Source organism: Lelliottia sp. GFLA7 (assembly GCF_056490165.1).
Map to the genome: position 1 here is coordinate 1 of NZ_JBWLAQ010000002.1, position 922,746 is coordinate 922,746.

General features: G+C 52.3%; 851 protein-coding genes, 18 tRNA genes, 4 other RNA genes, 15 pseudogenes, 1 riboswitch and 2 other annotated features. Of the genes and pseudogenes, 380 read left to right on the forward strand and 508 right to left on the reverse strand.

The window, feature by feature from the left end; translation table 11 throughout:
• Positions 1-165 precede the first annotated feature (165 nt).
• Entirely contained in the window at positions 166-1,272 is a 1,107-nt protein-coding gene (locus AC07RN_RS05490) for a GGDEF domain-containing protein (protein ID WP_478335805.1), read from the reverse strand.
• Between the two features lie 286 nt (positions 1,273-1,558).
• The gene (gene azoR, locus AC07RN_RS05495) at positions 1,559-2,164 is read right to left on the reverse strand and encodes an FMN-dependent NADH-azoreductase (RefSeq protein WP_478335806.1); all 606 of its coding nucleotides are present in this window, start codon (positions 2,162-2,164) and stop codon (positions 1,559-1,561) included.
• A gap of 203 nt (positions 2,165-2,367) precedes the next feature.
• Here azoR and hrpA point away from each other — a divergent pair, with 203 nt between their 5' ends.
• Positions 2,368-6,270 (forward strand): ATP-dependent RNA helicase HrpA, encoded by a 3,903-nt coding sequence (hrpA, locus tag AC07RN_RS05500; RefSeq protein WP_407437497.1) that lies wholly within the window; start codon positions 2,368-2,370, stop codon positions 6,268-6,270.
• A 362-nt stretch (positions 6,271-6,632) separates the two neighbouring features.
• On the opposite strand, the gene AC07RN_RS05505 is transcribed toward hrpA, so the two are convergent.
• Genes AC07RN_RS05505 through AC07RN_RS05515 form a run of 3 tightly spaced genes read right to left on the reverse strand, consistent with a single transcriptional unit; the run spans position 6,633 to position 10,789 of the window.
• The gene (locus tag AC07RN_RS05505) at positions 6,633-8,012 is read right to left on the reverse strand and encodes an efflux transporter outer membrane subunit (protein ID WP_478335807.1); all 1,380 of its coding nucleotides are present in this window, start codon (positions 8,010-8,012) and stop codon (positions 6,633-6,635) included.
• The gene (locus AC07RN_RS05510; RefSeq protein WP_012017341.1) at positions 8,009-9,091 is read right to left on the reverse strand and encodes an HlyD family secretion protein; all 1,083 of its coding nucleotides are present in this window, start codon (positions 9,089-9,091) and stop codon (positions 8,009-8,011) included. Before AC07RN_RS05510 ends, AC07RN_RS05505 begins: the two co-directional genes overlap by 4 nt.
• A 45-nt stretch (positions 9,092-9,136) precedes the next feature.
• Positions 9,137-10,789, reverse strand: a complete 1,653-nt coding sequence (locus AC07RN_RS05515; protein ID WP_478335808.1) for an MFS transporter — start codon at positions 10,787-10,789, stop codon at positions 9,137-9,139.
• 212 nt (positions 10,790-11,001) lie between these two features.
• Between AC07RN_RS05515 and AC07RN_RS05520 the strand changes: the two genes are divergently transcribed.
• The gene (locus AC07RN_RS05520; protein WP_478335809.1) at positions 11,002-11,796 is read left to right on the forward strand and encodes a YdcF family protein; all 795 of its coding nucleotides are present in this window, start codon (positions 11,002-11,004) and stop codon (positions 11,794-11,796) included.
• Positions 11,797-11,993: 197 nt separating this feature from the next.
• On the forward strand, positions 11,994-13,433 hold the full coding sequence (gene aldA, locus AC07RN_RS05525) for an aldehyde dehydrogenase (RefSeq protein ID WP_478335810.1): 1,440 nt from the start codon (positions 11,994-11,996) through the stop codon (positions 13,431-13,433).
• 188 nt (positions 13,434-13,621) lie between these two features.
• On the opposite strand, the gene AC07RN_RS05530 is transcribed toward aldA, so the two are convergent.
• Positions 13,622-14,548, reverse strand: a complete 927-nt coding sequence (locus AC07RN_RS05530; protein WP_478335811.1) for an alpha/beta hydrolase — start codon at positions 14,546-14,548, stop codon at positions 13,622-13,624.
• A 105-nt stretch (positions 14,549-14,653) separates the two neighbouring features.
• A complete protein-coding gene (gap, locus tag AC07RN_RS05535) occupies positions 14,654-15,655 on the reverse strand; it encodes a type I glyceraldehyde-3-phosphate dehydrogenase (RefSeq protein WP_478335812.1) in 1,002 nt (333 codons plus the stop codon).
• Between the two features lie 192 nt (positions 15,656-15,847).
• On the opposite strand from gap, the gene cybB reads away from it, so the two are divergent.
• From cybB to AC07RN_RS05570, 7 genes are all read left to right on the forward strand, one after another.
• On the forward strand, positions 15,848-16,378 hold the full coding sequence (cybB, locus tag AC07RN_RS05540) for a cytochrome b561 (RefSeq protein ID WP_478335813.1): 531 nt from the start codon (positions 15,848-15,850) through the stop codon (positions 16,376-16,378).
• A 171-nt stretch (positions 16,379-16,549) separates the two neighbouring features.
• Entirely contained in the window at positions 16,550-17,551 is a 1,002-nt protein-coding gene (locus tag AC07RN_RS05545; protein WP_478335814.1) for an NAD-dependent epimerase/dehydratase family protein, read from the forward strand.
• Positions 17,548-18,873: an MFS transporter gene (locus tag AC07RN_RS05550; protein WP_235135557.1), complete on the forward strand. Its 1,326-nt coding sequence runs from the start codon at positions 17,548-17,550 to the stop codon at positions 18,871-18,873. Before AC07RN_RS05545 ends, AC07RN_RS05550 begins: the two co-directional genes overlap by 4 nt.
• Positions 18,874-19,221: 348 nt before the next feature.
• Positions 19,222-19,497, forward strand: a complete 276-nt coding sequence (locus tag AC07RN_RS05555) for a metal/formaldehyde-sensitive transcriptional repressor (RefSeq protein WP_012017350.1) — start codon at positions 19,222-19,224, stop codon at positions 19,495-19,497.
• Positions 19,498-19,526: 29 nt separating this feature from the next.
• Positions 19,527-20,645 carry an S-(hydroxymethyl)glutathione dehydrogenase/class III alcohol dehydrogenase gene (locus AC07RN_RS05560; RefSeq protein ID WP_012017351.1) on the forward strand — a complete coding sequence of 373 codons (1,119 nt, stop codon included), beginning with the start codon at positions 19,527-19,529 and terminating at the stop codon, positions 20,643-20,645.
• Positions 20,646-20,806: 161 nt separating this feature from the next.
• Positions 20,807-22,498, forward strand: coding sequence for a methyl-accepting chemotaxis protein (locus AC07RN_RS05565; protein ID WP_478335815.1), 1,692 nt, complete (start codon positions 20,807-20,809; stop codon positions 22,496-22,498).
• An 82-nt stretch (positions 22,499-22,580) separates the two neighbouring features.
• Positions 22,581-23,030: an energy transducer TonB gene (locus tag AC07RN_RS05570; RefSeq protein ID WP_478335816.1), complete on the forward strand. Its 450-nt coding sequence runs from the start codon at positions 22,581-22,583 to the stop codon at positions 23,028-23,030.
• Positions 23,031-23,076: 46 nt separating this feature from the next.
• On the opposite strand, the gene AC07RN_RS05575 is transcribed toward AC07RN_RS05570, so the two are convergent.
• Together AC07RN_RS05575 and AC07RN_RS05580 are read right to left on the reverse strand one after the other, a co-directional pair.
• Positions 23,077-25,461, reverse strand: a complete 2,385-nt coding sequence (locus AC07RN_RS05575) for a glucose/quinate/shikimate family membrane-bound PQQ-dependent dehydrogenase (RefSeq protein ID WP_478335817.1) — start codon at positions 25,459-25,461, stop codon at positions 23,077-23,079.
• A 285-nt stretch (positions 25,462-25,746) separates the two neighbouring features.
• Positions 25,747-26,670: a LysR substrate-binding domain-containing protein gene (locus tag AC07RN_RS05580; RefSeq protein ID WP_012017355.1), complete on the reverse strand. Its 924-nt coding sequence runs from the start codon at positions 26,668-26,670 to the stop codon at positions 25,747-25,749.
• Positions 26,671-26,949: 279 nt separating this feature from the next.
• On the opposite strand from AC07RN_RS05580, the gene hglS reads away from it, so the two are divergent.
• Both hglS and AC07RN_RS05590 read left to right on the forward strand, forming a co-directional pair.
• Positions 26,950-28,293: a 2-oxoadipate dioxygenase/decarboxylase HglS gene (gene hglS / locus AC07RN_RS05585; protein ID WP_407437519.1), complete on the forward strand. Its 1,344-nt coding sequence runs from the start codon at positions 26,950-26,952 to the stop codon at positions 28,291-28,293.
• A gap of 42 nt (positions 28,294-28,335) precedes the next feature.
• Complete coding sequence (locus AC07RN_RS05590) at positions 28,336-29,844, forward strand: carboxylesterase/lipase family protein (RefSeq protein ID WP_478335818.1); 1,509 nt, start codon at positions 28,336-28,338, stop codon at positions 29,842-29,844.
• Here the strand turns inward: AC07RN_RS05590 and AC07RN_RS05595 are convergent.
• Both AC07RN_RS05595 and ompC (AC07RN_RS05600) read right to left on the reverse strand, forming a co-directional pair.
• Positions 29,816-30,673 (reverse strand): LysR family transcriptional regulator, encoded by an 858-nt coding sequence (locus AC07RN_RS05595; protein WP_478335819.1) that lies wholly within the window; start codon positions 30,671-30,673, stop codon positions 29,816-29,818. The two genes, AC07RN_RS05590 and AC07RN_RS05595, sit on opposite strands and share 29 nt — an antisense overlap.
• A 109-nt stretch (positions 30,674-30,782) precedes the next feature.
• A complete protein-coding gene (ompC, locus tag AC07RN_RS05600) occupies positions 30,783-31,919 on the reverse strand; it encodes a porin OmpC (protein WP_478335820.1) in 1,137 nt (378 codons plus the stop codon).
• 502 nt (positions 31,920-32,421) lie between these two features.
• Between ompC (AC07RN_RS05600) and AC07RN_RS05605 the strand changes: the two genes are divergently transcribed.
• The 4 genes from AC07RN_RS05605 (at position 32,422) to rimL (ending at position 36,897) form a co-directional block, all read left to right on the forward strand.
• The gene (locus AC07RN_RS05605) at positions 32,422-33,591 is read left to right on the forward strand and encodes a methionine aminotransferase (RefSeq protein WP_478336270.1); all 1,170 of its coding nucleotides are present in this window, start codon (positions 32,422-32,424) and stop codon (positions 33,589-33,591) included.
• 11 nt (positions 33,592-33,602) lie between these two features.
• Entirely contained in the window at positions 33,603-34,376 is a 774-nt protein-coding gene (locus AC07RN_RS05610) for an ABC transporter substrate-binding protein (RefSeq protein ID WP_478335821.1), read from the forward strand.
• A 258-nt stretch (positions 34,377-34,634) separates the two neighbouring features.
• Positions 34,635-36,290 carry a glucan biosynthesis protein D gene (locus AC07RN_RS05615; protein WP_478335822.1) on the forward strand — a complete coding sequence of 552 codons (1,656 nt, stop codon included), beginning with the start codon at positions 34,635-34,637 and terminating at the stop codon, positions 36,288-36,290.
• A 46-nt stretch (positions 36,291-36,336) separates the two neighbouring features.
• A complete protein-coding gene (gene rimL, locus AC07RN_RS05620; RefSeq protein ID WP_478335823.1) occupies positions 36,337-36,897 on the forward strand; it encodes a 50S ribosomal protein L7/L12-serine acetyltransferase in 561 nt (186 codons plus the stop codon).
• Here the strand turns inward: rimL and ydcK are convergent.
• Positions 36,880-37,860, reverse strand: coding sequence for a YdcK family protein (ydcK, locus tag AC07RN_RS05625; RefSeq protein ID WP_478335824.1), 981 nt, complete (start codon positions 37,858-37,860; stop codon positions 36,880-36,882). The genes rimL and ydcK overlap by 18 nt on opposite strands.
• 121 nt (positions 37,861-37,981) lie before the next feature.
• Here ydcK and tehA point away from each other — a divergent pair, with 121 nt between their 5' ends.
• Together tehA and tehB are read left to right on the forward strand one after the other, a co-directional pair.
• Complete coding sequence (tehA, locus tag AC07RN_RS05630) at positions 37,982-38,986, forward strand: dicarboxylate transporter/tellurite-resistance protein TehA (RefSeq protein ID WP_478335825.1); 1,005 nt, start codon at positions 37,982-37,984, stop codon at positions 38,984-38,986.
• The gene (gene tehB, locus AC07RN_RS05635; RefSeq protein ID WP_478335826.1) at positions 38,983-39,579 is read left to right on the forward strand and encodes a tellurite resistance methyltransferase TehB; all 597 of its coding nucleotides are present in this window, start codon (positions 38,983-38,985) and stop codon (positions 39,577-39,579) included. Before tehA ends, tehB begins: the two co-directional genes overlap by 4 nt.
• Here tehB and pepT read toward each other — a convergent pair.
• Positions 39,576-40,805, reverse strand: a complete 1,230-nt coding sequence (pepT, locus tag AC07RN_RS05640) for a peptidase T (RefSeq protein WP_478335827.1) — start codon at positions 40,803-40,805, stop codon at positions 39,576-39,578. The genes tehB and pepT overlap by 4 nt on opposite strands.
• A gap of 235 nt (positions 40,806-41,040) precedes the next feature.
• Between pepT and AC07RN_RS05645 the strand changes: the two genes are divergently transcribed.
• Both AC07RN_RS05645 and AC07RN_RS05650 read left to right on the forward strand, forming a co-directional pair.
• Entirely contained in the window at positions 41,041-42,639 is a 1,599-nt protein-coding gene (locus tag AC07RN_RS05645; protein WP_478335828.1) for an ABC transporter substrate-binding protein, read from the forward strand.
• A 133-nt stretch (positions 42,640-42,772) separates the two neighbouring features.
• The gene (locus AC07RN_RS05650; protein ID WP_012017369.1) at positions 42,773-43,444 is read left to right on the forward strand and encodes a DUF3313 domain-containing protein; all 672 of its coding nucleotides are present in this window, start codon (positions 42,773-42,775) and stop codon (positions 43,442-43,444) included.
• A 42-nt stretch (positions 43,445-43,486) separates the two neighbouring features.
• Here AC07RN_RS05650 and AC07RN_RS05655 read toward each other — a convergent pair whose 3' ends face one another.
• Positions 43,487-44,383, reverse strand: coding sequence for a DMT family transporter (locus tag AC07RN_RS05655; protein ID WP_478335829.1), 897 nt, complete (start codon positions 44,381-44,383; stop codon positions 43,487-43,489).
• Between the two features lie 174 nt (positions 44,384-44,557).
• On the opposite strand from AC07RN_RS05655, the gene AC07RN_RS05660 reads away from it, so the two are divergent.
• Positions 44,558-45,430: a helix-turn-helix domain-containing protein gene (locus tag AC07RN_RS05660; RefSeq protein ID WP_478336271.1), complete on the forward strand. Its 873-nt coding sequence runs from the start codon at positions 44,558-44,560 to the stop codon at positions 45,428-45,430.
• On the opposite strand, the gene AC07RN_RS05665 is transcribed toward AC07RN_RS05660, so the two are convergent.
• Positions 45,410-46,597: a benzoate/H(+) symporter BenE family transporter gene (locus tag AC07RN_RS05665; protein ID WP_478336272.1), complete on the reverse strand. Its 1,188-nt coding sequence runs from the start codon at positions 46,595-46,597 to the stop codon at positions 45,410-45,412. The two genes, AC07RN_RS05660 and AC07RN_RS05665, sit on opposite strands and share 21 nt — an antisense overlap.
• Positions 46,598-46,668: 71 nt before the next feature.
• On the opposite strand from AC07RN_RS05665, the gene AC07RN_RS05670 reads away from it, so the two are divergent.
• Both AC07RN_RS05670 and AC07RN_RS05675 read left to right on the forward strand, forming a co-directional pair.
• The gene (locus tag AC07RN_RS05670) at positions 46,669-47,196 is read left to right on the forward strand and encodes a helix-turn-helix domain-containing protein (protein WP_478335830.1); all 528 of its coding nucleotides are present in this window, start codon (positions 46,669-46,671) and stop codon (positions 47,194-47,196) included.
• An 80-nt stretch (positions 47,197-47,276) separates the two neighbouring features.
• Positions 47,277-49,241 (forward strand): peptidase U32 family protein, encoded by a 1,965-nt coding sequence (locus AC07RN_RS05675; RefSeq protein WP_478335831.1) that lies wholly within the window; start codon positions 47,277-47,279, stop codon positions 49,239-49,241.
• On the opposite strand, the gene AC07RN_RS05680 is transcribed toward AC07RN_RS05675, so the two are convergent.
• Complete coding sequence (locus tag AC07RN_RS05680; RefSeq protein ID WP_478335832.1) at positions 49,242-49,472, reverse strand: DUF2554 family protein; 231 nt, start codon at positions 49,470-49,472, stop codon at positions 49,242-49,244.
• Between the two features lie 355 nt (positions 49,473-49,827).
• Between AC07RN_RS05680 and AC07RN_RS05685 the strand changes: the two genes are divergently transcribed.
• Positions 49,828-50,205: a hypothetical protein gene (locus tag AC07RN_RS05685; RefSeq protein ID WP_478335833.1), complete on the forward strand. Its 378-nt coding sequence runs from the start codon at positions 49,828-49,830 to the stop codon at positions 50,203-50,205.
• A 189-nt stretch (positions 50,206-50,394) separates the two neighbouring features.
• On the opposite strand, the gene ftrA is transcribed toward AC07RN_RS05685, so the two are convergent.
• Positions 50,395-51,396, reverse strand: coding sequence for a transcriptional regulator FtrA (gene ftrA / locus AC07RN_RS05690; RefSeq protein WP_478336273.1), 1,002 nt, complete (start codon positions 51,394-51,396; stop codon positions 50,395-50,397).
• 73 nt (positions 51,397-51,469) lie between these two features.
• On the opposite strand from ftrA, the gene AC07RN_RS05695 reads away from it, so the two are divergent.
• The 8 genes from AC07RN_RS05695 (at position 51,470) to zinT (ending at position 59,534) form a co-directional block, all read left to right on the forward strand.
• Positions 51,470-51,883, forward strand: a complete 414-nt coding sequence (locus AC07RN_RS05695; RefSeq protein ID WP_478335834.1) for a rhodanese-like domain-containing protein — start codon at positions 51,470-51,472, stop codon at positions 51,881-51,883.
• Between the two features lie 144 nt (positions 51,884-52,027).
• Entirely contained in the window at positions 52,028-53,131 is a 1,104-nt protein-coding gene (locus AC07RN_RS05700; protein ID WP_407437544.1) for a cobalamin-independent methionine synthase II family protein, read from the forward strand.
• A 247-nt stretch (positions 53,132-53,378) separates the two neighbouring features.
• Positions 53,379-54,650: an urea ABC transporter substrate-binding protein gene (urtA, locus tag AC07RN_RS05705; RefSeq protein WP_235135589.1), complete on the forward strand. Its 1,272-nt coding sequence runs from the start codon at positions 53,379-53,381 to the stop codon at positions 54,648-54,650.
• 21 nt (positions 54,651-54,671) lie between these two features.
• Positions 54,672-56,246: an urea ABC transporter permease subunit UrtB gene (gene urtB / locus AC07RN_RS05710; RefSeq protein WP_478335835.1), complete on the forward strand. Its 1,575-nt coding sequence runs from the start codon at positions 54,672-54,674 to the stop codon at positions 56,244-56,246.
• Positions 56,246-57,319: an urea ABC transporter permease subunit UrtC gene (urtC, locus tag AC07RN_RS05715; RefSeq protein WP_012017381.1), complete on the forward strand. Its 1,074-nt coding sequence runs from the start codon at positions 56,246-56,248 to the stop codon at positions 57,317-57,319. Before urtB ends, urtC begins: the two co-directional genes overlap by 1 nt.
• Positions 57,319-58,116, forward strand: a complete 798-nt coding sequence (urtD, locus tag AC07RN_RS05720) for an urea ABC transporter ATP-binding protein UrtD (RefSeq protein WP_012017382.1) — start codon at positions 57,319-57,321, stop codon at positions 58,114-58,116. Before urtC ends, urtD begins: the two co-directional genes overlap by 1 nt.
• Before the next feature lie 9 nt (positions 58,117-58,125).
• Positions 58,126-58,824, forward strand: coding sequence for an urea ABC transporter ATP-binding subunit UrtE (gene urtE / locus AC07RN_RS05725; protein ID WP_012017383.1), 699 nt, complete (start codon positions 58,126-58,128; stop codon positions 58,822-58,824).
• A 68-nt stretch (positions 58,825-58,892) separates the two neighbouring features.
• Positions 58,893-59,534 carry a metal-binding protein ZinT gene (gene zinT, locus AC07RN_RS05730; protein ID WP_478335836.1) on the forward strand — a complete coding sequence of 214 codons (642 nt, stop codon included), beginning with the start codon at positions 58,893-58,895 and terminating at the stop codon, positions 59,532-59,534.
• Between the two features lie 33 nt (positions 59,535-59,567).
• Here the strand turns inward: zinT and ydeE are convergent, their stop codons facing one another.
• Positions 59,568-60,761, reverse strand: a complete 1,194-nt coding sequence (ydeE, locus tag AC07RN_RS05735; RefSeq protein ID WP_478335837.1) for an efflux MFS transporter YdeE — start codon at positions 60,759-60,761, stop codon at positions 59,568-59,570.
• A 191-nt stretch (positions 60,762-60,952) separates the two neighbouring features.
• Here ydeE and eamA point away from each other — a divergent pair, with 191 nt between their 5' ends.
• Complete coding sequence (gene eamA, locus AC07RN_RS05740) at positions 60,953-61,852, forward strand: O-acetylserine/cysteine exporter (protein WP_478335838.1); 900 nt, start codon at positions 60,953-60,955, stop codon at positions 61,850-61,852.
• Positions 61,853-61,893: 41 nt separating this feature from the next.
• Here the strand turns inward: eamA and marB are convergent, their stop codons facing one another.
• The 3 genes from marB to marR form a co-directional block, all read right to left on the reverse strand.
• Complete coding sequence (gene marB, locus AC07RN_RS05745) at positions 61,894-62,106, reverse strand: multiple antibiotic resistance protein MarB (RefSeq protein ID WP_012017387.1); 213 nt, start codon at positions 62,104-62,106, stop codon at positions 61,894-61,896.
• Between the two features lie 176 nt (positions 62,107-62,282).
• A complete protein-coding gene (marA, locus tag AC07RN_RS05750) occupies positions 62,283-62,666 on the reverse strand; it encodes an MDR efflux pump AcrAB transcriptional activator MarA (protein ID WP_012017388.1) in 384 nt (127 codons plus the stop codon).
• A gap of 18 nt (positions 62,667-62,684) precedes the next feature.
• Positions 62,685-63,119: a multiple antibiotic resistance transcriptional regulator MarR gene (gene marR, locus AC07RN_RS05755; RefSeq protein WP_012017389.1), complete on the reverse strand. Its 435-nt coding sequence runs from the start codon at positions 63,117-63,119 to the stop codon at positions 62,685-62,687.
• Positions 63,120-63,376: 257 nt separating this feature from the next.
• On the opposite strand from marR, the gene AC07RN_RS05760 reads away from it, so the two are divergent.
• Complete coding sequence (locus AC07RN_RS05760) at positions 63,377-64,042, forward strand: MarC family NAAT transporter (protein ID WP_012017390.1); 666 nt, start codon at positions 63,377-63,379, stop codon at positions 64,040-64,042.
• A gap of 29 nt (positions 64,043-64,071) precedes the next feature.
• Here AC07RN_RS05760 and AC07RN_RS05765 read toward each other — a convergent pair whose 3' ends face one another.
• Complete coding sequence (locus AC07RN_RS05765; RefSeq protein ID WP_407437561.1) at positions 64,072-65,268, reverse strand: sugar transporter; 1,197 nt, start codon at positions 65,266-65,268, stop codon at positions 64,072-64,074.
• Between the two features lie 175 nt (positions 65,269-65,443).
• Between AC07RN_RS05765 and AC07RN_RS05770 the strand changes: the two genes are divergently transcribed.
• Positions 65,444-66,241 (forward strand): PhzF family phenazine biosynthesis protein, encoded by a 798-nt coding sequence (locus AC07RN_RS05770; RefSeq protein ID WP_478335839.1) that lies wholly within the window; start codon positions 65,444-65,446, stop codon positions 66,239-66,241.
• Positions 66,242-66,244: 3 nt separating this feature from the next.
• On the opposite strand, the gene AC07RN_RS05775 is transcribed toward AC07RN_RS05770, so the two are convergent.
• Positions 66,245-67,189: an L-lactate dehydrogenase gene (locus AC07RN_RS05775; protein WP_449554389.1), complete on the reverse strand. Its 945-nt coding sequence runs from the start codon at positions 67,187-67,189 to the stop codon at positions 66,245-66,247.
• Positions 67,190-67,340: 151 nt separating this feature from the next.
• Between AC07RN_RS05775 and AC07RN_RS05780 the strand changes: the two genes are divergently transcribed.
• On the forward strand, positions 67,341-67,823 hold the full coding sequence (locus tag AC07RN_RS05780; RefSeq protein ID WP_012017394.1) for a GNAT family N-acetyltransferase: 483 nt from the start codon (positions 67,341-67,343) through the stop codon (positions 67,821-67,823).
• Here the strand turns inward: AC07RN_RS05780 and ptrR are convergent.
• Positions 67,777-68,655 carry a putrescine utilization regulator PtrR gene (gene ptrR / locus AC07RN_RS05785; protein WP_478335840.1) on the reverse strand — a complete coding sequence of 293 codons (879 nt, stop codon included), beginning with the start codon at positions 68,653-68,655 and terminating at the stop codon, positions 67,777-67,779. The genes AC07RN_RS05780 and ptrR overlap by 47 nt on opposite strands.
• A 99-nt stretch (positions 68,656-68,754) precedes the next feature.
• Between ptrR and sad the strand changes: the two genes are divergently transcribed.
• The 10 genes from sad to AC07RN_RS05835 all read left to right on the forward strand — a co-directional run bounded on the left by sad (position 68,755) and on the right by AC07RN_RS05835 (position 80,251).
• Entirely contained in the window at positions 68,755-70,143 is a 1,389-nt protein-coding gene (gene sad / locus AC07RN_RS05790) for a succinate-semialdehyde dehydrogenase (RefSeq protein ID WP_478335841.1), read from the forward strand.
• A 121-nt stretch (positions 70,144-70,264) separates the two neighbouring features.
• A complete protein-coding gene (locus tag AC07RN_RS05795) occupies positions 70,265-71,854 on the forward strand; it encodes a methyl-accepting chemotaxis protein (protein WP_478335842.1) in 1,590 nt (529 codons plus the stop codon).
• Between the two features lie 63 nt (positions 71,855-71,917).
• Complete coding sequence (gene glsB, locus AC07RN_RS05800) at positions 71,918-72,844, forward strand: glutaminase B (RefSeq protein WP_449554393.1); 927 nt, start codon at positions 71,918-71,920, stop codon at positions 72,842-72,844.
• Positions 72,844-73,206, forward strand: coding sequence for a DUF4186 domain-containing protein (locus AC07RN_RS05805; RefSeq protein ID WP_012017399.1), 363 nt, complete (start codon positions 72,844-72,846; stop codon positions 73,204-73,206). Before glsB ends, AC07RN_RS05805 begins: the two co-directional genes overlap by 1 nt.
• A 109-nt stretch (positions 73,207-73,315) precedes the next feature.
• Entirely contained in the window at positions 73,316-74,764 is a 1,449-nt protein-coding gene (locus AC07RN_RS05810; protein WP_478335843.1) for a GGDEF domain-containing protein, read from the forward strand.
• Between the two features lie 180 nt (positions 74,765-74,944).
• Positions 74,945-75,937: a diguanylate cyclase gene (locus AC07RN_RS05815; RefSeq protein WP_478336274.1), complete on the forward strand. Its 993-nt coding sequence runs from the start codon at positions 74,945-74,947 to the stop codon at positions 75,935-75,937.
• Between the two features lie 52 nt (positions 75,938-75,989).
• The gene (locus AC07RN_RS05820; RefSeq protein WP_478335844.1) at positions 75,990-76,955 is read left to right on the forward strand and encodes a sensor domain-containing diguanylate cyclase; all 966 of its coding nucleotides are present in this window, start codon (positions 75,990-75,992) and stop codon (positions 76,953-76,955) included.
• A gap of 83 nt (positions 76,956-77,038) precedes the next feature.
• A complete protein-coding gene (locus tag AC07RN_RS05825; RefSeq protein ID WP_478335845.1) occupies positions 77,039-77,566 on the forward strand; it encodes an N-acetyltransferase family protein in 528 nt (175 codons plus the stop codon).
• 117 nt (positions 77,567-77,683) lie between these two features.
• Positions 77,684-79,135, forward strand: a complete 1,452-nt coding sequence (locus AC07RN_RS05830) for a tagaturonate reductase (RefSeq protein ID WP_478335846.1) — start codon at positions 77,684-77,686, stop codon at positions 79,133-79,135.
• Between the two features lie 201 nt (positions 79,136-79,336).
• On the forward strand, positions 79,337-80,251 hold the full coding sequence (locus tag AC07RN_RS05835; RefSeq protein ID WP_407437587.1) for a bestrophin family protein: 915 nt from the start codon (positions 79,337-79,339) through the stop codon (positions 80,249-80,251).
• A gap of 7 nt (positions 80,252-80,258) precedes the next feature.
• Here AC07RN_RS05835 and AC07RN_RS05840 read toward each other — a convergent pair whose 3' ends face one another.
• Positions 80,259-80,807 carry a GNAT family N-acetyltransferase gene (locus tag AC07RN_RS05840; protein ID WP_478335847.1) on the reverse strand — a complete coding sequence of 183 codons (549 nt, stop codon included), beginning with the start codon at positions 80,805-80,807 and terminating at the stop codon, positions 80,259-80,261.
• A 95-nt stretch (positions 80,808-80,902) separates the two neighbouring features.
• On the opposite strand from AC07RN_RS05840, the gene AC07RN_RS05845 reads away from it, so the two are divergent.
• Both AC07RN_RS05845 and AC07RN_RS05850 read left to right on the forward strand, forming a co-directional pair.
• Entirely contained in the window at positions 80,903-81,373 is a 471-nt protein-coding gene (locus AC07RN_RS05845; RefSeq protein ID WP_478335848.1) for an N-acetyltransferase family protein, read from the forward strand.
• Positions 81,374-81,386: 13 nt separating this feature from the next.
• Complete coding sequence (locus AC07RN_RS05850) at positions 81,387-81,827, forward strand: GNAT family N-acetyltransferase (RefSeq protein WP_012017408.1); 441 nt, start codon at positions 81,387-81,389, stop codon at positions 81,825-81,827.
• Positions 81,828-81,884: 57 nt separating this feature from the next.
• Here the strand turns inward: AC07RN_RS05850 and tam are convergent, their stop codons facing one another.
• Positions 81,885-82,643, reverse strand: coding sequence for a trans-aconitate 2-methyltransferase (gene tam, locus AC07RN_RS05855; RefSeq protein ID WP_478335849.1), 759 nt, complete (start codon positions 82,641-82,643; stop codon positions 81,885-81,887).
• A gap of 221 nt (positions 82,644-82,864) precedes the next feature.
• Between tam and AC07RN_RS05860 the strand changes: the two genes are divergently transcribed.
• The 5 genes from AC07RN_RS05860 to AC07RN_RS05880 all read left to right on the forward strand — a co-directional run bounded on the left by AC07RN_RS05860 (position 82,865) and on the right by AC07RN_RS05880 (position 89,345).
• On the forward strand, positions 82,865-83,764 hold the full coding sequence (locus tag AC07RN_RS05860; protein WP_478336275.1) for an aminoimidazole riboside kinase: 900 nt from the start codon (positions 82,865-82,867) through the stop codon (positions 83,762-83,764).
• Positions 83,765-83,935: 171 nt separating this feature from the next.
• Positions 83,936-85,453 carry a carbohydrate porin gene (locus AC07RN_RS05865; RefSeq protein ID WP_478335850.1) on the forward strand — a complete coding sequence of 506 codons (1,518 nt, stop codon included), beginning with the start codon at positions 83,936-83,938 and terminating at the stop codon, positions 85,451-85,453.
• A 67-nt stretch (positions 85,454-85,520) separates the two neighbouring features.
• Complete coding sequence (locus tag AC07RN_RS05870; RefSeq protein WP_478335851.1) at positions 85,521-86,891, forward strand: sucrose-specific PTS transporter subunit IIBC; 1,371 nt, start codon at positions 85,521-85,523, stop codon at positions 86,889-86,891.
• Positions 86,891-88,300 carry a sucrose-6-phosphate hydrolase gene (locus AC07RN_RS05875; RefSeq protein WP_478335852.1) on the forward strand — a complete coding sequence of 470 codons (1,410 nt, stop codon included), beginning with the start codon at positions 86,891-86,893 and terminating at the stop codon, positions 88,298-88,300. Before AC07RN_RS05870 ends, AC07RN_RS05875 begins: the two co-directional genes overlap by 1 nt.
• A gap of 28 nt (positions 88,301-88,328) precedes the next feature.
• The gene (locus AC07RN_RS05880) at positions 88,329-89,345 is read left to right on the forward strand and encodes a LacI family DNA-binding transcriptional regulator (protein WP_478335853.1); all 1,017 of its coding nucleotides are present in this window, start codon (positions 88,329-88,331) and stop codon (positions 89,343-89,345) included.
• A 21-nt stretch (positions 89,346-89,366) separates the two neighbouring features.
• Here the strand turns inward: AC07RN_RS05880 and AC07RN_RS05885 are convergent, their stop codons facing one another.
• Both AC07RN_RS05885 and AC07RN_RS05890 read right to left on the reverse strand, forming a co-directional pair.
• The gene (locus AC07RN_RS05885) at positions 89,367-89,924 is read right to left on the reverse strand and encodes a histidine phosphatase family protein (RefSeq protein WP_478335854.1); all 558 of its coding nucleotides are present in this window, start codon (positions 89,922-89,924) and stop codon (positions 89,367-89,369) included.
• 371 nt (positions 89,925-90,295) lie between these two features.
• Positions 90,296-91,177, reverse strand: a complete 882-nt coding sequence (locus AC07RN_RS05890; protein WP_478335855.1) for a LysR substrate-binding domain-containing protein — start codon at positions 91,175-91,177, stop codon at positions 90,296-90,298.
• Between the two features lie 105 nt (positions 91,178-91,282).
• On the opposite strand from AC07RN_RS05890, the gene budA reads away from it, so the two are divergent.
• The 5 genes from budA (at position 91,283) to AC07RN_RS05915 (ending at position 96,541) form a co-directional block, all read left to right on the forward strand.
• The gene (budA, locus tag AC07RN_RS05895) at positions 91,283-92,062 is read left to right on the forward strand and encodes an acetolactate decarboxylase (protein WP_449554406.1); all 780 of its coding nucleotides are present in this window, start codon (positions 91,283-91,285) and stop codon (positions 92,060-92,062) included.
• Between the two features lie 13 nt (positions 92,063-92,075).
• Positions 92,076-93,755, forward strand: a complete 1,680-nt coding sequence (gene alsS / locus AC07RN_RS05900) for an acetolactate synthase AlsS (protein WP_478335856.1) — start codon at positions 92,076-92,078, stop codon at positions 93,753-93,755.
• 20 nt (positions 93,756-93,775) lie between these two features.
• Positions 93,776-94,546 carry a (S)-acetoin forming diacetyl reductase gene (locus AC07RN_RS05905; protein ID WP_235135634.1) on the forward strand — a complete coding sequence of 257 codons (771 nt, stop codon included), beginning with the start codon at positions 93,776-93,778 and terminating at the stop codon, positions 94,544-94,546.
• Between the two features lie 393 nt (positions 94,547-94,939).
• The gene (locus AC07RN_RS05910) at positions 94,940-95,227 is read left to right on the forward strand and encodes a VF530 family protein (protein ID WP_012017420.1); all 288 of its coding nucleotides are present in this window, start codon (positions 94,940-94,942) and stop codon (positions 95,225-95,227) included.
• Between the two features lie 6 nt (positions 95,228-95,233).
• Positions 95,234-96,541 (forward strand): glycoside hydrolase family 10-like protein, encoded by a 1,308-nt coding sequence (locus AC07RN_RS05915; RefSeq protein ID WP_478335857.1) that lies wholly within the window; start codon positions 95,234-95,236, stop codon positions 96,539-96,541.
• Positions 96,542-96,553: 12 nt separating this feature from the next.
• Here AC07RN_RS05915 and dsbG read toward each other — a convergent pair whose 3' ends face one another.
• From dsbG to AC07RN_RS05940, 5 genes are all read right to left on the reverse strand, one after another.
• Complete coding sequence (gene dsbG / locus AC07RN_RS05920; RefSeq protein WP_478335858.1) at positions 96,554-97,315, reverse strand: thiol:disulfide interchange protein DsbG; 762 nt, start codon at positions 97,313-97,315, stop codon at positions 96,554-96,556.
• A 40-nt stretch (positions 97,316-97,355) separates the two neighbouring features.
• Positions 97,356-98,576, reverse strand: a complete 1,221-nt coding sequence (locus AC07RN_RS05925; RefSeq protein ID WP_478335859.1) for a diguanylate phosphodiesterase — start codon at positions 98,574-98,576, stop codon at positions 97,356-97,358.
• A 141-nt stretch (positions 98,577-98,717) separates the two neighbouring features.
• Complete coding sequence (locus AC07RN_RS05930; RefSeq protein ID WP_478335860.1) at positions 98,718-100,025, reverse strand: type II toxin-antitoxin system HipA family toxin; 1,308 nt, start codon at positions 100,023-100,025, stop codon at positions 98,718-98,720.
• Positions 100,026-100,277, reverse strand: coding sequence for a helix-turn-helix domain-containing protein (locus AC07RN_RS05935; protein ID WP_012017425.1), 252 nt, complete (start codon positions 100,275-100,277; stop codon positions 100,026-100,028). It lies immediately after the preceding gene.
• A gap of 86 nt (positions 100,278-100,363) precedes the next feature.
• A complete protein-coding gene (locus AC07RN_RS05940) occupies positions 100,364-100,828 on the reverse strand; it encodes a winged helix-turn-helix transcriptional regulator (protein ID WP_478335861.1) in 465 nt (154 codons plus the stop codon).
• A gap of 93 nt (positions 100,829-100,921) precedes the next feature.
• Between AC07RN_RS05940 and AC07RN_RS05945 the strand changes: the two genes are divergently transcribed.
• Positions 100,922-102,130, forward strand: coding sequence for an MFS transporter (locus AC07RN_RS05945; protein WP_478335862.1), 1,209 nt, complete (start codon positions 100,922-100,924; stop codon positions 102,128-102,130).
• Here AC07RN_RS05945 and AC07RN_RS05950 read toward each other — a convergent pair.
• Positions 102,063-103,580 carry an alpha/beta hydrolase gene (locus AC07RN_RS05950; protein ID WP_478336276.1) on the reverse strand — a complete coding sequence of 506 codons (1,518 nt, stop codon included), beginning with the start codon at positions 103,578-103,580 and terminating at the stop codon, positions 102,063-102,065. The genes AC07RN_RS05945 and AC07RN_RS05950 overlap by 68 nt on opposite strands.
• A 91-nt stretch (positions 103,581-103,671) precedes the next feature.
• Here AC07RN_RS05950 and AC07RN_RS05955 point away from each other — a divergent pair, with 91 nt between their 5' ends.
• Entirely contained in the window at positions 103,672-104,634 is a 963-nt protein-coding gene (locus AC07RN_RS05955) for a mannuronate-specific alginate lyase (protein WP_478335863.1), read from the forward strand.
• On the opposite strand, the gene AC07RN_RS05960 is transcribed toward AC07RN_RS05955, so the two are convergent.
• Positions 104,631-105,380, reverse strand: a complete 750-nt coding sequence (locus tag AC07RN_RS05960; protein ID WP_478335864.1) for an SDR family NAD(P)-dependent oxidoreductase — start codon at positions 105,378-105,380, stop codon at positions 104,631-104,633. The two genes, AC07RN_RS05955 and AC07RN_RS05960, sit on opposite strands and share 4 nt — an antisense overlap.
• A 146-nt stretch (positions 105,381-105,526) precedes the next feature.
• Between AC07RN_RS05960 and AC07RN_RS05965 the strand changes: the two genes are divergently transcribed.
• The gene (locus AC07RN_RS05965) at positions 105,527-106,432 is read left to right on the forward strand and encodes a LysR family transcriptional regulator (RefSeq protein ID WP_012017431.1); all 906 of its coding nucleotides are present in this window, start codon (positions 105,527-105,529) and stop codon (positions 106,430-106,432) included.
• A 46-nt stretch (positions 106,433-106,478) separates the two neighbouring features.
• On the opposite strand, the gene AC07RN_RS05970 is transcribed toward AC07RN_RS05965, so the two are convergent.
• Both AC07RN_RS05970 and AC07RN_RS05975 read right to left on the reverse strand, forming a co-directional pair.
• Positions 106,479-106,907 (reverse strand): OsmC family protein, encoded by a 429-nt coding sequence (locus AC07RN_RS05970; protein WP_174341805.1) that lies wholly within the window; start codon positions 106,905-106,907, stop codon positions 106,479-106,481.
• Between the two features lie 75 nt (positions 106,908-106,982).
• Positions 106,983-107,876, reverse strand: coding sequence for a LysR family transcriptional regulator (locus tag AC07RN_RS05975; protein ID WP_478335865.1), 894 nt, complete (start codon positions 107,874-107,876; stop codon positions 106,983-106,985).
• 112 nt (positions 107,877-107,988) lie between these two features.
• Between AC07RN_RS05975 and AC07RN_RS05980 the strand changes: the two genes are divergently transcribed.
• The 6 genes from AC07RN_RS05980 (at position 107,989) to AC07RN_RS06005 (ending at position 113,915) form a co-directional block, all read left to right on the forward strand.
• Entirely contained in the window at positions 107,989-108,840 is an 852-nt protein-coding gene (locus AC07RN_RS05980) for a Vmh family MBL fold metallo-hydrolase (RefSeq protein ID WP_478335866.1), read from the forward strand.
• A gap of 49 nt (positions 108,841-108,889) precedes the next feature.
• Positions 108,890-109,411 carry a VOC family protein gene (locus AC07RN_RS05985; protein ID WP_478335867.1) on the forward strand — a complete coding sequence of 174 codons (522 nt, stop codon included), beginning with the start codon at positions 108,890-108,892 and terminating at the stop codon, positions 109,409-109,411.
• Between the two features lie 154 nt (positions 109,412-109,565).
• Positions 109,566-109,784: a biofilm-dependent modulation protein gene (gene bdm / locus AC07RN_RS05990; protein WP_012017436.1), complete on the forward strand. Its 219-nt coding sequence runs from the start codon at positions 109,566-109,568 to the stop codon at positions 109,782-109,784.
• Positions 109,785-109,856: 72 nt separating this feature from the next.
• Positions 109,857-109,994, forward strand: coding sequence for a stationary-phase-induced ribosome-associated protein (sra, locus tag AC07RN_RS05995; protein WP_012017437.1), 138 nt, complete (start codon positions 109,857-109,859; stop codon positions 109,992-109,994).
• Between the two features lie 175 nt (positions 109,995-110,169).
• Entirely contained in the window at positions 110,170-111,867 is a 1,698-nt protein-coding gene (locus tag AC07RN_RS06000) for an NAD-dependent malic enzyme (RefSeq protein ID WP_478335868.1), read from the forward strand.
• Between the two features lie 338 nt (positions 111,868-112,205).
• Positions 112,206-113,915, forward strand: a complete 1,710-nt coding sequence (locus tag AC07RN_RS06005) for an ABC-F family ATP-binding cassette domain-containing protein (RefSeq protein WP_478335869.1) — start codon at positions 112,206-112,208, stop codon at positions 113,913-113,915.
• 35 nt (positions 113,916-113,950) lie between these two features.
• Here the strand turns inward: AC07RN_RS06005 and AC07RN_RS06010 are convergent, their stop codons facing one another.
• Together AC07RN_RS06010 and araJ are read right to left on the reverse strand one after the other, a co-directional pair.
• Positions 113,951-114,550, reverse strand: a complete 600-nt coding sequence (locus AC07RN_RS06010) for an inorganic diphosphatase (RefSeq protein ID WP_478335870.1) — start codon at positions 114,548-114,550, stop codon at positions 113,951-113,953.
• Positions 114,551-114,666: 116 nt separating this feature from the next.
• Positions 114,667-115,842 (reverse strand): MFS transporter AraJ, encoded by a 1,176-nt coding sequence (gene araJ, locus AC07RN_RS06015; RefSeq protein ID WP_478335871.1) that lies wholly within the window; start codon positions 115,840-115,842, stop codon positions 114,667-114,669.
• Between the two features lie 203 nt (positions 115,843-116,045).
• On the opposite strand from araJ, the gene ppk2 reads away from it, so the two are divergent.
• Complete coding sequence (gene ppk2 / locus AC07RN_RS06020) at positions 116,046-116,867, forward strand: polyphosphate kinase 2 (protein ID WP_478335872.1); 822 nt, start codon at positions 116,046-116,048, stop codon at positions 116,865-116,867.
• Between the two features lie 94 nt (positions 116,868-116,961).
• Here ppk2 and fdnI read toward each other — a convergent pair whose 3' ends face one another.
• From fdnI to fdnG, 3 genes are read right to left on the reverse strand one after another with little or no spacing between them, the layout of a single operon-like run.
• On the reverse strand, positions 116,962-117,618 hold the full coding sequence (gene fdnI, locus AC07RN_RS06025; protein WP_478335873.1) for a formate dehydrogenase-N subunit gamma: 657 nt from the start codon (positions 117,616-117,618) through the stop codon (positions 116,962-116,964).
• On the reverse strand, positions 117,611-118,495 hold the full coding sequence (gene fdxH, locus AC07RN_RS06030) for a formate dehydrogenase subunit beta (protein ID WP_012017444.1): 885 nt from the start codon (positions 118,493-118,495) through the stop codon (positions 117,611-117,613). The genes fdnI and fdxH overlap by 8 nt, the downstream gene beginning before the upstream one ends.
• Before the next feature lie 11 nt (positions 118,496-118,506).
• Positions 118,507-121,554, reverse strand: coding sequence for a formate dehydrogenase-N subunit alpha (fdnG, locus tag AC07RN_RS06035; RefSeq protein WP_478335874.1), 3,048 nt, complete (start codon positions 121,552-121,554; stop codon positions 118,507-118,509).
• 220 nt (positions 121,555-121,774) lie between these two features.
• Here fdnG and yddG point away from each other — a divergent pair, with 220 nt between their 5' ends.
• The 3 genes from yddG (at position 121,775) to AC07RN_RS06050 (ending at position 124,873) form a co-directional block, all read left to right on the forward strand.
• Positions 121,775-122,662, forward strand: coding sequence for an aromatic amino acid DMT transporter YddG (yddG, locus tag AC07RN_RS06040; RefSeq protein ID WP_478335875.1), 888 nt, complete (start codon positions 121,775-121,777; stop codon positions 122,660-122,662).
• A 611-nt stretch (positions 122,663-123,273) separates the two neighbouring features.
• Complete coding sequence (ompC, locus tag AC07RN_RS06045; RefSeq protein WP_478335876.1) at positions 123,274-124,353, forward strand: porin OmpC; 1,080 nt, start codon at positions 123,274-123,276, stop codon at positions 124,351-124,353.
• A gap of 79 nt (positions 124,354-124,432) precedes the next feature.
• Positions 124,433-124,873, forward strand: coding sequence for a GFA family protein (locus tag AC07RN_RS06050; protein ID WP_235135654.1), 441 nt, complete (start codon positions 124,433-124,435; stop codon positions 124,871-124,873).
• Between the two features lie 86 nt (positions 124,874-124,959).
• Here AC07RN_RS06050 and AC07RN_RS06055 read toward each other — a convergent pair whose 3' ends face one another.
• Complete coding sequence (locus AC07RN_RS06055) at positions 124,960-126,444, reverse strand: SmvA family efflux MFS transporter (RefSeq protein ID WP_478335877.1); 1,485 nt, start codon at positions 126,442-126,444, stop codon at positions 124,960-124,962.
• Between the two features lie 116 nt (positions 126,445-126,560).
• On the opposite strand from AC07RN_RS06055, the gene AC07RN_RS06060 reads away from it, so the two are divergent.
• From AC07RN_RS06060 to mazF, 8 genes are all read left to right on the forward strand, one after another.
• The gene (locus AC07RN_RS06060; protein WP_478335878.1) at positions 126,561-127,136 is read left to right on the forward strand and encodes a TetR family transcriptional regulator; all 576 of its coding nucleotides are present in this window, start codon (positions 126,561-126,563) and stop codon (positions 127,134-127,136) included.
• Between the two features lie 211 nt (positions 127,137-127,347).
• The gene (locus tag AC07RN_RS06065; protein ID WP_478335879.1) at positions 127,348-128,739 is read left to right on the forward strand and encodes a NarK family nitrate/nitrite MFS transporter; all 1,392 of its coding nucleotides are present in this window, start codon (positions 127,348-127,350) and stop codon (positions 128,737-128,739) included.
• A gap of 68 nt (positions 128,740-128,807) precedes the next feature.
• Complete coding sequence (locus tag AC07RN_RS06070) at positions 128,808-132,548, forward strand: nitrate reductase subunit alpha (RefSeq protein WP_478335880.1); 3,741 nt, start codon at positions 128,808-128,810, stop codon at positions 132,546-132,548.
• Positions 132,545-134,089, forward strand: coding sequence for a nitrate reductase subunit beta (narH, locus tag AC07RN_RS06075; protein ID WP_235135659.1), 1,545 nt, complete (start codon positions 132,545-132,547; stop codon positions 134,087-134,089). Before AC07RN_RS06070 ends, narH (AC07RN_RS06075) begins: the two co-directional genes overlap by 4 nt.
• Positions 134,089-134,784 (forward strand): nitrate reductase molybdenum cofactor assembly chaperone, encoded by a 696-nt coding sequence (narW, locus tag AC07RN_RS06080; RefSeq protein WP_449554435.1) that lies wholly within the window; start codon positions 134,089-134,091, stop codon positions 134,782-134,784. The genes narH (AC07RN_RS06075) and narW overlap by 1 nt, the downstream gene beginning before the upstream one ends.
• Positions 134,781-135,461 (forward strand): respiratory nitrate reductase subunit gamma, encoded by a 681-nt coding sequence (narI, locus tag AC07RN_RS06085; protein WP_012017456.1) that lies wholly within the window; start codon positions 134,781-134,783, stop codon positions 135,459-135,461. The genes narW and narI (AC07RN_RS06085) overlap by 4 nt, the downstream gene beginning before the upstream one ends.
• A 95-nt stretch (positions 135,462-135,556) precedes the next feature.
• Positions 135,557-135,805 (forward strand): AbrB/MazE/SpoVT family DNA-binding domain-containing protein, encoded by a 249-nt coding sequence (locus AC07RN_RS06090; protein ID WP_012017457.1) that lies wholly within the window; start codon positions 135,557-135,559, stop codon positions 135,803-135,805.
• A complete protein-coding gene (gene mazF, locus AC07RN_RS06095) occupies positions 135,805-136,131 on the forward strand; it encodes an endoribonuclease MazF (RefSeq protein ID WP_012017458.1) in 327 nt (108 codons plus the stop codon). Before AC07RN_RS06090 ends, mazF begins: the two co-directional genes overlap by 1 nt.
• A 29-nt stretch (positions 136,132-136,160) precedes the next feature.
• Here mazF and nhoA read toward each other — a convergent pair whose 3' ends face one another.
• The 4 genes from nhoA to AC07RN_RS06115 all read right to left on the reverse strand — a co-directional run bounded on the left by nhoA (position 136,161) and on the right by AC07RN_RS06115 (position 140,431).
• On the reverse strand, positions 136,161-137,006 hold the full coding sequence (gene nhoA / locus AC07RN_RS06100; RefSeq protein WP_478336277.1) for an N-hydroxyarylamine O-acetyltransferase: 846 nt from the start codon (positions 137,004-137,006) through the stop codon (positions 136,161-136,163).
• 72 nt (positions 137,007-137,078) lie between these two features.
• Positions 137,079-138,734 (reverse strand): ABC transporter permease, encoded by a 1,656-nt coding sequence (locus tag AC07RN_RS06105; RefSeq protein ID WP_478335881.1) that lies wholly within the window; start codon positions 138,732-138,734, stop codon positions 137,079-137,081.
• Between the two features lie 39 nt (positions 138,735-138,773).
• A complete protein-coding gene (locus AC07RN_RS06110) occupies positions 138,774-139,742 on the reverse strand; it encodes an ABC transporter substrate-binding protein (protein ID WP_478335882.1) in 969 nt (322 codons plus the stop codon).
• Positions 139,739-140,431 carry an ABC transporter ATP-binding protein gene (locus AC07RN_RS06115; RefSeq protein WP_478335883.1) on the reverse strand — a complete coding sequence of 231 codons (693 nt, stop codon included), beginning with the start codon at positions 140,429-140,431 and terminating at the stop codon, positions 139,739-139,741. Before AC07RN_RS06115 ends, AC07RN_RS06110 begins: the two co-directional genes overlap by 4 nt.
• A 135-nt stretch (positions 140,432-140,566) precedes the next feature.
• On the opposite strand from AC07RN_RS06115, the gene AC07RN_RS06120 reads away from it, so the two are divergent.
• Positions 140,567-141,139 (forward strand): flavin reductase family protein, encoded by a 573-nt coding sequence (locus tag AC07RN_RS06120; RefSeq protein WP_133630260.1) that lies wholly within the window; start codon positions 140,567-140,569, stop codon positions 141,137-141,139.
• A gap of 83 nt (positions 141,140-141,222) precedes the next feature.
• On the opposite strand, the gene arnF is transcribed toward AC07RN_RS06120, so the two are convergent.
• The 7 genes from arnF to arnB are packed head-to-tail and all read right to left on the reverse strand — an operon-like array spanning position 141,223 to position 148,630.
• A complete protein-coding gene (gene arnF / locus AC07RN_RS06125; RefSeq protein WP_478335884.1) occupies positions 141,223-141,606 on the reverse strand; it encodes a 4-amino-4-deoxy-L-arabinose-phosphoundecaprenol flippase subunit ArnF in 384 nt (127 codons plus the stop codon).
• A complete protein-coding gene (arnE, locus tag AC07RN_RS06130) occupies positions 141,603-141,926 on the reverse strand; it encodes a 4-amino-4-deoxy-L-arabinose-phosphoundecaprenol flippase subunit ArnE (RefSeq protein WP_449554441.1) in 324 nt (107 codons plus the stop codon). Before arnE ends, arnF begins: the two co-directional genes overlap by 4 nt.
• Positions 141,923-143,584, reverse strand: a complete 1,662-nt coding sequence (gene arnT, locus AC07RN_RS06135; protein ID WP_478335885.1) for a lipid IV(A) 4-amino-4-deoxy-L-arabinosyltransferase — start codon at positions 143,582-143,584, stop codon at positions 141,923-141,925. Before arnT ends, arnE begins: the two co-directional genes overlap by 4 nt.
• 49 nt (positions 143,585-143,633) lie before the next feature.
• A complete protein-coding gene (arnD, locus tag AC07RN_RS06140) occupies positions 143,634-144,530 on the reverse strand; it encodes a 4-deoxy-4-formamido-L-arabinose-phosphoundecaprenol deformylase (RefSeq protein ID WP_478335886.1) in 897 nt (298 codons plus the stop codon).
• Positions 144,527-146,509 (reverse strand): bifunctional UDP-4-amino-4-deoxy-L-arabinose formyltransferase/UDP-glucuronic acid oxidase ArnA, encoded by a 1,983-nt coding sequence (gene arnA, locus AC07RN_RS06145; protein ID WP_478335887.1) that lies wholly within the window; start codon positions 146,507-146,509, stop codon positions 144,527-144,529. The genes arnD and arnA overlap by 4 nt, the downstream gene beginning before the upstream one ends.
• Positions 146,506-147,489: an undecaprenyl-phosphate 4-deoxy-4-formamido-L-arabinose transferase gene (gene arnC, locus AC07RN_RS06150; protein ID WP_012017469.1), complete on the reverse strand. Its 984-nt coding sequence runs from the start codon at positions 147,487-147,489 to the stop codon at positions 146,506-146,508. Before arnC ends, arnA begins: the two co-directional genes overlap by 4 nt.
• 1 nt (position 147,490) lies before the next feature.
• Entirely contained in the window at positions 147,491-148,630 is a 1,140-nt protein-coding gene (gene arnB, locus AC07RN_RS06155; RefSeq protein WP_478335888.1) for a UDP-4-amino-4-deoxy-L-arabinose aminotransferase, read from the reverse strand.
• Positions 148,631-149,188: 558 nt separating this feature from the next.
• On the opposite strand from arnB, the gene AC07RN_RS06160 reads away from it, so the two are divergent.
• A complete protein-coding gene (locus AC07RN_RS06160) occupies positions 149,189-149,665 on the forward strand; it encodes a WbuC family cupin fold metalloprotein (RefSeq protein WP_478335889.1) in 477 nt (158 codons plus the stop codon).
• 114 nt (positions 149,666-149,779) lie between these two features.
• Here the strand turns inward: AC07RN_RS06160 and fusA are convergent, their stop codons facing one another.
• Complete coding sequence (gene fusA, locus AC07RN_RS06165; protein ID WP_407437861.1) at positions 149,780-151,882, reverse strand: elongation factor G; 2,103 nt, start codon at positions 151,880-151,882, stop codon at positions 149,780-149,782.
• Positions 151,883-152,043: 161 nt separating this feature from the next.
• Here fusA and AC07RN_RS06170 point away from each other — a divergent pair, with 161 nt between their 5' ends.
• Positions 152,044-152,343 (forward strand): ArsR/SmtB family transcription factor, encoded by a 300-nt coding sequence (locus AC07RN_RS06170; protein WP_012017473.1) that lies wholly within the window; start codon positions 152,044-152,046, stop codon positions 152,341-152,343.
• A 30-nt stretch (positions 152,344-152,373) separates the two neighbouring features.
• On the opposite strand, the pseudogene AC07RN_RS06175 reads toward AC07RN_RS06170, so the two are convergent.
• From AC07RN_RS06175 to AC07RN_RS06220, 10 genes and pseudogenes are all read right to left on the reverse strand, one after another.
• A pseudogene (locus tag AC07RN_RS06175) lies at positions 152,374-152,580 on the reverse strand (type II toxin-antitoxin system RelE/ParE family toxin); the annotation flags it as partial.
• A 59-nt stretch (positions 152,581-152,639) separates the two neighbouring features.
• Complete coding sequence (pptA, locus tag AC07RN_RS06180; protein WP_012017474.1) at positions 152,640-152,870, reverse strand: tautomerase PptA; 231 nt, start codon at positions 152,868-152,870, stop codon at positions 152,640-152,642.
• 116 nt (positions 152,871-152,986) lie between these two features.
• Positions 152,987-153,874: a transporter substrate-binding domain-containing protein gene (locus tag AC07RN_RS06185; protein ID WP_012017475.1), complete on the reverse strand. Its 888-nt coding sequence runs from the start codon at positions 153,872-153,874 to the stop codon at positions 152,987-152,989.
• 9 nt (positions 153,875-153,883) lie between these two features.
• Positions 153,884-154,657, reverse strand: a complete 774-nt coding sequence (locus tag AC07RN_RS06190; protein ID WP_012017476.1) for an amino acid ABC transporter ATP-binding protein — start codon at positions 154,655-154,657, stop codon at positions 153,884-153,886.
• Positions 154,641-155,561 carry an amino acid ABC transporter permease gene (locus AC07RN_RS06195; RefSeq protein WP_012017477.1) on the reverse strand — a complete coding sequence of 307 codons (921 nt, stop codon included), beginning with the start codon at positions 155,559-155,561 and terminating at the stop codon, positions 154,641-154,643. Before AC07RN_RS06195 ends, AC07RN_RS06190 begins: the two co-directional genes overlap by 17 nt.
• A gap of 9 nt (positions 155,562-155,570) precedes the next feature.
• The gene (locus AC07RN_RS06200; protein ID WP_235135674.1) at positions 155,571-156,080 is read right to left on the reverse strand and encodes a GNAT family N-acetyltransferase; all 510 of its coding nucleotides are present in this window, start codon (positions 156,078-156,080) and stop codon (positions 155,571-155,573) included.
• A 10-nt stretch (positions 156,081-156,090) separates the two neighbouring features.
• Positions 156,091-158,352, reverse strand: a pseudogene (locus tag AC07RN_RS06205) (NtaA/DmoA family FMN-dependent monooxygenase).
• A gap of 16 nt (positions 158,353-158,368) precedes the next feature.
• Positions 158,369-159,490 carry an amidohydrolase gene (locus AC07RN_RS06210; RefSeq protein WP_235135675.1) on the reverse strand — a complete coding sequence of 374 codons (1,122 nt, stop codon included), beginning with the start codon at positions 159,488-159,490 and terminating at the stop codon, positions 158,369-158,371.
• The gene (locus AC07RN_RS06215; protein ID WP_478335890.1) at positions 159,487-160,488 is read right to left on the reverse strand and encodes an LLM class flavin-dependent oxidoreductase; all 1,002 of its coding nucleotides are present in this window, start codon (positions 160,486-160,488) and stop codon (positions 159,487-159,489) included. Before AC07RN_RS06215 ends, AC07RN_RS06210 begins: the two co-directional genes overlap by 4 nt.
• Before the next feature lie 110 nt (positions 160,489-160,598).
• Complete coding sequence (locus tag AC07RN_RS06220; RefSeq protein ID WP_478335891.1) at positions 160,599-161,138, reverse strand: AAA family ATPase; 540 nt, start codon at positions 161,136-161,138, stop codon at positions 160,599-160,601.
• A 350-nt stretch (positions 161,139-161,488) separates the two neighbouring features.
• Here AC07RN_RS06220 and AC07RN_RS06225 point away from each other — a divergent pair, with 350 nt between their 5' ends.
• The gene (locus AC07RN_RS06225) at positions 161,489-163,024 is read left to right on the forward strand and encodes a methyl-accepting chemotaxis protein (protein WP_478335892.1); all 1,536 of its coding nucleotides are present in this window, start codon (positions 161,489-161,491) and stop codon (positions 163,022-163,024) included.
• Here the strand turns inward: AC07RN_RS06225 and AC07RN_RS06230 are convergent.
• Complete coding sequence (locus AC07RN_RS06230) at positions 163,021-163,419, reverse strand: (R)-mandelonitrile lyase (RefSeq protein ID WP_235135677.1); 399 nt, start codon at positions 163,417-163,419, stop codon at positions 163,021-163,023. The genes AC07RN_RS06225 and AC07RN_RS06230 overlap by 4 nt on opposite strands.
• 109 nt (positions 163,420-163,528) lie before the next feature.
• Between AC07RN_RS06230 and AC07RN_RS06235 the strand changes: the two genes are divergently transcribed.
• On the forward strand, positions 163,529-164,449 hold the full coding sequence (locus AC07RN_RS06235) for a LysR family transcriptional regulator (protein WP_478335893.1): 921 nt from the start codon (positions 163,529-163,531) through the stop codon (positions 164,447-164,449).
• 295 nt (positions 164,450-164,744) lie between these two features.
• A complete protein-coding gene (gene ansP / locus AC07RN_RS06240; RefSeq protein WP_478335894.1) occupies positions 164,745-166,241 on the forward strand; it encodes an L-asparagine permease in 1,497 nt (498 codons plus the stop codon).
• Between the two features lie 64 nt (positions 166,242-166,305).
• Here the strand turns inward: ansP and yncE are convergent, their stop codons facing one another.
• Positions 166,306-167,367, reverse strand: coding sequence for a 7-bladed beta-propeller protein YncE (gene yncE, locus AC07RN_RS06245; protein WP_478335895.1), 1,062 nt, complete (start codon positions 167,365-167,367; stop codon positions 166,306-166,308).
• Positions 167,368-167,632: 265 nt separating this feature from the next.
• On the opposite strand from yncE, the gene pqqU reads away from it, so the two are divergent.
• A complete protein-coding gene (gene pqqU / locus AC07RN_RS06250; RefSeq protein WP_478335896.1) occupies positions 167,633-169,747 on the forward strand; it encodes a TonB-dependent receptor PqqU in 2,115 nt (704 codons plus the stop codon).
• 37 nt (positions 169,748-169,784) lie between these two features.
• Here the strand turns inward: pqqU and AC07RN_RS06255 are convergent, their stop codons facing one another.
• The 4 genes from AC07RN_RS06255 to AC07RN_RS06270 form a co-directional block, all read right to left on the reverse strand.
• On the reverse strand, positions 169,785-171,323 hold the full coding sequence (locus AC07RN_RS06255) for a methyl-accepting chemotaxis protein (RefSeq protein ID WP_478335897.1): 1,539 nt from the start codon (positions 171,321-171,323) through the stop codon (positions 169,785-169,787).
• Between the two features lie 186 nt (positions 171,324-171,509).
• A complete protein-coding gene (locus tag AC07RN_RS06260) occupies positions 171,510-172,178 on the reverse strand; it encodes a GntR family transcriptional regulator (protein ID WP_478335898.1) in 669 nt (222 codons plus the stop codon).
• A gap of 255 nt (positions 172,179-172,433) precedes the next feature.
• A complete protein-coding gene (locus AC07RN_RS06265) occupies positions 172,434-173,474 on the reverse strand; it encodes an NADP-dependent oxidoreductase (RefSeq protein WP_478335899.1) in 1,041 nt (346 codons plus the stop codon).
• Positions 173,475-173,539: 65 nt separating this feature from the next.
• Positions 173,540-174,115, reverse strand: coding sequence for a helix-turn-helix domain-containing protein (locus AC07RN_RS06270; RefSeq protein WP_478335900.1), 576 nt, complete (start codon positions 174,113-174,115; stop codon positions 173,540-173,542).
• Between the two features lie 148 nt (positions 174,116-174,263).
• Here AC07RN_RS06270 and AC07RN_RS06275 point away from each other — a divergent pair, with 148 nt between their 5' ends.
• Together AC07RN_RS06275 and AC07RN_RS06280 are read left to right on the forward strand one after the other, a co-directional pair.
• Positions 174,264-174,779: an N-acetyltransferase family protein gene (locus AC07RN_RS06275; protein ID WP_478335901.1), complete on the forward strand. Its 516-nt coding sequence runs from the start codon at positions 174,264-174,266 to the stop codon at positions 174,777-174,779.
• Positions 174,779-175,228, forward strand: coding sequence for a DMT family transporter (locus AC07RN_RS06280; protein ID WP_012017495.1), 450 nt, complete (start codon positions 174,779-174,781; stop codon positions 175,226-175,228). The genes AC07RN_RS06275 and AC07RN_RS06280 overlap by 1 nt, the downstream gene beginning before the upstream one ends.
• A 3-nt stretch (positions 175,229-175,231) precedes the next feature.
• On the opposite strand, the gene AC07RN_RS06285 is transcribed toward AC07RN_RS06280, so the two are convergent.
• Positions 175,232-175,465: a YdcY family protein gene (locus AC07RN_RS06285; protein WP_012017496.1), complete on the reverse strand. Its 234-nt coding sequence runs from the start codon at positions 175,463-175,465 to the stop codon at positions 175,232-175,234.
• Between the two features lie 50 nt (positions 175,466-175,515).
• Positions 175,516-177,114, reverse strand: a complete 1,599-nt coding sequence (locus AC07RN_RS06290; protein WP_478335902.1) for an ABC transporter substrate-binding protein — start codon at positions 177,112-177,114, stop codon at positions 175,516-175,518.
• A 283-nt stretch (positions 177,115-177,397) separates the two neighbouring features.
• Here AC07RN_RS06290 and AC07RN_RS06295 point away from each other — a divergent pair, with 283 nt between their 5' ends.
• The 8 genes from AC07RN_RS06295 (at position 177,398) to AC07RN_RS06330 (ending at position 187,990) form a co-directional block, all read left to right on the forward strand.
• Positions 177,398-178,786, forward strand: a complete 1,389-nt coding sequence (locus AC07RN_RS06295; protein WP_478335903.1) for an SrfA family protein — start codon at positions 177,398-177,400, stop codon at positions 178,784-178,786.
• Positions 178,787-178,790: 4 nt separating this feature from the next.
• Positions 178,791-181,772 carry a virulence factor SrfB gene (locus AC07RN_RS06300; RefSeq protein WP_478335904.1) on the forward strand — a complete coding sequence of 994 codons (2,982 nt, stop codon included), beginning with the start codon at positions 178,791-178,793 and terminating at the stop codon, positions 181,770-181,772.
• Positions 181,769-183,943: a virulence factor SrfC family protein gene (locus AC07RN_RS06305; protein ID WP_478335905.1), complete on the forward strand. Its 2,175-nt coding sequence runs from the start codon at positions 181,769-181,771 to the stop codon at positions 183,941-183,943. The genes AC07RN_RS06300 and AC07RN_RS06305 overlap by 4 nt, the downstream gene beginning before the upstream one ends.
• Positions 183,944-183,960: 17 nt before the next feature.
• The gene (locus AC07RN_RS06310) at positions 183,961-184,389 is read left to right on the forward strand and encodes a RidA family protein (protein WP_478335906.1); all 429 of its coding nucleotides are present in this window, start codon (positions 183,961-183,963) and stop codon (positions 184,387-184,389) included.
• A 345-nt stretch (positions 184,390-184,734) separates the two neighbouring features.
• Positions 184,735-185,718 carry a DUF1852 domain-containing protein gene (locus AC07RN_RS06315; RefSeq protein WP_478335907.1) on the forward strand — a complete coding sequence of 328 codons (984 nt, stop codon included), beginning with the start codon at positions 184,735-184,737 and terminating at the stop codon, positions 185,716-185,718.
• Positions 185,719-185,746: 28 nt separating this feature from the next.
• A complete protein-coding gene (locus AC07RN_RS06320) occupies positions 185,747-186,778 on the forward strand; it encodes a methionine synthase (protein ID WP_012017503.1) in 1,032 nt (343 codons plus the stop codon).
• 245 nt (positions 186,779-187,023) lie between these two features.
• The gene (locus AC07RN_RS06325; RefSeq protein ID WP_407437904.1) at positions 187,024-187,221 is read left to right on the forward strand and encodes a hypothetical protein; all 198 of its coding nucleotides are present in this window, start codon (positions 187,024-187,026) and stop codon (positions 187,219-187,221) included.
• Position 187,222: 1 nt separating this feature from the next.
• Complete coding sequence (locus AC07RN_RS06330; protein WP_012017504.1) at positions 187,223-187,990, forward strand: hypothetical protein; 768 nt, start codon at positions 187,223-187,225, stop codon at positions 187,988-187,990.
• 62 nt (positions 187,991-188,052) lie between these two features.
• Here the strand turns inward: AC07RN_RS06330 and AC07RN_RS06335 are convergent, their stop codons facing one another.
• Together AC07RN_RS06335 and AC07RN_RS06340 are read right to left on the reverse strand one after the other, a co-directional pair.
• Positions 188,053-189,435 carry a glycoside hydrolase family 28 protein gene (locus tag AC07RN_RS06335; RefSeq protein WP_478335908.1) on the reverse strand — a complete coding sequence of 461 codons (1,383 nt, stop codon included), beginning with the start codon at positions 189,433-189,435 and terminating at the stop codon, positions 188,053-188,055.
• A gap of 469 nt (positions 189,436-189,904) precedes the next feature.
• Positions 189,905-191,041: an alpha/beta hydrolase gene (locus AC07RN_RS06340; RefSeq protein WP_478335909.1), complete on the reverse strand. Its 1,137-nt coding sequence runs from the start codon at positions 191,039-191,041 to the stop codon at positions 189,905-189,907.
• 200 nt (positions 191,042-191,241) lie between these two features.
• Here AC07RN_RS06340 and AC07RN_RS06345 point away from each other — a divergent pair, with 200 nt between their 5' ends.
• The gene (locus tag AC07RN_RS06345) at positions 191,242-192,126 is read left to right on the forward strand and encodes a LysR family transcriptional regulator (protein WP_449554471.1); all 885 of its coding nucleotides are present in this window, start codon (positions 191,242-191,244) and stop codon (positions 192,124-192,126) included.
• Positions 192,127-192,188: 62 nt separating this feature from the next.
• Here AC07RN_RS06345 and AC07RN_RS06350 read toward each other — a convergent pair whose 3' ends face one another.
• Entirely contained in the window at positions 192,189-193,838 is a 1,650-nt protein-coding gene (locus AC07RN_RS06350) for a methyl-accepting chemotaxis protein (protein ID WP_478335910.1), read from the reverse strand.
• Positions 193,839-194,205: 367 nt separating this feature from the next.
• Positions 194,206-194,379, reverse strand: a complete 174-nt coding sequence (locus tag AC07RN_RS06355) for a GhoT/OrtT family toxin (protein ID WP_071818741.1) — start codon at positions 194,377-194,379, stop codon at positions 194,206-194,208.
• 334 nt (positions 194,380-194,713) lie between these two features.
• Here AC07RN_RS06355 and AC07RN_RS06360 point away from each other — a divergent pair, with 334 nt between their 5' ends.
• From AC07RN_RS06360 to AC07RN_RS06370, 3 genes are read left to right on the forward strand one after another with little or no spacing between them, the layout of a single operon-like run.
• Positions 194,714-195,040, forward strand: coding sequence for a TehB family protein (locus AC07RN_RS06360; RefSeq protein WP_012017511.1), 327 nt, complete (start codon positions 194,714-194,716; stop codon positions 195,038-195,040).
• Between the two features lie 28 nt (positions 195,041-195,068).
• Entirely contained in the window at positions 195,069-195,422 is a 354-nt protein-coding gene (locus AC07RN_RS06365; RefSeq protein WP_478335911.1) for a TehB family protein, read from the forward strand.
• Between the two features lie 4 nt (positions 195,423-195,426).
• Positions 195,427-195,609 carry a DUF1869 domain-containing protein gene (locus tag AC07RN_RS06370; protein ID WP_012017513.1) on the forward strand — a complete coding sequence of 61 codons (183 nt, stop codon included), beginning with the start codon at positions 195,427-195,429 and terminating at the stop codon, positions 195,607-195,609.
• Positions 195,610-195,657: 48 nt separating this feature from the next.
• Here the strand turns inward: AC07RN_RS06370 and patD are convergent, their stop codons facing one another.
• From patD to ymcF, 7 genes are all read right to left on the reverse strand, one after another.
• Positions 195,658-197,082 (reverse strand): aminobutyraldehyde dehydrogenase, encoded by a 1,425-nt coding sequence (patD, locus tag AC07RN_RS06375; RefSeq protein ID WP_012017514.1) that lies wholly within the window; start codon positions 197,080-197,082, stop codon positions 195,658-195,660.
• Between the two features lie 24 nt (positions 197,083-197,106).
• A complete protein-coding gene (locus AC07RN_RS06380; RefSeq protein ID WP_012017515.1) occupies positions 197,107-197,913 on the reverse strand; it encodes an ABC transporter permease in 807 nt (268 codons plus the stop codon).
• Positions 197,903-198,841 carry an ABC transporter permease gene (locus AC07RN_RS06385; RefSeq protein ID WP_012017516.1) on the reverse strand — a complete coding sequence of 313 codons (939 nt, stop codon included), beginning with the start codon at positions 198,839-198,841 and terminating at the stop codon, positions 197,903-197,905. Before AC07RN_RS06385 ends, AC07RN_RS06380 begins: the two co-directional genes overlap by 11 nt.
• 7 nt (positions 198,842-198,848) lie before the next feature.
• Positions 198,849-199,862 carry an ABC transporter ATP-binding protein gene (locus AC07RN_RS06390; protein ID WP_235133332.1) on the reverse strand — a complete coding sequence of 338 codons (1,014 nt, stop codon included), beginning with the start codon at positions 199,860-199,862 and terminating at the stop codon, positions 198,849-198,851.
• 17 nt (positions 199,863-199,879) lie between these two features.
• The gene (gene ydcS / locus AC07RN_RS06395) at positions 199,880-201,025 is read right to left on the reverse strand and encodes a putative ABC transporter substrate-binding protein YdcS (RefSeq protein WP_478335912.1); all 1,146 of its coding nucleotides are present in this window, start codon (positions 201,023-201,025) and stop codon (positions 199,880-199,882) included.
• 286 nt (positions 201,026-201,311) lie between these two features.
• On the reverse strand, positions 201,312-202,721 hold the full coding sequence (locus AC07RN_RS06400) for an aminotransferase-like domain-containing protein (RefSeq protein ID WP_449554478.1): 1,410 nt from the start codon (positions 202,719-202,721) through the stop codon (positions 201,312-201,314).
• A gap of 123 nt (positions 202,722-202,844) precedes the next feature.
• Entirely contained in the window at positions 202,845-203,033 is a 189-nt protein-coding gene (ymcF, locus tag AC07RN_RS06405) for a cold shock small protein YmcF (RefSeq protein ID WP_235133335.1), read from the reverse strand.
• A 416-nt stretch (positions 203,034-203,449) separates the two neighbouring features.
• On the opposite strand from ymcF, the gene AC07RN_RS06410 reads away from it, so the two are divergent.
• From AC07RN_RS06410 to hslJ, 4 genes are all read left to right on the forward strand, one after another.
• Positions 203,450-204,856, forward strand: a complete 1,407-nt coding sequence (locus AC07RN_RS06410; RefSeq protein WP_478335913.1) for a cytochrome ubiquinol oxidase subunit I — start codon at positions 203,450-203,452, stop codon at positions 204,854-204,856.
• The gene (gene cydB, locus AC07RN_RS06415) at positions 204,856-205,866 is read left to right on the forward strand and encodes a cytochrome d ubiquinol oxidase subunit II (RefSeq protein WP_478335914.1); all 1,011 of its coding nucleotides are present in this window, start codon (positions 204,856-204,858) and stop codon (positions 205,864-205,866) included. Before AC07RN_RS06410 ends, cydB begins: the two co-directional genes overlap by 1 nt.
• Complete coding sequence (locus tag AC07RN_RS06420) at positions 205,866-205,994, forward strand: DUF2474 domain-containing protein (protein WP_012017523.1); 129 nt, start codon at positions 205,866-205,868, stop codon at positions 205,992-205,994. Before cydB ends, AC07RN_RS06420 begins: the two co-directional genes overlap by 1 nt.
• Positions 205,995-206,116: 122 nt before the next feature.
• On the forward strand, positions 206,117-206,530 hold the full coding sequence (gene hslJ / locus AC07RN_RS06425; RefSeq protein WP_478335915.1) for a heat shock protein HslJ: 414 nt from the start codon (positions 206,117-206,119) through the stop codon (positions 206,528-206,530).
• On the opposite strand, the gene AC07RN_RS06430 is transcribed toward hslJ, so the two are convergent.
• On the reverse strand, positions 206,531-206,797 hold the full coding sequence (locus AC07RN_RS06430; protein ID WP_012017525.1) for a putative hemolysin: 267 nt from the start codon (positions 206,795-206,797) through the stop codon (positions 206,531-206,533).
• A 268-nt stretch (positions 206,798-207,065) separates the two neighbouring features.
• Here AC07RN_RS06430 and nifJ point away from each other — a divergent pair, with 268 nt between their 5' ends.
• A complete protein-coding gene (gene nifJ, locus AC07RN_RS06435; protein ID WP_478335916.1) occupies positions 207,066-210,590 on the forward strand; it encodes a pyruvate:ferredoxin (flavodoxin) oxidoreductase in 3,525 nt (1,174 codons plus the stop codon).
• 494 nt (positions 210,591-211,084) lie between these two features.
• The gene (locus AC07RN_RS06440) at positions 211,085-211,294 is read left to right on the forward strand and encodes a KTSC domain-containing protein (RefSeq protein ID WP_012017527.1); all 210 of its coding nucleotides are present in this window, start codon (positions 211,085-211,087) and stop codon (positions 211,292-211,294) included.
• A 12-nt stretch (positions 211,295-211,306) separates the two neighbouring features.
• Here the strand turns inward: AC07RN_RS06440 and AC07RN_RS06445 are convergent, their stop codons facing one another.
• The 4 genes from AC07RN_RS06445 to AC07RN_RS06460 all read right to left on the reverse strand — a co-directional run bounded on the left by AC07RN_RS06445 (position 211,307) and on the right by AC07RN_RS06460 (position 216,185).
• The gene (locus AC07RN_RS06445) at positions 211,307-211,732 is read right to left on the reverse strand and encodes a GFA family protein (RefSeq protein ID WP_478335917.1); all 426 of its coding nucleotides are present in this window, start codon (positions 211,730-211,732) and stop codon (positions 211,307-211,309) included.
• 524 nt (positions 211,733-212,256) lie between these two features.
• Complete coding sequence (locus AC07RN_RS06450) at positions 212,257-213,795, reverse strand: methyl-accepting chemotaxis protein (protein ID WP_478335918.1); 1,539 nt, start codon at positions 213,793-213,795, stop codon at positions 212,257-212,259.
• A 532-nt stretch (positions 213,796-214,327) separates the two neighbouring features.
• Complete coding sequence (locus AC07RN_RS06455; protein ID WP_353647198.1) at positions 214,328-214,609, reverse strand: flagellar transcriptional regulator FlhD; 282 nt, start codon at positions 214,607-214,609, stop codon at positions 214,328-214,330.
• A 619-nt stretch (positions 214,610-215,228) separates the two neighbouring features.
• The gene (locus AC07RN_RS06460; RefSeq protein WP_478335919.1) at positions 215,229-216,185 is read right to left on the reverse strand and encodes a sensor domain-containing diguanylate cyclase; all 957 of its coding nucleotides are present in this window, start codon (positions 216,183-216,185) and stop codon (positions 215,229-215,231) included.
• A gap of 192 nt (positions 216,186-216,377) precedes the next feature.
• Between AC07RN_RS06460 and AC07RN_RS06465 the strand changes: the two are divergent.
• Both AC07RN_RS06465 and ttcA read left to right on the forward strand, forming a co-directional pair.
• Positions 216,378-216,683, forward strand: a pseudogene (locus tag AC07RN_RS06465) (tyrosine-type recombinase/integrase); the annotation flags it as partial.
• 11 nt (positions 216,684-216,694) lie between these two features.
• Positions 216,695-217,630 (forward strand): tRNA 2-thiocytidine(32) synthetase TtcA, encoded by a 936-nt coding sequence (ttcA, locus tag AC07RN_RS06470; RefSeq protein ID WP_012017532.1) that lies wholly within the window; start codon positions 216,695-216,697, stop codon positions 217,628-217,630.
• Positions 217,631-217,686: 56 nt separating this feature from the next.
• Here ttcA and dbpA read toward each other — a convergent pair whose 3' ends face one another.
• The 4 genes from dbpA to AC07RN_RS06490 form a co-directional block, all read right to left on the reverse strand.
• Entirely contained in the window at positions 217,687-219,060 is a 1,374-nt protein-coding gene (gene dbpA, locus AC07RN_RS06475) for an ATP-dependent RNA helicase DbpA (protein ID WP_235133341.1), read from the reverse strand.
• 28 nt (positions 219,061-219,088) lie between these two features.
• Positions 219,089-219,271, reverse strand: a complete 183-nt coding sequence (ynaL, locus tag AC07RN_RS06480; RefSeq protein WP_071818742.1) for a proline-rich small protein YnaL — start codon at positions 219,269-219,271, stop codon at positions 219,089-219,091.
• A gap of 274 nt (positions 219,272-219,545) precedes the next feature.
• The gene (zntB, locus tag AC07RN_RS06485; RefSeq protein WP_012017534.1) at positions 219,546-220,529 is read right to left on the reverse strand and encodes a zinc transporter ZntB; all 984 of its coding nucleotides are present in this window, start codon (positions 220,527-220,529) and stop codon (positions 219,546-219,548) included.
• 144 nt (positions 220,530-220,673) lie between these two features.
• The gene (locus AC07RN_RS06490; protein WP_478335920.1) at positions 220,674-221,828 is read right to left on the reverse strand and encodes a methyl-accepting chemotaxis protein; all 1,155 of its coding nucleotides are present in this window, start codon (positions 221,826-221,828) and stop codon (positions 220,674-220,676) included.
• Positions 221,829-222,280: 452 nt separating this feature from the next.
• Here AC07RN_RS06490 and AC07RN_RS06495 point away from each other — a divergent pair, with 452 nt between their 5' ends.
• The 3 genes from AC07RN_RS06495 (at position 222,281) to AC07RN_RS06505 (ending at position 225,950) form a co-directional block, all read left to right on the forward strand.
• Entirely contained in the window at positions 222,281-224,410 is a 2,130-nt protein-coding gene (locus tag AC07RN_RS06495; protein ID WP_012017536.1) for a putative bifunctional diguanylate cyclase/phosphodiesterase, read from the forward strand.
• Between the two features lie 91 nt (positions 224,411-224,501).
• Positions 224,502-225,734: a diguanylate cyclase gene (locus tag AC07RN_RS06500; RefSeq protein WP_478335921.1), complete on the forward strand. Its 1,233-nt coding sequence runs from the start codon at positions 224,502-224,504 to the stop codon at positions 225,732-225,734.
• Positions 225,735-225,809: 75 nt separating this feature from the next.
• Positions 225,810-225,950, forward strand: a complete 141-nt coding sequence (locus tag AC07RN_RS06505; RefSeq protein WP_150099574.1) for an Ecr family regulatory small membrane protein — start codon at positions 225,810-225,812, stop codon at positions 225,948-225,950.
• Between the two features lie 167 nt (positions 225,951-226,117).
• Here the strand turns inward: AC07RN_RS06505 and AC07RN_RS06510 are convergent, their stop codons facing one another.
• Positions 226,118-227,734: a peptide ABC transporter substrate-binding protein gene (locus tag AC07RN_RS06510; protein ID WP_012017538.1), complete on the reverse strand. Its 1,617-nt coding sequence runs from the start codon at positions 227,732-227,734 to the stop codon at positions 226,118-226,120.
• Positions 227,735-227,917: 183 nt separating this feature from the next.
• Here AC07RN_RS06510 and mpaA point away from each other — a divergent pair, with 183 nt between their 5' ends.
• Positions 227,918-228,631 (forward strand): murein tripeptide amidase MpaA, encoded by a 714-nt coding sequence (mpaA, locus tag AC07RN_RS06515; protein ID WP_449554492.1) that lies wholly within the window; start codon positions 227,918-227,920, stop codon positions 228,629-228,631.
• Here mpaA and ycjG read toward each other — a convergent pair.
• Positions 228,622-229,587, reverse strand: a complete 966-nt coding sequence (ycjG, locus tag AC07RN_RS06520; RefSeq protein ID WP_478335922.1) for an L-Ala-D/L-Glu epimerase — start codon at positions 229,585-229,587, stop codon at positions 228,622-228,624. The two genes, mpaA and ycjG, sit on opposite strands and share 10 nt — an antisense overlap.
• Before the next feature lie 95 nt (positions 229,588-229,682).
• Between ycjG and tpx the strand changes: the two genes are divergently transcribed.
• On the forward strand, positions 229,683-230,189 hold the full coding sequence (gene tpx / locus AC07RN_RS06525) for a thiol peroxidase (protein WP_012017541.1): 507 nt from the start codon (positions 229,683-229,685) through the stop codon (positions 230,187-230,189).
• 36 nt (positions 230,190-230,225) lie between these two features.
• Here the strand turns inward: tpx and tyrR are convergent, their stop codons facing one another.
• From tyrR to AC07RN_RS06540, 3 genes are all read right to left on the reverse strand, one after another.
• A complete protein-coding gene (gene tyrR, locus AC07RN_RS06530) occupies positions 230,226-231,770 on the reverse strand; it encodes a transcriptional regulator TyrR (protein ID WP_012017542.1) in 1,545 nt (514 codons plus the stop codon).
• A gap of 107 nt (positions 231,771-231,877) precedes the next feature.
• Positions 231,878-232,927 carry a TIGR01620 family protein gene (locus AC07RN_RS06535; RefSeq protein ID WP_478335923.1) on the reverse strand — a complete coding sequence of 350 codons (1,050 nt, stop codon included), beginning with the start codon at positions 232,925-232,927 and terminating at the stop codon, positions 231,878-231,880.
• Entirely contained in the window at positions 232,924-234,321 is a 1,398-nt protein-coding gene (locus tag AC07RN_RS06540; RefSeq protein ID WP_041689416.1) for a YcjX family GTP-binding protein, read from the reverse strand. The genes AC07RN_RS06535 and AC07RN_RS06540 overlap by 4 nt, the downstream gene beginning before the upstream one ends.
• A 153-nt stretch (positions 234,322-234,474) precedes the next feature.
• Between AC07RN_RS06540 and AC07RN_RS06545 the strand changes: the two genes are divergently transcribed.
• A complete protein-coding gene (locus AC07RN_RS06545; RefSeq protein ID WP_478335924.1) occupies positions 234,475-235,485 on the forward strand; it encodes a LacI family DNA-binding transcriptional regulator in 1,011 nt (336 codons plus the stop codon).
• Positions 235,486-235,518: 33 nt separating this feature from the next.
• Here AC07RN_RS06545 and AC07RN_RS06550 read toward each other — a convergent pair whose 3' ends face one another.
• The 10 genes and pseudogenes from AC07RN_RS06550 to pspA all read right to left on the reverse strand — a co-directional run bounded on the left by AC07RN_RS06550 (position 235,519) and on the right by pspA (position 242,225).
• Positions 235,519-236,433, reverse strand: a complete 915-nt coding sequence (locus tag AC07RN_RS06550; RefSeq protein ID WP_478335925.1) for an OmpG family monomeric porin — start codon at positions 236,431-236,433, stop codon at positions 235,519-235,521.
• A 65-nt stretch (positions 236,434-236,498) separates the two neighbouring features.
• Positions 236,499-237,581, reverse strand: coding sequence for an ABC transporter ATP-binding protein (locus AC07RN_RS06555; RefSeq protein WP_478335926.1), 1,083 nt, complete (start codon positions 237,579-237,581; stop codon positions 236,499-236,501).
• Between the two features lie 9 nt (positions 237,582-237,590).
• Entirely contained in the window at positions 237,591-238,271 is a 681-nt protein-coding gene (gene pgmB / locus AC07RN_RS06560; RefSeq protein WP_478335927.1) for a beta-phosphoglucomutase, read from the reverse strand.
• Complete coding sequence (locus AC07RN_RS06565) at positions 238,268-238,504, reverse strand: glycosyl hydrolase family 65 domain-containing protein (protein ID WP_478336278.1); 237 nt, start codon at positions 238,502-238,504, stop codon at positions 238,268-238,270. The genes pgmB and AC07RN_RS06565 overlap by 4 nt, the downstream gene beginning before the upstream one ends.
• A 54-nt stretch (positions 238,505-238,558) precedes the next feature.
• A pseudogene (locus tag AC07RN_RS06570) lies at positions 238,559-238,774 on the reverse strand (sugar ABC transporter substrate-binding protein); the annotation flags it as partial.
• Between the two features lie 15 nt (positions 238,775-238,789).
• A complete protein-coding gene (locus tag AC07RN_RS06575; RefSeq protein ID WP_478335928.1) occupies positions 238,790-240,487 on the reverse strand; it encodes a sugar phosphorylase in 1,698 nt (565 codons plus the stop codon).
• A gap of 195 nt (positions 240,488-240,682) precedes the next feature.
• Positions 240,683-240,904 (reverse strand): phage shock protein PspD, encoded by a 222-nt coding sequence (gene pspD / locus AC07RN_RS06580; protein ID WP_449554506.1) that lies wholly within the window; start codon positions 240,902-240,904, stop codon positions 240,683-240,685.
• A 14-nt stretch (positions 240,905-240,918) separates the two neighbouring features.
• Positions 240,919-241,278, reverse strand: a complete 360-nt coding sequence (gene pspC / locus AC07RN_RS06585) for an envelope stress response membrane protein PspC (protein ID WP_012017557.1) — start codon at positions 241,276-241,278, stop codon at positions 240,919-240,921.
• A complete protein-coding gene (gene pspB / locus AC07RN_RS06590; protein WP_012017558.1) occupies positions 241,278-241,502 on the reverse strand; it encodes an envelope stress response membrane protein PspB in 225 nt (74 codons plus the stop codon). Before pspB ends, pspC begins: the two co-directional genes overlap by 1 nt.
• 54 nt (positions 241,503-241,556) lie before the next feature.
• The gene (gene pspA, locus AC07RN_RS06595; protein ID WP_012017559.1) at positions 241,557-242,225 is read right to left on the reverse strand and encodes a phage shock protein PspA; all 669 of its coding nucleotides are present in this window, start codon (positions 242,223-242,225) and stop codon (positions 241,557-241,559) included.
• 174 nt (positions 242,226-242,399) lie between these two features.
• Here pspA and pspF point away from each other — a divergent pair, with 174 nt between their 5' ends.
• The 12 genes from pspF to pdeR all read left to right on the forward strand — a co-directional run bounded on the left by pspF (position 242,400) and on the right by pdeR (position 256,888).
• A complete protein-coding gene (gene pspF, locus AC07RN_RS06600; RefSeq protein WP_012017560.1) occupies positions 242,400-243,377 on the forward strand; it encodes a phage shock protein operon transcriptional activator in 978 nt (325 codons plus the stop codon).
• An 88-nt stretch (positions 243,378-243,465) separates the two neighbouring features.
• Entirely contained in the window at positions 243,466-245,106 is a 1,641-nt protein-coding gene (gene sapA / locus AC07RN_RS06605; protein WP_012017561.1) for an ABC transporter substrate-binding protein SapA, read from the forward strand.
• Positions 245,103-246,068 (forward strand): putrescine export ABC transporter permease SapB, encoded by a 966-nt coding sequence (sapB, locus tag AC07RN_RS06610; protein WP_012017562.1) that lies wholly within the window; start codon positions 245,103-245,105, stop codon positions 246,066-246,068. The genes sapA and sapB overlap by 4 nt, the downstream gene beginning before the upstream one ends.
• Positions 246,055-246,945 carry a putrescine export ABC transporter permease SapC gene (gene sapC, locus AC07RN_RS06615; RefSeq protein WP_186752904.1) on the forward strand — a complete coding sequence of 297 codons (891 nt, stop codon included), beginning with the start codon at positions 246,055-246,057 and terminating at the stop codon, positions 246,943-246,945. Before sapB ends, sapC begins: the two co-directional genes overlap by 14 nt.
• Positions 246,945-247,937, forward strand: a complete 993-nt coding sequence (gene sapD, locus AC07RN_RS06620; protein WP_478335929.1) for a putrescine export ABC transporter ATP-binding protein SapD — start codon at positions 246,945-246,947, stop codon at positions 247,935-247,937. Before sapC ends, sapD begins: the two co-directional genes overlap by 1 nt.
• Before the next feature lies 1 nt (position 247,938).
• Entirely contained in the window at positions 247,939-248,745 is an 807-nt protein-coding gene (gene sapF, locus AC07RN_RS06625; protein WP_449554509.1) for a putrescine export ABC transporter ATP-binding protein SapF, read from the forward strand.
• A gap of 192 nt (positions 248,746-248,937) precedes the next feature.
• Complete coding sequence (locus AC07RN_RS06630; protein WP_478335930.1) at positions 248,938-249,645, forward strand: helix-turn-helix domain-containing protein; 708 nt, start codon at positions 248,938-248,940, stop codon at positions 249,643-249,645.
• 91 nt (positions 249,646-249,736) lie between these two features.
• The gene (locus AC07RN_RS06635; protein ID WP_478335931.1) at positions 249,737-250,363 is read left to right on the forward strand and encodes a winged helix-turn-helix transcriptional regulator; all 627 of its coding nucleotides are present in this window, start codon (positions 249,737-249,739) and stop codon (positions 250,361-250,363) included.
• Between the two features lie 229 nt (positions 250,364-250,592).
• Positions 250,593-251,381, forward strand: a complete 789-nt coding sequence (gene fabI, locus AC07RN_RS06640; protein WP_012017568.1) for an enoyl-ACP reductase FabI — start codon at positions 250,593-250,595, stop codon at positions 251,379-251,381.
• A gap of 172 nt (positions 251,382-251,553) precedes the next feature.
• Positions 251,554-252,555, forward strand: coding sequence for a CMD domain-containing protein (locus AC07RN_RS06645; RefSeq protein ID WP_478335932.1), 1,002 nt, complete (start codon positions 251,554-251,556; stop codon positions 252,553-252,555).
• A gap of 88 nt (positions 252,556-252,643) precedes the next feature.
• Complete coding sequence (locus AC07RN_RS06650) at positions 252,644-254,578, forward strand: exoribonuclease II (RefSeq protein ID WP_012017570.1); 1,935 nt, start codon at positions 252,644-252,646, stop codon at positions 254,576-254,578.
• Between the two features lie 318 nt (positions 254,579-254,896).
• Positions 254,897-256,888, forward strand: a complete 1,992-nt coding sequence (pdeR, locus tag AC07RN_RS06655) for a cyclic di-GMP phosphodiesterase (protein ID WP_012017571.1) — start codon at positions 254,897-254,899, stop codon at positions 256,886-256,888.
• On the opposite strand, the gene AC07RN_RS06660 is transcribed toward pdeR, so the two are convergent.
• On the reverse strand, positions 256,885-257,754 hold the full coding sequence (locus AC07RN_RS06660; RefSeq protein ID WP_478335933.1) for a crotonase/enoyl-CoA hydratase family protein: 870 nt from the start codon (positions 257,752-257,754) through the stop codon (positions 256,885-256,887). The genes pdeR and AC07RN_RS06660 overlap by 4 nt on opposite strands.
• Positions 257,755-257,947: 193 nt before the next feature.
• Here AC07RN_RS06660 and AC07RN_RS06665 point away from each other — a divergent pair, with 193 nt between their 5' ends.
• From AC07RN_RS06665 to osmB, 3 genes are all read left to right on the forward strand, one after another.
• Positions 257,948-258,130, forward strand: coding sequence for a YciZ family protein (locus AC07RN_RS06665; RefSeq protein ID WP_478335934.1), 183 nt, complete (start codon positions 257,948-257,950; stop codon positions 258,128-258,130).
• Between the two features lie 63 nt (positions 258,131-258,193).
• Positions 258,194-258,946 (forward strand): DNA-binding transcriptional regulator YciT, encoded by a 753-nt coding sequence (yciT, locus tag AC07RN_RS06670; protein ID WP_041689662.1) that lies wholly within the window; start codon positions 258,194-258,196, stop codon positions 258,944-258,946.
• Positions 258,947-259,203: 257 nt separating this feature from the next.
• Entirely contained in the window at positions 259,204-259,422 is a 219-nt protein-coding gene (gene osmB / locus AC07RN_RS06675) for an osmotically-inducible lipoprotein OsmB (RefSeq protein WP_012017575.1), read from the forward strand.
• Positions 259,423-259,522: 100 nt separating this feature from the next.
• Here osmB and yciH read toward each other — a convergent pair whose 3' ends face one another.
• The 5 genes from yciH to pgpB all read right to left on the reverse strand — a co-directional run bounded on the left by yciH (position 259,523) and on the right by pgpB (position 263,176).
• The gene (gene yciH, locus AC07RN_RS06680; protein ID WP_478335935.1) at positions 259,523-259,849 is read right to left on the reverse strand and encodes a stress response translation initiation inhibitor YciH; all 327 of its coding nucleotides are present in this window, start codon (positions 259,847-259,849) and stop codon (positions 259,523-259,525) included.
• A complete protein-coding gene (pyrF, locus tag AC07RN_RS06685; protein WP_478335936.1) occupies positions 259,846-260,586 on the reverse strand; it encodes an orotidine-5'-phosphate decarboxylase in 741 nt (246 codons plus the stop codon). Before pyrF ends, yciH begins: the two co-directional genes overlap by 4 nt.
• Before the next feature lie 190 nt (positions 260,587-260,776).
• On the reverse strand, positions 260,777-261,946 hold the full coding sequence (gene lapB, locus AC07RN_RS06690) for a lipopolysaccharide assembly protein LapB (protein WP_012017578.1): 1,170 nt from the start codon (positions 261,944-261,946) through the stop codon (positions 260,777-260,779).
• A gap of 6 nt (positions 261,947-261,952) precedes the next feature.
• Positions 261,953-262,261 carry a LapA family protein gene (locus AC07RN_RS06695; protein WP_012017579.1) on the reverse strand — a complete coding sequence of 103 codons (309 nt, stop codon included), beginning with the start codon at positions 262,259-262,261 and terminating at the stop codon, positions 261,953-261,955.
• A gap of 141 nt (positions 262,262-262,402) precedes the next feature.
• Positions 262,403-263,176, reverse strand: a complete 774-nt coding sequence (pgpB, locus tag AC07RN_RS06700) for a phosphatidylglycerophosphatase B (RefSeq protein WP_478335937.1) — start codon at positions 263,174-263,176, stop codon at positions 262,403-262,405.
• Between the two features lie 195 nt (positions 263,177-263,371).
• Here pgpB and ribA point away from each other — a divergent pair, with 195 nt between their 5' ends.
• The gene (gene ribA, locus AC07RN_RS06705) at positions 263,372-263,962 is read left to right on the forward strand and encodes a GTP cyclohydrolase II (protein WP_012017581.1); all 591 of its coding nucleotides are present in this window, start codon (positions 263,372-263,374) and stop codon (positions 263,960-263,962) included.
• Between the two features lie 44 nt (positions 263,963-264,006).
• Here ribA and acnA read toward each other — a convergent pair whose 3' ends face one another.
• The 6 genes from acnA to topA all read right to left on the reverse strand — a co-directional run bounded on the left by acnA (position 264,007) and on the right by topA (position 271,489).
• Positions 264,007-266,682, reverse strand: coding sequence for an aconitate hydratase AcnA (gene acnA / locus AC07RN_RS06710; protein ID WP_478335938.1), 2,676 nt, complete (start codon positions 266,680-266,682; stop codon positions 264,007-264,009).
• A gap of 163 nt (positions 266,683-266,845) precedes the next feature.
• Positions 266,846-266,944, reverse strand: coding sequence for a small membrane protein YmiC (gene ymiC / locus AC07RN_RS06715; protein ID WP_327063311.1), 99 nt, complete (start codon positions 266,942-266,944; stop codon positions 266,846-266,848).
• Between the two features lie 134 nt (positions 266,945-267,078).
• Complete coding sequence (locus AC07RN_RS06720; RefSeq protein WP_190275392.1) at positions 267,079-267,255, reverse strand: hypothetical protein; 177 nt, start codon at positions 267,253-267,255, stop codon at positions 267,079-267,081.
• Entirely contained in the window at positions 267,252-267,392 is a 141-nt protein-coding gene (locus AC07RN_RS06725; RefSeq protein WP_216979982.1) for a YmiA family putative membrane protein, read from the reverse strand. Before AC07RN_RS06725 ends, AC07RN_RS06720 begins: the two co-directional genes overlap by 4 nt.
• 338 nt (positions 267,393-267,730) lie before the next feature.
• Positions 267,731-268,705, reverse strand: a complete 975-nt coding sequence (gene cysB, locus AC07RN_RS06730) for an HTH-type transcriptional regulator CysB (protein ID WP_012017585.1) — start codon at positions 268,703-268,705, stop codon at positions 267,731-267,733.
• Between the two features lie 186 nt (positions 268,706-268,891).
• On the reverse strand, positions 268,892-271,489 hold the full coding sequence (topA, locus tag AC07RN_RS06735; protein ID WP_478335939.1) for a type I DNA topoisomerase: 2,598 nt from the start codon (positions 271,487-271,489) through the stop codon (positions 268,892-268,894).
• A 399-nt stretch (positions 271,490-271,888) separates the two neighbouring features.
• Here topA and AC07RN_RS06740 point away from each other — a divergent pair, with 399 nt between their 5' ends.
• Positions 271,889-272,140: a YciN family protein gene (locus AC07RN_RS06740; protein WP_041689419.1), complete on the forward strand. Its 252-nt coding sequence runs from the start codon at positions 271,889-271,891 to the stop codon at positions 272,138-272,140.
• A gap of 45 nt (positions 272,141-272,185) precedes the next feature.
• Here AC07RN_RS06740 and sohB read toward each other — a convergent pair whose 3' ends face one another.
• Complete coding sequence (gene sohB, locus AC07RN_RS06745; RefSeq protein ID WP_478335940.1) at positions 272,186-273,229, reverse strand: protease SohB; 1,044 nt, start codon at positions 273,227-273,229, stop codon at positions 272,186-272,188.
• A gap of 254 nt (positions 273,230-273,483) precedes the next feature.
• On the opposite strand from sohB, the gene AC07RN_RS06750 reads away from it, so the two are divergent.
• Together AC07RN_RS06750 and cobO are read left to right on the forward strand one after the other, a co-directional pair.
• Complete coding sequence (locus AC07RN_RS06750) at positions 273,484-274,245, forward strand: YciK family oxidoreductase (RefSeq protein WP_478335941.1); 762 nt, start codon at positions 273,484-273,486, stop codon at positions 274,243-274,245.
• Positions 274,242-274,832: a cob(I)yrinic acid a,c-diamide adenosyltransferase gene (gene cobO / locus AC07RN_RS06755; RefSeq protein WP_478335942.1), complete on the forward strand. Its 591-nt coding sequence runs from the start codon at positions 274,242-274,244 to the stop codon at positions 274,830-274,832. Before AC07RN_RS06750 ends, cobO begins: the two co-directional genes overlap by 4 nt.
• A 35-nt stretch (positions 274,833-274,867) precedes the next feature.
• Here the strand turns inward: cobO and rluB are convergent, their stop codons facing one another.
• A complete protein-coding gene (rluB, locus tag AC07RN_RS06760) occupies positions 274,868-275,743 on the reverse strand; it encodes a 23S rRNA pseudouridine(2605) synthase RluB (protein ID WP_012017591.1) in 876 nt (291 codons plus the stop codon).
• Positions 275,744-275,844: 101 nt separating this feature from the next.
• Between rluB and AC07RN_RS06765 the strand changes: the two genes are divergently transcribed.
• The 5 genes from AC07RN_RS06765 to AC07RN_RS06785 all read left to right on the forward strand — a co-directional run bounded on the left by AC07RN_RS06765 (position 275,845) and on the right by AC07RN_RS06785 (position 279,041).
• A complete protein-coding gene (locus AC07RN_RS06765; RefSeq protein WP_478335943.1) occupies positions 275,845-276,510 on the forward strand; it encodes a hypothetical protein in 666 nt (221 codons plus the stop codon).
• A 227-nt stretch (positions 276,511-276,737) separates the two neighbouring features.
• Positions 276,738-277,208: a PAAR domain-containing protein gene (locus AC07RN_RS06770; protein ID WP_478335944.1), complete on the forward strand. Its 471-nt coding sequence runs from the start codon at positions 276,738-276,740 to the stop codon at positions 277,206-277,208.
• Positions 277,208-278,344 (forward strand): PAAR domain-containing protein, encoded by a 1,137-nt coding sequence (locus tag AC07RN_RS06775; RefSeq protein ID WP_478335945.1) that lies wholly within the window; start codon positions 277,208-277,210, stop codon positions 278,342-278,344. The genes AC07RN_RS06770 and AC07RN_RS06775 overlap by 1 nt, the downstream gene beginning before the upstream one ends.
• Before the next feature lie 75 nt (positions 278,345-278,419).
• Positions 278,420-278,644: a hypothetical protein gene (locus tag AC07RN_RS06780; protein WP_478335946.1), complete on the forward strand. Its 225-nt coding sequence runs from the start codon at positions 278,420-278,422 to the stop codon at positions 278,642-278,644.
• Positions 278,637-279,041, forward strand: a complete 405-nt coding sequence (locus AC07RN_RS06785; RefSeq protein ID WP_478335947.1) for a hypothetical protein — start codon at positions 278,637-278,639, stop codon at positions 279,039-279,041. The genes AC07RN_RS06780 and AC07RN_RS06785 overlap by 8 nt, the downstream gene beginning before the upstream one ends.
• 124 nt (positions 279,042-279,165) lie before the next feature.
• Here AC07RN_RS06785 and AC07RN_RS06790 read toward each other — a convergent pair whose 3' ends face one another.
• The 5 genes from AC07RN_RS06790 to rnm all read right to left on the reverse strand — a co-directional run bounded on the left by AC07RN_RS06790 (position 279,166) and on the right by rnm (position 282,735).
• Positions 279,166-279,390 carry a hypothetical protein gene (locus AC07RN_RS06790; protein WP_478335948.1) on the reverse strand — a complete coding sequence of 75 codons (225 nt, stop codon included), beginning with the start codon at positions 279,388-279,390 and terminating at the stop codon, positions 279,166-279,168.
• Between the two features lie 41 nt (positions 279,391-279,431).
• On the reverse strand, positions 279,432-280,577 hold the full coding sequence (locus AC07RN_RS06795; RefSeq protein ID WP_478335949.1) for a tyrosine-type recombinase/integrase: 1,146 nt from the start codon (positions 280,575-280,577) through the stop codon (positions 279,432-279,434).
• A 27-nt stretch (positions 280,578-280,604) separates the two neighbouring features.
• Complete coding sequence (locus AC07RN_RS06800) at positions 280,605-280,784, reverse strand: hypothetical protein (protein WP_478335950.1); 180 nt, start codon at positions 280,782-280,784, stop codon at positions 280,605-280,607.
• A gap of 449 nt (positions 280,785-281,233) precedes the next feature.
• A complete protein-coding gene (locus AC07RN_RS06805) occupies positions 281,234-281,854 on the reverse strand; it encodes an L-threonylcarbamoyladenylate synthase (protein ID WP_012017592.1) in 621 nt (206 codons plus the stop codon).
• Positions 281,851-282,735, reverse strand: a complete 885-nt coding sequence (rnm, locus tag AC07RN_RS06810; RefSeq protein ID WP_133630148.1) for an RNase RNM — start codon at positions 282,733-282,735, stop codon at positions 281,851-281,853. The genes AC07RN_RS06805 and rnm overlap by 4 nt, the downstream gene beginning before the upstream one ends.
• Before the next feature lie 159 nt (positions 282,736-282,894).
• Positions 282,895-282,989, forward strand: a sequence feature (Trp leader region).
• A 23-nt stretch (positions 282,990-283,012) separates the two neighbouring features.
• Between rnm and AC07RN_RS06815 the strand changes: the two genes are divergently transcribed.
• From AC07RN_RS06815 to AC07RN_RS06850, 8 genes are all read left to right on the forward strand, one after another.
• Positions 283,013-284,575, forward strand: coding sequence for an anthranilate synthase component 1 (locus AC07RN_RS06815; protein WP_478335951.1), 1,563 nt, complete (start codon positions 283,013-283,015; stop codon positions 284,573-284,575).
• Positions 284,575-286,170 carry a bifunctional anthranilate synthase glutamate amidotransferase component TrpG/anthranilate phosphoribosyltransferase TrpD gene (gene trpD, locus AC07RN_RS06820; RefSeq protein ID WP_133630146.1) on the forward strand — a complete coding sequence of 532 codons (1,596 nt, stop codon included), beginning with the start codon at positions 284,575-284,577 and terminating at the stop codon, positions 286,168-286,170. Before AC07RN_RS06815 ends, trpD begins: the two co-directional genes overlap by 1 nt.
• Before the next feature lie 3 nt (positions 286,171-286,173).
• A complete protein-coding gene (trpCF, locus tag AC07RN_RS06825; RefSeq protein WP_478335952.1) occupies positions 286,174-287,532 on the forward strand; it encodes a bifunctional indole-3-glycerol-phosphate synthase TrpC/phosphoribosylanthranilate isomerase TrpF in 1,359 nt (452 codons plus the stop codon).
• 10 nt (positions 287,533-287,542) lie between these two features.
• The gene (gene trpB / locus AC07RN_RS06830; protein WP_478335953.1) at positions 287,543-288,736 is read left to right on the forward strand and encodes a tryptophan synthase subunit beta; all 1,194 of its coding nucleotides are present in this window, start codon (positions 287,543-287,545) and stop codon (positions 288,734-288,736) included.
• A complete protein-coding gene (gene trpA / locus AC07RN_RS06835) occupies positions 288,736-289,545 on the forward strand; it encodes a tryptophan synthase subunit alpha (protein WP_235133392.1) in 810 nt (269 codons plus the stop codon). The genes trpB and trpA overlap by 1 nt, the downstream gene beginning before the upstream one ends.
• A gap of 61 nt (positions 289,546-289,606) precedes the next feature.
• Complete coding sequence (gene yedE / locus AC07RN_RS06840) at positions 289,607-290,959, forward strand: selenium metabolism membrane protein YedE/FdhT (RefSeq protein WP_478335954.1); 1,353 nt, start codon at positions 289,607-289,609, stop codon at positions 290,957-290,959.
• A complete protein-coding gene (gene yedF / locus AC07RN_RS06845; protein WP_003856774.1) occupies positions 290,956-291,189 on the forward strand; it encodes a sulfurtransferase-like selenium metabolism protein YedF in 234 nt (77 codons plus the stop codon). The genes yedE and yedF overlap by 4 nt, the downstream gene beginning before the upstream one ends.
• A 139-nt stretch (positions 291,190-291,328) precedes the next feature.
• Positions 291,329-291,643 (forward strand): PTS sugar transporter subunit IIB, encoded by a 315-nt coding sequence (locus AC07RN_RS06850; protein WP_012017655.1) that lies wholly within the window; start codon positions 291,329-291,331, stop codon positions 291,641-291,643.
• Between the two features lie 52 nt (positions 291,644-291,695).
• Here the strand turns inward: AC07RN_RS06850 and AC07RN_RS06855 are convergent, their stop codons facing one another.
• The 4 genes from AC07RN_RS06855 to AC07RN_RS06870 all read right to left on the reverse strand — a co-directional run bounded on the left by AC07RN_RS06855 (position 291,696) and on the right by AC07RN_RS06870 (position 293,779).
• Positions 291,696-292,196, reverse strand: a complete 501-nt coding sequence (locus tag AC07RN_RS06855; protein WP_235133395.1) for a GNAT family N-acetyltransferase — start codon at positions 292,194-292,196, stop codon at positions 291,696-291,698.
• 36 nt (positions 292,197-292,232) lie between these two features.
• Positions 292,233-292,760, reverse strand: a complete 528-nt coding sequence (locus AC07RN_RS06860) for a rhodanese family protein (RefSeq protein WP_449554524.1) — start codon at positions 292,758-292,760, stop codon at positions 292,233-292,235.
• On the reverse strand, positions 292,757-293,074 hold the full coding sequence (locus AC07RN_RS06865; protein WP_012017658.1) for an ArsR/SmtB family transcription factor: 318 nt from the start codon (positions 293,072-293,074) through the stop codon (positions 292,757-292,759). The genes AC07RN_RS06860 and AC07RN_RS06865 overlap by 4 nt, the downstream gene beginning before the upstream one ends.
• A 156-nt stretch (positions 293,075-293,230) precedes the next feature.
• Positions 293,231-293,779: a TetR/AcrR family transcriptional regulator gene (locus tag AC07RN_RS06870; protein ID WP_478335955.1), complete on the reverse strand. Its 549-nt coding sequence runs from the start codon at positions 293,777-293,779 to the stop codon at positions 293,231-293,233.
• A gap of 130 nt (positions 293,780-293,909) precedes the next feature.
• On the opposite strand from AC07RN_RS06870, the gene AC07RN_RS06875 reads away from it, so the two are divergent.
• From AC07RN_RS06875 to AC07RN_RS06895, 5 genes are all read left to right on the forward strand, one after another.
• A complete protein-coding gene (locus AC07RN_RS06875; protein WP_478335956.1) occupies positions 293,910-295,001 on the forward strand; it encodes an alkene reductase in 1,092 nt (363 codons plus the stop codon).
• Between the two features lie 75 nt (positions 295,002-295,076).
• On the forward strand, positions 295,077-295,859 hold the full coding sequence (locus tag AC07RN_RS06880) for an SDR family NAD(P)-dependent oxidoreductase (RefSeq protein WP_478335957.1): 783 nt from the start codon (positions 295,077-295,079) through the stop codon (positions 295,857-295,859).
• 132 nt (positions 295,860-295,991) lie between these two features.
• Positions 295,992-296,810: an oxidoreductase gene (locus AC07RN_RS06885; protein ID WP_478335958.1), complete on the forward strand. Its 819-nt coding sequence runs from the start codon at positions 295,992-295,994 to the stop codon at positions 296,808-296,810.
• 2 nt (positions 296,811-296,812) lie between these two features.
• Positions 296,813-297,208: a hypothetical protein gene (locus AC07RN_RS06890; protein WP_478335959.1), complete on the forward strand. Its 396-nt coding sequence runs from the start codon at positions 296,813-296,815 to the stop codon at positions 297,206-297,208.
• Positions 297,205-298,224, forward strand: coding sequence for an NADP-dependent oxidoreductase (locus AC07RN_RS06895; protein WP_478335960.1), 1,020 nt, complete (start codon positions 297,205-297,207; stop codon positions 298,222-298,224). The genes AC07RN_RS06890 and AC07RN_RS06895 overlap by 4 nt, the downstream gene beginning before the upstream one ends.
• Positions 298,225-298,539: 315 nt before the next feature.
• Here AC07RN_RS06895 and AC07RN_RS06900 read toward each other — a convergent pair whose 3' ends face one another.
• Positions 298,540-299,166: a YagU family protein gene (locus tag AC07RN_RS06900; RefSeq protein WP_012017665.1), complete on the reverse strand. Its 627-nt coding sequence runs from the start codon at positions 299,164-299,166 to the stop codon at positions 298,540-298,542.
• Between the two features lie 330 nt (positions 299,167-299,496).
• The gene (gene ompW / locus AC07RN_RS06905) at positions 299,497-300,132 is read right to left on the reverse strand and encodes an outer membrane protein OmpW (protein ID WP_059179159.1); all 636 of its coding nucleotides are present in this window, start codon (positions 300,130-300,132) and stop codon (positions 299,497-299,499) included.
• A 165-nt stretch (positions 300,133-300,297) separates the two neighbouring features.
• On the opposite strand from ompW, the pseudogene AC07RN_RS06910 reads away from it, so the two are divergent.
• The 3 genes and pseudogenes from AC07RN_RS06910 to AC07RN_RS06920 form a co-directional block, all read left to right on the forward strand.
• A pseudogene (locus tag AC07RN_RS06910) lies at positions 300,298-300,393 on the forward strand (YkgJ family cysteine cluster protein); the annotation flags it as partial.
• Between the two features lie 25 nt (positions 300,394-300,418).
• The gene (locus AC07RN_RS06915; RefSeq protein ID WP_012017667.1) at positions 300,419-301,162 is read left to right on the forward strand and encodes a YciC family protein; all 744 of its coding nucleotides are present in this window, start codon (positions 300,419-300,421) and stop codon (positions 301,160-301,162) included.
• A gap of 59 nt (positions 301,163-301,221) precedes the next feature.
• The gene (locus AC07RN_RS06920; RefSeq protein WP_478335961.1) at positions 301,222-301,758 is read left to right on the forward strand and encodes a septation protein A; all 537 of its coding nucleotides are present in this window, start codon (positions 301,222-301,224) and stop codon (positions 301,756-301,758) included.
• 96 nt (positions 301,759-301,854) lie between these two features.
• On the opposite strand, the gene AC07RN_RS06925 is transcribed toward AC07RN_RS06920, so the two are convergent.
• Together AC07RN_RS06925 and AC07RN_RS06930 are read right to left on the reverse strand one after the other, a co-directional pair.
• A complete protein-coding gene (locus tag AC07RN_RS06925; protein ID WP_478335962.1) occupies positions 301,855-302,190 on the reverse strand; it encodes a hypothetical protein in 336 nt (111 codons plus the stop codon).
• Entirely contained in the window at positions 302,190-302,429 is a 240-nt protein-coding gene (locus AC07RN_RS06930; protein ID WP_478335963.1) for a hypothetical protein, read from the reverse strand. Before AC07RN_RS06930 ends, AC07RN_RS06925 begins: the two co-directional genes overlap by 1 nt.
• 286 nt (positions 302,430-302,715) lie before the next feature.
• On the opposite strand from AC07RN_RS06930, the gene AC07RN_RS06935 reads away from it, so the two are divergent.
• The gene (locus AC07RN_RS06935; RefSeq protein ID WP_478336279.1) at positions 302,716-304,641 is read left to right on the forward strand and encodes an acyltransferase family protein; all 1,926 of its coding nucleotides are present in this window, start codon (positions 302,716-302,718) and stop codon (positions 304,639-304,641) included.
• On the opposite strand, the pseudogene AC07RN_RS06940 reads toward AC07RN_RS06935, so the two are convergent.
• Positions 304,640-305,573, reverse strand: a pseudogene (locus tag AC07RN_RS06940) (IS256 family transposase); the annotation flags it as partial. The gene AC07RN_RS06935 and the pseudogene AC07RN_RS06940 sit on opposite strands and share 2 nt — an antisense overlap.
• 397 nt (positions 305,574-305,970) lie before the next feature.
• On the opposite strand from AC07RN_RS06940, the gene yciA reads away from it, so the two are divergent.
• Positions 305,971-306,369 (forward strand): acyl-CoA thioester hydrolase YciA, encoded by a 399-nt coding sequence (gene yciA, locus AC07RN_RS06945; RefSeq protein ID WP_012017669.1) that lies wholly within the window; start codon positions 305,971-305,973, stop codon positions 306,367-306,369.
• Positions 306,370-306,397: 28 nt separating this feature from the next.
• On the opposite strand, the gene tonB is transcribed toward yciA, so the two are convergent.
• Positions 306,398-307,111: a TonB system transport protein TonB gene (gene tonB, locus AC07RN_RS06950; protein WP_041689437.1), complete on the reverse strand. Its 714-nt coding sequence runs from the start codon at positions 307,109-307,111 to the stop codon at positions 306,398-306,400.
• A 221-nt stretch (positions 307,112-307,332) separates the two neighbouring features.
• Here tonB and AC07RN_RS06955 point away from each other — a divergent pair, with 221 nt between their 5' ends.
• Positions 307,333-307,629: a YciI family protein gene (locus AC07RN_RS06955; RefSeq protein WP_059179163.1), complete on the forward strand. Its 297-nt coding sequence runs from the start codon at positions 307,333-307,335 to the stop codon at positions 307,627-307,629.
• 158 nt (positions 307,630-307,787) lie between these two features.
• Here AC07RN_RS06955 and AC07RN_RS06960 read toward each other — a convergent pair whose 3' ends face one another.
• The 7 genes from AC07RN_RS06960 to AC07RN_RS06990 form a co-directional block, all read right to left on the reverse strand.
• Positions 307,788-308,678: an oxidoreductase gene (locus tag AC07RN_RS06960; RefSeq protein WP_478335964.1), complete on the reverse strand. Its 891-nt coding sequence runs from the start codon at positions 308,676-308,678 to the stop codon at positions 307,788-307,790.
• 20 nt (positions 308,679-308,698) lie between these two features.
• Complete coding sequence (locus AC07RN_RS06965) at positions 308,699-309,526, reverse strand: DMT family transporter (RefSeq protein ID WP_478335965.1); 828 nt, start codon at positions 309,524-309,526, stop codon at positions 308,699-308,701.
• Between the two features lie 75 nt (positions 309,527-309,601).
• A complete protein-coding gene (gene gcvA / locus AC07RN_RS06970; RefSeq protein WP_478335966.1) occupies positions 309,602-310,507 on the reverse strand; it encodes a transcriptional regulator GcvA in 906 nt (301 codons plus the stop codon).
• A 175-nt stretch (positions 310,508-310,682) separates the two neighbouring features.
• Entirely contained in the window at positions 310,683-311,201 is a 519-nt protein-coding gene (locus AC07RN_RS06975) for a DUF2569 domain-containing protein (protein WP_012017675.1), read from the reverse strand.
• Positions 311,202-311,341: 140 nt separating this feature from the next.
• Complete coding sequence (gene leuE / locus AC07RN_RS06980; protein WP_235133419.1) at positions 311,342-311,977, reverse strand: leucine efflux protein LeuE; 636 nt, start codon at positions 311,975-311,977, stop codon at positions 311,342-311,344.
• Positions 311,978-312,098: 121 nt separating this feature from the next.
• Positions 312,099-312,230, reverse strand: coding sequence for a KPN_01571 family protein (locus AC07RN_RS06985; protein WP_478335967.1), 132 nt, complete (start codon positions 312,228-312,230; stop codon positions 312,099-312,101).
• Between the two features lie 141 nt (positions 312,231-312,371).
• On the reverse strand, positions 312,372-312,545 hold the full coding sequence (locus tag AC07RN_RS06990) for a YciY family protein (protein ID WP_012017677.1): 174 nt from the start codon (positions 312,543-312,545) through the stop codon (positions 312,372-312,374).
• A gap of 143 nt (positions 312,546-312,688) precedes the next feature.
• Here AC07RN_RS06990 and cls point away from each other — a divergent pair, with 143 nt between their 5' ends.
• Both cls and AC07RN_RS07000 read left to right on the forward strand, forming a co-directional pair.
• Positions 312,689-314,149 carry a cardiolipin synthase gene (gene cls / locus AC07RN_RS06995; RefSeq protein ID WP_012017678.1) on the forward strand — a complete coding sequence of 487 codons (1,461 nt, stop codon included), beginning with the start codon at positions 312,689-312,691 and terminating at the stop codon, positions 314,147-314,149.
• Positions 314,150-314,183: 34 nt separating this feature from the next.
• Positions 314,184-314,513, forward strand: a complete 330-nt coding sequence (locus AC07RN_RS07000; protein ID WP_012017679.1) for an HI1450 family dsDNA-mimic protein — start codon at positions 314,184-314,186, stop codon at positions 314,511-314,513.
• A 29-nt stretch (positions 314,514-314,542) separates the two neighbouring features.
• Here the strand turns inward: AC07RN_RS07000 and AC07RN_RS07005 are convergent, their stop codons facing one another.
• The 7 genes from AC07RN_RS07005 to AC07RN_RS07035 all read right to left on the reverse strand — a co-directional run bounded on the left by AC07RN_RS07005 (position 314,543) and on the right by AC07RN_RS07035 (position 322,475).
• Positions 314,543-315,379 carry an ion transporter gene (locus AC07RN_RS07005; protein WP_041689674.1) on the reverse strand — a complete coding sequence of 279 codons (837 nt, stop codon included), beginning with the start codon at positions 315,377-315,379 and terminating at the stop codon, positions 314,543-314,545.
• Between the two features lie 47 nt (positions 315,380-315,426).
• On the reverse strand, positions 315,427-316,431 hold the full coding sequence (gene oppF / locus AC07RN_RS07010) for a murein tripeptide/oligopeptide ABC transporter ATP-binding protein OppF (protein WP_133630128.1): 1,005 nt from the start codon (positions 316,429-316,431) through the stop codon (positions 315,427-315,429).
• Positions 316,428-317,441 (reverse strand): ABC transporter ATP-binding protein, encoded by a 1,014-nt coding sequence (gene oppD / locus AC07RN_RS07015; protein ID WP_012017682.1) that lies wholly within the window; start codon positions 317,439-317,441, stop codon positions 316,428-316,430. The genes oppF and oppD overlap by 4 nt, the downstream gene beginning before the upstream one ends.
• An 11-nt stretch (positions 317,442-317,452) precedes the next feature.
• The gene (gene oppC / locus AC07RN_RS07020; protein WP_133630126.1) at positions 317,453-318,361 is read right to left on the reverse strand and encodes an oligopeptide ABC transporter permease OppC; all 909 of its coding nucleotides are present in this window, start codon (positions 318,359-318,361) and stop codon (positions 317,453-317,455) included.
• A 14-nt stretch (positions 318,362-318,375) separates the two neighbouring features.
• Entirely contained in the window at positions 318,376-319,296 is a 921-nt protein-coding gene (gene oppB, locus AC07RN_RS07025; protein ID WP_012017684.1) for an oligopeptide ABC transporter permease OppB, read from the reverse strand.
• A 124-nt stretch (positions 319,297-319,420) separates the two neighbouring features.
• Entirely contained in the window at positions 319,421-321,055 is a 1,635-nt protein-coding gene (gene oppA / locus AC07RN_RS07030) for an oligopeptide ABC transporter substrate-binding protein OppA (RefSeq protein ID WP_449554539.1), read from the reverse strand.
• A gap of 772 nt (positions 321,056-321,827) precedes the next feature.
• Positions 321,828-322,475 (reverse strand): YchE family NAAT transporter, encoded by a 648-nt coding sequence (locus tag AC07RN_RS07035; protein ID WP_012017686.1) that lies wholly within the window; start codon positions 322,473-322,475, stop codon positions 321,828-321,830.
• A gap of 487 nt (positions 322,476-322,962) precedes the next feature.
• Here AC07RN_RS07035 and adhE point away from each other — a divergent pair, with 487 nt between their 5' ends.
• Positions 322,963-325,638: a bifunctional acetaldehyde-CoA/alcohol dehydrogenase gene (adhE, locus tag AC07RN_RS07040; RefSeq protein WP_478335968.1), complete on the forward strand. Its 2,676-nt coding sequence runs from the start codon at positions 322,963-322,965 to the stop codon at positions 325,636-325,638.
• Between the two features lie 83 nt (positions 325,639-325,721).
• On the opposite strand, the gene tdk is transcribed toward adhE, so the two are convergent.
• Entirely contained in the window at positions 325,722-326,336 is a 615-nt protein-coding gene (gene tdk, locus AC07RN_RS07045; RefSeq protein WP_012017688.1) for a thymidine kinase, read from the reverse strand.
• Between the two features lie 548 nt (positions 326,337-326,884).
• On the opposite strand from tdk, the gene hns reads away from it, so the two are divergent.
• Positions 326,885-327,298: a histone-like nucleoid-structuring protein H-NS gene (hns, locus tag AC07RN_RS07050; RefSeq protein ID WP_012017689.1), complete on the forward strand. Its 414-nt coding sequence runs from the start codon at positions 326,885-326,887 to the stop codon at positions 327,296-327,298.
• Between the two features lie 200 nt (positions 327,299-327,498).
• Here the strand turns inward: hns and galU are convergent, their stop codons facing one another.
• From galU to rssA, 3 genes are all read right to left on the reverse strand, one after another.
• Positions 327,499-328,407: a UTP--glucose-1-phosphate uridylyltransferase GalU gene (galU, locus tag AC07RN_RS07055; protein WP_012017690.1), complete on the reverse strand. Its 909-nt coding sequence runs from the start codon at positions 328,405-328,407 to the stop codon at positions 327,499-327,501.
• A 197-nt stretch (positions 328,408-328,604) separates the two neighbouring features.
• Entirely contained in the window at positions 328,605-329,618 is a 1,014-nt protein-coding gene (gene rssB / locus AC07RN_RS07060) for a two-component system response regulator RssB (protein WP_012017691.1), read from the reverse strand.
• A 92-nt stretch (positions 329,619-329,710) separates the two neighbouring features.
• Positions 329,711-330,613: a patatin-like phospholipase RssA gene (gene rssA, locus AC07RN_RS07065; RefSeq protein WP_478335969.1), complete on the reverse strand. Its 903-nt coding sequence runs from the start codon at positions 330,611-330,613 to the stop codon at positions 329,711-329,713.
• A 115-nt stretch (positions 330,614-330,728) separates the two neighbouring features.
• On the opposite strand from rssA, the gene AC07RN_RS07070 reads away from it, so the two are divergent.
• The 7 genes from AC07RN_RS07070 to AC07RN_RS07100 all read left to right on the forward strand — a co-directional run bounded on the left by AC07RN_RS07070 (position 330,729) and on the right by AC07RN_RS07100 (position 332,961).
• Entirely contained in the window at positions 330,729-331,187 is a 459-nt protein-coding gene (locus tag AC07RN_RS07070) for a YchJ family protein (protein ID WP_012017693.1), read from the forward strand.
• 47 nt (positions 331,188-331,234) lie between these two features.
• A complete protein-coding gene (gene purU, locus AC07RN_RS07075; RefSeq protein WP_012017694.1) occupies positions 331,235-332,077 on the forward strand; it encodes a formyltetrahydrofolate deformylase in 843 nt (280 codons plus the stop codon).
• Positions 332,078-332,233: 156 nt separating this feature from the next.
• Positions 332,234-332,318: transfer RNA gene (locus AC07RN_RS07080), tRNA-Tyr, on the forward strand.
• A gap of 43 nt (positions 332,319-332,361) precedes the next feature.
• Positions 332,362-332,491, forward strand: a non-coding RNA gene (locus AC07RN_RS07085) — RtT sRNA.
• Between the two features lie 35 nt (positions 332,492-332,526).
• A tRNA-Tyr gene (locus AC07RN_RS07090) sits at positions 332,527-332,611 on the forward strand.
• 44 nt (positions 332,612-332,655) lie between these two features.
• Positions 332,656-332,786, forward strand: a non-coding RNA gene (locus AC07RN_RS07095) — RtT sRNA.
• Positions 332,787-332,830: 44 nt separating this feature from the next.
• Positions 332,831-332,961, forward strand: a non-coding RNA gene (locus tag AC07RN_RS07100) — RtT sRNA.
• 159 nt (positions 332,962-333,120) lie between these two features.
• On the opposite strand, the gene narI (AC07RN_RS07105) is transcribed toward AC07RN_RS07100, so the two are convergent.
• The 5 genes from narI (AC07RN_RS07105) to AC07RN_RS07125 all read right to left on the reverse strand — a co-directional run bounded on the left by narI (AC07RN_RS07105) (position 333,121) and on the right by AC07RN_RS07125 (position 341,559).
• Positions 333,121-333,798: a respiratory nitrate reductase subunit gamma gene (narI, locus tag AC07RN_RS07105; protein WP_235133432.1), complete on the reverse strand. Its 678-nt coding sequence runs from the start codon at positions 333,796-333,798 to the stop codon at positions 333,121-333,123.
• A complete protein-coding gene (narJ, locus tag AC07RN_RS07110; protein WP_449554543.1) occupies positions 333,798-334,508 on the reverse strand; it encodes a nitrate reductase molybdenum cofactor assembly chaperone in 711 nt (236 codons plus the stop codon). The genes narI (AC07RN_RS07105) and narJ overlap by 1 nt, the downstream gene beginning before the upstream one ends.
• A complete protein-coding gene (gene narH, locus AC07RN_RS07115; protein WP_478335970.1) occupies positions 334,505-336,040 on the reverse strand; it encodes a nitrate reductase subunit beta in 1,536 nt (511 codons plus the stop codon). Before narH (AC07RN_RS07115) ends, narJ begins: the two co-directional genes overlap by 4 nt.
• The gene (locus tag AC07RN_RS07120) at positions 336,037-339,780 is read right to left on the reverse strand and encodes a nitrate reductase subunit alpha (RefSeq protein ID WP_478335971.1); all 3,744 of its coding nucleotides are present in this window, start codon (positions 339,778-339,780) and stop codon (positions 336,037-336,039) included. Before AC07RN_RS07120 ends, narH (AC07RN_RS07115) begins: the two co-directional genes overlap by 4 nt.
• Before the next feature lie 381 nt (positions 339,781-340,161).
• A complete protein-coding gene (locus tag AC07RN_RS07125) occupies positions 340,162-341,559 on the reverse strand; it encodes a NarK family nitrate/nitrite MFS transporter (protein WP_449554546.1) in 1,398 nt (465 codons plus the stop codon).
• A 310-nt stretch (positions 341,560-341,869) separates the two neighbouring features.
• Between AC07RN_RS07125 and narX the strand changes: the two genes are divergently transcribed.
• Positions 341,870-343,666 carry a nitrate/nitrite two-component system sensor histidine kinase NarX gene (gene narX, locus AC07RN_RS07130; protein WP_449554547.1) on the forward strand — a complete coding sequence of 599 codons (1,797 nt, stop codon included), beginning with the start codon at positions 341,870-341,872 and terminating at the stop codon, positions 343,664-343,666.
• Complete coding sequence (gene narL / locus AC07RN_RS07135) at positions 343,659-344,309, forward strand: two-component system response regulator NarL (RefSeq protein WP_012017701.1); 651 nt, start codon at positions 343,659-343,661, stop codon at positions 344,307-344,309. The genes narX and narL overlap by 8 nt, the downstream gene beginning before the upstream one ends.
• A gap of 2 nt (positions 344,310-344,311) precedes the next feature.
• On the opposite strand, the gene AC07RN_RS07140 is transcribed toward narL, so the two are convergent.
• The 8 genes from AC07RN_RS07140 to flhD all read right to left on the reverse strand — a co-directional run bounded on the left by AC07RN_RS07140 (position 344,312) and on the right by flhD (position 353,261).
• The gene (locus AC07RN_RS07140) at positions 344,312-345,718 is read right to left on the reverse strand and encodes a YchO/YchP family invasin (protein WP_478336280.1); all 1,407 of its coding nucleotides are present in this window, start codon (positions 345,716-345,718) and stop codon (positions 344,312-344,314) included.
• Between the two features lie 352 nt (positions 345,719-346,070).
• Positions 346,071-347,219: an integrase core domain-containing protein gene (locus AC07RN_RS07145; protein ID WP_478335972.1), complete on the reverse strand. Its 1,149-nt coding sequence runs from the start codon at positions 347,217-347,219 to the stop codon at positions 346,071-346,073.
• A 617-nt stretch (positions 347,220-347,836) separates the two neighbouring features.
• A complete protein-coding gene (cheW, locus tag AC07RN_RS07150; RefSeq protein WP_015959467.1) occupies positions 347,837-348,340 on the reverse strand; it encodes a chemotaxis protein CheW in 504 nt (167 codons plus the stop codon).
• A 20-nt stretch (positions 348,341-348,360) separates the two neighbouring features.
• On the reverse strand, positions 348,361-350,391 hold the full coding sequence (gene cheA, locus AC07RN_RS07155; protein WP_478335973.1) for a chemotaxis protein CheA: 2,031 nt from the start codon (positions 350,389-350,391) through the stop codon (positions 348,361-348,363).
• A 4-nt stretch (positions 350,392-350,395) separates the two neighbouring features.
• Complete coding sequence (gene motB / locus AC07RN_RS07160; RefSeq protein WP_015959469.1) at positions 350,396-351,325, reverse strand: flagellar motor protein MotB; 930 nt, start codon at positions 351,323-351,325, stop codon at positions 350,396-350,398.
• Positions 351,322-352,206 carry a flagellar motor stator protein MotA gene (gene motA, locus AC07RN_RS07165; protein WP_478335974.1) on the reverse strand — a complete coding sequence of 295 codons (885 nt, stop codon included), beginning with the start codon at positions 352,204-352,206 and terminating at the stop codon, positions 351,322-351,324. Before motA ends, motB begins: the two co-directional genes overlap by 4 nt.
• Before the next feature lie 123 nt (positions 352,207-352,329).
• Positions 352,330-352,908 (reverse strand): flagellar transcriptional regulator FlhC, encoded by a 579-nt coding sequence (flhC, locus tag AC07RN_RS07170; protein WP_015959471.1) that lies wholly within the window; start codon positions 352,906-352,908, stop codon positions 352,330-352,332.
• Positions 352,909-352,910: 2 nt separating this feature from the next.
• The gene (gene flhD / locus AC07RN_RS07175) at positions 352,911-353,261 is read right to left on the reverse strand and encodes a flagellar transcriptional regulator FlhD (protein WP_041689445.1); all 351 of its coding nucleotides are present in this window, start codon (positions 353,259-353,261) and stop codon (positions 352,911-352,913) included.
• 792 nt (positions 353,262-354,053) lie between these two features.
• On the opposite strand from flhD, the gene uspC reads away from it, so the two are divergent.
• Complete coding sequence (uspC, locus tag AC07RN_RS07180; protein ID WP_478335975.1) at positions 354,054-354,479, forward strand: universal stress protein UspC; 426 nt, start codon at positions 354,054-354,056, stop codon at positions 354,477-354,479.
• An 18-nt stretch (positions 354,480-354,497) separates the two neighbouring features.
• On the opposite strand, the gene otsA is transcribed toward uspC, so the two are convergent.
• The 6 genes from otsA to AC07RN_RS07210 all read right to left on the reverse strand — a co-directional run bounded on the left by otsA (position 354,498) and on the right by AC07RN_RS07210 (position 361,317).
• On the reverse strand, positions 354,498-355,922 hold the full coding sequence (otsA, locus tag AC07RN_RS07185) for an alpha,alpha-trehalose-phosphate synthase (protein ID WP_015959474.1): 1,425 nt from the start codon (positions 355,920-355,922) through the stop codon (positions 354,498-354,500).
• The gene (gene otsB, locus AC07RN_RS07190; RefSeq protein WP_478335976.1) at positions 355,897-356,703 is read right to left on the reverse strand and encodes a trehalose-phosphatase; all 807 of its coding nucleotides are present in this window, start codon (positions 356,701-356,703) and stop codon (positions 355,897-355,899) included. The genes otsA and otsB overlap by 26 nt, the downstream gene beginning before the upstream one ends.
• A gap of 175 nt (positions 356,704-356,878) precedes the next feature.
• A complete protein-coding gene (gene araH / locus AC07RN_RS07195) occupies positions 356,879-357,859 on the reverse strand; it encodes an L-arabinose ABC transporter permease AraH (RefSeq protein WP_015959476.1) in 981 nt (326 codons plus the stop codon).
• 14 nt (positions 357,860-357,873) lie between these two features.
• The gene (gene araG, locus AC07RN_RS07200) at positions 357,874-359,388 is read right to left on the reverse strand and encodes an L-arabinose ABC transporter ATP-binding protein AraG (RefSeq protein ID WP_478335977.1); all 1,515 of its coding nucleotides are present in this window, start codon (positions 359,386-359,388) and stop codon (positions 357,874-357,876) included.
• A gap of 66 nt (positions 359,389-359,454) precedes the next feature.
• Positions 359,455-360,444 carry an arabinose ABC transporter substrate-binding protein AraF gene (araF, locus tag AC07RN_RS07205; RefSeq protein ID WP_478335978.1) on the reverse strand — a complete coding sequence of 330 codons (990 nt, stop codon included), beginning with the start codon at positions 360,442-360,444 and terminating at the stop codon, positions 359,455-359,457.
• 315 nt (positions 360,445-360,759) lie between these two features.
• Positions 360,760-361,317, reverse strand: coding sequence for a DJ-1/PfpI family protein (locus AC07RN_RS07210; RefSeq protein ID WP_478335979.1), 558 nt, complete (start codon positions 361,315-361,317; stop codon positions 360,760-360,762).
• A gap of 435 nt (positions 361,318-361,752) precedes the next feature.
• Between AC07RN_RS07210 and AC07RN_RS07215 the strand changes: the two genes are divergently transcribed.
• Entirely contained in the window at positions 361,753-362,256 is a 504-nt protein-coding gene (locus AC07RN_RS07215) for a non-heme ferritin-like protein (protein WP_015959480.1), read from the forward strand.
• A gap of 169 nt (positions 362,257-362,425) precedes the next feature.
• The gene (locus AC07RN_RS07220) at positions 362,426-363,769 is read left to right on the forward strand and encodes an anaerobic C4-dicarboxylate transporter (protein ID WP_478335980.1); all 1,344 of its coding nucleotides are present in this window, start codon (positions 362,426-362,428) and stop codon (positions 363,767-363,769) included.
• An 80-nt stretch (positions 363,770-363,849) separates the two neighbouring features.
• Here AC07RN_RS07220 and AC07RN_RS07225 read toward each other — a convergent pair whose 3' ends face one another.
• Positions 363,850-364,101 (reverse strand): DUF2766 family protein, encoded by a 252-nt coding sequence (locus tag AC07RN_RS07225; RefSeq protein ID WP_015959482.1) that lies wholly within the window; start codon positions 364,099-364,101, stop codon positions 363,850-363,852.
• A gap of 107 nt (positions 364,102-364,208) precedes the next feature.
• Positions 364,209-364,292: a stress response protein AzuC gene (gene azuC / locus AC07RN_RS07230; protein WP_014832437.1), complete on the reverse strand. Its 84-nt coding sequence runs from the start codon at positions 364,290-364,292 to the stop codon at positions 364,209-364,211.
• A gap of 213 nt (positions 364,293-364,505) precedes the next feature.
• Here azuC and AC07RN_RS07235 point away from each other — a divergent pair, with 213 nt between their 5' ends.
• Complete coding sequence (locus AC07RN_RS07235) at positions 364,506-365,927, forward strand: MFS transporter (protein ID WP_478335981.1); 1,422 nt, start codon at positions 364,506-364,508, stop codon at positions 365,925-365,927.
• Between the two features lie 57 nt (positions 365,928-365,984).
• On the opposite strand, the gene AC07RN_RS07240 is transcribed toward AC07RN_RS07235, so the two are convergent.
• Complete coding sequence (locus tag AC07RN_RS07240) at positions 365,985-366,623, reverse strand: RpiB/LacA/LacB family sugar-phosphate isomerase (protein WP_478335982.1); 639 nt, start codon at positions 366,621-366,623, stop codon at positions 365,985-365,987.
• Between the two features lie 618 nt (positions 366,624-367,241).
• Between AC07RN_RS07240 and AC07RN_RS07245 the strand changes: the two genes are divergently transcribed.
• From AC07RN_RS07245 to ftnA, 3 genes are all read left to right on the forward strand, one after another.
• Positions 367,242-369,047 (forward strand): HD domain-containing phosphohydrolase, encoded by a 1,806-nt coding sequence (locus AC07RN_RS07245; RefSeq protein WP_478335983.1) that lies wholly within the window; start codon positions 367,242-367,244, stop codon positions 369,045-369,047.
• A 104-nt stretch (positions 369,048-369,151) separates the two neighbouring features.
• Positions 369,152-369,490: a YecR family lipoprotein gene (gene yecR / locus AC07RN_RS07250; RefSeq protein ID WP_478335984.1), complete on the forward strand. Its 339-nt coding sequence runs from the start codon at positions 369,152-369,154 to the stop codon at positions 369,488-369,490.
• Positions 369,491-369,708: 218 nt separating this feature from the next.
• Positions 369,709-370,206 (forward strand): non-heme ferritin, encoded by a 498-nt coding sequence (gene ftnA / locus AC07RN_RS07255; protein ID WP_478335985.1) that lies wholly within the window; start codon positions 369,709-369,711, stop codon positions 370,204-370,206.
• A gap of 30 nt (positions 370,207-370,236) precedes the next feature.
• On the opposite strand, the gene AC07RN_RS07260 is transcribed toward ftnA, so the two are convergent.
• A complete protein-coding gene (locus AC07RN_RS07260; RefSeq protein ID WP_015959489.1) occupies positions 370,237-370,476 on the reverse strand; it encodes a YecH family metal-binding protein in 240 nt (79 codons plus the stop codon).
• Between the two features lie 67 nt (positions 370,477-370,543).
• Positions 370,544-370,885 (reverse strand): hypothetical protein, encoded by a 342-nt coding sequence (locus tag AC07RN_RS07265; protein WP_478335986.1) that lies wholly within the window; start codon positions 370,883-370,885, stop codon positions 370,544-370,546.
• 249 nt (positions 370,886-371,134) lie between these two features.
• On the opposite strand from AC07RN_RS07265, the gene tyrP reads away from it, so the two are divergent.
• Positions 371,135-372,346, forward strand: coding sequence for a tyrosine transporter TyrP (gene tyrP, locus AC07RN_RS07270; protein ID WP_478335987.1), 1,212 nt, complete (start codon positions 371,135-371,137; stop codon positions 372,344-372,346).
• 39 nt (positions 372,347-372,385) lie between these two features.
• Here the strand turns inward: tyrP and AC07RN_RS07275 are convergent, their stop codons facing one another.
• Positions 372,386-373,054 (reverse strand): YecA/YgfB family protein, encoded by a 669-nt coding sequence (locus tag AC07RN_RS07275; RefSeq protein ID WP_015959492.1) that lies wholly within the window; start codon positions 373,052-373,054, stop codon positions 372,386-372,388.
• Positions 373,055-373,536: 482 nt separating this feature from the next.
• Between AC07RN_RS07275 and AC07RN_RS07280 the strand changes: the two genes are divergently transcribed.
• From AC07RN_RS07280 to AC07RN_RS07310, 7 genes are all read left to right on the forward strand, one after another.
• Positions 373,537-374,658, forward strand: a complete 1,122-nt coding sequence (locus tag AC07RN_RS07280; RefSeq protein ID WP_015959493.1) for a branched-chain amino acid ABC transporter substrate-binding protein — start codon at positions 373,537-373,539, stop codon at positions 374,656-374,658.
• Between the two features lie 103 nt (positions 374,659-374,761).
• Positions 374,762-375,676 (forward strand): ABC transporter permease subunit, encoded by a 915-nt coding sequence (locus AC07RN_RS07285; protein WP_449554176.1) that lies wholly within the window; start codon positions 374,762-374,764, stop codon positions 375,674-375,676.
• Between the two features lie 11 nt (positions 375,677-375,687).
• Positions 375,688-376,977, forward strand: coding sequence for a high-affinity branched-chain amino acid ABC transporter permease LivM (gene livM, locus AC07RN_RS07290; protein WP_478335988.1), 1,290 nt, complete (start codon positions 375,688-375,690; stop codon positions 376,975-376,977).
• Positions 376,974-377,849, forward strand: a complete 876-nt coding sequence (locus AC07RN_RS07295) for an ATP-binding cassette domain-containing protein (protein ID WP_478335989.1) — start codon at positions 376,974-376,976, stop codon at positions 377,847-377,849. The genes livM and AC07RN_RS07295 overlap by 4 nt, the downstream gene beginning before the upstream one ends.
• The gene (locus AC07RN_RS07300; protein WP_478335990.1) at positions 377,846-378,562 is read left to right on the forward strand and encodes an ABC transporter ATP-binding protein; all 717 of its coding nucleotides are present in this window, start codon (positions 377,846-377,848) and stop codon (positions 378,560-378,562) included. Before AC07RN_RS07295 ends, AC07RN_RS07300 begins: the two co-directional genes overlap by 4 nt.
• A 289-nt stretch (positions 378,563-378,851) precedes the next feature.
• Positions 378,852-379,085, forward strand: a complete 234-nt coding sequence (locus AC07RN_RS07305; RefSeq protein ID WP_015959498.1) for a hypothetical protein — start codon at positions 378,852-378,854, stop codon at positions 379,083-379,085.
• Positions 379,086-379,347: 262 nt separating this feature from the next.
• Entirely contained in the window at positions 379,348-379,506 is a 159-nt protein-coding gene (locus AC07RN_RS07310; RefSeq protein ID WP_216979987.1) for a YnfU family zinc-binding protein, read from the forward strand.
• A gap of 302 nt (positions 379,507-379,808) precedes the next feature.
• On the opposite strand, the gene AC07RN_RS07315 is transcribed toward AC07RN_RS07310, so the two are convergent.
• Positions 379,809-380,027 carry a cold shock domain-containing protein gene (locus tag AC07RN_RS07315; protein ID WP_407440021.1) on the reverse strand — a complete coding sequence of 73 codons (219 nt, stop codon included), beginning with the start codon at positions 380,025-380,027 and terminating at the stop codon, positions 379,809-379,811.
• A 484-nt stretch (positions 380,028-380,511) separates the two neighbouring features.
• On the opposite strand from AC07RN_RS07315, the gene AC07RN_RS07320 reads away from it, so the two are divergent.
• Complete coding sequence (locus tag AC07RN_RS07320) at positions 380,512-380,769, forward strand: hypothetical protein (RefSeq protein WP_478335991.1); 258 nt, start codon at positions 380,512-380,514, stop codon at positions 380,767-380,769.
• Positions 380,770-381,360: 591 nt separating this feature from the next.
• Here the strand turns inward: AC07RN_RS07320 and cspE are convergent.
• From cspE to uvrY, 7 genes are all read right to left on the reverse strand, one after another.
• Positions 381,361-381,573 (reverse strand): transcription antiterminator/RNA stability regulator CspE, encoded by a 213-nt coding sequence (gene cspE / locus AC07RN_RS07325; RefSeq protein WP_015959500.1) that lies wholly within the window; start codon positions 381,571-381,573, stop codon positions 381,361-381,363.
• A 1,632-nt stretch (positions 381,574-383,205) separates the two neighbouring features.
• Positions 383,206-383,291, reverse strand: a tRNA-Leu gene (locus AC07RN_RS07330).
• 12 nt (positions 383,292-383,303) lie between these two features.
• A tRNA-Cys gene (locus AC07RN_RS07335) sits at positions 383,304-383,377 on the reverse strand.
• A gap of 46 nt (positions 383,378-383,423) precedes the next feature.
• Positions 383,424-383,499, reverse strand: a tRNA-Gly gene (locus AC07RN_RS07340).
• Between the two features lie 152 nt (positions 383,500-383,651).
• Complete coding sequence (gene pgsA, locus AC07RN_RS07345; RefSeq protein WP_015959501.1) at positions 383,652-384,200, reverse strand: CDP-diacylglycerol--glycerol-3-phosphate 3-phosphatidyltransferase; 549 nt, start codon at positions 384,198-384,200, stop codon at positions 383,652-383,654.
• Positions 384,201-384,255: 55 nt separating this feature from the next.
• Complete coding sequence (gene uvrC / locus AC07RN_RS07350; RefSeq protein ID WP_478335992.1) at positions 384,256-386,088, reverse strand: excinuclease ABC subunit UvrC; 1,833 nt, start codon at positions 386,086-386,088, stop codon at positions 384,256-384,258.
• Positions 386,085-386,741, reverse strand: coding sequence for a UvrY/SirA/GacA family response regulator transcription factor (uvrY, locus tag AC07RN_RS07355; protein WP_015959503.1), 657 nt, complete (start codon positions 386,739-386,741; stop codon positions 386,085-386,087). Before uvrY ends, uvrC begins: the two co-directional genes overlap by 4 nt.
• A gap of 400 nt (positions 386,742-387,141) precedes the next feature.
• Here uvrY and AC07RN_RS07360 point away from each other — a divergent pair, with 400 nt between their 5' ends.
• A complete protein-coding gene (locus AC07RN_RS07360) occupies positions 387,142-387,222 on the forward strand; it encodes a hypothetical protein (RefSeq protein ID WP_419181542.1) in 81 nt (26 codons plus the stop codon).
• On the forward strand, positions 387,209-387,433 hold the full coding sequence (locus AC07RN_RS07365) for a DUF2594 family protein (protein ID WP_015959504.1): 225 nt from the start codon (positions 387,209-387,211) through the stop codon (positions 387,431-387,433). Before AC07RN_RS07360 ends, AC07RN_RS07365 begins: the two co-directional genes overlap by 14 nt.
• A gap of 66 nt (positions 387,434-387,499) precedes the next feature.
• Here AC07RN_RS07365 and sdiA read toward each other — a convergent pair whose 3' ends face one another.
• From sdiA to AC07RN_RS07465, 20 genes are all read right to left on the reverse strand, one after another.
• Positions 387,500-388,222 carry a quorum-sensing transcriptional regulator SdiA gene (gene sdiA / locus AC07RN_RS07370; protein ID WP_015959505.1) on the reverse strand — a complete coding sequence of 241 codons (723 nt, stop codon included), beginning with the start codon at positions 388,220-388,222 and terminating at the stop codon, positions 387,500-387,502.
• 222 nt (positions 388,223-388,444) lie between these two features.
• Entirely contained in the window at positions 388,445-389,197 is a 753-nt protein-coding gene (gene tcyN / locus AC07RN_RS07375) for an L-cystine ABC transporter ATP-binding protein TcyN (protein ID WP_478335993.1), read from the reverse strand.
• Positions 389,194-389,862, reverse strand: a complete 669-nt coding sequence (tcyL, locus tag AC07RN_RS07380) for a cystine ABC transporter permease (RefSeq protein WP_015959507.1) — start codon at positions 389,860-389,862, stop codon at positions 389,194-389,196. The genes tcyN and tcyL overlap by 4 nt, the downstream gene beginning before the upstream one ends.
• 19 nt (positions 389,863-389,881) lie before the next feature.
• Complete coding sequence (gene dcyD, locus AC07RN_RS07385) at positions 389,882-390,868, reverse strand: D-cysteine desulfhydrase (protein ID WP_041689448.1); 987 nt, start codon at positions 390,866-390,868, stop codon at positions 389,882-389,884.
• 106 nt (positions 390,869-390,974) lie between these two features.
• Positions 390,975-391,775, reverse strand: coding sequence for a cystine ABC transporter substrate-binding protein (gene tcyJ, locus AC07RN_RS07390; RefSeq protein WP_235133567.1), 801 nt, complete (start codon positions 391,773-391,775; stop codon positions 390,975-390,977).
• Between the two features lie 85 nt (positions 391,776-391,860).
• Entirely contained in the window at positions 391,861-392,412 is a 552-nt protein-coding gene (gene fliZ, locus AC07RN_RS07395; RefSeq protein ID WP_015959510.1) for a flagella biosynthesis regulatory protein FliZ, read from the reverse strand.
• A gap of 54 nt (positions 392,413-392,466) precedes the next feature.
• Positions 392,467-393,186 (reverse strand): RNA polymerase sigma factor FliA, encoded by a 720-nt coding sequence (locus AC07RN_RS07400; RefSeq protein WP_015959511.1) that lies wholly within the window; start codon positions 393,184-393,186, stop codon positions 392,467-392,469.
• 127 nt (positions 393,187-393,313) lie between these two features.
• Positions 393,314-394,519 (reverse strand): acyl-CoA reductase, encoded by a 1,206-nt coding sequence (locus tag AC07RN_RS07405; protein ID WP_478335994.1) that lies wholly within the window; start codon positions 394,517-394,519, stop codon positions 393,314-393,316.
• A complete protein-coding gene (locus tag AC07RN_RS07410; protein ID WP_478335995.1) occupies positions 394,503-395,585 on the reverse strand; it encodes a LuxE/PaaK family acyltransferase in 1,083 nt (360 codons plus the stop codon). The genes AC07RN_RS07405 and AC07RN_RS07410 overlap by 17 nt, the downstream gene beginning before the upstream one ends.
• Positions 395,578-396,960 carry an AMP-binding protein gene (locus AC07RN_RS07415; RefSeq protein WP_478335996.1) on the reverse strand — a complete coding sequence of 461 codons (1,383 nt, stop codon included), beginning with the start codon at positions 396,958-396,960 and terminating at the stop codon, positions 395,578-395,580. Before AC07RN_RS07415 ends, AC07RN_RS07410 begins: the two co-directional genes overlap by 8 nt.
• Positions 396,957-397,925 carry a transketolase family protein gene (locus tag AC07RN_RS07420; protein ID WP_478335997.1) on the reverse strand — a complete coding sequence of 323 codons (969 nt, stop codon included), beginning with the start codon at positions 397,923-397,925 and terminating at the stop codon, positions 396,957-396,959. Before AC07RN_RS07420 ends, AC07RN_RS07415 begins: the two co-directional genes overlap by 4 nt.
• Positions 397,922-398,731: a transketolase gene (locus tag AC07RN_RS07425; RefSeq protein ID WP_478335998.1), complete on the reverse strand. Its 810-nt coding sequence runs from the start codon at positions 398,729-398,731 to the stop codon at positions 397,922-397,924. Before AC07RN_RS07425 ends, AC07RN_RS07420 begins: the two co-directional genes overlap by 4 nt.
• A complete protein-coding gene (locus AC07RN_RS07430) occupies positions 398,728-399,471 on the reverse strand; it encodes an SDR family NAD(P)-dependent oxidoreductase (RefSeq protein ID WP_478335999.1) in 744 nt (247 codons plus the stop codon). The genes AC07RN_RS07425 and AC07RN_RS07430 overlap by 4 nt, the downstream gene beginning before the upstream one ends.
• Before the next feature lie 10 nt (positions 399,472-399,481).
• The gene (locus tag AC07RN_RS07435; protein WP_478336000.1) at positions 399,482-400,228 is read right to left on the reverse strand and encodes an SDR family NAD(P)-dependent oxidoreductase; all 747 of its coding nucleotides are present in this window, start codon (positions 400,226-400,228) and stop codon (positions 399,482-399,484) included.
• A gap of 17 nt (positions 400,229-400,245) precedes the next feature.
• Positions 400,246-400,485: an acyl carrier protein gene (locus AC07RN_RS07440; protein ID WP_478336001.1), complete on the reverse strand. Its 240-nt coding sequence runs from the start codon at positions 400,483-400,485 to the stop codon at positions 400,246-400,248.
• A gap of 24 nt (positions 400,486-400,509) precedes the next feature.
• The gene (locus AC07RN_RS07445; protein ID WP_478336002.1) at positions 400,510-401,148 is read right to left on the reverse strand and encodes an acetyltransferase; all 639 of its coding nucleotides are present in this window, start codon (positions 401,146-401,148) and stop codon (positions 400,510-400,512) included.
• Positions 401,145-402,305 carry a DegT/DnrJ/EryC1/StrS family aminotransferase gene (locus AC07RN_RS07450; protein ID WP_015959521.1) on the reverse strand — a complete coding sequence of 387 codons (1,161 nt, stop codon included), beginning with the start codon at positions 402,303-402,305 and terminating at the stop codon, positions 401,145-401,147. Before AC07RN_RS07450 ends, AC07RN_RS07445 begins: the two co-directional genes overlap by 4 nt.
• 64 nt (positions 402,306-402,369) lie before the next feature.
• Positions 402,370-405,720, reverse strand: a complete 3,351-nt coding sequence (locus tag AC07RN_RS07455; RefSeq protein WP_478336003.1) for an O-linked N-acetylglucosamine transferase family protein — start codon at positions 405,718-405,720, stop codon at positions 402,370-402,372.
• A 45-nt stretch (positions 405,721-405,765) separates the two neighbouring features.
• Positions 405,766-407,181: a hypothetical protein gene (locus AC07RN_RS07460; RefSeq protein ID WP_478336004.1), complete on the reverse strand. Its 1,416-nt coding sequence runs from the start codon at positions 407,179-407,181 to the stop codon at positions 405,766-405,768.
• 211 nt (positions 407,182-407,392) lie between these two features.
• Positions 407,393-408,229 carry a flagellin N-terminal helical domain-containing protein gene (locus AC07RN_RS07465; protein ID WP_478336005.1) on the reverse strand — a complete coding sequence of 279 codons (837 nt, stop codon included), beginning with the start codon at positions 408,227-408,229 and terminating at the stop codon, positions 407,393-407,395.
• A 383-nt stretch (positions 408,230-408,612) separates the two neighbouring features.
• On the opposite strand from AC07RN_RS07465, the gene fliD reads away from it, so the two are divergent.
• The 4 genes from fliD (at position 408,613) to amyA (ending at position 412,377) form a co-directional block, all read left to right on the forward strand.
• Positions 408,613-410,037 (forward strand): flagellar filament capping protein FliD, encoded by a 1,425-nt coding sequence (fliD, locus tag AC07RN_RS07470; RefSeq protein WP_478336006.1) that lies wholly within the window; start codon positions 408,613-408,615, stop codon positions 410,035-410,037.
• A 13-nt stretch (positions 410,038-410,050) separates the two neighbouring features.
• Positions 410,051-410,461 (forward strand): flagellar export chaperone FliS, encoded by a 411-nt coding sequence (gene fliS, locus AC07RN_RS07475; RefSeq protein WP_015959526.1) that lies wholly within the window; start codon positions 410,051-410,053, stop codon positions 410,459-410,461.
• Complete coding sequence (gene fliT, locus AC07RN_RS07480) at positions 410,461-410,823, forward strand: flagella biosynthesis regulatory protein FliT (protein ID WP_478336007.1); 363 nt, start codon at positions 410,461-410,463, stop codon at positions 410,821-410,823. The genes fliS and fliT overlap by 1 nt, the downstream gene beginning before the upstream one ends.
• A 66-nt stretch (positions 410,824-410,889) precedes the next feature.
• Positions 410,890-412,377: an alpha-amylase gene (gene amyA, locus AC07RN_RS07485; RefSeq protein WP_478336008.1), complete on the forward strand. Its 1,488-nt coding sequence runs from the start codon at positions 410,890-410,892 to the stop codon at positions 412,375-412,377.
• Between the two features lie 52 nt (positions 412,378-412,429).
• Here the strand turns inward: amyA and yedD are convergent, their stop codons facing one another.
• On the reverse strand, positions 412,430-412,843 hold the full coding sequence (gene yedD / locus AC07RN_RS07490; protein WP_478336281.1) for a lipoprotein YedD: 414 nt from the start codon (positions 412,841-412,843) through the stop codon (positions 412,430-412,432).
• Between the two features lie 242 nt (positions 412,844-413,085).
• Positions 413,086-413,472 (reverse strand): HumD family translesion DNA polymerase, encoded by a 387-nt coding sequence (locus AC07RN_RS07495; RefSeq protein WP_478336009.1) that lies wholly within the window; start codon positions 413,470-413,472, stop codon positions 413,086-413,088.
• A 104-nt stretch (positions 413,473-413,576) separates the two neighbouring features.
• Here AC07RN_RS07495 and AC07RN_RS07500 point away from each other — a divergent pair, with 104 nt between their 5' ends.
• From AC07RN_RS07500 to AC07RN_RS07510, 3 genes are all read left to right on the forward strand, one after another.
• Positions 413,577-413,837, forward strand: a complete 261-nt coding sequence (locus AC07RN_RS07500) for a hypothetical protein (RefSeq protein ID WP_478336010.1) — start codon at positions 413,577-413,579, stop codon at positions 413,835-413,837.
• On the forward strand, positions 413,838-414,218 hold the full coding sequence (locus tag AC07RN_RS07505) for an SGNH/GDSL hydrolase family protein (RefSeq protein ID WP_478336011.1): 381 nt from the start codon (positions 413,838-413,840) through the stop codon (positions 414,216-414,218).
• 98 nt (positions 414,219-414,316) lie between these two features.
• Entirely contained in the window at positions 414,317-416,227 is a 1,911-nt protein-coding gene (locus AC07RN_RS07510) for an acyltransferase family protein (protein ID WP_478336012.1), read from the forward strand.
• A 36-nt stretch (positions 416,228-416,263) separates the two neighbouring features.
• On the opposite strand, the gene AC07RN_RS07515 is transcribed toward AC07RN_RS07510, so the two are convergent.
• Positions 416,264-417,562 carry a hypothetical protein gene (locus AC07RN_RS07515; protein ID WP_478336013.1) on the reverse strand — a complete coding sequence of 433 codons (1,299 nt, stop codon included), beginning with the start codon at positions 417,560-417,562 and terminating at the stop codon, positions 416,264-416,266.
• A gap of 106 nt (positions 417,563-417,668) precedes the next feature.
• Here AC07RN_RS07515 and AC07RN_RS07520 point away from each other — a divergent pair, with 106 nt between their 5' ends.
• The gene (locus AC07RN_RS07520) at positions 417,669-417,794 is read left to right on the forward strand and encodes a hypothetical protein (RefSeq protein ID WP_478336014.1); all 126 of its coding nucleotides are present in this window, start codon (positions 417,669-417,671) and stop codon (positions 417,792-417,794) included.
• Between the two features lie 82 nt (positions 417,795-417,876).
• Here AC07RN_RS07520 and AC07RN_RS07525 read toward each other — a convergent pair whose 3' ends face one another.
• Entirely contained in the window at positions 417,877-418,068 is a 192-nt protein-coding gene (locus tag AC07RN_RS07525) for a hypothetical protein (RefSeq protein ID WP_235134921.1), read from the reverse strand.
• A gap of 164 nt (positions 418,069-418,232) precedes the next feature.
• Here AC07RN_RS07525 and AC07RN_RS07530 point away from each other — a divergent pair, with 164 nt between their 5' ends.
• From AC07RN_RS07530 to AC07RN_RS07565, 8 genes and pseudogenes are all read left to right on the forward strand, one after another.
• Positions 418,233-418,421, forward strand: a complete 189-nt coding sequence (locus AC07RN_RS07530) for a DUF551 domain-containing protein (RefSeq protein WP_478336015.1) — start codon at positions 418,233-418,235, stop codon at positions 418,419-418,421.
• Between the two features lie 142 nt (positions 418,422-418,563).
• A complete protein-coding gene (locus AC07RN_RS07535; protein WP_478336016.1) occupies positions 418,564-418,794 on the forward strand; it encodes a hypothetical protein in 231 nt (76 codons plus the stop codon).
• Entirely contained in the window at positions 418,791-419,105 is a 315-nt protein-coding gene (locus tag AC07RN_RS07540) for a hypothetical protein (RefSeq protein WP_478336017.1), read from the forward strand. The genes AC07RN_RS07535 and AC07RN_RS07540 overlap by 4 nt, the downstream gene beginning before the upstream one ends.
• Positions 419,105-419,398, forward strand: coding sequence for a hypothetical protein (locus AC07RN_RS07545; protein WP_478336018.1), 294 nt, complete (start codon positions 419,105-419,107; stop codon positions 419,396-419,398). Before AC07RN_RS07540 ends, AC07RN_RS07545 begins: the two co-directional genes overlap by 1 nt.
• A 76-nt stretch (positions 419,399-419,474) precedes the next feature.
• Positions 419,475-419,753 (forward strand): host nuclease inhibitor GamL, encoded by a 279-nt coding sequence (gene gamL / locus AC07RN_RS07550; protein WP_478336019.1) that lies wholly within the window; start codon positions 419,475-419,477, stop codon positions 419,751-419,753.
• 15 nt (positions 419,754-419,768) lie between these two features.
• Positions 419,769-420,167: pseudogene (locus AC07RN_RS07555) on the forward strand (recombinase RecT); the annotation flags it as partial.
• Positions 420,166-420,399: an excisionase family protein gene (gene xisR / locus AC07RN_RS07560; RefSeq protein ID WP_478336020.1), complete on the forward strand. Its 234-nt coding sequence runs from the start codon at positions 420,166-420,168 to the stop codon at positions 420,397-420,399. The pseudogene AC07RN_RS07555 and the gene xisR, both read left to right, overlap by 2 nt.
• A 45-nt stretch (positions 420,400-420,444) precedes the next feature.
• Positions 420,445-421,743, forward strand: a complete 1,299-nt coding sequence (locus tag AC07RN_RS07565; RefSeq protein ID WP_478336021.1) for a tyrosine-type recombinase/integrase — start codon at positions 420,445-420,447, stop codon at positions 421,741-421,743.
• A gap of 23 nt (positions 421,744-421,766) precedes the next feature.
• Here AC07RN_RS07565 and fliE read toward each other — a convergent pair whose 3' ends face one another.
• Complete coding sequence (fliE, locus tag AC07RN_RS07570) at positions 421,767-422,081, reverse strand: flagellar hook-basal body complex protein FliE (RefSeq protein ID WP_015959530.1); 315 nt, start codon at positions 422,079-422,081, stop codon at positions 421,767-421,769.
• 228 nt (positions 422,082-422,309) lie between these two features.
• Between fliE and fliF the strand changes: the two genes are divergently transcribed.
• The 14 genes from fliF (at position 422,310) to rcsA (ending at position 433,858) form a co-directional block, all read left to right on the forward strand.
• Positions 422,310-424,007, forward strand: a complete 1,698-nt coding sequence (gene fliF, locus AC07RN_RS07575) for a flagellar basal-body MS-ring/collar protein FliF (RefSeq protein ID WP_015959531.1) — start codon at positions 422,310-422,312, stop codon at positions 424,005-424,007.
• Positions 424,000-425,001, forward strand: a complete 1,002-nt coding sequence (fliG, locus tag AC07RN_RS07580) for a flagellar motor switch protein FliG (protein WP_015959532.1) — start codon at positions 424,000-424,002, stop codon at positions 424,999-425,001. Before fliF ends, fliG begins: the two co-directional genes overlap by 8 nt.
• Entirely contained in the window at positions 424,994-425,704 is a 711-nt protein-coding gene (gene fliH, locus AC07RN_RS07585; protein WP_015959533.1) for a flagellar assembly protein FliH, read from the forward strand. The genes fliG and fliH overlap by 8 nt, the downstream gene beginning before the upstream one ends.
• Positions 425,704-427,074 carry a flagellar protein export ATPase FliI gene (gene fliI, locus AC07RN_RS07590; RefSeq protein WP_478336022.1) on the forward strand — a complete coding sequence of 457 codons (1,371 nt, stop codon included), beginning with the start codon at positions 425,704-425,706 and terminating at the stop codon, positions 427,072-427,074. Before fliH ends, fliI begins: the two co-directional genes overlap by 1 nt.
• A gap of 21 nt (positions 427,075-427,095) precedes the next feature.
• Complete coding sequence (gene fliJ / locus AC07RN_RS07595) at positions 427,096-427,539, forward strand: flagellar export protein FliJ (protein ID WP_015959535.1); 444 nt, start codon at positions 427,096-427,098, stop codon at positions 427,537-427,539.
• Complete coding sequence (gene fliK, locus AC07RN_RS07600; RefSeq protein ID WP_015959536.1) at positions 427,536-428,759, forward strand: flagellar hook length control protein FliK; 1,224 nt, start codon at positions 427,536-427,538, stop codon at positions 428,757-428,759. Before fliJ ends, fliK begins: the two co-directional genes overlap by 4 nt.
• A gap of 105 nt (positions 428,760-428,864) precedes the next feature.
• Positions 428,865-429,332, forward strand: coding sequence for a flagellar basal body-associated protein FliL (gene fliL, locus AC07RN_RS07605; RefSeq protein ID WP_015959537.1), 468 nt, complete (start codon positions 428,865-428,867; stop codon positions 429,330-429,332).
• Positions 429,333-429,336: 4 nt separating this feature from the next.
• A complete protein-coding gene (fliM, locus tag AC07RN_RS07610; protein WP_015959538.1) occupies positions 429,337-430,341 on the forward strand; it encodes a flagellar motor switch protein FliM in 1,005 nt (334 codons plus the stop codon).
• Positions 430,338-430,751 (forward strand): flagellar motor switch protein FliN, encoded by a 414-nt coding sequence (gene fliN / locus AC07RN_RS07615; protein ID WP_015959539.1) that lies wholly within the window; start codon positions 430,338-430,340, stop codon positions 430,749-430,751. Before fliM ends, fliN begins: the two co-directional genes overlap by 4 nt.
• A gap of 2 nt (positions 430,752-430,753) precedes the next feature.
• On the forward strand, positions 430,754-431,128 hold the full coding sequence (fliO, locus tag AC07RN_RS07620) for a flagellar biosynthetic protein FliO (RefSeq protein ID WP_478336023.1): 375 nt from the start codon (positions 430,754-430,756) through the stop codon (positions 431,126-431,128).
• Positions 431,128-431,865 carry a flagellar type III secretion system pore protein FliP gene (fliP, locus tag AC07RN_RS07625; protein WP_331389883.1) on the forward strand — a complete coding sequence of 246 codons (738 nt, stop codon included), beginning with the start codon at positions 431,128-431,130 and terminating at the stop codon, positions 431,863-431,865. Before fliO ends, fliP begins: the two co-directional genes overlap by 1 nt.
• 10 nt (positions 431,866-431,875) lie before the next feature.
• Positions 431,876-432,145: a flagellar biosynthesis protein FliQ gene (gene fliQ / locus AC07RN_RS07630; protein WP_015959542.1), complete on the forward strand. Its 270-nt coding sequence runs from the start codon at positions 431,876-431,878 to the stop codon at positions 432,143-432,145.
• 8 nt (positions 432,146-432,153) lie between these two features.
• Complete coding sequence (gene fliR / locus AC07RN_RS07635; protein WP_015959543.1) at positions 432,154-432,948, forward strand: flagellar biosynthetic protein FliR; 795 nt, start codon at positions 432,154-432,156, stop codon at positions 432,946-432,948.
• Between the two features lie 286 nt (positions 432,949-433,234).
• Positions 433,235-433,858 carry a transcriptional regulator RcsA gene (gene rcsA / locus AC07RN_RS07640; protein WP_015959544.1) on the forward strand — a complete coding sequence of 208 codons (624 nt, stop codon included), beginning with the start codon at positions 433,235-433,237 and terminating at the stop codon, positions 433,856-433,858.
• Positions 433,859-433,958: 100 nt separating this feature from the next.
• On the opposite strand, the gene dsrB is transcribed toward rcsA, so the two are convergent.
• Entirely contained in the window at positions 433,959-434,147 is a 189-nt protein-coding gene (gene dsrB, locus AC07RN_RS07645) for a protein DsrB (RefSeq protein ID WP_478336024.1), read from the reverse strand.
• A gap of 128 nt (positions 434,148-434,275) precedes the next feature.
• Between dsrB and yodD the strand changes: the two genes are divergently transcribed.
• Together yodD and AC07RN_RS07655 are read left to right on the forward strand one after the other, a co-directional pair.
• The gene (gene yodD / locus AC07RN_RS07650) at positions 434,276-434,503 is read left to right on the forward strand and encodes a YodD family peroxide/acid resistance protein (RefSeq protein ID WP_478336025.1); all 228 of its coding nucleotides are present in this window, start codon (positions 434,276-434,278) and stop codon (positions 434,501-434,503) included.
• Between the two features lie 305 nt (positions 434,504-434,808).
• On the forward strand, positions 434,809-435,636 hold the full coding sequence (locus AC07RN_RS07655; RefSeq protein ID WP_478336026.1) for a mannosyl-3-phosphoglycerate phosphatase-related protein: 828 nt from the start codon (positions 434,809-434,811) through the stop codon (positions 435,634-435,636).
• Here the strand turns inward: AC07RN_RS07655 and dgcQ are convergent.
• From dgcQ to AC07RN_RS07670, 3 genes are all read right to left on the reverse strand, one after another.
• Positions 435,603-437,297 carry a cellulose biosynthesis regulator diguanylate cyclase DgcQ gene (gene dgcQ, locus AC07RN_RS07660; RefSeq protein ID WP_478336027.1) on the reverse strand — a complete coding sequence of 565 codons (1,695 nt, stop codon included), beginning with the start codon at positions 437,295-437,297 and terminating at the stop codon, positions 435,603-435,605. The genes AC07RN_RS07655 and dgcQ overlap by 34 nt on opposite strands.
• A gap of 125 nt (positions 437,298-437,422) precedes the next feature.
• Complete coding sequence (locus tag AC07RN_RS07665; RefSeq protein ID WP_015959549.1) at positions 437,423-437,605, reverse strand: YodC family protein; 183 nt, start codon at positions 437,603-437,605, stop codon at positions 437,423-437,425.
• A 78-nt stretch (positions 437,606-437,683) separates the two neighbouring features.
• Positions 437,684-438,595: a DUF808 domain-containing protein gene (locus tag AC07RN_RS07670; RefSeq protein ID WP_478336028.1), complete on the reverse strand. Its 912-nt coding sequence runs from the start codon at positions 438,593-438,595 to the stop codon at positions 437,684-437,686.
• A 177-nt stretch (positions 438,596-438,772) separates the two neighbouring features.
• On the opposite strand from AC07RN_RS07670, the gene yedA reads away from it, so the two are divergent.
• The gene (yedA, locus tag AC07RN_RS07675; RefSeq protein ID WP_478336029.1) at positions 438,773-439,687 is read left to right on the forward strand and encodes a drug/metabolite exporter YedA; all 915 of its coding nucleotides are present in this window, start codon (positions 438,773-438,775) and stop codon (positions 439,685-439,687) included.
• On the opposite strand, the gene AC07RN_RS07680 is transcribed toward yedA, so the two are convergent.
• Genes AC07RN_RS07680 through AC07RN_RS07690 form a run of 3 tightly spaced genes read right to left on the reverse strand, consistent with a single transcriptional unit; the run spans position 439,659 to position 442,309 of the window.
• A complete protein-coding gene (locus tag AC07RN_RS07680; RefSeq protein WP_235133584.1) occupies positions 439,659-440,150 on the reverse strand; it encodes a very short patch repair endonuclease in 492 nt (163 codons plus the stop codon). The genes yedA and AC07RN_RS07680 overlap by 29 nt on opposite strands.
• On the reverse strand, positions 440,131-441,564 hold the full coding sequence (locus AC07RN_RS07685; protein WP_478336030.1) for a DNA cytosine methyltransferase: 1,434 nt from the start codon (positions 441,562-441,564) through the stop codon (positions 440,131-440,133). The genes AC07RN_RS07680 and AC07RN_RS07685 overlap by 20 nt, the downstream gene beginning before the upstream one ends.
• 43 nt (positions 441,565-441,607) lie before the next feature.
• The gene (locus AC07RN_RS07690; protein WP_478336031.1) at positions 441,608-442,309 is read right to left on the reverse strand and encodes a phosphohydrolase; all 702 of its coding nucleotides are present in this window, start codon (positions 442,307-442,309) and stop codon (positions 441,608-441,610) included.
• A gap of 369 nt (positions 442,310-442,678) precedes the next feature.
• On the opposite strand from AC07RN_RS07690, the gene ompC (AC07RN_RS07695) reads away from it, so the two are divergent.
• Positions 442,679-443,800: a porin OmpC gene (ompC, locus tag AC07RN_RS07695; protein ID WP_478336032.1), complete on the forward strand. Its 1,122-nt coding sequence runs from the start codon at positions 442,679-442,681 to the stop codon at positions 443,798-443,800.
• Positions 443,801-443,857: 57 nt separating this feature from the next.
• On the opposite strand, the gene AC07RN_RS07700 is transcribed toward ompC (AC07RN_RS07695), so the two are convergent.
• Positions 443,858-444,721, reverse strand: coding sequence for an N-acetylmuramic acid 6-phosphate etherase (locus AC07RN_RS07700; RefSeq protein ID WP_478336033.1), 864 nt, complete (start codon positions 444,719-444,721; stop codon positions 443,858-443,860).
• A gap of 163 nt (positions 444,722-444,884) precedes the next feature.
• Between AC07RN_RS07700 and AC07RN_RS07705 the strand changes: the two genes are divergently transcribed.
• Both AC07RN_RS07705 and dcuR read left to right on the forward strand, forming a co-directional pair.
• A complete protein-coding gene (locus tag AC07RN_RS07705) occupies positions 444,885-446,501 on the forward strand; it encodes a sensor histidine kinase (RefSeq protein WP_478336034.1) in 1,617 nt (538 codons plus the stop codon).
• Positions 446,498-447,217 carry a two-component system response regulator DcuR gene (dcuR, locus tag AC07RN_RS07710; RefSeq protein ID WP_015959558.1) on the forward strand — a complete coding sequence of 240 codons (720 nt, stop codon included), beginning with the start codon at positions 446,498-446,500 and terminating at the stop codon, positions 447,215-447,217. The genes AC07RN_RS07705 and dcuR overlap by 4 nt, the downstream gene beginning before the upstream one ends.
• Here the strand turns inward: dcuR and AC07RN_RS07715 are convergent.
• Entirely contained in the window at positions 447,198-448,163 is a 966-nt protein-coding gene (locus tag AC07RN_RS07715) for an FAD:protein FMN transferase (RefSeq protein ID WP_478336035.1), read from the reverse strand. The two genes, dcuR and AC07RN_RS07715, sit on opposite strands and share 20 nt — an antisense overlap.
• Positions 448,164-448,252: 89 nt before the next feature.
• Positions 448,253-451,033 (reverse strand): flavocytochrome c, encoded by a 2,781-nt coding sequence (locus AC07RN_RS07720; RefSeq protein WP_449555210.1) that lies wholly within the window; start codon positions 451,031-451,033, stop codon positions 448,253-448,255.
• A 614-nt stretch (positions 451,034-451,647) separates the two neighbouring features.
• Here AC07RN_RS07720 and AC07RN_RS07725 point away from each other — a divergent pair.
• Both AC07RN_RS07725 and fumA read left to right on the forward strand, forming a co-directional pair.
• Complete coding sequence (locus AC07RN_RS07725) at positions 451,648-453,156, forward strand: anion permease (protein WP_015959561.1); 1,509 nt, start codon at positions 451,648-451,650, stop codon at positions 453,154-453,156.
• A gap of 55 nt (positions 453,157-453,211) precedes the next feature.
• Positions 453,212-454,861, forward strand: a complete 1,650-nt coding sequence (fumA, locus tag AC07RN_RS07730; protein ID WP_478336036.1) for a class I fumarate hydratase FumA — start codon at positions 453,212-453,214, stop codon at positions 454,859-454,861.
• 220 nt (positions 454,862-455,081) lie between these two features.
• Here the strand turns inward: fumA and AC07RN_RS07735 are convergent.
• Positions 455,082-455,172 (reverse strand) — tRNA-Ser (locus AC07RN_RS07735).
• Between the two features lie 90 nt (positions 455,173-455,262).
• On the opposite strand from AC07RN_RS07735, the gene mtfA reads away from it, so the two are divergent.
• Both mtfA and AC07RN_RS07745 read left to right on the forward strand, forming a co-directional pair.
• Positions 455,263-456,060: a DgsA anti-repressor MtfA gene (mtfA, locus tag AC07RN_RS07740; RefSeq protein WP_041689685.1), complete on the forward strand. Its 798-nt coding sequence runs from the start codon at positions 455,263-455,265 to the stop codon at positions 456,058-456,060.
• A 100-nt stretch (positions 456,061-456,160) separates the two neighbouring features.
• Positions 456,161-456,236 (forward strand) — tRNA-Asn (locus AC07RN_RS07745).
• A gap of 120 nt (positions 456,237-456,356) precedes the next feature.
• Here AC07RN_RS07745 and AC07RN_RS07750 read toward each other — a convergent pair.
• The 3 genes from AC07RN_RS07750 to nac form a co-directional block, all read right to left on the reverse strand.
• Positions 456,357-456,602 (reverse strand): DUF2543 family protein, encoded by a 246-nt coding sequence (locus tag AC07RN_RS07750; RefSeq protein WP_235133615.1) that lies wholly within the window; start codon positions 456,600-456,602, stop codon positions 456,357-456,359.
• 198 nt (positions 456,603-456,800) lie between these two features.
• The gene (cbl, locus tag AC07RN_RS07755) at positions 456,801-457,751 is read right to left on the reverse strand and encodes an HTH-type transcriptional regulator Cbl (RefSeq protein ID WP_015959565.1); all 951 of its coding nucleotides are present in this window, start codon (positions 457,749-457,751) and stop codon (positions 456,801-456,803) included.
• 96 nt (positions 457,752-457,847) lie between these two features.
• Positions 457,848-458,765: a nitrogen assimilation transcriptional regulator NAC gene (gene nac / locus AC07RN_RS07760; protein WP_015959566.1), complete on the reverse strand. Its 918-nt coding sequence runs from the start codon at positions 458,763-458,765 to the stop codon at positions 457,848-457,850.
• A gap of 320 nt (positions 458,766-459,085) precedes the next feature.
• Here nac and AC07RN_RS07765 point away from each other — a divergent pair.
• A tRNA-Asn gene (locus AC07RN_RS07765) sits at positions 459,086-459,161 on the forward strand.
• 58 nt (positions 459,162-459,219) lie between these two features.
• Here the strand turns inward: AC07RN_RS07765 and AC07RN_RS07770 are convergent.
• Together AC07RN_RS07770 and AC07RN_RS07775 are read right to left on the reverse strand one after the other, a co-directional pair.
• The gene (locus AC07RN_RS07770) at positions 459,220-461,916 is read right to left on the reverse strand and encodes a cation-transporting P-type ATPase (RefSeq protein ID WP_478336037.1); all 2,697 of its coding nucleotides are present in this window, start codon (positions 461,914-461,916) and stop codon (positions 459,220-459,222) included.
• 51 nt (positions 461,917-461,967) lie between these two features.
• On the reverse strand, positions 461,968-462,399 hold the full coding sequence (locus AC07RN_RS07775; protein WP_015959568.1) for a universal stress protein: 432 nt from the start codon (positions 462,397-462,399) through the stop codon (positions 461,968-461,970).
• A gap of 533 nt (positions 462,400-462,932) precedes the next feature.
• Here AC07RN_RS07775 and AC07RN_RS07780 point away from each other — a divergent pair.
• From AC07RN_RS07780 to AC07RN_RS07790, 3 genes are read left to right on the forward strand one after another with little or no spacing between them, the layout of a single operon-like run.
• Positions 462,933-464,018: an efflux RND transporter periplasmic adaptor subunit gene (locus tag AC07RN_RS07780; protein ID WP_478336038.1), complete on the forward strand. Its 1,086-nt coding sequence runs from the start codon at positions 462,933-462,935 to the stop codon at positions 464,016-464,018.
• A complete protein-coding gene (locus AC07RN_RS07785) occupies positions 464,018-467,080 on the forward strand; it encodes an efflux RND transporter permease subunit (protein WP_478336039.1) in 3,063 nt (1,020 codons plus the stop codon). Before AC07RN_RS07780 ends, AC07RN_RS07785 begins: the two co-directional genes overlap by 1 nt.
• Positions 467,081-467,118: 38 nt before the next feature.
• On the forward strand, positions 467,119-468,042 hold the full coding sequence (locus tag AC07RN_RS07790; RefSeq protein ID WP_478336282.1) for an acyltransferase: 924 nt from the start codon (positions 467,119-467,121) through the stop codon (positions 468,040-468,042).
• A 9-nt stretch (positions 468,043-468,051) separates the two neighbouring features.
• Here the strand turns inward: AC07RN_RS07790 and pagP are convergent, their stop codons facing one another.
• Positions 468,052-468,627 carry a lipid IV(A) palmitoyltransferase PagP gene (gene pagP, locus AC07RN_RS07795; RefSeq protein WP_478336040.1) on the reverse strand — a complete coding sequence of 192 codons (576 nt, stop codon included), beginning with the start codon at positions 468,625-468,627 and terminating at the stop codon, positions 468,052-468,054.
• Positions 468,628-468,873: 246 nt separating this feature from the next.
• Here pagP and shiA point away from each other — a divergent pair, with 246 nt between their 5' ends.
• From shiA to AC07RN_RS07810, 3 genes are all read left to right on the forward strand, one after another.
• On the forward strand, positions 468,874-470,187 hold the full coding sequence (shiA, locus tag AC07RN_RS07800; protein ID WP_478336041.1) for a shikimate transporter: 1,314 nt from the start codon (positions 468,874-468,876) through the stop codon (positions 470,185-470,187).
• A 76-nt stretch (positions 470,188-470,263) separates the two neighbouring features.
• Complete coding sequence (locus AC07RN_RS07805) at positions 470,264-471,718, forward strand: AMP nucleosidase (RefSeq protein WP_015959574.1); 1,455 nt, start codon at positions 470,264-470,266, stop codon at positions 471,716-471,718.
• Between the two features lie 17 nt (positions 471,719-471,735).
• Positions 471,736-473,508 (forward strand): aminopeptidase P family protein, encoded by a 1,773-nt coding sequence (locus tag AC07RN_RS07810; RefSeq protein WP_478336042.1) that lies wholly within the window; start codon positions 471,736-471,738, stop codon positions 473,506-473,508.
• Positions 473,509-473,598: 90 nt separating this feature from the next.
• Here AC07RN_RS07810 and AC07RN_RS07815 read toward each other — a convergent pair.
• The 3 genes and pseudogenes from AC07RN_RS07815 to AC07RN_RS07825 all read right to left on the reverse strand — a co-directional run.
• Positions 473,599-473,674: transfer RNA gene (locus tag AC07RN_RS07815), tRNA-Asn, on the reverse strand.
• A gap of 80 nt (positions 473,675-473,754) precedes the next feature.
• Positions 473,755-475,269, reverse strand: coding sequence for an EmmdR/YeeO family multidrug/toxin efflux MATE transporter (locus AC07RN_RS07820; protein ID WP_133629912.1), 1,515 nt, complete (start codon positions 475,267-475,269; stop codon positions 473,755-473,757).
• 36 nt (positions 475,270-475,305) lie between these two features.
• A pseudogene (locus AC07RN_RS07825) lies at positions 475,306-475,404 on the reverse strand (hypothetical protein); the annotation flags it as partial.
• A gap of 21 nt (positions 475,405-475,425) precedes the next feature.
• On the opposite strand from AC07RN_RS07825, the gene AC07RN_RS07830 reads away from it, so the two are divergent.
• Positions 475,426-475,501, forward strand: a tRNA-Asn gene (locus AC07RN_RS07830).
• A gap of 110 nt (positions 475,502-475,611) precedes the next feature.
• Here the strand turns inward: AC07RN_RS07830 and AC07RN_RS07835 are convergent.
• The 4 genes from AC07RN_RS07835 to dacD form a co-directional block, all read right to left on the reverse strand.
• The gene (locus tag AC07RN_RS07835) at positions 475,612-475,947 is read right to left on the reverse strand and encodes a DUF496 family protein (RefSeq protein ID WP_015959577.1); all 336 of its coding nucleotides are present in this window, start codon (positions 475,945-475,947) and stop codon (positions 475,612-475,614) included.
• 167 nt (positions 475,948-476,114) lie between these two features.
• A complete protein-coding gene (locus tag AC07RN_RS07840; RefSeq protein ID WP_478336043.1) occupies positions 476,115-477,173 on the reverse strand; it encodes an FUSC family protein in 1,059 nt (352 codons plus the stop codon).
• 102 nt (positions 477,174-477,275) lie between these two features.
• The gene (gene sbmC / locus AC07RN_RS07845) at positions 477,276-477,749 is read right to left on the reverse strand and encodes a DNA gyrase inhibitor SbmC (protein WP_015959579.1); all 474 of its coding nucleotides are present in this window, start codon (positions 477,747-477,749) and stop codon (positions 477,276-477,278) included.
• 131 nt (positions 477,750-477,880) lie between these two features.
• The gene (dacD, locus tag AC07RN_RS07850; protein WP_478336283.1) at positions 477,881-479,053 is read right to left on the reverse strand and encodes a serine-type D-Ala-D-Ala carboxypeptidase DacD; all 1,173 of its coding nucleotides are present in this window, start codon (positions 479,051-479,053) and stop codon (positions 477,881-477,883) included.
• Positions 479,054-479,258: 205 nt separating this feature from the next.
• Here dacD and sbcB point away from each other — a divergent pair, with 205 nt between their 5' ends.
• Positions 479,259-480,683: an exodeoxyribonuclease I gene (gene sbcB, locus AC07RN_RS07855; protein ID WP_478336044.1), complete on the forward strand. Its 1,425-nt coding sequence runs from the start codon at positions 479,259-479,261 to the stop codon at positions 480,681-480,683.
• A gap of 100 nt (positions 480,684-480,783) precedes the next feature.
• Here sbcB and AC07RN_RS07860 read toward each other — a convergent pair whose 3' ends face one another.
• From AC07RN_RS07860 to AC07RN_RS07875, 4 genes are all read right to left on the reverse strand, one after another.
• Positions 480,784-482,145 (reverse strand): APC family permease, encoded by a 1,362-nt coding sequence (locus AC07RN_RS07860; RefSeq protein ID WP_015959628.1) that lies wholly within the window; start codon positions 482,143-482,145, stop codon positions 480,784-480,786.
• Positions 482,135-482,197 carry a membrane protein YoeI gene (gene yoeI, locus AC07RN_RS07865; protein ID WP_096335045.1) on the reverse strand — a complete coding sequence of 21 codons (63 nt, stop codon included), beginning with the start codon at positions 482,195-482,197 and terminating at the stop codon, positions 482,135-482,137. The genes AC07RN_RS07860 and yoeI overlap by 11 nt, the downstream gene beginning before the upstream one ends.
• Positions 482,198-482,416: 219 nt before the next feature.
• Entirely contained in the window at positions 482,417-483,346 is a 930-nt protein-coding gene (locus AC07RN_RS07870; RefSeq protein ID WP_478336045.1) for a LysR substrate-binding domain-containing protein, read from the reverse strand.
• A 41-nt stretch (positions 483,347-483,387) separates the two neighbouring features.
• The gene (locus tag AC07RN_RS07875) at positions 483,388-484,212 is read right to left on the reverse strand and encodes an SDR family oxidoreductase (RefSeq protein WP_015959630.1); all 825 of its coding nucleotides are present in this window, start codon (positions 484,210-484,212) and stop codon (positions 483,388-483,390) included.
• 175 nt (positions 484,213-484,387) lie between these two features.
• Here AC07RN_RS07875 and hisL point away from each other — a divergent pair, with 175 nt between their 5' ends.
• The 9 genes from hisL to hisIE all read left to right on the forward strand — a co-directional run bounded on the left by hisL (position 484,388) and on the right by hisIE (position 491,604).
• Positions 484,388-484,438: a his operon leader peptide gene (hisL, locus tag AC07RN_RS07880; protein ID WP_099516347.1), complete on the forward strand. Its 51-nt coding sequence runs from the start codon at positions 484,388-484,390 to the stop codon at positions 484,436-484,438.
• Positions 484,414-484,537, forward strand: a sequence feature (His leader region). It overlaps the preceding gene by 25 nt.
• Before the next feature lie 45 nt (positions 484,538-484,582).
• Positions 484,583-485,482, forward strand: coding sequence for an ATP phosphoribosyltransferase (hisG, locus tag AC07RN_RS07885; RefSeq protein ID WP_015959631.1), 900 nt, complete (start codon positions 484,583-484,585; stop codon positions 485,480-485,482).
• Between the two features lie 5 nt (positions 485,483-485,487).
• The gene (hisD, locus tag AC07RN_RS07890) at positions 485,488-486,792 is read left to right on the forward strand and encodes a histidinol dehydrogenase (RefSeq protein WP_478336046.1); all 1,305 of its coding nucleotides are present in this window, start codon (positions 485,488-485,490) and stop codon (positions 486,790-486,792) included.
• The gene (gene hisC / locus AC07RN_RS07895) at positions 486,789-487,850 is read left to right on the forward strand and encodes a histidinol-phosphate transaminase (RefSeq protein ID WP_478336047.1); all 1,062 of its coding nucleotides are present in this window, start codon (positions 486,789-486,791) and stop codon (positions 487,848-487,850) included. Before hisD ends, hisC begins: the two co-directional genes overlap by 4 nt.
• Complete coding sequence (hisB, locus tag AC07RN_RS07900) at positions 487,847-488,914, forward strand: bifunctional histidinol-phosphatase/imidazoleglycerol-phosphate dehydratase HisB (RefSeq protein ID WP_015959634.1); 1,068 nt, start codon at positions 487,847-487,849, stop codon at positions 488,912-488,914. The genes hisC and hisB overlap by 4 nt, the downstream gene beginning before the upstream one ends.
• The gene (hisH, locus tag AC07RN_RS07905) at positions 488,914-489,504 is read left to right on the forward strand and encodes an imidazole glycerol phosphate synthase subunit HisH (RefSeq protein WP_015959635.1); all 591 of its coding nucleotides are present in this window, start codon (positions 488,914-488,916) and stop codon (positions 489,502-489,504) included. Before hisB ends, hisH begins: the two co-directional genes overlap by 1 nt.
• Complete coding sequence (gene hisA, locus AC07RN_RS07910; protein WP_015959636.1) at positions 489,504-490,241, forward strand: 1-(5-phosphoribosyl)-5-[(5-phosphoribosylamino)methylideneamino]imidazole-4-carboxamide isomerase; 738 nt, start codon at positions 489,504-489,506, stop codon at positions 490,239-490,241. Before hisH ends, hisA begins: the two co-directional genes overlap by 1 nt.
• Complete coding sequence (gene hisF / locus AC07RN_RS07915; RefSeq protein ID WP_478336048.1) at positions 490,223-490,999, forward strand: imidazole glycerol phosphate synthase subunit HisF; 777 nt, start codon at positions 490,223-490,225, stop codon at positions 490,997-490,999. The genes hisA and hisF overlap by 19 nt, the downstream gene beginning before the upstream one ends.
• A complete protein-coding gene (gene hisIE / locus AC07RN_RS07920) occupies positions 490,993-491,604 on the forward strand; it encodes a bifunctional phosphoribosyl-AMP cyclohydrolase/phosphoribosyl-ATP diphosphatase HisIE (RefSeq protein ID WP_478336049.1) in 612 nt (203 codons plus the stop codon). Before hisF ends, hisIE begins: the two co-directional genes overlap by 7 nt.
• Positions 491,605-491,643: 39 nt before the next feature.
• Here hisIE and wzzB read toward each other — a convergent pair whose 3' ends face one another.
• Positions 491,644-492,624 carry an LPS O-antigen chain length determinant protein WzzB gene (wzzB, locus tag AC07RN_RS07925; RefSeq protein ID WP_478336050.1) on the reverse strand — a complete coding sequence of 327 codons (981 nt, stop codon included), beginning with the start codon at positions 492,622-492,624 and terminating at the stop codon, positions 491,644-491,646.
• Between the two features lie 191 nt (positions 492,625-492,815).
• Between wzzB and AC07RN_RS07930 the strand changes: the two genes are divergently transcribed.
• Entirely contained in the window at positions 492,816-493,820 is a 1,005-nt protein-coding gene (locus AC07RN_RS07930) for an NAD-dependent epimerase (protein ID WP_478336051.1), read from the forward strand.
• 51 nt (positions 493,821-493,871) lie between these two features.
• Here AC07RN_RS07930 and ugd read toward each other — a convergent pair whose 3' ends face one another.
• From ugd to AC07RN_RS08120, 38 genes and pseudogenes are all read right to left on the reverse strand, one after another.
• Entirely contained in the window at positions 493,872-495,038 is a 1,167-nt protein-coding gene (ugd, locus tag AC07RN_RS07935; protein ID WP_478336052.1) for a UDP-glucose 6-dehydrogenase, read from the reverse strand.
• A gap of 315 nt (positions 495,039-495,353) precedes the next feature.
• Entirely contained in the window at positions 495,354-496,232 is an 879-nt protein-coding gene (gene rfbA / locus AC07RN_RS07940) for a glucose-1-phosphate thymidylyltransferase RfbA (RefSeq protein WP_478336053.1), read from the reverse strand.
• Positions 496,232-497,317, reverse strand: coding sequence for a dTDP-glucose 4,6-dehydratase (gene rfbB / locus AC07RN_RS07945; protein ID WP_478336054.1), 1,086 nt, complete (start codon positions 497,315-497,317; stop codon positions 496,232-496,234). Before rfbB ends, rfbA begins: the two co-directional genes overlap by 1 nt.
• Before the next feature lie 100 nt (positions 497,318-497,417).
• Complete coding sequence (gene gndA / locus AC07RN_RS07950) at positions 497,418-498,824, reverse strand: NADP-dependent phosphogluconate dehydrogenase (protein WP_015959642.1); 1,407 nt, start codon at positions 498,822-498,824, stop codon at positions 497,418-497,420.
• A 181-nt stretch (positions 498,825-499,005) separates the two neighbouring features.
• Positions 499,006-500,430 carry a phosphomannomutase gene (locus AC07RN_RS07955; protein WP_478336055.1) on the reverse strand — a complete coding sequence of 475 codons (1,425 nt, stop codon included), beginning with the start codon at positions 500,428-500,430 and terminating at the stop codon, positions 499,006-499,008.
• Positions 500,431-500,434: 4 nt separating this feature from the next.
• Complete coding sequence (locus AC07RN_RS07960) at positions 500,435-501,181, reverse strand: glycosyltransferase family 2 protein (RefSeq protein ID WP_478336056.1); 747 nt, start codon at positions 501,179-501,181, stop codon at positions 500,435-500,437.
• Entirely contained in the window at positions 501,181-502,587 is a 1,407-nt protein-coding gene (locus tag AC07RN_RS07965; protein ID WP_478336057.1) for a mannose-1-phosphate guanylyltransferase/mannose-6-phosphate isomerase, read from the reverse strand. The genes AC07RN_RS07960 and AC07RN_RS07965 overlap by 1 nt, the downstream gene beginning before the upstream one ends.
• Positions 502,588-502,592: 5 nt before the next feature.
• A complete protein-coding gene (locus AC07RN_RS07970) occupies positions 502,593-503,054 on the reverse strand; it encodes a GDP-mannose mannosyl hydrolase (protein ID WP_478336058.1) in 462 nt (153 codons plus the stop codon).
• 2 nt (positions 503,055-503,056) lie between these two features.
• On the reverse strand, positions 503,057-504,022 hold the full coding sequence (fcl, locus tag AC07RN_RS07975; protein ID WP_478336284.1) for a GDP-L-fucose synthase: 966 nt from the start codon (positions 504,020-504,022) through the stop codon (positions 503,057-503,059).
• A 4-nt stretch (positions 504,023-504,026) separates the two neighbouring features.
• On the reverse strand, positions 504,027-505,151 hold the full coding sequence (gmd, locus tag AC07RN_RS07980) for a GDP-mannose 4,6-dehydratase (RefSeq protein WP_478336059.1): 1,125 nt from the start codon (positions 505,149-505,151) through the stop codon (positions 504,027-504,029).
• On the reverse strand, positions 505,141-506,418 hold the full coding sequence (locus AC07RN_RS07985) for a glycosyltransferase (protein ID WP_478336060.1): 1,278 nt from the start codon (positions 506,416-506,418) through the stop codon (positions 505,141-505,143). Before AC07RN_RS07985 ends, gmd (AC07RN_RS07980) begins: the two co-directional genes overlap by 11 nt.
• The gene (locus AC07RN_RS07990) at positions 506,415-507,539 is read right to left on the reverse strand and encodes a CDP-glycerol glycerophosphotransferase family protein (RefSeq protein WP_478336061.1); all 1,125 of its coding nucleotides are present in this window, start codon (positions 507,537-507,539) and stop codon (positions 506,415-506,417) included. Before AC07RN_RS07990 ends, AC07RN_RS07985 begins: the two co-directional genes overlap by 4 nt.
• 1 nt (position 507,540) lies before the next feature.
• The gene (locus tag AC07RN_RS07995; protein ID WP_478336062.1) at positions 507,541-508,695 is read right to left on the reverse strand and encodes an EpsG family protein; all 1,155 of its coding nucleotides are present in this window, start codon (positions 508,693-508,695) and stop codon (positions 507,541-507,543) included.
• 1 nt (position 508,696) lies between these two features.
• The gene (locus tag AC07RN_RS08000) at positions 508,697-509,851 is read right to left on the reverse strand and encodes a glycosyltransferase (RefSeq protein ID WP_478336063.1); all 1,155 of its coding nucleotides are present in this window, start codon (positions 509,849-509,851) and stop codon (positions 508,697-508,699) included.
• Positions 509,833-510,753: an NAD-dependent epimerase/dehydratase family protein gene (locus AC07RN_RS08005; protein WP_478336064.1), complete on the reverse strand. Its 921-nt coding sequence runs from the start codon at positions 510,751-510,753 to the stop codon at positions 509,833-509,835. Before AC07RN_RS08005 ends, AC07RN_RS08000 begins: the two co-directional genes overlap by 19 nt.
• A gap of 4 nt (positions 510,754-510,757) precedes the next feature.
• Positions 510,758-510,934, reverse strand: a pseudogene (locus tag AC07RN_RS08010) (DapH/DapD/GlmU-related protein); the annotation flags it as partial.
• A 428-nt stretch (positions 510,935-511,362) separates the two neighbouring features.
• Positions 511,363-512,754: a lipopolysaccharide biosynthesis protein gene (locus tag AC07RN_RS08015; protein ID WP_478336065.1), complete on the reverse strand. Its 1,392-nt coding sequence runs from the start codon at positions 512,752-512,754 to the stop codon at positions 511,363-511,365.
• 453 nt (positions 512,755-513,207) lie between these two features.
• Positions 513,208-514,104, reverse strand: coding sequence for a GalU regulator GalF (gene galF, locus AC07RN_RS08020; protein WP_478336066.1), 897 nt, complete (start codon positions 514,102-514,104; stop codon positions 513,208-513,210).
• 176 nt (positions 514,105-514,280) lie between these two features.
• Complete coding sequence (wcaM, locus tag AC07RN_RS08025) at positions 514,281-515,672, reverse strand: colanic acid biosynthesis protein WcaM (RefSeq protein ID WP_478336067.1); 1,392 nt, start codon at positions 515,670-515,672, stop codon at positions 514,281-514,283.
• Positions 515,673-515,684: 12 nt separating this feature from the next.
• A complete protein-coding gene (gene wcaL, locus AC07RN_RS08030; protein WP_015959657.1) occupies positions 515,685-516,905 on the reverse strand; it encodes a colanic acid biosynthesis glycosyltransferase WcaL in 1,221 nt (406 codons plus the stop codon).
• On the reverse strand, positions 516,902-518,182 hold the full coding sequence (wcaK, locus tag AC07RN_RS08035) for a colanic acid biosynthesis pyruvyl transferase WcaK (protein ID WP_478336068.1): 1,281 nt from the start codon (positions 518,180-518,182) through the stop codon (positions 516,902-516,904). The genes wcaL and wcaK overlap by 4 nt, the downstream gene beginning before the upstream one ends.
• Positions 518,183-518,268: 86 nt before the next feature.
• A complete protein-coding gene (gene wzxC, locus AC07RN_RS08040; protein ID WP_235133651.1) occupies positions 518,269-519,747 on the reverse strand; it encodes a colanic acid undecaprenyl disphosphate flippase WzxC in 1,479 nt (492 codons plus the stop codon).
• Between the two features lie 155 nt (positions 519,748-519,902).
• A complete protein-coding gene (wcaJ, locus tag AC07RN_RS08045; protein WP_015959660.1) occupies positions 519,903-521,297 on the reverse strand; it encodes an undecaprenyl-phosphate glucose phosphotransferase in 1,395 nt (464 codons plus the stop codon).
• Positions 521,298-521,344: 47 nt separating this feature from the next.
• Positions 521,345-522,715, reverse strand: coding sequence for a colanic acid biosynthesis phosphomannomutase CpsG (cpsG, locus tag AC07RN_RS08050; RefSeq protein ID WP_478336069.1), 1,371 nt, complete (start codon positions 522,713-522,715; stop codon positions 521,345-521,347).
• A 121-nt stretch (positions 522,716-522,836) separates the two neighbouring features.
• A complete protein-coding gene (cpsB, locus tag AC07RN_RS08055; RefSeq protein WP_015959662.1) occupies positions 522,837-524,273 on the reverse strand; it encodes a mannose-1-phosphate guanyltransferase in 1,437 nt (478 codons plus the stop codon).
• 2 nt (positions 524,274-524,275) lie between these two features.
• The gene (wcaI, locus tag AC07RN_RS08060; RefSeq protein ID WP_478336070.1) at positions 524,276-525,499 is read right to left on the reverse strand and encodes a colanic acid biosynthesis fucosyltransferase WcaI; all 1,224 of its coding nucleotides are present in this window, start codon (positions 525,497-525,499) and stop codon (positions 524,276-524,278) included.
• Positions 525,496-525,975, reverse strand: a complete 480-nt coding sequence (locus AC07RN_RS08065; protein WP_235133655.1) for a GDP-mannose mannosyl hydrolase — start codon at positions 525,973-525,975, stop codon at positions 525,496-525,498. Before AC07RN_RS08065 ends, wcaI begins: the two co-directional genes overlap by 4 nt.
• Before the next feature lie 2 nt (positions 525,976-525,977).
• The gene (gene fcl, locus AC07RN_RS08070) at positions 525,978-526,943 is read right to left on the reverse strand and encodes a GDP-L-fucose synthase (protein ID WP_235133656.1); all 966 of its coding nucleotides are present in this window, start codon (positions 526,941-526,943) and stop codon (positions 525,978-525,980) included.
• 2 nt (positions 526,944-526,945) lie between these two features.
• Complete coding sequence (gene gmd, locus AC07RN_RS08075) at positions 526,946-528,067, reverse strand: GDP-mannose 4,6-dehydratase (protein ID WP_015959666.1); 1,122 nt, start codon at positions 528,065-528,067, stop codon at positions 526,946-526,948.
• Between the two features lie 24 nt (positions 528,068-528,091).
• Complete coding sequence (wcaF, locus tag AC07RN_RS08080) at positions 528,092-528,640, reverse strand: colanic acid biosynthesis acetyltransferase WcaF (RefSeq protein WP_015959667.1); 549 nt, start codon at positions 528,638-528,640, stop codon at positions 528,092-528,094.
• 15 nt (positions 528,641-528,655) lie between these two features.
• Entirely contained in the window at positions 528,656-529,402 is a 747-nt protein-coding gene (gene wcaE / locus AC07RN_RS08085) for a colanic acid biosynthesis glycosyltransferase WcaE (protein ID WP_478336285.1), read from the reverse strand.
• Positions 529,403-529,543: 141 nt separating this feature from the next.
• Positions 529,544-530,764: a colanic acid polymerase WcaD gene (wcaD, locus tag AC07RN_RS08090; protein ID WP_478336286.1), complete on the reverse strand. Its 1,221-nt coding sequence runs from the start codon at positions 530,762-530,764 to the stop codon at positions 529,544-529,546.
• Entirely contained in the window at positions 530,739-531,956 is a 1,218-nt protein-coding gene (gene wcaC / locus AC07RN_RS08095) for a colanic acid biosynthesis glycosyltransferase WcaC (RefSeq protein ID WP_015959670.1), read from the reverse strand. Before wcaC ends, wcaD begins: the two co-directional genes overlap by 26 nt.
• Positions 531,953-532,441, reverse strand: coding sequence for a colanic acid biosynthesis acetyltransferase WcaB (wcaB, locus tag AC07RN_RS08100; protein WP_449555305.1), 489 nt, complete (start codon positions 532,439-532,441; stop codon positions 531,953-531,955). Before wcaB ends, wcaC begins: the two co-directional genes overlap by 4 nt.
• Positions 532,442-532,443: 2 nt before the next feature.
• Complete coding sequence (gene wcaA, locus AC07RN_RS08105; RefSeq protein ID WP_015959672.1) at positions 532,444-533,286, reverse strand: colanic acid biosynthesis glycosyltransferase WcaA; 843 nt, start codon at positions 533,284-533,286, stop codon at positions 532,444-532,446.
• A 106-nt stretch (positions 533,287-533,392) separates the two neighbouring features.
• Complete coding sequence (gene wzc / locus AC07RN_RS08110; protein WP_015959673.1) at positions 533,393-535,555, reverse strand: tyrosine-protein kinase Wzc; 2,163 nt, start codon at positions 535,553-535,555, stop codon at positions 533,393-533,395.
• A 2-nt stretch (positions 535,556-535,557) separates the two neighbouring features.
• Entirely contained in the window at positions 535,558-536,001 is a 444-nt protein-coding gene (wzb, locus tag AC07RN_RS08115) for a low molecular weight protein-tyrosine-phosphatase Wzb (RefSeq protein ID WP_015959674.1), read from the reverse strand.
• Between the two features lie 5 nt (positions 536,002-536,006).
• Entirely contained in the window at positions 536,007-537,146 is a 1,140-nt protein-coding gene (locus AC07RN_RS08120) for a polysaccharide export protein (protein WP_015959675.1), read from the reverse strand.
• Between the two features lie 692 nt (positions 537,147-537,838).
• Here AC07RN_RS08120 and AC07RN_RS08125 point away from each other — a divergent pair.
• Positions 537,839-539,422 carry a TerC family protein gene (locus tag AC07RN_RS08125; RefSeq protein ID WP_478336071.1) on the forward strand — a complete coding sequence of 528 codons (1,584 nt, stop codon included), beginning with the start codon at positions 537,839-537,841 and terminating at the stop codon, positions 539,420-539,422.
• A gap of 43 nt (positions 539,423-539,465) precedes the next feature.
• On the opposite strand, the gene asmA is transcribed toward AC07RN_RS08125, so the two are convergent.
• The 3 genes from asmA to udk all read right to left on the reverse strand — a co-directional run bounded on the left by asmA (position 539,466) and on the right by udk (position 542,653).
• The gene (asmA, locus tag AC07RN_RS08130) at positions 539,466-541,313 is read right to left on the reverse strand and encodes an outer membrane assembly protein AsmA (RefSeq protein WP_478336072.1); all 1,848 of its coding nucleotides are present in this window, start codon (positions 541,311-541,313) and stop codon (positions 539,466-539,468) included.
• Positions 541,314-541,338: 25 nt separating this feature from the next.
• Entirely contained in the window at positions 541,339-541,920 is a 582-nt protein-coding gene (gene dcd / locus AC07RN_RS08135; RefSeq protein ID WP_015959678.1) for a dCTP deaminase, read from the reverse strand.
• 91 nt (positions 541,921-542,011) lie between these two features.
• Positions 542,012-542,653 (reverse strand): uridine kinase, encoded by a 642-nt coding sequence (gene udk, locus AC07RN_RS08140; RefSeq protein WP_015959679.1) that lies wholly within the window; start codon positions 542,651-542,653, stop codon positions 542,012-542,014.
• A gap of 343 nt (positions 542,654-542,996) precedes the next feature.
• On the opposite strand from udk, the gene AC07RN_RS08145 reads away from it, so the two are divergent.
• A complete protein-coding gene (locus AC07RN_RS08145; RefSeq protein WP_478336073.1) occupies positions 542,997-546,326 on the forward strand; it encodes a diguanylate cyclase in 3,330 nt (1,109 codons plus the stop codon).
• Between the two features lie 10 nt (positions 546,327-546,336).
• On the opposite strand, the gene alkA is transcribed toward AC07RN_RS08145, so the two are convergent.
• Positions 546,337-547,197: a DNA-3-methyladenine glycosylase 2 gene (gene alkA, locus AC07RN_RS08150; protein ID WP_478336074.1), complete on the reverse strand. Its 861-nt coding sequence runs from the start codon at positions 547,195-547,197 to the stop codon at positions 546,337-546,339.
• Positions 547,198-547,330: 133 nt separating this feature from the next.
• Here alkA and yegD point away from each other — a divergent pair, with 133 nt between their 5' ends.
• From yegD to baeR, 7 genes are all read left to right on the forward strand, one after another.
• Positions 547,331-548,683, forward strand: coding sequence for a molecular chaperone (gene yegD / locus AC07RN_RS08155; RefSeq protein WP_015959682.1), 1,353 nt, complete (start codon positions 547,331-547,333; stop codon positions 548,681-548,683).
• Between the two features lie 610 nt (positions 548,684-549,293).
• On the forward strand, positions 549,294-550,529 hold the full coding sequence (locus tag AC07RN_RS08160) for an MdtA/MuxA family multidrug efflux RND transporter periplasmic adaptor subunit (RefSeq protein ID WP_478336075.1): 1,236 nt from the start codon (positions 549,294-549,296) through the stop codon (positions 550,527-550,529).
• Positions 550,529-553,651, forward strand: coding sequence for an MdtB/MuxB family multidrug efflux RND transporter permease subunit (locus AC07RN_RS08165; protein WP_478336076.1), 3,123 nt, complete (start codon positions 550,529-550,531; stop codon positions 553,649-553,651). The genes AC07RN_RS08160 and AC07RN_RS08165 overlap by 1 nt, the downstream gene beginning before the upstream one ends.
• The gene (mdtC, locus tag AC07RN_RS08170; RefSeq protein ID WP_478336077.1) at positions 553,652-556,729 is read left to right on the forward strand and encodes a multidrug efflux RND transporter permease subunit MdtC; all 3,078 of its coding nucleotides are present in this window, start codon (positions 553,652-553,654) and stop codon (positions 556,727-556,729) included.
• The gene (mdtD, locus tag AC07RN_RS08175) at positions 556,730-558,145 is read left to right on the forward strand and encodes an MFS transporter (RefSeq protein ID WP_449545852.1); all 1,416 of its coding nucleotides are present in this window, start codon (positions 556,730-556,732) and stop codon (positions 558,143-558,145) included.
• Positions 558,142-559,545 carry an envelope stress sensor histidine kinase BaeS gene (baeS, locus tag AC07RN_RS08180; protein ID WP_478336078.1) on the forward strand — a complete coding sequence of 468 codons (1,404 nt, stop codon included), beginning with the start codon at positions 558,142-558,144 and terminating at the stop codon, positions 559,543-559,545. Before mdtD ends, baeS begins: the two co-directional genes overlap by 4 nt.
• Positions 559,542-560,264 carry an envelope stress response regulator BaeR gene (baeR, locus tag AC07RN_RS08185; RefSeq protein WP_059179522.1) on the forward strand — a complete coding sequence of 241 codons (723 nt, stop codon included), beginning with the start codon at positions 559,542-559,544 and terminating at the stop codon, positions 560,262-560,264. The genes baeS and baeR overlap by 4 nt, the downstream gene beginning before the upstream one ends.
• Positions 560,265-560,337: 73 nt before the next feature.
• Here the strand turns inward: baeR and AC07RN_RS08190 are convergent, their stop codons facing one another.
• Positions 560,338-560,727, reverse strand: a complete 390-nt coding sequence (locus tag AC07RN_RS08190; protein WP_449555163.1) for a VOC family protein — start codon at positions 560,725-560,727, stop codon at positions 560,338-560,340.
• A gap of 180 nt (positions 560,728-560,907) precedes the next feature.
• Between AC07RN_RS08190 and AC07RN_RS08195 the strand changes: the two genes are divergently transcribed.
• A complete protein-coding gene (locus tag AC07RN_RS08195; RefSeq protein WP_478336079.1) occupies positions 560,908-561,285 on the forward strand; it encodes a RidA family protein in 378 nt (125 codons plus the stop codon).
• Between the two features lie 163 nt (positions 561,286-561,448).
• Here the strand turns inward: AC07RN_RS08195 and AC07RN_RS08200 are convergent, their stop codons facing one another.
• Positions 561,449-562,036, reverse strand: coding sequence for a TetR/AcrR family transcriptional regulator (locus AC07RN_RS08200; protein ID WP_478336080.1), 588 nt, complete (start codon positions 562,034-562,036; stop codon positions 561,449-561,451).
• Positions 562,037-562,170: 134 nt separating this feature from the next.
• On the opposite strand from AC07RN_RS08200, the gene AC07RN_RS08205 reads away from it, so the two are divergent.
• Positions 562,171-563,367: an MFS transporter gene (locus tag AC07RN_RS08205; RefSeq protein ID WP_478336081.1), complete on the forward strand. Its 1,197-nt coding sequence runs from the start codon at positions 562,171-562,173 to the stop codon at positions 563,365-563,367.
• 27 nt (positions 563,368-563,394) lie between these two features.
• The gene (locus AC07RN_RS08210; protein WP_478336287.1) at positions 563,395-564,573 is read left to right on the forward strand and encodes an MFS transporter; all 1,179 of its coding nucleotides are present in this window, start codon (positions 563,395-563,397) and stop codon (positions 564,571-564,573) included.
• Positions 564,574-564,992: 419 nt separating this feature from the next.
• Here the strand turns inward: AC07RN_RS08210 and AC07RN_RS08215 are convergent, their stop codons facing one another.
• Positions 564,993-565,403: an ASCH domain-containing protein gene (locus AC07RN_RS08215; RefSeq protein ID WP_478336082.1), complete on the reverse strand. Its 411-nt coding sequence runs from the start codon at positions 565,401-565,403 to the stop codon at positions 564,993-564,995.
• Between the two features lie 187 nt (positions 565,404-565,590).
• Here AC07RN_RS08215 and AC07RN_RS08220 point away from each other — a divergent pair, with 187 nt between their 5' ends.
• Positions 565,591-565,956, forward strand: coding sequence for a DUF596 domain-containing protein (locus AC07RN_RS08220; RefSeq protein ID WP_478336083.1), 366 nt, complete (start codon positions 565,591-565,593; stop codon positions 565,954-565,956).
• A 174-nt stretch (positions 565,957-566,130) separates the two neighbouring features.
• On the opposite strand, the gene AC07RN_RS08225 is transcribed toward AC07RN_RS08220, so the two are convergent.
• A complete protein-coding gene (locus tag AC07RN_RS08225) occupies positions 566,131-566,784 on the reverse strand; it encodes a hypothetical protein (protein WP_478336084.1) in 654 nt (217 codons plus the stop codon).
• A gap of 174 nt (positions 566,785-566,958) precedes the next feature.
• Positions 566,959-567,387 carry a VOC family protein gene (locus tag AC07RN_RS08230; RefSeq protein ID WP_015959696.1) on the reverse strand — a complete coding sequence of 143 codons (429 nt, stop codon included), beginning with the start codon at positions 567,385-567,387 and terminating at the stop codon, positions 566,959-566,961.
• A 374-nt stretch (positions 567,388-567,761) separates the two neighbouring features.
• Here AC07RN_RS08230 and trhP point away from each other — a divergent pair, with 374 nt between their 5' ends.
• Complete coding sequence (gene trhP, locus AC07RN_RS08235; RefSeq protein WP_478336085.1) at positions 567,762-569,123, forward strand: prephenate-dependent tRNA uridine(34) hydroxylase TrhP; 1,362 nt, start codon at positions 567,762-567,764, stop codon at positions 569,121-569,123.
• A gap of 391 nt (positions 569,124-569,514) precedes the next feature.
• On the opposite strand, the gene arsC (AC07RN_RS08240) is transcribed toward trhP, so the two are convergent.
• The 3 genes from arsC (AC07RN_RS08240) to AC07RN_RS08250 are packed head-to-tail and all read right to left on the reverse strand — an operon-like array spanning position 569,515 to position 571,607.
• Positions 569,515-569,940: a glutaredoxin-dependent arsenate reductase gene (arsC, locus tag AC07RN_RS08240; RefSeq protein ID WP_133630371.1), complete on the reverse strand. Its 426-nt coding sequence runs from the start codon at positions 569,938-569,940 to the stop codon at positions 569,515-569,517.
• 12 nt (positions 569,941-569,952) lie between these two features.
• Positions 569,953-571,242 carry an arsenic transporter gene (locus AC07RN_RS08245; RefSeq protein WP_133630372.1) on the reverse strand — a complete coding sequence of 430 codons (1,290 nt, stop codon included), beginning with the start codon at positions 571,240-571,242 and terminating at the stop codon, positions 569,953-569,955.
• Between the two features lie 44 nt (positions 571,243-571,286).
• A complete protein-coding gene (locus tag AC07RN_RS08250; protein WP_133630373.1) occupies positions 571,287-571,607 on the reverse strand; it encodes a transcriptional regulator in 321 nt (106 codons plus the stop codon).
• 85 nt (positions 571,608-571,692) lie between these two features.
• Here AC07RN_RS08250 and arsH point away from each other — a divergent pair, with 85 nt between their 5' ends.
• Positions 571,693-572,391 carry an arsenical resistance protein ArsH gene (gene arsH, locus AC07RN_RS08255; protein ID WP_478336086.1) on the forward strand — a complete coding sequence of 233 codons (699 nt, stop codon included), beginning with the start codon at positions 571,693-571,695 and terminating at the stop codon, positions 572,389-572,391.
• A gap of 135 nt (positions 572,392-572,526) precedes the next feature.
• Here the strand turns inward: arsH and AC07RN_RS08260 are convergent, their stop codons facing one another.
• The 9 genes from AC07RN_RS08260 to AC07RN_RS08300 all read right to left on the reverse strand — a co-directional run bounded on the left by AC07RN_RS08260 (position 572,527) and on the right by AC07RN_RS08300 (position 579,771).
• Entirely contained in the window at positions 572,527-572,748 is a 222-nt protein-coding gene (locus tag AC07RN_RS08260; protein WP_072241892.1) for a DNA-binding transcriptional regulator, read from the reverse strand.
• 76 nt (positions 572,749-572,824) lie between these two features.
• Positions 572,825-573,994 carry a phage late control D family protein gene (locus tag AC07RN_RS08265; protein WP_478336087.1) on the reverse strand — a complete coding sequence of 390 codons (1,170 nt, stop codon included), beginning with the start codon at positions 573,992-573,994 and terminating at the stop codon, positions 572,825-572,827.
• Positions 573,991-574,455: a phage tail protein gene (locus AC07RN_RS08270; RefSeq protein WP_142503393.1), complete on the reverse strand. Its 465-nt coding sequence runs from the start codon at positions 574,453-574,455 to the stop codon at positions 573,991-573,993. Before AC07RN_RS08270 ends, AC07RN_RS08265 begins: the two co-directional genes overlap by 4 nt.
• A gap of 14 nt (positions 574,456-574,469) precedes the next feature.
• Positions 574,470-576,890 (reverse strand): phage tail tape measure protein, encoded by a 2,421-nt coding sequence (locus AC07RN_RS08275; RefSeq protein WP_478336088.1) that lies wholly within the window; start codon positions 576,888-576,890, stop codon positions 574,470-574,472.
• Entirely contained in the window at positions 576,880-577,002 is a 123-nt protein-coding gene (locus AC07RN_RS08280) for a GpE family phage tail protein (RefSeq protein WP_015960465.1), read from the reverse strand. Before AC07RN_RS08280 ends, AC07RN_RS08275 begins: the two co-directional genes overlap by 11 nt.
• 32 nt (positions 577,003-577,034) lie before the next feature.
• Positions 577,035-577,343 (reverse strand): phage tail assembly protein, encoded by a 309-nt coding sequence (locus AC07RN_RS08285; RefSeq protein ID WP_478336089.1) that lies wholly within the window; start codon positions 577,341-577,343, stop codon positions 577,035-577,037.
• 57 nt (positions 577,344-577,400) lie between these two features.
• Positions 577,401-577,919: a phage major tail tube protein gene (locus AC07RN_RS08290; RefSeq protein ID WP_336993807.1), complete on the reverse strand. Its 519-nt coding sequence runs from the start codon at positions 577,917-577,919 to the stop codon at positions 577,401-577,403.
• Positions 577,920-577,931: 12 nt separating this feature from the next.
• A complete protein-coding gene (locus tag AC07RN_RS08295; protein ID WP_478336090.1) occupies positions 577,932-579,119 on the reverse strand; it encodes a phage tail sheath protein in 1,188 nt (395 codons plus the stop codon).
• Positions 579,120-579,177: 58 nt separating this feature from the next.
• Entirely contained in the window at positions 579,178-579,771 is a 594-nt protein-coding gene (locus AC07RN_RS08300) for a recombinase family protein (protein WP_449546706.1), read from the reverse strand.
• Positions 579,772-579,818: 47 nt separating this feature from the next.
• Between AC07RN_RS08300 and AC07RN_RS08305 the strand changes: the two genes are divergently transcribed.
• Together AC07RN_RS08305 and AC07RN_RS08310 are read left to right on the forward strand one after the other, a co-directional pair.
• The gene (locus AC07RN_RS08305) at positions 579,819-580,331 is read left to right on the forward strand and encodes a hypothetical protein (RefSeq protein ID WP_478336091.1); all 513 of its coding nucleotides are present in this window, start codon (positions 579,819-579,821) and stop codon (positions 580,329-580,331) included.
• On the forward strand, positions 580,331-580,924 hold the full coding sequence (locus AC07RN_RS08310; RefSeq protein ID WP_478336092.1) for a tail fiber assembly protein: 594 nt from the start codon (positions 580,331-580,333) through the stop codon (positions 580,922-580,924). Before AC07RN_RS08305 ends, AC07RN_RS08310 begins: the two co-directional genes overlap by 1 nt.
• Here AC07RN_RS08310 and AC07RN_RS08315 read toward each other — a convergent pair.
• The 19 genes from AC07RN_RS08315 to AC07RN_RS08405 form a co-directional block, all read right to left on the reverse strand.
• Positions 580,896-581,321 carry a tail fiber assembly protein gene (locus AC07RN_RS08315; protein ID WP_478336093.1) on the reverse strand — a complete coding sequence of 142 codons (426 nt, stop codon included), beginning with the start codon at positions 581,319-581,321 and terminating at the stop codon, positions 580,896-580,898. The genes AC07RN_RS08310 and AC07RN_RS08315 overlap by 29 nt on opposite strands.
• A gap of 1 nt (position 581,322) precedes the next feature.
• Positions 581,323-582,297 carry a phage tail protein gene (locus AC07RN_RS08320; protein ID WP_478336094.1) on the reverse strand — a complete coding sequence of 325 codons (975 nt, stop codon included), beginning with the start codon at positions 582,295-582,297 and terminating at the stop codon, positions 581,323-581,325.
• Complete coding sequence (locus AC07RN_RS08325; protein ID WP_478336095.1) at positions 582,294-582,902, reverse strand: phage tail protein I; 609 nt, start codon at positions 582,900-582,902, stop codon at positions 582,294-582,296. The genes AC07RN_RS08320 and AC07RN_RS08325 overlap by 4 nt, the downstream gene beginning before the upstream one ends.
• Positions 582,895-583,803, reverse strand: coding sequence for a baseplate assembly protein (locus AC07RN_RS08330; protein ID WP_478336096.1), 909 nt, complete (start codon positions 583,801-583,803; stop codon positions 582,895-582,897). The genes AC07RN_RS08325 and AC07RN_RS08330 overlap by 8 nt, the downstream gene beginning before the upstream one ends.
• 5 nt (positions 583,804-583,808) lie before the next feature.
• Positions 583,809-584,159, reverse strand: coding sequence for a GPW/gp25 family protein (locus tag AC07RN_RS08335; RefSeq protein WP_015960473.1), 351 nt, complete (start codon positions 584,157-584,159; stop codon positions 583,809-583,811).
• Entirely contained in the window at positions 584,156-584,797 is a 642-nt protein-coding gene (locus AC07RN_RS08340; RefSeq protein WP_133629837.1) for a phage baseplate assembly protein V, read from the reverse strand. The genes AC07RN_RS08335 and AC07RN_RS08340 overlap by 4 nt, the downstream gene beginning before the upstream one ends.
• A 429-nt stretch (positions 584,798-585,226) precedes the next feature.
• Positions 585,227-585,436 (reverse strand): hypothetical protein, encoded by a 210-nt coding sequence (locus tag AC07RN_RS08345; protein ID WP_478336097.1) that lies wholly within the window; start codon positions 585,434-585,436, stop codon positions 585,227-585,229.
• Positions 585,437-585,698: 262 nt separating this feature from the next.
• Positions 585,699-586,163, reverse strand: coding sequence for a phage virion morphogenesis protein (locus tag AC07RN_RS08350; protein ID WP_478336098.1), 465 nt, complete (start codon positions 586,161-586,163; stop codon positions 585,699-585,701).
• On the reverse strand, positions 586,156-586,623 hold the full coding sequence (locus tag AC07RN_RS08355; protein WP_478336099.1) for a phage tail protein: 468 nt from the start codon (positions 586,621-586,623) through the stop codon (positions 586,156-586,158). The genes AC07RN_RS08350 and AC07RN_RS08355 overlap by 8 nt, the downstream gene beginning before the upstream one ends.
• Positions 586,586-586,831 (reverse strand): Rz1-like lysis system protein LysC, encoded by a 246-nt coding sequence (gene lysC / locus AC07RN_RS08360; RefSeq protein ID WP_478336100.1) that lies wholly within the window; start codon positions 586,829-586,831, stop codon positions 586,586-586,588. Before lysC ends, AC07RN_RS08355 begins: the two co-directional genes overlap by 38 nt.
• A complete protein-coding gene (lysB, locus tag AC07RN_RS08365) occupies positions 586,719-587,153 on the reverse strand; it encodes an Rz-like lysis system protein LysB (protein ID WP_478336101.1) in 435 nt (144 codons plus the stop codon). Before lysB ends, lysC begins: the two co-directional genes overlap by 113 nt.
• Positions 587,135-587,563: a DNZ54_00345 family protein gene (locus tag AC07RN_RS08370; protein ID WP_478336102.1), complete on the reverse strand. Its 429-nt coding sequence runs from the start codon at positions 587,561-587,563 to the stop codon at positions 587,135-587,137. The genes lysB and AC07RN_RS08370 overlap by 19 nt, the downstream gene beginning before the upstream one ends.
• On the reverse strand, positions 587,560-588,072 hold the full coding sequence (locus AC07RN_RS08375) for a lysozyme (protein WP_478336103.1): 513 nt from the start codon (positions 588,070-588,072) through the stop codon (positions 587,560-587,562). Before AC07RN_RS08375 ends, AC07RN_RS08370 begins: the two co-directional genes overlap by 4 nt.
• On the reverse strand, positions 588,056-588,277 hold the full coding sequence (locus AC07RN_RS08380) for a phage holin family protein (RefSeq protein ID WP_478336104.1): 222 nt from the start codon (positions 588,275-588,277) through the stop codon (positions 588,056-588,058). The genes AC07RN_RS08375 and AC07RN_RS08380 overlap by 17 nt, the downstream gene beginning before the upstream one ends.
• Complete coding sequence (locus AC07RN_RS08385; RefSeq protein ID WP_478336105.1) at positions 588,268-588,471, reverse strand: tail protein X; 204 nt, start codon at positions 588,469-588,471, stop codon at positions 588,268-588,270. Before AC07RN_RS08385 ends, AC07RN_RS08380 begins: the two co-directional genes overlap by 10 nt.
• Complete coding sequence (locus AC07RN_RS08390; RefSeq protein ID WP_478336106.1) at positions 588,471-588,977, reverse strand: head completion/stabilization protein; 507 nt, start codon at positions 588,975-588,977, stop codon at positions 588,471-588,473. Before AC07RN_RS08390 ends, AC07RN_RS08385 begins: the two co-directional genes overlap by 1 nt.
• A 99-nt stretch (positions 588,978-589,076) precedes the next feature.
• Positions 589,077-589,832: a phage terminase small subunit gene (locus AC07RN_RS08395; RefSeq protein ID WP_478336107.1), complete on the reverse strand. Its 756-nt coding sequence runs from the start codon at positions 589,830-589,832 to the stop codon at positions 589,077-589,079.
• A gap of 3 nt (positions 589,833-589,835) precedes the next feature.
• Entirely contained in the window at positions 589,836-590,903 is a 1,068-nt protein-coding gene (locus AC07RN_RS08400) for a phage major capsid protein, P2 family (RefSeq protein ID WP_478336108.1), read from the reverse strand.
• Between the two features lie 56 nt (positions 590,904-590,959).
• Entirely contained in the window at positions 590,960-591,817 is an 858-nt protein-coding gene (locus AC07RN_RS08405) for a GPO family capsid scaffolding protein (RefSeq protein ID WP_478336109.1), read from the reverse strand.
• A 166-nt stretch (positions 591,818-591,983) separates the two neighbouring features.
• On the opposite strand from AC07RN_RS08405, the gene AC07RN_RS08410 reads away from it, so the two are divergent.
• Positions 591,984-593,753, forward strand: a complete 1,770-nt coding sequence (locus AC07RN_RS08410; protein ID WP_478336110.1) for a terminase ATPase subunit family protein — start codon at positions 591,984-591,986, stop codon at positions 593,751-593,753.
• A gap of 1 nt (position 593,754) precedes the next feature.
• The gene (locus tag AC07RN_RS08415) at positions 593,755-594,771 is read left to right on the forward strand and encodes a phage portal protein (protein ID WP_478336111.1); all 1,017 of its coding nucleotides are present in this window, start codon (positions 593,755-593,757) and stop codon (positions 594,769-594,771) included.
• A gap of 343 nt (positions 594,772-595,114) precedes the next feature.
• Here AC07RN_RS08415 and AC07RN_RS08420 read toward each other — a convergent pair whose 3' ends face one another.
• The 7 genes from AC07RN_RS08420 to AC07RN_RS08450 all read right to left on the reverse strand — a co-directional run bounded on the left by AC07RN_RS08420 (position 595,115) and on the right by AC07RN_RS08450 (position 601,464).
• Complete coding sequence (locus AC07RN_RS08420; RefSeq protein ID WP_478336112.1) at positions 595,115-596,455, reverse strand: AAA family ATPase; 1,341 nt, start codon at positions 596,453-596,455, stop codon at positions 595,115-595,117.
• Position 596,456: 1 nt separating this feature from the next.
• Positions 596,457-597,446: a reverse transcriptase family protein gene (locus tag AC07RN_RS08425; protein ID WP_478336113.1), complete on the reverse strand. Its 990-nt coding sequence runs from the start codon at positions 597,444-597,446 to the stop codon at positions 596,457-596,459.
• Positions 597,447-597,939: 493 nt separating this feature from the next.
• Entirely contained in the window at positions 597,940-599,949 is a 2,010-nt protein-coding gene (locus AC07RN_RS08430) for a replication endonuclease (protein WP_478336288.1), read from the reverse strand.
• Complete coding sequence (locus AC07RN_RS08435) at positions 599,939-600,214, reverse strand: DUF5405 family protein (RefSeq protein ID WP_103949577.1); 276 nt, start codon at positions 600,212-600,214, stop codon at positions 599,939-599,941. The genes AC07RN_RS08430 and AC07RN_RS08435 overlap by 11 nt, the downstream gene beginning before the upstream one ends.
• 22 nt (positions 600,215-600,236) lie before the next feature.
• Positions 600,237-600,455 carry a DUF2732 family protein gene (locus AC07RN_RS08440; protein WP_478336114.1) on the reverse strand — a complete coding sequence of 73 codons (219 nt, stop codon included), beginning with the start codon at positions 600,453-600,455 and terminating at the stop codon, positions 600,237-600,239.
• Between the two features lie 66 nt (positions 600,456-600,521).
• On the reverse strand, positions 600,522-601,022 hold the full coding sequence (locus AC07RN_RS08445) for a replication protein B (RefSeq protein WP_478336115.1): 501 nt from the start codon (positions 601,020-601,022) through the stop codon (positions 600,522-600,524).
• A gap of 166 nt (positions 601,023-601,188) precedes the next feature.
• On the reverse strand, positions 601,189-601,464 hold the full coding sequence (locus AC07RN_RS08450; RefSeq protein ID WP_478336116.1) for a regulatory phage cox family protein: 276 nt from the start codon (positions 601,462-601,464) through the stop codon (positions 601,189-601,191).
• Positions 601,465-601,588: 124 nt separating this feature from the next.
• Between AC07RN_RS08450 and AC07RN_RS08455 the strand changes: the two genes are divergently transcribed.
• A complete protein-coding gene (locus tag AC07RN_RS08455; protein WP_133629825.1) occupies positions 601,589-601,888 on the forward strand; it encodes a helix-turn-helix domain-containing protein in 300 nt (99 codons plus the stop codon).
• Positions 601,889-601,984: 96 nt separating this feature from the next.
• On the forward strand, positions 601,985-602,998 hold the full coding sequence (locus AC07RN_RS08460) for a phage integrase (RefSeq protein WP_478336117.1): 1,014 nt from the start codon (positions 601,985-601,987) through the stop codon (positions 602,996-602,998).
• Positions 602,999-603,219: 221 nt separating this feature from the next.
• Here the strand turns inward: AC07RN_RS08460 and AC07RN_RS08465 are convergent, their stop codons facing one another.
• Entirely contained in the window at positions 603,220-603,702 is a 483-nt protein-coding gene (locus tag AC07RN_RS08465) for a glutathione peroxidase (protein WP_235133681.1), read from the reverse strand.
• Between the two features lie 371 nt (positions 603,703-604,073).
• On the opposite strand from AC07RN_RS08465, the gene yegS reads away from it, so the two are divergent.
• The gene (gene yegS, locus AC07RN_RS08470; RefSeq protein WP_478336118.1) at positions 604,074-604,973 is read left to right on the forward strand and encodes a lipid kinase YegS; all 900 of its coding nucleotides are present in this window, start codon (positions 604,074-604,076) and stop codon (positions 604,971-604,973) included.
• A 52-nt stretch (positions 604,974-605,025) separates the two neighbouring features.
• On the opposite strand, the gene AC07RN_RS08475 is transcribed toward yegS, so the two are convergent.
• From AC07RN_RS08475 to thiM, 9 genes are all read right to left on the reverse strand, one after another.
• The gene (locus tag AC07RN_RS08475; protein WP_478336119.1) at positions 605,026-605,799 is read right to left on the reverse strand and encodes an ABC transporter ATP-binding protein; all 774 of its coding nucleotides are present in this window, start codon (positions 605,797-605,799) and stop codon (positions 605,026-605,028) included.
• Positions 605,800-605,808: 9 nt separating this feature from the next.
• Positions 605,809-606,672 carry an ABC transporter ATP-binding protein gene (locus AC07RN_RS08480; RefSeq protein ID WP_478336120.1) on the reverse strand — a complete coding sequence of 288 codons (864 nt, stop codon included), beginning with the start codon at positions 606,670-606,672 and terminating at the stop codon, positions 605,809-605,811.
• Positions 606,644-607,549, reverse strand: a complete 906-nt coding sequence (locus AC07RN_RS08485; protein WP_059179213.1) for an ABC transporter permease — start codon at positions 607,547-607,549, stop codon at positions 606,644-606,646. The genes AC07RN_RS08480 and AC07RN_RS08485 overlap by 29 nt, the downstream gene beginning before the upstream one ends.
• Entirely contained in the window at positions 607,546-608,583 is a 1,038-nt protein-coding gene (locus AC07RN_RS08490; protein ID WP_235133685.1) for an ABC transporter permease, read from the reverse strand. The genes AC07RN_RS08485 and AC07RN_RS08490 overlap by 4 nt, the downstream gene beginning before the upstream one ends.
• Entirely contained in the window at positions 608,580-610,196 is a 1,617-nt protein-coding gene (locus tag AC07RN_RS08495) for an ABC transporter substrate-binding protein (protein WP_478336121.1), read from the reverse strand. Before AC07RN_RS08495 ends, AC07RN_RS08490 begins: the two co-directional genes overlap by 4 nt.
• A gap of 38 nt (positions 610,197-610,234) precedes the next feature.
• On the reverse strand, positions 610,235-611,389 hold the full coding sequence (locus AC07RN_RS08500; protein ID WP_015959706.1) for a mandelate racemase family protein: 1,155 nt from the start codon (positions 611,387-611,389) through the stop codon (positions 610,235-610,237).
• Positions 611,390-611,838: 449 nt separating this feature from the next.
• Positions 611,839-612,891 (reverse strand): class I fructose-bisphosphate aldolase, encoded by a 1,053-nt coding sequence (fbaB, locus tag AC07RN_RS08505; protein WP_131489444.1) that lies wholly within the window; start codon positions 612,889-612,891, stop codon positions 611,839-611,841.
• Positions 612,892-613,358: 467 nt separating this feature from the next.
• Positions 613,359-614,159 carry a bifunctional hydroxymethylpyrimidine kinase/phosphomethylpyrimidine kinase gene (gene thiD, locus AC07RN_RS08510; RefSeq protein ID WP_015959708.1) on the reverse strand — a complete coding sequence of 267 codons (801 nt, stop codon included), beginning with the start codon at positions 614,157-614,159 and terminating at the stop codon, positions 613,359-613,361.
• A complete protein-coding gene (gene thiM / locus AC07RN_RS08515) occupies positions 614,156-614,926 on the reverse strand; it encodes a hydroxyethylthiazole kinase (RefSeq protein ID WP_478336122.1) in 771 nt (256 codons plus the stop codon). Before thiM ends, thiD begins: the two co-directional genes overlap by 4 nt.
• 35 nt (positions 614,927-614,961) lie before the next feature.
• Positions 614,962-615,058: riboswitch (TPP riboswitch) on the reverse strand.
• A 685-nt stretch (positions 615,059-615,743) separates the two neighbouring features.
• On the opposite strand from thiM, the gene AC07RN_RS08520 reads away from it, so the two are divergent.
• The 3 genes from AC07RN_RS08520 to AC07RN_RS08530 all read left to right on the forward strand — a co-directional run bounded on the left by AC07RN_RS08520 (position 615,744) and on the right by AC07RN_RS08530 (position 619,395).
• Positions 615,744-616,247, forward strand: coding sequence for a hypothetical protein (locus AC07RN_RS08520; RefSeq protein WP_478336123.1), 504 nt, complete (start codon positions 615,744-615,746; stop codon positions 616,245-616,247).
• A 286-nt stretch (positions 616,248-616,533) separates the two neighbouring features.
• Positions 616,534-617,910 (forward strand): diaminobutyrate--2-oxoglutarate transaminase, encoded by a 1,377-nt coding sequence (locus tag AC07RN_RS08525; RefSeq protein ID WP_478336124.1) that lies wholly within the window; start codon positions 616,534-616,536, stop codon positions 617,908-617,910.
• Positions 617,911-617,928: 18 nt separating this feature from the next.
• Positions 617,929-619,395, forward strand: a complete 1,467-nt coding sequence (locus tag AC07RN_RS08530; protein WP_478336125.1) for a pyridoxal phosphate-dependent decarboxylase family protein — start codon at positions 617,929-617,931, stop codon at positions 619,393-619,395.
• Positions 619,396-619,517: 122 nt separating this feature from the next.
• Here AC07RN_RS08530 and etk read toward each other — a convergent pair whose 3' ends face one another.
• Genes etk through AC07RN_RS08545 form a run of 3 tightly spaced genes read right to left on the reverse strand, consistent with a single transcriptional unit; the run spans position 619,518 to position 623,287 of the window.
• Positions 619,518-621,698 (reverse strand): tyrosine-protein kinase, encoded by a 2,181-nt coding sequence (gene etk, locus AC07RN_RS08535; RefSeq protein WP_478336126.1) that lies wholly within the window; start codon positions 621,696-621,698, stop codon positions 619,518-619,520.
• Between the two features lie 15 nt (positions 621,699-621,713).
• Complete coding sequence (locus AC07RN_RS08540; protein ID WP_478336127.1) at positions 621,714-622,160, reverse strand: arsenate reductase/protein-tyrosine-phosphatase family protein; 447 nt, start codon at positions 622,158-622,160, stop codon at positions 621,714-621,716.
• Positions 622,148-623,287 carry a polysaccharide export protein gene (locus tag AC07RN_RS08545; protein WP_478336128.1) on the reverse strand — a complete coding sequence of 380 codons (1,140 nt, stop codon included), beginning with the start codon at positions 623,285-623,287 and terminating at the stop codon, positions 622,148-622,150. The genes AC07RN_RS08540 and AC07RN_RS08545 overlap by 13 nt, the downstream gene beginning before the upstream one ends.
• Before the next feature lie 486 nt (positions 623,288-623,773).
• Between AC07RN_RS08545 and AC07RN_RS08550 the strand changes: the two genes are divergently transcribed.
• Together AC07RN_RS08550 and AC07RN_RS08555 are read left to right on the forward strand one after the other, a co-directional pair.
• Positions 623,774-624,103, forward strand: coding sequence for an RcnB family protein (locus AC07RN_RS08550; protein ID WP_015959716.1), 330 nt, complete (start codon positions 623,774-623,776; stop codon positions 624,101-624,103).
• Entirely contained in the window at positions 624,054-624,533 is a 480-nt protein-coding gene (locus AC07RN_RS08555) for a GNAT family N-acetyltransferase (protein WP_478336129.1), read from the forward strand. The genes AC07RN_RS08550 and AC07RN_RS08555 overlap by 50 nt, the downstream gene beginning before the upstream one ends.
• A gap of 23 nt (positions 624,534-624,556) precedes the next feature.
• On the opposite strand, the gene apbC is transcribed toward AC07RN_RS08555, so the two are convergent.
• On the reverse strand, positions 624,557-625,666 hold the full coding sequence (apbC, locus tag AC07RN_RS08560) for an iron-sulfur cluster carrier protein ApbC (protein ID WP_478336130.1): 1,110 nt from the start codon (positions 625,664-625,666) through the stop codon (positions 624,557-624,559).
• A gap of 166 nt (positions 625,667-625,832) precedes the next feature.
• On the opposite strand from apbC, the gene metG reads away from it, so the two are divergent.
• Positions 625,833-627,866 (forward strand): methionine--tRNA ligase, encoded by a 2,034-nt coding sequence (gene metG / locus AC07RN_RS08565; protein WP_235133698.1) that lies wholly within the window; start codon positions 625,833-625,835, stop codon positions 627,864-627,866.
• A 32-nt stretch (positions 627,867-627,898) separates the two neighbouring features.
• On the opposite strand, the gene AC07RN_RS08570 is transcribed toward metG, so the two are convergent.
• Genes AC07RN_RS08570 through AC07RN_RS08580 form a run of 3 tightly spaced genes read right to left on the reverse strand, consistent with a single transcriptional unit; the run spans position 627,899 to position 630,813 of the window.
• Positions 627,899-628,366, reverse strand: coding sequence for a YehS family protein (locus AC07RN_RS08570; RefSeq protein ID WP_478336131.1), 468 nt, complete (start codon positions 628,364-628,366; stop codon positions 627,899-627,901).
• A 45-nt stretch (positions 628,367-628,411) separates the two neighbouring features.
• Positions 628,412-629,131 carry a two-component system response regulator BtsR gene (gene btsR, locus AC07RN_RS08575; protein ID WP_015959721.1) on the reverse strand — a complete coding sequence of 240 codons (720 nt, stop codon included), beginning with the start codon at positions 629,129-629,131 and terminating at the stop codon, positions 628,412-628,414.
• Positions 629,125-630,813 (reverse strand): sensor histidine kinase, encoded by a 1,689-nt coding sequence (locus AC07RN_RS08580; RefSeq protein ID WP_015959722.1) that lies wholly within the window; start codon positions 630,811-630,813, stop codon positions 629,125-629,127. The genes btsR and AC07RN_RS08580 overlap by 7 nt, the downstream gene beginning before the upstream one ends.
• Before the next feature lie 219 nt (positions 630,814-631,032).
• Here AC07RN_RS08580 and mlrA point away from each other — a divergent pair, with 219 nt between their 5' ends.
• Both mlrA and AC07RN_RS08590 read left to right on the forward strand, forming a co-directional pair.
• Positions 631,033-631,764, forward strand: coding sequence for an HTH-type transcriptional regulator MlrA (gene mlrA, locus AC07RN_RS08585; RefSeq protein WP_478336132.1), 732 nt, complete (start codon positions 631,033-631,035; stop codon positions 631,762-631,764).
• Between the two features lie 79 nt (positions 631,765-631,843).
• On the forward strand, positions 631,844-631,957 hold the full coding sequence (locus AC07RN_RS08590) for a protein YohO (protein ID WP_015959724.1): 114 nt from the start codon (positions 631,844-631,846) through the stop codon (positions 631,955-631,957).
• On the opposite strand, the gene AC07RN_RS08595 is transcribed toward AC07RN_RS08590, so the two are convergent.
• The 5 genes from AC07RN_RS08595 to bglX form a co-directional block, all read right to left on the reverse strand.
• Complete coding sequence (locus tag AC07RN_RS08595) at positions 631,932-632,669, reverse strand: ABC transporter permease (protein ID WP_478336133.1); 738 nt, start codon at positions 632,667-632,669, stop codon at positions 631,932-631,934. The two genes, AC07RN_RS08590 and AC07RN_RS08595, sit on opposite strands and share 26 nt — an antisense overlap.
• A complete protein-coding gene (locus AC07RN_RS08600) occupies positions 632,653-633,603 on the reverse strand; it encodes an ABC transporter ATP-binding protein (RefSeq protein WP_478336134.1) in 951 nt (316 codons plus the stop codon). Before AC07RN_RS08600 ends, AC07RN_RS08595 begins: the two co-directional genes overlap by 17 nt.
• Positions 633,596-634,753 (reverse strand): ABC transporter permease, encoded by a 1,158-nt coding sequence (locus tag AC07RN_RS08605; RefSeq protein ID WP_478336135.1) that lies wholly within the window; start codon positions 634,751-634,753, stop codon positions 633,596-633,598. Before AC07RN_RS08605 ends, AC07RN_RS08600 begins: the two co-directional genes overlap by 8 nt.
• 12 nt (positions 634,754-634,765) lie before the next feature.
• A complete protein-coding gene (gene osmF, locus AC07RN_RS08610) occupies positions 634,766-635,683 on the reverse strand; it encodes a glycine betaine ABC transporter substrate-binding protein OsmF (RefSeq protein ID WP_015959728.1) in 918 nt (305 codons plus the stop codon).
• 146 nt (positions 635,684-635,829) lie between these two features.
• On the reverse strand, positions 635,830-638,127 hold the full coding sequence (gene bglX / locus AC07RN_RS08615; RefSeq protein ID WP_478336289.1) for a beta-glucosidase BglX: 2,298 nt from the start codon (positions 638,125-638,127) through the stop codon (positions 635,830-635,832).
• A 188-nt stretch (positions 638,128-638,315) separates the two neighbouring features.
• Here bglX and dld point away from each other — a divergent pair, with 188 nt between their 5' ends.
• On the forward strand, positions 638,316-640,082 hold the full coding sequence (gene dld, locus AC07RN_RS08620) for a D-lactate dehydrogenase (RefSeq protein ID WP_478336136.1): 1,767 nt from the start codon (positions 638,316-638,318) through the stop codon (positions 640,080-640,082).
• A gap of 94 nt (positions 640,083-640,176) precedes the next feature.
• Positions 640,177-640,731, forward strand: coding sequence for a GNAT family N-acetyltransferase (locus AC07RN_RS08625; RefSeq protein ID WP_015959731.1), 555 nt, complete (start codon positions 640,177-640,179; stop codon positions 640,729-640,731).
• Here the strand turns inward: AC07RN_RS08625 and pbpG are convergent, their stop codons facing one another.
• Positions 640,732-641,679, reverse strand: a complete 948-nt coding sequence (pbpG, locus tag AC07RN_RS08630; RefSeq protein ID WP_015959732.1) for a D-alanyl-D-alanine endopeptidase — start codon at positions 641,677-641,679, stop codon at positions 640,732-640,734.
• A 168-nt stretch (positions 641,680-641,847) separates the two neighbouring features.
• Positions 641,848-642,435, reverse strand: a complete 588-nt coding sequence (locus tag AC07RN_RS08635; protein WP_015959733.1) for a Yip1 family protein — start codon at positions 642,433-642,435, stop codon at positions 641,848-641,850.
• 174 nt (positions 642,436-642,609) lie between these two features.
• Here AC07RN_RS08635 and AC07RN_RS08640 point away from each other — a divergent pair, with 174 nt between their 5' ends.
• A complete protein-coding gene (locus tag AC07RN_RS08640) occupies positions 642,610-643,176 on the forward strand; it encodes a DedA family protein (RefSeq protein ID WP_235133708.1) in 567 nt (188 codons plus the stop codon).
• Positions 643,177-643,224: 48 nt separating this feature from the next.
• On the opposite strand, the gene AC07RN_RS08645 is transcribed toward AC07RN_RS08640, so the two are convergent.
• Both AC07RN_RS08645 and mdtQ read right to left on the reverse strand, forming a co-directional pair.
• On the reverse strand, positions 643,225-643,998 hold the full coding sequence (locus AC07RN_RS08645) for an SDR family oxidoreductase (RefSeq protein ID WP_478336137.1): 774 nt from the start codon (positions 643,996-643,998) through the stop codon (positions 643,225-643,227).
• A gap of 51 nt (positions 643,999-644,049) precedes the next feature.
• Positions 644,050-645,468, reverse strand: coding sequence for a multidrug resistance outer membrane protein MdtQ (gene mdtQ, locus AC07RN_RS08650; RefSeq protein WP_478336138.1), 1,419 nt, complete (start codon positions 645,466-645,468; stop codon positions 644,050-644,052).
• Between the two features lie 220 nt (positions 645,469-645,688).
• Here mdtQ and yohP point away from each other — a divergent pair, with 220 nt between their 5' ends.
• Positions 645,689-645,772, forward strand: coding sequence for a small membrane protein YohP (gene yohP, locus AC07RN_RS08655; protein ID WP_150099619.1), 84 nt, complete (start codon positions 645,689-645,691; stop codon positions 645,770-645,772).
• A gap of 45 nt (positions 645,773-645,817) precedes the next feature.
• On the opposite strand, the gene AC07RN_RS08660 is transcribed toward yohP, so the two are convergent.
• The 5 genes from AC07RN_RS08660 to AC07RN_RS08680 form a co-directional block, all read right to left on the reverse strand.
• Positions 645,818-647,215 carry a glycoside hydrolase family 1 protein gene (locus AC07RN_RS08660; RefSeq protein WP_015959737.1) on the reverse strand — a complete coding sequence of 466 codons (1,398 nt, stop codon included), beginning with the start codon at positions 647,213-647,215 and terminating at the stop codon, positions 645,818-645,820.
• Between the two features lie 12 nt (positions 647,216-647,227).
• Entirely contained in the window at positions 647,228-649,087 is a 1,860-nt protein-coding gene (gene bglF, locus AC07RN_RS08665; RefSeq protein WP_478336139.1) for a PTS beta-glucoside transporter subunit IIABC, read from the reverse strand.
• A gap of 136 nt (positions 649,088-649,223) precedes the next feature.
• A complete protein-coding gene (gene bglG, locus AC07RN_RS08670) occupies positions 649,224-650,057 on the reverse strand; it encodes a transcriptional antiterminator BglG (RefSeq protein ID WP_478336140.1) in 834 nt (277 codons plus the stop codon).
• A gap of 174 nt (positions 650,058-650,231) precedes the next feature.
• Positions 650,232-651,164, reverse strand: a complete 933-nt coding sequence (gene dusC / locus AC07RN_RS08675; protein WP_478336141.1) for a tRNA dihydrouridine(16) synthase DusC — start codon at positions 651,162-651,164, stop codon at positions 650,232-650,234.
• An 87-nt stretch (positions 651,165-651,251) separates the two neighbouring features.
• Positions 651,252-651,515 carry a hypothetical protein gene (locus AC07RN_RS08680; protein ID WP_449555089.1) on the reverse strand — a complete coding sequence of 88 codons (264 nt, stop codon included), beginning with the start codon at positions 651,513-651,515 and terminating at the stop codon, positions 651,252-651,254.
• Positions 651,516-651,730: 215 nt separating this feature from the next.
• Here AC07RN_RS08680 and AC07RN_RS08685 point away from each other — a divergent pair, with 215 nt between their 5' ends.
• The 4 genes from AC07RN_RS08685 to sanA all read left to right on the forward strand — a co-directional run bounded on the left by AC07RN_RS08685 (position 651,731) and on the right by sanA (position 654,681).
• On the forward strand, positions 651,731-652,129 hold the full coding sequence (locus tag AC07RN_RS08685) for a CidA/LrgA family protein (protein WP_407438132.1): 399 nt from the start codon (positions 651,731-651,733) through the stop codon (positions 652,127-652,129).
• The gene (locus tag AC07RN_RS08690) at positions 652,126-652,821 is read left to right on the forward strand and encodes a CidB/LrgB family autolysis modulator (protein WP_186752519.1); all 696 of its coding nucleotides are present in this window, start codon (positions 652,126-652,128) and stop codon (positions 652,819-652,821) included. The genes AC07RN_RS08685 and AC07RN_RS08690 overlap by 4 nt, the downstream gene beginning before the upstream one ends.
• Before the next feature lie 128 nt (positions 652,822-652,949).
• Complete coding sequence (gene cdd, locus AC07RN_RS08695; protein WP_478336142.1) at positions 652,950-653,834, forward strand: cytidine deaminase; 885 nt, start codon at positions 652,950-652,952, stop codon at positions 653,832-653,834.
• Positions 653,835-653,961: 127 nt separating this feature from the next.
• Positions 653,962-654,681: an outer membrane permeability protein SanA gene (gene sanA, locus AC07RN_RS08700; protein ID WP_015959745.1), complete on the forward strand. Its 720-nt coding sequence runs from the start codon at positions 653,962-653,964 to the stop codon at positions 654,679-654,681.
• A 50-nt stretch (positions 654,682-654,731) separates the two neighbouring features.
• On the opposite strand, the gene mglC is transcribed toward sanA, so the two are convergent.
• The 7 genes from mglC to AC07RN_RS08735 all read right to left on the reverse strand — a co-directional run bounded on the left by mglC (position 654,732) and on the right by AC07RN_RS08735 (position 662,929).
• Positions 654,732-655,742: a galactose/methyl galactoside ABC transporter permease MglC gene (gene mglC, locus AC07RN_RS08705; protein WP_015959746.1), complete on the reverse strand. Its 1,011-nt coding sequence runs from the start codon at positions 655,740-655,742 to the stop codon at positions 654,732-654,734.
• A gap of 15 nt (positions 655,743-655,757) precedes the next feature.
• Positions 655,758-657,278: a galactose/methyl galactoside ABC transporter ATP-binding protein MglA gene (gene mglA / locus AC07RN_RS08710; RefSeq protein WP_235133716.1), complete on the reverse strand. Its 1,521-nt coding sequence runs from the start codon at positions 657,276-657,278 to the stop codon at positions 655,758-655,760.
• A gap of 81 nt (positions 657,279-657,359) precedes the next feature.
• Positions 657,360-658,358, reverse strand: coding sequence for a galactose/glucose ABC transporter substrate-binding protein MglB (mglB, locus tag AC07RN_RS08715; RefSeq protein ID WP_015959748.1), 999 nt, complete (start codon positions 658,356-658,358; stop codon positions 657,360-657,362).
• A 297-nt stretch (positions 658,359-658,655) separates the two neighbouring features.
• On the reverse strand, positions 658,656-659,678 hold the full coding sequence (gene galS / locus AC07RN_RS08720; protein ID WP_133629785.1) for an HTH-type transcriptional regulator GalS: 1,023 nt from the start codon (positions 659,676-659,678) through the stop codon (positions 658,656-658,658).
• A 155-nt stretch (positions 659,679-659,833) separates the two neighbouring features.
• Complete coding sequence (gene yeiB / locus AC07RN_RS08725) at positions 659,834-660,991, reverse strand: DUF418 domain-containing protein YeiB (protein ID WP_478336143.1); 1,158 nt, start codon at positions 660,989-660,991, stop codon at positions 659,834-659,836.
• 16 nt (positions 660,992-661,007) lie between these two features.
• Positions 661,008-661,676 (reverse strand): GTP cyclohydrolase I FolE, encoded by a 669-nt coding sequence (folE, locus tag AC07RN_RS08730; RefSeq protein ID WP_015959751.1) that lies wholly within the window; start codon positions 661,674-661,676, stop codon positions 661,008-661,010.
• 104 nt (positions 661,677-661,780) lie between these two features.
• Positions 661,781-662,929, reverse strand: coding sequence for a YbfB/YjiJ family MFS transporter (locus AC07RN_RS08735; protein WP_478336144.1), 1,149 nt, complete (start codon positions 662,927-662,929; stop codon positions 661,781-661,783).
• Between the two features lie 138 nt (positions 662,930-663,067).
• Between AC07RN_RS08735 and fghA the strand changes: the two genes are divergently transcribed.
• Positions 663,068-663,904 carry an S-formylglutathione hydrolase gene (gene fghA / locus AC07RN_RS08740; protein ID WP_478336145.1) on the forward strand — a complete coding sequence of 279 codons (837 nt, stop codon included), beginning with the start codon at positions 663,068-663,070 and terminating at the stop codon, positions 663,902-663,904.
• Positions 663,905-663,953: 49 nt separating this feature from the next.
• On the opposite strand, the gene cirA is transcribed toward fghA, so the two are convergent.
• The 3 genes from cirA to yieE all read right to left on the reverse strand — a co-directional run bounded on the left by cirA (position 663,954) and on the right by yieE (position 668,711).
• Positions 663,954-665,924, reverse strand: coding sequence for a catecholate siderophore receptor CirA (cirA, locus tag AC07RN_RS08745; protein WP_235133721.1), 1,971 nt, complete (start codon positions 665,922-665,924; stop codon positions 663,954-663,956).
• A 292-nt stretch (positions 665,925-666,216) separates the two neighbouring features.
• Positions 666,217-667,686 carry a lysine-specific permease gene (lysP, locus tag AC07RN_RS08750; protein WP_015959755.1) on the reverse strand — a complete coding sequence of 490 codons (1,470 nt, stop codon included), beginning with the start codon at positions 667,684-667,686 and terminating at the stop codon, positions 666,217-666,219.
• Positions 667,687-667,844: 158 nt separating this feature from the next.
• A complete protein-coding gene (gene yieE / locus AC07RN_RS08755; RefSeq protein WP_015959756.1) occupies positions 667,845-668,711 on the reverse strand; it encodes a DNA-binding transcriptional regulator YeiE in 867 nt (288 codons plus the stop codon).
• Between the two features lie 98 nt (positions 668,712-668,809).
• Here yieE and AC07RN_RS08760 point away from each other — a divergent pair, with 98 nt between their 5' ends.
• Positions 668,810-669,856, forward strand: a complete 1,047-nt coding sequence (locus tag AC07RN_RS08760) for a YeiH family protein (protein WP_235133722.1) — start codon at positions 668,810-668,812, stop codon at positions 669,854-669,856.
• A gap of 64 nt (positions 669,857-669,920) precedes the next feature.
• The gene (gene nfo, locus AC07RN_RS08765; protein ID WP_015959758.1) at positions 669,921-670,778 is read left to right on the forward strand and encodes a deoxyribonuclease IV; all 858 of its coding nucleotides are present in this window, start codon (positions 669,921-669,923) and stop codon (positions 670,776-670,778) included.
• Positions 670,779-670,826: 48 nt separating this feature from the next.
• On the opposite strand, the gene fruA is transcribed toward nfo, so the two are convergent.
• From fruA to fruB, 3 genes are read right to left on the reverse strand one after another with little or no spacing between them, the layout of a single operon-like run.
• Entirely contained in the window at positions 670,827-672,518 is a 1,692-nt protein-coding gene (gene fruA, locus AC07RN_RS08770; protein ID WP_478336146.1) for a PTS fructose transporter subunit IIBC, read from the reverse strand.
• 16 nt (positions 672,519-672,534) lie between these two features.
• Positions 672,535-673,473: a 1-phosphofructokinase gene (gene fruK / locus AC07RN_RS08775; protein WP_015959760.1), complete on the reverse strand. Its 939-nt coding sequence runs from the start codon at positions 673,471-673,473 to the stop codon at positions 672,535-672,537.
• Complete coding sequence (gene fruB / locus AC07RN_RS08780; protein WP_478336147.1) at positions 673,473-674,603, reverse strand: fused PTS fructose transporter subunit IIA/HPr protein; 1,131 nt, start codon at positions 674,601-674,603, stop codon at positions 673,473-673,475. Before fruB ends, fruK begins: the two co-directional genes overlap by 1 nt.
• A gap of 365 nt (positions 674,604-674,968) precedes the next feature.
• Here fruB and setB point away from each other — a divergent pair, with 365 nt between their 5' ends.
• Complete coding sequence (gene setB / locus AC07RN_RS08785) at positions 674,969-676,150, forward strand: sugar efflux transporter SetB (protein WP_015959762.1); 1,182 nt, start codon at positions 674,969-674,971, stop codon at positions 676,148-676,150.
• On the opposite strand, the gene AC07RN_RS08790 is transcribed toward setB, so the two are convergent.
• On the reverse strand, positions 676,147-676,401 hold the full coding sequence (locus AC07RN_RS08790; protein ID WP_133629774.1) for a YkgJ family cysteine cluster protein: 255 nt from the start codon (positions 676,399-676,401) through the stop codon (positions 676,147-676,149). The two genes, setB and AC07RN_RS08790, sit on opposite strands and share 4 nt — an antisense overlap.
• 165 nt (positions 676,402-676,566) lie before the next feature.
• Here AC07RN_RS08790 and yeiP point away from each other — a divergent pair, with 165 nt between their 5' ends.
• Entirely contained in the window at positions 676,567-677,139 is a 573-nt protein-coding gene (yeiP, locus tag AC07RN_RS08795; RefSeq protein ID WP_015959764.1) for an elongation factor P-like protein YeiP, read from the forward strand.
• A 48-nt stretch (positions 677,140-677,187) separates the two neighbouring features.
• Here yeiP and uxuA read toward each other — a convergent pair whose 3' ends face one another.
• Entirely contained in the window at positions 677,188-678,378 is a 1,191-nt protein-coding gene (gene uxuA, locus AC07RN_RS08800) for a mannonate dehydratase (protein WP_478336148.1), read from the reverse strand.
• A gap of 205 nt (positions 678,379-678,583) precedes the next feature.
• Here uxuA and AC07RN_RS08805 point away from each other — a divergent pair, with 205 nt between their 5' ends.
• From AC07RN_RS08805 to yejF, 9 genes are all read left to right on the forward strand, one after another.
• Positions 678,584-680,050, forward strand: a complete 1,467-nt coding sequence (locus tag AC07RN_RS08805) for a mannitol dehydrogenase family protein (RefSeq protein ID WP_478336149.1) — start codon at positions 678,584-678,586, stop codon at positions 680,048-680,050.
• A 122-nt stretch (positions 680,051-680,172) separates the two neighbouring features.
• Entirely contained in the window at positions 680,173-681,159 is a 987-nt protein-coding gene (locus tag AC07RN_RS08810) for a CobW family GTP-binding protein (RefSeq protein ID WP_478336150.1), read from the forward strand.
• 32 nt (positions 681,160-681,191) lie between these two features.
• The gene (locus tag AC07RN_RS08815) at positions 681,192-681,908 is read left to right on the forward strand and encodes a phosphatase PAP2 family protein (protein ID WP_478336290.1); all 717 of its coding nucleotides are present in this window, start codon (positions 681,192-681,194) and stop codon (positions 681,906-681,908) included.
• Positions 681,909-682,318: 410 nt separating this feature from the next.
• Positions 682,319-682,888 (forward strand): bifunctional murein DD-endopeptidase/murein LD-carboxypeptidase, encoded by a 570-nt coding sequence (gene mepS / locus AC07RN_RS08820; protein WP_015959769.1) that lies wholly within the window; start codon positions 682,319-682,321, stop codon positions 682,886-682,888.
• 195 nt (positions 682,889-683,083) lie between these two features.
• Positions 683,084-684,640: a cyclic di-GMP phosphodiesterase gene (locus AC07RN_RS08825; RefSeq protein WP_478336151.1), complete on the forward strand. Its 1,557-nt coding sequence runs from the start codon at positions 683,084-683,086 to the stop codon at positions 684,638-684,640.
• Positions 684,641-684,729: 89 nt separating this feature from the next.
• A complete protein-coding gene (locus AC07RN_RS08830) occupies positions 684,730-686,532 on the forward strand; it encodes an extracellular solute-binding protein (protein ID WP_478336152.1) in 1,803 nt (600 codons plus the stop codon).
• Positions 686,533-686,541: 9 nt separating this feature from the next.
• A complete protein-coding gene (locus AC07RN_RS08835) occupies positions 686,542-687,636 on the forward strand; it encodes a microcin C ABC transporter permease YejB (RefSeq protein ID WP_015959772.1) in 1,095 nt (364 codons plus the stop codon).
• The gene (locus AC07RN_RS08840) at positions 687,636-688,661 is read left to right on the forward strand and encodes an ABC transporter permease (RefSeq protein WP_478336153.1); all 1,026 of its coding nucleotides are present in this window, start codon (positions 687,636-687,638) and stop codon (positions 688,659-688,661) included. Before AC07RN_RS08835 ends, AC07RN_RS08840 begins: the two co-directional genes overlap by 1 nt.
• Position 688,662: 1 nt before the next feature.
• A complete protein-coding gene (yejF, locus tag AC07RN_RS08845) occupies positions 688,663-690,252 on the forward strand; it encodes a microcin C ABC transporter ATP-binding protein YejF (RefSeq protein ID WP_478336154.1) in 1,590 nt (529 codons plus the stop codon).
• A 3-nt stretch (positions 690,253-690,255) separates the two neighbouring features.
• Here yejF and AC07RN_RS08850 read toward each other — a convergent pair whose 3' ends face one another.
• The 3 genes from AC07RN_RS08850 to rsuA all read right to left on the reverse strand — a co-directional run bounded on the left by AC07RN_RS08850 (position 690,256) and on the right by rsuA (position 692,852).
• Positions 690,256-690,600, reverse strand: coding sequence for a YejG family protein (locus AC07RN_RS08850; RefSeq protein WP_015959775.1), 345 nt, complete (start codon positions 690,598-690,600; stop codon positions 690,256-690,258).
• 332 nt (positions 690,601-690,932) lie between these two features.
• Complete coding sequence (locus AC07RN_RS08855; protein WP_449555074.1) at positions 690,933-692,129, reverse strand: Bcr/CflA family multidrug efflux MFS transporter; 1,197 nt, start codon at positions 692,127-692,129, stop codon at positions 690,933-690,935.
• Between the two features lie 15 nt (positions 692,130-692,144).
• The gene (gene rsuA / locus AC07RN_RS08860; RefSeq protein ID WP_015959777.1) at positions 692,145-692,852 is read right to left on the reverse strand and encodes a 16S rRNA pseudouridine(516) synthase RsuA; all 708 of its coding nucleotides are present in this window, start codon (positions 692,850-692,852) and stop codon (positions 692,145-692,147) included.
• Positions 692,853-693,003: 151 nt separating this feature from the next.
• Here rsuA and radD point away from each other — a divergent pair, with 151 nt between their 5' ends.
• Together radD and rplY are read left to right on the forward strand one after the other, a co-directional pair.
• On the forward strand, positions 693,004-694,764 hold the full coding sequence (gene radD / locus AC07RN_RS08865) for a DNA repair helicase RadD (RefSeq protein ID WP_478336155.1): 1,761 nt from the start codon (positions 693,004-693,006) through the stop codon (positions 694,762-694,764).
• A 124-nt stretch (positions 694,765-694,888) separates the two neighbouring features.
• A complete protein-coding gene (gene rplY / locus AC07RN_RS08870) occupies positions 694,889-695,173 on the forward strand; it encodes a 50S ribosomal protein L25 (RefSeq protein ID WP_015959779.1) in 285 nt (94 codons plus the stop codon).
• Positions 695,174-695,224: 51 nt separating this feature from the next.
• Here rplY and yejK read toward each other — a convergent pair whose 3' ends face one another.
• Complete coding sequence (yejK, locus tag AC07RN_RS08875) at positions 695,225-696,232, reverse strand: nucleoid-associated protein YejK (protein ID WP_015959780.1); 1,008 nt, start codon at positions 696,230-696,232, stop codon at positions 695,225-695,227.
• A gap of 141 nt (positions 696,233-696,373) precedes the next feature.
• Here yejK and AC07RN_RS08880 point away from each other — a divergent pair, with 141 nt between their 5' ends.
• The 3 genes from AC07RN_RS08880 (at position 696,374) to AC07RN_RS08890 (ending at position 698,532) form a co-directional block, all read left to right on the forward strand.
• Positions 696,374-696,601: a YejL family protein gene (locus tag AC07RN_RS08880; RefSeq protein WP_015959781.1), complete on the forward strand. Its 228-nt coding sequence runs from the start codon at positions 696,374-696,376 to the stop codon at positions 696,599-696,601.
• A 19-nt stretch (positions 696,602-696,620) separates the two neighbouring features.
• Positions 696,621-698,381 carry an LPS biosynthesis-modulating metalloenzyme YejM gene (gene yejM, locus AC07RN_RS08885; protein ID WP_478336156.1) on the forward strand — a complete coding sequence of 587 codons (1,761 nt, stop codon included), beginning with the start codon at positions 696,621-696,623 and terminating at the stop codon, positions 698,379-698,381.
• 74 nt (positions 698,382-698,455) lie between these two features.
• Positions 698,456-698,532: transfer RNA gene (locus AC07RN_RS08890), tRNA-Pro, on the forward strand.
• A 55-nt stretch (positions 698,533-698,587) separates the two neighbouring features.
• Here AC07RN_RS08890 and AC07RN_RS08895 read toward each other — a convergent pair.
• Positions 698,588-698,848, reverse strand: a complete 261-nt coding sequence (locus AC07RN_RS08895; protein ID WP_041689699.1) for a DUF2534 family protein — start codon at positions 698,846-698,848, stop codon at positions 698,588-698,590.
• A 207-nt stretch (positions 698,849-699,055) separates the two neighbouring features.
• Between AC07RN_RS08895 and eco the strand changes: the two genes are divergently transcribed.
• Positions 699,056-699,565: a serine protease inhibitor ecotin gene (gene eco, locus AC07RN_RS08900; protein ID WP_478336157.1), complete on the forward strand. Its 510-nt coding sequence runs from the start codon at positions 699,056-699,058 to the stop codon at positions 699,563-699,565.
• Positions 699,566-699,602: 37 nt separating this feature from the next.
• Here eco and mqo read toward each other — a convergent pair whose 3' ends face one another.
• Positions 699,603-701,258, reverse strand: coding sequence for a malate dehydrogenase (quinone) (mqo, locus tag AC07RN_RS08905; protein ID WP_478336291.1), 1,656 nt, complete (start codon positions 701,256-701,258; stop codon positions 699,603-699,605).
• 188 nt (positions 701,259-701,446) lie between these two features.
• Here mqo and AC07RN_RS08910 point away from each other — a divergent pair.
• Positions 701,447-702,747, forward strand: a pseudogene (locus tag AC07RN_RS08910) (SulP family inorganic anion transporter).
• On the opposite strand, the gene mgtE reads toward AC07RN_RS08910, so the two are convergent.
• The 6 genes from mgtE to AC07RN_RS08940 all read right to left on the reverse strand — a co-directional run bounded on the left by mgtE (position 702,710) and on the right by AC07RN_RS08940 (position 710,108).
• The gene (gene mgtE, locus AC07RN_RS08915) at positions 702,710-704,146 is read right to left on the reverse strand and encodes a magnesium transporter (RefSeq protein ID WP_407438087.1); all 1,437 of its coding nucleotides are present in this window, start codon (positions 704,144-704,146) and stop codon (positions 702,710-702,712) included. The pseudogene AC07RN_RS08910 and the gene mgtE overlap by 38 nt on opposite strands.
• 165 nt (positions 704,147-704,311) lie before the next feature.
• Positions 704,312-705,955 (reverse strand): multidrug ABC transporter permease/ATP-binding protein, encoded by a 1,644-nt coding sequence (locus AC07RN_RS08920; RefSeq protein ID WP_478336158.1) that lies wholly within the window; start codon positions 705,953-705,955, stop codon positions 704,312-704,314.
• Between the two features lie 76 nt (positions 705,956-706,031).
• On the reverse strand, positions 706,032-706,682 hold the full coding sequence (gene alkB / locus AC07RN_RS08925) for a DNA oxidative demethylase AlkB (protein ID WP_478336159.1): 651 nt from the start codon (positions 706,680-706,682) through the stop codon (positions 706,032-706,034).
• Positions 706,682-707,746, reverse strand: a complete 1,065-nt coding sequence (gene ada / locus AC07RN_RS08930; RefSeq protein WP_478336292.1) for a bifunctional DNA-binding transcriptional regulator/O6-methylguanine-DNA methyltransferase Ada — start codon at positions 707,744-707,746, stop codon at positions 706,682-706,684. Before ada ends, alkB begins: the two co-directional genes overlap by 1 nt.
• Positions 707,747-707,818: 72 nt before the next feature.
• The gene (apbE, locus tag AC07RN_RS08935) at positions 707,819-708,874 is read right to left on the reverse strand and encodes an FAD:protein FMN transferase ApbE (protein WP_478336160.1); all 1,056 of its coding nucleotides are present in this window, start codon (positions 708,872-708,874) and stop codon (positions 707,819-707,821) included.
• A gap of 115 nt (positions 708,875-708,989) precedes the next feature.
• Positions 708,990-710,108, reverse strand: a complete 1,119-nt coding sequence (locus AC07RN_RS08940; RefSeq protein ID WP_015959793.1) for a porin OmpC — start codon at positions 710,106-710,108, stop codon at positions 708,990-708,992.
• Positions 710,109-710,849: 741 nt separating this feature from the next.
• Between AC07RN_RS08940 and rcsD the strand changes: the two genes are divergently transcribed.
• Both rcsD and rcsB read left to right on the forward strand, forming a co-directional pair.
• Positions 710,850-713,522, forward strand: coding sequence for a phosphotransferase RcsD (gene rcsD / locus AC07RN_RS08945; protein WP_478336161.1), 2,673 nt, complete (start codon positions 710,850-710,852; stop codon positions 713,520-713,522).
• Positions 713,523-713,537: 15 nt separating this feature from the next.
• Positions 713,538-714,188 (forward strand): response regulator transcription factor RcsB, encoded by a 651-nt coding sequence (gene rcsB, locus AC07RN_RS08950; protein WP_015959795.1) that lies wholly within the window; start codon positions 713,538-713,540, stop codon positions 714,186-714,188.
• Positions 714,189-714,239: 51 nt separating this feature from the next.
• Here rcsB and rcsC read toward each other — a convergent pair whose 3' ends face one another.
• Positions 714,240-717,089 (reverse strand): two-component system sensor histidine kinase RcsC, encoded by a 2,850-nt coding sequence (rcsC, locus tag AC07RN_RS08955; RefSeq protein ID WP_015959796.1) that lies wholly within the window; start codon positions 717,087-717,089, stop codon positions 714,240-714,242.
• A 130-nt stretch (positions 717,090-717,219) separates the two neighbouring features.
• Entirely contained in the window at positions 717,220-719,886 is a 2,667-nt protein-coding gene (gyrA, locus tag AC07RN_RS08960) for a DNA topoisomerase (ATP-hydrolyzing) subunit A (protein WP_478336162.1), read from the reverse strand.
• Positions 719,887-720,032: 146 nt separating this feature from the next.
• Between gyrA and ubiG the strand changes: the two genes are divergently transcribed.
• The 4 genes from ubiG to yfaE all read left to right on the forward strand — a co-directional run bounded on the left by ubiG (position 720,033) and on the right by yfaE (position 724,833).
• Positions 720,033-720,761, forward strand: coding sequence for a bifunctional 2-polyprenyl-6-hydroxyphenol methylase/3-demethylubiquinol 3-O-methyltransferase UbiG (gene ubiG, locus AC07RN_RS08965; protein ID WP_478336163.1), 729 nt, complete (start codon positions 720,033-720,035; stop codon positions 720,759-720,761).
• A gap of 350 nt (positions 720,762-721,111) precedes the next feature.
• The gene (gene nrdA / locus AC07RN_RS08970) at positions 721,112-723,397 is read left to right on the forward strand and encodes a class 1a ribonucleoside-diphosphate reductase subunit alpha (RefSeq protein WP_235133741.1); all 2,286 of its coding nucleotides are present in this window, start codon (positions 721,112-721,114) and stop codon (positions 723,395-723,397) included.
• A 51-nt stretch (positions 723,398-723,448) separates the two neighbouring features.
• Complete coding sequence (gene nrdB, locus AC07RN_RS08975) at positions 723,449-724,579, forward strand: class Ia ribonucleoside-diphosphate reductase subunit beta (protein WP_015959800.1); 1,131 nt, start codon at positions 723,449-723,451, stop codon at positions 724,577-724,579.
• A complete protein-coding gene (yfaE, locus tag AC07RN_RS08980) occupies positions 724,579-724,833 on the forward strand; it encodes a class I ribonucleotide reductase maintenance protein YfaE (RefSeq protein WP_235133742.1) in 255 nt (84 codons plus the stop codon). Before nrdB ends, yfaE begins: the two co-directional genes overlap by 1 nt.
• Positions 724,834-724,856: 23 nt before the next feature.
• Here the strand turns inward: yfaE and glpT are convergent, their stop codons facing one another.
• The gene (glpT, locus tag AC07RN_RS08985) at positions 724,857-726,209 is read right to left on the reverse strand and encodes a glycerol-3-phosphate transporter (protein WP_015959802.1); all 1,353 of its coding nucleotides are present in this window, start codon (positions 726,207-726,209) and stop codon (positions 724,857-724,859) included.
• Positions 726,210-726,461: 252 nt separating this feature from the next.
• On the opposite strand from glpT, the gene glpA reads away from it, so the two are divergent.
• Genes glpA through glpC form a run of 3 tightly spaced genes read left to right on the forward strand, consistent with a single transcriptional unit; the run spans position 726,462 to position 730,526 of the window.
• Entirely contained in the window at positions 726,462-728,090 is a 1,629-nt protein-coding gene (gene glpA, locus AC07RN_RS08990; protein ID WP_478336164.1) for an anaerobic glycerol-3-phosphate dehydrogenase subunit A, read from the forward strand.
• On the forward strand, positions 728,080-729,339 hold the full coding sequence (glpB, locus tag AC07RN_RS08995; RefSeq protein ID WP_478336165.1) for a glycerol-3-phosphate dehydrogenase subunit GlpB: 1,260 nt from the start codon (positions 728,080-728,082) through the stop codon (positions 729,337-729,339). The genes glpA and glpB overlap by 11 nt, the downstream gene beginning before the upstream one ends.
• A complete protein-coding gene (gene glpC / locus AC07RN_RS09000; RefSeq protein ID WP_186752551.1) occupies positions 729,336-730,526 on the forward strand; it encodes an anaerobic glycerol-3-phosphate dehydrogenase subunit GlpC in 1,191 nt (396 codons plus the stop codon). The genes glpB and glpC overlap by 4 nt, the downstream gene beginning before the upstream one ends.
• A 31-nt stretch (positions 730,527-730,557) precedes the next feature.
• Here the strand turns inward: glpC and AC07RN_RS09005 are convergent, their stop codons facing one another.
• The 10 genes from AC07RN_RS09005 to AC07RN_RS09050 form a co-directional block, all read right to left on the reverse strand.
• Entirely contained in the window at positions 730,558-731,757 is a 1,200-nt protein-coding gene (locus AC07RN_RS09005; protein WP_235133747.1) for a nicotinamide mononucleotide deamidase-related protein YfaY, read from the reverse strand.
• Positions 731,758-731,938: 181 nt separating this feature from the next.
• The gene (locus AC07RN_RS09010; protein WP_015959807.1) at positions 731,939-732,481 is read right to left on the reverse strand and encodes a YfaZ family outer membrane protein; all 543 of its coding nucleotides are present in this window, start codon (positions 732,479-732,481) and stop codon (positions 731,939-731,941) included.
• A gap of 171 nt (positions 732,482-732,652) precedes the next feature.
• Positions 732,653-734,014 carry an o-succinylbenzoate--CoA ligase gene (gene menE / locus AC07RN_RS09015; RefSeq protein ID WP_478336166.1) on the reverse strand — a complete coding sequence of 454 codons (1,362 nt, stop codon included), beginning with the start codon at positions 734,012-734,014 and terminating at the stop codon, positions 732,653-732,655.
• Positions 734,011-734,976: an o-succinylbenzoate synthase gene (gene menC, locus AC07RN_RS09020; protein ID WP_478336167.1), complete on the reverse strand. Its 966-nt coding sequence runs from the start codon at positions 734,974-734,976 to the stop codon at positions 734,011-734,013. Before menC ends, menE begins: the two co-directional genes overlap by 4 nt.
• On the reverse strand, positions 734,976-735,833 hold the full coding sequence (gene menB, locus AC07RN_RS09025) for a 1,4-dihydroxy-2-naphthoyl-CoA synthase (RefSeq protein ID WP_015959810.1): 858 nt from the start codon (positions 735,831-735,833) through the stop codon (positions 734,976-734,978). The genes menC and menB overlap by 1 nt, the downstream gene beginning before the upstream one ends.
• Positions 735,830-736,606 carry a 2-succinyl-6-hydroxy-2,4-cyclohexadiene-1-carboxylate synthase gene (gene menH, locus AC07RN_RS09030; protein ID WP_478336168.1) on the reverse strand — a complete coding sequence of 259 codons (777 nt, stop codon included), beginning with the start codon at positions 736,604-736,606 and terminating at the stop codon, positions 735,830-735,832. Before menH ends, menB begins: the two co-directional genes overlap by 4 nt.
• A complete protein-coding gene (gene menD / locus AC07RN_RS09035; protein ID WP_478336169.1) occupies positions 736,603-738,273 on the reverse strand; it encodes a 2-succinyl-5-enolpyruvyl-6-hydroxy-3-cyclohexene-1-carboxylic-acid synthase in 1,671 nt (556 codons plus the stop codon). Before menD ends, menH begins: the two co-directional genes overlap by 4 nt.
• A gap of 88 nt (positions 738,274-738,361) precedes the next feature.
• Positions 738,362-739,657 carry an isochorismate synthase MenF gene (gene menF, locus AC07RN_RS09040; protein ID WP_478336170.1) on the reverse strand — a complete coding sequence of 432 codons (1,296 nt, stop codon included), beginning with the start codon at positions 739,655-739,657 and terminating at the stop codon, positions 738,362-738,364.
• A gap of 97 nt (positions 739,658-739,754) precedes the next feature.
• Positions 739,755-740,060 (reverse strand): stress response protein ElaB, encoded by a 306-nt coding sequence (gene elaB / locus AC07RN_RS09045; protein WP_015959814.1) that lies wholly within the window; start codon positions 740,058-740,060, stop codon positions 739,755-739,757.
• Positions 740,061-740,110: 50 nt separating this feature from the next.
• The gene (locus tag AC07RN_RS09050) at positions 740,111-740,575 is read right to left on the reverse strand and encodes a GNAT family N-acetyltransferase (RefSeq protein WP_478336171.1); all 465 of its coding nucleotides are present in this window, start codon (positions 740,573-740,575) and stop codon (positions 740,111-740,113) included.
• A 71-nt stretch (positions 740,576-740,646) separates the two neighbouring features.
• Here AC07RN_RS09050 and rnz point away from each other — a divergent pair, with 71 nt between their 5' ends.
• Positions 740,647-741,564 carry a ribonuclease Z gene (rnz, locus tag AC07RN_RS09055; RefSeq protein ID WP_478336172.1) on the forward strand — a complete coding sequence of 306 codons (918 nt, stop codon included), beginning with the start codon at positions 740,647-740,649 and terminating at the stop codon, positions 741,562-741,564.
• Between the two features lie 64 nt (positions 741,565-741,628).
• Positions 741,629-742,621 (forward strand): chemotaxis protein, encoded by a 993-nt coding sequence (locus AC07RN_RS09060; protein ID WP_015959817.1) that lies wholly within the window; start codon positions 741,629-741,631, stop codon positions 742,619-742,621.
• A gap of 111 nt (positions 742,622-742,732) precedes the next feature.
• On the opposite strand, the gene nuoN is transcribed toward AC07RN_RS09060, so the two are convergent.
• The 14 genes from nuoN to lrhA all read right to left on the reverse strand — a co-directional run bounded on the left by nuoN (position 742,733) and on the right by lrhA (position 759,321).
• Positions 742,733-744,190 carry an NADH-quinone oxidoreductase subunit NuoN gene (gene nuoN / locus AC07RN_RS09065; protein WP_015959818.1) on the reverse strand — a complete coding sequence of 486 codons (1,458 nt, stop codon included), beginning with the start codon at positions 744,188-744,190 and terminating at the stop codon, positions 742,733-742,735.
• Between the two features lie 6 nt (positions 744,191-744,196).
• Positions 744,197-745,726, reverse strand: coding sequence for an NADH-quinone oxidoreductase subunit M (gene nuoM, locus AC07RN_RS09070; RefSeq protein WP_015959819.1), 1,530 nt, complete (start codon positions 745,724-745,726; stop codon positions 744,197-744,199).
• 152 nt (positions 745,727-745,878) lie between these two features.
• Positions 745,879-747,720, reverse strand: coding sequence for an NADH-quinone oxidoreductase subunit L (gene nuoL / locus AC07RN_RS09075; RefSeq protein ID WP_478336173.1), 1,842 nt, complete (start codon positions 747,718-747,720; stop codon positions 745,879-745,881).
• Complete coding sequence (gene nuoK / locus AC07RN_RS09080) at positions 747,717-748,019, reverse strand: NADH-quinone oxidoreductase subunit NuoK (RefSeq protein WP_015959821.1); 303 nt, start codon at positions 748,017-748,019, stop codon at positions 747,717-747,719. Before nuoK ends, nuoL begins: the two co-directional genes overlap by 4 nt.
• Positions 748,016-748,570: an NADH-quinone oxidoreductase subunit J gene (gene nuoJ / locus AC07RN_RS09085; protein ID WP_015959822.1), complete on the reverse strand. Its 555-nt coding sequence runs from the start codon at positions 748,568-748,570 to the stop codon at positions 748,016-748,018. Before nuoJ ends, nuoK begins: the two co-directional genes overlap by 4 nt.
• A gap of 11 nt (positions 748,571-748,581) precedes the next feature.
• The gene (nuoI, locus tag AC07RN_RS09090) at positions 748,582-749,124 is read right to left on the reverse strand and encodes an NADH-quinone oxidoreductase subunit NuoI (RefSeq protein WP_015959823.1); all 543 of its coding nucleotides are present in this window, start codon (positions 749,122-749,124) and stop codon (positions 748,582-748,584) included.
• A gap of 13 nt (positions 749,125-749,137) precedes the next feature.
• Complete coding sequence (gene nuoH, locus AC07RN_RS09095; protein ID WP_015959824.1) at positions 749,138-750,115, reverse strand: NADH-quinone oxidoreductase subunit NuoH; 978 nt, start codon at positions 750,113-750,115, stop codon at positions 749,138-749,140.
• Positions 750,112-752,838 (reverse strand): NADH-quinone oxidoreductase subunit NuoG, encoded by a 2,727-nt coding sequence (gene nuoG / locus AC07RN_RS09100; protein ID WP_478336174.1) that lies wholly within the window; start codon positions 752,836-752,838, stop codon positions 750,112-750,114. The genes nuoH and nuoG overlap by 4 nt, the downstream gene beginning before the upstream one ends.
• Positions 752,839-752,894: 56 nt before the next feature.
• Complete coding sequence (nuoF, locus tag AC07RN_RS09105; RefSeq protein ID WP_015959826.1) at positions 752,895-754,232, reverse strand: NADH-quinone oxidoreductase subunit NuoF; 1,338 nt, start codon at positions 754,230-754,232, stop codon at positions 752,895-752,897.
• A complete protein-coding gene (gene nuoE, locus AC07RN_RS09110) occupies positions 754,229-754,729 on the reverse strand; it encodes an NADH-quinone oxidoreductase subunit NuoE (protein ID WP_015959827.1) in 501 nt (166 codons plus the stop codon). Before nuoE ends, nuoF begins: the two co-directional genes overlap by 4 nt.
• Positions 754,730-754,731: 2 nt before the next feature.
• Complete coding sequence (gene nuoC / locus AC07RN_RS09115; protein WP_478336175.1) at positions 754,732-756,531, reverse strand: NADH-quinone oxidoreductase subunit C/D; 1,800 nt, start codon at positions 756,529-756,531, stop codon at positions 754,732-754,734.
• A gap of 90 nt (positions 756,532-756,621) precedes the next feature.
• Entirely contained in the window at positions 756,622-757,296 is a 675-nt protein-coding gene (nuoB, locus tag AC07RN_RS09120) for an NADH-quinone oxidoreductase subunit NuoB (protein WP_015959829.1), read from the reverse strand.
• Between the two features lie 15 nt (positions 757,297-757,311).
• The gene (gene nuoA, locus AC07RN_RS09125; protein ID WP_015959830.1) at positions 757,312-757,752 is read right to left on the reverse strand and encodes an NADH-quinone oxidoreductase subunit NuoA; all 441 of its coding nucleotides are present in this window, start codon (positions 757,750-757,752) and stop codon (positions 757,312-757,314) included.
• A gap of 630 nt (positions 757,753-758,382) precedes the next feature.
• The gene (lrhA, locus tag AC07RN_RS09130) at positions 758,383-759,321 is read right to left on the reverse strand and encodes a transcriptional regulator LrhA (protein ID WP_015959831.1); all 939 of its coding nucleotides are present in this window, start codon (positions 759,319-759,321) and stop codon (positions 758,383-758,385) included.
• 886 nt (positions 759,322-760,207) lie between these two features.
• Here lrhA and alaA point away from each other — a divergent pair.
• Together alaA and yfbR are read left to right on the forward strand one after the other, a co-directional pair.
• Positions 760,208-761,425 carry an alanine transaminase AlaA gene (gene alaA, locus AC07RN_RS09135; RefSeq protein WP_015959832.1) on the forward strand — a complete coding sequence of 406 codons (1,218 nt, stop codon included), beginning with the start codon at positions 760,208-760,210 and terminating at the stop codon, positions 761,423-761,425.
• Between the two features lie 93 nt (positions 761,426-761,518).
• Entirely contained in the window at positions 761,519-762,118 is a 600-nt protein-coding gene (yfbR, locus tag AC07RN_RS09140; protein ID WP_478336176.1) for a 5'-deoxynucleotidase, read from the forward strand.
• 32 nt (positions 762,119-762,150) lie between these two features.
• Here the strand turns inward: yfbR and AC07RN_RS09145 are convergent, their stop codons facing one another.
• The 4 genes from AC07RN_RS09145 to yfbV all read right to left on the reverse strand — a co-directional run bounded on the left by AC07RN_RS09145 (position 762,151) and on the right by yfbV (position 765,772).
• Entirely contained in the window at positions 762,151-763,983 is a 1,833-nt protein-coding gene (locus AC07RN_RS09145; RefSeq protein WP_235133758.1) for an SLC13 family permease, read from the reverse strand.
• Between the two features lie 77 nt (positions 763,984-764,060).
• Positions 764,061-764,720: a sugar phosphatase gene (locus tag AC07RN_RS09150; RefSeq protein WP_478336177.1), complete on the reverse strand. Its 660-nt coding sequence runs from the start codon at positions 764,718-764,720 to the stop codon at positions 764,061-764,063.
• A 10-nt stretch (positions 764,721-764,730) separates the two neighbouring features.
• Complete coding sequence (locus AC07RN_RS09155; RefSeq protein ID WP_015959836.1) at positions 764,731-765,225, reverse strand: YfbU family protein; 495 nt, start codon at positions 765,223-765,225, stop codon at positions 764,731-764,733.
• A 91-nt stretch (positions 765,226-765,316) separates the two neighbouring features.
• Positions 765,317-765,772, reverse strand: a complete 456-nt coding sequence (gene yfbV, locus AC07RN_RS09160) for a terminus macrodomain insulation protein YfbV (protein WP_015959837.1) — start codon at positions 765,770-765,772, stop codon at positions 765,317-765,319.
• Between the two features lie 337 nt (positions 765,773-766,109).
• Between yfbV and ackA the strand changes: the two genes are divergently transcribed.
• Both ackA and pta read left to right on the forward strand, forming a co-directional pair.
• Positions 766,110-767,312, forward strand: a complete 1,203-nt coding sequence (gene ackA / locus AC07RN_RS09165; RefSeq protein ID WP_015959838.1) for an acetate kinase — start codon at positions 766,110-766,112, stop codon at positions 767,310-767,312.
• Between the two features lie 76 nt (positions 767,313-767,388).
• The gene (gene pta, locus AC07RN_RS09170; RefSeq protein WP_015959839.1) at positions 767,389-769,530 is read left to right on the forward strand and encodes a phosphate acetyltransferase; all 2,142 of its coding nucleotides are present in this window, start codon (positions 767,389-767,391) and stop codon (positions 769,528-769,530) included.
• Between the two features lie 59 nt (positions 769,531-769,589).
• Here the strand turns inward: pta and AC07RN_RS09175 are convergent, their stop codons facing one another.
• From AC07RN_RS09175 to AC07RN_RS09195, 5 genes are all read right to left on the reverse strand, one after another.
• Positions 769,590-770,543, reverse strand: coding sequence for a transketolase family protein (locus tag AC07RN_RS09175; protein ID WP_015959840.1), 954 nt, complete (start codon positions 770,541-770,543; stop codon positions 769,590-769,592).
• A complete protein-coding gene (locus AC07RN_RS09180; RefSeq protein ID WP_478336178.1) occupies positions 770,536-771,366 on the reverse strand; it encodes a transketolase in 831 nt (276 codons plus the stop codon). Before AC07RN_RS09180 ends, AC07RN_RS09175 begins: the two co-directional genes overlap by 8 nt.
• The gene (locus tag AC07RN_RS09185) at positions 771,363-772,754 is read right to left on the reverse strand and encodes a PTS ascorbate transporter subunit IIC (protein ID WP_235133763.1); all 1,392 of its coding nucleotides are present in this window, start codon (positions 772,752-772,754) and stop codon (positions 771,363-771,365) included. The genes AC07RN_RS09180 and AC07RN_RS09185 overlap by 4 nt, the downstream gene beginning before the upstream one ends.
• Positions 772,755-772,770: 16 nt before the next feature.
• Positions 772,771-773,043: a PTS sugar transporter subunit IIB gene (locus AC07RN_RS09190; protein WP_478336179.1), complete on the reverse strand. Its 273-nt coding sequence runs from the start codon at positions 773,041-773,043 to the stop codon at positions 772,771-772,773.
• Positions 773,044-773,120: 77 nt separating this feature from the next.
• Positions 773,121-773,564: a PTS sugar transporter subunit IIA gene (locus tag AC07RN_RS09195; protein ID WP_015959844.1), complete on the reverse strand. Its 444-nt coding sequence runs from the start codon at positions 773,562-773,564 to the stop codon at positions 773,121-773,123.
• Positions 773,565-773,800: 236 nt separating this feature from the next.
• Here AC07RN_RS09195 and AC07RN_RS09200 point away from each other — a divergent pair, with 236 nt between their 5' ends.
• Positions 773,801-774,820 (forward strand): LacI family DNA-binding transcriptional regulator, encoded by a 1,020-nt coding sequence (locus AC07RN_RS09200; RefSeq protein ID WP_015959845.1) that lies wholly within the window; start codon positions 773,801-773,803, stop codon positions 774,818-774,820.
• Positions 774,821-774,823: 3 nt separating this feature from the next.
• Here the strand turns inward: AC07RN_RS09200 and yfcD are convergent, their stop codons facing one another.
• Genes yfcD through yfcF form a run of 3 tightly spaced genes read right to left on the reverse strand, consistent with a single transcriptional unit; the run spans position 774,824 to position 776,684 of the window.
• Positions 774,824-775,378, reverse strand: a complete 555-nt coding sequence (gene yfcD / locus AC07RN_RS09205; protein WP_133629720.1) for an NUDIX hydrolase YfcD — start codon at positions 775,376-775,378, stop codon at positions 774,824-774,826.
• A gap of 54 nt (positions 775,379-775,432) precedes the next feature.
• Positions 775,433-775,984 (reverse strand): phosphodiesterase, encoded by a 552-nt coding sequence (yfcE, locus tag AC07RN_RS09210; RefSeq protein WP_478336180.1) that lies wholly within the window; start codon positions 775,982-775,984, stop codon positions 775,433-775,435.
• Between the two features lie 55 nt (positions 775,985-776,039).
• Positions 776,040-776,684: a glutathione transferase gene (gene yfcF / locus AC07RN_RS09215; RefSeq protein WP_041689700.1), complete on the reverse strand. Its 645-nt coding sequence runs from the start codon at positions 776,682-776,684 to the stop codon at positions 776,040-776,042.
• A gap of 137 nt (positions 776,685-776,821) precedes the next feature.
• Between yfcF and yfcG the strand changes: the two genes are divergently transcribed.
• The 4 genes from yfcG (at position 776,822) to AC07RN_RS09235 (ending at position 779,366) form a co-directional block, all read left to right on the forward strand.
• Positions 776,822-777,445 carry a GSH-dependent disulfide bond oxidoreductase gene (yfcG, locus tag AC07RN_RS09220; protein ID WP_478336181.1) on the forward strand — a complete coding sequence of 208 codons (624 nt, stop codon included), beginning with the start codon at positions 776,822-776,824 and terminating at the stop codon, positions 777,443-777,445.
• A gap of 78 nt (positions 777,446-777,523) precedes the next feature.
• Positions 777,524-777,886, forward strand: a complete 363-nt coding sequence (gene folX, locus AC07RN_RS09225) for a dihydroneopterin triphosphate 2'-epimerase (protein WP_015959850.1) — start codon at positions 777,524-777,526, stop codon at positions 777,884-777,886.
• A gap of 19 nt (positions 777,887-777,905) precedes the next feature.
• Positions 777,906-778,799 carry a TIGR01777 family oxidoreductase gene (locus tag AC07RN_RS09230; RefSeq protein WP_478336182.1) on the forward strand — a complete coding sequence of 298 codons (894 nt, stop codon included), beginning with the start codon at positions 777,906-777,908 and terminating at the stop codon, positions 778,797-778,799.
• Between the two features lie 57 nt (positions 778,800-778,856).
• On the forward strand, positions 778,857-779,366 hold the full coding sequence (locus AC07RN_RS09235) for a GNAT family N-acetyltransferase (protein ID WP_478336183.1): 510 nt from the start codon (positions 778,857-778,859) through the stop codon (positions 779,364-779,366).
• Positions 779,367-779,491: 125 nt separating this feature from the next.
• On the opposite strand, the gene hisP is transcribed toward AC07RN_RS09235, so the two are convergent.
• The 15 genes from hisP to pdxB all read right to left on the reverse strand — a co-directional run bounded on the left by hisP (position 779,492) and on the right by pdxB (position 793,709).
• A complete protein-coding gene (gene hisP, locus AC07RN_RS09240) occupies positions 779,492-780,265 on the reverse strand; it encodes a histidine ABC transporter ATP-binding protein HisP (RefSeq protein ID WP_015959853.1) in 774 nt (257 codons plus the stop codon).
• 8 nt (positions 780,266-780,273) lie between these two features.
• Positions 780,274-780,987, reverse strand: coding sequence for an ABC transporter permease (locus AC07RN_RS09245; RefSeq protein ID WP_015959854.1), 714 nt, complete (start codon positions 780,985-780,987; stop codon positions 780,274-780,276).
• Entirely contained in the window at positions 780,984-781,670 is a 687-nt protein-coding gene (locus AC07RN_RS09250; RefSeq protein ID WP_015959855.1) for a histidine ABC transporter permease HisQ, read from the reverse strand. The genes AC07RN_RS09245 and AC07RN_RS09250 overlap by 4 nt, the downstream gene beginning before the upstream one ends.
• Positions 781,671-781,758: 88 nt before the next feature.
• Entirely contained in the window at positions 781,759-782,541 is a 783-nt protein-coding gene (gene hisJ, locus AC07RN_RS09255) for a histidine ABC transporter substrate-binding protein HisJ (protein WP_478336184.1), read from the reverse strand.
• 243 nt (positions 782,542-782,784) lie between these two features.
• Positions 782,785-783,567 (reverse strand): lysine/arginine/ornithine ABC transporter substrate-binding protein ArgT, encoded by a 783-nt coding sequence (argT, locus tag AC07RN_RS09260; protein ID WP_015959857.1) that lies wholly within the window; start codon positions 783,565-783,567, stop codon positions 782,785-782,787.
• 289 nt (positions 783,568-783,856) lie between these two features.
• On the reverse strand, positions 783,857-784,426 hold the full coding sequence (locus tag AC07RN_RS09265) for a UbiX family flavin prenyltransferase (protein WP_478336185.1): 570 nt from the start codon (positions 784,424-784,426) through the stop codon (positions 783,857-783,859).
• 88 nt (positions 784,427-784,514) lie between these two features.
• A complete protein-coding gene (purF, locus tag AC07RN_RS09270) occupies positions 784,515-786,032 on the reverse strand; it encodes an amidophosphoribosyltransferase (RefSeq protein ID WP_059179343.1) in 1,518 nt (505 codons plus the stop codon).
• Positions 786,033-786,161: 129 nt separating this feature from the next.
• A complete protein-coding gene (gene cvpA, locus AC07RN_RS09275) occupies positions 786,162-786,650 on the reverse strand; it encodes a colicin V production protein (protein ID WP_015959860.1) in 489 nt (162 codons plus the stop codon).
• A 253-nt stretch (positions 786,651-786,903) separates the two neighbouring features.
• Positions 786,904-787,605 carry a cell division protein DedD gene (gene dedD, locus AC07RN_RS09280; protein ID WP_478336186.1) on the reverse strand — a complete coding sequence of 234 codons (702 nt, stop codon included), beginning with the start codon at positions 787,603-787,605 and terminating at the stop codon, positions 786,904-786,906.
• The gene (gene folC, locus AC07RN_RS09285) at positions 787,595-788,863 is read right to left on the reverse strand and encodes a bifunctional tetrahydrofolate synthase/dihydrofolate synthase (RefSeq protein WP_478336187.1); all 1,269 of its coding nucleotides are present in this window, start codon (positions 788,861-788,863) and stop codon (positions 787,595-787,597) included. Before folC ends, dedD begins: the two co-directional genes overlap by 11 nt.
• Positions 788,864-788,932: 69 nt before the next feature.
• Positions 788,933-789,838 carry an acetyl-CoA carboxylase, carboxyltransferase subunit beta gene (gene accD / locus AC07RN_RS09290; RefSeq protein WP_015959863.1) on the reverse strand — a complete coding sequence of 302 codons (906 nt, stop codon included), beginning with the start codon at positions 789,836-789,838 and terminating at the stop codon, positions 788,933-788,935.
• 154 nt (positions 789,839-789,992) lie between these two features.
• A complete protein-coding gene (locus AC07RN_RS09295; protein WP_015959864.1) occupies positions 789,993-790,652 on the reverse strand; it encodes a DedA family protein in 660 nt (219 codons plus the stop codon).
• Positions 790,653-790,679: 27 nt separating this feature from the next.
• Positions 790,680-791,492 (reverse strand): tRNA pseudouridine(38-40) synthase TruA, encoded by an 813-nt coding sequence (gene truA / locus AC07RN_RS09300; protein WP_186752570.1) that lies wholly within the window; start codon positions 791,490-791,492, stop codon positions 790,680-790,682.
• Entirely contained in the window at positions 791,492-792,505 is a 1,014-nt protein-coding gene (locus tag AC07RN_RS09305; RefSeq protein WP_015959866.1) for an aspartate-semialdehyde dehydrogenase, read from the reverse strand. Before AC07RN_RS09305 ends, truA begins: the two co-directional genes overlap by 1 nt.
• A 67-nt stretch (positions 792,506-792,572) precedes the next feature.
• Positions 792,573-793,709 (reverse strand): 4-phosphoerythronate dehydrogenase PdxB, encoded by a 1,137-nt coding sequence (gene pdxB, locus AC07RN_RS09310; protein WP_015959867.1) that lies wholly within the window; start codon positions 793,707-793,709, stop codon positions 792,573-792,575.
• A gap of 118 nt (positions 793,710-793,827) precedes the next feature.
• Between pdxB and flk the strand changes: the two genes are divergently transcribed.
• Positions 793,828-794,832, forward strand: a complete 1,005-nt coding sequence (gene flk, locus AC07RN_RS09315; RefSeq protein WP_478336188.1) for a flagella biosynthesis regulator Flk — start codon at positions 793,828-793,830, stop codon at positions 794,830-794,832.
• 154 nt (positions 794,833-794,986) lie between these two features.
• Here the strand turns inward: flk and fabB are convergent, their stop codons facing one another.
• Positions 794,987-796,204, reverse strand: a complete 1,218-nt coding sequence (gene fabB, locus AC07RN_RS09320) for a beta-ketoacyl-ACP synthase I (RefSeq protein WP_015959869.1) — start codon at positions 796,202-796,204, stop codon at positions 794,987-794,989.
• 157 nt (positions 796,205-796,361) lie between these two features.
• Here fabB and mnmC point away from each other — a divergent pair, with 157 nt between their 5' ends.
• Positions 796,362-798,362, forward strand: coding sequence for a bifunctional tRNA (5-methylaminomethyl-2-thiouridine)(34)-methyltransferase MnmC2/FAD-dependent 5-carboxymethylaminomethyl-2-thiouridine(34) oxidoreductase MnmC1 (gene mnmC, locus AC07RN_RS09325; RefSeq protein ID WP_478336189.1), 2,001 nt, complete (start codon positions 796,362-796,364; stop codon positions 798,360-798,362).
• A gap of 53 nt (positions 798,363-798,415) precedes the next feature.
• Here mnmC and AC07RN_RS09330 read toward each other — a convergent pair whose 3' ends face one another.
• From AC07RN_RS09330 to prmB, 6 genes are read right to left on the reverse strand one after another with little or no spacing between them, the layout of a single operon-like run.
• Positions 798,416-798,694, reverse strand: a complete 279-nt coding sequence (locus tag AC07RN_RS09330) for a YfcL family protein (protein ID WP_015959871.1) — start codon at positions 798,692-798,694, stop codon at positions 798,416-798,418.
• 13 nt (positions 798,695-798,707) lie between these two features.
• On the reverse strand, positions 798,708-799,253 hold the full coding sequence (locus tag AC07RN_RS09335; RefSeq protein WP_133629700.1) for an elongation factor P hydroxylase: 546 nt from the start codon (positions 799,251-799,253) through the stop codon (positions 798,708-798,710).
• Positions 799,250-800,062 (reverse strand): sulfite exporter TauE/SafE family protein, encoded by an 813-nt coding sequence (locus tag AC07RN_RS09340; protein WP_478336190.1) that lies wholly within the window; start codon positions 800,060-800,062, stop codon positions 799,250-799,252. The genes AC07RN_RS09335 and AC07RN_RS09340 overlap by 4 nt, the downstream gene beginning before the upstream one ends.
• Positions 800,062-800,886, reverse strand: coding sequence for a penicillin-insensitive murein endopeptidase (gene mepA / locus AC07RN_RS09345; RefSeq protein WP_015959874.1), 825 nt, complete (start codon positions 800,884-800,886; stop codon positions 800,062-800,064). Before mepA ends, AC07RN_RS09340 begins: the two co-directional genes overlap by 1 nt.
• A 2-nt stretch (positions 800,887-800,888) precedes the next feature.
• The gene (gene aroC / locus AC07RN_RS09350) at positions 800,889-801,974 is read right to left on the reverse strand and encodes a chorismate synthase (RefSeq protein ID WP_059179357.1); all 1,086 of its coding nucleotides are present in this window, start codon (positions 801,972-801,974) and stop codon (positions 800,889-800,891) included.
• A gap of 60 nt (positions 801,975-802,034) precedes the next feature.
• On the reverse strand, positions 802,035-802,967 hold the full coding sequence (prmB, locus tag AC07RN_RS09355; RefSeq protein WP_449555037.1) for a 50S ribosomal protein L3 N(5)-glutamine methyltransferase: 933 nt from the start codon (positions 802,965-802,967) through the stop codon (positions 802,035-802,037).
• Positions 802,968-803,124: 157 nt separating this feature from the next.
• Between prmB and smrB the strand changes: the two genes are divergently transcribed.
• On the forward strand, positions 803,125-803,676 hold the full coding sequence (gene smrB, locus AC07RN_RS09360) for an endonuclease SmrB (protein ID WP_015959877.1): 552 nt from the start codon (positions 803,125-803,127) through the stop codon (positions 803,674-803,676).
• Between the two features lie 45 nt (positions 803,677-803,721).
• On the opposite strand, the gene sixA is transcribed toward smrB, so the two are convergent.
• The 4 genes from sixA to AC07RN_RS09380 all read right to left on the reverse strand — a co-directional run bounded on the left by sixA (position 803,722) and on the right by AC07RN_RS09380 (position 808,323).
• Entirely contained in the window at positions 803,722-804,207 is a 486-nt protein-coding gene (sixA, locus tag AC07RN_RS09365; RefSeq protein ID WP_478336191.1) for a phosphohistidine phosphatase SixA, read from the reverse strand.
• 210 nt (positions 804,208-804,417) lie between these two features.
• Entirely contained in the window at positions 804,418-806,565 is a 2,148-nt protein-coding gene (fadJ, locus tag AC07RN_RS09370) for a fatty acid oxidation complex subunit alpha FadJ (protein WP_478336192.1), read from the reverse strand.
• The gene (gene fadI, locus AC07RN_RS09375) at positions 806,565-807,875 is read right to left on the reverse strand and encodes an acetyl-CoA C-acyltransferase FadI (RefSeq protein ID WP_478336193.1); all 1,311 of its coding nucleotides are present in this window, start codon (positions 807,873-807,875) and stop codon (positions 806,565-806,567) included. Before fadI ends, fadJ begins: the two co-directional genes overlap by 1 nt.
• Positions 807,876-808,038: 163 nt before the next feature.
• Complete coding sequence (locus tag AC07RN_RS09380; RefSeq protein WP_015959881.1) at positions 808,039-808,323, reverse strand: YfcZ/YiiS family protein; 285 nt, start codon at positions 808,321-808,323, stop codon at positions 808,039-808,041.
• Between the two features lie 372 nt (positions 808,324-808,695).
• Between AC07RN_RS09380 and fadL the strand changes: the two genes are divergently transcribed.
• Entirely contained in the window at positions 808,696-810,018 is a 1,323-nt protein-coding gene (gene fadL, locus AC07RN_RS09385; RefSeq protein ID WP_407437985.1) for a long-chain fatty acid transporter FadL, read from the forward strand.
• 46 nt (positions 810,019-810,064) lie between these two features.
• Here the strand turns inward: fadL and mlaA are convergent, their stop codons facing one another.
• The gene (mlaA, locus tag AC07RN_RS09390) at positions 810,065-810,817 is read right to left on the reverse strand and encodes a phospholipid-binding lipoprotein MlaA (RefSeq protein ID WP_478336194.1); all 753 of its coding nucleotides are present in this window, start codon (positions 810,815-810,817) and stop codon (positions 810,065-810,067) included.
• 315 nt (positions 810,818-811,132) lie between these two features.
• Here mlaA and AC07RN_RS09395 point away from each other — a divergent pair, with 315 nt between their 5' ends.
• The 3 genes from AC07RN_RS09395 to AC07RN_RS09405 all read left to right on the forward strand — a co-directional run bounded on the left by AC07RN_RS09395 (position 811,133) and on the right by AC07RN_RS09405 (position 813,557).
• Positions 811,133-812,074: a formate/nitrite transporter family protein gene (locus tag AC07RN_RS09395; RefSeq protein ID WP_478336195.1), complete on the forward strand. Its 942-nt coding sequence runs from the start codon at positions 811,133-811,135 to the stop codon at positions 812,072-812,074.
• A 75-nt stretch (positions 812,075-812,149) separates the two neighbouring features.
• Positions 812,150-812,224, forward strand: a tRNA-Arg gene (locus AC07RN_RS09400).
• Positions 812,225-812,384: 160 nt separating this feature from the next.
• The gene (locus tag AC07RN_RS09405) at positions 812,385-813,557 is read left to right on the forward strand and encodes a tyrosine-type recombinase/integrase (RefSeq protein ID WP_478336293.1); all 1,173 of its coding nucleotides are present in this window, start codon (positions 812,385-812,387) and stop codon (positions 813,555-813,557) included.
• Here AC07RN_RS09405 and AC07RN_RS09410 read toward each other — a convergent pair.
• The 9 genes and pseudogenes from AC07RN_RS09410 to tssB all read right to left on the reverse strand — a co-directional run bounded on the left by AC07RN_RS09410 (position 813,538) and on the right by tssB (position 821,584).
• Positions 813,538-814,599, reverse strand: a complete 1,062-nt coding sequence (locus tag AC07RN_RS09410; protein ID WP_478336196.1) for a retron Ec48 family effector membrane protein — start codon at positions 814,597-814,599, stop codon at positions 813,538-813,540. The genes AC07RN_RS09405 and AC07RN_RS09410 overlap by 20 nt on opposite strands.
• On the reverse strand, positions 814,599-815,783 hold the full coding sequence (locus tag AC07RN_RS09415) for a reverse transcriptase family protein (protein ID WP_478336197.1): 1,185 nt from the start codon (positions 815,781-815,783) through the stop codon (positions 814,599-814,601). Before AC07RN_RS09415 ends, AC07RN_RS09410 begins: the two co-directional genes overlap by 1 nt.
• 725 nt (positions 815,784-816,508) lie before the next feature.
• Entirely contained in the window at positions 816,509-816,781 is a 273-nt protein-coding gene (locus tag AC07RN_RS09420; protein WP_478336198.1) for an Ogr/Delta-like zinc finger protein, read from the reverse strand.
• 285 nt (positions 816,782-817,066) lie between these two features.
• Positions 817,067-818,404: pseudogene (locus AC07RN_RS09425) on the reverse strand (DUF927 domain-containing protein); the annotation flags it as partial.
• Positions 818,374-819,216: pseudogene (locus AC07RN_RS09430) on the reverse strand (VasL domain-containing protein); the annotation flags it as partial. The pseudogenes AC07RN_RS09430 and AC07RN_RS09425, both read right to left, overlap by 31 nt.
• Positions 819,194-819,610, reverse strand: a pseudogene (locus tag AC07RN_RS09435) (type VI secretion system baseplate subunit TssG); the annotation flags it as partial. The pseudogenes AC07RN_RS09430 and AC07RN_RS09435, both read right to left, overlap by 23 nt.
• On the reverse strand, positions 819,574-820,014 hold the full coding sequence (locus AC07RN_RS09440) for a type VI secretion system baseplate subunit TssF (RefSeq protein ID WP_478336294.1): 441 nt from the start codon (positions 820,012-820,014) through the stop codon (positions 819,574-819,576). The gene AC07RN_RS09440 and the pseudogene AC07RN_RS09435, both read right to left, overlap by 37 nt.
• Positions 820,015-820,020: 6 nt before the next feature.
• A pseudogene (gene tssC / locus AC07RN_RS09445) lies at positions 820,021-821,052 on the reverse strand (type VI secretion system contractile sheath large subunit); the annotation flags it as partial.
• Positions 821,053-821,086: 34 nt separating this feature from the next.
• On the reverse strand, positions 821,087-821,584 hold the full coding sequence (tssB, locus tag AC07RN_RS09450) for a type VI secretion system contractile sheath small subunit (protein WP_478336199.1): 498 nt from the start codon (positions 821,582-821,584) through the stop codon (positions 821,087-821,089).
• Between the two features lie 571 nt (positions 821,585-822,155).
• Between tssB and AC07RN_RS09455 the strand changes: the two genes are divergently transcribed.
• From AC07RN_RS09455 to ypdK, 5 genes are all read left to right on the forward strand, one after another.
• On the forward strand, positions 822,156-822,329 hold the full coding sequence (locus tag AC07RN_RS09455; protein ID WP_478336200.1) for a hypothetical protein: 174 nt from the start codon (positions 822,156-822,158) through the stop codon (positions 822,327-822,329).
• 345 nt (positions 822,330-822,674) lie between these two features.
• Positions 822,675-822,938 carry a hypothetical protein gene (locus AC07RN_RS09460; protein WP_478336201.1) on the forward strand — a complete coding sequence of 88 codons (264 nt, stop codon included), beginning with the start codon at positions 822,675-822,677 and terminating at the stop codon, positions 822,936-822,938.
• A gap of 279 nt (positions 822,939-823,217) precedes the next feature.
• Positions 823,218-823,376, forward strand: coding sequence for a hypothetical protein (locus AC07RN_RS09465; protein WP_478336202.1), 159 nt, complete (start codon positions 823,218-823,220; stop codon positions 823,374-823,376).
• Between the two features lie 155 nt (positions 823,377-823,531).
• Positions 823,532-824,452, forward strand: a complete 921-nt coding sequence (gene lpxP, locus AC07RN_RS09470) for a kdo(2)-lipid IV(A) palmitoleoyltransferase (RefSeq protein WP_478336295.1) — start codon at positions 823,532-823,534, stop codon at positions 824,450-824,452.
• A gap of 355 nt (positions 824,453-824,807) precedes the next feature.
• Positions 824,808-824,879 carry a membrane protein YpdK gene (gene ypdK, locus AC07RN_RS09475; RefSeq protein ID WP_106379800.1) on the forward strand — a complete coding sequence of 24 codons (72 nt, stop codon included), beginning with the start codon at positions 824,808-824,810 and terminating at the stop codon, positions 824,877-824,879.
• A 62-nt stretch (positions 824,880-824,941) separates the two neighbouring features.
• Here the strand turns inward: ypdK and alaC are convergent, their stop codons facing one another.
• On the reverse strand, positions 824,942-826,177 hold the full coding sequence (gene alaC / locus AC07RN_RS09480; RefSeq protein ID WP_015959915.1) for an alanine transaminase: 1,236 nt from the start codon (positions 826,175-826,177) through the stop codon (positions 824,942-824,944).
• A gap of 385 nt (positions 826,178-826,562) precedes the next feature.
• Between alaC and AC07RN_RS09485 the strand changes: the two genes are divergently transcribed.
• Positions 826,563-828,260 carry a sensor histidine kinase gene (locus AC07RN_RS09485; protein ID WP_015959916.1) on the forward strand — a complete coding sequence of 566 codons (1,698 nt, stop codon included), beginning with the start codon at positions 826,563-826,565 and terminating at the stop codon, positions 828,258-828,260.
• Positions 828,261-828,274: 14 nt separating this feature from the next.
• Positions 828,275-829,012 carry a LytR/AlgR family response regulator transcription factor gene (locus AC07RN_RS09490; RefSeq protein ID WP_478336203.1) on the forward strand — a complete coding sequence of 246 codons (738 nt, stop codon included), beginning with the start codon at positions 828,275-828,277 and terminating at the stop codon, positions 829,010-829,012.
• A gap of 35 nt (positions 829,013-829,047) precedes the next feature.
• Here AC07RN_RS09490 and glk read toward each other — a convergent pair whose 3' ends face one another.
• Positions 829,048-830,013, reverse strand: a complete 966-nt coding sequence (gene glk / locus AC07RN_RS09495) for a glucokinase (RefSeq protein ID WP_015959918.1) — start codon at positions 830,011-830,013, stop codon at positions 829,048-829,050.
• Positions 830,014-830,218: 205 nt separating this feature from the next.
• On the opposite strand from glk, the gene AC07RN_RS09500 reads away from it, so the two are divergent.
• Complete coding sequence (locus tag AC07RN_RS09500; protein ID WP_478336204.1) at positions 830,219-831,454, forward strand: ion channel protein; 1,236 nt, start codon at positions 830,219-830,221, stop codon at positions 831,452-831,454.
• On the opposite strand, the gene ipdC is transcribed toward AC07RN_RS09500, so the two are convergent.
• Positions 831,455-833,113, reverse strand: a complete 1,659-nt coding sequence (gene ipdC / locus AC07RN_RS09505; protein WP_478336205.1) for an indolepyruvate decarboxylase — start codon at positions 833,111-833,113, stop codon at positions 831,455-831,457.
• Between the two features lie 185 nt (positions 833,114-833,298).
• Between ipdC and mgrA the strand changes: the two genes are divergently transcribed.
• Together mgrA and AC07RN_RS09515 are read left to right on the forward strand one after the other, a co-directional pair.
• Positions 833,299-834,297, forward strand: a complete 999-nt coding sequence (mgrA, locus tag AC07RN_RS09510) for an L-glyceraldehyde 3-phosphate reductase (RefSeq protein ID WP_478336206.1) — start codon at positions 833,299-833,301, stop codon at positions 834,295-834,297.
• Positions 834,298-834,424: 127 nt separating this feature from the next.
• Complete coding sequence (locus AC07RN_RS09515) at positions 834,425-834,772, forward strand: DUF2502 domain-containing protein (RefSeq protein WP_478336207.1); 348 nt, start codon at positions 834,425-834,427, stop codon at positions 834,770-834,772.
• 59 nt (positions 834,773-834,831) lie between these two features.
• Here the strand turns inward: AC07RN_RS09515 and AC07RN_RS09520 are convergent, their stop codons facing one another.
• Entirely contained in the window at positions 834,832-836,070 is a 1,239-nt protein-coding gene (locus tag AC07RN_RS09520; protein WP_015959923.1) for an Nramp family divalent metal transporter, read from the reverse strand.
• A gap of 353 nt (positions 836,071-836,423) precedes the next feature.
• Here AC07RN_RS09520 and nupC point away from each other — a divergent pair, with 353 nt between their 5' ends.
• The gene (nupC, locus tag AC07RN_RS09525; RefSeq protein ID WP_015959924.1) at positions 836,424-837,611 is read left to right on the forward strand and encodes a nucleoside permease NupC; all 1,188 of its coding nucleotides are present in this window, start codon (positions 836,424-836,426) and stop codon (positions 837,609-837,611) included.
• A gap of 39 nt (positions 837,612-837,650) precedes the next feature.
• On the opposite strand, the gene AC07RN_RS09530 is transcribed toward nupC, so the two are convergent.
• From AC07RN_RS09530 to AC07RN_RS09540, 3 genes are all read right to left on the reverse strand, one after another.
• The gene (locus AC07RN_RS09530; protein WP_478336208.1) at positions 837,651-839,846 is read right to left on the reverse strand and encodes a sensor domain-containing phosphodiesterase; all 2,196 of its coding nucleotides are present in this window, start codon (positions 839,844-839,846) and stop codon (positions 837,651-837,653) included.
• Between the two features lie 212 nt (positions 839,847-840,058).
• A tRNA-Ala gene (locus AC07RN_RS09535) sits at positions 840,059-840,134 on the reverse strand.
• A 39-nt stretch (positions 840,135-840,173) separates the two neighbouring features.
• Positions 840,174-840,249: transfer RNA gene (locus AC07RN_RS09540), tRNA-Ala, on the reverse strand.
• A 217-nt stretch (positions 840,250-840,466) separates the two neighbouring features.
• On the opposite strand from AC07RN_RS09540, the gene AC07RN_RS09545 reads away from it, so the two are divergent.
• Together AC07RN_RS09545 and AC07RN_RS09550 are read left to right on the forward strand one after the other, a co-directional pair.
• Positions 840,467-840,829 (forward strand): YfeC-like transcriptional regulator, encoded by a 363-nt coding sequence (locus AC07RN_RS09545; protein WP_478336209.1) that lies wholly within the window; start codon positions 840,467-840,469, stop codon positions 840,827-840,829.
• Between the two features lies 1 nt (position 840,830).
• Positions 840,831-841,226 carry a YfeC-like transcriptional regulator gene (locus AC07RN_RS09550; RefSeq protein ID WP_041689484.1) on the forward strand — a complete coding sequence of 132 codons (396 nt, stop codon included), beginning with the start codon at positions 840,831-840,833 and terminating at the stop codon, positions 841,224-841,226.
• Between the two features lie 47 nt (positions 841,227-841,273).
• Here the strand turns inward: AC07RN_RS09550 and gltX are convergent, their stop codons facing one another.
• Entirely contained in the window at positions 841,274-842,689 is a 1,416-nt protein-coding gene (gene gltX, locus AC07RN_RS09555; protein WP_478336210.1) for a glutamate--tRNA ligase, read from the reverse strand.
• Positions 842,690-842,947: 258 nt separating this feature from the next.
• Between gltX and AC07RN_RS09560 the strand changes: the two genes are divergently transcribed.
• From AC07RN_RS09560 to AC07RN_RS09580, 5 genes are all read left to right on the forward strand, one after another.
• Positions 842,948-843,023: transfer RNA gene (locus AC07RN_RS09560), tRNA-Val, on the forward strand.
• 44 nt (positions 843,024-843,067) lie between these two features.
• A tRNA-Val gene (locus tag AC07RN_RS09565) sits at positions 843,068-843,143 on the forward strand.
• 36 nt (positions 843,144-843,179) lie between these two features.
• Positions 843,180-843,255: transfer RNA gene (locus AC07RN_RS09570), tRNA-Val, on the forward strand.
• Positions 843,256-843,258: 3 nt separating this feature from the next.
• Positions 843,259-843,334: transfer RNA gene (locus AC07RN_RS09575), tRNA-Lys, on the forward strand.
• A 29-nt stretch (positions 843,335-843,363) separates the two neighbouring features.
• Positions 843,364-843,486, forward strand: a non-coding RNA gene (locus AC07RN_RS09580) — RtT sRNA.
• Positions 843,487-843,549: 63 nt separating this feature from the next.
• On the opposite strand, the gene AC07RN_RS09585 is transcribed toward AC07RN_RS09580, so the two are convergent.
• The 3 genes from AC07RN_RS09585 to xapA all read right to left on the reverse strand — a co-directional run bounded on the left by AC07RN_RS09585 (position 843,550) and on the right by xapA (position 846,639).
• Positions 843,550-844,434: a LysR family transcriptional regulator gene (locus AC07RN_RS09585; RefSeq protein WP_478336211.1), complete on the reverse strand. Its 885-nt coding sequence runs from the start codon at positions 844,432-844,434 to the stop codon at positions 843,550-843,552.
• 67 nt (positions 844,435-844,501) lie between these two features.
• Positions 844,502-845,758 carry a nucleoside permease gene (locus AC07RN_RS09590; RefSeq protein ID WP_478336212.1) on the reverse strand — a complete coding sequence of 419 codons (1,257 nt, stop codon included), beginning with the start codon at positions 845,756-845,758 and terminating at the stop codon, positions 844,502-844,504.
• Between the two features lie 56 nt (positions 845,759-845,814).
• Positions 845,815-846,639 (reverse strand): xanthosine phosphorylase, encoded by an 825-nt coding sequence (xapA, locus tag AC07RN_RS09595; protein ID WP_478336213.1) that lies wholly within the window; start codon positions 846,637-846,639, stop codon positions 845,815-845,817.
• A 208-nt stretch (positions 846,640-846,847) separates the two neighbouring features.
• Here xapA and AC07RN_RS09600 point away from each other — a divergent pair, with 208 nt between their 5' ends.
• Positions 846,848-847,189: a FlxA-like family protein gene (locus AC07RN_RS09600; RefSeq protein WP_015959932.1), complete on the forward strand. Its 342-nt coding sequence runs from the start codon at positions 846,848-846,850 to the stop codon at positions 847,187-847,189.
• On the opposite strand, the gene AC07RN_RS09605 is transcribed toward AC07RN_RS09600, so the two are convergent.
• Positions 847,180-848,121: a LysR family transcriptional regulator gene (locus AC07RN_RS09605; protein WP_449554584.1), complete on the reverse strand. Its 942-nt coding sequence runs from the start codon at positions 848,119-848,121 to the stop codon at positions 847,180-847,182. The two genes, AC07RN_RS09600 and AC07RN_RS09605, sit on opposite strands and share 10 nt — an antisense overlap.
• An 89-nt stretch (positions 848,122-848,210) precedes the next feature.
• Between AC07RN_RS09605 and AC07RN_RS09610 the strand changes: the two genes are divergently transcribed.
• The gene (locus AC07RN_RS09610) at positions 848,211-849,206 is read left to right on the forward strand and encodes a bile acid:sodium symporter family protein (RefSeq protein ID WP_015959934.1); all 996 of its coding nucleotides are present in this window, start codon (positions 848,211-848,213) and stop codon (positions 849,204-849,206) included.
• Here the strand turns inward: AC07RN_RS09610 and AC07RN_RS09615 are convergent.
• The 3 genes from AC07RN_RS09615 to zipA form a co-directional block, all read right to left on the reverse strand.
• The gene (locus AC07RN_RS09615) at positions 849,203-849,418 is read right to left on the reverse strand and encodes a DUF3820 family protein (protein WP_015959935.1); all 216 of its coding nucleotides are present in this window, start codon (positions 849,416-849,418) and stop codon (positions 849,203-849,205) included. The two genes, AC07RN_RS09610 and AC07RN_RS09615, sit on opposite strands and share 4 nt — an antisense overlap.
• A gap of 1 nt (position 849,419) precedes the next feature.
• Positions 849,420-851,435, reverse strand: a complete 2,016-nt coding sequence (gene ligA, locus AC07RN_RS09620) for an NAD-dependent DNA ligase LigA (RefSeq protein WP_478336214.1) — start codon at positions 851,433-851,435, stop codon at positions 849,420-849,422.
• A 67-nt stretch (positions 851,436-851,502) separates the two neighbouring features.
• Entirely contained in the window at positions 851,503-852,456 is a 954-nt protein-coding gene (gene zipA, locus AC07RN_RS09625; RefSeq protein ID WP_478336215.1) for a cell division protein ZipA, read from the reverse strand.
• Between the two features lie 230 nt (positions 852,457-852,686).
• Here zipA and cysZ point away from each other — a divergent pair, with 230 nt between their 5' ends.
• From cysZ to crr, 5 genes are all read left to right on the forward strand, one after another.
• Complete coding sequence (gene cysZ, locus AC07RN_RS09630; protein ID WP_015959938.1) at positions 852,687-853,448, forward strand: sulfate transporter CysZ; 762 nt, start codon at positions 852,687-852,689, stop codon at positions 853,446-853,448.
• A gap of 161 nt (positions 853,449-853,609) precedes the next feature.
• Complete coding sequence (gene cysK, locus AC07RN_RS09635) at positions 853,610-854,581, forward strand: cysteine synthase A (RefSeq protein ID WP_015959939.1); 972 nt, start codon at positions 853,610-853,612, stop codon at positions 854,579-854,581.
• 317 nt (positions 854,582-854,898) lie between these two features.
• On the forward strand, positions 854,899-855,156 hold the full coding sequence (gene ptsH, locus AC07RN_RS09640) for a phosphocarrier protein Hpr (protein WP_000487600.1): 258 nt from the start codon (positions 854,899-854,901) through the stop codon (positions 855,154-855,156).
• A gap of 43 nt (positions 855,157-855,199) precedes the next feature.
• A complete protein-coding gene (gene ptsI / locus AC07RN_RS09645; protein WP_015959940.1) occupies positions 855,200-856,927 on the forward strand; it encodes a phosphoenolpyruvate-protein phosphotransferase PtsI in 1,728 nt (575 codons plus the stop codon).
• 39 nt (positions 856,928-856,966) lie between these two features.
• Positions 856,967-857,476 carry a PTS glucose transporter subunit IIA gene (gene crr, locus AC07RN_RS09650; RefSeq protein WP_015959941.1) on the forward strand — a complete coding sequence of 170 codons (510 nt, stop codon included), beginning with the start codon at positions 856,967-856,969 and terminating at the stop codon, positions 857,474-857,476.
• 62 nt (positions 857,477-857,538) lie between these two features.
• On the opposite strand, the gene pdxK is transcribed toward crr, so the two are convergent.
• The 10 genes from pdxK to AC07RN_RS09700 all read right to left on the reverse strand — a co-directional run bounded on the left by pdxK (position 857,539) and on the right by AC07RN_RS09700 (position 865,831).
• On the reverse strand, positions 857,539-858,375 hold the full coding sequence (pdxK, locus tag AC07RN_RS09655; RefSeq protein ID WP_478336216.1) for a pyridoxine/pyridoxal/pyridoxamine kinase: 837 nt from the start codon (positions 858,373-858,375) through the stop codon (positions 857,539-857,541).
• A gap of 5 nt (positions 858,376-858,380) precedes the next feature.
• Entirely contained in the window at positions 858,381-859,292 is a 912-nt protein-coding gene (gene cysM / locus AC07RN_RS09660) for a cysteine synthase CysM (RefSeq protein ID WP_133629660.1), read from the reverse strand.
• 66 nt (positions 859,293-859,358) lie between these two features.
• Entirely contained in the window at positions 859,359-860,453 is a 1,095-nt protein-coding gene (cysA, locus tag AC07RN_RS09665; protein WP_478336217.1) for a sulfate/thiosulfate ABC transporter ATP-binding protein CysA, read from the reverse strand.
• On the reverse strand, positions 860,443-861,318 hold the full coding sequence (cysW, locus tag AC07RN_RS09670) for a sulfate/thiosulfate ABC transporter permease CysW (protein ID WP_449554589.1): 876 nt from the start codon (positions 861,316-861,318) through the stop codon (positions 860,443-860,445). Before cysW ends, cysA begins: the two co-directional genes overlap by 11 nt.
• A complete protein-coding gene (gene cysT / locus AC07RN_RS09675) occupies positions 861,318-862,151 on the reverse strand; it encodes a sulfate/thiosulfate ABC transporter permease CysT (RefSeq protein WP_015959946.1) in 834 nt (277 codons plus the stop codon). The genes cysW and cysT overlap by 1 nt, the downstream gene beginning before the upstream one ends.
• Positions 862,151-863,164, reverse strand: coding sequence for a sulfate ABC transporter substrate-binding protein (locus tag AC07RN_RS09680; protein ID WP_478336218.1), 1,014 nt, complete (start codon positions 863,162-863,164; stop codon positions 862,151-862,153). Before AC07RN_RS09680 ends, cysT begins: the two co-directional genes overlap by 1 nt.
• Before the next feature lie 166 nt (positions 863,165-863,330).
• The gene (locus tag AC07RN_RS09685) at positions 863,331-864,230 is read right to left on the reverse strand and encodes a Dyp-type peroxidase (RefSeq protein ID WP_449554590.1); all 900 of its coding nucleotides are present in this window, start codon (positions 864,228-864,230) and stop codon (positions 863,331-863,333) included.
• Positions 864,231-864,322: 92 nt separating this feature from the next.
• Positions 864,323-864,907, reverse strand: a complete 585-nt coding sequence (locus AC07RN_RS09690) for an RpoE-regulated lipoprotein (protein WP_407436161.1) — start codon at positions 864,905-864,907, stop codon at positions 864,323-864,325.
• A gap of 62 nt (positions 864,908-864,969) precedes the next feature.
• Positions 864,970-865,419, reverse strand: coding sequence for a DUF2919 domain-containing protein (locus tag AC07RN_RS09695; RefSeq protein WP_478336219.1), 450 nt, complete (start codon positions 865,417-865,419; stop codon positions 864,970-864,972).
• Positions 865,406-865,831: a GNAT family acetyltransferase gene (locus AC07RN_RS09700; protein WP_041689485.1), complete on the reverse strand. Its 426-nt coding sequence runs from the start codon at positions 865,829-865,831 to the stop codon at positions 865,406-865,408. Before AC07RN_RS09700 ends, AC07RN_RS09695 begins: the two co-directional genes overlap by 14 nt.
• A 213-nt stretch (positions 865,832-866,044) precedes the next feature.
• Between AC07RN_RS09700 and amiA the strand changes: the two genes are divergently transcribed.
• Together amiA and hemF are read left to right on the forward strand one after the other, a co-directional pair.
• The gene (gene amiA / locus AC07RN_RS09705) at positions 866,045-866,920 is read left to right on the forward strand and encodes an N-acetylmuramoyl-L-alanine amidase AmiA (RefSeq protein WP_015959952.1); all 876 of its coding nucleotides are present in this window, start codon (positions 866,045-866,047) and stop codon (positions 866,918-866,920) included.
• On the forward strand, positions 866,917-867,816 hold the full coding sequence (hemF, locus tag AC07RN_RS09710; protein WP_478336220.1) for an oxygen-dependent coproporphyrinogen oxidase: 900 nt from the start codon (positions 866,917-866,919) through the stop codon (positions 867,814-867,816). The genes amiA and hemF overlap by 4 nt, the downstream gene beginning before the upstream one ends.
• 41 nt (positions 867,817-867,857) lie before the next feature.
• On the opposite strand, the gene maeB is transcribed toward hemF, so the two are convergent.
• Positions 867,858-870,137: an NADP-dependent oxaloacetate-decarboxylating malate dehydrogenase gene (gene maeB, locus AC07RN_RS09715; RefSeq protein ID WP_015959954.1), complete on the reverse strand. Its 2,280-nt coding sequence runs from the start codon at positions 870,135-870,137 to the stop codon at positions 867,858-867,860.
• Positions 870,138-870,429: 292 nt separating this feature from the next.
• On the opposite strand from maeB, the gene tal reads away from it, so the two are divergent.
• Both tal and tkt read left to right on the forward strand, forming a co-directional pair.
• Positions 870,430-871,380, forward strand: coding sequence for a transaldolase (gene tal / locus AC07RN_RS09720; protein ID WP_015959955.1), 951 nt, complete (start codon positions 870,430-870,432; stop codon positions 871,378-871,380).
• Positions 871,381-871,399: 19 nt separating this feature from the next.
• A complete protein-coding gene (tkt, locus tag AC07RN_RS09725; protein ID WP_478336221.1) occupies positions 871,400-873,388 on the forward strand; it encodes a transketolase in 1,989 nt (662 codons plus the stop codon).
• Here the strand turns inward: tkt and AC07RN_RS09730 are convergent.
• From AC07RN_RS09730 to aegA, 3 genes are all read right to left on the reverse strand, one after another.
• Complete coding sequence (locus tag AC07RN_RS09730) at positions 873,385-874,428, reverse strand: DUF1176 domain-containing protein (protein WP_449554595.1); 1,044 nt, start codon at positions 874,426-874,428, stop codon at positions 873,385-873,387. The two genes, tkt and AC07RN_RS09730, sit on opposite strands and share 4 nt — an antisense overlap.
• A 124-nt stretch (positions 874,429-874,552) precedes the next feature.
• Positions 874,553-875,128 (reverse strand): GDP-mannose pyrophosphatase NudK, encoded by a 576-nt coding sequence (gene nudK / locus AC07RN_RS09735; protein ID WP_407436147.1) that lies wholly within the window; start codon positions 875,126-875,128, stop codon positions 874,553-874,555.
• 66 nt (positions 875,129-875,194) lie between these two features.
• Positions 875,195-877,171 carry a formate-dependent uric acid utilization protein AegA gene (gene aegA, locus AC07RN_RS09740; RefSeq protein WP_478336222.1) on the reverse strand — a complete coding sequence of 659 codons (1,977 nt, stop codon included), beginning with the start codon at positions 877,169-877,171 and terminating at the stop codon, positions 875,195-875,197.
• Positions 877,172-877,354: 183 nt separating this feature from the next.
• On the opposite strand from aegA, the gene narQ reads away from it, so the two are divergent.
• Positions 877,355-879,049 carry a nitrate/nitrite two-component system sensor histidine kinase NarQ gene (gene narQ / locus AC07RN_RS09745; RefSeq protein ID WP_478336223.1) on the forward strand — a complete coding sequence of 565 codons (1,695 nt, stop codon included), beginning with the start codon at positions 877,355-877,357 and terminating at the stop codon, positions 879,047-879,049.
• Between the two features lie 201 nt (positions 879,050-879,250).
• A complete protein-coding gene (gene acrD / locus AC07RN_RS09750; protein ID WP_235133814.1) occupies positions 879,251-882,364 on the forward strand; it encodes a multidrug efflux RND transporter permease AcrD in 3,114 nt (1,037 codons plus the stop codon).
• A gap of 100 nt (positions 882,365-882,464) precedes the next feature.
• On the opposite strand, the gene ypfM is transcribed toward acrD, so the two are convergent.
• Entirely contained in the window at positions 882,465-882,524 is a 60-nt protein-coding gene (ypfM, locus tag AC07RN_RS09755) for a protein YpfM (protein ID WP_100780840.1), read from the reverse strand.
• Between the two features lie 388 nt (positions 882,525-882,912).
• Between ypfM and AC07RN_RS09760 the strand changes: the two genes are divergently transcribed.
• The 3 genes from AC07RN_RS09760 to AC07RN_RS09770 are packed head-to-tail and all read left to right on the forward strand — an operon-like array spanning position 882,913 to position 884,621.
• Positions 882,913-883,260, forward strand: a complete 348-nt coding sequence (locus AC07RN_RS09760) for an ArsC family reductase (protein WP_478336224.1) — start codon at positions 882,913-882,915, stop codon at positions 883,258-883,260.
• 10 nt (positions 883,261-883,270) lie between these two features.
• Complete coding sequence (gene dapE / locus AC07RN_RS09765) at positions 883,271-884,398, forward strand: succinyl-diaminopimelate desuccinylase (protein WP_015959963.1); 1,128 nt, start codon at positions 883,271-883,273, stop codon at positions 884,396-884,398.
• 25 nt (positions 884,399-884,423) lie between these two features.
• Entirely contained in the window at positions 884,424-884,621 is a 198-nt protein-coding gene (locus tag AC07RN_RS09770) for a YpfN family protein (protein ID WP_015959964.1), read from the forward strand.
• A gap of 42 nt (positions 884,622-884,663) precedes the next feature.
• Here the strand turns inward: AC07RN_RS09770 and ypfH are convergent, their stop codons facing one another.
• The 6 genes from ypfH to dapA all read right to left on the reverse strand — a co-directional run bounded on the left by ypfH (position 884,664) and on the right by dapA (position 891,208).
• A complete protein-coding gene (gene ypfH / locus AC07RN_RS09775; protein ID WP_478336225.1) occupies positions 884,664-885,359 on the reverse strand; it encodes an esterase in 696 nt (231 codons plus the stop codon).
• Between the two features lie 74 nt (positions 885,360-885,433).
• On the reverse strand, positions 885,434-887,464 hold the full coding sequence (locus AC07RN_RS09780) for a tRNA(Met) cytidine acetyltransferase TmcA (RefSeq protein WP_478336226.1): 2,031 nt from the start codon (positions 887,462-887,464) through the stop codon (positions 885,434-885,436).
• Positions 887,461-888,330 (reverse strand): KPN_02809 family neutral zinc metallopeptidase, encoded by an 870-nt coding sequence (gene ypfJ / locus AC07RN_RS09785; protein WP_235133817.1) that lies wholly within the window; start codon positions 888,328-888,330, stop codon positions 887,461-887,463. Before ypfJ ends, AC07RN_RS09780 begins: the two co-directional genes overlap by 4 nt.
• Before the next feature lie 124 nt (positions 888,331-888,454).
• Positions 888,455-889,168 (reverse strand): phosphoribosylaminoimidazolesuccinocarboxamide synthase, encoded by a 714-nt coding sequence (gene purC / locus AC07RN_RS09790; RefSeq protein ID WP_015959968.1) that lies wholly within the window; start codon positions 889,166-889,168, stop codon positions 888,455-888,457.
• 110 nt (positions 889,169-889,278) lie between these two features.
• Positions 889,279-890,313, reverse strand: coding sequence for an outer membrane protein assembly factor BamC (gene bamC / locus AC07RN_RS09795; protein WP_478336227.1), 1,035 nt, complete (start codon positions 890,311-890,313; stop codon positions 889,279-889,281).
• A gap of 16 nt (positions 890,314-890,329) precedes the next feature.
• Complete coding sequence (gene dapA, locus AC07RN_RS09800; RefSeq protein ID WP_015959970.1) at positions 890,330-891,208, reverse strand: 4-hydroxy-tetrahydrodipicolinate synthase; 879 nt, start codon at positions 891,206-891,208, stop codon at positions 890,330-890,332.
• Positions 891,209-891,352: 144 nt separating this feature from the next.
• Here dapA and AC07RN_RS09805 point away from each other — a divergent pair, with 144 nt between their 5' ends.
• Positions 891,353-891,913 (forward strand): glycine cleavage system transcriptional repressor, encoded by a 561-nt coding sequence (locus tag AC07RN_RS09805; RefSeq protein ID WP_015959971.1) that lies wholly within the window; start codon positions 891,353-891,355, stop codon positions 891,911-891,913.
• Positions 891,913-892,383 (forward strand): thioredoxin-dependent thiol peroxidase, encoded by a 471-nt coding sequence (gene bcp / locus AC07RN_RS09810; protein WP_015959972.1) that lies wholly within the window; start codon positions 891,913-891,915, stop codon positions 892,381-892,383. Before AC07RN_RS09805 ends, bcp begins: the two co-directional genes overlap by 1 nt.
• Before the next feature lie 39 nt (positions 892,384-892,422).
• On the opposite strand, the gene AC07RN_RS09815 is transcribed toward bcp, so the two are convergent.
• Positions 892,423-893,484: an AI-2E family transporter gene (locus tag AC07RN_RS09815; RefSeq protein ID WP_015959973.1), complete on the reverse strand. Its 1,062-nt coding sequence runs from the start codon at positions 893,482-893,484 to the stop codon at positions 892,423-892,425.
• A 222-nt stretch (positions 893,485-893,706) separates the two neighbouring features.
• Here AC07RN_RS09815 and bepA point away from each other — a divergent pair, with 222 nt between their 5' ends.
• Positions 893,707-895,170 (forward strand): beta-barrel assembly-enhancing protease, encoded by a 1,464-nt coding sequence (gene bepA, locus AC07RN_RS09820; RefSeq protein WP_015959974.1) that lies wholly within the window; start codon positions 893,707-893,709, stop codon positions 895,168-895,170.
• Positions 895,171-895,235: 65 nt separating this feature from the next.
• Positions 895,236-895,595, forward strand: a complete 360-nt coding sequence (gene arsC, locus AC07RN_RS09825) for an arsenate reductase (glutaredoxin) (RefSeq protein ID WP_478336228.1) — start codon at positions 895,236-895,238, stop codon at positions 895,593-895,595.
• On the opposite strand, the gene AC07RN_RS09830 is transcribed toward arsC (AC07RN_RS09825), so the two are convergent.
• Entirely contained in the window at positions 895,592-896,416 is an 825-nt protein-coding gene (locus AC07RN_RS09830; protein WP_478336229.1) for a transposase family protein, read from the reverse strand. The genes arsC (AC07RN_RS09825) and AC07RN_RS09830 overlap by 4 nt on opposite strands.
• A gap of 158 nt (positions 896,417-896,574) precedes the next feature.
• Between AC07RN_RS09830 and celB the strand changes: the two genes are divergently transcribed.
• The 3 genes from celB to AC07RN_RS09845 are packed head-to-tail and all read left to right on the forward strand — an operon-like array spanning position 896,575 to position 900,284.
• Positions 896,575-897,894 (forward strand): PTS cellobiose transporter subunit IIC, encoded by a 1,320-nt coding sequence (celB, locus tag AC07RN_RS09835; RefSeq protein ID WP_478336230.1) that lies wholly within the window; start codon positions 896,575-896,577, stop codon positions 897,892-897,894.
• A 3-nt stretch (positions 897,895-897,897) separates the two neighbouring features.
• Entirely contained in the window at positions 897,898-898,857 is a 960-nt protein-coding gene (locus tag AC07RN_RS09840; protein WP_478336231.1) for a glycosylasparaginase, read from the forward strand.
• A 50-nt stretch (positions 898,858-898,907) separates the two neighbouring features.
• Positions 898,908-900,284 (forward strand): leucyl aminopeptidase family protein, encoded by a 1,377-nt coding sequence (locus tag AC07RN_RS09845; protein ID WP_478336232.1) that lies wholly within the window; start codon positions 898,908-898,910, stop codon positions 900,282-900,284.
• Positions 900,285-900,329: 45 nt separating this feature from the next.
• Here AC07RN_RS09845 and AC07RN_RS09850 read toward each other — a convergent pair whose 3' ends face one another.
• The 4 genes from AC07RN_RS09850 to AC07RN_RS09865 all read right to left on the reverse strand — a co-directional run bounded on the left by AC07RN_RS09850 (position 900,330) and on the right by AC07RN_RS09865 (position 904,870).
• Positions 900,330-901,031: a DnaA inactivator Hda gene (locus AC07RN_RS09850; RefSeq protein WP_189683356.1), complete on the reverse strand. Its 702-nt coding sequence runs from the start codon at positions 901,029-901,031 to the stop codon at positions 900,330-900,332.
• 221 nt (positions 901,032-901,252) lie between these two features.
• Positions 901,253-902,542, reverse strand: coding sequence for a uracil permease (gene uraA, locus AC07RN_RS09855; protein ID WP_478336233.1), 1,290 nt, complete (start codon positions 902,540-902,542; stop codon positions 901,253-901,255).
• 87 nt (positions 902,543-902,629) lie between these two features.
• On the reverse strand, positions 902,630-903,256 hold the full coding sequence (upp, locus tag AC07RN_RS09860) for a uracil phosphoribosyltransferase (protein WP_015959982.1): 627 nt from the start codon (positions 903,254-903,256) through the stop codon (positions 902,630-902,632).
• A gap of 183 nt (positions 903,257-903,439) precedes the next feature.
• A complete protein-coding gene (locus AC07RN_RS09865) occupies positions 903,440-904,870 on the reverse strand; it encodes a 6-phospho-beta-glucosidase (RefSeq protein WP_478336234.1) in 1,431 nt (476 codons plus the stop codon).
• 277 nt (positions 904,871-905,147) lie between these two features.
• Between AC07RN_RS09865 and purM the strand changes: the two genes are divergently transcribed.
• The 4 genes from purM to ppx all read left to right on the forward strand — a co-directional run bounded on the left by purM (position 905,148) and on the right by ppx (position 910,638).
• Entirely contained in the window at positions 905,148-906,185 is a 1,038-nt protein-coding gene (gene purM / locus AC07RN_RS09870) for a phosphoribosylformylglycinamidine cyclo-ligase (RefSeq protein WP_478336235.1), read from the forward strand.
• The gene (purN, locus tag AC07RN_RS09875) at positions 906,182-906,823 is read left to right on the forward strand and encodes a phosphoribosylglycinamide formyltransferase (protein ID WP_015959985.1); all 642 of its coding nucleotides are present in this window, start codon (positions 906,182-906,184) and stop codon (positions 906,821-906,823) included. The genes purM and purN overlap by 4 nt, the downstream gene beginning before the upstream one ends.
• Before the next feature lie 209 nt (positions 906,824-907,032).
• Positions 907,033-909,093, forward strand: coding sequence for a polyphosphate kinase 1 (ppk1, locus tag AC07RN_RS09880; RefSeq protein WP_015959986.1), 2,061 nt, complete (start codon positions 907,033-907,035; stop codon positions 909,091-909,093).
• A gap of 3 nt (positions 909,094-909,096) precedes the next feature.
• The gene (gene ppx / locus AC07RN_RS09885) at positions 909,097-910,638 is read left to right on the forward strand and encodes an exopolyphosphatase (RefSeq protein WP_449554609.1); all 1,542 of its coding nucleotides are present in this window, start codon (positions 909,097-909,099) and stop codon (positions 910,636-910,638) included.
• A 10-nt stretch (positions 910,639-910,648) separates the two neighbouring features.
• Here ppx and AC07RN_RS09890 read toward each other — a convergent pair.
• Positions 910,649-912,884: pseudogene (locus AC07RN_RS09890) on the reverse strand (sensor domain-containing phosphodiesterase).
• A 368-nt stretch (positions 912,885-913,252) separates the two neighbouring features.
• On the opposite strand from AC07RN_RS09890, the gene AC07RN_RS09895 reads away from it, so the two are divergent.
• Complete coding sequence (locus tag AC07RN_RS09895; protein ID WP_072241889.1) at positions 913,253-913,423, forward strand: YfgG family protein; 171 nt, start codon at positions 913,253-913,255, stop codon at positions 913,421-913,423.
• Here the strand turns inward: AC07RN_RS09895 and AC07RN_RS09900 are convergent.
• Entirely contained in the window at positions 913,392-914,303 is a 912-nt protein-coding gene (locus tag AC07RN_RS09900) for a LysR family transcriptional regulator (protein ID WP_478336236.1), read from the reverse strand. The two genes, AC07RN_RS09895 and AC07RN_RS09900, sit on opposite strands and share 32 nt — an antisense overlap.
• A 98-nt stretch (positions 914,304-914,401) precedes the next feature.
• Between AC07RN_RS09900 and AC07RN_RS09905 the strand changes: the two genes are divergently transcribed.
• Positions 914,402-915,592, forward strand: coding sequence for an MFS transporter (locus AC07RN_RS09905; RefSeq protein ID WP_478336237.1), 1,191 nt, complete (start codon positions 914,402-914,404; stop codon positions 915,590-915,592).
• Between the two features lie 90 nt (positions 915,593-915,682).
• Here AC07RN_RS09905 and AC07RN_RS09910 read toward each other — a convergent pair whose 3' ends face one another.
• The 4 genes from AC07RN_RS09910 to guaB form a co-directional block, all read right to left on the reverse strand.
• Positions 915,683-917,362 carry a glycoside hydrolase family 43 protein gene (locus tag AC07RN_RS09910; protein ID WP_478336238.1) on the reverse strand — a complete coding sequence of 560 codons (1,680 nt, stop codon included), beginning with the start codon at positions 917,360-917,362 and terminating at the stop codon, positions 915,683-915,685.
• Positions 917,363-917,427: 65 nt separating this feature from the next.
• Positions 917,428-918,867, reverse strand: a complete 1,440-nt coding sequence (locus AC07RN_RS09915; protein ID WP_478336296.1) for an MFS transporter — start codon at positions 918,865-918,867, stop codon at positions 917,428-917,430.
• Between the two features lie 645 nt (positions 918,868-919,512).
• Positions 919,513-921,090 carry a glutamine-hydrolyzing GMP synthase gene (gene guaA / locus AC07RN_RS09920; protein ID WP_015959994.1) on the reverse strand — a complete coding sequence of 526 codons (1,578 nt, stop codon included), beginning with the start codon at positions 921,088-921,090 and terminating at the stop codon, positions 919,513-919,515.
• 62 nt (positions 921,091-921,152) lie between these two features.
• Complete coding sequence (gene guaB / locus AC07RN_RS09925; protein ID WP_015959995.1) at positions 921,153-922,619, reverse strand: IMP dehydrogenase; 1,467 nt, start codon at positions 922,617-922,619, stop codon at positions 921,153-921,155.
• Positions 922,620-922,746: the final 127 nt, after the last annotated feature.

The following is a 922,746-nucleotide window of genomic DNA, read 5'->3' on the forward strand; positions in this document are numbered from 1 at the left end:
TACGTAATGACATGGTATCTCTCGCATCCCACGGCATAAGCGACTCCGGAAAAGGGGTTCGTATGCCTTAGTTGTAAGTGTCTACCATGTCCCCGAACAAGTGTTCATGATGTCCCCGGACCGTACAGTGGGAGAGGGGTGGGGTGAGGGCATCAGACGACGCGATCACACGGCCCAGCGGTCACGTCCAGCCTCTTTGGCGCGATACAGTGCGGCATCAGCCTGAGCAATTAACTGGCTCACGCTCAAACCTGGCGTCATTCCGGCAATACCCAAGCTCACCGTCACGCACTCACCCACTTTTGAAGCGCTATGCGCAATCGCGAAAGCGCGCAACGTATCCTGAATACGCGCCGCCACCTGTTCCGCCATCTCTGTGGAACAATCGAACAGGATCACCACAAATTCCTCACCGCCATAGCGCGATACCACATCATCAGGTGTGCGTACCGACTGTTTCAGCGCCTGCGCCACGCGAGCCAGACATTCGTCTCCCGCCTGGTGGCCGTAGGTATCGTTGTAGAGCTTGAAATAATCAACGTCGAGCATAATCAGCGAAAAGGATTTCTGCTGGCTGACCGCGTTTTCCAGGACGCCTTCCATCGCCCGGCGATTGGCCGTTTCGGTCAACGCATCCTGATGCGCCAGCGCGTCCAGGCGTGCGATCAGCATCTGATTTTGCTGATTACGCTCCCAGGCCTCGTCAAACCAACGCAATAAAAGAATTCGCCCGAAGATAATAATTAGCGTAAACACCAGCCAGAGGGTGGCGAAGCGAATATTCACCCCGTGATTAAGCATGATGCTTGCCACGGGAAGCGCCAGCCACAGCGGTAGCACGTAGCAGAGCAGGCCACTCAAATGATAATACAGGGCGGTAATCGCGGTGAGGATCAGAATAACGTACAGCGGCCAGGCGTGCGGCAGCTTCCAGTAAACGATGAACCAGAAACAGCACACGGACCAGATTGCGCTCAGCATCAGCAGCGCTGCGCCGATCCCCCGATAATGGCGTAAGGCCATCAAAACCAGCATCGCCGAAAGGCCAATGATGCCGAGCATCGCGCTGTTGATCAGCAAACTGGCGTGCAACGACACCTGGTAAAAGGCGTCGATGTTGTCGAACAAACTGTTGCGCAGCCAAATCACCAGCGCAAAGCTGACGTTCACAAAGGCCAGCCAGGGCATGTTCATCGCTAGCCCGCGCGCCGCCATGGCCTCGCGAGTCGGCCAGGTCGTTAACTCAGGTCGCGGATGATGTCTTTTTTCCATTCATTTTATCGCTACTGAAAAGGGTCAGGACCGTCATAAACGGATACATGTTCAGATTGCTGCGTTACAGTGTCACTAATTGATTGGCGCAGGGTCATGGGAAACTGATATGAGTCTGGCAGCATTATAACGAGGGTCAATGTGTAAGCGTGATTTTGTCAGCGTAGACGGGACGGTCGTGTCGAATACGATTTAATCGAAGTGAAGGCTGGGGAAGCGCGAAGCGTTGAGCGTGCGTATGGGGAAAATGAAAAACCCTCCCACCGGGCGGTGAGAGGGTAAAATCTTATGCAGCAACCAGGCTGTCGATGGCGGCTTTCGCATCGGTCTGCGCTTTGGTCGCCACTTCTGGACCGTAAGCAATCCCTTCAGCAAACACAAAGTTCACGTCGGTGATGCCGATGAAGCCGAGGAACACGCTCAGGTACGGCGAAATCAGGTCAGTTGGGGTATCTTTGTGAATACCGCCACGGCTGGACAGCACGATAGCGCGTTTACCTTTCACCAGACCTTCCGGACCGTTCTCGGTGTAGCGGAATGTCACACCAGCACGCGCCACCAGGTCGAAGTAGTTTTTCAGCTGCGTTGGGATGTTGAAGTTGTACATCGGCGCGTTGATCACGATAACGTCGTGAGCCTGCAGCTCAGCGATCAGTTCGTCAGACAGAGACAGCGCTTCTTGCTGACGTGGCGTCAACGGCGCATCGCTTGGACGCAGCGCACCCACCAGTTCACCATCCAGGACAGGAATTGGCTGAGCAGCCAGATCGCGGACGGTGATTTCGTCAGCGCTGTGCTGTTGACGCCACTGCTCAACGAAATAGTCAGACAGCTGACCAGACTGAGAGTACCCTGCCAGAATACTGGATTTGAGAACTAATACTTTGCTCATGGGTGATTCCTTAATTGTATTTGATTGGGGGGATTGCCCCGTTGCTTGCAGACACTTTATTCACAATCCTGTCGCAGGGATAGCGCAATATATCGAACCCAGTGTTCAGTTTTTTTGAATAAGGCGGTAGATGCCCTGATGTGGTACTCTATAGCAATCATTAAAAAGAGATTTTACCCGGCAGAGCACTGCCCCTTAACGCTATGACAGAACAACAAAAAATCACCTTCCCGATGCTTATGCAACAGCTGGAAACGCTGATGTTGCGCGATAAACAGCGCTTTGCGCGTCGCCTGCATGGGGTGAAGAAGGTTAAAAATCCTGATGCACAACAGGCCATTTATCAGGAGATGGCGAAAGAGATTGAACAGGCTGCAGGGAAAGTCGTGCTGCGCGAAGCGGCGCGTCCGGATATCACCTATCCGGAAAACTTGCCCGTCAGTCAGAAAAAACAGGAAATTCTCGAAGCCGTTCGCGACCACCAGGTGGTGATCGTGGCAGGGGAAACCGGTTCAGGTAAAACCACGCAGTTGCCGAAAATCTGCATGGAGTTAGGGCGCGGTGTGAAGGGCTTGATTGGCCATACCCAGCCGCGTCGTCTGGCCGCGCGAACCGTGGCGAATCGTATCGCTGAAGAGTTGCAAACCGAGCCGGGCGGCTGCATCGGTTATAAAGTGCGCTTCAGCGATCACGTTAGCGATAACACCTTGGTCAAGCTAATGACCGACGGTATTCTGCTGGCCGAAATCCAGCAGGATCGCCTGCTGATGCAATACGACACGATTATCATCGATGAAGCGCACGAGCGTAGTCTGAACATCGATTTTTTGCTGGGCTATTTGCGTGAACTGTTACCGCGTCGCCCGGATCTGAAAATCATCATTACGTCGGCGACAATCGATCCGCAACGCTTCTCGCGCCACTTCAACAATGCGCCGATTATCGAAGTATCAGGCCGGACTTATCCGGTTGAAGTGCGCTATCGCCCGATTGTTGAAGACGCAGACGACACCGAGCGCGATCAGCTGCAGGCTATTTTCGATGCGGTGGATGAACTGGGGCGCGAAAGCCCGGGTGATATTCTCATTTTCATGAGCGGTGAGCGCGAAATTCGCGATACCGCCGATGCGCTCAGCAAGCGCGATCTGCGCCATACCGAGATTTTGCCACTCTACGCACGTCTGTCGAACAGCGAGCAAAACCGCGTGTTCCAGTCGCATCATGGTCGTCGCATCGTGCTCGCGACCAACGTGGCGGAAACCTCGCTCACCGTGCCGGGTATCAAATATGTGATTGATCCGGGTACGGCGCGTATCAGTCGCTACAGCTTCCGCACCAAAGTGCAGCGCCTGCCGATTGAGCCGGTTTCGCAAGCCTCGGCTAACCAGCGTAAAGGCCGCTGCGGACGCGTCTCCGAAGGTATCTGTATTCGGTTGTATTCCGAGGACGATTTCCTGTCGCGTCCGGAATTTACCGACCCGGAAATTCTGCGTACCAACCTGGCGTCGGTTATTTTGCAGATGACCGCGCTGGGGCTGGGCGATATCGCCGCGTTCCCGTTTGTTGAAGCGCCGGATAAACGCAATATTCAGGACGGGGTGCGCCTGCTGGAAGAGTTGGGCGCCATCACCACTGATGAGCAGGCCACCGCCTACAAACTGACGCCGCAGGGGCGTCAGCTAAGCCAGTTGCCGGTCGATCCGCGTCTGGCACGTATGGTGCTGGAAGCGCAAAAACACGGCTGCGTGCGTGAGGCGATGATTATCACGTCCGCGCTGTCTATTCAGGATCCGCGCGAGCGTCCGATGGATAAAAAGCAGGCGTCCGACGAAATGCACCGTCGTTTCCACGACAAAGAGTCGGATTTCCTCGCGTTTGTGAATCTGTGGAATTATCTCGGCGAGCAACAAAAAGCGCTGACGTCCAATGCGTTTCGTCGTCTGTGCCGGACCGAATACCTGAACTATTTGCGCGTGCGCGAGTGGCAGGATATCTACACCCAGCTGCGTCAGGTGGTCAAAGAGCTGGGGATCCCGGTCAACAGCGAACCAGCTGAATACCGTGAAATTCACGTCGCCTTGCTGACGGGACTGTTGTCGCATATCGGCATGAAAGATGTCGATAAACAGGAATTTACCGGCGCACGCAACGCCCGTTTCGCGATCTTCCCCGGCTCCGGTTTATTCAAGAAACCGCCGAAATGGACCATCGTCGCGGAGCTGGTTGAAACCAGCCGCCTGTGGGGACGCATTGCCGCACGGATCGATCCAGAATGGGTTGAGCCCGTGGCGCAGCACCTACTGAAACGCTCGTACAGTGAACCGCACTGGGAGCGCGCGCAGGGCGCGGTGATGGCGACCGAAAAGGTCACCGTTTACGGCCTGCCGGTCGTTGCCGCGCGTAAGGTAAATTACAGCCAGATTGACCCCGCGCTGTCTCGCGAGCTGTTTATTCGCCATGCGCTGGTCGAAGGCGACTGGCAAACGCGTCACGCGTTTTTCCGCGACAACCTGAAGCTGCGCGCCGAAGTCGAAGAGCTGGAGCATAAATCGCGTCGCCGCGACATCCTGGTGGACGACGAAGCGTTATTCGAATTCTACGATCAGCGCATCAGCCATGATGTGGTGTCGGGCCGTCACTTCGACAGCTGGTGGAAAAACGCCAGCAAAGAAACGCCAGACTTGCTCAATTTTGAAAAGAGCATGCTGATTAAAGAGGGCGCGGAAAACGTCAGCAAGCTGGACTATCCGAACTTCTGGCATCAGGGCAATCTCAAGCTGCGTCTGACGTATCAGTTTGAGCCGGGCGCAGATGCCGATGGCGTAACGGTGCATATTCCGCTGCCGTTGCTCAATCAGGTTGAAGAGAGTGGATTTGAGTGGCAAATTCCCGGCCTGCGCCGTGAACTGGTGATTGCGCTGATCAAATCCCTGCCAAAACCGGTGCGCCGTAATTTTGTTCCCGCGCCAAACTACGCCGAGGCGTTTTTAGGCCGCGTCACGCCGCTGGAAATGCCGCTGCTGGATGCGCTCGAGCGCGAGTTGCGCCGCATGACCGGGGTGACGATCGATCGTGAATCCTGGCACTGGGATCAGGTCCCAGACCATCTGAAAATCACCTTCCGGGTGGTGGATGACAAGAACAAAAAGCTGAACGAAGGCCGTTCGCTGACGGAGCTGAAAGACGCGCTAAAAGGCAAAGTGCAGGAGACGCTTTCTGCGGTGGCGGACGACGGTATCGAACAGAGCGGCCTGCATATCTGGAGCTTTGGCAATCTGCCGGATCATTACGAGCAAAAACGCGGCAACTATAAAGTGAAAGCGTGGCCTGCGCTGGTGGACGAACGCGACAGCGTGGCGATCAAGCTCTTTGATAATCCGCTGGAACAACAGCAGGCGATGTGGCGCGGTTTGCGTCGTTTACTGTTGCTGAATATTCCGTCGCCGATCAAATATCTGCACGAAAAACTGCCAAACAAAGCCAAACTCGGGCTGTACTTCAACCCTTACGGCAAAGTGCTGGACTTGATTGACGACTGCATCTCGTGCGGTGTGGATAAGCTGATCGACGAGGCGGGCGGTCCGGTCTGGACAGAAGAGGGCTTTGCGACGCTGCACGAAAAAGTGCGTGCGGAACTTAACGACACCGTGGTGACCATTGCGAAACAGGTCGAGCAGATCCTGACGGCGGTATTCAATATCAACAAACGCCTGAAAGGGCGCGTCGATATGACGATGGCGCTGGGTCTGTCAGATGTGAAAGCGCAGATGAGCGGCCTGGTGTATCGCGGCTTTGTGACCGGCAACGGGTTTAAACGCCTCGGCGATACGCTGCGTTATCTGAACGCAATCGAAAAACGTCTCGAGAAGCTGGCCGTGGATCCGCATCGCGATCGCGTACAAATGCTGAAGGTCGAAAGCGTTCAGCAGGCGTGGCAGCAGTGGCTGAACAAGCTGCCGCCTGCGCGCCGCGACGATGAGGACGTGCAGGCGATCCGCTGGATGATCGAAGAGCTGCGCGTCAGCCTCTTCGCACAACAGCTCGGTACGCCGTATCCGATTTCGGATAAGCGTATTTTGCAGGCAATGGATCAAATTAGCGGCTGATCATTTTCTGTGGATGTCGGCGCAACATGCGCCACGGGTTGTTCTTACGTTCACGTTATGTTCGCTGCTTCTCTGAAATGCCTGAACCTGTGAACGTGCCAGGGTGGCTCATTCGCCACCACCCTGGCGACCCGGGCTTCCGGCAAGAAAATCGCCGCTTCGCGGTACGCTCAGCTTATTCCTTCAGGCTTTCGTGCCGGGCGCGATCCTGCATCCATGCAGGTCACGCCCTCTCGGCGCGTCCTGCGCCTCGCCCGGCCTGTCGGAAACGCTTCGCCGATTTACAGCCGGACAAGGGCGTCGCTGCAACGCCTGGGCTACAACCAACGCATTCCTTCGCTTCGCAGAGTGGGCGCGGCTTTTCACTCACTGCGCCACCCACCTCCCAACGCCTTATACAAATCAATTTGCGCCAGCAGCAGATTATTTTTTACCTGCACGACGTTGGTTTGCACCGTGTACAGCGTACGCTGCGCATCCAGGACATCCAGATAAGACGAGTAACCGTTGTTATAACGGTTTTGCGCGATCCGCAAGGTTTCCTGGGAAACGGCCTGCTGCGCCAGCAGTTCTGTCAGCTGTTCCTGATAGCGCGTAATGGCGTCGAGGCTGTCATTCACTTCCTTAAACGCATTGCGGACGGTTTTTTCATAACTGTAGAGCGCCTGATTGCGTTGCGACTGCGAAATATCCACCTGTGCATTCAGCGCTTGCCGGTTGAGGAGCGGCGCAAGAATACTTCCGCCGACGCTCCAGAGCTGCAATGGATTATCCAGCAGGCCGGACAGCGTGCGATCTTGTATCGATCCGCTCGCCGTCAGGTTGATCGACGGCAACAGGCTGGCGCGAGAGGCGGCAAGCGAGGCATCCGTCGCGATAAGCTGGCGTTCGGCTTGTACGATGTCCGGGCGGCGATTCAATAATGAAGAGGGCAGTTGAGACGGGATTTGCAGCGGCGTGAGCATCTCAAAGCGTTCACTGCGGGCGACAGCGCCGGGGTTATTCCCTAGCAGAATGCTGAGCGCATTTTCCTGCTGCGCAATTTGATGCTGCACCTGCGGGATCTGCGCGCGCGTGGATCGCAGTTCGGAGTCAGACTGCATCAACTCCAGGCGCGAACTGTAGCCCGTTTCGAACTGGCGTTTTGCCAGCTTCCACGCTTCTTCGCGGGATTTCAGCGTCGATTGCGTGACCCGCAGCTGTTCATCCAGTGATAACAGCGTGATGTACCCCGAGGCCACCGACGCGGCGACGGTTAAATCGGCGGCAGCGGCAGCCGCTTTCTGCGCATCAAGCGACGCCTGCGCTGCCCGCGAGGTGCTGCGATTCACGCCCCAGATATCCACGTCATAACTGGCGGTCAGACTGCCTTTATACAGCGAGCCGTAAACCGGTAATCCGGTGGCGGCCGACTGCGAACGTGCGCGCGTCCCGCTGATGCCCGCGTCGAGCGACGGGAAAAGACTCCCGTCAGCGGCATAAACTCGCGCCTGGTATTCGTTCACGCGCTCGCGGGCAATCAGCACATCGCTATTATTCTGCAACGCCTGGCTAACGTAACGATTCAGATGATTATCGTGAAAATTGCGCCACCAACGCTGTTCTGCCGGGCTGGCAGGGCCGCTGGTTTCACGCCACTGCGACGGGATCTGCAGCGTCGGTTTCGCGGGGGCGATATCCGCAGACTGACACCCAGCCAGCAGCGCCGCCACTACCAAACCTGCAATGGGGCGAAAAGTCATTGCTTCTCCTCCCGCGTATCGATACTGACCTGCACCGACATTCCAGGGCGCAACAGCGCAGACGCTTCGGGTTTGCCGAGCACTTCAATACGCACCGGAATGCGCTGGGCGATTTTGACAAAGTTACCCGTGGCGTTGTCCGGTGTAATGGCGCTGAACTCTACGCCGGTGGCTGGCGAAATACTCTCCACACGGCCTTGATAGGCTTTGCCGTTTAACGCATCAACGGTGAATTTCACTGGCTGTCCCACGCGCAGGTCAGCCAGCTGTGTTTCTTTGATATTGGCGATCACCCAGTGCTGCGGCGGCACCAGCGTAGTGAGATGGGTTCCTGCGGTCACATATGCGCCCAAACGCACCGCAATTTGCCCAAGCTGGCCGTCGCGCGGGGCGGTGATGCGGGTATTTTGCAAATCGATTTGTGCCAGTTCCAGCGCCGCTTTGGCGCTTTCGACGTCGGCCTCCAGCGCACCGCGATTCACAATCACGGTTTGCAAATCCTGACGTGACATCTCGAGCGTGGCTTTCGCCTGATCGATATCCGCACTGCCCTGCGCGGCACTTGCCAGAGCGGCATCACGTTCGCGAATAGACAGCGATCCGTCCGCTGTTAAATCTTTCACTCGCTTGAGATCGGCCTGCGTTTTCAGGTTTTGCGCGCGGGCATTTTTCAGCGCCGCATCGTTACGCACAATCACCGCTTCGGCGCTTTTACGCTGCTGGAGATTATTATTGAGCGCGGCAATTTTCATCGCCAACTGCGCTTCAGCCTGATGAACGCGCTGGCGATAGATCCGGTCGTCGATTTGCAGCAGCAGATCGCCTTTCTTGACCTGCACAAAGTCCTGCACGTTAACTTCCGTGATATAGCCGTTGACCTGCGGGCTGATAAATGTGGTCTGACCGCGCACGTAGGCGTTATCCGTAAATTGCGTGTGACGGGTGAACGGCGGCAGTTGCCACGCATACAGAATCACCAAAACACCGACGATACCGATCGCCGCCGCGGTAAAAATGGACACCACGCGCAAATTATTGCGGGTATTGGCCTGTACGTTAGCGGCATCCTGCTGACTCATAACTTCTCCTGTGGTAACGCGATAAACATGATAATGGTTCTTTCCTTATTGGGTGCCGGTCGACTTTTTCAGTGCCAGTCGCGCAGTGAGTCGCAGGCGCAGCAAACGCCACAAAATCCACACCAGCGTTGCGGTGGCGATACCCGCCGTCAGCAGGTAAGTATCGTTGTAAGCGAGAATGTTTGCCTCAAGCGTGGTGACGGTTTGCAGCTGCGTCACGGCCTGCGTGTTCAGCAGCGCACTGTCGCCAATCAGGCTTTTGTACAGTTGGGTGTAAATCTGCAGCCGCTCGTTCACCAGCGGATTCAGCGTAGAGAGCTGATCGGCCAGCATGCTGGAGTGGTATTTTTCGCGCCAGGTCTGAAAGGTGCCGAGAATAGCAGAACCCAACAGCCCGCCAATGTTCTGGCTCATGCCAAAAAGCACCGAAAAACTGACCAGATTGCGTGGATCGGCAATGACGCCACCGATGCCTGCCAGCATCGCCGGAGCAAGGAAAAACGCACTCCCAAAGCCGAGCAAAAACTGGCTCAGCATCAGTTGATCCGGACGGGTAAGGTTGTTGGACTGGCTATCCAGCAGTGAGGCGACAATCATCAGCGCCAACGACGTCACGATCGGCCAGGCGAGTTTGGTTGGCTTGATGGTCAGGCAACTGGCGACAATTCCGCAGACAATACCGGCAAAAATTGACCACGCCAGATGCGTCATTTGTTCGTTCTGCAAGCCGACATATTGCAGCCAGCCGATGACGCCGGTATTTTGCTCCGCCAGCACGATGCGGATCAGCAGCATGATCAGCCCCAGACGCAAAATACTGCCGCTGGAGAGCCAGCGCGTATTCAGCAGCGGGTTGCTGCGGTTATGTTCGAAGACGATGGCCGACACAATTAACACCAGCGACAACGCTAGCGACCAGCCGATCCACGGCGCTTCAAACCACCATTCCAGCCGCCCGAGCGACAGCACGGCGCACAGCAGCGCCATTCCCGGTGCCAGCAAAAAAAAAGTGATGAAATCTTTTTTCTCAAACACTTTACGCCGATCGCCCGGCGGCAGTTTCAGCGCAATGACGCAGGCAAGCGACACCAGCGCCAGACCCAGCTCGAAGAAGTACAGCCCGCGCCATTCGTCGAGCTGCAGCAGTTCAGTTGAAAACAGGCGCGCAATCGGGATCGCCAGCGACGAACCGGTAATGCCAATGGTCAACGCCTTGAGGCGATGCTTCGCGGGCCACGCCTGAATCTGATAGTAAATGCCCAGCGAGCTCAGCGCGGCCGCCACCATGCCATGTGCGGCGCGAACCATCAGCGCTGAGCTGAGATCGTTGACGAACAGGTGGAAAAACGTCACCAGCACATACAGCACCAGAAAACCTTCGGTAAACGCTCGCAGCCCGTACTGCTGGCGGAATTTGACCAACAGCAGGTTGATTGACACGTTGGTCATGACGTAAACGGCAGGAAGCCAGGCGATTTCCGTCGACCAGACGGCAAAGGTGCCCTGTAAATTTTGCAGATTAGCGGCCACCATGGCGTTACCCAGCGCGCCCGTCAGGCAGACCAGCAAGCCCACGATGCCGTAGGCGAAACGTTTAGGTGTACTATGCAGCGGCGTAGAGGGCGAACCCAGCAGGGCGGGTTTTTCGTGAGGCTGCCACTCGCGAGGAGCATAAGGATCGCGTTGGGGCAGGCGCATAGCGTCGATTACCTTTACAAAGTTCTAATAATTAGTGGGCTAATGATTCTACGTCTGACGCAAATCATAATTCAAGTGAATATGAATAATGTCTTTAAATCAAATATGTTTACATCATTTAGGCGGGATGGCGCAGGTGGCTTTCGGAGAGATCCTCTGTTCTGACATCATGCACGCGTTACCCTGACGGAAAGAAATGCAAGGAGGTAGAGATGACGATGACACTTTTTCCGTGCTTGCCCGAGCCGACGCTGGCGGCAATCAATACGGTTGGTGAATGGCTCGCGCAGGATGATTATCAGCCGGGAGAATCCGTTGATAGCGTTATTCTGGCGGGGAACGCGGTGATCCCGACCATTGATGCCGCTTGCCGCGTGGCGTCAGAGCAGGGCGTTCCGCTGTTGATCAGCGGAGGCATCGGCCACTCGACAACCTTTCTCTATGCTGCAACGGCGCGTCACCCGCGCTACAACACCGTACCGACCACCGGACGCGCAGAATCCGCGATTCTGGCGGATATCGCCCGTCAGTTCTGGAACATTCCGGATGAACACCTGCAGGTTGAAGACCAGTCGACCAACTGTGGCGAAAACGCGCGCTTTAGCTGCGACATTTTACAGCAACATCCGCCCCTGCCTGGCCGGGTGCTGGTGGTGCAAGATCCCACCATGCAGCGGCGCACCATGGCGACGTTTGCGCGTGTCTCTCGCGATGACTCTTTTTCGCCGCAGTGGGTGAGCCATCCGGGGGTTATCCCGCGTCTGCAAAATAGCGAAGACGGCCTGGTGTTTTGCGACGGAGGCGAGGGGCTGTGGCCGGTAGAGCGGTATTTATCGCTGGTGCTCGGTGAGTTGCCGCGCCTGCGGGACAACGTTGACGGCTATGGACCGATGGGCCGCGATTTTATCGCCCATGTGGAGATTCCTGCCGAGGTGCGGTCCGCATGGCAGATTTTACGCCACGATATCACCCTGACCGATGCGCTAGTGAGTCGCTCGCTGCTGTGACAGTTGCCCGTTTGCGCACCCTTTCACGCAAACGGGCACTTTATGTTGTCGGGTTGTAACTTTTTTAGTCTGCTGACCCGTTTCTTTTATGAGATATCTCACAAAAACAGCGCGATAGAATAGGAATGTCGGCTCTTGCTTGTAGTTTTTAACAATAAATTTACTTGTTAAAAACAGTGCAATTACAGGAGCAGGTCATGACAGTACCCGTACAACATCCTATGTATATCGATGGACAGTTTGTTGCCTGGCAAGGTGAAGCCTGGATTGACGTGATCAATCCGGCGACCGAAGAGGTCATTTCCCGTATTCCCGATGGTCGCGCCGACGACGCCCGTAAAGCGATCGACGCGGCCGATCGTGCTCAGCCAGCCTGGGAAGCGCTCCCGGCCATTGAACGTGCAAACTGGCTACGCAAAATTTCAACTGGGATCCGCGAACGGGCCAGCGAAATCAGCGCGCTGATCGTCGCCGAGGGCGGCAAAATCCAACAACTGGCCGAGGTGGAAGTGAATTTCACTGCGGACTACATCGATTACATGGCGGAATGGGCGCGTCGTTACGAGGGCGAAATCCTGCAAAGCGATCGCCCCGGCGAAAATATTCTGGTCTTTAAACGCGCGCTGGGCGTGACGACCGGTATTCTGCCGTGGAATTTCCCGTTCTTCCTGATTGCCCGCAAGCTGGCACCGGCGCTGCTGACCGGGAATACTATCGTTATCAAACCGAGCGAATTCACGCCCAATAACGCCATCGCCTTTGCCAAAATTGTGGATGACATTGGCCTGCCAAAGGGCGTGTTTAACCTGGTGCTGGGGCGCGGTGAAACGGTCGGCCAGGAACTGGCGGGCAACCCGAAAGTCGCCATGGTCAGCATGACCGGTAGCGTGACGGCGGGTGAGAAAATCATGGCCGCCGCGGCGAAAAATATCACCAAAGTGTGCCTTGAGCTGGGCGGTAAAGCGCCGGCTATCGTGATGGACGACGCCGATCTGGATCTGGCGGTGAAAGCGATTGTTGATTCCCGCGTCATTAATACCGGACAGGTGTGTAACTGCGCGGAACGAGTGTATGTGCAAAAAGGCATTTACGATCGGTTTGTGAATCGTCTGGGTGAGGCGATGAAAGCGGTGCAGTTTGGCAATCCGGCGGAACGCACTGATATCGCGATGGGACCGCTGATTAACGCGGCGGCGCTTGAACGTGTCGAGCAAAAAGTGGCGCGTGCGGTGCAGGAAGGCGCAAAAGTAGTGTTGGGCGGTAAGGCTGTTGAAGGCAAAGGTTATTACTATCCGCCGACGCTACTGCTGGATGTGCGTCAGGAGATGACCATTATGCATGAAGAAACCTTCGGTCCGGTGCTGCCGGTGGTGGCATTTGATACGCTCGAAGAGGCGCTGACCATGGCTAACGACAGCGAATATGGTCTGACGTCGTCGATTTATACGCAGAATCTGAACGTGGCGATGAAAGCGATCAAAGGGCTGAAATTCGGTGAGACATACATCAACCGTGAGAACTTCGAAGCGATGCAGGGGTTCCATGCGGGGTGGCGTAAATCAGGGATCGGTGGCGCGGACGGTAAACACGGTCTGAATGAGTATTTGCAGACGCAGGTGGTGTATTTGCAGTCGTGAGTTGAGCCTCAGTTTCTGGGGGCTGTTAAACGTGTGGGTGCGTTGGGTATGCCTTTGGGTCTATATGCAGCGGGGTGAGTTATTTCATTCACTTTATGTTGGCTGCTGCTCTGTACCACTAAAACGGTGAACGTGCTGGGGCGGCTAAGTCACCGCCGCCCTGGCGACCCGGGCTCCCGGCAAGAAAATCACACTTTGGTGGCGATCCAGTTCATCATCAGTTCTGGCCATATGGCGGCTGGCAGACCCTGCGCATCGCGGATGCCGAATCCGTGCTTTCCGCGTTCAAACAGGTGCATTTCAACGGGCACATCCAGACGCCGCAGGGCGGTGAACATCTCTAGACTGTTTTCAACGTTAACCGCTGGATCGTCGATAGCATGGAGCAGGAATGTCGGCGGGGTGTCTTTTTCCGCTCTGTCCTCCAGCGAATAGCGGTGGATTTGCACGGGTGTTGGGTTGTCGCCAATCAGCTCATGACGCGAGCCCGGATGATCGATATCGGCGTGCATGGTGATGACCGGATAGACCAGCGCCATAAACGCCGGGCGCGCGCTCAGTTCATCGGCGGTATCGATGGCCTGATAAACCTGCTCGTTAAACCGTGTGCCAAGGCTGGCAGCCACATGACCCCCTGCGGAAAATCCCAGTACGCCGATACGCTCAGGATCGAGTTTCCACTCCTGCGCATTTGCACGGACAATGCGCATCGCACGCTGGACGTCGGCCAGCGGGGCGTCAGCGCCGTCCTGGTGCCCGTCGCCCGGCATGCGATAGGTCATTACAAACAAGGTGTAACCGCGAGCATTGAAGAAGGGGGCCAGCGCGCTACCTTCTTTATCAAGCACGACGCGACGATAGGACCCGCCGGGGGTGACCAGAATACCGACGCCGTTGGGCTTATCGGGGGCATAGACGGTGATTTCAGGGGCGCGAATACCGGTAACGGAACGGTCATAATCAGACGTGCCGGTATAGCGCGGTTCGGGTGTGAAAACCGCGTCGCTACTGGCGGCGCCCGGCGCTTCGCCATGAGGCCAGACGGTAAACGTTACTGAGTGGGCGACGGCGTGGGCCATCATTTTTTCTAACGCGGCACGGCTCAGAGTTTCCATCGAAACACTCCCTAAACTGGAAACCGAACGTTATAGCACAGTTAAATAATTGAAAACCGGAAGGGATTCACAACCAGCGGACAGCCAGGCTGCCCGCTGGGCGAATTACAGCGCGGCGAACTTATCCAGCGTGCGAACTAACTGCGTAACAAACCCGTATTCGTTGTCATACCAGGCAACGGTTTTCACCAGTTGCACGTCACCCGCCTCCGTGACTTCGGTCTGGGTGGCATCGAATATCGAACCAAAATGTGAGCCAATCACATCTGACGACACAATTTCTTCGTCGGTATAGCCAAAGGATTCGTTATTCTCCGTCGCCTTTTTAAGCGCATTATGAATGTCATCTACGCTGACTTTCTTCTCAAGAATCGTCACCAGTTCGGTGACGGAACCGGTTTTCACGGGTACACGCTGAGCATGGCCTTTTAGCTTGCCGACGAGTGCCGGAATGACCAGCCCAATGGCTTTTGCCGCGCCCGTAGTATGCGGAATGATATTTTCAGCTGCCGCACGCGAGGCGCGAAGATCTTTGCCCCGAGGGCCATCCACCAGCGCTTGCGTACCGGTATAGGCGTGAATAGTGGTCATGGTGCCGACCTTAATACCAAAATTGTCCTGAAGCGCTTTTGCCATGGGCGCCAGGCAGTTAGTGGTGCAGGACGCGACAGAAATGATGGTGTCGCTGGCATTAATCGTGTCGTCATTCACGTTAAAGACGATCGTTTTCATGTCACCCGCTGGCGCTGAAATCAGCACTTTCTTCGCGCCGGCGTCCAGATGCGCTTTTGATTTTTCTTCTGAGGTGTAGAAACCGGTACATTCAACGACGACGTCAACGCCTGCCGATGTCCACGGAATGTGTTTGGCCTCTTTCTCGGCGTACACCGCGATCGACTGACCATCGACAATCAGCGAGTCTTCAGTGAAATCGACGCTCCAGGGAAAAGGGCCGTAGTTAGAATCGTGTTTGAGCAGGTAGGCCAGCACTTTGGGTGACGTGAGGTCGTTAATGGCGACGACGGTATTGCTGTCCTGAGTTTCAAGCAAACGACGTAAAACCAGGCGTCCGATGCGACCGAATCCGTTAATGCCAATTTTACTCATGGTTGACTCCTGTATGAACTGAACGATGCGACAGTTTGAACTCATCCAGGCTTAGTCCATGTCAGCGCATGAGGCAATTGAAGATGCTTCATGCGCAGGCGAAGTTTTTGAAAACACATAAAGAAAAGTTAATGAATTTTTAAGGAAAGGCCGCTATGTTGACCCTTTCTTTGTACCGTTTCAGGAATTCATATGCGTAATAAATATACTGGCCTGCAAATTGGCATTCACTGGCTGGTGTTTCTTTTGGTTGTCGTGGCGTACTGCGCCATGGAATTTCGCGGCTTTTTCCCGCGCAGCGCGCGCCCGCTGATTAACATGATTCACGTCTCTTGCGGGATCTCTATTCTGGTGCTGATGGTCGCTCGCCTGCTGGTGCGCGTGAAGTTCCCTGCGCCGCCGATTCAGCCAAAACCTAAAGCCATGATCACCGGCATGTCGCATCTGGGGCATTTGATTGTTTACCTGCTGTTTATTGCGCTACCGATTATCGGCCTGGTGATGATGTACAACCGAGGCAACGACTGGTTTGCTTTCGGAATGGTGATGCCTCACGCGGCACAAGCCAATTTTGATCTAGTGGATACGATGAAATCTTGGCACGAGACGCTGGCAAATCTGGGCTATTTTGTGATTGGTTTGCATGCTTTTGCGGCCCTGCTGCACCACTATTACTGGAAAGACAACACGCTGCTGCGCATGATGCCGAAAAAACGATCCTGATCGCTTCTTCCTCTCCTCGAACCCGCTGCCTGTCAGCGGGTTTTTTGTGATCCTCGATACCTTTTGGCAGCGTAAAACCGCGCAGCATCACATTTCTCTATCGTTTCCTGTGTGTTATTCACTCAATGGATATAAATAGTATATCTATAATAGAAACACTAAGGGGTGACGATGAAAATTGTACTCACAGGTTCCGCCGGGCGAATTGGTCACACGATTGCACTCCAGTTGCTGGTAGAGGGGCATCAAGTCACCGGAATTGACCTTGCGCCCGCAAGAATAGAGCATGCGCATTATCACCATGTGCAATGCCCGTTTGCGCAAGCAGAGATGTTGAACGATGCGGTGAAGGGGGCAGACGTTCTGCTGCACATTGGCGCGATGATGTCGTGGCATCCAAAAGACAATGCTGCGATGTTCCACGCCAATGTTACCGCTACGCAGTGGCTGTTGGATGCCGCCCGGGGGGCAGGCGTAAAGCGCTTTGTTTTCGCCAGCAGTGGCGAAGTGTATCCAGAAGTACGCGCGCAATTTCAGCCCGTGACGGAAGACCATCCGCGCAACCCGGTTTCGTTCTATGGCCTCACCAAAAAGCTGGCGGAAGATCTCGTGCTGTTTTATCAGCAGCAGGGACTGGAAACAGTGATTTTGCGTTTTCCACACACCCAATCCATTGATGAATTGCTTGATCCTGACAGCTTCTTTTCGGGACCGCGCTTTTTCCTGGACGGTAAAATTCGCCAGATGCGTTCGTTTGGCAATGATGTCGTGGCCAACAAACTGCAAACAGTGCGCGATCGGCTGGGTGGCCCGGCGATGATTGTCCAGTATGGTGAAGACGATAATCTGCCATACCAGATGCATATTGCTGATGTGCGCGATACGGCGGACGGTGTCATTCTGGCGATGACGCATCCGCGGGCGGCGAACGGCATTTATAATCTTGGCACTGATGAGCCAGTCGCATTTGAAGATATGCTGCCGGTGATGGCGCAGGCAACCGGATTGCCGCTGATTGATGTCACGATGCCAGGCAAAGCCGTGCGATTTAAAACCAGCAACCAAAAAATTAAGCGCGAACTGGGCTACCAGCCTCGTTTCACCTTTCCTGACATGATCGCGCAAGCCGCACGACTCACCGTTTACAGACATAATACAAAGGAGAGTGTATGAATAATTCAGCGCAGCAATCACTCGATAATGTGACTTCTGACCGCGAGATCCCAGTCGTGCGAAAATTACGTAAAGTCTTGCTGGCGACCGGAATCGGCCACTTTGTCGAGTGGTTTGATTTTGGTCTCTACGGAACGCTGGCGGCGATTATCGGTGTGCAGTTCTTCCAGGCCGAAAGCCCGGCGGTTGCGTTGCTGTCTTCCTTTGCCGTCTTTGGTGCCGGTTTCATTATGCGTCCGCTTGGCGGGTTGTATTTCGGATCGCTGGGCGACCGCATTGGTCGTCAGAAGGTGCTGGCGACGGTGATCCTGCTGACCTCAGGCGCGACGTTCGTCATGGGGCTGCTGCCGACGTTTTCACAAATCGGCATCGCCGCTACGGTCCTGCTGGTGATCACCCGCCTGATTCAGGGTTTTGCGGCGGGTGGTGAAAGCTCTGGTGCGACGACGTTCCTGGCTGAATATGCGCCAACCGCTCGACGCGGGTATTTCACCTGCTGGATCGATAACTTCGGATTTATGGCTTTTGTGGCGGGTTCCGGCCTGGTGTTTCTGCTAACTGCCACGCTGGGTGAAGCGACGATGAGCGACTGGGGCTGGCGTATTCCGTTCCTGATTGCCGGACCGCTGGGGCTGGTGGGGTTGTATCTGCGAAAACACCTCGAAGACACGCCTGAATTTCTTGAGATGGTTAAAAGTGGTAAAACCGAAGCGTCGCCGCTACGTACGGCCGTTACGACGGCCTGGGGCGCGCTGCTGTTTTGCGTCGGTTTTGTGGTGATCAAGGCCGTCGGGCACTGGACGTTGCAGACCTTTATGCCGAGCTATTTATCTACCGAACTGCATTATTCAAAACTCGACTCGTACGCTATCACCACCGTTGGGCTGTTCTCGATTGCGGTGATGGTGCCTTTTATGGGGTATCTGTCGGATAAATTTGGGCGTAAACCGTTGATGCTGGCGGGCTGCGCGGGTTTTATCTTGTTCACTTATCCCGCCATGATGGTGATGGCGCGCGGCGATATGCTGTCTGCGATACTGGCGATGTTGCTTCTGGGAGCGTTTATTGCCGCCTTTGATGGAGCATGCAGCGCGGCGATGGCAGAGCTGTTCCCGACCAGCATTCGCTATGGCGGCATGGCGATTGCGTACAACGTCGCTGTGGCATTCTTTGGCGGCATCACGCCATGGTTCTCGGCGTATCTCATCACGTCAACGGGCAATCCGTTCTCTCCGGCATACTACGTGATGGGTGCGGCGCTGATTACATTCCTGACGGTATTACGTGCGAAAGAAACTGCAGGGCAGCCGCTTCGTCGTTAAGTAGATAATCAGTCGGGATTTAACAGCATGATGTTGATTAGTCTGTTCTATCTCAAAGATGGATATCGCCATGACCAACGCGAAGTAAACGCATTTAAAGGCGCGGTCTGCCAGGGAAATGGCGAATATAAGTGATTTTGCGGTGTGTTTAAGGGGTCTGACCGATGTCGGCAGACCCCGGATTTTAGTCAACAGTGTCCCGATTCATCCACATTCAAACCCTCATCAAAACAGCATGAAAGTTCATTAACATCAGGCGTTTTTGTGGTCGTTCGTGGTTTCAGTATTAATGATTCCAATCAGGGCTGATTTATTTTACTATACCCCCCTACAGTATCTGGAGGGCGTATGCCGCATTCACCCGAAGACAAAAAGCGTGTTCTGACTCGCGTGCGTCGCATCCGGGGGCAGGTTGATGCCCTGGAACGTGCGCTGGAGTCTGGCGAACCCTGCCTTGCTATCCTGCAACAAATTGCGGCCGTACGCGGTGCAGCGAACGGTTTGATGGGCGAGATGGTCGAAATTCACCTCAAAGATGAGCTGGTCACCGGTGAGACAACGGTCGATCAGCGTGCGGTTCGCATGGCAGAAGTCGGCCATTTGCTACGCTCTTATCTAAAATAAAACTCTGACATCCCAGAAAGGAAGACACTATGAAATCACGTGCAGCCGTCGCATTTGGCCCAGGCCAGCCGCTGAAGATCGTCGAAATAGACGTCGCTCCGCCAAAAAAAGGCGAAGTGCTGGTTAAAATCACCCACACCGGCGTGTGCCATACCGATGCATTCACGCTGTCTGGCGACGATCCTGAAGGTGTTTTCCCGGCCGTTTTAGGCCATGAAGGCGGCGGTGTGGTTGTCGAAGTGGGCGAAGGCGTCACCAGCCTGCAGCCTGGCGACCACGTTATTCCGCTGTACACCGCAGAGTGTGGCGAGTGTAAGTTCTGTAAATCTGGCAAAACCAACCTGTGCCAGGCCGTTCGCGCCACCCAGGGTAAAGGTTTGATGCCAGATGGCACCACGCGTTTCTCTTATAACGGCGAGCCGATTTATCACTACATGGGTACCAGCACCTTCAGCGAATACACCGTGTGTGCAGAAATCTCGCTGGCAAAAGTTAACCCACAAGCTCCACTGGACAAAGTCTGCCTGTTGGGCTGCGGCGTCACCACCGGTATTGGCGCGGTTCACAACACTGCGAAAGTTAAAGAAGGCGATACCGTGGCCGTGTTTGGTCTCGGGGGAATTGGTCTGGCGGTGATCCAGGGCGCGGTACAGGCGAAAGCCGGACGCATTCTGGCGGTGGATACTAATCCGGAGAAATTCAAATTAGCCGGTGAAATGGGCGCGACTGATTTCATCAACCCGAAAGACTACGACAAGCCGGTTCAGGATGTGATTGTTGAACTGACCGATGGGGGTGTCGATTTCAGCTTCGAATGTATTGGTAACGTGAATGTCATGCGCTCAGCCCTCGAGTGCTGCCACAAGGGATGGGGCGAAAGCATCATCATTGGCGTGGCCGGTGCAGGCCAGGAAATCAAAACTCGTCCATTCCAGTTGGTAACCGGTCGCGTATGGCGTGGCTCCGCCTTTGGCGGCGTAAAAGGGCGTACTCAGTTGCCGGGTATGGTTGAAGATGCCATGGTCGGAAAAATCGATCTCGACCCGTTTATCACGCACCGTTTACCGCTTGATCAAATCAACGAAGCCTTCGATCTGATGCATGAAGGGAAATCCATCCGCACCGTCATCCATTTCGGCAGCAACTAATTATTTTGCCAGCGGTTTCCGCCGCTGGCATTTCTTTAATAATCTTCTCTAAAGTGTGACCCACCTGGCGCTTTTAACCATAATCAAATTCTCTGATTTGCCGATGATTTATTCACAGGCGTAATTATACGCACTTCATCCATATAAGAGAGTCGACGGTCATGGACAACACAAAAAAGATGCGAAGCCCGCAAACGCTGAGTTTCCTGCATCACATCCGGCTGGTTCCGCTGTTTTCCTCAATTCTCGGTGGCATCATTTTATTGTTTGCGTTGAGTTCGGTATTGGCGGGGTATTTCCTGCTGCAAGCCGATAACGATCAGCAAGATGTCACGCAGGAGATTCAGGTCCGCACGGGTTTATCTAATAGCTCAAACCATTTACGCACTGCCCGAATCAACATGATCCATGCGGGCGCGGCAAGCCGTATTGCTGAAATGGATGCGATGAAACAAAACATCGCCGAAGCTGAGACGCGTATCAAGCAGTCGCAGACGAGCTTCGCCATGTACATGAATCGTTCGGTTCGTACTCCTGCAGACGAAGCACTGGATAACGATCTGAAAACGCGCTTTGACGCCTACATCACCGGGCTTCAGCCGATGCTGAAATATGCCAAAAACGGCATGTTTGAAGCCATTATTAACCACGAAAATGAGTCCGCTCGTCCACTGGACGACGCGTATAACGAAGTGTTACTGAAAGCGATTAAGATCCGTACCGATCGCGCGAACTTGCTCACTTCTGAAGCGCACAAGCGCACGCAGTTGGGTCTGATGTTTATGGTTGGCGCGTTTGCGTTGGCCTTGATCCTGACGGCGATGACGTTTGTGGTGCTCCGCCGTACCGTGATTAATCCGCTGCAACGCGCTGCCCGCCGCATCGAACTGATTGCGAAAGGGGATTTGACCATGGCGGACGATCTGACCGGGCGCAGTGAAATTGGGCGTTTGACCCACGATCTGCAAACCATGCAGCACTCGCTGGTCAATACCGTCGGCACCGTGCGTCAGGGTGCGGAAGAAATTTATCGCGGGACCAGCGAGATCTCTGCCGGTAACACCGATCTCTCGTCCCGTACCGAACAGCAGGCGGCCGCGATTGAACAAACCGCAGCCAGCATGGAAGAGCTGACGGCGACGGTGAAACAGAACGCCGATAACGCCCATCACGCGAGCAAACTGGCAGAAGACGCCTCCGGTAAAGCCAGCCGTGGCGGCCAGATGGTGTCCGGCGTGGTGAAAACCATGAGCAATATCTCTACCAGCTCGAAGAAAATTTCGGAAATCACTGCGGTCATTAACAGCATCGCTTTCCAGACCAATATTCTGGCGCTGAACGCTGCCGTAGAGGCCGCGCGTGCGGGCGAACAGGGGCGTGGATTTGCGGTTGTGGCGAGTGAAGTGCGTACGCTGGCGAGCCGCAGTGCAAACGCCGCGAAAGAAATTGAAGGGCTGATTAATGAGTCGGTGACCCTTATCGATCAGGGTTCTGGCGAAGTGGTCGCTGCGGGTAACACCATGAATGATATCGTCGAAGCCGTTAAGCGCGTCACCGATATTATGCTTGAAATCGCGGCAGCGTCCGACGAACAGAGTCGTGGCATTGTGCAGGTCAGCCAGGCGATTTCTGAAATGGACAAAGTGACGCAGCAGAACGCCTCGCTGGTGGAAGAAGCGTCCGCAGCGGCGGCATCGCTGGAAGAACAAGGTGCGCGTCTGACCGAAGCGGTAGGTGCATTCCGTCTGAACGGCGTCGCGCCGTCTCGCAGCGCAAAACCGTCGGCTCTTGCGCAGTCCACTCCGTTACGCCCAGCCGTGGCTGACGGTGGCGATAACTGGGAAACCTTCTAATCTCCCTGGATTGACTGTCTCACCAACCTGTGTAAAAAGGGTTCATGTTCTGGCATGAACCCTTTTTTATGGTGGTACCGAAATGACTCCAGCAAAACGTATGACCCTCCTGATCGCGCTTTCCAGCCTGATGACCGGTTGCTCAGTGGGCGTGGGCGGTTTCGGCATCGGCGGTGGAAGCAACGGCGTAGGTGTGGGCGCGGGTTTATCCTTTCCGATAGGCGGCTCCGCCTCGACCAAAGACAACGCCACGGATTCCCAACAGCCTGACTGCGACGGCGAAGTGTATCAGGTGCAGCCGATCTATCCCGCACAGGCGGCAGCGCAGGAATTTGAAGGGAAAGTCGCGGTGAAATTTGATGTGAAGCCGAACGGACGTGCAATGGGATACAGTGCCAAAGGGGACAAAGCGTTCTTTGCCGAAACGTGGAAGGCCGTCTCCCGCAGCTGCTGGTCGCCGGGCGTGAGTCAGGATTTTGTGGTGTCATTTACCATGAATAAACCCGTGATGTTAGCGCCTGTCGCACCTTAAAAAAATGGCCAGTCACTCTTGCGACTGGCCGTTACGTGTTACCCGATTACGGTTTATCAGGTAGCGCATAGGCAATGATGTAATCACCCCTGTCCGGCGACTGGCGTGCGCCACCCGCGTTAATGATGATGTACTGTTTGCCTGTTTTCGGCGAGACGTAGGTCATCGGCCCCGACTGGCTGCCCACAGGCAGACGGTCTTTCCAGATCTCTTTCCCGGTCGCCGTATCAAACGCGCGCAGGTAGAAATCCTGGGTGCCCGCAAAGAACAGCAGACCCGACTGCGTGGACAGCGATGCGCCCAGCGTTGGCATCCCGATCGGGATAGGCATGTGCATACGAATGCCCAGCGGGCCGGTATCTTCCACGGTACCAACCGGAACCTGCCACACCAATTTGCCGCTTTTCAGATCGACGGCGGACATGGTGCCGAACGGCGGCTTCTGGCAGGGAATACCCAGTGGGGAGAGGAAACGCTCGCGCATGGCACCATACGGCGTGCCGTCCATCGGCACAATTCCCATCTCAATGCCGCTGGCGTTTTTGGCGACGTTTGCACGCGGCACCATATAGTTTGCCAGTCCCAGACGCATATCGTTGACGAACATCAGGCCGTTATTCGGATCCACCGACACGCTTCCCCAGTTCATGCCGCCGAGCGAGCCCGGGAACTGCAGAGAACGGTCAAGGCCTGGCGGGGTAAAGACGCCCTGATGACGCATCTCTTTAAACTGAATACGGCACAGCAGCAGATCGACAGGCGTCGCGCCCCACATGTCCGATTCGGTCAGCGTCTGGTTGCCAATCATCGGCATACCGACGGAATACGGCTGAGTCGGAGAATAGCGTTCGCCCTGAATATTGCCCGCAGGAACAGGACGTTCTTCGACTTTCGCTACCGGCTCGCCGGTTTCGCGATTGAGCATAAAAATCATGCCCTGTTTGCTGGTTTGCACCAGAACGGGCGTCGTGCCGCCTTTACCATCCGGCAAATCGTACAGCAGCGGTTGCGACGGCAGGTCAAAGTCCCACAGGTCGTGGTGAGTGGTTTGATAATGCCAGCGCACCTGACCGGTCGTCGCATCAACGGCCACCACGGATGAGCTGTATTTGTCGTCCAGGGGGGTACGTTCACCCGCGTAGAAATCAGGCGTTGCGTTGCCGGTCGGGAGATAAATCAGGTTCAGCTTCGCGTCGTAAGACATTGCCGACCAGACGTTTGGCGTGCCGCGCGTATAGGTCTGACCTTCCGGCGGCAGGCCGGTGATAGCCGGATTGCCCGGATCCCATGCCCACGCCAGTTTGCCGGTGCGAACGTCATAGGCACGCACCACGCCCGGCGGTTCGCCGGTGGAGAAGTTATCGGCGACTCGGCCCCCGACGACGACGACATTTCCGGCCACCAGCGGGGTTGACGTCTGCTGGTAATAGCCTGGTTTGATTTCGCCCATACCGACGCTGAGATCGACGACGCCGTGATCGCCAAAGTCTTCGCAGACCTTGCCGTTATCGGCGTTGATCGCGATCAGGCGCGCATCGGTTGTCGGCAGGAACAGGCGACGCGGGCAGGCCGCTGGCTGCGTATCTTTAAGTGACGTTGTCACTGATTGGGTGTCTTCAAAATAACCCAGACCGCGACAGCGCTGCCAGTTTGGCGCGGTGGCTTTGGAATCGTAACGCCATTTTTCTTTGCCGGAATCAACATCCAGCGCCAGCACTTTGCTGTACGGCGTGCAGACAAACAGCGTGTCGCCTATCTGTAAAGGGGTGTTCTGGTCTTCAGCACCGGACCCGTTGCTCTGCGGAATGTCACCCGTATGCGCGGTCCAGGCCACTTTCAACGTATTGATATTTTGCTTGTTGATCTGATCCAGCGCGGCAAAGCGGTCGCCGTGGGTGGTGTTTCCCCAGTGCGCCCAGTCTTTTTGCTGCTCGCCAGGGGCAACCGGTTTGACCGGAACAGGCTCATTAGCGGTTACGAGCGTTTGCGGTTTAAACATCCAGCCAACGCTCACCAGCATCGCCAGCGCAATAATCGCCGCCACCGTGAATGCCGGTTTTTTATTCACTGCTACGTTGCGGTTCGCCGCTCGCAGTAGTGGCCAGACAAGGGCGCACAGAAAGGCGAGGACGGCGAGGGTGAACAGGCGCGAGAACAGCGGCCAGAAATCCCAGCCAGCGTCATTCACCGCCCAAAAAATCGACGCGATAAAGGCGACAGCGTAAAGAATAATTCCGCTGATGCGACGGGTGAAAATCAAGAAGGCGGAGATCAACATCACTACGCCAACGATGAGGAAGTACCAGGTTCCTCCTACGGTAGCGAGCTTAAAGCCCAAGCCGCCAACCGCCAGACCGATGATTGTCATCAGCCCCACCAGGAGCCACTGCAGGAATTTTGCTATCCCGCGCGGCGCGCTGCCAAATGCCATTTCTGTCTCCTTAAAGACCTCATAATTCCCAGGTAACGCCACTCTGCGTATGTACCATATGGGTAACCAAGTTCGGATTTAATAATGATTTATTGAAAATATACCGCTTGTACGGCTTTCGAACGCACGTAAATTAAGTTCGAATGAACCATTTGGTGAATTCGCGGCTATGATAAAACTGTTAAATTGTTTTGCGCAATTGTTAATGAATGATTTCGCATTATTTGAATAACAGAAACAAAAAGCCCGTCAGAACGACGGGCCGGACAGGCATGAGGGAGTGAATCAGATAGGCATGGATTTGCGGATGGCGCTGAGAAGCGACTGCGCGCCCGAAGAAAGCGGGATATCGACGCGCGTCAGGATGCCGATAGGCTCACCCGCGCCTGGCGATGCCACCGGGAGCGCCGTCAAACAGCCCTGACGTAAATCCTCTTTCACCGCGCCTGAAGGGACAAACCAGACGTAGTCATAGTCCACCGTCAACTGGCGAGAAAGCGACGCCGAAAGCGTTTCTATACAGCCCGACGGTAATGTGCAGCCTTGCATCTGGAGCATGACTTCCGCGTTGTGGCGCGGAGCGGTGCCTTTTGGGGAAACGACTACCGGCCATTCCATGACGCGGCTTAACGTGACGGTGTCACGTAATAAAGGGTGCCCAGGCCGTACCACCAGCTTCAGTGATTCCAGGAACAAAAGTTCATAATTAAGACCGACCATAAGCTCCGGGTCAGACATGCGGCCAATCCCTAAATCCAGTTCACCGGATTTAAGCCCCGACAGCAGCATGGTGTTGTTCATGGTGGCTACTTGCAGCGTGGTGTTTTTTTGCTGCTTATGAAACTGGCCGATGGCGGCAGGCAAAATACCGAGCGCTGCCGTGGGCAACGCCCCCACGCGGACCACGTCGGTATCCTGACTGTCTTTGCGATTCAGTGCCTGACCCGCAGTGTTCAGGGCGTCGAGTACTTTGACGGCATGCGTTAAAAACTGCTCACCCACCAGCGTCAGCTGTGCGCCAAGACGGCCACGATTAAACAAACGTGTTCCGGTCAGTTGTTCCAGTTCATTCAGTGTTTTTGAGAGCGCTGGCTGGCTAAGATTAAGAGTTTCAGCCGCACGCCCCAGCGTTCCCTGTTGAGCGACGGCCACAAAAGTGTGCAAATGGCGCAAGCGTATGCGCTGACTAAACAAACCATTTTTTTCCATAGGCGATGTTATGAATAGAGCGAGGCAAGAGACAAGGGAAGAAGTTTAATTTTGATAACCTGATAGCAAAATATTATTAACATTTGATGTAATTGAGTTACAACAAGATTTTCTGACTGAGGGTAATAAGGAGTAGGGTTAGACGCAAAGGTGAAGGGAAACCGTCTACGCGCAGCGAATGACCAGCGGGCTATCAGGATCACAGATTGGAAATTCTTCCCCCCGAAGGCGGACGGCCTTCTCTACACTCCAGGTATTATTCACTGGGAGCATGACATCATGGCGAACACCATCACGGCTGATGATATTCGGGAACACTTTTCGCAGGCTATGTCAGCGATGTACCAGCAGGAAGTTCCGCAGTACGGCACATTGCTGGAACTGGTTGCAGATGTGAATCTGGCGGTACTGGAAAATAATCCGCACTTACATGAACAACTCGCGAATGCTGATGAACTGGCGCGGCTGAATGTCGAGCGTCACGGCGCGATCCGCGTTGGCAGCGCAAAGGAACTCTCCACGTTACGCCGGATGTTTGCCATTATGGGGATGCATCCCGTCAGCTATTACGATCTCTCACAGGCCGGCGTGCCGGTGCATTCAACGGCGTTTCGTCCCATTGATGACGATGCGTTGTCGCGAAATCCCTTCCGGGTATTCACCTCATTGCTCCGGCTGGAACTTATAGAAAACGTGGCGCTGCGTGAACGTGCTGCGGATATTCTGGCCCGGCGCACCATTTTTACCCCGCGCTGTCTGGAACTGATTGATCTGCATGAGTCAGAAGGCCGTTTTACGGAAGCTCAGGCGCGCGAGTTTGTTCAGGAAGCGCTGGAAACGTTCCGCTGGCACAGCCATGCGCTTGTCGACCAAGAAACGTATCTGGCGCTGCACAATGAGCATCGGCTTATCGCCGATGTGGTGTGTTTCCCCGGATGCCATATTAACCATCTGACGCCACGCACTTTAGATATTGATCGGGTGCAGGAGTTGATGCCGAAATACGGTATTGAGCCCAAAATCGTGATTGAAGGACCGCCGCGACGCGACGTGCCGGTCTTATTGCGGCAGACCAGTTTCAAAGCGCTGGAAGAGCCGGTGCTCTTTGCCGGAGAACATCGCGGAACGCATACCGCCCGTTTTGGCGAGATCGAACAGCGTGGGGTGGCGTTAACGCCAAAAGGCCGCGCGCTTTACGATCGTTTACTGGGCGAAGCGGGAACGGGCAGGGACAATCTGACGCATCAGCTCCATTTGCGCGAAGTGTTCCAGGCATTCCCGGACAGCGAAATGTTCCTGCGCCGACAGGAATTAGCCTATTTCCGCTACCGACTGACGCCTGCGGGCGAATCGCACCGCCAGGCATTCCGCCCAGGTGATGACCCGCAACCACTGATTGAGCGCGGGTGGGTCGTGGCGCAGCCGATTGTTTATGAAGATTTCCTCCCGGTCAGCGCGGCAGGGATTTTCCAGTCGAATCTTGGCAATGAAACCCAGGCGCGGAGTCATGGGAATTCCAGCCAGGCGGCATTCGAAATCGCCCTGGGCTGTGCAGTCAACGATGAATTTACGCTGTATCAGCAGGCGGAAGAGCGCAGTAAACGCCGTTGTGGTTTGCTCTGAAAACGTTACTCTGCTGGGCTGTGATGGAAAATAAAGGTTGGTATGGAACATTCATCTTTCCCGGTGGTTGATACGTGTCAGGGCCGTTTAGTCGGTTTTACCGATGAAGATGTTCATGTCTGGTGCGGTATTCCCTATGCTGCTCCGCCTGTCGGTGAGTTGCGCTGGCGCTCACCGCAGCCTCCTGTGGCCTGGCAGGGCGTTCGTCAGGCCAGCACATTTTCTGCGTCAAGCTGGCAAAACAGCGAGTACTGCCGGGAGCTAGGCGGCGGGGACCCCGGTCAATTCTCAGAAGATTGCCTGTACCTGAACGTCTGGTCTCCGGGCAAACGCGAAGCGCCGCTGCCGGTGATGGTCTGGCTGCACGGCGGCGGTTTTACGATTGGCGCAGGCGGATTGCCACCTTATAACGGCAAGGCGCTGGCGCGTCGGGATGTGGTGGTTGTGACGCTGAACTATCGGCTGGGACATCTGGGGTTCTTTGCCCATCCCGCGCTTTGCAACGACGAAGATCGCATTGTGCATAACTTTGCGCTGCTCGATCACATCGCCGCCCTTCAATGGGTGCGCGACAATATTGCTGCATTTGGTGGCGATCCGAGCAATATTACGCTGTTTGGGGAATCCGCCGGGGCCCGCAGCGTGCTGTCCTTGCTCACTTCGCCGCTGGCAAAAGGGCTGTTCCACAAAGCGATCGTGCAGAGCGGTTATACCTTGCCGGATACCCCGCGCGAGGATGCGCTGCAAAAAGGTGAAGCGGTGGCAGCGCATTTTGGCCTGCCTAACGCGACGGCGGAACAGCTGCGTGCCATACCTGCGCACGCGTTCTGGTCACTTGAGGCACCGCTGAATGTGGCACCGACACCGATTGTGGGCGACTGCGTGTTGCCCGAACCAATGCTGGATCTCTTTTTGGCTGCGCGCCAGCATCCCGTTCCGATGATGATTGGCTCAAACAGCGATGAAGCGAGCGTGATGGCTGTCTTCGGGATCGACCTTGCCGGACAAATCCAAAAGTTACGACGTGAGCGCCGGTTTGGCCTAGGGGTGATCAAATTGCTTTATCCTGGCGTAAAAGGGGATGAAGAGTTGGGCCGACAGGTGTGTCGCGATATGGCGTTTACCACGATGGGTTTTGCCGTGATGCAGGCGCAACAGCGAGTGGGCGAGCCTTGCTGGCGCTACTGGTTTGATTATGTCGCCGAGGCGGAACATGCAACCTACTTAAATGGCGCGTGGCACGGTAATGAAATTCCGTATGTGTTTGACACGTTAAATCAGATTGAGCCGTCGCGGCAGTATGTGAACGAGCGCGATCTGGCGTTTGCGGCCCAAGTGGCCGATTACTGGGTTAGCTTCGCGCATCACGCAAGCCGCACCTGTGATGCGCTTCATGGCCCGGTCCGCTGGCCAGCTTCCCGAAAAGGACGCGATGTGCTTTTGCGCCTCGGTGTGAATAAACATGCAGGTTTTAAGCTGGAATACCGCTTCATGCGCGCCCGGATGAGCCTGTTTAAACGCGTTATGAAGCATCATGTGAGTCTGGATTGAGTAAGCAGGCGCGAAAGGCTGCCAGCCCGGCGGTCTTGCCATGAGAATCGCGTAACAACAGCCGATAGCTTGCGCCGGTTTTAACGCTGGTGTTAAACGGGCGCGCCAGCCGTCCGGCGCGAATATCTTCTTCTACCAGCGTTTCATCAGCAATGGCCATGCCAAGGCCTTGCATCGCGGCGGTGATCGCCAAATCCATTGTGTCGAAGTGTTGGTTTTTGTGCATCACCAGCGAGACGTTTTCTTGTCTGGAGAGCCACAGTGACCAGTCGGTTTTGTCGCGGGTAGGATGGAGGAACGTCAGCGCATCCAAAGCCGAACCCATTCGCTGTGGGCTCATCACCGGCGTCAGGGCCTCCTCAAAAAGCAGATCGCCAGCGCTTAAATGCGTACCAAACACGATCGCGGCATCATAGGATTCCGTTTTAAAATTCACCGTATGGTCGGTCGTGGTGGTGAGGGCGATTTGCAGTTCAGGCTGCTCACGTTCGACCTGAATCAGGCGGGGGATCAGCCAGCGCATCGCACATGTCGGCACTTTCAAGCGCACGACGGTTTGTTGGGCGCGCGCTTGTTCCGCCACGGTGAGTAAGTGTTCAAAGGCCGCCTGTAAGTCAGGAAGCAGGGCGCTGCCCTGGGGGGAAAGTCGCAGCCCACGGGCATGCCGCTCAAACAGCGCAAAGCCGAACCAGGATTCCAGCGTCGCGATTTTACGGCTGACGGCACCCTGGGTCAGGCACAGCTCTTTTGCGGCGTGAGTGAGATTCAGGTGACGCGCGGTGATCAGAAATGCGTCTACAGAATTGTGCGGAAAGGTACGGCGCGACATAAACACTCCAGGCATGCGTTTTTATCATGTCGTCCATCACACAATAGCTTGCCGGGTGTGTCAATCAATGAAAAAGCCCGCCGGGTGGCAGGCTTTTATCGTGAGCTATTTAGAACTGATAAACCAGACCTAACGCCACAACGTCATCCGTTGCAATACCTGCGTCTTTATAGAATTGGTCGTCGCTATCCAGCAGGTTGATTTTATAATCAACATAAGTGGACATGTTTTTGTTGAAATAATAGGTTGCACCCACATCAACATATTTAACCAGATCCTGATCGGTATTTGCGCCGTTGTACGTCAAATCCTTGCCTTTGGATTGCAGGTAGGAAATCGCCGGACGAAGACCGAAATCGAATTGATATTGCGCGGTGACTTCGACGTTCTGCGTTTTATTTGCAACGCCGCCAGTGTGGTCCTCGTCAAAAGTACCGTAAGAAGTCATGTTACGGGTTTCGGAATACATTGTGGCCAAATAGATATTATTGGTGTCGTATTTCAGACCCGCAGTCCAGGCATCAGCTTTTTCGCCATCTGCCATATAGGCGCTGCTGTCATTTTGTTGCGCGTTGGTACGATCGGAGGACGCATAGGCTGCGCCTGCACTGATCCCCATCCCGAAATCATAGGTGGTGGAAATACCAAAACCGTCGCCATTCTCATGACGGACATCGCGGCCATTATTGGTGCCTTCGTTACCGTTGCCTGAGTCTTCGTTATTACCCTGATACTGCAGGGCAAAGCTCAGGCCATCCACCAGACCGTAGAAGTTGGTATTGCGATAGGTGGCAACGCCGTTTGCGCGGCTGGTCATGTAGATGTCGGACTGGGAATACGTATCGCCGCCGAACTCAGGCAGCATATCGGTCCAGCCTTCCACGTCATACAGCACGCCATAGTTACGGCCATAATCAAATGAGCCGTAGTCGCCAAACTTTAGACCGGCGAAGCCAAGACGAGTCCATGACTGGTTTTCAGAACCCTCGGTATTGTTGGCCTGAACGTTGTATTCCCACTGGCCGAAGCCCGTCAGTTGGTCGCTGATCTGCGTTTCACCTTTGAAACCCAGACGGACATAGGACTGGTCGCCATCTGCCGACGTGTTGTCAGAGAAATAGTGCAGCCCGTCGACTTTACCGTACAGATCGAGTTTGTTGCCGTCTTTATTATAAATCTCCGCGGCGTGAGCGGCGCCTGCAGCCATGAGAGCGGGAATGACAATTGCCAGAACTTTTCTTTTCATTTTTTCGATCCTTAAAATGGTTTTTATTATGACGTGAAGTGAACTTTCGCCAAAATCATGAATCGAATGAATCCTAATATTGTTTTAATTACTTCAGCAAATACTATAATTTTTTAAAATGTTAATATTTGCTGCGCGATTTACCGAATGAAATCTAAATTGGTTTCATGAATTGGTGGCGCAATAAATATTCACGATAAATATTAATTTATAGGTAATTGTTTGGCGCGGACAATTAAATAGTACACGTTATGGCGGACAATTTTTCATTTTGTGACGGAACGTCGGGTTTGCAAGAAGATTATGTGATCCCATTTTTATGATATCGCTCGTACGCCATAAACACTTTCATCCTGTCTAAATCCTATTAACGAGCCTTCCGGTAGACGCGCGAGACCCGAGCTATGCGTTTTGATCATGGCAACTATGACAACAATTCGGTTGTCGTCTTCATCACCTTCTTGTTGAATAGTTATGCAATATCCACGAGAAAGGATTGATGATGACGTTACGTACCCCTGTGCATACCCGTTCTAAACTGCCTGATGTGGGCACGACGATTTTTACTGTGATTGGCCAGCTATCAGCCCAACACAATGCCATCAATCTTTCTCAAGGCGCGCCCAACTTTTCCTGTGACCCTAACCTGATCGCTGGTGTAACGCGTGCGATGGAAGCAGGTCATAACCAATATGCGGCGATGACCGGTTTGCCTCCTCTTAAAGAGCGTATCGTGGACAAAATCGCGACGCTTTACGGCACGCGCTATGACGCCAGCACTGAAGTGTTGATCACCGCCAGCGCCAGTGAAGGGCTTTACTCCGCGATCAGTGGACTGGTACATCCGGGTGATGAAGTTATCTATTTTGAACCGTCTTTTGACAGCTACGCGCCTATCGTGCGGTTGCAGGGCGCTACACCGGTTGCCATCAAGCTGACGGTCCCGGAGTTTGCCGTAGACTGGGACGAAGTTCGTGCGGCAGTGACCAGCCGCACCCGCATGATCATTATTAATACGCCGCACAACCCCAGCGGGCAGGTCTTCTCTGCTGAGGATTTACAACAGCTGGCGGCGATCACCCAAAACACCGACATTATTATTTTGTCTGACGAAGTGTACGAACACGTCGTGTTTGACGAAAAGCCGCATCATGGAATGGCAACGCACCCGCAGCTGGCGGAGCGCAGTGTGATCATTTCATCATTCGGAAAAACCTATCATGTCACCGGCTGGCGCGTTGGGTATTGTGTTGCACCGGCGGAATTGATGGATGAGATTTGCAAAGTGCATCAATTTTTGATGTTTTCTGCCGATACTCCTATGCAATACGCCTTTGCTGAACACATGGCCGATCCGCAAACCTGGCTTTCGCTCTCCGCGTTTTATCAGCGCAAGCGCGATCTGTTGCAAAATTTACTGGCCGACTCGCCGTTTAAATTGCTGCCAAGCGCAGGTTCGTTCTTCCTGCTGGCTGATTACAGCCATTTCAGCGAAGAGAGCGACAGTGAAATGGTCAAACGCCTGATTACCGAATGTGGCGTGGCCACGATTCCGCTGTCGGCGTTTTACGCTGATGGCACAGATAACAAATTGATACGCCTCTCTTTTGCGAAAGATGAGGCGACATTACGGGCAGGTGCGCAGGCCCTGTGTCGGGTTAAACCACGCTAAGGAGTTTTGACATGAAATTTAACGCGTTAGTTGTCGGCATGGGATTGCTGTGTTCGTTTTCGACGTTGGCTGCAACGGAGCTACGCTACGGCCTGGAAGCAGAATATCCACCGTTTGAAAGCCGCAATGCTTCTGGCGAACTGGAAGGGTTCGACATCGATCTCGGCAAGGCGATTTGCAAAGCCGCTGAACTGAAATGCAGCTGGGTCGAAACCTCTTTTGATGCACTGATCCCAGGATTAATGGCTAAAAAATTCGACGCCATTAACTCCGCGATGAACATTACCGATCAGCGTCGGCAGAGCATCGACTTCACCCAACCGATTTACCGCATCCCGTCTCAGTTGGTGGGCAAAGCGGGCACCGGTGTAGAAGCCACGCCTGAAGGTTTAAAAGGCAAAAGCATCGGCGTATTGCAGGGTTCCATTCAGGAAACCTATGCAAAGGAGCATTGGGAAAAGCACGGTGTCACCGTGGTGTCGTATAAAGATCAGAATATGGCCTGGGGCGACCTGCTGAATGGCCGTATTGATGCTTCGCTTGTGATGTCAGCGGCCGGGCAGGCAGGTTTCCTGAGCAAACCGCAGGGTAAAGGGTTTGGATTTATCGGCAAACCGGTGTCTGACGACACGATCCTCGGCAGGGGGATCGGTTTTGGGCTGCGCAAAGGTGATGAAGCCACTAAAAAGCAGCTCGATGCGGCCATTGAAAAAGTCCGTGCTGACGGAACGATCGATAAGCTGGCGCAGAAATATTTCCCAGGTATCGATGTCAGCGTAAAATAATAAGATTGCGCCTAATTAGCCCCTGATGACGATGTCCATCAGGGGCTTTTTTATTTCGCCCACGCCCAAATTTATACTTAACTTTACGCTGATTTCGGTTCATTCCCCTCGACAGAATATATTTCTCGCTTTGTTCAGATAATCACCGCTCAACAATTGGATTTTTAACCGTTTTTGTTTAGGCTGTGCGTTCTTTCTTGCCGTCGTTTCGCCACGCGCGAAACTCATACTCACGACCATAAGGACGTTTTCTCAGGCATGAATCGCAGACGTTTTTTACAGGGCTCGCTGGCAATGGCCGCACTGAGCGGTACAACCGGACTCTCAACGCTCTTTTCCCGCGCGGCCTTTGCCGCAGATTCCGATATTGCCGACGGTCAGAGTCGTCGCTTTGACTTCTCCGTTCTGCAATCCATGGCGCACGATCTGGCGCAAACTCCGTGGGGTGGTGCGCCGCGTCCACTGCCAAATACGCTGGCGACCATGACGCCGCAGGCATATAACGCCATTCAATACGATGCGAAACAGTCGCTGTGGAACAATATTGAAGACCGTCAGCTGGACGTGCAATTCTTCCATATGGGAATGGGTTTTCGCCGCCGGGTAAGAATGTTCTCGCTGGATTCCGCCTCGTCCCAGGCGCGTGAAATTCATTTCCGTCCTGAATTGTTTAACTACAACGATGCGGGTGTGGATACGAAACAACTCGAAGGGCAAAGCGACTTAGGGTTTGCCGGGTTCCGCGCGTTCAAAGCGCCCGAACTGGCGCGTCGCGATATCGTCTCGTTCCTTGGCGCGAGCTATTTCCGTGCGGTAGATGACACGTATCAGTACGGTCTTTCCGCGCGCGGTCTGGCGATTGATACCTTTGCGGATACGCCGGAAGAGTTCCCTGATTTCACCTCGTTCTGGTTTGAAACCGTTAAGCCGGGCGATACCACCTTTACCGTCTACACGCTGCTCGACAGCCCAAGTATCACTGGCGCATATAAATTCGTGATTCATTGCGAGAAGAGCCAGGTGATCATGGAGGTGGATAACCACCTGTATGCCCGTAAAGATATCAAACAGCTCGGCATTTCTCCGATGACCAGTATGTTTGCCTGCGGCAATAACGAGCGTCGCATGTGCGATACCATTCACCCGCAAATCCACGACTCCGATCGTCTGGCAATGTGGCGCGGGAATGGGGAATGGATTTGCCGTCCGCTGAATAATCCGCAGAAATTACAGTTCAACGCTTACCAGGACAAAAACCCGAAAGGCTTTGGTCTCCTCCAGCTCGACCGCGATTTCTCCCACTATCAGGACATCATGGGCTGGTACAACAAGCGCCCGAGTCTGTGGGTTGAACCGCGCAACCAGTGGGGCAAAGGCAGCGTAGGCCTGATGGAGATCCCGACCACAGGTGAAACGCTGGATAACGTTGTGTGCTTCTGGCAGCCAGAAAAACCAGTGAAAGCGGGCGACGAGCTGGACTTCAAATATCGCCTGTACTGGAGCGCGCAGCCGCCGGTTCGTTCTCCGCTGGCAAATGTGTTCGCCACGCGTACGGGGATGGGCGGCTTCCCGGAAGGCTGGGCACCGGGCGAAAACTACCCGAAAACCTGGGCGCGTCGCTTCGCCATTGATTTTGTTGGCGGTGATTTAAAGGCCGCCGCGCCGAAAGGTATCGAACCGGTGATTACGCTCTCTAACGGTGAAGCGCGCCAGGTTGAAATCCTTTATGTTGAACCGTTCGATGGCTATCGCATTTTGTTTGACTGGTACCCAACAAACGATTCAACCGATCCGGTCGACATGCGTATGTTCCTGCGCTGTCAGGGCGATGCGATCAGCGAAACCTGGCTGTATCAGTATTTCCCGCCTGCGCCTGACAAACGTGTCTATGTTGATGACCGCGTAATGCGCTAACGTTTCTCTTTTCCTCTCCCGTTGGGAGAGGAATGAGGTGAGGGCAATGACCGACATTCCATCTGAAATCATCCTCGTGACAGACCGTATAGAACTGCGGGCGGTGGATGAACGCTACACGACCGAACTGCATAATCTGGTTATCAAAAATAAAACCTGGCTACAGACGGCATTTGACTGGGCGCAGCACGTAGGTAGTGAAGACGATACGCGCAGAAATGTGCAGAGCAATCAGATGCTGCACCAGCGCGGTTACGCGAAAATGTTTCTGATTATTCATGATGAAGCGTTGAAAGGCGTGCTCTCGTTCAATGCGATCGAGCCGACCAACAAGACGGGCTACATCGGCTATTGGCTGGATAAAGCCAGTCAGGGCCAGGGCATTCTTTCGCAGTCTTTACAGGCGTTTATGCGTTATTACGTAGAACGTGGCGAAATCCGGCGCTTCGTCATTAAATGCCGTGTCGCGAACGCGCAGAGTAACAGCGTTGCAATACGCAACGGGTTTGCGCTGGAAGGGTGCCTGAAGGAAGCCGAGTATTTGAACGGTGAGTTCGATGATGTGAACACTTACGCGAAAATTATTCGCTCACAGAGCGCCCAATAGCGGTGTGCGGGTGATTCGCTGGTTTCCATTAATCACTTTTTCGCCGCGGAGATGAATATTCTCCCCGCTTAACGCCTCAATCACGGCATCACCGCTGATATTAATTCGATGCTCGATCAGCACATCGCCACTGATGCGCGCGCGTCCCTGAATTACGACGCGGTCATCGATCATTATCGGGCCGCCGCGCAACCACGCGTGACCGCCGATTAAGACGTGATGCTTAATCACGCAGTTACCTTCCACGACGGCGTTTTCTGCCACCTGGGAGCTGTATCGAAGGGTAGGAATGGCATCCTCTTCTGTGCCCGCAATCAGCTTCGCGTTGCCATAGACTTTGGCGCAATCACAGACCCACACATTATTGAGATCGTTGCCTTCAATCAGCGCGTTATCGAACACTTCAGCACGATGTTCAATAAAGGCAAAATTCACCATCGCATCGCCGTAAATCTGGGCCTGATGCACTACCCGCGACTGGCTGACGGTGGCGTTATCGAAGATCTTCAGGATCTGTTCTCGATCCGGCGTGAGTCCAATCGCAGCCACGATCGTGCTGTTATGAAGAACGCGGGCGTTACCGTACAAATGGCATTCGCCGCGCACCTCGGAACATTGCACTGTCACGCTATCGCTAAGCCGTGCGCCGTGGCTGATGTTTGCGGCGTCTATCCAGCAGTTATCGCCGATTTGTGCGGAATGGCTTATCACACAGGCCTGAGTGATTCTGGCGTTGCCCTGAATTTTCGCCCCCGCGTAGACGACGCTGTTTTGATCGTAGATCCAGCAGGTCCCGTCATGAGAAAGGGCGCTTTCGTCATCTAGCCACCCGCCCTGGGTTCCGGCGGTCACATCGTGAAAATCGCGCGTGGCAATAATTTGCCGCAGCGTGACGGTCGATTTCGTCTCTCCGTCGTGCGAATGATAAAGTCGGGTTTCGTCGCTGAGTCGGTATTTTTTCATCGTGTTATCTCTGCTGGGCGTCTTACTAAACGTAGCAAACTTTACGACTTGCGAAGTACTGGCAACGGAATCACAAACCCCTTAAACTAGCATTTCAAATATAATTTATAGTTTAAAATTAATGCATAAAAGAAACAAATCCCAACAAATTCTTAACTTACCGTCCGGTTATTTTGGGATGGTTTTGGGAACGATTGGTATGGGCTTCGCGTGGCGCTATGCCAGCACTATCTGGTCTGTATCACGCTGGCCGGGTGAGATGTTGGTTACGCTGGCGGTGCTGATATGGTCTTTCCTGACCGTGGCGTTTATCATCCGCGCGGTGCGTTTTCCGCGCAGCGTGCTGGCGGAAATGCGTCATCCGGTGATGAGTAGTTTTGTCAGCCTGTTTCCGGCCACCACAATGCTGGTGGCGATTGGATTCGTCCCCTGGTGTCGCCCCGTCTCGCTGGTGTTATTCGGAACAGGCGTGGTGATTCAACTCGGCTATTCCGCCTGGCAAAGCGCCGGGCTGTGGCGCGGGAAACACCCTGAAGAGGCGACCACGCCAGGTTTGTATCTCCCGACCGTCGCCAACAATTTTATTAGCGCGATGGCTTGCGGCGCGCTGGGTTACCACGATGCCGGACTGGTCTTTTTAGGCGCAGGCGTTTTTTCCTGGCTGAGCCTTGAGCCGGTTATTTTGCAGCGATTGCGCAGTAACGGTGAATTACCGTCGCCGTTGCGCACGTCGCTGGGCATCCAGCTGGCGCCTGCGCTGGTGGCCTGTAGCGCGTGGCTGAGTGTGAACGGTGGCGAAGCCGACACTTTTGCCAAAATGCTCTTTGGTTACGGCCTGCTGCAGCTGCTGTTTATGCTGCGCCTGATGCCGTGGTATCTCTCGCAGCCGTTTAACGCTTCTTTCTGGAGCTTCTCGTTCGGTGTCTCCGCGCTGGCGACGACCGGGTTGCATCTGGGACACAGCAGTTCGTCAGGTTTTTTTGCTGCCCTTGCAGTGCCGCTGTTTATTTTTACTAACTGCATCATCGCGCTGTTGCTCGTGCGCACCTTTATTTTGCTGATGCAGGGAAAGCTATTGGTTCGTTCAGATAAAGCAACGCTTATGCAAACTGAGGAAAAAGAATGACGCTCGTCGATGACAATTACTTTACCGAAAAATATGGCATGACCCGAACTCACTCCGATGTGGTGTACAGCGCAGGGATCGTGAAACCGGGCAAAACGCTGGATCTGGGCTGCGGTAATGGCCGCAACAGTCTGTATCTGGCGGCGAACGGCTATGACGTGACCGCTTGGGACAAAAACCCGATGAGCATCGAGAATCTCGATCGCATCAAAGCGGAAGAGGGGATTACCAACCTGCAGGCGTCGATCAAGGATCTGAACAGCCTGAGTTTTGACGGTGAGTACGATTTTATTCTCTCGACCGTGGTGATGATGTTCCTGGAAGCGAAAACCATTCCCGGACTGATTGCCAACATGCAGCGTTGCACCAAGCCGGGCGGCTATAACCTGATTGTCGCGGCGATGGATACCGACGATTATCCGTGTAACGTTGGTTTCCCGTTTGCGTTCAAAAGTGGTGAATTGAGCCACTATTACGAAGGCTGGGAAACGCTGAAATATAACGAAGACGTCGGTGAATTACATCGCACCGACGCCAACGGTAATCGCATTAAATTGCGCTTCGCCACACTGCTGGCGCGTAAACCAGCTTAACGCGCAGCCAGCAGGCAAATCTGCAGGGCCGTTTTGTATGAGGCCTCGAACGACGACAGCGGTAAAAACTCAAACTTCGAGTGGAAGTTGTGCGCGCCGGTGAAGAAGTTCGGGGTCAGCAGGCCTTTTGCTGACAGCGCCGCGCCGTCGGTTCCACCGCGCATCGGCGTCGGTTTTGGCGTGATACCGAGTGATTCCATTGCCTCAAACATCAGATCGATCGCACGGCGATCTTCGCCAATCGCATTGCTGATGTTGCTGTAGGTATCTTCAATCTTATATTCCACTTTTGCGGTCGGATGCTGAGCAGCAATCTTGTCGACAACGTCGATAATCTGCTGTTTACGTGCCGCGAAGCTGTCGCTACCGAAATCACGGATATTGGCTTTCAATACGGCTTCATTTTGCCCGGCCTGGATGCCGTTAAACCAAATATAGCCTTCACGTCCTTCGGTGCATTCCGGCGTTTGCTGGCGATCGAAATGGCTCATGTAATCCATCGCCATCAGCAGCGGATTGACCAGCACGCCTTTTGCGGACATGGGATGTGCCGTCACGCCGGTAAAGCGGATCTGCGCCGCCGCCGCGTTGAAGTTCTCAAACACGATTTCACCCAACTCACAGCAGTCGATAGTCCAGGCAAAATCGACGTCAAAGCGTTTCAGATCAAGCGCCTTCGCCCCGCATAGACCAATCTCTTCGTCAGGCACAAACGCTACCACGATATCGCCGTGCTGATGCTCCGCCGTCAGGTTTTCCAGCACCGTCATCACCACTGTGACGGCTGCTTTATTATCGGCACCTAATACACTGGTCCCGTCGCTGAAAATAATCTCTTCATTGGGATAAGCCTTAATTTCAGGATGGTTATTAATACGTAACCAGATCGATTTTTCTTTATTCAGGCAAAGGTCTTCTCCTGCAAATGTTAATATTTGCGGATGAATATCCGGTGATAATCCAACGTCTACCGTATCAATATGGGTAATAAAACCGATGCGCGGCGCACCTGGGACATTGCCTTTTTTGACGGCAGTGACCGTCGCAAATTTATCGATCACAATGTCGCTTAAACCCAGTGATTTCAGCTCATTAGCCAGTTCTCGAGCCATCTCATGTTGGCCTGGCGTGGAGGGTAGCGTTTTTACTTTTGGATCACTTTGGCTGGTGATGGATAAATAACGGAAAAAGCGTTGGGTTAATTGACTAGAGAGTTGTGAAGCCACAGTGAATTCCTCTTTACACCCGTCATACTTCAATTTTCAGATGCGTTGGCTGCGTTCATTCACCCCAGTCACATAGTTATCTATGCTCCTGGGGATTCACGCACTTGCCGCCTTCCTGAAATTTGAATTATTTAGGCTGATTTTATTTTTCAGGTGTTTGCATTGTTACTTTAATGGTATTTATGAATTGGCAAAAGAATTAATTAGCCGTCGAATTAAAAGACAGGAAAACACAATGAATAGCAAACTGACAACTTTAGCCCTGGCCTTAGCCGCACTGACGGTCAGTTCCACCGTCGCGGCCAAAACGCTGGTGTATTGCTCCGAAGGATCACCGGAAAACTTCAATCCTCAGTTGTATACCTCTGGCACCAGCGTGGATGCCAGCGCTGTGCCGGTTTATAACCGGCTGGTGGATTTTAAACCCGGCACAACTGAGCTGGTGCCGAGTCTGGCAGAGCGCTGGGACGTGAGCGAAGACGGAAAGGTTTATACCTTCCATCTGCGTAAAGGTGTGAAATTCCAGAGTAATAAATTCTACAAACCGACGCGTGATTTTAACGCCGACGATGTGATTTTCTCGTTTATGCGCCAGAAAGACGTCAATCATCCGTATCATAACGTCTCGAACGGCAGCTATTCCAACTTTGAAAGTCTGGAGTTTGGCAGCCTGATCACCGCCATCGACAAGGTCGATGATCACACGGTGCGCTTCACGCTGGCTCACCCTGAAGCGCCGTTTGTTGCTGACCTGGCGTGGTATTTCGCCTCGATCCTGTCCTCCGAATACGCCGATGCGATGCTGAAAGCCGGTACGCCGGAAAAAGTGGATATGGATCCTATCGGAACCGGGCCGTTCAAACTGGCGCAGTATCAGAAAGATTCGCGCATTCTCTTTACCGCGTTCCCGGAATACTGGCAGGGCAAATCAAAGCTGGATCATCTGGTGTTTAGCATCACCCCGGACGCGTCCGTGCGTTACGCCAAAGTGGAGAAGAATGAGTGTCAGGTGATGCCATTCCCGAATCCTGCTGAACTGCCGCGCATGAAGGCCAACAAAGATATTAACCTGATGAGTAAAGCCGGGTTAAACACGGGTTTCCTGGCCTTCAACACGCAAAAACCTCCGCTGGATAATGTGAAAGTGCGTCAGGCGCTGGCGATGGCGATTAACAAACCCGCGATCATTGATGCGGTCTTCCACGGCACCGGAACGGCGGCGAAAAACCTGCTGCCACCGGGCGTATGGAGCGCAGACAGCGAGCTGAAAGATTACGAATACGATCCTGAAAAAGCCAAAGCGTTGCTGAAAGAAGCCGGATTTGCCAACGGCGTGACCGTGGATTTGTGGGCTATGCCGGTGCAGCGTCCGTATAACCCGAACGCAAAAAGGATGGCTGAAATGATCCAGGCCGATTGGGCGAAGATTGGCGTGCAGACTAAAATCGTCACCTATGAGTGGGGTGAATATCTCAAGCGCGTGAAGGGCGGTGAACATCAGGCGGCGCTGATGGGCTGGACAACGGCAACGGGCGATCCGGATAACTTCTTTGGCCCGCTATTTACCTGTACTTCAGCGAATGGCGGTTCAAATTCGGCGAAATGGTGCTATCAACCGTTTGATAAAATCATCGCTAAAGCAAAATCGATAACCGATCAGAATAAACGTGCGGCGCTTTACAAAGAGGCGCAACAAATGATGCACGACCAAATGCCTGCGGTGATGATTGCGCACTCAACAATTTTTGAGCCGGTGAGAAAAGAAGTCACGGGTTATGAAATTGACCCGTTTGGCAAACATCTGTTCTGGCAAGTGGATATTAAGTCACCATAAATCACTGCCCGGCACCCCGCCGGGCAGTCTTTTCTCAATTTGTGCTCTCTGCGGCATTATTTAGCACTACACGCTCCCCAGTCTTTTGCTATAACTTCAAATGCATATCTGCATATAACAGGGATTTACCATCATGCGTACTCAAGCTTTTTTTAAAGTTGCAGTGCTCTCTGGCTTGCTGGCATTAGCGGGCTGTGCGTCGAAAGTGGCGCAACCCGATCAATATTCGGGTTTTTTAAAAGATTATTCCGGCTTGCAGGAAACAACATCTGCAACAGGCAAACCGACGTTACGTTGGGTTGATCCTTCTTATGACCCGTCTAAATACGACAGCATTGTTTATAACCCAATTACCTATTATCCGGTCCCTAAGCCAACGACTCAAATTGGTCAGAAATTACTTGATGACCTGCTGGCTTATACGAATACCAAAATGAAAGCGGCAATGGCGCAACATAAGCCCCTTGTGGCAACACCTGGCCCACGCAGCCTGATCTTCCGTGGCGCAGTAACCGGTGTGAGCTCGAAGAAAGAAGGTCTGCAATTCTATGAAGTGGTGCCAGTTGCGCTGGTCATTGCCGGGACGCAAATGGCGTCAGGCCACCGTACCATGGACACTCACCTCTATTTTGAAGGTGAGCTGATTGACGCTGCCACTGGTAAACCGGTCATCAAAGTGGTTCGTAAAGGCGAAGGCAGTGAGCTGAATAACGAAAACTCACCAATGACTCTGGCAACGCTGAAGAAAGTTGTGGATGACATGGCGACGGATGCCACCATGTTTGACGTCAAAAATAAAAAATAAATCCTCATCCGGCCTGTTCTGCAGGCCGGATATCTCTACGCTTCACGCCATCCGTAACCGTTTGAACCAGGTTTCCGGTTTCGTAAACATCACCATATTTCCGGTCAGGATCAGCACTATTCCGGCAATACCGTTCACATGCCAGACGTAACCTTCATAAACTGTCGAGATGGACAAGGCGACCAGCGGGAATAACAACGTGCTGTACGCTGCTTTCCCGGCACCAATCCGCCCGATCAGCGTAAAATAAGCCCCGAACGCGATAACCGAACCAAAAATGGCCAGATACAGCAGGGCCCCCATATAGCTCACCGTCCATTCAGGCGCGAAGTTATCGCCACGAATCAGCGCGATGCCTCCCATAACCAGCGTCCCGTAGGTCATGGCCCATGCGTTGGTGGTCAGCGTTTCCAGACCGTTGCGCTGATGGCGCAGGCTGATCATGTTTCCCAATGAAAACCCGTACGTTCCCAACGCGGAAAGGCCGATACCGAGCAACAGTTCCTGGCTCCAGCCGCTCGCCAGCAGATCGTCCCAGAACAGGGTGATGATGCCGAGCATGCCCAGAACAGCCGCGAACCCGAAGCGTGCAGGTGGGCGCTGCCCGAAGAAAATAAAGCTATTGATCGCGTTATACAGCACGGCCATGGAGAAAATAACGGACTCCAGCCCGGTGTTGATATACGCCGCCGCGGTGTAAAAACACCAAAAGTTGAAGCAGAACACGCAGCATCCCTGAACCATACAGAACAGGTGATCGCGCAACACCATTTTGCGCAGGCGACCCAGCGCCAGCAGAACTATCATGATGGTGGCGCTGGCCACGGCAAAGCGCCAGAAAATGGAAACCGGTGCGGCCACCGGCCCTTGTTGCAGGAAAATGGCAATCCAGGTGGTTCCCCAGATAAGCACGACCAGGCCATATAACAATGCGTTCATTTTTATCTCTTATCAAACGGCAAAGGCGGATTGTCACCTGCGTTGGGCTGACGCGCTGTCAGCATCTTGCGGCTGACTTGCAAAATCTTGCGCTTTTTTATTGCGTCACCGCTGGCATCAACGGGCAACACTTCATAGACTAACGATCTGTTTAATTGCCAGCTTATGACGGTTATGTCCCGCGCCTACGACACTTTCGAAACGCTTCGCCAACAAAATGCCGTGCTGCGGGAAACGGTCGCGCTCAACTCTGGCATTCAACTGGCGGCGTGGTTTAACAAGCACGACACCGTCACGGTCAAAAGCAACCATCACACCTTGAGCCTGTATGTCGCGGATGGCTACGAGAGCTACCATAAAACCGCCAGCGGCTGGAAAAACGGCGGTGGGCCGGATCGTTTTTGCCTGATGCCGGAGCAGAGCGAATCAAGCTGGGATATCCGTGATGATTTGTCGTTTGTGCATCTTTACTGCACCGATGAACATTTGCGGGGCATTGGCGAGCAGATTTGGGACAAAAGCCCGGCGTCGATTGCGCTGGATGAAAAGACCTTCGCCAGCGACCCTAAAATCGCCATGCTGTACCGTCAGTTTTTGCTGGGCTGCGACTGGCAGCAGGCCGCCAATCAGCTGACGTTAAGCACCGCCAGCACGTTACTCCTGACCCATCTGATCCAGCACTATTCCAGCGTGCAGTGGAAGTTGCCGATAGTGACGGGCGGGCTGTCGCCCTTCGTGCTAAAAACGGTGGTTGAGTATATTGATAGCCATCTCTCACAGCCGTTGACGTTAGCGGAACTGGCGGCGGTGGCGTCATTAAGTGAATACCATTTCGCGCGCATGTTCCGCCAGTCGATGAAGATGGCGCCGCATCAATACGTTATGCATCAGCGAATGGAAAAAGCAAAAGCGCTGGTCCAGTTCACCCAGCAGCCGTTAACGGATATCGCCATGGTCTGCGGCTTCAGTTCGGCGAGTCATTTCAGCAACCGGTTTAAAGCGACGACGGGGCGCACGCCTTCGCAGCTACGCGCGGCGAAAATGTGAAAATACGGCATAACAGATGCCGCCCGCGATTAACCCCCAGAACGCCGAACCAATCCCTAACAGCGTCACGCCGCTGGCCGTCACCAGAAACGTCACCAGCGCAGCATCGCGCTCGGTTTCGTGCTGGAGCGCCTGAAACAAACTTCCCCCCATCGTGCCCAGCAGCGCCAGCCCGGCCAGGGTTTGGATCCAGCTCAGCGGCAGCGCAGCCATCAGCGCGGTGATCGAGCCACCAAAAATGCCTGCGAGCAGATAAAATACTCCGGCCGCGGCGGCGGCTAACCAGCGCTTATTGGCCTCCGGATGAGCATCAGGGCTTTGGCAAATGGCTGCCGTAATGGCGGCGATGCAGATCGAATATACGCCGAACGGTGAGAACAGCAGGGCCAATCCGCCCGTAAAAATCATCAATGGGGAAACCGCAACCGGATAGCCGGAGGCTTTCATCGTGGCGAATCCGGGCGCATTTTGAGAGGCCATCGTCACCAGAAAGAAGGGCAGCCCAACACTCATCAGGGTGGTGAACGTGAATGTAGGCGCAATAAACTCCGGCATCACCACCGAGAACATGAGTTTATCTGTGACAATGTCACCTCCCAGCCCGGCTACAAATCCACCCACGACCAGCGTGGCGACAATCGCATAGCGCGGTATGATGGCCTTCGCGATGAGCCATGCCAGCAGCATGCTGCCGCACAGCAGGAAATGGTCTTGCAGATGACTGAACGCCTGCAATCCGAATTGCAGCAATACACCCGCGAGCATCGCCGCCGCGAGAGTGTGGGGAATAATCTTCATCAGTCGGGCAAACAGCCCCGTCAGTCCGCAGAGCAGAATCAGCGCATTAGCGAAAATAAACACGCCGATGGTTTCACTCAGCGTCACGCCCTGCAGGCTGGTGGCGAGCAGAGCCGCGCCAGGCGTGGACCACGCTGTTAAAACTGGGGCGCGATACCAGAGTGAAAGCGCAAGCGTACTAACGCCCATCCCCAGACCCAGTGCGGTCATCCAGCCTGCGATTTGGTGTGAACTCGCGCCTGCCGTTGCAGCAGCTTGCCAGACGATGGCCGCGGAACTGGCATAGCCCACCAGCACTGCGACAAATCCGGCTAATACGGCTGGGAAAAGTGAAGAGGGATTACGCATTGTGACTCCGTTGTGCGTTATAGCGTCCGTGGTAATGTAGCACTGTGCGCTATAGCGTACAAGTGGTACACTTGCCTGCAACGGGAGGCATTATGACTATCACTCAACATCTTGCGACAACCTTAAAGACAGAGCGTCAGGCGCGGGGTTGGAGCTTATCAAAACTCGCCGATGAGACGGGCGTATCCAAAGCGATGCTCGGGCAAATCGAGCGTAATGAGTCCAGCCCGACGGTGTCGACGCTGTGGAAAATCGCCACGGGCCTGAACGTGCCTTTTTCCGCGTTTATCTCCCCAGAAGAGCAGCCGCAACCGGTGTTTGATCCGCAGCAGCAGACGATGGTGGTAAAGCCGTTATTCCCGTGGGATGACACGCTTAAGTTTGACCATTTTTCGATCACGCTTGCGCCGGGTGCTCTCAGTGAGTCAACGCCGCATGAAGCGGGCGTTGTTGAACATGTGGTGGTGATAAGCGGCGAGCTGGAGATGTGTATCGAGGGCCACTGGCGCACAATTTTAGCGGATTCGGGCGTGCGTTTTGCGGGTGATAAACCCCACGCGTACCGCAACAGCAGTAGCCAGACAGTGCATTTTCACTCTTTGATCCACTATCCCCGCTAACCCTACGCAAAACTGTTTCGCTGTCGCATACTTCTGACTACAATAGCCGCCATTTTGACCATAACGGATAACGACGAAGTATGCGCCTGCAATCCCATCATCTTGAACTTTTAAGCCCGGCTCGCGACGCCTCCATCGCCCGTGAAGCGATTCTTCACGGTGCGGACGCGGTCTATATCGGCGGCCCTGGCTTTGGCGCTCGCCATAACGCCAGCAACAGCCTGCAGGATATTGCGGAGCTGGTGCCGTTTGCCCATCGTTTTGGTGCAAAAGTGTTCGTGACCCTGAACACCATTCTTCATGATGATGAACTTGAACCCGCCCAACGCCTGATTACCGATCTGTATCAGACCGGCGTCGATGCGCTGATCGTTCAGGACATGGGCGTGCTCGAGCTGGATATTCCGCCGATTGAACTGCATGCCAGTACCCAGTGCGATATTCGTACCGTTGAAAAAGCGAAGTTTCTGTCTGACGTAGGCTTTACCCAGATCGTTCTGGCGCGCGAGCTGAATCTGAATCAAATCCGCGACATTCACCAGGCCACTGACGCTAACATTGAATTCTTCATCCACGGTGCGCTGTGTGTGGCGTATTCCGGCCAGTGCAATATTTCCCATGCGCAGACCGGGCGCAGCGCCAACCGTGGCGATTGCTCGCAAGCGTGTCGTTTGCCTTACACGCTGAAAGACGATCAGGGCCGCGTCGTGGCGTTCGAAAAACATCTGCTGTCGATGAAAGACAACGATCAGACGGCAAACCTGGCGGCGCTCATCGATGCGGGTGTGCGCTCCTTCAAAATTGAAGGTCGCTACAAAGACATGAGCTACGTGAAGAACATCACCGCGCATTATCGCCAGATGCTTGACGCCATTATTGAAGATCGTGGCGACCTGGCGCGCTCGTCTGCTGGCCGTACCGAACATTTCTTCATTCCGTCCACGGATAAAACGTTCCACCGCGGCAGCACGGATTACTTTGTGAATGCGCGTAAAGACGATATCGGTGCGTTTGATTCGCCGAAATTTATCGGCCTGCCGGTGGGTGAAGTGTTAAAAGTATCCAAAGATCACCTGGACGTAAAAGTGACCGAAACGCTGGCTAACGGTGACGGGCTGAACGTGATGATCAAACGCGAAATCGTCGGTTTCCGCGCCAATACCGTCGAGAAAACGGGTGAGAATCAGTATCGCGTCTGGCCGAACGAAATGCCTGCGGATCTGTACAAAGCCCGCCCGAATGCTGCGCTTAACCGTAACCTCGACCATAACTGGCAGCAGGCGCTGTTGAAAACCTCCAGTGAACGTCGTATTGCGGTGGATATTGAGCTGGGTGGTTGGGAAGAACAGCTGATCCTGACCATGACCAGTGAAGATGGCGTGAGCGTGACCCATACCCTGGACGGTCAGTTTGAGGTGGCGAATAACGCAGAGAAGGCGATGAACAGCCTGAAAGACGGCGTGGCGAAGCTGGGACAAACGATCTATTACGCCCGCGACATTACGCTAACGCTGCCGGACGCACTGTTCGTGCCGAACAGCCAGCTTAACCAGTTCCGCCGCGAAACCGCAGAAATGCTTGATGAAGCGCGCCTGGCCAATTACCCGCGCGGGAGCCGCAAAGCGGTGTCTGTCCCTGCGCCGGTTTATCCGGATTCTCATTTGTCATTCCTGGCGAACGTGTACAACCACAAAGCGCGCGAGTTTTATCATCGTTACGGCGTGCAATTAATTGATGCGGCGTATGAGGCGCACGAAGAGAAGGGCGATGTGCCGGTGATGATCACCAAGCACTGTTTGCGCTTCGCCTTTAACCTGTGCCCAAAACAGGCGAAGGGTAATATCAAAAGCTGGAAGGCCACACCTATGCAGTTGGTGAATGGTGATGAAGTGTTAACGTTGAAATTTGACTGCCGTCCCTGCGAAATGCACGTGATTGGCAAAATGAAAAATCACATCTTCAAAATGCCACAACCGGGAAGCGTTGTGGCCTCTGTTAGCCCCGAAGATCTGATGAAAACCCTGCCGAAGCGCAAGGGCGTTTAATCACAGAAAGTGGGTATCGGGTTTGCGCGACTTCTGCCAGTGGTGATGTTCGCGCAAGCCATCTGCTGACTCCTCTGCGACACATCTGAGTTCATCGCTATCAGCTTCGTGACGGAGCTGATGATCAACGTTCTTTACCCACAAAAATTCATGCCCATTATGTCCTGCCATCAACTGACCTGAAAAAAGCGCACAGGTTAACAGTATCATTGATAACATTTTTTTTACCATTATCTCATCACCGCATCACATTTTGCGGCCATAATGCCAATAGTTACCTTGAGTTACTATTCGGGAGTGAAATTTATCGCAAATAATTTGTCAGTACAGCCTTACAATCTGAGTGTTGTGCAGAAAATATACGACGTGAGTTATATTTCAACAAATATAATACGCGATACAGGATTATATTATTTGTTGTTATTAACTGAAATAGATGATCGCGACATCTATTAATATGCGCGTGTCATATAGTACAACGTTGAAAAAGAACGAATGCCAAATAATTATTTCCTTTTTGGGTCTGAGGGGTAATAATGGCGAGGCGATTTGTTTTATATGTATTAATCATGGATTATCCATTTAAATGAACAAACTATTTACCGCTGTAATCCCTGGGATTGCAGCCATTGCTCTCGCCACCATTGGCTATACTCTCCACAGCAACAAGCCAGACTACCTCAAAGCAGCGGAGGAGCGGGTGAGCTCTTATCTGACCAGTGAGTACGGACGGGTATCATGTCAAAGCCAAAAAATAAACGATGATGCCTGGGCGATGAATTGTCTCTCTTCCGCGAAGAGCATAAAATTTGAGTTTATGGTTTACCCGGCGGGACGCGCGCCTTATGGTGTCGCTCGGCCTTATTATATTGAGGCTGTAAATGGTTATGCTAAACAAAGTGCCGGACAAGGGCTGATGCAATATCTGCAAATTAATAGTAAAACGCTTATTGCGGCATCCTGAAAAACTTTCCTGACGCCACATTAGACCGCGACGTTGTTTAACCTTTGTTGAAGGTATGGGTGTTAGGTTTATTACGATCCGCAACCTGGTATGGAATACCGGGAACGTAGATAACAAAATACAAATCTATCCATGCAAGCATTTACCGCCAGATAATGGCGGTTTTTTTGCCTGAAATTCCTTTTTTTGCTATTCGCTGACGACGAGAAACTGCTTGCGGTACTGCGCGGGCGAGAGGGCAAAATGTTGCCGAAAATGGTGTCGCAGAGTGGCGGCGTGACCGAACCCTGTCTGCGCCGCGATACTGTCGATACTCAGCCGACTCGTTTCAAGATAATCCTTTGCCCGCAGCAGACGTTCGTTGAGCATCCAGCGCGCTGGCGTCGTCCCCGTGGCATCAGCGAAACGACGTAAAAAAGTGCGCTGACTCATCCCGACGCGCGCGGCCAATGAACTGACGCTATGACTGACGGTCAGGTGCTGGTGCAGGAAATCAAAAAGCTGTCCGAGCCGTTCACTTTCCCTTAATTGGGCGACCGGACGACGCATCAGCTGCGTTTGTGCGCCATCGCGATGCGGAGGAATAACCAAACGGCGAGCCACATGATTGGCGGCTTCCATTCCATAATCGCGACGGACTACATGCAAACACAGGTCAATCCCTGCGGCACTGCCCGCAGACGTCAGAATGTCGCCCTCATCCTGATACAGCACATCTTCCACCACGGTAATGTCAGGAAACCGTGTCTTTAGCGTCTCGGTGTACCGCCAGTGCGTGGTGGCATTGCGTCCGTTCAGCAATCCCGAAGCCGCAAGGACAAAAACGCCTGAGCAAATCGACAAGAGCTGACAGCCTCGCGCGTGGGCGTCACGCAGAGCATTGCATAATTCAGCGGGAACGATTTTGTCAACGCCACGCCAGCCGGGGATCACCACCAGGTCGGCAGTGTTGAGCAACGACAGATCGCCATCCGCGAGCACCCTAATCCCTCCGGTTGCCCGAAGTTCGCCTTTATCTACCGCCGCGACGGCAAAACGATACCAGTCATCGCCCATTTCAGGGCGCGGCAGGCCGAAGATTTCCACCGCCACCCCAAATTCGAAAGTACAGAGCCCGTCATAGGCCAGTACCACCACGCGTGGTGATGGGGGCTGTCGTAACTTTGTCATCTTCTTGTTGTTTTCTGGCATGACCGCTGGCATTCACTGGCTGAATTTCTGGATAAAGTACTGTTAACACAAACGCCCAACAGGAGAAAGCGCCATGAGTTACGTCACTGAATTTCCCGCTGCAGACCCGAAGGAGTCTGTCGCCCATTTTCTGCGCCGCCTGAGCGTCGAAACCGACTGTGCCGATGTACACCACGCCATAACGCAGCAGGAACAGGACTTTGTGTTACTGCACGTGGTGGGGCAGCCTGAGCAGTTTGCGCGTCGCCATTTGCCGGGGGCAATTCATCTGCCGTGGTCCGCCATCAATGCCGAAACCATGGCGCAATGGCCAGAGGGTACGCTGTTCGTGGTCTACTGCGCAGGGCCGCATTGCAACGGAGCGGACAGAGCTGCGCTAAAACTGTCCCGACTCGGTCTGCCGGTCAAAATCATGATTGGCGGCATCACGGGCTGGGAAGATGAACATTTTGCGTTTGCCTCTGACGAACGCCCTCAAGATGAATAAAATTCATCTGACATGAATTTTTCTCGGTTGCCGTCGCGGCAGTGATATGACATCTTTTGGACATATAGCCATCCAGAAGTCTAAAGCTTCAATTGATGAATTATCACTGTCTGCAATCAATTGCGGGCAGCTAAGGAGAAAACCATGCAAAGACAACACGCCCCGTACCGCGCCGATGTAGTAGGCAGCTTTTTACGTCCTGATGCGATCAAGCAGGCGCGACTCAAATTCGCCAGCGGCGAAATCGACGCCGGAACGCTGCGTAATATCGAGAATGACGCGATTCGTCACGTGGTTGAGCAACAGTGCGCCTGCGGCCTGCATGTGGTGACTGACGGCGAATTTCGCCGTGCGTGGTGGCATTTCGACTTCTTTGATGGTTTGCAGGGCGTTGAGCGCTACGATTCCAGTCAGGGCATTCAATTTAACGGCGTACAGACCAAAGCGCACGGCGTGCGCGTCACCGGTAAATTAGGCTTTGGCGATCATCCAATGCTTGAGGATTTCCGCTATCTGAAAAGCATCAGTGGTAACGCCCAGCCGAAAATGACCATTCCCAGCCCGAGCGTGCTGCATTTCCGCGGTGGCCGTAAAGATATCGATGCGACCGTTTATCCGGATCTGGACGTCTATTTTGATGACCTTGCAACAACCTGGCGCGACGCGATTCATGCGTTCTATGAGGCAGGTTGCCGCTATTTGCAGTTGGATGACACCGTCTGGGCGTACCTGTGTTCCGACGATCAGCGTCGCCAGATTCGCGAGCGCGGTGATGATGCAGACCAACTGGCGTTGACCTATGCCCGCGTATTGAACAAAGCCCTGGAAGGCAAACCAGACGACCTGACCATCGGGTTGCATGTCTGTCGCGGCAATTTCCGCTCGACCTGGATTTCTGAAGGCGGATACGAGCCCGTGGCTGAAATTCTCTTCGGGACGGTGAATGTCGATGCCTTTTTCCTTGAATACGATAACGATCGCAGTGGTGATTTTGCGCCGTTACGGTTTGTCCGTCCCGGGAAACAGCAGGTCGTTCTGGGGCTGATCACCACCAAAAATGGCGAGCTGGAAAATCCGCAGGGCGTCAAAGCGCGTCTGGAAGAGGCCGCGCAATATGTGGCAAAAGACCAGATTTGCCTGAGTCCTCAGTGCGGCTTTGCCTCCACGGAAGAGGGCAACAGCCTGAGCGAAACCCAACAGTGGGATAAAGTTCGTCTGGTGACGCAAATCGCCGCCGACGTCTGGTAATCCTTCCCGCACAGCGTTGCACTTTTATAATGCAGCGCTGTGCCATTCTGAGTCGTTCCGCTCCTGTTATTCCCGCCTTACATTCCTTTCAGCTTCTCACTGTTTCTCGATAACACGCTAAAAAAGCGATTATTTTCTGTTCTGGCACTCTTTTTGCTCTGCCTAATCCTGTCAAAGACGTTTTGCTTTTTCTGCGTCCACGCCGTAACGGACGTATTCGCACAGCTTTCTTTTCAGGAGTGAAAATATGCATCGTCGTACCTTGTTAAAAGCTTTTGCGCTGTCGGCTTCCGTGGCGGCTATGGGAATGAGTTTTGGTGTGCAAGCTGCTGACACCATCAAAATTGGGATCATGCATTCGCTCTCGGGCACGATGGCGATCTCTGAAACGCCCCTTAAAGACGTCGCGCTGATGACGATCGATGAAATCAACGCCAAAGGCGGCGTGCTGGGCAAAAAGCTGGAGCCGGTGGTGGTTGACCCCGCATCAAACTGGCCGCTGTTTGCTGAAAAAGCCCGTCAGTTACTCAGCCAGGACAAAGTGGCGGCGGTCTTTGGCTGCTGGACATCGGTTTCCAGAAAATCGGTGTTGCCAGTCTTTGAAGAGGTGAACGGGCTGTTGTTCTACCCGGTGCAGTATGAGGGCGAAGAGATGTCACCAAACGTCTTCTACACTGGCGCCGCGCCAAATCAGCAGGCCATCCCGGCGGTGGAATATCTGATGGGTGAAGACGGCGGGAGTGCTAAACGCTTCTTCCTCTTGGGCACTGACTACGTTTATCCGCGTACCACCAACAAAATTCTGCGCGCGTTCCTGCATTCGAAAGGCGTGCAGGACAAAGACATCGAAGAGGTTTACACCCCGTTTGGTCACAGCGATTACCAGACCATTGTCGCCAATATCAAGAAATTCTCCGCGGGCGGAAAAACGGCGGTGGTGTCGACCATCAACGGCGACTCCAACGTTCCCTTCTACAAAGAACTGGCAAACCAGGGCGTAAAAGCGACCGACGTGCCGGTGGTGGCGTTCTCGGTGGGTGAAGAGGAGCTTCGCGGCATCGACACCAAACCGCTGGTGGGTAACCTTGCGGCGTGGAATTACTTTGAGTCAGTTGATAACCCAACCAACCAGGCGTTTGTCGCGGCCTATAAAGCCTATGCCAAAGCGCATAACTTGCCGAACGCCGACACCGTCGTAACGAATGATCCGATGGAAGCGACCTACGTGGGGATCCATATGTGGGCGCAGGCGGTTGAGAAAGCTGGCACCACGGATGTGGATAAAGTGCGTGCCGCCATGGCCGGACAATCTTTCAAAGCGCCGTCAGGCTTTACGCTGACCATGGACGCAACCAATCACCATCTGCATAAGCCGGTGATGATTGGGGAAATCGAAGGTAACGGCCAGTTCAACGTGGTCTGGCAGACCGATGCAACGGTACGTGCTCAGCCGTGGAGCCCGTACATTCCCGGTAACGATAAAAAGCCAGAACAACCGATGAAAACCGCCAGCAACTAACACCGGTCACGGAGAAAAGCCATGAACGTAATGCGTATGTTCGTCGCAATAGTATGGCTTGCCGGTCTGCTGCCAGGGATGGCGCAGGCGTCGGATGCGGACACCTTTGTCGCCGCGAGCCGCAGCCAGCAAACCACGCTACTTGAGCAATGGGCCGTCAGCCCGGATCCGTCGCGCCTGCCGCTGTTGCAGGCGCTGCAAAAAGAAAATCTCTTTGTCGATGCGCAAAAGCACGCGTTTACCCGGGTGAAGGGAGAAATGACGGCTCTTGGGGAAAACGCCCAGGCAGCGGGCGAACCCAAGGCGGTTCGTCTCACCAACCGCCTGCGCAATCACTCTTCCACCGCACTGGCCACGCATCAGTTAGTGAGTGACAACGTCACGGAAAGGTTGGGCGCAGCGATACAATTACAGCGCGATGCCACGCCGACGATGCTGAATTTATTGCAGCAGCGTCTGCAGGCGGAAAAAGACGACAAGGTGCGTGCGGCGCTGGAAGCGGCGCTGGCAAATCTGCTGCTCGCTAGCCCGCAGGCTGAGGTGCGTTTGCAGGCGGTTGCGCTGCTGGGGCACTCGTCCGATCCCGAAACGCAGGCGCGTCTGACGCCCTTTACGCAAACCCAAACGGAACCGGATGCCCGCGTGCGCGACGCAGCGGCTGACAGTTTGCGCCAGATTCAGCACCGCTTACTCATCGGTGACCTGTTGGGGCAGGCCTTTATGGGGCTGTCGCTCGGATCGGTGCTGCTCCTGGCGGCGCTTGGACTGGCGATCACCTACGGGTTGCTGGGCGTCATCAATATGGCGCACGGTGAGATGCTGATGCTCGGCGCGTACTGTACCTGGATGGTTCAGCAGGCGATGGCGCAATTTGCCCCGCAGTGGCTGGCGCTGTATCCGATTGTGGCGCTGCCGGTGGCATTTTTAGTGACTGCGGGCGTTGGCATGGCGCTGGAGCGCAGCGTGATCCGCCACCTGTACGGTCGTCCGCTGGAGACGCTGCTTGCTACCTGGGGGATCAGCCTGATGATCATCCAACTGGTGCGTATGACCTTTGGCGCGCAAAACCTGGAAGTGGCGAATCCCGCCTGGCTGTCTGGGGGCGTGCAGGTTTTTGCCAACCTGATCCTGCCGTGGAACCGCATTGCGGTGCTGGTATTTGTGCTGCTGGTGCTGTTCTTTACCTGGCTGATTCTGAATAAAACCCGACTGGGGCTGAATGTGCGTGCGGTGACGCAAAACCGCAATATGGCGGCCTGCTGCGGCGTACCGACTGGGCGAGTGGATATGCTGGCGTTTGGCCTGGGATCGGGCATTGCCGGTTTGGGCGGCGTGGCGCTCTCGCAGCTGGGTAACGTCGGACCGGAACTGGGACAAGGCTATATTATTGACTCCTTCCTGGTGGTGGTGCTGGGCGGCGTCGGGCAACTGGCGGGCAGCGTGGCCGCGGCATTTGGTCTGGGCATTTTCAACAAGATTCTTGAACCGCAAATGGGCGCGGTACTGGGAAAAATCGTGATTCTGGTGGCGATCATTCTGTTCATTCAGAAGCGTCCTCAGGGATTATTTGCGCTTAAAGGGAGGGTGACAGACTGATGAGCCAGCCACTGACCTTAACGCTGGCGCGTAAAGCGCCGCGAATGACACAGCTGTTTGGCAGCCTGATTCTCGCCATTCTGCTGGTGCTGCCGTTTCTGGCGCTGCTACCCGAAAGCCATCCACTGGCCCTGTCCACCTGGATGCTGACGCTGGTCGGTAAAATCCTCTGCTATGCCGTTGTCGCCGTGGCGCTCGATCTGGTCTGGGGCTACGCCGGAATGCTGTCGCTGGGCCACGGGATTTTCTTTGCCCTGGGCGGCTACGCGATGGGCATGTATCTGATGCGTCAGGCGTCGGGCGAAGGATTACCGGCGTTTATGTCGTTCCTTTCCTGGAGTGAGCTGCCGTGGTTCTGGTGGGGCACCCAGCATTTCGCCTGGGCGCTGGTGCTGATTGTGATGATCCCCGGCCTGCTGGCGCTGATTTTTGGCTGGTTTGCGTTTCGCTCAAAAATCAAAGGGGTCTATTTCTCGATCATGACCCAGGCGCTGACCTACGCAGGGATGCTGCTGTTCTTTCGTAATGAAACCGGATTTGGCGGGAACAACGGTTTTACCGGCTTTACCACGCTGCTGGGGTTCCCGGTGACGGCGACGACCACGCGGATTGCGCTGTTTCTGGCAACCGTCGCGCTGCTGGTTGCCTCGCTGGCTCTCGGATTCTGGCTGGCGAAAAGCAAATTTGGCCGCATTCTTACCGCCGTGCGCGACGCGGAAAACCGTCTGACATTTTGTGGCTACGACCCGCGCGGTTTCAAGCTCTTGGTCTGGACGCTGTCGGCGGTGCTGTGCGGATTGGCGGGGGCGCTGTATGTCCCGCAGGTCGGCATTATTAACCCGGGTGAAATGTCACCAACCAACTCTATTGAGGCTGCGATTTGGGTGGCACTCGGCGGGCGCGGAACGTTAGTCGGGCCGGTGATTGGCGCGGCGCTGGTCAACGGCGCGAAAAGTTATTTCACCGTCGCCATGCCGGAATACTGGCAGCTATTTTTGGGCGGGATTTTCATCGCCGTCACGCTGTTTTTACCCCGCGGCGTCTATGGGCTATTTCGTAAGGGAGAGAAATAATGCAGCCAGCCGAAGGCCTTTTTACGCGCCAGCTACCGGGCGACCGTTTTCGTGAGCAAACCGATCCGGTGCTCCAGCTTGAATCGATAAACGTCAATTTTGACGGTTTCCAGGCGTTGACCGATCTGTCGCTGAACATCGGCGTGGGGGAATTACGCTGCGTGATTGGCCCGAACGGTGCCGGAAAAACCACGCTGATGGACGTGATCACCGGTAAAACGCGCCCGCAAAGTGGACGGGCGATTTACGATCAGTCGATTGATTTAACCGGACTGGATCCCGCCGCCATCGCGCGACAGGGCATTGGGCGTAAGTTCCAGAAACCCACGGTATTTGAAGCGCTGACGGTGTGGGAAAACCTTGAGCTGGCCATGAAGGGCGACAAATCCGTGTGGGCCAGCCTGCGCGCCAGGCTCACGTCAGAGCAGAGCGACCGCATCAACGAAATGCTCACGCTGCTGCGCCTGAGCGCCGAGCGGGATCGCAGCGCAGGTTTACTGTCTCACGGGCAAAAACAGTTTCTGGAAATCGGCATGCTGCTGGTACAGGACCCACATTTACTGTTACTCGATGAGCCAGCCGCAGGAATGACGGACGCCGAAACGGAGTATTCGGCAGAACTTTTTCGCACCCTGGCGGGCAAACATTCGCTGATGGTGGTGGAACACGATATGGGATTTGTTGAAACCATCGCCGATCACGTCACCGTTTTGCATCAGGGACGCGTGCTGGCGGAGGGATCGTTGCGTGAAGTGCAGGCCAACGAACAGGTTATCGAAGTCTATCTGGGACGTTAAGGAGCGGGAATGCTACAGGTTAACGAACTGAATCAGTATTACAGTGGCAGCCATATTTTGCGGGGCGTGAGCTTTGATGCCCCAAACGGTGAGGTGACGTGTCTGCTGGGGCGCAACGGCGTAGGGAAAACGACGCTGTTAAAATGCCTGATGGGACTGGTGCCTGCGCGCAGTGGCGAAATTATCTGGCAGGGCAAAAAAATCACGCACGCTAAACCTCATCATCGGGTGCAGTCCGGTGTGGCGTATGTGCCGCAGGGGCGCGAAATTTTCCCGCGTCTGACGGTCGAAGAAAATCTGCTATTGGGGCTGTCGCGCTTTCCGGCGCGTGAGGCGAAAAGCGTGCCGGACGATATTTGGCAGCTGTTTCCGGTTTTAAAAGAGATGAAGCACCGGCGAGGCGGCGATCTTTCGGGTGGGCAACAGCAACAGCTGGCGATTGGCCGCGCACTGGCGAGCCGCCCGCAGCTGTTGATTCTGGATGAGCCCACGGAAGGGATTCAGCCCTCGGTGATAAAAGAGATTGGTGTCGTTATCCGCCAACTCGCCAGCCGGGGGGATATGGCGATTCTGCTGGTGGAACAATTTTATGATTTTGCTGCGGACCTGGCGGATAACTATTTGCTTATGTCGCGTGGGAGCATTATTCAGCGTGGGCGCGGCGAAGATATGGAACAAGAGGGCGTTCGCGGGTTAGTCGCAATCTAGGAATGATTGTTTTGTGAGATGTTATACTATAACATCCTCGTTTTCTTAAACGGAATGAGGATCTTATTGTGGCTGTACATCTTGGAAAATTTGCAATGACGCTGGGGGCGCTGCTGGTGAGTGGTCAACTGTTTGCCCATTCGCACGGGCATCAGATGACCGAAGTGGAAGAGAAAGCCGCGAACGGTGTTTTTGAGGACAAAGACGTCAAAGACCGCACATTATCCGACTGGGACGGCGTCTGGCAGTCGGTTTATCCTTTCCTGCTTGATGGCTCACTGGATCCGGTTTTCAAAAAGAAAGCGGAAAAAGATCCCAGCAAAACATTTGTGCAGCTTAAAGCGTATTACCGCAAGGGATACGCCACGGATGTGGAAACCATTGGTATTGAAAATAATACGATGGAGTTCCATACCGGTAAAACGGTGGCAAGTTGCCGCTACGATTACAGCGGGTATAAGATTCTGACGTACGCATCAGGCAAAAAAGGCGTGCGGTATCTGTTTGAATGTAAAGACGCCGGGTCTAAAGCACCAAAATTTGTGCAGTTCAGCGACCACACAATAGGCCCGCGCCAGTCCGCGCACTTCCACCTGTTTATGGGCAACACCTCGCACGAAGCCTTGCTGAAAGAGATGGATAACTGGCCGACGTATTACCCTAATGAGATGTATAAAAATCAGGTTGTGGACGAAATGCTGCACCACTAAAGACAAAAAAGGCGAGAAATTCTCGCCTTTGTTTTACGCGGCTTTCGGCTCTTCCTGCCATGTTTTTACGCTCATTCCACGCAAAATCATCAGCCATGCAATCACAATCGCTGCCATCATCACCGCAAATAATGACCAGTGCGGTAGATGGGTCAGAATAATACCGGTGATCATCGGGTTCGCCGCAGCACCAAGCCACCCCAGCGCTTGCGCGGAAAAATAGCTGGCTTTCATGCCCGGCGGGGCGATGTTATCGATCAGCATGTATTCGCCCGGTGCATAGATAATTTCCCCCACGGTAAAGACCGCTGCGGCGATTCCCCAGTAGATTAAGTTGCTGCCGGAGAACATAAACCCGCCCAGACCCAGGACAAAAAACAGCGTGCCGAGCGCCATCAAAGGGCGAATATTGCTGGCCGTGATTCTGCGTCCAATGATGTATTGCAGCGACACCACGACCGCGGCATTCACCGGGAGTACTACGGCAACCACCTTTTGGGCGAAATCGCTGTCGTAATCGGCTGCGAGAACGTACTGGGAAATACAGCTGGCAAACGACCCGCCGACGTACGACGCCAGAAGCCCGGACAGGGTATACCAGAACAACGCTTTATCACGCAGGAGTACCGAAGGCTGCCACGGCACAGGGGCGTGTTCGGCGTCGGCAGCCACGCTTTTCTGCACATAGAATTGAATGAATACCAGCGGCAGCGCAGCACAGAAAGCCGCCAGCCAGAATGGCAATTGCAGGCTGTACATCACCAGCAAGGTGCCTATCGGCGGACCTATCGTCCAGCCAATATTCAGGAAACTGTAGTTGAGCGAAAATACGCGCGCTTTTTCGGACGATGTGAGCACATCCGAGAACCAGGCTTTCAGCACCGTGGAGAACACGGAATAGGCGCAGTTGATCAGGGCAAAGAACACGACCACCAGCGTGACGTTATCCACCAGCGGAATGGCCACAAAGCCCGCGATAAACGCCAGAATCGATATCAGCATGTAGCGTTTTTTATCAAACTTATCCGCGAGGATGCCAAACCCCATGCTGAAAACCACGCCAATCGTCAGCGCGATCGTCAGGGCATAACCAATATTCTCGACGCTCATGTTGTAAACACGGGTGAGATAGATGGTCATAAATGGGAGCGTCGCACCACGACCGATTGTTAATAATAATGACGACGCCAGCAGCGCTGCAGTTGAGCGCCTGAGAGATGGTTTCATAATCCTGCCCGACAAATGCTTACATTTTTTTGTTGTGTTTTATCAGGAGTATCACGACATAAGGGGCTTGTATAGCACCTAATTTATCCCTAAGTGCTTCGCCTGGCTGCCAGAATTAATGATCTTTTCCTGACGGGCTTTTTTCGTTACCTTGAATCTGTTTACAAAAATTTAATAATCAGAGGCGATGTATGACGCGTAAAGACGGGCTGCTGGCGTTGCTGGTGGTCGTGGTATGGGGCCTGAATTTTGTGGTCATTAAGGTAGGGCTGCATAATATGCCTCCGCTGATGCTGGCCGGTTTACGCTTTTTGCTGGTTGCGGTGCCCGCGTTATTTTTCGTTGCGCGTCCTAAAATCCCATTTGGCCTGCTGCTCGGGTACGGTCTCACCATCAGCTTTGGTCAGTTCGCCTTTCTGTTTTGCGCCATTAAATTTGGCATGCCCGCGGGGCTTGCGTCGCTGGTTCTCCAGGCGCAGGCGTTTTTCACCATCATTCTGGGCGCGTTTGTCTTTGGTGAGCGTCTTCAGGGCAAGCAGCTGGCGGGGATTACCATTGCGGTGTTTGGCGTGCTGATTCTGGCGGAGGCCAGCCTGAATGGACAACATGTGGCACTGCTGGGCTTTATGCTGACGTTGGCGGCGGGCTTAAGCTGGGCGTGCGGGAATATTTTCAACAAACTCATCATGCAGCATGATGCGCGACCGGCGGTGATGTCGCTGGTGGTCTGGAGCGCGCTGATTCCGGTTGTCCCCTTTATGATCGCCTCGCTGATTTTTGACGGCCCGGCGGTAATGCTCAAAAGTCTGGTTGAGATCGATCTCACGACGATTTTGTCGCTGGTCTATCTGGCGTTCGTCGCCACGATTGTGGGCTACGGGATCTGGGGCACTTTGCTTGGTCGCTACGAAACCTGGCGTGTTGCGCCGTTGTCATTGCTGGTTCCGGTTGTCGGACTGGCGAGTGCGGCTGTTCTGCTGGGCGAGAAACTGACGGTGCTACAGCTGCTGGGCGCCGCGCTGGTTATGGCAGGGTTGTATATCAACGTGTTTGGTTTGCGGTGGCGTCGTGCGACACGAATCAGGGGATGAAAAAAAAGCCCTGCGCAAAGCAGGGCCAATACGAATTAACGTTAGCGCTGATTGTAATACGGCACGCCTAATTCGTCGGATTTGTCGCTGCCCGCACCCATATGATTAAAATCAAAAGGCGATTGTTCGTGTGCGGTTGGCAGAACGATCGCGGTGCGACTGTTCTGCTGGTTAGCGTGAGTGGTTTGCTCCGCAAAAGTCTGGCCGGAGACCAGCACCAGTAAGGTGAGGGCGGCGGAGGCGATAGTTTTCATGGTTTCCTCGGTTACGTCTTAGCGCCTGACTCATTAGGCTATTTCATTGACCATTTGGACCCGGGCTGTGCTCATCTTCCTCGCGTACTCTGTGTACGCTCCGATTATTGCACGCTGTCAGGTCAAAACTGTCGGCAACAAAATACGCCTAATGGAACAGGCCTTTATTCAGGCGATTAGCAATGACAGTTTGTTAGCGGTAGCAGGTATCGGGACTCACCAGGCATACTGGTGATGCGATACTTATGCGGTGGCACGTCGAAATAGTTCTTGAACGTGCGGGTCAAGGTTTGTTGCGATTCAAACCCATAGCGTTCTGCCAGATACAGGATCGGTTCGTTGCTCTCTTTCAGCTTCTGAGCAATTTCCGTCAGCTTGCGGCTGCGAATGTATTGACCTAATGAATGGCCGGTCTCTTTTTTGAACATCCGTTGCAGGTGCCATTTTGAGTAACCTGAACGCTCGGACACCTTTTCAAGTGAGAGCGGCGATTCCAGGTTATCTTCGATCCAGTCCAAAATGCTATGAATAGTGATGGCGTCATTATTGCGTCTGGACATCGTCATACCTCTTTCTGTTTACGGCAGGATTCTCTTGAGCAAATGCTCAAGCGTCAGCACTTCATCCGCCGTTAAGTTTTTTGTTAGTTCCTGATGCAGTGTTTGTCCTACTAGCTCATGACATTTTTCGCACACGGCCGCGCCTTCGCAGGTGAGTTGCACCAGCACGCCGCGCTTGTCATTTGGGTTCGGTCGTCTTTCAATCCATCCTTTGCAGACGAGGCGATCGAGCATGCGCGTGAGCGCACCCAGATCCACCGAGAGCACCTTTTTCAGCTCAACAGGCGTGATACACACCTCGCAGCGAATGGAGCACAGCACTTTGAACTGTGTCGCGGTGATATCCATCGGAGACAGATAATCGTTGAGCAGGCGATCTTTTTTCTGGTTAACCATATGAATAAGACGGCCCAGTGGAATAATTTCGTTGAAGAGATCACTGGTGCTTTTCACAATGGTTGCCCTGGCAAGTAGTTTAATCACGGCAGATATTATTGCTCAGGCAAGTATAAGTCAACCGAATGTATCCGCCGATGCCACGTTTTGCTAAAACGTTTCTTGAACTTTTTTCTGCACGTTTTAAATCATAAACATACCGATGGGTTATCCTTGCGCAGTGGAAAACACTGCTTACGTTGTGGTCGTGGCTGAATGGCGAATTTTCACCGTATAATTGGGGAGTGAATTATGGATAAGGATAACGACGCGAAATGGTGGAATTAATTCAGGCAATAGGTCTTGGGCTGGTGGTGTTGCTGCCGCTGGCAAACCCGTTAACGACTGTGGCGCTGTTTTTAGGTCTGGCGGGTAACATGAACAGTGCCGAACGTAATCATCAGGCGCTGATGGCCTCGGTGTACGTTTTTATCATCATGATGGTGGCCTATTACGCCGGACAACTGGTGATGAACACGTTTGGTATTTCGATTCCGGGGCTGCGAATTGCCGGGGGGCTCATCGTCGCGTTTATCGGTTTTCGGATGCTGTTCCCGGCGCATAAAGCGCATGAATCGCCCGAAGCCAAAAGCAAGTCGGAAGAGCTGGAAGACGAACCATCGGCAAATATTGCATTCGTCCCTTTAGCGATGCCGAGCACGGCAGGGCCAGGAACGATTGCGATGATCATCAGCTCCGCGTCGACGGTGCGCAACGGATCAACGTTCTCCGAGTGGGTTGTGATGGTCGCGCCGCCGCTGATTTTCGCGCTGATTGGCATCATTCTGTGGGGCAGCTTGCGCAGCTCAGGGGCAATCATGCGCTGGGTCGGGAAAGGGGGTATCGAAGCGATTTCGCGTTTGATGGGCTTCCTGCTGGTTTGCATGGGCGTGCAGTTTATTATTAACGGCGTGCTGGAAATTATTAAAAACTATCATTAATCAAAAGGGTGGCCTCAGCCACCCCTTTTTTATCCGTGATGCGGCTGCTCTTCGAGAGCCACCGGCCATTTGCGGAAGATCAGAATCGACCAGATCAATGCCGCCAGCGCGGGAATCGCCCCCAGATAACCAATCGCCGACATCGACAGATGAAGGCTGATTTGATTCCCCACCAGCGCGCCTGCGCCGATGCCGATATTGAAAATCCCTGAAAAGAGCGACATCGCCACGTCCGTGGCATCAGGCGCCAGCGCCAGCACTTTAACCTGCATGCCCAGGCCGATAATCATGATCGCTACGCCCCAGAAAATGCTCAGTATGGCCAGATGACTTTCGCTCTGCGCTGCCGGCATCAACAGCAACAGACACGCCAGGAGCAGGCCAATGGCGCTGCTGACCAGCAGTGAGGCGTGTTTATTCCCGAGTTTCCCGAACAGCACGCTGCCGATAATCCCCGCGCCGCCCAGAATCAGCAGCAATACCGTGGCGAAGTTAGCGCTAAAGCCCGCCACCACCTGCACAAAGGGCTCGATGTAACTGTAAGCCGTGTAATGCGCGGTCACGACCACGACGGTCAGCAGATAAATACTCATCAGCGCCGGGCGACGGAACAGCAGCGGCAGACTTTTCAGCGAGCCAGAATGTTCGCTCGGCAGCTTTGGCAGCAGCTTGATCAAACACAGCAGCGTAATCAGTGCGCCCAGGCCAATCGCAAAGAAGGTGGTGCGCCAGCCAAAGTATTGCCCGACGATGCGGCCAATCGGCAGACCTAACACCATCGCCAGCGCCGTACCGGTCGCCAGCAGGCTGAGCGCCTGTGCGCGTTTACCGGCCGGTGCCAGACGGATGGCGAGCGAGGCAGTAATCGACCAAAAAATCGCGTGCGCAAAGGCAATACCAATGCGGCTTATCACCAGCACGTTAAAATTCCACGCCAGGAAAGAGAGCACATGGCTGGCGATAAACAGAACGAACAGCCCGATCAGCAGTTTGCGGCGCTCCATCTGGCTGGTCAGCAGCATAAAAGGCAATGACATCAGTGCCACGACCCAGGCGTAAATCGTCAGCATAATGCCGACCTGCGCCGTTTCCATCTGGAAGCTTTGGGCAATATCAGACAGCAGGCCAACCGGGACAAATTCAGTGGTATTAAAAATAAAAGCGGCAATGGCCAGCGTGACCACACGTAGCCACGCGACCTTGCGGGAAACTGTGTTTGTTGTCATAGGAATAAAACGTATTCGTTGCAGATAAGAAGAGAAGGCGATCTTAAAGCGTAAACTGGCTAAAAGACAATCATTATGTGACGCAGATCTCAAAATTTACGTTATCGAAATGGTAGCGCAGATCGTTGTTTTCACACAAGATGAGGACAACACAACAAGAACAGGCGGTAAGACAATGCAGGAAATTGAATTTTATCTGGTTGACGCATTCAGCGATAAATCCTTTGGCGGTAATGCGGCGGCGGTCTGTCCGCTTGAAGAATGGCTTCCTGACGAGACGCTGCTGAAGATGGCGCAGCAGCACAACCAGTCAGAAACGGCGTTTTTTGTTCGCACCGACGAGGGCTTTGCGCTGCGCTGGTTCACCACGCAGTATGAAATTAACCTGTGCGGACATGCCACGCTCGCGGCGTCGCATGTGATTTTTGAATATCTCGATTATCCGCAGACCGAAATCGTCTTTTCAACGCGTTTTGTCGGCGATCTGACCGTCAAGCGCAACGGCGACTGGCTGACGCTGGATTTCCCTGCGTGGGAAAGTGAGACGGTGGAAAATCCGCCCGCACTGCTATTCAGCGCGCTCGGTATTTCCAGCGCAAAAGAGGTCCGCGCGGGTCGCGATTACATGGTGGTGCTGGATAACCAGCAGCAGGTGGAGTCGTTGGCGCCCGATATCGCGGCGATGGTCCCGCTGGAGAAAATGGTCTGCGTGACAGCGCCGGGCGATGAGTATGATTTTGTCAGCCGCTTTTTCTGTCCGGGAGAAGGGGTGCCGGAAGATCCGGTCACCGGGTCAACGCACAGCATGCTGATCCCTTACTGGAGTGAAAAGCTGGGCAAAACGCAGATGACTGCTCGCCAAATGTCTGCCCGTGGTGGCGATTTACGCTGTGAATTGCACGGCGATCGGGTGCTGATTGGCGGTCAGGCTACGCTGTATCTGAAGGGGAAAATCTTCCTGCGTCAGTCGTGAGCCTTACGGTAATCGGGCGATATTGGCCTTGATCACCTCGGCAGAGTGGCGGAATTTGACCTGTTCATCTTCCGCCAACTGCAATTCTATAATTTGCTGAACGCCGCTTTGCGCCAGTACGGCGGGCACCCCAATCGCCAGTCCCTCCACACCATATTCCCCCTCCAGCACGCAGGAGATCGCCAGCGCGCGGTGACTGCCGGTGAAAATATTACGGCAAATCTCAGCAATCGTGCCGGCAATGCCGTATTCCGTGCAGCCCTTGCGGTTGTAGATTTCGAAGCCCTGACGACGAACATTTTCGGCAAGCTGCTGACGGTCGAGCGTCTTGCCGGTGTGGCGCTGATAGACTTCGCCGATCGGTGAGCCGTAAACCGAGGAATGCGACCAAACCGGGAATTGCGTGTCGCCGTGCTCGCCGAGGATAAAGGCGTCAATGCTTTGCGCGCCAATATCCAGCGCCTGCGCCAGCGTGCGACGCAAACGCGTTGTATCGAGCCAAACGCCTGTGCCGATCACCTGGCTGCGCGGCAATCCCGACAGTTTCCACACCTGCCAGGTGATGATATCGCAGGGATTGGTGGCAATCAGAAAGATGCCGTTAAAGCCGTTTTCCATCATCTGCGGAACCAGATTTTTCACAATCCGCGCGGTATTAGCGAGCTCATCCAGACGCGTTTGACCGGGTTTCAGCGCGCCGCCCGACACGGTGATCACCGCGATATCCACATCCGCGCAGTCGCGTGCGTCGCGCGTCGAAATGCTCATCATGCCCGGCATATATGCGGCGGCATCGGCCAGATCCTGCGCGTGGCCTTCGGCACGATCCCGGTTGAGATCGACTAGAATAAGCTCTTCACAGATATTCTGATTGAGCAGGGCATAGGCGGCAGACGCACCCACGTTGCCTGCGCCAATAATCATCACTTTTCGGGCTTTGGTATTCATGCGGTGTCCATTCAGTTTTACGGCGGCGATGACAAAATTACTGCGGTCTCCTGTCATCGCGCAACTGATGAACGCCATCATAAGTTAATACTATGAAGCGCTTATAAAGGTGGGACGCTATCCTGGAATAAAAACAACAAAGGAGCCTGCCATGTATTCCATTACCTCTGAATCTGCCGCCCATCCGGATATTGTCTCGCTCATCGCCGCCCTTGATGCGTATCAGAGCGAGCTTTATCCCGCTGAAAGCAATCATCTGCTCGATCTGACCCAACTCTCGACGGACAGCCTGATCATGATGGTGATCCGCGATCGCCAGCTTAATGCGGTGGGCTGCGGCGCTATCGTGCTGAACGGTGATGGCACCGGAGAGATGAAACGGGTTTATATCGATCCTACCCATCGCGGACAACAGTTGGGTGAAAAACTGCTGGCTGCGCTGGAAGACGAGGCGTTGTCGCGCGGATGTCACACGCTGCGCCTAGAAACGGGCATTAAGCAGCACGCCGCAGTGCGGCTTTATGAAAATCACGGGTACGGTTTGCGCGAGGCATTTGCCCCGTACGTCGCCGACCCGCTCAGCCTGTTTATGGAGAAGGCGCTGGTGGCTGACGTTCGTTTAGCAGTGCTATAAACGCCTCAAGCGGGCGCGTCATTGCCCCGCGTCGCCACACCAGCCAGGTCGTCAGCCAGCGCCAGTTTTCCGCCAGCGGCCAGGCTTCAACCTGATGATGCCCCGGCATGCTTTCGAGCATTGAGCGGGGCATCAGCGCAATACCCGCGCCAGCAATCACGCAGGCGAGCATCCCGTGATAAGACTCCATCTCGTGAATACGGCCCGGCATCGCACGGTCGGCATGAAACCAGCTTTCCAGATGACGCCGATACGAGCAGTTGGCGCGAAAAGCGTACACATCACAGCCGCTCACCTGTGTGGCGCGCGTCACCTTTGTGTGTCCGGCGGCCGCCACCAGCATCATCTCTTCCGGGTACACCGGCATCCCGTCAAGTTCCGGGTGTGACAGCGGGCCATCAACAAACGCAGCACTCAATGTGCCTTCCAGCACGCCATCAATCATCGTGCCGGACGGGCCGGTGGAAAGAGCAAACTGAATACGCGGATAGCGCTGATTAAACTGCGCCAGCGATTCGGGAATGCGCACCGCTGCGGTGCTCTCCAGCGCGCCCAGCGCAAACAGCCCCTGCGGCTCATCACCGGAAACGACCATCCGCGCTTCATCCACCAGCGCCAGAATCTGTTTGCTGTAGCGCAAAAAATTGTGTCCGGCCGGAGAAAGGCGCAGGCGTTGATTCTCGCGGATAAACAGCTCAACGCCCAGGTCGGCCTCGAGCTGGCGAATGCGCGTTGTCAGATTCGACGGTACGCGATGCACCTTTTGCGCGGCCTGGGTGATGCTCCCGGTGTGGGCCACGGCGTTAAACATCTCAAGCTGAGTTAAATCCATGCCATTCTCGATTCGTGAATAAGTGGGTTAATATTATTCAGTTTTAAGAAATAGCAGAGTCGGCCACAATGAATCAACTTTTATTCCGTGGAGATCCTCATGACTCATTCCTCTGCCACTCACGCATTGTCTGTTAACCCTGCGAATGGCGAAACGCTCGCGGCGTACCCGTGGGCGACGCAAAACGACGTTGATAATGCTGTCGCGATCGCTGACGCAGGCTTTCGCCAGTGGCGCCATGAAAGCGTCGCGCACCGCGCGCAAAAGCTGCGCGACCTGGGCGTGGCGATACGGGCTCGCGCCGAAGAGATGGCGCAAATGATGACCCGCGAAATGGGCAAACCGATTGTGCAAGCGCGGGCCGAAGTGACCAAAACCGCCGCGCTTTGCGACTGGTATGCCCAGCACGGTCCGGCGATGCTGGAGGCTGAACCTACGCTTGTCGAAAATCAAAAAGCGGTTATCGCGTATCGACCGCTCGGGGCGATTCTGGCGGTGATGCCGTGGAATTTCCCGCTGTGGCAAGTGCTGCGCGGCGCGGTGCCTATTCTGCTGGCGGGTAACAGCTATCTGCTCAAGCATGCGCCCAACGTACTCGGATCGGCCGATCTGATCGGTCAGATTTTCACTGACGCCGGTTTCCCAAAAGGTGTTTTCGGTTGGGTTAATGCCACCAATGACGGCGTCAGCCAGGCGATTAATGACAAACATATTGCCGCCGTTACCGTGACCGGCAGCGTGCGTGCTGGGGCGGCAATTGGTGCGCAGGCTGCGGAGGCGTTGAAAAAATGCGTGCTGGAGTTAGGCGGTTCCGATCCGTTTATCGTGCTCAATGATGCCGATTTGGACTTGGCGGTAAAAGCCGCTGTGGCTGGGCGCTACCAGAATACCGGACAGGTTTGCGCCGCGGCCAAACGGTTTATCATTGAAGAAGGCATTGCCGCGCAGTTTACGGAACGTTTCGTTGCGGCGGCAGCGGCGCTGAAAATGGGCGCGCCGAACGTGGAAGAGCACTATTTAGGGCCGATGGCCCGCGCTGATCTGCGTGATGAATTGCACCAGCAAGTTCAGGCCACGCTTGCCGAAGGGGCAACGCTTTTGCTGGGTGGCAAGAAGATCGCGGGTAAAGGCAACTACTATGCCACGACGGTGCTGGGTAACGTCACGCCGGAAATGACCGCCTTTCGCCAGGAGCTGTTTGGCCCGGTGGCGACGATCACTGTCGCAAAAGATGCTGAACATGCGCTCGCGCTGGCAAATGACAGTGACTTTGGCCTGTCGGCGACGGTCTTTACTGCCGATGAACAACGCGCTGAGTCATTTGCCCGTGACCTGGAGTGCGGCGGCGTGTTTATTAATGGCTTTAGCGCCAGCGATCCGCGCGTCGCGTTTGGCGGTGTGAAGAAAAGCGGTTTTGGGCGCGAGCTATCGCGTTTTGGCCTGCATGAGTTTTGTAATATTCAGACGGTGTGGAAAGACCGCGTGTAACGTTTTTATCGCCGTCAAAAAGGCCTTCATTATGAAGGCCTTTGTCATTTTTATGTCATGGTTCTGTCATTTACGTTTCGTAGACTCGCACGCGTCTAACGTATTGTTACAGAAGAATATTATGAACTTAACGCAAATTTTCCGCCGGAGTGCGAAGCGCGGGATGCAGCGCCAGTTTGGTCTGCTGGCGGGCATCTTTTGTATTATCGGACTCTTTTCCGTACTGCAACTCTCCTCGTCTGTACTGCTGACGGCCTCTCTGCGCGACGCACAGCGTAATGAACAACAGAATCAGCTGACGCAACAGCAGCAGAGCAAATTGGATCTGGCACGCGTTTCGCTATTAGCCGCAAGCGATCTGCTTAACCGCTCCGGCGTCTATTTCATGCAGGATAAAGAGACCGGCTCTGACGGGAGCTGGCATAGCCTGATGGATGACGCGCAGAAAGCCCTGAACGCCTCGCAGCAGGCCTGGAATGCATGGCTGGCGCTCAGTCCGCCAAAAGACGAGGCGCTGGTGAATAGCTATCAGCTCTTCTTCGGGGCCATCAACGAGCAGGCGGAAGGGCTCGTCAAAACCAATTCGATTGACAGTTTTTTTGCCGTGCCTGCCCAGGCCTTCCAGACCGATTTCAACGATAACTTCGCCCGCTATCAGCTCGCCAGCGAGGAGCGCGCAGGCGTGGGCCGACAGTCGTTGATGGACCGATTATCAAACCTACAGTCATTGTTCCTGCTCGCACCGGTAGTGTTGCTCATGATTGCGTTCCTGGTGTGGTTTGGGATGTCGCGCTGGGTCATCACTCCGCTGCGCAAGCTTATTGCGCATATCGACCGGCTCGCCGCTGGCGATCTGTCGGGAGCCGCGCCGGACATCAAATGCTTTAACCGCGAGATAGGGCAGCTAAACGCCAGTATCACCACTATGCAAAATGGTTTGCAGCAGCTGGTGACGGAAGTCAGCGATGCGACGCTGTCGATGGTCGAGAATATTGGCTCGCTGGCGGACGGCAATCAGAAACTGTATCAGCAGTCGGCGCGCCAGGCGCAAGAGCTTAACGAAGTCACCGCGCATATCGCCGCGCTGGAAACCCACGTCGAGGGGAACACCGGCTACGCGAAACTGGCGAGCACCCGCGCGAACGAAGCGCGACAGACGGCAGCGGGCGGGGACGCAATGATGTCTACGGTGAATGCGTCAATGCAGGCGATAGTCGAACGATCCTCGGAGATGCGCGGGATCGTATCAATGATCGATAGCGTCGCGTTTCAGACCAACATCCTGGCGCTTAACGCGGCAATTGAGGCGGCCCATGCGGGTAATCAGGGGCGCGGCTTTGCTATTGTGGCGCGCGAAGTGGGAATGCTGGCGAAAAAGAGTATCCATTCGACGCAGACTATTCAGGCGCTGATCAATCACTCGTTGCAGGGCATCGAGGACGGGTCAAAAGCGGTGGTCCGACTCGAAAACAATCTGCAGCAGGTCACCGGACTGGTCGGCAATTTAAGCAGTTTGCTGGATGATATTTCGGCGGCGACGCTGAGTCAGGGCGACAGCATCCATCAGATGACGCGTCAACTTCAGGCGCTTAATCAGGTGTCTCGCCAGACGGACGCCCTGGTGACTACCGCGTCGGAGTCCTCACGCCGATTACACGATGAATCTTATCTGCTGATGCAGGCCGTTTCGCGCTTTCGTCTTCCAGCCTGACGCGATATATCAGCCTCTGTTATACTCACAGGCCGATTTTGGCCTGTGGGCAAGGAGCAGACTGTGGCTGCGGTCATTGATAATGAGATGCTGGACGATATTCTGGCGCAAGTTCGCCCGTTACTGGGGAAGGGAAAGGTCGCCGATTACATTCCCGCGCTCGCCTCGGTGAGCGGAAACAAACTGGCGATTGCCATTTGTACCGTGGAGGGACAGCTTTATCAGGCCGGCGATGCCACCGAGCGCTTCTCTATTCAGTCCATCTCCAAAGTATTAAGCCTGGTCGCGGCGATGCGTCAGTACGAGGAAGACGAGATTTGGCAACGGGTCGGTAAAGATCCCTCTGGTCAGCCGTTTAACTCGCTGCTGCAGCTGGAAATCGAACAGGGGAAACCCCGTAATCCGTTTATTAACGCCGGGGCGCTGGTGGTGTGCGATATGCTGCAAAGCCGCCTTAGCGCGCCGCGTCAGCGCATGCTGGAAATTGTGCGCCAGCTGAGCGGCGTATCTGACCTGAGCTACGATGCTAACGTTGCACGCTCTGAATTTGAACATTCAGCGCGAAATGCTGCGATTGCCTGGCTGATGAAATCCTTCGGCAATTTTCATAACGATGTCGCTACGGTGCTGCAGAACTATTTCCACTATTGCGCGCTGAAGATGAGCTGCGTAGAGCTGGCCCGTACGTTTCTGTTTCTGGCCGATAAGGGCTATTCCTCGCACCACGCGCAGGCGGTGGTGACGCCTATGCAGGCGCGTCAGGTGAATGCGCTTATGGCGACCAGCGGGATGTATCAGAATGCCGGTGAATTTGCGTGGCGCGTAGGGCTGCCTGCAAAATCGGGCGTCGGCGGCGGCGTGGTCGCGATTGTGCCGCATGAGATGGCGATTGCCGTGTGGAGCCCGGAACTGGATGACACCGGTAATTCCCTTGCGGGCGTCGCGGTACTTGAAAAGCTGACCCAGCGTCTTGGTCGATCCGTTTACTGATGAATACCCTCGATCCTCTTTTTGCCCGTCTGGCGCGGTCGACGTTCCGCTCGCGCTTTCAACTGGGACCTAAAGAGCGACAATACTGCTGGGACAAAGGCGCGGATATGATTGACTCACATGCCGCGGACTTTATCGCCCATCGCCTGGCTCCCGCGCAGCCGGTAAATGATGGTAAGCAGACACCCATGCGCGGTCACCCGGTGTTTATTGCCCAACACGCCACCGCAACGTGCTGTCGCGGTTGTCTGGCGAAGTGGCACCAGATACCCCAGGGACAAGCGTTAGATGCCAATCAACAGGCGTATATCGTAAGCGTTATCCACCATTGGCTGGTCCTGCAAATGAACCCCAAACATTGAGAGTTTATTTTCATGGGGTAGGCATGTTACAGATACATGCTAGTCTTTGATTATTCCTGCTGATGGCCGCTAAATGATTGCGTTAAGCGATTATATGGATTGATATTTAATGCGCTCTTCCTTGCTCTCGTTTCAGCCGTTCCAGCCCGACAACGCCCTGCGAAATACAGTCACTATTTTTGCACTCACCACGCTGTTTTATTTTATCGGTGCAGAATTGCGCCTTGTGGAAGCGCTCTCCCTCTTCTGGCCGCTGAACGGCGTGATGGCAGGGGTGTTTGCCCGCTATGCGTATCTCAATCGCCTGCGTTACTACGCGGTCTCCTATATTGCGATGCTGATGTATGACGCGATAACGACCAACTGGGGCATTGCCTCCGTGGTGATCAATTTTTCCAATATGGTCTTTATCGTCACGGTGGCTCAGTTGGTCATGCGGGACACACAAATGGGGCGCAAAACCCCCGATCCGATTAATGCCCTGCGGCTGTTTAACTATTGTCTGATTGCTGCGCTGCTCTGCGCGCTGGTGGGGGCGATGGGGTCCGTGGGCATCGACAGTCTGACCTTCTGGCCGTTGTATGCCGACTGGTTTAGCGAGCAGTTTTCAACGGGCGTGCTCATTTTACCCTGTCTGTTGACTGTCAAAGTGCCGAAGATGAATCGTTCGGTGCCAGTGGAGCATTTCTTGCCTGTTCTGGCACTGGTGGTGTCGGTGATTGCCTCAGTGGTGATTGGCGGTGCGGGTAGTCTGGCATTCCCGTTGCCCGCGCTTATCTGGTGTGCCGTCCGTTATTCACTCCCGGCGACCTGCTTACTGACGTTCCTGACCGGCGGGATTGAAATCATTCTGGTGGCCAATTCCATTATCGATATTGCCGTCGCCACGCCGCTGTCTACGCCGATGATGTTCTCTGCGCGCCTGGGGATTGCCACCATGGCGATTTGTCCGATCATGGTTTCCGTCAGCGTAGCGGCGATCAATTCGCTTATTCGTCAGGTTTCTCTGAGAGCCGATTACGATTTTCTCACGCGTGTTTACTCTCGTTCAGGCCTGTATGAGGCGCTGAAGCATGAAGAATCCCATCGGCATCCCCGCTTTTTAACGGTCATGCTGTTAGATATTGATTACTTCAAAAGCATCAACGACAACTATGGTCATGAGTGCGGCGATAACGTGCTGGCCGCCTTTGCCGGGAAAGTCCAGCAGGAGGTGGGTGAAGACGGGATCGTTGCGCGTATGGGTGGCGAAGAGTTTGCGGTGGTGGTGGATTCGGTCGATGCGCAGCAGGGCTTAGCGCTGGCTGAAAGAATTAGAGAAACTATTGCTTCGCACCCGTTTATCTGGCGTCAGCAACGGCTGTTTTTAACGGTGAGTATTGGTCTTGGCAGCGCAAAAGCGGAATCCTGGCAACTGACGGACGTCTTTAACAAGCTGATGGCCGAAGCCGACGACTATCTCTATCGTTCGAAAAAAGCTGGGCGAAATCGTATCAGTGCGCGTCAACTGAACGATCTGCCGACGGTCGACGCGCAAAAAGATCCCGAACGCGTGTAACCGTCACCATCCCAGGCAGAATGCGGCACAGATGTTATCAATATGCGTATATAATTGTTGCCTGTTATTTTTAAGCTCAATAAGATACCCGAGATTTCACATCGGAAAAAACGCAGCATGAACGGAATGGACAAACTGAGTAAACAGCATCGCTTACCAGGGAATCGGTTTGTCAAACGTATGTTTTTGATGCGTATCCTTGGCACATTTCTCTGTTTTATTCCTATTCTTACCGTCCTGATTGAACAACAACGTTCAGAATGGCTAATGGTTTTACTCGCCTTGAATGCTTTTGTTTGGCCGACCGTGGCCTGGCAACATGCCAGTCGATCCTCAACGCCGCTGGTGACTGAGCATCAGAATCTTGTTGTGGATGCTGCAGCGGGCGGATTCTGGATAGCGATGATGGCGGTGAATCCGTTGCCCTCGGTGGTGATTACCACCATTCTGCTGGCGGATCGGCTCTCCGCGGGCGGTTTTGTCCTGATGAGAAAAGCCGCTGTCGCGATGTTGGTGGTGTTTCTCGCGGCCTGGCTGGTGCAAGGAATGCCATTTGCCATCACCGTTTCTCAGCAAACCATGTTTGCCACGCTGCCGTTAATTGCTATCTATGTTATTGCCCTGAGCGTGTTGACGGACAGTATTGCGATCCGCTTGCGTGTTAAATCTCGCGAGCTGGAGCGGATCGCGATGATGGATCCGTTGCTGGACATTGCTAACCGACGCTTACTGGAAAAACGCATCGAGAAAGAGCTTAAAAGGCTGCAACATGCCAGTCGTGAATCGGCGCTGATGTTTATCGATATCGATAATTTTAAAGATGTGAACGATCGTTTTGGCCATAAAGTGGGGGATACGATGCTGGCGACGGTGTCGGAGATTCTGCATCTGGCCACCCGACAGACGGATACCCCGGCGCGGCTGGGCGGCGATGAATTTGTCATCCTGCTGCCGAACACCTCAATTGAAGAAGCGTACGTGGTGGCGTCGCGAATCATGGAGGCCGCTGCGGTTATGGAAGATGTGGCGGAAGAAGCGATTAATTGTACGTTAAGTATCGGTATTGCGGGTGCAACACGTGACATGGAAAATGTCACCGACTGGTTGCAGGCCGCGGATACCGCTCTTTATCAGGCCAAACGCGGCGGTAAAAATCGAATTTACGCCCACTGACAAGTCGCTTGTTTAGGCTAAGCTATTAAAAAGCTGAGTGTCAGGAGACATTATGAAAGCGCCTGCAATTCCTGCTAATGAATCTGAACGTCTGCTCGCCCTGCGTGAGTCCGGGCTTCTGGAATCGAATCATCATCAGCCTTATGACCGGATCAGTCGTCTGGCGAAACGCCTGTTTAACGTACCCGTGGCGACGGTCAATTTGATTGATGAACGTTCACAGGTGGCGATCTCGACGGAAGGCACCATGGCGGCGGGCTTGCCGCGAAACGTCTCTTTTTGCGGGCACGCCATTCTGGATAACGTTCCGCTGGTGGTCCCTGATACGCATCTTGACGCCCGTTTTCGCGATAATCCGCTAGTCACCGGAACGCCCGGTGTGCGTTTTTACGCTGGGATTCCGCTCTCTTTACCCAACGGGGCACTCGTCGGAACGCTGTGTCTGCTGGATTATGTTCCTCGCGAAATGAGCCCTAATGACCTGACGGCGCTTAACGATCTCGCCGCGCTGGCAGAAAATGAGTTTGCCGCAGCCTGTGCTGCAACAACCGATGAATTGACGAGATTGTTTAACCGGCGCGGGTTTAACCAGTTTGCGGCATTTGCGCTTTACGGTGCCAGACGACGCGCGGAACCGTTAACGCTTGCCTGGATGGATCTGGACCGCTTCAAGCAGATTAACGAACGTTACGGCCACGCAGAGGGCGATGTTGCGCTAAAAGCGATGGCGGAACTGATGCGTGGCTCATTCCGTGAGGCGGATCTGCTGGTGCGCTACGGCGGCGATGAGTTTGCGGTGCTGTTTGCAGATACGGACGAGCAGGGCGCGTGGGTCGCGATGCAGTTTTTAAACGAAGAGGTGGCGAACTACAATCAGCGCGGCCTGCATCCGTGGAGCCTGACTTTCTCCTGGGGCGTGTGTGAATTTGACCATCAGCAGAACGATCTCCAGCGCTGGCTGCAAATTGCCGATGAAAAGATTTCCGCCATGAAACAGCAATACGCAGTCGGGCATTAACATCACAAAGACCTATGGCGGGTCAACTTGCGTTAAGTCATTGTTAATAGCAATGTGTTGGGGTCACTTTACAAGGAAACCCTATGACCCCGTCTATGTCTGTTCACACGTTCTCCCGGGATGAAATCCTCTCTCATATTGATGCCCTGGCCGATATTCTTGCCAACTGCGTGAACGGCGGGGCATCGGTCAGTTTTATGCTTCCTTTTTCTCATCATGATGCGTGCGCTTTCTGGCGCGGCGTTGCCGAAAGCGTCGGCCGCCAGGAGCGTACCGTGCTGGTATGTCGCGACGAGCAAGGCGAGCTTTTAGGCACCGTACAACTCCTGACCGATCAACCAGAAAATCAGCCGCATCGCGCCGATGTCGCGAAGCTACTGGTTCATGAAAAAGCGCGTCGCCGCGGAGTCGCCATGGCATTAATGGAAGCGCTTGAAGCTGTCGCCAGAGAGCAGGGCAAAACCGTTCTGGTGCTGGACACCGCAAGCGGCAGTGATGCGGAAAGCTTCTATGTGCGTGGGGGTTGGATAAGAGTGGGGGAAATCCCTGATTACGCGCTGATGCCAGACGGCGAAATGACGGCGACAACTGTGTTCTATAAGTTTTTATAATTTATTTCGCAATTGCTGCAGGAATTGATCAAAACAGGGTTTCATGGTCGAAAAGTTTGATAAGTTATTGGACCAATCTTATCGGGCTGTATGACTAATTAAAAAAGGAACCCCATTGTGAACACACTCAACCGTCGCGATTTCCCCGGTGCGCTCTATCCTGAACGTATCATTCAGTTTGGTGAAGGTAACTTCCTGCGTGCGTTCATCGACTGGCAGATCGACCTGTTAAACGAACATACCGATCTGAACTCAGGCGTTGTGATTGTCCGCCCAATCCAGAGCGATTTCCCGCCTTCACTCAGCACCCAGGATGGTTTGTATACCACTATCATTCGTGGTCTGAATGAGCAGGGCGAAGCGGTGAGCGATGCGCGTCTAATCCGCTCCGTGAACCGTGAAATCAGTGTTTACAGCCAGTACGACGAATTCCTGAAGCTTGCGCACAATCCTGACATGCGCTTTGTCTTCTCAAACACTACGGAAGCGGGTATTAGCTACCACGCTGAAGACAAATTTGACGATGCGCCAGCCGTCAGTTATCCCGCCAAACTCACCCGTTTGCTGTTCGAGCGCTTCAGCCATTTCAGCGGTGCGGCCGATAAAGGTTGGGTCATTATTCCGTGCGAACTGATTGATTATAATGGCGATGCCCTGCGTGAACTGGTGCTCCGTTATGCGCAAACGTGGGAACTGCCTGCAGAATTTACGCAATGGTTGAACAATGCCAACGTCTTCTGTTCAACGCTGGTTGACCGCATTGTGACGGGGTATCCGCGTGATGAAGTTACTGCGCTTGAAACAGAACTGGGCTATCACGATGGCTTCCTGGATACCGCCGAGCACTTCTATCTGTTTGTCATCCAGGGGCCTAAGTCCCTGGCCAGCGAACTGCGTCTGGACAAACTTTCGCTGAACGTGCTGATTGTTGACGACATCAAGCCGTATAAAGAACGTAAAGTCGCGATCCTGAACGGGGCGCACACTGCGCTGGTTCCTGTCGCCTTCCAGGCGGGTCTGGACACTGTTGGTGAAGCCATGAACGACGCAGAAGTGTGTGCGTTTGTGGAAAAAGCCATTTATCAGGAAATTATTCCGGTACTCGATTTGCCGAAAGATGAGCTGGAATCCTTCGCCAGTGCGGTGACAGGGCGTTTCCGTAACCCCTACATTAAGCATCAGCTGTTGTCGATTGCGTTGAACGGCATGACAAAATACCGTACCCGCATCCTCCCTCAACTGCTGGCAGGGCAGAAGGCTACCGGCAAATTACCGGCGCGTCTGACGTTTGCTCTGGCTGCGCTGATTGCGTTCTATCGCGGGGAGCGCAACGGCGAAAGCTATCCGGTGCAAGATGACCAACACTGGCTTGATCGTTATCAGCAGCTGTGGGCTCAGCATCACGACAAACAGATCAGCACCAGCGAACTGGTCAAAGCGGTTCTGAGCGTGAGCGAGCATTGGGAACAAGACCTGACGAACGTCAGCGGATTGGTAGAACAAGTTACGCTCGACCTGGATGCTATTTTGCTACAGGGAATGCGGGCTGCGGTAAAACAGCTCTGCTAATCTCTCTCCCGGCTCCGGCCGGGTTTTTTAAAAAGGCACATTAGTTACAACATACTATTATCCAGGCTTTTAAAAAACACACCTCAGCATGGTGCAATTATTTGTCTATCAGAAGGAAATTGCAATATCCTGGTAACAAGCTTGCAACGGTGACGGCGATCACGTTTAATAGTCGCGCTCTTTATTTGCCTGAAGCTGACTATGATTGTTCGTCCTCAACAGCACTGGCTGCGCCTGATTTTTGTCTGGCACGGTTCTGTCCTGTCTAAAATTTTTACCCGGCTGTTTCTCAACTTCCTGTTATCCATTGCCGTTGTCCTGACGTTGCCCTGGTACTCGTCGCTGGGCTTCAAGCTGACCGTTGCGCCATTCAGTATTCTTGGTGTGGCGATCGCTATTTTCCTCGGTTTTCGCAATAACGCCTGTTATTCGCGCTACGTCGAAGCTCGCCAGCTTTGGGGGCAGTTGATGATAGCGTCACGCTCGTTGTTTCGCGAGGTGAAAAACACATTACCGGACGATCCGCATCTGGGTGAGTTTGTGCGCCTGCAAATTGCTTTCGCCCATTGTTTACGCATGACGTTGCGCCGACAACCACAGGCTGAAAGGCTGGCACGCTATCTCAGTGCAGAACACCTGCGTGCGGCGATGGACTCTCAATCACCGGCTAACCGAATCCTGCTGATCATGGGCGAGTGGTTGGCCATCCGCCGCAGAGAAGGGCAGTTGTCGGATATTCTTTTCCACAGTCTCAATAATCGCCTGAATGATATGTCGGTGGTGCTGGCGGGTTGCGAGCGCATCGCCAATACGCCCGTCCCGTTTGCCTACACGCTGATTTTGCATCGCACCGTCTATTTGTTCTGCATCATGCTGCCGTTTGCGCTGGTTGGCGATCTGCATTACATGACGCCGTTCATCTCCGTTCTGGTTTCTTATACCTTCATTGCACTCGATGCCCTGGCTGAAGAGCTGGAAGAACCGTTTGGTATCGAAAACAACGATTTGCCGCTCGATGCAATATGCAATGCGATGGAAATCGATCTGCTGCAAATGAATGATGAGTCAGAAATCCCGGCACGACTGTTACCCGACAGACGCTATCAGCTGACGTAATGAACATTCAGGAACGCTTTAGAGCGTTCCACTCTTCGCGTGTTATTTCCCAGAGCTCGGAATCCAGCTCGCCGCAGACGTAGGCTTTCTTTTCAGTTTTCACCAGACGCATGCCGCTACTCACAGAAATCCGCTGCGAACGATCGTTGATAGCCGCTTTTGGCGCCCGAAGGAGCGGTCTGTTGAGCGTGTTAAACCAGTAATCCGTAGCGGCAATGCTGGCTTCGCGCATTAAGCCTTTGCCCTGCCATTCCGGCGCAAGCCAGAACCCGCGATTGTTATCTTCTTCGTCATACAGGCAGATGAGTCCTATCAATTCTTCTGGATTTTCATGTCGGCGAATCGTCCAGAACCAGGCGATTTCTTTTTCGACATCGGGCAGTGCGACGTGATTGACATAATACTCCGCACCGTTGGGTGGATAGGGCCACGGCACGCTGGCGACCATATAGCGAACAATTTCCCAGCGCGGATAAAGCGCCTGAATTTGCTCTGCATCGGTTTTTTCTAACGGCTTGAGTAACAAACGTTCCGTGGTGAGCGTGGGCGTGGCCATGTCAGGATCTCCCTTTTTAGTCGTTAAGTTTTTGTTTGCCTTCTGCTATTTTCATGAGTACCACATTCTAAAAAGCCTGAACAGCAGAGGAATGAATGACCTTAAGACGTGCAGTACCGGAGGAAGCTGAAAAACTGTGGCAAATTCGCAATCTGGCGATTCGCGCAGGCTGTCAGAGCAGTTATGACGCCGAGGTTATCGATCGCTGGACACCCGATCTGATGCCGGAAAGCTATCGTCAGGTGGTTATCGACAATCCTTTTTACGTTGCTGTTGATGAAAATGGTGAACCGGTCGCAACCGGTTATCTTGATCTGGCGATGCACAGCGTGGAGGCCGTATTTACTGTGCCGAACGCGACGGGCAAAGGGCTGGCCGGGAAGATTATCACGGCCATAAAAGAGGAAGCGCGCCAACGGGGAATAAAACGGATAACACTCTCATCGACGCCTAATGCGCATGCTTTTTATCTGAAACAAGGATTCACCACGCTCGGTGAAAATCGCTATGTTTCAAAGCTTGCAGGAGCAGAACTGCGCTGTATCGATATGGCAATCGACGTCTAAAATGAGATTATCAATGAACGTTAAGGTAAGAGCGTTACGTCCCGAGGATTATGCTCAATGGCGATCGCTTTGGGATGGATACGTCAGTATTAATAATCATCACCTGGATGAGTCGATCACGACATTCACCTGGGAAAGGGCGCTCAATCCTGATTCCGCTCTTTTATGTCGGGTAGCGGAAACAGAGGGGAAAGTGATCGGTTTTGCCCTCTGCGTGCTGCATGAAGGGACATGGACAACGGCACCCATTTGCTATCTGGAGGATCTGTTTGTCGATGCTGACGCCAGAGGAATGGGCGCGGGCAAAGCCCTGCTTGATGCGCTTCAGTCCGAGGGGAAACGCGAGGGATGGTCGATGCTTTACTGGATGACGCGACAGAACAATCCCGCACGGCAACTCTATGACCGTTATGCCGGGGTGGATGATTTCGTCCGTTACCGTGTCCCGCTTTGAGCGTTAACATCACGCTGACGGCCACTTTGGGGGCAGTGTGATGTATTACACCTCGGATTAAGGCTCTCGTCTGGCAACGAAAAACAGTCGTGGAAAGGCCAGTAATATCTGTCCATTTTCCTGAATCGGATACAGCTGGACCAGCAGTTCATGATATCGCGCCAGAAACTTCAGCTGTTCATGTTCGCTTAATTCCTGCATCCACGGACGTAACCCCGTCGCACTGACCCAGTCAATAATGGCCTGATGGGAGCTCATCTTGTGATAGTACGTTGTCCGCCAGATATCCACATCGCAACCGGTTTCCGTCAAAATATCGTAGTAAGCGTGAATGCCGGGCAGCGGTTCGCGGGCACGATTCGGATAGCCCTGCTCGTAAGCGACTTCTCGCATCAGAACATGGCTGGGTTCATCTACGTTATCGGGCATTTGTACTGCCAGAACGCCATTGAGTTTGAGCAGGGAAATGAGGTGGGGGAGCAGCGCGTAATGATCCGGCACCCACTGCAGCGAGGCGTTGGCGTAAATGAGATCGACCGCGTGTTCTGGCTTAAATTTCCGGACGTCAGCCTCAATGAAGCGACATTCAGGTACCGCAACGCGAGCCTGTTCCAGCATCGCAGGCGAATTATCGACACCCATAATCCGGGCCAACGGCCAGCGCTTAAGTAAAAGGGCGGTGCTGTTGCCAGGGCCGCAACCCAAGTCCAGCACGTCTGACACATCGTCGATCGCAATGCGTGCGAGCAACTCCGCAGCCGGACGCGTTCGTTCCGCGCCATATTGCAGATATAAAGAAGGGTTCCAGTCGGCCATGCGCACATCTCCGGGTTGCGTGTACAAAAAGTGTAGATGATCCGCTATTTTTGGTCTGTTTCGACGCTCAACTCAACCATACCATCGGCGCAGCAATTCTTCTTGCGATGGTGTCGGCAAATGCGTGTCTGATTCTCATCATTTTCTCACCACTATTTCCCGTTTTCAGATGTTGTGCTTAAATAGCTAAACCGGTTTAACATATTTAGCTAAAGGTGAGCATCATGAAGAAAATATGGGTTCTGGGCGATGCGGTTGTCGATTTGTTGCCCGATGGCGAAGGACGATTGCTGCAATGTCCAGGCGGAGCGCCTGCCAACGTGGCGGTCGGCGTTGCGCGTTTAGGCGGAGAGAGCGGCTTTATTGGCCGGGTGGGCGACGACCCGTTTGGACGCTTTATGCAACAAACGCTGATTGCCGAGAATGTGAGCGTGGATTCTCTGTATTTCGATGCGCAGCAACGTACCTCGACGGTCGTGGTGGAATTGCAGCCCGACGGCGAGCGCTCGTTCACCTTTATGGTTCGCCCCAGCGCCGACCTGTTCTTGTCACCTCAGGATTTACCCGCTTTCCAGCAGGGGCAGTGGCTGCACACCTGTTCCATTGCGCTAAGCGCCGAACCGAGCCGCTCGACTACGTTTCAGGCGATGGATGCCGTTAAAAATGCGGGAGGGCTAGTCAGTTTTGATCCCAATATTCGAGCCGATCTGTGGCAGGACGCCCACGTTTTGCGTGACTGTCTTGATCAGGCGTTACGCAAAGCCGACATGGTTAAGCTGTCGCGAGAGGAGTTAACGTTTCTTACCGGGCAACTCGCGGTCGATGAGGGCCTGAGGCTGTTTGTGGATCAATACGCGGTGCCAACAGTGCTGGTTACGTTGGGTAAAGAGGGCGTTGTCGCCTGGCACAACGGTCAGATCACCACCTATGGCGCGCCAGTGGTCAAGAGCGTGGATACCACTGGTGCAGGTGATGCCTTTGTCGCTGGGATGCTGTATGGCCTGGCGAGCGGAACATCCGATTTCCCGACTATCATTGCGCTAGCTCAGCGCTGCGGTGCGCTTGCCACGACGGCCAAAGGGGCGATGACCGCATTACCTTATCGACGCGACCTGGATTAAAAGGACCTGTCCGCTGTGGCGTCTCGGTCTGAATTGTCGTGCGGGTCACATTTACTAAAACGGTTTAGCAAAAAAAGTTGCCCAAGCAAAATTGAGCGGTTTAGTATCTCAAAACTAAACCGGTTTAGCAATTTAGCAACTTTCAATAACCTCTTTTAGGGATGCGACAAAATGTATAAAAAACGCAGACTTGCCGTGATGATTGGCATGCTGGCCGGAAGCGCTTCTGTGTATGCTCAGACGGATATGAACAGTATCGAACACCGTCTTGCCGCGCTTGAACAACGTCTTCAGGAGGCCGAAGGACGTGCAACGGCGGCTGAAAAACGGGCGGCCGCCGCAGAACAAAAAACGCAACAACTCGTAGCCGTTCAACAGCAAACGCAAACCAGCACTCAGGATGTCGCACAGCGCACCGCTGCGTTAGAGAAGAAAACAGACCTAACCAGCGGATTCGAATTTCACGGTTATGCTCGCTCAGGATTGCTGATGAACGACGCGGCATCCAGCAGCAAAAGTGGTCCGTATCTGACTCCCGCCGGTGAAACGGGCGGCGCAGTAGGGCGACTGGGTAACGAGGCAGACACCTACGTTGAGCTGAATGTCGAACACAAACAGACGCTCGAAAGCGGGGCGACGACGCGCTTTAAAGCGATGCTCGCGGACGGTCAAAAAACCTATAACGACTGGTCAGCCGACTCCAGCGATCTGAATATTCGTCAGGCGTTTGCAGAGCTGGGCAGCTTGCCTGATTTCAGCGGCCCGCTGAAGAGCAGTACCTTCTGGGCAGGTAAGCGTTTTGACCGCGATAACTTCGACATCCACTGGCTCGATTCTGATGTGGTGTTCCTAGCCGGGACCGGCGGCGGGGTCTATGACGTCAAATGGGATGACAATTTCCGCAGCAATTTCGCCATCTACGGGCGTAATTTTGGCAGCGAAGAAGAGATCGACAACAACGTTCAAAACTACATTTTGAGCATGAATCACTTTGCAGGTCCGCTGCAGGTGATGGTGAGCGGGATGCGTGCTAAGGACAACGACGACCGCAAGGATGCCAACGGCGATCTGATCAAAACCGATGCCGCCAATAAAGGTGTTCATGCGTTGGTCGGGTTGCATAACGACAGCTTCTATGGCCTGCGTGAAGGTTCTGCCAAAACGGCAGTGCTGTACGGTCATGGCCTGGGTGCCGAAGTGAAAAGTATCGGTTCGGACGGGGCTTTGCTCTCTGAAGCGGATACCTGGCGCTTCGCAAGTTACGGTGTCACGCCTCTCGGCGGCGGATGGCATATCGCTCCAGCACTGCTGGCACAGAGCAGTAAAGATCGTTACGTCAAAGGCGACAGCTACGAATGGGTCACGCTCAATACGCGGCTTATCAAGGAAGTGACGCAGAACTTCGCACTCGCCTTTGAGGGCAGCTATCAATACATGGATTTGAATCCGGAAGGCTACAAGGACCGCAACGCGGTGAACGGCAGCTTCTACAAACTGACCTTCGCACCGACGTTAAAAGCGGGCAAGATCGGCGATTTCTTCAGCCGTCCTGAATTACGGTTGTATGCAACATGGATGGACTGGAGCAGCAAACTGGATAACTACGCCAGCGATGACGCCTTTGGTAGCAGCGGCTTCAACGCAGGTGGGGAATGGAACTTTGGGGTACAGATGGAAACCTGGTTTTAACCCTTCACGCTCCCGCCTGGCGGGAGCGTCACTTACATCATAAAAATACGTTCAGGTAGAGGTGTCTATGGATTTCGATAAAATTGCCAACGCGCTGATTCCGCTGCTCGGTGGAAAAGAGAACATTGCCAGCGCGGCGCACTGTGCCACGCGTTTACGCCTGGTCCTGGTCGATGATGCGTTGGCTGACCAGCAGGCGATCGGCAAGGTTGACGGGGTCAAAGGGTGTTTTCGCAACGCGGGGCAAATGCAGATCATTTTCGGCACCGGCGTGGTGAATAAAGTCTACGCGGCGTTCATTCAGGCCACTGGCATAGGGGAATCCACCAAGTCTGAAGCCGCCGACATCGCGGCGCGTAAGCTGAATCCGTTCCAGCGTATCGCGCGTCTGCTGTCGAATATTTTCGTGCCGATCATTCCTGCCATCGTCGCATCGGGTCTGCTAATGGGCTTGCTGGGGATGGTAAAAACCTACGGTTGGGTGAATGCCGATAACGCGATCTACATCATGCTCGACATGTGCAGTTCAGCGGCGTTTATCATTTTGCCGATCCTGATTGGTTTTACCGCCGCCCGTGAATTTGGCGGCAACCCGTACCTGGGCGCGACGCTTGGCGGCATCCTGACGCATCCGGCGTTGACCAACGCCTGGGGTGTGGCGTCGGGCTTCCATACCATGGACTTTTTTGGCCTCGACATTGCCATGATCGGTTACCAGGGCACGGTATTCCCGGTGCTGTTGGCTGTGTGGTTTATGAGCCATGTTGAAAAACAACTCCGCCGCGTGATCCCGGATGCACTGGACTTAATTCTCACGCCGTTTTTCACCGTGATTATTTCCGGCTTTATTGCGTTGCTGATTATTGGCCCGGCGGGGCGCGCACTGGGCGACGGTATCTCCTTCGTACTGAGCACGCTGATTGAACATGCCGGTTGGCTGGCAGGGCTGTTATTCGGTGGCCTGTACTCGGTGGTTGTCATCACCGGCATTCACCACAGTTTCCACGCTATCGAAGCGGGATTGCTGGGAAATCCGTCGATTGGTGTTAACTTCCTGCTGCCGATTTGGGCGATGGCGAACGTGGCACAGGGCGGGGCGTGTCTGGCCGTGTGGTTTAAAACTAAAGACGCGAAGATTAAAGCAATTACCTTACCGTCCGCATTTTCTGCCATGCTCGGTATCACCGAGGCGGCCATCTTCGGGATTAACCTTCGCTTTGTGAAGCCGTTTATTGCCGCGTTGATTGGTGGTGCAGCGGGCGGTGCGTGGGTGGTTTCGGTACATGTTTATATGACGGCAGTGGGCCTGACGGCGATTCCAGGCATGGCGATTGTGCAGGCGAACTCGCTGCTGAACTACATCATCGGCATGGTCATTGCTTTTGGCGTCGCCTTTGCGCTGTCTTTACTGCTGAAATACAAAACGGACTCTGAATAATGACGATTCCTTCTCGCTGGCCTGCGGTACTGCAGGCCGTCATGAAAGGCCAACCGCAGACGTTAACTGACGATCATTATCCTCAGTGGCATCTTGCGCCGGTGACCGGATTGATGAACGATCCCAACGGTTTTATCTGGTTTGCCGGACGTTACCATCTGTTCTATCAGTGGAACCCGCTAGGCTGCGATCATCGTTACAAATGCTGGGGCCACTGGAGTTCGGCTGATTTAGTGCAGTGGCAGCATGAACCGATGGCGCTGATGCCGGATGAAGAATACGACCGTAACGGCTGCTACTCCGGTAGCGCCGTGGATAATCAGGGCGTTTTAACGCTGTGCTATACCGGCAACGTCAAATTTGATGACGGCAGTCGCACCGCATGGCAATGCCTGGCAGTACAAAATGAAGCCGGTGGTTTCGATAAGCTCGGTCCAGTATTGCCACTACCGGAAGGTTATACCGGCCATGTGCGCGACCCAAAAGTGTGGCAGCACGATGGGCAGTGGTACATGGTGCTGGGCGCACAGGATTTACAAAAGCGCGGCAAAGTGCTGCTGTATCAGTCTGCGGATTTGCACAGCTGGCAGCCCCTCGGCGAAATCGCGGGCCACGGCGTGAACGATCTGGCCGATGCAGGGTATATGTGGGAGTGTCCGGACCTGTTCGAGCTGGACGGTACGCACGTGTTGATCTGCTGCCCGCAGGGACTGGCGCGCGAACCGCATCGCTATCGCAATACCTATCCTTCTACCTGGATGAGCGGCGATTTTCATTATGACGATGCGAAATTTGAACATGGCGCGCTGCACGAACTGGATGCCGGGTTTGAATTTTATGCCCCGCAAACGACATTAGCGGCAGATGGCCGTCGGATCCTGATTGGTTGGATGGGCGTCCCGGACGGAGAAGAGATACTACAGCCAACCTGCGAATACGGCTGGATCCATCAGATGACGTGTCCGCGCGAGCTGCATTTCCGCGACGGAAAACTTTGGCAAACACCGATTCGGGAACTGCAACAGCTGCGCGAGGAAGCGCAAAACTGGCACGGAAATGCTGCATCAGCCCCCGCGCTGGACGCCGGGCGTCTTGAGTTCGAGCTTAAAACTGACGCGGCGGTGAAGGTGAACTTCGCCGATACGCTGTGGCTCAGCCTGGACGAAAAGGGGATTAGGCTTGAACGAAAAACCCTGCGCAATGATGAAATATTGACGCGTTACTGGGACGGAAAGGTCAGCTCTTTGCGCGTTTTGTGCGACAGATCCAGCGTCGAAATTTTCATTAATGAAGGCGAGGGCGTGATGAGTAGCCGCTATTTCCCGGGCCATCCGGCGCAAATACGCTTCGAAGGTGCGTCCGTCATCACATTACGCTACTGGTCGCTTCGCGCTAGCATGATAGAATGAGGGTTTTGGCAGCCGGGTCTAAGTCGTTGTGAGAAAAACAAAACGCATCACCATTAAAGACGTAGCAGAACTGGCGGGCGTATCGAAAGCGACCGCCAGTCTGGTTTTGAATGGTCGCAGCAAAGAATTACGTGTAGCAGAAGAAACGCGCGATCGCGTGCTTGCCATTGCAAAACAGCATCACTACCAGCCCAGTATTCATGCGCGATCGCTGCGGGATAATCGTAGCCATACCATCGGACTGGTCGTGCCAGAAATCACCAACTACGGCTTTGCTGATTTTTCACATGAGCTGGAGACGTTGTGCCGCGAAGCTGGCGTCCAGTTGCTTATCTCCTGTACGGACGAAAACCCGGGGCAAGAAACCGTGGTGGTCAACAATATGGTTTCCCGTCAGGTCGATGGCTTGATTGTAGCCTCGAGCATGTTGAATGACACCGACTACCAAAAGCTGAGCGAACAACTGCCCATCGTGCTGTTTGACCGGCATATGAATGACAGTTCGTTACCGCAGGTGATTACCGACTCCATTACGCCAACTCGTGAACTCGTCGCCGACATCGCTCGGCAGCATCCGGATGAAATCTATTTTCTCGGAGGGCAGCCGCGGCTTTCGCCCACGCGCGATCGTTTAGAAGGATTCAAGCAGGGGTTAGCGCAGGCAGGCGCCACGTTGCGTCCGGAATGGATTATTCACGGGAACTATCATCCAAGTTCCGGCTACGAGATGTTCGCTGCGCTGTGCGCGCAGTTGGGGCGGCCACCGAAGGCCGTTTTCACGGCTGCCTGTGGCTTACTCGAAGGGGTGTTGCGCTACATGGGCCAGCACAATCTGTTGCAAAGTGATATGCGACTGGCCAGTTTTGACGATCACTATCTTTATGATTCTCTGGCCATCCCGATTGATACGATACGCCAGGATAATCGCCAACTGGCGTGGCACTGCTTTGATTTGATTGGCAAGTTGATTGAAGGGGACGTTCCTGATCCGCTGCAACGCAAGCTCGATGCAACGCTCCAACGTCGGCATAAAACGGCAGGGTGATTCTGCGGTTCTTTCCCGCTTTTACTTTAGTTTATAGATACCGGCGTCCCAGTATTTTTTACCCTGACGTCGATACTCTTTCATCCCCAACGATATCAGTTCCCTTGCGATGAGCCGATTCATCACGCCGTGACCCATAAGTAACACCGGGCCGTTTGAGGCCTTTGCTACCGTGACGAGGATGCCCGCAGCCTGAACCGCACGTTGCTTTGCTGTTCCTAAAGGCTCTACATCACGGGATATGCCACACAGCCACATGACGCGGAAGAAAGCAGCCCAGACGACCGGTGATAATCGAAAGCCGTGCAGGTGCAATATCGGCAGAGCGGCTTCCCTGAAGACGTCATCAATAAGGTCCGGTTCACGCCCTAATGTGTTCACGGAAGAAAGCGCTCTGGGAAGAGGGCTGCTAATGATCCGCGATGCGCTGGAGGCTAATATTTGACTGCATTCGGGGGGCATATCGCGACCAATATCGGAGCTGTCATAGTGTCTAATCCAGTCAGCCATTTCACGGCTCGTGACTCTCGAAATACCCTCAAAAACAGGCTTTCCGTGTCGCATCAAAATAATTTCCATGGGCGCTTCTTGTTTGTGTTTCTTTTGATAGCACCAGATTAACGTGATGAAGGCAGGGTAGACTACCACCTTATTTGGGGTTGACCGGGCTTAAAACTCATTAACCCGCTGTGATGTTGGCTAAGAGATTTTTGAAAATGATAATATTCTGCCGTGCGGAAATACAGGAGGTGCGTTGGGCTCCCTCCAGGCTGACAATTATCTACCAGGGCAATGTCACCCGCGAAGACAATTACCCGCCCAGGCTGTGTCCACATTACGTGGGGAGAAAACACGTTAATACCACTTTTCTCATTCCTGGAGAAAAATCGTGAGGAACGGCTTCTGGAATGAATGAGCATACAACGCCATAGTACGTCACTACGCTAAAGTTATTCCTCATTCATGGTAGATATAAAACGTTTCACTGTGTGCGAACGTTCAAACCGCCGCCAGCAAAGGGCGATATCAGTATAGATATCAGGTGAGGTCAACGCATGATAGGTGACATTCGGATGTGAAATGGCTGTCATCGATTCCGGCACCATGGCAAACCCACAGCTGGCGGCCACCATACTTATGGAAGAGGAAAGCTGTGACGACTGCAACATATTCTGCATATCAATTCCGGCTCGCTCGCAGCAACCGTAAACGCTGTCGTACAAGCACGGAGCAATCTCCTGCGGGAATAACACCACCGGCGTATCCCGCAACTGCTCCAGGGCTACTTCACCACTTTCTGCAAGCGGATGGTTGCGATGTAACGCGACCATCATTTGTTCTCGGTCGAGGACTTTCACTTCAAACGCCTTGCTGCTCTCGCACGGTAGACGCACAAAGGCGATATCCAGTTCGCCTTCCGCCAGCATAGTCGTCAGCGAAGACATATTGGCCTCCACCTGGTAAACACGCACAGCCATATTCTGTTTCTGATATTTTCGGATAAGCGCGAATATTTTGGGGTGAAAGGCGTCCGAACTGGTGATTCCGATCGACAGACTGCCGTTCAGCCCACGCGCGATACCTCGGGCTTTTTCCAGCGCGGCATCGCTCAGCGCCAAGATTTTACAGGCGTCTTCATAAAAGGCTTCTCCCGCCTCGGTTAGCTCCACACCTCGTGTCAGGCGCCTGAACAACGGCGTGCCAACTTCATCCTCAAGCCGTTTGATCTGCTGACTCAGAGGAGGCTGAGAAATACCCAGCGCTTTGGCTGCCTTGGTGAAGTGTCGCTCACGTGCAACGGCGACAAAATACCGCAGATAACGAAGTTCCATATCTAAAACGTCTCAAACCAGCATGGGATCTATATTGGAACTCTCAGCTGAATCGGGTCAACATTTATTTAACCTTTCTAAATAAAGTTGAAGAGGACGAATACGATGTTGCATTCATCTGCATGCGACTGTGAGGCCAGTTTGTGCGAGACCCTGCGCGGGTTTTCCGCCCAACATCCTGACAGCGTGATCTATCAGACATCGCTAATGAGCGCTCTGCTGAGCGGCGTGTACGAAGGGGAGACCACCATCGCCGGGCTGCTGGCACACGGTGATTTTGGTCTGGGCACGTTCAATGAGCTGGACGGCGAAATGATTGCCTTCAGCAGCCAGGTATATCAATTGCGCGCCGACGGCAGCGCCCGAGCCGCCAAACTCGAGCAGAAAACACCTTTCGCAGTAATGACCTGGTTCCAGCCTCAATACCGTAAAACCTTCGATGCGCCGGTGAATCGCCAGCAAGTCCATGAGGTGATCGACCAGCAAATCCCCTCAGATAATTTGTTCTGCGCCTTACGTATTGACGGGCGTTTTCGCCAAGCACACACCCGAACCGTTCCGCGCCAGACGCCGCCATACCGGGCGATGACCGATGTGCTGGACGACCAGCCGGTGTTTCGCTTCAACCACCGCGAAGGCGTGCTGGTCGGGTTCCGTACGCCGCAGCATATGCAGGGCATTAACGTGGCGGGTTATCACGAACATTTCATTACCGACGATCGTCAGGGTGGGGGGCATCTGCTCGACTACCAGTTAGAAAACGGTGTGCTGACCTTTGGTGAAATTCACAAGCTGATGATTGATCTGCCTGCCGACAGCGCTTTTTTACAGGCTGATCTCCACCCCAGCAATCTGGATGCAGCGATCCGTTCCGTAGAAAACTAACAGGAGAACCACCGTGAACAGTGATAAACAGATACGGCAGTGGGCGCATGGCGCCGATATGATTGTCGGCCAGCTGGAAGCGCAGGGGGTGAAGCAGGTTTTCGGTATTCCGGGCGCAAAAATCGACAAAGTTTTCGATTCCCTGCTGGATTCCTCCATTGAGATCATTCCCGTGCGTCACGAGGCGAACGCGGCGTTTATGGCGGCGGCGGTAGGTCGGCTAACCGGTAAAGCTGGAGTGGCGCTGGTCACTTCCGGGCCAGGTTGTTCGAATCTGATTACCGGCATCGCTACGGCCAACAGCGAAGGCGATCCGGTAGTTGCGCTGGGGGGCGCCGTGAAGCGGGCGGATAAAGCCAAATTGGTGCACCAGAGTATGGACACCGTTGGCATGTTCAGCCCTGTCACAAAATATGCCGTTGAGGTCAATTCACCAGACGCTATTGCCGAAGTTGTGTCGAATGCCTTTCGCGCCGCAGAACAGGGCAGGCCGGGCGGGGCGTTTGTCAGCCTGCCGCAGGATATTGTCGATCAGCCCGTCACAGGGGCGATTCTCCCTGCCAGCAACGCCGCCTTGATGGGCCCGGCGCCGGAGTCAGCCATTAACGACGTGGCGAAGCTAATCGAAAACGCCAAAAATCCGGTGATCTTGCTGGGGCTGATGGCCAGCCAGCCCGCGAACAGCGTAGCGCTGCGTAAGCTACTGGAAAAAAGCCGTATCCCGGTTACCAGCACCTATCAGGCCGCCGGAGCCGTGAACCAGGAGCACTTCACCCGTTTTGCCGGGCGCGTCGGACTCTTCAATAATCAGGCCGGCGACAGGCTGTTGCATCTGGCAGACCTGATTATCTGCATCGGCTACAGCCCCGTTGAATACGAACCTTCCATGTGGAACCGCGGCGATGCCAGGTTGGTGCACATTGATGTCCTCCCAGCCTATGAAGAACGCAACTATGTGCCCGATCTGGAGCTAATAGGGGACATTGCCGCCACGCTGGAGCTGCTCGCGAGCCGAATTGTGCAGAAGCTTGAGCTCAGTCCACGTGCGTCAGAAATTCTTGTTGATCGTCAGCATCAGCGCGATCTGCTCGATCGCCGTGGTGCATCGCTCAACCAGTTTGCCCTGCATCCGCTGCGCATCGTCCGGGCGATGCAGGACATCGTGAACAACGACGTGACGCTCACGGTCGATATGGGCAGTTTTCACATCTGGATCGCCCGCTATCTCTACAGCTTCCGCGCACGTCAGGTGATGATTTCTAACGGCCAGCAGACTATGGGCGTCGCGCTGCCGTGGGCAATTGGTGCGTGGTTAGTGAATCCGGGTCGGAAGGTGGTTTCGGTATCAGGCGATGGCGGCTTCCTTCAGTCGAGCATGGAACTGGAAACCGCTGTGCGTCTCAATGCCAACGTGCTGCACATCATCTGGGTGGATAACGCCTACAACATGGTGGCAATTCAGGAAGAGAAAAAATACCAGCGTCTTTCGGGCGTGGAGTTCGGCCCGGTCGATTTTAAAGTCTATGCCGACGCCTTCGGTGCAAAAGGCTTTTCCGTGGAGAGCGCCGACGCGCTCGAACCGACGCTGCGTAAAGCAATGGATGTCGATGGCCCGGCCGTGGTGGCCATTCCCGTCGACTACAGCGATAACGCGCTGCTGATGGGCCAACTCCATCTCAGCCAGATTTTGTGAATCATGATAAGGACAAAGAAATGCAAAAAGTTGCTCTCGTAACCGGCTCAGGCCAGGGGATTGGTAAAGCGATTGCGCTTCGCCTGGTGAAAGATGGCTTTGCTGTTGCCATCGCCGACTATAACGAAGAGACGGCGAAAGCCGTCGCCGATGAGATCGTCCAAAGCGGGGGCAAAGCCATCGCCGTGAAGGTGGATGTCTCGAACCGTGAACAGGTGTTTGCGGCGGTGGAGAAAGCGCGCACCGCGCTGGGCGATTTCAATGTTATCGTCAATAATGCGGGCATTGCACCGTCTACGCCAATTGAGTCGATCACGCCAGAGATTGTCGATAAGGTCTACAACATCAATGTAAAAGGGGTGATCTGGGGTATTCAGGCCGCGATTGACGCGTTTAGAAAAGAGGGGCACGGCGGCAAGATCATTAATGCTTGCTCCCAGGCGGGCCATACCGGCAACCCGGAACTGGCGGTTTACAGCTCCAGCAAATTCGCGGTTCGCGGTTTAACCCAGACATCAGCACGGGATCTTGCTCCGCTAGGGATCACCGTTAATGCCTATTGTCCGGGCATCGTCAAAACGCCGATGTGGGCGGAAATCGATCGTCAGGTGTCTGAGGCGGCCGGTAAACCGCTAGGTTATGGCACAGAAACCTTTGCGAAACGTATTACGCTCGGCAGGTTGTCCGAACCGGAAGATGTGGCCGCCTGCGTCTCTTATCTTGCAGGACCCGATTCCGACTACATGACCGGCCAGTCCTTGCTGATTGACGGTGGGATGGTATTCAATTAAGCGCTACTAAGTTCTGGTATAAGTTTACCCCTGTAGATCTACAGGGGCCTTTTAATGACTGCTAAGTTAAGAACACCTGTGAGAGCCAGTATTTGCCAGAACATGCGCACTAACATTTAAGTGCGCATAATGTATATTATGTTAAATTCAATATCTACAAACCAACTATTGAACCTGGCTCTATCTTTATCATTAGCTGACCCACCTAACTTAATGATTCCCATACCTAAACTCAATAATGCTTGCGCTACGTGAATTCTGTAATTTCTCCCGTACACTGATGAGCCAGATTTCACGCAGGCAATCCGGAAATACAGGGATAATTTGCCGATACGCGCGCTTTCTTGTACCCTTCCCTTGCACTTCCATCACCACAATCAGAACTGGATTTATATGGCCGATCATCTTTCTAAAGACCCGTTGCATGGCATCACGCTTGAAATGCAAATCAATGCACTCGTCGCTCATTACGGCTGGGATAAACTCGGCAAACTGGTCAACATCAATTGTTTTAAAAGTGACCCTAGCGTCAAATCCAGTCTGAAGTTCCTCCGCCGCACGCCCTGGGCGCGAGCTGAAGTTGAAGCGCTGTATCTCGATTCCCGGGAAGATTTTGCATCTGATAACGATGACGATCATAACGATGACCCCTGGGCCAACAGTCGAATGAAAAAGAGCTGATCCGAAATGCCAAAAAACGTGAAACGTGCCAGCGCACTCATCGTCGTTGCGCTGTTGCTTGCCAGTTGTTCGTCCAAACCGCCCGTCTCTTTAGTGACGCCTCTTCCGCCGGTGGCAAAACATCCTTTGACGGTTAAGTCTTCCAGGGATTCAGGACCCATGCGCGGCGTTTGGCTTGCAACCGTTTCTCGTCTCGACTGGCCGCCCGTGTCATCCGTCAATATTAGCAATCCGACTACGCGCAACGTTGTGCAGAAAAAAGCGCTGACCGATAAGCTCGATAAATTGCAGAGTCTGGGAATTAACACTGTGTTTTTCCAGGTTAAACCGGACGGGTCTGCATTGTGGCCATCGCAGATATTGCCGTGGTCGGACACATTGACCGGGAAAATGGGTCAAGACCCTGGCTACGATCCGCTCCAATTTATGTTGGACGAAGCGCACAAGCGTGGCATGAAAGTTCACGCGTGGTTTAATCCTTATCGCGTGACGGTCAATACCAAACCTGGAACGGTTGCAGAACTTAATCGCTCTATTTCGCTTAATCCCGCCAGCGTATATGTTCTTCATCGCGACTGGATTCGCACGGCCAGCGATCGTTTCGTTCTCGACCCAGGTATTCCCGAAGCCAGAGACTGGATCACCAGTATTGTGGCCGAAGTCGTCTCGCGTTACCCCGTAGACGGCGTACAGTTTGATGACTACTTCTATGCTGAGACGCCGGGTTCAACGCTGAATGATAGCCTTACGTATCAGAAATATGGCAGCGGGTTCAGTTCTAAAGCGGACTGGCGACGGAACAACACCCAACAGCTTATTGAGCAAGTTTCGCGTACGATTAAGCAGTTAAATCCTAACGTTGAATTTGGCGTAAGCCCCGCTGGCGTCTGGCGGAATCGTTCACATGATCCTTTAGGATCTGAAACGTCCGGTGCGGCGGCCTACGATGAAGCCTTTGCGGATACCCGTCTATGGGTACAAAAAGGGCTGCTGGATTACATCGCCCCTCAGGTTTACTGGCCCTTTTCTCGCAAAGCGGCTCGCTACGATGTCCTGGCAAAATGGTGGGCGGACGTCGTAAAACCGACCAATACGCGTTTGTATATTGGTGTCGCGCTTTATAAAGTGGGTGAATCGTCGAAGAATGAGCCTGACTGGACCGTCAATGGCGGTGTGCCTGAGCTGAAAAAACAGCTCGATCTGAATGAATCAGTACCGCACATTGACGGTACGATTTTGTTCAGAGAAGACTATCTGAATCAGCCCCAGGCGCAGGAAGCGGTGAATTACCTGAGAACGCGCTGGGGCTCGTAAAGAATAAAAGGGCTATTCCGGTTTCGGTCCGAACATATCCAGAAGCTGTTTCTGGTCCGGCATGCCAACCACCTGCTGAAGCTCATTTTTATCATTCATATAATAAATCGCGGGCGTCGCACTGGCGCCCAGATCGTCCATCAGTTTCTGATGTTGCTGAAGCTGATTAAAGGTTTCTCGCGACGTGCCGCCTTCATATTTCGGCAGTATTTTTCCACCCGATAATTCGTATGCTTTCCAGGCTGAAACGGGGTCGGCGGCATTCAGTATCGCCGTCGCGTTCGCGCCACTTTTTGGGTTTAAAAAAGCCACCAGCAGCGTATTTAATTGCACCTTCCCTGCTTTCACCCACGGCTGCGCTTCGGCCCAAAATGTCTTACAGTAAGGACAGAAAGGATCGGCAAAAACAAACACTTTTTTCGGGGCGGTATCGGCGCCCTCTTTCAATGACTGCATTTTATTGAGTGTCTGCCACATTTCTCGTCCGAGCGGGATATAAATATCCTTCTGGAAATATTCCTCGCTGATATTTTTCCCTTTATCGTCATACAGATAACCAGAAATAACATGTTTACCGTCTGGCGTAAGAAACAGCGTAACGCCCATATCCTGATATTGACCTATCCAGCTTTTAACTCCGCCGGGAGCATCAATTTCTTTAATGTTTTTAATATCCTGCTGCTCGCCAAAATGCTTCACGACGGCAGGAATATCACCGGCAGCAAAGCTCAATGCGGGTAAAAAAAGTGCGATAAAATAAAGGCAATGTTTCATTTTTCTTTCCGGATAATATCGAGCATGTGCGGCAGCATAATTATTTCGAGTCGGTTAATTGCGGCCAGTAAATATCGCCAACGCCATTCAATTGTGGGCGGGCGAATAAGAATCCCTGGAAACGTTTTATTCCGGCAGATTCCAGCCAGCACCACTCGTCAATTTGCTCAATCCCTTCCGCCACAAGCGTAATCTCCATATCGGTACAGCAGCTGATAATGGATTTCACAATCGCCTGCTTTGGACCGCTACGATGGATATTAGTGATAATCTCGCGGTCGATTTTAATCTTGTCCGGTTGGAATTTCGTGAGAAGCGATAATCCGGCATAACCCGAACCAAAGTCATCAATCGCCAGACCAATTCCCGCCGCACGGAGCTGTTTGATGGCACTATTGAACTGGTTGAAGCCAGAAATCATCTCATTTTCAGTGACTTCGACCACGACCTGTTCCGGTAAAAGATGGTGTTTTGCGATGCTTTCCACTAAAAACTCGACCGCGCCGGGTACATTTACCAGCGACATTGGCAGTAAATTAATGGCAATTTTATGATCGCCGATACCGATTTTATCAGCCAGCGCGAAGGCATAGGCTTTCGTTTGCAGGTCGATTTCGTAAATACGGTCCGGGTCCAGGGCATTAAAAAAATGTTCAGGACTGCCGCCATCATTGCCACGGATCAGGGCTTCGAGCGATGTGATTTTGCCTTCAGAGGGATCGACAATCGGCTGGAAGGCAAACTGGCAAATCTGGTTGCTTATCAGCCCTTCAACACCGTCACCAAAAGGCGCGTGTTCGCGCTCAAGTTTCCAGTTATTGGGGCAATAAACTTTTCTGCTTCCCGATTTTTTACCTTGATTAATAAAGGTCCGAATGAATTTAAACACCCGATCGTCTGAAGTCAGATAACTGTCGAGTTTGCTATAGCGCAATACCGATGCAAGTACCGATTTTTGGCTTTCTACCTGCAGATCAAATAATACCATTCCGACGTTATCAAACCGTCTTCTTGGCCCATAATCGCGCAGAAGCTCTACGACGCATTGGTGTCGTTTGTCTCCACGGATTTTATGAAAAAGCTTAACGACACTCTCTTCCGTTCCTTCGAGGATCTGCAAAAAGTCCGTGCCGTTAAACAGCAAAATGCCGGTAATATTCAGCCCTGCATTGCGTAGCTTTGCCTGCTCGACAAGTGATGTCAGCGAGAATGGTTCACAGGATGAATTTAACTGGCTTCGATAAATGAGTGTAGTCAGCACAGTAATAAGTCCCGTTTTGATAATTGCGCTTATAAGCGATTGTTTATCATAATTTATAGCTCAGGACTAATGATATTACCGGAATGTGACTTTTTCAGATTTTCCGTGGTTTATTTAAGTTACGAAAATGTATACAGTATTTTATTCTGAACCTATTAGTTTTTCCGCTTGCTTTGCCATACCGTTAAAAATCGCGTCGCTGATATGTTCTGGGAAATCAACCGGTAACGACTGACGCACCCGTCCGATAACCGCATTTGTCATACTTCCCATTTCGACCATCATCTTTTTCGCGCGCGTAGCAGAAAAACCAACACGCTCGGCCGTGGCCGGGAAATGACGCGGTTGAATCTGAGCCCAGTGGTATTGCCGGTTTTTGCCCTGCAACGCCATGGCCATTTTCGCTTTTTGCGCAGAAATGCCCTTTGGCCCGAAGATGGGATAGGCCGACAAAATATCGTAAAGCGGCGTCATCACGTAAGCCGAATCGGGTTCGATAAACACGCTGTAATTTTTTGCATGACCATCGATCGCGCCTATCAGCCAGTAAAATATCTGCGTGCGGAAAAACGTTTCGCGATCCTGGTTTGAACGGCGCGATCCCAGCAGCAAGGTCATGATGTCGGCGATGCCTGGCCCGCCGTGAGATTCATACTTAAGCGCAGGTGAATAGCCGAGAGCCTGACACATATCTTCTTGCGGGAGGCGCATCAGCCACTTTCCGTCTCGCGACCATTTACGATCAAAACGCTCGACAATCAGCACTTTCTTGTCGGCATATGTCGCTAACGTGGCCTCCGCCACCGCAAAACCGAACTCACGCGCAAGACGTAAACACAGCCACTCATTCTCACAGCTTTCACTCAGATCAATATTGTTCTGTTCAATTTTCCCGATGGGCAGTTTGAAAATATGGCTGGTTGGCGTGCTGCCAGTGGGCCGTTGCCAGCAATCCTGATGCCAGAGCAGCGCCGTTTTTTCTTGCGCACCGGCAATAGAGATCCTGAAGTCCTGGTCGTCGGTCATCCCCAACGGCGCATTACGATACCCATCCAGCAGGGCCGCAATCTCGTTATCCGAAAGCGGCGTGGCGTGCATGTGCGTCACCGGCGGTATTTCACTGTTTTCCGGGTAGAGCTGGATTGCGCCTACACAGTCGCGGCCAACGCTTGCCAGTAAATCGAAAGGATGGTCAGTAGGGATTTTAAAGCGCGTTTGCATGCGCGAGATAATCGCCTGCGAATCAGGCAGCAGATTGCTAAAGAAGTTATACACAGCCTCGCCTTCCTGACGACGCGGCGTTAACGGTAGCGACTGCGAAATCACACGCGCGCCCGGCGTGTCGAGCCATGTCTGCGCATAGCGCCAGGACATCGCCCCTTTGCCGTTACGATACAGCGTGCCGACAACGGTTCCGTTCATCGCAACGGTCAGTTTACTGGTTTTCATTTACCACTCCTGCGTCCAGCCGCTGTCCTTTTCTGACGCCTGGCCCCGGGGCACGACGTGCAGTTCTAAATCCAGTGCCGAAAGCAGACGAAACAACGTCTCCAGCTTGCTGGTATCCGGGTTTTGTTCAAAGCCTGATACTGTGGTTTGCTTCATCCCCACGCGCTCGGCGGCTTCTGCTTGAGTCAGTTCCAGTGCTTTGCGCTGGTCTCGCATGGCATTGGCCAGCATGGTTGATGTGGTAATTTTCATGTGCGCTCTCTTTTATCCCCGATCGCGGATAAAATTAAAATATCCCCTCTCGGGGATAAAAGCAAATTATACCCGCCAGGGGATATTTACGATTTATCCCCGTACGAGGATATTCCGCTGATGCGCTGGAGCTGTTCGGGCGTCAGTACGTTGCCATTGCGATCCGTGACGCGCAGCCTGGCGACGGGTTGGTGTGCCGCGTCCACTAAACGTGATACCGATTCACCTTCCTGGAACAGATGTTCTTCACCCCACTGGCGCAGGCTGACAATCAGGGGAAGCAGCGATTTGCCCTTCTCGGTCAGGTGATAGGCTTTATACGCCCCGCCTTCATTTGCCGGAGCCTGTGAGAAAATACCCGCCTCAAGCAGAATTTTCAGGCGCGCCGCCAGCACATTTTTCGCGACGCCGGTGCTTTTCTGGAAGTCACTAAACCGGCTCATGCCATCGAAAGCGTCACGAATAATCATCAGCATCCAGCGATCGCCCAGTAAATCGACGGTACGCGCTAACGGACAGGTTGTGGTTACAAACGTTTCTTCATGCGTCATAACAAATACTCGTCAAATCTAGTTGCAAATAAAAACCAGAATGGATAATGATCAACTGGTTTTTATTTAAAACCAGATTAAAGGATAATGCAAATGACCTGTACGGAATACCCTGGCGTGACAGCACCGCTATCCTCTCGCATGATTTTACTCTTTGCGACACTCTGCGCCTTTGCCGTGGCGAACGTCTACATGACGCAGCCGCTGCTGGACCAAATCGCCCTCTCGCTCGGCGAGAATGAATCCAGAATGGGCATGATCATCACCGCGACACAAACAGGTTACGCGCTGGGGCTGATGCTGCTGGTTCCGCTTGGTGACCTGATTAACCGCAAACGGCTGGTCACGCTCATGTTACTGGCAAGCAGTGGGTTGTTGCTCGCTGCGTCCATGGCCTCTTCTCTTTACGGGTTAAGCGGCATGCTGAGTCTGGTGGGCGCGATGGCGGTGGTCGTGCAAATCATCGTGGCGTTTGCCGCCAGTCTGTCGGCCCCGGAAAAGCGCGGTCAGGTTACGGGCATCGTCACCAGCGGTGTGGTGATGGGTATTTTGCTCGCACGCCTGGTCTCGGGCTTTTTGGCGCAGTGGGCGGGCTGGAGAGTCGCGATTATGGTCTCGGCCGGGGCGATGTTCCTGATGGCGCTGCTTTTCATCCGTACTGCGCCGGATGAGCGTAAACAAGACTCTACGCAATCGTACGGGCAACTGATGCTGTCGGTGTTTTCCCTGTGGCGTGAAATCCCCGCGCTGCGCTCACGCGGCATTCTGGCCTTGCTGATATTTATGAATTTTAGCGTGCTATGGACATCCCTGGTTTTCCCGCTCAGTCATGCGCCGTTTAGTCTGACCACTGCACAGATTGGCCTGTTCGGTCTGGCAGGTATTGCTGGGGCACTGGCGGCAAGGCAAGCCGGAACCTTGGCCGATCGAGGCCACGGACAACACGTCACCGGGTTCGCGCTGGTGTTGTTGTTGCTCTCATGGATGGTAATGGCATGGGGCGGCTCATCGCTAATTGCGCTGACGTTAGGCATCATCCTGCTGGACTTTGCCGTACAGGCGGTTCACGTCACTAGCCAGAGCATGATTTTTGCAACAAAACCGCAAGCCACCAGCCGACTGGTGGCCGCCTATATGTTTTTCTACTCTGTCGGAAGCGCCATCGGTGCCCTGCTCGCCACCCGCGTTTGGAGTCAATACGGCTGGACGGGCGTGTGTCTTTTGGGCGCGACGATTAGCGTACTGGCGTTGCTTTACTGGCTGCTGATTGACAGGAGTCGGCACAGCCAGACAGCTGATTAATCCGCGCCACCATATAGTCATAGAACGGATTCGAGGTAACACGCATCAGCGAGTCCATGCCAACAACCAGCGTCGAGGTTTCTCCACGCAGGGAAACATTGCCCAGATTGATCCCGTAACGCTGCGGATCGGTGGGCTGGCTGCCGTAAAGATCGTCATTGGGTGGGAACGGAATCGCGACATGCGAAAGCGAGTAGAGATCGCGCGGATAGGAGATCGTCAGCAGTTGGACGTTTTCATCCCGTTCACCGGCGCGCGTAGTTCTGGCAACCGTCTCTAAACTCTGTGCCGACGCATTGGTGACCACCGTGGTCGTGAACCGGCGCGGCGTGGGCGGTAACAGCGATTCCGCTGCCACATACGCCCCCGGGCGGAACAGGGGTCGCAGCGTCGCGGCCTGGTTTATATCGAAAAGAACCAGCGCGCTACCGTTTGCCGGTAACAGGTTAAACAGCGAATCCACCACGCCGCGGGTACTGACGGTTGAATCCATCACCGACTGAAAAGCCAGAACCGGCGCAAGAGTCTCGAGCTTGCCATTGCGTGCATCGTTATTGAGCTGTTTCTGCAATGCCTGCGTCAGCAGCCAGGATTGACGTGCCGCTTTAACCGGAAACGAATTGTATTTAAACGGATTATATTCCGGCAATACGCTCAGCCAGGCCGCTTTGGCAAACGGCGGTAACAACGCCGGTAATCCTGCCAGCCCGGCGAAACGGGCAAACGCATTCACGCGGATCATTGGAGACAGCAGAATTAGCTGCTGTGGTTGGCGCAACTGCGGATCGTCGAGCGCATCGAGGGCGTATTTCATCGCCAGCGCCCCGCCATTGGAATATCCCAGCAGATGCAAAGGCACGTCCTTGCCTGCAAGACGCGTTGCTTCACGCACTGCCAGCCGCGTGACCGCCATCCAGTCTTGCCAGTCGACATCGGTGAGCGCACCCGGCGCCGTACCGTGACCCGGCAGACGCGGGGCGATCGCGATAAACCCCTGTTGCTGATAGTCACTGGCAAGGCTTTTCACGCTGTACGGCGAGTCCGTCAGGCCGTGCAGCAATACCACCACGCCTTTCGGCTTTGCACTTGGCATCAAAACAAACGAGCGATTACCCTCATCAGGAAAATGGCCCGACCATACCGGGCTATGACGATAGTAACGATTGAGCGGCGTTTTTTCGTTACCCTGTAACGTATCGGTCACGTCGGTCTGCAAATCATGGAAAATCGCTGTTTCACGCGTCAGATAATCATTAAAAGTGGCCTGATCAATCTCGCGTGCCGTCATCTCATTCGCCGTCCATGTATGCCACGGCTGGAGCGCGGGACCCGTTTGCGACTTATAGATCCGGACGGCCAGAAGCACAATGACCACAATGCCCAACGCCTTTGCGCCATTTTTTAGTACAGCCAACAAACGCGTTCGTATCCGCTGCGGCAGGTTAGTCATTCGATGCCCTTTCATGAAAAATTCGTTTTCTATTAAATGTTAACAGAATAGCGGATAGACGCGGCATACGCTGCTGACGTAAAGTCAACGGATGCGCCTACTTATCGTTCTACTCTTTATTTCGGGTTCAGCTTGCGCGGCTCAGCTTGTGCCGCCGTCAGGTTTTATCCAGCCCTTCCCGCAAACGGCAAAAGGGAAATGCGTGCCCCTTCCCGCGCCATATACCGGTCACCTGGATTTTCGCAGTAAATACGAAGGGTCGGACAGCGCCCGTGCCACGTTAAATCCGGAAGCAGAAAACACCTTTCGTCAGCAGACAAAACACATTACCGATTTCGAACGCGGCATCTCGGAAATGGTCTGGCGCTATAAACGCAGCGGCGACACGAAAACCCTTAGCTGCATTCTGGACGGTTACCGCCGTTGGGCTGACGCGGATGCGCTGACGTCTACCACCGCCAATCATACGGGGCGTTCGATGCGCAAATGGGCGCTGGCAACACTTGCCACGAGTTGGCTGGAACTGGATACCCCGCAAAAAAGCACAGAAACCGAACGCTGGCTGTCAAAGCTTGCCGATCAGGTGGTGAAGGACTGGGACGGACTGCCGCTGGAAAAAACCAATAATCACAGCTACTGGGCGGCGTGGTCGGTGATGGCCGCGTCAGTGGCGCTGAATCGTCAGGATCTGTTTGACTGGTCGCTCAAGGAGTACCGCATCGCGGCTCATCAGATTGATGACAACGGACAGTTGCCCAACGAACAAAAACGCGGTGCGCGGGCGGTGGCTTATCACAACTACGCCCTTCAGCCACTGGTGATAATCGCAAGCTTTGCAAAGGCAAATCAGGTGGACGTCACACAGGAAAATCACGGTGCGCTCACGCGGCTGGCGAGCTATGTTTTGCGGAAAGATAAAACCCATCTGGAATGGCTGGAGCCATACTGTGCGTTATCGCACTGTGACGATGCGACGTTAACGCTGCGCGACGCCAGCCGTCCCTTGAAAAACCGCCGTCTGGGGGGAGATTTGACGGCGTTATATCAACCTTAGATCTGCGCCATACCGCCGTCGACAAACAGCTCAACGGCATTGATAAAGCTGGCGGCGTCGGAGGCCAGAAACGCAACGACTTTCCCGACTTCCGCTGGCTCACCAATCCGACCCAGCGGAACCTGCGCCGCCAGTCCATCATAAAGACCCTGGCGCTGCTCCTCAGGAACCAATCCGCCCAATCCAGGCGTTTTGACCGGGCCCGGACTCACCACATTGACCCGAATACCACGCCCCTGCAAATCCAGCGCCCATGAACGCGCAAAATTTCTCACTGCCGCCTTGCTGGCGCTATAAACGCTAAAGTTGGCGGTGCCTTTTACCGAAACGGTAGACGCGGTCAGGATGATGGACGAGCCAGCACTCAGAAGCGGTAACGCCTTCTGGACAGTAAACAGTACGCCACGAACGTTAGTCCCGAATATCCGGTCAAAATGCTCTTCGGTGATAGCACCCAGCGGCAGCATGTCCCCGCCACCGGCGTTGGCAAACAAAATGTCCAGACGCCCCGACTCCTCTGCGATCTGCGCGTAGACCTTATCCAGGTCGTCCAGACGGGAGGCATCCGCCCGGATACCCGTTGCCGACGCACCAACTAGCGCGACAGCATCATCCAGCTCCTGCTGGCGACGTCCGGTGAGGTAGACTTTTGCCCCTTGCGCCGCCAGTTCCTGCACGGTGGCAAGACCGATGCCCGTACTCCCGCCCGTGACCAGGGCAATCTTGCCTGAAAGTGGTTGACTCATTTTCAATCTCCTCAACGATGTTTGAATAGGCTGTCAGTCAGCCGGTAAACACACTCTAGTCGCAGAAGAATTAATGAAAAATTAGCAAAAATAGAAAATACTCTTTCCACAGGTGGATAATCAGGTTTCTCACGGAGAACGACATCGTGGATCAATTAATGGCTATGCGCGCGTTTACGCGGGTGGTGGAAACCGGCAATTTTACGCGGGCAGCGGATTCGCTGAACCTGCCGAATGCCACGTTAAGTAAGCTGGTAAAATCGCTCGAAGCCCATCTCGGCGTGCGTCTTTTACATCGCACCACCCGGCGCGTCGTCGCCACGCCTGAGGGACAGGACTATTACGAAAAAGCCTCGCGGGTGCTCATTGATATCGAGGAGATCGACACCTCATTTAGCGCGTCTCAGCGCAGGCCGAAAGGCTATTTGCGTATCGATATCGGGGGATCTACCGCACGCGAAGTGCTGATCCCGGCGTTACCGGATTTTTTAAAGCGCTATCCGGAAATCAAAATCGATTTAGGCGTGTCCGATCGGCCGGTGGATCTGATTAGCGGGAATGTGGATTGTGTGATCCGTGGCGGCCCACTCAATGACTCGTCGCTGATTGCGCGTCATATCGGTGATGCCACAATGGTGACCTGCGCGACACCGGGCTATCTGAAGGCTGCAGGTGTGCCTGCCTATCCGGATGAATTACGAAACGGACACAAGCTGGTGAGCTATTTATCGCCACTGACGGGCAGAGCATTCCCCTTTCGCTTTATCATCGAGGGTGAAATGCGGGAGCTGAAAACGCAGCATCATATCGGGGTGAACGAAAGCAACGCGCACCTGGCGGCGGCCGTGGCCGGGATGGGGATTATTCAGACTTTTTGCTATGCGGCCAAAGATGCTCTGAAAGACGGTACGCTGGTTGAGATCCTGCAGGCATGGCGGCCCGCGAGCTACCCTTTTCATGTTGTGTATCCGCAGAACCGGCACATGACGCATCGGTTACGGGTATTTATCGACTGGCTTACCGAGATATTTCCTACGGCACTGCGCGGCTAACGCGAAAGAGATAAGCCGGGCAGTCGCCCGGCTTCGTGCATCGTACTTAGTTCAGTGTGTAATCCAGCGTGATTTCCGCTTTCAGGACCTGAGAAACCGGGCATCCCGCCTTGGCTTTCTGGATAATGCCGTCGAACTGTTTCGGATCAATGCCAGGGACCGTCACTTTGCTTTGCAACGCAATTTTGCTGATGGCAAAGCCACTGTCGGTTTTGTCGAGGGAGACATCCGCAGTGGTATCGATGGAGTCTGCGGTATACCCCGACTCACCCAGCATTAGCGAAAGCGCCATCGAGAAACAGGCCGCGTGCGCTGCGCCAATTAACTCTTCCGGGTTAGTCCCTTTTTCACCCTCAAAGCGGGTATTAAAGCCGTAGGGCTGCTGATTCAAAACGCCGCTTTCGGTTGAAACCGTGCCTTTGCCGCGTTTAATGTCGCCAGACCAGTGTGCTGAACCGTGCTTATGAATCGTCATTGATGCTCTCCTTTTGGCTTACAAAGGGTTAAGTATAGAACGTCGATTCCGTTCTGAGAGGAAGCCAGAAGAGTCTTAGACCTTAGCGCACAATTGCAGCAGATGATTTGCCAGCGCATCGAGGAAAACGCGCAACGCGGCGGGCTGATAATCCCTCGACAAATAAATACCATAAATCGCAATCGGTTTTGGCGTGAATGCCGGTAACACAGGTACAAGCGCCCCGCTGCTCAGCGCCGATTGCGCCTCCAGTTCCGGCAGCATAGCGATACCGCAATCGTTGATCGCCGCCTCCATCAGCAATGACGAGATACTGGCGCTCAAATTACCGCTGACGGCGGCTGTCACCACGTCCCCTTCCTCGGTAACAAGGCTCCAGGATTGTCCGGCAAAAAAACTGTAATGCAGGCAGTTATGCCCCGCCAGATCGTCAATCGACTGGGGATGGCCTTTGTCTGCAAGATACGCAGGAGACGCACAAAGCACGGAACGACACTCCCCGAGACGACGGGCAATCATGCCGGGCTCCGGGTTATCGGTAATGCGGATCGCCACATCAATGCGTTCGCCCACCAGACTGACCGGGTGATTATTAACATCCATCTCCACGCGTAGCTGCGGATATCGCGACAGAAAATCCGGCAACATGGGTGCGACGATTTGCATCGCCGTAAAATGCGCGCAGGCCACGCGTAGCGTTCCGGCGGGCACATCTTTTGCCGACTGGTCTTCGATTTCCTGCGACAGCTGAATGATATTGCGCACTTTCAGCAAGACCTTTTCTCCGGCGGGCGTGAGCGTCAGCTTGCGCGTCGAGCGGTGAACCAAGCGCGTTCCCGCCCACTTTTCCATCTGCTCCAGATAGCGGCTCACCATAGGACGAGAAATCCCCAGTGCGCGCGCCGCGGCGCTCAGACTCCCCAGCTCACAAATTCGGTTATAGACCTGGGCGGCGATAACGCGATCCATTTTAACGACTCCATCTGCTCGATTTATGAAACTAAGCATGTCTTGTTTCAGGAATTCTGGCAAATGAAGATATCCGTACAATAGAGACTTCTGATCCTATTGAGACAACATCATGAAACTGAACCGCCTTGCCCTGCTTTGCACCCTGTTGACGCCTGCTGTGTTCGCCGCGCCGTTGACGCTGGATACCTACAATCCGCAGGAGAAAGGCATTTTTGCTGTCTCCTCTACGCTGGTATCAGGGCCGAAAGAAGCGGTGCTGTTTGACGCGCAATTCAGCGTGAAAGATGGCGAAGCGCTGGTCGAAAAAATTCGTCGCAGCGGCAAAACGCTCAGCAAAATTGTGATCACATCGGGTGATCCGGATTTCTACTTCGGCCTGCAGCCGCTGGTGAAAGCATTCCCGAACGCCAAAGTGGTCGCCACACAAAAAGTGGTCGATCACATCAAGGAAACCAAAGATGCCAAACTGGCCTTCTGGGGGCCGCAAATGAAAGACGGCGCACCGACAGAGCTGATTGTTCCGCAGGTGATCGCGTCAACAACGTTTATGGTTGACGGCGAGAAGATTGATATTGAACAGCCAGACAGCTACGCGGCCTATGTGTGGATCCCTTCGGTAAAAGCGATTCTCGGCGGCACCGGCGTTTCCTGGGGTATTCACGTCTGGACAGCGGATACCCAGAGCAAAGCGAGCCGCCAGCAGTGGCAAGAGACGCTTACCGAAATGGCCGCGCGTAAGCCGGCGCGTGTGATCCCGGGTCATTACCTTGGAACGCCGCCTGCGGGGTCAGAAGCCATCGACTTTACCCGCACTTATCTGCAGCAATTTGAGCAGGCTTTGACGGCGCATAAGGATTCAACAGCCGTGATCGGCACGATGAAAAAACAGTGGCCAACGCTGGCAGAAGACAGCTCGCTGGAGCTGAGCGCGAAGGTCAATACCGGCGAAATGAAGTGGTAACACGATAATATTCTCCTGCTATAGTGATTTTTTATAGCAGGAGAAAAATATGCCTTCTACCGTCCGAGGAATTGATCATATCGGTATTACAGTACCGGATATTGAGCAAGCCACACTATTTTTCGAAAAAGCGTTAGGTGCTCAGGTTCTTTATCGCTCCGTACAGCCCGGGGACGATAATATCGATAACGCATCACAAGAGAAAACGCTGCGTTTATTTCCCGGCACGCGAATCCGCGCTATTCGTATGCTGGCGCTTCCCCACGGCCCCGGTATTGAACTGTTCGAAATGCACGGTCCGGAGCAGCAGCCAGCCGCACGCCCGAGTGATTTTGGCCTTCAGCATTTTGCTGTGTATGTCGATGATTTTTCGCAGGCTATCGCCAGATTCACAGCGGCAGGCGGTGAAATGTTTACGGAACCCAAACCGCTGACATTTCCCGATGAACGCGGTGAAGGCAACGCGTTTTGCTACGGAAAAACCCCCTGGGGCAGCGTGATAGAATTAATTTCCTGGCCCTCTCCGATGCCTTACGAAAAATATATCCCGTTACGTCGTTGGAAACCGTAATACACGTTAAAAATGTGGTGATTATGATATTTTTATTTCCAGGATGAATCTGAGCCACAGCGGTAAAAATATTTGCCATTCTGAATGTGAATTACGAAGTGCGAGCCGAAGCATTAAATAGATAAAAACAGATAACGACACGGAGGCAGGCAGCATGTTTACTCATTACTCAGCAAATACACAATCCGCACAACCGGACCTCGTTCATGCCATTGAACAAGGCCTGCGCGCTGAACACGGCGCGGTCACTGAAGATGACATTTTAATGGAACTGACCCGTTGGGTAGAAGCCGCGGACAATGACATCCTCAGTGACATTTATCAGCAGACCATTAACTACGTCGTGAGTGGTCAGCACGCAACCTTGTCATAACCCAAGGGGTGACATTTCGTTTGCGAAAGCAAGCGTATCCTTCAAAACTCGCAACAGAATTGAGGAGTACACATGAAATCGAACCGTCATGCACGTCATATTCTGGGACTGAACTACAAGCTCTCCAATAAACGCAAAGTCGTGATTGAGGACAGCAACGAAACGGTAGTCACCCATGCGTCCGGCAGAAAACGTCACGCGGACAAATAAATCCCCGTCAGACTGACAACACCATCGGCAAAACCGATGGTGTTTTTGTATGTGCGCTACGAGTAATTAACATTCAGCTCCTTTATACTACTGTCCGACCGCAGCCCTGCCAGCAAGCCAGAAAGATGACAACCTACAGTGCCAGGGACGGATATCTAAAAATCGAGTGAGTGACATGGACAAGAAAACAAAAAAACATCGTTCCCTTTATATCCCCTACGCGGGACCGGTTCTGCTGGAGTTTCCCCTACTGAACAAAGGCAGCGCGTTTAGCGCCGAAGAGCGCAGCAGCTTCAACCTGCTGGGCTTACTGCCGGAAGTGGTCGAAACCATCGAAGAGCAAGCCGAACGCGCCTGGATCCAGTATCAGGGATTCAAAACCGAAATCGATAAGCACATCTACCTGCGAAACATTCAGGATACCAATGAAACCCTCTTCTACCGCCTGGTGCAAAATCATCTCGAAGAGATGATGCCGGTGATCTACACCCCTACGGTGGGTGCGGCGTGTGAGCGTTTCTCCGAGATTTATCGTCGTTCTCGCGGCGTGTTTATCTCTTACGAGAACCGTCACAACATGGATGACATTCTGCAAAACGTGCCAAACCACAACATCAAAGTGATTGTGGTGACGGATGGCGAACGTATTTTGGGTCTCGGCGATCAGGGTATCGGCGGGATGGGTATTCCGATCGGTAAACTTTCTTTGTACACCGCCTGTGGGGGTATCAGCCCGGCGTACACGCTGCCGGTTGTGCTCGACGTCGGTACGAACAATCAGCAACTGTTGACTGACCCGCTATATATGGGCTGGCGTCACCCGCGCGTGACGGACGACGAGTATTACCAGTTCGTCGATGATTTCATCCAGGCGGTTAAACATCGCTGGCCGGACGTGCTGCTGCAGTTCGAAGATTTCGCGCAGAAAAACGCGATGCCGCTGCTCAACCGCTACCGCGATGAGATTTGCTCGTTCAACGATGATATTCAGGGTACCGCGGCAGTCACTGCCGGGACGCTGATCGCCGCCAGCCGTGCGGCAGGCAGCCAACTGAGCTATCAAAAAATTGTCTTCCTGGGTGCCGGTTCTGCGGGTTGTGGTATTGCAGAGCAGATCATCGCCCAAACCCAGCGCGAAGGCTTAAGCGAAGAGCTGGCGCGCTCACGCGTCTTTATGGTTGACCGTTTTGGCCTGCTGACGGATGCCATGCCAAACCTGTTGCCGTTCCAGACCAAACTGGTGCAAAAGCGCGAGAATCTGAAAAACTGGGACACCGATAACGAAGTGCTCTCTTTGCTGGACGTGGTACGTAACGTAAAGCCCGATATCCTGATTGGCGTGTCAGGCCAGACCGGATTATTCACCGAAGAAATCATTCGTGAGATGCACAAGCACTGCGAACGCCCGATCGTGATGCCGCTGTCTAACCCAACGTCACGCGTCGAAGCTACGCCGCAGGACATCATTGCCTGGACCGAAGGCAACGCGCTGGTCGCGACCGGCAGCCCGTTTGATCCGGTTATCTGGAAAGACAAAGTCTACCCTATCGCTCAGTGCAACAACTCCTACATCTTCCCGGGTATTGGCCTGGGCGTGATTGCCTCTGGCGCGTCGCGCATCACCGATGAGATGCTGATGTCGGCAAGTGAAACGCTGGCACAGCACTCGCCGCTGGTGAAGAATGGCGAAGGACTGGTTCTGCCAGAACTCAAAGATATTCACATCGTGTCGCGCGCCATTGCCTTTGCCGTCGGCAAAATGGCGCAGCAGCAGGGCGTGGCGGTGAAAACCTCCGCCGATGCGTTGCAACAAGCGATCGACGAGAACTTCTGGATGCCGGAATACCGCAGCTATCGCCGTACCTCGATTTAAATTATTGTGAACTGACCCTCTCTCCGTAGGAGAGGGTCAGCACTGAATCGCAACGCATTCTTCCCCGACTAGCAAAATCCCACTGACCCCGTTACACTCCTTTTATCCATTAACTTGATGAATATATAAGGAGGCCAATTATGCTGTACTGTGAAATTTTCAATTTTTCACATACTTTAGGTGATCGCACTAGCTCAAGCGTTATCGACTTCATGTTGCGATAACTTCTGCTTGAGCGAAGACACCCACTACTGAATCCCTTCTCTCGGGCTTACTGAGTTATCGTCAGCGACGTTTGACGAGGCATTTCCATGCCTGTAACACTTGAGTAAGCAACAATGAGCACATTACTAACTGCACAATCTTTACGTGTCGATACCGCGTTCACGACGCTCTTCGACTCGCTCTCCTTTACCCTGAAAAAAGGCGACCGCATTGGTTTGCTGGGTGATAACGGCTGCGGCAAAAGCACCCTGCTGAAAATTCTCGATGGCACCGATTCTCCGGCAGTCGGCACGGTCGCACTCGCCGGACACTGTCTGATGTCGCGCGTCGAGCAGCATCTGCCGGAGGCGATTTATCCTCTAACGATGATCGACGCCGTGCTGGCGCAACTCCCGGCGACTGAGCGCGATAGCCTGTGCTGGAAAGCAGAAACCCTGCTCGCGACGATGGGCTTCACCGCGCCAGATATGGCCCTGCACTCCGCGACGTTAAGCGGCGGGCAACACACGCGTCTGCTGCTGGCGCGCGCGCTGATTAGCGATCCCGATCTGCTGTTGCTGGATGAGCCGAGCAACCACCTTGATCTCCCCACCATGCTGTGGCTGGAGCAGTTTTTACAGAACTGGTCCGGTAGCTTTGTGCTGGTTTCCCACGACCGTCAGCTGCTGGACGCCGTCACCAACGGAAGCTGGATCTTGCGCGATAAAACGCTGCACGCCTTCGCGCTGCCCTGCACTGCTGCACGTCATGCGCTGACGGCACGAGATGAAAGCGATGCCCTGCGGCATAAAGCGGAGCAAAAGGAGATTGATCGGGTGGCGGCGAGCGCAAAACGGCTGGCGACCTGGGGCAAGGTCTACGACAACGAAGATCTGGCCCGCAAAGCCAAACAGATGGAAAAACAGGTCGAGCGCTTAAAGGATAGCCAGACCGATCTCACCGCGGGCAGCCAGTGGACGCTCACGCTTAAAGGTGATGCTCTGCGCGCGGATCGTTTGCTGGAGATCCAACATCTGTCCGTTCCGCCTGCGCCTGGGTTAACGCCTCTGTTTGATATTGATATCGCCCGGCTTAAAAGCGGCGATCGCATCGCGATTATGGGGCGTAATGGCTGCGGTAAATCTTCACTGATGAGGCTTATCTGGCGGCAATTTACCGCCGGGCAAGACGCGGATGAGCTTAAAATCCACCCGCGCGTCACGCTGGGTTATTACGACCAAACGCTGCATCAGCTGCCGGATGACGCTCTGCTGCTGGACGCGCTTGAGCCGTTCGCACCCGATCCGCAGATTCGGAAAATGGCGCTGATTAGCGCAGGTTTCCCGTGGCCGCGTCACGGGCAAAAAGTCTCAACGCTGAGCTGTGGCGAGCGTTCACGCCTGCTGTTTGTCGGGCTCACGCTTGCGCGCTACAGCCTGCTGATGCTTGACGAGCCGACCAACCATCTGGATATGGAAGGCAAAGAGGCGCTGGCCGACACGCTGCAACAGTTTGAGGGCGGCGTGCTGCTGGTGAGCCATGACCGGCAGTTAATCAGTCAAAGCTGTAATCGGTTCTGGCTGGTCGAAGACGGCAAACTGAGCGAATGGCACGATGCCGACGCGGTCTTTGAACGGTTGCGTGAAAGCAGCGGGTTGAAACCCATTGCCACGTCGCGATCTGCTGAAGAGGACCATCTGCCGGAATGCGACGATCTGCTAGAACGGCTGGTGACGCTGGAATCGTTGCTGGCGGAGGATTTGGCGCGTAAGCCGAAGCATCAAAAACCTCAGCTTCAGGAACAGTGGCGAAAGGAGATTGAAATTCTGGAAGCCCAGTTGTAAATCGGTGCCCGGCGGTTAAACGCCGGGCGCATTTTTTATTGCGGTTTTTTCTCTTTCCAGACATCCCATGCCTGTTTAATTTCTTGCTTCGCGGCGGCGGCATCGTTAAAACCGCTCAGCTCCACTTTTTTGCGCCCTTCTGGCAACTCTTTATAGACGCGGAAAAAGGCTTCCAGACGCTGTACTTCTATTTTCGGCAGGTCGCTGAGTTCTTTAATGTCGTCGTAAGTCGGGTCGATTTTGCTTGCTGGAACGGCAACAATTTTGTCGTCTTTCTCGCCGCCATCGACCATTTTCAGCACGCCAATCGCGCGCAGTTTAATGAGCGTCCCGGGCGCCAAAGGCGCACGCGTATAGAAAATGACGTCCAGCGGATCGCCATCGCCTGCCAGGGATTGGGTCAGCGAGCCGTAGTTAGCCGGATAGGCCACCGGCATCGACTGGAAACGATCGGCAATAATAAAACCGGTTTTGGCGTCGGTTTCGTATTTGATAATGCCGCCCGCCGGGATCTCGGTGACGGCATAGAATTCTTCCGGGTTATTTTCTGGCTGCGGGAATTCCAGAATATTTTGTGCCTGCGCGGAGGCGGACAGGAGAACGCTAACGGCGATGATTTTTTTGACCAGATGCATTGTCTTTTAACTCTTCGGTTATTGAGAAGACAACACGTTACGTTTAGCCGATGACAGAACCATGACGCCTGCATGACAGAAAATCAGGCGTTCATGTAAGACTTTTTCGGTGAATATTAGGCCAGCGCGCTGTCGTTCGCCTGATTACGCTTGCCTTTTTTATAGCCGTACATCAGTAACGAAGACATGGCCGCGAACGACAGAATGGCGGCGGGTAGAGTAACGTAGCTCCAGCTGTAGCCAAGCGTGATCATCATTCCACCAAAATAGGCACCGATGGCGCTGCCGAGATTAAACGCCACCTGCCCCCCTGCTGCTCCCAGTAATTCGCCGCCTCTCGCATTCTGCAGCAACAGAATTTGCAGTGGCGCAGAGAGCGCAAAAAGGCCTGCACAGCAGATAAAGCCCATCACCAGCGAGGCCGATTTGTGCTCGCCAAAGGCAAACAGCGCCACCAGCGACAGGACGATCACCAGATCGGTGGTAGCGGCAATGCGCAGCTGGCTGTAGCGTCCGGATAATTTGCCGCTCAGCATATTCCCCAAGACCATTCCCAGCCCCATCAGCATCATAATGACGGTCATAAAGGCTTCCGAAAATCCGGAAACATTCACCATAAACGGCTTCACAAAGCTGAACCACGCGAACACTCCCGCATTGCCAAACATGGTGGCGGCAAAAATTAACCAGGGTTCCGGCTTTTTCAAAAAGTGGAATTGCTCGATCAGTCTGGCATCCGATTTGTCGTACAGCGTCGGAACCCAGAAAATAATCGACAGGATCACCAGCGCATCAAACGCGGCAATCAGGAAAAAAGTGTATCGCCAGTTGTATTCATGTCCGAGCCAGGTCCCCAGCGGAACCCCAACCAGATTCGCGACCGTCATGCCGGCAATCATTCCTGCGACGGCAAGGGTCACTTTGCCCGGTGGCGCAATTTTAGACAGGATGATCGCCCCGACGCCGAAAAATGCACCGTGGGGAAAACCGGACACCAGTCGCCCGATGGCCAGCCAGAGATAGGAGGTGGAAAAAGTAAAAATGACATTCCCAACGACACACAGCGCGACCAGGAAGAGCAGGATCGTTTTTAACGAGAACTTGCCTGAAAAAAGCGCAATGATCGGTGCGCCAATAACCACCCCGAACGCGTAATACGAAATCATGCTTCCGGCGGAAGGGATCGTGATGCCAGTGTCACGAGCCAGCTCAGTTAACACACCCATAATGCCAAATTCAGCCATTCCCAGACCAAAAGTGCCCAGTGCTAACGAGAAAACGGTTTTTTTCATACCACAGCCATTTGTTAAAAATTTGCAACAGCTATTATTCATTAAACGCGGAGGGTGAGCCAGTTCGAATCGGTCTTCTGACCGATCTATCCATTATTTCGGATAGGCTGTGAATATTTTGCGCTGACTTGCCGGGCCACGATTACACTTCACAGAGAGACCTCCCGATCCCCCCTCACTGTATCTGTACCAGGATGACAATTATGGCGAATAAGAAGGTAACAAAAGTCATTGCTGAAACCGTTAAACTTGCGCCCCTCAAAACAAAGGATTACGAAAAAGAACTGCGTCGTCTGCATGTGGAACTGGTGAAACTCCAGCAATGGGTTGTCGCGAAGGGCCTTAAGGTGTGCATCGTGTTTGAAGGGCGTGACGGCGCGGGAAAAGGCGGCACCATTAAAGCCATCACCGAGCGCGTCAGTCCCCGCGTTTTCCGGGTGATTGCCCTGCCCGCGCCGACCGACAAAGAAAAGAGCCAGCTCTATTTCCAGCGCTACGTGCCGCATCTGCCTTCTGCCGGTGAAATCGTCATTTTTGACCGCAGCTGGTACAACCGCGCGGGCGTTGAACGCGTCATGGGATTTTGTACGCCGGAACAGGTCGAAAAGTTTCTGGACGGCGCGCCGATTATTGAGCGTGCGATGGTGGATGCGGGCATTATCCTGATCAAATACTGGCTCGAAGTGACGCCAAAAGAACAGGAACGCCGCCTGCGCGATCGCATTGATGACGGGCGCAAAACCTGGAAACTGTCGCCAATGGACATTAAGTCGTTCAACCGCTGGGATGAATATACAGAAGCGCGCGACGCCATGTTTGCCGCTACCGATACCGCCTGGGCGCCGTGGTATGTGGCGCGATCGGAAGATAAAAAACGCGTGCGGCTGAATATTATCTCGCACCTGCTTTCGCAGATCCCTTACAAATCATTGCCTGCTGAGACGGTCAAACTGCCGAAGCGTCGAAAAATTAGCAAGATTAAACCAACCGATTATCCATTCAGGTATATTTCTGAGCGGTTTTAAGCGCGTTTTGCTCTCCGTTCAGACGTCAGTAATAGACACAAAAAACCCGCACCGAATGGCAATCCGGTGCGGGTAATCAGCAAAATAACAGGTTTTACTTAATCCCTTCCGTACTCTCTTTTTTGGCTTCCAGCCTTTCGATGTCACGATACCAGCGCGGATGGTGTTTCTGCGCCCAGCGGCGACTGACTTTCCCTTCAACCATGCCTTTAATCGAGCCTTTCACCCAGAATGCCATATACATATGAATCAGGATGGCGTGGATCAAAATAATGGCCGACGTCGCATGGATCAGCAGACTGTAGCGAATCACCTGGATTGGGAAGTAGTGCGCAAAATACGGACGCCAGATGATCACGCCCGTCACCAGCAGCACAAAAATCATGCTCATGATGGTCCAGAACATCATCTTTTGCCCGGCGTTGTATTTACCCACTTTCGCAACTTTATGCTCATTACCTTTCAGAACTTCAACAATCCCCTTCACCCACGGAATATCCTGCTTATCCGGAATGTTGTGATGAACGAAGCGCACGAACATAAACATCAGCACCACGAAGATCAGCACGCCAAAGAACGGATGCAGAATGCGCCCCATCTGTGGCGTGCCGAAGGTTTCGGTTAGCCATTGCAGCGTCGGGAAGAAAAACGAAATCCCCGACACGGCCACGAGGAAGAAGCAGATCACCACCGTCCAGTGACAGGCGCGGTCGATAAACGTCGTGCGCATTATCATCTTTGACTTACTCATGGCGATCCTCCTCGTCATCATCCACCTCTTTGTTGGGACCGATGCCTATATAGTGATAAATCAGCCCCGCGAACGTAGCGACAAAACCGGCCGCGGCGAGCGGTTTCAACGCGCCTTTCCACAAACTGATAGAGGTATCAATGGCGGGGTCTTTGGGCAGATTATGATAAAGCTCCGGCTGATCGTTGTGGTGCAGCACATACATGACGTGCGTTCCCCCGACACCCTGCGGATTGTAAATCCCCGCGTGGTTATAGCCGCGTGCTTTCAGCTTATCGACGCGCGCCTGCGCCACATCCAGCATCTCTTTTTTGGTACCAAAATGAATCGCGCCGGTCGGACAGGTTTTCACACAGGCTGGCTCCTGGCCCACACTCACGCGATCCACGCACAGCGTACATTTGTATACCCGGTTATCGTCTTTGTTCAGACGCGGTACGTTGAACGGACAACCCGCGATGCAGTAGCCACAACCAATACAATTATCCTGCTGGAAATCGACGATACCATTGGCGTACTGAATAATGGCCCCTGCTGACGGGCACGCTTTAAGACAGCCCGGATCCTCGCAGTGCATACAGCCGTCTTTGCGGATCAACCACTCCAGCTTGCCGTTTTGATCCGTTTCGCTAAAGCGCATCACCGTCCAGGATTTGGCGCTCAAATCCGCCGGATTATCGTAAACCCCCACGCAGTGCCCGACCTCATCGCGAATGTCATTCCACTCTGAACAGGCCACCTGGCAGGCTTTGCAGCCCACACAGGAGGAGACATCGATAAGCTTGGCCACTTCCGCCTTAAAATCCCGCGCACGAGGCGCGGGAGTCATCGGGTTGGTTGCGGAGCGTTTAATGATGTCTTGTGTTTCCATTGCCATTGACTCGCTCCTTAGGCTTTCTCGATGTTAACCAGAAACGCCTTGTATTCCGGCGTTTGCGAGTTGGCATCGCCGACGTTTGGCGTCAGGGTATTAGCGATATAGCCCTTCTGCGCCACCCCTTCAAAGCCCCAGTGCAGCGGAATACCGACGGTTTCGACCTGCTGACCGTTCACCTGCAACGTTTGCAGACGACGCGTCACCACCGCGACCGCACGAATAAAGCCGCGTTTGCTGCTCACCGTGACGCGATCGCCATTGGCGATTCCCTTCGATTTCGCCAGCGTTTCGCTGATTTCCACAAACTGTTCCGGCTGCGCAATCGCGTTGAGTCGCGCGTGTTTGGTCCAGGTGTGGAAATGCTCGGTCAGACGATACGTGGTCCCGACGTACGGGAACGCGTCTTTCTTGCCGAGGCGCAGCGCATCGTCTTCGTACAGGCGAACCACCGGGTTTGACACCACGTTCGGGTGCAGAGGGTTAGTCCCGAGCGGCGTTTCCATCGGCTCGTAATGTTCCGGGAATGGCCCTTCGGCCAGCTTATCGAGCGCAAACAGCCGCCCAAGCCCTTCCGGCTGCATGATAAACGGCCCGGTCGCGCTACCCGGCGCGGCAGTGCTGTAGTCAGGAATATCGTTACCCGCCCACTTCGTGCCGTTCCACGCGATCAGCATCCGGTTAGGATCCCATGGCTTCCCGTTGATATCCGCCGAGGCACGGTTGTACAGCACGCGACGGTTAAGCGGCCACGCCCATGCCCAGCCAAGCGTATTGCCCAATCCTGACGGATCGGCATTATCGCGGTTGGCCATCTGGTTGCCCTGTTCCGTCCAGCTTCCGGCGTAGATCCAACACGACGATGCGGTTGAACCGTCATCGCGCAGCAGCGCAAAGCTGTTCAGCAACTGCCCTTTTTTCGCCAGCAGCGTGCCATTAGCGTCATAGAGATCTGCCAGCGCCACGCCGTTGTTCTCTTTCGCCACCTCTTCCGATTCAGGATGATCCGGCTGCTTATAGTTCCAGCTCATCTTCAGCAGCGGTTCGACACCTTTCCCGCCTTCCGTGCGGTACATTTCGCGCAGACGGTGGTAAATCCCCGCCAGAATTTCGCCGTCGTTTCGCGCTTCGCCCGGCGCATCCTGACCTTTCCAGTGCCACTGTAGCCAGCGACCGGAGTTAGCAATCGAGCCGTCCTCTTCCGCAAAACAGGTCGACGGCAGTCGGAACACTTCGGTCTGAATCGACGCTGTGTCCACATCGTTCATCTCACCGTGGTTTTGCCAGAAGTTCGACGTTTCGGTGACCAGCGGATCGATAACCACCATGAATTTCAGCTTGCTTAAGCTCCGCACTACTTTGTTTTTGTCCGGGAACGACGCGACCGGGTTGAACCCCTGGCAGATGTAGCCCGTCACGTTGCCTTTATCCATCATGTTGAAATACTTGATGACGTCGTAGGCCTGGTCCCATTTCGGCAGCCACTCAAAGCCCCAGTTGTTCTCTTTCTGGGCGGCATCGCCGTAAAATGATTTCATCAGGCTGACAAAGAACTTTGGATAGTTGCCCCAGTAGTTGACCTGATCGGCAAGCGTCGCTTTCGGCGTGTTCGCCGTGAGATAGGTCTGCAGATCGGCGTGCTTATCCGACGGCAGGCTCAGATAGCCGGTCAGGCTGGTGGACAGCAAACCAAGATCGGTTAACCCCTGAATATTGGAGTGTCCGCGCAGAGCGTTCACACCGCCGCCCGCCATGCCCATATTCCCCAGCAACAGCTGAATCATCGCCATGGTGCGGATGTTCTGCGCGCCAACCGTATGCTGTGTCCAGCCGAGCGCATACAGGAACGTTGTGGTTCTGTTAGCCGCGCTGGTTGACGCCAGCACTTCACAGATTTTCAGGAAATCGGCTTTCGGCGTACCGCAGATGTTTTCCACTACGTCTGGCGTATAACGGGAAACGTGCTGTTTCAGCAAGTTCCATACGCAGCGCGGATCGGTCAGGGTTTCATCGCGTTTGGCAAAACCATTTTCGTCAAACTGATAGTTCCAGGACGATTTGTCATACTGGCGTTTTTCAGCGTCATAGCCGCTAAAGAGGCCATCATCAAAGGCAAAATCTTCCCGCACCAGCAGATTGGCGTTGGTGTAGTATTTGACGTATTCGGCGTTGATTTTGTTATTTTCAATCAGATACAGCAGCACGCCAGACAGGAATGTTATGTCCGTACCGGAGCGAATAGGCGCATAAATATCAGCGACCGAGGCCGTCCGAGTGAAACGTGGATCGACGACGATCAGCGTCGCGTCGTTATTGTTTTTCGCTTCCATCGCCCAGCGGAACCCCACTGGATGGGCTTCAGCGGCGTTACCGCCCATCACCATCACGACATTTGCGTTTTTGATATCAACCCAGTGGTTGGTCATCGCACCGCGACCAAATGTTGGAGCAAGACTTGCTACCGTTGGTCCGTGTCAGACGCGCGCCTGGTTGTCTACCGCCAGCATGCCGAGAGAACGCACAAATTTTTGCGTCAGCATGCCCGTTTCATTACTTGCCGCAGAGGCGCATAGCATCCCGGTGGACAGCCATCGGTTGACGGTGACGCCCTGCGCATTCTTCTCGATAAAGTTGGCATCACGGTCGGCTTTCATTAATTTTGCGATCCGGGAAAACGCCTCGTTCCAGGAAATGCGCTGCCATTTATCTGAACCTGGCGCACGGTATTCCGGGTAGCGCAGTCGGTTATCGCTGTGAACATAATCGAGCAGACCCGCACCTTTCGGGCACAGCGCCCCACGGCTAACCGGATGGTCCGGGTCCCCTTCGATATGATAAATCGCTTCTTTGGCGTTCTTCGCGCCATCGCCCAGGCTATACATCAATAGCCCACATCCCACGGAGCAGTATGTGCAGGTGTTGCGGATCTCTTTGGCGCGCAGCAATTTATAGTTGCGCGATTGAGCCAGCGCTAGTTTGGGAGCAAATCCCAACGCAGCAGCTGTTGTTCCGGCCATACCGCCCGCGCAGATTTTAAAAAACTTTCTGCGGCTGACGTCCATTGCGTTCCTCGTGATAGAAATGAGTCTTCGCGCCGCAAACTATCAGCTATACCCCTGCATTTTTTGCGTCAAATCAATCTCAACCATCTTCGCCCCCTTAATAGTCGCCTCTGGTGAGTTTAAATAATCCTTTGGGATGAGGAAGTTGCTGATTGGTTAGCGAAAACCTCTGAAAAAATGCTATAAATTTGCCCCTTAATGACAGGTCTTTGGGAATGTAATGGACAGGAAAAGAGCAACACTGATTGGCCTCGCCGCGATTGTCTTATGGAGCACAATGGTGGGGTTGATTCGCGGTGTCAGTGAAGGGCTCGGGCCCGTGGGTGGCGCGGCAATGATCTACACGCTCAGTGGATTACTTTGTTTAGTGACCGTTGGATTTCCCAATCTGAAACGTTTTCCGCCGCGCTATCTTATTGCCGGCAGCGTGCTGTTTGTCAGCTACGAAATATGCCTGGCGCTGTCGTTGGGTTATGCCAGTAATCGCCATCAGGCAATCGAAGTCGGGATGGTGAATTATCTCTGGCCGAGCCTGACGATTGTCTTTGCGATCGTGTTCAATGGGCAAAAAACGAATTTATGGGTAATCCCCGGATTACTGATTTCGTTACTCGGCGTGGGATGGGTTTTAGGCGGCGAGCAAGGGCTGCATCTCGATGAAATTATCAGCAACGTCGTCTCTAATCCGTTGAGTTATGGCCTGGCGTTTGCGGGCGCATTTATCTGGGCGGCATACTGCACCGTCACCAGTAAATATGCCAAAGGACACAATGGGATCACGCTGTTTGTGTTACTCACGGCGCTGGCGCTGTGGCTGAAATATCTGTTCAGCGATCAGCCTGAAATGGTCTTTAGCCTGCCCGTGGTGATCAAGCTGTTAATGTGCGGCGTGGCGCTGGGTTTTGGTTATGCCTCCTGGAATATCGGCATTCTGCACGGTAACGTGTCGGTACTGGCGACTGTTTCCTATTTCACACCTGTGCTTTCCGCCGCGCTTGCCGCTGTACTGCTTAACGCCCCGCTTTCGTTCTCTTTCTGGCAAGGCGCGCTGATGGTCTGCGCAGGGTCGCTGCTGTGCTGGTACGCGACCCATAATAAGCAACAATAAACGATACGCGCGGAGGAGAAATCTTCCGCGCAGATATGACGGTTAAATATTTGTGATCGTGCGTCAAAATATTCATTTATCCGCTCGTGCCTGCATTCACATTCTGGTTATATTTCCCCCGTTCGAAACGTCCTCTTACATTATTACTGACAGAAACTGACAACTTACCGGTATTAATGACCGCCTATTATTCCCGCAAGAAATAACTAGACATGCAATAGTACAATACTGAACAGTGCGAAAATACCTGTTCGATATGACGCAAGTCGTTGATTATTCACCCTCGCGAGTAACTATTGAATATCAACCCTCCGAAATAACAGATAATAACCAAAGGTAACAAAACCACGATGAAACTATAAATTCATTAATTATCATAAGCGGGAAATAAGTGAGTGCAGAATAATAAATAACCGATACCGGTAATTTTAGGGTATATAACAGGATCTTCGTCACACTAATTGAAATTAAAGGTAATATCTTGAAACTTATTATTGAAAGAACACTACAAGATTCTTAAAAATAGCATGCCGTTGACAAACCACTTCGTTGATAAATTGTTTAGCAATGGCTCAGGACATGCTTAAAGAAAATTATAAGGATTATTAAAAATGAAACTTAAATTAGTTGCAGTGGCAGTGACTACCCTGTTGGCAGCAGGTGCGGTAAATGCAGCAGAAGTATTCAACAAAGACGGTAACAAGCTGGATCTGTACGGTAAAGTGACCGGCCTGCACTACTTCTCTGATGACACCGACAACGACGGCGACAAAACTTATGTACGTCTGGGCTTCAAAGGTGAAACGCAGATCAACGACCAGCTGACCGGCTTTGGCCAGTGGGAATATGAGTTCAAAGGCAACAACGACGAAACCAACGGTGACAAAGGCAACAAAACCCGTCTGGCATTCGCAGGTCTGAAATTCAACGAATTCGGTTCTTTCGACTACGGTCGTAACTACGGCGTGGCTTACGACATCGGCGCATGGACCGACGTACTGCCAGAATACGGCGGAGACACCTGGACTCAGACTGACGTGTTCATGACCGGCCGTACCACCGGCGTAGCAACCTACCGTAACCAGGACTTCTTCGGTCTGGTTGACGGCCTGAACGTGGCTGCACAGTACCAGGGTAAAAACGACCGTGACGACGTCACCAAAGCGAACGGCGACGGCTGGGGTCTTTCTTCAACTTATGAATTCGACGGCTTCGGCGTGGGCGCAACCTACGCAAAAGCTGACCGTACTGACGATCAGGTACGTTACGCAGCGCAGAGCGTTCTGAATGCGTCTGGCGATAACGCTGAAGTGTGGGCGGCTGGCCTGAAATACGATGCGAACAACATCTATCTGGCAACCACCTACTCCGAAACCCGCAACATGACGGTCTTCGGCGACAAGCATATTGCTAACAAAGCGCAGAACTTTGAAATGGTTGCTCAGTACCAGTTCGATTTCGGCCTGCGTCCGTCGATCGCTTACCTGAAGTCAAAAGGTAAAGATATCGAGACTTACGGTGACCAGGATCTGGTTGAGTACATCGAACTGGGCGCGAGCTACTACTTCAACAAAAACATGTCCACCTACGTTGATTACAAAATCAACCTGCTGGACGACACCAAATTCACCAACGATGCGAAAATCGCTACCGATAACATCGTTGCACTGGGCCTGACCTACCAGTTCTAAGAATTTGTGAGTTAAAAAGGCCAGCCCTCGTGGCTGGCTTTTTTGTTCGCGGTCATCTGGCGTGATAAAGGAGTACGCCATGCAACGCTATACCGGACGCTGTTTGTGTGGGATGAGCCATTTCAGCGTCAACATTGAAAATCTGGATGTGTATGCCTGCCACTGTACGACGTGCCAGAAATGGTCGGGGGGGATTGCCATGTATCTGGAAACCGCAGGCGCGCCAGCGGTGGAACAAGGTTCAATCGCCCCTTCGCACTTCTCTTCGTCGGCACGCGGTGAACGCTGGTTTTGTCCCGGTTGCGGCTGCCCGCTCTGGTACGAACTGACGCCAACGGAACGCTATTTTGTCCCGTGGACATTGCTGGAGCTGAGTGAAGATGAACGCCGTCGACTGGTGTTAGCCGCCGAGATCTATACTGAAACGCAGCCCGCGTTTTGGCGACTGACCGGACAATACGCGCGTTTTAGCGGAACGGAAATCGAAGCGATGGATAAAAGCTGTTCGCTGACGGCGTAACCTCACTGCTCGATTTGCAACAGGATGTACACCTCGATAAAGACAATGAGTGATACCCGGCATGCTTCGCGCCGCCGGGTGGATGACTACTCTTTCACTTTCGCCAGGCTAAACCAAATCCCGATCGCAAGGATCAACAACATCCCGCCTGCGCTCCCTAATGCCACGCTGTGTGAGGTGATAAACGCGGCTTTTGCGGATTCAATGACCGAGTCGGCCAGCGTTGGCGTCAAATCCTGGGCCACTTTCACGGCTTCACCAATGGATGACGACGCTTTTTCCGCCAGCATGTTGTTTAAGCCTTGCGGCAACACAATCGACGCCGAGAAGCTGCGGGTTAACAGCAGACCAAAAATGGCGATGCCTAACCCCGCGCCCAGCTCATAGGACATGGTTTCAATCGCACCCGCTGCTGCCGCCTTCTCTTTAGGTGCGGCAGCCATGATGGCGGATGTGGATGCCAACAGTGCACTGGCGGCGCTAAAGCCCAGCAGTACCATCAGGCTCCACGCTTGCCACTGCTGCGTGCTGAAGTCGAGCATCGATAATCCAATGAAACTCACCGCACTCAATCCCATGCCGCCCGCCGCCACGATCCGCAACCCCAGTCGTCCCACCAGCACGCCAGCAATCGGTCCACTGAATCCGCTGGCGACCATCACCGGCAGCATAAACTTGCCCGCTTCAAACGGCGTGAAACCGTGGACAAACTGCAACTCCTGCGCCATCAGCAGTTCAAAACCCACCAGCGCGATCATGGCCGTCATCGCCATCACAACGCCGCTTAAAATGATGCGATTGCAAAACAGGCGCATGTCGATCATCGGCGTGCTGGCGCGCAACTGAATACGCACAAAAACAAACAGCATCACCGCGCCCGTCAATAATGTCCCCGCAACCAGCCACGGCGAAAGCGCCCCTTTCAACGCTGTTTTGGCGCTGTAGACCAACAGCAAAATCGCGACGATCAGCATCAGCGCATGGCTAATATTCAGCGGTTGCTCAGGACGGCCCTGCTGTTTCGGGACGAGGCGAGCAGCAAGGGCGACAACCACAATCACAATCGGGACGTTGATCAAAAAGACCGAACCCCAGTAGAAATGCTCCAGCAGAATGCCGCCAACCAGCGGACCAAAAGCCGCACCGCCCGATCCCACCGCTGCCCACACGCCGAGGGCAATATTACGGTGACGAGGTTCGGTAAACAGCGTGCGGATCCCCGCAAGCGTTGCCGGAATAATCATCGCGGCGCCAATCGCCAGCGACGCACGCGCAGCGATAAGCCAGCCTGCTGTTGGGGAAAACGCGGCGGCCAGCGATGACAACCCAAATAACACACTGCCGAGCATGAGCAGTTTTTTAAAGCCGATGCGATCGCCCAGCGCGCCCATCGGCAACACCATACCGGCCATCACCAGCGAATAAATATCAATAATCCACAGCAATTCGTTGCCGCTGGCTCCGAGCGTCATGCTCAATGTCGGTGCGGCGACATGCAGCACCGTTGCGTCAATCGCCACCGGGATATACACCAGCACGATAATCACTAACGCTAACCACTGACGAAACATAAAGATCCTTTTTTTACCTTTTCTGGACACACGTCCAGGATGCGATCCTACGGAAAGTTGAACGCGTGTCCAGCTTTTTGTTACACTCGTTTCGTTACCATTGAGAGTGATGAGAAATGACCTATCTAAGCAAGGACGAACGCAGAGAAGCTATCCTTCACGCCGCCATGCGGGTGGCGCTGGATGAAGGGTTTAGCGGGATGACAGTCAGGCGGATTGCCGCTGAGGCACACGTCTCCGCCGGACAGGTTCACCATCATTTCGCCAGCATCGGCGAGTTAAAATCACAGTCATTTATCCACCTGATTCGTGCCCTGCTGGATGCCGACGTAGTGCCTGAGGGTGCCAGCTGGCGCGACCGACTCCACGGCATGCTCGGTAGCGATGAAGGCAGACTTGAACCCTACATCCGCCTCTGGCGCGAAGCGCAGTTCCTGGCCACTCGCGATCCGGAACTGAAAGGCGCTTATGTATTAACAATGGAAATGTGGCACCAGGAAACGGTCGCAATTATTCGCGCAGGTGCTGCTGACAATGCTTTTATTTTAAAGGACCGCCCTGAAAATATTGCCTGGCGTTTGATCGGTCTGGTTTGCGGCCTGGATGGTATTTATGTTCTGGGTATGCCGGAAATCGATGATGCCGCATTTAATCAGCATCTGGATAAAGCAATAACACTTGAGTTGGTTTAATACTTCTTATGGAGTATTAAGATTGTTAAGTTTTACAATTAGTAACACTTAAAGCGAATTCCCATGTCCCTTATAATCACAGGGGTTCGCTTTTTTATCTATCCTTCAGACGTATCTCAAAACATCCCAAAATTTCACAAAGTCACACTTTAAAGCAACTGTCTGTTTTCACTTTCCTTTTCTCTACGATATGGGTCAGTACGAGGGCGATATGTCACAAAAAAGTGAGAAGAACAATCATTACCTCTTAAGTAACTGGAAACCTGAAAACGCGGAATTTTGGGAGAACAAAGGCAAATATATCGCACGACGAAACCTGTGGATTTCCGTCGCCTGTCTGTTACTGGCTTTCTGCGTATGGATGTTATTTAGCGCCGTTGCGGTAAATCTCAATAAAGTCGGTTTTAATTTCACAACCGATCAGCTTTTTATGTTAACCGCCCTTCCTTCCCTTTCCGGTGCCATATTACGCGTACCTTATTCTTTTATGGTGCCGATATTTGGTGGCCGTTACTGGACACTATTTAGCACGGTTATTTTGATTATTCCCTGCGTCTGGCTGGGGATCGCCGTTCAGGATAGCACCACGCCGTATTGGGTGTTTATCACCATTGCGCTGCTGTGTGGATTTGCCGGTGCCAACTTCGCCTCCAGCATGGGTAACATCAGCTTTTTCTTCCCCAAATCGAAACAAGGTAGCGCCCTGGGGATTAACGGCGGGCTGGGTAATCTGGGCGTCAGCGTGATGCAAATGGTCGCGCCGGTGGTGATTTTCTTACCGATGTTTTCCTTCCTGGGCGTTCACGGTGTGCTCCAGGATGACGGATCCACGCTCGCGCTGGCCAACGCCGCGTGGATATGGGCACCGCTGCTGTTCCTCGCAACGCTCGCCGCATTTTTTGGTATGAACGATATCGCCAGTTCAAAAGCATCCATTGCCAGCCAGTTGCCGGTACTGAAACAGCCACATTTATGGCTGCTCAGTCTGCTCTATCTGGCGACATTCGGCTCGTTTATCGGCTTTTCAGCCGGGTTTGCGATGCTGTCAAAAACGCAGTTCCCGGACGTGAATATTCTGCACCTCGCCTTCTTCGGCCCGTTAATAGGTGCGCTGGCGCGTTCGGCGGGTGGCGTGGTGTCGGACAAACTCGGCGGCGTGCGCGTCACACTGGTGAATTTTGTTTTCATGGCCCTGTTCAGCGCCCTGCTGTTCCTGACGCTTCCAGGAACGGGTTCCGGAAACTTTACCGCTTTTTATCTGGTCTTTATGGGCCTGTTTCTGACAGCCGGGCTAGGCAGCGGGTCCACCTTCCAGATGATTGCCGTCATCTTCCGACAAATCACAGTCTACAAGGTAAAACTGCGCGGCGGTTCGGAAGAACAAGCCCAGCAGGAAGCGGTTACCGATACCGCGGCGGCCCTCGGGTTTATCTCTGCCATCGGCGCGGTCGGGGGCTTCTTCATTCCCAAAGCATTCGGCACATCCCTCGCCATGACCGGTTCGCCGGTGGGCGCGATGAAAGTCTTCCTTGTGTTCTATATCGTCTGCGTGCTGGTGACCTGGCTGGTCTACGGCCGTCGGCAAAAGCACGTCAAATCATAACAATCCAGTTCGACACTTTGTGAGCAGTGTAACCACGGGGCAGGAGTCGCTCCGTCAGGAGAAACGTCATGAGTAAACTGTTGGATCGCTTTCGCTACTTCAAACAAAAAGGCGAGACTTTCGCCGACGGACACGGGCAGGTGTATCACACCAACCGCGACTGGGAAGACAGTTATCGCCAGCGCTGGCAGTTTGACAAAATTGTGCGTTCGACTCACGGCGTCAACTGCACTGGCTCCTGTAGCTGGAAAATCTACGTCAAAAATGGTCTGGTGACCTGGGAAGTCCAGCAGACCGATTATCCCCGTACTCGCCCTGACCTGCCCAATCACGAACCGCGCGGATGCCCGCGAGGCGCGAGTTACTCCTGGTATCTCTACAGCGCCAACCGCCTGAAATATCCCCTGGTCCGCCGCAAGCTGATCGAACTCTGGCGTGAGGCGCTGGGCCAACACAGCGATCCGGTCCTGGCGTGGAACGCTATTATGAGCGACCCGCAAAAAACCCAAAGCTATAAACAGGCGCGCGGGCACGGCGGCTTTATCCGCTCTAACTGGAAAGAGCTGAATCAACTGATCGCCGCCGCTAACGTCTGGACCATCAAACACTACGGCCCGGATCGGGTCGCCGGTTTCTCACCCATTCCGGCGATGTCGATGGTCTCTTACGCGGCAGGCACGCGCTATCTCTCCCTGCTCGGCGGAACGTGCCTGAGCTTTTACGACTGGTATTGCGATCTCCCCCCTGCGTCACCGATGACCTGGGGTGAGCAAACCGATGTCCCAGAGTCCGCCGACTGGTATAACTCCAGCTACATCATTGCCTGGGGTTCTAACGTTCCGCAGACGCGTACGCCGGATGCCCACTTCTTTACCGAAGTGCGTTACAAAGGCACCAAAACTATCGCAATAACTCCCGATTTTTCGGAAGTCGCGAAACTCAGCGACCAGTGGCTGGCCCCGAAGCAAGGCACCGACAGCGCGCTGGCCATGGCGATGGGCCATGTGATCCTCAAAGAGTTCCACCTCGATAATCCGAGCGAATATTTTCTCAATTACTGTCGCCGTTACACCGACATGCCAATGCTGGTGATGCTTGATGAACGCGAAGACGGCAGCCTGTTGCCGGGCCGAATGCTGCGCGCATCGGATCTGGCCGAGGGGCTGGGCGAGCAAAATAACCCTGAATGGAAAACCGTTGCGTTTGATATCGCCGGTGGGCTGGTCGCGCCGAACGGTTCGATTGGTTTCCGCTGGGGCGAAAAAGGGAAATGGAACCTCGAACCGGTGGCGGCGGGTCATGAAATCGAGCTAACGCTGTCCCTGCTGATCACGCACGATAGCGTCGCTAACGTGGCGTTCCCCTATTTCGGCGGCAACGAAAATCCGCATTTCCGCAGCGTGAAGCAAGAGCCGGTGCTGATCCGCAAAGTGCCGTCCAAAATTCTGACGCTGGCGGACGGACGCCAGCAACAGGTCGCCAGCGTGTACGATCTGGTCCTGGCGAATTACGGCCTCGACCGCGGTCTTGATGATGAAAACGCGGTTAAGGATTACAGCGAGGTGAAGGCCTATTCCCCCGCCTGGGGCGAGCAAATTACGGGGGTTCCGCGTCGGCATATTGAACAAATTGCCCGCGAGTTTGCTGACACCGCGAATAAAACCCACGGCCGTTCGATGATCATTTTGGGTGCCGGTGTGAACCACTGGTATCACATGGACATGAACTACCGCGGGATGATCAACATGCTGGTTTTCTGCGGCTGCGTCGGCAAAAGTGGGGGCGGCTGGTCGCACTACGTCGGCCAGGAAAAATTGCGTCCGCAAACCGGCTGGCTGCCGCTGGCGTTTGCCCTGGACTGGCACCGTCCGCCGCGCCAGATGAACAGCACATCCTTTTTCTACAATCATGCCAGCCAGTGGCGCTACGAAAAACTCACCGCGCAGGAATTGCTTTCTCCCCTCGCCGATGCGTCGAAATTTACCGGGCATCTGATCGATTTCAACGTGCGGGCTGAACGAATGGGCTGGCTGCCCTCCGCCCCACAGCTTGATGTTAATCCGCTGCATATCAAAGCGCGTGCCGACGCAGCGGGTATGTCGCCACAGGATTACACCGTTCAGGCGCTCAAATCTGGCGATGTTCGCTTTGCCTGCGAACAGCCGGATAACGGTAAAAACCATCCGCGCAATCTGTTTGTCTGGCGCTCGAATTTGCTGGGATCATCCGGGAAAGGCCACGAGTACATGCTCAAGTATCTCCTTGGTACCGAGAGCGGCATTCAGGGCGACGATCTCGGTTCAACGGATGACGTCAAACCTGAAGAGGTGGAGTGGCAAACCGCCGCCATCGAAGGCAAGTTAGATCTGCTGGTGACGCTCGATTTCCGCATGTCCAGCACCTGTCTGTTCTCCGACATCGTCTTACCAACCGCCACCTGGTACGAAAAAGACGACATGAATACCTCGGATATGCATCCGTTTATTCACCCGCTTTCAGCGGCGGTTGACCCTGCCTGGGAGTCGCGCAGCGACTGGGAGATTTATAAAGGGCTGGCGAAAGTGTTCTCTGAAGTGTGCGTTGGCCATCTGGGGACCGAAACGGACGTGGTGCTACAACCCTTGCAGCACGACTCCCCGGCGGAATTATCCCAGCCGTTTGATATCCAGGACTGGCGCAAGGGCGAATGCGATCTGATCCCCGGCAAAACCGCGCCCAATATCGCCGTGATTGAGCGTCATTATCCACAAACGTATGAACGGTTTACCGCGCTTGGCCCGCTGATGGACAAACTCGGTAACGGCGGGAAAGGCATTTCGTGGAACACGCAAACCGAGATCGATTTCCTCGGCAAGCTGAACTACGTCAAGCTGGACGGCCCGGCGAAAGGGCGTCCGCGGATCGATACCGCGATAGATGCGTCTGAAGTGATTCTCGCCCTCGCCCCGGAAACCAACGGCCATGTGGCGGTAAAAGCCTGGGAAGCGCTCAGTGAATTCACCGGGCGCGAACACGCGCATCTGGCGCTGAATAAAGAAGACGAAAAAATTCGCTTCCGTGATATTCAGGCGCAGCCGCGTAAAATCATCTCCAGCCCGACATGGTCAGGCATCGAAAGTGAACACGTTTCCTATAACGCCGGATACACCAACGTTCATGAACTCATTCCATGGCGCACGCTTTCCGGACGCCAACAGCTGTATCAGGATCATCAATGGATGCGTGCCTTCGGCGAAAGCCTGGTGGCCTATCGTCCGCCGATTGATACCCGCAGCGTGACGCACATGCGCGAGATCCCACCGAACGGTTTCCCGGAAAAAGCGCTGAATTTCCTGACGCCGCACCAGAAATGGGGCATTCACTCCACCTACAGTGAAAACCTACTGATGCAAACCCTGTCGCGCGGCGGGCCGATTGTGTGGATCAGCGAAACGGACGCCCGTGAGTTAGGCATTGAGGACAACGACTGGATCGAGGCCTTCAATGCTAACGGCGCCCTCACCGCCCGCGCCGTCGTCAGCCAGCGCGTACCGCCAGGCATGACCATGATGTACCACGCCCAGGAGCGCATTCTGAACATTCCGGGATCCGAAGTGACCGGGCGACGTGGCGGCATTCATAACTCGGTCACCCGCGTGTGCCCGAAACCGACGCACATGATCGGCGGTTACGCCCAGTTGGCCTACAGCTTCAACTATTACGGCACCGTCGGCTCAAACCGCGACGAGTTCATCATGATCCGCAAAATGAAAAATATTAACTGGCTGGATGGCGAAGGTCGGGATCAGGTACAGGAGGCGAAAAAATGAAAATACGCTCACAGGTCGGCATGGTACTGAATCTCGACAAATGCATTGGCTGCCACACCTGTTCGGTGACGTGTAAAAACGTCTGGACCGGACGCGAAGGTATGGAATACGCGTGGTTTAACAACGTCGAAACCAAGCCGGGCATTGGCTATCCGAAAAACTGGGAAGACCAGGAGGAGTGGCAAGGCGGCTGGGTTCGGGGGATAACCGGCAAACTGACGCCGCGCCTCGGCGGACGCGTCGGCGTGCTGTCCAAAATCTTTGCTAACCCGTCACTGCCTGGCATCGACGATTACTATGAGCCGTTTACCTTTGACTATCAGGATCTGCACCGCGCGCCCGAAGGCGATCATCTGCCCACTGCCCGCCCACGATCGCTGATCAGCGGTAAACGGATGGACAAAATCGTCGGCGGCCCAAACTGGGAAGAGTTGCTCGGCGGCGAGTTCGAGAAACGCGCACGCGACCGTAACTTCGACAACATGCAAAAGGAGATGTACGGCCAGTTCGAAAATACCTTCATGATGTATCTTCCGCGCTTGTGTGAACACTGCCTGAACCCAAGCTGTGTCGCCACCTGCCCGAGCGGCGCAATCTACAAGCGCGAAGAGGACGGCATTGTGCTGATCGACCAGGACAAATGCCGCGGCTGGCGCATGTGTATTAGCGGGTGTCCGTACAAAAAAATCTACTTCAACTGGAAAAGCGGCAAGTCAGAAAAATGCATCTTCTGCTATCCGCGTATTGAATCCGGCCAGCCGACCGTGTGTTCCGAAACCTGCGTCGGGCGTATCCGCTATCTGGGCGTGCTGCTGTACGATGCGGATCGTATTGAAGAAGCGGCCAGCACCGAGCATGAAACCGATCTGTACGAGCGCCAGTGCGATGTGTTCCTGAACCCGCACGACCCGGCAGTGATTGAAGAAGCGTTTAAACAGGGCATTCCGCAAAACGTGATTGATGCCGCGCAGCGCTCACCGGTGTACAAAATGGCGATGGACTGGAAGCTGGCTCTGCCGCTGCACCCGGAATACCGCACCCTTCCGATGGTCTGGTATGTTCCGCCGCTGTCCCCAATTCAGTCCTATGCCGATGCCGGTGGTCTGCCGCAAACCGACAGCATATTGCCTGCGGTCGAGAGCCTGCGCATTCCGGTGCAGTACCTGGCGAATATGCTCAGCGCGGGTGACACCGGCCCGGTGCTGCGCGCCCTGAAACGCATGATGGCGATGCGCCATTACAAACGTTCGCAAACCGTCGAAGGCGTGACGGACACCCGCGCGATTGACGAAGTCGGTTTGAGCGTGGAACAGGTTGAAGAAATGTACCGCTATCTGGCTATCGCTAACTACGAAGACCGCTTCGTGATCCCAACCAGCCACCGCGAAATGGCGCGCGATGCCTTCCCGGAGAAAAACGGCTGCGGCTTTACTTTCGGCGACGGTTGCCACGGCTCCGACACCAAATTCAACCTCTTCAACAGCAGCCGCATTGACGCCATTAACATCGACGAGGTGCGCAAACATGGGGAGGGAGAATAATGAAAATCCTCAAAATCATTGCTCTGCTGATTGAATATCCCGATGAGACGTTGTGGGAAAGCAAAGACGAAGCGCTGTCGCTGATCGCCCAGGATGCGCCGATGCTGCTGCCCTTTGCGCAGCAGCATCTTGAGGCGTCGCTTCTCGATAAACAGGCGCACTGGTGCGAAGTGTTTGAGCGCGGTCGTTCGACGTCGCTGCTGTTGTTCGAGCATGTTCATGCAGAGTCCCGCGATCGTGGCCAGGCGATGGTCGATCTCATGAGTCAATATGAAAAAGCCGGATTGCAGCTCGATTGCCGCGAACTGCCGGACTATTTGCCGCTCTATCTGGAATATTTAAGCCTCGTTTCAGACGCTGAAGCGCGGGAAGGCCTGCAAAACGTTGCGCCGATTCTGGCGCTGATAGGCGGACGGCTGAAACAGCGTGACGTCGCGCATTATCAGCTGTTTGATGCCCTGCTGACCTTTGCCCAAAGCCCGTTTACCAGTGACAGTGTCACGAAACAGGTCTCGACGGAACAACGGGATGACACTCGCCAGGCGCTGGACGCGGTCTGGGAAGAGGAACAGGTGAAATTTATTGAGGACAACGCCACCGCCTGCGACAGTTCGCCGATGCAGCAATATCAACGCCGCTTTAGCCAGGACGTCGCGCCTCAATACGTGGACGTCAGTGCCGGAGGCCCAAAATGATGCAATTTCTGAACGTCTTTTTTTACGATATTTACCCGTATATTTGCGGCACGGTATTTCTGATCGGAAGCTGGCTGCGGTATGACTACGGGCAATACACCTGGCGCGCATCGTCCAGCCAGATGCTCGATAAGCGCGGCATGGTGTTGTGGTCGAATTTGTTCCACATCGGCATTTTGGGGATTTTCTTCGGCCACCTGTTCGGAATGCTGACCCCGCACTGGGTCTATTCGTGGTTCCTGCCGATGTCGCAAAAACAGTTAATGGCGATGATTTTGGGCGGCGTGTGTGGCGTGCTGACGCTGGTTGGCGGCGCGGGGTTATTGATACGTCGATTAACCAATCCACGTATTCGCGCCACCTCAACGACTGCCGACATTTTGATTCTGTGCATCTTGCTGATTCAGTGCGTTTTGGGGCTGGCAACGATTCCGTTTTCGGCACAACACCCGGACGGCAGCGAAATGTTAAAACTGGTCGACTGGGCGCAGAGCGTAGTCACCTTCCACGGCGGTGCATCCGCTCATCTTGACGGCGTAGCCCCTATTTTTCGCGTGCACCTTGTGTTGGGTATGACCATCTTTCTGATTTTCCCCTTCACCCGGCTGGTGCACGTCTGGAGCGCGCCGGTGGAATACTTGACCCGTCGATATCAGGTGGTGAGATCGCGGCGTTGACATCCCGACGTCGCAACACGTATCGACATTGTTGACACGCGAAACCCGCAGACTCTATGATGGATATACATTGTATATCCATCTGGAGTTTTTTTATGCCACAAGTCACCGTAAAAAAATGGGGAAACAGCCCTTCCGTCAGGCTTCCTGTCGCGGTTATGCGTGAAGCCGAACTGAACGTTGATGATGTGGTGAATATCAACGTAGACGAAGAAGGACGCATCATTTTGTCACCCGTCAGAAACGACGAACCGTCGCTCGAATCGCTGTTATCGGCGATAACGGATGAAAATCTGCACCACGAAATCACTTTTGGTGAACCACAAGGTAAGGAGCAGTTGTAATGGACTACGTTCCAGAGGCGGGTGATATCGTCTGGCTTGATTTTGACCCGCAGTCAGGCCACGAACAGGCGGGACATCGACCGGCATTGGTCATTTCACCGGCGAGCTATAACGGTCGCACCAGCTTAATGCTGTGCTGCCCGCTGACATCACAGATTAAGGGATATCCTTTTGAAGTCGCTATTAACGCAGCACAGCGCAGCGTCGCCCTTGCCGACCAGATAAAGAGTCTGGACTGGCAAGCACGAAAAGCAGTGAAAAAGGGAAAGGCAACGGCTGATGAACTCAATGCGGTGAGAATGCGGGCAAAGGTACTTCTCGGATAAAGACTAAGGGGCATTTGCCCCTTACCGCATTATTTCCCCGCCTGCGGATGGGTCTCAAACCCGGCCATGACCGCGGTCAGCTCAGCAAGTGAAAACCCGTGTTTCGCATCATTAACGCCCAGCCCAAATCGTTCCTGCATCAACTCATACAATTCGCTGGCATTGGCCAGAGTGCGCTGCTCGACAACATGCGTGCCCTGCCAGTGGGTAAAATGGAAATTGGTGAGCGTTAATTTTCCGCCATCCGCCAGGTGTCGACACATCAGCAGATGATGACGGAAGTGCGATTGCGGCCAGTGGGCGGACCAAAAATTCCCCATCACGTAATCGTTGAAATACTGCGTCACCAGATCGAAGTGATACATCGACTGCCAGTGATCGTGGTGGCGGAACTGCAGCACCCAGTCATTGCCCTCGTTCATCAGGCGATACAAACCGTGCGGCGTGGCCTGCTCCTCTCCGGCGACTAACCGAATGGGTGCCGTCAGCGTTTGACCACCGAAACCGACATCGGCAATCCAGCGCTCGCCGTTCAACTCGACCAACAACAGGCGATGCGTGCGTGGTGGCATCTGCGGCGGATTAGACAGCACTACGCGGCCCAACACGCTGCGGACGTGAAAACCGATTTCCCGCAGAACGCGTTCGAAAAGTCCATTTTGCTCAAAACAATAGCCGCCGCGTCTGGCGGTGATCAGCTTATCCGCGACGTTTTGATCGTCCAGATGGAGTTCTCGCGGCAGGACGACATCAATATTCTCAAACGGAATAGCGCTGTTGTGCTGCAAATGCAGCGCACGCAGGGTATCGATATCCACTTGCGCTGGCTGATGCCAGTCGATACGGGCGAAATAAGCACTCAGAAATGGGGACATCATAGGGTTCCTTGAAATGATTTCCCCTTTTTATAACCTATTTTTACGTCGCCACTGGCGCAAAAGTGCTTTTTAGCGACGAACACCGCGCTGCATGATTCCAAGCGCCGTGAGCATCAGCATAAGCCCTGTCATCAGCGTGAGCGTCGCCATCGCCATGCCTTGCCCAATCGAGCCTTGCTCAAACTGACGCCAGATAAAGACGGACACAGTTTGCGTTCCGGCAGGCGCCAGCAACAGCGAAGTGACCAGTTCGCGCGAGGCAATCGCAAACACCATCAACATCGCCGCCAGCAATGCTGGTGAGACCAGCGGCAGCACGATAAACCGCAGTGCCTGAAACGCCGACGCACCATGCACGCGCGCGGCGGGTTCGAGATTACCGCCCAACTGACGTAACGCGCTACCGACATAACGCACTGGCCACGGCAGCAGCAGGCAGCAATAGGAAAGCAGCAAAATCACCCAACTGTTATAGGGCGAAATCGTCCAGAACGGCTGATTCCACAGCAGGATTAACCCCACGCCAACGACCACACCCGGCAGCGCCGCAGGCATCAGCGACAAGGCATCAATCACGCCACGCCCTTTGATCTTTTGCACCACAACCAGCCAGGAGGCGAGAAGTCCGATGCACCCCGTGATACAGGCGGTCCCCAGCGCCAGAGAGAGACTGGTTCCGAGCGCCGACAGCGCATCGCCCTGCTGGCTAAACAGCGCCGCATAATGTGACAACGTCACGTTACCAGCCGTCACACCACCCGACAACGTGCCTAAAATTCCTGAAAGCGCCATTGATGCGCCCGGCAGAATAACGGCGACAACCCCAACCAGCGCCATCACCAGCACAACCGGCAGCGTGAACGCCCCCGCGTCTGCGCCCCTATTTTCCGTGGGTTTGCCGGTAATACTCGTGACGTCATGATGCCCGGTCAGCTTTTTCTGTAATGCCCAGGCGCACAGCGCAATCACCACCAACACCACCGACAGCATCGATGCACCCGAGAGATCAACCGGCCAGTCGGCCAGTTTTTTCTCGATATCCGTCGTCAACATCAAGACACCGGCACGCGTTCCCAGCGCCGCCGGAACGCCAAACTCTTCGATGGCCAGCGTAAACGCCAGCAACATCCCAGCCGCCAGCGCGGGAGAGAGCATCGGCAGCGTGATGTGCCAGAACGCCCTTCCGGCACTTGCTCCGTGAACGCGCGCTACCATTGCCAGACGCTGTCCACTCGCCAGTAAACTGCGCGAAACCGCAAAATAGATAACCGGGAAAATATTCAGCGCCATCACTAGCACAATCCCCGTTTTACTGAACAGCAGATCGTTGAGGTTAATACCCGTCAGCTGCTGCAAATAACCGTTGGTCTGGAGCACCAGCATCCACGACAGCGCCGCAATATAAGGCGGCGTTAAAAATGGAATCAAAAACAGCAGATCCCACAGGCGTGGCAGCGGCAAAGTAAAGAGCCCACGCGCCACGCCCAGCGGAAAGCCAATCACGGCGCTGACCAGCGCTACGCCAGTTGCAATCTGCAACGTCCCGCCCAGCATCGTAGGGAGCTGAGGTTCCGCCAGTAATGTGCTCACGCCACTGAACGCGCCCGAAAGCGATCTGGCGCTAAACTGCGGGAAAATCGCCTGTAAGAGAATAAAGGAGAGCGGAAACGCCACCAGAACCATCAGCACGGCGAGCGTCATACCCGAAATAAATCGCTGTTTCACGAGGGAATCCTGAAGACGGGGTTGCCCCCGTCGGATGAATTACAGGGAGAAAAGCGTGTTGAAGCGCTTGAGGATTGCGCTGCGCTCGCTGCTGCCATCATTTTTGACTGGCAGGATTTTCAGCTCATTCAGCAGCGGGCGTTTAGCCTGAACGTCTTCGCGCGCAGGCATCAGCCAGGCGTCGGCCACCATTGACTGCCCTTCTGGTGACAGGACGTAATCGACAAACGCTTTGGCGTCGTCAGCATGCTGCGTCGATTTCAGTATCATCATTGGGCGCGGGGCAATCACCGTCCCGCTCGCTGGGAAGATGACCTTCAGCGATTCGCCCTGATGAATATTGCCATAAGAAACATAGTCGACCGCGCCAAACACGGCGGCTTTTGCACCCTGCATTACCGGCGTGACGGCCTGTGCGTTCGGGCCGCTCACGACCATGCCGTTCTTCTTCAGTTCGTGAAAAAGCGTCCAGGCTTTGTCGCCCATGCCATTTTGCAGACCGATCAGCAAATCCAGCGACGCGCCCGACAGCGCCGGGTCCGGCGTGGTGACTTTATCTTTGAACGCATCGGTGGTCAGATCCTGCCACTCTTTGGGTTCTGGCGTCCCGCTTTTGGTGTTCCACACGATCCCCAACGCAGAGATCCCCTGCGCAACGTAATCGGCTGACTTCAGTTCAGCAGGCACTTTATCGGCATTTTCGCTCTGATACGGCAACAGCCATCCGCGAGTATGCAGATCTTCAGCCGTGTCCCACGACGCAGAAATCAAAATATCGGCCTGCGGATTGGCCTGTTCGGCTTCCAGACGCGCCATCACTTTGCCGGTGGTCGCCTGGAAAATATCCACTTTCACGCCCGTTTTCTTTTCGAAACCGGTCGCCAGATTTTTTGCCAGCGATCCTGGCCCTGCGGTGTAAACCGTCAGCGCATGCGCGCTGGACATCATGACGGTAGATAGCGCCATTGCGAGCAATACTCCCTTTTGAGCGGAAAATGACTTTTTCATGCGAACTCCCCAGAAGATGAAATCAAACGATCGGCAGCGACGCTGCCAGCAGATAAATGCACGATGCGATCGGCCAGGATTTCAGCCTCCCGGCGATCGTGGGTGACATAGACAGCCGTCGTCCCGAGCTGGCGCAACAGCGTAGCCATCTCAAGGCACAGAGATTCACGCAGTTCACTATCGAGATTGGAAAGCGGTTCGTCGAACAGCAGTACGCGTGGCTCCGCGACAATCGCACGGGCGAGCGCCACGCGCTGTTGTTGACCGCCCGATAAGCCCGCCGGTTTACGGTCAGCAAAATCACTGAGTCCAACGCGTGCCAACGCCTGCGCGACGCGGGAATCACACTCCTGACGCCTGACGTTGCGCATTTTTAACGGGAACGCGACGTTTTGCGCGACCGTCATGTGCGGCCACAGGGCGTAATCCTGGAAGACCATGCCGATATCGCGCGCTTCTGGCGGGAGCGACCACCCTGCTTTCGCGACCAGCCGATCGCCAAAGTGGATTTCACCCTGCGCGGGATGCGTGAGTCCAGCAAGCAGACGCAGCAGCGTACTTTTACCGCAGCCTGACGGCCCGAGCAGCGCAACCACGCTGCCTGCGTCAATGTGCAGATCGATTTGATTTAATACCGTGTTCGCACCAAAAGCGTAGGAAACGCCATTGAGCGTGATAGATGTAAACATATTGTTATCCTCTTTGGGATTTAATGTCCGACACTGTAGGCAGGCAACATGACGAATGCATGACGGTTATGTTGCGACTTGATTTCACGCATAATTCAGTCGTTTAATGCCCTAAAACCTCTTTAAGGAATTTCTATGAGCCACTTTCGTCCCGTCGAGTTAAAACACGCCAGTCGCCTGCTGAATCACGGCCCGACGGTGATGATCACCAGCCGTGACGACACGATTGATCGTCGTAACGTGATGGCCGCCGCCTGGTCGATGCCCGTTGAATTTGAACCGCCGCGCATCGCCATCGTGGTGGACAAAAGCGCGTGGTCGCGCGAACTCATCGAGCGCAGCGGGAAATTCGGTATCGTGATCCCAGGCGTGGCGGCAGCCAACTGGACGTATGCGGTAGGTAGCGTCAGCGGACGAGACGAAGACAAATTCAACGCCTATGGCATTCCGGCGATCAACGGCCCGGTATTAGGCCTGCCGGTGATTGAAGAGAAATGTCTGGCGTGGATGGAGTGCCGTCTGCTCCCCGCGACGTCCGCGGCGGAAAAATACGACACCCTGTTTGGCGAAGTGGTCGCAGCGGCGGCCGACGAACGTGCGTTCGTGGCGGGTCGCTGGCATTTTGATGAGGACAAATTGAATACGCTGCACCATTTGGGCGCGGGGACGTTTGTTGTCAGCGGTAAAACCGTGCGAGCCCCGGAATAGGCACCCGCAACCGGTGAATCTGTGACAGTGGCGGTGATTCCTTTCACCGCATATTATCTGCCTGACGAGCCTGAACTGTACGTCTACGATTTTTTGTCGGGCAAACACACCAGCAACAGACCGACAAAAATTACGCTCACGCCTGCAAGTTTACCGACACTGAACGGCTCATGCAGCCAGGGTAGCCCGATAGCGGCAGCCCATACCAGCACGTAGCTTAAGCTCAGCAGCGGATAAGCCTTACTCAGGGCAATACGGCGCAAAGCCATATACCAACAGCCCATCGAAAAGACGTAGCCGAACAAACCGATGACCAGTGCCACGACACCTGGCGTCACGCTCACAAACGCCGACATTAATGCATCGGTCTGGCCCACCGGCGGAAGTGACACCATCGCCCATTTCATTATGAGCTGAGCACCGCTGACTAACAGCACGCTCATTAATGCCCAAAAGTACCCCATCATGCGGCCCCTCCCAGGAGGATAATCCCCACGATGATCAGCAAAACGCCCACCCCATGGCGAAGCGAGATGGGCTCATGCCAGATGAAACGCGCCGCGAGCGTGATAAAAATAAAGTTCAGGCTGAGCATGGGATACGCCACACTGACCGGCACGGTCTGAAGTACAAACAGCCACAGCAGCATGGCGCAGCCCAGTAGCACCAGGCTTAGCGCCAGCCAGCCCCAAACACGTTGGCGCGCTCGCGTGTGGGCGGCCTGCTTTTGGCAAAGCTGGCCGCCACAACTCAGTAGGCTGGCAAACACAATGAGCACATAACTCATGGTGTTTTTTCATAGAAGAAGAGTAAAAAACGCCCTTTGTGATAAACCTTATCAGGCGCAGGCACGTCACTGTCTTCCGGGACGCTATCTTTCGACAACAATTTCACCAGAGAGACGTTGCCCTTTTTACGATGTAACGCCAGCCAACTGGCGAAGTCGTCGCGAGAGACAAAGTTATCTTTCGCATCAGCAAAGGTTGTCAGGCCGTAGTCAAGCTCACCCGGTTTTGCATAAAGCGTAATATCACTGCGCTTCATTTCCCAGGCGATACCTGCGCCTACCCCGACGCTATCGGCAAGAATATAACGGCTGCTCTCCAGTTCCGGGCGCACCAGATTAACAAAAGCCTGCGGATGCTTGGAGTAGACAACTTTATCGGGAATCATGCCACCGACTAACAGCGCGATACCCAGCGGACACAACGCCGCCCAATGCCAGAGCCGGGCGTTATTCCGCGTGGTCAAGTAACCGACCAGCGCCCACACCAGGAATGCGATGCTCGCCTGAATCACTTTCAGCACTTCATGGCTGGCATAAATCGGGTGTTTCGAGATTCCCCACGGTGCCAGAACCAGCAGCACGATCAGCGCACACACTGCGCCAAATACGGTGTTAATCCAACCATTCACATTTAGCGTGCGTGGTGTCGCCACTAATTGTGTTGCATGGCGCGCCAACAAAATAGCTAGCGGTGCGAAGCACGGCAGAATATAGGTCGGAAGCTTACCTTTTGCGATGCTGAAGAACAGCAGAGGCATCACCACCCAGCCCAACAGATACAGCGTTCCGCTTTCGATATGTCGCTCATTCCAGCTGCGTTTCAGCGCGCCGGGTAATAACGCGACCCACGGCAAACAGCCCGCAATCAGGAAGGGAATGTAATACCAGAAAGGGGCTTTATGCTGCGCATCATTTTCGGCAAAACGCTGAATGTGCTCAACCCAGAAGAAATAGTGCCAGAACGTCGGTTCCGCTTTCGCAATCGCCAGCGCCCATGGCAACGTAATCAGCGTGGCGCTGATTACCGCCAGCGGCCCAAACAGCAGCACCTCTTTCCAGCGTTTTTGCGCAATCACCCACGGCAAGACGCCCAGTACCGGAACGGCTAAAGCGAGGAATCCCTTGGTCATGACGCCCATGCCGCAGGCCAGCCCCAGGAGAATGTACCCCCCGGCTTTACCCGCACGCGTTTGCGCATTGGCTCCTAACCAAAAACTGCACATCGCCGCGACCAGCCAAAGGGTAATCATGGGGTCAAGAACAGCATACGTCCCGACGCCATAAACCAGTAAACAGGTCAGGAAAATCACCCCGGACAGCACCGCCACTGTCTTGTCACGCCAGAGGCGAAAAGCCAGCCACGCCACCATCAGCGCGCTTAAGGTTGTGGAAAATACCGCACCGAATCTGACCGAGAAATTGTTATGGCCGAAGATCATCTGGCTCAGGTTGTTAATCCAGTATCCCGCCACCGGTTTTTCAAAATAGCGCACATCCAAAAAGTGCGGGACGATCCAGTTGCCGGCAGACAACATCTCACGGCTGATTTCCGCATAGCGGGTTTCATCAGGCTGCCACAGCGCACGAAACTCAAGTGGAAGCAGGTAAAGCAGAGCAAAACCCAATAACAGGACGAGCGAATACTGTGCTGATTTCATCCTTAAATACCCTAAATAATTCGAATGGTAAGCAGACGTATGACTGAGATTAGTGGTCGATAAGTTGTTGGCAACCTAACCAACCTTCTCGGCCAGGAATCGCTCCGCGCACCACTTTACCCAACGGCAACGTCGATAGGTCGTCAGGTAACAGCTCGCTTAATGGACAAAACGTAATACCTTCCTGCGCGGCCATTTCAAGCAACTCACTAAAGTGTTTGCGCATCACAATGCCTTCCACTTCAGCGTGGATGGTGTACACCGGGGTTCCGGCGTCTTGTTTGATGCGATCGAGGATAAACCGGTTGTAGTTTTCACGGCTGACGCCCTCGCCAATCACTTCATCCCAGGTGGGGAGCGTGACCGGAATTTGCACCGTCCCGGTGCTTCCGTCCGCTAACACCGGTCGAAACGGTGTCGTTCCCCGACAGTCGCTGTTATAGCGAAAACCGAAAGACTCTTTCGCTTTCACGACACGCTGATCGGCACGCCACCCGGCAACGGCTGAGCAGGTCACTGGCTGTTCAATAATTTGGCTCAACGAATCCAACCCGAGACGAATGTGTTTCTCGAGATGGACGTTATCCCAAACCCCTGCCCAGGTTTGCCACGCAAAGTGGTCCCACGCATGCAGACCGACTTCATGGTGGTCCGCCGCTGCTGAGATAATGTCAGCATTACCCGCGCCAATCTGGCGGCCCGGCCAGGCCGTACCCGCCAGCAAAATATCCCAGCCGTAGAGCGATGCGGCTTTTGATCGCAGCATCTTCCACAAGAATTGCGGTTTCACCAGCCGCCATAAATGGCGGCCCATGTTATCCGGCCCAACGCTGAAAAAAAAAGTGGCCTGGATACCGTGCAAACTTAAGATCTCAAGAAGATGCGGAACCCCTTGTTGGGTGCCGCGCCAGGTATCGACATCAATACGCAGACCCACTTTTTTCATTCCTGAGGTTCCGTCAATTCAACCGTTTTGAGGAAGAAGTCCAGGGTTTCGTCGATCGTTTTTTCCATCTCAACCGTTGGCGTCCAGCTGATTAAGCGGTGAGCGTTACGGATGCTCGGTTTACGATGTTCGACGTCCTGGTAGCCCTTACCATAATACGTGCTGCTCTCCACTTCGCGGAAACCGGCAAACGGAGGGAAATGGTTGCGTAGCGGATGTTTTTCAAAGCTCGCCAGCAGCATTTCAGCCAGCTCTTTGATGCTCGCTTCGTTATCCGGGTTGCCGATGTTGATGATTTGCCCGTCGCAGTTGCTGTTTTTGTTCTCAATGATCCGGAACAGCGCTTCGATGCCATCACTAATATCAGTAAAGCACCGTTTTTGACGCCCGCCGTCAATCAGCTTAATCGGTGATCCTTCGACCAGGTTGAGGATCAGCTGGGTGATCGCACGTGAAGAGCCGATACGCGCCGCATTCAGGTTATCAAGACGGGGTCCCATCCAGTTAAACGGCCGGAACAGCGTAAAGCGCAGCCCTTCTTTTTCGCCGTAAGCCCAGATAACACGGTCGAGTAACTGCTTGGAAACCGAGTAAATCCAGCGCTGCTTGTTGATTGGGCCGACGATCAGGTTCGAGTGATCTTCATCGAACACCTTGTCGCTACACATACCATACACTTCAGACGTGGACGGGAAGATAATGCGTTTTTGGTACTTCACGCAGTCACGAATAATCTTCAGGTTTTCTTCGAAATCGAGCTCAAAGACGCGCAGCGGATTACGGGTGTATTCGATTGGCGTGGCAATCGCCACCAGTGGCAGAACGACGTCACATTTTTTGATGTGATATTCAATCCATTCGGAGTGAATACTGATATCCCCTTCCACAAAGTGGAAGCGCGAATTGCCAATGAAACGGCTTATCGCATCGGAACCAATATCCAGGCCATACACTTCAAAGTTGTCGTCTTGCAGTAAACGTTCCGTGAGGTGGTTACCGATGAAACCGTTCACGCCAAGAATCAGCACGCGCGTGCGGCGCTTGATGGCGGAAACCGGCTGGCTGCTGATAATCGCGCCAGCAACCAGACCCAACGTTTGTGCCAGCTGAGAGCCTTGCATGTATACGCCGTTTTCGGTTTGCCCGGTCATGATTTCCAGTGCGCCGCTGCCGGTAGCAATCACCAGTGGGCTGACAGACAACACGGTACCCGCTTTCGCGGCCTGTAATCCTTCCAGAGCACGTGCTTTCCAGACGATAAACTTACTGCCGCCCACATAGCCAAACGCCCCCGGCCACGGATCAGTGACCGCACGCACCAGGTTGCCAATCTCCTGCGCCGTCGCATGCCAGTCAATGCAGCCATCCTGCGCAGTACGGCGGCCAAAAATGCTGGCCTGGCTGTGATCTTGTTCAACCTCAGGGAAATGCCCGGTTTTGATCACCGGCAGAATATCTTTCAACAGGTCAGACGACGCTTGAGTCAGTTTGTGATGCAGTGTTAACGCCGTTTCTTCCGGGGCAATAGCGACACGATGTTGCGCCACAATGGCACCGGCATCGGCACGGCTCACCATTTTGTGTAACGTAACGCCTGTTTCCGTTTCACCTTTCACCAGCACCCAGTTCAGCGGAGCGCGGCCACGGTAATGCGGCAGCAGCGAACCGTGCAGGTTAAACGCCCCTACCGTTGCGCTATTCAGGATTTCATCGCACAGCAAGTTGCGATAATAGAACGAGAAAATCACATCCGGCTGCGCGGATTTAATACGATCAACCCACAGCGGGTGATTTACATCGTTGGGCGCGTAAACGGGAATGCCGTGCTCGGCCGCGGTGCGCGCCACTGACCCAAAGAAATGATTTTCAGAAGGAGCATCAGGATGGGTATAAATTGCTGTGATGTCATAACCCGCAGCTACCAGTGCGTTAATGCCCGCACACCCAATGTCGTGATAAGCGAATACGACAGCTTTCATTGTTGATTTTCCTTTGAAGTTGAAACAGAGCCGCGGCTAACGACGCGCTGAATAAAATAACGAGGACGGGCCCGGACATCGGTGTAAATGCGGCCGATGTATTCACCCAGCAGTCCCATGGCAACAAACTGCGCGCCGATAAACATAAACAGCACGGCAAACAGCATGAACACGCCATCCGCCGCCCATTGCGGACCGAAGGCAATACGTAAAACAACCAGCAGAACCGACAGCGTAAAGCCCAGCACAGCGATAATGCTGCCGAAGACGCTGAGCATGCGCAGCGGCGTGGTGGTCAGGCAGGTCACCAGGTCGTACATGAGGTTAATCAGGCGCATAAAGCTGTATTTTGATTCCCCAAACTCACGCTCAGCGTGATGCACGGGGATTTCGATAGCCTTACGCGCAAAGGTGTTGGCCAGAATCGGTATAAAGGTGCTGCGTTCGTGGCAATGCAACATCGCGTCGATAATGTGGCGGCGATACGCGCGTAACATGCACCCATAGTCGCCCATCGCTTTACCGGTGGTGCTCTGAATGAGGCGATTAATCAGCCGCGAAGCGCGTTTGCGAAACCAGGTATCCTGGCGATTCTGGCGCACGGTACCGACAACGTCGTACCCTTCATCGGCTTTCGCCACCAGACGAGGGATCTCTTCTGGCGGGTTTTGTAAATCGGCGTCCAGCGTGACAATTAAGTCCCCGGTGACGTGGCTAAAACCTGCCATTATTGCGTTGTGCTGCCCGTAATTTCGGTTGAGCAACACGGCAACGATATGGCTACCCGGCTCTTCCGCGGCATCGCTGAGCATGCTGGCTGATTCGTCGCTGCTCCCATCATCTACCAGCAGAATTTCGTAATCTTTACCGAGCAATTCACATGCGGCAGTCGTGCGCCGGATAAGCTCAGGTAAACTTTCCTGCTCGTTATAAACCGGGATCACCACGGAGACTTTGTGGATGGCTTCTACTTTGGTCATTTTAATATCCTGCAACGTCACGCAAGGCAGCGATCACGCGGGTAACATCGTCATCAGTCATCGTTGGGAATAGCGGAATAGAACAAATACGATCGCTGTTCCATTCCGTATTTGGTAATACCAGTGCCGGATAGCGCTCACGGTAATATTTCTGGGTATGAGCAGCTCTGAAATGTAAGCCCGTACCTATTCCTTTTGCTTTTAATGCATCCATAAGGCCGTTGCGGGAAATACCGCAAGTCGCCTCATCCACCCGAAGAATAAAAAGATGCCAGGCGTGCTTATGCGCCCAAGTCGGCTGGCTCAGCGGTAAAAAAGGGGTATCAGCTAATTCCGTAAGATAACGCTCGGCAATTTCTCTACGACGCGCATTATTTTGTTCAAGTTTTTTCAACTGGACTAACGCAATCGCGGCATTAATATCGGCGAGGTTATATTTATAGCCAGGAGAAATGACTTCCGCCTGCGGTGCACGCCCGAGCGTCTGCCGGTCAAAGGCATCAACGCCCAACCCGTGAAACTTCAGACTCCGCATCCGGTTGGCCAGTTGCTCATCATCCGTCACGATTAACCCGCCTTCGGCGCAGGTCATATTTTTAATGGCGTGGAATGAAAAGATGGCCGTGCCGCGATTGCCGACATGACTGCCTTTATAATATGTGCCAGCAGCGTGCGCGGCATCTTCAATGACGGGAATCCCGTGACGATCAGCAACAGCGCGAATGGCGTCAATATCGACGGGGGCACCGGCATAATGTACCGGGATAATCGCCTTCGTTCGCGGCGTGATAGCGGCTTCAATCGCTTGTGGCGTCGCCATCAGCGTGTCGCGGTCAACGTCGATCATGACGGGTTCCGCACCCAGTAACACAATCATATTCAGCGTAGATACCCAGGTGAGTGAAGGCGTAATCACCTCATCACCCGCTTGAATTCCCAGCGCCATCAGCGCGACATGCATACCTGCCGTCGCGGAGCTGACCGCAATCGAATGCTGATTGCCCGTTAACGCGCAAAACGCCTGCTCGAGCGCCTGATTTTTTGGCCCCGTTGTTATCCAACCGGACTGCAAAACCTCACTCACCGCAGCGAGTTCTTCTGGCCCCATCGCAGGGCGCGAGAAAGGAAGAAATTCATTCATTGAATAATCCCATAATTAGCCAGCAACGTATTACGTTCGTCCACAATATGTTTTTCCATTCATAAAATGTGCACAGGTTTTTATCATGAAGCACGAAAATTAAATGAAACGACAACGTGAATGATTCATAACGCAGCAACCTAAACGGTTGTTAAATTAAAGCCAATCTAGCAGATGAACCTTAGCAAAATATTAAGAGGCAGACATCGCATCAAAAAAACCGAAAGAAAAGAGTGATTCACGCTCGATTATGTCTAATGGTGACAAAAGGTAATATTTTTATTTTGGTCATATTATTGTCACTTAAGCAGTATTTAACTTTAGAAAGTGAACATCTTAAGGTTAAATTAAGGTTGGTAATGAATAAATACTGAAGATTGCATTTAATACGGCTTTAGCACTCCGCGAAATATTACGATGGCTATTTCCAGCCTGTTTATTTGTATTGTTAATTCATGATTTTTCGCAGTTGTTCAGGTAACAGCCTGACAAAGATGTGTTACGCGGTTAATTTCGCTTGAGAATGGCCGCACGACGCCAGAAACAAACAAGGTAGATATGAAGCAAATCACGTTCAGCGACTTACAGCAACAAAGCGAGCAGGCTGCAAACTCCCCACGCTTGCGTGCCCATCGAAACGTCCACCCTGAATTGAGCGACCCGGTGCAGCGCCTGGCTATCGCAATGGAACCGGGCACCTACGTTCGCCCTCACCGCCATCCGCATACTTTTGAACTGCTGACATCCCTGAACGGACGCTTTCTGGTGTTGAATTTTGATGACAAGGGTAACGTGACCCATCGCGTTGTGTTAGGTGAGGATTGCAAGGTGCTGGAGATGGATGCTGGCACCTGGCATGCCGTGTTGTCGATGGATAAAGGCGGCGTAATTTTTGAGGTGAAACACGGGGGATATCAGCCTGTAGCAAAGCAAGATTCTGCAGCATGGGCTCCCGCTGAAGGCGAGCCAGGAACGGCTGAACTGATGAAATGGTATCGTCAGGCGCAGGTGGGTGATGGCGGTTTTACCCTGTAATTTAGACTTTGCGTGCCCTGCTCCGCACCGCCCCAAACGGCACCGTAAAGGTGGCGATGTGAGAAACGAAAAACCCCACCGAAGTGGGGTTTAATTTAGGTCAGATTAACCGCGCTAACTTTTTGCGCGGCTGGCGATAATATCGTCTGCCACGTTGCGTGGCGCTTCGGCGTAATGGTGGAACTCCATGCTATAGGTGGCGCGGCCTTGCGACATCGAACGCAGTGTCGTGGCGTAACCAAACATCTCTGCCAGCGGAACGTCGGCACGAATAATCTGGCTGCCAAAACGTTCATCCATGCCCTGCACCATCCCGCGACGAGAAGAGAGATCGCCCATGATATTTCCGGCGTACTCTTCCGGCGTTTCAACTTCCACATGCATCACCGGTTCAAGAATCGCCGGATCCGCTCGGCGTGCGCCCTCTTTAAAACCAAAGATGGCTGCCATGCGGAAGGCCATTTCTGAGGAGTCCACCTCATGATAGGAACCGAACGTCAGCGTCGCTTTAACATCGACCACCGGATAACCCGCCAGCACCCCGCTGTTAATGGCTTCGCGCAGGCCTTTTTCCACTGAAGGAATATACTCGCGCGGCACCACGCCACCTTTTGTGGCATCAGCAAAGACAAAACCACTGCCGGGTTCTAGCGGTTCAAGGCTCAGCACCACATGACCGTACTGCCCTTTACCGCCGGACTGACGCACAAATTTACCTTCAATATCGCTCACCGCTTTACGCAGTGTTTCGCGATAGGTCACCTGTGGACGGCCGATATTCGCCTCTACGCCAAACTCGCGTTTCATACGGTCAACGATAATTTCCAGATGCAACTCACCCATTCCGGAAATGATCGTCTGACCGGACTCCTCGTCTGTATGCAACCGGAACGACGGATCTTCCGCCGCCAGGCGCTGCAACGCGATGCCCATTTTTTCCTGATCCGCTTTGGTTTTCGGCTCAATCGCGAGTGAAATCACCGGCTCCGGAAATTCCATTCGTTCAAGCGTAATCACCGCCGTGAGATCGCTCAGGGTATCGCCCGTCGTGACGTCTTTCAGCCCCACGCAAGCGGCAATATCGCCCGCACGCAGTTCATCCACTTCATGACGGTCGTTGGCGTGCATCTGCACAATGCGGCCGATACGCTCTTTCTTCCCTTTCACCGGGTTGTACACCGCGTCACCTTTTTTCAGCACGCCGGAATAGACGCGGATAAAGGTCAACTGGCCGACGTAGGGGTCAGTCATTAGCTTGAACGCCAGCGCCGAGAACGGTTCGTCGTCACTTGGATGCCGTTCCGCGTGTTCGCCTTTTTCATCCACGCCATCAATAGCCGGAATGTCGAGCGGCGACGGCATCAGCTCAATCACCGCGTCGAGCATGCGCTGCACGCCTTTATTCTTAAACGCGCTGCCGCATAACATGGGCTGGATTTCCCCGGCAATGGTGCGGATGCGCAGCCCGCTGATGATTTCGGCTTCATCGAGATCGCCGCTTTCCAGATATTTGTCCATCAACGCGTCGCTGGCTTCTGCTGCCGCAGAGACCATTTTTTCTCGCCACTCCTGCGCCGTCGCCAGCAGTTCATCCGGTACGGGCGCATAGCTGAACGTCATTCCCTGGGTCGCGTCATCCCACAAAATGGCGCGCATTTTGATGAGGTCCACCACGCCGGTGAAATGTTCTTCTGCACCAATTGGAATCACAATCGGCACGGGATTGGCTTTCAGACGGTCACGCATCATCTGTACCACGCGGAAGAAATCCGCGCCCTGACGGTCCATTTTGTTGACGAAGGCCAGGCGCGGCACGTGATATTTATTCGCCTGCCGCCAGACCGTTTCTGACTGCGGCTGTACGCCACCCACTGAGTCATAGACCATGACCGCGCCATCCAGAACGCGCATGGATCGTTCCACCTCGATGGTGAAATCGACGTGACCTGGGGTGTCGATAATATTGATCCGGTGCGGCTCATAACCTCTGTCCATGCCAGGCCAGAAGCAGCTTACGGCGGCGGAGGTAATCGTAATTCCACGCTCTTGCTCCTGCGCCATCCAGTCAGTTGTTGCCGCGCCATCGTGGACTTCACCCAATTTGTGGCTCATTCCGGTGTAGAACAGGATGCGCTCGGTGGTCGTCGTTTTACCGGCATCGATATGCGCGGAGATACCGATGTTGCGATAACGTTCGAGGGGGATGGGTCGGGGCATGATGCGTCCTTAGTCAGTTTGACTTGAGATTGACGACCGGGATGGTCGCCTTCGTGTTCGTTTGCTATAATAGTCCTATTGTACGAGTATATACGAACTATTTTTTAAGGGAGCGGCTATCATTGGTATAGCTCAACCTGATTATTACGCCCAGGAGCACTATGATCCCGAATCACCCCGAGCCTGAACAAATACTGCTGGAAAACGTTCTTTTCGCCCTTGGCAACCCGCTAAGACTGTCTATTCTGCGCCTGATCGCCGATGGCAGTGAGTTAAGCTGCAATGCCTTACGTCCGCAGGAAGTCGCGAAATCCACCATGACGCATCACTGGCGTGTATTGCGCGACAGCGGTGTGATCTGGCAGCGTCCACAGGGACGCGAGAATATGATTTCATTGCGCAAAGAAGATTTGGACGCCCGTTTTCCTGGGCTGCTGAACACGTTGCTACAGGTGATGTGAAAGAGTAAGGATTGAAGGGACAGGTCTATATCAGGCCTGAACCAAACGCCTGAAGAGTAAATGCTGGATATCCTGTCGCTGCGACAAGATAACGTGTGCCGTGATTGTTATCCCTTCAACAGAATACAGAACGCGATACCCGCTCCGACTGGTAAATTCACGGTATTTCGCGCATCCGAGCTTCAACAATTCTGGACAAATGTGAGCCCCTTGCGGGAATTGTCGGTAGCGAGAATCGCTGGAAGCCGCCTCGCAAATTAACAAAGCCGCCGGACGGCGGCTTCAGGGCACAAGCATTACATCGAATAACCCGGCTTCTTAATCAGCTCATCCAGCTTCGGGCCGATCTCCGTATCCCAGACCTGCGCTTTCCAGTCTTCCTGCTGAACCTGATTCAACGCAACGGATACTGAGCTGTCTTTGCTGTTGAAATGGCGAATAATCACCTCGGCGATATCCGCCGCCAGCGCCGTTTTTTGTTCGTCATTCAGATCGCGAGGGAAACATTTGATATCAACATGTGGCATTTTCAGGCTCCTTTATGAGTAGTATTCCAGGTTATCAGATTATTTCATCAGCCTTTAACACCTTGTGCAGTTTCGATAAGTGTCAGAACCTCAACGGACCGACATTAAGCACAGCGTTAGTAAGTGATGCCGGGGGGATTGACCTCCGATTGTTCCACCGCCTCGCCCTGTTCTCCCCAGCGCGCCAATACTTTCTGGTATTCTCCGCGCTGGATTGCGCCATTGAGCGCGGCCTGCAAGGCATACACCAGCTCGTTACCTTTTTTGGTGGTCGTCGCAACAAAGGCTTTTTTCGGACCCAAGCCCACTACACGCGTTTTACCCGTGAGCGCCTCTTTATAAGCCGATACCGACTGCGGCCCAAAAAACACATCCGCCCTACCGGACTGAATGTACAAATTGCCCGACGCATCATCGGTCAGATAGACCGGAAGCGCAGGTTCTCGCCCTGCTTTTTGGTTCTCTTCGTTCCAGCCCAGCAGAATACGTTCCTGATTCGTGCCGGAACCGACAATCACTTTTTTACCGGTCAGGTCGGCGGCACTTTTGATTGAGGTCACGTCACTGGTCGATTTAACGGAAAACGCCAGAGAATCGACGCGATACGTTGCAAAATCAAACTTTTGCTTGCGCTGTTCAGTCACCGCAATATTCACCAGCGCCACATCGTAACGCCCGGAGCTGATCCCGAGCGGCCAGTCTTCCCACGCCGTTGGTACCAGTTTGAGCTTTAAGCCCAGGCTGCCCGCCAGCAGACGAGCAATGTCCGGATCGCTGCCGATGCGGGTTCGGTTATCGCTGGCCAGCAGGGCCAGCGGCGGCGAGTTGAGGGCTGAAATCGCCACCGTCAGCGTGCCAGGCTCCACAAATTTGTAGTTGTGGGGGATCTTTGATACTGCCTGTTGATCGACGGTGACGGGCAACGGCTGTTCGTTCGCCTGTAAATCAATGCTCGCGTGGCTCACCGAAACGACGCCGAAAAGCGCCAGAAATCCATATTTCATACTCGCTCCTTACAGCACTTTTGACAGGAACTGACGCGTTCGCGCATGCGACGGACGGTTTAACACTTCGTCGCTACTGCCCTGTTCCACGATTTTGCCATCCACCATGAACACAATCTGGTCCGCCACTTCGCGGGCAAAACCTATTTCGTGCGTCACCACAACCAGCGTGGTTCCAGAACGCGCCAGTTTTTTGATCACATCCAGAACCTCGCCCACCAGTTCTGGATCGAGCGCAGACGTTGGCTCATCAAACAGCATGACACGCGGTCGCAGGGCCAGCGCACGCGCAATGGCGATTCGCTGCTGCTGCCCGCCGGATAAATGCCGCGACCACGCATCGGCTTTATCCCGCAGGCCCACCACATCCAGCAGGCTGTAAGCTCGGTCGACGGCAGCTTTACGGCTCAGTTGCTTATGCGCAATCGGCGCTTCAATCAGATTCTCCAGCACCGTCAGATGCGGAAACAGGTTGAAATTCTGGAACACGTACCCGACGTTGACGCGCTGTTTGAGGATCTCTTTCTCTTTCAGCTCGTACAGCTTGTCGCCCTGACGGCGATAGCCAATGTAGTCCCCGTCTATCTGTATAAACCCTTCGTCAACCCGCTCAAGGTGATTAATGGTGCGTAAAAGCGTCGATTTACCGGAACCTGACGGCCCCAGAATGACGGTCACTGAACCCGGCGGGATCTCCAGCGACACATTATCGAGCGCTTTATGACGCCCAAAGAATTTGCTGACGCCTGTTATCGAAATATGTCCTTCAGGAGAGGCTGGCATGGATAGGCTCCTGTGTCGTGGTAACGGAACGGGCGCGGCTGGACGTACGAGATTGATTCACCGCCGAGCGGCGCTCGCTGCGCGCCAGCCCACGTTCAACTATGTGTTGAATGGCCGACAACACGGTGGTGATCACCAGATACCAGACGGCACCCACCATCAGCAACGGGATCACTTCCTGAGTGCGGTTGTAGATCATCTGAATGGTGTAGAAAAGTTCCGGCATCGCCAGGACGTACACCATCGCTGTGCCTTTCGCGAGGCTGATAATTTCGTTGAATCCGGCAGGCAAAATGGTGCGTAGCGCCTGCGGCAGAATGATGCGCAAAGTGCGACGCCATGCGGGTAAGCCCAGCGCAGCCGCCGCTTCGTACTGGCCGTGATCGACGCCTAAAAATCCGCCACGAATAATTTCCGCAGTGTAGGCGCTTTGCACCAGCGTCAGTCCCACAACGGCCGTGGAGAATTGCCCCAGCACGTTGATGGTTTCAAAACTCCCCCACGTGATGCTGGTGAACGGCACGCCGAGCGACAGCGTGTCGTACAGATAGGAGAAGTTATAAAGAATAATCAGCACCACAATCAGCGGCAGCGAACGGAACAACCAGATGTATCCCCATGCCAGGCTACTGAGCAACCACGACGATGAGAGCCGCGCCAGCGCCAGCATGCCGCCGATCACTACGCTCAGCGCGGTGCCGATAAGCGTGAGTAAAAGCGTCTGCCCGACGCCTTCGAGGATCACCGGATCAAAGAACCAGCGTGCAAACACGGCCCATTCCCAGCGCGGATTGAACGCTACCGACTGGACGACGATCGCCAGCACGAACAGTGCCGCAATTGCCCCAACGGTGCGCCACGGATAGCGCGCCGGGACCACTTTGATGGTTTCAACGTTGTTCATCGTCGTTCCTCATGCGGTTTTACTGAACGCTTCGCGTACCAGTGTTTTGGTGAAGCGCAGCCGCCCGTCAAACGGCGGCTGGCTGTACTCTTCCGGATCGCGGTGCAGATCAAACTGGGCCGCGTAGCCCTGACTCAGATACAGCTTCACCGCTTCTGGCTGCCGAAAACCGGTGGTGAGGTAGATCTGGCTGTAGCCCGCCAGCACCGCCCTGCGCTCCAGTTCCTGAACCACGCGAGCGGCCAATCCCTGCTGACGCAGGGATTTGTCGGTCCAGATGCGTTTGATTTCAGCCGTGTGTTCGTCAAAAGGTTTGTATGCACCCGTGGCGATGATCTTGCCGTCCCGCTCCAGGACGATAAACAGCCCCTGCGGCGGGAGATACCACTCGGTCAGTTCCACTTCTGCATCTTTCGAAAAATAGTCGCCGTAGCGGGCGGAGTACTCGCCAAATAACCCGTCAATAATGGGCTGAAGATCGGCATCCTCCGGCGAAACGTCACGAAAAAGCTCGCTCATGTTGACCTCCTTAATCGCCTAGTCCCGCCGGGTTCACTTCTGAACTCGGGATACGTTCCACACCTTCACCCCAGCGGTTCAGCACTTTGTCGTAATCACCGTTTTTGATCACGCCATTGAGTGCCGTTTGCACCGGCTCAGCTAAACCGCTGCCTTTTTTCAGCGTCACGGCAATATGCGCCGCTTTTGGCCACCCGCCGTCCACGCTGCCGACCAGCTTGGTTTTACCCGTCAGCGCCGCTTTCCACGCCCCGATAACGTTCGGACCAAAAAATGCATCGGCGCGGCCAGACTGCAGCGCCAGCGTTTGGGCGGCATCATCTTTGGTATAAACCGGAGTAAACGGTTTGAGGCCCTTCTTCTGATTTTCGGCATCCCATGCCAGCAGGATCGCTTCCTGATTCGTGCCGGAACCGACGATAATACGCAGGCCGGCGATATCTTCAGCCTTCTCAAGCTGCTTGATCGGGCTGGTCGATTTCACGTAAAAACCGAGCGAATCTTTGCGGTAAGTGGCGAAGTCGAACTTCTCTTTACGCTCCTTGGTGACCGTAATATTGCTGATCGCGGCATCATATTTCCCGGACGTCACCCCCAGCGGCCAGTCTTCCCAGGACGTCGGGACGATATTCAGCTCCAGCCCCAGGCTGTCGGCTACCAGACGCGCGATATCGGCTTCGCTGCCTATCAGTGTTTTGTTGTCATCAGCAAAAACGGTCAGTGGCGGCTGACTTAACCCCGCGATGGCCACCGTAAATTTGCCCGGTACGGCAAGATGTAAACCGGCAGGTAACTGCGCGATGGCCTGCGGATTTTTCACCGTATTGACGGGCGTTTTATTGGCTTCGAGGCTCACGCCTGTGCCGTTAATATTCACATTCTCTGCCCAGACGGCAGGCGTAAAGGCCAGCGCGAGCGCCAGAACGAGCGATGATTTTTGCATAGCGGGTGTCTCTTATTGTTGTGTGAACTGATTTTTGGGTTGGTCTAAGCCCAGACTTTCGCGCAGCGTCGTGCCGGGATATTCGGTGCGGAACAGGCCACGCGCCTGCAATACCGGAACGACCTGGTCGACAAAGCGCGGGAATGTGTCTGGTGTGCCGCCCTGAATGATGAACCCGTCAGAGGCGTATTCTGCAAACCACTGCTGCAAACCGTCGGCCACCTCTTCCGGCGTACCGGAAAAACGCGGGCGCGGCGAGGCGGCTTCGAGCGCGACCTGTCGCAGCGTTAAGTTGCGATCGCGTGCGTTACGTTTGATTTCATCGGTGGTACTGCGGAAACTGTTTTGCCCTAAATTCCCGATATCCGGGAACGGTTCATCCAGCGGGTACTGGCTAAAATCGTGGTGTTCGAAATAACGCCCTAAATAATTCAACGCATCATTTATGGATACCAGCGCCGCGGTAGTTTGATATTGCGCCTCCACGTCGTCAGCATCTTTTCCCACAATCACGCTGACGCCCTGGAATATATGTAATTCATCAGCACGACGTCCGTGTAATTCAAGCTGCTCTTTCACGTCGCGATAAAACGCTTTGGCTTCGCCTAACGTTTCGTGGTGGGTAAATATGGCATCAGCATGTTTCGCTGCTAATTTTTTACCGTCGTCGGATGCGCCAGCCTGAAAGACAATCGGACGCCCCTGCGGCGTGCGGCCAATATTTAATGGCCCAGCAACCTGGAAGAAATCACCGTGATGATCCAGCGTGTGTAATTTTTCAGGATTGAAGAACTGACCGCTGTCTTTATTACGCACAAAAGCGTCGCCTTCCCAGGAGTCCCACAGGCCCTTCACCACATCAAGATATTCATCGGCGATGCGATACCGTAGGGCGTGCTCGGGATGCTTTTCGCGCGAGAAGTTCTTTGCTGAGCCCTCCAGCGGCGACGTCACCACGTTCCAGCCCGCGCGGCCATTGCTCAAATGATCGAGGCTGGCGAACTGGCGTGCGACGGTAAAGGGTTCGCTGTAGGACGTCGATAACGTACCGACTAATCCCAGACGCGACGTTAAACTCGCCAGCGCAGATAATACGGTCAGCGGCTCGAAGCGATTAAGAAAATGCGGAATGGATTTTTCATTAATATAAAGTCCATCGGCAACAAATAAGAAATCAAGCTTGCCCTCCTCTGCTTTTAACGCCGTTTCTTTAACGAAATTAAAATTAATACTGGCATCCGCTGTCGCCGCAGGATGACGCCAGGCAGACATATTTCCGGACGCACCATGTAAAATGGTCCCTAGCCGCAATTGTCGTGTTGCAGACATATTCACCTCTTAATCATTAAATGTGATGTAGCGCTTTTTCTGCAAGCTGCGAGAAATAATGTGCCGCGGGTTCGATTAATGCTTCATCAGGATTAAATGCCGGATGATGCAGACCAAATGGACTGGCACTACCAATGCTTACAAACGCGCCGGGAATATGCTGTAAATAGACGGCAAAATCTTCGCCGCCCATGTGCAGGTCCGCGTGCTGTGTTTCGTAGCCGGTTTCCCGCGCAATTGAGGTCGCAAAATCAGCCCAGCGTTCGTCATTCACCAGCGCCGTTGGCCCGGCATACCAGGTGATATCAATTTGGGCATTAAAGGCGCTGGCAAATCCGGCAGCGATTTCACCTACGCGCGCTTTAACATTCTGTTGAACTTCAGTGCGATGGGTACGTAATGTGCCTTCCAGCTCAACGCTTTCTGGCAAGACGTTCCAGGTGTTTCCGCCTTCGATGCGCGTGACGCTCAGCACCACCGAATCCAGGGTGTTGATGTTACGGCTCGCCACGCTTTGCAGCGCCGTTACCAGCTGGCTGGCGAGTACGATCGCGTCCGATCCTTCGTGCGGTCGCGCCGCATGCGCCCCTTTACCGGTGACGCGGAAAACGAATCTGTCGACGTTGGCGTAGAACGGCCCGCCGCGCGTGGCGAATGCGCCAACCGGTAAACCGGGTTCGTTATGCATTCCAAAAATGGCGCTGATGTCCTGCAAGGCCCCCGCGCGCACCAGGCTTTTCGCGCCGCCAAAGTTCTCCTCAGCAGGCTGGAAAAGGATCCGAACCCGTCCCTGAAGATCCGCTTCGCGGGCTTTGAGCTGTAATGCGGCGCCCAGAATCACGCTGGTGTGCACGTCGTGCCCGCAGGCGTGCATCACGCCGGGATTTTGCGAGCTAAATGCGACGCCGCTGCGCTCCTCAATGGGTAGCGCGTCGATATCCGCACGCAGGGCAATGTGCTTACTCCCCTTGCCGATTTCGGCGACAATTCCGGTCTGCAGATCGTAGGGCAAAATATTGATATCAGCCGCCGAGAGCCACTGACGCAGACGTGCGGTGGTTTCAACCTCTTGTCCGGAAAGCTCGGGATGGCGATGCAGTTCCCGACGCCAGTCGATCAGCTGTTTTCCGAGGCTCATACCAGCACCTCCCCGGCGAATTTTGCCTGCGCCAGCAGGCGCAGAGATTGCGTGCGGGCGCTGCCATCCGCGACAGGCGTATCAATGATGAATTCATCGATTCCATAGGTCTGGTGCAGCGTTTCCAGTTGCTCAAGCACCGAATCGGCAGTGCCTTTGATCAACGACTGCGCACGGCGGGCAATGCGTAACGGCTCACTTCCAGCCTGACGGGCAAAAGCATAGGCCTGCTCTTCGCTGGCGACGGTGACGCGCTGCCCGTTGGCCAGCTCAACGCCCCACACTTCGACTTTTTCAGCCAGGACGTCGGCCTGCGCCTGAGTCGGCGCGACAATCGCCTGCACCGCCACAATGGCATGACGGGTGCTGTTTTCACGCCAGGTTTTAAGCACATCGCGCAGAAGATTCGCGTCGCCATTGAGATGCGCGGCAAAGACAAAATCCCAGTTAAGCTGAGCGGCCAGACGCGCACTTTCGACACTCGCGCCCAACAGGAAACGTTCCGCTGGCACGGCGGGCAGCGGTGTCGCCTGCACGGCGTCCTGTTGCGCGTCGGCAACCGGTGAAAGCCAGTGATTCAACTGCGTCAGTTGATCGGCGAACGTGCCCTTTTCTTGTTGATTAAGGCCCTGCTGCAATGCACGCGTTGAAAGCGGCAGTCCGCCGGGGGCTTTACCGACGCCCAAATCCACGCGTCCCGGCGCAATTGAGGCCAGTACGTTGAAATTTTCGGCCACTTTATACGGGCTGTAGTGCTGAAGCATCACGCCACCGGAACCGACGCGAATACGTTTTGTCTGCCCCAGGATCCAGGCAATCAGCAGCTCAGGGGACGGGCTGGCGAGTTGAGCGGTATTGTGGTGTTCGGCAATCCAGAAGCGGTGAAATCCGAGCGCTTCTGCCTGTTTCGCCAGACTTAACGTGCGCGCCAGCGCATCGGCAGGCGTTTCATTCACCGCGACGGGGCTTTTATCCAGAATGCTGATTCGCCAGGACATGTTGTGTTCTCGTTTGACTTAACATGTCGTCATTATTAAGGGGGGATTTCACCTCTGAGAAACAATTAATTTACATTTGGTTTGCCAAAAATCAGAAATACAAAGCCACGCTAAAGGGATGACTTCACTTCTGTGATGAGTTTTTCGGCGTCCTGACGTGATGTGATGCGCACAAAACGGATGTGTGCGTACTTTGGGTTTTCCATATCAGCGATATAACGTACGCGATTGCTGCGCCAGGTTTTGATCGTCCACAGCAGCACCGACTCGCGGTTAAAGAACGAGCGGCGGAAACTTTCACGATTGCCCGTGCCAGGCCACAACTCCTGTTGCGACGAGGCACGCCTTGCCGCGCGCGATACCGCCTGCCATAGCGTGCGAGCAAAACCGTAATCCACCCACACAATGATATCGATCTCACGCCACTTCACCGCTCGCGTACGGTTATAGTTGCCATCCAGCACCCAGTCGGGCGAGGTGCTGAGCGCGGTTTCCAGTTTAATCAGAAACTGATCGTCCGGTGTACCCTGCCAGTCAGGGCGCCAGTACAAGGTGTCCATTTCGATATAGGGAAGGGATAATTCAGCGGCGAGCTGCCTGGCTAACGTTGTTTTTCCGCTGCCGCTGGTACCGATAAGATTGATTTTCACAAGAATGACCGAGGGAGTTCAGAAAGTGTACTGAACTATCATAACGTTTTATGAATGTTAATGAAACGTCACGTCGGTAAGCCATTTTTTGGCGCGCATTCATAAATACCTGCTTATTTGGCTTAAGGGGAGCATTTCATTTGCCATTTAAAATAGGTAATTCATTTGTTTGCAATTTCATTACATAAGAGAACTTTAATAGATAAAATATATTTAATTTAGGTTCTTTCTTGTTCACCCCATTCTGTGGAAGAATGCGCAGGCCGTAATAAACACAACAATAACTTTTGTCTTGCCTGAACATTTTTCGGGCGGCTTTTTATATTCTTGACATCACCATGGAGTTTTTCATGAGAAATAACACTCCTGTTACACAAAGCGAGTATTTGCTTAACGAAGAATCGACGCTTATGTCGACCACCAATACACACAGTCATATTACCTACGCTAACTCTGCCTTTATTGAAGCCAGCGGTTATAAAGAAGAACATCTTATTGGTGAACCGCACAACGTGATTCGCCATCCCGATATGCCGCCTGAGGCATTTGGTGACATGTGGTTTACCTTAAAGCAGGGCCAGAGCTGGACGGGGCTTGTCAAAAACCGTAGGGGTAACGGCGATCATTACTGGGTTCGCGCCAACGTGACACCGGTATACCAGAACGATACGCTCACCGGCTACATTTCGGTACGTAATATTCCACCCCGTACAGAGATAGAAGCCAGTGAACGTCTTTACGAACGTGTGCGTAATAATGAATTAAACGGTCATCGTTTCTTTAAAGGGTTGGTTGTTCGCCGGGGTTTATTTTCATTCCTTTCACTTTTTAAAAAACTCAGCACGGCAAAAAGAGTGAACTATGGGATTGGAATGACTGCCCTTTTATCATTACTAATCATTTTTATCTCCCCCGAAAGGATAATGCAAAGCGGCGGACTTGTTGCGCTCTTTTTATTGCTTGGGATTTATCTTAATACGCAGATCAGTCGTCCTGTCAAAACGATAGTTCGTCAAATGCAACATGTCGTTTCCGGGCGTAAAACGGATTATTACCATTTTGATCGCGTCGATGAAATTGGCATGATGATGCGTCTGGTGAATCAATCAGGTTTAAATTTGCGCTCGCTTGTGGATGACGTCGGAACGCAAATCGCCGGGATAAGTACGATCAGTCAGCAGGTCGCGAAAGAAGGCGCATCTTTACAGGCGCGTTCAGAAGAGACGGCGGATGATCTGCAGCAAACGGCCGCCGCCGTGGAAGAGATTGCCAGCGCCGTTCAGCAAACCGCCCAAACCGCAGGCGAAGCCATTTTAATGGCGGATCGTACCAGCGCCAGCGCGCACAGCGGCGAAACGGCCATGAAGCAAACTATCGGCATGATGCAGTCGGTGTCGAAAGACAACAGTCAGATTGTCGACATCATTGGGGTTATCGATCGTATCGCCTTCCAGACCAATATCCTGGCCCTTAATGCCGCGGTAGAAGCCGCGCGCGCAGGCGAAGCTGGACGCGGGTTTGCGGTAGTCGCTGCCGAAGTCCGTAATCTGGCGCAGCATTCCGCCTCAGCGGCCAAAGAGATCAAAACGCTCATCGAGAAAAACGTTGCCAGCGTGAACGCAGGTGTGAATATGGTGGAACAAACCGAAACGCATCTCACGGCGATGATCGGCAATGTGCTGCAAGTGACGTCGCTTATCAAAGAGATCGGTCACGCCACGCAGGAACAGACACTGGCGTTGACGCTCATCAACGAGTCGATTTCCCGTATTGGCACGATGACTCATAACAATACGGGCATGGTGGATAATGTGACAAACGCAGCGAATCACCTGACGCATCGCACCACGCGTCTGCAACAGGCGATTGCGGTCTTCGGCGGTTAACGACCCTGGTACTCTTCGTCAGTCACTTTTTCCAGCCAGTCCACCGGGCTGCCGTTAACGGATTCGGCGATGGCGATGTGCGTCATCGCGGTCTGTGAGCTGGCCCCGTGCCAGTGTTTCACCTCGGGGGGTATCCAGGCGATATCCCCCTGATTCAGCACCTGCGCCTCTTTCCCCCACTCCTGCAACCAGCCTCGCCCTTGCGTCACGATCAGCGTTTGTCCCAGCGGATGGGTGTGCCACGCCGTGCGTGCGCCCGGCTCAAACGTCACCGTCGCACCGCCCACAGCCGCAGGTTCCGTGGCCTGAAACGGGGCATCGATGCGCACCGTTCCGCTAAACCAGGCCTCAGGCCCGCGAACTGACGGTAACGATCCACTGCGTATAATTTTCATGTTGCCTCCTGTCTGGATAGTGCGTTAACAGTAGCGCAAAGACAGGCGCAGCATTAGAGAGCATAATCAGAAAGGAACCATGAATTGAATTCATAAATGGAGTGGCAAGATGCTCAAAGACAATTTCAACGATTTGCTGTCGTTTATGGTGGTCGCCCGGGAGCGCAGTTTCACCCGCGCCGCCGCCCAGCTTGGTGTTTCGCAGTCCGCGCTTAGCCACGCAATGCGTAATCTTGAAGCCCGTCTGGACGTGCGGTTGCTTACGCGCACCACCCGCAGCGTCGTGCCTACCGAAGCGGGCGAGCAGCTCCTGGTGCGCTTAACCCCGCATTTAGTGGAAATCGAACAAGAGCTGACGGCGCTGCGAGACAGGCGTGACCGCCCCGCCGGCAATATTCGTATCAGCGCTGGCGAACACGCCATGTCAGCCGTTCTGTGGCCAGTGCTGAAACCCTTTATGGCGCACTATCCCGACATCAATATCGAAGTGACGGTGGATAACGGCCTCACGGATATTGTGGACGGCCGGTTTGATGCCGGTGTGCGCTTAGGGGAACAGATCGCCAAAGATATGGTTGCGGTGCGTATCGCCCCGGATATGCGGATGGCTGTCGTCGGATCAGCCGCCTATTTCGCTCATTATGGCGTACCGCAAACGCCTGAAGCACTGGAAAATCATCGCTGCATCAATATGCGTCTGCCGACTCTTGGCGGCTTGTACGCCTGGGAATTTGAACAAGCCGGGCGTGAAATGCGCGTGCGTGTGGACGGTCAGTTGACGTTAAACAGTCTGCCGCAACGCCTGGATGCGGCCGTTGCCGGATTGGGTTTGGCCTATGTTCCGCAAGACACCGTCGTCGATCTGGTGGCAGACGGGCAACTGGTACGGGTGCTGGAATCATGGTGCCCGTCGTTCGAGGGTTATCATCTCTACTACCCCAGCCGTCGTCAGCACACGACGGCGTTTACTTTGCTGGTTGAGGCACTGCGAAACGAAAACGCACAGTGGTCAACTATTAAGCACAACTGATGGATGAATTTCCCCTCAACCGGTTTCTTCGTCTGAAATGTACTCATAATTCAGTACGTTGTTTACCTCTTCTGCTCTGACCACACGATTTCCTTCGACTTGCATCACTTTCAGCCTGGTAATATTTTGCCTCGCTTATCGATTGCGGGTAGGATGCTTCGCCATGTTTTGCCTTATCCATACGCAGAATGACTGGAAAGGCGGCATGTGCCAGTGCAGAAGCAATCGTTTGGTTCGCAGACTGCCAGCGTACGGACATCCCTAAGATGATTCAGACAGGTAAACAGGTAACTCAATGAAAACAAGCAATAAAAACGCAGCCGACCATCACGCTGCGAAACGTCGCTGGTTGAACTCTCACGAAGAGGGATATCACAAAGCCATGGGCAACCGTCAGGTGCAGATGATTGCTATCGGCGGTGCTATCGGTACAGGGTTGTTTTTGGGTGCAGGCGCACGTCTGCAGATGGCGGGGCCTGCTCTCGCACTGGTCTATCTGGTGTGCGGAATTTTCTCTTTCTTCATTCTTCGTGCGCTCGGCGAGCTGGTGTTACACCGCCCGTCCAGCGGCAGTTTTGTCTCCTATGCGCGTGAGTTTTTGGGCGAAAAAGCCGCTTACGTCGCGGGCTGGATGTATTTCGTTAACTGGGCGATGACCGGGATAGTCGATATCACCGCTGTTGCCCTTTATATGCACTACTGGGGCGCGTTTGGTGACGTGCCGCAATGGGTCTTTGCCCTTGGCGCGCTGGCGATCGTCGGCACCATGAACATGATCGGCGTAAAGTGGTTCGCCGAAATGGAGTTCTGGTTTGCGCTGGTAAAAGTGCTGGCAATTGTCATTTTCCTGGTGGTCGGTACGGTGTTCCTCGGCAGCGGAAAACCGCTCGACGGCAATGCGACCGGCTTCCATTTAATCACCGATAACGGCGGATTCTTCCCCCACGGCCTGCTGCCTGCGTTGGTGCTGGTTCAGGGCGTGGTCTTTGCCTTTGCGTCCATCGAACTGGTCGGTACCGCTGCGGGAGAATGTAAAGATCCGCAGACCATGGTGCCAAAAGCGATTAACAGCGTGATCTGGCGTATCGGCCTGTTCTATGTTGGATCCGTGGTGCTGCTGGTTCTGCTGCTGCCGTGGAATGCCTATCAGGCGGGGCAAAGTCCGTTCGTGACATTCTTCTCGAAGCTTGGCGTGCCCTACGTCGGCAGCATTATGAACATTGTTGTGCTGACCGCCGCGCTCTCCAGCCTGAACTCGGGTCTCTATTCTACAGGACGCATTTTGCGCTCCATGTCGATGGGCGGCTCAGCACCTAAATTCATGTCGAAAATGAGCAAGCAGCAGGTGCCTTACGCGGGCATTCTGGCGACGCTGGTCGTTTATGTTTTCGGCGTGTTCCTGAACTATCTGGTTCCTTCTCAGGTGTTCGAGATCGTGTTGAACGTGGCGGCCATCGGGATTATTGCCTCCTGGGCCTTTATCGTGGTGTGCCAGATGCGTCTGCGCAAAGCCATTAAAGAAGGCAAAACCGCTGACGTGGCCTTCAAGATGCCAGGCGCGCCTGTCACTTCCTGGCTGACGCTGCTGTTCCTGTTCAGTGTTCTGGTGCTGATGGCGTTCGACTATCCGAACGGCACCTATACCATTGCGACCATCCCGCTGCTGGCAGTGCTGCTGATCATTGGCTGGTTTGGCGTGCGTAAGCGCGTGAATGAGATCCACAGCACTGCGCCGGTGATGGTCGAAGATGACCAACACGACGGCCCACTGGTTGAAGAAACGTCGCGTTAAGCGTTAAACAAGCCATAAAAAAGGGAAGGCATCTGCCTTCCCTTTTCTTTTACAGCTAGCGCGATTACAGCACGATGCGAATCACATCGTCAGGCTGAGTGGCTTCTTGCTGACGGGTCGATTTCTGCTTCACCGTCACGTACAGCGTTTTGCCATCCGGTGACAGCGCCAGGCTGTTTGGGAACACCGGCGTATCAAGAGTTTTGATGACTTTATAGGTTTTGGTGTCGATGATACTGACTTTACCGGCTTCGCGGTGAGTCACATACGCTTCGTTACGCGTTGGGTTAAACAGCACGGCCAGCGACACTGGTGCGGCGATTTTTGCCAGCACGCTACCATCTTTCAGGTTAACCACCAGCACTTCCGGCTGCTTTGAATCCGTCAGAAACGCACGTTGCCCTGCGGTATCCAGGCTCAGGTTCAGGTAAAAATGCTCTTTCCCGTCGTCCTGCACTTTTTTACGGCTCACGACTTTGTGAGTGGCGGTGTCGATCGTAATCAGTTCGCCGTCGGCATTGGTGGTGTATAACCGTTTTGCCTGCGCATCCAGCACCAGACCGGTACTGTATGTTCCGGTATTGGTGATGGTGTCTTTCAGTTTCAGCGTTTCACCATCAATCACCCAAATCACGCTCTCTTTGCCCACCCCGGTGATGTACACGGTATTAGTGGTGTCATCCGCCACCAGCTCGCGTGGCTGGAGAGGCTTAACGGTTTCGGTACGCTTACGATCGTCCAGCACCAGACGGCCTTTCACTTCACCCGTTTTGGCATCAATCGCCGTGACGGCGCTGTTGGTCGTATTGCCAAGCCACAGCGTTTGCGTCTTGCTGTTGATGGTTGCGCCGAAAGGTTTCAGATCGTTATGGATCGCCTGCGTCACGTCGAGCGTGACGGGATCAAGACGATACACCACACCACCTTTGTCCGTTTTACGGCTTTGCGTGGTGGCCACCCACAGGGCATTTTCCTGCTGGCTCATGGCCATTTCGTATGCGCCCTTGCCAACCGCTTTGCGCAGCATCTCTTCTGCAGCATGAACATTGAACGAACCCGCGATCAGTAAAGAACCTAACAGCAGTGAACCACGCAGACGCGGCGAGCACAGATGAGGTAATGACATGACGACTCCCTTTGATAAAAAATGTGTAATGCCGACAGTGCTTCCTTGAGACGAAGTCATCGCTTCGTCATGTTTATTGTTGAGAATAGTAATCATTATTCCCGTGAATGTGGAGTCATTGTTTCCTGTTTCGCTCTCCGCCCTCTTTTTATCTACACTTCCATTAACGCAATGTGCTGTTAAAGTTTTCATAATGTTTACAAAAGATTTACCATACGCACATGTGTTCCATTTGGTTCGTCACTTTCTCAACTGGCTTTTATTCATGAAAATCATTTCCGCCCGGCAGGCAACGCTCTCCCTATTATGGGTTCCGATCGTCCTGGCCCCCGCAGTTGCGCTCGCCGCACAAGAACAAACGATGATCGTCAGCGCGACTCCGCAGACCGTTTCTGAACTGTATACCCCGGCCGCCATCAACGTGGTCAACGGGGACGACATGCGTCAGGCCGCACCGCGCATTAACCTTTCGGAATCACTCGGCAGCGTGCCCGGCTTACAAATTCAAAATCGTCAGAATTACGCTCAGGATTTACAGCTTTCGATGCGCGGATTTGGGGCGCGTTCGACCTTTGGCGTGCGCGGTATCCGTATGTATGTGGACGGTATTCCGGCCACCATGCCGGACGGCCAGGGGCAGACGTCTAATATCGATCTTTCCAGTATTGAGAGCGTCGAAGTACTGCGCGGTCCGTTTTCGGCGCTGTACGGAAACGCCTCGGGCGGCGTGATTAACATCGCCACTCAGACGGGTCAGCAACCGCCAACGATTGAAGCCAGCAGCTATTACGGCAGCTACGGCACCTGGCGTTACGGTATGAAAGCGACGGGTGCGATGGGCGATGGTACCCACGCCGGCGACGTGGATTACACGGTGTCGACAACGCGTTTCACCACCAAAGGCTATCGCGATCACAGCGGCGCGCGCAAAAATCTCGCCAACGCGAAACTCGGCGTGCGCGTTGATGATGCCAGCAAGCTGACGCTTATCTTTAACAGCGTGGACATGAAAGCCAACGATCCGGGCGGTCTGGATTATCAGGAGTGGCGTGACAATCCGCGTCAGTCGCCGCGCGGCGATCAGTACAACACGCGCAAAACCATCAAACAAACGCAGGCAGGTTTGCGCTATGACCGCCAGCTAAGCGAGCAGGACGATCTCAGCGTGATGGCCTATGCAGGCGAGCGCGAAATGACGCAGTATCAGTCGATCCCTTATCAGCCGCAGCTTCGCCCTACCCACTCCGGCGGCGTAATCGACATGCAGCGTCACTATCAGGGTATCGATACCCGCTGGACGCACCGCGGTGAACTGCTGGTTCCCGTAACGGTCACGACCGGTCTTAATTACGAAAACATGCGCGAAGATCGTCGCGGCTACGAAAACTTTGTTATGCGTGACGGCGTTCCGGATTACGGTGTGAAGGGCGATAAACGCCGCGACGAACGTAATCTGATGTGGAATGTGGATCCGTATCTGCAAACCAGCTGGCAGCTCACGCAAAAACTGTCCCTGGACGCGGGCGTGCGCTACAGCTCGGTGTGGTTCGATTCAAACGATCGTTACGTGCAAGGCGCAAACGGCGATGACAGCGGCGAGGCGAGCTATCACAAATGGCTCCCGGCCGGATCGCTCAAATATTCTGTAACCGACGCGTGGAATCTATATGCTGCAGCGGGACGCGGATTTGAAACGCCGACCATCAACGAACTGTCGTATCGTTCCGGTAACCAGAGCGGCCTGAATTTTGCGCTAAAACCGTCAACCAATAATACGTACGAAGTGGGCAGTAAAACGCGCGTGGGGAACGGTTTGCTGACGGCTGCGTTATTCCGTACCGATACTGACGACGAAATCGTGGTTGATGCCAGTTCTGGCGGGCGCACCAGCTATAAAAATGCCGGGAAAACGCGCCGTCAGGGCGTGGAAGTGTCTCTCGATCAGCAGTTTGCCGAGAACTGGAAGCTGAAAATGGCCTGGACCTATCTTGATGCCACCTATCGCACCAACGTCTGTTCTGACGGCGATTGCAATGGCAACCGCATGCCGGGGATCGCGCGCAATATGGGCTATGCGTCATTTGGCTGGCAGCCGGAAGAAGGCTGGTACGCCGGGTCTGATATCCGTTATATGAGTGACATTATGGCGGATGACGAAAACAGTGCCAAAGCCCCTTCGTATACGCTTGTTGGCCTGAATACCGGATACAAATTCAATTACGGCAATTGGGGAATGGACGTCTTTGGGCGCGTCGATAATCTGTTCGACAAAGAATATGTCGGATCGGTCATCGTCAATGAGTCTAATGGCCGCTATTACGAACCGGCTCCAGGCCGAAACTACGGCGTCGGGATGTCTGTTTCATACCGCTTTGAGTAATTAAAAACCCCGGCAACGCTGTGTTGCCGGGGGATTTTTACGCGGCTCTGGCGTTCTGTTCTAAGCGGAAGGCCGCTACCAGTGACTCCAGCAAGCGCGCCTGATCTTCCAGCGCTCCCGCTGCTGAAGATGATGCTCCCACCAAAGACGCGTTCTGTTGCGTCGTGCTGTCCAGTTCCATTACGGCGCGGGATATCTGCTCAATTCCGCGGCTCTGCTCCTCAGACGCCGACGAAATTTCGCCCATAATATCGTTCACGCGCGTGACGGAATGGACCACCTGCTCCATGGTTTGCCCGGCCTTGGTCACCAGATCGCTGCCCGTTGTAATGCGCGAGACGGATTCACTGATCAGCAGTTCGATATCTTTCGCGGCCTGCGAACTGCGCTGGGAAAGACTGCGAACTTCACTGGCCACCACGGCAAATCCACGGCCCTGTTCCCCGGCACGCGCGGCTTCGACGGCGGCGTTCAGCGCCAGAATATTGGTCTGGAAAGCAATGCTGTTGATCACAGCGGTAATGTCGGCGATTTTCTTCGAACTGGTGTTGATATCACTCATGGTGCTGACGACATCGCGCATCACGCGTCCGCCTTGAGTGGCGGTCTGTGACGCTTCCGCGGCCAGTTTGCTGGCGTGGCGCGCGTTATCAGCGTTGTTTTTCACCGTTGCCGTTAACTCTTCCATACTGGCAGCCGTTTCCACGACCGCGGCAGCCTGCTGCTCAGTGCGTGACGAAAGATCGGTATTTCCCTCGGCAATCTCACTCGCGGCCAGCGACACCTGCGCGACGCTGGTACGCACTTCGCCAATCATGGCACGCAGCTTGTCGTTCATGCGCCCCATCGCGCCCGTCAATTTACCGAGTTCATCATCACCCTGCGGGTGAATATCCGAACTCAGATCGCCACTGGCAATCCGTTCAGCCAACTGCAGATTGTGTCTAACCGGATGGGTAATCTGACGGGTCACCCACCATGAAACCAGTATGCCAAACAGCACGGCGACGACACCGACAATTGCGGTAATAGTGCTTGAGCTGTTGGCGAGGGAGTCGTTATGGATTTTCACCATAGCGATAATTTCGCGAATGGACGCGCTGCTGTCATCACCTGCGGTTTTGACTTTATCTTCGGCAACTTTTAGCGCTTGCTGCGCGGTTGTATCGTCTTTATTCGCGTTAAGCGCGGCCATTGCAGTTTGCATTTCGGCAACGCTGCTTTCAAAACGCGTCAGGTTTTCGGCAATAGCATTAATAATGACGCCTTCCTGAGGAGTCCATTCCAGTGTTTTTGCTTCTGCTGTTATTTCCGCCGCGTGTTTAACGTATTTTGCCATTAGCTGGCCCGATTTTTCGTCTCCGTTATACAGAAATTTAAGACGATTAATCTTGGCCTGAAAAACTTCGATGTTAACGTTATAAATAAGGTTGGTTTGTTGATAGACGTCGCGAATTTCTTTAAAGCGTAATACGCTCATGATGGTTGATACCGCCACCAGCAGCAATACCAGACCAAACCCCGCCGCGAGCTTTCTGCTCATTTTTATATTACGTAATCGTTGGCTGAAACTCATCTTCCTGCTCCTCAAAAGGCAAACGTGCCTGATCCTTTATCGGCAGGATTTTCGGTTAATGCATAGCCATCTGGTCTTATCTGTCACAGAAATGAAATAACGTTCCCGGCAAACATTCGTCACCGGGAAAATAATTAAGAAGGGAGATAGTTTATATATAAAACTAAAACTGAATTAAATGACTCCCTAACTAAAATATTGTTGTAATAAGAGCGCTGTTGACTCATCAATCAGTTTATCTATCGCTTTTTGACAGGCAACGACATCACCGCGCTCGAGATCGTCCAGCAGTTGATCGTAACGATAAGGGTATTTCGCGATGTCGTGTTCATCTTCATGAAGATAGTTAAAACAGGGACCAATGCGCACCCAAAGTTGTTCAATCAGCGAGGTCAACGTTGGCATATGGGCAAATTCGTAAAGCCTGAAGCGAAATACGCGGTTAGCATGCAACGCACGTTGTGCATTGCCGTTACGCATCGCTTCATGAAATTTCTCTGCCAGATCGCGTAATTCTTGTACTTTGCTGGCAGACATATTTTCACATGCTGCCGCTACCGCCATGGTTTCAAGCTGTTTACGAATGGCGTTAATTTCGGTGTAGCGTTCCAGAGTGATTTCCGGTACCAAAAATGCCTGAGCGGGGGTCGCTTGTAATGCCCCGGAAGACACCAGTCGCAACAATGCCTCACGCACAGGAGTGATACTGGTGCCTAATTTATCAGCAATTTCTTTTGTAATAAGTCTCGCACCGGGTTTAAGTGCGCCAGCAATCAGCGCTCCCTTAAGACTGACCTCCACCTGCATAGTGAGGCTCAGACGTTGTGCTTTTTCCAAGTTTTCCAAATCAAGCATGTTAATTTCCTTCTGCTTAAAATAAGCGCTATTCACCGCCCCGTTTTGCCCCCTAACGGTGCTCGCCAGATATATCCTGTATTTTCATGCCTGGTGTTGGGAATGTCGCAAAAAAAATCAAGACCTAAAAATGATGTTAATTCACACCGCTCATCTCACTCTATCGAGAGAGTGGATGGCTATGCTTGTATTATTAAAGACATTATAGTCAAAAATTAAGAATATATTATGGCGGATAATTCCGCCATATAAGCCTCAGTCATTATCGTTCGCGACGCGAATGACAACTTTGCCGAAGTTTTTACCTTCCAGCAGCCCGATAAATGCCTCAGGTGCTTTCTCCAGCCCTTCTGTCACCTGTTCCCGGTAGTGAATTTTGCCTTCTTTAATCCAGCGCCCCATCTCGGTCTGGAATTCATCAATACGATGACCGTAGTCCTGAGAGATGATAAATCCCTGCACGCGGAGACGTTTTTTCAGAATTGTCCCCATCAGCAACGGTAAACGATCCGGTCCGGCTGGCAGTTCGGTGGCGTTATAGCCACTGACCAGGCCACACACGGGGACGCGCGCGGAGGTGTTTAGCAACGGCAACACCGCATCAAAGACTTTCCCGCCGACGTTTTCGTAATACACGTCAATGCCGTCCGGGCATGCTTGCGCCAGTTGTTGCGCAAAATCATCAGCGTGATGGTCGAGACAGCGATCGAATCCCAGCACTTCAACGGCATGACGGCATTTCTCCGCGCCGCCTGCCACGCCAACGACGTAACAGCCTTTAATTTTGCCGATTTGCCCGACGGTTGCGCCGACCGGTCCGGTTGCAGCGGCGACCACCAACGTCTCGCCAGATTTAGGCTGACCGATATCCAGCAACCCCATGTACGCCGTAAAGCCCGGCATCCCCAGAATCCCAAGCGCCCACGAAGGATGCTCAAGATTTTCGCCAAGCTTAACAAGCCCTTTGCCGTCGGACAGGTCATACTCCTGCCAGCCGCTGTAGCTCAGCACCCATTCACCTTCTTTATAATCGGGGTGCCTGGATTGCTCCACGCGACTGACCGTACCGCCCACCATCACCGCGCCAATTTCAACTGGCGGCGAATAAGACGGCGCATCGCTCATACGACCACGCATGTAGGGATCGAGTGACAGCCAGATGGTGCGCAGCAACACTTGCCCTTCAGCTGGCGCAGGGACGGATTGTTCTTCTAAGCGAAAATTGTCCGCAACCGGCGCACCGTGCGGGCGTGACGCTAGCACCAGACGACGGTTTGTTTTTGCAGATTGACTCATGGTTCGCTCCTTTTTTTACAAATGACCTTTAAGACTAGACCCTGTTTGCGGTGACTGCCTTAACATTACGAGCCCGATTGATTCAGCCGAACCACCAGATAAACGCATGGCAGCTGGCGTTCATTGATAAATCGGCAGTCGTTGGGCGGCCCCAATTCCAGACAATCCCCCGCCTGCATTTCATGGCGGGTCTCTCCCTCCTGGAACACCAGTTCGCCCGATTGCAACCAGATCAGCTGCCGCGCCAGCGCATACGAGGACGCAGGCATAGGCACATCGCTGCCCGCCGGGAGCTCAACCTGGACCAAATCGATAGGCAAATCGGTACGCGGTGAAACATGACGTCGCAGATACTGGCTTTGCGGATCGCGCCAGACCGGTTGATTCGCGAAGCGCAGCAGTTTGCCCTCTTGCATTTCCGCGCGGGCAATCAACGTCGACATGCTGATACCGAACGCACCGGAAAGACGGGCCAGAAGCGTCGCTGTCGGGCTGCTTTCACTGCGTTCAATCTTGTGGATCATGGCGCGAGACACGCCCGCCCGCTCGGCGAGTTCGCTCAGTGACCAGCCGCGCGATTCGCGCTCGAGGCGAATGCGCGCACTGATCCGGTGATTCATATCGTCTGGCATAGTATTCATGACGTCATACTATAGTGTATGAAATCGATTTCAACGCCCTGTTCATAACAAAAAAATATGGCTTATGCTGTCGTGTTTTCCAACGTCGTTTATATAATATTGTGATAAAAGTGTACCACTATAGTGAACACTCTATTCTGAGGTCCTCATGATCATCCGCCATGCCAGTAAAGAAGATTGCGCCGCTATCGGCGAGATTTATAACCACGCCGTTGCGCACACTGCCGCTATCTGGAATGACACCACCGTCGATACCGAGAACCGCATTGCGTGGTTTGAAGCTCGCACGTTGATGGGGTATCCGGTGCTGGTCAGTGAAGAAAATGGCGTGGTCACGGGCTATGCGTCATTTGGCGACTGGCGTGCATTTGACGGATTTCGCCATACGGTCGAACATTCGGTCTACGTTCACCCCGACCATCAGGGCAAAGGAATTGGCCGTGAGCTGATGAAAGCGCTGATTGGTGAAGCGCGAAATATCGGCAAACACGTTATGGTGGCGGGAATTGAGGCACAAAATCACGGCTCAATTCACCTGCATAAGACGCTCGGATTTGTGATTACCGGGCAAATGCCGCAGGTCGGGACCAAATTTGGCCGCTGGCTGGATCTCACCTTTATGCAGCTCCAGCTTGACGAGCGCATCGACCCGGACGCTATCTGATGAATCAGTCATTGACGCTGGTCTTTCTGGTCGCCGCCGGGATTGGTCTGGTGGTGCAAAATACGCTGATGGTGCGCATCACCCAGTCATCTTCCACCATTTTGATCGCGATGCTGCTGAATTCGCTGGTCGGCATTGTGTTATTCGTCAGTATTTTACTGATTAAAAATGGCGTGGCGGGATTCAGCGAACTGGCGTCGACAATTCGCTGGTGGACGTTGATTCCAGGTTTACTGGGATCGTTTTTTGTCTTTGCGAGTATAAGCGGTTACCAGTACGTTGGAGCAGCCACGACAATTGCGGTGCTGGTGGCCAGTCAGTTAATTGGCGGGCTGGTGATGGACGTGCTGAAAAGTCAGGGAATCCCCCTGCGTGCGCTGATCGGCCCGATTTGCGGTGCGGTTTTACTGGTGATTGGCGCCTGGCTGGTTGCCCGACGCCAGTTTTAAACTTTACAGGATGGTCCCGCCTTTGGTGAGCTGCTCCTGTCGCGCTTCGGCATCTTCTTTGTAATGCTTGCCGTGATGGGCAATGGCGTTGCGCAGGCGCTGCTGCTGGGTATAACGATCTTCACGGCTGAGTTCCGCGTCCTCGCTCAACTCAACCAACAATTCATTCATATGCGTAATAACACTTTCTTCCACAGCGGCATCCACACGCGCTGTCACTTCATCCAGATGTGACATTGTCACTCCTTATGTGTCTTTCCTCTCCCTTTCGGGAGAGGACATGTTCATTAGTTCAGCTTCGCTTTCGAGAAATCGCTGCCCATCAGGCTGACGCTATAACCCGTCACGTTGCTGCGCGTGGCGAAGAAGGTTTTGCCGTTCGCCAGCGCAATCCACGGCGCTTGCTGGTAGAAAATTTCCTGCGCCTGACCGTAGAGCTTGGCACGTGCGGCCGGGTCACTGGTCAACTTCGCTTTCTGCACCAGATCATTGTATCCCTTATCGCACCAGCGCGCGGCATTTGAACCTGTTTTGATGCTGTTACAGCCCAGCAGCACATCCGCAAAGTTATCTGGATCGCCGTTATCGGACATCCAGCCAAACAGCGCAGAATCATGCTCGCCTTTACGCATACCAGACAAGTATTCACCCCACTCATAGGAGACAATCTTCGCCTTCACACCCACTTTCGCCCAGTCGTTTTGGATCATCTCCGCGATACGGCGGGAATTCGGGTTGTAAGGACGTTGAACCGGCATTGACCACAGCGTCACTTCCGCGCCCTGCTCCAGCCCAGCCTGCTTCAGTAGCGTTTTCGCCTTCTCAGGATCGTAGCTGTAGTCCTTCAACTCTTTGTCATAGCCCATCATATTTGGCGGAATCGGTGACTTCGCCACCGTACCGGAGCCCATAAAGACGGCGTTCACGATCGCTTTTTTGTCCGTGGCATAGTTAAGCGCCTGACGCACCAGCACGTTATCAAACGGTTTTTTCTCGGTATTAAACGCCAGATAGCCGACGTTCAGCGCATCAACAGAGTGCAGCGCCAGATCGTTATTCTTCTTAATCACATCAAATTGCACCGGTGATGGCGCAGGAATGATCTGGCATTCGTTGGTTTGCAGCTTCGCCAGGCGGGTTTCGACGTTTGGCGTGATGGAGAAAATCAGGTGCTTGGTCGGCACTTCGCCATCCCAGTAATTTGGGTTCGCGATATAGCGGATCAGTGAATCGACTTTGTACTGTTGCAGCACATAAGGGCCTGTACCGATAGGCCAGGTGTCCACGTTGTCCGGCGTGCCTTTTTTCAGCATCACGTCCGCATATTCCGCAGACAGAATCGAAGCAAAGTCCATTCCCCAGTCCGCCAGGAACGCCGCATTCGGTTCGGTTAATACAAACTGAACGTGATAATCATCGACCTTTTTAACGTCCTGAATCAGTTTATCCAGGCCGACATCATTAAAGTATTCGTAGTTGCCCTTCGACACATTATGGTACGGGTGCTTAGGGTCTTTCTGACGCATCACCGAGAAAATAACGTCATCGGCGTTAAAATCGCGCGTCGGTTTGAAGAATTTGTTGCTATTGAATTTCACCCCTTTACGCAGGGCAAAAGTATAGGTTTTGCCGTCGGGTGAAATAGTCCAGGACTCCGCCAGGGAAGGAACCGGCGTATTTTTCACCGGATCAAAGTTGATCAGACGGTTATAAAGCACCTGTGAGCTGGCGACGAATGACGGGCCTGAACTGGCAATTTGCGGGTTAAACGACTCTGGTGAGGCTTCAGAGCAATAAATAATGGTATCGCTTTTTGCCGCCCACGCAGCACTTGCCGGTAACAGTGTGCTCAGCGCGAATGCGAGCAGCGTTTTCCCTGTAGACATGGTTATAAGCCTTTTCAATTTTATTATATAGAGGGTTAATAACAGCACAGGGACGGAACAGTGGCAAATAACGAAACACTATCAGGTTATTCTAAAGCAGATAATTTCGCTGGTTTTCTCGCCACGACCCGCGCATTGATTTGCCTTAAGTGCCATTGTTCGTCAAGCACTACCGTCATTTTCTATGCGTTAAGAAATCACCCCTTTTGGCGTCTCTTCGCCCGTTTGCTTGCCCTCCGATTTCGTTAAAGTAGAGGCGTGAAAAAGTCTACAGGACCAAATCGTGGCAAAAACACTTTTACGCAGCGGCAATCTGGATGATTTTCAGGCCGTTGGCGGCGGCGGTCAGGCCGTATTTGAATCAGCATTGCAAATCCGTGAGGCGCTTCGCCTGCGCAAACAACAGGCGATCGTCGATTGTCTGGCCATTCCGCAAGTTAACGACGGTGGCGATCGCGTTGACTGGTATTCTCCCGTGGATGGCGCGGTCACCGGCTGGAGCGCCGCCGACGAAGACGCGCGCTTCCGCGCCCTGCGCTACCTGGAAAACACGATCTCCAGCGTTGAATCGCTGAGTAAAAAGAGCCTTCAGTCGCCTAAAACTGCGCAGCAGCTCTTTGGGTCTTTGCTTTCCAAAGCATTCCAGTTCCCCGGTGAAAATTTTATTTTCCTGATTGAAGGCAAGCCCGTTATCGCGTTTTGGGGATTTGTAAACCTCAATGAGAACGCGCGCGAGGATGTTCTGGATTGCCTGCGCGAATCACTCGCGCCTGAGCCGATGCCTTCTCCGGTCGAAGAAGAGCCAGAACCGGAACAGCTTCCGGTGGTGACCTTTGAGGAAGCGGACGCTCCACTGATTGCCCCAACGCCTGCGCCAGCCGTTGTGCCAGCGCCTGTAACCACGGCGGTGCTGCGCGTTACGGAAGATGATTTGTACGATGCACAGCCTGCCAAATTAGCAACGAGTGAGCCGACTGCGCCCGCTCAGCCTGAACCGGCCGCCGTGACGAAAAAGCGTCGCGTTCCACTCTGGACATTGCCGGTTGCGGCGGTGATTGTCGCCGCCGTCGCGGCACCACTGCTGTGGCCGAAAGCGGCACCGTCAGCCGATCCTGTTCCGACACCTGCGCCTGCGCCTGCGCCAGTGGCTATCGCGCCAAAACCGGTACAGCCAGTAGCCGAAATCGCCATGAATTTGCCGCTCCATCAGGCCGAAATTTTGCCTGTTGCCGCGCCCGCCATGACGCCCGCGCCAGTAGAAGAAGCAGTGATCATTTCAGCTATTCCAAAAGATGCGCTGGTGATGGACGCCATGCAGGTGAAAACCGGTTCGACCAAATTCCTCAATGGGACCTGGCGCGCACTGCTTGACGTAAAAGACCCCATTACCGGCAAACCACCGTCAATGCGTTATCAAATTCAGAACAATAAAGGCACGGCGCGTGTGGTTCACGGCGATAATGTTGTTTGCCGAACGGACATTTTCTCGGGGCTGCACAGTAACGGCGAGCTGATGATTAAAAGTCGCGGCAACGCGCGCTGCTCGGATGGTTCTCGCTACCCGATGCCAGAGATTGCCTGTAAAGCAGGGACTAACGACGTGGCAGAATGTACTGCCCGTTATGATGCCAAAACCGTCGTTCCGCTGACGTTCAAGAAAGCAGGTGCCTGATTCTATGCTGGTAAATCTTTGCGACTACAAACAAAGCGTCACGCTGATTGCGAACAGCGGCGTACAGTTTCTCGATTTCGGCCTGACGCCGCAGGACTCGGCCAGCCACGGGCGTTTTGTGCGTAAAACCGCCAACGGTCCCCTGCTGCGTCTGAATTACGATTTGGTGAATGGCCGCTATACCCTGCCAGGCGCGAGTGGCGGACATCCTGAAGTGGTGAAGCCGGAAAACACGATCCTGCTGCATCAATCGCTGACGGTGCTCGACGGCGTCTGGTTGCCGGTGCCTTTCTTACGCTTTAACCCGCCGCGTACGTTTGTGGACGGCCCGGACAACTGGGCGCGCGTTCAGGTGCGTAAGCTCGACACCCCTGACGGCGCAGGCAATACCCACCGTGTGACCTTTGCCCTCGACAGTCAAATTGCCGAACACGCCACCCACGGATTGTCGCCAGTCGAGAACGATATTCTCAACGGCACCCGTTTCGCGCTGGCGTGGCGTGATGAGGAAGTACTGAATTTCCTCGATCAGACCTGGATTGACGGCTGGTTGCGCGAAGCGTTCACCGGCTATGCCACGGGCGTAGAAAACCGCTCGGATCGCGACCTGCAACAGGCCATGCGCGGCTTTGAGTATCAGGCCCACTGGCTCAACCTGATGACCATGCTGGGCGAGCAAATCACCGTCCCGGAAGTCAAATTCGTCACGCACACGCTCAGCACACCGGCGATCCCCGTCGATTTGATTCTGGATGTCGGCAACACCCACACCTGCGGCGTAATCATTGAAGATCATGGTGACGCCAACGACGGTTTACGCCAGACAGCCGAACTGCAGGTGCGCTCGTTAAGCGAACCTCAGTTCCTGAACGAGCCCCTGTTTACCAGCCGTCTTGAATTTTCTGAAGCCCGTTTCGGCAAGCAGCATTTCTCGGTCGAAAGCGGACGTGAAGACGCGTTCGTCTGGCCGTCTATCGTCCGAGTTGGCGATGAAGCGCGCAAGCTGGCGATGCAACGCCTGGGAACCGAAGGCAACAGCGGCATTTCTAGCCCGCGCCGCTATCTGTGGGATGAAACGCCGGTGGTTCAGGACTGGCGCTTTAGCCAGATGAATAGCAAAACCCAGCGCGAGCCGCTGGCGACCGCCTTCCCACTGATGAACCTAATGAACGATGACGGGCAACCGCTGTTTACCCTGCCTCAGGATGAACGCTTACCGGTCTTTTCACCGCAATACAGCCGCAGCACGCTGATGACACATATGCTGTGTGAATTACTCGCGCAGGCGCTGGGTCAGATCAACAGCGTCGCCACGCGCTTGCGTCTGGGCTTCCCGGCCTCGCCGCGACAGCTCCGCACGCTGATCCTCACCCTGCCGTCAGCCATGCCAAAACAAGAGCGCGAAATATTCCGCCGCCGTATGTTTGAAGCTATCGCAATTGTCTGGAAAGCGATGGGCTGGCACCCGCAGGATGAGGATTTTGCCAGCCGCAAACAGCAGGATAAAAGCGTAATTCCCGTTCCGGAAATCCAGATGGAATGGGACGAAGCGAGTTGCGGACAACTGGTGTGGCTCTATAACGAAGCCATTTCCCATTTCGGCGGTCAGACGGAAGCGTTCTTTGCTTCCCTCGCCCGTCCGGATCGCGAAGCCGAACCGAATGCATCGCCAGGCCGTGCGTTGCGTGTCGCCTCGATTGACATCGGCGGCGGCACGACCGATATGGCGATCACCCATTATCAGCTTGATGATGGCTCCGGCAATAACGTGAAAATCACCCCGCAGCTGCTGTTCCGTGAAGGCTTTAAAGTGGCGGGCGATGACACGCTGCTGGATGTGATTCAGCGCTACGTCCTGCCTGCGCTGCAAACGCAGTTGCAGAAATCCGGCATTGCCGACGCGTCCCTGCTGATGGCGTCGCTGTTTGGCGATTCCGGACGCATTGATACCCAGGCGGTATTGCGCCAGCAAACGGCGTTGCAGCTGTTTATGCCGATTGGCCATGCCATTCTGGCGGCCTGGGAAAGCAGTGATATCGACGATCCGCTGGCGGGTTTGCATGCCACCTTCGGCGATCTGCTGTCGCAAACACCAACGCGCAACGTGATGAACTATCTGCAACAAGCAATTGATCATGCGCTGCCCGCAGGCTCTGCCGCCTTTGATCTGTTTGCCGTTCCGCTGCACGTGAATTTCCATGAAATGCAGGATGCGATGCTGGCGGGACAGTTTACGCTGGCCGCCCCGTTGCACGCGGTTTGTGAAGCGATTTCACATTATACCTGCGATATTTTACTGATCACCGGACGCCCAGGCTGCCTGCCAGGCGTTCAGGCATTGATTCGCCACCTGCAACCGGTGCCGGTGAACCGCATCGTCTGGCTGGATAAATACCGCGTCCATGAGTGGTATCCGTTCAGTCAGCAAGGCCGAATTGGCAATCCAAAATCAACCGCGGCGGTCGGGGCAATGCTGTGCAGCCTCGCCCTCGACCTGCGTTTGCCGCGCTTTAATTTTAAGGCGGCCGATATTGGCGCTTACTCTACCGTGCGTTATCTGGGTGTACTGGACAACACGGTTAATACGCTGCGCGAGGAAAACGTCTGGTATCAGAATATCGATCTGGACAAACCTGGCGCGAAGCTCGACACCAAACTGCATTTTCCACTGCGCGGCAACGTGACGCTGGGATTCCGTCAGCTGGAAAACGCACGCTGGCCAGCTACGCCGCTGTATACCCTGAGTATTAACTCTGCGGAACTGGCAAAAGCCATCGCCGGAGACGGCGTGCTGAACGTGCGCCTTAAGTTGACCGGTGGAACTAAACAAGAAGGTCCGGAAGCCTTTGAGCTGAGCGATGCCTGGCTACAGGACGGTACTCCGGTTCCGCCTGATGCATTAACCTTTAAACTGAATACCCTGGCTGACCGCCGTCATAGCGGAAGTCATTACTGGATCGACAGCGGGAGCGTATATCTGAAATGACAGCGAAGACTGCCACCACTCAGGCCTTAATCGGGTGGATCAATGAGACGCGCCTGCACGCCCCGATGCTGGATAATGACGCCGACGCGCTGCTGGCCCGACTGACCTCGGTGCAGGCGCGTGAACAGGCGCTGGACCGCGCTATCGCCGGGCACAGCAGTATCGGATTGTATGGTCACTCTCAGGCCGCCAAAGCGCATCTGCTGGTTGCGCTGTGCGGAAGCGGCAGCGGACGACTGGATGTCGCGCCCGGTTTACGTACCTTTGACTATTTTTCACACCTGAATCCCGGGCATGCGCTGACCAATATGGCCGTGCGCTTTACCCCGTTCACACCGGCGGTGATGGACGATGCTTTCCCTATCCGTTTGAGTCTTGTTACCGAAGCCGAGCTGGTTCAACTTTTCATTGCGCGCACTACCGTGCAGGGGTTGATTCGTCCGGTTGAGAAATCGGTCATAGAAGCGCGTGTGGAAAAATGGCGCGCACTGCGTCAGCCGCAGGGTGTGCCGGGAATGACGGTACAAGAAGTCGGTGCCATAGCCCGATTCTGGCGAAGCACCGTACCGGGATCAGAACAGCAAATGGATGATGCCCTGTGGCACCAGTTTGCGCAGCTCATTCCGTCCCTTGATTTAAGCACCCGCGCCAGCGTCTGGTCGCTGTTATGGGGCGAGCAACAGGAACTGACACAGCAGTGGCTGAAGCTGGCGCACGTTCTGCATCAAACCGGCCATGCCAGCGAACTGGCCGCGCCGTTGAGTCTTTTGGTTGATAATTTTGGCCTGCCGAGCGAGGGATTCCTGACGCGCGGTGAGTTCACCTCTCCTGAAGCGCAGGAGGCCGTGCTGCATCCGCTGAACGACGGCGAGATGTTGAATGCCATCAGTATTCCCGTCGACGTCCTGGCGTTTTTGACCCGCGAACTGGTCCTCCCGGTTGAAAACAGCGTGCTGGAAAATGTCGATATTATTGATATCCCTGCCCCTTCCGATACCGAATTGTCGCCGCTGGCGCAGGCAAAATATGTCTGGTTGCTGGAGCATTATCGCCAGCAGATGCAGCCGGATGTGCTGGTGATTTGCAACGCGACCGCGCAGCACGAGCAGACCGCCAAAACGGCAAAAGCCCTGCTCAACTGGGTCAAAGAGACGCAAGCGGGTGAAGAGTCTGCGCTGCCGGGGCTGGTCTGGGCGATCACCCCGCATGATGCGCGCTTCACCACCAAACAAAATCTGGATGAAGCCGTACAACAGCTGCTCGGTAAACCGGGCCAGCGTTGGGGGACGTTGCAGGCTCTTGATGCACACAGCATGCAGCGCGTCGTGGAATGGCTGATACAGGCGACGCTCCCCACACAGCGTCAGTCGCGGCTTCAGGCTTTGAAAACAGCACAGCAACGTGAACGACGTGCCTTGATGCAGAGCTATCTCGCGCCTGCGACAGTAAAACCGGAAGCACAGCGCACTCAGGCTGAAGCCATGGTCCGCGCATTACAGAATAGTGCTGCGCGCCACGGCGAACTGCTGGAGGGCTTGCTGCCCCCGCTTAAAGCATTCGAAACGCTGCTTGCCGTTCAGCAGCCGCGTGAAGAACAGGTTAACGGGCTTTTCACCGACGTTATCGACCTGTTTGCTGATAATGCCAGCGAGGCTGGTGATGTTTACCAGACCAAAGATAAAGCGCGTCTGGCGCATCGCGTTTGGGTCAATCATCTGCGTCAGTGGAGTCGCAATGACGCGGTGGCCAGCAGACTGGGCCTGGACATCAACGTGCTGCCGCAGATAGCGGATACGCTGGTGTTGAGCAGCTACCGACTGGATCTTCCGAAGATGCTGCAGACCATTGTCGAAGCGGATAAAAGCAGCGCCGCCCAGCTGCACGCAGCGATTGGGAATTTCATCGGCTGGCTCGGTTACGCGCAGACCCCTGAGTCGTCTCGCCCGGCGAGCCGCGTGCGTAAAGGTCAGGCTATTTTCGTGACGCCAGTGGTCAGCAACACAACGCCACGACTCACCCGCCTGGGCGAGCAACCGGTTCATGCTGCGACGATTTATGTCTATGATTGGCTGGTCGCACTCTACACGCGCGCAATTGAAAATATTGGGTATCAACATCCGCACGACATCACGCCTGCAGCGCGTAAAACGTTACTGGCAATTGTAAAATAGCGCCTGGCGCAGGAGGAATGATGACAGATACGCTAAACACGCCAGGGGGGAATTACGTCCCTGTCATTATTCAGGATGGTCTGGCGTACGTGAGCGGTCAGCTGCCGCGCCGGGGAGAAACGTTGCTGTACACCGGTAAGGTCGGCGCTGAGGTGGATCTCGCCAGTGCACAGGAGGCGGCCGCGTTTTGCGCAGATTTGTGCCTGGATGCAGTCGCACAGGCGGTGGGTGGTGATGATAAAATCGTGCAGGTGTTGAAAGTGGTGGGGTATATCGCTTCAGCGCCAGGATTTATTCAGCAGTCGCAGGTGATGAATGGCGCGTCCGATCGGCTCGTTGAACGACTTGGCGCCCGCGGACAACACGCCCGCACTTCCGTTGGCGTCGCCGAACTGCCTCGCGGAGCGCCCATTGAGCTTGAGATGGTTGTGGCCGTCAGGCAGTAATCACACATTAAAATTGCGTTGATTGAGGCTCTGTCAGGGGTCTCATTCCTTCCGTTTGTTTTATCTCCCCCGCAAGCCTGTCCACCTCACTGATTCCCGCTGTACGTCGCGCGGGTTTAAACCGCTTTAGCATGACAAAATTTGCGCGTGACCGCGATCATGAAGAAACCTCATGTTGTCGTGAAATTTAGTCGCTTCCCCTCGCCCATCGGCTCTGGCATAAAAGATGCAATGTTAACGAATTGGCAACATGAAAACGGATCATCCACATTCTGGAACATCCTCAAATAAAATCAGTTTTTATGTCAGCACTTTTTATATCAGCACTCTGGAAGCGAGATTACTATGAATAAAAATTTCACATTCACAATTAAGCACAGTCGCTTCGATGAGAATTATAACCCTTCAGAAAATACGCGTATTACCACTAACTTTGCAAATCTGGCGCGCGGCCAAAACCGTCAGGAGAATTTACGCAATACATTGGCGATGATTGACAATCGCTTCAACACATTAGCGCACTGGGATAATCCTAAAGGCGATCGTTATTCTGTCGAACTCGACATCATCACCGTTGAGATGAATATTGATGTTGATGGTAATCGCACTCACTTCCCTGCGATTGAAATACTGAAAACCAATATTCTGGATAAGAAAACGCATCAGCGTATCGAAGGGATTGTCGGTAATAATTTCTCTTCCTACGTGCGTGATTATGACTTTAGCGTGGTGCTGTTGGATCACAATAAAGATCAGGCTGAGTTTACCATTCCCGCTAATTTTGGCGATTTGCATGGCAACATCTTCAAATATTTCGCAAATTCAAGCGAATACAAAGCCAACTTCAGCAAGCCTCCGGTGATCTGCCTGAGCGTTTCGAATAAAAACAGCTATGAACGCACCGGAAATGAGCACCCTGTTTTGGGCTTTGAATACGCGCAAAATGGCTCTTCGCTGACTGAAGAATATTTCAAAAAAATGGGTTTGCAGGTTCGCTACTTTATGCCGCCAAACAGCGCTGCGCCGTTGGCCTTCTTTTTCTCCGGTGATCTGCTGAATGACTATACGTTTATTGAACTGATCGGCACCATCAGCACCATGGAGACATTCCAGAAAATCTATCGCCCTGAAATTTACAATGCTAACTCGGTCGCTGGGCAATATTATCAGCCTAACCTGAATAATCAGGATCATTCATTAACCAAAATTGTTTACGATCGAGAAGAACGCAGCCAGTTAGCGATTGAGCAGGGGAAATTTACTGAAACGCATTTCATCAAACCCTATAAAAATATACTTGAGAAATTTTCTGCTCCTTGTGCGCTTTAATTAATTAAAAATAAAAAGGTCACCTGTTATGAAAACATTGCTCCCAACATCGACGGCTGGCAGTTTACCTAAACCGTCCTGGCTTGCTCAACCGGAGACCCTGTGGTCTCCGTGGAAACTGGAAAATGAAGAATTAATCGCGGGAAAACAGGACGCACTGCGTTTATCTCTGGACGATCAGCTGCGGGCCGGCATCGATATCGTCAGTGATGGCGAGCAAACCCGTCAACACTTTGTCACGACCTTTATCGAGCATCTCAGCGGCGTGGATTTTGAGAAACGCGAGGTTGTTAAAATCCGCAATCGTTATGATGCCAGCGTTCCAACAGTCGTCGGTGCAGTCGCTCGCCAGAAGCCCGTGTTTGTTGAAGATGCCAAATATTTGCGTCAGCTCACCACGCAGCCGATTAAATGGGCGTTGCCTGGGCCGATGACGATGATCGATACGCTTTATGATAATCACTATAAAAGCCGCGAAAAACTGGCCTGGGAGTTTGCCAAAATTCTCAACCAGGAAGCCAGAGAGTTAGAGGCTGCGGGTGTCGATATTATCCAGTTTGATGAACCCGCCTTTAATGTGTTCTTTGACGAGGTGAATGACTGGGGAATTGCGGCCTTAGAACGCGCCATCGAAGGCCTTAAGTGCGAAACGGCTGTCCATATCTGCTACGGATACGGCATCAAGGCCAATACCGACTGGAAAAAGACGCTGGGATCGGAGTGGCGACAGTACGAAGAGGCTTTCCCAAAACTGCAAACCTCGAATATCGATATCATTTCACTGGAATGCCACAATTCACACGTTCCTATGGATCTGCTTGAGCTGATTCGCGGTAAAAAAGTGATGGTCGGTGCCATCGACGTGGCGACCAATACCATTGAGACGCCAGAAGAAGTGGCCAGTACATTACGAAAAGCTCTTCAGTTTGTTGATGCCGACAAACTCTATCCTTCGACTAACTGCGGTATGGCGCCCCTCTCTCGTCAGGTTGCCAACGGCAAGCTCAATGCACTGAGTGCCGGTGCTGAGATTATCCGCAGAGAACTCGCGACGAAATAACGTCTCTAGAGATTGCTAACACGAGTTTCTTTCACGAATCTCGTTGAATTATGTCCGCTTTTGCCGTCACGCCACGTATCGAATAACATCGGCCAAAAGCAAAAGCGGAAAATTCCCCTTTCCCCAACCAACCATTCGTTCTCCTCCATCAGTCCCAATAAAATATAGATTTTCAGGATTACCTTATGGCGACACCGGCATGAGTCGACCAGGCTTATCCTTTTTGTTTATAAGGATGCCAGGCGATGAAACGCTTATTCATGTCGGTTTTCTCCAGCCCAGAGTCGTTACTGCAGGTGATGAGTCAGCAGGAGATTATTGAAGCTGTTGAGGACGGTGACCGTATTATTATTGACCAGGATGGAAATGCCTCGGTTAACTTCAAGAGCAAAGAGGTGCGGCAAGACTTCCTGCGCCACGTTAATGCTCTGAAGAGGGCTTAATATGGGAACGGCAATATTTATGGTGCTGATGGTCTGCGGATATTGGTATACCAGTCGCGATCTCTCCACCCGTTTTAAAATCAAGCGCTCCTTCGGTTGGGATGTCTATTTTCTTGTCGCTCTGTATGGCTGTATTTTCGTGTTGCAGGGCGTGATCGCCACCGGGCTGCTCTGGTTGCTGCTGCTTGGGCTTTCTTTCGCCGATAATCGGTTCCATTTTACCTCGCAACACTACGCCAACTGGCAAATCGATTTTATGAACTGGAGCTTTTTGGGTATTCAGGCTCCGGTGATCCTCATGTTGGCCTTTGCGATCATCTTTTGTCTTTATCGTTCCAACTGGGCTGGCAGCGCCCGGCTGGACGGCGAAGGCAGGAAACAGTTGTATAAACGCCTGGCGCGTTCGAGCGGCATCGAACAGCTGCTTTATCAATGTATGGAAGAAGGCGAACTGGCGATGGTGACGCTTAAATCGCGGCGGATTTATATCGGGATGATACATACCGCGACGCTGGAATATGAAAAGACGGCGAATATCGTACTGATCCCGATGCTCAGCGGCTATCGTGATGGCAAGAAAATGGATATGCGTATTGAGCACAACTACAGCAAGTGGTACGCCGAACATGACATTACGCTCGATTCAGAACCCAGAAGCGCAATGGCGTTCCGCAGGGTAATTATGCTGGATCAGATTGAAAGCCTTTCGCTGTTTGATCCCGCCAGCGCAAGCGCGTTGGACATGGAACAGCGGCCTGACACGGTGTGATGGTGAGCAGGACAGACTGTACGCAGCGCACGGTTAGCGTGCAGTCGTCCTTTTACGGCACGTTATTCTTGAACGATAGCGCCAGCATCTTTCTTGATCTTCGGCCCTTCTTTCACGCTCAGATTAAGCCCTTTGGTTTCCAGTTCGGCATGACGAATGCGCAGTCCCTGGGCGGCCTCAATATTGACATTCGTAAAGTGGAAACCGCTGAGCGGGGCTTCCGGCGTACCAATGATATAGGCGGCCGCTTTACTATCGCCAGTAGAGGTTAAATTCTCCACGGTGATATTACTGAAGTGCGGCGTTTTATATTTGTCGAAGGGCTGTTTTGGATCGCTGTCTGGCGGATAAATTTGTTCGCCGAGCGTAAAACCGCCCTCCTGAAGCAATTTTTCAACTTCAGCTTCAACAATAGGCGCGGCTTTATAATAGGCGGAAAAGACAAGGGGTACTTCGACGTTGTGCATTTTGGTGTTGCGATACACAATATTTTTTACCTCACCGCCCTTCCCGCGCGGACTTTTAATTCGGATGCCGTACATCGATCCTTCAAAGGTATTATTTTCCACTAACACGTTATTCACGCCGCCTGCACTTTCACTGCCAATGGAAATTCCGCGGCCTTGTTTCAAGGTATTATTGGCAATATAGATGTTATCCACCACGCCATCCGGGAAACGGGGATCGGATTTTTCAGCTTTGATGGCGATATGATCGTCATTGCAATCGATATAGTTATTGGTGATACGAATATTCTGACTGTCGATAGGATCAATGGCGTCCGTATTTGGCGCATGCCATGGAGAAAGAATTCGCGTACCGTTGATATCAACATCGTGCGCATAGCGAGTCACGACGTGGAAGCTTGGCGAATGGGTTAATGTGACGCCATCGATCAGAACGTTATGTGAACGCGTGATGTAAATCAGCCGTGGACGGTCGGTACCGCCTTTTTTACCGGTCGCGCGGATGTTTTCTCTCCAGCGCTCCCACCACACAGCGCCCTGGCCGTCGATGGTTCCTTCACCGACGATAGCGACGTTTTGCGCGTCTGCAATACTGATAAACGGCAGCCAGCCGTTTTCCGCTTCGGCATATTTCGATTTCTCATCTGCACGATATGCAGCGACTTCGGTTGAAGCCACCAGCGTGGCGTCTTTTTCCAACTTCAGCTGAATGTTGTTTTTCAGAAACAGCGGACTGGTTAAGAAATTGCCCTTCGGCACCAGTACGGTCCCGCCACCCGCGGCAGCGCAATCATCAATGGCTTTTTGAATGGCCTCAGTATTCAGCGCAATTTGCAGGCGATGGCCTTCAGCTCCGTATTGCGTGATATTACAAAGTTTATCCGGAAACTTTACTGAACTCGCTGCCTGCGCGAGGTGAAAAGGTAATATGCCGACAGCCGCCGCCGCGACCCACAGAGGGAGAGTACGAGTGGACATAACGATATCCTTTCATCATTTTGGTTTATAGTTTTGTAAAACTAGCACCACCGTTTCTTTTTATGGAGTGTGCCGATCACGGTTTGCGGCATGTTGTTAATTTGCCTGAAAATAGTGATGAAAATTTGGGCGGATGTATGAAGGAAAACGATTTTTGAAGGTTGTTCGCCACCGAATCGTGAGCAAAAAACTGCATCAGACCCGATGTGGTTTCTCTTGTGTTATTACGGACAAATGAGGAAAACCGTTAACCGTTACATTAATTTCAGGGAAAATTACCGCCCTTAATATAAATAATGATAATGTCATGGCTGAAGTGTGTTGGTATTAATAACGAATATAATCGTACGTTCGCGACAATTACTGCCATTGCTGACGCTCGCCAAATTACTGAAAGCGCTGAAACGAAACCTATAAAAAAGCCACCTGCGTAATGCAGATGGCCTTTTATTCAGACGTTACGCGATTATTATTTTAAACGGGTTTCGAAGAATTCTTTAAACTGGGAAAACGGTATTTTGCTGGCGACATTGTCATATAAATCCACATGGTTTGCGCCTGGCACCACGATTAACGCTTTATCTTTGCTGCCGACGGCTTTATACGCATCTTCTGCAAAATAGCGTGAGTGGGCATTTTCACCCGTCACGATAAGCGTTGGGATCGTAATTTCTTTGGCATAACTCAGAAGCGGCATATTCATAAACGATAACGGCGTTGTCGCAGTCCATGCCCCCGTGGAGTTCACCGAGCGCTCATGGAATCCGCGCGGCATCCGGTAATAATCGAAGAACTCTTTCAATACCGGGTGCGGATTTGCGGGTAACGTTTCTGGCAGAATACGCTCAGACGCGGTCACGTTGCCTTTCTCATCGACATAAATATCATGCCCGCCATGAGCGAACGTGCCGTTTTCTGCATCTTTCCAGCGCTGCTCATTCAGATACTGGAGCACGGCGTGGCGATCGGCTGTTGTATAACGGTCTTTGCCATCGCCCACGCCATGACCCATCGCGCGGCTCATGTCGTACATCACGCTGGTTGCGACGGCTTTAATGCGGGTATCCATTGCCGCCGCATTCAGGGCCATACCGCCCCATCCGCAGATGCCAAGAATACCGATCCGGTTGCGATCTACCTCTTTTTGTAACCCGAGGAAATCAACTGCCGCGCTAAAATCCTCGGTATTGATGTCAGGAGACGCGACATTGCGAGGATTACCACCACTTTCACCCGTGTAGGAAGGATCGAATGCCAGCGTCACAAACCCCTGTTCAGCCATGGTCTGCGCATACAGACCGCTGGATTGTTCTTTGACCGCGCCAAACGGCCCACTAACGGCAATGGCGGCCAGCTTGCGATCGCCATGATCTTTCGGAATGTAGAGATCGCCTACCAACGTGATGCCATAACGGTTCTGGAATGAAACCTTACGGTGATTCACCTTGTTACTTTCGGCGAAAGTCTTGTCCCATTTATCAATCATCGAAACGGGCGCGTTCGGGTTTGATGTATCAGCATAACTCATTGTTGTCACTCCACTTAATGATGCACATAGCAGTATGGCAGGCATAGCGGCTGTCAATTTTCTGGTCAGAGCATTCATGACAAACTCCCCTAAAAAACAAGATATCGGTACAGGTTTCATGCGGACAACGCTGCTGTGCTTTGTTTCAATGGGGCCATTATAGTTAGCAGAAATAGTGCTGATTAGAGGGGTAATAATGCTAGGATTAATATCAGATTGTGATAAATCAAAACCCATGAGCGAGCAGGGCTCGCGGTGAGATTCCGGAGGGCATAACGATGGCGAAACGGGAAAATTATAATGAGCTGCACCTGTTTATGCAGGTTGTGCGGGAAGGCAGTTTCACGGCGGCGGCACAGCGACTGGGACTTGCGCAATCGGGAGTAAGCCGCTCTGTCCGCGATCTTGAAGAAAGGCTGGGCGTCCAGCTTTTGGTCCGCACTACGCGCAAGCTTTCGCTGACCCAGGCAGGTGAACAACTCTACCAGACCGCCGAGTCCGGCTTTGACGCTCTGGACAGGGGGTTTTCGACCCTGGCACATTATCGCCAGACCCCGTCCGGCACCGTGCGTATTAACGCCAGCCAGCACGCTATCGATAAGTGTCTCCTGCCAAAACTCGCGGTATTTAAACAACGCTATCCTGACATCAGGCTTGAGCTGATGAATGAAAGTCGGTTCGTCGATATTATCGCCGAGAGATTTGACGCCGGTGTCCGCCTTGGGCCAGAAGTCGGCAATGGCATGATCGCCGTGCGGATTACCCCTGATATGGAAATGGCCGTCGTCGCCACACCGGATCATTTTCGTCGCTATGGTTTTCCGCAAACTCCAGCGGATTTAGTGATACATCCTTGTATTGCCTATCAATTTGGCGATGGGAGTTTGTACCAATGGGAGCTCGCTCATGACGGTAAAAAAATCATGCACCGACCTCAAGGACAATGGGTCTTTTCCGACAGCTATATGGAAGCGCAAGCAGCACGGCTAGGGCTTGGGCTGGCGTATGTTCCCGTAGAACTCATTGCCGATGATTTGGAGCGCGGGACACTGATCAGAGTGATGCAGCGTTACAGCCTGCGTATGGACGGGTTATTTCTGTATTACCCTCATCGCAACGTGTCACCCGCCCTGCGAATCGTTATAGATACCTTGAAAATTTAAGCGCGGGTTTATACGTTAAGGGCCGCAATCGCGGCCCTTCTGCTTTTAAGATCAAAATACGGTTAGAACGCCTGCCAGTCCTTTTCGGAACCGCGCGGGGCTGCCGGTTTGCCTGGTATCAGCGCTGGCGAAACGTGAGTGCGCACAGGTGCGCTATTCACGTCTGAATCCCGCAGCACAAAGACCCGAATACTTTCGATCAGGATGCGGGCCTGCTCTTTTAGCGAGCCACTTGCAGCCGAGGATTCCTCAACCAAAGAGGCGTTCTGCTGCGTCGTGGTATCAATCTGACCCATTGTGATATTGATCTGGGTGATACCCTCGCTCTGTTCGTGGCTGGCACGCGCAATTTCATCCACTAAGGTATGGACGCTTGAGACCGTATCTACGATCTCCTGCATACCGTTATCGGCCTGTGAAACCAGCCCACGTCCATCGGCAATTTTGCTGACGGAGGCGCTGATGATGTCGCGGATCTCTTTGGCTGAAGCCGAGCTTCTTTGCGCCAGCGTTCTGACCTCTCCGGCCACAACGGCAAATCCACGCCCCTGTTCCCCTGCCCTGGCGGCCTCAACGGCTGCGTTCAACGCCAGAATATTGGTCTGGAAAGCGATGCCTTCAATAACGGCAATGATATCGCCCATCTTTTCAGCGCCTTTATGAATCTCTTCCATGGCCGCTGAAACTTCATGCATGCGATCGCTGTTGATTTTGACAACCTGTCCAGTTTCCGTGAACAACTCATTAACACGACGGACGTTGTCAGCCGTACTCTTGATCGTGGACGTTAACTGCTCAAGCGTCGCAGCCGTTTCGACCACGCCAGCCGCCTGTTCTTCTGTACGAGAAGCCAGATCCTGGTTACCCGCATCAATTTGATCCGCCGCAACAGAGATACTTTCTGCCCCGTGTCTTACCTGAAGTACCGTTGATCCCAGCTCAGACACCATCTCTTTCAGTGCGCTCATCAGCTGACCAAGCTCATCCGTTGAGTGAACCTTAACGTCTGTCGTCAGATCACCCTGCGCTGCCCGGCTGGCTACCGTCACGGCTTCCTTCAGCGGGCGCGTAATACTGCGAGTGATATACCAGGCGATTAACGATCCCAATACAATTCCGAAGAGGACTGACAACACAATCACCAGTTCGGTGAGATTCGACGCTTTCTTAATGCTGGCGTGGGTGTCGTTAATGATCTGGTTTTGCAGTTCAAGAAGCGAGCGCAGAGTCTTGTTATATTCCTGCGTAACGGGCATAAATCGGGTAGATATGAATTCACTCATATTTTCATACTTTCCCTGCTCAGCCATCTCTAGCCCCTCTTTACGCAGGACAAGATATTTCCCTCGCGTCTCCTGAATGGCGCTGAAAAAAGCTTTCCCTTTTTCAAATCGCAAAAGCGGCTTGAGGGTGGATTGCACTTCCGAGGTTCTTGCAGTGTCATTTTTAATATTATTGAGAATTTGCTCTCGCAATTTCGGGTCCTGCGTTGCCATCGCGGCGATGGTATTTCCGCTATTTCGGTCAACCAGGTTAATCCATTCTTGTACCAGTCTTTCCTTCTGTAAATCCTGATAGATCATAGTATTAACGCTAGTGCTGTTCGACTGCGTTAATTGCCGTGAAATCATCCCCATGATGAGCATCATAAATAATACAAGAAAAAAACCTACACTCAGGCGGGTTCCAACACGCATGTTGCTAATTTTCATAACTCTCCCTTTTATAATAACTCTAATGATCATCCTGGAAATTAAGAGGTACGCTTAACGTCGACAAATCATTAGAAAGCCTTACGTTAATATCGGAGGAAATAGGTTTTTCTTCAGCACTAAATCAAAATCGGCCGAAATTAACAAAATAAATGTCGAGGCTATAGAGACTAAATCTCTGGCCTGCGCAGGGATAATAGGATTTTCGCGTAGCCTTGAAGGGATCACACGAAGAGATCACTAAAGATAAGGGAGTTTGGACATATTATCGTCACGAATAGATTATTTCAGGCGTGACACCACGAAGCACTGCGCCGGACAGCATTTAACGAGTCTGAGATGTCGGCGCAAAAACGTGAAAGCGTGTTCAGAAAAGGGAGATCAGCAACGCGACGGGGAAACTCATAGGCCAGGTAGAACCGACCAGGACAGCGCTCAGAAAACGAATCCGCTTACGGTCTTTAGACAAAAACCAGGTGATGAGCGCGCACAGTGCCGCCATGACTCCGTAAAAGACCAACATTTTTTGATACAACGTCATTTTGTGCACCTTATCTAAAATAACCGCGCGCAATATGCGTTATATGTTGATACAGATCAAGTTTTAATGTTAGAGATTATCCACTATAACTTTATGGATAATAACAATAGAGTAATTTGCATTACATCTTCCGGGTGTTTATTCCCCCCTCACGGCTGAACCCAAACGCTTCTCAGCGAACCCGACAATCAGGAAGGAAGTTTGTACCGTCAATTAAGGAAGGAATGACTACCCCTTTTTCTACCCCTTTAAAGTTGCATAATATGTGCACCTTTTGCAAAATGGCTTCGCCAGGGTCGTGCTGTAATAGTCCCAGAATTTAGAGGGAGTTAATATGCTACGCATTCCGCAGAGTTGTATTCATACCCGTTCCACACCGTTCTGGAACAAAGACACCGCCCCTGCTGGCATTTTCCAGCGCCATCTTGATCAAGGTACGCGTCCGGGCGTTTATCCCCGTTTATCAGTGAGCAAGGGCGCGGTGCGTTATCTGGGCTACGCTGACGGCGTTACCCCAAACCCTGACAGCGAACTCATCATTGAAGCCGGTCACTTCGGTGTGTTTCCCCCCGAGAAATGGCATCACATTGAATTGATGAGTGACGATACCGTCTTCAGCGTCGATTTTTTTGTCGAACCCGAGGTTTTGAAATCTCTTTGAACTTCTGAACGCTTATAAGGAAACACCTATGCTTCGTATTCCTGAAAATTTTGTTCATACCCGCGGGACGCCCTTCTGGGATAAAGATTCTGCGCCAAAGGCCCTTTTCAGCCATCACAACACGAAAGCAGGCGTTTATGGCCGCCTGTCGGTGATGCAGGGTGCGGTGAAATATTTCGGTTTTCCAGATGCCGATGCAACCGAACCCGATCTGGAACTCGTCATTGAAGCGGATTCATTTGGTATTTCGCCGCCAGAAAAATGGCACCGCATTGAGCTTCTGACCGACGATACCTACTTCAGTATTGATTTCTTCGCCGATCCGCAGGCAAACCTTGAAGGCGCAGGGCTGGGAAAAGTCGTAAACACACATAAGGGGTAACACTATGGGCAAAGCAACGTATACCGTCACCGTCACCAATAACAGCAACGGCGTATCGGTAGATTATGAGACGCAAGCCCCAATGGAGCTTTTGATTCCGGATGTCGCAGCAGACGTAGTGAAGGATTTAGTGAATACCGTTCGCGGCTACGACACTGAAAACGAGCACGACGTGTGCGGCTGGTAGAGGCGCAATTTTGATGCCCGGTAGACGCTATGCCACCGGGCATTTCGATCAATGTTTGATCATCACGTGACGGATAACGGTATAATCTTCAAGGCCGTACACCGACATATCCTTGCCGTATCCCGAGAGTTTCATCCCGCCGTGAGGCATTTCGCTGACCAGCATAAAGTGCGTATTCACCCAGGTGCAGCCGTATTGCAGACGAGCACTCATGCGATGCGCGCGCCCGACATCCTGAGTCCAGACTGACGACGCCAGTCCATATTGCGAGTCATTCGCCCAAGCTAAGACCTGCTCTTCATCGTCGAACTCGGTCATGCTTACTACCGGACCGAACACTTCACGCTGAACAATCGCATCTTCCTGTTTCGCTCCGGCCAACAGCGTTGGCTCGAAGAAATACCCCCCGCCCTCGACTTTCTTGCCCCCCGTTACCACGTTGACGTGACCCAGCGCTTTTGCCTCGTCAACGGCTTTACAGACGCGCTCCAGATGCGCTGCTGAGCTTAACGGCCCCAGTTCGGTCGACTCATCCTCTGGCGCACCGGTTTTCAGTGTAGCTACCGCAGCGCCCAGTTTTTCGACTAGCTGCGGATAAATGCCTTTCTGCGCGTAAATACGACATGCGGCGGTGCAATCCTGGCCCGCGTTGTAAAAGCCAAAGGTGCGAACGCCTTCGACCACGGCATCAATGTCCGCATCATCAAATACGATGACTGGTGCTTTGCCGCCAAGCTCCATATGCGTGCGTTTGATGGAAGACGCCGTGTGGCTGATGATGTGTTCCCCGGTGGCAATCGAGCCGGTCAGAGAAACCATGCGCACTTTTTCATGCCCGGTGAGCGGATCGCCGACGGTTTTACCGCGTCCGAACAGCACGTTTAATACGCCTGCCGGGAAAATGTCTTTAGCCAGTTCCGCCAGTTTCAACGCGGTCAGCGGCGTGATTTCAGAGGGTTTAATAACGACACAGTTGCCTGCCGCAAGCGCCGGAGCCAGTTTCCACGCGGCCATCATCAGCGGATAGTTCCAGGGGGCGATTGAAGCCACCACCCCCACCGGATCGCGACGAATCATGGAGGTATGCCCTTCCAGATATTCCCCCGCCGCCAGCCCGTTCAGGCAACGCGCTGCACCCGCGAAGAAACGGAATACATCCACGACGGCTGGGATTTCATCACTGATGACACAGTGCAGCGGCTTGCCGCAGTTCTGCGACTCCAGACGCGCAAAAGTTTCGGCATGTTCTTCAATCACGTCAGCGAGCTTCAAAAGGCATTCCGCACGCGCCTTAGGCGTTGTGTGCCCCCATTCGGAAAAGGCACGATCGGCAGCCCTGACGGCGGCATCAACCTGAGCCGCAGACGCCTCGGCGATCTCCAGCAGCACTTCGCCCGTGGCAGGATTATAGACAGGCTGTTTTTCGCCTTCTCCGTTGACCAGTTCACCATTAATCAGCAGTTGATTTTGCATAGTCTTGTCCTGTTGAAATCGAAGTTATTTCCCGCTCTCGGCGACATTTTCGCCGTCGCGGGTTAGCCACCAGGCTCCCAAAATTGGAATGGTTGTCACCAACATGACCAAAAGCGCAACCACATTGGTGACGGGCACATCGCGCGGGCGGCTGAGTTGATTCAGCAGCCACAGCGGCAGCGTGCGTTCGTGTCCCGCCGTAAACGTCGTGACGATAATTTCATCGAACGACAGCGCAAATGCCAGCATGCCCCCGGCCAGCAGCGCCGAGCCCAAATTGGGCATCACCACGTAGCGAAAGGTTTGCCAGCCGTCTGCGCCCAAGTCCATTGACGCTTCCACCAGGCTCCAGGAGGTGCGCCGGAAACGCGCAATCACGTTATTGAATACCACCACCACACAGAAGGTGGCATGACCGGTGACGATGGTGAAAAATCCCGGCTCCAGATTGATGGTTTTAAATGCCGTCAACAGCGCCAGCCCGGTGATAATTCCCGGCAGTGCAATGGGCAACAACAGCAGCAGCGAGATGGCGTTTTTACCGAAAAACTCACTGCGCCAAAGTGCTGCTGCCGCCAACGTACCCAGTACCAGCGCAATGGCCGTAGATAAAGCCGCGATCTGAAGTGACAACGTCACCGATTCAATAATATCTCCCCGCGAAGCCGCCACGCTAAACCACTTCAGCGTCAACCCTTTTGGCGGAAAGCTGAACGCGGCGTCTTCAGTGTTGAACGCATAGATGGCAATAATCAGCAGCGGAAAGTGCAAAAAGATCACTCCGCCCCAGGTGGCTATTTTCAGGAACAGCGGCGCGCGTTCAGAGTGCATCGAATGCTCCCAGACGTTTCACAAACGCCAGATACAGTGAGATAAGGACAATCGGCACTAAGGTGAACGCGGCCGCCATGGGCATATTGCCAATCGCGCCCTGCTGGGAATAAACCATGTTGCCGATGAAGTACCCCGGCGGGCCAACGAGTTGCGGAACGATAAAATCACCAAGCGTCAGCGAGAAGGTAAAAATCGAGCCCGCAGCAATACCCGGAATGGCAAGAGGCAAAACCACATAACGGAAAGTCTGACGGGGCCGCGCGCCCAGATCGGCGGAAGCTTGCAAGAGCGAGGGCGGCAAACGCTCCAGCGCCGCTTGCACCGGCAGGATCATAAATGGCAACCAGATATAGACGAACACCAGAAATCGCCCAAGTCCGGATGTAGAAAGGGTGTTTCCGCCAATGGCTGGCAGCGTCAGCACTGACATCAGTACCGGCTCGAGTCCCATGTAGCCAAGGAACCACTGCGCGACGCCATCTTTTGCCAGCAGCAATGTCCACGCATAGGCTTTCACGATATAACTCGCCCACATCGGCAGCATGACGGCGATATAAAAAAACGCTTTCCATTTTCCGCGAGTGTAACGCGCCATGTACCACGCCATCGGGAACGCCAGAATCGCGCTGGCAATCGTGACGGCAATCGCCATCAGCAAGGTACGCAGAATGATGTCGTAGTTGGCGGGGTTAAAAAGCGCCAGAATATTCGCAAAGGTGAGATCCGGCGTCACCGACATGGTGAAATCGTCGAAGGTATAAAATCCCTGCCACAACAGTGTCAGCAACGATCCCATATACACGATGCCGAACCACATCAGCGGACCAAGCAGCAGTAAAAACAGGCCGAGCGACGGTTTGCGCCACAGCAGCGCGGTCATGCGGCTAACGGGACCGCGAGAGGAGCGGAGGTGTGATGCACTCATATCCATCTCACCGTTCCTCTTGCAGCGGCACCATCGCCTCACGCGACCAGGACGCCTGCACCGGTTGACCAGGCTCAAAACCTGTAGGCAAATCGGCCCCGCTCAAGTTTGCCTGACTCACCAGCAGTTTTGCGCCATCCGTCAGGCGCAACTCAAAACGGGTTGCCGCCCCCTGATACTGCACCGCCTGCACGACACCCTGAACCTGAACTTCGCCGCTCTCATTCAGGCGGATATGTTCCGGGCGCAGCGAGTACATGCCGTCCATGCCGCAAATCTGGCGTGCAACCGCGCTATCAAAAACATTAGAAGTGCCAACGAAACTGGCGACAAACGGCGTGCGCGGACGCATATACAGTTCACGCGGGGTATCGACCTGTTCAATGCGCCCGTTATTGAACACGGCAACGCGATCGGACATCGACAGCGCTTCTCCCTGATCGTGGGTCACGAAAATAAAGGTGATCCCCAGTTCCTGCTGCAGTTTCTTCAGCTCAAATTGCATTTGCTCGCGCAGTTTCAAATCCAGTGCGCCGAGCGGTTCATCAAGCAAAAGCACACGGGGTTCATTCACCAGCGCACGCGCAATCGCCACGCGCTGACGCTGGCCGCCAGAGAGTTGAGAGGGTTTGCGTTTTTCGGCAAAGGCTAAACCGACCTTTTCAAGCGCCTCGCGAGCCTGAACCTGACGCTGCTTTTTATCGACGCCTTTCACCATCAAGCCATAAGCGACGTTTTCGATTATCGACATATGCGGGAATAGCGCGTAATCCTGAAACACCGTGTTCACATCGCGTTCCCACGGCGGGAGTTCGCTTGCCTCTTTGCCAAAGATTTTGATCGCCCCGCCGCTGAGCTGTTCAAAACCGGCAATCAGCCGCAAGCAGGTGGTTTTGCCGGAGCCCGAAGGCCCCAGCATGGAGAAGAACTCGCCGTCACGAATGCCGATGGTGACACCGTCCACCGCCCGCACATCACCGTAAAAACGGGACACATCGCTAAACTCTACTGCGTACGTCATGTTCTGCTCCTGGGCGATTAACGGCCACCCATAATGGCGATGTAATCTTGCGTCCAGCGGCTGTACGGAACGAATTTTCCGCCTTCCGCGATCGGCGTTTTCCAGAACATGATTTTGTCGAAATAGTTATAACCGTTGGTTTCGCAGCCTTTATCACCCAGCAAAGTGCTGGCTTTACAGCCTTCAGCCACAACCGGCAGAGACCCAAACCATGCGGCCAGATCGCCCTGCAGTTTTGGCGTGAGAGACCAGTTCATCCACTTGTAAGCGCACATCGGATGTTTAGCCTGCGCGTGTAGCATGGTGGTGTCCGCCCAGCCGGTGACGCCCTCTTTCGGAAAAACGGTCGCCACGGGCTGATTGTCCGCTTTTAGGGCGTTGGCCTGATACGGCCACGCGCTCGACGCCACAACGCCCTCGTTTTTGAAGTCGCTCATCTGCACGGTGGTGTCGTGCCAGTAGCGGTGAATCAGTGCGTGCTGATCGCGCAGCACTTTCAGTACCGCCGTGTATTGTGCTTCGGTGAGCTGATAGGGGTCGGTAATGCCTAATTCTGGCTGCGTCGCTTTCACAAACAGCGCCGCATCGGCGATGTAAATCGGCCCGTCATATGCCTGAACGCGCCCTTTGTTGGACTTTCCGTCCGGGAGATTTTGTTCTTTGAAGACAACAGCCCAGCTATCAGGCGGTGTCGGGAAGGTTTTGGTGTTGTACATCAGCAGATTCGGGCCCCACTGATACGGCGTGCCGTAGACTTTCCCATCGACGTTAAACCATTCACCTTTGACGATGCGTGGATCGAGCGTTTTCCAGTTGGGGATCAAATCGGGATTAATCGGCTGAACGCGTTTACCCATTATCAGGCGCAAGGAGGCGTCGCCGGAGGCAGTGACCAGGTCATAACCGCCCTTTGCCATCAGGCTGACCATTTCATCGGAGGTCGCGGCCGTTTTCACATTCACCGCACAACCGGTCTCCTTTTCGAACTGCGTGACCCAGTCGTAGTTTTTATCCGTCTGGCCGCGTTCGATGTACCCCGGCCAGGCGATAATATCCAGTCTTCCTTCGCCTTTGCCGATCTCTTTCGGCGGCTCTGCGGCTTGCGCGGTCATGATGGTCATGCCGAGCGCGCACAGGCTGCTGCAGGCAAATTTTTTGCTCATTCGTATTACTCCTGTCGCAATGAAAATTTGGCGGCAGCCGTGCCGTAAAATTATCTCCCTTCATAAACGTAGACCGCGCCAATGCGCTGCACCTGCAGGCCTTGGGAAATTTCATCAGGTTGTGACCGAGGGCGCATTCCCTGTTAACTGGATTATAGACAAGGAGTTAGCGGCGGGTGGCGGTATGCAGATTTCCTATGACAGTCAGTTGGGAATAAACCCAACGCCTGCCACAGGATAAGAATTGTTTATTTCAGCGGGGAGGTTTAGAAATACGTTCTGGGGGTTATTTCAGCATGCCGTTAATTAAGTGTGCCATCTGGATGACGGCGTGTTCTTCGCGCTCGCCCCATTCCCAGGACGTATTAAAACGGAAAAAGGGTGTCCAGGTATCTGAGGTTGAGAACATTTTGCCCGGGGCAATGCTGATATGGTGCGCCAGCGCCTGCTCGCTTAATTTTCCCGCGTCTAATGGCGCAGGCAATTCCAGCCATAAAAAATAGCCGCTGTCGTTGTGATGAATTTTGACGTCGGCAGGCATATGGCGCAAAAGCGATTGCCACGCCTGTTGTTTGCGCTCGGCAAGCGTGCGCCGCAGGCGACGGAGATGAGCGTCGTAACGTTTGGTGGCAAGATAATCCACCAGTGCTAGCTGCATCGGCGAACTGGTCGAAAGCGTACTCATCAGTTGCAGTTGCTGAATACGACGCGCATGTTTCCCGGCCGCCACCCAACCGATACGAAATCCCGCCACCAGGCATTTGGAGAACGACGAACAGTGCAGCGTCATGTCATGGCGATCCCACGCCTTCGCGGGCAGCGGTTTTTCACGGCCAAAGTAGAGTTCGCTGTAAACGTCATCCTCAATCAGCGTGACGTTGTGCTTCGTCAGCAGCTCAACAAGCTGAGATTTTTTTTGCGCACTGAGCGTGAAACCGAGCGGATTTTGACAGTTTGTCATCAGCCAGCAGGCCTTGACGGGATAATCGTTCAGCGCCTGTTCCAGCGCATTGAGATCAATCCCCTCACGCACGTCAGTGGCAATCGACAGCGCTTTCAGCTTGAGGCGTTCAAGCGCCTGAAGCGCGCCATAGAAACAAGGGTTTTCAACGATCACCCAGTCGCCCGGCTCAGTCACGGCTTGCAAACTCAGATTGAGCGCTTCCAGCGCCCCGGCGGTGATGACGATCTCTTCGGGGGAAATATTCATACCCTGCTGGGCATAGCGGCGCGCAATGGCATGGCGCAGATCGACATTGCCCGGCGGCAGATTTTCAATCACGCTCATTGCCGTCGCGGTTTTGCTGACGTTGGCAAGGGATCGATTGAGCTGCTGAAGCGGGAAAAGCCTCGGATCGGGAAAGGCAGAAGCAAAGGGTAAAACGGAAGGGTCGCGACTGGCCTGAAGGACATCAAAAATATAGGTGTTGATGTCAACGACTTCATCGCGCATCACCTGCGCCGGAGGCGCAGGCTGCTGCTTAACGGGCCGCGGGGCAACGTAGTACCCCGACTGCGGGCGAGCAACGATTCGCCCCTGGCTTTCCAGCGTTTGATACGCATGACCCACGGTCATGAAACTCATGCCGCTGCTGGCAACTTGCTCACGCAACGACGGTAGCTTATCTCCCGGCAACCACACGCCAAGTTCGATTTGCGAAATGATTTGCTGCGCCAGGCGCTGGTATTTTTTCATCGGTCTCTCCTCGCTGCACACCATAGTATATCAGCAGGAGAAAAAAGGCAGATTTTATGAACTGTTATAGTTATCTACAGACGGTTCTGAAACGACTTCATGATCGAATACGTTAAGCGTTTATTACTTGCGATAATCCAGTGACGGCTGTTGGATATGCATCGCCGCAGCTAAATGATCCAACGTCACCATAGACGATTTGCAGAAAATGCATTTCGCGCCATGTGGATTTTTTTCTGACACATCAAAAATAGACGTGCGGTATTGCGAGCCGTGACAGCACGGGCAACGGAAATGGATATAAGAAATCATATGATTCTCCTGTACGTAAAAACGTAAATAGCTAATGGGCCTTTATGGCAATAGAGGTCTGAGACAAAACTAATCAGAGTGTAGGAGAAAGACCCAAGAGGCTGCGGAGAGGCACAACGTGATGAGAAATGCTTAGATGCTACGTCAGATATTTTTTTGGAATTCAAACCGAAGAAACATTAACGCACGTTGCAGAAAAGAACGCAACCCTTTTTATGCATAAACGTCATAAAAATGATTTTTTTATATTCCATGAGTCAGTCCATATTGCCCTATTGACCACACGAGGACTATATCAGATTAGTAAAGATTCTCATTTCGCAAACTGTTATACCTAAATATCGCTTTTCTGACTCTGATAGTTCCCTTTTGCGCCCTATACCATAACAGCACACCGATTGACATTGAGGCTGTGCATGTTTGGTTTAGATGCTTTTCATTTAGCGCGGATACAATTTGCTTTTACCGTATCGTTTCACATTATTTTTCCGGCGATCACCATTGGTCTCGCCAGCTATCTTGCCGTACTGGAAGGTCTTTGGCTAAAAACCAAAAATCCGGTATGGCGATCGCTCTACCACTTCTGGTCAAAAGTTTTCGCCGTCAACTTTGGCATGGGCGTGGTTTCTGGCCTGGTAATGGCCTATCAGTTCGGTACAAACTGGAGCGGATTTTCACAGTTCGCGGGCAGTATTACCGGCCCGCTGCTCACTTATGAAGTGTTGACCGCATTCTTCCTCGAAGCCGGATTCCTGGGCGTGATGCTCTTCGGCTGGAACAAAGTCGGTCCGGGACTGCATTTCTTCTCAACCTGCATGGTTGCGCTAGGGACGATCATTTCTACCTTCTGGATCCTGGCGTCGAACAGCTGGATGCAAACGCCGCAGGGCTATGAAATCGTCAACGGCGTCGTCGTACCGGTGGACTGGTTTGCCGTGGTGTTCAACCCTTCGTTCCCCTATCGACTGTTGCACATGTCCATCGCGGCATTCTTGAGCAGTGCGCTGTTTGTCGGCGCATCGGGAGCCTGGCATTTGTTACGCGGTAACAACACACCCGCGATTCGCCATATGTTTTCGATGGCGCTATGGATGACGCTGATTGTCGCGCCAATCCAGGCGATGGTCGGCGATATGCATGGCCTGAATACGCTAAAATACCAGCCCGCCAAAATCGCCGCTATCGAAGGCCACTGGGAAAATCCCCCAGGCGAGCCCACGCCGCTGCTGCTGTTTGGCTGGCCGGATATGGAACAAGAACGGACTCGCTATGGTCTGGAAATCCCCGCGCTCGGCAGCCTGATACTGACGCACAGCCTGGACAAGCAAGTTCCGGCGCTTAAGGATTTCCCAAAAGAAGATCGTCCAAATTCCACTATCGTTTTCTGGTCGTTCCGTATCATGGCGGGGCTCGGGATGTTGATGCTGTTGCTGGGCGCTGTCGCGTTGTGGCTGCGGTATAAACAGCGCGTTTATACCTCTCGTCCGTTCCTGTGGTTTGCCCTGCTGATGGGGCCGTCTGGGCTTATCGCGATTCTGGCCGGCTGGGTGACGACCGAAGTGGGACGCCAACCATGGGTCGTTTACGGACTGCAACGCACCAAAGACGCGGTCTCTGCACATGGCGATTTGCATATGAGCGTGAGCCTGCTGGCCTTTTTCGTGGTGTACACCTCGGTGTTCGGCGTCGGGTACAGCTATATGGTGCGTCTTATCAAAAAAGGGCCGCAGGAAGACGAAACGTTTGCCACTGAACATGATGGCCGTCCCGCGCGTCCGTTGTCTGCCGCCAGTACAGAATTTGTCACTAAGGAGAAACCATAATGGGGATCGACCTTTCCGTTATTTGGTTCGTAATCATCGTATTCGCCACGCTGATGTATATCGTGATGGACGGTTTCGATTTGGGGATCGGTATTCTGTTCCCTACGACCCAGGACGCGGAGGACCGCGACGTGATGGTTAATAGCGTCGCGCCTGTGTGGGACGGCAACGAAACCTGGCTGGTGCTTGGCGGCGCAGCGCTGTTCGGCGCGTTTCCGCTCGCGTATGCGGTGATTATCGACGCCCTCACCATTCCGCTTACCCTGATGCTGATCGGCCTGATATTTCGCGGCGTGGCCTTCGAGTTTCGCTTTAAAGCCACGCCCGCACACCGGCCTTTCTGGGATAAAGCGTTTATTGGCGGCTCAATACTTGCCACGTTTAGCCAGGGCGTCGTGGTCGGCGCGGTGATTAATGGATTCTCTGTCACCGGACGCGCCTATAGCGGTGGGCCGTTCGACTGGCTGACGCCGTTCAACCTGTTCTGCGGCGTCGGGTTGACGGTCGCTTACGCTCTTTTGGGTGCCACCTGGCTGGTGATGAAAAGTGAAAACCCGCTGCAGACCAGAATGCGTCGAGTGTCAAAACAGCTGCTGCTGGGGCTTTTAGCGATCATCGCGGTCATCAGCCTGTGGACACCGATGGCTCATCAAAGTATTGCCGATCGCTGGTTTAGCGTGCCTAACCTGTACTTCTTGATGCCGGTTCCGCTGTTGGTGCTGGTTCTGAGCGGCGGATTATGGAAAACCCTGAACAACGCGAACAGCCACAATACGCCGTTTGTACTAACATTAGGGCTGATTTTCCTCGGGTTTAGCGGGCTGGGTATCAGCATATGGCCGTATATCATTCCGCCGTCGATAACGCTGTGGCAAGCCGCTGCGCCACCGCAGAGTCAGGGCTTTATGCTGGTCGGCGCGCTACTGATTATACCTATCATCCTGGTCTATACATTCTGGAGCTATTACGTGTTCCGCGGCAAAGTCCAACATGGGGAGGGTTATCACTGATGCAACAACCTGTCTGGAAACGCCTGATGTGGCTGGTCATTATCTGGGGCGGCAGCGTGCTCGCTCTGGCGGCGGTGGGTATGGTCTTCCGCGTGCTAATGACTGCCGCCGGTTTTAAATCACATTAATCTCCACTGTGCCGGGTAGCATGACACCTGCCCGGCCCTCCTCGCACTTTCAGATAAACACCCAAGACAACCTGCGCGCTATCGTTAAAAATATTCACAGTAATGATAGTTTGAGAAGAAACATGAAAAAGCTCGTTGCGGTAGGTCTGTTTTCACTGGCACTGACTGGCTGTGTGAATCCCGGTAAAGCCTCTGTTCAGCCGGAACAACTTCAGGGTCACAGATTTGTACTGGAGAGTGTTAATGGCGTTGCGGTGAAGCCCAGCGCCGTACCGCCAGAAATGAGTTTTGGCGATAAAATGGCGATTTCAGGTGTGATGTGCAACCGCTTTAACGGTGACGGGAAACTGTCGGAAGGCGAACTGAAAGTTAAAACGTTAGCGATGACGCGTAAACTATGTGCCGACCCTGCGCTCAATGAACTGGACAGTACGATCGGCAATATGCTGCGCAAAGGCGCGCAGGTTGATCTCACGGAAGATCAGTTAACGCTGGCAACCGCAGAACAAACGTTGATGTTCAAACGCGCTGATTAATCAGTACGTTCCGCACGTGCCGACGGCAAGCGATTGTTCACTGCAGCGTTTGCCGTTGGGTAACGCACACATGCCAATGGCAGAACCATCAAGCTGGCGAGCTGCGGATAACGAACCACCCACCATGGCACAGCTCGCCTGTCCGGAGCTGGACATCGCGGCTTTCATACCCGGCGTAACATGTGCTGCTGTCGCCTGCTGAACCGGCTCATTGCTGCATGCTGACAGCAACAACGCCGCACACCCTACCCAAAACGCTGCGCGCATTCTCTCTTCCCCATTTAAATTGCGAAACCTATGCATCATAGGCATCACACGCCGCGCCGTCGAGAGCGACAGTGTGCATTTATGCACTCCTGAAACATTTTCTGTCACTTTTTATGACATAAGTTTGATCTGCTCATTGCTGCGGTGAATAACAAGGACACAAAAGCGAAAATCGCAAATGCTGACCTTTGCTAAAATAAGGGAATAATTATCAGGACTCGTCGCCGTTCCACGGGTCCCTCTTTTTTGCGCAATGTAAGGGTGTCACATGATCACTATTGACGGTAATGGCGCGGCCGCGTCCGTCGCGTTTCGCACCAGTGAAGTTATCGCCATTTACCCTATTACACCGAGTTCGACGATGGCCGAACAGGCCGATGCCTGGGCGGGCAACGGGCTCAAAAACGTCTGGGGCGATGTCCCTCGCGTCGTCGAGATGCAATCAGAAGCAGGCGCTATCGGCGCTGTACACGGCGCGTTGCAAACCGGCGCGTTGTCTACGTCGTTTACCTCTTCTCAGGGTTTGCTGTTGATGATCCCCACGCTGTATAAGCTGGCAGGACAGTTAACCCCGTTTGTTTTACACGTCGCCGCACGTACCGTGGCGACCCATGCCCTGTCGATTTTTGGCGATCACTCTGATGTGATGGCCATCCGTCAGACGGGTTGCGCGATGCTTTGCGCCAGTAACGTGCAGGAAGCGCAGGACTTTGCGTTGATTTCGCACGTAGCGACGCTTAAGAGCCGCGTGCCCTTTATTCATTTTTTTGACGGTTTCCGTACTTCCCACGAAATCAATAAAATCGTGCCGCTGGCTGACAGCACAATTCTTGAGTTAATGCCGCAGGCGGAGATCGATGCGCATCGCGCCCGGGCGCTCAACCCAGATCACCCGGTGATTCGCGGCACGTCAGCGAACCCGGATACCTATTTCCAGTCTCGCGAGGCGACAAATCCCTGGTATAACGCGGTGTACGACCATGTCGAGCAGGCGATGAATGATTTCTCTGCTGCGACGGGACGAGAATATAAACCGTTTGAATATTACGGTCATCCGCAGGCAGAGCGCGTCATTGTCCTGATGGGCTCCGCGATCGGGACGTGTGAAGAGGTGGTCGATGAACTGCTTTCTCGCGGCGAAAAAGTCGGTGTGTTGAAAGTGCGTCTGTATCGCCCGTTCTCGGCGAAGCATTTGCTGTCCGTTCTGCCAGAAAGCGTGCGTTCTGTTGCAGTGCTTGACCGCACCAAAGAGCCCGGCGCTCATGCGGAGCCGCTGTATCTGGATGTCATGACGGCGCTGGCCGAGGCATTCAATACCGGCGAGCGCGAAACGCTGCCGCGCGTGATTGGCGGTCGCTACGGTTTGTCATCGAAAGAATTTGGTCCCGACTGTGTGATGGCGGTGTTCAACGAACTAAGCGTCGCGAAGCCAAAACCGCGCTTTACCGTCGGCATTTATGATGACGTCACCAATCTATCGCTCCCTCTGCCTGAAGATCCGCTGCCATCGAAAGCGAAACTCGAAGCGCTATTTTATGGTCTGGGCAGTGACGGTAGCGTCTCGGCGACGAAGAACAACATCAAGATTATTGGTAACTCAACGCCGTGGTATGCGCAGGGCTACTTCGTTTATGACTCCAAAAAAGCAGGCGGTCTGACCGTGTCGCATCTGCGCGTCAGCGAGCAGCCGATCCGTTCAGCCTATCTGGTTTCGCAAGCCGATTTTGTTGGCTGCCATCAGCTGCAATTTATCGATAAATACCAAATGGCTGAACGCCTGAAACCGGGCGGTATCTTCCTCATTAACACCCCGTACAACGCCGATGAAGTCTGGTCACGTCTACCTCGCGAAGTGCAGGCGGTACTGAATCAAAAAAAAGCCCGCCTCTACACCGTCAACGCGGCAAAAATTGCCCGCGAATGTGGCCTGGCGGCACGTATTAATACCGTGATGCAGATGGCGTTTTTCCATCTGACCCATATTCTGCCGGGTGATAGCGCACTCGCGGCATTACAAGGTGCCATTGCCAAAAGCTACAGCAGCAAGGGCCAGGATCTGGTCGAGCGTAACTGGCAAGCCTTAGCGCTGGCGCGCGAATCGATTTCTGAGATCCCGCTGCAGCCAGTCAATGACGAAAGCCCGAATCGACCGCCGGTCGTTTCCGATGCCGCACCTGATTTTGTGAAGACGGTGACCGCCGCCATGCTGGCGGGTCTGGGCGATGCCCTGCCCGTCTCCGCGTTGCCGCCAGACGGCACCTGGCCGGTGGGAACGACGCGCTGGGAAAAACGCAATATCGCCGAAGCGATCCCTATCTGGAAAGAAGAGCTTTGCACCCAGTGTAACCACTGCGTCGCGGCCTGCCCTCACTCGGCTATTCGCGCCAAAGTTGTTTCGCCAGAAGAGATGGAGAACGCCCCTTCCAGCCTGCACTCGCTGGATGTGAAATCCCGCGATATGCGTGGACAAAAATACGTCTTACAGGTCGCTCCGGAAGACTGCACCGGCTGTAATTTGTGTGTCGAAGTTTGCCCGGCCAAAGATCGTCAAAATCCAGAGATTAAAGCCATCAATATGATGTCGCGCCTGGAACATGTGGAAGAAGAGAAAGTGAATTACGATTTCTTCCTCGACCTGCCCGAAATTGATCGCAGCAAGCTGGAACGTATTGATATCCGTACGTCGCAGTTAATTACACCGTTATTTGAATATTCCGGGGCGTGCTCGGGCTGTGGTGAAACGCCTTATATTAAGCTCCTCACCCAACTGTATGGCGATCGCATGTTGATCGCTAATGCCACGGGATGTTCCTCTATTTACGGCGGCAATTTACCTTCAACGCCGTATACCACCGACGCCAACGGCCGTGGTCCGGCATGGGCGAACTCGCTGTTTGAAGACAATGCCGAATTTGGTTTGGGTTTCCGTCTGACGGTCGATCAGCATCGCGCCCGCGTCATGCGTTTGCTTGAGCAGTTTGCCGATAAGATCCCAGAGGCGCTGAACACCGCTCTGCACAGCGACGCGACACCAGAAGTTCGTCGTGAACAGATCGCCGAACTGCGACAGCATCTGGCTGGCGTTGAGGGTGCTGAACAGCTCTTAACCGACGCCGACGCGCTGGTAGAAAAATCGATCTGGCTGATTGGCGGTGACGGCTGGGCCTACGATATCGGCTTTGGGGGGCTGGATCACGTCCTGAGCCTGACCGAAAACGTCAATATTCTGGTTCTCGATACGCAGTGTTATTCCAATACCGGCGGGCAAGCGTCGAAAGCAACCCCGCTGGGCGCAGTAACCAAATTTGGCGAACACGGCAAACGTAAAGCGCGTAAAGATTTGGGCGTGAGCATGATGATGTACGGTCATGTGTATGTCGCGCAGATTTCACTGGGCGCACAGCTTAATCAGACGGTCAAAGCGATTCAGGAAGCGGAAACATATCCGGGACCTTCTCTGATAATCGCCTACAGTCCTTGCGAAGAGCACGGCTACGATCTGGCGCTCAGCCACGATCAGATGCGCCAGCTCACCGCCACGGGATTCTGGCCGCTATATCGCTTCGACCCGCGTCGTGCGGATGAAGGCAAGCTGCCGCTGTCGCTGGACTCCCGTCCACCATCAGATGCACTTGCCGAAACCTTGCTCCAGGAACAGCGCTTCCGTCGTCTGAATGCTCAGCAGCCTGAGGTGGCTGAGCAGCTCTGGAAAGATGCTGCAGCGGATCTGCAAAAACGCTACGACTTCCTGGCGCAGATGGCCGGAAAAGCAGAGAAATCCGCAAGCGAATAATAAAAAAAGCCCGGAGTATCAACTCCGGGCTTATCCAAAAATAAAATGACTGTTATTAATTCAACAAACCACACTCATCCTTTACACGGATAAAGAATCTTAAAGGCATAAAACGGCGCTAAGTCTACCGCCCACAAAGGCGATTGAATAATTTTTATTTATTATTCTTTCGTGCAAATCATTCACGTCACTAATCGCACATTTCATGATAGTAAAAGACTAACAGCATAAGAAAATTATAATAGATATATAATTCAGCATAAACTTACGCTATGGCGAGAAACAGAATTCTTTACGCCGAGTAAAAATGAAATACGTTAGGCGTTTGAAAAAACCGTTATAAATTAATCTGTCATCCAGACGTGATAAGTCAGTCAGTGGACTATCTCTTATTGCTGCACTCAAAGAGGTAGAGTCTGAATTTCACCTTGCACTGATACGCCAACCTGATAGATGATAAATCTCCTGTTTTGAGGTGTAAGGGAGAACTCATCATGGTCCACCACCCTGTTAGATCGTCACGCATTGCCTCTATTGCCTACGATGAGCGTAGCGCTACGCTTGAGATTCGCTTTGTCGATCGCCGGACACTTCAATACCAGCGCGTGCCAGCCCGAATCTATAACGATTTTTTGCAGGTGGTGTCTAAAGGGCGATTCTATGACGGCGTGGTTAAAGGAAAATTTACTGAAGTCAAAGTGTAGTGCCAGCATTTATTACTGAGGATGGTTTTTCACAGCTCGAAAAGAAAGAATACCTACTACCCCGTCGCTGGTCCCATCTTTTGGATGATTCACGCCATCCATCACGCCTATTTCTGTAAAATCAAAAGGACTCACCCCTTCGATGCAGGCGACATTCACACCGTATTGATCGGGATTCGAACGGCGTTGGTGAAACGTGTAAATTCCGCAGACAGCGCAAAAAAAGTGTCGGGCTTCTTGTGTGTTAAAACGATATTCAGTCAGCAGGTCTTTACCTTCAATAATTTTGATTCCTGATAAAGTTGCTGTCACTACCACCGCGCCACGCATACGGCAAAAAGAGCAATTACATCGGCGAACGGTATTAAAACCGTCAGCCAGTTCAACCGTAAACTTCACTCCACCGCAATGGCATTGTGCATTCAGATTTTGTGACATTATCTGCCCTCTTTACGATCGGTAAAATCAGAGGCCAATAAGGCCTCACGTTAAACCACTGGTTTTGACCATCGTCTGCGCTTGAGTTTCGGAATACACGACGAAGAGGTCATTCTGGTTCCGCATAACGAACATACGGCTCCGTGGGGATGGTTCTGTTCCAGGCTGAAACACGTAAAGAAGAACTTTTTGCTGGAACACACCGGGCACTGAAAACGGATGTTGGGGATATCCCCTCCAATCAAATGAATGGCGTAACTACCATAACGCAAATTTATAGGTAGAAGGGATATATCGTCTGCAAACGGAGTGAAACGTCGCTGTAACAGTAAAGGAGAAGACAGCGATCGCCGCTGCATTTTTCATGTCCACTCTCTTCATCCATCACGCCGATAGCCTGCCCATATTCATGGCACCGAATTGAAGTGCTCCGTGTGAACGAGGAAATGATTTCCACTTAACCGTTGCTATGGTTACGGTTAAGTGGAATTTTTTAGATTGGTTTACGCAACCGAAAACGTATATCAGGCCAGCTTGAATATAGAGACCGTGGTTTTAAGCACCTCAGACTGATCCCGAAGAGATTTAGCCGCTGCTGAAGCTTCTTCAACGAGCGAGGCGTTCTGCTGGGTTACCGTATCCATTTGAGCAACCGCCTGGTTTATCTGTTCGATTCCGCGGCTTTGTTCATTGGTTGAAAGTGCAATCTCAGACATCAGCTCTGAAACTTGTTTCACTGAACCAATAATTCTCTCCATGCTTTTACCCGTCTGTTCAACGCGTTCGCTCCCTAGCAGCACCTGTTTTCCAGAAAGCTCAATAAGCTCTTTGATCTCTTTTGCTGCCATCGATGACCGCTGCGCCAGATTTCGTACTTCAGTTGCTACAACAGCGAAGCCGCGCCCCTGCTCACCTGCGCGTGCAGCCTCAACGGCAGCGTTGAGCGCCAGAATATTAGTCTGGAAGGCTATAGCCTCGATGAGACCAATAATTGATCCTATTTTCTCAGAACTCGCTTCAATCTCTTTCATTGACGTTACGGCAGTACCCACAATGGTATTGGCTTCCTGCGCAACGCTACGCATATTTCCTGCAAGGATATCGGCCTGGCGGGTATTTTCAGAGGTGTGTTTAACCGTTGACGTCAGTTCTTCCATGCTGGCCGCTGTTTCGCCAAGCGAGGCTGCCTGAGCCTCCGTTCGTGCAGAAAGATCGGTATTGCCCGCTGCAATCTCCTCGGAAGCAGAAGCCACACTTTGGCTCGAATGGCGTACCTGCGATATTATGTCCGTAAGGGAAAGACGCATTTCTTCCAGAGAAGCGAGCATTCCGCCAATTTCATCTTTTGAACCCGTATCGAGAGGAAGATGCAATTCTCCGGCGGCCATTTTCTCGCAATGTTGTTTTGCCGAATCAAGTCGGGAAAGAAGACGACGTCGGATTAAAATAAAGATGGCGATCATTACCATGGTAAAAATCAAGGCAAAAACAGTAATGCTCAAGATGCTGTTTAAGAACCTTTTTTGAGCTTCCTGATTAAGCTGTTTCGCATAACTCTCACGGAAAGAAAGCAATTTATCCAGGGTAATTTCGAACTCTCGATCAAGCGCAGGAACCGTGGTAGCCATCAGCTGGTTAAAGCGGGCGGTATCTTTATCCTTTACTGCGGCAATGAGCGGAGTTAAACCTTCATCAAGGTAACGTGCCCAGGCTTTTTTATAAGGCTCCGATAATGCGTCTTCTCCCGCAATATGAGTAGCCGACTCATAGTGCTGGAAGGCAGCAACGGCTTTCTCCTTCACGCTTATGGCACTGTTAATTGACGATTCCGCTTTTACGTTATCGCCAAGGGACATATAAATCATTGCTTCAGATAATTTCACGCGCAGTGTTCTGCTGTGATTGATAGGGTCAATCACTGAAAGAACCACGCGGATTTCTTTGTTTACCCGATCAAGGGAATCATTACTCCGTGTGAGTGACCAGAGATTGGACGCTGAACTAACGAGGAAAATACCCAGTAAAAATACTAATACAATTAAAGAAAAACGTCTTACAGACACAATGCGCCCCTTGTTTGACATGGCAGTGAGATAATACGTTTTCAGCTCATTAAGCTTAGTTCTGAGAGTAGTTATCGGCCCCTGCGTGACAATGTTGAGCCCTAAATTAAACAATCATTTATAAACAATGACCTAAGATAAATCACACAATGTATTCTCTGCTGAATAGAAGATAATACATACACTTTAGAGTCAGTAAGTTGAACGAAAAAACAACAGTTCTCTTGATTATGAATATTTGCCATTTCAATAGCAGACAAAATATTAGCCATCAATTAATTTCGCTTTTTCAGCTCGATTCCTGAAAACCTCACATTATTCACCTATAAAAATAGCAAGTAAAAATGAGATTGATGTTTTCGCTCATAAAGTCTGGAAATTCACAGTGCTATTAGAATTTCATTGTCAATTGTTTTAATTTATTTTTAGCTTTGCATTGCAAGAAATATCCCTTTGAGGAATGCAGATCACATATTCTGCTTAGATTCCTCATGATTCTTTTTTAAATCAGCCCATTGTTTTGACTGGGTATTTACGTTGTTGGCACGCCCAATCTTTGCGCCATGATGTCTGGCCTGAGAGTAATAAGCAGTTGATTTGTTTCAGCCAACGCAACAAGCTTTGATAAGGACAGTTTTTGCAGAACCTTTGCTAACTCCGCATTAATTCCAGAGAAGATGGCGGGTTCATCGCAATTGGAAATCCGTTGAATAAGAAGAAGATACGATAGATTCAGATAATGAATTTCTTTAAGACACTGAGAAGCGGAGTACATTACTATAACCTTTAAGAGATACGTTATGGGTCCTTCCATAGTTACGTTAAAAATGGTAGTCGACAGCAAAAAACATTTCGCCGGAGTATAATTTAACACATGACATTAAACTCATTATCTGGCTTGCTTTTACACGAAATACATAACATTCCAATGACTCAATATGATTCAACAATGACGAGATGAGAGGACGTCGCCTATGCGCTTCGCGTCACCGATATATTCTCTATAACTTACAAAAACACGTTATTTAGATATGTTACATCAAAAACCTTAAGAAAAACTTAATATTAATAATTTTAAATTTCAAAGAATATATTCTCGCTCTGCGCGATGCAATTATGAACAGTATAATCAGCAACGCTTCAAAAACACAGTCATTAATTGTTACCCCCCGCCGCTCTGAATGATGAAAAAACCCGATCGGTCAATGAGTCCTGAATACGGGACTCAATAACCTCACCGATGGCCGTCATCTATCTTCATATCGGGATAATATTTAGGTTAAGGACTAATAAATGTCTTGTTGAATGCTGTCGTGACGTTCAATCCTGCGGTCTGTCGCAAATGAGTATAAAGAGAATAAAATAGCCCAGACCCGGTCAACTAGCTCACCTGACTACGGAATGTACCCAGGCAAGCGGTGACCCGTTTATGCTTATATCTTCTTTCGTCGCTTTGCCGAGTACATCACCTCGTCGCTTTCTTTAAGCATCTCCCCTAGCGACGCGTATCGGCCCGTACCACTGTGCAGCATTCCATAGGAATAGTTAATATTGTAAGGTTTGCCAGACTCTCTGTTGTAATCATTCACACTGCTTCGCAGACCTTGCAAAAAAGAATCAGCCTGAGTCTGGTGAGTAATGAGAACGGCAAATTCATCCCCTCCAAGACGCCCTGCGATATCTCCGGGACCAAGATGCTGGTACAACAGCGCAGAGAATACTTTCAATACCTCATCACCTTCAGCGTGTCCCCAGAGATCGTTGATGGGTTTGAATTTATCGAGATCAAAAAAGATAACGCTGAATGCTGCATTCTCTTTATCAAGGTTGCGGAATCTTTTTTCGCCCGTGGTGTAAAAGCCACGGCGATTAGATATGCCTGTCAGGCTATCGGTCATGGCCATGCCAATCACCTTGAATTCATCCTCCACAATAAAGGCCAAATCCCGAAGTGAGGCAATATCATCGTCGTTAAAGCCACGTGGTTTGGTATTAATCAGACACAGTGCACCAGCAACCCCTCCATCAGGCAGATGGACAGGATAACCAGCGTAGAATCGTATGTAAGGCTCACCGATAACCAGAGGGTTATCATGAAAACGTTCATCGTTAACTGCGTCGTTAACAATAAAGGGGCCTTCCTGCAAAATGACATGACCACAAAAGGAGATGTTGCGGGGCGTTTCACGAGTACCTAGCCCTTCACACGCCAGCAACCACTGGCGCTCGCGATCAAGCAGGCTTATCAGTACAACAGGTACTTGAAAAATTTTCTTTGCGATGCGGGTTAAGCGATCAAAACGTTCATCTGCACCTGTATCAAGAAGATCTGCCAGATAAAGGGATTTTAATCGTTCTTCCTCATTTTCCGGGATGTCAGGAAATTTCATAGGACCTCAAAAAGCTAAACACGTTAATGCCCGATGTTTTTATGCCGTCAAGACTGACTCCGTCTTATCCGTCGTTTGAATATAGTACAAACGAAACTGCCCGCCCTCCTGAACGCTGACGGGGATCGCTGCTTTGGGTTCGTCACTGGTTTTCACCCCGTAAGATCAGTTCCAAAAGGGTTTGAGAAAGAGAATCGCACCTCAAAACCTTATTCCTCACTGAGCCGTATTGGCATACGATGGAACTCTGCTGTAAAACGTGCTGGCATTCGCCGCCGCAATCCGTACCATACACCGCACACTTTCGCATGCTGGTTGTTATCCGCAGGCGCTAACCCGTCTTTTATTACCAATCCGATGGGGCACGAAAATGCGCAGAGGGTGTATGAAATCTATGCTACATGGATAGAAGCGCTGAATAGCGAACAGGTGGCAATGCTGAACCCAACGCTTGGCTTAAAATGGATTTGTCCCACTGGTGCCCCATTTGATATTTGAGTAAAGAATACATGCAACAGAATCAAGAAATTACCAAGAAAGAACAATACAACCTGAACAAATTACAGAAGCGTTTGCGCCGTAATGTGGGCCAGGCGATTGCTGACTTCAATATGATTGAAGAAGGTGACCGCATCATGGTTTGCCTTTCAGGGGGTAAAGACAGTTACACGATGCTGGAGATTTTGCGCAATCTGCAGCAAAGCGCACCGGTGAAATTTTCTCTCGTGGCCGTCAACCTGGACCAGAAACAGCCTGGCTTCCCTGAGCACATTCTGCCGGAATACCTTGAGCAACAGGGCGTTGAATATAAAATCGTCGAAGAGAATACCTACGGGATCGTTAAAGATAAGATCCCAGAAGGCAAAACGACCTGCTCACTGTGTTCACGTCTGCGTCGCGGCATTCTTTACCGTACCGCGACAGAGCTTGGCGCGACCAAAATCGCACTGGGCCATCACCGCGACGATATTCTGCAGACATTGTTCCTGAACATGTTCTACGGCGGCAAAATGAAAGGCATGCCACCGAAGCTGATGAGCGATGATGGAAAGCACATTGTCATCCGTCCCCTGGCGTACTGTCGCGAGAAAGATATTGAGCGTTTTGCACAAGCGCGTGAGTATCCGATAATCCCTTGTAACCTGTGCGGTTCGCAGCCAAATTTACAGCGCCAGGTCATCGGCGACATGCTTCGCGACTGGGATAAACGTTATCCTGGCCGCATCGAAACCATGTTTAGCGCGATGCAAAATGTCGTCCCTTCACATCTGAGTGACGTTGAGTTGTTCGATTTCAAAGGGATTCAACACGGTTCTGAAGTCGTGGCGGGTGGCGATTTGGCGTTTGACCGTGAGGATATCCCGATGCAGCCAGCTGGCTGGCAGCCGGAAGAAGATGATTCGCAGCTTGATGAGATGAGACTGAATATCGTCGAAGTGAAGTAGAAGTGAAGTAAGAGTATGGCGTCTCAGATAGCGCATCTGAGACGCTTTTTTATAGCTTATTTAAGCAAACGAACCCGGCAAGTTTTGCCTTTGATCTTACCGTTCTGCAATTGCTTCCAAACTTTATTCGCCACAGACTGACGAACCGCGACGTAGACATGCGCGGGATGCACAGCGATTTTGCCGATATCCGCGCCATCAAAGCCCATATCTCCGGTCAACGCACCCAATACGTCACCTGGACGCATTTTGGCTTTTTTACCGCCATCAATACACAGGGTCGCCATTTCCGCCTTGAGTGGGACAATACCGACGTTGCTCGGCGCACTCATCCAGTTCAGTTTTAGCTGTAGCATTTCAGACAGAATGTTGGCACGTTGGGCTTCTTCTGGTGCGCAGAGGCTGATCGCCAGACCGCTGTTGCCCGCACGCGCGGTACGCCCGATACGGTGAACATGCACTTCCGGATCCCACGCCAGCTCAAAGTTAACCACCAGTTCCAGTGATTTGATGTCCAGACCGCGCGCGGCAACATCCGTTGCGACCAATACGCGTGCGCTGCCATTGGCAAAACGAATCAACGTCTGATCGCGATCGCGTTGTTCCAGGTCACCGTGCAATGCCAGTGCACTCTGCCCTGCCTCTTCAAGCGCTTCGCAGACCGCCTGACAATCTTTTTTGGTGTTGCAGAAAACGACGCACGACGCTGGCTGATGTTGACTCAACAGCTTTTGCAGCAGCGGAATTTTGCCTTTTTGCGAAGTCTCATAGAATTGCTGCTCAATGGATGGCAACGCATCGACGGAATCAATTTCGATAGTCGCGGGATTTTGCTGAACGCGTCCGCTGATGGCGGCAATCGCCTCTGGCCACGTGGCAGAGAAAAGCAGCGTCTGGCGCGTAGCGGGCGCAAAACGGATAACTTCGTCAATCGCGTCGCTAAAGCCCATATCCAGCATGCGATCGGCTTCGTCCATCACCAGCGTTTGCAGCGCATCTAATGAAACCGTGCCTTTTTGCAGGTGATCGAGTAAACGCCCCGGCGTGGCGACAATAATGTGCGGCGGATGCTGGAGTGAATCGCGCTGAGCGCCAAATGGTTGACCGCCGCATAGCGTCAGAATCTTAGTGTTCGGCAGAAAACGCGCCAGACGACGTAATTCACCGGCCACCTGATCGGCGAGTTCACGAGTGGGACACAGCACCAGCGATTGAGTCTGGAATAGACCAGCGTCAATTTGCTGTAACAGCCCAAGACCAAATGCGGCCGTTTTCCCACTGCCGGTTTTGGCCTGCACGCGAACGTCACGTCCTTCCAGGATCGCCGGAAGAGCGGCCGCTTGTACAGGGGTCATCGCGAGGTAACCCAACTCGTTAAGATTATCGAGTTGGGCGGCAGGCAGAACGTTCAGAGTAGAAAAAGCGGTCACAATGTAGTCTCAAGGTAAAAAATCACAGTCATTTGGCGCGTATCCTCGCAGATCTCCGTGACCGATGCGACAATTTAATCGGTTCTTCATCTGGCGGCGGGTCCGGCATGGGTTGCGGACGAGGAATAGGATCGGGGATTGGCACCGGTTCAGTGGGGATGGAATTGGATAGCGGCGTTTGCCCGTGGAGCAATGCTAATAATGCACTCATGTTACCCTCCAGTTTATCGGCTTGACTCTCTTAGGGTAGACGCTGAGATCCTACAGGCAAAAAAAAGCCGACTAATTTAGTCGGCATTGTACGAATCAATTGTGCTATGCAGTAATTCAAAAAAGGAAGTAAGACAATATGGAGCGCAACGCCCATCGCTTGACGTTGCATTCACCTGCGGGAGTGATAGTGCACCGAAAGGGGTAAACGTTTATTGACTTCGCTCAAATAAAATAGCGTTTTGAAGCGGAGTCAACGCGAGAAAAACGTAAATTTACAGCCATTTACTACGATGCAACCACCACGCAACACCCCCTATCAAAACAACTAACATGATGCAAAAAGCCGAAAAGCCGAACTGATAACCGCCGCCTGGAATACCGCCTAAGTTGACGCCAAAGAGTCCAGTCAAAAATGTGCTGGGTAAAAAGACCATCGCCATTAACGACATGGTGTAGGTTCGGCGCGACAATGACTCCTGCATCACCTGCGCAATTTCATCACTCATCACCGCCGTACGGGCGATACAGGAATCAATTTCATCCAGACCTCTGCCCAGGCGATCGGCAATATCCTGCATTCTGCGGCGCTGATCGTCGGTCATCCAGCTCAGGCGCTCGCTGGCCAGGCGAGCATAGACATCGCGCTGGGGCGTCATATAGCGACGCATCACAATCAGCTGTTTTCTCAGCAACGCCAGAGAACCCCGCGGGGGGATATGCTGATCGAGCAAATTATCTTCGAGATCGATAATCTTATCGTGCAGCTCTTCAATAAATTCACTCGCATGATCGGTCAGCGCATCGCAGACATCGACCAGCCAGCCACCGCAGTCGGCGGGCCCTGTGCCTTCTTTGAGATCGTTAACCACGTCATCAAGCGCGAGCACTTTGCGTTGACGCGTGGACACAATCAGGCGTTCGTCCATATAAAGACGCATGGCAACCAGCTGATCGGGGCGTTCGTCGGTACTGCCATTAATACAGCGCAGTGTAATAAGGGTGCCATCGCCAAGACGGCTGACGCGAGGCCGCACGCTATCGCCCGCCAGAGCATCACGTACGTTATTGGGGAGCAACGGGGTTGAAGCCAGCCATTGCGCACTGTCAGGATGCGTATAGTTCAGATGTAACCAGCAGGGATGTTCACTGTCGATGACATCGTTATCTTCCAGGTGCCGCGCCCCACCCTTACCGTCAAGCAGCCACGCGAACACCGCGTCCGGAACGTTAACCTCGGATCCTTTAATGCCTTCCACAGCGCCTCCACCATTTCGAAATCATGGTTGTCAGTCTAGCCGTCACAAAATGTTATTCAACATTTAAGCGTGCCAGTACGCTGAATCTACTGATAAATTGTTTCTCAAAACGTAAAAAAGCCTGGCGAACCAGGCTTCTCTCTATTAATACACTTGTTCGGCTCGTCGAGGGAAGATCGCCGAGGGAGAACGTTGTCGCGCCTGGCCCGTAAATTCATCCTTTTCTTCGAGTCTAAAGTTGCGGGTGCGCGCCTGTAACTCGATGACCTGGTTTTTCAGCACATCCGAGGAGCCCGATAACTCATCGACCATCGCCACGTTGCTCTGCGTCACGCGTTCAAGCTCGGAAAGCGCCTGCGTAATTTGCGTGATCCCTTTTTCTTGCTCGGCGGTCGTCGCCGATATCTCATCCATCAGTTTGCTGACATGCCCGGAGCCGTTAACAATTTCGCGCATATTCTTTTCTGCTTCTGACACAACAGTGACGCCCTGAGTGACATTATTGCTGGTGACATCAATCAGCGATTTAATGCTTTTTGCCGCTTCGGCGCTTCGATGCGCAAGATTACGCACCTCTCCGGCTACCACTGAAAAACCTTTGCCATGATCGCCCGCTCTGGCCGCTTCTACCGCCGCATTCAGCGCCAGAATATTGGTCTGGAAAGCGATGCCGTCAATCAGGGTGATGATTTCCGTCATTTGCTGGGCACATTCGGTAATGGATTGCATGTTGTGCGCAACTTGCCCCATTAACTCCCCACCCCTGCGTGCCTGGACGGTCGCGAGATTCGCGCGCTCGCTGGCCAGCCGGGTATTGTCTGCATTGTTCCGGGTGCTTGCTGCCATTTGCTCCATGCTGGCCGCGGTCTGGATCAGTGAGGCGGACTGCTGCTCTGTTTTGACCGAGAGTTGGGCGCTACGGGATGACAATTGCTCAGATAAGGTCATCGCGGTATGCGACGATGCCCTAATTTCGCGAACCAGTGTGGCGATATTGCTGGATAAACTATTGATACCAGGAATTAATCGTCCAGCGCAGTTATTACCAAACTCAGGAATGGAAACAGAAAGGTTGCCTGACGTCACTTCTTCGATACTTTTTTTCACCGTATTGATGGGGGTCACAAGATATTTTGTCATATACGACCAAAGCAACAAAACCGCAAGAACATTAACAATATTAACTGCAATAAAAAGTGTTGTGCTTTTTGATAAAACAAAAACTAATCCGTCAATCATAAAAAGCACAATCATCAAAAAGTAAATAATAAAAGTCCTTACGCTAATATTTCTCAGCATAATTGATCCCACGCAGCGTTTTGGAGAAGGTATTATGTTTATAGCATTCGCCCTTTCTTTTTCCACCTATTTTTAGTGGTATTTGTTTTTTGCATACTGAAATCACAGATTTACCTTAAGTCAGAATAATAATCTTTACGATAACCACAGCAAGGCCATAAATGCTATTACACTGGTATTTCAGGTGATAATGAAAGATTGATTAGCCAAACTAACTAATAATCAAAAGCGCTTTATTAAGAAGAGGTGAAACTAATCATTAACATCATGTAGCATCACTAAAATGAAAATAGAAGAATATATTCTGCACGTATTCATGGTGCAAAATATTAACCTGTTTGTTGTTGATTTTAGATAAGCAACTAATCTTGGAATTAGTTAAAGTAAGCGTAGCGGTGTTGAATCGTGCACCGAATGAACTCATACCGTTTTTTATAGCATGGGATGACATAATGCTGGATGTGTCCTGGGACCCTGTCCTTATCGCCATCTCTTTCCTGGTGGCCTTTATCGCGTCATTTGTCGCATTAGACAGTGCAGGGAAAATCTCTGGCGCTAGCCGTAAAGCCGCGTTCTGGTGGCAAATGGCGGGCGGAATTACCCTGGGAATTGGCGTCTGGTCTATGCATTTCATCGGAATGCTGTCGATGAAAATGCCGATGGCCATGAGCTATGATTTTTGGCTCACCGCCACCTCGCTAGGCGTCGCTATCCTGGCCTCGACCAGCGCGATTCATATTGCGGTACCCGGTAACGCCCTTTCTCTTTTCCGTTGGCTGTTTTCCACGTTGATACTGAGCGCGGGCGTCGTTGCTATGCACTATATCGGGATGGCCGCGTTAATGTTCCACGATCAAATTATCTGGAATATGACTATCGTTCTGATTTCAGTGTTGATTGCAATCGTCGCCTCCGGCGCGGCTCTCTGGCTCGCCTTCCACTTACGCCACCGACATAAAGGTGTGTTTATCAACCGTATCGCAGCAGCGATCGTGATGGGACTCGCCATCAGCGCAATGCATTACACCGGAATGAGCGCGGCTGATTTTCAGCATGACGTACACACCCTATCTGGCGGTGTAGGCGAACTGGATCTCTCTATCTGGGTTTCGTCCACAACGCTTGTTCTGCTGGGGATTATGCTCATTATCTCATTGGTGGACTCTCATTTCCGCACTCAGCGCCTGACGGATAATTTGCGCCAGTTAAACAAGCAACTTGAGCTACAGGCTCGGTTCGATGCCCTGACGGGGCTTGCTAATCGCCATCAAATGGACATCAGCCTCCAGGACTGCTTGCATACCTCGTTGCTGAATAAAAAACAGTTTGCGGTCATGTTTCTTGATATAGACCATTTCAAGCTGATTAATGATGCCTGGGGGCATCAGGTGGGCGATGAACTGTTAATCAACGTGGCTCAGCGCATTACTGCCCGGCTGGTGCCGGGTATGACCCTCGCCAGACTCGGCGGTGATGAATTTATTCTGCTTGTGCCCGACTGTGATGACGAAAAAATAACGACGCTTTCTATGACCCTTCTGGATGAGATTCGACGCCCCTTTGCGATCGGTGGTCATGCGATCAATGTCACGCTGAGTGTCGGTGTCAGCCTCTACCCCCAGCACGGCGAAACGCTCCATGAACTCAAATTTAAAGCCGATGCGGCGATGTACCACATTAAGCAAGAGGGACGTAACGGCTGGGCAATTTACCGCCCTGAGATGTCGAAAAGTATAACGGCGGAACCCTCATTTCTACAGGATCTCACCCAGGCGCTTGAGCGCGAACAGTTTGAGCTGTGGTATCAGCCTACCTACCTTGCCGACGCTAATGAGATTCATGGTTTTGAAGCCCTGATCCGCTGGCATCATCCTGAGCAAGGTGTTCTTCTGCCGGCTGTTTTTTTACCTTCGCTGGAAAAAACAGGCTTAATCATTCCCGTTGGCGTCTGGGCGATTGAACAAGCCTGCAGGCAACTGCGATTCTGGACGGAGCAAGGCTTCGGTCAGTGGACACTTTCATTTAATTTGTCTCCTGTTCAATTTGAGCAACAGGATATATTTGAGATAATCACGAGCACCATTCAAAAATATAATCTTGAGCCTTCACGACTGATTCTTGAGGTCACCGAAAGCACCGCGCTTAAAAATCTCGAACGTAGCATCGAATTGTTAAATGCCTTTAGCCAAGCGGGATTTATTGTCTCTATCGACGATTTCGGCACGGGGTATTCTAATCTGCTCATGTTAAATGTCCTTCCTGCCAAAGAGTTGAAAATTGATAAAAGTTTTATCGACAGCATGCTGGATAACAATAAAAGCCAGAAAATTGTCGAAACCATAATTAACGTTGCCCGTACCATGGATATGGTCGTGGTTGCAGAAGGAATTGAAACGGCAGAACAACAACAGATACTGACAAATCTGGGGTGTGATTATTTGCAGGGATATTATTTTTCACGCCCCCTACCCGCCGAACAAGTTCCCTGGCTGGTATTACAAAACAAGTCCGATAAACAAATCATACCCATTGGCAAAAATCACGTGGACCTTCCCCACAATTCACAAAAAAATCATGCCTGATGTGAATAAGTAGAGTATGTTTCAATAAAGCCCACGCGTGTTCATTCCGTCGTGGACATCAGGCAGCGGTACTGATGATCGGGAACACTCTATGTCGCTACCCAGCTATGAAGCGCTCAATTTTATTAAAACACCCGTTTGGTTAGTCTCATCCGTTTCTGAGCAAGTCATATTCGCTAACTTAGCGGCGACAGCCTTGATGCTGAATAAATCACTCAACGATATGCGTAACGGGGTTTTTTCAGCAAATGCCCAGCATCTGCTTTCCATGTACGTCCCGGATCTTAAATCTGAGCTGGATATCATCGAAGTCTGGACCATCTGGCGCGACCAGCAAGAAACGACGTTAAGCTGTCGGCTGTCACTCGCTCATGACGAAAACATTGGCGACGTGATTATATTTGAGGGCATTGCGTCTCAAATGCCGACGGGACTTAAAGCCAGCCGGTCGGCAAATTATCAGCGCAAAAAACAGGGCTTTTACGCCCGTTTTTTTCTGACAAACAGCGCCCCGATGTTGCTGATTGATACCGCGCGTGATGGTCAAATTGTGGATGCCAATCTGGCAGCCCTGAATTTCTACGGCTACACCCATGATGCGATATGCAGCAAGCATACCTGGGAAATAAACACGTTAGGCCGTGATATTTTACCGATCATGAATGAGGTTGCGCGCCTTCCCGGCGGGCATAAACCGCTTAATTTTGTTCACCGCCTCGCGGACGGGTCAACCCGGCATGTGCAAACTTACGCTGGGCCGATTGAAATCTATGGCGATAAATTGATGCTGTGTATCGTTCATGACATCACCGAGCAGAAGCGTCTGGAGCAGGAGCTGGAACATGCCGCGATGCGAGATTCGATGACTGGCTTGCTTAATCGTCGGCAATTTTACCGCATCACCGAGCAAACCAACCCGTCTCATTTACCGCTTCAGGACCAGTTCAGCTTATTGCTGGTCGATACCGACCACTTTAAAAATATCAACGATGTGTTTGGGCATCTGAAAGGCGATGAAGTCTTGATTTCGCTTTCGCGTACGCTTGAAGCCTGCAGCCGTAAGGATGATTTTGTGTTTCGCTGGGGCGGCGAAGAGTTTGTTATTCTGTTGCCGCGCACGCAACTGGATGTCGCAATGCAGGTTGCCGAAACCATTCGCGCTGCGGTTGCACGCATCGCGATTCCCGGTCTGCCGCGCTTTACCGTGAGCATCGGAGTTGCACGGCACAATCCCGATGAAAGCATTGATGAGCTTTTTAAACGCGTTGATGACGCGCTGTACCGCGCTAAAAATGATGGACGGAATAAAGTGTTGGCAGCCTAAGAACTGGTGCAATGATAAAAGCCTCGTTACAATGCCCCGCTTAAATAAACGGATTTCAGGTGGGTAGCTTTTGCTATGGAAAAAACAGAAGTAATACTCATCCTAATTATTTTAGTGATAATTATATTTGGCTTGTGGTTTATTTTTAGCGGGCAAATGTGGCATTTAGCGGCGTTCCTCGAAAACTGGCTTTACCCTTCGATTGACGCGCCATGATGCACGTATAACCCTTTGTTTCACCTACCGGAATTGTCAGCTATTGCTGTGTGAAAAAACGCGTAAGATGAAAAATGTGACCCTCCGTGATGGGTTAACACAGCATTAATCATTGGCTTATGTTGCCCGTTCTCTGACGGGCTTTTTTATTTATGCCGGCTGATAAATTAATGCTTTTCGATATACATCGTCCGGCTATAAGCCACGTCTTCCGCATTATTTATCGGATAGCCTTTCACCCACGGCTTAATCAAACGTCCATTGGTATATTGATAAATGGGTGCAATCGGCGCTTTTTCAGCAAGAATTTTCTCTGCCGAATTGTAATCCGCATTCCGCGCTTTTACCGTTGTCTCCAGCGTCGCCTGATTGATGATTTTATCGTAAGCCGGATCGTTGAAACGTGAAATATTCCCGGTATGCGTTGAGGTGAGTAGCGACAGGAACGTTGAAGGTTCGTTGTAATCCCCGACCCATGACGCACGAATCACGTCGAAATTACCGGTGTTGCGACTGTCGATGTACGTTTTCCACTCCTGGTTCTGCAGCTTCACGTCTACGCCAAGATTTTTCTTCCACATCGACGCCACCGCAATCGCGATTTTTTGATGGTTTTCAGACGTGTTGTAAAGCAGCGTGAGTTTAAGCGGGCGTTGCGGACCGTATCCTGCGGCTTGCAGCAGCATTTTTGCCTGCGCGTTTAGCTCCGCTTGCGACATTTGCTCAAACGGTGATGGCTCGGCCGTAAACCCTGCCGTCACGTCAGGGGTAAAGTGCCAGGCCGGTTTTTCACCGGTACCCAGGACCTTCTCGGCCATGATCCGACGGTCAATCGTCATACTCAACGCCAGACGTACGCGCGAGTCCGCAGTCGGCCCCTTTTGGGTGTTAAACGCATAATAATATGTGCCGAGCTGTGGCGGCGTATAAACCTGCTCCGGGATGTCTTTCAGCAGCTTCTGGTAAAGATTTTTCGGGAACGATTCGGTGATATCAATATCCCCCGCCAGATAGCGTTTCGTGGCTGATGACTCCTGGTTGAGCGGCACAAACGTCACTTTTTGCAGTACCGTTTTGCCGTTATCCCAATAATGGGTATTGGGTTCAACAACCAGTTTTTCGTTCACCACGCGGTCTTTTAAAACATACGCCCCGTTACCCACCAGCGCGCCGGGTCGGGTCCAGTCTTTATTGCCTTCAACGTTGGCTTTCTGCACAGGATAAAAAGCAAAGCTCGCCGTCAGATTGGCAAACCACGGCAACGGTTTATCCAGCTGTACACGCAGCGTTTTGGCATCAACAGCCGTCACGCCCAGTGAATTAGGCAGCGCTTTACCATCGATAATACTCTGAGCATTAGTGATCCCCGCCAGCGCCGCAAACCATGCAAACGGTGAGGTCGTTTTAGGGTCGACCAGACGCTGCCAGCTGTAAACGAAATCTTCTGCCGTCACCGGCGTACCGTCAGACCACTTTGCGTTATCGCGCAAGGTAAACGTCCAGGTGCGGTTGTCATTACTCTGCCATTTTGATGCGACACCTGGAATCAACGCGCCTTTTTCGTTCTGATTCACCAGCCCTTCAAACAGATCCCGGATAACCTGAATTTCTGGTAACCCCACGGCTTTAGCGGGGTCGAGCGATGCTGGCTCATCTTTGATATGACGCACCAGCTCCTGTTTTTGGGCCAGTACGGTTCCCGAAGGAACATCAGCCGCATGAGAAAACGATGAGAGTCCGCACAGCCAAAGTGCGGTACAGAGCAGCGAGACAGGGTGCTTCATAAGATCCCCTTTAAAAGGTCGGTAACGAGCAGATGCGTAATTATTTGTTTCAAAACAGAGAAATGCAAACTTCTTACCGCGGAAAGGTGATATCTGGCTATTTTCTCCTCACGCTGAAACTATTTGATTAACAGCGAGTTTTACACAACACTGGCAGTCATTAGCCCTTTATCAGGATTTCGTATGTCACCCAACCGCCCAAGAACGGAACGTGGCGTATTTCCACGTGGAACCGAACACTATGGCCGCTCTTTTTTGGGCGCCCCGCTGATCTGGTTCCCCGCGCCACAGGCCGATCGCCACAGTGGACTGATTATCGCGGGTACGCACGGGGATGAAAATTCATCGATTGTGACACTCTCCTGCGCGCTGCGAACGCTGGCCCCTGAGCGACGTCGTCATCATGTGGTGCTGACGGTCAACCCGGATGGCTGTCAATTGGGATTGCGCGCCAACGCGCGCGGCGTCGATCTCAACCGTAATTTCCCGGCGGCCAACTGGCGCGCAGGCGAAACGGTATACCGCTGGAACAGTGCCGCTGAAGAACGAGACGTGGTGCTACTGACCGGCGAAAAGCCCGGCTCAGAACCGGAAACTCAAGCGTTGTGCCAGCTAATCCATCACCTTCATCCCGCATGGGTTGTTACGTTTCACGATCCGTTGGCTTGCATCGAAGATCCCCGTCATACGGAGTTAGGCGAATGGTTAGGCGAGGCGTTTTCGCTACCGGTGGTGACAAGCGTGGGCTACGAAACGCCAGGGTCATTTGGTAGCTGGTGCGCCGATCTCGGCCTCCACTGCATCACTGCGGAATTCCCGCCCGTCTCCTCTGACGAAGCGAGCGAGAAATACCTCGACGCCATGACGGGTCTTCTGCGCTGGCAATCTCAGAGATGAAGCGTGCCGGTAGTGAAATTCAGCGCCGGCGAGACATCTACGGCCAGCCAGGTAGGCCCATCAAGATCCGCAAAACTGACCTGCTCCGCCAGGGGAAGCGCAGCCTTTATGGCGCGTGAGGTGCAAAGCATACAGCCCAGCATGAGTGCAAACCCCTCTGCACGCGCCTGCTCCGCCAGCGCGAGCGCTTCGGTTAAGCCCCCCGTCTTATCAAGCTTGATGTTAACCATTTCATAGCGCCCTTTCAGGCTCGCCAGATTTTCGCGTGTATGACAACTCTCATCCGCGCAAATGGGCAACGGATGGATAAAGTTCGCCAGCGTCGCATCATCCTGCGCCGGTAATGGCTGCTCGAGCATAGCCACCCCCAGATCCGCGAGCAGCTGGCAGCGAGCGGCCAGGCCTTCACTTTTCCAGGATTCATTGGCATCAACAATCAGCGTTGCATCAGGGACCGCGCCACGAATCGCCACCATGCGTTCACTGATTAAATGATCGTCTATTTTCACCTTCAGCAAACGCGCTCCAGCCTCATACAATGCTTTCGCACTGGCGGCCATCTGTTGGGGCTCGCCGATCACGACGGTTTGGGCCGTGACGATTGTTTGCGGTAAAACCACACCCGCTGCGCCGGAAATCGTCTGATGATTTTTCTGCGCTTCCAGCGACCAGAGTGCGCAATCCACGGCATTACGTGCTGCGCCTGCAGGCAAAAGTCGTTGCAAAGCATCACGCGTCACGCCTTTTTCAAGGTCAGGCAGGATAGTCAGAATTTGCGCCATAACGGATGCGAGACTCTCGCCGTAGCGCGGATACGGCGTGCATTCCCCCACGCCCTTTATGCCATCTTCTTCAATTTCGACAACCACGACGCTCGCTTCACTGCGACTGCCACGAGAGATCACAAACGGGGTATGCAATGGCCATGCTTCTTCATAGACCTTGACGTTTCTCATCACTCGCTCCTGTAAGGCAAATTTGGTTTGCCGTGTTATCTGCTGATGTCATACACTACCTACGACGTTAACTATTTGTAAACAGGAAGATATCTATGTCACAACTCGTTCATTTTCAGGGCAACCCAGTTACTGTTGCAGGCTCTATTCCACAGGCTGGCAGCAAAGCGCAGGCTTTTACCCTCGTAGCGAAAGACCTGTCTGATGTAACGTTGGGCCAGTTTGCTGGCAAACGCAAAGTTCTGAATATTTTCCCAAGCATTGATACCGGCGTTTGTGCAGCTTCCGTGCGCAAATTTAACCAGTTGGCGACTGAAATGGACAACACCGTGGTGCTGTGCATTTCCGCTGACCTGCCGTTCGCCCAGTCCCGTTTCTGCGGTGCAGAAGGTTTGAGCAACGTCATCACCCTTTCTACCCTGCGCAGCCAGGATTTTGTCGAAAACTACGGCGTAGGGATCGCAGAAGGCGCTCTGAAAGGCCTGACCGCGCGTGCGGTACTGGTCATCGACGAAAACGACACCGTTGTTTTCAGTGAACTGGTTAACGAGATCACCAACGAACCGGATTACACCGCCGCGCTGGAAGTCTTAAAAGCGTAAGCGAAAAAAAAGCCTCCATCTGGAGGCTTTTTACTTTTATGACTCGTCTGTTTTCTTTTGATTCAAACCGTATTCACGCAGCTTATTGGCGATGGCCGTATGCGACACACCTAATCGCTTCGCCAGTTTACGCGTGCTGGGATAGTTACGATAAAGCTGGGTCAGCACCGAGCGTTCAAAACGGCTGGTAATATCATCCAACGATCCTTCCATCGCTTCTTCGCCAACCGCCAGGGTTCCGGCATCATAATCTGGCAGCAGGACATCCTGAGGGCGTAATTCATACCCTTCAAGCTGGGTCAGTGCCCGATAGACCGCATTCTTCAGCTGCCTGATATTACCCGGCCAGTTATAGCGCGTCAGCATTGTACCCAAATCGGCGGAGAGCTTCGGACGCGGCACCCCCTGCTCGTCGGCAAAACGCGCCACGAACAGTTCGGTGAGCGGCATAATGTCTTGTGGACAATCGCGTAGCGGCGGAATATTCAGCGTCAGCACGTTCAGGCGATAATAGAGATCTTCGCGGAACACCCCTTTCTGAACCAATTCAACAAGATTCTTCTGCGTGGCGCAAATCACACGGACATCAACATGCACCTCATGATCTTCCCCCACGCGGCGGAACGTCCCGTCATTCAGGAAGCGCAGCAGTTTGGCTTGCATACGTGGTGACATTTCGCCAATTTCATCCAGCAGAACGGAACCGCCGGTGGCCTGCTCGAAAAAGCCTTTTTTCCCCTCAGGGGCATGACCGAAAAGTTCGCTTTCGACCGCGTCTTCGGGAATGGATGCACAGTTTAACGCCAGATAGGGTTTCGCCGCTCGCGGGCTGGCCGTGTGAACGGCATGGGCCAGCAGATCCTTGCCGGTTCCTGTCTCGCCAGTAATGAGAAGCGGCGCGGTGAGATTCGCCAGCTTGCGCGCCTGATCGACCACGTGTCGCATCTTTGGACTCACCGCAATCATCTGGCTAAATGCACCCACATCCTGATTGGAAAGATTCTGCAACTGTCGGCCCATACGAATGGTGGATCGCAGCATGATCACCGCACCGGTGAGTACCGCAGTGTCGTTCTCGCCCTGCAAATGAACCGGCGTGATTTCCATCAGGAAATTTTGGCCGTTGATAACGACGTGTTCACTTAGCGTGCTCTGCGGATTGCTGTCGAGCCAACGCTGAAAATTGAATCCCGTAATCAGCTGCGAAGCAAGATGGTTGCTGAGCTTTTCCTGGCTCTGGCCAAAAAGCTGACAGCTCGCCAGGTTGGTACGCTCAACTTTGCCTTTCAAATCCAATGATAAAAAGGGCTCGGGCATCGCTTCGAGCAGTGCGCTCAGCGCCAAATGCTCACGCTCAGATGGCATCCACGGCACGGTACGCACATCCGTAACGCCAGCAATACGGCGGATTTCTGCCATCAGGCTGCTAAAGGTATTGAATTCGATTTCGGCAAAATTGAGATAAATTCGTCCAATGGGATCGATATCGATGCCGCGTAAATCAATGTCACGCAAAACAAGGAGATCGAGTAACTCGCGGGTCAGACCGATACGGTCCTGACAGAACACTTCCAGACGCATGGGAAATTCACTCTCTAAGCCAGTAGCTTTAAATAATAAGTCAGATATCGTCTGGCTGGAAGCTCGCTGTCAACAAATATTGACAGCGAGGTGTTTTTTTAGTCTTTTTACTGCGGCTTTTTGCTCAATGTCTCTTTCAACTGCCCGATCAGTTCACGGCGGAAATCCCCAAGCCTCGGTTTGTCATCATTTAGCCAGGGTAACGGACGACACAACTCCATCGCCTTAATCCCTAATCGCGCAGTCAGCAGCCCCGCACCAATCCCTTGAGCCGCTCGAGTGGATAACCGCGCAGCCAGATCCTGGGACATCGAGTCCATCCCAACTTCTCGTACCAGTTCACTAGCACCGGCAAAGGCCATGTTCAGCAGCACCAGACGGAACAGGCGCAAGCGGCTGTAATATCCGAGTTCAATACCGTAAAGCGTCGCAATGCGGTTAATGAGTCGCAGATTTCGCCACGCGATAAAAGCCATATCCACCAGCGCCAGAGGGCTGACGGCGATCATCAACGTGGATTCCGCCGCAGACCGGCTGATCTCCCGGCGAGCCTGGGAATCAAGAACCGGCTGGACGATAGAGGCGTAGAGCGAGACGATTTCGCGATCGCTCTGCGTTTCATGAATTGCGGCATACCAACGCTGAAGAGCGGGATGCGACTGATCAATGCCCGCCTGGCTCGCCAGTTTTTCACAAAAGGCGCGCCCTTTTCCGGTCGCATGGCTGTGTAATAAATCACGTGCCTCATCACGCTCATGCGCGCGCTGACGTAAACGCCACAGGCGACGCCATTCTGTCGCGACCGAACCAACACCCGCACCGATGATAAGCGCCCCGGCGGCACAACCGCCCAAAGCCACCCAGTCATGCGTTTGCCACGCATTCATGGTCCACTGAACGCCCTGACCGACAACGCTGATGCCGAATAACGTCAGCCCTGCCGTGACCATTTTTCGCCATAAGCTACGTTTTGGGCGTAGCGCTGCTTCCACGACAGCCTCTGCGGGTCCCTCATCAGAGAGCAGCTCTTCCGCCACGGCTGGCGCAAAGTTTTCGGCTTGCGGCCCGCTAAACGCCTGAGCCGCTTTAAAGGCTTCGGCCCGCTCCTGCTCCAGCGTGCCGGGAAAATCAATACGGGGCTTTAAGGGTTCCGTCATCGCAATTTATCTCCAATCAAAAACTCCAGCGCCGCATCCAGGCGAATGTGCGGCAACGGCTGGTCAACATTCATTATTTGTGGGCGGAACGCTTCAAACTGAAAACCCTGGTTTTGCCAGAAGGCTTGTCCCGGAAGACGCGCAGGGACTTCACCGGGATAAACCGTTAACGGTTCACCGTCGCTCAGACGGTTGCCGCGCAGCGCCGGGATTTTTTCGCCATTGACGTCAATCAGCCCACTCTGCGTGGCCTGTACGGACGCCAGACCGAGACAATCCATGCTGATTCCTTCAAACGCCGCATTTTGCCAGGCGTCCTGAACCAGCTGTTGCAGCAGCGCAACCATATTGGCATGTTGATCGACGGTCACATGATCGGCCTTGGTGGCAGCGAACAGCAGTTTATCGATGACCGGCGAAAACAGTCGGCGAAATAACGTGCGCTGCCCGTAGTGGAAGCTTTGCATCAACTGCGTGAGTGCCAGGCGCATATCGTTAAAGGCGTGCGGCCCGCTGTTAAGCGGTTGCAGGCAATCCACTAGCACAATCTGGCGATCAAATTTGAGGAAGTGATTTTTGTAGAACCCCTTCACCACTTTTTCGCAGTAATAGTTGAAACGCTCGCGAAGCATGCCGACGTTGGTGTTTTTATCGGCCATGGCCAGCTTTGATTCCCCCCAGGCATCAACATCAGGCCATGGGAAAAATTGCAGTGCAGGCGCCCCGGCCATTTCACCCGGCAGAACAAAACGCCCCGGCTGAATGAAATGCAGCCCCTCTTTTTTGCACTGGTGAAGATAGTCGGTCCAGGCTTGCGCGATCGCGGCCAGCCGATTCTCATCTGCAGGCGCCAATGGATCCAGCCCGGCGCACAGTTCCTGCCATTTTAGAGACCACTCCGCACGTTGGCCTTGTAACAACCCCGTCATCTGGCGAGACCAGCTCAGGTAATCCTGCGCCAACATCGGTAAATCAAGCAGCCATTCGCCGGGATAATCGACGATTTCAAGATAGAGCGTCGAGGTGTCCTTGAAATGGCGGAGCAAAGAATCATTCGAGCGGAACCGCAGTGCCAGACGAATTTCGCTCACACCACGCGTGGGGGTCGGCCATGAAGGCGGCGTGCCATAAAGCTGCGCCAGCCCTTCATCATAGGTGAAACGCGGGATGCCAAAATCGCGCTGCGGTACGCGTTTTACGCCGAGTAAACGTTCCTCGCGCGCAGCACTCAGCAAGGGCAGACGAGCTCCGGTATGCAGATTGAGTAACTGATTAACCATCGCCGTAATAAATGCGGTTTTGCCGCTGCGACTCAAGCCCGTGACCGCCAGGCGCAAATGGCGATCAACGCCTCTGTTAACCAGTGAATTCAATTCATTTTTAAATCTCTTCATCGCCATCCTGTTTTGCCCCGAAGACTGTCGATATTGACTTCAGAATACAATAAATTGGGGCAGATCGTTGATTTTCAATTCAATCTGGCTGTCATTCCCCTTTTTTCTGCCGTAATATAATAAAATTCCCGCTACGATGGAGTTGTCAGGTGTATGTCACCCACAATTTATGATATTGCACGTGTTGCCGGCGTTTCAAAATCAACCGTGTCCCGTGTTCTTAACAAACAAACGAATATCTCTCCTGAAGCACAAGAGAAAGTGCTAAAAGCGATCGATGAATTAAATTATCAACCCAACAAACTCGCCCGCGCCCTCACGACATCGGGTTTCGATGCGATCATGGTTATTTCCACCCGTTCGACAAAAACAACAGCCGGTAATCCATTCTTCTCAGATGTTCTTCACGCGATAACCGCTAAAGCAGAACAAGAAGGCTTTGATGTTATTTTACAGACTTCCAAAAACAGTGAAGATGATTTACAGAAATGTGAAAGTAAAATTAAACAGAAAATGGTGAAAGGCATTATTATGCTGAGTTCACCCGCCAATGAAGCCTTTTTCCCAAGACTTGATGCGCATGGAATTCCGGTTGTGGTTATTGGCAAAGTTGAAGGTGACTTTACGAATATTTTTTCAGTAGATACGGATAACTTCCATGACAGCATGATGTTAACCGAAAAATTTATTAAACAAGGCTATCGTGATATCGCTTGCCTGCATGCTCCGCTTGAATATCTCGTCTCAATTGATCGACTAGCGGGTTATAAAATCTGCCTTAAGAATAATCATATTGCGTTCAATTCTGATTGGGTTGTAGACGGTGGTTATACGCATGAAAGTGCGCTGGATGCCGCCTGTAAATTACTTTCCGCTGCACATCCTCCTCGCGCTGTATTTGCTACAGACAGTATGAAATTACTGGCGCTGTATCGCGCTGCGGATGAGTTAAATCTGATGATACCTGAACAACTTGTTGTTGCCGGATACACCGATCCCATGCTGTCACTGATTTTGACACCCGCCCCAAGTGGTTTTGATATTCCGACGCGAAAGCTTGGTGAAGAAAGCTGCGATGTATTATTTAAACGGATCGCGGGTAAACCCGCACCGCAGCGCGTGATCGTAGAAACCCATTTCACCCAGACTGCCTCTTTAGCCTGAATCCAGGGGCATATTGCCCCTGGCAATGCTCACCTAAAATGCGTAATTCACACCGACGCCAGCATAGTGGAATCGGTCGTTTTTACCTTCATCATGGTTTTGCCATTCGTAGGCATATTCCAGCGTCATTGAGAGGCCGTTGGCGAAATCATACGCATACAGCATGCCCAAACGATTAAAGTCATGTCCTTCACGTTCAGGATCGTCCTGCCAGTCCCAATTTGACCAGCGATCCAACCCAATGCGGGTATAGGGCGTCAATGTGGTTTGCCCCATCGCAATAGGCAGATAAGCACGAATTTCCTGTGTGGAGAATTCCCCATTATTACGACCACCGTCAATATTGAAGCCGCGTTCTAAATAGTAATTTGTTTTAAAAGAAAACGTTTTATTAATCGTCCAGGTAAATCCTGTTTCAGTCTCAACACGACTATCGGAATAGCCTGTCTTTTCGAGATCGTTTGCAAACTGATACATTGCGAACCAACCGTTAAAGCGCCAGTTATCACTCAGTTTGAGATCCCAGTCAGGTTGGATTTTGTAGCGTTGCATATTTGCACTACCGTCTTTTGCACCATGCTCATCTTTAAAATGATAACCATAATTGCGGAATCCCCCTGTCAACCCAAGCGTAAAGTCGTCACTGCCAATAAAGCGATAGCGTAACTCGAATTCCGGACGATCAAAATAGGTCCCTCGGGTCATGCTACTGTAATCAACGGGTCCTTCCTGATACATAGCAAGTGAGACCGTCCAGGCATCGTAGGTGGCATTAAACCAAACGGAAGGCTCATATAAACCATCTTTATCATCACCCTGTCCTTCGACATTTTCGATTTCATACATCGCGCCAATATTAAAATCCCATTTTTTAACGGCCTCTGATGCCTGGGCGTTCGTCATTCCTGCGCATAATAAAAGCGCAGCACTTCTCAGTAGAGTACTCATCAATATATTCCTTTATAAAATAAGAACAACAACATCTGGAAATACTTTCCAGTCACTGACTATTTTTATCTTATGGCAATTTCCGTATCAGCATCGAAGAAATGACTTTTATCCATTTCAAACTGAATTGCCAAATTATCCCCAGAACGATAATCCTGTATTGTGCCTGCGCGAAGTACTAACTCGTGACCTCCGACATTGGCATAAAGCATAAACTCCGCGCCCGTGAGCTCGGCCACGCTCACTTTCGCGGGTATAACGGTAGCGCACTCTTGCGCGGTTATTATATTTTCAGGCCGAATACCTAACACGACAGCTTTACGCTGATAGCCCATCGTATTAAGCGTCGCGAGTTTTTCTTTGGGTATTTCGAGGCGCAACGTTTCGGTGACGAAATAGTCGCCATCTATTGCACCACGAATAAAGTTCATGGCTGGCGAACCAATAAACCCGGCAACAAACATATTGGCCGGTTCGTTATACACCTCCTTTGGTGCCCCCACCTGCTGAATAATCCCGTCCTTCATTATCACGATACGTGTTGCCATCGTCATGGCTTCGGTCTGATCGTGCGTCACGTAAATCATGGTGGTATTCAGTTTCTGATGAAGCTTGCTAATTTCTGCCCGCATCTGCACGCGTAGCTTCGCGTCAAGGTTTGACAGCGGCTCATCCATCAGAAACACGCCCGCTTCCCGCACGATGGCACGACCCAGTGCCACACGCTGGCGCTGACCACCAGAAAGCGCGCCCGGCTTGCGCTTCAGATAGTCACGTAGTCCCAGTATTTGCGCGGCCCAGCTGACGCGCTCCTCAATCACTTTCGGCGCGATCTTTTGCATTTTGAGACCAAACGCCATGTTGTCGTAAACCGTCATGTGCGGGTACAGCGCGTAGTTCTGAAAAACCATGGCGATGTCACGCGCCTTGGCGGGAACATCATTCATCACCACATCCCCGATCGTCAGTTCGCCTGCGCTAATCTCTTCGAGACCGGCAATCATGCGTAGCGTTGTGGATTTACCGCAGCCTGATGGCCCGACAAAAACGATAAATTCTTTGTCAGCAATTTCGAGGCAAAAATCCTTCACCACATGAACCTGGTTATCATAGATTTTGTGGATATGTTTTAGAGATAGCTGAGCCATTTGGTCCCCTTATAAGCACACATGTGGGCCACGTTTCGCGTCCCAGAAATCGGACAAACGCTGCCAGGTCAATTCATCCGTTGAAGAGAGTTTTAAACCGGCATCGGTGAGATCGTCTCCGATGCCGACAGAGAGCATTCCAGCGGCATTGATGGCCTCAATTCCCGCCTGTGCGTCTTCAATACCCATTGCCTGTGCCGGAGTGATACCTAAACCCCGACAAGCCGAGAGAAAGATCTCTGGATGGGGTTTTGAGTGCTGAATGAGTGAAGCATCCGCGCAAAAATCAAAAGCATGAGTAATGCCAAGCGAAGCAAGAATCATCGGGGCATTGAGCGATACGGAGGCCAGCCCAATGCGCACATTGGCGGCCCGTATATCGGCAAGAATTCGTGCAATTCCCGGCAAAAGAGAACCGCTGTTTAGCCCGCGTAGAGACTGCACATAGAGCTCATTTTTGGCCAGCGTCAGTCGATAGCACTCCTCGTGGCTAAAGGTATTTTCCAGCCCGCCGTGACGCAAAATTCGCTTTAGCGAATCCACACGGCTGATTCCCTTTAGTCCAGCGTTAAAGCTTTCATCAATCGTGATACCTATTCTTGCCGCCACTTCCCGCCATGCAAGGAAGTGCAGGTGAGCCGTATCGGTTATTACCCCATCCAAATCAAAAATGATGGCCTTGAGCATCATACCTCCCCGCAAGTGGTAGCGGTCCCACGAGCAACTAAATAAAAGTCATCCACTGTGAACGTATGGCTATCTATAATCGTCAGCGTTTTGCCCCACACCGTCAGCGTGACGGGTTCGGTTGTGTTAACCACCAGAGTTTGATTTTCAACAATGATATTCAGATGGGCAGTCCGCCATTTAAGGGGGAATTGCAGCCGTTGCCATTGGCCTGGCAAGCGAGGTGAAAGATGCAATTCACCATCAACGATCGTTACCCCAGCGAATCCCTGAATAACGCCTGACCAGATATACGCATCCTCTTCAACAGGAACCTGTTTGATTCGGATTAAAGGGTTCTCTTTCTCGAATCGTTCTATTAATTGAGAAATAACGGCTTGTCTCTCCTGCTCTACAGAAGAGTGCATAAATTCGATGGTCACAACGGTGTTATTATCATCCCGACAGCCGGATAATAGACCGCACGAAACCAGCGCCGACATCAGCACAATATTGGGAATCTTCATGTTTTTATTATTCCTTTAACAATGTTTAATCCACATCACCTGCCATGGATTGAGTGTCAGTAGACTATTGGTTATATTGGAACCTGTTAAGAGTTCCACTCCATAAGGTATATCGTCATAAAGAGTTTGCACTCTATTCTGAAAATTAAAAAAGGCTGTTAATTTCTCACCACCCGCAGAGATTCGCGTTATTTTAAGCACATGTTCATTTGGTATTGAGAAATTAGCTTTACTGTCTGGATGGAATACGCACTGTTGACGTCGAATAGCAATCATCCTGGTCAACACATTATAAATTTTAGTGCGTAATTGAGATGCATCTTCCAACTCTGCATCAATTTCTCCAGCCTGAAATTTACGACGATTTATCGCGCGATTGTAACCCAACCGTTCAACGCCATCATAATCATTGCGCGAGCCCAAAATACTTTGAATATAAATAGCCGGTACGCCGGGAAAACTTAATAACAGCGCATGGGCCAGCACAAACCTGGCGATACGTTCATTATCGTGACAGTTTTGAGGCGTTAACGCATCCAAATACGTGACGTTAATTTCATATGGGCTACGTGTGCCATCAGGATTATTTTTCCAGTTGACTCTCGCACCTTCATTTTGCAGTTTTTCGACCAGCGTCAGAATGTCTTCTTCCGGTAAAATACCGCGTAATGGGTTTAACCCTATACCGTCGTGGGAAGCGAGAAAGTTAAACCAGGTCGTCTCGGTTGAAGGCAACTCAAGCGTTTGCGCCCACTGACAAAGCGCGTGCACATTTTCACTGTGAATGCTGTGGAGCACGAGTGGCGGCAATGAAAACTGATACACCATTTGCGCTTCATTTGACCCACCACCAAAATAGGAAATGTTGTCTTTGTGCGGGACATTCGTTTCCGTGATGATCACCGTACCCGGCGCGACCGCTTCAGTGATAGCGCGGAATAATTGGATCAGCCGGTGTGTATTTTCCAGATGCAGACAGGTTGTGCCCGGCACTTTCCACATAAAGCCCACCGCATCAAGCCGGATGTAATCCGCCCCTTCAATGAGATAGTGCAGCAGGACATCAACCATGGCGATGAGGACCTGCGGACTGGCAAAGTTCAAATCAATCTGATCTTCACTGAACGTCGTCCATAAATGGCGGATTGAACCATCCGCCAGCGTAAACGGCGTTAAAAGCGGCAAGACTCTGGGGCGCGTGACGGCGGATAAATCAGTATCGGGATCAACTGCAATAAAAAAGTCTTCAAATCCCGGATTTTGATTCAAATAGTTTTCAAACCACTGACTTTTTGCCGACATATGATTACAGACAAAATCAAACATGAGATGAGTTGATTTTTTTAGTTCTGCTACATCTCCCCACTCACCTGTTTTCGCCGCAACTCGGTGATAATCCATAACAGAAAAACCGTCGTCAGAAGACCATGGGTAAAACGGTAATAGATGGACATGCGAAAAGTAAGGTGACAGCCAACGATTATAGAACCGCGTCAATATTGGTAATGCATTTTGGTCATTTTTTTGAAACTGATCGGCATACGTTATTAATACCACATCCTGCTCATCCCACTTCGATTTACGGGTACCAGTAATAAGGTTTTTTGCGTTCTTAATATTTTCAGAAAGGATTTCATAGTGTCCTAAAGAAAATGACTCTCCGTAGATGAGTCTAATAAGTTGCTCTATTTTATCGTCCATTGAATTTTCCATGGTAGCGGTCCCACGAGAGGCAATTTACGCTTATGGATTTTTTATGTCAATGCAATCGGAGGGGTTAAAAGAGAGGAAAAATAGAGCGTCAGTCAATAATGTGAGCTGTTGCAAAGAAAGGATGAAACTCGTGTTGTGTCGTACATAACGGAATTGCTGCTCTCTCGCAAAAGAAAGCAGCAATTAAATGTGAGGTCAGGATAAATAGCGGCGTGAGAAACGGTTTGCCACTTTCTTCAACAATGGCTCCAGCGCAACGGCCAACAGCATTCTGACGGGTTTACGGGCGATCGTTTTCACCGCCCAGCCCGCTACGCCTGCCGGGCCATAACGTAATGCTGTCAGTAAAACAAATTTGCCTGCGAATTTCAGGCCGGGTTTCATTTTCTGACCGGCCTGTTGCCAGTTTGATTTCATGTTATTTATCTCAGTTAGAGCTGACGAAAACGACTTCTGAGCGTAAAGGTGTCCGAGGTGACATAACGTTCCATTTCGCGCAGACGTTTCTCTCCGGCGGCCAGTTCAGCATCCACGGTGTCCAGCAGATCGCTGCTTGTAGGCGCTTCATCTGAATAAAGCGCACCGTCTGGGATAGGATCCAGAACAAAGGACAAAATGATGTAAGCCACCAAAGTAAAGAAGGCCAACCCAAAGAAAATCGACAGCACCGTTACGACGCGCACCAGCTTTACCGGAACATCCAGATAATGAGCCAGACCTGCGCAGACGCCGCGAACCATCCCCTGCTGGGGAATACGCCATAATTTTTTGTTCAGATTAAGTCCGGCCATTAACCATTCCTCCAGTTCGGATGCTCTGCGTCGAGAATGTCTTCCAGTGTCTGGATACGCTCGCGCATTTTTTTCGCCTCGTCGGTGAGCTGCATCAGGCGTTGCTGTTCACTTTGTGACAGATCGCCCCGAGCTGAACGGTTGCTGTAATGCAGCCATAACCAGATCGGCAGGACGAAAAGCACGAAAATGGTCAGGGGAATAGCCAGAAATAGCGCACTCATATGTACTCCTTGTCTTACGATGCGTTGCGGCACGCCAGGGTGCCGCTTCAATTATTATTGGTTGTCTTGCTTCATTTTTGCTTTGAGCGCGGCCAGTTGCTCACCAATAGCGTCATCCGCTTTCAGTTCTGCAAATTCCTGATCCAGCGTTTTCTGTTTGCCAAAGCTATGGCTTTCGGCTTCCGCTTCCATGTGATCGATACGGCGTTCGAAGGATTCAAAACGCGCCATCGCTTCATCAATTTTACCGCTATCAAGCTGACGACGAACATCACGAGACGAGTTAGCCGCCTGATGACGCAGCGTGAGCGCCTGCTGGCGAGCGCGCGTTTCGCTGAGTTTATTCTCCAGCTCCGCGATCTCTTTCTTCATGCGGGTCAACGTTTCATCCACCAGCGTGATTTCTTGCTCGAGCGTAGCAACGATATCGGTGAGCTTTTGCTTTTCGATCAGGGCCGAACGCGCCAGATCGTCTTTCTCTTTACGCAGTGCCAGCTCGGCCTTCTCTTGCCATTCGCTTTGCTGCGTGGTGGCCTGTTCAATACGGCGTGACAGCTGTTTCTTTTCGGCCAGCGCACGGGCTGAGGTAGAGCGCACTTCAACCAGCGTGTCTTCCATTTCCTGAATCATCAAACGCACCAGCTTTTGCGGGTCTTCTGCTTTTTCAAGCAGCGAGTTGATGTTGGCGTTCACGATGTCGGCAAAACGAGAAAAAATACCCATAATTCGAATCCTCACATTTCATGTGTCTGTTATCGGGCGATGCCCTGCTGAACTGATAATACAAATACCATGCCAACTTTATATCTTATTGATTTGTATGATTGTGGTTGATTTTGCCGCAACGAGAACCTACTCTCACTTGGTGAATATCGCTAATGAGTGGTTAATTTCATCATGACTGAATACAAAGACAATTTGCTGGGTGAGGCCAACAGTTTTCTGGAGATGCTGGAACAGGTGTCGCGGCTCGCACCGCTCAATAAGCCGGTATTGATTATTGGTGAGCGCGGGACCGGTAAAGAGCTGATCGCCAACCGCCTGCACTTCCTGTCTGGGCGTTGGGACGGCCCGTTTATTTCGCTCAACTGCGCAGCGCTCAACGAGAATTTGCTGGATTCCGAACTGTTCGGCCATGAAGCGGGCGCGTTTACGGGTGCGCAAAAGCGTCATCCTGGGCGTTTCGAGCGTGCGGATGGCGGGACGCTGTTCCTCGATGAGCTGGCCACCGCGCCGATGCTGGTTCAGGAAAAACTACTGCGAGTGATTGAGTACGGTGAACTGGAACGCGTGGGCGGTAGTCAGCCACTGCAGGTGAATGTCCGCCTGGTCTGTGCGACAAACGCCAATCTGCCGGAAATGGTGGCGGAGGAAAAATTTCGCGCTGATCTGCTGGACAGGCTGGCCTTTGATGTTGTCCAGTTGCCACCGCTGCGCGAGCGAAGTGGCGATATCATGCTTCTGGCAGAGCAGTTTGCGATTCAGATGTGTCGTGAATTGGGCCTGCCGCTTTTCGCCGGATTTAGCGACTACGCACGCGAAACACTGCTCAGTTACGCCTGGCCCGGGAATATTCGTGAACTGAAGAACGTGGTTGAGCGCTCTGTTTACCGCCATGCCAGCAGCGAAACTGAGCTGGACACTATCATCATCGATCCCTTCCACCGCAACGTTCCCGCCAAACCTAAACCCTCGCTTAATACGGATGCGCCTGCTTTGCCGCTCGACTTGCGGAAATTCCAGCATGTTCAGGAACAGCAACTGCTGGAACACAGCCTGAAAACAGCAAAATATAACCAGAAACACGCAGCTGAACTGCTGGGCCTGACCTACCATCAATTAAGGGCATTGCTCAAAAAGCATCAAATGCGCTGACATTATCAGCACTTACCCGCAGACATTTTTACGTAGCTGGGGTAAGTGCGATACACTTTGCAGATCGAATCTAAAAACCTTAAAAATTATGCGTCTGGTTTCATCGTCCCTGATTGCACTTGGTCTGTTTAGCCGCCTGGTCTTTGCTGCGCCTGAACCGACTACGCCTCCTGATATTCGCGACAGTGGTTTTGTCTATTGTGTGAGTGGGCAAGTCGACACGTTCAACCCGCAAAAGGCCGGTAGTGGCCTGATCGTCGACACCCTGGCCGCACAGCTTTACGATCGTCTGCTTGATGTCGATCCCTATACGTATCGTCTGGTTTCAGAACTGGCCGAGAGTTGGGAGGTGCTGGATAACGGCGCGACTTACCGTTTCCATCTGCGCAATGACGTCGCTTTTCAATCGACGCCCTGGTTTAAACCCACGCGTAAATTGAACGCTGATGATGTGGTGTTTACCTTCCAGCGCATTTTTAATCGCAATCATCCGTGGCATAACGTTAACGGTGGAAGCTTCCCTTACTTTGATAGTCTGCAGTTTGCCGACACGGTTAAAAGCGTGCGCAAACTGGATAATCACACGGTTGAATTTAACCTCACGCGCCCCGACGCCTCTTTTTTGTGGCATCTGGCGACGCACTACGCGTCTGTGATGTCGGCTGAATATGCAGCGCAATTGACGAAGCAGGATCATCAGGAATTACTCGACCGCCAGCCGGTCGGGACAGGTCCCTTCCAGTTGGCAGAATATCGCGCGGGTCAGTACATTCGCCTGCAACGCCATGAACATTTCTGGCGCGGCACGCCGTTGATGCCGCAAGTAGTGGTTGATCTGGGGTCTGGTGGTACGGGCCGATTGTCTAAACTGCTTACCGGGGAGTGCGATGTCCTCGCCTGGCCGGCCGCCAGCCAGTTGACCAGCCTGCGCGACGATCCGCGCCTGCGTTTGACCTTGCGCCCAGGCATGAACATCGCCTATCTGGCGTTTAATACCGATAAACCGCCGATGAATAATCCCGCGGTTCGTCACGCCCTGGCACTCGCTATTAATAATCAACGTCTGATGCAGTCGATCTATTACGGCACAGCCGAGACCGCGGCGTCTATTTTGCCACGCGCATCCTGGGCCTATGATAGCGACGCAAAAGTGACTGAGTACGATCCCGCAAAAGCGCGCGAACAGCTCAAAGCACTGGGTGCCGATAATCTCACGCTGCAGCTTTGGGTCCCGACGAGTTCACAGGCGTGGAACCCGAGTCCCTTAAAAACCGCAGAGCTGATTCAGGCGGATATGGCGCAGGTGGGCGTTAAAGTGGTGATCGTTCCCGTCGAAGGACGTTTCCAGGAAGCGCGATTAATGGACATGAATCATGATCTGACGCTTTCCGGCTGGTCTACGGACAGTAACGATCCCGACAGTTTCTTCCGCCCGCTTTTAAGCTGCGCAGCCATTCGGTCACAAACTAACTTTGCGCACTGGTGTAACCGGGAGTTTGACGCGGTTCTGCAAAAAGCGTTGTCCTCTCAGCAACTGGCATCGCGCATTGAAGCTTACGATGAAGCGCAGAATATCCTGGCCAAAGAGTTACCGGTTCTGCCCTTAGCTTCTTCGCTGCGCCTGCAAGCCTATCGCTATGACATTAAAGGCCTGGTGCTCAGCCCCTTCGGCAACGCCTCGTTTGCGGGCGTATCGCGTGAGAAAAAGGATGAGGTGAAAAAACCATGATTATTTTTACCTTACGTCGTTTGTTGCTCCTGGCGATTACGCTGTTCCTTCTGACGTTTGTCGGCTTTAGCCTGAGCTATTTTACGCCGCATGCGCCGCTGCAGGGTTCGTCGCTGTGGGATGGCTGGCTGTTCTGGTTTAACGGCGTGTTGCACTGGGACTTTGGCGTTTCCAGCATTAACGGTCAGTTGATTTCTCAACAGCTCAAAGAAGTTTTCCCGGCAACGATGGAGTTGTGCATTCTGGCGTTTGGTTTTGCTCTGATGGTGGGGATCCCGGTCGGCATGCTGGCGGGGATCACGCGCAATAAATGGCAGGACAAATTGATCAGCGCGATCGCCCTACTCGGCTTTTCGATTCCCGTATTTTGGCTGGCGCTACTGCTCACGTTGTTCTTCTCGCTCACGCTCGGCTGGCTGCCGGTGTCGGGGCGTTTTGATCTGCTTTATAACGTGAAAACCGTCACGGGCTTCGCGATTATTGATGCCTGGCTTTCGGATTCCATCTGGCGTCATGAAATGATCATTAGCACGCTGCGACACATGGTATTGCCGGTGTTGACGCTGGCCGTTGCGCCCACGACGGAAGTCATCCGCCTGATGCGTACCAGCACGATTGAGGTCTTTGATCAGAACTATGTTAAAGCGGCCGCCACGCGCGGTTTATCACGACTCACCATTTTGCGTCGTCACGTTTTACACAACGCACTCCCGCCGGTCATTCCAAAACTGGGACTGCAATTTTCTACCATGCTGACGCTGGCGATGATTACTGAGATGGTCTTTAGCTGGCCAGGACTTGGGCGTTGGATGATTAACGCGATCCGCCAGCAAGACTACGCGGCTATTTCGGCGGGGGTGATGGTGATCGGTTCGCTGGTGATCATCGTCAATGTTATTTCCGATATTCTGGGCGCTATGGCTAACCCGCTGAAACATAAGGAATGGTATGCCTTACGATAGCGTATACAGGGAAAAACGCGCTCCCGGTGTGGTGCGCACCGTGTGGCGCAAATTCTATGGCGACACCACGGCGATGATCGGCCTTTACGGCTGCGGTGGTCTGGCGTTGCTGTGCATATTTGGCGCGTGGTTTGCCCCTTATGGGCTCGATCAGCAGTTCCTTGGCTATCAACTGCTGCCCCCTTCATGGTCGCGCTATGGCGAAGTTTCCTTCTTCCTCGGGACCGACGATTTAGGCCGCGATGTGTTGAGCCGCCTGTTGAGCGGTGCAGCCCCGACGGTTGGCGGCGCGTTTGTTGTGACGTTTGCCGCCACCGTATTTGGTCTGGCGCTCGGGATTTTTGCCGGGGCGACGCACGGCCTGCGCTCGGCGGTACTGAATCATATTCTGGATACGCTGCTGTCGATCCCGTCGCTGCTGCTGGCCATTATTGTGGTCGCCTTTGCCGGGCCGCATCTTACTCACGCTATGTTTGCCGTCTGGCTGGCACTGCTCCCGCGCATGGTGCGCTCGGTTTATAGCCTGGTACATGACGAGCTGGAGAAAGAGTATGTGGTCGCGGCTCGCCTCGACGGCGCAACGACCATGAACATTTTGTGGTTTGCGGTGATGCCGAACATTGCCTCTGGGCTGGTGACGGAAATTACGCGTGCGCTTTCGATGGCAATTCTGGATATCGCCGCGCTCGGTTTTCTCGATCTTGGCGCGCAACTCCCCTCCCCGGAATGGGGCGCGATGCTCGGCGACGCGCTGGAATTAATTTATGTTGCGCCGTGGACGGTGATGCTGCCAGGTGCTGCAATTATGGTGAGCGTGCTGCTGATTAACCTGCTGGGCGATGGTATTCGCCGCGCAATCAATGCGGGGGTGCAATAATGCCGTTACTGGATATCCGCAATCTCACTATCGAATTCAAAACTTCCGAAGGCTGGGTGAAAGCCGTAGACCGCGTGAGCATTACGCTGGCTGAAGGCGAAATCCGCGGGCTGGTGGGTGAATCTGGCTCGGGTAAAAGTCTTATCGCCAAAGCCATTTGTGGCGTCGCGAAAGATAACTGGCGCGTGACGGCAGACCGCATGCGGTTTGACGATATCGATTTGTTACGGCTGTCACCGCGCGAGCGCCGCAGGCTGGTGGGTCACAACGTGTCGATGATCTTCCAGGAGCCACAATCCTGTCTCGATCCTTCGGAACGTGTCGGCAAACAGTTGATGCAGAATATCCCAGGATGGACCTATAAAGGCCGCTGGTGGCAGCGCGTCGGCTGGCGTAAACGCCGCGCCATTGAGCTATTACACCGCGTCGGGATTAAAGATCACAAAGACGCGATGCGCAGTTTCCCGTATGAATTGACCGACGGTGAATGCCAGAAGGTAATGATCGCCATTGCGCTGGCCAATCAGCCACGCATGCTGATTGCTGATGAGCCGACAAACGCCATGGAGCCAACTACCCAGGCGCAGATTTTCCGCCTGCTGACGCGCCTTAATCAGAACAACAACACCACCATTTTGCTGATCAGCCACGATCTGCAAATGCTGAGCAAATGGGCGGATAAAATTGACGTGATGTACTGCGGACAAACGGTAGAAACCGCCGTCAGTGAAGATCTGGTGTATGCCCCGCATCATCCGTATACCCAGGCGCTGATCCGCGCGATTCCTGATTTTGGCAGCGCGATGCCGCATAAAAGCCGTCTGAATACGTTACCGGGCGCGATTCCGTTGCTGGAATCGCTGCCGATTGGCTGTCGACTGGGCCCCCGCTGCCCTTACGCACAGCGCAAATGCATTGAAACGCCTCGATTAACGGGTGCTAAAACGCATCTTTTTGCCTGTCATTTCCCGCTGAACATGGAGAGAGAGTGAAATGGTCGAAACATTGCTTGAAGTGCGCAATCTCAGTAAGACCTTTCGCTATCGCACTGGCCTGTTTCATAAACAAACCGTCGAGGCGGTAAAACCGCTCAGCTTTACCCTGCGCGAAAAGCAAACGCTGGCCATTATCGGCGAGAACGGTTCCGGTAAATCGACGCTGGCGAAAATGCTCGCTGGCATGGTTGAACCGAGCGCAGGCGATGTGCTGATCGACGATCACTTTTTGTCGTTTGGTGACTATTCGTTTCGCAGTCAGCGCATTCGTATGATTTTCCAGGATCCGTCAACATCATTGAATCCGCGACAGCGCATTTCGCAAATCCTCGATTTCCCCCTGCGGCTGAATACCGATCTGGAACCCGAGGAACGCCGCAAGCGCATCATTGAAACGCTGCGGATGGTGGGTTTGCTGCCCGATCACGTCAGCTATTATCCACACATGCTGGCACCGGGGCAGAAACAGCGTCTGGGGCTTGCACGTGCGCTTATCCTGCGCCCGAAGGTGATTATCGCCGATGAAGCGCTGGCCTCGCTGGATATGTCGATGCGTTCGCAGCTGATCAACCTGATGCTGGAGTTGCAGGAGAAACAGGGTATTTCTTATATCTATGTGACACAGCACCTGGGAATGATGAAACATATCAGCGACCAAGTTCTGGTGATGCACCACGGTGAAGTGGTCGAGCGCGGAAGTACCGCTGATGTGTTGGCTTCCCCGCTTCACGATCTGACGAAACGACTGATTGCCGGTCATTTTGGCGAAGCCTTAACGGCTGATGCATGGCGGAAAGATAAATAATAAAAGGCGGATAAAACCGCCCTTTTTGTCATCTCCGATTGTTATCATAGAGATGACAAAATGACAGGCAAATAGAATTTAACACTCCCCTCATTGACTTCCTTTTTTATTTTTCGTCTACGCAATAGCACGATTGTCTCATTCAACAGATCCGCAGTGTATTTTCGGATTCATAATAATGGTGCTACATGAATGTTTTTAGAGATAATTAATAAGTTGCCTAACCTTATTAATTGCGAACATAAAATGAATTCGACTCAACTCAATCCCGCTCTATTATCGTCTTCTTTGGATAAACCTCAGGACCATATTTTACGTTTAATCAAGACTCTGTCTCCCCATGCTCAGGTTGTGCCTGCGGACAAACTCCCCACGCTCGACTTTGTCAGAACCAATACTAAGCTGTGCTATTTGCTTGAGGAGGGTCATGTGATCATCAATCGCAGAGATGATGGTATGACCCTTAACACAGAGTCAGCCCCTTTCGTCTTTGGATTTACATTAAACAGCAAACTGCATCCGCGCCTGTGTATCCGACCCTCGCCAGACGCCGTACTTCATAGATTGTCACTTGAAAATGCCCTTCAAATTGTTGAAAAAGAGTCACTCTGGGAACCTTTGACCCAATTACTGATCTTCATCTCAGCACGCTTGTTCATACACTGTACAAGACTGTCACAATCAGGAATGTATGAAACAGTTCGCTCGCTTTTAATTGAGCTGATTAATGAATCGTCAAAAATCCGTCATGCTGAATCAACCTACAATTACATTCAAAACAGGTGTTTACTTTCCCGTAGCGGAATTATGTCTATACTTGCTTCACTTCGCGTTGGCGGACACATTGAGCTAGAGAATGGTAAGCTCATTAAAATCAATTACCTCCCTGAGAAAATATGATTTAAATCAACTCCTTTCTCACTTTTAAACATTGTAAATGTTTATCTGTTTATCTACTCTTATCATTACATGTTTTTTAGGTTTAATATTTATGGATGGAAAACCTTTGGAAACCCCTGCATTAAACCAACCATTCCCGTGGGCCAAACAATTGGTCGAGTCTTTGACGCCCTTTGCGCCCATAAAGTCCTATCGAAAAGGGATACGCCTGGGGCTCATTGAGAACGATGTTCCGGTGTGCCGTTTGATTCATTCAGGTTCAATTGAAATACACCGTTCTTCAGATGGTCTACTCATTGTCACGCTGCCAGCGCCAGGAATCATTGGTCTCGGCGTACATGACGCCTTTCTTATGACTGCTGAAACGTGCAAAGTCTCAACGCTGACCGTTGCTGACATGCAGCAGCACATTTCAGATAACGGCCTTTGGGAAATAGCGGCCCAACATATGATTGTTGTAACGAATAAACTTTATTCTTACAGCAAACAAATGAGTGCGCCCACCGCGTATGAAGTGATTCGTAACCAGCTAAGGGAACTGAGTCACGAACCCGCTCACTTTCGTGAACACGTCACGATTGAACGTTATATCCGCGATAAGACGCATCTCTCCCGAAGCAGCATAATGAAAATCTTGTCTGAATTAAAAACGGGCGGGTATATCGTCATTAAGGACGGGCGGTTATGCGAGATTAAGCATCTGCCCGCTAAATACTGACCACGTGGCGGGAGGTTGGATCAGTCCAGATTCTTTCTACTGGTATCATCCTGGCGTGTTATGTCGTTCTCTTAAAAGCTGCCACCTGAGGGCTCTTTTGAAATTCAGGTGACATTTCATCTGCATAGTGGGCTATAATTCTGCCCTGCTATCTATTTATTCTGGCTATGTGATTTCTAACTATATGAATACAAAGCCAAAGTAAGCAATGACTATAAGGATCAAAGCTATGGGTTTTCTTTCCGGTAAGCGCATTCTGGTAACTGGCGTCGCCAGCAAACTGTCCATCGCCTACGGCATCGCACAGGCTATGCACCGCGAAGGCGCTGAACTGGCGTTCACCTACCAGAACGACAAGCTGAAAGGCCGCGTTGAAGAGTTCGCCGCGCAGCTGGGTTCAAGCATCATTCTGGAATGCGACGTTGCTCAAGACGAAAGCATTGACGGTATGTTCGCTGAACTGGCAAAAGTATGGCCAAAATTCGACGGTTTCGTTCACTCAATCGGTTTCGCACCGGGCGATCAGCTGGACGGCGACTATGTGAATGCGGTAACCCGTGAAGGCTTCAAAATCGCTCACGACATCAGCTCTTACAGCTTCGTGGCCATGGCAAAAGCGTGTCGCACCATGCTGAATCCAGGCTCTGCTCTGCTGACTCTGTCCTACCTGGGCGCTGAGCGTGCTATCCCTAACTATAACGTTATGGGTCTGGCTAAAGCATCTCTGGAAGCTAACGTGCGCTATATGGCGAACGCAATGGGCCCAGAAGGCGTGCGTGTTAACGGTATTTCTGCAGGCCCAATCCGTACTCTGGCGGCTTCCGGTATCAAAGATTTCCGTAAAATGCTGGCGCATTGCGAAGCGGTTACCCCGATTCGTCGTACCGTCACCATCGAAGACGTGGGTAACTCTGCGGCTTTCCTGTGCTCTGACCTCTCTGCTGGCATCTCCGGCGAAGTGGTTCACGTTGACGGCGGTTTCAACATCGCGGCGATGAACGAGCTGGAAATTAAATAAGCTTTTTACTCTCTTCCCTCCGGGGAAGAGAGTTCCCCCTGTTTTGTGCCTGTCAATTCTTCGTTTTGCCTCTCGTTATTCCGTTCTGCTATTTGTTATCACCTAACAATATTTTTCCGCTCGTAAGCCATGCGCCAGGATATTGATCGCCATTTGAGATCAAGGAACGCACATGGAACAACGCCGTTTTTCCGGCAAAGGCCACTGGTATCACGAAACCCAGACAAATCATTGTCCGGATGACGTTCTCCCACTGGTTCCCGAGGCCGCTAATGTCGCCGATCGTTTTTTGCTCGATTTAGCGTTACCGAACGAAATTGTGACGCACTGTGAAAGCTGGTTAACCCCCTCGCTGGCTTTACGCGATCGGCTTTTCCCTCGTCAGGTTAATCTGAGCCGTCTCCATACGCTCAGCGCTTATGATCGTTTAAGCACCGCGCTAACGGTTGCCCAGGCGTGTGGCGTCCAGCGTTTATGTAATCATTACGCAGCTCTTCTGGCTCCTCTTCCAGGGCCGGACTCTTCGCGTGAAAGCAATCAACGTCTCGCCCAAATTACCCAATATGCTCGCCAGCTTGCCTGCTCACCTGACGTGATCAATTCCAGGGCGCAGCTGCAGCTTGATGAAGTGGGCCTGACGACTTACGACGTTATTCTGATCAATCAAATCATCGGTTTTATCGGTTTTCAGGCGCGCGTGGTTGCCGCGTTTCAGGCGTTGCTAGGACATCCCGTGCGTTGGTTGCCGGGCCATCACATTCCCCCTCATGCTCAAATCGATGATATCAACATGAACGAGTGGGCATCGATTATCCCTGGCGTAGAGTTACGCTACGCGAGCGCGCAGCAGCTGGAATCGCTTGCTCGCTGGCAATCAGAAGTCTGTCTCGGCGATCTCGCGCCAGTGCTGTGCCACGAGCCCGCATTACTGGATTGCTTAGGTGAGATTTTGACAAGTGGCATTAAGGATTTACCGGCGCACTACGCAAACCACCCGTCACTCCCGGGTGCTGTGGACTTACTCACACGCTCGCCCGACCGCTTCAGCGCCGCGCAACTGACACCGCTGATTGATGATGGAATTCCGGCTGCGGATGCCATTAATTTGCTCGCCTGGACCGCTTTTTGCGGGTGGCTTAACCGCCTGAAAATCGCGTTGCGCGCGGGCGAATAACCTTACTGATTACCTAAAGAGCGCTTGCTGTACCAGGCAGAATCGCGTAAAACTGTCAGCCGCTCAATGGCCACGAAAATAGAACACTATGCTTCAGGACAACCCGCTGCTAGCGCAGCTTAAACAGCAACTGCATTCCCAGACGCCGCGTGCAGAAGGGGTCGTAAAAGCCACGGAAAAAGGCTTTGGCTTCCTGGAAGTCGACGCGCAGAAAAGCTACTTCATCCCGCCTCCGCAGATGAAGAAAGTGATGCACGGCGATCGTGTGACGGCGGTTATTCACACCCAAAAGGATCGTGAAACTGCCGAGCCAGAAGAACTTATCGAGCCTTTCCTGACCCGCTTTGTTGGGAAGGTCCACAAAAAAGACGACCGTCTTTCTATTGTTCCAGATCATCCCCTGCTGAAAGATGCGATTCCTTGCCGTGCAGATCGCAACTGCGAGCACGATTTCAAAGAAGGTGACTGGGCCGTTGCCCAGATGCGTCGCCATCCCCTGAAAGGCGATCGCGGTTTCTATGCCGATCTGACCCATTTTATTACCTACAGCGACGACCATTTCGTCCCGTGGTGGGTGACGCTTGCGCGTCATAACCTGGAAAAAGAAGCGCCAAACGGCGTGGCGACCGAAATGCTGGACGAAGGCCTCGAGCGTCGCGATCTGACGGCGCTGAACTTTGTCACCATCGACAGCGCCAGTACGCAGGATATGGATGATGCGCTGTATGTCGAAGAAGGTGCTGACGGCAAACTGCATTTGACCGTGGCGATTGCCGATCCGACCGCCTGGATTGCAGAAGGCAGCAAACTGGACGATTCGGCGAAAGTCCGGGCGTTTACGAACTATCTGCCGGGCTTTAACATCCCAATGCTGCCCCGTGAACTGTCTGACGATCTCTGCTCACTTCGCCCGAATCAGATTCGCCCGGTTCTTGCCTGTCGTATGACCATCGCCGCAGATGGCACGATTGAAGATGACATCGAATTCTTCGCTGCCACTATCGAATCTAAAGCCAAACTGGCCTACGACGATGTTTCAAATTGGCTGGAAGGCGCAGGCAATTGGAAACCAGAGAGCGAGGCTATTGCACAGCAAATCACGCTGCTGCAACGCGTGTGTCTGAGTCGTGGCGAATGGCGTAAAACTCATGCGCTGGTCTTCAAGGACCGCCCTGATTATCGCTTCGTTCTGGGCGAAAAAGGGGAAGTGCTGGACATCGTTGCTGAACCACGCCGCATCGCCAACCGCATTGTGGAAGAATCGATGATTGCTGCCAACATTTGTGCGGCGCGTGTTCTGCGCGACAAATTAGGCTTTGGCATCTACAACGTGCATACCGGCTTTGACCCAGCCAACACCGAAGCGCTGGCTGCCCTGCTCAAAACGCACGATGTCCACGTCGATCCGCAGGAAGTGCTGACTCTGGAAGGATTCTGCAAACTTCGTCGTGAACTTGACGCGCAACCGTCAGGTTTCCTCGACAGCCGCATTCGTCGCTTCCAGTCGTATGCTGAAATTAGCACCGAACCGGGCCCGCACTTTGGTTTAGGCCTTGAAGCGTACGCGACATGGACTTCCCCAATCCGTAAATACGGCGACATGGTTAACCATCGTCTGCTGAAAGCGATTGTGAAAGGCGAAACCATTGCGCGTCCGCAGGATGAAGCCACTGTACAGATGGCTGAGCGCCGCCGCCTGAACCGCATGGCTGAACGTGATGTCGGTGACTGGCTGTATGCGCGCTTCCTGAGTGATAAAGCCGGTACTGATACCCGTTTTGCAGCGGAGATTATTGATATCAGCCGTGGCGGTATGCGTGTCCGCCTGGTGGAGAATGGTGCTGTTGCCTTTATTCCTGCGCCTTTCCTGCATGCGGTCCGCGATGAACTGGTGTGTAGCCAGGAAAACGGTTCTGTGCAGATCAAAGGTGAAACGGTTTACAAGGTCACAGATGTGATTGATGTGAACATTGCGGAAGTCCGTATGGAAACCCGCAGCATTATCGCGCGCCCTGTCGTCTGATAACGTTTAAATGTCGGCTGTTTCCTTTCTGGAATAGCCGACATTTTTATTTCCCCCTAAATTACGCACGCATCACTCTTTGTTAATATTTTCCTCCCGAACCCCGCAAAAACTATCACAATTATCTACAGTAAAAGAAAACCGTCGTCTTACGTGAAGGGAATTTTTATCCACTTATATCCTTTTTAGCGTTTCTCGTTTTATTATAAGAATTCAGGGAAAAACAATAAGTTCACTTCGGTTATGCCGCTGCATTACTACGGAAAAGTCGCATGCAGATGCATAATTTTGCGCTATTAAGCAGGTACTGGAGAAAGCATGATTGACGATATGGAGCAAAATTTGCTGTTTCGTTACATGGGCACCCACAGTCCCTGGTGGCGGTTGGCAGCGGACAGCAATGCTCTGCATCTGGCCGCAAGCGAAAATGCTGATATCACACAAGTGGTCGCCCTGAGTGACGAGCAAGCCGACATTGTTCGTCAGTTGACGGTGATCACCTCCAGCGTCACTATGACCCTTTCTCTTTATGGTGTTGATGTCCCGCTCCATCTCGTGGGCCGCAAAATCAATAAAAAAGAGTGGGCAGGCACCGCTTCAGCGTGGAATGACACCCCTTCTGTCGCGCGCGATCTGGTACAAAGCTTGTCCTTCGCCGAACAGGTGGTATCCGAAGCGAACTCCGTCATTGTTATCCTGGATCAGCACGGTAATATTCAACGCTTCAATCGTTTGAGTGAAGAATATACGGGCCTGAAAGAACAGGAAGTCATCGGACAAAACGTCTTTAAACTGTTCATGAGCCGCAGTGAAGCGGCCGCCTCTAAGCGCAACATCTCGGGTTTTTTCCGTAACGGCAGCTCGTATGAAGTGGAGCGCTGGATTAAAACGCGCAAAGGCCAGCGGTTATTTCTGTTCAGAAATAAATTCGTGCACAGCGGCAGCGGTAAAAATGAAATCTTCCTTATCTGCTCGGGCACCGATATCACAGAAGAGCGTCGGGCACAGGAGCGACTTCGGGTTCTGGCGAATACTGACACCATTACGGGCCTGCCAAACCGTAATGCGATCCACGAATTAATCAGCGACAGCATTTCTCAGCGCGGTGAAACTCAAGTTGGGGTGGTGTATCTCGATCTCGATAATTTTAAGAAGGTAAACGATGCCTACGGGCATATGTTTGGCGACCAACTGCTGCAGTCCGTCGCATTAGCCATTTTAAGCTGTCTGGATGAAGGCCAGGTGTTGGCTCGTCTTGGGGGCGATGAATTTATCGTTCTGGCTACCGACACGTCACAGAGCACGCTAGAGGCGATGGCATCGCGTATCCTGACGCGCTTGCGTCAGCCTTTCCGCATCGGTCTTATCGAGATTTATACCGGTTGTTCGCTTGGGATCTCCCTTGCGCCACAGCATGGTACGGATCGCGAAAGTATTATTCGTAATGCGGATACCGCGATGTATACGGCCAAAGAAAGTGGCCGGGGCAAGTTCTGCGTATTCTCGCCGGAAATGAACCAGCGTGTTTTCGAATATCTGTGGCTGGACACCAACCTGCGTAGAGCGCTGGATAAGGATCAGCTCTTAATTCACTATCAGCCCAAAATAACGTGGCGTGGCGAAGTCAGAAGCCTGGAAGCGCTGGTACGCTGGCAGTCGCCGGAACGCGGCTTGATTCCACCCCTTGAGTTTATCTCTTATGCCGAAGAATCCGGGCTGATTGTGCCTCTTGGCCGCTGGGTCATGCTGGACGTGGTGCGCCAGGTCGCGAAGTGGCGTGACAAAGGTATCAACCTGCGCGTCGCCGTTAACGTTTCAGCGCGTCAACTCGCCGACCAGACTATTTTCAGCGATTTAAAACAGGCGCTGAAAGATCTCAATTTTGAATATTGCCCGATCGATGTCGAATTGACGGAAAGCTGTTTGATTGAAAATGAAGAGCTGGCGCTGTCGGTTATTCAGCAATTCAGTAAGCTCGGGGCGCAGATCCATCTTGATGATTTCGGCACCGGTTATTCCTCTTTATCCCAGCTGGCCCGTTTCCCTATTGACGCGATTAAGCTCGATCAGGTATTTGTGCGTGATATTCACAAACAATCTATTTCCCAGTCTTTGGTGCGCGCGATTGTGGCCGTTGCTCAGGCATTGAATTTGCAGGTCATTGCGGAAGGCGTAGAGAGCGCGAAAGAAGACGCCTTTCTGACCAAGAACGGCGTCAACGAACGGCAAGGTTTTCTGTTTGCAAAGCCGATGCCCGCTGCCGCATTCGAGCGGTGGTTTAAGCGCTATCAGGCTAAAAAATTGCGCTAACTGGCTTTACGCACCCCGACAGCATTGTGGCGATTTTGCAGCATAACCAGGCGCTCCATATAGGCAATATCTTTTGGCTCCAGACAAAAAGCCGCTTCGACCCAGTCTTCGGTAATGTCCATCAGTTCACTGCGCGGCAGTTGCATGACCCGCTGCCGCGCACGCAGCATCGCCCTGACGCCATTGAGTTTGGGCTGTAAAGTATCGATAAACGTGCGGGTCGACACGTGGCCTTGTCCCGGCTCGAAAAGTACATCCACAAGCCCATATTGCTCATGCCATTCCGCGGTGTGCGATTCCCCTTTGTAGATAAGCTCCTCGGCTAGCTTCATCCCAGCGCGCCGCGCAACCAGCGAGTATCCTCCCATGCCGGGGAAGAGGTTAAACGCGATTTCCGGAAAACCTAACCGGGCATCACGCTGCGCCAGCACAAAATGGTGCGCCAGCGCCGCCTCAAACCCGCCACCGAGTGCGCTGCCCTCAACCATTGCCAACGTAATGGCTCCCGTATCAAAGCCTCGTGACGCCGCATGTACGCAGTCGACACAGGCGCGGGCGTAAGCACGTAACGCTTCGCGTCGGCCATTCTGGATACATTCAACGAAGAAACGGAGATCGCCTCCGGTATTGTACATATCGGGGACAAGCGAGCCTGTCACCCAAAAGTCCACAGCGTAACCAGATTGCCTGACCAGCCATGACATATTCATAATTTCTTCAATTAACGCATGATTAAAACAGGGACGTGGCTGGGCGCGGAGCAACATCCATAGGGTGCGTCTTTCTTCCTCGTAATATCCCGCGAGTTGTGTGAAACGTTCAGGGTCGGTGAACAGTTTACAGGTTGCTTGATCGATGACTGTCATAGTCTAAATCCTCATATAAAAAAGCGCGTTGCGCGCAGTTTTAGACTAATCCAGTGCCCATCGCCTCTGTATGCTGCGGGATAAATTTATCACTTTCATTTAGGTAATTTGGTTAGCGCATTTTTTCCCTTCTCTTTTGTTAGCAATTTCTGCATCATTGAAATTATTCACTTTTCGCTTGATGGGGAACTTCATGTCTGAGATTGACGCACAGAAAGTGGCGCAACGCATTGATACGGTGCTGGATATCCTGGTAGCCGGCGATTATCACTCTGCCATTCGTAATCTTGAGATTTTAAAATCCGAATTACTGGATCACACCTGCGCGGGAAATACCGCTGATTCAGCTCAGCCTAAGGCTCCGTGGGAAGTGTAATCCCCCTCATTTTAATAAGATTTATTTTTAACCAGCGGCGCAGGCCGTCTTAATATGGATGCTATGAATTCCCGACAACAACTTATTCTGCAGATGGTGATCGACAAAGGACGCATGAGTGTCGTCGAGCTCGCTAAAACGACCGGTGTTTCTGAAGTGACCATCCGCCAGGATCTCAACTTGCTGGAAAAGCAGAGCTATCTGCGACGTGCCCACGGTTATGCTGTCCCGCTCGACAGTGAAGATGTCGAAACCCGTATGATGAACAACTTCGCGCTCAAGCGTGAGTTGGCTGAGTTTGCAGCGTCGCTGGTCAATAATGGTGAGACCGTATTCATTGAGAATGGCAGCAGCAATGCCCTTTTGGCGCGCACACTTGCGGAACAAAAAGACGTCACCATTATTACGGTGAGCAGCTATATCGCCCATCTTCTCAAAGAGACACCATGTGAGGTAATTCTGCTAGGCGGTATTTACCAGAAGAAAAGCGAAAGCATGGTTGGGCCGCTGACTCGTCAGTATGTTCAGCAAGTTCACTTCAGCAAAGCGTTTATTGGCATCGATGGCTGGCAGGCTGAGACGGGGTTTACCGGGCGCGATATGATGCGTTCTGATGTTGTAAACGCTGTGCTCGAAAAAGGCTGTGAAGCCATTGTGTTGACCGACAGCTCCAAGTTTGGTGCCGTACATCCCTATACGATGGGTCCCGTATCACGCTTTAGCCGTGTGATTACGGATGAACGTCTGAGTGAGGCGCACCGCGAGCAATTACTCAGCGACGGCCTGATTGTCGATATTGTTAATAAAACTGCCTAACTCCCTGTACAACGCCCGTATTAGCGGGCGCCCCTTCTTCTGAGACAATTCCGAGCAATTCTTTAAGACTATTTACCTGTTGTTTAAAGGCTAAAAACTTAAAATTAATATTAGCGATATAACAGGAAGTGACTATCACCTGCGTGATTTTGTAACCACCTGCGCGACAAGGTTTCATGGAAAAAGATTCATAAGTATTCATATTGTCTATACTTAACAAACTTATTCCGTGAATCGATTATTCAGGAGAAAGTATCATGAGCTTAACAAGTAAAAAATTAACAGCAGCAGTTTTGGCAGTCACACTCGCAATGTCCCTGAGCGCATGTTCTAACTGGTCTAAACGCGACCGAAACACGGCGATCGGTGCAGGTGCTGGTGCCCTCGGCGGTGCAGTGTTAACTGACGGCAGCACGCTCGGTACATTAGGTGGTGCGGCTGTGGGTGGTATTATCGGCCACCAGGTGGGTAAATAATCTCTTATATTGCCGTTGCAATATTATTGGATTATTTCAGCGTGAAGTTGTTTGACTGACGCACATACAAAAAGCCACGGCATCTGCCGTGGCTTATTATTTATCCGCCCGCGAGTTTGACTTTCATCCCTTTCGCTTCAAGCAGCGACTTAATTAAATCGCGATTATCTCCCTGGATTTCAATCACGCCGTCTTTGACTGCGCCCCCGCAGCCACATTTTTTCTTAAGTTCGGCTGCGAGCTTAGCAAGCATAGCGTCATCCGCGTCGATACCTGTAATTAAACAGACGCCTTTGCCTTTCCGGCCGCTGGTTTGACGCTGGATACGAACGATGCCGTCGCCTTTAGGACGTTGAACAACCGCTTTGGGTTCGTCAATTCGACCGCTGTCGGTCGAGTAAACCAGACGACTATTAGAATCACTCATCCTGTCACCTTGCCCAGTGAAGCGTTAATCGCTTTTAAGGTTAGCGCAGGGTCGGCAGACTGCGTGACCGGCCGGCCAATAACCATGTAATCAACGCCTGCCGCCTGCGCCTCTTCAGGGGTCATAATACGCCGTTGATCGCCCGCGTCACTGCCCTGCGGTCGAATCCCTGGCGTGACCAGCTTGAAGTTGTGACCCAAGGCAGATTTAAAGCGCACGGCTTCCTGCGCTGAACAAACCACTCCATCAAGCCCACAATTTTGCGTGAGGCGCGCAAGTCGCTCGGCGTGCTCAGCAGGTGACAACGTCACACCCAAATCAAGCAGATCGCTTGCTTCCATGCTGGTCAACACAGTCACAGCAATAAGCAACGGCGCATCTTTTCCAAAAGGAATGAGTGCTTCGCGAGCAGCCGTCATCATTCGCGCCCCACCCGATGCATGCACGTTGACCATCCACACACCCAGGTCTGCCGCGGCAGCAACCGCATGCGCAGTGGTATTCGGGATATCGTGGAATTTGAGGTCGAGAAAGACGTCGAAACCGCGTTGCTGCAGATCGCGAACAATTTGCGGGCCAAACAGCGTGAACATTTCTTTGCCCACTTTCAGACGGCAGTCACGTGGGTCAATAAGATCGACAAAGGCAAGTGCGCTATCGCGATTGTTATAGTCGAGTGCGACAACAACGGGAGATTCGGTAACTACGCGGGAAGAAGAGGATGCAACAGACGTCATGACCAGCCCTTTTCGTCTATGGGCGCCGCAGTTGGCGCGGGATAGATAAACGGCGAGCATTCTACCTGCCCGCACCGCAAATGAACAGAATCGTTTTCTTTTCCTGCCAGACAACCCACCGCACGATGCTGCCAGCATAAAATCAGACTCAATAGTATGTTGTAACTAAAGTGAGGTGTTTTAAAAAAAATCACTGCCCATCCAGACCGCGGATTGGCTTAATGGTTGACCACGCACGACATGAAGGACAATGCCAGTAAAGCGTATACGCGGTAAATCCACACTTCTGGCAGCGGTAGCGCGGCTTACTGCGCACCTGCTCACCTACCATGTCGCGCAGCACCATCAGGCTCTCTTTCGCGCGCCCTTCTTCCGCATCGTTAAGGTGGTAATCCATCAATTTGTGGAAGACACGCATGGTCGGGTGGCGCTGTAACTGGCGGGTAATGTAGACCTGTGCGGTGTCGTTGCCTTCGTGTTGCTCGACCACGTCTGCCAGCATTAATTCTGCCATTGCGCCAGTGTTTTCTTCCACGCAGCGACGTAAGAAGGCAACCCACTCATTCGGTTTGTCGAGTTGTTGATAGCACGTTTGCAACATTTCAAGCGTTTCACTGACCAGTTCTTTGTCCTGATCGATGACGCGTAACAGGCATTCAACCGCTTTGGCAAACTCACCCTTCGCCATAAACACGCGCCCCATCATGATGGAGATTCGCGCACTGTTACGATCGGCAGAGGCTCCCTTTTTCAGCAATGTCATGGCTTTTTCCATGTCATCGCTGGCCATCTGCTGCAAGGCAAGTTCACAGTAGAAATGCGCAATCTCGACACGCTGCTTATCTTTGCCCAGTTTTACCAGGCGCTCGGCGGTGTCGATGGCTTTTTGCCAGTCGCTGGTTGACTGATAGATTTGCAGGAGTTGTTGCAGAGCGCTGACGCGAAATTCTGTTTCATCGACCAGTTGGCTAAACATATCTTCAGCACGGTCATAAAGACCCGCAGCCATATAGTCACGGCCTAACTGCTGAACAGCTAACAAACGCTGATCGTAGGTCAGAGAAGCGCTTTCCATGAGCGTCTGGTGAATGCGGATGGCACGGTCAACTTCGCCACGCGAGCGGAACAGGTTTCCGAGAGTGAGATGGGCCTCAACGGTTCCGGTGTCCTCTTTGAGCATGTCGAGGAACAGGTCTACCGCTTTATCCTGTTGGTTACTCAGAAGGAAGTTTACCCCCGCGACGTAATCACGGGACAGCCGGTTAGCCTCATCCTGCTTTGTTTGTTGCGCACTTCTGCGGCCCATATACCAGCCATAGGCTGCGGCGACAGGCAAAAGCAGAAACAACAACTCCAGCATATTCGATTATTCCTTCGCGACTGGCATACCAGAATTCACTGGTACGTCGGTTGCAGGCGCAATTTGATTTTCAAGACGTTTAATTTTGCGTTCAGCGCGCGCAAGAGAAACACGAATTTTAAGCCAGAAGAGACCACAAACTAACCAGCCAATAGCAAACCCGGCGGCGAATAAAACAGCAAGTAAGCTCGATACGCGATACTCGCCCTGTGCCAGCAGATAATTAAAAGAAACCAGCTGATCGTTTTGCGCGCCCAATGTGACCGAAATGACAAAAATCGCCAATACCAGTAAGAAAATGAGTAAATATTTCACATTACTTCCCGTTATGTGGTTTAAGCGAATAAAGAATGTTCAATTCACCGCAATCAGCCCTATAAACTATCATTTTAGCCGCGAGCGTGGAATGGGAAAAGTTGTACGTCCTGTCTGGATTTGTGGGCAAAACGTCGATTTTCAACCCTGAGGGTCATCCTGCTGACGTTCTGCGATCTCTTTGTTCTCTTCCGGAGGCGGCATCAGAGGCCCACAAAGCCGCTGGGCAATCCAGGTTGCCAACGTCACCAACAGCCAGGAGATGAGCGTTGCCACCACCAGATCGCGCGGCCAGTGCATCCCAAGAAGCAGACGGCTGCCCATGACGGCCGTGGCCCATACGAGCAAAATAGCGATCGTTACGGTACGCCGACGTGGCCACAATAATCCGACCGCCAGTAAAGCCCAACTGGCTGCAAACATCGTATGACCCGACGGAAACGCAAATCCGGTCTCTTTTTGCCAATGATGACGTAAGAATTTCGGAATATCCCGTTCCTCGGCCAGCTGTTCTTTAACCAAGTGTCCTCGGTCTTTACGCTTTAAATTGTAGAAGGTCTCTACCGGAACATGATGCGATTCTTCAAGCCACACGACGAAAGGACGCGGCTCCTGCACCTGGTCTTTTACCCACGACTTAATGCCCTGCCCGGCGACAATCGCCACGCCGAGAATCACAAAGAGCATAATGGCCGGACGCAAACGAAAACGCAGACACCACAGGAACCAGGCGCAAAGCACAGCGTGGGTAATGATTCCCCAGGGCTGAGTGACCGTCTCGGTTATCCAGTAGAGCGCTTTCAGCCAACGCTCATGATTTCCTGGGGTCCAGCTCCAGCCTGATACCCAGACGGCAACGGGCATAATAAGTAAGATAGCGGCGCCAGCAGCCGTGCGGCGAGCAATTGAAAGCATGATGTCTCCTTTTTCGCTAAGCTCAACAATCATAACTGAAATTAATGCATTGCGGGAAAATGTCGGATTGTGCGTTTAACGCGCGGACAGTATGCCCTCAACTAGGTGAACACTCACAGCTTGTGGCAAAATAGCAGGATACGAAAGCCGAAGGGCGAAAGACACGAAACGTGTCAGCATTCTCTGGAGAATCACATGCAGCTTAAACGCGTGGCAGAAGCCAATCTGCCGACACCATGGGGCGATTTCCTGATGGTGGGTTTTGAAGAAGTGGCAACCGGGCAGGATCACGTCGCGTTAGTCTTTGGCGATATTTCAGGACAAACACCGGTACTGGCTCGCGTCCATTCAGAATGCCTGACGGGCGATGCCTTGTTCAGCCTGCGCTGTGATTGCGGCTTCCAGCTAGAAGCAGCACTTTCTCAAATTGCAGAAGAAGGTCGCGGCATCCTGCTTTATCATCGCCAGGAAGGTCGTAACATTGGTCTGCTGAATAAGATTCGCGCCTACGCGCTACAGGATCAAGGTTACGATACCGTTGAGGCTAACCATCAGCTCGGTTTTGCCGCTGATGAACGTGATTTCACGCTGTGTGCTGATATGTTCAAACTCCTGGGCGTCGATGAAGTTCGTCTGCTGACGAACAACCCGCGGAAAGTGGAAATTCTGACTGAAGCGGGGATCAATATTGTTGAGCGTGTGTCGCTGATTGTCGGACGTAATCCAAAAAACGAACACTATCTTGATACTAAAGCCGCAAAGATGGGCCATTTGCTTAGCGAATGATTTATGTTGCCCGGCAGCGCTAAAACTGCCGGGCAACGACGCTATTAATTCAGCATATTACGAATTACATAGTGCAATATGCCATCATTCTGGTAATACGTTAGCTCCGTTGCAGTATCGATACGGCAACGGCATTCCAGCATTTCCGTTTGACCATCAGCGCGCGTGAGTTGCACCTGAACGGTTGCTCCCGGCTTCACATTTTGCAGATCGCTGATATCAATTCGCTCTTCCCCGGTCAGCCCCAACGTTTTACGTGTGACGCCCTGCTGGAACTCGAGCGGCAAAATCCCCATCCCAATGAGATTTGAGCGGTGAATTCGCTCGAACGATTCGGCAATGACGACACGCACGCCCAGCAAACGAGGTCCTTTCGCTGCCCAGTCTCGGCTTGAGCCAGACCCGTACTCTTTACCCGCAATCACGGCTAAAGGCGTGCCTTCCTGCTGGTATTTCATCGCGGCATCGTAAATAGCGACGACATCGTTACCCGGTAAATGGCGCGTCATGCCCCCTTCAATGCCGGGAACCATTTCGTTGCGAATACGGATGTTGGCAAAGGTCCCGCGCATCATGATTTCATGATTGCCGCGACGGGAGCCATAGGAGTTAAAATCGCGACGCTCAACGCCGCGGCCCTGGAGATAGCGCCCTGCCGGACTGTCCGCCTTGATGCTACCCGCCGGAGAAATATGGTCAGTCGTCACGGAATCTCCCAGCATGGCGAGGATCCGTGCGCCGTGAATATCGACCAGCGGTTTTGGCTCAGCTTCCATATCGTCAAAGAACGGTGATAAGCGGATGTACGTCGAATCGTTCTGCCAGCCGTAAGTGTCAGACCGCTCCACTTCGATGGTTTTCCATTCAGGCGTGCCCTCAAACACCTCCGCGTATTCTTTGCGGAACATATCCGTAGAGACCTGCTCAACCGCGCGCGCAATTTCCTGAGCTGACGGCCAGATATCCTTCAGATAGACCGGATCTCCTTTGCGATCGTGTCCAAGAGGATCGGTCGCCAGATTGATGTTCATATTCCCCGCAAGGGCGTAAGCCACAACCAGCGGCGGCGACGCAAGCCAGTTGGTTTTCACCAGCGGATGGATGCGGCCTTCAAAGTTTCGGTTTCCTGAAAGCACAGCGCCCACCGTCAGATCGCCCTGCTTAATGGCCTGCTCAATAGGATCGGGAAGCGGGCCTGAGTTGCCGATGCAGGTTGTACAGCCGTATCCCACCAGGTTAAAGCCCAGTTCATCCAGATAAGGCGTGAGTCTGGCCTGAGCGAGATAATCTGAAACCACTTTTGAGCCAGGCGCTAACGATGCTTTTACCCACGGCTGACGCTTCAGTCCCAGCGTAACCGCTTTTTTAGCCAGCAGCCCTGCCGCCATCAATACACTTGGGTTCGACGTGTTGGTACAGGACGTGATGGCCGCAATGACCACGGCACCGTCAGGAAGCTGATACTGATGCCCGTTCATAACATAGTTGACGGGGTTGCGGTCTTTTTGCGCCGTATTGAGTTCCAGCTCGGTACTGGCCGCAAAGGCTTTTGGCACATCATTCAGCGAGACGCGATCCTGCGGACGTTTTGGGCCTGCAAGACTGGCTTCGACTTCATCCATGTCCAGTTCCAGAGTGCTGGTAAATACCGGCTCATCGCCCGGGTTGCGCCACATTCCCTGCGCTTTGGCATACGCTTCGACCAGCGCGACCTGTTCATCGCTGCGCCCACTCAGACGCATGTATTCCAGAGTCACATCATCGATCGGGAAAAAGCCGCATGTTGCACCATATTCCGGTGCCATGTTAGCGATTGTCGCGCGATCGGCGAGGGGTAATGAATCAAGCCCATCGCCGTAGAATTCTACAAACTTGCCCACAACACCGTGCTTGCGCAGCATTTGGGTGACGGTCAGCACTAGATCGGTGGCAGTGATCCCTTCACGCAGTTTGCCCAACAGTTTAAATCCCACCACATCCGGGATAAGCATCGAAACTGGCTGTCCCAGCATCGCCGCTTCCGCTTCGATACCGCCAACACCCCAACCCAACACACCCAGCCCGTTGATCATCGTAGTGTGGGAGTCGGTTCCTACCAGCGTATCCGGATAGGCGATCCACTCTTTATCCTGGAGTTCGCTCCAGACCGCTTTGCCAAGATATTCCAGGTTGACCTGATGACAGATTCCGGTGCCCGGTGGCACTACGCTGAAGCGGCTAAAGGCCTGCTGGCCCCATTTCAAAAAGACATAGCGCTCGTGGTTACGCTCCATCTCCAGACGGACGTTTTCTTCAAAGGCGTCATCATCACCAAAATGATCAACCGTCACCGAGTGGTCGATAACGAGATCGACGGGAGAAAGCGGATTAACTTTGGCGGTGTCTCCGCCCAGACGTTTGACGGCTTCGCGCATGGCAGCTAAATCTACAACAGCCGGCACGCCGGTGAAGTCTTGCATCAGTACCCTGGCCGGGCGGTAGGCAATTTCACGATCGGCATGGGCAGCGTTGAGCCAGCCCGCCAGCGCCTGAATGTCATCGGCGGTGACAGAGTCTTCATCCTGCCAACGTAAGAGGTTTTCCAGTAAGACTTTCAGTGACTTGGGTAATCGCGAAATGTCACCAAGTGTTTTGGCGGCCAGCGGCAAGCTGTAGTAATGATAGGTCTTGTTCTCGGCTTGCAACGTGTCCTTACAGGCTTCGCGTAGGGTGAACGACATAAGCTCCTCCTTAATTACAGGGATACCCCGACAATCATCGGGGCCGTAATTAAAGATAACACAAAGATGTCGTAACGTTTTGATAACAACCCAAATTGACAAATTGGGTTGTGGGTCAGCATTGAGATAAAACAAAAAACCTCGCCGCAGCGAGGTTTTAGATTTAGTTTAGGGCCAGCCAGATAAGCTGACACCAGAATAGAGTGGAGACGGTAAACGCGCCCATCCACGACCAGTATTTAACGTTTTGTAGAGTATTCATCATCGGACACCAGATATTCTATTTATTTGCTCGGTCGGGGTATAACCCGATTCTTTATTACTGATATGTATTTATTAAATAGTACAAAAGTGCACGCGGCATTGCCTGAAGGAACCCGGTTAACCCGGTATCAATTATTGTTTCTTTGGTTCGTCTTCTGCGAACGTATCAATAAAAGCTTGCTGCTGAGCAGAAAGCTTCCAGGATTCTGGAACGCTGGTTGAAGGCTCTTTACGCGCGGTAGGATTACTGTCACCTGGTTGACACAGTTTTTTCACCGGTTCGATACGCATTTGAGTTGCCATATTCATCCCCAATATTTCCAGACCAGTAACGCCACCACCACCCAGAACAGGGTGGAGCCAAGAAACACCGCCAGCCAGGCTTTACGCTTAAACGCGGAATCCCTCTGCGGTTCTTCACTTCCTGACGGCATTGCTAACCTCATACAATCGATTTCGCTTATCATTTTGATACCAAACAATCGGTACAACTAATCATGAGTTGAGATAAATCCTAAAGAAACTTTAGTCGAAAAGCTAGTGAATTTACGAACGTTTTCCAGGGAATTAGTTAATCTTTTGACCAGAAATAAATAATTGAAACGAGGAATTTGCGAAGTGGGAATTTACTTTCTACTTTTGTCGCAATTTCGCGACAGTTTTTACAATAAACCGGTAATGTTTATCCGGTTATATGTTCAGGGAGATGGAGATGATGATAATTCTAATTTAGCTTTAGGGCATTATTTCGGTATCTTCCCGGGCGGGAAGATACCGGATGTCATTATTTTTCCGGGAGCTTAATATCCTGGAACATTGCTTCAATATCTTCATTTGAGCGCAACGCGACGGCAGTATCGACAACATCACGCGTTAAATGCGGCGCAAAGCGTTGAATGAAATCGTACATATAACTTCTCAGGAATGTACTGCGACGGAAGCCAATTTTAGTCGTGCTGTGGCTAAAGACATCGTGCGCATCCAGACGAACCAGGTCGGGATCTGAAACCGGGTCTACCGCCATGCTTGCAATCACCCCAACACCGAGGCCAAGACGCACATACGTTTTAATTACGTCAGCATCCGTGGCGGTGAACACAATACGCGGCGTTAAGCCCGCACGATTAAAAGCTGTATCAAGCTCTGAGCGTCCGGTGAAACCAAAGGTGTAGGTGACCAACGGATACTGCGCCAGCTCTTCAATCGTTACCGATCCCTTCCCTGCCAGCGGATGATCCGGCGTCACCACTATCGAACGATTCCAGTGATAGCACGGCAGCATCACCAGATCGTCATAGAGGTGAAGCGCCTCAGTCGCGATAGCAAAATCAGCGTTACCTTTAGAAACCGCTTCGGCAATTTGCGTCGGTGAACCCTGATGCATATGAAGTGACACGCGGGGATAGCGCTCGATAAAGCCTTTAATCACCCCCGGCAATGCATAGCGCGCTTGCGTGTGGGTCGTGGCGATATAGAGAGACCCTTTATCAGGCCAGGTATGTTCGCCGGCGACAGATTTAATCGCATCAACTTTTGACAGTACTTCCCGGGCGATACGAATGATTTCCTGACCCGCAGGCGTCACCTGCGTCAAATGCTTACCGCTGCGGGCAAAAATCTGAATGCCCAACTCATCTTCCAGCATGCGGACCTGCTTACTGATGCCGGGTTGAGAGGTATAGAGACCTTCTGCAGTCGAAGAAACGTTAAGGTTGTGATTAACCACCTCAACGATATAACGAAGCTGTTGTAGTTTCATGCCAGACCATCCGATTTAGCGTACACGGGCAATCGCTTAATACGATTTAATAATAAGAAAGGAGTTAACTATAACCACTATATCATTTATAGCCTGACTGTATAGTACGGAACAAAAAATAATAAGCGCGCAATAAAAAAGGGCCGGAATCCCGGCCCTTCAAAGGTAAGTTGAGGTTATGAAAGATTATTTCTTACCTTCAACCCACTTTCCGTCAATAAAGAATGCTGACCATCCGGTCGCTTTACCTTCTTTCTCAGCAGACACATATTGCTGCTTCGTTTTACGGCTAAAGCGGACAACGGTTTTATTCCCTTCCGGATCCTGCTGTGGCGCGTCGGCCAAATAACGCAGTTTTTCCGGTAAACGATCGCGGAAACGATACAACTCTTCCACCAGCGGCGCACGGGTTTCGCGCGATTTAGGGAAGGTGTTCGCAGCAAGGAAGACCCCTGCAGCACCGTCACGCAGAACAAAATAAGCATCAGACTTTTCACACGGCAATTCTGGCAGCGGGACCGGATCTTCCTTCGGAGGAGCCACTTCACCGTTACGCAGTATTTTACGCGTGTTTTTACATTCTTCGTTGGTACAGGCCATGTACTTCCCGAAGCGCCCCATTCTCAGGTGCATTTCAGAACCACACTTCTCGCACTCCACGATAGGGCCGTCATAGCCTTTGATGCGGAACTCGCCCTCTTCGATCTCATACCCGTCACACGTTGGGTTATTACCGCAGACATGCAATTTACGCTTCGGATCGATCAGATAGCTGTCCATCGCGGTGCCACATTTCTGGCAACGACGCTTCGCGCGCAACGCGTTGGTTTCGGCGTCATCACCTTCCAGAACGTTGAGAACTTCGTTCTCTGGCACCAGATTAATGGTGGTTTTGCAACGCTCTTTTGGCGGTAAAGCATAACCTGAACAACCGAGGAACACCCCCGTCGTCGCGGTACGAATCCCCATCTGACGGCTGCAGGTTGGACAGTCGATGCTGGTCAGCACCATCTGGTTAGGCTGCATGCCCCCTTCTTCCGGATCTTTCTCGGCTTTTGCCAGCTGCTCGGTAAAATCACTGAAGAAACTATCCAGAACATTTTTCCATTCAGCTTGATGGTTCGCCACCTGATCCAGACGGTCTTCCATCTGCGCGGTGAAATCGTAATTCATCAGCTCGCGGAAATTAGCTTCCAGACGGTCAGTGACAATCTCCCCCATTTTTTCAGCATAAAAACGACGGTTTTCAGCGCGGACGTAACCACGATCCTGAATGGTCGATATGATCGACGCATAGGTCGACGGGCGACCAATACCGCGTTTTTCAAGCTCTTTAACCAATGAGGCTTCACTAAAACGTGCAGGCGGCTTGGTAAAGTGCTGAGCCGGAAGGAGTTCAGTCAACGAAAGCTCATCGCCTTTGTTTACCGGTGGCAAAATACGATCTTCATCGCCTTTGCGCAGCGCAGGCATTACTTTCGTCCAGCCGTCGAAGCGCAAGATGCGACCACGAGCTTTAAGACGGAAATCGCCAGCGCCGACGGTCAGCGTGGTGGAATCATATTTCGCAGGATTCATCTGACAGGCAACAAACTGGCGCCAGATCAGCTGATAAAGCTTTTGTGCGTCGGTTTCCATATCTTTCAGAGATTCGGAAACAACGGACACATCAGAAGGACGAATTGCTTCGTGCGCTTCCTGAGAATTTTCTTTGCTTGCGTACTGGTTCGCACTTTCCGGCAAATATTTCTTACCGAAGTTTTCACCGATGTAGTCACGCACCATGGTGACGGCATCCTGGCTCAAATTCGTCGAGTCAGTACGCATATAGGTGATGTAGCCCGCTTCATACAAACGCTGCGCCATCATCATGGTTTTCTTCACACCAAAGCCCAGACGAGTACTGGCCCCCTGCTGCAAAGTGGAGGTGATGAATGGTGCGCCAGGTTTGCTGCTGGTCGGTTTATCTTCACGCTCAACGACCTGATAACGTGCCTTTTCCAGTTGCGCAACTGCAGCCATGGTATGGTCGCGATTAACAGGACGGAACGGTTTGTCATTTTCGTGAGTGACTTGCAGCGGCAGCGCATCACCGGCAGGCGTGGTGACGTTCGCATCAATTTCCCAGAACTCTTCGGGTACAAACGCTTTAATTTCGCGTTCACGTTCGACAACTAAACGCACCGCAACAGATTGTACGCGGCCTGCGGAAAGTCCACGGGCGATCTTTTTCCACAGCAGTGGTGAGACCATATAACCCACAACGCGGTCCATAAAACGACGCGCCTGCTGGGCATTTACACGGTCAATATTCAGTTCGCCCGGCTTTTCAAACGCCTGACGAATCGCATTCTTGGTTATCTCGTTAAAGACAACACGGCTGTAACGTGTTTCATCACCACCAATGATTTCCCGCAGGTGCCACGCAATGGCTTCCCCTTCGCGGTCAAGGTCGGTTGCGAGATAAATGTGGTCAGCTTTTTCTGCGAGCTGCTTCAGCTCATTGACGACTTTTTCTTTGCCTGGAAGCACTTCGTACTGTGCTTCCCACTCGTGCCATGGATCGACACCCATACGGTTGACGAGCGCACTACGTTCATCCTTTTTAGGCTTTTTAGCCCCTTTGGTGGAGGTAGAGTCTGCGCTCTTTTTACTGGCTGAGCCACTGGTCGGCAAATCGCGGACATGACCAACGCTGGACTTAACCACGTAGTCATTGCCCAGATACTTATTGATCGTTTTGGCTTTTGCCGGGGACTCAACGATGACGAGAGCTTTACCCATATTCACCTTTACCTAATTTAATTCTTCCAGGAATACGCCGCACGTTGATTCCCCTTCCACTGGCGACGTGCTTTTTATATTGCATCGTTACCAGGGGATATCAACCCTATTTCTTACCAGACGCCGAAATTTGAACATCCAGGTGATTGAGATATCGGGCATTTTTACTTACATCAAAATGACTATGCGACGGACTTTCGGTCGAATGTCAAGCAATTCTGTTGCCAGATTGACGAAAGCGCACACTGTACCTGATAAAATCTGTTACGCAACTTTATTAGCATGCAAAAACAAATCACGCCAGCTTTGCCCCTGCGCTGTAGCCCCTCGATTTACAGGGAAAATTTGCCCATGGAGAGTGTCCGGCGTAGACTAAAGCCACTTTTTAAGGAGTGGAATATGCAGCAAAATAGCCAACCTATCGATCGTGAAACTTTGCTTATTGAAGCGAACAAACTGATTCGTGACCACGAAGATACCCTGGCGGGAATTGAAGCCACCGGCGTTGAGCAACGTAATGGTGTGCTGGTGTTCAGCGGTGAATACTTTCTTGATGAGCAAGGTTTGCCCACCCCCAAGAGCACGGCAGTATTTAACATGTTCAAATACCTGGCCCATGCGCTCTCAGAGAAATATCACCTGATCGATTAAACGTAAAACGCGAGGCAAATGCCTCGCGTTTCTTTTTAACGTCGTTTACAGCAGCGGCTTTTGCCCGCGCTGCAACCAGCGCAACAGAAGACGATCCGCGCTATCGGCGGCACTGTTCGTAAAGCGATCCAGCAGTCGTTTACGCTGAGTGAAACGCACGCCAACCAGTTCGCGCCCGTCCATTAAACTCAGTAGCAAATCGTCGCTCGTGCCGACCTCGTCCACCAGTCCTTTCTCCTGCGCCTGGATGCCGTACCAGTGTTCACCTGTCGCCACCTGATCAATATCCAGCGAAGGACGCATGCGATGCACAAAATCTTTGAACAGATGATGGGTTTCATTGAGGTCTTCACGAAACTTCTGACGACCCTCTTCGGTATTTTCACCGAGCAGCGTCAGCGTCCTTTTGTACTGCCCGGCAGTGTGCAGCTCAATATCGATCTCTTTATTTTTCAAGAAGCGATTGAAGTTAGGGATCTGCGCGACCACGCCTATTGACCCCAGGATGGCAAAGGGAGCCGCCACGATTTTGTCGGCCACGCAGGCCATCATATATCCGCCGCTCGCCGCCACTTTGTCTACCGCTACCGTTAACGGAATCTGTTTATCACGCAAACGCTGTAACTGCGACGCCGCCAGACCGTAACCGTGAACAACGCCACCCGGGCTTTCTAACCGCAGAACGACCTGATCCTGCGATTTGGCCACGGCCAAAACCGCCGTCACTTCTTCGCGTAACGATGACACTTCATGCGCATCCATACTGCCTTTAAAATCCAGAACATAAACGCGTGGTTTGGTAACTTCCTGTTGCGCCTGTTTAGCGTTCGCTTTTGCCGCTTTCGCTTCCAGCTTGTGCTTTTTCTTTTGCGCTTTATGCCACATCTTTTGCTGATGACCATCCAGCAAAGAGACCGACATGTCTTCCTGCATCTCCTTATACTGCTCACTTAAGCGGGTAATACGTAACTCGCCGCGCTGACGCTTGCGCTGCGTCAGATTCACGAGCAGGACCGCAATGGCGATAATCGCGATGACGACCGTCGCGATTTTGGCCAGAAACAAACCATATTCAGAAAGTAATTCCACGTGTTCCACCTTGATTTAACCACGAATCTTTCCCGACCAGTGTACAACAGCCATCGTCAGGCGTCTCGCCCGCAACAATGCCCGTGCGAGCGACTTTCAGGAATAGGCGACTATGGAGGAAATAGTTGCAAATTGTTAATTTCGAAGCGTTCTCTCCTGTAGACTGATTGAAATCATGCGCCGTTTCGGGCATAAAACCGAAAAGCGAACAAAAAGCAGGCGCAGCCGATGTGTTCAGCGCCGCAGGAGTCACCGTGCACTATCAACCGAAAAAAGATTTACTGCAAAACCGCATCATCCTTGTCACGGGCGCCAGCGACGGTATTGGTCGCGAGGCCGCGCTGACCTACGCCCGTTACGGCGCCAGCGTAGTGCTGCTGGGCCGAAACGAGGACAAATTACGTAGCCTGGCTGACGAAATTACTGAAATCAGCGGCACGCCGCCTCACTGGTACATCCTGGATTTATTGTCTTGTACGCAAGAGTCATGCCGCGAGTTAGCCCAGCACATTGCGCGTGATTATCCGCGCCTTGACGGGGTGTTGCACAATGCCGGTTTACTCGGCGAAGTTCGTCCCATGGATGAGCAAAACGCCGAAACCTGGCAACAGGTTATGCAGGTGAATATCAACGGTACGTTTTTCCTGACTCAGGCCCTTCTTCCTTTATTACTAAAGTCTGATTCCGGGTCTCTGGTCTTTACATCATCGAGCGTGGGCCGTCAGGGCCGCGCAAATTGGGGCGCGTATGCAGTATCGAAGTTTGCCACCGAAGGTATGATGCAGGTCCTGGCGGAGGAATATCAAAGCCGCCATTTGCGCGTCAACTGCATCAATCCGGGTGGTACGCGCACTAAGATGCGTGCCAGCGCTTTCCCTTCGGAAGACCCGCAAAAACTCAAAACGCCAGCGGATATTATGCCGCTTTATCTGTGGTTGATGGGCGATGACAGTCGTCGTAAAACCGGAATGACCTTTGATGCCCAGCCGGGCCGTAAGCCAGGAATTTCTCAATGAGTGAAGATCGCCACCAGCAACGCCAGCAACGACTGAAAGAACAGGTTGACGCCCGCGTCGCTGCAGCCCAGGACGAGCGCGGTATCGTCATTGTGTTTACCGGAAATGGAAAAGGGAAAACGACAGCGGCTTTTGGGACCGCCACGCGCGCCGTCGGTCACGGCCAGAAAGTGGGTGTGGTGCAGTTCATTAAAGGTGAATGGCCCAACGGCGAGCGCAATCTGCTTGAGCCTCACGGCGTGGAATTTCAGGTCATGGCGACCGGGTTTACCTGGGATACGCAAAACCGCGAAAGCGATACTACAGCCTGTCTTGCCGTGTGGGAGCACGCCAAACGGATGCTTGCCGATCCGCAGCTCGATATGGTGTTGCTCGATGAGATCACCTACATGGTGGCCTACGATTATCTGTCACTCGAAGAGGTATTGGCTGCACTGAAAAATCGCCCCTCACACCAGACGGCCATCGTCACGGGACGCGGATGCCACCGGGAGATTCTGGACTATGCGGATACGGTCAGTGAGCTTCGCCCTGTTAAACACGCATTTGACGCGGGTATAAAAGCGCAGATTGGGATCGACTACTAGATAAGAAAAAACCCGGCGATGCCGGGTTTATTTTTTTAGCCGTTGTTATTACGGCTGCCAGAACGGCGAGTCGGGCTCACCTGGCTATGACGCTTCACTGCGCGGCGAATCTGATTCGCTTTCACGCGGCGACGATCTTTCTCAACCGCCACTTTCGACGTGGTTTCTGGTTTGAGTTCGACCAGTTCACGTAAATAGTTGGTCTGGGTTAAATCCAGCTCCGTATACCCACCGCGCGGCAGGCCTTTCGGTAGCAGGATGTCACCATAACGCACACGAATCAGTCGGCTAACCTGCACACCCACTGCTTCCCAAAGACGGCGCACCTCACGGTTACGACCTTCAGTCAGCGTGACGTTGTACCACTGGTTGATGCCTTCACCGCCGGTGAATTTGATCGTTTTAAACGCCGCTGGGCCGTCTTCAAGCTGAACGCCGCGCGACAAATCACGCAGTTTATGTTCATCCACTTCACCGAAGACACGTACCGCATATTCGCGTTCAACTTCGCGGCTCGGGTGCATCAGGCGGTTAGCCAGTTCACCATCGGTAGTGAATAACATCAAACCGCAGGTGTTAACATCCAGACGACCGACAGCAATCCAGCGCGCACCGCGCAATTTTGGCAGACGGTCAAAAACGGTTGGACGTCCTTCCGGATCGTTGCGGGTACACAATTCGCCTTCCGGCTTATAGTAAGCCAGCACGCGACAAATCTGTTCTGCGGACTCTTTCACCGAGATCACGTGGCCGTCGAGACGAATTTTCATTCCCGCGACGACTTCCACACGATCGCCCAGCTTGGCAATTTTGCCATCTACACTAACGCGACCGGCTTCAATAATGGTTTCGATTTCACGGCGTGAACCGTGGCCAGCACGCGCCAGCACTTTCTGTAATTTCTCGCTCATTGAGCATCCTTCATGTGTCGCCTTCACAGGCGTCTGGTATACTTTCTAAAACAACGAGTTAACTTAACTCACTGCTCTGTAACTATTTCATGGTACACAGCATGGCAAACAACGTGTCACACAAGCTGTCACACACAATGATTCGTGGGCGCACATACTACACGAATTTTAGACTAAATGATTCAACAAGTTTTGTGCGTCTGAGTCTTGGTACTGACAGCCAAAAGCAAGCCGAAGTTATCATGAATCAGATCCGTCAATACATCCCGCTGGTCCAGAATGGGACAATGGGCATTGAGGAGTTTAAGAGGAAGATACAAGGCTACCGCGCCGCCACTAAACAGGACTTTGACAGCTATCTGTTACGCGCTCTCGAAAGAGATGTTGCCGAAGTGGAGCGGCTCCCAGAGTTAGGACAATGGCATAAAAACATCAATCCTGATTCACCTCAATCGCCATCCGAAACAGTAGAAGCAGCTCAGGGCTATGCAGATGCCCATTTTAACCGGATGGTGGACGGCAGCGAACAAACAGCGAACGAAGTGCTTGCCAGCCTCCACATGCAGTACAGCTCATGTTTGAAGGTGAAAGTTGATTTATCTTTTAAACTCCCCTCAAGACCTTTGATCTTTTGCTCGGCATCGAACAAAAGTGTTTGCATTGTCACGGCTTCTATCTTGGCGTTAGCAAGTTCAACCATCAGATTAGCCAGCTCAAGTTTGAGCGTAGCCTTGTCCAGTTCATCACTGTTATTCGCCAGCTTCTGAGTGATGCTAACCGCTTTATCAAGGATTCCAACCTCTGCCGCCGTACCTGCCAATACACCTGCCATAACATCCCCTACCTGAAATTTATCGAAGACCAACTCCCACAATTTTCCGGATAATTTTCTGTTACGAAACGAAGTTTCACTTAGGTCTAATACTTATTGCGCATGTGGTTATTGTTTGTAAAATAACCTCTGTGATTATTTCTATAACAAGTAGAGGGATTTATGCAGCAATACACCAACGAGATCACGCCTGAAATCCGAGAATCCTCCTCAGAGCCACCCTACGACGAAGATTTTTTAGCAAGCTGTGACAGCAAGGCACGCGAAGAGCTTGAGGATTTTAACAAACAAGTTAGTCGCCCATTAGCTTACATTTTCCGATTCGCTGTAGTGGGAAGCATCACCCGCAACGGTGGAGTGATCCGCAATGCTTCGGCAGGCAGTACAACTGGTGGGTATAAGATGGCGCGAGTTGGAGATAAAGTTGTTTACGCTAATGGCAGTGAAGCCACTATTGTTTCCGGTGCTGGCAAGGCCCGAATCATGCAGGGCGCGTCCGCTGCACTCGTTGGCAGTATGCTCGATAACGGCGACGAAATAATCTCAACGCCACAATCCCGTAGCAGATTGGTATTCCGTGAAGGTGATACACTCCCGGAAGGATTCCTGACCATGCCATGGAGTAAGCACTGATGGGAGTTAAGGGTTACTTTCTGTTCAGAGGTGATAAGACTGTTTGCGGCGGAAGAATCCTCGAAGGTTTTACCGATCACCAGTTTTTCGATAAAGACATGGCGTGCGAAGGCCATAAAGTTACCTGCGGCAAACATCCAGGCCATTACCGTATTTGCGGCGGGCTTAATGACGATGACATACATGGTAAAAGGATTGCCGGAACTCTGGACAGTTATAGCTCCTGCCCCTGCAAATCGAAGTTCGTTCCTTCAAATTGGGATGATTATTACGAACTGGGTGGAGAACCAACAGTAACGCACACCGAACTATCTCACCTCGTCAAGATGCCTGAACTTCCAGGGCCGATTGAGTCAGAACCGGAACAGCGCGCCCAGGCAGCGAAGAAGAAAACAGGCATAGATGCTGGTTTTGTTGTTCTCCCCTATGGAGGTACTACGGAAGCCTGGCAGCGCCTGCTTTTCAGTGAAAACCCACCAGCAGGAGCCAAAGAGCTATTTGCTACGCTGAACGGTGCAGACAAAAGCTATAAAGCTGCTTCTATCATGCTTCTGGTTGATCCTGATAAGCAGGACAGCGGACAGATCGCCCACATGAAAGCCGCGAAAGCACGAGTTGATGCGGCATTAGCTCCCCTTTCAATTCACCAAGCCAACTTTCTTTTCAAACACAAAGACACTATTGAGATGTTCGCCGCTGCCGCCAGTACAGCAAGCGACACTTATGGATACTCAGGGCAAGCTACTGAAGCCGCGAAGGGCTATTTCGAGCAGGTAGAAAAAATTCTTGTCGAGATCGAGAGGACTTACAAAAATCAGTACATCACCAGTGGCACGCTGATCGGCGAACAGTTCTTCGTTGAACGTCGTCGTTTGTTCGGTCAACTTGATAGCGTCCTGAAAATGTTCATGAAGCACCGATTCATGTTCAACGAGTACGCCGACCTTAAAAGCGCTCTTGGCCTTTCCAGCAGTTCTATCACGCATCGCTGGAACGAAACAGGTGTTAGCGATATTGAAGGTTACGCGACTCACATCGAAAAAATGGCTAAGTACGTCAAATGGATGGAAACAGCCGGGAAGATTGGTCTTGGTTTGTCTGTTTTTGATACCGCAGCGAAAATCACCGAAGCCTGAACGGTTGGTAGGGATTGCGCCAAAACCTCGTTTACCTCCATTGGGGAGTTTTCGGGGAGCCTTATTGGGGGGAAAGTGGCGAGCAAAATATTAACGGGAAGCGCCGTTGATACAGTATGTGCTGTTGTTTTGGGGGCTGCGACGTTTGAAGCTGGCGGCGCTGGTGCCTTGCTCTGCACGCTTGGTGTAGCAGGTGGCATTTCCTATGGAAGCGATAAAATATTCAGTTCAACTATGGGTACTATTGGTGAATTCTCAGGGGAAAAGTTAGGATTTTATGAGGCCACAAGTGATGATTGACCTAAAAGATGTGGTAATCGTAACTGGACTCATTGCAATGGTTTTAGGCGCAGGCAGTATCATAGCTTCAGCCCTGAACAAAAAAAGGTACAAGGAGATCTGCGTACTCTACAAAGAGAAATTTGGTGATTTACCTCCGATGGTTCAGATTTTCGATGATGTGAACACCCTGTATGTGGATTTTGCATACAGCGTAAAAATGCAATTCATCTTCAGGCCACTGCTCTGGAACAAAAGTTCCAACATGACCAAAAACGATGATCGGGACTTTATTCGAGGGCTACCGAAACGACTCATTGGCCCATTTTACGTAGAGCTATACCTCGCAATTATAAGCCTTGCATTTTTTATCATTAGCGGCGTGTTGGTTTTCTATATAAAGCACAGTGGCGGTTAAAAGGGCTGTTCTGACCAACTTAACACCTCATAAGGCTGGAATCCCCCAGCCTTTCCCCGATAATTTAGACAATAAAGCCCAATTTCCATTGGGGAGTAGCGTTGTCAGGGCATTCAACGATACGTTAGTTGCTTACTGTCAATTGTTCACCCGTTTCACTATCCTGCACAACACCGTTATCCACCCATTCGCCGCTGTGCTCATCCCCGTTTTCAGTGGTAATAGTTACTTCTTTATCGCCACTGGTAGCACAGATAGTAGAACCATCGTCAGTACTGTATTCATAATCGCAAGCAATAGCAGATGACGTTGAGCAAACCAGCAATAACAGTATCATCGAAGGTTTCATTTTATTCTCCATCAAGTTTGGGCAAACCAATGCCCTACCATTTACCAGTTTATGCAATCAACCACCGGGAGCAAATCTCTCAACGGCGGCCTATGTGTGTATCTTGCTGTGATGCCTAACGATTGGGTTCGTGAGTGTCCGACGCAGAACTGCACCATTACGGGCAACGCCTTTGTCATAGCCTCTGAAATGAAAGTGTGACGAAGAGCATGGATCACCCTCTTCTGTCCAAATTCATTAAACTTTTGTATTTTACAATCAGCCATGATGCTGTGCCACTCAAGCCCGATTTGCTCATACGTTGGCAGATCACCGAAGACTGGATCAGTAGGTTTGAGCGATTTAATTCTCGCTAAAAGTAACTTATCTAAGGTTGTGCTTAACGGTATCTGCCGCACAGCCTGATCAGTTTTACCGCCGTCAATGAATATATACCAGCGCCGTGTTTCCTCATCCTCACGAATGTGCTCTTTACGGATCACAGCAATTTCTCCCCGGCGTGCTCCGGTATAAATCAGAGTCAGAAAATAATCTCGTCGCCAATCGGTGCAGATATTCAGATACTTCACAAGGCGCTGCATCTCAGGTTTTGAATAAGAGCCGCCCTTGTTTTCCGTCACCTCGTATTTGATCCCTTCGGTAGGGGCTTTCTCTAAAATATCCTTTTCATCCCTCAGAAAGAACTTGAAGAAAGAGGAGTAAATCTTAAGATGCTTTTGGACATTGGCACTGCTCAGTAAATCTTCTTCAGGAACATCGAAATCGACACATTCTGGAAGCGTCATTTCCGAGTACGGCTTTTTGTTCCGGCGCGGTAAGTTTTCAATCACTTCCAAAACTTGGCGAATGTGCTGCTTCGTGATCACTCCGACAGGAAGATCACCGATAACGTGCAGCAACACATCATCGAACCGCTGGCTTTCGTTAGCTACAGCCGCCGCCCAGCCCTTGCCTTTCTCTGTGGAGAACATCTTCCATGCAACAGAGAGCAGAGGAGTACCGTGACTTTCAGGCTCAGACGTAGACGCGACAACTTTTTTAGCTGCTGGCTTTTTCTGCCGTTCCGCTTCAGTTAGCTTGAATTGCATCTCTTCGACTAAAGAGCGATAACGGACAAGATCACCAGAATAAAAAGCATCGTATGCTTGCTGGAGCATAGCCTGGTGCATGTCGATCTGCCCAGCCACCTCGTAAGCCTGCTCTACGTCATGTTGTTAAAAGGAAACCTTCTTCTTAAACAAAGTGGCGAGTAACATCCGCGCCGTTGAATCATCGCCGCTATACACGCGATTCAGATGAACATCCGCGCGGCCTTTCGCCTCAGTAACACTGGCAGTCGGAGAGATTGCGTAATCAGAATCAATCTGGCGCTGCATCCGTACAAGTTCAGGCATCCGTTTAGCTTCCTCAACACCAATCCGTCACCAATCCAGCAGATAAGTATCGAAATCGCGTTGAGTGGCTTCTCTGAAACCGTCAATCTGCATTTTAACTGCTCGACAGGCAGCGAACCACTTTGAACGAGAGGGATGCAAGCGCTGAGGCGTGACATTGTAACTTCGACCGCTTGCAATGAATCCGTGCCAAGGCTTCGACGGAAAAATGTTCCGTCTGGAAGTCGAAAGTTGACGTAGTAAACGTTACCGCGCTTTGTCGTGAATCGAGGAATCTTGTTGTACACTCTGTTCCTCATTGCGTTACCAATTTTGTTATACATTTCATGGAGTTAACGCTATCACTTTGATTTAGTTAGATGGTTTTTCGCCTTCACAGGCGTCGAATTAGGGTCAAAAAAGCGATTTCCCGCTATTTTGATGGCCGCGTAGTATATCTGCTTATACCTTTACAAGAAAGGCTTAACGTCGCCCACGCCTTCACGAATCACTTCAGGCGCATCTTCCGTGAGATCAACAACCGTGGTCGGCTGCTGGCCGAGGTATCCGCCGTGGATAATCAGATCGACCTGTTTTTCCAGACGGTCTTTGATTTCTTCCGGGTCGGATTCCGTAAATTCACTGCCTGGCAGCATGAGCGACGTCGATAGCATCGGCTCGCCAAGCGTTTCGAGCAGCATCTGGGCAATCGGATTAGATGGCACGCGCATGCCGATCGTTTTCCGTTTTTCCTGTAACAAACGACGCGGCACTTCCTTGGTTCCTTTCAGAATGAAGGTATAGTTGCCCGGCGTGTTGTTCTTGATTAAACGAAACGCGACGTTATCCACGTATGCGTAGGTCGAGATTTCGGAGAGATCGCGACACATCAGGGTAAAGTTATGCCCATCCGGCAAATGACGAATGCGGCAGATACGTTCCATCGCCCCTTTGTCTTCGATTTTACAGCCCAGCGCATAGCCGGAATCCGTTGGATAGACAATCACACCGCCCTTACGAACGATCTCGACGGCCTGATTGATCAAGCGCGCCTGCGGGTTATCCGGATGGATATAGAAAAACTGACTCATACTTCCCTCTCTTCAATTTGTTGCTGCGGCTGTTCCCATAGCTGCCAGACCGGTTCTACGCCTGCGGGCAACCAGAGCTTGCGCCCCAGTTCAATCCACGCGCAAGGCTGATGAAAATCTGAGCCTTGCGAAGCCAGTAAACCGAACTGGCGGGCGTAAGCCGCATGCTGCGTGCGCTCATTGGGAGCCTGCTGGCATTGGGCGACTTCCATCGCTTCACCGCCGAGTTCGGCAAAGTGAGCCAGCAGCCTTTTCAACCACTTAGCTGACAGGTTGTACCGCCCCGGATGGGCCAATACCGCCTTTCCGCCAGAATGATGAATTACATCAATAGCTTGTTTTATTGTACACCACTGTGGAGGAACGTAACCGGTTTTACCGCGCGCGAGATATTTTTTGAATACATCAGCAAAGTTACTGGCTTTACCGGCCTCAACCAGGAAACGGGCGAAGTGGCCACGCGTCACGGCTCCGCCGTTCGCGAGGCGTTGCGCGCCCTCCAGCGCACCGGGGATCAGCGCTTTTTCAAGCCGTTCACCAATCAATTCAGCGCGCTGATTGCGGCGCTCTTTCTGTTCTTCCAGAAAGGCACACAGCGCCGGATGTTCAATATCAATGTTTAAACCCACGATGTGAATTTCGTGGTTTTCCCAGACGGTGGAAATTTCTACGCCAGAGATGAGGTTCAACGCCAGTCCGCTGCGCGCAATTTCCGCACGCGCTGCCGGAATGGCATCTGTGGTGTCGTGATCGGTAATAGCCAGCGTCCCCACGCGCATTTCGACGGCACGGTGGACCAGTGCTTCAGGCGTGAGCAGCCCATCAGAGGCTTGCGTGTGGCTGTGTAAATCATAAATCACGGCGTATTTTGTCTCGCTCAAAGCGGTTTCCATCACAGGTTTATCGTATTTAAGAACGCTATGATAACGGCTTGCGCGGAAATTCTGAAATCAGGGGTTGACAATGCCCCATCGAACTAGTTAACTAGTACGAAAGTTCACTCAAGAAGGTATCTGAAAATGAAAGCACATTTCTCCCAGCACGGTTGGTGGCGCACTTCCTGAATATCGGGCAGTGTCATTCGTGTGCGTTACGAAAACAGATACCTGGCCCGCGACTATGCGGGCTTTTTTATGAACAGAATATGAGAACAACAACATGCAAACAGCCAAAACAAAACTTGAGTTGCTGACCTGCGAAGCAATCTATCGCCACAACCCAACCGCCTTGTTTCAGCAAGTCTGCGGTGCACGCCCTGCCACGCTGCTGCTGGAATCCGCCGATATCGACAGCAAAGACGATCTCAAAAGCCTGCTGCTGGTAGACAGCGCATTGCGGATCACGGCCTTAGGTGACACTGTCACCATCCAGGCGTTATCAGAAAACGGTGCGTCGCTGCTGCCGCTGCTGGATGCCGCTCTGCCCTCTGGCATCGAAAATGAAAAACGTCCGCAAGGCCGCACACTGCATTTCCCAGCGGTAAGCCAACTGCTGGATGAAGACGCGCGTCTGTGTTCGCTGTCCGTTTTTGATGCCTTCCGCTTACTGCAAAATCTGGTGGATGTACCTGAGGACGAGCGCGAAGCGATGTTCTTTGGCGGGCTGTTTGCCTATGATCTGGTTGCCGGATTCGAAAACTTACCCGAAACCGAGCAAGGCAACCGCTGCTCGGATTACTGCTTCTATCTGGCAGAAACCCTGATGGTGATTGACCATCAGAAGAAATACACCCGCATTCAGGCCAGCCTCTTTACGCCTTCCGCTGCTGAAAAACAGCGCCTTGCACAGCGTATCGAACAGCTGCAACAGCAGATGACGGAAGAACCGACTGCGCTACCGGTGCAAAGCATCGAGCACATGCAGTGTGAAGTGAGCCAGACGGACGATCAGTACGGCGCGGTTGTCCGCCAGATGCAAAAAGAAATTCGTGCAGGCGAGATTTTCCAGGTGGTGCCGTCGCGTCGCTTCTCACTCCCGTGCCCTTCTCCGCTGGCAGCGTATGACGTGCTGAAGAAAAGCAATCCGAGCCCGTACATGTTCTTTATGCAAGACAACGAGTTCACGCTGTTTGGCGCATCGCCTGAAAGCTCACTGAAATTCGATGCGACCAGTCGTCAGATTGAGATCTACCCGATCGCCGGGACGCGTCCACGCGGTCGTCGCGCGGATGGTTCACTGGACCGCGATCTTGACAGCCGCATCGAGTTAGAAATGCGTACCGACCACAAAGAGCTCTCCGAGCACCTGATGCTGGTTGACCTGGCGCGTAACGATCTGGCGCGCATCTGTACGCCGGGCACCCGTTACGTCGCAGATTTAACCAAAGTTGACCGCTACTCCTTCGTGATGCACCTCGTTTCACGCGTTGTGGGCGAGCTACGCCACGATCTCGATGCGCTGCACGCCTACCGCGCCTGCATGAATATGGGCACCCTGAGCGGTGCGCCAAAAGTGCGTGCGATGCAACTCATCGCTGGCGCCGAAGGCCGTCGTCGTGGCAGTTACGGTGGCGCAGTCGGGTACTTTACCGCTCATGGCGATCTGGATACTTGCATCGTGATCCGCTCGGCCTACGTTGAAGACGGCATTGCCACCGTCCAGGCAGGCGCTGGCATCGTTCTCGATTCTGTTCCGCAATCTGAAGCTGACGAAACTCGCAGTAAAGCTCGCGCGGTCTTGCGCGCTATCGCCACCGCACACCACGCACAGGAGATTTTCTGATGGCTGACATTCTGCTGCTCGATAATATCGACTCCTTTACTTACAACCTGGCAGACCAGCTGCGTGCAAACGGCCACAACGTGGTTATCTACCGCAACCATGTCCCGGCGCAAACACTGATTGAACGTCTGGAAACCATGCAAAACCCGGTGCTGATGCTTTCTCCTGGCCCTGGCGCGCCAAGCGAAGCAGGTTGTATGCCTGAACTGTTGACCCGTATGCGCGGTAAACTGCCGATTATCGGGATTTGCCTGGGCCATCAGGCGATTGTTGAAGCCTACGGCGGCTATGTGGGTCAGGCGGGTGAGATCCTGCACGGTAAAGCGTCCAGCATTGAACACGACGGTCAGGCGATGTTTGCCGGACTGCCAAACCCGCTCCCGGTGGCGCGTTATCACTCTCTGGTGGGCAGCAACATTCCTGCAGGGCTGACGATCAACGCCTCGTTCGAGGGTATGGTGATGGCCGTGCGTCATGACGCGGATCGCGTATGCGGTCTGCAATTCCACCCGGAATCCATTTTGACCTCTAACGGCGCGCGTCTGCTGGAACAAACTCTGAACTGGGCACTACAGAAGCTGGAGCAAACCAACACGCTGCAGCCGATTCTTGAAAAATTGTATCAGGCGCAAACGCTCACCCAGCAGGAGAGCCACCAGCTTTTCTCCGCCGTTGTGCGCGGCGAGTTGAAGCCGGAACAGCTTGCCGCCGCGCTGGTGAGCATGAAAGTACGCGGTGAGCAGCCGCAAGAAATTGCCGGTGCCGCCACTGCTCTGCTGGAAAACGCCGCCCCCTTCCCGCGCCCGGATTATCAGTTTGCCGATATCGTCGGGACCGGTGGTGACGGCAGCAACAGCATCAACATCTCCACGGCCAGCGCATTTGTGGCAGCGGCATGTGGGATGAAAGTGGCGAAACACGGTAACCGCAGCGTTTCCAGCCGCTCGGGTTCATCTGACCTGTTGGCCGCTTTTGGCATCAACCTGGAGATGAACGCTGAACGTTCACGTGAAGCGCTGGACGATTTGGGCGTCTGCTTCCTGTTTGCGCCGAAATATCACACCGGTTTCCGCCATGCGATGCCAGTTCGCCAGCAGTTAAAAACCCGTACGCTGTTTAACGTGCTTGGGCCCTTGATCAACCCAGCGCATCCGCCCCTGGCTCTGATTGGCGTCTACAGCCCTGAACTGGTGTTACCGATTGCTGAAACCCTGCGTGTTCTGGGTTATCAACGTGCCGCCGTGGTACACAGCGGCGGGATGGATGAAGTGTCGCTTCATGCCTCAACGCTGGTTGCCGAACTGCGCGACGGTGAAATCCAAAGCTATCAGTTGGAAGCGTCAGACTTTGGTTTGACGCCGTACCACCAGGAACAGCTTGCAGGCGGCACGCCAGAAGAAAACCGTGACATTCTGACACGCTTGCTACAAGGTAAAGGTGAGGCTGCCCATGAGGCCGCTGTCGCCGCGAATGTCGCGATGTTGATGCGCTTACACGGCGAAGAAGATCTCCAGGTTAACGCGCAGAAAGTGATGGCCGTATTGCGTTCCGGCGCAGCTTACGACCGCGTTACCGCACTTGCGGCAAGAGGGTAAATAATGCAGACCGTTTTAGCGAAAATCGTTGCCGATAAGGCTATCTGGGTTGAAGCCCGCAAAGAACAGCAGCCGCTGGCCAGTTTTCAGAATGATGTTGTGCCGAGCAGCCGCCGTTTTTATGACGCCCTTCAGGGCGCTCGTACCGCCTTTATTCTGGAGTGCAAAAAAGCCTCCCCGTCTAAAGGTGTGATCCGCGACGATTTTGACCCTGCGCGTATCGCTGGGGTTTACAAACACCACGCATCGGCCATTTCGGTGCTGACGGATGAGAAATATTTCCAGGGCAGTTTTGATTTCCTGCCGATTGTGAGCCAAATTGCGCCGCAGCCGATTTTGTGCAAAGACTTCATTATCGACGCGTACCAAATTTGGTTGGCACGTTTTTATCAGGCCGACGCCTGCCTGCTGATGCTGTCCGTTCTGGATGACGAACAATATCGCCAGCTCGCTGCCGTGGCGCACAGTCTGAATATGGGAGTGCTGACCGAAGTGAGCAACGAAGAAGAGCTTGAGCGTGCGATTGCACTTGAAGCCAAAGTCGTTGGCATCAACAATCGCGACCTGCGCGATCTCTCCATCGATCTCAACCGTACGCGTGAGCTTGCTCCGCGTCTGGGTGCCGGTGTGACGGTGATCAGCGAATCAGGTATCAATACTTACGCTCAGGTTCGCGAGTTAAGTCATTTCGCAAACGGCTTCCTCATCGGCTCAGCCATGATGGCTTACGATGATTTAAACGTCGCGGTGCGCCGCGTTCTGCTGGGTGAAAACAAAGTCTGCGGCCTGACTCGCGACCAGGATGCTGCGGCGGCGCTTGAAGCGGGCGCAATCTATGGCGGATTGATTTTTGTCGACGGTTCGCCGCGCACTATTTCAGAAAGTCAGGCGCGTGAAGTGATGGCAGCCGCGCCACTCAGCTACGTTGGCGTGTTCCGCGATGCGCCTGTAAATGACGTCGTGGCGAAAGCCGAGAGCCTGACTCTCGCCGCCGTTCAATTGCACGGCAGCGAAGACCAGCAATATATCGACGCGCTGCGCCAGGCATTGCCTTCGCAAATCCAGATCTGGAAAGCGCAGAGCGTGGCCGACACCTTGCCAGTCCGCGATTTGAATCACGTTGATAAGTATGTGCTTGATAACGGCCAGGGCGGCACGGGCCAGCGTTTCGACTGGTCGCTGCTGAACGGTCAGAAGCTGGATAACGTCCTGCTCGCGGGTGGGTTAAGCCCCGACAATTGCGTAGAGGCCGCGAAAGCGGGCTGCGCAGGTCTCGATTTCAATTCAGGCGTAGAGTCCCAACCGGGAATCAAAGATGCCAGCAAACTGGCCTCGGTATTCAAGACGCTGCGTGCATATTAAGGAAGAGAAAATGACAACATTATTAAATCCGTATTTCGGCGAGTTCGGTGGGATGTACGTTCCGCAAATTCTGATGCCTGCCCTGCGCCAGCTCGAAGAAGCGTTTGTGAGCGCCCAGAAAGATCCGGCGTTCCAGGCCGAATTCACCGACCTGCTGAAAAACTACGCGGGCCGCCCGACGGCGCTGACCAAATGCCGCAACCTGACCGAAGGCACCAAGACCACGCTGTACCTCAAGCGTGAAGATTTGCTGCACGGTGGCGCGCACAAAACCAACCAGGTGCTTGGCCAGGCGTTGCTCGCCAAACGCATGGGCAAAACGGAAATTATCGCCGAGACAGGTGCCGGACAGCACGGCGTAGCGTCGGCTCTGGCCTGCGCCCTGCTCGGCCTGAAATGCCGCATCTATATGGGTGCCAAAGACATTGAGCGTCAGTCACCTAACGTGTTCCGTATGCGTTTGATGGGTGCAGATGTGATTCCTGTGCACAGCGGCTCCGCGACGCTGAAAGATGCCTGTAACGAAGCGCTGCGCGACTGGTCTGGCAGCTATGATACCGCGCACTATATGCTCGGTACGGCAGCAGGCCCGCACCCCTTCCCGACCATTGTGCGTGAATTCCAGCGCATGATCGGCGAAGAAACCAAAGCGCAGATCCTCGAAAAAGAGGGTCGTCTGCCGGATGCGGTGATCGCCTGTGTGGGCGGCGGTTCAAACGCCATCGGCATGTTCGCTGACTTTATTGATGACTCCAGCGTTGGGTTGATTGGCGTTGAACCTGCAGGTCACGGCATTGAAAGCGGCGAGCACGGCGCACCGCTGAAACACGGTCGCGTGGGTATTTATTTCGGTATGAAATCGCCGATGATGCAGACCGATGAAGGGCAGATCGAAGAATCTTATTCCATCTCGGCAGGTCTCGACTTCCCGTCCGTCGGGCCACAGCATGCGCATCTGAACAGCATCGGCCGTGCAGAATATGTGTCGATTACCGATGACGAAGCGCTGGAAGCCTTCAAAACCCTGTGTCGTAACGAAGGGATTATCCCGGCGCTCGAATCTTCTCATGCCCTTGCCTATGCACTGAAAATGATTAAAGAGGACCCGGAAAAAGAGCAGTTACTGGTGGTTAACCTTTCCGGTCGCGGTGACAAAGACATCTTCACCGTTCACGATATTTTGAAAGCACGAGGGGAAATCTGATGGAACGCTACGATAACGCATTTGCTGAACTCAAAGCCCGCAAGGAAGGCGCCTTTGTTCCCTTCGTCACACTTGGCGATCCAGGGCCAGAGCAGTCGCTGAAGATTATCGACACCCTGATTGCCGCCGGTGCCGATGCGCTTGAACTGGGGATCCCCTTCTCCGATCCGCTGGCGGATGGCCCCACCATTCAAAGTGCAACTCTGCGTGCATTCGCATCCGGCGTGACGCCAACGCAGTGTTTTGAAATGCTGGCGACTGTACGTCAGAAATACCCCACCATTCCGATTGGCCTGCTGATGTACGCCAACCTGGTGTTCAACCGTGGGATCGATGAGTTTTACGCCGAGTGCGCGCGCGTCGGTGTGGATTCCGTGCTGATCGCTGACGTACCGATTGAAGAGTCTGCGCCGTTTCGACAGGCGGCGATGCGTCACAACATCGCGCCGATTTTCATCTGCCCACCGAATGCCGATGACGAACTGTTGCGCCAGATTGCCTCTCACGGTCGCGGCTATACTTATTTGCTGTCCCGTGCGGGCGTGACCGGCGCTGAAAACAAAGCTGCCGTTCCGCTGCATCACCTGGTCGAAAAACTGGCTGAATACCACGCCGCGCCGCCGTTACAGGGTTTCGGTATTTCTTCGCCGGAGCAAGTGACCGCTGCCATCGAGGCTAATGCAGCGGGTGCCATTTCGGGTTCCGCCATTGTGAAAATTATCGAGAAAAACGTCGATAAGCCCGATCAGATGCTGACGGAACTTCGCGAATTCGTTACCGTAATGAAGGCCGCGACTCGCCACGCATAACGGTTTCGCCGTCCGGACTCATCCGGGCGGCGAATACCACTACCGCTTTCGTACCGTCCGCATGGGGGAAAGTGGTAGACCAGAATTGATCTGTTCGAGCTTTTCGAACGCCCTCGCTTTTCAAATATTCCCCGCAGCGTATTATCCCGTTTTCTTCCGGCACTCAGCCGCGCATACACCTTCTGAGTTCAGAGGCTTACACATGTCATGGCAACACTTCAAACAGGCATACCTGATTAAATTCTGGTCCCCTGTACCTGCAGTTATCGCTGCGGGGATCCTCTCTACCTATTATTTTGGTATCACCGGCACCTTTTGGGCGGTCACGGGCGAGTTCACCCGCTGGGGTGGACAGCTTTTACAACTTGGCGGGATCCACGCCGAAGAGTGGGGTTATTTTAAACTCATCCATCTGGACGGCACACCGCTCACGCGCATCGACGGAATGATGATTATCGGTATGTTCGGCGGTTGTTTTGCTGCCGCCCTGTGGGCCAATAACGTCAAACTGCGGATGCCCAAGAGTCGTATCCGTATTGCACAGGCGATTGTGGGCGGGGTTATCGCCGGGTTCGGCGCGCGTCTGGCGATGGGCTGCAACCTGGCGGCCTTCTTCACGGGCATTCCACAGTTTTCGCTTCACGCCTGGTTTTTTGCTGTCGCGACCGCCATCGGTTCCTATTTTGGCGCACGCTTCACGCTGCTGCCGATATTCCGCATTCCGGTCAAAATGACCAAAGTTAGCGCCGCCTCACCGCTGACGCAAAAGCCCGCTCAGGCGCGACGCCGTTTCCGTCTTGGCATGCTGGTCTTTTTCGCCATGATCTCCTGGGCGCTGTGTACGGCGATGAATCAGCCGAAACTCGGGCTGGCCATGTTGTTCGGCGTGGGCTTTGGCTTGTTGATCGAACGGGCGCAGATCTGTTTTACCTCCGCGTTCCGGGATATGTGGATCACGGGCCGCACGATGATGGCGAAAGCCATTATTGCCGGGATGGCCGTCAGTGCGATCGGTATTTTCAGCTATGTACAACTCGGTGTTGAGCCAAAAATCATGTGGGCTGGCCCAAATGCGGTCATTGGCGGCCTGCTGTTTGGCTTTGGTATCGTGCTGGCGGGTGGTTGTGAAACCGGCTGGATGTACCGCGCCGTCGAAGGTCAGGTACATTACTGGTGGGTAGGGTTCGGGAACGTCATCGGGTCAACGATTCTGGCGTATTACTGGGACGATCTGTCACCCGCATTAGCCACAAGCTGGGACAAAGTGAATCTGCTGAGTACCTTTGGCCCACTGGGTGGATTGCTGGTGACATACGCCCTGCTATTGATCGCGTTCTTACTGGTTATCGCTCAGGAGAAACGCTTTTTCCGTCGCGCAACGCGTCAATCTAAAACACAGGAGAATGCGGCATGAAAGAGATCGTTCCCGATTATCGTCTGGATATGGTGGGTGAACCCTGCCCTTATCCTGCCGTCGCCACGCTCGAAGCGTTGCCTCAGCTCAAGAAAGGAGAAATTCTGGAAGTGGTCAGCGATTGCCCGCAATCCATCAACAATATTCCGTTGGATGCGAAAAACCACGGATACACCGTCCTCGACATTCAACAGGACGGCCCGACCATTCGGTATTTGATTCAGAAATAACGCTCCAGACAACGCCCTCGCTCGGGGCGTTGTCTCCCCTCCTCTTTGCGGCTAAAAAACAATCAACACATTGCGTTAGCTCTCATTTTCTTTTGATACGTGGGAATACTGTATCCTTAATTTCCATGAGGATATTCTAATGAAAAAATTACTGATTTGTTGTCTGTTCGGCAATACCGCGCAGTCTCTGGCAAAAAAAATGCAGCATTCTGCCGATGAACAAGGCATTAAAATTCTAGTAAGTGCCGTCGGTCTGGATAATTTCGCGAGCGTCGCCCCGGCATTTGACGCCTATTTGGTCGCACCCCATATTCAGTACAAACTGGAAGATTTGAGGAAAGAAATTGGTGAAGGACTGCCCATTACGGTGATAGAAAGCTATCCGTTTGCGTCACTGGATGGGGAAAAGGTGTTGGCATTCGCACTTGAAAATATGCCCGAACTGGCGCAGTAACAGGCTAGAGATGCGCAGAGAAAACAGGCCGCCGTGTGACCCGTTTTCTCTGTTAATGCACCTCATACAGAATAAAATGCATCTCTAAATCATCATCCAGTAAAATGTGTTCATCAAAATTACCCTGACTCACTGAGCCAACAGCAGATCGCCAGAATTGCAGCGCAGCGGTGTTTTCGAGCATCACTCGGGTTTGCCAAAGCCCGGGACGACGTTGTACTGCAAGGCGAAACGCCTCTTTGCCCACCCCCATCCCTTTGAATTTGCGCAGGATGAAAAACTGATCGATATCATAACGCTCAACGTTATGCGGATAGCGTCGTAGTAAACAGAAACCCGCCAGTTCGTCGCCGTGATAAATCAGAAACGGCCAGTGGTCTTCACGCTCCCAGTGCGGGTCCAGCAACGACGCGTTATAGCCGTATTGTCCGTCACTTCCGCACGGCCACTTGCCATATTCCGCGAGATCGTAAACGTAATAACGAAAAAGGTTTTCGACAATGTGTCGATGTTGCGCCGCCGATCGCAGACTCACGGTGTTGTCCGCAGACATTTTGCACTCCCTTACAGAAAATGATTCGAGTCATGGCTATTTCGCCGGTCTGTTCCACGGCATTTTTGACAGTAACATTGCCATGCCACACCAGCCACTGACTCCGGCAAAAAGTAAACCTGCACCGACAAAGCCTGACAGTAAAAACAGCCCGCTATTGACGGTGTACCCCAGAACAACGCCTGTAAGAATGAGTGTGCCCGCCACAATCTGAACTTGTCTCATGATCGGCAATGGTTGCTTTTTGTCTTCATTCGTGGGGAATTGAGCGCTCTTCCACGCATTGATCCCACCCGTCATCAGTAAAACCGGCGCGGGGCTAGCTGCGTTGATAAGCGTAATGGCATTTTGGGCGGTACGCATCCCGGACTGACAATGAAAAATGACAGTCTGTTGCTCTACGCCATCCACTGTTTTACCTGCCGCGATGTCGGAAAGAGGCACCGAACGCGCGTTCGGTATGTGCTCGCGCAGGTATTCAGCGCGGTCTCGAATATCAATGAGCACGGCCCCTTGTTCAATGCGTTTTTTCGCTTCGAGCGGTGATACGGATTCTGGGATCATTTGAGGTCCTCCGGGCAGAAAATGTCTTTTAAGGTGGAGATGACCTTTTTAACAGCCAGGTCTTTGATGAAATAGTTCACGCGTTGCGCCACCCTCTCCGACTCAATTAAGCCATCGTCTTTCATTTTTGCCAGGTGCTGTGAGGTTGCAGAGGGCGTTAAGCCGGTCAATTGCGCCAACTCCCCTGACGAAGTGCCGGGTCTGTCAATGAGAATGCAGAGGATCAAAAGCCGCCTGCTGTTACTCATCGACTTGAGCAGTTTTGTTGCCAGCGAGGCGCTTTCCTGTAATTGATGCAGTTGAGTATCTTTCATTTGCAACTTTAGAATTGTCTAAATTTAGAAAACACTAAATCAAATGGCACTCTTGCGCAATCAAAAGATCTCGATAGCTGAACGTCTGCTTCGTGCGAGAACGGACGTTGGTGATTGATCAAATGCACTGCACAGAAAATCCCTTACTCAGAAAATTCAATGTTTACTGGCGTCATGATTGATTAAACGCGCGCGGCAGACATCCAAAATTTCATCGGCCAGCGCGGAATTATCCGGGCAGGCACGAGACAGCACCAGGGCGCCAACAAGATGCGCGATGGTATCTATCAGGTCAGCGCGCGAACCCTTTTCAGTCCCTAAAACGGCGAGTTGGCGTTCAATTCCGGCTGCAAATGTCTCCTTGATTGACTCCGATTGACGCGCTGCATCAGTACCCAGAGCCGACATCACACAGCCAGTCCCCTTATCATCTCGGTGTTGGCGGGAGAGATAATATTCAATGAATTTTTCCCGGTTAACACCCTCCGTTTTTTTGGCGGATTGCGTAAAACCGCAGCTCATCGCTTCAGACAACAAATCAGCCTTGGAACCAAAGTGCTTGTAGAAGCCGCCATGAGTTAACCCTGCCTCTGACATCAGTTCTGCTATCCCGATGCCATCGTAACCGCGCTCACGGAAAAGTTCTGAGGCCGTTTCAACGACTCGCATCCTGTTCTCGCGAACCTGCTCTTTTGACACTTTCATGTTTTTACCCTCTCAAAACAGAGCCTGATTATACATTGATGATGATCATAATCAAACCAGTTGACTTTAATGATTATGATCATCATCATTAATTCATCATCTCGACCCACCCTTTAGCAGGCGAATAAATATGACGAACCAGGCACTATTTCAACCCTATGATCTTGGCCCGATAACCCTTGCCAACCACATCGTGATGGCTCCCCTGACGCGTAATCGCGCAGGTGCTGGGCTGGTACCAGGCGAGCTGGCAGCAACGTATTATGCCCAGCGTGCTACCGCTGGACTGTTGATTACCGAAGCCACGCAGATTTCACCACAGGCGCAGGGCTATCAGGATACGCCGGGGATCTATACGCAGGATCAAATCGATGGCTGGCGCAAAGTGACTGACGCGGTTCATGCCAAAGGTGGGCGGATATTTATTCAGCTTTGGCACGTAGGTCGAATTTCGCATGTCGATTTACAGCCTGGTGGTACTGCGCCAGTCGCACCTTCCGCGATCCGCGCCGAGACGAAAACCTTTGTGAACAACGGTTTTGCTGATGTCTCAGCGCCACGTGCGCTCGAGCTGCAGGAAATAAACGGGATCATCGAAGATTTCAGAAAGGCATCTGCCAATGCCATTGCCGCCGGGTTTGATGGCGTAGAAATCCATGGTGCGAATGGGTATCTGCTGGAACAGTTCCTTAAAGACGGCGCTAATCAGCGTACCGATGAATACGGCGGCTCTGTCGAGAATCGTGCGCGCCTGCTGTTGGAAGTCACTGCTGCCGTCATAGATGAGATCGGTGCCGATCGCACTGGTGTGCGCATTTCACCGGTATCTCCTGCTAATGCGATTTCATGCAGTGATCCGCAACCTCAATATGACTACCTCGCTGAGCAACTCGATGAATTAGGCATCGTGTATCTCCATGTGGTTGAAGGGGCTACGGGCGGGCCGCGTGATGTAGCACCCTTCGATTATGATTCACTACGTCGACGCTTTAAAAACACCTACATCGGCAACAATGGCTATGACCTGCCGTTGGCGACCGCTCAGCTTGCGCAAGGCAAAGCCGATCTGTTCGCGTTCGGTCGTCCGTTTATCTCCAACCCGGATCTGGTCGAAAGGCTGAAGACGGGCGCGCCTCTGGCACCACTGAATCCTGAAACGCTTTATGGCGGTGGCGCTGCGGGATATACCGATTACCCGTCACTTACTGAGACCAGCGAGTAAAGCATCAAATGTCACGGCGCTGCCTGCATCGCACCCTTCAGATTCTGTTAACACATCAATAAAGAAGATCAACTCATGACTAAAGCTTCAGTTCTTATTACAGGCGCATCAACAGGTATTGGTGCTGTTTACGCAGAACGGTTCGCCCGCCGGGGACACGACCTTGTTCTGGTCGCCCGCGACAAAGCAAAATTAGAGATACTGGCCGATCGCCTGCGACAGGAAAATAGTATTTCTGTCGATGTTCTGCCTGCCGACCTCACGCAAGCCGTGGATTTAGCGACTGTCGAAGCGCGTCTGCGTGAGGATTCGCAGATTGGTATTCTTATCAATAACGCGGGTATCGCGCAGTCCGGTAGTTTTACAGAGCAGACGCCTGAGTCGATAGAACGCCTCATCGCGCTTAACGTCACGGCATTGACGAGACTGGCCAGTGCCGTGGCACCACGCCTTGTAAAAGCCGGTGAAGGGTCGATCGTTAATATCAGTTCCATCGTTGGACTCGCCCCTGAATTTGCAATGACGGTTTACGGTGCAACCAAAGCCTTTGTTCTTTTCTTGTCTCAGGGAATGGATATCGAGTTGTCATCTAAAGGCATTTATGTCCAGGCGGTGCTCCCTGCCGGTACCTACACGGAAATTTGGGACCGTGCGGGTATCGATATCAGCAACTCGGCAAAATTCATGGAAGTGGGCGAGTTAGTCGATGCTGCACTGGTTGGCTTTGATCGCCGTGAACTGGTCACTATCCCACCTTTACAGAATGCTGCCCGCTGGGACACCCTCAATGCTTCGCGTCAGGCTTTGCTTTCAGACATCAAACAAGATGAAGCCGCAGAGCGATACAAAGCACTTTAGGTAAAGAGGTGTACTCGGCAGAACGATTTTTTGGGTGTTCTGCCGAGCGGAGAATCATACATAAATCGCTTATGGCGCCTCTTCTCATCTCCGATGAGAAACCTCAAATAAATCATGAAGGTCTTGTTCAGCATGACAAAAAAACGTGTAGCGCTCGTTACAGGCGCTTCCTCAGGTATCGGCAGAGCGTCTGCTATTAAACTGTTAGCCGCAGGTTATACGGTATACGGCACAAGTCGGCGTGGTGCGTTGGCGGGTAAGCATCCGTTTCCGTTATTAACACTGGATGTGACGGACGACGCCTCTGTCAACTCGGCTATTGATGAGTTGCTGCGCCTGGAGGGGCGGATCGATATTCTGGTGAATAACGCGGGCTTCGGGGTCGCTCCGGCTGCGGCAGAAGAAAGTTCCATTGAGCAGGCCAGGCACATTTTCGACACCAATTTTCTGGGCATCGTCAGGTTAACGCGGGCTGTTGTCCCTCATATGCGACGTCAGGGCAGCGGGCGCATCATTAACATTGGCTCGATACTCGGGATCGTTCCGTTGCCGTATGTAGCACTTTATGCTGCCAGTAAGCATGCAGTCGAAGGATACACAGGAGCACTGGACCATGAACTGCGCACGCAGGGCATTAGGGTATCCGTTATCGAACCTGCCTACATAAAAACCCAGTTTGAAGCCAATAATTTAGAGCCGGATGCGAAGCTGGAAGAATATGACCTTATGCGGGCGAAGCTAACGAAAGTGGTCAGTAAGGCAATGGCCGAAGCGGAAAGTCCGGACGTTGTGGCAGACGTAGTGGTTAAAGCTGCTGAGACTTTGCGACCAAAGGTGCGTTACACAGCGGGAACGCTGGCCGGTAAATTGAATTTTCTTCTCAGATTCGCGCCAGCAAAAATCCTGGATAAGGTCGTACGAAATAGCCTTCAACTTGATGCGAAAAAATAAAAATGAAATTTTCGCGACTGGCTATTCTGGCGTCCGTGTTGTTTTTTATTCTGGCTACGGCATGGATGTTTTTCCCGGAACAGTTCCTCACGCTGTGGGGAATTGAAACCACAACAGGTACTGACGTGCTCGGCCGACGCTCTGCTGCATTCTTTGCAGGAACAGGAGTCATGTGTGTATTAGCAAGGAATGCTGAGCCTTCCCCCACTCGATATGCTCTGGCCGCCGGTGTTAGCACGATATGTTTTGTGTTAGCCGTGTCTGGCATCGTCGAATGGCAGGAAGGACATGTCAACGGGAAAATTCTTGTGGCTGTGCTTATCGAGCTGTTACTGGGAATCGCTTTTTTACTCAGCAATAAGGGCATCCGGAAAATCGACAGGATAAACAACAAATGAAGACTAAGACGATGAAAGCATTCACGTTTAAACGCTATGGGAAATCCCCGGCGCTGGGATTTGAAAACAGAGATTATCCTTCCATCGGTCCTGACGAAATTCTGGTTAAGGTTTACGCTGTAGGCCTTAATCCCATAGACAACATGATCCCCACCGGAATTTTTAAACCGGTTTTGCATTTTACGCTTCCCGCAACACTGGGTAGCGACCTGTCCGGGATTGTGATTGCAACGGGAAGCCGGGTGACGCGTTTCAAGCCCGGCGACGAAATCTTCGCCAGTATTTTCGACAGGGGCACAGGCTCTCTTGCCGAATTTGCCGTTGTTCCTGAAAACCTTGCGGCCTTTAAACCTGCAAATCTGAATTTTGTGCAAGCCGCTTCACTGCCGATGGTGAGCCTCACCGCCTGGCAGGCGCTCACAGAGAGAGCCAATCTGCAGCCTGATCAAAAGATTTTCATCCCAGCGGGTTCTGGGGGAATTGGGAGTTTTGCCATCCAGTTGGCGAAGCATCTTGGCGCAAAAGTGGGAACGACGACAAGTTCAGTCAACGTCGAGTGGGTCAGTCGTCTCGGCGCAGATGAAGTGGTTGATTACAAAACGCAGGAATTTGAAAATGTGTTGAGAGGCTACGATATTGTTCTGGGCACTGTCAGAGGGGATACGATTGAAAAGTCCATTTACATTCTTAAGCCTGGCGGAAAGATTATTTCTCTCATTGGGCCGTTAGATGCTGCTTTTGCACGTGAGCGGCATTTAAATATCTTTCTGCGTTCTATATTCAGTCTGATGAGCCGTAAAATCATCCGTCATTCTAAGAAGAGGAGCTTAACCTATTCATTTCTCCTCGTTCGGCCTGATGGCAAGCAACTCGCTCAAATAAGTAAGCTCATGGAAGCGGAACACATTATTCCAGTGATTGACAAAGTATTCCCCTTTGCAGAAACAAAGGATGCGCTTGACTATCTGGCTGGAGGACACGCGAAGGGAAAAGTTGTCGTTACTATTCATGAATGACAACAACTGCGGTTTACATCTGCCTAAGAGACAATAGCGACTCTGCTCATCAGCTGTGTGTGGTTCGGCCGGAGTATCTTTATTTACTTATTTAATTCATTCGCACCGGTGAAATGTTGCAAGATGTAAATATTTAACTTATGGTGCGCCCCTGCTTCTGCTAACACCAGACCTAATGGGCAGAAGTTCAATTGAGCGGGGAGGATTGATGTCTTTCCCCGCAGTTTTTATTGGCGAATCGCCTCAAAAAACCCTCACCTCATTCCAAAATAAAAACCCGCACGTTTGGCGGGTTTTTACTGTTTGTTGCGCCGTTTATCTGAACGATGAATTCAGAGGAACTTCAGCGTCAGGTTCGTGCGTAATTCTGTTTCGGAGATCGCGGCGAATTATCTCAATAGACCAGAACCAAATTAAGTGGCCAAGTATTTCAGAGACGTTTTCATACCATGGAAGGTCGAAAAGCGGTGGGGTTAAGCCCATCAGCGGGAATGAAATCATATGGACAAATAGCTGTGCAAGTGCACCGGCTAACAGCCCCTGCCATAACTTAATTTTAGGGAACACTTCCGCAACGACACAATAACCAACGGCAAACACGATGGAGAATATAATGTGTGTTACCCCAACCCAGTTAAACGCATGCCCCGCAAAGGTATAGACCGCTGCATTTGGGTCAACCATTCCCAGCCAATCGCGGAGAAAAATGTAGGGAGGATTAAGGAAGTTTCTGGAGCAGTCGATATGCTCAGCCGCACGAATTAATGATTCAGGCCCACATGCACTGGTAAACATATCAACAGGACTACGCGGTGGAAGCGGAACTTCAGCGCCCCATTTTACAAATGCCGAAACCACACCGGAAATAAGCCCAACAAACAGTGCAACACCAAAACGACGCCTACGGGGTTCGGTTTGCACAAAAAAGTCTTTTAACGCCATAAATCCACCACTTAGAAAGAATATTTACAGTTCCTTAATCTTCCTTAACTTGGGTGCATCACATTTTGATACAGATCACACTTTACCCTGCAATTTTATGAAAATTGTTTTAACCAACAAAACACTCGTATCGTTGGCGGGTTTATTTTTGTTAATGAGCGCACTTCGCTTTAACGTCCAGAGCGCCTTTTCCGTGAGCAGAGAATTAATACGCAATGATTGTCACGTCATTTGAGTCAATGAGCGCTCTGTACAACGACGCCGACAGGAAAGAATAGAAAAACTGGCCATACAACGACCAGTTTTGCAGAAAGGTTTTGCAGAAGAGCTTTAGAAGCGATAACCCGCTGAGAACATAAACACCCACGGGTCCAGTCGTGTATGGACACTTTGCTGTTCACCGCCTGCTTTAAAGCGCACGTCGGTGTCGATATCCATGTACCAGACCGACATATTCAGCAGCCAGTCGCGGTTGACTAAATAGTCCAGCCCCACCTGCCCCGCAGCGCCCCAGGAATCTTTCAGACTGAGATCCGACAGTCCATTTTCTTTGCCGTTATCGTTGAATTTTTCGTCAAAGAACGTGGTGTAGTTAACGCCCGCACCAATATAAGGGCGCGCTTTGCTGTTGGCATCACCGAAATACCATTGCGCCATAAGCGTCGGAGGGAGTTGATGAACGGTTGCAATATTACCCGTCGGTCCTGTGCCTACTTTGTGGCGGAAAGGCGTAGCCGCCAGCAACTCAACGCCGATATTTTCCGTCGCCATATAGGTGAACGTTAAACCTAACTGCGTGTTATTGCTGACGTTAAAGCCACCGAGACTTCCCAATACGTTATCTGATCCTTCCGTCGGGCGAACCGTTGCCGAACCCGCGCGAATAAAGAACTCGCCAGCTTCATGCGCATAAGCGCCACCAGAGAGACTGCTTAAGATCAGGGCTGCCACTGCTAATTTTTTCATATCCGCTCCATCGTTGTGGTTTTATTGGCGCGGAGAATATAACTACAAATGAGTAGGAAGTGATCCAACACAGATCACATTCAGCCCAGCAATTTAACATTTGTTGATCCAGATTAATTTTTACCAAAAATAGATAAACTTGATTGCCCCAATCAGGTCAAATTTGCTCAATACGCTTTGCTTTACAAAGATATGCTTTTCCATACAAGTCATGGTGCTGCCACGACAGAGTTATCCAGGGTACAATTGCCCGCTTATTAACACCTGCAATACTCAAGGAGAGTGCATGTCTATCACGGCGAAGTCCGTCTACCGTGACACCGGGAACTTTTTCCGCAATCAGTTCATTACTTTTTTACTGATCGCTTTGCTTTGCGCGTTGATCACCGTCGTGCTTGGCCATGCGTTTTCACCGAGTGATGAGCAAATTGCCAGCCTCAGCCAGGGCGACAATCTCGCTGGCAGCGTAGGGTTATTTGATCTGGTGCAGAACATGACGCCTGAACAGCAGCAGATTTTGCTGCGCGCCTCTGCGGCCTCGACCTTTTCTGGGTTGATCGGCAACGCGATTATGGCGGGGGGAGTATTGCTCATGGTTCAGTTGGTTTCCGCAGGGCAACGCGTGAGTGCACTGCGCGCCATCGGTGCCAGCGCGCCGGTGTTACCGAAACTGTTCATCCTGATCTTTTTGACCACGCTGCTGGTGCAAATGGGGATCATGCTGGTCGTCGTGCCGGGTGTGCTGCTGGCGATTATCCTCTCCTTTGCTCCTGTGATGCTGGTACAGGACAAGATGGGGATTTTTACCGCCATGCGCAGCAGTATAAAACTGGCGTGGTCGAATATGCGTCTGGTTGCTCCTGCAGTCATCGGATGGCTGCTCGCCAAAACGTTATTGCTGCTGTTTGCACCGAATTTTGCAGTGCTCACGCCAAACATTGGCGCGGTGGTTGCCAATACGATCAGTAATCTGATCTCCGCCGTATTGCTGGTTTATTTGTTCCGCCTGTATACGTTGATTCGCCAATAATATCCTGATGGCAGAGTGCGCGCGTGCACTCTGCCCCACGCAGAAAATGGAATCTAAGAATGAAGCAGTTTCTTGATTTTTTACCGCTTGTCGTGTTTTTCGCATTCTATAAGCTGTACGACATTTATGCCGCGACAACGGCCTTAATCGTCGCCACCGCTATCGTATTGATCTACACCTGGATTCGCTATCGCAAAGTCGAAAAAATGGCGTTGATCACTTTTGTTTTAGTTGCCGTGTTTGGTGGCCTGACGGTGTTCTTCCATAACGATGAATTTATCAAATGGAAGGTTACGGTAATTTACGGCCTGTTTGCCGGTGCACTGCTCTTCAGCCAGTGGGTCATGAACAAACCGTTGATTCAACGCATGCTGGGCAAAGAAATCACGCTGCCGCAAGAAGTATGGTCGAGACTGAACATTGCCTGGGCCGTATTCTTCATTCTCTGCGGCCTGGCAAATATCTATATTGCGTTCTGGATGCCGCAAAATATCTGGGTCAACTTTAAGGTGTTTGGTCTGACGGCTCTGACGCTGATTTTTACCCTGCTCAGCGGTGTATACATTTACAAGCACATGCCTCAGGATGAGAAATAGATATCACCAACATATATCTAAATAAAACAATCAGTTAGATAATATAAAAAGATAACGATAAGCACGCTTTCATGTACACTTTATGAGAAGCGTGCTTTAATTTTGTCTGTGCAACCATATTACCGGGCAGTCATTCTTAACCCGGTGAATGGTGAATGTCACCACGCCATGGACAACTACATCATCCAGCGCCTCGCCTTCTACAGCTTCACCATCCTCAGTGATTAATGACTTGCCCATTACCTTTGCAAAGTGATTGCACCCGTCAAAGGTGGCCAGAACGATGACACCAGGAATAACCGGTAGCGCGATATTGATAACCGCCCAGCCGAGGTCCGTTTCGATAACCTTGCAGTTCATATCTATGCTGCACAGATTATCGACCGTAAGCCGATCCTCTTCGTAGTCTTTAGCCGGTGATGGGAATCCCATTAGAATATCCTCCCCATGTTACGGAGCATCCAATATCGGTTATCGCTCTGCTCTGGCGTCTTGTCAGCAAAGTCATTCTGATAAAGCTCAATCCACTCGTTCGCGTCCTTTCTGCTGAAATGCCAGTTCAGGATGCCAAGCTCGCGAACAAAGTCATCTGTGCGAAGACACAGGTATCCTTTCGGGTTGCGCTGAATAGCCGCATTGAACGCGGCTTTGATTTCGTATCTGCTGGGCATGATGACCTCCCGACAATTACTGTATATAAATACAGCATTATGCATTGATGGTTCAGATCAGGTCCGTTACATCGTATGATGTCCGGAAAATGGAGATATATTGATGTCACGAACAATTTTTTTGTCATGAACGTTTGAAAATATGTCTCTTAACTTGATGTTACCCACTTGGTGCATCGAATAAGCAAAGTTATTGAATTGTAGCGCCACTGTCTAAGTGGAATAAAATCAATCAAAATAATCAGGTGCGGGTGTGATTGCTATACAAAAAACATACAGAGGCGATGTGGATGGGCTCCGGGCCATCGCTGTTCTTGGTGTAATTTTATTCCATGCTGGGATTGGATTCTCTGGTGGATTCGTTGGCGTGGATGTGTTCTTCGTGATCAGCGGCTTTTTAATCACCAGAAACATTGCTAATCAACTTAACAAAGGAAGTTTTTCATTCCCCGAGTTCTATGCCAGGAGAGCTCTTCGCCTTCTCCCTGCCCTCTTCTTCACATTTGCTTTGTGCATTATTTTTGGTGGATTGCTGTTCTCACCAACACAGCTCACTGACTTTGCAAACTCTCTGATATTTGCCAGTCTATCTATTTCAAACATATTCTTTTGGCTAAATACGGATTATTTTTCAGCATCTGCACTCACAAAGCCACTTCTTCACACATGGTCATTGTCAGTTGAAGAGCAATTCTATCTTGTATGGCCATTGCTTATGGTCTTCGCTTTTAAGTTCATGCCGTCAAAAGGGTTGAAAGCTCTCATTTTTTCTATCCTTGTGATTGGTCTCGTTGCCTCTCAAGCTTCACTCTCATATATCCCAAGCGCGGCTTACTTCCTCACTCCATTTCGTGCTTTTGAATTTGCATTTGGAGGACTGGTAGCACTATATCCAAACAATGCAAGAATGAAAGACAGCGCAAAGAGTGTAGGTTTTTTGACTGGCCTGGCTCTGATTATTGCACCAATGCTGTCTTATACTGAGTCAGTACCCTTCCCTGGATTTATGGCCGTTCCTCCATGTATAGGTGCGGCTATGGCAATCAAATTTGGCGGTGATTGCCGTCTGGGCGCAATCCTTAACAACAAACCAATGCGATTTATTGGATTAATGAGTTATTCGTTATATTTGATTCATTGGCCTGTTATTGTTTTCTACAGTTATTATGTATCCAGAGAGTTGTCGTGGATGGATAAAACATACGTTTTATTGTTAACTGCTATTTTCTCTTTAATTACTTACTACTTTGTTGAGAGAAAGCTACGCTTCCATGGCGTGTCTCTAAACAAACTCAGGCTCGCTGCCGTCTATGCTTCATTCGCATTTGTGTCTGTGTTGACGATATTGGTTGGTAAAAATATCACAAATAATGAAGGGTGGGTTTGGCGCATTGATTCAAAATACGACACCCTGGCGAAGGATGCGGCTCGATATCAGTATGAGCAATATGGCGGACATGGCTACGGGTTTGGCGTAGTACTGGGTAAAAAAGATAAGCAGTCAGTTGATGCCGTCATGGCTGGTGATAGCTATGCAAACCAGTATGCATATGGTTTTGATAATCTCTTCAAAGAGAGCAACAAGCGTGTTGACACCCTCTTTGTTCATGGCTGCATGATAAGCAGGGATTCCGTCCGCGCCCCAGGAACTGGCTCCAATGATAAATGTGACGGGCAATACCAACGGTTGCTGGATAAGCTCAAGGGAAATAACCTTCCTCTCATTATCAGTCACTCATGGGATACATCCATTAAAGTGCTGAATGATCGATCCTCTGGCAAGCGCCTAGCCTTCAAGAATAATGAAGATTACTATCAGTTTGTTATCTCTCAACTCCATATTTTACGTCAGAGTATAGGGAACAGACAACTTATCGTGATTGGCTCTCTGCCGCGCGTTGGTGATCAGAATGGAGTCGTCTCCTGTATAACACGGCCAGAGATATCTATATCTCACTGCACTGAAAACCTCAAAGTTAAAGAGACTGAAGCCACGTCTTATAAATTCAATGAAGAGCTGAAAAGAGAGGTTTCTTCATGGGAGAATACGACCTATATAGATCCATACCCTCTCTTCTGCCATAACGGCATTTGCGAATCAATCATCAATAATAAAATTTATTATTCTGATGGAGGACATTTGTCTCTTGATGGTTCACTTGCTTTCGCGCCGTTCATTAAAAATATTTTATTTGAGGCTATATCAAAGTAACATTATGTGGATAGCCGAAGAAAGTATTGAGGTTTTCCCAGTGCGCACGCCAGCTTTTGCTGATTTGCGGATACTTGTCGTCCCACTCCTCCGCGAACGCATCCAGCACCATCAGCGCCGCGTCTTCGGTCGGGGCCTGATACACCGTGATAACGGCTTTATAGTCCTTCCACGACACGTATTTCAGGCTGTTGCGCACCATATGGATGATGCACAACTGGATATGGGTCTGCGGGTAGACGCTGTTTATCGCATTCGGGAAGCCTTTCAGGCCGTCCACGCAGGCAATCAGGATATCCTTAAGACCACGGTTTTTCAGCTCCGTCAGCACATTCAGCCAGAACTTTGCGCCTTCATTTTCGGCCAGCCACATACCCAGCAGCTCTTTTTGCCCTTCGGCGTTTATACCCAGCGCGAGGAAGACGGCTTTGTTTATTACACCGCCATTCTGACGAACTTTACGACAATGCAGTCCATATAAACAATGGGATACAGCCCATCCAGTTGCCGGTTTTGCATTCAGTAACCTGCTCTTTTACGGCGTCTGTTACCTTAGAGATAAGCGTGGGTGACACATCGGCGTCATACATTTCTTTGAAAGGTGGCAACGATTTCGCGCGTGGTCATGCCTTTGGCATACAGCGATAAAATCTGGCTGTCCATATGCGTGATCCGCGTCTGGGTTTTCTTGATTAGCTGAGATTAAAAGGTGTTTTCACAGTCACGTGGCGTGTTCAGCTCGATCTCGCCGTCATCACTCAGCAGCGTTTTTGACGAGTAGCCATTGCGGGTGTTTTAGCCTTTTTGGGCGCGTTTTTCTCATGTCCGAGATGGTCGGTCAGTTCAGCATTGAGCGCTGTTTCGAAAGTAAGCTTCGTCAGCATCCGGGAAAACTGGTTGAGATCGGCTTCGGTTTTAAGGCCTTTAGCCAGTTAAGCAGCCAGCGCTTTGAGTTTATTTTCGTCCATAATTGCCTGTCTCCGCTATCGGAGTGAAGATATCAAAAATAGGCAGATACACAATTTAAATTACAGTCTCGTGTACACAAATCACTTAAATTGCATCCATTCAAAATAAAGCATTCTAAAATGCTATAAATGGTAGGTTGAGTCTTCAGGCGGGTTGCTGGCAGATTTGGTAAAACAAAATAAATCACGGTAATCGATGTTGAAGCGTAAAAGCATGCCTCAGGACGATAAGCACTAATCCCTGTATGCCAGACGGTACGCCGTCTGGCCATTTTATTCGTGTCTGCTTTTCGTATTTCCCACCGAGTGCAAATCATAGTAGCATCCCGCCTGTCGTCTTCCGTCACGAGCACAAATAACAATGACAACAACGAATGACGCCCCTCAGGGCGAACTGGTTTTACGCACACTTGCAATGCCCGCCGACACCAATGCGAACGGTGACATCTTTGGCGGTTGGTTAATGTCGCAAATGGATATGGGTGGCGCGATCCTGGCTAAAGAGATCGCGCACGGCCGCGTGGTGACGGTCAGAGTCGATGGGATGACGTTTTTACGTCCGGTCGCGGTGGGCGATGTGGTCTGCTGCTACGCCCGCTGCGTTAAGCGCGGTAACACGTCAGTTTCCATTAATATTGAAGTGTGGGTCAAAAAGGTAGCTTCGGAGCCAATCGGCCAGCGCTACAAGGCGACCGAAGCGCTGTTCATCTATGTTGCAGTGGATAACGACGGGAAACCTCGCCAGCTTCCGCAGGTATAAAAAAAGCCTCCATTCTGGAGGCTTTTTACTATTCCATCTGCGCCCCGCCGTTCAGGCGGAACACGATATTCACGATCAATCCATTTCCCGGTTTCCCGGCTTCATAGCGCCATTTGCGCATCGCCGCTTTCACTTCGCGCTCAAACATATTAGCAGGCTGGGCGGAAAGAATTTCCACGTTATCCACACGGCCATCAGCCGTCACGTCGAATTTCACGCGCAGACGCCCCTCAATACGCAGGGCTTGCGCACGCGCAGGGTACTGCGGCTGATTGCGGCTTAGCGCGCGCGGGCCAGAAGGTGCCGAGACCACCGGTTTTGCCGTTGCCGGCGAATTATTCATCACGGGTTTCGCTGGCGCTGTATTTTGCACCGTCTGCGTCGTACGCGGTTCAACGGGACGCTCTTCTCGTTTTGGACGCTCTTCCACTTTTTTTACCGGTTTTGGCTTCGGTTTAGGCTTGGGCTCCGGCTTATGGATCACCACTGGCGCTTCTTTCGGCGGCTCAGGGATCGGCTCCGGTTCAGGTTCCGGCTCGACAACCGGCTCTGGCGGTGGCGAGACAACCTGCGGCTCTAGCTCAGCAGGCGTCACCATGGTCACCGAAATCGGCTGCGCGGGCGCTGGCATTTCAATAACCTGATGTACCGATGTGTAGAGCAGACCCGCGACGACAGCACCGTGAATCACAACGGAGAGCAGCGTCGGCCAGGGAAAGCGGCGAGGTAAATCCAGGGTCATCGAAGTCATAATCGTTACAGTTAAAAAACCAGACCCCGATTTTAAATGCAAATAGCAATCATATTCAATAAGACACTCCATCTTCTCGCAATTTAAGTGCGCAAGTGGCGTGTGCGGGCCGTTGTTTGTTACAGTTTTAACAAGGTCGTTATCTTTACATTGCAGTCATCGCTGCTTTCACATAACGTAAATGCCACTTTTTATGGTTAAGGAGCTCCGCCGTGCTTTACGTTATTTACGCTGAGGATGTTGCTGATTCTCTTGAAAAACGCCTTTCCGTCCGCCCTGCGCATCTTGCGCGACTGCAACTGTTGCACGACGAAGGAAAACTGCTGACCGCAGGGCCAATGCCTGCCGTTGACAGCAACGATCCCGGCGCGGCTGGTTTTAGTGGCTCTACGGTGATTGCCGAATTCGAATCCCTGGAAGCTGCACAGTTTTGGGCCGAAGCCGACCCATATGTCGCGGCAGGCGTTTACGCAAAAGTCACCGTCCGCCCGTTCAAGAAAGTGTTCTGAGGCCGTGAATAAAAGCGTCTTTGCGCGCTGTTAAAAACACCTCAATTGAAATAAATGAATTTGTTGCATGACAGCCCCGCGCAGACGGGGCTTTGTTTTTTACGGGCCAGTTCAATTAGATGTCACCCGTTCTTTTGCTAAGTGTAAGGCTCGTAATTTCACCCCGGCCCTTCGCTTCCTGCCGCCAGCAGAGGGACCAGAACGTCACTGATGGGCGTAGGAATCCCGTGGGATTTGCCTAAACGCTGGATCACAGCGTTACGGACTTCCCATTCCATCGGGCGGTTAGACTGACGATCGGCCAGAATGGAAGTGCCTAAATCCGCAGGCGCACGACGAAAACCGTCCACAATTTCACGCGCAACATCATCGATCAGGATTGCCTTTTGCGCACGCGCAACCGCCAGACACTCACGCAGGTAAGCCAGTGCCAGTTCAGTGACATCTTCCCGCGAGAACATGCCAGCACGGCGATTGGCAAGTACCATCAAACCCGCTGCCGCATTCTGAAGCAGTTTTCGCCAGGCGATGGACGTGAAATCCTCGGAAAGCTCAACGGCGCAACGCGTATCAATAAGCGCATCAGCAATCCGTTTTGCCTGCGGCGTATCCGGCAGCGTCAGGCGTGGTTTGGCACGCAGCCAGACAGAAGCGTCCGGTTCGCGCTGTGCCGGAAACCAGACGACCGAAGGCACGACTGTGGCACCGTTAACATAAGGCTCCAGCTGGCTTTTCTGCTCTACCCCGTTTTGCAGCGCGCAGACCACCGTGTTTTCATCACACAGTTTGTTCAGCCAGCCTGCGCTGGATGCCGTCTGGGTCGCTTTCACCGCAATGAATACCAGTTCGCACGGCTGAGTGATTTCCGCCGCGTTGCTCAGTACAGGTCCTGGCACGGTAATCTCGCCCTCGTCAAAGCGCAGCACTAATTTCGGATGGGCTGTCCGCCCGCACAGTAAAGGCTTGCGGCCAACCTCATGCAGTAGCGCCGCAATGGTGGTACCGATTGCGCCAGGACCGATGAGGGCAATAGTTGGACTGTCAGACATGTCGCATTCTCCCAAACTAGTTAACCGATAATGAGCGTGCCGGTTGCGATGACGATGCACGCAAGCGTTTTTCTTAACGTTAGCGATTCGCCCAGGAATAAGTAGCCTAATACGGCGGCAAAAAGCACACTGGTTTCACGCAAAGCTGAGACAGTGCCCATCGGGGCGCCCTGCATGGCGTAGATAATGATCCCGTACGCCAGAAGCGAAACAAGGCCCCCAATCGCTGCGCGAGGTAAACCTGGCCGCCAACGCAACAAACTTCTGCTGTCGCGTAAGGCGATATAGAGTGCAGGCATCAGCCCTCCCCATAAGGTGCTCATCCACGCGGTGTATGAGAGCGCATTTCCGGACAATCGCACGCCTATCCCGTCCACCACGCTATACGCCGCGATGAAAGCACCGGTTGCCAGCGCATATTTCAGGTCCGGCATCGCCAGTTTGTAGCCCTTCATGGCGAGCATCAGAATACCGCAGGACACCAGCGTGATTCCGCCAAGCGTGTTCAATTCAATTTTTTCACCGGCGAAGAGTGCCGCCGCGCATGCCACCAGGAGCGGAGAGCAACCGCGCGCAATCGGATAGGATTGCCCAAGATCCCCGCTCTGATAGCTGCGTATCAGACACAGGTTATAGCCCACATGCAGCAACGCCGAAACAAACATGTACTTCCAACTGGCTGTGGATGGCAGTGGCACTAACAGTGCGATTACGGCGCTGGTCACGGCAATCGCCACACACATGATGGTCATCGACCATAACCGGTCAGTCGCCCCGCGTAGCAGGGTATTCCAGCTGGCATGCAGCAGAGCGGCGAACAGCGTCAGGAAAACAATATGGCTTGGCATAGGGTGATGCTAAGCAACCTATGCCTATTTTAAAAGTGAAGTGTCGTCATCCGATCATGAGTTAAAACTCATGCCTCAGGTATAACTGAGCTGCGCCTGATGTGATTCTGCCATAAGCCAGGAGCAGAATTTCATAATGTGCGGCTGGGTTTCGATGCCTCTTGGGCAGACAAAATAATAGGCAGCGGGCGATGGGAAACTCACATTAAACAACCTGACCAGACTGCCCTCCTTGATCTCTTTTTCAACGTGTCCGCTGCGCGCTAACGCAATGCCCTGTCCCAGCAACGCGGCTTCAATCGTCATATTGGTGTCGGCGAAGCGGACGCTTTCATGCAACGCATCCGTCTGTATGCCCGCCAGTTCAAACCAGGAGTCCCATTTCGGAACCAGATCCGCACCGTCGCGCGTCAGAAGCGGATAACGCAGCAGCTCAGCCGGGTCATGGGGTGTTCCAAAACGTTGTAATAATGCCGGACTGGCAACCGGAAATAGCTGCTCGCGAAACATAAATTCCGAGTGCAGCACGGGGTAATTGCCGTGACCAAAGCGGATCGCCACATCGGAATCCGAGTTGGTGAAATGAATGGCCCTGTCGGTGCTTTCAAGCGTAACCAGAATCTCAGGATGCAGCCGCGTTAACTCGGGAAGACGTGGTAGCAGCCACTTCAGCGCAAAGGAATAGGTGGTGCTTACACGTAATCGAACACGACTTTTTTGTTCGCGAAGGTCGGCTAATGAAGTTTCCAGCTTGCTGAAGAACTCACGGACGATAGGCGCGAGCGCGGCGCCAGCAGGCGTCAGTGTGAGAGTTTTACCGCGCTGAAAGAGCTGCAGTCCCCATAATTCTTCAAGATTTTTTAACTGATGGCTGACCGCACTCTGCGTGATGAACAGCTCTGTGGCAGAGGAGGTAAACGTGGGATGGCGGGTAGCGACTTCAAACGCACGTAGCATGGCTGTGGGAGGAATGTCTCGCATCTGTCTTTTCCTGTGAATGAACTCAGACTCATGACACGATATGCCGACTCCCCTTCAAAAGAAAGCGTAAGAGTGGTTGCCATCTACGCGGATATTACGCTGAGATGTTTCACCACAAATAAAAAATGGCTGCCGGTGAATATGGCAGCCATAGAAATTTTAAGACTCGGTTCGATTAACGAATGAAGGTCTTCTTAGCACGGACAGAGTAACGGAAATAAGGTATCCAGATGCAGGCGTAAATTGTGTGGGTAACAATGGGCATGATCTGATTAAAGTCCAGGGCAATCTGTGGGAACAGGTATCGCCCGATTCCCCGGTCAATCAACATGATGACGATACCAGCGACAAGCAACACACTGTACGCCAGCGGAAGCTCTTTCTTTTTGCGCAAAAAGAGTGATGCAACATAGATAATGTAAAGCAAAACAATAAAATTTAACCCCGCACAAATAAACAGATAGGTTGATTGCGGCAGCGAAAGATAACCTAGCGTGTCGATGCTGGCCTTTAATGTAAAGGCCATTGAAGTGAAATAACTATAAGAAATGAGTAACATATTCAGAAATGGCAGGAACAGCAAACCGCCAATTTTGCGGTACCGTTTTTCCTCACATTCAGGACAGTATTCCTGGTCCTGTGGAATGGTCTTATCACACTTGATGCACGTCCATTTGAAAGCGGTATCGGTCATTATTTTTCCTTGTTCGCACGCTGGCTCTTAACGGCACAGCTTGATTCCAGAGTCGATAAAGTAGGTGCGAATAGATATCGGCTAATACAGGCGCAATCTTGAGCACTATTACGCTCGTCGCATCGCAGGCATAAGTTTCCTCAGTGTAGCGATGCCAGTCGTGCAGCAAACCCCACAAACAACAGCCCTATCAACCCATTTCCCAGCTTCGCCAGTTTCTTTTTCGTCTTGAGATAGCGCGTCACAAATGCCCCAGAGAAAATCAAGAAGCTCATGTACATGAAGCTGATCAGTTCTAAGGTCGTTGCGAGGATCAGGAAAGAGGTGCCTGTATTTGTCGCGCTGACATCAATGAACTGCACGAAAAACGAGACGTAAAACAAAATGGCCTTGGGATTGGTCAAACTCAATACCAGCGAACGCTTCAGGATCGTACTGGACGGTTCAGCCCCTCCAGCCTGAGCGCTGTTTTTGCGCATGATGACCGACCAAAGCATTTTGCCACCGAGCCACAGCAGATAAAGTGCGCCAAGATAACGGACAATATTGAATAGCACGGGTGTGGTTTGAATGAGTGCCGCCACGCCGGCCCACGCCAGAAACATCAATACGGCATCGCCGATAAATACGCCCGTAGCGGCCAGATAGCCTTTTTTGACGCCGTGACCTATGCCGGTTTTGAGAACAAATAAGGTATTGGGGCCAGGAACGAGAACAATAAAGAAAGCGCCAACAACGTAGGTCCAAAAATTCAGTACACCAAACTCCGCAAACACAACCTGCTCCTTTTTAAAAATAGCGCGTCACGGGGTGGCGAAGAGAACCGAAGACCGTGAACGCGCTATGCGTGTCATTTTGACGTTCGCCAACCTTTGCTGGCATCAGTACCGTCTGTCCTTAAAGCATCACCCAATGCATAAAAAGAGCGTAAATAAATTGCCCTAGCTGCGTGAGTGACGAGAGCCCTAAATATCCCCTTAATGCATCTACGGCTAAAATGGCTATTAATACCCAAAGGAAAGGATTCATTTTTCTTATTCATAGCGTAAATCGCCGCACATCATACCGCAGCAGGATGAGGATTTAACAAGCGGGAAGCAAAATAGTACGCGCTCAGGCGCTGATGGTCTAAAAAAACATCAGGCACCAAAAAAGGTGCCTTCAGGGAACTCAGAGATCGCGGACAGCGAACACCAGTGCATTACGGTGACGGCTTAGCCCACATTTCCTGATAGCGTGAATACGCATATTGCGGCGGGATTGAGCTTCCAGCCAGCGAGCCTTGCGGCGGCTCGTTTGTCGCAACATACGCCAGCGCCCTACTTCTGTTCTACTGCGCTTCATGGTTAAAACTCTTTCCTTAACAGAAACGCCATTATAAACCCTTGGTCGCGGCAAACCAGCGCTTTTAGCCGTCCTTTTTATTTGCCAGATCAATTCTGATGCGTACACTCATAACAATACGCTTTCAAAAGGATTTTTAAATTATGACAACCTTCTACACCGTGGTGAGTTGGCTGGTCATTCTGGGATACTGGCTGCTGATCGCAGGTGTGACGCTTCGCATCCTGATGAAACGCCGAGCTGTTCCCTCTGCCATGGCCTGGCTACTGATTATCTACATCCTGCCGCTGGTGGGGATTATTGCGTATCTTTCATTTGGTGAATTGCATCTGGGTAAGCGCCGCGCTGAGCGTGCCCGCGCTATGTGGCCGTCGACCGCAAAATGGTTAAACGACCTGAAATCCTGCAAGCACATTTTTGCCGAAGAAAATAGCAGCGTGGCGTCTTCATTGTTCAAACTGTGCGAGCGGCGTCAGGGAATTGCGGGCGTGAAAGGCAACCAGCTGCAGTTGTTGACGACCTCTGAAGACGTTATGCAGGCGCTGATTCGCGATATCCAACTCGCTCGCCATAATATCGAAATGGTTTTCTACATCTGGCAGCCGGGTGGGATGGCGGATCAAGTTGCTGAATCGCTGATGGCGGCGTCACGTCGGGGTATTCATTGCCGGTTGATGCTCGATTCTGCAGGGAGTGTGGCTTTCTTCCGCAGCCCCTGGGCTGGGATGATGCGCAACGCGGGTATTGAAGTCGTCGAAGCGTTAAAGGTGAATTTACTGCGCGTGTTTTTGCGTCGTATGGATTTACGCCAGCACCGCAAAATGATCATGATCGACAACTATATTGCTTATACCGGCAGCATGAATATGGTTGATCCGCGCTTCTTCAAACAAGATTCAGGCGTGGGACAGTGGATCGATTTAATGGCGCGTATGGAAGGCCCCGTCGCTACTGCAATGGGTATTGTGTATTCCTGCGACTGGGAAATTGAAACCGGTAAACGCATTTTGCCGCCACCGCCCGATGCCAATATCATGCCGTTCGAGCAGGAAAGCGGGCATACCATTCACACCATCGCTTCCGGTCCTGGTTTCCCGGAGGATTTGATTCATCAGGCGTTGCTCACTGCGGCCTATTCTGCGCGTGAATATCTGATCATGACCACGCCCTACTTTGTGCCGAGCGATGACCTGCTCCATGCGATTTGTACCGCCGCCCAGCGCGGTGTCGATGTCAGCATTATCATGCCGCGAAAAAACGACTCGGTACTGGTGGGATGGGCCAGCCGCGCATTCTTTACTGAGCTTCTGGCCGCAGGGGTGAAAATCTATCAGTTTGAGGGTGGACTGCTGCACACTAAAAGCGTGCTGGTGGATGGAGAACTCAGTCTGGTCGGGACCGTGAATCTGGATATGCGGAGTCTATGGCTGAACTTTGAGATTACGCTGGTGATTGACGATGCGGGCTTTGGTGGCGATTTGGCGGCCGTTCAGGATGATTACATCTCCCGCTCGCGCTTGCTGGACGCCAGTTTGTGGGTCAAGCGGCCTTTGTGGCAGCGGATCACCGAACGACTGTTTTACTTCTTTAGCCCGTTGCTGTAAAACGTGCCCAACGATGTTTTAACAGGTAGTCATCATGGAAATGGATCTGAATAATCGTCTTACTGAAGACGAAACGCTTGAGCAGGCCTACGATATTTTCCTCGAACTGGCGATGGATAATCTCGATCCCGCGGACGTTATCCTCTTTAATTTGCAGTTTGAAGAGCGCGGCGGCGCCGAGTTATTCGACCCGTCCGAAGACTGGAGTGAACATGTCGATTTCGACCTCAACCCGGACTTTTTTGCCGAGGTAGTGATTGGTCTTGCGGAGACCGACGGCGGCGAAATCAATGATATTTTTGCCCGCGTCCTGCTGTGCCGGGAAAAAGATCACAAACTGTGCCATATCCTCTGGCGTGAATAACAAAAGGCTGCGAATGCAGCCTTTTTTATTTAATCCGCTAATTTTGTCCCGCAGTGATTACAAAATCTCGCACTGTGCTCATGGTTCGCCTGTTGACACTGAGGGCATTTGCGCTGCTGTTGCCGATTCTGAAATGCGGCGCTCATGTGCGTAGTGATAAGACCGGTAGGAATGGCTATCACGGAATAACCAATCAAAATGAGCACTGACGCCACAATTCTCCCAAGCGGCGTATGCGGTGTAATATCGCCATACCCTACCGTCGTCACCGTGACGATCGCCCAATAAACGGATGCATTCAGCGTGGTGAATCCATATTTGGGTCCTTCTATCAGATACATCAGCGCGCCAAATACAATCATCACAATGGCAATAAACGAATAGAACAGAATTAACTGATGCCGGGCGCTAAATATCGCCTTCCAGAACACACGCAATGACGGCATTAGACGCAGCAACTTCAGGACGCGCAGCACGCGTATGGCGCGCATTGCCCGCCAGGCAAAAACATAATCGACGCTAATTTCAGGCCACAGCCACATCACGTAGAGCGGCAAAATGGTCGCCAGATCGATAATGCCCCAAAAGCTAAAGACATATTTCGCCGGATTGGGCCAGCTGAAAACCCGTAGCAAATACTCAAGGGTAAAAACCAGCGTAACGAAAAGTTCCAGCCAGACAAAGAGATGCCACTCATCCATCGTCAGGTGATATTGCGTGCCCAGACCTGACTCAATAAATATGATGAGAACGCTGAGTAGCGCAAACAGTCCGCACAATCCTTCGAAATGACGACCTGAGCGGGTATTTTGATCGAATAGCAGGCGGAACATCCGACGACGAACTGAAGAAACGGATAGCGACACGATAACCTCGCAAAAATTAAGGGCTGACATCATGTCAGCCCTTGCGATTATAACGGGTCTACTTTCAGGCAGGAAACCGCGTGGCGGAAACTTCCTTCAAGTACTGGCCGGGTTTGTGCACATTCCGGTCCAGCCAGCGGGCAGCGCGTACGGAATACACAGCCTGACGGCGGATTTATCGGTGAGGGCAACTCGCCTTCCAGCAGCTGAATTTTTTTATTTTTTTCCAGATCAGGATCGGGAACCGGCACTGCGGACATCAACGCTTTGGTGTAAGGGTGCAGCGGATTGTGGTAAACCTCATCGTAGGTCCCCAGCTCTACCGCATGGCCCAGATACATCACCAGAACACGATCTGAAATGTGTTTAACCACCGCCAGGTCGTGCGCGATGAAGATCAACGACAGCCCCATTTCGCGCTGTAATTTTTGCAGCAGGTTAACCACCTGCGCCTGAATAGAAACATCCAGCGCGGAAACCGGCTCGTCGCAAATAATCAGCTTAGGTTCCAGAATCAACGCACGCGCAATACCAATACGCTGACACTGACCACCGGAAAACTCGTGCGGGTAGCGGTTGATGAGGTTAGGCAACAGCCCTACTTTCATCATCATCGCTTTCACACGGTCACGTGCTTCCTGGCGGGACATCTTGGGATGATAAGTACGCAGGGGTTCCGCGATAATCTCCCCAATCGTCATACGCGGGTTAAGGGATGCCAGCGGATCCTGGAAAATCATCTGGATGTCGCTACGCACTTCGCGCCACTCGTCCGGCTTCATGCCCAGCAGATCCTTGCCCAGCCACGCCACTTTACCTTCAGTGGCTTTAACAAGGCCGATGATGGCGCGAGCAAACGTCGACTTACCGCACCCCGATTCCCCAACGACACCCAAGGTTTCGCCTTCGTAAAGGCGCAGCGTGACACCGTCTACCGCTTTGAGGGTTTTGGATGGTTGCCAGAACCACTGCTTACCGTCCTTGATGTCAAAATGAACTTTCAGGTCGGCAATTTCGAGCAGCACATTTCTTTTTTCATCTATCGCGTTCATACCAGCTCCTCGTACGGCTTAAAGCAGGCGCGCAGACGGCCTGGCGCAAACTCTTCCAGCGGCGGAGCGCTGTTACAGATTTCCATCGCATGCGGACAGCGTGGCTGGAACGGACAGCCTTTCGGCAGACGCAGCAGGTTTGGTGGGTTGCCTGGAATCGTCAGCAGAGATTCACCTTCCGCATCGAGACGCGGAACCGCATTCAACAGACCAATAGAATACGGGTGCGCGGGATGATAGAAAACATCGCGCGCCTTACCGTATTCCATGGTACGGCCGGCATACATCACCAGCACCTTGTCGCAGATACCCGCGACCACACCCAGGTCATGGGTGATCATGATAATCGCCGTGTTGAACTCGTCTTTGAGTTCATTCAGCAACGTCATGATCTGCGCCTGCACGGTGACGTCAAGCGCGGTGGTCGGCTCATCGGCAATCAGCAATTTAGGACGACAGAGCAACGCCATCGCGATCATCACACGTTGACGCATACCGCCTGAAAATTCATGCGGATACATGCGCATACGCTTACGCGCTTCCGGCATTTTCACTGCATCTAACATTTTTACCGACTCTTCAAACGCTTCGGCTTTGTTCATGCCTTTGTGCAGCATGAGGACTTCCATCAGTTGCTCACCCACGCGCATGTACGGGTTCAGCGAGGTCATCGGGTCCTGGAAAATCATCGAAATCTGCTCGGCACGTAGCTTGTTCAGCTCATGCTCCGGCAGGTTCAGAATGTTTTTACCGTTAAAGGTCGCGGTCCCGCCGATACGGCCGTTTTGTGCCAGAAGGCCCATCAGCGCAAAGGCAGTTTGCGATTTACCGGAGCCAGACTCACCCACGATACCCAGCGTCTCGCCAGCACGCAGATCAAAGTTCAGATCGTTTACGGCCGTTACATCGCCATCGGGCGTTTGAAAGGTGACGCGTAAATCTTTGACGTCCAGCAGGACATTTTGCTGACGTTGCGCTTGTGGCGCGGTTGCCGTTTCAATAATAGTCATGGCGGCACTCCTTAACGGTCTTTCGGGTCGAGGGCATCACGTAAGCCATCGCCGATAAAGTTGAAACAAAACAGGGTAACCACCAGGAAACCAGCCGGGAACAGCAGCAGCCAAGGAGAAACTTCCATTGAGTTCGCGCCATCACTCAGCAGTGCACCCCAACTACTCAGCGGCTCTTGTGTACCCAACCCGAGGAAGCTCAGGAAAGATTCAAACAGAATCATGCTTGGTACCAGCAAAGAGGCGTAAACCACGACGACACCCAGCACGTTCGGAACGATGTGGCGTACCACGATCCCACCGACGGAAACACCGCCAACCTGCGCCGCTTCAATAAATTCTTTGCGCTTCAGGCTCAACGTCTGGCCACGCACAATACGCGCCATGTCCAGCCAGGACACCATCCCGATTGCCACGAAGATCAGCAGGATGTTTTGTCCGAAGAAAGTGACCAGCAAAATAACAAAGAACATGAACGGGAAGGAGTTCAGGATCTCCAGCAAACGCATCATCACGGAGTCGACTTTGCCGCCCAGATAGCCGGAAAGAGAGCCGTAAAGCGTGCCGACAATAACCGCCACCAGCGCGGCGGCGATACCGACCATCAAGGAGATACGTCCACCGATCGCCACACGCACCAGCAGATCGCGTCCGGATGAGTCGGTACCGAAATAGTGTCCAGACGTCATATCAGGCGCACTGGACATCATGCCCCAGTCGGTATCGAAGTAAGTAAACTGCGACAATACGGGGGCGAACGTAACAAATAATGCGATAAAGATCAGGACCACCAGGCTGGCGACCGCTGCACGGTTGTGCATAAAGCGACGGCGGGCGTCCTGCCATAGGCTGCGCCCTTCGACTTCGAGTTTCTCACTGAAGTTTTCCAGCGCCTCGCTGTTTTTATTACTCAACATCATGGCGTACTCCAGTGCTAGTAGCGAATTTTCGGGTCGATAACGGCATACAGCACATCGACAACGGCGTTAAAGAGGATCGTCAGCGCGCCGACGAGAATCGTCAGGCTCAGTACTAACGAATAGTCACGGTTCAACGCGCCATTCACGAACAGCTGGCCGATACCCGGCAGGCCATAGATAGTCTCGATAACCATAGAGCCGGTGATAATCCCGACAAACGCAGGCCCCATGTACGAGAGTACAGGCAGCAGCGCAGGTTTTAACGCGTGGCGAAGCACAATGCGATGCATCGGCAAGCCTTTAGCGCGCGCGGTACGAATGAAGTTTGAGTGCAACACTTCAATCATCGAACCACGGGTGATACGCGCGATACTGGCAATGTATGCCAGCGATAATGCCACCATCGGCAAAATCATGTACTTCGGTGCCCCGCCGTTCCAGCCGCCTCCGGGCAGCCATTTCAGCGTTATGGCAAACACCATCACCAGCAACGGCGCAACAACGAAACTGGGTATAACGACCCCGGTCATTGCTATCCCCATCACTGAATAATCCCATTTGGTATTTTGTTTGAGCGCAGCGATAACCCCTGCGCTGACGCCAAGAACAACGGCGAGAATAAAGGCCGCAGCGCCTAATTTAGCCGAAACGGGGAAGCTTGCAGCCACCAGGTCGTTTACGGAATAGTCTTTGTATTTGAATGACGGTCCAAAATCACCCTGCGCCAGCTGCTTCAAATAATTGAAGTACTGGGTAGAGATGGGATCGTTTAAATGGTATTTGGCTTCGATGTTCGCCATCACTTCTGGCGGCAGCGCGCGCTCACTGGTAAACGGACTACCCGGGGCGAGTCGCATCATGAAGAACGAAATAGTAATAAGAATAAAGAGCGTCGGTATCGCTTCAAGACAGCGACGTAAGATAAATTTCAACATTGCCCGTACCTTCTGGCGTGTGCCTTTTACACATGCTCACTCAATTCGAAATGAATGATGCCGTGTAGTTAGTGCGATGAGTTAAGACACAGTGGGGCAAATTGCTTTGCCCCACGGATTGCCATTAATGCTTAATGATGTACAGATCTTTGGTGTAGATGTTGTCCATCGGGTCTTTGCCGGTATAACCGCCAACCCAAGGTTTCACCAGACGCGCGTTCACATAGTAGTAAACCGGTACAATCGCAGAGTCTTTACCCAACTGCTGCTCCGCTTTGTCGTACTGAGCGGAACGCTGTGCTTCGTCGGTGGCTTTCAGAGACTCTTTCATGATCGCGTCAAACGCCGGGCTCTTATAGTGCGCGGTGTTCATCGAGCTGTCAGAAAGCATCGTGTTCAGGAAGGATGTTGGTTCGTTGTAATCCGCACACCAGCCTGCACGTGCCACGTCATAGTTGCCCTGATGACGGGTATCCAGGAAGGTTTTCCACTCCTGGTTAACCAGCTTCACGTCAACACCCAGGTTTTTCTTCCAGATGGATGACGCAGCGATCGCCAGTTTTTTGTGCAGATCTGACGTGTTATACAACAGGTCAAATTTCAGTGGTTTGTCAGCGGTGTAGCCCGCTTCAGCCAGCAGTTTTTTAGCTTCTTCGTTACGTTTTTCCTGAGTCCAGGTGAACCACTCAGGTTTGGTAAGTTTCGCGCCGTCAGCATATGGGGGGGTATAACCGAAAGCAGGCAGATCGCCCTGCGCTTTCACTTTGTTCACGATGATATCGCGATCAAGACCCAGCTTCAGCGCGGTACGAACGCGCGCGTCGTTGAACGGTGCTTTCTGGTTGTTGATTTCATAGTAATAAGTACACAGATACGGATCGACGTGAACTTCTGTCGGGATCTCTTTCTTCAGTTTCTGGAAGAGTTCAATCGGCAGGTTGTTATAGGTCATGTCGATTTCACCGCTGCGGTAGCGGTTAACGTCAGTGACTTCTGAAGAAATAGGCAGATAAGTGATCTGATCCACGATGGTTTTGGCGTTATCCCAGTAGTTGGTATTACGCTCCATCACGATGCGTTCGTTAACAACCCAGTCTTTCAGCTTATACGCACCGTTGGTCACGATGTTCGCAGGCTGAGTCCATTTTTCGCCAAATTTTTCGATGGCGGCTTTATTGACCGGGGACATTGCCGGGTTAACCAGCAATTTGTAGAAATACGGAACCGGTTCGCTCAGCGTGACTTCCAGAGTGTGGTCGTCAACTGCTTTCACGCCAAGTTCAGACGGTTTCTTTTTGCCGTCGATGATTTCATCAACGTTCAGGATGTGACCATATTGCGGATAGCTCGCATACGGGGACGCAGTATTAGGATCAACCAGACGCTGCCAGCTATACACGAAATCTTGTGCGGTGACAGGTTCACCGTTGGACCATTTTGCGTCTTTACGCAGGTGGAATGTCCAGACTTTAAAGTCTTTGTTATCCCAGCTTTCAGCCACACCTGGGATTGGGTGACCGTCTTTCGTTGAGGTAATCAGCAGGCCTTCAAACAGGTCGCGGCTGATGTTAGCTTCCGGAACGCCTTCGATTTTGTTCGGGTCAAGAGACTGTGGCTCTGCACCGTTGTTACGAATCATGGTTTGCTTTTCTGCCAGTGTAATTCCGGCAGGCACTTCGGCAGCCATTGCCATATTACCCGCGATTAGCGCAGTGAAAATTCCCGCGGCAATCAGATTTTTTTTTGTGATGATGGACATTGTGTTGATACTCCACTCATTATAATTACTGGTTTTATAACCAGCCTGTTTAATTCCCCTGAGGGGCCCTGAACAACGCAGGAGTTCAGCTGCTGTCAGGTCGTTTACTTCTTGCTATCACCGACTTTACTTATTGCTGATGACTCGTGTGGCCATCTTGCGTCGATTCCTGACACGCCTCCCCTGTTTTGAGACGTGTGATATCAGGCTGAGATGAGCGTTATATTTGAAAATCATTCTCATCTACAGGAATACTGGAGCAAAATATAAGGCCGGAAAGTACCAAATGGCTTAATTTCGCGCCAATACATTTTGCAAATTTGTTAAGCAATTCTCTTTTACTACGATGGGGTTTTCGGTGAGGGCAGCCTTGCCGTACTACAGACACATTGAAAACATAGAACATTCAATGTGATAGCGAGATTCATCTCTCGTCGCGCTTCGCTGCGCTATCATCGACTCGTATTTGTACAAAAATTTAACAACTGGTTATTATTTAGCACATTCATCTAGGGGAATGTTGAAATTACTAATAACATTTCAGTTATCTCACAGCAAGCCCCAGAGTATCATGTGATTAAAATAACAGACTGTTTGCGCGGTTTGTGTGCAGAGAAAAGGGAGGGAAACAACTAAGTTACTGAAATGTAAAGAAAGTGATTTATTAGCGGAAATTATTATTTCTTGTGAAGATTTCAACTTTATTTATATGATTTGCTGATAATAACGAAAAAAAACGGAGCCACTGGCTCCGCCCTTTCATATGAAATGATTAATTCACCAGGCCCGGGAAAATACTTTTCAGCCCCGTCACAATGAATTCGATTCCCAACGCCATCAGCAACAGGCCCATAATTCGGGTAATTACGTTGATACCGGTTTGCCCCAGTAAACGTACAAGCCAGGGAGCAATGCGAAACACGCCCCAACAACACAGCGCAAAAAGCGCAATAGCGATCGAAAAACCGATCAAATGCACCAGATTATGATAGCGCGTGCCCCAGACGATAGTGGAACTGATCGCACCCGGCCCCGCCATTAAAGGAAGTGCAAGTGGAACGACGCCTATGCTTTCGCGAACTGCGGATTCTGATTTTTCCTGCTTGTTCTGTTTGTCTTCACCCAATTTGCCGCTGATCATCGACATCGCAATCGTCACGACCAGAATGCCACCCGCGATACGAAAGGAGTCAATGGAGATGCCGAAGATTTGCAGAATCGAGTCGCCAAGAAAAAGTGACGTCAGCAATATGATGGCGACGGACAGGTTGGCTGTCAGGTTAGTTTTATTTCGGGCAACCGCCGTCTGGTAGCTCGTCATACTAATGAATACTGGGATGATCCCCACCGGGTTAACGAGTGCGAACAAACCAATAAAAAATTTGAAATAGGTAGAAAAATCAAAGAGCAATGGGGTCACAATTAGCTCCGCAAATCAGCATGGCCCGAACAATAAATTAAAGGGAGTAAATCCGCGCTGAAGATACGCTTTTTATCAGCATACTTCACCAGAAATCTGCTCCAAAACGCTATGAATTTCATGTGTTAAGTATATGTGTCACTGATGGAATATTCGATTCCATTACTTTTGTAATTATTTAACACTTGATATGATTACTCAAAATACCCGTGCTGAAAGGTATCAGCTTCGGTATAAATTGATTCAGATCATGTTTTCCGTACTCAGAAGTGAGTAATCTTGATGACACCAACAGGGAGTGGGCCTCATAAAAAGGGATGATGCTAAAGTCAGGCTCTTTTAGTAAGTTAGTGCCGGAGAGTTGATTGCGAACCTCAGTAAACCTTTGTTTTATTGTGTGTAAAGCAAGTACTGACACCTCGGCTATACTGGTGTCGTATTGAGCGCTGGTTTACTAAAAGAGTTTAAACATTATCAGGAGAGCATTATGGCTGTTACTAATATCGCTGAACTTAACGCACTCGTTGAGCGCGTCAAAAAGGCCCAGCGTGAATATGCCAATTTCACCCAAGAACAGGTTGATAAAATCTTCCGCGCAGCCGCACTGGCTGCTGCAGATGCTCGAATCCCTCTCGCTAAAATGGCCGTTGCCGAATCTGGCATGGGTATCGTTGAAGATAAAGTGATCAAAAACCACTTCGCTTCAGAGTATATCTACAACGCCTATAAAGATGAGAAGACGTGTGGCGTTCTGGATGAAGATCATACGTTCGGTACTATCACTATCGCAGAGCCAATCGGCATTATTTGCGGTATCGTTCCGACAACCAACCCGACTTCTACCGCCATCTTCAAATCACTCATCAGCCTGAAGACCCGTAACGCAATTATCTTCTCTCCACACCCACGCGCTAAAGATGCGACAAACAAAGCGGCAGATATTGTTCTGCAGGCAGCCATCGCAGCAGGTGCACCAAAAGATCTGATTGGTTGGATTGACCAGCCTTCTGTTGAACTGTCCAACGCTTTGATGCACCACCCAGATATCAACATGATTCTGGCAACTGGTGGCCCAGGCATGGTTAAGGCCGCATACAGCTCCGGTAAACCTGCGATCGGTGTTGGCGCCGGTAACACCCCTGTTGTCGTTGACGAAACCGCCGACATCAAACGTGTTGTTGCGTCTATTCTGATGTCTAAAACCTTCGATAACGGCGTAATCTGTGCGTCAGAGCAGTCAGTTATCGTTGTTGACTCTGCATACAACGCAGTGCGTGAGCGTTTTGCTACCCACGGCGGTTACATGCTGCAGGGTAAAGAACTTAAGGCCGTTCAGGATATCATTCTGAAAAATGGCGCGCTGAACGCTGCAATCGTTGGTCAACCGGCTGCTAAAATTGCAGAACTGGCAGGCTTTACGGTTCCTTCTGACACCAAAATTTTAATTGGTGAAGTCACCGTTGTTGATGAATCTGAGCCATTTGCTCACGAAAAACTGTCCCCTACTCTTGCCATGTACCGTGCTAAGAGCTTCGAAGACGCTGTGATGAAGGCGGAAAAACTGGTTGAGATGGGCGGGATCGGTCATACCTCTTGCCTGTATACCGACCAGGACAACCAGCCTGAGCGCGTGAAGTACTTCGGCGACAAAATGAAAACCGCACGTATTCTGATCAACACCCCGGCATCTCAGGGTGGTATCGGTGACCTGTATAACTTTAAACTCGCGCCTTCCCTGACTCTGGGTTGTGGTTCATGGGGTGGTAACTCCATCTCTGAAAACGTTGGTCCTAAGCACCTGATCAACAAGAAAACCGTTGCTAAGCGAGCTGAAAACATGTTGTGGCACAAACTTCCGAAATCTATCTACTTCCGCCGTGGCTCACTGCCAATCGCGCTGGATGAAGTGATTACTGATGGCCACAAACGTGCGCTCATCGTGACTGACCGTTTCCTGTTCAATAACGGCTATGCAGACCAGATCACTTCTGTTCTGAAAGCTGCTGGCGTTGAGACTGAAGTCTTCTTTGAAGTTGAAGCGGACCCAACCCTGACTGTTGTTCGCAAAGGCGCAGAGCTGGCTAACTCCTTCAAACCAGACGTGATCATCGCACTTGGTGGTGGTTCCCCGATGGACGCCGCTAAAATCATGTGGGTGATGTACGAACACCCAGAAACGCACTTCGAAGAACTCGCACTGCGCTTTATGGACATCCGTAAACGTATCTACAAGTTCCCGAAAATGGGCGTGAAAGCAAAAATGATTGCTGTCACTACCACGTCTGGTACCGGTTCTGAAGTGACTCCGTTTGCGGTTGTGACTGATGATGCGACGGGTCAGAAATACCCACTGGCTGATTACGCTCTGACTCCAGATATGGCGATTGTTGATGCCAACCTGGTGATGGATATGCCGAAATCACTGTGCGCATTCGGTGGTCTCGATGCAGTCACTCACGCACTGGAAGCTTACGTTTCTGTACTGGCGAGTGAATTCTCTGACGGTCAGGCTCTGCAAGCGCTGAAACTGCTGAAAGAAAACCTGCCAGCGTCTTACAACGAAGGTTCTAAAAACCCAGTGGCGCGTGAACGTGTTCATAACGCTGCAACCATCGCGGGTATCGCGTTTGCTAACGCCTTCCTGGGTGTGTGTCACTCAATGGCCCACAAACTGGGTTCTCAGTTCCACATTCCTCACGGTCTGGCGAACGCCCTGCTGATTTCGAACGTTATCCGTTATAACGCTAACGACAACCCGACTAAGCAGACAGCATTTAGCCAGTACGACCGTCCGCAGGCTCGTCGTCGCTACGCAGAAATCGCTGACCATCTTGGCCTGAGTGCTCCTGGTGACCGTACTGCTGCGAAGATTGAGAAACTGCTGGCATGGCTGGATAGCATTAAAGCTGAACTGGGCATTCCTAAATCTATCCGTGAAGCTGGTGTTCAGGAAGCGGACTTCCTGGCACATGTTGATAAGCTGTCTGAAGATGCATTCGATGACCAATGTACTGGCGCTAACCCGCGTTACCCATTGATCTCCGAGCTGAAACAGATTCTGCTTGATACTTTCTACGGACGCGAATTCAGCGAAAACGACACAGCTGCAGTGAAAATTGATGCACCTGTAAAAGCTGACAAAAAAGTGAAGAAAAACGCTTAATTGATAGCTGAAACAAAAAACCCGCCATTGGCGGGTTTTTTTATGTCTGATAAAAATTCATCAGCAAAAACGCATGATCACGTCTAATGACGATTCTCTTCAAGGAGGGCTGTAAGAGACCCCACCGCCAGCGCTTCTTTATAGTGCTTACGGCACACAGATACATAGCGCTCGTTGCCCCCTATGACGACCTGTTCACCCTCAGCGAAGGGTTTCCCTTCATGATCAAGACGAAGCACCATGCTGGCTTTGCGGCCGCAGAAACAAATCGTTTTCAATTCGACCAGTTTGTCTGACCAGGCCAATAAATACTGGCTGCCGATAAACAGCTCTCCGCGAAAGTCCGTACGCAACCCGTAGCACAAGACGGGAATATCGAGTTCATCAACGACTTCTGAAAGAGCGTGGACCTGCTGACGCGTCAAAAACTGACTTTCATCTACCAGAACGCAATGAATCGGCTTGAGAGCATGCTCAGCGCGGATGTCGCTAAGCAAGTCGGTTCCGTTATTAAAGAGCTTTGCCGGAGACGACAGGCCGATACGTGAGCTCACCTTCCCTGCACCAAAGCGATCGTCAATCTCGGCGGTGTATACAAGCGAACGCATACCCCTTTCTTGATAATTATAAGAGGATTGCAGCAGCGCTGTAGACTTACCTGCATTCATTGCGGAATAGTAGAAATAAAGTTGTGCCATTGGTCGTTAAACCCTAATCAATGTGTAATATTCCCGATGGATGATTGTACCATAAATTGCCTTATCTTCAGTGTGACGAACCACAAAGCAGGCGCATGGGCAATGTCAGCATTCAAGAGTGATTAACAAAATAACATGTTAAAACATGCAGTAATCTCATGTTCCATTTGTCAGGCGAGAGGTTATAGCCGCGTAAGTCATGACTTTTTATAATGGAATTGTTGAACAGCTAAATTCAATATTTATTAACTATTCTTGCAATAAGCCCCCCTGCGGATGGGGTAATACAAAAGGTTGATATTTATGCGCCGTAACTATAATCACCTGCCGAAATGTCACTAAAGAAACATGCTGCCGAACGGTTGATGCCATTAGTGATGATAACAAACCCGTCATCCTGACAATGAAATTTAAGTTAACGTAATTAATATTAGCGCCAGATATTATGTATTTTTTGAATTCCTTACATTCCCACCTATTGCACATCCTAAATTATCACTCTATTATTAGGACAACAAACCCCCCATTATAAGTTTGAGATTACTAAAATGAGCGAAGCACTTAAAATTCTGAACAACATCCGTACTCTTCGTGCGCAGGCAAGAGAATGCACCCTCGAAACGCTGGAAGAAATGCTGGAAAAATTAGAAGTTGTTGTGACTGAACGTCGTGAAGAAGAGAGCGCTGCGGCTGCAGAAATCGAAGAACGCACTCGTAAACTTCAGCAATACCGCGAAATGCTGATTGCCGACGGTATCGATCCAAACGAATTACTGAACAGCATGTCTGCTGCTAAAACCAGCACTAAAGCAAAACGTGCAACTCGCCCAGCTAAATATAGCTACGTAGACGAGAACGGTGAAACTAAAACCTGGACTGGCCAAGGCCGTACGCCAGCAGTAATCAAGAAAGCTATGGAAGAGCAAGGCAAACAGCTGGATGATTTCCTGATCAAGGATTAATCCCCTGCCTTTCAGAAAAATCCCGTTTAATACGGGATTTTTTATGCCCGTAATTTATACCGATACATCCGCTTACACCCGATTATATAGCCACACACCATTCCTCATGCTTCCTTAAGAATCAGCTTATACCCGTTATCAGACATAAAAAAGCCGATATCATGTGACTGATACCGGCTACATACATCTGAGTGCTCAGATTAGTTTTTAATACCCATCGTATCTTTCAGCCAGGCTTTAAATTCTTCGCCCAGTGAATTGTGACGGATACCATATTCAACGAAAGCCTGCATATAACCGAGTTTATTACCGCAATCGTGGCTCTTACCTTTCATGTGGTAAGCCTCAACCGTCTCTTTCTCGATCAGCATATCAATGCCATCGGTGAGCTGGATTTCATCACCCGCTCCTGGAGGGGTTTTCGCCAGCAGCGGCCAAATCTCTGCGCTCAGCACATAGCGTCCCACCACTGCGAGGTTAGACGGTGCAACGTCTGCTTTTGGCTTCTCGACGACGCCTACCATCGGCACACTTTCACCCGGCTTCAGCTCAACGCCTTTGCAGTCAACTACACCGTAGGCCGTCACATCTGCAACTGGCTCTACCATGATTTGGCTGCTGCCGGTTTCGTCAAAGCGTTTAATCATCTCTGCGAGGTTGTCCTGAGACAGGTCGGATTCGAACTCGTCCAGAATCACGTCTGGCAGGATAACAGCGACAGGTTCATTACCCACAACTGGATGCGCGCACAGCACTGCATGGCCCAGGCCTTTGGCCAGACCCTGACGCACCTGCATAATGGTGACGTGCGGCGGACAAATAGATTGCACCTCTTCCAGCAGCTGACGTTTGACACGTTTTTCCAGCATGGCTTCAAGTTCAAAACTGGTATCGAAATGGTTTTCGATAGAGTTTTTAGACGAATGCGTTACCAATACAATTTCCGTAATACCCGCGGCAATACACTCATTAACGACATACTGGATTAATGGTTTATCGACCAACGGCAGCATTTCTTTCGGAATGGCCTTAGTAGCCGGTAGCATCCTGGTTCCCAATCCCGCTACTGGGATAACGGCCTTTGTAACTTTCGAATTTAGGGCAGCCATTGAAATCTCCTGAACTGTTCAAGTTTTGAACTTTATGCAATAAATAACGCGTTCAGTATATCAGTCTCGCAATGTGATCCGGGTCTGAAAAGGGCGCGTTACCGATCAATTAGGATAAATACGTATCAAACTGGCAACGATAGTAGCACTGCCAGTAAAACGAAGATAAAGCTATCTGAAGAATAAAATCCAACTGCTTATTCCGTGGACAACATTAAGCGCAAACGCCCGCCCGCACCCCAAATTTGACACTGCCATGATGAACAGCGGTGGCTTATTTGGTTCAAATATGTCGTCCCCATGGTGCCTAGCGGCACACCATTACTGACCTGGATATTATGCTCGCCGGTATTAAGCGTGGCGTTAAGACCTGCTGAGACCAGGATAAGGTTTTTCAACTCGCTATGGTAATAACCGACTAACAGCGGAAATTGTCCCGGCAAATTTGCCTGCCGGAAAAGATGGTTAACTTGTTTAAGCAACGTCCCTAATTCAGGAAGTCGTTGTCCCTGGTGAGAAAGTTGTTCCTGCAAGAGACCATTAAACAGAGCACGCAATAATAATGCAGCTAATACCCCGTTATCACCGGCTCGTGTCACATCCAGGCAATAAAAGGCGAGATCGGTATCAGAGAGCGGCGCGATATCGAGCACTAATCCAGGCTGATCTGCAGCAACCAGCTGACGGTAATTAACGCGACAATGCGATATATTTTGCTGAACAGGCGGCTGGAGTTCCTGCAATAATTTCGCGGCGGCATGCGGATTACTGACCAGCGCATCCCAGTCCTGGAAAAGACGCTCCTCTTCTTCGACGCGAGAATTAAACATATTCGGATAAAGGCAAGCGAACACGGTTTCCCGCAATCTGTTCAGATCTTTGACAGGTTTGAGCAGGACATCCTGTACGCCCAGGCGCAGCGCTTTCGCGATGTCAGCCATGTTTTCAGTCGCCGAGATAACCAGGATCGGGGTTTGATCACCTTCATTGCGTAAATGCTCAACCAGCTTCAGACCGTTCATACGCGGCATGGCGATATCGCAAATCATCAGATCCGGCGTCATGTCGACTAATTTTTCCAGGGCGTCCTGACCATCGGTAGCCAGTGTCGTGGTCGCGCCCAAAGAGGATAACCACGAATCCAACAGCGAACGGAAAACGGGCTCGTCTTCAACTATTAAAATGTGTTTTCCGGTCAATGGCTGTGTCATGTTCTCTCCCCTGCCTGACAATAGGTAAATAGTGGCACGCTATTGTGGCTATCGCCTGTCAGAATTTGCTGAAGTCATCAAAATACGGGTGCTCATACGGTTGTGCGCACCAAAGGTAGCAACTCATCTATTTTCTTTTCGACGGCTAACGCACCGGCGGCGATGGCAGCGTCGGCGCGATGAAAATCGAGCGTGGAGATTTGCGGACAGAAAGGTTGGATCAGAATGTCCGGCGGATCGCCCGCCATTCGATTGCGCTTCAGTCGATTTTCCAGCACCTGGATTGAGGTCGTCATGATCTCCATCGCCGTCGGCGCCGCGACCGTTTTACGTGTGGCGATTCGCCCTAAGCGCTCTCGCAGGCGCGCATGCCAGACGAGTTTATCAATATCCGGCTCTTCGCTCTGAACATTTATCGGCATTAAATCTTGCTGCATCAGATGGGCGTCATGCTGTAAATCCACGGCAATCACGATATCCGCGCCCATTGCGCGCGTCAGAGAGATCGGAACCGGATTGACAACGCCCCCATCGACCAGCCAGTAACCGTTATGAGGAACCGGCGCCATCAAGCCCGGCATACTACACGACGCGCGCACGGCCAGGTGGAGATCACCCTCGGTGAACCACAATTCTCTGCCCGTACTGAGATTAGTTGCCACTGCGCCGAACGGCATTTGGCAATGACTGAAGTTATCTAATGGCATGATTTCGCGAAAGCGATTAAAGACGCGCTCGCCGCGCAGGAGTCCACCACGTTGCCACGACAGGTCCATGAGACGCAAAACATCCCAATAGCTGAACGAACGTACCCACGATTCCAGCTCTGGCATTTTGTCGCACGCGTAGGCGGCTCCGACCAACGAACCAATGGAGCAGCCTGCAACAAGATCAACGTCGATGCCGATTCGTTTTAATGCGTTAATCACACCAATGTGTGACCAGCCCCGCGCTGCACCTGAGCCCAACGCCAGACCTATTTTTACTTTTCTCATTAGCCCTGCTTCACTTCCCCTGAATTCCCGGCGTAGCGTCATCGCTACCGCTCAGTTAACATAGTGCCGTCCAGGCGTTAAGACGCCATTACTTTATTATTCCAGGAAGAGCATTGTGACTCAACTCTGTCCCTGTGGTAGCGCCCTCGAGTATAGCCTATGTTGCCAACGATATCTTTCTGGCGACCAGCTAGCTCCGGACCCGTCACACCTAATGCGCTCCAGATACACAGCTTTTGTGATCAAAGACGCAGACTATCTGATCAAAACCTGGCATCCGTCGTGCCAGGCTGCTGATTTTCGCCAGGAGATCGTTTCGGGATTCACCAACACGCAATGGCAGGGTCTCACGATTTACGAAACCTCAATCGGTCAAACAGCGAAAGAAGGTTTTGTCAGTTTTGTCGCGCGTTTCATTGAGCATGATAAACCGGGTGCCATCATTGAACGCTCGCGGTTCATTCTTGAGGGCGGACAATGGTACTATATTGATGGTACTCGTCCGCAATTTAGTCGTAATGACGCCTGCCCTTGCGGCTCAGGTAAAAAATTTAAAAAGTGTTGCGGGCAATAATGCCTGACCACCAATAACAAGCAAACACTCAACAGGATTTCCTCGCGATGCAATCACTACAACGCAAAGTACTGCGTACCATTTGCCCTGATCAGAAGGGTTTAATCGCTCGTATCACCAACATTTGCTATAAGCACGAATTAAACATCGTGCAGAACAATGAGTTTGTTGATCACCGCACCGGGCGCTTCTTTATGCGTACCGAACTGGAAGGGATTTTCAACGACACGACCCTGCTCGCCGATCTTGATGGCGCGTTACCAGAAGGCTCAGTTCGTGAGTTAACCCCTTCCGGACGTCGTCGGGTCGTCATTCTCGTCACCAAAGAAGCGCATTGCCTTGGCGATTTGTTAATGAAAGCCAACTACGGTGGTCTGGACGTTGAGATTGCTGCGGTCATCGGCAACCACGATACGCTGCGCACCCTGGTTGAACGTTTTGATATTCCGTTCGAGCTGGTGAGCCATGAAGGCCATACCCGCGAAGAACACGACGATTTGATGGCTCAGGCTATTGAAGCGCACGATCCGGATTACGTGGTGCTGGCAAAATACATGCGCGTCCTGACACCGTCGTTTGTCTCTCGCTTTCCGAACAAAATTATCAACATTCACCACTCATTCTTGCCGGCCTTTATTGGCGCGCGCCCTTATCATCAGGCGTACGAGCGTGGTGTGAAGATCGTGGGTGCCACCGCGCACTACGTCAATGACAATCTGGATGAAGGTCCAATCATCATGCAGGATGTCATTCACGTGGATCATACGTACACGGCGGAAGATATGATGCGTGCGGGACGCGATGTCGAGAAGAACGTGTTGAGTCGTGCGCTCTATCAGGTGCTGGCGCAGCGCGTCTTTGTTTACGGCAACAGAACGATCATTCTTTAATCCTTCATGAAATGAATTGATTAGCTTTGCACCTTTACGAATAAAAAGCAGCCAACTGATTCATTTTAAAGAAAGGAATGCTTTACAGGGGCGCGTCATTTGATATGATGCGCCCCGCTTCCAACAGGAAGCAGGCCAGTAAAAGCATTACCCCGTGGTGGGGTTCCCGAGCGGCCAAAGGGAGCAGACTGTAAATCTGCCGTCATCGACTTCGAAGGTTCGAATCCTTCCCCCACCACCATTATTCACTACAGAAATGTAGTAGCACCGATGAGCAGTTGTGAAGTTTGCACTTATCGGGAAGGGTGAGAACCGTCGTTAAGGTTCGACTCTTGCGAAGCAAGAGAACGTTGCCTCTGGCAACGGCCCGCAGGGTGAGGAGCGAAGCGACGAATAATCCTTCCCCCACCACCATCTCTTAGCTTTACCTCAAAATATGAATTACCCCTGGTGGGGTTCCCGAGCGGCCAAAGGGAGCAGACTGTAAATCTGCCGTCATCGACTTCGAAGGTTCGAATCCTTCCCCCACCACCATCTTTCCAGATATCACCTCTTACGAATCAAAATTCTGCACTGCATATTCTGCCCATGCGGGAAGGATGAGAAGCTTCGACCAAGGTTCGATTCGAGCGCAGCGAGAAAGCGTTGCCGCAGGCAACGACCCGAAGGGCGAAGCGCATCGCGCTGAGTAATCCTTCCCCCACCACCATCTTTCCAGATATCACCTCTTACGAATCAAAATTCTGCACTGCATATTCTGCCCATGTGGGAAGGATGAGAAGCTTCGACCAAGGTTCGATTCGAGCGCAGCGAGAAAACGTTGCCGCATGCAACGACCCGAAGGGCGAAGCGGATCGCGCTGAGTAATCCTTCCCCCACCACCATCTTTCCAGATATCACCTCTTTCGAATCAAAATTCTGTACTGCATATTCCGTCCATGCGGGAAGGATGAGAAGCAAACATATTCTCTCTTTGCCAAATATTCAGGCAAAAAAAAACCCCGCCGAAGCAGGGTTTATTCTTTCACTCATTCACAGAATGATTAGCGACGTGCACGCACAATCTGATATTTACGCGTCAGATATTCGACCGGCGCACTCCAGATGTGAACCAGACGTGAGAACGGGAACAACACAAACAGCGTCATCCCCAGCACCAGATGCACGCGGAAGACAAACGCCACGCCGTCCAGATACTCAGACGCGCCACCGTGGAACGTCACCACCGACTGCGCCCAGCCAACCAGTTTCAGCATTTCGCTGCCGTCCATATGTTGGGCAGAGAAAGGAATGGTCAGCAGGCCCAGCGCGCACTGCACCATCAGCAGAGACAGAATCAGAATGTCGGCGGCTGTGGTCGTTGCGCGAACGCGTGGGCTGAACAGACGACGCTTCAGCAGCATCAGGCCACCCACCAGCGTCATCACACCGCATGCACCACCGGCAATCATCGCCATTTTCTGCTTCACTTCGATCGGCAGGAACGATTCGTACATCCAGTGCGGCGTCAGCATCCCGAGGAAGTGACCGGCGAAAATACCCAGAATCCCGATATGGAACAGGTTAGACGCCATGTTCATCCCTTTGCGATCCAGCATCTGGCTGGAACCCGCGCGCCAGGTATATTGACCGTAGTCGTAACGCAGCCAGCTCCCGACCAGGAATACCGTACCCGCGATATACGGGTAGATATCGAAGAAGAACATATTCAGGAATTGCATTATTGCTGTCCTCCGTTAGAGATATTCAAATATTGCGGGGCAACAGCTCCGGCAAAACGACGCTGATGATTCGAGATTTCCGATTCGCCGCAATTCTGGTCAGCAAAGAATTTCACCTGCTCTTCTTCCCATACCGCATCCAGCGCCTGAGGGGTATCATCGCGCGCTTCGTCCGCGATTTTCTCCGCCACTTTGCCACTGTCGATTGCCGTATTCGCCAGTTTCACCAGTAGATCAAACAGCACCGCATAGCGGCTTTCACGCTGTTGCAGACGTGCGCTCAGTAACGCCAGAATCGGCGCAATATCCTGCAAACCGCCCAGCGCCTCTTCCTGAGGCAACTGCGCCAGATATTCCAGGTACAGCGGCAGATGGTCCGGCAGCTCGCGGCTGTCGATCTGCAATCCGTGCTCTTCGTACTGGGCCATCAGGTCAACCATCGCCTGACCACGGTCGCGGGACTCACCGTGAACATGCTCGAACAACAGCAACGAAGTGGCGCGGCCACGGTCAAACAGCTGGCTGTAGTCAGACTGCGCATCCAGAAGATCCTGCGCGAGCAAATCGCGCAGGAAAACGCCCAGGTTCTGGGCATCCTCTTTATCCAGGGTTTCCGATGACGCGAGTGCATCAAAGAGTTCCTGCTGGTGCTCCTTCAGAGCGACATCAGGGTACTCGAGCAGACGCGAAACAATGACGAGTTCAATCATTGGTGCGGCTCCGTTTTGCTGGTCACATCCATCGCATCAATACGACGGCTGTTGAACAGGTTGAATTTGGTGTCTGAACCGTGGCAACCATCGCCGAAGGTAAAACCACAGCCGCTTTTTTCCGGGAAGGCTTCACGCGCCAGCTCACGGTGACTGCTTGGGACCACGAAACGATCTTCATAGTTAGCAATCGCCAGATAACGGTACATTTCCTGCGCCTGCGCTTCGCTCAGACCCACCTCTTCCAGCGCGCTGGTATCAACCACGCCATCCACCGTTTCGGCACGTTTGAAGTGACGCATCGCCAGCATACGTTTTAGCGCCAGCAGCACCGGCTGGGTATCACCTGCCGTCAGCAGATTGGCAAGGTATTGCACCGGGATACGCAGGCTTTCAACATCCGGCAGAATTCCGTTGCTACCCAATTCACCTGCATCCGCAGCAGACTGAATCGGAGACAGAGGCGGCACATACCAGACCATCGGCAGCGTGCGATATTCCGGGTGCAGCGGCAGAGCCAGCTTCCAGTCCATCGCCATTTTGTACACCGGAGACTTCTGCGCCGCGTCGATCACGCTTTGCGGAATACCGTCTTCCAGCGCCTGCGCGATCACTTTCGGATCGTTCGGGTCAAGGAATACGTCCAGCTGACGCTGATACAGATCTTTTTCATGCTCGGTGCTTGCCGCGTTCTCAATTGCGTCTGCGTCATACAGCAACACGCCAAGGTAACGAATACGGCCTACGCAGCTTTCTGAGCAAACGGTCGGCATACCCGCTTCGATACGCGGATAGCAGAAAATGCACTTCTCAGACTTGCCGCTCTTCCAGTTGAAGTAGATTTTTTTGTACGGGCAACCGGTGATGCACATCCGCCAGCCGCGGCATTTGTCCTGGTCAATCAGCACGATGCCATCTTCTTCACGCTTATAGATGGCGCCGCTCGGGCACGTCGCCACACACGCCGGGTTAAGGCAGTGCTCGCACAGACGCGGCAAATACATCATGAAGGTGTTTTCGAACTGACCGTACATCGCCTTCTGCATGTTTTCGAAGTTTTTGTCTTTCGACAGCTTCTCGAACTCACCGCCCAGATCGTCTTCCCAGTTCGGGCCTTTTTCGATCTTCGCCATACGCTGACCGGTGATCAACGAGCGTGGGCGGGCAATCGGCTGATGCTTACCTTCCGCGGCGTTATGCAAATTCTGGTAGTCAAAATCAAAGGGTTCGTAGTAATCATCGATGCCCGGCATATGCGGGTTGGCGAAGATTTTACCCAGCAGCAACGCACGGTTACCCATACGCGGCTGCAGTTTGCCGTTGATTTTGCGGATCCAGCCGCCCTTCCATTTTTCCTGATTTTCCCAGTCGGTTGGGAAGCCAGTACCCGGTTTGGTTTCAACGTTATTGAACCAGGCGTATTCCGTACCTTCGCGGCTGGTCCAGACGTTTTTACAGGTGACTGAGCAGGTATGACAGCCGATGCATTTATCGAGGTTCAGCACCATGCCGACTTGTGAACGAATTTTCATTTTACGCTCTCCTGTACCTGGTCATTACCTTCGCCGTCTAACCAGTCAATATTTTTCATTTTACGCACCACTACAAACTCATCGCGGTTCGAGCCGACGGTGCCGTAGTAGTTAAAGCTGTACGCCAACTGCGCATAGCCGCCGATCATATGGGTCGGTTTCGGCGTAATACGCGTCACCGAGTTATGAATACCGCCGCGCTGCTGGGTGATTTCAGAACCCGGCAGGTTCACGATACGTTCCTGCGCGTGGTACATCATGGTCATCCCGGCCGGGACACGCTGGCTGACGACAGCACGCGCGGTCAATGTACCGTTGCTGTTGAACACTTCAATCCAGTCGTTATCGACGATATCCAGCTCTTTCGCGTCCACTTCGCTCATCCAGACAATCGGACCACCGCGTCCCAGCGTCAGCATCAACAGGTTGTCGCTGTACGTGGAGTGAATACCCCACTTCTGGTGTGGCGTCAGGAAGTTCAGCGCTTTTTCCGGATAACCGTTGGATTTCGCACCCATCACCGCTTTCACCGAACGTGTGTCAATTGGCGGGCGGTAAACCAGCAGGCTTTCACCAAAGTCGCGCATCCATTGGTGATCCTGATACAGCGACTGACGGCCTGTCAGGGTACGCCATGGGATCAGTTCGTGAACGTTGGTATACCCGGCGTTATAGGACACATGTTCATCTTCCAGGCCTGACCACGTTGGGCTGGAGATGATTTTGCGCGGCTGCGCCTGGATATCGCGGAAGCGAATTTTCTCGTCTTCTTTATTCAGCGCCAGATGGGTATGGTCACGGCCGGTAAATTCGCTGAGCGCAGCCCAGGCTTTCACCGCCACCTGACCGTTGGTTTCCGGTGCCAGTGTCAGGATCATTTCGGCTGCATCAATCGCCGTGTTCAGCATCGGCTGGCCTTTAGCCGGGCCGTCCGCTTTGGTGTAATTGAGCTTACGCAACAGATCCATTTCAGTCTGGGTATTCCAGGCGATCCCTTTCCCGCCGTTACCGATTTTATCCATCAGCGGACCAATGGAGGTAAAGCGCTCGTAGGTCGCCGGATAATCACGTTCAACCGGAATAATGTGCGGCGCAGTTTTGCCTGGAATCAGGTCGCATTCGCCTTTTTTCCAGTCCTTTACATCCAGCGGCTGCGCCAGTTCGGCGGCAGAGTCGTGCTGGATTGGCAGGGTCACCACATCGGTTTCCACGCCCAGATGGCCGACACACACTTCGGAGAATTTCTTCGCGATATCTTTGTAGATATCCCAGTCGCTTTTCGAATCCCATGCCGGGTCAACCGCGGCAGACAACGGGTGAATAAACGGATGCATATCCGAGGTATTCATGTCGTCTTTTTCGTACCATGTGGCGGTTGGCAGCACGATATCGGAGTACAGACAGGTACTGGACAGACGGAAGTCCAGGGTCACGACCAAATCCAACTTGCCGTCGAGACCGTTGTCTTTCCACTCGACTTCTTCTGGCTTCACGCCGCCCTGTTTACCGAGATCTTTACCCTGGATACCGTGATCGGTACCGAGCAGATACTTCAGCATGTACTCATGGCCTTTACCGGACGATCCCAGCAGGTTCGAGCGCCAGATGAACAGGTTACGCGGGTGGTTCTTACCGTTTTCTGGCTCTTCAGCCGCAAAACGAATTGAGCCGTCTTTCAGCGATTTAACGGTGTAATCCACCGGCGACATGCCCGCTTTTTTCGCTTCTTCCGCAATGCGCAGCGGGTTGGTTCCCAGCTGTGGTGCAGATGGCAACCAGCCCATGCGCTCAGCACGCACGTTAAAGTCGATCAGATGGCCCGTGTAGCGCGATTTATCTGCCATCGGCGACAGCAGTTCCTGCGCGGTAACGGTCTCGTAGCGCCACTGGCTGGAGTGGTTATAGAAGTAAGAGGTGCTGTTCATGTGACGCGCCGGACGCTGCCAGTCAAGGCCAAACGCCAGCGGCTGCCAGCCGGTCTGCGGACGCAGTTTTTCCTGGCCCACATAGTGTGCCCAGCCGCCACCGCTCTGGCCGATACAGCCACAGAACACCAGCATATTGATCAGACCGCGATAGTTCATATCGAGGTGATACCAGTGGTTCAGACCGGCACCCACGATAATCATTGAGCGGCCGTGCGTTTTATCTGCGTTTTCTGCAAACTCACGCGCGATACGGGTGATCTGCGTGCGTTGAACACCGGTGATTTGCTCAGCCCATGCCGGGGTATACGCTTTGATTTCGTCGTAGCTGGTCGCACAATTTTCATCGTTCAGACCGCGCTCCAGGCCATAGTTGGCCATGGTCAGATCGTAAACGGTGGTGACCAACGCAGTAGAGCCATCGGCCAGTTGCAGACGCTTCACCGGCAGTTTGTGCAGCAGGATATTTTCCAGCTCCACTTTGTTGAAATGTTCAGTGCCTTCGCCACCAAAGTACGGGAAGCCCACTTCGGCGATCTCATCCTGGCTGCCGAGCATGCTTAGACGCAGATCGGTCTCTTCACCGGTGGTTGCGTTGCGTTGCTCGAGATTCCATTTACCTTTTTCGCCCCAGCGGAAACCGATAGAACCATTCGGTGCCACTAAATCGCCATCGTTGTTACAGGCGACCGTTTTCCATTCCGGGTTATTTTCCTGACCCAGCGCATCAACCAGATCGGCGGCACGTAACATGCGGCCTGCTGCGTAGTAGCCATCGCGCTCTTCCAGCAACACCAGCATTGGCATGTCGGTATAGCGACGCACGTAGTCGGTAAAGTACTGACTTGGGTTATCGAGGTGGAATTCACGCAGCATGACGTGACCCATTGCCAGCGCCATTGCGGAGTCGGTGCCTTGTTTTGGTGCCAGCCACAGATCGCACAGCTTGGCGATTTCGGCATAGTCAGGCGTGATAGCAACGGTTTTGGTGCCTTTATAACGGACTTCGGTAAAGAAGTGCGCGTCAGGCGTACGGGTTTGCGGAACGTTTGAACCCCAGGCCAGGATATAGCTGGAGTTGTACCAGTCAGCGGATTCAGGAACGTCCGTCTGTTCGCCCCAGGTCTGCGGAGACGCTGGCGGCAAGTCGCAGTACCAATCGTAGAAGCTCAGACAGGTCCCGCCGATGAGAGAAAGGTAACGCGCACCAGAGGCGTAAGAAACCATCGACATCGCCGGGATTGGGGAGAAGCCCGCCACGCGGTCCGGACCGTAGGTTTTGACGGTATAGACGTTAGAGGCGGCAATCAGCTCATTCACTTCCTGCCAGGATGAACGGACAAAACCGCCGCGACCGCGCGCTTGCTTGAAGCTTTTCGCTTTGTCGGCGTCTTCGATGATAGAGGCCCAGGCATCCACCGGATCGCTGTGCTGGATTTTTGCTTCACGCCACATTTTCATCAGGCGTTTACGCATCAACGGGTATTTCAGGCGGTTAGCGCTGTACAGATACCAGGAATAACTTGCGCCGCGAGGACAGCCGCGCGGTTCGTGGTTTGGCATATCCGGACGCGTACGCGGATAGTCAGTCTGCTGCATTTCCCAGGTCACTAAGCCATTCTTGACGAAAATCTTCCAGCTACAGGAACCGGTGCAGTTTACACCGTGTGTAGAACGAACGACTTTGTCATGCTGCCAACGTTGACGGTATTCATCTTCCCAGTCCCGGTTTGTCTCCAGAACCTGGCCGTGCCCATCGGCAAAAGTTTCGCCCTTCTGCTTGAAGTAGCGAAACCGGTCCAAAAATTTGCTCATCGGGTATCTCCTGTGTGGAGCCTGTGGCTCTCTAAATCGACATTGCTGATTTGCAGCGAAGGTAACGCTATGAAAGATGACGGGAATTGATAACGATCAAGGCCGACGGGGTTACTCCCCCGCAGCATTTCCCGCTGTACCCCTAAAGCGGTATAAAAATTGATATTTTATTTATATGATTTATAAGGGTTTTTCTTATTTACCGTACAAACAGAACGGTTTCATTTAACATCTGAGGTATTAAGGAGTAGGCGTTTCTGCAAAGCGATGGCGATCACAGTGTTACATCCGGCCATACCATTATGCATTTACAGTATGTTGTAACTAAATGGCATATAAAAAAGAGCGCGGCACAGTGGCCGCGCAAACGGATAATCAAACTTACTTATTTTTCTTAGTATTACGGCCGTATACCACCCACGTAATAAAGACGCAGGCGATATAGAAGACGAGGAACACTTTCATCGCACCGGCAGGGGAACCGGTCAAATCGAGAGAGATACCAAAGGCTTTCGGGATAAAGAAGCCGCCGATCGCGCCGATTGCAGAGATGAAGCCCAGCGCAGCCGCCGTGTCCGTTGCAGATTCGCGCATCGCTTGTTCTTCATTTCCACCCTGCGCTTTCACACGATCCATGGTCAGCTTACGGAAAATCACCGAAATCATCTGGAAGGTCGAAGCGCTGCCCAGACCGGCCGTCAGGAACAGCACCATAAACACGGCGAAGAAAGCGCCAAAGTTACCGCCCTGACCGTTGGTCGGCAGCGTCAGGAACAGCAGTCCGCAGAAGATAGCCATCAACACAAAGTTCACCAGCGTCACGCGCGTCCCGCCCAGACGGTCAGAAATCATCCCGCCGGTAGAACGTGCCAGTGCGCCAATGAATGGGCCAAAGAACGCGTAATGCAGGATCTGCACATCCGGGAACTGGGTTTTCGACAGCATGGCGAAACCGGCAGAGAAGCCGATAAACGATCCGAACGTCGCCAGGTAAAGTAGCGCCATAACCCACAGATGCGCGCGCTTAAGGACCGGCAGCTGTTCGCTCAGAGAGGCTTTAGACGCGGACAGGTCGTTCATGAAGAACCACGCCATCAGGGTCAACACCACCAGGAACGGTACCCAAATCCAGGCCGCATTCTGCAGATACAGCATTGAGCCGTCCGGTTGTACCGCACCGCCGCCGCCAAACACCGCGAAGATGGAGACCGAGATCGCCAGTGGCGCAATCAACTGCATAACGCTGACGCCCATGTTACCCATGCCGCCGTTAATACCGAGGGCACCGCCCTGCTTCGCTTTCGGGAAGAAGAAGCTGATGTTCGCCATACTGGACGCGAAGTTAGCCCCCGCAAAACCGCACAGCAGTGCAATGGTCACGAAAACGCTAAACGGTGTCGAGGTGTCCTGCACCGCAAAACCCAGCCACACGCAAGGGATGATCATGATGCCGGTACTGAATGCCGTCCAGCGACGTCCACCAAACAGCGGCACCATAAACGCGTAAGGCACACGCAGCAGCGCCCCCGACAACGCAGGCAACGCCGTCAGCATAAACAGCTGATCGGTCGTAAATTTAAAACCGACTTTAGGTAAGTTCACCGCCACGGCACTAAACAGCATCCACACACAAAACGCCAACAACAAACACGGAACAGAAATCCACAGATTACGACTTGCTATACGTTGCCCGCGCTGTTGCCAGAACGCCGGATCTTCCGGACGCCAATCGCTAATAACAGCACCAGTATCCCTTTCGGGGGCGGATGAGTGACTCATAGACACCTCTGATTATCAAAATGATGCTGCAAACTGTAGGGTTTTAAGCAGGCGGTAAGTTGATATAAATCAAAGGAAAAGGGGGCAGATTAACGCGTAAAAAATCGTCATCATCCTTAGTGAGTAGGTTTTTCCGGTAAAAAAGGTGTGGTTTTTCACGGTGCTGACGACTTAAGTTCACCGCCTCCCCCTGGCGATTACCCCTCCGGCAATTTAGGAGTAATCCCTTGTTGGTATGGGTATACTCCAGGGTATACACCAGAATAGCGCCATTACTGGAGGCAGGCAAAATCCGGAGCAAGTCAAGCCCATGTTAAAACGACTCTTCTCCCCGCTGACGCTGGTTAATCAGTTGGCCCTCATCGTGTTGCTGTCCACCGCCATTGGTGTGACCGGCATGGCGATCTCTGGCTGGCTGGTACAGGGCGTGCAGGGTAGCGCCCATGCCATCAACGAGGCAGGTTCGCTGCGTATGCAGAGTTATCGCCTGCTGGCGGCCGTGCCGCTTACGCCGGAAGACAAACCCCTGCTCGACGATATGGAACGCACCGCCTTCAGCCCGGAACTGGTTATCGCCGCCCAGCGTGACGGCCAGCAGGCCCAGTTGAAGGCATTACAGGGTTACTGGCATAGCCAGCTCGAACCCGGCCTTAAACAGGCAAAAAGTGCAGAAACCGTTGCTGATGACGTTGCCCGCTTTGTTGCGCGCATCGACACGCTGGTCTCTTCTTTCGATTCTTCCACCGAAATGCGCATTGAACGCGTGGTGATGCTCCATCGGGCAATGGCTCTTTTTATGGCTTTGCTGCTCATTTTTACCATCGTCTGGCTGCGCGCACGGTTGCTGTACCCATGGCAACAGCTGTTAGCCGTCGCGCGGGCGGTGACAGAAAGAGATTTTACCCAGCGCGCGCACATTAGCGGACGCAACGAAATGGCCATGCTGGGACAGGCGCTGAACAACATGTCTGGCGAACTGGCCGAAAGCTACGCGGTGCTCGAAAAGCGCGTGCAGGAAAAAACGGCGGGTCTGGAGCAAAAGAACGAAATTCTCTCGTTCTTATGGCAGGCAAACCGCCGTCTGCATTCGCAGATCCCCCTGTGCGAACGCCTTTCACCGGTGCTCAACGGCCTGCAAACCCTCACACTGTTGCATGATATCGAACTGCGGGTTTACGACGTTGAAGACGAAGAAAATCATCAGGAATTCACCTGTCAGTCCGATATGTCCTGCGATGACAAAGGCTGTCATCTCTGCCCGCGCGGTTTACCGCCGCTCACCAGCAGCGGGACGACGCTGAAATGGCGTCTCACTGATAGCCACACTCAGTACGGCATCCTGCTGGCAACGCTCCCGACGGGCCGCCATTTGAACCACGATCAGCAGCAGCTGGTCGACACGCTGGTCGAACAGCTCACCGCGACCCTGGCGCTCGACAGACATCAGGAAAAACAACAGCAGCTGATTGTGATGGAAGAGCGCGCCACCATTGCCCGCGAGCTTCACGATTCGATCGCACAGTCGCTATCGTGCATGAAGATGCAGGTGAGCTGTCTGCAAATGCAGGATGACGGGCTGCCGGAGAACAGCAAGCAGTTGCTGGGGCAGATCCGCAACGAGCTGAACACCTCATGGGTGCAGCTTCGCGAACTGTTAACGACTTTCCGCCTGCAACTCACGGAACCCGGGCTGCGGCCTGCGCTGGAGTCCAGCTGTCACGAATTTAGCGCCCGACTGGGGTTCCCGGTGAAACTGGATTACCAGCTCCCCCCGCGTTTTGTGCCCTCGCATCAGGCCATTCATTTGCTACAAATCGCCCGCGAGGCATTGAGTAATACGCTCAAGCACGCCAGCGCGACGGCAGTCACCGTGACCGTAAGTCACCACCAGAACCAGGTGAAACTTATCGTTCAGGATAACGGCTGCGGCGTGCCGGAAAACGCTGAGAGAAGCAACCACTATGGTTTAATTATTATGCGAGACCGAGCGCAAAGCCTGCGCGGAGATTGCCAGGTTCGCCGGGGTGAGTCTGGCGGCACTGAAGTAGTGGTGACCTTTATACCCGAAAAGCCTCTAATCACTTCTCAAGGAGAAACCCATGTCTAATCAGGAACCGGCAACCATTCTGTTAATAGACGATCATCCGATGCTGCGCACCGGCGTAAGACAACTCGTCAGCATGGCGGAAGACATTACCGTTGTGGGCGAAGCCAGCAACGGCGAACAGGGTATTGAACTTGCCGAATCTCTCGATCCTGATTTGATCCTGCTTGATCTCAATATGCCTGGCATGAACGGTCTGGAAACGCTGGATAAATTGCGTGAAAAATCGCTGTCCGGACGGATCGTGGTGTTTAGCGTCTCCAACCATGAAGAAGACGTTGTGACCGCGCTGAAACGCGGGGCCGATGGCTATCTGCTCAAAGACATGGAACCGGAAGATTTGCTCAAAGCGCTGCAACAGGCGGCCGCCGGTGAAATGGTACTGAGCGAAGCGTTAACCCCCGTCCTCGCGGCCAGCCTGCGCGCCAACCGCGCCACATCTGACCGTGACGTCACGCAGTTGACCCCGCGCGAGCGCGATATCCTGAAGCTGATCGCTCAGGGCTTACCGAACAAAATGATCGCCCGCCGTCTGGATATCACTGAAAGCACGGTGAAAGTGCATGTGAAGCATATGCTCAAGAAAATGAAGCTGAAATCACGCGTCGAAGCGGCAGTGTGGGTACATCAGGATCGTATCTTTTAATCTCACTCATTTGGCAGCAGCTGATAGCCGCCATCGTCATCTGGCAACGCCACCAGCGGTTGCGACAGAGAGAGCGTGATCTCATTGGAAGAGACACGCTGCCCATCTTTATCTTCGACAACGACGGACAGTTTCCAACGGTTAGTCGCCCCTTCACTCGCATCCCAGGCAGGCATAATTACGCTCCATCCCTCATCGCTATTGGCGTTAGCGGGCGAGGTCAAACTCAGCGCGTGCGTATCGCCCTGCCAGTGAAACTGTCGCACGCCGTGCGTACTGCGAACCTGCATTTTCAGAACCACCGTTTCCCCCGGCGTTAAATCCCACGGTGGCGTCGCCAGATAGACCGACAGCGTTTTACGCTGGCGGAACTCCATCACCGGCAGACTGGTGCGATCCACCGGATCGTAACGGCTTCCGCGCAGCGAACGGGTCGTTGCCACTTCCTCCGACGACAGCTGTTTTTTCAGCGGCACGCCAAAGCGGTAGTTAAGCTTCATGCCCAGGTTATTTTGACTCACGCCGCTTTCGCCCTGCTTATGCGCAGCGGAAAACGTCAGCAGAGGCACCGGCGTATAATCGAGACCCAAATTAACCGCCATCGGATTGTGATACCCCGTCCCGCTGCGAAACAGGTCGACGTTATCGCCAAAATACTGCTCAAAACTCACGCTGGTATTCAGATGATGAAAATACGGCAGCCAGGCTTTGGCCGTCACATCATATCCGCGCGCCATGCGCTGCTCCTGGAGATCCGAGCTGTCACGCCAGCTGGAAAATGGCTGATAATAATTGGCCGACAGGCGCAGGTTTTCACCCCAGGCTTCCGCCCCAAGCCCGGCTCTTTGCAGATTCTCATCCAGCAGATTGTCGTAAAACGTGTTGTAACCGAGCAGCCATTTTCCTGCCACCCAGCGCTGGCCAATCCCTGCGTTGCTCACCAGGCCATCCGTTTGCTGCGTGAGGCCCAGCTGGCTCCAGCTCAGGTAGCGATTATTGTCCTGCCAGGGGATAAACCACCTGCCGCTGCTGCCGTTAAATTTGCCCTCTTCGTCGACCAGCAAATCGACGCTGGCGTTCCCCCAGGGCGAAAGCCAGGATTCAATCTGCTCATTCACTTCGCCGCTGACCGCATCACGCACTTTGCCAAACGCAAACTGACGCGCCTGCTCGCTGGTCGTCAGGCCGTTGTCGGTCATGCTCGCTTCGCCGAACGCTTTCGCCATTTCGGCGAGATGCTTTTCGCTTTCGCCATTGGGTTTCGCGAGTCCGAGATCCGGGAGGCTATCGCCATTGTTATCGAACGGATTTTGCGCCTGCTGCATAAAGGAATTCGGCGCAGCCAAAACGGCTCCGGCTGGAACAAGGAGGAGGAGAAAAAGATTTCGAACGCGGGTAACAGCAACCATCAAGGTATAAATGTGATCCAGATCTCATGTATGACCAGTTTACACCATAACGTGGTTTGGGACAGTTTGCAGCTTTAAGGGGAATTTCCGGATTATCCTGAATCGGTTTTAGCCTGCATGAGCAGGAAGTCTGATTGATCGCTGTGGCCGATGTGGCGCTGAACAATCCCCTCGCCCCTTGGGGAGAGGGACAAGGTGAGGGGAATATGCGGCTCAGTGGGTTGTTCCGTTCACTTTACTTTTTTGCCGATCTGTCACCGCCCCACACGTGAACGTGTTAAGGGGGCTATCGTGTATGAACCGGTCACATGGGTTACAGATCTGACCGGTCACATAGGTAACACTTTTTGACTTAATCGGCCCGGATTATACGATGATTTCGTCTGTCGTACCGGGCCAGTATCAGCTCACCAAAACCTATCTCATCCAGATCTTCTTCGACCTGCTTCATCCATATCCATTCCCCCCTCAGCGCCTCCGATAAAAATATCCGGGTGCTGTTAAAGCATAAATCGCCTTTTACTGAGACGCGTAATGTCCGTGCATCATCCGGTACCGGCATTGCCTTCAGTGGGCCGGTAAAGATGCGCTCTGACGGATACCAGACCGAGCCGGGTGTTTTTCCGCCCAGCGCCTTGTGGGGGCGTATGTCATTAAACTCACTGCGCCAGGCATCCAGCCAGGCCTGCTGTTCTTCCAGGGACGTGAACTTTGTATGTCGCTTTAGTGCATCCTTCAGAGTCCGGTGCATCCGCTCATGCCGCCCGTTCTCTGTGGGCTTACCCGGCCGGATACGTTCCGGCAGGACACCACATTTAATCAGCCAGATGGACATCTGGCTCAGCCCCCACAGGCCAGCACCGGCAAACGGCGGTCCGTTATCCGTACGCAGCACCTGTGGCATACCGCATTCCCGGAATACCCGTTCAAGGCAGGGAATGACAAACCGGCCGTCAGGCATATAGGTGGCATCGCACGCCAGCACTATCCTGCTGCAGTTGTCGGTCAGCGTAAAAGGGTGACACCAGCGCCCGCCGGTATGAGTAAATTTACCCTTGAAATCGGCACTCCAGACATCATTGGGGTGGACGACAGTATGTAGTTCATGAGGTCGTGTGGATTTAAAAGCCGGAGGCCGACGCTTTTTAACCATCCCGTGAACCCGAAACAGCTCTCCAATCGTACTGGCCGCAGGCACGCCGGTGATATTCAGGTTAAGCAGTCGCTGCCTGATTTTGTCCGGACCCCATAGCGGGTGCTGCTGTTTAGTGTCCAGCAACAGCTGCACCATGGGTTCAGGGGTTGAGTTCTGGTGATGGCGTGCCCGGGAGCGGTCAGCCAGGGAGGCGGTATCATCCGGTGAAAAACGGGCCAGCCACTTGTAACCGGTCTTACGGCTGATATTAAAGCGGCGGCATACCTCGGCAACGGGAAGGTTGCCTTCAAGGCAGGTCGCGACAAACTGCAAACGTTGCATGGTAACAGTCTCAGTCCAGGGCACGGCAAACCTCCGTCAGCTGTTTACCGTACCGTTATAACCTGTTACCCATGTGCCCGGTTTAAAGTGTTACCCATGTGACCGGTTCATACATCGCCGCCCCCTTTACAATCCCGGCTCCCGGCAATGAAAATTGCCGCTTTGCGGTACCCTCGACTTATTCCCCTCTGCTTCGGGTCGGGCGCGATCCTGCATCCATGCAGGTCACGCCCTCTCCGCGCATCCGTGCGCGTCGACCCGGCTTCGGGGAAACGTCTCGGCAATTTTCGGCCGGACTCATCGCCCCCGCCAGCATCGCAACCGTATGTATTGAGCACGGGTGTTGAGTTCCCGCTGAAATCGGCGAACCGGAGACCGAATGACAAGGGCTGGGCGCCAGGGATGGCGGACACAGGCGAAGCGAGACAGGAGTCGAGTAGAGCCGACCGCAGGCAGAAGGTCGTGAGGTGAGCGCAGTGCGTTCTTGCAGGTCGCGGGGATTGTTAAGGGGGCATGATAGCCCCCTTAACACGTTCACCGCAGCGAATCTGAAAGGTGGTGATGAATCCTTAGCGAACGGAACCATTCCACCTGCACAACATAGAATTCCCCCCTGCGATGAGGGGAACGGACCGCAGAGTTTACGCTACGTGATTCGCTGCGATATCCAGCAATGCCATCTCATCGCTGTTCAACAGCTTCTCGATGTTCACCAGAATCAGCATACGGTCACCGAGCGCACCCAGGCCAGTCAGGTATTCGGTCGACAGCGTGACGGCAAACTCTGGTGCCGGGCGAATCTGGTCTGCGGCCAGGGACAGCACATCAGAAACGCCGTCGACCACAATACCCACGACGCGTTGACCCAGGTTCAGGACGATCACCACGGTATTCTCGTTGTACTCCACGTCGCCCTGGCTGAACTTCACGCGCAGATCGACGATAGGGACAATGACACCACGCAGGTTAGTCACACCTTTGATAAACGCAGGCGTGTTGGCAATGCGAGTCACCTGATCGTAGCCGCGAATCTCCTGCACTTTAAGAATATCGATGCCGTACTCTTCATCGCCTAAAGTGAAAACCAGAAATTCTTGCCCTGATGGCTCGCCTGCCAGTTTCGTTACATTACTCATACCGGTCATGTTTTTACCTTCTTTACTAATCAGGCGGCTGTGTACGCCACACGTTGTTCACGATTTAATCCCTGAAGCGCCGACACATCGACGATCAGTGCGACGCTGCCATCGCCAAGGATGGTGGCAGCTGAAATTCCCGGCACTTTGCGGTAGTTGCTTTCGAGGTTTTTCACCACGACCTGGTGCTGACCAATTAACTGATCGACCAGCAGCGCATAGCGACGGCCTGCACTTTGCAGAATCACCACGATGCCCTGAGTGGCTTCGGTTTTCGCGCCGTCAACCTCAAACACTTTCCACAGTTCCACCAGCGGCAGATATTCGCCACGCACTTCAAGTACGCGCTCACCACCGGCCAGCGGATGCAAATCTTCATCACTCGGCTGCAAGGATTCCATGACCGCATTCAGCGGCAGGATAAACACTTCACCGGCCACTTTCACCGACATGCCGTCGAGAATAGCCAACGTCAGCGGCAGCAGGATACGAATCGTCGTGCCTGAACCTTGCTTGGATTTGATTTCAACGTGACCACCCATTTCCTGGATGTTACGTTTCACCACGTCCATACCCACGCCACGACCCGAAACGTCAGTGACCTGCTCGGCGGTTGAGAAGCCCGGCGCAAAGATCAGCATGCCCACTTCTTCGTCGGTCATGTTTTCGTTAACGGCCATCCCCTGCGACATGGCTTTCGCCAGGATACGTTCACGATTCAGACCCGCACCGTCATCAATCACTTCGATGCAAATGTTGCCGCCCTGATGTTCAGCAGACAGCGTCAGGTTACCGATTGGGGATTTACCCGCCGCAATACGGTTTTCCGGTGATTCAATGCCGTGGTCAAGACTGTTACGCACAAGGTGCGTTAACGGATCGATAATGCGTTCAATCAGGCTCTTATCCAGCTCAGTAGAGCTCCCGATTTGTGTCAGGTCGATTTGCTTACCCAGCTTGCTAGCCAGATCGCGAACCAGACGCGGGAAGCGGCTGAACACATATTCCATCGGCATCATACGGATGGACATGACCGATTCCTGCAGATCGCGGGCGTTACGTTGTAACTGACCCATGCTTGTAATCAAATCACCATGCGTCACCGGGTCCAGTTCGTTAGAACGCTGTGCCAGCATGGACTGGGTGATCACCAGTTCGCCTACCAGGTTGATCAGCTGATCAACCTTTTCTACCGCGACGCGGATGCTGGTCGATTCACTTGAGCGGGCTGCCGGTTTTTCGCGCTCAGCGCGATTCGGTGCCGCAGCATCATTTGGCACCGCTTTCAGGGCCGTCGTAGGTGCAACAACCGCAGGTGCCGTGAATTCAGGTTCTTCGTCGACTTCAGCTGGTGCTTCAATGGCGGCAGATTCCGTTTCGAAAGCGATTTGATCGGCTTCGATAACGAAGCAGAGAACCGCCACGATATCATCCTGGCCGATACCACCGTCGATGGTGGCTGCCAGGCTGTCTTTGCCTTTCACCACGTTGCTCAGCGTCGCCAGATTACCCAGCTCTTCTTCAAGCAAATTGACTTCGCTTTCTTTCAGACGAGAGAGCACGACACGGAGTTTGTCTTCAGCGACGGGAGCAACCGCGTCGTCTGACGCCAGCGCATCCACGACGCTCAATTTTGCCGCACTTACGGCTGGCGTCGCCGCCTGGCCTTTCGCTTCCAGCGCTAACTGACGCAGCGCGTTGCAGATGTATTCAAAGCTGGCAGCATCCGGCTCTGACGAGCTTTTATAGGCATCAAGCTGTTCCTGCATAATATCTTTGGTTTCCAAAAACAGGTTAATAATGTCGGTGTTGAGCTGCATCTCACCGCGACGCGCCTCATCCAGCAGGTTTTCCATTAAATGGGTAGTTTCCTGCAAAATGGTAAAACCAAAGGTTCCGGCGCCACCTTTAATAGAATGTGCCGCACGGAATATGGCATTCAGCTGTTCTGAATCCGGGGCCTCAGGCACCAAATTCAGGAGATGCTGCTCCATATCAGCCAACAACTCGTCGGCTTCATCAAAAAACGTCTGGTAAAAATCGCTAATATCCATGCTCACGCTATCACCTCGGATTGGCTTGTGGCGATGTTGGAACGGCAGCCGAAGGAACTGCCCCTGGCTGTTTTAAATCGTCCAGTGACTCATTCTGACTGTCGGCGTTTTCGTGCAGAATGCTCTGCTCCGCCTGCTGATTGAGTACCAAAAGACTAATACGACGGTTAACGGCATCCTCCGGCCCGCGGTCGGTCACACGCATACTGGATGACATGCCGACTACGCGCAGAACTTTGCCATCATCAAGCCCACCTGCCACCAGCTCGCGACGCGAGGCGTTGGCACGATCGGCTGAAAGTTCCCAGTTGCTGTACCCCTTCTCACCATTGGCATACTGGAAATCATCCGTATGGCCCGAAAGGCTGATGTGGTTAGGAATACCGTTCAAAACAGGCGCAATACCGCGCAAAATATCACGCATGTAATACTCCACTTCCGCGCTGCCTGTTTTGAACATTGGGCGGTTCTGGCTATCAATAATCTGGATGCGTAACCCTTCCTGCACCAGATCGATTTTCAGATGTGGACGCAGCGCGCGCAGTTTCGGGTCAGCCTCGATCAACTGGTCAAGGTCTCCACGTAATTTTTTCAGACGCGCTTGTTCCATACGCTTCTTCAGCTCATCAATGTTCGGCTCTTTTTTGACTTCACCCTTCTGTTGGGTGAAATCATCGCCGCCACCCGGAATCGGGCTTTCACTGTTAGAGATTCGCGGCCCACCCGTAATGGCTGTCGCCAGCGGGGTTCTAAAATATTCCGCAATCTGAATCAGCTCCTTGGGGCTTGAGATCGATACTAGCCACATCACAAGGAAGAACGCCATCATCGCGGTCATAAAGTCCGCATACGCGATTTTCCACGAGCCATGGGAACCGTGCCCGTGGCCTTTGTGCTTACGCTTTTTGACTATGACGATGGGATGGGACTGGTTTTTCATGCGTCCTCAGTCGTCTGTTGGTTTGGGTTTTTCACCGCACGAACATGTTCTTCAAGCTCGATAAACGATGGACGCTCGCTGGAGTAAAGGGTTTTACGCCCAAATTCCACCGCGATTGGCGGTGCGTAGCCGTTCAGGTTCGACAGCAAGGTAATTTTCACGCACTGCATCATTTTGGTTGTTTCTGCGCTCTTCTGACGTAACACACTCGACAGCGGAGAGATAAAACCATACGCCAGAAGAATACCGACGAACGTTCCCACCATCGCGTGAGCAATCAGCGCACCCAACTCCGCTGCCGGACGATCTGCTGATGCCAGGGCATGAACCACACCCATTACCGCTGCAACGATACCGAATGCTGGTAAGGAGTCGCCGACCATCGCCAGCGCTGCGGCCGGCACTTCGGACTCGCTCTCGTGGGTTTCGATCTCTTCGTCCATCAGCGCTTCGATTTCGAAGGTATTCATGTTGCCGCTGATGATGAGACGCAAGTAGTCGACAATGAAATCCAGCATCATCGCATCAGCGAGAATGCGTGGATAACTGGCGAAAATTTCGCTCTCTTTCGGGTTCTCAATGTCCCTTTCCAGCGAGAACATTCCCTGTTGACGCGACTTCGCCATCAGGCGATAAAGCAGCGCGAGCAGATCCATGTACATGCTTTTGGTGTATTTCGAACGACGAAAAAGTAATGGGAGCGCCTTAAGCGTGCCCTTAATGGATTTACCGTTGTTGCCAACGATGAATGCACCTATGCCTGCGCCGCCGATAATAATCAGCTCAGCGGGTTGATAGAGTGCTCCAAGGTGTCCGCCGGTCATCATGTAACCGCCGAAAACTGTACCGAGAACTACCAGGTAACCTAATACGATAAGCACGACATCATCCTTCAGCTAGTGACTATGGCAGGATGCTCAGTTCGAATGATTAACCGGAATGCGGGGTAAAAAAAAGCAGCGGTAATTTCTTACCGCTGCTGGAATCTTGCCCCTACGTTCGGGTTAAACAGCTTGTTCGATCTGTTCATCCAGCAGTTGTGGATTACTATCGGCAGATTGCGGGGAAAGTTTACGTCTTTTTACCGCACGTGATGGCGGCTGGCATAAACTGCAGGCAAAGCTACCTACAGGCTGATGAGCGTGGGTGATAAAGTTGCCGTCACAGCAGTTACAGCGCGACAATTGCAACAGGCCGCTTTCAACAAAGCGCACCAAAGTCCAGGCTCGGGTCAGCGCAAGCAACGGGCCTTCTTCAGGCTGCGGACATTGCTCAAGATAAAGTTTGTAAGCTTTGATAACGGCGTCTACGCCAGTGCATAAACCCGTTTTGAGAAGATATTGCCAGGCATTGCAAAACATCGACGCATGGATGTTTTGCTCCCAGGTCATAAACCAGTCGGTTGAAAATGGCAGCATGCCTTTTGGCGGCGGGCTGCCACGTAATTCTTTATACAACTTGATAAGACGACCGCGGCTCAATTGAGTTTCGCTTTCCAGCATTTGCAAGCGGGCACCCAGCGTGATCAGTTCCATTGCCAACTGAATGTCGCGAGCTTCCTGAACAATGCTTTTTTCGCTCATCGTTAAGCCCTTTTCTTCCGGGCCACTTCGTCAGTCTGGCTGACTTCAGTGAGGAGACGAGTCGAAAGCAGAATACCGGTATGGATCTGTTGCAGATCGTCAACGCGAGAATCTTGAGTCAGACGCGTAATGGTCTGGTGACTGTCGAAACGGAACTGGCAAACCAGTTGATTAGTTTCCGCCAGTTTGACCATCTGCGGAAGCGTTAAACCACCCAATGTTGTCGCCATTTCTTCACTAATACCAAGGCGGAACATCGCGGAAGGTTTGTCTTGACTAATCAAACGTTGTGCAAGCAATAAGTATGACAAATTAATGTCATAGACATGTTTCAACATTTCGGATGTGTGCATTTTTCCCATCCACAATAACCAACTATAATTTTTATGCGGATAAACCGCATCCCGTGATGTCGCCGGGAAAACCCCGGTAAAAAATAAAGAAAAGGCTAAATGCATAGTTGTATTAAGGGTCGTGCTGAGTAAAACGCTCAGGGCTGTAAAGGTTACATTCTGATAACACGCTTTATCATTTCTTACAAATAACTAAGATTTTTCCTAATTGCGGCAACTCTACTCGTCAGGTTTGCGACATACAATCCAGCTTTGCTAAGAATTTAAAAAAAGTGTGACCTAGATCACAAAAATTAGCCAGAAAAATCTGCAAACCCATCAGCATGACTTGTTGATTGAGTGAAAAACATTCAAATGCGATGCGTTTCAATTCTCACTGAACGAATAGTCATGCATAAGTATTAACAATATGAATACAAATTTTCCGATGACGTTTCGCCATGTGCGTAAATGGACTCACGTTCATTTCTACCATAGAGACGATTTAATCATTAGCTTTAAAAACAGTAAGTTAACTGATGCGGCATGTTAAATAATTGCAACTCGTTATCATACCAAACGGGTTGATAACTGGTTAAAACCATTTAATAGTGCATTATTAATTTTGTTGAATTTCCGTTAAGTGCCTCATTTACGGTAGCTACCCGCGTTATGCCACTATTCGTTTTATAAGAATAATTAATGAATAATTATGATAAGCATCACACGAGTGTCGTATTGCCCCCTTGCGAACTCAGTAGAATCGCGGTAAAGGTGATTGATATCGTGGGCTTATAGTATAAGGAGTGCGTAATGAGTTACTCCCACATTCTTGTCTCTGTCGCGGTCTCACCCGAAAGCCACCTCCTCGTCGAACGCGCTGTTTCCATTGCACGCCCCCTCAATGCTCGCGTCAGTTTTATCACCCTCGCCTCTGAGCCGGAAATGTACAATCAGCTGGCCGCACCGATGCTGGAAAACATACGTGGACTCTTGCAGGAAGAGACGCAGCAATTTCTTCAGGAACTGGAAGATAAAGCCCATTACCCGGTCGAGCGGACCTTTATTGCGACGGGTGAGCTGAACGAACATATTCTGGATGTGTGTCGCAAACAGAACATCGATCTGGTGATTTGTGGGAACCACAACCACAGCTTTTTCTCACGCGCGGCGTGCTCTGCAAAGGCAATTGTCAGTTCAAGCCAGGTGGATGTGCTGCTGGTGCCCCTCGGCAATTGATTTACCGAGGGGCCGCGATCAGGCGAGTTTAGGGAAGGTTGCGATCTTTTTTTGCAGGTTGCTCTCCACGCTGCGGGGAGTCGTACGCTTGAGATCGCGGATAAACGTCTCTTGCCAGTGATTTATATCGTTTTCGCGAATCACCTTCATCATCTCCGCATGTCGGGAAATGCGTTCCGTTAACGGCATTTTGAGCGCCCGATCCAACGCATTCGCCACGTCATCACTGTCGTACGGATTGACCAGCAGCGCCGAGGTGAGTTCATTGGCCGCCCCCGCAAACTGCGACAGAACCAGCACACCGGGGTCTTTAGGATCTTGCGCAGCCACATACTCTTTTGCGACCAGATTCATCCCATCACGCAACGGCGTCACCAGGCCAACCTCGGCGTAGCGGAACACTTTCATCAACACTTTTCGCTCGAAGTGTTGATTCAGATAATAGAGAGGCGTCCAGCCCAGCTGTCCATAGCGCCCGTTGATGCGTCCGGCTTCGGTTTCTAGCTGATGACGAATGTCCTGATAGGCCTGTACTTCGCCACGCGACGTCGGTGCAATCTGCGTATAACGAATTTTACCGTGATGCTGAGGATACTTCTCCAGCAGCCGCTCGTAAGCCTGGAAGCGCTCTGGCAACCCTTTTGAGTAATCCAGTCGCTCGACGGAGAAAATGTTTTTAACGTTTTTCAGCTCATTTTTAAGCTGAGCCAGTTTGGGCGGCAGCGGCCCGGAGGCGTCAGCCGCAATTTCGTCTGGCTCGATCCCAATCGGATACACTTCGGTATCAAAGGTTTTCCCCCATGCCTGATGGGATTTTCCATTGTGGGTGGTCAGACGCGTTTTGCCCGCGACGCTCTCAAGGAATGCCTGACGGTCATTCTCAGTCTGGAAGCCCAGCAGGTCATAATCGCACAGCCCTTCCAGCAGCTCTTCGTGCGGTGGAATGGCGGTAAAAATTTCCGGCGTCGGGAAGGGAATATGCAGGAAGAAACCGATGCGATTGTTCACGCCCCGTTTTCTCAACTCGCTGGCAAACGGAAGCAAGTGATAATCGTGGATCCACAAAATATCGTCTTCTTCGATCAGAGGCAGCAGTTTATCCGCCAACAGCGCATTGACCCGCGTGTAGCCTTCCCACGAGTCTCGCTGGAACTTCACCAGGTCCAGACGATAGTGAAACGCAGGCCACAGCACAGCGTTTGAGAACTGGGAGTAATACTCCTCGTGATCTTGTTCACTCAGATTAAACGAAGCCCACGTGATATTTCCCCGCGTGACTTTCTGTAATGGCTTATCTTCGTTACCGACTTCCCCACTCCAGCCAAACCAGAGTCCACCCGCTGTTTTTAAGGCACCCAAAATCCCTACCGCCAGACCCCCGGCGCTGGATTTTTTATCATCCGGTGGCGCAATACGGTTAGAGACTACGACTAAGCGACCCATAATGTTTTCTCCTATTTTGATGCGCTATTTTTTCTTGTTGTTGCTGGTTAGCGATTTCAGTGATCCACTGCCAGACGCTGGCAACACTCGCCAGTCGCCAATTCGCACAGGTTTCACCCTGCCCGACTTTTACTGATATACCCTTTTCCTGATTCACGACGCTAAAACCGCTTTCATCGGTCAGGTCGTCACCGACAAAGACAGGTGTTCTCCCTTTAAACGGCAATTCGGCCATGAACGCCTTAAGCGCCTCGCCTTTGTTGATGCCTCTTGGTTTGATTTCAACCACGCATTTGCCCGGCTGAATCGCCAGCAGAGTGTTAGCCTCAACAACAGAGGCCGCAAGCTCGGTTATGGCCTGCTCATGCTCAGGGGCACCGCGATAGTGCAGCGCAAAGGCCATCCCTTTTGCCTCCAGTTCCGTCCCCGGAAAATGAGAAAGCGCCGTCGTAAGTTTCGCATGCAGCGCCTTCACGAGCGGTTCAGGGAGAGAGACGATATGCGATTGATCATGGATGTCGCGGCGCTCCGCTCCGTGCACACCGGCAAGCGGAAAACGGTAAGGCCTTGCGAGTTCATCAAGTTCGGCCATTGAGCGCCCTGATATCAATGCCAGAGCGCCCTGATTCAGTTCTGATAGCTGATTCAACATCCGGAGAATATCGGCAGGTATAACCACCTCGTCGGGATGCGGTTTGATCTCGGCCAGCGTCCCGTCGAGATCGAAAAAGAATGCGTAATCTCCGGTCAGCACAGGCGGTACGGTTAACGTGTCTGCCACCCTTGTCCTCCTTACAGTTTGAGAGATGTCGAAACGGTTAGCATCTCAGTAGCCATGTAAGTATAGACAGTGTGACGGGGCTCGCCATTTAGCAAACCGCCTACCAGCAAAGCTGGCAAGCGGTTGGGGGGGACGACTAGACTTAAAAGTTGGGTCGTTGGGAGGGGAAAATCGCTTAAACGGTGCGTTTCGCTTTTTGCTTGTAACGGTCGAAAATCACCGCCGCCAGTAGGATCAGGCCGCGTACCACGTACTGAGAGAACGGGGAGATGTTCAGCAGGTTCATGGCGTTCTCTACCGTGCCGAGGATCAAGATACCCGCCACCACATATGAGATTTTTCCGATGCCGCCTTTGAGCGATACGCCGCCCAAAACGCAGGCTGAGATGACAATGAGCTCATAACCAATCGACGTCATTGGCTGTCCGCTGGTCATTCGCGAAGCCAAAATAATCCCCGCCGCTGCCGACACCAGCCCGGAAAGCACAAAGATAATAATCTTCGTGCGCACAACCGGGACACCCGCCAGACGCGCGGCTTCTTCATTACCACCAATCGCCAGCGTGTTGCGTCCGAAAGTGGTTCTGTTCAGCAAGAAACCGAAAATGATCAGGCAGCCCACCGTGAGCCAGATTGGCGCGGGCAGACCCAGCCAGTTGGCATAGCCCAGCGCAAAAAAGCGCTCGTCTTCAATACCCACCGCTTTACCATCAGAGATGATGTACGCCAGACCGCGCACAATCTGCATGGTAGCAAGGGTTGTAATCAGGGCGTTGATTTTCAGACGCGCGATAACAAAGCCGTTCACCAGGCCGCTGAGCATACCGAGCAACAGGCCGGCAAAAACGCCGATCCACAGGCTTTCCGTCATGTTGATGACAACAGCCGTTGTTACGCCAGCGCAGGCAATCACCGAGGCAACGGACAGATCGAAATCACCGGAAGCCAGACAGAAAAGCATGCCGCAGGCCACCATGCCAGACATGGAAATCGCCAGCCCGAGGCCTTTCATATTGATGAAGCTGGCGAAGTTAGGCACAAATATCGCACAGCCGATAAACAGGACGGCAAACACCACCAGCATTCCGTATTGATCCCAAATTCGACCAAGACTAAAAGCCGACTTCTGCGTTTGCGATGTAGTAACAGAGGACATCATTAACTCCTTACTCAGGCGACAGCCTGGCTGACTTTAGGCATGGCGAGGCTCAACGCCTGTTGTTCATTCGCCTGTTCATGGTGTAACTCGCCGGCGATATCGCCTTCGCGCATCACGATGATGCGGTCTGCAACGCCAAGCACTTCGGGAAGATCGCTGGAAGCAAACAGCACTGCCACGCCGCGTTTTGCCAGTTCATAGATGACGTTATAGATCTCGTGCTTGGCCCCAACGTCGATGCCGCGGGTCGGTTCATCGAGCAAAATGACCTTCATCTCTTCTGACAGCCAGCGGCCCAGAATCGCCTTCTGCTGGTTGCCACCGGAGAGGTTCATGATCAACTGTTCAGCGCCCGGTGTTTTGATATTCAGCGAACGAATATGATGATCCGCATTGCTGGATTCCCAGCCGTCATTAATCAGGCAGCCCGCACGGATAAACTTGCGCCGCGCTGAAATATTAATGTTGTCGCGAACCGAGTGAACCGGAATGATGCCGTCGGCTTTACGGTCTTCTGGACACAGCATCATGCCCGCGCGAATCGCGTGCGCGGGTTTTTGGATATTTATCGGCTGGCCGTCGATGTAGACTTGGCCTTCCGTGATGCGCGTCCCGCCAAACAGCCCTTTCATTAATTCACTGCGTCCAGCGCCCACCAGACCGAACAGGCCGACGATTTCGCCGCTGCGCACCGTCAGGCTGATTGGCGTTCTTACGCCGGGTGCTTTCACATTCTCAAGGCGCAAACGCTCGGTGCCGTACGGCCGCGATTGCCAGTGATAGATATCGCCCAACTCGCGTCCTACCATCGCCTGCACCAGCTGATCATGATTGACCTGCTGCATGTCTGTGAAGGTACGCACATAGCGACCATCCTTGAAAACGGTAATCGCGTCGCTCAGGGCAAAGATCTCTTCCATACGGTGTGAAACGTATAAAATGATGCGCCCTTCTTTGCGCAGTTCGCGAATGACGCGGAACAGATTTTCGATTTCACGCGCGGAGAGTGAACTTGTTGGCTCATCAAAGGCGATAATTTTCGCGTTTCTCGCCAGCGCCTTGGCAATCTCCACCATCTGCCACTGACCGATTGACAGGTATTTCAAAGGGATTTGCGGATCAATATCCAGGCCCAGATGTTTTAACTGCAGCCCGGCTTCATAATTGAGTAATGAGCGATTAACGAAACCGCCTTTGTGCGGGAGTTGCCCCAGATAAATATTTTCCGCCACCGTCATCTCAGGGACCAGATGCAGCTCCTGATAAATAATAGCGACCCCGGCATTCAGCGCAGCGGTGGTATCCGCAAACGCCATCTCTTCACCACGAATAGCGATGGTTCCTGTGCTAGGGGAATAGTTTCCGCTGAGGATTTTTAACAGCGTGGATTTTCCCGCGCCGTTCTCGCCCATCAGGGCATGAACCTGACCCGGATAGCAGTCAAAGCTGATATCGGTCAGCGCATTAACACCGGGAAACGTTTTACCGATGCCGCGGAAAGAGAGATACGGGTCAGACTGTTGCATAACGTCTCCGTGATTCCAGTAGTGTACGGCTGGCCCCTCGTGAATGAGGGGCACAATCACAACGAATTACTTACCGCCCAGTCCTTTTTTGGCGAGCTCCTCTTTGAAGTTGTCACGGGTGATCAGCACCACATCAGTGACCTCCGTAAACTTCGGTGGCTCGGCGTCTTTGGTCACCCAGTTGTAGAGCATTTCGCTGGATTTATAGCCATGGACATCCGGGCTTGGCAGCAGGGAGCCATAGAAACCGGTCGCCTGTGCTTTCGACAATTCACTTACCGCATCAACGCCGTTAATCCCTATGCCAATCACATCACCGGCTTTAAAGCCCTGTCCTTCCGTTGCACGCACGCCGCCCAGCACGGTGTTGTCGTTCATGCCCAGCACCAGCCAGTGTTTCACTTCAGGATGCTGAACCAGCATGGAGTTAGCGGCATCAAATGCGCCTGGGATATCGTTCGATTTCGTCGGTACTTTATAGATTTGCGCTACCGGGAAACCTGCGGCTTTCAGTGCATCCATAGAGCCCGTTGTGCGGCGACGAGCGGTATCCAGCTCATCGGCCGTAATCGCCATCACGGCGGTTTCTTTCACGTCCCAGCCGCGTTTCTGCATCTCTTTATAGAGTTCCTGGCCCTGACGTTCCCCGATTTTGGTAGCCGCCATCATCACCAGTGGAACGGTATCCATCGGTTTGCCTTTTGCGGTAACAAACTGATCGTCAACCGCGATGACTTTCATCCCGTAACCCTTCGCTTTTGCCACAATGGCTGAGCCGAGTTTCGGGTCTGGCGTACAAATCACGAAACCTTTCGCGCCGCTGGCCGCCAGGCTATCAATCGCATTTAACGTTTTTTCGCCATCGGGAACGGCGATTTTAATGACTTCAAAGCCCAGGTCTTTCCCGGCTTTATCGGCGAATTTCCACTCAGTCTGGAACCAGGGTTCTTCTGGCTGTTTAACCAAAAAACCGAGTTTTAAATTCTCTGCCATAGCGGATTGTGACATAACGGCAGCCAGACCGATGGCCGCGAGCGTTTTAGTAAATTTGTGCATGGTTATCTCCAGCTTTAGCGTTCTTTTATGTAGGGAACAAAGACGTACTTTTTATTTAATCGGACTTAAAACAAGGCATTAGAGAAAACCTGTTATAAGTGCTAGTGCTGAAGATAGTTTTAGCGGGAAATTAATCATCCATAAGAGAGCGCCATCACACCGCAGAATTACAGTAATTGCGTGCATAGATTCAGCGAGAAATGACATAAAAATGACGGGTTTTGTCGGACAAATGAGAAGGGGTTAAGCAAGATTATCCATAAGGTCAGCTAAGAAGTCCCTGTAAGCCGAACGCCATAGCGCCCGGCTCAGAATTTACCAGGCGTAGTAAATGTGATCGGCATGATCGCGAACCGGCGTTTCATCATCCAATAAACGTGCCGCGAGCGTCAGGGCAAAATCGAACGCATGTCCAAGACCTTTTCCGCTCAGCAGGTTTTGATCCTCAACGACGGGCGCATCGATATATTCGCCATCGGTTACGGATTGCCATAAATCGCCAGAGCAAACATAGCGCCGCCCCTTGAGCAGCCCATTCCCGCCCAATACCCGCGCCGCTGCAGAACAAATGGGGCATATTAATTTGCCCGCTTCATCATGCATGGATATAAAACGGATAACGTCCTGACTGGCAGCCAGATTCACACTGCCCTGTGGCCCACCGGGCAATACCACGGCATCGTACAGGGTATCCATCCGCTCCCGTAACGTGCTGTCAGCCACCATAGGAATATCATGGTAACTCACCACCGCTCGCGACTCGGCACAGGCCAGCATTTCAACGTCGATGTGCATACGTCGCAGAATATCAATGGTGATAATTGCTTCTGCTTCCTCGAATCCTGGTGCTAACAACATCGCGACTTTCGCCATAAAGCCTCCATATTTGAAAGAATTTAAAACATCGTTTCATCCTCATGGAAAGTGCAAAATCAAAAATACGTTTGGATCACAGTTTTGAGTATTTTAGTTAAAGTGATCCATCTCAAAATAGGCTCTCTAGCGAGAATGATAAGGTCATGACATTTATGATGTCGAAGAGAATAAACCCTCTAACAAGCTGTAATTTATGCGCAATATAATATTTTTACTTTCCGATAAATATGAATAGGGCTACCCAAAATACGTGACTAAATAATAAAAAATGTCATTCTTCGTAAATCCAACCGATTAAGCATTTTCTTAGAGCTGCGATAACGCTATGCTGATTTTAGTCAGTAAAGAAAGTGAACAGTCGATCACATTCAGGACATGCTGACAGCTCTATTCTTGTATCAATGATCGGGTTCCAGAAATAAGGATATTATTATGACGACACCAGGAATGATTCAGAAACTCAACGCCCAAATGAATCTTGAGTTCAACACCTCAAACCTTTATCTCCATTTAAGCGACTGGTGCGCCGAGCACAGTCTCAACGGTACAGCCACTTTCCTGCGCAACCAGGCGCAAAGCAACATTACGCAAATGATGCGTGTCTTCGACTTTATGAAAAGTGCCGGGGGTAATCCGGTGGTAAAAGCACTGAATATGACTGATGGCTCTTATTCTTCTCTGGAAGAGCTGTTCCAAAAAACGCTCGACGATTATGAAACACGTTTTACCACGCTGAACAAACTCGCCGATGAAGCAGAATTCCTCCAGGACAGCGCGACGCTAGATTTTTTACATGATATGGAAAAAGACCAGCAGCACGACGGTGTATTGCTGAAAACCATTCTTGATGAAGTACGTAGTGCGAAATGTGCAGGACTTTGTGCTGAGCAAACCGATCAGCATTTACTGAATTTGGTGAATTGCCAGCGCCATTAATGTTGTGATCTGCGGCCGACCGATCCGCAGACCGCACTCTATATGTTAATTATTCGTTACCAACTCATTGCTTTTATTGAAATTTAACAAATCTGATCTGGCTCCCAGCCAATACCCATACAAAATGAAATGATTTAGTCAATTTCATTATTATTGACGAGGGAGCTTCATGATCACCATCGAGTTTGTAGTCATCATTCTTTGCCTGCTGGTTGGAACACGGTTTGGCGGCATGGGGCTTGGGCTGATAAGCGGCATCGGCCTGTTCATTTTAACCTTTATTTTTGGATTGCAACCCGGCAAACCGCCTGTTGACGTGATGCTCACGATTCTGGCGGTGATTGGTTGCGCGGCGACGTTACAAACTGCTGGCGGGTTGAACGTGATGATGCAGTTTGCCGAGCGCCTGCTGAGGCGCCATCCGCAGCACATTACCCTCCTCGCTCCTTTCACCACCTGGATGCTGACTTTCCTGTGCGGTACGGGACACGTGGTCTATACCATGTTTCCAATTATCGCTGATATCGCGCTAAAAAAAGGGATTCGTCCGGAACGTCCTATGGCGGTGGCATCTATCGCTTCACAGATGGCGATTACCGCCTCGCCCGTTTCTGTTGCAGTGGTGTCGTTGGTTTCCATCATTGGTGCCCAGCACGGAATTGGACAGGCGTGGGGGATTCTTGAGATCCTGGCCATTTCCGTTCCCGCCTCGCTTTTTGGGGTAATGATCGCCGCACTCTGGAGCCTACGTCGCGGGAAAGATCTGGCTGATGACGTGGAGTTTCAGGAAAAGATAAAAGATCCCAAACAGCGCGAGTTTATCTTCGGCAGTACTGAAACCTTAATGAATCAACGCTTCCCTAGAGAATCTTACTGGTCCACGTGGATTTTCTTTGCCGGGATAGCCGTCGTGGTCCTGCTGGGTGCACTTCCAGACTTACGTCCCGCTTTTGAAATTAAAGGGAAAATGACGGCATTGTCGATGAATCTGGTGATTCAAATGATGATGCTGATTGCAGGGGCCGTTATGCTGATGGTGTGTAAGGTCAATGCCTCTGCCATTTCGAACGGTGCGGTGTTTAAAGCCGGTATGGTGGCGATTTTCTCGGTATTCGGTGTTGCCTGGATGAGTGATACATTTTTCCAGGCCCACCTCGACGAGCTGAAAATGGCGCTGGAAGGAGTGGTGAAAAGCCACCCGTGGACCTACGCCATCGTGCTGTTTTTGGTTTCTAAGCTGGTGAACAGCCAGGCTGCCGCGTTGACGGCGGTCGCTCCGATGGGGTTGATGTTAGGCATCGAACCCAAAATGCTGATTGCCTTCTTCCCGGCATCGTACGGCTACTTTGTCCTACCAACTTACCCGAGTGATTTGGCATGTATCGGCTTTGACCGGTCCGGAACCACGCGCATCGGTAAATTTATCATCAACCACAGCTTTATTTTACCGGGTCTGATCGGCGTCAGCTGCGCCTGTGCAGCAAGCTATCTGCTGGTACAAACCTTCTTTTAACCTGCCAACAGGGCGACGTTCTCCGTCGCCCTCTGCGTTTTTTATCAAAAACCTTTCTAATTTCAAAACATCGGTTTATTTTAGTGCGACTCACCCTGCGGTGTGAATTTGAGTTCGATTAACGCGATAGCTTTTTGGATTGCGCGAAGCGTAACCGGATCCGCTGCAGCAGGATGGCTGGTGAAATCGATGTTTTTCAGTTGGGTGGACATTTTTTCACGCACTTCGATGGGTGCGATAATGTCTAATACATCAAGGATTTGTTTGATAACCAACTGGCACGCGACGACGTCAGATACCAGTTCCTGATCGGCGCTCAGATTTTGAGACATAGGGTGCTCCTTTAATAAAGAGCGCCATAGTAGCAAAACGCCAGCCCTTTCATCTTGCCTCTCGTCGATCGCAGACATAAAAAAACCTGCCGAAGCAGGTTTTTTCATCAGAACATTGCGCCTGGCGGTACGTCTTTAAACGTATTGCAGTAGTTGGCCCACATGCTTTTCAGGATTTTGCGCAGTTTCATGGTCATGCTCCGGTAATTTGTTATGCAGGTGTAATTCTCCATTCGCATATAATATGACCAGAGTCACAAAAATCAATGATTATGTGATGTACATCACAGTTAACAAACCAACAATGCTGCCAGGTTGTTAATAAAAACACCGACAAATCCGTGAGTTAGCACCTTATAAGTTCCAGTAAATTTTTATAATTTTTTTGATACGGCAAGGTAAAGATGACAGAAAATATCAGCGAGAAGCAGAGCCGGGGGATATCCCCAGCGGCACTTTTAGTCGCCGGCGCGTTCTTTATGGAGTTTCTCGACGGAACCGTGATTGCGACTGCCCTTCCGGATATGGCGAAGAGTTTTGGCGTTGAGGCGGTAGAGTTAAACATCGGTATCAGCGCTTATCTCATCACGCTTGCGGTCCTGATCCCCGCCAGCGGATGGATTGCCGATCGCTTTGGCGCTCGAAAGGTGTTTGCGGTTGCGCTGGCCATCTTTACGCTGGCATCGGTATTTTGCGGCTTATCAACAACCGTCGATCAGTTTGTCGCCATGCGCATATTACAAGGCATGGGTGGCGCTCTGATGGTGCCCGTGGGGAGACTGGCCGTCCTGCGCACCACACCGAAGCATCTGCTGATTACCGCTATCGCAACGTTAACTTGGCCTGCTCTGGTTGCGCCGATAATCGGGCCACCGCTCGGCGGATTTATTACCAGCTACGCCGACTGGCGCTGGATCTTCTTTATTAATGTCCCGCTTGGGATCATCGCGATTATTCTGGCGCTGCGTATTATTCCGGATTTGCATGAAGATGCCCGCCGCCCGTTTGACCTGCCAGGATTTATTGCAACGACCATCGCCATGGTGAGTCTGGTGTACGCGATGGAGTCAATGGGCGCTCAGCAGACGGATAGCGTTGTGACAATTGCGCTTTTGGCTATCGGTTGCGTAACGTTATTTTACGCTTTGCGCCATTTCCAACGCGCCAATTGGCCAATGATTCGCCTGGACGCCATGCAGGTACCCACTTTTCGGGTGACGATGTACGGCGGTTCCCTGTTTCGTGCCTCTATTAGTGCCGTTCCCTTCCTGCTACCGCTGATGTTTCAGGTCGGCTTTGGTATGGATGCGTTTCACTCTGGCCTGCTGGTACTGGCCGTTTTCGTCGGTAACCTGACCATCAAACCCGCGACAACGCCGCTCATCCGCCGCCTGGGTTTTCGGAAATTGCTGCTGATCAATGGTGCATTGAACGTTCTGTCGCTGTTGGCCTGCGCACTGATTACACCGCAAACGCCTGTCTGGCTTACCTTGCTGATCCTGTATCTGGGCGGAGTCTTCCGTTCCATTCAGTTTACCGCCGTCAGCACACTGGCCTTTTCTGACGTGCCTTCCGCGCAGATGAGTTACGCCAACACCCTGTTTTCGACGGCCACGCAGCTCGCCGTGGGGCTGGGAATTACGTTGGGGGCAATTGGGATACGCATTGGTGAGAAAGTGAGTCATGCGCTAGGTATGGCTGCGATCCCCGGTCTGAGCTTCCGGCTGGCCTTTGTCGCTATCGCCATCATCTGTCTGGTCGGAATGTTTGATACGCTGAGTCTGACCAAAGATGCAGGCAGCGCGGTCTCGAAAAAAAGAGAATAAAAAAAGCCAGCGCGATGCTGGCTTTTCGACTTATCGACTTATCGACTTATCGTAAGATTAGCCGACGATACCGCGAACAAAGGCTTCAATCTCTTCGTCCTGGCAGTTTTCAAAGAAGCACTGCTGGAAGCGCTGACCTGACACGGCGGTTTTCACCAGTTCCGGGTCGATTGCACGCAGCGTATCCAGATAGTTGTCCTTCACTACCGCGGCTTTAACCTGATTCAGGATACCGGCATTACGGACCTGCGGCTCTTTACGCTCTGGTGGGTAGCCTTCACCTTTACGGCCAGTGAATGCTTTTTCAAAGATAAAGCGCACGTTCAATTCCGCGCCCCAACCGAAGCCTTTGGCAAATGGCAGCGCCAGTGCGTTACCGTTGTTGATCTGGGCAAACAGGAAGGCGTCAGCCGGATCGATACAGTAGCCGCAGTTCACGCCAGGATGGATGTTCAGAGACATCAACGCGCCCTGGCCGGTGCCGCAGCCGGTCACGACGAAATCAACAGCCTTAGAGTTGATCAGAATGCTGGCCATGATACCCAAGTGGATGTACGTCAGGTGATGATCGTTCTCATCGCTCATCCCAACGTTAAACACCGGGAAGCCTTTTTCATCGGCTACCGCTTTCAATTCATTAAGAATAATGGCGTTTTTTGCCGCCTGGCTGTTTTCCATCATCAGTGCAATTTTCATTCTTTATCTCCTGAATGCGATGCGGGTTTTCCCGCCACAGATAGCTCGTCCACTCAACTCTACTATCTGGCAAACATACTTTCAAATTAACTGAAAAAATGTTTTAAAAAATTAAGGCAACTTCACACATTTCTGTTTTGCCGTTGAAATTTGTGCGCCCGCATAAACTGAAGAAATTTTCACTCGCGGATCCGGCAGTTAGCTAGACTGCATTTAAAAGACAATAAAATCCTTTGGGGAATATTTGTAAATATGCGCCGCCACAAGCCTCGCATCACATGGCTAATCGGGTTAGTTATACTTTATGTCCTACTCTGGGCAAGAATATCTTTTGCACAACCCACACCTGATTCAACCCCCGTTCCCGTCTGGATTTATAACGCCGACAGTTTCGAATTCTGGCGCACTCCTCAGGGTGAATTACAGGGTTTCTACCCCGAACTCGTGCGCGCGATTAACCTCAAATATGACACACATCTGGAACTCAGGCCGGTCGGTGGGCCTGAAATCGGACAGCGTTTTAATGCCGATAGCTACGGAGTGTATGCCGGAGTCCTGCGAACAGAGTCGAGGGCACGCACCAAAATCCTCTCATCACAGCTTTTTATCAACGAGGTGGTGGCTGCAAGCCCATCGATGTCGGTGAATACAGCGGAAGAGTTGACGAACGCGCGCGTTCTGTTTCGCCAGAATGATGCCACGCTGGAGAGCGTGCAAAAGCGTTATCCGGATCTGACATTTCGCTCGATTCACCTGGTCGCCACCAGCGAAGAAGCCTTCCGCTTGCTGAGCGAGCGCAAAGCAGATTTCTACATTAATGACGCCAGCGAAATGGAAAACACCCAGCGCTACTACCTGCTTTCCCACCCTTTTCCCGAATTGCGCATCCCCGTAGTGTTAGGGTTCAGCCCGGAGCTGCGCGATTTACGTGAAAAGGTGAATACTTTTATTGGCGAGGGTTACCGCAGCGGGGCCTTACGCAAGGCGCTGGAAGAGAGCAAGCGTCAGTATCTTCTCAGTCGAATTGCGATTTCAAACCCTGAAAAAGACTGGTTGGCCAATAATCCTTTGGAAATCTGGTTACCTAAAAACGAAAATTTTGCGCCAATAATCTGGAAAGACAACCGCGGTTACCAGGGAACGGCGATCAATATGATCAATGACATGCGCGAATTACTCGGCATGGAAGTGGAGGTGCATTTTATTGACAATTATGCCGAGACGCTGGAAAAACAGCACTGGCCGATTCGTCTTGTAGATGTCGCCGAAAGCAGCAATACCGGGCATGCCGCAGGTCGAATTGGGCCGGATATTGCCTGGCACAACCTCTATTACAACCGAATTAAACAACCGTTTTTGTGGGATGAGGAGAGTATCCGCGGCCAGCGTGTCGGCGTGCTGGAGGGGTCATTCTCGGCCCGTTATTTACAGGAGCGATTCGGTAATGACGTCGTGATCGTGACCCAACACAACCTCAACGGTCTCATTGATGCCATCGAAAATAACAAAATTGACTATATTCTCGGCGACTTAAGTTCGCTGGAGTCGACGCTTCGCGGCAATGAACTGTTTCGTGGCGTGCTAAAAGTGGCAGGCGTCACGCGATCAGAATTTATTGTCGGCCCCTGGGTTCAGCCCGATCACCCGCTCTTTCAACTGCTTACGCAGGTTCACCGTCTTTCCAGTTTCCGTACACAACTGGAGCGCCAGGAAGAGCGTGATTTCTTTCCTGATTTAACCAAAAACACGCTAAAAATTGTCAGTGTGATATTGCTTGTAACCGCCCTGTTTAGCCTGTTTATGCTGATAATGATGCGCCGCCATATAAAAGAGAATCGGTTAATAAACCGCAATATTGTGCAGGCGCTCGAAAAGGTCAACCGTGCGCACGATGACGAGACCGGAAGCCATATCCAGCGTGTCGCGAAATACTGCGCAATGATGGCCCGTGAGTTGAAATTATCCCGCAAGATGATCGCAGAAATTGAACATTTCGCTTCCCTGCATGATGTCGGGAAAATCGCCGTCCCCGATCGCATTTTGCGTAAGCAAGGGCCGCTAACGCCCCAGGAATTTAGCGAAATGAAACTGCACACCACGAAAGGCTATACGATTATTCAGGGCCTGACGCTGGGTCCGGTCGCGGAAAATATTATTCACTTCCATCACGAAAAATGGGACGGCAGCGGATATCCAGAGGGGCTTCGCGGCGAGAATATCCCATTAGAAGCGCGCATCCTGGCTTTGGCCGATGTGTACGACGCATTGCGGCAAAAACGCGTATATAAACCCGCATTTAGTCACGAACAGGCATGCGAGGTGATCTTTGATGGTGCAGGACGCCATTTTGATCCGCAACTCATCGCGTTATTCCGCAAACACCATCTCAAGTTTCGCACCATTTTTGACAGCCTGGCGGATTAAGCGCCGTCGTTGCGAAGAGAAAGCGCGGATTGACGGGCTATTCCTGGCATTGAGTGTCGCATCAGGCGGTAGGATAGAGTGTTTTCAATGACTCAGAGCGAAATATGAAGAAATTATTCCTTGCAGGCGCGCTTCTGTTGCTCGCGGGTTGTAATGTGACCCGCCAGGCCGAAGTGAACAGCGCGGACAGCACCAGCGGCGTTGTGAGGCTCAATATGGGTCAGGCAATACTGCAAAATAGCCATTATGATTCTTACGTGACGAACGGCACGGCGACGCAAGAATGCCAGGCGATGGGTTACGCGACCGCTTCAGCCTATGGGCAGCCGATAAAAACCTGCACGGTTGTCAGCGGTTCGGTGTGCCTGAATGAAAGCGTGACTATCCAGTATAAATGCCAGGGTTATGCAATTAATCCCTCGGCAAAGCAAACCTATTATTAATAGTAGGCATTAATAATAGTGCTGCCAGAATGGCACTGGCAGCGTATTCAAATCGGAAACAGAACAATTCTCATTAATATATTATATCATTGCCAATGCGTTTTATTCCCATTCGTATTTTAATAAATAATATCTTTATTTTACCTTTTGCAAATAATTTAATAACAAATTATAGTGTCGCTCTGCCCGACTCATTAATAATTATATGGAGCCGCACCATGCTGAAAACTGAAATGATCGATAAGCTCAACGAGCAAATGAACCTTGAGCTTTTTTCATCCCTGCTTTATCAACAGATGAGCGCCTGGTGCAGCTTCCACAGCTTTGAAGGCGCGGCCGCATTTCTGCGTCGTCACGCTCAGGAAGAGATGACGCATATGCAGCGTCTATTTGATTATCTGGCTGATACCGGCAGTCTGCCGCGCATCAACACTGTTGCGTCCCCTTTCGCGGAGTATGCGTCTCTGGATGAACTGTTCCGTGCAACCTACGAACATGAACAGCTGATTACGCAAAAAATTAATGAATTAACCCACGCTGCGATGATTGGTCAGGATTATCCAACCTTTAATTTCCTGCAGTGGTATGTGGCAGAACAACACGAAGAAGAGAAATTGTTTAAATCCGTTCTGGATAAATTATCACTGGCAGGTAAATCCGGCGAAGGTCTGTACTTTATTGATAAAGAGCTTGCCACGCTCGACACACAGAATTAATTAAAAAAGGGAGCCCATTGGCTCCCTTTTTTAATGCTGACATATTTTACTTTCGTGCGTAGAAAACCCTTCCTTTAAGGGAATAAATTTCCCTTTATTCTTCAGAAACTCCACCAGCTGCGCGGCCGTCATATTTTCAGCAGAACAGGTATGAAAATGGGCGCTATCGCCGAATCGCATATGAATAGCCTGAATCAGGCTGGTTTCCGAATAGTGCTCATCAGACTCCAGCATCATGTTGAGCACCTCGTGCCCGTGAATTGACGTCATAACCCCTCCGCAAAGAAAGGCACAGACTACACGCGAAGTCCGCGTCGCGCCTTGCGCTGGCACAGGTTTACATGCACCCGGCACAGCTGGTGCATCGCCAGTCATGAGGGTTAATCGCCTGATAAAAAGCGCGATAATTGTCGGTTTCGAGCGGAATGCCATTGTCGAAGAACAGATCGGTTAGCCAGTCGACGTGTTCAATTATCCACTCGTCCTCTTTCAAGCCTTGGGCAAAAATCTCATCGTCCGGATCCATAATGTTGTAGATCGCCCACGTCTCCATATCTTTTTCGCGACGCGGCTCAGGCAGTTCCAGCGCCTCGCCGTTCCAGTGAATAATCCAGTGCCCGTGGCACAGCAAATTGCCCGAACGGCTCCAGGCGGCCTTAAATGGATTATCCCCTGCCATCGCCTTCTCACTTTTGTTGATTATTTATATTGACTGTTTAAGGTACGCCTAATTTTCGCGCAAAAATATTGCCCTTATGAAGTAGGCAAAACCCCCAAAAGTATCAGCCACTTGCCCTAAATATGACGCCCAGCCCAAATCGTAAACATTTTATTACACTTCTTGTAACGGTGATTTGACGAAGTGGCGCTTTTCACTTACTCTGCGCCGCAGAATGGGTTGCGATTTGATGTTGCGGTAGAGGAAAGCGTGAGAAATAGAACTCTGGGAAGTATTTTTATCGTCGCAGGCACGACGATTGGCGCAGGAATGCTGGCGATGCCGCTAGCCGCCGCAGGTGTCGGTTTCAGCGTCACCTTCCTGCTTTTAGTCTGCCTGTGGGCACTGATGTGCTACACGGCGTTGCTGCTGCTTGAAGTCTACCAGCACGTTCCTGCGGACACCGGACTTGGTTCGCTGGCGGCACGCTATCTGGGTCGCTACGGTCAATGGATCACCGGTTTCAGCATGATGTTCCTGATGTACGCGCTGACTGCGGCTTATATGAGCGGCGCGGGTGAATTGATCGCCTCCAGTGTGAACGACTGGTTTGGCGCGGGCATTTCCCCGGCGACCGGCGTTATCTTTTTCACCTTAATCGGTGGCGGCGTGGTGTGTGTCGGGACCTCTCTCGTCGACCTGTTTAACCGTTTTCTGTTTAGCGCCAAAATTATTTTCCTGGTGGTGATGCTTGTCCTACTCGCCCCGCATGTGCATAAAGTGAATTTACTGACACTTCCGCTGCAGCAGGGGCTGGCACTTTCTGCCATCCCGGTGATATTCACTTCATTTGGCTTCCACGGCAGCGTGCCGAGCATCGTGAGCTACATGAATGGTGATATTCGCAAGCTGCGTCGTGTGTTTATTATCGGCAGCGCCATTCCATTAATTGCCTATATTTTCTGGCAACTGGTGACGCTGGGCAGCATCGATTCATCGACGTTTATCGGCTTAATGGCTGACCATTCCGGTTTGAATGGATTCTTACAGGCGCTGCGTGACGTGGTGGCCTCGCCGCACGTTGAGCTGGCAGTTCATCTGTTTGCCGACCTTGCGCTGGCGACCTCTTTCCTCGGCGTGGCGCTGGGTCTGTTCGATTATCTGGCGGACCTGTTCCAGCGCCGTCGCTCCGTCGGGGGACGTATCCAGACGGGCGTTGTGACGTTCTTGCCGCCACTCGCCTTTGCGCTGTTTTATCCACGCGGATTTGTGATGGCACTGGGCTACGCGGGTGTGGCGTTAGCCGTGCTTGCGCTGCTGCTCCCTTCCCTTCTGGCGTGGAAAAGCCGCCAGCAGCATCCTGATTCAGGCTATAGGGTGTGGGGGGGAAAAACGCTTCTGGCGATGGTATTCACCTGCGGGATTGTGGTTATCCTGGTGCAGTTCTCGATTGCAGCAGGATTATTACCGGAAGTCGGTTAACAAAAAGGGCTCATAATGAGCCCTTTTTTATCAGCGCAATCAATGCAAACAGCAGCTTTTGAATTTCTTACCGCTGCCACACGGACAAGGATCGTTACGACCCACTTTCGCGCCATTGATAATCGGCTGTTGCGCCACGGTCAATTGTGGGTTCGCCACCCAGTAGTTGTATAAACGAAGCGCCGCCGGTTTGATTCGTTCAATGCTGGCGTGATATTCGTCTTCGGTTAGTTCATCCAGTTGTTCGGCATTCGCTTCCGTTCCGTGCAGCGTAATGATGTCTAAATCGGCTTTCAGCTCTTCCGGCAACGATGACCAGTCGGTCAGTGCCATCCCGCGCATATAGCCATAGCACCACTCTTCCACCACGGTATAGCTTTTCCCGTCCACGTCGTTAACGCCGAAGACTGGTTCAAACTGATCGGGATAGTCACTCAGTCGCTCGGCAATATCGTTCAGATGCTTAAAGCAGAGATCGATAAAACGGTTCATTTCGCGATCGTTTTTCCAGCGCGGAACATACTTTTGACCGCCCCACACCGCCACCAGCCAGGTATCGGGTTCAACGACAACCGGACCCGATAAAACCGCGGTAAGCATGCCGTCAAGCTCGGAAACGTCAATCACAGACGCATCCTCATGACCGTAAGACATTAACGTCTCTTCCAGCCACTCCAGTTCATTTTCAGTTAATGGGCCTTCAGTCATTGCAGACACTCCTGATAAAAAAAGAAAACGATTTTATCACACAATGCCAAAGGACTTCTCAAACGCCAGTTCCAGGCGCGTGGAGCATGCTGTTTACACGCCGATAACACCATATTCTCCATGGGCTTTCCTGGTGCAAGATAGCTTGAATCGTGACCGTTGCCCACGTGGCGGGCTTTATTGTTAACGAGATGTGATCCCCGCTGTAATTTCAGTTCACGGTGCCAGGTGGCGTAAAACGGCACTCTATACTGAAATAAGTCAAAAACCCGCAATGGGTTATTCACTCTGGCAGCCATTTTGCTTGCTTAATGTTCCTGCCCGTAGAGGGTGACAGGAAATCTCGTCGTATCAGCAGGATATTGTCAGGCTCGCGTTTGTTTCGTGCATTTTGTTCTCGCTTTTGTTTTTGGATTGACTGCGCCATATGCCGTTCAGGTTTAGACCGTGGTGCAAAAACCTCTTTGCTAAGGAACATAATAATGTCGCTGAAATTAATCAGAAGTCCCCTTTCTCTTGTATTAGCAGGTTGTCTGGTCACGGCATTTTCCGCCCAGGCGGATATCGTCATCGGTGTCGCGGGGCCCTTCACCGGCCCGAACGCAACCTATGGCGATCAGTACTGGCATGGGGCGACTCAGGCCGCAGAAGATATCAATGCCGCCGGTGGGATCAACGGCGAAAAGATTAAGCTGGTTCAGGGTGATGACGCCTGCGAGCCAAAACAGGCCGTCTCCGTCGCTAACCGTCTGGTTGATCAGGACAAAGTCAAAGCGGTTGTCGGCCATTTCTGCTCATCGTCTACCATGCCGGCTTCTGAGGTGTATAGCGATGCCGGCATTCTGGCTATCACTCCCGGCTCGACCAATCCGTTGATCACCGAACGCGGCATGAGCGATATGTTCCGCATGTGCGGACGTGATGACCAGCAAGGGAAAGTCGCCAGCGATTTTATTATCGATAAGCTGAAGGCCAAACGGGTAGTGATCATTCACGATAAAGACACCTACGGTCAGGGACTGGCGGATGCGACGAAAGCCGCACTGGCAAAACGTGGCGTAAAAGATGTGATGTACGAAGGCCTCTCGCGCGGTGAAAAAGACTTTAACGCCCTGGTCACCAAAATCGGCGCGCAAAAACCTGATGTCGTGTTCTTCGGCGGGTGTCACCCGGAAGCAGGACCGCTGGTGCGTCAGATGCGTGAGCAAGGCGTGCAGGCCAAATTCTTCTCCGGCGACTGTATCGTCAACGAAGAGATGGTCACCGCGGCGGGTGGCCCGAAATACACCAACGGCATTTACATGACCTTTGGCAAAGATCCGCGTTTGATCCCCGACGGCAAAGCCGTCATCGAGAAATTCCGCACCAGCAAGTTTGAACCCGAAGGTTACACCCTTTATTCCTACGCTTCTGTTCAAGCCATCGCCGCAGCCTTTAAAGCGACTGGCGGTACGGATTCAGCCAAAGCCAGCGCCTGGCTGAAAGCCAATCCGGTTGAAACGGTGATGGGTAAAAAAGCCTGGGATGACAAGGGTGACCTGAAAGTCTCCGACTACGTGGTGTATCAGTGGGATGACAAAGGGAAATATACCGAAGTGCCGTAACGGAACGGCGTCACGCTCAACGTCGATAGCATTGCGAATCGACGCGATATACACATCAGGCTGCACGCATGTGTCGTGCAGCCCATAACACGAGCGCGCGGTGATGAGCACATTCTTTCTTCAGCAGTTGATCAACGGCCTAACGCTGGGTTCCGTGTACGGACTCATTGCCATCGGTTATACGATGGTGTACGGCATTATCGGGATGATTAATTTCGCTCATGGCGAAGTGTATATGATTTCCGCCTATCTCAGCGCCATCGGCCTGGCGCTGCTCGCCTGGTTTGGTCTGGAGTCATTTCCGTTATTAATCCTCGGCACGCTGGTGTTCACCATCTTCGTGACGGGCGTATACGGCTGGACGATTGAACGAATAGCCTATAAACCGCTGCGAAACTCAACGCGCCTGGCTCCGCTGATCTCGGCCATCGGGATGTCGCTAATCCTGCAAAACTACGCGCAAATCAGCCAGGGACCGCGTCAACAAGGCGTGCCCACAATGCTGGATGGCGTGTTCCGTTTTCACATTGGTGAGGGGTTTGTTCAAGTCACCTATACCAAAGTCTTTATTCTGATTGCCTCGTTCGCGGGCATGCTCCTGCTCACCTGGATAATCAGCAATACGCGATTAGGACGTATGTGCCGCGCCGTGCAACAGGATCGCAAAATGGCGTCGATTTTAGGGATCAACACCGACCGGATTATTTCGCTGGTGTTCGTGATTGGTGCATCTATGGCAGGTCTGGCGGGTGTGTTGATTACCATGAACTACGGCACGTTTGATTTTTACGTCGGGTTTGTTATCGGCATAAAAGCCTTTACGGCTGCGGTTCTCGGCGGCATTGGTTCGTTGCCCGGCGCAATGCTGGGCGGGTTGATTCTCGGGATAGCCGAGGCACAATTTTCGGGAATGGTGAATTCTGACTACAAAGATGTGTTCTCGTTTGGATTACTGGTGGTGATCCTCATTTTTCGTCCTCAGGGACTGCTTGGCCGCCCGGTTGTCGCCAAAGTATGAGGGAGTCAAATATGAAATCGCAAACAGATGTGCACGACGGTTTCTCACTCAAACGCTGCGTGCTGGATGCCATCTTTGCCGGCATGGTCGCATTAATCATTTTTGGCCCCATCGTTGGCGTGGTGCTGGATGGCTACAGTTTCAACTTTGAAGGACGACGGCTGGCATGGATCGTTGCCACCGTGGTGACGGGACGCTTTTTACTGAGCGCGTTTTTGATGACGGCTGTGGGTTCACGGTTTTTATCGCGATTCGACACCGATAACGCGGGCGTTTACGTGCGGCCACCAGAATACAAAAGTCGGATGCGCTGGATTATCCCGCTGGTACTGACGCTGGCGGTCTGTTTCCCGTTTATCGCCACAAAATATGTGCTGACGGTAGCGATCCTTGGGCTGATTTATGTCCTGTTGGGGCTGGGGCTGAATATCGTTGTCGGCCTCGCTGGTCTGCTGGACCTGGGATACGTTGCGTTTTACGCGATTGGCGCCTACGGTTTAGCGCTGGGTTATCAATATCTGGGCCTGGGATTCTGGACTATGCTGCCGCTGGCGGCCCTGATGGCCGCTGCTGCGGGGGCTTTGCTGGGGTTCCCGGTTCTGCGCATGCACGGCGATTATCTGGCGATAGTGACGCTCGGATTTGGGGAAATTATCCGTCTAATTCTCAACAACTGGCTGACCTTTACCGGCGGTCCAAACGGCGTTTCGGCCCCTCCTCCCACCTTTTTCGGCCTTGAATTTGGACGACGAGCCAAAGAAGGCGGCGTGCCGTTCCATGAGTTTTTCCATCTGACCTACAACCCCAACCTTAAGTTTATTTTCATCTATGTCGTTCTGCTGCTGGTCGTTTTGCTGGTGCTGTATGTCAAACACCGCCTGACGCGTATGCCAATGGGACGCGCGTGGGAAGCGTTGCGCGAGGACGAAATCGCCTGTCGTTCGATGGGGCTTAATCATGTACTGGTCAAGCTCTCGGCGTTTACCCTTGGGGCGTCCACAGCAGGCATTGCCGGGGTGTTCTTCGCGACCTATCAGGGATTTGTAAACCCCACTTCTTTTACGTTTTTTGAGTCCGCGCTAATCCTCGCCATCGTCGTTTTAGGCGGAATGGGATCGACTGTCGGCGTCGTGTTAGCCGCATTCGTCCTCACCGTGACGCCAGAGCTGTTGCGTAGCTTTGCGGAATACCGCGTACTGTTATTCGGCATGCTGATGGTCGTGATGATGATCTGGCGGCCACGCGGTCTGATTCGCATTAACCGCAGTGGATTTGCGGTTCGCAAAGGAGTCGCGCCATGAACGGGACGATACTAAACGTTGAACATTTAATGATGCATTTCGGAGGCATTAAAGCGCTAAACGATGTGAATCTGGACGTCCAGCGTGGCTCAATAACCGCTTTAATCGGCCCGAATGGCGCTGGGAAAACCACGGTGTTTAACTGCCTGACCGGCTTCTACAAAGCCTCCGGCGGCACGATCCTGTTCAATACGCGCAGCAAAACCACGAACGTGATTCAGGTTCTTGGACAAAAATTCCAGCCCGGTGACTGGATCAATCCGGCGCAACTTGGCGGGCGTATTTTCTACAAAATGTTTGGCGGGACGCACCTGGTCAACCGCGCTGGGCTGGCGCGTACCTTCCAGAATATCCGTCTTTTTCGGGAAATGTCTGTGGTGGAAAACCTGCTGGTTGCGCAGCACATGCGCGTTAACCGTAACCTGATTGCCGGGGTGCTAAATACTCCCGCCTACCGTCGCGCGGAAAGCGATGCGCTTGATCGGGCGTTTTACTGGCTGGAAGTGGTGGATCTGGTGGATTGCGCTAACCGCCTGGCGGGCGAGATGTCCTACGGCCAGCAGCGGCGTCTCGAAATCGCGCGTGCGATGTGTACGGGGCCGGAAATGCTGTGTTTGGATGAACCCGCCGCGGGATTAAACCCCGTCGAAACGCGTGCGCTGAGTAAAATCATTCGTTTTTTGCGTGGCCATCATGCGATCACGGTCTTGCTGATTGAACATGATATGGGAATGGTGATGGAGATTTCGGATCACATTATTGTGCTCGACCATGGCGATGTGATTGCACAGGGTAAACCGCATGAAATCCAGCATGATGAGAAGGTTATCGCCGCTTATCTGGGCACCGATGAAAGCGAGGTCAGCGTATGAGCGGGACGATGCTGGAATTTAAGGACGTGGATGTTTTTTATGGCGTGATTCAGGCATTAAAGCAGGTTTCTTTGCAGGTGAATAAAGGCGAAACCGTGGCGCTGATTGGTGCTAACGGCGCGGGAAAATCGACGCTATTGATGTCCATTTTTGGCCAGCCCCGCATTCGAAAAGGTCAGATCCTCTTTTGCGGCGAGGATATCAGCCATCAATCAACGCATTATGTGGCGTCAGGCGGCATCGCGCAGGCCCCCGAAGGTCGACGTATTTTCCCGGATATGACCGTTGAAGAAAATTTGCTGATGGGGACCATTCCTGTGGGTAACCAACATGCCGCGCACGATCTGCAAACTATGTTTGATTTATTCCCGCGACTGAAAGAGCGACGCAAACAGCGGGCGATGACCATGTCCGGGGGAGAGCAGCAAATGCTGGCGATTGCGCGCGCGCTGATGAGTCGTCCAAAACTGCTGCTGCTCGATGAGCCAAGTCTTGGGCTTGCGCCAATTGTGGTAAAACAAATCTTCCAGACGCTGCGCGAACTGGCACGAAACGGGATGACGATCTTTTTAGTGGAGCAAAATGCGCATCACGCGCTCAAGCTCTCCGATCGCGGGTATGTAATGGTTAACGGGCAAATCCGACTGAGCGGTAGCGGCGAGGAACTGTTAGGTAATGAAGATGTGCGAAAAGCGTATTTGGGCGGCGTGTAATCCACGGGGAATTTGGTTAATAAAACAGCTTTCGGAGCTTTCACAACACGGCATATTGCTTTGATTATTCTTCGCTTTCCCTTGTAAATGGCGCAAGACTTGAATTCGCAGACCGCAAGTGCCGAAGGATTTTAACATCACGCATGTTGTTCATAAAAACTCAGGCGTTATTTAGCTCAATAATTCATTATGGCGAGGAGTTTGAGTGGCATTGTACAACATGGACTATCCTGTCAACGCGCCGGCTGACTCAATTTGTGGTACACTGCCCTTCCAAGAGAAATTTGTCATGAAATCAGAAGACACCCTCGACTGGTACCCAGCCCAGCTCCCACCCGTAAAAATCATTCTGGGTAATGCAGTGCTCGAAGTCGGTAAAACAGGCCGCCCAATCAACACTCGCACGCTCCTTGAATACCTGCAGGTTACACAAAAAAAACTATCAGGCAGAGATAACAAAGTCGCAATGCAAACCGCTATCGAAGTGCTCAGGGATAACCAAAAGGTAAACGGAAGATTGTAGACGATGGCGCTGCGCGCTAAACATTTTCCGGGCATGAAAGAATGAGCGCTTCTTCATCAAAATAGGGATATGAGATGCGGATTAAATGATATCTGCTATTCGCTCAAATATTATGAGCATCATTACAGACGATACCGGTAGATTTTTCTCAGAAAAAACTTGTATTTCCAAATCCCTGGCATTTCCTAATACATCGTAAAAAACACGAGTAATTATTATAGTAAACGTGTATCGTGGTCGTCCCTTATATCAGGAGATGCCTATGTCTGGACGTAAAAATTCACAAACCCGTCGTAATTATTTAGTCAAATGCCCATGCCCAAACTGTTCTAAAGACTCAGAACACAGTTTTAGTCGCGTTCAAAAAGGTTCCCAGCTGGTCTGCCCGTTTTGCAGCACCTTGTTCAAGTCATCAAAATGACTGCAAAAAATTGTTGCAGATATGATGAGCGTTGCAACTAACGCCCCATATTTAGCCATAGTTTAGGGAATACCAAAAATGATGCTGTTGTAGGCCGTCTAATCATTGATGCTCATTACTGTTTATACTGTCAGTTAACGTCAACTTTTAGACTGTTCATGCGAGAGGCCTGCGCTTCATCATTCCGGTCAGCACAACTGAAAAGATGCTGGCCTCATTTTAAAAATTTTCGGCCTTTCAATCATCTTACAGTTATGCCTGCTCGGGCATCCTTCCCCTCGATATCGCAGAACCACACCTATTTATTTATCACAAAGTATTACGTTAGAAGCAGCGGGACCTTTGTTACCATTATAAATAGTGTACTCAACCTTCTGTCCTTCAAATAGGGTTTGACAATTATCACCCTTAAGATTCGAAACATGAACTGAGATATCTTTGCCTCCATCAAGAGGAGAGATGAAACCAAAACCTTTATCTTCTTTATACCACTTTACCAGGCCTCTGATTCTTGAGGACATATTGACTCCTATTACGCATGATGAGTGGGGTAATAAACGTATAATAATAAACGTATGGACTCAGAAGGAAGGGTATCAGCGATAGCACCTGGTAATGAGGACTGCCCGATAAAATGTTTACGTTCGCTTGTACATCGAACTTATCAGGACATTAAGGCACGGACGGTGACAATAAGCAAAGCATTCTTTACTATCCATCTCATGTGCTATGACATTTTGCCGGGCCGAAAGCCTTTCAAGAGAAGATTATCCCCCACACGTTCAAAGCGCTTTTACCTGTTATAAGGTCAAGATTTAAAGACTGCCAAACAATGTCTAACGTCTTAATTTTCTTCATTCTTCTTCACATCGCTTCTATCCCGGAGGAGTCATATGAAGCAGACTATCGAGTTGCCTTTCTGGACCAAATTATCGGATGGTAATCACAAATGTCTGAAAACGACGACCGCGTGGTACACGAATGAAGTAAGGCGTGTATGCTTAAATGTATACATTAACAATGCAGGACAGCGACATGTTTAGCTTTTCATCCAACGAATTCGTCACAAACGATGTTGACAGAGTCATAGGCAGTGCTGTCTTTGACATTATCCAGGCCGGCGTAGCTGACCACATAACGCCAAAAATGCTGATTCAGCACCTTACCCGCAAGTATGTGCATATTTACGAAACGAGCGCTTCCGTTGACGAAGCGTTAGCCTATGAAGCCGCAATAAAACACCTCGAAAATTCACTTGGTTAATCGAAGTTTTATCAATGCATAACACTGTGTGATGTCGCAGAAATTGACCTTTCACGCAGTGTTATTGATTGGCTGTGATATGAGGTAAGAGCCACTAAGATCAGTATTTGAGGCAATCGTCATATCGGCATGTTCAATGCTAAAAAATTCATCCCACCTCCATACTTCAAACTCTTTTAATATTTCATATCTGCTGCGGAATATGATCTTTATAAGGTAACAGTATGCCAGATACAGAAAAGTATCCTGTTGACGGTACTCATGACAGCTTATTCTGGAAAACACCTACACCGGTTGACCTGTGAATAATCAATATTATTATCTTTCTAGCTTATCAAACTGACGTAGGGAGGATAGGTTATTGGGTTGGAAATTTCTAATCGGCTTTCTTTTTGCCACCATCGTTGGATTTGCACTATTTGGTTTCGTTTTTTCACTCCAGCAGTTGAAGTAAAACGACGCTCATCTTCTGTTATATGCCATGCCTTAAACGTAAAAAACCCGCTCAAGGCGGGTTTTTTATCACGTTCACTTATCGGCTCAGGCTGAAGCCATCATCGCTGTTATAAGTGTTCATGGCGTTATCAGCTATTAAAGCGCGGTAACGTTAGCAGCTGCCGGACCTTTGGCACCATTCTCAATCGAGAACTCAACCTTCTGTCCTTCATCCAGCGTTTTGTAATCGCTGCTCTGAATAGCAGAAAAATGTACGAATACATCTTTGCTACCATCGGCTGGGGTAATGAAGCCGAAGCCTTTTTCAGAGTTAAACCATTTTACTAAACCAGTCATTTTGTTAGACATAGATATTTCCTTAAATTTTCTTGAGCCACACGTGGCGGCGAACATGGCCTGCTTGCAGATGAGGACTTATTGGGCACTTAGGAGGAGGCTCATGCATAAGAGTATCAAAGGATATCGCTTGAAATGAGGACTGCTTTACTAAAACTGCTTTCATAAGGTCTGTATGCCAAACCGATGAGGCATGTTGGACTCTTATGGGATAATAATCAAGGTTACTTTTGTCAGTGATTTGTTGGGAAAATTTACAATTCTAAAAGGGAGTAATCTTAAAAGCCCTGACCATTGCAGCCAGGGCTTTTAAGGTACTACAGACTTCAGATTTGACATTAATGGACTTAATAGAGTGATACTGCTATTGATACTGCTTTTAAATGTACCCGTTTACTTACTACAGATAATATTGGGCGTTAATACTATAAACCTCCCTCTATTTATCTCGTTATATACCTGCCTGCGCTTATAAGATCTAAGCGTAGCAACTTGAACAAGCACATCCCCTCTCGCGACATATACTCTTTGATGCGTTGCCCTTTGCCGATACGGTTACCATCAACAAGCGAAACCACCGACACTAACAACAAAAACAAGGCCTTACATCGTCGCGCTATCACTACCATTTCGCGAACCAGCACAAACACTACGAGGCCTGAAAGCAAACTACATCCCAAACAACAAACTTCGTGGCCCGTAAAGCAAAATGGCTTAACCCAGTACTTCATACTATTTACTAACGACTTTCATTGTGCCGTTGAGTACTAATTTACTCATTTAAGATTTGAGGTCAATACTGTTTTTTAAAACATGTTTTTATTAACAGCAATAGTGGCTGAACCACTCCTGCTATGCCCTAGGGCCGTTGTGAGAGAGAAGGATACATCACCACCCAACTCGGGCCTGACATGATTAGCACACACATGAGGCATGATTATGACCATGCACTATACCCATTCTATTTATATGGATAAAAACAACTTAACTTGTTATAAATCACTGTGGTCAAGCAAAAAAGTAAAAGGTCAGAAGGGATGAACAATATAAACTGGAACTGGGAAACACATTTCAGTATAGACAGCTCGGTACTTCTTAAAATAGGGGTCGTAATTCTTCTTTTATTTTGGGGCTTTGATGAACTGCGGAAAAGAAGGAAAAAGAAACCAAGTGTAGAAGCGTCAATCTCTGAAGCCAACGCCAGAGAACGCCACAAGTGGCGCCATGTAAGATACCCATTCAAAGTGATAAAGGTTGCATTCACTGTGTATATTTTATGGTCACTCATCCATTATCTTTTAACATAAAACAAGCTCAACTATTTTCCACGCTGAATTTCATTGGCTGATAACTGCTGATTTAATCTGTCGATTTTGCAGTAAAAGATCAGCGAAGCGGGTCATGCGTCCTTTGGGTTTCGCCGGGAAGTCGCAGTGAATGCGGCATTACCTTCGTATCTGCGCGGCGTAATTAGCCTCAGAAAGATACAACAAGAAATTGTCTATCGTGCAGGTGGTTTGGGCAGTGATTCCCTCGCCTTATGGTGAAAACAAATGGCGGAACGCGATTTCCAGGCACAAAAAAACCACCTTTCGGTGGTTTCACGACACTGCTTATTGCTTTGATTATTCTGCTTTTTTCCCATGGTACCCGGAGCGAGACTTGAACTCGCACAGCCTATGGCCGAGGGATTTTAAATCCCTTGTGTCTACCGATTCCACCATCCGGGCTCGGGAAGAAATTGGAGGCGCGTTCCGGAGTCGAACCGGACTAGACGGATTTGCAATCCGCTACATAACCGCTTTGCTAACGCGCCTTTGAATCTTTTTACTGAGCACCCGCTATTGCCGATACTTATAATTTGGAGCGGGAAACGAGACTCGAACTCGCGACCCCGACCTTGGCAAGGTCGTGCTCTACCAACTGAGCTATTCCCGCAATCATCAAGTCATTATGCTAATCACTTGATTTTACTACCGACTGGCTAAGCGTACCGCCGTTCGATGCGTTGCATTCTACTTATATGACGGTTTGAGTCAACGTTAATTTTTGCTTCCCAGGATCGTTTGCTGAAATTTGCGTCGAAACGATCACTGTTCAAGCAAATCGCCGCGTGAGGCGTTCAGATATTGCAGCATCGACCACAGCGTCAAGACGGCGGCAACCCACAGCAGACCAATCCCTGCCCACTCAACCCACGCATTTGGACGCCAGAGCATCCACACCAGCGAAGCCATCTGGGCGGTCGTTTTCACTTTGCCGATCCAGGAAACCGCAACGCTGCTGCGTTTACCCAGCTCAGCCATCCACTCACGCAGTGCAGAGATAATGATTTCACGGCCGATCATGGTGGCAGCAGGCAGCGTCACCCACCAGGTATGGTAATGCTCCGCCACCAGCACCATCGCGATGGCGACCATCACTTTATCCGCAACCGGATCGAGGAACGCACCAAAACGCGTACTCTGATTCCAGCGACGCGCCAGATAACCATCAAACCAATCCGTCACCGCGGCGATAAGAAAAATGAATGCACATGCGAAAGGTGCCCAGGTGAACGGCAGGTAAAATGCCAGAACAAAGAATGGGATAAGTACGACGCGAAAAAGCGTAAGCAACGTAGGGATATTAAATCGCATAATGACGGTAACTGTCTGTTGTCAGTAAATTTAGCTCTATGTTGCTACAGAGCCCTCAATGTTTCAACGAGTAGTAGATCTTTTCTGCCAGCCCTTGCGAAATACCTGGCACTTTTGCAATTTCCTCCACGCTCGCGTTGAGTAATCCTTGCAATCCCCCCATGTATTTCAACAACATTTGTCGACGTTTTGGCCCAACGCCTTCGATCGTTTCAAGTGTACTGGTATTTTTCACTTTCGCCCGTTTTTTGCGGTGTCCACCGATAGCATGATCGTGCGACTCATCGCGGATATGCTGGATGACATGCAAAGCAGGAGAATCTGGCGGGAGGTTGAATCCCTCACCTTCAGGCTCAAAGAATAACGTTTCCAGACCCGCTTTACGGTCAGTCCCTTTCGCCACTCCCAGCATCAGCGGATGATGCTTATCCCACGGCACGTCTAGCTCCGCAAAAACCTGTTTCGCCTGACCCAGCTGCCCTTTCCCACCATCAATAATAATGACGTCAGGGATTTTGCTCTCTTCAATCGCTTTTCCGTAGCGACGACGCAGCACCTGATTCATTGCTGCGTAATCATCGCCAGGCGTGATGCCCGTAATATTATAGCGACGATATTCCGCGCGCAGCGGTCCATTAGCGTCGAACACCACGCAAGAGGCGACAGTTTGCTCGCCCATGGTGTGGCTAATGTCAAAACACTCCATGCGCTTCACTTCTGGCAATTTCAACAACGTCGCCAGGGCGAGTAAGCGCTGATGAATAGTCGATTGCTGAGAAAGTTTGGTGGTCAGCGCGGTCGCCGCATTAGTACGAGCGAGCTTCAGATAGCGTGCACGGTCGCCTCGAGGTTTGGTCTGGACGTTGACCCGCCGGCCTGCCAGCTCAGAAAGCGAGTCTGCCAGAAGGGTTTTATCATTCAGATTAAAGTCGAGCAGAATTTCCGACGGCAACGTGCGCATCTGGCTGCCCTGCAGGTAGAACTGGCCAACAAAAGTCTCCACCACTTCGCCTAATTCAGTGCCACCCGGCACTTTTGGGAAATAGCTACGGCTACCCAGGACCTTGCCCTGGCGAATAAACAGAACATGTACGCAGGCCAGCCCGGCATCGAAAGAGACACCTATAACATCCAGATCGTCGCCATTATTAGAAACGAACTGTTTTTCCGTCACGCGACGCACAGCCTGTATCTGATCCCGAATGCGCGCTGCTTCTTCAAACGCCAGCGACTGACTGGCCTTTTCCATGCGTTCAATCAGCTGCGTCAGGACCTGATCGTCCTTACCGGCCAGGAACAAGCGCACATATTCAACCTGCTGCGCGTATTCCTCTTCGCTGACCAGACCTGCCACACACGGGCCAAGACAACGCCCAATCTGATATTGCAGACATGGCCGAGAGCGGTTGCGATAAACGCTGTTTTCGCACTGGCGAACCGGGAAGATTTTTTGCAGCAGCGCTAGCGTTTCACGTACCGCATAGCCGTTTGGGAAAGGACCGAAATACTCCCCTTTCGCATGCTTAGCACCACGGTGCATGGCCAGGCGCGGATGGGTGTCGCCACTCAGGAAGATAAAAGGATAAGACTTGTCGTCACGCAATAAGACGTTGTAGCGAGGCTGATACAGCTTGATGTAGTTATGCTCAAGCAGGAGTGCTTCCGTCTCCGTATGGGTGACGGTGACATCGATCTGCTGAATTTGCGCAACCAGCGCTTCAGTCTTACGTGAGGCCAGGTTATTGCGAAAATAACTGGAAAGGCGCTTTTTGAGGTCCTTCGCCTTACCGACATAGATAACCGTTTCGCCAGCGTCGTACATACGGTATACGCCTGGCTGGCTGGTCACGGTTTTCAGGAAAGATTTAGAATCGAACACATCACTCACTGACTGGTTAGGGTCTCTGTATTACACAGACCATGACGAATAGCCAGGTGAGTGAGTTCGACATCGCCATGAATGTTCAGTTTACTGAACATACGATAGCGGTAGCTGTTCACCGTTTTCGGGCTAAGATTCAGTTGCTCCGAAATCTCATTCACCTTTTGGCCTTTGGTGATCATCAGCATAATCTGCAATTCGCGCTCAGACAAACTGGCAAACGGTGAACCCGTCTTTTCCGGCTCAATCTGGCTCAACGCCATCTGTTGAGCGATATCCGAAGCGATATAGCGCTGTCCGGCATACACGGAGCGAATGGCATTCACCACTTCCTGCGGCGCAGCGCCTTTAGTGAGATAACCGGCTGCGCCAGCCTGCATCACTTTCGCGGGCAAGGGGTTTTCGGTATGCACGGTCAGCATGATGACTTTGGTATCAACGAAGGCGCGGGCGATTTTGCGCGTGGCTTCAAGCCCACCGATGCCGGGCATATTCATGTCCATAAGCACCACATCGGCAGAGTTGCTTCGGCACCACTTCACGGCGTCTTCACCGCAGCAGGCTTCTCCGGCCACTTTAATACCCTTTATATCTTCAAGTATGCGACGTATCCCTGCGCGCACGAGTTCGTGGTCATCAACAAGAAGGACGTTGATCAAAGGAAATGTCTCCAGAAATAGGGATAACGCGACTGACTGCTAATTGGTTTATATTAACGGTTTTCCTCCCAAGTTTAAAACGTTAAAAAGGTGCAGTACGATTCCGTTCTCTTTTTTGGAAATTAGTCTGTACAGCAAGTGGAAAGAAGAACCCTGTCTTAATGGCGTTCTTTGCCCTTTTTAAGCACCTGCATTCAAAAAGTTACAAAAAATAAACACGGCAGGAAGCGCAAAAAACAGAAGATATATTTTTGTAACAATAATTAACAGCAGCCAAACCAAGTCTAAACAATTAAGGGATATTTAAACACGACAGCAATTATACTTAACCCTAGTTTACCCGAATAAACAAAACGACAGAATGCTCAAAAAACAACCACTGCTTTTTTTCCTCTGGCTTATGGTATACTCCGCCGCCTTAACTTTCATCGTCGCGCTACAGCGCAGTTTTGTAATGAGGAATATCCATGAGCACACCTGAATTCGCCACCGCGGAAAATAACCAAGAACTGGCGCAGGAAGTATCCTGTCTGAAAGCACTGTTGACTCTTATGCTTCAGGCAATGGGTCAGGCCGATGCAGGCCGTGTGATCATTAAGATGGAAAGACAAATCGCGCAGATGGAAGATCAAAGCCAGGCTGACGTATATGCTGGCACAGTTAAGCAAATTAAACAGGCTTACCGTCAGTAAAAAAGAAACGGCTGAACGCAATGCATTCAGCCGTCTTCGTGTCTGGCACGCAGAACAATATTGTGGTCAGATGAAACCGGTCGCCGCCGCGTAGCAAGCAATCTGCGTTTTATTCGGCGCATTAAATTTCTTCTGCATATTCTTCTGATGAAAATTCACCGTATTTTCTGAGATCGAAAGAATAATCGCGATTTCAGCCGACGTTTTTCCTTCCGCCGTCCACTTAAGAATTTCCTTTTCACGCTTGCTGAATTTCATCTCAGGTGGCATCACCATTTCATGCTCAAATCGCAGCAAGGTGGTCAGCGCCATTTGCACCAACACTTGCAGGCGCAATTCTATTTCATCGCTGTCCATCATTTTACCAAACTGACTGGTGCGAGAAACCGAGAGAAAGCCCAGCGCATGATTGGGCAACATCAAACATTGTGTAATGCCCTTGCGCAGACCGTGGTCGCGCGCGCCGTCCCATAATGCCTGCGCATCCGCAAATAACGCGTCAGTCCAGGGAAGATGCCCCTGCAAGAAATTCTCACGCTTTAATACCGGATCAATAGCGTAATAATTTTCTGACTGATATTGCGAAATCCATTCCGCCGGATAGCTTGAATGAATGGATATTTTAGGACGCGTGAATGGAACCGGATGCCTGACACAGAGTGAGTAATAATCGAATTCAAGTGCCTGAGTTTGTCGTTGAAGTTCTTCATACACTTCATCGGCAGAGCCCATCTCCTGGAATCGCAGGAAGCAATTCCGTCGCCATGTAAAAAAGTCTGTTTCCCTCATACTTACCGAATAAAACCCCTGAAAAAACTAATCATTATTATGGTGAATATAACGTAACACATAAAACTTATTTATATGTATAAAATATCGCCCCAATTGAGAATTAGTTGCGTTTAAGCGGGGTTTGAAACCAAGAAGCAGAATAAAAACACCTCCAATTACGGACAATGGGGGAATATTTTGCTCCAGATTGGTTTTCTGGAGCAAATTGAGTAAAGCGGACTATTTCGTCAGAAACTTCTCGAGGAACTGACGCGTACGCGGCTGTTGGGGATTGGTAAACAATTCTTCTGCTGGCCCCTGCTCCACAATACGCCCCTGATCCATAAAGATTGCTCTGTCTGCCACGTCCCGGGCAAAGCTCATCTCATGCGTGACAATCACCAGCGTTCGCTTCTCCTGCGCGAGTTGGCGAATGGTGTTCAGCACTTCCCCTACCAGCTCGGGATCGAGCGCCGATGTTGGTTCGTCGAACAAAATAACATCGGGTCGCATCGCCAGCGCACGGGCAATCGCCACGCGCTGCTGCTGACCGCCCGACAGACGACGCGGGTAGCTGGTCTCCTTCCCGGACAGCCCAACTTTTGCCAACAGTTCGCGGGCGCGTTGAATCGCCTCGTCTTTAGGCTCACCCTTTACGATGACCGGCCCTTCGATAATGTTCTCCATCACCGTGCGATGGGGGAACAGGTTAAAACTCTGGAACACAAAACCGACATGCTGGCGCAGATGGCGAATCAACGTTTTCTGCTGCCCAAGCGACTTCGCGGTATCAATGGTGATATCACCCACACGAATGGTTCCGCCCTCTGGATGCTCCAGCAAATTAATACTGCGCAGCAGCGTGGTTTTACCAGAACCACTCGGCCCGATAATCGCCACCACTTCGCCCTCCTGCACTTCAAGGTCAATGCCGTGAAGGACAGTTTGCCCGTGGAATTTTTTCGTCAGGTTTTTGACGTCAATTGCACTCATTTCGGATCTCGCTCCTGACGATTAAGCTGATTTTCAAAATAGTTTTGCAGTGCGGACAATACGGTTGCCATCACCCAGTAAATCAGAGAAGCGGCCAGATACATGGTGAAAACTTCCAGCGTGCGCGACGTAATCAGCTGTGCCTGACGGAACAACTCCGGCACCTGAATCGTCGCGGCGAGGGAGGTATCTTTTACCAGACTGATAAAACTGTTGCTCAGCGGCGGGAGCGCCACGCGTGCGGCCTGGGGCAAAATGGCGCGACGCAGCGTTTGCCACGGGGTCATCCCGATACTGGCCGCCGCTTCCCACTGGCCTTTATCAATGGATGAAATTGCGGCACGCAGCGTCTCAGAGGTATACGCCGCCGTATTCAGCGACAGGCCAATCATCGCCGCCGGGATAGGATCCAGCTCAATACCAAACTGTGGCAGGCCGTAATAAATCATAAACAGCTGGGCGATGAGCGGCGTACCGCGAAATACGGAGATGTAAAAGCGCGCCAGCCAACGCACCGGCAGAACCGGCGACATGCGCATCAGCGCCAGAATAAAGCCCAGCACTAAGCCAAAGAACATCCCACCCAGACTGAGCTGCAGCGTAAACACAGCGCCCTTGAGCAGGTACGGTAGCGAATCAATAACCAGCTGAATACTTTCTTGCATTATCGTTTTCGACCTGCTTTTAGACGTGAGGATGATAGGCAAACAACGCAGGCGCTCCGCCCGTATGCACAAACAAAATTGGGCCTTCATCCTTGAAGCGCTTCTGAGTAATACCGTCGATCAGGCCCGCCATCGCCTTACCCGTGTAAACCGGATCGAGCAAGATCCCTTCCAGACGTGCCAGCAATTTTATCGCTTCCAGCCCTTCATCATTCGGCGTGCCGTAGCCAGGCGCAAAATAGTCATCCCACAGCACAATCTCAGCCTGCGCCGGGACTTCCAGCTGCTGCGCGACCGCCTGTTGCAAAGCAAACACTTTTGGCTTTTGATCCGCCACGCTACGCGATACGGTCACGCCAATGAGTTCGACGTCCGGCATCAGTTGCTCAAGCCCGACTGCAAGCCCTGCGTGCGTTCCCGCGCTACCCGATGCCACGACCACCGAGGACAAACTCACCGCGCCTTCACACTGCTGCGCGATTTCAAGCGCGCTTTCTACGTATCCCAACGCACCGAGCGCATTGGAGCCGCCTACCGGAATCACATAAGGCCGAAAGCCCTGCGCTTCTACACGCGTCGCCAGCGCCTCGAGCTGTTCTGCGGGATGGGTTAATGCGTCGCACATTTCAATCTGCGCGTTGAACAAATCCAGCAGCAGACGATTTCCGTTGCTGAGATAGTTTTCCGCACGCGTGCCAATCGGGTTTTCCAGCAGTGCCACGCAGTTCAGCCCGAGTTTTGCGGCCACCGCCGCCGTCTGGCGAACGTGGTTGGACTGAATCGCACCCGCAGTAATCAGGGTATCAGCCCCTTCGCGCAGCGCATCAGCCGCCAGAAACTCCAGCTTACGCAGTTTGTTTCCGCCCATGGCCATAGGGGTCACGTCGTCACGTTTAATAAAGATATCGCGCCCTAAATAATCCGAAAACCGCGGTAAATATTCTAGCGGCGTCGGCGCGCCGATAAACTCGAGGCGCGGAAAGCGCGTTAAATTTTGCAGTGACATGGAACCTCCGGTAACTCTGTTTTTGTTTATTATTTTTATTATGCACGCTAGAACGCCAGAAATAAAAAAGGCGCTTTTAAAAGCGCCTTTTTTTGTCATTTAAGACTTATTTGGTGACGTCAGCACCGAACCACTTCTCAGACAGCGCTTTTAACGTTCCGTCTTTTTGCATCTCAGCGATTGCACCGTCGATCGCTTTGACCAGATCGTCGTTGTCTTTGCGGATGGCAACGCCAGATTCCTGACGCGAGAACGGCTCACCGGCAACGGCCAGCGTGTCTTTGGTTTTCTTCACTAGATCCAGCGCGGCCAGGCGGTCGACCAGGATCGCATCAATACGGCCCACGCGCAGATCCTGATATTTAGTCGGGTCATCATCATAGGTGCGGATATCCACGCCCTGCACGTTCTGGCGCAGCCACTCTTCGTAGTTGGTCCCGAGACCGACACCCACTTTTTTACCTTTCAGGTCCGCGGCGGTTTTGATCGTGCCTTCGTTACCTTTCTTCACCAGCGCCTGAATACCTGACACGGTATACGGCGTTGAGAAATCATATTTCTTTTTACGTTCATCAGAAATGGTGACCTGGTTAATCACCACATCAATACGTTTGGAATCCAGTGAGGCCAACATGCCGTCCCATTTGGTGGGTTTCAGCGACGCTTTTACCCCCAGATGTTTCGCCAGTTCTTCGGCAAACTCGACTTCAAAGCCGGTCAGCTTGCCATCGTCACCCTGGAAACTGAACGGTGGATAGGTTCCTTCCAGCCCAACCAGCAGCGTGCCGCGCTCTTTCACTTTATTCAGTAATCCTTCGGCCGCGAACGTTTTCACGCTCATTCCCGCGACCAGCGCCACAGCCATTACGCCCATCAGCGCCTGACGACCCAGAAGTGCTAATTTCATAAATACCCCGATATAGTGGTTTTTTGAGTAGTGTAAGGCTTTCGCCTTTGGCGTCAAAGGCGAGTCCGCTACATCTTATTCAATTTTAATATATATCAGAAGTCGCTTCGGCGTAGACTTTCTGCGTGACCGCACCTGGCAAATGCGCTTTATATTGCGCGTATTTACGCAGCGCGATGCGATAGTTATTGGTGCTGGTTGCAGGCAACCACGGTTCCAGGTTTTCATCCATGTAACCGGTTTTCAGCAGATCGCGGGAGATATTTTGTACCGTCAGATGTTGCCCCAGACGACGCAGACGCACGACGTATTCGCGCACGGTCCCGTGACTCATCTCGGTTTGCTCAAAGAGGAATTGTTTGAAGCCGATAATATCGAAAAAGTCGCTCTGCTCTTTGCAATGCAGATCGCCACAAAAACGACACAAAGCGACCCACTCCTGCTGCTCTTCACGCCACGCGGATTCATCCATCAGGGTGTCGAGACGGGAGATCGCAATTTTATTGACGATTTCGCCACGACGAACCAGCGTGATACGGTCAAGCAGCTTATTGCAGTGAGCACAATGAGTCTGGCTGTGTTTAAAGTCTTTTAGGTAGCGGCTTAAAGGCCGTCTTTTAGATTGCTGCACCGTCATGATAACTCCTGGTTGTCAATACGTTGTGCGGCATTTTTCGGGCGAATGACTCGCCTATAACTTACCCAGTTTGGTACGTAAGCGTTTAATGGCCTGGCTGTGCAACTGGCTCACCCTGGACTCCCCCACTTCCAGAACCGCGCCGATCTCCTTAAGATTCAGCTCTTCCTGGTAATAGAGGGTTAACACCAACTGCTCACGTTCAGGCAATGCTTCAATCGCATCCATTACGCGTTGGCGTAAATTACCTTCCAGTAATTGGTGTAACGGGTTTTCGTGCTGATTTTCATCAGTCACCAGTTCAACACTATCGCCATGCTCTTCACGCCACTCATCATAAGAGAAGAGCTGGCTGTTATTAGTATCAAGCAACATCTGACGATAATCCTGAACCGCGATCCCGAGACGCTCCGCCACTTCAGTTTCTGTCGCGTTTCGTCCCAGCTCTTGTTCCAGTTGCCCTATAGCATGTGCCACTTCGCGGGCATTGCGGCGAACACTTCGCGGTACCCAGTCACGGCTACGCAGTTCGTCCAGCATCGCACCACGAATACGCTGTACTGCGTAAGTCGTAAATGCCGTTCCTTGCAGAGCGTCATACCGATCCACTGCATTCAGTAGACCAATACCGCCCGCCTGTAGCAGGTCGTCCAATTCAACACTCGCTGGCAATCGCACCTGGAGGCGCAATGCTTCGTGACGCACCAGCGGGACATAACGCTGCCACAGCGAGTGTTTATCCATTACACCATCAGCGGTATAGAGTGTATTCACGATAAACAGCCCTGCGTTAATTGAGTTATCGGCATGATTATCCGATTCTGGAGGGGTTTTAATCGGGTGAATAGTGGGTGAAATGAGGGGTTATTTGAAGGGTAATGTAAAAAAGAGGAGTGCCCGACTAATAGCCGGGCGACAAAGTGATTGTCCGGGTTAATGTTTTTAACAAATCGTAGCCATCCCAGTGCAGTGTAAATTCCATCGTTTGGCCCACTGCAACTATTCGATCAATACCCTTTGGCGCGCAGTTAAGAATAAACTGTTCAAGGTTATTTTTTGTTAAACCCAACGTCGCGATGGTTTGGCATTTTTCACCGCAAACGGGCGCGATTTCACTAATATCATTGACCAGCCACTCATAAAAAAGTCCGCTGCCATGATGATTTTCCAGCATGTCCTGCGTCACCTTTTCCGCTTCTACCCTGAAAATATGCCGCGTTGCTGATGGGATATATTTTAATTCAGGGCTAAGCGCCGCGCGCTCACAATAATCAGCCAACGTTTTCACCACAGAAACCGCTTCTGGCGCAGGTTTTTCGCGTAAATAAGTCTCAAATTCAGCCCAGAATAACGCGCGAGCTTCAGCCTTTTGCTCACCTAACCATACTACCAATTTTGGTGAGGTACAGGCCTGTTGATCGGTTAATAATGTGTCGTTATAAAAGTTTTGCGCAATGCGCTGCTTATTGTCGGCGGCGATATAAGCATCAGCCTGAATAACAGCAATGGAATAGCGATCGGCAAAAGCAATATCTACTGCACGCGCAGATAAAGGCGACTGGCGAATTAATGCGATGGTTTTATCGCCCCCCCAAATCAGACGAGCCTGACACATAGCAGAGAGGGCGTGATTAATTTCTGGCTCATGCCCATATTGCACCAGACAAATCAATTCCCGTATCGCAACATGTTGTTCAATCGCCTGATTAAGTGCCTGACAAATAATATCGACCTGGACAAAGGGTTTCGATGGCAACCGCACGATGTTGGCATTCCCGGTCAGTAATCCAGCAAACAAAGAGTATGCAAAATTGACAGCAACGTTTGACGGCGCAATATGAAACGCAACACCTCTGCCCAGCAATAATTCATTATATGCGTGCGTATTTTTCATTTGCTCCAGTGCCGCTTTCCGACACCAGAATGCCAGCGAAATAACATCGCTGTGCGTCCGTGCCTGTGGCTCCGTAAGCAAAATTTTTGAGAAGGATTGCAAAAACGCGATCACGTCCGGATCAAATGGAATACGCGGCTTAACGGCGCGCATCTGCTCCAGCACCTGTTCGTTGCCTACCCGATAACGCAACGTTTTAAAAATCGGCGGCATAGGTATCACTGCACCCTCTTATTTCTGCATTTTTGAGTCGACCGATAATACGAAAATACTTTCCGGCTCTGCCGCACGGACAATCATCCTCGCCCAACACAACCCCTTCATCTTCCGTTAACAGCGAATGCCCAGGATAAGATTCCGGGAGCGTCGAGAGTACCTGGATAATACCTGGCTTACCGTGCGCACAGGGGGAGAGATCCACGGGATCGCGCACAATAACATCCGAGAAAATACTGGCGTGGAGATGGCCTTGCTCGCACTGCATATAGATGCAGCCGGTCTGTTCCACCATGCCATAATAATCATAAATTTTCGTCAGGCCGCACACGCTCTGCAACGCATCGGCAAACGCGCTGGCGGAAACCGCCTGTGACTGCAGCTTTTTCCAGCCGCCGCCGTGGATAAGGATCCCGTTCGCTAAATCCAGCTTCACCCCGCTGTCCTTAAGCGCCTGATAAAAATGTTGCCAGACCATAAAGGTAAAACCAAACAGCAGGATAGGCTTACCCTGATGGCGCTCCAGAAACGCGGTGATACCGTCGATATCCAGCGCCATCGAATCCGTTAATGCCCAGCACCGCTCGGAGCCGAACATGGAAAACCCGAGGATCCCCGCGCCGCGCGCAGAGAACATATTGCGATCTTTCATCACCGTCGGCGTATCGAGAATGAGCATCGGCAAACGCCCTGCGCCGGTGAAATGGCTGACAATTCGCACCAGCGTTTTCTGCTGTCGCGCCGCTGTCATCTTATCGAGAAAAATACGCGAAACCGCCTGCCCCGTCGTCCCTGAAGAGGTCATGGTTTTCACCACCGCGTCATCCGGCACGCTTTTAAGCGTCAGCGTTTTGAACAGCGACACCGGCAAAAACGGAATGTCTTCCGGCTGTTCAAGCTGCGTCACATTGCAGCCCAGCCCCTGCAAAATATTGCGATACGGCTCGCAGTTTTGCTGGTGATGTTCCGTCAGTTTGCGCAGTCGTTGCAGCATATGCTCGCGCTTTTCTTGACGCTCAAATGCGTAGGGGCCGTGCTCTAGCCAGGCATCAAACTCAATCACACAATGCCTCCAGCGCTCTGTACAGCGTCTTGCCTGTCGGATTTTTAGGGATCGCGTCGATCCCTTTCACCGTAAAGGCGGAATGATGAAGCTGGCAGGTTTGCGCAAGATAGCTTTTTACCGCTTCGGTCTGTGCGGCGTCAGTAATAAACACCTGTACATTGTCGTCACGCCCAACCGCCACGCACTCCGTGGCCGGGAAGGCCTTCAGTACCAGATGCTCCAGCTCATCCAGGCCTACGCGGTTGCCGAACACTTTCAAAAAACGCGTCTTTCGCCCGACGATGGTGTACAGGCCGTTCTCATCGCAGCTTGCCAGATCGCCGGTGGCCAGACGCCCCTGACGCTCATCACTTTTTGCCAGATCTTCACGGCAGGTGGCGTAACCGAGCGTCACGTTTTCACCGTAATAAATCAGCTCGCCGCGCTGTCCGGCTGTGGTGATTACCGTTCCGCTCTCATCTTCGAGCGCAAATTTACCGCCAGGGATCGCCATCCCCATCACGCCGGGATTATCCCTGGACAGTTCTGTGGGCAAAAAACCCATCCGCGAGGTGGCTTCGGCTGCGCCGTACATGACAAAAAAGCGTAGCCCCTTTTCCGCGGCCCATGCCGCCAGCTCACTTTGCAGTTCCGGGCGCAATTTGCCCCCGGCCTGGGTCAGCGTTTTCAACGACGGGAGATCCATACGGGTAAAGCGCAGTTTTTTGAGAATTTCCCAGCTGTACGGCACGCCTGATAACGATGTTGCCGCATGCTGTTTCAAAAAGCGCCAGAACGTCGGTTGAACCGGCCCGCTGTTGGTCAACAGCAGCGTGGCGCCTTGCGCCAGATGAGTATTGATAATCGACAGGCCATACACGTAGTTCATCGGCAGCCAGGCAAATGCGCGCTCGTGGCTGTCGATATTGAGATAATCCACAATACTGCGGGTGTTGCTCAGCAAGTTTTGATAGCTCTGGCGCACCAGTTTCGGGCTGCCCGTTGAACCTGACGTGGCAATCAACAGTGCCAGCGCATCGTCCATTTCGGGTGCGGGTTGATGTAAATCGTGCAGCTGGTACGTCCCCGCTTCGGCGTCATCTTGCTTCCAGACAAAACCTGGACGGTAGATATCCATCAGCTGTTGCAGCAGTTCCGTAGCGATGTTTTTGTCCAGCATCAGCGGGACGGCGCGGGCGTTCAGGCAGGCCAGATACCCCATCAGCGCGCCGGGGCTGTTATCGCACAGACAAAAAACCAGCGCACGCGCAGGCAACTGTTCAGCCAGCGTGCTGACCGATTGCGCCAGCTGGCGATAGGTCAGCTGTGTTTCATCCTCGCTGATCACCGCCACCGCATCGCCGTACTGTTCAAGCTGCCAGAAGGCTGTCATAGCCCAGTCTCCAGAATCGTATCCGCGATCTGCGTCGCGGTCAGCCCGTTTTGCTCCAACATCCACACGTACTCTCCTGCCGGGCCATAACCCTGCGGAATACCGATGGTTAACAGACGTGGCGCTGTTGGCTGAGTCACCAGAAACTCGGCGACGGCGCTGCCAAGACCGCCGATGACGCTATGTTCTTCAACACTGACCATCAGTTTGCAGCCCAGCTGTTTTTTCAGCGCGTCGGTATCCAGCGGTTTGAGGGTGAACATATCCAGCACGCTACAGCTGATCCCGCGCTCGGCCAGCAATTCTGCCGCCTTCAGCGAAGCCGAAACCATGCTGCCCGTCGCGACCAGCGCAACGTCTGTACCCTCGCGGAGCAGGTTAGCTTTGCCAGGGACAAATTCAACCGCTTCACGATAAACAATTGGCGTGCGCATCCCGCCGGTGAGACGCAGATAAACGGGACCGTTAAGCTTAGCCGCTGCGAGCGTGAGCAGCGCGGTCGCAGTCGCATCCGCAGGCGAAAGAATGGTTAAATTCGGAATTGATCGCAGCGTGGCGATATCTTCTATTCCGTAGTGCGTGGTACCAAACATGCCCATCGCAAAGCCAGACGCCAGCCCGACCACTTTGATGTTGCCCTGCAAATAGCCCATGTAATGGCGCATTTGTTCGCAGGCGCGCAGCGCGGCAAAATTAGCAAACGTCGTCGCAAAGGGAATGCTTCCCTGAGACGCAATCCCCGCCGCCACGCCAATCAGATTTTGCTCGGCAATGCCCACGTTGAGATAGCGCTCGGGAAACGTGTGGCTGAAACGCTCCATGCCTGACGTAATGCCAAGATCCGCCGTCAGGCCGATAATATCTGAATTCTGCTGGGCGAGATTCAGCAGCGTCACACCAAAGGTGCCGCGCGTGCCCATCATCGACCAGGCGCGCACATCGGCCGGAGAAACGGAAATCTTCATACCAGTTCCTCCCGCGCAGCACCGTGCTGTGCCGCAGACAGTTTAGCGCGGTGAAACGCGTTATTATTTTCCATAAACGAGATCCCCTTCCCTTTCACGGTGGTGGCGATAACCGCTTTTGGTTTGTTGTGGGAAGGTGCGGCGAAGGCCTGTTGCAGAGCCTGAATATCGTGCCCGTCGCACACTTCGACGTGCCAGCCGCAGGCCTGCCACAGCGCGGGGAAATTCATTTTTAGCGTTTGCTCGCAGGCGATGTCCGACTGATAGCCGTTAACGTCAACGATAGCCGTCAGATTCTCTAATCCATGATGGGCCGCAAAAAGTGCGCTCTCCCAGATAGATCCTTCATTGCATTCGCCATCGCCCAACACCACGTAGCTGTGCCACGGCTGTTGCTTGAGGCGCTGATGCCACGCGATACCGCTGGCAAAGCCGACGCCAAGCCCAAGCGATCCACCCGCGAAATCAATCCCTAGCGCAGGGTTCATCGGGGTTAATGCCGGAAAGAGCGAGCCGCTATGATCGAAGGTCGCCAACTGTTCATCGCTGAGCACGCCGTAATGGTGCAGTGTCGTATAGAGCGCCAGTGCGGCATGCCCCTTACTTAATAAAAAGCGATCGCGTTCCTGAGCGGCCATTTTCTCCGGCTGATAACGCATCACCGATCCATACAGAACGGTGGCGATATCGACCATCGACAGCGCCGAGCCAAGATGCACTCCGTCAACGGGCGCATGAAACGCGACATCAACGATCGAGCGGCGGATCTGGCGGGCGGCCAGCTGCAGTTCAGCGAGCGATTTCATCGTAGGCCACCGTCGACGCGGATTGTCTGACCGGTAATGTAGCTGGCCAGATCGGAGACTAAAAAGACCGCCGCATCGGCGATGTTCGACGGATTACCCAGACGACGCAGATCCGTCTGATTGCGCGTGGCTTCGATAATGGCCGCAGGCAGCGTGGCCAGCATATCGGTATCGGTAATACCCGGTGCGATGCAATTCGCACGGATGCCAGTTTCACCCAGCTCTGTGGCAATTGACTCTGTTAAGGCAATCACCGCTGCTTTTGATGCGCCGTACGCGGATTTACCGGCATTCCCGTCCTGCGCGGCCGTCGAGGCGATATTGACGATACTGCCCTGCTTCTGGCGGGTCATCAGCTTTGACACCAACTGGGTAAAGTTGAACAGCGCAAAGAAGTTGACCTCAAACTGCTGGCGTAACGCCTGCTCGGTGGTCATCTGGAACAGCGCGTTCAGCGTAATACCGGCATTGTTGACCAGACCATGCAGCGGGCGTTTGTCGCTCATCAACTGTTTAACCGCCAGCTTCATCGCGGCCGCATCGGTCAGATCAAAACAGAGCGGCCAAATTTGTACGCCGTGACGCGCAGAAATCTCGGCCATGTCGGCTAAAAAAGCATCGTCAGCACTGCGGGCGTGGGCATAAATATTGGCACCGTTTGCCGCGAACGCTTCAACCATCGCCCGGCCAATACCACGTTTGCAGCCCGTGATAATCACATTTTTATCTTTTAACAGCATACAACGCTCCTTAATGACCAATGCCGCCGTCAACGCGAATAACCTGTCCGGTGACGTAACTCGCCGCATCAGACGCTAACCAGCAAAGTGTGTTTGCGACTTCTTCGGCCAGACCTGGGCGCGAAATGGCCGCTGCCGCCATTTTTTCAGCGATTACGGATTCCGGTAAATTCTCCGTCATCGCCGTCTGAATCACGCCGGGTGCTACCGCGTTCACGCGGATCCCCTGTGGCGCAAGTTCTGCAGAGAGCGTTTTCGTTGCCGCCACCATCGCCGCTTTTGACGCAGAGTACGATAACTGACCGACGTTGCCGTCCAGGCCAGAAATGCTGGCGATATTGATGATACTGCCGCGCTTATTACGCAGCATCAGACGGGTCATATACTGGGTAAAGACCATCTGCGAGAAGAAATTGATGGTGAAGGTTTTTTGCATCTGCGCCAGCGTGACCATCGGGAACAGCGCATCAAGCGTAATTCCCGCCACATTCACGAGAATATCAATCGGCTGTTTGGCTTTTTGAATGGTCATCGCAGCTTGTTTGATGGAGGCGTCATCCAGCAAATCAAAGCTGACAGGCGTGATAGACACGCCGTGTTCTTCGCTGAGATCGCGGATGAAGGCCAAAAAGGCCTCATCTTCCTGCTGAACGCAGGCAAACAGGTTTGCACCCTGGCGGGCGAAGGCCACGAGCGTTGCCTTACCAATTCCCTGCAGGCATCCAGTAACAACGGCAGTTTTCCCGGCCAGTAACATGCTTACCTCTCCGTTAATCAGGCAACTTCAACATCATATTTATTGAGGATCTCTTTCCCTTTTTCCCAGGAGGAGAAATCAATAATGTCTTCGGTGTCCAGCATGATGTCGAAGGTCTCTTCCAGCGCGGCAATCATGCTCATGTGGCCCACGGAATCCCATGACGGCGTATCCTGATATTTATACGTCGGCAGAATTTCTTCTGACACTTCAAAGGTTTCGACGAAAATCGCGTTGTATTTTACTAAATTAGTCATCTCAAATAGCTCCAGATAAAACAGTTACTTAAATACTTTCTTTTGATCGTTTTTGCGCATCACGCGCGCTGGATTCCCCAGCGCGACAGAGTCATCAGCGATATCGCTGAACACTGCGCTGCCCATGCCGATGATGACGTCATCGCCAAGGGTGGTTTTTTCTTTAATGGCAGAATTCATTCCGATAAAAACGCGCTTGCCAACAACGCAGTGCCCGGCCAGCGTCACGTTGCTGGACACCACGCTGTGCACACCAACGTGCGTATCGTGACCGACACTCGCGTGCGGCTGAATCAAGGTGTTTTCTGCAATAAACACATCGCAGGAGATAAAGGCGTGGTCGCAGATAATCGCGCCCGCGCCAATATGCGTTCCTGGCGGAATAAAAACGGAGGGGTGGATTAACGTCGCCAGGCTGGTTTTCGCCAGCACTTTCTCGGCCAGCTTCTGCCGCGCAGCGGGTTCGCCAATGGCGATCACCACTTCAGTGCACGGATGATCCAGCAGCGCAAAGCGGTGAACCGGCACACCAGAGACCACATTTTCGTCAGTCACATCATCAATAAAGAAGATCTCTTCCCAGCGTGAAGATTGATTCAGCTGCTGTGCCAGCATTAAGACTTCGCGGCCCAGGCCGCCTGCGCCATAAATACCCAGTTTCATGCCACTTCTCCATCCACATGGCGCACCAGCGGTTGATTAGCGGCTGTTGCGCTGTACTGGCGAATCATCGCCACCACGCGATCCTGATCGTCTTGCGTCAGGTCAGGGTAAATCGGCAGACAGAGGATTTTTTGCGAAATGCCTTCGGCCACCGGCAGATTTTGCGGGTTGGCAGAAGGCAGATGGCGATACATCGAGAACGAGCTGATCAGCGGATAGAAGTAACGGCGTGAGTAGATATTCACCTCTTTCAGCACGTCGTAAAGCTGGTCACGGCCGATTGGGTACGCCTCGTTGACGATGATCGGGAAATAGGCGTGATTCCATTCTACGTTGTCTGGCGCGCGGAAAACCTCGATGCCTTCGATATCGCTGAGCAGTTCGCAGTAGCGCGAATAAATGTCCGCACGCGCCGCTAACGCGCCGTCAATGTGTTGCAGCTGCACCAGGCCGAATGCCGCCTGAACCTCGTTCATTTTGGCGTTGATACCCGGCGCAACGACGGTGGTCTCATCAGCAAAGCCAAAGTTTTTCAGATAGTCGATGCGCTGCTTCATTCTGGCATCCGGGCAGATAATCGCCCCGCCTTCAAAGGTGTTGAACACCTTGGTGGCGTGGAAGCTTAGAATCGACAGATCGCCGCAGTTCAGCACGCTCTGACCATTTTGTTTCACGCCGAACGCGTGGGCCGCATCGTAGATAACCTTCAAACCCCACGCACCAGCTATCTTCTGGATACCCTCAATATCACAGGGTATACCGTAGCAGTGCACCGGAAGAATCGCAGACGTCGCTGGCGTGATCAGTTTTTCGATCTTTGCCGGATCAATGTTGCAGGTGATAGGGTCAATATCAGCAAAGACAGGCGTAAGGCCGTTCCACAGTAAAGAGTGGGAAGTCGCTACAAACGAATACGGCGTAGTGATCACTTCTCCGGTTATGCGCAACGCCTGCAAGGCCGTCAGCAACGCCAGCGTGCCGTTGGAGAACAAGCATAAATGTTCAACGCCAAGATAGTCCGCCAGCGCCTTTTCAAGCTGCTGGTGAAACTGACCGCCATTGGTTAAAAACTTGTTGTCCCAGATTTGCTCCAGGTAAGGAATAAATTCCTCCAGCGGCGGAAGCAGCGGGCTCGTGACGTAAACATTGTTTTTCATAGCGCACCTTCATAATGAAACTGTATTTGCCCTCGCGAACGGAACAACTCCGCCACGAACCGCCTTATTCTTTTACCGTAAAACTTTGTGCAGGTTGCCCGGCACAATAAATCTGCCATGCCTTACGCAGCGCCTTTTCTAGCGGTGCTGATACGTCAAAACCGTCCTGCTTAAGCGGCATTTGCTGGCGCATTCTCTGTCGCCAGCCGTTGAGTTCTTCGAGGTTGCTTTGCCATGCGATGGCTTTCTCGACGTAATCCTGCTGGCTGGTCGCGACAAACGTTTGCAGTCCGTAGATATGCATGATTTCTACGCCCTGTCGGGAGGAGGTCGTTCCGCCTGCAATGCTCAGCGTCGGCACCCCCATCCACACGGCATGACTGGTCGTGGTACCGCCGGTGTACGGGAAAGAGTCGAGCAAAATATCCACTTCGTGATGCATCCGCAGATAATTTTCCAGACCCGTGGTTTTACGGAAAATCAACTGTGAATCCAGCACCCCGAGTGCGCAGAGTTTTTTGCGATAGCGGGCGATCATTTCGTCGTCGTCCATAAAGCCAATCAGCAATTTGGCCGTCGGATTCGAGGCCATGATTTGCGCCCACACGGCGAAAACTTCATTGTTGAGCTTTTTCGAACGGTTGAAGCTGCCATAGGTGAAATAGCCGTTGCTCAACGCCGGGAGCGGGTTGACGTCAGGGCTGAGTTCACTGGGTGCAAAGAAACTGCGCAGAGGCATGTAGAGCAATTTTTCCGTGTACTGATCGTCCATTTCACCCGGTTTACCGAGCCCTGGCGTGGTGATGCGGTAGTCCATCTGCTCAAGACCGGTGGTGCCGGGATAACCGATCCAGGTCATCTGAATAGGTGCAGGTTTAAAACCAAACACCGGCAGACGTGTGCCCGTGGTGTGCCCAGACAGGTCGATCAGAATATCAATCTGATCTTCGGCGATTTGCTTCGCCACTTCGGCGGCGCTCAGTTCCGTCACCAGCCGACTCAAGGTGGCGGTGTGATCGTAATGTTCTCTGACCGCGTCATTTTTATCGATGGTGTGATAAGCAATGACATCAAACTGATCGCGGTTGAGGTTATCCCAGAATGGCAAAAAGAAATTGCTGACCGGATGATTGCGAAGGTCACCAGAGACAAACCCAACGCGTAGTTTGCGGGTGGCATCTTTGTTACCGGAATGGCTGATATTGACCTGCTGTTCCGCGCACCATTCCTTCACCTGACGACCATATTCCTGGTGGGCAGCAAACAGCTCGGATGGCGTTACGCTGGCATCATGCGTCATCACAAACAGCAGGCTGGTGTAGGTATCAAAATCATAATTTTTCAGCGTCAACGCTTTTTGCAGGAAATAGCGCGCATCGGCCATTTTTTGGTTATCGCTGAGGATAATGCCCATGACGCTCAGGAAATACGGCACGTCCGCATGATGGCGGATTGACTGTCGGGCGCATTTCTCCGCGACCGTCATTTCACGGCGTTCGTGGTAGATGCACGCGAGCTGATTCCAGCAGTTGGCGTTTTTATCGTTAATGCGCAGCAAGGCCCTCAACAGTTTGCGTGCTTCAAGCAAATCGTTGGTTTTGAACAGCGCGGTCGCCAGATCGAAATAGCTATCCCAGTGCATGGAATATTGGCCCAGCAGACGGCTACTCAGCTGTAGCGACGATGTCCACGCGCCCATGAGCAGATTTGACCGCGCCTGACAGCGCAGCAGATGAACGTTATACGGATCGGCTTCAAGAAAACTCGCGAGCCGGTCGCGCCCTTCTTTATGACGGCCTTGCTTGATAAGCGCGTTAACTTCATCGTACAAGCTGTCGTACTGTTGATCGTCGTCATCCGATATTGGCTTGAGATCCACCTTTAGCGGAAAACCACCGTATTTGCGCTCACAGCTGAAGATCAGCAGCGCGATATAAACCTGCTTAATGATGGCCACATTGTCAGACTTCATAAAGCACTGGAACGCCGCACGCCAGGCATCGGTCGAACCGGTCAGCAGCCCTTTATCACGCAGCGCGCAAAACAGCAGCCAGCTTGATTCGTCGCCATTTTTGACCCCCTCCGTCGCAAAACCCCACTCTTCGCGGCTCAGCGTGACGGTTTGCCCCCAGTAGTTACCGAGGGTGATGAAATTCTGCTTCGCAAATGCGTCTTCCGTCACGGCCACAATAGGCCGTAAAACGGGGTCACTTGCGTCGTTATAAGCCGAAGGAACGGCGCTGATCATCAGACCATTTATGGTGTTCCCCAGCAGATCCTGTAGCGAGGCGACCAGATCAGCGCGGGTGTCACTGGCCGAATCTTCCGGGAAGCGGCAGTGGAAAAGCAGCTGCTCAAAGCTCAGACTCAACGGCCAGACTTCCGCCAGCACATCCAAGATTTGCAGCGTGGTTTTGTTTTCCGTTCTCAGCGGCGTGCCGTCCAGACCGATATGCCCGTTGGCCGTTACGCCATAGTGGTTAATCTGGCGCTTAAAGCAGCCCGCCCAGTGCAAATGCTCGACCGATTTCAGGTCTGGCGTCGCCGCAAAGTCGTGCGATCCGACATGTGTCAGGAGGCTAAAACGTTCGCGGCGATTGACGGCAAGATCAAGATATTGCTGACTTTTCTCACGTGAGCTGCCGCCGCTTATCAGGCTATGCATCTGCCCTGTCTGCGTACCGAAAGTGTCCGCCACTTCACACTGAGGAACGGCATCGCCGATATAGCTAAAGCCCGCGCCGGTGATTTGCTGGTGGAAATCGACGAAATAATCGGCCTGATTGATATTGCCGAGATAACGGAACGCGAGCGTCAGATCGTTGCTTTGCTCGGCGTCAGTCACCTGATTTTTCAGGCCACCTTCGGGGAGCGTCATCGCCAGATAGCTGAGCATCCCACGCGCGGAATCCAGTTGGGCGTCAATCCCCTCCGCGCTACCGGCGTGAAAGCTGAGCGAGTCCTGTAACGTTTTTGCATCGTGCGCGCCAGGCAATACCTGCCAGCGAATCGCCATCATGCCTTGAGCTGCAAGATGCGTTTGGCACCAAGCCAGCAGCGCGGTACGCTCGTCGCCCCCCATCATGGAGAAAAGTCCACGCAGGATGATGTAGTCGAATTCACCCAAATCGGAGGCCAGCAGATCGGCAAGCCCGGCGTGATGCAGCTCAATGTTCACCAGCGCGAACTGCGCAATCTGCCGTTGACCGTGGGCGATGTCGTCTTCGTTGATATCGACGCCCATCGCCACGCTTTCTGGCCAGGCCAGCGCGTTGGCAATCAACGATTCACCCTGCCCGCACCCCAGCTCCAGAATACGCGCCTCTGTGGGATTAACCGCATCAGCGAGATAAAGCGAGGCCGCCGCATGGAGTGCAGTTGGCGTATGACGAGAGGCAGAGTAAATGCTTGTCACAATAACGTATCCAAAATAAAGAATGAAACCTGCTTTGCCAGGGTCTTAGACCGTTGGCAGATATTTGCTGTTCAGCTGGCGTTTATAGTCCTGATAAGGACCGGCAGCATTTTTCTTCGTGGTCACCACCCAGCTAAACGCTGCGTCGGAATACCTGATATCAATAAGCTCTTCCGTCGGTTCGCGACCAACGGCCATCTGCTCCATCGGGGATAAAATATCAACGGCGAAAGAGAGCGCAATTTGATCGAGGAACCACTCGGCTTTATCGCAAGCCAGGTTAACGTCGATGAAATGACCGACGGCTGCAAAATACTTTTGCGAGATTTCACCGCCGCGGGTATAGACGAATCCGGCTGGGATCTGTTCCCAAAGCGGCAGCCCTTCATGATGCGAGAAGATCAGTTCGTTATCCGGGTAGCGCGCTTTGACGTCAGCCCACGGTTTTCTCACCAGGCAATCGGCGTCCAGCACCATAACCGGCCCGGCGATTTTCTCGACAGCATGGCTCAGGAAGACAAAACGGCGGCAGGCGTAATGCACATTCACCGCTTTTACCGCGGCAAAATATTCGCTGCTGAGTGAGATCGACAGCCCTGGCAGTTTTTCGCCGAGAGACTTCAAATGCGAAATCATTTCAGCGTCACAGTTATAAATGTGGACATGGACGTTCAGCGCGGTGCCGTTGGTTTCATAAATGGAGAGCAGCAGTGCGATTGCGTGTTCGTAGTAATAGCCTTTATCGCATGCCATCAGCACGGTCGTTTTGCCGTTATCCTCCGGCGCAATCAGCCATTCGTAGCGGGAGGCATCCAATTCGGGCGCGGGTTCAACCAGCGGTCGGAAATCAATAAACGAATCAGGATAACCGCCCAGCTTATAGATGCAGCACACTATCATCACCAGCGTCATGCGGTCTTCGCCAATCAGATCGGCATTGGACGTTAACTGCTGAATCACCACGTGCGCCTGGTTGTAATCCTCTTCCATCAGGCAGATGAGCAGCAGGATTTTCAGCACATTTGGCGTTTCGCTGAGCGTTGAAAGATTGTTGGAGATCAGGAACAGCACCGAGTCGATTTCGTTGACGCGGAACAACAGTTGAATGGAAGCCACCAGATAATTCACGTTATCCGAAAGCTGCATGGCTTCTACCACTTGACTGGTGATCAGCGCGACTGTTTCGGGTGCCAGCGGTCCGTCAGAGCGGCCATCAAATGCACCGTTGGCCAGCGCAATCGCGCTCATCATCAGCTTTAGCGCCCGATCGTTTTCCGTGTCTAAATCAGTTTCCGCATCCCATAATTTCGCGTCGAGCGAGTCAAAATCGGCATTGGCATAGTTCAGGATTTCGACCACCAGATGCGCAGGCAGAGCATCTGCCTCAGGCAAAGAGATCGTACGGGTGAAGACATCCCGATAAAATTGATGCAAAGCTCGGGTACGAGCGTAATTAGTCATATTTTACGTAACCTGTGGTGACACAATTTTTAGCCAATGCTGCAGATGCTGAAAGGTTATCACCAGAGCGGCAACCATAATGGCGGGAACAAAACCTAAATGAAGGGCTTATTTTCGATATTAGAAAGAGACGGGACTGACGTAATTAAGGAAAGAAAGGCAAAAAAAAAGGCTGCTGTTTCCAGCAACCTTTTCTGAATATTCTGCGAAATTAACGCAGCAGGGACAGCATCGCCTGTGGAACCTGGTTTGCCTGGGACAGTACAGAAGTACCAGCCTGCTGCAGGATCTGCGCGCGAGACATGTTAGAAACTTCTGTAGCGTAGTCAGCGTCCTGGATACGGGACTGAGCAGCAGACAGGTTGGTGATAGAGTTGTTCAGGTTGTTGATGGTAGATTCGAAACGGTTCTGAATCGCACCCATGTTTGAACGAGCGGTATCGATTTTACCGATAGCTTCGTCAGCTGCAGAGATAACTGCCTGTGCAGAAGAGTTATCAGCAATTTTGGTGCTCAGAGTGGAGCTCAGAGTACCAGAAGTTGCGTTGATCAGCGCAGTGCTGTCGATAGAGATGGTGTCGTTAGTAGAAACACCAGCACCAACCTGAATGCTCAGCGCGGTAGATACAGAACCGTCCAGCAGGTTTTTACCGTTGAAGTTAGCACCGCCCGCGATACGGTCGATTTCAGACAGACGCTGTGTGATTTCAGTGTTGATTGAATCCAGGTCAGTTGTACCGTTGGTGTCGTTTGCTGCCTGTACAGACAGTTCACGGATACGCTGTAAGTTGGTGTTGATTTCGTTCAGGTTGCCTTCAGCAGTCTGAACCAGGGAGATACCGTCGTTGGCGTTACGTGCTGCCTGAGTCATCCCTTTAATCTGGGAGTTCATACGGTTAGCAATCGCCTGGCCAGCAGCATCGTCTTTAGAGCTGTTGATACGCAGACCAGAAGACAGACGCTCGATAGCGGTGCCCAGGGAAGACTGAGATTTGTTCAGGTTGTTCTGAGTAGTCAGGGACAACAGGTTAGTATTGATAACAGCCATGATTAAATTCCTTCAAATTGGTTTTTAGGGTCGGTGTCTAACACTCACGGCGTCTCTCACCGTCAACAAGGTTATCGACGGGTCTGAAAAAGACTTTAGAAAATATCTAAGGATTTTTTTAATTGGCTGTTTTTAAACGAATTGTTTTTTCATTCATGCTTTCCGCATTCCTTTTAGGCGTTCAAAATCTCGCCTTCGGTGCTTACGTATTGCCCTCTTTATTACAGGTCGATCCTGGCGTTGAAATGTCATGACGAACGTTATACTTATATAAGCATCCGTTTGAGGGGGTAATTCGGCGATTTATTTTTTTGGGCTTACCGTAAACTTTTCCTCTTCATGGCCGATATAAGTCTGAAACTACCATTGACAAGGAACAATGTATGGCGACTATCAGTAACCTCGGCGTCGGTTTGCCTGGGCTGTCAGACCTGTACGATAAGTTACAGGCTGCGGAAGAGACGAAATTAACGGCCATCGCCACGCAGAAAACCAAATACGATGCGCAGATCACCGGTTACGGCAAATTACAAAGCTCCCTGACCACTCTGCAAACCGCTGCGGCTAAGCTGGCTAACACTGATACCTGGAACTCAACGACGGTTACCAGCACCAATACCGCGTTCGCTGCCACTACCTCTACTAATGCTAACGTTGGCGAGTTCACGATCAATGTTGCCAAGATTGCGAAAGGTCAGGTTCTGACGACAGCGCCAGGCACCATTGATAGCAATACCAAACAGCTCGGCGGCACCACTACAGATAACACCCGTACCATTACCATCACCCAGGCTGGCGCTGACAGCAAACCGATGACGGTGAAACTGGCAGACGGTGATACATCTCTGAATGGAATTGCTAAAGCCATTAACGCAGCCAATGGCGGCGTGACGGCAAGCGTCGTCAAAGCCGATAACGGTGATTACCGCTTGATGCTGTCTTCAAAAACCACCGGTACTGATTCGAATATGACGGTATCAGTGACGGGTGATGACACGCTGAACGACGTGATTGGCAGCGCTGCTCTGAACGAGCAGGTTAAATCGCAGAATGCCGTTGTGAACGTTAACGGTATCGACATCATTCGTCAGAGCAATGTTATCAACGACGCGATGCCAGGGGTGACCTTAACCCTGAAAGCGCAAAGCACAGCAGATGAAACGCTGTCAGTCACTCGCTCAACCGACGATAACAAAAAAGCTATTACCGACTGGGTAAGCGCCTACAACGCGTTGCAATCAACGATTGCTTCTCTGACCAAATACTCACCTCCTGCGACGGGCGCTACAGCACAGAACTCCAGCAATGGCGTATTGATGGGTGACAGCACTATCAGGGGAGTACAGTCCGATCTTCGCTCTTTATTGACCAATGTCCAGAGTGGATCGTATGCCATTATGGCGCAGTTGGGCATCACCCAGGATCCGTTAAAAGGCGCTGATGGCGCGGTTGGGAATCTGAAGATTGATGACAAAAAGCTCACCCAGGTGTTAGCGGATAACCCAGCAGGCGTACAGGCATACTTTGTCGGTGACGGCAAAACCACCGGTTTCGCTACCCAGATGAATAGCAAACTCACCACGATGCTCAGCACGTCAGTGGGTAAAGAAGGCGTTATTCAGAACGCGAAAGACGGTATCAACGCCACGCTGAAATCCATTGGTAAGCGTTATGAAGCCATGGAACTCACCATTGATGCCACGATGGCGCGTTACAAAAAACAATTTAGTGATTTAGATGCACTGGTCACCAAATTTAATGGTACCGCAAGCTATCTGACTCAACAGTTCAGTACGAAGTCGTCATAAGAAAGGAACCTTTATGTATAGCAAATCTGGTGTACAGGCCTATCAGAAGGTAGGTGTTGAATCTGCCGTCTTAAGTGCCAGCCCGCACCAGTTGGTTGTCATGCTATTCGACGGTGTCCATAGCGCGCTTGTTCGAGCGCGCCTTTTCCTTGAGCAGGGTGATATCCCTGCTAAAGGAGAAGCGCTATCGAAAGCCATTAATATTATCGACAATGGACTTAAAGCTGGGCTGAACATGGATGTTGGGGGCACGCTTCCCCATAACCTTTCAGCACTTTACGACTATATGGTACGCCGTTTGTTGCACGCTAACCTGCGTAACGACGTTGAGGCTATCGTTGAAGTTGAAGCACTGCTGCTTAATATTTCCGACGCCTGGAAGCAAATCAATCCAGGTTTTCCTCCCACGCAGGATCAATTTTGATGAAAGACTCCAGCTTATCCCTTAAAAAGTGGCATGCACTTTCTGCGCTGAGCAATACCATGCTAAGCCTTGCTCAATCCGGGAAATGGGATGAGCTTATTGAACAGGAGGTTGCCTACGTTTCGCTGGTAGAGAAGATCAGCATTACCCCTTTCCCGCCTGACAGTAAGCATATACAGGAACAGGCAATGGTGATGCTGAACAATGTGCTGCAGAATGAAATGACGCTGAAAACTCTGCTGCAGGAACGGATGGATGAACTGCACGGTTTGATGGCCCAGACCGGCAAGCAGAAAAATGTGAATATTACCTATGGAAGACTTTCCGGTAACGTTTTGTTTCCCGGTGAGATCAATCAGTAATCCACATTAGCGGTTTATGATCCATACTCCAGAGATTCGCCGATAACGGCCTCTGGAGCACGGAAGATGAAAAATCCCACGCTATTACAATGTTTTCACTGGTATTACCCCACCGGCGGTGAATTGTGGCCGGAAGTGACTGCCCTGGCTCCCAATCTTAATGAAATCGGCATCAATATGATTTGGCTGCCCCCCGCTTACAAAGGCGCATCGGGCGGTTATTCAGTTGGCTACGACTCGTACGATTTGTTCGACCTCGGTGAATTTGATCAAAAAGGCTCTATTGCCACTAAGTATGGTGACAAGGCCCAATTGCTTGAAGCCATCGCGGCGTTAAAAAGTAATGACATTGCGGTGCTGCTGGACGTGGTGGTGAACCATAAAATGGGTGCGGACGAAAAAGAGCCCATCCGTGTGCAGCGCGTTAATGAGCAGGACCGGACCCAGATCGACGATGAAGTCATCGAATGCGAAGCCTGGACCCGCTACACCTTCCCTGTCCGCGCCGGTCAATATTCTCAGTTTGTCTGGGATTTCAAATGCTTTAGCGGCATTGATCATATCGAAAACCCGAACGAGGACAGCATCTTTAAAATCGTCAATGATTACACCGGCGAAGGCTGGAACGATCAGGTCGATAATGAGTTGGGGAATTTCGACTATTTGATGGGCGAAAACATTGATTTTCGCAATCATGCCGTGACGGAAGAGATCAAATACTGGGCACGTTGGGTCATGGAACAGACCCAGTGCGACGGTTTTCGACTCGATGCAGTCAAACATATCCCCGCCTGGTTCTATAAAGAGTGGATCGAACACGTCCAGGAAGTCGCACCAAAACCGCTGTTTATCGTGGCAGAATACTGGTCCCACGAAGTCGACAAATTGCAGCAATACATTGAGCAGGTCGAAGGCAAAACCATGCTGTTCGACGCCCCGCTGCAAATGAAATTCCATGAAGCGTCTCGCCAGGGACGTGACTATGACATGAGCCAGATTTTCACCGGTACGCTGGTTGAAGCCGATCCGTTCCACGCAGTGACGCTGGTGGCCAACCATGACACCCAACCCCTTCAGGCGTTAGAGGCCCCGGTCGAATCCTGGTTCAAACCCCTCGCCTACGCATTAATCCTGCTGCGCGAAAACGGCGTACCCAGCGTGTTTTACCCCGATCTCTTTGGCGCGAGCTATGAAGACACGGGCGGCGACGGCGAAACTTACCCTATCGAAATGCCGATTATCGAACAGCTGCACGAGCTGATCCTCGCCCGTCAACGCTTTGCCCATGGGGTGCAAACGCTCTATTTTGATCATCCAAACTGTATTGCGTTCAGCCGCAGCGGCACGGATGAAGAGCCTGGCTGTGTGGTGGTGTTGTCTAACGGTGACGAGGGCGAAAAAGTGATCTGTCTGGGCGAGAATTACGGCAACAAGAGCTGGCGTGATTTCCTCGGCAACCGTGAAGAGACGGTAACTACCGCCGCAGATGGCGAAGGCACGTTCACCTGTAACGGCGGCAGCGTGAGTATCTGGGTGATGGAGGATGTGCTGTAAGGGATAAGATTTTGTTTGCCGGGTAAGGCAGCGTTGCCACCCGGCACACACGTTATGGCAAGGTACTTTCGAGAGGATTTTTAGTCAGGTATTGCGCGCATTCTACCGTTGGACGGTCAACGCGTTGCAATTCCATACCATCATATTCCAGGGTATTGCCTTCACGTTCCAGATGATAAATATCCAGTTTGCGCGTGACGTTATAGAAATCATCTGAGCGCAGCATGATTTTACCTGGCACAGCTACCACTCGCTGCCACTGACGACAATCCAGCGTGTCGCCCTCTTCCGTCACCACAAGCGTTGCAATCGCCTGCGGACTCACCAATTTGCTTTGCGGCCCTGTCGACTGCCAGTAGCCCGCCAGATGTGCAGGGACCGGATGTTTAATCACTTCCTGATAATTATCGACCTGCACACAACCGGTCAACGCCAGCAGCGCGCCGACCATCACTATTTTTTTCATCATCTTTCCTGCCTGCGAAGAAAAAAATATTGTGGCATTAAAGCGTTAAAGCTGCCAGCGCAAGATTCTGAATGCGTAGCAGGGACTACACCTGCATCGACATCATATGACCGTGCATTTTTCATAATCGACAATAATCGCCCAAGAGCGCACCACATAACAGGCTGTTAGCATCGACCAAAACATCAGTCGTCTAAATTCGAGTTAGAACGAGTGATGCTTTATGCCCCATATATGCCCCATCACATCACCGGGCAGTCATCGAACTCACCAGACTGCGCATCGTTGATGATGTACGTTATCACCCCGAATACCGGACGCGACGTATCTGCACCGGTATCTTCCGGTATCTCCTCTCGCTTGCCGTTCTCCAGGTTGACCAAATGCGGCCTTGGGTGCGATCGGTATCGCTTCACTCTGAATTCCCCATCCATGCAACAAACCAGCAATGACCCATCGCACACAGTCAGTGAGCAGTCGATAACCAGCAGCGCACCTTTAATGATTCCCTCCCGATAGTGCGTGTTACCTGCTCTCATGTAGTACGTTGCGGCTGGATGCCTTATGAACTTCGCATCAAGCGAAATCCTTTCCTCTACATAGTCTGCTGCCGGTGACGGGAATCCCATGATGACCTCCGATTAGTTACTGTATGCATATACAGTATTATCAATTGAGGGTTCAGATCAAGGGCGCTACATCGTATGATGTGGTAAAAATCGGAGAGGTGTTGATGTTACGAACAATTTTTTTAGCCGGTGCGCTGGTCGCGTTTTCATCGGCTGCTGCTGAGAACCAGGTGTCTACCAAGGAAGCTAACCCTTTCAAACAGACGATGTGGTACTTCACTGAGATGCATCTGAACCAGGCTGGTCCAGATGACATCCTGTTCTTCGGTGATTCACTGGTGCAGGGAATGAACATGGACGGTCTCAAGTTTAAAGCCGTCAACATGGGGATCGGCGGCTACACGCTGGCCGAAATCACGAACTGAATGAAGGCCGTTCGCGTGCAGGATTACAGGGCGATTATCGTTGAGGGTGGGGTTAACGATGTCCTAATTGGTAGAACTGATGAGCAAGTTAAAGCTGGATATGATACTTTGTTTGCTGAAGCGAGCAGGTCAAAACGATTCTACTTTTCGCAGATGCTTCCTGCCCTTGCGACTAGTCACGATAAAGAAAACAGTCTCATTGAAGAACTAAATAAATACACATCATCCCTATGTAAAAAAACGAAGCAATGTCGTTTGATTACGTCACCATCTGTAATGTGGAAAAATAACAGCAGTAGCTACTACTTCCCAGATGGTGTGCACCTAAGGAAAGAAGCATATCAGGCGTGGGCCGATAGCATTAACTTTATAGTTAAATAAAAAACAACCCCCATAGTGGGGTGTGATCTAAACTTGATGCTCTACTTAATGAGTGGCATTAAATAAATTAAAAATCAGATATTGGTGTAATTACGGAAATGAATATAAAATATAGACCCGACATTGATGGATTAAGGGCAGTTGCCGTTTTGCTAGTGGTGATTTATCACGCATTCCCAGAGGCATTGCCTGGTGGCTTCATTGGAGTTGATATCTTCTTTGTAATTTCAGGTTATCTAATAACATCAATTCTTAAAAAGGAAATGGAGAATGGTTCATACTCCATAAAGGAGTTCTATCGCCGTAGGGTAGACAGAATATTTCCAGCATTGACCATTGTCATGATCTCTTGCCTTATTTTTGGTTGGTATACTCTTTTTGCTGATGAATTTATGCAGGTTGGTAAGCAAATAGCGGGAGGGGCTGGATTCATTGCAAACATTGTTTTGTATAGCGAGACTGGTTACTTTAATGCAACGTCAGCAACGAAGCCATTGCTACACCTTTGGTCTCTGGGGGTTGAGGAGCAGTATTACTTAATATTCCCGATAGTTCTTTATATTTTATTTAGAAGAAAAATCAGCGTATCTATATCAATACTGGCGTTAGCGCTGGCTTCATTCATCATTAATGTTATTCAAGTTGGTAATAATGTAGAGGCCGCGTTTTACCTTCCTCAGTATAGATTCTGGGAGTTGCTTACTGGATCTATGATAGCTCTCCTGCCTTCAACATCTAAATTACTAAATATCAATAGCCGTTTATCATTTACTATTTCGTGTGCATCATTGCTAGCCTTGCTTTTCACATCATTAAAAATTGACAGCAGTGTGTTGTTCCCTGGGTGGTATGCACTCATACCAGTAATTGCTACATCTTTATTGATTATAACGTCATTGAGATCAAGACCTGTTAACTACTTGTTATCATCAAGTCCTCTGGTTGCTTTAGGCTTAGTAAGCTATCCTCTTTATCTTTGGCACTGGCCTTTACTGTCATTCGCATACATTATAAACGGAGACACGCCTGCCGAGTATGTAAGAATTCTCCTTGTTATTGCATCAGTTATTTTAGCGGTACTAACATATGTATGTGTAGAGAAGCCACTGAAAAAGATAAAATCTTGGCGGGCAAAAACAATACCGATGCTTATCGTAATGTCAGTGATCGGATTGTCTGGTCTTTATATTTTCGCCAATAACGGAATAAACGACCGTGCAAATATAAAATTAAGTAATGCTATAAGTTCTCAACTGAATGGTGCTCTTTGGCAATACACAAACAATGCGAAATGCTTAAATAGATTCGACTTCCCAGAAGTTAAGTCTATGCCATGGTGGTTTTGCATGTTAAAACGAGATGAGTCACCTAGGATTGTTCTAGTTGGTAATAGTTTTGCTAACCACCTTTATCCTGCATTTGCTAAAAATGAAAAACTAAAAGATGTAAATGTATTATCAATAGGCATGAATAACGTTGTTGAAGGAATAATTAATAACAACAATGAACTTAAGGTCTCACAATTTAATTATATAAACAATATCATCAAAGATGATAGAAATATTGAGTATGTCATTATTGGTGGTATTACTGACAATGCGGACATAAGCTACATAAAGGCCCTATCAGAGAGGGTTGCAATATTTACAAATAGCGGCAAGAAGGTCATTTTATTCTACCCTCACGTCATGCTTACATCTAACATAAAGGCTTGTTTCGCGCGCCCGTTGAAGGCTCCTGAGTCAGACTGCGTTACCGATACAAAAGAAGTAACCTCTATACGTAATAACTTTAAAAGGGTTGAGAATTACATCTCAAAGAATAATACAAATGTTATGTTCTTTGACCCGAATGTTACTTTTTGCTCGAAAGAAAGCTGCTCTTCAGTAATTGATGGGATGCCTGTGTATAGGGATCAGTACAAGCACTTATCAGAGTATGCCAGTGTGAAAGTTGGAGAGAGGTTTGCCGGTTGGGCTAAGGTGCACGCTCCTGATTTAGTCAATTAATTAATAAGGGCCCTTTCGGGCCCTTTTAGTTTCTAGTTATCCTACAACTGTTGACGTCCCACACTGGAAAAATATTCCATTAATTAATCTGAACTCATAAATGGCCCTTCTGCCGGTCTGGGTTGTTATATCTGCGTTCCCAGAGGAAAGCCTAAAGTCAGAGCTAAACGCGACTGAGATGGGGTTCCCTGCGACACCAGATGAAACAACTGAAACTGCGAGATTTGATCCATTTATCCAGTTGGCGATACTTGACACTGCCACGGTTAGAGCGCATCCAGCAGGGACATTTACGTTTACTAATCCACTTGCAGTCACGGTCGTCCCTATGGTGCACGTAAACGAAGCGCCTGATGCTGAGATATTTACTTGCTTGCTGGAAAGAACATCTCCGGATGCGGTTACAGGGTATCCACCCGTATCTGTCGCTGCTCCAATATTTGTATATACATTGGAAATTCCCTGCACTAATGTCTGCAAACCAGCGTCAGTTGATACGCTTCTATAAATGTCAAATGAACCAAACAACCCAACGTTTGCGTTGGATGTGGGTCTTGAGCTTCCATTGTATGAGTTGCCGCATATTTTATGTCTTGATACATATTGTTGCGTAGGGGTTCTGTAGAATGTAGCATTTGCAATATCCCCTTCAATCAGGTTGTTCTCGTAGACCAAGTTTCTACCGCCGTGAGACCTAATCACGTGAAGGGTGGTGGTTAATATCTGGCTTCTTATTCTATTGATGTATACATCACTGTTTATTTCGTTTTGAAATATAACAGGAATTCCCTCAGTGTATCCACCAAAGAAGCTAACGATACCACTTCTCGTCCTGAATCCAATCCCAATATAACTATTAACTCCTGATGCCCATCCAGCATCTACAGGGTAATCAGAAGGCATTGAGTAATATGTTCGGGAATTATTAATATACTCAGCCATGACGCCATAGATATTTACTCCTGCACACTCAATAAGAGTCGCCCCCTGGTAAAGGCCCTCAAGCTCCAACCCGTTAAAGTTAATGCTATTTACTCTATTGAGAAGAATCCCTACTGCGCAATCCCATATTTTTAAATTGTTGGTGTTAACGATAAAGCACCATACCATTTTTAGGCCATAACCACGCCAACAACCTGCAATGGTTACATTATCGATCACGATGTCGCGCTTGGCTCTAGTTTCGTCACCCAGAACAGAATCATCATTGATTTTTATTCCGCCTAAACAACCACCAGTAGTGTTACCTCTAAATCCAAAATCTTTCAGGTATATTGCGTCTGGATTAAAGCTACCGTTAGTTCTTAACCACGGCTCATAGTAGATAAGCGCCAAGCCAGACAACCGCAAGATTCTCTCGCTGACTCGCAAGCCGAAATCACGCATAGAAAGCGCTGTGAACCCGATTGATTTATCAGGTCTGGCTGAGTATCGGCAGGAGATGGAAAGACGCGCAGAAGCTGTTGAGCGCAAAAATCACCGCACCTGGTACAAGGACAGCAACCCGTTCGGCAACAAAATCCATGCGGTACAGAAATCACGCGGTAAATCTAACCCGCTGATTTAATCATTTGGTTTGAGTTGTGTTTGAATAGCCAGCTCATTTTAGGTTGAGCTGGCTAATGTATGAATATGCGAGGGCATATTCGTTAGGAAACGAATTTCTTGAATGCCTCAGTTCTTCTGTTCTTCAAGAACTCTTTGAGATCATCTTTTGATAGTAACTCTTCAAATTCCTTTTCCTTATCAATTAACTGAACCAAAAAATCTTCAGCCTTCAACGCAGAGCCATTGGCTTGCATGAAAGCTAGGGCGACTTCTTTTGAGGTGAACTTTGACATGAAAACTTCCCTAGTTTGATGTTGGTTTTCTGAGTCTACCCATTTCAATTTCTTCTGAGAAGTGGTTGGGAGGTTTGTAGTGCTTAAAAACCATGCAAAAAAATTAATACAGGCTGCCAAATAGGCGGCCTTTTTATTAGCTCACGAGACAAGAGGGTAAGGCGATGGAATGGGTTAAGTGCAGCGAAAGACTACCACTGCAGCAAAGGTTACTTCTTCTTTTTGTTGATGGTGATTATGAGTTTGGTCAGTTGCGTGATGATGATTTCTGGATTTTCACCAACGGACAGTTCAAGAAACGCTACGTATTTTGCGAAGTTACACATTGGGCAATGCTCAATCACCCTGAATAACCCGCTCCGGCGGGTTTTTTATTGCTGATACCAAAGCATCTTCACGAGGGTGCTCCGTTATCAGGGCGGCTATCCACCGCTTAAATGTCTGCATATGCAGAGGTCTTTAGTTCAGCGGCGCGGCTTAAGCGCGGAGATGATTATGAGCAATAAAGAATACGAACAGGCGTTTCCAACTCGCGATGATAACTACGACTCAAAATACTCTGGCCCGGGCATGACGCTGCGCGACTACTTCGCAGCTAAGGCTATGCAGGCAATTATAAGTAACTCGTCAATTATTGATGGCGATTCTGAAGGGGCGATCAGTTTTGCATCAAACGCAGCGTACCATTTTGCAGATGCAATGCTCCGTGTTCGGGAGGACTCATGACAACCACAGTCACCCACAACAACAAGCAGTACACAGTGAGCCGATTAGCAAACGGTCATTCATGGCAACTGGTAGAAGTCGGCAACGTTCGTCACAAGCTCACGATGAACCGTGACCAGATGATTAAGAATGGCTTCGGTCACATCGTCAGCCAGAGCATCGTCGACTCGCACAAGCTCCGCGCATCACTGAGCAAGAAAGCCATTGCTCGCTATCTGGAAGACTCGGTAATGCTGCAACAGGCAATTGAGGCTCAGCGCAATGCGCTTGGAGTCAGGGTAAATCGTAACTCGTTTGAAGTGAGGGTGTGATGGAAGAATTCAAAGGAACAAAAGAAGATTTAGGCGTTTGGAAATATGGAAACGATCTGATTATTACCACTCCTGCTGGAGGTCATATCTGCCGGACATCCTTACCAGAACACTCCGACCGCTGGCATGAATATGTTTACGCAAATGCGTTCATGCTTTCGGCTGCACCACAGATGCTGGAAGCCTTGCAAGCGGTAATTTCTGTAGCCGACAGAGACACAGACGAGTTTGCAAAAGCTCGTGCGGCGGTAGCCAAAGCCCTCGGCGGCGACTCAATTAACATCCCGCGATAACCCCTCCCCCCATTCATCACTCCCTGTCCGGCTATCGCAGACGGGAAGCGCACAACCAAAATTCAGGAGTTCAGAAATGAACGCATATCGAGCTTATGACCGCATCGAGGACGGACGCTGGGTGCAGCAGCAGATTGCCGATGAGAAAGATAAGTGGATTGACGATCGGGCAAAGGAGTTAATCGAGATGTTCCCGAAAGAACCAGGCATGAACCGTTCGCTATTCCTGCCAGATGAAGCCTGCTATGCGCTCCAAAGTGAAGAGGCTCAAGAGGCTTACAACACTTTCATTTCCACATGCGCTTACGCACGGGCCGAGAAGGAATGGGAGCGTGTAGCGCCCTGCCCGTTTTAATTTCAGGGGATTAGCATGAGCAACATCGTTGAATTCGTAAAACAGCAGGAGCCGCTATTCTGCAAAGCCCTGACTGACCAGTCGGTGACATGGGCTAAGGAAAGCCAGTTCGCCATGCAGATTTTTCAGGGCAATGACTATCTGGCGAAGCTTGCATTCCAGAATCAGACAAGCGCACAGAACGCCATTATCAACGTGGCGGCGATAGGGATATCGCTAAACCCTGCGCAGAAACTTGCCTACCTGGTGCCGCGTAAAGGCGCTATCTGTCTTGATATTAGCTACATGGGCCTGATGCATATAGCCCAGCAATCAGGCGCTATCAAGTGGTGCCAGTCAGCCATTGTCCGCAAGAATGACCAGTTCCGCCGTGAGGGCCTGGATAAGCCGCCAGTTCACATCTACAACGACTTTGACACCGAGGAGCAGCGCGGAGATAACCCAAGAGAAGCTTGTCGAGATCACCGGCTTACGACCTGGCACTATCGATGCGGCGCGCAAGAAATCATGGATGGTTGGCCGCGAATATCTTCATGTCGCACCTGACGGAAACCCCAAAGAAAACAGCGAGTGCATGTACAACCGAAAAGCTGTCGATCAGTGGGTTGAGAGCATGTCAAAGAAACAGCCGGGTGCGCGCCAATGAAGAACCGTTTATGCTTATCCGGCTCTTGGGCGTCAGGAGGGAGTAATGGCTAAGTCAGCATACCCAACAGGCGTAGAGAATCATGGCGGAAATCTTCGCATATGGTTCATTTATAAAGGGGCCAGGGTTAGGGAAAACCTTGGCGTGCCGGACACACCAAAAAACAGGAAAATGGCTGGAGAGCTTCGCGCCGCAGTTTGTTTTGCGATTAAGACAGGAAGCTTCAACTACCCTGCTCAGTTCCCCGACTCCCCTAACCTGAAGAAATTCGGCGTAGAGAGTAAGGAAATAACAGTCATGGAGCTTGGCAGGAAATGGCTTGAGTTAAAACGAATGGAGATCAGCACTAACGCAATGGGTCGCTATACATCCATTGTCAGAAACATGGTGCCGAGAATTGGCGGGGACAGGTTTGCTTCATCTGTAACTAATGAAGACCTGCTTTTCATCAGGAAGGATTTACTGACTGGGTATCAGATTTTAAAGGTTGGGCACCGGACACCAGTGAAAGGCAGATCCGTTCCTACCGTGAACAATTACATGAACATCATGGCAGGCATGTTCCAGTTCGCTGCAGATAGTGGGTATATAAAGTCCAATCCGTTCTCTGGTATCTCAGCACTGAAGAAGTCGAAGGTTGACCCTGACCCGTTAACGCGTGATGAGTTCATGAGGCTGATAGATGGTTGCCACCATCAGCAGCAGAAAAACATGTGGTCTCTGGCTGTGTATACCGGCGTCCGGCATGGTGAGCTTGTTTCGCTTGCGTGGGAAGATATAGACCTGAAGGCCGGAACGATGATGATCCGTCGTAACCACACTTTAACGAAGGAGTTCACCCTTCCAAAAACTGAGGCCGGTACGAACAGGGTTATCAATCTTATCCAGCCAGCGATCGACGTGTTGCGTAACCAGGCGGAAATGACAAGGCTAGGGAAGCAATATGCGGTTGAGGTAAAGCTCAGGGAGTTTGGCAGAACTGAAATGCATCCATGCACTTTCGTGTTCAACCCACAAATAGCGACACGTAATAGCCTGGCAGGGCATCATTACGCAGTGGGGTCGATTAACCAGAGCTGGGAAACGGCAATGCGCCGCGCCGGGATTCGTTACCGCAAAGCATATCAGTCCAGGCACACTTACGCATGCTGGTCATTAACAGCTGGTGCAAACCCTAACTTCATAGCGAAGCAAATGGGTCACTCAGATGCTCAGATGGTTTACCGCGTTTACGGATCATGGATGGCCGAAAACAATCAGGACCAGGTGATCATCCTGAACCAGAAATTATCCGAGTTTGCCCCACCCATGCCCCACGCAGTGGGATCGAGTTACAGTAAGTGATGTTTATCAGTAGGTTATATCCCCTACACCTGCATCGACATCATTTCCTGATAAGCCGTAACCAGCTTATTTCGTACCTGGATGCCCATCTGTAAAGAGACAGACGATTTTTGCAAATCGGTCATTACGTCGTTCAAAGCCACGCCAGGTTCGCCGAGAGTGAACTTCTCCGCCTGCGTGCGCGCAGCGTTTTGCGTATCGCTGATGCGATCGAGAGCGGCGTGCAGCTGTCCTGCAAAGCTGATTTCCGGCTGTGTGTCGGCCACGCTAGTATTACGGGCCGTCATCGCCGTTGCCTGCAACTGACTGATCACCCCTTCAATGCCCTGTATTGCCATGACTCTCCCCTGGATGGTTTTTTATCAGCGGCAAGACTAGCACCTTGTCAATAAGATAATGGCGCTAAATAGCGTTAAAAAAACGGGTTATTTGACGCATAGAAAATCTCAATTCATCAAATAATGGCGGGGCCATAAATATGGGCCTTTTGTCGTGTTTGCCGACCCGGGAGTCATTTTGTTTCTTTACACAAATAACGTAATCCACATTGAGCCGCGAGGTGCGCTATGACTGCAACAGCAGCAACTGCATCGCAAAATAAATCGCTCGAGTGGATGAACCGCCTGCGTGCGAACCCTAAAATCCCATTGATCGTGGCTGGCGCCGCGGCTATTGCGATTCTCGTTGCGATGGTCCTGTGGGCGAAAAGCCCCGACTACCGCACCTTGTATAGCAACGTGTCCGATCAGGATGGCGGGGCTATCGTCACGCAGTTGACCCAATTGAATATTCCTTATCGTTTCGCTGATAACGGCGGAGCGATTGAAGTCCCTGCAGATAAAGTTCACGAACTGCGTCTACGTCTAGCCCAGCAAGGCTTGCCGAAAGGCGGTGCGGTCGGGTTTGAACTGCTGGATCAGGAAAAATTCGGTATCAGCCAGTTTAGCGAGCAGATCAACTACCAGCGTGCGCTGGAAGGTGAACTGGCGCGCACCATTGAAACGCTGGGTCCGGTTAAAACCGCTCGCGTGCATTTGGCTATGCCAAAACCGTCTCTCTTCGTGCGCGAGCAGAAGAATCCATCCGCATCGGTGACCGTCACTCTAGAACCGGGCCGTGCGTTGGATGAAGGACAAATCAGCGCGGTGACCCATCTGGTCTCCAGCGCCGTTGCCGGTTTACCAACAGGCAACGTGACCGTCGTCGACCAGAGCGGTCATCTGCTGACGCAATCCAACACCAGCAGCCGCGACCTCAACGACGCACAGCTGAAATACGCTAACGATGTCGAAGGCCGCATTCAGCGCCGCATCGAAGCAATCCTTGGCCCTATCGTGGGCAGCAGCAACATTCATGCGCAGGTTACCGCGCAAATCAACTTTGACAATAAAGAGCAGACGGAAGAACAGTACAGCCCGAACGGAGATGCCGCTCAGGCCGTGATGCGTTCACGTCAGTTGAACACCACTGAACAGATTGGCGGCCAAAATCCTGGCGGCGTGCCGGGCGCACTCTCTAATCAGCCTGCTCCGGCCAACAGTGCACCCATTTCAACGCCACCTGCTAACCAGCAGAATGGGCAACAAAACGGTCAGCAGAATAATCAGCAACAGCAGACCACGTCGACGGCAGCCAGCTCCGGTCCGCGCAATAGCAGCCGTAACGAAACGACCAACTACGAAGTTGACCGTACGATTCGTCACACCAAGATGAACGTCGGCGATGTCCAGCGCCTGTCGGTGGCTGTAGTGGTGAACTATAAAACGCTGCCGGACGGTAAGCCTCTGCCGCTGACCACCGATCAGATGAAACAAATTGAAGACCTGACCCGCGAAGCGATGGGCTTTACCGAAAAACGCGGTGACTCGCTTAACGTCGTGAACTCGCCGTTCACTGCGACTGACGAAACTGGTGGTGAACTGCCGTTCTGGCAACAACAGTCGTTTATCGAACAGATGCTGTCTGCTGGTCGCTGGCTGCTGGTTCTGATTGTGGCGTGGCTGCTGTGGCGTAAAGCGATTCGTCCACAGCTCACCCGTCGCGCGGAGGAAGCCAAAGCCGCGCAAGAAATGATGAGTGCACGTCAGGATATAGAAGAAGCCGTGGAAGTTCGTCTGAGCAAAGACGAACAGACACAGCAACGCCGTGTGAATCAGCGCCTGGGTGCTGAGGTGATGAGCCAACGCATTCGCGAAATGTCAGACAACGATCCGCGCGTCGTCGCGCTGGTCATCCGCCAGTGGATGAGTAACGACCATGAGTAATTCAACGCTTTCAGGTACGGATAAAAGCGTCATCCTGCTGATGACCATCGGTGAAGATCGTGCGGCAGAGGTGTTCAAACACCTCTCCGACCGCGAAGTCCAGACGCTGAGCCAGGCGATGGCTAACGTGCGTCAGATTTCAAACTCACAGTTGACCGACGTGCTGGCCGAGTTTGAGCGTGAAGCTGAACAGTTTGCTGCACTTAACGTCAACGCCAACGAATACCTGCGTACGGTTCTGGTGAAAGCCCTGGGCGAAGAGCGTGCCTCCAGCCTGCTGGAAGACATTCTCGAAACGCGCGATACCGCCAGCGGCATCGAAACGCTCAACTTTATGGAACCGCAGAGTGCCGCCGACCTTATTCGCGACGAGCACCCGCAGATCATCGCCACCATCCTGGTGCACCTCAAACGTGCGCAGGCGGCCGATATTCTGGCGCTGTTCGACGAACGTCTGCGTCACGATGTCATGCTGCGTATCGCCACCTTCGGCGGTGTCCAGCCAGCGGCGCTGGCGGAATTGACCGAAGTGCTCAACAGCCTGCTCGATGGTCAGAACCTCAAACGCAGCAAAATGGGCGGCGTGAGAACGGCAGCAGAAATTATCAACCTGATGAAAACGCAGCAGGAAGAAGCGGTTATGTCCGCAGTGCGCGAATTCGACGGCGAGCTGGCACAGAAAATTATCGACGAGATGTTCCTGTTCGAAAATCTGGTCGAAGTCGACGATCGCAGCGTCCAGCGCCTGCTTCAGGAAGTGGACTCCGAATCTCTGCTTATCGCGCTCAAAGGTGCCGAGCAGCCGTTGCGCGAGAAGTTCCTGCGCAACATGTCTCAACGTGCGGCGGATATCCTGCGCGACGACCTTGCCAACCGTGGCCCGGTTCGTCTGTCTCAGGTGGAAAACGAACAGAAAGCAATCCTGCTTATTGTTCGTCGTCTGGCAGAGACCGGCGAGATGGTGATTGGCGGCGGAGACGATGCATATGTCTAATGAGCTGCCGTGGAAGCGCTGGACGCCAGACGACCTTGCGCCTCCTCTTACAGAATTCATGCCTGCGATGGTCGCCCTGAGCGACGAAGACAGTGACGCGGAAGAACAACCGGAGCTGACGGAAGAAGAGCAGCGCGTTCAGATGCTGGCACAGCTGCAAATGCAAGCGCATGAGCAGGGCTACACCTCAGGTATGAATGAAGGCCGCCAGCTAGGACAAGAGCAAGGTTATCAGGAAGGATTGGCAAAAGGCCTTGAACAAGGCCTGGAGCAGTCGCGTCAGCAGCAAGCGCCAATCCACGCCCGCATGCAGCAATTAGTCAGTGAATTTCAAAATACCCTCGATGCGCTGGATAGCGTGATTGCCTCGCGTCTGATGCAAATGGCGCTCGAAGCAGCGCGTCAGGTGATTGGCCATACGCCTCCGGTGGACAATTCATCGCTGATCAAACAGATTCAGGGATTACTCCAGCAGGAGCCGTTATTCAGCGGGAAACCTCAGCTGCGCGTGCATCCCGATGATTTACAGCGCGTCGAAGAGATGCTTGGCGCCACGCTTAGCCTGCACGGCTGGCGTCTGCGCGGCGATCCGGCGTTACATCATGGCGGCTGCAAAGTCTCCGCCGATGAAGGCGATCTGGATGCGAGCGTGGCAACGCGCTGGCAGGAACTGTGCCGTCTGGCCGCTCCGGGAGTGATCTGATGACAGCCCGACTCACGCGTTGGTTAAACACGCTCGATAACTTCGAAGCGAAAATGGCGCAACTGCCTTCCGTGCGTCGTTATGGTCGTCTGACCCGCGCAACCGGTCTGGTACTGGAAGCCACCGGTTTACAGCTCCCGCTCGGTGCAACCTGCGTCATTGAACGCCAGGATGGTAACGACACGCAAGAAGTCGAAAGCGAAGTCGTGGGCTTTAACGGCCAACGTCTGTTTTTGATGCCGCTGGAAGAAGTCGAAGGCATTTTGCCCGGTGCGCGCGTGTACGCCAAAAATAATTCCGGCGACGGACTGCACAGTGGCAAGCAATTGCCGCTCGGTCCGGCGCTGTTAGGTCGTGTACTGGATGGCGCAGGCAAACCGCTTGATGGCCTGCCCTCCCCTGATACCACCGAAACCGGCGCGCTGATCACTCAGCCAGTTAACCCGCTGCAACGTACGGCGATCGAACATGTGCTTGATACCGGCGTGCGTCCGATTAACGCCCTGCTGACGGTCGGTCGTGGTCAGCGTATGGGTCTGTTTGCCGGTTCAGGTGTCGGTAAATCCGTCCTGCTCGGCATGATGGCGCGTTACACGCAGGCGGATGTGATCGTCGTGGGCCTGATTGGCGAGCGTGGTCGTGAAGTTAAAGACTTTATCGAGAACATTCTCGGTGCAGAAGGCCGCGCGCGTTCCGTAGTGATCGCCGCGCCAGCGGACGTTTCTCCACTGCTGCGTATGCAGGGTGCGGCTTACGCCACGCGCATTGCAGAAGATTTCCGCGACCGCGGTCAACACGTGCTGTTGATTATGGATTCCCTGACGCGTTATGCGATGGCTCAGCGTGAAATCGCGCTTGCCATCGGTGAACCGCCGGCGACCAAAGGCTATCCGCCATCAGTGTTTGCCAAACTTCCGGCGCTGGTTGAGCGTGCGGGGAACGGGATTACCGGTGGTGGTTCCGTGACCGCGTTTTATACGGTGCTGACCGAAGGCGATGACCAGCAGGACCCCATTGCTGACTCCGCGCGAGCGATTCTTGATGGCCACATTGTGCTGTCGCGTCGTCTGGCGGAAGCCGGTCACTATCCGGCGATTGATATCGAAGCGTCCATCAGCCGTGCCATGACCACGCTTATCACGGAAAAGCACTACGCCCGCGTGCGTAACTTTAAACAACTTCTTTCAAGTTTCCAGCGTAACCGCGACCTGGTGAGCGTGGGCGCGTATGCCAAAGGCAGCGATCCGATGCTCGACAAGGCCATTGCCGTTTGGCCGCAGCTGGAAGCTTTCTTGCAACAAGGTATTTTTGAACGTGCCGACTGGGAAGACTCAACGCAAGCGTTAGAGCTTATTTTCCCGCAGGTGTAATAAAGGTGGAGGGCGGAGATTATGGCGGAACATGGCGCATTAGCTACGCTGAAAGATCTGGCTGAAAAAGAAGTAGATGATGCCGCATTACAACTTGGTGCGATGCGGCGCGGCTGTCAGCAGGCCGAAGAACAGTTATCGATGCTGATCGATTATCAGCATGAATACCGTACCAACCTGAATACCGATATGACACAGGGCATTGGCAGCCAGCGCTGGATTAACTATCAACAGTTTATTCAGACGCTGGAAAAAGCGATTGAACAGCATCGCCAACAGCTGACGCAGTGGAACCAAAAAGTGGATAAGGCGCTCGATTTCTGGCGTGAGAAGAAGCAGCGACTCCAGGCCTGGACAACGTTACAGGACCGACAGAGCGCAGCAACACTGCTTGCCGAGAACCGCCTTGATCAGAAAAAAATGGATGAGTTTGCCCAGCGCGCATCAATGAGGAAATCTGAATGATCACACTGCAACAACTGCTGATGACCGACAGCGACCTGTCCGGCGGTACGCAGACGGGTAAAGGCGCGGATGGCGCGCAAGATTTTCTCTCCCTGCTGGCAGGTGCATTAACCGACGCCACAGGCCAGGGAAAAGACGCCCCGTTGACGTTGGCCGATCTTAAAGCGGCTGGCGGCAAACTGTCGAAAGCGGCCTTATTACAGGACGGCGATAGCGCCATCCCGAGCAAACTCGCCTCTTTGCTGGCGCGTCAGGATCTGTTCAAAGCCGACGATGCGGCACAAGCGGCCACTGCCGAAACCACAATCCAAAGCCTGGTCTCCGGGCTGTTGCCTGCGACGCACAGCGATGCGTTGAAAACGCTCGTGGCTGACGCACAAAAAGAAGACAGCAAAAGCGATCTGAGCGAAGAAGATCTGGCCGGGTTAAGCGCATTAATGGCGATGCTCCCGCATCAGCAAACCGCGACGGCTCGGGCTACACCTGCTAACGAAGTGAACGCGGTGACCACGCAGGCGGCACTCTCTCAGCCGGGTGTTGGCCGTCAGGCTGCACTGAATGATGATGCGTCTACCCTTGGCAAAACCAAAGCACAAACCACTGATGTGGACAGCAAGCTGTCCGCCAGCGCGCAATTAACGCCAGTTGCCACAGCCGCGGCGGAAAAGCATGAAGCCGCGAGTGCGTTCTCGTCCGCGTCACCTTCTGCTTCTCTCGCACCGATCATGACAAACGGCACAACCCCACCGGCACCCACTAACGTCGCATCCGCGCCATTACTGAGCCAGCCACTGGGCACGCAAGAGTGGCAACAGGCAGTCAGCCAACATATCACACTGTTTACTAAACAAGGCCAGCAGAGCGCTGAGTTGCGTTTGCATCCTGAAAATTTGGGTCAAGTTCAAATCTCAATTAAAATGGATGATAACCAGGCTCAGTTGCAGATGATTTCTGCGAATGGTCATGTGCGTTCGGCACTGGAAGCGGCGCTCCCGATGCTGCGCACGCAGCTTGCTGAAAACGGCATTCAGTTATCACAAAGTACTATCAGCAGTGACAGCTCTGCGAACCAGCAGCAGTCGTCTTTCCAGCAGCAACAGCATGCTTCTCGTTCCGGCCAACAGGGCGAAATGAACGATGAAAATGATGAATTGCTGATCACGCCTGCTGCATTACAGTCTGCAGCGCGCGGAAATGGCGCGGTAGACATCTTTGCCTAAACGCCAGAGGTAACGTGATTATCTTCGTTTGTTCCACGCTTTGACAAAAGCAGAACACGGGATAATCACTCTATTAGCTGTACCGAAACAGGAAGCACGTAACCGATGACTGACTCCGCAATCACCAAAAAAGGCAAGCGTTCCATTTGGATCCCGCTGCTGGTGTTGATTACGCTCGCCGCATGCGCCACTGCTGGCTATAGTTACTGGCGGTCGCAGCAAGCGCCGTCAGCCACTGCTAAAGCAGAACCCCCACCGCCTCCGGCCCCGGTCTTTTTCCCAATGGATACGTTTACCGTTAACCTCGGTGACGCGGATCGCGTGCTTTATATCGGCATTACATTGCGTTTGAAAGACGAGGCCACGCGCACACGTCTGAGTGACTATTTACCCGAAGTCCGTAGCCGCCTGTTGCTGCTGTTCTCTCGTCAGGACGCCACTGGGCTGTCAACTGATGACGGTAAGCAGAAGCTGGTCGAGGCCATCAAGCAAACGCTGGCACCACCACTGGTAACCGGTCAACCTAAGCAGGAAGTCACTGACGTTCTGTACACAGCTTTCATCCTGCGGTAGAGACATGGGCGATAGTATTCTTTCTCAAGCGGAAATCGATGCGCTGCTTAACGGCGACAGCGAGAAGAACGATGATCCAAAACCGGGTCTGGGCGGCGAGCCAGAAATTCGTCCCTACGATCCCAATACCCAGCGTCGCGTGGTGCGCGAGCGCCTTCAGGCGCTGGAGATCATCAACGAACGTTTTGCACGACAGTTCCGTATGGGCCTGTTCAACCTGCTGCGTCGTAGCCCGGACATCACCGTCGGTGCGATTCGCATTCAGCCGTATCATGAGTTTGCCCGCAACCTGCCGGTGCCAACTAACCTTAACCTGATCCATCTGAAACCGCTGCGTGGCACCGGCCTGTTCGTGTTTTCTCCGAGCCTGGTGTTTATCGCGGTCGATAACTTGTTTGGTGGCGATGGCCGCTTCCCGACGAAGGTGGAAGGACGCGAATTTACGCACACTGAACAGCGCGTGATCAACCGCATGCTGAAGCTGGCGCTTGAGTCGTACAGCGACGCATGGAAAGCGATCCACCCGCTGGAAGTGGAGTATGTGCGTTCCGAGATGCAGGTGAAATTTACCAACATCACGACGTCACCTAACGACATTGTGGTGAACACACCTTTCCACGTTGAGATCGGTAACCTGACCGGCGAATTCAATATTTGCCTGCCGTTCAGCATGATCGAACCTCTGCGTGAAGTGCTGGTTAACCCGCCGCTGGAAAACTCCCGCAACGAAGATCAGAACTGGCGTGAGAATCTGGTCCGTCAGGTTCAGCACTCGCAGCTGGAACTGGTGGCAAGTTTTGCGGATATTCCGCTACGGTTATCTCAGATACTGAAATTACAACCGGGCGATGTTCTGCCGATAGAAAAACCTGACCGTATTATTGCCCATGTGGATGACGTACCTGTATTGACCAGCCAGTACGGCACCGTAAACGGTCAATATGCGCTACGTGTTGAGCACTTGATCAATCCGATATTGAATTCGCTGAATGAGGAACAGCCCAAATGAGTGATATGAACAATCCGTCCGATGCAAACAGCGGAGCGCTGGACGATCTGTGGGCTGATGCATTAAACGAGCAACAGGCACCCGCGAGCAAAAGCGCTGCGGATGCGGTGTTCCAGCAGTTAGGCGGCGGTGACGTGAGCGGCACCCTGCAAGATATTGACCTGATTATGGATATCCCGGTCAAGCTGACTGTTGAGCTGGGTCGTACGCGTATGACCATCAAAGAGTTACTGCGCCTGACGCAGGGATCTGTTGTGGCACTTGATGGCCTGGCGGGTGAACCGCTGGACATCCTGATCAACGGCTATTTGATTGCTCAGGGCGAAGTTGTGGTTGTGGCTGATAAATACGGTGTGCGTATTACCGACATTATCACCCCTTCCGAACGTATGCGTCGTCTGAGCCGTTAAGTATGAAAACCCAGGCAATCGTCTCACAGCCCTCTGCGGTTCCAGGCTCACCGCTGCTTCAGGTAAGCGGTGCGCTGTTGGGTATTATTGCCTTTATTTTGATTATGGCGTGGCTCGCGAAACGCTTTGGTCTGGCGGGTAAAACCGCCAACACGCGCGGTTTGAAAGTGAGTGCCAGCGCCTCGCTGGGCCCACGCGAGCGCGTGATTATCGTCGACGTTGAAGATGCGCGCCTGGTACTTGGCGTCACCGCATCACAAATCAATGTGCTTCATAAACTGCCTCCTGCGCCTGTTGTGGGCGAGGATAACGCAGAGAATCCAGCGGATTTTCAGTCCGTGTTAAAGAGTTTGCTTAAGCGTTCCGGGAGATCGTGATGCGCCGTTTGTTGTCCCTTACGCTTGCAGGCCTCGCCCTGTTTGCTCCCGCCGTGTATGCGCAATTACCAGGCTTGATTTCCACACCGATGGCTGGAGGAGGACAAAGCTGGTCTTTGCCGGTGCAGACTCTGGTCTTTATTACCTCGCTGACGTTTATCCCGGCTATTTTGCTGATGATGACCAGCTTTACGCGCATCATCATCGTCTTTGGTTTGCTGCGAAACGCGCTGGGTACACCGTCCGCGCCGCCTAACCAGGTGCTGCTCGGTTTAGCACTGTTTCTGACCTTCTTTATCATGTCGCCGGTCATCGATAAGATTTATGCCGACGCCTATCAGCCGTTCAGTGAAGATAAAATTTCCATGCAGGTGGCGCTGGAAAAAGGCGCGCAGCCGCTGCGTGAATTTATGCTGCGTCAGACCCGCGAGGCGGATCTTGCGCTGTTTGCCCGTCTGGCTAACGAAGGCCCGATTCAGGGACCGGAAGCCGTGCCGATGCGCATTTTGCTGCCGGCCTACGTCACCAGCGAATTGAAAACGGCCTTCCAGATCGGTTTTACTATTTTTATCCCGTTCCTGATTATCGACCTGGTGATCGCCAGCGTGTTAATGGCCTTAGGTATGATGATGGTGCCCCCTGCTACCATTGCCCTGCCCTTTAAGATTATGCTTTTCGTACTGGTAGATGGCTGGCAATTGCTTGTCGGGTCGCTGGCGCAAAGTTTCTACAGTTGAGGAGCGCGCAATGACACCTGAATCGGTCATGATGATGGGCACGGAAGCGATGAAAGTCGCCATTTCCGTTGCCGCGCCTTTACTGTTGGTGGCCCTGGTCACCGGCCTTGTGATCAGTATTTTGCAGGCCGCCACCCAGATTAACGAAATGACCCTGTCGTTCATTCCTAAAATCATCGCCGTGTTCGTGACCATCATTGTCGCCGGACCGTGGATGCTCAACCTGTTGCTCGATTACATGCGCAACCTGTTTACCAATCTGCCGTACATCATCGGCTGATTATCTGAATGCTACATTTCACCAGCGATCAATTCATAGAGTGGCTTGGCCTCTATTTCTGGCCGTTGCTGCGCGTGATGGCGTTGATCATGACTGCGCCGATCCTGAGCGAAAAATCCATTCCTAAACGCGTCAAAATTGGCCTGGGGATGTTGATTACGTTCGTGATTGCGCCAACGTTGCCACCGGTGAATGTTCCTATTTTCTCCCCGCAGGCAATCTGGCTTGCGCTTCAGCAGGTGCTGATTGGCGTGGCGATTGGATTCACCATGCAGCTCGCCTTTGCGGCGATCCGTACCGCCGGTGAGCTGATCGGCCTGCAGATGGGATTGTCGTTCGCCACCTTCTTTGACCCAGGCAGCCACCTCAATATGCCCGTGCTGGCCCGCGTGATTGATATGTTGGCCATGCTGCTGTTCCTGACATTCAATGGTCACCTGTGGCTGATTTCGATGCTGGTGGACACCTTCCATACGTTGCCCATCGGCGGCAATCCGGTCAACAGCAACGCATTTCTGGCACTCACCCGTGCCGCCGGGCTGATTTTCATCAATGGGCTGATGCTGGCGTTGCCGGTCATCACGCTTCTGCTGACCGTAAACCTGTCGCTGGGCTTGTTGAACCGAATGGCACCGCAGCTCTCGGTATTTGTCATCGGTTTCCCGATCACCCTGACGGTTGGTTTGATTTTAATGGGACTATTAATGCCGCTGATTGCCCCTTTCTGCGAACATTTATTTAGCGAAATATTCAATCTCTTATCCGATATTGTTCGTGAGCTACCTCGAAATACTAACCCCTGATGTTTATATTGTCTCTCTGAGGATATTCCTAAAATAAAACATAGAAAACATCTACCAGGATATATCTGGTGCGGTTTATTTGTTTTTATACCCTTCACAATACTTAATATTTACTTTACTTTAAGATGATTCCTGGCAAATTATACGTAACTTTACGGGATAGTGAGTCCGCCTGAAAGTCTTTGTATTGCTCACAGGTTAATACCTTTTTTATCCATCCCGTATGGCTGTTTTGAGCTCTCAGGCAGATGGTGAATTATCGTTACGCATTGAGTGAGGGTATGCCATGTCAACGATCATTATGGATTTATGCAGTTACACCCGGCTAGGGCTAACCGGGTATCTTGCGAGTAGAGGGGTCAAAAAACGAGACGTCAATGATGTACACGATGTTGACGAACTTGCAGCCGCTTGTGAAGCATACAAGCCCGGCGTGGTGTTTATTAATGAGGACTGTTTCATTCACGATCCAGCCAACAGTCAGCACATTAAGCAAATCATTAATCAGCATCCTAAAACCCTGTTTATTGTTTTTATGGCGATTGCGAATATCCATTTCGATGAATATTTGTTGGTGCGTAAAAACTTATTGATCAGTTCGAAGTCGATTAAGCCCGAGTCACTGGATGACATTTTGGGTGATTATTTAAATAAAGAAGCGAAGAGTGTAGGAGAATTTAACTTACCCACGTTATCATTAAGCCGTACTGAATCAAGTATGTTGCGAATGTGGATGGCGGGACAAGGGACAATTCAGATTTCCGACCAGATGAATATCAAAGCAAAAACCGTTTCATCACATAAGGGAAATATTAAAAGGAAAATTAAAACGCATAATAAACAAGTTATCTATCATGTTGTTCGTCTGACGGATAATGTGACAAATGGCATTTTTGTGAACATGCGTTAATCGTTTTATTCTCTTTTGCGCCCCATCAATCTCTGGCCTCGCCAGAGATTTTTCGTTCGATGAAGTGAGTCGGGTAAGCAGCATCTCACCCGACACGCCACTACTCAGCGAGCTCGACAAAGATCCCGTCGGAATGCCCCATCTCGTTAAAGAACCAGATCCCGAGCGGATAATCTTCCAGTGACACCAGGTACATCACGCCTTCGCTAAAGTGTTCGACTGCCAGCACTACGCCCGGACGGCGCGGTCCACCGTCTGTCTTTACGGTTACCCGATCGTTTACCTTCATAAAATCCTCCTGTGGTTTTGAGCCAGTGTAGAACAATTCGCAACAACTGGCAGCGCCTGCCTGAATGATTGCCGCTTTTGTGGGCAGTCTATACTTAACGCTGAATACGGTGAAATGAGGTATGCGTAATGAAAACCGCGAAAGAGTACAGCGAGACCGCCAAACGAGAAGTGAACGTGGATGTCGATGCCCTGCTGGCGGCCATTAACGAGATCAGTGAAAGCGAAGTGCGTCGCACCAAAGATGACCCCACCCGCGTGGTCGTCAACGGACACGACTACCACACCTACCGCGAACTGGCAGAGGCGTTCGAATTAGATATCCATGATTTTAGCGTGACGGAAGTGAATCGCTGAGACGAAAAAAATCCCGGCCATGGGGATGACCGGGATGAACTTGCTTATGCAAGAAGCACTTGTAAATTCGTTACACCAGGAAATCTGATGTGGGATTTACCTTATCCCCAATTTTTTTGCATGACAAGGATATATTCTGGTCATAAATACTTTGTTCTATGACCCCTCGTTTTAGTTATAAATCCCCAGCGCTCGCTGCCAAAGGGTTGTTGGGATCGTTTCCATTATCGTGCGCGTAAAGGCACGATTTGTTTTGGGATTTATCTTAGGTCTGTTATGAAATCAACGGTTAATCGGGAGACGCCATGTCTTTACTCAAGGAGACGCTTTTAGTCTTTACCGATCTGGACGGAACGCTGCTGGATATCCATACCTACGACTGGCGACCCGCCTCTGCGTGGCTGGATAAGCTGCAAGACCACCAGATCCCCGTCATTCTGTGCAGCAGTAAAACGGCCGCAGAAACGCTTGAGATCCAGCAGGATTTGGGGCTGGAAGGATTGCCGTTTATTGCCGAGAACGGTGCGGTTATCCAGCTGGATGTGCGTTGGGATGACCATCCCGATGCGCCGCGGCTGATCAATGGCACGCCGAACAGCGACATTTGCGATGTCATTAACCCCCTTCGCGAGCGCGACGGCTATAAATTCACCACGTTTGATGACGTGGATGAACGAGTTATCGGCGAGTGGACCGGGCTTAATCGCGAAAGATCGTCTCTGGCGCGACTGCATGAAGCGTCGGTGACCCTTATCTGGCGGGACAGCGATGAACAGATGACGAAGTTTGAGGCTGAGCTGGCCCAGATGGGATTCAAATTCATTCAGGGCGCGCGGTTCTGGCACATTCTGGATGCGCGCGGCGGGAAAGATCAGGCGGTCAACTGGTTAATTGACGAATACCGCAAGCGCGAGGGGTTTGTGCCGACCACCATCGGCCTTGGCGATGGTCCAAACGACGCCCCGCTGCTTGATAATGTCGATTACGCCGTGGTGGTCAAAAGCATCAATCGACTCGGGATCCAGCTCCAGGAGGATATCCCCGAACGCGTATACCACACTCAGCAGGCGGGGCCTGAGGGCTGGCGAGAAGGGCTGGATCACTTTTTATCCGGGCCGCGACACACCACCTGATTTCTGCCCTGCTGTTTCGCCAGATAAAGACGCGCATCGGCAATGGACTGCAATTGCTCAAAATCGAAATTGGCGTTCTCTTCCGTGCTGCTGACGCCAAGCGAGGCGCTGACCCGCGCCGTGGTGCTCTTCTTCACCAGTATCTCTTTTCGGTTAATAGACACCCGAATGCGCTCCGCCACACCGGCCGCCTGCTCCGCTGTCGCGCCCGGCAGCACTACGCAAAACTCCTCACCGCCCACTCGGCCTGCCACATCGCTACTTCGCAACGCATGCGTAATCAGCCGGGCCGTGTGGGACAGCACTTTGTCACCCGCCTGATGACCGAAGCGATCGTTAATGCTTTTGAAATGGTCGAGATCGAGCTGAATGACGGAGAACGGCAGTTGCTGCTGGCGGCACTCCTCGGCCAGCGCCTGTGCCCGGTCAAAGAGCGCACGACGGTTGTTGAGTCGGGTCAACGGATCGTGCCAGGCCTGCCACTGCAATGAATTTTGCAGCGTAAACATGTTGCTCACCATCCGACGGATCACCAGCCACGAAATCAGCAGCGTCGCCGTAAAGAGTGCCCATAACGACGCGAGGGCAATACTGATACTGCCAAATTCCCCCCGCACGCCGTCTTTGAGGGAGTGGACTCGCAGCACCACACCATCAAAATGTTCCAGGCGTTCCCAACTGATAAACCGCGTGCTTAACCGCAGGCCACCTTGTGTATCGTTTTCCACCGCCTGCGCGATTTGGGCGAGCTCTTGCGCATCAAAGTGAATGACGCTGTCGGCGTTTTCTTCAGAGGTCGCAATCAAATTGAGACGATTGTCATACAGCTGGTATTCACCGTCTTTGCGCTGATCAACTGCGTCCATCAGCAACTGAGTCATGGTCGGAAGCGTGAAATCCATCGCCAGCACACCGTACCAGTAGTTGTCCTGATACACCGGCACGCTGGCGGTGATCAGGCGTTCATTCTGTGATGCGGAAGCGGGAGCCATAAACCAGCGCACCGCGCGGGCGCGATTGTCGCGGTCAGTCTGGTGAGTAAACCACGGACGAGTCACCAGAGTGTAGTAACGGGAGATGATGGAGTTGTTGAGCGCGGCGGGTTCCGTCGACACAAAAAATCCCGCACGCGAGACATAGGTGATGCGCTTTTCTTTATTATTGGCGCGCGAGACGGCAAGGCGCAGCAAATAGCCCACTTCCAGCGCCGCAGAGAGTTCCCCACCGAGACGTTGGTCATCGCGTGTCAGAAGTGTGGTCCGCTCAACCATGCCATCTGACACACCGTTTATCGGCAACGCGCGCCGCTGCTCAACATCAAGCTGCCAGAAGGGTTTAGCGCGCAAATGGTTAAAACTCAGGACGGCATCGTGCAAGACGCGCAGCCCAAGTGGTGTTTGCAGCGCATCCCCCATGCTCTGGCGGAAAAAGAGCAGTTTATTGACACTGTACTGAAGCTGCCGGTCCAGCGAGTTGGCCACGTTTTGCAGATGGTTTTGCTGGCTGGAGATGTACGCGTCTTCCAGCACGACGACTTCTCGCCATGTCAGAATCGTGGAAACAATGAGAACAACCAGAAAACATACGTTAACGATTTGCCCAGGATGGTGACGTAACCGTTCCAGCAGATTTTTCTTGATGACAAAGGTATCGCGCTGCACACAAACTCCCTGCTCACATCTTCACTGTACGCATCATACCTAAGCCCGACGGTTCGATACATTGAGACACGCATCGCCTGAAGCGATAGTCAACAAAAAGCCCGGACATGCCGGGCTTTACGTGATTAAGCCGTATCGCGTCGCTGCGGTTTGTCACCCGGCTGTAGCTCCTCTTCACGAAAAGCTTCTCGCTTGATGCCGAAACCGTCATGCCACCGGCATTCCACCATGCCACTGGAATATCCCGTGACAATCATACGTGGGCCACCATTTTTAGGCTTAACTTCATCACTGACCACAAAGACCATAACCGCCTCCAGTATCAGGGTGAAACTGTTTCAATCTAGACGAGGAATGGCCCTTTTTCCATAGCGCGCGTAGAACATTTAGTGCGAAACACCGCGCAGTTTGGCGATACCTTTCACGCCCGCGATGACGATGGCCCCAATGATAAAGCCAATCACCAGATTGACGATCATCGGTAAAATGGCCGCCACCACGCTCCCCTGCCCCTGAGCGAAATGTTCAATGGCGTGATGCAGCGGCGCAATACCATGAACCACAATCCCACCACCCACCAGGAACATCGCCAGCGTGCCGATCACCGACAAACTTTTCATTAGCCATGGCGCCAGTACCAGCAACCCTTTACCGACGATTCTCGCCACGGCATTAGATTTATCCACCAGCCAGTAGCCCATGTCATCGAGCTTCACGATCACCCCGACAAGGCCATAAACGCCGATCGTCACGGCAATCGCGATACCGGAGAGCACCAGCACCTGATTCAGCAGCGGGGCTTCTGAAACAATCCCCAGAGTGATGGCGACGATTTCAGCCGACAGAATAAAATCGGTCCGAATCGCGCCTTTAACCTTATCGCGCTCAAAAGCCAGCGGGTCCTTCGCGGCAAGCGCTTCCAGACGCTGCTGGCGAGCCTGCGGCGTCTCTTCATCCTTGCGCGAGGCAAACGAGTGCAACACCTTCTCGACGCCCTCATAGCAGAGGAACGCACCGCCTATCATCAACAACGGCGTAATGGCCCACGGGATAAACGCGCTGATCAGCAGCGCCAGCGGCACCAGAATCACCTTATTGAGAAATGACCCTTTTGCCACGCTCCACACCACTGGCAGCTCGCGGTTGGCGCGAACGCCAGACACTTGCTGAGCGTTAAGCGATAAGTCGTCACCCAAAACACCGGCCGTCTTTTTCGCGGCCAGTTTTCCCATCAGCGATATGTCGTCCAGCAACGTGGCAATATCATCCAATAATGTTAATAAGCTACTTCCTGCCAAAATCTGATCCTTCTTATTTTGATAATTAAGTGAATAGTATGGAGCAAAAATCCGAACCTCGAAACCCGCACCTTAAGTCAACAAATAATTCACATCATTGATACAACTAAAGCGCTCGCCAGCCCGATAGTTTTGACGTTTACTATGAGCGACCTTTTTAATTCGCCGTGAGGGACTATGCGTTTCAGGCAACTATTACCGCTTATTGGAGCACTTTTCTCGCTCTATATCATTTGGGGTTCCACCTATTTTGTCATTCGCGTCGGCGTGGAAAGCTGGCCGCCGTTGATGATGGCAGGCATCCGCTTTTTATCAGCCGGTGTGTTGCTGCTGGCCTTCTTACTGATCCGCGGTCATCAACTTCCCCCGCTGCGTCCGATGGTAAACGCGGCGCTGATCGGCCTGCTGCTGCTGGCTGTGGGCAATGGTTTTGTTACGGTGGCTGAACATCAGAACGTGCCGTCAGGCATTGCAGCCGTGGTCGTCGCAACGGTTCCCCTGTTTACGCTGTGCTTTAGCCGTTTGTTTGGCATTCGCACCCGCAAGCTGGAGTGGATGGGCATTGGCATTGGCCTGGCGGGAATTATTTTGCTCAACAGCGGCGGCAATCTGAGCGGTAATCCGTGGGGCGCGCTGTTGATCCTGATGGGGTCTCTGAGCTGGGCGTTTGGTTCCGTGCTGGGGTCACGCATCGAATTACCTTCCGGGATGATGGCGGGCGCGATTGAGATGCTGGCCGCCGGAATCGTGCTGTTAATCGCCTCCACGATCACCGGCGAAAAGCTCACGGCCATGCCGGGTCTTTCTGGTTTTCTGGCGGTGGGTTATCTGGCGATTTTCGGCTCGATTATCGCCATTAACTCTTATATGTTCCTGATCCGTAACGTCAGTCCAGCCGTCGCCACCAGCTACGCGTACGTTAACCCTGTGGTGGCCGTGCTGTTAGGGACATCGTTTGCAGGCGAGACCCTGTCATCCGTCGAGTGGTTAGCGCTGGGCGTGATTATCATGGCGGTGGTGCTGGTCACGCTCGGGAAATATCTTTTCCCGGCGAAACCCATTGTTACGCCGTGTGAGGCGGAAAAACCGTAAGCAGATGAATTCCTGAGGTATCGATCTGCGCGGTCTGGCCACCGCCGCAGATCCACTCTTCCAGGCGCTCCGTCAGGGCAGCGTCATCAAGCTTTAGCCTGCCACGCAGCGCGCACTCCCAGACAATAAGCACTCGCCATCCCTGCGCCAGTAAAATGGCGGTATCGCGTTTATCACGCTCGACGTTTTTACCGATTTTCGCCAGCCAGAACTCGGTACGCGTGGCGGGCACTTTGAACAAATAACAGTCATGATGGTGCCAGAAACAGCCGTGGGTGAAGATGATGCACTGATAGCGGTCGAGCACGAAATCAGGCCGTCCCGCCAGCGCAGCATCCTGAACGCGAAATTCAAAACCCGCTTGCGTTAACAGGCCTGAAAGCCGTTTTTCAATTGCAGTATCACGCGTGCCGATAGCACGCATGTTTTTGCTGCGCGTCGCCTTACTGTGCACATCCGTCATTGACGGCCTTACCCTGGCGCAATTTGACAGCCTGTTTAATTCGCGATTCCAGCAGTTTTGCCACCGCCGCAAACGCCGGAACGACCACGGAATTGCCAAACTGTCGATAGGCCTGAGTATCAGAAACCGGAATGCGGAAACTGTGCCCCTGAGGCGACTCGAATCCCATCAGACGCGCGCACTCACGCGGCGTAAGACGACGCGGACGATGGCGCTGGTTCTGCGGATCGTCAAAATCGATCTCACCCAGGGCTTTATCCCAACCGCGGTCAATGAGGATCTCGGCGCCATCTTTGTAATAGCGCGCCGACAACGTGCGGGTGACACTGTGCGGATTGCGTGGGTCCACCATCCCAAAACCAAAACCGTTGCCCTTCGCCTGATGCTTTTTGGCATAGCGATAGAGATATTTCCACAGCACGGGGGTCAGGATAAATTTGGCATCGAATGCGGGCTCCAGCAGTTCAGCAACGGACGGACGATGCGCCGGATACAGCGAAGGAATATCCCGCAGGGTAAAATCACCTTTCAGGTTTAAATCGCGGCGAAACCCGACCAACACAATGCGCTCACGGTGCTGAGGCAAGAAATGTTTGCCATCGATTATTTTGGGATCGTTCGCGCCCATATCCTGGGCATCGGCCACGTCGTAGCCGAGTTCATCGAGCGTTTGCATGATAATGCGGAAGGTTTTCCCGCCGTCGTGACTTTTTAAGTTTTTGACGTTTTCGAGGACAAAAATAGGCGGGCGACGTGCGTCGATAATGCGCACCACGTCAAAAAACAGCGTGCCTTGCGTATCGCAGGCAAAGCCATGGGCACGTCCGAGGGCATTCTTTTTGGACACACCGGCCAGCGAAAACGGCTGACACGGGAAGCCCGCCAGCAGAACATCATGCGCCGGAATGGTGCATCGGATATGGTCAGCCGCTTCAGCATCCGTAACGCCACTTTTATGGCTTAACGTGACATCGCGAATATCTTCATTGAACTGGTGGGTCTGCGGATCGCAGTACCAGTTTGCTTTATAGGTGCGCACCGCGTGTTTATTCCATTCGCTGGTAAAGACGCACTGTCCGCCAATGGCCTCAAAACCATGGCGTATGCCACCGATGCCCGCAAACAGATCGACGAAGCGGAAAGCATAATTTGGATGGATAGCCGGTGGGCGCGGGAGCAGATTGTGCAGGAGGGCAAATTCTCCCTCGCTCAGCCGATGGCCGGCCCGCTCGCTGGAAACCAGCCGCTTAAGGATCGCCGGGCTCCAGTGGCTTTCGCCTTGTGCATTCAGTTGATTGACCAGCGTTTTGGCGTCATAGATGGTCAGCAGTTTGCACAGTAAATCCTGCACCGCTGCCGTTGATTTCTCTGCCAGCATGAGTGCGGGCTCAGTCACTGATAGTTTTTCCTGCATACCTTCAACCGGACGAAAAAGACTGGAAACAGATTACCATAGTTCAGCGTGACAGACTGCGCTGGAATCGGCTCAACACCTGAGAATCGATGCCAAGACAGTCGCCCTGCAATTCTGCGCTCAATTTCGCCATAAAGTGCGCCAGGAAATCGGCATTATGACGCGCAAGTTCGCGCCCCATTTCGGTTTGCATGGTATCAGGCAGACGTAAAAGTTTGGTCTGAAAATGGTCAAGCGCAAAGGTTTTATCATTCAATTCGCGCGACTCAGCAAAGGGATCATTAGCATCAAACAGAGCGACGCCGAGCGAGCCTGACACCGCAAAGACGCGAGCCAACCCAATAGCGCCGAGGGCCTCTAACCTGTCGGCATCCTGCACAATTTTCGCCTCGAGAGTTTGCGGCGCAATGCCCGCGCTAAAACTGTGCGCTTCGATGGCGTGTTGTACGGCAGGGATAATTGCCTGAGGAAAATCGGGGAAGTCGTCGTGCAGAATTTGGCCTGTTTTGTGCGCCGCTAGCCGCGAGGATTGGCCGCGCTCAGGGTGATTTTTTGGCAGGCTGACAATATCATGGAAATAACATGCCGTAAGAATGACCAGCGGGTCGACGGATTGTCCGGTCATCATTCGCTGCGCCGTCATCCACACGCGGCGAAAATGCGACATGTCATGGGCGGTATCATCCGTGTCATGATTTTCTGTTAGCCAGTTTTCGAAGCGTTGCTGCCACTGGGTAAGCGCCATAATCCCTCCTTTATCAAAACGCCCACCATAGCAACTTTCTGTCGCCCTGGCACTTGGGGGGGTTCCCATAGATTCACGATAAATCACTGTGCGTTTACTTATCTCAGGCATTGCATTTCAGCATTTACGTATGGCAATTCATTACAAATATAAAATTGGCGATAATAAACCTATAAAAATTCAATATATTAAAACCTTTAAAATTCACCCGTAAAATACCAAAACCAACAGAAACATTTAGAATTAAATGACATTATTTAATTACATTTATTATTGAAACTTAATTTCATGTTTCGAATAGTATCGCCGATGTAATTGCGGAGGGTGATTACGTATATTCACATGAGTGATATTAAAAAGGAATATATAATGAAAAGAAAAGTATTGGCTATTTTGGTGCCTGTTTTACTGGTCACAGGTGCGGCGAACGCGGCAGAAATTTATAACAAAAATGGCAATAAATTAGATCTTTACGGCAAAGTGGATGGTCTTCACTACTTCTCTGAGGATACTGGCGCGGATGGCGATCAGTCTTATGCACGTCTGGGCTTTAAAGGCGAAACGCAGATCAATGAGCTGCTGACGGGTTACGGTCAATGGGAATACAACCTCCAGGCCAATAATACCGAGAGTTCAACCAACCAGTCCTGGACGCGCCTGGCCTTCGCAGGTTTGAAGTTTGGTGATTATGGTTCATTCGATTACGGTCGTAACTACGGTGTGCTGTACGATGTTGAAGGCTGGACAGATATGCTGCCAGAGTTCGGCGGCGACACTTACAGTAAAGCGGATAACTTTATGACCAACCGCGCCAACGGCGTGGCAACTTACCGCAGCACGGATCTTTACGGTCTGGTGGAAGGCCTGAACTTCGCGCTGCAGTACCAGGGTAATAACGAAAGCGCTGGTAATGGCAACGAAGGCACCAATAATGGCAACGGTCGCGATGTGCGTCATGAAAACGGTGACGGCTTCGGTATTTCTTCAACCTACGATATCGGCATGGGCTTTAGCGCCGGTGCAGCGTTCGCCTCGTCTGACCGTACAACCGATCAGGTAAATTCCACCACGGCAGCTGGCGGCGAACAAGCTGAAGCCTGGACGGCAGGGATTAAATATGACGACAACAACATCTATCTGGCGGCCATGTATTCTCAGACCCGTAATATGACGCCGTACGGCAATAAAAATTACGCAGTCGCTAACAAAACTAAAAACTTTGAAGGCACCGCGCAATACCAGTTTGATTTTGGCCTGCGTCCGGCATTGTCTATCCTGATCTCTAAAGGTCAGGATCTGAATACCGCCTTCGGCAGTGAAAAAGATCTCGTTAAATATGCTGATATTGGCGCAAGCTATTATTTCAACAAAAATATGTCCATTTATGCAGATTATAAAATTAACCTGCTGGATGAAGACGATATGTTCTATCATGTGAATGGCATCAGCACTGATGACATCACCGCGGTAGGCATGGTTTATCAGTTCTAATCGTTATCGATTTTAAAGGCCGCTATTGCGGCCTTTTTTATTAGCAGCGCAGGAATATTACGGCGCTTCCTGTAACGCGACGCGAATAAAACCATTATTCTGCTCCAGCAAATCGCGCGCCTGCCAGGCATCCAGACCGGTCATGACCATCAGTACGGCTGTTTTGCAGTGATGATTACCGCTTTCTAGCGCCGCTTTCGCCACGGTACGCGTACACCCGCCCGCTTCCATCACAATCGCGATTTGTCTCTCGGCCCACCGGGTGTTTTTGGCTTCCAGGTCCACACGCATATTGCTGTAGACACGACCGGAACGGACAGCTAACCCGGTCGAAATCATATTCAGGATCAGTTTTTGCGCTATCGCAGCTTTGACGTTATTAAAACCAGCGACCACATCCGCTCCCGTTTGTGGCGCAATCACCATGCTCGCCAGCTGCGCCGCTTCACTCTGCTCGTCGCTGGTGATGATGGCGACAGGCGATCTTAGCGACCAGGCATGCCGCATAGCGCCCCAGACCCACGGCGTTTTGCCACTGACTGTCAGCGCCAGCATCATATCGTGCTCGCCAAAATTAATGGCCTGAAGGTCAGCTACGCCCCGATCATAATTTGCCGCGCCGTCTCTGGCTTCAAGCGCTATGACGGGATGTTTGCCCGGCGCAAATTCTAAGGCAGCCTGAATCGCCGCACGGCCTGACGCCCCTGCACCAACGATGACCAGGCGGCCACCGTGACTCAATGTCGCGGCCGCATTATCGACAACGCGGGCAATGATGGGTAAAAATGGCGTGATGGCGTCAGTAATTTTTTTATCATCCTGATGAATCACATTCAGCATGTCCAGGGTCGACAACCTGTCGATATCCGCCGTATCCGCGTGACGTCTTTCCTTGACCAAACCGTTCAGCTTAACGCTCATAAACTGCCTCCTTGTATGAATTCCCGTACACTATAAAGTGTTTTATATAGGTCACCTGCGAAGGGGGTCACGAAAAGGTATGTATTCGTAAGCTTTTACATGACTTTAAGAAAGCGCCGTCATCAGCGATAATTACCCCTTAATAATTAGCCATGGAGTGCGGATGAGCGATGTGCAGCCTTTAGTTATGACGCGCAAGCGCCCAATGAAACTCAACACGCTGGTCACGCTGATGGTCAGCAGTGTGATTGGTTCAGTGTTGCTGGTCATCTTTGCCCTCTACTTTATGCAGATCACCAAGGCGACGCGGGACGGCGTGAAAGACACCGCCCTGGCCATCGCCAGAACACTGGCCGACAGTCCTGACGTCAAGCGTGGCCTGCTTTTATCCGCAGAGAAGAGTCAGATTCAGCCCGTCGCGGAAGCCATCACCCGACGCAACGATCTGCTTTTTGCCGTGGTCACTAACATGCAGGGCGTACGGTATTCTCATCCTGATACCCGCCTTATCGGCCATCATTTTATTGGCGAGGATCTTAAACCCGCGCTTGCTGGAAATGAGAATGTGTCGGTAAACCACGGTGTGCTGGCAGAAGCCCTGCGCGTTTTCACGCCGGTTTATGACGACCAGCACCGGCAAATCGGCGTGGTCGCGATTGGCATATCGCTCAAAAAAGTGGATGAGGAGATCAGCCGCAGCCGCTGGGGCGTTATCTGGACGGTATTATTCAGTGCGTTAATGGGTACGCTGGGAACCTGGGGCCTGGTACATTTGCTGAAACGCATTCTGTTTGGCCTTGAGCCTTACGAAATTTCCGCGCTGTTTGAACAGCGTCAGGCGATGCTGCAATCCCTGAAGGAAGGCGTGATTGCTATTGATAGTCAGGGCCGCGTGACAATGATTAACCACACCGCCCGCCAGATTTTGCTGCTGCCGACTCAAGGCGCGGATATGCCCCGTCACGTTCCGATGCTCGCCTCGCTGCGCAGGGTATCGCAAACGGGTAAGGCATTGCAGGATCAGGAGATCGACTGCAACGGCCGACTGCTGCTTTGCAACACCTTTCCTGTCAGAAGCCAGAACGCAGTGATTGGCGCGATCAGTACGTTTCGTGACAAAACCGAGATCCGGGAATTGATGCAGCGAATGGATGGGATGGTGAGCTACGTGGACGCCCTGCGGACCCATTCCCATGAGTTTATGAATAAGCTGCATGTGATTCTGGGCCTGCTGCACATGAAGCGCTACGACAAGCTGGAAGAGTACATTATCCAGACGGCGCAAAATTATCAGACGGATATTGGCGCCATTCAGAACAAAATCAAATCCCCGGTGATTGCCGGTTTCCTGCTGGGGAAAATGAATCGCGCCAAGGAATCGGGGATTAGCCTGACACTGGCGGAAGAATGTCAGGTGCCGGACACGCCAAATACGGAGCACGTCACGGTGCTGATCACGGTGCTGGGAAATCTCATCGAAAACGCACTCGACGCGATGTCAGACCAACCCGAAGGCGAAATTGGTCTGCTGATGCATTATCAAAACGGCTGGCTAAGCTGTGAGATTAGCGACGACGGTCCCGGTATTGACCCTTCGCGTCTGGCGCACATTTTTACTAAAGGTTTTTCGACGAAAGGCGAAAACCGTGGTGTGGGATTATTTCTTGCCCGCCAGCAGCTCGAAAAACTGGGCGGTGAAATCGCCGTAGAATCAGAGCCTGGCGTGTTTACTCAATTTTTTGTTCAGATCCCCTGGGATAGCGAGAGGAAAATCGCGTGATAAATGTCTTAATTGTCGATGATGATGCCATGGTGGCTGACCTTAACCGACTGTATGTGAATCGTGTTGAGGGTTTTAGCTGCTGTGGTGTCGCCTCCACGCTCAGTCAGGCCCAATCCATCATTAGCAACCCCACCCAGGCTATCGATCTGGTGCTGCTGGATGTTTATATGCAGCAGGACAATGGTCTGGATTTGCTGCCAATTATCCGTGCTTCTGGGCGCGCCATCGATGTGATTATGATTTCATCGGCCTCCGATGCCACCACCATTCAGACCTCCATGCACTATGGCGTGGTGGACTATCTGATTAAACCCTTCCAGTTTCCGCGTTTTGAAGAGGCGCTAAACGGCTGGAAGGAAAAGAAACATCTGATGGGTTCACATCAATATTATGAACAGGCGGACGTTGATCGTCTGCTGCACGGCGGCGCGCCGGAACTGGCAGACAGCAAACGCCTGCCGAAAGGCTTAACCCCGCAGACGCTGCGCACCATTTGTCAGTGGATTGACGGGCATCCCGACACGGAGTTTTCCACCGATGATCTGGCGAATGCGGTCAGCATCTCACGGGTTTCCTGTCGTAAATACCTGATCTGGCTTGCACAAATTAATATTTTGTTTACCAGCATTCATTACGGAGCTACCGGTCGTCCGGTGTATCGATACCGGCTCCAGCCGGAACAGATCGGGCTGCTCAGACAGTATTGCCAGTAAGGCGATAGCGGTTGTCGAGCAGCGTAAAACGAAAGTGACGCATCGATGAGAACACGATCTCGCGTGCTTTAGTCACGAAAACCGCTTCAATGTCTGGCCGCGTACGCAGCGCGGCACAGCCTTTCTCAACGCCCAATCCGTAAACCAGCGTGGTCCAGAGATCGCCGTCGATGGAATCCGTCGAAATAATGGTCACGCTGTCGAGTTCGTTATCCAGCGGATAACCGGTGCGTGGGTTTAAAATGTGGTGATAACGCGTGCCGTTGCGCTCGAAATAGCGCTCATAGGTTCCAGATGTCACCACCGATTTGTTTTCAATTTGCAGCGAACCGATTAGCGCATCCGCAGCGCCGAACGGTTTTTTAATGCCGACCGTCCAGCCTCCTTCTGGCGAGCCAAGCGTCTGGATGTTACCGCCCAGATTAATCAAGCCCAGCGTTTCGCCCTCTTTACGCAGAAAATCCCGCACCCGGTCAGCAATATAGCCTTTGGCGATGGCGCCAAGGTCGATCTCCATTCCCGACCGAGCAAGAAACACGCTGCATGCCGCCTCATCAAGCACCACTTCCGTTGGATCGGTTAACGTCAGCAGAGTGGTGATTTCATCGGCTGGCGGGACGCTGTCGCCCTGAAAACCAATTTTCCAGCGCTTAACCAGCGGACCGATGGCCAGATTAAATGCACTGTTTTCCAGCAAACTGGCCGCTTTTGCACAGCGAATCAATTCAAATACCGGTCGACTGACGGCGACGGGGTGCCTGCCAGCAGCGAGGTTAATATCCATCACCTGGGAGTGCGCGCGGTTCACAGTCAGCAAATCTTCGTACTGTTTGATTAAACGAAACGCTTTCGCGGCGAGCGCTTCGTTATGCGAGAAGAGTTTGAGAAGAATGGGAGAGCCCATCAGCACGGCGGAATAACTGTAGACGCGGTCGTCATCTGGCATAAGAGTGGCTCCTGACGGTAGCCCCGGCGGGCAAGCGCCGCCGGGGAAATGACCGGAACACCTCGTTCCGGTCAACAAAAACGGCTGAGCTAGGCTTTTTTCGAACGCATCGCCGCCTGATGTCCGGCAAGCGTACCAAAAATAATGATATCTGCCACCGCGTTACCGCCAATGCGATTCCCGCCGTGAATGCCACCGACCACTTCACCCGCCGCGAATGCGCCAGGAATGACGTTGTGGGCGCTATCCAGAACACAGGTTTCCGGATTGACAGTCACGCCGCCCATGGTGTGATGCACGCCGGGCGCGATGCGGATCGCATGGAATGGCCCTTCATTGATTGGCGCACGCAGCGCCGTGGTGCGACCGAAATCATCATCATGCTGCTTTTCAACAAACCCGTTATAGCGTTCAAGCGTTGCCAGGAAAGCGTGATGATCCATCCCCAACGCTTCCGCCAACGCTTTCGGCGAGCTGGCGCTGGTCACCAGGCCTTTGGCGATGTATTCATCAGCGGCTTTGTTTTTGGCACGAACGTGCTCATCAAAAACGATGTACGCGTATTTCTCAGGTAGCGCGATAATTTGAGCGGACACTTTGTCGCGCGTCTCCATTTCGTTAAAGAAACGGTTCCCCTGCTGACTCACCAGAATCGCGCCGCCGCCGCGAATGGATTCAGAAATCAAATAGGATGTGTTCTGCTCAACGGTTGGGTGAATTTGAATTTCGCCCATATCCACGGTCCCTGCGCCAATACGTTCCAGCAATGCAATCCCGCCGCCCGTCGCGCCTTTGTGGTTCGTGGTAACAAAACCGTCCAGATCCGGGCGATATTTCACCACCATCTGACTGTTGGCGCTAAACCCACCGGTCGCCATGATCACGCTTTTGGTGGTGACGGTGACCGTTTCATTCTCTTCCGTGGTGAGGCGCACGCCTGTCACTTCCCCGTTTTCGACAATAATATCGCTCACAGAAGTGTCCAGCATCACGTCGATATGGCGTTTATTGACGTTGCGTACCAGGCCACTTACCAGATAACCGCCCACCGCAGAACCGTCTTTTGGACGGTGCGTACGATCGATGCTCATCCCGCCGGTCGTGGTGATGTCATTGAGCATAATGCCGCGCGTTGCCAGCCATTCGATAGCCTCTGGCGCGTTTTCCACAAAGCGGCGCAGCAGTTCCGGGTTGTTCCTGTTCTGCCCACCTTTCAGGGATTCCTGATAGAACAGCTCTTTGCTGTCCTGAATCCCTTTGACTTGTTGGAAGCGGGTTTCTGCGGCATTCATCCCCGCAGACGCTTTAATGGTGTTCCCGCCAATGGTCGGCATTTTCTCGACAATCAGCACGCTCGCCCCGTCGTCATAAGCCTGAATCGCCGCGGCCAGCCCTGCACCACCGCTGCCCACTACCACGACATCAACACATTTCGCCGCGTTAGGATCGACGCCCTCTTCTGCCGCCAGGGCTTTGGCGGATTTCACCATCGCTTTCGAGACGGCTTTTTTCACCGCTTCACTCTGGCTGGTAGCGCCAGTAATGGCGTCAACATGGGGAGTATTCGCATCGAGAATACGGCTGCGGATCTCCTCAAAACTGGTCACAAACTCCACGTCGTGGTCAGGGCCGGATGCCAGCTCAATGTCACTGATACGATCGGTTTCGAGACTGACGCTGACCACCAGCTCGCTGGCGTCATCCTGGACTGTTTCGATAAACGTGCCGGGTTTGAATTTTGACTCGCCCATGCTCATGTCGCGGATCATTGCTTCTACCAGCGAGAAACGCCACAGCGGCTCCGGAATGTGCAGCGCTTCTCGCTTTGTGCTGTCCATAAACAGTTCCAGCGTTTCACCCTGCGCAATGCGATCGGTCCAGTCCGGGTAGGCGATCGTGGCGCGCCCCACCGCAATCAAGTCGTAACCGTGGTCAATCGCCTCGTTCACATCAGCTGCGTTGACTACCCCGCCGACGCCCATGACCGGAATCTGCGCGAGCGTGTCTGAACGCATGGCGCAATATTTTTCGATAAGCGGCGTCGGATCCTGGGTTTCGACAATCGATGGGCGCAGCGTCGCACCTACTGAAAAGTGCAGATAATCCACCCCGCGCGCCGCCAGTTTTTCCAGCAGGTACATTGTGTCTTCGAAGCGGATACCCGGCACTTCCATCTCTTCCGGAGAGAAGCGGTAGCCAATGATGAAGGCATCATCAGCGTACTGGCGCACCATTTTGTGGGTGATTTCCAGCACCGCCAGCGGGAATTTGGCGCGGTTATCGCGACTGCCGCCCCACTCGTCATCACGCTGGTTGGAGTTTGGGGAGTAGAACTGTTGGATTAAATACGTATTTGCGCCATGAATTTCAACGCCGTCGAAACCCGCCTGAATGGCGCGACGAACGGCTTCACCGAACTTGCCGACCATTGCACAGACGTCTTCACCACTCAATGCGACTGGCGTGGCTGCTCCGTCACGCGGCGCGGCAACAGCGCTTGGCCCCACAGGCGTGCGCCCGCCAATCAGTTTCGGGTCAACCATACGGCCGCCATGGTAGATCTGCAGCAACGCTTTGGAACCCTTCGACTTAATGGCATCGGCAATTTTTGCCAACCCGGCGATTTTCTCGTCGTTATCAATGCCGATTGCGCCGGGGAACGCCAGCCCTAAATCATCGACAAAACAGCATTCAACGATGAGGGTGCCGATGCTACCTGAACGCGCGCGATAGTACTCCACCAGCTCGCTGGTGACCGTCCCGTCGTAATACCCTGTGCAAGTGGTCATTGGGGCCATTAACAAACGGTTTTTTAACTCGGTGCCATTCGGTAATGTGAAGGGGCTTAGAATGCGTTCGTTAGTGCTCATAATAGAAACTCCAAACTTTAAAAATGAAATTCGAAAATTCTTTATCGGTCCGGTTTATGGTTAATTTTTTTGCCGATGTCATGATATTAATATAACGCTATTTTTAGTTACTAAAGTTATTACGTTAGTTAATAAACTATTTAATCCCTTCGATAACATAAATAATACATTGGTGTTAGTTGTTTTAATGTTGATTGTTTACATTTAAATTAAAGCAGTTAACTTTTTGATTACGTAACCAGAAATCACAAGTTAATTAATAATGCATATAAATCAATACACTATGAGATTTAATCGTTTGCAAAACAAATTCAAGTTGAGAACAAACCTCAATCAAAACGCTATATCCACATAACTCATTGGGGTTATTAAATGGTGCCTAAAAATACATCTGCAATTCTCATTTCATGATCCCGATCAATAGAATCCACCTTTAAAAGCGCAATATATAAATATCACTAATTTTTAATTCAATGCATCCAATTTTGCGTTGAATCATTATTCCAGAAATAAGAAACGCGAACCTTAAATAACTAAAGAAAGCAAAAAAACTTAAAAAAAGATTCGTGCTTGTTTCTGACAAACCGTATTCCTGACAACTTAAGACGCAAACTATGAATGATAAAACTGCTGTAACGCCCCTGGCGGCGAGCAAACCAAAGGATGGTCAAGCACGCCGTCTGTTCATGATGGCGCTCCCCATTATTGTGGCCATTCTGCTGTTATTTGTGCCGGTGCCCGATGGGCTTCCGCCTTATGCCTGGCATTACTTCGCCATTTTTGTTGGCGTGATCGTCGGTTTGATTTTTGAACCGCTGCCCGGTGCAGTAATTGGTCTGACCGGCGTCGTCGCCATCGGTCTGTGCAGCCAGTGGGTGCTGTTCAGCCCGGAACAGCTGGCCGATCCGAAGTTCAAGCTGGCTGGCGCCTCGTTTAAATGGGCGGTCAGCGGCTTTGGTAACTCGACCGTCTGGCTGATTTTTGGTGCCTTTATGTTCGCAGCTGGGTATGACAAAACACGCTTTGGTCGCCGACTGGCGCTGATTCTGGTAAAATATCTGGGTCGCCGCAGCCTGACGCTCGGGTACGCCATCACCTTCGCGGACCTGCTGCTGGCACCGTTTACGCCGTCCAACACCGCGCGAAGCGGTGGCACGATCTACCCGATTATCGCCAACCTGCCGCCGCTGTATGGCTCAAAACCTAACGATCCCAGCGCACGTAAAATCGGCTCATATCTGATGTGGGTCGCGATTACGGCGGCCTGTATTACCAGCTCAATGTTCCTGTCTGCGCTCGCCCCCAACCTGCTGGCACTGGCGTTGGTAAAAAGCATCGTGGGCATTGATATCTCATGGGGCACCTGGTTTATCGCCTTCCTGCCGGTGGGCGTGCTGCTGATTCTGGTGATGCCGCTGCTGGCGTACTGGTTCTACCCGCCGGAAGTGAAAGTGAACGATGAAGTGCCGCTGTGGGCATGTCGTGAACTGGAGAAGCTGGGCAAACTGTCGCGCAATGAAATCCTGCTGCTGGTCTTTGTGTGCTGCGCACTGATGATGTGGATTTTCGCGGCGGCGTGGATCGAACCCGCCATGGCAGCGCTGTTAATCGTGGGCCTGATGTTGTGGACGGGCGTGCTGGAGTGGAACGATATCACCGGCAACAAAGCTGCGTGGAATACTTTCGTCTGGTTTGCCACGTTGGTTGCGCTGGCCGACGGTTTGTCCTCCACCGGGTTTATTAGCTGGCTGGGTAAAGAGGGCGGCATGTTGATGAGCGGCATCTCTCCGGGCACCGCAACCATTGTGCTACTGCTGGCGTTTTATCTGCTGCACTACCTGTTTGCGAGCACCACTGCTCATACCACCGCGCTGCTACCGGCAATGCTGACCATCGCCGCCACGATCCCGGGCATCAATATGGAAGTGTTCGTCCTGCTGATGGTCACATCGCTCGGCATCATGGGGATTATTACCCCCTACGGCACCGGCCCAAGCCCGATTTATTACGGTAGCGGCTACCTGCCGACCAAAGATTATTGGCGTCTTGGCACCATCTTCGGCGCGATTTTCCTGGCCGCACTGTTGCTGATTGGGTATCCGTGGATGTCCATGATGTTCTGATTCCTGGCCGCCGGACTACACCTCCGGCGGTTTCATTTTTGTGGAGCAACACGTTATGTCGAACAAACCCTTTTATTATCAGAATCCCTTCCCGCTCGAACACGACGACACCGACTATTATCTGCTGACCAAAGAACACGTCTCCGTGGCAGAGTTTGCGGGCCAGGAAATCCTTAAAGTCGAACCCGAAGCCCTGACGCTACTCGCGCAGCAGGCTTTTCACGACGCGGCCTTTATGCTGCGCCCGTCGCACCAGAAACAGGTCGCGGCGATTCTTCACGACCCTGACGCCAGCGAGAACGATAAATACGTGGCGCTTCAATTCCTGCGTAATTCAGAAATCGCTGCCAAAGGCGTGTTACCTACCTGCCAGGATACGGGTACGGCCATCATCATGGGCAAAAAAGGGCAACGCGTGTGGACCGGCGGCGGTGACGAAGCAGCATTAAGTCAGGGCGTGTACAACACCTATATCGAAGACAATCTGCGCTACTCGCAAAATGCTGCGCTGGATATGTACAAAGAGGTGAATACCGGGACCAATTTACCGGCACAAATCGACCTGTATAGCATTGATGGCGATGAGTATAAGTTCCTGTGCATGGCAAAAGGCGGCGGGTCTGCCAACAAAACCTATCTGTATCAGGAAACCAAAGCGCTCATTACCCCTGCGAAATTGAAAAATTATCTCGTGGAAAAAATGCGCTCGCTGGGGACCGCAGCCTGCCCTCCGTATCACATCGCATTTGTCATTGGGGGGACGTCCGCAGAAAGCACGCTGAAAACCGTCAAACTGGCGTCGACCCGTTACTACGATGGTTTGCCAACCGAAGGGAATGAGCATGGTCAGGCGTTCCGCGACGTTCAGCTCGAACAGGAACTGTTACAGGAAGCGCAGAATCTCGGTTTAGGTGCGCAGTTCGGCGGTAAATACTTCGCCCATGATATTCGGGTGATTCGATTGCCGCGCCACGGAGCCTCCTGCCCTGTCGGCATGTGCGTGTCCTGCTCGGCTGACCGCAACATCAAAGCCAAAATCAACCGCGACGGGATCTGGATTGAAAAACTCGAACGCAATCCGGCGCAATACATTCCTGAATCGCTGCGTGAGCAAGGTGAAGGCGACGTCGTCAGCATCAATCTGAACAGTCCGATGAACGAGATTCTGGCGCAGCTTTCCGCACATCCGGTTTCGACCCGACTATCGCTGAACGGCACCATTATTGTGGCGCGCGACATGGCCCACGCGAAGCTCAAAGAGCTGATCGATAACGGCGAAGAGCTGCCGCAGTACGTGAAAGATCATCCGATTTATTACGCGGGTCCGGCGAAAACACCTGAAGGTTATGCATCCGGGTCATTAGGCCCCACCACAGCGGGTCGTATGGACTCGTATGTGGATTTACTGCAATCGCACGGTGCCAGTATGGTAATGCTGGCGAAAGGCAACCGCAGTCAGCAGGTGACCGATGCCTGCCACAAACACGGCGGGTTCTATCTCGGCAGTATCGGCGGCCCTGCTGCCGTGCTGGCGCAGAACAGCATTAAAAGCCTGGAATGTGTGGCATATCCGGAACTGGGAATGGAAGCGATCTGGAAAATCGAAGTCGAAAACTTCCCGGCCTTTATTCTTGTCGATGATAAAGGCAACGATTTCTTCCAGCAGATCCAGAACAAGCAGTGCGCCGGGTGTTCGCAGCGTTAATTCGCGATATATCCTTAAAAGCCAGGCGTAATGCCTGGCTTTTTTTATCAAAACCGCCGTTCTCGCAACCCATGAGTTGCCCCGAAGATGCTGATTGAGTTCACATATATTGTGACGAAGCCGTAAAGGGATATTCCTTCGCGTAAGCGGAGTGATAAGGTGCTCGTCGCACAGCATTTATTCAGAAAATAATCAGAAAAGATGTTCTGTTAAGATGAAGCGGCGTAGAAAGGGAATTTGAACCCTCGGTAGAGTAACCCCTACTCTCGTTTTCGAGACGAGTCCGTTTAGCCGCTCCGGCATCTGTCCGCTATAGTGGTTGCCATGATGCCAGGTAATTTGGCATGTTAACAGATCCTAACCCTGCAATTTATTCAAGTGATGAGTTTGCGAGCGAAGCGATGATTAAGTGGCCCTGGAAATCGAACGAAACCGCACCTGACGCGCTATTGCCGTGGGATGAAGCGTTGGCAATTCCTGTCCTCGCCAGCCTTTCAGCGGACGAGCAAAGCAGATTGGTGCAGTTAGCCGATCGTTTTTTGCAGCAAAAACGTCTTGTCCCTCTTCAGGGATTCGAGCTGGATGAACTGAAAAGTGCGCGCATCGCCCTGCTGTTCTGTTTGCCTGTGCTGGAACTGGGCATCGAATGGCTGGACGGCTTTCACGAGGTATTGATTTATCCGGCACCGTTCGTGGTTGACGACGAGTGGGAAGACGATATTGGCCTGGTTCACAATCAGCGCGTGGTACAGTCCGGACAGAGCTGGCAGCAAGGACCGATTATCCTGAACTGGCTGGATATTCAGGACTCGTTTGACGCCTCTGGTTTCAATCTTATCGTTCATGAAGTGGCGCATAAACTGGATACCCGCAATGGCGATCGCGCCAGCGGTGTGCCGTTTATCCCGTTGCGGGAAGTCGCAGGCTGGGAACACGACCTGCACGCGGCGATGAATAATATTCAGGATGAAATCGATCTGGTGGGCGAAAGCGCAGCCAGCATTGATGCCTACGCGGCAACCGATCCGGCGGAATGCTTCGCCGTGTTGTCAGAATATTTCTTCAGCGCGCCCGAGCTTTTCGCCCCGCGTTTTCCGGCGTTATGGCAGCGTTTTTGTCATTTCTACCAACAAGATCCGATGCAGCGTTTGCGTGAAAATGCAGGCTATGACGGTAACGCTTCTCCGCAAGTACACTAAAAGCACAGGTTGAGTCTTAATTAATCATTTGAATCAGCATGTTGAATTTAGTGTTGACACAAAATAGCGAGGCCATTAACATGCGCCTCGTTCACACGATTCCTCTGTAGTTCAGTCGGTAGAACGGCGGACTGTTAATCCGTATGTCACTGGTTCGAGTCCAGTCAGAGGAGCCAAATTAGAGAAGCCCGCTTAAGGAAACTTAAGCGGGCTTTTTGCTTTTCGGGCTTTCATGGCCGCCAATATGCAAAAAGGCACGTTACAGTGCGTGCCCTTTCACCGGATCTTAGCGCAAGCTACTCATTGCCCCACTGATTGAGAAACGTCGCTATCTCATCAATACGTTCATCTTTGATGCCCGCTTCATTGGCCATCTCCTGCTGGGCGCTTTCGCTAATCTCTTCGTTATTCATTAAACGGGTGATCAGCATCTGGAAATAGTGCGCCAGCGGTTCGCGTTCGGATTCACTCACCGGCGTGGCGGTTTCCTTGGAATATTCATCCGCGATATCAAAATATTTAAGTGGAATTTCATTGGTCATAAGTGGCCCCAGGGGTTAACGCCTATTGAAGAGCTTGCGAGCGGATACACCGGCCCCAGCCTCACGAAGAGAGTCATGATAACGTGTCATCGCGCAGGTGTCCTCTGATGGATGCTGAAACATGACTCATTCTGCGGCGTATTCATCGTCGAGGCCGATTAAATCGTCACTTCCCTGGGCTTGCCAACTTGCTCACGATTAAATCTGATAATCGATCGCCACGTCTTCCGATTCCATCACCTGCCGTTTAATTTCATCAACCGACAGCCCGGCATTACATAACTCGATGAAACGCCATACGTAGTTGCGTTGCAGCTGACCACGCTTTAGTCCCAGCCAGACGGTATTGGCATCGAATAAATGCCGGGTATCCAGCCGCACCAGATCGCTTGACTCGTGCTCCCCACCCGACTGTTCCGCAACAATGCCAATCCCCAGCCCCAATTCGACATAGGTTTTGATGACATCCGAATCCTGCGCGCTTAGCACCACATCCGGTGTAATCCCTTTCCGGTTGAATGCCTCGTCGATACGCGAGCGCCCGGTAATCCCCTGACGATAGGTGATAAGCGGCCATTTGCCGATCGCTTCGAGCGTCAAAGGGGAAACCTGATTTAAGGGATGGTCTGAGGGCAAAAGCAGGCTGTGATGCCAGCGGAACCACGGAAAGGCCACCAGCAGCGGGTCGTTACTCAGGCGTTCGCTGGCGATACCGATATCCGCCCCGCCATTTTGCAACAGCACTTCAATCTCCTGCGGCGTGCCCTGAATCAACTCAAGACGGACCTCGGGAAAGAGTTCGCGGAAAACCTTGATCACCGGCGGCAGACTGTAGCGCGCCTGCGTATGCGTCGTCGCGATGGTCAACACGCCGGACGCATCATTGGTAAAGAGGTCCGCCAGTCGCCGTACGTTGCTGGCTTCGTTAAGAATACGCTCTGCGATGGTCAAGAGCGCTTTACCGGGCTCAGTCATGCCCAAAAGACGTTTACCGCGACGGATAAAAATCTCTATGCCCAGCTCTTCTTCCAGCTCGCGGATATGGCGGCTGACGCCCGACTGAGAGGTATAAAGCATGTTGGCGACTTCGGTCAGGTTGAAATCCCGCCTGGCCGCCTCACGGATAATTTTAAGTTGCTGGAAATTCACGATTCACCCCGGCGCATCTGATATCGCTCTATTGTTAGAGTCATCAGACCTACAGAACAAATAATAAAAACCAGCATCTTATTCCATTATGGAATATCAGCTTACCAGCTGCAGTTCACGATTCTCCAGCGATGGACGACTTACCAGCGACATCAGGATCTCTTTTACGGCTTGCGCCTGAGGCGACAGCGAACCGCGCGCTGACATGTTCAGAGACAGCGGCAGGCTCATTGACGGCGTAGTGATGCGCGCCATCCAGCCATTCGCCGCGCTGCACAGGGAGCGTGCTGCAGATTCAGGCAGAACCGTCACGCCCATTCCGCTGGCAATTGCGGCGGTCAGAGTGGAAATAGAGTCGATCTCACCGATGATCTTCGCCGTCAGACGACGCAGAGAAAAGGCTTCGTCCACGCGCACGCGCACGGCGCTGTAATCTCGCGGTAAGAACAGATTCATCTCCGCCACGGCCGTCAGATCAATGCTTTGACCAGGGCAGTCTCGCGTGCCGACCAGATAAAGATCTTCTTTCAGCAACGGCTGACTGGTGATTCCCGCAATCGGTGAACGGTCGTAAAGCACCGCCATATCCAGTTGGCCGTTGAGTAATTTGTCGTTCAGGACCGAACCGCTGTTTTCATGCAGATAGACCAGCACGTCTGGCAGCTCGGCGCGAACGGCCTGCAAAAGCGGCATGGTAATAGAGGAGGCAGCGGTTCCCGGTGCCAGACCGATAGAAACCTGGCCGCTCAGCGTGTGCCCAACGTTGCACACCGCCAGCTGGGCTTGCTCACACTGACGCAAAATCGTGCGGGCGTGAGTATAGAGAATTTTGCCCGCTTCGGTTGGCGTGACGCCACGTTTGGTGCGGATTAAAAGCTGCTGGTCCAGTTCACCTTCCAGAGTGGCCACCTGCTGGCTCAGTGCAGGCTGTGCGATATGCAACACTTCCGCGGCCTGGGTCAGGCTACCGATATCGACGATTTTTACGAAGTATTTCAGTCGTCTAAAGTTCATTTTGCCCCCTGTTAAAATGCAGTGCCGGTACTGGCGCTTGTTGTTGATAAGGTTTTTGCAATATGGATGCCAGTTTTTAAGAGAGGTCTGATAAGTTCGCTAAGCGGCTGAAAATAAGGAAATCTAATCACGACAGCGGGTTTTATTACTGAAACAGCGGTTTATGATCTGCCCCATAAGGGGTACATCTGCACCAGAATCGTGCAATCCGTGATAAAAAGCGGCACTTTGCTGATTTTGTCAGCAAACGATGATCAGACGGCGATCCAGCCTTTGACAAGCGTCTGCGAGGTCGATAATATGCGCCCCGTTCACACGATTCCTCTGTAGTTCAGTCGGTAGAACGGCGGACTGTTAATCCGTATGTCACTGGTTCGAGTCCAGTCAGAGGAGCCAAATTAGAAAAGCCCGCTTAAGGAAACTTAAGCGGGCTTTTTGCTTTGCCGAAACACGTTTAGCGCGGTGCTTCCATACGCCATCTGCGGGTCAGCGGTTTCTCGACTTCCACAATCAGGAACATCACAAAGCCGATGATGAAGGTGATGACCCAGTAGCGGAACGGTAAGGATTCAGTGCCGAACAGCATCTGCATAAACGGCGCGTAGATAATCAGTAGTTGCAGCACCAGCAGCACCGCCGTCACGATCCAAATCCCTCTATTCGCCAGCAGCCCTTTGCTCAGCGAAAATCCGTCCGACACGCGGCAGTTAAGCATGTAGAACCACTGCGCGGTCACCAGAGTTTGCAGCAGCACGGTGCGGATGAACTCCGGGGAATATCCGCGCGGCTGCAGCCAGGCTTCCAGCACGAAAGCGCTCACGGCGATCATCGAACCGACAAACACCACGCGCCAGATGGCAAACCCATCCATAACGTGCAGTTTGGGGTCGCGCGGCGGCCGGTTCATGATGTTTTTCTCACCCGCTTCAAACGCCAGTCCGAAGGAGAGCGTGGCGGAGGTCGCCATGTTCATCCACAGGATCAGCACCGGCGTCAGCGGAATCAGGTTACCGGCCAGCAGTGCAATAATTATCAACAGCCCCTGCGCAAGGTTGGTGGGCATGATAAAGAGAATGGTTTTTTTCAGGTTATCGTAAACCCGCCGCCCTTCCCTCACCGCGCTGGCGATGGTGGCAAAGTTATCATCGGTCAGCACCATGTCGGCCGCCTCCTTGGTTACCTCCGTCCCTTTGATACCCATGGCAATCCCGACGTCAGCCTGTTTCAGCGCGGGCGCATCGTTGACGCCATCGCCGGTCATCCCGACCACCTCTTTCTTGCTTTGCAGCGCCTGAACCAGACGGAATTTATCTTCCGGGCTGGTACGTGCAAAAATATCAAATTTCTGCGCGGCGTCGCTCAACTGGTGATCGTCCATCACTTCAAGCTCGCGCCCGGTAATGGCATTGTCCGCATTCCCGATCCCCAGCATTTTGCCAATGCTCATCGCCGTTTGCGGGTGGTCACCGGTGATCATTTTGACGCGAATCCCCGCCTGCAGACAGTCACCGATGGCGGTAATGGCCTCAGGGCGTGGCGGGTCCATCATCCCGGCAATCCCGAGCAAAATCACGCCGTGCTGCAAATCGTCATGCGTCAACTCCGTTTGCTCCAGACTCGCCGGTTTCCAGGCGGCCGCGACCATACGCAGCCCTTCGCGCGCGTACTCCTCAATTTTCGCTTCCCAGTATGGTTGGTCGAGCGGCTCAAGGCCTGCTTCAGTCTGCTGGTGCTGACACAGCCTGAACAGCACGTCCGGGGCTCCGGTAATCAGAATCAGCTCTTCATCCCCAATGCGGTGAAGGGTCGACATATATTTGTACTGGGAATCAAACGGGATCTTGCTGCGCAGCTGCGTCTCTACCGAAGGCAGCGGGACTTTCGCCGCAAGGACTTTTAATGCCCCTTCCGTTGGCCCGCCGGTGATTTTCCAGAAGCCCTGATCGTCTTTCATCAGCTGACTGTCGTTACACAGGTCAATCGTGCGTAGATAGCGCTCCAGCAACGAGCCCTGTGTGACCGAAACGGGCGTTGGGTCATCGATGGGATGGAAGTTTCCTACCGGTTCGTAACTGTCGCCTTCCACGCGATAAATAGTGTCCGCTGTGATCACCGCCTTGACCGTCATTTCGTTCATGGTCAGGGTGCCGGTTTTGTCCGAGCAGATCACGGTCATCGCGCCCAGCGTTTCTACGGTCGGCAATTTGCGGATAATGGCTTTCTGCCGGGCCATCGTTTGCACGCCAAGCGACAGAATAATCGAAATAATTGCCGGCAGCCCTTCCGGAACCGACGCCACCGCAAGGCTGATGAGCGACAACATGAGTTCGGAAACAGGCATATCCCTGAACAGGACGCTAAAGACAAATAGCGCGGCCATCATCACCAGAATGATAATGAAAATGGCTTTCCCGAGCTTATCCATCTGAATCAGCAGCGGCGTTCGCTGTTGCTCAATATCCGCCATCATCTGGTTGATATGGCCTAATTCGGTATCCCCCCCCGTGGCAATAACAACGCCCTGACCGCCGCCGGAGCTGACCGTGGTCCCCGAAAACAACAGGTTAGTCCGGTCGCCCAGCGGAAGCTCTCCTTCAAGCCGGTCAGTGATTTTTTCAACGACCGTCGATTCGCCCGTCAGAATTGCCTCTTCCACCCGAAGATTGTGCGCTTCAATAATCCTGAGGTCGGCCGGGATGCGATCGCCTGCGCGGATCACGACGATATCGCCAGGCACCAGCGCAGTCGTCGGAATGGTTTCATGATTGCCCTGGCGCACCACCACGGCCTCGCTGGAGAGCATATTGCGGATACTTTGCAGCGATTTTTCAGCGTTACTTTCCTGAATGTAGCCAATCAGCGAGTTGATCACCGCCACGCCCAGGATGACGAGCGTATCCACCCAGTGTCCCATCACTGCCGTCAATACCGCCGCCGCAAGTAACACGTAGATCAGCACATCGTTGAAGTGGGCTAAAAAGCGCAACCACGCAGGTTTGCCCGGCTTTTGCGGGAGTGCGTTTTCACCATACTGCTGAAGCCTTGCCGTGGACTCTGCACGGCTGATCCCCTCCGCGGTACTGGCTGTAGTTGCCAGCGTTTCTTCTACGGAAAGTCGGTAAAAGGGTTGGTCCGGTTTTTCTGTCTTCATCGATCCGTCCTCACGTCCTGAACTCAAAAGCACTCTTTTCCATTGAAGCCGTTAACGCACGACAAAAACCGGAACGTGCGCGTAACGAACAATATTTGCCGCGTCTGACCCCAGTAAATGCGTCTGAATATTGGGATTGCGTGAACCAATAATGATCATGTCCGCCGCGAGATCGTCAGCCAGGAGGGTGACTTCGTCGCGGACATTCCCGCTGCGGACATGAAGATGAATGCGATCCTCAGGGAAATTGATTTTTTTGGCGAACGCCGCAAGTTTTTCTTTCGAATTATTAATCATATAGTCATCCATTTTTCGCGCATCCGAAATAAAACCGCGCGTCAATTCTGGCGAGAACTTTGGAATAACGTGAAGGAGGTGGATATCAGCTGAAGCAGCTTGCGCGAGGAATTGAGCGTGCGCCACGGCTTTGTCAGCCAGCCCAATTTCGTATACATCGACAGGAACCAGAATATTTCTGTACATAGCGAGCATCCTTTTATAACTCATACGAGTAGTCATAAATGACATTACACATAATGAAACGCAGGAAAATTAGCTCTACAACCAAACACTAAACGCTGAAGGGGATGGTATTAACCGTAGCACAGCAGACTGAATATGATGAAATTACTCATAATCATTTGAATAATATCAACTTAATAACATATATCTTGATTCCCCCCTTTCATGGCACTCATCAGCGTCACTCCCAACTTTAAGATATGTTTAACCTTTCTTATTTCTGCGACTATGATCATTAGCAGACATTAACGGCTAAGTAAGCCCTGCACATATACTTCAAATTGTCATCATTAACTCGCTTAGGTTTAAAGATAAGGGAGAAGAAATGTTTGGATATAGTTTGATTCGCCTGATTTTCTTTATTGTCCTTGCCATCGTCACCAGTTCCGCCGTGGGTCTTTTGACTTATCTGGTGGTTTCCGCGCTCGCAGAATAGAAACGTCATCACTAAATGTACGGAATAAAGAAATTTTTTTGTTTATTAGGGGAATATCGTGAATCGTTACATTTCTCTTTTACCTGCCCTTATTTTGCTGACAACGGCCTGCGACCCTAAAACTCAGGAAACGGCGCCCCAGCCACGCATGGTTAAAATCGCCGTGGTCACGGCGGCAGGCCAGGCGCAGCAGCGCGTTTTCCCGGCGCGAATTGAGTCTGGCGACGCCACCGACCTCTCATTCAAGCGCGGCGGTCAGATTGAAACCCTCGACATCCGTCAGGGAACCAGCGTCAAGCAGGGCCAGCAGTTGGCTAAGCTCAATACGCGAGAAGCCCAGCAGCGAGTCAACGACCGCCAGACTTCGGCCACGCTAGCGCAGCGGCAATTTGATCGCTTCCAGACGCTGGCGGGCCGCCAGGCCATTTCGAAAGCGGAGATGGACGTTCAGCGGGCCACCCGCGATTCCGCCAATGCGGCGCTGAAAATCGCGCAGGAAGAGCTGAATCAGATGACGCTGGTGGCTCCTTTTGGCGGCGTCGCGGCCAGCGTTCACGTCCGTAATCATCAGGTTGTCAGCGCAGGTCAGCCTATTTTGACGCTCACGCGTACCGACTTGCTGGATGTGGTGTTTAGCATTCCAGAAAACCTGTTCAAAACCCTGGATATTCGTAATGCCAACTACCGTCCGGTGGTGAAGATTAACTCGATGCCGGACCGCGAATTTAGCGCAGTCTACAAAGAGCATACCGGCAGTAGCGACAGCAATACGCTGACATGGCAGGTGATTTTAACCCTGCCGCGCCCGGATGATTTCCCGGTCGTGGGCGGCGTCAGCGGAACAGTCACCATTAATCTGGCGAATCTCCCGGCAGGCGCGGGGCAAAATGCCCTGGTCGTCCCTGTCGAAGCGGTGTTTAACCCGGATAACAGCCCGCGCAATGAGCCGCACGTCTGGGTTGTGCAAGGCGACGGCGACAAACTACAGCTGGAGGATCGCCAAGTGAGCGTCGGGCAAGTCACCGCCCAGGGCGTGATCGTGACCGACGGCCTCAAGGCGGGAGAACGCGTGGTGGCGGCAGGTGTCGGGGAATTGCATGCTAAACAGCCGGTTCGCATCTGGACGCGTGAGCGAGGTCTGTAATGGATATCTCCCGCCAGTTTATCGACAATCCCATTCGCGTCTGGCTGACTATTCTGCTGCTGGGCGTCGGCGGTGTTTTTGCGCTGCTGAACATCGGTCGTCTTGAAGACCCCGCGTTCACTATTAAAACCGCGGTGGTCATTACTCACTATCCGGGTGCCTCCGCACAGCAGGTCGAAGAAGAGGTCACCCTGCCCCTGGAAAACGCGTTACAGCAGCTACCCTCGCTCGATAACGTGAGTTCGATTTCATCAAATGGGTTATCGCAAATCACCGTCAATATTGCCTCGCGTTATCACTCCAGCGAGCTGCCGCAAATCTGGGATGAGCTGCGTCGTCGCGTTGGTGACGCGTCGCGCCAGTTCCCTCCGGGCGTCGTGACGCCGTTTGTGAATGATGATTTTGGCGATGTGTTTGGTTTCTTTTTTGCCCTTTCCGGCGATGAATTTACCAACGCTGAACTGGCGCGTTACGCCGATCAGTTGCGCCGCGAACTGGTCTTGATCCCCGGCGTCGGCAAAGTCGCCATTGGTGGCGCAATACCGCAGCAGATCAATGTCGATATTTCGCTACCCAAAATGGCCGCACGCGGGATTACGCTTGCGCAGCTTTCCGCGATCCTCAGCCGCGTAAATGTGGTGTCTAACGCCGGTGAGATTGCCTCCGGCACCGAGTCTATTCGCCTGCATCCGACCGGCGAATTTGAAAATATCGATGAGCTGGGCGATTTGATCATTACCCCGTATGGCGCGGGGGCTGCAACGCGTCTGCGTGATATCGCGACGCTGTCACGCGGGCTGACGGAATCGCCGTCCAGTATCTATCACGCCAACGGTCAACAGGCCGTCACCATGGGCGTGTCGTTCATTCCCGGCGTCAATGTGATTGATGTGGGGCGGGCGTTAGAGGCCAAACTGCAGCAAATGTCGGCGGAAAAACCGGCGGGCATTAACATCGATCTGTTTTACGATCAGGCTGCGGAAGTGGGGCATTCGGTCAACGGATTTATCATCAACTTCCTGATGGCGCTAGCGATTGTTATCGGCGTCCTGCTGATTTTCATGGGCATCCGCAGCGGGATTATTATCGCGCTTTCCCTCGCGCTTAACGTGCTAGGCACCCTGCTCATTATGTACCTCTGGGGAATCGAGCTGCAGCGCATTTCCCTGGGGGCGCTGATCATCGCCCTGAGTATGCTGGTCGATAACGCGATTGTGATTGTCGAAGGGGTGCTGATTGCCCGACAGCAGGGTTCAACCCTGATGACCGCCGTGAATTACGTGATTCGCCGCTCGGCGCTGCCGCTGCTGGGCGCCACGGTGATCGCTATACTGGCTTTTGCGCCAATTGGGCTTTCTCAGGATTCGACCGGCGAATACTGCAAATCGCTGTTCCAGGTTTTGCTGATTTCGCTGATGTTGAGCTGGTTCTCGGCGCTCACGATTACGCCGGTGATGATCAAATGGTGGCTGTTCAAAGGGCAAAAAACAGCGGAAACGCCTGCTGAAGCCGATCCTTACAACGCGCGGTTTTACCGAATTTATCAGCACATGCTGAATACCCTTCTGGCGCGAAAAACGGTGACGCTAACGTTAATGGTTGCCCTGCTGGTCGCGGCTGTCTGGGGTTTTGGCTCGGTGCGGCAAAACTTTTTCCCCTCATCGAACACGCCTATTTTCTTCGTCGATCTGTGGTTGCCTTACGGAACGGATATCAGCCAGACCGAAAAAATGACCGGCGACATCGAAAAAGCGATTAACGGCCAGGATGGCGTGGTGACCACGGTGTCGACCATCGGCCAGGGAAGCATGCGCTTTATTCTGACCTACAGCGGCCAACGCCAGTACAGCAACTACGCGCAAATTATGGTGCGCATGGATGACCAGCGGAATATTCCAGCGCTTGCCCGCCACGTCGATGATTACATTGCTCGCCACTATCCGCAGGTTAACGCCAGCACTAAGCGCGTGATGTTTGGCCCGTCTGGCGATAGCGCCATTGAGGTGCGCATTAAAGGGCCGGATCCAGACAGACTTCGCCTGATCGCCAGTCAGGTTGACGATATTCTGAGTCGCGATCCGGCCACCGACAGCGTGCGAAACGACTGGCAGAATCGCAGCAAAGTGATTCGTCCACAGTATTCGCCAGCCTTGGGTCGGGAACTGGGTGTCGATAAGCAGGATATTGATAATGCGCTGGAGATGAATTTCTCCGGGAGTCGGGTGGGCTTATACCGCGAAGGTTCGGATCTACTGCCCGTCGTCGTCCGTCCGCCAGAAAATGAACGCCAGGATGCCAACCATCTGAATAACGTACTGGTGTGGAGTCAAAACCGTCAGCAGTACATTCCGATGAGCAACGTGGTGAGCGACTTTACGCTGGAGTGGGAAGACCCGCTCATTCTGCGCCGGGACTGCAGCCGGGTGCTGACGGTTCAGACCGACCCGTCGCCGCTCAGCCAGCAAACCTCGGGCGATATTCTGGCGCGGGTTAAACCTCAGATTGATGCTCTGGCGCTGCCGCACGGCTACAGCATCGAATGGGGCGGCGACGCAGAAAGTTCCAGCGAGGCACAGCAAGGAGTCTTCTCAACGCTGCCGATTGGGTATCTGGTGATGTTTATTATCACCATCCTGATGTTCAGCTCGGTGAAAAACGCCGTCGCCATCTGGCTGACGGTGCCGCTGGCGCTGATCGGCGTCACGCCAGGCTTTTTGCTGACCGGCATTCCGTTCGGTTTTATGGCGCTGATCGGGTTACTGAGCCTCAGTGGAATGCTTATCCGTAACGGCATTGTATTGGTCGAAGAAATTGAACAGCAGAAGCAGCAAAAGCCGCAGCACGAGGCGATTGTTTATGCCGCGACGTCTCGTTTGCGCCCTATTCTGTTGACCGCATTTACCACCGTGTTGGGGCTGGCTCCGCTCCTGCGTGATGTGTTCTTCCAGAGCATGGCGGTGGTGATTATGTTCGGGCTAGGTTTTGCGACCATCTTGACGCTTCTGGTTCTTCCGGTTATTTATGCCTGTTTCCATCGACCGCGAGAGAAAGAAGTACCATGAATTCAACCGGACTGAATATTCTTAAAACGCTGGGATGCATGACGGCGGTGACGTTTTTTACCATCTATAACACCTGGGATCGCTATGACTACGATTATCACTGGATCCTGGGGTTTCTGACGTTTATCTCGACCATCGCCACCCCGCTGTTTTTTGTGATAGCGGGCTATCTCGACGCACAATCGCGGCACGGTTCCCGCTGGCAAGTCGGTAAAATCCAAAGCATCGTCATCGTTTTTCTGTTCTGGATGACGATTTATTACCTGTGGGAACCTTATCAGCGCGGCTATTTAATCCAGCCGTGGTTTGTCTTTACCTTTATTGTGATTTACACCTTCCACCCGGTTATCGAATGGTTAAGCCAGCGCCGCAGGCTGTTTTGCTGGGTGGTATTTTCCCTGCTGCTGTTTGCCTACGGCTACGATTTGCTGGCGGCGTTATATCCCGAAAAACACCTGTTTTCGCTCGCGCCGCAATATCGTTTGTGGACCTGGCTGCTGTTTTACCTGACCGGTCAGCTGTTTTTTGATCCGCTGATTGCCTCCTGGATCAGCAAAGACAGGGTGGTCAAAATAGCGATCGGGGCAATTCCGCTGATTTATCTGTTCACCTGGTTTTACGAGCAGCATTTCTTTTTTGCCCTGTTCAAGGCTGATCGCAACGCGTTTATTCTGACAGGCTCGCAAATCTATTTTCTGATCGTGGCGCTGGTTATCGCCGCGAATGGCGTGCGTTTTCGCCGCAACGTTGAGTTTAAAGAGGCCATCTTAGCGACCATCAGCAAGACGATGACCGGGGTGTATATTCTTCACTATTCGGTTTTTCATCTTCTCACCGCGCTGATTCCCGTCACCTCCCTGTCGACAAAATTCATCCTGATGGCGCTGACGTTTATCGCCTCGGTGCTGATCTCGATGCTGGCGCTATCGCATTCATTACTCAAAAAAGTGATTACGATTTAGCGCCCATATTTAAAAGCCGTAGCGCAGCCAGGCAAATAATACGTTGCCGTTATTATAGGTACCCGGAATGTAGGTGAACTGGACGTTCAGGTTCTTATAGCCAGCAGAAAACAGCGGTAAAATAATGGGCAGCGGCACATAGTTAGCAAAGTCTTTGCGTGCCGTGATCCCTGCGGTCACGCCCAATCCCAGACGGAAATCCCGCGCATTATCCAGATACCAGCCATTTTCCCAGCCATAGCCGACGATGGGCTGCCATTCGTTATGCGAGTCCTTAAACATCATGGCGTAAAGCGAACTCCAGTCGCCCTCTTCATCGTAGCGAGAAATACCAAAACCCCCGCCCGACGGCATTTCGTTGTAATTGTCGGTTTTTTCTTTGTCATACATAAAGCGCGCATGCCAGCTCAAAAAAGGCACATACAGATCGTAGTGTTGCGGTTCGTTCCACGTCTGCGAAACATCGGTGGTCCATTCGTTCCACCAGCGGCTAATACGCTGCTCGCCGTACACCCCAGGCTCAGCGCGCAGTGAAAAAGTCATCAATACAGTCAAGAATAAAAAAATGATTCGAAGTTGTGGCATCGTTAATCCCTCAGCAATATCGCACTACGATACTCAATACTGTAAACCATCCTTAGACAACCAACCGAAAACCAACGCGAATTCATTACGATCCCTTCTCATTTTTTCGGCAATGTGACGATAAAATCATTTTCTCCTGACGCCTGTCGGGGTAGTCTCATAAGCGTTGCCTATGATCGGTGACGCGAATGTGAGTAATCTTTTCCCATACTAATAATAAAAAAATCGGTACAGACAGGACTTAAAATGGATTCCACCCTCATCTCCGATCGCCCAGGCGAGGAGACACCATCGCTCACCCGCGCCCGTCGCGCTGCTTTTGGTAGCTTCGCCGGTGCCGTCGTCGACTGGTATGATTTTTTGCTCTACGGCATCACCGCCGCACTGGTCTTTAATCGTGAGTTTTTCCCGCAAATTAGTCCCGCCATGGGGACGCTCGCTGCGTTCGCAACCTTTGGCGTTGGGTTCCTGTTCCGGCCGCTGGGCGGCATTATCTTCGGTCATTTTGGCGACAAACTGGGCCGTAAGCGGATGCTGATGCTCACCGTCTGGATGATGGGTATTGCCACCGCGCTGATTGGTATTTTGCCCTCTTTCGCCACGATAGGCTGGTGGGCACCCGTCCTGCTGGTGATGCTGCGTGCCATCCAGGGCTTCGCCGTTGGCGGAGAATGGGGCGGCGCGGCGCTGCTGTCCGTCGAAAGCGCGCCAAAACATAAAAAAGCGTTCTACAGCAGCGGCGTGCAGGTCGGTTACGGCGTGGGCTTGCTGCTCTCCACCGGACTGGTGTCATTAATCAGCCAGCTCACCACCGATGAGCAGTTCCTGAGCTGGGGCTGGCGCATTCCGTTCCTGTTTAGCATCGTGCTGGTGCTCGGCGCGCTATGGGTGCGTAACGGCATGGAAGAGTCGGCGGAATTCGAGAAACAGCAGCGCGAAACGCCGGTCGCCAAAAAACGTCTGCCGGTGATGGAAGCGCTGTTTCAGCATCCCGGCGCGTTCCTGAAAATCATCGGTCTGCGTCTGTGCGAGCTGTTAACGATGTATATCGTCACCGCGTTCGCACTGAATTATTCGACGCAAAACCTCGGCTTGCCGCGTGAGCTTTTTCTGAATATTGGTCTGCTGGTCGGGGCCATTAGCTGTCTGACCATTCCGTGCTTTGCATGGCTTGCGGATCGCTTTGGTCGCCGACGGGTCTATATTACCGGCGCGCTGATCGGGACGCTCAGCGCCTGGCCGTTCTTTATGGCGCTGGAAGCGGAGTCGCTGTTCTGGATTGTGTTTTTCGCCATTATGCTGGCGAATATCGCCCATGACATGGTGGTGTGCGTCCAGCAGCCCATGTTCACCGAGATGTTTGGTGCCCGCTACCGCTACAGTGGCGCGGGCGTCGGCTATCAGGTGGCAAGCGTCGTCGGCGGTGGATTTACACCGTTTATCGCCGCTGCATTAGTCACCTTCTCGGGCGGTAATTGGCACAGCGTGGCGATTTATCTGTTGGCGGGCTGTTTGATTTCCGCCGCGACGGCGCTGTTCATGAAAGACGCACGCGCCTGATGTCCTGACTTTTTTTTCACATACGTGTGACATACTATCGAGTGACGTCGCACTTATGTGGAACAAGGAGACAGACATGAATAATAAGGGCTCCAGCCTGACACCGGCTCAGGCACTGGAAAAACTGGAAGCGCTGTATGAGCAATCGGTCAGCGCCCTGCGCAGCGCCATTAGCGAGTATCTTGAGAACGGAAAACTGCCTGATGAGAAGGCACGATTAGATGGCCTTTTTGTTTATCCCTCCCTTTCTGTGACCTGGGACGGCGGCACCACCACAACGCCTAAAACCCGTGCCTACGCCCGTTTTACCCACTCAGGATGTTACTCCACCACCATTACCCGCCCTGCTCTGTTTCGCCCTTATCTTGAAGAACAGCTGACGCTGCTGTATCAGGATTATGGCGCGCACATCGCCGTTGAACCGTCACTGCACGAAATTCCGTATCCGTACGTGATTGATGGCTCTGCCCTGACGCTGGATCGCTCCATGAGCGCGGGCTTGACCCGTCATTTCCCAACCACCGAGCTGTCGCAGATTGGCGATGAAACCGCTGACGGGATTTATCATCCTGCTGAATTTTCGCCGCTGTCGCATTTCGATGCCCGCCGCGTCGACTTCTCGCTGGCGCGTTTGCGTCACTACACCGGCACGCCAGCCGAACATTTCCAGCCGTTCGTGCTGTTCACCAACTACACCCGCTACGTGGATGAGTTCGTGCGCTGGGGTTGCAGCCAGATTCTCGATCCCGACAGCCCTTACGTGGCGCTCTCCTGCGCGGGAGGGATTTGGATAACCGCCGAAACCGAAACGCCAGAGATGGCTGTCTCCGATCTGGCGTGGAAAAAACACCAGATGCCCGCCTGGCATTTAATTACCGCCGACGGCCAGGGCATTACGCTCATCAACATTGGCGTTGGCCCATCGAATGCCAAAACCATCTGTGACCACCTGGCGGTTCTGCGCCCGGACGTGTGGCTGATGATTGGTCACTGCGGGGGTCTGCGCGAAAGTCAGTTGATTGGCGATTACGTGCTGGCGCACGCTTACCTGCGTGACGATCACGTTCTTGATGCCGTTCTGCCGCCGGATATCCCGATCCCAAGCATCGCTGAAGTGCAGCGTGCATTGTACGACGCGACCAAAGAAGTCAGCGGTATGCCCGGTGAAGAGGTTAAACAACGCCTGCGTACCGGCACCGTCGTCACCACCGACGACCGCAACTGGGAGTTGCGCTACTCGGCGTCGGCGCTGCGCTTTAACCTGAGCCGCGCGGTGGCGATCGATATGGAAAGCGCCACCATCGCCGCCCAGGGCTATCGATTCCGCGTGCCTTACGGCACCTTGCTGTGCGTTTCCGATAAACCGTTGCACGGCGAGATCAAGCTACCCGGACAGGCCAACCGCTTCTATGAAGGGGCGATTTCCGAGCATTTGCAAATTGGTATTCGCGCCATCGATTTACTGCGTGCGGAAGGCGACAAGCTGCACTCCCGTAAGCTGCGCACCTTCAACGAGCCGCCGTTCCGCTGATAATAATAAGGAAAACGATGAACACCACATCACCGCTGTCGGCGCTTCGCCACTGGCTTCATGACAACCAATTCGCGGGCATGATTGTGCCCCGCGCCGATGCGTGGCAAAGCGAATTCTGTGCCTCATCCGATGAAAAGCTGGCCTGGCTCACCGGCTTTGATGGCTCTGCCGGGCTGGCGCTGGTGCTGCAAGACCGCGCACTGCTTTTTGTGGACGGTCGCTATCAGGTCCAGGCCCGCGTTCAGGTCAATCTGGATGATATTGAGATTCACCATCTGCATAACGAACCGCTGGTCGAATGGCTGGCGGAAAATCTCGCCGCGGGCACCCGCATCGCGTTTGACCCGATGCTCATGACTCAAACGGAATACCAGCAATTTTGCGCCACGCAGTGTGAATTTGTTCCGCTAACGGTTTCACCTTTCGACACGCTCTGGACGGACCGCCCCGCTGCGCCGGCCGGTTTGATTCGCGAGATGCCGGAAGAAATCAGCGGTGAAAGCAGCGTGGCGAAACGCCAGCGCATTGCTCATCTGCTGGCGGCTAAAAATGCCGATTTCATGGCGATCACCCTGCCGGACAACATTGCCTGGCTGCTGAACGTGCGCGGCTCTGATATTCCGACCAGCCCGGTGCCGCTTTCGTTCGCTCTCCTGAGCCGCGAAGGCAACGTGGAGTGGTTTGTTGATGGCGACAAGATTCGCGATCTCCCCGCCTCTGCACTCGAATCAGTGGTGGTTTCTGCCCAGGACGATTTTGTCCGTCGCTGCCAGCAGATTTCCGAAGGCAAGCGAGTCTGGGTGGATGCCGATTCTGCGCCTGTCGCGCTGCGTTTTGCCATTGAGCCACAGGGTGAAATTCTCTGGCAAGCGGACCCAATCACGATGATGAAGGCGCAAAAAAACGCGGTTGAGCTGGCAGGCTATCGCGAATGTCATCAGTCTGACGGCGCAGCCTGGGTTAATTTTCTCGCCTGGTTGTCCCGTGAGGTTCCCCTACGCGAAGCCGCGGGTAATCCGCTGACGGAGCTGGAAGCGCAGGCACAACAGTTGGCGTTTCGTGAGCAGCAGCCCCATTTTATCGAGCAAAGTTTTGCCACGATTTCGGCGTCTGCCAGCAACGCGGCAATGTGTCATTACCACTCAAGCGAAGCGACCAACAAACCGATCGTCAGCACGCAGTTTTATCTGAATGATTCAGGTGGGCAATATCATAACGGCACCACCGATGCGACGCGCACGCTGGCTTACAGTAAGCTCGATGCGCAGCAGCGCCTGCATTACACCGCAGTGTTAAAAGGCTTTTTGTCGCTGATTATGCTGCAGTTCCCGTCGGGGACGCAGGGGCATCAGTTGGACGCTTTTGCGCGTCGTCCGCTGTGGGAATTGGGGCTTGATTACGATCACGGGACCGGGCATGGCGTGGGACACCAGCTTTTGATCCACGAAAACCCGCAGCGTATTGCGAAAAAGGTCAATCCGTGGCCGCTACTGGCTGGCAGCATCATCACCATTGAGCCGGGCTATTATCAGGCGGACAGCCATGGCATTCGCATAGAAAACCAGGTTGAAATTGTGGAAAGCATGCCGGGGTTCTGCAAATTTGCTTCGCTCACGCTGATCCCAATTGATTTGAGCCAGGTAGAGCTGAATTTGCTGAGCGAGCAGGAGAAACAGTGGCTAGACAGTTATCACCAGCAGGTGAGAGACATTCTGTCGCCTTTGGTTGAGAGCGACGCGCGCCCGTGGCTGTTTGAAGCGACGGCACCGATTCGCGTGAGCCGATAAGGCACGATGGGGGCGTCGGCCCCCTCTTCTAGCGCATTTGCCTTGCGTAGAAAAGCAAAAAGCCTGCTTTAAAAGCAGGCTTTTCTAATTTGGCTCCTCTGACTGGACTCGAACCAGTGACATACGGATTAACAGTCCGCCGTTCTACCGACTGAACTACAGAGGAATCGTGTGAACGGGGCGCATATTATCGACCCGCCCCCTCATTGTCAAAGACTGAATGCGCAAAAAAGTTCGTTTGCCGATTTATTCTCCACTTTGCGCATTCGAGAGGCTTTCTGGCAGTTTTTTATGCTCAACTTCAGCCTTTTTACGCGGGTATTTCCACAGCCATCGCCCGCTCACCATGCGCCAGTAGAACAGCACGCCACGAACCGCCCAATCAAGGAACATCCCAAGCCAGACACCGACAACGCCCATGCCGAGCATAATCCCCAACGTATAGCCCGCTACCACGCGGCATCCCCACATTCCCAGCATCGAGACCCACATTGCAAAGCGAGCATCGCGCGCACCTTTTAACCCAGCTGGTAGCACCCAGGAGGCGGCCCAGATCGGCATAAACGCCGCATTCAGCCAGATAAGGATTTTCACCACCTCTTTGACGTCGTCTTCACGGGTGTAAAACGAGGCCAAAAGACCGGCAAACGGCGCAGTCCCCCACGCGATGAGTGACAGGCCAATCGTAGAGAGCCAGAACACATGGCGCAGCTGACGCTCTGCCTGTGCAATTTGTCCCTTGCCCAAACGCTTACCGGTAATAATCGTGGAAGCGGACCCCAGCGCATTGCCCGGCAGGTTTATCAGCGAGGCAATCGAGAACGCAATAAAGTTACCCGCGATGACGTCAGTCCCCATCCCAGCGACAAACATTTGAGTAAGCAGTTTCCCGCCGTTAAACAGCACCGATTCGATACTCGCCGGAACTCCGATCCCCATCACTTCCCAGATAATGGCGAAATTGAACGGGCGGAAATAGCTTTTCAGCGAGATGCGCAGCGCAGGATTAAAGCCCACCATCAGCACCACGATAATCGCGATGGCACCGATGTAACGGGAAATCGTCAACCCTAAACCGGCCCCAACAAAGCCCAGCCCTTCCCACGAGAAAGCCCCGTAGATCAGAATGCTGCTGATGATAATGTTCAGGATATTCATCCCGCCGTTAATCAGCAGCGGAATCTTGGTATTACCCGCGCCACGTAGCGCACCGCTGCCAATAAGCGCGATGGCCGCTGCCGGATAACTCAGCACCGTCATTTCGAGATAAGTGAGCGCCAGACCTTTAACTTCGTTGGTCGCCTCACCGGCGACGATGTCGATAATCTCTTTGCCAAAATAGTGGATCACCGCCGCGAGAATGATAGAAAAAATCGTCATGATCATCAGCGACTGTCGCGCCGCTTCGCGTGCGCGTTTGGGATCAAGCTTACCCAGGCTAAACGCAACGACGACGGTTGTACCCAGATCAATCGCCGCGAAGAAAGAGATGACGACCATATTGAAGCTGTCGGCCAGACCCACGCCTGCCATCGCCTCTTTACCCAGCCAACTCACCAGGAAAGTACTCAATACGCCCATCAACAGAACGCAGGTGTTTTCCAGGAAGATAGGCACAGCAAGAGGGGTGATTTCACGCCAGAACAGGACACGGTAACTTTTTCGTTTGGCATACCAGGGCGTGCGCATGACGGCCTGACGTAGAGCGGCGGTGACGTTCAAAATGGACCTTAAAGAGAGAAAGTTGAAACTACATTTCAAATGATGATTGAGAAATGCTAATCCTGCAAAGTATTTTCAACAAAAAACTGTGGGCAAAAGTGACAAACTGTCGACAGATTCACCAGTTAAACATCTGAACGTAAGATCAGGTTTGACAAAACTTTTTTCGCCGCTAAGATAAGCCTCCTAACCGATTCCTCTGTAGTTCAGTCGGTAGAACGGCGGACTGTTAATCCGTATGTCACTGGTTCGAGTCCAGTCAGAGGAGCCAAATTTAAAAAGCCTGCTTTCGAGCGGGCTTTTTGCTTTTTAGCGTCCGACTACCCCTCAAAAAAAAGCCCCCCTGCTTTCGCAGAGAGGCGCAGTCTTTCTTAGCAGCAATTATTCGCTTTTTGCTTCGCTGCTTTTGATTTCGCCGATGACTTTCAGCTTTTTAGAGATATCGCGGCGCTCTTTGGACAGTTCAGCGTTCTTGATGATGTAGTCGTCAACGCGATCTTCATAATCGGTCTTCATGCTGGCGATAATGCCCTGAATGGCTTCTACGCTCATACCCGGCTTGATGTAGTCGCTCAGGTTATCAAGCAGCAGAACACGTTTCTGGTTGTCACGGATCTTCTTCTCAACGTCCTGAATTTCACGCTGCAGTTTGTTTTTGCGACGGAACAGGCGGACGAATTCCAGAACATCCTGGAACGAAGGCTTGGTAGTTTCCATTTTGATACCCCTGATAATGTGAGATTCGGATTCGTTTAAGCAACCACTGTACCGTTAACCTTACTGACAGCCGTTGCGAATGACAATGAGTATATCGTTTGCCCTATCATAACCTCAAATGCTGCTGAATCGTAGCAGCAGGCGTCACATCCGCAGACGCCTGCTTTTTATTTGCGCAGCGCCCGGCAGATGAGATGCGACAGCAACTCTAATTGTCTCGCCATCTCCATGCTCAACCACACATAGCCGTGGATAGGCGTTTCTGACACGTTGTCACCCTGATGCTCGCCGATCAACTGCTTGAGCTCAGCTACGATTTCGTTCAATCGTTCGCTGTTAGCAAGAATAGGCTGTGGGTTCCCTTCGTAAAGCGCGTGAGCGATGGTGAGCAGCGTTTGTTGGGTCATCTGCTGAGTCTCTTTCAGCGTGTTTGCATTCAGAAGCACAAAGTGACTGGCACGAGACGCCCAATGCGCATTTATTTGCAGTTCCAGCATGCATACCAGATTCCGGCTAACAGTCTGAATCGCTTCAAAAATGGCTTTTTGGATATGCGTCTCTTTGCTGGCAGGAACAATAAGCCCACGCATTTTGACGACATCATTGAGTATTTTTTGCAGATGCTTTTCGAGCCGTGGGCGTTCCACCAAGTTGGGTGAAAAGCCCGCCTGATAGACACGATTGAACGCGGTTACGTAGTGGGCCATCTGAATGCGCCAGTGCAGAAATGCGCGTTGAGGCCAAATCCCGGTAAAGAGCATTGCTAACAGCGAGCCGAGAATCACATCACCGCCTCGCCACAGGGCCGTAGCCATGTCTCCCGCCGGGGCACCGACCACGACAGATAGCGTAATGCCAATCAGCAGAGCCTGATACGGTTTTTTGCCCAGCGCCAGCCAGCCGCACAGGAACATCGCCCCCGCACACCAGAGCAACATCACGGGCAACGAAATCAGCTCAAGTTTTAATGCAATCAACCCTAATGCAGAGCCAAAAATCGTACCGCCGATGCGCTCGAAGGCACGTGGAACCACGTTTCCCCAAAAAGATATCGGCCCCATGATGACCACCAACGTGATCAAAGGCCAGGTTCCCTCGGGGATATCCAGCAGACGCACCAGTAAAAAAGTGAGGATGAATGCCAGCGCGATGCGGCAACCATGCACGACGCGGTAATTCCGATACAGTCGGATTTCAAAAGGCGTTAATGATTTGTCGGGACGCACACCCGCTCTCCAGATACACGGCAAATCACAATTGTACTGTGTTTTCTGCCAGACGTATCACGCCCGGCAGAAAAACCCTACAAATCGCAGGAATAATCATTGTTATCCGGCTTTATTCTGCACCGGAACAAACATTTCAATATCCCAGTAACCATCGGCATTGCCATCATTCAGATAGCGTTCAAAGCAGGGTTTAGGGGCGATTTGATAGTGATTGTCCTGGAGCAGGCTGTTGAAGAAACTATGCCATGGGGTGCCGAAATCGTAGTTTTCGACGCGTGCTGTGGCAATCGCATAATCACCGGCAGCCACTTCGGTGAGGATAACGCCTTCGCTGTTTGCCGGGATGACAAAATCGTCGGGAACAGTGACAACCGTATCGCAGCGCAGTTTCTCTGCGGGCACTTCGTCTGGATTATCATAATAGACCGCCACCCACTCAAGCGGCTGAATATGGTGTCCATCCACCCACATCATGAGTTGCTCAAAACCTTGCTTAACGGTTTGCTCCCACGGCCCAACCATATGAAAACCGGCAATCTTACGCTTCTGTTGCTGCTTGATGCTGTAGTCCATACTGCCTCCGTTTATTACTGTGTATTTATACACTATAAAGCAGATTCTTTATGTCCAGCAAATATGACGCGTTGATTATGCGAGCAGACTCGCACGACTGCCAGTCTGCTCGTTACGGTCTTAACGGTTCGTCAGGCTTTATGGTGCAGATAATCACTCAGCCGAGAGAACATCCCGCCCTTGCCGACGCTTTCCAGCGTGACTAATGGCCAGTGCGCCACAATTTTATCGCGATCGTAAAGCTCAATTTCACCTACTCGCTGGTGCGCCGCGATAGGGGCCTCCAGCTCTTTTTTATCAAGTACATATTTGGCCTTAATGTTGGCAACTTCCGCTTTTGGCAACGCCAGCCAGAAATCCTGATCCGTACCCAGCGAGATGTGTTCTTTATCGCCGTACCAGATGCGCTCGGTGCCCACTTTTTTGCCGTTATGCAAGATTTGCACGGTATCGAAGTTTTGCTGGCCCCAATGCAGCAGTTTGCGCGCCTGATCCTCACGCCCTTTCGGACTCTCGCCGCCCATGATCACCGCAATCAACCGGCGCTGACCATCGACTGCCGAGGCGATCAGGTTAAAGCCAGCGCCAGACGTGTGCCCGGTTTTGAGTCCGTCGACCTTCAGGGTTTTATCCCAAAGCAGCCCATTGCGGTTTTGCTGCGTGACACCATTCCAGGTCAGGCTCTTTTCACTGTACATATGATAAAAATCTGGCTCGCCGTGAATAATCGCGCGTGAAAGCACCGCGAGATCATAGGCTGAGCTGTGTTGCCCTGGTGCATCCAGACCATGTACCGTTTCAAAATGGGTATCGCGCAGACCCAGTTTTTGCACATACTCGTTCATCATATTGACGAATTGCGGCTGCCCACCTGCCACATAATCCGCCAGCGCCACGCAGGCGTCATTCCCAGAATCAACGATTAAACCCCGGCTCAGATCGCGAACTGAAACGCGTTCACCCGCTTTCAGGAACATCAGCGATGACCCGTCAAACACAGGATTACCCTTCGCCCACGCATCGCGTCCAACGGTGACCATATCGTCAGGGGTAATGCGATGGCTATCGATAGCACGATCGACAACATAGCCTGTCATTAACTTGGTGAGGCTGGCCGGATTGCGCTGTTGATGTTCGTTGCCCGCCGTTAAAATTTGACCAGTGGTATAGTCCATCAGCACCCAAGAACCAGCCTGTATAGCTGGCGGTTGCGGCGAAAAATCCAACGGATCGGCCGCCAGGGCAGGAGTGACACTCGAAGCGAGTAAAGAAAGAGCAATAAACAGACGGCGTTTCAACGATATATCCTCAGTCATTAAAAAATCGTTGCCCTTTTTACGGAAAATCTCATGCCGTTACCTGTTTAAATTGCAAAAAAATGTGACGGACCGCAATGTTCCGCCTGGAAGCCTGCTCGCAAATCTTCGAGATAAACGTGCTTTTTGTTCGGTCTGATGACCCTGATGGTTTACCATAGCGAAGCAACTTTTTAACAGGATGGTATTACTGGTGTCTGATTCCGCCGCGCTTCCCACGTTTCTCTTCCACGATTACGAAACCTTTGGTACCAGCCCCTCGCTGGACAGGCCTTCGCAATTTGCGGCGATCCGCACTGACGCTGATTTCACGATCATTGGCGAGCCGGAGGTTTTTTACTGTAAGCCTGCCGATGATTACCTGCCGCAGCCTGGTGCTGTGATAGTCACAGGTATTACCCCGCAGGAAGCGCGCGAGAAAGGCGTAAACGAAGCGGAATTTGCACGTCGCATTCACGCACTTTTTACCGTGCCGAATACCTGCGTGGTGGGCTATAACAATATTCGCTTCGATGATGAAGTGACGCGCAACGTCCTGTACCGCAATTTCTACGATCCCTATGCCTGGAGCTGGCAAAACCGTAATTCACGCTGGGATTTACTGGACGTGATGCGCGCGTGCTATGCGCTGCGCCCGGAAGGAATCAACTGGCCAGAAAATGAAGACGGGCTGCCAAGCTTCCGTCTGGAACATTTGACCCGCGCCAACGGCATTGAACACAGCAATGCGCACGACGCCATGGCGGACGTTTACGCCACCATCGAGATGGCAAAGCGCGTCAAAACAGCGCAACCCAAACTGTTTGAGTATCTGCTGAGCCACCGCAATAAACAGAAACTGATGACGCTGATTGACGTCCCGCAGATGAAACCGCTGGTGCATATTTCCGGTATGTTCGGCGCCTGGCGTGGAAATACCAGTTGGGTCGCTCCGCTGGCGTGGCATCCTGATAACCGTAACGCGGTGATTATGGTCGATCTGGCCGGAGACATCACGCCGCTGCTTGAGCTGGACAGCGATGCGCTACGCGCGCGTTTATACACGCCTAAAAGTGAATTAGGCGAGGACGCGGCGGTGCCGGTTAAGCTGGTGCATATCAATAAATGTCCCGTGCTGGCGCAGGCAAATACGTTGCGCCCGGAAGACGCAGAGCGGCTGGGGATTAACCGTCAGCAGTGTCTGGATAATCTAAAAGTCCTGCGCGATAACCCGCAAGTTCGCGATAAAGTGGTGGCGATTTTTGCCGAAGCCGAACCGTTTGTCCCGTCGGATAATGTTGATGCACAGCTCTACAACGGCTTTTTCAGCGATGCTGATAGAGCCGCAATGAATATCGTTCTGCAAACCGATCCGCGCAACTTACCTGCTCTGGATATCACGTTTGCGGATAAGCGTATTGAGAAGCTGATGTTTAACTATCGGGCGCGTAATTTCCCCGGCACGCTTGACGAGAGCGAGCAGGAGCGCTGGTTACAGCATCGCCGCAACGTCTTTACGCCTGAGTATTTACAATGTTATGCGCAAGAACTGGAAATGCTGTTTGCGCAGTATGAAGGTGATGCGGAAAAACAGAATCTGTTGAAAGCGCTGTACCAATATGCGCAAGAAATCGTTTAAACGTGCCCTTCCGTAGGAGGGGCATTTATAGACTGAGCCGAATTAGAGGCATAAAAAAACCGGAGACACTGTCCCCGGTTTTTTTATCAACAGACGCTAATTACTGTGCGATATCTTCGTACTGTGGAACCGGGTTGCGGAAGCTTTTGGTCACGCAAGCCAGGTAAACCAGACCGATACCACCCCAAATCAGACCCAGAATCATTGAGCTTTCTTCAAGGTTGATCCACAGCGCGCCAACGGTCATTGCGCCACACAGCGGCAGGACCAGGTAGTTAAAGTGGTCTTTCAGCGTTTTGTTGCGCTTCTCACGGATCCAGAACTGCGAGATCACGGAGAGGTTAACAAAGGTGAACGCCACCAGCGCACCAAAGTTAATCAGCGCCGTTGCTGTGACCAGGTCAAATTTAATCGCCAACAGTGCGATAGCACCAACCAGCAGCACATTCCATGCTGGAGTGCGCCATTTCGGATGAATATAACCAAAGAAGCGCGTTGGGAACACACCGTCGCGGCCCATCACGTACATCAGACGCGAAACGCCTGCGTGGGCAGCCATACCGGATGCCAGCACGGTAACGCTTGAGAAGATCAGCACGCCCCACTGGAAGGTTTTACCGGCAACGTAGAGCATAATTTCTGGCTGCGATGCATCCGGATCTTTAAAGCGAGAGATATCCGGGAAATACAGTTGCAGGAAGTAAGACGCACCGATAAAGACCATGCCACCCAAAAGCGCTGTCAGGAGGATAGCACGAGGGATCACACGCTCAGCGTCTTTGGTCTCTTCAGACAGCGAAGAGATACCGTCAAAGCCCAGGAACGAGAAGCACAGAATGGTTGCACCGGTAATCATCGGCACAACGTGTGCGCCTTCAGACCAGAATGGACGGGTGCTGGTCAGCGTACCGGCACCTTCACCGTGCGCGACACCGTAGACAATCAGACCGACGATAACCGCCACGATACCCATCTGCAGGATAACGATCAGCGTATTGAAGTTGGCGACGGTCTTAATGCTGCGCAAGTTCGAGATGGTCATAAAGGCCACCAGCGCAACAACGAAGAGCCACGATGGGACGGAAGGCACCAGCGCTTCGAAGTAAATTTTTGCCAGCAGGATGTTGATCATCGGCATGAACAGATAGTCCAGCAGAGATGACCAGCCCACCATAAAGCCAACAGCCGGGCTAATGGATTTCTGAGCATAGGTGTATGCAGAGCCAGCGGACGGGAAACGGCGAACCAGTTTACCGTAGCTCAACGCCGTAAAGAGAATAGCGACCAGCGCGAAGGCATATGCCGTTGCGACGTGACCGTCTGTGAGGCCTGAGACGATACCAAACGTATCGAACAGCGTCATCGGCTGCATGTAGGCAAGGCCCATCATTACAACCGGAATCAACGTAAGTGTCTTACGTAATTCCACGCGAGAGGTTTGTGGAGTAGCGTTAAGCGACATGGTTATTCCCCATTACGGTGAGAGCCAGCGCGTAAGCAAATGATTGCCCCATTTTCTGAATTCCTCAGCGACAACAACTGTCGGTTTTTGTAAGTATCTATCCGGTACGAAGCCCGGCCTCTTGGTTTTAAATGGCGTTTGATACATGCAAAAAAAAATAACCGACGCCTTTTATATCGTCGATTATTCTAATTTTTTGCAGCGGCGCATTTTGCCCCATCTTTGGGATAAAAGGCAATAGATTCATATACCGATCAGGCTTTTCTTTTTACTAACCACTTGATATACGGCCATCGGGCGAAGTGTAAACGGCAGCGATAGCACTATTTGCTAAAATCTCATCCCGCCACCACGCGCTGGCGAGTCCTGCGGTTTGCTCATTCCAGCCAACCCACACCGATTCGCTGTGGTTTTGTGCCATCACCTGTTTCTCAACCAGCGCACCCGTTTCAATAAACCGCTGCGCCAGATAACGCGGCAGATAACCACACCCCAGACCGCTAATTTGCAGTTCCAGTTTGGTTTTAAAATCAAATACGGTGATTGCCTCCTGATCTTCAAGCAATTGCGAAGAAACGGCGCATTCGGGCAACGAGCTGTCCCCGACAACAATCGCGCGACAGCCTTTAATCACGCGTCGTGAGATGGGTTCAGGTTCCTGGGCAAGCGGATGATGCGGCGCCACGACGAAAACTTGCTCAAGCACGCCCAAACGCGCAAAACCAAATTCGCTCGACTGCGGCGGCTCATGCAGCGCGCCGACGATAATATCCGCCCGCCCCTGCGTTAACGCTTCCCAGGAACCGCCCAGCACGCCGTTGATAAATTTAAGTCGAGTGACGCTATGGCGTTGATAAAAGGCTTCAATCACCGGCGCGAGTAGCGAGAAGGGAAACGTGTCATCAACGCCAATCACCAGCTCATTTTCCCAGCCCTGGTGTAGCTTCACGGCCTGTTTTTCCAGCTCGCGTACGGTGTGAAGAACTTCGCGGCCTTTCTCAAGCAACATTTGTCCGGTACGGGTGAAGCGGGCGCGGTGGCCCGTGCGATCGAGCAGTTGAATATTGAGATCGCTTTCGAGTTTATGGACGGTATAACTGAGGGCCGAGGGCGTTTTGAAGAGCTTTGCCGACGCGGCGGCAAAGCTTCCCTCTTTTTCGAGCGCATCGAGGATAATCAGAACATCCAGCAGCGGTTTCATGTTCGCCCCCTTGCGGTGTGCGAGCGAATCCGCTGGCGGCGTTATTCCATTGGCATCACCAGCGGATCGGGATATTGATATTCAAATCCCAGTTCACGACAAATACGATTGCCATCAATCAATTTGCCTTGCCCTTCCCCAGATGCGTCGCGAAATTGCGGCGGCTCAAGCCCAAGCTGACGGGCCATCACGGGATAAAACGTACTTCGCGCCGGATGAGATGGCGCACATATATTATAGATGTGTCCGCCTTTCGGAGCCTGTAAAAGCAGGGTAATTGCGCCGATAACGTCCTCAAGATGGACAAGATTGACGCCATGCTGGCCATTCGGTGCCGTTTTACCGGCAAAAAAGCGTCCTGGATGACGCTCTGGTCCCACAAGACCGGCGAGACGCAAAATGTCCACCTGCGTACCGGGTAAATTATGCAGCCAGTCTTCCAGCTCTTTCAGCACACGACCGCTAGCCGTGACCGGTTGACGTTCGGTGCTTTCTTTGACGGTACCTTCGACATCACCATAAACCGACGTCGAGCTGGTGAAAATAATGCGCGGTACATGATGCGCCAGCGCGCTGTCGACAATTTCCTGCATAGCCCGAAGGTAGAATCCTTCCCCATCCCCGCTGCGACGAGCCGGAAGCGTAATCACCAACGCATCGACATTCATTAACGTATCCAGATCGTCGGCGTCACAGACCAGTTCTGGTTCCAGCCGAAGCTCCACGCTGTCGATTCCCGACATCCGAGCCGCTTCGACCCCGTCCAGCGTCGTTTTACTGCCGGTCACTTGCCAGCCTCTTGCTGTTAACGACATCGCTAACGGCATGCCGAGCCATCCTAAACCGACAATGGCGATCTTTTTCATACGTTCTCTCCTCGCTTTCACGCGTCTGACTTAAGGCTACGCCAGCGCTGCAGAACTGACAATTCATAGCATCAATATGAAATGAATTAATGATTAAAAAAAGCCCTTGCGTTGAACAGTGAATGTGGTTTACGTTAAATGACATCAGATGCATAAGCATTCAAAGAGAATTTATATGACACGCGTTCCATTTAAAAACCACCATCATCACCATCATCCTGACTAGTCTTTCAGGCGATGTGTGCTGGAAGACATTCAGATCTTCCAGTGGTGCGAGAACGCAAGAGAAAGCCCCCGGAAGATCATCTTCCGGGGGCTTTTTTTTGGACCGTATTCAGACAGATTAAAACAAGATAACGAGGACAACAGAATGTTAGACAACACACGTTTACGCATAGCTATTCAAAAATCCGGCCGTCTAAGCGACGATTCACGCGAATTACTGGCGCGCTGCGGGATTAAAATCAACCTGCACACTCAGCGTCTCATCGCTTTGGCTGAAAATATGCCGATTGATATCCTGCGCGTACGTGATGACGACATCCCGGGCCTGGTAATGGACGGCGTGGTTGACCTCGGTATTATCGGCGAAAACGTGCTGGAAGAAGAGTTACTGACCCGTCGCGCACAGGGTGAAGACCCGCGTTATTTCACTCTGCGCCGTCTGGATTTTGGCGGCTGCCGCCTGTCGCTGGCAATGGCGGTTGATGAAGCGTGGGACGGCCCTGCTGCGCTGAACGGTAAACGTATCGCCACCTCGTACCCTCACCTGCTGAAACGCTATCTTGATCAGAAAGGCGTGCAGTTTAAATCCTGTCTGTTGAACGGTTCTGTTGAAGTCGCTCCGCGTGCGGGCCTGGCCGACGCCATTTGCGATTTGGTGTCTACTGGCGCAACGCTTGAAGCGAACGGCCTGCGTGAAGTCGAAGTGATTTATCGCTCCAAAGCCTGTCTGATTCAGCGCGATGGCGAGATGCCGGAAGCGAAGCAACAGCTGATTGACCGCCTGCTGACCCGTATTCAGGGCGTGATTCAGGCACGCGAATCCAAATACATCATGATGCATGCACCGACCGAGCGCCTGGACGAAGTGATTGCCCTGCTGCCGGGTGCGGAACGCCCAACCATTCTGCCGCTGGCAGGCGATCAACAGCGAGTGGCGATGCACATGGTGAGCAGCGAAACCCTGTTCTGGGAAACCATGGAAAAACTGAAAGCGCTGGGGGCAAGCTCCATTCTGGTGCTGCCAATTGAGAAGATGATGGAGTGACCGCCATGAGCTTTAACACAATCATCGACTGGAACAACTGTAATGACGAACAGCAGCGCGCTCTGCTGATGCGCCCGGCCATTTCTGCCTCAGAAAGTATTACCCGTACCGTCGCAGAGATTCTGGATAACGTTAAAGCCCGCGGCGACGACGCGCTGCGCGAATACAGCGCAAAATTTGATAAAACCGAAGTCGGTGCGCTTAAGGTCACCGAACAGGAAATCGACGCGGCCTGCGAACGCCTGGGCGAGGAGATCAAGCAGGCCATGGCGGTAGCCGTGAAAAATATCGACACCTTCCACACCGCGCAAAAACTGCAGACCGTCGATATCGAAACGCTGCCCGGCGTACGTTGCCAGCAGGTCACTCGCCCGATTGCCTCCGTTGGGCTGTATATCCCTGGCGGCTCAGCACCGCTGTTTTCAACCGTGCTGATGCTGGCCACGCCCGCGCGCATTGCGGGTTGTCAAAAAGTGGTGCTCTGCTCGCCGCCGCCAATTGCTGATGAGATTCTTTATGCGGCCAAGCTGTGCGGCGTGAAAGACGTGTTTAAAGTCGGTGGTGCGCAGGCCATCTCCGCACTGGCGTTTGGCACGGAGTCAGTGCCGAAAGTCGATAAGATTTTTGGACCGGGTAACGCGTTTGTGACTGAAGCTAAACGCCAGGTCAGCCAGCGTTTAGACGGCGCAGCTATCGATATGCCAGCCGGACCGTCGGAAGTGTTAGTGATTGCCGACAGTGGCGCAACGCCAGATTTCGTCGCCTCTGACCTGCTGTCACAGGCCGAACACGGCCCCGATTCACAGGTGATTTTACTGACGCCGGATGCCTCAATGGCCACGCGCGTCGGCGAGGCCGTTGAACGCCAGCTTGCTGACCTGCCGCGTGCCGAAACGGCGCGTCAGGCGTTGTCGGCCAGCCGTTTGATCGTGGCAAAAGATCTGGAGCAATGTATTGCCATTTCAAATCAGTACGGTCCGGAACACCTGATTATTCAGACCCGCAGCGCTCGCGAGCTGGTAGACAGCATCACCAGCGCCGGTTCTGTGTTTCTCGGCGACTGGTCACCCGAGTCCGCAGGGGATTACGCCTCGGGAACAAACCACGTGCTGCCAACGTACGGCTACACATCAACCTGTTCAAGCCTTGGGCTGGCTGATTTCCAGAAACGCATGACCGTGCAAGAACTGTCTCGAGAAGGGTTTGCTGCGCTTGCCTCCACCATTGAAACGCTGGCGGAAGCTGAACGTCTCACCGCCCACAAAAACGCCGTGACGCTGCGTGTTGCAGCCCTGAAGGAGCAAGCATGAGCATTGAAGAATTAGCCCGTGACAACGTTCGCAGACTGACGCCTTATCAATCTGCTCGCCGCCTGGGCGGTAACGGCGACGTGTGGCTCAACGCCAATGAATTCCCAACGGCGGTGACGTTCGACCTTTCACAGCAGACGCTGAACCGTTATCCGGAGTGCCAGCCGAAAGCTGTTATCGAAAATTATGCCCAGTACGCTGGCGTCAAACCTGAGCAGGTGCTAGTGAGTCGCGGTGCTGACGAAGGGATTGAACTGCTGATCCGCGCGTTCTGCGAGCCGGGCAAAGACGCTGTGCTGTACTGCCAGCCGACTTACGGCATGTACAGCGTCAGCGCTGAAACCTTTGGCGTAGAGTGCCGTAACGTTCTGTCACTCGACGACTGGCAGCTTGATTTACCTGCGATTGCTGACAATCTTGACGGCGTAAAGGTCGTTTTTGTTTGCAGCCCCAATAACCCAACCGGACAACTTATCAATCCGCACGACGTCCGTACCCTGCTGGAAATGACGCGCGGCAAAGCGCTGGTTGTTGCCGATGAAGCCTATATCGAATTTTGCCCGCAGGCCACGCTGACCGGCTGGCTGGAAGAGTATCCGCATCTTGTGGTGTTGCGCACCCTGTCGAAAGCCTTCGCGCTGGCAGGTTTGCGCTGCGGTTTTACGCTTGCCAATAAAGACGTTATCGATCTGCTGATGAAGGTTATCGCGCCGTATCCTCTTTCTACGCCGGTTGCGGATATTGCCGCGCAGGCGCTGGCTCCACAGGGCATTAATGCCATGCGCGAACGCGTGGCGCAAATCCTCGTTGAGCGTCAATATCTGGTGAACGCCCTGAAAGATATCGCCTGCGTTGAGCAGGTGTTCGACTCTGAAACCAATTACATCCTGGCGCGTTTTACCGCGTCCAGCGCTGTATTTAAATCTTTGTGGGATCAGGGCATTATCTTACGAGACCAAAACAAACAACCTTCCCTGAGCGGCTGTTTACGCATCACCGTGGGCACGCGGGAAGAGAGCCAGCGCGTTATTGACGCCCTGAAAGCGGAGCAAGCATGAGCCAGAAGACCCTCTTTATCGATCGTGACGGCACGATCATTTCCGAGCCGCCAAGTGATTATCAGGTCGATCGTTTCGACAAACTGGCTTTTGAAGCGGATGTTATCCCGGTTCTGCTTACGTTGCAGAAAGCCGGATTTAAACTGGTGATGATCACCAACCAGGACGGATTAGGCACTGACAGTTTCCCGCAGGCGGATTTCGACGGGCCGCATAACCTGATGATGCAGATCCTCTCCTCTCAGGGCGTGACGTTTGATGAAGTGCTGATTTGCCCGCACCTGCCAGCGGAGAATTGCGATTGCCGCAAACCTAAAGTGAAGTTGGTTGAACGCTATCTCGCTGAAGATGCGCTGGACCGTGCGAACAGCTACGTGATTGGCGACCGCGCAACGGACATTGAGCTGGCCGATAATATGGGCATTCAAGGTCTGCGCTTTAACCGCTCCGAACTGAACTGGGCGATGATTGGCGAAAAGCTGACGAAACGCGATCGTTACTCGCACGTCGAGCGCAACACCAAAGAGACGCAAATCGACGTTAAGGTCTGGCTGGATCGCGAAGGCGGCAGCAAGATTCATACGGGTGTTGGGTTCTTTGACCATATGCTGGATCAAATTTGCACGCACGGTGGTTTTCGTATGGAGATCAACGTGAAAGGCGATCTGTACATTGACGATCACCACACCGTTGAAGATACCGGCCTGGCACTGGGCGAAGCGTTGAAACTGGCGCTGGGTGATAAGCGCGGCATCAACCGTTTCGGCTTTGTCCTGCCGATGGATGAGTGCCTGGCACGCTGCGCGCTGGACATTTCTGGTCGCCCGCACCTGGAATATAAAGCTGATTTTACCTATCAGCGCGTGGGCGATTTGAGCACTGAAATGGTTGAACACTTCTTCCGCTCCCTCTCCTACACCATGGGCGTGACGTTGCACCTGAAAACAAAAGGCAAGAACGATCACCACCGTGTCGAAAGCCTGTTCAAAGTCTTCGGCCGTACGCTGCGTCAGGCCATTCGTGTCGACGGCGATACGCTGCCTTCGTCTAAAGGAGTGCTGTGATGAACGTGGTGATTCTGGATACGGGCTGCGCCAATCTGAATTCCGTGACATCAGCCATTGCGCGTCACGGCTATGAGCCGGTGGTCAGCCGCGATCCTGACGTGGTTTTGCGTGCGGACAAACTTTTCCTGCCCGGCGTAGGAACCGCGCAGGCAGCGATGGATCAGATCCACGAACGAGAATTAGTGGACCTGATCAAAGCCTGCACCCAACCCGTGCTGGGCATCTGCCTGGGCATGCAGCTTCTTGGCCGTCGCAGTGAAGAAAGCCATGGCGTGGACATGCTGGGTATCATCGAAGAAGACGTGCCCAAGATGACCGACTTTGGTTTGCCGCTCCCGCACATGGGCTGGAACCGCGTCTATCCGAAAGCGGGCGACCGTTTGTTCCGTGGCATCGAAGATGGCGCGTATTTCTATTTCGTCCATAGCTACGCGATGCCGGTGAACACCTGGACCATCGCGCAATGCCATTATGGCGAGCCTTTTACCGCCGCTGTGAACAAAGATAATTTCTTTGGCGTGCAGTTCCACCCGGAACGCTCCGGCGCCGCAGGTGCGCAGTTGCTCAAAAATTTCCTGGAGATGTGATGATTATTCCCGCACTGGATTTAATTGACGGCACGGTTGTTCGCCTCCATCAGGGGGATTACGGCCAGCAGCGCGATTACGGAAACGACCCGCTACCACGCTTGCAGGATTATGCGGCGCAGGGTGCAGAAGTCTTACATCTGGTGGATCTGACCGGCGCGAAAGATCCGGCTAAACGCCAGATTACATTATTGAAGTCGCTCGTTTCAGGCGTTGACGTTCCCGTGCAGGTTGGCGGTGGAGTCCGCACTGAAGAGGATGTAGCAGCTTTGCTTGAGGCCGGTGTCGCACGCGTGGTCGTGGGTTCTACGGCGGTCAAAGATCCTGAAATGGTCAAAGACTGGTTCCGTCGCTTTGGCGCGGATGCGCTGGTATTAGCGCTCGACGTACGTATCGATGACCAGGGTAACAAGCAGGTTGCGGTGAGCGGCTGGCAGGAAAATTCCGGCGTGACGCTGGAAGAGCTGGTTGAAATCTACCTGCCGGTTGGGCTGAAGCATGTGCTTTGCACGGACATTTCCCGCGACGGCACGCTGGCCGGATCGAATGTTTCGTTGTACGAAGAAGTCTGTGCGCGTTACCCGCAGGTGGCTTTCCAGTCATCGGGTGGAATCGGCGATTTGGCCGATATCGCTGCATTGCGTGGAACAGGCGTACGCGGGGTTATTGTTGGGCGAGCCTTACTGGAAGAAAAATTTACTGTGACGGAGGCAATTCAATGCTGGCAAAACGGATAATCCCCTGCCTTGACGTGCGCGACGGTCAGGTAGTGAAAGGCGTACAGTTTCGCAATCACGAAATTATTGGCGATATCGTGCCGCTGGCAAAACGTTATGCCGAAGAAGGCGCAGATGAGCTGGTGTTTTACGATATCACCGCATCAAGCGATGGCCGGGTGGTTGATAAAAGCTGGGTTGCGCGCGTTGCTGAAGTGATTGATATCCCCTTCTGCGTCGCTGGCGGCATCAAGTCTGCGGAAGACGCGGCAAAAATTCTCTCGTATGGGGCTGATAAGATTTCCATCAACTCCCCTGCTCTGGCGGACCCGGAACTGATTACGCGTCTTGCTGATCGTTTCGGCGTGCAGTGCATCGTCGTTGGGATTGATACCTGGTATGACGACGCGACCGGTAAGTACCACGTCAATCAGTACACGGGCGATGAAAGTCGTACGCGCGTGACGCAGTGGGAAACCCTGGATTGGGTGCAGGAAGTGCAAAAACGCGGTGCAGGCGAAATCGTCCTGAATATGATGAATCAGGATGGCGTGCGTAACGGCTACGATCTGGAGCAGCTCAAGAAAGTGCGTGCCGTGTGCCGCGTGCCGATGATTGCCTCCGGCGGCGCGGGAACTATGGAACATTTCCTTGAAGCCTTCCGTGATGCAGATGTTGACGGCGCGTTAGCCGCATCGGTGTTCCACAAGCAGATTATTAATATTGGTGAGTTAAAAACGTACCTGGCCACCCAGGGCGTGGAGATTAGGTTATGTTAACTGAACAACAACAGGCGCAACTGGACTGGGAAAAAACTGACGGATTATTGCCGGTGGTTGTGCAACATGCGGTTTCTGGCGAAGTGCTGATGCTCGGTTACATGAACCAGCAGGCTTTAGCACAAACGCTCGACAGCAAGAAAGTGACCTTTTTCTCGCGCACCAAACAGCGCCTTTGGACCAAAGGTGAAAGCTCCGGTAATTTTCTGAACGTGGTCAGTGTGACACCTGATTGCGATAACGATACGTTGCTGGTGCTGGCTAATCCTGCTGGCCCCACTTGCCATCTGGGGACCAGCAGCTGCTTTGGCGATGCCAGCCACCAGTGGCTGTTCCTGTATCAGCTAGAACAACTGCTGGCCGAGCGCAAAACTGCCGATCCAGAGAGTTCATATACTGCGAAACTGTACGCCAGCGGCACCAAACGTATCGCGCAGAAAGTGGGCGAAGAAGGCGTTGAAACCGCACTGGCGGCAACGGTCAACGACCGCGAAGAGTTAAAAAATGAAGCCTCTGATTTGATGTACCACCTGCTCGTCCTGTTGCAGGATCAGGAGCTGGATTTGACGGCTGTCATTGAGAATTTGCGCCAGCGACACAAATAAAAAAGACCGGGGGAAACCCGGTCTTTTTTTATCTGGTTATCAGGCTCTTGGTTTGTAGTTGCGCAGCGCGTTGCGCCCCAGGACCACACCGGAACCGATAATTCCACCCAGCAGTACGGCCAGAATCAACGTAATAGATTTCTTTGGACTGTCGCGACGAATAGGAAGATCGGGTTTCATCACATAGCGATAGGCATGAATAGTCGCCGGATCAACATTCAGATTTTGAATATCAAGCAAGTTCTGTTTGGTCTGGTAATAAGCTGGGGAGAAGACCAGTGGTCGGGTTGACTCATTCTGAATCATGGAATTCAACGCTTCGCTACCGAGCAGGAACATAGTGTCCTGCGTGACGTCTTGCGTTTGTTGGATTTGCGGTGCAGTGATTTTCGCTGCCTGAGCGAACTTCACCGCCTCAGCGATTTGTTTGATTCGCAGGTCTTTTTGTTCCTGAGCCACTTTTTCCTGGTTTTCCAGAGAATCATTCAGGGCAGTGATTTGTTGTTTAATATTGTCTTTAAGGTCAGCATCAAGCTCTTTAGCCGTCTGCTCATCAACCTGTTGAATATACTGTGCCAGTTGTTTCTGTGCGGTTTCAGCAGACTCGCCAACGTAGGAGACGCTCAGCGGCAATGGCTGGCCTTTAACTGCTGCATCAATGGTTAACTTTTCAGGAGCGTCCTGATTATCTAGCGACTGCGCTAACGCAGAGAAAGCAGAGTTAAAACGTCCAACAACACGGAGTTGCGTATCCTGCATGGTTGGAACAGAAGAACCATAAAGAATGTTAAGAGCGTTGGTATAGGTAGCAATTTGTGCAGCATCCGGCTGAGTGATAATTGCATTAGAGGTCCATTTCTCTTTTGCAGTGCTGATGTAAACACCAGCCAACACTATCGCGACCGCCACAAATGCAGCAATTGTCCACTTGCCACGCCAAAGCTGCAGCATTAAATCAATTAAATCAATTTGCTCAGGGTCATTGCTGTGAGCGACCACATTATTGTTGTTCTGGGACATACAATCCTTTAACGGTAAAAACGCAAAAAAATTATCTCTCTAGTGTATCGTTTGCAAGAAATTTATCTATAGGAATCCGATGAGTAAACTGTTGGCAGGCGAAGTTTTGCTAACACCGAGCTTAGGGGTATGATGTCGCTCAAGGGTTTATGCTATATGAATAGCGGTATATGTTACTACAGAGGATGAATATGAAATTTCTGGTCACCGGTGCAGCAGGCTTTATCGGCTTCCATGTTAGCGGCCGGCTTCTCGACGCAGGTCACCAGGTTGTCGGGATTGATAATCTGAATGACTACTATGACGTCACTCTGAAAGAAGCGCGATTGAATCAGTTGACCTCTGAGAATTTTACTTTCCGCAAGCTTGATTTGGCCGATCGAGAAGGGATGGCAACTCTGTTCGCTGATGAGAAATTTGACCGTGTCATTCATCTGGCGGCTCAAGCTGGCGTACGTTATTCGCTGGATAATCCGCACGCTTACGCAGATGCTAACCTCATTGGTCATCTGAACGTGCTTGAAGGCTGCCGACATAATCAGGTTCAGCACTTGCTTTATGCCTCCTCCAGCTCGGTTTATGGTCTTAATCGCAAGATGCCATTCTCCACCGATGACTCAGTGGACCACCCTGTGTCGCTGTATGCGGCGACCAAAAAAGCCAACGAATTGATGTCGCACACTTATTCGCATCTTTATAACTTGCCAACGACTGGCCTGCGCTTCTTTACGGTATATGGCCCATGGGGTCGCCCGGATATGGCCCTGTTCAAATTTACGAAGGCGATGATCGAAGGCAACAGTATTGATGTCTATAACTACGGCAAGATGAAGCGCGATTTCACTTATATTGATGATATTGCCGAAGCCATCATTCGTTTGCAGGATGTTATTCCGCAGGCTGATGCTGAATGGACTGTAGAGACCGGATCGCCGGCTACAAGTTCTGCGCCGTACCGCGTCTATAACATCGGCAACAGCTCCCCTGTCGAACTGATGGATTACATCACCGCGCTAGAAGATGCGTTGGGCAAAGAAGCACAGAAAAATATGATGCCTATTCAGCCAGGTGATGTGCTGGAAACCAGCGCAGATACTAAAGCACTGTTTGATGTGATTGGTTTCAAGCCGCAAACGACCGTGAAAGACGGTGTGAAGAATTTTGTAGACTGGTACCGCAATTTTTACAACGTGTAATAAAACAAAAAGCCCGGCAATGCCGGGCTTTTTTACGCGCTAAAAAACGACTTAATCGCTTCCGAAAAGATCGCGTGTATACACTTTATCCGCGACGTCTGCTAATTCTTCCGCCATACGGTTAGAAATAATAACATCGGCTTCTTTTTTGAAGGCATCCAGATCGCGAACGACGCGCGAATGGAAGAATTCATCTTCTTTCATTGCAGGTTCATAAATAATGACCTGAACGCCTTTCGCCTTAATACGCTTCATTATCCCTTGAATCGAAGAGGCACGGAAATTATCCGAGCCGCTCTTCATAATCAGGCGATAAACGCCGACCACTTTGGGCTGACGCGCCAGAATAGAATCAGAGATAAAATCCTTGCGCGTACGGTTTGCATCAACAATCGCTGAAATCAGATTGTTTGGCACCGCCTGATAGTTCGCCAGCAACTGTTTGGTATCTTTTGGCAGACAGTAACCACCATATCCGAAGGAAGGATTGTTGTAGTGATTGCCGATACGAGGATCCAGGCAAACACCTTCAATGATCTGTCGGGTATTTAACCCCAGACTTTCCGCATAGCTGTCCAGTTCGTTAAAGTACGCTACACGCATCGCCAGATAGGTATTAGCGAACAGCTTGATCGCCTCGGCTTCTGTCGGATCGGTGAAGAGTACATCAATGTTTTTCTTAATGGCCCCTTCCTGCAACAGTGCAGCAAAACGCTCAGCGCGCTCAGAACGTTCACCAATGACAATGCGTGATGGATGTAGATTGTCATACAACGCTTTGCCCTCACGCAGAAACTCGGGTGAGAAGATGACGTTATCGATGCCCAGCTTTTCTTTAATGGACTGGGTAAAGCCAACCGGAATAGTCGATTTGATGATCATCACGGCATACGGGTTAATTGCAGTCACATCTTTGATAACGGCTTCAACGCTGGATGTGTTGAAATAGTTTGTCTTTGCATCGTAATCAGTTGGCGTAGCGATAATCACATAATCTGCGCCGCGGTATGCGTCTTCTTTATCGGTCGTAGCGCGGAAATTCAGCGGCTTGTTCGCCAGATAATCCTCGATCTCTTTATCGACAATCGGGGAGATCTTTTGATTAAGCATATCCACTTTTGCCTGCACGATATCCAATGCGACCACTTCATGGTTCTGCGCAATCAAAATACCGTTTGAAAGACCGACATAGCCTGTACCGGAGATTGTAATTTTCATTCTTTCAACTTCTTCAAGTATGAGTGTCAAGAGGCAGTTTTGTACTACCACTGTTTGTAACTATTGGGGTTTTTACCGCTATTACTGATGGGTTGTCAAGAAAGGCACCCCCATATGCTTAATAGGGATACAGTGATTTATTCTAATAAAATCGACCAGCTGGAGGGATGATCGATATCTTACAAGGATAAACCACAAAAATTAGACACTAAAAACCACCCAGCACTAGACCTCATAGACCACGAAATCAGATAAATCCCCACCTTCGTTCGTGCATTCCGATACCAAGGGTTCATACGTTTTCAAGGAGGTAGTCTAATAGCCTTTGATCATTGTCAAAAGATACTGTCCGTAGCCCGTTTTTTTCAACGGCTCAGCCAGCTTCCTGATCTGCTCGGCATCGATAAAACCGCGACGATAGGCAATTTCTTCGGGGCATGAAACTTTCAACCCCTGACGTTCTTCAATGGTTGCAATAAAATTACTGGCCTCGATCATACTTTGATGCGTGCCCGTATCAAGCCATGCATATCCACGTCTCATCATCGCAACGGAAAGGCGACCTTGATTCATATAGATACGGTTAATGTCGGTAATCTCTAACTCACCTCGATCTGATGGCTTAAGGCTTTTTGCCATTTCAATAACATCATTGTCATAGAAATAAAGACCGGTAATCGCGTAATTACTTTTTGGTTCCTTAGGCTTTTCCTCAAGACCAATTGCCGATCCATTTTTATCGAATTCTACAACGCCGTAGCGTTCCGGGTCGCTAACATGATAGGCGAAGACCGTTGCTCCTTCCTTTTGATCAGATGCACTTTCAAGGAGCCTTGGTAAATCATGCCCATAAAAAATATTGTCGCCCAAAACTAATGCGCAGTTATCCTTTCCGATAAATTCTTCGCCCAGAATGAATGCTTGTGCCAGGCCATCCGGACTCGGTTGTATTTTGTACTGTAGACGCAAACCCCATTGGCTACCATCGCCCAGCAGTTGTTCAAAACGCGCAGTATCTTGAGGAGTACTGATGATCAGTATATCCCTAATCCCCGCTAGCATCAGCGTGGAGAGCGGGTAATAAATCATGGGCTTATCGTAGATGGGTAACAGTTGTTTGCTAACGGCCATCGTAACAGGATACAGACGTGTTCCCGAACCGCCAGCCAAAATAATACCTTTACGTGTGCTCATTATTTACGCTCCCCGTAATTCTGTTGAATCCAGTTTTGATAGCTACCACTTTTTATATTGGCAACCCACTCTTGGTTATCCAGATACCATTCAACTGTTTTACGAATCCCACTTTCAAAGGTTTCTTTTGGTTTCCATCCGAGTTCAGCGCTTATTTTTGACGCATCAATCGCATAGCGAAGGTCATGCCCCGGGCGGTCAGCGACATATATGATTTGTTCGCTATAAGATGTATTCTTCGGAACGATTTCATCCAGCAGATTGCAAATAGTGGAGACAACGTCCAGATTCTGCTTCTCGTTGTAACCGCCAATATTATAATTTTCACCTGGTTGGCCTTTTGTGACAACCAAATGTAAAGCGCGGGCGTGATCTTCCACGTAGAGCCAATCCCTAATTTGATTGCCCTTTCCATAAATCGGTAATGGTTTACCTTCAAGGGCATTTAAAATTACCAATGGAATAAGTTTTTCAGGGAAATGATAGGGGCCATAATTATTAGAGCAATTAGTAATAATAGTCGGCAAGCCATAGGTCCGGCGCCATGCCCTCACCAGATGGTCACTGGACGCTTTAGATGCTGAATAGGGACTACTAGGCGCATATGCCGTCTTTTCGGTGAAAAGTGGTAGTGCCGATAATTCTGGATGTTCATCTGGATGAGGTAAGTCACCGTAGACTTCATCAGTTGAAATGTGGTGAAAGCGGAATGCAGCGCATACACTTTCATCTAATGATGACCAATAATGACGGGCAGCTTCTAATAGCGTGTAAGTTCCGAGGATATTCGTTTCAATGAAAGCTGCTGGCCCGGAAATCGAACGATCCACATGGCTTTCTGCCGCCAAATGCATGACGGCATCAGGTTTATAAAGTGAAAAAATACGCTCCATGGCCGCTTGATCGCATATATCTGCATGCTCGAAAGTATAGCGTTCGCTATCACTTACTGTCTGCAAGGATTCAAGATTGCCCGCATAAGTCAATTTATCGACATTAATCACGCTATCCGAAGTGTTTTTAATTATATGGCGAATAACCGCTGAGCCGATAAAACCTGCGCCGCCTGTAACAAGTATTTTCACGCAATATATTCCGTTGGTAAAAGTAGATGTTTATCATTGGCAATGATAAAAAAAGCCCGATATACGCTACCGGGCTTGAAAGGATGCTAATAAAACGAAATTAATCCAGCCATTCGGTGTGGAACACACCTTCTTTATCAGTGCGTTTATACGTGTGCGCACCAAAGTAGTCACGCTGCGCCTGAATCAGGTTGGCAGGCAGCACGGCAGAACGGTAGCTGTCGTAATAGGCTACAGCCGCAGAGAACGTCGGAACAGGAATGCCGTTCTGAATTGCGTAAGCAACCACATCACGCAGCGCTTGCTGATAATCATCGGCAATCTTTTTGAAGTACGGAGCCAGCAACAAGTTGGCGATGTCCGCATTTTCAGCATAAGCATCGGTGATTTTCTGCAGGAACTGAGCGCGAATGATACAGCCCGCACGGAAGATCTTCGCGATCTCACCGTAGTTCAGATCCCAATTATTCTCGTCAGAGGCTGCGCGCAGCTGAGAGAAACCCTGAGCGTAAGAAACTAATTTGCCCAGATACAATGCGCGGCGGACTTTCTCGATAAATTCCGCTTTATCACCAGCAGGCTTAGCCTGCGGGCCAGACAGAACTTTAGATGCCGCGACACGCTGCTCTTTAAGAGAAGAGATGTAACGTGCAAACACAGATTCAGTAATCAGAGACAGTGGCTCACCCAGATCCAGAGAGCTCTGACTGGTCCATTTACCGGTGCCTTTGTTCGCTGCTTCATCCAGGATCACATCAACCAGATAGATACCGTCTTCGTCTTTCTTCGTGAAAATGTCTTTGGTAATGTCGATCAGATAGCTGCTCAGCTCGCCATTGTTCCACTCAGTAAACGTCTGCGCCAACTCTTCGTTAGACAGATTCAGGCCGCCTTTTAACAGCGCATAGGCTTCTGCAATCAGCTGCATGTCGCCGTATTCAATACCGTTGTGAACCATTTTAACGTAATGACCTGCACCGTCAGGACCAATGTAAGTCACGCACGGTTCGCCATCTTCCGCGACAGCAGCGATTTTCGTCAGGATTGGCGCAACTAATTCATATGCTTCTTTCTGACCGCCAGGCATGATGGATGGGCCCTTCAGAGCGCCCTCTTCACCACCGGACACACCTGTACCGATGAAGTTAAAGCCTTCAGCAGACAGTTCGCGATTACGACGGATAGTGTCGTGGAAGAAGGTGTTGCCGCCATCAATGATGATGTCGCCTTTATCCAGGTACGGTTTCAGGGAATCGATTGCAGCATCTGTACCCGCGCCCGCCTTCACCATTAACAGGATACGACGAGGCGTTTCCAGGGATTCAACAAATTCCTGCACCGTGTAAAATGGAACAAGTTTCTTGCCAGGATTTTCGGCGATGACTTCTTCAGTTTTATCGCGGGAGCGGTTGAAAACGGAGACGGTATAACCGCGGCTTTCGATGTTGAGCGCCAGGTTGCGCCCCATCACTGCCATACCGACAACGCCGATCTGTTGCTTGGACATTACATACTCCTGTCAGGTGTGGTCACCGCGACTTATGCGCGGCTTGAATGTATGTCTGATGTTAACTCAGGATGCATGGGGCTGTGTAGTCTAAGATGCCATTATCCAAAAGCAGCGTTTAATTAATCAACAACCTGTTAAACGCCTCATTATTGGCTTCGTTTTAGATGCACTGAAAAGTTTAGACTTTGATAATGGATATTTGACTCAAAATCTTTTCAACATAGTGTTTGGCGTGATGTTCATCTGCAGCTTCTGTGTAGCAACGTAGTTCCGGTGCGTTACCCGATGGACGAAGGTGAAAAACATCACCATTATCAAGGTTGAAACGAATACCATCAGTCTGATCGATGCTTATACAGGTTCTTGGCGTTAATCCAAGCTGCACGATAAAGTTTTCCGGTGATAGCAGTGCCGATGCGATAACGCTTTGGCTTCTGTCGGACGGGAAGTCTTTTAAACGGTCTGACCAGGTAAATCGCTGCGGCAGATTTGCAACTAGTGTTGAAATATCCCCCCCATTTGCCGCTACAAGAAGCATTAATGCCGGAAGCACAGCATCACGTGTTGGTAATGCCGACAGTTTTTTGCCATGTATAGTCAAATCACTGGCTAAAAGATATCCGCCATTTGCCTCAAAACCTGCAACACTTGGATGTAAGAGTTTCAGATCCTGAAACGCAGCAATCACATAAGGAGAGCCAATCTTGGTGCGCGTAATCGATTTGAAACATTCAGATAACTCAATCGCCGTATTGCAACTGACTGGAATAGCGAGTGCCTCAATATCTAATGCTATAGATGTTAAAAGACCAAGAATATCACCACGCAGCCAGTTGCCCTGTTCATCTGCTACGAGTGGACGATCACCGTCGCCATCCGTTGAAAAAATGGCATCCAGATTGTATTGACGAGACCATTCCTGGGCCAATAAACGATCCTCAGGACTAACGGCTTCAGTATCAATTGGCACAAATTCATCACTGCGGCCCAGTGAAATAACATCTGCACCTAATGCTTTAAATAAAGGGGCATATAAATCGCGGCCAGCACTCGAGTGCTCGTAGATACCAATTCTTTTACCACTTAATATATCTGCACGGAATAAATCGGTATATCGTGTCAGATAAGCGGTTGCGCCCTCTGGATTGATAACTAAGTCAGGGAATTCATGACAAGGGGAAAACTGAAATTCATTACTAATGATCGACAATTCATCGCTTTTTGATATCTCACCATCGGGACGATAGAACTTTAAGCCGTTTCGATCAAAAGGAATGTGGCTGCCTGTTACCATAATGCAGGGAATTTGTTTCTGCATAGAATAATGGGCTAACGCAGGTGTAGGTATAACACCGTGATACTCAACTTGTAATCCTTGCTGCTCAATTGCAACAGCACATGCTTGTGCAATAGCATAACTGCTTGGTCTATTATCTATAGCCAGAGCAACTGTGTTGAAATCACAATCCTTTCTTACAACATCTAAAAATGCATGAGCGAACGCAGCACAGACATCAGGCAAGAAATCAACAACTAAACCACGAGCGCCACTTGTTCCAAACGCAATATTGCTTTCACTGATAACTTTTTTTGCTGTCAACATAGTCTTATTTCTTAATAAATTGTGGAAGTTTTGACAGGTTTTTATAGGCGAGCGCTATAGGCCATATTATTCCATTATTTTTCATAACACGTATATCTTCTAAAGACTTACTTACCATCGAAGAAAATGAACGGTTACTAATCCCACCTACACGCATCTTGACTAGCACTTTAGGCAAATATGCCACAGCGACTTTGTTTTTTAAGATATAGCGTAAAAGTGAGTCATAATCAGCAGAAATATTATAGTTAAGTGAAAAGTGACCTAATTCGAGGTAACGAGAACGCTTCATATAAAATGATGGATGTGGGGGCATCCATCCTAATTGCATTTTTGTCCGACTAAATGCTCCACTTTTCCAAAGCCTGACACGTTTAGCGGTATCAGCTTGTGATACATATTCTAAATCGCCATAAACGGCATCGCATCCTTTCTCCTGGAAAGTATCGACGATATCGGCGATTGCATTGTCATAGGCCAGTAAGTCATCAGAGTGCAAAAAACCAATTACATCGCCTGTTGCCGTTTTAATGCCTTTATTCAGAGCATCGTATATACCCTTGTCAGGCTCAGATATGATTTTAGAAACACGGGTGCAATTATTTTGAACGACTAAAAGTGTATTATCTTTTGAGGCACCATCAATAATAATATATTCTATATCAGGATAAGTTTGGTTCTCAAGGGAGAGAAGCGTGTCATGAAGCGTCTTCTCACTGTTATATGTTGCTGTAATAATAGAAATTCGCATTAATAACCTACTCCGGAAGATGAGACCCTAACTACATCATCTTCTTCGAGATATATTCCAGATCTAACTTCAATTATCTCAAGTGGAATCTTGCCGGGATTTTCGATAGCATGGGGAACCCCTACAGGAATATACGTAGACTCATTTTCAGAAACTAAATATGTTTTATCTTCCAGATGAACCTTAGCTGTTCCCGAGACAACGACCCAATGTTCAGTACGATGATAATGAATTTGTTTTGCAGTCACCTGCCCCGGTAATACGATGACATGTTTAACCTGGTACCGCTGCCCTTCCGCGATAGTGTCATGACTTCCCCAAGGGCGGAAGATTTCTCGGTGCTGTAAATATTCCGATCTATTGCTATTTTTTAGCTGCGAAACAATATTTTTAACTTTCTGCACATGATCTTTGTGTGCAACGAGAACGGCATCTTTAGTTTCTACTACAACGAGATCTTTAACACCAACAGCACCTATTAGGCGATGCTGTGAATAAATATAGCTGTCCGTGGCATCTTCTAACAGGACATCACCGCGAGTAGCATTGCCTTGTTCATCTTTTTGACTTATTTCCCACAGCGCGGACCAGGATCCGACATCACTCCATTTAGCATCTAATGGAACGACAACAGCTTTTGCTGTTTTTTCCATCACTGCATAATCAATAGAATCATCAGGACATGTTTCAAATATTTCGCTATTTAAACGAATAAAATCAAGATCGTGTGTCGACAGGGATAAAGATTGCTCGCAAGTAGATAGAATATCAGGTCGATATCGTCTAAGTTCATCCAAAAAAGCCGAAGCTTTAAACATGAACATGCCGCTATTCCATAAATAGCCACCGTCCTGGAGATATTGCGTGGCAACGGATAATTCAGGCTTTTCGATGAATGCCTCCACCTCGTACCCATTACCGGTCAACTCTTCGCCAGCTTTGATATAACCGTATCCTGTTTCAGGGGCTGAAGGAACAATACCAAAGGTGACCAGTTTTCCTTCTTCAGCGAATACACTGGCGTCTTTTACAGCTTGTGTGAAACGATCTTCATCCTGGATCTCATGGTCCGCAGCCAGAACCAAAAGGAGGGGGTCCTCACCTGACATCATCGCTTTCAACGCAGCCAGAGCAACAGCCGGTGCTGTATTGCGCCCTACTGGTTCAAGCAAAATTCCGCTGTTCTTCAATCCTTCTTTACGCATTTGTTCTGCAACAATAAAACGATGAGCTTCATTGCAAATGACAAGTGCAGGACTATGTTCTAAATGTTCCAGACGTCGCAACGTTTCCTGAAGCATAGTCAACCGACTATTTAACGACAGGAACTGTTTTGGATAAAGCGTGCGTGAAAGCGGCCAAAGTCTGGTTCCAGAGCCACCGGCCATGACGACGGGGAGTAACATGTTTATTACCTTGATAAGAAATAGTTTTTGGTAAACTGATGTACCATAGGCTCGCTCAGTAATGATTCAACTTCGAACCATTGATAAGCACTATGCTGAGTTGGAGGCAGATCTAGACTTTCTGGATCAAGTAGCAGCGTATACCCATTAACTACATAGTGAGTTGAAAAGTTATCACCTGAAAAATTGTCGTCATAGAAATGTTCATACACACCACAGAATTTTGCATCAATCAGTTCTGCTTCAACCCCTAATTCTTCTTGAGATATACGTTTGAATGCATCCTCGAAAGATTCATCCTTGAAGATTCGACCACCCGGTACAAACCAAAAATCTTGCGCTGGCCGGTTTTGGCGTTGTCCTAACAACGCCCTACCTTCTTTGTCTAATACGATGAGATCTATCGAGATTAGCGGCGTATTTGCAACAATGGTTTTAAATAACGACGTTTCTAATCTCCTGTTCATAATCAACCTCGGAAGGAATCAATATTGGCAAGATACCATTTATAGGTTAATTCTAAGCCATCACGTAAATTATAATGATACTGCCATCCAAGTTTTTTAAGACGACTGACATCCATCAATTTACGAGGAGTTCCATCCGGTTTTGTTGAATCAAAAACAATTTCGCCCTGATAGCCAGTGACCGAAGCCATTGTTTCTGCCATTTCGCGGATAGAACAATCAACGCCTGTACCAACATTAATATGCGAAAGCATTGGATGAGTATTTTCATTGTACTTAGCTTGATCGAGTTCCATGACGTGTATAGATGCAGCGGCCATATCATCAACATATAAGAACTCTCTCATTGGAGTACCAGTACCCCAAACCACCACTTCCGGTGCTCCCGCTTCTTTAGCCTCATGGAAACGTCGCATCAAAGCGGGAATCACATGTGAATTTTGCGGGTGGAAATTATCGTTCATGCCATAGAGGTTTGTTGGCATCACGCTGCGATAGTCACGACCATATTGTCGGTTGTAAGACTCACAAAGCTTAATCCCAGCGATTTTGGCTATGGCATAGGGTTCATTTGTCGCTTCCAGAATTCCCGTCAACAACGCAGACTCTTCCATCGGCTGAGAAGCATGCTTTGGATAAATACAACTTGATCCCAGGAACAGTAGATTCTGAACACCAGAAACATGAGCAGAATGAATAATGTTACTTTCAATCATCAAATTTTGATAAATGAATTCTGCCGGATACGTGTTGTTAGCATGAATCCCCCCCACTTTTGCAGCAGCAAGATAGACTTGCTCAATATGCTCAGTCGCAAAAAAATCCTGCACTGCGTGCTGCGAAGTAAGATCAAGTTCTGAATGCGTGCGAAGAACGAGTTCAACATCTTCCCGGCTTGCCAACAAGCGACAAATAGCTGAACCGACCATCCCACGATGGCCAGCGACAAAAATTCTTTTTTTAGTCATAACATTAGCGTTCCAGCGATACTGCAACGTCGTATCCATGGCTCTTGAGAAGTACATGCTGCTTCGCTTTCTGAAGATCGCTCGCGACCATTTCAGCACACATTTCTTCTACTGTGATTTCCGGAACCCACCCCAACACTTGTTTAGCTTTTGCAGGGTCACCCAAGAGAGTTTCAACCTCAGCCGGGCGGAAATAGCGCGGATCGACACGGACAATCACATCTCCGACATTAACACCGATGGCACAGTCGTTTGTTTTGTTAGCCACAGTTCCAATTTCTTCAATACCTTCGCCAGAGAATTCAATTTCGATCCCAGCTTCTTTGGCAGACATACGAACAAATTCACGAACAGAGATCTGCTTTCCTGTAGCAATGACAAAATCTTCTGGTTGTTCTTGCTGAAGCATCATCCACTGCATGCGGACGTAATCTTTTGCATGCCCCCAGTCGCGTAGTGAGTCCATGTTGCCAAGATAAAGGCATTTCTCGATTCCTTGAGAAATATTCGCAATTGCCCGCGTAATTTTACGAGTTACAAAGGTCTCACCTCGACGAGGTGATTCATGATTAAACAAAATCCCATTACATGCATACATTCCATAAGATTCACGATAATTTACTGTGATCCAATATGCGTATAATTTCGCCACTGCGTAAGGCGAACGAGGATAAAATGGTGTAGTCTCCCGTTGAGGGATTTCCTGAACTAAGCCATAAAGTTCTGAGGTTGACGCCTGATAGAAACGCGTTTTTTTCTCAAGCCCACAAATACGAATTGCTTCAAGTAAGCGTAAAGTCCCCATAGCATCAACATCAGCTGTATATTCCGGAGATTCAAATGACACTGCTACGTGTGATTGCGCACCTAGGTTGTAGACTTCGTCAGGCTGGATTTCCTTAATCAGGCGAACCAAGTTTGATGTATCAGTCAGATCACCGTAGTGAAGGAAGAAATTAGGATTATGTTCATGGCGATCTTGATAGATATGATCAACACGCTCTGTATTCAAAGATGAAGCACGGCGCTTGATACCATGAACTTTATAACCTTTTTCAAGAAGAAATTCAGCCAGGTAGGAGCCATCTTGACCAGTCACACCTGTAATTAAAGCAATTTTATTGTTCATTTTTTACACCTTTAACATAATCTAGTAATTCCGAATATTTCTGTGCAATAACACTTTTACTGAATTTGTTTATAATATCTCGACGTCCATTTACTCCATACCCTTCACGCTCTTCATCACTTAAACACATAAAATATTCGACATTTCTGGTTAAGGAATCAACTGAAAACGGTTCAGCGAGAAGACCATTGTGCTGATGAGTAATTATATCTTTTAGCCCGGAATATTCAAACGCTATTACTGGCGTCTGGCACGATAGACTTTCAGCAGCAACTTGCCCAAAAGATTCAGCTCTTGAAGGAACAATCATGACGTCAATATAATTGTATACTGAAGCCATTTCCTTCACACTAGCCACAAACCCCATATTAATTACTCTACAACCTAACGACTCTACTCTTTTGTCTATTTCCTTTGCACCAAAAGTTAGAAGAGTAATATTTGAACGGTTATTTGACCTAGTTAATATATTGCGTAACGAATCAACAAGAAGATCAAACCCTTTCATTGGGTTCGAACTACCACTTACAGCACCAAAACCTATAATGAAAGAACCCTTTGGAACATTCAATAAATTGTATCGATTCGTGCGTATATTTTTTTGATAAGTAAACACATCTGTATCTATCGGATTAGGAAGGATATGTATATCTGAATGTTTCAACAAATAACTGTCTCGAGCTCTTTCCAATAACCATTCTGATGGAACTGATATTACAACTCGTTTGAGGTCTAGTTCCTTTTTCAATTTAAATATGGCGTTACCAATACAACCTTCATCAGCGTACCCCACCATAAAAGAATTAGAATTATATTCTGCATAATGTTCACTAGCGCAATAAAACCATTCATCATGAAGAGTAAGCAATATTTTTTTATTTGGATTTTTGAATAATTTATTTAAATCGCAAAGGGAAATTGTATCATTATTAATCCAATTTATATGAATTATCTCTTTATCTGTTGATTTAAGTTCAAGCTTACTCATTACATAGTTTGAGCTAAAAATATTTAATGAATATTTAACAACATGCTTCTTTCGTTCAAATATGGTAAAGAAACGGCTTAGCAACATTTTAAAATAATGATATGCAACTGATAGCCGAGATGCTTTATTAATATTGTTGTTTTTTTCCGTACCGAAAACGCTTATCAATTCAACTTCAAAGTCTGAAGATATATCTTTATCGAAGAGATAAAGAAAGTTTCTTGCTGCTTTAGCAGCGCCGCCCTTCAATATAGAATAAGAAACTATTTTTAATTTCATTTTTGTTTTTCACGAATTAAGGCGAGTATTCTTTCGCAGTTTTTATTGTCCCGGAATTTAAAGAAATCATTTGCCATTATTTTAGAATAACCAGCGTAACCATCGCAACTTTTTATAGTTAACTCAACAAGTTCTTGAGCTGTTCTACAATTATTAATTTCTTTGGCTACCCTTACATCATAGTACAACCCTTGTTGCTCAACATATCTTTCGATATCGAAGAGATAAAACAAAACTTTTCTATCATTATAAACGAAATCCCAAGTCACACTGGAATAATCTGTTATCAGTACATCAGCATTTCGTATAAAATCTGTTAAGTCATCATTTTCATTCAAAATTTTAATATTACTAAGCGGCAGACTATCCAATTCTAAATGCTTAATTTTATGATGAGGTTTGTAAAGGAGGGTAATACCATTATTTACTAAATATTCATTAAGCATATTATCCGATATAAAATCAAATATAGACCTGACATAATGACTTTGTTTAAGTTCATTTTTATCTAATGATTCCAACCAAGGCCGCCAAGTTGGAAAAAAAAGGATGGTCTTGATTTTTTTACCTGTACCTAAACTTATTTTATCAAACCTTGGATAGCCAGTGATATAAACCTTATTAATAGGTGCACCGCATAAAGCAACTTTTATGGTTTTTTCTTGTTCTGAAGAGGCACAATGAACATCGGCATCAATATTCGCATAATAATCCAGCGGGAGTTTTTTTAACCCTTCAAATCCATGATTTACATTTACCTTAAACCCACCTATAAATCTATGAATTCCTGGGGCAATGTCAGAGTTGCAGGTATCAAATATTAAATAGTCAGCGATAATACTTAACACATATGATTTTACTGTACCACGTTTGAGAATGTTAAAATTGAGATTATCAGCAATAAGTCGTAGATCTGTTGTTATGAAATATATTTCATTCGCGTCATTTGGCGTATTTTTTAAAATGTAATCATGAAAGACAGCAATGTTGTTTTCGTAAAGTCCATTTCCAGCACCGCACAACCATATTTTCTTCTTGGCTATTTTTTTTCGGAGTAGGAATAAAGGCATCACAAAAATAGAGATGCATATATTTAACACGTATAATATTTTTTTTGACATTTTAACCTTGAGGTACTTCATTTGCTTTATTTAAAATATAATCTCGACTTCTACCATATTCGTCATCTGTAAAAGAAAAAATGACATTGTAGTACGGAAAAAACACTGCTCTGTCATATTCATATCTAAAATTAAGACTCATTTTAATAGTGATAAGACAGACGATCAGTATAAAGCAAAGCCACTTAGGCCTGCAGTACTCTTTATAAAGGAAAATAATCCAGCACATCCACCCCGCCTGGAAGTAATAAACCATTCTCATTATTATTAGTTGTGTAAGGAAAGTGAAATATAAAGAAATGATGACCTGGCAAGCCATCACGTTTAGGAAAAACAGTTGTTTTTTGTCTTTGAAGTCACAATAGTAAATGCATACCAGATATAGAAAAATCAACATAATCGCCTGTGGATTGACCTGAGCGACCTTATTCATTGACAAATACAGCATCAATTTAAGTGCATATACGGACAGGAACCCATGATTGGCATAGTTTAAAAGAACGATAAAAAAATTATTTATAGAATCAGACAAAAAAATGAAAGGTAACGCCATAAGAACTATAAAATAATGAATTGTTTTTTTATTAACATATTTAATAAACGGTAAAAAAAACAATACAATCGCTGCACTTCGATGGAAACAGATTGCCAACAATATATAAAACAATGCTTTTTTATTACTTTCACTTAGTAATTGAGAGTAAGCATACAATATAATAGCAACGGCCATACCTTGTCTGATAGTGCTCAGTTCTAATCTTAAATATGATACTGAAATAAATAACAACATGAATAAGCCATAATTAATGGCTGTTCGAATGCAAAACTTATAAATGAAGATATTTACAATAAATGCATTTATAAAAACAAAAAAACCAAATCCTAAACCAGTCAAGCCCACGAGATACATATATACTAAATAAAGATATTCTATTCCATATCCATTATAATCTTCTACCCCTGAAAAACCAGCGCTCTGGATATTTTCATAAAAATCTTTATAACCATACCAATCCCAACCATTCGTATAAGTTAGTCCAGTAAAAAGAATTAGTGTTATTAGCAATACTAAAGAAGGTTTTTTATTGAGACTATTATTAATCGTTAACGTAAACGCAAGAATCGATATAATGAAAACAATAGGATATATTACCATACTAAAGTGTCTTTAAAATATTATAATAGGTCAAACCAAATTCTCTACGCTTAGCAATATAAGTTTGCACAGCTTTATGTGTTCGAAGTTGTTCCTTAGCTATGTCTTTTTCATCAATTATATTGTTCATGGCGGAAATCATACCATCGACATCATCACATTTAACGTATATTGAGTCGGGAGGGTTCTGCTCGTGGTGAACTGGAATATCAGACAATATTAATCTTTTACCGAGGTACTTTGCTTCTTCAACTGTTGTACTCCATCCTTCAAAACGCGAGGGATTTATAACCGCAATTGAACCCTTCATTAGATAATTTAATTCATCCCGTTCGATAAGTCCTAATAAGTTAAACTTTTTATGAACATCTTTTTGTAGCAAAGATTTAATAAAATCAATATGCCCCCCCCCCCTATAATCGTTCAAAGCTCCTGTAGCAACTACTTGCAAAGGTTTTTCACACGCTAATAGTGCTTTAATTACCAACTCATGATTCTTATGTTTCCAAAACTGATTAGGGAGAAAAAAATAATCTCCTATAATTCCAAATTTTTCTTTAACCTTTTCGATTTCTTTATTATCGCAATCATGAAGCCCTACAGTTAATTCCGGTACAAATTGAAGAACACAACCATCATTACTAGATTTTGTACCATAAAATTTATTAAAGTCATTTCTTGCATCGTAACTACTAAAAAGAACGCGACCTTCTCTAGCATTTGCTATTACTGCTTTCTCTCGTAACGTAATATCTTTTTTACTGAAGAATTCCGGGTAATACTTCTCCTGGAAATCAGGTTTCCACCACATGGTTTTACACTGGAATTTATCGTTATATTGAGTATGAGAAAGAATATCAATTTTTTCGTTCTTTAAAGCTTTATATAATGCTACGTTAACGCCTAGTAATCTATTGGATATTCGGCGTGTAAGTTTTCTTGTTAACAAATCAGGAATAATAACTTGCCGTACATTATTTAAGGCATCTGTATTAAAAACACCTTTTTTTTCGCAAAAAATAACTATTTCAATATCATTTTGCTCAACAAGAGAAAAGGCTGAAATAAGGCTTCTGAAATAATTTATTCCCCCCATCCAGTGCCGCTCTGTGAACAGAATCGGTAATCCAACTTTTATCATTTTTCTGCCTGCCATTTTTTAAACCAATCAACTGTTTGAGAGAGACCAGAGTCAAGTGATGTAATAAGAAATGGTCTAATGCACTCTTGTTCTGAATAGCTACTAACCAAATGCTTCGGATCGCCTTCCTTGCCGCCATCAACAAAAGAAGGTCTGACATTTGTGTTTGTGAGTTTATAAAGTTTATCAATTACTTGCTTGACTGGAACAGGTGTGCCTGCGCCAATATTCAAAGTGTCATACATAGTATCGTAATCTTCTACGTAATTACCCAAGATGTTTATAAAGTCATCAATATAAACCCAGTCTCTCAATTCATCACCGCTGCCAAAGAAATGATTTTCTTTGGCAGCTATTTTATTGAGCACATCCCATATAAGTTGTTTTTTTAGATTTGGTCCATATACTGAAAATGGTCTAATTATCTTTGCGTTAATCTTATAATGTTCACAATAGTAGTTTATATATTCTTCAGATATTTTTTTGTTAAGACCATATGGTGAAAGTGGTTTTAAAACACTATTAACACATGTGTTTTCGCTGGCATTCTCACCATATACCGCTGCACTCGAAATGAAAATAAGTCGAGTTGATTGCCATTCAGTTCTTAATTTTTCAAGTATAAGCAATAAGGGAGGAATGCTTTGAGAAAAATCAAATAAAGGATCTTGGATAGATTTTGCTACCGACGCTGAGCCGATAAGGAAATATATATAATCAGGTTGCTGTACTCCCAGAAGTGACTCTTTCGTTATTTCTGGAAATGGTGTTTTTAAGAGATACCCAATATCATTTGATAAACAATCCAAATTTCTACCAAAAGCATGTACCTTTGCATTTTTATTTAGGAAAAAATTGGTTAAATGAGAACCGATGAAACCACCAGCACCTAAAATCATTACTTGAGTGCCTTTCAAATTAATACCTCATTTCTAATGGAATCTCTTTCACTACTCTTGCAGGATTACCCGCAACAATGCTCCAAGCCGGCACATCTTTGGTCACCACTGCTTTCGCTGCAATAATAGCCCCATCTCCGACTGTAACGCCTTTTAAAATAGCAGCCTGAAAACCTATCCAAACATTGTCTCCAATGACAATTGGAGAGTTATTAACACTAGACCAGTCCTTATTCTCGATATCGTTGTTTAAATTTTGCGTATCTAAAATTTTATTTATATCTTTTTGTCTTTCTCTATAATCAATAGAATGTGAATCATGATCGTATATCATAACCCCAAACGACATAGTCACATTGCTTCCGATTTTAATACTGTTTATACTCATGATTTTTGTATCTTTATTGATGAACGTTTTCTCACCAATAACAACACTGCCAAGTCTACCTTCAAAGATAATTTCATTTTTGAGAATGCAATCTCTTCCAATAACAAGTTGCGCATTGCTATTTTTACAAAAGAAATGTACCCGAAAGCTTTTACTTAAAATCCCGGAAGAAAAATTAATGCGGGAATCATTTCTGATTTTCTTATAGGGATTGTAAAGTATTTTTGCAAGAAATGCTTTCATTGAAACCTTCCTTTTTTTAAGAAATTCTTTGCAATCAACAAAGTTGGCAAAAAGGTTATTAATGCAAATGGAATCAATGTTCCAATTAACACACCATTTAATCCAATGGTTTTGACTAGTATTATCTTCATTACTAGAGCGACTATCGCAGTTCCAACCGCGATAATCGCTTGAGACTTAATAAGATTCATACCATTTAGGAAACAACTAACAGTTAGTCCAACTGCTTCGAATATTTTCCACAGAACTAGCAAGTATGCCAATGAATAAATTGGATGAACCTTATCATTTAACCACAAATGGAATATCGAAGGTAAAAATAAAATTATTAGACCACTCAAGATTACTGATACAGTTAGAGCTGCGATGATACTTTTCATCCATGTTTTCTTAATCCAGTAAATGTCCTGCTTCACTCTGGCTGCAGAATATGCTGGCCATAGCGGTATTAAAACCATCCCCATCAAAATAGGGATAATGCTGAATAAGCGAATGTGAACACTATATTCAGTTACGGCTTGAGCTCCTAAGATTCCATTTAGAATAATGTTATCTGATGTATATGTTAAAGCCATGGAAATTTGTAAAGCAAAAAAGAACCCACCGGTTCTCAATAGAGATTTCATCTCTGAAAATCTTATGAATTGCAAATGAATATAATTTCTTCTACTTATAATGAATGAGAAATATAAAAAATTCAAGAATTGAAATAATGCTGGAACACCCGCTATAGCGAAGACCAACCATGCCATTTCAAATCTATAATGGATGAACCAAAATAGCACTCCAAGAGAAGTCAAGCTACCGATAATCTGCCAAACACTTGCTATAAAACCCATCTGGTGAGCTAACTGAATACGTTGTACTGCAGAGAAAACAACATTCAACCCAAAACAAAAAACAAACGCAAGCAAAGCATTCTTAACTGAATCATGATCAACATCTTTGCTTAAGTTTAAGAACTGACTCCAATCTACATAATTTGATATTATATAAAACAAAACATTTATAACAACAGCAATAAACGTGAGTAATATAAAAGCGTTCGTTATTATTTTCTGAGTCTGTGATGTATTATTTGTATTTATTGACTCAGATAACTTATTTATAATTCCATTACCTATGCCCATATCTGCAAATGTAAGCATTGCAATTAGCGAGCTTAACGTCATCCATACACCAAATAATTCATTACCAAGATAATTAAGCGTGGCTGGTATAGTTATAAAAAGGGAAACCATAGATATTATTTTTGCAATTAATGATGCAATCGCTGTCAAATAAATCCCGCGCCGTCTTAATATTTCATCTTTTTTTTCCTGTTCTAAACCCAGAGCTATGGGTTTGAATATACTTACTAAGTCATTAATCTTTTTTTTAATTTTCACATGCATATTATTTCCATTGCTACACAGCTGACATGGCGTAAAGTTATCCGTCGAGAAAAAACTTACAAACCTGACCTTGTAGGCTATCAAGAAGGGTAGTTAGGGCACGTTGAGTATTTTCATGCCTTATACCACTCATTTTAACCACGCTACCGCCCTTGGCTTTATAGCTACCAATGCACTAAAATTTAGCTAAATTGTGTCAATTTAACGCCTGTTATAAACAACAGCTTCTGTTTATAACGTTAACTACAGTCTTAGAATTGTCGTCTTAAACACATTCGGAAACAAGCAAAAATCTAAGCATTATTGCCTACAAAATCAGCAGGTAGGTAGGTACTTACTAATACAGTTCTTTAATGCAAAAAGCGGCAGTTCACATCATGAGTCGCTGAAATGTTCAGAATGTGAGAAGCCGCTTGGTTATAAATCACTCTCTACTGAGAGATTTGATCAATCGTTCATCAGCAAAGTCTCAATGCTCTTACGGAACTTCTGCCCTTCCTTCAGGTTACGCAGCCCGTAGTTCACGAACGCTTGCATATAACCCATTTTCTTACCGCAGTCGTAGCTGTCGCCGGTCATCAGCATGGCATCAACCGACTGTTTTTTAGCGAGTTGAGCAATTGCATCCGTAAGCTGCACACGACCCCAGGCACCCGGTTCGGTGTTTTCCAGCTCAGCCCAGATATCAGCGTTAAGAACATAACGGCCAACAGCCATCAGGTCGGAATCCAGCGTCTGCGGCTGATCGGGTTTTTCAATAAACTCAACGATACGGCTGACCTGGCCCTCTGAATCCAGCGGTTCTTTAGTCTGGATAACAGAGTACTCAGAAAGGTCACCTTTCATGCGTTTTGCCAGCACCTGACTACGGCCAGTCTCGTTAAATCGAGCCACCATCGCGGCCAAGTTGTAACGCAGCGGGTCAGCAGAAGCATTATCCAGAATGATATCCGGCAGTACGACGATGAATGGGTTGTCACCGACAACAGGACGAGCACAAAGAATAGAGTGTCCCAGACCCAACGGCTGCGCCTGGCGAACGTTCATGATGGTCACACCTGGCGGGCAGATTGACTGCACTTCGGCCAGAAGCTGACGCTTAACGCGCAGCTCAAGCAGCGCTTCAAGTTCGTAAGACGTATCAAAGTGGTTTTCGACCGCATTCTTAGAGGAATGAGTTACCAGAACGATTTCTTTGATCCCTGCAGCAACAATCTCGTCAACGATGTACTGAATCATCGGCTTGTCGACGATCGGTAGCATCTCTTTTGGAATCGCTTTTGTGGCTGGCAGCATATGCATGCCTAAGCCCGCTACCGGAATGACTGCTTTCAAATTAATCATTATTTCTTCCACCTTAAAATGGTTGCAGAATTATAGCTATTAAACCTGTTTTCGCCAGCAAGATTTGGTTCATATCTGGATGAATGTTACGCCTTCCAACCATAACTTACAGTAGCGGTTGTCCGAATAGCTCACATTTTTGCTACGGATTAATCGCAAAATCGCGAAAACGGTGATTATCTGCTCGGAAGCTTAAAATTCAGGCGCTCCACATTTACCACCTTCTGATCCACCCTATCGATATCCACCGAACTCTGCCCCTTCTCATTCACGGCTTTGATGTTTGCCAGCGACAGCAGAGTTTCGTCCTTGGCCATAAATTTGCCACGCACATCTTTGCGCAGATCAAAGTTCATCTTCAGCGCAGGGCCGATGGCGGCTTCCTGCATCACATTGATATTTCTCAAAAAGAGATGCTGGGGCTTGTTATGCAGTTCAAGCGTTGCACGTTTCATTTCCAAGTTGGTGATGGCAACAAACGACGTCGCATTGCCGGATGAGATTTGAATGCCGCGCAGTTTATAATCAAGCTGACTGTTATCGAGCCGAATGTCATTGAGTTTAAAGTTCTGGGGTATCGACAAATAGTCCCCTTTAATCACTCCGTAACCAATTAACATCCCTGCACTATTAACCATATCGATATCATCAATAATGAAATTATCACACCCGTAAATGGCCACCGTGGCGTTATCGATACCCGCCTTTTTACTGAAGTCAGGGGTGATATTTTTCGCTTTTACATTGCGGATAATAAAATGTTTGCCGTTTTCGACGTGAACGAGTTGGCGACAGTTGCTTCCCGTAATATTCGCGACGACGAAGTTTTTGACGGTTTGCTTCTCAGGGTAGTCATTGTCGTAGGTGCTTCCCGCCAGCCCGATTCCGATACCCCAGTTAATCTTGCCATTTGTACAGTTAATGTTGTCGATAATATGGTCAGAAATCAGAATGTTACGGTCGTTGATGGCCACGTTCCACTCAATGGCATCACCCTGCAGATGGCTGAAGCGACTGTTCGTTATGCGCGCGCCGTCCACCTGATTGTGAAAGCCCTGTCGCAAAATCGCATAGTTCGCCTGCGTAACGGTAATATTGTCGATCAGCAGATTGCGCATCACTCTGGGCTTTTTACCGCCAATGTAGATTTGCGTCACCGGCCCAAAGCCGCTCATCGCAAGCCCCTGGATAACGCAATCAGAGCCACGCACGTCCAGGGTGATATTTTCAGTGCGCCCTTTCCCTTCGCCGACCACTTTGCTGCCTTCCTGGAGGACGAAACACCCGCGGCCATTGCCGGTCAGCGCGCCGCGAATCAGCAGCGTTTTACCATCGGGAATAAAAATGCCGGTGTTAATATTTTCGCAGGTCAATCCGGCAGGAACGATAACGGTATCGCTCTCCGTGAAAGCCTGCTTAAAAGAGGCAATCCAGTCTTTGGGGTTATACTGGCTGATATTGACCGCCCCGCTGCCAGCAGCGCGCGCCACGCGAGAGTTAAGTAACGGCGTGGCGGCCAGCAGTGTGCAGGACGTAACAAAAGTGCGTCGGGTGAGTTTTTTCAGCATATTTCCTCGGCGTTAAAGCGTGTGTAACAGGCTCGCTAACTGACGATTGATTACCTGCTGATTGAATTCGGCTTCGACTTTCTGTCGCGCATTACGTAACACAGGGACCAACTCCTGCTGCTCGATATGGCTAAAGGCGGCCAGCCTGTCGGCTAGCGCAAGCGCGTTATTTTCAGGAACCAGCCAGCCGGAATGGCCCGGTTCGATGAGTTCCGGAATCCCGCTGTGTACGGTCGACACCACCGGAATACCTACCGCCATCGCCTCCATCAGCGCAACGGGGATACCTTCCATATCGCCATCCGCGCCGGTCACCGACGGAAGTAAAAACACGTCGGCATCATCGAGCATGGCTTTCACTTCGTGGCTGGGCTTAAAACCCGGCATCTCGACGTAGCCTTCAAGCTGATATTGTTCGATAAGCGTGCGCAAGCGTCGTTCCCACGGGCCAATTCCGAGAATGCGATAATGGAAATCCACGCCACGCGCTTTAAGCTGACGGCAGGCTTCAATGGCAACGTGTAGCCCTTTTTTCTCGGTCAGTCGCGCAACGGAGATAATTTGCAGTGGCTTGCCCGGTACCTTTACCGCGCGCTGCGTAAAGCGTTCCATGTCTACGCCCATCCGTGACACGGTAATTTTCTCGGCGGGACAGCCCATGTTTTTCAACCGACCGGCCCACAGATCGCTGATCGGCAGCATCATATCGCCGCGTCGGAACAGCTGCTGATATTCAGGCGTGTAATGGTTCAGCACTTCGCGGCTGGAAATATCAATTCCGTGGAAAATGGTGGCGATTTTGCCATCAATCACCCCAAGCTCACGGAGTTTCGCGGCGGTAACGCCCGCCGGACCGAAATGGGCGATAAAGACATCCGCGTGATACGGCTGGGCTGTCTGACCGCAAATCGACGACAGAATCAAATTGCGCGATTCAGAACCGTAACGGGAAATATTCAGCGCTTTCCAGGTCGACGCGCGGAAGGCTCCGCGCAGCGTCTGACTCGCACGGTAGCGCAGTTTCGCCAGTCGCCCCTGGGGTTCATGCTGCAACCAACGGGTTTTTGCCTCCAGACCATATTCCGTCCAGGCCGCATGCGTGTTTTGCGTATCGCCCTTTTGCAGGGCGACAATTTCCACGTCATATCCCATATCGATAAACGCGGTGATTTGGTTCAGCACAAACGTCTCAGACGACAGCGGAAATTTCAGTAAAAAGAAACCAACCTTCATTTCCCCTCCCCGATGCGGTCGATCACGGATTTCACCATCCCGATTCCGTTTTCACGTTCAGCTTTAACGGCTACCGCCAGACGTTCGTTGATCGCAGGGAGTTGCCCCAGCGTATCGCCCACCATCGCCCCTAGCGAGCCGTCAAGCAGATGGCGAATATCCACCGCCATCTCCGGCATCCCCAACTGCTGCATGATGCCCGCCGATTTGTGTTCGTAATTGATCGCAATGGCTGGCGTGCCAAAATTCATCGAAATAATGGCGGAGTGCAAACGCGTGCCGACGGTCAAATCGCAGGCGGAAAGGAGTTTGCCCATTTCCAAATCGTTAAGTTCATCCATCACAACGTGGTAGCGCGACGGATCGTTAACGAGATCGCGCAGATTCAACGCCACCATGCGGTCATCTTTGTTGTAACTGTCGATGCCCGTACAGGTCGACAGCGCCAGCACCTGATAGCCACTGTCGAGCACGCGATTCACCACTTCAGCGAACGCTTTCTCATACGCGGCCTGCGTCGTGCCCAGACGTTTATCAAACGGTGCCAGTTCACGCAGCGTAATGGCGACGGTTTTCTGCTGTCCGACCACATTCAGCCAGTGCTGAACCGCATAGCTCGGCTCGAAAGTCTGATCCTGGTGATCCACCAGCCAGGCGGTGTCCACGCCGTGCTCTACCTTTGAGGTGTCGATATCGCTGCGTTTCATGAGGTCAAGACTGACGGACTCCCGCAGAATCAGCGCATCGCAATGGCCAAACACATAATTTGCCAGCTGGTTGAACTGCGGATTCTGGAACGGCCCTACGCTGTGACCAATCATATACAGCGGCTTTTTCGCCATAAAAGTACACAACGCGTGCTCAAACTGCGGCACACCGTAGAGATCGACAAAGAACGACCCGCCGACCTGAATAATCGCGTCATAGCCTGATAGCAAACGGACAAAATCGGTAAAGCCCTGAGCGATAGCGATATTGCGCAGCTTGCCGGTATCGGTCACGCGTGAGAGCAACACCTGGTGCTGATAACGACGACGCAGCACTTTCTTCACGCGGCCCATCACACCTGCCGCGCTGTTATGCTGTTTCATCTGGCTGTAGAGCGGATCGCCCATCACTGGACGATTGAGTAACCACGATGAACTCACCGGATAGCGGCTCATCACATCGACTTCAGTCTCTGGCTCAAGAGTGTTAATGGCATCCAGCAACCCGCGTAAAATGGCGCTATCGCCACGGTTGCCACAAGTATGATTGCCAAGAATCAGTAATTTCATAATGACCTCTTAAAGGGGTTCTGGATTCATGGGGTGAGTGCTAGTGCCCTCACCCCAGCCCTCTCCGACTCGAGAGGGAGAAATAATTAGCCTGCGCGAAGCAGCGTTTTCATCTTCTCGCTACGGCAAAACTGGCGTTTCATTTCGACCACCAGCGCATTTCGGGACAGCACAATCATCACTACAAAGGCCAGCGCACCGGCGGCAATTTGCGTCGCCAGCAGCGCGCTAAGCGGCAGATGGCCATTGAGCACAACGCCCAGGCCATAGCTCACCGCCAGCGTCGGCAGCGACAGGTAAAACGGCAGCCATAAACTCAGAATGTATTGACGATAGCTGGAACCAAGCACGGGCTTGATCATCACGAAATAGCTCAGAACGGTATTGATGATTTGCACCAGCAGGAAGCCAAGCGTCACGCCAATCGCGCCCGCCATATGACCCCCGACGACAATGGCCGGAATAAACAGGAATGTTTTGAACACATTAAATTTAAAGCTGATGTCGACGCGCGCTTTTGCCATCAGCAGCGAACCAATCGGATTACCGACGGAACGCAGTAAACCGACAACGCAGAGCAATTGCAGAATCGGCACGATGCCACTCCACTTCTCGCCAAACACCAGCGGGACGAAGTTATTGGAAACCACCATCAGCCCAAGCAGCGCCGGGAAGTTAATAATCCCCACCACCGACAGCAGCTTGTAGAAATTGACGCGCAGCTTCTCGGTATCGTCCTGAATTTTGGCAAACGCCGGGAATAGCACGCGGGTGATAATGGGGTTCAGCTTCATCGGCGGGACGACCGCCACGTTGTAAGCGAGGTTATACCCCCCCGCCACGCTGGCACCGAGAATGCGCGCCAGAAACAGCGTAGAGAGGTTGGTGTTAACGTAATTGATGATGCTATCGGCGGTGAGCCACGCACCAAAACGCAGGTTAGAAGACACTGACGCCAGCGAGAAATGTAATCCCGGGCGATAGATCTTGCGGCCAAAGTAGCCGAACAGCAGGGTTCGAACGGCTGTATTGACCAGATAACCGAGAATCGCGGTCATCGCCAGCGGCCAGTAATGCGCACTCACCACGGTGAAAGTAAAGCCAGCGAGTACCGAGGTCGTTTCGATCGTGCCGATTTTGCTGAACTCGAGCTCTTTTTGCATCAATGCACGAAACTGCTGCCCATGCGGGATCACCACAAAGGCAAACGAAAGCGTGCGGATCAGCGGGGCAAGATCGGGGTTATTCAGCACGTCGCCAATAAACCCGCTCAGCAGAAACACCGTAACGCAGACCGCAATCCCCAGCCCAACGTTCAGCCAGTAAAGCGTGGTCAGTTCAAGGTGGCTAATTTCTTTGCGCTGGATAATTGAATTGGCGATACCAAAATCCGACAGCGTATCGGCCAGGGCGATAATCACCAGCGAGATGGTCAACAGACCAAACTGATGATTATCAATAATGCGCGCCAGCACGGTCATCTGCACCAGCCCGAGGCCGATGATAATCACCGTGGCAATAGCCGACCACTTAGCGCCGCTGATGGTTTTTTCACGTAAGCTCATGACTGTTCCTTCATACCTTTCTCAAAGGCGTTACTGGCGCAGCCAGATTGAACACGAACAGAGCACAAAAACCGGCGCGTACACGGAGTACGTGAGGATTTTGAGCACGGCCCTGGTTCAACATGGCAAGCAAAGTCGCCTGGTGAGGAAGGCATTTAATAAGCCGCTTTATTCACAAAGCCCTTAAAGATGGTCAGGAAAACGATTTTGATATCGAACCAGACGCTCCACTCGCGGATGTATTCCAGATCGAACTCAATGCGTTTTTCCATTTTTTCCAGGGTGTCCGTTTCACCGCGCCAGCCGTTGATCTGCGCCCAGCCAGTAATGCCTGGTTTCACTTTGTGGCGCAGCATGTAGCCCTCAATCAACGCGCGATACTGTTCGTTGTGCGCCACCGCATGCGGACGCGGCCCGACAATCGACATCCCACCGGTCAGCACGTTGATGAACTGCGGCAGCTCATCCAGCGAGCTTCGGCGCAGGAAGTTCCCCACGCGAGTAACACGCGGATCGTTCTGCGTCGCCTGAGTCACCACACTGTCATTTTCCATCACTTTCATGGAACGGAACTTCCACACTTTGATCGGTTTGCCGTCCATTCCGTAGCGAGTCTGGCGGAAGATAATCGGGCCAGGCGAGCTGATTTTGACCGCCAGCGCAATCCCGCACAGTACCGGGGAAATGAGCAGTAAAATCAGCGTAGCGAGCACGATATCTTCCAGACGCTTCAGGACACGGTTAATGCCGGAAAGCGGCGTGTCGTACAGCGGGACCACCGGCACACCGTTAACTTCTTCAATGCGGGAATGCAAAATGTTGAAGGTAAACACGTCAGGAATGAGGCTCACCGAGCAGGTGGTATCAGCCAGTTCGCGCATCAGGTTACGGATGGTGCTTTCCTCGCTCATCGGCATCGCGATATAGACGTTGTGGATTTTCCCGGCACGCGCATCTTCAACCAGCTGTTCGATATTGCCCGCCCATTCAGACGGCACACCGCCAGGTTTTGCATCGTGATAAACACCCACCACGTCCAGCCCCAGCCAGGGTTCTTTGCGAAAGCTGTCCAGCAGCGCCAGTCCGACTGGCAAATCACCCGCGACGGCGACAAAGCGCTTGTTATACCCGCGATTACGCAGCCAGCCCGCACCAAAGCGGATCAGCGTTCGACAAACCACTAACCCAACGCTGGTGAGCAGATACCAACTCGGATAGGTCACAAAGCTGTTATCAAAATCGCTGTTAAAAGCCACCAGACCGGCGCTGAAAATCAGGCTCAGCGTCCAGTTTTGCAGCAAGAGCATCAATTCTGTGGTGAGTTTTACGCCGCGCCACGAACGGTAAAAATCCGTCATGCCGCCGATCATCTGGAATACCACTAGCGCAATCAGCGCCATCAACAGGTGCATGTATAAAAACGGCAGCCCGCTGAACTTACATACCACCCACAGCCCACCGAACATGATGGTGATGTCAGAAAAACGCTGCACCATAGAAATTAACGATGCATTCGTTTTGGCTCGCTCGCGCTTTTTTAGATTTGTCATCGTTGGTCCTGTTATCGGGTCCCCCTTCCAGCGGAAGGGGGCAAGGATTACTGTTTCAACAGCGCCAGAATGTCCTGTGTTCGCGCCTCCATCAGCGCCGTGTCGGCCCGTGACTCCACGTTAAGACGCACAACGGGTTCCGTATTCGACGAACGCAAATTGAAGCGCCACTCCGGGAACGCCATGCTGATCCCGTCGGTGTGGTCTATTTCCAGCGCCTGCGGCGCAAAATGCTGCTCCACGCGGGCAATCGCGTCAGCAGGATTTTCCAGTTTGCTGTTGATCTCGCCACTCGCCGGGAACGCCGCCATTCGGTCACGCACCAGCTCACCCAGCGTCTGGCCTTTCAGACACAGCAGCTCCGTCACCAGCAGCCACGGGATCATCCCGCTGTCGCAGTAGGCAAAATCGCGGAAGTAGTGGTGAGCACTCATCTCACCGCCGTAGATGGCATCTTCCTGGCGCATACGCTCTTTGATGAACGCGTGACCGGTTTTCGACATCACCGGCTGGCCGCCTGCGGCGCTCACGACGTCAACCGTGTTCCACGACAGACGCGGATCGTGAATGATTTTCGCCCCCGGATTTTTCTCGAGGAACGCTTCAGCCAGCAGACCGACGATGTAATAGCCTTCGATAAACTGGCCTTTCTCGTCGAACAGGAAGCAGCGGTCGAAATCGCCGTCAAAGGCGATGCCCATGTCCGCACCGTGCTCAATCACCGCGTTGCGGGTATCCGCGCGGCATTCCGGCAGCAGTGGATTCGGGATGCCGTTCGGGAAATTGCCGTCCGGCGTGTTGTGGACTTTGATAAAGGTGACAGGAACATTCAGGGCTTTAAAGCGGGCTTCCAGCGCATCAACCACCGGGCCCGCCGCGCCGTTGCCGGAGTTAATCACCAGCTTCAGCGGTTTGAGATTCTCAACGTTGATGTAGCCGAGCAGATGGTCGATGTACGCTTTGCGCGGGTCGATTTGTGTGTAGCTGCCGCGTTTCGCTTCATTGATCGGCGGGAAGTCGTTCGCTTCCGCCAGACGCTGCACGTCACGCAGACCCGTATCACCACTCACCGGGCGAGCGCCCTCCCGCACCAGCTTCATCCCGTTGTAGTCCATCGGGTTATGACTGGCGGTCACTTCAATCCCACCGTCAACGCCCAGATGGAAGGTGGCGAAATAAATCTCTTCGGTTCCGGACAGGCCGATATCCAGCACATCCACGCCTGCGTCCTGCAACCCTTTTGCCAGCGCCAGCTTGAGCGCCTCGCTGGTCAGGCGCACATCGCCGCCCAGCACAATTGTTTTTGGTTTTACATATTCGCCGTACGCGCGGCCAATGCGCCACGCGATGTCTTCATTCAGCTCTTCGCCCAGCTTGCCGCGAATATCGTAGGCTTTAAAACAGGTTAACTTTTCCATGATGACCCCTTTTTCAGGCAACAGTCGGCCCTCTCCTGTTCAGGAGATTTTATTTTTAAATTGAATAACCCTTCGATTTCGCGTTGCAGCTCATCTGCCGCGCGAAAGAGGCCAGTTAGCGCTAAACCCGGCCGTAGCGGTCCTCAAAACGCACAATGTCGTCATCTTCGAGATACGAGCCGGAACGCACTTCAATCAGATCGAGAGGAATTTTCCCTGGGTTTTCCAGACAGTGCTTCGCACCCAACGGGATATAAATAGATTCGTTTTCACCGAGCAGTTTAACGTCGCCGTCAATCGTCACTTTTGCGGTTCCCGCCACCACAACCCAGTGCTCGGCCCGGTGATGATGCATTTGCACCGACAACCCTTCGCCCGGTTTCACGGTAATGCGTTTGACCTGATAACGATCGCCTGAGTCGATGGAGTCATATTTGCCCCAAGGACGATAGACTTCGCGGTGAATGTGGTGCTCATGACGGCCATCGGCTTTGATCTGCTCGACCACTTTTTTGACGTCCTGTACTGAATTGCGATCGGCAATCAACACCGCATCTTTGGTCTGGACGACAACCAAATCTTTCACGCCCACCGTAGTCACGAGACCAGACTCGGCGTAAACATAGCTATTTTCGGTTTTATGGCTGATCACATCGCCGTGATGCACGTTGCCTTCCGGCGTGTGTGCGCTGATTTCCCACAGGGAAGACCAGGACCCCACATCGCTCCAGCCAGCGTCCATTGGAACCACAACGGCATCCGCCGTGCGCTCCATCACCGCGTAATCGACAGACTCTTCAGGACAGGCGAGGAATGACGCTTCATCCACGCGGATAAAGTCGAGATCCGGGTCAACAACGGCCATCGCTTTTTCGCAGGCGCTCAGAATATCCGGGCGATACTTTTGCAGCTCTTCCAGATAACGTCCCGCGCGGAACAGGAACATGCCGCTGTTCCAGTAATACTCACCGCTGGCCACATACGCCTGGGCAGTATCAAGATTCGGTTTTTCGACAAACTGCGCCACGTTAAACGCCACGCTATCGCCTTCGCCCGGCGTCACATCACCACGACGAATGTAGCCATAGCCAGTTTCTGGCAGATCCGGCACGATACCGAAGGTCACCAGTTTGCCGCTTTCAGCGTAAGGGATCGCGGCACGAACCGCCTCGCGGAAGGCATCTTCCTGCTGGATAACGTGGTCCGCCGCCAGCACCAGCATCATCGGGTCGCAATCCGGGCTGCTGCGTTGTGCCGCTAGTGCGGCAAGCGCGATGGCCGGTGCGGTATTACGCCCAGCCGGTTCAAGAATGATATTTTCAGTCAGTTTGTTCAGCTGACGCAGCTGTTCCGCGACGATAAAACGGTGCTGCTCGTTGCAAATCACCACCGGGCTTTCGCACTCCACGCCGTTCAGGCGCGACACCGTGGTTTGCAGCATAGTGAGTTCCCCTTTCAGGCAGAGGAACTGCTTTGGATAGAGCACGCGGGACAGCGGCCACAACCGACTACCAGAGCCACCCGCCATCACAACCGGGTAAAGTTTATTTTGACTCATGTTTATCCCCGTATATCTGCAATAAATTGGCTAAGCACGTTCTCTTTTTCGAGCGTGCGTTCGGCATATTGACGTGCCACCGTGTTTTGTTTTGGCATGGCGAGTGCCCGCTCAATGCCCACGACCAGCGCAGGGACTGATTCCGGTTCAACGCAAACCGCGATCTCCGGGTACGTATCGCACAGCTGACCAAGTTCGGTTTCTGGCTCCGCTGTGATCACCGCGTTGCCGCCGACGGCCAAAATGTTGGTCAATTTCGAAGGCAGTACCGCATCCGCCGCGCCGCGCTTTTGCACGACCAAATGGCAATCGCCCATCTTCAGTAACGCAGGCAGTGCCTCGTAGGACTGAAGCGGGAAGAATTTCACGTTGGTCAGGCCGCGTTCGCTGACCATTTTCTCCAGTCGCGCTTTACCGCCACCCTGCCCGACAATCACGAATGTCCAGGGCTGATTGCTCAGTTGCGCGGCGGCGTCAATGACGCTTTCCAGCCCCTGTTTTTCGCCAATGTTGCCTGAGTAAAGAATGATTTTTTGGCCGTCAGGTAAACCGAGCTGCGAACGCAAGGCCAGCGCACCGCCCTCGCTCACATCACGAAAACGGGCCACTTCTGACCAGTTCGGGAAGAAAATCAATTTTTCAGCCGGAACGCCTTTCTCCTGCGCTTTGTTCATCATTGAGCGCGAGATCGTTGAGACGTAATCGACGTTATGCAGATTGCTGCGCTCAAAGGCGCTGGCGAGTTTGGCCACCTTGCCACTCTTGCCTTTACCCGCCATGCCCAGGCCGAGCATCGCGTCAACTTCGTAATCCTGAATATGCAGGATGGTACGTGCGCCCGAGAGTTTGCCCAGCAAGCGCATGCCTGGCGTGCAAAACAGCGTCGGCACCACGCCGATAATGCGGTCTGGCTTCCAGCGACGCTGCGCCATCAGCGGGAAGAAACTGCTGAGCGCAAAGCTGCCCAGATGAATCAGACGCTTCAGCGTCGAAGGCTGTTTAGGCACATACAGCGGACAGCGCCAGACGGTCGCATTGCCCACTTCACGGCGATAGCGCCAGCTGGAATAACGTTCGCCGACTTTCCATTCCGGGTAGTAAGGCGGGGCCGTAATGACCCGCACCTCGTGACCCTGGCTGGCCATCCACTCGACCATTTCACCGGTGTATTTGCCGATACCGGTGAGTTCTGGCGAGTAATTGATGCCGTAGACAAGGATCTTCATCGTTCTGTTACCTCGGCCTGGCGGTCGGCAAGGAAGTACGCGCGGCTATTGTCATGCACGTTTTCGCTTGCCAATAGGGCATCAGCCGTTAGCCAGCGGTAAGCATCATGTTGTGAATCAGGCAGGTTCAGATCGGCCTGATTCACTTTCAGGCAAAAGCCCAGCACCACGTAATGGGTGCTGAAATCGGTGCCGGAAAAGTTATCGTCATAGAAGTGCTGCCAGATCCCGTAAAACTGGCCTGCCGTCATCGGCAGGCTCAGCCCCAGTTCCGCCAGCGTGAGGCGCTCGAAAGCGCGCTCAAGCCGTTCATCCTTTTGTACGCGTCCACCGGGGACGAACCAGTACCCTTGCGCAGGGCGATTGGTTCGTTGACCCAGCAGGAACTCCCCTCGCTCGTTTTCCACAATCAAATCGATGGATATCAGCGGGGTAGAACGCACTACCGTGGCAAAATCTTCCTGACTTAAAAACATGATTACCCCCGGAAGCGGTGCTGGTTTTCCAGGAACCACTGGTAGGTGCTTGCCAGCCCCTGCTCAAGTGATACCTCGTGATACCAGCCGAGCTGATGCAGACGCGTCACGTCCAGCAGTTTGCGCGGCGTGCCGTCCGGCTTGGTGGCATCAAACACCACACGGCCTTTGTAGCCCACCACGTGCGCAATGGTCTGCGCCAGCTCGCGAATCGTGCAATCCACTCCGGTTCCGACGTTGATGTGCGAAAGCATCGGCTCGGTATTTTCCTGCCACACTTCGGGATCCAACTCCATCACGTGAATGCTGGCAGCGGCCATGTCATCAACATGCAGGAACTCGCGCATTGGCGTACCACTCCCCCACACCACGACGTCTGGCGTACTTTCCGCCGTCGCTTCATGGAAACGACGCAGCAGCGCTGGGATCACATGCGAGTTGCTGGGATGGAAGTTATCGTGCGGACCGTACAGATTGGTCGGCATCACCGAACGATAATCGCGGCCATACTGGCGGTTGTAGGATTCGCACAGTTTGATACCGGCAATCTTGGCAATCGCGTAAGGCTCGTTCGTCTCTTCGAGCGTGCCCTGCAGCAGTTCGCTCTCAGCGATCGGCTGCTTTGCCAGCTTCGGATAAATGCATGAAGAGCCGAGGAACAGCAGCTTATTCACGTTGTGCAGATGCGCGGCGTGAATAATGTTGCTCTCGATCATCATGTTTTCGTAGATGAAATCCGCGGGGTACGTGTTGTTGGCGACAATGCCGCCAACCTTTGCCGCCGCCAGATACACCTGATCGATACGTTCGTTCGCAAAGAATGCCTGCACGGCTTGGCCGTCAAGCAGGTTCAGCTCGTCGCGGGTACGCACCACGACGTCGACATCACCGCGCTGCTCAAGCTGACGGACGATGGCAGATCCCACCATCCCACGATGACCGGCGACAAAAATACGTTGTTTGGTCATTCTCAGGACTCCAGCGCGATGGCAACCTCGTAGCCATGGGACTTAAGCAGGGAGTGTTTTTTCGCCGCTTCGAGATCCTTGGCCACCATTTCAGATACCATTTCCTGCAGGGTGATTTCCGGTTTCCAGCCCAGTTTTTCATGCGCTTTGGTTGGATCGCCGAGCAGGGTTTCTACTTCAGCAGGACGGAAGTAGCGCGGATCAACTTCAACGATCACATCGCCCGGTTTCACGCCTGGTGCATCATGGCCGGTAACAGAAACCACAATGCCCTTCTCTTCAACGCCGGTGCCTTCGAAACGCAGTTTGATACCCAGCTGTGCTGCGGCCATTTCAACGAACTGACGCACGGAATACTGCACGCCGGTCGCAATCACGAAATCTTCCGGGTTGTCCTGCTGCAACATCATCCACTGCATTTTCACGTAGTCTTTCGCATGGCCCCAGTCACGCAGGGAATCCATGTTGCCGAGGTGCAGTTTCTTCTCGAGGCCCTGAGCGATGTTAGCGATCGCGCGGGTGATTTTGCGGGTCACGAAGGTTTCGCCACGACGTGGGGATTCGTGGTTGAACAAAATACCGTTACACGCATACATGCCGTAGGATTCACGGTAGTTCACGGTGATCCAGTAAGCGTACAGTTTTGCGACAGCGTAAGGAGAGCGCGGGTAGAACGGCGTGGTCTCTTTCTGCGGGGTTTCCTGCACCAGACCGTACAGCTCAGAGGTGGACGCCTGGTAGAAACGAGTTTTCTTCTCAAGACCCAGGAAACGAATGGCTTCCAGCAGACGCAGCGTGCCCATGGCATCAACATCTGCGGTGTATTCCGGGGATTCAAACGATACCGCTACGTGGCTCATCGCACCCAGGTTGTACACTTCATCAGGCTGTACTTCCTGCAGGATACGGGTCAGGTTGGAGGAATCGGTCAGATCGCCGTAATGCAGATGGAATTTCGGATTCGCTGAATGTGGATCCTGGTAGATATGGTCCACACGTTCAGTGTTGAACGACGAAGCACGACGTTTAATACCGTGAACTTCATACCCTTTTTCCAGCAACAGCTCCGCCAGATAAGAACCATCCTGTCCGGTAACGCCGGTGATGAGAGCGACTTTAGACATGTTTATTTTCCTCTACTTATGAATTCATTCAGTTTCAACGCGTTCGCGTATCACCACTGCGGGGTTGCCACGGCAAATCTTATTTGCCGGAAGCGATTTAAAAACGCTGCTGCGTGCACCAATAACCGTGCCATCGCCAACAGTAATACCAGGTGCAACAAAGACATCCGTCGCGAGCCAGCATTTTTCGCCAATCACAATAGGCGTGGCATTAATATCAAAATGCGGACTCATAAAATCATGACTGCCGGTACACAAATAACACTTCTGAGACACCACGGAATGTGCGCCGATGGTAATTTCACCCAGGGTATATAACACCGCGTCATCCCCTACCCAGGCATAATCACCGAGTGTTAATTTCCACGGATACGTAATTTTGACTGACGGACGAATAACCACATTCTTGCCGATTTTTGCGCCAAACATTCGCAGTAAAAAGGCGCGCCAGCGATACAAAACCTGTGGCGACCAGGCAAATAATGTTGCCTGCACAGCCCACCATAATTGCACCTTAATTCCATTGCCGCCCCGGAATCCTTTGGGAACGGAAAAACCACTGAGATCCTGCATAACCTTCCCTTATATTTAGACTTTGTTATATAAGGCTTTCGTTTTGCCCGTCGTTCTCAGACGGAATAAATAGGATAATTCCGCCCAGAAGCCCGGCACGCGTAATATATTGCGCTGCACTTTTTTGGCATCCTGGCATAATTCCAGATTATTCGAGGTTGACACGCCGCCCATTGAGAATTCTGACACCAGGCCTTTAATTCGACGGAACGGATAACCTGATTTATACAGGCTGGCAGCCAGCGCATAATCAGATGACACCTTATATTGCAAATCATAGGGGTGTTTTTTCAGCCCGACTGTCGGGAAGAAAATTGCCTGATGACTGGCCGGTAAACTGTGATAGATATACCAGCCGGGTTTCGCGCTACGGCACACTTTATTGCCATCACCAAAATCCAGCAGCGCATCGCCGATGACCATTGCGTCGTCTTTCTGACGCGCAAGTTGACGCGCAAAAAGCGCCACGTCTTCGTGGAAAATATCGCCCGAATTCAGGAAAATGGAATAGCGCCCTTGCGCCATCTCGATGCCTTTATTCATCGCATCGTAAATGCCTTTATCTTTCTCACTGATGTAGCGTAAGTTGAACTCCCCGTTCAGTTTTTCGAGAAATTCAGCCGTGCCATCATTTGAGCCGCCGTCGACCACAATCCATTCAAACGTGAGGCTGGGATCGCGTGCCAGGTTGCGCAGCGAGCGCCAGGTTTTTACTACCCCTTCGTGGTTGCGAAAGGCGACAGTAATAACGCTTATATTCATCATTCTTCAAGCTGCCTCTGCGTTGGCTTCATCTGTTCACCCCAGTCATTGACTTGCGTCAGCGCCTGGGAATTCTCAGCCTTGCCGCCTTGATGCAACTTGCATAATTTTGAATATCGAAACATAAACCACCTCATTTCGTCATACCCGCGTAATATTGAGCGCTTTACGCAAAATAAACGGACACACAATTAAGAATGCATATTCCGGGCTAAATATTGACCCGGTAAAAAACAGCGACACCGGCGTAAAAAGATAAAGCTGCACACGAAAGTTTTGATTATCACCGAATGCATTAAGCATCATTTTGAAAACTTTAAACATGTACCACAGCGTTAACAGCACTGCGAACCATGAGAAATAAATAATCAGCAGATACAGACCATTGTCTATGGTTTTACCGACGTCCGCACCGTTAAAGATTCCGAATGATGCAACATATTCATAAAGTGAGCCAAATCTGACTACGCCATCGATATGGGTTAAAGAATACCCAACCATCACCAGCGGCCCAATAATTCGATAATAAGAAGACGAGCCTTCTGTGCCTAAATCACCCAGACGCGTTGCGATGTAGGGAAATGCAAAAACAATGCCCACTAAAAATACGGTTAGCGAAATTATTGCTAACGGTAGTTTTTTCTTGATCGCGTCTTTGTTCAGATACTGAAATGCCCATTCAAGCAGGTAAAACAGGATAAACGTCATTACCCCAGAGAATGAGCCTGACAGGACAATCCCTGCAAGAATCATAGCATCGGTCTTGGGGGTTTTGATACCAAACTGTTTGATGCTCAGCCAAATTGAGATTAATGCCAGAGCAAAAAATGCGGGTTCAAAATAAAGCGCCGTGGTTCGCTTACCACCAAATTTAATGAAGTTCAGTACATAGCTGTTACTGTAAATGAGATATTTCGAAATTATTTCCATCAGGCTACTGCCGCCGGCCAAAATAATTTGCGCCATTTCTAATGCAGCAAGCACAACAATGAACGTCACGGCAATATAAAAGAACCTAAGGATTTTCCTATAATTGTGCGGGGAAATCGTTTTAAAACGAATACTCCACACCATGCCGATAATAATCACGATATAAACAAACAGCATGGTGGAGGTTACGTATTTGCTCGCGTCCAGCGACTGACCGAAGACATAGTTGAAAGCCGTTAAGCCAAAACCGAGCCCCAGGGCAATCATCAGCTTCTTGATGCTGATTTTCTCAACGTACATCAACAGCAAAACGGGCAAGAAGGTGACGATGGTTATCGGAAAACTTTCGCCGAGCTGGGCAATTTTGACGTTGACCAGCAGGTAGATAAGCGGAAGCAGCAGATAACTACAGATTCTGATAGAACGAGACATATTCCTCCAGCATCTGTTGGCCGCTATACGCTTTACGGCTGCGGTTGCGGAACGATTCCAGGTCAGTGCCAAAAACAGCCTGTGCGATGTCCGCCTTGGCGTGTTGCACCAGCGGTAAAACCTCATCTTCGCTGAAGGTTTTACCGCCTGATTTTTCCAGCACTTCACGCGCAGCATCGCTGTGGGTTGCAATGACCGGCACGCCAATGGACAGCGCTTCGCACAAAATCAGCGGATAGTTATCCACGCGCGAACTGAAGACCAGAGCATCCATTCCGTTCAGGGCGCTCATCAGCTTGCGCTTATCGGTTTCAAACCCGTGGTTGGTGACGTTAGCGCCCTCAAACGGCGAGAATTTACCGAAGGTGTGCAGCTCAATTTTGTCGCCGAGCGCCATCATGTCGCGCACCAGCCGCTGATTGGTTTTCCCGTCGTAGCGCAGATCGTGTGCCACCACGGCGATTTTCGGTTTCCCAGGGGTCACGGCCACCGGCGTGAGTTCCGCCAGAATTTCTTCGGTCGCCACATCAATGCCGTTGTTAATGATCTGGCAGCGGCCCGGGCCGTACAGGCTATTAAACGCATCGGCGACGTGCTGACTTGGCGAGATAAAAGTACACCCCAGCGCCAGCATGTCGCGGAAGAGCTGACGTTTGCCGGCCACCAGCTTGTGCGCGCGATCCACTTTCACCGGGGGATAATTGGAAAGCGTCGGACATTTCTGGCAGTTTGTTTTCCAGCCTTCGCAGCCGTCGGTAAAGGCGCAGCGCCCGGTGACGCTCCAGTGATCGTGTAAGGTCCACACAAATGTGGTGTCCGGTTTGTGCGCCTGCACGTTCTCGCAAAACGCCACGACCTCTTCCAGGTTGAGCCAGTAGCTGTGCAACACGTGGAAATGCAGCACGACCGGGCCGCTGGTGCGGGTCACGGTGCGATAAAGACTGTTGAGATTCCCAAACAGATCGCGGTTAAACAGGCGGAACAGCGCGATGTTGGCAATCGACGTCAGGCGCGGCGTTTGCTTTAAAACCTGCGGATAATTATCGTGACTGACGCTTTTTTTGCCGCCTTTACCATAGCCGTAGACAAAACGTGACTGGAGACCTTTTTGCAGCGCGCGCTGATGAAGATCTAGTGCGACGCCTGCCGCCCCGCCCTCTGCCAGGCGAACGTTAAATTGCAGAATATTCATTTGATGACCTTCACACGGGCTTTTTCACCGGTGACAAGCGCGTTATCAGGAATGCTGTCCAGCACCACGCTGCCCGCACCGATAGTGACGTTATTACCCACGGTAATTTCACCGATCATGACGACGTTTGCGCCCAGCTCGACATTGTTGCCAATCACTGGGCACGCCAGACTCGCCGGGCCACGGTTGCCGATGGTTACGCCGTGGCGAATCGTGAAATCATCACCCGCGACGACAAATTTATTGATCACCACGGCATAACCGTGATGAATGGTAAAGCGTCGTCCAATGGTGGCTGCGGCCTGAATTTCGTAACCAAACAGACACTCGGTGATGATGCGATACAGCACCAGAATCGGTGCCGCCCACAGATTATTGAGGACATTTTTTTTGCGCCAGACGGAGCAAAAATGTGCAATGCGGTACGCCAGAACCATGCAGCACGGGCGCAGGCTCCAGCTGTTGGCGCGGCAATCTTCCAGAATCATTATTTCCCCCGCAGCCCATCAGCCAGACGCTTGGTATTGCGCACTGAAAAGAGCGTCAGCAGCGTGCGCCAGTTCATGCGCTTATTGCGGATCTGATACAGCGTAAAAAGCTGATATTTACGGCTGGCACGGTCAAACTTGTCTTTGTGCTTGCGGTAAAAATGGAAGTAGCCAGAGAATTTCTTTGGCGATGAGGTGATTTGCATCTCACCGTGATTGATATGCAGAATTTGCGTGGCGTCGTCCACTTTCCACGGTTCGCCATATTCCACCACCATGCGCAGGAAAATGTCGTAGTCCTGCGCGGCTTTCAGTTCGGTATCAAACAGGCACTCTTTGAAACGCCACGCCCAGGTAAAGACCTGATTGCCAATAATATTGCGCTTGTAGAACAGGCGGCGAGAGTACGGTGACTTTGGATACAGCGGCAGGCTCGCCGGTTGGGAATAAACTTCACCCTCGCAGACATAGTCATTGGCGTACAAGAATGCATGCGTCACCAGCTGATGCTTGTGCGCCAGGAAAATGGACAAACGGTTTGGCGTCCATTCATCATCATCATCAATACCCGTGATGAACTCCCCGCTAGACTGGAGAATCGCCTGGTTTCGCACGGCACACGCGCCGGAATTAATGTCGTTGTGGATATATTTCACCCGCGCATCGCCAAGTTCTTCAACAAACTTTTGTAGCTGCTCATAAGACGAAGAGCAGTCATCGACGATGATCATTTCCCAGTTGTCGTAGTCCTGACGTAATACCGATTTAATCGCGCGGATCGCCAACTGCTGACGATTCCAGGTCGGCATATAAATGGAGATCAAAGGGCGTTGTGTTGTCATTTTCTTCCCCGAATGGCTGGTTGTTTCTGCCCTCACCCATCGCCCCAGAAGAGAGACGATACAATTCCCTCTCCCGTCGGGAGAGGGTTAGGGTGAGGGAAAACGGTTATTTACTGTCAGACTTGTATTCGTACTCGTAATACCCGTAATCCTGGTATCCCGTCGCACGACGGAAGATGGAGTTCAGAATCACCCCTTTCACATCGATGCCGTTCTGCTCAAAGCGGTTCAGGCTGGTTTCCACTTCCTTCAGCGTGTTGACCGCATAACGAGCCACCATCAGCGTGGTGCCAGCGTGGCGACCGACCACGGCGGCATCGGTCACGGCCAGAATCGGCGGGGTATCAATCAGAACGAGATCGTAATGTTTGCTCGCCCACTCAATCAGTTGCGTGAAACGCTCGCTCATCAGCAGTTCGGAGGGATTCGGTGGCACCTGACCGCGCGGTACAAGGTCAAAGTTAGTGATCGACGTCGGCTTGGCGCACTGCTCAATCTCCCCTTTGCCGAGCAGAATCTCCGACAGACCGTTGACGTTGTTGGTCCCTAACAGTTCGTGGGTGTAGCCCTTACGCATGTCGCAGTCGATCAGCAGCACGCGTTTATTGGTTTGACTCACCACCGCCGCCAGGTTGGCGCAGACGAAGGTTTTACCAATCGAGGGACTCACACCGGTCATCATCAGGACGTTATTTTTGGCCTGCATCATCGCGAAATGCAGGCTGGTTCGCAGGCTACGCACCGCTTCAATCGCCAGATCCGTGGGGTTACCGACTGCCAGTAATTGACTCTGTTTGTAGCGTTTAATCCCTTTGACGGTTTTGACGCTATCCCGCGATTTCTGCCATTCCGACAGCGGGATGCTGGCGTAAACGCTGATCCCATTCTCTTCGAGCACCTGCGGGCTTTCGATTCCGCGATTGAAGAGTGAACGCAGCAGCACGCCCATAATCGACAGCATCAGACCGAGAATAATGCTGCCCAGAACGATCAGCGCTTTTTTCGGTTTGAGCACACCCGGTTGGGTGATCGCCGGGTCAACGATACGGACATCGCCAACGGTACTGGCTTCGGTGATCTTCAGCTCCTGCTGTTTGTTCAAGAGCTGCATGTACACCTGCTGGCCCGATTCCACATCGCGGGTCAGACGCACAATTTCCTGCTGGGTTTTCGGCATCGCCGTTACGCGGTTGTTGAGTTTTGATTTCTCATCTTCCAGCGCCTGACGTTTTTCCAGTAGCGTGCGGTACGCCGGGTGACGTTTGGTGTAGAGCTTCGAAATTTCCGCTTCTTTGAACGTCAGCTCATTCAGCTGCGCGTCGATGTTCACCATCGAGTCGAGGACGGATTTCGCCTCCAGCGGCAGATCGACCGAATCTTTATCCTGACGATAGGCGTTCAGCTTGTTTTCCGCTTCATCAAGATGCGCGCGCACTTCCGGGAGCTGTTTTGCCAGGAAGGCAAGACTTTTTGCCGCCTCAGCGGACTTGCGTTCGACGTTTTGCTCAAGATAGTTGCGGGTAATGCTGTTAAGAATGTCGCGGATCTTGTCTTTGTCTTCACCGGTGAAGGTCATGCTCAGGACACCGGTGTCCTTTCCATTTTCCGTTACGGTGAGATTGCCCTGCAGATTGTTGATCATCCCCAGCATCGAGAATTTGGACACGGTGAATTTGCCGCCCTCCGCCGCTTTGATGTCGCTCACCATCATAGTGACGCCATTTTTGGTCAGCATCTGTCCGACTTCACCCCGTGCGCTAAACCCGGCGTCGCTGGTGAGCTGGTACTGTTTTGGCCCGAGAACTTCCAGAGTGAAGACCTGATCGCCCGCCCCTTTTGGCAGCTCAAAGGTGGTCACTTTGACCATGTCATTTTGACGGCCCATCAGCCTGTCCCAACCCGCACCAAAAATCGGGAAGGTATCTTTGGTGACACCGATATCGAGATCGAGATCGTCAACGGTTTTGCCGAGCACCAGGCGCGACTGGATGAGCTGAATTTCAGCGTCCGAGGCCGGTGGCTTATTCGCCAGCGCCGAACCGATATCCTGCACCAGCGAGTTGCCCGAGTTCTGCTCAATTTGTACCAGCGCATCGGCGCTATAGATTGGCGTCGCAAACAGGGTGTAAATCACGGCGGCTAACGCAAACACCGCGGTAATGCCCAGTACCCACCATTTCGCCTCAACGACCGTCCCGACCAGACGACCAATATCTATTTCATCACTGCCCGAAATCGGGGCGGCAGAAGGTTTTGTTTTTTCTGTCATTGTTATCCCTGCTGAGCTTTCAGTGCCTGCGCCCACTGTTGGGCAGACTGGTCAAGTAAGGTATAAACCGCCTCAAATGCCTCACGGCTTTTACGATACGGATCGGGAATTTCGCGTTCACCGTCCCAGTGACCGAACAGCATCACCTTGCCGCGCATCTCCGGAGCGAGTTCACACAGCGCATGGATATGGCGTTTTTCCATCGCCAGGATCAGATCGTAATCCCGACACATCCGGCCAGACACCTGACGGGCAACGTGCCCGTCTAAGGAGAGGTTATGTGCCTGCGCCACGCTCGTTGCGCGCTCATCGGCCCCTTTACCGACGAGCGCCCCAAGCCCTGCTGATTCGACGATCAGATTGGGCTGGTAATTTTTCAGCAGCCGTTCAGCCGTGGGGGAACGGCAAATGTTCCCCACGCACACCACCAGAATTTTGTTAAACATCGCGATTACCAGGTATGAATGTTGCGCGCCGTATCCGTCATGTAGCGGACGCCACTGATGGTTGGCAGCAACTGGTTGATCAGACGGTTCCAGCGGGCAACCGGTGCCGTGGTGACGTACACCACATCGTATGGCTGGAGTCGGAACTCGGTTGCCATAACCAGAGACGTCGCATCGGACATATCCAACTGGTAGATGTTGGCAATTTTGCCTTTGGCACTGCCCTCGCCTTTCAGCGGACGAATAACGAAGATGCCGCTGGCGTTAGACGCCGTCATGTCGAGGCCTTCCGCATTACCCAGCGCTTCGGTCAGGGTCATGCCGCTGAAGTCCATTTTGAGCGTGGTTTGTTTCTTCACTTCGCCCATCACGAACACTTTCAGATCGTCATTGCGCGGAACAAACAGAATATCGCCAGGATAGAGCAAACGGTTTTGGCTCAGGTCGCCGTTCTGCATAAGCGCCTGGAGCGAAATGCGCTCTTCTTTCCCGTTGTGCGTCAGCACCACGTTGCGCCAGTCAGCAGCATCGGTCAGACCGCCTGCTGTGTTAATCGCATCCAGAATCGTCAGCGGGACGTTAGTGATCGCCTGCTGGCCCGATTTATTCACTTCACCGGACACATAGGCTTTTTGCGAACGGAACGCGGCGATATTAACGTCAACCTGCGGATCGGCGATGTACGTCGCTAAGCGGCCGGTAATATCACTACGAATTTCTGCGAGCGTTTTCCCAACGACATGGACTTTGCCGATATAGGGATAGAACATCGTGCCATCTGGCTGAACCCAGTTACCGGTGTCGCTTGAGCTACGATATTGTCCAGCGGGGGTGGTCAGTTCAGGGTGATCCCAGACGGTCACACTCACCACATCACCCGGACCTACACGGTATTGGTAGCTCGCAATTTCCTGGTCCAGAGACATATTTGGCTGCGCCACATTGGGACGCGGACGTAATTGTTCGACAAGACGCGGCGTTAATGGATAAACATTCACCATTTTGTCGAGATCAAAATCAGCATCCTGTTGCTTGATCACATCCTTGCCCACTGTTGACATATTGCTGCCGGGAAAGACCGTACAACCACTCATCAAGGTCACAGACACCAATAATGGCATCAATTTCATTTTGGATTTCATCATTGATTATTTATCACTTTGGCAGAGTAATTATCCTGTGCAATTTAAATAAGCGCGGATCGTTTTGGCATTCAGAATGCAGTTAATCAAAAAGAAATATAACTGGCATCATTCCTAAAAAAACCTTATTCACCCGCTGGCTATTGACAGAATAATCGAGGCTGATTCACACGCTTTCAGGCACGCTACCGCCCTTGGCTTTCAGTTACCAATCCACTGACGAAACAATGTGTTATGGATAGACACCCTCTTAAAACTGGCTTTCGCGGATATATTATCCGGCACATTTAGGAGTCAGGCCGAATTGAAATTCAGCCCCGAAGACCAGTACAAAAATAGCAGCAAGAAGATTTAACATTTGATGCTGGGGGAATTGTTGCAGCTAACCTAATAGCAGGCAAGGAGACATCTGTCCTAATATTGGTTTTTAAGAATAATATTAAGCGCAAATTTTCGCAGTTTTAGGAATTTCTTCATATTGACTTATAGCAATCCTAAATTAGCAGATGCGATATATCCTAATTATTACCAGATATACAAATTTAAACTTCCCAATGGAAATAATACGGTTATTGCCATGAGATATTTTTTTGCATTAATTAAGAGAAATCTCAGCATGGCATTGCAATTTTCGCCCACATTATCCATGATCGAAGTGTGACAAATGTCATATAACTAAAGGTACTGCAATTACTATGGAATGGATTGCCGATCCGTCAATCTGGGCCGGGCTGGTGACGCTTGTCGTCATCGAATTAGTCCTGGGCATCGATAATCTGGTTTTTATCGCCATACTTGCCGATAAATTGCCCCCGGCGCAGCGCGACCGCGCACGCGTAACCGGTTTGCTGTTGGCAATGGTGATGCGCCTGCTGCTGCTGGCCTCTATCTCCTGGATGGTCACGCTGACCAAGCCCCTTTTTACCTTCCACGATCTGAGCTTCAGCGCGCGCGATCTGATCATGCTGTTCGGTGGGCTGTTCCTGCTGTTTAAAGCCACGGTCGAACTGAATGAGCGACTGGAAGGGAAAGACAGTGATAATCCAACCCAACGGAGCGGCGCAAAGTTCTGGCCAGTTGTGGCCCAAATTGTGGTCCTCGACGCGGTCTTCTCCCTGGATTCCGTAATTACCGCCGTGGGCATGGTCGATCACCTGGCGGTGATGATGGCCGCGGTAATTATCGCCATTACCCTGATGGTCATGGCGAGCAAGGCGCTGACCCGTTTTGTGAACAGCCATCCCACGATTGTCATTCTGTGTCTGAGCTTCCTGCTGATGATTGGCTTTAGCCTGGTGGCAGATGGTTTTGGTTTCTCTATTCCTAAAGGCTATCTGTACGCGGCGATTGGGTTCTCGGTCATTATTGAGACGCTGAATCAGTTGGCGATTTTCAATCGACGCCGTTTCCTGTCCGCCAATCAGACATTGCGTCAGCGGACTGCCGAGACGGTTTTGCGTCTGTTGAGCGGCAAAAAAGAAGATGCCGAACTTGATGCGGAATCTGCTTCGCTGCTTGCCGATCACGACGATAGTCAGATTTTTAACCCGCAAGAACGCCGGATGATTGAGCGGGTGTTGAATCTGAATCAGCGCTCTGTCAGCAGCATCATGACGTCGCGCCACGACATTGAGCATATTGACCTCAACTCACCCGAGACGCAGATACGCGCGCTGCTGGATAAAAATCAGCATACCCGCGTGGTGGTAACGGGCGGCGATGATGAAGACGATTTGCTCGGCGTGGTGCACATCATTGACCTGTTGCAACAGTCTTTGCGCGGCGATCCGCTGGATTTACGTGTACTCGTTCGACAGCCGCTGGTGTTCCCCGAAACATTGCCGCTGCTGTCTGCCCTTGAGCAGTTCCGTAATGCACGAACCCACTTTGCCTTTGTGGTGGATGAATTCGGGTCAGTAGAAGGGTTGGTGACGCTGAGTGACGTGATGGAAACTATCGCGGGTAATCTGCCGAACGAAATCGATGAAATTGATGCCCGCCATGACATTCAGAAAAATGCTGACGGGTCCTGGACGGCTAACGGCCATATGCCGCTGGAAGATCTGGTGCAGTATGTTCCCCTGCCGCTCGATGAGAAGCGTGAATATCACACCATTGCCGGATTGCTGATGGAGTATCTACAGCGTATTCCGAAGCCGGGCGAAGAGGTTCAGGTGGGCGATTACGTGTTGAAGACGCTACAGGTCGAAAGCCATCGCGTGCAAAAAGTGCAGCTGACTCCGCTGCGCGGGGAAGATGATTTAGATTACGAAGTGTAAAACAGAGCCGGGCAAGCGTTTGTCGCGCTTGCCCGGCGAGAAATCAAAGCTTATCTATCAGCTTCTTCACGTCCTTACCGTTTTGCGAATCTTTGTTTTTGTCCGCCCAGTCATTCAGACGACGCTTCGCTTCATCTTGCAGGTGTTTACGCAGAATCTGGTCAACCTGGAGGCTGTAGTTCAGCTCCTGCCATTTTCCGTAAACGTTCAACGGAATAGGCGTTTCTTTCAGGAAATCGATGAGTTTGCCTTCCCCTTCCCAACCGGCCAGCACGCGGACGTTAAATCGCGTATCCGTCGTCTCTTTCACCAGATCCATGGTGCCTGCGCCCGTCATATTCAGAAGCGAAGATTGCCCCTGCATATTATCAAGCTTTAACTGGCCGTCATCCAGCGTCAGATCGGCCGTAAACCTGTCGAGTCGCGTCGCGCTGTCATAGTTTTCAGTGGCTTTGACGCTGCTACTGCGTTCCACAGCCTGCTGCACAAGCTGCTGGAAGTTCAGGCCTTCCATGCGGCTATCGGCCAGGTCAACATGCGCCGTTCCCTGCCAGCTGCGACGAAATGCTTCCGCATCAATTTTATCGCCGGAAAAATCACCCGCCATCGTCAGATTGCCGGTTAGGGCAATAGGATAATCGAAGGCTTTCAGGATGGTTCCGATCTCAATGTTATCAAGACGCGGCTGGAACTCGGCTTTCGCCATTCCTTTACGCACGTCCAGAAGACCAGGCAGCGAAATATGCCCCGCGCCCATTTGACCACTCAGTTCGGAGATAACCAGCAAACCATTATGGTTCAGCATCTGGCTGCTGACATTGGTGAAATCCATGCCACGCCAGCGTACAGCGTTGGCTTTGAGCTGGATATCCGCGGTAAAGCTGCGCAGCCCGTTATAGTCTAGTTGATCGACATTCGAGGCAATAACAGGACGCGTTTGTTTAGGCTGATTTTGCCCCTGCTGCACAGTATTGTTGTCGGTAACGACAGGTTGTGGCGCCAGCAGATTTTCCAGATTCAACTTATCAAACTGGAGATCAAAGACCCATTTTGGCTGTTCACTCAGCACGACGCTGGCGCGCCCTTTCAGCGTACTGTCGTTGGCCTGCAGGTTAAGATTATTCAGCTCAAGCTGCTTATGTTCCTCGCGCCAAATTCCCTGCAAACTGCCCTGTCCGGTAATCCCCTGAATGGGTAAATCAACACCGGACAACTGCCAGTTAAGCTGCGTGATATCCGCTGTAAGCTGATGCGGATAGTCGGACGCATTGACGTTCGCATTCATCGACAGCGTCAAGTCGCGCTGATTTCGGTTGATGCGGCCTGAGAAGTCAACGGTCGCCACATGGTGTTGATCCTGTTCCATTTTCAGGTTGATGTTACGCAGTGTGATCTGCTCTTCATCCTCATGCTGGAACACCAGCACGCTATCAACCACTCTCAGGCTACCGATATCAAACGACCAGCCGGCATCATCCGGAACGTCAGGTAACGAGTTTTCACGCGGCGCGACCGGCGCATCCTCTTTGCGAACGGCTTCGGTTTGCGGAGTAAGTTGAATGACCGCGCCTTTCAGCATCACCTGTTCCACCTGCAACTGATGGGACAGCAGCGGAATCAAGGCCACGTCAAGACGCATATTATCTGCAGAGACCAGGGGAGCGGAGGCACCAGGCGCTGTCAACGACATGCGACCGGAAAGAATGCTGAGCTGCGGCCAAACGTGCCAGCGAAGTGACCCATCAAGCTTCAGTTCATACCCGCTTCGTGCTTCGACCTGCCGCACCATATAGCTGCGGAAATCATTGGGGTTAACCAGCAGAACCAACGCCGAAAGGCCAGCAACCAGCACAACCAGCAAAATCATCAGCGTCGTAAGAGCTCTTCTCATGGCATCCTCGGTGAACGGCCTAAATTCAGTCTTTATCGATACGACTGGCAACCGCGCCCTGCTGATCGCGATACTTTGCATCCTGCCGGCGGTTATAAGGACGATCGGCCGGGCCGGTTAACGGCTCGAAGCTCAGCGCACCGATCATCATTCCGGGACGCAATGCCAGCGGCAGTTTCCCGGCGTTGAAAAACTCCAGCACAATATGACCTGACCAACCTGGATCGATACGGTGCGCGGTGACATGAACCATTAATCCCAAACGCGCCAGAGAAGAACGTCCATCCAGCCAGCCAACCAAATCGGCAGGCAATGTGACGGATTCAAATGTGACCGCCAGCGCCAGTTCGCCGGGGTGCAGATAAAAGGCTTCACCTTCTGCCAACACGATTTCGTCACTCATTACACGATCAAGTGCGGCGCTGACTTCGTCTTTCGGCCCGCTCAAATCAATATAAGCAGCGGTATGGCCGCTAAACGTGCGGAATTTATTGCCCAGACGCACATCAACGGTCACGCCGTTAATTCGCTCCACGGGTGGACGCGGGGTGATAGACAGACGGCCTTCGTCCAGCCAGGCTTCTATATCACGGTCACAAAGACGCATGCCACTTTCTCCTTTGGTGCATCAGAACCTGAAGCCATACTGGCCTCAGGGCAAATCAGGTTATTTCTGAACGGTACACAATTTGCGCGAATTATTCAAAAAACTGACTGATTTTCGCTTTCAGAATATCGATGGCAATGCGGTTTTTACCCCCACGCGGCACGATGATATCGGCGTATTGTTTAGACGGTTCGATAAACTGCAGGAACATCGGCCGTACCGTTTTTTGATATTGCGCCATGACGGAATCCATCGAACGGCCACGCTCGTTGACGTCACGTTTGATACGACGCATGAGACAAATATCCAGCGGTGTATCGACGAAAATGGAGAAGTTCATCGCTTCGCGCAGGCGCGCGTCGGTCAGCAACAAAATGCCTTCCAGAATGATGACCTTCTTCGGTTCGATGTGAATGGTGTCCTGCGTACGCGTGTGATCAACGTAGCTGTAGACCGGGAGATCAATAGGCGTGCCGTTTTTGATCATTTGTAAATGCTGGAACAGTAGACTGTGATCCATGGCATTGGGATGGTCGTAGTTGGTTTTTACACGCTCTTCCATCGACAGATGCGATTGATCTTTGTAATAGCTGTCTTCGGGAATGACGCCGATGTGTTCATCACCAACCTGATCGCGCAGTTCACGATAAAGCGTACTGGCAATAAGACTTTTACCTGAAGCCGATGCGCCGGCGATGCCGATAATGACGCACTGATGGGACTTATCAGTCATAAATTTAGCGACCTGATTAACCTGGATGTAAAGGAAGGACGACGCCGGAGCGTCAAACGCCGCAATTATAGGGATTTCGCTTGCGTGATACTAGTCGTAAGCGCAGCTAATGCGTGAGTCATTCCAAAGTCGTTCATTTCTCCCTGACACAAATTTTGATGGTCAAATTTAACGCATTCATGATGAAATTTCTGCAGACTAAGTATTTAATAACTCTATGATGGCAAATTATGAGCAGTCGGCATATGAATTGTAAATTGTTTGTACTAGCATAATCCAAATTCAAATTTCAACTCGTCCGGACCTAGTTCCTGGCGGCATGGCGTCCCTGGATAAAGCGGTAATGAATAAACAATACCAGCGCGTTTTGGTTACTACCCCACATCCAGTCCTACGGCTTGTCAGTCTTGGTCTGGTAACGTTCATATTTACCCTTTTCTCGCTCGAACTGACTCGATTCGGAACGTTGCTGGCACCGTTGTGGTTCCCGACCTCAATCATGATGGTCGCGTTTTACCGCCATGCCGGAAAAATGTGGCCGGGTATTGCCCTCGCCTGTTCCCTGGGGAATATTCTCGCTACAGGATTATTGTTCAGCTGGGATTCGCTTAACGTCTTGTACCCCACGATAAATGCTATCGAAGCATTTGTGGGCGCGTTGCTGCTGCGTAAAATGTTGCCCTGGTATAACCCCTTAAAAAATCTTGGCGACTGGATACGTCTGGCGATCGGCAGCGCCGCGATCCCGCCGTTGCTGGGGGGTGTGCTGGCCTGGCTTTTAGTTCCCAGCGAGGAGCCACTGCGTAACTTTCTGGTGTGGGTATTATCGGAATCTATTGGTGCGCTGGCGCTTGTCCCGCTAGGACTGCTTTTCAAACCGCACTATTTACTGCGCCATCGCAACCCAAAACTGCTGCTTGAAACGCTCGTCACCATGGCGGTCACGCTGGTGCTGTGTTGGGTTGCGATTACATTCCTTCCGTGGCCGTTTACCTGCGTCATCGTATTGCTGATGTGGAGTGCCGTACGCCTCCCGCGGCTCGAAGCGTTCCTTGTTTTTCTGGTCACGGTAATGATGGTGTCACTGATGATGGCGACCAATCCCACCCCCATGACCACTCAAAATAGCGGTGTCATGCTTAACGCACCGTGGTTGCCGTTCCTGATGATGCTGCTTCCCGCGAACGTCATGACCATGGTGATGTACGCCTTTCGTGCCGAACGTAAGCACATCACCGAAAGCGAAGAACGTTTTCGCAATGCCATGGAATATTCGGCGATTGGCATGGCGCTGGTCGGGATTGATGGCCAGTGGCTGCAGACCAACAAAGCCCTTTGTGAGTTTCTTGGCTATTCCCAGACCGAACTGCAGTCCCTCACGTTTCAGCAACTGACCTGGCCTGAAGATTTACATACCGATCTTGAGAGCCTGGAGCAACTGGCGCGCGGTGACATTAATAGCTACTCGCTGGAGAAGCGCTATTACACCCGTAACGGCGAAGTCGTATGGGCGCTGCTGACCGTCTCGGTTGTGCGTCATACGGACGGGTCACCACTCTATTTTATTGCGCAAATCGAAGACATTAATGACCTCAAACACACCGAATGGGTGAATAAGCGCCTGATGGAGCGTATTACGCTGGCGAACGAAGCGGGCGGCATTGGTATCTGGGAATGGGACCTGCAGCCTGACGTTATCAGTTGGGACAAACGCATGTTCGAGATGTACGAAATCCCGGCGCACATCAAGCCGACCTGGCAGCTCTGGAACGATAGTATTATTCCCGAAGATCGCGCGTACGCCGAGCAGGTTATTCGCGATTCGCTGATGGCCCGAGTGCCCTTTAAGCTTGAGTTCCGCATCCGCGTGAAAGAAGGCGTGCGTCATATCCGTTCCCTTGCGAATCGGGTGCTGAACAAGCAAGGCGAAGTCGAACGGCTGCTCGGCATTAATATGGACATGACCGAAGTTAAGGAACTTAACGAAGCATTGTTCCAGGAAAAAGAGCGTCTGCACATCACGCTCGACTCCATCGGTGAAGCGGTACTCTGTACTGATGTCGATATGCACGTCACCTTTATGAACCCCGTTGCCGAGAAAATGAGCGGCTGGACGCAGCAAGAAGCGATGGGTCAGCCGATTTTGAGCGTGTTACACATTACGTTCAGCGAAAACGGTCCGCCGATGGAAAACATTCACAGCGGCGATATGTCACGTTCCGACATTAATCAGGATGTCGTGCTGCACAGTCGCACCGGCGGCACGTTCGATATTCATTACAGTATCACCCCATTAAGCACGCTGGACGGACAAAACATCGGTTCCGTTCTGGTCATTCAGGATGTCACCGAGTCACGTAAAATGCTGCGCCAGCTCAGCTACAGCGCCTCGCATGACGGCCTCACTCACCTCGCTAACCGCGTCAGTTTTGAAAGCCATTTAAAGCGTCTTCTGCAAACCGTGCATGACACGCATCAACGCCACGCGCTGGTGTTTATCGATCTCGATCGCTTCAAAGCGGTGAACGATACCGCAGGACACGCCGCAGGTGATGCGCTGCTGCGCGAGCTCTCGTCGCTGATGCTCAGCATGCTGCGCTCCAGCGACGTGTTAGCCCGTCTGGGTGGCGATGAATTTGGTCTGCTGCTTCCGGACTGCAACGTGGAAAGTTCGCGCTACATTGCCGGGCGTATCATTCACGCTATCAACGATTACCAGTTTATGTGGGAAGGTCGTCTGCATCGCATCGGTGCCAGCGCCGGGATTACGCTGCTTGATGACAGCAACTATCAGGTTGCGGAAGTGATGTCTCAGGCCGACATCGCCTGCTACGCGTCCAAGAATAATGGCCGTGGCGTGGTGACGGTGTACGAACCGCAGCAGGAACGTATTCACAGCGCGCGGGGCATGATGTCGCTGGATGAGCAGTGGCATATGATCAAAGACAATCAGTTGCTGATGACGGGCCGTAGCGTAGCCTCTCCGCGCATCCCGGAAAGCAGTAACTTCTGGCTCATCTCCCTGCGACTGTGGACCAGCCAGGGTGACGTTGTCGAAGAACAGGCGTTCCGTTCAGGTCTGATGGAGCCGGATCTGTTACATGCGTTGGATCGCCGCATCTTCCAGACATTTTTCCGCACTTTCGCCACACAAGTCGCTACCAAGGGAATGGGTGTGGCGCTGCCGCTCTCGGCTGAAGGGCTGTCCAGCACGACGCTGGTGAGCGAACTGCTCGACTTACTGGAAAAAAGTCCTCTGCAGGGGCGCTTGCTGCATCTGGTTATCCCGGTTGAAACCCTGCAAAACCAGGACGTTCACATTCAGAATGGCTTACAAAAACTCCGTCTGGCGGGATGCCGAATCGTGCTGTGTCACGTCGGGCGCAACATGGATGTGTTTAATCATCTCACTCCGCACATGGCTGATTATCTGTTGCTGGATCCTGAACTGGTCACCAACGTTCACGGTAACCTGATGGACGAAATGATGGTTTCTATCATTCAGGGCCACGCCCAACGACTCGGCATGAAAACCATCGCCGGGCCAAGTAACCAGCCGTTGATGATGGATACGCTTTCCGGAATTGGTATCGATTATATCTACGGCGACTGCATTGCCGAGCCGCAGCCGCTAGAGCTGCTGCTTAATACCAGCTATTTCGCGATCAATTAGTCCGAAATCCTTACTCATCAGGCGGTTGCAAGTCTGGTGTCCAGCCGTCGGTGTACCAGATATGCAGCAAAGCATAGGAACGCCACGGCTGCCAGCGCTGGGCATAACGGCGAATTTGCGCCGGGGTCATACCGGCAAAACGCTGCTTAATCAGATAATCATCCGGTAAAAATACGTCTTTCGCCTGCCAACCGCGCAACGCCAGATAATTCGCCGTCCAGCGCCCTATCCCCGGACGGGTTTGCAGCGCTTTTATTCCCGCGTCAATATCCTCCGGCGGTCGCAGCGGAAACGTCCCCTCCACGACCGATTGCGCCAGATGAATCAGCGACTCTGCGCGTTTAACGGGCATTCCCAGCGCCTTGAGCGCCAACGGATCGGTGCCTGCAAGTGCCGCAGCCGTCGGGAAACAACGGTATTCAGGAAAATCCTTCAGCGGTTCGCCGCACAACGCCACCACCCGAGACGCCAGTTTTGCCGCCATCGCTACGCTCACCAGTTGTCCGAGAATCGCCCGCACGCCCTGTTCAAAGGCATCCATTGACCCAGGTAAACGCAATCCAGGCCGAGCCGCCCCCAGGTCGCCTAACGTCGCGGCTATCTCCTGCGGGTCACAGCTAAGATCGAACAGGCGCTCAATGCGCTCAAGACAGACCTGCGCAACGGGAATTAACCCTTCGCTGAGGGTGACGCGTAACGTGCAACTGCCCACATCAGGCGTGACGCGAAACACCCCCTGATGCCCGTCATACGCGAAACTCCGTGCGTAATAGGCGTCAGTGACGGTTTCGATGCCCACCACCGCACGCGCACTCAGAAATCCAAACATCCATTGCCAGTCATAAGGCGGTTGCCATTTCAGGGTATACATCGCTGCTCCTTTTCATCTGCTCCTCAGCATAAACCGTCTTTCTGTGCGCTGCCTTGCTTTCATATTCCAGTTGTCGCGAGCGTGACATTTCGCTAAAGTCTCGCCCCTTCTCAACGGCATGGGGACTTCGTCAGTGTTTATTGGATTTGACTACGGTACGGCAAACTGCTCAGTGGCAGTGATGGACAACGATCAGCCACGTCTGCTGAAAATGGAAAAAGAGAGCACCCTGCTGCCGTCGATGCTGTGCGCACCGACGCGTGAGGCGGTGAGCGAATGGCTGTATCGCCATCATCAGGTTCCCGCCACCGCGACGGAAACACAGGCGCTGCTGCGTCGTGCCGTGAATTTTAACCGCGAAGAAGATATTGATGTGACGCCGTCGAGCGTCCAGTTCGGATTAGCCTCATTGGGCCAGTACATCGAAGATCCCGAAGAAGTTTACTTCGTCAAATCGCCAAAATCCTTTCTCGGTGCCAGCGGACTCAAGCCGCAGCAGGTCGCCCTGTTTGAAGATCTGGTCTGCGCCATGATGCTGCACATCCGTCACCAGGCGCAAACGCAGGTGACGGAAACGATCACCCAGGCGGTGATCGGACGCCCAATCAACTTCCAGGGCCTGGGCGGCGATGACGCTAACCATCAGGCGCAGGGTATTCTTGAGCGTGCTGCGCACCGTGCGGGTTTCCGTGACGTCGTATTCCAGTATGAGCCGGTGGCTGCCGGTCTAGATTTTGAAGCCACGCTGCGTGAAGAAAAACGCGTGCTGGTCGTCGATATCGGCGGCGGAACCACCGACTGTTCCTTGCTGCTGATGGGCCCTGAATGGCACACGCGCCGCGATCGCGAAAACAGCCTGTTAGGCCACAGTGGTTGCCGCGTGGGCGGTAACGATCTGGATATCGCGCTGGCATTTAAAAGCCTGATGCCGCTGCTCGGCATGGGCGGACAGACCGAAAAAGGCACCGCGCTGCCTATTCTCCCGTGGTGGAACGCCGTCGCGATTAACGACGTCCCGGCGCAGAGTGATTTCTACAGCACCGCCAACGGCCGTTTTCTGAACGATCTGATGCGCGACGCACAGGACGGTGAGAAAGTGGCGTTACTGCATAAAGTCTGGCGTCAGCGTCTGAGCTATCGCGTGGTGCGTAGCGCCGAAGAGAGCAAAATTGCACTTTCTGACGCAGCAGAACACGCCGTCACGCTGCCGTTTATCAGTGATGAACTGGCCACTGCGATTTCGCAGCATGGGCTTGAAACCGCGCTGTCTCAACCGCTGCAACGCATTCTGGAACAGGTGCAGCTGGCGCTGGAAAACGGCAACGAGAAGCCCGACGTTATCTATCTGACCGGCGGTAGCGCCCGTTCACCGCTGATCAAAAAAGCGCTGGCGGAACAGCTGCCGGGCATTCCTATTGCTGGCGGCGATGATTTTGGCTCGGTAACCGCAGGGCTGGCCCGATGGGCGAAAGTGATGTTTAGTTAACAGTTGCCGGATTGCGTCACCCTCTCACCTTCTTTTGAGAGTGAGTGAAACCAGAAGCTATTGAATAGTAAAGGAATTCGAGAGTTTCGAAGCGTGGCCTTAGTCCGGCTGTAAATCGCCGAGATGTTTCCCTATGGCCGGGGCGAGGCGCATGGATGCGCCGAGAGGGCGCGACTTGCAGGGACGCTGCATCGCGCCCGACCCGAAGCCAAAGGAAATAAATCGAGGGCACCGCGTAGCGGCGATTTTCTTGCCGGGAGCCGGGGTCGCCAGGGTGGTGGCGATTGAGCCACCCTGGCTCGTTCACAAGTGCAACTGTTCAGATGAGCAGAAATCATGAAGTGAACGGAACGAACAACAGAGCCGCATATTCCCCCTCACCCCAGCCCTCTCCCTCAAGAGAGAGGGAGCCAGTCATGCAGGTTTTCATTTTTAAGGCTTCATCAAATCTGACAGGCATAGCCAGAATATAGGCATCGGACCGTCCAGGTACACCTGCCTTCATTCAGACAATTCCAGACAGTCCTTCATATTTCCTCCATTTTTCCGCGGCGTTACGTGTCTAAACTAGTATCATTCCCCGAAGTATTCAGGATGAGAACGTATAACGATGAAAGGCAGTAACACATCTCGCTGGGCAATCGCCGCAGGTATCATTGTGGTAGCGCTTGCCGCCGCCTGGTACTGGCACAGTCACTCCTCGTCGAATGAGGCGACAACGCAGCAACAGCGTCCCGCTGGAGGTGGCCGTCACGGCATGCGCGGTGGCGCACTTGCACCGGTGCAGGCTGCCACGGCCGTCAGCAAGTCGGTTCCTCGGTATCTTACCGGACTCGGTACGGTCACCGCGGCCAACACGGTCACCGTGCGCAGCCGCGTTGACGGTCAACTGATGGCGATTCACTTCCAGGAAGGCCAACAGGTGAAAGCGGGCGATTTGCTGGCCGAAATCGATCCGAGCCAATTCAAAGTGGCGCTGGCTCAGGCGCAGGGACAGCTCGCAAAAGACAAAGCCACGCTGGCTAACGCCCGCCGCGATTTAGCCCGTTATCAGCAGTTGGTGAAAACCAATCTGGTGTCTCGTCAGGAACTCGATACCCAACAATCACTGGTCAGCGAAGCCCAGGGCACGATTAAAACGGACGAGGCCGCTGTCGCCAGCGCGCAGTTGCAGCTCGACTGGAGCCGAATCACCGCCCCGATTGACGGGCGCGTCGGCCTCAAACAGGTGGATATCGGCAATCAGATTTCAAGCGGTGATACCACGGGTATCGTGGTCATCACCCAAACTCATCCGATCGATTTAGTCTTTACGCTGCCCGAAAACGAAATCTCGACCGTCGTTCAGGCCCAGAAAACAGGCCAACCGCTGGCGGTCGAAGCCTGGGATCGCACTAACAAAGCAAAATTGAGTGATGGTACGCTGCTAAGTCTGGATAACCAGATTGATGCAACGACGGGCACCATCAAGGTAAAAGCACGCTTTAACAATCAGGATGACGCCCTGTTCCCTAACCAGTTCGTCAACGCCCGCATGCTGGTCGCTACGGAAGAAAACGCAGTGGTGATCCCAACGGCGGCGCTGCAAATGGGTAACGAAGGCAATTTTGTCTGGGTGCTGAACAGCGACAATAAAGTCAGCAAACACCTCGTGAAACCGGGTATTCAGGACAGCCAGACGGTGGTGATCAGCGCCGGTCTCTCCGCAGGCGACCGCGTGGTGACTGACGGGATCGATCGTCTGACGGAAGGCGCGAAAGTGGAAGTGGTGGACGCGCACAGCGCCACCACGGCAAGCGAAAAACCCGCGAGTCGCGAATACGCCAAACAGGGAGCGAACTCCTGATGCAGGTGTTACCACCCAGTTCGACAGGTGGGCCGTCACGCCTGTTTATTATGCGCCCCGTCGCCACCACGCTGTTGATGGTGGCGATCCTGATCGCGGGGATTATCGGCTACCGTTTCCTGCCGGTCTCTGCCCTGCCCGAAGTCGATTACCCAACGATTCAGGTGATCACCCTCTATCCTGGCGCCAGCCCGGACGTGGTGACCTCCGCCATTACCGCGCCCCTTGAGCGCCAGTTTGGGCAGATGTCCGGCTTAAAACAGATGTCCTCGCAAAGCTCTGGCGGCGCGTCTGTGGTCACGCTGCAGTTCCAGCTGACGCTCCCGCTCGACGTCGCCGAGCAAGAGGTACAGGCCGCGATCAACGCCGCCACCAATCTGTTGCCGTCTGACCTGCCCAATCCGCCGGTTTACAGCAAAGTGAATCCCGCCGATCCGCCGATCATGACGCTCGCCGTCACCTCCTCCGCCATGCCAATGACGCAGGTGGAAGATATGGTCGAAACGCGCGTGGCGCAGAAGATTTCTCAGGTGTCCGGTGTCGGGCTGGTGACGCTCTCCGGCGGACAGCGTCCAGCCGTGCGCGTCAAACTCAACGCGCAGGCGATTGCAGCGCTAGGGCTGACCAGCGAAACCATCCGCACAGCGATCGTCAGCGCCAACGTCAACTCGGCGAAAGGCTCGCTGGATGGCCCGACCCGCGCGGTCACGCTCTCTGCGAACGATCAGATGCAGTCCGCCGATGAATATCGCCAGCTGATTGTGGCTTACCAGAACGGCGCACCGATTCGCCTGGGTGATGTCGCCACCGTTGAACAAGGGGCTGAAAACCGCTGGCTCGGCGCATGGGCTAATAAAGAGCAAGCGATCGTGATGAACGTTCAGCGCCAGCCTGGCGCGAACATTATCGACACCGCCGACAGCATCCGCGCAATGCTCCCGCAGCTGATTGAAAGCCTGCCAAAATCCGTAAACGTAAAAGTGCTTTCCGATCGCACCACCAACATTCGCGCCTCCGTCAGCGACACGCAGTTTGAGCTGATGCTGGCGATGGCGCTGGTGGTCATGATCATCTATGTGTTCTTGCGCAACGTCCCGGCAACCATTATTCCCGCTGTCGCCGTGCCGCTGTCGCTCGTCGGCACCTTCGCGGTGATGGTGTTCCTCGATTTCTCAATCAATAACCTGACGCTGATGGCGCTGACCATCGCCACCGGATTTGTGGTCGATGACGCCATCGTGGTCATCGAAAATATCTCGCGCTATATCGAAAAAGGCGAAAAGCCGCTGGCAGCCGCGCTCAAGGGCGCGGGCGAAATCGGCTTTACCATTATCTCCCTGACCTTCTCGCTGATTGCGGTGCTGATCCCGCTGCTGTTTATGGGCGATATTGTGGGTCGGCTGTTCCGCGAATTTGCGGTGACGCTGGCGGTAGCAATTTTGATCTCCGCCGTGGTGTCGCTGACGCTGACGCCAATGATGTGCGCCCGCATGCTGAGCGCCGAATCGCTGCGCAAGCAAAACCGCTTTTCGCGCGCGTCTGAGCGCATGTTTGAACGCATTATTGCCGCGTACGGACGCATGCTGGAAAAAGTGCTCAACCATCCGTGGGCAACGCTAAGCGTAGCGCTCGGGACGCTGGCGTTAAGCGTGATGCTGTGGATTGTTATCCCTAAAGGCTTCTTCCCGATTCAGGATAACGGCATTATCCAGGGCACGCTGCAGGCACCGCAGTCGGTCTCCTTTGCCAGCATGGCGCAGCGTCAGCAGGCGGTGTCGGACGTTATCATGAAAGATCCGGCGGTCGAAAGTTTGACCTCGTTTGTTGGCGTCGACGGCACTAACCCGTCGCTGAACAGCGCACGCTTGCAGATCAACCTAAAGTCCCTGGATGATCGTGATGACCGCGTCAATACCGTGATTGAGCGCCTGCAAAGCGCAGTGGCCAAAGTGCCGGGCGTTGAGCTATACCTGCAACCGACGCAGGATCTCACCATCGATACCACGGTGAGCCGCACCCAATATCAATTTACGCTTCAGGCCACCAGCCTGGAGGCGCTCAGCACCTGGGTTCCACAACTTGTCACTAAACTCCAGGAACTGCCGCAACTTTCAGACGTGAGCAGCGACTGGCAGGATAAAGGGCTGGCGGCATACGTGAACGTCAACCGCGACACCGCCAGCCGTCTGGGTATCAGCATGGCCGATGTCGATAACGCGCTGTATAACGCCTTTGGTCAGCGGCTGATCTCCACGATTTACACCCAGGCCAACCAGTATCGCGTGGTGCTGGAGCACAACACCGAGCAAACGCCAGGGCTTACGGCGCTGGATACGGTGCGCCTCACCAGCAAAGACGGCGGCATTGTGCCGTTGAGCGCTATTGCGACGGTTGAACAGCGGTTTGCGCCGCTGTCGATTAACCATCTGGATCAGTTCCCGTCGACCACCATTTCGTTCAACGTCCCGGATAACTATTCGCTCGGCGAAGCGGTTGAGTCGATTCTGAACGCAGAAAAAACGCTCAACTTCCCGACGGATATTCAGACTCAGTTCCAGGGCAGCACGCTGGCGTTCCAGGCCGCGCTCGGCAACACCATCTGGCTGATTGTCGCCGCCGTGGTGGCGATGTATATCGTGCTGGGCGTGCTGTATGAAAGCTTTATCCATCCGGTGACGATCCTGTCGACCCTGCCGACCGCAGGCGTTGGTGCGCTGCTGGCGCTGATGCTTTCCGGCAGCGAGCTGGACGTGATCGCCATTATCGGCATCATTTTGCTGATCGGTATCGTCAAGAAAAACGCCATCATGATGATCGACTTTGCGCTCGCCGCCGAACGCGAACAGGGCATGGCACCGCGCGACGCGATTTTCCAGGCCTGCCTGCTGCGTTTTCGTCCGATCCTGATGACCACCATGGCGGCGCTGCTGGGTGCGCTGCCGCTGATGCTCAGTACCGGCGTCGGCGCGGAGTTGCGCCGTCCGTTAGGGATTGGCATGGTGGGCGGTCTGCTGGTGAGCCAGGTATTGACGTTGTTCACAACGCCGGTGATTTATCTGCTGTTTGACACCCTGGCGCTGAAGATGAAAGCCCGTTTCCCGAAACGTGAAGAGGAGGCGTAAGTGAAGTTTTTCGCCCTCTTCATTTACCGCCCGGTCGCGACGATTTTGATTGCGGTCGCCATCACGCTGTGCGGCGTGCTCGGCTTCCGCCTTCTGCCGGTAGCGCCGCTGCCGCAGGTGGATTTCCCGGTCATCATGATCAGCGCTTCGCTGCCAGGCGCCTCGCCAGAAACCATGGCGTCCTCGGTTGCTACACCGCTGGAGCGCTCGCTTGGGCGCATTGCCGGGGTCAACGAAATGACCTCCAGCAGTTCGCTGGGCAGCACACGTATTATTCTGGAATTCAATTTTAATCGCGATATCAACGGCGCGGCGCGCGACGTGCAGGCAGCAATCAATGCCGCGCAAAGCCTGTTGCCGAGCGGAATGCCGAGCCGTCCAACCTATCGCAAAGCGAACCCGTCCGATGCGCCGATCATGATTTTGACGCTCACCTCGGACACCTATTCGCAGGGTGAATTGTACGATTTCGCCTCCACCCAGTTGGCGCAGACGATCGCCCAGATTGACGGCGTGGGCGACGTAGACGTTGGCGGCAGTTCCTTGCCTGCCGTGCGTGTGGGGTTAAATCCGGAAGCGCTGTTTAATCAGGGCGTGTCGCTGGACGATGTGCGCAGCGCCATCAGCAATGCCAACGTGCGCAAACCGCAGGGGGCGATTGAGGACAGCAGCCATCGCTGGCAAATCCAGACTAACGACGAACTCAAAACCGCCGCCGAATATCAGCCGCTGATTATTCACTACAACAATGGTGCAGCGGTGCGTTTGAGCGATGTGGCGAGCGTCACCGATTCCGTCCAGGACGTGCGTAACGCCGGGATGACCAACGCCAAACCGGCCATTTTGCTGATGATCCGCAAGCTGCCGGAAGCCAATATAATCCAGACGGTGAATAGCATTCGTGCCCGACTGCCGGAACTCCAGGAGACGATTCCGGCGGCTATTGATCTGCAAATCGCGCAGGATCGTTCGCCGACGATTCGCGCCTCGCTGGAAGAAGTCGAACAGACGCTGGTGATTTCGATTGCGCTGGTGATCCTAGTGGTGTTCCTGTTCCTGCGTTCGGGACGTGCTACGCTGATCCCTGCCGTGGCGGTGCCGGTCTCGCTGATCGGCACGTTCGCCGCCATGTACCTGTGCGATTTCAGCCTCAATAATCTGTCGCTGATGGCGCTGACCATCGCCACCGGATTTGTCGTCGATGACGCCATCGTGGTGCTGGAAAACATTTCTCGCCATCTGGAAGCGGGTATGAAACCGCTGCAAGCGTCATTGCAGGGCACACGCGAAGTCGGCTTTACGGTGCTCTCCATGAGCGTATCGCTGGTGGCAGTTTTCCTGCCGCTGCTGCTGATGGGCGGATTACCGGGGCGATTATTACGCGAATTTGCCGTTACGCTCTCGGTGGCGATTGGCATTTCACTGGTGATTTCGCTGACCCTCACACCGATGATGTGCGGCTGGATGCTCAAACGCAGCAAGCCGCATTCACAGCCGCGCAATAAAGGCTTTGGCCGCGTGCTGGTGGCGATGCAGGAAGGCTACGGCAAATCGCTGAAATGGGTGCTGAACCATACGCGGATTGTTGGGCTGGTGCTGGTGGGAACCATTGCGCTGAACGTCTGGATGTACATCACCATCCCCAAAACGTTCTTCCCGGAGCAGGACACCGGCGTGCTGATGGGCGGTATTCAGGCGGACCAGAGCATTTCGTTCCAGGCGATGCGCGTGAAGCTGCAGGATTTCATGAAGATTATTCGCGAAGATCCTGCCGTGGATAACGTCACCGGTTTTACCGGCGGCTCGCGGGTGAACAGCGGAATGATGTTTATTACCCTGAAGGCGCGCAGGGAGCGCAACGAAACCGCCCAGCAGGTGATCGACCGCCTGCGTGGCAAACTGGCAAAAGAGCCGGGCGCAAACCTGTTTTTGATGGCCGTTCAGGATATCCGCGTCGGTGGACGTCAGTCGAATGCGAGCTATCAGTACACGCTGCTGTCCGACGACCTGGCGGCGCTGCGTGAATGGGAGCCCAAAATCCGTAAAGCGCTGGCGGCACTGCCGGAGCTGGCAGACGTGAACTCCGACCAACAGGACAACGGCGCGGAGATGAACCTGACCTACGACCGCGAAACCATGTCGCGGTTAGGGATTGACGTTGCAGCTGCCAATAGCCTGCTGAATAACGCATTTGGTCAGCGGCAGATATCCACTATTTATCAGCCGATGAACCAGTACAAAGTGGTGATGGAAGTCGATCCGCGCTACACCCAGGATATCAGCGCGCTGGATAAAATGTACGTCATTAACAACGACGGCAAATCGATCCCGCTGTCCTATTTTGCCAGCTGGCAACCGGCTAATGCGCCGCTGTCGGTGAACCATCAGGGGCTGTCTGCCGCTTCGACGATTTCCTTTAACCTGCCGACCGGCTCGTCGTTATCCGAAGCCAGCGACGCGATTAACCGCACCATGACGCAGCTTGGCGTACCGTCTACCGTGCGCGGCAGTTTTGCCGGTACCGCACAGGTGTTCCAGGACACCATGAATTCGCAGGTGATTTTGATTCTGGCGGCAATTGCGACGGTCTATATCGTGCTGGGCATTTTGTATGAAAGCTACGTGCATCCGCTGACAATCCTTTCGACTCTGCCATCGGCGGGCGTCGGTGCGTTGCTGGCGCTGGAGTTGTTCGATGCGCCCTTTAGCCTCATCGCCCTTATCGGGATCATGCTATTAATAGGTATCGTGAAGAAAAACGCGATCATGATGGTCGATTTCGCCCTCGACGCGCAGCGCAACGGAAATATGACGCCACATGATGCCATTTTCCAGGCCTGCATTCTGCGTTTTCGCCCGATCATGATGACCACGCTGGCAGCCTTGTTTGGCGCGCTGCCGCTGGTCATTTCCAGCGGTGACGGCTCTGAACTGCGCCAGCCGCTGGGGATCACTATCGTTGGCGGGCTGGTGATGAGTCAGCTATTGACGCTTTATACAACGCCGGTGGTGTATCTGTTCTTCGACCGCTTGCGAGTGCGTTTTTCGCGTAAAAACAGAACGACGGTAACCGAGTAAATGACCGATCTCCCTAACAACGTGCGCTGGCAACTGTGGATTGTCGCCTTCGGCTTTTTCATGCAGTCGCTGGATACGACGATCGTCAATACCGCCCTCCCCTCGATGGCGAAAAGCCTCGGGGAAAGCCCGCTGCATATGCACATGGTGATTGTCTCCTATGTGCTGACAGTGGCCGTGATGCTGCCTGCGAGCGGCTGGATGGCGGACAAAATCGGCGTACGAAACATCTTTTTCACCGCCATTGTCCTGTTTACCCTCGGCTCGTTGTTTTGCGCAAAGGCCGATACGCTGAATGAGCTGGTGATGTCGCGCGTGTTACAGGGCGTAGGAGGCGCAATGATGGTGCCCGTCGGACGACTGACGGTGATGAAAATCGTCCCACGCGAGCAGTACATGGCGGCGATGACCTTCGTCACCTTGCCCGGTCAGGTCGGCCCGTTGCTCGGCCCGGCGCTGGGCGGGATTCTGGTCGAGTATGCCTCCTGGCACTGGATATTCCTGATTAACCTGCCGGTCGGTATTGTCGGTGCGATTGCCACTTTATGGTTGATGCCGAACTACAAAATGCAGACGCGGCGCTTTGATATTTTCGGCTTCGTGCTGCTGGCTGCGGGAATGGCGACGCTCACGCTGGCGCTCGATGGGCAAAAAGGGCTGGGGATCTCCACGCTCACGCTGTGTCTGCTGATCGTTATCGGGATCGCTTCCATCCTCTGGTATCTATGGCACGCGCGTGACAATGACCGCGCGCTGTTCAGCCTGGCGCTTTTCCGCAACACCACGTATCGGATCGGGTTGTTTGGCAGCTTCGTCGGACGCCTCGGCAGCGGCATGCTGCCGTTTATGACGCCGGTTTTTCTGCAAATTGGGCTGGGCTTTTCGCCGTTCCACGCCGGTTTGATGATGATCCCAATGGTGCTCGGCAGTATGGGGATGAAGCGCATCGTGGTGCAGGTCGTGAATTACTTTGGCTATCGCCGGGTGCTGGTCGTCTGCACGCTTGGTCTGGCACTGATAAGCCTGGTATTTATGGCCGTGGCGCTGATGGGCTGGTACTACGTTCTGCCGCTGGTGCTGTTCTTCCAGGGGATGATTAACTCGACGCGCTTCTCGTCCATGAACACGCTGACGCTGAAAGATTTACCCGATGAACTGGCGAGCAGCGGCAACAGCCTGCTGTCGATGATTATGCAGCTCTCGATGAGCGTCGGCGTCACCGTCGCGGGGCTGTTGCTCGGAATGTATGGTCAGCAACATCTGGGCGCCGACACCGCCGGTGCTCATCACGTTTTCCTGTACACCTATCTCAGCATGGCGGTGATTATCGCCCTGCCCGCGTTGATTTTCGCCCGGGTTCCGAATGATACCAGCAAGAACGTCGTCATCGGCCGACGCAAAAGGAGTGAACGATGAAATTCTGGCGTCCCGGCATTACTGGCAAACTGTTTCTGGCCATTTTCGCCACCTGCATCGTCCTGCTGATCACCATGCACTGGGCGGTGCGTATCAGCTTCGAGCGCGGCTTTATTGACTACATTAAGCGCGGCAACGAGCAGCGATTGCAGGGGTTGAGCGATGCCCTGGCCGATCAGTATGCCCTGCACGGTGACTGGCGCTTTTTACGCAATAACGACCGTTTTGTTTTCCAGATTTTGCGCTCCCTTGAGCATGATAACGACGACGACCGCCCCGGCCCGGGCATGCCGCCGCACGGCTGGCGCACCCAGTTTTGGGTCATCGATCAGGACAAACACGTGCTGGTTGGCCCGCGCGCGCCGGTTCCGCCTGACGGCACAAAGCGCTCGATTACCTTTAACGGCACGCCCGTTGGCTGGGTGATTGCCTCGCCCGTCGAACGACTGACACGCAATACCGATATCAACTTTGATCGCCAGCAGCGCCAGACCAGCTGGCTGATTGTCGCCCTTTCCACGCTGCTTGCCGCGCTGGCGACGTTCCCGCTGGCGCGCGGTCTTTTGGCCCCGGTGAAACGACTGGTTGAAGGCACGCACAAGCTGGCAGCGGGCGATTTCACCACGCGCGTGGATACGCGCAGCCAGGACGAGATCGGCAAACTAGCCCAGGATTTTAACCAGCTCGCCAGCACGCTGGAGAAAAACCAGCAGATGCGCCGCGACTTTATGGCCGATATTTCCCACGAACTGCGTACACCACTGGCGGTTTTGCGCGGCGAGCTGGAGGCGATTCAGGACGGTGTGCGTCAGTTTACGCCGGAATCGGTGACGTCGTTGCAAGCGGAAGTGGGTACGCTCACCAAGCTGGTGAACGATCTGCATCAACTGTCGATGTCCGACGAAGGCGCGCTGGCTTATCAAAAAGCACCGGTGGACGTGATCAATATTCTGGAAGTCACTACCGGCGCGTTCCGCGAGCGCTTCGCCAGCCGCAATCTGAAGATCGACCTGTCATTGCCGGATAGCGCCGTGGTGTTTGGTGACCCTGACAGGCTGATGCAGTTGTTCAATAATCTGCTCGAAAACAGCCTGCGCTACACCGACAGCGGCGGCGCGTTGCACATTTCCGGCGTGCTGGATGACCGGTCTTTCGCACTGACCTTCGCGGACACCGCACCCGGCGTGCAAGACGCGCAGCTGGAAAAACTGTTTGAGCGTTTTTATCGCACCGAAGGTTCCCGCAATCGCGCCAGCGGCGGGTCCGGTTTAGGGCTGGCGATTTGCGTGAATATCATTGAAGCGCACGGCGGCTCAATTCGCGCCGCCCATTCGCCTTTTGGCGGGGTTAGCATTACAGTAGAGTTACCGCTGGAACGGGATTTATCGAGAGAAGCATGACTGAGTTACCCATTGACGAAAACACGCCACGCATTTTGATCGTGGAGGACGAGCCTAAGCTTGGGCAACTGTTAATCGACTATTTGCGTGCGGCGGGCTATGCCCCGTCGCTTATCAGCCACGGCGATCAGGTTTTGCCGTATGTGCGCCAGACGCCGCCCCATCTTATCCTGCTGGATCTGATGCTGCCCGGTACTGACGGTCTGACGCTATGCCGTGAAATCCGCCGTTTTTCCGAAGTGCCGATTGTGATGGTGACTGCCAAAATCGAAGAGATCGATCGCCTGCTGGGGCTGGAAATCGGCGCGGATGATTACATCTGTAAGCCGTACAGTCCGCGTGAAGTGGTGGCGCGCGTCAAAACGATTTTGCGCCGCTGCAAGCCGCAGCGTGAACTGCAGGTATTGGATGCGGAAAGCCCGCTGATTGTCGACGAAAGCCGCTTTCAGGCCAGCTGGCGCAGCAAATTGTTGGATCTGACGCCGGCGGAATTTCGTTTGTTAAAAACGCTGTCGCACGAACCGGGAAAAGTGTTCTCCCGCGAACAGCTGTTGAATCAGCTGTATGACGATTATCGCGTGGTCACCGACCGTACCATCGACAGCCATATCAAAAACCTGCGGCGTAAACTCGAAGCGCTCGACGCCGACCAGTCATTTATTCGCGCCGTGTATGGCGTGGGGTATCGATGGGAAGCGGATGCGTGCAGAATTGCCTGACACATCCTTCATGAAAACCCGCCGTCTGGCGGGTTTTGCTTCTTCGGAAGTCACAGCGTGATAACGTGAGTCGTTAGTCTGGCTCGTGGTAAACCGCTTCAATATTGTAGCCATCAGGGTCAAGAACAAACGCGGCGTAATACCCAGAGTGATACTGCGGTCTGTATCCCGGCGCGCCATTATCTTTCCCCCCTGCTTCGAGGGCAACACGGTGGAAGGCATCCACTTGTTCTTTGTTTTTTGCGCTAAAGGCAAGATGCATTCGGGGCGTTGAGGGCGTGCCTTGCGTTATCCAGAAACCCCCTCCCGGATCTGCGCCTTCATCCGCTTCGGCAGGGCCAAAACCAACCGCGGCTTCCGGGAATTCACGCCGGATAATATGGCCCAGGCTCGCCAGAACGCGCGTGTAAAACCGTTTACTGTCTTCAAGATGAGTGACGCTGAAACCGGTGTGATCAATCATTCCAATACTCCTGTCAGCAAAGCAGAGTATGCAGTTAAGCATTCATTCACTGGATGATGTTTGATTTGGCATAACAACAGATGATTATAAATCAGCCAATTTTCTTCTGGCAAAATGCGTTCCGCTTTAACAGGGGCATGATAAGGTTGATGTTTGTCGCTTCACAAAAAGGCTTTCAGCATGAGCAATGTGTTACGAAAGAATTATCCCGAATTAGGTGAAATAAAGGCGCCTTATGTCCATTCAGTAAAGCATGGTCAAACACTTTATATTTCTGGACTGACTGCGTTTGGCACACCGGCGCACCATAAAGGCATCGCAGAGCAGGCTGAAGAGATATTCAGCCAACTCAGGAAAATCGTCAGCGCGGAAGGCGCTGATTTCTCCGCACTGCTCAAAGTGACGATATTCATTACGTCTTTCGGCGAGATCGATGCGCTGCGTAACGTGCTGTACCGAAATTACGGTGACCACTTGCCTGCCAGCTCGCTCGTAGAAGTCAGCCGCCTCTTTTCACCCGATCTCTCAATTGAGATTGAGGCTATTTTCGGCCTTTGATTCTTTGTTTACAGCCGAACAGTGACCACTTTCGGCTGTTACGTCATTTTTAAAACCGCATTAAAAGCCGCGTGTCCCGTTGCTGCCTGTAGAGTGACTGACCGATCTCCAGTCCGTTTTTTCCCAAATTTGAAACGCCTGACATCACGTTCCGTTATGAGTTTCAACCTGCCCGTCGCAATCCACGAAGGAGCAAATTCAAGGCGGTAATGCCTTGCGTTAGCCGATTATCACTCTCTTCACCGTCTGCAATCCAGAACGCCGCTTCTGCCAGGCTGCCGTAGATCAATGAAGCTAGCGCCTGCGGATCGGCGTCGTCAACGACACCTTGATCTATCAAATTGCCAATCAGACGCTGCATGGATTGCACACAATAGCGTTGCGATTCAGGGGAGGAGCCGCCCAATACCGCTTTTGCATCGCGCAAAACAATACGCTGAAACTCAGGTTCCAGCGCCATCTCGAGATACGCCCGACACCGGTTGCAAAAACCATCCCATGGGTCCTGAGCGTTATCAGAAATTGTCTGCAGACGCTGATCCATCTCATCGTCGATCTGATCCACGACGGCTGCCAACAAGCCTTTTTTGTCACCGAAATGATAATACAGCGCCCCTCGGGTTAGCCCTGCCTGTGCAGTCAGGTCGTCCATTGAGGTTTCTGCGTAGCCATGTTCTCTAAAAACTTTCCGGGCCATTGCTAACAGCGCGGCTCTTGTCTCTTCCATCTCGGCACGGGTACGACGAACCATAATGACTTCCTTACATACGGAGTGAATGATTATTTACATACAGCACGTATGAATATAGACTCTTATTCATACGCACTGTATGTATTGTCGTCGCGCCACCGCGTTGTGGCAAGTAAATGCTCACGGAGGGTGAGATGGCTAATCTGTATCGAGATCTTTTTTCTGAACCTGGCACGGCAAGTTTTGCAGTTGCGGGTCTGCTTGCGCGAATCCCCTTGCCAATGGCGGGCATCGGCATTATCACGCTGTTCTCCCAGAAACACGGTGCCTACGGGCTGGCCGGGGCCATTTCCGCGACGTTTGTTCTGGCCTATGCCCTGCTATCGCCGCAGATCTCCCGATACGTGGATCGTTATGGACAGTCCCGCGTTTTGCCTGCGACTGCGGCTATCAGTATCAGCGGATTTTTCATCCTGATAGCCGGATCCCACTGGAGTATTGCCAACGGATTTCTGTTTGTCGGTGCTGTGCTGGCGGGGTTTATGCCGAGTATGTCCGCCATGGTACGGGCACGGTGGACTGCACTGTACAGAGGCCAGCCCCGTTTACAGACAGCCTATTCGCTTGAAACGGTACTGGATGAACTGACGTTTATTATTGGCCCGCCTCTGTCGATTGGCCTTTCCATTGCACTATTTCCCCAGTTGGGTCTGCTCCTCGCGGCACTTTTACTGTTTTTTGGCGTTCTTGCCCTGGTTATCCAGCGTGGTACAGAACCTCCCGTTATGGCGTTCTCTTGCGACGCCCCTGAATCGGGATCGGTGATTCGGATGAAGGGCGTACGGCTGTTAACGATTCTCATGGTGGCGATGGGCGTCATTGTCGGCACGGTTGATATCGTGAGCGTAGCCTATGCCGAACAGCTGGGGCATCCGGCAGCGGCGAGCCTGGTTTTGTCGGCTTATGCCGTCGGTTCGTGTCTCGCGGGGTTGCTATATGGCTCGTTAAAGCTGAAGACGCCACTCTCTCGGCTGTTATTGCTGGGCGGGCTGGCAACCGCCGCAACTACCCTCCCTCTGATTCTGGTCACGAGCCTCACCGCTCTGGCGATAGCCGTCCTGGTGGCGGGTCTTTTTTTCGCCCCAACCATGATCGTGGCTATGTCGCTCATCGAACGCCAGGTATCTGACCGTCAGTTAACCGAAGGGATGACCTGGCTGCTGGCTGGCCTAAATGTAGGGGTTGCGCTGGGTGCAGCTTTAGCCGGTCAGGTTGTTGACAGCAGTAGCGCGCGAGGTGGATTCACCGTAGCAGTCTGTGCCGCAGTCGTCGTCATACTGATGGCTTTTTTCAGCTATTTGACCTTCCAGAAGCAGGATAAATGCGCCTGAGGCGATGCACACTTAAGGATCTGAATGATGAACACATTTTCAACTCTGCCCTCTGTTCGCAGTGCGTGGATGCCGGTCATCGCTGTTGGTCTGGCGACGTTCTCTGTTGTGACGACGGAAATGCTCCCGGTGGGTTTGCTGACAGCTATCGCCGGGACGCTCAATATCTCTACAGGAAACGCGGGGCTGATGATTTCCCTGCCTGCCATGCTGGCAGCCTTATTCGCGCCGTTCGTCGTTATTGCATCGGGTGGAGTAGACCGACGCTTGATACTGTGTGGTCTGTTGGCGTTACTGGTAATAGCGAACCTGGCTTCAGCGCTGGCTCCGGACCTGATTATTATGCTGGCAGCACGCACAGTTGTAGGTTTCTGCATGGGCGGAATATGGGCTATTGCAGGCGGACTAGCGGCGCGTCTGGTTCCGGAAAATGCTATAGGCCTGGCGACATCTATTATCTTTGGCGGCGTGGCTGCTGCATCCGTGCTGGGTGTCCCTCTCGGGGCATTTATTGGCGACGCTATCGGATGGCGCTGGGCATTTGGATGCATGGCACTTTTCAGCGCGCTGGTGCTGGCACTCCATCTTTCGGTTATTCCGACGCTACCCGTTGGCGGATCTGTTCACATCAACCAGTTCATTGCGCAACTGGGTAACCGCAAATTACTGACTGGGTTGCTGCTGACATTGTTGCTTGTCACAAGCCACTTTGTGGCCTTTACCTTCGTACGCCCGCTTTTAATCTCAGTGTCAGGATTTAATCCACAATGGATAGGCGCGATCCTCTTCGCTTATGGTATCGCCGGCATTGTTGGTAACTTCATTGTGGGGATCTGCGCGGCACGCTATACGACACTGACTGTGGTTGCTATCGCAACAGGGCTGGTCTTGACGCCACTGCTGTTCTTAACCGTAGGGCACACAATCCTTGGCGGTGGGTCGACCTTAATATTCTGGGGCCTGGCATACGGTGGGCTGTCGGTCGGGCTGATGACCTGGATGATGAAAGTCGCCCCCCGTGCAGTGGAGATAGCAAGTGCGCTATATGTCGCGGTGTTTAATATCGGGATTGCATTAGGGGCGTGGGCGGGAGGAAAACTCATCGACACAGTTACGTTGAGAGATACGCTTTGGCTGGCCAGTGGGTTAGCGGTTGCCGCGCTCCTTTCGGCAGTCATCGCGGGTCGCACTCAAGCCCAATCCTGACTTGGATGGCGAGCCCTGACGCGCTGTTCCTCACCCGGAGTAAAATCCTTTGCTTGCTCCAACCAGACATCGTGGCTCCAGGGCTGTCCATTGAGTGCCAGGAGTGGTCATTATCGTTGCAAACTCATGCTCAAATGATCACGTGTTCTTAAAGACGATAGTGAACTCCTGGATGTCTGGGCGAAAAATAGGCTGTCGACGTTGCTCAGAAAGTAAGGGGGTGTATATAAACGTTGCTTTAGACCAAATGCGAAGAAGACTGATATCATTCATTAAATAGAACGGGAGATGGCCTGGTAGCATTTTGAAGGGATAAGGCCATGGAGAACTGAGACCGCCTTGGTCAGCGGTTTCACGTCAGGCTATTTATCAAACAACTTTTGACAAACGCCGCAGCTGACAGATAGACGTTGTTTGGGTCACAGCACCTCAACAACCTCAAACTCTTCTGCAACCAGCTCCATATCTTCAGCAAAATAACCTTCCCGCATAAAAAACCGCTGATGTTCTTTCCGCCAGTACGCAAGGCTCAAATCGCCCTCACCTTCTTTCCGCGCAAACTCAGCAGTTACATCGCAAAAACGCACCAGTCGCATCGACACTAATCTGATAACGCATACCGGTACGCCCTCACCATTAAGGATGATGTTGTGACTCCCAATCCTGGGTGCGAATGCTTCTTGCTGGTAAGCGGTCAAAGAGCCGCATGAGGCCGTTTTTAGACCTTTAATAACAAGATCGGCAAGCGCATTAGCCAGTTCCGGGCTATCACCAATTTGCCACGCGTTTGCGTCTGGATACTTCATTTTTAATTCGTCGACGGTACACATCACATTCCCTTATTCATCGCGTGCTAAAAATAAATCTTATACACGTTCAGGTGATTCTTACAGTTTCTCACGAGTGATGCGGAGAATATTTCCCCGTTTATCGCATGCCAGAGGAGATCGTTGCAATTCCCATTAAAGTATCATCAAATGACAAGCTCGCAAGAACGATATAATTGAGGGATAAGTAATGGAAAATTTCAACGCGTTATACTCATCCGTTATTAAAAGTTGTTATGGTCTGTCGATGGGGGCAATGTGGCAACACGTTCGCATCGACTGCATCGCCTATTCCGACGATGGCTTATTCAGAAAAAAGATCCTCTTTGATATTTTGACTCAATTATTAGAAAAGAAAGTCATTAAGCTTGCAAGAAATGGCCTATTTTTGACAGGTACGCTTTCAGAGCAGTTGGCGCTATTACACCATTCCTGGCCACCTTTTTCATCAGAAGACGAGAATGATGATCTTGATGAGTTTGGACTGTGGTTTTTAGTCAAAGCGCCAGCCGGGATTGTGTGGTTGACATCCGATGGTCAAGAGATATGGACTTAACGAAATGCCTTCAGCCAGAATTTTAACCGCTATTCAAACACTGAATTACGATATAAAAATTTAATTATCAATATTTCTCTACGAATATATAAACTCATCAACCAAATAGATTATATCTGAAAGAAAACCCCAGAGTGTTAATACCGTTTCTCTGGGAGGCATTCTGCGGCAGCCTTATTTTTTAGAGCAGCCCGTGACTTGCGGATAATTACGGCAGACTAAATTGAGATTTTTTTTCGGCTCGAAACCTTTATCCAACATACATTGCTGAACATTCGCAGCTTTACGTAGCGTCGGTACGTAAGGCACCGAACCGAGAGGTTGCGGATAACCGCACTGATACATCACCGCCAGTGCTTGTTTGTCGTTTTCAAGTTCATGAGAAAAATGCAGCGAAGCCCCCGCTTTCCGCCAGGAAATCAATGAAGACGGACTCACACCAGAATCGGGCCTAATGGGATGGAAACCGCGGTCTGAGACAAAAGGCAGCGCGTCTAATTGGCTCTGGCTCAAGGGGTGCCCCTGATCTTGCGTGATGCAGGCTGGCGTATCGCGGTAAACACGAATGCTGCAAATTTTGAACCCGTCTTTACGGGTAAAACCCTGCTTCTCCATGCACTGGTAATACAGCACAGATTCATTATCCGATTTGGGAATTTTAGGGCCATCAATTTGCTCACCGCATTGACGCATCGCGTCGCGCACGCCGTTGATATCCGTATCTGGGCGCTGCCACTGTGTGAGATCCGGTGGGGGTGGACACCCTGTCAGCAGGAATACCGACGTCATCAGCAGAGGTAAAGTCATCGCAGTCGATTTTCGGAACATTAAAATCCCTTATTTATTATTGACTCAGGCATTACGCATAGTGCCCGTCTTACGCCTGTGCGACAACCTCATTCATGCGTTGATCCAGACTGAGAAAATTAACGTATTACCCCCGTCAATAATCGAGAGCGCAGCTCTGCCAGCGTTGTCCCCGGCGCTGCGCATTCGTTGAGATCACGCGTTGCGAATGGCTTCCAGCCCGACACGCTGCCCGAAAGAGAGCTCCAGAGTGTTACCGTCCGGGTCAGCAAAAAAGACAAAGTAGCCAACCGGCTCGCCATAGTCTTGAGGCTCTTTTCGTAAGCACCCTTCTTCACGCGCCATCGCCGTTTTACGATCAATTTCTTCGCGGGTCGCGCAGGCAACGCCAAGGTGACCAAATTGTCCCAACGGGGTATCGGTGACCTTGTCTGCCTGCACAAGAACCAGCGCAAAGGGGCGAGTATGATCGCTTAACCACGCCACTTTACGCGCATCCGGAACGCCAGGCTCACGCGAATGGACAACTTCCATACCGGCATAGCGCTGATAGAAAGCAACGCTCTTGTCTAAATCTCTGACGACAAACGCAACGTGCGTGAAACCAACATCAATATCTTTCATATGCAGAATATGTCCCAGGTTGAGTTCAGAACGTGCATCTTAAAAGCTCAAGTTAACTTTAGGTCAAGACGATTTCGTGATTGATTTTACAGAATATTATTTTTCGTATGGACGGCGGTGATAACCCACGTTTAGCCGGTTTGTGAGAAGCCTCAGCGCGGGTGGCAAGCTGGTGTTGGGTGCATAAGCTATGGATGTTCTGAGTGGTTATCGTTACTGACAGCATGGCAAAGCGCGTTGAAACAAGTGCTAGCGGGTAAAAGGTTTACCTCCCTCCCCCGCAGCGCTACAATGCCCGCCCTTAAAGTACGGGATCTCCCCACCGCTGCACCTGGTGCAGGCGGATCTGACCTGTCATCAGAACGAGAACAAACATGTTTAAACCAGAACTCCTTTCCCCGGCGGGAACGCTGCAGAATATGCGTTACGCTTTCGCCTATGGCGCAGATGCCGTGTATGCGGGCCAGCCGCGTTACTCACTGCGCGTGCGTAATAACGAATTCAATCACGAGAATTTACAGCTCGGCATCAACGAAGCGCATGCTCTGGGCAAAAAATTCTACGTCGTGGTGAACATTGCGCCGCACAACGCCAAGCTGAAAACGTTTATTCGCGATCTCAAGCCGGTCGTGGAAATGGGTCCTGACGCGCTGATTATGTCGGATCCGGGTTTAATCATGTTGGTGCGCGAGAACTTCCCGGAAATGGATATTCACTTATCCGTGCAGGCGAACGCCGTGAACTGGGCGACGGTGAAATTCTGGAAACAAATGGGCCTGACCCGCGTGATCCTGTCGCGTGAGCTGTCGCTCGAAGAGATCGAAGAAATCCGTACTCAAGTCCCGGAAATGGAGCTAGAAATCTTCGTTCACGGCGCGCTGTGCATGGCCTATTCTGGCCGCTGCCTGCTGTCGGGTTACATCAACAAACGAGATCCGAATCAGGGCACCTGCACCAACGCCTGTCGCTGGGAATATAACGTCCAGGAAGGCAAAGAAGATGATGTGGGTAATATCGTGCATCAGCACGAACCGATTCCGGTGAAAAACGTTGAGCCAACGCTGGGCGTGGGCGCGCCGACCGACAGCGTGTTTATGATTGAAGAAGCAAAGCGTCCGGGCGAGTACATGACGGCGTTCGAAGACGAGCACGGCACCTACATCATGAACTCAAAAGATCTGCGGGCGATTGCGCACGTTGAGCGTCTGACCCAGATGGGCGTGCATTCGTTGAAAATCGAGGGCCGCACCAAATCATATTACTACTGCGCACGCACCGCGCAGGTGTATCGCAAAGCCATCGACGACGCTGCAGCCGGTAAACCGTTTGATACCAGCCTGCTGGAAACGCTGGAAGGCCTGGCGCATCGCGGCTATACAGAAGGTTTCCTGCGTCGCCACACGCACGACGATTACCAGAACTACGAGCATGGCTATTCCGTGTCCGAGCGCCAGCAGTTTGTCGGTGATTTTACCGGCGCGCGTAAAGGCCCTTTAGCCGCCGTCGCGGTGAAAAACAAATTCACCATGGGCGATAGCCTTGAGCTGATGACCCCGCAGGGGAACATCAACTTTACGCTGGAACACATGGAAAACGGCAAAGGCGAGACCATCACGGTGGCGCCTGGTGACGGGCACACCGTGTGGTTGCCAGTACCGGAAGAAGTGGAGCTGGAATATGCGCTGCTGATGCGCAATTTCGCGGGTGAAAGCACCCGTAATCCGCACAATAAATAGTTTATTAGGGTTATTTTTCACAGCCGGAAGATTCTTAGAAACGGATCACATACCGCTTCGTTTGTTACGGGTATTATCCCTTCCGCTGAAAAACATAACCCATAAATGCTAGCTGTACCAGGAACCACCTCCTTAGCCTGCGTAATCTCCCTTACGCAGGCTTATTTTTTTTGATTAAGCCAATGAAATAAAAGGATTTATTTCTGGTAGCGTCCACGCATTGACCACATCGATAGCTAAAGCCCTGCATATGCGGGGCTTTTGTTTTAACTGAGGCTGATAGATAAATCATATTTAGTCAGTAACGAGCATGCTTTTGACCGTCTGCTATGAGCGAGAAGCGGACGCCCGCATAGAGTAAACAGGCGCCCGATACTATAAAACGGGCAGATTACTTAACCCGCTTCCCCGCTTCGTCAATGACCTTCTCACCATCCTCTTTGGTAAAAGCTCCTTTTTGACCTTCCGGTAGAATATCCAGCACTACTTCCGAAGGGCGGCAAAGACGCGTGCCAAGCGGTGTCACTACTACCGGCCGATTAATCAGGATCGGATGTTGAAGCATAAAATTAATCAACTGCTCATCAGTAAATGTCTCTTCATCAAGACCCAGTTGGGCGTAAGGTTCAACATTCTTACGCAGCAGTTCGCGTACCGTAATCCCCATATCTGAAATAAGTTTAATCAGCTCATCCCGGGTCGGTGGCGTATCAAGATAGTAAATAATGGTCGGTTCGTTACCGCTGTTACGGATCATCTCCAGCGTGTTGCGTGAAGTGCCACAGGCCGGGTTGTGGTAGATGGTAATGTTGCTCATATCAGTATCTCATTACAAGGTGACAGAGAGCCGCCACGCCAGCGCGGCCAGAGTGACAAACAGCACTGGCACAGTCATGACAATGCCGGTACGGAAGTAATATCCCCAGGAGATCGTCATATTTTTCTGGGCAAGCACATGCAGCCACAATAGGGTAGCCAGGCTGCCAATAGGGGTAATTTTCGGACCTAAATCGCAGCCAATCACATTGGCATAAATCATTGCCTCTTTGACGACGCCGGTCGCCGTACTCCCGTCAATCGACAGCGCGCCAATCAGCACCGTCGGCATATTGTTCATCACTGATGAGAGGAATGCAGTCAGGAAGCCAGTGCCAAACGTCGCTGCCCATAAACCTTTGTCTGCCAGCAGGTTCAGCACGCCAGACAGGTAATCCGTAAGTCCTGCATTGCGCAGGCCATAGACCACCAGGTACATGCCCAGCGAGAAAACAACGATCTGCCATGGTGCACCGCGCAGGACTTTCCCGGTGTTAATGGCATGACCTTTTTTCGCCACCACAAACAACACTACTGCGCCAGTAGCCGCTATTGCACTGACAGGGATCCCCAACGGCTCCAGAACAAAGAAACCGATAAGCAACAATAACAGGACAATCCAGCCCGCTCTGAAGGTTGCGGGATCTTTTATCGCACTGGCAGGCATTTTCAGCAGCGAAACGTCATACGTCGCCGGGATATCTCTGCGGAAGAATAAATGCAGCATGACCAGCGTGGCCACAATCGCTGCCACATCCACGGGGATCATAACAGAGGCGTACTGGGTGAAGCCCAGACCGAAGAAATCCGCCGAGACGATATTCACCAGGTTAGAAACAATGAGCGGCAGGCTGGCCGTATCTGCAATAAACCCTGCGGCCATCACAAAGGCCAGGGTAGTGCCCTGGCTGAATCCCAGGGCGAGCAACATCGCAATTACAATCGGCGTCAGGATCAGCGCGGCGCCGTCATTGGCAAACAACGCCGCAACAGCGGCACCGAGCAACACTATCCATGTAAACAGCAGGCGGCCATGCCCGTTTCCCCAACGGGAGACATGTAGTGCGGCCCATTCAAAGAAACCGGACTCATCAAGCAGCAGGCTGATAATAATCACCGCAATAAATGCCGCTGTCGCGTTCCAGACGATATTCCAGACAACGGGAATATCAGCAATATGGATAACACCGGTTCCCAGAGCCAGCACTGCCCCGATACTCGCGCTCCAGCCAATACTCAGGCCTCTGGGCTGCCAGATCACCAGTACCAGTGTCAGTACAAAGATACTCCCTGCCAGAAACATTTCAGACCCCTATATATATGTTTATATGCATGTGAACTATTGTCTTAGCAGGAAGTACAAGCAGATTTTTCCAGCCATTCACGCACATCTTCACGCAGACACTCCCAAGACGTAGTGATCGTTCCAGCTGCCCAGGCAGGCATATGGGGTGACAGGCGATAGTGGATCCATTTCCCTTCCCGACGGTCGAGGACGAGCTCGGCCTCGCGCAAAATAGCCATGTGACGTGAGATTTTAGGTTGTGACTCGGTGGTAGCCGCGCAGATATCGCAGACGCACATCTCCCCGGATTCCCGAAGGAGCATCACAATGGCGAGGCGGGTTTCATCCGACAGAATTTTGAAAAGCTGAACAGGTTGTAGCATTTGTCACTCCGTTCCCTTTAGAATACACATATGATAAAGCATATGTGTTTGCTTTAAAATAACCTGTCCGCTCTGGAGGAGAAAAATGGAACAATTTCCTGCGCTGAATACTGCATGCTTTGATCAACACATCGTTGAACGTCTGCACCTTCAACAGCCACCACGGATTCTGATCCTGTATGGCTCAGTAAGAGAGCGCTCATACAGCCGCTTTGCCGCGGAGGAAGCAGGCCGCCTGTTGACGGTGATGGGCGCGGAGGTGAAATTTTTTAACCCCTCCGGTTTACCCCTGCCAGATGATGCGCCGGACACGCACCCTAAAGTCACGGAACTCCGCGGTCTGGTCAGATGGTGTGACGGGATGGTGTGGAGCTCTCCGGAACGACACGGATCTATGAGCGCGGTTATGAAAGCGCAGATCGACTGGTTACCCTTAAGTGAAGGCGCGGTTCGTCCTTCGCAGGGTAAAACACTTGCAGTAATGCAGGTCTGTGGCGGTTCGCAGTCCTTTAATGCCGTGAACCAGATGCGCATTCTTGGCCGATGGATGAGAATGTTCACTATCCCCAACCAGTCCTCAGTGGCAAAAGCCTGGCAGGAGTTCGATGAAAACGGGCGAATGAAACCCTCATCCTGGTATGATCGTATCGTCGATGTAGCAGAAGAGTTGTTCAAAATTACTCTGTTACTTAAAGGTCATGTTGAATATCTGGCAGACCGATACAGCGAACGAAAGGAAAGCCATCAGGAACTCTCATCCCGCGTTAATCAGGAAAAAATATAAAGATTCTCCCCTTATGAAAACACGTGGTATGCATTCATCAATGTCCGTTTGTGGCACTTTGCAGACGGTCATGTGATTAACAGCACAAATCTAACAGATACAAAAAGCCCCGCAATTGCGGGGCTTTCTCGTTGGTCACATCCAGTGGATCTGCTGCTGTCCTGAGCTTGTCGGGTGTGGTGGTGCTGGCACGACCTCACCCGGTGAAACGATAAAACGCGAAAGGGTTTCGGTCGTGACAAAGGTGCAACTGCAGTTGATATTTTGGCACTGATGATAACGCTCTTTTGTCGTGTCTGAAAAATAGCGACTCGTGCGAGCATGAGCGGCGTGATGGCATTTAGGACAGTGAAACATGATGAGCACCTTTGAACGTTTCCGATGCATGCATTTTACTCATTTTAACCATACAAAACAAACACATATAAACAGTTCAGCTTTCTGTTTCTTCGCTCTCATACTCCACGTCAGAAACCTTGACCTCAAGCTCTAAGCCCGTCGTGTAGCCGTTCCCGTTGAGACTGTGCACCACGCGGCTGATTATCCACGCCTGCTCGTCTATCACGCGCTTAAAGCCTTTCACCGCTACCGGCGTTTCAGGAAATAAATCTGCACGGCCAATAGCCAGCGAGATTGAAAACTCCGCCACCCCGCGCTGTATTTTGTCCCACTTTGCCTGAGCGGCACGCATCGCCTGCGCCTTTGTCGCGTAGATGGTTGTAAGCTCCAGCACGTTGTCAGCCTCACCGGCCATATACTCACCCTCTCGCGCTTCCTGCTCCTTTTTGGCTTTGGCCTTTGCGGTGGTTTTGGTCGCTTTCGGATGCTGCAGCGCGCGCAGGTGTTTCTCTTTAGGCTTGCGTTTCAGCTTCACCTTTTGCTTTTGCGGTTTCGGGTCTTTGGTGTGCAGCCATTTCGCCGTCACGCCGGTGTAAGCCTCACGGTCAGCAATGGCAAACTGATGCCGGTCGCCGTCACCCCGCTCGATGGTCATTTGCGGGATGGGTTTGCCGCTGGCCGTCATCCCACGACCGGCTTTAATGAATAACAGTTTTCCGGCTTTTACCGAGACAGATGCGCCGTTACGCTCCGCAAGCCTGGACAAAAACGCCGTGTCGGATTCCTGCGTCTGGTCGATATGCGGGATCGCAATGGCTTTCAGGGTATCCGCCATGCTGGCCGTCAGTTTGTTACGCTGCGCGATGGTCTCGACAATCACCCCGAGCGTAGTGTCATGCCATGACTGCTCGCGGCGAGAATTCAGCGTCCCGCGAAAATCCGCACTGCGCCCCCGGATGGTCAGCGTATCGGGCGCGCCCCGGTGCTCGATTTCATCGACCGTAAAACTCCCCTTATTCACCAGCGCGGAGCCCTGCCAGCCCAGCCACAGCGTCAGCTTTGCCCCGCGCGGCGGCAGCTCGACCAGCCCGTCAGTATCATCGAGCTCGATATCGAGCTGGTCAGCCTCGAATCCTCGATTGTCGGTCATGGTCAGCCCGATAAGCCGGTCGCTAAAATTCTGTGTGATATCCGCGCCATTGAGCGTGAGCATATACGCAGGCGCGATACGCGCTCCGGCCTGAATATTCATGTCAGTTATCATCCCGTCAGCCCTCCCAGCCAGTTACCGGCATCAGTGACCAGATTGCTGGCCTGCGTTTTCAGGTCGCCATAGATGGCCGCGAGTGACTTATCGACGCGTTTCAGCGACAGGCTAAACTCAATCTTTCGCGCCGCACCGTCGCTGAAAAACTCGCTGTGGGTGTGCGTCACTTTATCGATGACATACATCCCGTGGATCATGCCGTTCCCGTCAATCAGCGGCCACGCCCGTCCCTCGTCGGCCATCAGTTCGACGGCCAGCAAGGACAAACGACCGCCGGTGATTTCCGGGTAAAGCACACCCGACAGCGTGCGCGTGGTTTCCCCCTCTCCGAGAAACTGATACGCCGGTGGCTTGCCGATACGGTCGTTTGACGCCCAGCGGTAATCTTTCGAATACTGCATCGACTGATACGGCAGGGTGCACCGTTCAAACACAAAAAAGCCCAGCACCATTAACATGCTTAATGTTCTCCTTAATCGTGTCTCATGCTGGAGCGCTGGCGCGCACGGTTTTCGCGGTCGAGCTTGTCGACGGCGTCGCGGAGCTGGCGGTCGAGGTCACTCCCCGGTGCAACGCCACCCTGCAGGGTGATGTTGTACTCGCTTTTGCTCTGGTCGATGTACGAGCGGCCTGCGGGAGCCGTCACCGGCTGATAACCCTGATAGCCGCCATAATCCGCTGTTGCCGGGACATACCCGCCACCGGCGGCGGTCTTATCCGTTTTCGCGGCGTTCTGGTCGAGGTCGCTCGATTCTTTTTTGATGACCCCGAGCTTTTCCAGCAACCAGCTAACCTTTCCGCTCAGGCTGTTAAAGATATTCAGCGGAGCCATCAGCGCATCGGTCAGCCCCTGACCAAAGGCCACCACGACATTTTTGCAGCGCTCGAAAATATCCTGCAGGGATTTCACCGGCGCAAACAGGTCAGTAAACCATTTCCAGACCGCACCGAGCTTTTCCGCGATAGCGTCAAACACCGGTGACAGTGAATCAAAAGCTGTTTTAATCCCCGCCACCACCTCCGAGAAAAAGGCGCTTATCGGTTCCCAGAATTTATAGATGAGCAAGGCAGCGCCCACGACAGCCGCCACCACGGCCACCACCGGCAGACTGATTGCCCCAATAGCCGTGACAATGGCCGTCCCGGCCGTGGTGAAAATCACACTCAGCAGACCGGCAGCAGCAATAATCCCGTTAATCCCGGCGATGACCGGCCAAGCAATCAGGCCAATTCCGCCCAGCACACCGACCAGCGCCAGCGCACCGGCAGTCACACTGAAAATGGTCTGCGTCAGCTCAGGATTCGCTTTCGCCCAGGCGGCAACCTTGCCGAGCATATCGGTCGCGGAAACCGTCAGGCGGCGCAATGCGGAGTTCTCTTTATCGAATACCTCAATCTGCAAATCTTCATAAGCCGACTGCAGGTTTTTCAAATCCCCGTCGAGGTTGTCGGTCTGGATTTTGGCTATCCGCTCCGTGGTTCCTTTTGAATCCCCGATTTGCTGGCGCTTATTCGCCAGTGACCCGTCACCGGCAGCGGCGACGAGTTTAATCGCCCCCTTCATCGCCTCCTCACCAAAGATGACTTTCAGGTATTCGCCCTGCTCCGCCGTCCCGAGCTTGTTTTTCGCAAAGGACTTATGAATATCCTTGAGGATTTTCTCGACCGGGAGCATGTTCCCTTTGCCGTCGCGGGTTTTCACGCCTAACTCTGAGATAGCATCGACCGCTTTACCCATCGGAGCCTGCAGACGGTTGAAAATGGCACTCGCCCCGGTCCCGGCCATCGAGCCTTTAATCCCGTTATCCGCCAGAATCCCGAGCATCGCCGTGGTGTCTTCAATACTCGCCCCGGCGGCCTCCGCAATCGGCGCAACGTACTTCATCGCCTCGCCCAGCTCGACAAGGCCAGTATTCGACGACGTAAAACCTTTGGTCATCACATCCGCGACGCGCTCAATCTCGGTGGTGGACAGGTTAAACGCCGATTGCATGTTGGTAATGATGTCGGCGGCTTCGGCAATATCGACATCAGCCGCAAGGCTCAGGTTGACGGTTGAACCGGTCGCGGCCAGCACGTCGTCAGCGTTATAGCCCGAGCGTGCGAGCGTGGTCTGCGTGCGCGCGACGTCACCCGGCGAAAAGGCCGTGGTCGCACCGATATCACGCGCCTGTTGACGAATGGCCGCGAGTTTGTCATCGCTTTTATCAAGCCCGAGGATCGCCTGCGTGCCTGACATCTGTTTATCAAATACGATGCCCGGCGCGATGAAGCGCGACGCCCCGTAAAGCCCGGCAGTTGACACACCGACGCCGACCATCCCGGCATTGCGCGCCCCGGCGGCGAGCTGCTGTCCGGATTCGTAGCGTTTTTTCACCGCGCTGAGTCTGGCCTGTTGCTGGCTGACCCGCGCCAGCGCGTCGCGCTGACGGTTAAGCTGCGCGGTTGTCTCACTGATTCGCGACCTGAGCCCCCGCTCATCACCCGACAGTTGGCGGGTATTAATCCCCGCTTGTGTGAGCTCGGTGCGCTGACGCTGCACGGACTGACGCAGGCCGTTATATTTGAGCTGCAGGTCGGCAGCAGATTTCTTCGCCGCTTCCAGTGCGCGCGCCTGTGCGAGCGTGGGTATCTCGGTGTTTTTAAACTGGACGGCCAGCGCAGCCGCTTCCTGCTTTGCCTTGTTGAGCGACTGCCCGGTCACGGCAAGCTGCGCGCTGGCTTTTCGAAATCCGTCAATGCGGGATGCCTGCGCATTGAGCTCGCGCAGGGATTTCTGTGAAGTGCGGATATCGCCCGACAGGGATTTACTGGCGGTCTGGATAGCTTTAAGCGGTCGGCTTGCCCGGTCGACTGCGTTCAGCAGCACCTCAAGTCTGACGTTATTGCTCATGTTGGTTTCCGCTACGTTGCAGCGCCTTGTCGCGCCATGTCAGGAGCCCGGTCAGGCTCAGGGAATTCAGCTCTGACGGCGGCCAGTGAAATATCACTGCGATATCCGCCATCAGATCATCGACCGACAGGTTTTCAGGGAACGTTAACGAGCCGAAGCCGGTGACAAAAAACCGACCACCTTACCGGCGAACGACAGCAGATCGGACGCGTCGAGGCGAATAATTTCGTGTTCTGTCAGCACCGGATAGGTCATGCGCGGCAGCACCTTAATCAGTGCATCGACATCCGATTGTGCCAGCGCCGCCAGCGACACGCCGCGCAGGGTTCCCGCATTCGGTTTGGTTAACGTCACCTGCTCGATTTTCTGCTCACCGCGCATTAGCGAGGTATCGAGGATCACGACGTTAGGATTTACGGTTTCGGTTACTGCAGTTTCGTTGATATTTTCCATCAGCTTTTTCTCGTCAAAATTAAGAGACCGGCCAGCCTCGCTGACCGGTTCAGGGGGTTACAGGCCAATCGCCTTACGGTGTTCCGCCAGACGGTCAACGCCGTCGACTTTCAGCACCATGTTAATGACGTCAATCTCAATGACTTCTTTGCCGTCAATCGTGAGCTGGTAATAGGCGAGCTCGGTCGACATTTTGGTCGTCCCGCTTTCACCCTGCTTGTTCTCGCCGCCATCGTACTCTTTGTGACGGCCACGCATTACCACCTCAACGGCAGAAATTACGCCGGTGTCGTCGCGCTGATACGAGCCTGCAAAACGCAGCGGTACGCTGTCAGCACCCGGCGAGGCGTACTGCGCCCACAGGTCGATGTCCGGCAGACCGCCGAGCGTCCACTCAAGCGACAGCGCGTCGTCATCGAGGCCGAGGTCAATCGACACCGAGCCCGGCATCCCGCCGCCGCGATACTTCTCAAATTTGCGGGTCAGCTTTGGCAGGGTGACGGATTCCACGACGCCCATGTAGCTCAGACCGTCGTTGAACATGTTCAGATATTTAAGCTTGCGCGGTAGTGACATGCTTGCAGCTCCTTAGCTGTTGACCGAGTCCGACAGGATCGCCAGATAGGTATCAGTGATGCGCTGGCGCAGGGTCAGGTTTTCCAGCGGCGGGACAGGGGTGTAGTCGTAATCGATATTCAGTTCCCCCGCCTTGAGGGTCGCAATATCGTTTGAATCCGGGTCGTACCAGCACGCGCCATCGACGATATAGCCGTTGTTTTTCAGCTCGCGGAATTTGGCATTGATACCCGCAACGATGTCACGAATAAGCGTCGCGGTGATGGGCTTATCCATCGCCCACGCGTGCGCCTCCGCCATCGTGTCAGCCAGCACCTGCGCGGTGCGGGTGTAGTTCTCAAACAGGAAAAGCGGGTCATCCGAGCAGGTGCGGTTTCCCCAGAACTTAAAGCCGTCGTTGCGAATCAGTGTGGTGACACCGGCCTGATTCAGCAGATTCGCGTCGGTGGCAGGCTCCTGCAAATCCCATGAGACCGAGGCGCTGACACCGGTGACACCGTTCACGCCGACGTTAGACAGGGTTTTATGCCAGCCGACCGTCTGGTCGATTCTGGCACGCAGACCGAGTGCGCGCGCCGTCGCCCAGGCGGTTGAAGTTTCATTCGCCGTGGTGTCCCATGCCAGAAAATCAGGGAAAATGACCATCAGCTCGCGCTGACTGAAATTCTCGCGATAGTCGATGGCTTCGGAAATGGTTTTGCAGCCCCACGCGCTGATATAACCAAAGGCGCGCAGGCTCTGACACGTTGAAGCGAGCGCGGTCGCCACTTCCTGAGAATCCAGCCCCGGCACGCCGAGAATGCGCGGCTTAACGCCGGTGACAGTTTTCGCCGTGAGCAGCGCTTTCAGGCCTGTGTATTTGCCGTTCTCATCGGTCGTGCCGATGATGTTGGAAATCGTTTCGGCTTTAGCTTCCTCCGGGTCTGCATGGGTACTTTCCGCCACGCGCACGGCCACAATGACCGGTTTACACTGGTCAGCGATGGCCTGCAGGGACGCCGACAGCGTGCCTTTTTTACCTGCTTTGCCGATGGCGCTTTGCACGTTAGTAATGAGCACCGGCTCATTCAGCGGGAAGGTTTTTGCGTCCGCATCGCTGGCCGTGCAGACCATGCCGATGATGGCCGTTGAGACGGTGGAAATGGTGCGCACGCCATCATTAATCTCGATGACCTGCACGCCGTGATGATAGTCACTCATCCGTTTAACTCCGTGGTTTTGGGGTGAGTGCCATTCTCCTGATACCGTAAAAGACCGTCTAATCGTGAGGGTTCGGCAATGTCTGACACAACGACGAGCCGGGATTTGTGGCCGGAAATTTTTTATAAAGCGTGGAAATACCCACATCAAAAATCATGGCGACTCGCTGGCGTGACTCACCGGCGGCGATTAGCCTCCCGGCCTGCGCCCATTGTTCGGGGTTCAGTTTTGGACGTCGCCCCCCGATACGCCCCTCAGCACGAGCCGCCGCCAGCCCTGCGCAAGTTCGCTCGACGATCAACTCACGCTCCATTTCAGCCAGAGCCCCCATAACATGGAAGAAAAAACGCCCCATTGGGGTACTGGTGTCGATACTGTCTGTCAGGCTTCTGAAGTTAATGCCCCGGCTTCGCAAATCCTCAATCAGTGAGACCAGATTTCGCATACTGCGCCCGAGTCTGTCCAGCTTCCACACCATAAGCGTATCCCCCTCAGAAAGTGCCCGAAACAGTTTTTTCAGGCCGGGTCTTTCTGCGGTTTTACCGCTCATTTTATCCTCGAAAATCAGTTCACATCCTGCGCTTTCAAGCGCGTTTCTCTGTAGGGCTGTGTTCTGGTCATTTGTTGATACGCGCACGTAACCAATTAGCATCGTTATTTACCCGGCAAAAGCCTGTAATGATGCCACCTGGTCGCTGAATGATCATTTTCAAAAAGGTTGGTTTAGGAGCAGGCGCTCCGGCAATTGGCGTGCCGTTCTTATGGCCATCTTCTGCAATGCCCAATACCGTCATGGACGAATGGGCTGGCATGGTGTTTTTGAAGTTCAACGGCGCTACTTTCTCGGCAGCAACATACCCAAAACTCGCACTGGTTTTCCCTGCGCTACTGCTTCCTGAGGCTCGCGGTGAGTTTCTTCGTATTTGGGATGATGGTCGGGGCGTGGATGCCGGACGAGCATTGTTGTCAGCTCAACTGGATGCGCTCCAGAATATTACTGGCACTATCGGTCGCTTACAGATGTTCAGGGATGTTGCTTACAGTGGACCCTTTGCAATATCCGACTCTGCTTTAACCACAGGGCTAGCACCTTCCTCGAATGGTGGTTACGGTGCAGCCAACTATAGCTTTGATATTTCTCGCGTGGCGCGAACCGCAACAGAAACCCGCTCCCGCAACATCGCATTCAACCTTCTGGTAAGGGCTAAATAATGAAACCTGTTTTTGGCGAAGACGGACACGCGACAACGCCCGGTGATATTCGCGCTTATTATTTCGATCACATCACCGGTGAGTACACTGGCTGGTCGGATGAATTTATCAATATCGGTGTGAGCATGCCCGGTTGCAGCACCGACATTGTTCCGGGGGAAGAAATTGCAGGATTTGCCCAGGTATTTACCGGCCAGCGCTGGGAGTCGCAGGAAGACCATCGCGAGAAAACGGTGTATTCAACATCAGACCGTAAATCTTCTGTCGTGGATTATATTGGGTGTATTCATGAAGGTTTCACACTAGCAGCACCTTCATCAACGCAATACGATAAATGGAATGGCAAGGCATGGGTGAAGGATGCGGCAGCGCTCAAATCTGGACAAATTGCTGATGCCGAGCAGGAGCGGCGCTTTCTTCTTGCTGAGGCAGACCAGTTTACTGCTGACTGGCGTACTGAGCTTTCGCTGGGAATTATCGATGATGCGGATAAGGCAAAATTAACGGTCTGGATGAAATACATTAAAGCGGTGAAGGCCGTCGACACCTTCACCGCACCTGATATTAACTGGCCTGCACGCCCGGAAGAATAGGCCATACGGGTTTTGTTGTATCGACTCGCATCAGCAAAACCCGGTATTTTTTCCATTCGGCCAGCGCAGCCGTTTCATCTTCTGTCGCTATACCTGCGTCCATAGCATCATGACGCCAGTTAATTTCCGAATCAGCCTTTGCCCTTAGGCCAGCTTGTTTTGATTGTGCTGCCTGCTGCAGTTGCTCTGCAGTGGGCGGTGGCATATCAACCCAGCCGGGGCGACCGTCAACAGTATCAATGTACTTTCCCAAAGGCGCAGGAAACAATGCTGCATATTCTTCCGACGTGATATCTACACCATCCTCCGGCCAGCTACCCGCCGCCACAAGACGTTTTTTTTCATTCATCGGATAGAATCCCGCGAGGGACGGACTCCATACATATTCAGCTTTCATATTACGATACCCCAACTGCAATCCAGTCCACGTTAAATCCACCGGCTCCGCCCTGCCACAACCCAAAGCGCGTGGTCGTTTTTGAGCCCGTCCCGAGTCCAATATCTGCGGGAGCCTGAGCTCCCGCACCTCCCTGCGAAACCCCGACATCATTCCAGACAGTAGCAACCCTGAAATCTGCAGAGGAAAAAGCACGAGGTAGGGTGACGTACTGATTATTCACACCCGTCGCAAAACCTGCTGTTCCGCGCTGGATTGTAGTCCCATCGGGAAAGCGCACCCATCCAGCGCCGGATGTGAATGCTGACATATCGGGAATCTGTCCCTGACCAGTTCCAACCGTACGCGTTGCCGCTTCTTTCAAACCAAGGTTTTCGAGAACCTTTGCGATAAGACCGGCATCAGCCATTTCTTTGAGCGCATTCTCGATAAGTGGATACTGGTTATGAGGGTTAGCTTTTGCCTCATGATTTTTCAAGAGCTTGTCAGCGTAGCCCTTCACCTCGATAACAGCGTCATCAACGTATTTACGAGTTGCCAGCACCACCGACGGGTCAATTTTCAGGGTGATCGCAGACGTGGCTGACACAATCAGAATCATGCGAATGGTCTGAGTGCGGCCGCTCCCCTCCTGCAGTTGCGGCTTGTAGGTCTCGGGACAGTTCGCCACGGCAATGAGCACACCGTCATCGTCGTAAAGACCAATTTCACGAATCCAGAAACCGCCCTCATTCTCGGGAATAATTTGCTCCGCGATAATCTGGCTTGAGTTGTTCGGATCAACGCTCAGCATGTTTAACGGCGCGATGCGCTTTTGGTTAATCAGCTTCGTCTGTGCCGCGTCTGGCGTCGGCAGGATGCCGTTACCGTCCCCGACCGCTAATTGTGTCAGGTTGAGTTTTGTGCCGAGCGCGGTCGCATTCGCCAGTTTTGCCGCGCCCTGATTCGTCAGAATGGCGAAATATTTCGCTGTCATGCGTTCACTCTCAGGTTGTCGATTAAATGGATGGCCGAGGCCGGGAAATATTCACCACCGACGACAATCTCCTCGGGGGTGTAGGGGTAAACGGTCAGCGCGTCACCGTGATAGCACCCCGCGCCGATATACAGCTCTCCGGCGGTACTCAGGCAGATAGCGAGCCCGGTCAGGTGGCGACTTGCTGGTTTCGCATCGTGAATCAGGCGTTCGAGCTCCTGATACATTTCATCCGTGATACCGTTGTCGAGTACGCCGACAACGAGCCGGAATGTGCCAGGCTCCTCGTTGAGCTGCCACCACTCCCGCACCTCAATCAGAAAACCAAGTGGCTCCACCACCCGACGCAGGGCGCTAATCGTGCCTTTGTGCTGATGGACGAAAAACGAGGAGGCGATGACGCTGCGTTTAGTTGCCTCCGGCCACGTCTCATCCCAGCGGTCGACCGACAGCGCCCACGCCAGATACGGCAGCAGATTCACCGGACAGGTTCGCCAGTTCCACAGGGTGCGCAGCGACACCGGCACGCGCTGAATCTCAGCCAGCGCAGCAGCGGCGGCGACCTCAAGCGTCGACGAGCCAGCGGGTAACAGCCGGTCAGTCATCCGAGCCCCCGACAGTTATCTGGTAGCCGGTGCAGTTCGATGCCTGCGACGGGGTCAGCACGATGTCGGCCAGCGGGGAATCAAGCCCGACACGCTGCACCCCCTCAACATGCAGCGCGGCATAAATGGCAGACAGGCGGATATCACGCCCGAGGCGGTGCTGCGCGCTGATATAGCTTTTGAGTTTCTGCTCTGCAGCCTGTCGGACAGGCTCCGATTCGGGGCCGGGGTAAACGTAAAGCGTCGCGTCAATCTCATACGGCACAATCTCAGCCGACCGGACGGTCACGCGGTCGCCTACCGGGCGCACGGTTTCGGCATTGAGCGCCTTTTCAACCGCCGCCAGCAGGTCAGCGCTGGCCGTCCCGTCACCCTCGCGGGACAGCACAGAAATCGTGACACAGGCAGGCGTCGGACTCTCGACCGACACGTCAGCGACCCGCCCGTCGGCGCTGCGTCCATGATATTCATACGCCCCGACCGGACCCGCCACGCTCAGCCCCTCAAACGCCTGCTGCGCACGCAGGCGCAAATCGGCGTCAGATTCCATCACGGCCGACGTCGGCGGGAGTGTGGTGTCGTCCTGCGGGATGACCGTCAGGCGCAGGGTGTTGTTGTTGGCGGCAACCACATCGAGGTCAGCCCCGGCGGCATACGCCAGCATCACTGCGCGCGCCGCTTCATTGACGCGCTGACGCCAGATAACCTCCCGGTAAGCGTTCTCCTGCAGTAGTTTCACAATCGGCTCAGATTCGAGCGTCAGGGTGCGCGCGACCGCCTCCTGCTGGTCTTCTGGATAGAGCGAGACGAGTGTCGCCTTGCGCTCGGTCAGAATGGTTTCATAATCCAGCTCCTCCACCACATCGGGCGCAGCGAGCTGGTTCAGGTCGACAATAGGCATGATGTTTAACTCAGTGGAATGGTGAGTGAAAAAGGCTGGCCGGACGTGGCACGCGTGCCGGTCATATCGACATACAGCGCCCCGTCAGCCTCCCCGCGTTCAAAGGTAATGGTCGACAGGGTGACGCGAGGCTCCCACTTCTGGATAGCGGAGTAACACGCGGCCATAATCTGCAGACGCAGCGCCGGGGTCTGCGGCTGGTCAATCAGCGCAGACAGCAGCGAGCCGTATTCACGGCGCATGACGCGCGAGCCAACCGGCGTGACCAGAATGTCGCGCACGCTTTGCCGGATGTGCTCCACCTCAGAAATCGCGAGCCCGGTGTGGCCGTTCATACCCAGATAACGCACCGTCATTTAGTGTCCACCGTTCTGTCATCGCCGCGCTTCACGCCGCCGTGGTCGTGGTCATCCGTCTGCACGCCGTTGGAGGTAAATTTACCGCCGGTGTGCTCGATATCCCCTTTCATCGTCCCGCCCTTCTGCACTTCGAGCGAGCCGGTAATGAGCTTGTTGGTGCAGACCACTTCGGGGGTATCGAGCGTGATGCGGGTCGAGGCTTTGACCAGTACCAGCGGCACGGTTGCCGTAATGGAATCCGACGCGGTGACATCGGCGGTTTTGATACCGGACACGGTGAGCGCCCCGCTTTCAGGCTCGTACTCCATAACCGCCCCGTCAGGAAAGGCGATGTGAAGCGCATCCGGCGAGGCAGACGGCGCAGGATGGTCATCAGAGAAGATGGAGGGCAGCACAAAGGCGGTATCGAGCTCGCCACCGATAGCCAGAATCAGCACCTGCTCGCCAACGGACGGAGCCCACCACACTCGCGAGCGACCGGCGCGCGAAGTCAGCCAGTTAAGCCAGGTGGTTTGCATCCCGCCGGTCTGGACGCGACAAAGCCCCTCGACGGGGTCGACGTCGGTCACGATACCGGTGCGGATAAGGTTGCGGATCGCGCGAGCGATATCCTGAAGTGAATTTAATGTGTTCATGGAGATAGAATGCCGCCTGACATAACCAACGACAATTAAATGCAGTTTGCAGATACATCAAACAACATACTGATACTGTGCCAAATCAAAAACTTTCGAACCCTCGCTGCTCACCTCTTATTTTTAAGTAATTGAAATATTAGAAACCACACAAGTAAATCATCCCCCTACAATCTGGCAGCATTTAAAAAAACCAAATAAATCAACCTATGCCATAAGTTAAATAAATTTCGATTGAACCATAAAGCTAATCAGGAAATAATAATGCTGCAAAATAAGACATTAAGAAATAAAATTTTAGCGGACGACGGTGATGTCGCCCACTCCGCTCTTTTTATTAAAAATTATTAAAAAAGATTAAACCCATCCAGAATAATTATTACAAGAGTAAATATTGGAACGTGAGAAAAACGAAATGTGATAATGGAATTAAATCGTGGTGCCGGGTGCCTCCCGGTGCTTCTTTGCCAGACCAAAGAAGCGCGAGCATACCGCACTGGTGTCTGGTTCGACCCGCCGCATAGGGGGATTCACCACATTTAGAAAATAGAAAATTGTTTCATGGGAGTCAAGTTTTTTAACAAGCATGTGTTTTTTCATGACCGCATGATCACAATAAGGAAGTTTTGTGTCAGCCATGCTTATACCAAAGGGAAAATTCATATTTTTGTCACATCGGCTTAGTTTACATTTCCAACCTTAATTAGCAATTACTCCCTGACCAGCATGGAAACTAAAAAAAAGTCCATCAATAAATTGACAGACTTCTGAAAAATCAGAAAAGGTGCGTACCAACGATTTACTTCAGATGAAGTAAATTAAGCTTAGCACCACTTTTAAAAAACATACAAGCTTTAGTATTCACTCACCACAGAACCAAGAGAATGCTTACCATCCGCAACTAATGAAGGAAAGAATTATTTCTTAGATAGTCAATTACCAGCTCATCAATATATTTTTTATCAGCACGACTAAATCCCAGCAACTCACGCTGTGGATACTGAACATCCTGACTATTAGGGGTTGGCCTGTCTTTAAGTCCGTACTGATGGATCTGCACGATACGTTGCACCTTACCGGTAAACTCCACCACAGCAGTATCATTGCGGCCACTGGCTTTCATGTAGCGGCTGGTTCGCAGCTTCTGAAACATTGCCTTTTTAATACGCCCTTTTTTTGCCCTGAGCGGCTGACGCCTTCGCGCCTGATACGGCGTGCCATCCGGGGCAGTTTGTTGTTTTATTCTTTGCTGTTGCGACCTGCGCAGTTGCTTCGCAATTTCACCGGCCAGCTTTCGACGGCCTGACGGTGACAGTGCGCCAATCAATCCGGCCAGCTTATCGTCAAAGGGCTTTAATTCACTCATTCCACTTGCTCACGAGTTTACCAAAGAGATAAAGCTCGGTTGGCGGCGTCACCGGTTCGGGCAGGGGCGGCTCAGGCGCATAGCTGACGTGCAGCGCGCCGTTATCCTCCCTGACGAGCGTGCGCTCGGTGAGCTGCAGGCTGATACTGATATCGACGTTGTCACCGTCGTTTAAATCCATCTGGAATCGATAGCCTTTTTTCCGCCCCTCATCCGTGGTGCAGATATCCGGCTGGTTCTCACGCAGCCATGCCACCACCGGCACGAAAATCAAATCAGGGTCGCCAACAAAATCACACACGATCACATTCAGGGTATAAATTTTTTCGTGCGACAGCGAGGCCGCGAGACGCGCATCGATATTCCCCTCGTCGGCAAAGATGCGCATCATTTCGGGATTGGTTTTTAACTGCGGTACGGCGTCAGTGAGCGCCTTGCGCAGGCTTTTCATTTTCTGCATCTGTTTTATCCTGACAGTCTTTGATGGTTTCGACCTTTAACGCGCAGGCCGTGAGCGCATGCTCAAGCCTGCGGATATCGGCACTTAAATCGCCGTTACTGAGCGGCTCGCTTCCCGGCATCGGGCAGAGGCTCACTTTCGGGCAGGCGTTGTAAACAGTGACCGGCGGAGGCGCAGGCGGTGCGGGTGTGCAACCGGCGCACAGCATCAGGCAAATCAGCGCGATACCAGCGGCGTAAATCCTCGTTTTCATTGAGCAACCTCGTGATAGTTTGTTCGCGCCTTACCGCCTGCTCACCGGCAGCGGTCAGTTCGTCACTGAGCCTGACCTGCGCAGTCTCATTCGTCCTGGCGATACGTTGCGACACGGCAAGCTGATTTTTCAGCATCCCGATAGTCGTCTTTTGTTCGGTGGCGACTTTATTCGCCCTGTCGAATGAGCGACGTAAATTGCCGTTCTCATGACGCAGCCAGAGCACCGACGCCAGCGCCAGACCGGCGGCAAGCAATATCACAATGATTCTGGACACAAGCCAGCCTCCTTAATGCGCCGACGGTACGAACAACGAACCATGTTGAACAGGATCAGCCAAAGTAAGTACGTGAATGCGATAAACACCTTGCCCCCGGTAAGCAGGCATAAAACCGTACCAGCAGAAAGAATCAGAGACCAAAATCGACGCCATAGTGGGCGGGGCTTTCCGATAAGAGACCTAAAAATAGCCATGTGTTTTGGCGTTCGGTAAGGGTCAGACTGACTCGCAAACCAGTCCTCATAGCTGACAGCAGCCAGCACACTTCCTCCGATACAAACCAGACAGCCAAATAGCGCCCAGATGGCTATAAAATTAACGGCCACACTGTCGGGATTGTAAAAACCCAGTACAAGCAGAACGGCAATCAAGACATTAAAAATCAGAGAAGATAACAACGCTTTCATTGAGGCACTCCTTTCATGCAGTAAGCCCATTCCCGCGCGCGGCGGTTCTCCAGCCCTTTGTTTCTGACGCCGTTCACAAACACCCAGCGTGTAAGCTGGTCGCACGCCTGCCACCACTGCTGACGTTTGATAAACGAGACCAGCGTCGAGCGACAGGCCGCGCCAGTTCCGACGTTGAAGGCAAAACTCACCAGCGTGTCATAGACACGTGGCGGCATTTTCACCGGCACACAGACCGCGAGTCGCTGCTCGGTATTGAGCACATCCGCGACGAGGTTCGCCGCCGCCTGTCGCCCGGTGATATCCCCTTTCGGAACGACACCGGCAGTGTGGCCGATGCCTGACGTCCACACACCCGCGCTACACTGGTAAGGTGTCAGGCGACATCCTTCGAGGTCAGCGAGTAACGCCAGCCCCTCGGGCGAGGTATTCAGCAGACGAAAGTCAGGCATCAGCGCCGCCAGCGCCAGCACAGCGGCCACACTGCATTTTTTAATGATTGAGTTCACGAATAGCCCCCTTATCGAGTCCGAGTGAAATCAGATAGCGATAGGTTTTGCGCTTAAACCAGTAATTCGTCAGCGCGGTAAAAATGGCGCAGCAACCGCCGACATACAGCGCCAGCTTTTCGGGGGACATCGCCCCGAAATACGCCATCCCCATGGCCAGCCAGTAGGCGACAAACGTCGTGATTTTTTCCATGTTCAGTCCCATAGATTCACCGTCTCGGTTTTCGGGGCGCTGTCGGTTTCGAGCAATTCAATCGCCGTGCCGTGCGGCAGGATGACGCCCAGCTCCGACAGCCCCGGATTCGACTGCAGCACCGTCTCGACCACGCCCTCGGTGCGCCCGTAATAGCGCGCACAAATCGCGTCGAGGGTGTCACCCTGCATCGCATAGACCTTCATCAGATTTGCCCCACAATGCAGCGCGCCCTGTCCTGAATGCGCGCCACTGACCAGCGCATATCCCGCCACATTTCATCGATAGTGCTGTCGATACTGTCGGCCTTTTTGTCGCCCTTGCTGGTCGCATCCACGCCGCGATAACGCTCGTAAAGAGTGGCGGTCGTCATCGCGCATACGGCGTTGAAATAGTGGAAGCAGCGCACGCTCTCGCCGTCGAGCTCGTCGGTCGGGACATCCGCGAGCGTGGCGTGACCGGCGTCGAGCTGGCGGTCGCGCCAGTCGCGCAGCTCCGCATTGGTTTCCGCGATAGCGGTCTTAATTGCCCGGCGCAGGCGCACAGGGGAAACGGTCTGTTCAAGGCGCATTTCTTCGCGCACGCGCTTCGGGTCTACATCAGGGAAAAAGCCCGTATTTTTAATCACCGGCTCGCTCACGCCCGGTGGCGGTATCACCACGCCCGGCTCGTCCTGCGGCGTTGTTTTGGGCTCAATAATCAGTGTCGTCATGACAACCTCGGAAAATAGGTGGGCGGTGGACGCCGGTCGCAGACAGGGTAATCAATACCCGCATTGACCGGCGTGCCGCCCGGCTCGGGGAGCGTTCGGTTAACCTGTGGCTTTTGCCGCTTTAGGAGGACGTCCGCGCCGTGCCGCCGGTTTAGCGGCAGGTTTGCGCGTGCGTGGTTTAGTCGTTTTGGGCGCGGGCTCGGGCTTCGGTTTAAGCTGGCGCTCAAGCTGTTCGATATCCTTTTTCACGCCGATAGTTCGCTCTAACTGGATCGCACGCTGCAGGTGCGCCAGTGCCTCGGGCAGTTCACCTTTGTCGCGCAGCAGGTAGCCGGTGATTTTGTGCAGCTTCGCGCGCACGATATCGGGCATATCTGCACGCTCAGTCAGGGCGAGGGTATCGAGCAGCAGCGCCAGCTCAGGTGACTGATTCGCATCGCGCAGGCGCTGCGCAGCAAGCGCAACTTCTTCGGCCAGCAGATACGGCGTGGTGCGACGATGGCCGCCGACAGGCATCGTCAGGCCATACGTCAGTGCGTAACGGGCAATCTCAAGCGCACCGGCAATATCATCCGCATCGAGACGCCAGAGCATAACGGTCATGACAATGTCATCCTGCGCCCCTTTGCCATTCGCAAGGACACCCGCCACCCACGGCAGATAAAACGGCAGCAGTTCGCGCTTTTTGTCAGCCTTGCCCTCGTTGGATCGGATTTGTTTTAATGTGCGACAGTCTGCGGCCAGCTTAACGAGCATCTGCTCATAGGCAGTTGCATTGCGCAGCGGAGCAGCACCCCGCTGTGCAGTTTCAGAGGCCGAGACCCGCATCATGTGAAGCGCTGCGGGGCTCGTCATGGCTTACTCTCCGCCGTTCTGGTCAGCAGGCGCGGCAAACTCACCGAGTTTGATATTTTCAATCAGGCAACCGGCGGCATACGCCTCAACCACATAATCGATGTTCATCGATTCATAGTTTTCGACGCGGTCTTTTTTCGGCTCCTCGATGATGGCGCGGCGGTGCGCGTCGTCCATGAAGTAAATCGACAGGTTATCGAGGCGCGTAATCATCAGCGCATCCGCCGGGAAGTACGGCACACGCACGGCTGGCAGGTTGCCGATTCGCTTCTGGCTGATGATGATGTCAGCGGCCAGTGATTCGGTGTTTGGCTGCGTCTTGTTGACGATCGGGAAATATTTATCCGCGAGCAGCTTGCGACCGGTGATGACCACGAGCTCCGGGTCGTCCTGATAAATCTCGTCAATCAGGTTGGTGGTGGCGTCCATCACCAGCGCGTCGAGGTTGGCATAATCGCCGTTTTCACCCACGCGGATCACCGCCGAAACCACATCGCCGTTTGCATCAGTGATTTTCGACATGACGCGTGCCGGTGCTTCATTGCGATACTTCTGCAGCCAGCCCACCGCCACATCCTGCAGCATCGGATGCGTTTTGCGGTTGGAGGTTTCCGCGCGCTCGATACCGTTGAAACCGGCCATGATGAAATCGAGCGACTGTCGCTTGATAATCGCGTCACGGATACGGGTCTGGAAGTCCTGGAATCGCGCCCACAGGTCGAGCTGTTTGTAACGGATATGGAAATCAAAGTTGATTTGCGCACATTCGTATTTGTTGGATTCAAGCGCCGTGAAATCGGCGGTTTTGCGCTCATCATCCCCGGCAGTATCAGCGGTGCTCGCAATCGTGCCGTTGACACCCACCCCGACTTTTTCGCCTTTCAGCTCGTCGACCGGCACAATGTTGATTTTGGTCAGAAACGCGGATGACACCTGCAGGGTGTTCATCAGGGTTTGCGTGACCGACGGCTCGACGGTAAATTTCTTCGCCACGTCATCAGTGGAAACGCCGTTCAGCTCCGCAACGCGGGACATGTAGGCATTAAATTTAAAGCGGGTTTCTTTACGCATTGTTATTCCTGTTTTCTAAAAATGGGGTTTCAGGCCGTACAGCGCCCGGCGCGTTATCAGCAGTTAGTCAGCAGCTCGTCGCCCGTCCCGCCTTTCGACTTCTCGCGGCGCGGCTGGCTATGGCTTTCTGTGTTATCGAGGGCGCTTTTTAGCGAAGTAAACGCCTGCGCGCTTTCGTCTGCCTTGCGCGTCACGTCCTGCTTAAACTGCGCTAAGTTGGTCTCAAGCTCCGCGATGCGCTGGTCAGTCGCGCTGAGGTTGACCTGCACCAGTTCAGAGACTTCCGTCACAGCCTCATGCACATCAGCAAAACGCGCGTCGTCGCTGACCTGCTTGCGGCTGAAAATGGCCTTGACCTTGTCGGTCAGGCTGTTGAGCACGGTGTCGGGGACATCTTCAAATTCCAGCTCAGCCAGCGTGGCAACAGAAAACAGATCGTCAGGCTGGTCTTTTTTACCGGCGAGCGGGTTCTGCGTGGCACGGCTGCAGAATTCGAGGTATTCCGTGCCGAGACTTGCCGGGTCATCGGTGACGGCGAGGCCAATCAGGTAACACTTGCCGCTATTTGAGAAATTCGGGCGAATTTCCATCGAGGTGTAAACCTTCTGACCGGTACGCACCATGCTCACCAGTTCGTCGAGCGGGGCGATTTTGCCAAACAGCGCTTTTTTGCCGTTCAGTGCAGAGTCATCGCTGATGATTTCCGCTTTGACTTCCGTCACATCGCCATAGCGCTTAAACGGGCTGTCAGGCCAGAGACTTTTGATATGTTCCAGATTGATGCGACAGCCATAGACACGCGGGTCAAAGGTGTCAGCCATGTCCTGAATGTCATCGCCGTTAATCACGCGGCCATCGCAGGTGTCACCCTCGACGCCGATGCGAAACCACTTAGAAACTACTTTCTTTGCCATTGTTCAGGTGTCCTGATGTTGGGTTTTTCGGTTCGGGCTTAGTTTCCCGACTCCGACCCGCATCAGCCACCGCTTGCAGAAGTGCGACCCCTGACACAACAGGGGCTTAGCGAATACGCTCCGCGTTTTCCTTAGCCTTGCCTCGTACCAATAAAACGAGGTGAGAATGACAATATCGACTGACTTATCACTACTGAATGACCCACGACGACAGGCTCGCCTCCTGTACTGGCAGGGTTTCGCCGTGCCACAAATTGCCGACATGCTGCAGGTGAAACGCCCGACGGTGCAGAGCTGGAAACAGCGCGACGGATGGGAAGAAACCGCGCCGATTAATCGTGTCGAATCGACATTAGAGGCGCGGCTGATTCAGCTCTACGCAAAGCCCGACCTGACGCCGCATGACTTTAAAGTCGCTGATTTTCTGTCGCGTCAGATGGAGCGGCTCGCGCGCGTGAATCGCTACGGCCAGACCGGAAATGAAGTGGATTTAAACCCCAACATTGCAAACCGCAACAAGGGAGATCGCAAAAAGCCGAAACGCAATTATTTCAGCGACGAGGCTATCGAAAAGCTGGAAGATATTTTCCTCGACCAGTCGTTTGAGTATCAGCTCAACTGGCATAAGGCAGGCATCGCGCACCGTATTCGCCACATACTCAAATCGCGCCAGATTGGCGCAACGTTTTACTTTGCGCGCGAGGCACTTTTGCGCGCGCTGAAAACCGGGCAAAACCAGATATTTTTGTCAGCCAGTAAAACGCAGGCTTACGTGTTCCGAAAATACATCATCGCCTTTGCCCGTCTGGTCGACGTTGACCTGTCGGGCGACCCGATTGTCATCGGCAACAACGGCGCAGAGCTGATTTTCCTCGGGACCAACTCCAACACCGCGCAGAGCCACAACGGCGACCTGTACGTCGATGAAATTTTCTGGATACCCAATTTTCAGCGTCTGCGCAAAGTGGCGTCGGGCATGGCGTCGCAGTCGCACCTGCGCACCACCTATTTCTCAACCCCGTCCACGCTGGCACACGGCGCTTATCCGTTCTGGTCAGGCGAGCTGTTTAACCGGGGGCGCAGCAACCGCGACGAACGGGTCGACATTGATATCAGCCACAAGGCGCTTGCCGGTGGCGTGCTGTGCCCGGATGGTCAGTGGCGGCAGATTGTCACCATCGAGGACGCGCTCGCCGGGGGCTGTACCCTGTTTAACCTCGACCAGCTTAGACAGGAAAACAGTGCCGACGATTTCCGCAACCTGTTTATGTGCGAGTTCGTTGACGACAAGGCGTCGGTATTCCCGTTCGAGGAGCTGCAGCGCTGCATGGTCGACGCGATGGAAGAATGGGAGGACTTCGAACAATTTGCCGACCGTCCGTTTAACTGGCGTCCGGTCTGGATTGGCTACGACCCGTCACACACCGGCGATAGTGCAGGCTGCGCGGTACTGGCTCCGCCGCTGGTTGCCGGGGGCAAGTTCCGCATCCTTGAGCGTCACCAGTGGAAAGGGATGGATTTTGCGGCGCAGGCCGAGGCCATCCGGTCACTGACAGAGAAATACACTGTCGACTATATCGGCATCGATGCGACCGGCATCGGCCAGGGTGTTTACCAGCTCGTGCGCTCGTTCTTCCCGGCAGCGCGCGCCATCCGCTACACGCCTGAAATGAAGACCGCGATGGTGCTGAAAGCCAAAGACACCATCCGACGCGGGTGTCTGGAATACGACGCCGGTGCAACCGACATCACGCAGTCGTTTATGGCTATCCGCAAAACCATGACCAGCAGCGGGCGCAGCTCAACCTATGAAGCGAGTCGCAGCGAGGAAGCCAGCCACGCGGATATCGCGTGGGCGACCATGCACGCCCTGCTAAACGAACCGCTTTCCGCCGGGAGCGGGATGCATTCAAACTCTATTCTGGAAATTTATTAAGATGGCAAAACCAAAATTTAAACCGACCACCACGACCGCCAGCGCACCGCAAAAAATGGAGGCGTTCACCTTTGGTGAGCCCTCCGCCGTGATGGACAGGCGTGACATCCTCGATTATGTCGAGTGTATTCATAACGGGAAATGGTACGAGCCGCCGGTCAACTTCTCGGGGCTGGCGAAAAGCCTGCGCGCCGCCGTGCATCACAGCTCACCGATTTACGTGAAACGTAACATTCTGGCGAGCACCTATATCCCGCACCCGTTGTTGTCCCGTCAGGATTTCAGCCGCCTTGTGCTCGATTATCTGGTCTTTGCCAACGGCTATCTTGAGAAGCGCATGAGCGTCACCGGCCAGCTTTTAAAGCTGGAAACCTCCCCGGCCAAATACACCCGCCGTGGCGTCGAGGATGACGTTTACTGGTATGTTTCGAGCTTCACGCACCCGCACGAATTTGCGCCCGGCTCGGTGTTCCACCTGCTTGAGCCCGATATTAATCAGGAGCTTTACGGGATGCCGGAATACCTGAGCGCACTTAATTCCGCCTGGCTGAATGAGTCGGCGACGCTGTTTCGTCGCAAGTATTACCAGAACGGCGCGCACGCGGGTTACATCATGTACGTAACCGACGCAGCGCAAAGCAGCACCGACGTCGAATCGCTGCGTGATGCGATGCGTAATTCAAAAGGACTCGGGAATTTTAAAAACCTGTTTTTCTATGCGCCCAACGGGAAACCGGACGGCATTAAGATCGTGCCACTGAGTGAAGTCGCCACGAAGGATGATTTTTTCAATATCAAAAAGGTGAGCGCCGCTGACCTGCTCGATGCGCACCGCGTGCCTTTCCAGCTGATGGGGGGCAAGCCCGAGAACATCGGCTCAATGGGTGATGTCGAGAAGGTGGCGAAGGTGTTTGTGCGTAACGAGCTGTCACCACTGCAGGAGCGTTTCAAAGAGGTAAACGACTGGCTCGGAATGGAGGTGATCCGCTTTAAAGATTACAGCCTCGAATCAGAATAAAACCCGCCAAAAGTGCCGCCTCCGGGCGGCATCATCACAGACCGCCTCAGACGCGCCACACGCAACGCATTTATCAGTCGGCCCCGTCACAGGCCAGCGAAGCGGCAGTGCCGTCAGGAGGCTCGCAGGCGCACACAATTAAATGCTGACATCACATCTGGCGCGCAATGCTATCCCCGCCACGCCTGCCCGCTTAAGGGGTTGCTTTTAATGCAGGAGCATAAGGAGCTTCAAGGCACTACCGCCGTAGCGCTAGTTATGACAATTCATCAAGATAATTAAATGCACTTTCATGCAGCAAGGGATGCATGACATCATGTTAATGAAGATTGAATTATTTTTATTAAATACCCCTTGTCAGAAATGCTCTAATTTGCTGTCTAAAGTCTTCACACTGTTGGGGCTTTAAGCGCTCTAAATATTCAAAAACCTTATTCGCATCCCAACCGTTATTATACGTCTTAACTACACCACGATAGACTTGCTTGTCATGTTTATCAGTTCCTTTGATCGTAACTCTGGGAATAGAATGATCCGCCTCATAAGCCTGAAAAAAATCTTTCTCTACGCTCTGAAATGGAATGCATAACGTGTTATTTCCTCTGGCATGTTTTAATCCAAGCTGGTCACCATCCAGCACTGAAATTACATCTTGCGGGGAGGTCAGAAAAGATTCACGTTCATTACGGCGCATCAAGTCGATGACATTAGTCCCACCACCAACGTATATTATTTTATATTTATAAAAATAATCATTACCAGAGACATCTATAATGTACTCAAGAAACGCTTGCAAAACCTCATCTTCGGTAAGAATGTACTTATCCCAGCCTTTAAATCCAAACAATGTACTTTTGATATAATTATAAGAGCGATTCGTAATTGTTGTCTCTGCATTACCCTCACACATATAAAACAACTCATCTTCATTCAATGTTTGCATCAATGCTAAGGAGTGCGTAGTAAAAACAATATTTACCGAATGCCTTTGGCAGTATTCTCTTAAGACAGCAATTAGATGGACTTGAGCGGATGAATCCAACGATATATCAATCTCATCGATTACAATGAATTTTCGCTTGAGTTCAATCATTCTAAAGAGGTTTAAAATAAAATACTCACCAGAACTAAAATAGTCCTCTCTAATATACGTGCCATTATTGTTCAACCTAAAATAAAAGACTTCATTTTTTACAGCGAATGATTTCAAATTATTATAAGATGTTGATTGATAAACTTTATTCAGTATATTTATCAAATCTACCGGTTCTTCATAGTTTTCAAACGCAATACTCTTTCTAAGCTCGGTGTCAATTTTACTAAGCGTAGGGAAGTTATTAAAGCGCATTCCATGAGGAATAGGCAATTCGACATATAGATTGGCTCTAATATCCTCAGGAATTAACTGCTTAGTATCAATAACCCTCAATATTTCGTCATAATTATAGATTACGATTTCGTCATTAACCTTGTATTTTATACTACTCTCAGGATTAAAAATATATCTTGAGGATGTTTTGATGAATGTATCCGACGACTGTAAATTTTTGATTGCTTTAATTAAAGTGGTTTTCCCAGCGCCATTCTTCCCAACAATGCAAGTTAATTTGCATTCAGAAAGATCAATAGCAAAACACATACGCTCAACATGCTGGATTTTAGAAATTTCAATGTTTATTTTCATTTTAATTTACGTTCTTATAGAATAGCATATCAATAATCGTGTTGCCGTATTTCTTCTTCAGCTTATTCAGATAACTCTTGTCGATTGTATTTATATGATTCAAAGTCCCTGAAACTGCATTAACACCTTTATCTAAAATCTCATTTTCGTTTAACCCATCAGTCCTAATTTTAGGGTCATTTACAACAGAGTCTATAAATTTATTTTTATCCCTGACATAAAAATGAATTAAATGCTCTAGCTTTCTTTTTACTTTTATATCTACAGACACGACCTCAGATGGCAGTATAACCATCCCGAGCAATTTAATTTTACTACCTTTTCTTATCAGCTTTGTTTTTGCAGCATTAAGCTTAAAATGCCCATTACCAAACTTATTTAACAAACCATTAACTACAGAAAAAATATCATTTAGCCCATCATCACTAACAGATGAAATAATTATATCATCTGAATAGCGAGTATAGATAATGTCATAATCAATACAGTATTTCTGCATAGCAACATCGAAATCATACAAGCATGCATTGCTTAAAGCCGGAGAGGTAGGAAATCCGACGGGTAAAGAATCATCAACAATTATGTAATCCAAGATTTTATCAAGATGGGTCTCTAAATCGAAGATGGGTACTACAGATAAATTATTAATTAGTACTGAGCGTGCAAAATCACGGGTAATTGAGGGGAAAAAACCTTTAATGTCAGTATTAAAAAAGACTCTGCTTGCTGAATGAAGTTTGACAGCATCAAAAGTGCTACTTCCTTTTCTGTATGAAAAAACGACCTCTTTATTCACTTTCAAATATGAAAGAATAAATTCATTAATGAATTTGTGATACTCTTTAAGCTTAGAGGTAGGCTCAGCAATTAGCCTTTGCTCAAACGAATTAAATTTAACATGCTGAACCGGCTCAAATAAGAGAAAATTTTCAAAAGAATCTTTATCAAAGAATGCAATACTGAAGGCTTTTTCGAGACTAAGGGGTTTCATTGTTGGCTGGGCTTTTTTTTGAGTTGAATGGATTCCAAGATGAACTCTCTAATTCTTATTTCTCACCCTAGACCTCCTATCTTTCACAGACCTTACTTCTTGTACATACCTTCTCTTATACATATGAAAGAGAAGGCAGTACAAGAGCAACACTATATAAAGGCCTGTAGAGGCCAACATTTATGACTGGAGATACTCCTAGTCGTTGGCATGAGAACACTCTAAACCACATTTTAGGCATTTACAACATTTGAAGCCGTAAACATTAACTACATTGGATGGAGTTCACAAAACAACATGACTACACAAGTGCATCACATAAAATTCAGAGAGTTACATCCGCGCCCCTCCGATCATTTACTGTCGGATATAATAATCCTTTTCGCCATAAACCACTTTGCCACCACTGCGGTGTAATGCCTTGCGTAGCAAGCTCAAAGCGTAATGCGAGGGATATGTTTTTGTTGTCGATTACGCTTCTGAGTTCAATTCCTTAATGCACCCCTAAATCAGCATCACACCATCCGATAACGCCACTCTCAATCACATTCAGCACCGCTACAGCATGCTCAGACGGTGTAAGTGTCATAACTGGATCACCAACGCCTGTAAGCTTTCCACAGTTATTGACAGGACTCCGAGGCGCGGCAATGCCGCTTTTTAAAGTCAAAGGCTCAACGGCCAAAAGCTTTGGAACGATGCGCCATTCGGCTGTCCGGGTAACATGTACCAGCTCAGAGCCTAAGTGCGGCGCGTAGATACCCACGACTCTCTCTATATCCTCTTCGTAGGCGTTGACCTCGTCAGTTACGTTACGAGCCACACGGACGGTCTGGCTATCGCGTGGAACATTCGCCCCGCCCTGCGCTGCGATATACAGGTCAAATTCACCTTCATCAGCTGCAGCTCTGGCCGCTTCGACGCGCTCATCAAATTCATCAGTAATGCTCACCCCGCGAGGCAGTTTGCGCAGCTCGCGATATGCGCCCATCGTCGGCAGGCCAATTGATTTGAATTGCGGGATACGCCACGTTGACGCCCATGCGGTTACAGCTGCGGCGGTATCAGTGAGAGGCTTGCCTGTGTCGTGATCGACCTGACCATCGAGCGCGTAACCATCGATGTTCTTCGCAATGTACTTTGCGATGTAACCGGCTGCGCCACCTTGATTGAGGTGCTTCGCTTCAAAGCGCTGTGCTGCAGCACCCTTTTCATCGCCGTCTTCTTTTAAGGCATACCGGCGCATGATTTCGGTGATGTGTTTGCGTTGCTCTGGTTTGCAAAAAAGCATCATGTGCCAGTGCGGCGTTCCGTCATGATGCGGCTCGACAACGCGCATCCCGTAGACCTGCAAATCGTTATCTTTAAAAGCTGTACGCATCAGGCTCCAGATACGGCACAAATACCGCTGTCCATCCTTCGGCGTAAAGGCGGTTTCATTCCAGCTGTGATTAAGTTGCACTGTCTTTTTATCGCCCTTTCCTACCTGACGCGTCGGGTGATACTTCGACGGCGTGGTGATAGTGATAAACATCCCAACGTCACCCTGACCGGCCGCATAGCGTTCAATGCCAGCAATAGTGTTCATCAGTTCCATACGACGGATTTCAGGGTTTGAAATACTTCCCATGACTTTGCTGATGAGATCGATGCGCTCACCGGTAACTTTGTTTTCCAGCTCGCACGATTTGAGGTATTCGAGGTTAGCCAGGCGGCGAGAATGCACGTCGCGGATCGCCGTTCTGCTGGCGTATGGAGAACGGTCTTTATTTACCTCACCGGCTGCAATCAGCAATGCTTCGTGCCAGCGCATACGCTGCGCCTTAAACTGGTTAATCCACCATTCATCGTTAATCAGACGAGCAATAGCGGAAAATGCCTGGCGAATCGTGATCTGCCCTTTGCGGTATTTTTTCCAGAACATCGGGGTGATATTGAATGCACGCGCTGCACCGGCAACGTGAGCATATAAATGCGCCTGCGCCTCATCGGTGAAAAGAGTCTCTTTACCGCCGTGAGCATCTGCCCAAGCGTCGCTTAATTCCTCATAAGCAACATAGAGCTGCGAAGCGATACGGGCAGCAAACTTTTTGAGCGCCTTGTCACTCATACCAGGTAAACGCGAATAGCTTTCGCGCTCGCTCATGAAGAGTAGCGAGGCGGTCTCGTTCATTCCGTTAAGCTGATTGACCCGCTCAAGACGCGGCCCCACCCTTTGCTCAACGGTGTTCTTAAGGAAATAGAAACCATGAAGTGGGCTTTTAGTACGACGGATAAAGTCATACCGAGAGTTGAACAACGTTTTTAAGACGTATGGCAGGCGATTAACTTTACCTAAAACACCTTGCACCTGACGGAATTCGCCACGTGTAAGGGGTCTGTCACGGCCAATTGCAGAGCGTGGAGCATTCCAGGGATAAGCACCGACGAATGTATCATCGGTGTGCTTCGAGAAAGGAGGCGGTGGCGAGGGGGCAATACGCCCCCGAGGTTCAGCGGCCATTTGAAGTGAAGGCATCCAGACATTGCTTCGCTACGCGCTCAATCTGAGTTTCAAGCGCCGAGAAACGAGTGGCGTCTCCCGTTAAAAGGTCATGCAAGACAAGACCGGAAACGAGCTTAGAAATTGTCGGGTAGTAACCCACTACATCCAGCCATTCCTTACCTTCATTCTTGCCGGATGTAGCGGTTTTCTTTTCCTGCAAAATAAATTGATAGCGGTCGCTAGTAATGACGTACTGGTTATTTATCTCGATGCGTATGCTCATTTTTACTTCCTGTTAAAAGTTGTTAATCCGCTCTTCCGAAAATCGATTTGTGTAACTTTTCCGACTCCTGACCTAATAACTCGATAATCTCGGTGCGGTTTAGTTCTGACTTACTGATGTGCGCGATAAGACCGTCGAACTGAGAAGAGAAACGGGTCGCTGTGTCGCGTTGTGCTTCGCTTACTGCCTGCGCCAGAAGTACCGAATACATGCCCCGCTGCGCTGTATTTTGTTTTTGCATTTGCCTATCTCCAGACAAAAGGAGTCCCCACGCTGTAAGGCGCGTAATAAAACGAATCCAGATTAATTAATGTAAATACTGCTCAGGTTTTACCGCGGTTAAAATGGTTGGCGCGTACTCGAAAAGGCTAAACAGCTCTCGCAAAGCGCGGAATAGTTTGTCGCGCCAGTAGCAGTCCTCTTCGTTCAATCGCCAGTGCGGCATACTGAACTCCTGATCCGTAAGACCTGCATGGCGGAAAAGAGAACGTCTTTGACTAACCGTAAGACGGCTAATGAAGGTTGCCTTAGTCGAGCCATGCTGGCGAAACCGACTGAATGCGAATCTCAGTTCATCCAGAGCACAGACAAGACGCTCGCGATCTGCTTCGTCCATTTCTTCTAAGCGCATGACTGAGTGGCGCTGTTTTAATTGAGCGTGAAAACAAACGGTCAGTCGTTCGCGCTCCATCATTTGATTGTAAAAATCACAGGTGTCCTGCCAGCGTGGTAGAGCCAGGTACTTACCGACCAGACCCCGAAGCGCCGCTGGTTGTTTCTGGATCACATCAAGAGTCATGACGGTCATAACCACAGCCCTCTTTTTTTGACCAGGCGGCGAAGCGTCTCAATAACGCCAGGCTTACGTGTGCGGATGATGATGCCCTTACGGCCGCGCCCGTGAGTGATAGTGAAGTTCATGGGGTTAGGGCTTTCCCTGCGGAGTAACTGAGCAATGCAACGAGGTTCATTTTTCATGCTGGCTCTCCCAATCCGAGCCACATTAGCCAACCTTCACGAATCTCTTTTGGGCGGCTTTCATAGGCAAGTTTCATTCCGTTGTTCCAGGCTGGAAGGTAAATCCAGTATTCACCAACGGTTCCACTAGTTGATTGGGGATCAGTCATTTTAATAATTGGTAACTTGCCTTTATCAATCATTCCCCGAACCGCAGTCGGGGTCTTGCCAATGAGTCTCGCGAACTCTTGGTAAGGGACTGCATCTGTCGCACTTACAAGCTGTTTATTCATCTGTTACGATTCTCCTTTAGTGCCATTAATTGCTCTTAATGGGGTTTAATTGCGCTCAATGGAGATTCACCCACTAGATAGATAAATCTACGATAGGTGACAATATTCAACTATAGGTGATTTTATGTCAATACAGATCCATGAAAAAATCAAGCTAATCAGAGAGTCAGAGAGGTTAAACAGAAAGCAATTCAGTGACTTGACTGGGATTGTTTATGGTTCATTTTGTAGTTACGAAGCCGGCGATAAAAAACCTGGTGTTGAACAAATTATGAAAATCCTTCAACACCCGCGTTTTACCAAATACACCATGTGGTTTATGACGGATCAAATAACACCTGAAGCTGGGCAAATTGCACCGGCTCTCGCGCACTTTGGGCAGCAGACAACAACGTCACCCCACTCAGACCAGAAAACTGGCTAACCATTTACGGCGCTTATTTGTGCAGTAAATGCACGGTGAGTTTTTGTTATGTAAATCAGGAAATTGAAGTACGCAGTAACATCATCGGGAGGCTTTATGTCTGTTAAAAAGCTCGATGATGGTCGATATGAAGTGGACGTCAGACCTGCAGGGCGCAACGGAAAGCGCATCCGCAGAAAGTTCGATAAGAAAAGCGAAGCTATCGCTTTCGAAAAGCATACTCAGTACAACCATCACAACAAAGAATGGTTGGCAAAACCGACAGATAAGCGGCATCTGTCAGAACTGACAAAAATCTGGTGGGAGTTGAAAGGTAAGCATGAGACTCACGGTCGAGATTACTTGGGCAAGATTGAGTTGTTCATCAAGATAACCAATGACCCATGTGCCTTTCAGATTACAAAATCATTGATAAGCCAGTACAGCTCGGTACGGCGTTCTCAAGGTATCAAACCATCGAGTATAAATCGCGATTTGACCTGTCTTAGCGGGATGTTTACCGCATTGATAGATGCAGAGCTATTTTTCGGGGAGCATCCTTTCCGAGGCCTGAAAAGGTTGAAGGAAGATAAACCGGAAACTGGATATCTCACACAAGAAGAGATCGCCGAGCTCCTTTCCAAAGTAGACGGGGATAATAAAAAAATCGCGATTCTTTGCCTTAGCACCGGCGCGAGGTGGAGCGAGGCAGCAAAACTGAAAGCGGAAAACATCATTCAAAATCGCGTCACGTTTGTTAAGACAAAGACCAACAAGCCGCGAACCGTTCCGATATCTAAGGAGCTGGCAACAATGATCACAAAAGGTAAGCGTGGTTTCCTTTTCACCGAGGCTAACTATCCAGCGTTCAGACGGCTGATGAAAGAGCTGAAACCCGACCTGCCACCGGGTCAGGCTACACACGCATTGCGTCACAGCTTTGCTACTCACTTTATGATTAACGGAGGCAGTATTATCACGCTTCAACGGATTCTCGGGCATTCAAGGATTGAGCAGACAATGACCTATGCACACTTCGCCCCTGAATACCTGCAGGACGCGATAACGCTCAACCCTTTACGCGGTGGCACTGACGCTCAGAGTGTCCACACAGTGTCCACACTTGAGTGATTTATAATGGTTTTCAGTGGTCCTTTGTGCCGCGCAAACCCGCATTGCACCGCTGAAAGCCCCTGCTGTAAGGGTGTATAAACGCCCTTACGCAGGCTTATTTTTTTGCCTTCAGCAAACTATTTCAAACAAAACACGCATTTCGAGAATGTAAGGTGACATTTAGCCGCCAGCCTTTTTCGCGAGCGCCCTACAGTCGAAAAGTTCGAATCAACGAATACTTAAACTCCAAGCGCATCACGGATTGCGGCTTCCATTTTCTCCGGGGCGGTGATCGGTGCAAAACGCTTGAGCGGTTTACCGTCGCGTCCAATCAGGAATTTCGTGAAGTTCCACTTGATCCGCCCACCCAGTACGCCGGGCAACTCGCTTTTGAGATAACGAAACACCGGATGCGCTGCGGTTCCGTTGACCTCGACTTTCTCGAACATCGGGAAGCTTACCCCGTAGTTAATGTGACAGGTCTGCGCAATTTCGTCGGCACCGCCGGGTTCTTGTTTTCCGAACTGGTTGCAGGGGAAACCAAGCACCACCAAACCTTGGGCGGCGTATTTATTGTAAAGCGCTTCAAGGCCGCCATATTGTGGCGTGAACCCACACCGGCTGGCGGTATTAACCACCAGAACCACCTTACCCGCGTAGTCGTTCATAGAGATAATCTGGCCGCCAAGGCTGGTGGCTGTATGTTGATAAAAGGCGGTCATAGGGCAATCCTCAAAGCAGAATCGGTTCGACGTCGACATTACCACATAATAGCGCTGTCTCTGGGGCACAGGGAAAATGTCGTGGAGAGAAGATTCCGTACCTGGCTACGTGGCAGATCTGGAAACGTATTCACCGCTCCTTTGCACCAGCGAACGAAAAAAACAACAAACAGACGGCCTTCGTGACCTGCTCCCCGTTAATTCATACAGTGCGAATTTTAGCAACATCAATGCCTGGCGCAAATCCAGCAGTCACGTCATCAACATCACAAATCGAATAGGAACATATTGTGTCCCTTTCATCCTGTTCTTACGCGCTTTTCCCTTCCCTGAGATACACTCTTGATAGAGCTAAATAGGGAGCACCGTGGATGGCGACATATCCGGAAAGTTTACTGATCCTCAACGGCAAAAGTGCCGGTAACGAACTGCTGCGCGAGGCAATTACTGAGCTGCGTGATAACGGCGTGATTATTCACGTTCGCGTCACCTGGGAAAAAGGCGACGCTGCGCGTTATATCGAAGAAGCCTGCCAGTTGGGCGTTGAGACCGTTATAGCAGGCGGTGGCGACGGCACAATCAATGAAATCGCGACCGCGCTTATCGAGCGAGATGCGGCGGAGCGTCCGGCGATGGGGATTTTACCGCTCGGAACGGCCAATGATTTTGCCACCAGCGCAGGGATCCCGGAAAGCCTGGATAAAGCGCTCCAACTGGCGATTGTGGGTAAAGCCGCAGCGGTGGATATTGCCCAGGTTAATGATAAAACCTGCTTTATAAACATGGCGACGGGCGGTTTTGGCACGCGTATCACCAGCGAAACGCCGGAAAAACTCAAAGCGGCGCTCGGCAGCGTGTCGTATTTGATTCATGGTCTGATGCGGATGGATATGCTGAAGCCCGACCGCTGTGAAATTAACGGCGAGAATTTTCACTGGCAGGGCGATGCGCTGGTGATTGGCATCGGCAACGGGCGTCAAGCAGGTGGCGGACAGCAACTTTGTCCCGACGCGTTGATTAACGACGGTTTGCTGCAGCTGCGTATTTTTACCAGTGATGGATTACTGCCTGCGCTGTTCACCACGCTGACCAATCCGGAAGAAAGCCCCAATATTCTCGACGGTCAGTCCGAGTGGTTTGAAATTATCGCCCCACACGGTATGACGTTTAATCTGGACGGCGAGCCGCTGAGCGGGGAACATTTCCGTATTTCGCTGTTGCCCCGAGCGCTGAACTGTCGACTGCCGCCAGATTGTCCGCTTTTGCGCTGATGTTTTCGCCCTGCGCGCGAAATTGCATTCTCCCGCAGGGGAATAAAGCGTTTTAATACACCGCCACTTCGCGCGCCATCTCACGACTGTACTGCTGGCTGGCATTCACCAGCATGCGGGTATAGTCGGTTTTGGCGTTACCGGCCACCAATTCATCCACAGTTAAGGTCTCGAGAATTTTGCCGTACTGCATCACGGCCACTTTCTGGCACAAATGCGCAATAACCCCCAGATCGTGCGTCACCATCAGATAAGTGAGATTGGATTCGCGCTGCAAGTCTGCCAGCAAGTTCAGGATTTCAGCCTGCACGGACACGTCCAGCGCTGACGTCGGTTCATCCAGCAGCAGCACCTGCGGTTCCAGAATCAACGCGCGGGCAATCGCCACGCGCTGGCGCTGGCCGCCTGAGAGCTGGTGCGGATAGCGGTCGCGAAAGGCCCGATTGAGCCCCACTTTATCCAGCAAGCCGTGGATGCGACGATCCCGGTCATTCATGCCCTGAATTTGCAGCGGTTCTTCCAGAATGTCCCCGATGGTGTGGCGCGGATGCAATGAGCCGTACGGGTCCTGGAACACCATCTGCACGCGACGACAGCGTTCCTGGGTGATGCGTTTCTCCAGCGGTTTGCCGTTGATTGCCAGCTCGCCGTCCCAGTGGGTAAATAGCCCGGCGAGGCATTTCAGCACCGTGGTTTTGCCGGAACCCGATTCGCCCACCAGCCCGTAAACCTCCCCTTCCTTAACGTGAATGTTCACGTCATCCAGCACCTGATTGCGCTTCTCACCTTCGCCAAACGCGAGGTTGAGGTGTTTAATCTCGATCATCTCTGCTCCTTACTCGGTGAGCCAGCTGGTCTGGCGCTGCAAGACCGGCAGCACCGGACGGCGATGGTTAAGTTCCGGCAGCGCGTTGATCAGGCCCTGCGTGTACGGATGTTTGGCGTTGTGCAGATCGCAGGCGGCGATAGACTCCACCACCCGCCCGGCGTACATCACCAGCACACGGTCGCAGAAACTGCGCACCAGGTTGATGTCATGGCTGATAAATATCAGCCCCAGACCACGCGATTTCACCAGATCGTCCAGCAACCCCAGCACCTGCAAACGCACCGACACGTCGAGCGCAGAGGTCGGTTCATCGGCGATCACCAGATCCGGATCGGTGATCAGCATCATCGCAATCATGATGCGCTGTCCCTGACCGCCAGAAATCTCATGCGGATAGAGGTGATACACCCGTTCCGGCTGGCGGATGCGCACCACATCCAGCATCTCCAGCACTTTGGCTTTGGCCTCGGCTTTGCGCCCGGGATGGTGCGTCAGCCAGGCTTCGGCTATCTGGTCACCGACGCAAACCACGGGATTGAGCGAATATTTTGGGTCCTGCATGATCATCGAGATGCGCTTGCCGCGGATGCCGCGCATTTGCGCCTCGCTGACGCTGCGCAGATCCACATCGCCAAACTGCATACGCGTGGCGCTAATGCGGGCTTTCGCCGGGTGAAGGCGTAACAGTGCCCGCCCTACCGTGGATTTACCGGAACCTGATTCGCCGACAATCGCCAGCTTTTCTCGTCCGAGCTGGAAGGAGACGCCGCGCACCGCATTGGTGACCGCGCCGCCGTTGATAAAGTCGACGTGGAGATCGCGCACGTCGAGCAGAGGTGCATTATTCGCTGCGAGGATCGAGGATGTCACGTAGGCCATCTCCTAAGAAGTTAAACGCCAGGCTGTTGATCAAAATCGCCAGCCCCGGAATAGTCACTACCCACCAGCACTCCATCATGTAGGTGCGCCCGCTGGAAATCATCGCCCCCCACTCCGGCTCCGGCGGCTGTGCGCCAAGGCCCAGGAAGCCCAGCCCGGCGGCGGTCAGGATGATCCCGGCCATGTTCATGGTGATACGGATAATCACCGACGGCAGGCACAGCGGGACAATATGTCGCCACAGCACGCGTGGCGCGGATGCCCCTTGCAAACGCACGGCGGAGATAAAATCAGCCTGACGCAACGAGAGCGTTTCGGCACGCGCCAGACGGGCAATCGGCGGCCAGGCGGTGATCGTAATCGCGATGACCACGTGCTCAAGCCCAGGACCCAACGCGGCGACAAATGCCAGCGCCAGTACGAGGCTTGGGAACGAGATGAAAATGTCGGTTACACGCATCAGCACCGCATCGACTTTGCCGCCAAAATATCCGGCGGTAACGCCCAACAGCAGGCCCAACGGGCCCACGGTGACCGATACCAGCAGCACGATATAGAGCGTGATACGCGAGCCATAAACCAGTCGGCTGAAGATATCGCGACCGAATTCGTCGGTGCCAAACCAGTGCTGCGCGTTCGGGGCGACCAGCGCGTTGTTGAGATCCTGAACCAGTGGATTGTACGGGGCGATCCACGGGGCAAACGCCGCGACAATCAGCAGGAGAAGAACAATTCCGCCGCCAATCGCCGTCAGCGGATTGCGCGCCATTTTGCCCACAAATCCTGCGGCCCGCAGAGCCGTACGTTTGATACGCTGGCGGCTTTCGCTGTTGCGCGCCCCCAGCGGCGTATCCAGAGAAACGGTCATGATTTCGTCCTCGGGTCGAAGAATTGATACAACATGTCGGAAAGCAGGTTGAGCATCACGAAGATCAGCCCCACCAACAGCACACAGCCCATCACCGCGTTCATATCGCCCAGCAGCAAACTGCCGGTGAGATACGAACCAAAGCCCGGCCAGGAGAAGACGGTTTCAATCAGCACCGCGCCCTCCAGCAATGAACCATAGGCCAGCGCCACAACCGTCAGGAGCTGTACCAGAATATTACGGAACGCGTGATTCCAGATAACCTGACGCTCGGTTAAACCCTTAACGCGCGCCGTGATAATGAACTCCTGCGACAGCTGTGCCAGCATAAAGCTGCGGGTCATACGGCTGATGTAAGCCAGCGAGTGAAAACCGAGCAATGACGCAGGCAATACCAGATGGTTAATCGCGTTCCAGAACACCGCGCTGTTACCCGCCAGCAGAGCATCGACGGTCATTAATCCGGTACGACGCGGCACGATACCGTCCAGCCCCAGGTCAAGCCGTCCGGCACCGCCCACCCAACCGAGCCAGGCGTAGAACAGCAGCAGCCCCATCATGCCGACCCAAAAGATCGGTGTGGAATACCCCGCCAGACTGATAATGCGGACCACGTAATCGGAAATACTGTTGCGACGCGCCGCCGCCAGCACGCCCAGCGGAATGCCAAGCCCTGCGCCGACGATAATCGCCATGGTGGCCAGCTCCAGCGTGGCCGGGAAGACGCGCATAATGTCGTCGGTTACCGGTTTGCCGGTCAGCAGCGCATTGCCAAGATCGCCATGCAGCAGATTGTTCAGATAAATGCCGAACTGGGTCAGCAGCGACTTATCAAAGCCTAACTGCTGATACACCTGCTGATAGGTACTGTGGTCCGCATCCGGGCCGACAATCGCCAGCACCGGATCGACCGGCATGACGCGGCCGATAAAAAACGTCAGCACCAGCAGGCCAAACAGCGTGATCAGCACCTGCGTCAGTCGCTTTGAAAAACGACGGGTACGGGAGCCGGGAGAGAGGATCGCAACGCTCATTTGTCACCTCCGGTTTTGTAGACTTCACGCAGGAACGTGGTGGCTGACGGGTGCGATTGGAAGTTTTTGACTTCATTACGCACCACCACTGAATCGACCATTTGCGAGAGCGGAATCATCGCCGGGATCAGCTCGTCGTAACGCACCTGGATTTGCTGGTAATCGACAATTTGCTGTTTCGGATCGCGCTCAAGCAGCGCTTTGTCGATCATCTCATTCAGCGGTTTATCGTAGAAACTGGTACGCCAGCCCTGGAAGTTGGTCAGCCGCGCTTCGTCGCTGTTGTCCGGGTTGTAAACCAGCGCCCGCAGGCTGGAATGCGGATGTGGCTCTACGCCGCTGCCGCCGCGCCCGACCAGCAGGTCGAATTTACGCTCGCGCATGGCGCCGTAAATCTGATTCCCGGTGCCGGTAATGATTTTGGCGTTAATCCCCGCCTGCATCAGCGTGGACTGCACCGCGATGGCGATATTCAAAAACGGCTGATCGGCCAGCACACGCAGCGTGGTGTCGAATCCGTCCGGATAGCCCGCTTCCGCCAGCAGTTTTTTGGCGCGAGGGATATCCAGTTTGTAGCCCGGGTCCGGCAGCGTCGACGGCATTCCGGCTTTGATCGGCCGCTGGTGCAGCACGCCATATCCCGGCATCAGCGCCTTGTTGATGCCCTGGTAATCAATCAGATAACGCACCGCTTCACGCACTTTAGGATTCGCGAAATGCGCCTCTTTCATGCTCATCGCCACGTAATACACCGTCCCTTTTTGCACAGCTTCAACCGTGAGATTCGGGTCTTTGCGCAGGGCGTTGATGTCGGAAACGGCCATATTGTTGGCAATGTCCAGATCGCCTTTTTCAATCATCAGGCGCAGGGTTTGCGATTCCTGAAAATGGCGCAGCACGATGCGGTTCATCTTCGGCTGTTCGCGCCAGTAGTGCGGATTACGCTGCATGCGCAGTACGTCTTTCGCCTGCCAGGTGTCGAGCATAAACGGCCCGGACCCGGCTTCGTTCGTCGTCAGCCAGCGGTTGCCCCAGTCGTTATTCACTTCATGAGTTTGCACCGTTTTGCTGTCGAGCACGCCCAGGTTGCCCAGCGCGCCGAGAGAGTAAATCACCAGCTGTGGGTCATTGGCTTTCGGCAACACGATCTTGACCGTGTAGTCGTCCGGCGCGCTGACCTGCTGGTCGATATTTTTCTTGCTGAAACCATAGGATTTCCACACCGACGCCTGCGCCAGATTCAAATGCAGCAGACGACGCATTGACCACACCACGTCCTGTGCGGTGAGCGGGTTGCCGGAGTGGAATTTGACGTCATCACGCAGATGGAAGGTCAGAGTTTTGCGGTCAGGGGCAATGTCCCAGCTTTTGGCCAGCGCGGGCCTGACATTGGTGAGTTGATTCGGGTCGAGTTCAACCAACGAATCGTAGAGATTCACCACGATGCCGACCACTTCGTTCCCGGTCATGGCGGCCGGGTCGAGCGTCAGCAAGTTGTTCATATTCATACCGATGATGAGCTGGTCGGGCGGCGTTTTTGCGTACGCCGCACCGCTCCCCATCATCAGCGAGAGCGCGAGTAAACACGCCCTCGTGAGGGAGTTTTTGTTCATCTGTGTATACCGTTTGTAGGGTGAGATATCGTTATGTGTCAGTCGTGGCTGACGGTATTGTTTTCGATATACGCAAAATTAATGTCTTCGCCCAATCCTGGGCCGGTCGGCAGGCTGACAATGCCGTTTTCATCCATCGGATCGACGATGCTGTTGAGGTAAGCGGCAGGCACATCGTAATCCAGGAACGGATGCAACAGACCGCGTTCGTACCAGCGACAGTTCTTGATAGCGCCGATAACTGCCAGGCTCGCCGCGCCGTTACCGTGAACCTCGCAATCCATACCAAACGACTCGGCAAGGTTCGCCACTTTGAGCGTTGGGGAAATGCCGCCTACACCGTTTGCGCCCGCGCGTAAGATGTCGCACGCACCTGCTTTGACCCAGTCGGCACGGCTGTGGTGTTTTCCGCCCAGACTTTCCGGGCCAATGATTGGGATGGACAGGTTTTCTGCCAGCCAGGCGTAAGAAGACATGCTCTCTTCTTCCATCGGTTCTTCGAACCAGGCGAAGTCGAGTTTTTCCAGCTCTTTACCGATGTACAGCGCTTCAGTCCGGCTGTACCAGTGATAGCCATCGATCATCAGGTCGATATCCGGACCGACCGCTTCACGCACTGCAGCGCAGGCTTTGACGTCCATTTTTGGGTTGGGTGCGAATGAAACCGGCGGCATCCAAGTGTGTAGTTTGATGGCTTTATAGCCGCGCGCGACCAGTTTTTCAGCGAAGCTGGCATATTCGTCCGGCGTCGAGAGGCCGCCCGGCAGGTCGTCACCGCACATGGTGCTGCCGTACGCAGGCACTTTATCGCGGAAGCCGCCCAGCAGTTTCCAGACCGGCATATTCAGTTTGCGACCGATCAGATCCCACAGCGCTTGCTCCACAAACGACAGGGCGCGTTCGGTGAGTTGATGGGCGCTGCCGCGCTGCCAGTGCGCCAGATCCTGCCAGATGCGCTCGCGGTTGAACGCGTCCTGGCCGACCAGCACTTTACGAAAGAAAGTGTTCACAACAAAAGGGCGCACCACTTCCGGCGGTGCAAATGAATACCCTTTGGTGCCATCGTCTGCGGTAATCGTCAGCATCGCCATTTTGGCCATGCTTTCAGGTCCAGGATGTGAGTGCCCGGCGGTGTCGGACACCCGACGCGTGGGATACTGGAAGACGGTGACGTTTACAGATTCAATTTTCATTATCAGTCCTTAACACAACAGAGGTCATAGCGACGTCGTAATTTGAAAAGCTGTTTCGAAACTAACTTTAAGCGCAAAATTCATCCACGGCCTTAGACAAATTCCGCTAAGCATCGACCATTTATTGTGCATATGCACGGGAGGGAGTGATACTTTTCACAAAAGGACAGAGAACTGTGAAGTGGATCGGGAGGGGAGTTTGGCTGAAATGAAATTAGGTTTCGGATTTTAACTGTGCGGTCTGATGCCCTCACCCCAACCCTCTCCCACAGGGAGAGGGAGAAAAGAACGCACAGGACAGCTCCCTCTCAAACGGGGAGGGGGAGAAAAGCACTGATCAGCGCCCTCTCTCCATGTCAGAGGATAAGCGTGAGAGGAAAACTGAGGGAGAAAAGAACGCACCGAACTGTTCCCTCTCCCACGGGGAGAGGGTTAGGGTGAGGGGAAATTTACGCAATCGTCACTTTGCTATCCAGATAGACATCCTGCACGGCATTAATCAGTTTAACGCCATCGGCCATCGTCTTTTTAAACGCTTTGCGACCGAGGATGAGCCCCATGCCGCCCGCGCGTTTGTTGATAACCGCCGTGCGCACCGCGTCGGTTAAATCGGTTTCACCGCCCGCCGCACCGCCGGAGTTGATAAGCCCTGCACGGCCCATATAGCAGTTCGCGAGCTGGTAGCGCACGAGATCGATAGGGTTATCACTGGTCAGTTTGCTGTAGACGCGGTCGTCCGTGTAACCAAAATTCACCGCTTTATAGCCGCCGTTGTTCTCGGCCATTTTCTGCTTCACGATATCCGCGCCGATGGTGGCCGCCAGATGGTTGGCCTGGCCGGTAAGATCCGCAGAAACGTGATAGTCCACGCCGTCTTTTTTGAACGCATTATTGCGCAGATACGCCCACAGCACGGTTACCATACCCAGCTCGTGCGCGCGTTCAAAGGCCGCTGAGATCTCTTCAATCTGCCGACGCGACTGCTCAGAACCAAAGTAAATCGTCGCCCCAACCGCCACCGCGCCCATGTTGAAAGCCTGCTCCACGCTGGCGTAGAGCGTCTGGTCATATTCGGTGGGATAACTCAGCGTCTCGTTGTGGTTCAGCTTAACGAGGAAAGGAATGCGGTGGGCGTAGCGGCGTGATACCGAAGCCAGCACGCCGTAGGTCGACGCAACACAGTTGCAGCCCGCTTCTATCGCCAGCTCGACAATATTCTTCGGATCGAAATAGAGCGGATTCGCCGCAAATGACGCGCCAGCGGAGTGCTCCACGCCCTGGTCAACCGGTAAAATCGACAGATAACCGGTTCCGCTCAGGCGTCCGGTGTTATAAAGCGTCTGCATGTTCCGCAGTACTGCCGGTGGCCGGTTGTTATCAATCATGACGCGGTCAACGTAATCATGGCCCGGCAGATAGAGCTGTTCGGCTGGAATAGTCATACAACGATGCTGTAAAAGGCTGTCGGCGTCTTTGCCAAGCAACTGCGCAATATCAGTCATAGTGATGCTCCCGTAAGTTCCGACGTCATGTCGGATCGAGTGAACCAAACCCAAATTTTCATGGGCAGACTAAGCCTGGTACTGACACAACAGAATTTCCACCGCCTACGCTTTTTTTCAGCACACCGTCCTGGCGCGTTTGGTGTACATCAAAACGGTTACATTGAGCGGTTATTCCCTACAAAAGTACTTCAATGGTTTATCTACGGCGCGTGGTTATACGACAGCGCAAATACCGGGCACGTAGCGGCGGGCGGGGCTTTGCTGATGCAGTCACACTGGGAAATACAGTTGCAGTGCGCGTCGTCAGTCACCGTGGTGGCGACTGCGCCGACGCGCGAGGCATTACGCCTCGTACACAAAAGCATATCAATCGCTTCAGCAGTCGCTGAGCGATTAACCGGGTATGCATTTATCCCCTTTTTTTCCCGGCCGAAAATTCTTATCCAGAATATGCGTTCGAGGCACTACCACCACGCATGAAAATGGTGAACCGGGCCAATACCGTGACCGACTTCAAGGCTGTCTGCTTTTTCCAGCGCGTGCGACAGCCAAATTTTGGCCTCCTGCACCGTATCCCCCCAATTGTCATGACGCGGGCGGAGTGCAGCCAGCGCTGCCGACAGCGTGCAGCCGGTGCCATGGGTGTTTTTGGTCATGACGCGTGGAGCGGTAAATCGCTGGATACCTTCACGCGTGAAGAGCCAGTCCGGGCTTTCAGCATCGTCCAGATGACCGCCTTTCATCAGCACTGCCTCGCAGCCGAGCGCCAGAAGCGCGCCCCCCTGCTCTTTCATCTCTTGCTCATTGCGGGCCTGAGGCGCATCCAGCAGCGCTGCCGCCTCCGGCAGATTTGGCGTGATCAGCGCGACGTGCGGCAGAAGATGTTTTCGCAGGGTTTCGACAGCCGCAGGGGAAAGCAGCGGGTCGCCACTTTTCGCCAGCATCACCGTATCAAGCACCACGTTTTTGACGCGATAGTGTTTGAGGCGCTCCGCGACCGCTTCAACAATATCAGTCTCGGCCAGCATGCCGATTTTGGTGGTATCAATGCGGACATCGCTGAACACAGAGTCCAGCTGGGCACCGACAAAATCCGGTTCCACACGATACACCGACTGCACGCCGCGCGTATTTTGCGCCACCAGTGCGGTAATGACTGAGCAGCCATACGCTCCAAGGGCTGAGAAGGTTTTCAGATCCGCCTGAATCCCCGCGCCGCCGCTCGGGTCCGTGCCAGCAATGGTTAATGCGTTAATACGTCTCATGCCTGCGCCTCCAGGTTCCAGAGCGCGTCAATAAACGCGCTGGCAAAACTTCCTGGCCCGCGGCTTTCTTTGACGGCAACGCTACCGGCTTGCTTCATAAACCCGCATGCGGCGGCAACATTGTTCAACCGGTCACCTGGCAATGAACAGCTTGCCGCGACAACAGCCGAGAGCGCACAGCCTGTCCCCACGACGCGCGTCATCATCACATCGCCGCCAGTGATGGTCTGCGTACGTTGCCCATCGGTGACGTAATCCACTTCGCCCGTCACAGCAACAATGGCGTGAGTTTGTCGGGCAAGAGCAATCGCGGCAGGCAACGCGCTGGAAGCGGTATCGATGGTGTCAACGCCTCGCCCCCCCGCGCTCATACCGGCAAGCGCGAGAATTTCAGAGGCATTACCGCGTATCGCCGCAGGTTTGAGTGAGAGGATTTGTTGGCAAAAACGGGTGCGATACGACAACGCGCCCACGGCCACGGGATCCAATGTCCAGGGCTTTCCAGCGGCCACGGCACGTTCGATTGCCCGACGCATCGCCTGCGCGCGCGGCGCGGTCAGCGTGCCAACATTGATCAGTAAGGCATCAGCCATCGCTGCAAATTGCTCTGCTTCTTCGGCTTCAATCACCATCGCGGGGGACGCACCAAGTGCCAGCAAAACGTTGGCCGTAAAGGTTTGCACCACATCGTTGGTCATGCAGTGTATGAGCGGGGAAAGCGTGCGGAAGTGATGTAAGGCGTGTAAATCGAGTCGGTCAGGCTGCATGTTTCGCTCCTGCCTTGCGAGAAGAAGCGATAACCTTAACAGTCACCTGACTTCCCTACGCTGGCATTATCCAGATCAGGTGGTACGGGTATTTCTCAGCCTTCACGTAGAAGGGCACCCCGAGTCAAATTACCTAAAACTTCAGTAATATGGGCAGCGTAGAGGAAGTAATTATCGAATGCAAGCCTCCTGGACCGCTCTTTTCTGGTCATGAAAATGCTGTAAACATTTATTATTATTGGCCTATTTAGATTGAGTTACCCCCTATATATGTAGACATTTAATGTCATTGATTTTTTAGGGATAAATAATATAAACCTAAGACCTAAACACGTATCCCACTCTACTCAGTAGTCTATTTAAAACAAAATAAAATTAATTAAAACAACGAATTATGTGATCACACAGATAATTCTCAAGTCCCTATTCATTCGTATTTTTCGTGATCTAAATCAAATGTAAAGGGTGCGAATTACTGGATAGTTGTGCAAGGTAACTACTTCGTTTCTCTGTAAGAGACGCTATAAACTGAATGATATCCTGATAATGTGGTAGCAAATGTTAAAGCTTATTATTGCCTCGGCAATCGTATCAATTTCCCTTGTCGCCACAGGGGTTTTCATCGGTGTGATATATAAAAACACGGTTATCAGCATGGCTGGCAATTGCATAAATGAATAACTGAAATTTTATTATTTTGTCATCTGAAAAATGAATATTTCACTTAGCGTGTTTCGCCAATATAAATAACCTGCAAACAGTCAGGTTATTCCGCAGTATCGTTTGATAAAAAAATAAATAATATTAGGGTCAATGAATGAAGAAGATGATGTTAGCTGTTTTGGTCTGCGCCGCGGCGCTTTCGGGTTGTACGACAGAATCGCAACGTATTGCCAATTGCACAAATACCGGCGTCAGCCTGGATACGTGTTATAAAGTTGAGCATGATAATCAAAACGTTAGCCGCGCGGCAGCACTCCAGAATGCGTACAAACGTTCAGATGAATACGCAAAGCAATACGATAATAAGCATCATCATCATGGTGTTGAACAACATGCACAGGCCGCACACGTTGCCGATCCGCTACGTGAAGCGTCATTCTCGGCAAACGGTATTAAGGCCACGGTCAGCAATGGTTTCTTTACTGCCACCATTAACGGCAAAAAAGCCACAGTAAAACGTTTCAATGCCAATGCCTACGAAATTAAAGGCGCGGGATATGTTCTTTCTATTACCCTTGATGAAAACGGAATTACAGACGCGTCATGGAATAAAACCCATGGCAGAGACAATGGATTACTTCAGGTCGTTCAGAAGTAACGCATGGGCGGCTGAAAAGTCGCCTTTTTCGATTTCATCAGCGCGGCTTTTGAGTATATAAATCTGTGAGATTTTTTTCTGTGTTCTTACACACTAAAATCACAGTAAAAACATTGTGTTACTCCCCCTTCGCCAACACCTTTACATTGTAACAAAACAGTAAACAAATTAACCATTGAGCCACGCGCCAAAAGGCTCTATATTGGCCGCGTTTTTTACCTGACCCATCCTTAACTAACTATTTATTCAATCGAGGCGTATAAACAGCCTCGGTTGTAGGAGTGATATGATGACGGATAAAGTCCGTATTGACACTGTAGATGCCCATAAAAGCAACGAAACCTATCTGGCCCGTCAGGCCGAGTTTGAATCGAACGTCAGGAGTTATCCTCGCAAGCTGCCTTTAGCAATTACTAAAGCCGACGGCGTATGGATTACCGATGCAGATAATAAAGAATACCTTGACTGTCTTGCAGGCGCTGGCACCCTCGCGCTTGGCCATAACCATCCTGATGTGCTGAAAAGCATCCAAAATGTCATTACCAGCGGCTTGCCGTTACATACACTGGATCTGACAACTCCGTTGAAAGACGAGTTTTCTGAATACCTGCTCTCCCTGCTCCCAGGCCAGGGTAAAGAATATTGCCTGCAGTTCACCGGCCCATCTGGCGCTGACGCCGTTGAAGCCGCGCTGAAACTGGCGAAAAAAGTAACCGGACGTAGCAGCATTATTAGTTTCTCCGGCGGCTATCACGGCATGACCCACGGCGCGCTGTCCGTGACAGGTAACCTGTCACCGAAAGAAGCGGTCGATAACATGATGCCAGAAGTGCAGTTCATGCCTTATCCGCACCAGTACCGCTGCCCGTTGGGGATTGGCGGTGACGCGGGCGTGAAAGCGCTGACTTACTATTTCGATAACCTGATCAACGACGTTGAAAGCGGCGTGCGTAAACCTGCGGCCGTAATTCTGGAAGCCGTTCAGGGTGAAGGCGGCGTGAACCCGGCTCCGGCTGAGTGGCTGCAGCGCATCCGTAAAGTGACTCAGGAACACGGCATTCTGCTGATCCTCGATGAAGTTCAGGCGGGCTTTGCACGTACTGGTAAGTTCTTTGCTTTCGAACACGCCGGTATTGAGCCAGATATCATCGTCATGTCTAAAGCAGTCGGTGGCGGTCTGCCATTGGCCGTTCTCGGTATTAAAAAGCAGTTTGATGCCTGGGCGCCAGGTCATCATACCGGTACTTTCCGTGGTAACCAGCTGGCGATGGCGACCGGCCTGACGACGCTGAAAATCCTGAAAGACCAGAACATTGCCGACAAAGTGGCTGCACAGGGTGAGTGGCTGAAAGGCCAACTGGCTGAATTGCAGAAACGCTATCCGGTGATCGGCAACGTACGCGGTTTAGGCTTGATGATCGGTATTGAGATCGTGAAACCAAACGAAGCGCCTGACCATATGGGCAGCTTCCCGGGCGATGGCGAGTTGTCTGCGCTGATCCAGAAAAAATGCTTCGAAGCAGGTTTGATTCTGGAACGTGGTGGCCGCGATGGCGTTGTGCTGCGTCTGTTGCCGTCTTTGCTTATCAGCGAGCAAGAGCTGAAAGTCTTCCTGGATAAATTCGAGCAGGCCCTGCTTGCTGCGGGCGTTCGCCCCGCGTAAACGGAGTTAGTGAATACGATGTCTGATTCAAACCCAATTCTGTCGTCGTCGGCACAGAGCATCGAAGCCTATCAGCAGGCTATCGAGCAAAGCTCTCAGGCGGTGATGCAGTGGCTACAGCAGTCTGAAATGTATCAGGGGAAAAGCGTTGCCGAACTGCGCGACAATATTTCCCTGAATTTTGGGCAAAAAGGTCTCGGCAACGAAGCGGCTATCGCGCGTGCTGTTGAGTATTTCCTGAAAGACAGTCTGTCAGTGCACCATCCGCAGTGCGTAGCGCATCTGCATTGCCCAAGTCTGGTAGTCAGCCAGGCGGCGGAAGTGCTGATTAACGCCACTAACCAGAGCATGGATTCCTGGGACCAGAGTCCTTCAGCGACCATTATTGAAATGAAGCTGATCGACTGGCTGCGTACCCGTGTTGGCTATCAGTCCGGCGATGCAGGCGTATTTACCAGCGGCGGTACCCAGAGCAATCTAATGGGGCTGATGCTGGCACGCGATGCGTTCTTTGCGGCCAAAGGTCATTCGATCCAGCAGGACGGTTTGGTTGGCGATCTGCGCAAAATCCGCGTGTTATGTTCTGAAAATGCACACTTCTCAGTGCAGAAGAATATGGCGCTGTTGGGTCTGGGCTATCAGTCTGTCATCCAGGTGAAAACTGACGATTGTTCACGTATGGATCTGACCGATCTGGCCGCAAAAATTGCGTACTGCAATGCGAACGGCGAGCAGATTCTGGCAATCGTGGCAACAGCGGGTACTACCGATGCGGGTGCGATTGATCCACTGCGCGCAATTGCTGAGATGGCTGCAGAACAGCAGATTTGGGTGCATGTCGATGCGGCATGGGGCGGCGCGCTGCTTATGTCCGAAAAGTACCGTGATTATCTGGACGGCATTGAGCTGGTGGATTCCATCACTCTGGACTTCCACAAGCAGTTCTTCCAGACCATCAGCTGCGGTGCGTTTTTGCTGAAGGAAGCGCGTCACTACGAGCTGATGCGTTACCAGGCGGCATACCTGAACTCTGAGTTCGACGAAGAGCAAGGCGTACCGAATTTGGTGTCCAAATCATTACAGACCACGCGTCGCTTTGATGCGCTGAAACTGTGGATGAGCCTGGAAGCGTTAGGTCAGGAGCAGTATGCCGCGATTATCGATCATGGCGTTACGCTGGCACAGGAAGTGGCTGTGTATGTGCAGAACCAAAATGCACTGGAACTGGTCATGCAGCCGCAGCTGGCGAGCGTGCTGTTCCGCTTCCGTCCCGAGCACGATCTGAATGATGCGGCTATTGCATTGTTGAATCAGAAAATTGGTGATGCGCTATTGGATTCTGGTCGTGCAAACGTCGGGGTGACCGAGCACAACGGTGTGACTTGCCTGAAGCTAACTCTGCTGAATCCAACGGTAACGCTGGATGATGTCAAAGTGCTGCTTTCGCTGGTAGAACGCACTGCGCTAGAAATCCTGGCAAGATAATCTTGCTTGTGCCCCTTTTCTCCTGGAGAGGGGCACAATAATAGTCAATCGAAAGTCCCGTCTACCCGCATTCCGACGCTGAAAATTTCCCGCCCGCTGGCTCAGAACACGTCATTCATTTTTTACTTTTCGGCCGACTGGCTGTACTCATACTGACTGTAACCCGTTGTGTAATAAATGGCCGCGGATTTAACAACATCATTCAGAATGGCACCCTCGATAGACACGCCAGCTAGATGAAGGCGTTTAACGCATGCCTGCATCTCTTTTACGCTGGTCATACCAAATCTCGCCACCAGCAATGTCGTGCCGGCCCTTCGTCCCACTAATGAAGCATCCGTGACAGCAAGTATTGGAGGAGTATCAACGATAACCATCTCATAATATTCGTTGGCCCATCTCAGTAACTGCTGGAAACAGTCCCCAATCAGCAACTCCGAAGGGTTAGCCGGAACTTGGCCGCAGGTCAGCACATCGACGCCACCGGGCGCATAGTGCTGTATGGCGTCCTGATACTCCACTTTTCCCATCAACACATCAGCCAGACCGCGACTGTTGGCGAGCGAAAATATCTGATGAACATAACCTTTGCGCATATCGGCATCGATAAACAACACTTTTTGTCCAGCTTGCGCAACGATGGCGGCTAGTGACGTCGCCACCAGCGTCTTACCACAGTCCTGCGTGGGGCCTGTCAGCATGATGACGCGATTTTTAGCCTCCATCATGGTGAAATGCAGGCTGGTGCGCAGACCGCGAATAGCCTCAACAAAGACATCTACTGGCCGGTCCACAGGCAAGAAAGGCACATTTCTTGTTTTGTGATTCCAGCGTTCGCTGATGAAACGCTTACCCCGCAAACGGGTCTTTTTCCACAGCCATACGGAACGCGGCAGCGTTGCAAGAACCGTTATCCCCTGCATTTCGAGTTGCTCAGGCGTTTCGATACCCCGTTTCATTGCCATACGCACCATGACGATGCCCACAGAAAGGACAAAGCCCAACAGCCCCCCTATTAGCACGATTAATGCTTTCTGAGGTTTAATCGGTTCAGGCTGTGTTACTGCTGAGTCAATAATCCGGACGTTACCAATTGCGCTCGAACGCGAAATACTGAGCTCTTGCTGGCGCGTCACGAGCTGTTGGTAAATCGCGCGGCCGGAATCAACGTCCCTGCTCAAGCGCAATATTTCCTGTTGCGTTGAAGGCATCGAGGTCACACGTTTATTAAGGCGTGCTTTTTCACTTTCAAGTGTTTGCCGCTTTTCCATTAATGCCCGGTAAGTCGGATGATCCTTTTTGAAAAGCTGAGAGATTTCCGCTTCGCGAAACGTCAGTTCATTCAGCTGGTTATCAGCATTAACGATCTGCTCCAGGACTGATTTTGCCTCCAGCGTTAAGTCAACGGAATCACGCTGTTTACGATAGCTATTGAGCCGCTCCTCGGCCACATCCAGATCCGCCCGGATTTGTGGCAATTCCCGCTGTAAAAATGCCAGACTTTTCGCATCCTGCGCAGCCTGACGATCAATGTTTTGGCGTAAATAATTTTCTGTAATGCTGTCCAACGTCCTGGCAATCAAGTCGGGATCTGGACCCGTTAGCGACAGATTAAGCACCCCACTTTGCTTAGCCGTTTCGACGACAGCAAACCGATTATTCAGGGCATTGATAGATTCCAGCTTCGATTGTTCATTTAGGATGAACTGCGCTCCGGGTGACCCATCCATGACGTTTACCCAGAGTGACACGCCATTCTTTTGAAAATACTCACCCACCACGCCTTCGCCTTGAAAATCATCACCTTCAATACGATAGTTCTTTGAATCCAGCACTGTCAGCGTCAGCGGCTGAGCCTTACCCTTCGCAGCGGGTATATGTAAATTGATCAGACTCAACGTGGCCAGTTTGCGCCCCGTCATCCGCGCCCAGAGACGCCCAAACACGGGGAAATAATAATTTTTTACGTCATAGTTCAGATGGAGATCGTCAACCGTTTTGCCGAGGATCATGCGTGATTTGAGCAACTGGATTTCAGGCAACGCATCGGGGGAAAGTTCCGGGTTCAATTCGCCAAGATTTTTAAGCAGGCTGTTATCCTGTTTACCTTCGATTTGCACCATGGCGTCTGCCTTGTAAATCGGCGTTGCCACACACGCATATAGCCCTGCAATCACGGTAAACAGGAAGGTAATGCATAGAATAAGCAGGCGATGGTCGATTATTACGCCCAGCAAACGAATGAGATCAACCTCCTGATTTTCAGTCGCTGCGGCATAACCATTTGTAGTATGTGAAGACATTGGTGCTTGATTCCTTTAGTGACTCAGTCGTTGAGTCCATTCCTGACTCGCCCTGCCAAGCAGATCAAATACGTATTCATACGCTTCATGACTTTTACGAAACGGATCGGGTATTTCCCGAGGTTGCAGCCATTGCCCAAAGAGAAGCGAGCGGCCCCTGATTTCAGGCGCAATTGATGAGATATGGTTAAGATGTTCCGGTTCCATCGCCAAAATAAGGTCGTAAGCGCGCATCAACTCGAGGCTGAGTTTTTGCGCGATATGACCTTCAAGCGAAATACCGTGTAATGCGGCAACTTCCTGGGCTCGTGCGTCCGCTGAGTGACCGACCAGGCCACTCACGCCAGCCGATGCCACGGTTAAACCAGGCATTTGTTGGCGTAACAACCGCTCACCAATAGGCGAGCGGCATATATTTCCGGTGCATACCACCAAAATGGAGTTAATCATTACTGCGGCCACGTTCTGATATAGCGAACGGTTTCAGTCAGATCGTGTACACCACTGATTGTCGGAACGAGTTGGGAAATGACGCGATTCCATTGCGATACTGGGGCAGTTGTCACGTAAACAATATCGTAAGGCTGTAACTGGAATTCAGTACCCAGTACCAGAGCCGAAGCATCTTTTGCATTGAGTTGGTAAATGCTGGCAATTTTTCCAGATTTCGCGGTTTTGGCTTCCGAGCGGATAACAAAAATGCCTGTTGCATCCGCCATATCCTGATTGAGTCCACCGGCATTTCCTAAAGCCTCCGCGAGCGTCATTCCGCTGCGATCCATCTTGAATGTGCTCTGTTTGACAACCTCTCCCATCACGAAAACTTTCAGCGCATCGTTGCGTGGGACAAATAAAATGTCGCCCGGATAAAGCAGTTTATTTTGCGTGAGATCGCCATGTTGCATGAGCGCATAAAGCGAAATATGGCTGTCCTCGCCGTTATGCGTCAGCACAACATCGCGCCAGTCAGCATCAGGAGACAATCCCCCTGCTGCGTTTACTGCATCCATCACAGTCAGCGGAATATTCGTGATCGGTTGTTGCCCGGATTTCATGACCTCACCGGTCACATACGCTTTTTGAGAGCGGAAGGACGCCACGCTGACGTCCACTTGCGGACTTTCGATCACAGAATCCAGGCGAGCCGCAATCTCTTCACGAATTTGAGACACCGTTTTACCGGCAACGTGTAATTTGCCAATATAAGGGTAGAAAATAGACCCATCTGATGCGACCCAGTTACCGGTATCGCTTGCACTGCGATATTGGCCCGCGGGTGTGGTGAGTTCCGGGTGATCCCAGACGGTGATCGTGAGGATGTCCCCGACGTCAACGTGATATTCCCAACTCTTTAATCGCGCATCCAGACTAGGATTTGACTGAGATTTCAACGTCGTTGGACGTAGCGCATCAATGAGAGAAGGCGTAATGGTATACACATCGACTTTTTCATTAATATTAAAATTTTCATCCGTCGCAGGAATGACATTTTTTCCTGACAAGACAAGTTGTTGTCCAGGTAAAACAGCGCATCCTGTTAAATGGCTTATTAGCAGTGTTAAAATTGGCAGCGATATTTTATTTTTCATGTAAATAGCGAGGTCTTTCTTTCTAAGAAATTATTAGGGTTTGCTTATAAATGACAAGCAAGTGACACATTTAATTTAAAGCTTATCAAAAAGTTAAATTAAACCCTTATCAGGTAATGGACAAAAAACAAACCAGGAGATGTTTTAGCAATCCATTGCAAGCCAAAATACTGTCAGCTATAAAACCATGCAGGGTATTCGCATGAATTTTGAATACTAGAACGTCGTGTTAATAAATTCATTCACTGCTGTGTCCAGTTTTATACTTTTATCCATTCCCGAAATGCATCTCGTAGATAATAATTTATATGATTCATTTCGCACCAATGCATTCCCGCGAGAAATGAATCATTCCATGTGCAAACCTGCCCAAATTTGTTACATTTTTTATCGAACAAGCGCAGCCATGACATTTAAAATAGGCTGTTGGCCACACTGCATGAGACAGTGGGTTGAGTTAACAGTAAAAGTCTAAGCGGAGAGAAAATGACTAAGCGTAAAATGCTGCTTTTGGGTGTCTTGATGTCACTGACCAGTGCGGCTTATTCTGCCCCACAAACAGCTGCACCATCAGGCATTCAAGCCTATGAAGAACAAGAGTTCATCGCCGACTTTACAAAATTTAAAATTGGTGACACCGCCCCGGCGCAGTACCAAACGCCTGAGTACACCATCAAGCAATATCAACTGCGTAATCTTCCGGCACCGGATGCAGGGACACACTGGACCTACATGGGCGAAAACTACGTCCTGATCGGCGACACGGATGGTAAAATTTATAAAGCTTATAACGGGGATATTTTCTATCACCGCTGATTCGATCATCGTAAGACCCTGGCAGGAAAGCGATCGTCCTTTCCTGCGGACACTCTTTCTGCATTCTCGTCGAGTTGCCTGGCCGTGGCTTAATAGCGATGAATGGCAACTTGACGATTTCGATGCGGCTACGCGTGATGAGCAAATCTGGGTCGCTATCCATTGCGGTCACCGGGTTGGATTTGCTTCAGTGTGGACTAACGATAATTTTCTGCACAATCTTTTTGTCGATCCGCAACTGCTGCGTTCAGGCGTGGGAAGCACGTTGTTAACGCACGTACAGAAAAGGTTCACCAGTACGGGTGCTCTGAAGTGTCTGGTCAAAAATGCGCGCGCCGTGACGTTTTATCAACGACACGGCTGGCATATCGAAGCGACGGGAGATTCTCCGGACGGAGAATATTACCTGATGCATTACAGGCTACCCTGAAAGGCAGCCTGTAAGATGCGGGTTTACACCGCGCGGAAGGCGATCTCACTCGGAATGACTTCACCCTGCCAGTAAAGCTGCGCTGCGACGCGCCCAGCCAACAGGCGATACATCTCGGCAAACTCGCTGTCAGGACGGCTGACGACCGTTGGCTGCCCCCTATCCAGATCTTCGCGCAGCGTGATATGCAGCGGCATTTGCCCCAGAAGCTGTGTGTGATACTGCGCAGCCAATTTCTCAGCGCCACCGGTACCAAAGATCGCTTCATGGTGCCCGCAGTTGCTGCAAATATGCATACTCATATTTTCGACAACACCGAGAACCGGCACTTCAACCTTCTCGAACATGACGATGCCTTTTTTGGCGTCGACCAGCGCGATATCCTGCGGCGTGGTCACGACAACAGCCCCCGTAACAGGAATGTTTTGCGCCAGCGTCAACTGAATGTCTCCAGTGCCCGGCGGCATATCCAGTACCAGATAATCAAGATCCGGCCACAGGGTTTCCTGCAGCATCTGCAGCAGCGCTTTGCTGGCCATCGGGCCGCGCCACACCATCGCGTTATCATCGGTGACGAGATAGCCGATGGAATTGGTCGCTAGTCCGTGAGCAACGATTGGCGCCATATGGGTGCCATCCGGTGAGGTTGGGCGTTGATTTTCCGCGCCTAACATATTCGGGATAGATGGGCCGTAAATATCGGCATCAAGAATCCCGACTTTTGCCCCTTCAACTGCCAGCGCCAGCGCCAGATTGACCGCGGTAGAGGATTTCCCTACTCCGCCTTTACCAGAGCTAATGGCGATAATGTTCTTAACACCATTCACGCCTGCCTGGTTTTTGACGCGTTTTAGCGTGGCAATATTGTGCGTCAATTTCCAGTCAATCGCTTTCGCGCCTGTGATGCGCAGCAGATCTGAACTGCACTGCTCTTTTAGCGTTTCGAAAGCATTGCTCCAGACAAACGGCATCTGCACTTCGATATGCAGGGTGTCATCCAGCCATGCAACATGGTGCAACGCTTTCAGCGCCGTAAGATTGTGTTTCAGTGTTGGATGCTGAAAATTAGCCAGCGTCCCGGCGACCATTGCTCGTAAGGCTTCCGGTGATTTGGCCTGGGATTGAGAACTCATCCCGACTCCTTTGTTGTTGTTCTGAAAAAGTGCTCGTCACCGTCAAGTTTACCCCAGTGGTCACAATTATTCATTTATGGATTGATGCCCTTAATTCTTGGCGTAGTTATGGCCTTTCGGGTAACATCAAAAGCCCTTTTTACAGTTAAAAGAAGTAATGCCCACTATGACTCAAGTCGCGAAAAAAATTCTGGTAACGTGCGCACTGCCGTACGCAAACGGTTCAATCCACCTCGGCCACATGCTGGAGCATATCCAGGCTGATGTCTGGGTCCGTTACCAGCGAATGCGCGGCCACCAGGTAAACTTCATTTGCGCGGATGATGCCCACGGCACCCCAATCATGCTGAAAGCACAGCAACTGGGTATTTCTCCAGAGCAGATGATTACCGAAATGAGTCAGGAGCATCAGACCGATTTTGCTGGCTTTGACATCAGCTACGACAACTATCACTCCACGCACAGCGACGAAAACCGTGAGCTGTCTGAGCTGATTTACACCCGTCTGAAAGAGAACGGTTTTATTAAAAACCGCACCATCTCTCAGCTGTTCGATCCAGAAAAAGGCATGTTCCTTCCGGATCGTTTTGTGAAAGGCACCTGCCCGAAATGTAAATCTCCGGATCAATACGGCGATAACTGCGAAGTGTGCGGCGCAACTTACAGCCCAACCGAGCTTATCGAGCCAAAATCCGTGGTGTCTGGCGCGACGCCAGTGATGCGCGACTCTGAGCACTTCTTCTTCGACCTACCGTCCTTTAGTGAAATGCTGCAGGCGTGGACACGCAGCGGTGCACTGCAGGAACAGGTCGCGAACAAAATGCAGGAGTGGTTCGAATCCGGTCTGCAACAGTGGGATATTTCCCGCGATGCGCCTTACTTCGGCTTTGAAATTCCTGACGCGCCAGGCAAATACTTCTACGTCTGGCTGGATGCGCCAATTGGCTACATGGGCTCGTTCAAGAACCTGTGCGACAAGCGCGGCGATACCACCAGCTTCGACGAATACTGGAAAAAAGATTCCGATGCCGAGCTGTATCACTTCATCGGCAAAGACATCGTTTATTTCCACAGCCTGTTCTGGCCGGCCATGCTCGAAGGCAGCGGTTTCCGCAAGCCAACCAATTTATTTGTGCACGGATACGTCACGGTCAACGGCGCGAAGATGTCCAAATCTCGCGGTACGTTCATTAAAGCCAGCACCTGGCTGAACCACTTTGACGCCGACAGTCTGCGCTATTACTACACCGCGAAGCTCTCGTCTCGCATTGATGATATCGACCTGAATCTGGAAGACTTCGTCCAGCGCGTAAACGCAGACATCGTGAACAAAGTGGTGAACCTGGCGTCCCGTAACGCAGGCTTTATCGGCAAGCGTTTTGACGGCGTCATGGCGGCTGAACTGGCTGACCCTGCGCTGTATAAAACCTTCACCGACGCAGCGACGACCATTGGCGAAGCGTGGGAAGCGCGCGAGTTCGGCAAAGCCGTACGCGAAATCATGGCCCTGGCCGATTTAGCTAACCGCTATGTCGATGAGCAGGCACCGTGGGTGGTGGCGAAGCAAGAAGGCCGCGATGCGGATCTGCAGGCGATTTGCTCCATGGGCATCAACCTGTTCCGTGTGCTGATGACGTATCTGAAGCCCGTTCTGCCAACGCTATCTGAACGTGCAGAAGCGTTCCTGAACACCGAACTGACCTGGGATGCTATTCAGCAGCCGTTGCTCAGCCACAAGGTGAACACCTTTAAAGCGCTCTACAACCGGATCGAAATGAAACAAGTCGAAGCGCTGGTTGAGGCGTCGAAAGAAGAAGTGAAAGCGGCAGCCGCTCCCGTGACGGGCCCGCTCGCGGATGACCCAATTCAGGAAACCATCACTTTTGATGATTTCGCGAAAGTCGATTTGCGCGTTGCGCTGATTGAAAATGCGGAATTCGTTGAAGGCTCCGACAAACTGCTGCGCCTGACGCTGGATCTGGGTGGTGAGAAGCGTAACGTCTTCTCCGGTATTCGTTCTGCCTATCCTGATCCGCAGGTACTGATTGGTCGTCAGACGGTGATGGTCGCTAACCTTGCGCCGCGTAAAATGCGTTTCGGCATCTCTGAAGGGATGGTGATGGCCGCAGGTCCTGGCGGGAAAGACATCTTCCTGTTAAGCCCCGATGAAGGCGCCAAGCCTGGTCAGCAGGTGAAATAAATAAAAAAGCCGGAGATTATCTCCGGCTTTTTTTATGCTTTCTTGTGCAAGCGATTGGTCAGCCCGCGTAAGAAATAACGCAAAAACTGGTCGCCGCATTCCCGGTAATTCTTATGATCCGGCGCACGCATCATGGCGGTAATTTCCGGCATCGACACGCGGAAATTCTGCTCGGTCATGATAGCCATCACATCATCAGTTTTGAGGGAAAATGCGATACGCAATTTCTTCAAAACGAGATTATTGTTAACCCGACGCTCTGGCGACAGCGGAGGCGTGTCTTCTGCCTTGCCGCGTTTATCGTAAATCAGGCCATTCAAAAACGACGAGAGAATGATGTCCGGGCAGCGAACAAACCCCTCTTCGTCTTCTTTGGTTATCCAACTGGTAATATTTGCCGGCGTGGTTTCCACTTCGGCGAGTGCGAGAATACGCACCAGATCGTTGTTATTAGATTTCAGGATGTAGCGCACGCTACGAAGAATGTCGTTACTTAACATAATGCCTTCAACTTTCGGTATTGCGATGGGCGCAGTGTACCAGTTTTACAGTCCAATCGCCTCTTTCAGGCTCTTGAGATAGCGGCGACTCACCGGCACCGTCTGCCCTGCGCGTAATACCAGCTCGGCCTGGCCGTTCTCTTCCAGACGGATCTCCTTCAGATGTGCCATGTTCACCAGATACTGCCGATGACAGCGTATCAGCGGCGTACGGCTTTCGAGCGTGCGCAGCGTCAGCTCCGTAAAGCCTTCTTTGCCTTCAGCGCTAGTGACAAAAACGCCGCTCATGCGGCTGCTGACGAAAGCCACGTCGTCCATTTGCAGGAGATAAATTCGGCTATGTCCGGTGCAGGGGATGAACTTCAGCGCCTGCTGATGTTCGGGGAGCAGCGAGACGTCCTGCACGGTTCGCTCCTGGCGTAAACGGTTAAGCGTTTTTTCGAGCCGCTTCTCTTCAATCGGCTTCAACAAATAATCGAACGCATGTTCCTCAAACGCTTTCACCGCATACTCATCAAACGCCGTCAGAAAAACGATATACGGGCGGTGTTCGGGGTCGAGCATTCCGACCATTTCCAGGCCACTAATGCGCGGCATCTGAATATCCAGAAACAGTACGTCAGGGCGCAATTTATGCACTGCGCCAATAGCTTCAATCGCATTCGCGCATTCGCCCACGATTTCGATATCGTTCTGCTCCTGGAGCAGAACCCGCAAGTTTTCCCGCGCTAACGGCTCATCATCAACAATCAGCACTCTTAGCATACGTTTTCCTCCAGCGGCAATCTTAGGGTAATACGGGTAAAGCTGTCTGCCTCGCAGGCGACGGTGATTCCGCAATCATCGCCAAAATGCGCACGCAGGCGTTTATCGACCAGACTCATTCCCAGCCCACCGGCTACGGCTGCAGGCTGATAAAGCCCGGCATTATCTTCAATATCCAGCACCAGATGATGATTAAACTGGCTGGCCGTGATGCTGATTTCACCGGTGCCCAGCAGTTGGGACGTACCGTGTTTAATCGCGTTTTCAACAATCGGTTGCAACGTAAACGCCGGAAGATGCTGATGCGCCAGTTCATCCGGCACAAATAACGACACCTGCAAGCGCGACTGGAATCGCGCTTTCTCGATTTGCAGATACGCATTCACATGCTCAATCTCATCAGCCAACGTGACAATCTCCGACGGGCGTTTCAAATTTTTACGGAAGAAGGTCGACAGAAACTGCACCAGCTGTGCAGCCTGGTCACTGTCGCGGCGGATCACTGCCTTCAGTGTATTCAGGGCATTAAACAGGAAATGCGGATTTACCTGCGCATGCAGCAATTTGATCTCTGACTGCGTCAGCAGCGCTTTTTGACGCTCGTATTGCCCGGCCAGGATTTGCGCCGATAACAGCTGCGCAATCCCTTCGCCCAAGGTGCGGTTGATGGAGCTGAACAGGCGGTTTTTGGCTTCGTATAATTTGATGGTCCCCATTACATGCTGATTTTCACCCCGAAGCGGGATAACGAGCGTAGAGCCGAGCTTGCACTGGGGATGCAGTGAGCAGCGATAAGGCACTTCGTTGCCGTCGGCATAGACCACTTCGCCCGTTTCAATCGCCCGCAGAGTGTAAGCGGACGAAATGGGTTTACCCGGCAAATGATGGTCATCGCCTGTTCCGGTAAATGCCAGTAAACGCTCGCGGTCGGTAATGGCGACGGCACCAATATCCAGCTCCTGATACAGCACCTGCGCCACTTTCATGCTGTTCTCTTCGTTAAAACCCTGCCGCAAAATGCCTTCTGTCGACGCGGCGACTTTTAGCGCGGTTGAAGAAAATGCCGAAGTGTATTTTTCAAACATGGCGCGCTTGTCGAGCAGGATACGCATGAACAACGCCGCACCCACGGTATTTGTCACCATCATCGGTGCCGCAATGCTCCCGACCAGATGCAGCGCATCTTCAAAGGGACGCGCAATCAGCAGGATAATCAGCATTTGGGCAAGTTCGGCCACCAGCGTAATCGCCCCGGCGGTTAACGGGCTAAAGACTTTATCCGGGCGACCACGCTTGATCATGTAGCTGTGAACCAGACCACCGAGCAATCCCTCAACAATGGTGGAGATCATACAGCTTAACGCCGTCATCCCACCCATCGAGTAGCGATGTAATCCGCCGGTTAATCCCACCAGCCCACCGACAAGCGGACCGCCGAGCAACCCGCCCATCACGGCACCGATAGCGCGAGTATTGGCGATAGAATCTTCGATATGAAGACCAAAATAGGTCCCCAGAATGCAGAAAATGGAGAAAGTGACGTAGCAAAGGAGTTTGTGCGGAAGGCGAACGGTCACCTGCATCAGCGGAATAAACAGCCTCGTTTTACTCATCAGCCACGCGATGACCAAAAACACACACATCTGCTGAAGCAGCAGCAACACCAGATTAAATTCGTACATACCCGAAAACCGCACTTTCCAAAAACGCGTAACATACACTGATGCACGTTAACTTTCTTTGAAGCAATCCAAAAAAGGTGTAATTCGTGCCCGGTATCACATCGTTTACCCGGAGATAGTCCATCCTTCGCATTATTTGTACAAAAAACGGTCGATTCTTCCTGGTTCGAGAATCAGCGTCTACAGTTATTCTGGGGACGCGCAAGCCAGGGGGCGAACATGGCGCTGTACACAATAGGTGAAGTGGCACTGCTCTGTGATATCAATCCTGTGACACTGCGAGCCTGGCAGCGACGGTACGGATTATTGAAACCGCAGCGAACCGACGGTGGACACCGCCTGTTTAACGACGCGGATATTGACCGTATCCGCGAAATCAAAAGCTGGATCGATAATGGCGTACAGGTCAGCAAGGTCAAGGCGCTGTTAACCGAGCACGACCCCGGTTGTCAAAATGAGTGGCGCGAGCATCAGGAGACGTTGCTTCGGTTCCTGCAGGCCGGCAATCTTCAGCGGTTGCGCACCTGGATCAAGGAACAGGGGCGCGATTATCCCGCCCAGACGCTGATCGCACACCTCTTTATCCCGCTTCGCCGTCGTCTTCAGTCCCAGCAACCGACATTGCAGACGTTGCTGAGCATGCTGGATGGCGTGCTTATCAATTACATCTCTGTGTGCCTCTCATCGGCACGCAAGAAAAGTGGCAAAGATGCGCTGGTCGTTGGCTGGAATGTTCACGACACCACTCGCCTGTGGCTTGAGGCGTGGATTGCGACTCAGCAAGGCTGGCGCGTCGACGTGCTGGCGCACTCCTTGCCGCAGCTTCGTCCAGAGCTGTTCGAAGGGCAAACGCTGCTTGTCTGGTGCGGTGATATTCCGACGGCCGCTCAGCAGCAGCTGCTGAGCGAATGGCGAGAGCATGGTTATCCGGTTATTACTCTCGGCCCGTAATTCACCTTCACGGCATTTAATGGTTCATTAACAGACGTGCTTCACCGTATAATTGGACGGTTAACAAAAGGAGCACATCATGAAGGCAACCAAAGTGGCCGCCATTACTCTCTTCGCCTTAATGGCAATCAGCGGCATCGGCGGCGTCATGCTGGCCGGTTACTCATTTATCGTGCGTGGCGGTGTCGGCTGATATACCGCGCCAGTCGCTCAAAACCGCGATCGACCACAATCGCCGCCAGCGCAACGAGCACCGCACCTTGCAGAATATAAGCGGTATTAAATCCGCTCAGACCGATGATAATCGGCGTGCCTAACGTATTCGCCCCTACGGTTGATGCAATGGTCGCCGTGCCGATATTAATAATGACTGATGTTCGGATCCCCGCCAGAATCACTGGGGCAGCAAGCGGCAGTTCAACCTTTCTCAGCCGCTGTCCGGCGCTCATGCCCATGCCTTCTGCGACGCTCACCACCGCCGCGGGAACGGCCGTCAGCCCCGCCAACGTCGCCTGTAAAATCGGCAACACACCATACAAAATCAGCGCAATAATCGCCGGTTCCTGACCAAACCCGATCACCGGAACAGCAATTGCCAGCACCGCCACCGGCGGAAACGTCTGACCAATGGCAGCAATGGTTTCGACCAGCGGACGAAATTCTTTGCCTGCGGGGCGCGTCACCGCGATACCGGCACCAACGCCCAGCACAATCGCTATCATGCTCGACACGCCCACCAGCCAGAAGTGCGCCAGCGTCAGGCTGATAAAGCTCTCCTGCAGATAGACCGGTCGGGGCAATTCAGGAAATAGCGCGCCAAAAAGCGCACCGCTATGCGGCATCCATCCCAGCAGCGCGACAAATACTACGACCAGCCACAGCAGCGGATCACTTATCCACTTCATGCGCCACCTCCCCCGCCAGCAGATCGCGAAAATGCAGCGTACCGCATGGTGCGCCGTGTTCATCCACCACCGGTAACACTTCACATTGCCGGGCGACAAACGCTGAAAGCGCATCACGCAGGTTCATCTGAATCTGAAGTGCATCGCCCGTCACGCTGTGATTCTGGGGACGCAGATATTCCCCAACCGTACGCAGAGAAAGCAGCCGAACGCCCAGCTCACTGCGGCCAAAGAATTCACGGACAAAATCGGTCGCCGGACGGGTTAGCAGCTCCAGCGGCGTTCCCTGCTGCACCACTTCACCGTTGTCCATTAACACCAGTCGGTCAGCAAGGCGCAGCGCTTCGTCGATATCATGCGTGACCAGGATAATGGTACGGCCCAGAATGCGGTGAATACGCGTCATCTCGGTTTGCAACGCGCCGCGCGTGACCGGGTCCAGCGCGCCAAACGGCTCATCCATCAGCAACACCTGAGGATTTGCCGCCAGCGCCCGCGCCACGCCCACGCGCTGTTGCTGCCCCCCGGAAAGCTGATGCGGAAAACGCTCGCGTAACTGCGGCTCAAGGCCCAGCAGCGCCATCAGCTCATCCACCCGTTCGGCGACCTTTTGCCGCGACCATTTTTGCAGTTGCGGCACGGTGGCAATGTTCTGCGCCACCGTCCAGTGCGGGAACAGGCCAATCGACTGAATGGCATATCCCATGCGGCGACGCAGCTCAAGCACCGGCAGGCTGCGGATCTCCTCCCCGGCAAAACGAATCATCCCGCTGTCATGCTCCACCAGCCGGTTGATCATCTTGAGCGTCGTGGATTTCCCGGAGCCGGAAGTACCAATCAGCACCGAAAATGCCCCTTCTTCAAAGCGTAAGTTCAGGTTGCGCACCGCGGGCTGCCCGGCAAAATGCTTATTCACATTATGAAATTCAATCATGATTTCTCCCTTTCAGCAGGGCGAGCCACAAGGCAAAGACGGCGTCAATGACCACCGCCAACGCGATCGTTGGAATGACGCCAAGCAAAACCAAATCCAGCGCACTGCTGAGTAACCCCTGGAAAACCAGCGCCCCGAAACCGCCGGCACCAATCAGCGCGGCAATCACCGCCATGCCGACGGTTTGTACCGTCACCACGCGCAGGCTGCGCAGCAGGAGCGGCAAGGCAATCGGGAGCTGCACCTTCCAGAAACGCTGACTCTGGCTCATGCCCATTGCACTGGCGCTTTCCAGCACATCCGGCGAAACCTGGCTTAATCCTGCCAGAACCCCGCGCGCCAATGGCAGCAGCGCATACAGCACCAGCGCTATCAGCGCAGGCGTCAGTCCGGTTCCAGCGATACCTAACGAAGAGAGTGCAGGAAAGGATTTCACCAGCCCGGCGAGCGGAGCAATCAGCAAACCAAAAAGAGCCACAGAAGGGATGGTCTGAATCACGTTCAGCACCGCGAAAATCGGACCCTGACGCGTGGGATGACGGTAACACCACATGCCAATGGGTACGCCGATCAACAGCGCCGGAATCAACGTGCCAAAGAGAATGGTGAGATGCTGGACCAGCGCGTCATCAAACACATCCTGGCGATTGGCATACTCTTTCAGTAACGAAAGCGAATTCAGCTCGCCGCTGAACACGATAAGCACGGGCAAGATCCAGATCTGCGCATTCAGTAGCCAGCGCCAGAGCGGCTGTTGAGTGAGTCGGCGAATCGCATCGCTACAGCCCAGCAGGCACAAGGCTATCCACAGCCACAATCCGCTACCGATTGACGTTCGTGCGAGCGGGCTTTCAACCGTGCTCAGATGCGTGGCGGCCAGACCGGCACTCCACACCAGTAACGCGAAAAGAGATTCGCAGAGTAACAACGTCAGAATGAGCGACGGACGCCCCCGCCAGAACGACAGCAACGCCATCAGCACAAGAGACAGCCCCAACAAAATGGGCGAAAACGCCCATATCTGCCAGACCGCACGCCCTTCGCCAGAGACCAGACGATTAGGCGCAAAATTCACGAACGGCAACGCGCACGCTGCCAGCGCCAAGCACGCCAGCAGCAGCAATACGCGGTTATGACATTTTATCGGCACCACTTTTCCCTGTTACTTCACGAGACCTTTTTGCTTCAGGTAATCTGCCGCCACTTTTTTAGCATCCAGCCCTTCCACGGCAATGCTCGCGTTGAGCTGTTGCAGCGTTTTTTCATCAAGCGTTTCAAACACCGGCTTCAGCCAGTCACCGATCTGCGGATAGGCTTTCAGCACCGCTTCACGCACAACCGGCGCAGGTGCATAAATCGGCTGGACACCTTTTGGATCGGTGAGCGTTTGCAGCCCCAGCGCGGCAACCGGACCGTCTGTGCCGTACGCCATCGCGGCATTCACGCCCGAAGTTTGCTGCGCTGCGGCTTTAATCGTCACAGCGGTGTCACCGCCCGCCAGGGACAGAAGCTGTTTCTGGTCGAGTTTGAAATCGTACGCTTTTTCAAAGGCCGGTAACGCATCCGGACGTTCGATAAACTCTGCCGATGCGGCGAGTTTAAAATCGCCTTTGTCTTTCAGATAACGGCTTAAATCGTCGAGGGACGTGAGTTTGCCTTTCTCAGCCAGATCTTTGCGCACGGCAATGGTCCAGGTGTTGTTGGCCGGGGCTGGTGTCAGCCAGATGAGCTTATTCTGCTCGGCATCGAGTTTTTTCACTTTCTCGTAGCCTGCGCTGGCATTTTTCCACGCCGCATCGTTTTCATCTTTGAAGAAAAATGCGCCGTTGCCCGTGTATTCCGGATAGATATCCAGCTCACCAGAGGTGATCGCACCGCGCACGACGGGCGTTGTGCCAAGCTGCACTTTATTGACCGTTTTGACGCCGTGGCTTTCCAGGACCTGAAGAATAATATTGCCGAGCAAGGCTCCTTCGGTATCGATTTTCGATCCGACCTTCACCGGCTCAGCCGCCTGTAAGGGCAGACTCAGTGCCGCCAGTAACGCCGCAGAGCCTAAAACTCGCTTTGAGATTGTCATTCCGCTGTCCTCATTTTTTTATCGCCTTTATCAGAGGCTTGAGAGAAAAGCGTAGTTTAAAACGGGGGATTTAACCGACAAAATGCGTTTTTAGCATAAGGTAAGAACAATCCCCCGACTGGCGGGGGATTCATGGGCAGGAGAAATTACAGCAGTTCGAACTCGCCTTTATTCACGCGAGCAGAGTCCACTCCGATGAAGACGTTAAACTTGCCAGCCTCAGCGTCATACTTCATCTGCTGATTCCAGAACTTCAGCGCGTCCACATCAATCGGGAAGCTGACGGTTTTCGTCTCGCCCGGTTTCAGGTCCACTTTTTCGAAGCCGCGCAGCTGTTTCACTGGACGGCTCATCGACGCGGTTACATCCTGAACGTACATCTGGATGACCGTCGCGCCTTCGCGCTTACCGGTGTTGGTCACTTCTACACTGGCCGTCACTTTTCCGTCACGCTTCAGAGACGGTGCAGACATTTTCACGTCAGAAACGTTAAAGGTGGTGTAGCTCAGACCATAGCCGAACGGATACAGCGGGCCATTCGCTTCGTCGAAGTAGCGCGATGTGTATTTGTTTGGCTTATCCGCATTGTAAGGACGGCCAGTATTGAGATGGCTGTAGTACACCGGAATCTGTCCGACCGAGCGCGGGAAGGACATCGGCAGTTTGCCCGACGGGTTGTAATCGCCAAACAGCACATCAGCAATCGCGTTACCGCCTTCGGTACCCGCAAACCAGGTTTCCAGCAGCGCGTCAGCCTGCTGATCTTCTTTGACCAGCGCCAGCGGACGACCGTTCATCAGCACCAGCACCAGCGGTTTGCCGGTGGCTTTCAGCGCAGTAATCAGGTCGCGCTGACTTTGTGGAATAGTGATATCCGTACGGCTGGACGCCTCGTGCGCCATGCCTTGCGCTTCACCGACGACTGCAACCACCACGTCAGACTGTTTCGCCGCGTTGACGGCTTCGTCGATCATCGCCTGTGCAGAACGCGGATCAACTTTCACCGCCTCTTCATACTGGTTCAGGAACGTCACAATGTCTTTATCGTTGGTGACGTTCGCGCCTTTGGCATAAACCACTTTGCCGTCTTCGCCCAGCGCATTTTTAATCCCCGTCAACACGGTAACGGATTGATCGGCCACACCGGCGGCGGACCAGCTCCCCATCACGTCGCGTTTGCTGTCAGCCAGAGGACCAACGACCGCAATGGTGCCGGATTTTTTCAGCGGCAGCGTCTCGAGACGGTTTTTCAGCAGCACCAGACTTTCGCGCGCCACTTCACGTGCGTCTTTGCGGTGCAAACGACTTTCCGCGTTGGTATCCGCCGGATCGGAATCTTTCGGTCCCAGATGGCTGTACGGATCGTTAAACAAGCCCATGTCGTATTTCACATTCAGCACATGACGCGTGGCGTCATCCAGCTCAACCATCGTGACCTTGCCGGTTTTCACCAGATCGGGCAGATATTTGCTGTAATACTCGTCGCTCATGCTCATGTTGATACCGGCTTTGAGCGCCACGCGTACCGCGTCTTCTGGATCGGAAGCCGCGCCATGCTTAATCAACTCTTTAATCGCGCCGTGATCGGAAACGGTGATGCCTTTAAAGCCCCACTGATCGCGCAGAACATCTTTGAGCAGCCAGGAATCTGAGGTCGCCGGTGTGCCATTCAGAGAGTTCAGCGCCACCATTACCGCGCCGCTACCGGCATCCAGCCCGGCTTTGTACGGCGGCATGTAGTCGTTGAAGAGACGCTGCGGACTCATATCCACGGTGTTGTACTCTTTACCGCCTTCGACTGCGCCATACGCCGCAAAGTGTTTAACGCTGGTCATTACCGAATAGCGATCCGCCGGGCTTTTACCCTGCATCGCTTCTACCATGGTTTTACCCAGGGTCGCGGTGAGGTAAGTATCTTCGCCAAAACCTTCTGATGCGCGACCCCAACGCGGATCGCGGGAGACGTCGACCATTGGCGCCCAGGTCATGTTCAGACCGTCATCCGCCGCTTCATAGGCAGAAATACGCCCAACGGTTCTGACCGCATCCAGATTGAAAGAGGACGCTAAACCGAGGCTGATGGGGAAAACGGTACGCTGGCCGTGGACCACATCGTAGGCGAAGAATAGAGGAATTTTCAGGCGGCTTAGCTGCATTACCTGATCCTGCATTTTGCGGATGTCTTCACGGGTCACGGTGTTAAAAATCGCCCCGACCTGACTCTCCTGAATCATGTCGCGGATCGCTTCTTTCGGGTTATCCGGTCCGACGCTGATCAAACGCAGCTGGCCGATTTTCTCATCGACCGTCATTTTCGTGAGCAATTCGTTGACGAATTTATCGCGTGCTTCCGGGGTTAACGGGTGATTGCCAAACAGATCTTCAGCGAGCGCGGGTTGCAGCGCCAGACCTACTGCGACAGCTACAGAACAAAGCCATTTCATGTTGTTGTACTCTCTCATCATCAACCGCCGGAAAACTCGGCCAGACCGTGCGAAAAGCGCAGTGTGCCACAAACCCTTAAAACGTTGCAGGGTTATTCTCTGATTTTTCTCATGAATACTTGTTCGCTTAATAGTTAATCGCGCTATGCTTTACAGCGAGAAATTTGCCCCACCACAAGGAGTGGAAAATGACTTCTGTTCGGACTCAACATCACAACGCATTCATTAACGAATTGTCGCGGCTGGTCGGCCACTCTCACCTGCTGACTGACCCGGAAAAAACGGCTCGTTATCGCAAAGGTTTTCGTTCCGGTCAGGGCGAGGCGCTGGCTGTGGTCTTCCCGGGTACGCTGCTGGATCTGTGGCGCGTGTTGGCGGCCTGCGTCGAAGCCGACAAAATCATTCTGATGCAGGCGGCGAATACCGGTCTGACGGAAGGCTCCACGCCAAACGGCAATGATTATGACCGTGATATCGTCATTATCAGCACTTTGCGACTCGATAAAGTGCATGTGCTGGATAAAGGTGAGCAGGTGCTGGCGTATCCTGGCACGACCCTTTATTCACTGGAAAAAGCGCTGAAACCACTCGGTCGCGAGCCGCATTCCGTGATTGGTTCATCCTGCATTGGCGCATCGGTAGTCGGTGGGATCTGCAATAACTCCGGCGGTTCGCTGGTGCAGCGCGGCCCGGCTTACACCGAAATGTCGCTGTATGCGCGTATCGACGAAAACGGCAAGCTGACGCTGGTGAACCATCTGGGCATCAATCTCGGCGTCACGCCTGAGCAGATCCTCAGCAAGCTCGACGACGAGCGCGTGACAGACGCTGACGTTCAGCACGACGGTCGTCACGCCCACGATCATGATTACATTACCCGCGTGCGGGATATCGAAGCCGATACCCCGGCGCGTTACAACGCCGATCCGGATCGTCTGTTTGAATCCTCCGGGTGTGCGGGCAAGCTGGCGGTCTTCGCCGTGCGTCTGGACACCTTCCCCGCTGAGAAGAAACAGCAGGTCTTTTATATTGGCACCAACCAGCCAGACGTGTTGACGGAAATCCGTCGCCATATTCTGGGCGAATTTGCGAATCTGCCGGTGGCGGGCGAATATATGCACCGTGATATTTACGATATCGCTGAGCGCTACGGCAAAGACACCTTCCTGATGATCGACAAGCTCGGCACCGATAAAATGCCGTTCTTTTTCACCATGAAAGGCCGCGCCGACGCGATGCTGGGTAAAGTCTCGCTGTTTAAACCGCATTTTACCGATCGTTTTATGCAGAAGTTGGGCCACGCCTTCCCGGCACACTTGCCGCCGCGCATGAAAAGCTGGCGGGATAAATACGAACACCATCTGCTGTTGAAGATGGCGGGCGACGGCATTGCCGAAGCACAAACCTGGCTAAGCGCATTCTTCAAAACTGCCGAAGGCGATTTCTTCGCCTGTACGCCGGAGGAAGGCAGCAAGGCGTTTTTACACCGCTTTGCGGCGGCAGGCGCGGCGATTCGCTATCAGGCCGTCCATTCCGAAGAGGTCGAAGACATTCTGGCGCTGGACATTGCCCTGCGACGTAACGATACCGAATGGTTTGAACATTTGCCGCCTGAGATCGACCGTAAGCTGGTACATAAACTCTATTACGGCCACTTTATGTGCCATGTTTTCCATCAGGATTACATCGTCAAAAAGGGTGTCGATGCGCATGCCCTGAAAGACGAAATGCTAGAACTGCTGCGCGCGCGCGGGGCGCAGTACCCTGCTGAACATAATGTCGGCCATTTGTATGAAGCGCCCGATACGCTTAAGCGTTTTTATCGCGAGAATGATCCGACAAACAGCATGAACCCCGGCATCGGTAAAACGACAAAGCATAAATACTGGCGTGAAGCGGTCGATTCAGAAGATGCAGATTCGCAAGCCTCTGAACAAGCCGTAAAGCCTCACTGAAAATATTGTTAAGCACGCATCAATCGTACTAGAGTATCGACATCGCGCCGGAGAAACGTTTCTCCGGCTTTTTTCTTCCAGGAGAAAGCCCGCCATGTCGGCCGTTGAGATCTTATCTGCGAGTGAAGTTGAGGTGCGCGACGCCCAGCCTGACGACGTCCACGCGATTGCCGCAATCTATGCCTGGCATGTGTTGAACGGTCGCGCCTCGTTTGAAGAAGTCCCTCCCGCCATTGATGAAATGCGCCAGCGCATGCGCGACATCGCCGCCGAGGGGTTGCCCTGGCTGGTGGCGCTTTATCGTGGTGTGGTGGTGGGTTATTGCTATGCCTCGCTGTATCGCGCTCGCCCTGCCTATCGCTATACGCTTGAAGAGTCGATTTATGTTGATGCCAGCGCTACCGGCCGGGGTTTTGGCAGCGCGCTGATGGATGCGTTGATTGCCCGCTGCGAACAAGGTCACTGGCGACAAATCATCGCGGTGGTGGGTGACGGACACAACAATTCAGGCTCTATTCGCCTGCACAAAAAGCATGGTTTTGAAGTGGCCGGACAGCTCAGAAGCGTGGGCTACAAGAAAGGGAACTGGCGGGATACGCTGATCATGCAGCGTCCACTCAACGACGGTGACTGGACGCTGCCGGAATAATTAATCGTTCTGCGCGGTTTGTTCACCCGCCGAAGAGGAAGCCGAGGCCATTTGCGCGGCTTTTTGCTTTTTATAGCTCAGCGCTGCCGCCGGTACTGGCTGGGCTTTGCCGGTTTCAATCCACGTCCGCAGACGGCTCGCATCTGCAAAGTGGGTGTATTTACCAAAGGCATCCATCACCACCAGCGCCACCGGTTTACCGTTAAACACGGTCCGCATCACCAGACAGTGACCCGCCGCATTGGTAAAGCCCGTTTTGGTTAACTGGATGTTCCAGTTTTCCCGATAAACCAGATGGTTAGTATTGCGGAACGGCAGCGTGTAAGCCGGATTCGCAAACGTGGCCATCTCTTCACGCGTGGTGCTGAGCTGTCCGATCAGCGGATACTGTTTGCTGGCGATCAGCATTTGGGTCAGATCGCGTGCGGTCGACACGTTGTGAATCGACAAACCCGTCGGCTCCACAAAACGCGTATTTTTCATTCCCAGTGATTTCGCTTTCGCGTTCATCGCACGGATAAACGCGTCGTAACCGCCAGGATAATGATGTGCCAGGCTTGCTGCCGCACGGTTTTCCGAGGACATCAATGCCAGCAGCAGCATATTTTTACGGCTGATTTCGCTGTTCAAACGCACGCGAGAGTAAATCCCCTTCATTTCCGGCGTGTGGCTGATATCAACCTTGAGTTTCTCATCCAGCGGCAGCCGTGCATCCAGCACCACCATCGCGGTCATTAATTTGGTAATCGATGCAATCGGACGCACCAGATCCGGGTGACTGGAATAAATCACTTTGTTGGTGTTCAGATCAACAATCATCGCGCTACCAGAAGCAATTTCCGGTTGAGCGGCAGTCGTCAGTGCAGGTGTTTTCGCGATCGCAGGTACGGCAACGGGCACCGCCAGGATCAGCGCAAGGCTAAGTAATGAAACTCGGAATTTCAGCATGGGGGAAACTTCTGATAATTATTCATGCACGTTATGACGTACGCCTCCTGTGAAAACGCGCGGACACAGGCTGGCAAAGGCATGATAGCGGTGCCGGGCGCATGTCGCCAGCGAAGAATCGTGAACAGATGCTGCATTGCTGGCATTTACGCCAGCAATGCATTCAGGTTAGAACAGGCGATAGCCGTAACCCCACAGGATCACCGTCAGCGCCAGCAGCGCCTCGAGCACCAGTACGCCGATAGCCAGCGTCGATCCCGAGAAACTTAACCCTTCCTCTTTATTAATATTCAGGAAGGTCGGGATGCCAACAAACAGCAGATAACCGGTGTAAAACAGCGCAAGAGTGCCGATAAGCGCGCACAGCCAGACCAGCGGATAGAGCGCCACAATGCCACTCATAAACAGCGGTGTTGCCACGTACCCCGCAAAAACCATACACAGCGTTAATGATGGGCGCTGCGGATAGTTACGCGCCATCCAGTAAATGACGCGCCCCATGATCGCCACGCCCGCCAGCATGATGCCGTAGAAGATCACCGCAAGTGCCAGGCCAGTCACCCAGGACAGTTTTACGATGTTGCCATCGCCAAAATTCCAGCCGATTTGCGTGGTTCCAATAAACGCGCATATCACCGGGACTGCCGCCATGAGCAGGACATGGTGCGTGTAATGATGCGCGACCGTTTCGTTCTCACTTCTGATAACGTGCATTTCACGATTGGGATGGGAAAAAAGTCCCCAGACATGGTTCATACAGCCCCCTCATTGTCAGCCCGCAAGCGATACTGTCAGTATAATGCAGGGTTTCGATTATTTTCTGTACAGTTCAAAAAATGCCACGGATATGGAACGGTGTTGGTTGCGACACCATTGATTGGCAGGGTGTATGATTAAAACGGATTCACTGAGGGAGACTACGCTTATCTTATGGATATCAATAATCTGATTGAACAGTACGGATATGTTGCCCTGGTGATTGGCAGCGTGGCAGAAGGTGAAACCATTACCCTGCTTGGCGGTGTGGCTGCCCATCAGGGATTACTGCGCTTCCCGCTGGTGGTTGCCGCTGTTGCGCTAGGCGGCATGATTGGCGATCAGTTGCTTTATCTGCTGGGATTACGCTTTGGTCCTGCGCTTTTGAAACGTTTTAAGAAACATCAAAAGAAGATTAACCGCGCGCAACGCCTGATTCAGCGCCACCCTTATCTGTTCGTTATCGGAACGCGGTTTATGTACGGCTTTCGCATTATCGGCCCGATGCTGATTGGGGCCAGCCGACTGCCACCGAAAATCTTCCTGCCGCTGAATATCATTGGTGCTATCGCCTGGGCGTTGATTTTTACCTCGCTGGGTTACGTCGGTGGTGAAGTGATCGGCCCCTGGCTGCACGATCTCGATCAGCATTTGAAACACTGGATTTGGGTGATTGTGTTCGCGGTGGCGGTGATTGCGGTTCGGCTGTGGCTGAAATACCGGGATAAAGAGCGTGAGTAAATCAGTGCAGTGAGGTATTCCCCTCTCCCGGTAAGAGAGGGGAAGATATCATTCTGCCGGTTTAAACTGCGGGTTTGCGATCATAAATCCGCCATCGACAACAAATGATTGTCCGGTGGTGTAACTGGCGTCGGTGTCGCAGAGCCAGGCCACCAGGCTGGCGATCTCTTTGGTGTGCCCCGGGCGTCCAAGCGGGATTTCTGGCATTGACCCTTCCTGAACTTCGCTGTCATCCATGTCGTTCATCGGCGTCGCTATCGCCCCAGGCGCGACGGCGTTTACCAGAATTTTGTGCTGCACCAGTTCCATTGCCATTGATTTCGTTAAGCCCCCCAGCGCGTGTTTAGCCGCCGTGTAGGCGCTGGCGTCAGGGAGCGGCGTGTGTTCGTGCACGGACGTAATGTTGACGATCCGCCCGCCCTGCCCCTGTTTCACCATCTGCCTGGCCGCTATTTGCGAGCACAAAAACGCCCCATCCACGTCGACGGTGAATATCGCCCGCCAGTCGTCAAATGCCATATCCAGAAACGGCGCTTTAGTCATTGCCCCGGCGTTGTTGACCAGCACATCCAGGCGACCAAACCGGGCGATGAGAGATTTGATCGCCTTTGCACCCTGTGGAAGTTCGCTTAGATCCAGGTGGATGGCTTCGGCGCGCTGACCCCGAGCCTCAATTTCGCGGCAGGTTTTCATCGCCCCTTTTTCATCGGAATGCCAGGTCACACCAATATCAAAACCACGCTCAGCTAACATCAACGCCGTGGTTTTGCCGATCCCTGAATCTGATGCGGTTACAATGGCGACTCGATTTGTTGCAGCCATACTCACCTCCGGAGAAATCACAAAGAGTTAAGTATAGATAATGCTCACTGATTAACTCTGGTGATAACCGCCGCCCAGCGCCGCCGTCAGTTGCAGCGTCGCATCAACATATTGTCCCTTCAGCGCCAGCCCGGCTATTTGCTCCTGCAGCGCCGGGATCTTCGCTTCGCTGACGCGTGAACCGGCAATGATCCCGGCGTTAAATCGGGCCTGCGCGAGCGCGACCACGCGTGCGGCGTCGGCTTCGACGTGCTGCTGTTGCTGGTTTTTATGCATCAATGTTTCGACTTCACTGGCGGCATGCTCTACCTGGTTAACCGCGTCGATCACGGCTTTATTGTAATTTGCCACGCTCAGGTTGCTTTGCGCCTGAGCGATATCCAGATTGGCGTTGAGCCTTCCGCTGTCGAAAATCGGCAGCGTCAATCCTGCCGTAACGCCCATTTGCTGTGCCGATGAGCGGAACAGATCGCTTAAGTGCAGCGCGTCCTGTTGCAGGAAAGCCATCAGATTTACATCCGGATAATAGGCCGCTTTTGCGGCATCGACTTCACTCAGCGACGATTCGATATACCAGTGCGCCTCCTGAAGATCGGGACGGCGTGCCAGCAGTTCATATCCCAGCGTCGCGGGCAGAGAAGCCTCCACCGTCGGCAATGCGTGCGGTTTTAACGCTATTGATGATGCGTGTGTGAGCGCCTGCAGGCGGGCTTCAATGGTTTTCATTCTGCCGTTCACTTCCGCCAGATGTTCATCCGTTTTACTGGAATTGATGTCTGTTTCTACCCCTTCCACGGACGACGTGATTCCTTTCTCATAAAGCTCACGATCGGCACCAATGATATTGCCCTGTTCTTGTTTAATCGCCGCCAATACGTGGCCCATTGCGTTCTGCGTCTGCCACTCCCAGTAAAGACGGGCAACGCTGCTCGCGAGCAATTGCCGGGTTTGCTCCATCTCGGCTTTCTGCGCGTTCACTTTCCCGATGCGAGCCTCAACCCGATCGCGATTTTTCCCCCACAGATCCAAATCCCATCCGGCGGTTAAGCCAAACGTACCGTTGGTATACCACGGGCCCGTCGTTCCCGCAGCCGGGTCGGTAGTGGCAAAGGGCCCCATTAATCCTTCTGCCGACATTTTTTGGCGTTCGGCATTTGCGGAGAAATCAAGCTGAGGACCATCCGCCGATGCGGCCAGTTTTGCCTGCGCCTCCGCCAGCGCAATGCGTTGACGGGCAATTTGCATATCCGGTGCATCGGCCTGAGCCTGGGCAATCAGCGAATCCAGTTGTGGATCGTTATACGCCTTCCACCACGTGTTTTGTGGCCACTGGCTCTGCGCCAGCTGAGTGTTGATTGTCGTCGCCGGCATTTGCTGAGCCAGCGATGCAGACGTGTCGTGGTGCGGCGCACAGGCGGCGAGGATGCAAGAGAGAGGTAAGCTTAAAGAGAAAACAATTGAACGTTTCATGACGTCATTCACATAAAAAGAAAGGCGCAAATTACGCTTGATGCTGACCTTTTTTTTAGTAACCCGTGGCAATCCGCACTTTGTCATACATTCACATAACCAGAAAAATATACACCCTCTAAATAGATGAAAATTCATTATTTATGGCAGTTATAAATCAGCCTTCCGTTCAGGCTGCTACACTTTATTCACTTAAGCTCAATTGGCGAGGGAGAAGGGAATGAAGATTTTACTGTGGGTGGTTCTGATTATTTTCTTGATTGGTTTACTGGTCGTGACGGGCGTCTTTAAGATGATTTTCTGATGATTTTGCCCGTCAGGTATTACGCCTGACGGGCATGTCCTGTGATTACTGGGCTTTCAGCGACGCCCCGTTGGTTGCAATCACTTCTTGATACCAATAGAAACTTTTCTTACGGCTGCGCGCCAGCGTACCGTTGCCGCTGTCATCGCGATCGACATAGATAAAACCATAACGCTTAGATAGCTCAGCTTTCGATGCGCTCACTAGATCGATCGGTCCCCAACTGGTGTAGCCCATCACGTCCACGCCGTCGTCGATCGCCTCGCGCACCTGCACCAGATGGTCGTTGAGATAGCGAATGCGATAGTCGTCCTGCACCACGCCGTCAGCGTCCGGCTTATCCTTCGCACCCAAACCGTTTTCAACGATAAACAGCGGCTTCTGATAACGATCCCACAGCACGTTCAGCAGCGTACGCAGGCCAAGGGGGTCAATTTGCCAGCCCCATTCGGAACTCGCCAGATGCGGATTTGGCACCATGCTCAGAATATTGCCGCGCGCCTGCTGGTTGAGTTCCTCGTCGGTGGTCACGCAGCCGGTCATGTAGTAGCTGAAGGAGATAAAATCGACGGTGGCTTTCAGCGCTTCGCGATCGGCATCGGTGATTTCAAGCGTAATCCCATTATCGCGGAAGAATCGCAGCATATAGCCCGGGTACGCTCCGCGGCACTGTACGTCGCCAAAGAACTGCCACGCGCGGTTTTCCTGTAAGGCTTCCAGCACATCTTCTGGCTTACAGGTCAGAGGGTAAACCAGGCCGCCGAGCAGCATGTTGCCGATTTTGGCATCCGGGATAATCTCATGGCAGGCCTTCACCGCCAGCGCGCTCGCCACCAGCTGATGGTGAATCGCCTGATAAACGTCCGCTTTGCTACTGGTTTCTGGCAGGCCGACGCCGGTCATCGGCGCATGCAGGGACATATTGATTTCATTGAACGTGAGCCACAGCTTCACTTTCTCTTTGTAACGCGCAAATACGGTACGCGCGTAACGCTCAAAGAAGCCGATCGTCTGACGACTGCCCCAGCCGCCGTATTGCTTCACCAGTCCCCACGGCATTTCATAATGCGACAGCGTCACCAGCGGCGTGATGTTGTGCGCCGCCAGCTCGTCAAACAGCTTGTCGTAAAATGCCAGCCCAGCTTCGTTCGGCTGCTGCTCGTCACCGTTCGGGAAGATACGTGTCCAGGCGATCGACACGCGCAGGCAGCTAAAACCCATTTCGGCGAACAGTTTGATATCGTCCGGGTAGCGATGATAGAAATCAATCGCCACATCTTTAATGCCGCTGTCGCCCTCCACGCGCTCGACCACCTTGCCAAATACACCCTGCGGCTGTACGTCAGAGGTCGACAGGCCTTTACCCTCCTCCAGATAAGCGCCTTCTACCTGGTTTGCGGCAACCGCGCCGCCCCACAAAAATGTTTCCGGGAAAGTTTTCATCACGTTCTCCTGTTATTGATGGCTTACGTTTAATAGCGGTGTTCCGGCACTGACGGACGTTGCCGCCACGGTCACCACATCACGGTAATCGTCACTGTTACTGATAATAATGGGGGTCGCCAGATCGTATCCGGCGTCAATAATGGCCTGACGATCGAACTCCAGCAGCAGATCGCCGGGCTGAACCTTGTCTCCCACGGTGACATGCGCGGTGAAGGGCTTGCCGTCGAGCTTCACGGTGTCGATACCGACATGGATCAGCACCTCAATCCCGCTTTCGCTCAGCAGGCCAATGGCATGTTTGGTCTGGAACAACGACGCCACTTCGCCTGCAAACGGGGCAATAACTTTGTTGTCGGAAGGAATAATCGCCACGCCTTGTCCCAGCAAGCCGCTGGCAAAGGTGGTGTCGGGCACCTGATCAAGCGCCAACACCGTTCCGCTCATTGGGGCCAAAACTTCGTTATCGTCTGCGGTTATCACCTGATCATCCTGCGCTGCGCTTTTAGGCATTCCGGCGACCAGGGTCATGACGCAGCTCAAGACCATCGCCACCAGCGTGCCGATAATGCCGCCCCAAAGCGTGGCATTCACGCCACCCGGCGGGATCATCTGCGCCACGGTAAAGATATTGGCAAAGCCAAAGGAGTAAACGTGCGTATCGCTAAAACCTACAATCGCGCCACCCACTGCGCCAGCCACGCAGCCGAAGATAAACGGGCGTCGCAGAGGCAGGTTTACGCCATATACAGCCGGTTCGGTGATGCCGAAAATCCCTGCGGTGACGGAGGAACCCGCTAGCATCTTTTGGCGCGCGTCCTTGGTACGCAGGAATATACCCAGCGCGGCCCCCACCTGCCCCATCACCGCAGGCAGCAGCATTGGCAGCATTGAGTCGTGGCCCAGTACGGCCAGGTTATTGATCATCAGTGGCACCAGCCCCCAGTGCAGCCCGAAGATCACGCAGACCTGCCACAGTGCCCCCATCGCCGCCCCAGCCAGCCACGGTGCCAGAACATAAATCCACTGATAGCCGTTCGCCAGTATCTGGCTCAGCCAGGTTGCGACGGGACCAATAATCAGGAACGTCAGCGGGACGGTCACGACTAAACAGATGAGCGGCGCGAAGAAGTTTTTCATCGACGGCGGTAACAATCTGCTGCTCTGCTTTTCCAGCCAGCAACTCACCCACGCGGCAAGAATGATGGGAATAACCGAGGAGCTGTAGTTAAACCAGGTCACGGGAATCCCCATGAATGCCTCTGATACCGCGCCCACCTGCTGGCTGGCTTCAAATGCCTGAATCATCATCGGATGCGTGAGCGCCCCGCCGATAACCATGGTGATAAACGGATTGCCGCCAAACTTTTTACCGGCGGTATAGCCCAGCACCAGCGGGAAGAAGAAGAACAGCGCATCGCTTGCCGCGAACCAGATTTTGTACGTTCCGCTGTCGGTCGAGAGCCAACCGCAGACCACCGCCAGCGCCAGCAACCCTTTCAGAATACCGGAGGCCGCCAGAACGCCGAGAAACGGGGTGAAAATACCGGAAACGATATCAATCAGACGGCCCAGCAGATTGCCTTTATCACCCTGTTCATCCGACGCAACGGGGGTATCGTCCGTCAGGCCTGCTTCTGCTCGCACCGCCTGCCAGACGTCGTGAACGTGATTACCGATAACCACCTGAAATTGACCGCCGCTTTCGACAACCATAATCACGCCCGGATTTTGCTTCAGCCCTTGCGCATCGGCCTTTTGATTCTCTTTTAATTTGAAACGAAGTCGGGTGGCACAATGAACCAGACTGACGATATTCTCTTTGCCCCCAACGTGGGCAAGAATATCCTTCGCCAAAGCTTGGTATTCCATGTCGATTTCCTTACATCTGATGCCCGCAGGCACCGGTTGACTGAGTATAAAAATAAAAAAACCCGAGAACGTCTTCCTCTCAGAAGCCGCGCTCAGGTTTTGCCTGCGTTATGCAGTAACAATCCATTTTTAGGGCTTAACGCCCTTCTTTTCTCACCCGTTCAATATGAATGGCGAGGAACATAATTTCTTCGGTCGTCAGCTCGCGCTGATAGCTATTCTGCAAGTGCTGCCCAATTTTCTCAGCGCACTTCCACGCTTTAGCGTAGTTATCCTTCACCGCTGTATGCAGCGACACATCGTCGTCCTGCACCACGGTACGGGTCAGCATTCGTTGGGCAAAGAACTTCAAATGCGTCACAAAACGTTGATAGCTGAGTGACTCTTCGTCGTACTCCAGCTGCAGCTGATATTTCACCAGCTGCAAGATTTCCTGCATCACGCGGGTCACGTGCATCACTTCCGGCATTTCGCTATTGAGCTGTGCCGTCACCAGATGCAGGGCGATAAAACCGGCTTCATCTTCGGCGAGTTGGACACCCAACCGTTTGGCGATAATGGCGCGAGCCTCCTGGCCTAGGGCGAATTCTTTCGGATACAGACGTCGAATTTCCCACAACAATACGTTTTTGATAGCGACCCCTTTCTTTTGCCGCTCGATGGCAAAGTTACAGTGGTCCGTTAACGTGATGTAGAGGCTATCCTGCAATTTTCCGAGTCGCTGCGCCGCCAGCCCAATAATGCGATCGCAGGTGGTCATCACTTCAAGAGGAATTTGACTGAGTAATTCCCCAAGCCGTCCGACCAGTTCATCGCTTTGCAGCGCGAACACTTTCTCTATTTTATCTGCATGCAGATCTTCACCGACGCGTTTCTGGAAGGCCAGCCCACGGCCCATCACGACCTGCTCACGCCCATGCTCATCCAGAACAACCACCACATTATTATTAAGAATTTTGGCGATTTTCATTGGAACCCTAGAAACAAAAAAACCTGACCTCCGACAAATGCCAGAAAATCAGGTTTTGCCTGCCGTAGCAGTAACAATCCAGTTTTGTCACTCTATCACTTTCATTCATGGCCTCAATGCGTCACGCGTAAAAATGTGATTTAGATCGTGATCAGTCTCACCGGAAAGAGGGTTTTATTTGGACTGGATGACGCGGGCAATATCCGCTGACGTTTGCAGCGTGCGGATTTCATGAAATAACCCCAGCGCCTCATCGTATTCTTTGCGTAAATAACTCAGCCACTGTTTGATACGCGCAACGTGATAGAGCCCGGTATCACCCTGCTTTTCGAGGCGGGTATATTTTTGCAGCAGTGTCACCACGTCAGGCCACGGCATACGGGGGTCGTTATATTTTATCACCCGGCTCAGATTTGGAATGTTGAGGGCACCGCGCCCGATCATCACCGAGTCACAGCCCGTTGCGTGTAGACAGGCTTGCGCACTTTCGTGATCCCAAATTTCACCGTTGGCGATAACAGGAATATTCAGCCGTTGGCGAATGTCGCGGATCGCCTGCCAGTTAATGCGCTCCGCTTTGTAGCCGTCTTCTTTGGTACGCCCGTGAACGACCAGTTCGGTCGCACCGGCCTGCTGAACAGCATCCGCAATCTCAAACTGGCGATCGCCACTGTCCCAGCCCAAACGCACTTTTACCGTGACGGGCAGATGAGAAGGCACGGCTTCACGCATCGCTTTCGCGCCGCGATAAATCAGCTCAGGATCTTTAAGCAGCGTTGCGCCGCCCCCGCTACCGTTAACCATTTTTGACGGGCAGCCGCAGTTGAGATCCACACCATAAGAGCCCAGCTCCACGGCGCGCGCAGCGTTTTCCGCCAGCCACTCGGGGTATTGGCCTAGAAGCTGAATGCGAACCAGAGTGCCTGACGTCGTCCGACTCTGACGATGCAATTCCGGGCAGAGTCGATAAAACGACTTTGCGGGCAACAGCATATCGACCACACGCAAAAACTCGGTGACGCAGAGATCGTAATCATTAACCTCGGTCAGCAGCTCTCGCACCAGTGAGTCGAGCACACCTTCCATCGGCGCCAGTAATACACGCATTCTCAATACCTGTGAAAAAAGACGCGCTATGGTAGCCGCTCTCCTGGCGCGTGGAAAGGGCTGATTAACGCACGTCCCGAGGCTATATCACGTAAACACAAAACCAATAACCACCACGATGGCAAGCACCAGCGAAATGATGGCGGGCCCCGTCATAAACGCGTGCACTGTCAGTTTTTCTTCTTTCTTAATGGAAGCAAATCGCGCAAGGGCGCTTTTCTCATCTGAAGCAATAATTTCTTCAAACTGCTTTTCGTAGCCCTGTTCTTTTAATGTAGACGCGGCGTCAATATCGGCTGCTGGTCGTGCGTGAACCGCGCTGCCCTTTTTGAAAATGAAATATTCTGGCATGGTGATCTCCTGCCTGAGGGGGAGATTTATCATATCATTACCGCCGAAAAACCACCCAGTACTACACTGTTTTCTATCGTCTTTACCCTTAATTCTGGGGAAGTGCCTGACGTTCCAAATAGGAATGTCTGGTATGCTCAAATTTCATGATGTGATCCGTAGCACGTTTCCAGGTTTAATTGTATGATGAATTCGTTTCATCAAGGACTTTCACCATGATCAAAGCACTCAATACTGTCTGGCAATATCTGCGCGCGTTTATCCTTATTTACGCTTGCCTCTATGCAGGAATTTTCGTCGCATCCCTGCTGCCTATCACCATTCCGGGCAGCATAATCGGCATGCTGATTATGTTTTTGCTGCTGGCACTGCAAATTCTGCCCGCAAAGTGGGTCAACCCGGGATGCTTCGTGCTGATTCGCTATATGGCGCTGCTGTTCGTGCCGATCGGCGTGGGGGTGATGCAGTATTACGATGTGCTGAAAGCCCAGTTTGGTCCGATTGTGGTCTCATGCGCCATCAGCACGCTGGTGGTGTTCCTGGTGGTGAGCTGGAGTTCACATCTGGTGCATGGCGAACGTAAAGTGGTAGGGCAAAAAGGAAACCAAAAATGATGGCCAATATCTGGTGGTCACTGCCGTTGACGCTGGTGGTTTTCTTCGCCGCCCGGAAACTTGCCGCCCGTTTTAAAATGCCGCTGCTCAACCCGCTGTTGGTCGCCATGGTGGTGATTATTCCCTTCCTGCTGATCACCCATATTCCTTACGAGCGCTACTTTGCGGGCAGCAAAATTTTGAACGATCTGTTGCAGCCTGCGGTCGTTGCCCTGGCTTTTCCGCTCTACGAACAGCTTCACCAGATCCGCGCACGCTGGAAATCCATTATCACGATCTGCCTGATTGGCAGCGTAGTCGCGATGGTGACAGGGACATCAGTTGCCCTGCTGATGGGCGCTTCGCCGCAGATCGCCGCCTCAATATTACCGAAATCCGTGACCACGCCGATTGCGATGGCGGTGGGTGGCAGCATTGGTGGCATTCCCGCTATTAGCGCAATGTGCGTGATTTTTGTCGGTATTTTGGGTGCCGTATTTGGACACACGCTGCTCAATTTAATGCGCATTCGAACCAAAGCGGCGCGTGGGCTGGCTATGGGAACCGCATCGCATGCGCTCGGCACAGCGCGTTGTGCGGAACTGGATTATCAGGAAGGCGCGTTTAGCTCTTTAGCCCTGGTGATTTGTGGGATCATGACATCGCTCATTGCACCGTTCTTATTCCCGATCATTCTGGCCGTGGTGGGCTAAAATTTGCGATGCGTCGCGCAATTTTCATTTTGATTTCATAAGTTGCATACATAATGAGAACTGGATCACATATAAAGCGGTAGTGGCTCCGTAAACTACCGATCCATTAACCTTTATGAGGCATTGCCATGTACCCACGTTTTCAATCTGCTTTCGCCCAGCTCGCCGAGAATTTGCAATCAGCCCTGGCTCCGGTTCTGGCGGATGAGCACTTCCCCGCCCTGCTGACGGCTGAGCAGGTCACGATGCTTAAACAGGCTACGGGACTGGACGAAGACGCGCTGGCTTTCGCACTGCTCCCGCTGGCTGCCGCCTGCGCAAGAGCTGACCTTTCCCACTTCAACGTTGGCGCCATCGCGCGCGGCGTGAGTGGCACTTGGTATTTCGGTGGGAACATGGAGTTCCTGGGCGCGACGATGCAACAAACTGTCCACGCCGAGCAGAGCGCGATTAGTCACGCCTGGCTTCGCGGTGAACACGCTCTGAAAGCCATCACCGTTAACTACACCCCTTGCGGTCACTGTCGCCAGTTTATGAATGAGCTGAACAGTGGTCTGGAACTGCGCATTAATCTGCCGGGTCGTGAGCCGCATACCCTGGGTGATTACCTGCCGGATGCCTTTGGTCCGAAAGACCTCGACATCAAAACGCTGCTGATGGATGAGCAGAACCACGGTTATGCGTTAACGGGCGATGAACTGACGCAGTCTGCCATTGCCGCCGCCAATAAAAGTCACGCGCCGTACAGCCAGTCACCGAGTGGCGTTGCGCTGGAGTGCCGTGATGGCCGTATTTTCTCTGGCAGTTATGCCGAGAACGCCGCATTTAACCCAACCCTGCCACCGCTGCAAGGTGCCCTGAATTTACTGAGCCTGAACGGCTACGATTATCCAGATATTCAGCGCGCGATCCTCGCTGAAAAAGCTGATGCACCTCTGATTCAGTGGGATGCCACCGCGGCAACCCTGAAAGCGCTGGGCTGTTCTAACATTGATCGCACCCTGTTGGCGTAATCCTTCTTTGCGGGCAGAAATGCCCGCGAAACTGATGAAAATCCCCTCAATCAAATCGCAGTTTCTTGCGCTTCCCAGGCGGGTAAAGTAGCCTGAGTGAAATTTCACCCACGGACGAGTCATCTTCATGTTAAAGCGTGTGTTTTACAGCCTGTCTGTCCTGGTCGGCATACTGCTGTTGGCTGCGCTCGGCCTCGACCGCTGGATGAGCTGGAAAACCGCCCCTTATATTTTTGACGATTTACAGGACCTGCCTTATCGACAGGTTGGCGTGGTGCTGGGGACGGCAAAATATTATCGTACCGGCGTGATCAATCAGTATTACCGCTACCGCATTCAGGGCGCGCTAAATGCCTACAACAGCGGCAAAGTGAATTACCTGCTGTTAAGCGGCGACAATGCCCAGCAGAGCTATAACGAACCCATGACCATGCGCAAAGATTTGATTGCCGCAGGTGTCGACCCCGCTGATATCGTTCTGGATTATGCCGGTTTCCGTACCCTGGATTCTATCGTGCGTACGCGCAAAGTATTTGATACCAATGATTTCATTATCATCACTCAGCGTTTCCACTGCGAGCGTGCGCTCTTTATTGCGCTACATATGGGCATTCAGGCCCAGTGCTACGCCGTACCGTCTCCAAAAGATATGCTCAGCGTCCGCGTACGTGAGTTTGGCGCTCGCTTTGGTGCGCTCGCCGACCTGTATCTCTTCAAGCGTGAACCACGCTTCTTAGGTCCGCTGGTGCCTATCCCTGAGTTGCACGAAGTGCCCGAAGGCGCGCAGGATTATCCGGCAGTAACACCCGAGCAACTTCTGGATCTACAGATAAAAGACAAGAAATAAGAAAACAAAAAAGCCCGCTATCTCAGCGGGCTTTTTTTGGACTTCTGCGATTACTTTTTACGAGCGTATTTCAGTGAATCCAGGGCGACGGCGAAGATGATGATCGCGCCCTTGATGATGTACTGCCAGTAAGGGTTCACGCCGATATACGTCAGGCCGTAGTTGATAACGGTGAAGATGATTACACCGGTGACCACGCCTACTACCGTACCCACACCACCGCTGAACGAGACGCCGCCCACGACGCAGGCAGCAATTGCATCCAGCTCGTACATGAAGCCGAGGTTATTCGTTGCAGAGCCGATACGGCCCGCTTCAAGCAAACCACCGAATGCGTAGAACACACCGGACAATGCGTAAATCATCAGCAGGTTCAGCGCAACGTTAACGCCAGACACTTTCGCGGCTTCAGGGTTACCGCCGATAGCGAAGATGTTTTTACCGAAGCGCGTTTTGTTCCACAGCACCCAGACGAACGCGACCGCAATCAGCGCATAGAAGGTGATGTATGACAGGCGGAAGCTGCCCAGCGCGACAAAGCCTTGCGCGAAGGTAGAGAAGCCGCTGTCGAAACCAGAAATCGGTGATGCGCCCACGAAGTCGTAATACAGGGAGTTGATCCCGTAAACGATAATCATCGTGCCCAGCGTCGTAATGAACGGCGTGACGTTCAGATACGCGATGATGATGCCGTTAATCAGACCGATAATGGCACCGATAACGCACACAATCAGCACCACCAGAATGATAGGCATGGTGGCCATTTCCGGGAATACTTTGTTCGCATTATCAATGGACTGTAATAAAGTGGCGGCGATAACAGCCGCTAAGCCCACCTGACGTCCCGCTGACAGGTCAGTACCCTGAGTCACAATCAGACCCGCCACACCCAATGCGATAATAATACGCACTGAGGACTGGGTAAGAATGTTACTCAAGTTTAATAAACTTAAGAACGTAGGGTCCTGGAAAATAATAATGGCCAGTAATACTAAAAGTACGACGTAAATTCCGCCTTCTTTCAGATAAGTGAGAAAACTTTTTTTATTTAACGCACTCATGAGGAGCCCCTGATCTTAAAGGTGCAAAGACGCAAGACGGAGAATTTCGTTTTGCGTTGTCGTTTTGGTGTCAACAATTCCGGCAACGAGACCATTGCTCATAACCAGAATACGATCTGTGATCCCTAACAATTCCGGCATTTCGGAAGAAATAATAATGATCCCTTTATTCTTTTTGGCCAGCTCAGCAATAAGCTGATAAATTTCAAATTTGGCGCCCACGTCAATACCGCGCGTGGGTTCATCCAGCATTAAAATTTCAGGTTGGGTTAATAACCAGCGACCGATAATGACTTTCTGTTGGTTACCGCCGGACAGCGAACCAATTTGCGTCTGATGTCCTGGGGTCTTCACGCGCATTGAATCGATAACCCATTGGGTATCGCTTTTCATTCGGGACGTATCCAGCAGACCGACTTTGTTCTTATAGTTACGAATATTAGAAATTAACGAGTTAAAGTTAATATCGAGATATGCGTAAATACCCGTCGAACGACGCTCTTCAGTCACCAGCGCAAAACCATGGTTAATGGCTTCGTTGGCATTATGGTTATTAATTTTTTTACCGTGCAGCGTGATGGTGCCATCGGCTTTCTCACGAATACCAAACAGGGTTTCCACAATGTCAGTACGCTTTGCACCGACCAGACCGGCAATACCCAGAATTTCGCCTTTGTGCAGATCGAAAGAGACATCACGAATAGACGGCTGTCGCAGCGACGTGAGGTTGCGCACCTCAAGAATCACTTCGCCCGGCGTGTTCTCTTTGTCCGGGAAGCGCTGGTTCAGAGAACGCCCCACCATCATGGCTATAATTTTATCCATGTCCAGCCCTTCAAGAGGCTGGGTGGTGATCCACTGACCGTCACGCAGGATAGTGATTTCATCGCACAGCTGGAAAATCTCTTCCATTTTATGCGAGATATAAACAATGCCGCAGCCACGATCTTTCAGTTTACGGATAATAGTGAAAAGGTGATTGACCTCTTTTTCCGTTAATGAAGATGTTGGCTCATCCATGATGACTATTTTCGCATCATAGGAGAACGCTTTTGCAATTTCGATCATCTGCATCTGTGATACAGATAATGTCCCTACGCGTGCGCGTGGGTCAATTTCAATATCCAGCTCATCGAAAATTGCTTTTGTATCACGGTACATTTTGTCCTGATCGACAAATACGCCTTTGGTTGGATAACGCCCCAACCACATATTGTCCATGACAGAACGCTGAAGTACCAGGTTCAGTTCCTGGTGAACCATCGAAATACCATTTTCCAGCGCTTCTTTGGCTGAATGGAAGTCGATCTCTTTCCCCTGAAAAAGGATGCTACCAGAATCTTTTTGATAGATTCCAAAAAGGCATTTTAATAATGTTGATTTACCTGCACCGTTCTCTCCCATCAACGCGTGAATAGAGTGAGGACGCACTTTTAAATTAACATTATCGAGAGCCTTAACGCCCGGAAACGACTTGTTAATACCGCTCATTTCTAACAAGAATTCGCGTGACGACTGAGTAGTTGTGCTGACCATAATTATACCTTGACGGCCTCGCATATCGCGTTATAAAAGGGCGCAACGAATTGCGCCCTGTGAGAACATGCAATCAATAACTTATTTACCGACAAACTCAGCCAGGTTCGACTGATCTACGCCCACGTAAGGGATACGTACAATTTTGTTCTCAATTTTCCAGGTAGTGCCATCTGCTGCACCTTTGCCAGCGGCCAGGTTTTTAGCCAGGTCGAAGGTGGCTTTCGCCTGGTTGTTCGCATCGTTCAGAACCGTACCGGCCATTGCGCCAGATTTCACCAGTGCCAGCGCTTCTGGCAATGCATCCACACCGAAGACTGGAATAGAGGATTTGTTGTGCGCTTTCAGCGCTTCAACCGCACCCATTGCCATCGCATCGTTGTTCGCAATAACCACTTCGATTTTGTTAGCGTTTGGACCAGACAGCCATGCGTCCATCTTGTCTTTCGCCATTGCGGTATCCCACATCGCGGTATCAAGTGCCAGTTGCTGAGTTTTCAGCCCTTTGTCGTTCAGCTCTTTGATAACATAAGTGGTACGCGCTTCAGCATCCGGGTGACCCGGCTCGCCTTTCAGCAGAACAAACTGAACCTGACCATCTTTGTTCAGATCCCAGTTCGGGTTTGCTGCCCAATGTTTAGCGATCAGATCGCCCTGAATAATACCGGACTCTTTAGAGTCAGTACCCACGTAGAAGGCTTTGTCGTAGCTGTCCAGCGCTTTGCGGGAAGGTTCTTTGTTGAAGAAGACGATTGGCACATTCTGGCCACGCGCTTTCTCGATAACCGTACCTGCCGCAGCCGGGTCAACCAGGTTGATTGCCAGGGCTTTAACGCCTTTCGCCAGTAGAACGTCAATCTGGTCGTTCTGTTTGGACTGGTCGTTCTGGGAGTCGTTCATCAGCAGCTGGACGTCTGGCGCTGCTTTAGCATCTTTTTCGATTGCTTTACGCACAACAGACATAAAGTTGTCGTCGTATTTATAGATAGTCACGCCAATACGGGTATCCGCAGCGTGCGCTGCTGCGCCAAAAAGCATGCTTGCCATAACAGCAGACAGAGTCAACACCTTCTTATTCATGGTATCTCCGGTTTTTTTTATGCAGGGTAGTTCTTCTTGTGAATAACGATCGGCAGGCAGATGTTAAATAAACGTTACTGACCGCCGAAGTTCACTTATAAAATTTCTCTCTTCCGTGTTCGGTAACGCTCCAGAAATGCGCTTTATGGTTGTTTGCGGCACTTTGACTATGGTGAAAGTGATTAATCACCGTTACATAGCGTTTCAGTTCCTAAAACGCTGACATCATAGTCAGCGCCTTGTTAAGATACTGTGAATTTACTCACAGATTGAAAACGGTTACATCACTCATCGTTATCAGTTAGTGATCGGAGCCACAATTTGCCGAATAGCAACTGAATGACGACGGACTAAAGTTGGCATGAAACAGTGTGTTGCGCTCGGATCAAGCTGCCCTGCGGCGCCCTGTAACGCCAACTCAGTGGCGAGACGCGCCATAGACGCAATGGGGTATCGCACCGTGGTCAGCTGAGGGTCTGTGTAGCGCGCAATCGGGATATCATCGAAACCAATCAATGACAAATGCTGTGGCACTGCAATTCCATTGTCTTTTAGTGCAGTAAGCGCCCCTGCGGCCATGCTGTCGTTGTAGGCAAATACTGCCGTAAGCTGCAAATTGCGTCCGAGCAGTTCGACCATAGCGGCCTCCCCACCCTGCATATCCGGTGCACCTGTGCCAATCCAGCTATCGAGAGGCATAATTCCCGCTTCTTTCAGCGCGTTCTGCCAGCCCTCGCGCCGCATGTCGTCATCTTCAATGTGATGGCTTGAGGCCAGATATCCGATGCGCTGATGGCCGTTATTCAGCAGCATTCGCGTGGCCATCATGGCACCGCTGACATTATCCAGCGCCACGCAGCGATGGGCGTAGCCCGGCACAACGCGGTTAATCAACACCATCCCGTCGATTTGATCCATGAAACCAGCAAGCTCTTCATCGCTCAATGCTTTTGAGTGAACAATCAGGGCGTTACATCTCTGCCGTATCAGCACTTCAATGGCATGACGCTCTTTTTCGGCTTCATGATAGCTGTTGCCGATCAGCACATATTTATTGTGCTGCTGGGCCACAACGTCCACAGCTTTAACCAGTGCGCCAAAAAACGCATCGGAAACATCCATCACCACGACGCCGATGGTGTCACTCACCTGAGTCGCGAGCGCCTGCGCGTTAGCGTTAGGGCGATAGCCCAGCTGCGTGACCGCTTTCATCACGTTTTCACGCGTTTCAGGACTCACCAGCGCACTGTTGTTCAGGACGCGAGAAACGGTAGCAACAGAAACACCCGCGATGCGGGCCACGTCACGAATGGTGATCATATTCACCACACTTTGTAGGATTGCAGCAACTCACAGACACCCCCTGTGTTTAGCAAGGAGCCTATTTTGGCAGTGACGGAGAGGGGACTACGTGAAGAAGCTCACACAGATGAAAACGGTTACATCCGTTTTGTTAATGATTGTGATCCAGATCGTTATCTGGATGTATTAGTCAATGCGACACCCGAAGCAAGTGCGGTTAATTGACGCCATACCCATTCCACCGGGCCCTGACGGAAATAGCGCAACCAGATAACGGAAAAGAGCATGTTGACCATCCACACGGGGATCACAAACGCCATGAGCTGTAACCTGTCGAATTTCATAAACAGGCCTAATCGATAGAAAAGCGTCGTGCAAATTAAGGTTTGCAGCAGGTAGTTACTGAGGGCCATGCGTCCAACGCATGCAACGCCAGCGGCTAATTTGAACCGCGCTATCTGCGGCCAGAACCCGAAAATAAGCGACGCATAGCCGATGGTCTGGAACGGCGCACTCAGCTCTCGCGGGGCCTGTAACAGAAAGGCACACCAGCGATAATCCCAGCCCAACAGCCATTGGGCAATCACAGCAGGCAAATTAATCGCCACGCCCAGCAGAACCAGTCCGGCTCCCGTGAGGCGATAATGCCTGAGGCTAAACTCCCCTTTCAGCCAACCGCTGCGCATCAGCGCGGCACCGATTAGCATCATGCCCGCCAGTTGCCAGCCGTATTGCGCCCCTAACGCCAGCAGATTGTCTCCGAGCATATCCGCCCGATTGCTGATAGCTTCGACACCGCCTTTCAACTTCCAGTATTGCTCATACTGGAGCGATGCCGCGCCAGGGATCCACGAACGATTAGTGGTGCCCCCCGAAATCATCCCCAGCAGCAGCAGGACGCCAATGCCAATGGCATACAGCATCACGCCGGTATTAAACAGGCTTTTAACATCCTGCGCATCGCGGATCATGCGCCAGCAAATTAGTCCGACTAAACCATAGGCCAGCAGAATGTCACCATCCCACAAAAACAGACCGTGGATGAACCCGAGGATCACCAGCAGCGTGAGGCGAGACTGAATCCAGCGTTTGCCGCGCTTGAGCAAAATCTGTAGACCCGCACCAAAAAGTAACGCAAAGAGCGTGAGGAATTTGACCTGCGCAAACAGGTCTAAAATCGCCCAAGTCCAGGCGTCGCTGTGGGTGATGTCGCCATACCAGGCAGGGTTGAGATACGCTGCCTTTGGCAGGCCAAAGGCGCTAATGTTGAGCAGCAGGATACCGAGAATGGCAACGCCACGTACAAAATCCAGCGTGACATTACGCTCCATTTATCCTGCCTTCCGATCAGTTGTGGTGACGCACTGCGCGCAGAAATTCCTGACGGGTATTCTGGCTCGACTTAAACAGGCCGCCAAGAGAGGTCGTGGTCGTTGCACTGGTGGCGTCACGTACGCCGCGTGCTTTCACGCAATAATGCACGGCATCAATGGATACAGCCACATTGTTGGTCCCTAACAGCGTTTGCAGTGCCGTCAGAATTTGCTGCGTCAAACGTTCCTGAACCTGCGGGCGCTGGGCAAAGAATTGCACAATGCGGTTAATTTTAGACAGGCCAATCACCGTATCTTTAGGGATATACGCCACGGTTGCTTTACCATCAATGGTCACAAAGTGGTGTTCGCAGGTGCTGGTCAACGTAATATCGCGCACGGTCACCATTTCATCGACATTCATTTTATTTTCGATGACGGTGATTTTTGGGAAATTCGCGTAATCCAGGCCGGAGAAAATCTCATCGACATACATTTTGGCGATACGTTGCGGCGTCTCCATCAGACTGTCGTCGCTCAGGTCGAGATTCAGCAACTGCATAATCTCGGTCATGTGCCCGGCAATAAGACGTTTGCGTGTTTCATTATCCAGTTCGTTGACCGGTGGACGCAGCGGGGTTTCAAGACCACGCGCTACCAGCGCTTCGTGGACGAGAGCGGCTTCTTTACTGAGTGATGGCATTATTTTACTCCTGCAGGTGTGGCTGCCTTTTACCCTCATTGAGGCAAAAGTGTGCGCTCATTGTGCGTGAGGTGGCGCACATAATCCAGTATTCACGGCGATAATTATTGCGATTGTCGTTGCCTTTCAGCCTGACGGTTCCAGACCAGTGCCCCGGCAACGAAAAGGGCGACGCCCGCCAGCCCCAGCGCAGGCTCCAGTTGGTGGGTCAGCCAGGTAGAAATCGCTGATGTCACAGGGCCCACCAGTTGGCCTATTGCGTAACCCGTGGTCAAGAGTCCCGCCATATAACGGGTATGAGTGGGCGCCAGCTCGCGGCCACACAGCAGCGAGAGTTGAACGGCACAGAGAAACCCGCCGCCAACCAGCAATGCGCCTGTCACCAGACCGGTAATCCCCGGCATTAACCATGCGGCAAAAACACCTAATCCCTGCAACCAAAGCACGATGGACAAACGCCGGTTTGATGTTGAGACATGGCGCAGCGCGATACTCAACGCGATCCCCACGACTGCTGCTAACCCAAAAATCGGCCAGACAAACTGGGCAAACAGGCTTCCCGGAAAACGCAGCGCCGCCATCTGTGACAAAAAGGTCGCCGGCAGAATATACCCGAATCCGGCCAGGCTGTAGCTCCAGACCAAACGGCGCAGGTCCTGTGTCAGTACCAACGGTTCGGGTGCGGTGCCGGGGCGATGTAGCTGTCCGCCACGCGGTAAATAGCGCGCCACCAACACAATTAAAATCAACGCCAGTACGCCATAAATTTGCCAGGCGGCACCGGCTGAAAGCGATCGCGCCTGAATGTAAACGGCCAGCAAGCCGCTGAGCGCAATGCCCGCGCCTGGACCCGCAAACACCGCCGCGCTCAGACCCGGCTTACCGGAATGTGCCAGCCGTTCGTTGGTCCAGGCGGCGATCAACACCATCGACCAGCCACTCATGCAGCCGATAACAAAGCGTATTATTCCATGAACAATGGCGTTATCCGCCACGGCGGAGAGCAGCGTCAGCGCCACGGCGCCCACGATCCCCAGATACAAGCGCCCTTCGACAAAACGATGCGCACGCATGGCATCCCATGCACCCACTAAATAGCCGAGATAATTCATGGCGGCCACTAATCCAGCGCTGGTCAGCGTCAGCTGTCCCGCCGCGATCATCAGCGGAACCTGAGGCGTAAAGGCAAAACGCCCTATCCCCATCGCGACCACAAGCACCACAAATCCACTGAGCGCGATACGCAGCGCCATGATCACTCCAAATGTTAAATTTAAGTAAATTTATGATGCAGTATATCGGGCAACAGCGGAAGTGAAAGTTACTCACAGGTGAATGAATAATATGTATTATGGGTTTAATGAATACCTGTATGAATTAAGGAGCCTTGCATGGAACTGCTCGAAGAGCACCGTTGTTTTGAAGGTCGGCAGCAGCGCTGGCGGCACGACTCCACGACACTGAACTGCGCGATGACATTCAGTATTTTTCTGCCGCCGACCATCGGAAAGGCAAAACCGCCGGTGCTGTACTGGCTTTCGGGCCTGACCTGCAATGATGAAAACTTCACCACCAAAGCGGGCGCGCAGCGTGTTGCCGCCGAGCTGGGCATTGCCCTTGTCATGCCGGATACCAGCCCGCGTGGCGATAAGGTTGCCGATGACGCGGGCTACGACTTAGGTAAAGGCGCAGGGTTTTATCTGAATGCCACTCAGCAGCCGTGGGCAAGCCATTACCGGATGTATGATTACCTTCGTGATGAGCTGCCTGCGCTGATTACTGCTGAATTTGATGTCGGTGACCGGCGTGCGATCAGCGGGCATTCGATGGGCGGGCACGGCGCGCTCATTATGGCGCTTAAAAATCCTGGCACGTTCACCAGCGTCTCAGCGTTTGCCCCAATTGTGAACCCGACTCAGGTACCGTGGGGACAAAAAGCGTTTTCACACTATCTGGGTGAGGATTCAGATACATGGCAGGAGTGGGACAGTTGCGTACTGATGCAGGCGAGTCAGCCGGGAGATGCCATCCCAACGCTTATCGATCAGGGCGATGCGGATCAGTTCCTCGCTAACCAGCTCCAGCCAGCCGTACTGGCAGAAGTGGCACGCCAGAAAGCCTGGCCGCTGACGCTGCGCATTCAGCCGGGTCACGATCACAGTTACTATTTCATCGCATCGTATATTGAAGATCATCTCCGCTTCCATGCGGAGCATTTGTTCAAGTAAGCGCTAGCATTATGCCCGGTAGCCTTTCGCTCACCGGGCATTTCATCCATCAGAACTGATAATCGACGGCCATAAAGTAACGACGGCCATCTTCCGTATAGCTGTAATCGTCGCGGCTCAGATCTTTATCCAGCAGGTTTTGCACGCCGGCGCGCAGCTTAACGCTTTTCGTTGCCTGCCACGCTCCGCCCGTATTCCAGACCACGTAACCACCCGGCGTGGGTTCACCGTCGGTAACGGCACGTTTCTCACCCGTGTAGTTACCCTGCACGTAGAATGACCATGCCTGGGTCGCCTGCCAGTCAACCGTACCGTTAGCCGTATGGAACGGCAGTTCGGACAGTGGCTTATTACCGCCGTTGCTGATATCACGCCCATCGTTATAGGTGTAGTTCAGCGTCATTTTCCAGTCTTCTGCCAGCGGGAATTTCAGCTCGGTTTCTACCCCACGAATACGCGCTTTATTGACGTTGTAATAGCGGAAAATCGGTTCGCCGTCGCCGTTCAGCCCAACATAGTTCGGGTAACTTTGCGCATCATTAACGTTGGCGGTACGGGTAATGCTGATACGGTCATCCACGTTGTTCTGGAAGGTGGTGATGCTGGCCTGAACGCCTTCTAACCAGCCCTCTTCTCCGGCGTAATAAAGGCCGAGTTCGAAGCTTTCACTGGTTTCGGGTTTCAAATCCGGGCTACCCACAATTTCGCATGCGCCGCGGCATGAGCCGGTGGTCCAGTCAGGGCTAAGCTGCAGTAATGACGGCGCTTTAAAGGCCGTCGCCCAGCCGCCTTTCACCGTCATCGTATCGGTCGCGTTATAGACCAGATACGCACGCGGGCTCCAGTGATCGCCGTAGGTTTCGTGGTCGTCCATACGCACGCCGGTGGTCAACGCCAGCGGCTCGAAGATACGCCATTCGTCTTCGATAAAGAGCGCATACTGGCTGGCCGAGGTGTTACTGCTGTTGCCGCCCGTCAGGTTGACCGGATCCTCAAGCTTATCGTGACGCCATTCGCCGCCCAGAGTCAGCAACTGGTTGATTTCACCCAGCGGCAACACGTACTTGCCGTCCACGGCATTGCTTTCTGAGGTAATCGGGCTGCTGTTTCCCGGATTTTTGTTATCGACTTTTTCGCCGTAAACTTTCAGCTCGCTGTTACCCACATCCCAGCGGCCATTGTGACTCAGAGAATAATTCTGGCGATCCAGACGGTTCTTGTTAAGCGAGTCGGAGTCGCGATCCTGACGGTCGTAGCCGTAGCCTGCGGTAAAATCATGATTTTCGTCTGGCGTCCAGGCGAACTCCACATTCCCGTTGCGGCTGGTAAAGCCTTCGATGCGCGGCGTTTCGCCGGTCGCGGTAGTAGACGATTTTTGCTGATCGTCTTTTTCACGCTTAGACAGGCTTCCGTAGGCCTTTAGGCCCAGCACGCCGTCCACCAGCGGACCGCTGGTAAAGAACTGGCCGTTGTAGGTATCACCACGGTCGCGGTGATGCTGAATAGTGGTGTCCGCCGTCAGCGTACCCGTCCATTTTTGACCAATTTTTTTGGTGATGATATTCACCACGCCGCCCAGCGCATCGGAACCATACAGCGATGACATTGGCCCGCGAACCACTTCGATACGCTCAATGGCGTCAACCGGGATCCAGTTGAGATCGAAATCGTTGTGGCGGAATACAGCATTGCGCGAGCTGACACGTTTGCCGTCAACCAGAATCAGCGTATAGCTGCTGTCCAGTCCACGGATACTCACGCCTTTACGGTTATCCCCTTCGCTGGTTAATTGCACGCCAGGCACTTCTCGCAGGACATCTTTCAGATTGTTGACCGGCTTACGTTGCAGATCTTGCTGAGTAATGACGCTGATACTGGCGGGTGCATCTTTGAGATTCTGTTCGGTGGCCGACGCAGTGACAACCATCGTGTCGCCAGATTCCGCAGCAATAACAGGCAGGGCAAGGGACAGTGCGGACACACAAAGTCCTCCCCTTACGAAGGGATTCAACCTAAACATTCCATTTCTCCATGAGGTAAACACAACAATATCAAATCGTTATTGCTCACAATGCATTGCGCTCCGCCTGCTTCTTTGGCCGGTCGGAAGTGTGTTTCTGTGCAGGTTCGGCAGTCACGTCATCGTCTAAAAGCCCGCGACGTTGACGGCTTCATCCTTTTAAAAATTGCCGTAACGATAAAGCAAACGATAACTATTATCAATTAAATTGTTAACAATTATGTCTTTTCTCCATACTTTAGACATAAAAAAACCCGCTCAGTTGAGCGGGTTCGAAAGAGAGGAAATGCGATTATTTTTTGAATCGTCCAGGGAAGTCCATTTCACTGTAGCTGACGAACCGCGTGCCTTTTGTCAGTTTGTAGCCAAACCAGATAATCAGGAACAGCGGAATTCCGATATACGTCGCCATCACGCCGCCCCAGTCAATGGTGTCTGACAGGAAGGCTTCGTAGTTCTGACCGAGCGTGATGATCAGACACAGAATGAACGCGAAGATCGGCCCAATCGGGAAGAATCCTGAGCGGTACGGCAGGTCGTTAATATCGTGCCCTTGCATAACGTAACCGCGACGGAAACGATAGTGACTGATGGCAATCCCCAGCCAGGCGATGAAGCCCGTCATCCCGGACGTATTCAGCAACCAAAGATAGACCGTCTTATTACCAAACATGGAGGTCAGGAAGCACAGACCCGCGACCACTGTTGTGGCGTACAGCGCATTACGCGGCACACCGCCGCGTGACAATTTGGCGAAAATGCGTGGCGCTTTACCGTCGCACGCCAGGGTGTACAGCATACGCGTTGAGGCGTACATGCCGGAGTTACCCGCAGAAAGCACCGCCGTCAGGATAACCGCGTTCATCACCGCCGCCGCTGAGAGCAGACCAGCATGCTGGAACACCAGCGTGAACGGGCTAACGCTGATGTCTTTCACATCGTTACGCAGCAGACTCGGGTCGGTGTAAGGAATGATCAGGCTGATAATCAGGATCGCGAACACGTAGAACAGCAGAATACGCCAGAACACCTGCCGCACTGCGCGCGGAATGTTCTTCTCCGGATCTTCGGATTCACCGGCAGCAATACCAATCAGTTCCGTTCCCTGGAAAGAGAAACCCACAATCATGGCCACGCCAATCATGGCCGCAAAACCGCCGGCAAACGGCGCATCACCAATTTCCCAGTTGCTCCAGCCCGCAGGCTCCGCACCTTTAAAGATGCCCACAATCATCGCCACGCCGACGATGATGAAGATAATCACGGTCGTCACTTTGATCAGGGAGAACCAGTATTCTGCCTCACCAAAACCACGTACGGAGATGTAGTTCAGCAGGAAAATCACCGCCAGGAAGATAGCGCTCCAGATCCAGCCCGGCGTGTCCGGGAACCACCAGTTCATCACCAGCTGCGCGGCCACGAGGTCAACAGCGATAGTCACCGCCCAGTTGTACCAGTAGTTCCAGCCCAGCGCGAAGCCGAAGCCTTCTTCTACATATTTTTGACCGTAAGTCGAAAAGGAGCCGGAGACCGGCATGTATGCCGCCAGTTCGCCCAGGCTGGTCATCAGGAAGTACACCATCAGGCCAATCAACATATACGAAAACAGCGCGCCGCCAGGACCTGCCGCTGAAATGGTTGCACCGGATGCAACAAAAAGACCTGTACCAATCGATCCGCCAATGGCGATCATTGTCAGGTGACGCGCCTTGAGTTCGCGACGTAGCGCGGGCGCTTCTGTGGTTTTATTTTCTGAAACCATGTGAAAATGCTGTCCATTTTAAAAATGAGGCGCGATTGTAGCAGACGATCCGCGTTCCTTCCGGCAGAAATGCGCAGTTATAAGAGAGCTTCATGACTGGCCCAGGATTATAAGTAACGCTGAGATTCCTCCCCCACTCCGAGTGGAGATGGAGATGGCTAATTGTTGCAGTAACGCAGAAAACGCTGAAGAGAGCTGGAGAGATGCTTCTGGCGATGATGAATACACCACAACGTGCGCACCAACTTAGGTAACGGGACGGGGATTTCCACCAGCGAGCCGCTTTCAAGCTGTTCAGCAATCACCCGGCGCGACAAACAGCTGATTCCCAGACCGTGTCGCACGGCGTGTTTGATGGCTTCGGAGTTCCCTAATTCCATCCCCAGATGAAACTGCGGCAAATGCGAAAGCAGCAGATAATCGACGATCTCGCGCGTGCCGGAACCGTGTTCACGTAAAATCCACGGGGCTTGCGCCAGGCGTTCCAGCGTGACGTCGCCCTGCAACAACGCAGAAGCCGGAGACGCAAAGACCACCAGCTCATCTTCCAGCCACGGCTCGGCAATAATATCGACGTTATGACACGGCCCTTCGATAAGCCCAATATCCACGCGGAAATCAATAATAGCGTTAATCACGTCCTGACTATTGCCGACGCTCATCTCCAGCGGCAGCGTCGGGAAATCGCGACGATAGCGGGCAATCACTTCCGGGAGAATATAGTTCCCGATGGTGCTGCTGGCGAATACACGAATGGCACCGTTTTCCTCGCGGAATAACTGTTCGATTTCAACCGCTTGCTCCAGTAGCGCCAGCGCGCGCGGGTACAGCAGTCGCCCATGTTCATTCACCACCAGGCGTTTGCCTACCCGGTCAAAAAGCTGCACGCGAAGCTGACCTTCAAGATCGGTCAGCGCTGCGCTCACCGCAGACTGTGACAATGCCAGGCGCACAGAGGCCTGAGTCGTCGACCCGCTTTTCAGCACTTCGGCAAAAACTTCAAGCTGACGCAATGTAATGTGCATGGTTGCTTACCACTTATAAAGATTAATTATAAATATATAATCAATTTTATTTTTAAGCCAGAGCGCCGTAATCTTTTAACCAGAGAGAGGAGAAGGTTATGACAGCAATCACCCTACACAATCATCGTTCAGTGTGGCATTACGTTCCGGGGCTTGCGCTCAGTGCCGCCATCACCGGCGCGGCATTATGGGGCGGCAGTATTCCCGCCGTCGCTGGCGCAGGGTTTAGCGCACTCACGCTGGCTATTCTGCTCGGCATGGTGGTCGGTAATACGGTTTATCCGCAGATTTCGCAATCTTGCGATGGCGGTGTAATTTTCGCCAAACAGCACCTGCTGCGTCTGGGCATTATTCTTTATGGTTTCCGCCTCACCTTTTCGCAGATTGCGGATGTCGGCGTCAGCGGGATTGCTATTGATGTGCTGACGCTGACCAGCACCTTTTTACTGGCCTGCTTTATCGGCCAAAAAGTCTTCGGTCTGGATAAAAAAACCAGCTGGCTGATTGGTGCGGGCAGCAGTATTTGCGGGGCCGCGGCAGTGCTCGCGACGGAACCGGTGGTCAAAGCGGAATCCAGCAAAGTGACGGTTGCGGTCGCGACCGTGGTTATCTTCGGTACGCTGGCGATTTTCCTTTATCCAGCAATGTATCCGCTTGTTGCGCACTGGTTTACGCCTGAAACGTACGGCATTTATATCGGTTCAACGATGCACGAAGTGGCGCAGGTTGTCGCTGCAGGTCACGCCATTAGCCCTGAGGCGGAAAATTCAGCGGTCATTGCCAAAATGCTGCGCGTGATGATGCTGGCACCGTTCCTGATTATTCTGGCCGCGCGCGTTAAACAGCTGACGCCCGCTGGGAAAGGAGAAAAAAGTAAAATCACCATTCCATGGTTTGCGATTCTGTTTATCGCCGTGGCGGTGTTTAACTCCTTCCATCTGCTGCCAAAAACAATCGTTGATATGCTGGTCACGCTGGATACCGTGCTGCTGGCGATGGCGATGGCGGCGCTCGGCGTCACCACGCACGTCAGCGCACTGAAAAAAGCAGGTGCAAAACCCCTGCTGATGGCATTAATGCTCTTTGTCTGGCTGATTGTCGGCGGGGGCGCTATCAACCTGGCAGTCCATAGTGTGATGGCATAAAGCACTACATCCTTCTCCTGTTAACCCGCTATCATAAGCGTTTCGGGTTAACAGGAGTCCCTTTATGAAATATGTTGGAGCGCACGTCAGCGCAGCAGGCGGTCTTGCGAATGCCGCCATCCGCGCCGCCGAAATCGAGGCGACCGCTTTCGCCCTGTTCACCAAAAATCAGCGCCAGTGGCGCGCTGCGCCGCTCACTCCTGAAATAATTAATGATTTCAAAGCCGCCTGTGAAAAGTATAACTTCGGGCCGGGGCAGATCCTGCCGCACGACAGTTATCTCATCAATCTGGGCCATCCGGTTCAGGAAGCGCTGGATAAATCACGTGAGGCGTTTCTGGATGAATTACAGCGTTGCGAACAGCTTGGCCTGACGCTGCTGAATTTCCATCCGGGCAGCCATCTGATGCAAATCGACGAAGACGCCTGTCTGGCACGCATTGCGGAATCCATCAACATTGCGCTGGCACAAACGGAAGGCGTCACGGCAGTTATCGAAAACACCGCCGGGCAAGGCAGTAATCTGGGTTTCAAGTTTGAACATCTGGCAGCAATTATCGATGGCGTGGAAGATAAAACGCGCGTGGGCGTGTGCATCGATACCTGTCATGCCTTTGCAGCGGGATACGATCTGCGCAGTCAGGAAGAGTGCGAGAAAACCTTTGCAGAATTTGAGCGTATTGTCGGCTTCAAGTATCTGCGTGGTATGCATTTGAACGATGCGAAAAGCGCGTTTGGCAGCCGTGTTGACCGCCACCACAGCCTCGGCGAAGGCAATATTGGTCACGATGCGTTCCGCTTTATTATGCAGGACCCGCGTTTTGACGGCATTCCCATGGTGCTGGAGACGGTTAATCCGGATATCTGGGCGGAAGAAATCGCCTGGCTGAAAGCACAGCAGACCGCTGAACAAGCGGCATAAAAAAAGCCGGGTCGCATTAGCACCCGGCTTTTTATTGATTCAACGATCTTATGCTGCTTTAGCTACCGCTGCAGATTCCACTTCCGGGCGTTTCAGCACCGCGTAAGACAGACCAGCAATCAGCGTACCCGCAATAATCGCGAACAGATAACCCAGGACCGGCGTAATCGCACCAGGAATCAGCAGAACGAACAGACCACCGTGTGGTGCCATCAGTTTTGCGCCGATTGCCATGGAGATAGCCCCCGTCACCGCGCCGCCAACGATACAGCAAGGCAGAACGCGCATTGGGTCACGTGCGGCAAACGGAATGGCACCTTCAGTGATGAAGCACAAACCGAGAACCAGAGCCGCTTTGCCCCCTTCCTGCTGCGCTTTATCAAACTTACGGCGTGCGATAATCGTTGCCAGGCCCAATGCCAGTGGTGGCACCATACCCGCGGCCATGATTGCCGCCATTGGCGCATAGGTCTGGGTACTCAGCAGACCAACACCAAAGGCATATGCCGCTTTGTTTACCGGACCGCCCATGTCGGTACACATCATGCCGCCCAGGATTGCGCCCAGCAGTACCGCGTTCGCAGTACCCATGGTTTGCAGCCAGTGGGTCAGACCTTCAAGGATGCCAGCAACCGGTTTACCAATCAGGTAGATCATGCCCAGACCCACCACGAGGCTGGAAATCAGTGGAATGATCAGGATCGGTTTCAGCGCTTCCATACTTTGCGGCAGCTTCAGCTTAGAGCTGATCGCTTTCGCTACATAACCCGCCAGGAAACCGGCGATAATACCGCCGATGAAGCCTGAGCCGGTGCTCACTGCCAGCATGCCGCCGATAAGACCTGGCGTCAGACCTGGACGGTCAGCAATGGAAAATGCAATGTAACCCGCCAGCACTGGCACCATTAGCGCAAACGCTGAACCACCGCCAATCTGCATCAGTGCTGCAGCCAGCGTGCCCGGCTCTTTAAACGCTTCGATACCGAAGGCAAAAGAGAGCGCGATACACAAACCGCCCGCCACCACCATCGGCAGCATGTAAGAAACACCCGTCAGCAGGTGACGATAAGCGCCCGCGGACTCTTTCTTGCCTTCGCTTGCAGATTGCGATTTTGCCGATGCCTGATACGGCTTAGCTTCGGCCAGCGCCTTATCAAACTCCTGTGCCGTTTTCTTCAGCGCCAGGCCGGTTGAGGTGCGATACATCGGCTTACCGGCAAATTTTGCCAGGTCCACTTCAATATCTGCCGCCACAATCACCAGATCCGCTTCAGCCACTTCTTCAGCTGTAATCGCATTGCCAGCGCCCACAGAACCACGGGTTTCAACCTTCACCCACCAGCCGCGTTTTTTCGCTTCGGTTTCGATGGCTTCAGCCGCCATAAAGGTATGTGCCACGCCGGTTGGGCAGGCGGTGATTGCCACAACGCGTTTTGGACCCGTTGCAGAGACAGCTGCATCGGCGATCGGCGCGCTGTAAATCGCCGCATGGCCTTTTGCTTCGCTCAGGAATAATTCTGGATGTGCCACGGCGCGATTAATATCGCCCAGCCACACTTTTTTGCCGTTCAGCGCACTGTCAGCGGGCATTTTGTCGCCCAGAATAATCGCCAGTTCAGCGTCATTTGGGTTATCGACAATTTCAACATGCGCTTTGTGTGCCGCTGCGCCCAGCAGCGTTTTCGCCATATAGGCGCGAGCCTGTCCAAGACTGGAATCAATGATCAGCAGCGTTTTCATTATGCCTCTCCTGCTGTTAGTTAAAAGGTTGTAAGTCGACGCGCGCCATCATCGCGGCCAACTGGGTACGTTCGGTAATACCAACATTGCTCTGGCTTACGGCCAGGGCAGCAACAGCGGTTGCAAGACGTAAAGTATGTTCACTGGATTCACGCATCAGCAGGCCATAGATCAGGCCGCCAACCATGGAATCCCCTGCGCCCACGGTACTCACAACTTCCACCGACGGTGGTTTGGCAATCCATTCGCCAGACGCGTTAACCCACAACGCACCTTCCGCACCCAGAGAAATCACGACGTGAGCGATACCTTGTTCACGCAGCGCATGAGCGGCTTCAATAACATCTTTTAATTCTGGCAGTTTACGACCCGCCCAGATCTCAAGTTCGCGACGGTTGGGTTTAACCAACCACGGAGACGCTTTAAGACCGGCAACCAGCGCTTCGCGGCTGCTGTCGAAGATAATGCATGGACACTGGCTACGCAGACGCAGCATCCATTCGGTGAACGCTTCCGGGCTCACACCAGACGGTAAACTGCCACTCACGCACACCATGTCAAACTGACCAAGCCAGGTCAGAGAGTCGTTAACAAAGCGCTCCCAGTCTGCAGGGGTCACTTCAAAGCCGGAGAAGTTAAAGTCGGTCACTTCACCGTCTTTCTCTGTCAACTTAACGTTAATACGGGTACGGCCCTGAACGACCTGGAAACGGTTCGCAATGCCCAGCTCGCTGAACAGCTGCTGAAAACCATCCTGGTTGTCTTTACCCAGGAAACCGCCCACGGTGACGTCGATGCCTAAATCTTTGAGCACTTTGGCAACGTTGATGCCTTTACCCGCGGCGTGCAGGCCAGTGGTTCGTACGAGGTTGACTTCACCGCGTTCCACTTCTGGCGTAAAACCAACCAGATCGTAAGCGGGATTCAATGTAATGGTGGCGACACGTCTGCTCATTATGCGCCCTCCCCCAGACCTGCAGCGATGGCGTCGCCAACCGCTTTCAGCGCCTGTTCAGCATCAGCACCTTGCGCTGTGAAGCGCAGGCGATGGCCTTTTTTGACACCCAGCGCGACCACTTTCATCAGGCTGCGGCCATTTGCCGGTTTGCCGGAACCATCAAGATTGGTCACGGTGATTTCACTGTCGAACTGTTTGATCGTGTTGACCAGCATGGTGCCCGGACGGGCATGCAGGCCGTGCTCGTTACGCACCACGAACTCGGCGCTGAGCACGTCATCGGTTGATACGTCGTCGCTGGTCAGCAGTGCCAACAACGTGGCAGCATCTGCGTTCAGCAAGCGGTCAGCTTTATTGTTCAGCAGCAAGTCGCTGAGGCGTTTAAGCACCGCAACCGGCTGTTCATCCGCCATCGCGACCGTCACCAGCAACGCAGCCTGCTCGCCATCCACATCAAAAGAGGTTGCTGCACGGCTCACCGCGATTGCACTGCGGACATTGCCTTCTGCGCTGTCGTTCAGCCAGACACCCTGACCGAGATTCAACGGCTTGTCATTGATCACGCGGGCTACAAAGGCCGTCTCAACCGCACCGGCTTCTTTCAGGCGACCCGCGTTCAACGCCTGTAACGTCACCAGGTCGGTGGCGATAACATCAAGCGTCAGCGTATCGTTATCAAGCTTCAGCGCTTCGCTCTGCTTTTCACCCATCAGCAGCGCACGCAGCTCTTCAGCCGTGGTCGCTGACTGCAGCTGTTCAGCCACAGCGTCGTCGCTCAGCACATGCGTCAGCTGACGCAGTAAGCCCAAGTGTTCATCACCACTTGCGGCGATACCGATGGCGACGTATGCCACCTGTCCTTCGCCCCACAAAATGCCCTGCGGGAACTGATAAACCTGAACACCGGTTTTCAGTACCTGATCGCGGGTATCCGTGGTGCCGTGAGGAATCGCGATACCATTACCGAGGAAGGTTGAGGTCTGTTGCTCACGCGCCAGCATGCCATCAACGTAGCCTTCAGCAACGTTACCGGCCTGCACAAGGCTCGCCGCAATCTTGCGAATGGCCTCTTCTTGATTACCGGCCTGTTCGCCCGGATGGATGTCTTGCACTGTTAACTTGAACATGGTTCTCCTCTCTCGCTGAACTTGAATCGTTTCAGCCTTAATGAGAAAAAATGCGCTAACTTGCTCTGTTAGATAGATAAGATAGCGCTGAAACGTTTCAAGGAGTCTTGCGCTTTATGCCAGAGCTTGCAAGGAAAGTTACCTTTTCTGTTTCATAATTTAGAAGTGCAGCACATTTCTTCAACGATTGGCTTACATTTGCTGATGGATGGGTGACGTCTACCGCTTCGCTTCAGCACCGTTCAGCAACATATCTTTTTGAAATGCTATTTTGATTTAGTTGTGGGATAATTGACCGCATCACCTGTTTATTTTCTGACAAGCGGCGTAAACTCCGCCCCTCTTCACATCACTGATATAGAAACATGCACAACACCCCCGCTGCCGCCTCACCAAAGCCATTTGATCTGACGTCATCGGCGTTTTTGATTGTTGCCTTTCTCACCGGTATTGCCGGTGCATTGCAAACGCCAACGCTGAGCTTATTTCTGACTAATGAAGTCCATGCCCGTCCGGCTATGGTCGGCTTCTTTTTTACCGGGAGCGCGATTATTGGCATTCTGGTCAGCCAGTTCCTGGCAGGCCGCTCGGACAGAAAAGGTGACCGCAAAAGTCTGATCGTTTTTTGCTGCCTGCTGGGCGTGTTCGCGTGCGTGCTGTTCGCCTGGAACCGCAACTATTTTGTCTTGCTATTTGTCGGCGTATTTCTCAGTAGCTTTGGATCGACTGCCAACCCGCAAATGTTTGCCCTCGCACGTGAACATGCCGATCGTACGGGCCGTGAAGCAGTGATGTTCAGCTCCATTTTACGAGCACAGGTCTCGCTGGCGTGGGTGATCGGCCCCCCGCTGGCTTACGCGTTGGCGATGGGGTTTGGCTTTACCGTGATGTATCTCAGTGCAGCGGCCGCTTTTATCGTGTGTGGCGCGATGGTGTGGTTTTTCCTGCCGTCGATGCGCAAAGAACCAAAACTGGCAACCGGTACGCTGGAAGCCCCACGGCGTAACCGTCGCGACGCCTTGCTCCTGTTTATCATCTGTACGCTGATGTGGGGGACTAACAGTCTCTACATCATTAATATGCCGCTGTTTATTATCGATGAGCTGCACTTGCCGGAAAAACTGGCGGGAATCATGATGGGAACGGCGGCAGGTCTGGAAATCCCGACCATGCTGATCGCGGGATATTATGCCAAACGCTTCGGAAAGCGTTTCCTGATGCGTATCGCAGTGGTGGCAGGTCTGCTGTTTTATATCGGAATGCTTACGGTAAAAGAACCGGCCCTGTTGCTGGCTTTACAGCTACTGAATGCTATCTATATCGGTATTCTCGCGGGTATTGGTATGCTCTATTTTCAGGATTTGATGCCCGGACAGGCTGGCGCAGCGACGACGCTTTACACCAATACCACGCGCGTGGGCTGGATAATTGCCGGATCGTTAGCAGGAATTGTGGCGGAAATCTGGAGTTATCACACGGTCTTCTGGTTCGCACTGGTGATGTGCATCATCACAGTGGGCTGCCTGACGCGCATTAAAGACATCTAGGGCGCGGTCAGCGTTTCCAGTTCAAGAAGCCAGGTCATCGCTTGTGCACGCGTACTACCGCACATCTCTTTCGCGGGCTGCAGCCCTGCGCACACCTTTGGGCGTGACGATGAACCGAATATTTTACACAGATTATTGTCAGAAAGCTGAACGCAACGGGTGTTGGCGGGCTTGCCATTAGGCATGCCAGGAATAGGACTTGAAATGGACGGTGCGGTGCAACACGCGCCACAATCTGGGCGGCAATCCATAAACGCTCTCTATGAGTCACTAAGGCCCGTGCAGTCAGGCATGACGCGCACAGTAACACCTTTTGCGTATTGATAGCAAAAGCCACGAATTCCGCTTGCCTGAAAGCCTGCGCGCGAGTAATTTGACGCGATATTTTTTACCTCACAGTAAACAGGATTACTGCAATGCCAAGAGCGAATGAAATTAAGAAAGGTATGGTGCTGAACTACAACGGCAAACTGCTGATTGTGAAAGACATTGATGTTCAGTCGCCTAGCGCCCGTGGCGCAGCAACGCTGTACAAAATGCGCTTTGCCGATGTCCGTACCGGCCTGAAGGTTGAAGAGCGTTTTAAAGGTGATGATATTGTTGATACCGTGACCCTGACGCGTCGCTTCGTCGATTTCTCCTACATTGACGGCAACGAATATGTGTTCATGGATAAAGAAGATTACACGCCGTATATCTTCACCAAAGATCAGATTGAAGACGAGCTGCTGTTTATTCCTGAAGGCGGCATGCCGGATATGCAGGTTCTGACCTGGGATGGCCAACTGCTGGCGCTTGAACTGCCGCAGACGGTTGATCTGGAAATCGTAGAAACGTCACCGGGCATCAAAGGCGCATCTGCAAGTGCGCGTAACAAACCCGCGACGCTGACTACAGGTTTGGTCGTTCAGGTTCCTGAATACCTTTCCGCAGGCGAAAAAATTCGCATCCATATTGAAGAAAAACGTTATATGGGTCGCGCAGACTGATACAAAAAAACCCGGCTTTTGCCGGGTTTCTTTTTACAACAATTCTGGTTACAACAGTTCTGGATACTTCAGCATCTTCAGCGCCAGTTCCACGCCTCGCACTTCCGCCATCCCTTTCAGACGGCCAATCGCAGAATAACCCGGATTCGTTTTCTTGCGTAAATCGTCAAGCATTTGATGCCCGTGATCCGGACGGAATGGAATCGGACGCACATCGCCAGCATGCTTACGACGCTGCTCTTCGCTTAGAATCGCATCCACTACCGCCACCATATTCACGTCGCCACCCAAATGAGCCGCTTCGTGGAAGGTTTTAGGGTTATTTTCACGACAGGTCGCGCGCAGATGGGTGAAGTGAATGCGATCGCCGAAGGCTTCAATCATCTTCACCAGATCGTTATCTTCACGCACGCCGTACGAACCCGTACACATAGTGAAGCCGTTGTTGATGCTATCAACGGTCTCTTTCAGCCACTGCATGTCTTCAATAGTGGAAACAATGCGTGGCAGGCCGAGAATCGGGCGCGGCGGATCGTCCGGATGAACGGCCAGGCGTAAACCACAGGCTTCCGCCACCGGCACAATCGCCCGCAGGAAATATGCCATATTTTCACGGAGCTGATTTTTATCGATGTCGCCGTATTCCGCCAAACGCGCGCGGAACTGATCCAGGGTGTAACCCTCTTCAGCACCCGGCAGACCCGCGATAATATTACGCGTCAGCTTTTCGATATCAGCGTCGGAAGCGTCTTCAAACCATTTCAGCGCCTGCTGTTGCTCTTCTGCGGAGTAATCCGCCTCTGCGCTCGGGCGTTTTAGAATGTGTAGTTCAAATGCCGCAAAGGCTATCTGATCAAAGCGCAGTGCTCTGGAACCGTCTGGCATTTGATATTCGAGATCGGTACGCGTCCAGTCCAGAATTGGCATGAAGTTGTAGCATACGGTGTCGATACCGCAGGTCGCCAGGTTACGAATACTCTGCTGATAGTTGGCGATCCAGGTTTCAAATTGTCCTGAATGCGTTTTGATATCCTCATGCACAGGGATACTTTCGACAACCGACCAGGTCAGCCCTTTATCTGCCAGCACCGCCTGACGTTTTTTGATCTCTTCCACCGGCCAAACTTCACCGTTTGGAATATGGTGCAATGCGGTCACGACGCCTGTTGCGCCAGCCTGACGCACATCATCAAGAGAAACCGGATCATTCGGCCCGTACCAACGCCAGGTTTGTTCCATCGCTTCACCCTCAAAAGTTGTTATACCAATATGTGTTACTGCAATGACGACTACCATACATGCTTGATAATATCGGTCAACGCGCTCGGCAGCATTGATTGATCCAACTCACAGAATCTGGATATTTACGGCTTACCAATTTAATTTGCTGTCATATAACTTTACACTGCCGTTGTTAATTAATGGTTAATCAGGTGTGTATTACATGAAGACAATTGCCTCCGCTTCGCTTCCTCCGCACGTGCAACTGCCGCAGTATGATCGCCAGCAACTGCGCTCCCGCATTGTTCATTTCGGTTTTGGCGCTTTTCACCGTGCGCATCAGGCGTTGTTAACAAACCGTGTGCTAAACGCCAAAGGGGGCGACTGGGGTATCTGTGAGATTAGCCTGTTCAGTGGCGATGTGCTGATGAGCCAGCTTCGTGCACAGGAGCACCTTTTTACCGTGCTGGAAAAAGGCGCTGACGGAAATCAGCCGATTGTTATCGGCGCTGTGCATGAATGCCTGAATGCCAAGCTCGATTCGCTGGCGGCCATTATTGAGAAATTTTGCGAACCGCACGTAGCTATTGTTTCGCTGACCATAACCGAGAAAGGCTATTGCATCGATCCGGCGACAGGCAAGCTGGATACGCAGAACGCACGTATCCTTCACGATCTCGAAAACCCAACCGAACCGCACTCAGCGCCCGGTATTCTGGTTGAAGCCCTCCATCGCCGCCGCGAACGCGGCCTCACGCCTTTCACCGTCCTGTCGTGCGACAACATTCCTGATAACGGACATGTGGTTAAAAACGCGGTGCTGGGGATGGCAGAAAAACGCTCGCCAGAGTTAGCCAAATGGATTGCGACGCACGTGAGTTTCCCTGGCACCATGGTTGACCGCATCGTGCCCGCCGCTACGGAAGCATCGCTGGCAGAAATCACTCAGGCGTTAGGCGTGGAAGATCCCTGCGCGATCAGCTGCGAGCCGTTTATCCAGTGGGTAGTGGAAGATAATTTTGTGGCCGGCCGCCCTGAATGGGAAATCGCTGGCGTTCAGATGGTTCAGGACGTTCTGCCGTGGGAGCAGATGAAATTACGCATGCTCAACGGTAGCCACTCGTTCCTGGCGTATCTGGGTTACCTCGCGGGTTTCGCACATGTGAGTGATTGCATGCAGGACGACGCGTTTCGCGAGGCCGCTCGTCGCCTGATGCTGGATGAACAAGCTCCGACATTGCGCATCACCGATGTCGATTTAACGGCGTATGCTGACAGTCTGATCGACCGATTTGCCAATCCGGCGTTACAGCACCGCACCTGGCAAATCGCGATGGACGGTAGCCAAAAATTGCCGCAGCGCATGCTGGAAGGTGCGCGCGTACATTTGCAACGTGAAAGCGCCTGGCCACTGCTGGCACTCGGTATCGCTGGATGGATGCGTTATGTGAGTGGCGTTGATGATGCTGGGAATACCATCGATGTCCGCGATCCGCTGAGCGAAAAAATTCGAGCAATTGTTGAAACCAGCAGCGAAACAGACCGCGTAGATGCGTTACTGGCCCTTGCGGAAATTTTTGGCAGCGACTTGCCGCAGCAGGCTCAGTTTGTCGATGCAATCACTCACGCTTACCAGCGTATTTCAGAGCGTGGCGCACGTCAGGCCGTCATCGACACCCTCGCGATTTAACTTTTTTTGCTGTAAAGGGCGTATGGAGAGAGCCTCCGTTCGCCCTCCCCCTTCTCACCGCTGTCTTTTTTCGCCAGGATTATTGATAATTGTTATGTATTACAATTTTTCCTGGAGCGCATGTGACCAAAACCAACCTCATAACCGGCTTTCTCGGCAGCGGTAAAACCACTTCCATTCTTCATTTGCTGGCGAATAAAGATCCGGCAGAAAAATGGGCCGTGTTGGTCAATGAATTCGGCGAAGTCGGGATTGATGGCGCATTGCTGGCTGACAGCGGCGCGATGGTCAAAGAAATCCCAGGCGGCTGCATGTGCTGCGTCAATGGCTTACCGATGCAGGTGGGGCTAAATACGCTGTTGCGTCAGGGCAAGCCGGACCGTTTAATCATCGAACCCACCGGTTTAGGCCATCCCAAGCAGATCCTCGACCTGCTCACCGCGCCAGTATATGAGCCGTGGATCGATCTGCGGGCCACGCTTTGTGTTCTGGATCCGCGCCAGTTGCTGGATGAGAAATCCGTGCAAAATGAAAACTTCCGCGACCAGCTTGCCAGCGCAGATATCATCGTGGTGAATAAAGAAGACCGTGCCACAGACGAGAGCCGGGCAGCGTTTGACCTGTGGTGGCAGCACTTTGGCGGCGACCGCCAGTTTGTGCAGACAACCCAGGGTCATATCGATAATGCGCTGCTGGATCTTCCGCGTCTGAATTCAGCTGAACTGCCTGCCAGCGCTGCGCATTCGCACAGTCATGCCGACAAAAAAGGCCTGGCGGCGCTGAGTTTGCCTGCTCATCAGCGCTGGCGCCGCAGTCTCAATAGCGGCCAGGGACATCAGGCCTGTGGCTGGATTTTTGATGCTGATACGCGCTTTGATACAATCGGTATTCTGGAATGGGCCAAGCTCGCGCCGGTCGAACGCGTAAAAGGTGTGATGCGAACTCAGGATGGGCTGGTGCGGATCAATCGTCAGGGCGCAGATTTCTTTATCGAAACGCAGAACGTTGCACCGCCAGATAGCCGAATAGAGTTAATTAGTGCGGTTAACACCGACTGGAACCTGCTTCAGGCCAGCTTGTTGAAGCTTCGTTTAAGTTCGGGCGAATAACGTTGCCACCGACTAAATTATTCAAGATGATGATGATTAAACGACTTCCATACATTTTACTGCTTAATGCTGCCGGTTTTGCGCTGTTTTTGTCCTGGTATCTGCCAGCGAATCATGGCTTCTGGTTCCCGCTGGACTCCGGTATTTTCCTCTTCTTTAATCAGTTGTTGGCAAAGAGCCAAGCCTTTTTGTGGCTGGTGGCCATCACCAACAACCGTGCCTTCGATGGGTTTTCATTGCTCGCTATGGGCTGCCTGATGCTCTCTTTCTGGCGAGAAGAAGACGCCGCTTGTCGACGCCGCATCATCGCCATTGGGCTGGTGATGTTGCTGATTGCCGTAGTGGTGAACCAACTGGCCCAAGGGCTGATGCCGGTTAAGCGATCCAGTCCATCGCTCTATTTCCCCAATATCAATCGTGTCAGTGAATTACTGCACATTTCGACTAAAGATGCGTCGAAGGACAGTTTCCCAGGGGATCATGGAATGATGTTGCTTATTTTTTCGGCATTCATGCTGCGCTATTTTGGCAAAAAGGCGTTCGGGGTTGCCCTGATTATTGTTGTGGTTTTTATTTTCCCACGCGTAATGATCGGCGCTCACTGGCTGACTGATATTGTGGTCGGTTCACTTTCTGCCGTGTTGATTGGTTTACCCTGGTGCTTAATGACACCGTTGAGCGATCGCCTGATTGCCCTTTTCGACCGGTACCTGCCTCGGAAATGCAACAAAGATAAAACAAATAACTAACTTAAATTAACGCTATCCATCAGGGATCATTTTAGATCCCTGAAAATTCCCCGCTATTTTTTTGCTGCATTGTCATCTCTGCGTAATATCATTCACGTTGTAAATGAATGCATTGCATACATCTTAAGCTAAATTGGCGGTATTTTGCGCAATCCCGGTTGATCGCTTTGTCTATCACAATTTCTTATAAAAAAAGCAATATTATTGCTCGCATTGACTAAGCCGATCAGTTAATCTCGAACTCGTTTTGCCTCACAGAGATAATTATTCTCAGAGTGAATAAGTTTGTGCGTTAGACCACAGATTTGACCATAAAGAATTGTCTCATTGTGCGCAGATATTTAGTCTCGTCACGTTTGGCATTTTATAACGACTTTTATCGTTAAGGACTTCAAGGGAAAATAATTAACATGGTCAAATCTCAACCGATTTTGAGATATATCTTGCGGGGAATCCCGGCAATAGCAGTTGCAGTACTGCTGTCTGCATGTAGTTCGACAAACACTGCAAAGAATATGCATCCTGAGACGCGTGTTGTGGGCATGGAAGATGCCTCGTCACTGCAAGCCTCTCAGGATGAATTTGAGAATATGGTGCGTAATCTGGACGTTAAGTCTCGCATTATGGACCAGTATGCTGACTGGAAAGGCGTGCGTTATCGTCTGGGCGGCAGCACCAAAAAAGGTATCGATTGTTCCGGTTTTGTACAGCGTACGTTCCGTGAGCAATTCGGGTTAGACCTTCCGCGTTCTACCTACGAACAGCAGGAAACAGGTAAATCCATTTCACGTACGAAACTGCGTACCGGTGATTTAGTGCTGTTCCGTGCGGGTTCAACCGGTCGACACGTTGGGATTTACATCGGCAACGACCAGTTTGTTCATGCATCCACCAGCAGCGGTGTGACGATTTCCAGCATGAACGAGCCATACTGGAAGAAGCGCTATAACGAAGCGCGCCGTGTTCTGACCCGCAGTTAATCTGTTATGTCGTTGGTTATCCCTTGGCTGGCGACATAATAAAAAAAAGCACTGCTTCGGCAGTGCTTTTTTTTGCCTGTGTAATATCACGCCCCTGCAAGTGGGGGAAGCGAGATAATCCAGGCTATAGTCTTGTAAATTCGTAAGTTTAGCCGTCAAGCCGCAACTGACGGTCATTCAGGAACACTGACGTTTATGTTCACTCGTTACTTTTCCACCAGCCGTAAAGTCCTGACAGGCAGTATTCTGGCGGGCTTACTCGTCGCCCTCCTCTGCGGAATGCTGCAATTTTTCCTTAGCTATCATAAGCGGGAAGTGAGATTCGACACCCTCATCGTCGACCTTCGTGTGTATATGGAGAGCTACTTCTCCGAGCTTAAAACGTCCATCGATACCTTGCAGCCCTTTATTCTGGATAGCTGTCAGGAGGTGCGCGATGAGTTAACCTCGCGTGCCGCGTTTAGCCTCAACGTTCGTGCCTTTCTATTGGTAAAAGACAACGTCGCGTTTTGTTCTTCAGCAACAGGTGCCATGAATACTCCTTTGGCTGAACTCATACCCACGCTGAATGTTAATAAACCCATCGACATGGCGCTTTTGCCCGGAACGCCCATGCTGCCGCACAATCCCGCTATCGCTATCTGGTACCAAAATCCACTGGTGAAAGGCGGCGGTGTCTTCACGTCGATCAATATCAATTTGACGCCGTATCTCCTTTATACCGCGCGCCAGGACGAATTCGCGGGTATTGCGATTATTATTGGCGATACGGCGTTATCCACCGACTCAAACCGCCTGGTCAATATTCACGATTTGCATGGAACGGCCACCCGCAGTACGACGCTTAACGACGTGCCGCTCACCATCAATCTCTACGGGCAAGCGTGGACCATCGACGAAATCCTGTTTGCGTTATTTTTTGGTTTGATAAGCGGCATTGCCGCGGGAACGCTTTCCTATTACATCCTCTCCATTCGATTGAGTCCTGGCAAAGAGATCCTGACGGCCATCAAGCAAGGTCAATTTTATGTGGTCTATCAGCCTGTTGTTGATGCTGCAAAACTGGAAATGTCGGGCGTCGAAGTGCTGATGCGCTGGAAACATCCGACCATGGGTGAAATCCCGCCAGATGCGTTTATCAATTTTGCCGAAGCGCAGAAACTGATTGTGCCTCTGACGTTACATCTCTTTGAGCTTATTGGTCGCGATGCGCCACAGTTACAAACAGTGCTACCCGCAGGTGCAAAACTCGGCGTTAACATTGCGCCTGGACATCTGCATGCCGACAGTTTTAAAGACGACATGCGCCAATTTGGCACGTCGTTACCCCCGGATCACTTCCAGGTGGTGCTCGAAATCACCGAGCGCGACATGATCAATCAGCTCGAAGCCGCGCCATTATTTGAATGGCTACAGCACGAAGGGTTTGAGATTGCCATCGACGATTTTGGGACAGGCCACAGCGCGCTGATTTATCTGGAACGTTTTACGATGGATTATCTTAAGATCGATCGCGGCTTTGTGAACGCCATCGGAACAGAAACCGTCACGTCCCCGGTGCTCGACGCCGTATTGACGCTGGCGCGGCGGCTCAATATGGTCACGGTTGCGGAAGGTGTTGAAACGCCAGAACAGGCGGCCTGGTTGCGTGAACACGGGGTAAATTACCTGCAGGGCTACTGGATTAGTCGCCCAATGCCGCTGGGTCAATTTCTGAAATGGCAGCCAGATTTCGTGAAAGACAGTGAATAATTTCACAAGGGCACCTTCGTCACTTATTATTCAGCTAAACCGAAAGCCTCACTGCGGGTGAGTCAGAATAAAAGAGGGATACGCTGCACATGACTATGCGCTTCGTTTTGCTACTGCTGGCGTTGTTCAGCGTGACCTGCCAGGCGCAGACCATCAAAGAGAGCTATGCCTTTGCCGTTTTGGGTGAACCCAAATACGACGCTAACTTTACCCACTTCGATTACGTTAATCCCGCTGCGCCAAAAGGCGGGAACATCACGCTCTCTGCAATGGGGACGTTCGATAATTTCAACCGCTTTGCGTTGCGTGGTGTGGCCGCGGAGCGCACCGATTCGCTCTATGACACGCTCTTTGTCACCTCAGACGATGAGCCAGGAAGCTACTATCCACTCGTCGCCGAAGCGGTGCGTTACGCTGATGACTTTTCGTGGGCAGAAGTCACGCTCAACCCCCGCGCGCGTTTTCATGATGGGTCGCCGGTAAAAGCCAGCGATGTCGCTTTTACCTTTCATAAATTTATGACAGAAGGCGTTCCGCAGTTCCGTATTGTATTCAAAGGAACAACGGTAAAAGCGATTGCGCCATTGACCGTGCGTATCCAACTGGCGGAGCCCAGCAAAGAGAGCATGCTGAGTCTTTTCTCGTTGCCCGTCATGCCGGAATCATTCTGGAAAGATCACAAGCTGAGTGACCCGATTTCCACGCCTCCACTGGCTGGCGGCCCGTACCGCATCACTAGCTGGAGGATGGGGCAATATCTTGTTTACTCGCGCGTGAAAGACTACTGGGCCGCGAATTTACCGGTCAATCGCGGCCGCTGGAATTTCGACACAATCCGCTACGACTACTATCTCGACGATAACGTCGCCTTCGAAGCGTTCAAAGCCGGTGCATTCGATATGCGCGAGGAAGTCAGCGCCAAAAACTGGGCCACCCGCTATATCGGCAAGAATTTTGCGAATCATTACATCGTCAAAGATGAGCAAAAAAACGAATCAGCGCAGGACACTCGCTGGCTGGCATTTAATATACAGCGCCCTGTTTTCGCCGACAGGCGTGTACGTCAGGCTATTACCCTCGCCTTTGATTTTGAGTGGATGAACAAGGCGCTGTTTTACGATGCCTACAGCAGGACCAACAGCTATTTCCAGAATACAGAATATGCCGCCCGCGATTACCCCGACGCGGCTGAGCTTACGTTGCTCGCCCCCTTGAAAGCTGAAGTTCCCCCTGAAGTTTTCACGACCATTTTTGTTCCGCCCACCTCTAAAGGGAGCGGTTACGATCGTGATAATTTACTTAAAGCCAGCGCATTACTGGATGAAGCCGGCTGGGTATTAAAAAATCAAAAACGGGTGAATGCCCAGGGCAAACCGCTCACCTTTGAACTGCTGCTCTCCTCTGGCGGAAATAATCAGTGGGTTCTGCCATTCCAGCACAATCTGGAACGACTCGGGATCACTCTGGACATCCGTCAGGTTGATAACGCGCAGATAACCAACCGAATGCGCAATCGTGACTACGATATGATGACGCGCCTGTGGCAGGCCCAGCCATGGCCCAGCGCAAACTTACGCATCTCATGGGCCTCGGAATATATAAACTCTTCCTACAACGCCCCAGGCGTCTCAAGCCCGGCAATCGACATGCTGATCGGCAAAATCATTGCGGCGCAAGGCGATAAAGAAAAATTGCTTCCGCTAGGCCGAGCGCTTGACCGGGTATTGACCTGGAATTACTACATGCTGCCGATGTGGTTTATGGCTAAGGATCGTCTGGCCTACTGGGACAAATTCTCTAAGCCATCCGTACGCCCTATTTACTCGCTGGGATTCGAAAACTGGTGGTACGACGTCAATAAAGCCGCAAAACTGCCTGCAGAGCGGCGCTAAGGAATAACGATGGGCGCTTATCTGATTCGACGCTTATTGCTGATTATCCCTACTCTGTGGGCGATTATCACCATCAACTTCTTCATTGTGCAAATTGCGCCGGGAGGGCCGGTTGATCAGGCTATTGCCGCCGTTGAGTTTGGCCATAGCAATGGCTTGCCGGGAGGCGGCAGCGAAGGTCTGCGCGCCAGTCACGCTCAAACCGGTACCGGGAATATCAGCGACAGCAGCTATCGTGGTGGGCGTGGTCTGGACCCCGAAGTGATCGCCGAGATCACCCAGCGCTATGGCTTTGATAAACCCCTTCACGAGCGTTATTTCAAAATGCTGTGGGATTACGTCCGATTTGATTTCGGTAACAGTCTCTTCCGCAGCGCCTCGGTTTTACAGCTCATCAAAGACAGCCTGCCGGTTTCTATAACGCTCGGCTTGTGGGGGACGCTCATCATTTATCTGGTGTCGATCCCGCTCGGGATACGCAAAGCGGTGTACAACGGCAGTCGTTTCGATATCTGGAGCAGTACGTTCATTATTATTGGCTACGCTATTCCCGCCTTTCTGTTCGCCGTACTGTTGATTGTTTTCTTTGCGGGCGGCAGCTATTTCGATATCTTCCCGCTGCGCGGGCTGGTGTCCGCCGATTTCAGTTCGCTTCCGTGGTATCAAAAAATCACCGATTACCTCTGGCACATTACCCTGCCGGTACTGGCGACGGTGATTGGCGGATTTGCGGCCCTGACGATGCTGACTAAAAATGCTTTCCTTGATGAGATCCGCAAACAATACGTGGTCACCGCGCGTGCGAAAGGCGTCAGCGAAAAACAGATCATGTGGAAACACGTCTTCCGAAACGCCATGCTGCTGGTGATTGCCGGTTTTCCCGCCACGTTTATCAGCATGTTTTTCACTGGCTCGCTGCTGATTGAAGTGATGTTCTCCCTGAACGGGCTGGGCCTGCTTGGTTACGAAGCCACCGTATCACGTGATTATCCGGTGATGTTTGGCACACTCTATATTTTCACTCTGATTGGCCTGCTGCTGAATATCATCAGCGATATCAGCTATACGCTGGTCGATCCCCGTATTGACTTTGAGGGCCGCTGATGCCGCATTTAAGCCCCGTCAACCAGGCCCGCTGGGCACGTTTTCACCACAATCGTCGTGGATATTGGTCGCTGTGGATTTTTGCCGTGCTGTTTGTGCTGAGCCTGTGCTCTGAGCTGATTGCCAACGATAAACCGCTGCTGGTCCATTTTAACGACCGCTGGTATATGCCAGTGTTGAACAACTACAGCGAAAGCGATTTCGGCGGTCCGTTCGCGACCCCTGCGGATTATCAGGATCCCTGGCTTCGTGACCAGATAGACAGTCATGGCTGGGCGCTGTGGGCACCCGTCCGCTTTGGCGCGAACAGCATTAATTTTGCGACAACAACCCCTTTCCCTTCCGCACCTTCAGCACAAAACTGGCTGGGAACGGATGCGAACGGTGGCGATGTGCTGGCACGTATTCTCTACGGCACGCGGATCTCCATTTTGTTCGGGCTGATGCTCACGCTGTTCTCCAGCGTAATGGGTGTCGTTGCCGGTGCGATTCAGGGCTACTACGGCGGCAAAATTGATTTGTGGGGCCAACGCTTTATTGAAGTGTGGTCCGGAATGCCAACATTATTTTTGATTATTCTGCTCTCAAGCGTGGTTCAGCCCAATTTCTGGTGGTTGCTGGGTATCACGGTGATTTTTGGCTGGATGGCACTGGTCGGTGTCGTGCGCGCTGAATTTTTACGCACACGGAATTTTGATTATATCCGCGCCGCTCAGGCGCTCGGCGTCAGCGATCGCAGCATTATTTTTCATCATATGTTGCCCAACGCGGTGGTCGCGACGCTGACGTTCCTGCCGTTTATTTTGTGCAGTTCGATCACCACGCTCACCTCGCTGGATTTTCTGGGCTTCGGGCTGCCGCTTGGCTCACCATCACTGGGCGAATTACTGTTGCAGGGCAAAAATAACCTTCAGGCTCCCTGGCTGGGTATTACGGCATTCCTTTCCGTTGCTGTGTTGCTCTCGTTACTGATTTTTATTGGCGAAGCGGTCCGCGATGCCTTCGACCCCAATAAGGCGATATAAGATGACGCAACCCCTTCTCAGTATCGACAATCTTTCTATCGCGTTTACCCATCAGGGTGAAACACGCGAGGTGGTGAGCGACCTGTCACTGCAGATTCAGGCCGGAGAGGCGCTGGCGCTGGTGGGCGAATCCGGCTCGGGAAAAAGCGTGTCAGCGTTGTCTGTGCTGCGCCTGCTGCCCTCCCCTCCCGTTGTCTATCCGCAGGGCGATATTCTGTTCCACGGCCAGTCGCTGCTGCATGCAGACGAGCAAACGTTACGTGGAATCCGCGGCAATAAAATTGCGATGATCTTTCAGGAACCGATGGTTTCGCTGAATCCGCTACATACGCTGGAAAAACAGCTGTACGAAGTGCTGTCGCTGCATCGCGGAATGCGTAAAGAAGCCGCCAGAGGGGAAATTCTGGACTGCCTTGAGCGCACAGGTATTCGCAACGCCGCTAAACGCCTGGCGGATTTCCCGCATCAGCTTTCAGGCGGCGAGCGCCAGCGTGTGATGATCGCCATGGCTCTGCTGACCCGTCCAGAACTGCTGATTGCCGATGAGCCGACGACTGCACTCGATGTCACGGTACAGGCGCAAATTTTGCAGTTGCTGCGAGAGTTGCGTGAAGAGCTGAACATGAGCCTGCTGTTTATCACCCACAATCTCAGCATTGTGAAAAAACTCGCCGATAATGTGGCAGTCATGCAAAAAGGCCGCTGCGTTGAACAAAATACCGCGACAGCGCTCTTCAACGCGCCACAACACTCTTACACGCAACGTCTGCTTAACAGCGAGCCGTCGGGCGATCCTGTGCCACTCCCTGCTCACAGCACGCCGTTACTGAACGTTGAGGGGCTTGGCGTCTCGTTCCCTGTCCGCAAGGGGATTTTCCGCCGTGTTGTCGATCAAAATCATGTGCTGAAGAACGTCAGCTTTTCACTGCAGCCAGGCGAAACGCTCGGTTTGGTCGGCGAATCGGGATCGGGAAAAAGCACCACCGGGCTGGCGCTGCTGCGATTAATTGCTTCACAAGGGGCCATTTTGTTTGATGGAAAACCGCTGCACAATTTGAACCGGCGACAGATGTTGCCCGTGCGTCATCGGATGCAGGTGGTTTTTCAGGATCCCAATTCCTCACTTAACCCCCGACTCAACGTATTGCAAATTATTGAGGAAGGTCTGCGCGTGCATCGGCCAGAGCTGAGCGCCCGACAGCGTGAAGAAGAGGTGATTCGCGTGATGGAAGAAGTTGGGCTGGATCCGGAAACTCGCTTTCGTTATCCGGCTTCGTTTTCGGGGGGGCAACGCCAGCGTATCGCTATCTCACGGGCGCTAATCCTGAAACCGGAATTGATTATCCTTGATGAACCCACGTCATCGCTCGACAAAACCGTGCAGGCGCAAATTCTGGCGTTACTAAAAGCACTGCAGGAAAAGCATCAGCTGGCGTATATCTTTATCAGCCACGATTTGCAGGTTGTGCGCGCGCTGTGCCATCAGGTGATTGTGCTGCGTCAAGGAGAAGTGGTCGAACAAGGTGACTGCCAGCGCGTGTTTGCCGCACCGACGCATGAATACACACGCCAGTTGTTAGCCTTGCGTTAAGGCTTAGAAAGGTTGCTGGCGGGAAAAAGGTTCAGCGATCGCAACGCCAAAATTCTTCAGGCGACAGGTGGCGGCAAACTCATCCTGGCTGTTAACAAACAGGCAGGGTTCACCTTCGCATTCCACGATAGAACTGACCACTTCGATATCCGTCAAGGCCTGACTCAGGCGCTCCATGACCGGCCACGCATTTTCATCGTCGGAGCTAAGTAATTTCAGCGCCACGAGGCAATTATCGCAGTCGTTTCCACTTTGCGGAATCGGTTCAACCTTCGAACCTGCAAAACCCGCCAACCAGCGATAGCTCTGTGGCAAGCGATGGACTATGGAGAGCTGTAATGTATTCACGTTCTTTCCCCGGAAGCAAAAAGCCTTCACAATTTATTTACATTTATAGTAACACATCGTCGCTGACCTGCCTTTTTTTTGATGAGAAACCGCTTACAGCCTTATGTTACGGGCTTTGGTATCTCATTTTTCAGGGCGTTATTTTGTAAGTTACAGGCTCGCTTCGGCGCTATATGTACCCGTTTCTGCGATCTAACTCAACCTTTTTAACTACAACGATGTGACTTTTTACATAAATAGATTTTACATAAAAGAAACAATCACGGGGTAAACAAACGCCTGTTTGGTTGACGCGCATCAAAAAAGGGACCGTTTTGGTCCCTTTAAATTTATCAATGCGCTGATTTTCTCGGCCGACTGGCGTAGAGATAGAAGAGAATCGAACAGGTCGCGCAAAACGCGATAGACCAAATCATCGGCCAGGCGGTGTTAAACGTCGCCATTGAAAGCAGCGCGCCGACAATCGCGCCAATCCCAAAGCGGAATGTCCCAGCCAGCGATGATGCGGTTCCTGCCATGTGCGGAAACTCGTCGAGAATGACCGCCATCGCGTTCGATGAAACCATCGACACGCATCCTACAAACGCTGCCACGCCCACCACCAGCGCCCAGAAACCGACATCAAAGAAAGCGGTAAACACCATCCAAATTGCCATCACAAACTGGATCCACAGGCCCGCACGGAACATATTCAGCGCTCCGGCACGACGGACAAAGCGGCTATTGATAATGGTCATGACGAACAGGAACACGATGTTCAGCGCAAAGTAATAACCGAAGTGCTGCGGCGAAACGTGGTTGATCTCAATGTAAACGAAGGGCCCGGCGCTCAGGAATGAGAACATCCCTGCAAAGCTGAAGCCGCTCGCCAGCATATAGCTCAACACGCGTTTATGGCGGAACAACGAGGCAAAGTTGCCGATGGTGGTGCGAATGTGAAATTTCTGCCGCCGTTCTACGGGCAAGGTTTCATCGATGAAGAAGAAGATCATCGCCGACGCCAGCAGCGCAGCAATCGCCAGGATCCAGAAAATGGCATGCCAGCTTAACCATACCAGCACTGCGCCACCAATCATGGGTGCCAGCAATGGCGCAATGGTGGTGACCAGCATGACGAACGACATCATCCGCGAGAACTCTTCTTTCGGGTAGATATCGCGCATCAGGGCGTTAATCACCACGCTCGCCGCCGCGGCCGCCAGACCATGTAAGAAACGCATCATGATCAGCTGTTCGATTGTTTGCGCCAGTGCGCAGGCCACAGCCGCTGCGGCAAACACCAGCGTTCCCCCCAGAATCACCGGCTTGCGCCCGATGCTGTCCGCCATTGGGCCATACAGCAATTGCCCGACGGCAAAGCCGAGAATATAGGTGCTGAGTGTCATTTGCGCGCTGCCGGCCGGCACGCCGAACTGCGCGGAAATCACTGGCAGCGCAGGCAAGTACATGTCGATAGACAGCGGCATCAGCATGGCCAAAAGGCCAAGGATAAAGACGATGCTGATTGATGAGTGTGGCCTGGTGGTCACAATGTGCTCCTGAAATTAGCGTGGCGGCATGCCAACGCTGGCAATTTCTTCTTCCGTTAACGGGCGATATTCACCGGGTTCAAGCTCCGGATCGAGGGCAATCTCACCAATACGTTCGCGATGCAGGCCAACCACACGGTTGCCCACGGCGGCGAACATTCGCTTCACCTGATGGTAGCGCCCTTCGATGATGGTCAAACGCACTTCGGTGGGCGTAATGACTTCAAGCACTGCGGGCTTGGTGAGATCTTTTTCATTATGCAGCTGAACGCCTTTGGTGAATTGTTCAGCTGTGTCATCCGCAACCGGAGACTCCAGCATCACCAGATAGGTTTTTTCACAGTGGTGGCGCGGAGACGTGATTCGGTGCGACCATTGACCATCATCGGTCATTAGCACCAGACCGGTCGTATCAATATCCAGACGCCCCGCCGCATGCAGTTTGTGCGCGACCGGCTCTTCAAGGAAATAGAGTACCGTCGGGTGATCGGGGTCGTCCGTCGAACAGACGTAGCCTTGTGGCTTATTGAGCATAAAATAGCGTGAGCCAATTTGCTGGGTCAGCGTGTTACCGTCGAACTCCACGTCATGTTCCGGGAGGAGTTTGAACGCGCTGTCTCTCACAATATCGCCGTCCACGGTAACGCGGCTGGCGCGAATTTCACGTCCGGCAATAGCGCGGCTGACGCTGAGTTGCTGAGCGATAAATTTATCAAGTCGCATGAAATCTAATTAGCCTTAAAGGTGCAGGAAGTCGGACAACATGTCCGAAAAAGAAGCAGTCAAGAACTGTCCAGTATAGCGGCCTATCTGCGCCACTCAAGGGAAAAAGTTTCGTGGCATACTCTATGCGAGAGAACAAAAACGAGAACCTATGACTTTTACACTTCGCCCCTATCAGCAAGAAGCCGTCGACGCGACGCTCGCCTGGTTTCGCAAACACAAAGAGCCTGCTGCAATTGTTCTGCCCACTGGCGCAGGAAAGAGCCTGGTCATCGCTGAGTTGGCTCGACTGGCGCGTGGCCGCGTGCTGGTGCTGGCGCACGTCAAAGAGCTGGTCGCGCAGAATCACGCTAAATATCGGGCATTAGGTCTGGAGGCCGATATTTTCGCCGCCGGACTCAAGCGTAAAGAGAGCCACGGCAAAGTGGTTTTTGGCAGCGTCCAGTCGGTGGCGCGAAATCTTGAGCTGTTCCGCAGTGAGTTCTCGCTGCTGATTATTGATGAGTGCCATCGCATCAGCGATGACAACGACAGCCAGTATCAGCAGATTCTCACGCACCTGAAAGAGGTCAATCCGCAGGTGCGTTTGCTGGGGTTGACCGCCACCCCGTTTCGTCTGGGTAAAGGCTGGATTTATCAGTTTCATTATCACGGTATGGTGCGCGGCGATGAGAAAGCGTTGTTTCGCGATTGCATCTATGAACTGCCGCTTCGCTACATGATCAAGCATGGTTATTTGACGCCACCTGAACGTCTGGATATGCCCGTCGTACAGTATGATTTCAGTCGCTTACAGGCACAGAGCAATGGGTTGTTTAGCGAAGCGGACATGAATCTGGAGCTGAAAAAGCAGCAGCGCATTACACCGCATATCATCAGCCAGATTGAAGAGTTTGCTCAGACGCGCAAAGGGGTGATGATTTTCGCCGCCACCGTGGAACATGCCCGCGAAATCACCGGTTTGCTGCCGAAAAATGACGCCGCATTAATTACCGGTGAAACGCCCGGCCCGGAGCGCGATACGCTCATCGAAGCCTTTAAAGCGCAGCAGTTCCGCTATCTGGTGAACGTCTCAGTATTGACCACCGGATTTGACGCGCCGCACGTCGATTTGATTGCGATTTTGCGCCCCACCGAATCCGTCAGCTTGTATCAGCAAATCGTCGGGCGCGGGTTACGGCTGGCACCCGGCAAAACCGACTGCCTGATTCTCGATTACGCCGGTAATCCGCACGACCTGTATTCGCCGGAAGTGGGGACGCCAAAAGGCAAAAGCGGCAACGTTCCGGTACAAGTTTTTTGCCCGGCCTGCGGTTTTGCCAACACTTTTTGGGGGAAAATGACTGCCGAAGGCACGCTTGTTGAGCATTTTGGTCGCCGCTGCCAGGGCTGGTTTGAGGACGACGAAGGCCATCGCGAACAGTGCGATTTCCGCTTCCGCTTCAAAAACTGCCCGCAGTGCAACGCTGAAAATGATATCGCCGCGCGACGCTGCCGTGAATGTGACACCGTTTTGGTCGATCCCGATGACATGCTGAAAGCGGCGCTGAAGCTCAAAGATGCGCTGGTGTTGCGCTGCTCCGAAATGGCGCTGCAACCCGGCGCGGATGACAAAGGCGAGTGGCTGAAAATCACCTATTACGACGAGGACGGCGCGGACGTCAGCGAACGGTTCCGGCTGCACACGCCCGCTCAGCGCACCGCGTTTGAACAGCTGTTTATCCGCCCACATACCCGAACGCCTGGCGTGCCGTTGCGCTGGATCACCGTCGCGGATATCGTGCACCAGCAGGCGTTTTTGCGTCACCCTGATTTTGTTGTCGCGCGTAAAAAAGGTCAGTTCTGGCAGGTACGTGAAAAGATGTTCGACTACGAAGGGCGTTTCCGCCGGGCCAATGAATTGCGGGGTTAAAGGGACTTTTGATTGATGTAAAGTGCGTTTGAGTATAAAATGCCGCCCGCTTCACATCCGTGAGGCAGAACACTTACCTGCTGCTGGGTCGCCTGTAGCAGGACTTATTTACAGAGAGAAATCAATGTTCACTATCAATGCAGAAGTACGTGCAGTGCAGGGTAAGGGTGCGAGCCGCCGCCTGCGCGCAGCTAACAAGTTCCCGGCTATCATTTATGGTGGCGAAGCTGCTCCAGTTGCTATCGAAATGGATCAGGATAAAGTCTGGAACCAGCAGACTAAAGAAGGGTTCTACACTGAAGTTCTGACTATCGTTATCGATGGTAAAGAAGAAAAAGTGAAAGTTCAGGCTGTTCAGCGTCACCCGTTCAAGCCAAAACTGTCTCACGTCGACTTCGTTCGCGCTTAATCGCCAACAAGTTGAGAAAAAACCCCGCGCTGCGGGGTTTTTTTATGGCTGCTATTTACCGCCTGACGTACGGCGCTGCAGCTGATCGCGCAGGTTCGGTGGCGTCCCTTTGATGGTCAGCGTGTCGGTTGCCGGATCCCAGAAGATGCGTTCACCCAGCAGCATGGCGTCAAAATTGACGGTTAACCCACCGCCGCTCCCAGCAAATTTGGTTAACTGGCGCAGCGTACTGCGATCCGCCGGGAAACTCTCTTCCAGCTCATAGCCTTTATCAGCCGTAAATTCCTGGAAGCTGACTTCGCTGACGCCCGCTAATTCTTTTGACAGTGATTCAAGCTCAATCTCTTCGCCAGCCTGTAACTGCTCGCTGCAATAGCTGTAAACTTGCTGACGCACGTTCTGGCGCTCAGATTTATCAAGTTGCGCCTCTGCGGTGAAATCATCCAGCGCCTGCAACAACCCTTTATTTTGCGCTTTCGCGTTCAGGCCTTCGCTGGCACCGAGGAAGTCCATAAAGAAGTCCGACACTTTGCGCCCGACACGCCCTTTCAGGAACGTCAGGTAGCGCGTAGATTCCGGGTTGGTTTCCCATTCGGTCAAATCAATGCGCGCTACGATATCGGCATGGTTGATATCCAGATAGTGCGTGGAGCTGATGTCGAGCTGCTCATTCACACGCATACTGCTCAGATTGTTCAGCACGGTGACCAGCAAATATTCCACCGCCAGATAACGGTACTGGCAGAACAGCACGATACCGCCATCCGCAAAGGGATATTTCGCCAGTTCGTCGCGCAGACGTCCTGTCGCCGCCCGGCTAAACGCCAGGAAATCCTCTTCACCCTGACGCTGCAAGCGCAAGCTTTGCGCCAGCTCGCTCTCTTCGTTGAACATGCCATAGGCTTTGTTTTTGGCACTGTAAACGCGGTGTAATTCCGCCATCATTTCCGTAACGGTAGACGTTGGTTCCAGTAACGAATCGCGCAGCACCAGCTCAAGGGTTTGCTCATCACGCTTGATAAGCTGGTGCAACGCAATCTGGTTGATATCCAGACTCATGATAAACTCTCCTTTTAGACGGACGGTATTCAACCACCCCCTACGAATCTGTGCAACAGAAGAACAGCAGATAAAAAAGGGGAAAAAAAGCTGTTGCTACGGTAATATGTTGCCCTTTCATCAACGAACTGATTTCGATTTATGCCACAACATTCCCGCTATAGTGATGAACACGTTGAACAACTGCTCAGTGAGCTGGCCAACGTACTTGAAAAAAACAAAACGCCGACCGATCTTTCTCTGATGGTTTTGGGAAATATGGTCACCAACCTTATCAATACCAGCGTTGCTCCGGCTCAACGTCAGGCGATCGCAAAATCATTCGCCCAGGCATTGCAGTCCTCGGTGAGTAACGATCAGGCGCATTAAGGGAAACGAACAACAGTTTATGGTGACGAATCGTCAGCGCTACCGCGAAAAAGTCTCCCAGATGGTTAGCTGGGGGCACTGGTTTGCCTTGTTCAACATTTTGTTGGGCATGGTGCTGGGCAGCCGTTATCTATTCGTGGCCGACTGGCCGACGACGCTAACCGGGCGTATTTACTCCTGGATAAGCCTGGTGGGGCATTTTAGCTTTTTAGTCTTCGCCACGTACCTGCTGATTCTTTTCCCCCTGACGTTTATCGTCATGTCGCAGCGGCTGATGCGGTTTTTATCCGCCATCCTTGCCACTGCGGGCATGACGCTGCTGCTTATCGACAGCGAAGTCTTCACACGTTTCCACCTGCATCTCAATCCCATCGTCTGGGAACTGGTGATTAACCCCGACCAGAACGAAACCGCACGTGACTGGCAGCTGATGTTTATCAGCGTGCCCATTATTCTGCTGATTGAGATGCTGTTTGCCACCTGGAGCTGGCAAAAACTCCGTAGCCTGACGCGTCGTCGTCACTACGCCAAACCTGTCGCCACGCTATTTTTCGTGGCGTTTATCAGCTCACATGTCATGTACATTTGGGCCGATGCTAATTTCTACCGCCCAATCACCATGCAGCGCGCCAACTTGCCGCTTTCCTACCCGATGACAGCGCGTCGCTTCCTGGAAAAACACGGGCTGCTTGATGCGCAGGAATATCAGCGTCGCCTGGTCGAGCAAGGCAATCCAGAGGCCGTGTCGGTACAGTATCCACTAAGCGACTTACGCTATCGCGATATGGGACAAGGCCAAAATGTCTTGCTTATCACCGTCGACGGTCTGAATTATTCTCGCTATGAGAAACAGATGCCTGCGCTGGCAGAATTCGCCGAGCAAAACATTAACTTCACGCAGCATATGAGCTCCGGGAATAGCACCGATGCAGGCATTTTCGGTCTGTTCTATGGCATTTCTGCGGGTTATATGGATGGCGTGTTGTCTTCTCGTACGCCTGCGGCCCTGATAACCTCGCTTAATCAGCAAGGTTATCAACTGGGGCTGTTCTCATCGGACGGTTTCAGTAGCCCGCTTTATCGACAGGCGTTGTTGTCCGACTTCTCCCTGCCTGCAGCGCAGAGTCAGTCCGACGATAAAACGGCGGATCAGTGGGTGAACTGGCTGAATCGCTATGCGCAGGAAGATAACCGCTGGTTCTCCTGGATAGCGTTTAACGGCACGACGCTGGATGACAGCAATCAGAAAGGCTTTGCCCGTCGTTACGGCCGTGCGGCTGGCGATGTTGACGCGCAGATCGCGCGCGTCATTAACGCACTCCGTGAATCCGGCAAACTGGATAATACCGTAGTGATCATTACCGCAGGCCACGGTGTGCCGCTGGGTGATGAGACAAAAGAAATGGAATGGTCGCGCCCTAACCTGCACGTCCCGCTGGTTGTTCACTGGCCGGGCACGCCTGCACAACGCATCAGCATGTTGACCGATCACAAAGACGTCATGACAACGTTGATGCAGCGGTTGCTGCACGTCAGCACACCGGCGAATGAATACTCACAGGGTCAGGATATTTTCAGCGCCACGCGACGCCACAACTGGGTGACGGCAGCCAGCGGAAATACTCTGGCAGTCACGACGCCAACGCTGACATTGGTGCTTGGCAGCAATGGTAATTACCAGACGTATAACCTGCAGGGTGAGAAAATACATGACCAGAAACCGCAGTTAAGTCTGCTGCTTCAGGTGCTGACGGACGAGAAACGGTTCATCGCTAATTGATTAAAAATGAGTCAGTTAGCGTGACACGGGCTTGCATTCATTCTGCAAATGGTTAGTATAATTTTCTACGGAAACGGCACGTAGCGCAGCCTGGTAGCGCATCGTCATGGGGTGGCGAGGGTCGAGAGTTCAAATCTCTCCGTGCCGACCAAAATTTCTTCATAAAAAAACCAACCGTTCAGGTTGGTTTTTTTATGTCTAGTCGATTACTTCTTTTCACTGCCACCGAGGAAAAATATTCCCAACGGGATGGCAAGGAGAACCGTAAAGACCAGGCTGTAGACAAATATCATCGCCGATTGCAGCACAAACATGCTGGTCGTCCAGTGCGAAAGCGGAATGTTGTACTGCTCGATCACCCCGACAATCGTCGCCCGGCCAACGCACGTCGCGGCAATCATAAACACAACGAAAAGTGCCACTAAAAACTTTCGGCCTTCAGGCGTATTAAGCTTAGCGCGTACCATCATGTCTCTTATCCCTTCACAGATGAATAACAATATTTGCTGCTCACCCTAACACGTTCACCCCTTTCGTTCCATATCAGCATTTACAGCCATACAAACGCAAAATCACCAGTCACATACTCTGCACAATATGAAAATATGAGTAAATAATATCAACCTTCACATTTTGCTATGTTAGCCTTGCACCGATCGTTTGACATACAAGGAATGACTGTGAAAAACGCACCTAAATTTGCTATTGCCCTTCTCGCCGCTGCCTGCATGAACACCAGCGCTTTCGCCAGTGAGACGCCAAAAAATGAGCCGCTGGAAAAAATCGCCCCGTGGCCACAGGCCGATAAAGGGATGAAGCGCCAGGTTATCCAACTCCCTGCTCAACAAGATGAGTCAGGTTACAAGGTTGAATTGCTGATTGGGCAGAATCTGGAAGTGGACTGCAACCTGCATCGTCTTGGCGGCAAACTGGAAAGCAAAACGCTGGAAGGCTGGGGCTATGACCATTATGTCTTCGATAATGTCACCTCGCCGGTATCGACCATGATGGCCTGTCCGGAAAAGACGAAAACGCAGAAGTTCGTGACGGCGTATCTGGGCGATAACAGTCTGCTGCGCTATAACAGCAAGCTGCCGATCGTGGTGTATACGCCTGAGAATATTGACGTGAAATATCGTATCTGGAAAGCGGAAGAGAAAATCGAAAACGCGGTTGTGCGTTAAAAATAAAGCCGGGTAATGATACCCGGCTTTTTTATTCTCAGAGTGCGATATCCGCGACCGGTTTAGCGTCCGGCTGAGGTTTTAACTGCGGTTGCGCTTGTGGCGCAGCAGCAGCCGTTTGCGGTTTTTCGTACTTGAGCTGCAGAACGCGGCTGGTGAACTCCAGCTCCTGTTCCGTCGCTGCCACGTTACCGTTCAGCTTGGTGCCGTAAGACGGAATAATGGTTTTCAGTTTCGCCTGCCATTCCGGGCTGGCAACTTTATCTTTAAACACTTTTTCCATCAGGTGCAGCATGATAGGCGCAGCCGTTGATGCGCCAGGCGAGGCACCCAGCAGCGCAGCAATCGTGCCCTCTTTATCGCTCACCACTTCCGTCCCCAGACGCAATTCGCCGCCTTCTTTCGGATCACGTTTGATGATTTGCACGCGCTGGCCAGCCTGCCATAAACGCCAGTCTTCTTTTTTCGCTTGCGGATAATATTCTTGCAACGCCGCAAAACGATCGTCATCGGACAGCATCACCTGGCTCATCAGATACTTCACCAGATCGAAGTTATCCATGCCCACATCAACCATCGGCATAAAGTTAGACGTGGTGGTAGAGCTGAGCAGATCCCACAGCGAACCATTTTTCAGGAATTTAGTGGAGAAGGTGGCGAACGGCCCAAACAGCACAACGCGCTTACCGTCAAGCATACGGGTATCGATATGCGGTACGGACATTGGCGGTGCACCGACAGAAGCCTGACCGTACACTTTCGCCAGGTGACGATTCACCACTTCCGGGTTTTCCGACACCAGGAATTGTCCGCCCACAGGGAAGCCCGCATAGTCGTCAGCTTCCGGAATACCGGTTTCCTGCAACAGTTTCAACGCTGCGCCACCCGCACCGATAAAGACAAATTTCGCCTTGATGACGTGTTCTGCTTCGTTGTTTTTCAGATCGGAAACCGTCACGCTCCAGCTGTTATCCGCGTTACGCTTAAAGCCGCGGACTTCGGTGCTGAGCTGCAAATGGAAGTCATCTTTTTTCTGCAAAGAGGCAACCAGCTGACGCGTGATCTCGCCGTAGTTAACGTCGGTGCCGATTTCAGTACGTGTCGCCGCAACCTTCTGATTTGGGTCACGACCTTCCATAACCAGCGGTGCCCACTCTTTGATTTGAGCATGATCTTCAGAGAACTTCATGCCGCGGAACAGGCTGCTCTGTTGCAAAGCGGCGTAGCGTGCGCGCAGGAAGTTCACGTTTTGATCGCCCCACACAAAGCTCATGTGCGGCACGGTGTTAATAAATGAGTGCGGGTCGTGCATCACGCCGCTGTTGACCTGATGTGACCAGAACTGGCGCGAAACCTGGAATGCTTCGTTGATTTCAACGGCCTTCTCGATACTAATGGAACCGTCCTTTTTCTGCGGTGTATAGTTCAGTTCCATGAGTGCCGAGTGGCCCGTACCGGCGTTATTCCAACCGTTCGAGCTTTCTTTTGCCACACCATCGAGGCGTTCAACCATGGTCATCGACCAGTCCGGCTGTAATTCTTGCAGATACGTTCCCAGAGTGGCGCTCATGATGCCGCCGCCAATTAAAAGGACATCCGTTTCTTGCTCTTTCGGCGCATCGGCCATCGCGGTCATAGAGACAGCGTTCAGCCCCACCGCCATAGAAAAGAGCATGGCAGTCATTTTTTTCATCATTTATGCCTTACTTGTTGTCTTGGTTTGTACGTGGAATTGCAGGTGAAATAAGCTGCGGGGCAACGGTATCAATTATCAACTCGCGTTTAAAGGTTACGAAATTATTGTAATTGTGAAATTTAATGATGGAATGTTTATAAGGGTATTGTTTAGCCGACTGGCAAAGCGTGCCTTTTCTGGCTACTATGCTGCACTTTGTGATCGCGCGCACGGAAGCCTGCCCTAACCTGCGAATTTTATGTCAATACCACAATCCACTGCCCTAACGCCTGATGATGGCCGCGTCGCGAGCGTTCTGCGTTCGCCAAAACTGTTCATGCGTGAAACCTTAGCGGGCGTCATTACGGCGCTGGCCCTGATCCCCGAAGTGATCTCTTTTTCGGTAGTCGCGGGCGTTGACCCGAAAGTCAGTCTGATTGCGTCGGTGGTGCTGTGTCTGGCAATGTCCGTGATGGGCGGTCGTCCGGCGATGGTCACCGCCGCTGCCGGTTCCGTTGCGTTAGTCATCGGTCCGATGGTGGCTCAGCATGGCGTTCAGTACATTTTGCCTGCCGTGATCCTGGCCGGAATCATTCAAATTCTATTTGGCGTGCTGGGTATGGCGCGCCTGATGCGTTTTATTCCGCAGCCCGTGATGACCGGATTTGTTAATGCCCTCGGCGTGCTGATTTTCTTTGCGCAGGTTCCACATTTCTGGACCAAAAGCCCGCTGATTGTCGGCCTGTTTGTGCTGACACTCCTGATCGTTTTGTGGGTACCGCGCTTTATTAAAAGCGTGCCATCGCCGCTGATTGCGATTGTACTTTTGACGCTTTTCACCGTGTTCAGTGGGCAAATTCTGCCGACCGTGGGCGACGAAGGCTCCATGAGCGGCGGCTTACCGGGCTTTACGCAATTACTGGTGCCATTAAATCTGCAAACGCTGAGCATCATCTGGCCATGCGCATTGAGTATCGCGTTCGTCGGTCTGATGGAATCGTTGTTGACAGCAAAACTGGTGGATGAGCTGACCGCAACGCCTTCGAGCAAGCGTCGGGAAAGTATTGGCCTTGGCGTGGCGAACATCATGTCGGGATGTTACGGAGGGATTGCCGGATGCGCGATGATTGGGCAAACCATCGTTAACGTCGAGATGGGCAAAGGCCGCAGCCGTGTTTCGACAATGGCCGCTGGGCTGGTGCTGCTCGTTTTGGTGACCGCCCTGAGTGACGTTATGGCGAAAATCCCGATGGCCGTGCTGGCCGGGATTATGGCGATCGTTGCCTTTAAGACGTTTAACTGGCACAGCCTTCAACCCACAACGGTGAAAGGCGCACCGATTGCGGAAACGCTAGTGATGCTGGTGACCGTTGCTGCCACTGTTTATACCGGCAATCTGGCGATTGGCGTGCTGGGCGGGATCGTCATTATGGCGATCGTTCCCGCCAGGCTAAAACTCAAGCGCGCCGCTACATCAGGAAAATCGTCGCCAACCCAAGGAAAATAAAGAACCCGCCGGTATCCGTAATAGCGGTAATCATGACGCTCGACCCCACTGCGGGGTCGCGCCCCAGTTTGGTCATCGTCAGAGGGATGATAACGCCCATTACGGCGGCCATCAGCAGATTGAGCACCATTGCCAGCGTCATCACGCCACCGAGCGCCATGTCACCATAGAGCCACCAGGTGACACAGCCCATAATCCCGCCCCAGACCAGACCGTTGATTAGCGCAACGCCCATCTCTCTGAAGATCAGGAAGCTAAAGTTCCCCGGCTGAATATGCTGCAGCGCCAGCGCACGCACGATCATGGTGATAGTTTGGTTGCCCGTATTCCCGCCGATTCCCGCGACAATGGGCATCAGGGAGGCCAGGGCTACGAGTTGCGAAATGGTATGTTCAAACCCGTCGATAACGCGCGACGCAATAAATGCGGTGCATAAGTTCACCGCCAGCCACGCCCAGCGCGTTTTAACCGCTTTACTCACGGGCGCGTAGACATCTTCTTCGGCGCTCAAGCCCCCCATCGCACGCATGTCGTTGTCGGTCTCTTCATAAACGACATCAACGATCTCATCGATGGTGACACGACCCATCAATTTGCCCACCGAATCGACCACCGCGGCGCTGATCAGGTTGTCACGTTCAAAGGTTCGCGCTGCTTTTTCTGCGTCATCTTCCGGGGAGAAAATCATCGGCTGCGTTTCCATCACTTCGCTCACCCGGCGCTGGCTGCCGTTCAGCAAAATGGTTTGCAGCGTCAGTTCTCCCAGCAGCGTTTTATCACGCGACGTCACGAACAGTTTATCGGTGTTCTGCGGCATCTTGCCTCGACGCCGCAAAAAGCGCTGTACGGTGGCGAGCGTGACGTCCGGGCGAACCATAATCACCTCGAACTCCATGATCGCCCCGACGCTGTTTTTCGCGTAATTCATCACCTGGCGCACGCGCGCGCGCTCTTCCGCCGGCAACGAAGCCAGCATGCGGCCCGTCAGGTTACGCGGCAGATGTTGTACCAGATAGATCTGCTCATCGATATCGAGCGTTTGCATGGCCTCGAGAATATCGCGGTCGCTCATATCGTCAATAAGATCGTCCCAGACGTTCTCTGACGCTTCTAATAAGACTTGTCCACGCTCGTGAACCTGCACCAGCCGCCATAGTGCGTGGCGCTCTTCCGAAGGCAGAGCTTCCAGGGTATCCGCCAGATCCGGCGGTGGCAGGTGAGCCACTAACGCCCCTACCTCAGCAATATCGTCGGCCAGCGTGCCGACGTCATATTGCTCAGCCAGGGTGAGTTTGCCCAATAGCGTCGATGTAACGGCTTTATCCGTAGTCAGGAGCCAGATGAGTCGGGCACGCTCCTGGTCGCGCAGCCTTGCGCTGTTTTTGTTTATAACAGACATCAATCATTAATCCATGAAATGAGTTGGCAGTAAGAATAGCGCGGGGATATGTAAATGATAATAAACAGAGGAAAAATAGGGAAAAAAAATGCGATTAAGTGAAATTTCGCCCTCTCGATGGATGGGAGGGCGAAATAAGAGCATCAGAGCGATGCCCTGCGTTCGTTAAGCGGTACGTGCGACCGCATCACGCGAGGCGGCATCGCGCTCATCACCCGTTAATTCACTTAACTGACCGTCACGCATCTCGAGTAACCGGTCGGCGTGAATAAAGTAGTGATCGTCGTGACTGATGGCAAAAATCGTTTTGCCCATCTCCTGCATGAGTGGCAGCAACACCTGATAGAACTCGCGGCGGAAATGCGGGTCCTGGTCAGCAGCCCATTCATCCAGCAGGATGATATCGCGCTCTTCGGCTAACGCCAGCAGCAGCGCCACGCGTTTTTTCTGCCCTTTTGACAGCTTAAGGTTCAGGATTTTACCGTCCTGAAGCTCCAGCTTGTGCGACATTTTCAGCTGTTCAAGCCATTTATCGACCAGCTCCGGATTGGCCTGTTTACCTTCCGATCCTAACAGTTGATCAAAGAGCCACACGTCGGTGAAGACCGCGGAAAATAGTTTGCGATAATCTTCCGGTTTTTGAGCGGAAATCGGTTTACCATCCAGCAAAATTTCACCCGACTGAGGCTGATACAGCCCGGTCAGCAGCATCGCCAGCGTAGATTTTCCGCTGCCGTTACCGCCAATCAGAAACAGCATCTCCCCGCGATTAATGGTCAGGTTCACCGGACCTACCGCAAAATTATTGTCCTGGTAGTGGAACATAACATTGCGCAGTTCCAGCGTTTTCCAGTCAGGGAAAGCCTCAGGGCGCGGGAATTCAGGTCTGAAAGGGGCCAGAGCAAACTGATTAAGCTTTCTGAAAGCCACTTGCGCGCTAAGCAGCGTGGGCAGCGCGCCGACTGCAGACAGCAGCGGTGTACGCAGGAACAGTAGCGTCAGCGAGTACGTCGCCGCCACGTTAGTATCTGCCCAACCCAGGCTGTTCGCCATCCAAAACACCAGGCCAATCGCACCCAGCATCATGATGTTTGACCAGTTAACGGCACTCAGATGGAACGTATCGGCGCGAATAATATGATGACGGTACTCGCGGGCATCGGGAATGTAGAGATTGTTGAAAATATGTTCGGCGCGTTCACGGTTAAGCGTCAGCTCTTTGCGCCCTTCCAGCACCGTCTGATAATCGTTATACAGCTTGTCTTCGGTTTCGCGCAGCACGGCCATATGCTTGTACACGCGCGCCACCAGCATGTAGCCGCCCCAGATGGTGACGACAATCCATAGCGCTGTGACGGCTAACATTTTGGTCGATAGCCAGGCAAGATAAGCCGCTGATCCGAAGGTGAGAATGATCCCCTGCACCAGTTCCGGCAAGCGCACAAAAGCAATCGTAATTGCACGCACGTCGCTGGTCAGCCCGGCCAACAGTGACGCGCTGCCGAGCTGTTCAATACGTTCAACCTGAGTGTCCAGAATACGTTTGATAAATTCACCGCGCAGGCGAAAAACAAAATGGTGTCCCAGCGTCGTAAGCGCCAGCTGCGACGCCAGCGTCACCGCCATCAGCAGCAGTAGCAGACCCAAAAATTCGGGCAGCACCGACAATGAAGAGTCGACCATTTCGATCAGACGCACGTTGATAAAGGCGATTAAACCAATCCCCAGCGCGGCGCTGGCAAGGCTAAGCGCCATCACCGCGACAAACGGCCAACGGTACTGACGCCAGACGAGTAAAAGTAGTTGCATGCAAAGCGATCCGGGCAAGAAAAAACAGCCAGCAGTGTAAACTGCCCGACGCTCACATCAAGAATAATTCTTATTTTTATTCGCTATTGGAAGCCTGGCGGAAAGTCAGGTTGTAGCGGTATTCACCTGTTAATGGATGCTGACCCGGCTTAAGCGGCTGAATGCCATGATAAAACAACCGTGAGTCACCGCCCCACACCACCACATCACCGTGTTCCAGCATCAGGCGTTTCAGCGGATCGTTACGCTGCAAGCCACCAAACTGAAAGATTGCGGGCAACCCCAACGACACAGAGACAATCGGCGCACGCAGATTGGGTTCGTCTTTATCCTGGTGTAACGACAGTTTTGCGCCCGGTGCATAACGGTTGATCAGGCAGGCATCGGGCTGAAACTCGGGATATCCCGCCGCGACAGCTGCTTCATGACAAAGCGCATTGAATACCGCAGGAATCGGCGGCCACGGGCGCTGAGTCGCTGGGTCGACGGAGGAATAGAGATAACCACGATCGTTAGTCGTCCAGCCGAGTATACCGCAGCTGGTCATCGCCACCGACATGGTGTAACCACCCGGCGTCACCATATGACGAAACGGTGAAATAGCCGCTACCGCTTCAATATTGTGTAAAAGCGCAGCGGCACTGGCGACGGCAAAGCGGCGAAGAACGACAGCCCCCGCCGCCAACGGCTCTTGCCAGGGCTGCTCATCAGCAAATAAATCGAGCATTACTCCTCCTGAATGTTGGCCTCACGCTTAAGTAACTGCGCCTTGCGCTCCACTCCCCAGCGATAGCCTGACAGTGCGCCATCATGACGCACCACACGGTGGCACGGGATCACGATAGCCAGCTTATTGGCGGCGCAGGCACTCGCCACCGCGCGGACCGCATTGGGTTTTCCGATGGCTTGTGCGATCTGCTGATAGCTTGCCGTTTCCCCACAAGGTATCGCCCGCAACGCCTGCCAGACCTGCTGCTGAAACGCGGTCCCGCGAATATCCAGCGGCAACGCCAGCGCCTTCTCATGATGCGTCAGAGTACGGATAACCCGATCGATACGCGCCGTGAATTCCCCATCAGTCGATTCAGACTGAGCCAAAGGGAAAAGTGTGTGCAGTTCGTCAATCAGCGCATCGTCATCATCGCCAAGTAAAATAGCGCAAATCCCGCGTTCACTTTCGGCCACAAGGCAGCGGCCAAGTTCACATTCCGTCACGGCGAAGCGCACGGACACATTACTCGCGCCATTGCGATACTGTTTTGCCGTCATGCCCAGCGTTTCGTCCGCTTTGCGATAGTAGGAGCTGCTATCCGGGAATCCCGCGGCCAGCACCGAGTCGGTGATTTTTTCGCCCTGCGTCAGTGCGCTGCGTAAACGTCGCGCACGCGCCGCCTGTTGCCAGGCTTTTGGCGTCATTCCGGTCACGGATTTGAACAGACGATGGAAATGAAAAGCACTCATAGCGACCTGTTCGGCCAGTGCATCCAACGTCAGCGGTTGTTCCTGCTCGAGCAAGCGGCAGGCTTTTTCGACTTTCGCTATCTTATGGGCTTGCGGATCGCTCCGATCGGGAAAACAGCGTTTGCAGGGGCGAAACCCTGCCTGTTGGGCATGATGTGAATCGGGATAAAACACAACGTTTTTTCGCAGGGCATGACGCGCCCGGCACGAAGGGCGGCAAAAAATACCGGTTGTCTGGACAGCGAAAACAAACTGGTTGTCGGCGGCAGGATCGCGGGCCATCACGGCCAACCAGCGATCGTCATCAGTATTCAGCGTCAGGTTTTTCATCATAGGCTCCTCTTTCAAGCATACTCAAACAATGCCCGAGCGCCACTGAACAAAAACCCGCAACCTTGCTTTTTAATGTTGTTCGTCGATCAGAAAAGCGTGAAACTGCGGCGACATCCAGGTTTTAAAATTCTCCCCCTCTTTGGTAATCATGTACACGGCCAGCCCTTCCTGGCGCACCACTTCTTTGGCCTTTTCCGGCCCGAGGACCATCAGTCCGGTATCCCAGGCATCAGCCTCCAGTGCCGTCGGGGCAATCACCGTCACGGAAACCAGATTGTGTGCGATCGGGCGCCCCGTCCTGGGGTCGATCACGTGCGAAAGACGCTTGCCGTTCAGCTCGTAATAGTTGCGATAGCTGCCGGATGTGCTGATGCCATGACCGTTGATATCCACAATGGCCTGCATCGCATTTTGTTGATCTGTTGGCTTTTGGATAGCGACACGCCAGGATTGATCGCTGGCATTGAGACCGCGGCTCACGAGTGCGCCTCCGACGGAAACCAGATAACGAGATATCCCCTCCTGAGCCATCAACGCGGCGAGATGATCCGCCGCGTACCCCTCGCCAACAGTGGAGAGGTCGACAAACAGATCGGGAATGTCTTTTTGCAAGTACTGCTGCCCATACTGATTCAATACGCTCAGATGTTGCAGTCCCGTGCGCGCGCGCGCATCGTCAATCTGATCCTGACTCGGTACCGTCTCCGGCTGTTTTGTTGGTCCAAAGCCCCATAAATTCACCAGTGGCCCGACGGTGATATCCATTGCGCCGTTAGTTTTATAGCCGACATGCAGGGACTCGGTAACGATATCGGCCAGTGCCTCACTCACAGGCCAAAGCGATGTGCTGTTCGACAGGTTGAAGCGCATTAGCGCAGAATCATTTTTATAGGTAGAAAGCAGCTGATCGTCAGCATCAAGCTGGGACTGGATTTTACCGCGAAGTTCATCCACGCGATTTTTATCTATATTCATGACGCTCACGCGCCAGGACGTTCCCATGGTTTTGCCTTCCAGCACGGTTGCCGCTGGCGCATTTTCTGTCGTGGTAGGGGATAAAGAATCGCATGCCGAAAGTAAGAAAAATACCGACAAAATGCCGGCTCGCCAAAAAGTCATTTCCATTCGTTATTATCCTCATGCCTGGGCGGCAAGAGTATACCAAAACGCGTCTTCAGTAAGACCCTAAAAAAGCATAGAAAAAGGGGCCCGTTGGCCCCTTTCAGTGACTGACTGCGTCTTAGAACTGGTAAACCAGACCCAGAGCAACGATATCGTCAGTACCTACACCAGCCTGTTTAGTGAAGTTATTTTCATCCAGCAGGTTGATTTTGTAGTCCACGTAGGTGGACATGTTTTTGTTGAAGTAGTAAGTCGCGCCAACATCAACATATTTCAGCAGATCCTGATCGCCGAAGTTGGTGGTGTTGTTGCTTACGTCCTTACCTTTTGACTGCAGGTAAGCCACGGAAGGACGCAGACCGAAGTCGAACTGGTACTGAGCAACCACTTCGAAGTTTTGCGCTTTGTTAGCAAAACCGTAGATGTCGCTGCTGCCCTGGGAATTACCAAAGCGGGTTGCGTTATAAGTCTGGGAGTACTGTGCTGCCAGATAGATGTTGTTCGCATCATATTTCAGGCCGCCGCTGTAAACTTCAGCGTGGTCGCCTTCACCGTAAACGCCTGCTGCATTCTGGTCCGCAGTACGTTTAGAAGAAGACATCGCACCGCCGACGCTAAAGCCTTCGCCCAGATCGTAGGTCAGAGACGCACCGTAGCCGTCGCCATTTTGTTTCAGGGTGCTGCGTCCACTGTCATTTTCGCCGCTTACGCTGCCGTTTTTGCCCTGGTACTGCAGAGCAAAGTTCAAGCCATCAACCAGTCCGAAGAAATCCTGGTTACGGTAAGTAGCTACACCGTTTGCACGAGATTGCAGGAAGTTATCTGCACCGTAAGTGTCACCGCCAAATTCTGGCAGAACGTCGGTCCAGGAAGTCACGTCGTAGATTACGCCGTAGTTACGACCATAATCGAAGGAACCTGCGTCACCGAATTTCAGGCCCGCGAAGGCTACACGAGTCCAGGACTGGTTTTCGCTTTCGCTGGTGTTACCTTGAACCTGGTATTCCCACTGACCATAACCGGTCACCTGATCGTTTACCTGCGTTTCGCCTTTGAAGCCGATACGCATGTAGGTTTGATCGCCGTCGTTACCTTTGTCGTCAGAAAAATAGTGCAGGCCGTCGACTTTACCGAACAGATCTAATTTGTTGCCATCTTTGTTATAAATTTCAGCCGCATTTGCTGCGCCTGCTACCAGCAGTGCTGGTACCAGGAGGGAGAGAACTTTAACTTTCATTTTATTAACCCTCTGTTATATGCCTTATAATTGCCACTGCTTACTGGTTAACCCTCTTAACCAGTCGGCTACTTCATTCTCCGCAAAAATACAGAATAATCCAATACGAATATGATACGAAAACTTTGAAGATGTTTCATTCTTACCATAAGGTATTTCAAATTGTAAATATCAGGGAACTTTTCAATAGCACAAATAGCTAAAATACAAAGCACTTAAAATCAATAATTACATCTTTAATATTATAATCAATGAGTTATCAAAGATTACATTACCGCACTGATTGTCAAAACAAAATCACAAGAGATCTCTAAAATAACTCTCGCTATCATCATTAACTTTATTTATTACCGTCATTCATTTTCGAATGTCTGTTTATCCATAATTGAGCCGAGTGCAATGCATTCGGTTTTTTTTTACCCTTCTTTACGTTAAGTGAATAATTTTGTGCTACCGCAATGAAATTATAACGACTATTAACTAATTCTCAGGTAACGCCTAAATTCGCTTCCGATAATTATCCGCCTCCTAATTTCTTGTTAATTCGTGCTATTTGTTCGCGGCATCGGTAATTATTTGTACAATACTGTCCCATTTGTACACTTTCGATACGGCTTTGTGCGGCGTTGATAAAGCGCGAAAAAGTCTCTCCCCGCCGGGCCTCGATACTGGAAATTCAGGTATTACCCTTTATACTGCCCTATCGTCTTTACGTGCGGCCATCACGGGTTAATCACATTAATGAGTCAGTCTGAAACCACAGCACCTGGTAAATTCTCCCTTCTTCCTGGGAGCATCACTCGTTTCTTTCTTCTATTGATCGTTGTGCTGTTAGTGACGATGGGAGTGATGGTGCAGAGCGCGGTCAACACCTGGCTGAAAGACCGTAGCTATCAAATCGTCGATATCACCCATGCGGTGCATAAGCGCATCGACACCTGGCGCTACGCGACCTGGCAGATTTACGACAATATCGCCGCAGCGCCGGGAACGGCCTCGGGTGAAGGTTTGCAGGAAACGCGTCTCAAACAGGACGTCTATTATCTCGAAAAAACGCGCCGCAAAACCGAAGCGTTGATTTTTGGCTCTCATGACAGCGCAACGCTTGAGATGACACAGCGAATCTCGACGTACCTCGACACGCTCTGGGGCGCGGAAACTGTCCCCTGGTCGATGTACTATCTTAATGGCCAGGATAACAGCATGATCCTGATCTCCACGCTGCCGTTGAAAGATCTCTCATCAGGTTTTAAAGAGTCCTCCATTGGCTCGATTGTGGATTCCCGCCGTGCAGAAATGCTCCAGCAGGCCAATACCCTGGACGAACGCGAAAGTTTCTCTTCCCTTCGCCGTCTTGCCTGGCAAAACGGGCATTACTTCACCCTGCGTACCACGTTTAACCAGCCCGGGCATCTGGCGACGGTTGTCGCGTTTGATCTGCCGATTAACGATCTCATTCCACCGGATATGCCGCTGGACAGTTTCCGTCTTGAGCCAGACACTTCAGTGCAAAATATGCGTACACCAGCGGATAAAAAAGACGGCCCGGAAAGCGCGTCCATTACCTTTAACGGCTCGAAGATTGAGATCTCTTCATCCCTGAATTCCACCGGTATGCGCCTGGTTTGGCAGGTTCCCTTTGGAACGTTATTGCTCGACACACTGCAAAACATCTTGCTGCCGCTGCTGCTCAATATTGCTCTGTTAGCGCTGGCGCTGTTTGGTTATACCACCTTCCGCTTTCAGCCTGGCCGTCAGACTGAGCATACGTCGTCGTCAAGCTCTAACAATGAATTACGCGTGTTACGCGCCTTGAATGAAGAGATCGTATCGGTGCTACCACTGGGGCTTCTGGTGCATGACCAGGAGGCCAATCGCACGATTATGAGCAACAAGATTGCCGATCACCTGTTGCCACATCTTAATCTGCAAAACATCACCACCATGGCTGACCAGCATCAGGGGGTGATTCAGGCCACCATTAATAATGAGCTGTACGAAATTCGTCAGTTCCGCAGCCAGGTCGCTTCGCGTACTCAGATCTTTATCATTCGTGATCAGGACAGAGAAGTACTGGTGAACAAGAAGCTGAAACAAGCGCAGAGGCTGTATGAGAAAAATCAGCAGGGCCGCGCGGCGTTTATGCAAAACATTGGTGATGCGTTCAAGCGTCCGTTGAAAGAGCTTGCCAGCCAGGCAGCGAGTTTGAGCACGCCAGAGAGTCATCAGTTGGCCAATCAGGCGGATACGCTTGTGCGCATGGTTGATGAAATTCAGTTAGCCAATATGCTTGAAAACGACACATGGAAAGGAAGCTCTACGCTATTTTCGGTTCAGGATCTGATTAACGAAGTGGTGCCCGAAGTCCTGCCTGTTATCAAGCGCAAAGGCCTGCAGTTGCTGATCAACAACAACCTTCCTGCCAACGATGAACGTCATGGCGATCGCGAAGCGTTACGCCGCATCGTGCTGATGCTGATTCAATACTCCGTCACCACCACGCAAATCGGCAAAATTACGCTGGAAGTGGGTACGGATGAGTCCGCCGAAGACCGCCTGACAATCCGTATTCTGGATACGGGGGAAGGTGTGACGATGAGCGAAATCGATAATTTACACTTCCCATTCCTGAACGACACGCAGAGCGATAGCTACGGAAAAGCCAACGCCCTCACCTTCTGGCTGTGCGATCAGCTGGCGCGTAAGCTTGGTGGACACCTGAATATTAGGGCTCGCGAGTCGCTGGGTACCCGCTATTCACTGCATGTCAAAATGGACGCAAATCCTCAGGAAGAGGACGAAGAGCGCCTGCTGGATGATGTGATCGTGATGGTGGATGTGACGTCCAGCGAAATACGCAACATCGTGGTTCGCCAGCTGGAAAACTGGGGTGCGGCATGCATAAACCCGGATGAAAGGCTCACGAGTCAAGAATATGATCTCTTTTTAACTGATAATCCGTCTAATCTTACTGCCTCGGGCTTGCTTTTAAGCGATGATGAGTCAGGCGTGCGGAAAATCGGCCCCGGTCAGCTGCGCGTCAACTTTAATATGAGCAATGCGATGCAGGAAGCTGTACTACAACTAATAGAAGAGAATCTGGCGCAAGAAGAGATACTGGAGTCCCCATTGGGTGGCGATGAAAATGCCGAACTCCAGGCCAGCGGATACTATTCCCTATTTGTAGATACAGTACCAGATGATGTTAAGCGGTTGTATACTGAGTCCGCCGCGAAGGATTTCGCCGCGCTGACACAGACAGCACACCGGCTTAAAGGGGTGTTTGCCATGCTTAATCTGGTTCCGGGCAAGCAGTTATGTGAAACGCTGGAACATCTTATTCGTGAGAAGGATGCTTCTGGCACAGAAAAATACATCAGCGACATTGACGCCTACGTCAAAAGCTTGCTGTAGCAAGGTAGCCTTTACATGAACAATATGAACGTAATTATTGCCGACGACCACCCGATTGTACTGTTCGGTATTCGCAAATCACTTGAACAGATCGAGTGGGTGAATGTTGTCGGTGAATTTGAAGACTCTACAGCACTTATAAATAATCTTCCGAAACTTGATGCACACGTGCTCATTACCGACCTCTCCATGCCTGGAGATAAGTACGGCGATGGGATCACACTGATCAAATACATCAAGCGCCACTTTCCGAGTATTTCAATTATTGTTCTGACCATGAACAATAACCCGGCGATTTTGAGCGCCGTGCTGGAACTCGACATTGAAGGGATTGTCCTGAAACAGGGCGCGCCTACGGATCTGCCTAAGGCTCTGGCTGCATTGCAGAAAGGCAAGAAATTTACCCCTGAAAGCGTTTCTCGCCTGCTGGAGAAAATCAGCGCGGGTGGTTACGGTGACAAACGTTTATCACCGAAAGAAAGTGAAGTGCTGCGCCTGTTCGCTGAAGGTTTCCTGGTCACTGAAATTGCCAAGAAGCTGAACCGCAGTATCAAAACCATCAGTAGCCAGAAGAAATCGGCGATGATGAAGCTGGGCGTGGAGAATGATATCGCCCTGTTGAATTATCTCTCTTCGGTTACCCTGAGCGCAGTCGATAAAGACTGATTCCGTTCTGGTGATAAAAAACCCGGCAGCGCTTGCGCTAGCCGGGTTTTTTTATGCCCTCGATTTCCTGACGCGGTCCGCGTAAATCGACAACGTCTGTTTGATGACATCGAGCGTCACCGGTTTTGACAGGCAACTGTCCATGCCCGACTCCAGACAACGCTCTTTCTCTTCGGCCAGCGCGTTGGCGGTGACACCGATAACCGGCAAGGTCATGCCAAGCTGGCGAATGCGCTGGGTGAGACGATACCCGTCCATGTTTGGCATGTTCACGTCACTGAGCACAATATCGATGTGATTTTTACTCAGCACGTTCAGCGCATCCACGCCGTCATTTGCAGTCAGACATTGATATCCCAGCGAGCCGAGCTGATCGGCCAGCAGACGACGGTTGATTGGATGGTCATCCACCACCAGAATCATCATGTCATCATTCATCGCAACAGCTGACTGCGGCGAAGGCAGCGCGGTACCACCGTCGTGGGCATCGCCTTCCACATTGTAGATATGTGCCAGCAAATGCAGAATCTCATGCGGCGTTGCCACACTGTGCGTCCACTCCCCTGGAACGCGCTCCTGGGCAATACCAATATGGCGACGACAGAACGTAATCACGGCTCTGCCCCGCCAGGAAGGATCGACCTCAACGTCTGTAATCAGCGTATCGTCAGGGTCCGTTTTTTGCCCTGCTTCATAGCGCGCGACACGAATGCCTCGGTTCGAGAGCAATGATTCCAGGAAGCTATACAGCGACGCGTTGTGCACCGCCAGCCAGCACATCTTATCGCTCAACCCTTCCGCCGGGCTTTTCACCGGATATTGAGCAGAATAGAGCGGAATGCGGATCGTAAACTGGCTGCCCATGCCCGGTTCGGTATCGACAGAAATATCGCCATCCATCATGCTGATCAGCTGTTCGCAAATGGCCAGCCCCAGCCCGGTCCCCTGGAAGTTACGCTGCACCCCGGTTCCCACCTGGAAGAACGGATCGAACAGTTTCACCACTTCTTTTGCCGGAATACCGACACCAGTATCGCGGATGCGAATGCTTAAATAATCCCCGGCGCGAGAAACATGCAAAATGATACAGCCGACATCGGTGAACTTAATCGCGTTGCTGAGCAAGTTTGAAATGACCTGCTGCAGACGCATCGGGTCGCCCAGCAGCGTCAGTGGTACATCCGGTTCGATAAAGCAGTACAGCCCGAGCTGTTTGCGCACCACCAGCGGCATATAGTTAGCGCTGATATGGTTCATGACTTCACGCGGTGAAAACTCGCTCGGTTCGATTTTGAGCTGTTCAGACTCAATTTTGGAGAAGTCGAGAATATCGCTGATAATTTTCAGCAGCAGGCTTGAAGAGTTGTTCATCGCCGTGACCAGACGCTCAACCCCCTTCGGCAGCTCTTTCGTTTGCAGCAGATCGAGGTTACCAATAATGCCGTACAGCGGCGTGCGCAGTTCATGGCTCACGGTCGCGAGGAACATCGACTTAGACTGGCTGGCCTGTTCCGCTGCCTGCGCCATTTCTTGTAACGACTCTTCCATTTTTACGCGTGAAGATACGTCCACCAGCACGCAGATCGCCACGTTCTCATTGCGATAGCGCGAATGGACAAAGCTTATTTGCAGGTTGGTGTGATTGCTGGTTAACACGTCGACAAAGTTGACCTGCTGTCCGCAGATGATCTGCGTCAGTCGCTGCCGGTCTTCATGTGTCAGCATGTTCAGATAGTTATGCGCCAGTTCGTTACTCAGGATATTGGTCCCATCCTGCGTACGGAGGATACAAATCCCCACAGGTGCAGAGGCGACAATTTTGCGGTTAAATTGCTCGTGCTCTTCCAGACGTTGAGCGTCGCTCTCTGCCGGGATGAAAATTTTACGCTCATACATGCGCGCCAGCATGAACAGGGCGATCCCCACCAGCACATTCAACAGGATGGAGTTAAGAATGAGCATCCGAATGCGTTCCAGCACCATATCAACAGGAACGGAATAGACAATGCTCAGCGACGATGGCGGCAAACTTTTCTTGAGCACCAGCTCATGGAAGCCCGACGTATAGCCAAACCAGGAGCGTTCCTGCATCCAGCGAGGATCAACTTTTAAGCGGCTTTCAGGCCCGGTCAGCGAAATCAGCGTATGACCATTTTCATCGAGGATCGTCACACCCATCGGTAAACTGCCCGGCGTGAAGAAGTTCTCCATGCGAATCGTTTGTTCAGTGCCCAGCAGCGCTTGCAGGCGATTAGCAAGATACACCGGCGTGAGGGCGTAGAAATAACCCACCCCCGGACGCGGCCCCTGGCTTATCCAGAAGATATTATTGCCACGTTCGTCCTGCGGGGCATTGCGGTATTTCATGATGCGTTCGTGCAAACTTTTTAGCGCATCCTCGCGCTCAACCGGCACATCGCGCAGACCAAAATCGGCTAAACAGAGATTCTCGCTGCCGATGAGAAATACCCGGTTGAGATCGTAGGCAGCGGAGAAATTATCGCGCCAGTAGCGCATAAACCACGCCAGTGACTCAAGCGAGCCACGCCAAGCCGTGCCCATTGTCGAGCAATCGGAGTCGGGGAATAACGGTTCGAAATCCGGAACTTCTGGTTTGTCATTTCGTCCGCGTGTGGCCAGAATGCCGTTCTCCGCCGTCAGACGGTTTTCAGCAATGTACTTCAGCTCTTTCATGACGTCAGACGTACGCTGAATGTAACGCTGAGCCTGATCGGAACTTAAATTAAACTCCTGACGGATCTCTGACTCCTTCTGATGCAGCGCATTTACGATGTAAAACACCGAAAAAAGGGCAACCAGTAACCAAAGCAATAACGCCAGCGCGCGAAAAAGATAGCGAGAGACTTTAAGAGTGGTGCGAAAGGAGACGAGGTATTTCAAGGGGGCGAAGCTCCGCCGTCAGAGGCTAAAAGAATGTGGTTAAGGTAGCGGTAAACGCGGCGTGCCGCAATGCTCAGTTATCTGCAAAAAAGAAAGGGCCGGAATCCGGCCCTTTTTATGTCAGAAGACATTACTCGTCGGCATCATCTGCCGCATCGTCATCGGAATCTGCTTCTTCAGAATCAGCTTCATCGGTCTCGGTTTCCGGTGCGATTTCATCGTCACCTTCCGCGACGCTACCGTCGATGGAATCAAGTTCTTCGTCATCCACAGGCTCAGCAACACGTTGCAGACCCACCACGTTTTCGTCTTCCGCAGTACGGATGAGGATAACGCCCTGAGTATTACGCCCTACCACGCTGATCTCAGACACACGCGTACGCACCAGCGTACCAGCATCAGTGATCATCATGATCTGGTCGCAGTCATCAACCTGCACCGCGCCCACAACAGAGCCGTTACGCTCGGTCACTTTGATGGAGATAACGCCCTGCGTACCACGAGACTTGGTTGGGTATTCGCCTTCCGCAGTTCGTTTACCGTAACCATTCTGCGTTACTGTCAGGATAGCGCCTTCACCGCGCGGAATAATCAGAGAAACAACGCTGTCTTCACCCGCCAGTCGGATACCGCGAACACCGGTCGCAGTACGACCCATTGCGCGTACGGCGTTCTCTTTAAAGCGCACCACTTTACCGGCGGCAGAGAACAACATGACGTCGTCAGAACCAGAAGTCAGATCCACACCGATCAGTTCATCGCCTTCGTTCAGGTTGATGGCGATAATCCCGGCAGAACGTGGACGGCTGAAACCAGTCAGTGCCGTTTTCTTCACGGTACCGCTCGCGGTCGCCATAAAGACGTTCACGCCTTCTTCGTACTCGCGTACCGGCAGAATCGCGGTGATACGCTCGTTCGGCTCAAGCGGAAGCAGGTTGACGATCGGACGACCACGCGCCCCACGGCTCGCTTCTGGCAGCTGATACACTTTCATCCAGTACAAACGACCACGGCTGGAGAAGCAGAGGATCGTGTCATGGGTGTTCGCCACCAGCAGGCGGTCGATAAAGTCTTCTTCTTTGATACGTGCTGCCGATTTGCCTTTACCACCACGACGCTGAGCTTCGTAGTCGGTCAACGGCTGATACTTCACATAGCCCTGATGAGACAGGGTCACAACCACATCTTCGCGGTTGATCAGATCTTCAATGTTGATATCAGACGTATTCGCCGTGATTTCAGTGCGACGCGCATCACCAAACTGGTCGCGGACCAGCTCCAGCTCTTCGCGGATCACTTCCATCAGACGATCGGCGCTACCGAGAATATGCAGAAGCTCTGCAATCTGCTCCAGCAGCTCTTTGTACTCGTCGAGCAGTTTTTCATGCTCAAGGCCAGTCAGTTTCTGCAAACGCAGATCCAGAATTGCCTGTGCCTGCTGTTCGGTCAGGTAATATTGACCGTCACGCACGCCAAATTCAGGTTCCAGCCACTCAGGACGCGCCGCGTCATCACCTGCACGTTCCAGCATGGCAGACACGTTGCCCAATGCCCACGGCTGAGCAACCAATCCTGCTTTTGCTTCCGCAGGCGTTGGCGCACGACGGATCAACTCGATGATCGGGTCGATGTTGGCCAGTGCAACAGCCAGCGCTTCCAGAATGTGCGCACGATCGCGCGCTTTACGCAGTTCGAAAATAGTACGGCGAGTCACCACTTCACGGCGGTGACGCACGAACGCGCTCAGGATATCTTTCAGGTTCATGATCTTCGGCTGGCCATGGTGCAATGCAACCATGTTGATGCCGAAGGAAACCTGAAGCTGAGTCTGGGAGTACAGGTTGTTCAGAACAACCTCACCCACCGCGTCGCGTTTGATTTCAATCACGATGCGCATACCGTCTTTATCAGACTCGTCACGCAGCGCGCTGATGCCTTCAACGCGTTTTTCTTTTACCAGCTCCGCGATTTTCTCGATCAGACGAGCTTTGTTCACCTGGTAAGGAATTTCATGGACGATAATGGTTTCGCGGCCGGTTTTCGCGTCAGCTTCCACTTCCGCGCGGGCGCGAATGTAAATCTTGCCACGACCGGTGCGGTACGCTTCTTCAATACCACGGCGGCCATTGATGATGGCGGCAGTTGGGAAGTCCGGGCCTGGAATGTGTTCCATCAGCCCTTCAACGGTGATTTCTTCATCGTCGATGTAGGCGAGGCAGCCGTTAATGACTTCAGTAATGTTGTGCGGCGGAATGTTCGTGGCCATACCGACGGCGATACCGGAAGAACCGTTAACCAACAGGTTCGGGATCTTGGTCGGCATAACATCAGGAATACGCTCGGTGCCGTCGTAGTTATCGACGAAATCAACCGTGTCTTTTTCCAGGTCGGCCATCAGCTCATGGGCGATTTTCGACATACGGATTTCCGTATAACGCATCGCCGCAGCGGAGTCACCATCGACAGAACCGAAGTTACCCTGGCCATCCACCAGCATGTAACGTAAGGAGAAAGGCTGCGCCATACGGACGATCGTGTCATATACGGCAGTATCACCATGAGGGTGATATTTACCGATGACGTCACCAACGACACGGGCAGATTTTTTGTAGGCTTTATTCCAGTCATTGCCCAATACGTTCATGGCGTATAGTACGCGACGGTGTACCGGCTTCAGGCCATCTCGGACGTCTGGCAGCGCACGGCCAACAATGACCGACATCGCATAATCCAGATAGGAGCTCTTAAGCTCTTCCTCGATGTTAACCGGTGTAATTTCTCTCGCAAGGTCGCTCATCTAACCGCTATCCCTCTACTGTATCCCGGATTCAAAGGTCGCAAATTATAACACAATCGCTCCCATACAGGTAAACCTGTATGGTTTATTCGCGGGGAGAGCCTGATATACTCGATCCTCTTGCGAATTAAGGAGTAAAAGCGCCCATGAATGCCGAAAAATCCCCGGTATCTCACAACGTCGACCATGCAGAGATCGCCAAATTTGAAGCGGTGGCATCCCGCTGGTGGGATCTCGACGGTGAGTTCAAACCTCTGCACCGCATTAACCCGCTGCGTTTGGGCTATATCGCGGAGCGCTCCGGCGGTCTGTTCGGTAAAAAAGTGCTCGATGTCGGCTGCGGCGGCGGCATTCTGGCCGAAAGCATGGCGCGTGAAGGCGCAACGGTCACCGGCCTGGACATGGGTTTTGAACCGCTCCAGGTTGCTCGTCTGCATGCGCTTGAATCCGGTATTCAGGTTGACTACGTTCAAGAAACCGTTGAAGAGCACGCCGCTAAACATGCGCATCAATACGATGTTGTCACCTGCATGGAAATGCTCGAACACGTTCCTGACCCGCAATCGGTGGTTAACGCCTGCGCCGCTCTGGTGAAACCCGGTGGACAAGTCTTCTTCTCGACGATTAACCGTAACGGGAAAGCGTGGCTGATGGCGGTGGTGGGTGCGGAATATGTGCTGCGCATGGTGCCGAAAGGAACCCATGACGTTAAGAAATTCATCAAGCCTGCTGAATTATTAGGCTGGGTAGATCTGACCTGGCTGAAGGAGCAACACATCACCGGCTTGCACTACAATCCGTTGACCGACAAATTCAAGCTCGCGCCGGGTGTGGATGTTAACTATATGTTGCACACGACGGCAAAAAACGACTAACGTCATTCGTTATTCTTATAAAGATTGCGCGACATCACGTTGCGCAATTCTCACCTCTCGTTGAAGAAATCAGCAGTCGATCAAATTTTAGATTTTTTTTCTAAATTATTGACATGACGTCCAGGCCTTACGATACGAGGACTTAGGGTTTATTACGCTTTAGCAACCTGAAATTAACGTCAAAATCAACTCTTGTACTGAAATGATTCCTTACTAGAATACTCACCATATAGCGTTTTTCTTATCGCAAACCCCCTATATGTAGTATTTATCCACAGAGTTAGCCACAAGTCGGTTCTGTGGATAAGCGGGGGGATATTTTTTTATTTCACGGACAGGTAAAAACCCACATGAATCAGAGTCTGCTGGTGACAAAGCGCGACGGTACTACCGAGCGTATCAATCTCGACAAAATCCATCGAGTTCTCGACTGGGCAGCAGAAGGACTGAACAACGTATCTATCTCCCAGGTTGAACTGCGTTCACATATTCAGTTCTACGACGGGATTAAGACCTCCGATATTCATGAAACCATTATCAAAGCCGCAGCCGACCTGATCTCCCGCGAAGCACCGGATTACCAGTACATGGCCGCGCGCCTTGCCATTTTCCACCTGCGCAAAAAAGCGTACGGTCAGTTTGAGCCGCCAGCGCTGCTCGATCACGTGACGAAAATGGTTGAGCTGGGCAAATATGACGCGCATCTGCTGGAAGACTACACGGAAGAAGAGTTCAAGCAGATGGACGGGTTTATCGATCACTGGCGCGACATGAACTTCTCCTACGCCGCGGTGAAGCAGCTGGAAGGTAAATACCTGGTCCAGAACCGCGTCACCGGCGAAATCTACGAGAGCGCGCAGTTCCTGTATATTCTGGTCGCCGCGTGCCTGTTCTCGAACTATCCGCGTGAAACGCGCCTGGAATACGTGAAGCGTTTTTACGACGCCGTATCCACCTTTAAAATTTCTCTGCCTACGCCGATTATGTCTGGCGTGCGCACCCCAACTCGTCAGTTCAGCTCTTGCGTACTGATCGAGTGCGGCGACAGCCTGGATTCCATCAACGCCACCTCAAGCGCCATTGTGAAATACGTTTCCCAGCGTGCCGGTATCGGTATCAACGCCGGTCGCATTCGTGCGCTGGGCAGCCCGATTCGCGGCGGTGAAGCGTTCCACACCGGCTGTATCCCGTTCTACAAACACTTCCAGACTGCGGTGAAATCCTGCTCACAGGGCGGCGTACGCGGCGGTGCAGCGACGCTGTTCTACCCAATGTGGCACCTGGAAGTCGAAAGCCTGCTAGTGCTGAAAAACAACCGTGGCGTTGAAGGCAACCGCGTTCGTCATATGGACTACGGCGTGCAGATCAACAAACTGATGTACACCCGCCTGCTGAAAGGTCAGGACATCACCCTGTTCAGCCCATCCGACGTGCCGGGTCTGTACGATGCGTTCTTCGCCGATCAGGATGAATTCGAGCGTCTTTATACGCAATATGAGCAAGATGACAGCATCCGTAAGCAGCGCGTGAAAGCCGTCGACCTGTTCTCTCTGATGATGCAGGAACGTGCTTCTACAGGCCGTATCTATATCCAGAACGTTGACCACTGCAACACCCACAGCCCGTTCGATCCGGCTATTGCGCCAGTGCGCCAGTCTAACCTGTGCCTGGAAATCGCTCTGCCGACCAAACCGCTGTACGACGTAAACGACGAAAACGGCGAAATCGCGCTGTGTACGCTGTCCGCATTCAACCTGGGCGCGATCAAGAGCCTGGCTGAGCTGGAAGAGCTGGCGGTGCTGGCGGTTCGTGCGCTGGACGCCCTGCTGGATTATCAGGATTACCCAATTCCGGCGGCAAAACGCGGCGCAATGGGTCGTCGTACGCTGGGTATTGGCGTGATCAACTTCGCCTACTGGCTGGCGAAAAACGGCAAGCGTTATTCCGATGGCAGCGCGAATAATCTGACGCACCAAACGTTCGAAGCGATTCAGTATTACCTGATGAAAGCGTCTAACGAGCTGGCGAAAGAGCAAGGCGCGTGCCCGTGGTTCAACGAAACCACCTACGCGAAAGGCATTCTGCCGATCGACACCTACAAGAAAGACCTGGATGCGATTGTCAACGAGCCGCTGCATCTGGACTGGGAAACGCTGCGTGAGTCCATCAAGACCCACGGCCTGCGCAACTCCACGCTGTCTGCGCTGATGCCGTCAGAGACCTCTTCGCAGATCTCCAACGCCACCAACGGTATTGAGCCGCCGCGCGGTCACGTCAGCATCAAAGCGTCGAAAGACGGCGTGCTGCGTCAGGTTGTGCCGGATTACGAACTGCTGAAAGACAGCTACGAGCTGCTGTGGGAAATGCCGAATAATGACGGTTACCTGCAGCTGGTGGGCATCATGCAGAAGTTTATCGACCAGTCGATCTCTGCTAACACCAACTACGATCCGACGCGCTTCCCGTCAGGAAAAGTGCCGATGCAGCAGTTGCTGAAAGACCTGCTGACCGCCTATAAATTTGGCGTAAAAACTCTGTACTATCACAACACCCGTGACGGTGCGGAAGATGCGCAGGACGATATGGCGCCTTCTATTCAGGACGATGGCTGCGAAAGCGGCGCATGTAAGATCTAATGAAGGGCGGGGATATCCCCGCCTTTATTTCGTAAGACAGGACATCTATTCATGGCATATACCACCTTTTCACAGACGAAAAACGACCAGCTCAAAGAGCCGATGTTTTTTGGTCAGCCGGTCAACGTGGCACGCTACGATCAGCAAAAATATGACATTTTCGAAAAGCTGATCGAAAAGCAACTCTCCTTCTTCTGGCGTCCGGAAGAAGTAGACGTTTCTCGCGATCGTATCGATTTCCAGGCGTTGCCGGATCATGAAAAGCACATTTTCCTCAGCAACCTGAAGTACCAGACGCTGCTGGACTCCATTCAAGGCCGTAGCCCAAACGTGGCGCTGCTGCCGCTGATCTCGATTCCTGAACTGGAAACGTGGGTGGAAACCTGGGCGTTTTCCGAGACGATCCACTCGCGTTCTTACACCCATATCATCCGTAACATCGTTAACGATCCGGCGGTGGTGTTTGACGATATCGTCACCAACGAGCAGATCCAGAAACGCGCGGAAGGCATTTCCCACTATTACGATGAGCTGATCGAAATGACCAGCTACTGGCATCTGCTGGGTGAAGGCACGCATTCCGTTAACGGCAAAACCGTCACCGTGAATCTGCGCGCACTGAAAAAACAGCTGTACCTGTGCCTGATGAGCGTCAACGCGCTGGAAGCGATCCGCTTCTACGTCAGCTTTGCCTGCTCGTTTGCGTTTGCCGAGCGCAAACTGATGGAAGGTAACGCCAAAATCATTCGTCTAATCGCCCGTGACGAAGCGCTGCATCTGACCGGCACTCAGCACATGCTGAATCTGTTGCGCAGCGGCGTGGACGACCCGGAAATGGCAGAGATCGCCGAAGAGTGCAAACAGGAATGCTATGACTTGTTCGTGCTGGCCGCCCTGCAGGAAAAAGAGTGGGCAGAATACCTGTTCCGCGACGGCTCCATGATCGGCCTGAACAAAGATATTCTGTGCCAGTACATTGAGTACATCACCAACATCCGCATGCAGGCTGTAGGGCTTGAGCTGCCGTTCAAAACGCGCTCTAACCCGATTCCGTGGATCAACACCTGGCTGGTGTCCGATAACGTGCAGGTTGCGCCGCAGGAAGTGGAAGTGAGTTCTTATCTGGTCGGTCAGATTGATTCCGAAGTGAACACTGACGATCTGAGCAGCTTCGAGCTCTGATGAGCCGCGTAACGTTAAGCCTTTCCGGTACACAAGTGTTATGCCGGGAAGAACACCCTTCCCTGCTGGTGGCATTAGAGTCGCATCAGGTTGAAGTTGAGTACCAATGTCGTGCGGGTTATTGCGGATCATGCCGCTGTCGTTTAGTGGCAGGACAAGTGGACTGGCTAACGGAACCGCTGGCGTTTATCAACGAAGGGGAAATTTTGCCCTGCTGTTGCCGGGCAAAAGGCGATATCGAAATCGAAATGTAATGCCCGCTTTCGCGGGCATTTTTTTAGCCTCGTTTCTGCATCATTTCCGCATGATGACGTTTTTCGCCAATCATGACGACGATCAGCAACAATACCGCCATAATGCTGCCGCCAATCATCACCATAAAGCCGCCATCCCAGCCGAAGAAGTCGACCGTGTAACCCACGATGGCGCTCGCTGCAACCGAACCACCGAGATAACCGAACAGTCCGGTAAAGCCCGCGGCAGTCCCTGCGGCTTTTTTCGGCGCAAGTTCCAGCGCGTGCAGACCAATCAGCATCACCGGACCGTAAATCAGGAAGCCGATCACAATCATGCAGGCCATGTCCACGCCCGGATTTCCCGGAGGATTTAGCCAGTACACGATTGTGGCGATGGTCACCAGCGTCATAAAGAACACGCCCGTTGCACCACGGTTACCTCTGAACACTTTGTCCGACATCCAGCCGCAAATTAGCGTCCCTGGAATACCGGCGTATTCATACAGGAAATAGGCCCACGACGACTTATCCAGTGCGAAATGCTTCACTTCTTTCAGATAGGTCGGCGACCAGTCGAGGATGCCGTAACGCAGCAGATAAACAAACACGTTGGCGATAGCGATGTACCACAACAGTTTGTTGGGCAGGACGTACTTCATGAAGATCTGTTTTGCCGTCAGCTCTTCTTCATGCTGCTCGTTATAATCGTCCGGGTAGTCGTTTTTATACTCTTCAATCGGCGGAAGGCCGCACGATTGCGGGGTATCACGCATCAGAGCAAAAGCAATGATCGCAATAACGATAGCCCCAAAAGCAGGCATGTACAGCGCCGCTTTCCAGTCGTTAAACCACGCCATCCCCAGCAGGAACAGCAGCGGAGGAATACCACCCCCGACGTTATGCGCGCAGTTCCACACTGACACAATTCCGCCGCGTTCTTTCTGCGACCACCAGTGCACCATGGTACGCCCGCACGGCGGCCACCCCATTCCCTGGAACCAACCGCACAGGAACAGCAGAACAAACATGATGGCAATACTGGACGTTGCCCACGGCACAAAGCCCATAAACAACATCACCGCGGACGCGAGAATCAAACCCGCGGGCAAGAAGACGCGCGGGTTCGAGCGATCCGAAACGGACCCCATAATGAATTTGGAAAATCCATAGGCAATCGAAATGCCCGATAGCGCGAAACCTAAATCACCGCGTGAAAATCCTTGTTCAACCAGATACGGCATCGCCAGCGCAAAGTTCTTACGCACCAGATAGTAAGCGGCGTAGCCGAAGAAAATACCGAGGAAAATCTGCCAACGCAGGCGACGGTACAGCGGGTCGACTTCTGCCTCTGACACGCGCGCCTGATGCGGCGCAGGTTTGAAGATACTGAGCATTAGAGCCTCCGTGGCCATGTCATAAATTTTCGAGGTCGTGTGGCCCCCCGATTCCAGAGGCCGCGATGTTAAAAAATCACAGCGATTGTTACTGTGAATCAACGCACAGATTGTTACAGAAATATGACAACATGAGCAAATAAGCGCATGAGATCACGCTTTAGTTTCGTATTGCGCTCGATTATGTTCGAAATCAAACAAACTACACTATTAATGTGGCTGAATAGTAAAAAACGAACATGAGGGAAGATAATGACACTCCGCGATCCTCGTTATAGCGATGTGATTATCATCGGCGGCGGCGCAACAGGTGCTGGTATCGCACGAGACTGCGCCCTGCGCGGGCTAAAGGTTACGCTACTGGAACGTCATGATATCGCCACCGGTGCGACCGGGCGAAACCATGGCTTACTGCACAGCGGGGCGCGCTACGCGGTGACCGACAACGAGTCCGCCCGCGAGTGCATCGCAGAAAACCAAATTCTCAAACGCATCGCCCGTCACTGCATTGAGCCTACCGACGGCCTGTTTATTACCCTGCCCGAAGACGATCTCGCGTTTCAGCAGACCTTCGTCCATGCCTGCACCGAAGCGGGTATTCGCGCCGAAATGCTCGATCCTGCGCTCGCCAGACGTCTTGAACCTTCGGTGAATCCCGCGCTCATTGGCGCAGTGAAAGTGCCCGATGGAACCGTCGATCCGTTCCGCCTGACCGCCGCCAACATGCTTGACGCGCGCGAGCATGGCGCAATCGTTCTGACGGCGCATGAAGTCACCGGTCTTATCCGCGAGGGTGATACCGTGCGGGGTGTGCGCGTCTATGACACGCTTTACGGCGAACATAGCGAGCTGTATGCCGACGTGGTGGTCAACGCCGCCGGAATTTGGGGTCAGCTCATCGCAGAATATGCCGACCTCTCCATCCGCATGTTCCCGGCCAAAGGCTCGCTGCTGATCCTCGATCACCGCATCAACAGTCACGTCATTAACCGCTGCCGCAAGCCGTCCGACGCAGACATTCTGGTGCCTGGCGATACCATTTCGCTGATTGGTACCACATCCATGCACATCGACTATAACGATATCGACTGCAACCGCGTCACTGCCGAAGAGGTGGATACCCTGCTGCGTGAAGGCGAAAAACTGGCTCCGATCATGGCGCAAACGCGCATTCTTCGCGCGTATGCCGGCGTACGTCCGCTGGTAGCCAGCGATGATGACCCCACCGGGCGCAACGTCAGCCGTGGGATTGTCCTGATGGATCACGCCAAACGCGACGGAATGGAAGGTTTTATTACCATCACCGGCGGCAAATTGATGACTTATCGATTGATGGCCGAGTGGGCGACAGACGCCGTGTGCCAGAAGCTGGGCAACACGCAGCCCTGCTCCACGGCGCAACGCCCTCTGCCAGGCTCGCAGGAATCCAGCGAAAAAACGCTGCAAAAAATTATCTCGCTCCCCGCACCACTGCGCGGTTCGGCCCTCTACCGGCATGGCGATCGCACGCCAGCCTGGCTCGGCCAGAGCCGTCTCAGCCGCAGCCTGGTGTGCGAATGCGAAGCCGTAACGGCGGGCGAAGTGCAATATGCGGTTGAAAATCTGACGGTCAATAATCTGCTCGATTTACGTCGCCGGACTCGAGTCGGCATGGGGACCTGTCAGGGAGAACTGTGCGCGTGTCGCGCTGCCGGGCTTTTGCAGCGCTTCAACGTCACCACATCAGCACAATCGCTCGCGCAGTTGAGCGAGTTTCTCAACGAACGCTGGAAAGGCGTGCAGCCTGTCGCCTGGGGCGATGCGCTGCGCGAAAGCGAATTCACCCGCTGGGTATACCAGGGATTATGCGGACTGGAAAAGGAGCAGCACGATGAAGTTTGATACGGTGATTATCGGCGGCGGTCTGGCAGGGATCCTGTGCGGGCTTAAGCTTACGCAGCGCGGTCTGCGATGTGCGATTGTCAGTCGTGGCCAAAGCGCTCTGCATTTTTCTTCCGGATCGCTGGATTTGCTGGGCGCGCTTCCTGACAGCTCCGCGGTAGACACACCGTTAATGGCATTGCAAAACCCGGATGCATTGCCCGCAGAGCATCCCTACCGGCTAGTGGGCACGGACAACATCGCGCGTCTTGCCGATGAGACTGAAACGTTGCTCGCCACGTGCGGGCCGCGACTGCGCGGCCATGCGCGTCAAAATCATCAGCGCGTCACCCCGCTCGGCATGCTGCGTCCGGCGTGGCTCAGCCCTGAAGAGGTTCCCGTCGCCCCGATTCAATCGCAGCGCGTATGTGTGGTCGGTATTAGCGGTTTTCTGGATTTTCAGGCACATCTTGCCGCCGCATCGCTGCGTAATCAGGGCATCAGCGCCGATACCGCAGAAATAGAGTTGCCGGAACTGGACGTGCTGCGCGATAACGCCAGCGAGTTTCGCGCGGTGAATATCGCCCGTTTTCTTGATAACGATGACAAATGGCCGCTGCTGTTCGACGCCTTACAGCCGCTCAGCCAGGATTGTGATGCGCTGTACATGCCGGCCTGTTTTGGTTTGGCGGATAATCGCCTCTGGCGTTGGCTGTCAGACCGGCTAGCGTGCGCACTCTATTTATTGCCGACCCTTCCGCCTTCGGTGCCGGGCATACGCCTGCACAATCAACTCCAGCGCCAGTTTATTGCCCAGGGCGGCGTCTGGATGGCCGGAGATGAAGTCAAAAAAGTGACGCTCGACAACGGCGTCGTGAGTGCCCTTTGGACGCGAAATCATGGCGATATCCCGCTACGTCCGCGGTTTGTGGTGCTGGCGAGCGGCAGTTTTTTCAGCAACGGCCTTATCAGCACACGCGAAGGAATACGCGAAGCCGTGCTGGGTCTGGATGTGCGGCAAAATACCTCCCGAGCGGACTGGTATCAAAGCGATTTCTTCGCTCCGCAGCCGTGGCAGCAGTTTGGCGTCATCACAGACAACACCCTACGGCCGCAGCTTTCCGGCTCGCCCGTCGATAATCTTTACGCTATCGGTTCCGTGCTGGGCGGTTTTGATCCCATCGCACTGGGCTGCGGTGGCGGCGTGTGCGCTATCACCGCCCTGTATGCCGCAGAACAGATTTGCCAGCGTGCAGGAGGCGAGCAATGAACGACACCCGTTTTGAAAGCTGCATTAAGTGCACCGTGTGTACCACGGTTTGCCCGGTCAGCAGCGTGAATCCGCATTATCCTGGCCCGAAACAGGCGGGACCAGATGGCGAGCGCCTGCGTCTGAAAGATGGCGCTTTGTACGATGAGGCGCTGAAATACTGTATCAACTGCAAACGTTGCGAAGTCGCGTGTCCTTCCGATGTCAAAATCGGTGACATCATTCAGCGTGCGCGAGCGCAATACAGCAAACAGACGCCAAAACTGCGCGATATCATTTTGAGCCACACGGACCTGATGGGCAGCGTTTCAACCCCATTTGCGCCACTGGTGAATGCAGCAACCTCACTGAAGCCAGTGCGTCAGCTGCTCGACGTGGCGCTTAAAATCGATCATCACCGCAGCCTGCCAAAATATTCACACGGCACCTTCCGCCGCTGGTACAAATCGGTCGCCGAGGCGCAGGCAACTTACGCCGATCAGGCGGCCTTTTTCCATGGCTGTTACGTGAACTATAACCACCCGCAGCTGGGCAAAGATCTGATCACGGTGTTAAACGCGATGGGCACCGGCGTACAGCTATTGAATAAAGAGAAGTGCTGCGGCGTGCCGCTGATCGCCAACGGCTTTACCAACAAAGCGCGTAAACAGGCGCAAAGCAACGTGTCGTCTCTTCGAGAAGCGATTGTCGGGAAAGGCATTCCGGTGCTTGCTACCTCGTCCACCTGTACCTTTACGTTGCGCGATGAGTACCCGCATGTGCTGGATGTGGACAACAGCGATCTGCGCGAGCACATTGAGCTGGCGACGCGTTTCCTGTGGCGCAAACTGGATAACGGCCAGACGCTGCCCTTGAAACCGTTGCCGCTGAAAGTGGTGTATCACACGCCCTGTCATATGGAAAAAATGGGCTGGTCGATCTACACGCTGGAATTGCTGAGGCTGATTCCGGGTCTTGAGCTGACGGTTCTGGATTCGCGCTGCTGCGGGATTGCGGGTACATACGGTTTTAAAAGCGAAAACTACCCGACGTCACAGGCGATTGGTGCGCCCCTGTTCCGCCAGATTGAAGAGAGCGGCGCAGACATCGTGGTGACCGACTGCGAAACCTGCAAATGGCAAATTGAGATGTCCACCAGCAAACGCTGCGAACATCCCATCTCTCTACTCGCCAAAGCGCTGGGGTGATCACTATCGGGGCCTTTTGGCCCCGATATTTTTACTCAATAAACAGCGTATCCACCACGTTAATCCAGCCATGTTCGCTGGCAACATCTTTGCCGTTCAACCAGCGGCGCAGCATGTTCAGCGCCATCATCGCGCACACTTCCTGACGCACCTGCAGACTGTGACGGGTTATGCTCATCTTGACCCGTAATGCGTGGGTTCCCTGCGGCGTCGCCAGCGCAAAATTAAGATGCTCATCTTCCAGCCCTGTCACTGCCAGCGCCAGTCCGGCGAAATGTTTCACCCGACGATCGGCCGCCCAGTGCGCGGTTTGCGCCAGCGTCTCTTCCTGCGAGGGCACCACTTCGCTCGCCAGCAAGGAGGCGTTTTCACGCGATAATTGTAAGGCTAGCAAACCACTGGTGAACTGCTCGCTGAGCGTCAGGCTCAGCTGGCGTTCATTCAGGCAACGGGCGATTTGCGCGGGTAACCCTTCGGTGCCTTCGAAAATCAGATTCTCACCCGCCACGCGCTGCACTTCAGGCCATGCCGCCAGCATCGCGGCTTTTTGCGTTGCCGGTCCGGTGAGCTTGAGCTCAATGATCGGCATCGAGGAGCGATAGCCCATCGACACGCCTTCGGGCAGCTTGAGATGATCGAGGCTTTGCGCCAGGTCGCTTTCTGAGCGGCCAAACGTCGTCAATCGCAGGCACAGCGGCGGCTCAGGCAGCGTAAAACGCTCGCGCAGACGCGGCAGGATCTCCTGCTCAACCATGACTTTAAATTCTGACGGAACGCCAGGCGTAAAGAACATCAGGCAGCGGTTGAGCTTGACAGCAAATCCACAGGCCGTACCGACCGGGTTGTCGATAAGCTCCGCGCTGGCAGGGATTTCGGCCTGCTTGCGGTTGCTCGGGGCCATTACTCTGCCACGATCGTTGAAAAAGCTTTCCATATGCGTGAGCCACGCTTCATGAAGCACCAGCCCTTCACCTTTTGCCGTTGCGGCAGCCAGCGCACTGAGATCGTCACTGGTTGGCCCGAGGCCGCCGTTGACGATCAACACGTCCGCATGTTCGCTCCGCTCGCGCAGAATGCTGACAAGATCATCAAGGCGATCGCCGACGGTATTGCGGCGCGTTAACGGTAATCCCTGCTCAAAGAAAAAATTGGCGAGCCAGGCCGCATTGGTATCGGTGATCTGTCCATGCAGCACTTCGTCGCCGGTGGATAACATTTCCACGTTTAGCATTGTGTTCTCCCACTTCTATGGTCAAAACACTATACCCTAAATCATTCGAGTTGCAGGATTCCGCGCACCGTTTACCTGAACGTGGCGCACCACCAACGTGAGGTATAACGGGTATTCGCGCAACCAGAGGTGAGGAAAAAAGAAGAGTGAAACAGGCGCGGCAGAATACCGCGCCAGAAAATCAGAAACCGGCGCTGACGCCAACGTACGGGCCATCAGCCAGTGCGTTGTCACGGTTGCCGTCTTTACCCGCCAGATTAAGATAACGATAACCTGCTTCGACGGTGATAGGACGCATGATTGTCCAGCGCGCACCGGCGTTGGCTTCTTCATAGCTGTCGATACCGCTGGAGAGGGAATCCGGAGAATAGTAGTACTCGCCGAACAGACCGAAGCTGTCGCCAATTTTCCACTGCAAACCGCCACCCACTGCCGCAGCGTAACCTTCGTCACCGTTGTTCGGGTTGGTATAGATCCCTTTACCGCCGACGGTTGCCAGGAAAGGCCCCAGAGGAATATTCAGACCCAGACCGAGACTTGCCGCATCGCCGTCGTCATCGTTGTGCGTCCAGTTGCCGGTCATCGCCAGACCGGAAGTCTCCGTTCCCAGACCAAAACCGAGATTGGTGTAATCTTTACCCGCCTGGCCGCTCACAGTAATGGCGTTTGCCGCCGCAGAAACAAAAAACAGGCCGCTAAGGCCCAATAATGCCACTTTTTTCATTGTCGTGATCCCACACAAATTTATCGTCAAATGTCCCAAACCGCGTGATTCTAACGCGAGTCTGTCAGGGATCAAGTGCTATGCGTGCGCAGGGATATTAGATTGTAACGATTTGAAACTTGACCGTTTACCTACGGTAAACAGGCGTCAAAGCGCGTCTCGGACGCAGGTTTAGCCTTTCAGAAAAGTATTAACCCATTGCTGTAACGCGCGTCGAGAAATTTTAATGCCCCCGTTTTTCAGCTCTGCGGGCAAAACCAGCCAGTGCAACGGCTGCTGGAAGCGAGCCAGCTTATCGCGCACCCACTCGGGAAAAGCGGTGATATCGGTGCCGGTTTCACACTCAACCACGGCGACAGGCCGTTGACCAAACTCAGCGTCGTCAAGCGGAACCACAAACACCTGATGGATAAGCGGATGCGCCCCGATAACGCGTTCGAGCTCTTCCGGCTGTATCCCTTCTCCCCCGCTAAAAAACAGGTTATCCATGCGCCCGAGAATCGTCAGAGACCCCTCGACAAGTTCACCGCGATCGCGGGTGGCAAACCAACCTTGTTCGTTAACCAGTGGGATGATGTTGTCATCACGCCAGTAGCCGCGAGCCATGCTCTGCGCTTTGAGCCAGATTTCACCGTCGACAATTTTGACTTCCCTTCCAGGAAGTGGACTACCAACATCCGGTTTCCCGTCAGCCTCTTTCGCGCAGACCGTCGACGCAAATTCGGTGAGACCGTAGCCACACCAGCAGCGAATACCTTGCGCTTTCGCCTTTTGCGTGAGTTCTACCGGGATTGCCGCGCCGCCGAGCAGGACAGCTTTGAGGGCGACAGGCTCAGAATGATTCAGTAAACGCCAAAGCTGCGTCGGCACCAGCGATGCATGCGTACAGCCCTGCAGCATCTGCTCAAGCGGTTGCTTATCACGCACGGTTAACCGCGCACCGGCAAACAGCCAGCGCCACAAAATCCCCTGCCCGGAGACATGGAACAGCGGCAGCGACAGCAGCCAGTCGTCCTGGGCGCCATAAGGCATCAACAACAACACCCCTTCCGCGCTGGCGAGATGCGCGGCAGGCGTATGGACGGCGGCTTTTGGCAACCCGGTTGAGCCGGAGGTGAGCGTCATCGAAGCCAGCCGTTCTGGCTGCCAGGCAACTGAATGGCTGCCCGGCACGTACTGCATGGCGAGAGGCATTAGCCCATCAAATTCGCCGTCCAGTACCAGCGCAAAACGCAGCGTCATTTGCGGGATCAGTACATTGAGGAGCGGGCGCGGAAGCTGCGGATTGACCGGTAAAATGCGCGCGCCGCATTGCAGTAGCGCAAGCCATGCCAGCAGCGTGGTGGGGTGATTTTGCGCCATCAGCATCACACCATCGCCTTCTTGAATGCCCTGCCGCTGGAATCCGTTCGCCAGAGCATCCACTCGCTGACAAAGCTGCTGCCAGCTCAGGATTTCCTGGTTTAGCCGCACGGCAGGCTTAGCCGGATGACGCGCGCACCAGTGCTTCCATGGCCAGTCGGTAAAACTCATAGCAGCGGCTCCAGCGCCTCAATATCCAGATACGGGAGCAGATTGCCAGGCCAACGACGCACCAGTTGCGTTTGCATCAGGTTAAGCGTGTCCAGTCCGGGGATAGTCTGCGGCGTCAGCCACGCGGCAATGCGCGCAAGCTGCGTCAGACCAAGACTGGATTCAATCGATGAACTGATCACCGCCGTCAAACCCAGCGCATGCGCAGCGGCAACCTGCTCACGCACTTTATCCAGGCTGCCCGTGAGCGTGGGTTTGATCACCAGCGCCGTCACGCCAGGTTCAGCGACAAATTCAAAACCCGCTTCGCGTAAACTTTCGTCCCACGCAATGGCGATCCCGGTTTCCTGTGCAAAAGCACGGGAATCATCACGGCTTTTGCACGGCTCTTCGAGAAACGCTATACGATCTCGATAATCGGGATTGACGTATTTCGCAAACTGCTGCGCTTTGAGCGGTGTCCAGGCGCGGTTGGCGTCCAGACGCAGGCGCAGATCCGGAATCGCCTCCAGCAGCAAATTGACCACCATCCCATCGCGTACCGCTTCGTACAGACCCACTTTTACTTTGGCGACTTTTTCACCCGGCATCGCTGCCAGCGATTCAAACAGCTCATCTGGATCGCCTGAACAGAGCGGCGCAGCGCGGTAATCCGCTGCCTCCGGTAAAGTGCCGTCAAGCTCAGCGAGCGCGCAGCTAATCCCGAAAGCGGCAGACGGAATAGCCGGCAATGCCGGTGATTCCCCTACCCGCCAGGCGTTGACCCACGCCAGCAGCGCCGCTTCGGCCTCAGCCAGCGATTCCAGACTGAAGCCCGGCAGAGGCGAAATCTCGCCCCAGCCATGACGGTCATCTTGCTGAAGATGGACAAACAAGCCGTCACGGGTTTTGAGCCGCCGATCGCGCAGCACCACACCCGCGTCCATAGGGATCTGCCAGCGGTAAACCTGCGCGCCGCGCATTACGGGTTACGCTTGTATTTGCTGAAGTCCGGCTGGCGTTTTTCATTAAACGCGTTGCGGCCTTCCTGACCCTCTTCTGTCATGTAGAACAGCATGGTCGCATTTCCGGCCAACTCCTGCAGACCCGCCTGACCATCGCAGTCAGCGTTCAGCGCCGCTTTCAGGCAACGCAGCGCCATTGGGCTGTTTTGCAGCATTTCACGACACCAGCGAACGGTCTCTTTTTCCAGATCGGCAATCGGCACAACGGTGTTAACCAGACCCATATCCAACGCTTCCTGCGCATTGTACTGACGGCACAGGAACCAGATTTCACGCGCTTTTTTCTGACCCACGATACGCGCCATATAGGATGCGCCCCAGCCGCCGTCGAAAGAACCCACTTTCGGGCCAGTCTGGCCGAAAACGGCGTTTTCAGCAGCAATGGTCAGGTCACACATCATGTGTAACACGTGACCGCCACCGATGGAGAAACCGGCCACCATCGCGACAACCGGTTTTGGACAGGTGCGGATCTGGCGCTGGAAGTCGAGCACGTTCAGGTGATGGGTGCCTGAATCATCCTGATATCCGCCGTAGTCGCCGCGAACTTTCTGATCGCCGCCAGCGCAGAAGGCTTTATCGCCCTCGCCGGTCAGGACGATGACGCCGATGTTGTCGTCGTAACGCGCGTCAGCCATTGCCTGAATCATCTCTTTAACGGTCAACGGACGAAATGCGTTACGCACCTGTGGACGATTAATGGTGATTTTGGCGATACCGTCGGCGGACTTGTGATAACGAATATCCGTGTAACCTTCGGAGCAGTCTTGCCATTCAACCGGTGCGTACAGCATTTGTTCATCAGGATAGATCATGGAATGTCCTTTATTCGAAGACGCAGTAACTGAGCCAAACATTCAGCAACCGCAGCGGGGTTTTCCCGGTGGGCGTTGTGTCCGGCATTGGGAATCACATGGCGTTGGGCAGTAAGTTCAGTCGCTATTGCGCCAAACTTATCGTCGTATTCGCCATACACATAATGGAATGGATAGTCGTGGGCGCGCAGAGCCGCTCGCAGATCGGGCTGCTGTGCAAGCGAGGTCGCCTGCAATATTGCGCCAAGCGCCGCGCCGTTATTTTGACTGCGCAGCGCGACCAGCGCGTCACGCTCGGTGTCATGTAAAGCAGCAAAAACCGGTTGCTGATACCAGGCGCTGAAGACATTTTCTAAGGGTTCGCGCCGGAAGCGCTCCGCCCACTGGGCGTCCGATTCTGCCCGCGATTTGCGGGTCGGTTCGTCATGCAATCCGGGGTGCCCGCCTTCAACGACCAGTCCAATTAATCCCGCGGGATGCTGACAAGCGTGAAACATCGCAATGCGGCCGCCGAGGGAGTATCCCACCAGCCAAAACTTAAGTATGTTGTAACTAACAAGCGTATCGGCGAGTAATTGGCTCACCTCGTCAAATCCGGCGACGGCAATATTTACGGAATCACCGTGTCCGGGCAAATCGAGATGCAACTGCGGATAATCGGGCAGTTGTGCACCCACATCCTGCCATTCCCGACTGTCTCCGGAAAAACCGTGCAGGAAAACCAGCCAGGGAAAGCCCGGTTTTCCTGCGCGCGTTTTACCGTTCAGGATCATAGATGGCTCACCTGCGCGAGGAGATGTTGCAGCTTTTGCGCCCCATCAGAATCATTCACCATCAGCTCAATGAGCGTGGTACCCGGCTGCCGCCAGGCGGTGCTCATGGCATCGTCCAGCTCTGACCAGCTTTGCGGGCGATGATATTTGAGGCTGAACATCGCTGCCGCGTGCTCGAACTGCACATTTTGCGGCATCAGGTAGAAACGTTCGCGCTCACTTTGCGGCGTTGGCAGCAGAGAGAAAATTTGTCCGCCGTTATTGTTGACCACAATCAGCACGAACGGTGCCGACGCCTGGCGCAGCAAGGCCAGCGCGTTGAGGTCATATAACGCGGAGAGATCACCAACAATCGCGAGTGTTGGTTTGGTGCTGGCGCGCTGAACGCCCGCGGCGGTGGAAATCAGCCCGTCGATACCGCTGGCACCACGGTTGCTGTAAACCGGATATCCGGCTGGGAGCTTTGAAAGCGCATCAATCAGGCGGACCACCAGGCTGTTTCCGACAAAGAGCTGACCCTGGTCGGGCAGATACTGACGAATCCGATGCGCCAGTTCCGCCTCGCCAAAACGCTCGCATTGCTGTGTGGTGAGGTCCCACGCCAGGCGAGAAAGCTCTGGGATATCCGTCGCCCAGGCTTGACGTTTTTCCGCTGGGTGATCTTCCAGCCAGTCGCCAATCGCACTGACCAGGCGACGCCCACGATGATGAGCCGGATCGAGCCGCCCTTCAAGCGAGTCAACCAGCCAGTACTCTTCCGGCTCGCAGGTGGATTGCCACTGCAACACGCGTTTTCCGGTGAGGCTTGAGCCTAATTGAATCACAATTTGCGCCCGTGCAAGTTCAGTAACCGCTTTTGCGTTGCCCAGCCATAAATCTGCGCACGGCAGCGGCTGGCCGGTTTGCGAAAGTACATCGCCAATCAGCGGCCAGCCCAGCGTTTTGGCCCATTCAGCGACCTGTTTACCCTCAGCGGCAGTCATACGCCCGGCGAGGATCATGCCGCGCTTCTGTCGCCAGTGGAACCAGTCGCGCTGCTGTCCGCTTTGCAGATGCGTTTGTGCTCGCAGCCACGGTTTGTCGCTTTGCCACCAGTCGCCAAGGGTTTGCTGCCATTCAACCCCGGTGTCGTTCAGCTCGCCATACAGCGGTTCAGCAAACGGGCAGTTGATGTGCAGCGCGCCGTGACGGAGTGCGCCCATGGCATGATCAAGCGTTGAAACCAACCAACTGGCAGGAATGTCCTGAGTGGGACGCGGCAACGAGAGCGCCTCAGCAGGGTGCGAGGCAAAAATACCGGGCTGACGAATCGCCTGATTGGCGCCGCAGTCGATCAGCTCAGGCGGTCGGTCTGCGGTGAGCAGCACCAGTTTTTCGCCCGTTAACCCCGCCTCAATCAGCGCTGGATAGAGATTCGCGACCGCCGTACCGGACGTGACAATGACCGCCACGGGCGCTTTGCTGACTTTCGCCAGCCCCAGAGCCAGATGGCCAAGGCCACGTTCATCAAAATGGGTGTGATGAATAAACGCGCGGTTTTCCGCCGCCGCAAGCGTCAGCGGCGTGGAGCGTGAGCCCGGTGCAATACACACATGCCTGACGCCATGGCGAGTCAGGGCTTCAAGAATGACCGCCGCCCAGCGTCGGTTAAAAGAACTTACTGACATGAAATTGTCCGGTATCAATATTAAGGCACAGTATAAATAATAGAGACAGATTGAATTTTGATATGAATCGGGAATGTGCGACTCAGTATTAATCCATAAGGAGCAATGTTCTCAGCCCTGCGGCTTTGTTTTCTATCTCCTGCCACTCTTCCTCGGGAACGGATCCGCTAACAATCCCGGCTCCCGCATAGAGTCTTACCGCGGTGTGACTCACGCGCGCACAGCGCAACGTGACGCAGAATTCGCTTTGCTCCGGGGAGAGATAACCCGCTGAACCGGCGTACCACTCGCGCTCAAAGGGCTCGTTACGCTGAATAAACGCGCGCGCGGAATCACGGGGTAATCCTGCAACGGCCGCGGTTGGCTGCAATAAATGCAGGCATTGCTCATCGTCGGCGAGGTTAAGTTCCGTCCAGATACACCGGCGCAAATGTTGCACCTTTCTCAGGCGCACGACTTGTGCGGGAAGCACCTCCAGCGCCTGAGTATGATGCTGTAAACGCTCGCAAATATCTTCTACTACCAGCATGTTTTCGCGCTGATTTTTGTCGTCGTTGAGCAACCATTCACCCAAACGATGACTCTGCGCGTCATCAGCATGGCTGGCAACCGTTCCGGCAAGCGCTTCAGTACGCAAAAGTGTGCCACGTCGTCGCCACAGTCGCTCCGGGGATGACCCCATGAAAGCGTTCTGCGCATCAAAAATCATGCAGTAATGGTAACAGTTGTGATTGATACGTCGGCTGGCCGCCATCAGTGCAATGGCATTGACGCGTAGGTCAAAGTGCAAATCGGTTGCCCGCGCCAGCACCACTTTTTCAAACTCACCGTGTGCAATGGCATCCGTCGCCTGCGAAACCAAACTCAACCATTCTGGCCGTGCGGGCAGATGCGTTTCACGCACGATCTGGGATGAGAGCGTAGTTATCGGTCTGATGGTCTGCAGCTGCTGCAAAAACTCGAGGGCACGCCGGGCATCGTCTTGCAAAGAGATATCGCTCGACAGGTTTAGCCGTAAACTTGCCATACCGCCCGTGCGCTGCCATAGCAGGCGCGGCAGAAAGAGATGACTCTGTTCAGGGGTAAATGCGTTGAGGCCGCAAATTCGGGTTTCGGCGCAGGCATGGCGGTTATTTAAAAACTGACGAGCGGCCGACAGCGTTGAAAAGTGTTCTGCAGCACCCAGTGCCGCCAGCTCTTCATCACCGTTGCGCTGTTGCCAGTAAAACTGGGGATATGCGATCTGCGCGCCTAGCCAGGCAAGAGGATCAAAAGCATCGTTTAAGGGGAAGGAGACGTCGAAATGACGCAGACCGGGTGTGGCGGGAATATCTTGCTGCAGAAAGTCGCCAAGACGTTCTAGCGCGATGGAAATCGAGTGCACGCGGTTCTCCCCCTATAAAAACCTCATATTATACGGGGTACTGGCAATAAAAAGCAGTACCCACGTATAGGGAGGGGTCAACCGGTGGTGCGTAATCTTAACGACGGGCGAGCAACAGCCCCAAAACCAGTCCCGCAGCGGCACCTACGCCGATACCTTGCCACGGTTTTTCATGCACATAATCATCAGCACGATACACCGCTTTCTTGGCGCGATAATAATAATTATCGGACGCATGACTCACGCGATTTTTCACGTCCTCCAGCGCCTGTTCGGCACGAGCCTTAAGCTCAATGTATTTTTGATCGGCCGGATCGCCCGAAGAACGCAGCACTTCTTCCAGCGTCTCACTTAGCAGCGCCAGATCGTCATCGATACGGGTATCCCAGGATTGAAATGACATAGTTTTCTCCATATGAGTGCATTAGTTCGGTAACTATAGACAACGACAACTCATTGCGCCTGTTTCGTTTCTCTCGCCATGCCGATGTGAGGAATACCATCTTCGTCGTACACGGGAGTGACAGGCACAAACCCAAAGTGAGCATAAAATGTCTGGAGATGGGCCTGCGCACCGAGATATAACGCCTTGTCAGGCCACTGTTTTTCGCATACTGAGAGCGTTTTCTCCATCAGCGCATAACCCAGTTTTTCGCCGCGCGCTTTGCTGCTGATAATCACGCGGCCGATGACGACAGGCTCGACATCTTCGTCACTTTTCAGAATCCTCGCATACGCCACCAGCTCGTTATCCTTCCAGCCGAGAATATGGCGGTTCTCGCCGATCAGGTCATCACCATCAATATCCTGATACGGGCAGGTCTGTTCGACGACAAACACTTCACAGCGCAATTTGAGGATGTCATACAGGACCGGGACGGTCAGCTCGCTGTGATGTAAATCTTGCCACTGAATCATGTCAGGCTCCTTATTGGGTATCATCCCGTTATACTAAACACTTTCTCGTTAGCAAAGAGTCTGATGGCGTTATGGAACTGATTTTTCTCGGCACATCTGCTGGCGTGCCAACCCGATCGCGAAACGTGACGGCAATACTGCTGGATTTGCAGCATCCCACGCGTGCGGGCCTGTGGCTTTTTGATTGCGGTGAAGGCACGCAGCATCAGCTGTTACATACGGCTTATCACCCCGGTAAGCTCGATAAGATTTTTATCACCCATTTGCATGGCGATCATGTGTTCGGTTTGCCTGGATTGTTATGCAGCCGGTCGATGGCCGGAAACGTCAATCCGCTGACTATCTTCGGCCCGGCGGGGATTCGCGAGTTTACGGAAACGGCGTTGCGTTTAAGCGGTTCCTGGACCGATTACCCACTTGAGATCGTAGAAGTTAGCGAAGGCGTGGTGTTCGAAGATGAGCAGTATACCGTGACCGCAGGGGCGCTAAATCACCCTGTGGAATGCTACGGCTATCGCATTGAGGAACACGATAAACCTGGTGCGCTGGACGCCGCTGCGCTGATCGCCGATGGCATAAAGCCTGGTCCTCTTTTCCAGCGTCTGAAGCACGGCGACACGGTGACACTGGAAGACGGGCGCATTGTGAACGGTCAGGATTACCTTTCAGCGCCACAGCCGGGTAAAAAGCTGGTGATTTTTGGCGATACGGCCCCCTGCCCTGCGGCGCTGGCGCTGGCCAGAAATGCGGATGTGTTAGTCCATGAAGCCACGCTCGAAGCGGCGATGGAGGAGAAGGCAAACAGTCGCGGTCACAGTTCCACACGCCAGGCTGCTCAGCTCGCCCGAGACGCATCTGTGGGTAGGCTACTTATCACCCATGTCAGTTCGCGCTACGACGCACAGGGTTGCGAATTGTTGCTGAAAGAGTGCCAGGCAGTATTCCCGGAATGCGAACTGGCGCAAGATTTCATGCAGGTTTGCGTTTAGCCCTTCACTTTTCCCTCCGCGTGCCGATAACGATTAAAAGGCAAGCATCTCACTTGAGGGTAGAATGGATAATTTCCAGAAAGATATTGATGACAGGGCGAATCTCACCCTGTCAAACCGATTCGAACTTTTGCTGTTCCGTCTTGGTACGTCGTTGAATGAAAATAAGTCTGAGCTGTTTGGCATTAACGTTTTCAAACTGCGCGAAATTGTTCCTATGCCTGAATTCACCAAACCTGCGGGCATGAAATCGCCGCTGATGGGGATGGTCAATATTCGCGATCAGGTGATTCCAGTCATCGATTTAGCCGCCGTGGCGGGTTGTAAACCAGCTACCGGGCTGAATATTCTGCTCATTACCGAATACGCGCGCAGCGTGCAGGCGTTTGCTGTGGAATCCGTTGAGAACATTATGCGTCTCGACTGGAAACAAGTTCATGCTGCGACGGCCGTCAGCGGCCGCTATATCACCAGCATCGCGTGTCTTGATGAAAATACAGATACGAACGATCTGGCTATGGTGCTCGACGTTGAGCAGATCCTGTATGACATCACACCATCCAATCACGATCTGCATGCGACCAACCTGAAAACAACCAAATTCAATATCAAGCCTGGTGCTGTCGCGATTGTTGCGGAAGATTCGAAAGTCGCGCGCTCTATGCTGGAGAAAGGGCTGGAAGCGATGAACATTCCTGCCGAAATGCATATCACCGGGAAAGAAGCGTGGGAAAAAATTGGCGTTCTGGCCGCGCAAGCGCAGGCAGAGGGCGTACCGATCACCGATAAAATTTCACTGGTCTTAACCGACCTTGAGATGCCGGAGATGGATGGTTTCACCCTGACGCGCAAAATCAAAACCGACGAAATCCTCAAGCACATTCCGGTGGTTATCCACTCATCCCTTTCAGGAAACGCCAACGAAGATCATATTCGTAAGGTGAAAGCGGATGGCTATGTGGCTAAGTTCGAACTGAACGAACTGTCCGCAGTGATTGAAGAAGTGCTGGATCGCTCAGCGAAGAAAATAGACGGGCCGCTGATTAGCCGCAAGTAGCTGGCTTCGTTGCGGTGCGGGCTCGTCTCTCACCGCGTCCCTTTCCCACTGGGAAAAGGGGCAAACCATAAAAAAACCCGCCGAAGCGGGTTTTTTTGTTTCATGCATCGCTTACATCAACGGCATCGCGTGTTGCACGAGCGTGATCAGCGGTTGCGGATAGATACCGAAGATCAGCACCAGCAGCGCAGAAATCAGCACTACAATACCGCCCGCGCTGTATTGCCAATTGGTTGGCGCATCGCGGTTAAGCTGTTGCGGCGCGCTCAGATACAAGCTGACCGCTACACGCAGGTAGTAGTACAAACCAATTGCGGAACCGATAACCACCGCAGCGGTCAGCCACCACAGACCCGCCTGCACACCGACTGCCAGCACGTAGAATTTACCGATAAAGCCTAGCGTCATCGGGATACCGGCCAGAGACAGCATCATGACGGTCATGACCGCAGACAAAATCGGACGGTGCCAGAACAGACCACGGTAGGAGAACAGTGAATCGGCATCCGGGCCACGGTACGGGCTGGACATCAGGCTGACCACACCGAACGCGCCGAGGCTGCTGAACAGGTAACCTGCCAGATAAACACCGACTGCTTCCATCGACATTGAGCCGTTTTGCAACGCGATCAATGCCACCATCAGGTAGCCCAGATGGGAGATAGAGGAGTAGCCGAGCAGACGCTTGATATTGGTCTGGCTCAGCGCCATCAGGTTACCGAAGATGATGGAAGCGAATGCAATCACGCCCAGCACCACACGTACGGCTTCACTGTCACCCACTGGAGCGTACAGGAACAGACGCATCACCACGCTGAAGATAGCGATTTTGCTCGCCGTCGCCAGGAAGGTGGAAACCGGAGCCGGTGCGCCCTGGTATACGTCTGGCGTCCACAGGTGGAACGGAACCAGAGAAAGCTTGAAGCCCAGACCCACAATCATCATGCCCAGACCCGCCAGCAGCAGCGGTTCATGCAGCATGTTGTCGCCAAGACTCTTACCCAGTGCGACGAAAGAGAGATTACCAGACTGTGCGTACAGCAGCGCAATACCAAACAGCAGGAAGGAAGAGGCCGCCGCAGACAGAATCGTATACTTGATACTCGCTTCCAGAGAGCGCTTCTGACGGTACGCGTAACCAATCAGGCCGAACAGCGGCAGAGAGATCAGCTCAATACCGAGGAACAGCGCCGCCAGATGGTTGGCGTTTGCCAGCAAAATACCGCCCAGTGAAGCGATCAGTACCAGCAGATAAAACTCTTCTTTGTTGTCGTAATAGCCTTCGAGCCACGGGTACGCAAAAGTACAGGTTGCCAGGCTCGCCAGAAGCACCAGGCCGGTGTAGAGCATGGCAAAGCCGTCAACACGCATCAGCGGGGTGACATCCATGGCGCCCGCCTGGCCAACAAACCAGAGGGAGACTAACGCAGCGTTCAGACCCAGAACCGACAGCGTGGCATTCAGGAAGTGATTGCGTCGCCACGCAATGGAGAGCATCACAACCACCACCGTCAATCCGACGATCAGCAGCGGTAGCAGCGCGATCAGTTGTTGTGGAGTTATTGTCATGGCGATTTACGGCCTTGTAGTAGAAGCAGAATTAACAAACCACTGCTGGATGTTACCCATCGCGGAATGCGAGGTATCCAGAATTGGCTGCGGATATAAGCCCAGCAGCACCAGCAGTACGACCAGCAACAGAACGATGGACAGCTCGCGCAGCGACATCCCCGGCAGTTCTTGCGCCGCGATTTCACTCTTCGCTTTACCGAAGTAAGCGCGGTGCAGCATCGCCAGCGAGTAAACGGACGCGAAAACCAGGCCGAAAGTGGAGACAACCGTGATAACCGGAACCACTTTGAAGCTGCCGAACAGAATCATGAATTCGCCGACAAAGTTACCGGTACCCGGCATACCCAGCGTCGCAACCGCGAAGAACATGGACAGCGCTGGCAACCATTTAATTTTGCTCCACAGACCGCCCATCATGCGCATGTCACGGGTATGCAGACGTTCGTACAGTTGACCACACAGAATGAACAGACCTGCCGCAGACAGACCGTGTGCAATCATCTGGATAACCGCCCCCTGGTACGCAAGCTGGCTGCCGGTGTAGATCGCAATCAGTACGAAGCCCATGTGGGAAACGGAGGTGTACGCGATAAGACGTTTGATGTCGTACTGCGTGAATGCCATCCATGCGCCGTAGAAAATACCGATCACACCGAGCCACATCGCAATCGGTGCGAACTCAGCAGAAGCGTTCGGGAACAGCGGCAGTGCGAAACGCAGCAGGCCGTAGGCCGCGGTTTTCAGCAAAATCCCCGCCAGGTCAACGGAACCTGCCGTTGGTGCCTGGGAGTGCGCATCTGGCAGCCAGCCGTGCAGCGGAACAACCGGCATTTTCACTGCAAACGCAATGAAGAAACCGAGCATCAGCAGGTATTCAACACCGTGTGACATTGGCGTTTTCAGCAACTCTTCGTAGTTGAAGGTCCAGACGCCAGTCGCATTGTGATGCACAAAGACCAGCCCCAGGATCGCAATCAACATCACCAGACCACTCGCCTGGGTGTAGATGAAGAACTTGGTTGCCGCCGTGATACGCGTTTTACCGTCGGATGCCTTGTGGCCCCACAGCGCGATCAGGAAGTACATCGGCACCAGCATCATTTCCCAGAAGAAAAAGAACAGGAACATGTCGATGGCCAGGAACACGCCGATGACGCCGCCCAAAATCCACATCAGGTTCAGGTGGAAAAAGCCCTGGTATTTTTCGATTTCTCGCCAGGAGCACAGTACCGCCAGAACACCGAGCAGACCCGTCAGCACCACCATCAGCAGCGACAGACCGTCGATTGCCAGATGGATTGTGATGCCAAAACGTGGGATCCACGGCAGGATAAATTCAGATTGCCACTGCGGAAGGCCCGCAGATTGGGTCAAAGAATAGCCGCCCTGCAACCAGAGTTGCAGGCCAAGCAGAAACGTCAATCCCATGGTGATCAGCGCAATCCAGCGCGGCATCTTCACGCCAAAGCGTTCAGTCTGCCAGCACAGGAATCCACCGATGAAGGGAATTAATATCAACCAAGGCAATAACATAGCTAAGTATGTCCCTTATTTTTACTCCTGCCCAGGCTCTCTCGTTCGTCATATTCAACGTCGATAAGCCTGTACTTCAGGAAAGTAATCTAAATGTATTCTTAGTTCACAGGCCCGGGATTTCACCGGGCCTATTCACACAACCATCAAACTCAACGCAACACCATCAGCAGAGCCAGCACCACAACCGCGCCGATGCTCATCGATGCGACATACCAGCGCAGATAACCGTTCTCGCTCAACAGCAGGCCTTTGCCTGCAAAGCGGGAAAGAATCGCCGGGATGTTCATCATTGAGTTCATCGGGTCACGTTTGAGCAGCCATGCAATACCCAGGAATGGCTTGACGAAAATCTTGTCGTACAGCCAATCGAAGCCCCATGCGTTGTACCACAGGGTACTCAGCAGACGCCCTGGCGCACTGTTGGCAATCGACGTCACCAGAGTACGTTTGCCCAGCCACAGCCATGCAGCAATCAGGATGCCCGCAATCGCGACCACACCCGAGGTGATTTCAAGCGTCAGAACGCGGCCGTGCTCAAGCTCGGTGGTATCTGGCAGTACGCCCTGCAATGGCGGAACAATCATTGCGCCGACGAAAGTAGACAGCACCAGCAGCACAATCAGCGGCAGATGGTGGGTTATCCCCTTCCCTGCATGCGCGTGAATTTGTTCTTTGCCGTGGAAGACGATGAAAATCATACGGAAGGTGTACAGAGAGGTCATGAACGCACCGACCAAACCTGCCACCATCAGATTGATATGACCGTTCGCCATAGCACCAGCAAGGATTTCGTCCTTACTGAAGAAGCCCGCCGTAATGATTGGCAACGCTGACAACGCCGCGCCACCCACCAGGAAGCAGAGGTACACCAGCGGAATGGATTTGCGCAGACCGCCCATCTTGAAGATGTTCTGCTCGTGGTGGCAGGCCAGAATCACCGAGCCAGACGAGAGGAACAGCAGCGCTTTAAAGAACGCGTGCGTCATCAGATGGAAAATCGCCGCATCCCACGCCTGCACACCCAGCGCCAGGAACATATACCCGATCTGGCTCATGGTGGAGTACGCAAGAACGCGTTTAATGTCGGTCTGAACCAGCGCGGCAAAGCCCGCCATTACCAGCGTTACCGCACCCACGATACCGACCAGATGCAGAATTTCCGGCGTCATCAGGAACAGGCCGTGCGTACGGGCAATCAGGTAGACCCCTGCAGTTACCATGGTAGCAGCGTGGATCAGCGCGGAGACAGGCGTTGGACCGGCCATCGCGTCGGCAAGCCAGGTCTGCAACGGCAGCTGCGCGGATTTACCCACAGCACCACCGAGCAGCATCAGCGTCGCCCACGTCAGCATGTTGTTACCTGCTTCGAAGTGAGCCGGAGCCAGTTCCACCATTTCGCGGAAATTCAGCGTGCCCAGTTCGTTGTAAAGAATGAACAGCGCGAAAGCGAGGAACACGTCACCCACACGGGTCACGACGAACGCTTTCATGGCTGCTGCGCCATTCTTCGGATCGGTGTAATAGAAACCGATCAGCAAGTAGGAACAAAGCCCCACGCCTTCCCAACCGAGATACATCAGCAGCAGGTTATCGCCCAGCACCAGAATAACCATGCTCGCAATGAACAGGTTGGTGTAGGCGAAGAAGCGGGAGTAACCCTCTTCACCGCGTATATACCAGGAGGCGAACATGTGGATCAGGAAACCGACGCCAGTGACAACCGACAGCATGGTCAGTGACAGACCATCCAGGACCAGGTTGAAACCAATGTTGAAATCACCTACCGACATCCAGGTCCACAGCGGGACGCTGAAGGCCTGCTTGCCGTTGTTAAAGAAGTCAATTCCCGCATACGCAGTGACCAGCGCAGCTAGGCCGATTGAGCCAATGCCCACCGTTGCGGACACGTTTTCCGACCAGCGGCCGCGGGAGAATGCCAGCAGCACAAAGCCAATCAATGGAAAAATAATGGTTAAGGCAAGCATGTTCATCCACGCAACTCACTTACTGAATCGATGTTCAGGTTCTGGCGGCGACGATGGAGCTGCAGCAACAGCGCCAGGCCAATACTCGCTTCTGCAGCCGCAAGGCTGATCGCGAGAATGTACATAACCTGACCATCAGGCTGACCCCAATAGCTACCGGCGACCACAAAGGCCAGCGCGGAAGCATTAATCATGATTTCCAGACCGATCAGCATAAACAGCAGATTGCGGCGGATAACCAGACCCGTCAGCCCGAGAACGAATAAAATCGCGGCGAGGATCAGTCCATGTGTTAAAGGAATCATGCGCGCTCCTCCGTTTTTCTTTTCGCGCGATCGTCAGTACGATTGCTCAGCACTTCGCCAGCTCGCTCTTCACGGCCAACGTGGAATGCCACAACCAGACCCGCCAGCAGCAGCATCGATGCCAGTTCAACCGCCAGAACGTACGGGCCGAACAGCGCAATACCGACTTCTTTAGCGCTGATTGGCGTACCGTCAATACCCTGGTCGTTAACACCCAGAATGGCGTAAACGATAACCACCAGCATGATGGCCGACAAAATAGCCGGACCAATCCACACCTGCGGTTTCAGCCACTGACGTTCCTGTTCGATTTCAGCACCGCCCAGGTTCAGCATCATCACGACGAACACGAAGAGAACCATAATGGCACCCGCGTAGACGATGATTTCCAGTGCGCCCGCAAAGTGCGCACCAAGCGCGAAAAACACGCCGGAAATAGCCAGCAGCGAGATGATCAGATACAGCAGCGCATGCACCGGGTTGGTGTGCGTGATCACTCGCAGCGTGGCCAGGATGGCGATGAGGCCACAGATATAAAAAGCGAATTCCATTGCCCTTCTCCTTACGGTAACAGGCTCTTGACGTCGATAGGCTTAGCTTCGTTCTCTGCTTCGCCTTTATCTTTGCCGTCGATTGCCATACCCGCCATCCGGTAGAAGTTATATTCCGGGTATTTGCCCGGACCGGAAATCAGCAGATCCTCTTTCTCGTACACCAGGTCCTGGCGCTTGTACTCACCCATTTCAAAATCGGGAGTCAGCTGAATCGCCGTGGTTGGGCACGCTTCTTCACACAGACCGCAGAAAATGCAGCGCGAGAAGTTGATGCGGAAAAACTCAGGGTACCAGCGGCCATCTTTGGTCTCTGCTTTCTGCAGAGAGATACAGCCTACCGGACACGCTACCGCACACAGGTTACAGGCAACGCAACGCTCTTCGCCGTCCGGATCGCGAGAAAGCACGATACGGCCACGGTAGCGCGGCGGCAGATATACCGGCTCTTCCGGATACATCTGGGTTTCGCGTTTAGCAAACGCGTGTAGCCCGATCATCCAGATACTGCGGATCTGGGTGCCGGCGCCTACGAGTAATTCTTTCAAGGTCATGATCTATTCGCCCCTATTGCGCCTGCCAGAGAATGACAGCCGCCGTTACCAACAAGTTGACTAGCGTCAGCGGCAGGCACACTTTCCAGCCGAAGGACATTACCTGGTCATAACGCGGACGCGGTAATGAGGCGCGAATCAAAATGAACATCATCATGAAGAACGCGGTTTTCAGCGCGAACCAGATGAACGGCGGTAAGAACGGACCGTGCCAGCCACCAAAGAACAGCGTGACCATCAGCGCAGAAATGGTGACGATACCGATGTATTCGCCCACGAAGAACAGACCGAATTTCATACCGGAATATTCAATGTGGTAACCGTCGGCCAGTTCCTGCTCGGCTTCTGGCTGGTCAAATGGGTGACGGTGACACACAGCCACACCCGCGATAGCAAAGGTGACAAAACCAAAGAACTGCGGGATCACGTTCCAGATGTCGGCCTGGTTGTTGACGATGTCGGTCATGTTGAATGAACCGGCCTGCGCCACCACGCCCATCAGGGAGAGTCCAAGGAACACTTCGTAGCTCAGCGTCTGCGCGGAAGCACGCATCGCACCCAGCAGCGAGTATTTGTTGTTACTGGACCAACCGGCGAACAGCACCGCGTAAACCGCCAGGCCAGCCATCATCAGGAAGAACAAAATCCCGATATTCAGGTCAGCCACAACCCAGGTTGGGCTAACCGGAACGATGGCGAATGCCAGCAGCAACGACGTGAACGCGATCATCGGTGCAAGGGTAAAGATGACGCGGTCCGAGAATTTCGGAATCCAGTCTTCTTTAAAGAACATCTTGATCATGTCCGCGACCAGCTGGAGTGAGCCACCCCAGCCAACACGGTTCGGTCCGTAACGGTTCTGGAACAGACCGAGCAGACGACGTTCGCCAAAGCTCATGAACGCACCGCAGGTGACAACCACCAGCAGAATGACCACCGCCTTGAGAATGCTTAACAGAATGTCGATAAGATCCGGCGTTAACCAACTCATGCTTGTGCCTCCTGCAGATTATCAAGACGCGCGCCCGCCAGGACCGGGGCAATACCCGGTAATCCCATCGGCAGACCCACCTGCCCTGCTGTAAGACCTTCGGCAATAATCAGCGGCAAGCTGATTGTCTGGCCTTCGTAGCTAAAGGAGATTTGGCTGCCCGCGTTTACGCCAAGCTTCGCGGCATCCGCCGGATTGAGTTTGATGTAGGGCTGCGGCATGCGCGTCTGGAACACAGGGGAACGCTGGGACATCTCATCGCTACCAAACAGATGGTAGTACGGCGCGATACGCCAGTTGCCTTCCTGAGCCTCAAAGCTTGCCGGAACGGTCGTGTAGTAATCCAGACCTGTTTCGCTAGCTTCAATCAGACGTACGCCTGGATCGCCGTGGCGCAGAGAACCGCCCACTTCAGACTGGAATTTGTTCCATGCCTGCGGGGAGTTCCAGCCCGGAGCCCATGCAAATGGAACCTGAGAGCGCGGAGCAGACGGCTGGTTGTTCCCTTCCATTGAGAAGGCAAACATCGTGTCTTTATCCTGCGGCTGACGCGGTTCATGCACGCTGATATTGGCGCGCATCGCAGTACGGCCACTGTAACGGTGTGGCTCACGGGCCAGTTTCTGACCGCGAATACGGAAGCTTGCATCTGGTGCAGCTTCTTTAATGCCAGCCAACTGAGGTAGTTTTTCCACAACCGCATCGATAACGTGGTCAAGCTGCGTCCAGTCCACTTCGTGGCTCTGAACGGTGCTGTGCAGCGAGTGCAGCCAGCGCCAGCTTTCCAGCATCACGATGTTGCTGTCGTAATATGACGGGTCATAAACCTGGAAGAAACGCTGTGCGCGGCCTTCGTTGTTGATGACCGTACCATCGCTTTCAGCAAAGCTTGCCGCAGACAGCACGAGGTGTGCTTTGTCCATAATCGCCGTACGCTGATGGTCGATAACCATCACCAGCGGCGCTTTGGCGAGTGCAGCATCAACGCGTGCAGCAGAGGCATGACGATGCAGGTCGTTCTCAAGCACGATGACGCCATCAGCGGCACCGGTTTCGAGTTCGCTAAGGGCCTCTTCCAGAGAACCGCCGCCGATCATACCCAGACCCATGCTGTTGACCGCGCGAGCAATCATGGTCACGCCAACGTCAGCACCACGGCCTTTTAGGGCTTTCGCAACGTTTGCTGCAGCCTGTATCACGTCAGCACTCCCGGCGTTGGTACCGGAAATAATCAGTGGTTTCTTCGCACCCGCCAGCGCCTGCACGATCACGTCGATCTTGTTCTGCAAATCGCGATCCAGACCGTCAACGGCCGGCGCGCTGTTATCCAACGCATGTGCGATTGCAAAGCCAAGACGCGCCTGATCTTCAACCGGCGCGCGATAGGTCCACGCTGCGATATCGTCAAGACGCGTGTTGTCAACGTTGGTGACAAACAGCGGATGTTTCGCGCGCTGGCCGATGTTCATGATCGCAGCAATCTGCCAGTCAGCCACTTTCTGGGCTGCTGCCATTTCACGTGCTTTACCTTTCACTGCCTGACGAACCGCCAAAGCAACGCGCGCGCCCGTTTGCGTCAGATCTTCACCCAGCACCAGGACGGCATCGTAGGATTCGATTTCGCGCAGCGCAGGGGTACGAATACCGCCTTCACGCAGCACTTTTAGCACCAGTTGCAGACGTTCTTGCTCACCGTTAGCAATGCCGGTGTAGAAGTTTTCTGCACCCACCAGCTCACGCAGCGCAAAGTTACTTTCAACGCTGGCACGTGGAGAACCGATACCGATCACTTTCTTAGACTGACGCAGAATGTCTGCCGCGCCCTGCATTGCCTGTTCGGCGTTCAGGGTGATCACATCGTCGCCACGGCGTTGAACCGGCTGACGTGGACGGTCTTTCAGGTTCACATAGCCATAGCCGAAACGACCACGGTCGCACAGGAAGTAGTGGTTAACGGTACCGTTGTAACGGTTTTCGATACGACGCAGTTCACCGTAACGCTCGCCCGGGCTGGTGTTACAGCCAAGGGAACATTGCTGGCAGATGCTGGGTGCAAACTGCATGTCCCACTTACGGTTGTAGCGCTCGGAGTGTGTTTTATCAGTGAACACGCCGGTCGGGCAGATTTCTACCAGGTTACCGGAGAATTCGCTTTCAAGCGTACCGTCTTCCGGACGACCAAAGTAGACGTTGTCATGTGCGCCATAGACGCCCAGATCTTCGCCATCTGCGTAATCTTTGTAGTAACGCACGCAGCGGTAACAGGCGATGCAGCGGTTCATTTCGTGAGAGATGAACGGCCCCAAATCCTGATTACGGTGGGTACGTTTGGTAAAACGATAGCGACGGAAACTATGACCCGTCATCACGGTCATATCCTGAAGGTGGCAGTTACCGCCCTCTTCGCAGACCGGACAGTCGTGCGGGTGGTTGGTCATTAACCATTCCACCACGCTTTCACGGAACTGTTTCGCTTCTGCGTCGTCGATAGAAATAAAGGTGCCTTCGGTTGCTGGTGTCATACAGGACATCACCAGGCGACCACGCGTGTCTTCCGCGTTTTGATATTGCTTCACCGCACACTGGCGGCAAGCACCGACGCTTCCCAGCGCCGGATGCCAGCAAAAATACGGAATATCAAGGCCAAGAGACAGACAAGCTTCTAGCAGGTTGTCCGCCCCGTTGACTTCGTATTCTTTGCCGTCTACATGAATCGTAGCCATTAGCATGCTTCCAGTTGGCTCGAATAAATCCGAGCGTTAATCAAAATTCAATATCGCTACCAGCGCGCTTTTAGCAGGTTCGGCTGAATCCCGTTTATTGCATGGGTATTGCTGAACTGCTGCTTGATGCCTGCTTCGAATTCTTCGCGGAAATATTTAATCGCGCTTTGCAGAGGCTCAACGGCGCCAGGTGCGTGGGCACAGAAAGTTTTGCCCGGACCAAGGAATCGACACAGTTGCTCAAGTGTCTCGATATCACCAGGCTGGCCTTCGCCACGCTCAAGAGCACGCAGGATCTTCACGCTCCACGGCAAGCCATCGCGGCAAGGTGTACACCAGCCACAAGACTCGCGAGCGAAGAATTCTTCCAGGTTGCGGACCAGCGGCACCATACCAATTTCATGGTCAACGGCCATCGCCAGCGCAGTACCCAGACGGCTACCCGCTTTACCAATGCTTTCAAATTCCATTGGCAGGTCAAGATGCGCTTCGGTCAGGAAGTCTGTACCTGCGCCGCCCGGCTGCCAGGCTTTGAACTTGAGTCCATCGCGCATACCGCCAGCGTAGTCTTCAAGGATTTCGCGCGCGGTGGTACCGAACGGTAATTCCCAAAGACCTGGATTTTTGACGCGACCAGAGAAGCCCATCAGCTTTGTGCCAGCGTCTTTACTGGTAGAGATGTTTTGATACCACTCCACGCCGTTAGCAAGAATAGCCGGGACGTTACACAGGGTTTCGACGTTGTTCACACAGGTCGGTTTACCCCACACGCCGGAGCTTGCCGGGAACGGTGGCTTGGAGCGTGGATTCGCACGGCGGCCTTCAAGGGAGTTAATCAGCGCGGTTTCTTCACCGCAGATATAACGCCCTGCCCCGGTGTGCACGAACAGTTCGAAGTCAAAACCGGTGCCGAGGATATTTTTGCCAAGCAGACCCGCTTCGGTAGCTTCGGCAATCGCACGACGCAGGTTTTCTGCCGCTTCGATGTACTCACCGCGCAGGAAGATGTAGCCGCGGTAAGCTTTCAGTGCAAACGCGGAGATCAGCATGCCTTCCACCAGCAGGTGTGGCAGCTGTTCCATCAGCAGGCGGTCTTTATAGGTGCCGGGTTCCATTTCATCGGCGTTACACAGCAGGTAACGGATGTTCATGGATTCGTCTTTCGGCATCAGACTCCACTTAAGACCCGTGGAAAAGCCCGCGCCGCCACGCCCTTTCAGGCCAGCGTCTTTCACCGCATTCACGATTTCATCCGGCGCCATGCCAGCAAGGGCTTTGCGAGCACCTTCGTAACCGTTTTTGCTTTGATATTCATCGAGCCATACCGGCTGTTTGTCATCGCGCAGACGCCAGGTCAGCGGATGAGTTTCAGCAGTACGAATTACAGTTTTCATTTGTACTGCTCCAGCAGGTCAGGAATCGCTTCCGGCGTCAGATGGCTGTGAGTGTCCTCATCAATCATCATGCTCGGCCCCTTGTCGCAGTTACCCAGGCAGCAGGTCGGCAGCAGGGTAAAACGACCGTCGAACGTCGTTTGTCCTGGCTTGATATCGAGTTTTTTCTCGAGCGCGGCCTGAATTCCCTGATAACCCGTAATATGGCAGACCACGCTGTCGCAATAGCGGATCACATGACGGCCAACCGGCTGGCGGAAGATTTGGCTGTAGAACGTTGCCACCCCTTCCACATCACTTGCCGGAATGCCGAGCACTTCAGCGATCGCATAAATCGCGCCATCTGGCACCCAACCGCGCTGTTTCTGAACGATTTTCAGCGCTTCAATGGAAGCCGCACGCGGGTCTTCGTAGTGGTGCATCTCGTGCTCAATCGCCGCACGTTCTGCCGCACTCAGCTCAAACGCCTCGGTTTGTGGTTGTTGATTCTCGTGCATAATTAGCGGTCCACATCTGACATAACAAAATCGATACTACCCAGATGGACGATCAAGTCGGACACCAGGCTGCCGCGTACCGCCACCGGAATTTGCTGCAAATGCGCAAAGCTCGGGGTACGAATACGAGTACGGTAGCTCATGGTGCTGCCATCGCTGGTCAGGTAATAACTGTTGATACCCTTGGTCGCCTCAATCATCTGGAAGGATTCGTTGGCCGGCATAACCGGACCCCACGAAACTTGCAGGAAGTGGGTGATCAGGGTTTCGATATGTTGCAGCGTACGCTCTTTCGGTGGCGGCGTAGTCAGCGGGTGATCCGCCTTGAACGGGCCTTCCGGCATGTTGTTGAGACACTGCTCAAGAATGCGCAAGCTTTGGCGGAGCTCTTCCACTTTCAGCATCACGCGGGTGTAGCAGTCAGAAACACCGCCGCCAACCGGGACTTCAAAGTCGAAGTTTTCATAGCCTGAGTATGGACGCGCTTTTCGCACGTCGAAATCAATCCCTGTCGCACGCAGCGCAGCACCGGTACAACCCCAATCCAGGGCTTCTTTCGCACCGTAGGCAGCAACACCCTTAGAACGGGCAATCAGAATGGTGTTACGCAGCGCGGCTTTCTCGTAAGAGTCCAGACGCTTTGGCATCCAGTCGAGGAAATCACGCAGCAGCTTATCCCAGCCGCGCGGCAGATCGTGTGCAACACCGCCGATACGGAACCAGGCCGGATGCATACGGAAACCGGTAATGGCTTCGACGACATCGTAGATTTTTTGACGGTCAGTAAAGGCGAAGAAGACCGGCGTCATCGCACCGACGTCCTGAATGAACGTAGAGATATACAGCAAGTGGCTGTTGATGCGGAACAGTTCGGAGAGCATGACACGAATGACGTTCACGCGATCCGGAACGGTAATACCCGCCAGTTTCTCAACCGCCAGCACGTACGGCATTTCGTTCACGCAACCGCCGAGGTATTCGATACGGTCGGTGTACGGAATGTAACTGTGCCAGGACTGACGCTCGCCCATCTTCTCAGCACCACGGTGGTGATAGCCGATATCAGGAACGCAGTCGACAATCTCTTCGCCATCAAGCTGAAGGATAATACGGAATGCACCGTGTGAAGATGGGTGGTTTGGACCGAGGTTGAGGAACATGAAATCCTCGTTTTCGGTGCTGCGCTTCATGCCCCAGTCTTCAGGCTTGAACGTCAGTGCTTCCATCTCCAGATCCTGTTTGGCTTTGGTGAGCTCAAACGGATCGAATTCGGTCGCACGCGCCGGATAATCTTTACGCAGCGGGTGGCCGGTCCACGTTGGCGGCATCAGAAGACGCGTCAGATGCGGGTGACCGTCGAAGGTCATACCAAACATTTCCCAGGTTTCACGCTCATACCAGTTAGCGTTCGGGAAAAGTTTTGTGAACGTTGGCAAGCGCATGTCGTTTTCAGACAATGCCACCTTGAGCATGATATCCCGATTGCGGTCTATTGAGATCAGGTGGTAGAAAACGGAAAAATCCGCCGCGGGTAAACCGTGACGGTGCGTGCGTAAGCGCTCATCCATGCCGTGGAGGTCAAACAGCATGACGTAAGGTTTTGGCAGTCTCTTTAAGAAATCGCCCACTTCCAGTAATTGTTCACGCTTAACCCAAACGACGGGTACCCCGGTGCGGGTGGCCTGAACAGTAAAGGCATCCGGCCCAAAACGGTTGCGCAGTTCGCCGATGACCGGGTCATCCAGATGGTCCCGGGTAAGGCAAGCGGCTTGCGCGGTTAAGTCGGTCATATTGTTCACCATTGCAAATGGTCCGTGGTGACTGTCGGGCATGGCTTCGCGCTATTTGTATAGTGATATGCGAAGGGTTTCTCCACTGCCCGCAGGCGTAAATTAAATTTCGTCAGGCGTACGCAGGTTAGTCACTGCAATACGTTCGCCGCGTTTACGCTCGCGCTCTGATTGCATATTGGCGCGATACACGCCCTGATCGCCAACCACCCAGGAAAGCGGACGGCGCTCTTTGCCGATCGAATCCTGCAGCAGCATCAGTGCCTGCATGTAAGCTTCTGGTCGTGGCGGACAGCCAGGAATGTAAACATCCACTGGGATAAACTTATCGACGCCCTGTACGACGGAATAAATGTCGTACATACCACCGGAGTTTGCACATGCACCCATGGAAATGACCCATTTCGGCTCGAGCATTTGATCGTAAAGACGCTGAATAACTGGCGCCATTTTGGTGAAGCAGGTTCCCGCAACCACCATCAGGTCAGCCTGACGTGGTGACGCACGCAGTACCTCGGCACCAAAACGCGCAACGTCATGCACCGCAGTGAATGACGTCACCATTTCAACGTAGCAGCAAGAAAGACCAAAGTTGTATGGCCAGATTGAGTTCTTACGACCCCAGTTGACCATATCGTGCATGGCATGTTCGAGCTTGCCCATGTACACGCTTTTGTTGATTTCTTGCTCCAAGGGGTCGGTTACGATCTCCTGTTTTTGCAGGGGGTAACGGTCATTCTCACCGTTAGGATCTATGCGGGTGAGCGTATAATCCATCTTATTGCCTCGCTGTTACTGCTGACGATTAGAGTTACTGTTTTCCGGGTTAACCAGTTCACGGCGTGAACGCGTAGGTGTCCAGTCCAGAGCGCCGATGCGCACCAGATAAACCAGACCGGCCAGTAGCACTAAAATGAAAATTGCGGCTTCGACAAAGCCCACCCATCCGCTTTCACGAATTGAGGTTGACCATGCGAACAGGTAGAGCGCTTCAACGTCGAAGATGACGAAGAACATGGCCACCAAATAGAACTTGGCGGACAGGCGTAAGCGTGCAGTACCTACCGAATCGATACCCGATTCAAATGGGGTGTTTTTGTGCCTTGCGCGGGCGCGACCGCCCAGGAACCAGCCGCCGATTAACATCAGGCAGCACAGACCTATGGCAACAATAAGAAAGATTGCGAATGCCCAGTGATGAGCGACGACTTCTGTGGATGTTGACATACTCATTGCTTACTCATCAAAAGTGATACCTTTAGCTCTGCTCTTACTGGCAGATGGACATCACATCGATTCATGGGGAGGAATAAATAACCTTACATCGACTGCCAGAAATGAGACATAGACAGCAAAATGATGTGGTTTTTTACTCCTTTCTATAACCTTTTGTCAACTTTAACAAAGGTTTCTTCACATTAAATCACACGGATCAATTCTCATTAACATTTCATGCCCTTTAACCCTGGTGGGTGGATGACTTTACGTCAACTGCAGGCTGTTGAATCGTGTCCGTTTTGCAGTAAAAGTAATATTACCCTCCTATTTTGACAGGATTTGCCGCTGATTCCTCCCCCCAAAGAGGAGTATTTTCTTGATCTGAGACACGCTTTTGTTAATCCAACCAAAAAAACAGCAACATTTTTACTGTTTTTTTAACATTGACGGCTAAAGCAAAATTTCAAAATCAAAATGCCCACAAATCCACCAAAATTAATTATCCAGATGAAAATAAACAGGTATTTTTAAAAGGCATAATAATAATAGTGATATTGTTGTCAAAAAAAAACCACTCCGCGAGAATTGCTGGCGAGTGGCCTTTTTTTACAATTACAAATTGTTACGAGGATTTTAGGATATAGATCACTGAAAATCCTTTTCAACGACAAGGGAATCATCCCCCCCTTCAGGAGTAAGATTCTCGTATTGCCACGGATTATGGTAGCTCACCATCGCGTCGAACACGATTTTAGCCAGTTCATTATTGCTGGCTGTGTTGTGACACAGGAGATATTCCGTGTCCGGTAGCATTGGCAGTCCATCTGCACGGCCTAACACACGTAAATCTGGACTCATCATCTCAACAGGACGTGCCGTGACGCCCAGTCCAGCCTTAACAGCGGCGCGTACTGCTGGCAACGTAGAAGCCACATAAGCCAGACGCCATGGAATATTGGCTTCATTCAGTGCATTAAGCGCCATATCGCGGAATGGACTTGGATCGTCAAGCAACACCAACGGAATTGGATCGCCTTTTTGCAGCACATATTCTGCGGCGCAGTACCAGTGCGTCGGAGACGTCCGCAGCGTCAAACAATCGAATTGTCCAGGGCGATGTGTAGTTACCACCAGATCAACTTCGTGCTCTTTTAGCATATCGATCATAAACGCATTGCGTTTTACGCTCACATCTAGCGCAAGCTTCGGATAAACCGAACTAATGCGATTAAGCAAAAATGGCAAGATCGTATCAGCCGACTCATCAGATGCACCTAAGGTTAGCACGCCCTGAAGGTTACTAAACATTAATGACATACATGCTTCATCATTGAAGCGAAGTATCTTCCTGGCGTAACCCAGAAGCTGAATTCCATGCTCGGTTAAGAGCTTATTGCGGCCATGACGGGCGAAAAGTTCTTTACCAACAAGCTGTTCCAGTCGCTGCATCTGCTGACTAACAGCCGACTGGGTACGACACACAGCCGCAGCAGCGGCTGCAAATGTATTGAGATCAGCGACCGCAACAAAAGTTCTCAGCAGATCGAGGTCGAGATTCATTATCGGACGATTTGCATTTATCATATCTATTCACTTACTAGTTGCTCGTGCGGAGCTGCCCGACCGGCAGACTACCTGACAGATAGTTATTGGCTGGTGTATAGCAAAAGTCAGAAACAACGTTCCATGACGATAATTTTATTCTCTTAAGCGTTAAGAATATTTAGAGGTTTTGCCGATCCAGGTAAATTCCATTAAAGAAATTTCAAATCAGCCTCATCTTTCAGGCAACACGGCTACAGCAGCAAGAGTGTCGCATATCCGTTATAACAGAGATAATTCTTACAATAACAATCAATTAATACAGTCAAAACAGAAAAAAATACACTGAAATGTAAACATTCATCCGTTTTACTGAGACAACATCTTAACTCAAACCCGCTTTATTTATAAGTATTATCGCACCATCGCCGATTAAACGATGTTGATATAGCGCTAAACTAATTTTATTAAAATTAACGAAAGTTAAGATTTAAGCGTCAATAATAAATAAACATTAATTTAGATTAGGTTTATTCATTAATACTGCTTAACATTATTTTCACACGCGTAACGTTTGTCAAAATTAAACATTTACCAAAGATAGTAAGAAGCATTCCGATTTTACGAAAAGTCACCCGAGGAAACCATTCCAGACGCATCCACTTTGGATGCTCAACCTTAGTTTCAAACAGGATAAAATACAATAAAAATTTTACCCATCAAGATATAACACTAAAAAACAATGATTGAGCAAACACATTAACCATGAAAAGGCTAAATCTTCAGATAAAGACATTCCACATCATTTTCTTCACTCAACAAAATCTTCTACTGCACACCCTTCAAAATGCAGCGCGGTGGGAGTACATTGTTTCGTGCTGACTTCCACGGCAGGGAGTGGCAATAACAGCTAAAAGGTCAAAGATTCATGTCCCCTATCGAAAAATCCAGCAAATTAGATAACGTCTGTTACGACATCCGCGGCCCCGTTCTCAAAGAGGCGAAACGCCTTGAAGAGGAAGGCAACAAAGTTCTGAAACTCAACATTGGTAATCCTGCGCCATTTGGTTTTGATGCGCCGGACGAAATCCTCGTTGATGTGATCCGTAACCTCCCAACGGCCCAAGGCTACTGTGATTCAAAGGGGCTGTACTCCGCCCGTAAAGCGATCATGCAGCACTATCAGGCTCGCGGTATGCGTGATGTCACCGTTGAAGATATCTATATCGGTAACGGCGTTTCCGAATTGATCGTGCAGGCTATGCAGGCGCTGTTGAACAGCGGCGATGAGATGCTCGTTCCCGCGCCGGATTATCCGTTGTGGACTGCCGCCGTATCGCTCTCGAGCGGTAAAGCCGTGCATTATCTGTGTGATGAATCTTCTGACTGGTTCCCGGACCTTGACGATATCCGCTCTAAAATCACGCCACGCACGCGCGGTATCGTTATTATCAACCCGAACAATCCAACCGGGGCGGTCTATTCCAAAGAGCTGTTGATGGAGATCGTTGAGATCGCCCGTCAGCACAACCTGATCATTTATGCCGACGAGATTTACGACAAAATCCTGTACGACGCGGCACAGCACCACTCCATCGCGGCGCTGGCACCCGATCTTCTGACGGTCACCTTTAACGGCTTGTCAAAAACTTACCGCGTGGCGGGTTTCCGCCAGGGATGGATGGTCCTTCACGGTCCGAAAAAGCACGCTAAAGGTTATATCGAGGGCCTGGAAATGCTGGCGTCGATGCGCTTGTGTGCCAACGTTCCGGCGCAACACGCGATTCAGACTGCGCTTGGCGGGTATCAAAGCATTAGCGAGTTTATCGTGCCAGGCGGGCGCCTGTATGAACAACGTAACCGCGCGTGGGAATTGATTAATGATATTCCTGGCGTGTCGTGCGTGAAGCCGAATGGCGCACTCTACATGTTCCCGAAAATTGATGCCAAGCGCTTCAATATTCATGATGACCAGAAAATGGTGCTCGATTTCCTGTTACAGGAAAAAGTACTGCTGGTACAGGGTACAGCGTTCAACTGGCCATGGCCTGACCACGTTCGTATCGTTACCTTACCGCGCGAAGACGAGCTTGAAATGGCAATCAGTCGATTTGGCCGTTTCCTGTCCGGTTACCATCAGCTGTAACCTTCATCAGGCTGCCCACGGCAGCCTGATTTGCATCTTGCCTCCCCTCCCCGCACAATGAAATCTGTCGCAGTGAAAGACAAAAGGTAACTTATGAGTCAAAGTCATTTCTTCGCCCATCTGTCCCGCCTGAAACTCATCAACCGCTGGCCGCTCATGCGCAATGTGCGTACCGAAAATGTCTCCGAGCACAGTTTGCAGGTGGCGATGGTCGCCCATGCGCTAGCGGCGATTAAAAATCGTAAATTCAATGGAAACGTCAACGCCGAACGCATTGCCCTGCTGGCGATGTATCACGACGCGTCAGAAGTGCTAACTGGCGATTTACCAACACCGGTCAAATATTTCAACTCGCAGATAGCACAAGAATATAAAGCCATAGAAAAAATAGCCCAGCAGAAGCTGGTTGATATGGTTCCAGAGGAGTTACGCGATATTTTTGCGCCGCTCATCGACGAACATCAGTGCAGCGAAGAAGAAAGATTATTGGTAAAACAGGCCGATGCGTTGTGCGCCTATCTGAAATGTCTGGAAGAACTTTCTGCGGGCAACAACGAATTCTTGCTTGCGAAATCGCGCCTGGAAAAAACGTTAGCATCACGACGCAGTGAAGAGATGGACTATTTTATGCAGGTCTTTGTGCCAAGTTTTCAGCTGTCGCTGGATGAGATAAGTCAGGATTCACCGCTGTAAAAATCTCGCCCGGTGACAACCGGGCGAATGCATTAAAATGGGAAAAGAACCGGGATCAGCACGACGCACACCATCATCACTAAAAGCGTAAACGGCACACCAAGCTTAACAAAATCGCTGAATTTATAATTTCCGGGTCCCAACACTAGCGTATTTACCGGTGATGACACGGGCGTCATAAACGCAGCGGAAGCCGCCATCGCCACCATCATGGCAAATGGATAAGGTGATACTCCCATTGATTTCGCCATCGCCAAAGCGATAGGCGCCATCAGGACAGCCGTTGCGGTATTGGAAATAAAGAGTCCAATCGTCGCGCACATCACAAACAGACACACTAGCATCATGTAGGGACCGTAACCCCCGCCGACGTCCATCAATCCTTTGACGACCAAATCCACGCCGCCTGTTTTTTGCAGCGCCAGAGCAAATGGCATCATCCCCACAATAAGAATAATGCTTGGCCAATGAATAGCTTTATAAGCACTTTCGGCATCGATACAGCGGAATTTCCCCATCAATAAACAGGCAACTATCGCGGCGATAGGATTAGGGATTTCGTCGGTTAGCATCAATGCCACCATGAGGACCAGACAGAAAATGGCGTGCGGAGCCTGGCTATGAGCGGGTGAGGCGTCACTCTCTTCTATAGGCATATTCAGCACCACAAAGTCGCGCCCTTTTTGCCCCAACTGGCTGATGAGCTTCCAGTTTCCTACGACGAGGAAGATATCACCCAACTGTAACGGCTCATCCACCACCGCCCCTTCCACTGCCACGCCATCACGCTTTAGCCCCACGACGTTAAGGCCATAGCGGGTACGAAAACCCATTTCACGCACGGTTTTGCCCAACAGTTCGGATTCTGGAATAAGTGAAACTTCCGCCATTCCTACGTCAAGCGCCTGATCGGAGAAGTATTCCCCGCGCAGCACCATCGGCTCCAGCAGTTGTTCAGCGCAAAACTCACGTAAATCAACATCGGCCGTCGACATATCGATCAGTAAAACGTCTCGCGCACGGAACTCCGATACCCCGTTGACGTTGACAATGACGCGCCGAAACCGCCGCCAGCGTTCGACACCAATAACATTCGCGCCATAACGCTCGCGCAGCTTGAGATCATCAAGGCGCTGACCGATCAGCGGCGAACCCGGGCGGATCGCCAGACGGCGTGCACGCCCGGTTAGACGGTACTCTTTGATCAGATCGCGGAAGGTCCGTCGACGCCAGCCATCTTTATTTTTATGGAGGGGATCCCCTTTCAGGGCAAAACGGGTCAGCAGCATGTAAAACACGCCAAGAACCAACACAACCAGACCAATAGGCGTCACGCTAAAGAAGCTGAAGCCCGCGTACCCTTCTCGCAATAGCTCGCTGTTCACCACCAGGTTTGGCGGCGTCGCTACGAGCGTCATCATCCCGCTGATGAGCCCTGCAAAACTCAGCGGCATCATTAACCGCGAGGGTGAGGTTTGCATACGCATTGAGACGCTCAGCACGACCGGGATAAAAATAGCGACCACGCCGGTGGAACTCATAAACGCGCCAAGACCTGCCACCGTGAGCATCAGGTAAATAAGCATCTTGGTTTCACTGCTACCCGCCACTTTAACCAGCCACGAGCCCATCACCGTCGCTACCCCGGTTCGCACCAGCCCGTCACCAATAATAAAGAGGGCGGCAATCAGAATGACGTTGGGATCGCTAAATCCAGAGAAAGCTTCAGGAAGCGTAAGCGTACCACTCAGTACGAACGCGACAATAACCAGCAGCGCAACGGCGTCCATGCGTACTTTGCCAGTTGCAAAGAGAATAATGGCGATAGCGAGCAGGCTGAGCACCCAAATCAATTCACCGTTCACAACATGTCCTTGTCAGGGGGGAAAAGGAGAAATTTTGCCACAAAAAGGCCCCAACACTGTGGGGCCAATTCATGAGATTACATTTTCAAGGAGACGGTCACATTTCCGTCTGAATTCCTGTGGACTTCAAGAGTTTCCAGCGAAGAGATCACGAAGTCGACCTCGTCCAGCCGGGGTGAACCGGTCGGCACATTGACGGCAATCACATGGCTTCCGGCGTTAAGCCCCGCCAGCACACCGGCGGCTGCGTCTTCGACCACCACGCAATCGGCAGGGTGAAGCCCCAACAATTCCGCACCTAACAAAAAGGCGTCCGGCTCAGGTTTACCGCGTTTCACTCGTTCTGCCGTGACGAAAACTTCCGGTAACGGGAGTCCCGCCGCATTGTGGCGCGCATGCGCGACCGGAACCGAACCAGACGTCACAATAGCCCATGGAATGTGTGCTTCATTCAAATGCTGGAGCAGTTCAATTGCCCCCGGTAGCGCAACGATGCCATCGGTATCTGACGCTTCGATTTGCTCCAGATACGTGAACTCGGACTGAATTTCGTCTTCGCTTCTTCCAGGCAGAAAATGGCGGAGAGAAGTAATGGCCTGTTTGCCATGGATAAAATTCAGCACGTCCTGATGGTCAATGCCATGCCTGTCGGCCCAATGGCACCATGAACGCTCGACAACCGGCAGCGAATCCACCAGCGTACCGTCCAGATCAAACAGAAAACCTTTACACTGCACATTCACCCCCTCAGGCATTGATGATTTGTTGGATCTCGTTGCTGCTTAAATGATACTGACGCGGGCATGAATGCCACACGCTCAACATCCGTTGGTATTTTTCCCACATGGGGGTTTGCGAGTTAAAGCCATGCGTGCCCGCATCAAAATGGGTGTAACGCCCTTCCGTGTTGACCATGAAGCGGACGTAACTCAGATAGCGTGATTCGGTGGCGACATCAAAGCCCAGGAACGTCACGCGACGCTCATCAATGGTTTGGGCATCTTTCAGGTTGGTCCAGGAAACGTGCAGCGCGTGGTACATCTCCATGATGTCGATAACGGTGCGACAGGTTTCTTCCTTCAATTCACCAAACTCACGGTCCAGCTCGCGCATCTGCAAACCAAAGCCACGTTCGACGATGGTTTGCAAGCGGCGGTAGCGCTCAGCGTTGTCGGGATCAAGCATGGTCATCATTTTGTACTGATTGGACAAAATCAGACGTTGAGCGTTGGTCATTTCCATCTTTCGACTCCTGTTGCGCATGGCACTTAAAAAAAAGACACGGTAACTGTTTGTTACTGTGCCTTCTTTTTACAACCGTTTCGATGATCAATCACAAGTCATCAAGGAATGTTTTGTCAAGTTGCTTAAATGCCCGCTTGAGCGTATCCGCCAGCGCCTGATAATCGGGTTTACCTTCGACCGGAGCGAGCGCCTGCCCTGCTTCCTGAAGTTTACCGCGCACTTCATAAAACCAGTTTAAAATAGTCGGTGGCAACGGCGTGACCGAGCGCTTGCCCAGCCACCACAAACCCTGCATTGGCAGACTGAGTGCAAACAGAGCCGTGGCGACAGCCGGTCCCAGTTGTCCACCCAGCGCAATTTGCCAGCACAGGGTAAAGACCGCGATCGGCGGCATAAAGCGAATCGCATAGCGGGTAATGCGAATGACCCGGTTATCTACGAACACGGGCGCAAGACGCTTTTCCAGGGGCCACGTCTTTGCATAAAGCTGGCCTCGACGAAAAAGGCTAAAGAAGCTCACGGAGGGGTTCTCAGGTGTCGACATGGCTGTACCTCAACTTCACATATAAAAATTAAAATTTTCGTGCAAAACCACAACAAGCTATGACAACGTTCAAAATATTTTGTCATAGCTACCCAGTATCGGGTATTCTGTGCCAGCCTCAAAGGGCCTTAGACGAGAATCGTTAACTCGTCAAATTATCGCATATTATGCCATTGTCTGAAAATCGTTCAAAATGGCGTAAAATCATATGGATTTCTTTCATCATGCCAGAAAGTTCGTTTGGCATGATGTTAATCATAAATGTCTGGGTCCTCATGCGCTACGCTTTGAGACTCACTGACGTTTTTTTAGCCACGTATCAATAATAGGTACTTCCATGTCGAGTAAGTTAGTACTGGTTCTGAACTGCGGTAGCTCCTCCCTTAAATTCGCCATCATCGATGCGATCAACGGTGAAGAGTACCTCTCTGGTTTGTCCGAGTGTTTCCATCTTCCTGAAGCACGTATCAAATGGAAAATGGACGGCAGCAAACAAGAAGCGGCTTTAGGTGCAGGCGCCGCTCACAGTGAAGCGCTGAACTTTATCGTTAACACTATTCTGGCACAAAAACCAGAACTGTCTGCTCAGCTGACGTCGATCGGTCACCGTATCGTCCACGGCGGTGAAAAATACACCAGCTCCGTCATCATTGATGAAACCGTAATTCAGGGCATCAAAGATGCTGCGCCGTTCGCTCCGCTGCACAACCCGGCTCACCTGATCGGCATTTACGAAGCACTAAAATCCTTCCCGAACCTGAAAGACAAAAACGTGGCTGTGTTTGACACCGCGTTCCATCAGACGATGCCGGAAGAGTCTTACCTCTACGCCCTGCCTTACAAACTGTACAAAGAGCACGGTGTACGTCGCTACGGCGCGCACGGTACCAGCCACTTCTACGTGACTCAAGAAGCCGCGAAGATGCTGAACAAGCCAGTGGAAGAAGTGAACATCATCACGTGCCACCTGGGCAACGGCGGTTCCGTTTCTGCCATCCGTAACGGTCAATGCGTTGATACGTCTATGGGTCTGACCCCGCTGGAAGGCCTGGTGATGGGTACGCGTTCTGGCGATATCGATCCGGCTATTATCTTCCACCTTCACGACACTTTGGGCATGAGCGTTGACGAGATCAACAAAATGCTGACCAAAGAGTCTGGCCTGCTGGGTCTGACCGAAGTCACCAGCGACTGCCGTTATGTTGAAGACAACTACGCAGATAAAGAAGACGCTAAACGTGCAATGGACGTTTACTGCCACCGCCTGGCGAAATACATCGGTTCTTACACTGCACTGATGGACGGTCGCCTGGATGCTGTTGTCTTCACCGGTGGTATCGGTGAAAACGCCGCGATGGTTCGCGAACTGTCCCTGGGCAAACTGGGCGTTCTGGGCTTCGATGTTGATCACGAACGTAACCTGGCCGCGCGTTTCGGCAAATCCGGTTACATCAACAAAGAAGGCACCCGTCTGGCGATGGTTATCCCAACCAATGAAGAGTTGGTCATCGCACAAGACGCAAACCGTCTGACTGCCTAATACCACACCGCCAGCCTTGCTGGCGGTGCTGTTTTGTACCCCGCCCACTGCGGCGGTAACCAAAAGAGGATAAACCGTGTCCCGTATTATTATGCTCATCCCTACCGGAACCAGCGTCGGCCTGACCAGCGTCAGCCTTGGCGTTATCCGTGCTATGGAGCGCAAAGGCGTTCGTCTGAGCGTCTTTAAGCCTATCGCCCAGCCTCGTGCGGGTGGCGATGCGCCAGACCAAACCACTGCCATTGTGCGTGCCAACTCCAATCTGCCAGCGGCTGAACCGCTGAAGATGAGTCACGTTGAATCTCTGCTCTCCAGCAATCAGAAAGACGTGCTGATGGAAGAGATCATCGCGAACTACCACGCAAACACCCAGAACGCGGAAGTGGTTCTGGTTGAAGGTCTGGTTCCGACGCGTAAACACCAGTTTGCTCAGTCACTGAACTACGAAATCGCTAAGACTCTGAATGCAGAAATCGTGTTCGTGATGTCTCAGGGTACCGACACGCAGGAACAGCTGAAAGAACGTATTGAGCTGACCCGCAGCAGCTTCGGCGGCGCGAAAAACGCCAACATCACTGGCGTTATCGTCAACAAGCTGAACGCGCCTGTTGATGAACAAGGCCGTACCCGCCCTGATCTGTCAGAAATTTTCGACGACTCTTCCAAAGCGACCGTCGTGAAAGTGGATCCTGCTCAGCTTAGCGAAAGCAGCCCACTGCCAATTCTGGGCGCGGTGCCGTGGAGCTTTGATCTGATTGCAACTCGTGCAATCGACATGGCACGCCACCTGAACGCTACCGTGGTTAACGAAGGCGACATTCAGACCCGCCGCGTGAAGTCCGTTACCTTCTGTGCGCGTAGCATTCCGCACATGCTGGAACACTTCCGTGCAGGTTCCCTGTTGGTGACTTCCGCAGACCGTCCAGACGTGCTGGTTGCAGCGTGTCTGGCCGCGATGAATGGCGTAGAAATCGGTGCGATTCTGCTGACCGGTGCATACGAAATGGACGCACGCGTCAGCAAGCTGTGCGAACGTGCTTTCGCGACTGGCCTGCCAGTATTCATGGTGAACACCAACACCTGGCAGACCTCTCTGAGCCTGCAGAGCTTCAACCTGGAAGTTCCGGTTGACGACCATGAGCGTATCGAGAAAGTTCAGGAATACGTTGCAAGCTTCATCAATGCTGAGTGGATCGAATCCCTGACAGCGACCTCTGAGCGCAGCCGCCGTCTGTCTCCGCCAGCCTTCCGTTACCAGCTGACTGAGCTGGCACGTAAAGCCGGCAAACGCGTTGTTCTGCCAGAAGGTGATGAGCCACGTACCGTTAAAGCAGCTGCTATCTGCGCTGAGCGCGGAATCGCGACCTGCGTACTGCTCGGTAACCCTGATGAAATCACCCGCATCGCCGCATCTCAAGGCGTTGAGCTGGGTTCAGGTATCGAAATCGTTGATCCAGAAGTGGTTCGCGAAAGCTATGTTGCCCGTCTGGTTGAGCTGCGTAAGAGCAAAGGCATGACCGAAGCCGTTGCGCGCGAACAGCTGGAAGACAACGTGGTGCTGGGTACGCTGATGCTGGAACAGGATGAAGTTGATGGCCTGGTTTCTGGTGCGGTTCATACCACTGCGAACACCATTCGTCCGCCGCTGCAGTTGATCAAAACGGCACCAGGCAGTTCGCTGGTTTCATCTGTGTTCTTCATGCTGCTGCCAGAACAGGTTTATGTTTACGGTGACTGCGCGATCAACCCAGATCCAACCGCAGAACAGCTGGCTGAAATCGCGATTCAGTCTGCGGATTCCGCGATTGCCTTTGGTATCGAGCCACGCGTTGCAATGCTTTCCTACTCTACCGGCACTTCGGGTGCAGGTAGCGATGTAGAGAAAGTGCGCGAAGCGACACGTCTGGCACAGGAAAAACGTCCTGATCTGATCATCGACGGTCCACTGCAGTATGACGCCGCCGTAATGGCTGATGTGGCGAAATCCAAAGCGCCTAACTCTCCGGTTGCGGGTCGCGCTACCGTGTTCATCTTCCCAGACTTGAACACCGGCAACACCACCTATAAAGCGGTACAGCGTTCTGCCGACCTGATCTCCATTGGGCCGATGCTGCAAGGCATGCGCAAACCTGTGAACGACCTGTCCCGTGGCGCGCTGGTAGACGATATCGTTTATACCATCGCACTGACTGCGATTCAGTCTTCTCAGCAGCAGTAATCTGCCTCCGGGCAATCAAAAAAGGCGACCTGTTGGTCGCCTTTTTATTTACCTCTGTATTACAACAACTCTCGCGCCGCTGACACAATATCGTGCGCTGTCAGACCATACTCTTTTTGCAAGAAATCCTGCGTTCCGACCTGACCGTAACGCTCTTTTACGCCCACGCGCCGCATCGGTACCGGGCACGTTTCGACCAGCACTTCCGCCACCGCCGAACCCAATCCGTTGTGGATGCTGTGGTTTTCGCAGGTCACAATCCGGCCCGTTTTTTCAGCGTAGTTTTTCACCAGCATTCGGTCGATAGGTTTCAGGGTGAACATATCGATGACTGCCGCGCTTACGCCCTCCTGTTCAAGCTGACGTGCTGCTTCTAATGCTTCCGCAACCATGATTCCGTTGGCGATAAGGGTAATGTCGTGCCCTTCCCGCAATACGTTACCCTTGCCGATGGTAAACGTTGAGCCCGGTGCGTAAACGCTTGGTGCTTGCTTGCGGATTGTGCGGACCCAGTAGAATCCTTCCAGATCGATAAGCTGACGCAATACATCCTCAAACATCACGGCATCCGTCACTTCCAGCACCACGGAATGCGCCAGACCACGCACAATACCCATATCCTCAAATGACATGTGCGTACCGCCGTTATGGCAGGCCGTAACGCCTGCATCCGAAGCGATGACCTTGACATTATTTCGCTGATAATCCAAAGACATAAACAGCTGATCGAAACAACGCCGGCTGGCAAAAGCCGTAAAAGTATGCACAAACGGCTTACGTCCAGTCAGCGATAAACCCGCGGCCGTGCCAATCACGTTGGCTTCCATAATGCCGCAGTTGATGACGTGCTGTGGATAATCACGCGCTACGCCATCCATCGCCATTGAGCTCATCAGGTCCGCTTCAAGGGCAATAATATCGCTGCCCGCTTCTATCTGACTCGCCACGAAACCGGCATACACTTTACGCATCTCAACAGCGTCTTTCTGTCCTGCGGGTGCAACCTTAATCATTTGCGGCCTCCAGTTGGCGAATCGTCTCGTTGAGCGCGGCTTTAACTTCATCCGTCAGGCGTAAATGGTGAGAGTTGCTAAGCTGCTCCAGATACGGCACGCCCTGCCCTTTTATGCTGTCGAGGATCACCACGCGCGGCCTGGCCTGAGCCTCAGGTACTGGCGTCACGACCTCGAGCAGACCGGGAATGTCATCGCCTTTGACCGTCATCACGTCAAAACCAAATGCGCGGAATTTACCTTCCAGATCAAAGGCGCAAATGATTTCGTCCAGTTCACCATCGAGCTGTTGTTTATTCCAGTCGACGAACACGGTCAGATTATTCAGACGGTGATGGGCAATAAACTGGAACGCTTCCCAGCACTGTCCTTCATTCAGTTCACCATCTCCCACAATGCAGAAGACACGATTTGGCCGGCCCGCCAGCTTATGCGACAGCGCCATGCCGCCCGCAATGGAAATCCCCTGCCCCAGTGAGCCGGTCGTGGCATCCACACCACGCGTCTTGAGCCGATCCGGGTGGCTCGGCAGGCGTGTTCCGTTATGATTAAGCGTACTTAGCTCCGCAACCGGGAAATAGCCTTTAATCGCCAGCGTGCTGTAAAGCGCGGGACCGGCGTGGCCTTTCGACAGCACAAAGTAATCACGCTCTGACCAGTCGGGATCGGCTGGGTCGATTTTCATCACCGAACCGTAAAGTACCGCCAGGGTCTCGACCACCGACATACTGCCGCCATAATGCCCAAAACCCAGCTGCGTTAGCGATTTGAGCGTCGCCACGCGGATATCACGCGCCAGTCGGGTAACCTCATTCACATTCATGATTTAGCTCCGGTGTTTTCCTGCGCATTACCGCCAGCAGATTTGTTTTTAGCAAACACGTTGTAGGCCACCAGCAGGGCGAATACCGCCACGACAAGGCCCGTAATTGCAAACGGTGAGAGATAACGCGCGAGGTTGCCCAACAGAATCCCGACAGCACCGAAGTCAGCGTCCGAGAACGTGGTGTTAGCAAACCCGATTGCGCCGAGCACTGGCAGCAGCAGGACCGGGAGGAACGTGATCAGCAGACCGTTGGCAAATGCACCAATCATCGCGCCACGACGTCCGCCCGTCGCATTCCCAAATACACCCGCTGTCGCACCGGTGAAGAAGTGTGGAACTACGCCAGGCAGGATCAGCACCCAGTTCAACTGGCCGCAGATTAACAAGCCCACCAGTCCACCCAGGAAGCTGAACAGGAAACCGATCAGCACGGCGTTAGGGGCGTAGGGATAAACCACCGGACAGTCCAGCGCAGGGCGCGCATTCGGTACCAGTTTCTCCGAGAACCCGGTAAAGGCCGGAACGATTTCTGCCAGAATCAGACGCACACCCTGCAGGATGATGAACACGCCAGCGGCGAACGTAATGGCCATGATAATCGCGTAAACCAGGTAGTTTTGCCCGCCGCTGTACGTGCTTTCTACGTACTCGCGTCCCGCACTCACCGCCATGATCAGATAAATAATCATCATGGTCAGCGAGATTGATATTGAACTGTCGCGCAGGAAGCTCAGGTTCTTCGGCAGATTCATCTCTTCCGTTGAACGTGAACCTTTACCGCATTTGCTGCCGATCCAACCGGAAAGCACGTAGCCCAGAGTACCGAAGTGACCAAAGGCGATATCGTCGTTACCGGTGATACGTTTCATGTAGCGCTGCGCGATCGCGGGGAAGAACGCCATCACCAGACCAAGAATCAACGAGCCGGTAAAGACCAGACCGACGCCTTCAAACCCAGCGACCGTCAGGATCACACCGATCATACATGCCATATAAAAAGTGTGGTGGCCGGTGAGGAAGATGTATTTAAGGCGCGTAAAGCGGGCGACAATAATATTTGCCACCATACCAAAGGCCATAATCAGCGCGGTTGATGCGCCATATTTTTCCAGAGCGATGGAAACAATCGCTTCATTATTCGGGATAATCCCTTGAATATTGAATGCGTGCTCAAACATACCGCCTAATGGATTTAATGATCCGACCAGTACGGTCGCACCACCGCCCAAGACAATAAAGCCGAGAATGGTTTTAATCGTACCTTTAACGACATCAGAAAAAGGTTTTTTCTGCGCCACCAGCCCGATCAATGCAATTAAGCCAACCAGTACCGAAGGGACTTTTAAAATATCAACAACGAAATTCAGCGTTTCGAGGATAAACATATCCACCTCACTAAAGTTATTGTTTGTCGAACCAGGCGCGTAATTGCGCTTCGAGTTCATTAATGTCGATGATGTTGTTGATCACCACCAGCTGGCTTTCAGGCACGCTTGCGCTGTCGGCGATATCTTTCGCCATCACGAAAACGTCGGCAGCACCCGGCGTGGCGGATGACAGATCGGAGTGCTCTACTTCAGCTTCAATATTTAATTTTTTTAGCACTTTTTTGATATTCATTTCGACCATGAAACTGCTGCCCAGGCCGGAACCACAAATCGCCATAATTTTCATTGTTATGCCTTTTTCGAGTAGAGTACATCCGCATCACGCGCAGGCGTAATGTGTTTATTTATTGGAATGCGTAATATCTAAAATCGTTCGATGACGGCGTTTATTTCCTCCCGTGTGTTTGCCCTGTGCAATTCAGCCAAATCGTCATCACTGGAAAATAACTCAGCCAGCGCAGAAATCATTTCGATGTGACTATTTTTGTCAGGTGCAGCAAGCATGATGATAATATCAACCGGATCGAATTCTCCGGCACCAAATGAAACTCCCTGTTTAAGTTTTAATAATGAGAGACCCAGTCCTTTAGCCCCTTCTTCTGGCCGCGCATGCGGCATCGCTAGCCCTGGTGCCAGCACATAATACGGTCCTAACTTATGATGTTGCTCAACGATCGCCGTAACGTATTCCGGAGCAATCACGTTCACATCCAGCAGTGGCTGGGCACATATCTCCAGTGCCTGTGCCCAGTTTTCAACCCGATCCTCGAGAATGATGGTGGCATCGTTTAACCATTTATTGAGCACTGTCTTCTCCTGCCCTTGCGCCTAGAATGAGCAAACTTTATTCAACCCATGAATAGTTAGCTGCGATCAAGATCACAAAGATAGCGCTACCAATCTTTAACATCCAAAATTGTGATAGCGCTATCAAATTACAATCAGCGCGGGAAATCACAGTAAAAAAAGGGATTTAAGGCGTATACTGAATCAACGTGAAGCGAAGGATGAGAAGAAAATCGCGTCTGTCATCAGGAACGAGTATGTCTTTAACCCGAAAACGACGTAGTACCGGCAAAGTGACGATCTCTGACGTCGCGCAGCTTGCCGGCGTGGGTACCATGACGGTGTCCCGCGCATTGCGCACGCCCGAACAGGTTTCCGATAAGCTACGAGAAAAAATAGAAGCGGCGGTGCATGAACTGGGATATATGCCCAACCTTGCCGCTAGTGCGCTGGCATCGGCGTCATCATGGACCATCGCAATGGTCGTTCCCAATCTTGCAGAAGATGGCTGTTCTGAGATGTTTGCCGGATTGCAGCAAATCCTGCAACCTGCCGGATACCAGATCATCCTGGCTGAATCTCAACACCGCCCCGAACAAGAAGAGAAATTACTGGAAACGCTGCTGGCATCGAATATCGCAGCCGCTATCTTACTCAGCGTTGAACATACCGACACCGTCCGCCATTGGCTGAAAAACGCTTCAATTCCGGTGATGGAAATGGGTGCGATGCGCGCCGATCCGCTCGATATGAACATTGGAATTGATAACGTTGCGGCGATGTACGAGATAACCGAACTGGTCATTCAGCGGGGATATCAAAACATTGGTCTGCTGTGCGCCAATCAGGAACAGTGGATTTTCCAGCAGCATCTGCAAGGCTGGTATAAAGCGATGTTACGCCACCACCTTTCGCCTAACAGAGTGATCAATGCTGCGCTCCCGCCTAATTTCTCGACCGGCGCGTCACAACTGCCGGAGTTTTTACTCGCCTGGCCGGAACTGGATGCGCTGGTGTGCGTTTCGGATGAGCTGGCGTGCGGGGTGTTGTACGAATGTCAGCGCAGACGCATCAAAGTGCCTGACGATCTGGCCGTCGTCGGTTTTGGCGATAGTGATGTGAGCCGCGTCTGTCAGCCACCTTTGACCACAATGGCTGTGCCACACCGCAAGATTGGTGTTGAAGCCGGACGGGCTTTGCTGGAACGGATGAATGGCGGCGACTGGCGCGATCAGAAACCGATCGCCTCCAGTCTGTGTCTGCGGGAAAGTTGCTAAGGCTTATTCAGCCTGTTCTTGCTTTTCAGGTTTAGCGGATTCATTTTTAGCATTGCGGCTCATCCACAGAGCCAGCGCTTTAAGTGAGTCCGGCGTGAACTCATCGCAGCGCGCGGTAATCTCTTCTGGCGTCATCCAGCTCACTTCGCTCACTTCTTCTTCCTGAAGCGCAAACGGTCCGTGGGACACGCAGCTAAACAGGCCTCCCCAGACACGGCAGTGCTGATCTTCAAAATAGAACTGACCGTGCTCAGCAAACGGCACGCCCGCGATGCCTAACTCTTCTTCTGCTTCGCGGCGAGCAGAGTCCAGCAGAATTTCATCTGCCTGCACGACGCCTCCTGCGGTGGCGTCCAGCATACCCGGAAGAAAATCTTTTGTTTCAGTACGTCGCTGTACCAGGATCTTACCCATTCCGTCGTGGACAACGATGTAAGTTGCGCGATGACGCAGACGCTGCGCGCGCATTTGCTCGCGGCTCGCCTGGGCGATCACGTCATTGTCTTCGTTGACAATATCAACCCATTCTGTACTTGCCAAATGACTCTGCTCCACCATCGGGAACCCTTCTCGTTAAGCGCTCTTTTGGCGCGTTTACAGTTGAGGTGTAACTTACGTATTAATGCTGACCTGCGCAATAACTTGCTGATCATTAAGTGCGATAACGCGTAATTGATTATCGTCCAGAACACCGTAGCTGGGCGCATGCCCGCCTTTCGGTATACTGACTGAGCCGGGATTGAAATGCATAATTTCCCCCCGCCTCTCAGCCACTGGAATATGAGTATGACCGTAAACCAGCACATCGCCAGTCGTCAGCGCGGGCAGATTATCCGGGCCGAAGAGATGACCGTGGGTCAAAAATAAACGGCAATTCTCCAGCAAAACCTGTTGCCACGGCGCGGTTATCGGGAAATGCAGCAGCATCTGGTCCACTTCGCTGTCGCAATTACCGCGAACAGCGATGACTTTATCCGCGTACTGATTAAGTTTATCCGCTACCTGCGCGGGGGCATAACCTTCCGGCAGTGCGTTGCGCGGGCCATGATTGAGCACGTCACCCAAAATAATGAGCCACTGTGCGCCGCTTTGTTCAAACAGCGACAGTACGCGTTCGGTGGCGGGCAACGATCCGTGGATATCTGATGCAAACATAAGTTTCATCAATCACTCCTGACGAAAAAACACGGCCCTATGATACCTCAGTCAGCAGTCTTAATCAGCCTGCACGCTTAGCAGAAAGCGCGACATAACGCTGTACCGATGCGCGTTGCCACTGGAACGCGGCATAATCCACCAGCGCTTGCGGCACGTCATCTCCATTCAGGACCAGGCGATTTAACATCAGGGCAAGATCGGCATCGGCAATACACCATTCACCAAACAAATTGGGGTTGCCATGCTCAAGCAGTCTGGAGGCCGTATCAAACAATTTACTGGCACTCGCCGCCCCGGCGTGCGACAGCGCAGGTTTTTTCACGCCAGCAAAAATCACGTCGGTCGAACGCTCTTCACGAATCGGTCCTAAATCGCTGCGTAACCACGCTTGAATCTGCCGAGCACGGGCGCGCTTTTGCAGGTCATGCGGATAGATTCGTTCCCACTCAGGCGGTGCAAAACGCTCTTCCAGATACTCATCAATCGCAGAAGACTCGCTCAACTCAAAGCCGTCAATTTCCAGAACAGGCACGCGACGCGTCAGCGCATAGCCCTGCCAGTGCGGTGTGAGATGCTCACCCCGATCTAAATCCACGGTTTTAAGCGTAAACGTCAGGCCCTTCTCCGCCAGCGCAACGTACACACTCATGACGTAGGGTGAGAAATAGTTGTTATCGGACCACAGGGTAATCGCAGGTTGGCTCATAGCATCCTCATCGGCAGTTCGGTTTTCATCCAACATATCGCCTCCTGGCTTTCCTGTCACTTGATCAAAACTCACGATTTACCGCCAGCACCTATACTCGATTCTATTTGCTGAGTCATGTCACGACAGGAGTTGAAATGATAGACCTCTATTACGCCCCAACCCCAAACGGTCATAAAATCACGCTTTTTCTGGAAGAAACACAGATAGATTACCGCATCATTAAAGTGGATATCAGCAAGGGCGATCAGTTCAGGCCCGACTTTCTGACCATCTCCCCTAATAACAAAATTCCGGCCATCGTCGATAGCGAACCGGCAGATGGCGGAAGACCATTCAGTTTGTTTGAATCGGGCGAAATCTTGCTGTATCTGGCTGAAAAATCCGGAAAACTGTTGAGTGGTGAACTGCGTGAGCGCCACCACACGCTGCAGTGGCTCTTCTGGCAGACCAGCGGGCTTGGGCCGATGCTCGGGCAAAATCATCATTTTAATCATTTCGCCCCGCAAACCATCCCCTATGCCATTGAACGTTATCAGTTTGAAACTCAACGGCTTTACACCGTGATGAACAAACGGCTGGAGACGTCGCCGTGGTTGGGCGGAGACCATTACAGCATTGCCGATATCGCCTGCTGGCCGTGGATCAACGCGCATGAGCGCCAGCGAATCAATCTGGCCAATTACCCTGCGGTGAATAACTGGTTCGAGCGAATCCGTCACCGCCCCGCGACCGAACGTGCCATGCAGAAAATGCAGTAAATATAAGCGCGTGGCGGAATGTGCGCGGCGTATTTCCTCATGTATCATGAGGCAAATAATGAACGGAGGAAGCCTGCAATGTCACAGCACGACGCGATTATTCGTATAAAAAATTTACGCCTGCGCACGTTTATTGGGATCAAAGCCGAAGAGATGGAGAATCGACAGGATATCCTCATCAATGTAGTTATCCACTATCCGGCCGATAAAGCGCGCGCCAGCGAAGATATCAACGATGCGCTGAACTATCGCACCATTACCAAAAACATCATTAAGTACGTTGAAAATAACCGTTTCTCATTGCTGGAAAAATTAACTCAGGATGTGCTCGATATCGCACGCGAACATCCTTGGGTCACTTATGCTGAGGTAGAGATCGATAAACTTCACGCGCTACGTTATGCCGACTCCGTCTCCATGACGTTGAGCTGGCGCCGCTAAGCGCAAGCCAGGAGGTCGTATGAAGATTCTGATGACAGGCGGTACTGGCCTGATTGGTCGCCATCTCGTTCCACGCCTGCAAGCGCTGAAACATGATGTCACCGTTGTCACGCGCAGCCCGGATAAAGCGCGCCAGCTGCTCGGCAATGATGTTGGCATCTGGAAAGGACTGTCTGAATATCAGAATCTCGACGGCTTCGATGCTGTCATTAATCTTGCCGGTGAACCCATTGCCGATAAGCGCTGGACGGAACAGCAAAAACAGCGATTGTGCGATAGCCGCTGGAACATCACGCAAAAACTGGTCGATCTATTCCTCGCCAGTGAAACGCCGCCATCGGTGTTGATCTCTGGTTCGGCGGCGGGTTATTACGGCGATCTCGGTGAAGTCGTTGTTACCGAAGAAGAGCCACCGCATAACGAGTTCACCCACAAACTCTGCGCGCGCTGGGAGCAGATTGCCTGCGGTGCGCAAAGCGATCGCACCCGCGTCTGTCTGCTGCGTACCGGCGTCGTGCTGGCGCCAAAAGGCGGGATTCTGGCGAAGATGATGCCCGTCTTTAAGCTGGGACTAGGCGGCCCCATTGGCAACGGACGTCAGTATCTGGCGTGGATTCATGTCGACGATATGATCAATGCGATTATTTGGCTGCTGGATAACGATCTGCGCGGCCCGTTCAACATGGTGTCGCCGTATCCGGTTCGCAATGAACAGTTTGCGCATGCGCTCGGCCATGCGCTAAAACGCCCTGCCATTCTGCGTGCCCCGGCAACTGCCGTTCGATTGATAATGGGCGAATCGTCAGTACTGGTGCTTGGCGGACAGCGCGCTCTGCCAAAACGCCTCGAAGCGGCCGGATTTGCGTTTCGCTGGTATGACTTAGAGGAAGCGTTGGGAGATGTGGTGGGTTAAATTGGCCGCGTTACGTATGGTAAAGTCACTATTCTGACTCCCTGCAATGGCGTAACAATGGCGACGATCACCACTCCCCGGCTCCTTCTCACTCCTTTTGAACCCTCCGACTGGGCGTTTTTTCGCTCGCTGCGTGAAGACCGCGACATCATGCGGTTTATGGCCAGCATCGCTTCAGAAAAAGAGACCCGCCGCGTTTTTGCCGCCCGTCTGACGGCGCAGCATACCTTTGTTATTCGCACTCATGACGATGACACCCCGTTGGGTGACATTGGCCTGCACGTTAGCGCAGAGTTCCGTGAAGAGGCAGACATCGGTTATACCGTGATTCCGCAGGCGCAGGGCAGAGGTATCGCCAGCGAAGCGCTACGTGCGGTATGCGATTACGCGTTTAATCAGGTGGGCGTTAAAGCGGTAAATGCGTATGTACTGGCGGATAATGTCGGTTCGGTGCGGGTGCTGGAGAAAACCGGATTTGTGCGCACGCAGGTGCTGGAGAAGGCGTACGAAATTGACGGCGTGAAGTATGACGACTGGGCGTATCGGCTTGAATGTGGTGCAGCCTGAATGCCGGACGGTACTGCGTTTGCCCGATCTATGTTTTTTGTAGCCCGGTAAGCGAAGCGCCACCGGGCGATGTGGTTCCACTGCGGTCTGATGCCCTCTCCCACAGGAAGAGGGCGAACTCTCTGTTACTTCAACGACCCCTTCAAAAACTGCTGTAAGCGCGGGCTTTTCGGATTCGCTAAGACGTCATCCGGATGTCCCTGCTCCTCAATTTTACCCTGATGCAGGAAGATGACGTGGTTGGATACGTTTCGGGCAAAGCCCATTTCGTGCGTCACGACCACCATCGTTTTTCCCTCTTCAGCGAGTTGCTGCATAATGCGCAGTACTTCACCTACCAGTTCTGGATCCAGCGCGGACGTCGGTTCATCAAACAGCAGCACTTCGGGTTCCATCGCCAGAGCACGCGCAATTGAAACGCGCTGTTGCTGACCGCCCGACAGATGCACCGGGTATTTAATCTGCTGGCGCTCGTCGATCCCCACTTTCGCCAGATATTTTTCTGCGCGGGTGCGCGCCTCTTGCTTGCTCAGACCCAGCACCTGAATCGGCGCTTCCATCACGTTCTCCAGCACCGTCATATGGCTCCAGAGATTAAAGTGCTGGAATACCATCGTCAGACGGGTACGCAGCAAACGCAGCTGATGCTTGTCCGCCACTTTTAGCTGCCCGTCTTTATCGCGCACCAGGTTAATTTGTTGCCCACTGACGACGATGGAACCTTCGCTTGGCTTTTCAAGGAAGTTAATGCAGCGCAGGAAGGTACTTTTCCCCGAACCGGATGAGCCGATAATACTGATGACATCGCCCGCGTTTGCCTGCAACGACACCCCTTTCAGCACTTCATGTTCGCCGTAGCGCTTGTGCAAGTCGATAACGTTTAGTTTGTTCTCAGCCATCTTTATTCTCAGTGCGTCGAAGGTTTGACATGCTGCAGCCAGCGTTTTTCCGCTTTACGGAACAGGCTAATCAGAACGTACGAAATGATTAAGTACAGCACCGCAGCGATACCAAATGCGGTAAAGGGCTGATAGGTCGCCGAGTTAATATCACGGGCGATTTTCAGCAAATCCGGTACGGTGGCGGTGAACGCCAGCGCGGTGGAGTGCAGCATCAGGATCACTTCGTTGCTGTAGGCCGGAAGCGCAATACGCAGCGCCGAGGGCAGAATAATGCAGCGATAGAGTTTCACCGATGAAAAGCCGTACGCCCGCCCCGCTTCAATCTCGCCGTAAGGCACGGAACGAATCGCGCCGGCGAAAATCTCGGTGGTATAGGCACAAGTATTCAGCGTGAGCGCCAGGACGGTACAGTTCAGCCCGCTGCGAAAGAACGCGTTCAGTATCTCGGTGCCTTTCACGATCTCCAGCGTGTACATGCCGGAATAGAACACCAGCAGTTGCACATACAGCGGTGTTCCGCGAAACACATAGGTGAACAGCCAGATCGGGAAGCGAATGTACTTATTGTTCGAGACGCGACCAATCGCTAAAAACACCGCCAAAATCCCGCCGACCACGACGGAGGAAATCAGCAGCCACAGGGTGATTGCCACGCCTGTAAAGCGATAGCCATCTGTCCACAGCAGCGATTTCCAGTATTCCTGAATAATCTCAATCACAGGTCAGCCCTCTTCACACCCACGGAGTAGCGACGTTCGAGTAGAAGCAGCACGCCATTGGAGACGGTGGTAAACACCAGATAAATCAATCCGCATACGACAGCAAAGTAGAATGGTTCCCAGGTACTTTTGCCGGCAAGCTGAGTGGCTTTGACCACATCTTCCAGACCCAGCAGTGAAACCAGCGCCGTCGCTTTGAGGATAACCTGCCAGTTGTTGCCGATGCCCGGTAAGGCAAAGCGCATCATGGCCGGGAACATAATTCGACGGAAGATTTGCGACGCAGTAAAGCCAAATGCGGTCGCCGCTTCGATGTGCCCTCTGGGGACGGCCATATATGCACCGCGGAACGTCTCGGTGAAGTACGCGCCGTAAATAAAGCCCAGCGTAATGATACCGGCCACCATCGGGTCAATATCAATTTGCGACATACCGATAGCATCCGTCACGCTGTTGAGCGCAATTTGCAGACCGTAGAAAATCAATAACATCAACACCAGGTCGGGTACGCCGCGAATCAGCGTGGTATAGGCTTCAAAAACCAATGCCAGAATTCGATTGCTCGAAAGTTTCGCTCCCGCACCCACCAGGCCTATCAGCACTGCCAGCACCACAGAACTGAGGGCCAGTTCGAGGGTAACAAGCGCGCCTTGTAAAATAACGCCAGAAAATCCGTACAGCATAACGCCTGCCCTGTCGTGTCGTGAGTGGTCAAACCGTGTCTTTTCCCCTCTCGAAACGAGAGGGGCCGCACGTTATTTAACAGCGCTGTTAGCCGCCGTATACATCAAAATCGAAGTATTTCTTTGCCAGCTTTTCGTAAGTTCCGTCAGCGCGCATTTCCGCAAAGGCCTTATTCAGCGCTTCACGCAATTCATTATCTTCTTTACGCAGACCCATACCGGTGCCGACGCCAAAGAGTTTTTCGTCCTTAATGGACGGACCGCCAAACTTGTAGTCTTTACCAACTAACGTTTTGAGGAAACCTTCGCTGGCAGCCACTTCGTCCTGGAACGCAGCGTCGATACGACCCGCAGTCAGGTCAGCGTAGATATTTTCCTGGCCCTGATAAGAGACGATTTCGATCCCTTTTGGTGCCCAGTGTTCATTGCCGTACGTTTCCTGAGTCGTGCCCTGCAACACGCCTACGCGTTTGCCTTTCAGGGACTCAAGTGTCGGCTGGATATCAGAGGTGTTTGCGACCACCAGACGAGAATCAGCCGCGTAGAGTTTGTCCGTGAAGGCAATCTCTTGTTGGCGCTTTTCGGTGATAGACAGAGAAGACATAATCACGTCGATTTTTTTCGCTTTCAGCGAGGGGATCAGCGCATCCAGTGGGTTCTCAATGTAGGTACATTGCACTTTGATACGTTTGCACAGCTCATTCGCCAGATCGATATCAAAACCGACCAATTCACCTTTCGAATTCTTCGATTCGAACGGGGCATAAGTGGGATCTGTGCCGATGCGAACTTTGTGCGGAAGGGCAGCGAATGCCGCGGTAGCGCTGGAAAATGCCAGCACCAGAGAAAGTGACAACACCAGTTTTTTCATATCTATCCTCAACAAACTGTCTTATTACGGGATTTTACGACGAGGGGGTGTCGTTAATGTGCCATCAATCCCCCAGACATGGCAAAGTATAATGCCCGCTGCGTGGAGTTTTTTGCATCATAAGTGCTTAACTATGCACCTGACGACCCAACATGGTGCACTTTTTGCACCATGTTGGGTCACTCACACCCGAAGCGCACCGTGACAGGGAATCGTCATGGCACCCTTTCCCGTCATTGACGATTAATCGCCGTAGACGTTGAAGTCGAAGTATTTTTTAGCCAGTTTGTCGTAAGTGCCGTCTTTGCGCAGTTCGTTAAAGGCTTTATCGAATGCGGCTTTCAGCTCGGCATCGTCTTTACGTAAGCCAATCCCGGTGCCGTCGCCAAAGTATTTTTTGTCTTTAACTGACGGGCCCGCAAACGCAAACTCTTTACCTGCAGGCTGCTTCAGGAAGCCTTCGCTCGCCGCCACTTCGTCCTGGAATGCCGCATCCAGACGACCCGCCGCCAGATCGGAATAGATCAGATCCTGGTTCTGGTAAGCCACAACATCGACACCTTTTTCACGCCAGTCAGCGTTGGCATACCCTTCCTGAGTGGAGCCTTGCAGCACGCCCACATGCTTGCCTTTCAGCGACTCGATAGTCGGCTGGATCGGAGAACCTTTGGCAGCAATCAGACGGGAATCCGCAGCGTACAGCTTCTCGGAGAAGGCAATTTCCTGCTGACGTTTTTCGGTGATTGAGAGAGAGGAGATAATCGCATCAATTTTTTTGGCTTTCAGCGAGGGGATCAGCGCGTCAAAGTCACTGCCCACCCAAGTGCACTTAACCTGCATACGCTTGCACATCTCATTGCCCAGATCGATATCAAAGCCGACAAAATCACCTTTGGCATCTTTCGACGAGAATGGCGCGTAGGTTGCGTCGGTACCGATACGTACTGTCTGTGGAAGTGCTGCATAGCTGCTTGCCGCCGCACTTAACCCCACCAGCAAAGACAGAGCCAGAACCGTCTTCTTCATACATTTACCCTCAAGTGTCGTGATTTTATTATGTATTGTGTTGTGTGTTGTATTGCAGGCGATCCTTGCAGGTCTTATGCCACATTGCCGTCGGGTAAAAAAATCGACGTTAAATATGTTAATAAAACGTTGCGATAATGCCTTAATGGTGAAAGATAGCAGGTCTACCGAACGAACCGCAGAGGGAAAAAGGGAAAAAACGAATTAAATGTTGAGGATTTGATCGCGGTTGCATATTTGCCCCAAAACAGGGCAAATCATTTTTTGATGCACCGACGTTGTGCGAGGGTTACGCGCCCTGCCAGCGGGTAAAGAGATCTTTAGGCAGGTCGATATCAAACTGATCGAGTACGCGGTTGACGGTCTGGTTAATCACATCATCCAGCGACTGAGGACGATGATAAAACGCCGGGACCGGCGGCATAATGACCGCACCGAGTTCGGCTGCCTGCGTCATCAAGCGCAAATGCCCCAAATGCAACGGGGTTTCACGCACGCACAGCACCAGTGGACGGCGCTCTTTAAGCACCACATCCGCCGCGCGCGTCACCAGCGTGTCGGTATAGCTGTTCACAACGCCAGAAAGGGTTTTGATTGAGCAAGGCAAGATCACCATGCCAGCCGTTTTATAGGAGCCGGAAGAGATGCTGGCGGCGATATCACGGGCATCATGCACCACGTTTGCCAGAGCCTGAACATCGCGCAGAGAAAAATCGGTTTCGAGCGTCAAAGTCTGGCGCGCAGCCTGACTCATCACCAGATGGGTTTCGACCTCCGGCACGTCGCGCAGCACTTGCAGCAGTCGTACGCCGTAAATTGCGCCACTGGCACCTGAGATCCCTACGATGAGTCGTTTCATAATTTCGCCCTTTCTTGTATCAGGGCAGACTTTGCAGGATTTTGCGGGGAGTTGCAAGTGAGGGCCAGCGCCCTCACTTGCGAAGGGATTAGCCTTCGTTGTGCATCTCTAAACTTTCGAGATCGTTTTGCATCTGAACGGCTTTAACGTCGTCATTGCGCAGCGAATCCAGATAATCAAGATATTGCTGATCAACATCTTTGGTCACGTAAATGCCGTTAAACACGGAACATTCAAACTGCTGAATATCCGGGTTCTCGGCACGAACCGCGTCGATCAAATCATCCAGATCCTGGAAAATCAGACCGTCAGCACCGATTATCTGACGAATTTCGTCGACTTCACGACCATGCGCAATCAGTTCGTTCGCCGTTGGCATATCAATACCGTACACATTCGGGAAGCGAATTTCCGGTGCCGCAGAGGCCAGGTAGACTTTCTTCGCACCGGCTTCACGCGCCATCTCAATAATCTGCTCAGAGGTGGTGCCACGCACGATGGAGTCATCTACCAGCAATACGTTCTTATCACGGAACTCAGCGCGGTTGGCGTTCAGCTTACGGCGCACTGATTTACGACGCAGTTGCTGGCCCGGCATGATAAAGGTACGGCCAACGTAGCGGTTTTTCACAAAGCCCTGGCGGTACGGTTTACCCAGAATACGCGCCATTTCCAGCGCGATATCGCAGGAGGTTTCCGGAATCGGAATGACCACGTCGATATCCAGATCGTCCCACTCGCGAGCAATTTTTTCACCGAGTTTGGTTCCCATGTTTACGCGCGCACTGTACACGGAAATTTTATCGATAAAGGAGTCTGGGCGTGCGAAGTAAACGTATTCAAACAGGCACGGATTGCTGACCGGGTTTTCCGCACACTGGCGGGTAAACAGCTGGCCTTTTTCGGTCACGTACACCGCTTCACCCGGCGCAACGTCGCGCAGGAATTCGAAGCCCAATGTGTCCAGCGCCACGCTCTCGGAGGCAACCATGTATTCGGTTCGGCCATCACCCAGATCGCGTTTACCCAGCACCAGCGGACGAATACCGTTCGGGTCGCGGAAGGCCACCATACCGTGGCCGATGATCATCGCGACACAGGCGTAAGCGCCACGAATCAGGCGATTCGTCGCGGCAATCGCGGCAAAAATGTTGTCTGCTTCCAGCGGATAATGGCGGAAGTTATCCAGCTCACTGGCAAAGATATTGAGCAGGATTTCTGAATCAGAAGTGGTGTTAATGTGGCGACGTTTCTCTTCGAAGAGCTTTTTACGTAGCTCATGCGCATTGGTCAGATTGCCATTGTGGGCAAGCGTAATACCGTACGGTGAGTTCACATAAAAAGGCTGAGCTTCAGAAGCGCTGGAACTGCCAGCAGTAGGATAACGAACGTGACCAACACCCATGTTGCCTTGCAGGCGCTGCATATGGCGGGCTTCAAACACATCGTTGACCAGGCCATTCGCTTTGCGTAAACGGAAGCAGTTATTTGCATCAATCGTAATGATACCCGCTGCATCCTGACCACGGTGCTGAAGCACCGATAACGCGTCATAAATAGACTGGTTTACCGGCATGAAACCGGCGATACCGACAATACCGCACATTCGTCTTTTCCTCGTTAAGAGCTTGGTTTAGTAGGCGTCATTGTCGCAGGCTGGTTGAGCGCGGAGAGCGCACAACAACCAGAGCAAACGCGTAGCCTATTAAACCAAACTCTAAGCCACATCTCAGGGTTAGACCCTGGGCAAGAAACTCGACGAGCTTTGCAGATAGTCAAAGAACCATCTGATGATGAAGCTGAACTGTGGTATCAACTGCGATTTCTGCCAGTCTTCACCTTTTGAAACCCCGGTAAAGGTATCAAGGAAGAACAGTATCGCGGCCACAATCAGCACGCCTCGCAACGCACCAAAACAGATCCCCAACACTCTGTCCGTTCCTGACAGACCGGTTTTCTCGACCAGCTGACCTATCACGTAATTGACGATAGCGCCGACGAGTAGCGTCGCGACAAACAGCACCGCGATGGCGATCCCATTTCGAACCAGTTCATCTTCAAAGCCCGTGAACCAGACGGACAGGTACGTGTAGTAATGACTGGCAACAAAGAAAGCACAACCCCAAGTCACCAGCGATAACGCTTCACGAACAAAGCCACGGATCAGGCTAACCAGACAGGAAAAACCAATCACCGCAATGATGGCGTAATCAATCCAGACCATATATGTCCCACGATTAAACGCCCTGTCATCCAGTTCGGGGCGAATTCTAACAGAAAAAGAAAACGTTTGCGTAGGGATTTCCTTCCCCCGCGTAAATAAAAAAGGCGCTGAAAAAATGTTCAACGCCGAGGGCTTCTTACGTCTCTTCGGACGGATGCCTGGACCTTCTCCTCTGACCGTCCCCCTCTTTTCAAAGGAAAAATGGGACGGTTTTCTGCCTCTTTTTTTAGCGAGAGAGACGGATTAAAGCCAATCAGTTCGCACTGTAATTCATTACCACACCGCTCAGACCGGAAATCTGCTTCAGCTCGCCAAGCGACCCTTTCAGTTTGTCTTTTGAGGCATCCGGGCCAACGAGAATGCGGGTAATTTTACCCTGCACTGGCGTCGAAGGTGAAGTGTAAACGCGATATCCTGCGCCGCGTAATTTACCCACGACTTCATTGACTTTATCGGCATTTTTCAACGCGCCCAACTGCACAACGTAGGCTTTTCCGGTTGGGGCAGGTTTTTCTTCCTGGGCCGGTTTTTCCGGCGGTACTTCCGTAGCGGCAGCGATTTGCTCGCTGGCTTTGTCACGCTGCGGTTTCGGTTGAGGTTTTTCGACAGGTTTTGCCTTCTCGACAGGCTTTGGTTGCACCACCGGTTCTGCGGCAGGATCCAGTTCATTACTGCCATTGCCGGTTAAGCGAGTGGCATCGAGCGATGGCGCCGCCGCGTCTCCGGCGCGCACTTCTTCTGCAGCACCTTCTGGCGGCTGTGCGGGCAGCGCCTGCGTTGCCGCAGGTAACATGTCAGGTTCATCACGATCGCCTGGTTTTGGCACCAGTGGGATTGCCGCAAACTCATCCTGATAATGTTTTTTTTGCCCATCCAACAGGCCAGGAAGAATAATCACTCCCAGCGCAACCAACACAATGGTGCCTGTCAAACGGTTCTGAAACTTACTCGCCACTGGTTCTCCCCGCGTCCATCACTTCCATGACATGTGCAACGGTATGGAATGATCCACATACCAGCACGGTATCTTCAGGTTTAGCATCGGCCATCGCCGCATGCCACGCCTGCGCCACGCTTTCATAGGCGGTTCCTGCACTGATATGTTCCATCAGCTGTTCAGCAGTCGCACCGCGTGGCCCTTCCAGTGGAGCACAATACCAGCAATCGACAACACTCTCCATGCAGGCCAGCGTACCGCCAATATCTTTATCATGAAGCATACCGATAACCGCCAGAACGCGCCCGTTTTTTGGCAATGATTTAAGGCGTTCTGCGAGATAGCCAGCAGCGTGCGGGTTGTGTGCAACATCCAGAATCAAACGCGGTGATTCACTCACTATCTGGAAACGTCCCGGAAGCATGGCGTTTTGAATACCGTCGCGGATAGCCTGCTCGCTGACGGTCAACCCGCTCGCTCGAATCGCCGCCAGCGCGGTGGCGGCATTGGGCTGAGGGACATGCGGGAGCGGAAGATGCTCAAGCACACCTTGCGCATCAATAAAGCGCCAGTCGTTTTCCGTCACGTCATACTGCCAGTCAACACCCCGACGCCGCAGCAGAGCGCCCTTTTCTTGCGCCACATCGGCGATGGTGTGCGGCATATCAGGCTCGCCCACAATTGCCGGTTTATTCGCACGGAAAATGCCCGCTTTCTCCCGACCAATACTTTCACGGTCCGGTCCCAACCAGTCAATATGATCCAGAGCGATGCTGGTGACCACCGAAACATCGGCATCAACCATATTGGTGGCATCAAGACGCCCGCCGAGGCCGACTTCCAGAATCACCACGTCCAGCTTCGCCTGCTTAAACAACCACAGCGCCGAGAGCGTGCCGTACTCGAAATAAGATAAGGAGATCTCACCACGCGCCGCTTCGATTTCGGCAAAAGAGGCGGTGTGTGCAGACTCTGGCAACTCGGTATTTTGAATGCGAACGCGCTCGGTGTAACGCACCAGGTGCGGAGAGCTGTACACGCCGACCTTATACCCTGCGGCCATCAGCATGGATTCCAGCGTGCGGCAGGTGGTGCCTTTACCGTTAGTGCCAGCCACGGTGAAAACGAACGGCGCTGGCTTCAACACATGAAGACGAGACGCCACCTGGCTGACGCGTTCAAGCCCCATATCGATGGTTTTACTGTGCAGGTTTTCCAGATAAGAAAGCCACGTGACCAGGGGCGACGTGGCTTGGAGAATGCTGTTGTTTTCCATGATACGCACTTTTCAGTTACGGTGAGAAAGCAAAAGGGCAGCGCCGTTTGGCCCTGCCCTTTCGAGTTATCAGGCTTCGGGTTCCTGATCCGGTACAACGACGCTTTCGCGTGGTTCATCCGGGCTCGGCGCAGGGAGATTCATCAGCTTCGCCAGGACACTAGCCAGTTTCAGGCGCATTTCCGGACGGCGAACGATCATATCAATTGCGCCTTTTTGGATGAGGAATTCGCTGCGCTGGAAGCCAGGCGGCAATTTCTCACGTACGGTTTGCTCGATAACACGCGGACCGGCAAAGCCAATCAGCGCTTTCGGTTCAGCGATGTTCAGATCGCCAAGCATCGCGAAGCTCGCCGACACGCCGCCCATGGTTGGGTCAGTCAGTACGGAGATATACGGCAGACCGCGTTCCTGCATTTTGCCAAGTGCCGCAGAGGTTTTCGCCATCTGCATCAGGGACATCAGCGCTTCCTGCATACGTGCGCCACCTGAGGCGGAGAAGCAGATCAGCGGACAGTTGTCTTCCAGTGCCTGCTCAACGGCGCGGATGAAACGCGCGCCCACGACAGAACCCATCGAGCCACCCATAAAGGAGAACTCAAAGGCTGCAGCGACAACTGGCATCTCGTGCAGAGTGCCTTTCATCACCACCAGCGCATCTTTCTCGCCAGTCTCTTTTTGCGCAGAAGCGATGCGGTCTTTGTATTTCTTGGAGTCACGGAACTTCAGCAGATCTTTCGGCTCAAGTTCACTGCCCAGCTCTACCATCGTGCCTTCATCCAGCAAGCTATGCAGGCGATTGCGCGCCGACATACGCATGTGATGGTCACACTTCGGGCAAACCTCAAGATTGCGTTCCAGCTCAGCGCGGTACAGAACCTGGCCGCAGCTATCACACTTGGTCCACACCCCTTCAGGAATACTCGCCTTACGGGTGGGGGCTATGTTGCTTTTAATTCGTTCAATCCAGCTCATTGATAACCTTTCTGCCTGAACCTGGTCGTATGCCAGTTTTGCTGTAAGCGGCGCATAATGCCATTTTTGCCACAAACAGACCATGAATGTTGCACATTAAAACATAACAGCCCGAAACTTTGGATAAAAAAGTGGTCGAACCGCAAATGCGTACTTACTTCGCTTGCTTTGCTGCTGCTCGTTTGTGTCGAATGATTTCGACCACACCCGGCAGAACCGAGAGCACAATGATAGCAACAATCAATAACTTAAGATTTTCCTGCACGATCGGCAGATCGCCAAAGATGTAGCCTGCATAGGTAAACAGCAGAACCCACAGCAGCGCGCCAATGACGTTATACGCCGCAAAATGACGATAGGACATATGCCCCATTCCCGCCACAAAAGGTGCAAACGTTCGAACGATCGGGACAAAACGCGCCAGGATAATGGTCTTGCCCCCATGCCGTGCATAGAACGCGTGCGTTTTGTCTAAATAGCTGCGACGGAAGATCTTCGAATCAGGATTGCTGAACAGCTTTTCACCAAACAGCCGTCCAATGGTGTAATTCACCGCATCGCCGATAATCGCCGCAACGATCATGAGCATCACCATCAGGTGCACATTCAAATCGTTGGTCGGCAGCGCTGAAAGCGCACCCGCGACGAACAGCAGTGAATCGCCTGGCAAAAACGGTGTCACCACCAGGCCGGTTTCACAGAACAAAATCAGGAACAGAATGGCATAAACCCAGACGCCGTACTGCGCGACAAGTTCTGCCAAATGCACATCGATATGCAGAATGAAATCGATGATAAAATGTATTACATCCATATTGGTTAAGCCTTAATTGCAACTGCGTTAGTCCGCTAAAAACAGCGGGCCCATTGGCGGTTTTGGAAGGTCAAAACGTTCTGGATAATCAACAGAAACCAGATACAAGCCCTCCGCTTTCGCCGTTGCTGCCGCAAGCGTTCTGTCCTTCGCTGCCAGCAGTTCTGCAATCCAGCTCTCCGGCTGGTGTCCGGCGCCTACTTCCATCAGGCTGCCAACGATATTCCGCACCATATGATGTACAAAGGCATTTGCTTTGATATCCACCACCACATACGCGCCATAACGGCTGACGTTTATGTGCATCACGTTTCGCCACGGCGTGCGCGACTGGCACTGCACCGCGCGAAACGAGGTAAAGTCATTTTCACCAATCAGCGATTGCGCTGCACGTTGCATACGCTCCGCATCCAAAGGCTCGTAAAAGTGCGTCACACCTTGCCCAAGTACCGCCGGGCGAAGGCGCTGATTGTAGATGATGTAGCGATAGCGACGCGCCGTGGCGCTGAAACGCGCGTGAAAATCATCCGGCACATCTTTTACCCAGCGCACGGCGATGTCACCAGGTAAATTCGCATTTACGCCTAGCGTCCATGCAGCATCTTTACGCACCGACGTGGTTTCAAAATGCACAACCTGTCCTGTACCGTGCACGCCGGCATCAGTCCGACCCGCGCAATAGACGGCGATCGGTTGATTCGCCACCTGAGAGAGCGCTTTTTCCAGTTTTTCCTGAACGCTACGCACTTCATTTTGACGCTGCCAGCCATAGTATTTACTGCCGTCGTACTCAATTCCAAGGGCAATTCTATGAACTGGCTTGAGTTCCACTTCCGACATCAGTACAGATACTCCTGCACCAGTTTCTCAGCGATTTTGACGGCCATTAGCGCACCACCAAAACGAACGTTATCGGCAACCGACCAGAACTGTACTTCGCCTGGCACGCCGTAGTTATTACGCACGCAGGCGACGGAAAGATGCGCACTGCCGGTTGCATCCCCTACCTGGGTCGGGAAATCGGTTTCATCGCTAAGGGAGATATCATCGCAGCGTTCAAATGCTTCGCGGGCTTCGTCGGCGGCCAGCGGGCGCAGCGCTTCAAAGCTCACCATCTGCGCATGACCGTAAAACACAGGCGACTGCACGCAACTGACGGAAACTATCAGGCCTTCGTCCTGCATCACTTTACGGGTCTCTTCAACGATACGACGTTCTTCGCGCACGCTACCTTCGCGATCCGGCAGGATTGGCATCATATTGAACGCCAGTTGACGGCCAAAGAAATCATCCTCATCAACCGGAATACCGTTCAGGAGTTTCGCACTCTGCCCGGCTAACGCGTCGACGGCTTTTTTGCCGCGCGCGGAGACAGAAAGCAGGTTGGTCACCGAAATACGCGATAAACCGCCATCGTCGATCAGCGGTTTGAGCGCAGTCAGGAGCTGGCTGGTCAGGCTATCCGGTACGGCGATAATATTGCGATTGCGGTAATCAGCCAGCACAAACGGGTTTACGTCCGGCACGACCAATGGAACGTCAGGCTCCAGCGCAAAATGACCGCTCAGATCGATAACTAAACATCCCGCGTTGGCGGCTTCATCGGCGTAAGCGGCTGATGCCTCAGCGCCCGCGGCAAAGAACGCCAGTTGGGCTTGCGACCAGTCAAACTGTGCGACATCCTGAACGCGCACCGTTTTTCCTTCATAACGCAGCCCTTCGCCCGCGCTTTCTGCGCGTGCCAGTGCAAAAATTTCTCCCACCGGGAACTGACGCTCCGCAAGTGTTTCGAGCAGGGCTTCGCCCACAGCGCCAGTGGCACCCAGTACGGCAATATTCCAGCCTTCAGACATGGTGGTGTACTCCAGAAATAAATAAGCGTCCCCGCCAGATTATCCCGCAGGGAGCATTAAGAAGACATTAACGCGCCGGGTTATGTACGGCGTTAAACCCGAGATTATTCAATAACGCTGCCGCATCGGCATCATCACAAATCACATACAAAGAAGACCATTCGCGGCGCTCGAGATAATTCTTGCGCAGCTTGTCAAACTCACCCGGAATTCCTGCTACTTTTCGCAGCAGCGCGTCATCGCGGCGCACATCATACACTAAATGCACCAGCCTTTTTAGCGAAGACTCATCGAGCGGGCCATGGAGCGTAATGCGACCAAATTCCGGCGCGGGCAGCAGCGTATCAAGCGCCACCTGCTGTGCATTGCCGATAAACGCGCTATAGGCCTCAAAGACCTGCGTTGTGCCGCGCGCTTTACCTTCCAGCGTGTAGCCCGCGATATGTGCGGTTGCCACATCAACGCGATTCAACAGCGCCACGTTGAGATCCGGCTCTGGCTCCCAGACATCCAGCACAACGCTGAGATTTTGCCCCTCTTCCAGGCATTTCAGCAATGCCGCATTATCCACAACCGGGCCACGGCAGGCATTTATCAGAATAGCGCCAGGCTTGAGACGACGAATCAGCGTCTCGTCGGCCAGATGGAACGTTTTATACGCACCGTCTTTAAACAGCGGCGTATGGAAGGTGATCACATCCGCGTGCTCGACCAGTTCATCAAGGGAGCGGAAATCGCCTTCATCACCGCGATCGGCACGCGGCGGATCGCACAGCAGCGTACGAATGCCCATTGCTTCGAGACGTTTTTGCAGGCGTCCGCCTACGTTACCGACACCGACGATGCCCACTGTGCGGTCCTGAAGCGCAAAACCATCGCGCTCACCTAACATTAACAACGACGAGAAAACGTATTCCACCACCGCAATGGCGTTACAGCCGGGTGCGGCTGAAAATCCAATACCGGCTTTTGCTAGCCAGGCATCATCCACATGATCGGTTCCCGCCGTTGCGGTACCCACAAACTTGATGCCTTTTCCGGCCAGCAGCGTCTCATTCACTTTGGTCACGGACCGCACCATCAGAGCATCCGCATCATCGAGTTCAGCAACGGGAATAGGACGACCAGGAACAGCCTTAACCTCGCCCAAGCGGCTGAAGAGCTCGCGAGCGTAAGGCATATTTTCGTCAACGAGGATTTTCACGTCTGAGTACCTGTTTGAGAGGAAGTTAACCGGGCAAGTGTGCCATAATCTCGCCCCCAGGCATATACGTACAGCTGGCCTGGATTACGGTGAGTAACGACTTTAAGGATTTATGACGATGCAGCCCATTTCAGGTACGCCGCCGCGCCCTCCAGGTGATGGCCCGGGAGTTCCCTCAGCCGTTGGCGAACAACCGCTTTCTACGCTGCAGCGCACCGTGCTGGAGCGTCTGATCATCCGTCTGGTTGCGCTCACCTCGCAGCAGAACGCTGAAGTGTGGGCTGGGGTCAAACACGAGCTCGGGCTGAAAAGCGATGCGCCATTGTTGTCGCGCCACTTTCCGGCGGCGGAACAAAACCTGAACACGCGCCTGAACACCGCGCAACAAAATCACACGATGCGCCAGACCATCTCGCAACTGACCGAGCTATTGGGTCAGGGAAATAACCGCCAGGCGGTGAGTGATTTTATTCGTCAGCAATTTGGCCAGACGGCGCTGAGTCAACTGACGCCGGATCAGCTAAAAACCGTGCTGACGCTGCTGCAAAACAATGAAATGTCGATTCCGCAGCCGCAAACGCGCCCGGCGACAGAACGCCCGCTCTTGCCTGCAGAGCACAACACGCTCAAGCAGATGGTGACAAAACTCGCCGCTGCAACTGGGGAGCCCACCAAGCTCATCTGGCAATCCATGCTCGAACTTTCTGGCGTAAAAGATGGCGAGTTGATCCCGGCCAAACAGTTTACCCATCTGGTGACCTGGCTACAGGCGCGTCAGACGTTGAGCACGCAAAGCGCGCCAACGCTGCACACCTTGCAGGCGGCGCTAAAACAGCCGCTTGAGCCACGGGAATTTGAAGCGATGCGTGATTACGCGCAACAAAACTGGCAGGTGACGCCGCAAGCGGTGCTGACGACCGCGCAGGTGCAGGATCTCCTCAATCAGATCTTTGTCCGCCGCGCTGAACGTGAATCGGGTGTGCCAGAAGCCCGCAATATCCAGCCCATCTACAGCCCGCTGTTTGCGCCTGTGGTGGAAACACTCAAATCAATGTCCGCGCGCCCAGGGCTGATGTTCATTGCCCTAATGATTGCGCTGGCGATCGTGTGGATTGTGATTTAACCGCAGCGCAAATACTCGCGCGGGTGCGATAGATTCGCAGAGACAGCGCGTTGAGTTATCGTCTGTGCTGAGCAGCATGACACTGAAATGAACGCACAAAAAAGGGAGCCAGATGGCTCCCTTTTTACATGATGCTTGACGTGATACGGAAAACTTACGCTTTCAGTTTACGCATAACCAGCGTGGCGTTGGTCCCGCCGAAGCCGAAGCTGTTAGACATAACGGTGGTCAGGGTCTGCTCAGTTGGCTTGGTCACGATGTTCAGACCCGCAGCCTTCTCGTCCAGTTCTTCAACGTTGATGCTTGGTGCGATAAAGCCATGTTCCAGCATCAGCAGCGAGTAAATCGCTTCCTGAACACCAGCGGCACCCAGAGAGTGACCGGTCATTGCTTTGGTTGCAGAAATGGCCGGGCTGTTGTCGCCGAACACTTCACAGATAGCACCCAGCTCTTTCACGTCGCCTACTGGCGTAGAAGTACCGTGGGAGTTCAGGTAATCGATCGGGGTATCCAGACCTTGCATCGCCATCTTCATGCAGCGCACTGCGCCTTCACCGGATGGAGCGACCATGTCTGCGCCATCTGACGTTGCACCGTAGCCCACGATTTCAGCATAAATGTGTGCGCCACGAGCCAGAGCATGTTCCAGCTCTTCAACGACAACCATACCGCCGCCGCCCGCGATAACGAAACCGTCGCGGTGTGCATCATAGGTACGGGACGCTTTTTCTGGCGTTTCGTTGTATTTGGTGGACAGGGCGCCCATAGCATCAAACTCACAGGCCATTTCCCAGCCCAGCTCTTCGCCGCCGCCGGCAAAGACGATGTCCTGTTTACCCAGTTGAATTTGTTCAACTGCGTTGCCAATACAGTGTGCGGAGGTCGCACAGGCAGAGCTGATGGAGTAGTTTACGCCGTGAATTTTGAATGGCGTTGCCAGGCACGCGGAAACCGCTGAACCCATTGCTTTGGTTACAACGTACGGACCGACTGCTTTCAGGCCACGCGGGCTACGCATTGCGTCAGCACCAAACACCTGTGCTTTTGAAGAACCGCCGGAACCTGCAATCAGACCCACGCGTGGGTTGCTCTGATAAACGTCTTCGCTCAGGCCAGCATCAGCAATCGCTTCCTGCATGGAGAGATAAGCATAAATAGAGGCATCGTTCATGAAACGAACCACTTTACGGTCGATCAAACCGGTGGTGTCCAGTTTGACGTTACCCCATACGTGGCTACGCATACCTGAATCTTTAAACTCTTCAGAGAAAGTGATCCCGGAGCGTCCTTCACGCAGAGATGCCAGGACTTCCTGCTGGTTGTTACCGATGCTGGAAACGATGCCCAAGCCAGTAATCACTGCACGTTTCATTCAATACCTCTATAAGTCGCACTATGAAAGTTTCGACTGGCACAATAGCGTACACTTGTACGCTGAACAAGTCCGATCAGCCAATTTCTGCGGAAATTTGCACCAGCGGACGCACATCGTTAAGATCATGCCACTGCCTGTCAGACGAGTAACTTACGTGAAACAAAACGTCGTACAACCCGCTAACCTTGAGTTCAACGCTGAGGGTACACCTGTTTCCCGAGATTTCGACGATGTCTATTTCTCTAATGATAACGGGCTGGAAGAGACCCGTTATGTTTTTCTGGAGGGAAACCACCTCAACGCGCGCTTCCCCCTCCATCCCCGCAGCCAGTTTGTCGTGGCGGAGAGCGGTTTTGGCACCGGTTTAAACCTCCTCACCCTCTGGCAGGCGTTTGACCAGTTCCGCGCTGACCACCCCGAGGCTACGCTGCAAAGATTACATTTCATCAGTTTTGAGAAATATCCGCTCACCGGTCACGATCTCAAACTGGCGCATCAGCATTGGCCAGAGCTGGCACAGTGGGCAGAACAATTACAGGCGCAATGGCCGTTGCCACTCGGTGGATGCCACCGCCTGTTACTTGATGAAGGCAGAGTGACACTCGATTTGTGGTTCGGCGATATCAATGAACTGACCGACCAACTCGACGACTCTCTCAATCAAAAGGTCGACGCCTGGTTTTTAGATGGTTTTGCGCCGGCCAAAAATCCGGACATGTGGAGCGAGCATTTATTCGCTGCCATGGCGCGTCTGGCTCGCCCCGGTGCAACTTTGGCAACATTTACCTGCGCCGGATTTGTGCGTCGCGGTTTGCAGGATGCCGGTTTTACCATGCAAAAATGCAAAGGTTTTGGCCGCAAGCGCGAAATGCTGACGGGCGTCATGGCGCAGGACAATGCCCTTCCCGCGCGCGCCCCCTGGTTTGCGCGCAGCGGCCTTGAAAACCGTGAAACGGCGATTATTGGCGGCGGCATTGCCAGCGCACTGCTTGCCTTCGCACTACTTCAGCGCGGCTGGCGCGTGACGCTCTACTGCGCCGACAAATCACCGGCAAATGGCGCATCCGGCAACCGTCAGGGCGCGTTGTATCCGCTTCTGAGCGCTCACGACCCGGCAATCAGTCAGTTTTTCCCAGCGGCATTTACCTTTGCTCGTCGCCTCTATGACGCCCTTCCCGTGACCTATGCACACGACTGGTGCGGCGTGACGCAGCTTGGCTGGGATGAAAAAAGCCAACAAAAAATAGACCAGATGCTGTCACTGGGTTTACCGGAGCAAATCGCTGTGGCGGTTGATGCGCAGCAGGTTCTGGACAATACCGGTCTGCCAACCGACTGCGGTGGCATTCACTATCCTGAAGGCGGCTGGTTATATCCGGCTGAACTGACCGCCGCGGTGATAAGCCTGGCGCAGTCTCGCGGGCTGGATGTGCATTACGGCTATCACCTGGACTCTTTGAATCATCAGCAGGGTGACTGGCAATTGCGGTTCATCAATGGCGCTGATGCCCAGCACTCAAGCGTTGTGCTGGCTAACGGCCATCGCATCAGCGACTTTTCGCAAACAGAAAAGTTACCCGTTTATCCGGTTGGCGGTCAGGTCAGTCACATTCCCACAACTCCGCAGCTCGAAAAACTCCGTCAGGTGCTGTGTTATGACGGCTATTTAACGCCGCAAAACCCGGAAAATGGTCATCATTGCATAGGCGCTAGCTATCATCGCGGCAAGACAGAAATGCACTACAGCGAGGCCGATCAGCAGCAAAATCGTCAACGTTTAGTGGATTGCTTCCCGAAGGCCGAATGGGCAAAAGAGGTCGATGTTTCTGACTCCGATGCCCGCTGTGGCGTGCGGTGCGCGACGCGCGATCACTTGCCGATGGTCGGTAATGTGCCGGATTACGAATCGACGCTGACGGAATATCAAAATCTTGCCGAGAACACCGAAACAGCGGTCACGGCGCCGGTATATCCAGGTCTCTTTATGCTGGGCGCGCTGGGGTCACGCGGCTTGTGCACTGCCCCGCTGCTGGCAGAAATTCTGGCATCACAAATGAGCGAAGAGCCGATTCCGATGGACAGTACGACGCTTGCGGGTCTGAGTCCGAATCGTTTGTGGGTACGGAAATTACTGAAAGGGAAAGCGGTGAAATAAGGCGTGGGCTGATGCCCTCTCCTGAGGGAGAGGGTTTTCACAACAGCAAAAACTTACTGCGATTTTGCCTGTTCGAACAGGTTATCCCACATATCCAGCACCAAAGACTGGTCACGTGGAGAAAGCTCGCCTGCCTGGATGGCTTTTTCAAGACCACGACCCACGGCGGCATGAACGGCTTCAGGCGAGTGATCGTCGCCCGCTTCCAGCTCCGCTACAGCAAGCGTCAGGTGACCACGCAGATAACCGCTGGCAAACAGTTCATCGTCACTGGCGTGCTCTACCATGCCATCAATTAGCGCCAGAATGCGTGATTCAAATTCTGCGATCATCTTCTTTCCTCAGTTAAATATCTTCCGGCCATGGGAAGTGTTCCGCCTTTAATTCCGGCGTGTGGTAATAATTCTGCAATGCTTTGATGAAACGCGCCGGACGTTCCGGGATGCCTTTCTCAAGATATTCCATTACCTGCGCATGAACGCGGCGCTGGAAGGTAATTCTGTCTGGCTCACAATCTCCTTCGAGGTTGTCACAGCTGACGTTGAACGGAAAACCTGCCGCCACACAGAACAGCCAGTCGAACGCCTGGGGTTTGACTTCCACATCTTCAAACTGACCCTGCGTTGCCGCGTCACGCCCATCCGGGCAGTACCAGTAACCAAAGTCTACCAGCTCGCGACGCGCTTTCCCGGCAATACACCAGTGAGAAATCTCATGCAACCCGCTGGCATAAAAGCCGTGCGCAAACACAATCCGGTTGTACGGCACGTCGGCATCAGCAGGAAGATAGATCGGTTCGTCGTCGCCTTTAATCAGACGGGTATTAAAATCATCTGCGAAACAGCCGTCAAAGATGTCAATCAGCTGTTCATAATTATGCGTACTGTTCATGAGTTCATCCCCAACCAGTGGAGGATCTCCTGTCCGTGGCTGTCATAAAGAAGTTTGGCGCTCATCACCGCCGACACAATTACAATCATGGGACGAATGAGTTTTTGCCCTTTGCTTAATACCAGGCGAGAGCCTACGCGCGCGCCTAAAAACTGCCCCAACATCATCACAAAACCGGTGGCCCAGATAACTTTGCCCCCGATAATAAACAGCAGCAGGCCGCCGAGATTGGAGGTCGCATTCAGCACTTTGGCGTGCGCGGTGGATTTGGCGAGATTAAAACCGGCCAGCGTGACAAACGCCAGCGCATAAAATGAACCCGCGCCAGGGCCAAAGAATCCGTCGTAAAAACCGACGCAACCACCCGCAATCAGAGCGAACGGCAAGCCGTGCAAGCGACGCTGTCGGTCTTCTTCCCCAAGCTTTGGCATCAGCAAAAAATAGAGTCCAATACAGATGACCAGAATCGGTAAAATTTGACGCAAAATATCGGACTGGACATGCTGAACCAGCAGCGCACCTGACGTTGAACCGATAAACGTCATCAAAATATTGAGCTTCTGATCGGCAAGGCTAACGACTTTGCGGCGAATAAAATAGATTGAGGCAGAAAGAGACCCGCCGCAGGCCTGGAGCTTATTGGTTGCCAACGCCTGCGCAGGGCTCATGCCCACCGCCAACAGCGCGGGGACCGTCAATAATCCCCCGCCGCCCGCCAGCGCATCAATAAAACCGGCCAGCATGGCGACAAAAAAAAGCACCGCCAGCAACAGCGGTGACACCATGAAAAGATCGACGAAATTATCCATTACAGTACGTGCTCATCCAGTAGCGCCTGGCAGGAAGGCGGCAACGGAGGCGGTGTCTTCTTCTCAGGCTGTGTGGTTCCAGGTTTGGCAGGTTCAAACCAACTTTGCAGTTCGGCACCACAGCCGTCGCCAGGCGGTGGTAGTGGCTGATCTTCGCACTCCAGACTGTTCGCCGGGCAACGCAAGCGGACATGCATGTGCGCGCGATGCTGGAACCATGGGCGAACTTTGCTTAACCAGTCGCGATCCGTTCCGGCATCCAGACAGAGCTGCTGTTTGATCGCCGGATTGACGAAAATACGCGTCACATCGTTATCTTTTGCGGCCACTTTGATCAGGCTAAATACATCAGGCGTCCACAGTGATGGCACAACATTTTTACCGTCACGCGCGACCAAATCCAGCGCCTGAGGTTTAAGCAGCTGTGCGGAACTCCAGCGTGTTTTTGGCAATTGCAGGAAAATATCGACATCAAGTCCCGACTGGTGGCTGGCGTGTCCGCCATTAAAGCGGCCGCCCGCTGGCATACCCATATCGCCAATCAGCATCGTCCCCAGCCCCAGGTTGTGAACCCGGTTACCCAGACGCTGGATAAACATCACCAGATCAGGATGACCAAAGTACCGGCGCTGATCGGTTCGCATCACCTGATAGGTATCAGACTGCAACGGCAATTCTTGCGCGCCAACGATGCATCCGTTGGAAAACGCGCCGATCGACTGCGCGCTGCCCGCCACCGGATGGGTAATTTTTTGCCACGGAGTAGCTGCCAGACTGGCTCCACTGGCGAGCAGTGCCAGCAGAGCAATTGCGGTTTTTTTCATGGTTACCAGCGTGGAAGAGGGGGAATCACATCCGCATTCTGCGCGCGCTGGCGCAGGAAATGATCCATCAGCACGATCGCCAGCATCGCTTCAGCAATCGGCACCGCGCGGATACCCACGCAAGGATCGTGACGACCTTTGGTGATCATCTCAACTTCTTCACCCGCGCGATTAATCGTGTGACCAGGTACCGTAATGCTGGAAGTTGGTTTCAGTGCAATATTAGCCACGATCTGCTGACCGCTGCTGATGCCGCCCAAAATACCGCCCGCATGATTGCTCTGGAAACCTTGCGCGGTGATTTCATCGCGATTTTGGCTGCCGCGCAGCGCAACGACCTCAAAACCGTCGCCAATCTCCACGCCTTTCACGGCGTTAATGCTCATCATTGCGTGCGCGATATCAGCATCCAGACGGTCAAACACCGGTTCGCCTAAACCTGGCGGCACGCCATCAGCAACAACGGTGACTTTAGCGCCAATGGAGTCGCCTTCTTTTTTCAGGGCGCGCATCAGTTCGTCCAGTGCGTCGATTTTGTCCGCATCGGCACAGAAGAATGGGTTCTGTTCAACCAGATCCCAGTCTTTAATGGCCAGCGGAATATCGCCCATCTGGGTCAGACAACCGCGGATCACGATGCCAAATTTCTGTGCCAGATATTTTTTCGCAATCGCACCTGCCGCAACGCGCATCGCGGTTTCGCGCGCAGATGAACGACCGCCACCGCGATAATCACGGAAACCAAATTTTTGCTCGTAGGTGTAATCAGCGTGACCTGGGCGGAAAACATCTTTAATCGCGCCGTAATCCTGAGAACGCTGGTCGGTATTTTCAATCAGCAGGCCGATACTGGTGCCCGTGGTGCGCCCTTCAAAGACGCCGGAGAGGATTTTGACCTGGTCAGGCTCGCGACGCTGCGTGGTGTAACGCGAGGTGCCCGGACGGCGACGGTCAAGGTCGTGTTGTAAATCGGCTTCGGTCAGTTCGATGCCAGGCGGAACGCCGTCAACGATGCATCCGAGTGCCAGTCCGTGCGACTCACCAAACGTGGTCACGCGGAATAATTGTCCAATACTGTTTCCTGCCATCACGGCTCCGTTATCGTTGTTCTCAGTTTGAGCAGGTGAAACGGGCCGAAGCCCGCGAGATTAATCTTTATAGATGCTGAAGTATTCACGCGCGGCGATAAGCTGCGCTTTGGTCAGCATGAAGACGCCTTCGCCACCGTTGTCGAATTCGAGCCAGGTGAAAGGCACCTCCGGGTACTGCTCCATCAGATGTACCATGCTGTTACCGACTTCACAAATCAGAATGCCGTCATCGGTCAGATAATCCGGTGCGCAGGCCAGAATGCGGCGCGTCAGCTTCAGGCCATCTGTACCGGATGCCAGGCCGAGTTCCGGTTCATGGCGATATTCACTCGGCAGATCGGACATGTCTTCCGCATCCACATACGGCGGATTGGTCACGATCAGATCGTATTGCAGTTTCGGTAAATCGCGGAACAGATCGGAGCGGATCGGCGTCACATGATGAATCAAACCGTGCTCTTCGATGTTGTGCTCGGTGACGGCCAGCGCGTCAGTCGAGATGTCCACCGCATCGACTTCTGCTTCCGGGTAAGCGTAAGCGCACGCGATCGCAATACAGCCGCTACCGGTACACATATCCAGAATATGTTCTGGCTGATGGTCCATCAGACCCGCGAAATGATTGTTGATCAGCTCGCCAATCGGTGAGCGCGGCACCAGCACGCGTTCATCGACATAAAATTCGTGGCCGCAGAACCAGGCTTTGTTGGTCAGATAAGCGACCGGAATGCGTTCGTTCACGCGACGGATCACACGTTCAACGATACGGTGTTTTTCGCTGGAGGTCAGGCGCGCAGTGCGCATGTCTTCAGGAATATCCAACGGCAGATAGAGCGACGGCAGTACGAGCTGCACAGCCTCATCCCACGGGTTATCGGTGCCGTGACCGTACCAGATATTGGCGGCGCTAAAGCGGCTAACGGACCAGCGCAACATGTCCTGAATGGTATGCAGCTCGTTTACTGCTTCATCGACAAAAATTTTATCCATTATTCTCTCCAGGGCATGCTTGCATAATTTTCGGCGGCTAGTTTGCCATGAAGACGGCGATAAATCAGCATTGTCGCTGCGCGAGACCGGTGAAAAAATGCGTTTTGCTTGCGCCTCCCTCAGGTAAACTAAGGGAAATAAGAGATGAGACCCACTAATGAAAAAGAAAACATCGCTTAGCGAGGAGGATCAGTCGCTGTTTCGCCAGCTCATGAGCGGGACGCGTCAAATCGCGCAGGACACCATTGTTCATCGTCCGATCCGCAAAAAAGTGACCGAAGTGCCGGTGAAACGTCTGCTTCAGGAACAGGCCGATAACAGCCACTATTTTTCAGATGAATTCCAGCCGCTGCTCAATACACAGGGCGCGGTAAAATACGTGCGCGAAGACGTCAGCCATTTTGAGCTGAAAAAATTACGTCGTGGGGATTATTCGCCAGAGCTGTTTCTCGATCTGCATGGCTTGACGCAGATGCAGGCGAAACAGGAGCTTGGGGCATTGATTGCCGCTTGCCGCCGAGAACACGTTTTTTGCACCTGTGTCATGCACGGGCACGGCAAACATATTCTTAAACAACAAACGCCACTGTGGCTGGCTCAGCACCCACATGTGATGGCTTTTCATCAGGCACCGAAAGAGTATGGCGGAGATGCCGCATTGCTGGTGTTGATTGAAATCGAAGAGTGGCAGCCACCGGAGCTGCCCTGACAGAGTGGCGGGTGACAATGTCTACCCGCCAGATCGCGCGTCACCTCAGATAGCTTTTGCCATCTTCAAGTTGCACGGACTCATTTGCCAGTTGAACACCCCTTTGCCGTTTTCGTCGAGCGTGACGTTAGCAATGGCCGAGGTGGTGAACATCGGCGGCGTTTCGCCAGGGCACAGTTCAGCGACTAAATAGCCGACCAGTGGCAGATGGGAAATGACCAGCACAGAAGCAACGCCTTCACGACTCAATGTCTGAAGATAACCGCTCACCAAGCCGATATCGCCGCAAGGTGTGAGTTCAGGAAGAACATCCACGTTTTTTGGCAGATTCATACAGTCGCCTACTACGTCTAGCGTCTGTTCAGCACGCAAGAATGGGCTCACCAAAACACGTTCAATGTCCACTTTTTGACCCTTGAGCCAGGTGGCCATTAGACGGGATTCGTCACAGCCACAGGTTGTCAAAGGACGAACAGAGTCACTGGCGGCATCGAGTGCCGCGTCGCCGTGACGCATGATAAAAACTTGCATATTGCACCGCTTTTGTTGACCAGGATCACCGGCGTTGACTACCCGCGAATACAGCAAAAAGGCAGAAAACCCGATGGCCGGGCATTGTGCCTGATCCATTCGATGAATGAAACGCTGTTTTTTACCTTAATGGCGTAAGTATAGTCAATATCTGTTTACAAATTAGACAATGACTATCCTATTCACCCCAGGATCTACTCTACTTTGACCCTAATTTATGGGGTCAGTTTCCTGTGCTGGCCAAAAACGCAGGTCATTTTCTGCCATCTGCTTTAATGTCTCGCAGGGTGTAAATCGAGAGCCATAAAGCGATGCCAGACGCTGCAATGTCGCCACAACCTCACCCGCGCCCAGACTATCCATATAGCGGAACGGGCCACCCAGAAAAGGTGGAAAGCCAATGCCAAATACGGCGCCGATATCACCGTCGCGCGCGTTTTTAATCACTTTTTCATCAAAGCAACGCGCCGCTTCGTTAAGCATCATCATAACGCAGCGTTCAGCGCACTGTTGCGCGGTGAGTTTGCCCTGGCCGCTGGCATTGATAAGCCCATAAACCGAGGGGTCGACCTGTTTCTTGCTTTTACGCCCTTTTGCGGCGTAAAGATAGAAACCCCGACCATTTTTTCTGCCTTTGCGATCGTCATTCAAAATCGCTGAAACAACATTCGCAGGTGGACTAAAGCGCTCACCGTAAGCAGCTTCAAGCACAGGTATAATTTTAGTGCCTGTATCTATTCCGACCTCATCCAAAAGTTGGATTGGTCCAACCGGGAACCCAAACTTCACCAGCGCATCATCAACATTTTCAACTTTTTCGCCTTCGGTCAGCAGTCGCATGGCTTCATTGATATACGGCGCAAGAATTCGATTGACGTAAAAGCCCGCATTATCTGCCACCACTATCGGCGTTTTTCCTTGCCGCTTAGCGAGCTTAACCACGGTTGCCACGGTTTGTGCGCTGGTCGACTCGTGAGGAATCACTTCTACCAGCGGCATTTTTTCAACCGGGCTAAAGAAGTGCAAACCAATTACCTGTTCTGGTCGCGCCGCATTCGCAGCGATATCACTTATTGGCAAAGATGACGTATTCGATGCAAAAATCGTGTGCGGCGCGCAGTACTGCTCAACATCGGCCACCATCTGTTGCTTAAGCTGCAGATCTTCAAACACCGCCTCAATAACTACGTCACGATGCTTGAAACCGCTAAAGTCTGTGGTACCCGAAATCAGCGCCAGCGCTCGGTCTCGTTCACTGGCTTTGATATGGCGGCGTTTCACCTTTTGATCAAGCAACTGCCAGCTGTATTGCAGCGCATGGTTGATGCCTTTCGCGTTGATATCTTTGATACGAACGGGCAATTTGCCTTTACTGGCGGTGACAAAAGAGATGCCTCCGCCCATTAATCCGCCGCCCAAAACGCCAATCGCATTCAGCGGACCGGGAGCGGCCTCGCTGCCGGGATCTTTTTTGACTTCGGTGCTGGCAAAAAAGATGCTGCGGAGTGCCTGCGATTGGGGGGTCATCGCTAATTCACCAAAGGCTTTGGCTTCAGCGGCGTAACCGCTGCTGCTTCCCTGTGACAGACCCGTTTCGATAACGTCAAGAATACGTTTCGTCGCCGGATAGTTGCCTTTGGTTTTTTGTTCGGTTTTCTTGCCAACCCGATTAAACAGCAGCGCGCGGCCAAGCGGCCCCGCCAGGATACGCTCGCGTACGGGTAAATGACGGCTCGCCTGCCGCTCTTTTTGCGCCAGCTCAACGGCCGCCGTCATAAGAATAGAATGAGGAACCACTTCGTCGACCAGACCGACTTTTAAGGCCTGACGCGGACGGAGCTGTTTACCGGTGAGAATCATTTCCAGAGCAGTGCTTACACCCACCAGCCGTGGTAATCGTTGCGTGCCGCCTGAGCCTGGCAATAAACCAAGCTGCACTTCCGGCAGGCCAAGAACGGTTTTTGCATCATCCGTACAAACGCGGCTATGACACGCCAGCGCTAATTCGAGACCACCGCCAAGACAGGCTCCATGGATCGCGGCGATCACCGGGATAGATAAACCATGGATCTCCGCCATGATCTGCTGCCCTTGTCGTGCAAGCTCTTCAGCCTCTTGCGCACTCTGAGCGCGGGCAATCATGTTGATATCCGCCCCAGCGATAAAGTTGTCAGATTTGGCGGAAATGAAGATCAGCCCGCAGATGTTTTTGTTGTCGCGGACCTGCTTCAAAATACTGCGCACCTGAACGCCAAACTCAGCTTTCAGGGTATTCATTTTCTCGCCCGGTACGTCGATAGTGACAACCGCGATATTGTCCAGACGCACGTTCAATGTAAATGCGGAATTCGTTTCCATTATTCAGCCTCCAGAACCATCGCCGCACCCAAACCACCCGCCGCACACGCGGTGACCAGACCAAATCCTCCGCCGCGACGGCGAAGTTCGTGCAGCGTTTGCGTAATCATGCGTGCACCGGTAGCCGCAAAGGGGTGTCCATAGGCAATCGAGCCGCCCAGGACGTTAAATTTGCTCTCATCCACTTCGCCCGTAGCATGTGCCCGGCCCAGAACATCGCGCGCAAAGCGTTCGCTGCCCAGCAATTGAAGATTCGCCAGCGTCTGCGCGGCAAAGGCTTCGTGCATATCAATGAGTGTTAAATCCGACAGTGTTAACCCGGCACGCTCGAGTGCCAGCGGTGTCGACCATGCAGGCCCCAACAGCATATCCTGCCAGACATCGATGGCGGTAAACGCATAGCTGCGCAGATAGCCCAGTGGAACCAGACCCAGCTCTTTCGCCCGTGATTCAGTCATCAGGATCACCGCCGCCGCGCCGTCGGTCAGCGGAGTACTGTTTGCTGCCGTAACGGTGCCATGTTTACGATCGAACGCCGGGCGTAATTTTGCATAATCCGCCAGCGTCGAGGTGCCACGAATATTATTATCTTCGGAAAGGGGTTCGCGGAAGGGTGGGATATACGCCGTCATCACCTCGTCCCTCAGTTTCCCTTCCGACCAGGCCAGCGCAGCGCGCTGATGTGAACGATGCGCCAGGGCATCTTGCTGTTCGCGCGTGATACCGTACGTTTTCGCCATTTGCTCGGCGGTGTCCCCCATGCGCAGGCCCGTCGAATATTCCGCGACGGCGGGAGGAACAGGCGCGAGATCGCGCAAACGCAGTTGAGAGAACAGTTTGAGGCGCTGCCCCATTGTGCGCGCTTTATTGACGTCAACCAGCACACGCGCCAGTTTCTTACTAACACCGATCGGCAAAACGGAAGAAGAGTCTGCGCCACCCGCAATACCGGCGCGTATGGTTCCCGTCATCAGGCTTTCAGCGACGTTCGCCACAGCCTGGAAGCTGGTCGCACAGGCACGGCTGACGCTATAAGCGTCGGTATGCACATTCATACCGGTCCCCAGCACAATTTCACGGGCGATATTCGGCGCTTCAGGCATCTGGACAACCTGGCCAAAAACCAGTTGTTCGATGACATCAGGGGATATTTCGCTGCGAGCCAGCATCTCCCCCACCACCATTTTTCCCAAATCGACAGCCGGTATTCCATGAAATGCCGTCGCCTGGCGTGCAAATGGCGTACGCAATCCGCTGACAATGGCGATGCGATCGCCCTGACGGGTGACAAGCGGTAATGCCTGACTCATAACACTCCCCTGTAAATGACAAAAACGCACAAAGTGGTCTGACCTGATAACAGTCTTAACCATTTTTTTACATTCAGCCAATCAGGGAAACGAAAAAGTGCGAGCTAAAACACAGAGAAGAAAAAGAAAACGCCCCTGAAGCACAGAGGCGTAAAAGACGGGATTAACGTAAACCGAGCTGGAAAATCAATGTTTCTGCTTCACAAGCAAAAATGAAATCGATATCCAGTTTCACACCACCTTCAACTTCAGTGAGCGTGGATTTGATTTCGCAAGGGTCGGACTCCACATCGCGAGCGCGCTTAGTCAATGCGCTCAGTGTCTCTTCGGCGTCCGCACGTTTGCTAAACACGCGGCTGTAAGACGCGGTGCAATCCGTATTGTCCATGATGGTACCGACATCCATACAGCAGCAAACCGGGGTTTCATCAGCACTGCATTTACTCATAGCTCAAGTTCCTCTGGATTCGCGCACGGCGCGAGATAAACACGTTAGCGATATTTTACCCCCGAGCCGATGGTCTCTCCAGTCGTTAATGGCGCAAAAGGAGGTAAGTGACCGATATCACACTAAAAAATGATCTAGCGCAAAAATCACCCTTTTCCATGAGTGCGACGGCTCGCATTTTTGCCACACAGATCCCGTTTCGATAAACATCTTTGAAAAACTTAATAAACAAACTTGCAACATTCCATCTGGTCAGACCTATACTCTCGCCACTGGTCTGATTTCTAAGTGTTACCGCAGACCCTACACTCCGCGCTCCTGTTACTACGTGTAACAATTATTGAATAAAAAAAACTCAATGAGGTTATGGTCATGAGCCAGAAAACCCTGTTCAAAAAGACTGCGCTGGCAGTCGCAGTGGCAATCGTATCAACGTCCGCCTGGTCAGCGGGCTTCCAGCTCAACGAATTTTCTTCCTCTGGTCTTGGCCGCGCCTATTCTGGCGAAGGCGCTATCGCAGATGATGCAGGCAACGTGAGCCGTAACCCGGCGCTGATCACGATGTTTGATCGTCCGACTTTTTCTGCCGGGGCCGTTTTTGTTGATCCCGATGTGAACATTTCTGGCCGTTCCCCAACGGGTCGGAGCCTTAACGCACAAAACATTGCACCGACCGCATGGGTGCCAAACCTGCATTTCGTTGCACCAATCAATGACCAGTTTGGCTGGGGTGCATCCGTCACCTCTAACTATGGCCTGGCGACTGAATTTAACAATAATTACGCTGCCGGCGCGTACGGCGGTACCACCGATCTTGAAACGTTGAACCTTAACCTGAGCGGTGCATATCGCCTGGATAGCCACTGGAGCTTCGGCGTTGGCTTTGATGCTGTTTACGCGAAAGCGAAAATTGAGCGTTACGCGGGTGACTTAGGTCAGATTGTTGCCGGATCCGGCATGCTGCCTCCTGCACTTGCAGGCCAAGTGGCACAGATTCCTGGCGATACCCAGATTGCTTACCTGAAAGGTGATGAATGGGGCTTTGGCTGGAACGCGGGGATCCTGTATGAAATCGATAAAAACAACCGTTATGGCTTAACTTATCGCTCAGAAGTGAAAATCGACTTCGACGGCGACTATAAGAGCAGCCTGCCATCTGCGTATAACCAGATTTTGGGTAGCTTCGGCCTGCCTATGGGTACCGATGGCCGTACCACGGGCGGTTCTTTATCTCTGAACCTGCCTGAAATGTGGGAACTGTCGGGTTATAACCGTGTGGCGCCTCAGTGGGCAGTTCACTACAGCCTGACATACACCAGCTGGAGCCAGTTCCAGGAGCTGAAGGCGACTAACAGCAATGGCGACACGCTGTTCTATAAAGATGAAAGCTTCCGCGATGCTTACCGTATCGCCCTTGGTACCACCTATTATATGGATGATAACTGGACGTTCCGTACCGGTATCGCCTTTGATGATAGCCCGGTTCCGGCTGACAAGCGTTCAATCTCTATTCCGGATCAGGACCGCTTCTGGCTGAGCGCAGGCGCAACCTACGCATTCAACAAAGATGCGTCTATTGATGCAGGTGTGTCTTATATGCACGGACAGAAAGTTACCTTCCAGGAAGGCCCGTACGAATTCTCCTCCGAAGGGAAAGCCTGGTTGTACGGCATGAACTTCAACTACGCGTTCTAATTCGGCAGACATTAAAAAAGGTGAGCATTTGCTCACCTTTTTTTATTTATTCCGCATCAATCTCGGACAGTTCGTTTTCGATAGCTTTCGCATTCGGGTTATCTTCCGGCTTCAGCTTGCCACCGTTAGCGATGAAGTCATGATTCTGGAAGTAGGCTTCACGCACCATGATGTAAGGATCGGAAGACTGGCGCAGCAGGCCGTCTGAATCCAGCAGTTGCGCGCGCGTTTCGATACCTTCAACAGTCCATTTCCCAATCGACAGCGGCCACGTCAGCCATGACAGTACCGGATAAAGTGTATCGACCATATCGCCACCGTCATCACGCACGGTAAAGCTGCCGTAGAACGGCAAATGCATATACGGGCCATAGCCAACACCATAATTCCCGAGCGTACTACCAAAGCGGTGAGGCTGCTCACGCTGCAGTTTATGGTTAGACATCCCAGCCACATCGATAAAGCCGCCCATACCCAACAGGGTGTTCAGGAAGAAGCGAGTAAAATGAACCATCCCCTGATAGGGATCGCCTTGCAGGAAGAAGTTCACCATCACCGCGGGCTCTTCCAGGTTGCTGGTGAAATTGCTCAGTCCATTACGCGCAGGTTGCGGAACATAGTCGCGCCATGCAACAGCCACCGGACGAACCAGATACGGGTCCAGCACGTTGTAGTTGAAGCTATACATGGAGCGGTTGAATCCTTCTAAAGGATCGGAGCGCCCCGTTTGCTCGCCCGAACTGGCGCAGCCCACAAGCAGGCTTGTGCCCAGCGCAAGCGCCGACAGCCGAAGTTTCATTTATTTCTCCCTGTTAAGTATGGCTATCGTAGATTGCCATCCGTAACGGAGCGCATGACGCTCCTTTATAAACATGCAAGTGATTGTAACAGCACGTTTCTGGATGTCCACGCACACAGTGCCGGGTGATGATTACGCTCGCCCTGATCACAGCATAGCCTGACTTTGCCATTTCATTTTGTTGGCGATTTTAGCCTGTGACGTAACGTGATGTATCGCGTTTGTTGCCATTGTCAGAAAATAAGAGCATCCCGACGGGTAATATCCAAAAAAACGCTACGATTATACGGATGACAACGAAGTGAGACACTTTCTATGGACGATCTAAAAGAAGAAAAAATCGATGAACATTCGGATGAGCTTGAAGTTGAAAGCGAAGAAAAGCAACGCGGTAAAAAAATAGAAATCAATGAAGATCGCCTTCCCTCGCGAGCCATGGCTATTCACGAGCATATCCGCCAGGACGGCGAGAAAGAGCTTGAACGTGATGCCATGGCCCTGCTGTGGTCTGCGATTGCAGCAGGATTGTCGATGGGCGCGTCGCTGCTGGCGAAAGGTATTTTCCACGTGCAGCTAGAAGGTGTTCCCGGTGGTTTCCTGATTGAGAACCTGGGTTATACCTTTGGATTTGTCATCGTCATTATGGCGCGTCAACAGCTGTTTACGGAAAACACGGTGACGGCGGTTCTGCCGGTGATGCAAAGTCCGACGTGGGGTAATTTCGGGCTTTTGATGCGCCTGTGGGGGGTGGTGTTACTGGGGAATATTATTGGTACAGGAGTGGCGGCGTGGGCCTTTGAGTATATGCCCATATTTGATGAACCCACGCGCGACGCGTTCGTCAAAATTGGTATGGACGTCATGAAGAATACGCCTCTTGAGATGTTCTCCAACGCCATTATCTCAGGTTGGATTATTGCCACCATGGTCTGGATGTTCCCGTCTGCGGGATCCGCAAAAATTGTCGTGATTATCCTGATGACCTGGCTTATTGCACTGGCCGATACGACGCATATTGTGGTGGGAACGGTTGAGGTGTTGTACCTGGTTTTCAATGGCACGCAGCACTGGACCGACTTTTTCTGGCCCTTCGCACTGCCGACGCTGGCAGGAAATATCTGCGGCGGGACCTTTATTTTCGCCCTCTTAAGCCATGCCCAAATTCGCAATGATATGTCGACTAAACGTAAGGCGGAGTTAAAGGAAAAAGAAAAAGCTCGGCAAAACAACGACGAAAGTCCAAAAAAAGCTGATTAAATGGCGACTCTTTAAGCAGTCAGGCGGCATTGAGCTTAACGCATAGTGTAAATAACGCTATACTCGTGCCGCTTCGTCCCCTTAGTTAAATGGATATAACGAGCCCCTCCTAAGGGCTAGTTGCAGGTTCGATTCCTGCAGGGGACACCATTACCACATCTCATCAAGTCTAGTAAATTCCATAACTCACTGATTTAATTTGCAACCCTCTGCTATTCTTGTCCAAGAAAGTGCCATTATTTCTAATGGAATCAATCCGTCTTTGCGTATAACATTGTGTATAACTGAGTTCGATCTTTTTTCTATACACATGCTGCTATCTGACATCCAAATAAAACGCGCAAAACCAAAGGATAAGCCCTATACATTGAACGATGGCATGGGGTTATCACTTCTTATCGATACAGCAGGCAGCAAAGGCTGGCGCTATCGCTACCGCTTTGCAGGTAAGCCCAAGATGATTTCCTTCGGCGTATACGGTGATGTATCGCTTGCTCAGGCGCGTACTAAACGTGATGAAGCTCGTTCCATGCTGGCCAAAGGGATCAATCCTAGCGAGGCCAGAAAGGCAGAAAAAATTGCGTTACAGTTTGCACACGAAAACAGCTTTGAATCTGTAGCAAGAGAATGGCATAGCTCCAAAATGGCAACATGGTCAGAAGGATATGCGAAAGAGGTTCTCAACTGCATGGAAAAGGATATTTTTCCTTTTATCGGCCAGCGCCCAATCGAACAGATTGAACCGCTGGAGCTTCTCACAGTTCTGCAGAGAATTGAGAAACGAGGAGCACTTGAACAAACTAGTAAAATCCGGCGCCGCTGCGGTGAAGTGCTAAGATATGCAGTCGCTACCGGACGGGCTAAATATAACTTTGCTCCTGATCTAGCGATTGCACTTAACAAACCGACAAGGCAGCATTTCCCTTTCCTCACTGAAAATGAACTACCCACCTTTGTTAAAGCTCTGGAAAACTATCAAGGCAGCTTAGTAACCAAGTACGCAACACAGCTACTGATGCTCACAGGTGTGCGTACAATCGAACTGCGTGCCGCAGAATGGGTGGAATTTGATTTAGAAAATGCCTTATGGGAGATCCCCAAAGAGCGAATGAAAAAACGCCGTCCTCATCTAGTACCTTTATCTACTCAGGCGCTTAGTATTCTGGAAAAGCTTCAAGCAATTACCGGAAATTACAATCTCGTTTTTCCTGGGCGGAACGACGCCAGGAAACCAATCAGCGAAGCGAGTATCAACAAAGTGATAAAGCTACTGGGTTATCATGGTCGGTTAACTGGCCATGGTTTCAGGCATACCATGAGTACTATTTTGCATGAGCATGGTTTTGATAGCGCTTGGATTGAAATACAACTTGCGCATGTTGATAAAAACTCAATCAGGGGAACTTATAATCATGCGCAATATTTAGAACCACGAAGAAAAATGCTGACATATTATAACGATCTTATATATACGCTCGCTTGATACTCGCTAAATTACGTTCCATTTCGGTAAAGGTTAAGTTTATGCAGTCAATGAGCTCAAATACCTGCTCCTCAATGAGGATAAAATCATTTTTCGGCCCAGTACTAATCTTTATACCCAGATCACCAACTTTCTCTAATAATCTAACTTGATGATTTTTATATGAATACTTACCTCCAGGCTCAGTAACATCTTTATTTGCTGATGAAATTACATTTGCAATTTCATCAATTCTCAATTGATACAATGCAGATACTGTCACATCTCCTCTTTTTGAAAGAGGAAATATTAAACTGTACCATTTGTATATATTAACCTTGTCAGGGGAAATAAATTTACGCTTAGTGATTTCTGCATTCACATAATCTCTGAACATATTCAAATGCGAAATATGATTAGTAAGATTGCTATTTTTTACACCCGACTTATATGTCATCAATGCAATTCCAATACCCCCAATAGTGGTAATAAGGGTAATTAACCATGCAATTGATTGAAGAACAATTGAGATACTGTTAAACTTACTAAAAAAATAAGCAACGCACTTATCTGACAAACAGAACTCTCTAGCGTAAAGTTTCTCATTGTAAATTGTTACGTTTAAAATAAGAAAACTAAAAATAACACCAAATGTAAATATAGTAATGATAGTAAGTGCTAATATTTTAAGTTCTTTTTCTTTACCAAAATCACCCAATGGTATTTTATTAACTAGAAATAGGATAAAACCGAAAAACAATCTAATTTTAGTTTTCATCAAACGCATTAAATACGAAGGAATATTACTTATGAAATCATACACAGTATTAAAAAGACGTTTAACTCGGAGAGCAACTTTGTAAAACCTGAGTTTTAAATCCTTATTTCTTTTCTTCAAATTAAGAAGCAGCATTTCGCTTTCATTATTATTCCGTAAGATATCCCCAACAGACAAAAATATAAACTTTAAGCTAATTATTAACTCTTTGAGATCGTCATACAATAAAAAACAATTTTTCTTCAAAAACTCATAATTTATTTTTATTTTAGATAATGTACTCATTAATACTTAACCTTTAAAAGACGATCTTTAAATGCTTTCTCAATTAATAAAAAACCTGGGGTTCTTCTTAAAATAATTAAATTATATAATGTGAGATCATATTTTTTCTTGTAATACTCTTTATTTGAATTCCCACCTTTATAAGAGTTTTCTAAAAAATTAATCGCTCTATCTATTTTAACTATATCTCGCTTGGCAGCTTTTGGTTGAATCGCCTTCAACCTTAATGTTAATTCTTTATATTTATTGTGATTGACCCTGCCTAATTTATTTACACGACCAACACTTCTATTGTATTCAATCCTAAAGGCTATGCTTGTTATTGAGTTATTTTTCTTAGCCAGTTGCTCTAGGTTATGGACAGAAGCTCTTATACGGCCGACCTCTTCAGAAGGTAAGCGTGGTTCATTGAAAGAAATCCGCAAGCCATGAACCTTCAATGATTCAGTTGAAATATTGTGGACTTGCGTCTTTTCTTCATTTATTGGCAAGTCTTTACCAGCAAGCATATCTTTAATATGTTCTAAAATTTGATTCATATTATAATTAACTGACTTTGATGAAACCGTAATATCATCTACCAGTCTTGTATATACTAGTTTTTTTCTTTCTGCTCTTTTAACTACTTCAGTTTCGACATCAAAAAGACATAATGACGCTATATAGCTAGAGGTCAAAGCCCCTTGAACAATATTTTCTTCATAGCAGCATATATTAGTTAAGTATTCTAATGCATCCCCCTTGAATTTAAGTACTTTTGAGAATACATCGTGAACAATATCTCTGTGAATATTATCAAAGAAACTTTTAATATCAACCTTTAGTATAGTTTTGGCATTACAATGTTTCTGGGCACATGCAATATAATGTCTTTCAATCCCTTTTTTTTTCTCTTCTTTATTAGTAGGAACTGAACCGTACATAAAACCAGGCCAGACAATTAATTCTTTGAAAATTCTATTGTTAATTCTTTTTTGAATACGTCTAATTAACTGATGCGGATCATAAACATCTCGTAATTCACCATTAATTTTTTTAACTTGTTTTTTTTTGTATCTTTGTTGAGGAGACATTAAAATAGCAGTATTTAAATCTACCAAAGTAATATCTAAGCAAGAACTCAGCGATTGCAGTGATCTGAGAGATTGTACACCAGCTTTTTTAAAAGGTTTTTGGGCCGTCATGATATATTCCATGTCATGAAATCAAAATTACATCCGGCCTCCCTCATGCTCAAGAGGGCAATAAGAATAGGGATGCTTACATCAAAAGTTCTTAGCAACTGCCCCTATTCTCTGACCGGACGCAATTGAGGACGGCTACAGTCCCTTCGTCGCCGGCCAGGCTTTGTGGGGTAACCGTTCCAGCCCATGCTGTTGCATAGGCGCTCCCACATCTATCAATGTGAAAGCGGAAGCTAAGATACTGTAAACTTTGACTGCAGCAGGCAAACGGAACGTTTGCGCGATACCGATATTACCATCACTGGGACGACATTCAAGACATAACAAGAGGTTCTTTTCCTAAACTACCAAAAATATGACCACTTGAAGCAAAATCGCACTACACCGCACCCGCCTGCGGTTTTCAGATCATAAAAATTTTTCAGTTTGTTTTTTTTACAAATGATAGCGCCAAGCCGCACCAATTCTGGAGATGTACTGAGAGACAGCTAGTGAAAACGATGAAAAGAATTTCAGTTTTTTTCAGTTTTGAGGTACTGAGATTTTAGCGAAATCCCTATAAGTCATTGATAATAAATGGATAATATATTTTAGGTGAGACTTTTCAGGACTAAGGGCGAGAACATAAAATTGTAATGCGTTGAATTATATGTGTTTTATTCTTTAAGCGATTGAAATTTTATGAATCGAATCCGGGAACGTTAATGCCATTCCCGTCGATTCGTTTACCGGCTCTCGTCAGCCTCCAGCAAAAGTTCTAAAGCTCTTTGTCGCTCGTCAGGTGGTAAAGCATCCATCAGCTCTTTAACTCTTCCCTGGCCGTTTAAAGCGCTGGGGCTAATGGTGTGAGAAAAACAGATATTCATTACGAACGTATGCCCACACTCAACATTTGAACAGTAACAGTATACATCTGACAATTTAGGGTGTTTCCGGTTTGTCTTTCTCACCTTTGCCGCAGACATACACTCTGGGCAGTTAATTTTCAGCACTCGCATCGCTATTCCTCTTTTGCCAGCCAGAATAAGGGATTTGAATCCCTACCTCTTGTTCTGAACGTGTAACACTGGTAACACGTGTAACATCGTTGATTTAATTGAATTTAATCTGTTACCAGTGAGCTAAATAAAGAGGTAACGAGTGGTAACACACTGATTTTTGTTACCTCTGTTACCTCTGTTACCTCTGGCTATTTCTGACTGGTAACAGTGGCAAGCCTCGTCGTTACTGCCTGTTACCTCTGTTACCAGTGTTACCTCATAAAAATAAGACTCACGCGATTACTATTCGGGATCGGCTCTACCCAGTACTTGCGTATTAAACTGGTACACACGCTTAAGCCCTATTTCTGGTAGGCGAATGCTGTTTTGCGTTCTCCCGTCCTCCCCGGCTTTCAGCCAGCCCGCCTCAACACACAATCTGGCCACCTTTCGCGAATCGAACCCTTTACAAATTTCTTTCCAGCCAGATGGCAATACGTAGAAGGTCACTGTGGAATCTGTCACGTTGTCGCCCTTGTCCACTTTCCTGAACCCCATCATCGACAGTGGGCGGTTCTTGTCGTCGTGCCAGTCAGCAAAGCGGCTGAACTGGTTACGTGTCATATAATCCCTGACCTGCTCCAGTGCGGTTTTATCCTCCTGGTTCGCGGTGTGCCCACGATCAGCCATCCATGAGGCCAGACAACACTCAGCAGCCCTGAACGCCTCACCTTCAGGCCATCCGGTTATCCCGGCTTGTGTGGCCAATTCTCCTGCCATCGCAACCAGCGCAAAACGGGTAACGGCGCGCCCAACCTGATTTCCTGCATCCGCAGGGGTCAACCTACGGGTGTAGTCCTTCAGCAGCGCTTTCGCCTGGCTGGTCAGTTCCGGTAGATCAGCTGTCAGACAATGCAGCCAGTCGCGGAAGGGTGAGCCATGATGATGAATAACGGCATGTTCAAGATGCTCCGCCAGCGCTTTACCGCCACTAAAGCCGTGCAGCTCTTCAAATACACCATGCTTGCCCGAGTCACTTGGGATCTGGATCATGCGTACTTCAACCCCGGCGTAGGTTCGCTCTCCTGCATTGGCGGCGTGCTCGACTAGTGACAGCTCCCCCGTGGAAAGAAACAACAGATTCCAGCGGTTTGTTTCTCGTACCGAACCATCAGTTCTGGCGCGGGCTTTGCCTTGGCCGTTCGCCAGCATGTAGGCGATATTTCCCGCCTCTCTGCCATCCACCTCGCGGATTTCATCAAGCATCAGTGTGGCATCATTGCGGCGGCTGGCCGTTCCTTCCAGCGCGTTCCCGGTAGCACGCCATGTATGCCAGAAATCCGTACCACCGCACACCGAAGCAGCCACTTTCATGGTCGTGGTTTTACCGTCTGTAGACTCACCTTTTAGGTGATAACCGCCGCCGCCTATGCCAACCAGCTTCAAAAGCGGCGCGGCGAATGCCAGGCTTACGGCAAAGGCCAGTCGGGCATTATTGACGCAATAGCTGCCTATATTTTCCCGCCATTCTTCCGTGGTGCCATTAACACGAAAATCACGCCCCTGAACGCTGGACGTCTGGAGAATGACAGACTGTGACTCTCTGCCGATCACTTCATCCTGAAGAACATAAACGCCGCCACCAGAGCATACCGAGCGATAAGCTGTTTTAGATGCATCTCTGCCTGAGCCTTTGAAGCAGAGGGAAGTGGTTGCCCAGCAGGAGTTTGTGACAATACTCTCAGCCATTCTTCCGCTGGCATCGATTGGTTAAATGACTGCATGGCGGAAAAAACGACAGATTTCAGTTCGCTGACCGTCATGTATTTGCCTTTCTGCTCATCCAGCCCGTTCAAACGGTCACTCAGCTGTTGCAGCTTCGTCATTCCCAAATGCCAGCCATCAAGGTGGTCTGTCGGTAATGCGGCGGCATTAAGTTGTTGCCGCCACTGCTGTGCCAGAAGTTTTGCCTGCTCCGGCCACAGCACCTGAGATTGATCCACGAGCTGTCGACTCCTTGCAATATTCCAGTCAGGAGGCAACTTCTCCAGTCGGGCAATCTGCTGCTGTGTTTGTGCAATGACGGTTTGTGGTAACGGAGACTGCTGACGTAGAACATCCAATTGTGCGGGCGAGAGCGTCGCGGGGATCGGGGCCAGTGATGCAGCAAGCTGAATCTGTAAAGGGTCAGGCCGGGACAAATACTGCCAGGCCCATACCGTTACGATGCTGCTCACCAGCATGGTAACCATCCCAGCCGCGAATGATTTCCACTTTTTTACCGACGTGGGCATTGCTGCCAGTCCTTCCACCTTCGCCTGGGGTTCTGGCTGCGCAACGTAAACCCACTTCACGGTGCTATCTGACGCGATATTCTCTTCGAGCGGACTTGCTGTCACACCTTTCATCACCTTCGCAGGCAACCCGCTACGAGTATTTACGCCAGATGCGGTAAAATTGCGTCAGAATGCGGTGGCTGAAGATATCCAGAAAGCCCTGAAGCGCCTCGTGCCCTTCGCGGCGCTGGGTGATGTCATCCAGGTACGCCGTTGGTAAGGGGGAATCGACACCATACATCCCCATAAAAGTCGTGCGGATGTGCGGTGGCCTGCTGTCATCATCCTCGTCATATTCGACAGCCTTCAGCTCGCTCGCCGGGAAACCCATCCCCGGATGCGGCGCAAACCGCACCGGGTCATCTGCAGGATGGCTGGTCGAGCCGATCAGTGGCCTGCCCGGATTACGCTTCTCCAGCAGCTGGCATAACCGATAAAAGTTGATGCGGTGAAGGTCGGCTTCCAGCCGTGGGATCAGCCGGGAATGCGGCGGTTGTGCTTCTCTTCCCATTCCAGGCGCTCTCCGGTCGGTTGCAGGATGATAATCAGGCGGTTAAACAGGTAGATATCGGTGTAGAGCGCAAAGAAGCGGCTCAGCATCTCGCCGAACAGGCAGATATCTCCGCGCCCGGCAAAGCCGTGGCTGTCGAGCGTCACCTCAATCTGCACGCCGCGTACCAGGTAGCCCTGCTCAAAGCGCTCGGTTTCGCTGTGCTTCACGTCAATGATGGCTTCCAGGCGGCGGCGGTTCATCTCGCTGTCTGTCCATTCGTACAGTGCCAGGGTGCCACGCAGCACGTCGGCATTATCCATCATCGACAGGAATCCGCTGCCGAGATGACTCAGCACGCGCCAGTGGAAACGATCCTGCGCCGGGGGATAACAGGGCAGTGTCGGTGCACACAGGTTACGCACGGCGATGCTGCCCAGATCGTACAGATGAATAGGCAGATCCTTGACGGCACCACCAGCCTGCGGGCCACGAATTTGCACGCACCAACCATTGTTAATGAAGCTACGAACCATATTGGATGCAAAGGCGAACGACGCATTGGTCCAGAGATATTTATCATGCTCTGGGCCTTTCACTTCTTCGACATAGTTAAAACTGCGCACCGGCACGGTGTCCGGACCGTACGGCAGACGACCCAGTACACGTGGCATCACCAGACCGATATAACGGGAATCATCAGTATTGCGGAAGGATTTCCATTTGATGTATTCAGCGCGGTCAAAGTAGTTACCGATATCCTTGATGGCGGCCACATCCTCCATCGAATCCTTCAGGAAGAATTTCGGGCCGGCAGAGCCGATAAACGGCATATGCGCTGCGGCAGATACTTTGGAGATATTACGCAGCAGCGCCACGTCCTGTGCTGACGCATCAAATTCATACGCAGAAATCAACGCACCGATGGGTTCTCCGCCTGGGGTGTCGTACTCATCAATATAGGTATGTTTATACAGCCCGCTTTGAATAATTTCCGGCGCGTCCTCAAAGTCCTGTCGCAAAGACGCTTTCGACAGATCGAGCAGCTCAATTTTGACGTTCTGGCGAAAGTCAGTTTTATCCACCAGCGATTTCACACCGCGCCAAAGAGATTCGACAGCCTGAAAGTCGTCATGATGCATTACCGCATCCAGCTGACGACTGATTTGGTAATCAAGCTCCGCAATATGATGGTCAATCAGGTTTTTATCTAATTTTTCGACCTTTGAACCGGCTTTACTAAGGCATTCCAGAAACACCTGCATACCGGCGGTCAACCGCTCATCAGCAGTTGCATCAGACATGGCCTGTGCATCCTGCCAGATATCCAGCGCACTCAGTTCAGAAACCGGATTGAGATTGATTTTTTCAAACAGGGATGCATATACACCGCCTGATTCAGAACGTTCCAACACTAAAGTTTCACTGCCAGTCATATATTCATTTTTTACAGACATCAGCATTTTCTCTTCGTTAAACCGTTTAACATCATGACCATCAGACTTTTTTCGGTGCCAGAGCACTCAGTTCACTGCGCAGCTCACTGCTGAGTTGTGGGTCTAGCAGAATTTTTTCCAGCTCTTTACGGAAAGCCTGGTTATCGAGCAGATTGGCTTTGAGGTCTCGGAGAAGATTACGCATGGCAAGCATGGCTTTCAGTTGAGGGATCTGACGAGCGACCTGTTCCGGTGTGAAGTCTTTCATGTCCCGGAAGGTGAGATTTATGGCTTCTTCACTGCCGTCATGTGCAAGCGTGTTTTCAACTGAAAGCTTTATGGCTGGCGAAAATTCAGCAAGCACGCTGTCAAAGTTATTTTTATTTACATTGACCTTTTCGCGCTCCGAAACGGGACGCTGCTCTGTTCCGTTGCTGTAATCACCCACCAAAACAAGTTTTAGGGGTAATTCGACTTTTTTCTGTGCGCCGCCTGTATGCAAACTTAACTGGATATTGACGCGAGCCTTAGGGATCTCGGATTGATAGGAGTTAGACATAACTTTCCCTGTTCTATGGAATAGATAGAAACGGTCAATACTAGCTGGCAAATTAATAAGAAAAGCTTAGGCTATTAGAGCAGAAGATATTAACTCCATCGGACACTAATAGTACCCACAGTCAAGATCAGTCGCATTCCTTTTACCTGCAAGCATGACGCAATATTAAGACTTAATGCGAAATCAAAACGCGAATAAAGCCCTATCGAGATAAGTGTAAAAATATTCACGCGATGATGGGGAATTAAATGATGTAACATAACTTTACAGACCAAGGATTTCATTTAAATAAAAGCTCTCTTTTTTTATAAGTATTTCCTTATAATTTTACAACTGGCCCTATAAAATAAGGTACCGACAACATCACCAAATGATAAATAAAGACAATCAAGCAAAAATCCTAAAAATAAATATTTGAACTAAAATGACTATTTTCACAGTCAACAATATATAATTCATTTCCTTCATCAATAGAACAACAATTCATTTTTACCTGTTCTATGTATTGAATGAGTCATGTAACGTGATACCTGCCAATTACACCTTATCACCGCAAAAATGATTGCCAGGGATGCCAGAATTTTCAGAGGCTATCGAAGCATTCAATCGTCGTTTACTCGCCAAACAAAACGCTGCGTATAACTCCCCTGTATGGCAGAAAAAACCTGCTACCCTTACCGGCATCCATCAGGTGCGCGTTGCTAATTTACCAGCTCACTCATTCCCATCTGATGATTCCGGTTAAGTACGCATTCCACTCATGACAAAACAAGAAGATATGTCCTTCCGGAAATGCTGATCCTTTTCAAATTTAACTAAAATCAAATTTTACAACGAGCTTGTATCTCATTGAGTTATCGTTACAATATTACCTCTGCTGTATATCATCAGACCACAGCCTCGCTGTATACCTCGTCAACAAAGCCGCTGATTCAATCATGCTGATGGCACGTCCAGACTGTTCCTCGCAAAACTATCCTAAATGGAGACCTCTTTGAAAGTTTTACTCTTGCTAAGCCTTATAATATTCATAAACTCACCTTCATTTGCCGCTACCGCGATTCGGCTCTCCTGTTCGTTACGGAGCAGTGTGACCATCTCTCACTTCAAATATCAGCTCAGCACTATGAAATGGGACGATCGCTTTCAAATTGCCTCAGGTGTTAACCACGCTCGAACAAAAAACAATACGCCTTATGTGGTGACCCATTTCAGGAATGGCGATGATCTTGTAATCTTTGAGGACACGCAGCAGTATTTTTTACTGTATGCAGATAGCGATACGCCCGACCGGTGTTATTTGAAGGACACGTTCACCTACGATATTTTAGATCTCCCCCGCTTTCATAAATGAAAATCAGCTTCATGCTAATTTCGCGGTGCCTGTTGAATCAATTTATTCGGCAGGCCTCGCGCAGCAGGTTATCTGACCCTTTCGACGCATTACCACCACAAAGCCAATATGCATCTTTTTTGCTGTCAAATATCATCTTTTAAAATGGCCTTATTAGATGAAACCAGGAAATCCGCAGCCTCAGAGTGAATGATAATAAAGTAGAGTAACTATTTAATGCCGTTATTTCATGAGTCCGTTGGGTTATCCAAAATCCTATGAATCAGGATTAATATGATTATGGCTTCATTAGCAGAGTATTTAGACCCCATTCATCCTGTCCTTCTTAAGCAATATAAGTCGATGATGCAGTCGTACTCGCTGCGCTTTCAAGCCTGGAATTATCGTCACCATGTGCTTGCTTTTTCGGATAAAGTAGTCGTGGAACACGGTGTCTAACGATGCTACATTACGCAACCTACCTTACTTCGGCAGTGGTTATTGACTGCGTAAACATCGGTAAGGGCTGAAACTACTATCCTGAAATACGGTCTACACAAGCAGGTTGTAACGCGAAGTTTGCGCTACCTTCTCAGGCTTTATATAGGTTCACTATTTTGTCTCAATGCAAATTCCAGCGTGCATTTCTTCATCCACGTTACTGGTTAACGTGGTTTGGTCTTGGCCTACTTTGGCTACTGGTTCAATTACCTTATCCCGCTATTCGTGTTCTGGGCTCGCGGTTAGGGAGTGCATCCCGCCACTTCCTGAAACGACGTGAATCCATTGCGCGCAGGAATCTCGAACTCTGTTTCCCAAACGATACGCCCGCTCAGCGAGAAAAACTGATCAAGGAAAACTTCAAAGCCATTGGTATGGCGCTGCTGGAAACAGGTATCGCCTGGTTCTGGCCAGACGAGCGCGTGCGTAAATGGTTTGATGTTGAGGGCCTGGAGAATCTGAAAGAGGTGCAGGCGCAAAATCGCGGCGTGATGGTGATTGGCGTTCACTTTATGTCTTTAGAGCTGGGGGGGCGCGTGATGGGGTTGTGCCAACCGATGATGGCCACCTATCGTCCGCACAATAACTTGCTGATGGAATGGGTGCAGACGCGCGGTCGACTGCGGTCTAATAAAGCCATGATCAGCCGAAACAATTTGCGCGGTTTAGTCAGTGCACTCAAAAAAGGCGAAGCCGTCTGGTTCGCTCCTGACCAGGACTACGGCCGAAAAGGAAGCAGCTTTGCCCCGTTTTTTGCGATTGAAAATGTAGCTACAACTAACGGCACATTTGTGATTTCACGTCTGTCGGGCGCACCGATGTTGACGGTCACGATGATCAGGAAAGCGGATAACTCAGGTTATCGTCTCTTTATCTCCCCTGAGTTGAAAAATTATCCCCAGGATGAGACGGAAGCTGCCGCTTACATCAACAAAGTGATCGAGAAAGAAATCATGCGCGCCCCCGAACAATATTTGTGGGTCCATCGCCGCTTTAAAACCCGTCCAGTTGGCGAATCCTCTCTCTATAAGTAATCTCTTTAAAGGTTAGTTTCGCTGAGAAACTAACCTTTTCAATCACCTGCCATCACGCTCTCAATTGTTAATTATTTTCTTCGCTCAACGTCTATTTATTGCACGCTGAAATTAATCTGTCTCCGTTCCACGACACTCGTAAGTTACGGAAAGCATTTGAAAAAATGCCCCTTGTCACTCCTGATTTTTAGGCGTACATTAGCGCCGTCTGGCAACAGGAAGGCACAGAATTCTGAGCTGGAGTCGATGACATAGCGGGATAATTCTTATTTCCGATTGCGTCCGATTTCAACTCTCTATACTCAGTTGGACTTTGTTTTTTTAGGCGTATCAAAAGATGCGCGGAGCGACAAACGTGAAATATTTCTTTATGGGCATTTCGGTGATTGTATTTGTCTGGGCCGGAACCTTTGCCCTGATGATCTGAGCGAAGAACAACAGTTAAAAAAACAGGAGCCATTGGCTCCTGTTTTTTTTATGCGCGCTACGTTATTCAGATTCTGCTAGATTCTTTTTGTCTGACGGCAAAAGACCATCGGCCCGGAACATCCCTTTAATCCCTCTCACCGCCTGGCGTATACGATCGCTATTTTCGATGAGCGCAAAACGCACATGAGTATCGCCATAATCACCAAAGCCGATGCCCGGGGAAACGCAAACTTTTGCATCCTGCAGCAGTTTTTTAGCAAATTCCAGAGATCCCATGGCCGCATAGTGCTCGGGAATTTTGGCCCAGACGTACATCGAGGCTTTCGGCATGTCGACCATCCAGCCCGCTTCATGCAGCCCTTTCACCAGCACATCGCGGCGTCGTTTGTACTGCGCGGCGATGTCTTGCACACATTGCTGATCGCCTTCCAGCGCGGCAATCGCAGCCACCTGAAGCGGTGTGAAAGTACCGTAATCGTGATAGCTTTTGATTCGCGCCAGCGCGTTGACCAGCGTTTTATTGCCGACCATAAATCCAATACGCCACCCAGCCATGTTGTAGCTTTTCGACAGCGTAAAGAATTCAACCGCGACATCGCGCGCGCCGGGCACTTGCATAATTGAAGGCGCTTTCCAGCCGTCATACACGATATCGGCATACGCCAAATCATGCACCACCAGCACGTCATAACGCTTTGCCAGCGCCACCACTTTTTCAAAGAACTCTAGCTCGACGCATTGCGCCGTCGGATTCGACGGAAAGCCTAAAATCATCATCTTTGGCTTCGGGTAACTTTCCCGAATCGCACGTTCCAGTTCGTTAAAGAAATCTACACCTTCGACCAAGGGCACGGAGCGTACTTGCGCCCCGGCTATCACCGCACCGTAAATATGGATCGGATAGCTTGGATTCGGCACCAGCACGGTATCACCGTGATCCAGCGTCGCCAGCATCAGGTGTGCGAGCCCTTCTTTCGATCCGATCGTAACGATAGCTTCGCTTTCGGGATCGATATCAATCTGATAGCGATCCTGATACCAGCGAGAAATTGCACGCCGCAAGCGCGGAATCCCGCGCGACGTCGAGTAACCGTGAGTGTCCGGACGTTGAGCAACGGTACACAGTTTTTCGACGATATGCGGCGGCGTTGGGCCATCGGGATTACCCATGCTGAAATCGATAATGTCTTCGCCGCGCCGACGCGCAGCCATTTTCAGTTCAGCAGTGATATTAAAAACATAAGGGGGGAGACGATCGATACGCGTAAAACGGCGTTCAGGACTGAATTCAGCCATAGATTCCTCAGAGCCACGTTTGCGCCCGGACCGTCCGAGCGACGCTGCCACGTTTGTGGCATGCTTAGAAAATAGCCTGATTGAAAACCCGCTGTCGAGAGGAGAATGAAAAAATAAAATTAGATATAAAATGGGAACATTAATTGAGGGAAAACCGGAAGTATTGATGCCAAAAGAGATCAGAGATGCCATTTTGTTAACATCATGATATCAATGAACTTACAAACAGGCTTTCATTCAAAGCCAGAATCACTCCAGTCAATCAGAATCCGATAATCCCCTTTGTAAATTAAGGTTTTTCCTCATTTGCTAAAAAAGAGTGATGTCTGGTCATTCTGCGTCAGGTTTCCTATCATAGATTTTTCCCGTTTTCCCAGGTTGTCCCGTGCACGAAATATTCAATATGCTGCTGGCGGTATTTGATCGCGCTGCATTAATGCTGATTTGTCTGTTTTTCCTGATCCGCATCCGGCTTTTTCGCGAGCTTTTACATAAATCTGCACACTCGCCAAAAGAATTGCTGGCCGTCACCGCCATCTTCTCGATGTTTGCGCTTTTCAGCACCTGGTCCGGCGTACCGGTAGAAGGATCGCTGGTCAACGTGCGCATTATTGCCGTGATGTCCGGTGGTATCTTATTCGGCCCATGGGTGGGGATTATTACCGGCATTATTGCGGGGACGCACCGCTATCTCATCGATATCGGCGGCGTAACGGCAATTCCATGCTTTATCACCAGCATTATCGCGGGTGTCCTTTCCGGCTGGATTAACCGTAAGTTTCCCAAAAAACAGCACTGGAAAGCCGGTATTGTAGCGGGCATGGTGTGCGAAACGCTGACCATGATCCTGGTGGTTGCCTGGGCCCCTTCTACCGAACTTGGCCTGGATATTGTCTCGAAAATCGGTATTCCGATGATTCTGGGCAGCGTGTGTATTGGGTTTATCGTTTTGCTGGTGCAGAGCGTCGAAGGTGAAAAAGAGGCCAGCGCAGCGCGCCAGGCGAAACTTGCGCTGGATATTGCCAATAAAACGCTGCCGCTATTTCGTCATGTCAACGCAGAGTCGTTGCGGCAGGTGTGCGACATTATCCGCCGCGATATTCATGCTGATGCGGTGGCGATCACCAATATTGATCATGTGCTGGCCTATGTCGGTGTGGGCGAACATAACTATCGCGATAACGACGATGCCGTCAGCCCTACCACTCGCCAAGCCATAAACTACGGAAAAATCATCATTAAAAACAATGATGAGGCGCATCGTACTCCGGAGATCCACTCCATGCTAGTGATCCCGCTGTGGGAAAAAGGGATAGTTACCGGCACGCTTAAAATTTACTACTGTCACGCGCATCAAATCACCTCTTCACTGCAGGAGATGGCGATTGGCCTGTCGCAAATTATCTCTACGCAACTGGAAGTGTCTCGCGCCGAGCAGCTACGTGAAATGGCAAATAAGGCAGAACTGCGCGCCCTGCAAAGTAAAATTAATCCCCATTTCCTGTTCAACGCGCTGAATGCGATTTCGTCTTCTATTCGAATGAATCCAGATACCGCCCGTCAGCTGATTTATAATCTCTCGCGTTATTTGCGCTACAACATTGAGCTTAAGGACGACGAGCAAATTGATATCAAAAAAGAGCTGTATCAGATCAAGGACTACATCGCGATCGAACAGGCTCGTTTTGGCGATAAGCTGACGGTCATCTACGATATCGACGAAGAGGTGCACTGCGTCATCCCAAGCCTGTTGATTCAGCCGCTAGTTGAGAACGCGATTGTCCACGGCATCCAGCCATGCAAAGGCAAAGGCGTGGTGACAATTAGCGTGGCGGAATGTGGCAATCGCGTGCGCGTGGCGGTACGCGATACCGGAAACGGTATCGATCCTAACGTGATTGCGCGCGTGGAATCTAACGAAATGCCGGGCAATAAAATTGGCCTGTTGAATGTTCATCATCGCGTGAAATTACTTTACGGCGAAGGGCTGCATATTCGTCGTCTGGAACCCGGAACGGAAATCGCTTTTTATGTGCCTAATGAGCGCTTACCCGTTCATACGCAAACATTATTGTGGCCCTGAATGAGGAATGATGCATGAAAGTCATCATTGTTGAAGATGAGATCCTCGCCCAACAGGAGCTGAGCTGGCTGATAAAAGAGCACAGCAAAATGGAGATTGTCGGCACGTTTGAAGACGGACTGGATGTGTTGAAGTTTTTACAGCACAACAAAGTTGACGCCATTTTCCTGGATATCAACATTCCGTCACTGGACGGTGTGCTGCTGGCACAGAATATCAATCAGTTCGCCCATAAGCCGTTTATCGTTTTTGTCACTGCATGGAAAGAGCATGCCGTCGAAGCGTTCGAACTGGAAGCATTTGACTACATTCTCAAGCCTTATCAGGAATCACGCATTGTGAGCATGCTGCAAAAACTTGAAATGGCCTGGCAGCAGCAAAACCACTCTGCGGTGAGCGCAACCCCTGTCATCACCCGTGAAAACGACACGCTAAATCTGATTAAAGATGAGCGGATTATCGTCACGCCGATGGATGATCTTTATTATGCCGAAGCGCACGAAAAAATGACGTTTGTTTATACTCGTCGCGAATCTTTCGTGATGCCGATGAATATCACTGAATTTTGCGGCAAGCTGCCCGCGTCGCATTTTTTCCGCTGCCACCGTTCGTTTTGTGTGAATCTGAATAAAATCCGTGAGATCGAACCGTGGTTTAACAACACCTACATTTTACGGCTGAAGGATTTGGATTTTCAGGTGCCCGTGAGTCGGAGCAAGGTGAGGGAATTCAGACAGTTAATGCATTTGTAGGAGAATCCCCTCTCCGTACGGAGAGGGGATTAACATCAGAGATATTGGCCCAGCGTCTGGCGCAAATGCGCGCCGGAGCCCAGTAAACCTGGATTATCATGCACGATCAGATAAACCGGAATGTCCTGCACATAGGATTTAAAACGCCCTTTATCTTCAAACCCGCCACGGAAACCAGACGCTTTAAAGAACTCCAGGAAACGCGGCACAATGCCACCCGCGATGTAAACTCCGCCAAACGTGCCGAGATTTAACGCCAGATTGCCGCCAAAGCGTCCCATAATCACGCAGAACAGTGACAGCGCGCGACGACAGTCCGTGCAGCTGTCCGCCAGTGCGCGCTCGGTAATGTCTTTGGGTTGTAAGTTTTCCGGCAAGCGATTATCGGATTTCACAATCGCGCGATAAAGATAAACCAGCCCAGGGCCGGACAGCACGCGCTCGGCAGAAACGTGGCCCAGTTCGGCGCGCAGTTCATGCAGAATGATGCCTTCCTCTTCGCTGTTCGGCGCGAAATCAACGTGGCCGCCCTCGCCCGGCAAACTGATCCAGCGTTTATCGACGTGAACCAGATGTGAAACACCCAGTCCCGTACCCGCGCCATAAACGGCAATCGGCTTGCCTTCGACCGGTTCCGCGCCACCAAACTGAATAAGATGTTCAGGTTTGAGCATTGGGATCGCCATCGAAACGGCTGTAAAGTCGTTGATGATTTCCAGATGCGCGAAGCCGAGATTTTTTTTCATTTCGGCAATAGAAAATGCCCAGGTGTGATTCGTCATCGCCACCCAGTCACCGGTAATCGGACAGGCGATAGCGATACAACCATCCTCGACACCGACCTGATGCTCATCCAGATACACGCGAACCACCGCTTCAAGACTTGGGTAATCCAGCCCGGAATAGGTCTTTGCTTGAGAAATTTCGCCGGTATCAATATCGCATAATGCCAGCCGCGCATTCGTGCCGCCTACATCACCTACTAAAGCATATTTTGTCATTCTTCTACTGCTCCGCTAAAGTCAGAATAAATCTTTGGGACACTGTAAATTCAAGGCGGGATAACAACAACGGCCTGAATGCGAACTGCCCAGGATAATCGATCTTCGTCACAGAATCACTTTACCGTTTCAGCACCTTTTGCACTATTGCCGTCAAACTGAATGTGCAAAGTCTCGCTAAACACTTTTGTACAAGGAAATCATCATGCTCCATCCGCGAGCCAAAACCATGCTGTTGTTAGCGACGCCTGCGCTCATCATTGGTATTGCGTCAAGCCTGGTGTTAATCGTCGTTATGAAAGTTGCCTCGGTGCTGCAAGCTTTTTTGTGGACCGTCCTGCCGGGAAAGCTCGGCATTGATTTTGCCTCTCCGACCTGGATTATCCTGATACTGACCCTCACCGGTATCGCGGTAGGCTTAGTCATTCGCTTCAGTCCGGGACACGCGGGCCCTGATCCAGCGCTTGAGCCGTTGATCAGCGCGCCGGTCAACCCGGCGGCACTCCCGGGTTTACTTCTTGCCTTGATCATCGGGCTGGCGGGCGGCGTAAGCCTGGGGCCTGAACACCCCATCATGGCAGTAAATATTGCGCTCGCTGTTTATCTGGGTTCACGCATTTTCCCCCGCGTGGGCGCGCTGGACTGGACCATTCTGGCGTCTGCGGGCACCATCGGGGCGCTATTCGGTACGCCTGTCGCCGCCGCGCTTATTTTTTCCCAAACGCTGAGCGGCGATAACGATGTGCCGCTCTGGGATCGCCTCTTTGCGCCTCTTATGGCCGCAGCCGCTGGCGCGCTCACGACCAGCCTGTTTTACCATCCTCACTTTTCGCTGCCGATTCCGCATTACGGTCAGATGCAACTGGCAGATATTTTCAGCGGTGCCATTGTCGCTGCCATCGCCATTGCGCTCGGTATGGTCGCCGTTTGGTGCTTACCGCGACTGCACCGCCTGATGCATAAGCTCAAACACCCGGTTTTGATTCTGGGTGCGGGCGGTTTCCTGCTGGGGATTCTTGGGGCAATTGGTGGGCCGGTGACGTTATTTAAAGGCCTAGATGAGATGCAACAGATGGCCTTCAGCCAGGTCTTTAGCGTGTCGGATTATTTCCTGTTCGCCGTGATTAAGCTGGCAGCTGTGGTTGTGGCGGCCGCATGTGGTTTTCGCGGGGGGCGCATCTTCCCGGCGGTATTTATCGGCGTGGCGTTAGGACTCATGCTGCACGAGCATGTCGATGCCGTCCCGGCGGCGATTACGATTTCGTGCTCGATTCTGGGGTTGGTGCTGGTCGTCACCCGCGATGCCTGGCTCAGTCTGTTTATGGCAGCGGTCGTCGTGCCCGATACCAACTTACTGCCGTTACTCTGTATCGTGATGCTGCCCGCCTGGCTCCTGCTGGCGGGCAAACCGATGCTGATGGCCTGGCGGCAGAATAAGTGACTAGCCGCTGTTACGTGCCTCCAGCGCTTTGGTGATGGCGCTGAGCAGCGAAGGAATATCCTCTTTGGGCAACATCACCTCAATCAGCGAAAGTCGCTCGCGATGGGCGACTTTTTCAAGCACCTCTGCCAGTTGTACCGTTTCGCTGACCCGCCAGCACTGAGCCTGACAGTTCAGGCTGAGCGCCTGCGGGATCTGCGTCCAGTTCCACAGCGCGATGTCGTTATAGCGCTGCTCTGCCCCATGAATCGCCCGCTCAACGGTATATCCCTCGTTATTCAGCACCAGAATGACAGGCCGCTGATCATCCCGCAGCATCGAACCTATTTCCTGAATCGTCAGCTGTGCCGCGCCGTCGCCGGTGAGCACAATCACACGCCTGTCCGGACAGGCGGTTTGCGCGCCAAATGCCGCTGCTAGCGTAAAGCCAATCGAGCCCCATAGCGGTTGAACGATAAAGTTGACGTCCGACGGCAGCCGCAGGGCACTTGCGCCAAACGCCGCAGTCCCTTGATCGGCAAGAATGATATCTCCGGGGCGAATAAACGTTTGCAACGTGTGCCAGAAATTATCCTGCGTCAGCTTGCCTTGATGATATTCCTGAGAAAGCGCGGGCTTATGAATCGGCAGATCGTGTTGGGTAACATGCTGCCTGCAAAGCTCGGATAAGATCTCAACCGCGCGCGCAATAGGAATGCCTGTAAACCAACGATCCCCAATTCGAGCCGCATGGGGCTGGACTTCAATGGTCTGCGCCGCAGTAAGTTTATGGGTAAATCCCGCGGTCAGCGTATCGGTGAAACGCGTGCCCACGCAGATGACGGTATCCGCCCCTTCAATAGCATCCCGGACGGCATCGGTGCTTGCCGCCCCACTGTATGTCCCGTAAAAACCAGCCTGTCGCTCATCAAAAATCCCTTTCCCCATCAGCATCGTGGCATGTGCCATGGGCGTCTCTTTTACCCACGCCTGCAGCGGATTTTTTAGCCCATAACGCAGGACTAAAAAGTCAGCCAGTAGCGCCGTACGGTGGCTGGTCGCAAGACGCGCCTCTGCGGCCTCACGGAACGCTTGTAGACAAGCGTTATCAACGGGAAAAAGCTCATTAGTGAAAGCGCTTACAGGCGGAATGGCAGGTTTTTTTGCCACATCTGCAGGCAACATCAAATAACCAGGACGGCGCTCGCGTCGCATCACTGACAATACGCGATCGATTTCATAGCAGGCATTTTGTTCAGTGAGAATGGCCTGCGCTGCGGTAATGGACTCGCTCATCCTGAAGAAATGGCGGAATTCTCCATCGCCCAAGGTGTGATGCATGAGCTCACCCTTTTGTTGCGCGGCACTACACGGCGCGCCTACGATGTGTAATACCGGCACGTACTCCGCAAAACTACCGGCGATGCCGTTCATCGCACTCAGTTCTCCCACGCCAAATGTCGTGAGCAACGCGGCAAAACCCTGGCAGCGCGCATATCCATCGGCGGCATAGGAGGCGTTGAGTTCGTTTGCACACCCTACCCAACGGATTTCGGGGCTATCGATAACGTGATCAAGGAACTGGAGATTGTAGTCACCCGGCACGCCAAACAGGTGCTTAACGCCACACTGTGATAGACGGTCCAGCAGATAATCGGCGACGCAGTACGGGGTTCGCATAACAGGAGTCCTTCTGACGTTGACCTCACTTTGAGTATTAAAGAAGCGTGATGCCTGTCCAGGAATGCGGAAAAGAAAAGGTTGGCAAGAATGCTTTACGAAAAATGGCGTAGTAATCTGATGGCCCGATTCAGCGTGTAAACGTATACACTGAGAATCACACTTCAGAATAAAGGGGCTAGCGCATGGTTTTTCAGGCGGATAAAACACGTTATGAGTCAATGCAATACCGTCGATGCGGTCAGAGTGGTCTTAGACTCCCCGTCGTCTCGCTGGGTCTGTGGCATAACTTTGGCGACAGCACGTTAATTGAAAATAGCCGTCAGCTTTTGCAGCGCGCATTCGAGCTCGGGATCACCCACTTTGATCTCGCCAACAACTACGGTCCACCGCCAGGATCGGCAGAGAGCAACTTTGGGCGTATTTTTCGGGAAGATTTTCACGCGTACCGCGACGAATTAGCGATCTCGACTAAAGCGGGATACACCATGTGGGATGGGCCTTACGGGGACTGGGGATCGCGTAAATATTTAGTCGCCAGCCTCGATCAAAGCCTGAAACGCATGGGGCTGGAATATGTTGATATCTTTTACCATCACCGTCCAGACCCAGAAACGCCGCTCAGCGAGACGATGAGAGCACTCGATCATATCGTGCGCCAGGGTAAAGCCCTGTATGTCGGTCTTTCAAATTATCCGGCTGAATTGGCGCGCCAGGCAATAGATATCCTCGACGATCTTGGGACGCCTTGCCTCATCCACCAGCCAAAATACTCGATGTTTGAACGGGCTCCCGAAGAGGGTTTGCTGTCCGTTTTGCAGGAAAAAGGTGTGGGTTGTATTCCTTTCTCGCCGCTCGCGGGTGGGCAACTGACCGATCGCTATTTAAATGGTATTCCGGCTGATTCGCGCGCAGCGAGCAAGAGTCGATTCCTGAATGCCGATCAGGTTAGCGATGAAAAACTGAGTAAGGTTCGCCAGCTTAACGCGTTGGCCGAAAGCCGAGGTCAGAAGCTGTCACAAATGGCACTTGCCTGGGTGTTACGTCACGACACCGTCACCAGTGTGCTGATTGGTGCCAGTAAGACTTCACAAATCGAAGACGCTGTCGGTATGCTCGATAATATTCATTTCTCTACGGAAGAACTCGACGCCATAGAAGTGATTTTGAATAGCTCAAATTAAGTGCGTTTTTAGCAAAAAGTGCTCCCCGCCGTGAATTAGGAGTTGAGGCGATTATACGGGGCTTTACTGCCCCGTAATATTGCGTTAACAGGCCGCTTACGGCCCCGATCGTGGGAGAATAACAATAATGTTCAGGTCACTCATTCTTGCAGCAATACTGATGGCGACCGCCCCGCTGGTTGCAAATGCAGGCGAAATTACCCTGTTGCCATCAGTAAAATTACAAATTGGCGATCGCGATAACTCTGGTAACTACTGGGACGGTGGCGGCTGGCGCGATCGTGATTACTGGAATCGTAACTATGAATGGCGCAAAAACCGCTGGTGGAGACATGATAATGGTCGCCATCGTGGTTGGGATAACCGTAAGGCATACGAACGAGGCTATCGCGAAGGCTGGAGCGATCGCGACGACCATCGCGGGCCTCGAGGCCATGGTCACGATCGTGGCCACGGACACGGGCATCGCCATTAATACTGTCACCCAAAAAAGGAGCCATCAGGCTCCTTTTTTCATGCTTTTTTAAGTCTGGGCTACAACCCCAGCAGCGTACCAATCAACAGCCACAGGTTCAGCGCCACCACCAGTACGACAATCATCCATCCGATACGTTTAACCAGCGTCGTATTGACCAAATCACCCATCAGCGATTTATTGCCTGTAAAAATCAGCAGCGGTACCAGCGCCAGTGCAATGCCAAAGCTCAGCAATACCTGGCTCATCACCAGAATGCGGGTTGGATCCAACCCCATCAGAATGACGATAAATGAAGGCATCATGGTGACAGAGCGGCGCACCCACAGCGGAATGTGGAAACGCACGAAGCCCTGCATAACGACCTGCCCGGCCAGCGTACCGACCACCGTAGATGAAAGCCCCGCAGCCACCAGACTCAAACCAAAGATCGTTGCTGCCGCATGGCTCAGCAGCGGTTCCAGCGTCAGATAAGCCTGATCGAGATCGGCGACGCCGGTATGACCATTAAAATGAAACGCCGCTGCGGCTGTCGCCATCATGGCGAGATTAACGAATCCGGCAATCGTCATCGCAATACCCACATCCCATTTGGTTGCCGAATAGCGTTCCTGCCGGGTACCATCATGCGCATTTTGCGTCAACGACGAGTGGAGATAGATAACATGCGGCATTATCGTCGCGCCCAGAACACCAGCGGCAAGGAACACGGCTTCCGAGGTTGGCAGACTGGGTATCGCCATGCCTTTGCTCAACTGCACGAGATTCGGCTGCGAAAATACAAGCTCAACGATATACGCTGCCGCAACGAATAACAGCAAACCGCCGATGACCAGTTCCAGCGGTTTTTGCCCGCGCCGCTGCAGCATCAGAATAAGAAAAGTGGCAATACCCGTCAGCACCGCTCCCTGAAGCAACGAAACGCCGAGGATCAGTTTGAAGCCTATGGCCGCGCCGATAAATTCCGCGAGATCGGTCGCCATCGCGATGATTTCCGCCTGAACCCAGTAAAACCAAACGACCGGACGGGGATAATGATCGCGAATTTGTTCCGCCAGGTTTTTGCCCGTCGCGATCCCAAGCTTTGCAGACAAGACCTGAATGAGCATCGCCATCAGATTTGCCCACACAACGACCCACAGCAGTTTATAGCCGAAACTGGCCCCGGCCTGAATATTGGTCGCAAAATTACCCGGATCGATGTAACCAATCGCAGCAATGAACGCCGGTCCCATTAATGCAAACCGCAACTTGCGCGCTGCTCTGCCACTGCTACCCTCAACGCGACTGTTATTCATTTCTACCTCTGAAGATATAGCCTTTGCTATGTTTCATGCTATCAAAATGAGAATGATTATCAAGATCATTTAAATGGGTTATAGCGATTTCATTGATAGCGAAGAGCAATAGCAAGACAGGACGTTTTGGAATTATTTAGAACGGACAGCGAAATTGAATCATCTTTTGTGAAGCGTAGCACACAAACGTAACTTTTCACTCATTTACATAACATAACAGAAATGTATGGTTGATCACTATTTTTGAGACTCGTCACAGGATGTAACTATAGTGTGGTCTTGATCTCGTTTTCTTTGCACTTGTTACATAGAATGTGCACGGAAATTAAACCTGCCTCATATTTGGAGCAAATATGGACCGCGTCCTTCATTTTGTCCTGGCACTTGTTGTCGTTACTGCACTTGCATTGCTGGTCAGCACTGACCGCAAAAACATTCGTATTCGCTATGTTATACAGCTGCTCGTCATTGAAGTTTTACTTGCGTGGTTCTTCCTGAACTCCAACATCGGCCTTGGTTTCGTTAAAGGCTTTTCCGAAATGTTCGAAAAACTGCTCGGATTTGCCAACGAAGGGACCAACTTCGTCTTTGGCAGTATGAACGATCAAGGTCTGGCATTCTTCTTCCTGAAAGTGCTGTGCCCAATCGTCTTTATCTCTGCGCTGATCGGTATTCTGCAGCACATTCGTGTTCTGCCAGTGATTATTCGCGCTATTGGCTTCTTGTTATCTAAAGTCAACGGTATGGGTAAACTGGAATCTTTCAACGCCGTCAGCTCCCTGATTCTGGGCCAGTCAGAGAACTTTATCGCTTATAAAGATATCCTGGGCAAAATGTCTCGCAACCGCATGTACACCATGGCGGCTACCGCAATGTCGACTGTATCCATGTCTATCGTGGGTGCATACATGACAATGCTGGAACCGAAATACGTGGTCGCAGCGCTGGTTCTGAACATGTTCAGCACCTTTATCGTTCTGTCCCTGATCAACCCTTACCGCGTTGATGCCAGCGAAGAAAATATCCAGATGTCTAACCTGCACGAAGGCCAGAGCTTCTTCGAAATGCTGGGCGAATACATTCTGGCTGGCTTTAAAGTTGCCATTATCGTTGCTGCCATGTTGATCGGTTTTATCGCGCTGATCGCTGCGTTGAACGCCCTGTTTGCTGCCGTTCTGGGCATCTCCTTCCAGGGTATTCTGGGTTACATCTTCTACCCAATTGCCTGGGTAATGGGTGTACCGGCGCATGAAGCACTGCAGGTCGGTAGTATTATGGCCACCAAACTGGTTTCCAATGAATTCGTTGCGATGATGGATCTGCAGAAAATTGCCAGCACGCTCTCTCCGCGCGCAGAAGGCATTCTGTCAGTCTTCCTGGTTTCCTTCGCTAACTTCTCTTCTATCGGTATCATCGCAGGCGCGATTAAAGGCCTGAACGAAGAGCAAGGAAACGTGGTCTCCCGCTTTGGTCTGAAACTGGTTTATGGTTCAACTCTGGTGAGCGTACTGTCTGCGTCTATCGCAGCCCTCGTACTGTAATCAGAAGAAAAAACCGGGGGTGATAAGCCTCCGGTTTTTTTATGCCTGTAATTCCTCGATGGGATGTGGCTTACCAATCAGATAACCCTGAAGATAATCCACGCCAAAGGCCAATAGCATCTGGCGCTGCTCTTGCGTTTCAACATATTCGGCGACAACGCTCAGTGATTTAGTTTTTGCCAGATTGCAAATCGATTTCACAATCATCGCGTCCATATCATCGGCACAAATATCCTTAATAAAACAGCCATCTATCTTTATGATGTCAGCCTCCAAACGCTTAAGCCGCTCGTAGTTGGCATAACCCGTACCAAAATCATCAATTGCAATTTTGAATCCGAATTCGCGCAGCCTCTGGATATTTAAAATACTGCTTTCAGATTCAGAAAAAGCCTGCTCTTCAGTGACTTCGATAATCACTGCTGCAGAAGAGACACCATGGCGCTCAAAGAGAGTAATGATGTCTGATGCTGTCTCTTTCTGCATCAATGTGAGAGGCATGAGATTGACCGAGAACCGGGCGGAATGGTGCGAAACGGGATGATCCGCCAACCATATCACCATGGCTTCCACCACGCTCAGGTCGAAACGTCTGCTGAGATTAAACTGTGCAATGAGAGGGATAAATTGGTCCGGAAAAATCAATTCGCCATCGCTTTCCAGTCGCGTCAGGATTTCGTGATATCCCCCGCCTGCAGCCTTCTGAATAGGTTGCACATACAGACGCAGCCCACCCTCACTGAGCGCGCGTTTAATGCGACTCAATAGGAAGACGCGTTCCGTCGTCTGGTCAGATACCGTTGCCATACTGTGAGTTAATGCTAATACGGTTTGATTTGCACAAGACTGCTCTGACAACCAACTCAATTGACCCAGCACATGATGAAGGTTCTCACCCCATTCATCGCTCAGGCTCCCCCAAGAGGCGCCAAATTCAACATCCAGGGCCGTGTTGTTCCAGTAAATTCTTCGATTATTTAGATGGTCAACCATGTGCTGCAATCGCGCAGCCGTTTCGGTGCCGTTCAGTACAAGAACCAACTCGCTACCCGGCAGTTGGAAAAGTTTTTCATCAGTCAGCAAAAAAGGCTGTAAACCGCTCGTGACTTCACGCTTACAGTTTACTCGCATCATCATCCCATAATGCCGACTCAGAAACTCCAGATTAGCGATGCGCAGGCAACATACATGAGAGTGTGGGTGCTTTTCGAGAAAAGCCTCCAGCGCGCGCATGTTAGGTAAGCCCGTCAAGGGGTCGGTCAATGCCCTCTCCTGCCAACCCTGCTTTAACCATTCGCCATGCTGATAGATACGTGACATGTAAAGCAGACAGATCGCGAACGAAATCAGAACGGAGAGAGCAAATGCCAGGGCGTAGCCATTCTCCACGCCATAAAGGAAATTGCCGTTATAGGTAAGCAGCAAAAATACACAGATCGCCCAACTGAACGAAATCACGCAATAGCTTAATCGGCTAATACCCAGAGTGAACAGGATAAATATGACCGGAACCAGATAGCCTGCAATATAATTTGCACGATAAGGCGTGCACAGAGCAATCAGCACGGTGCCCAAACACAACAACCAGAATAATGTAAAAAAGATCTGCTTTTTAGAAAATGAAGGCCTGACATGATACCGCCAAATTTTTATGACATAACGAGGATTAATGATCATCCTTAATGGGTAATAAAACATCATTGTAAATATTATTGCAGAAGATATTAGGCTCTGAATATCGATAACGTTATCCATTGCCGAGCCTACGCCAAAATAAGTCGACAGCGGCACAGGAAAATGGAGTATATACCCTATCAGCAACATAGAAAATTTAATGCTGATGGGAAGGATGAAACCTAACCAAAAAATCCGTATCCCTATGTATCGTTGGGGGACACCGAACCGCCAACGTCGCCCAAGCTGCCAGCGCATAATGCCGCAGACGGTAAACACAGAAAATACCTGGCAAAACAATAACGCGAATGACTGTATGAGAGTTAATTGTAAACCCCATGCATTGATAAGTGCAGAGCTAAAAATAATGGGAGCGACTGCACGACGACCAAATAATAAAATAACCGACAGCATAACGCTCAGAGGAAGCCAGGCGAGATAAATGTCATTTCCATTAACAATTGCACGAGGGGAGATATAGCGGGAAAGAGGCAGAGTCAGCAGGCAAATTAAAGAAGCTAGTGCGAATATTCTTAAATTATCAAGAATTTTATTTGTCATTACGGTTAGCAGCCTCATTTGCCTGACAGCACGTTAATTTTTAAGAATAGTAAAATTATTAATTGTGCTAAGCAAGTTTCCCTTTCAGAGCCGTCAGCGTTTTTGCATGAGGTTTACTCGCAGTATAGGAAATGTATGGTTCTGCAACAAAATGAGGGATGTTTTTAACATGGGCATAAAAAAACCCCCGCCATCCGGCGAGGGTCTAAATTTGGTGGAGCTAAGCGGGATCGAACCGCTGACCTCTTGCATGCCATGCAAGCGCTCTCCCAGCTGAGCTATAGCCCCACAGTGTCTTTACGTTCCAAACTCTCCTGGATAAGAATTTGGTGGAGCTAAGCGGGATCGAACCGCTGACCTCTTGCATGCCATGCAAGCGCTCTCCCAGCTGAGCTATAGCCCCAACGTAAAGCTGTCGTGTTGACGGGCGGCATAATATGAATTCCATTGCAGAGTGTCAACGGCAAAATCAGTTCCTCTCTTTCAATCGTCGAAAAATCATGCAAATAAAACACATTGCGAAGCGGCTCGCAGTCCTAAGTTAAGCCTGTCACGTTTTCGCGTAAAAGGGTGCTATAAGATGAACCACTAATTAACCCTACTGATACTCAGGTGATTGTATGATCAAGGAACGAATGACGCCGGAGGAGCTGTCTCAGCTCACTGGCTATAGCCGTCAGACCATCAATAAATGGGTACGTAAAGAGGGTTGGAAAACTTCACCAAGGCCGGGCGTTCAAGGCGGAAAAGCGCGACTGGTGCATGTGAACGAAAAAGTCAGAGAATTTATTCGTTGTGCTTGTCGGATAACAGACGAACCTCAGCTATCTGAAGGCAGTGCAAACCCTAACGCACTTAACGCGCTTCTCCTGACACTGGCAAATGAAATGACCCCGGATGAACAAAAGCAGCTGACCACGCTGTTACTGCGGGAAGGGATTTCCGGATTGTTACAACGTTTAGGAATACGTGACCAGAACTAATATGAATAAATTACGGAGCAAAATGACCACGGAAGAGCTGGCCGAAAGCCTTGGCGTGGCCAAGCAAACGGTAAACCGCTGGGTGCGCAAGCAAGGGTGGAAAACAGAAGGTATCAACGGTGTGAAAGGTGGACGGGCAAGACTCATTCATATTGATGCCAGGGTGCGCGAGCACATAATTAACCTCCCCGCCATTCGTAACCGTCAGGCCATATACCAGCTTGCTGAGCCGTCTGCCGCCTATGGTGGCACTAACCCATCTCGTGTGTTGCGTCAGGTCATCGATACACTGGAAAACATGACCCAAACCGAGCAAGAAAGGCTTGCTGCGTTACTGACACGTGAAGGTATTAAGGGATTTCTCAACCGACTCGGTATTGCTGAAGAGCACGCATAAAAAACGGCAGGGAAACCTGCCGTTTAATTATTACCTGTTCAGAACGATTACTGCTGACTTTCGCGCTCAGTAATAAAGCCCAGAGCTTTGTTAATACGCGCAACGCTGCGTGTCTTACCAATCGCGTGGACCGTTACGTCCAGTCCTGGTGACTGGCCTGCACCTGTCACCGCGACACGCAGTGGCATACCGACTTTACCCATACCGACTTCCAGCTCGTCTGCGGTTGCCTGAATCGCATGATGCACATTCTCAGCTGTCCATTCGGTAATGGCGGCCAATTTATCGCGCACCACTTCCAGAGGCTGACGTGCTACTGGACGCAGATGTTTTTTTGCTGCATCTGCATCAAACGCGTCGAACTCTTCATAAAAATAGCGGCAGCTGTCAGCGATTTCTTTCAGCGTCTTGCAGCGCTCACCGAGCAGTTTCACCAGTTCCGCCAGCTCAGGGCCAGTGCGGGTATCAATGTTAGCCTGCTCAATATGCCATTGCAGATAGGTCGCCACGTACTCAGGCTGCATGGTGTTAATGTAATGGTGATTCAACCACAGCAGTTTATCGGTGTTAAACGCACTGGCGGACTTACTTACCGCCCCCAGAGAGAACAACTTGATCATCTCTTCGCGACTAAAGATTTCCTGATCACCGCTGGACCAGCCCAAACGCACAAGGTAGTTCAGCAGTGCTTCAGGTAAATAGCCGTCATCACGGTACTGCATTACGCTGACCGCACCGTGACGTTTAGACAGTTTCTTACCATCGTCGCCGTTGATCATAGAAACGTGCGCGTAAACCGGTACTGGCGCATTCAACGCTTTCAGGATGTTGATCTGACGCGGGGTGTTGTTGATATGGTCTTCGCCACGGATAACGTGAGAAATCTCCATATCCCAGTCATCGACGACGACACAGAAGTTATAGGTTGGAGAACCATCGGTGCGACGAATAATAAGATCGTCTAACTCCTGATTGCTGAATTCGATCGGACCACGGATCTGATCGTCAAAAATAACGGAGCCGTCTTGCGGGTTAGCAAAACGCACAACGCAGGGTTCATCATCAGCATGTTGCTCGTGGCTGTGGCGGCAGCGACCGTCGTAGCGAGGTTTGTCGCCGTTCGCCATTTGCTCTTCACGCAATGCATCCAGACGTTCTTTTGAGCAATAGCATTTATATGCCGTGCCCGCGACGATCATGTCATCAATGACAGCGTTATAACGGTCGAAACGCTTGGTCTGGAAGTACGGGCCTTCATCCCACTCCAGATTCAGCCAGTTCATCCCATCCATAATGGCTTCGATTGCTTCCGGCGTGGAACGCTCGAGATCGGTGTCTTCAATACGCAACACGAACTCACCGCCGTGGTTACGTGCAAAAAGCCAGGAATAGAGAGCAGTACGTGCTCCACCGACGTGCAAATAACCTGTCGGGCTGGGCGCGAAGCGAGTTTTGATTTTCATGAAATGGCCTTACGTTATGAACGATGCCGACGACCGGCAAATGCTGGGAAAAAACAATGGGCAATATTCTATCACTGTGGGGCGATTCCTCAATGATGTTGCCGGTTTGACGTGCAGGTTTACTAATTTTGTTTAGAAATCATGCCGCACGGACGGTTTAGTAATCCTTTTGTCTAATTTTACGACGAACGAACGAAAACTTTAGAAAAGGCGTTGACTCATTTTCAACTCTCCCTATAATGCGACTCCACACAGCGGGGGTGATTAGCTCAGTTGGTAGAGCACCTCCTTTACACGGAGGGGGTCGGCGGTTCGAGCCCGTCATCACCCACCATCTACTTTACGTAGACTCCGCAGTGTAGATAAGAATTTGAGATTGGGCGATTAGCTCAGTTGGTAGAGCATCTCCTTTACACGGAGGGGGTCGGCGGTTCGAGCCCGTCATCGCCCACCATTCTCAAAAGGTTTCTTATCTAAGCAGTACCGAAATGGGTGATTAGCTCAGTTGGTAGAGCACCTCCTTTACACGGAGGGGGTCGGCGGTTCGAGCCCGTCATCACCCACCATTCGGGTCGTTAGCTCAGTTGGTAGAGCAGTTGACTTTTAATCAATTGGTCGCAGGTTCGAATCCTGCACGACCCACCAATGTAAAAAAGCGCCCTAAAGGCGCTTTTTTACTATCTGCGATTTGAACGATTCGAACCTGCTGCAGGTTCGAGCCGAACAAAGTGAGGCACCGGAGCCACAGGCGACGGCCCGAAGGGTGAGCAACGCGAATCATCCTGCACGACCCACCAATGTAAAAAAGCGCCCTAAAGGCGCTTTTTTGCTATCTGCGATTTGAAAGGTTCGGCCCCGCTCTACACTATCAATCCTTCGATTAATTTCTCGACTGCTGGCGTCGCCTGCTTCTGGTCATAGACAACATATAAATCTGCGGGAATGCGCTCTTCCAATGGGCGGAACACCACACCTGGCCACTGCATTTGTGCGTAGCTATCTGCTGCAAGCGTAATCCCCATTCCCATGCTGATCATCGCCAGTACCGTCTGCGGCTCAACGGCCTCGCGGACAATCAATGGTGTAAAGCCTGCTTGCTGGCATACGCCATGCAGAAATGCCCAGTCAGAATGCGCCGAGGGCATTGTGACAAAATATTCGTTTTGCAGTTCGGTTAATGAAACGGCGGACCGTCCGACCAGGCGGTGATCTTCCGGCATCGCGACCAGAAACGAGGCGGCACTTAAATTGATGCTGGTAAAACCCGCTGAGGGATGCGTCGCCATCCGCCAGATCCCAACATCCAGCTCACGTCGTTCGAGTAATGCCATCTGCATCACCGGTGATTTTTCACGGAAAACAACGTCAACGTTTGGGTGCGCTTTTAAAAACGCCCGCATCAGCAAACGCACTTCGCTCCACATTGCCGTTCCGACAATACCCAGTTCAATCCGCCCCGCTTCTCCCCGGCCAATCTGCTCTACGCGCGCAAGTGCCTGGCCTGCACTGGCAAGCAGACGTCGGGACTCTTCCATCAGAATTTTGCCTGCGTGAGTCAAAGCAACGCTTCTCGAATGACGAATAAACAGCAAGGTACCGAGCTGACTTTCCAGCTCTTTAATATGTAGACTCAAGGGAGGCTGGGACATGTTAAGACGGGCCGCAGCCCGTCCAAAATGCAGCTCTTCAGCGACAGCAAGGAAATAACGCAGCAGTTTAAGATCGGTACAATAAACGCGTTCCATCAAAGCATACCCGGCAAAAAATTCGCATTCGCCACCTTAATGCCTTTTTCGCACCTAATGACACATTTTAATGAGTAACTGTGCGCATTGTGCTGTTTTCGGGTGTGTGGCGATAGTGAAAACTAAACCAGAAGATGACAGCCAGCATCAAGGCATAAGCCGCAAATACCAGCCATATTGTCTGCCAGTCTTTTACGCCATCTGTTGAGAAAAAGTCCACTGCCATGCCGCTCAGAATTGCGCCCAGGTATGCACCTACGCCGTTCACCATCGTCATAAATAACCCCTGAGCGCTGGCGCGGATATCAGAACTCACCTCCTGCTCGACAAACACTGAACCAGAAATATTAAAGAAATCGAACGCACAACCATAAACAATCATCGACAACATCAGTAAAGCGAAACCCATTCCGGACGGATCGCCGAAAGCAAACAATCCAAAACGTAGCATCCAGGCGATCATGCTCATCATCATCACCGTTTTGATGCCGAAACGCTTAAGAAAATAAGGAATGGTCAGAATGAAAAACACCTCTGACATTTGCGATACAGAGAGCAAAATCGATGGGTATCGAACGATAAAGCTGTCGGCAAATTCAGGATTACGCGCAAAATCATGCAGAAAGGGGCTGCCAAAGGTATTCGTGATTTGCAAAACAGCGCCCAGAAGCATGGCAAACAGAAAAAATACCGCCATGCGGGGTTGTTTAAAGAGGACAAATGCATCAAGGCCGAGCTTGCTGATAAGCGTTGCACTGGCTTTGTTCTGCACTACAGGAATTTTGGGTAACGTCATCGAATAGAGCGCTAAAACCAGAGATGAACCCGCAGCGATATAAAGCTGTACGTTACTCAGCTCTACGCCCATCAAACTGATTGTCCACATTGCAACGATAAAACCCACCGTGCCATACACGCGTACAGGCGGGAAATGAGTCACCGTATCCAGCCCTGCCTGCTCCAGACACGAGTAAGAAATCGTATTGGAGAGTGCAATCGTGGGCATAAACGCCATTGCGTTAATGAGCATCACCCAGAACATCAGACCAGGCTCGTTAATGTGCGCGGCATAACACAGCGCAACTGCGCAGACGAGATGACAAATCATATACGCGCGGTCAGCGCGAAGCCATTTATCAGCAATTATGCCCACCAGCGATGGCATCACAATCGCGGCAAGCCCTTTAGAGCTGTAAACCATACCAACGTCGGAACCGGTAAAATGTAGGGTATTAATCATGTAAGAACCGAGGGTGACCAGCCAACTCCCCCAGATAAAATATTGCATAAAGGACATCATTTTTAAGCGAGTCGTGATGTTCATATCACATTCCTTATTGCAGCAGGTGGCCGTTGCAGGCCACTTTTTGTTTTTATTAATCAGGCAATTTTGCGTAAAAACCCGCAGATAAGATCGATGAAGTTCTGTCGAGAGAGTTCTGCCGCAGCCAGGGTTTGATCATGTGACAGTTTCACATCGCCAAGCCCTTCCGCCAGGTTCGTAATTGCGGAAACGGCGACAACTTTAAGACCGCAATGACGGGCTGAAATTACCTCAGGTACGACCGACATTCCCACCACATCCCCGCCGATAATTTGCATCATGCGGATCTCGGCAGCAGTTTCAAAATTGGGGCCGGAATAGGAGACAAAGACACCTTCGCTGAGCGCAAAACCCTCTTCATTCGCAACGGCTTGTAAGATTGCGCGTGCTTCAGGATCGTAGGCATTCGCCAGAGAGAAAAAACGCTCGCCAAAGCGCTCGTCATTCAAGCCCACCAGCGGCGTACCCGGCATGGTATTGATATGGTCATTAAGCGCAACAAGACTGCCAGGCCCAACGTCTGGTCGCAGGGAACCGGCCGCATTAGTGCTGAACAGGAACTCACAGCCGAGCAATTTAAAAGTGCGGATCGCGTCCGTCATTACCGTCATTCCGCGGCCTTCATAGAAATGCCCACGGCCTTTCATGCACGCAACGGGAACGCCCGCCAGATGACCTAATACCAATTCACCGGCATGGCCGTGGACGGTACTGATGGGAAAACCAGGCAATTTGTCGTACGAAATCGCAACGGCATCTTCAATCTGATCCGCAAGCGCTCCCAGTCCAGAGCCAAGAATAAAGGCTACTCGGGGAGTGAAATCAGGTTTGGCGGTACGAATAATATCAGCGCAATACCACGGATTATTTGAGAGGGTCATGGAGGCTCCTTCAGGGCTAAAATTGCGATAAATACATCGCATCACCCCTGACTTATATCCGCAGCACCTCCATTATCACCAATACACTTTCAGCATTTCATCAATACTCTTTCAGTATCAATGCATGCAGACCCGCTAAATCTGGCAGGTACACTCAAGCTATTGTCGCTAATGCCGATATTCTTGTTTTATGGCGAGAGGAAATAACATGACGACTATCCAGGGACCCACCCCATCATTACAAACCAGCAGTGGCAGCAGCAGCGCCAGTGGCAATAGTATTTCTGCGCAGATTAGCCGTATAACGTCGCAAATTACTAAGCTGACCCAGCAGTTGAAGGACGTGGCAAGCGACACCAGCGGCAGCGCTGAAGACAAGAAAAAGCAGGCTGAGCTTATTCAGAATCAGATCAAAATGCTGCAGGCGCAACTGGCGCAGTTACAGCGTCAGCAAGCTGAAGAAAGCCAGCAAAAACAAGCTCAACAGCAGAGCAAGGCCGAAGGTGTGAATTCACCTACCGCCAGTAACCAGATTGATATCTACATATAATCGTCTGTTGCGTTAAACAACGGATCGCGTATGCGGGCCTCCATTAATTGCTGCGCCTGCATACGAACCACCTCCCATAAGGCGTGAGCCGCCCCCGAAAGCGAACGATTTTTACGCCGCGCAAGCATCAACTTGCGTTCGATGCATGGCGTGAAGCGCTTAACAACCAACCGGCTCCCTTGAGGCAATGGCAATGCCAGCGCAGGTAAAACACTGATGCCTATTCCCGCCTCAACCATCGGGAACAACGTCGCGGGATGACCAATTTCCTGCACGATTGACGCCTTCACTTTTTGCTCAACCAGCGCCATGTCAATCAATGGGCGACTTCCTGAGGCGTAATCCTGCAGCACCAGGTTAGCCCCCTGCAGTGCCTGCCATGTAACTTCTGGCAAAGCTGCCAGCGGGTCATCGTCACGACATAACAACAAGAACGGCTCTGAGAGTACCATCTCGCATTCAAGATCCGTGACCGGACCGGGGTCGATAACAATCCCAAAATCGACATCTCCCTGTCGAATACTCTCCAGCACCCATTGCTGTGGCCGGTCGTGCAGCACAAAATTGATATCGGGATAACGTTGATTGCTTTCTGCAATACACTGCGGAATGAGATGCGCTGAAATCGTCTGGCTTGCTGCCACGCGCACCGTTCCGGAAAGCTGCTGCCCGACTCGGCCCACATCACGCAAAGTGCTATTAAGTTCATCCAGCAGTCTTTCCAGACGTAAAGCCAGCTGCTGCCCCGCTTCGGTGAGCACCACTTCACGCGTGGTGCGATCGAGAAGACGCACGCCGGTTTGTAGTTCCAGCTCTTTCACGCTGTGACTCACCGCCGACTGGCTCAGGCCGATTATTTCGCCCGCGCGGCTAAAACTTTTGGCCTGCGCGACGGTGACAAAAACACGAAGTTGACGTAGCGAATAATTCATCTATTTTATTCATGAATGGATGCAATAAATCGATTTTATTTCTCAAACAGAACAAAGCACAATAGCGAAATCTGTTTTCAGGAGCGTTTATGAAACTCTTTCGCATTCTCGATCCCTTTACTCTTACGCTGATTGCCGTCGTGTTATTGGCCTCATTTTTCCCGGCCCGTGGCAGCTTCGTGCCTTTCGTTGAAGGTCTCACGACAGCAGCTATTGCCCTGCTGTTCTTTATGCACGGTGCCAAACTCTCCCGCGAAGCCATCATTGCAGGCGGTAGCCACTGGCGACTGCATTTGTGGGTGATGTGCAGTACGTTCGTGATATTCCCGATCCTTGGCGTGCTGTTCGCCTGGTGGGCACCGGTGAATGTCGATCCCGCGCTTTACACTGGCTTCCTCTATCTGTGTATTTTGCCCGCGACCGTGCAGTCAGCCATTGCCTTTACTTCTCTCGCGGGTGGCAATGTGGCGGCGGCAGTCTGTTCCGCATCCGCCTCAAGTCTGTTAGGGATTTTTGTTTCGCCACTGCTGGTCGGGTTGTTGATGAACATGCATGGTGCGGAAGGCAATCTGGAACAGGTGGGTAAAATCTGCCTGCAGTTGCTGCTGCCATTTGTGCTGGGCCACCTTTCTCGTCCATGGATTGGCGATTTTGTGGCGAGAAATAAAAAGTGGATTGGGAAAACTGACCAGACGTCGATTTTGCTGGTGGTCTATTCCGCTTTTGGTGAAGCCGTCGTAAACGGTATCTGGCACAAAGTCGGCATCGGTTCGTTGCTGTTTATTGCGCTAGTGAGCTGCGTGCTGCTGGCGATAATTATTGCGGTAAACATGTTTGCCGCGCGTCGATTCGGATTTAATAAAGCCGATGAAATCACCATCGTCTTCTGCGGGTCGAAAAAGAGTCTGGCGAATGGCATACCGATGGCGAATATTCTGTTCCCGACGTCGGTCATTGGGATGATGGTACTGCCGCTAATGATCTTCCACCAAATCCAGCTGATGGTGTGCGCGGTGATGGCACGACGCTACAAACGTCAAACCGAAAAGCTGGCGCAGGAAGAGTCCCACGCCGCAAAAGCTTAAGGCCGTTTGAGGGGCTGAACCAGATGGCTCAGCCCTTCTGTTTTGATAAGCAGCGTGATTGCCATCAGTTCGCCCAGCCGCCCGGCAGGAAATTCATCCTTTCGCGCGAACCACAGTAAATACTCTTCTGGAACATCAATCAGCCGACGGCCTTTGTATTTCCCAAAAGGCATTTCGGTATTCGCGATTTCGACGAGCTGTTCTTTCTCCACGCTATTCCCCAAACAGACGCAGCATTTCCGCTTCGTCAATCACGTCAATACCCAGTTCCTGGGCCTTCGCCAGTTTTGAACCGGCCGCTTCTCCGGCAATCACCAGATCGGTTTTCTTCGACACGCTGCCCGCCACTTTTGCACCAAGTGCGACCAGACGCGCTTTAGCATCGTCTCGCGACATCTGGCTCAGGCTGCCGGTCAACACCACCGTTTTACCGGCAAATGGACTGTCGATTTCTTCGACATTGATAACCACCGGTGCGGGCCAGTGAATGCCCTCTTCCAGCAGTTTGCCGATCACGTCGCGGTTACTTTCTTCAGCAAAGAAGTTAAAGACGTGAGTGGCGACAACAATTCCGACGTCTGGCACTTTTTGCAGGTCGTCAATCGTCGCCTTTTCAAGTTGCTCAAGCGTACCGAAATGAGCCGCCAGGCCTGCTGCCGTTGCCTCACCCACTTCGCGAATACCCAGCGCATACAGGAAGCGGGCAAACGTCGTTTCTTTAGCCTTCTCTAGCGCGTTGACGACGTTTTGCGCGGACTTCGGTCCCATTCGGTCGAGTCCGGTCAGCTTGCCAGCGCTCAGGCGGAACAAATCGGCAGGCGTGTGGACATACTCTTTCTCAACCAGTTGGTCGATGATTTTATCGCCCATCCCGTCCACATCTAACGCTCGGCGCGAAACAAAGTGCTTGAGTGCCTCTTTGCGCTGAGCGCCACAAATCAAACCGCCCGTGCAGCGCGTTACCACTTCGCCCTCCACACGTTCGACATCGGATCCACAGACGGGGCAATGGGCGGGGAAAACAATTTCACGGGTATCGTCAGGGCGCTCAGACTCCACGACGTTAACGACTTGCGGAATGACATCACCGGCACGACGGATAACGACTTTATCGCCAATACGCAGGCCCAGGCGCGCAATTTCGTCGGCATTATGCAAAGTTGCGTTGCTGACCAGCACGCCCGCGACCTGCACCGGCTCCAGGCGCGCAACCGGAGTGATAGCACCAGTGCGTCCTACCTGGAACTCCACGTCGCGCACAAAGGTCATCTGCTCTTGCGCAGGGAATTTAAACGCGACAGCCCAGCGCGGCGCGCGGGCGACAAAGCCCAACTGTTCCTGAAGCGCCAGGGAATTCACTTTGATCACCACGCCGTCGATATCAAACCCCAGCGACGGGCGGTCTTCTTCAACTTTGTGATAAAACGCCAGCACGGCTTCGGGAGAGTCGCACAGCTGTACGCGGTTGCTGACCGGCAGGCCCCACTCTTTAAACTGCAGCAAACGCCCCAGATGGGTATCAGGCAATACGCCCCCCTCCAGGATACCGACGCCGTAGCAGAAGAAAGTGAGCGGTCGCTTCGCTGTAATGCGTGGATCCAACTGACGCAATGAACCTGCTGCGGCGTTACGCGGGTTAGCGAAAATTTTCCCGCCGGTGCGACGCGCTTCGTCGTTGATCTTCTCAAAGCCCTTCTGCGGGAGGAAAACCTCACCACGCACTTCAAGACGCGCGGGAATGTTATCGCCACGCAGCGTTAATGGAATGGCGCGAATGGTCCGTACGTTGGCGGTGATATCTTCGCCTGTTGTGCCATCGCCGCGCGTAGCTGCGCGCACCAGCAGACCATTTTCATACAGAATACTGACAGCCAAGCCGTCAAGCTTGAGCTCACAGCACCAGGTCAGGGTATCCGCGCTTTTCAGCCGGTCCTGCACGCGCTTGTTGAACGCAAGAAAACTCTCTTCATCGAACACGTTGTCCAGCGAAAGCATAGGAACTTCGTGACGCACCTGGCTGAAGGAGGCCAGCGGCGCGGCACCCACACGTTGAGTCGGGGAATCAGGCGTAATTAATTCGGGGTGCTGCGCTTCCAGCTCGCGCAACTCACGCATTAGACGGTCATATTCCGCATCCGGGACTTCCGGGGCATCCATCACATGATAAAGATATTCATGATGGCGAAGTGTGGTTCTTAGCTGTGTCAGTTGTTGTTCGATTGAGTCCATAACGCACCATCAATGAGAAAAACCCCCGACATGCGGGGGTTCTGGAGGAGGGGAAGACACGCAGGAATTACGCGTTGGCTTCCTTAACTTCGCGGATGCGATCCTGATATTCGCGCAGTTTCTGCGGCGTCATCATACGACGTTGATCGTCGAGTACCATACCGCCGACTTCATCGGCGATATGCTGAGCGGATTGCAGCATCAGCTTAAAGTTTTGCAGTTCATCACCGTAAGACGGCACCTGCATAAAAATGGTGATACCCGGAGTAAGGAAATCACCGGTCATTTCCGGATCAAACGTCCCTGGGTTCACCATATTGGCCAGGCTAAACAGCGCAGGACCGCTGCCATCAGGGCTTAAATGACGATGGAAAATGTTCATATCGCCAAATTTGAAGCCTGCCTGCTGAATACTGTTAAGCAGTAATTCACCATTAAGCTGGGTGCCATGATGAGCAGCCACGTTCATGATGATGACCGTTTCTTTACGCTGCGGTTTTTCAACCACTGGTGCTTCTTCTACAACCGGTTCTGGCTCAACAGGCGGTGCAGGCTGAGTCTGAACAGACTGAGGTTCTGGCTGCGGCTGCTGAACAGGTTGCGCAGGCTGTTGCTGCTGAACCGGCTGTGGCTGCGCGACAGGCTGTTGATGCACTGGCTGCGGTTGTGGCTGGCGGACCGGTTCTTCCACAGGCTGAGGTGCCTGCGGGCGCGGCTGTGCAGAAGCATACGGCGGCTGATACTGATGCTGCACAGACTGACGAGGCGCTTCTTGCTCCCCATGGCCTGCGCCGGGCGCCGTATTGACCCGATGGACGCGCACTTCACCCACGCCCTCGTCGTCGTTATCATCGATGTCGTCATCACCGTCATCATTACGGCTAGACTTCATGCGCTTCAGTGGGCGATCGCGAAACATAGACGAGCGTTCTTTACGGCTGGTCCAAAAACCATGTACCAGTAAAGCAAGTATGGCGATCGCGCCAACAATGATTAATATCAGACGCAAATCCTGCATCATTATATTCTCTGTTGTTCTAACACCTTGCCACCACGGCAAACATTTACTCACTAAGAGTATTTGCCGATTACGTCAAGTGCAAGTGTGTGCGGAGCATTCACAGCATAAAGATGGATGAAATCGTGCTTTTTGCTGTTTTTTCGAACATTTCCGAACTGGTCATTGATCCATAACTCGATAATATAGGTGAGCAATTCCACTGGTTGTGAAAAAAGGAGTACAGCCTGGTTATGGTTTCAACCTCAAATTCAGCCCCACGCAGCGGCATTGGGTATTTTTCACAGGGATGGAAACTGGTTTCCCTGCCAGGTATCCGACGCTTTGTGATCATGCCTTTATTGATCAATATTTTACTGATGGGCGCCGCATTCTGGTGGCTGTTTACCCAACTGGAAAGTTGGGTGCCCTCCATCATGAGCCACGTCCCAGACTGGCTGCAGTGGCTTAGCTATCTGTTATGGCCGATTGTGGTCATTTCGGTGCTGTTGGTTTTTGGCTATTTCTTCTCGACAATAGCCAACTGGATCGCAGCCCCGTTTAACGGGCTGCTGGCGGAACAACTGGAAGCCCGACTGACAGGCGCTACGCCGCCCGATACGGGTGTGTTCGGTATTATGAAAGACGTGCCGCGCATCATGAAGCGTGAATGGCAGAAATTTGCCTGGTATTTGCCGCGCGCCATTGTGCTGCTCATTCTCTATTTTATTCCCGGCATCGGCCAGACTGTGGCGCCCGTTCTGTGGTTCCTGTTTAGTGCGTGGATGCTGGCCATTCAGTATTGTGACTATCCGTTCGACAACCACAAAGTGCCTTTCAAATCGATGCGTACAGCCCTTCGCAGTCAAAAAGTGATCAACATGCAGTTTGGCGCACTCACCAGCCTGTTCACTATGATTCCTGTGCTGAATTTGTTCATCATGCCTGTTGCCGTTTGCGGTGCGACAGCCATGTGGGTGGACTGTTATCGCGATAAACATGCATTATGGAAGTAGTGCAAACTGTGTAAACAGGAGTGGCTTATGCCGCTCCTTATTCCATACTTGAACGCATTATTTCTCAACAGCATATAGATATGCGATTTCCTTACTTCCCCATACCTTTTCAACAGGTATGCTGGAGCGGTATCCCAATTTCATACAGTTAAGGACAGGCCATGAGTAAGATTTACGAAGACAACTCGTTGACGATCGGTCATACGCCCTTGGTTCGACTGAACCGTATCGGTAATGGACGCATTCTGGTGAAGGTCGAATCACGTAACCCGAGCTTCAGCGTGAAATGCCGTATCGGTGCAAATATGATTTGGGATGCCGAAAAACGTGGCGTTCTGAAGCCTGGCGTTGAGTTGGTTGAACCGACCAGCGGCAACACTGGTATCGCCCTCGCTTACGTCGCCGCTGCGCGTGGGTATAAATTAACGCTGACCATGCCAGAAACCATGAGCATTGAGCGTCGCAAGCTGCTGAAAGCGCTGGGTGCCAATCTGGTACTGACTGAAGGCGCGAAAGGCATGAAAGGTGCCATTCAGAAAGCAGAAGAAATCGTTGCAGGCGATCCGGCTAAATATCTGCTGCTCCAGCAGTTCAGCAACCCGGCAAACCCGGAAATCCACGAGAAAACGACGGGTCCTGAAATCTGGGAAGACACGGACGGCCAGGTTGACGTGTTTATCTCCGGTGTCGGCACTGGCGGTACGCTGACCGGCGTTAGCCGTTATATTAAAGGCACCAAAGGCAAAAAAGATCTGATTACCGTTGCTGTTGAACCAACGGATTCTCCGGTTATCGCTCAGGCGCTGGCGGGTGAAGAGCTGAAGCCAGGTCCACATAAAATTCAAGGTATCGGCGCAGGCTTTATTCCGGGTAACCTGGATCTGAAGCTGATTGATAAAGTCGTTGCCATTACCAACGAAGAAGCCATCTCTACGGCTCGTCGTCTGATGGATGAAGAAGGTATTCTTGCTGGCATCTCTTCCGGAGCAGCAGTTGCGGCTGCATTGAAACTCCAGGAAGACGAAACCTTTACCAATAAGAATATAGTGGTTATCCTCCCCTCCTCAGGTGAGCGTTATTTAAGCACTGCTCTGTTTGCCGATCTCTTTACCGAAAAAGAGCTGCAACAGTAATGCCAGCATGTTAAAAACGCGTAAAAAAGCACCCTAATGGGTGCTTTTTTGTGGTCCACTTCAAACTTTTACTCCTCCTGGCATTGATTCACCCCGTCGGGTCTGGTATTTAACCTGACAATTATTTTGAAGCGCGAAATTAATCAATGTAAGAAATCGACTTGCTGAATCGATTTTATGATTTGGTTCAAGTCTTGCTTTGACTGCATAATGTTTAATGACGAGCGAAACGTCAGCGCTAACAAGACAGGCTAAAGTTAAGCCGCCAGGCTAGACTTTAGTTCCACAACACTAAACCTATAAGTTGGGGAAATACAATGTTCCAGCAAGAAGTTACCATTACTGCTCCAAACGGTCTGCATACCCGCCCTGCTGCTCAGTTTGTTAAAGAAGCTAAAGGCTTCACTTCTGAGATCACTGTTACCTCCAACGGCAAAAGCGCTAGCGCCAAAAGCCTGTTCAAACTGCAGACTCTGGGCCTGACTCAGGGCACCGTAGTCACTATTTCTGCAGAAGGTGAAGACGAGCAGAAAGCAGTTGAGCATCTGGTAAAACTGATGGCTGAGCTCGAGTAAGTTCCGGGTTCTTTTTCATATCAGTCACAAGTAAGGTAGGGTTATGATTTCAGGCATTTTAGCATCCCCGGGTATCGCTTTCGGCAAAGCACTTCTGCTGAAAGAAGACGAGATCGTCATCGACCGGAAAAAAATTTCTGCCGACAAGGTTGATCAGGAAGTTGAACGTTTTCTGAGTGGTCGTGCAAAGGCATCTGCGCAGCTGGAAGCGATCAAAACCAAAGCTGGTGAAACTTTCGGTGAAGAAAAAGAAGCCATCTTCGAAGGGCACATCATGCTGCTCGAAGATGAGGAGCTTGAGCAGGAAATCATAGCCCTGATTAAAGATAAAGGCATGACGGCCGACGCGGCTGCGCATGAAATTATCGAAGGTCAGGCAACTGCCCTTGAAGAACTGGATGATGAATACCTGAAAGAGCGTGCGGCTGACGTACGTGACATCGGTAAGCGCCTGCTGCGTAACATTTTAGGCCTGGCCATCATCGATCTCAGCTCTATTCAGGATGAAGTTATCCTGGTCGCCGCTGACCTGACGCCGTCAGAAACCGCACAGCTGAACCTGAACAAGGTGCTAGGTTTCATTACTGACGCCGGTGGCCGTACCTCTCACACCTCTATCATGGCGCGTTCCCTTGAACTGCCAGCGATCGTGGGTACAGGTAGCGTGACTTCTCAGGTTAAAAACGATGATTATCTGATTCTGGATGCCGTAAACAATCTGGTTTACGTCAACCCAACCAACGAAGAAATCGAGAAACTGCGCGCCGTTCAGGAGCAAGTGGCTTCCGAGAAAACCGAACTCGCTAAACTGAAAGATCTGCCAGCTATCACGCTGGATGGTCATCAGGTAGAAGTGTGCGCGAACATCGGTACCGTACGTGACGTTGATGGCGCTGAGCGCAACGGTGCGGAAGGTGTAGGTCTGTACCGTACTGAATTCCTGTTCATGGACCGTGACGCCCTGCCAACCGAAGAAGAGCAGTTCGCAGCCTATAAAGCGGTTGCTGAAGCTTGCGGCTCTCAGGCCGTTATCGTGCGTACCATGGACATTGGCGGCGACAAAGAGCTGCCGTACATGAACTTCCCGAAAGAAGAGAACCCGTTCCTGGGCTGGCGTGCAGTGCGTATCGCCATGGACCGCAAAGAGATCCTGCGCGATCAGGTCCGCGCGATTCTGCGTGCATCCTCCTTCGGTAAGCTGCGCATTATGTTCCCGATGATCATCTCTGTTGAAGAAGTGCGTGCACTGAAGAAAGAGATCGAAATCTACAAACAGGAACTGCGTGACGAAGGCAAAGCCTTTGATGAGACAATCGAAGTCGGCGTGATGGTAGAAACACCGGCCGCCGCCGTTATTGCTCGTCATTTAGCAAAAGAAGTTGATTTCTTTAGTATCGGCACCAATGATTTAACGCAGTACACCCTGGCAGTTGACCGTGGTAATGATATGATTTCACATCTCTACCAGCCAATGTCTCCATCCGTACTCAACCTGATCAAGCAAGTTATTGATGCTTCTCATGCTGAAGGCAAATGGACTGGCATGTGTGGTGAGCTTGCAGGCGACGAACGTGCTACACTTCTGTTGCTGGGTATGGGTCTGGACGAGTTCTCTATGAGCGCCATTTCCATCCCGCGCATTAAGAAGATTATCCGTAACACGAACTTCGAAGATGCGAAGGTGTTAGCAGAGCAGGCTCTTGCTCAACCGACAACGGACGAGTTAATGACGCTGGTTAACAAGTTCATTGAAGAAAAAACAATCTGCTAATCCACGAGATGCGGCCCAATTACTGCTTAGGAGAAGATCATGGGTTTGTTCGATAAACTGAAATCTCTGGTTTCTGATGATAAGAAAGACACCGGAACTATTGAGATTATTGCTCCGCTGTCTGGCGAAATCGTGAATATCGAAGACGTGCCGGATGTTGTTTTTGCCGAGAAAATTGTTGGTGATGGCATTGCTATCAAACCAACCGGCAACAAAATGGTTGCGCCAGTTGACGGCACCATCGGTAAAATTTTTGAAACTAACCATGCGTTCTCTATCGAATCCGATAGCGGTATCGAACTGTTCGTCCACTTTGGTATCGACACTGTCGAACTGAAAGGCGAAGGCTTCAAACGTATCGCAGAAGAAGGTCAACGTGTGAAAGTTGGCGACACAGTGATCGAATTCGATCTGGCCCTGCTGGAAGAGAAAGCCAAGTCAACCCTGACTCCGGTTGTTATCTCCAACATGGACGAAATCAAAGAACTGATCAAACTGTCTGGCAGCGTGACCGTGGGCGAAACCCCAGTGATCCGCATCAAGAAGTAATTCTTGCCGCACAGAGAAATGGCGCCCTAGGGCGCCATTTTTGTTTATGTCGTGAGCGTTTTTTATACCGGGAGTATCAGCTCGTCGAAACCTTTTTGCTGGGTGTACTTCATCACCTCCGTCACCCGATCGCCTGCACGACGTATCGCCTCTGCAACGTCACTACCCTGCACAATGCCGCTCACCAACTCTGAACAGAACAGATCGCCGGTTCCTTTCAAATCGGTCGCGACACGCGGATGGTGAGTCACCACAACATCCTCTTTTGTCACCAACACCACATGAATATTTTCGGGATCAGCGGCCACCGGCGCGCTGGTGATCGCCACCCATTTGAGTGTCTCTGACAACAATCCTTTTGCCGCTGAAACGGCGCTTTCAGGGGTGCGGCACGACTGACCGCTCAGCACTTCAAGCTCAAAGACGTTAGGGGTAATGCCCTGCGCCAGTGGCAGCAAGTGCTCACAATAGGCCTTAGGGATTTCAGGATTAACGTACATACCGCTGTCGATATCCCCCATCACCGGATCGACCAGTACCAGCAAATCGAGATGCTGTTGCTTCACGGTTTTAAGCCATTGCGCCAGGATTTTAATCTGACTGGCGCTGCCCATATAACCAGTTGTCACGGCTTTCAGCTCGCGTAACACGTCGCGTTCTTCCAGCGCCTTCAGGTAACCGCTAAACCAGTCGTCCGGGATCACGCCACCGTAAAACGTGTCGTAATGCGGAGTATTGCTGAACAGCACTGTTGGAACGGCCGTCACGGTGAGCTGATGCAGTCTGATGTTTGGCACCGCGATACTGTTGCCCACACTGCCGTAAACCACCTGAGACTGCACAGCCACAATATCGGTCTGCTGCGCGCGGGTTTTATCCCGAAATAAAATCATCTCCATGACGCTTAAATCCCCGCCCCCTGCGAATAACTCTCTTCACCAAAAACGCCGGTAGAAAGATAACGATCGCCGCGGTCGCAAATAATCGCCACCACTCGCGCGCCCGGATTCTGCTGGGCAACCCGCAATGCTCCTGCTACCGCGCCCCCCGAACTGACGCCGCAGAAAATACCTTCGCGTACCGCCAGTTCACGCATCGTATTTTCCGCCTCGCGCTGATGAATATCCAGTACCACATCCACCAATGATGCATTAAAAATGCCCGGCATATACTCGGCAGGCCAGCGGCGGATCCCAGGAATACTGCTGCCCTCTTCCGGTTGCAGGCCAACAATCGTCACTGCCGTGTCCTGTTCACGCAGAAAACGAGAAACGCCCGTGATCGTCCCCGTCGTACCCATACTCGAGACAAAATGCGTGATTCGCCCTTCTGTCTGCTGCCAGATTTCCGGCCCCGTCGTGGTGTAATGGGCATAAGGGTTATCAGGATTGTTGAACTGATCCAGCAACTTACCCTCACCGCGCTGTGCCATCTCGAGGGCCAAATCGCGGGCCCCTTCCATGCCCAACTCTTTCGTCACGAGAATCAGCTCTGCGCCATAGGCACGCATCGCAGCGCGACGCTCCTGGCTCATGTTGTCCGGCATCAGCAGCTTCATGTGATAGCCTTTCAGTGCGGCAATCATCGCCAGCGCAATACCCGTGTTTCCGCTGGTCGCTTCGATCAGCACATCACCGGGCTGTATTTCGCCGCGCTTTTCAGCCTCGACAATCATCGACAGCGCCGCGCGATCTTTGACGGAACCCGCCGGATTATTACCTTCAAGTTTGACCCAGACTTCACTGCCGTTGGTTGGCCCCATGCGCTGCAGTTTGACCAGAGGGGTATTGCCGATGGTTTGCTCTAATGTGTTCACGGTTTTTGCTCAAAAAAAAGCCCGGGAGCGCAACGCCACCGGGCGATAAACATACTGATTAACCTATCAGGCTGACTCGGCCAGAGCAAGGTCCTCACGCGCTTCGATTCGCTCGTTACCGTGATAAATACGCGCATTCTGCAAGCCGACAAACAGCCGCTCACCGCGGTAAGGCGGCTCCTCATCACGCATCACCACGGTCAATGGTTCGGTATACCAACCTAGCGGCTGTACCACCAGATGGGTGTAGTGCCCTTTAGGGCTAGCTTCCAGAACCTGCACCGGAAGCGGTGAATCAAGGCTGGTTCGGCGGCTCACGTCTATTTCCCAAGGACGCAGGAACAGATCGACAGGTCCCTGATGAGAAGGCGTATACCCCAGCGGCCAGCGATGCGCACCAACATGGAATTGTCCGCCACGGATCGTGCCCTGCATGCGGTTCACTTCCCCCATAAACTCCAGCACAAAACGGGTTGCCGGTTCGCGCCACAGCTGTTCTGGTTCATCAACCTGCTCAATATTTCCCTGACTCATCACGACCACGCGATCCGCAACTTCCATCGCCTCTTCCTGATCGTGCGTGACAAACACGCTGGTAAATTTCAGTTCTTCATGCAGCTGTCGCAGCCAGCGACGCAGCTCTTTACGCACCTGTGCATCCAGCGCGCCAAAGGGTTCATCAAGCAGCAGGATTTGCGGCTCAACCGCCAGCGCGCGCGCCAGGGCCACACGCTGTTTCTGTCCACCGGAAAGCTGCGCCGGGAACCGATCGGCCAGATGTGCCAGCTGCACCATCTCCAGCAGTTTGGTGACTTTCGCCTTGATCGTCGCCGCGTTCGGGCGCTCACGACGCGGCAGCACGCTCAGGCCAAACGCGATATTGTCGAACACCGTCATATGGCGGAACAGCGCGTAGTGCTGGAACACAAAACCGACTTTACGGTCGCGGGCGTGCAAGCGGCTCACGTCGGTTCCGTGGAAGCGAATATGTCCGCTGCTCTGATGTTCAAGACCGGCGATAATACGCAGCAGCGTGGTTTTACCGGAGCCAGAAGGCCCCAGCAGCGCCACCATTTGTCCGGAAGGGATATCCAGCGAGATATCGTTCAGCACCTGGGTGCGACCAAAAGACTTCTTAATATTGGCAATCTCAATGCTCATGATTTCCCTCCTGCTGCAGGCGTTTTTCCTGATTCTCTAAACGCCACTGCACCACACTCTTCAAAAACAGGGTCAAAATTGCCATCAGCGTCAGCAACGCTGCGGCGGTAAAGGAGCCGACGGTATTGTAGTCCTGCTCCAGCAGTTCTATTTGTAACGGCAGCGACAGGGTTTCGCCGCGAATCGAGCCGGATACCACCGAGACTGCGCCAAACTCACCAATTGCACGCGCGTTGGTCAGCACCACGCCGTACAGCAACGCCCAGCGAATATTCGGTAGCGTTACACGGCGGAACATTTGCCAACCGGATGCGCCGAGCAAAATCGCGGCTTCGTCTTCGTGGCTGCCCTGGCTTAACATCACCGGAACCAGCTCACGCACCACAAACGGACAGGTCACAAAAATGGTCACCAGCACCATGCCCGGCCACGCAAACATGATTTGCAGGTTGTGCTCATCGAGCCAGCCACCCAGCGGGCCGTTAGAGCCGTAGAACAGCAGATACACCAGACCGGCAACCACTGGCGATACCGCGAATGGAATATCCAGCAGCGTCAGCAGCAGCTGGCGGCCAGGAAAGTTAAAACGCGTCACCAGCCACGCCAGCAAAACGCCAAAAACAAGATTTACCGGCACAGTAATCAACGCAATCATCACCGTCAGCCAGATGGCATGCAGCATGTCCGGGTCGGCCAGGTTTTGCAGCGCGGGCATAATCCCTTTGCTGAACGCCTGCACGAAGATATACACCATCGGCACGACGAGAATAAACGCTGACACCAGCATGCCGGTGCCAATCAGAAACCATTTTCCCCAGTTAAATCGGGGCGCGTCATAGCGCTTCAATTGAGTCACTTCCGCCATTAATGACCTACCACGCGTCGACCAAAGCGACTTTGCAGAGTGTTAATCGAGAACAGCAGCATCAGGGAGGCAGCCAAAATCACCGAGGCAATCGCGCTCGCCGCCGGATAGTCAAACTCCTGCAAACGCACAAAAATCATCAGCGAGGTAACTTCGGTTTTCCACGCGATATTACCCGCGATGAAAATCACCGCGCCGAACTCGCCCAGGCTGCGGGTAAAAGAGAGCGCAACACCTGCCAGCAGCGCCGGAGACAGCTCAGGCAACACCACTTTGCAAAAGCTCTGAATACGCGTGGCACCGAGCGTTTCTGCCGCTTCTTCGTACTCGGGGCCTAACTCTTCGAGTACGGGCTGCACGGTACGCACCACAAACGGGATGCTGGTGAAGGCCATCGCCACCGCAATACCGAGCCAGGTGTAGGTCACTTTGATATCAAATTTCGCCAGCCACTCGCCGTAAAAACCATTGACGGAGAACAGCGACGCCAGCGTTAAACCCGCAACGGCAGTAGGCAGCGCGAACGGCAGATCCATCAACGCATCCAGCAGCACGCGGCCCGGAAAGCGGTAGCGGGTTAAAATCCACGCCATCAGCAGGCCAAACACGCCGTTGAAAATGGAAGCCACAAACGCCGACAGCAGCGTCACTTTATACGCCGCCACGACCTGCGGGTTGGTAATCACTTCCCAGTATTGCGCCCAGCTCATCTGCGCGAGCTGCATCACCAGCGCGCTTAACGGCAACAGCAAAATCAGGCAGACGAACAGCAGGCTGGTCCCGAGGCTTAGGGTAAAGCCCGGCAGCACGCGTCTGGAAGAAACAGCAAACATTACTTACGCCCCGCCGCCAGCAGTTTGTCTAACTCACCGCCGGTGACAAAATGCGTTTTCATCACTTCCGGCCACGCGCCAAACTTGTCTTCCACGCGGAACAGCTCGGTCTGCGGGAATTTATCTTTCAGTTTGTTCATCACGTCCGGATTGTTCACGCGATAGTAGTAATCGGTGATGATGGTCTGCGCCTGCGAGCTGTAAAGGAAATTCAGGTAATCCTTCGCGGCCTTTTCGGTCCCGTTGGCTTTGACGTTTTTATCAACCCAGGCAACCGGGAACTCCGCCAGAATATTGGTCTCAGGAATCACCACCTCGAACCCCTGCGCTTCATATTGTTTGCGGATGTTGTTCACTTCCGATTCGAAACTGATCAGTACATCGCCCAGACCGCGCTCTGCGAACGTGGTTGTCGCACCGCGACCACCGGTATCAAACACTTCGACGTTTTTCAGGAACTGCGTCATAAACTGTTCGGTTTTGGCTTTGTCGCCACCGTCCGCTTTGTCCGCTGCACCCCATGCCGCCAGATAGGTATACCGCGCGTTACCGGACGTTTTTGGATTCGGGAAAATCAGCTTCACGTCAGGACGCACCAGATCGTTCCAGCTATGAATATTTTTCGGGTTGCCCTTACGCACCAGGAAGCCCATGGTGGAGTAGAACGGCGAGCTGTTATTCGGCAAACGGCTCTGCCAGTTCGCTGGGATCAGGTTACCTTTGTCATGCAGGATCTGCACGTCGGTAATCTGGTTGTACGTCACCACATCGGCTTTCAGACCCTGCAAAATCGCCAGCGCTTGTTTTGAAGAACCGGCGTGAGATTGTTTGATGGTCAGCTTGTCGCCGTTATTCTCTTTCGCCCACTGCTGTTCAAACGGTGGGTTCAGGGCCGCAAAAAGCTCGCGCGAGACATCATAGGAGCTATTGAGCAACTCAGTGGCCTGCGCCTGCCCCATCAGCAATAAGCCCGCCATGGCCAAAGTGCTTTTTTTCAGTACGGTAATGACCATTGCTCGCCCTTATAAGTGTGATGACTATCTTATGTTCATCATATTTATAACGGGTACTAAAGGAGTAACGGTTTTATATACCGTTTGGTGATTTGGAAGCAGAAAAGGGAATAAGGGGGGGGTAATTCCCCTCTCCCTAAAGGAGAGGGTCAAGGTGAGGACTCACTTACAGCGCAAGCAAACGCTCAACGGACGGCGCGAAGTAATAGCCGCCGGTCACCGGCTTGGTGAAGCGCAGCATGGCGTCGCGCTTGCCGTCGGTGTCGCCAAACATGCTCAGCAGTTGCTGCTCAATGTTATACAGGCGCGCGCAGTAGGCGCAAAAATACAGACCGTGCGTGCCGCTTGCCGTGCCGTAAGGCAGGCTCTGGCGGACAATTTTCAGGCCTTTGCCGTCTTCTTTCAGGTCAACGCGGGTCAGGTGAGAGGTCACCGGGCGGTCGTCGCCATCGATCTCTTCGTTGGCGTCTTTCGTGCGACCAATCATCATTTCCTGGTCGTGCACGCTCATGCGGTTAAGCTGCTTGAGATTGTGCTCCCAACGCTGCACGAACACGTAGCTGCCACCTGCGTCCACGCCATCTTTGATGACCGCCACGTCGCGACGCGTCTCTTCACCCGCCGGGTTTTCCGTGCCATCAACAAAGCCGCTCAAATCGCGATCTTCCACCCAGCGGAAGCCGTGAACCTCGTCCTGCACTTCAACGCTGTCACCAAAGGCTTCCACCGCAGCCTGCGCCACCGAGAAGTTCACATCGTGACGCAGAGAAAGGATATGGATCAGCACGTCGTATTGGGTTGCGGGAGCCAAACCTTTACCGTAAGGGATAAAGTCTTTTAGCTCTTCTGCCCCTTCGCCACCGCTCAGCTGACGCCAGACGTTATTGCCAAAAGCCACGACGGCACCGAGATGCGCGTCCGGGAATTTGGCCTGGAAGGTGGCCAGTTTATCGATAAAAATTTTACTGGCCGCACGCAGGGCATCCATATCCCCTTTGACATTGGCTTCAATCCAAATCGCCGCGCGGCAATGTTCTGGCAAAATGCCACTCTGAACCTGAGACATCGCTCCTCCTGAAAAAAAGATGCCACGAAGTCGTGGCATTGATGGCGGCTATTATACCTGGATTTCAGCGAGGCGGCTTGTCCAGGCGCAAATTACTGCTTCCAGATAATCTTGCTGATTTTCCAGTTTTTGAGCGTATCGTCAGACGGCATTAAGCCTTCCGGGCCACTCCATTCGCCGGTGAAGAGATAGCTAATATGCTGGCGGCCATCGGCTTTACATTCCACAGCGACTTTCTCTTCAGCAACGGCGCTGGTGCAGTTGCCGAATGCTTTCTGATAAAGCTCGCTGAACGGCGTCCCCACCTTCACGCCGGTGTCGGTTTCAATCTCGCTGTCCATCACGTCGATGCGATTTACCGTGCCTTTATCGCCGTTAATCACCATCGCCAGCTTGTCGTCTTTCAGCGCTTCAAAGTAGCGAACGATATTGCCATTTTCCGTTTTCATCCCGCTGCGCAGGCGGTAACCGCTGCCTAATGCGGATTCGATGGCGTCCTGATCCAGCGCCGTTGCGGCGGTAATATTGCCCACGCCTTGGTCGGTCACTTCGGTGGATGAACCAAACCAGTTCCACGGATACGCTGCCGACCAGTTAATCGAGGAGATCGACGAGAGTGTCGAACACCCCGTTAACACCAGCGGCAGAGCGCATAAAACTAAACGCAGCGATTTCATTGAAACGTCCTTTCTTGTTAATTCAACGCTTGTTGGAGTGCAGCATCGGTAAAAAGTGCCGTTTAATCTTTTTCGAGGGCAAAACTGGCGCGCAGGCGGGGATTGGTCAAAAGCCAAATCAGCGCCACGATGTCGACAACCACCAGCGAAATCCCGATACCGCTCAGCGGCTCACCGTAAAACCAGAGCAGCGGTTGCCAGACAAGTAACACGACCTGCGCCAGAACTAACAGCCATCGCAGGCTATTCCACACGCGCGGGAAATGCTGTCGACGTCCGCTCAGCAAAAAAGCCATTACCGCAGGCACGCCGGGCAATAATCCGAGCCAGAAATTATCATGGTCGGGATAGAACAAATTCAGCAGCGTGTTTCCCTGATCGCGCGACGCCCCTGCCACCACGAACAACACCCAGGTTCGGGCCTGGAGCAACAACACGCACCAGAATAAAAACGGCAGTCTGACGCGCCCGTGCACGTCATAATCGCCGGGATGGAATTCAGTACTCTTCATCTTCGATCAGGCGCTTACCCAGATTCAACACATCGGCATGTTCATAGCCGAGGCGTTCATACATCCCCAGCACCACATCGTTATCTTCGCGCACCATGATTTGAATCTTCGGGCAGCCACGCGCGATCAACTTCTTTTCCAGGCGATTAAGCAACGCATTGGCAATGCCGCGAGCGCGGTATTCCGGGTGCACACCCAGGTAATAGGCCGAGCCGCGATGCCCGTCGTAACCGCCCATCACCGTGCCCACCACTTCACCGTTGACTTCAGCTACCAGGAACAGACTGACGTCATGATTAACCTTTCGCTCGATATCCATTTCCGGATCGTTCCACGGACGCAACAGATCGCAGCGTTCCCAAAGGGTAATCACCTCTTCGAAATCTTCCTGGCGAAAAACGCGTATCTCCATGGTATTAACCGCCTTTTTGGGTTCAAAAACAGTGATTATGACGCGAACGCCGCCTTTAGCCAATAACCGGCGAAAAAGGCGTGAAATTTTGGCATAATGTCACTCTGTCACGTATTGAAATGAAAAGTAAAACAATTCTCAACATGGACTGTCGTAACGGAAAACGCGATACGATATAACACCAGGACTCCAATTTTTTACAATCCAGGCCGCATGAGCACATTCAAACCATTAAAAACACTCACATCGCGTCGTCAGGTTCTCAAAGCGGGGCTGGCGGCCTTAACGTTAACCGGCATTGCGCAAGCGCAAGCAAAAGATGACAGCACGCTGAAAACGGCTAACGGTCACAGTAAACCGAAGGTTAAAAAGGCAGGAGCAAAGCGGGTCGTGATGCTAGATCCCGGTCACGGCGGCATCGATACCGGGGCTATCGGGCGCAACGGTTCTAAAGAAAAACACGTTGTGTTGGCGATTGCGAAAAATGTCCGCTCAATCCTGCGGAGCAACGGCATTGACGCGCGTTTAACCCGCAGCGGCGACACCTTTATTCCGCTGTACGATCGCGTGGAAATCGCCCACCAGCACGGCGCGGATCTGTTTATGTCGATCCATGCTGACGGTTTTACCAACCCCAGCGCGGCGGGTGCTTCCGTGTTTGCTTTGTCGAATCGCGGCGCGAGTAGCGCCATGGCGAAATACCTTTCCGATCGCGAAAACCGTGCGGATGAAGTGGCCGGTAAAAAAACCACCGATAAAGATCATCTCCTGCAACAGGTGCTGTTTGATCTGGTCCAGACGGACACCATCAAAAACAGCCTGACGCTCGGCTCGCACATTTTAAAGCGCATTAAGCCCGTGCATCGCCTGCACAGCAAAGGGACCGAGCAAGCGGCGTTTGTGGTGCTGAAATCGCCGTCGATTCCGTCTGTGCTGGTCGAAACTTCATTTATCACCAATCCGGAAGAAGAGCGTCTGCTCGGAACAACGGCGTTTCGCCAGAAAATCGCCAATGCGATTGCCTCCGGAGTGATCAGCTATTTTAACTGGTTCGATAACCAAAAAGCCCACTCGTCGAGACGCCGATGAAACCGAATGTACAGCAGGTCAAAACATTTCTGATGCAGCTTCAGGATGAGATTTGCCAGAAACTCAGCGCCGTTGACGGCGGTGAATTCCATGAAGACAGCTGGCAGCGTGAAGCCGGCGGCGGCGGACGCAGCCGGGTGTTGCGTAACGGCGGCGTGTTCGAACAGGCGGGCGTTAACTTTTCTCACGTTCATGGCGATGCGATGCCAGCCTCAGCGACAGCGCATCGTCCGGAGCTGGCCGGGCGCAGTTTTGAAGCCATGGGCGTGTCACTGGTGGTCCATCCGCACAGCCCTTTTGTCCCGACCAGCCACGCCAACGTGCGCTTTTTTATTGCTGAAAAGCCCGGAGCCGATCCGGTCTGGTGGTTTGGCGGTGGTTTCGACTTAACGCCCTATTACGGATTTGACGAAGACGCCGTGCACTGGCACCGCACCGCGCGGGATATTTGCCAGCCGTTTGGCGAAGAGGTTTATCCGAAGTATAAAAAATGGTGCGATGAATATTTCTATCTTAAGCATCGCGATGAACAGCGCGGCATCGGCGGCCTATTCTTTGACGATCTTAATGCGCCAGATTTTGACACCGCATTTAACTTTATGCAGGCCGTCGGCCAGGGATATACCGACGCCTACCTGCCGATAGTGGAACGTCGCAGAAACACCGATTACGGCGTACGCGAGCGCGAGTTCCAGCTGTATCGCCGTGGGCGTTACGTGGAGTTTAATCTGGTGTGGGATCGCGGCACGCTGTTTGGCCTGCAAACCGGGGGGCGCACGGAGTCGATTCTGATGTCGATGCCGCCGCTGGTGCGCTGGGAATACAGTTTTGAACCAAAAGAAGGCAGCCCTGAGGCTGCCCTTGCTGAGTTTATAAAAGTGCGGGACTGGATTTAAAAACGCTTTCCCCTCTCCCCACAAGGGAGAGGGGAAAACAGTTACAGCGGCTGTGTCTGCGCTTCAACCACCGCCAGCGCCACCATGTTCACAATGCGACGCACAGAAGCAATCGGCGTTAACACATGCACCGGTTTCGACACGCCCATCAGCACCGGTCCGACCGTCACCCCTTCAGAACTCGACACGCGCAGCAGGTTGTAACTGATACGCGCCGCTTCGACATTCGGCATAATCAGCACGTTCGCCGAGCCTTTCAGCGGGCTGTCCGGCATGCGTTCGTTACGAATGCTTTCGACCAGCGCGGCATCGCCGTGCATCTCACCGTCAATCATCAGCTCCGGCGCACGTTTGCGCACCAGTTCCAGCGTCTCGCGCATTTTGCATGCCGCCGCAGATTTGGATGAGCCAAAGTTCGAGTGCGACAGCAGCGCCACTTTTGGTTCGATACCAAAACGACGCACGGTTTCAGCCGCCATCACGGTGATCTCTGCCAGCTGCTCCGGCGTAGGATCGTCATTGACGTAGGTATCCGCGATAAAGGTGTTGCCGCTAGGCAGCAACAGCGCGTTCATCGCCCCAGCGGTATGGACGCCTTCGCGATAGCCGAAAATCTCCTGCACCACGCTGAAATGTTCGTGATAATCGCCAATCGTACCGCAGATCAGCGCATCCGCTTCGCCACGATGAACCATGATCGCGCCGATCACCGTCGTGTTGGCGATTACTGCGCGCTGCGCCTGTTCCTGCGTGATTCCGCGGCGCTTCATGATGCTGTAGTACTCGCTCCAGTACTCTTTAAAGCGCGGATCGGATTCGTTGTTTACGATCTCAAAATCCACGCCCGCCTTAATTTGCAGGCCAAGTTTCTGGATACGCATTTCGATAACGCTCGGACGACCAATCAGAATCGGTTTCGCCAGCCCCAGCGACACCAGTTCCTGCGTGGCATGGAGCACGCGCGCCTCTTCCCCTTCGGCCAGTACCACGCGTTTTGCGTCGGTACGCGCCTGCGAGAAAATCGGTTTCATGAACAGGTTTGTTTTGTAGACGAATTCAGTGAGCTTATCGACGTAAGCGTCAAAATCCTCAATCGGACGCGTCGCCACACCGGAATCCATTGCCGCTTTGGCAACGGCTGGGGCGATCTTGACGATCAGGCGCGGGTCGAACGGTTTAGGAATAATGTAATCCGGGCCAAAGCTCAGATCCTGATCGCCGTACGCGGATGCCACGACGTCGCTCTGCTCGGCGTGCGCCAGTTCAGCAATGGCGTGTACCGCCGCCAGCTTCATCTCTTCGTTAATCGCCGTTGCGCCCACATCCAGCGCACCGCGGAAGATGAATGGGAAGCACAGGACGTTGTTCACCTGGTTCGGATAATCAGAACGCCCGGTGCAAATAATCGCGTCTTCACGCACCGCTTTTGCTAGCGGCGGCAGGATTTCCGGTTCTGGGTTCGCCAGCGCCAGAATCAGCGGTGCGCGCGCCATTTTCTTAACCATTTCTGGCGTCAATACGCCAGGGCCTGAACATCCCAGGAAAATATCCGCACCGTCAATCACGTCATCCAGAGTGCGTTTGCCGTCATCTTCCACCGCGTACGCGGCTTTGGTTTCGGCCATGTTTGGCTCACGGCCTTTGTAAATAACCCCTTTCGAATCGCACACCACGATGTTGTGCTTCTGCATGCCCAGCGCCACCAGCAGGTTCATACAGGCAATCGCTGCCGCACCCGCTCCGGACACCACCATGCGAACATCAGAGAGCGTTTTCTCGACCACGCGCAGACCATTCAGAATGGCGGCTGTGCTAATGATCGCTGTGCCGTGCTGATCGTCATGGAACACAGGAATGTTCATACGTTCACGCAGTTTCTGCTCAATGTAAAAACATTCCGGCGCTTTGATGTCTTCAAGATTGATCCCGCCGAACGTCGGTTCCAGCGCGGCGACCACGTTGATAAATTTATCCGGATCGAGTTCATCCACTTCGATATCAAACACATCGATCCCGGCGAATTTTTTGAACAGTACGCCCTTGCCTTCCATCACCGGTTTTCCGGCCAGTGCGCCGATATTACCCAGCCCAAGCACCGCCGTACCGTTAGAAATGACGGCAACCAGATTGCCACGCGCGGTGTATTTGAACGCGGCGAGCGGGTCTTTTTGAATCTCTAGGCAAGGCGCTGCCACGCCCGGCGAATAGGCCAGCGCCAGATCGCGCTGAGTGGCGAGTGGCTTAGTCGGTGAAACCTGGATTTTGCCCGGTACGGGGAATTGATGAAAATCGAGGGCGCTCTGTTTTAACTGATCATCCATCTTGTTGTTCCTTTCAGGTATCGATCAAAAAGGGTGGCGTGCTCACGTTCCTGATGCTCACCCTGGAGTGGCGCATAGTATCGCCCCTGACAGCCCTGCAAACTTTGAAGGCTGCCAAACTCTCACCATCCCAGAGCAAAATTTGTTATCAATTTATAACAATCCTGTTACCCCTCCCAAAAGCAAGGCCTCCCCCGTCTGCTATGCTTTTTTGTTAAGTACGTCATGTATTTCGCAGAAGTGTGAACCAACGCACTCGCCTGAGGCTTTGTTTTCGAAGGAGTATTTCTTTATGAACCAACTAGACGGCATCAAACAATTCACTACGGTTGTCGCGGATAGCGGCGATATCGAGTCGATTCGTCACTACCAGCCACAAGATGCGACTACCAATCCCTCGCTGCTGTTGAAAGCCGCGAGTCTTGAGCATTTCAGCCATCTGATTGACGACGCTATCGCCTACGGTAAGCAACGCGGCAAGACGCAGGAACAGCAAGTGGCCGAGGCCAGCGACAAACTGGCGGTGAATATCGGTGCGGAAATTCTGAAAAGTATACCCGGACGCGTCTCGACGGAAGTGGACGCGCGCCTGTCATTCGACCAGGAAAAAAGCATCGCCAAAGCGCACCGATTGGTCGAGCTGTATCAGGAGCAAGGCATCGATAAATCCCGCATTTTGATCAAACTGGCCTCCACCTGGGAGGGTATCCGTGCCGCCGAAGTGCTGGAAAAAGAGGGGATCAACTGCAACCTGACGCTGCTGTTCTCGTTTGCACAGGCACGCGCGTGTGCTGAAGCGGGCGTGTATCTGGTCTCGCCGTTTGTCGGTCGTATTTATGACTGGTATCAGGCCAAACAACCGATGGAACCGTACGTGGTGGATGAAGATCCCGGCGTGAAATCGGTGCGCAATATCTACGATTACTACAAGCAGCACCGCTACGAAACCATTGTGATGGGGGCAAGCTTCCGTCGTATCGAGCAGATTCTGGCGCTGGCGGGCTGCGACCGCCTCACCCTCTCCCCTAACCTGTTACAAGAGCTTCAGGACCACGATGAGCCGGTGATGCGCAAGCTGGTGCCGACCTCTACCGTGCTGCCAAAACCGAAACCGTTAACGGAAGCCGAGTTCCGCTGGGAACACAATCAGGACCCAATGGCCGTGGATAAACTGGCAGATGGCATTCGCCTCTTCGCCGTTGACCAACGCAAACTGGAAGATCTTCTTGCTGCCAAACTTTAATCTCGCCATGGAGTGAAATATGTCCCGTAAAGAGCTCGCTAATGCCATCCGCGCCCTCAGCATGGATGCCGTGCAAAAAGCCAATTCTGGCCATCCTGGCGCACCGATGGGTATGGCTGATATTGCCGAAGTGCTGTGGAATGATTTCCTGAAACACAATCCGACCGATCCGACGTGGTACGACCGTGACCGCTTTATTCTTTCAAACGGTCACGCCTCCATGCTCCTGTACAGCCTACTGCATTTGTCCGGCTACGATTTGCCGCTGTCCGAGATCAAAAATTTCCGCCAGTTGCATTCCAAAACCCCTGGACACCCTGAGCTTGGCTATACGCCGGGCGTTGAAACGACGACCGGCCCTCTCGGTCAGGGGCTGGCAAACGCCGTCGGGCTGGCGGTCGCCGAGCGCACCCTTGCCGCACAATTCAACCAGCCTGGCCATGACATCGTCGATCACTTCACCTACGTTTTCATGGGCGATGGCTGTTTGATGGAGGGGATTTCGCACGAAGTCTGCTCGCTGGCGGGTACGCTGGGGCTGGGCAAACTGATCGGGTTCTACGATCACAACGGCATTTCCATCGACGGTGAAACCGATGGCTGGTTTACCGACGACACGGCGAAACGCTTCGAGGCCTATCACTGGCACGTCGTGCATGAAATTGACGGCCACGATCCGCAGGCAATTAAGCAGGCAATTGAAGAAGCGCAACGCGTCACCGATAAACCATCGCTGATTATCTGCCGCACCACTATCGGGTTTGGCTCGCCAAATAAAGCGGGTAAAGAAGAGGCGCACGGCGCAGCGCTGGGCGAAGAAGAAGTAGCGCTCACACGTCAGAAACTGGGCTGGAAATACCCGGCGTTTGAGATCCCGAAAGAGATCTACAAAGCCTGGGACGCGCGTGAAGACGGCGAAAAAGCCCAGCAGGCGTGGAACGAAAAATTCTCCGCCTACAAAAAAGCACATCCTGAGCTGGCAGCCGAATTCTCTCGCCGGATGAGCGGCGGCCTACCGGAAGACTGGGAAGAGAAAACCCAGGCGTTGATCGAGAATTTACAGGCGAATCCGGCAAAAATCGCCACCCGTAAAGCCTCGCAAAATACGCTTAATGTGATTGGCCCGATTCTGCCGGAATTGCTCGGCGGCTCAGCGGATTTAGCGCCAAGTAACCTCACCCTCTGGTCCGGTTCAAAATCGCTGAAAGAAGATATCGCCGGGAATTACATCCACTACGGCGTGCGTGAATTCGGTATGACCGCCATCGCCAACGGTATCGCCCATCACGGCGGGTTCGTGCCGTATACCGCTACGTTCCTGATGTTTGTCGAATATGCGCGTAACGCGGCACGTATGGCAGCGCTGATGAAAGCGCGGCAAATTATGGTGTATACCCATGATTCAATCGGTCTTGGCGAAGATGGGCCCACGCACCAGGCCGTCGAACAGCTCGCCAGCCTGCGTCTGACGCCAAACTTCAGCACCTGGCGTCCGTGCGATCAGGTGGAAGCGGCGGTCGGCTGGAAACTGGCGGTTGAACGCCACACCGGCCCAACCGCGCTGATCCTGTCGCGTCAGAATCTGCTGCAAATTGAGCGCACGCCGGAGCAGGTGAAAAACATCTCGCGCGGGGGTTACGTGCTCAAAGACAGCGGCGGCAAGCCCGACGTGATCCTGATTGCGACGGGTTCTGAAATCGAAATCACCGTGCAAGCCGCAGAGAAACTGACCGCTGAAGGCCACGCGGTACGCGTCGTTTCGCTGCCTTCCACGGATATTTTTGATGCGCAGGATGAGGAATATCGCGAATCGGTACTGCCGTCCAACGTCGCGGCGCGCGTGGCGGTTGAAGCGGGAATCGCCGACTACTGGTACAAATATGTCGGCCTGAAAGGCGCCATCGTCGGGATGACCGGCTACGGTGAATCCGCACCGGCGGATAAGCTATTCCCGTACTTTGGCTTTACCGTGGAAAACGTGGTCGAGAAAGCGCTAAGCGTGATTTAACGCGTGATCCACAGCGTGGGCCAGGAGTCTGGCCCATGCCAGTTATCACAGCTCGGTTCTTCTGCATAACGCACCAGACGAAAACGCTGGCCGTCAAAACGCCAGCGTGTCTGGATACCGCAGTCCGCCATGCCGCGTCCTAACGCCAGCGTCGTCAACTCACGCGTTTTCTCATCAAATCGCGCGTTCATTAGCTCCATTTCACTGCTCTCACTCGATGAGACAAACGGCAGACGCAATCGCACCGCTCGAGCGGAAAACGGCTTTTTGCGCGACACTTGCCACGCCAAATCAACCGTATTGTACGCACCCGCTTCGCAGCTGATGATCAGCAGGGCTTTGTCATCGGTGAGCGCTGTGACGCGCACCTCGCGGCGATTAGGATCGAGCGAGCACTGGCTGTTATTCATGCGCCATGAGCCGTAATCCAGCAGATCGTTGAGTTCTTCATGCGTGAGCGGCGTAGGGGTGGGGTTTACGATGGCAACTTCTTTGAGAGCCGGAGCGGGCGGGACGCTCAGCGGGGGATCGTCACCTTTCTGAATCCAGGCGGTTTCACTGCCCACGCGTTTTTGCTGCGCGTCGATAAACAGCAGCGCGGCTTTCAGACCTGACAGCGAAATCGTCTGCTTACCGCTGCGCAGCGTCAGCGCTTCCCCTTCCTGAATCGTTTTCAGAAACTGAGTGACCGTCGTGGCGTCGTCGGTGATCAGTCGCGTGGGCGAAATCTGCCAGCGCTGCGCATTCAGCGTTAAGGGAGCGCTGTCCAGCAAGAGTCTTTGCGCAATTGGCGCTTCCTTCGCTGAAGCCTTCGACAATCCGCCTAATTCGAGACGCAGTGACGCATCGGTTTTGGCACCGGCGCTGCGGCTCAACGTCATCACCAGACCGCCGTGTTCACCCGTATTACGCGCGACGCAAAAGTTCTGATTGTTGCAGGTGACTTGCCAGTCGGTGAAAGACTGCTGTGCAGGTGCTGCCCATACCAATGGCACAGGCAGCACGCTGAGAAATAAAATAAGTAAAATGCTGTGGCGCATGAAAAGCACAATCCCGGATACATAGACTCGAAAACTGGCAGTATCTTCGTGTCATGACCGGGGTTGCTCAATCGGATTTATCGGATAGATTTATTTAAAATGCAATTTATTAACGGTATAAAGATCAAGCCATTAGCCCGGAAATCTGCAAATACTGCAACAGGATCAACGCTTTACCATCCTGGATTTCGCCGGTTTTGATCATCTCCAGCGCCTGTTCAAACGGAATTTCCAGCACATCAATGTCTTCATCCTCTACGCCACCGCCCGCATTAGCGCGCTGTGCGTCGGTATATTCCGCGATAAAGAAGTAAACTATCTCCGTTACGCCGCCAGGGGACATATACAGTTCGAAGAGTTTTTTGACTTCACCCACGGCAAAACCAGTTTCTTCGATGGCTTCTTTGCGAATACACACTTCTGGCGCGTCGTTATCCAGCAGCCCGGCACAGGTCTCGATCAGGCGTCCATCGGGATTGCCGTTGACCCAAGTGGCCACGCGGAACTGGCGAATCAACACCACGGTTTGCTTTTCACGGTTGTATAAGAGAATGGTTGCACCATTGCCACGGTCATAAACCTCACGTTTATGGCGGATCACCTCGCCATTTTTACGTGTTAAGTCATAGGTGATATTGCGCAGGACGAAATAATTGTCGGAAAGGATTTTATCTTTGATGATCTCAATTTTCAGACTCATACGGGCTCCAGAACGTAATGAGTCATTCATAGTACGCCGTGAAACCCGCTTTGTCGCCCCACTGATTTAGTGAATTTCGGGCTGTGTTATTTTCATCCAGTCCATTATGCCCTGCGCCGCATGACGCCCTTCCGCCATCGCTGTGACAACCAGATCCGCACCGCGTACCGCATCGCCACCAGCGAAAATTTTCGGGTGGCTGGTTTGATAACGATAGCGGCTCTCAACGCTTGCCACGATACGGCCCCAGTCATCCACGTTCACGCCTTGCGCCTGCAACCACGGCATGGGGTGCGGGTTAAAGCCAAATGCCATAATGACCGCATCCGCTGGCATCACAAATTCGCTGCCCTCAATCGGCACCGGACGGCGACGCCCCTGCCCATCAGGCTCACCAAGCTGAGTCCGCAGCAGGCGGACACCGTTCACTTTGCCAGCGTCATCCAGCACCAGCTCAACGGGCTGGACGTTAAATTCAAAATCGGCCCCCTCTTCTTTGGCGTTTTTGACCTCTTTCTTCGAGCCTGGCATGTTGGCTTCATCCCGGCGATAAGCGCAGGTGACGCTGGCAGCACCGTGGCGTAACGCGGTGCGCACGCAGTCCATCGCTGTATCTCCGCCTCCCAACACCACCACGTTTAACCCAGCGGTATCGATGTAAGGTTCGATGTCAGAAGGCACGAGGCCCATCAAATGCCGCGTATTCGCGACGAGGAACGGTAACGCGTCATACACACCCGGGGCATCTTCGTGCGGGATGCCCGCTTTCATTGAGCGGTACGTGCCGACGCCGATAAACACCGCATCATAGTCGCTGAGCAGCCGCGACATCGGGATATCTTTCCCCACCTCGCAGTTCAGCTCAAAGCGGATCCCCATCGCGGTAAAGATCTCGCGACGGCGCGTCAGCAGGGATTTGTCGAGCTTAAAGGCCGGAATGCCAAACGTCAGCAAACCGCCGATTTCCGGATGGCGATCATAAACCGTGACGTTAACGCCATGACGAATAAGCACGTCGGCACAGGCCAAACCCGCAGGTCCTGCGCCAATAATGGCGACGTGCTTATCGACGGACACCACGCCGCTCATATCGGGACGCCAGCCTTTTGCCAGCGCCCGATCGGAAATATAGCGCTCAATATTGCCAATCGTGATGGAACCGGATTCGTCACGAACCGTGCAGGCACCTTCGCATAAGCGATCCTGCGGACAGACGCGCCCGGTGATTTCCGGTAAACAGTTGGTCTGATGGGAAAGTTCCACCGCGCCGTCGATATCACCGGCCTTAACGCGCTCAATCCACTGGGGAATATGATTGTGCAGCGGACAGGTCCACTCGCAGATGGAATGCTCGCCGCATTTCAGGCAGCGATCTGCTTCACGATGTGCCTGCTCGGGACGAAATGGCAGATAAATCTCGTCAAAGTTTCCGGCTCTTTGAGCAGGCGTGAGTTTGTCCGGCTCACCGCGCGCCGCCAGCGCCTGCATCTGACTGACTTTGCTCTGTCGCATCTCAGTTGGCACGGATGTACTGTGCCACGGCTGAGCTTCCTGACTGGCGGTACGTTGACGCCGCATCCTGGCCAGTTGATTCAACCCTTTTTCCGTAACCAACGTCAGCGCATCGGCGGGACAATTCTCGACGCACGCAGGGCCTTGCGGTCTGTCATGGCACAGATCGCATTTATGCGCCGAGGCTTTAACGTGACCGTCCGCCAGCGGCGTCACGACCATTTCCATCGTCCCAAAAGGACAGGCCACAACGCACGCTTTACAGCCGATGCATTTTTGTTGATTCACCTGTACGCTGTCGTTGATTCTTGCGATCGCGCCATTTGGGCAGCGTTGAGCACAGGGGGCGTTTTCACAGTGATGGCACGTCACAGCACTGCGACGCGATCCCTGCTTCAGGACTGTGATCCGGGGAACAAACTGGCGCGAACTGAGCACATGTTGTTCATTATTGTGAGCCATCACGCAGGCAACTTCGCAGGCATGACATCCAATACAGCGCAGGTTATCGGTCATAATAAATCGATTCATAGGACACCCGTTCTGGTAGCATTACCCTTAGTTTTTATAAGAATATTGTATTTAACTGGGCTGACGGTCTCAGGCAATGTTCATTTGCCCAGAAAGGGGCACTATTTACGACTTACCTGTGGCAGATCAATTTATTTCAGCACAGGTGAAATTGCGTTTCAGTAACGTTCAGGAAGCCGTGTTGTGATCGTTAAACGTCCTGTTTCAGGAAGCCTGGCCCGGGCTTTCATCTCGATTATTTTGCTCTCCGTTCTGACTAGCGGCATTGCGCTAATGACGCTCGCCAGCAGCCTGCGTGATGCCGAAGCCATTAATATTGCGGGTTCTTTGCGTATGCAAAGCTACCGTCTCGGCTACGATCTGGAACGCAACAGCGATCGTTTTTCCGATCATCGCCTTCACTGGCAAAACACCCTTAACTCCCCCGTTTTGAAAGAGCTGGATCTCTGGTATGTGCCTGAATCAGTCAAAACCGGTTACCAGCAGTTGCAGCTCGCCTGGCATGAGATGGACAGCCATCTCGAAGCGGGAGACAAAGCGTGGTATCAGGATCATATCCAGCAATACGTGGAACGTATCGACGCTTTCGTGCTCGCGCTTCAGCACTATGCGGAACACAAAATGCAGCTGGTGGTGGCGATCTCCCTGGCGGGGGGAGTCGGAATTTTACTGCTGGTGATCGTCACCCTGCGCCGGATACGCCGACAGGTTGTTGCCCCGCTCAATCATTTGGTTATTGCCAGCCTGCAGATGGAACAAGGTGATTTTGACATTCAGGCTCAGGGCACCAGCCTGCCAAACGAGCTGGGACTGCTTTCGCGCACCTTTAACCATATGTCCTCGGAACTGCATAAACACTACCGGTCGCTTGAGATAACGGTCGAAGAAAAAACCCGTCACCTGAATGAAGCCCACCAGCAGCTCGAAATGCTGTTCAAATGTTCACAGGCGCTGAATACCAGCCAGATTGACGCGCACTGTTTCCGGCATATTCTGCAAATTGTTCAGGAAGATACGGGAATGAGTTTTCTGGAACTGCAGGCCAGCGATAACTGGCAGCTGTGCGAAGGGGTGAAACAAGACGATCGGGAGACGTTTACCCTGCCGGTCATTATGCAGGACACGCGTTTTGGCGAGCTACGCTGGCAGAGCGAGAGTGTGGCCGTTTCTCTGCCATTGATGAAAAGCGTGGCAACAATGCTCGGGCGCGGGCTCTATTTTAATCAGGCGCAGAAGCACTACCAGCAATTGCTGCTGATGGAAGAACGCGCCACCATTGCCCGCGAACTGCACGACTCGCTGGCGCAGGTGCTCTCGTATTTGCGTATCCAGCTGGCGCTGCTCAAACGCGCTGTACCGGACGATAACGTGCCTGCGCAAACTATTATCACCGACTTTTCGCGTGAGCTGAACAACGCCTGGCGACAGTTACGCGAGCTGCTAACCACTTTCCGATTGACGCTCAATCATTCGAATCTTCCTGCCGCCCTGCAAGAGGCGCTGGAGGGACTGCAAAGCCAAACCACGGCCAGACTGGATCTGGACTGCAGACTCTCTTCCCTGGCTTTAGATGCACAAAAGCAGGTCCATTTGCTGCAAATTGTGCGCGAAGCGGTGCTAAACGCCATCAAGCATGCCCAGGCGAGCGAGATTACCGTCAGTTGCGTCACCGCGCCTGACGGCATGCACACGGTCTATATTCGTGACAACGGCATTGGTATTGGTGATGCCAGCGAGCCACCGGGGCACTACGGACTGAATATCATGCGCGAGCGCGCCGGACGACTTGGCGGGTCGCTAGGCTTCTCGCAGCCGCAAAATGGCGGAACGCAGGTGTGTATTCGCTTTCGCACGCCAGAGGTCGTAGAGGGTAAATAACGGTAAATAAAAGAGTATTCTTGCCAGTCAGCTTCGCTTGTGGGCAATAATTCGCAGTGCGGAACGTCAGGAACGCGCTGTAAATGCGCATGATAATTTACACTATCTCCTTATTTTCTCCACGTTTGGCATCCGCCTTACCGCTAGAGTTAAGCGGGCAATGTACAATAATGATGCGCAGCAAAACGAGGTCTTATTTTCATGGCGAATTTCTTCATTGATCGCCCCATTTTTGCCTGGGTGCTGGCAATTATTTTATGTCTGACAGGCACTCTCGCTATTCTGTCACTTCCTGTTGAGCAATATCCCGATCTGGCCCCACCGAACGTTCGTATTACCGCGAACTACCCCGGGGCATCAGCCCAAACGCTGGAAAACACCGTTACCCAGGTGATTGAACAGAACATGACCGGGCTGGATAATCTGATGTATATGTCTTCGCAAAGCAGCGCGACTGGCCAGGCGACCGTTACCTTGAGTTTCACCGCCGGGTCTGACCCCGATGAAGCCGTACAGCAGGTGCAAAACCAGCTGCAATCAGCCATGCGAAAACTGCCGCAGGCGGTGCAAAATCAGGGCGTTACGGTCCGTAAAACCGGTGATTCGAATATCCTGACGATTGCCTTTGTCTCCACCGACGGTTCGATGGATAAGCAGGATATCTCGGACTATGTCGCCAGTAATATTCAGGACCCGCTGAGTCGTATTAACGGCGTTGGCGATATCGACGCCTATGGTTCGCAATATTCCATGCGTATTTGGCTCGATCCGGCGAAGCTGAATAGCGTGCAAATGACGGCAACGGATGTGACCAATGCCATCAAATCCCAGAATGCGCAAATTGCTGTCGGCCAACTCGGCGGCACGCCGTCTGTTGATAACCAGGCGCTAAACGCCACCATCAATTCGCAGTCATTGCTTCAGACACCGCAGCAATTCCGCGACATCACCCTGCGCGTCAATCCGGACGGGTCGGAAGTGCGTCTGGGAGATGTCGCAAAGGTGGAAATGGGCGCGGAAAAATACGACAACCTGAGTCGATTTAACGGCAATCAGGCGTCAGGTTTAGGGGTAAAACTTGCCTCAGGGGCCAACGAAATGGCCACCGCAAAACTGGTCATTGATCGGCTGGACGAACTCGCGCCCTATTTCCCGCACGGCCTGGAATATAAAGTCGCTTTTGAAACCACCTCCTTCGTAAAAGCGTCCATCGAAGATGTGGTTAAAACGCTGCTCGAAGCCATCGCGCTGGTGTTCCTGGTGATGTATCTGTTCCTGCAAAATTTTCGCGCGACGCTTATCCCGACGATTGCCGTCCCGGTGGTGCTGCTCGGAACGTTCGCCGTGTTATACGCCTTCGGCTACAGCATCAACACCCTCACCATGTTTGCCATGGTGCTGGCAATTGGCTTGCTGGTGGATGATGCCATTGTCGTGGTGGAAAACGTCGAGCGTATCATGACGGAAGAAGGCCTTTCGCCGCGCGACGCGACGCGTAAATCCATGGGGCAAATTCAGGGGGCGCTGGTGGGGATCGCGATGGTGCTCTCCGCCGTTTTCGTGCCCATGGCATTTTTTGGCGGCACAACCGGCGCGATTTATCGTCAGTTCTCAATCACCATTGTTTCAGCGATGGTGCTGTCAGTGCTGGTGGCGATGATCCTGACGCCCGCCCTTTGCTCAACGCTGCTCAAGCCGTTGCACAAAGGCGAACAGCACGGGCAAAAAGGGTTCTTCGGCTGGTTTAACCGCATGTTTAATCGCAATGCGGCGCGCTATGAGGCGGGTGTCGCAAAGATATTGCACCGCAGTCTGCGCTGGATCGTCATTTACGTTTTATTGCTTGGCGGGATGGTGTTTTTATTCCTGCGCCTGCCGACTTCGTTCCTGCCGCTAGAAGACAGAGGCATGTTTATCACGTCAGTCCAGTTGCCCAGCGGTGCCACCCAACAGCAAACGCTGAAGGTCGTGCAGAAGGTTGAACAGTACTTTTTCACCCATGAAAAAGACAACATTGTGTCGGTGTTTTCAACCGTCGGCTCTGGCCCTGGGGGCAACGGGCAGAACGTCGCGCGGATGTTCGTCCGCCTGAAAGGTTGGGACGAGCGCGATAGCAAGACCGGATCTTCTTTCGCCATTATCGAGCGCGCCACCAAAGCATTTACGCGCATTAAGGAAGCACGCGTATTTGCCAGCAGCCCGGCGGCCATTAGCGGTCTGGGCAGTTCGGCGGGTTTTGATATGGAATTGCAGGATCATGCAGGAGCCGGACACGATGCGCTCATGGCCGCCCGCGATCGCTTGCTTGACCTGGCGGGTAAAGACCCTTCGCTCACGCGCGTGCGCCACAACGGTCTTGATGACAGCCCGCAATTACAGATTGATATCGATCAGCGCAAAGCCCAGGCGCTGGGGGTTTCCATCAATGATATTAACGATACGCTGCAAACGGCCTGGGGCTCCAGCTACGTGAACGACTTTATGGATCGCGGCCGTGTGAAAAAGGTTTACGTTCAGGCGGCTGCGCCTTATCGCATGCTGCCCGACGATATCAATCTGTGGTACGTGCGCAATAACACTGGCGGGATGGTGCCGTTCTCCGCGTTCGCGACGTCTCACTGGGAGAGCGGTTCTCCGCGTCTGGAACGCTATAACGGCTATTCCGCGCTAGAAATCGTGGGTGAAGCCGCGCCGGGAGTCAGTACCGGAACCGCGATGGACACTATGGAGAAGCTGGTTCAGCAACTGCCCGCCGGTTTTGGCCTGGAGTGGACCGCGATGTCCTATCAGGAACGGCTCTCTGGCGCGCAAGCCCCTGCCCTGTATGCGCTGTCATTGCTGGTGGTGTTCCTGTGCCTCGCCGCGCTCTATGAAAGCTGGTCCGTACCGTTCTCCGTCATGCTGGTGGTTCCACTCGGTGTCATCGGGGCATTACTCGCCACCTGGATGCGTGGTCTGGAAAACGACGTGTACTTCCAGGTAGGGTTGCTTACGGTCATCGGCCTGTCGGCGAAAAACGCGATTCTGATCGTCGAGTTTGCCAATGAGATGAATTCGAAGGGACACGATCTGCTGTCGTCTACGCTGCACGCGTGTCGTCAGCGTCTGCGCCCGATCCTGATGACGTCTCTGGCATTTGTTTTTGGCGTGCTGCCCATGGCGACCAGTTCTGGGGCAGGTTCAAGCAGCCAGCATGCTGTGGGGACGGGGGTGATGGGCGGAATGATTTCAGCCACGGTTCTGGCAATCTATTTCGTTCCGTTGTTCTTTGTGCTGGTGCGCCGTCGCTTCCCGCTGAAAGAGCGGCCAGAATAAAAGTGCATTAAAAAAGGCGGCTCCGGGGCCGCCTTTTTATTGTGTGATGAATCACATCATTTTTATACTAAATAAGTGCTCTTGCAATTCTTCCTGAATGTCATTTACGAAGCATGTCTTCGATAAAATCTTTCCAGTTCCCCAGTTCACGTTCAATCATAACAACCTCTCTTATTATTATGCGTATTCTATGAGAATATATCGGCATTGTGAAGATAATTTAATCAATCGGTTTGCTGCCCTTCCCCCTGCTGTACCTGACGTGCTTCAAATATGGTCCTTTAACCATAAATTTTATGTGACCAATAGCAATATTTAGAAACAACCATACGTGTGGGTGATAATCTTATTACGCACTGACTTTAAGCGAAATTTTGCTTATCTGGACATTTATGCGCTATAGATGAAATAATATTCAGCTTACAAGTGTAGGTTGAATTATCAGACATAGTACAATCAGGCATAAAGCTAATATGTTATGTTTTGCCAAATAATATAACATCGAAAAAACTGAACATTTTTTATTAATAAAGACAAAAGGATTCATCATGGTTGTGATGTATGGAATTAAAAACTGCGACACCATTAAAAAAGCGCGCCGCTTCCTGGAAAGCCATAATGTCGAGTATCGCTTTCATGATTACCGCGTTGATGGGCTTGACGCTGATTTCCTGCATACCGCCATCGCGGAACTGGGTTGGGAAGCGCTGCTGAATACGCGCGGAACAACCTGGCGTAAACTGGATGAATCCGTTCGCAATAGCATCACTGACGCTGACAGCGCAGCAAAATTAATGCTCGAAATGCCAGCAATAATCAAACGCCCATTGCTCTGCGCGCCCGGTGAGCCTATGCTGCTGGGCTTTAGTGAATCCAGTTATCAGACTTATATTTGAGGTGCAGTTTATGTCATGCCCGGTCATTGAGCTGACTCAGCAGCTTATTCGCCGCCCTTCCCTTAGCCCGGACGATGCAGGTTGTCAGGCTTTAATGATTGAACGTCTGCGCGCGATCGGTTTTACCGTTGAGCGGATGGATTTTGGCGACACCCAGAACTTTTGGGCATGGCGCGGCCAGGGTGAAACCCTCGCTTTTGCCGGACATACCGACGTTGTCCCGGCAGGCGATGCTGACCGCTGGATCAATCCTCCGTTTGAACCGACGATTCGTGACGGCATGCTGTTTGGTCGCGGTGCGGCTGACATGAAAGGCTCGCTGGCTGCGATGGTGGTGGCCGCCGAACGTTTCGTCGCCCAGCATCCAAACCACAAAAACCGTCTTGCATTCCTGATCACGTCCGATGAAGAAGCCAGCGCCAAAAATGGCACGGTGAGAGTCGTTGAAACACTGATGGAACGCCACGAACGCCTGGATTATTGTCTGGTAGGCGAACCGTCCAGCACCGAAGTCGTGGGCGATGTGGTGAAAAATGGCCGCCGCGGTTCGCTGACCTGCAACCTGACGATTCACGGTGTGCAAGGCCACGTCGCGTATCCGCATCTTGCCGATAACCCGGTGCATCGCGCTGCGCCCATGCTGAATGAGCTGGTTAATATCGAATGGGATAAAGGCAACGAATTCTTCCCGCCGACCAGCATGCAGATTGCGAATCTTCAGGCGGGTACGGGCAGCAACAACGTGATCCCCGGTGATTTTTCCGTGCAGTTCAACTTCCGTTTCAGCACTGAACTGACCGACGAGATGATTAAAAGCCGCGTCGTCGCTCTGCTGGAAAAATACGAATTGCGCTACTCCGTGGACTGGTGGCTGTCGGGCCAGCCGTTCCTGACCCAGCGCGGCAAGCTGGTCGATGCGGTGGTTAACGCCATCGCGCACTATAATGAAATTAAACCGCAACTGCTGACAACGGGCGGCACATCAGACGGACGCTTTATCGCCCGTATGGGTGCGCAGGTTGTCGAACTGGGACCAGTGAACGCCACCATTCATAAAATCAATGAATGCGTGAATGCGGCTGATTTGCAGCTACTGGCGCGTATGTATCAACGTATCATGGAGCAACTCGTCGCCTGACGATGGCTCTGAGAAGGAATAGCGAATGGACTGGCTCAGTAAATACTGGTGGATTTTGGTGTTAGTGTTTCTGGTAGGCGTCTTACTTAACGTCATCAAAGATCTTAAGCGCGTTGATCATAAAAAGTTTCTCGCCAACAAGCCCGAACTTCCACCACATCGTGACTTCAACGATAAGTGGGACGATGACGACAACTGGCCGAAGAAAGACCAGAAGAAATAATCGTTTTATTTCCTCTCTCCGCCAGGAGAGAGGAAAGCCACATCACAAAAACTCTACGATATCGTCGTCATTCGGCTTACCGCCGCTCAGCGCTTCGTCGAAATAATGCTTCGGCACGGTAAAGCGCAGATGATCAAGGGCAAACTGCATGCTGCGATCGTCAATCGCATGGCCCAGCTCATCAACGATATCCAGCGTCACGTCCCCGCCTTCACGAATCAACGCTTCCTGTGCCGCAATCGCGTGAGAAAGTTCGATGACCCGATCCTCACCACCGTGGATCAAGTGGATCGTCGTCAAAGTAGTCGACGTTTTCGGTAACGTTGCGAAGCGACCGTTAAACGCAATCACGCGTGACACCAGGCCTGGCTCGGTTTTTACACTCTCCAGCGACATAATTGCCCCCTGAGAAAAACCAATCAGCGCGGTGGCCGCTGCACCAACGCCGCTCTGTTTTTGCCAGTAACGCACCGTATCAAGAAACGTCGGCATTATGGCGTCAATACGCGCCTGACGATTTTCTTCCGTCACACCCTGCACCGAAAACCACTGGCGTCCATTTGGACCGCACGGCTCAACGCCGCCCACGCTGACGATCAGCGCATCGGGGAAAATGGGCGCAAACCAGCGTCCAATCTGCCCCATATTGGCGGCGTTATCGCCTACACCATGAAACAGCAGCAGCAATTGTTGCGCGGGTTTTTCGGGGCTTTGGACAACAAAATGGTCATGTTTCATGGCAGTCTCCTTGATTCGATACGATGGATTTTACGCCTCCGGGAGGTAATCACCATGCCACTTTACTGAAGGAGTCATTGAAAAAATTGCCATTGCAAAATGTCACTTTTAAGCCGTTGGCTACGCTGAATATCCAGTGAATCAAGGGCCTGATGCGCCTCACAACGCTGCATTGCGAGTAACTGTTTGCGCCCCTGAAGCGAAAGCTCCGCGCACAGCTGGGCATCATCGCGTTGACTTTCTATTTTCCCACGCAGGGCAGGAAGCGGCAGATCCACCGCCAGCAGTAATCGTGTAAGCGCCGCCGCAGACGTGGCGAATGGCCGATGGGCGAAAGCAAAGCCTCCCAGCTCAAGCCAGTCATCATTATTAAGAATAGGTTCCCACGCCTCATCCACGGGGATCTTTTCACCGTTCCATCTCTCAATGATTCGGGCATCACGGCATAAGCGCTGATGCTCCTGCACGCAAAGCGCCCTACCCGCCTCGCTTATCGGCAGCAGCGCCATTGCGGTGTAACACCCGCTGCTGGCCTCACGATGTGTTCCCATCCGCACCAGAACAAACCCGCAGCGCTGCCAGAATCGCCATAGCTCATCGGTGAAACCAAAGCTGACGGAAAGATAATCCTGCTGAATATGCTGACTCGCGCCCGCGATAAGCGCCTGACCAATGCCCTCGCGCTGACGCGCCGGATGCACGGCCACGCGAGTAATGCGTCGCCCGATAAGCGTAGCCGCTAACGGTGAACCGCCGTGAGCCGCCAGCGATTGCGCCACCAGATTGCCGCGTGGTCGCCGATATCCCGCCCATACCGCCTGGCTGAGCGTCGGGCTCAAACCGCCTTCATCCACCAGCCATGTTGCGCCTATAAGTTTTTCTGCCGCGCGGGCAATGGCGAAATGCTGCCCCGGCGCGTCCATCATGCGGCGTAAATCGAGCGGCGAAGTGCGATAGTGAGCAGAACACAGCAGTTTATAGATATCAGCGGCGAGATCCGGATGGCTCTCCCACAACAGCTGTCCGAGCGCGGTGACCTGTGCAACATCGTCAGGGATCGCATCAAGGGCTTCATCATCAAACAGCAGCGCGTTGCTTACCACGCGTTCCAGCGGGCATCCTGCCGCCCAGCGCACGGGCGTCGTGAGGGTGAAATAATGCAGGTGCGCAAAACGTGCGCAGAATTTCAGTAAAAACCCGCGTCCAGTGCCTTCATAACCCTGCACTGTTGTGGTCAGCAGCACCCGCGTAAAACGAGAAACAAGCTGTTCAAGCAGCGGGCCAGGAATGGCGGCCGCTTCATCAACCACCAGCCAGTCGGCGTGTTCATCAGAGGATAACAACGCATCTGGCGCGACAAAACGGAAGTTGTCCCCGGCAAAACGCGCGATAACGTCAGTAGCACCTTTTGCGGGTGCGGTGACAATTGCGCGGCCTTCCACGCGTTGCAGCAGCATTCCGGCCAGCGCCGATTTTCCTCGCCCACGCGCTGCGGTGACGACCGCGATCCCAGCACTCATCTGTGTGAGGGCATTTAGAATGTCGGCCTGTTCGCGCAGCGGATCACCGCTGGCGGGGTGCCAGTCGGGAAACAGTGGACGGCTTGCTATTTTGAGTGGCTGATGTTGCTGCCAGACAATGACGTCAGGATCGGCGGTGATCACCCGACAAAAATGGTGAACAAAATGCGGCGTGGCAATGGGCTCTGCGCTGTCGCTCCAGCGAAGGGAATCGGCATCGGCCTTTTCAGGCCAGAGGGAGAGAGGCGGAACCAGCAGCACCAGCAAACTGCCTGCGCGTAAGGTGCCGCTCAAGGCCGCAAATGCCGCGACGTCAAAACCGTCGCGGGCATCAAAAATAGCGTGAAGATATTCGCGCCCGAGCAGGCTTTTCAGATTCTGCGGCGCACAACTGGGTTCGACAGAGATTTCGTTACCGACCCACAGCCAGTCACCTTGTAATTGATCGCGTAGCGCCAGAGAGTGCGTCTGTGACCAGTCGTCATCACCACTCAACACCAGCAATCGTCGATGGCCTGACTGCGCAAGCTGAGCGGTCACGTCTTCAAGAGGCCTATCCGTCTCATCCCTGACGCGCAAAATCACATGGTTTTACCGAAGGTGTTGCATTGCGAAGGGTCGCCGCTGGCGAAACCGCGTTTAAACCAGCTGTAACGTTCTTCTGAAGTGCCGTGGGTAAAACTGTCCGGAACAACGCGCCCCTGACTCTGCTGTTGCAGACGGTCGTCGCCGATAGCCTGTGCGGCGTTGAGTGCCTCTTCGAGATCGCCGGATTCCAGCACGCCCTGCTGCTGCATGCTATGACCCCATACGCCCGCAAAGCAGTCAGCCTGCAGCTCCATTTTCACGGAAAGACGGTTGGCTTCGACCTGCGATGCATTTTGCTGAAGCTGACGAACTTTCGGCTCGATACCGAGCAGTTTCTGAACGTGGTGGCCGACTTCATGCGCGATCACGTAGCCCTGGGCGAAATCACCGTCCGCGCCGAGCTTGCGTTTCATGTCGTCATAGAAAGAGAGGTCGATGTACACGGTGCTGTCTGCCGGGCAATAGAAAGGCCCCATCACCGATTGTCCCGTGCCGCAACCAGTGCGGGTTGCGCCGCGATACATCACCAGCTTGGGTTGCTGGTAGGTGCGTCCCATTTTTTCGAACTGCTGACCCCAGGTGTCTTCCGTCGTCGCCAGAATGACAGAGGTAAATTTTGCGGCTTCATCTTCATTCGGGCTGATGGAGCGCGGAGAAGTTTGCTGTTGCTGAACGGGGTCTCCGGTGATTAATCCCGTCAAATCAACGCCGTAATAACCTGCGACCAGTACAATGGCGAGCAGAATAATACCGCCCTTCCCGCCAGGCAAGCGCATACCGCCGCCGCCCATCGATGGGCCACCGCCGCCATTGCTGCGCCTGTCTTCTACATTGTCACTTTCACGACGCCCTTGCCAGCGCATAACCACCTCGAATAAATTCCATCAATAATAGAGTGATCGTAGGCGGTTAGGGGCAGAATTACCATAGGAAACAGAGGTAAGACGCCAAAGGATGTTTTCACCCTTTGGCGTGAGTCGGGAGGATTTAGTCGAGCTTAACGCCCAGACGATGGGCAACCGCTTCATAGGCTTCAATCAGGCCACCCAGGCTCTGACGGAAACGGTCTTTGTCCATTTTATCCAGCGTCTCTTTGTCCCACAGACGGCTACCGTCCGGAGAAAACTCATCGCCCAGCACCACTTCGCCTTTATAGAGACCGAACTCCAGCTTGAAATCGACCAGGATCAGACCGGCATCGTCAAACAGCTTTTTCAGGACGTCGTTGGCTTTGAAGGTCAGCTCTTGCATACGCGCCAGGTTTTCTTTGCTCACCCAGCCAAAGGTTTCGCAGTAGGATTCGTTCACCATCGGATCGTGCATTTCGTCATTTTTCAGGAACAAATCAAACAACGGCGGGTTCAGCTCGATGCCTTCTTCAATACCCAGACGCTTCACCAGGGAGCCTGCGGCACGGTTACGGACCACACATTCAACCGGAACCATATCCAGTTTTTTGACCAGACATTCCGTATCGGACAGCAACGCTTCCATTTGAGTCGGAATACCCGCGTCAGCCAGTTTGCTCATAATGAAATGGTTAAACTTGTTGTTCACCATGCCTTTACGGTCGAACTGCTCAATGCGTGCGCCATCTCCTGCTGACGTATCATTGCGGAACTCGAGCACCAACAGATCCGGGTTTTCCGTGCTGTATACGGTCTTCGCTTTGCCACGATACAACTCAGCTTGCTTCTGCATCTTGATTACTCCTGGTGTGATGATTTGTGTTCAAAACTGGGGATATTATGCCACGCACACGTTTGCGTGGCACTAAAATAAAAAGGGCTGGATTAACCAGCCCTTCTTTTTTATTTGCTGAATGCCGCCTGGAAGACAGCGACCAGCGCATCATTCTGCGACTGGGTCAGCGTGTGACCTTTCGGATCGATAAACTGCAAGCTGCTGCGGTTATCGAGGTCACCGACCTGAATTTTGTAATCGCCTGAGGCCAGTCCTGGATCGGTTGCGCCCAGTGCTTGCCATCCGCTGTCCGAAAGTGGCTTATAGGTCGCCGTGATGCTGCCCGTAGAACGGGTGCTATCACTGACTTTCATGCCCACTTTTTCAAGCGTGGCTGGCAGACGCTGCCATGTCTGGTTGAACGGTGCACGCACCACCAGCATTGGCAGACCCGTATCATCCGCGGCGCTTTGTACGTCGAAGGTAACACCACTGTGGCTTTGTGCAGAGTTTGCTGCATCGGTCGCGGTTTTATCCAGCCCGGTAGCAATCACGTTCATCATTTCAGTGCTGTAGCGCTGCAATGAGGAGGCGTCAGCAACTGGCTTGCCAGCCTGCTCAAGGTTCAGCAGTTTTACCGCGACAGCCTGCTGATAACCTTGTGGTTTCACAGAGACCTGATAACGACCACGGTACTGCTGATCTTCATCAAGACGGTTCCACTCGATCCAGTCGGTGGTCAGCGTCTGGCTGGCGTCATCGCGTTTATCAATCGTGTAATTCTTCGACTGAATCACACTCACAACCTGCGGCCAAAGCGTGTTGCTGCGGTTGTTTTCAACCAGCAGCGTCGCGGTATCACCCGTAAACTGGGTGCGCGCACCGCTCACCAGTGCCAACGGCTGTGCAGGTGGGCGAATATCAAGCGCCTTACCCACAGCACCGCTGCCGTTAGTGACAGGAATGTTGTAATCGCCGTTCTGAACCGGCAGGATCATACCCGCTGGGGAATGAAGTTCAGCAAGCGGGGCTGCATCCAGATAGGATTCATCACCGCTCACCTGGCGCTTGTACCGCGAGTCTGAACTACAGGCAGCGAGCAGCATAACAAGCGAAACACCCGCAACCTTCACCAGGCGCGTTTTCTGTACTGAGTAAGCCATCAAATCTCCCTAAACTCTACAGCAAACCGGCATGCTTCAGCGCCCCGGCAACCACATCACGACCATGGTCGGTGATAGGGGTCATCGGCAGACGCAGCGTATCGGTTGCTACAAGTCCCAACTCCTTACATGCCCATTTCACTGGGATCGGATTGGGTTCGACAAATAATTTTGTGTGCAGCGGCATTAGACGCTGGTTAATCACGCGCGCTTCATCGAAATGACCCGCCGCAGCCAGTTTGCACATTTCAGCCATATCGCGCGCCGCCACGTTAGTGGTAACGGAAATCACGCCATGGCCGCCGAGCTGCATAAAGTCCAGCGCGGTCGCATCATCACCACTGAGCAGAATAAAGTCGTCAGAAACCAGCTCTTTGATCTGATGAACGCGGCTTAAGTTCCCGGTCGCCTCTTTAATTGCGATAATATTTTTAACTTTCGAGAGACGGCCTACCGTTTCAGGCAGCATATCGCAGCCAGTACGTGACGGCACATTATACAGAATTTGTGGCAAGTCAGTATGTTCAGCGATGGCTTTGAAGTGCTGGAAGAGACCTTCCTGCGTCGGGCGATTGTAGTAAGGCGTCACCGTCAGGCAGCCGACAATGCCGCTATTATTGAAACGCTGCGTTAGGCTAATGGCCTCAGCGGTGGCGTTTGCACCGGTACCGGCAATCACCGGGATACGCCCGTCAGCCAGTTCTACGGTCATCATCACCACATCACCGTGCTCATCGTGGCTCAGGGTGGCGGATTCTCCGGTAGTCCCTACCGAAACGATCGCCGCAGTCCCGTTGGCGACATGGTAATCAATCAGTTTTTTCAGGCTTGACCGGCAGACATTACCTTTCTCATCCATCGGCGTAACAAGCGCAACAATACTTCCCGTGAACATGGGCCATCCTCTGTGCAAACAAGATTCTCAATGGTACGTTTGGAACTGTAATAAAAGCAAGCGACGTAAGGCGTCCAGGCTGTTGTATGCATGTTTTTTTTATGCTTTCCTTAGAACACTTGACCACGCAAAGGAAGAACAGGTTTGACAACCTCATCACAACATTACCTGGTTATCACTGCGCTGGGTGCTGACAGAGCCGGTATTGTGAACACCATCACCCGCCACGTCAGCAGTTGCGGCTGCAATATCGAAGACAGCCGCCTTGCGATGCTTGGCGATGAGTTTACGTTTATTATGCTACTTTCCGGGACCTGGAACGCGATTACGCTCATCGAATCGACGCTGCCGCTCAAGGGCGCTGAGCTGGATTTACTGATTGTCATGAAGCGTACCACCGCGCATCCGCGCCCAGCGATGCCAGCCACGGTGTGGGTTCAGGTTGAAGTCACCGACTCCCCGCATTTGATTGAACGCTTTACGGCGCTTTTTGACAGCCATCAAATGAACATTGCTGAACTGGTATCGCGTACACAGCCAGGCGCCACGCCAAAACTGTTTATTCAGATTACCGCGCACAGCCCCGCGTCACAGGATGCATCAAATATTGAGCAGTCATTCAAAGCGCTCTGTACAGAACTCAATGCGCAAGGCAGTATAAACGTCGTAGATTATTCACAGCACGAACAGGATGGAGTTGAGTAATGAATCCACTGAAAGCCGGTGACATCGCACCGAAATTTAGCCTGCCCGATCAAGACGGCGAGCAAGTAAATTTGACCGACTTCCAGGGACAGCGCGTTCTGGTCTATTTTTACCCGAAGGCCATGACCCCAGGCTGTACCGTACAGGCTTGCGGTTTACGCGATAACATGGACGATCTAAAAAAAGCGGGCGTTGACGTGCTGGGTATCAGCACCGACAAGTCAGAAAAACTGTCACGTTTTGCCGAAAAAGAGCTGCTGAACTTCACGCTACTGTCTGACGAAGACCATCAGGTCTGCGAGCAGTTTGGCATCTGGGGTGAGAAGACCTTTATGGGCAAAACTTACGACGGCATCCATCGCATCAGCTTCCTAATCGGTGCAGATGGCAAAATTGAACATGTATTTGACGATTTTAAAACCAGCAACCACCACGATGTGGTCCTGGCCTGGTTAAAAGAAAACGCCTGAAACCTATAAAAAATCCCGGTTCACTGAACCGGGATTTTTTTACTCTTCTACTGCTGGCACATCCGGCCAGGCGTGAACCACCGCTTTGATAAGCGTGGCGAGTGGAATGGCGAAAAACACGCCCCAGAATCCCCACAAACCGCCGAAAATCACCACCGACAAAATAATCACCAGCGGATGCAAGTTGACCGCTTCCGAGAACAATACGGGCACCAGCAAGTTACCATCCAGCCCCTGAATAATCAGATACACTGCGAAACAGCTCCAGAACTCGGTTCCCAGACCAAACTGGAACAGCGCTACGCCGATAACCGGAATCGTCACCACAAATGCGCCGATATACGGAATCAGAACTGAGAAGCCCACCAGCACCGCCAGCAACAGTGAATAATTAAGCCCGAAGATCACAAAGCCAATCCAGGTGGCAACGCCAACCACAATCATCTCCAGCACTTTGCCGCGAATGTAATTGGTGATCTGCTGATTCATCTCCTTCCAGACCTGTCCTGCCAGCCCACGATTACGTGGCAGAATACGACGCACCGCGTTCAGCATCTGCTCTTTATCCTTCACCAGGAAGAAGACCATCAGCGGCACTAGCACAAGATACACGGCCAGCGTCAGCAGCCCGACAAGCGAGGCGAGCGAATATTTCACCACCGAATCGCCCATCGTCATGATGCGGGCGCGCATGTTTTCAGCCATCGCATCGATAATGCCGGCGTCCATCAGAGCCGGATAACGCCGCGGCAGCGTCGCCGAAAAATCGGACAGTTTATTCAGCATGCCCGGCATGTCGCGGATCAGGTTAATCCCCTGTTGCCACGCAATCGGTAGCACCACAAACGACATGAGCAAAAGAATACCGACAAACAAAATGAGGACGATACTGCTTGCCCAGCGGCGAGAGCAGCCGATCTTTTCCAGACGAACCGTCGGCCATTCGAGAAGATAAGCCAACACTAAGGCCACCAGCAAAGGTGCCAGCAGCCCGCTAAAGAAGAATAAAATACCAAATCCGGCGACCAGAATGACCAGCAAAGCAATGGCCTCGGGATCGCTGAAGCGGCGCCGATACCACTGCATTAACATTTCGAGCATACAACCCTTCCCTGAATCGGATGGCGGGACTGAGAGGGCGAATTGTATCTAACTGTCGCAAAAAAGACTTTCGCTTTTTGTATCTCACTCACGTTTAGCAAAAGCCGGGTGAATGGGATTTTCTTCACGCCTCAACACGGCTACACTCGCAGAGCAGTCGAAGGTGAACGATATACGGGTTCACCGGTCAAATGAGCACATCCAAAATACAGGGCAGAGGCTATGTTCAGGCAGTTGAAAAAAACTCTGGTTGCGACACTTATCGCCGCGCTGACTGTCGGTCAGGCGATGCCCGCGTTCGCGGACTCGGCGGATACCTTGCCGGATATGGGCACCTCAGCAGGCAGCACGCTGTCCATCGGGCAAGAGATGCAGATGGGCGATTTTTACGTCCGTCAGCTTCGCGGTAGCGCGCCGCTGATTAACGACCCGCTGCTGGTGCAATACATCAATGGGCTTGGGATGCGCCTGGTCGCCCATGCTGACTCGGTCAAAACCCCTTTCCACTTCTATTTAATTAATAACGACGAAATCAACGCTTTCGCCTTCTTTGGTGGAAACGTAGTGCTGCATTCGGCGTTATTCCGTTATTCCGATAACGAAAGTCAGCTTGCATCCGTTATGGCGCATGAAATCTCCCACGTCACCCAGCGCCATCTGGCGCGTGCGATGGAAGATCAAAAACGTACTGCCCCGCTCACCTGGGTCGGCGCACTGGGCTCTATTTTGCTGGCAATGGCCAGCCCGCAGGCGGGTATGGCAGCACTGACCGGCACGCTTGCCGGTACGCGCCAGGGCATGATCAGCTTTACCCAACAGAACGAGCAGGAAGCCGATCGCATCGGCATTCAGGTGCTTCAGCGCTCAGGCTTTGATCCTCAGGCGATGCCCACGTTCCTCGAAAAGTTGCTGGATCAAGCGCGCTATTCGACTCGTCCGCCAGAAATCTTACTGACTCACCCGTTGCCAGAAAGCCGTCTGTCCGATGCGCGAAACCGTGCCAACCAGATGCGTCCTGTGGTTGTGCAGTCGTCGCAAGATTTCTACATGGCAAAAGTCAGAACGCTCGGGATGTACAAGTCCGGGCGAAATCAGCTCACCAGCGATCTGCTCGACAGCCTGTCTAAAGGCAATATCCGTGAGCAAAATGCAGCACAGTACGGTCGTGCGCTTGAGGCGATGGAGGCCAGCAAATTCGACGAGGCGCGAAAAGCGATACAGCCTTTGCTGACCGCTGATGCCAATAATCCGTGGTATCTCGATCTGTCGACCGACATTGATTTGGGCCAGAAGAAAACCACCGATGCGATCAATCGCCTGAAAGGGGCAAAAGATCTGCGCACCAACCCGGTGCTGCAGCTCAACCTGGCGAATGCTTACTTACAGGGTGGACAGCCGAAAGAGGCCGCCACAATCCTTAATCGTTACACCTTCAATAATAAAGACGATCCTAACGGCTGGGATTTACTGGCACAAACGGAAGCACAGCTCGGTAATCGGGACCAGGAACTGGCTGCACGCGCAGAAGGCTTCGCGCTAGTGGGGCGTCTGGATCAGTCCATTTCGCTGTTGAGCAGCGCCAGTTCGCAAGTGAAGCTGGGTAGTCTGCAACAGGCCCGATACGATGCGCGTATCGACCAGCTGCGTTCATTGCAGCAGCGGTTCAAGCCTTACGAGAAAATGTGATTTAGCACGTTGCAGGAAAGCCAACGCACCTGCAACGTGAAGTGCGACGAATAAAAGGAGAATTCATGTCAGATGCGGTAAAAATTTATCATAACCCACGCTGCTCCAAGAGCCGCGAAACGCTTGAGCTTGTGAAATCAAAAGGCGTCGAACCCGAAGTGGTGCTGTATCTGGAGACGCCACCGGACGCACAGACTCTTCGCCAGCTGTTGAGCATGCTGAATATGGCAAGCGCGCGGGAACTCATGCGTCAGAAAGAAGATCTGTATAAATCGTTAAATCTGGCGAACAGCCAACTGACGGAAGATGATCTGATTAAGGCGATGATCGACAATCCAAAGCTGATTGAACGCCCTATTGTCGTCGCTCATGGCAAGGCACGCATTGGCCGTCCGCCGGAAGACGTGCTCGCGATCCTCAACTAATCCTGACGCCGCAGCGCTTCCAGAAATGCCTGCGGCGTACGATCCCCCAGTTTTTTCTGCGTTTTCCCCTCGTTATAAAACTCACACATTTTTTCCAGTAAACACTCTACTGACTCAGCCTCGATACGCGGAATAATCTCCACCAGCCGCACCGCCACCTGCACGGCATTTTGCTTTGCGCGACCGATCGTCAGGGCTATGCCGTCGGGGATGAAGGGCGATTCAAAACCAAAAGTCTCAAAAGATTGTATATCGGCCGGGCAAGCCTTTAGCAGTTCACGAATCCAGTTCGCGAGTAATTGTGGCGAGATCCCCGCGTAAACTCGTGCAAAGCACCAGCCACTGATGGGCTCTCGCGCCCAGAGCACATGTTGCTCGCCACCGTCGTCCATATGCAGTGAAAATGAAAGATGGTGAAGTTCAAGATGGTTCGGCCGTCGCCCCGCCTTTATCGCTTTTAGCCCCTTCAGCGGCGCGCCCTGACGCGGTGTCACCGCAGCTTTGAGATAGCGGTTTAGCGTGGCGCGAGAGACGTGAATACCCAACCCATCGTTGACTAACATTAGAAGCTCATCGAGCGGCGCGCCCGTGGCATCGCGTAGGGCATTAATCAACGAGATCTGTTCTTGTCTCATCGCTTTGTGTATGACTTTCGGTGTGGTGTGGTTATCTGAAATATGCTCACGGTTACGCCAGCGGCGGACGGTGGTGATGGATATCCCCAGTTCCACAGACAGCTCCCTGTCACTTTTATCAGACTGCTGAAGATACCGGCGGATACGCGGTGTGGTCGTAGCATTGGCGTGCAGTTTAATTTCCATCGTGAGAATTCCGTTAAATTTTTAATAACCAATCTTATGAGATATATATTCGCAGTGTGAATGCATTGTGACTGATTTCACCTTTTTCTCGTCACGCAGCACTGATAATCCACACACATAACACAAACCACATCACTCAATCTTGTACGGAGTTCACAATGAACAATGTTCTGGGATTTCTTGAAGCAAAACTGATGCCGCTGGCGGCTAAAACGGCTCAACAACGTCATCTGGGCGCTATTCGTGGCGCCTATGTTTCTTTCATGCCGTTTATTATTGTCGGCTCAATCCTGCTGGTTATCTCTTCTTTCCCCAATCAGACTTACCAGCAGTTTATGTCTCAGGCTTTTGGTGCGAGCTGGAGCGCCATTATCGAGATCCCGTTCAACGCGGTGTTCTCCACGATGTCGCTGTTTATCAGCTTCCTCGTCGCGTACCGTCTGGCGGAACACTACAATGAAGACCGCGTGTCGTGCGGCATCCTTGCGCTGGTGAGTTTCCTGATCCTCACGCCGTTTATCAAAGTGGCCGAGAACGGCGGCATCACGGTCATCCCCGTGGAATGGATCGGCAGCAAAGGGCTTTTCGTGGCGATGATTGGCTCGCTGCTGTGGACCGAATTGTTCTGCTGGCTGAAGCGCAAAAATCTGGTGATCAAAATGCCAGAAGGCGTACCGCCTGCGGTACAGGAATCGTTCGCCGCGCTGATCCCCGCGCTGGTGGTCATGATTCTGGTACTGATGATTCGCATCGCGTTTGAAAACACCCACTACAACACCATTCACCAGTTCATCTACGAAGTGGTCGCAACGCCAGTGCGACATTACGGGACATCCTACTTTGGCGCGCTGATGACGGTATTCAGCATCACCATTCTGTGGTCAGTGGGCATTAACTCCGGCTCAATGATTAACGGCATTATTCGTCCGCTGTGGATGGAAAATCAGACCGACAATATCGCTGCCATTCAGGCTGGGGTGACCCCGCCACACATTATCACCGAACAGTTTTTTGACATGATCTGGATGGGTGGCGCAGGCGCAACGCTGTCGCTGGTCATTGCGATGCTGATTTTTGCTCGCAGTAAAAACATGCGTGAAGTGGCACGACTCGGCGCGGGGGCGTCGGTGTTTAACATCAACGAGCCGATTCTGTTTGGTCTGCCGGTCATCATGAATCCGATCATGCTCATCCCATTCAACCTGGTGCCGCTGGTGCTCGTCACCGTGCAGTATGCCGCGATGAAACTCGGCGCGGTGGCGGTGACGACGGGCGTTTTCATCCCCTGGACGCTACCACCGGTCATCAGCGGATTTATCGTTACCGGGCACATTAGCGGTAGCGTGATGCAGCTTCTCAATTTGCTGATCGGCGCGATGCTCTACCTGCCGTTTATGAGCATCCTGGACAAACAATACCGCGCCGCGGAGCTTGCAACCGCGATGCCAACTGAAACCACGCTGGCTAAACAGGAGTAAACCATGTGGGGAATTATTGCGACCTGGCGAATGGCGCTGGAAGGAGTCACTGAGTCGGCAACGGCGCTGGCGGCGGGAAAGCCGGTTTCAACGGCGGTGGTCGATGCCGTCGCGACCGTCGAGGACTTTCCGTTTTATAAGTCCGTCGGTTATGGCGGGCTACCTACCGAGAACGGTGACGTTGAGCTGGATGCTGCCTACATGGATGGCGACACGCTGGCCTTCGGCGCAGTCGGCAATCTGGTCGATATCGCAAACCCGATCCGCGTGGCGCATGCCTTGAGCCGTCAGCGCTATAACAGCTTGTTAGTCGCCCAGGGTGCGCGTGAATGGGCGCTGAGCCAGGGATTCACCGACAAGACAATGCTCACCGAGAGAGCCTTGCAGCACTATCGCAAACGCTGCCGTGAAACGCTGGATAAAGGGTTAAGTCCTTACAACGGACACGATACGGTCGGGATCATTGGCCTGGATAATCACGGATCGATGAGCGTCGCCACGTCCACCAGCGGCCTGTTTATGAAAAAGCGCGGGCGGCTTGGCGATTCGCCGATCATCGGCTCCGGTTTTTATTGCGACAGCGAAACAGGCGCGGCGACCGCCACAGGCGTGGGCGAAGACCTGATGAAAGGCTGTACCAGTTACGAAATCGTTCGTCGTATGGCTCAGGGTATGACTCCGCAACAGGCGGCGGATTCCGTAGTCTTCGAACTGGAAGACAAGCTGATGTCGCGCTTCGGGCGCGTAGGCGATCTCTCGGTGGTCTGCATGAACAACAAGGGTGAATTTGGCGCAGCAACCAATATCAAAACGTTCTCCTTCGTCGTTGCTACTGCGCGTCAGCCGCTCACCGTTTTTCGCACCGAGCGTCAGCATGAGAAAACCCATTATCAGCCTGTCGATGATGCATGGATGCAGGATTATGCCGCACGCATTCGTGCGCCGATTGAGGAGTCATCATGATTACCTAACAGCTTATTAACGAGCTCGCGCAGGCCGATGCAGCGAGTCATTTGATTGCCCGCAGCGCCTGCCAACATCTGCCCGGCACCGCGCTGATTAACGAAATGCGCGCGCAGAAAAGCGTGGCGGACACCCGCTTCGGCTGTGCCCCTTTTACGCGCATCACCCTGCTGCCAGATGCCTTATGGAAGGATAATCTGACCGAGGGTTTGCTCAACGCACTGCGCCCGCTTTTTGCCGATCCGGTCAGCGAAACGGTGATTATCGACGTTACCGAAATTGATGACACCGTGCTGGCGCAGCTGCTGCGCTTTGTGTTCAACCAAGCGCATCGGCTCAGCGATTTGCAGTTGAAAAAACCGGATGCCTCGGCGATTCGCCTTCGCCACATCACCGCCCTGTGTCTGCCCGAGCAGCAGGCGCATGTAGAGTCAATCTTCCGTCAGCAGCAGGCGATTGCGAACGGGATGATTGCCGCACGGCGTCTATCGGATATGCCCTCTGACCGCTGCACACCGCAGTTTGTGGTCGAGGAGTCGCAAAGATTATGTGCTGCCTTCCCTTCCCTTCGCTGCGAGTCGCTCGATGAAAAACAGATCGTTGAGCAAGGGCTGGGACTGCTGCATGCCGTCGGGAAAGGCGCGGCCTGCCCGCCGCGACTGCTGGCAATCCATTACGACGGTATCAAGGATGGCCCGGTGCGTTGTTACGTCGGTAAAGGCATCACTTTCGACACCGGTGGCCTGTGGCTAAAAGACGGCGCGGGCATGTACACCATGAAATATGACATGTGCGGCGCGGCAAACGTGATGGGGCTAATGCTCACTATTGCTGAGCTGAATCTGCCGGTGCGGGTGATGGGCGTCCTTGCGCTGGCGGAAAATGCCATAGGCCCGGATGCGATGCAGCCCGGCACGGTGGCGCGCGCCTGCAACGGCATGACGGTCGAGATTAATAATACCGACGCTGAAGGACGATTAGTACTGGCCGATGCCATTGCGTGGGCGAGCCAGCGCCATCCGCACGTACATTATATTATCGACATCGCAACGTTAACGGGCGCGGTGGTGAAGGCGCTGGGGTATGAGTTAAGTGGTTTGATGACGCAACATGAGCCGCTGCGTCAGTCACTGACGGCTGCTGGCGTAAAAAGTGGAGACGAAGTGTGGTCATTGCCGTTGGATGCGCGGCTGAAAAAACAGACCGAAAGCGCTATCGCCGATCTGTGTAATACGCCGACGAACAACGCCGCGATCAGTGCTTCGGCGGCGTGGCTGCTGCATCACTTTTGCCCACCGTCTATTGCGTGGGCGCATCTCGATATTAGCGGTACGGCGTTATGGCGGGAAGGTGGAAAAAGCGTGGCATCAGGCAGACCGATTCCGCTTCTTACTGAGCATTTATTGGGTGATATACAGAAAGAGTAAAACATTTGCTCTGGAGCCGGGCAAATATCAGTGCCGCCCGGCGCATTAAAGCTTCAGAGTGTCTTTCACGAACGGGATCGTCAGCTTACGCTGGGCGGTAATCGAGGCGTGATCGAGCTGATCGAGCGTATCAAAAAGCGTGCGCATTTCCCGATCCAGGCGCTTAAGCAGAAAACGGCCCACGTCTTCCGGAAGCTCAAATCCACGCAGTCGTGAACGCAACTGTAACGCCTGGAGCTTATCTTCGTCGGATAGCGGCTGCAGCTTGTAGATTTGCCCCCAGTCCAGACGAGAGGCCAGATCCGGTAAACCGAGATTGAGCTGGCGCGGCGGACGATCCCCCGTGATCAGTAAACGGGTTTTGCCCGATTCCAGAATCCGGTTATACAGATTGAACATCGCCATTTCCCACTGCTCGTCCCCGGCAATACATTCGATATTGTCGATACACACCAGCGAAAGATGTTCCATGCCGTCGAGCACTTCCGGTACGAACCAGGTGCGCTTGTCCAGCGGCACATAGCCTACCGCGTCGCCACGTTGCGAAAGTTCAGCACAGGCAGCATGCAAAAGATGGCTACGCCCCGCGCCTTCGCGTGACCAGATATAAATGTATCCGCTGTGATCCTGGCGCAACACGTTTTGCAGCGCAGCCAGTAAAGAGGGGTTATCACCCGGCCAAAAACTCGCGAAAGTTTCGTCGTCAGGAAGATAAAGTGGCAGAGAGAGCTGTGCCGGTCCGTTCAGAAATACCTCGATTAAGGTCTAACGTAAAATCGGCGAAGAGTTTACCACGGAACCTGCAATGAGAGAACCGGGCGGATCGTCCGCCCGGTTATACACGTCATCCTTCAAGCTGCCTCTGCGTTGGCTGCGTCTGCTCACCCCAGTCACTTACTTGAGTAAGCTCTTGGGGATTCTCAGACTTGCCGCCTTGATGCCGCTTGAATGATTTTATGTATATAAGATCAATGTAACGCGTTTTCACTGTCGTCCGCGTCCAGAATTTCTTCTTCAGGACGCAGGACGGAGATCAGTTTGAAAATCAGGCTCAGCCCCACACCCACGATGGTGGCCAGCGCCATGCCTTTCAATTCTGCCGCGCCAATGTGAACCTTCGCACCGCTCACACCGATGATCAGAATGACGGAAGTCAGGATCAGGTTCTGCGTTTTGTTGTAATCCACTTTGGATTCAATCAGCACACGAATACCGGACGCGCCAATCACCCCGTACAGCAGCAGCGAAACACCGCCAATCACCGGAACCGGGATAATCTGGATTGCCGCCGCCAGCTTGCCGACGCAGGAGAGCAGAATCGCAAAGATAGCCGCCCCGCCAATCACCCAAGTGCTGTATACGCGGGTAATCGCCATCACGCCGATGTTCTCACCGTAGGTGGTGTTTGGCGTTGAGCCAAAGAAACCGGAGATCATGGTCGACAGCCCGTTGGCAAACATCGAGCGGTGCAGACCTGGGTCACGGATCAGATCTTTTTTGACGATATTCGCCGTGACCACCAGGTGACCGACGTGCTCAGCGATAACCACCAGCGCCGCAGGCAGAATGGTGAAAATAGCAAACCACTCAAAACGCGGGGTGTAGAAGGTTGGCAGCGCGAACCAGTGCGCCTGCGCAATCGGGGAGGTATCCACGACGCCCATCGCGAAGGAGAGCGTGTAGCCCGCCAGCACCCCAATCAGAATCGGGATAATCGCCATAAAACCACGGAACAGAACGGAACCAAATACCGTCACACCCAGCGTGACCAGCGAGATGATAATGGTTTTGGAATCAGGTGATTGCCCATCTGCTGGTAACAGACCCGCCATGTTGGCAGCGACGCCTGCAAGCTCAAGACCGATGACGGCAACGATTGCGCCCATCGCCGCAGGTGGGAACATCACGTCCAGCCAGCCGGTACCGGCTTTTTTCACGATAAAGGCCACAACGCAGAACAGCGCGCCGCACATAATGAAACCGCCCAACGCCACTTCGTACCCTAACGGCAACAGCAGCAGAACCGGGGAAATAAACGCAAAGCTTGAACCCAAATAGGCCGGGATTTTGCCCTTACAGATGAAGAGATAAAGCAGCGTACCGACGCCATTGAACAGCAGCACGGTGGCCGGGTTGATGTGAAACAGGATTGGCACCAGCACGGTTGCGCCAAACATGGCAAACAGGTGCTGCAAACTAAGCGGGATCGTCTGCAAAAGCGGCGGTCTTTCACTCACCCCGATAGTACGGCGCGTCATAGTGTTTTCCTCAAGTGTTGTTGGTTATTGGTGTTTTTATTCAAAAAAAAGCCGACTATCAAAGTCGGCTTCTTATTCGTTATTCGATTATTTCGTACCAAAAATCTTGTCGCCGGCATCGCCAAGCCCCGGGATGATGTACCCGTGCTCGTTCAGACCCTGATCGATGGAAGCCGTATACAGCTCAACGTCCGGGTGCGCTTTTTCCAACGCCGCAATACCTTCTGGTGCCGCTACCAGCACCAGCACTTTAATGCTGTTACAGCCTGCGTTTTTCAGCAGGTCGATAGTCGCGATCATCGAACCACCGGTTGCCAGCATTGGGTCAACCACCAGCGCCATACGCTCATCGATGTTGGAAACCAGCTTCTGGAAATACGGAACAGGCTCAAGGGTTTCTTCGTTACGGTAGATGCCGACAACGCTGATACGCGCGCTCGGGACGTGCTCCAGCACGCCTTCCATCATACCCAGACCTGCGCGCAGGATTGGCACAACGGTAATTTTTTTACCTTTGATCTGCTCAACCTGAACCGGGCCGTTCCAGCCCTCGATGGTCACTTTTTCAGTGGCCAGATCGGATGTTGCTTCGTAAGTCAGTAAGCTTCCAACTTCAGAGGCCAGTTCGCGAAAACGCTTCGTGCTGATGTCATGCTCACGCATCAGGCCCAGCTTGTGTTTAACGAGTGGGTGCTTCACTTCCACAATCTTCATTCTCATTCTCCTCTGAGGTGGCTACCGCAAAAAAAATCGCCGGATTATACCGCTTTTTTCGGAGTGCGCCATACCCATCTTGATTGACGGTGATCAAGCAAAGTGATGAATACTGCGATATTGAGTCTACATCAAGACAAAAAAGAGCCCCGCATTGCGGGGCTTATTCGTCATTTACGCGGGTTAGAGCGATTCGCCGTTGGTGGCGATCACGTTTTGATACCAGTCAAAAGACTTTTTCTTGCTGCGTTTAAGCGTGCCGTGACCTTCGTTATCTTTATCAACAAAGATGAATCCGTAGCGTTTTTTCATCTCACCCGTTCCCGCAGAAACCAGATCGATACAACCCCACGGGGTGTAGCCCATCAGATCGACACCATCTTCGACAACGGCTTTTTTCATCTCGCTGATATGCGCGGCAAGATAATCAATGCGGTACTGATCGTTCACCGTGCCGTCACTCTCCTGCACGTCGATGGCACCGAAGCCGTTTTCAACGATAAACAGCGGCAGCTGATAGTGATCCCAGAACCAGTTCATGGAATAACGCAGCCCAACCGGATCGATCTGCCAGCCCCAGTCAGATTTTTGCACGTACGGATTAGACACCAGCGATTTGCTTTCGTCGTAGTCCAGCTGCGGGTTATCTGGCGTCGCTTTAGTGGCGAACGACATGTAATAGCTGAAACCAATGTAGTCCACACAGCCTTGTTGCAGCGCAGTAAGATCGTCGGCTGTGATGTCCAACTCAAAGCCGCGACGTTCAAAGTAGTTGAGCAAGTGCTGAGGGTATTTTCCACGGACATGCACGTCGGTGAACCAGTAGCGGCGGTGCATAGCGTTCATCGCCATCATGACGTCGTTAGGCGCGCAGCTTAACGGATAGATTGGGCACATGGCGATCATGCAGCCGATTTGCAGCGACGGATTGATTTCGCGTCCGGCTTTGACTGCCAGCGCACTGGCCACCAGTTCATAATGCGCTGCCTGGAACATTACCGGCTCGCGGTCTTCGCCCGGCTCATACTTTAGACCGGAGTTGGTAAAGGGCGCGAAATCTTCGTGGAAGTTAGCCTGATTGTTGATCTCGTTGAACGTCATCCAGTACTTCACTTTGTGCTGGTAGCGCTCAAACGCCACCGTTGCGAAACGCACAAAGAAATCGATCAGCTTGCGATTACGCCAGCCGCCGTATTCCGTGACCAGATGATAGGGCATCTCAAAGTGAGAAAGGGTAATCACCGGCTCGATACCGTATTTCCGGCATTCGTCGAACAGATCGTCATAGAACTGCAAACCGGCTTCATTGGGTTCCAGCTCATCACCGTTTGGGAAGAGGCGTGTCCAGGCAATCGAGGTACGGAAACATTTAAAGCCCAGTTCGGCAAAAAGTTTGATGTCTTCTTTGTAGCGATGGTAAAAGTCGATGGCTTCGTGGTTCGGGTAGTTTTTACCCTGCAATACGCCGTTGGTGATTTCACGCGGTACGCCATGGGCACCCACCGTCATCACATCGGCAACGCTCACGCCCTTGCCGCCCTCTTTCCAGCCACCTTCCAGCTGATGTGCCGCGACCGCGCCACCCCACAGAAAACCTTCTTTGAATCCTGGCATGCTTTTTCCCTCATTCTGCGTTATGTTCTGCAAAAACCATTACAGAAACCGGTTTCAGTGGAATCATGTGCAATGCCATAAAGCGTTGCAAGCACATTACCGAAACCGGTTTCATTTTCGTGAACGGTATCAAGTTTGTCTGCGCTCTAGGGTTAAATGTGCAAATTTCCCGCGACTTCTTACGACAGCAGAATAGGCTCGCAAACGTTTGCCTGGACTGTTAGAATTGCGCCGATTTTTCTTACTATCGCAATGCAATCGCGTGGGGACTTGAGCCGTGACCAACAAAACTTCTCTCAGCTACAAAGATGCCGGTGTTGATATTGACGCAGGTAATGCGCTGGTTGACCGAATCAAAGGTGTGGTGAAAAAAACCCGCCGTCCTGAAGTAATGGGCGGTCTGGGTGGATTCGGCGCACTGTGTGCACTGCCGCAAAAATATCGCGAACCTGTTCTGGTTTCTGGCACTGACGGCGTGGGAACGAAACTGCGTCTGGCGATGGATCTTAAACGCCACGACACTATCGGTATCGATTTGGTCGCCATGTGCGTCAACGACCTGGTTGTTCAGGGTGCTGAGCCGCTTTTCTTCCTCGACTATTACGCTACCGGCAAACTCGACGTTGATACCGCAGCAAGCGTGATCACCGGCATCGCCGAAGGCTGTCTGCAGTCTGGCTGTTCGCTGGTCGGTGGTGAAACGGCAGAAATGCCGGGGATGTACCACGGTGAAGATTACGACGTCGCGGGATTCTGCGTCGGCGTGGTAGAAAAATCAGAAATTATCGATGGCAGCAAAGTGACCGATGGCGATGTGCTGATTGCGCTGGGATCCAGCGGCCCGCACTCAAACGGTTACTCGCTGGTACGTAAGATCCTCGAAGTAAGCAAAACCGATCCAGAAACCACCGAGCTTGAAGGCAAGCCGCTGGCCGATCACCTGCTCGCGCCAACCCGCATCTACGTGAAAAATATTCTTGAGCTGATTGAGAACGTTGACGTTCATGCCATTGCCCACCTGACCGGTGGTGGCTTCTGGGAAAATATTCCACGCGTTCTTCCTGATAACACCCAGGCCGTGATTGACGAATCTTCATGGCAGTGGCCAGCCGTGTTTAACTGGCTGCAAACGGCGGGTAACGTTAGTCAGCACGAGATGTATCGCACCTTCAACTGCGGCGTTGGGATGCTCATCGCCCTGCCTGCCAGTGAGGCTGATAAGGCCATCGCCCTGATGACGGCAAAAGGTGAAAACGCGTGGAAGATCGGTATCATCAAAGCATGTGATTCCGACGAGCGTGTGGTCATTGAATGAAAAATATAGTGGTGCTCATTTCCGGTAACGGAAGCAATTTGCAGGCAATCATTGACGCCTGCAAACAGAAACAAATTAATGGCACCCTACGCGCAGTTTTCAGCAACAAGGCCGATGCGTTCGGCCTTGAGCGCGCGCGCGAAGCGCACATTCCCGCGCACGCGCTTGAAGCCTCTCAGTTTGCCAGTCGTGAAGCCTTTGACCGTGAACTGGTCCAGGAAATTGACGCCTATGCACCGGATGTGGTGGTGCTCGCCGGCTATATGCGAATTCTCAGCCCCGCGTTTGTCGCGCATTATTCCGGACGCCTGCTGAACATCCACCCTTCTCTTCTGCCAAAATATCCAGGTCTGCACACCCACCGTCAGGTGCTGGAAAACGGTGATGAGGAACATGGTACGTCGGTGCATTTTGTCACTGACGAGCTGGATGGCGGCCCGGTTATTCTGCAGGCCAAAGTCCCGGTGTTTGATGGCGACAATGAAGATGACATCACGGATCGCGTCCAGGCGCAGGAACATGCCATTTACCCGCTTGTGGTGAGCTGGTTCGTCGATGGGCGCCTGGAGATGCGTGAAAACGCAGCCTGGCTGGATGGTATAAAACTGCCCCCTCAGGGGCATGCTTCAGAAGAATGATAATTCAAGCCGGCGATTGCCGGCTTTTTGTTGCCTGTCATTCGTAAAAACCACAAATAATCAGACGGTTTAGCGCTAATTTTCACGCTGCGTGGTCGGTTTACTGTCATACTTTTCTGGCACAGTTGGACATCTCGTGGCAAAGCTCGCCATAATAGAATCGAGACGGATTTGCTGCGTCCCGTGATTGAAACGGAGTGTAAGTTGTAATGGGTCAGGAAAAGTTATACATCGAGAAAGAGCTAAGCTGGTTAGCGTTCAACGAACGTGTCCTTCAGGAAGCGGCTGACAAGAGCAACCCGCTGATTGAGCGTATGCGTTTTCTGGGGATTTATTCCAATAACCTGGATGAATTCTACAAGGTGCGTTTTGCTGAACTGAAACGGCGGATTATCATCAGCGAAGAGCAGGGTTTAAACTCTCATTCGCGTCATCTGTTGGGCAAAATTCAGGCGCGAGTGCTGAAGGCAGATCAGGAATTCGACGGTCTGTATAACGAACTGCTGCTGGAAATGGCGCGCAACCAGATTTTCCTGATTAACGAGCGTCAGCTTTCTGCCAATCAGCAAACCTGGCTGCGGCACTATTTCAAACATTATCTTCGCCAGCATATCACCCCCATTCTTATCAATCGCGAAACGGATCTGGTGCAGTTCCTGAAAGATGACTACACCTATCTGGCGGTTGAAATTATTCGCGGCGAATCCATTCGCTATGCGCTGCTGGAAATCCCGTCGGACAAAGTGCCGCGCTTCGTCAATCTGCCGCCGGAAACCCCGCGCAGACGCAAGCCGATGATCCTGCTGGATAACATTCTGCGCTATTGCCTGGACGACATTTTCAAGGGCTTCTTCGATTACGATGCGCTGAACGCGTATTCGATGAAAATGACCCGCGATGCCGAATACGATCTGGTTCATGAGATGGAAGCCAGCCTGATGGAGCTGATGTCGTCGAGCCTGAAACAACGCCTGACGGCAGAGCCGGTGCGCTTTGTCTATCAGCGCGATATGCCGGACGCACTGGTGGAAATGCTGCGCGATAAGCTGACGATTTCTCGCTATGACTCCATCGTGCCGGGTGGCCGTTACCACAACTTTAAAGACTTTATTGGTTTCCCGAACGTCGGCAAAGCCAATCTGGTCAACAAACCGCTGCCTCGCCTGCGTCATATTTGGTTCGATAAATTCCGTAACGGATTTGACGCCATCCGTGAGCGCGACGTTCTGCTCTATTATCCGTACCACACGTTTGAACACGTGCTGGAACTGCTGCGCCAGGCATCGTTTGATCCCAACGTATTGGCCATCAAAATCAATATTTACCGCGTGGCGAAAGACTCGCGCATTATTGATGCGATGATCCACGCTGCGCACAACGGCAAAAAAGTCTCTGTGGTGGTTGAGTTGCAGGCTCGCTTCGATGAAGAGGCCAACATTCACTGGGCGCGTCGTCTGACAGAAGCCGGTGTACACGTTATCTTCTCGGCACCGGGTCTGAAAATTCACGCCAAGCTGTTCCTGATTTCGCGCAAAGAAGGCGAAGATGTGGTGCGCTACGCCCATATCGGTACCGGCAACTTTAACGAGAAAACCGCGCGTATTTATACCGACTACTCGCTGCTAACCGCCGATGCGCGCATCACCAACGAAGTGCGTCGGGTGTTTAACTTTATCGAGAATCCGTATCGTCCGGTGAATTTCGATTATCTGCTGGTTTCGCCCCAGAACTCGCGCCGACTGCTGTATGCGATGATCGACAAAGAGATCGCCGCCGCGCAAAAAGGCGAGCCATCTGGCATTACGCTGAAACTCAACAATTTAGTCGACAAAGGACTGGTGGATCGACTTTACGCCGCCTCAAGCTCCGGCGTGCCGGTGAACCTGCTGATCCGCGGAATGTGCTCGCTGATTCCTGAACTTGAAGGCATTAGCGACAATATTCGAGTGATCAGTATTGTTGATCGCTATCTCGAGCACGATCGCGTTTATATTTTCGAAAATGGTGGCGACAAACAGGTTTATCTCTCTTCTGCGGACTGGATGACGCGTAATATTGATTACCGAATCGAAGTGGCCACCCCGCTGCTGGACCCGCGTCTGAAGCAGCAGATCCTGGATATTATCGAACTTTTACTGAGTGACACCGTAAAAGCACGTTATATCGACAAAGAACTGAGTAACCGCTATGTGCAGCGCGGCAACCGCCGTAAAGTGCGCGCACAACTGGCGATTTACGACTATATCAAATCACTCGAGCAACCTGATTAACCTATGCCGATAAATGATAAGACCCCACGAGCGCAGGAATTTGCTGCGGTCGATTTAGGTTCTAACAGCTTCCATATGGTCATTGCCCGCGAAGTCGATGGCGCAATGCAGATCATCGGTCGCCTCAAGCAACGCGTCCATTTGGCCGACGGTCTTGACGATAAAAACATGCTCAGCGAAGAGGCGATGGAGCGAGGCTTAGCCTGCTTGTCGCTGTTTGCTGAGCGCCTGCAAGGTTTTTCCGCATCCAGCGTCTGTATCGTTGGCACGCATACCCTGCGCCAGGCTTTGAACGCGCCGGAGTTTTTGAAACGCGCCGAAAAAGTGATCCCCTACCCCATTGAAATCATTTCGGGCAATGAAGAAGCGCGTCTGATTTTCATGGGCGTGGAGCATACCCAGCCGGAAAAAGGCCGCAAACTGGTCATCGATATCGGTGGTGGTTCGACGGAGCTGGTGATTGGCGAAGATTTCGAGCCAAAACTGGTTGAGAGCCGCCGCATGGGCTGCGTCAGCTTTGCGCAAATGTACTTCCCTGGCGGCGCGATCACCCGTGAGAATTTCCAGCGTGCGCGCATGGCCGCAGTACAAAAACTCGAATCTCTGGCATGGCAATACCGTATTCAGGGGTGGAACGTCGCGCTAGGTGCATCCGGAAGTATCAAAGCCTCTCACGAAGTCCTGCTGGCGATGGGCGAAAAAGACGGTTTTATCACCCCGGAACGCCTGGAAATGTTGCGCGAAGAGGTTCTGAAATATAAGAGTTTCGAGTCGCTCAGCCTACCGGGACTTTCCGACGAGCGTAAGGCCGTATTTGTGCCGGGCCTCGCGATTCTGTGCGGCGTGTTTGATGCCCTGGCGATCCGCGAACTGCGTCTTTCCGACGGCGCGCTGCGTGAAGGTGTGCTGTACGAAATGGAAGGCCGCTTCCGCCATCAGGATATTCGCAGCCGCACCGCCCAAAGCCTGGCGAATCAGTACAACATTGACCGTGAGCAAGCCAAGCGCGTTCTGGAAACCACGACACATATCTATGAACAGTGGGAAGCGCAAAATCCCAAACTGGCACACCCGCAGCTGGCGGCACTGCTCAAATGGGCCACCACCCTGCACGAAGTGGGCCTGAACATTAACCACAGCGGCATGCACCGCCATTCGGCATACATTCTGCAGAACAGCGATCTGCCGGGCTTTAATCAGGAACAGCAAACCATGATGGCGACGCTGGTGCGTTACCATCGTAAAGCGATCAAGCTGGACGATTTGCCGCGCTTTACGCTGTTCAAGAAAAAGCAGTTCCTGCCGTTGATCCAGCTGTTGCGCTTGGGTGTGTTACTCAATAATCAGCGTCAGGCGACAACCACGCCGCCAACGTTAAGGCTGAAAACGGATGACCACCACTGGACGCTGAGCTTCCCGCATGGCTGGTTTAGCCAGAATGCGCTGGTGCTGTTGGATCTCGAAAAAGAGCAGCAATACTGGGAAGCCGTAACGGGCTGGTTGTTAAAAATCGAAGAAGAAGAATCGCCGGAAATTGCGGCATAACGCCTGAGACTCAGGCGTCTGAAAAAGACGTCTGAGTCTCGATAAGACCTTCAAGCGGTTCAGGTTTACCCATCAAATAGCCCTGCAAATAGTCAATACCTAACGCCGTGACGGCGCTGCGTATCGCTTTCCACGTATTCCGCCACGACCAGCATTTTCTTCATCCGCGCCAGATGGCATATAGAGGCAACGATTTGATAATCGAGACTGTTGTCGGCGATATTGCGAATAAAACTGCCATCAATTTTCAGAATATCTGCGTCGACGCTTTTCAGCCGCGCATAGCTGGCGTATCCCGTACCAAAATCGTCGATAGCGATTCGACAGCCCATCATCTGAAGCTGTTTGACGATCTGACCGGCCAAAACGGCATTGCCAAAACCGCTGCTTTCGGTGATTTCGAAGATCAACTGCCAGGCCTCAATCGCGTATTTCTTGAGTAACCGATTCACCTCAAGGGGAAATTGCGAGCGGCATACCGTTGAGGGCGATAAATTGATGGCAAAACGCTTGCCCGGCAGCCTTTCGCGATGTGTCGCCATAAACTGCAGCGTGCGTTCGAGCACCCATAAATCCACGCGCGAAGATAAACCAAATTCCTGCGCAACGGGGAGGAAGGCGTCCGGTGAAAGTAACGTGCCATTTTCATTCGGCATGCGCAGCAAAATTTCATGGTAATGATCGCCGCGAACGGCCTGTACCCGCTGCGCCATCAGCACAAATTGGTTTCCTTCAAGCGCCGCTTGCAGGCGATTCATCATCGCCACTTTATCTTTCAGGCTCCGTTGCAGATGCGCTGCCCCGCGCTGCTGTAAGCTCTCAGGATGATTGGTGGATAATGATAAATCCGCAATGATGCTCAGCTCACCCAGCAGCAAATAAAGATGGTTTACAGGGGAGCGCACGCAGCAATAGCTCACGCCAACCTGCGGCTGCAGCGGCATGCCATCCCAGATAAACCGAAACTGCTTGATGTGTTCATCCAGCGCCTCGATTCGCGCAGAATGCGATTCGGTGTTCAGTCGTACCGCCAAATCGTATCCCGACAATTGATAGACGCACTCATTGTGCTGGAGCGTACCGTTAATCCACGCGGCGAGCTTTTGCTTGTACTGGATCCGCAGCAACACGCCGTAATTGCGCCCTAGCACTTCCAGCTCGGGGATGCGGAGCATGCACAGTGCTGACCACGGTGATTGAGTCAGCGCGCGCGACAATGCACGCAGGTTGGGCATATGGACGACCGGATCGAGAAACGCCAGTCGGCTGGCGCGTAGCATGATGACGCGCTGACGAGTCGCCAGCATGGCCATGTAGATCACCACGAAGGAGAAAACCAGATAGCTTGACGAGGTGATCGCCAGTTGGATGTCGTAACCCTGATAAAGCGGGATGTAGCGGTAAAAATAATGAATGGAAACCATCAGAACGGGCGTCCAGATCAACGACATCAGTTTGTAGCCAAAACGCATGGAACCCCACAGCATCAAAGGCATCAGCAATGACAGCGTGTAGTTGGTGCTGAATATCGAGCTGTTTTCATTGATGGGTATGAGCAGCAGGGACAGCAGCCCAACCAGCACTGCGCCCCAGATGACAAATTCAGCCACGCTCACTTTTTTGTCAATCTGTAGTCGGATCTGCGAAACCAGCCCTTTCAGATAGCGGGGATGCCGAATCACACGAATCAACAGATAGCTCAATGGCACCCCCGTCAGCCCTCCCACCAGCAGGCCCTGATAATTAATCAAGGTACGGATGCTCATTGGATTTATACCGACCATGCTTTGGCGAGTCGCGTAGATACCCAAATAGACCGCAAACTGGAACAGCAGTAAAAAGAGGGTCGACGGACAGATCACCTGCCAGAAGATACGCTGCGCCATGAGCCTGTCGTCACCATATGCCACCATGCTGCGACGCGGGGCAAACACGCGATATCCCCCCCAACTGAGGATCAGCGGAACGATAAAATGACAGGTGATAGCGATCGTTTCAAACCAGCCAGCGGTAGGGTAGTAGCGGAGAAACAGAGCCAGAATGATACCGGGCACTGCCGCGAGACCAAAAAATAGCATCGTGGCGAGTAAAAATGCCAGGGGCATATAATAGAGCGCAACCAGGCCGCCGCTTAATTGCGTATACGTGCTGGCGAAACTAAATACAGGAAGTAAAGCAACCGGCAGAATGAGAGGAAGTGCCCACCAGCGGTCTTTGTTTTTCTTGAGGAATGCCAGAATTTTCATAGATGCCCAATATAAGCCCTTTCATCCAGAGGGATTTTCAGACAGGCATCCATCCTGACATCATTGCCGCATGCTGTTTGCGTGATACAAACAATATGGAAGAAGAATTTTAGTGCTCAATGACCGGCAGGAATTGACTTAAATCAAACTACATGGTTCAAAAAAGGGTTTATGACAAGATAATTGTGCTGTTTTCTCTTTTCTATCAAAGCGGTAAATACTTGAATCATCTTCGATAACAATAATTAATTTAAACATTGACGATTTTTTACACTTAGCATAATTGACCCCCTCTTCCCGCTGTGCCTTAATAGCCGCATCGCTCGAAAGGGTATGCCCAGGAAAATACAGTGAGTCAGGCAACGCGTATGCACAAACGACATCGATTTAACACTCGAATGACCCGCATTATATTGCTGATAAGCTTTCTGTTTTTCTTTGGTCGCTTCGTTTATTCCTCCATTGGCGCCTGGTATCACCATCAGGACAAAATCCAGTCTCAGCAGGTCACTCAGCCACTGGATACCACAAACCGCTAGCCTCCTGACGCAGCAACCGGATCACTTCAGCGATTCCTTTACCGAGAATTTTGTCCTGGCGCATCACGATACCTAACTGCCGATGCAGAATGGGATCCAGTGAACCGACGGTCAAACCTTCGCGATCCGCTGCATGCTGAACCGCCATTCTCGGGACAATACTGAATCCCAGCCCTGCTCTCACCATCCGTTTGATGGCTTCTATACTGCCTAGCTGCATCACTGGCGTGACAGAAAAAGCACTCGCCTGGAACCAACCGTCGGTGAGTGCCCGCGTTCCGCTCCCGGATTCAAACGCAATCAGCGGTAGCGTATGCAAAACAGATGGGGTGAGCTGCCCCAGGCTGTCACCCTGCTCGCGCGCAATAATACAGACAAACTCCTCATCAAGAATCGGCATAACATCCAGCGAACGACCGCTTGCCGGAAGGGTTACAAGGCCGATATCCAGGCGGTTTTCCTCCACGGCTCGGACAATATCAAGCGTATTGCCCGTGGTCACGCCCACGCTTAGCAACGGGTGATCCTGCCGCAGTTGCTGTAATAGTCGTGGCAAAAGATGAATGCATGCCGTTGCGCCCGTCCCTATTGTCACTTCGCCGCTTATCTCGTCACTCAACGATCTCACCGAACAAATCGCCTCATCGACCACGTGTTCAATGCGGTCACTATGTTTCAACAATACCAGGCCTGCGGCCGTGGCTTTGACGCCGCGCCCGGTGCGTTCAACTAAACGCGTCTGGAGAAACTGTTCAAGCTGGCGAATCTGCAAACTTACCGCAGGTTGAGAAAGGCCAAGCGCATCCGCAGCAGCAGAAAAACTGCCGCGCTGGATAACCAGTCGGAAGGTAGCCAGATTACCCAGATTCAGCGTCGTCATCGCAAAGTTTCTCTTATAGAGGTCATAAACACAGGGGCCTGCCAGCACCATACCGCGCACAGTATGCTAAGGACAACTGCCTAACGGAATGAAAAATAATGAAAACGCCAGCCGTCCCCCGCCTGCTTTCGCTTGCCGCCGGAAGCAACCAACTTATCAACTGGGGAATTTCATTTTATATGCCGGGGACATTCGCTCGCACTATTGCGACCGATACGGGCTGGTCGTCGCCACAGATCTATCTGGGCTTGACGCTTGCCATGCTGGTAATGGCCGCTGTTTCACCGTTTGTGGCCCGATTGCTGACCCATTTTGGCGGGCAGAGAGTGGTGATGTGCGGCACGCTACTCATTTCTGTTAGCTGCCTGATAATGGCTGAATCACACTCTCTGACGGGCTGGTATTGCGCCTGGCTGCTGGCGGGAGTCGGTATGCGTCTGTCTTTGTACGACGCGTTGTTTGCATCGCTTGTGAATCTTTACGGGCAAAATGCGCGACGGATGATTTCTCGTGTCACTCTGGCTGGCGGACTCGCTTCTGCCGTTTTTTGGCCGCTCGGTGCAGCGTTACTGACATTGATGAGCTGGCGAGAAGCGCTGCTGATTTATGCTCTTTTCGGGCTAGTGAGCGCGGCGTTGATTCGCGTGCTGCCCAATCAGACACTTGCAGTAAGAACTTCACCTAAAAACCCTGTCGCCACACGACCTCACGATCGCCTGAACGCCTGGCTCTATGCTGCGTTTATCGCGCTGATCACGTTTGTCTCGAATGGGACATCCACGCACCTCCCCGAATTTATCGCGAACGCTGGTTTGCCCGTAGCGATTGGGATGCTGTGGGGTATTGGCCAGACGGGTGCACGTTTGCTAGACGTGATGGCTGGCGCGAAATTAACGCCAACGCAGCTCATGCTCATCACTGCCCTCGCCATGCCATTGTGCTTTTTGTTGGGAATAAGCAGCTCGGTGTTTATCGAATCTGCCGCCGGGTTTGTTCTGGGATATGGCGCGATCAACGGCCTGGTCACGATCGTCAAAGCCACCCTCCCCCTGGAACTCTTCGCGCCTGAGGACTATGCACAGCGAACGGGCGTGCTGCTGATCCCCGCCCAGTTAATGGCTGCGATATCGCCTTTTGCGTATGCGGGATTAAACAAAGCATTAGGGGTAATCGGCTCGATGTGGGTGTCGTGGGGATTAACGCTAATTATTGGCGGCCTGGCGATAGGGATTGCCGTGAAACAAAAACAGCAATCCCTTCTGTCACGGGCAGAGAGCACTGCGCCGTAAAAGGCTTTAAGCACGGCTTGCCGTGCTTATTGGTAACCGCCTCATCATGACCGGGCGCTGCACTTATCATCTGAATTCACGTTTTGGCGTTTAATAAACACGTAATTCAGATGCCTCCCAACTGTAAGTGCCGTTTTCAACTAACGCATCGCCCAACTCCTGATATTCGAAATTGTAAAACTCTGCGCTGGCGGCATAACCCGAGTAGTCCACCACGGCCAGGCCAACGAATGCGCCGGTAAAGAATCCGCCATAGCTTTGCAACACATAATCATCTGAAAGCACGGCGGAATCTAATTTGACAGGGATTTCAGTGAATGTGATCCCATTAAAGCTATATTCATACGTATAAGTTTCCTTGCGAACTTTCGTGCGGAACCAAACATATTCCGTACCTTCTGGGATCTTGATTGCTTCATCTTTAAGATGTGACGTATATTTCCCGCGATTATTCTCACCGACTTCGATAACGGCGCCATTAATTTCATTCCAGGTAATGAAAACAAAACTCCAGTGGCGATCGTTATAATAATTCGTTAACCCTGCCATTTGTTGATAGTTAAAGGGATTAAATTTTACTTTAACGTGCGCATCAAAATAAAAGGCTTGCCAGCGTCGGGCAATAAGCGAAAGGTCATGTGTATTCGCCAAAGAACCCTGGCCAATTAACGTCAGCTTCCCGTCGCCAGTTGTACCCATTTTTTCGGTGAACGGGACACGGAGTGTATTCCAGTTAAGATCAAGTGTCGGCGCTTTAAATTCATCGTACTGGCTATGATCTTTTGCGCTTTCGGTGTAAATGGCATCGGTTGGGCCTTCGACAAATGTTTTGCCACAGTGACCGCCATCGATACGCGGCCAGCCCTCTTTATCCCAGTACACTTTCTGGATAGACGTTTCTCTGCCAAGGGTTGACCAGCCACGAGGATCGTAAACTGACTCACCAGGACGGTTCCACGGGCGCGCACAGAGCGAAGCATAATACCATTCACCTTTAGGGGTTGAAACCAAGGAGCCATGCCCTTGCTTCTGAATGTAACTGTCAGGCGTATCGACATTCGTTAAGAATACTTCCCCTGGCTGCGTCTCAAAACTATTGGCATCTAACGTTTTGGAACGTGCCACAACCTCCTGGTGGGTAAATACTGTTCCCCCCTGAGCAGCAAAGAGATAATAATATCCGTTCAGTTTGTAGAGATGTGGCCCTTCAACGAGTGCAACGGCTGTGCCTCGATAAAGAGTACGCGCTGTTTCAGGTTTTAATTTCAGAGTCTGCGTATCAAGTTCAGTTAACGTAATTCCATCAAAGGGGTGATGATATTCTCTGTGATCCCAGGTTTGCTGAACGATATATTTACGCCCATCGTCGTCATGGAACAGTGACGCATCAAAACCCACACCATTAAGTTTAATCGGATCGGACCATGGACCACGAATATCTGTCGCGGTGGTCAGATAGTTTGTCATGTCTTTAAAAGCGCCTTCTGTGATTTTCACATCCGTATAAACCAGCCAGAATTTGCCATCAGCATAAGAGAGAGCCGGAGCCCAAATCCCACCGGATGAAGGATTACCTTTCATATCTAAAAGCGCGGTAGTCGACAGCGGGCTTGGGAGAAGATTCCAGTGTTCAAGATCTTTTGATTCATGCAAACGAACACCTGGGAACCACTCAAATGTAGAGTTTGCAATATAGTAGGTGTCCTCAACACGGATAATGCTCGGGTCCGCATTAAATCCACGTAAGATAGGGTTTTGAATAAGCGACATATCATTAGACCTTTTCTGAGAATTTTATTTTATATATTCACTTCGATTTATAATTACGTTTCAAACTATACCCGTATCTCATCAAGCTGACGGTTGATGTCTGTGACATTTTCGTCAGAGATTGGATAGATTTGAATGACAATCATCGAAATAGCGGCTAGAACGATGGGTATCCAAACCGCGGTGATAATTATTCCATCGATCGCATTTGCGCTTTGATTCGCGCCCGTTTCGTTAAAGCCATAAGCAGCGAGTAACCAAAGTGGAATTGCGCCACCAATAGTAAAACCAATTTTGAAGAAGAGTCCCATAATCGCATTAATGATCGCGGCATTTCGCTTACCCGATTTTAACTCGCCGTAAGCAATCACTTCAGGGACAAGTGCCCACATGAAACCTGTAGCCGAACTTAAGCCCCACTGTTTAATAAATGTTGCGATATAAGCAAGCCAAAGTTCATCATGCATTCCTGCGCGTGACCAAATGTAAGTCAACAACTGCCCCACAATAAACATGCCGAGGAAGAGATGGAAGAAGCCTTTTTTACCAAAAATTTTCTTAAGTCTTGACCAAAAAATAGGGAATAAAATGCCCGGAATTGAGGCAACAAGACCGATAGCCCCCATCCATTCAGAATGGTTAACAACGTATTGATTGAAAAATCCATTAACGGTATTCATGAAAAACATGAACGTGAAGGCTAACATGAAAAATAACCCGAGAATGATGAGCGGTCGGTTATTTTTGAGTTCAAGGAACAGATCTGTCGTTTTAACGTTGGCCGTTTGTTCTGCAGTCGCTACGACACGTTCTTTGGTAAATTTATAGCAGATGAAAAGCGCAATCGCGCCTAACACCATATATATCGAATAAACGCCAAACCAGGCATAATTCGCTGAGGGATCGGTGTAGTTCCCCATATTGAGCTTGAGACCAAAGAAACCCGTATCCTTGAGGCTTCGATCTTTTGGTGAAGCCATTTGTACAAACATGGGGAATAACGTATAGACAAGCAGATTGGCACTATTAGCCAGCATCATGCGTGTGCTGGTCAGTTTATCAATAGATTCCGGATCTCTTGTCAGAGAGGCATTGAGAGAACCATAAGGAATGTTCACAACGGAATAAACCAAATCCAGTGCCAGATAAACGATAAATGCAAATGGAACTGAACCTCGGATACCTGGGATAGGTGCAAACAGTAAAGCAGACAGAATAACAAGTGGAACGCCAGCCCTTAAAAGCCAGGGACGATATTTCCCTGCAGGCGAACTTCGTTTATCCACATAGGTCCCCACCATCGGGTCCCATAAAACATTTATGATTCGGACAAAAAGAAATATAAACCCTGCTGTTGCTGTACTGATGGTATTGACAGTCAACATATGAAGAGCCAGAAACCCACCAATTGTACCGAACACAAGGTTTTGAGCAAAGTCACCCATCCCATAACCAATCCGCTCGCTGCGGGTTAATTTATGATATTCATCATGCCGGTGTTGCAATATTTTTTCACTCATTCTAATCCAATCTCCGGTTTCTTTTGTGAAGGTGGGAGAGTTTCTGACACAGGGCCCCCGGAGAATCCATTACGTTTTTAAATTAAGTAATTATGTTTTTTTATTTCTGTGATCATCGATACAAATGTCATTTATAAACCCTATATTCAAAATGGTGATTATCAGCTCTCAAAATCACCGCCCTGGCAAGTGAATAGCCCTCGTAAAATTGATATTTTTATCACCTGTATTTCCTGAAAAAACTAGCTCCGCAAGGCTAATATCGTGTTTTATACATGACAGTCATTTTTGGGATATCTGTCACGTTTGAGTATTATCTTAACGCAAGAGTGAAATAACGTAATTGAGCAATCGGCGGGGAAAATACAGGATACGCTATAGTCATATATTTGTTGAAAACTAACTTAGGAAATTCATTATGTCAGTTTATTTTGTTCAATTCGCCTGAAATCAATTTGGACAACCAGCCGATAAAAACAACGTCTCAAAATAGCCGCTCACAGGACTAAATTCAGAAAAAGGGATGATGCGCTGCAAACGTGTTATGCCAGAAAACGCCAGATACAAAAACAAAAAAGCCCGCAGTGACGCGGGCTCGGAAGTCTGTTCAGCTTTACGCAGGACGTGAAATCATTCCCACTCAATCGTCGCTGGCGGCTTACCGCTGATGTCGTACACGACACGGGAAATACCGTTCACTTCGTTGATGATGCGGTTAGACACGCGGCCCAAGAAATCATACGGTAGGTGCGCCCAGTGTGCCGTCATGAAGTCGATGGTTTCTACCGCACGCAGGGAGACTACCCAGTCGTATTTGCGGCCATCGCCCATCACGCCGACGGAACGAACCGGCAGGAACACGGTGAATGCCTGGCTCACTTTATTGTACAGATCGGCTTTGTGCAGTTCTTCGATGAAGATAGCATCAGCACGACGCAGCAGGTCGCAGTACTCTTTCTTCACTTCGCCCAGCACACGCACGCCAAGACCTGGTCCCGGGAACGGGTGACGGTACAGCATGTCGTATGGCAGACCCAGCTCAAGGCCAATCTTACGCACTTCGTCTTTGAACAGCTCACGCAGCGGCTCAACCAGACCCATCTTCATCTCTTTCGGCAGGCCGCCCACGTTGTGGTGAGATTTGATGACGTGTGCCTTGCCGGTAGCAGAGGCAGCAGACTCGATAACATCAGGGTAAATCGTACCCTGTGCCAACCACTTCACATCTTCCAGACGCAGCGCTTGCTCGTCGAAGACTTCAACAAACACGCGGCCGATAATTTTACGTTTTGCTTCCGGATCGTTCTCGCCTGCCAGTGCGGTCAGGAAACGCTCTTCGCCTTCAACGTGAACAATGTTCAGGCCGAAGTGGTCACCAAACATGTCCATCACCTGCTCGGCTTCGTTCAGGCGTAACAGGCCATTATCGACGAATACACAGGTCAGATTTTTACCGATAGCACGGTGCAGCAGCATGGCCGTTACGGAGGAGTCAACGCCACCGGACAGACCGAGGATCACTTTATCGTCGCCAACCTGCTGGCGGATACGCGCAATGGCGTCGTCGATGATTTTCGCTGGTGTCCACAGGGCTTCACACTGGCAGATATCGCGAACAAAACGATCCAGCATGCGCATGCCCTGGCGGGTATGGGTCACTTCCGGGTGGAACTGCACGCCGTAGAAGCGTTTTTCTTCGTTGGCCATAATGGCAAACGGACAGGTTTCGGTGCTAGCAACGGTCACGAAGTCTGACGGAATGGCTGTCACTTTATCGCCGTGGCTCATCCACACGTCCAGCAGCGGTTTACCATCTGCGGTCAGGGAATCTTCAATGCCACGCACCAGCGCGCTATCAGTCAACACTTCGACCTGCGCGTAACCAAATTCGCGCTCGTTAGAGGCTTCAACATGGCCGCCCAACTGCATCGCCATCGTCTGCATGCCGTAGCACACGCCAAATACAGGAACGCCTGCTTCAAATACATACTGCGGCGCGCGTGGGCTGTTGTCTTCAGTGGTACTTTCCGGACCACCAGAAAGAATAATGCCGCTTGGGTTAAATTCACGGATCTGTGCTTCCGTGACATCCCATGCCCACAGTTCACAATAAACGCCAAGTTCACGAACGCGACGAGCAACAAGCTGCGTGTATTGGGAGCCGAAGTCCAGGATAAGAATGCGATGTTTATGAATGTTTTCCGTCATTGACGATAATTCCGAGGCAAGTGAAACAAAGCGCCCGGCATTAAGCCGGGCGCGGAAACTTATCAGGAGCCTAAACGGTAGTTCGGGGACTCTTTAGTGATCGTGACGTCGTGAACGTGACTTTCCTGGATGCCCGCACCGCTGATACGTACGAATTCCGCTTTAGTACGCAGCAGATCGATGGTACCACAGCCGGTCAGACCCATACAGGAACGCAGGCCGCCCATCTGCTGGTGAATAATCTCTTTCAGATGGCCTTTATACGCCACGCGACCTTCGATACCTTCTGGCACTAATTTGTCAGCAGCGTTATCGGTCTGGAAGTAGCGGTCGGAAGACCCTTTGGACATCGCGCCCAGAGAACCCATCCCGCGGTAAGACTTATAAGAACGGCCCTGGAACAGTTCGATTTCGCCAGGAGATTCTTCAGTACCCGCCAGCATAGAGCCCACCATCACCACGCTTGCGCCAGCCGCGATGGCTTTTGCGATGTCGCCGGAGAAACGAATACCGCCATCAGCGATAACCGGAATACCGGTACCTTCCAGCGCTTCGACAGCGTCGGATACCGCTGTGATCTGCGGTACACCTACGCCGGTAACGATACGGGTCGTACAAATGGAGCCAGGACCGATACCGACTTTAACTGCGCTGCAGCCGGCTTCTGCCAGAGCACGCGCGCCAGCACCCGTGGCCACATTGCCGCCGATGATTTGCAGGTCAGGATATTTCGCGCGGGTTTCGCGGATACGTTGCAGAACGCCTTCGGAATGGCCATGTGAGGAGTCAATCAGCAGAACATCAACGCCTGCGGCAACCAGCGCGTCAACACGCTCTTCGTTGCCCGCACCTGCGCCAACCGCAGCACCAACGCGCAGACGGCCATGCTCGTCTTTACAGGCGTTTGGTTTACGCTCTGCTTTCTGGAAGTCTTTCACGGTGATCATGCCGCGAAGATGGAAGCTGTCGTCAACAACCAGCGCTTTCTCAACGCGTTTTTCGTGCATTTTGGCCAGCACGACATCGCGCGTTTCGCCTTCACGCACGGTAACCAGACGCTCTTTTGGCGTCATATAAACACTGACGGGTTGAGACAGGTCAGTCACGAAACGCACGTCACGGCCAGTGATGATACCCACCAGTTCGTAATCTTCGGTAACAACCGGATAGCCCGCAAAACCGTTACGTTCAGTCAGCGCTTTGACTTCCGCCAGCGTGGTGGTTGGCAGAACGCTCTGTGGGTCGGTGACAATACCGGATTCATGTTTTTTCACGCGGCGAACTTCTTCAGCCTGGCGCTCAATAGACATGTTTTTGTGAATAAAGCCGATGCCGCCTTCCTGTGCCAGGGCGATCGCCAGGCGCGCTTCAGTCACGGTGTCCATTGCCGCAGAGAGCATAGGAATGTTCAGGCGAATGGTTTTCGTCAACTGCGTGCTGAGATCGGCAGTATTCGGCAGAACGGTAGAATGAGCGGGAACGAGGAGGACGTCGTCAAACGTCAGTGCTTCTTTGGCAATACGTAGCATGGGCAATATCTCTGACCTGGAGGGTTAAATATTGCCGTGGCATTATACAGAGCGTAACCGATTGCATCTACACTTTTTTATAAAAATGCTTGCGATCGTGTCTCATCAGGTTACTATCGATTGAATA

What these genes read in the sequence shown, in the direction of transcription:
- AC07RN_RS05490 (WP_478335805.1), bottom strand. Translation starts at nt 1,272, where the DNA reads ATGGAAAAAAGACATCATCCGCGACCTGAGTTAACGACCTGGCCGACT.
- azoR (WP_478335806.1), bottom strand. Translation starts at nt 2,164, where the DNA reads ATGAGCAAAGTATTAGTTCTCAAATCCAGTATTCTGGCAGGGTACTCT.
- hrpA (WP_407437497.1), top strand. Translation starts at nt 2,368, where the DNA reads ATGACAGAACAACAAAAAATCACCTTCCCGATGCTTATGCAACAGCTG.
- AC07RN_RS05505 (WP_478335807.1), bottom strand. Translation starts at nt 8,012, where the DNA reads ATGACTTTTCGCCCCATTGCAGGTTTGGTAGTGGCGGCGCTGCTGGCT.
- AC07RN_RS05510 (WP_012017341.1), bottom strand. Translation starts at nt 9,091, where the DNA reads ATGAGTCAGCAGGATGCCGCTAACGTACAGGCCAATACCCGCAATAAT.
- AC07RN_RS05515 (WP_478335808.1), bottom strand. Translation starts at nt 10,789, where the DNA reads ATGCGCCTGCCCCAACGCGATCCTTATGCTCCTCGCGAGTGGCAGCCT.
- AC07RN_RS05520 (WP_478335809.1), top strand. Translation starts at nt 11,002, where the DNA reads ATGACGATGACACTTTTTCCGTGCTTGCCCGAGCCGACGCTGGCGGCA.
- aldA (WP_478335810.1), top strand. Translation starts at nt 11,994, where the DNA reads ATGACAGTACCCGTACAACATCCTATGTATATCGATGGACAGTTTGTT.
- AC07RN_RS05530 (WP_478335811.1), bottom strand. Translation starts at nt 14,548, where the DNA reads ATGGAAACTCTGAGCCGTGCCGCGTTAGAAAAAATGATGGCCCACGCC.
- gap (WP_478335812.1), bottom strand. Translation starts at nt 15,655, where the DNA reads ATGAGTAAAATTGGCATTAACGGATTCGGTCGCATCGGACGCCTGGTT.
- cybB (WP_478335813.1), top strand. Translation starts at nt 15,848, where the DNA reads ATGCGTAATAAATATACTGGCCTGCAAATTGGCATTCACTGGCTGGTG.
- AC07RN_RS05545 (WP_478335814.1), top strand. Translation starts at nt 16,550, where the DNA reads ATGAAAATTGTACTCACAGGTTCCGCCGGGCGAATTGGTCACACGATT.
- AC07RN_RS05550 (WP_235135557.1), top strand. Translation starts at nt 17,548, where the DNA reads ATGAATAATTCAGCGCAGCAATCACTCGATAATGTGACTTCTGACCGC.
- AC07RN_RS05555 (WP_012017350.1), top strand. Translation starts at nt 19,222, where the DNA reads ATGCCGCATTCACCCGAAGACAAAAAGCGTGTTCTGACTCGCGTGCGT.
- AC07RN_RS05560 (WP_012017351.1), top strand. Translation starts at nt 19,527, where the DNA reads ATGAAATCACGTGCAGCCGTCGCATTTGGCCCAGGCCAGCCGCTGAAG.
- AC07RN_RS05565 (WP_478335815.1), top strand. Translation starts at nt 20,807, where the DNA reads ATGGACAACACAAAAAAGATGCGAAGCCCGCAAACGCTGAGTTTCCTG.
- AC07RN_RS05570 (WP_478335816.1), top strand. Translation starts at nt 22,581, where the DNA reads ATGACTCCAGCAAAACGTATGACCCTCCTGATCGCGCTTTCCAGCCTG.
- AC07RN_RS05575 (WP_478335817.1), bottom strand. Translation starts at nt 25,461, where the DNA reads ATGGCATTTGGCAGCGCGCCGCGCGGGATAGCAAAATTCCTGCAGTGG.
- AC07RN_RS05580 (WP_012017355.1), bottom strand. Translation starts at nt 26,670, where the DNA reads ATGGAAAAAAATGGTTTGTTTAGTCAGCGCATACGCTTGCGCCATTTG.
- hglS (WP_407437519.1), top strand. Translation starts at nt 26,950, where the DNA reads ATGGCGAACACCATCACGGCTGATGATATTCGGGAACACTTTTCGCAG.
- AC07RN_RS05590 (WP_478335818.1), top strand. Translation starts at nt 28,336, where the DNA reads ATGGAACATTCATCTTTCCCGGTGGTTGATACGTGTCAGGGCCGTTTA.
- AC07RN_RS05595 (WP_478335819.1), bottom strand. Translation starts at nt 30,673, where the DNA reads ATGTCGCGCCGTACCTTTCCGCACAATTCTGTAGACGCATTTCTGATC.
- ompC (WP_478335820.1), bottom strand. Translation starts at nt 31,919, where the DNA reads ATGAAAAGAAAAGTTCTGGCAATTGTCATTCCCGCTCTCATGGCTGCA.
- AC07RN_RS05605 (WP_478336270.1), top strand. Translation starts at nt 32,422, where the DNA reads ATGACGTTACGTACCCCTGTGCATACCCGTTCTAAACTGCCTGATGTG.
- AC07RN_RS05610 (WP_478335821.1), top strand. Translation starts at nt 33,603, where the DNA reads ATGAAATTTAACGCGTTAGTTGTCGGCATGGGATTGCTGTGTTCGTTT.
- AC07RN_RS05615 (WP_478335822.1), top strand. Translation starts at nt 34,635, where the DNA reads ATGAATCGCAGACGTTTTTTACAGGGCTCGCTGGCAATGGCCGCACTG.
- rimL (WP_478335823.1), top strand. Translation starts at nt 36,337, where the DNA reads ATGACCGACATTCCATCTGAAATCATCCTCGTGACAGACCGTATAGAA.
- ydcK (WP_478335824.1), bottom strand. Translation starts at nt 37,860, where the DNA reads ATGAAAAAATACCGACTCAGCGACGAAACCCGACTTTATCATTCGCAC.
- tehA (WP_478335825.1), top strand. Translation starts at nt 37,982, where the DNA reads ATGCATAAAAGAAACAAATCCCAACAAATTCTTAACTTACCGTCCGGT.
- tehB (WP_478335826.1), top strand. Translation starts at nt 38,983, where the DNA reads ATGACGCTCGTCGATGACAATTACTTTACCGAAAAATATGGCATGACC.
- AC07RN_RS05645 (WP_478335828.1), top strand. Translation starts at nt 41,041, where the DNA reads ATGAATAGCAAACTGACAACTTTAGCCCTGGCCTTAGCCGCACTGACG.
- AC07RN_RS05650 (WP_012017369.1), top strand. Translation starts at nt 42,773, where the DNA reads ATGCGTACTCAAGCTTTTTTTAAAGTTGCAGTGCTCTCTGGCTTGCTG.
- AC07RN_RS05655 (WP_478335829.1), bottom strand. Translation starts at nt 44,383, where the DNA reads ATGAACGCATTGTTATATGGCCTGGTCGTGCTTATCTGGGGAACCACC.
- AC07RN_RS05660 (WP_478336271.1), top strand. Translation starts at nt 44,558, where the DNA reads ATGTCCCGCGCCTACGACACTTTCGAAACGCTTCGCCAACAAAATGCC.
- AC07RN_RS05670 (WP_478335830.1), top strand. Translation starts at nt 46,669, where the DNA reads ATGACTATCACTCAACATCTTGCGACAACCTTAAAGACAGAGCGTCAG.
- AC07RN_RS05675 (WP_478335831.1), top strand. Translation starts at nt 47,277, where the DNA reads ATGCGCCTGCAATCCCATCATCTTGAACTTTTAAGCCCGGCTCGCGAC.
- AC07RN_RS05680 (WP_478335832.1), bottom strand. Translation starts at nt 49,472, where the DNA reads ATGGTAAAAAAAATGTTATCAATGATACTGTTAACCTGTGCGCTTTTT.
- AC07RN_RS05685 (WP_478335833.1), top strand. Translation starts at nt 49,828, where the DNA reads ATGAACAAACTATTTACCGCTGTAATCCCTGGGATTGCAGCCATTGCT.
- ftrA (WP_478336273.1), bottom strand. Translation starts at nt 51,396, where the DNA reads ATGCCAGAAAACAACAAGAAGATGACAAAGTTACGACAGCCCCCATCA.
- AC07RN_RS05695 (WP_478335834.1), top strand. Translation starts at nt 51,470, where the DNA reads ATGAGTTACGTCACTGAATTTCCCGCTGCAGACCCGAAGGAGTCTGTC.
- AC07RN_RS05700 (WP_407437544.1), top strand. Translation starts at nt 52,028, where the DNA reads ATGCAAAGACAACACGCCCCGTACCGCGCCGATGTAGTAGGCAGCTTT.
- urtA (WP_235135589.1), top strand. Translation starts at nt 53,379, where the DNA reads ATGCATCGTCGTACCTTGTTAAAAGCTTTTGCGCTGTCGGCTTCCGTG.
- urtB (WP_478335835.1), top strand. Translation starts at nt 54,672, where the DNA reads ATGAACGTAATGCGTATGTTCGTCGCAATAGTATGGCTTGCCGGTCTG.
- urtC (WP_012017381.1), top strand. Translation starts at nt 56,246, where the DNA reads ATGAGCCAGCCACTGACCTTAACGCTGGCGCGTAAAGCGCCGCGAATG.
- urtD (WP_012017382.1), top strand. Translation starts at nt 57,319, where the DNA reads ATGCAGCCAGCCGAAGGCCTTTTTACGCGCCAGCTACCGGGCGACCGT.
- urtE (WP_012017383.1), top strand. Translation starts at nt 58,126, where the DNA reads ATGCTACAGGTTAACGAACTGAATCAGTATTACAGTGGCAGCCATATT.
- ydeE (WP_478335837.1), bottom strand. Translation starts at nt 60,761, where the DNA reads ATGAAACCATCTCTCAGGCGCTCAACTGCAGCGCTGCTGGCGTCGTCA.
- eamA (WP_478335838.1), top strand. Translation starts at nt 60,953, where the DNA reads ATGACGCGTAAAGACGGGCTGCTGGCGTTGCTGGTGGTCGTGGTATGG.
- marB (WP_012017387.1), bottom strand. Translation starts at nt 62,106, where the DNA reads ATGAAAACTATCGCCTCCGCCGCCCTCACCTTACTGGTGCTGGTCTCC.
- marA (WP_012017388.1), bottom strand. Translation starts at nt 62,666, where the DNA reads ATGTCCAGACGCAATAATGACGCCATCACTATTCATAGCATTTTGGAC.
- AC07RN_RS05760 (WP_012017390.1), top strand. Translation starts at nt 63,377, where the DNA reads ATGGTGGAATTAATTCAGGCAATAGGTCTTGGGCTGGTGGTGTTGCTG.
- AC07RN_RS05765 (WP_407437561.1), bottom strand. Translation starts at nt 65,268, where the DNA reads ATGACAACAAACACAGTTTCCCGCAAGGTCGCGTGGCTACGTGTGGTC.
- AC07RN_RS05770 (WP_478335839.1), top strand. Translation starts at nt 65,444, where the DNA reads ATGCAGGAAATTGAATTTTATCTGGTTGACGCATTCAGCGATAAATCC.
- AC07RN_RS05775 (WP_449554389.1), bottom strand. Translation starts at nt 67,189, where the DNA reads ATGAATACCAAAGCCCGAAAAGTGATGATTATTGGCGCAGGCAACGTG.
- AC07RN_RS05780 (WP_012017394.1), top strand. Translation starts at nt 67,341, where the DNA reads ATGTATTCCATTACCTCTGAATCTGCCGCCCATCCGGATATTGTCTCG.
- ptrR (WP_478335840.1), bottom strand. Translation starts at nt 68,655, where the DNA reads ATGGATTTAACTCAGCTTGAGATGTTTAACGCCGTGGCCCACACCGGG.
- sad (WP_478335841.1), top strand. Translation starts at nt 68,755, where the DNA reads ATGACTCATTCCTCTGCCACTCACGCATTGTCTGTTAACCCTGCGAAT.
- AC07RN_RS05795 (WP_478335842.1), top strand. Translation starts at nt 70,265, where the DNA reads ATGAACTTAACGCAAATTTTCCGCCGGAGTGCGAAGCGCGGGATGCAG.
- AC07RN_RS05805 (WP_012017399.1), top strand. Translation starts at nt 72,844, where the DNA reads ATGAATACCCTCGATCCTCTTTTTGCCCGTCTGGCGCGGTCGACGTTC.
- AC07RN_RS05810 (WP_478335843.1), top strand. Translation starts at nt 73,316, where the DNA reads ATGCGCTCTTCCTTGCTCTCGTTTCAGCCGTTCCAGCCCGACAACGCC.
- AC07RN_RS05815 (WP_478336274.1), top strand. Translation starts at nt 74,945, where the DNA reads ATGTTTTTGATGCGTATCCTTGGCACATTTCTCTGTTTTATTCCTATT.
- AC07RN_RS05820 (WP_478335844.1), top strand. Translation starts at nt 75,990, where the DNA reads ATGAAAGCGCCTGCAATTCCTGCTAATGAATCTGAACGTCTGCTCGCC.
- AC07RN_RS05825 (WP_478335845.1), top strand. Translation starts at nt 77,039, where the DNA reads ATGACCCCGTCTATGTCTGTTCACACGTTCTCCCGGGATGAAATCCTC.
- AC07RN_RS05835 (WP_407437587.1), top strand. Translation starts at nt 79,337, where the DNA reads ATGATTGTTCGTCCTCAACAGCACTGGCTGCGCCTGATTTTTGTCTGG.
- AC07RN_RS05840 (WP_478335847.1), bottom strand. Translation starts at nt 80,807, where the DNA reads ATGGCCACGCCCACGCTCACCACGGAACGTTTGTTACTCAAGCCGTTA.
- AC07RN_RS05845 (WP_478335848.1), top strand. Translation starts at nt 80,903, where the DNA reads ATGACCTTAAGACGTGCAGTACCGGAGGAAGCTGAAAAACTGTGGCAA.
- AC07RN_RS05850 (WP_012017408.1), top strand. Translation starts at nt 81,387, where the DNA reads ATGAACGTTAAGGTAAGAGCGTTACGTCCCGAGGATTATGCTCAATGG.
- tam (WP_478335849.1), bottom strand. Translation starts at nt 82,643, where the DNA reads ATGGCCGACTGGAACCCTTCTTTATATCTGCAATATGGCGCGGAACGA.
- AC07RN_RS05865 (WP_478335850.1), top strand. Translation starts at nt 83,936, where the DNA reads ATGTATAAAAAACGCAGACTTGCCGTGATGATTGGCATGCTGGCCGGA.
- AC07RN_RS05870 (WP_478335851.1), top strand. Translation starts at nt 85,521, where the DNA reads ATGGATTTCGATAAAATTGCCAACGCGCTGATTCCGCTGCTCGGTGGA.
- AC07RN_RS05875 (WP_478335852.1), top strand. Translation starts at nt 86,891, where the DNA reads ATGACGATTCCTTCTCGCTGGCCTGCGGTACTGCAGGCCGTCATGAAA.
- AC07RN_RS05885 (WP_478335854.1), bottom strand. Translation starts at nt 89,924, where the DNA reads ATGGAAATTATTTTGATGCGACACGGAAAGCCTGTTTTTGAGGGTATT.
- AC07RN_RS05890 (WP_478335855.1), bottom strand. Translation starts at nt 91,177, where the DNA reads ATGGAACTTCGTTATCTGCGGTATTTTGTCGCCGTTGCACGTGAGCGA.
- budA (WP_449554406.1), top strand. Translation starts at nt 91,283, where the DNA reads ATGTTGCATTCATCTGCATGCGACTGTGAGGCCAGTTTGTGCGAGACC.
- AC07RN_RS05905 (WP_235135634.1), top strand. Translation starts at nt 93,776, where the DNA reads ATGCAAAAAGTTGCTCTCGTAACCGGCTCAGGCCAGGGGATTGGTAAA.
- AC07RN_RS05910 (WP_012017420.1), top strand. Translation starts at nt 94,940, where the DNA reads ATGGCCGATCATCTTTCTAAAGACCCGTTGCATGGCATCACGCTTGAA.
- AC07RN_RS05915 (WP_478335857.1), top strand. Translation starts at nt 95,234, where the DNA reads ATGCCAAAAAACGTGAAACGTGCCAGCGCACTCATCGTCGTTGCGCTG.
- dsbG (WP_478335858.1), bottom strand. Translation starts at nt 97,315, where the DNA reads ATGAAACATTGCCTTTATTTTATCGCACTTTTTTTACCCGCATTGAGC.
- AC07RN_RS05930 (WP_478335860.1), bottom strand. Translation starts at nt 100,025, where the DNA reads ATGAAAACCAGTAAACTGACCGTTGCGATGAACGGAACCGTTGTCGGC.
- AC07RN_RS05935 (WP_012017425.1), bottom strand. Translation starts at nt 100,277, where the DNA reads ATGAAAATTACCACATCAACCATGCTGGCCAATGCCATGCGAGACCAG.
- AC07RN_RS05940 (WP_478335861.1), bottom strand. Translation starts at nt 100,828, where the DNA reads ATGACGCATGAAGAAACGTTTGTAACCACAACCTGTCCGTTAGCGCGT.
- AC07RN_RS05945 (WP_478335862.1), top strand. Translation starts at nt 100,922, where the DNA reads ATGACCTGTACGGAATACCCTGGCGTGACAGCACCGCTATCCTCTCGC.
- AC07RN_RS05950 (WP_478336276.1), bottom strand. Translation starts at nt 103,580, where the DNA reads ATGACTAACCTGCCGCAGCGGATACGAACGCGTTTGTTGGCTGTACTA.
- AC07RN_RS05955 (WP_478335863.1), top strand. Translation starts at nt 103,672, where the DNA reads ATGCGCCTACTTATCGTTCTACTCTTTATTTCGGGTTCAGCTTGCGCG.
- AC07RN_RS05960 (WP_478335864.1), bottom strand. Translation starts at nt 105,380, where the DNA reads ATGAGTCAACCACTTTCAGGCAAGATTGCCCTGGTCACGGGCGGGAGT.
- AC07RN_RS05970 (WP_174341805.1), bottom strand. Translation starts at nt 106,907, where the DNA reads ATGACGATTCATAAGCACGGTTCAGCACACTGGTCTGGCGACATTAAA.
- AC07RN_RS05975 (WP_478335865.1), bottom strand. Translation starts at nt 107,876, where the DNA reads ATGGATCGCGTTATCGCCGCCCAGGTCTATAACCGAATTTGTGAGCTG.
- AC07RN_RS05980 (WP_478335866.1), top strand. Translation starts at nt 107,989, where the DNA reads ATGAAACTGAACCGCCTTGCCCTGCTTTGCACCCTGTTGACGCCTGCT.
- AC07RN_RS05985 (WP_478335867.1), top strand. Translation starts at nt 108,890, where the DNA reads ATGCCTTCTACCGTCCGAGGAATTGATCATATCGGTATTACAGTACCG.
- bdm (WP_012017436.1), top strand. Translation starts at nt 109,566, where the DNA reads ATGTTTACTCATTACTCAGCAAATACACAATCCGCACAACCGGACCTC.
- sra (WP_012017437.1), top strand. Translation starts at nt 109,857, where the DNA reads ATGAAATCGAACCGTCATGCACGTCATATTCTGGGACTGAACTACAAG.
- AC07RN_RS06000 (WP_478335868.1), top strand. Translation starts at nt 110,170, where the DNA reads ATGGACAAGAAAACAAAAAAACATCGTTCCCTTTATATCCCCTACGCG.
- AC07RN_RS06005 (WP_478335869.1), top strand. Translation starts at nt 112,206, where the DNA reads ATGAGCACATTACTAACTGCACAATCTTTACGTGTCGATACCGCGTTC.
- AC07RN_RS06010 (WP_478335870.1), bottom strand. Translation starts at nt 114,550, where the DNA reads ATGCATCTGGTCAAAAAAATCATCGCCGTTAGCGTTCTCCTGTCCGCC.
- araJ (WP_478335871.1), bottom strand. Translation starts at nt 115,842, where the DNA reads ATGAAAAAAACCGTTTTCTCGTTAGCACTGGGCACTTTTGGTCTGGGA.
- ppk2 (WP_478335872.1), top strand. Translation starts at nt 116,046, where the DNA reads ATGGCGAATAAGAAGGTAACAAAAGTCATTGCTGAAACCGTTAAACTT.
- fdnI (WP_478335873.1), bottom strand. Translation starts at nt 117,618, where the DNA reads ATGAGTAAGTCAAAGATGATAATGCGCACGACGTTTATCGACCGCGCC.
- fdxH (WP_012017444.1), bottom strand. Translation starts at nt 118,495, where the DNA reads ATGGCAATGGAAACACAAGACATCATTAAACGCTCCGCAACCAACCCG.
- yddG (WP_478335875.1), top strand. Translation starts at nt 121,775, where the DNA reads ATGGACAGGAAAAGAGCAACACTGATTGGCCTCGCCGCGATTGTCTTA.
- ompC (WP_478335876.1), top strand. Translation starts at nt 123,274, where the DNA reads ATGAAACTTAAATTAGTTGCAGTGGCAGTGACTACCCTGTTGGCAGCA.
- AC07RN_RS06050 (WP_235135654.1), top strand. Translation starts at nt 124,433, where the DNA reads ATGCAACGCTATACCGGACGCTGTTTGTGTGGGATGAGCCATTTCAGC.
- AC07RN_RS06055 (WP_478335877.1), bottom strand. Translation starts at nt 126,444, where the DNA reads ATGTTTCGTCAGTGGTTAGCGTTAGTGATTATCGTGCTGGTGTATATC.
- AC07RN_RS06060 (WP_478335878.1), top strand. Translation starts at nt 126,561, where the DNA reads ATGACCTATCTAAGCAAGGACGAACGCAGAGAAGCTATCCTTCACGCC.
- AC07RN_RS06065 (WP_478335879.1), top strand. Translation starts at nt 127,348, where the DNA reads ATGTCACAAAAAAGTGAGAAGAACAATCATTACCTCTTAAGTAACTGG.
- AC07RN_RS06070 (WP_478335880.1), top strand. Translation starts at nt 128,808, where the DNA reads ATGAGTAAACTGTTGGATCGCTTTCGCTACTTCAAACAAAAAGGCGAG.
- narH (WP_235135659.1), top strand. Translation starts at nt 132,545, where the DNA reads ATGAAAATACGCTCACAGGTCGGCATGGTACTGAATCTCGACAAATGC.
- narW (WP_449554435.1), top strand. Translation starts at nt 134,089, where the DNA reads ATGAAAATCCTCAAAATCATTGCTCTGCTGATTGAATATCCCGATGAG.
- narI (WP_012017456.1), top strand. Translation starts at nt 134,781, where the DNA reads ATGATGCAATTTCTGAACGTCTTTTTTTACGATATTTACCCGTATATT.
- AC07RN_RS06090 (WP_012017457.1), top strand. Translation starts at nt 135,557, where the DNA reads ATGCCACAAGTCACCGTAAAAAAATGGGGAAACAGCCCTTCCGTCAGG.
- mazF (WP_012017458.1), top strand. Translation starts at nt 135,805, where the DNA reads ATGGACTACGTTCCAGAGGCGGGTGATATCGTCTGGCTTGATTTTGAC.
- nhoA (WP_478336277.1), bottom strand. Translation starts at nt 137,006, where the DNA reads ATGTCCCCATTTCTGAGTGCTTATTTCGCCCGTATCGACTGGCATCAG.
- AC07RN_RS06110 (WP_478335882.1), bottom strand. Translation starts at nt 139,742, where the DNA reads ATGAAAAAGTCATTTTCCGCTCAAAAGGGAGTATTGCTCGCAATGGCG.
- AC07RN_RS06115 (WP_478335883.1), bottom strand. Translation starts at nt 140,431, where the DNA reads ATGTTTACATCTATCACGCTCAATGGCGTTTCCTACGCTTTTGGTGCG.
- AC07RN_RS06120 (WP_133630260.1), top strand. Translation starts at nt 140,567, where the DNA reads ATGAGCCACTTTCGTCCCGTCGAGTTAAAACACGCCAGTCGCCTGCTG.
- arnF (WP_478335884.1), bottom strand. Translation starts at nt 141,606, where the DNA reads ATGATGGGGTACTTTTGGGCATTAATGAGCGTGCTGTTAGTCAGCGGT.
- arnE (WP_449554441.1), bottom strand. Translation starts at nt 141,926, where the DNA reads ATGAGTTATGTGCTCATTGTGTTTGCCAGCCTACTGAGTTGTGGCGGC.
- arnT (WP_478335885.1), bottom strand. Translation starts at nt 143,584, where the DNA reads ATGAAATCAGCACAGTATTCGCTCGTCCTGTTATTGGGTTTTGCTCTG.
- arnD (WP_478335886.1), bottom strand. Translation starts at nt 144,530, where the DNA reads ATGAAAAAAGTGGGTCTGCGTATTGATGTCGATACCTGGCGCGGCACC.
- arnA (WP_478335887.1), bottom strand. Translation starts at nt 146,509, where the DNA reads ATGAAAGCTGTCGTATTCGCTTATCACGACATTGGGTGTGCGGGCATT.
- arnC (WP_012017469.1), bottom strand. Translation starts at nt 147,489, where the DNA reads ATGACCAAAGTAGAAGCCATCCACAAAGTCTCCGTGGTGATCCCGGTT.
- arnB (WP_478335888.1), bottom strand. Translation starts at nt 148,630, where the DNA reads ATGAATGAATTTCTTCCTTTCTCGCGCCCTGCGATGGGGCCAGAAGAA.
- AC07RN_RS06160 (WP_478335889.1), top strand. Translation starts at nt 149,189, where the DNA reads ATGAAGCAAATCACGTTCAGCGACTTACAGCAACAAAGCGAGCAGGCT.
- fusA (WP_407437861.1), bottom strand. Translation starts at nt 151,882, where the DNA reads ATGCCCCGACCCATCCCCCTCGAACGTTATCGCAACATCGGTATCTCC.
- AC07RN_RS06170 (WP_012017473.1), top strand. Translation starts at nt 152,044, where the DNA reads ATGATCCCGAATCACCCCGAGCCTGAACAAATACTGCTGGAAAACGTT.
- pptA (WP_012017474.1), bottom strand. Translation starts at nt 152,870, where the DNA reads ATGCCACATGTTGATATCAAATGTTTCCCTCGCGATCTGAATGACGAA.
- AC07RN_RS06185 (WP_012017475.1), bottom strand. Translation starts at nt 153,874, where the DNA reads ATGAAATATGGATTTCTGGCGCTTTTCGGCGTCGTTTCGGTGAGCCAC.
- AC07RN_RS06190 (WP_012017476.1), bottom strand. Translation starts at nt 154,657, where the DNA reads ATGCCAGCCTCTCCTGAAGGACATATTTCGATAACAGGCGTCAGCAAA.
- AC07RN_RS06195 (WP_012017477.1), bottom strand. Translation starts at nt 155,561, where the DNA reads ATGAACAACGTTGAAACCATCAAAGTGGTCCCGGCGCGCTATCCGTGG.
- AC07RN_RS06200 (WP_235135674.1), bottom strand. Translation starts at nt 156,080, where the DNA reads ATGAGCGAGCTTTTTCGTGACGTTTCGCCGGAGGATGCCGATCTTCAG.
- AC07RN_RS06210 (WP_235135675.1), bottom strand. Translation starts at nt 159,490, where the DNA reads ATGAGCCTCGGAAAACAGCTGATCGACTGGCGTCGGGAACTGCATCGC.
- AC07RN_RS06215 (WP_478335890.1), bottom strand. Translation starts at nt 160,488, where the DNA reads ATGTCCTGGCGAATCAGCATTCTGGATAAAAGCCCCGTCGCGGTGAAT.
- AC07RN_RS06225 (WP_478335892.1), top strand. Translation starts at nt 161,489, where the DNA reads ATGAGAAATAACACTCCTGTTACACAAAGCGAGTATTTGCTTAACGAA.
- AC07RN_RS06230 (WP_235135677.1), bottom strand. Translation starts at nt 163,419, where the DNA reads ATGAAAATTATACGCAGTGGATCGTTACCGTCAGTTCGCGGGCCTGAG.
- AC07RN_RS06235 (WP_478335893.1), top strand. Translation starts at nt 163,529, where the DNA reads ATGCTCAAAGACAATTTCAACGATTTGCTGTCGTTTATGGTGGTCGCC.
- ansP (WP_478335894.1), top strand. Translation starts at nt 164,745, where the DNA reads ATGAAAACAAGCAATAAAAACGCAGCCGACCATCACGCTGCGAAACGT.
- yncE (WP_478335895.1), bottom strand. Translation starts at nt 167,367, where the DNA reads ATGTCATTACCTCATCTGTGCTCGCCGCGTCTGCGTGGTTCACTGCTG.
- pqqU (WP_478335896.1), top strand. Translation starts at nt 167,633, where the DNA reads ATGAAAATCATTTCCGCCCGGCAGGCAACGCTCTCCCTATTATGGGTT.
- AC07RN_RS06255 (WP_478335897.1), bottom strand. Translation starts at nt 171,323, where the DNA reads ATGAGTTTCAGCCAACGATTACGTAATATAAAAATGAGCAGAAAGCTC.
- AC07RN_RS06260 (WP_478335898.1), bottom strand. Translation starts at nt 172,178, where the DNA reads ATGCTTGATTTGGAAAACTTGGAAAAAGCACAACGTCTGAGCCTCACT.
- AC07RN_RS06265 (WP_478335899.1), bottom strand. Translation starts at nt 173,474, where the DNA reads ATGAGTCAATCTGCAAAAACAAACCGTCGTCTGGTGCTAGCGTCACGC.
- AC07RN_RS06270 (WP_478335900.1), bottom strand. Translation starts at nt 174,115, where the DNA reads ATGAATACTATGCCAGACGATATGAATCACCGGATCAGTGCGCGCATT.
- AC07RN_RS06275 (WP_478335901.1), top strand. Translation starts at nt 174,264, where the DNA reads ATGATCATCCGCCATGCCAGTAAAGAAGATTGCGCCGCTATCGGCGAG.
- AC07RN_RS06280 (WP_012017495.1), top strand. Translation starts at nt 174,779, where the DNA reads ATGAATCAGTCATTGACGCTGGTCTTTCTGGTCGCCGCCGGGATTGGT.
- AC07RN_RS06285 (WP_012017496.1), bottom strand. Translation starts at nt 175,465, where the DNA reads ATGTCACATCTGGATGAAGTGACAGCGCGTGTGGATGCCGCTGTGGAA.
- AC07RN_RS06290 (WP_478335902.1), bottom strand. Translation starts at nt 177,114, where the DNA reads ATGTCTACAGGGAAAACGCTGCTCGCATTCGCGCTGAGCACACTGTTA.
- AC07RN_RS06300 (WP_478335904.1), top strand. Translation starts at nt 178,791, where the DNA reads ATGCTGGTAAATCTTTGCGACTACAAACAAAGCGTCACGCTGATTGCG.
- AC07RN_RS06305 (WP_478335905.1), top strand. Translation starts at nt 181,769, where the DNA reads ATGACAGCGAAGACTGCCACCACTCAGGCCTTAATCGGGTGGATCAAT.
- AC07RN_RS06310 (WP_478335906.1), top strand. Translation starts at nt 183,961, where the DNA reads ATGATGACAGATACGCTAAACACGCCAGGGGGGAATTACGTCCCTGTC.
- AC07RN_RS06315 (WP_478335907.1), top strand. Translation starts at nt 184,735, where the DNA reads ATGAATAAAAATTTCACATTCACAATTAAGCACAGTCGCTTCGATGAG.
- AC07RN_RS06320 (WP_012017503.1), top strand. Translation starts at nt 185,747, where the DNA reads ATGAAAACATTGCTCCCAACATCGACGGCTGGCAGTTTACCTAAACCG.
- AC07RN_RS06325 (WP_407437904.1), top strand. Translation starts at nt 187,024, where the DNA reads ATGAAACGCTTATTCATGTCGGTTTTCTCCAGCCCAGAGTCGTTACTG.
- AC07RN_RS06330 (WP_012017504.1), top strand. Translation starts at nt 187,223, where the DNA reads ATGGGAACGGCAATATTTATGGTGCTGATGGTCTGCGGATATTGGTAT.
- AC07RN_RS06335 (WP_478335908.1), bottom strand. Translation starts at nt 189,435, where the DNA reads ATGTCCACTCGTACTCTCCCTCTGTGGGTCGCGGCGGCGGCTGTCGGC.
- AC07RN_RS06340 (WP_478335909.1), bottom strand. Translation starts at nt 191,041, where the DNA reads ATGAATGCTCTGACCAGAAAATTGACAGCCGCTATGCCTGCCATACTG.
- AC07RN_RS06345 (WP_449554471.1), top strand. Translation starts at nt 191,242, where the DNA reads ATGGCGAAACGGGAAAATTATAATGAGCTGCACCTGTTTATGCAGGTT.
- AC07RN_RS06350 (WP_478335910.1), bottom strand. Translation starts at nt 193,838, where the DNA reads ATGAAAATTAGCAACATGCGTGTTGGAACCCGCCTGAGTGTAGGTTTT.
- AC07RN_RS06355 (WP_071818741.1), bottom strand. Translation starts at nt 194,379, where the DNA reads ATGACGTTGTATCAAAAAATGTTGGTCTTTTACGGAGTCATGGCGGCA.
- AC07RN_RS06360 (WP_012017511.1), top strand. Translation starts at nt 194,714, where the DNA reads ATGCTACGCATTCCGCAGAGTTGTATTCATACCCGTTCCACACCGTTC.
- AC07RN_RS06365 (WP_478335911.1), top strand. Translation starts at nt 195,069, where the DNA reads ATGCTTCGTATTCCTGAAAATTTTGTTCATACCCGCGGGACGCCCTTC.
- AC07RN_RS06370 (WP_012017513.1), top strand. Translation starts at nt 195,427, where the DNA reads ATGGGCAAAGCAACGTATACCGTCACCGTCACCAATAACAGCAACGGC.
- patD (WP_012017514.1), bottom strand. Translation starts at nt 197,082, where the DNA reads ATGCAAAATCAACTGCTGATTAATGGTGAACTGGTCAACGGAGAAGGC.
- AC07RN_RS06380 (WP_012017515.1), bottom strand. Translation starts at nt 197,913, where the DNA reads ATGCACTCTGAACGCGCGCCGCTGTTCCTGAAAATAGCCACCTGGGGC.
- AC07RN_RS06385 (WP_012017516.1), bottom strand. Translation starts at nt 198,841, where the DNA reads ATGAGTGCATCACACCTCCGCTCCTCTCGCGGTCCCGTTAGCCGCATG.
- AC07RN_RS06390 (WP_235133332.1), bottom strand. Translation starts at nt 199,862, where the DNA reads ATGACGTACGCAGTAGAGTTTAGCGATGTGTCCCGTTTTTACGGTGAT.
- ydcS (WP_478335912.1), bottom strand. Translation starts at nt 201,025, where the DNA reads ATGAGCAAAAAATTTGCCTGCAGCAGCCTGTGCGCGCTCGGCATGACC.
- AC07RN_RS06400 (WP_449554478.1), bottom strand. Translation starts at nt 202,721, where the DNA reads ATGAAAAAATACCAGCGCCTGGCGCAGCAAATCATTTCGCAAATCGAA.
- ymcF (WP_235133335.1), bottom strand. Translation starts at nt 203,033, where the DNA reads ATGATTTCTTATATCCATTTCCGTTGCCCGTGCTGTCACGGCTCGCAA.
- AC07RN_RS06410 (WP_478335913.1), top strand. Translation starts at nt 203,450, where the DNA reads ATGTTTGGTTTAGATGCTTTTCATTTAGCGCGGATACAATTTGCTTTT.
- cydB (WP_478335914.1), top strand. Translation starts at nt 204,856, where the DNA reads ATGGGGATCGACCTTTCCGTTATTTGGTTCGTAATCATCGTATTCGCC.
- AC07RN_RS06420 (WP_012017523.1), top strand. Translation starts at nt 205,866, where the DNA reads ATGCAACAACCTGTCTGGAAACGCCTGATGTGGCTGGTCATTATCTGG.
- hslJ (WP_478335915.1), top strand. Translation starts at nt 206,117, where the DNA reads ATGAAAAAGCTCGTTGCGGTAGGTCTGTTTTCACTGGCACTGACTGGC.
- AC07RN_RS06430 (WP_012017525.1), bottom strand. Translation starts at nt 206,797, where the DNA reads ATGCGCGCAGCGTTTTGGGTAGGGTGTGCGGCGTTGTTGCTGTCAGCA.
- nifJ (WP_478335916.1), top strand. Translation starts at nt 207,066, where the DNA reads ATGATCACTATTGACGGTAATGGCGCGGCCGCGTCCGTCGCGTTTCGC.
- AC07RN_RS06440 (WP_012017527.1), top strand. Translation starts at nt 211,085, where the DNA reads ATGGTCCACCACCCTGTTAGATCGTCACGCATTGCCTCTATTGCCTAC.
- AC07RN_RS06445 (WP_478335917.1), bottom strand. Translation starts at nt 211,732, where the DNA reads ATGTCACAAAATCTGAATGCACAATGCCATTGCGGTGGAGTGAAGTTT.
- AC07RN_RS06455 (WP_353647198.1), bottom strand. Translation starts at nt 214,609, where the DNA reads ATGGAAGGACCCATAACGTATCTCTTAAAGGTTATAGTAATGTACTCC.
- AC07RN_RS06460 (WP_478335919.1), bottom strand. Translation starts at nt 216,185, where the DNA reads ATGAAATTTCCTGACATCCCGGAAAATGAGGAAGAACGATTAAAATCC.
- ttcA (WP_012017532.1), top strand. Translation starts at nt 216,695, where the DNA reads ATGCAACAGAATCAAGAAATTACCAAGAAAGAACAATACAACCTGAAC.
- ynaL (WP_071818742.1), bottom strand. Translation starts at nt 219,271, where the DNA reads ATGAGTGCATTATTAGCATTGCTCCACGGGCAAACGCCGCTATCCAAT.
- AC07RN_RS06490 (WP_478335920.1), bottom strand. Translation starts at nt 221,828, where the DNA reads ATGCTGAGAAATATTAGCGTAAGGACTTTTATTATTTACTTTTTGATG.
- AC07RN_RS06495 (WP_012017536.1), top strand. Translation starts at nt 222,281, where the DNA reads ATGCTGGATGTGTCCTGGGACCCTGTCCTTATCGCCATCTCTTTCCTG.
- AC07RN_RS06500 (WP_478335921.1), top strand. Translation starts at nt 224,502, where the DNA reads ATGTCGCTACCCAGCTATGAAGCGCTCAATTTTATTAAAACACCCGTT.
- AC07RN_RS06505 (WP_150099574.1), top strand. Translation starts at nt 225,810, where the DNA reads ATGGAAAAAACAGAAGTAATACTCATCCTAATTATTTTAGTGATAATT.
- AC07RN_RS06510 (WP_012017538.1), bottom strand. Translation starts at nt 227,734, where the DNA reads ATGAAGCACCCTGTCTCGCTGCTCTGTACCGCACTTTGGCTGTGCGGA.
- mpaA (WP_449554492.1), top strand. Translation starts at nt 227,918, where the DNA reads ATGTCACCCAACCGCCCAAGAACGGAACGTGGCGTATTTCCACGTGGA.
- ycjG (WP_478335922.1), bottom strand. Translation starts at nt 229,587, where the DNA reads ATGAGAAACGTCAAGGTCTATGAAGAAGCATGGCCATTGCATACCCCG.
- tpx (WP_012017541.1), top strand. Translation starts at nt 229,683, where the DNA reads ATGTCACAACTCGTTCATTTTCAGGGCAACCCAGTTACTGTTGCAGGC.
- tyrR (WP_012017542.1), bottom strand. Translation starts at nt 231,770, where the DNA reads ATGCGTCTGGAAGTGTTCTGTCAGGACCGTATCGGTCTGACCCGCGAG.
- AC07RN_RS06535 (WP_478335923.1), bottom strand. Translation starts at nt 232,927, where the DNA reads ATGACGGAACCCTTAAAGCCCCGTATTGATTTTCCCGGCACGCTGGAG.
- AC07RN_RS06540 (WP_041689416.1), bottom strand. Translation starts at nt 234,321, where the DNA reads ATGAAGAGATTTAAAAATGAATTGAATTCACTGGTTAACAGAGGCGTT.
- AC07RN_RS06545 (WP_478335924.1), top strand. Translation starts at nt 234,475, where the DNA reads ATGTCACCCACAATTTATGATATTGCACGTGTTGCCGGCGTTTCAAAA.
- AC07RN_RS06550 (WP_478335925.1), bottom strand. Translation starts at nt 236,433, where the DNA reads ATGAGTACTCTACTGAGAAGTGCTGCGCTTTTATTATGCGCAGGAATG.
- AC07RN_RS06555 (WP_478335926.1), bottom strand. Translation starts at nt 237,581, where the DNA reads ATGGCTCAGCTATCTCTAAAACATATCCACAAAATCTATGATAACCAG.
- pgmB (WP_478335927.1), bottom strand. Translation starts at nt 238,271, where the DNA reads ATGATGCTCAAGGCCATCATTTTTGATTTGGATGGGGTAATAACCGAT.
- AC07RN_RS06575 (WP_478335928.1), bottom strand. Translation starts at nt 240,487, where the DNA reads ATGGAAAATTCAATGGACGATAAAATAGAGCAACTTATTAGACTCATC.
- pspD (WP_449554506.1), bottom strand. Translation starts at nt 240,904, where the DNA reads ATGAAATCAAACTGGCAACAGGCCGGTCAGAAAATGAAACCCGGCCTG.
- pspC (WP_012017557.1), bottom strand. Translation starts at nt 241,278, where the DNA reads ATGGCCGGACTTAATCTGAACAAAAAATTATGGCGTATTCCCCAGCAG.
- pspB (WP_012017558.1), bottom strand. Translation starts at nt 241,502, where the DNA reads ATGAGTGCGCTATTTCTGGCTATTCCCCTGACCATTTTCGTGCTTTTC.
- pspA (WP_012017559.1), bottom strand. Translation starts at nt 242,225, where the DNA reads ATGGGTATTTTTTCTCGTTTTGCCGACATCGTGAACGCCAACATCAAC.
- pspF (WP_012017560.1), top strand. Translation starts at nt 242,400, where the DNA reads ATGACTGAATACAAAGACAATTTGCTGGGTGAGGCCAACAGTTTTCTG.
- sapA (WP_012017561.1), top strand. Translation starts at nt 243,466, where the DNA reads ATGCGTCTGGTTTCATCGTCCCTGATTGCACTTGGTCTGTTTAGCCGC.
- sapB (WP_012017562.1), top strand. Translation starts at nt 245,103, where the DNA reads ATGATTATTTTTACCTTACGTCGTTTGTTGCTCCTGGCGATTACGCTG.
- sapC (WP_186752904.1), top strand. Translation starts at nt 246,055, where the DNA reads ATGCCTTACGATAGCGTATACAGGGAAAAACGCGCTCCCGGTGTGGTG.
- sapD (WP_478335929.1), top strand. Translation starts at nt 246,945, where the DNA reads ATGCCGTTACTGGATATCCGCAATCTCACTATCGAATTCAAAACTTCC.
- sapF (WP_449554509.1), top strand. Translation starts at nt 247,939, where the DNA reads ATGGTCGAAACATTGCTTGAAGTGCGCAATCTCAGTAAGACCTTTCGC.
- AC07RN_RS06630 (WP_478335930.1), top strand. Translation starts at nt 248,938, where the DNA reads ATGTTTTTAGAGATAATTAATAAGTTGCCTAACCTTATTAATTGCGAA.
- AC07RN_RS06635 (WP_478335931.1), top strand. Translation starts at nt 249,737, where the DNA reads ATGGATGGAAAACCTTTGGAAACCCCTGCATTAAACCAACCATTCCCG.
- fabI (WP_012017568.1), top strand. Translation starts at nt 250,593, where the DNA reads ATGGGTTTTCTTTCCGGTAAGCGCATTCTGGTAACTGGCGTCGCCAGC.
- AC07RN_RS06645 (WP_478335932.1), top strand. Translation starts at nt 251,554, where the DNA reads ATGGAACAACGCCGTTTTTCCGGCAAAGGCCACTGGTATCACGAAACC.
- AC07RN_RS06650 (WP_012017570.1), top strand. Translation starts at nt 252,644, where the DNA reads ATGCTTCAGGACAACCCGCTGCTAGCGCAGCTTAAACAGCAACTGCAT.
- pdeR (WP_012017571.1), top strand. Translation starts at nt 254,897, where the DNA reads ATGATTGACGATATGGAGCAAAATTTGCTGTTTCGTTACATGGGCACC.
- AC07RN_RS06660 (WP_478335933.1), bottom strand. Translation starts at nt 257,754, where the DNA reads ATGACAGTCATCGATCAAGCAACCTGTAAACTGTTCACCGACCCTGAA.
- AC07RN_RS06665 (WP_478335934.1), top strand. Translation starts at nt 257,948, where the DNA reads ATGTCTGAGATTGACGCACAGAAAGTGGCGCAACGCATTGATACGGTG.
- yciT (WP_041689662.1), top strand. Translation starts at nt 258,194, where the DNA reads ATGAATTCCCGACAACAACTTATTCTGCAGATGGTGATCGACAAAGGA.
- osmB (WP_012017575.1), top strand. Translation starts at nt 259,204, where the DNA reads ATGAGCTTAACAAGTAAAAAATTAACAGCAGCAGTTTTGGCAGTCACA.
- yciH (WP_478335935.1), bottom strand. Translation starts at nt 259,849, where the DNA reads ATGAGTGATTCTAATAGTCGTCTGGTTTACTCGACCGACAGCGGTCGA.
- pyrF (WP_478335936.1), bottom strand. Translation starts at nt 260,586, where the DNA reads ATGACGTCTGTTGCATCCTCTTCTTCCCGCGTAGTTACCGAATCTCCC.
- lapB (WP_012017578.1), bottom strand. Translation starts at nt 261,946, where the DNA reads ATGCTGGAGTTGTTGTTTCTGCTTTTGCCTGTCGCCGCAGCCTATGGC.
- pgpB (WP_478335937.1), bottom strand. Translation starts at nt 263,176, where the DNA reads ATGCTTTCAATTGCTCGCCGCACGGCTGCTGGCGCCGCTATCTTACTT.
- ribA (WP_012017581.1), top strand. Translation starts at nt 263,372, where the DNA reads ATGCAGCTTAAACGCGTGGCAGAAGCCAATCTGCCGACACCATGGGGC.
- acnA (WP_478335938.1), bottom strand. Translation starts at nt 266,682, where the DNA reads ATGTCGTTCACCCTACGCGAAGCCTGTAAGGACACGTTGCAAGCCGAG.
- ymiC (WP_327063311.1), bottom strand. Translation starts at nt 266,944, where the DNA reads ATGAATACTCTACAAAACGTTAAATACTGGTCGTGGATGGGCGCGTTT.
- AC07RN_RS06720 (WP_190275392.1), bottom strand. Translation starts at nt 267,255, where the DNA reads ATGAATATGGCAACTCAAATGCGTATCGAACCGGTGAAAAAACTGTGT.
- AC07RN_RS06725 (WP_216979982.1), bottom strand. Translation starts at nt 267,392, where the DNA reads ATGAGGTTAGCAATGCCGTCAGGAAGTGAAGAACCGCAGAGGGATTCC.
- cysB (WP_012017585.1), bottom strand. Translation starts at nt 268,705, where the DNA reads ATGAAACTACAACAGCTTCGTTATATCGTTGAGGTGGTTAATCACAAC.
- topA (WP_478335939.1), bottom strand. Translation starts at nt 271,489, where the DNA reads ATGGGTAAAGCTCTCGTCATCGTTGAGTCCCCGGCAAAAGCCAAAACG.
- AC07RN_RS06740 (WP_041689419.1), top strand. Translation starts at nt 271,889, where the DNA reads ATGCAGCAAAATAGCCAACCTATCGATCGTGAAACTTTGCTTATTGAA.
- cobO (WP_478335942.1), top strand. Translation starts at nt 274,242, where the DNA reads ATGAGTGAAGATCGCCACCAGCAACGCCAGCAACGACTGAAAGAACAG.
- rluB (WP_012017591.1), bottom strand. Translation starts at nt 275,743, where the DNA reads ATGAGCGAGAAATTACAGAAAGTGCTGGCGCGTGCTGGCCACGGTTCA.
- AC07RN_RS06765 (WP_478335943.1), top strand. Translation starts at nt 275,845, where the DNA reads ATGGCAAACAACGTGTCACACAAGCTGTCACACACAATGATTCGTGGG.
- AC07RN_RS06770 (WP_478335944.1), top strand. Translation starts at nt 276,738, where the DNA reads ATGCAGCAATACACCAACGAGATCACGCCTGAAATCCGAGAATCCTCC.
- AC07RN_RS06775 (WP_478335945.1), top strand. Translation starts at nt 277,208, where the DNA reads ATGGGAGTTAAGGGTTACTTTCTGTTCAGAGGTGATAAGACTGTTTGC.
- AC07RN_RS06785 (WP_478335947.1), top strand. Translation starts at nt 278,637, where the DNA reads ATGATTGACCTAAAAGATGTGGTAATCGTAACTGGACTCATTGCAATG.
- AC07RN_RS06790 (WP_478335948.1), bottom strand. Translation starts at nt 279,390, where the DNA reads ATGAAACCTTCGATGATACTGTTATTGCTGGTTTGCTCAACGTCATCT.
- AC07RN_RS06800 (WP_478335950.1), bottom strand. Translation starts at nt 280,784, where the DNA reads ATGCCTGAACTTGTACGGATGCAGCGCCAGATTGATTCTGATTACGCA.
- AC07RN_RS06805 (WP_012017592.1), bottom strand. Translation starts at nt 281,854, where the DNA reads ATGAGTCAGTTTTTCTATATCCATCCGGATAACCCGCAGGCGCGCTTG.
- AC07RN_RS06815 (WP_478335951.1), top strand. Translation starts at nt 283,013, where the DNA reads ATGCAAACAGCCAAAACAAAACTTGAGTTGCTGACCTGCGAAGCAATC.
- trpD (WP_133630146.1), top strand. Translation starts at nt 284,575, where the DNA reads ATGGCTGACATTCTGCTGCTCGATAATATCGACTCCTTTACTTACAAC.
- trpCF (WP_478335952.1), top strand. Translation starts at nt 286,174, where the DNA reads ATGCAGACCGTTTTAGCGAAAATCGTTGCCGATAAGGCTATCTGGGTT.
- trpB (WP_478335953.1), top strand. Translation starts at nt 287,543, where the DNA reads ATGACAACATTATTAAATCCGTATTTCGGCGAGTTCGGTGGGATGTAC.
- trpA (WP_235133392.1), top strand. Translation starts at nt 288,736, where the DNA reads ATGGAACGCTACGATAACGCATTTGCTGAACTCAAAGCCCGCAAGGAA.
- yedE (WP_478335954.1), top strand. Translation starts at nt 289,607, where the DNA reads ATGGGGGAAAGTGGTAGACCAGAATTGATCTGTTCGAGCTTTTCGAAC.
- yedF (WP_003856774.1), top strand. Translation starts at nt 290,956, where the DNA reads ATGAAAGAGATCGTTCCCGATTATCGTCTGGATATGGTGGGTGAACCC.
- AC07RN_RS06850 (WP_012017655.1), top strand. Translation starts at nt 291,329, where the DNA reads ATGAAAAAATTACTGATTTGTTGTCTGTTCGGCAATACCGCGCAGTCT.
- AC07RN_RS06855 (WP_235133395.1), bottom strand. Translation starts at nt 292,196, where the DNA reads ATGTCTGCGGACAACACCGTGAGTCTGCGATCGGCGGCGCAACATCGA.
- AC07RN_RS06860 (WP_449554524.1), bottom strand. Translation starts at nt 292,760, where the DNA reads ATGATCCCAGAATCCGTATCACCGCTCGAAGCGAAAAAACGCATTGAA.
- AC07RN_RS06865 (WP_012017658.1), bottom strand. Translation starts at nt 293,074, where the DNA reads ATGAAAGATACTCAACTGCATCAATTACAGGAAAGCGCCTCGCTGGCA.
- AC07RN_RS06870 (WP_478335955.1), bottom strand. Translation starts at nt 293,779, where the DNA reads ATGAAAGTGTCAAAAGAGCAGGTTCGCGAGAACAGGATGCGAGTCGTT.
- AC07RN_RS06875 (WP_478335956.1), top strand. Translation starts at nt 293,910, where the DNA reads ATGACGAACCAGGCACTATTTCAACCCTATGATCTTGGCCCGATAACC.
- AC07RN_RS06880 (WP_478335957.1), top strand. Translation starts at nt 295,077, where the DNA reads ATGACTAAAGCTTCAGTTCTTATTACAGGCGCATCAACAGGTATTGGT.
- AC07RN_RS06885 (WP_478335958.1), top strand. Translation starts at nt 295,992, where the DNA reads ATGACAAAAAAACGTGTAGCGCTCGTTACAGGCGCTTCCTCAGGTATC.
- AC07RN_RS06890 (WP_478335959.1), top strand. Translation starts at nt 296,813, where the DNA reads ATGAAATTTTCGCGACTGGCTATTCTGGCGTCCGTGTTGTTTTTTATT.
- AC07RN_RS06895 (WP_478335960.1), top strand. Translation starts at nt 297,205, where the DNA reads ATGAAGACTAAGACGATGAAAGCATTCACGTTTAAACGCTATGGGAAA.
- AC07RN_RS06900 (WP_012017665.1), bottom strand. Translation starts at nt 299,166, where the DNA reads ATGGCGTTAAAAGACTTTTTTGTGCAAACCGAACCCCGTAGGCGTCGT.
- ompW (WP_059179159.1), bottom strand. Translation starts at nt 300,132, where the DNA reads ATGAAAAAATTAGCAGTGGCAGCCCTGATCTTAAGCAGTCTCTCTGGT.
- AC07RN_RS06915 (WP_012017667.1), top strand. Translation starts at nt 300,419, where the DNA reads ATGTCTATCACGGCGAAGTCCGTCTACCGTGACACCGGGAACTTTTTC.
- AC07RN_RS06920 (WP_478335961.1), top strand. Translation starts at nt 301,222, where the DNA reads ATGAAGCAGTTTCTTGATTTTTTACCGCTTGTCGTGTTTTTCGCATTC.
- AC07RN_RS06925 (WP_478335962.1), bottom strand. Translation starts at nt 302,190, where the DNA reads ATGGGATTCCCATCACCGGCTAAAGACTACGAAGAGGATCGGCTTACG.
- AC07RN_RS06930 (WP_478335963.1), bottom strand. Translation starts at nt 302,429, where the DNA reads ATGCCCAGCAGATACGAAATCAAAGCCGCGTTCAATGCGGCTATTCAG.
- yciA (WP_012017669.1), top strand. Translation starts at nt 305,971, where the DNA reads ATGACAACAACGAATGACGCCCCTCAGGGCGAACTGGTTTTACGCACA.
- tonB (WP_041689437.1), bottom strand. Translation starts at nt 307,111, where the DNA reads ATGACCCTGGATTTACCTCGCCGCTTTCCCTGGCCGACGCTGCTCTCC.
- AC07RN_RS06960 (WP_478335964.1), bottom strand. Translation starts at nt 308,678, where the DNA reads ATGTCTGACAGTCCAACTATTGCCCTCATCGGTCCTGGCGCAATCGGT.
- AC07RN_RS06965 (WP_478335965.1), bottom strand. Translation starts at nt 309,526, where the DNA reads ATGCCAAGCCATATTGTTTTCCTGACGCTGTTCGCCGCTCTGCTGCAT.
- gcvA (WP_478335966.1), bottom strand. Translation starts at nt 310,507, where the DNA reads ATGCGAGACATTCCTCCCACAGCCATGCTACGTGCGTTTGAAGTCGCT.
- AC07RN_RS06975 (WP_012017675.1), bottom strand. Translation starts at nt 311,201, where the DNA reads ATGACCGATACCGCTTTCAAATGGACGTGCATCAAGTGTGATAAGACC.
- AC07RN_RS06985 (WP_478335967.1), bottom strand. Translation starts at nt 312,230, where the DNA reads ATGAATCCTTTCCTTTGGGTATTAATAGCCATTTTAGCCGTAGATGCA.
- AC07RN_RS06990 (WP_012017677.1), bottom strand. Translation starts at nt 312,545, where the DNA reads ATGAAGCGCAGTAGAACAGAAGTAGGGCGCTGGCGTATGTTGCGACAA.
- cls (WP_012017678.1), top strand. Translation starts at nt 312,689, where the DNA reads ATGACAACCTTCTACACCGTGGTGAGTTGGCTGGTCATTCTGGGATAC.
- AC07RN_RS07000 (WP_012017679.1), top strand. Translation starts at nt 314,184, where the DNA reads ATGGAAATGGATCTGAATAATCGTCTTACTGAAGACGAAACGCTTGAG.
- oppF (WP_133630128.1), bottom strand. Translation starts at nt 316,431, where the DNA reads ATGAACGCGATAGATGAAAAAAGAAATGTGCTGCTCGAAATTGCCGAC.
- oppD (WP_012017682.1), bottom strand. Translation starts at nt 317,441, where the DNA reads ATGACTATTATTGAAACGGCAACCGCGCCACAAGCGCAACGTCAGCAA.
- oppC (WP_133630126.1), bottom strand. Translation starts at nt 318,361, where the DNA reads ATGATGTTGAGTAATAAAAACAGCGAGGCGCTGGAAAACTTCAGTGAG.
- oppB (WP_012017684.1), bottom strand. Translation starts at nt 319,296, where the DNA reads ATGTTGAAATTTATCTTACGTCGCTGTCTTGAAGCGATACCGACGCTC.
- oppA (WP_449554539.1), bottom strand. Translation starts at nt 321,055, where the DNA reads ATGTCCATCATCACAAAAAAAAATCTGATTGCCGCGGGAATTTTCACT.
- adhE (WP_478335968.1), top strand. Translation starts at nt 322,963, where the DNA reads ATGGCTGTTACTAATATCGCTGAACTTAACGCACTCGTTGAGCGCGTC.
- tdk (WP_012017688.1), bottom strand. Translation starts at nt 326,336, where the DNA reads ATGGCACAACTTTATTTCTACTATTCCGCAATGAATGCAGGTAAGTCT.
- hns (WP_012017689.1), top strand. Translation starts at nt 326,885, where the DNA reads ATGAGCGAAGCACTTAAAATTCTGAACAACATCCGTACTCTTCGTGCG.
- galU (WP_012017690.1), bottom strand. Translation starts at nt 328,407, where the DNA reads ATGGCTGCCCTAAATTCGAAAGTTACAAAGGCCGTTATCCCAGTAGCG.
- rssB (WP_012017691.1), bottom strand. Translation starts at nt 329,618, where the DNA reads ATGACACAGCCATTGACCGGAAAACACATTTTAATAGTTGAAGACGAG.
- rssA (WP_478335969.1), bottom strand. Translation starts at nt 330,613, where the DNA reads ATGAGAAAAGTAAAAATAGGTCTGGCGTTGGGCTCAGGTGCAGCGCGG.
- purU (WP_012017694.1), top strand. Translation starts at nt 331,235, where the DNA reads ATGCAATCACTACAACGCAAAGTACTGCGTACCATTTGCCCTGATCAG.
- narI (WP_235133432.1), bottom strand. Translation starts at nt 333,798, where the DNA reads ATGCAATTCCTGAATATGTTCTTCTTCGATATCTACCCGTATATCGCG.
- narJ (WP_449554543.1), bottom strand. Translation starts at nt 334,508, where the DNA reads ATGATTGAACTCGTCATTGTTTCGCGTCTGCTCGAGTACCCTGATGTC.
- narH (WP_478335970.1), bottom strand. Translation starts at nt 336,040, where the DNA reads ATGAAAATTCGTTCACAAGTCGGCATGGTGCTGAACCTCGATAAATGC.
- AC07RN_RS07120 (WP_478335971.1), bottom strand. Translation starts at nt 339,780, where the DNA reads ATGAGCAAATTTTTGGACCGGTTTCGCTACTTCAAGCAGAAGGGCGAA.
- AC07RN_RS07125 (WP_449554546.1), bottom strand. Translation starts at nt 341,559, where the DNA reads ATGAGTCACTCATCCGCCCCCGAAAGGGATACTGGTGCTGTTATTAGC.
- narX (WP_449554547.1), top strand. Translation starts at nt 341,870, where the DNA reads ATGTTAAAACGACTCTTCTCCCCGCTGACGCTGGTTAATCAGTTGGCC.
- narL (WP_012017701.1), top strand. Translation starts at nt 343,659, where the DNA reads ATGTCTAATCAGGAACCGGCAACCATTCTGTTAATAGACGATCATCCG.
- AC07RN_RS07140 (WP_478336280.1), bottom strand. Translation starts at nt 345,718, where the DNA reads ATGGTTGCTGTTACCCGCGTTCGAAATCTTTTTCTCCTCCTCCTTGTT.
- cheW (WP_015959467.1), bottom strand. Translation starts at nt 348,340, where the DNA reads ATGACCGGTATGAGTAATGTAACGAAACTGGCAGGCGAGCCATCAGGG.
- motB (WP_015959469.1), bottom strand. Translation starts at nt 351,325, where the DNA reads ATGAAAAACCAGTCCCATCCCATCGTCATAGTCAAAAAGCGTAAGCAC.
- flhC (WP_015959471.1), bottom strand. Translation starts at nt 352,908, where the DNA reads ATGAGCGAAAAAAGCATTGTTCAGGAAGCTCGCGACATTCAGTTGGCA.
- flhD (WP_041689445.1), bottom strand. Translation starts at nt 353,261, where the DNA reads ATGCACACATCCGAAATGTTGAAACATGTCTATGACATTAATTTGTCA.
- uspC (WP_478335975.1), top strand. Translation starts at nt 354,054, where the DNA reads ATGAGTTACTCCCACATTCTTGTCTCTGTCGCGGTCTCACCCGAAAGC.
- otsA (WP_015959474.1), bottom strand. Translation starts at nt 355,922, where the DNA reads ATGGGTCGCTTAGTCGTAGTCTCTAACCGTATTGCGCCACCGGATGAT.
- araH (WP_015959476.1), bottom strand. Translation starts at nt 357,859, where the DNA reads ATGTCCTCTGTTACTACATCGCAAACGCAGAAGTCGGCTTTTAGTCTT.
- araG (WP_478335977.1), bottom strand. Translation starts at nt 359,388, where the DNA reads ATGCAACAGTCTGACCCGTATCTCTCTTTCCGCGGCATCGGTAAAACG.
- araF (WP_478335978.1), bottom strand. Translation starts at nt 360,444, where the DNA reads ATGCACAAATTTACTAAAACGCTCGCGGCCATCGGTCTGGCTGCCGTT.
- AC07RN_RS07210 (WP_478335979.1), bottom strand. Translation starts at nt 361,317, where the DNA reads ATGGCGAAAGTCGCGATGTTGTTAGCACCAGGATTCGAGGAAGCAGAA.
- AC07RN_RS07215 (WP_015959480.1), top strand. Translation starts at nt 361,753, where the DNA reads ATGACGACACCAGGAATGATTCAGAAACTCAACGCCCAAATGAATCTT.
- AC07RN_RS07220 (WP_478335980.1), top strand. Translation starts at nt 362,426, where the DNA reads ATGATCACCATCGAGTTTGTAGTCATCATTCTTTGCCTGCTGGTTGGA.
- AC07RN_RS07225 (WP_015959482.1), bottom strand. Translation starts at nt 364,101, where the DNA reads ATGTCTCAAAATCTGAGCGCCGATCAGGAACTGGTATCTGACGTCGTC.
- azuC (WP_014832437.1), bottom strand. Translation starts at nt 364,292, where the DNA reads ATGAAACTGCGCAAAATCCTGAAAAGCATGTGGGCCAACTACTGCAAT.
- AC07RN_RS07235 (WP_478335981.1), top strand. Translation starts at nt 364,506, where the DNA reads ATGACAGAAAATATCAGCGAGAAGCAGAGCCGGGGGATATCCCCAGCG.
- AC07RN_RS07240 (WP_478335982.1), bottom strand. Translation starts at nt 366,623, where the DNA reads ATGAAAATTGCACTGATGATGGAAAACAGCCAGGCGGCAAAAAACGCC.
- yecR (WP_478335984.1), top strand. Translation starts at nt 369,152, where the DNA reads ATGAAGAAATTATTCCTTGCAGGCGCGCTTCTGTTGCTCGCGGGTTGT.
- ftnA (WP_478335985.1), top strand. Translation starts at nt 369,709, where the DNA reads ATGCTGAAAACTGAAATGATCGATAAGCTCAACGAGCAAATGAACCTT.
- AC07RN_RS07260 (WP_015959489.1), bottom strand. Translation starts at nt 370,476, where the DNA reads ATGACGTCAATTCACGGGCACGAGGTGCTCAACATGATGCTGGAGTCT.
- AC07RN_RS07265 (WP_478335986.1), bottom strand. Translation starts at nt 370,885, where the DNA reads ATGGCAGGGGATAATCCATTTAAGGCCGCCTGGAGCCGTTCGGGCAAT.
- AC07RN_RS07275 (WP_015959492.1), bottom strand. Translation starts at nt 373,054, where the DNA reads ATGACTGAAGGCCCATTAACTGAAAATGAACTGGAGTGGCTGGAAGAG.
- AC07RN_RS07280 (WP_015959493.1), top strand. Translation starts at nt 373,537, where the DNA reads ATGTCGCTGAAATTAATCAGAAGTCCCCTTTCTCTTGTATTAGCAGGT.
- AC07RN_RS07285 (WP_449554176.1), top strand. Translation starts at nt 374,762, where the DNA reads ATGAGCACATTCTTTCTTCAGCAGTTGATCAACGGCCTAACGCTGGGT.
- livM (WP_478335988.1), top strand. Translation starts at nt 375,688, where the DNA reads ATGAAATCGCAAACAGATGTGCACGACGGTTTCTCACTCAAACGCTGC.
- AC07RN_RS07295 (WP_478335989.1), top strand. Translation starts at nt 376,974, where the DNA reads ATGAACGGGACGATACTAAACGTTGAACATTTAATGATGCATTTCGGA.
- AC07RN_RS07300 (WP_478335990.1), top strand. Translation starts at nt 377,846, where the DNA reads ATGAGCGGGACGATGCTGGAATTTAAGGACGTGGATGTTTTTTATGGC.
- AC07RN_RS07305 (WP_015959498.1), top strand. Translation starts at nt 378,852, where the DNA reads ATGAAATCAGAAGACACCCTCGACTGGTACCCAGCCCAGCTCCCACCC.
- AC07RN_RS07310 (WP_216979987.1), top strand. Translation starts at nt 379,348, where the DNA reads ATGTCTGGACGTAAAAATTCACAAACCCGTCGTAATTATTTAGTCAAA.
- AC07RN_RS07315 (WP_407440021.1), bottom strand. Translation starts at nt 380,027, where the DNA reads ATGTCCTCAAGAATCAGAGGCCTGGTAAAGTGGTATAAAGAAGATAAA.
- AC07RN_RS07320 (WP_478335991.1), top strand. Translation starts at nt 380,512, where the DNA reads ATGTATACATTAACAATGCAGGACAGCGACATGTTTAGCTTTTCATCC.
- cspE (WP_015959500.1), bottom strand. Translation starts at nt 381,573, where the DNA reads ATGTCTAACAAAATGACTGGTTTAGTAAAATGGTTTAACTCTGAAAAA.
- pgsA (WP_015959501.1), bottom strand. Translation starts at nt 384,200, where the DNA reads ATGCGATTTAATATCCCTACGTTGCTTACGCTTTTTCGCGTCGTACTT.
- AC07RN_RS07360 (WP_419181542.1), top strand. Translation starts at nt 387,142, where the DNA reads ATGGTATACTCCGCCGCCTTAACTTTCATCGTCGCGCTACAGCGCAGT.
- AC07RN_RS07365 (WP_015959504.1), top strand. Translation starts at nt 387,209, where the DNA reads ATGAGCACACCTGAATTCGCCACCGCGGAAAATAACCAAGAACTGGCG.
- sdiA (WP_015959505.1), bottom strand. Translation starts at nt 388,222, where the DNA reads ATGAGGGAAACAGACTTTTTTACATGGCGACGGAATTGCTTCCTGCGA.
- tcyN (WP_478335993.1), bottom strand. Translation starts at nt 389,197, where the DNA reads ATGAGTGCAATTGACGTCAAAAACCTGACGAAAAAATTCCACGGGCAA.
- tcyL (WP_015959507.1), bottom strand. Translation starts at nt 389,862, where the DNA reads ATGCAAGAAAGTATTCAGCTGGTTATTGATTCGCTACCGTACCTGCTC.
- dcyD (WP_041689448.1), bottom strand. Translation starts at nt 390,868, where the DNA reads ATGTCACTGCAAAATTTAACGCGCTTTCCGCGCCTCGAGTTTATCGGC.
- tcyJ (WP_235133567.1), bottom strand. Translation starts at nt 391,775, where the DNA reads ATGAAATTAGCACTTCTGGGTCGTCAGGCGCTGATGGGCGTAATGGCT.
- fliZ (WP_015959510.1), bottom strand. Translation starts at nt 392,412, where the DNA reads ATGACGGTGCAGCAATCTAAAAGACGGCCTTTAAGCCGCTACCTAAAA.
- AC07RN_RS07405 (WP_478335994.1), bottom strand. Translation starts at nt 394,519, where the DNA reads ATGCCGCCGATTTTTAAAACGTTGCGTTATCGGGTAGGCAACGAACAG.
- AC07RN_RS07415 (WP_478335996.1), bottom strand. Translation starts at nt 396,960, where the DNA reads ATGACAGCCTTCTGGCAGCTTGAACAGTACGGCGATGCGGTGGCGGTG.
- AC07RN_RS07420 (WP_478335997.1), bottom strand. Translation starts at nt 397,925, where the DNA reads ATGAAGATTTCCGTTTCTCCGGCCGATGTGCGCGCCTGGTCGATGATG.
- AC07RN_RS07425 (WP_478335998.1), bottom strand. Translation starts at nt 398,731, where the DNA reads ATGAAATCGCTCGCTGAACTGCAGCTGGCCGCCCGCCAGATCCGCCGC.
- AC07RN_RS07430 (WP_478335999.1), bottom strand. Translation starts at nt 399,471, where the DNA reads ATGCTGTTAAAAGATAAAAATGTGATTATCACGGGCTGCAAACGTGGT.
- AC07RN_RS07435 (WP_478336000.1), bottom strand. Translation starts at nt 400,228, where the DNA reads ATGTTACTGGCCGGGAAAACTGCCGTTGTTACTGGATGCCTGCAGGGA.
- AC07RN_RS07440 (WP_478336001.1), bottom strand. Translation starts at nt 400,485, where the DNA reads ATGACTAATTTAGTAAAATACAACGCGATTTTCGTCGAAACCTTTGAA.
- AC07RN_RS07445 (WP_478336002.1), bottom strand. Translation starts at nt 401,148, where the DNA reads ATGAAACTGGGTATTTATGGCGCAGGCGGCCTGGGCCGCGAAGTCTTA.
- AC07RN_RS07450 (WP_015959521.1), bottom strand. Translation starts at nt 402,305, where the DNA reads ATGAAAAACAATGTTTACGTCACGAGCCCGCTGCTTCCGCCGCTGGAG.
- AC07RN_RS07460 (WP_478336004.1), bottom strand. Translation starts at nt 407,181, where the DNA reads ATGACTAATTACGCTCGTACCCGAGCTTTGCATCAATTTTATCGGGAT.
- AC07RN_RS07465 (WP_478336005.1), bottom strand. Translation starts at nt 408,229, where the DNA reads ATGGCTGTTATCAATACTAACCTGTTGTCCCTGACTACTCAGAACAAC.
- fliD (WP_478336006.1), top strand. Translation starts at nt 408,613, where the DNA reads ATGGCGACTATCAGTAACCTCGGCGTCGGTTTGCCTGGGCTGTCAGAC.
- fliS (WP_015959526.1), top strand. Translation starts at nt 410,051, where the DNA reads ATGTATAGCAAATCTGGTGTACAGGCCTATCAGAAGGTAGGTGTTGAA.
- fliT (WP_478336007.1), top strand. Translation starts at nt 410,461, where the DNA reads ATGAAAGACTCCAGCTTATCCCTTAAAAAGTGGCATGCACTTTCTGCG.
- amyA (WP_478336008.1), top strand. Translation starts at nt 410,890, where the DNA reads ATGAAAAATCCCACGCTATTACAATGTTTTCACTGGTATTACCCCACC.
- yedD (WP_478336281.1), bottom strand. Translation starts at nt 412,843, where the DNA reads ATGAAAAAAATAGTGATGGTCGGCGCGCTGCTGGCGTTGACCGGTTGT.
- AC07RN_RS07495 (WP_478336009.1), bottom strand. Translation starts at nt 413,472, where the DNA reads ATGGGATTCCCGTCACCGGCAGCAGACTATGTAGAGGAAAGGATTTCG.
- AC07RN_RS07500 (WP_478336010.1), top strand. Translation starts at nt 413,577, where the DNA reads ATGTTACGAACAATTTTTTTAGCCGGTGCGCTGGTCGCGTTTTCATCG.
- AC07RN_RS07505 (WP_478336011.1), top strand. Translation starts at nt 413,838, where the DNA reads ATGAAGGCCGTTCGCGTGCAGGATTACAGGGCGATTATCGTTGAGGGT.
- AC07RN_RS07510 (WP_478336012.1), top strand. Translation starts at nt 414,317, where the DNA reads ATGAATATAAAATATAGACCCGACATTGATGGATTAAGGGCAGTTGCC.
- AC07RN_RS07520 (WP_478336014.1), top strand. Translation starts at nt 417,669, where the DNA reads ATGGAAAGACGCGCAGAAGCTGTTGAGCGCAAAAATCACCGCACCTGG.
- AC07RN_RS07525 (WP_235134921.1), bottom strand. Translation starts at nt 418,068, where the DNA reads ATGTCAAAGTTCACCTCAAAAGAAGTCGCCCTAGCTTTCATGCAAGCC.
- AC07RN_RS07530 (WP_478336015.1), top strand. Translation starts at nt 418,233, where the DNA reads ATGGAATGGGTTAAGTGCAGCGAAAGACTACCACTGCAGCAAAGGTTA.
- AC07RN_RS07535 (WP_478336016.1), top strand. Translation starts at nt 418,564, where the DNA reads ATGAGCAATAAAGAATACGAACAGGCGTTTCCAACTCGCGATGATAAC.
- AC07RN_RS07540 (WP_478336017.1), top strand. Translation starts at nt 418,791, where the DNA reads ATGACAACCACAGTCACCCACAACAACAAGCAGTACACAGTGAGCCGA.
- AC07RN_RS07545 (WP_478336018.1), top strand. Translation starts at nt 419,105, where the DNA reads ATGGAAGAATTCAAAGGAACAAAAGAAGATTTAGGCGTTTGGAAATAT.
- gamL (WP_478336019.1), top strand. Translation starts at nt 419,475, where the DNA reads ATGAACGCATATCGAGCTTATGACCGCATCGAGGACGGACGCTGGGTG.
- AC07RN_RS07565 (WP_478336021.1), top strand. Translation starts at nt 420,445, where the DNA reads ATGGCTAAGTCAGCATACCCAACAGGCGTAGAGAATCATGGCGGAAAT.
- fliE (WP_015959530.1), bottom strand. Translation starts at nt 422,081, where the DNA reads ATGGCAATACAGGGCATTGAAGGGGTGATCAGTCAGTTGCAGGCAACG.
- fliF (WP_015959531.1), top strand. Translation starts at nt 422,310, where the DNA reads ATGACTGCAACAGCAGCAACTGCATCGCAAAATAAATCGCTCGAGTGG.
- fliG (WP_015959532.1), top strand. Translation starts at nt 424,000, where the DNA reads ATGAGTAATTCAACGCTTTCAGGTACGGATAAAAGCGTCATCCTGCTG.
- fliH (WP_015959533.1), top strand. Translation starts at nt 424,994, where the DNA reads ATGTCTAATGAGCTGCCGTGGAAGCGCTGGACGCCAGACGACCTTGCG.
- fliI (WP_478336022.1), top strand. Translation starts at nt 425,704, where the DNA reads ATGACAGCCCGACTCACGCGTTGGTTAAACACGCTCGATAACTTCGAA.
- fliJ (WP_015959535.1), top strand. Translation starts at nt 427,096, where the DNA reads ATGGCGGAACATGGCGCATTAGCTACGCTGAAAGATCTGGCTGAAAAA.
- fliK (WP_015959536.1), top strand. Translation starts at nt 427,536, where the DNA reads ATGATCACACTGCAACAACTGCTGATGACCGACAGCGACCTGTCCGGC.
- fliL (WP_015959537.1), top strand. Translation starts at nt 428,865, where the DNA reads ATGACTGACTCCGCAATCACCAAAAAAGGCAAGCGTTCCATTTGGATC.
- fliM (WP_015959538.1), top strand. Translation starts at nt 429,337, where the DNA reads ATGGGCGATAGTATTCTTTCTCAAGCGGAAATCGATGCGCTGCTTAAC.
- fliN (WP_015959539.1), top strand. Translation starts at nt 430,338, where the DNA reads ATGAGTGATATGAACAATCCGTCCGATGCAAACAGCGGAGCGCTGGAC.
- fliO (WP_478336023.1), top strand. Translation starts at nt 430,754, where the DNA reads ATGAAAACCCAGGCAATCGTCTCACAGCCCTCTGCGGTTCCAGGCTCA.
- fliP (WP_331389883.1), top strand. Translation starts at nt 431,128, where the DNA reads ATGCGCCGTTTGTTGTCCCTTACGCTTGCAGGCCTCGCCCTGTTTGCT.
- fliQ (WP_015959542.1), top strand. Translation starts at nt 431,876, where the DNA reads ATGACACCTGAATCGGTCATGATGATGGGCACGGAAGCGATGAAAGTC.
- fliR (WP_015959543.1), top strand. Translation starts at nt 432,154, where the DNA reads ATGCTACATTTCACCAGCGATCAATTCATAGAGTGGCTTGGCCTCTAT.
- rcsA (WP_015959544.1), top strand. Translation starts at nt 433,235, where the DNA reads ATGTCAACGATCATTATGGATTTATGCAGTTACACCCGGCTAGGGCTA.
- dsrB (WP_478336024.1), bottom strand. Translation starts at nt 434,147, where the DNA reads ATGAAGGTAAACGATCGGGTAACCGTAAAGACAGACGGTGGACCGCGC.
- yodD (WP_478336025.1), top strand. Translation starts at nt 434,276, where the DNA reads ATGAAAACCGCGAAAGAGTACAGCGAGACCGCCAAACGAGAAGTGAAC.
- AC07RN_RS07655 (WP_478336026.1), top strand. Translation starts at nt 434,809, where the DNA reads ATGTCTTTACTCAAGGAGACGCTTTTAGTCTTTACCGATCTGGACGGA.
- AC07RN_RS07665 (WP_015959549.1), bottom strand. Translation starts at nt 437,605, where the DNA reads ATGGTCTTTGTGGTCAGTGATGAAGTTAAGCCTAAAAATGGTGGCCCA.
- yedA (WP_478336029.1), top strand. Translation starts at nt 438,773, where the DNA reads ATGCGTTTCAGGCAACTATTACCGCTTATTGGAGCACTTTTCTCGCTC.
- AC07RN_RS07680 (WP_235133584.1), bottom strand. Translation starts at nt 440,150, where the DNA reads ATGACGGATGTGCACAGTAAGGCGACGCGCAGCAAAAACATGCGTGCT.
- AC07RN_RS07685 (WP_478336030.1), bottom strand. Translation starts at nt 441,564, where the DNA reads ATGCAGGAAAAACTATCAGTGACTGAGCCCGCACTCATGCTGGCAGAG.
- AC07RN_RS07690 (WP_478336031.1), bottom strand. Translation starts at nt 442,309, where the DNA reads ATGGCGCTTACCCAGTGGCAGCAACGCTTCGAAAACTGGCTAACAGAA.
- ompC (WP_478336032.1), top strand. Translation starts at nt 442,679, where the DNA reads ATGAAAAGAAAAGTATTGGCTATTTTGGTGCCTGTTTTACTGGTCACA.
- AC07RN_RS07700 (WP_478336033.1), bottom strand. Translation starts at nt 444,721, where the DNA reads ATGAGCGTTAAGCTGAACGGTTTGGTCAAGGAAAGACGTCACGCGGAT.
- AC07RN_RS07705 (WP_478336034.1), top strand. Translation starts at nt 444,885, where the DNA reads ATGAGCGATGTGCAGCCTTTAGTTATGACGCGCAAGCGCCCAATGAAA.
- AC07RN_RS07715 (WP_478336035.1), bottom strand. Translation starts at nt 448,163, where the DNA reads ATGCCAGATGACGACCGCGTCTACAGTTATTCCGCCGTGCTGATGGGC.
- AC07RN_RS07720 (WP_449555210.1), bottom strand. Translation starts at nt 451,033, where the DNA reads ATGAGCACTAACGAACGCATTCTAAGCCCCTTCACATTACCGAATGGC.
- AC07RN_RS07725 (WP_015959561.1), top strand. Translation starts at nt 451,648, where the DNA reads ATGAATGATAAAACTGCTGTAACGCCCCTGGCGGCGAGCAAACCAAAG.
- fumA (WP_478336036.1), top strand. Translation starts at nt 453,212, where the DNA reads ATGTCGAACAAACCCTTTTATTATCAGAATCCCTTCCCGCTCGAACAC.
- mtfA (WP_041689685.1), top strand. Translation starts at nt 455,263, where the DNA reads ATGATTAAGTGGCCCTGGAAATCGAACGAAACCGCACCTGACGCGCTA.
- AC07RN_RS07750 (WP_235133615.1), bottom strand. Translation starts at nt 456,602, where the DNA reads ATGACCAATGAAATTCCACTTAAATATTTTGATATCGCGGATGAATAT.
- nac (WP_015959566.1), bottom strand. Translation starts at nt 458,765, where the DNA reads ATGAACTTTAGACGACTGAAATACTTCGTAAAAATCGTCGATATCGGT.
- AC07RN_RS07770 (WP_478336037.1), bottom strand. Translation starts at nt 461,916, where the DNA reads ATGAAGACAGAAAAACCGGACCAACCCTTTTACCGACTTTCCGTAGAA.
- AC07RN_RS07775 (WP_015959568.1), bottom strand. Translation starts at nt 462,399, where the DNA reads ATGTACAGAAATATTCTGGTTCCTGTCGATGTATACGAAATTGGGCTG.
- AC07RN_RS07785 (WP_478336039.1), top strand. Translation starts at nt 464,018, where the DNA reads ATGGATATCTCCCGCCAGTTTATCGACAATCCCATTCGCGTCTGGCTG.
- AC07RN_RS07790 (WP_478336282.1), top strand. Translation starts at nt 467,119, where the DNA reads ATGACGGCGGTGACGTTTTTTACCATCTATAACACCTGGGATCGCTAT.
- pagP (WP_478336040.1), bottom strand. Translation starts at nt 468,627, where the DNA reads ATGCCACAACTTCGAATCATTTTTTTATTCTTGACTGTATTGATGACT.
- shiA (WP_478336041.1), top strand. Translation starts at nt 468,874, where the DNA reads ATGGATTCCACCCTCATCTCCGATCGCCCAGGCGAGGAGACACCATCG.
- AC07RN_RS07805 (WP_015959574.1), top strand. Translation starts at nt 470,264, where the DNA reads ATGAATAATAAGGGCTCCAGCCTGACACCGGCTCAGGCACTGGAAAAA.
- AC07RN_RS07810 (WP_478336042.1), top strand. Translation starts at nt 471,736, where the DNA reads ATGAACACCACATCACCGCTGTCGGCGCTTCGCCACTGGCTTCATGAC.
- AC07RN_RS07835 (WP_015959577.1), bottom strand. Translation starts at nt 475,947, where the DNA reads ATGGAAACTACCAAGCCTTCGTTCCAGGATGTTCTGGAATTCGTCCGC.
- sbmC (WP_015959579.1), bottom strand. Translation starts at nt 477,749, where the DNA reads ATGGACTACAGCATCAAGCAGCAACAGAAGCGTAAGATTGCCGGTTTT.
- AC07RN_RS07860 (WP_015959628.1), bottom strand. Translation starts at nt 482,145, where the DNA reads ATGTCGCTTAACGCTACTCCACAAACCTCTCGCGTGGAATTACGTAAG.
- AC07RN_RS07870 (WP_478336045.1), bottom strand. Translation starts at nt 483,346, where the DNA reads ATGAAACCGCTGCTGGATGTTCTGATTATCCTCGATGCGCTCGAAAAA.
- AC07RN_RS07875 (WP_015959630.1), bottom strand. Translation starts at nt 484,212, where the DNA reads ATGAAAAAGATCGCCATTGTCGGTTTAGGATGGCTCGGCATGCCGTTA.
- hisG (WP_015959631.1), top strand. Translation starts at nt 484,583, where the DNA reads ATGTTAGACAACACACGTTTACGCATAGCTATTCAAAAATCCGGCCGT.
- hisD (WP_478336046.1), top strand. Translation starts at nt 485,488, where the DNA reads ATGAGCTTTAACACAATCATCGACTGGAACAACTGTAATGACGAACAG.
- hisC (WP_478336047.1), top strand. Translation starts at nt 486,789, where the DNA reads ATGAGCATTGAAGAATTAGCCCGTGACAACGTTCGCAGACTGACGCCT.
- hisB (WP_015959634.1), top strand. Translation starts at nt 487,847, where the DNA reads ATGAGCCAGAAGACCCTCTTTATCGATCGTGACGGCACGATCATTTCC.
- hisH (WP_015959635.1), top strand. Translation starts at nt 488,914, where the DNA reads ATGAACGTGGTGATTCTGGATACGGGCTGCGCCAATCTGAATTCCGTG.
- hisA (WP_015959636.1), top strand. Translation starts at nt 489,504, where the DNA reads ATGATTATTCCCGCACTGGATTTAATTGACGGCACGGTTGTTCGCCTC.
- hisF (WP_478336048.1), top strand. Translation starts at nt 490,223, where the DNA reads ATGCTGGCAAAACGGATAATCCCCTGCCTTGACGTGCGCGACGGTCAG.
- hisIE (WP_478336049.1), top strand. Translation starts at nt 490,993, where the DNA reads ATGTTAACTGAACAACAACAGGCGCAACTGGACTGGGAAAAAACTGAC.
- wzzB (WP_478336050.1), bottom strand. Translation starts at nt 492,624, where the DNA reads ATGTCCCAGAACAACAATAATGTGGTCGCTCACAGCAATGACCCTGAG.
- AC07RN_RS07930 (WP_478336051.1), top strand. Translation starts at nt 492,816, where the DNA reads ATGAAATTTCTGGTCACCGGTGCAGCAGGCTTTATCGGCTTCCATGTT.
- ugd (WP_478336052.1), bottom strand. Translation starts at nt 495,038, where the DNA reads ATGAAAATTACAATCTCCGGTACAGGCTATGTCGGTCTTTCAAACGGT.
- rfbA (WP_478336053.1), bottom strand. Translation starts at nt 496,232, where the DNA reads ATGAGCACACGTAAAGGTATTATTTTGGCTGGCGGTTCGGGAACACGT.
- gndA (WP_015959642.1), bottom strand. Translation starts at nt 498,824, where the DNA reads ATGTCCAAGCAACAGATCGGCGTTGTCGGTATGGCAGTGATGGGGCGC.
- AC07RN_RS07955 (WP_478336055.1), bottom strand. Translation starts at nt 500,430, where the DNA reads ATGTTGACAGCAAAAAAAGTTATCAGTGAAAGCAATATTGCGTTTGGA.
- AC07RN_RS07960 (WP_478336056.1), bottom strand. Translation starts at nt 501,181, where the DNA reads ATGCGAATTTCTATTATTACAGCAACATATAACAGTGAGAAGACGCTT.
- AC07RN_RS07965 (WP_478336057.1), bottom strand. Translation starts at nt 502,587, where the DNA reads ATGTTACTCCCCGTCGTCATGGCCGGTGGCTCTGGAACCAGACTTTGG.
- AC07RN_RS07970 (WP_478336058.1), bottom strand. Translation starts at nt 503,054, where the DNA reads ATGAACAGGAGATTAGAAACGTCGTTATTTAAAACCATTGTTGCAAAT.
- fcl (WP_478336284.1), bottom strand. Translation starts at nt 504,022, where the DNA reads ATGACTAAAAAAAGAATTTTTGTCGCTGGCCATCGTGGGATGGTCGGT.
- gmd (WP_478336059.1), bottom strand. Translation starts at nt 505,151, where the DNA reads ATGAACAATAAAATTGCTTTAATTACAGGTGTGACTGGTCAAGATGGC.
- AC07RN_RS07985 (WP_478336060.1), bottom strand. Translation starts at nt 506,418, where the DNA reads ATGAAATTAAAAATAGTTTCTTATTCTATATTGAAGGGCGGCGCTGCT.
- AC07RN_RS07990 (WP_478336061.1), bottom strand. Translation starts at nt 507,539, where the DNA reads ATGTCAAAAAAAATATTATACGTGTTAAATATATGCATCTCTATTTTT.
- AC07RN_RS07995 (WP_478336062.1), bottom strand. Translation starts at nt 508,695, where the DNA reads ATGGTAATATATCCTATTGTTTTCATTATATCGATTCTTGCGTTTACG.
- AC07RN_RS08000 (WP_478336063.1), bottom strand. Translation starts at nt 509,851, where the DNA reads ATGGCAGGCAGAAAAATGATAAAAGTTGGATTACCGATTCTGTTCACA.
- galF (WP_478336066.1), bottom strand. Translation starts at nt 514,104, where the DNA reads ATGATTAATTTGAAAGCAGTCATTCCGGTAGCGGGCTTAGGCATGCAT.
- wcaM (WP_478336067.1), bottom strand. Translation starts at nt 515,672, where the DNA reads ATGCTGAAAAAACTCACCCGACGCACTTTTGTTACGTCCTGCACACTG.
- wcaL (WP_015959657.1), bottom strand. Translation starts at nt 516,905, where the DNA reads ATGAAGGTTGGTTTCTTTTTACTGAAATTTCCGCTGTCGTCTGAGACG.
- wcaK (WP_478336068.1), bottom strand. Translation starts at nt 518,182, where the DNA reads ATGAAATTACTGATTCTTGGCAATCATACTTGTGGCAACCGTGGCGAT.
- wzxC (WP_235133651.1), bottom strand. Translation starts at nt 519,747, where the DNA reads ATGAGCTTACGTGAAAAAACCATCAGCGGCGCTAAGTGGTCGGCTATT.
- wcaJ (WP_015959660.1), bottom strand. Translation starts at nt 521,297, where the DNA reads ATGACAAATCTAAAAAAGCGCGAGCGAGCCAAAACGAATGCATCGTTA.
- cpsG (WP_478336069.1), bottom strand. Translation starts at nt 522,715, where the DNA reads ATGGAAAAGTTAACCTGTTTTAAAGCCTACGATATTCGCGGCAAGCTG.
- cpsB (WP_015959662.1), bottom strand. Translation starts at nt 524,273, where the DNA reads ATGAGTCAAAATAAACTTTACCCGGTTGTGATGGCGGGTGGCTCTGGT.
- wcaI (WP_478336070.1), bottom strand. Translation starts at nt 525,499, where the DNA reads ATGAAGATCCTTGTCTACGGCATCAATTACTCGCCAGAACTCACCGGT.
- AC07RN_RS08065 (WP_235133655.1), bottom strand. Translation starts at nt 525,975, where the DNA reads ATGTTTTTAAGTCAGGAAGATTTTGCCACGGTAGTGCGTTCTACCCCG.
- fcl (WP_235133656.1), bottom strand. Translation starts at nt 526,943, where the DNA reads ATGACCAAACAACGTATTTTTGTCGCCGGTCATCGTGGGATGGTGGGA.
- gmd (WP_015959666.1), bottom strand. Translation starts at nt 528,067, where the DNA reads ATGTCTAAAGTCGCTCTCATCACCGGCGTTACCGGACAGGATGGTTCT.
- wcaF (WP_015959667.1), bottom strand. Translation starts at nt 528,640, where the DNA reads ATGCAGGATCTCAGTGGTTTTTCCGTTCCCAAAGGATTCCGGGGCGGC.
- wcaE (WP_478336285.1), bottom strand. Translation starts at nt 529,402, where the DNA reads ATGAATATAAGCGTTATTACTGTCGCCTTTCGCAACCACGAAGGGGTA.
- wcaD (WP_478336286.1), bottom strand. Translation starts at nt 530,764, where the DNA reads ATGTCTCGTTCTATCAGAATCTGTAGTTATCTGCTGCTTCCGCTTATC.
- wcaC (WP_015959670.1), bottom strand. Translation starts at nt 531,956, where the DNA reads ATGAATATTCTGCAATTTAACGTTCGCCTGGCAGAGGGCGGGGCGGCA.
- wcaA (WP_015959672.1), bottom strand. Translation starts at nt 533,286, where the DNA reads ATGACAACACAACGCCCTTTGATCTCCATTTATATGCCGACCTGGAAT.
- wzc (WP_015959673.1), bottom strand. Translation starts at nt 535,555, where the DNA reads ATGACAGAAAAAACAAAACCTTCTGCCGCCCCGATTTCGGGCAGTGAT.
- wzb (WP_015959674.1), bottom strand. Translation starts at nt 536,001, where the DNA reads ATGTTTAACAAAATTCTGGTGGTGTGCGTGGGGAACATTTGCCGTTCC.
- AC07RN_RS08120 (WP_015959675.1), bottom strand. Translation starts at nt 537,146, where the DNA reads ATGATGAAATCCAAAATGAAATTGATGCCATTATTGGTGTCTGTGACC.
- AC07RN_RS08125 (WP_478336071.1), top strand. Translation starts at nt 537,839, where the DNA reads ATGGAATGGATTGCCGATCCGTCAATCTGGGCCGGGCTGGTGACGCTT.
- asmA (WP_478336072.1), bottom strand. Translation starts at nt 541,313, where the DNA reads ATGAGAAGAGCTCTTACGACGCTGATGATTTTGCTGGTTGTGCTGGTT.
- dcd (WP_015959678.1), bottom strand. Translation starts at nt 541,920, where the DNA reads ATGCGTCTTTGTGACCGTGATATAGAAGCCTGGCTGGACGAAGGCCGT.
- udk (WP_015959679.1), bottom strand. Translation starts at nt 542,653, where the DNA reads ATGACTGATAAGTCCCATCAGTGCGTCATTATCGGCATCGCCGGCGCA.
- AC07RN_RS08145 (WP_478336073.1), top strand. Translation starts at nt 542,997, where the DNA reads ATGAATAAACAATACCAGCGCGTTTTGGTTACTACCCCACATCCAGTC.
- alkA (WP_478336074.1), bottom strand. Translation starts at nt 547,197, where the DNA reads ATGTATACCCTGAAATGGCAACCGCCTTATGACTGGCAATGGATGTTT.
- AC07RN_RS08160 (WP_478336075.1), top strand. Translation starts at nt 549,294, where the DNA reads ATGAAAGGCAGTAACACATCTCGCTGGGCAATCGCCGCAGGTATCATT.
- AC07RN_RS08165 (WP_478336076.1), top strand. Translation starts at nt 550,529, where the DNA reads ATGCAGGTGTTACCACCCAGTTCGACAGGTGGGCCGTCACGCCTGTTT.
- mdtD (WP_449545852.1), top strand. Translation starts at nt 556,730, where the DNA reads ATGACCGATCTCCCTAACAACGTGCGCTGGCAACTGTGGATTGTCGCC.
- baeS (WP_478336078.1), top strand. Translation starts at nt 558,142, where the DNA reads ATGAAATTCTGGCGTCCCGGCATTACTGGCAAACTGTTTCTGGCCATT.
- baeR (WP_059179522.1), top strand. Translation starts at nt 559,542, where the DNA reads ATGACTGAGTTACCCATTGACGAAAACACGCCACGCATTTTGATCGTG.
- AC07RN_RS08190 (WP_449555163.1), bottom strand. Translation starts at nt 560,727, where the DNA reads ATGATTGATCACACCGGTTTCAGCGTCACTCATCTTGAAGACAGTAAA.
- AC07RN_RS08195 (WP_478336079.1), top strand. Translation starts at nt 560,908, where the DNA reads ATGAGCAATGTGTTACGAAAGAATTATCCCGAATTAGGTGAAATAAAG.
- AC07RN_RS08200 (WP_478336080.1), bottom strand. Translation starts at nt 562,036, where the DNA reads ATGGTTCGTCGTACCCGTGCCGAGATGGAAGAGACAAGAGCCGCGCTG.
- AC07RN_RS08205 (WP_478336081.1), top strand. Translation starts at nt 562,171, where the DNA reads ATGGCTAATCTGTATCGAGATCTTTTTTCTGAACCTGGCACGGCAAGT.
- AC07RN_RS08210 (WP_478336287.1), top strand. Translation starts at nt 563,395, where the DNA reads ATGAACACATTTTCAACTCTGCCCTCTGTTCGCAGTGCGTGGATGCCG.
- AC07RN_RS08215 (WP_478336082.1), bottom strand. Translation starts at nt 565,403, where the DNA reads ATGTGTACCGTCGACGAATTAAAAATGAAGTATCCAGACGCAAACGCG.
- AC07RN_RS08220 (WP_478336083.1), top strand. Translation starts at nt 565,591, where the DNA reads ATGGAAAATTTCAACGCGTTATACTCATCCGTTATTAAAAGTTGTTAT.
- AC07RN_RS08225 (WP_478336084.1), bottom strand. Translation starts at nt 566,784, where the DNA reads ATGTTCCGAAAATCGACTGCGATGACTTTACCTCTGCTGATGACGTCG.
- AC07RN_RS08230 (WP_015959696.1), bottom strand. Translation starts at nt 567,387, where the DNA reads ATGAAAGATATTGATGTTGGTTTCACGCACGTTGCGTTTGTCGTCAGA.
- trhP (WP_478336085.1), top strand. Translation starts at nt 567,762, where the DNA reads ATGTTTAAACCAGAACTCCTTTCCCCGGCGGGAACGCTGCAGAATATG.
- arsC (WP_133630371.1), bottom strand. Translation starts at nt 569,940, where the DNA reads ATGAGCAACATTACCATCTACCACAACCCGGCCTGTGGCACTTCACGC.
- AC07RN_RS08245 (WP_133630372.1), bottom strand. Translation starts at nt 571,242, where the DNA reads ATGTTTCTGGCAGGGAGTATCTTTGTACTGACACTGGTACTGGTGATC.
- AC07RN_RS08250 (WP_133630373.1), bottom strand. Translation starts at nt 571,607, where the DNA reads ATGCTACAACCTGTTCAGCTTTTCAAAATTCTGTCGGATGAAACCCGC.
- arsH (WP_478336086.1), top strand. Translation starts at nt 571,693, where the DNA reads ATGGAACAATTTCCTGCGCTGAATACTGCATGCTTTGATCAACACATC.
- AC07RN_RS08260 (WP_072241892.1), bottom strand. Translation starts at nt 572,748, where the DNA reads ATGTTTCACTGTCCTAAATGCCATCACGCCGCTCATGCTCGCACGAGT.
- AC07RN_RS08265 (WP_478336087.1), bottom strand. Translation starts at nt 573,994, where the DNA reads ATGATAACTGACATGAATATTCAGGCCGGAGCGCGTATCGCGCCTGCG.
- AC07RN_RS08270 (WP_142503393.1), bottom strand. Translation starts at nt 574,455, where the DNA reads ATGTTAATGGTGCTGGGCTTTTTTGTGTTTGAACGGTGCACCCTGCCG.
- AC07RN_RS08275 (WP_478336088.1), bottom strand. Translation starts at nt 576,890, where the DNA reads ATGAGCAATAACGTCAGACTTGAGGTGCTGCTGAACGCAGTCGACCGG.
- AC07RN_RS08280 (WP_015960465.1), bottom strand. Translation starts at nt 577,002, where the DNA reads ATGGCGGATATCGCAGTGATATTTCACTGGCCGCCGTCAGAGCTGAAT.
- AC07RN_RS08285 (WP_478336089.1), bottom strand. Translation starts at nt 577,343, where the DNA reads ATGGAAAATATCAACGAAACTGCAGTAACCGAAACCGTAAATCCTAAC.
- AC07RN_RS08290 (WP_336993807.1), bottom strand. Translation starts at nt 577,919, where the DNA reads ATGTCACTACCGCGCAAGCTTAAATATCTGAACATGTTCAACGACGGT.
- AC07RN_RS08295 (WP_478336090.1), bottom strand. Translation starts at nt 579,119, where the DNA reads ATGAGTGACTATCATCACGGCGTGCAGGTCATCGAGATTAATGATGGC.
- AC07RN_RS08300 (WP_449546706.1), bottom strand. Translation starts at nt 579,771, where the DNA reads ATGCTAATTGGTTACGTGCGCGTATCAACAAATGACCAGAACACAGCC.
- AC07RN_RS08305 (WP_478336091.1), top strand. Translation starts at nt 579,819, where the DNA reads ATGATCATTTTCAAAAAGGTTGGTTTAGGAGCAGGCGCTCCGGCAATT.
- AC07RN_RS08310 (WP_478336092.1), top strand. Translation starts at nt 580,331, where the DNA reads ATGAAACCTGTTTTTGGCGAAGACGGACACGCGACAACGCCCGGTGAT.
- AC07RN_RS08315 (WP_478336093.1), bottom strand. Translation starts at nt 581,321, where the DNA reads ATGAAAGCTGAATATGTATGGAGTCCGTCCCTCGCGGGATTCTATCCG.
- AC07RN_RS08320 (WP_478336094.1), bottom strand. Translation starts at nt 582,297, where the DNA reads ATGACAGCGAAATATTTCGCCATTCTGACGAATCAGGGCGCGGCAAAA.
- AC07RN_RS08325 (WP_478336095.1), bottom strand. Translation starts at nt 582,902, where the DNA reads ATGACTGACCGGCTGTTACCCGCTGGCTCGTCGACGCTTGAGGTCGCC.
- AC07RN_RS08330 (WP_478336096.1), bottom strand. Translation starts at nt 583,803, where the DNA reads ATGCCTATTGTCGACCTGAACCAGCTCGCTGCGCCCGATGTGGTGGAG.
- AC07RN_RS08335 (WP_015960473.1), bottom strand. Translation starts at nt 584,159, where the DNA reads ATGACGGTGCGTTATCTGGGTATGAACGGCCACACCGGGCTCGCGATT.
- AC07RN_RS08340 (WP_133629837.1), bottom strand. Translation starts at nt 584,797, where the DNA reads ATGAACACATTAAATTCACTTCAGGATATCGCTCGCGCGATCCGCAAC.
- AC07RN_RS08345 (WP_478336097.1), bottom strand. Translation starts at nt 585,436, where the DNA reads ATGGCTGACACAAAACTTCCTTATTGTGATCATGCGGTCATGAAAAAA.
- AC07RN_RS08350 (WP_478336098.1), bottom strand. Translation starts at nt 586,163, where the DNA reads ATGAGTGAATTAAAGCCCTTTGACGATAAGCTGGCCGGATTGATTGGC.
- AC07RN_RS08355 (WP_478336099.1), bottom strand. Translation starts at nt 586,623, where the DNA reads ATGCAGAAAATGAAAAGCCTGCGCAAGGCGCTCACTGACGCCGTACCG.
- lysC (WP_478336100.1), bottom strand. Translation starts at nt 586,831, where the DNA reads ATGCTGTGCGCCGGTTGCACACCCGCACCGCCTGCGCCTCCGCCGGTC.
- AC07RN_RS08370 (WP_478336102.1), bottom strand. Translation starts at nt 587,563, where the DNA reads ATGAAAGCGTTGTTATCTTCTCTGATTTTTAATGTCTTGATTGCCGTT.
- AC07RN_RS08380 (WP_478336104.1), bottom strand. Translation starts at nt 588,277, where the DNA reads ATGGGACTGAACATGGAAAAAATCACGACGTTTGTCGCCTACTGGCTG.
- AC07RN_RS08385 (WP_478336105.1), bottom strand. Translation starts at nt 588,471, where the DNA reads ATGAAGGTCTATGCGATGCAGGGTGACACCCTCGACGCGATTTGTGCG.
- AC07RN_RS08390 (WP_478336106.1), bottom strand. Translation starts at nt 588,977, where the DNA reads ATGACGACACTGATTATTGAGCCCAAAACAACGCCGCAGGACGAGCCG.
- AC07RN_RS08395 (WP_478336107.1), bottom strand. Translation starts at nt 589,832, where the DNA reads ATGACGAGCCCCGCAGCGCTTCACATGATGCGGGTCTCGGCCTCTGAA.
- AC07RN_RS08400 (WP_478336108.1), bottom strand. Translation starts at nt 590,903, where the DNA reads ATGCGTAAAGAAACCCGCTTTAAATTTAATGCCTACATGTCCCGCGTT.
- AC07RN_RS08405 (WP_478336109.1), bottom strand. Translation starts at nt 591,817, where the DNA reads ATGGCAAAGAAAGTAGTTTCTAAGTGGTTTCGCATCGGCGTCGAGGGT.
- AC07RN_RS08410 (WP_478336110.1), top strand. Translation starts at nt 591,984, where the DNA reads ATGACAATATCGACTGACTTATCACTACTGAATGACCCACGACGACAG.
- AC07RN_RS08415 (WP_478336111.1), top strand. Translation starts at nt 593,755, where the DNA reads ATGGCAAAACCAAAATTTAAACCGACCACCACGACCGCCAGCGCACCG.
- AC07RN_RS08420 (WP_478336112.1), bottom strand. Translation starts at nt 596,455, where the DNA reads ATGAAAATAAACATTGAAATTTCTAAAATCCAGCATGTTGAGCGTATG.
- AC07RN_RS08425 (WP_478336113.1), bottom strand. Translation starts at nt 597,446, where the DNA reads ATGAAACCCCTTAGTCTCGAAAAAGCCTTCAGTATTGCATTCTTTGAT.
- AC07RN_RS08430 (WP_478336288.1), bottom strand. Translation starts at nt 599,949, where the DNA reads ATGGCCGCTGAACCTCGGGGGCGTATTGCCCCCTCGCCACCGCCTCCT.
- AC07RN_RS08435 (WP_103949577.1), bottom strand. Translation starts at nt 600,214, where the DNA reads ATGAGCATACGCATCGAGATAAATAACCAGTACGTCATTACTAGCGAC.
- AC07RN_RS08440 (WP_478336114.1), bottom strand. Translation starts at nt 600,455, where the DNA reads ATGCAAAAACAAAATACAGCGCAGCGGGGCATGTATTCGGTACTTCTG.
- AC07RN_RS08445 (WP_478336115.1), bottom strand. Translation starts at nt 601,022, where the DNA reads ATGACCGTCATGACTCTTGATGTGATCCAGAAACAACCAGCGGCGCTT.
- AC07RN_RS08450 (WP_478336116.1), bottom strand. Translation starts at nt 601,464, where the DNA reads ATGAATAAACAGCTTGTAAGTGCGACAGATGCAGTCCCTTACCAAGAG.
- AC07RN_RS08455 (WP_133629825.1), top strand. Translation starts at nt 601,589, where the DNA reads ATGTCAATACAGATCCATGAAAAAATCAAGCTAATCAGAGAGTCAGAG.
- AC07RN_RS08460 (WP_478336117.1), top strand. Translation starts at nt 601,985, where the DNA reads ATGTCTGTTAAAAAGCTCGATGATGGTCGATATGAAGTGGACGTCAGA.
- AC07RN_RS08465 (WP_235133681.1), bottom strand. Translation starts at nt 603,702, where the DNA reads ATGACCGCCTTTTATCAACATACAGCCACCAGCCTTGGCGGCCAGATT.
- yegS (WP_478336118.1), top strand. Translation starts at nt 604,074, where the DNA reads ATGGCGACATATCCGGAAAGTTTACTGATCCTCAACGGCAAAAGTGCC.
- AC07RN_RS08475 (WP_478336119.1), bottom strand. Translation starts at nt 605,799, where the DNA reads ATGATCGAGATTAAACACCTCAACCTCGCGTTTGGCGAAGGTGAGAAG.
- AC07RN_RS08485 (WP_059179213.1), bottom strand. Translation starts at nt 607,549, where the DNA reads ATGACCGTTTCTCTGGATACGCCGCTGGGGGCGCGCAACAGCGAAAGC.
- AC07RN_RS08490 (WP_235133685.1), bottom strand. Translation starts at nt 608,583, where the DNA reads ATGAGCGTTGCGATCCTCTCTCCCGGCTCCCGTACCCGTCGTTTTTCA.
- AC07RN_RS08495 (WP_478336121.1), bottom strand. Translation starts at nt 610,196, where the DNA reads ATGAACAAAAACTCCCTCACGAGGGCGTGTTTACTCGCGCTCTCGCTG.
- AC07RN_RS08500 (WP_015959706.1), bottom strand. Translation starts at nt 611,389, where the DNA reads ATGAAAATTGAATCTGTAAACGTCACCGTCTTCCAGTATCCCACGCGT.
- fbaB (WP_131489444.1), bottom strand. Translation starts at nt 612,891, where the DNA reads ATGACTGATATTGCGCAGTTGCTTGGCAAAGACGCCGACAGCCTTTTA.
- thiD (WP_015959708.1), bottom strand. Translation starts at nt 614,159, where the DNA reads ATGAGACGTATTAACGCATTAACCATTGCTGGCACGGACCCGAGCGGC.
- thiM (WP_478336122.1), bottom strand. Translation starts at nt 614,926, where the DNA reads ATGCAGCCTGACCGACTCGATTTACACGCCTTACATCACTTCCGCACG.
- AC07RN_RS08520 (WP_478336123.1), top strand. Translation starts at nt 615,744, where the DNA reads ATGAAGAAGATGATGTTAGCTGTTTTGGTCTGCGCCGCGGCGCTTTCG.
- AC07RN_RS08525 (WP_478336124.1), top strand. Translation starts at nt 616,534, where the DNA reads ATGATGACGGATAAAGTCCGTATTGACACTGTAGATGCCCATAAAAGC.
- AC07RN_RS08530 (WP_478336125.1), top strand. Translation starts at nt 617,929, where the DNA reads ATGTCTGATTCAAACCCAATTCTGTCGTCGTCGGCACAGAGCATCGAA.
- etk (WP_478336126.1), bottom strand. Translation starts at nt 621,698, where the DNA reads ATGTCTTCACATACTACAAATGGTTATGCCGCAGCGACTGAAAATCAG.
- AC07RN_RS08545 (WP_478336128.1), bottom strand. Translation starts at nt 623,287, where the DNA reads ATGAAAAATAAAATATCGCTGCCAATTTTAACACTGCTAATAAGCCAT.
- AC07RN_RS08550 (WP_015959716.1), top strand. Translation starts at nt 623,774, where the DNA reads ATGACTAAGCGTAAAATGCTGCTTTTGGGTGTCTTGATGTCACTGACC.
- AC07RN_RS08555 (WP_478336129.1), top strand. Translation starts at nt 624,054, where the DNA reads ATGGTAAAATTTATAAAGCTTATAACGGGGATATTTTCTATCACCGCT.
- apbC (WP_478336130.1), bottom strand. Translation starts at nt 625,666, where the DNA reads ATGAGTTCTCAATCCCAGGCCAAATCACCGGAAGCCTTACGAGCAATG.
- metG (WP_235133698.1), top strand. Translation starts at nt 625,833, where the DNA reads ATGACTCAAGTCGCGAAAAAAATTCTGGTAACGTGCGCACTGCCGTAC.
- AC07RN_RS08570 (WP_478336131.1), bottom strand. Translation starts at nt 628,366, where the DNA reads ATGTTAAGTAACGACATTCTTCGTAGCGTGCGCTACATCCTGAAATCT.
- btsR (WP_015959721.1), bottom strand. Translation starts at nt 629,131, where the DNA reads ATGCTAAGAGTGCTGATTGTTGATGATGAGCCGTTAGCGCGGGAAAAC.
- AC07RN_RS08580 (WP_015959722.1), bottom strand. Translation starts at nt 630,813, where the DNA reads ATGTACGAATTTAATCTGGTGTTGCTGCTGCTTCAGCAGATGTGTGTG.
- mlrA (WP_478336132.1), top strand. Translation starts at nt 631,033, where the DNA reads ATGGCGCTGTACACAATAGGTGAAGTGGCACTGCTCTGTGATATCAAT.
- AC07RN_RS08590 (WP_015959724.1), top strand. Translation starts at nt 631,844, where the DNA reads ATGAAGGCAACCAAAGTGGCCGCCATTACTCTCTTCGCCTTAATGGCA.
- AC07RN_RS08595 (WP_478336133.1), bottom strand. Translation starts at nt 632,669, where the DNA reads ATGAAGTGGATAAGTGATCCGCTGCTGTGGCTGGTCGTAGTATTTGTC.
- AC07RN_RS08600 (WP_478336134.1), bottom strand. Translation starts at nt 633,603, where the DNA reads ATGATTGAATTTCATAATGTGAATAAGCATTTTGCCGGGCAGCCCGCG.
- osmF (WP_015959728.1), bottom strand. Translation starts at nt 635,683, where the DNA reads ATGACAATCTCAAAGCGAGTTTTAGGCTCTGCGGCGTTACTGGCGGCA.
- bglX (WP_478336289.1), bottom strand. Translation starts at nt 638,127, where the DNA reads ATGAAATGGCTTTGTTCTGTAGCTGTCGCAGTAGGTCTGGCGCTGCAA.
- dld (WP_478336136.1), top strand. Translation starts at nt 638,316, where the DNA reads ATGACTTCTGTTCGGACTCAACATCACAACGCATTCATTAACGAATTG.
- AC07RN_RS08625 (WP_015959731.1), top strand. Translation starts at nt 640,177, where the DNA reads ATGTCGGCCGTTGAGATCTTATCTGCGAGTGAAGTTGAGGTGCGCGAC.
- pbpG (WP_015959732.1), bottom strand. Translation starts at nt 641,679, where the DNA reads ATGCTGAAATTCCGAGTTTCATTACTTAGCCTTGCGCTGATCCTGGCG.
- AC07RN_RS08635 (WP_015959733.1), bottom strand. Translation starts at nt 642,435, where the DNA reads ATGAACCATGTCTGGGGACTTTTTTCCCATCCCAATCGTGAAATGCAC.
- AC07RN_RS08640 (WP_235133708.1), top strand. Translation starts at nt 642,610, where the DNA reads ATGGATATCAATAATCTGATTGAACAGTACGGATATGTTGCCCTGGTG.
- AC07RN_RS08645 (WP_478336137.1), bottom strand. Translation starts at nt 643,998, where the DNA reads ATGGCTGCAACAAATCGAGTCGCCATTGTAACCGCATCAGATTCAGGG.
- mdtQ (WP_478336138.1), bottom strand. Translation starts at nt 645,468, where the DNA reads ATGAAACGTTCAATTGTTTTCTCTTTAAGCTTACCTCTCTCTTGCATC.
- yohP (WP_150099619.1), top strand. Translation starts at nt 645,689, where the DNA reads ATGAAGATTTTACTGTGGGTGGTTCTGATTATTTTCTTGATTGGTTTA.
- AC07RN_RS08660 (WP_015959737.1), bottom strand. Translation starts at nt 647,215, where the DNA reads ATGAAAACTTTCCCGGAAACATTTTTGTGGGGCGGCGCGGTTGCCGCA.
- bglF (WP_478336139.1), bottom strand. Translation starts at nt 649,087, where the DNA reads ATGGAATACCAAGCTTTGGCGAAGGATATTCTTGCCCACGTTGGGGGC.
- bglG (WP_478336140.1), bottom strand. Translation starts at nt 650,057, where the DNA reads ATGAAAATCGCCAAAATTCTTAATAATAATGTGGTGGTTGTTCTGGAT.
- dusC (WP_478336141.1), bottom strand. Translation starts at nt 651,164, where the DNA reads ATGCGTGTATTACTGGCGCCGATGGAAGGTGTGCTCGACTCACTGGTG.
- AC07RN_RS08680 (WP_449555089.1), bottom strand. Translation starts at nt 651,515, where the DNA reads ATGCCAGAATATTTCATTTTCAAAAAGGGCAGCGCGGTTCACGCACGA.
- AC07RN_RS08685 (WP_407438132.1), top strand. Translation starts at nt 651,731, where the DNA reads ATGATCAAAGCACTCAATACTGTCTGGCAATATCTGCGCGCGTTTATC.
- AC07RN_RS08690 (WP_186752519.1), top strand. Translation starts at nt 652,126, where the DNA reads ATGATGGCCAATATCTGGTGGTCACTGCCGTTGACGCTGGTGGTTTTC.
- cdd (WP_478336142.1), top strand. Translation starts at nt 652,950, where the DNA reads ATGTACCCACGTTTTCAATCTGCTTTCGCCCAGCTCGCCGAGAATTTG.
- sanA (WP_015959745.1), top strand. Translation starts at nt 653,962, where the DNA reads ATGTTAAAGCGTGTGTTTTACAGCCTGTCTGTCCTGGTCGGCATACTG.
- mglC (WP_015959746.1), bottom strand. Translation starts at nt 655,742, where the DNA reads ATGAGTGCGTTAAATAAAAAAAGTTTTCTCACTTATCTGAAAGAAGGC.
- mglA (WP_235133716.1), bottom strand. Translation starts at nt 657,278, where the DNA reads ATGGTCAGCACAACTACTCAGTCGTCACGCGAATTCTTGTTAGAAATG.
- mglB (WP_015959748.1), bottom strand. Translation starts at nt 658,358, where the DNA reads ATGAATAAGAAGGTGTTGACTCTGTCTGCTGTTATGGCAAGCATGCTT.
- galS (WP_133629785.1), bottom strand. Translation starts at nt 659,678, where the DNA reads ATGATCACCATTCGTGACGTGGCCCGCATCGCGGGTGTTTCTGTTGCT.
- yeiB (WP_478336143.1), bottom strand. Translation starts at nt 660,991, where the DNA reads ATGGAGCGTAATGTCACGCTGGATTTTGTACGTGGCGTTGCCATTCTC.
- folE (WP_015959751.1), bottom strand. Translation starts at nt 661,676, where the DNA reads ATGCCATCACTCAGTAAAGAAGCCGCTCTCGTCCACGAAGCGCTGGTA.
- AC07RN_RS08735 (WP_478336144.1), bottom strand. Translation starts at nt 662,929, where the DNA reads ATGGCGCTGCGTATCGCGCTCAGTGGATTTGTGGTGCTTGTGGTCGCG.
- fghA (WP_478336145.1), top strand. Translation starts at nt 663,068, where the DNA reads ATGGAACTGCTCGAAGAGCACCGTTGTTTTGAAGGTCGGCAGCAGCGC.
- cirA (WP_235133721.1), bottom strand. Translation starts at nt 665,924, where the DNA reads ATGTTTAGGTTGAATCCCTTCGTAAGGGGAGGACTTTGTGTGTCCGCA.
- lysP (WP_015959755.1), bottom strand. Translation starts at nt 667,686, where the DNA reads ATGGTTTCAGAAAATAAAACCACAGAAGCGCCCGCGCTACGTCGCGAA.
- yieE (WP_015959756.1), bottom strand. Translation starts at nt 668,711, where the DNA reads ATGCACATTACATTGCGTCAGCTTGAAGTTTTTGCCGAAGTGCTGAAA.
- AC07RN_RS08760 (WP_235133722.1), top strand. Translation starts at nt 668,810, where the DNA reads ATGACAGCAATCACCCTACACAATCATCGTTCAGTGTGGCATTACGTT.
- nfo (WP_015959758.1), top strand. Translation starts at nt 669,921, where the DNA reads ATGAAATATGTTGGAGCGCACGTCAGCGCAGCAGGCGGTCTTGCGAAT.
- fruA (WP_478336146.1), bottom strand. Translation starts at nt 672,518, where the DNA reads ATGAAAACGCTGCTGATCATTGATTCCAGTCTTGGACAGGCTCGCGCC.
- fruK (WP_015959760.1), bottom strand. Translation starts at nt 673,473, where the DNA reads ATGAGCAGACGTGTCGCCACCATTACATTGAATCCCGCTTACGATCTG.
- fruB (WP_478336147.1), bottom strand. Translation starts at nt 674,603, where the DNA reads ATGTTCAAGTTAACAGTGCAAGACATCCATCCGGGCGAACAGGCCGGT.
- setB (WP_015959762.1), top strand. Translation starts at nt 674,969, where the DNA reads ATGCACAACACCCCCGCTGCCGCCTCACCAAAGCCATTTGATCTGACG.
- AC07RN_RS08790 (WP_133629774.1), bottom strand. Translation starts at nt 676,401, where the DNA reads ATGGATTGCCGCCCAGATTGTGGCGCGTGTTGCACCGCACCGTCCATT.
- yeiP (WP_015959764.1), top strand. Translation starts at nt 676,567, where the DNA reads ATGCCAAGAGCGAATGAAATTAAGAAAGGTATGGTGCTGAACTACAAC.
- uxuA (WP_478336148.1), bottom strand. Translation starts at nt 678,378, where the DNA reads ATGGAACAAACCTGGCGTTGGTACGGGCCGAATGATCCGGTTTCTCTT.
- AC07RN_RS08805 (WP_478336149.1), top strand. Translation starts at nt 678,584, where the DNA reads ATGAAGACAATTGCCTCCGCTTCGCTTCCTCCGCACGTGCAACTGCCG.
- AC07RN_RS08815 (WP_478336290.1), top strand. Translation starts at nt 681,192, where the DNA reads ATGATTAAACGACTTCCATACATTTTACTGCTTAATGCTGCCGGTTTT.
- mepS (WP_015959769.1), top strand. Translation starts at nt 682,319, where the DNA reads ATGGTCAAATCTCAACCGATTTTGAGATATATCTTGCGGGGAATCCCG.
- AC07RN_RS08825 (WP_478336151.1), top strand. Translation starts at nt 683,084, where the DNA reads ATGTTCACTCGTTACTTTTCCACCAGCCGTAAAGTCCTGACAGGCAGT.
- AC07RN_RS08830 (WP_478336152.1), top strand. Translation starts at nt 684,730, where the DNA reads ATGACTATGCGCTTCGTTTTGCTACTGCTGGCGTTGTTCAGCGTGACC.
- AC07RN_RS08835 (WP_015959772.1), top strand. Translation starts at nt 686,542, where the DNA reads ATGGGCGCTTATCTGATTCGACGCTTATTGCTGATTATCCCTACTCTG.
- AC07RN_RS08840 (WP_478336153.1), top strand. Translation starts at nt 687,636, where the DNA reads ATGCCGCATTTAAGCCCCGTCAACCAGGCCCGCTGGGCACGTTTTCAC.
- yejF (WP_478336154.1), top strand. Translation starts at nt 688,663, where the DNA reads ATGACGCAACCCCTTCTCAGTATCGACAATCTTTCTATCGCGTTTACC.
- rsuA (WP_015959777.1), bottom strand. Translation starts at nt 692,852, where the DNA reads ATGCGACTTGATAAATTTATCGCTCAGCAACTCAGCGTCAGCCGCGCT.
- radD (WP_478336155.1), top strand. Translation starts at nt 693,004, where the DNA reads ATGACTTTTACACTTCGCCCCTATCAGCAAGAAGCCGTCGACGCGACG.
- rplY (WP_015959779.1), top strand. Translation starts at nt 694,889, where the DNA reads ATGTTCACTATCAATGCAGAAGTACGTGCAGTGCAGGGTAAGGGTGCG.
- yejK (WP_015959780.1), bottom strand. Translation starts at nt 696,232, where the DNA reads ATGAGTCTGGATATCAACCAGATTGCGTTGCACCAGCTTATCAAGCGT.
- AC07RN_RS08880 (WP_015959781.1), top strand. Translation starts at nt 696,374, where the DNA reads ATGCCACAACATTCCCGCTATAGTGATGAACACGTTGAACAACTGCTC.
- yejM (WP_478336156.1), top strand. Translation starts at nt 696,621, where the DNA reads ATGGTGACGAATCGTCAGCGCTACCGCGAAAAAGTCTCCCAGATGGTT.
- AC07RN_RS08895 (WP_041689699.1), bottom strand. Translation starts at nt 698,848, where the DNA reads ATGGTACGCGCTAAGCTTAATACGCCTGAAGGCCGAAAGTTTTTAGTG.
- eco (WP_478336157.1), top strand. Translation starts at nt 699,056, where the DNA reads ATGACTGTGAAAAACGCACCTAAATTTGCTATTGCCCTTCTCGCCGCT.
- mqo (WP_478336291.1), bottom strand. Translation starts at nt 701,258, where the DNA reads ATGAAAAAAATGACTGCCATGCTCTTTTCTATGGCGGTGGGGCTGAAC.
- mgtE (WP_407438087.1), bottom strand. Translation starts at nt 704,146, where the DNA reads ATGTCTGTTATAAACAAAAACAGCGCAAGGCTGCGCGACCAGGAGCGT.
- AC07RN_RS08920 (WP_478336158.1), bottom strand. Translation starts at nt 705,955, where the DNA reads ATGCAACTACTTTTACTCGTCTGGCGTCAGTACCGTTGGCCGTTTGTC.
- alkB (WP_478336159.1), bottom strand. Translation starts at nt 706,682, where the DNA reads ATGCTCGATTTATTTGCTGATGAGCAGCCCTGGCAAGAGCCGTTGGCG.
- ada (WP_478336292.1), bottom strand. Translation starts at nt 707,746, where the DNA reads ATGAAAAACCTGACGCTGAATACTGATGACGATCGCTGGTTGGCCGTG.
- apbE (WP_478336160.1), bottom strand. Translation starts at nt 708,874, where the DNA reads ATGGAAATGACTTTTTGGCGAGCCGGCATTTTGTCGGTATTTTTCTTA.
- AC07RN_RS08940 (WP_015959793.1), bottom strand. Translation starts at nt 710,108, where the DNA reads ATGAAAGTTAAAGTTCTCTCCCTCCTGGTACCAGCACTGCTGGTAGCA.
- rcsD (WP_478336161.1), top strand. Translation starts at nt 710,850, where the DNA reads ATGAGTCAGTCTGAAACCACAGCACCTGGTAAATTCTCCCTTCTTCCT.
- rcsB (WP_015959795.1), top strand. Translation starts at nt 713,538, where the DNA reads ATGAACAATATGAACGTAATTATTGCCGACGACCACCCGATTGTACTG.
- gyrA (WP_478336162.1), bottom strand. Translation starts at nt 719,886, where the DNA reads ATGAGCGACCTTGCGAGAGAAATTACACCGGTTAACATCGAGGAAGAG.
- ubiG (WP_478336163.1), top strand. Translation starts at nt 720,033, where the DNA reads ATGAATGCCGAAAAATCCCCGGTATCTCACAACGTCGACCATGCAGAG.
- nrdA (WP_235133741.1), top strand. Translation starts at nt 721,112, where the DNA reads ATGAATCAGAGTCTGCTGGTGACAAAGCGCGACGGTACTACCGAGCGT.
- nrdB (WP_015959800.1), top strand. Translation starts at nt 723,449, where the DNA reads ATGGCATATACCACCTTTTCACAGACGAAAAACGACCAGCTCAAAGAG.
- yfaE (WP_235133742.1), top strand. Translation starts at nt 724,579, where the DNA reads ATGAGCCGCGTAACGTTAAGCCTTTCCGGTACACAAGTGTTATGCCGG.
- glpT (WP_015959802.1), bottom strand. Translation starts at nt 726,209, where the DNA reads ATGCTCAGTATCTTCAAACCTGCGCCGCATCAGGCGCGCGTGTCAGAG.
- glpA (WP_478336164.1), top strand. Translation starts at nt 726,462, where the DNA reads ATGACACTCCGCGATCCTCGTTATAGCGATGTGATTATCATCGGCGGC.
- glpB (WP_478336165.1), top strand. Translation starts at nt 728,080, where the DNA reads ATGAAGTTTGATACGGTGATTATCGGCGGCGGTCTGGCAGGGATCCTG.
- glpC (WP_186752551.1), top strand. Translation starts at nt 729,336, where the DNA reads ATGAACGACACCCGTTTTGAAAGCTGCATTAAGTGCACCGTGTGTACC.
- AC07RN_RS09005 (WP_235133747.1), bottom strand. Translation starts at nt 731,757, where the DNA reads ATGCTAAACGTGGAAATGTTATCCACCGGCGACGAAGTGCTGCATGGA.
- AC07RN_RS09010 (WP_015959807.1), bottom strand. Translation starts at nt 732,481, where the DNA reads ATGAAAAAAGTGGCATTATTGGGCCTTAGCGGCCTGTTTTTTGTTTCT.
- menE (WP_478336166.1), bottom strand. Translation starts at nt 734,014, where the DNA reads ATGAGTTTTACCGACTGGCCATGGAAGCACTGGTGCGCGCGTCATCCG.
- menC (WP_478336167.1), bottom strand. Translation starts at nt 734,976, where the DNA reads ATGCGCGGCGCGCAGGTTTACCGCTGGCAGATCCCTATGGACGCGGGT.
- menB (WP_015959810.1), bottom strand. Translation starts at nt 735,833, where the DNA reads ATGATCTATCCTGATGAACAAATGCTGTACGCACCGGTTGAATGGCAA.
- menH (WP_478336168.1), bottom strand. Translation starts at nt 736,606, where the DNA reads ATGATCCTGAACGGTAAAACGCGCGCAGGAAAACCGGGCTTTCCCTGG.
- menD (WP_478336169.1), bottom strand. Translation starts at nt 738,273, where the DNA reads ATGTCAGTAAGTTCTTTTAACCGACGCTGGGCGGCGGTCATTCTTGAA.
- elaB (WP_015959814.1), bottom strand. Translation starts at nt 740,060, where the DNA reads ATGTCATTTCAATCCTGGGATACCCGTATCGATGACGATCTGGCGCTG.
- AC07RN_RS09050 (WP_478336171.1), bottom strand. Translation starts at nt 740,575, where the DNA reads ATGATTCAGTGGCAAGATTTACATCACAGCGAGCTGACCGTCCCGGTC.
- rnz (WP_478336172.1), top strand. Translation starts at nt 740,647, where the DNA reads ATGGAACTGATTTTTCTCGGCACATCTGCTGGCGTGCCAACCCGATCG.
- AC07RN_RS09060 (WP_015959817.1), top strand. Translation starts at nt 741,629, where the DNA reads ATGGATAATTTCCAGAAAGATATTGATGACAGGGCGAATCTCACCCTG.
- nuoN (WP_015959818.1), bottom strand. Translation starts at nt 744,190, where the DNA reads ATGACAATAACTCCACAACAACTGATCGCGCTGCTACCGCTGCTGATC.
- nuoM (WP_015959819.1), bottom strand. Translation starts at nt 745,726, where the DNA reads ATGTTATTGCCTTGGTTGATATTAATTCCCTTCATCGGTGGATTCCTG.
- nuoL (WP_478336173.1), bottom strand. Translation starts at nt 747,720, where the DNA reads ATGAACATGCTTGCCTTAACCATTATTTTTCCATTGATTGGCTTTGTG.
- nuoK (WP_015959821.1), bottom strand. Translation starts at nt 748,019, where the DNA reads ATGATTCCTTTAACACATGGACTGATCCTCGCCGCGATTTTATTCGTT.
- nuoJ (WP_015959822.1), bottom strand. Translation starts at nt 748,570, where the DNA reads ATGGAATTCGCTTTTTATATCTGTGGCCTCATCGCCATCCTGGCCACG.
- nuoI (WP_015959823.1), bottom strand. Translation starts at nt 749,124, where the DNA reads ATGACCTTGAAAGAATTACTCGTAGGCGCCGGCACCCAGATCCGCAGT.
- nuoH (WP_015959824.1), bottom strand. Translation starts at nt 750,115, where the DNA reads ATGAGTTGGTTAACGCCGGATCTTATCGACATTCTGTTAAGCATTCTC.
- nuoG (WP_478336174.1), bottom strand. Translation starts at nt 752,838, where the DNA reads ATGGCTACGATTCATGTAGACGGCAAAGAATACGAAGTCAACGGGGCG.
- nuoF (WP_015959826.1), bottom strand. Translation starts at nt 754,232, where the DNA reads ATGAAAACTGTAATTCGTACTGCTGAAACTCATCCGCTGACCTGGCGT.
- nuoE (WP_015959827.1), bottom strand. Translation starts at nt 754,729, where the DNA reads ATGCACGAGAATCAACAACCACAAACCGAGGCGTTTGAGCTGAGTGCG.
- nuoC (WP_478336175.1), bottom strand. Translation starts at nt 756,531, where the DNA reads ATGGTGAACAATATGACCGACTTAACCGCGCAAGCCGCTTGCCTTACC.
- nuoB (WP_015959829.1), bottom strand. Translation starts at nt 757,296, where the DNA reads ATGGATTATACGCTCACCCGCATAGATCCTAACGGTGAGAATGACCGT.
- nuoA (WP_015959830.1), bottom strand. Translation starts at nt 757,752, where the DNA reads ATGAGTATGTCAACATCCACAGAAGTCGTCGCTCATCACTGGGCATTC.
- lrhA (WP_015959831.1), bottom strand. Translation starts at nt 759,321, where the DNA reads ATGATAAATGCAAATCGTCCGATAATGAATCTCGACCTCGATCTGCTG.
- alaA (WP_015959832.1), top strand. Translation starts at nt 760,208, where the DNA reads ATGTCCCCTATCGAAAAATCCAGCAAATTAGATAACGTCTGTTACGAC.
- yfbR (WP_478336176.1), top strand. Translation starts at nt 761,519, where the DNA reads ATGAGTCAAAGTCATTTCTTCGCCCATCTGTCCCGCCTGAAACTCATC.
- AC07RN_RS09155 (WP_015959836.1), bottom strand. Translation starts at nt 765,225, where the DNA reads ATGGAAATGACCAACGCTCAACGTCTGATTTTGTCCAATCAGTACAAA.
- yfbV (WP_015959837.1), bottom strand. Translation starts at nt 765,772, where the DNA reads ATGTCGACACCTGAGAACCCCTCCGTGAGCTTCTTTAGCCTTTTTCGT.
- ackA (WP_015959838.1), top strand. Translation starts at nt 766,110, where the DNA reads ATGTCGAGTAAGTTAGTACTGGTTCTGAACTGCGGTAGCTCCTCCCTT.
- AC07RN_RS09175 (WP_015959840.1), bottom strand. Translation starts at nt 770,543, where the DNA reads ATGATTAAGGTTGCACCCGCAGGACAGAAAGACGCTGTTGAGATGCGT.
- AC07RN_RS09180 (WP_478336178.1), bottom strand. Translation starts at nt 771,366, where the DNA reads ATGAATGTGAATGAGGTTACCCGACTGGCGCGTGATATCCGCGTGGCG.
- AC07RN_RS09185 (WP_235133763.1), bottom strand. Translation starts at nt 772,754, where the DNA reads ATGTTTATCCTCGAAACGCTGAATTTCGTTGTTGATATTTTAAAAGTC.
- AC07RN_RS09190 (WP_478336179.1), bottom strand. Translation starts at nt 773,043, where the DNA reads ATGAAAATTATGGCGATTTGTGGTTCCGGCCTGGGCAGCAGTTTCATG.
- AC07RN_RS09200 (WP_015959845.1), top strand. Translation starts at nt 773,801, where the DNA reads ATGTCTTTAACCCGAAAACGACGTAGTACCGGCAAAGTGACGATCTCT.
- yfcD (WP_133629720.1), bottom strand. Translation starts at nt 775,378, where the DNA reads ATGGTGGAGCAGAGTCATTTGGCAAGTACAGAATGGGTTGATATTGTC.
- yfcE (WP_478336180.1), bottom strand. Translation starts at nt 775,984, where the DNA reads ATGAAACTTATGTTTGCATCAGATATCCACGGATCGTTGCCCGCCACC.
- yfcF (WP_041689700.1), bottom strand. Translation starts at nt 776,684, where the DNA reads ATGAGCCAACCTGCGATTACCCTGTGGTCCGATAACAACTATTTCTCA.
- yfcG (WP_478336181.1), top strand. Translation starts at nt 776,822, where the DNA reads ATGATAGACCTCTATTACGCCCCAACCCCAAACGGTCATAAAATCACG.
- folX (WP_015959850.1), top strand. Translation starts at nt 777,524, where the DNA reads ATGTCACAGCACGACGCGATTATTCGTATAAAAAATTTACGCCTGCGC.
- AC07RN_RS09230 (WP_478336182.1), top strand. Translation starts at nt 777,906, where the DNA reads ATGAAGATTCTGATGACAGGCGGTACTGGCCTGATTGGTCGCCATCTC.
- AC07RN_RS09235 (WP_478336183.1), top strand. Translation starts at nt 778,857, where the DNA reads ATGGCGACGATCACCACTCCCCGGCTCCTTCTCACTCCTTTTGAACCC.
- hisP (WP_015959853.1), bottom strand. Translation starts at nt 780,265, where the DNA reads ATGGCTGAGAACAAACTAAACGTTATCGACTTGCACAAGCGCTACGGC.
- AC07RN_RS09250 (WP_015959855.1), bottom strand. Translation starts at nt 781,670, where the DNA reads ATGCTGTACGGATTTTCTGGCGTTATTTTACAAGGCGCGCTTGTTACC.
- hisJ (WP_478336184.1), bottom strand. Translation starts at nt 782,541, where the DNA reads ATGAAAAAACTGGTGTTGTCACTTTCTCTGGTGCTGGCATTTTCCAGC.
- argT (WP_015959857.1), bottom strand. Translation starts at nt 783,567, where the DNA reads ATGAAGAAGACGGTTCTGGCTCTGTCTTTGCTGGTGGGGTTAAGTGCG.
- AC07RN_RS09265 (WP_478336185.1), bottom strand. Translation starts at nt 784,426, where the DNA reads ATGAAACGACTCATCGTAGGGATCTCAGGTGCCAGTGGCGCAATTTAC.
- purF (WP_059179343.1), bottom strand. Translation starts at nt 786,032, where the DNA reads ATGTGCGGTATTGTCGGTATCGCCGGTTTCATGCCGGTAAACCAGTCT.
- cvpA (WP_015959860.1), bottom strand. Translation starts at nt 786,650, where the DNA reads ATGGTCTGGATTGATTACGCCATCATTGCGGTGATTGGTTTTTCCTGT.
- folC (WP_478336187.1), bottom strand. Translation starts at nt 788,863, where the DNA reads ATGGAAAACAACAGCATTCTCCAAGCCACGTCGCCCCTGGTCACGTGG.
- accD (WP_015959863.1), bottom strand. Translation starts at nt 789,838, where the DNA reads ATGAGCTGGATTGAACGAATTAAAAGCAACATAGCCCCCACCCGTAAG.
- AC07RN_RS09295 (WP_015959864.1), bottom strand. Translation starts at nt 790,652, where the DNA reads ATGGATGTAATACATTTTATCATCGATTTCATTCTGCATATCGATGTG.
- truA (WP_186752570.1), bottom strand. Translation starts at nt 791,492, where the DNA reads ATGTCGGAAGTGGAACTCAAGCCAGTTCATAGAATTGCCCTTGGAATT.
- AC07RN_RS09305 (WP_015959866.1), bottom strand. Translation starts at nt 792,505, where the DNA reads ATGTCTGAAGGCTGGAATATTGCCGTACTGGGTGCCACTGGCGCTGTG.
- flk (WP_478336188.1), top strand. Translation starts at nt 793,828, where the DNA reads ATGCAGCCCATTTCAGGTACGCCGCCGCGCCCTCCAGGTGATGGCCCG.
- fabB (WP_015959869.1), bottom strand. Translation starts at nt 796,204, where the DNA reads ATGAAACGTGCAGTGATTACTGGCTTGGGCATCGTTTCCAGCATCGGT.
- AC07RN_RS09330 (WP_015959871.1), bottom strand. Translation starts at nt 798,694, where the DNA reads ATGATCGCAGAATTTGAATCACGCATTCTGGCGCTAATTGATGGCATG.
- AC07RN_RS09335 (WP_133629700.1), bottom strand. Translation starts at nt 799,253, where the DNA reads ATGAACAGTACGCATAATTATGAACAGCTGATTGACATCTTTGACGGC.
- AC07RN_RS09340 (WP_478336190.1), bottom strand. Translation starts at nt 800,062, where the DNA reads ATGGATAATTTCGTCGATCTTTTCATGGTGTCACCGCTGTTGCTGGCG.
- mepA (WP_015959874.1), bottom strand. Translation starts at nt 800,886, where the DNA reads ATGAAAAAAACCGCAATTGCTCTGCTGGCACTGCTCGCCAGTGGAGCC.
- aroC (WP_059179357.1), bottom strand. Translation starts at nt 801,974, where the DNA reads ATGGCAGGAAACAGTATTGGACAATTATTCCGCGTGACCACGTTTGGT.
- prmB (WP_449555037.1), bottom strand. Translation starts at nt 802,967, where the DNA reads ATGGATAAAATTTTTGTCGATGAAGCAGTAAACGAGCTGCATACCATT.
- smrB (WP_015959877.1), top strand. Translation starts at nt 803,125, where the DNA reads ATGAAAAAGAAAACATCGCTTAGCGAGGAGGATCAGTCGCTGTTTCGC.
- sixA (WP_478336191.1), bottom strand. Translation starts at nt 804,207, where the DNA reads ATGCAAGTTTTTATCATGCGTCACGGCGACGCGGCACTCGATGCCGCC.
- fadJ (WP_478336192.1), bottom strand. Translation starts at nt 806,565, where the DNA reads ATGGAAACGAATTCCGCATTTACATTGAACGTGCGTCTGGACAATATC.
- fadI (WP_478336193.1), bottom strand. Translation starts at nt 807,875, where the DNA reads ATGAGTCAGGCATTACCGCTTGTCACCCGTCAGGGCGATCGCATCGCC.
- AC07RN_RS09380 (WP_015959881.1), bottom strand. Translation starts at nt 808,323, where the DNA reads ATGAGTAAATGCAGTGCTGATGAAACCCCGGTTTGCTGCTGTATGGAT.
- fadL (WP_407437985.1), top strand. Translation starts at nt 808,696, where the DNA reads ATGAGCCAGAAAACCCTGTTCAAAAAGACTGCGCTGGCAGTCGCAGTG.
- mlaA (WP_478336194.1), bottom strand. Translation starts at nt 810,817, where the DNA reads ATGAAACTTCGGCTGTCGGCGCTTGCGCTGGGCACAAGCCTGCTTGTG.
- AC07RN_RS09395 (WP_478336195.1), top strand. Translation starts at nt 811,133, where the DNA reads ATGGACGATCTAAAAGAAGAAAAAATCGATGAACATTCGGATGAGCTT.
- AC07RN_RS09405 (WP_478336293.1), top strand. Translation starts at nt 812,385, where the DNA reads ATGCTGCTATCTGACATCCAAATAAAACGCGCAAAACCAAAGGATAAG.
- AC07RN_RS09410 (WP_478336196.1), bottom strand. Translation starts at nt 814,599, where the DNA reads ATGAGTACATTATCTAAAATAAAAATAAATTATGAGTTTTTGAAGAAA.
- AC07RN_RS09415 (WP_478336197.1), bottom strand. Translation starts at nt 815,783, where the DNA reads ATGACGGCCCAAAAACCTTTTAAAAAAGCTGGTGTACAATCTCTCAGA.
- AC07RN_RS09420 (WP_478336198.1), bottom strand. Translation starts at nt 816,781, where the DNA reads ATGCGAGTGCTGAAAATTAACTGCCCAGAGTGTATGTCTGCGGCAAAG.
- tssB (WP_478336199.1), bottom strand. Translation starts at nt 821,584, where the DNA reads ATGTCTAACTCCTATCAATCCGAGATCCCTAAGGCTCGCGTCAATATC.
- AC07RN_RS09455 (WP_478336200.1), top strand. Translation starts at nt 822,156, where the DNA reads ATGCCAGAATTTTCAGAGGCTATCGAAGCATTCAATCGTCGTTTACTC.
- AC07RN_RS09465 (WP_478336202.1), top strand. Translation starts at nt 823,218, where the DNA reads ATGGCTTCATTAGCAGAGTATTTAGACCCCATTCATCCTGTCCTTCTT.
- alaC (WP_015959915.1), bottom strand. Translation starts at nt 826,177, where the DNA reads ATGGCTGAATTCAGTCCTGAACGCCGTTTTACGCGTATCGATCGTCTC.
- AC07RN_RS09490 (WP_478336203.1), top strand. Translation starts at nt 828,275, where the DNA reads ATGAAAGTCATCATTGTTGAAGATGAGATCCTCGCCCAACAGGAGCTG.
- glk (WP_015959918.1), bottom strand. Translation starts at nt 830,013, where the DNA reads ATGACAAAATATGCTTTAGTAGGTGATGTAGGCGGCACGAATGCGCGG.
- AC07RN_RS09500 (WP_478336204.1), top strand. Translation starts at nt 830,219, where the DNA reads ATGCTCCATCCGCGAGCCAAAACCATGCTGTTGTTAGCGACGCCTGCG.
- ipdC (WP_478336205.1), bottom strand. Translation starts at nt 833,113, where the DNA reads ATGCGAACCCCGTACTGCGTCGCCGATTATCTGCTGGACCGTCTATCA.
- mgrA (WP_478336206.1), top strand. Translation starts at nt 833,299, where the DNA reads ATGGTTTTTCAGGCGGATAAAACACGTTATGAGTCAATGCAATACCGT.
- AC07RN_RS09515 (WP_478336207.1), top strand. Translation starts at nt 834,425, where the DNA reads ATGTTCAGGTCACTCATTCTTGCAGCAATACTGATGGCGACCGCCCCG.
- AC07RN_RS09520 (WP_015959923.1), bottom strand. Translation starts at nt 836,070, where the DNA reads ATGAATAACAGTCGCGTTGAGGGTAGCAGTGGCAGAGCAGCGCGCAAG.
- nupC (WP_015959924.1), top strand. Translation starts at nt 836,424, where the DNA reads ATGGACCGCGTCCTTCATTTTGTCCTGGCACTTGTTGTCGTTACTGCA.
- AC07RN_RS09530 (WP_478336208.1), bottom strand. Translation starts at nt 839,846, where the DNA reads ATGACAAATAAAATTCTTGATAATTTAAGAATATTCGCACTAGCTTCT.
- AC07RN_RS09545 (WP_478336209.1), top strand. Translation starts at nt 840,467, where the DNA reads ATGATCAAGGAACGAATGACGCCGGAGGAGCTGTCTCAGCTCACTGGC.
- AC07RN_RS09550 (WP_041689484.1), top strand. Translation starts at nt 840,831, where the DNA reads ATGAATAAATTACGGAGCAAAATGACCACGGAAGAGCTGGCCGAAAGC.
- gltX (WP_478336210.1), bottom strand. Translation starts at nt 842,689, where the DNA reads ATGAAAATCAAAACTCGCTTCGCGCCCAGCCCGACAGGTTATTTGCAC.
- AC07RN_RS09585 (WP_478336211.1), bottom strand. Translation starts at nt 844,434, where the DNA reads ATGGAACGCGTTTATTGTACCGATCTTAAACTGCTGCGTTATTTCCTT.
- AC07RN_RS09590 (WP_478336212.1), bottom strand. Translation starts at nt 845,758, where the DNA reads ATGAACATCACGACTCGCTTAAAAATGATGTCCTTTATGCAATATTTT.
- xapA (WP_478336213.1), bottom strand. Translation starts at nt 846,639, where the DNA reads ATGACCCTCTCAAATAATCCGTGGTATTGCGCTGATATTATTCGTACC.
- AC07RN_RS09600 (WP_015959932.1), top strand. Translation starts at nt 846,848, where the DNA reads ATGACGACTATCCAGGGACCCACCCCATCATTACAAACCAGCAGTGGC.
- AC07RN_RS09605 (WP_449554584.1), bottom strand. Translation starts at nt 848,121, where the DNA reads ATGAATTATTCGCTACGTCAACTTCGTGTTTTTGTCACCGTCGCGCAG.
- AC07RN_RS09610 (WP_015959934.1), top strand. Translation starts at nt 848,211, where the DNA reads ATGAAACTCTTTCGCATTCTCGATCCCTTTACTCTTACGCTGATTGCC.
- ligA (WP_478336214.1), bottom strand. Translation starts at nt 851,435, where the DNA reads ATGGACTCAATCGAACAACAACTGACACAGCTAAGAACCACACTTCGC.
- zipA (WP_478336215.1), bottom strand. Translation starts at nt 852,456, where the DNA reads ATGATGCAGGATTTGCGTCTGATATTAATCATTGTTGGCGCGATCGCC.
- cysZ (WP_015959938.1), top strand. Translation starts at nt 852,687, where the DNA reads ATGGTTTCAACCTCAAATTCAGCCCCACGCAGCGGCATTGGGTATTTT.
- cysK (WP_015959939.1), top strand. Translation starts at nt 853,610, where the DNA reads ATGAGTAAGATTTACGAAGACAACTCGTTGACGATCGGTCATACGCCC.
- ptsH (WP_000487600.1), top strand. Translation starts at nt 854,899, where the DNA reads ATGTTCCAGCAAGAAGTTACCATTACTGCTCCAAACGGTCTGCATACC.
- ptsI (WP_015959940.1), top strand. Translation starts at nt 855,200, where the DNA reads ATGATTTCAGGCATTTTAGCATCCCCGGGTATCGCTTTCGGCAAAGCA.
- crr (WP_015959941.1), top strand. Translation starts at nt 856,967, where the DNA reads ATGGGTTTGTTCGATAAACTGAAATCTCTGGTTTCTGATGATAAGAAA.
- pdxK (WP_478336216.1), bottom strand. Translation starts at nt 858,375, where the DNA reads ATGGAGATGATTTTATTTCGGGATAAAACCCGCGCGCAGCAGACCGAT.
- cysA (WP_478336217.1), bottom strand. Translation starts at nt 860,453, where the DNA reads ATGAGCATTGAGATTGCCAATATTAAGAAGTCTTTTGGTCGCACCCAG.
- cysW (WP_449554589.1), bottom strand. Translation starts at nt 861,318, where the DNA reads ATGGCGGAAGTGACTCAATTGAAGCGCTATGACGCGCCCCGATTTAAC.
- cysT (WP_015959946.1), bottom strand. Translation starts at nt 862,151, where the DNA reads ATGTTTGCTGTTTCTTCCAGACGCGTGCTGCCGGGCTTTACCCTAAGC.
- AC07RN_RS09680 (WP_478336218.1), bottom strand. Translation starts at nt 863,164, where the DNA reads ATGGTCATTACCGTACTGAAAAAAAGCACTTTGGCCATGGCGGGCTTA.
- AC07RN_RS09685 (WP_449554590.1), bottom strand. Translation starts at nt 864,230, where the DNA reads ATGTCTCAGGTTCAGAGTGGCATTTTGCCAGAACATTGCCGCGCGGCG.
- AC07RN_RS09690 (WP_407436161.1), bottom strand. Translation starts at nt 864,907, where the DNA reads ATGAAATCGCTGCGTTTAGTTTTATGCGCTCTGCCGCTGGTGTTAACG.
- AC07RN_RS09695 (WP_478336219.1), bottom strand. Translation starts at nt 865,419, where the DNA reads ATGAAGAGTACTGAATTCCATCCCGGCGATTATGACGTGCACGGGCGC.
- AC07RN_RS09700 (WP_041689485.1), bottom strand. Translation starts at nt 865,831, where the DNA reads ATGGAGATACGCGTTTTTCGCCAGGAAGATTTCGAAGAGGTGATTACC.
- amiA (WP_015959952.1), top strand. Translation starts at nt 866,045, where the DNA reads ATGAGCACATTCAAACCATTAAAAACACTCACATCGCGTCGTCAGGTT.
- hemF (WP_478336220.1), top strand. Translation starts at nt 866,917, where the DNA reads ATGAAACCGAATGTACAGCAGGTCAAAACATTTCTGATGCAGCTTCAG.
- maeB (WP_015959954.1), bottom strand. Translation starts at nt 870,137, where the DNA reads ATGGATGATCAGTTAAAACAGAGCGCCCTCGATTTTCATCAATTCCCC.
- tal (WP_015959955.1), top strand. Translation starts at nt 870,430, where the DNA reads ATGAACCAACTAGACGGCATCAAACAATTCACTACGGTTGTCGCGGAT.
- tkt (WP_478336221.1), top strand. Translation starts at nt 871,400, where the DNA reads ATGTCCCGTAAAGAGCTCGCTAATGCCATCCGCGCCCTCAGCATGGAT.
- AC07RN_RS09730 (WP_449554595.1), bottom strand. Translation starts at nt 874,428, where the DNA reads ATGCGCCACAGCATTTTACTTATTTTATTTCTCAGCGTGCTGCCTGTG.
- nudK (WP_407436147.1), bottom strand. Translation starts at nt 875,128, where the DNA reads ATGAGTCTGAAAATTGAGATCATCAAAGATAAAATCCTTTCCGACAAT.
- aegA (WP_478336222.1), bottom strand. Translation starts at nt 877,171, where the DNA reads ATGAATCGATTTATTATGACCGATAACCTGCGCTGTATTGGATGTCAT.
- acrD (WP_235133814.1), top strand. Translation starts at nt 879,251, where the DNA reads ATGGCGAATTTCTTCATTGATCGCCCCATTTTTGCCTGGGTGCTGGCA.
- AC07RN_RS09760 (WP_478336224.1), top strand. Translation starts at nt 882,913, where the DNA reads ATGGTTGTGATGTATGGAATTAAAAACTGCGACACCATTAAAAAAGCG.
- dapE (WP_015959963.1), top strand. Translation starts at nt 883,271, where the DNA reads ATGTCATGCCCGGTCATTGAGCTGACTCAGCAGCTTATTCGCCGCCCT.
- AC07RN_RS09770 (WP_015959964.1), top strand. Translation starts at nt 884,424, where the DNA reads ATGGACTGGCTCAGTAAATACTGGTGGATTTTGGTGTTAGTGTTTCTG.
- ypfH (WP_478336225.1), bottom strand. Translation starts at nt 885,359, where the DNA reads ATGAAACATGACCATTTTGTTGTCCAAAGCCCCGAAAAACCCGCGCAA.
- ypfJ (WP_235133817.1), bottom strand. Translation starts at nt 888,330, where the DNA reads ATGCGCTGGCAAGGGCGTCGTGAAAGTGACAATGTAGAAGACAGGCGC.
- purC (WP_015959968.1), bottom strand. Translation starts at nt 889,168, where the DNA reads ATGCAGAAGCAAGCTGAGTTGTATCGTGGCAAAGCGAAGACCGTATAC.
- bamC (WP_478336227.1), bottom strand. Translation starts at nt 890,313, where the DNA reads ATGGCTTACTCAGTACAGAAAACGCGCCTGGTGAAGGTTGCGGGTGTT.
- dapA (WP_015959970.1), bottom strand. Translation starts at nt 891,208, where the DNA reads ATGTTCACGGGAAGTATTGTTGCGCTTGTTACGCCGATGGATGAGAAA.
- bcp (WP_015959972.1), top strand. Translation starts at nt 891,913, where the DNA reads ATGAATCCACTGAAAGCCGGTGACATCGCACCGAAATTTAGCCTGCCC.
- AC07RN_RS09815 (WP_015959973.1), bottom strand. Translation starts at nt 893,484, where the DNA reads ATGCTCGAAATGTTAATGCAGTGGTATCGGCGCCGCTTCAGCGATCCC.
- bepA (WP_015959974.1), top strand. Translation starts at nt 893,707, where the DNA reads ATGTTCAGGCAGTTGAAAAAAACTCTGGTTGCGACACTTATCGCCGCG.
- arsC (WP_478336228.1), top strand. Translation starts at nt 895,236, where the DNA reads ATGTCAGATGCGGTAAAAATTTATCATAACCCACGCTGCTCCAAGAGC.
- AC07RN_RS09830 (WP_478336229.1), bottom strand. Translation starts at nt 896,416, where the DNA reads ATGGAAATTAAACTGCACGCCAATGCTACGACCACACCGCGTATCCGC.
- celB (WP_478336230.1), top strand. Translation starts at nt 896,575, where the DNA reads ATGAACAATGTTCTGGGATTTCTTGAAGCAAAACTGATGCCGCTGGCG.
- AC07RN_RS09840 (WP_478336231.1), top strand. Translation starts at nt 897,898, where the DNA reads ATGTGGGGAATTATTGCGACCTGGCGAATGGCGCTGGAAGGAGTCACT.
- uraA (WP_478336233.1), bottom strand. Translation starts at nt 902,542, where the DNA reads ATGACGCGCCGTACTATCGGGGTGAGTGAAAGACCGCCGCTTTTGCAG.
- upp (WP_015959982.1), bottom strand. Translation starts at nt 903,256, where the DNA reads ATGAAGATTGTGGAAGTGAAGCACCCACTCGTTAAACACAAGCTGGGC.
- AC07RN_RS09865 (WP_478336234.1), bottom strand. Translation starts at nt 904,870, where the DNA reads ATGCCAGGATTCAAAGAAGGTTTTCTGTGGGGTGGCGCGGTCGCGGCA.
- purN (WP_015959985.1), top strand. Translation starts at nt 906,182, where the DNA reads ATGAAAAATATAGTGGTGCTCATTTCCGGTAACGGAAGCAATTTGCAG.
- ppk1 (WP_015959986.1), top strand. Translation starts at nt 907,033, where the DNA reads ATGGGTCAGGAAAAGTTATACATCGAGAAAGAGCTAAGCTGGTTAGCG.
- ppx (WP_449554609.1), top strand. Translation starts at nt 909,097, where the DNA reads ATGCCGATAAATGATAAGACCCCACGAGCGCAGGAATTTGCTGCGGTC.
- AC07RN_RS09895 (WP_072241889.1), top strand. Translation starts at nt 913,253, where the DNA reads ATGCACAAACGACATCGATTTAACACTCGAATGACCCGCATTATATTG.
- AC07RN_RS09900 (WP_478336236.1), bottom strand. Translation starts at nt 914,303, where the DNA reads ATGACGACGCTGAATCTGGGTAATCTGGCTACCTTCCGACTGGTTATC.
- AC07RN_RS09905 (WP_478336237.1), top strand. Translation starts at nt 914,402, where the DNA reads ATGAAAACGCCAGCCGTCCCCCGCCTGCTTTCGCTTGCCGCCGGAAGC.
- AC07RN_RS09910 (WP_478336238.1), bottom strand. Translation starts at nt 917,362, where the DNA reads ATGTCGCTTATTCAAAACCCTATCTTACGTGGATTTAATGCGGACCCG.
- guaA (WP_015959994.1), bottom strand. Translation starts at nt 921,090, where the DNA reads ATGACGGAAAACATTCATAAACATCGCATTCTTATCCTGGACTTCGGC.
- guaB (WP_015959995.1), bottom strand. Translation starts at nt 922,619, where the DNA reads ATGCTACGTATTGCCAAAGAAGCACTGACGTTTGACGACGTCCTCCTC.